Source organism: Amycolatopsis acidiphila (genome assembly GCF_021391495.1).
Lineage (GTDB): Bacteria > Actinomycetota > Actinomycetes > Mycobacteriales > Pseudonocardiaceae > Amycolatopsis_E > Amycolatopsis_E acidiphila.
Map to the genome: position 1 here is coordinate 4680277 of NZ_CP090063.1, position 899878 is coordinate 5580154.

Below are 899878 nucleotides of genomic sequence, written 5' to 3' on the forward strand. Positions count from 1 at the left end.
GCACCCGGCACCAGCACCCCGCCCGCGGCGGCGAGGCCCGTGCCGTGCAGCGGCGCGCCCAGCGTCACCACGCGGCGCGCCTGATGCGCGCCGCCGTCGCGGGCGACCCACAGCCGCGTGACCACACCGCCCGCCGAGTAGCCGATCACGTCCACCGACGGCGCTCCGCGCTCGTAGGCCTGCTCGACCGCGTCGGCGAGCACCCCGGCCTGCGCGAGGAGGTCACCGGTCCCGTCACCGGCGAGGGTCAGCACGTCGGCCTCGCGGCCGGTCTCCTGCCGGATCCGGGCCGCGAGCCGCTCGAGCGCGGCCTGCGAGCCGCCGTACCCGGGGACGAGGAGCACCGGGCCGGGCCGGTCCTGCGGCGGCGCCCCACTCTGCGGGGCGGCACCGCGCCCGCCGGTGACCACGCCCGCGCCGACCGCCGCGGCGACCACGACGAGCACGACGGCGGCGAGCAGCAAGCGCCGGCGCGGGCTGACGCCACGCCACCAGGTGGGAACACGCACCTGTCCATCATGACCCGGCCGTTCGTGGTGCGGGACGCGGCAGTGAAGCCGGCCCTGCGTGATCGCGCCCAGGCGGTCAGGCCACGACCTGCACCTGCGCGCCGACCGCGAGGGCGTCGAAGAAGGTGGCGGGGGCGCGGACGTCGTCGTGGTCACCAGCGCCTCACTCGCCACCACCCGCGCTGCCGTGCCGGCAGCCGGCCCACAGGCGGCGACGAGCGCCAGGGCGCCCACCGCCAGGGTCAGCCGCAGCCAGGTCGGCGCCCGGCAAAATCATCCGATGGCGGACCGGCGGAGCCGCCGTCCGCGGCGTCGCGGCGTTTACCCTGCGGTCATGGTGCGGTTGCTGCTGGTGGAGGACGACGAGACGATCGGCGGCGTGCTCGACTCGAGCCTGCGCCGCCACGGGTTCACCGTGCGGTGGGAGCGCAGCGGGCACGGCGGCCTCGCCGCGGCGGCCGGGCAGGACTTCGACCTCGTCCTGCTCGACCTGGGGCTGCCCGACCTCGACGGGGTCGAGGTGTGCCGCCGGCTGCGGGCGGGACAGCCGCAGGCCGTGCTGGTGATCCTGACCGCCCGGCACGACGAGATGGACGTGATCGTCGGGCTGGAGGCCGGTGCGGACGACTACCTCACCAAGCCCGTCCGGCTGGGCGAGCTGCTCGCCAGGGTGCGGGCGCACCTGCGGCGCGGCCCGGCCGGCGCGGCGCCGCTGTCGAGCGAGATCGAGGTCGGCCCACTCCGGATCGACGTCGGGGCTCGCCGGGTCTATCTCGGCGGCGCCGAGGTCTCCTTACGTGCCAAGGAGTTCGACCTGCTGACCCGGCTCGCCGCGAGCCCGGGCACCGCGGTGAGCCGGGACAGTCTGATGACCGACGTGTGGGACGCCCACTGGTACGGATCGACGAAGACGCTCGACGTGCACATCGCGTCGTTGCGCCGCAAGCTGACCGGCGCCGCAGTCCGCGGCGCGCCCCGGATCTCGACGCTGCGTGGCCACGGCTACCGGCTCGAACGCCCGCAGGAGTGACGGTGCGCAAACGGATCGTCGCACTGACCGTGGCGGCCGCGGTGCTCGCCATCAGCCTGTTCGGGCTGCCGCTGGCCGCGGGCGTGGCGAAGTACTACCTCGACGACGAGCGCAACGAGCTCGAACGGGTCGCCGACGCCACCGCGCTGACCCTCGCCGACCAGCTCGCCGAAAACCGCGGGCGCCTTCCGCTGCCGGACACCGGCGTGAGCGTCTACGCCCCGGACGGGCGGCTGCTGGCGGGTTCCGGACCGGCGACCGCGGATTCCGTAGTGCAGCGGGCGTTCCGCGGCGAGCCGGCGCGCGCCGAGCCGGCGGGCGAACTCGCCTTCGCGGTCCCGGTCACCGACAACGGGGTGCTCGTCGGCGCGGTCCGCGCCGCGACCCCGCGCACCGAGCTGTACCTGCGCACCGGGGCGACCTGGCTGGTGATGGTCGGCCTGGCCGCCGCCGCGCTGGCCCTCACCTGGCTGGTGGCCCGCCGGATGGCCGCCCGCCTCGCGCATCCCCTCGAACAGCTCGCCGTCGCCGCCCGCAGGCTCGGCGAAGGCGACTTCACCGTGCGGGCGCCACCCGCCGGCGTGCCCGAGATCGACTCGGTGGGCTCGACGCTGGACACCACCGCGGGCCGGATCGGGGACATGCTCGATCGCGAGCGCGCCTTCTCCGCCAACGCCTCGCACCAGCTGCGCACCCCGCTCGCCGGGCTGCGCCTGCAGCTCGAAGCCGCCCTCGACTCCCCCGGCGCCGACCTGCACGCTGCCGTCGCCGACGGCATCGCCACCGCCGACCGGCTCGAGCGCACGATCGACGACCTGCTCACGCTCGCCCGCGGCACCGGCGCGAGCCCCGGCGCCGGCGCCGACCTCGACGGCCTGCTCGGCGAGGTCGTCGACGGCTGGCGCGGCCTGCTCGCGGGACAGGGCCGGGAGCTGCGGGTGACCGCGGACGGCGCGCCGTCGCCGCGCGCGGCGGAGGCCGCCGTCCGGCAGATCCTCGCCGTCCTGCTGGACAACGCGCTCATCCACGGCCGCGGCACGGTCACCGTCACCGCCCGTGACGCGGGTGACGTCCTGGCGATCGACGTCTCCGACGAGGGACCGGGCATCGCCGAGGGCACGGACGTGTTCCGCCGCCGTGCGACCGGGTCGGGCAAGGGAATCGGGCTCGCGCTCGCGCGCAGTCTCGCCGAGGCGGAAGGGGGCAGGCTGTGGCTGTCCCGGCCCGCGCCGCCGACCTTCACCCTGCTGCTCCCGACCGTTTAGCCATCCGTTAACCCGGCCTCGGTGACACTGCGGACGTGCACACTCTCGCTCTCAACGTGCTCGACCCGCACAGCCTGCTGGCCACCTTCGGCCCGCTCGGCGTCGCGGTCGTGCTCTTCGCCGAAACCGGCCTGCTGATCGGGTTCTTCCTGCCCGGCGACTCGCTGTTGTTCACCGCCGGACTGCTGTGCGCCACCAGCGCCGGCACCACCCTGCACCTGTCCCTGCCCTGGGTGCTCGTCGCCGCCGCGGTGGGCGCGCTGCTCGGCGCCCAGGCCGGATACCTCATCGGACGCAAAGCCGGCCCCGCGCTGCTGGACCGCCCCGACCGTCCCCGCCTGCACGCCGCCACGCAGCGGGCCCGCGAGGCGCTGGAGAACTACGGCGTCGGCAAGGCCGTCGTCCTCGCCCGGTTCATCCCGCTGGTGCGCACCGTGCTCAACCCGCTCGCCGGCGCGCTCGGCGTGCCGACGAAGGCGTTCACCCTCTGGCAGGTGTTCGGCGGTCTGGTGTGGTCGCTCGGCGTCACCCTCGCCGGATACCTGCTCGGCAGCCAGATCCCCAGCATCGACACCTACCTGCTGCCGATCATCGCGGTGATCGTGCTGCTGTCGCTCATCCCGGTGGCCCGCGAACTGCTGCGCGCCCGCCGCCAGGGCAAAGGAACCCCCCGACCGTGAGCCTGACCTACCTCGAAGCCATCGTCGTGGGCGCCTTCCAGGGCGTCACCGAACTGTTCCCCGTCTCCAGCCTCGGGCACAGCGTGCTCATCCCCGCCCTCGTCGGCGGCCGCTGGGCCCACGACCTCGACGTGTCCTCAGCCGAATCGCCCTACCTCGCGTTCATCGTCGGGCTGCACGTGGCCACCGCCGCCGCACTGCTGGTGTTCTTCTGGCGCGACTGGGTCCGGATCATCGGCGGGTTCTTCACCTCGATCCGCCACCGCCGCATCCAGACCCCGGCCGAGCGGCTGGCGTGGCTGATCATCCTGGCCACCATCCCCGTCGGGATCTCCGGCCTGCTGCTGGAACACCTCTTCCGCACCGTGCTCGGCAAGCCGATCCCCGCCGCGAGCTTCCTGATCGCCAACGGCCTCGTGCTCTACGTCGGCGAACGACTGCGCCGTAAAGCCTCGGACCCCGCACCGGCGAGCGGCGGTGGGGCCACGACCGTCGCGTCCGACGTCCGGCTCTCCCGCCTCACGTTCGGCCGCGGCGTGCTCATCGGCTCGGCGCAGATCCTCGCCCTGCTGCCGGGCATCAGCCGGTCCGGGGTGACGATGGTCGCCGGCCTGCTGCGCGGACTGTCCCATGAGGACGCCGCCCGGTTCTCGTTCCTGCTCGCCACCCCGGTCATCCTCGCCGCCGGCGCGCTGAAGATCCCCGACCTCACCGGCCCGCTCGGCATCGGCATCCACGGCCCGATCCTCGCCGGCAGCGTCGCGTCGTTCGTCAGCGCCTACCTCGCCGTCCGGTTCCTCACCCGCTACTTCCACACCCGCACGCTCACCCCGTTCGCGATCTACTGCGTCGCCGCGGGAGGGGCGAGTCTGCTCTGGCTCACCCTCGCCTGAGCGGACCTCAGGACCAGACCGTCGAGGGGAACTCCCGCCGCACCACCGGCATCACCTCGGCCGCGAACAGCTCCAGCACCTCGCGACCCTCGTCCGCGCCGAGCCCGTCCACCGAGACCGCCTGGATCTCGTGGCCGAACGAGGTGTGGTAGTCGCCGATCTTGTCGATCACCTGCTGCGGGCTGCCCACGAGCGCCGAGCCACCGGCGATCTTCTCCTCCAGCGTGCCGAACTCGGACTTGTTGTGCTGGTACGCGGGTGTCTTCGTGAGCGCCTCGAAGTGCGGGCGGAACCCGTCGATCGCGGCCTGCGAGGTCTTCGCGACGTACAGCCCGCCCGCGCCGGAACCGACGAGCGCGTCGGCGGGATCCCGTCCGTGGTCCACCCACCGCTGCCGGTAGTGCTCGATCAGGTCGGCGTACTTCTTCTTGGGGTGGAAGCCGTTCGCGGTGAACAGCGGGTCGCCCCACTTCGCCGCCGGCTCCGTCGAGGCGGTGCTCGACGCTCTGCCGTGCCAGATCCGGGGTCTGGCGCCGAACGGCCGCGGTTGCGTGGTCACGTCCTGCAGCGGCGGGCGGAACCGGCCGACGCGGCGGCGAGGGGCAGGATCAGGGCAGTCGCTCTGGAAGGCACGTCGTCACGCTAAACAGCGAACCCGTTTCCCGGCAGCCTTCCCAGATCCTTGAAGCGAGTCCACAGTGGACCGTCCAGGATCCGGGAAGGGCTGGTGCCCGCCGGAGGCCGGTACTACCCTCCGGCGGCGGCGATCAGCCCGGCCACCGCGAACGTCCGCGCGGCGTCGTCGGGCAGGCCGCCGACCGTGACGTGCAGATGCCCGGCGGCGGCCGGTCTGGAGTGGCAGTGGCTGCCCGGTGCCACCGAGACCCCGTGCGCGGCCAGGCTCATCAGCGCGCGGGTCTCGTCGGCGACCGGCACCCACAACCCGAGCCCGTCCCCCGGAACGGCGCCGACGCCTTCGGCCCGCAATGCCCGGGCGAGCGCCTCCCGCCGCGCGGCGTAGCGGGCCCGGGCCTGGCGCAGCAGCGCGTCCGCGTCCGGGTCGTCGATGAGGAAGGCCTGGGCGTCCTGGAGCACCCGGCCGGACCACGCCGTGCCGAGGCTGCGGATGCGCCGGACCCGCTCCACCAGTTCCGCGGGCCCGGCCACGACGCAGCTGCGCAGCTCCGGCCCGTAGGCCCGGCAGTAGGACCGCACGTGCAGCACGCGCTCGGGAAGGCGGGTCCCGAGGCTCACCGGCGCTGCGGCCGCGAGGGGCCCGAGCCCGTCGTACTCCAGCACGGCCGTGCCGTCGTCGGCGAGAACCCGGGCGAGCACGGCGATCCGGCGCGCGGAGACCGTCAGGCCGGTGGGCACCGAAGCACGCGGTTGCAGGACGAACAGGGCCGGGCGGCGGGTCAGCACGTGGGCGAGCGACGCGGGTTCGGGCCCTTCGTCGTCGCACGCCACGGGGACGATCCGGGCGCGGGCGGCGCGCACCGTCCGCAGCAGCAACGGGTCCGCGGGTTCGGCCACCGCGACGACGTCCCCGGCGCGGACCAGTGCCTGGCAGGCCAGGGCGACGCCGTCGTCGCCGCTGCCCGCGACCGTCCAGTCCCGCGCCGGATACGGCCATGTCGGGCGGACCGCGGCCAGCAGGCGCGGGGTGATCCCGTCCCGTCCGGAACCAGCCCGCCACGCGGCACGGGCCGCCGCGGCGACGGCGTCCTCCAGCGGCGGCAGCAGCGCCGCGTCCGGCAGCCCTTGTTCGAGGTCGATCGACGCCGAGGCGACCTTCGCGGCCGTGTCCACTCCGGACTCCCTCCACCCGCTTGGCGCCTGCCACGGTAACGAAGCGCGATCACGGCGGGTGGTCTTCTCACTACCTGAGAGCGACGGGAAGAATTTCCCGGTAGAACGTGTCGAAACGCCGTCTCCTCGTTCGACGCGGGAGTGACGGCTGGTCAACGCGTCCGGACTGACCGGACCCCGGCCCGCGACAGGGAGCGACGATGCGGTTTCTGATGATGCACCGGCTTGACGAGAGCCTGCCCGAGGCGTGGAACCCGAGCCAGGAGTTCATCGCGAAGATGGGCGCGTTCATCCAGGACTGGACCGAGCGCGGGATCCTGATCACCGCCGAGGGCGTCCACCCGTCGGAGAAGGGGGCGCTGGTCCGCAAGAACCGCGGTGCGGCGCCCACCACGACCGACGGGCCGTTCACCGAGGCCAAGGAGATCATCGGTGGCTTCGCGCTGATCAACGCCAAGGACAAGGCACAGGCCGTCGAGTACGCGCGGCAGTACGTCGAGCTGTTCGACGAGGTCGAGGTCGAGGTGCGCCAGGTCGTCGAGTTCGACGAGCTGCCGGGCTGAGGGCAGGCGGGCCGGTGCGTCAGTCAGGTGCGCGGACCGGCCCCGCCCGGTGCAGCCGGACCAGGGCGGCCACGACCAGGGTGGCGAGCGCGATCGCGGCCAGTATCGCGGCCGATCCCGCCGCCGCGGGCGTGGCGACCAGGTCGCCGTAGCGGCCGAGGACGAACCCGTCGTGCAGGCACCAGCACACCGACGCCGTGCCCAGCGCGGCCGCCGGGGTGGTGAGCGCGGCGACCCCGGCCACCGTCACGGACAGGGCCGCCACCGACCAGTCCGGGCAGCCGGTCACCCCGGCCCCGACGGCAAAGAGTGTGACGACACTTCCGGTCGCCAGTCCGAGCGGGAACCCGAACCCGCCGGGCACCGGCGGCGACGGGCGGCGTGAGCTGCGCATACCTCGATTGCATCGCGCAGTCGGCGTGGTGCGCCGGTCCCTGCCGCGAACGCTGCGCGCGGGGCGCCGTTCTTGACGTCGCCTTGACGGGCCGCCGCGCCGTCACCGACCGCCTAAGGTGGCCGCATGTATTCGACGCGGGTGAGCAGGCGGGTGCGGGCGCCGCGGGCGGTCGTCTACCGGGCGCTGGTGGACGCGGACGCGATCGCGCGGTGGCGGGTGCCGGACGGCATGACCAGCCAGGTGCACGAGTTCGAGGCGCGCGAAGGAGGGCGGTTCCGGGTGTCGCTGAGCTACGACGCGCCGGACCGCGCAGGCAAGACGGCCTCGCACACCGACACCTACCACGGCCATTTCGCGAAGCTGGTGCCCGACGAGCAGGTGGTCGAGGTGTTCGAGTTCGAGGCGGACGATCCCGCACTCGGCGGCGAGATGACCATGACGACCACGCTCGCCGACGCGCCCGGCGGCGGCACCGAGGTCCTGATCGTGCACGACGGGATCCCCGAGAGCGTGCCCCCGGCCGACAACGAGACGGGCACCCGGATGGCACTGGACAACCTCGCCGCGCTCGTCGAAGGCGGGCACGGGGGCTGAGCTGCCGCCCGGGGTCGCTACGGAGAGGTCTGGGCCAGCCGCGCCCGCAACGCGTCCGCCTGCGGATCGCCCAGGCCGGTGAGGATTTCCAGTGCCTCGCCCAGGCACCGCCGCACCTGCGCGCCGTCGAGCAGGTCGGCGACGCGGACGAGCAGCCGCGCGACACCCCAGTCGTCCGCCCGCTCCCGGCTCAGCGAAAGCGCTTCCCGGTAGTACCCGAGCGCGCGGTCCCGCTCGCCGAGGTCGCGGTGCAGATCCCCCAGACTGCACAGGGTGAACCGCTGCGCGTCGGGGTCGCCCGCCCGCCGCTGCAGGGCCAGTGCCTGGCGCAGGCAGTCGTGCGCGGCGGCGAGCTCGTGGCGCTGACGGTGGGCGTCCCCGAGGTTGTTCAGGCTGATGCCCTCACCTCGCTCGTCCCCGAGCGTGCGGAAGATCTCCAGCGCGGCGCGATGGCATTCGGCCGCCTCGGCGAACCGGTGGACGTCGCTGTGCACCACCCCGAGGTTGTTCAGGTTCCACGCCTGGGCCTGCGGCGCCACCACCCCTTCGAACAGGGCCGCGGCCGCGCGGTGGTGTTCGAGCGCTTCGGGGAACCGCCGCAGGTCGCTGCAGGCCACCCCGAGCCCGCTGCGGATCGTCGCCTCGCCAAGGCGTTCCGTCCCGGCGACGGCGCCGAGCGCGGCGTGGTGGGTGGCGAGCCAGTCGTCCCAGTGCTTGCTGAGGTAGAAGTAGCCGAGCAGGCTCGCGGCCAGCCGCCACCCGAGCGCGGGCTCACGTTCCGCCGCGACGCGCACGGCGGCGACCAGGTTGGCCCGCTCGGCGTGGCACCACGCCAGCGCCTCGTCGCGGCCGGCGAAGGCGGGCACGTGCGGCGGCCGCTCGATGGGGTCGAGCGGCGCGCGCCGGGCCCGGGGGTCGAGCGCGTGCGTCGCCGCCGCCGCGGTGTGCAGGTACCAGCTCAGCAGCCGCCGGACCGCCGCGTCGTCGTCCGCCTTCTCCCGGGCGAAGGCCCGCAGCAGGTCGTGCTGCCGGTACCGGCCCGGCACGACCTGCTGCACGAGATGTTCGTCCAGCAGGTGTTCCAGCCACACTTCCGCCTCGTCCGGGGACGACCCGGCCAGCGCGGCGGCCGCCCACGCGGTGCTGTCGTCACCGGGATGCAGGCCCAGCAACCGGAACATCCGCCGCGGGCCCGGTTCGAGCCCCCGGTAGGACAGCTCGAAGCTCGCCCGCACGGCCCTGTTCCGCCCGGCGAGCTCGTCCAGCCGCCGGGTGTCCGCGGCGAGCCGGTCCGCGAGCGTGCCCACCATCCACAGTGGACGCGCACGGAGCCGGCGGGCGGCGAGGGTGAGGGCGATCGGCAGCCGTCCGCACAGATCCACCACCCGCGCCGACTGCCGGGGTTCGGCCTCGACCCGGTCGGCGCCCGCGATCCGGCCCAGCAGGGCGAGCGCCTCGGCCGGGCGGAGCACGTCCAGGGGCAGCGACTGCGCGCCGTCGAGGTCGGCCAGTGCCCGCCGGCTGGTCACCAGCACGAGGCAGGCCGCGGTGCCCCCCGGCACCAGTGGCCGCACCTGCTCCTCGTCCGCGGCGTTGTCCAGCAGCACCAGCACCCGCCTGCCCGCGAGCCGGTCGCGGTAGAGCGCCGCGCGCTGCTCGAGCGCCGGCGGGACCCGGTCGCGCGAAACGCCGAGCAGCTCCAGGAAGTCCGCCAGCACCTCGCCGGGATCGGCAGGCGCGGCGACCGGGTCGAACCCGCGGAGATCGGCCCACAGCTGGATCTCGGCGAACCGGCCGGCCCGCACCAGCCGGTGTGCGGCGTGCACCGCGAACCGGGTCTTGCCGACCCCGGCCATGCCCTCGACGACGGTGATGACGACCGCCGCTTCGCCCGCGGCGTCGAGCTGTGCCCGCAACGTCGCGAACTCGTCCTCCCGGCCGGTGAACTCCGCGATGTCCGGCGGAAGCTGGTGATGCGCACCCGCGCGCGCCCGCGTCCCTTCGTGCAGCAGCGGGTCCGCGGCGAGAACCCGTTCCTGCATCCGGCGCAGCCGCGGCCCCGGCTCGACACCGATCTCGTGCACCAGCCTGCGCCTCGCCTCCGCGAACACCGCGAGGGCGTCGGCCTGCCGGCCGCCCCGGTAGAGCGCGAGCATCAGCAACGCCCACAGCTCCTCCGCCAGCGGGTACGCCACCGTCAGCGGCCGCAGCTGCGACACCGCCTCGTCGTGGCGGCCCAGTTCGAGCTTCGCCCGCACGCTCTGCTCGGTGACCGCGACCCGCAACTGGCCGAGGCGGTCGGCCTCGGCGCGCAGCGTCAGGGTCTCCGCCGCCCCCGACAGCGGCGCGCCCCGCCACAGCCGCGCGGCACGGTCGAAGCAGTCCACGGCCGTCGCGGCGTCCCCCGCTGCCAGCGACTGCTTCGCCTGCTCGACGTGCCCGGAGAACACCTCCAGGTCCAGCTCCCCCGGCTCGAGGACCAGCTGGTACCCGGCGTGGGTGGTCAGCAGGCGCGACCCGCTGCTCGTCCGCAGCAGCCGCCGCAGCCGCGCGACATAGGTGCGCAGGTTCGACCCGGCCGCGTCCGGCGGCTCGTCCCAGACGGCGGCGGACAGCTCCCCGAGGCTCAGCGGACTGTTGGCGCGCAACAACAACGCGGCCAACACGGCCCGCTGCCGGGGACCGCCGAGCTCGACGGGGCCGTCGTCGCCGCGGGCTTCCAGGGGACCCAGCACCCGGAACTCCATGCGCCCACCTAACCGTGCCTGTGCGCGCCGTGTGCACCGGGTGTGCGCACCTTCGCCCACCCTGTCCCGATGAGTGACAAGTCGACCGGGTTCAAGGTCGCCCCCAAGGACGTCGAGGGGATGGGCGGCCTGCTGGACGAGCAGGCCGATCATTTCACCGACCTGGCCACCTACGCCAGGACGACCTGCGGCGACACCAACGGCATGACCAACCTGATGAGCCTGCTGGCGGGCAAGGCCGAGGAGCTGGCCGGGTGGTGCGCGTGGAAGCTGCGCACCTGCCAGGCCAGGATGGAGGTGACGGTCGCGAGCCTGCAGAAGGCCGGGAAGCTGTACGAGAAGAACGACGCGCAGTCGAAGGAAGAGCTGCTGTACCTGTTCGGGCAGCCGCTGGGCGGGGTGAACTACCCGGAGCTGACCCACAACGACGCCGCCTTCGTGCGCGGCAGGAGCTACCACGCCGACGACGAGTGGGAGAAGCCCGCGCAGCCCTCCGGCGCGGACCCGGGGCTGCAGAAGCTGATCGACGACCGCCGGTACGGCCTGGTCTCGCAGTGCGAGGACATCTGGGCGCTCAACCATCCCGACCAGACCCTCGTGCAGAAGCTGATCGTGCCCATCACCGGCGACTACTCGCGGCTCTACTGGTTCTTCGAGGCCTACCGCGACATCGGCAACAGCACCTACAGCGTCGCGGAGAACCTGCGCCGCGGCACCCTGCGGATCGGCTCGCAGTGGGACGGCCCCGCCGCGGCGAACTTCGAGTACCACATGTTCGAGTGGCATCAGGGCACCGGCGGGCTCGCCGACCTGTTCGAGATGTGCTCGCTGACGTTCAACTGGATCTACGAACAGGTCATGAAGCTGGTCAACAAGATCCTCGACGGCGCGCAGGACCTGATCGACAGGTACTTCCCGCGCGTGCGCGAGATCCTGGACCGCAATCCCGGCTCCTACGACACGATCAACTGCGCGCCACGCACCTCCTCCGGCGTCGCGATCGTGCCCGACGGCGTGATGAGCGACGACGACATGAAGCTGTTCATGAAACGGATGCACGAGGCGGCGCAGTTCGTCGAAAAGGTGCGCAAGGGCATCGACGAGGTGCGGTCCGCCTACGAGGAGGCCGTGCGGCGGATCGGGCAGATCTGGACGGCACTGGGCGCCGCGAGCAAGGACCCGGTGGGCTACATCGGCGACACGATCTACCAGAAGGGGCAGAACCGCGCCATCGGTTTCGAACGCGCCGGTGGCAAGTTCGACCCGAACAAGTGGAACCCCGCCGCCGGCGTGTGGCGCGCGACGCTGCTGCCGTCCTGAAAGGACTTCCGATGCCGCGACGGATCCTGCTCGACTTCGGCCAGTTGCTCTACTATGCCGAACAGGGCTACGACTGGGACCAGGTCGAGGACCGGGTGCTGCGCGCCGAAGCGGTTCCGCCGCCCCCGGAGCCGGAGCCGGACGACGAGCCTCTGTTCGAGGACGTCGACTGGCTCCGCCGCCGATGACCGTACTTCGAGGAGTGTGGCGATGAGTCCGACGCGCCGGAGTTTCCTGTGCGGGGCCGGGGGTTCGCTCGCCCTGTCGCTGACCGGATGCTCGGCACTCAACGGCAACCGGCAGGCGGCCCCCGGGCCGGCCGGGCCGGGCGGGCCGGAGAAGAACGAGGTCGGCATGGGGTTGCTGGCCAGCCAGTCCAGTGCCGCGGCGAAGATCGCGGAGAAGGACGGCTACTTCGCGGCGCAGGGACTCACCGTCCGGATGAAGGTGTTCGCCTCGGGGCCGACCGCGTTCCCGGCGCTGCTCAACGGGGAGCTCGACTTCGTGGTGACCAACTACGTGTCGTTCTTCCAGGCGGTCGCGCAGCGGACGCTGGCGGCGAAGATCATCGCGAACGGCAACGCGGCCACGGAGAACTCGACCGTGGTGATGGCCGCGCCGGACGCCGGGATAGCGGCGCCGCGGGACCTGGTGGGCAAGAAGGTGGGCATCCAGCAGAGCGGTTCGGTGGCGGAGCTGTTGCTGCGCGCCACGCTGCAGGACCACGGGGTGGACCAGAACTCAGTGCGGTACCTGCCGATCAAGTTCACCGACGCGGCCGCGGCCATCGCGAGCAAGCAGATCGACGCCGCGGTGGAGATCGAGCCGTTCCTCACCCAGGCGGCCCGCACGCAGCACCTGGTGCCCGTGCTGTCGCTGGGCGCCGGGCCGACGGCGGACATGCCGCTCGCCGGGTGCATCGCGCTCGACAGCTTCATCCACGACCACCCGAAGACGGTGACCGCGATGCAGAAGGCGCTCGACCAGGGCCAGGCGGCGGCCGCGGACCGGGCGAAGCTGGTCGAGGTGCTGCCGGAGCTGACGGGCGTCGACGCGCAGACCGTGCGGCTGCTGGCGATGGACCACTACCCGACGACGCTCAGCGCGCCCGACCTCCAGCGGGCGATCACGCTGATGCAGACCTACGCCGGGCAGGCGGCGGGCCTGCGGGCCGAGACGCTGATCGTGCCGAGCCCCGCCTGAGGGTTCCCGCTCGGTGCCGGGTCACGCCTTCGCGGAACCACGCCCCGCGTTTTCGGCTCTCCTCGTAACGAGACGAGATGTCTCGTCTCGCAATCGAGGAGGAGCTCGGATGGCCGGGCGGGACACAGCGGGGGCGACGGGACCAACGCGGCCTTCGGCGGAACAGGCGGTTGAGGGAGCAACCACCGCGCCGGTCGTGCCCGTGCTCCTCCTCGGCGTCCTCAGCTACTCCGCCGCCCTCGCGCTGCTCGTGCCGGCGCTGCCGCACGCCACGCGGGTGCCGCACACCAGCACCGCCGGGGCGGAGGCCGCAGGGGTGACCAGCAGGCCCTCGCGGTGGTTGCGGTGGAAGCGTTCGCGCAGGTGCGGGATGGTCGCCTCGTCCTGCGAGCGGATCCACTCCTGCATCGCGGTGTCCACCGCGCCCGGGCGGTAGGCGTTCGCGCCGACCATGCCGCCCGGGTTCGCGACGATCCCGCTGGAGACGTTGACGACCGGTGACCAGTGCGGTCCTCTTCCCGAATCCCTCATGTCCAGTGCGCACGGACGGTTGGCGGCAGCGCGGCCGGAGGTCTCACCCCGGCGCGGGAGAAATCCCGCCTCACCCGTGGCGTCAGGAAGCGGTGGAGTACCGCCAGAAGTCCCGCATCCAGCCGGGCGCGACCGGGCTGTCCACGCCGACCTGGGTGAGCAGGATTGCGACGGTGCCGGTCGACGGGACGACGTGCGCGGACGTGCCGGTACCGCCGACCCAGCCGTAGCGCCCCGGCACGTTCCACGGGTCCAGCGGTGCGATGTCGACGGAGCCGCCCATGCCCCAGCCCTGCCCTTCGAGGAACAGCCTGCCGATCTCGCGGTGGGCGGGCCTGGTGTGGTCGGTCGTCATGAGGCGCACGGACCCGGCCGAGAGCACCCGGCGCCCATCGGGCGCGGTGCCTCCCGCGAGCAGCATCCGGCCGAACGCGAGCAGGTCGTCGGCGGTCCCGGCGAGCCCGCCGTTGCCCAGCGGGAGCGCCGGTTCGGTGCTCCACTGCCCGTCCGGGGCGTCGGCGAGGACGAGCCCGCCATCGGGCTTCGCCTTGTAGAAGCTGGTGAACCGCGGCCGCCGGGACTCCGGGACGACGAACCCGGAGTCGGCCATGCCCAGCGGCGCGAACACCCGCTCGGCGAGGAAGTCCGGGAACGACTGTCCGCACGCCCGCCCGACCAGGACCCCCTGCAGCGTGGAGCAGGTGTCGTAGAGCCAGCCCTCGCCGGGCTGGTACGCCAGCGGCACCTTCGCCAGCTCGGCCAGCCATTCGTCGGGGCCGGGGAAGGTCTGCGGCTCGCGGCCGTCCTTCTGCACCGGGAAGAGCCGCTGGACGGCGGGGAGCGAGAAGTCCGATGCGAAGCCGTATCCGGCGGTGGAGGTGAGCAGGTCGGCGACGGTGATCGGGCGGGCCGCCGGGACCACGTCGTCGACCGGCGCGTCGGGAGTGCGCACGACGGCCGGCGCGGCCAGCTCCGGCAGCCAGCGGGCGACCGGGTCGTCGAGGGCGACCTGGCCGTCCTCCACCAGCATCAGCACCGCCGCGGCCGTGACGCACTTGGTGATCGAGGCGATGCGGAAGATCGAGTCCCGGGCCATCGGGGCGGTTTCGCCGAGGCCGACCGAACCCACGGCCGCGACCTCGACCTCGTCGCCGCGGGCCACGAGCCCCACCGCGCCGGGCAGGGTGCCGTCGTCCACGTAACGGCCGAGCAGGGTGTGCAGGTCGGTCATCGGGTCCCCTCGTCCTGGGAAGTGCGGTCAGAAGGTGGACCACGGCCGTCACCGGAACTCACCGCCGGTATCGCGATGAGCCATCGCGGGCCGGGGAAGAGGGCTAGGCTCCCTCCCGGATGGGGTCCCCCGCGCGAGGAGACGGTATGCGGTACGAGACTTCGGTGCGCATCCACGCCCCCGCCGAACTGGTCTGGACCGTGTTGCGGGACGTCGCGGACTGGCCCGCGTGGACCAGCACGGTGGACGAGCTGCACCGGCTCGACGACGGGCCGCTGGCGGTGGGGAACAAGGCCAGGCTCAAGCAGCCGAAGATGAACACGCTGGTCTGGGAGGTCACCGAGCTCGAGCCGGACCGCTCCTTCGTCTGGCGCACCGGCGGGCCCGGCTACGGCGTCGTCGCCGGCCACTACGTCACCCCGGACGACGACAGCGGCAGCCGGGCCGTGCTCACCCTCGAGATGACCGGGCTGCTCGCTCCCCTGTTGGGACTGCTCACGGGGGCGCGCAGCCGCCGCTACGTCGACACGGAAGCGGCTTCCCTGAAACGACGCTGCGAGCAGCGGGCCTGACCGCGGAGTCCAAACCGGACACTCGCACGGGTTGCCGCCCGCCTGAGGCTCCCGCGCCCGCGGGAATACTTTGCGTCCCTTGTTGGTACCCAGCCGGTTAGACCGCAGGAGGTGGACCCCATGGACCGAGGGCAGCTCGGGCCGCTGGCCCGCGAACTCGCCGGGCTGACGCGCGCCCTGCTCGGCGCGGCCACGGTGGCCGAGGCACTCGCGCACGTCTCCGCGGCCACGGAGCGGTTGATCCCGGAAGCGGACCTGGTCAGCGTCAGCCTGCAGGACGAGGACGGGCGGCTGCACACCCCGGTGGGCGACCCCCCTTCGCTCGCCGAGGAGCTGGACCGGCTGCAGACCGAGTTCGGCGAGGGCCCCTGCTTCGACGCCGCGCTGCCGGCCGGTCCGGCCCGGGTGAGCAGCGCCGACCTCGCGCACGAGCCGGCGTGGCCGAAGTTCGGCCCCGCCGCGGCCGCGCACGGGTTCAGCTCGGTGCTGTCCACGGCGCTGCTGCCCGACCCGGAGGATCTCGGCACCAACCGCGGAGCCCTGAACGTCTACTCGAAGGGCCGGATCGGGCCCGAGGCGCCCGACACCGCGATGCTGCTGGCCGCACACGCAGCGCTGGCACTGGCGCACACGCGCGCTGTCACCTACGCCGAACTGGAGCGGACCCACCTGCGCAGGGCGATCGACAGCCGGGACGTGATCGGGCAGGCCAAGGGCATCCTGATGGCGCGGCGCGGGGTGAGCGCGGAGGAGGCCTTCGACATCCTCCGGCGCACCTCGCAGGACCTGAACGTCAAGCTGGCCGATCTCGCCCGGACCCTCGCCACCCGGCACGCCGAGCTCGACCTGCCGGGCGAGTGACCCGCCTACTCGCTGGTGAACTCGTCGCGGGCCCGGCGCGGCGCGGGCCGCGGCGGCTTCGGGCGCCGCAGTGACACGGTCACCACCTGCCCGACTCCCACGATCAGCCCGGCCAGCGCCAGGACGGCGCTGAGCAGGGCGACGACGACCAGTCCCGAGACGGCGGCCGCGACCGCGCCGCCGATGCCCAGCAGCACGACCGCTACCGTCACCGCGCGCAGCACTGTCGCCCGCCGCGAGCCTCTGCGGCGCTTTTCCACCGGCGCGGCAACACATTCGGCGGCCGGCGGGGACGGCGGCTCGGCGAACAGCCCGTGCAAGGCCGTGCAGACGGGTTCGGCGGACAGAACCCGTTCGAGGAGCGCGGTTTCACGTCGGCGGTGCGGGAAACTGACCATGGCTGCTCCACGGGAAGCACGAAGATCGGGCCTTGTGACTACCCCTTCGCCGCGACGGCAAAACGCTCGCCGGACCCGCCTCGCCCGAGGAAGCTGAAGAGATCCTCCGTCGCGACGGCCTGTCACGGACCCGCCGCCGGCGCGGCCCGCGAACGCGAAATGACGCCGATCTCGAGGTGCATCGACGACTCGGCCCGCGGGCAGGTATCGGCCGGACAGGGCATGCCGTCGGTGCCGACCTGTGCGACCGTGTGCCGGCCGCCCCCAGGGGCCGGTGGTCGGCGCACGTACAGGGTCAGCAGCCCGAGCAGCACCGGCGTCAGGGCCGCCGGCAGCCGGGCCGGCGTCGTCTCCACCTGGACGGTGACGCTGATGCGGCACCTGTGCTTGCGCCCGCGTTCGGTCATGACCTGCCTCCTTCCCGGGCCTCGCCCACGACAACGCCAGGCCGCAGGGCACTGCGACTCCCTGGACGGCGCGGGCGTGTCAGGCTAGCCTGACAGCATGGGTGAAGGTGTGGGCCCTTGGCGGGAGGGCCGGGAGGCGTGGGCACGGCTCGCGGGGTGGTCCGGCGCACCGCCGAGCCCGGCCGACGACAGCGCCCTGATCGCGCTCACCGACGTCGGGGTGGTGCGGCGGCTGCTCGACCAGGCCGAGTTCGAGGCGGTGCGCGCTGCCCGCGGACAGGGCAAGTCGTGGTCGGAGATCGCGATCAGGCTCGGGGTGACGCGCCAGTCGGCGTGGGAGCGGTGGCGGGACGTGGACGAGAGCCCGGCCCGCGACCCGGCGGGGGACGTCGCGACCGACCTCGTCCGCGGGGCCATCGAGGGCGCCCCGTCCGCGGTCGCACTGCGGCGGCGCCGGCGCTCGTCGGTGCAGGTCCCGAACGTGATCGGCCTGTCGTGGGACGACGCCCGCGCCTTGCTGCACCGCGAGGATCTGGTGCCGGTCGGGCCGGACCCGGACGGCCCGCCCCTGCCCACCCTGAGCGGGCCCGACGGCGTGGTCGTCGACCAGAGCCCGGAGTCCGGCGCGAAGGTGCCGCCGGGCTCGACGGTGAGGCTGTGGCTGGAACGCGGCGGCGGCTCCGGCGTGCGCGAGCCACGCCGCCCGAGGCCGGACCCGAAGTCGGGCCGCAAGATGCGGGACGAGGTCACCGACGAGACGGTGAACTGACCGCCTCGGCCTGCCATGCGGGCCGGATCGGTATTTTGCCGGATGCGTGCGTCCGCGGGAGCTGGTGATACTCGGCCCAGCCCGCGCTAGGAGCGTGATCGAGCCTTCGCGGACGCTCCCTGAGACTGCGCCGCGTAGCCGCGTTCCTGGATCGTCCAGGTGTTGCCGTCCGGGTCGGCGAACTCGGTGAAGCTGGCGTAGTCGCGCCGCCCGGGGTCGGTGCCGGATGCGTAGTCGCCTTGCCAGTCGGCGGAGGCCTTGTGCCGGATGGGCCCGAGTTCGGCCACCACGAGGTAGCTGTTCCGCGCCGACCCGGTGCGGCGTCGGTCAGCCCGGTCCCGAACTGCACCGAGCACGCCGACCCGGGCGGGGTGAGCTGGACGACCCGGAACCGCTCGCTGCGCCGGTGGTCGACGTCCAGGGCGAAGCCCGGTCCATGATGCTCCGATCAGACGAGGGGGCTCGCTCGCCGTCGACGGCGAGCGAGACACCGGTCAGGAACGTGCCGGTGAGCGCGAACAGCACGGCGCCCGCGATGTCGGCGGAACTTCCGACGCGCCGCACGGGGTTGCCGGCCTGGCGGGCCGCGAACAGGTCCGCCTTCCGCTGCGCGCCGAGGCCGTCGTAGGCCCCGGTGTCGATGGTGCCGGGCGAGATCGCGTTGACCCGGATCGGCGCCAGCTCGACCGCGAGGCTGCTGGCCACCACGTCGACCGCCCCGTTGGTCGCCCCGACGGCGAGCATCCCGGCGGCGGGCTTGCGCGCCGAGGACCCGGAGAACAGCACGAAGGAGCCGTCCGCGGGCATCCGGGGCGCGAGGTGCTTGGCCAGGAACATCGGGCCGACCACCTTGACGTTGAACGACGCCAGCACGGTGTCGTGGTCGAGGTCGGTGACGGCGCCGCGGGCACGGGCCGACGCCGCCGAGACGACGTGGTCGAGCCGGCCGACCCGTCCGGCCAGCCCGGCGATGGAGGTCTCGTCGGTGAGGTCCACCTGCTCGGCGGTGATGCCGGGATCGTCGTAGGCCGCCGCGAGCGCTCGCCGGCCGCGGCCGGCGACGACGACGGTGCCGCCCGCCTCGCGGGCGCCCAGCGCCACCGGGGGGGCGATACCGCTGCCCCGGCCGATCACGAGAACCTTCTTTCCCCGTAGTGACCCGGTCATCTTCCTACGCTCCGTTCCGTTGTGGACGCTGCCGCATCTCGTCGGGGTCCAGACCCCGGTCGATGCCGTGCGGGGTGACTGCCTGCCCCGGCTCGAGGGCCAGCTTCCGGTCGTCGAGGTACACGTCCACGACGTCCGGTTCGAACGACACGAAGCCCGACACCCCGGCCACCTCCGGCCACGCCTCGAGGTAGGACCAGGCGGCGCGCTTGCGCCCCCCGATGTCGTAGTAGCTCGCCAAACCCTTGTAGGGGCAGAAAGTCTGTCCCTCGACCGGGGTCAGGGCCGACTCGTCGACGTCGTCGCGGGGGACGTACCAGCGCGGTGCGAAGCCGGATTCGAACAGCACCACCGGGCGCCGCGTCTCGGCGACGACCCGGTCGCCGTCGCGCACCAGGAGATGCCGCGAGGTGCGCCGGATGTCGTTGCGGTGGTAGAGGTCCGCGGCGTGCCCGACGATGCGCTCGTCCTCCTCGTAGAACGCGTCCATCGCCCGCCAGGCGAAGGCCACCCGGTCGCGCAGGATGCCCGCGTACTCCGGCAGCCCGGTGTGCTGCCAGGCGGCGCGCTGGGCCGCATCGCCGCCGGCGTGAACGTCGAACCACGTCGTCGTGCCGAGCTCGCGGTGCTGCGTCGTACGCCGCTGCCCCACGAGCACCCCCGCCCGGACGTCGGCCAGCGGGAAGTACGCGACCGGATAGCGGCCGGGCTCGTGCAGCAGCACGACGTCCTCGCTGTCGGCCACCCACTCGCCGCCGAACCGCACGCGCATCCGCCGCCGCAGCGGCTCGGCGAACAACAGCCGCTCGGGCAGCGGCTGCGCCACCAGGAACCGTCCCACCGACTTGGCCGCCAGTGGTCCCTGCTGCCATGCCAGACCCATCACTCACTCCTTTGTTCGAGCCGGTCCAGGAAACTGTGAATCAGTTCGGCCACCTCGTCGCCCGCGCTTTCGAGGAGGAAGTGGCCACCCTCGAGAAGGTGGATCTCCGCGTCCGGGACGTCCTCGGCGAAGGCACGGGCGCCGTCGGGACCGAAGATCTCGTCGCCCTTGCCCCAGACCGCCAGCACCGGCGGCCGGATGGTGCGCAGGTACTCGTGCAGCGGCGGGTTGGTCGCGTAGTCGCTGAACAGCGCGAGCTGTATGGCGTCGTTGCCGGGGCGCGAGAGCAGCGCGAAGTCGTGGTGCCAGGCGTCGGGGCTGACCACGCTTTCGTCCGGCACGCCGGTGAGGTACTGCCACCGGGTCGCGTCGAGGGTCAGCGCGGTGCGGATCGCGGCCTCGGTCTCGGGCGTCTGCACACGCTGGTACGCCCACGGCTGGGGTGGCGCGGGTGTGGTCGGCGTGCTGGAGGGCGTCCTCGGCGTCACGGTCACCGGCGCCGGTGGCTCCACGGTGCGGATCGCCCCGGCCGACGCCGGTCTCGACCACGCGGTCGGTACACAGTGGACGGAGCGCGGCCAGGTCGGGGTGGACTGGACGCGGACCCCGCACTGGGTGAACACGATGGTGGACGTCCCGGTCAACGTCACCGCGACGATCGCCCTGTCCGTCGTGCCCGGCTCGGACTACCACCTCGCGGGCGCGGACGTGTGGTACCTGGGCGTCCAGGACGGCCGCGCGCTCTCCCGGGTGGGCTCGGGCAGGAGCACGTCCATGGCACACCAGCAGCACTGACGTGCACTGGCCACCGCACCTGCTTCCGGGCGGGTGCGGTGGCACCCGCGCAGCACCGGCGTCACGGCTTCGACGTCCGGGCGAGGAAGTCCATCACCGCGGCGGTGAGCAGCCGCTTGTCCGCGCCGGGGATCGCGGCGAGGATGTCCGGTTCCGCGGCCGCCGAGCCGTAGCGGTCGTCGGCCGCCTGGTCCGGCTCGGGCGCCGGGCCGCGGTCGTAGTCCCACAGCACGACCCGGTAGCCGGCCGCGGCGATCGTCGTCGCGAAGGGGAACCACTCGCACATCCGCGCGGAGCTCTCGTTCGCCGGCACCGCGCCGCACCCGGCGAGGCGAGAAGCGCCGCTACGAGTCGCTCAGCTTCCAGCCGCGGGTCTCCGGGCCGATCCAGATCGTGAACAGGCCCACCCCGAACGCGAGCGAGACCAGCAGCCCCGCCGTCGGGTACGAGCCCAGCGTGCCGACCAGTACCCCGGTGCCGAGGGTGCCCGCGCCGGTGATGATGCGCGCGAAGTTGAAGCACAGCCCCTGTCCCGTCGCGCGCACCTCCGTCGGGAACAGCTCCGGCAGGTACACCGCGAACACGCCGAACCCGCCGAGCATGAAGAACCCCGCGATGGGCGCCGCGATCAGCACCGCGGTCGTCGACCCGACCAGGGTGAACATGGCCACCGCGGTGATCAGCGAGCCCAGCGCGAACACGAAGTACGACAGCCTGCGCCCGATCGCCTGGACCAGCCAGATCAGCAGCAGGTAGCCCACCGCGGCCCCGCCGTTGAGCAGCATCGCGAAGTAGCTCACGTACTGGCTCGCGTGGCTCGCACCCGACTTGCCGAGCAGCTCGGCGATCCACGACGGGGTGAAGGTCGTCGCGGCGAACGAGCCGATCATCAGGAACATCGCGCTGAACAGGCCACCGAGGGTGCGCCGCCGCAGGTCGGGTTCGAACAGCCTGCCGAGGCTGCCCAGCCGCCGGGCCTGGCGCCGGGTGGTGCGGACCCAGCGCTCGGGTTCCTTGACGAACAGCCGGAGCACGACCACCACCACCGATGGCACCGCGCACCACACCAGCACCAGCCGCCAGTTCGCGCCGACCGCGAGGTTGACGACGGCGGCGAAGAAGTAGCCGACGGAGAACGCCAGCTGCATGACGATCATCAGCCGCGGCCGCAGCCGTTCGGGCAGGCTCTCGGCCAGCAGCGCGGCCCCGGCGGACCACTCGCCGCCGATGCCGAGCCCGGCGAGGCCCTGGTAGATCGCGAGCTGCTCCCAGTTCTGCGCGGTCGCGCTCAGCCCGGTGAACACCGCGTAGATCACGATCGTGACGAGCATGATCCGCGCCCGGCCGTAGCGGTCGGTGAGCACCCCGAACAGGGTGCCACCCACGCCCCACGCGACGAGCTTGATCGCCACGACGAGCCCGCCGGTTCCGGCGATCTCCCCGCGCGCCTGGGTGTGCAGCAGCTCGCTCATGCTCGGGGTGAGGATGAGGTTGAAGACGTTCAGCGCGATCGAGTCGAACATCCAGGCCAGGAACGCCGAGGCGAGCACGAGCCACAGGTAGCGGCTCATCCGCGACGGCGCCGGGGTCTCGACGGAGATCGGGGCTTCGTGCTGTTCGCTGGTGCTCATGCTCGCTCCTCCACTGCCGGATGAGAACCGCCGAAGACCGCGGCGTCGCCGGCGCGCAACGGCACGCGCCAGACGCGTAGCGCCAGCGCCGTGTGCCGGTAGTGCCCGACCAGGCTGACGATGTCGAACAGCGTCGCCAGGCCGAGCGCCGCCGCGGCGCGTGCGTACGAGATGTCGCAAAGGTCGTTGTCCCGCAACAGTTCCGCCGCGACCTCGCACGCGATCCGGTCGTCGTCGCTCAGGCCGGGCACCGGCGCGCCGGCGCGCAGCGCCGTCAGCTGTTGCTCGCTCAGGCCCGCGCGCCGTGCCCCGGGCACGTGGCCGTGCCACTCGTAGTCGCAGCGCTCCGCCACCGCGACCGTGAGGATCACCAGCTCGCGCTGCCGGTCGCCGATCCGGCTGCCGTACCGCAGCGCGGCACCGAGCTGCTGGATCGCGGTGCCGACCGGCGGGTCGAGCAGGCGGGCGTTGAACGCGCCCTCCAGCCTGCCCTCGGCGTCGGTGAGCACGCTCCGGTCCCGGGGGCCGCCGAGAAGCTCGTCGTAGCACCGGCGCTGCTCCTCGTCGAGCTCCTCCGGCCGGAACCACGGCAACCGCCCGTGCCGTGTCACGGCTTGCTCCCGTCGACGGCGAGCAGCAGCTTTCCCTTGACCTGCCGGGATTCCAGCTTCCGGTGGGCCTCCGCCGCGTGCTCGAGCGGCAGCACCTCGGCGACGGGAATCCGCAGCCGCCCGCTCGCGAGCCAGCCCAGCAGCGCCTGCGCGCTGTGCGCGAGCAGGTCCGGGCGCTCCCGCCGCAGCCGTTGCAGGTGCAGCCCGCACACCGCGAGCTCACGTTCGCGAAGCTCCCGCAGCGGCGGCAGCTCCTCGGGTTCCCCGCAGGAGTTTCCGAAGTGGACCAGCCGGCCGAACAGGCCGAGACAGTCGAGTGCGTGGCGGCGCACCGCTCCCCCGACACCGTCGAGTGCGATCGCGATCCTGCCGGCGTTCCCCGGGTCCAGCCTGCTGTAGCCGACGCTCACGTCCGCGCCCGCCTCGGCGGCCCGTGCCGCCGATCCCGCGGCCGCGACCACCCGTCCGGCGCCGAGCAGCCGCGCCACCTGCACGGCGGTCGTGCCCACCCCACCCGCGGCCGCCGTCACGAGCACGCTTTCCCCGGGCTGGAGCCGCGCCGCCGTCGCGAGGAGGTGGTACGCCGTGTGCCCGACGACCGGGAAAGCCGCGGCCGTCTCGTCGCGCACCCCGTCGGGCACCGGCCAGACCAGGGTGGCCGGGGTGACCACGACCTGTGCGTAGCCGGCAGTGGTGGCGAAGCCCGCGACCCGCTGGCCGGGCCGCAGCTCGCGGACGTTGCGCCCGACCGCGGTCACCTCGCCGTAGCAGTCCAGGCCGAGGCCGCGCGGGGGCGCGTCCGGCGGGAGGTAGGTGCCGCGGCGGGCGTTGACGTCGGCGAAGTTGACCCCGGCGAACCGGACGGCGATCTGCACGTCGTCCGGGCCCGGTTCCGGTACGGCCACGTCGACGAGCTTCAGCACCTCCGGGCCGCCGGCGCCGACCGCCTGGACCGCCTTCACGCCGGCACCCGGCTCAGATGCCGCCGGACGACGTCGGCGAACCCGGCACGGTTCTCCAGCGGCACGATGTGCGGCCCGTCGATCACCTCGAACCGCGCGCCCTCGATCAGCTCCGCGACCCCGCGCAGCACGTCCACGGACACGGCGCGATCCCCGTTCGCGGCGAGCACGGTCACCGGGATCCGCAGCTTCCCGACCTCGTCGCGCAGGTCGTGCTCCGCCATCGCCTCCCAGTACGCCGCGAAGACCGCGGGATCGTCGGTGAGCAACCGGTTCCTGGCATAGCCGACACCCGGATGTCCTTCCGTGGCAAGGGCTTCCGGGCTGAACCAGCGCTCGAGCGTGGTGTCGAGCACGCCGGCCATCCCGCCCTCGCGGGTGTCGCGGGCTCGTTGCCGGGACGTCTCGGCGCCGGACGCGACGCCACCGCAGGCGAGCACGACCGAGCGCACCTTGTCCGGGAACAGCAACGCGGTGTGCTGGGCGACCATGCTGCCCAGCGACACGCCCACCAGGTCGGCCGGTTCGCGCACCCGGCTCGCGACGAACTCCGCCAGCGCGGGCAGGCTCGGCGGCCCCTCCAGCGGGGTGTCGCCGAAGCCGGGGAAGCTGAGTGCGAGGTCGCCCGGCTCGACGAGATCGCGCCACAGCCGCGCGTCGAGGCCGATCGGGTGGAGGTAGACGACGGGCACGGGGCTCTCCTTCGTTCAGTGCGCCTGGGCGGCCGCGCGGTCCCGCCGCGGCCGGATGACCTTCTCCACCAGCAGGTGCAGCACCAGCAGGAGCACCGGCCCGGTCAACAGCGGCTGCGCGATGATCGTGCGCACCAGCAGCGGGTAGTGCGCGGTGGTCTCCTGGGTGACGAACAGCCCGCCGAGCGAGAGCATGAACGGCGGGCCGATCACCAGCAGGTTCAGCTGGTCCCAGCTGACCCGGCCCAGTGTCTCCAGCGCGGACGCGACGATGACCCCGAACAGCACCACGGCCGCGGCCGCGATGACGTTGCTGGGGATGCTCACGAAGATCGCGTCGAACTTGACCACGAACCCGCCCGCGAGCAGCAGCAGTCCCGAGGAGAACGTGATCCACCGGCTGCCGATCCGGCTGGTGCGCACGATCGCCAGGTTGTCGGGGTAGACGCACACCGAGAACGTGCCCAGCGCCGCGGCCACGACGCTGGTGACCGACTGCCCGAAGGTCCCCCACGACATCCGGCGCCCGGGCAGCTCGATCCCGCCCCATTCCGCGGCCACGTTGTACATCGCCAGCGAACCGGTCACCCCGGTCATCAGCAGCAGCACGAACAGCACCACGAGCGCGGGGTCCACCGAGAAGCCGAAGGAGAACAGGTGCGGGATCAGCAGCCACGGCGAGCTGCCCACGCGCGCGAAGCTGATCGGGCTGAACAACGACCACACCAGCGAGCCCGCCACGATCCCGCACAGCATCGCCGTCGAGCGGGCGGGCCCGCGCACCAGCAGCAGGATCAGGAAGCTCACCACGATCGCGACCCCGCCGCCGGCCCACGCCGGCAGCCCGAACCCCTTGCTGCCCGGCGCGCCGACCCAGTTGACCACCGTCACCGAGGTCAGCGTGGTCATCGACATCAGCACGACCCCGCCGAACAGCAACGGGTTCCGGAACAGCCTGCCCACGTAGCCGACCGCGGACAGGCCGGGGATCGGCAGCGACAGCACGGCCCAGACGAGCGCGGCCACGAAGAACGAGCCGAACGCCGCGCCCGGCCCGTCCACCTTGACCGCGGCGATCAGCCCGGCCAGCGTCGCGGCCCACGGACCGAGCACGATCGGCAGCCGCAGCCCCAGCACCGCCTGCAGCACCGTGCCGAGGCCGGTGACCACGAACGTGACGCCGTAGAGCTGCGCCGTGGTCGTGGGGTCGAGCTTCAGGCTCGCCCCGAGCACCGCCGGGAACAGGAACATGCCGACGATCGCGAAGACGTTCTGGATCGTCATCACCGAGTGCTGCAGCCAGCCGACGGTGCCGTCGAAGGGCACCCGGAGCAGCGGCCCGGCGGCCTCGGGCGCGGGCGCCTGCTGCTGCGCCGTGGCCATCACCGCCTCCCGCTCATGCCGCGCCCCGCTCCGCCGCGCCCCGCTCCGCCGCGCCCGCGATCAGGTCGCCGAGCAGGCCCGGCGAGAGCGGCAGGTGGTTGATCCGCACCCCGAGCGGGCGCAGCGCGTCCTCGACCGCGGTCGCGATCAACGCGGGCACGCCGAGCGTCCCGGCCTCGCCCGCCCCCTTGGCGCCCAGCGGGTTCAGCGGCGAGAGCGTCTCCTGGTGGAACAGCCGCAGCTTCGGCAGCTCGCGCGCCGACGGGATCGGGTAGTCGAGGTAGCTGGTGGTCAGCGGGGTGCCGTCCTCGCCGTACATCTGCTCCTCGTACATCGCGTTGCTCAGCCCGTGCGCGAGCCCGCCGATGACCTGGCCCTCCACCAGCAGCGGGTTGATGATCCGCCCGCAGTCGTGGCCGACGACCCAGTCGAAGATCTCGATCTCGCCGGTGTCGATGTCGACCTCCACCGCGCAGGCGTGCACGCTCGCGGAGTAGCCCGCGCTGGAGGGGTTGAAGTAGGACGTCGAGGTGAGCCCGGGCACCACGCCCGGTGGCAGATTGACCCCGGGAGAGCCCACATTGGACAGTCGCGCCGCGTCCGCGATCGGGACGCCGGCCTCGGTGCCCTTGACGCGGATCTCGGTGCCGGCGATCTCCAGGTCCTCCGCGGAGGCCTCCAGCATCGCGGACGCGGTCTGCACGAGCTTGTCCTTCACCTCGATCGAGGCCTGCAGCATGGCGGGCCCGGCGTTGGCCATCACGCGGCTGGCGAAGGTGCCCACGCCGTAGGCGATCGCGGCGGTGTCGCCGGTGACCACGTCGACCAGGTCCGGGTCGACGCCGATGGTGTCCGCGACGATCGTCGCGTAGGTGGTCTCGAAGCCCTGCCCCTGCGGTGGTGCGCCCATCACGGCGGTGATCCGGCCGGTCTTCTCGATCCGGACGGTGGCACCCTCGAACGGCCCGATCCCGACGCCTTCGAGCGCGATCGACACCCCGATCCCGCGGTAGACGCCCGCCGCGCGCCTCTCCCGCTGGATCTCGCGCTGCCGGTCGTAGTCGAACAGGTCCAGCCCGAGCTGCAGCAGGCCGGGATAGTTGCCGCTGTCGTAGGTCAGCGGGCTGCCATCACGGAAGGTCAGCCCGACCGCGTAGGGGAACTCGTCGGCCTGGATGAGGTTGCGCTTGCGGACCTCGACCGGGTCGAGGTCCAGCTCCTCGGCGATCCGGTCCATGATCCGCTCCATCACGTACACGCCCTGCGGGCGGCCGGCCCCGCGCACGGCGCTGCACGGCACCTTGTTCGTGAACACGGCGCGGAACTCGATGTGGATGTTGGGGATCTTGTAGCAGCCGGGCACGGTGGTGCCGGCGATCAGCGGCACGATGAGCGAGGGGGCGTAGGCGCCGGTGTCGTGCAGGAACACGTCCTTGAGCCCGAGGAGCTTCCCGTCGCCGTCGTAGCCGACCTCGACGTGGTGCTCCTGCTGGTGCTCCTGGTACGAGGTCAGGAAGTGCTCGTAGCGGTCCTCGATGAACTTGACCGGCCGGCGCAGCTGCTTCGACAGCCAGGTCACCAGTATCTCCTCCGGGTACTTCCCGCCCTTGGGCCCGAAGCCGCCGCCGACGTCGGGCGGTGCGATCACCCGGACCTTCTCGTCGGGCACGCCCAGCGCGAACGCGATGTGGGCGCGGGCCTGGTGCGGCCCCTGGGTGGCGTCGAAGACCGTGTACTGGTCGAGCGAGGTGTCCCATCTCGCCGCGACGGCCCTGCCCTCCATCGAGTGCCCGCCGCCGCGGTTGATCGTGAACGTCTCGCGCAGCACGTGCGGCGCCGACGACAGCGCCCAGCCGACGTCCCCGGTGGACTGGGAGAAGTGCGACGCCACGTTGTCGTCGATGCCTTCGTGGATCGGGACGTCCAGCTCCAGCGCGCGGTGGTAGTTGCCGGCGCCCGGCAGCGGCTCGTAGTCGATGTCGACGAGCTCCGCGGCGTCCTCGGCGAGGTACCGGGTCTCCGCGACGACCACCGCGACCAGCTCGCCGACGAACCGCACCTTGTCCACCGGCAGCGTCCGCTGCACCGCCATCTTCAGCGAGGAGTGGGTCAGCTGCTGGCGCCACAACCGGTTGATCGGCTCGATGTCGGCCGCGGTGTAGACGCCGAGCACGCCCGGGACGGCCTTCGCCGCGGTGGTGTCGATGCCGAGGATCGTCGCGTGCGGCTCGGTGCTGCGGACCCCGGCCAGGTACACCGCGCCGGGCAGGTCGATGTCGTCGACGTAGGTGCCCTCGCCGCGCAACAGGCGGACGTCCTCCCGCCGGACCCTGCGCTCGCCGATCATCGGCCCTCCTTCGCGTTCGTCTCGGACTCCTCGACCGCCGCCTCGACCATCTGCTGGTAGCCCGTGCAGCGGCAGATGTGCCCCTGGATCTGGTCGCGGATGCGCTCCTCGTCCGGCGACGGGTCCTCGCGGAACAGCTGGGTGAGCGACATCAGGATCCCGGGTGTGCAGAACCCGCACTGCAGGCCGTGGTGGCGCTGGAAGCCGCGCTGCAACGAGTTCAGCCCGCCGTCGGGCTCGCCGAGAGACTCCACGGTCTCGATCTCGCTGCCCTCGGCCTGTACGGCGAAGGTCAGGCACGAGCGCACCGGATGCCCGTCGACGAGGACCGTGCAGGCGCCGCACACGCCGTGCTCGCAGCCGATGTGGGTGCCCTTCGAGCCGAGCTGGCCACGCAGCGCGTCGGCCAGCAACGTCCGTGGTTCCACGGTTATCGAGTGCTGTTGCCCGTTCACCGACAGGGTCACGGCTTCCGTGCTGGTCATGCGGTCCTCCTCTGCGCGGTGCGCCACGCCTGTTCGGCGACGCGGGCGGCCAGTGCCGCGGTGGTGCGCTTCTTGTACGCGGCCGAGGCCTTCGCCGCGGCGGTCGGTTCCAGTACGTCCTGCACGGCCGAGCGCAGCTCGGTCAGGATGTCGGGCGTCGGCGTCTGTCCACGAAGGACCTTCTCCGCCTCGGTGAGCCGGACCGGGACGTCGGACACCGAGATGGCGGCGAGCCTGGCGTCGGTGATCACGTCGTCCTCCGCCACCGTCACGACCGCCGCCGCACCGGCGAGCGCGAAGTCGCCCTGGCGCGCGGCGACCTCGCGAAAGGCCGCGCCCTCCCCCGGCCCGCAGGCGGGGAACTCGACCGCAGTGAGGATCTCGTCCGGTTCGAGCACCGTGGTGAAGTAGGAGAGGAAGAACTCGCGGGCGGGCACCCGGCGCTCGCCCCTGCTGCTGGAGATCACCATCGTCGCGTCCAGCGCCAGCACGGCGCCGGGCAGCTCGGCCGAGGGGTCGGCGTGCGACAGGCTGCCGCCGAAGGTGCCGCTGCAACGGATCTGCGGATGCCCGATGGACGGCGCGATCATCGGCAGCAGCGGCGCCGCGGTCCGCAGGTCCTCGAGCGACAGCAGCTCGCGATGGCGGGTGAGCGCGCCGAGGCGCACCGTGCCGTCGCCGATCCGGCAGCCACACAGCTCGGGCACCCTGTTGATATCGATCAACCGCTCCGGCGTGGCGAGCCGGAAGTTCATGACCGGCACCAGGCTCTGCCCGCCCGCGAGGATCTTCGCCTCCTCCCCGTGGCGCTCGAGCAGCTCCAGCGCCTCGGCGAGGGTAGTGGGCCGGTGGTACGTGAACGGCGCTGGCTTCACCGCTGACCTCCAGTGGGTGTTCGCTGGTCGACGAGCAGGACTATCCGGCCGCCGGGATGCCCGCTCTCGCTGAGCCGGTGGGCGGCCGCGGCCTCGTGCAGGGGGAACTCGGCGCCGATGACCACGCGCAGGCGCCCGCTGCTGAGCAATGGCAGCACCTCGCCGAACACCTCGCGCATGCCCAGCCGGTGCACCATGCCGCGGGAGTAGGCCACCCCGAGCCCGGCGGCCCGGTGGTCGGCGATGGTCACGACCTTCGCGGGATCGCCGGTGAGCGCCACCGACTCCGGCAGCACGCCCTTTCCCGGCGCGTCCAGGACGGCGTCGATCCCGCCGGGGGCAAGCGCTTTCACCCGCTCCGCCCAGCCTTCGCCGTGCTCGACGGCTTCGGCGCCGAACGAGCGGACCAGCTCCTGGCCGGACGGGCCCGCGGTGCCGATCACCTGGGCGCCCCACAGCACGGCGAGCTGCGCGGCGATCGCGCCGACTCCGCCCGAGGCGCCGTGCACCAGCACGGTCTTCCCCCGCGCGGCTCCTTCGGCGATGCCGAGCTCGCGCAGGGTACGCACCGCGGTCTCGGCGCTGATCGCGACGACGGCCGCGGTCTGCCAGGGCAGTTCCGGTGGCTTCGGGACGAGGTCTTCGGCGTTGCACACCGCGTACTCGGCGTACGCGCCGTCAGCCGCGCGGCCGAACACCTCGTCTCCCGCCGTGAACGCGGTGACGTCCGGTCCCACGGCGTCGACCACGCCTGCCACGTCGGCGCCGAGCCGCTGCGGGCCGGCCAGTGGCGCGCCGGCCTCGGCAAAACCCTTGCCGCGCCTGCGTTTCCAGTCGACCGGGTTGACCCCGGCCGCCCGCACCGCGACGCGCACCTGGTGCGGGCCCGGCGCGGGCAGCCCGACCTCGTCGAGCCGCAGGACCTCGGGCCCGCCGTATTCGGTGAAGACGATCGCCTTCGGCACCGCCGCCCCCTCAGGCCCGCGACAGGGCGCGGTCGAGGGCGTGCTTCATCCGCGCGTCCGGATGGACGTCCCGGATGTCGTGCAGGTAGCTCTTGTTGGCCAGCAGCAGCTCGGGGCTCGACGTGAGCAGGGTGGCCACGAGCGCCTCGGTGGCCGCCTCGAGGTCGTCCGCCCCGGCCACCCGCGACACCATCCCCAGCCGCTCTGCCTCGTGCGCCGGCAGCACCCGTCCGGTCAGGATGAGGTCGAGCGCCCGCTTCGGCCCGACGTAGGCCTCCACGTACCCCATCACGAACGACGGGGTCAGCCCGTGCCGGATCTCGTCGAACCCGAGCACCGCGGTGTCGGCCACGACGGTGAAGTCGCTCTGCAGCGCCACCCCGCAGCCGAACCCGACCGCCCGGCCGCGCACGGAGGTGACGGTGATGCCGGGAAAGCCGTTCAGCCCGTCGTTGGCCTCGACGATCAGCCGCGTGTTGTCCGCCTTCGTCATCCCCTCGGGCAGTACCTCGTGCTGGTCGCGGCCCAGCGAGAAGTCCGGGCCGGCGGCGCTGATCACGAGGATGTCGGCACCGGAGGCACCCGCCCCGCCCAGCGCGTCGGCGAACTGGCGCATCATGGTGCTGGTGATGAGGTTGCCGTGGGCGGGGCGGTCGAGCCGGAGCCGGGCGACCCGGCCGGTGGTCTCGAGTGTGACGAACTGGTCGCTCATCGGGTCCTGTCGCTCCTTCGGTCGGTCACTTCGCCGCGGCCTGGGCCGCCTGCACGTAGGAGTTGTCGAAGAGGCCGTTCGGGTCGGCCTGGACGACCTTCTGGTTCTGGCTGTTGGAGATGGTCGCCTTGATGGTGTCGGCCTGGACGACCGGATAGTCCGGCATCACCGCGATGCTGACGTCGTAGACCGAGTCGATGATCTTCTGGTCGGTGAGCCCGAGGTCCTTCTTCTCGACCACGTAGGTGAGATCCTTGTTGCTCCGGCCGAGGTTCACCGACTCCGCGTACGCCTGGAAGAACTTGACCAGCGTGTCCTTGTGCTGGGCCGCCCAGGCCTTGTTCACGCCGAAACTGCCGTAGCCGTAGGGGATCTTCTCCGCGATCATGTCGTTGAGGTCCGGGAAGCCCTGCTGGGCGGCCAGCTGCGCGGTCGGCGGGGACACGATGATCGCGTTCACCACGCCCTGCTGCAACGCGGCCATCCGCGGGCCGTTGTCGCCGATGTAGACGACGTTGTAGTCCTTGCCGCGCACCAGCCCGCTGTCCTTCATCGCGACGTTGATGGCGGTGTCCGACGCGGAGCCCGCGCTGCTGGCGGCGATCGTCTTGCCCTTGAGGTCCTTGACCGAGGTCATCCCCTTCTGGCCGTACACCTGGAAGAACATCCACGGGTACACCGCGGCCGCGATGGTGAACGGCGAGCCGGCGACGATGGCGCCCGCCATGTCCGAGACCCCGGACTGCGAGAGCTGCACCGAGTTCGTGGCGAGCGCCGGCGGCGCCTTCGTGCCCGGCAACAGCACCATCGACACGTTCAGCCCGTACTTGGTGAAGATGCCGTTCTCGATCCCGAGGTACAGCGGGATGTTGGTGGCCGAGGTCGCGCCGTAGGCGATCTTGAAGTCCACCGGGCCCGCGCTCTGCCCGCTGCCGGCGCCCGAGCCGCTGCTGCCCGACCCGCAGGACGCGAGCAGGACCGAGGCGAGGGCGAGAGCCGCTGCGACTGTGAAGCGTCTCATGGTGCTGCCTTTCGGAAGGGACGGCGGCTAACCCGCCGCGGCGAAGTCGTTTCCCCCGGTTTCGATCAGCTTCCACACCCGCTGCTCCAGCTGCTGGAACTCCAGGGTGTGCTTGACGCTCAGGTCCCGCGGGCGGGGAAGGTCCACCGGGATGATCTCGCGCACCTTCGCAGGCCGCGGGCCGAACACGACGACCCGGTCGGCGAGGAACACGGCCTCGCTGATCGAGTGCGTCACGAACACCGACGTCTTCGTCTGGTGCGCCCAGATCCGCAGCAGCTCGACCTGCATGAGCTCCCGGGTCTGGGCGTCCAGCGCCGCGAACGGCTCGTCCATCAGCAGGATCTCCGAGTCGACGGCGAGCGCGCGGGCGAGGTTCGCCCGCTGTTTCATGCCGCCGGAGAGCTGATGCGGGTAGTACGCGGCGAACTCGGCGAGGCCGACGAGCTCGAGCAGCTCGTCCGCCCGCGCCACCCGCCGCTGCTTGCTCCAGCCGAGCACCTCCAGGCCGTACATCACGTTCCCGGCGATCGTGCGCCACGGCAGCAGCTGCGCCGACTGGAAGACCGTCGCCCGGTCCATGCCCGGCCCGGTGATCCGCGCGCCGTCGAGCTCGAACCAGCCGCCGGCGAGCGGGAGCATCCCGCTGATCGCCGTCATGAAGGTCGTCTTCCCGCAGCCCGACGGGCCGACGATGCACAGGAACTCCCCCTCGCGCACGTCGAGGTCGATGCCGTCCACGACACGCGTGGTGCGTGCCGTGCGGCGGTCGCGGGTGGTGTAGGCGATCTGAACGTCCACAGCGGACAGTTTCGCGGTGCTCATGAGTCCGAATCGACCTTCCACGCGGAGAACCGGTTCTCGATCGTGTTCAGCAGCACGACCATCACCACACCGGCCAGCGCGAGGAACACGACGGCGAAGTAGTAGCGGTCGGTCTGGAAGATCTGACCGGTGAGGTTGAGGTAGAAGCCGACACCGGCCGAGGCGCCGTACAGCTCGCCGACGACCACCGCGATGATGCCGCGCGCCACGCCGTTCTTCAGCCCGACGACGATGTGCGGCACGCTCGCGGGCAGCGCGACCGTGCGGAACACCCGGCCGTTGCGCGCGCCGAACGTGCGTGACATCCGGATCAGCTCCGGGTCGATCGTCCGGATGCCGACGGTGGTGTTGATGACCACCGGCCACACGGCCAGCAGGTACACCACCGCGATCTTCGACGGGATGCCGATGCCCAGCACCAGCACCAGGATCGGCACCAGCGCGACGACGGGCGTCGAGTACAGCGCCGAGATGAGCGGGTCGGTCAGCTCGCGCAGCGGCCGGTACCAGCCGCAGAGCAGGCCCGCCGGGATCCCGGTGACGACCACGAGCAGCATCCCGATGCCGAACTCCTGGGCGCTGATCCCGATGTGGTGGACGAAGTCGTCCGTGCCGAACACCGTCGGCGCGGCCTGCGCGATCCGGATGGGCGAGCTGATGTAGAGCGGGTCGATGACGCCGAACGCCGAGATCAGCTGCCACAACAGCAACGCGGCGAGCACGCCGGCCGTGCCGAGCACGGTCTTGTGGTAACGCGCCCAGAACCCGAGCCGGGTCACGGTGACGAGGCCTGCCGGCGCCGGCCGCGGACTCGCCGCCTCGCGCATCAGCGCCGGTTCTTCCCCGGTCCGAAGTGAACTCATGACGGCGCAACCTCTCGAAGAGCCCGTACGACGGTGTACATTTCCCGGCTCCGCGCAATCGTCGAGCGGGCTGAAGGAAGCGGCTCGACAAGTCCACGTGCGAAGGCCGTTCGCACGCGACCACGTGGGGAGTGCGGTCCTGCGCACTCCTCGCCACGGCCCGAACGGGGCGCCCGACTGGTGTTCCGTTGGGCGAAACGTTTGTCCTGTTCAGCCGATAGCTAGATGTATACGGGATCACGTCCGGGGCAGTCAAGAAGTGATCGGACGAGTTCGCGACGGGCACGCAGCTTTCCGAGATCGCGCAGAACCTGTTTGATACCAACGAGATTCGCGGAGCCGGCTCGAGGATGCCCCTTGACATCCCGCACGGGAGCGGTGACCCTACGGGCATGGAGGCGAACAGCCGTTCCGTTGTACGAAACAGATCCCCGTGACTCCGAGCCGGTGCCGGAGCGCGGACGGTTGAGTGTGGGACCCGGGTGCGGGAGTGTGGAGCTCGCGCGGGCATCGGAGCTCGGAGGAACTGTGGTCGCAGGTGAACGTGAACCGGTCGCCAGGGCGATCGACGTGCTGTCCTGGCTCGCGGCGAACCCCAAGCCCCCGTGGAGCGTGCGGCACGTCGCCCGCGGCCTGCGGATGTCCCCGACGACCGTGCACCGGATCTTCGGCATCTTCGAAACCCGTGGCCTGCTGGAGAAGGACGGCGAGGGCGGCTACGTCGCGGGCCTGGAGCTGTACCGCATCTCGCACTCCGTGGCCGCGCAGATGTCGCCGGTGCACCTCGTCCGGCGGCACCTCGAAGCGCTGTGCGCCGAGTGCGGGGAGACCGTGCTCCTCGGCGGCTACGACGCCAAACGGGCTCAGATGATGTTCGTCGACGTCGTGCAGGCGCCGCATCCCGTGCAGTACCTCTCGAAGCTCAACGAATGGCTCCCCCTGCACTCCGGCGCGACCGGGCTGGCGATCCTCGCCTTCCTCCCCGAGCTCGAGCGCAAGTCGATCTACGCGGCGGGGCTGGCGTCGCTGACCGACCGCACCCTGGTCACCGAGGACGACATCGAAGCCGCGCTCACCCAGGTACGGCAGCAGGGTTACGCCTGCAGCCACGGGCAGCGCACGCTCGGCGCCGTCGGCATCGCCGCCCCGGTCTTCGACGCCGCCGACCACGTCTTCGGCGACGTCTGCGTCACCATCCCCGAGCAGCGCTTCACCGAGCCGATGGCGGCCACCGTCGGCGCCGCGGTGCTCGCCACCAGCAAGATCGTCACCGAGGAGCTGCGCCGCGCGGGCTACCGGCGCGGTATCGCCTGACCGGACCCGCGCCCCGTCACCACGAGCGTCCGGCTTTCGCGCGCACCAGCGAGCTGGAAGGACCCGTCATGCCATTCGAGGACTACCGTGCCTATCTCGACGCCGTCGAGGGAATCGGCGAGCTGAAGCTCGTGCGCGGGGCGGACACCAAGTCCGACATCGGTCCCATCACCGAGATCACCGCCTGGTCCCCCGAGCACCCGCTCATCCTGTTCGACGACATCGCGGGCTACCCCGCGGGCTGGCGGATCGCGGCCCACTCCTTCGACTCCTACCAGCGGATGCGGCTGATCCACGGGTTCCCCGACGGTCTGCGCGGGCGGGCGCTGACGTTGTGGTGGAAGGAAAAGCTCGACAACTACGTCCCGGTGCCGCCGCGGATGGTCGACTCCGGACCGGTGCTCGACGTCGTGCAGACCGGCGACGAGGTCGACCTCACCCAGTTCCCGGCGCCGCTGTGGCACGCCGACGACGGCGGTCCCTACCTCGCCACCGGTGGCGCGTCGATCCTGCGCGACCCGGACACCGGCCGGCTCAACGTCGGCTGCTACCGGGGGATGCTCTACGACCGCAACACCCTCGGGCACCATCTGGCCGGTGGCCACAACGGCCAGGTCATCCGGGACAAGTACTTCGAGCGCGGGCAGAACTGCCCGGTGGTGATCAGCCTGGGCAACGATCCGGCGTTCACCCTGGCCGGGGCGGAGAACGTCGGCTTCGGCACCAGCGAGCTCGAGTACGGCGGCTTCCTGCGCGGCGCCCCGTTCGAGCTCGTCGAGGGCCCGCACACCGGGCTGCCGATGCCCGCGACGGCGGAAGTCGTGCTCGAAGGCGAGATCCTGCACCCCGACCACGAGGACAAGCGGCTGGAAGGCCCGTGGGGCGAAGGCGCCGGGTACTACGCCTCCGCCTTCGCGCAGCCGCCGGTCCGGGTGCACGCCTGCTACCGCCGCCACGACCCGATCGTGCTCGGCGAGCCGACCCTGCGCTTCCGCAACCGCGGTGCGGCGGGCGGGTTCGCCCAGACCGCGCGGCGCTGGCACCTGCTGGAGCGCTCCGGGCTCGAAGGCATCAGGGGCGTCGCCCAGTCCGGGCCGTACCTGGTGATCTCGGTCAAGCAGCACTACTCGGGGCACGCACTGCGGATCGCGGACTACGCCATGGCCGGGCTCGCCGACCGGCCGCCGCGCTACCTCGTCCTGGTCGACGACGACATCGACCCGTACAACCCGGCGCTGGTCAACTGGGCCATCAGCACCAGGGTCGACCCCGCCGCTCAGGTCCACATCGGACGCGACCGCTGGTGCAACGTGGTCAACCCCGCCGGGCTCACCCCGGCGAAGCGGGTCATCGAGGACTACACCATCGGCACCATGATCATCGACGCGTGCAAGCCGTTCCGGTGGCGGTTCGACTGGGAGAAGATGTTCTCCCACAGCGACATCCCCGAGCAGCTGCGCGCGCAGACGGCGGAGAAGTGGGCGGACAAGCTCGGCCCCCTCATCACCGCACCCAAACCGGCCTAGAGAGTGTTCTGAAAGCGGTATGCGTAGCGGTGCGGGTAGCGGCGCCAGTTGAGTGCCCACAGCAAGCGGCTCCGCCGCTTGGGAAACAGAATTCAGGAGGAGTCCACAGTGACCACAGCAGCAGCGACGGCCATCGTCGGGGTGGGCGCGACGGAACAGGGCGAGATCCCTGGCGAGACCGGGAACCAGATCGCCGTGCGGGCCGCGGTCGAGGCCCTGCGGGACGCGGGGATCGACAAGTCCGCGATCGACGGCCTGGTGACGTGCAAGCCGCCGCGCTCGGGGGAGAACGGCGGCATCGACGAGGACATCGGCTTCCTGCTGGGCATCAACCCCGCCTTCAGCACCACCCTCGAGTACGGCGCGTGCGGCTTCTCCCTGCACATAGCCGCGATGGCCATCCAGGCCGGACTCGCCAGTACGGTGCTGCTGACCTACGGCTCGAACCAGCGCAGTGCCAAGGCGAACTTCTCCACCCCGGTCGGCGGCACCGCGGACTGGGCGGCGCTCGCGGGGTTCGTGCACGTGGCCGGTCCCGCCGCGATGGCCGCGCGCCGGCACATGGCGCTGTACGGCACGACCGAGGAACAGCTGGGCTGGGTCTCGGTCGCGCAGCGGGAATGGGCGCTGGACAACCCGCGCGCGATCTTCCGCAAGCCGCTGACGATCGAGGACTATGTGGACAGTCCCTACCTGGTGGCGCCGCTGCGCCGGCCGGACCTGACGATGATCTCCGACGGCGGCACCGCGATCGTGCTGACCAGTGCCGGGCGGGCGCGGGACTTCGCACCGCGGCCGGTGTACCTCGCGGCGATGGCGCAGCAGTCGGCGATGCGCAACGATCAGAACCCCGACAAGGTGATGCGGCCCTGGATCGCCGACATCGCGAAGCGGCTCTACGCCTCGGCGGGGATGCGCCCGTCGGACATGGACCTGGTGTACCTGCAGGACGCGACCTCGGTCTGGGTGCTGCAGCAGCTGGAGTGGTACGGCTTCTGCGGGGTCGGCGAGGCAGGCCCCTTCCTGGCCGAGGGGCACACCCGGCCCGGCGGGTCGCTGCCGGTCAACACCAACGGCGGCCAGCTCTCCGAGTCCTACATGTGGAACTGGATGCACCTGTTCGAATGCGTCCGGCAGCTGCGCGGCGACTGCGGGGACCGGCAGATCGCCGGGGCCGAGGTCGCCCTGCACGCACAGACCCACGACTTCTTCAAAGGCGCGGCCACCATCCTGACGACACGGAGTGAGTCATGAGCACCTACGCCAAGCCCCTGCCCGACACGAGTGACCCGGCGACCGCGCCGTTCTGGGCCGCGAGCCGCGAGGGCAGGCTGGTCGCACAGCAGTGCGCCCGCTGCGGCTACCTGCGCTGGCCCCCCGGCCCGGTCTGCACCGAGTGCCAGACCCCCGGCGGGGAGTGGACGGAGCTCGCCCCGAGCGGCACGCTCTACAGCTACGCCGAGTACCACCGCGCGCTCGACCCGGCGTTCAAGGAGGACATCCCCTACCGGGTCGGGCTCGTGGAGCTGGACGAGGGCCCGCGGATGTACGGCATGATGCGCGGCGAGCTGGTCACCGCCGACATCGGGAAGAAGGTGCGGGCCGTCTTCGAGCCCGCCACCCCCGAGGTCACCTTCGTGCGCTGGGAACTCGTGTGATGACCGCCGATGGGGTCACCGGCGTGCCCGAGGGCCGTCGGCTGTCCGTCCTGGACGGTGTGCGAGTACTGGACCTGACCCGGTTCCTGGCAGGCCCGTTCGGCGCCATGGTGCTCGCGGACCTCGGCGCGGACGTGCTGAAGGTGGAGCAGCTCACCGGCGACTCGACGCGGGCGAACCCACCGTACTTCCACCAGGGCGACAGCGCCTACTTCCTGGCCATCAACCGGAACAAGCGCTCGATCGCGCTCGACATCCGCTCCCCGGAGGGCAAGCGGATCCTGCGCGAGCTGATCGCGGACTCCGATGTGGTGCTGGACAACCTGCGCGCACCGCAGCGCAAGGCGCTCGGACTGTCCTTCGAGGACATCTCGGCGGTCAACCCGAAGATCGTCAGCGTCTCGGTCACCGGGTTCGGCTCGGACGGGCCCTACGCGGACCGGCCCGCCTACGACATCATCGTCGAGGCACTGGCCGGGGTGATGAGCGTGACCGGGCCGGTCGGCGGGCCGAGCGTGCGCGCCGGGGTGCCGATCGGGGACATCACCGCCGGGTTGTACGCGGCGATCGCCGCGCTGGCGGGCCTGCAGACGGTGCGCAGCACCGGCCGCGGCACGCACCTGGACGTGGGGATGCTGGACTGCCAGGTGAGCCTGCTGTCGTACCTCGCGCAGTACTACTTCACCGGCGGGCTGGTGGCGACCCACCAGGGCCGCGAGCACGTGTCGATCCCGACCTACAACACGTTCTCGACCAAGGACGGCACGGAGATCGTGATCGCCGCGAACACCCAGGAGCAGTGGCTGGCGCTGTGCGGCGTGCTGGGCCGCGAAGACCTCGCGGCCCAGCCGCGCTTCCGGAGCAACCCCGAGCGGCTGCGCCACCGCGACGAGCTGGTCCCGATCCTGCGGGAGGAGGTGGCGAAGTGGCACCGCGAGGACCTCGACCGGGCGTTGGTCGAGGCCGAGGTGCCGGTGGCGCCGATCAACACGATCGACGTCGCGCTGCGCAACCCGCAGGTCCGCCACCGGGAGATGGTGGTGCGCAGCCCGCACCGCCGCGGCGGTGACTTCCTCACGATCGGGGTGCCGGTCAAGAGCCGGCAGTCCCCGGGCGCGAAGTTCCAGTCGCCACCCGCGCTGGGCGGCGACACCGTGGCGGTCCTGCACCGCCTCGGCTACAGCGACGGGGACATCGCGCGTCTGCAGGAGGCCGATGTGCTCCGCGCGGCGGCCGGCGACGCCCCCGCCGAGACCGCGCCGTCCCGCGACGGCGAGCTCGGGGACGACGGCGCGCACACCGACTCCCGCGACCTGGCGCGACCTGGTCCGCCCGAGTGACCGGCCGAAGCTGTCGATGCCCGCGGGGATCTCGCCGAGCCTAAGGCGAGACCGCTCGCGGGCGGCGAGCGTCCCCGTCGCGGGACGGGATCGCGCTCGCCCCGGGCCGCGCCAGCCCGTAGTGCCCGCGCAGCGTGCTCGTCTCGTAGCCGGTCCGGAACAGCCCCCGGGACCGCAGGATCGGCAACACCGTGTCCACAAAGGACCGTAGTCCGGCCGGCAGCACCGCGGGCATCACGTTGAACCCGTCCGCGGCCCCCGAGGTGAACCAGTGCTCGATGGTGTCGGCCACCTGGAGCGGGGTCCCGGTGAACGTCCGGTGCCCGCGCCCGCCGCCGAGCCTGCCGATCAGCTGCCGGACGGTCAGGTTCTCCCGCCGCGCGAGGGTGACGATCAGGGTGTAGCGGCTCTTCGCGCCCTCGATCTCGTCCTCGCCCGGCAGCTCCGCGGGCAGCGGTTCGTCCAGCACCAGCCGTTCCGGCGGCACGCGCAGCTGCCTGGCGAGCTGGTCCACCGCGTAGTCCGGCACGATCAGCCGGTCCAGCTCGGCGTCGAGGGCCCGGGCCTCGTCCTCGGTCTCGCCGAGCACGGGCACGATCCCGGGCAGGATCTTCACCGACTCCGGGTCGCGGCCGAGGTCCGCGGCGCGTTTCTTGACGTCCGCGTAGAAGGCCTGGCCCTCCTCGAGAGTGGGCTGCGCGGTGAACACCGCGTCGGCGTACCGGGCGGCGAACTCCTTGCCGTCCTCGGAGGACCCGGCCTGGACGAGCAGCGGATGCCCCTGGGGCGAGCGCGGCACGTTGAGCGGGCCGGCCACACTGGAGTGCTCGCCCAGGTGATCGACCGGGAAGACCCGGCCCGGATCGGTGTGCACCCCGCGCGCCTTGTCCGCCACGATCGCGTCGTCGGCCCAGCTGTCCCACAGCTTCCGCGAGACGTCGACGAACTCGGCCGCGCGCCGGTACCGCTCGGCGTGCGCCGGCTGCGCGTCCAGGCCGAAGTTGCGCGCCGCCTCGTCGCCGGCGGTGGTGACGATGTTCCACCCCGCGCGGCCGCCGCTGAGGTGGTCGAGCGAGGCGAGCCGGCGGGCGAGGTTGTACGGCTCGTTGTAGCTGGTGGAGGCTGTCGCGCTGAGGCCGATCCGGCTGGTCGCCCTGGCGAGCGCGGCGAGCAGCAGCGTCGGTTCGAGCCTGCCGCTGGGCCTGCGGCCCGGGTCTCCCCACAGCACGGGGCTGTCGGCGAGGAACACCGAGTCGAACCCCGCGCCCTCGGCGATCCTGGCCAGCTCCTCGAAGTACCCCACGTCCACATGCGACAGCGGGTCCGCGCCGGGCAGCCGCCAGGACGCCTCGTGGTGGCCGGTGTCGTGGATGAACAGGTTGAGATGCAGCTGGGGGCCGGTCATGGCTTCGCTCCTGTCGTCGCGGCGCCCAGTGCGTGCCGGAGCAGGTCGCGGTATTCGTGGAACCCGGGGTCCCGCAGGGAGCGGGACCCGGGCAGGTCGATGCGGACGTCGACGGCGATGCGGCCGGCCTCGAGCACGAGCACCCGGTCGGCCAGCTCGACGGCCTCGTCCACGTCGTGCGTGACGAGCAGGACCGTCGGGCGGTGGCGCTGGTAGAGCTCGCGCAGCAGACCGTGCATCCTGATCCGGGTGAGCGCGTCCAGCGCGCCGAACGGCTCGTCGGCCAGCAGCAGCTCGGGCTCGGCCACCAGTGACCGGGCGAGCGCCACCCGCTGCTGCTCGCCGCCCGACAGCTCGCCGGGCCAGGCCCGCTCCCGCCCGGCCAGCCCGACCTCGGCGAGCGCTTCGGCACCGGCTCGCCGGGCGCCCGCCAGGCCGAGGACGACGTTGTCGAGCACGCGCAGCCACGGCAGCAGGCGCGAGTCCTGGAACGCCACCGAGACCCGCTCCGGGGTCGTGATCTCCCCGGACCCGGTGACGTCGTGGTCGAGCCCGGCCAGTGCGCGCAGCAGCGTGCTCTTGCCCGAACCGCTCTGCCCCAGCAGTGCGACGAACTCACCGGCGCCCAGCTCGAGGTCGAGCCCGTCCAGCACCGGCTGCGCGGCGAACCGTCGCTCCAAAGAGGACACCCGGACGGCGGTCAGCCCGCCAGCGTGCGCCGCCATGACAGCACCTTTCGCTCGAGGATCCGCAGCAGGGCGTCGGAGCCGAACCCGAAGATCCCGAAGACCGCCAGGCCCACCAGGATCACGTCGGACTGGCCGTAGTCCTGTGCGCGGAACATCATCTTGCCGAGCCCGTCGACCGCGTTGACCGACTCGACCACGACCAGGGTCAGCCAGGCGATCGACGCCGAGAGCCGCAGGCCGAGGAAGAACCCCGGCAGCGCACCGGGGATGACGACCTTGCGCACGAACCGGAGCCGGGAGAGCCCCAGTGACTCGGCGAGCTCGACGTAGCGGTGGTCGATCGCGATCAGCGCGGCGTGTGTCTGGACGTAGCTGTAGACCACCACGCCGACCGCGATGAGCACGATCTTGAACTGCTGGCCGATGCCCAGCCACAGGATCATCAGCGGGGCAAGGCCGAGCAGCGGGATCGCCCGCTTCACCTGTACCGGCCCGTCGATCAGCGCCTCCCCCACCCGGCTGAGCCCGGCCAGCAGGGCCAGCGCGGTCCCGGCCAGCACGCCGATGCCGAACCCGAGGCCGACGCGGTACAACGACGCGCCGAGGTTCGCCTGAAGCGTGCCGTCCGCGATCAGGTCGGCACCGGTGCGCACGACCGTCCACGGCGCGGACAGCTTCCGCGGGTCGAGCGCGCCGAGGGCGGAGGCGAGCGACCAGAGGCCCAGCAGCACCAGGACACCCAGCAGCCGGGCGAAGGGAACGGTGCGGGGGCGGCTGAGCCTGCGGGTGGCTTTGCTGGTGCCCCGCGGAGTGGCCACCACGCCGGTCGTCTTCGGTTCGATCACGCTCGTCATGACCGGGGCCCCTGGTAGGCGGGCGCCACCGCGTCCGCCGCGACCCGCTCGAACCGCCGGTCGAACAGGTCGGCCGCGGCGAAGGAATGGCCGAAGTAGCCCCACTTCGACACCAGGTCGACGGTCTCCTGCTCCCATCTGATAGCCGCGTCCCAGCTCGCCGGGAACTCCGGCTTCTCGCTGGTGTCCACGATCCGCCTGCCGTCGGCCGCACTCACCTGCTGGTCCTTGACGTAGTACGCGTCGATCCAGGCGTCCGGGTTCTCCCAGGCCCACACCTGGGAACGCGACCAGAACGGGATGAAGGCCTTGATGGCCGCGGCCTTGCCCGGATCGGCGAGCACGTCGGTGGGTGCCCACAGGATGGTCAGGGCGTCGACCGCGGGGGTGACGATGCCGCGGGCCCCCTCGGGGCCGAACTGGGTGAGGTACTTGGTCAGCGTCGGCTCCGCCAGCGGTGCCACATCGACCTGCCCGGCCTGCAACGAGGTCAGGAACTGCGGGCTGTTGAGCTCGACCAGCTGGACGTCGTCCTTGGTCAGGCCCTGCTGTTCCAGGGTGCGCAGCACGACGACGCCCTGTGCCTGGCCGGGCGAGAACGCGATCTTCTTGCCGCGCAGGTCGCCGAGTGCGTGCACGTCCGATCCGGGCGCGGTGGCGAGCACGTACTGCGGCTGCTGCTTCCATTGCACCGCAACGATCTTCGCGTCCAGCCCGGTGCCGTGCGCCTGGATGGGCGGGATCCCGGCGTTGGTCGCGATGTCGACGGCGTGTGCGCGGAAGGCCTGGATGACGTCGGGGCCGGCCGGCACGACCGGCCAGTCGCGCACGGTGAACGGGAGCTTGCCGACCTCTCCGGCGGACTTGAGCTGCACCTCGGTCGTGTGCACGGCGACCGAGAGCGAGGTCCCGGCGGGCACGGTGTCGGAGACCTGGGCGGTCAGCTGCGTGCTCGCGCTCGACGCGCAGCCGGTGCCGGCCAGCGCGAACGCGGCGAGCAGCGCCGCCAGGCGTCTCGATGGGGAGGGGACGGAACGGGGCATGGGGAGTTCCTCGCATTAATCCACTTCGGACTGTTTCCGGATCCGATTCTCGTTCCGTGCCCCCGAGCGGGTCAATTTTGCGTGGACGTGAACTAATCCCGTTCCACGATATGGGTCAGCTGGTGCGGCGGAGCCTTCTGGTGAGCAGCCGCAACGGATCCTGGTAGAACTCGGTGAGCAGGACCGCGCCCGCGGCGCTGGCGAGCACGGTGCGGGGAAAGCTCGTCGGCAGCACGCTGTGCTCGGGGTCGTCGCACACCCAGGAGCGGGCCGCGAGCTCGGCGCGCAGCGCGGCCAGGCAGCCGGGCACCCTGCTGATCCCGGGTTCCACGACGATCAGCGCGTCGGGGTTGAGCAGGTCCACCAGTGGCACGGCCGCGCGCCCGATCACCCGGGCACGTTCCCGGAAGAGCGCGACCGCGGCGGGCGAGCCTTGCTCGGCCAGCGCCAGCAGGGCCGGGAACGAGGGCTGGTCGAGGATTCCGCCGGCGAGCGCGCGCCGGGCGAGCGTGTGTTCGGACACGGTCGCCTGCAGGCAGCCGGCCCGGCCGCACGAGCAGGGCTCGGCGCTGCCTTCGACGGGAAGGTGCGCGACCGCCCCGGCCGCCGAGCGCGGGCCGTGCTGCACGGTCCCGGCCGTCGCGAAGGCGGCGTCCACCACGTTGCCGACGAACAGCTGGAGCACGCTTTCCCGGGTCACGCCGAACAGTCGCTCGGCGTGGATCAGCGCGCGCGAGTGCCCGTCCACCTCGACCGCGAGCCCGGTTCGCCCGGCCAGCAGGTCGCGTGCGGCCACGTCCCGCCAGCCGAGCACCGGATGCTCGACGATGACGCCGGATGCCTGGTCGACCCAGCCGCCGGTCGCGACGCCCAGGCCGACGGGACTGCGCTCGGGTGCGTGCGCCTCGAGCATCGCGAGCAGCCGGTCGGCGGCCCTTTCCAGTACTGCCAACGGTTCCCGCGCGTGGTGTGGCAGCCGCTCCGCCAGCAGGACGCGGCCGCGCAGGTCCAGCAGCGCGACCGTGGTGTGCGGCACCGCGACGTGGATACCCGCGACGACGTGCTGGGCGGTGTCGATGTCCACGGGCACGTGCGGGCGCCCGACGCGATGCGTGCGGGTCGCCTCGTCCAGCTCCCGCACCAGGCCGAAGGCGGCCAGCTCGGTGATGTGCCCGGTGACCGCCGAGGGGGACAGCCCGGTCCGTCGCGCGATGGTGCTGCGGGCGACCGGCCCGCCGGCCAGCACGTCCCGCAGCACCACGCTCGCGCTCACGCTGCGTCGCGACGACGCGGATGCGTTGCGCGACATGGGTTTCTCCCGCCGTCCGGACCGGTGTCCGCGATCGTCGCAGAAAACCCCGCGCCGTCCCAGCGATCGCCGTGCCGGCCCAGGATGTGGGAGGCTCAGCCGGCCACGACCACCCGGTGCTCCGCGGTGAACGGGCGGCCCTCGATCAGCTCCGACTCGCGCCCGTCCGGTCCCACCGGCCGGTCCCCGATGAGTGTGACCCGGTGCAGCCGCCGCTCGACGTCGAGGTGCTCGAGGTCACGCGGAGCGAGATGCGCGGTAGCACGGTTGTCCCAGAACGCGACGCTGCCCGGCGCCCAGCGGAACCGCACCGTGTACTCGGGACGGGTGATCTCCGCGTACAGCAGCTCCAGCACGGCGTGGCTCTCCCGGGGCGAGAGCCCGACGATGTGGCTGGTGAAGCCCGGGTTGACGAACAGGCCCTTCTCCCCCGTCGCCGGATGCACGCGCACCACCGGGTGCACGGCCACGAGCAGGTTGTCGTTCACCCGCCGCGCGTAGGCGCCGTCCCCGGCCGGACGGTCGCTGCCGCCGTAACGGTGCTCGGCCCGCAGCGTGTCGACGAACGCCCGCACCGGCTCGGACAGGCCCTCGTACGCCGCGACCAGGTTCGTCCACTGCGTGTCGCCACCGAACTCCGGCACGACGTCGGCACGCAGGATCGAGCCCGCCGGCGGGTTCACCGCCGCCGTCACGTCGGTGTGCCAGCCGGTGAAGTAGCTGTACTGCCGGCGGCGGTTCTGCGCGCGGTAGTCCGGCCCGTAGCGCTCCTCGTACCGGCGGGGGTCGATGGTGAAGATCTCCGGATGCCCTTCCGGCGGCGTGTCGTCGTGGGGGTGGGCGTAGGTCAGGTCGCCGAACTGGCGGCCGAACGCGATCTGCGCGGCGTGGTCGAGGTGCTGGCCGCGGAAGAACAGAACCCGATGGGCGTGCAGCGCGTCCTTCAGTTCCGCGACCACGTCCCCGCCGAGCGGGCGCGCGAGATCCACCCCGTCGACGTCTGCCCCGATATGGCCTGCGACCGGGCGCACCGTCAGGGTGCGCGCCGGATTCTCCCGGATCACGGTCATGGTTCTTTCCTCTCCTCGCCGGACGATTTCGGCGATTCGATCGTCGGACCAGACGCGTGGGAGGGTCAATTTTGCGTATTCGCGAAAAAACGCGGTTCCGCGATCTGGGAACCGGGCACCCGCACGGAGGTGAACACCGGCCGGGCCCGCAGCCGGAAGCCGAGTGACTCGTACAGCCCGATCGCGCCGGTGTTGGTCGCCGCGGCGTGCAGGAACGGGGTCTCGCCGCGCTCGCGGATCCCGGCCGCGACCGCCAGCACCAGGCGGGTGCCGAGGCCCTGACCGCGGAACGCCGCGTCGGTGCACACCGCGCTGATCTCGGTCCAGCCCGGCGGGTGCAGCCGCTCCCCCGCCATCGCGATGAGCCTGCCGCCGCGGCGGATGCCGAGGTACGTGCCCAGTTCGACGGTGCGCCGCCGGAACGGGCCCGGGCGGGTCCGTTCGACGAGGGCGAGCATCTCCGGCGCGTCGGCGGCGGTCAGCCGGACCGCTTCGTCGTCGGGCGCCGCGGTCACCCCGGCGTCGACCAGCTGCACGCCGGGCGTGCGGTCGGCGATCTCCCAGCCGGGCGGCGGGACGATCCCGCCTGCCATGGCGACCACGGCCCCCGGCCCCGCCAGCGCCGAGATGTCCGCCCACACGCCCTCGTCCGGTTCCGGGGCCAGTGCGAGGAACGGCGCGACGTCGGCCTCGTAGCGCGCCGCCTGGCCATGCCGTTCGGCGAACCGCGCGTGCGGCCCGGTCAGCGCGGCCCAGGCGGGGTTGTCCAGTACTGCCTCGGTCACCGGGCTTCGCCCTCCTGCCTGTCCGTGCGCTCGCTGCTGTGATCAGCCTAGCCGCCGCGCGCGGACCGGCCGGCCGGCTCGGCGACCCCGCCGCGCACGGGAACTTCGCCGTGCGCGGCGCCGGCGGGTAGTCAGCGCGCGGCGTGCGGCTCCGGCTCCCGAAGCGGGGCCACGGCGTGATAGGCCGCCGTGCCGATGGCCGCGTCCGCGCGGGGGACGGTCGCCTCCGCGCGGGCGGCGTGGGTGAAGACCGCCACCGCGACCGGGTGCTCGTCGGGGTAGCTCACCACGCCCACCTCGTTGCGGACCGCGCCGAGCGTGCCGGTCTTGCCCGCCACCCGCACCGCGCCGGGGAAGCCCGCCCGCAACCGGTGCGTCCACACCTGCGCGAGCAGCACCTGCCGGGCGAACGCGGTCTGCTCCGGTGAAGCGACGTCCCCGCGCCACAACGCCGACATCAGCCGGGTCATCTCGCGGGGTGTCGTCGCCGAGCCGTAGACGGGGTCGAGCGCGCGGATCGCGGCCGTGGCGTTGTTGTCGGTGAGGACGGCGAACGCCGTGGCCACGTCGTGCGCCGCGGTGTCCTGCACCAGCATCCGATGGACGTCGTCCGTGCCGCCGCGCACCGTCGTCGCCGTGAGCGCCAGGTCGTCGAGCACCGCCTGCACCCGCCCGGCGCCGAGCCTGCGGTGCACGGCGTCGGCCGCCGCGTTGTCCGACACGGTGATCATCGAGGTGGCCAGGTCGCGCCAGGTCATCGTCACCGCGTCCCGCAGCGCCGAGAGGCCCGCTGGCCCCTCCGTCCGCGTGTCCGGGTGTACGGTGACCGGCTCCCGCGGGTCGATCTCCCCGTCGTCGACCGCCCGGCAGAAGGCCGCGAGGACGACGACCTTGTACGTCGACGCCATCACGACCGGATCGTCGGCGCCGAACCCGACCTCTCCGTCGCCGGTCACCGGCCGCGCGTGCACCCAGCCACGCACACCCGCGTCGCGGAACACCTCGCGCAACCGGCCTTCGACGCTCACGCCCGCTCCGCCAGGCTTTCGATGGCCGCCGCCCGCGCCTGCGCGTTCGCCGGGTCCGCGTAGACCACGCGCACCCGCAACGGCACCGGGTCTCCGGCCACGGGCCGGCGCACGACGCCCGGCGCGCCGAGATCGGGGTCCGCGGTGAGGGTGAATCCGGCGCCGGAGGCGACCAGGGCGAGTGCCGCCGCCGCGTCGTGCACGGTGGTCGTGTGGCCGTGGTATCCCCGCACGTCGAGCGTCTCGCACAACAGGTCGTACGCCGCCGGGCCGGCGGCGCGGGGGCCGGTGGCGAACTCCAGGTCCCGCAGCAGCCGCAGCGGCACCGGTCCGGGACGGCGGGCGGCGCGGTGGGTCCCGGGCAGCAGGACGTCCATCGGCAGCGCGACGACGGGCCCGCCGACCAGGCCCTCCAGCGGGGACGGGTGTTCGATCACCGCGAACTCCAGTGCTTCGGACCGCAGCCGGTCCAGCAGTGTCACCGTCGGACCGGTCGTCACCTCGACGCGCGCGTCCGCGCACCCGGTGACCGCCGCGGCGACCCCCGCCACGGCGCGCGGCCCGACCGCGGGGACGACCCCGACCCGCAGCCGGTGCGCGACCCTGGCGTGCCGTTCGGCGGCGGCACGCAGCTCCGCGGCGTCGTCGAGCAGCGACCGCGCCCTCGGCAGCAGGTCCCGCGCCGCGGGCGTCAGAGCCGCGCCCCCGCGTCCGCGGTCGAACAGGGAGACGCCCAGCGTGGCCTCGAGACGGCGCACTCCCTGCGACAGCGGCGGCTGCGCCATGCCCAGCCGGGCCGCCGCCCGGCCGAAGTGCCGTTCCTCGGCGACGGCCACGAAGAATTCGAGGTGCCGCAGCAGGTTCACGGGCCCGTGATCACCAGCATCGATATCAACCCCCAGCGGCAACGACCGGATGATGATATTAGCGATATCGGAGCAGGCTTGATTCACTCGGCCTCATGAGCACGCTCCACCGCCGCGCCGTCCTGGCCGCGGGCCTCGCCGCCGTCCTCGCCGGATGCACCCCGCGACCGAACCCGGCCACGGGCCCGACCCCGGACCCGGCCCCCGCCGGCGAACCGCCGTTCGCCGCGCTCGAAAAGCAGTTCGGCGGCAGGCTCGGGGTGGCCGCCCTCGACACCGGCAGCGGCGCGACGACCGGTTACCGGGCCGGGGAACGGTTCCTGATGTGCTCCACCGTCAAGGCCCTGCTGGTCGCCGCCGTCCTGCAGCGCAGCTCGGCCGATCCCGCCCTGCTCGACCGCCGCATCCGCTACACCCGGGCAGACTTGATCGCGCACTCGCCCGTCACGGCGAGCCGGCTCGCCGACGGCATGACGGTCGCCGAACTGTGCGAGGCCGCGTTGACCGTCAGCGACAACGCCGCGGAGAACCTGCTGTCCGCGCAGTTCGGCGGGCCGGCGGCGGTCACGGCCTTCCTCCGCGCGCTCGGCGACCCGCTGACCAGCTCCGACCGCACCGAACCCGCGCTCAACGACTCGGCCCTCGGCGACCTGCGCGACACCACCACGCCGTCCTGGTTCGTCCGCGATCTGCAGCGGGTCGCACTGGGCACCGCGCCGCTCACCGAGGGGCAGCGGGGGCGCCTCACCGGGTGGATGACCGCTTGCACCACCGGTGCCGCCCAGATCCGCGCGGGCGTCCCCGCCGGGTGGCAGGTCGCCGACAAGACCGGCAGCGGGTCGGCCGGGGAGTCCAACGACGTCGGCATCGTCCGGCCGCCCGGCCGCGCGCCCATCGTGCTGGCGATCTTCACCGCCCCCGCCTCGAAGGACGACACGACCGGCAACCCGACCATCGCCGCCGCGACGAGGATCGCCCTCGGCGCGCTGAAGACGCCGTGAGGGGCACCGGGTTGAACCGGTTGCGGTGACGGGGTTGTCCGCAGCGCCGTGGAGCGCGGTGCCGCTCGCGGTGTGTCGCTCAGCCCGCGTCGAGGGCGGCGCGGAGGGCGGCTTCGCCGGGCATTCCGCCGCGGGCGCCGAGCGCCGTCACCGACAGGGCGGCCGCCACGTTGGCGACCCGCGCCGCGGAGGACAGCGTGTCCCCCGCCGCGAGGCGGGCCGCCAGCACGCCGTTGAAGGTGTCGCCGGCGCCGGTGTGTCGCGGACCTCGACCGGCCTGGGCGGAAGGTGTTCCGGAGCGCTGCCGGGAGCCACCACCAGGACGCCCTCTCCCCCGAGGGTCACCACGACCGGCGCCCCGGTGCGCTCGCTCACGGCTTCGGCCAGTGCGCCGTGGTCGCGCGCACCGACCCCGGGGCTTCGGCCAATGTGGACAGTTCGCCGCGGTTCGGGGTGAGCAGCGGCCCGTACGAGAGCAGGCCCGCCACGACCCCGGTCACCGGCGCCGGGTTCAGCACGCACGTGACACCGGCACGGGCGGCCGCCTCGACCGCAGCCCGGACCGCGGCCTCGGAGATCTCCGTGCTCACCAGGACACAGCCCAGGCCGGGCGCAGCCGCTTCGATCGCCCGGCGGACGTCGTCGGCGGCGACCTCGTCGTTCGCCCCGGCACCGACGGCGATCTGGTTCTCGCCCGCCTCGTCCACCACGATCAGCGCCACCCGGTGGCCACCTCCGGACGCACGGCGACATCGCCGACCGTCACGCCCTCGGCCCGCAGCCCGGCCAGCGCGCCGCGGCCGAAGTCGTCGTCGCCGACCGCCCCCACGGGGCGGACGCGGGCGCCGGCCCGTGCGGCCGCGACGGCGGCGTTGGCGCCCTTCCCGCCGCCGTGACGCTCCACTGTGGACCCGACGACGGTCTCACCCGGTCCGGGCAGTCGCGCGGCGGTCACCACGAGGTCGACGTTGACCGCGCCGACCACCAGGACGCCGGGCACGCTCCTCGAACCGGTCACGTAGGTCTCCTCGTCTTCCACCCGGCCGAGGACAGGAGGACCGGTGACCTTGCGGGCTCTTCACTCTCACTCAGCCACCTTGGGCTGGCCGCAAGCGGAAGGCCGGAGTCCGTCCATCAGGAGGTTCAGCAGGCGAGCCGCCATCGCTTCGTGCTCGCGCGAGCTAGCCACGGTGAAGATACCGATGAGAGCGGCAGCGATGTCTTCGGCGGGGACGTCGGCGCGGAGTTCCGCGCTCGTGCGGCCGGCTTCGAGGATGTCGTCGATGGCCCCGAGCAGCTCGGTCCGGGTGTGGGCATGGGCGATCTCGCCCGATTCGACCATCGCGAGCAGCGTGTCGAGCATCCCGTTCTTGGTCGCGATCCACTCCCCGAACAGGTCCATCCAGCGTCGCAGCGCCGCGGGCGGGTCGAGCTGGGCGAGTAGCTCACGGGCACCGGCGGTGAGCCGCGAGACCTGGTCCCGGTAGACCGCGTCGACCAGCGCCTCGCGGGTGGGAAAGTGCCGGTAGAGAGTGGCGATGCCGACCCCGGCTTCGTTGGCGATCGCGCGCATCGACGGCTCGGCCTCGGCCGAAGCGAACAAGCGGGTCGCCACGGCCAGCAGCTGTTCGCGGTTGCGGGTCGCGTCCGCCCGCGGTCTACGGATCTCTGCGGCGGCCAAAACGGATCACGCTCCATTTGTGCTGGATTGGGTCACTAAAACGGAGCATAGTTCGTTTACGTTGCTTCACGAGCCGCTGCAGGAGACAGGTGAGCATGAAAGAACCGAGCCTCAACACGTCGGCGACCACGAGCCGGGCGGTCCAGTTCGAGTCGTTCGGCGGACCGGATGCCTTGAGCGTCCGCGAGGTACCCGTGCCGCACGCCGGCTCGGGGCAGATCCGCGTGCGGGTCACCGCGGCCGGCCTGAACCCGATGGACTGGTTCATGACCTCTGATGCAGAGACCGCCGCACGATTCGGCTTGAGCCTGCCGTGCGGGTTCGGCACCGACTATGCCGGGGTGGTGGATGAGGTCGGTGACGGCGTGAGCGAGTTCGTGGTCGGTGACCGGGTGTTCGGCGGCGCCCTGTCCCGCGCGGTCGCCGACCACGTCGTCGTGGACGAGGCGGGGACCATCGCGGTGGGCGGCGAGGCGCACCGTACCCCTGACGGCGTCGACGACCGCACCGCCGCCACCCTTGCTATTGCGGGCCGCACGGCGGCCGCAGCTCTGGCCGTGGTCAACCCGGGCCCGGGCGACACGGTGCTCATCGGCGGCGCGGGAGGCGGGGTAGGCGTGTTCGCTGTCCAGCTCGCGCGCCTCGCGGGCGCGCGAGTGATCGGGACGGGGTCGGCAACCTCGGCCGATGCCCTGCGAGCACTGGGGGCCGAGCCGGTCGCCTATGGCGATGGTCTGGTCAACCGGGTCCGTGCGCTGGCTCCCGCTGGCGTCACTGCGGTCATGGACCTGCACGGGACGGACGCGGCGCAGGCGGCACGCGAACTTGGCGTGCCTGACGAGCGCATCACCACCATTGCCGCCCAGGTCGACGGGATCACGCCGGCGAACGGCGCCAACGCAGCCCCGGGCGCCATCGAGGAGATCGCCGGCCTGGTTGCGGCGGGTCGGCTCCGGGTGCCGATCGCGGCAAGCTTTCCGGTCGAGCAGATCCGTGCCGCGGTCGAGCTTCAGGCGGGGCGGCACGTGCACGGGAAGGTCGTCGTCGACCTCTAGGAAAGGTCGGGAACACGGCGCTCTTCTTCTCGCAGGTTCGTCCTGCGACCACATGACCTCGGACCCGCGTCCAGCAGGAGGTCCACGGTCACCGCGGCCGCAAGGGCGACCCGCTCTCACCGACAAACAGCGCGACCGGCTCGCACGCCTGTTCGCCGACGACGCGCACGTCCACCTCGGCGCGGCCCACCAGAGCGGCGATGCGGCCGGCCGGCTCAGGCCACAGCTCCCGCGGGAGGTGGTGCCCCATGCGGTCCAGGACCACCAGCTCGGCGAAGACCGACAGGTCCGCCTCACCGACGCGGGCTCGCCGGTGGTGTACATCATCGACGTCAGCGACCGGACCCGCGCCGGATGCTCGATCGCCACCAGCTGCGCGATCATCCCGCCCAGCGAGGCGCCGACGAGGTGCGCGCTGCCGAGCTCCAGCGCGTCGAGCAGGCCGACGGTGTCCGCCGCCAGGTCTCGCTCATGCACACAACGGCAACGACGGAACAGACCGGAAAAATCGCCCTCCGGTCCGATTTTCTGCCGTTGCCGGCCGGGTTACGGTGCAAGGGGAAGAACTCGCTCGTGGACGTCCGCCCCCGCGTGCCGACCGGCAGTTCGGTGTTCCCGACGAAAATCCTCGTTGATCTTGTGTGCGCACGACAACCCCCCGCCCCGCCCCGGGCACCAGACTCCGTCGGATACGTCTGTCTTTCTGCCGAGGAGGAGCCGAATGACCACACAGGACGTCCTGGTCCGGGGAGGGCTCGTCGCCGACGGTGGCGGCGGAGAACCGGTCGAAGCAGATGTCCTGATACAGGACGGGCGCATCGCGGCGGTCGAGCCGCACGGGGTGATCCCCGCCGATGGCCGCGCGACCCTCGACGCCACCGGCCGCGTCGTCGCCCCGGGCTTCATCGACGTGCACTCCCACGCCGACAACGCCCCGCTGCTCGCCGAGGACGACACCAGCAAGATCCTCCAAGGCATCACCACCGAGGTGGTGGGCAACTGCGGGTTCTCCCTCGCCCCCACCGGCGCGGAGTCCGTCGAGGCGATGGCCCGGTTCTCGCAGCGCATCTTCCCGCCGCTGCAGTTCACCTGGTCGAACTGGGCGGAGTTCACCGAGCTGACCGACTCCCGCGGCTACGTCACCAACTACGCGCCGCTGATCGGCCACGGCACCCTGCGGATCGCCGTGCTCGGCATGGCCGACGTGACCCCGGACGCCGGCGAGCTCGAACAGATGGGCCGGCTGCTCGAGGACGCGCTCGCCGGCGGCGCGTTCGGCATGTCCAGCGGACTGGTCTACCCGCCCGCGGTGTTCAGCGAGACCGGCGAGCTGATCGCACTGGCCCGCCACCTCGGCCGCGACGGGCTGTACACCACGCACATGCGCGGCGAGGGCGACTCGCTCCTGTCGTCGATCGCCGAGACCGTCCGGATCGGCCGCGAGGGCGACTGCCGGGTGCACATCTCACACCTGAAGTGGACCGGCAAGGACAACTGGGGCAAAATGCCGCGCGCACTGGCCAGGATCGCCGAGGCCGCCGACAGCGGAGTGTCCGTCACGAAGGACATCTACCCCTATCCGGCCGGTTCCACGATGCTCACCGCGCTGCTGCCACCGCCGTTCCTGGCCGACGGCGACGAAGGGGTGCTGGCGCGGCTGAACTCGCCGGAGCAGCTGCGCCGGCTGGCGTCGATGATGGAGAACGGCCTGCCGGGCTGGGACAGCCACCAGAAGGCGGCGGGCTGGGACGGCGTGCTGGTGTCCACCACCGCGAGCCACCGCTACGAGGGCAAGACGATCGCCGAGCTGTCGCAGGTGCTCGACCTGGCCCCGCTCGACGTGCTCGTGCGCATCCTGCGCGAGGAGGAGCTGCACGCGAGCATGGTGATCTTCTCCATGGACGAGCAGGACGTGCGCACGGCGTTCGCCGACCCCGACACGATGGTCGGCACGGACGGGCTGCCTCCCGGCTCCGGCGGCAAGCCGCACCCGCGGTTGTTCGGCACCTTCCCGCGGATCCTCGGCGAGTACGTGCGGGCCGGGTCGGTGCTGCCGCTCGGCGAGGCGATCCGGCGGATGACCTCCCTGCCCGCCAAGGTGTTCCGCATCCCGGGGCGCGGCGCGATCCGGCCCGGCCTGGTCGCGGACCTGGTCGCCTTCGACCCCGCCACGGTCGGGCACGAGACCGACTACCGGGACCCGGTCCGCCACCCCGACGGCGTCTCGTGGGTGATGCAGCGGGGATCCGTCGTCGTCGACGGGCAGAACTACCTCGGGCCGCGCAGCGGCCGGCGGCTCACCCCCGCCGCCTGACCGTCCCCCCGCGCCCCCTGGAGCAGCCCATGTCCTCCCCCGCCCGTCCCGCGCTGAGCGCCCGGCGCGTCACCGCGGTCACCGTCACGATCCTGTTCGTCGCGTGGATCGTGGACTACGTCGACCGGCTGGTCATCTCCACCGCCCTGCCCAGCATCGGCAAGGAGTTCGGCCTCGACCACAGCCAGCAGGGCCTGCTGCTGACCGTGTTCTTCATCAGCTACGCGCTGCTGCAGTTCCCCGGCGGCGCGCTCGCCGACCGGATCGGCTCGAAACGCACGATGGTGATCGCCATGGTCGCGTGGTCGGTGTTCACCGGCCTGAGCGGGCTGGCCACGTCGTTCGGGATGCTGCTGATCGTGCGGGTGCTCTTCGGCGTCACCGAGGGCGTGTTCCCGGGCGCCGCGATGAAGGCCGTCACCGAGCGCACCGAGCCGCGCACCCGGATGACCGCCAACGGGATCATCCTGGGCTCCAACCCGTTCGGTGCCGCGCTCGCCCCGCTCATCGCCGCGCCGGTGATCACCGCGGTCGGCTGGCAGACCTCGTTCTTCTCGGTCGCCGCCGCCGGGGTCGTCGTCGCCGCCATGCTGTGGTTCCTGCTGCCGGCGCCGCTGCCGGCGAGCATCGCGGTGGACGAGGACGCTCCCGCCGCGGCCCCGCCGCGGTTCGGCACCATGGCGTTGCTGCGCCGCGGCGTGCTGTGGCGGTTCGCGCTGCTGTTCGGCGGGTTCGACCTGGTCGCGTGGGGGCTGACCAGCTGGGTGCCCAGCTACCTGCAGACCGTGCGGCACGTCTCGACGAACGCTTCCGGGATCCTCGCCTCGATCCCGTTCTTCTGCGCCACGATCGGCACGGTGCTCGGCGGGCTGTGCTACGACCGGTTCTTCCACGGCCGGCACCGGCTGCCGATCGTGGCCTCGTGCGTGGTGTCCGGGATCTTCCTGCTGCTGATGATCTTCTCGTCGTCGGCCGGGATGTTCACGCTGTACCAGTCGGTGTCGATGCTGGTGCTGTACCTGAGCTTCATGCCGATCTTCGGGCTGCCGCTGCGGCTGCTGCCACGCGAGGTCGTCGGCTCGGGTGCGGGGCTGGTGAACATGGGCGGCCAGGTCGCCGGCGCGCTGGCGCCGTTCGTGATGGGCTTCCTGGCCGACCACATCTCCTTCGACGCGGCGTTCCTGTTCCTGGAGCTCGGGCTGATCGTCGCGATCGCCGCGGTGTTCTGGACACCGCAGCGGCCCGACGACCTGATCAAGCACTTCCCGGAGCTGCAAGCGGCGGGCGCCCGGGTGTGAGGTGCCCGGTCACAACCCCTTGGCCCAGGCGTCGATCGTGGTGACCTCGGCCTGCCTGGGGAACACCTTCTCGGTCAGCACGCGGTGGACCTCGGCGTCGGCGTCGAGACAGCCGTCGGACAGCACGGTGAGCCGGAAGTCGAGGTCGGCGGCCTGGCGCAGGGTGGACAGCACCACCCCGCTGGTCGCGATGCCGGTCAGCACCAGCTCCCGCACCTCGCCTGCGCGCAGCACCACGTCCAGGTCGCTGCCGGCGAAGGCGCTGACCCGCCGCTTCGTGACGACCACCTCGCCGGGCAGCGGCGTGACGTCGGGGTGGATCCGCATGGCGGCCTCGTCGAAGCCTCCCCGGTCCCGGATCGCGCCGAACCCCTTGTTGTGCGAGCTGATCTCCGGGTACCCCGCCCGGAAACCGACCTGCACGTAGATCACCGGGACGCCGGCGGCGCGGGCGGCGCCGATCGCGCGGCGCAGCCCGGGCAGGTAGTCGCTGTCCTGGTCGAACCGGCTCACGATCCCGGCCTGCACGTCCATCACCAGCAGGGCGCTGTTCGTCATTCTGGTCACTGCTTCCTTCCCCGGCCCGAGGCCGGCTGTGCGTCGCCGCGAACGGCGACCGGTTGGTGGCGGCCTCGCAGCAGGGAGGCCACCGCGGCGACCACGGCCATCACCGCGGCCGCGGTGAACACCGTGACGAGTCCGTTGTGGACAGGCCCGGCGACGAGCTGGGGGAAGAACGTCTTCCCGGTCAGCACGTCCACGTTCGGCTGGGGCAGGGTGGCGAGCACGCCGCTGCTGCCCAGCAGGTGCCCGACCGGGTTGCTGCCCAGGAACGCGGCGAACAGGGTGCTCACCGGGGGCAACGCGGCCACGCTGGTCGCGGTCGCCGCCGGCACGCCCTGCGCCTGCAGGCCGGCCGCGAGGGTGTGCGGCAGCGAGCCGGCGAGACCGGCGATCATCAGCGAGAAGAAGATGCCGATGGACAACGAGGTTCCCGAGTTCTGGAACGTCGAGCGCATCCCGGACGCCACCCCGCGTTCGCCGGGCGGCACGCTGCCCATGATCGCGGAGGTGTTCGGCGCGGAGAACATCCCCTGCCCTATCCCGGACAGCAGGAGCAGGAGCGCGAAGACGGGGTAGGAGAAGTTCACCGGCAGGGCGAGCAGCCCGACGAACGCGCCGGCGACGATCACCAGCCCGCCGGTGGCGAACAGCCGCGCGCCGAACCGGTCGGACAGGTACCCCGAGACCGGCCCGGCGACCAGGAACCCGGCCGTCAGCGGCAGCATGTAGATCCCGGCCCACAGCGGGGTGTCCTCGTAGTCGAAGCCGTGCAGCGGCAGCCAGATCCCCTGCAGCCAGATGATCAGCATGAACTGCAGCCCGCCCCGGGCGATCGCGGTGAGCAGCGCCGCGAGGTTCCCGGCGGCGAACGCGCGGATCCGGAACAGCCCGAGCCGGAACATCGGCGCGACCACCCTGGTCTCGGCGATGCAGAACACGATCAGCAGCAGCACGCCCAGCGCGAGGCCGCCGAGCACGGCCGGGTTGCCCCAGCCGGTCGGATGCCCGCCGTAGGGCTGGATGCCGTAGGTGATCGCGGCGAGGATGACGCCGGTGCCAGCGGTGAACGTGGCCGTGCCGATCCAGTCGATGCGCGCCGGGCGCCGCTCGCCGGTCTCCCGCAGGCTGCGGTAGGACCAGATGGTGCCGAGCACGCCGATCGGCACGCTCACCCAGAACACCGCGTGCCAGTCGATCGCGGCGAGCAGCCCGCCCGCGAGCAGGCCGAGGAACTGACCAGCCAGCGCGGTGATCTGGTTGACGCCGAGCGCCATGCCGCGCTGCCGGGCGGGAAACGCGTCGGTGAGGATCGCGGCGGAGTTCCCGGTCAGCGTCGCGCCGCCGAACGCCTGCACGACGCGCCAGCCGATCAGCCACAGCGCACCGCCGCCCCCGGTCAGCGGGTCGAGCGAGAGCGCCAGCGAGGCGGCGGCGAAGATCGCGAAGCCCATGTTGTACATCCGGACGCGGCCGAACATGTCCCCCAGCCGGCCCAGCGCGACCACGAGCACCGCCGAGACCAGCAGGTACCCGAGGATCATCCACAGCAGGTAGCTGATGTTGCCCGGCGCGAGCGGGTCCAGCCCGATCCCGCGGAAGATCGCCGGCAGCGAGATGATCACGATCGACCCGTCGACGCTCGCGATCAGCACCCCGAGGGTGGTGTTGGACAGCGCGATCCACTTGTAGCGTTCGCCGCCGCCGCTCTGCGCCGTCACAGCTGCTCCGCCAGCCGCTCCAGCAGCGGCACGACGGCCAGCAGCTCACGGCGCTCGGCCGCGGTGAAGCCCTCCTCCAGCGCGAGCGCCAGCCGCTGGACGCTCGCCGACCGGCGGTCGTGGATGACGGCCCGGCCCGCCTCGGTGGGTGTCATCACGACCCGGCGCCCGTCCGCGGCGTCCGGCGCGCGGTCCACCATGCCGCGTTGTTCGAGCGCGGCCAGCGTGCTCGCCATCGCCTGCGGCCGCACCGCCTCGGCGTCCGCGAGCGCGCCCGGCGCGGCCGGCCCCTCGCGGTCCAGCCGGGACAGCACCGACATCTCCGACAGGGTCAGCTCGCCCGGCGCGTGCGCCTGCCGCAACCGGCGCACCAGCCGCCCGACCGCCACCTTCAGCTCGGCCGCCACCCGCGCGGACTCCCGGGACGGCGTCTTGATCTCAGCCACGATAGTAACAATAGGCTGTTTAAATCTGCCTTATCAACTGGGTTGAAGTTTGTCGCTCGCGGCCTCGCGGGCGGGGGCCGGGCAGCGGACCCGGCCATCAGGTCGAAGCTCACCGTGAACGACCCGGAAACGTTGCCGGACCACCGGACGCACCTCATCGGGCGACGAAGGCGGCGGGGCCGTGACGTGGCACCCGCCGGCGACGACACTGGCCCGTGGGCCCCGAGCCCCCTCGGGCGCCCTCCCCACCGAGGAGAGGAACTCCGGATGTCGAAGATCACCGTCGGCCACGAGAACTCCGAGGCCATCGAGATCCACTACGAGGACCACGGCAGCGGGCAGCCCGTCGTGCTCATCCACGGCTACCCGCTCAACGGGCACTCCTGGGAAAAGCAGGAAAGAGTGCTCCTGCAGGCGGGCTACCGGGTCATCACCTACGACCGGCGCGGGTTCGGCCAGTCCAGCCAGCCCACCGTCGGCTACGACTACGACACCTTCGCCGCCGACCTCGCGGCCCTGCTGGAGCACCTCGGACTGACCGGCGTCGTGCTCGTGGGCTTCTCCATGGGCACCGGCGAGGTCACCCGCTACCTGGGCACCTACGGCTCCGCCCGCGTCCGCAAGGCCGTGCTCATGGGCGCGATCCCGCCGTTCCTGCTCAAGACCGACGACAACCCCGACGGCGTCGACCGGTCGGTGTTCGAGGGCATCAAGGAGGCCGTGGTCAAGGACCGTCCCGCCTACTTCAAGGACTTCCTGGACAACTTCTACAACGTCGACACCTACGGTGGCACCCGCATCAGCGACCAGGCCTGGCAGAACAGCTTCAACGTCGCCGTCGCCGCGTCCGCCCATGCCGCGCACGCCTGCGTCGACACCTGGCTCACCGACTTCCGCCAGGACCTGCCCAAGATCGGCGTGCCGGTGCTGCTCATCCACGGCGACGCCGACCGCATCCTGCCGTACCAGGCCACCGCGGCCCGGCTGCCCGGGCTCGTCAAGGACCTGGAGTTCGTCACCGTCGAGGGCGGCCCGCACAACATCGCCTGGACCCACCCCGAGGAGGTGAACGGCCCGCTGCTCGACTTCCTCGGCCGCTGAGCCGCCGTCAGGACCGCACTGCCGGGTTGTCCGCGACGTAGGCCCGCACGATGTCGTCGAACGACTCCTCGGCGGTGAGGCCGAGTGCGTGGGCGCGCGGGGTGCGCAGCCGCGCGGGCCAGCTGCGCACCAGGGGCCCGATGGCGGGGTCGTCGATCCAGTCGATGAGCTCGCTCGCCCGCGTGCCCGCCACCCGGTCGAGTGCGGCCGCCATCTCGCGCGGCGTCGTGGTCAGCGCGGGGAGGTTGAGCGCGGTCCGGCTGCCCCACGCCTCGTCGCCGGCCCGGGCGGCGAGCAGGATGCCGTCCAGGGTCCGGCGCGGCGAGGACAGCGCGACGGGTGTGTCCGGCGGGACCGGGCACACCGCCCGCTGCCCGGCGAGCGGCTCGCGGACGATCCCGGACAGGAAGCTCGACGCGGCGGCGTTCGGCCTGCCGGGCCGCACGGACACCGTCATCAGCCGCACGGACCGGCCGCGGACGAATCCCTTGCGCGTGTAGTCGGCCACCAGCTGCTCGCCGATGAACTTCTGGACGCCGTAGCTCGACTGCGGGCGCGGCAGGGTGTCGTCGTCCACCACGCCGACCGGCCCGATCGCCGGGTCGCTGCCGAACACGGCCAGCGAGCTGGAGAACACCAGCACCGGCGGCGTCCGGTGCCGCCGGGCGTACTCCAGCAGCGCGCGGGTCCCGTCCACATTGGTGCGCATGCCGAGGTCGAAGTCGGCTTCGGCGGCGCCGCTGACCACCCCGGCGAGATGGAACACCACGTCCGCCTCGCCCAGTTCGGGCAGCACGCTCACCAGCTCCCCGACGACGGGCCGCACGCGCTCGTCCTCCGCGAGGTCGGCGGCAGGCTCGGCGAGATCCGCCAGGACCAGCTCGCCGACCGCGGCCGGTCCCGCACCGCCGACGGCCACCGGCCCGGCGAGCAGCCGGCGTGCGAGCAGGGTGCCGAGGAACCCGGCACCTCCGGTGATGACGACCTTCACAGGACCTCCAGTCGGCCGACGACGTCCGCCAGCGAGCTCTCGTCGCCGACGTTCCCGGCGAACACCACGTACGGCAGCCCCGCCGCGGGCCCGGACACCGGCTCCCACAGGGACACAATGCCCGGCAGCAGGGAGCCCCGGACCCAGGCCCGGCGGATGCCCAGTGCCTCGGTGGCCACGTCGGAGGAGGTGATGCCGCCCTTCGCCACCACGAACCCGGGGCGGCGCGCCGCGACCACCCGCCCGGCGGCGGTGGTCAGCGCGGCGCTCACCCGGCGGGCGATGTGCAGGCTCGCCGCCTCGTCCGCGCCCTTGACCAGGGCCCGCGAGGTGCTCAGCACCACCAGTGAGTTCTCGAGCGCGGCAGCGGCGGCCGCCACCGCGTCGCGGATGTGCTCGTCCGCACGGGTCTCGTCGAGCAGCGTCGGCACGTCGAGCTCGACCGCGGCGAACCGGCGCCGCCGCCCCAGCTCGGCGAGCTGCCCCGTCGTCAGCGCGACGTGGGAGCCGACGACGACGAGCCCGTGCGCCCCGGGCCGGACGAGCCCGGCCAGCACCTCGTCCGCGATCGGCGGCTGCGCATCCTGCCCCACCCGGGCCCGCACGAAGGACGGGCCGATCCGGTACACAAAGGACATTCCGGCGTCCTCCGCGGCGAGGACCGCCAGCACGGCGGCGCGCAGGTCGTCGTCCTCGGCGGCGTCGAGCGCGACGACCCTCCCGCCGCGGACGCCGGTCAGCCGGTTCCGGAGGCTTTCCGTGGTGCCACCGCGGATGTCCTCGACCGTCAGCTCGGCGACCTCCTCGGCGGCCAGTCGTCCGCCGCTCTTTTCGGCGACCCAGTCGGCGAGCCTGGACGAGCGGTAGCCGAACGTCGCGTCGCGAGCGAACTCGCTCTCCGCCACGGGAAGCAGCCCGTCGCCGGCCCGCAACCAGTGCACACCGTGGATCGTGACCCGGCCGGCGTCGGTGTAGGCGGGCGCGAGCACGACCGCGTCGACCGTGCCGCCGTGCTTCGCGACGACCTCGCCGATCGCGTCGGTTTCGAGCGGGAAATGGCCGCGCAGCGTGGAATCGCTCCGGCTCGCGAAGACCGGGCGAACGCCTTCCCGCCCGGCAGCTTCGAGGCACGCTTCGACGACCTCGCGGTCCCGCGTGGCCGCCTCGCCGGGCGCGAGGCTGCGGGTGTTGGTCAGCACGAAGAACCCGGGCGTGTCCTGGCGCAGCGCCCACCGGACGTCCTCGACGCCCCAGCGCGTGAGCACCGGCAGGTCGCGGACGGTCTGGGTGCCGGTCGGGTCGTCGTCGAGGAACACGACCCGGCGCGCGCCCGCCAGCGCGCCGCGCACCGCCCGCGCGGGCACCCGCCGCACCGCGTGCAGGGGTTCGGGGTTCACTCGGCGCCTCCCATCGCGCCCCCACCCTATAGCGGCCCGTGCCCGGTGAGGGTGTCGCTCCGGGGCCGGAGACGGCAGGCTGGGACGAACTGCCCGGCCACTCGAGGAGCGTGCGTCGAGATGCCATGGTTTCCGGACTTCGCCAGCGCCGTCGAGCTGGTCCGCAGGCAGACCCGGGCCGCGGGGCGGGCCGACCCGGTCGGGCAGTACTTCGCCGCGCTCGACAACGGGAACGCCCGGGCGCTGGAGGCCGCGTGGCCCGGCGAGGTGGTGGTGCACGACCCCCGCGCCGGCGAGGTCCGCGGCCACAAGCAGCTGCTGAAGTTCGTCCGCCGGAACCGGGCGTGGCTCGCCGGGCGGCACGCGCGGATCGAGACGGCGGCGGCCACCACGGACGGCGACCGGGCGGTGGTCGAGCTGCTCGCCCACCTGGTCGCGAACGACGGGCGCGAGGTGGCCTGGCCGGTGGCGGTCGTCGCCCAGTCCCCCGACGACCGGTCGGTCGTGTTCCGCACCTACTGCAGCCAATGGCCGGTCGACGGGCAGCGCCATCTGCGACCGCCGATCCTCGGCCCCGCCGCGGTCCACCCCGGCGACGTCGTCGGCGATACGCGTCCGCGCTGGAGGCCGGTGACACGGAGGCGGTCGTGGCCACTTTCGCGCCGGACGGCTACTTCCGCGAACCGATCGGCCGGCACTACACCCACACCGGCACCCCGGCCCTGCGTTCGTTCTTCACCAGTTGCTTCAGTGCCGGTGGCGGCATCGGGTTGCAGCACTGCGCCGTCACCGACGACGGGACGCGCTGCGCTGTCGAATACAACTGCGTCCGCTGGGGCGAGCACGACCTGCCGCCGCAGGCGGGACTGAGCGTCTGCGAACGCGGCCCCGACGGGCTCCTCGCCGCGGTGCGCGTCTACGACGACGTCGAAGGACCGCTCGCGCGCCCCTGAGGGAGACCGATCTCGCAGTGCTGGTGCTGCCGCTCAGCAGCCCAGGACCGAACGCGCCGCGGCGGAGAGGAGCTTGCGCAGCCGGTTGTCCTCCAGGCCGCTGTTGTGGAACAACGTCGACTGGATGGCGCCGATCGCGGCGTGCACGACCACCCTCGCCTCCGGGTCGCCGATGTCGGTGCGCAGCTCGGCCAGCAGGTGCACCCACTCCTCCAGGTACAGCCGCTGCTTGCGGCGCAGCCGCCGCCGGTCGTCCTCGGGCAGGTTGTGGATCTCGTTGTGGTAGACCTGCGCCAGCTCGCGGTCGGCGACCACGAACTCCACCTGCCCGGCGATCAGCTCGTGCAGCGCCTCGCGCAGGTCGCCGACCTCGTGCACGATCCGCTGCTCGTCGCGCAGCAGCCCGTCGATGACCCGGTCGAACAGGGCCACCAGCACCGCGGACTTGCTCTCGAAGTGCCGGTAGATCGCCGAGCCGGTGACCCCGGCCGCGGCGCCGATGTCCGCCATGGACACCGCGTGATACCCCTTGCGCGCCACCAGGTCGGCGGCCGCGGCGAGGATCCGCTCCTTGCGGGCGGGGTCGCGGGTGCGTGCCGGCGAGCTCATCCCGCACCACCGGTGTAGTGCTCGGCGAAGCTCTCCCGGACCACGTTCTTCCGGATCTTGCCGGTCGAGGTGCGTGGCAGCTCGCCGGCCACGATCACGGCCTTCGGCACCTTGTACCGGTCGATGCGCGAACGCAGGCCCGCCAGCAGCGCCTCGGGATCGATCCGCCGGCCGGGCTTGGGCACCACGACCGCGGTGATCGCCTCCGTCCACCGCTCGTGCGGCAGCCCCACCACGACGGCCTCCGCGATGTCCTCGCCGACCTCGAACAACGCCTTCTCGACCTCCATCGAAGCCACGTTCTCCCCGCCGGTCTTGATCACGTCCTTGCGCCGGTCGCTGAACCACAGGATGCCATCGGCGTCGAAGTACCCGACGTCCCCGCTGTGAAACCAGCCGTGTTCGAACGCCTCCGCCGTCGCCTCCGCGTCGTCGAGGTACCCGGTCATGGTGTGCGGGCCCCGGTAGACGATCTCGCCGACCTCGCCCTGGGGCAGCAGGCTCCCGTCGGCGTCCATGATCGCGGTCTGCACGTTGACCACCGCGCTGCCGACCGCGCCGGCGTGCGAGAGCTGGTGCTCCGGGCGGAAGAGGTTCGTCGTCGGGCTCATCTCGGTCTGTCCGAAAAGGAGGTAGAACTCACAGCCGAACACCTCGATCGCCTGCCGCAGCTGGGCTTCGGGCATCGCGGCCATGGCGTAGAGCGCCCGGCGGAGGCTGGACAGGTCGCGGGTGGCGACGTCCGGGTGCTCCAGCAGCTGCTGGTACATCATCGGCAGCCCGAAGATCTGCGTGATGCGCTCGCGTTCGATCTGCTCGAGCAGGCCCGCGGCGTCGAACCCGCGCCGGACGTGGATGGCCGCGCCGACCATGACCGCGGCGGTGCAGTGGCAGTTGAGCTGCGCGGTGTGGAACATCGGCATCATCGCGACGAACCGGTCCTCCTCGGTGAACCGCGCCTCCAGCGCCATCATCGTCGACTCGAGGTAGATCGCGGTGTGATTACCCATCACGCCCTTGGGGAACGAGGTCGTGCCGCTGGTGTAGAGGTAGGTGATCGGGTCGCGGTCGCCGACGACGTGCTCGGGCTCGGTGTCCGGGAAGCCCTCGGCCAGCTCCTCGAAGGTGCCCCCCTCGGCCGCGGCGCCGGTGCCAGGGGCGACGATCACGTCCGTCACCGCGGGCACCTTGCCCAGCGCGTCCGACATGGCCTCCAGCAGCTGGCTCTCGACGACGATCCCGCGGGACTTCGAGTGCCCCAGCACGTACGCCACCTCGTCGGCCCGCCAGCCGAGGTTGACCGGCACGCACACCACGCCGAGCTTCGCGCAGGCGTAGTAGGTCACCAGGAACTCGGCGCTGTTGCCCGAGGCGAGCGCGAGCGCGTCGCCGCGGGCGTAACCGCGGGCCGTGAGGGCGTTGGCGACCCGGTTCACCCACGCGTTGAACTCGGTGTAGGTGAACCGGCGCGCGCCGTCGACCACCGCGGTGCGCCGGGGATGGCGGGCGGCGGTCCTGGTCAGGCTGTCGCCGACGTTGACCCGGTGGATGAGGTTGTCGTGGAGCTCGGACGCGGACATCGGTTCTCCTTACAGGAAGTCAGTACGACCGGGGCAGCCCCAGCGAATGCTGTGCGACGTAGTTCAGGATCATCTCCCGGTTCACCGGCGCGATCCGGAGCAGCCGGGCGAGCCCCCAGAACGGGACGAGCCCGTACTCGACGGCGAGGCCGTTGCCGCCGTGGGTCTGGATCGCGGCGTCCACGGCGGCGAGCGCCGCCTCCGCCGCGGCGTACTTCGCCATGTTCGCCGCCTCCCCCGCCGGCTCGCCGTGGTCGTGCAGCCAGGCCGCGCGGGCGGTCATCAGCGCGGCCAGCTCCACCTCGATCTTCGCCTTGGCGAGCACGTGCGAAACCCCTTGGTGCGCCCCGATCGGCTGCGACCACACCACCCGGTTCCGCGCGTACTCGGCCGCCTTCGCCAAGGCATAGCGCCCGATGCCCACGCACACCGCGGCGCCCGTGACGCGCTCGGGGTTGAGCCCGTGGAAGACCTGCGCGAACCCCTCGCCCTCGACGCCGACCAGCCGGTCCGCGCCCACCCGCACGTCGTCGAAGTGCAGGGTGAACTGCCGCTCCGGCAGCTGCACCGACACCGGCAGCGGTTGGCTGACCAGCCCCGGCGCGTCGGTGTCCACGATGAACAACGACAGCCGGCCCTGCGCCCCGGTCCTGGCCACGACCAGGATCGCGTCCGCGTCGTCGACACCGGAGATGTAGTACTTCTGTCCATTGAGGACGTAGTCGGCACCGTCCCTGACCGCCGTGGTGGCCAGCTTGTGCGTGTTGGACCCGGCCTCCGGCTCGGTGATCGCGAAGACCACCTTGCCCTGCCCGCTCGCCAGCCGCGGCAGCCACTCCTTGCGCTGCTCCTCGGTGCCGTAGGTGGCGATGACCTCGCCGGAGATCGCACTGGACACCAGCAGCAGCAACAGCGGGCAGCCCTGGGCGGCGGACTCCTCGCACACGATCGCCAGCTCCACCAGCCCGGCACCCCCGCCGCCGTAGGCCTCCGGCACGTTGATCCCGACGAACCCGTGGTCGCCCAGTGCCCGCCACAGCTCGGTGGTCGCCTCCCTGGCCTCGGCCTTGCGGGCGAAGTACCCGCCGCCGAAGTCCGCGGCGATCGCGCCGACCGCGGCACGCAACGCCCGGTGCTCGTCGGTTTCGTGGAAGTCCATCGGCTCTCCTCACCCCTCGCCCAGCAGGTCCGCCGGGATCGCCACCGAACGCGACCGCAGGTACTCCCCCAGGCCCTTCGCCTGCGGATCAGGCCGGGTGGAGGCGGCGACCCCGGAGCCGAGGATGCCGACGACCACGAAGTTCAGCGCGTTGAGGTTGGGCAGCTCGAACCGGCGGACGGGCAGCTGCGCGGCCTCGGGAAGCAGCTCGCGGAACCGCCCGACCGTCAGATAGCCGCGCAGCCAGGCGAACGACCGCTCGTCCCTGGTCCACAGGCCGACGTTGGCGTTGCCCCCCTTGTCCCCCGAGCGCGCCGCGCACACCCGCCCGAGCGGTGCCCGGCGCACCGGGCCCGCCACGGGCGCGGCGACCGGATGCGCCACGGGCACCGGCACCTCGCCGGAAGGCCCGTGGGCGATCACCTTCCGGGTCCCGTCGGGCAGGACCACGCTGTGCTCGACGAGCCCGGCCGGCACCGACGCGGGCCAGTAGACGCCGTAAGCGCTTTCCGCGCCCGGCGGTGTCGTGGTGTGGAAGCCGGCGTAGCCGCCGAGGGCGAGCTCCATGGTGGCGTTGGAGAACCGGCGGCCGACCTTGCGCGGATCGGGGTCCTTGACCGTGACCCGCAGCTGCGCGGTCGCCTGCTCGTTGCCGGGCGCGTCCTCGTGGTCGAACCGGATCAGCCGGACGTCGGTCTCGGCGAAGGAGTCCTTGCCGCCCAGGATCTCGAACAGCTCCTGCTCGGCCCAGGCCGCCTTCTCCTCGATGTCCAGGCCGGTCAGCACCAGCGTCATCGTGTTGCGGTAGCCGCCGAGGTAGTTGACGGCGACCTTGAGCCGGTCCGGCGGCGCGCTGCCGCGGGTTCCGGAGATGCGCACCCGGTCGGCCCCGTCCTGCGTCAGTGCCACGGTGTCGAACCGGGCCACCACATCGGGGTTGACGTAGGCGGGCTCGGCGATCTCGTAGAGCAGTTGCGCGGTCACGGTTCCCGGCGACACCAGCCCGCCGGTGCCCGGGTGCTTGGTGATCACGCTGCTGCCGTCCGCCTCGACCTCGGCGATGGGGAACCCGGGATAGCGGCGGTCGGTGATCTCGTGCAGCCACGAGTAGTTGCCCCCGGTCGCCTGCGGGCCGCATTCGATGACGTGGCCCGCGGCGACGGCCCCGGCGAGCGCGTCGAAGTCCGTGCGCCGCCAGCCGTGCCACCAGGCCGCCGGGCCGACGACCAGGGACGCGTCGGTCACCCGCGGGCACACGACGAGGTCCGCACCGGCGGCCAGCGCCTCCGCGATCCCCCAGCCGCCGAGGTAGGCGTTGGCGGACACGGGTTTGACCCCCGCCTCGGCGAGGGGCTGTCCGGTGTCCATGTTGGACAGTGGATGGCCGGCCGCGATCAGCTCGTCGATCCGGCCGGCGAGGTCGTCGCCCTCGACGTAGGCGATCTTCGGGACCAGGCCGAGCTTCGCGGCGAGCTCGCCGAGCTTTCCGGCCAGGCCGGCCGGGTTGAGCCCGCCCGCGTTGCTGACCACCCGGATCCCGCGGTCCAGACAGGTGCCGAGGACCTGTTCCATCTGGGTCAGGAACGTGCGGGCGTACCCGGCGTCCGGGTCCTTCTGCCGGGCCTTCCACAGGATGAGCATGGTCAGCTCGGCGAGGTAGTCGCCGGTGAGCACGTCGAGGGGGCCGCCCTCGACCATCTCCCGGGCGGCGGCGATGCGGTCGCCGTAGAAGCCCGAGCAGTTCCCGATACGCACGGCGCGCCTGGTCATCGCGCCTCCCCGGCGGGCTTGCGACCGGGACCGGGCGCCCCGGCGAACGCCTGCGCGATCGACATCCATTCGGTCGCGACGGGGCCCTCGACGCGCAGTGCGATGTCGTCGGCATGCCGCCGCTGGGTCACCGCGAGGCAGAAGTCGAGCGCCGGTCCCGAAACCCGGTCGGCCGCCTCGGGCGGCCCCCACGCCCAGGTGCTCCCGTCCGGGGCGCGCAGTTCGACCCGCACCGGCGCGGCCGGTACCGCCCGGCCATGCAGGCTGAAGGCGAACCCGAAGGTGCCGACGCCGAGGTGGGCGATGTGGCGCAGGCGCCCGGTCGGCTCGCGCCGGACGCCGAGGGCGTCGGCGACGTCCTGCCCGTGCGCCCAGGTCTCCATGATCCGCGCGGTGACCGAGCTGGCGGCGCTCATGTCGGGGCCGTACCAGGGCAACCGCGCCTTGGGCTCGAGCGTCTCGAACACCTCCGCGAACCCCCGCCGCGCCCGGCGGAACCAGCCGAGCAGCCCGTCACCGGGCAGCTCCCGGTGCCGCGCCGCCACCTCGTCGGGGAAGCCCGGGCCGAGCGCCGTCAGCTCCGCCGCCTCGCGCCGGAACCGGTCGGGCGCCGTCGCGGCCAGCAGCGCGGCCTCGTCGAAGTAGGCGAGATGGCTGACCTGGTCGCGGATCGCCCAGCCCTCGGCCGGGGTGGGCCGGCTCCAGCCGGCATCGTCCAACGTGGACAGAAGATCGTCGAGCACGCGGGTCTCCGCCAGCAGGTCGGCGACGAGGCCCGGCATCGAAACGGGCATCTAGCGTCCCTTCCAGACCGGTGCGCGCTTGTCCCGGAACGCGGCCGGGCCCTCCTGCGCGTCTTCGCTCAGGTAGACCGGCTCCCAGATCCGCTCGGCCTCGGCGTAGGCGTCGGCGAGCGGGTGCTCGGCGATCAGCCGGACGGTCTTCTTGGCGGCCAGCACCGACAACGGCGCGTTCGCGGCGATCCGCTCGGCCAGCCGCTGGGCCGCACCGGCCAGCTCACCGGCCGGGACGACCTCGTTCACCAGCCCGATCTCCCGCGCCCGCGCGGCGTCGACCGGATCGCCGGTGAGCAGGATCTGCATCGCGATGCGCGGCGGGACCAGCCACGGCAGCGGCGCCGCCCAGGGTGCGCCCCGGCCCACCTTGGCCTCGCTGATCGCGAACCGGGCGCCCTCGGCGGCGACACACAGGTCGCAGCTCTGCGCGAGCAGGAAGCCGCCCGCGTAGGCGACGCCGTTGACGGCGGCGATCGTCGGCTTGGCGACCTCGATGGTGCGCCCGAACTGCGGGACGAAGTCCGGTGGCGGCACCCTCAGCCCGCTGTCCGCCATCTCCTTGAGGTCACCGCCCGCGCAGAACGCCTTGCCGCCCGCGCCGGTGAGGACGAGGACCTTGGCGTCGTCGTCCTCGTTGAACCGCTCGGTCCCGGCCAGCAGGCCGTCGCGCACGGACTTGTTCAGCGCGTTGCGGGCTTCGGGCCGGTTGATCGTCAGCCAGGCCACCGGACCGCGCAGCTCGTAGGTCACGTCCACGCTCAGGCCTCCTGTTCCTCGACGACGGCGAGCACGGTGCCGACGTCCACCGCCTGTCCGACGGAGACCCCGAGGTCGCCGACGATCCCGTCGTGCGGGGCGAGCACGCTGTGCTCCATCTTCATCGCCTCCAGCACCACCACCGGCGTGCCGGCGGACACCTTCGCCCCGGCCTCGACCGTGATCCGCACGACGGTTCCCGGCATCGGCGCGAGCAGCGACCCCGGCGCGGAACGGGCGCCGGGATCGGGGAACCGGGGCAGCTCGGTCAGCTCGGTCGAGCCGAGCGCACTATCCACATAGGACGTGCTGCCGACCGGGTGCACGCGGACCTGCCGCCGGATGCCGTCGACGTCGAGCTCGACGAGGTCCGCCGATGCGTGGTGCACCAGGACCTCCGGTAACGCCACGCCGCCCACGGTGGCATCGACAGCGCTTTCCCGCACCCGGTAGGTCACCGGGACCTCCGCACCGTCGACGGCGAACACCACCTGCTGCGGCCCGTTGGCCACGTTGCGCCAGCCCGAAGGCAGTGTCCTCAGCACCGGCGCTTCCGCCCGCCGGGTGGCCTGCCCCGCCAGTGCGGCGGCGAGGGCATGGACCGGCACGGCCCGCGGATCGCGCGAGCCCGTCGCGAGCTCCACCGGATCGTGTCGGCTCAGGTAGCCGGTGTCGATCAACCCGGCCCGGAACTCCGGCTCCCGCAGGATGCCGGCGAGCAGCTCCCGGTTGGTCGCCAGGCCGTGCACGCGGGTTCCGGCGAGCGCCTTCGCCAGCAGGCGGCAGGCCTCGTCGCGGTTCGGCCCGTACGCGATCACCTTCGCCAGCATCGGGTCGTAGTGCACGCCGACCACCGAACCGTCGGCCACCCCGGCGTCCACCCGCACGCCGTCGAGCGGCGGCACGGCGAACCGGTGCACCGTCCCGCTCGCCGGCAGGAACCCGGCGGCGGTGTCCTCGGCGTAGAGCCGGACCTCCACCGCGTGCCCGTGGACGGCGGCGGCGAGCACCTCGTCCGGCAGCGGGTTCCCCTCCGCGACCAGGAGCTGCAGGCGCACCAGGTCCAGGCCGGTGATCAGCTCGGTGACCGGGTGCTCGACCTGCAACCGGGTGTTGACCTCCAGGAAGTGGAAGCGGCCGTCGGCGCCGAGGACGAACTCCACGGTGCCCGCGCCGACGTAGCCGATCGCCTTGCCCGCCGCGACGGCGGCGTCGCCCAGCTCGCGGCGCAGCGCCTCGTCGACGACCGGCGACGGCGCCTCCTCGATGATCTTCTGGTAGCGCCGCTGGATCGAGCACTCCCGCTCGAACAGGTGCACGACGGTGCCGTGTGTGTCGCCGAAGATCTGCACCTCGACGTGCCGCGGTGAGTCGACGAAGCGCTCCAGGAACACCGTGCCGTCGCCGAACGCCGACGCGGCCTCGCGGCGCGCGCCCTCGACCGCGTCCAGCAGCTCGTCCGGCCCACGCACCACGCGCATCCCCCGGCCACCGCCACCGAAGGCCGCCTTGACCAGCACCGGGTACCCGATCTCCTCGGCCGTCCTGGCGCCCAGTGCGGCCGGGTCGAACTCCGCGTCCGCATCGATCGTGATCCCGGGAAGGACCGGGACACCGGCCGCGGCCATCAGCTCCTTCGCCGCGATCTTCGAGCCCATCGCTTCGATCGCCTCGGGCGGCGGGCCGACGAAAATCAGCCCGGCTGCCGCGCAGGCCCGGGCGAAACCCCCGTTCTCAGAGAGGAAACCGTAACCGGGATGCACGGCGTCGGCGCCCGTGCGGCGGGCCGCGTCGATGATCAGGTCGGCGCGCAGGTAGGTGTCCGCGGGCGAGCTCCCGGGCAGGCGCACGGCTTCGTCGGCGTCGGCCACGAACGGTGCGCCGGTGTCCGCGTCGGAGTACACCGCGACCGTGGCGATGTCCAGCGCCCGGGCGGACCGCATCACGCGCGCGGCGATCTCGCCGCGGTTGGCGACGAGCAGCTTGCGGATCTCGGTCATCGGTCCCTCACATCCGGAAGACGCCGAAGCCGCGACGGCCTTCGACCAGCTGGGAATGGGCCGCGGACAACGAGATCCCGAGCACGGCGCGGGTGTCGCGCGGGTCGATCACGCCGTCGTCGTAGAGCCGCGCGCTGACGAAGAAGGCATGTGACTCGCGTTCGATCTGCGCCTCGATCTGCGCGCGGCGCCGCTCGTCGGCCTCGGTGTCGAACTCACGCCCGGCGGACTCGGCCGACTGCCTGCCCACGATGGACAGCACCCCGGCGAGCTGCTGGGCGCCCATCACGGCGAGCTTCGCGTTGGCCCAGGCGAACATGAACCGCGGGTCGTAGGCGCGGCCCGACATCCCGTAGTTGCCGGCACCGAACGACGCACCGATGTTCAGCGTGACGTGCGGGACCTTGCTGTTGGTCACCGCGTTGATCATCTTCGCGCCGTCCTTGATGATCCCGCCCTGTTCGTAGGCCTTGCCGACCATGTAGCCGGTGGTGTTCTGCAGGAAGACCAGCGGGGTGCCGGTCTGGTTGGCCAGCAGGATGAACTCGCTGGCCTTCTTGGCCTCCTCGCTGAACAGCACACCGCGCGCGTTCGCCAGCACGCCGACCGGGAACCCGTGGATCGACGCCCAGCCGGTGACCAGGCTCGTGCCGTAGCGCGGCTTGTACTCCCCGAAGCGCGAGCCGTCGACGACACGGGCGAGCACCTCGTGCGGGTCGACCGGCACCCGGAAGTCCGCCGAGGCGATGCCGAGCAGCTCGTCCGGGTCGTACAGCGGCGGGTCGGCGGGCAGGCTCGGCCCGGGGCCGAGCTTGCGCCAGTCGAGCTCGGCGACGATCTGGCGGCCGATCCGCAGGCAGTCCAGCTCGTCGGTGGCGAAGTGGTCCGAGAGCCCGGACACCCGCGAGTGCATGTCGGCGCCGCCCAGCTCCTCGTCGTCGGACTCCTCGCCGGTGGCCATCTTCACCAGCGGCGGCCCGCCGAGGAACACCTTCGCCTGGCCGTCCACCAGCACCGCGTAGTCGCACATGCCGGGCACGTAGGCGCCGCCCGCGGTGGAGTTGCCGAACACCAGCGCGATCGTCGGAACGCCCGCCGCGGACAGCTCGGTGAGGTCGTGGAAGATCTTGCCGGCGTGCACGAACAGTTCCGACTGGGTCGGCAGGTCCGCTCCGCCGGACTCGACCATGTTGATCACAGGCAGCCGGTTCGCGCGGGCGATCTCCAGCGCCCGCAACGTCTTCTTGAGCGTGTACGGGTTCATCGCGCCGCCGCGGACGGTGGGGTCGTGGGCGATGATCACGCACTCCACCCCGGACACGACGCCGACCCCGGTGAGGATGCTGGCGCCGACGGTGAACTCGGTGCCCCAGGCGGCGAGCGCGGACAGCTCGAGGAACGGGCTGTCCCGGTCGAGCAGCAGCTCCAGGCGCTCGCGCACCAGCAGCCGGCCCCGCTTGTGGTGTCGCTCGGCGTACCTCGCGCCGCCCCCTGCGCGCGCGAGGTCGAGCTGCTCCTCGAGCGCGGCGACGGCGGCCAGCTGCGCCTCGCGGTTGCGCCGGTAGGTCTCCGCCGTGACGTCCACAGTGGATCTCAAGGTGGGCAAGGCGATGCCCCTTCCGTTCGAAGCCTGCGCGACCCGACGTTACTCGCCATTCACTAACTTGAGAAGTACCTCCCCCGGCTTCGGAGCGTCGACGCAGCTCACCGGGCATTAACGGCGACTTTCTGTGACCCCCTTCACAATCCGTCCGGGCAAGGCTACGATCCCGAGTGAATCGTGGTTCACATGCGTCTCGGATCGGAGCGAGGTCGGCCATGAGCTTTGACGTCACCAGCCTGGACCATCGGCGGGCGGCGAACCGCTGGGAGCGGGTGAGCGTCGGCGACATCCTGGAGCGGCTCACCTGGAGCTACCCGGACAAGGAGGCCATCGTCGGCTGGCGCGGCGCGTTCGCCCATCCCGAGCACGAGCGGCTGACCTACCGCCAGGCCGACGAGCTGACCGCGAGGTTCGCCAACGGACTGCTCGCGCGTGGCCTCCGGCGCGGCGACCGGGTGCTGCTGTTCTGCGAGAACTCCGTGGAGGCCTACCTGGCCAAGCTGGGCATCGCGAAGGCGGGCCTGGTCTGCGTGCCGGTCAACCCGACCCTCGCCCCGGACGTCGTCGCCCACCTCATCGAGACCACCGAGCCCGCCTTCGCCGTGGTCGACGCCGAGCTGTGGGCCCGCGCGAAGGAGCCGTTCGGGCAGACCGGGCTGGCACCGGGGGTCACCATCCCGATCGGCGGCGGCGCGGTCGAGGACAGCGTGACCTTCGCCGGGTTCGTCCACGAGCAGCCCACGACCGAGCCGGCGACCGAGATCTCCGGCGACGACATCTGGCAGATCCTGTTCACCTCGGGCACGACCGCGCTGCCCAAGGGCGCGATGATCTCCCACCATTCGAGTCACTACGCCGCGTACAGCTTCGCGCTCACGCTCACCCGCGGCGTGCGGCTGGAGTGCGACCTCAAGCTGGCCACCTTCCTGCCGATCATCTACCACGTCGCCGACCAGATCTTCACGTTCCCGGCGTTCCTGGCCGGGGGCACGCTGCTGATCGGGCGCCGCCCGGACCCGGCCGCGGTCGCCGAGGCGATCAGCCGCGAGGCCATCACCGCACTGTGGGCAGGCTCCCCCGCGATGGCCGGCGCGCTCGCCGGGATCCTGCGCGAGGACCGGCTCTCCTACGACCCGCGCAGCCTCAAGGTGCTCGTCTACGGCTGGGCGGCGCTCGCGCCCGGCACACTGGCCACGTTCAAACGGCTCTGCGGCGAGGAGCTCGTCGCGACGGAGATCTTCGGGCAGACGGAATCCATTTCGTGCCACCGGTTCTGGCCCGACAAGTGGCCGGAGGTGTACCGGCGGACGGCGCCGGAGCAGAACTACGTCGGCGTCCCCAACCCGCTGCTGGCCTCGACGGTGATGGACGAGACCGGCGCGATGCTCACCGGCAGGCCCGGTGTGCCCGGCGAGGCGGTCTACCGCTCCCCGGCCGTCACCGCCGGCTACTACCGCGACCTCCCGGCGACGGAAGAAGCCTTCCGCGACGGCTGGTTCCACTCCGGCGACAGCTGTGTGTACGACGAGCACGGCCTGCGGGTCATGGTGGACCGGTACAAGGACATCGTGAAGTCCGGCGGGGAGAACGTGTCCAGCATCCGGGTGGAGTCGGTGCTGCACCAGCATCCGGGCGTGGCTGAGGCGGCGGTCGTGGGGCTGCCGCACGACCGCTGGGGTGAGGCGGTCACCGCGGTCGTGGTGCCGGGCGCCACCGGCACCACGACGCGCGAAGACCTGCTCGCCTTCTGCCGCGAGCGTCTCGCGGGCTTCGAGACCCCGAAGGACGTCGTGTTCGTGACCGCACTGCCGGAAACCGTCGGCGGGAAGGTGCTGAAGTACAAGCTGCGCCAGCAGTACCGGACGTTCTACTCGGGTTAGCGCGTCACGTCAGCTGGGCCGGCACGTTGTAGGCCTCCACCAGCAGGCGCGGGTGAGCGACGTCGCGGCGCGGGGAGACGGTGACCGTCCGGCTCTCCCCCGGCAGCAGCCAGAGGTAGTTGTCGCCGTAGAGGGTGGGCAGCACGCGGTCGGTGCCGTTGCTCTCCCGAAGCGACAGCCGGGTCATCGCGGCCACCGCTTGGCCGGTGTTTTCGATCGTCGCCGTGTAACCGTTCTTGCCCGTGCCACGCAGGCCGACCCGCAGCCGCGTGCGGGGCAACTGGTTGAGGCCCTGCATCACCGCGTCCGCGCGGTAGCGCCAGTAGGTGTTCTCCGACAGGACCGCCCCGCTCGCGTCGGTCATCGTCAGGCGCAGCAGGTGCAACGCCGGCAGCGCGTCGTCGAAGGGCACGGTGAACGCGTTCGCCGTCGACACGGCGGCGATGCCGAGCTGCCGGCGCACCGGGCCGCCGACCGGCTTCCCGTCGAGGCCGTGCAGCTGCGCGGTGACCGTCACCGCCGAGAGCGGCGCCGGCGTGTGGTTGACCGCCGTGACCTGCCAGGTCGACAGGTCCGCCTGGACGTGGCGCGCCTCGCAGCCCTTGCGCGCGCCGTAGTAGCTGCCGTTGACGTCGAGGTCGTAGTCGTAGGTCTGCCACACCGTGCTGTGCCAGGCCGGATGCGACATCCACAGCAGTACGCCGGTGGCGTCGTTCCACAGCTTCGCGTTCCACGCCTCGAAGATCGCGCGCATGTTCTCGTAGTTGACGAACTGCGCCTTGCGGCAGAACTCGGCCAGGCTGGTGGACGGCGCGAGCCGCGCGTCGATCGCCGCCAGGTAGGTCTGCGGGGACTGGTTGCCGTTGGCGGACCAGTCGTGCAGGTACCACGGGCCGTCGATCGGCCAGCCCGGGTCGCCCTCGCCCACGAGGTTGCGCATGCTCTCCACGACCGACACCGTCGGCAGCCCGATCTCGCTCCAGAACCCGGCCTTGCCGGTGAAGTACTGGCGCGGGTCGAGCCAGCGGTACGGCCCGTCGCCGGTGATCACGCCGCCCGCGGAGTTGCTCTGGTACAACAGGTCCGTGTTCGCGGTGACGATCTCGCGCAGGGCGTTGTCGACGACCGACGGCGGGCTGCCCTCGTTGCAGCCGAACCAGATCGTCGCGCACGGGTGGTGGCGGTAGCGCAGCACGGTGTCCTTCGCCTGGGCCAGGAACACGTCATGGTTCGCCGGGTCGGTCGAGAAGCCGTCCCAGAACTCGTTCCACAGCAGGATCCCGTACTTGTCGCACGCCGTGAACAGCTCTTCCCGGTAGGAGGAGCCGATCCAGTTGCGGAGCAGCGTGAAGTTCATGTCCCGGTGCATCGCGACCACCGCGTCCATCCGGTCGGCCGGCATCCGGCGCAGCAGCTCGTCCCACCCCCAGCTGCCGCCGCGGCAGAACACCTTGACCCCGTTGACGAGAATCGTCAGCGGTTGCGGCGTGTTGTCCACCGAGGCCGCGTCGGTCCAGGTCTGCCCGTCCTGGGAGACCTGGATCCGGAACGTCTGCGCGTAGGCGGTCTCCCAGGTCAGCACCACCCGGTCGAAGGCGGCCGCCGTGCCGAGGTCGACCTGGAGCCATTGGTCGTCCGCGTACTCCGACGTCCAGCGCGTGCCCGGGTCGCCGTCGACCGCGTTGCCCGGCGGGTTCCCGTCCGCCACCGAGGACGAGGTCGCCGTCGTGTCCAGCGCGAGGTCCGTGCCGGGGGCCGAACTGTCCACAACGGACATTGTCCACAGGGAGAAACCCCAGCCGATGGCCCGTTTGTCGCCCTGCCTCCGGACGAACCGAGCCTGCTGCGGGGCGAGGTCGACCGTTTGCACCGCCTTGCCGTCCTGCACCACGACCGGCAGGTCGTAGCGGTAACCGATCTGCCGGAAGCCCACCCGCACCGTCCGGCGGTCGGCGACCACCTGCCCGACCGACGCGGTCAGCACGAGGTCGTGCAGGTTCGCGTCGCCGTACCCGTTGGGCCACCACAGCTTCGGGTTCGCCAGCCGCAGCCGCGGGAAGTCCTTCGGGGCGAACACGACCGCGGACTCCTGGCCGGGCTGGACGGTGACCGTGCTGGACACGCTCACCCGGTCGAAGGTGGCGGACACCTTCACCCGCTGCGCGGTCGTGCCGGTGCCCCGCACCGGCACCGTGATCGTGACCTCCGCGCTGCTGGTGTCGGGCAGGTTCGGCAGCACCGTGTCCACGCGGGCGTCCCCGAGCACGGCGGCGCCCGTGGCGCGCAGGCGCACGTGGTTCCAGATCCCGGCGGCCCGGTCGCGCACCGCGGGCATCCAGTCCCAGCCGGACACCGCGAGGTAGGTCGGCGAGTCGCGGAACATGGTGGTGCCGGCGTCGACGAACGAGTTTCCGGCCGGCCCCTTGTCGCCGGGACTGCCCGGGTACGGCATCGGCGAGATCTTCACCGCGAGCACCTGGTCGCCAGAGCGCCGCAGCGCTGCGGTGACGTCGAAGGCGGCGCGGCCGAACGGGTGCGCGAGGCTGCCCACGTTCGCGCCGTTGAGCCAGATCTCGGCCTCGTGGTTGACCGCGTCGAACTCCAGCCACACGTGCCGTCCCGCGCCGGTGTCCAGGCCGCGCGGCAGCGCGAACGTGCGCCGGTACCACCAGGTGTGCCGGGAAAGCGCTTCCGGGACCTGCAGGTTGTTCATCCCGTACACCGGGTCGGGCAGCTGCCCCTGCTCGACCAGCGAGGCCAGCACGGTGCCGGGCACCGTCGCGGGCAGCCAGTCGCGGGTGTCGACCGGCGTGCCCGAGAGCACGGCACCGTCGCCGCTCGGCGCCCAGTCCTGCATGGTGAGCACCCAGCCGGACTCCAGCGGCACCGTGCCCTGGTCGTCGACCGTCAGCGCCGGCGGGTCGTCCCGCTCCCGCACGGGGAAGCTGGTCCAGCCGCGCACGGTGGGACGGGCGCCGTGGCTGCTGCCGTAGACCTGGAACCCGTTGAGCCCCAGCGGGTTCGTGGTCGACCGGGCGGTGGCGCTCAGCCGCACCCAGCGTGCGCTGACCGCCGGTGCCAGCGGGATCTCCAGCACGCCGCCGGTGCCCGAGCCGGTGTGGTACACGGTCCGCCAGGACTTGCCGTCGGCCGAGACGTCGAGGTCGAAGACGACGGCCTAGCTGGACTGGACCTCGGTGCCGCTCGTGGTGCTGCGGGAACCGCCCGCGTCGAACGCCGGGTCGCCGGGGCGGGCCTCGAAGGTCAGCACCACCGACTCGACCTGGCAGCTGCCCTGCAGGTCCACGACGATCCACTGCGGGTCGCCGCCTTCAGCGGCGCGCCATCCCGAGCCCGCGGTCCCGACCTGGGCGAGGCCGTCCACCGCGAACTCCGCAGGGGTGGCGGCGTAGTCGGTGGACGACACCCGCACCGGCCGGAACAACGCGAGGTCCTGCCGCCGGTCGGCGCCGGCGGGAGCGGGCGTCGCCGCGGCGACGCCCGCTCCCGCCGGCGCCAGGCCGAACCCGGCCAGCAGCCCGGTGCCGGCGGACAGCAGCCGTCGGCGCGATAACGGCGGCACGGCCAGGGCGTCGTGGTCCAGCGACATCGGCGGCTCCGATCTTCCGGGAACGGCCGCCGGGGGACGGCGCCCTTGTCCCGGGCAGCCCTCCGCGCCGACGGCTGACAACGTTGCCATGAAGCTTCGTTCGGACCTGTCCCCGAAATCAAGGAGAGGAAGAGAGAGGATTGCGGACAAGAATGACAGCGTTGTCAGCGAAATCGCCGGACACCGCTCGAGGCCCGGCGCGGACACCGCCGCCGGGCCTCGGAAAACGCCGCTCAGCTCTCGCCGAGGAAGATCGGGTTCGTCATCGCGACCATGGCGTTCTGCACCGTCGTGCCGGGCCCGCCCGCAGGCCGGCGCACCTCCACCCGCACCCAGCGGCTGTAGCGGGGGTAGGTCGTCCAGCGCACCGTCGCGGTGCCCGACGCGCCAACGGTTTCCGTGTGCTCGACGCCCAGCTGGTCCAGGATCGAGACCGTGCTGCCCGGTACGCCACCGACCGTTGCCTCGACGGTCACCGGGGTTCCGGTGTCCGCGTGCAGCCGGTCGCCGATCCCCGCGGAACGCCCGCCGCCGCTCGCGGTGCACGACAGCGAGACCTGCGCGGACTCGGCCAGCCACGACCGGCCCGCCTTCAGCCCGGCGAGCAGGTCCTGCCTGCGCAGGCTGTCGGCGAGCACGACGGTATGCGGCAGCGCGACGACCTGGTCGGGGTTGTGCGCGTCGGAGTCGCCGATCGCGGGGATCCACTGACCCGAGCGCAGCAGCCCGTCCCAGTGGTTGACGGTCTGCTGGTCGTCGTCGGTCCACGGGCCGTTCCACACCTCGACGAGGTCGGCGATCTCGTAGCCGAACTCGTACGTGCAGCCGAAGCAGTTCGCGAACGGGTGCGCCGCCGTGACCAGCCCGCCCGCCTTGTGCACCTGGTCGACGAACCGGCGGAAGTCCTTGGGGTCGCCCGCGCGGTAGCGCCAGTCGATCCAGGTGCCGGCGGGCAGCCCGATCGCGGGCCAGTGCCCGGAGCGGGTGGTGACCTCTTCGCCGTTGAGGATCAGCAGGTCGCTCGTCGCGTGGTCGCCCCACTGCAGCTGGGCGCTGGAGGTGTTGTGGTCGGTGGAGACGATGAAGTCCAGCCCGGCCGCCCGCGAGTCGGCGACGAGCTGCTCCGGGGTGCGCCTGCCGTCGGAGTGCACGGTGTGCAGGTGGCAGTCGCCGCGGTACCAGGCCCGGCCGCGTTGCCTGGCGGGCGCGGTGAGCGGCGCCGGGTTCGGCCTGAACGGCTTGCCCTGCGGCCCGAACGTCAGCGTGATGTCGACCCGGTAGGCCAGGCCCTGCGGCGCGACGGTGTACGGGCCGAGGATGACGTGCCAGGTGCCCGGCGTGACGGGCCCGGCGAGGTAGCCCGGCGTGGCCTGCGATGCGCTGATGGAGAACCGGTCGCGGAACCCGCCCGACCAGCCGCGGAAGCCGCGCTCGTTGCCCAGCTGGATGCCCTCGGGGCCGAACATGCCGATGTCACAGGCGTTTCCGCGGATGCCGGCGGGAACGGCGGGCTTGTCGTAGGAGTACACGACGTCGATCTGGCTGACGCCCCTGGGCACCTCGACCGGCAGGTAGTACCAGTCCGGGATGTCCGGCGCGAACGTTCCCGTCACCGTCTTCGTCTGCTGTGACGTCCCCGGCCCGGGGTCGGCGAACGCGACCCCGGGCAGCAGGTTGACCGCCGCCCCCGCCGCAAGGACACCGCCGGCCCGCAGCAGGTTGCGCCGGGTCAGATCAGGTGAGGACATCGCTACCTCCGCATCGGTCGAGAGCCCGGCCGACACTAGTGACGGGGAGGGACCTGACGCGGGCCCGCCGGTGAACAGTGGCGGGCGAACCGGTGACCGGTTCGCGGTCCCCGCTTCAGCTGTCGCGCACGGCGTATCCGGCCAGTGTGCGCTGCGCCCCGGCGATCAGCGTCCGACTGGTCGCGAGCACCGCGGCAAGGCCGGCGTTCGGTTCGCCGCCGGTGGCCTGCCCGAGCACCACGCCGAGGATCAGCCCGGGCACCCTCGGGTTCACCGCGCGGGCGGCCCACATGAGCGCGCCACCCGCGGCGGTGCTGGAGCCGGTCTTGACCCCGACCACGCCGTCGGTGCCCAGCAGCGTGTTGGTGTTGGCGAAGCGTCCCGGCACACCGCGCACAACGATGCTGGGCTCGGCGACGATCGCGCAGAACACGCTGTCCTGCATGGCTTTCTCGAGCAGCAGCAACTGGTCACCGGCCGTGCTGGTGGTCGAGTCCTCGACCCCGCTCGCCCCGGTGTAGGTCGTGCGGTGCATACCCAGGCCGGCAGCGGCTCTGTTCATCTTCCCGGTGAAGGCCGCTTCGCTGCCCGCGTCCCAGCGCGCGAGCAGGCGTGCGACGTTGTTCCCCGAGGGCACCAGCATCAGCTCGAGGAGCTGGCGTTCGCCCAGTTCCTTCCCGGCGAGGAGCGGGACGGTGGACTCGCCGACGGCGTTCGCCTCGTCCTCGGCCTCCTGGTCCACAAGGATGCCGGGACCGCTGTCCTGGGCGCGCAGCGGGTGGTCGTGCAGCACCACGTAGGCGGTCATGACCTTGGTGACGCTGGCGATCGGCACGGGCTCCTGCACCCCGGAAACCCCCAGCCCGCCCACGCCCGCGACGGCGACCGCGGCCTGGCCCTCGCCGGGCCAGGGCAGGCCACCCGCCCAGACCGGGCCGGGTCGCTTGTGGACACGCACGGCGACGATCGTCGCGGTGAGCACCACCAGGAGCACGGCGAGCACGATGCCGATGCTGCGCACCGGCCGGGAAACAGCAGACAGGCCCACGGAAAACCCCTCCCAGTGACGAGGGCGGAGGCGCCCTCGTCACCCACCGTGGACCGCGAGGATGTCGATCCCGCCGGTGCCGCCCATCCGCCGTGGCTCGGCCTTGTATCGACGGCGTATCAGCGGTTTTCGGCCGGGGGAAAGCGAACCGTGGCGAGCGCGCCGCCGCCGGCCGCGTGGCCGAGGAACAGCTGGGCGCCGATCACCTGCGCCTGCCCGAGTGCGATGGTGAGCCCGAGCCCGTGCCCCCGGCCCCGCTCGGCAGTGCCGGTGCGGAACCGTTGCGGGCCTTCGGCCAGCAGCGCCGGCGGGAAGCCGGGGCCGTGGTCGCGGACGTGCACGAGCGGTCCGGACACGGTCACCTCGACGGGGGGACCGCCGTGCCGGAACGCGTTCTGCACGAGGTTCGTCACGATGCGCTCGGCCCGGCGCGGATCGGTCCGGACCACCGCGGCGCCGGTGGTCTCGACCACCGCGTCCAGTCCGGTCCGGGACACCGCCTGCGTCACCAGCTCCCCCAGCGGGACTCCGGTGAGCTCGGCCCGCTCGCCCCCGGCGTCGAGCCGGGAGATCTCCAGCAGGTCCTCGACCAGCAGCCGCAGCACCCGCACCCGGTCGCGGACCAGGTCGGTCGCCTCGCTCTCCGGCAGCAGCTCGGCAGCGGTGACCAGGCCCGCCAGCGGGGTCCGCAGCTCGTGCGCGACGTCCGCGGTGAACCGCTGCTCGCCGAGCAACCTGTGCTGCAGGGAGGCCGCCATCGAGTCCACGGCCGTGCCGATGTCGGCGATCTCGTCCCCGCCGCGCGCCCTGATCCGCGCGTCGAGGTCCCCGCCCGCGATCCGCAGCGCGGTGCCCGCGACGCGGCGCAACCGGCGGTTGATCAGCTCGGTGAGCAGCGCGACCACCACGATCACCAGCACGAGCGTGCCCAGGGTGGCCTTCACCACGAACCGGTCCTCGGTCTGCAGGCTCCGCAGGTCCGTGCCCATGTCGACGCGGACGGCGAGCACGACGCCGTCGACCTCCTCCGCCGCCCACATCCACGGGGCGCCCGGCTTGGTGGTGTCGTACCAGGTCGCGGAGGTACCGGGGCCGCCGCTCAGCGCCTGGCGCAGCGGGTCCGGCACGCTGTTCGCCACCCCCGCGCCGGGGCTGCCGGTCCGGAGGTAGGTCTCGGCGACGGTGTCGAGCGCCTCCAGCGCGCGGGCCCGGCCGACCTCGTCCGCCCTCGCGGCCGCGCTCTGGTGCACGAGCACGCCGATGACCAGCGCGACGACGCTCGCGGCGGCCGCGGCGAGCCCGGCGATCTGCCACCGCAGCGACCGCCAGGTGAGCAGGGCGCGCAGCACGGCGGCGAGTCGGCGGCGCACGTCAGGGCCGCAGCTTGTAGCCGAACCCGCGGACCGTCTCGATCCGCTGGGCGCCGATCTTGCGGCGCAGCCGTTGCACGCACAGGTCGACCACCCGGCTGTCGCCGTCCCACCCGTAGTCCCACACCGTGCGCAGCAGGGTGCTGCGGTCGAGCACCAGCCCGGCGTTCGCGGCGAACTCCAGCAGCAGCCGCAGCTCGGTGGGCGTGAGCGCGACCGGCTCGCCGCCGACCGTCACCTCGAGCGCGCCGGTGTCGATCACCAGGTCGCCGAACGCGAGCGCGCCGCCGGCCGGCCCGCTGTCGTCGCGGTAGCCCGCGCGCCGCAGCACCGAGCGGATCCGGGCCACCAGCACGGAGGTGTCCACCGGCTTGGTCACGTAGTCGTCGGCACCGGCCTCCAGGCCAGCGACCACGTCCAGCGACTCGCCGCGGGCGGACATCATCAGGATCGGGCAGGTGCTGCTCTCGCGGATGCGCCGGCACAGGCCGATGCCGTCGAGGCCGGGCAGCATGACGTCGAGCAGGAGCAAATCGGGGGTCGCCCGCCGGAACATCTCCAGCCCGGCGAGCCCGTCCCCGGCCGTGGCCACGCCGTAGCCGTAGCGGGACAGCGCCATCGCCAGCGTCCTGCGGATGACGTCGTCGTCCTCGACGAGCAGTACCGAAACCGAAGCAGACATCGCCGCCAAGCTACCGGACGCGTGATCAGCTCGCGGCTTGTTACGTTCGTGCCACTCCCGGCGACTCATCCGGTACACCGAGTTCCCGGGGGCAGGTGACGACGGGTGATGGTCAGCGAGTGAGCGTGGCCGTGGTGCTGTGCGCGGTGGCGATTCCGGCGGGCGCCGGCTGCGGCTCGGGCGGTGGCGGCCCGGCCCGAGAGGGGCCGCCGGAAGTGACGACCGGTCAGGCCACGGACGTACCCGAGGCGACCACCGGACCGGGCGCCGGCGGCGGCCCGGTGGGTAGCTGCCCAGGCGAGCCGGCCCCGGGAGCGCCGATCACGATCCCGGCGTTCACCATCCTCGAGGGGTTCCCGTTGCCGGAGATGAAGGCGGCCATCGAGAACCATCTGCGAGACGACTCCGAGGCCTGCGGGGACGGCAGTCTGTGCGTGACCGTGAACTACGTGCTCAGGTCGCGCAACCAGGGCGGCTGCATCATCGAGAACACCCGTCCGCCCGCCGGAGCCACCATCCGGCGGGGATCCACCGTCACCGTCACCATCAACTGCCGCCGGGCGTCGGTGTCCCCGGACCACGAGACAACGCAGGAACCGACCCCCGTGACCACGACCGAGCCCGCCACTTCCGGCTCCTGACCGGCCGCGATGACCACCCACCAGCTCGACAGCGGCCTGCCCCGGGTGCTCAGGGCGGCCGGCGCACTGGTGGCGCCGGGCACCGCGCTGGTCGCTCTGCTGTACTACTTCGGCTGGCTGCGCGTGTTCTGGTTCTGCAACTACTTCGGGGTCAACTCCACGGTGCTCGGCTTCACCACCGAGGACTACCTGATGCGCAACGTCGACGGCCTGTTCGTGCCGCTGGCCGTGGTCGCGACGATCACCCTGCTCGTCGCCTGGTCCCGGTACCTGGTGGGCCCGGTGCTCGCCCGCCGCCCGGCTGCCCGCCTCCTCGCCGCCGGCATCGCACTGGTCGTCGGCACCGCGGCGGCCACGGCCGGGTTCCTGGCCGTGTTCGGGCTCCGCCTCGGGCTCTCGGTCGGTCCGCTCTGCCTCGCCGCCGGTGTCCTGTTGCTGGCGCTGGCGTCCAGGCTGCAGCGCACGGGCGGGACAACGCGGGTCCAGTGGGCGCTTCTGGCGGAATGGGCCGGCATCTTCGCGGTCGTCTGCATCTGCGCGTTCTGGGCGGTCGCCGACTACGCGAGCGCGGTCGGGACGGGGCGGGCCCAGCAGGTGGAGGCGGAGCTGGCCGGCTACCCGGGGGTCACGGTGCACAGCGCGAAAAGCCTCGGCCTCGCCGGCCCGGCATCGACCGCACGCCGTGCCCCGTCCCCGACGGCACCTACCACTACCGCTACGACGGCCTGAAACTCGTCCTGCAGTCGGGCGACCAGTACTTCCTCCTGCCCCGGAACTGGTCGAGGGGTACCGGTCAGGCGATCATCCTGCCCCGCGGCGATGGCGTCCGGCTCGAGTTCAGCGCGACCCCGGCGGGGCTGCGCGGGCTGCCCTGCGCCGGTTGACCCCGGTCGGGCGGTGCCACCCGACCGGGCACAATCGACACCGCCAAGACCGTTTACGCCCTGTTTCGCCCATGGCACAGCTGGTGGTCTTATGATTGGTCCATGACGTCACGTGAAAGCGCGACCACCAAGGCGGCCGGCAACCCCGACGAGATGTTCAGCCGGGTCAACGTGGGCCGGGTGTCCGGGCTCATCGTCGACCAGATCCGGCTGCTGATCAGGGACGGGATGCTCAGCGCGGGCGACCGGCTGCCTTCGGAGCGCGAGCTGGGCGAGCGCTTCGGCGTCAGCCGGGTGACCGTGCGGGAGGCGTTGCGCGGCCTGGAGGCGAACGGCCTGGTCACCATCCGCGTCGGCGCCCGCGGTGGGGCGTTCGTGACCGCGCCCACGAGCAAGCACGTCGGCGAGGGGATCACCGACCTGCTGACGCTCTCGGGGCTCACCGCCTCGGAGGTGACCGAGGCGCGCCGGGTGTTCGAGATGGGCTTCGTGCCGCTGGTGTGCGAACGCGCCGACGAGCAGGACATCGCCGAGCTGAACGAGATCTGCGACCGCGCGGACGCCGCGATCGCCGAGGGCGGCTACCCGGTGTCGCTGTCCGCGGAGTTCCACGTGCGGGTCGCGAAGGCCAGCCACAACGCCGCGATCGAGATGCTCGCCCAGTCCTTCCACGGCCCGATGCTGATGTCGCTGCAGCAGGCCCAGGACGAGGACCCGAAGGTGGGGATCGTCGGCACGCACGAGCACCGCCAGTTCGTCCAGGCCGTGCGCAAGCGCGACGTGGCGGCCGCCGAGGCCGTGATGAGCAAGCACCTGGCCCGCACGGCCGACCGCGTGCGGGCCCCGAAGACGACTAGGAAGAAGCGGAAGTAGCCAGCCGCGGGTAGACCCGGCGGGCGTTGAGCTCGAAGATCTTCCGCTTGTGCTCGCCGGGCAGCGCGACCGCGTCGAGGTATCTCTTCGTGTCGTCCCACGCGATGCCGGTCTCCGGATCGGCGCCGCGCACCGCGCCGATCATCTCGGACGCGAACAGGATGTGCTCCGCGTCGATCACCTCGCAGAGCAGGTCGATGCCGGGCTGGTGGTAGACGCAGGTGTCGAAGAAGACGTTGCCCATGACGTGCTCGGCCGGGTCGGGCCTGCCGAGCCGGACCGCGAGCCCGCGGTAACGGCCCCAGTGGTAGGGCACCGCCCCGCCGCCGTGCGGGATCACCAGCCGCAGCGTGGGGAACCTGGCGAACAGGTCGCCCTCGACCAGCTGCATGAACACGCTCGTGTCGGCGTTGAGGTAGTGCGCGCCGAGGGCGTGGAAGTTCGGGTTGCACGACGCCGAGACGTGGATCATCGCGGGCACGTCGAGCTCGACCAGCTTCTCGTACAGCGGGAACCAGTACTCGTCGGTGAGCGGCTTCGCCGTCCAGTGCCCGCCCGAAGGATCGGGGTTGAGGTTGCAGCCGACGAACCCCAGCTCCTCCACGCACCGGGTCAGCTCCGCGATCGAGTCCCCGAGGCTCCCACCGGGCGTCTGCGGCAGCTGGCAGACCGCCGCGAAGTGCCGCGGGTACAGCACGGCGACGCGGTGCACCAGGTCGTTGCAGGCGCGCGCCCAGTCGCGGGCGATCGCCGGGTCGGCGACGTGGTGCTCCATCCCGGACGCCTTGGGCGAGAACAGCATCAGGTCCTCCCCGCGTTCGGTCAGCACCCGCAGCTGGTTGGGCTCGATGCTCTCGCGGATCTCGTCGTCGCCGATCCGCGCCGGCGCCGGGCGCTCACCGGCCAGCTGCGCGTCGCGGTAGCGCTGGTGCGCGGCCGGGGTGGTGGTGTAGTGCCCGTGGCAGTCGATGATCACGACTGCTCCGCGTCGACGTACTCCAGGCCTTTCGCGGCGAGCCGCTCGCGCATGCCGTGCACGTCGAGGCTGAGCTCGCCCGCCAGATAGCGCTCGCGGACGGTGGCTTCCTTGGCCTCGCGCGCTTCCGCGGCCGCGAGCACGTCGGCGGCCTTCGCCCTCGGCACGACGACGACCCCGTCGTCGTCGGCGACGATCACGTCGCCCGGCGCGACCGATTGCCCCGCGCACACGACGGGCACGTTGACGCTGCCCAGCGTCTCCTTCACCGTGCCGGTCGCCGAGATGTACTTGGACCACACCGGAAACCGCATCCGGGTCAGCTCGGCGACGTCCCGGCAGCCCGCTTCGATCACCAGGCCGCGCACGCCGCGGGCCTTCGCCGACGTGGCGAGCAGATCGCCGAAGTAGCCCGCGTCCGACGGCGACGTCGGCGCGACGACCAGGACGTCGCCCTCCCGGCACTGTTCGAGCGCGACGTGGATCATCCAGTTGTCGGCGGGCGGCAGGCTCACCGTCACCGCCGTCCCGGCGATGTGGTCACCGGGGTAGACCGGCCGCATCGAGGCGCCGAGCAGACCGGTGCGTGCCTGCGCCTCGTGCACCGTCGCCACGCCGTGCTTGGCCAGCGCGTCCACAACGGACTGTTCCGCCCTGGCGATGTCGCGCACCACGATTCCCATGTCCGTTCCTCACTTCCAGGGCAGCAGGGACACGTGGATGACACCCTCGTCACCGGTCCCGCCGACCGAGGCGATCGCGCGGTCCACGTCCTGCAGCCCGAAGGTGTGCGTGGTCAGCAGGTCCAGCGGGAACCTGTTCGACGCCAGCTGCGCCAGGGCCAGCTCGCAGGCGCGGTAGCTGTGCCCGCGCGCGCTCTTGATCGTGATGGCCTTCTCGGTGACCTTCTTGACCGGGAAGTCGGGGAACGCGGCCAGCTCGCCCTGGATGACCAGGGTGCCCGCCCGGCGCTTGAGCGCGTCGATGCCCAGCAGGACCGGCGCGGTGCCGGCGCCCGCGGTGCAGTCCAGCACGGCGTCGACACCCTTGCCCCGGGTGAGGTCCATGATCCGCTCCAGCGGGTCCTCCTTCAGGATGTCGATCACGTGGTCGACGCCGAGGGTTTTCGCCAGCTCCATCCGGGCCGCGTCCCGCGTCGTGCCGGTCATGATGATCAGCGACGCCCCGGCCTGGCGCGCGGCGACCGCCTGCGAGAGCCCCTGCTGGCCCGGGCCCTGGATCAGCACCGTCGAGTCGTAGCCGACGTGGGCGTCGAACAGGGTCCACTCGATGCCGTTGGACAGCGGGGTGACGATGCCGGCCGCGTCGGCGCTCACCGAGTCGGGCACCTTGTGCAGCACCGCGTTCCACGGCAGGTACAGGTACTGCGCGAAGCCACCCCACAGGTGGTACGGGTTCTCCGCCGAGGTGTAGCCATAGCGGCGCGCGTCCGGGTTCGTGCGCCAGTCCGTGGCCTCGCAGTGCCGGTACTCCCCCTGATGGCACCACGCGCATTTCAGGCAGGGCACGTAGTGCTCGACGAAGACCCGGTCGCCGATCTCGACCCCTTGGCGCGCGAGGAACTGCGCGCCCGCCTTGGCGATCACGCCGACGTTCTCGTGGCCCATGATCACCGGCCCCGCGATCGAGGGCTTGGCGTACATCTTCACGTCGGTGCCGCAGATGCCGGCGACCTCGACCTTCAGCAGCGCGCCGTCTCCGGGGATCTCGGGCATCGGGAACTCGCGGAACTCGGTCCGGCCCGGGCCGGTTCGCACGGCCGCCAGCACCTGCTCTGCCATGGTCACTACTCGCTCTCGCCGAGGACTAATGGTCTGATGGTATGTTAACATGCCTTCTACGGGGAACTCCCCGGTTTCCGGGGCCGCGAGCGGCGGGAGCCTGATGACGAAACAGCTGAAGACGGTCACCCGTACCCAGGGCAACAACGCGGCGCTCAAGGACGGCACGGTCCGCCCCGCGGGTGTCTCGTTCGAGTTCGAGGAAGTCCCGGTGCTCGTACACGCCTTCCGCAGGATGGTGCGCGGCCTGGAGTTCGACGTCTGCGAGATGGCGTTCACGACCTACCTCGCCGCGAAGGCGCACGGAAAGCGCTTCACCGCGCTGCCCGTCTTCCTCGTCCGCGACTTCCACCATCGCGCGATCAAGGTGAACACCACGCTCGGCATCCGCGACCCCAAGGACCTCGCCGGCCGCAAGGTCGGCGTGAACCGGGGGTACACGGTCACCACCGGTGTGTGGGCGCGCGGCATTCTCCAGCAGCAGTACGGCCTCGACCTCGACGCGGTGACCTGGGTGCTGTCCGGCGACGAGCACGTCGCGGAGTACCGGCCACCGGCGAACGTGGTGCCCGCACCGGACGGCCGGGACCTGGCGGACATGCTGATCGGCGGGGAGCTGGCGGCGGTGATCGGGGTCGACGTGGACCATCCGGACGTGGAGTACCTGATCCCCGACGCCGGCGAAGCCGGGTACGAGGCCCTTCGCACGAGCGGCCACTACCCGATCAACCACCTGGTCGTCGTGAAGGACGAGCTCCTCGACGCCGATCCCGGGCTGGCCGAGGTCGTCTTCGACGCCTTCGCCGAGGCCAAGAACCGTTACGTCGCCGGACTTTCCGCGATCGCGGAGCCGAGCGCGACCGATCGTCGGTACCAGCGGGTGCGGGCCGTCACCGGCGCGGACCCGCTGCCCTACGGCATCGAGCCGAACAGGCGGGCCATCGAGCAGCTCGTCGACCACGCCGTGAGCCAGCACATCCTCACCGAGCGGCCCGAGGCCGAGTCCTTGTTCGCCGAGCGGACCCGGCACCTGAGCGCCTGAAAGGACCTTCCGATGCGCTTCGCGATCGCGGCCGACCACAACGGTCTCGCCCTCAAGCAGCACCTGATCACCTGGCTGGGCGAGCGCGGGCACGAGGCCGAGGACCGCGGCGCGCACGGACCGGACACAGTGGACTATCCCCCGCTGTGCGCCGACGTGTGCTCCCGGGTGCTCGCCGGCGCCGCCGGGTTCGGCATCGTCGTCGGCGGCAGCGGCAGCGGCGAGCAGATGGCGTGCAACAAGATCCGGGGCATCCGCGCCGCGCTGTGCGACTCGGTGTTCCTGGCCCGGATCGCCCGTGGCCACAACGACGCGAACGTGCTCGTGCTGGGCGCCAAGGTGATCGATGAGCTCGTGGCCGAGCAGATCCTCGCCGGCTGGCTCGAAACGGCCTTCAAGGGCGGCCGGCACCAGCACCGGCTGGACCAGATCGCCGCGCTCGAACGCGGCGAGTCGCTTTCCTGACCTCACCCCAGAAACGCGAGCACCCTGGCGGGCGCGGTCGTCTCGGTCTGCTCGGCGACCGGCACGTCCCAGTACTCCGCCGTGGGCAGGCACTCCTGGAGGTAGCGCGCCGCGGACGGGGCGTGCGAGGCGTCCTGCCCCGGCACGATCAGCGTGGGAACGTCCAGCAGCAGCAGATCTTCCGGCTCCGCGCCCGGCACCGTGTCCCGGTCGAACAGCAGCCGCGCCATCCCGTTGACGACCAGCTCGTAGCGGTCCGGATCGGTCTTCGCGTACTCGGCCGCGAACACCGGATCGGTCCGCAGCACGGTCACCCACGGCCCGACCCGCGCGTCGGCGGAGAAGCCCGCGTCGGTGACACCGGCCAGGTCCCGCACACCCTGCAGGCCGTGTTCCCGCACGTAGCCGAGGTGGCGGGCCAGCCGCGCGTGCTGCAGCATCCGGTAGCGGACCCCGCCCGCCGGGGAGAACAACACCGTCCTGCCCGCCCGGTCCGGATAGGACACCGCGAACCGGAGCGCCACCGAACAGCCGACGCAGCCGCCCATCAGGTGCGCCCGCTCGATGCCGAGGTGATCGAGCAGGCTCCGGCCCTGTCGCGCGTAGTCGAGCCAGCCGATCCGTTCCACCCGGCCACCGGACCGGCCGGACTCGCGCCGGTCGAAGGTGATGCAGGTGAACCGCTCGCGCAGGTGCGCGAGGACGTTCGCCTTCCGGTAGACCCCGTGCGTGCGCCAGTTCTCGAGGGTGGCGTTGAACCCGCCGGGCGAGAACATCAGCAGCGGCGGGCCCGAGCCCTCGACCTCGTAGCGGGTCAGGATGCCGTCGAGCACGGTGCTGGGCAAGGAGAGCTCCGATCAGTTCGCAGGGATCCCGCCCTTGATCTGCCGCGCCGCCCGCACGTCGGCCGAGTAGGCGGTGAGCGCGTCGAACGCGATCCGCGCGACGTTCGCGTAGGTATCGGGGGGATCGTCGAGACCGGACGCGCTGTAGCCGATGGCCGAGGTGGCCATCCGCATCCGGCCGTCGAGCCACGGGCCGCCGCCGAAACCGCCCAGCACCGGGATCCCCACCGCGCGGGCGACCGCCGCTCCGGCCACCGGGCCGGAGTTGGTGAAGTTGAGCAGGGACGCCCCGGCCGCCTCCAGGCGTTTGGCCTCCGCGACCAGCTCCTCGGTCATCTCCGGCGGCACCTGGTCGTCCGGGCCCGGCGTCGCGCTGTAGGTGACGCCGTAGCGCAACGCGGTCTGCGGGGTGATGCCGAACTGCGCGAACACCGGGATGCCCGCGCGGTGGACCGCGGTCACGGCCTCGGGGAAGTCGGCCGCGCCGTCGAGCTTCACCAGGTCCACCCCGGCCTCCTTGACCAGCCGGATCGCCGCGCGCACCGCGCTGTCCGTGCCCTCCTGCAGCGGGCCGAACGGGAAGTCGCAGCTGACCAGCGCGCGTTTCACGCCGCGGCGGACCGCCTGGCACACGGTGACCATCTGGTCCATCGTGATCTCCATCGGGTTCGGCTGGCCCCAGAGGTTGACGCCGACCGTGTCCCCGACGGACACGATGTCGACCCCGGCCCGGTCGGCGATCCTGGCCAGCTGGTAGTCCCAGGCGACCACCCCGACGATCTTGCGGCCCGCGCGCTTCAGCTCCCGCAGCGCGGACAGCGTGACCTTCTCCGCCATGACCTCTCCCCTCAGGCCCGCAGTGCCAGGAGCACTTCGGACACGTCGTTCTCGTCCGAGGTCACCATGAGCACCCGGGCGTGCGGGCGCAGCGCGGTACCGGCTCCGCCGACACCGCCGCCCGCGTCGAGGATCAGGCCCGCGGTCATGATCCCGCGGGCGGTGCACGCGGCCCCGATGGCCGAGGCGGCGTGCTCGTCCCCGTCCGCGGTCGCGATCATGACCACGACGTCGGCCGTCTCCAGCTGCTCACCGAGGCTGGACAGCACGCCGTCCAGATCGCGCAGCACGACCGCCGCCGCACCACGCGAGGCCAGCTCCAGGAACCGCGCCGCGTTCCAGCCCTGCCGGGCCACCCGGCGCAGGATCCCGTTCGCCACCTCGTCCAGTGCGACGACGCGCGCGCCCTGGCGGCCCTTGATGGGCACGTCGATCCGGTACCGGGCCTCCTCCTCGGTCGCCGCCATCGCGCAGCTGTTGAGCAGCACCGGGCGCATGAACGCGGTCATACCGTGCTCTGCGGGACGCCGGGGCTGGCGGTGAGCGCGTCCTGGCAGGCTTCGATGAACGAGCTCTCCCGCGGCAGCACGACCGCCGCCGAGCGGACCCGGTGGTGGGCCGGGTCGACGCCGGGCGGGACGACGCCTTCGTCGCGCAACGCCAGCACCGCCTTGCGCAGCCGCTGCCGCGCCTTGATGATCCCGGTGTCGGCGGAGACCAGCCGCTCCTTGGAGCGGTCCACGATCGGCCCCATGCTCTCCTGCAGCGACGCGTCCTGCATCGCGATGCCCTTGATCCCCGAGTACGTCTCGCCGGCGCGCTGGGCCTCGCGGTCCATCAGGTAGTCGTTGTCCTTGTTGGCCTGCGGGCGGTAGGTGCCCGGGATGTTGGCGCTGTGCACGCCGTGGCCGTCCTTCATGGCCTGCCGTTCGGCCTCGGTCAGCGCGCGGACCGGGTGGTAGTCGAAGGAGTAGGCCCAGCAGTTGTGGTCGTCGATCGGGATCCAGAAGTGCCCGTGCATCGGGTGGTCGCCCCGGGGCGGGACCATGGTGAAGCACGGCATGACCCACGGCGTGATGCGCCAGTAGTACTGGCCGTCCTCGGCGTTGCGCCGCGCGCCGACGAACAGGCCGCCGTCCGCCTCGGCCACCTCGAAGAACGGCTTGAGGTCGTTCATGTTGTACTCGTTGCCCTTGGCGCCCTTGAACAACGGGTCGCTCTTGAGGCCACCCGAGTGCAGGAAGGTCACGTGGCTGGAGTCGATCCCGCCCTCGAACGCCTGCAGCCAGTTGCTCTCCTGCCAGCGTTTGGAGGTGTAGGTCTGCTCCGGCGGCACGAGCGCGAACTCGAACTCCGGCAGCGGGGGCTGCTTCGCCGGGTCTCCCAGATACGTCCAGAGCACGTCCCCGATCCGCACCAGCGGGTAGGCCGTCAGCTTGACGTTCGCGCAGAAGTTGTTGTTGTCCGGTTCGGACGGCACCTCGACGCACTGGCCGGTGACGTCGTACTTCCAGCCGTGGTAGGCGCAGCGCAGCCCCGACTGCTCGTTGCGGCCGAACCACAGTGAGGCGCCCCGGTGCGCGCAGAACTCGTCGATCAGCCCGTAACGGCCCTCGCTGTCGCGGAACGCGATCAGCCGCTCGGACAGCAGCTTCAGCCGTACCGGCGGGGAGTCGTTCTCCGGCAGCTCCTCGGCGAGCATCGCGGGAATCCAGTACTGGCGGAACATGGCGCCCATCGGGGTCCCCGGCCCGGTCCGTGTGAGCAGCTCGTTGATCTCTGGTTTCAGCACCCGTCCACCTCTCTCGTACTGCGACCCAGCAGCGTCCTAATGATAAGACCATTGGACCGCCATTGCCAAGGTCAAGCCGGCGGCGAAACCAGCCTCTTCAACGGAACCTCGTTGTCTCGGGCCTGTTCCGGCGAGATCTCCCCGCCCCGGTCCAGCACCTTGCGCACCGTCAGGTAGTCGGCGGTGCTGTTGACCGCGTCGACGGCGATCAGCGAGCCGCCCCGGTAGTACAGCACCGAGAACTTCTCCGCCTCGGGGTCGCCGCGGAGCACGTGTTCGTCGTGGCCGCCGGACAGGCCCGCGATCTGGAGCTTCAGGTCGTACTGATCCGACCAGAACCACGGGACCGCCGAGTAGGGCTCCCGCCTCCCCAGCAGCGTCGCGGCCGCCACCTTCGCCTGACCGATGGCGTTCTGCACGGATTCCAGGCGTACCAACCCATCGCGGGTCCTCGGATGCGGCGCCACCGTGCAGTCCCCCGCCGCCACCACGTCCGGCTCGCTCGTGCGCGCGAACTCGTCGACGACGATGCCGCCCGCGCAGTGCAGGCCCAGCTGCTCGGCCAGCTCCGTGCGCGGCACGATGCCCACGCCCGCGAGCACCAGGTCCGCCGGCACACGGGTGCCGTCGGACAGCTCGACGGCGCGCACCTGGCCGTGCTCGCCCGTCAGCGCGGTGACACCGACCCCGAGCCGGACGTCGCTGCCGCGGCGCTGGTGGGCCCGGCGGTAGAACTCCGAGACGACGGGCGCCACGGAGCGCGGGATCAGCCGGTCCGCGGCCTCGACCACGGTGACGGACTTGCCGGCCGAGCGGGCGACCGCGGCCGCCTCCAGCCCGATGAAACCGCCGCCGACGACCACCACGTGACGTGCCGCGCCGAGCCGGCCGCGCAACCGGAGCGCGTCGTCGAGGTCGCGCAGGTAGTGCACCCCGTCGAGATCCGCGCCAGGGACGCCGAGCCGCCGCGGCCGGGCGCCGACGGTCAGCGCCAGCCGGTCGAACGGCAGCGACCGTCCACTGTGGGTGGTCGCGAGGCCCGGTGCCAGCCGGACCACCTGCTCCCCCAGCACGAGGTCGATCTTCTGCTCCGCGTAGAAGGCCTCGGTGCGGAACGCGAGCGAGGCCAGGTCCGCCTTGCCGGCGAGGAAGGCCTTGGACAACGGCGGCCGCTGGTACGGCGGGTGCGGCTCGGCGCCGACCAGCGTGATCGGCTCCTCGTCGCCCGCTTCGCGCAGGGACGCCGCCATCTGGATCCCGGACTGGCTCGCGCCGACGATCAGCGTCCCGCTCACGGCTGGACCGGCGGGATGTCCACGGTGAGCCCGTCGAGCTCCTCGGTCATCTCGATCTGACAGCCGAGCCTGCTGCCTTCGCGCCGCTCGGTGACCGCGAGGTCGAGCAGGTCCTCCTCGGTGTCGTTCGGCTCGCCCACGAGCGGCAGCGACTCGGGCCGGACGTAGACGTGGCAGGTGGCGCAGCTGGCGTTTCCCCCGCATTCGGCGACGATGCCCGGCACCCCGTGCCGGGTCGCCGCCATCATCACGCTCTCCCCGGCCACGGCGTCGACCACACGCTGGGAGCCGTCGGTCGCGACGTAGACAATCTTGGGCAAGACGTACTCCCGCATCTCTCGATCGAACGGGCTATGGTCTATCCATTATACCTTCGAAACGGCTAGGCTGGCCAGGTCGAAAGGAATCGGATGCCCCGGACCCTGGTGCTGCTTCGGCACGGGCAGAGCACGGCCAACGCGGACGACACCTTCGCCGGCTGGCTCGACGTCCCGCTGACCGAACGCGGCAGGTGGGAGGCGCGCAACGCCGGGAAGCTGCTGGCCGGACACGGTCTGCTGCCCGACGTGGTGCACACCTCGCTGCTGCACCGGGCGATCGACACCGCCGAACTCGTGCTTTCGGCACTGGGCCGGGAAAACTGCCCGGTCCGGCGCAGCCGGCGGCTGAACGAACGCCACTACGGGCTGCTGCAGGGCCGGTCCCGCAAGGCCGTCCGCGCGGAGTTCGGCGACGAGGCGTACCGGCTGTGGCGCCGGTCCTACGACGTCGCGCCACCGCCCGGCGAGCCGGCCACCCCGGGCGGCCCGCGCACGGAAGCGCTTTCCGACGTGCGCGCCAGGGTCGCGCCGTACTGGGCCGGTCGCCTCGCGCCCGACGTGCGGGCAGGCCGGGTCACCCTGGTCGTGGCACACGGGAACTCGTTGCGCGCCTTGTGCATGCTGCTCGACGGGCTCGGCCCGGACGAGGTGTCCCGGCTGAACGTGCCCACCGGCGTCCCCCTGCGCTACGACTTCGACGACGAGCTCGAGCCCGTGCCGCGAGGCGGCACGTACCTCGACCCGGACCTCGCCGCGGCGGGTGTCGCCGAGGTGCTCGCCCAGGGCGGCGGTCGCTGAGCCCTCAGGACCAGCGGCGGAAGGTCTTGTTCTCGATGCCGAACTGGTCGAGGATCTTGCCGCAGGTCTGGCGCAACAGGTCGTCGATCGTCTCGGGCCGGTGGTAGAACGCCAGCACCGGCGGCAGGATCGTGCCGCCGGCGAGGGTGACCGTCCGCATGTTCTCGATGTGGATGTAGCTCAACGGCGTCTCGCGCGCCACCAGTACCAGGCGGCGCCGCTCCTTCAGCGTCACGTCGGCGGCGCGCGCGACGAGGTTGTCGGAGTTGCCCGTGGCCACCGCGGCCAGCGTCCGCATCGAACACGGCACGATCACCATGCCCAGCGTCTCGAACGAGCCCGAGGAGATGGCCGCGCCGAGGTCGCGCGCGTCGTAGACCACGTCGCCCAGCGCCTCGACCTCCGCCGGGTCCCGCCGCAGCTCCAGCTCGATGCTGCGGCGCGCCCCGGCGGAGAGGACGACGTGCGTTTCGAAGGTCCCCAGCTCCCGCGCGATCTCCAGGAACTTCACGGCGAGCTGCGGCGCACTGGAGCCGGAGACCCCCACCACCAGACGTCTTTCGCGGGCGGCCGTACTCGCCATCACGTCACTCCTACCGGTAGAGGTTCGGATACTTGGCCCGGACCTCCGCCGCCAGCTCCGGGGAGGTCTGGGCGATCTTCGGGAAGTCCTTGATGCGCTCGTACGGGATGCAGGCGTCGATGACCATCCGCGAGTTGTACAGCCGGTCGTAGTCGGTGACGAGGGTGTCCAAACGGGACGACCAGCACCGGTCGAGCACCGTCGTCATCGTCTTGGGATCGCACCGGGTGCCCATCGCCCAGATCACGTCGTGGATGTCGCTGGGATCGATGTCGTCGTCGACGACCACGATCCAGCGGCCGATGTAGCCGACGGGGTTGACCTGCGAGGCGACCAGCCCCACCTGTGTCGAATGGCCGAAGTAGCGCTGTTTGACCGATACCACCACGAAAGTGCGGCCCGACCCCGCCTGGTGCGTCCACGCGCTCACCACGTCCGGGATGCCCGCGCCCTCCAGGGAGTCCAGCAGTGCGGCCGAGCGCAGGAAGCAGCGCTCGAAAAGGTGCGCGTGCGGCGGCTTCTGGCTGGCGGCGCAGGTCAGGATCGGGTTGCTGCGGTGGTAGACCCGCTTGATCCGGATCACCGGCTCGTCCCGCGCCTCACCGGCGTAGTAGCCGTGCCACTCGCCGAACGGGCCCTCCTCGACCCGGTCGTGGGGCAGGATCTCGCCCTCCAGCACGATCTCCGACCGGGCGGGGAACGGCAGCCCGGTCAGTTGCCCCTCGATGACCTCGTGCGGGCGGCCCAGCACCCCGCCGCACCATTCGTACTCGGGCACCTGGTCGGCCAGGGTGTAGCCGGCCGCCAGGTAGGTCACCGGGTCCATCCCGACGATGATCGCCACCGGGCACGGCTTGCCCTCGGCGAAGTACTTGTCGCGGTGGATGCGGCCCTGCTTGCCGTTGGAGATGTAGGAGGCGCAGGTGTCCTTGCCGGTCACCTGGACGCGGTAGGTGCCGACGTTGACGCGCCCGGAGTCCGGGTCGCGGGTCACCACCCCGCACGCGGTGCCGATGTAGCGGCCGCCGTCCAGCTCGTGGTGCACCGGCACCGGGAACAGCTCGAGCAGGTCGATCTCGTCGCCGCTGAGCACGTTCTCCAGGACCGGCCCGTCGTCGACGGCCTTCGGCGGGATCTGGTCGAAGCCACGCTTGATGATCTTGCGGAAGTCGTTGAGCATCGTCGTGCGGCTCTGCGCCACCGCGGGTTCCATGCCCAGCGCGAGCGCGAGGCGCATCGGGGAGCCGAACATCCCGTAGAGACAGCGGTTCTGCTCGGGATAACCGGGCACCTTGTCGAACACCAGCATCGGTGACTTCTCCACCTTCTGCCGGTAGAGCACCTCGGTGACCGCGCCCATCTCCTTGTCCCAGTGGGCCCCGGACACGACCTCCAGCTCGCCGCCGTCCTCGACCGCCTCGATGAACGCGCGCAAGTCGCTCTGGATGATGTCGCTGGGTTGCCTCGGCATGGACGTCGACCTCCTTGTGGACGGGATGGGCCGGCGACGAGAGCGCACGGGAAGCAGGCCGGCTCGACTCATGGTGGACTAACAGTTGGACCTTTCGCAAGGGCTGCCCCCTGCCCGAACTGGCTTTTTCCCGGACCACGCAGCACGGAGGAGGGCTCGTGAACACCGCCGATGCGGATTCGAGGCCCACCCGACCATTGCATGGTATGACAGCAGACCTCTAGACTCCGGCCATGTCTCACAGCGTGCGCAAGGCCTCGCTCGGCGGGGACACCGATCGAGACGAAATACCGGCGGGTGCGGAAAAATCGCACCTACAGGCGATCGGCGTAAGCATCGGGTATCCCGGCTCCGGCGGTTCCGGGACCGAGGTCAGCCCGGCGGTCGACCGGGTCGACCTGGTCCTCTCCCGCGGTGACTTCGTCTGCATCGTGGGGCCCTCGGGCTGCGGGAAGACGACCTTCCTCAACGCCGTCGCGGGTTTCCTGCCGATCACCGGCGGCAGCCTGAAGCTCGACGGCCGCGACATCCCGGGCCCCGGCCCGGACCGGGCGATGGTGTTCCAGCAGGCGAGCCTGCTGCCGTGGCGCAACGTGCTCGACAACGTCACCTACGGGCTCGAGCTGTCGAAGTCGATGAAACGGGCGCAGGCGCGGGAACGCGCGCGTGACCTGCTCGACCTCGTCGGCCTGTCGGCGGCCGCCGACCAGCATCCGGGTCAGCTCTCCGGCGGGATGCAGCAGCGGGTCAACCTCGCGCGGGCGCTGGCGGTCGACCCGGAGCTGCTGCTGCTGGACGAGCCGTTCGCCTCCATCGACGCGCAGACCCGCGAAGTGATGCAGGGCGAGCTGCTGCGCATCTGTGCCGCCCGCGACGTCACCGCGTTGTTCGTCACCCACGACATCACCGAGGCGGCGTTCCTGGCCGACCGCGTCTGCGTGTTCAGCCCGCGCCCCGGCCACATCGTCAAGGAGGTCGGGATACCGCTACCCCGGCCCCGGGAGCAGCGCTTCCGCCGGATGCCGGAGTTCACCGAGCTCGTCGACGAGATCTCCGACGCCCTCTACGGCGCCGCCGGCCCGTCGCTGCTCACGAACGGAGGTAGCGTCTGATGGCTATCAGCACCGAGACGGGCTCCCCGCGCACGAGCGCGCCGCCCGCGGCGCCGAAGCGCCGGAAGGTCAACAGCAAGTACGTCTACGGCACCTGCGCGGTGCTGGCCGCGGTCGTGCTCTGGGAGGTCGTCGCGGCGCTGCGGGTGCGCCCGGCGATCGTGCTGCCCGGGCCCGCCGACGTCGTCAAGGCGTTCCAGCAACTGTTCAGCACCAGCGAGATCTGGGGTGACCTGGCCACCAGCGGCCGGGAGCTGCTGTTCGGGCTGGCGCTCGCGACCGTCGTCGGGCTGCCGGTCGGGCTCGTCATCGGGTGGTACCGCAGGCTTTCCTACATCCTCAACCCGTTCGTCAGCTTCCTGTACGCGACCCCGCGGATCGCGCTGACCCCGCTGCTGATCATCTGGCTCGGCATCGGGGACACCTCCAAGATCGCCATCGTCTTCCTGATGGCCGTGTTCCCCATCCTGATCAACGCCGCGACCGGCATGCAGAGCCTCGATCCCGCCGTGGTGCGGGTGGCCCGCTGCTTCGGCGGCAAGGACCTGCAGATCTTCCGCACGATCGCCCTGCCGGGCACCGTGCCCTTCGTCATCAGCGGCCTGCGCCTCGCCGTCGGGCAGGCGCTGATCGGCGTGTTCGTCGCGGAGCTGTCCGGCGCGCAGTCCGGCGTGGGCATGCTGATGAACAACGCCGGCCAGCAGTTCCAGACCTCCGTCGTCTTCGCCGGGCTGTTCATCTTCGCGCTGACCGGGGTCGTCCTCAACGGGCTGCTCCGCCGCGTCGAACGCCACTTCGACTCCTGGCGCAGCTCCAACCACTAAGGACTGTTTCAGAAGTGGCTTGCGGGCCGGTGCGGGTAGCGGAGCAAGGTGACGGCCCACAGCAAGCGGCTCCGCCGCTTAGGAAACACAATCTAGCCGAAAGCGGAAGGAACAACGATGTTCTCAGCTGGCAAGCCCAGAAAACTCCTGGCGACCGCCGTCGCCGCCGGTGCGGCCGCAGCGGCGCTGACCGCCTGCGGGCCCGCCGGCAGCTCCGGCGGGGGCAACTCCCTGACCGTCAGCTACAGCCAGGTCGTCGCCGACGAGCTGCCGCTGTGGATCGCGGCCGACTCCGGCCTGTTCACCAAGCAGGGGCTCGACGTGAAGCTGACCAGCGTCAGCGGCTCCGACGGGTTCCCCGCCCTGGTCTCCGGGCAGACGCAGCTCGCGTCGATCGGCGCGTCCGAGATGGTCGCGGGCGCGGGCTCAGGCGCCCAGGTCAGCTATCTCGCCACCCTCACCCCGGTCTTCCCCTACCAGATGTACGCGAAGGTCAACAACGGCGCGGAGCTCAGGGGCAAGAAGATCGGCATCACCTCGCTCAGCGGTTCGATCTACGTCGCGACCCTGCTGGCGCTCAAGCAGTTCGGCCTCACCACGAACGATGTGCAGCTGATCAACCTCGGTTCGGTGACGAACCTGAACAACGCGCTCGTCGCCGGCAGCGTGGACGCGGCGCTGTCGCATCCGCCGGCCTCGACGACGATCGAGGGCTCGGGCTACCACAGCGTCCTCGACCTGGCGAAGCAGAACATCCCCACCTCCAACGTCGGCATCGCCGCGCTGAAGTCCTACGTGTCCGGCAACAAGGACCAGATCACGAAGTTCATGGCGGCGCTGCAGGAAGCGATCACCCGGGAGAAGTCCGACCAGCAGTACGCGATCAGCGAGCTGCAGAAGCACCTGCAGGTCAACGACCCCAAGGCGCTGCAGGAGACCTGGCAGTACTACGCGCAGGAGGTGCTGCCCGACGTGCCGACCCCGACGGTCGCCCAGCTGCAGACGTCGAAGGACGCGCTGACGAAGACCCCCGGAGTGTCCTCATTGGACCTTTCCGGCATCATCGACCAGCAGTTCTTCCCGCCGACCAGGAGCTGAACCCGGCGGCTGCCCGACCGTGCCGTGCGGTCAGGCAGCCGCTTGTTCTTCCGGCTCCTGCTGGGGCACCACGCGGTAGGAGCGCACCGCGGGACCGGCCACGAAGGACGCGATCGAGGCGGCCAGCGGGACCAGGCCGCCGAGCGTGAGCGCGCCGACGGGGCCCAGTGCCGACGCCGCGGCCCCGATCACCGAGTCCCCCAGCGCGGGCCCGCCGCGCGAAGCCATCTGGTAGATCGCCGACACCCGGCCGCGCAACCCGTCGGGAGTCTCCACCTGCACCGTGGCATGGCGGACCGTCGTGGCGAGCGCGTCCGCCACCCCGAGCAGGCCGGCCAGGACCAGCGACAGGCCGAACACCGCTGCCTGCGCGAAGCCGACGACCACGACGCCGTACGCGGCGGTCGAGATGAGCACGATGAGCCCGGAGCGGCGGGACCGCACGATCCGGAACACGAACACCGAGCCGAGCAGGGCACCGGCCGACGGCGCGGCGGAGAGCAACCCGTAACCGGTCGCGCCGACGTGGAGCCGGTCGAGCGCGAGCGCGGGCAGCAGCACCCGGTAGGCGCCGAAGACGGTCGCCGCGAGGTCCAGTCCCATCAGCTGCCAGATCAGCGTGCGCCGCCGGACATAGGCCGCGCCCTCCCGCAGGCTCTCCCAGACCCGCGGCGGCTTTCCCTCCCGTACCAGTGGCGGCACCTTGATGATCGCCAGCGTGGCGACCAGCACCGCGTAGGTGACCGCGTCGAACACGTAGACCGAGCCGACGCCCCACACGGCGATGAACACCCCGGACAGCGCAGGGCCGATCAGCACCGCCAGTTCCCGTGAGGGGTTGAGCAACGCGAACGCGTCGACGAGCCGTTCCCGCAGCACCAGCGCGGGGATCAGCGCCTGGCGCGCGGGCTGGTCGAACGTCGCGGCCGCCGTCGACAGCAGTGCCGCGAGCACCACCATCCACACCGTCGCCGCACCGGCGATCGTGACGACGGCGAGCGCCGCGGACACCACCAGGGCCGCCACCTGTGTCCACTGCAGCAGCCGCCGCCGGTCGAGCCGGTCCGCGAGCACCCCGCCCAGCGGCGAGAGGACGACCAGCGCGACCAGCTGGGCCAGCCCGACCAGTCCCACCTCGGCGGTGGACCCGGTCAGTACGAACACCTGGAACAGGTTGGCGGCCACCGCGCCACGGGTGCCGATCTGGCTGACGACGACCCCGCCCCAGTACAGGTCGAAGTCGCGGGAGCGCAGGACCGCGGGCAGCCCCATCAGCCGACCGGCACCAGCGTCACCTTCGCCGGATCCACCGAGAGGTGCACCCGGGTGCCGGGTTCGATCGACTGCGTCGGGTTGCAGCGGACGCGGATCTCCATCTTCCCCACCTCGACGACGTGGTCGACGGCGTCGCCGAGGAACGCGCGGGTGCGCACCTGGCCCGACCAGTCGTTCACCGCGCCGGGCGAGGGCGAACCGGACAGCACCAGGCATTCCGGCCGGATCGAGAGCAGGACGTCCTCCCCCGCCGCCGGCGCGGCCGTCGCGCCGCGGCAGACCACCCTGCCTTCGATGGTGTCGACCGTGATCTCCCCGCCTTCGGCCGAGGCGACCACGCCCTTGACGAAGTTCGAGGTGCCGATGAACTCCGCGACGAACTTCGACGCCGGGTTGGTGTAGATCTCCCTCGGCTTGCCGACCTGCTCGATGTTCCCCTTGTGCATCACGGCGATCCGGCTCGACATGACCAGCGCCTCGGACTGGTCGTGCGTCACGTAGATGGCTGTCAGGCCCAGCTCGCGCTGCAGCCGCTTGAGCTCGAACCGCATGTTCTCCCGCAGTTTCGCGTCCAGATTGGACAGTGGCTCGTCCAGCAGCATCAGGTCCGGCTGGATGACCAGGGCGCGGGCCAGCGCGAGCCGCTGCTGCTGGCCGCCGGAGAGCTTGGTGGCCGGGCGGGCGGCGTAGTCGGACAGCTCGGTCACCTCCAGTACCCGCTCGACCCGCTCCGCGATCTCCCGCCGCGCGGGCCGCCGCTTGCGCGGCAGCACGTCGAGCGGGAACGAGACGTTCTTGAACACGCTCATGTGCGGCCAGATCGCGTAGGACTGGAACACCATGCCCAGCTCCCGGCGGTTCGCGGGCAGGTTCACCCCGGCGGCGGCATCGAACAGCGGCCGTCCACTCAGGACGATCCGGCCGCGGTCGGGCCGTTCGAGCCCAGCGATCGAGCGCAGGGTGGTGGTCTTCCCGCAGCCGGACGGCCCGAGCAGGGTGAACAGCTCCCCGGTGTGCACCTCGAAGCTCGCGCCGCCCACGGCGTGCACCCGGGCACCCGCACCGCGCTTGCGCCCGCTCGCCCCGTCGTAGCTCTTCACGAGGTCGTCGACGATCAACATTGCTGGTCCTCCCGGCGGTTAGTGGGCACTGTCCGACTGCTGCAGGCCGACCCGGGCGCCGAGCCGGTAGGCGACGAAGACCAGGGCGACCAGGATGGACACCATCAGCACGCCGAGCGCCGCGAGCGTGGTGAACTGGCCGTTCTCGAACTGCTCCCAGATGAGCACCGACAGCACCTCGGTGCCCGGGCTGTAGAGCAGGATCGTGCTGGAGAGCTCGCGGAAGGAGACCACGAGGATGTACACCCAGCCCGCCACGATGCCGCTGCTGGCCAGCGGCACGAGGACGCGCCGGAACATCTGCGTCCACGACGCGCCGAACACCATCGCCGACTCCTCCAGCTCCCGCGACATCTGCGTCATCGCCGAGGAGGAGTAGCGCATCCCGTACGGCAGATAGCGGGTGCAGTAGGAGATCAGCAGGATCAGCAGCGTCCCGTAGATCGGCAGCGGGATCCGCAGGTACACGAACGACAGCGCGAGGCCGAGCACCAGCCCGGGGATGACGAGCGGGGTGAACGCCAGCACGTCGAGGGCGCGGCGGCCGGGCAGTTTCGTCCGCACGACCACCCACGACACCACCGCCGAGAGCAGCATGACCACCGTCGCCGCGCCGATGCCCAGCACGAACGAGTTCTTCAGTGCCGTCAGGGCCAGGGGCAGCTGGACCACGGCCTTGTAGTTCGCCAGCGACATGCTGCGCAGCGTGCTCATCGACGGCGCGGCGTAGAACTTCAGCAGCGAGGCGTAGACCAGCACACCGACCGGCAGCACCACGGTGACGAGGAAGAACAGCACCACCCCGGCGCCGACCCACGGCCGGGCCCGGCCCAGGCGGATGGGCTGCGGGCGGAACGCCTTGCCGGTCACCGTCTGGAACCCGCGTGCGTTGCGCTGCAGCCGCCCGGCCAGCAGCACGCCGACGACGGCGATCGCGAGCAGCCCGATCGCGTAGGCCCCGGCGGCGCCGTAGTCGATCGGATAGGCCCGCAGCACGAAGTAGATCCGGCTGGTGAACACGTAGATCCCGTTCTGCAGCCCGAGCAGCCCCGGCACCTCGAAGCTCTCCAGCGACTGCACGAACATCAGCAGCGCCGCCGAGATCAGCGCCGGGCGCAACAGCGGGACGGTGATCCGCCGCAGCACCGTCAGCCTGCTCGCCCCCGACATCGCGGCGGACTCCTCCAGCGAGGGGTCCATCGCCCGGAACGCCGCCACCATCAGCAGGAAGCAGACCGGCGCGAGATGCAGTCCCTGCACCCAGACCATGCCCTGCACGGTGAACACGTTGACCGGGGCCGCGCCGAACACCGGTTTGAAGAACAGGGTGTTGACCAGGCCGATCGACGGGTCGCCGAGGAAGATCCACGATGCGGCGTAGAGGATCCCCGGCACGATCAGCGGCACCATGGACGCGGCGAACAGCAGTCCCTTGAACGGCACGTCGGTGCGCACCTGCACGTACGCCAGCGCGGTGCCGACGATCAGGGCGAACAGCGCGGAGCCGAAGGCGAACTCGAGCGAGTTCACCATCATCCGTCCTGCCTGCGAGTCACCCCCGTAGGCACGCGCGAAGGCGCCGAAGCTCAGGCCGGAGCTGCCGGTGAAGGTGTCGTGCAGCAGATAGCCCAGCGGCACGACGGCGAGATAGCCGACGATCACCATCGCGCTCACGACGATGAGGATCTGGGGCGTCAGCAGCCGCCGGAGCCGCCCGGCCGCACGGACCGGGGCGGGTCGTCCGGCCAGCGGCGGCGCCGGGCTGGTGGTGGTGCTCATGGTCACCTCGTGTCAGTTGGCGGCGACGCCGCGCAGCAGGTCGTCGTACTTCGTGTCCCAGGTGGCGCCGTCCTTGGTCAGGGTGTCGACGTCGTAGGGCACCAGGTTGACGCCCTGGAAGCTGTCGTCGCCGGGCACGGTCGTCGACGGCGTCAGGTGCAGGCTCACCAGCACCTGCTGACCCTCGGTGAGCATCCAGTCGTAGAACAGCCACGCGGCGGCCGGATGCTGCGCGGCCTTGAGCATGCCGATCCCGTTGGGCCGCGGGAAGGCGGGAATCGGGTTGGTGCCACTGGCCGGGCGGTACGCCACGGGCGCGCCGTCGAGCTTGCTGCGCTCGGTGATGTAGGTGTAGTTCATCGCGTCCATCCCCGTCTGCCCCGCGCCGAGCAGCTGCGCCATCGTGGTGTGGCCCTTGACGGTCTTGGCGTTGGCGACGATGCCCTGCCACAGCTGGTCCACCTGCTGCTGGGTCTTGCCGTGCGTCAGCCAGTAGTGCGTGACGTTCTCGTACCAGTCACTGTCGGACGCCTCGATCGAGAGCTTGCCGCGGTACTTGGGATCGGCGAGGTCCTCCCAGCTCTTCGGCTCGTCACCGGGCGAGATGAGGTTGGTGTTCCAGGCCGGCAGCAGGACGTTGAACCGGGTGGCCGTCCAGTCCGGGAACTTGCCGGCCTGCTGCACCTTGTCCAGTGCGGCGCCGTTGTAGTCCGCGAGCAGCTTCTGGCTGGACAGGATCGTCATCTGCGGGAAGTCCGACTCGATGACGTCGGCGCCGAGCCGGTTGGCCGAGGACTCCTGCGAGGTCCGCTGGAGCACGGTCTCGGAGTTCCCGCGGAACACCGAGACCTTGATGCCGAACTGGTCCTGGAACTTCTTGCTGACCGCGTCCGCGACGTCTGCCGTCATGGAGGTGTAGAGCGACAGCGTGCCCTCGGACTTGGCCAGCTCCACGGCCTTGGCCCGTTGCTGGTCCTTGGGCAGGGCGGCGATCTGCGCGTACACCTGGTCCGCCTTGGCGCTGCCGCCACCGCCGGGTGCCTGCTGCCCGGAGTCCGCGACCCCGCCACCGCACGCCGTCGCCACGAACGTGACGACGACGGCGGCACTGATCAGGCCGAACGTTCTGGTCCTCATTGACTCTTCCCTTCGGTCCCGTCGGGACACTCACGCGTTCAGTTGGCCTGCGGCACTCCGCGCAGCAGGTCGTCGTAGGACTTGTTCCAGGACTGGGAGTTCTCCAGCACCTGGTCCGGCACGTTGTAGACGGGTGTGCCGGCCGGAACGGGGTTGGTGTACCCGGGCACGTTCTGCGCGGCGGGGATCCGGTGCGACTTCGCGATCAGCTGCTGCCCGGCGCCGAGCACCCAGTCGGCCCACAGCAGCGCCGCGGCCGGATGCCGGGCCTGCGCCATCAGCGCCAGCCCGTTGGGGCGCAGGATGACCGGATCCGCGATCGGGTGCCAGGCGACCGGGGCGCCCTTGTCGGCCGCGTTGTCGACGGTGTGGCTGTAGACCGAGCAGGCGACCGCGAACTGGCCCGCGCTGAGCAGCTGCCCTTGCACCGTATGGCCTTTGGTGACCTTGGCGTTGGCGACGATCTGCTGGAAGAGCCGGTCCACGTCGGCGGCGGGCAGCTTGCGGACGTCGGTGAGGTAGGTGTGCATCGCGGCGTACCAGTCCCAGTCACCCACCTCGAGCGCGATCTTCCCCTTCCACTGCGGCGCGGTGAGGTCGGTGAAGCTCTTCGGCGCCTGCCCGGCCGGCACGAGCGAGGTGTTCCAGCCCACCACGAACCCGTTGAACCGCTCCGCCTGCCAGTCCCCGAAGACCGCGTCCGGGCGCAGGTTCGCCTTCGCCGGGCCGTCGTAGGGCGCGAGCACGCCGTCCTTGCTCAGTGCGCGCAGCTCGGTGTCGTCGGTGTCCACCACGTCGTTGGCGGTCCTGCCCGCGCTGCCCTCCTGCTGGATCCGCTCCAGCACGGTCTCGGAGTTCGCCCGGAACGCGTTGACCTTGATGCCGGGGTAGGCCTGCTGGAAGCCGTCGACGAGGTCCTGGATGTCGGTGTTCGAGGTGTACAGGTCGAGCTGCCCGCCCGCGGCCCTGGCGTCGGCGAGCAGCCGGGCCGTCCGGTCGGGCCCGCTCAGCCCGGCGTAGCCGGTGAACACGTTGCCGTGCTGGGGATTTCCGGCGGCGGCGACCGGGCCGTCGGCCGCTCCCGGGGAGCATCCGGCCAGTGCGACGCCGACGAGCAGGGACAGGACGAACGGGCGGGAGCGCTTCATCGGGCATCCTCTGCGGGGACCGGGGGACGGGTCAGGAGCGGTGGTCGGCGGCGGGCGGTGGGGTCACGGCGCGATTCCTTCCCTGTGCCGTCGCTGTGCGCTGGGACACAGCGTAGGTCTTAAGGTCTAACCTTTGTGCCATCCGTTACGGGACCGTGATGTGTCTTGCAATGGTCAGACGATTAGTCCACACTCGGCTCTGCATGTCGCGAAGACGCGGAGGAGATGATCAGATGGTCACCACGGCCGACGGGGCACCGGCTGCCGGGCCCGGCGGAGCCGGTCCGGACGACGACGGCAAGAGGTTCCTCCTCGACCCCTACAAGGACTGGGCCGCGGGTGAGGGCATCCCGGTCCACTACGACTTCGGCCACGACCTGCTGACCCTCGAAACCGCGCCATGGGACCGCTACGACGCCCGCGGCTGCTTCGCGCACACCCACGGCATGGGTGACTTCATGACCAACTACGTCATCGAAGTGTTGCCCGCCAAGAAGACCCGCCCGGTGAAACACCTGTACGAAGCGTTCTTCTACGTCCTGGCCGGATACGGCTCGACCACGGTCTGGCTGCCCGGCGGCGGCAGCCGGACGTTCGAATGGGGTCCCAAGGCCCTGTTCGCCATTCCGCTCAACTGCACGTACCAGATCATGAACACCTCGGGCAGCGAGCCCGTGCGGCTGTCCTGCACCAGCGACGCACCGCTGACGCTGAACCTCTACCACAACGTCGATTTCGTGTTCGGCAACGACTTCGAGTTCCCCGAGCGCGTCGGCGACGTGGCGTACTTCGGCGGCGAAGGCGCGCTTTCGGTGTACAACAAGGACTCCGTCAAGGTGCAGAACGTGTGGGAGACCAACTTCGTGCACGACCTGACGAGCTTCCGCCTCTACGAGTTCGAGGGCCGGGGCAAGGGCTCGCTCAACGTCAACTTCCTGCTGGCGGAGGGCACGATGCACGCGCACGTGTCGCAGATGCCGGTCGGGCGGTACAAGAAGGCCCACCGGCACGCCGCGGGCACGCACGTGCACGCCGTCGACGGTGAGGGGCACTCCCTGCTCTGGTACGAGGGCGACGCGGAGTTCAAGGAGTTCCCGTGGCGGCACGGGTTCATGTACACCCCGCCGTTCTGGATGTTCCACCAGCACTTCAACACCGGGCCACGACCCGCGCGCTACGTCGCCTGCAGCCTCGGCAGCCGCCGCTACCCGTTCCTCGCGATGCGCCGCAAGAGCGCCGAAGGGTCCGGCGCCGTCTCGGTCTCCCAAGGGGGACGGCAGATCGAGTACGAGGACCAGGATCCCCGCGTGCACCGCAAGTTCCTCGAAGCCCTCGACCGGAGCGGGGTGCGGTCCCAGATGGGCGACGTGTTCGACGAGGACGCCATCAGGTCGCTGCCGCCGGAGGCGCTGACCGGCGTGATCAGGACGCCGGTCTCGACCGGCCCGGCCGTGTAGCGGGCGACGTGCACGACGAGGACTTCGACCACGAGCACGAAGTCGGCCTCACCGACGCAGACCGGCGGGCGATCGCGCAGGCGATCCTGGAGCAGGACACCCTCGAGCTGCGCACGGTCGGCATCGACATCGGCAGCTCGACCTCCCACCTGTTGTTCGCCAGGGTGTTCCTGCGCCGCGAGACCCACCACCTCTCCAGCCGGTTCGTGGTGGTCGGGCGCACCGTGGAATGGCGCTCCCCGATCCTGCTCACCCCGTTCCTGCCCGACGGCACGATCGACGCGCACGAGCTGGCCCACTTCGTCAAGCACTGCTACGCCGACGCCGGCTTCAGCCGGGCCGACGTGGACAGCGGCGCGGTGATCCTCACCGGCGAGGCGGTCAAACGGAAGAACGCGCGCGCCATCGACGAGATCTTCGCGGCGGAGTCCGGAAAGTTCGTCTGCGCCACGGCGGGTCACAAGCTGGAGGCCATCCTCGCCGCGCACGGCTCGGGCGCCACGGCGTTGTCGGCCGAGCGCGGGGCCTGTGCGCTGCACGTGGACATCGGCGGCGGCACCACCAAACTGGCGCTGATCGACCGGGGCGTCATCCGCGGGGTGGCCGCGTTCGCGGTCGGCGGGCGGCTGCTCGCGCAGGACGGCGAGGGCCGCTGGACGAGGGCCGACGAGCCGGCCCGGCTGGTGGCCGCGGAGCTGGGGCTGGACACGACACCGGAGGCGCTGGCCGACCCCGCGGTGCGCCAGGCGATCAGCCGGCGGCTCGCGCGGCTGCTGGCCGACCGGATCGTGGGCGCCCCGCCGGACGAGCTGGGCCGGGCACTGCAGCTCACCGAACCCTTGGCGCGCCCGGCCGAGCCCGCCTATCTCACGTTCTCCGGCGGTGTTGCCGAATACCTGTTCGGCCACGAAACGCAGGACTACGGGGACATCGCGCGTGAGCTGGCCGCGGCCGTGATCGACCAGCTCGGCTCACGCGTGCGGATTCCCGCCGTCGACGGCGGCCAGCGCATCCGCGCGACCGTGATCGGCGCGTCGCAGTTCACCGTGCAGGTCAGCGGCAAGACGATCCACCTGGGCGGCCACGACGCCCTGCCCGTGCAGAACGTGCCGGTCGTCCACCTCGGGCAGTCGCTGCCGGCGCAGATCCACCCGGCGGAGATCGCGGAGGCGTTCCGGCGCAGCGCGCGGCGCCAGGACCGGGACCCGGCCGAGCCGCTGGCGCTGGCCTTCTCCTGGTCGGGTCCGCCGACCTACGACCGGCTGACCGCCCTGTGCCAGGGGATCATCGGCTTCGCCGGTTCGTCGGCTGAGCTGCTCCTGCTCGTGGTCGACGGCGACGTCGGGCAGACCCTGGGCCGGATCCTGGACCAGGACCTCGGGCTGAACCGGAAGCTGATCTCACTCGACGGCATCGAGCTGAAGGACCTCGACTTCGTCGACGTGGGCGCCCTGCTCGACCCGCCCGGCGTGGTGCCGGTGGTGATCAAGTCCCTGCTGTTCTCCTGAAAGTAGGTCACGCACATGGACGCTCCGACCGACGTGCTCCGCCACGAGGTGGCGATCTGCTCACGGCTGCTGGTGGACGCCGGGATCCTCAACTACAGCGGGCACATCAGCGTCCGGATCCCGGGCACCGAGACGCTGCTCATCCAGCGCGGGCACGACGTCCGCGCGGAGCTCGCGCCGGAGCGGCTGCTGGTCGTCGGCCTGGACGGCAAGCCGGTGGACGGCCGGGGCGAACCGCCCTCGGAGGTGTTCATCCACACCGAGATCTACCGCGCCCGGCCCGACGCCGGTGCCGTCGCCCACTTCCACCACGACCCGACCACGGTGTTCAGCGTGGTCGAGGACAACCCGCTGGTGCCGGTGAAGAACCACGCGAGCCGGTGGGCCGCGGGCATTCCGGTGCACTTCGACTCGTCGCACATCGCGGTGCCCGAACAGGGCGCCGCGGTGGCGCGGACGCTGGGCTCGGGGTACGCGCTCCTGCTGCGCGGCCACGGCGAGGTGCTGGTGGCGGAGGACGTGCGCTCGCTGTACGCCGACGTGGTCCACTTCGTGGAGAACGCCCGCGCGCTGACGCTCGCCGCCCAGCTCGGGAAGGTCACGCCCCTGACCGACGAGGAGCTCGCGGCCTTCCTCGCCACGTTCAAGCGCGGCAAGCACGCTCGCAAGCTGTGGAAGTACTACACCGCGGTGGCCGCGAGCCGCGGGCTGATCCCCCGCGAATGGGTCCTCGACCAGGACGCGCCCGCGGAGGCAGGGGCACGGTGAGGCGGGGCCTCAGCCGATCCGAGGCCTCGCGGCGCAGCGCGCGGACAACCGTGCGCTCCTACGATGTCGCCCTCGACCTGACGCCGGGCGACGACACGTTCCGGTCCACCACCACGATCCGCTTCGCGGCGGACGGTGAGCCGGCGTTCGCCGAACTGGTGCCGCGGCGGCTGTGTTCGGCCTCGCTGAACGGGGTTCCCTGCGACACCTTCTCCCCCGGTGCGGGCCGCCTGTCCCTCACCGGGCTCGAGGACGAGAACGAGCTCGTCGTGGTGGCGGACATGGCGTACGCGGGCGACGGCCAGGGCGTGCACCGGCACGTCGATCCGGCCGACGGCCGCACCTACCTGTACGCGAGCTCGGCCCTGACCGCCGCGCCCCGCTGGTTCGCCTGCTTCGACCAGCCGGACCTGAAGGCGCCGCTGCGGTTGTCCCTGCGCTGCCCGGAAGACTGGACCGTGGTGGGCAACGGCGGGGCCGCCACCTTCGCGGAAGGCTGGTGGCGGACGCCTGCCACCCCACCGCTGTCCCCTCACCTGGCCGGGTTCATCGCCGGGCCGTACCACTCGCACACGGCCACGCACGACGGCGTCCCGCTGGGAGTGCACGTCCGCAGGTCGCGAGTGGACAGTGCGCTGACCTCTGAACTGTTGGCGGAGACCGCCCGCCTCCTCGACGAGTTCCACCGCCTGCTGGATGCCCGGTACCCGTGGGGCGAGTACCACCAGGCGTTCGTGCCGGACCTGCCGTGGCGCGGCATGGAGAACCCGGGCTGCGTGCTGTACCGGGAGCCCTTGCTGACCCGCAGATCCGAGCGCACCCGGCTGATGGCACACGAGCTGGCGCACATGTGGTTCGGCGACCTCGTCACGATGCGCTGGTGGGACGACCTCTGGCTGCACGAGTCGTTCGCCGAGTACCTGGCGGACCGCGTCCTCGCCACCGGCTCGCTCGCCCCGGCGGACCAGCTCGGGGCCGACGCTCGCCCGAGCACCCATCCGGTGGCGGACGCCGACGTGCGGTATGCGGACGAGGCGTACCTCGCCATGGACGCGATCATCTACACCAAGGGCGCCGTGGTGCTGGACCAGCTCGCCCGGAGGATCGGCCACGAGGCCTTCGTCCGCGGACTACGCGCACACCTGGCCGGGCCCACGAACACGTCCTACGACGACTTCGTGGAGTCCTGGTCCGCGGTCGCCGGTCCGGGTTTCGACGACTGGGCACGGCGCTGGCTGCGGACATCGGGGCTGGACACCGTGCGAGTCGCGGGAAATCGGCTCCTCCGCAGCGGCAGCCGCCCGCACCACTTGTCTGTCGCGGCCTTCGGCTTCGACGGCGGAGAACTCCGTCGCGACCTCCTCGCGGTAGACGATGAGAGCAACGACCTGCCAGTCCCTCCGGTAGCAACCGCGCTCGTGCTGCCCAATGCCGACGGCAGGTCCTGGGTCAAGATCCAGCTGGCCGCCGAGGAATGGCGCCGCATGCCGGCCCTGCTGCCGAAGCTCGACGAGCAGGCGCGCCGGATGGTCTGGACCGCTCTGCGCAGCGGGGTCGAGGACGGGGAGCTGGACCCCGAATTCGCCGTCGAGCTCGGGGTGGCGACGTTTCCGTTCGAGTCCTCGGCCGGCGTCCTCGGCCCGGCCGCGCGGTGGCTGACCGAGGTGGTGCTCGGCACCTACCTGCCCGACCACGGGCGGGAGCAGGCGGAACGCGGGCTCGCAGGTGCGCTGGGCGCGGCTTTCCACTCCGCACCAACGGATTCCGCACTGCAACGCACTGCCGCACGCCGCTGGATCGACGTCGCGCCCGCGGCGGCTCTGGCCTCGTTGCGGCACCCGCGCGCGCTGGAACGCCGGTGCGCGCTCGGCCACTACCTGCCGGGACGGCCCGGCGACCCGGTGCACGCCGCCCGGTGCCGCGCACTGGTCCCCGGCAGCGAGGCCAAGGAAAACGCGTGGGCGTTCATCCTGGGCGACGCGCCTGCTGAGGAGCGGTATGCGGCGGCCAGGGCGTTCTGGCATCCGGCCCACCGGCGGCTGACCGAACCGTTCGTCGCCCGCTATTTCGACGACATCCCCCGCGTGGATGGAGGCATCGAGGCCGCGCGCCTCGCCCGCTTCGCCTTTCCGCGCACCGCCGATGCTTCCGCCCTGCGCGCGGCCGCAAGCCTGCTCGACTCGCCGGGCCTCGATGCCGGTGTCCGCCACGCGGTCGCCGACGGCGCCGACGAGCTGCGCCGAGCACTCTGGCGTCCATCGAGAATCGGTAATATGGTTAGTCCACTAGCCCTTTGATCGAGGAGGTCCGCCGGTGTCCGAGGCCGAAGCCGCGGGTGACGAAGCCGAAGCTCGCGCGAAGCTGTACCACAGCCAGAAGAACCGCGTCTTCGTCCGCCCGATCCAGGGCGAGTACGGGTTGAACGCCGAGCTCGAGCGGCTGCGCGCGGTGCCGCGGGTGCGCAAGGCGAGCGAGATCAAGTTCGTCGACGGGCCGCAGGCCTACAGCAGGCACTACGTCGAGCCCAAGGACGGCATCACCCAGACGTTCCACCTGCACCTGGAGGAGTACGGCCCGGGCGGCAAGTCGCAGAAGCACGGGCACGTCAACGAAGCCGCGTTCTACATCCTGGACGGGCGGGGCTACGAGATCCACGACGGGATCCGGTACGACTGGGAGGCGGGCGACGTGGCGATCGTGCACAACAACTGCGTGCACCAGCACTTCAACGCCGACGAGCACCGGCCGGCCCGCGCACTCGTCATCAAGACGAAGCCGATGTACCTGTTCATGAACATGTTGTTCCAGAAGCAGGTCGAGGCGCGTGCGGTGACGCCGTCCCCCACCGGCGAGGGCTTCGAGCCCCGGGAACGGGAAGAGGACTTCAACCACCCCGAAGGGGGCTACTGATGGCTTGGGACGAGCACGAGAAGTGGCTGGCCGGCACCGCGAACGGCGACTTCTACCAGAAGCTGCTCGACGAGGCGGCCGATGCGCCGGTGCGCAACGCGGGCCGGAAGAAGATCGTGCGGCCGGCCGAGATGCCGTGGGAGATGTCGCGGCACGGGCTGCTCAAGCACCTGATCAACGAGGACATGAACACGCGGATGGAGACCGTCGACGCGTACATGCAGATCATCCCGCCGGGCAGCCGGTCTGGGCGGCACCGGCACCTCGCGGAGGAATGCCTGTACGTGCTGGAGGGGCGCGGGTACGACGTGCACCAGGACTGCGACGTGGACATCACCGACGAGTACACCTGGCGCCCCAAGGAGGAGACGCAGCGGTTCGAGTGGGAGGCCGGCGACGTGATCTACGTGCCGCCGTGCACGATCCACCAGCACTTCAACGCCGACCCGCGGCGCCCGGTCCGGCTGATCTCCGCGACCAACCGGATCTACCGGTACTGCGGGCTCAACGACCTGGTGCAGCTGGAGGACGCCCCGGAGTACGACCCGCGGGTGGTGCTGACCCCGGAGACGATCCAGTCGTACCTGCGGCCCCCGGTGCCGGCCGGACTGGCCTGACCCGGACGGCGACCCGCCCCGGTCTGCCCCGGGGCGGGCCCGGGTCACCGGGGTCGGCGTCGGCGCGTACCAGCCCGGCCCGGTCACCCTGCTCGGCGACCCGATCCACACCATCCCCCCGACCGGCGGCGTCGGCGCGAACACGGCCCTGCGGGGCGGGCGGTGCAGGTGGTCGACGGCGTGCGCGGTCGGCTCGTCCGCGGGGAGGAGGACGACGAGCTGTTGCGCATCCGTCGAGAGCTCCAGGGTCTCGCGCACGAGCCGCAGCGCGCACCCTGAAGGATGGTTGAGCCGCAGGACCCCGCGCTTCGGGACCAGGTGCGAGTTCAGCCAAGCACCACATCGCGGGGCGCCGCCCAATACAGTGCGCATCGTGAACAGGACGACGAGCTGGATCGTCGCCACCGTGGTCGTGCTGCTGGCCGCGGTTCTGATGTCCGTCGCCGGATACCGGCTGCTCACCCCGGCCGCGCCCGGTGAGCACGGCGTCGCCGATTTCGTCGCCGAAGAGGACCTTTCGCCGGCGGCGGCGATGCCGCCTGCCGGCTCGTGGCGCATCGACTGCGGCCGCAACACCGGGGGCATGCACAACGCGGACAACCTCGTCGCGAGCCCCGGTCGGTCCGGCGGCGCGCACCACGTGCACGACTACGTCGGCAACCTCTCCACCAACGCCTTCTCCACCGACGCCTCGCTGGCGGCCGCGGCCACCACCTGCCCGGACGGCGATCGCTCCAGCTACTACTGGCCCGTCCTGCGGCTGCCCGCGACGGACCGGATCCTGGTCCCCGGCGCCGTGTCCATCGAGTACCAGGGCAGCCCCGCCGGTGACGTCGTCCCGATGCCCGAGTTCCTCCCGGCGAGCACCGGCAACGCACACGACTTCTCCAGTGGCGGCAAGCGGACCGAGCACGTGCAGTGGGGTTGTTCAGGCGCCCCGGGACGCGTCGCGCGCCAGTACCCGCGCTGCGCCGCCGGCGAGCGGGTGCTGCGGTTGTTCGACTTCCCCAGCTGCTGGAACGGGCGCACGACCGACAGCGCAGACCACCGCTCGCAACTGGTCTTCCCCGGTGCCGCGGGGGCCTGCCCGATCGGGACGTTTCCGGTGCCCCGACTGCACTCGAACTGGCTTACGGGGTCCCGCCCGGGGCGGATCACGCCATCGGCACCTTTCCCGAAGAGCTGGGCTCGCCGGTCGCCGACCACGCCGACTACGTGAACGTCATGCCGGGCTCGGTGATGGCCGCGCTCGTGGCCTGCGTGAACTCGGGACGACACTGTGTGGCCTGAACACTCGTCGTCGAAGGCCTGCGGCGGGAACGCAAACGGGTCCGGATCTGGTTGCCCCAGCTGGGTTTCCCGCGTCTGGGCCCGGTCCGGCTCTTCGGCGCCACTCAGCTCGGGCCAGGAGCGCCGCAGCCGCGGTGGATCGCCTACGGCAGCTCGATCACGCAGTGCACGGGCGCGCACGGGCCCAGCCGCACCTGGCCCGCGCTCGTCGCCGCGGCGAACGGCTGGGACCTGCGCTGCCTCGGGTTCGCCGGGCAATGCCAGCTCGATCCGGTGGCGGCGCGGTTCATCCGCGACAGCTCGGCCGAGCTGATCAGCCTGCGCCTCGGGGCGAACAGCTACCGCAGGGCGACTTTCTCGGCGCGGTCCTTCGGGCCCGCGGTGACCGGCTTCATCCAGACCGTGCTCGACGGGCATCCGGGCGTGCCACTGGTGGCGCAGACGCCGATCACTTACCCGGGTGGGGAGAGCGAGCTCAACGCGGTCGGCCTGACGGTCGCGGACCTGCGGGCGCTGCTCGTCGAGGCGGTGGAAGCGTTGCGGGACAGCGGATACGACAACCTGCACCTGATCGACGGCCGGACAGTGCTCGGCCCCGGCGAGGAAGCCGCGCTGGCCGACGGCCTCCACCCGACCGCCGACGGCTACGAACTCATGGCGACGCGGCTGACCCCGCTGCTGGGCGCCTGCCTGCCGGCACCCGCCGCCGCGGAGACCTGAGCGGAACGTCCGTCGGGTCGGCGCTCGGGGTGGTGGAGAGAAGGCCGAGTCGAGCCGGATCTGGCCGCCGAAGCGCACCACCGTCTCGAAGAGACCGGCGGCACGGAAGCCGTGATCTCCCGGGAGGTGCCGATCGCGCTCGTCCCCGCCGGCTTCGACCGGCCGAACCTACTTGTCGAACTCCGAGGTGCCGGCGTCGAGGTTCGGGCCGTACAGGAAAGCCTTCAGGTACTCCAGCAGCTCCTCGGCGTCGAACCGCTGCGAGTCCTCGCCCTCGCCGCCGATCAGCCAGGCCTCGTCCCATTGGGCGCGGCGGATTTCGTGCCGGTAGTTCTCGAATTCGACGAAGCGTTCCGGGGCCCCGCCTTCGAGGTCCCGCACCTGCTGCACGAGCGTGGGCACGGTGACGAAACCCCGCTCCGGCTCCACCCGGCCCGTCGGCGCCCGGTACCGCATTTTCGCGTAAGGCCACGGCTCGCGATTCAGCCTCGTCACCGGCACACCCGCCGCGCGCGAATACCGGTATTCCGTTTCTTCCTGGTTCTCGTCACCGGCGAATTCACACCGGAACGCCGGGAAAACGGCCCTGGTGCGCTGGTGCGCCTCCGGATTCTCCTTGGCGTGGTATTTGTGCACCGTCGGCCCGACCGCCACGAACACGTCGAACCGGTACGGCTCGTGACCGAACCCCTCGACGAGCACCAGCGGCCGCTCCGGCGGGGCGATGAGCTCACCGGCGTGCGCACGCGCGAACGACATGATCGCGACGGCGAGCTCTTCGTCGTAGGAATCTAGTGCATAGCACTGAAACGCGTGCTCCCGGTCCTCGCTCAGCGCGGCCGCGAAGTCGAACCCCGGGGCCATCGCCCAGTGCCAGGCATCGGACAGCCCGTCCAGCGGGCCCGCGTTGGACATGCCGGCGAAGATCGAGCCCAGGTCCACTTTCCCACTCCCAGATGTCAACTGCACGAGTAATTCGGACCCGGTGCCTTGTCGCTGTACCGGGCCTTGAGTTTCGCACCTTTGCTCGAATTCTCGCTGCGCGTCATCGCTTCCATGTCGTCGGTGTTATTGTACCAAGACTCGCGTTGCGCCCTGGTCTGGTCGTATCCCTCGTTGACCCAATGTTCGACGACGGGCGGATTGTGGTCGTAGCTCAGCTCGTCGAAGGGGACGACGTTACCTTGTGCGTCCACCCAGGTGAGCTGGTCGCGCGGGATCTTCACACCACTGGAGTCCACCGGCACCCCGCCCTGCGTCCGGCCTTCCACCGTCCATTTCGTCGCCATCTCGTCATGCGCGGTGTCGCTGTACCCGTGCGGGTATTCGGTACTGCGGTTGTGCCCGGTCGGCGGGTTCAGCGGGTCGGTCGCGTACTGGCCGTTGGGCGCCCGGTGCCCGGCGAGTCCCAGCGGGTCGCACACGATCAGCGGGTTGGCCACGTAGGCGTAGTGGTTGGGCGCCGGGGTCAGCCCGAGCGGGTCCGGGCTGAGGTAGCGCGCGGTCCGCGGGTCGTAGAAGCGGTGGTGGTTGTAGTACAGCCCGGTTTCCCGGTCGTGGTACTGCCCGGGGAACCGCAACGGGCAGTCGGCGCCGTCCTGCGACGAGACCGCGAGCTGGTTGCCCCACAGACCGGTCGTCTGGTACCAGGCGACCCGGCCGTCCGGGCCGACCAGCTCCATCGGCGTGCCCACCAGGTCGGAGACGATCGCGTAGAACCTGCTGTCGATGATCTCGCCCGGGGCATCGGCGAGCCAGGACCGCGACGTCTGCGCCACGGGCTCCCCCGTGCCGCTCAGGTGGTCCCAGGTCGTCGCGGTCACGCGCGCTTCGCTGTGCCGCAGTTCCTCGGCGAGGTTGGCGCCGTCCCAGCTGAACGTCGTCTCGTCGAGCACCGCGCCGTCCTCGCCGACGCGCCGCTTCGCGATCCGCCGCCCCAGCGGGTCGTAGGCGTAGTGCCACACCTGACCGTCCGGCGTGGTCGCCGCGACGAGCTGGTCCAGCCCGTTCCACCGATAGGTCCAGACCAGTTGTCGGCCGGACAGGGTGCGGCGGATCTCCCGGACCAGCCGCCCCGCTTCGTCGTACTGGTAGGAGCTGCGCCCCGCGGAGCGCAGCAGGAACCCCTCCAGCACGCGAGGCCCGCCGGTGTCGGCCGGCTCGCCCGGTTGCGCCGAGGACAGGTTGCCCAGCAGGTCGTAGGTGTAGCGCTCGCTCCAGGTCGCCGCGGTCACGGCGGTGACCCGTCCGGCCGCGGTCAGCTGGTAGGCCCGGCTCCCGCGCAGCCGGTCGTCCACGGCGGTCACCACGCCGTCGGCGCGGTAGCGGTACGCGCGGTTCTGGACCGCCTCGTACCCGGTGCCCGTGCGCGCCCAGAGGTGTTGCGCGGTGAGCAGGCCGGAATCGTCGTACTCCTGGGTCAGGGCCGCGCCGGAGCCGAGGTTCCTGGTGACCTCCCGGCCCCTCGCGTCGTACTCGAACGACAGCCCGCCGGCGGTGCCGGCGAGGGCGGCTTCGCGGCGCTGCGGCGTGTACTGCCAGACGGTCTCGATCCCCGCCGCGGTCGTCCTGCGGACACGCCGGCCCGCCAGGTCGTACTCGCTGCTGATCGCGCGCCCGTTGACCGACTCGGTGAGCGGCCTGCCGAGCAGGTCCCGCTCGTAGCCCAGCTCGGCGACCGGGTTGACCGCCCGCCGCAGCCTGCCGGCCGGGTCGTACTCGAACTGGATCGTCTGCTCGTCGCCGACCCGCTGGGCGACGACCCGCCCGCGCACGTCCCGGACGAGGTCGACCACGCTCCCCGGCCGCTCGACCCGCGCGACCTGGCCGGCCGCATCGCAGTGGTAGTCGATCCGCCGCCCGGTGAAGTCGCTCTCGCCGACCAGGTTCCCGGCGGCGTCGTACTCGTAGTCCCAGGTCAGTCCGGCGGGATTGGTGACCTTGACCAGCCGGAGCTCGGTGTCGTAGGCGAAGGTGTAGCGCGTGCCGTCCGGGCCGGTCCGCGCCACCGGCAGGTTGAACGGGCCCACCTCGAACGTGGTCGAGCCACCGGCGGCGTTGCGCCGGCGCACCAGGTTGCCCTCCGGGTCGTAGAACAGCTCCTCGCGCTCGCCGCGGGGGCCGGTCTGCCAGGCGAGCTTGCCCTCGACGGTCCACCCGTAGCGGGTGACCTGATCCTGCGGGGCCACAGCCGCGCGCACCCGCCCGAAGCCGTCCATCTCGTAGCGGGTGGTGGTGCCGGTCGGGCTCGTGATCGACAACGGCCTGCCCGCACCGTCGCTGCCGAACCGCCACGCCAGCCCGTCCGGCTCGGTGGAGGCCGCCAGGTGCCCCCGCTCGTCGTGGGTGCACGTGACGACGGCTCCCATGGGATCGGTGGTCGTCAGCAGGTTGCCGGTGTCGGAGTAGGTGTGCCGCCAGACGGCACCGCCGGGGCGGGAAACGGTGGTCGGCAACTGCCAGCGCTCGTCGTAGTCGACCTCGACCCGCGAACCGTCCGGATATTCGATCCGCACCGGCTCGCCCTGCTCGTTGCGCACGTAGCGGGTGGTGTTGCCGAGCGGGTCGGTGTGCGAGAGCAGCCGATGGTAGCGGTCGAACTCGAGGTGCTCGGTGTTGCCGAGCGGGTCGGCCACCGCGCTCAGGTGGTTGTGCTCGTCGAAGTGGTACCGGGTGGCGTGGCCGAGGCTGTTGGTCACGGTCGAGACGCGGTTGTCCAGGTCGTAGTCGAACGTGGCGTTCAGGAAGCCGCCCAGGCCTTCGCCGCGCTCGACCCGGCCGTCCGCGCGGTAGAAGTACCGGTACCGGAAGCCGTTCCGGTCGGTCCAGCCGGTGATCCGGTCCTGCTCGTCGTGCTCGTAGCTGAACGGGATCCCGCTGGAGTTGACGATCCCGGTCAGCCGGCCCCGGTTGTCGTAGCGGTAGGACACGATCGCGACCGGCCGGCCCTGGTTCGTGTGGTCGAGCAGGCTCAGGCCGCCGACCCGGACGCCGGCCGGGCCGGGCACGGTCTCGATGGCGACGTGGTACCCGCCGGAGTGCCGGACCGCGAGCGGCAGGCCCGCCTCGTCGCGCAGGTAGCTGATCCGGTGGCCGTCCCGGTCGGTCTGCGCGGTGACCGGATGCGTGCCGTCGGCCGCGGCGAGGCCGAAGAACCTCGTCCAGCCGGTGTCGGGGTCCTCGATGCGGTAGCCCGCCGTGCTCTCGTCCCAGCTCAACGGCCAGCGCGCGCCGAACCGCGGCAGCACGGGCGCACCGTCGAGCGCGGGATGCGGGTAGTGCAGGACCTGCGCGTCGTCGCCCACGAAGCGCAGCCCGTCGTCCGTGGTCTCCAGCCGCTGGTCCAATGTGGACGACCAGCCCGGCCCGAACAGCCTGCCGTCGCCGAAACCCGAGGCGTAGGCGCGCCGGATGACCAGCGGCAGCAGCCCGGGCAGGTCGACGTCGGTCTTCGAGGTGATCATCTGGCCGGACACCACGTCGACCGGGTCGCCGCCCTTGCCGTCGCAGCCGCCGTTCCCCTCCGAACGCTGGCCGCCGTTCGGGGTGTCGCTCGAGGACGGGCGCGTGCCGTCGCCGCCGGGCGAACCCGGGCCGTCCCCCGGCAGCCCGCCGGCGCCGTCGCCGGGCGGGGCACTGGCCTCGTGGGTGCCCGTGCCCGGCGGCTCGTGCCCGGTGGGCGGGGCGTCGCCGGCCGAGGAGGCGTGGGTGGCGCCGTCGCCGCCGACGTGCGGTTCCGCCTCGCCGGGGCGGCCGTGCAGCTCCGACATGACCTTCTTGATCGCGGCGAAGATCTCCTCCAGCTTGCTCATCATCGGCCGCAGCTTCTCGACCGAGTTGATGAGCTTCTTGATCACCGCGCCGATCTTCTCCATCCACGCGGACACCTGCTCGACGACCTGGGCCACGACCACCGGCGTGCCGAGCCCCAGCGAGCAGACCTCTTCCAGGGCGTCCTGGACGAAGTCGCCGATGGCCTGCGTGACCATGTCGCGGACGAGGCCGCGCACCGCGCCGGTGATGACGCCGACGATCTGCACGACCGTGCCGATCGTGTTGGCGCAGGTGGACGCCGCGTTGATGTGGTCGATCTTGTTCTTGATGTTCGCGCGGTAGGCGTCGGCGGCGTCGCCCCGCCAGTTCGCGGTGTCCTTCTCCACCGTGGTGGCGAGATCCTTCGCCGCCTTCTGCACGGCCGCGCCGACGTTCTGCCACGTCCGGGCGTAGGCGGCGATCTGGTCGGCGTCGCCCGCCAGCTGGTTCAGCGCGTCCTGCAACGGCTTGACGTGCTCGATCAGCCAGTTCAGCCCGTAGGAGATCAGCGTGCCGACCGGGTTCATCGCCATGGTCAGCAGGTCCAGACCAGTGCCGAGCGCGGCGATCCCGCCCTCGACCCAGCTCCCGGAGGAGACCCCGTCGTAGACCCCGGCCGCGTCGTCGAGCACGTTGATGCCGCTGTGCCAGGTGGTCGAGTCCTGTTTCTGGGCCACCAGCGGGTTGCTCATCGCAGTTCCTTGCCCAGGTCGGTCAAGGCCTTCGCGTGCGCCTGGTCGACGGTGTCGTACGCCTTGGCGGCGTTGGTCACCGCTTTGGAGACCGAACCCATCGCCTGCTTCGCCAGCCCGAGCGTCACCAGTCCCGGCGCGCTGACGGCGAGCACCATCGGTACGAACAACGGCCCGCAGATGAGACCGTAGGCCTGGACTCCCACCGTCACCTGTTCCGCCGCGGACAGCGCGTCGGCGAGGGTGGCCGAAACCTGGTCCACGGCCTTCGCATGCGTGGTGAGGTCCTCGGTGCGGACCTCGTACCCGCCGGAACCGTCAGCTGTCATCGTGCTCCCCCACCGTGTTCCCGCGCGTCACTCGCGGACCATGAACGACTGCCCGAAGTCGTCGTCGGGTTCGCCGTCGCCCGGCCGTGGCCTCGGTTTCGGTTTCGGCCGGGCCGGTGGCGGCGCGGGCGGTTCCTCTTCGGCGCCGATCCGCCGGACGTGATCCGGCGCGGGCTGCGGCGGCTCTTCAGGTTCCGGTTCCGGGAACTTCGCCCGGTAGTTGCCGACGATCGTGTCCATCGTCTGCTTGTCGTCGCCGATGGTGGCGGCCATGACCTCGCCGAGCCGTTCGGGAAGCCGCGACTGCGCGCGCCGCACGATGTCCAGCACCGCGGTGGCGACCTGCGCGCCGGACAGCTCGCGGACCTGGTCGGTGATGCGCAAAGCGGTGATGTTGCCCGCCGAGTCGACGGTCACCGTGACCAGGCCGTCGCGGGAGGACTCGGTGACCGACACCTGCCCGACGGCGGCCTGCATCGCCTGGTAGCGCTGCGCCTTCGCCTTGGCCTGGGCCACCCAGCCGTCCACCCGCGCGGTCGCGTCTCCGCCGGCCGCCGACAACGGATCGCTCATCGCCCCACCGTCCCCTTTCCACGCATGCCCCCTCGGATGGAAGGAGCCAACCACGCGGTTCCCGGCATCGGCCCAGGACGACTCGAATTACCCCGAACAGCCGAGGCGTTTTGTCCGAATAAACCAATATCGTCAGAAAGACCCTGCCGATCCGGATCAGGGCCTGCCGGTCAGGGCTTCCATTCGACGACGTACCCGTGCGCCCGCACCCGGTCCACGAGCGGCTCGGCCGCCTCCTCTCGCCCCTGGGCGACCAACGACAACGCCAGCACACGCCCCAGATTCAGGGTGTCGTGGCGGTCCTCGGCTCTGCCGCCACACCCGGACGACCGGCTCCGCGAGTTCGGCGGCGTCGGCGTACCGGCCCTCGTAGAAGTACGCTTCGGCCACCCTCGCGGCCGCGGTCAAGGTGTCGGGATGGCGTTCCGGCAAGGACTTCCGCCGCAGCCGGAGCATCGTCTCGTACTCGGTAAGCGCTTTCTCGCCGCGTCCCTGAACGCCCAACTGGTTCGCGTAGGCGAAGCGGACCGCCGGCGCGGCCGGCGCGTCGATCGCGGCGTACGTTCCATACCACGCCAGGACGTCCCGCCACGCCACAACGCGTCAGCACCATGCTCGACGGACCAGGGCAGGAACGAGACGGCCCCGCCGTCGCCGGCGGCCAACGGCGGCCGGGGGTCCCGGACGTAGTCCTTCATCCGCCGGAAGGCGGCCAGTGCGGCCTTCTCGATCCCGGACACCGCGGCGGAGGCCGCGGCCCGCTGAGCGCGCCCTCGTCCTGCAGGACCACCAGCGCCCGCAACAGGTCGGCGGTGTCGCGATGGGCGACGGCCAGGTGATGCGCGGTCCAGATCCGTTGTTCGCGGTGCTCGTCGTCGCGCGGCCGGTGCCGGGTCGCCTCGATCAGGCCCGCCGGCGGTCCGACCGCCGAGGTGTAGATGCCGGCGAGCGGATAGCAGTGCCGTAACGCGGCAGCCGCGTCGACGAGCTGCGCGTCGCCGTCGCCGCATACGCAGGCGCGACACCACATCGGCCAGCACAGCCACCGCCTCGCCGGGCCGCCCGGCCGCGGCGAGCATCGCGCCCAGTTCGGTCGCGACGCGCAGGGTGTCCCCGTGCTCGGCCCCCTGGGACCGCTGTCGCATGAGGCGGAGCCGTTCGAGGTTGTGCACGGCCTTGTCGTGCCTGCCGGAAAGCGCTTTTTCCCGCGCGTCCCGCACCGCGCTCCTCGCCGCCCACTCGAACATCCGGCCCGGCATGGCCCATGATGCCCGAAGGCCGCCTCAGCGTTCGAAACGCCAGCGGGTCGCCCCCGACGGCTCGCTGGTCGCGACGCCCACCACGGTGTGGAACACGAAGCGGTAGAGGTGCCAGGGCGGCGGGCCGGCGCTCGGCGCGCTGAAGGGCGCGGTCAGCGCGTCCCCCTGGACCTCGGCGGGCCAGCCGCCCGCGCGGTACCCGGCCGCGGCTCGTTCGAGCACGTCGGGATCGGTCACCCGCTGGGCCGACCCGTCGAGCACCAGGTCGATGCCCGGCATCCGCACCGAGATCGTGCACACCGGGTTCGACGCGAGGTCTCGTGCCTTCCGGGCCCGCGGGTTGCTGGTGAAGTACAGGTCGCCGTCCAGCCACTGCGCGCCGACCCCGGCGGCGTGGGGCGTGCCGTCCGGCCGGCAGGTGCCGAGGAAGTACGTGACCTCGGCCGTCGGGTCCGCCGCCAGTGCGGAACGGGCGCGGTGCCAGTCCAGTTCGGGTGAGCCGTAGCGGTCGAGGTTCGTCGTCTCGGCGGGAGTCGTTTCAGTCATGACCGGACAGACCGCGGCGGTGCCGGAAACTCATCGGGGCCCGCGTTCGGGCTCTACCACGAGTTCTCCGCGGAGGTGTCGGCGTGGAGGTCGGTTCCGCCCGGCCCGATCCCCCTCGTTCGTCCACTTCAGACTCAGCGACACCCGGCGTATCGTCGGCCTGGAGCGACGCCGATGGTTCGGGAGGCAGAGCTGATGACTCCCGGGCCGGCCTCGCAAGGCGACCGCGTTGACCCTCGACCTCGGGCGGCGGCTGCGCCCGTTCGTGACCCCGGACGACCCGGCCGCCGTCGAATCGATCATCCGGGAGCGCACCGGCCTCGGCCCGGCCGAGAACGGTGAACGCGGACCGTTCAGCTGAGCGCTGCCGACGAGCGCGCTCGGCGCCGACGCGGTCGCCCTCGACGTTCCGCTGCCCGGCCGGTGCATCGAGCACGAGAGCATCCGCTGGTGAGGGGAAGACGGGCATGGACAACGGGTTCACGGTCGACCCGGACGCGCCGCCGTCTTCGCCGGCGGCCTCGCACCATTCATCATGACCGCACTACTCGCCGCCACCGGCTCCTCCTGGTCGGTGTCGCTCTACATCATCGCCTGCGCCGCCCTGACCTTCGTCGCCCTAGCGACCATCAAGGAACGCTTCCAGCGGGACCTCTACGAGACGTCCGACGCCCCGGCCCGCCGGGAGCTCACGGCAGGCTGACCCGCTTCCTCGTGCGGGCTGGTGAGGTTCTCCAGGTTGCGCATCCCGGTACGGGGGCCGAAGAACCCGACGGTCACGGCGACCACCAGCCAGCACGCTCCGATGTAGACGAACACGGGCAGGTAGCCGAACGCGCCGAAGATCGCCGCCACGATCAGCGGCCCGACGATGTTGCTCAGCCTGCCGAGGCCGTAGACCAGGCCGTTGCCGGAGTTGCGCAGCTCGGTCGGGTACAGCTCCGGGGTGTAGGCGTAGAGCAGGGCGGCGAAGGTCTGGATGAGCGCGTTGACGCAGAAGCCGAACGCGACGATCGCGATCACGTTGAAGGTGAGCCCGTAGGCGATCCCGCAGACCGCGACGGCGACCGACACGAGCACGATCGGCAGCTTGCGGCCGAAGCGGTCGGAGATCGTCCAGGCCAACAGCGCGCCCGGCACCGCGCCCAGTGTCGTCAGCGCCGAGAAGGTCAGGCTGTGCACGAGGTTGAAGCCGTGCTCGGCGAGCAGGGTCGGCACCCAGGAGACGAACCCGTAGAACCCCAGTGTCTGGAACACCCACGCAACAGCAAGCATCAGCGTCCGGCGCCCGAGGCGGCCGGAGAGCAGGGCCCGGTAGGGCACCTTGGCCGGCTCGGGATCGTCGCGCAGCACGGGGTCCGGGAGCGTGCCGTGCTCCCGCTCGATCGTCTGGACCACTTCGTCCGCGCGTGCCGTCTTCCCGTGGCGCAGCAGCCATCGCGGGCTTTCCGGCAGGCGCGCGATGAGGGGCAGCGCGAGCAGGCCGAGGCCGCCGAACACGAACACCAGCCGCCACGCGCCCTCGCCGACCGGGATCACGCCCCGCGCGGTGAACGACATGACCGGGATGCCCAGCAGGCCGATGGCCATCACCCCGGCCTGCATCCGCCCGCGGTGCGCCGCCGGCATGGTCTCGGAGATGTAGGTCGTGGCCGCGACCGTCATCGCGGCCAGCCCCACGCCGGTCAGCAGGCGAGCGGCCGCCAGTGCGGGCACCGTGGACACGACGGCGTTCAGCAGCGAGAAGGCGGAGAAGGCGGTCACCGAGATCAGCAGGGCGCGCCGCCGTCCGAGCCGGTCGGCGAGTCTGCCGCCGAGCACCGCGCCGAGGAACATGCCGAGGAACGACGCGGACGTCACGTACGCGATGTCGTCGACGGACACGTGCAACTGCTCCTTCAGCGCCGGTGCGGCGTAGGCGAAGGTGTTGAGGTCGCCGAACTCGAAGACGAACGCCACCGCGAGCGCGTAGAGCACTCGCCGGTGGAAGCGGCCGATCGGCAGCCGGTCCAGGCGCGCGGCCAGCTGGGCTGAGGTCATGAGCTCCGTCCTCCTTGACGGGTGGGAACTTCGGTCAGGCCGCGGCGCTGCGGCCGGCACGCCGGCCGAAGACCGAGCCCGCGGTGAGCCCGGAGCCGCCCGGGTAGTTGAAGAAGAACAGCCCGCCGACGAGCTCGCCGGCCGCGAACAGGCCCGGGACGGTCCGCCCCGCGGTGTCCAGGACCGCGCCGCCCTCGTCGATGCGCAGGCCGCCGAAGGTGAAGGTGATGCCGCAGGTGACCGGGAACGCGACATACGGTGGCGTGTCCAGCGGCTGTGCCCAGTTCGACTTCGCCGGGCTGATGCCCTCGGTGTGCTTGCCGTCCTTGACGGTGGGGTTGAACCGCTCGCCGGTCACGGCCCGGTTGAACTCCTCGACGGTGCGGACGAGGCCGCCCTGGTCGATGCCGAGCTCCTTGGCCAGCCCGTCGAGGGTGTCCGACTCGACCTTGGTCACGCCGGGCGCCTGGTACTCCTCCGGCCGCAGCAGGTCCATGGCCTTCGCGTCGAAGACCTGGACGGCGCGCCCGCCGGGTTCGCGGAGGATCCGCGCGCCGTACTTGGCGTAGGTGTAGTTGCGGAAGTCCGCGCCCTCGTCGACGAACCGCTTTCCCTCGGCGTTGACGATGATGCCGAACGGGTAGCCGCCCCGGGTGAGCTGGTTGGTCAGGTCGCGGTCGCCGATGGTGCCCGCGCCGGCGTCCCACGCGACGGAGTGGCAGCCGCTGAAGTTGCCGAACGGCTGGGCGCCCGCGGCCAGTGCCATGGTGATCCCGTCGCCGGTGTTGTAGGGCGTGCCGCGCACGAGCGCCAGATCCCAGCCGGGACCGAGGTAGGCCGAGCGCATCGCCGGGTTGGCCTCGAAACCGCCGCTGGCGAGCACGACGCTGCGTGCCTCGATCCGCTCGCCACCGGCGAGGCGGACGCCGCGCACGTCACCGGCATCTCCGGTGAGCAGCCCCGTCACGTGGGCGTCGAAGCGCACGACGACATCGCGCTCCGCCGCCGCGCGCAGGTGGTCGGCGATCATGCCCTTGCCGCCGCCGACGGCGCCGACGGCGAGGCCGCCCCAGAACCGGAACCGGCCGTCCACCTCGTAGGCCTGCCGGTGGAACATCAGCTCGAAGCGCAGGCCCAGCTCGTGCAGCCAGCCCATGGTCGCACGGGACTCGCCCACCAGGATCTCCGCCAGGCGCGGGTCGCAGCGCCCCTCGGTGACCCGGCGCAGATCGCCGAGGAACTCGCTCTCCGGATAGGGGTCGAGGTCGATCCGGTCGGTGGCGGGCGGTTCGATGATCCCGGCCACGTCGTCCAGTCCGTTGTGGACGGTGCGCATCGCGCCCGCGGTGAAGTAGCTGTTGCCGCCCGCCCACTCGCGGGGCGCCTTCTCCAGCAGCAGCACCCGCGCACCGTGCTCGCGCGCCGACTGGGCGGCGCAGAACCCGGCGTTCCCGCCGCCCACCACGACGACGTCCCAACTCTCGCTCATCTCGTTCCTCACACTCGGTTTTCAGGCGGGCAACGGCACCAGCGCCGGTTCGGGCACGGAGATCTCCGCGACCGCGATCCGCCGCGCGGCTCGTTGCATGCGCACGGCGCGCAGCGCGCCGCCGGCGTCGCGCTCGACGCCGACGGTGACGACCCCCGCCGGCGTGCCCAGGCGCAGCACGGCGGGCGACCGGTGGCCCATCGCCCGGGCGACCACGCCATCCGCGACGCAGGTCGCCGCGGCGATGGCCACCGCGGAGGTCAGCCCGACCGCCGGGTGCGGCGCGAGCATCGACAACATCCGGACCGCGAGGTCGTAGTCCCCGGCGGCGACCGGCGTGCCGTCCGCCGCGAGGTAGTCGACGGGCGGCGCGACGATGCCGGTCTTGGGGATGGCGTGGTCCACGGGGCTCCCCGCCGTGGCGAGCCCCATCCGCAGCGCGGCCTCCCGGCGCAGCCGGATGAGCTCGGGCACCACCGGGGCAAGCCCGTCGACGGGCTCCCCGCCGGTCAGGCCGAACGCGGCCGCGTCGATCAGCGCCGCGGGCGCGCCCGCGTCGACCAGGGTGGCCGCCACCGGCAGGGCGTCGACCGGGTTTCCGGTCGGCAGCAACGATCCCGTCGCGGCGCCCGCCGGGTCGAGGAACGTCAGCTCGATGCCCACCCCGCCGACCGCAGCGCCGGGAACGAAGACCTCGCCGGACTCCGGCACCGCGCCGTCGCCGGTGTCGACGGTGGCCGAGAGCAGGGTGCCGGTGTTGATGTTGCGAAGGCGGACCGTGGTGTGCCCGGCGCGCACCGGGACCAGGCCCGTCAACAGGGCGTAGAGACCGATCGCGGTGGCGCAGTTGCCGCAGTTGCTGCCCCATTCGACGCGGCGCGCCCCGATGCCGACCTGGGCGAACTCGTAGTCGACGTCGATCCCGGGCAGGTCGGACCGGCGCACGATCGCCGCCTTCGACGTCGTCGAGGTCGCCCCGCCGACGCCGTCGAGCTGGCGCGGGTCGCCGGAGCCGAACGCCGCCGCCAGCAACGTGTCCGCGTCGCCACCCGCCGCCGCCACGGCCGCCGCGTCGAACAACCAGCATTTGCTGGTGCCGCCTCGCATCCAGGTGCCACGCAGGTATCGCATGCACCGACGATGCGGCACAGCAGCGTTGAGTACAATCTCGAATACGTTCATGCCCCTTTAGCTGAAGTTAAGGCTTGTGCGATGACCTTCGACGTCCGGCGGATGCTGCTGCTCGCGCAGGTCGCGCGGCAGGGATCCATCACGGGTGCGGCGGCGGCGCTGAACTACACGCCGTCGGCCGTGTCGCAGCAGATCAGCAGGCTCGAGGCGGAGGCGGGCCAGCCGTTGCTGGACCGGCGCGCGCGCGGCATCACGCTGACCGACGCGGGGCGTGCGGTACTCGTGCACGCCGAGCGCATCGACCGCGAGCTGCGGGCGGCGCGCACGGAGCTGGACGACCTGGCGGGCCTGCGCGAGGGCACGTTGCGGATCGGCACGTTCCCCACCGTCGCCGCGTCCTTCCTGCCGCTGGTGGTGCGCGAGTTCCGCGCCCGGCACCCCGGGGTGGAGCTGATCGTGCGCAGCTCGCGCAACGCGGGACTGGTCGAACTGCTCGACAGCCACGAGGTCGAGCTGTCGCTGCTGTGGGACTACGAATGGCGCCGCCTGGCCGACCCGGGCCTCGACATCACTTATCTGCTCGACGATCCGACGACGCTGATCGTGTCCACGGCCCACCGGCTGGCCGGCCGGAAGTCCACCACCTTCGCCGAGCTGGCCGGGGAGCAGTGGATCGTGCGCGACGACCATCCCGTCGCCGAGGTGCTGACGCGCAGTTGTCACGCGGCCGGCTTCGAACCGTCGATCGCCTACCGCGCGCACGACTACCAGGAGGCGCAGGCGATGGCCGCGGTCGGGATCGGCATCGCGCTGGCCCCGCGGCTGGCGCTGACCGGGCTGCGCGACGACGTCACGACGGTGGCACTGGGCCCGTCCGCCCCGGCCCGCCGCATCCTGCTCGCCACCGTCCAGCACCACCGGCCCACCCCGGCCGCCGCGGCACTGCGGGCGGTGTTCCTCGCCACGGCGGCCAACCTGCGCGACGCGGGCGGAAACCTCGACCACGCCGTCCGGCGGGCGGCGCCACGGCCCTGAGCCCGGCACGGGACGTCCGCGGGTCTAGCGAGCAAGCTTTCTAGGATGCTAGCCTCCTAGAGTGGGCGATGAGGACGTCAAGCAGTTCAACGTGTACCTGCCGATCGGGTTGATCAAGCAGGTCAAGCACCACGCCATCGAGTCGGGCTCGTCCCTCTCGGCGCTGGTCGCGGACGCGCTGCGCACCTACCTCGACACCACCGCCGGCCAACGACAGCAACCACTCGGGAAGGACACCTGAGATGACCACTGACGGGATCGAGGCCGTGTTCCTCGAAACGCACAACTGGGGCAAGGCCGCGAAGTTCTTCCAGGCCCTGGGTTTCAAGCTGGAGTTCGAGACCGACCACAGCTCCGGGCAGCTGCGCAACGGGGACGGCCCGTACGTGTTCATCGCCGAGGTGCCCGAGGACCGCGAGCCCCGGACCCGGATCGCCCTGAAGGTGCCCGATGCCGACGCGTTCCGCCCCGACCCGGCCGTCGAGGTGGTCACCCCGTTCACGGAAACCCATTGGGGCGCCAGGGAAATGACCGTTCGCGACTCCGACGGCCGGCTCTGGAGCCTGCAGGCCCCGGCCGGGAGCTGAGCGGCCGCCGTGGTTGACGGACAAGGAGAGCCGCCCGACGGCACGGCCGTGCGCGTCGCCCTCTGGCGGGCGATGCACCTCGACGTGGACGCGCCGCCGCACGTGCTCGAAGACGAGATCGGCAGGCGGCTCGTCGCCCCCGCCGAGGGCTGGCGGCGGCGACCGGACATGGATCCGGCTGCCACCAAGGGTTTCCGGGCGGCCGTCGTCGCCCGTGCGCGGTTCATCGAGGACCTGGTCACCGAGCAGGCCGCACTCGGCGTCGGCCAGTACGTCATCCTCGGGGCCGGCCTGGACACCTTCGCCCAGCGCAATCCGGAGGTCGCCACCCGGCTCCGGGTGTTCGAGATCGACCAGCCCGCCACCGTCGACTGGAAGCGCCGGCGGCTGCTCGAACTCGGTTACGCCATCCCCGACCGGCTGCGGCTGGTGCCGGTCGACTTCGAGGCGGGCGAGTCCTGGCCGGACGAGCTGATCGCCGCCGGCTTCGACCCCGGCCTGCCCGCGGTCGTCGTCTCGACCGGTGTCAGCCTGTACCTCACGAAGGACGCCACAGCGGCCACGCTGCGCCGGATCGCCGGGCTCGCCGCAGGCTCCACGCTGGCCATGACCTTCATGCTGCCCACCGATCTTCTCGACGATGCCGACCGCGCCGGGCTCCGGCAGAGCGCACAGGGTGCGAAGGCTTCGGGCACGCCGTTCATCAGCTTCTACACCCCGCAGGAGATGCTGACCCTGGCCCGCGAAAGCGGTTTCTCCAACGCCCGGCACGTGCCGGGAGCCACGTTGGCCGAGCGCTACTTCGCCGGCCGTCCCGACGGGCTCCGCCCGTCGAGCGGCGAGGACTTCCTGCTGGCCACCACGTAGCGGTGCAGGGCTTTTCACAGTCCGGGCGTCTGGTCGCCGCCCGGGCGAGCAGCCGCGTCGAGGATGCTTGTTCACCCGATCTCCAGGTTCGACTCGTGACGGCGGCGCACCACGGTACGTCGCGATGACAGTTGCCGAAACTATAAGCACGTGCATACTATCTGCTTATGCACATCACCGAACTGAACCGCGCCGTCGTGCTGACGAGTGTGTCGGTGGCCTCCCGGGTCCGCCCCGCGGATCTGGCCCGGCCGACGCCGTGCGCGGGTTGGTCGGTCACCGACCTGCTGGCGCACATGAGCGTCCAGCATCACGGGTTCGCGGCGGCGGCACGCGGCGAGCAGGCTCGCTGGGAGCCGCGGGCCGCGGCGGATCCGGTCGCCGACTACCTGTCGGCCTCGGCCGAGGTGCTCCAGGCTTTCGCCGGTGCGGACCGCCCGTTCTCCCTACCGGAAATCGGTCCGGCACCCTTTCCCGCCGAGCAGGCGATCGGGTTCCACTTCATCGACTATGTGGTGCACAGCTGGGACCTGGCCCGTGCGGTGGGCACCTCGGTGTCGTTCGACAACGAGGTGCTCGAACCGGCGCTCGGCATCGCCCGCTTCGTCCCCGGCGGCGCCGCTCGCACCCGCCCGGGCGCGGCGTTCGCGCCGGCACTGTCCGAACGGGACGGTGGCCTGCTCGACCAGATCCTCGTGCTGCTGGGCCGTTCCCCGGACTGGCCGGAGCCGGTCCGGTAGCCGGGCGGTGAGCAGGAGGCCCCACTACGGCGGGATCGGTACCCACAACTCGACCTGGTCGCGCCCGGCGGTAGAACTCGACGAGCGGCCGTCCCGGATCCGGCGTCACGGCCCGCCGGAGCTCGCTCATCCCGGCGCCGATCCGGGGGTAGATCTCGCCCGGCTCACCCACCAGGCTGCCTCGCAGGTACCACCCGCCGGGCAGCGTCCCCACCGCCAGGCCGATCCCGGCCGGGTTGTCCCCGTCCTTGATCGGCGTGCAGACGGTGTACGTTCCCGCACCCTCGTCGATCCGGGCGAACATCCTGTGGCCGCGCAGCCCGACCAGCCGCTCGAATGACGGCCAGAGGGCTTGGATCCGGGGCAGCTCGTCGGCTGTCGTCTGTTCCATGACCGCGATGTCGCGGCGCCGGATGCGAGCGGGAGGCGGATGCAGCACGGAAGACGGCACGAAGGCCAATCAAGCACGCGACGCCAGATCGCAAGCGAGCCGAGAACTTCCCCGCGGGCGGCCAGACGGCTACATCCCGTCACGGCAGCTGCCGGACGCCCTGGGGAGCGGTGCCCGCGCGCAGCCGTGCGGCGTCCTGGCCCGGTGGCGCGCCGAAGAGCCTGCGGTACTCGCGGCTGAACTGCGTCGGGCTGTCGTAGCCGACGAGATGCCCGACCCCGGCGACGCCGCCCGGCCGGGCCACCAGCAGCGAGCGCGCCTCCTGCAGCCGGATGCGCTTCTGGAACTGCAGCGGGCTCATCACCGTCACCGCGCGGAAGTGCCGGTGGAACGCCGACGGGCTCATCGCTGCCAGCCGGGCCAGCTCGGCGATCCGCACCGGCTCGGCGTAGTTGTCCCTTATCCACCGGATCGCCCGGCTCACCTGGGAAAGCCCGCTGTCGGCGAGGCCGATCTGGCGGATCATCCCGCCGTGCGGGCCGGTGAGCAGCCACCACAGGATCTCCCGCTCGACGAGCGGGGCGAGCACGGGCGCGTCCGCGGGATGGTCGAGCAGCCGCAGCAGCCGGGCCACGGCGTCGAGCAGCTCCGGCCCGGCCTCGCCGGTCGCGATCGCCGTCGTGCTGCGGGAGCGTGGTTCGGCCGGGGCCGCCAGCAGCAGCGGGGCGATGACGGCCGGGCGCAGCACCAGCCCCACGCCCAGCGCCGGGGTCCGCGGGGTGGCGCCTAGGAAGTGGCCGGTGACGGGCAGGTCGGCGGTGACCACGAGACACTGCCCCGCCCGGTAGGTGAACACCTCCTCGCCGAGCAGCAACCGTTTACCGCCCTGTGCCAGCACGACCAGCAGCGGCTCGGTCAGCGAATGGTCCGGCTCCGCGGTCGCGATGGCCGACAGCAGCAACCCGTCGATCGGGGTCCGCAGATCGGGCCGGGCGTGCGTGGCGACGAGGTCGCGGATCTCGGCCAGGAGGTCGGGGCTGGTGCGCACACCCCACGCAAGCACGCGTGGCGCCATCGCACGAGCCCGATCGGGGCGAAGCCGAGAGGATCAGGCAAGAGGCCGAGCGGATCGGCCTACCGCGCGCACGTTATCCGCGTGACGATGTGAGGACCAATTCCGAAGCCCCAGAAGGAAGTCTCATGCCGCTCGATCACTACGTCACGCTCGGCCGCGGCGGACTGCGGGTCAGCCCGTTCGCCCTCGGCGCGATGACCTTCGGCGAGGATCCCGGCGGCGCCGGGTGCAGCGTCGAGGAGTCGGAGAAGATCCTCGCGACCTACTCGACCGGGGCGGGAACTTCGTCGACACCGCGAACTTCTACACCAACGGCCATTCGGAGAAGATCCTCGGCGACTTCTTCGCCGCCCGGCCCGGCCGGCGCGCGCACGTGGTGCTGGCGTCGAAGTTCTTCGGCAACCTCTTCCCCGGCGACCCCAACAGCGGCGGCGCGGGCCGCGGCGCGATCATCGCCCAGCTGGAGGAGACCCTGCGCCGGCTGCGGACCGACTACCTGGACCTGTACTGGCTGCACAACTGGGACCGCCACACCCCGGTCGAGGAGACCGTGCGCGCCCTCGACGACCTGGTGCGGGCGGGCAAGATCCGCTACCTCGGGTTCTCCAACACGCCGGGCTGGGTGACCGCGCAGGCGCAGACGACGGCCCTGCTGAGGGGCTGGACACCGCTGATCGCGCTGCAGGTCGAGTACTCGCTGCTGGCCCGCACCGTGGAGGGCGAGCTCGCCCCGCTCGCGCTCGACCAGGGCATGGCGCTGGTCCCGGGGAGCCCGCTGAAGAACGGCTTCCTGTCCGGCAAGTACCGGCGCGACGCCGAGGTCACCGACTCCGCCCGCGCCGCGTACGTCGGCGGCCCGAGTGAGGAGGAGTTCCGGGTGATCGACGCCGTCGCCGCGATCGCCGACGAGCTGGGCACCACCTCGGCGGCGGTGTCGCTGGCGTGGTTGCGTGCCCGCGAAGGAACCGTCGTGCCGATCGTCGGCGCCCGCCGGGTGGAGCACCTGGAGAGCAACCTCGCCGCACTGGAGGTGACCCTCGCGCCCGCACAGCTGCGCACGCTGGACGAGGTTTCCGCGCCGGTGCTCCGCTATCCCGCGCCGATGCACGGCGCCCTGCGCGCGATGCTGCAGTTCGCGGGCACCACCGTCGACGGCGAACACTCCGACGTCTACCCGCCCCTGCTGCAGAGCCACGTCCGCTACTGAGTTGTCCACTTCGGACTACAGGTCCCGGGCCGCCACGGCCCCGGCCATGACCGCCCGCGGACCGCGCGGTCCTCGAACTCGCGGATCGCGGCGATGGTCATCCCACCCGGGCTGCTCACCGCCGCGCGCAGCCCGACGGGGTCCTGCCCGGTTCCCGCAACATCGCCGCGGCGCCCTCGGCCGTCGCGACGACCAGCTCCTCCGCCAGCGGTCGCCGCAGGCCGAGCAGCACCCCGGCGTCGATCAGGGCTTCGACCAGGTGGTAGCAGTACGCCGGGCCGCTGCCGGACAGCGCGGTGACGGCGTCCAGCTGGCCTTCGGGGACCGGGATCACCCGGCCGACCGGCTCGAGCAGCGCCTGGACCCGGTCGAGGTCGCCGGCGCCGGCATGAGTGCCGGCGCTGATCCCGATGACGCCCTTGCCCACCGCGACCGGCGTGTCGGGCATGCACCGCACCACGGCGGGCTTCGTCGCCAGGGCGTTCTCGATCCGCTCGGTGGTGACGGCGCCGACACGATCAGGTGCCGGTCGGTCACGTCGTCCGCGAGCCGGGCGAGGGCTTGACGGCGATCAGCACCGTCGCGGCCTCCCGCACCGCGGGGCGAGGCCGGTCACCGCGACCCCGTACTTCTCGGTGAGGTGGGCGGCCCGCGCCGGGGTCTGCTCGACCACGACGACCTCCCCGGGGGTGAGCCCCGGCCGCTCCCCCGCGAGCAGGCCGGCCAGCAGCGCCTCGCCCATGTTGCCGCCACCGATGATCGCCAGCGTCCTCTTCACAGCATGAACCCCGTTCCCACTTGGTCGTGCCGGTCAAGGCTCGACTCGTGGGTGAACGCCTGCCCAGGCTCCAGCCTGCCGTCGGCGGCCAGCAGCGCCATCCGCGCGGAGGTGCCCGAGCCGCACGGCGAGCGGCCCACCTGCCCGTCGGCGAACACGGTCACGTTGCGCTGGTGCGGGCCGTCGCGGGTCTGCCCCAGGTCGTCGTAGAGCATCGTCGCGTAGACGCCGCCGAGCCGGCTGTCCTCGGGATGGCGCGCCCAGTTCGTGTCGTTGACCGCCCACTTGATCTCGCGGCTGATCGCGAGCAGCTCCGCGTAGTGCTCGGGACGCACGCTCAGGCCCACCGCGGGCGCGGGCACCGAGGCGTAGATCGCGCCGCCGTAGCTGACGTCGGCGTGCACCACGCCGCGTTCGGTCGCCACCTCGACGTCCCGGCCCAGCACGTAGGAGTCGACGTTGCGGAAGGTCACCCGGGTCACCACACCGCGCTCCCGGGTCACCACGGCGGTGACCCGGCCGGACGGGACGTCCAGCACCCACGTCGGTGGTCCCGTCCGGCGCCGCGGGCACCCGGCCGGTGTCGACCGCCCAGGCGCCGAGCGCGATCGTGCCGTGCCCGCACGCGGTGGAGTAGCCGTCCTTGTGCCAGAAGAGGACGCCGGAATGAGCGCCGTCGTCGTCGGGCGGGACGAGGAAGCAGCCGTACATGGCGGCATGGCCGCGCGGCTCCCGCACCAGCAGCTGCCGCACGGCGTCGATCTCGGCCGAGGACTGTGCCGCGGCACGCCGTTCGAGGACGCTGGCGCCGGGAACGACGAGCACCCCGGCGGTGACGATGCGGAACGGCTCGCCCGCGGTGTGGTAGTCGGTGGTGCACACATTGTCCACAATGGACATCAATGGCCTCCGGACCGTGGTGGAGCTGCCGGGCAGCAGTTCGCCTTCGTAGTTTCTATGGCAAGAGACAGCACATGGTAATTTCCACTACCGAAGGCCGGGAGGGTCACCGGGCACACAACGAAAAGTGGGCCCCCGGCCGGCAGTCACGCCGGCCAGGGGCCCACTCGGTGTCAGAACTCAGCCGTCGGAGTCCGAGGACGGGAGGTAGGCACCGGGCACCTGGTCCGGCGCGTAGACCTTGTCCTCACCCGGGTAGGGCTGCTGCCACCCGTGCGTCTGGTACCAGGTGAAGTGGTTCATCTGCGCGGGGTTGGCGTAGTCGGCAACGGCATCCGGCCCGGTCAGGCGCTGGTGTGCCTGCCAGTCCGTCCATTGAGCCGCCACCTGCTGCTTGTCCGCCGGCACCGTGGTCGACGGCACGGCAGCGGCCGCGGGGTCCGGCGGCGCGGGGGTGTCCGCGCCACAGGCCGGCTGCGGCGACACACCCGAGGTCAGCGAGGTCCGGTTCGGCACCGCGTCGAACGGCGTGAAGTCCGGCTTCTGGGTGAACGCCGCGCTCATCGGCGTGGCCGCGCTGTCCTTCTGGTTCATCGGCTGCACCCCGAGGATCTGCTCGATGGTGCGGATCATCGTGATCTGCGAGTAGTAGGTGTTGTCGACAACGCCGTGCTGGGCGTAGGGACTGATGATCTGCACCGGGGCACGGTGGCCGTCGACGTGGTCGAGGCCGGCCTGGGAGTCGTCCTCGACGACGAAGATCGCCGAGTCCTTCCAGTACTGGCTGTGCGTGATGGTGTCGACCATCTCGCCGAGCGCGAGGTCGTTGTCGGCCACCTGCGCGGCCGGGTCGGCCGGGCCACCGGTGTGGTCGCTGGAGAGCCAGAACATGTTCAGGTTGGCCGGGCCGTTCTTCTCGAAGTCGTTCTTCCACGTCTGGTACCGGTAGATGTCCGGGATCGAGGTGTCGAACTTCGGGAAGCCGGGCACCGACACGTTGTTGAGCGACGGGATCGGCGAGGACGAGACCAGCGGGTAAGCCGTCGGCTGCCCGGTCGCCTGCATGTTCTTGGTGTCGCAGTACAGGTTCTGCCAGCTCGCCCCGGCCGGCTTGGTCAGGAACTGCTGGAACTCGCCGAAGTCCCGCACGGTGTTCCCGGCCGCCTGTGCACCGGTCCAGAGGAAACCGGAGCTCTGGTGGCCCAGCGCGTCGTCCTCGGTGTCGTAGCTGCGCAGGTACTCGCCTGCCGAGGACTCGGTGTACTCCGAGTCGTCGGCCTGCATCAGCCAGTTGTGGCCTTCGGCGGAGTTCGTGCCGATGTCGTAGGTGTTGTCGTAGAGCCCGAACTGCTGCTCCAGCGCGTGCTGGTTCGGCGTCACGTTCTCGCCGAACTGGGCCAGCGCCGGATCGCCGTTGCCGCGCGGGTCGTCACCGAACAACTGGTCGTAGGTCCGGTTCTCCTTGACGATCAGGAAGACGTGCTTGATCGTCGACGGGTCGCCGAGCTTCTGCGGGACCGGCACGGGCTTCTTGTCGCCCTTGCCCTTGGCGGCCTGGACCGAGTTGTCGGTCCAGCCGTTCTGCTGGAAGACCTTCGCCGTGTAGCCGCGGATGGCACGGTCGTCCGGCAGCGTGAACCTCTGCACGCTGGAGGTCGTGTCATGGGTGCCGTGCCCGGCCGCCGTGGTCGGGCGCAGCGCGTCGATACCGCGGGTGTTGGACACCACGACGTCCTTGCCGACCGTGGTGATCGCCGTCGGGAAGTAGTCCGTCGGCAGCAGGCCGACGTAGCCGACCGGCTCCTGCGCCTTGGTGTAGCGGTACACGGCGACCGCGTTGGCACGGCCGAGGGTCACCAGCAGATGACCGTCGTCGGTGAGGGTGATCCCGTCCGGCTCGTAACCGACCGAGGCCGCCGGCCACGGCTGGGTGGCGATGGTCTGGACGACCTTGTTCTTGGCGGTGTCGATGACGGAGATGTCGTTGCTGTTCGTGTTGGCGACGAACAGCGTCCCGTTCTTGGCGTACAGGGCCGTCGGGTGCAGGCCGACGTCGATGCTCTTGGCGGCGGCGGACGGGTTCGCCAGGTCGATGACGCTGACCGTGCCGGTGGTGGTGGCGCCGGTGACCGGGCTGGCAGGCACCTGCGTGTTGTAGGAGTTCAGCGTGGGCTCGCCGGGCAGCGCCGGGCGGCCGCCTTCGTTGCTGACGTAGAGCTTCCTGCCGATCTGGACCAGGTCACGCGGGGCGTTGCCCACGGCCCAGCTCTGCTGGATCACCCCGGTCCCCGCGTTGATGGCGACGACGCGGTTCTGGCCGTTGACCGCGGCGTACACGGTCCCGCCGTCGGGCGAGAACACCGCTTGGGCCACCAGCGCGTGCTTGGCCCCGTCGGCCGGGATCTTGACCGACGTCGGGTTGGCCACCGTGCCGTCCGGGTTCACCGTGAACCGGGTGTAGCCGTCGGTCTGCGCGATCCACAGCGTCTTGCCGTCGGGCGAGTACGTGGGTCCTTCCTGGCCCACGTCGTTCCCGCTGATCTTGAGGTTCGCCGTCGCGGAGTTGCCGACGAGCTGCTGCACCTTCCAGTTCTTGAGATCGACGATGGTGAGCGCGATCCCGCCGTCGGTGGTCAGTGCCGCCAGGTGACCGCCGTCCGGGCTGACCGATGAGGCCATGATCTTGCCGTTGTCGACGACGAGGCGGTCGCCGATCGGGTCGAGGTACTGGTCGCTGGAGATGACCTCGCCCTTGTCGGTGTGCTGGCCGACCTGGTCGTCGCCGAACCCCTGCGTCGAGGCGAAACCGATGCCACTGCCCGCGGCGACGAGGGCGAGTGTCGCGGAGCCGGCTGTCGCGAGGCGCAGCCGACGACCACTGCGGTGACCGAGAAGGCCGGAACGGCCCTTCCCGACACGCCGTCTGCGGCGTGTTACCTGCATTGAGTTATCCCTTCGGGGTGGAGGAGAGCAGCTCGACATTCCCGTCGAACTGCCAAAGGGGGTTTGGTTCGTCCCCGGTAGGGGTGCGCACCTGGAAGTAGCCGTTCACTTCCTTCGGCCCGTCGCCGTCGGCGACGTACCGCCCGTCTGAGGTGAGGTCGAGCTGGTAGATGGCGTTGCCGGTGGCCGCGGTGCCGGGCAGGTGCCACGAGACGACGCAACGCCAGTCGTTGCCCGGGCCCTCGGGAGCGACCAGGCCGTCGCCCTTGGTGCAGGCCGCAGTGGCCGCCAGCTGCTCCTCGGCGACGTCGGGGCGGTTGAGTTGCCCGGCCTGCAGGCGGTACAGGTGCGCGAAGGCCGTGGCGACCGATCGCTGCACCTTGTCCTGCCCGATCCCCGAACCCAGGGACGGGGTCGACACGGCGATGACCCCGACCGTGACGGCGAGGAGTCCGGCCAGCGGCAGGGCGCCGGCGGTGAGCGCGCGGCGTCCCGAACCGTCGGAGGTGAGGTTGGTGAAGTCGCGCCGCAGGAAGAGCAGGTAGGCCAGCGCGGTCGCGACCACGGCCCACACCAGGCTGACCCCGACGCCGACGAGGAGCGGGCCGAGCTGCGCGGGGCTGGTGAACAGGCCGCTCCAGGCGATGAAGGCATAGCCGGGCAGGGCGAGGCGTACCGCGACGGGCAGTGGCAGCATCTGGGCGAGCTGCATGGCGAGGGCGACGAGCGCGGGCAGCAGCAGCCCCATCGGGGACCGTCCTAACGCGACCGACCCGAGCAGCCCGACCGCGGCGAGGGCCAGCGTCGGGGCCAGTGCGCAGACCCACGCGAGCAGGACCCTCCCGGCGGCGTCGCCCGGGCTCAGCAGGTGGCCGTCGAGGCCGGCCAGTGGGTGGTCGCCGACCGCCAGGATCCCGCCGACGATGCCGGAACAGGCCAGCCCGGCCACGAGCAGCAGGATGACGGTGAGGCTGGCCAGTGCCTTCGCCACGAAGATCCGCCGGTACGAGCGGACCGCCACCAGCAGATGGCGCCAGGTGCCGAGCCGGTCCTCGGCGGCGAACACGTCACCGGCGATCAGCGAGGTCAGCAGCGGAAGTCCCCACGAGCCGGAGAAACCGAGCAGCACCAGCGGCCCGGCCCAGCCCGTGGCGTGCATCCAGCGGCCGAAGACGGTGTCCGAGGGCAGTGAGCTCTGCCGGCTCACGGCGGCGACGAACAGCGCCGGCGCGAGCCAGCAGACGAGGACCAGCAGGCGTACCCGCCATTGGGAGAGCAGCTTGACCAGCTCGAAGCGGTAGCCGCGCGCCACCGAGATCGGGGCGGCCGGTGCGGGGGCCTCGGTGGCGGTCGCGGTCATCGGCTGATCTCTTCCTGTTCGGTGAGGGCGAGGAACGCGGCCTCCAGCGGGGACACCACCGGCGCGAGCTCCCGCACCGCGATGTCCGCCCGCACGAGCCGCGCCACCAGCTCGTCGAGGGCGGGCACCAGCGTGCGCACCACGAGCACCTCGGCGTCCTGCCGCACTCCGGCGTCGGCGCCCTCGACGACGCGGACCCCGGCGGTGCCGAGCGCCAGGCGGCGGGCGGCCTGCGGGTCGGAGGTGCGCAGCCGGTAGTCGAGCTCCCGGTTCTCGGCGGAGAGCTTGCTCAGCGGGCCGGAGAAGAGGACCCGCCCGGTGGCGAGGATGGTGACCTCGGAGCACAGCGCCTCGAGGTCGTCCATCCGGTGGCTGGAGAGCACGACGGCGGTGCCGTCCACGGCCAGCCGGTCGAGCACGCCGTGGACGTGCTTCTTGCCGGCCGGGTCGAGCCCGTTGGCGGGCTCGTCGAGCACCAGCAGCCGGGGCCGGGTGAGCAGGGCCGCGGCGAGGCCGAGCCGCTGACGCATGCCGAGGGAGAAGCCGCGGACCCGGTCGTCGGCGACATCGGTGAGCCCGACCTCGTCGAGCACGTCGTCGATCCCGGCCGTCCGCGCGTCGCGGGTGCGCAGAGCGGCCAGCGCGGCGAGGTTCTGCCGGGCGGTGAGCGAGGGGTAGAGGCCGGGGCCGTCGACGAAACCGGCGACCCCGTCGGGCGCCGCGAGCGCCCGGCCGACCGGCGTCCCCAGGATCTCGAGGCGGCCTTCGTCGGCGACCGCGAGGCCCAGCAGCAGGCCGAGCAACGTCGTCTTCCCGGCTCCGTTCGGGCCGACCAGCCCGTGGATCTGCCCCTGTGCCACATCGAGATCGAGGCAGTCGAGCGCGACGACGTCGCCGAAGCATCTCGTGATCCCGCGGGCCCGGACTGCGAGGGGTGTGTCCATCGTTCCCTCAACTCTCGTTTCACAACCTGCGTCAGGAACCTAGGGAGAGCAAATGACGCGGGCAGGCCACGAAGGTGAACGGGGGTGGAACGAGAGCCGACCGGCGGCCGCCGCGTCCGCGCCCGGCGGGAAACCGCGGGCGTTGAGGTAGGCCTTGTACCTTTCGGGCGTATCGGGGCTCAGGCGTGAAGCCCGCCGTCGACGGGCAGGACCGCGCCGGTGACCTGGGAGGCGCGATCACTGAGCAGCCAGGCGGCGGACGGGGTCCGCCGTTCTCCGCCCGCCACCGATCGCCGGTTTCGCGACCGATGCCCAGCTGCCTGCATGCCTCGACCGTGCCGACACCGGAGGCCAGCAGCCGCCAGTACTCCGAATCGATCTCCAGCCTGCCGAGAAGCTCGTCCGGGTCGTTTTCCGGTGTACGGGTGGTTGTGCACCGCTATGGTCGTGGAAAACCCACGCCTCCGAGATCAAGGAACACCATGCCTGTCAGCACTTCCGTCAAGCGGCTCACCGTCGTCAGCGTGGTCTCCGTGGCGGCGGTCGCCGCGAGCGTCGTGCCGGCTGTGGCGGCGCCGGCCGGCCCGCCGTCCACTTCGGACTCCGTGCCGGGTTCCACCGCGCGGCCCGGCGCGCTCGGTCCGCTCGGCCCCCTCGTCGACCTGGCGATCCAGCGGCTGTTCGTCAGCGATCAGGTGGCGGCGGCGAAGTTCGGCACGACGCAGCCGATCGACGACCCCGCCCGCGAGCAGCAGGAGCTGAACGAGGTCCGCCACGCCGCGACGGAGCTGGGCATCGACCCGGAGGCCACGGCCGCGTTCTTCGCCGACCAGATCGCGGCGAGCAAGGTCGTGCAGAAGGGACTCTTCGAGCTGTGGACCGCCCGTCCCGAACTCGCCCCGGTCAGCAAGCCGGATCTCACGCAGATCCGCGAAGAGCTCGACCAGCTCACCACTGAGATCCTGGGGCAGCTGGTCGCCACCGACAGGTTGCGGCAGCAGCCGGTCGCCTGCCGCGTCGGCCTGGCCACGGCGGCCGTCTCCGGGGCGGCTGTCAACCACCTCGACCGCCTGCACCGCCAAGCCCTGGCGGTGGCCGTCCGTTCCTCCTGCTGACCGGAAGGCCGGTCACCTTCACCTCGATCCGCGGCGCGGTGAACGTCCACATGCGACGGAGTCGGTGCCGGGTACCAGCCACTTCAGACCGGTAAGCGCTTGCAGCCGAGGTCGTCCGTCGGCGAAGTTGCCCTGCCGTGCCGATTTACCGGACCGTGCGTGCACCGGTGCGCTCCCGCGCCACCGCGCCCGCATGGAACTACGAGTTCAGCGCGGCCACATCACGGCTTCGCCGGCGGGAGCGGGGTCCTGCCCGTGCAGCCTGGCGCGCAGCTCCGGGGTCAGCGCCTGGCCGACGCGCTCGACCAGCAACGTCATCTCGAACGCCACCTGGCCGACGTCACAGGTCGGCGCCGCGAGCACGACGAGGCAGGACCCGTCGCTGATCGCCATCAGGACCATGATCCCGAGGTCCATCTCGACCACGGTCTCCCGGACCTCACCGGCCTGGAAGCACCGCGAGGCCCCCTGCGTCAGGCTCATCAGCCCGGACGCGGCCGCCGCGACCTGGTCCGCACGGTCGATCGGCAGGCGCCTCGACGCCGCGAGCAGCAGACCGTCCGCCGATACCACGACCGCATGGGCCACACCCGGGACCCGGACGGCGAAATCGTTCGCGAGCCAATGAAAATCAACTTGTTGACGCTGAGCCGCAGTCATCGTTCCTCCAGTGGTCGATCGCCCGAGCATGGTAGCGGGGTGGGCAACCCCCCTGCGGGAGCTGGGCGGAACCCGGCTTCCCGTCAGCTTCCGGGCAGGTGCCGTTCGACCGGTTGACGTAGCTCGTCCCGGGTGACCGAAAACAGCGCCACCACGTGCTCGAGCCCCCCGGTCCGGACCTCTTCCCGGCGGCCGCGTCCGTCCACTGTGGACACGGTTGAGCTCGCCCATCCCGACTGCGGACCATGCCTGGGGGGCAGCGCCGCGCGAGCACGGTCGGCGCCACACCTCAGCGGGTCAGCGCGAGTGCAGCCAGTCACGGTAGCGCGTCGTGGCGAGGTGAGCGCCTTCCGGCGCGATGAGAACGTCGCCCTTGGCGGCGGCGAACATGCCCGCGCTCTCGTCGGTCACCACGCGGCGGCCGTCGCCGGCCGACTCGAGCGTGATGCGACCCAGCTCGTCGAGCGGGAAGACCTCGGGACCCGCGATGTCACGCGTGCCTCGCAGCGGGGCGCCCGCGGCGACACCGGCGACCGCGGCGGCGACCTCCGCGGCGCTGATGGGCTGGAGCGGCGTGGACGGCAGGCGCACGACGTCGCCGTCGGTGGTGTAGTCCAGCACCGACGGGATGAACTCCATGAACTGGCCGGCGCGGACGATCGAGTAGGGGACGGGCCCGGCCTTGATCAGGTCCTCCTGCAACGTCTTGGCCCGGTAGTAGGCGAGGCCGGGCACCTGGTCGACGCCGATGATCGACAGCGCGACCACGTGCCGCACGCCCGCCGCCCCCGCGGCGGCCAGCAGGTTGGGCACGGTGGTGCCGAAGAAGTCCAGCGACGCCTCGTCGAAGGTCGGCGAGTTGGTCACGTCCACCACGACCTCGGCGCCGCGCACCGCGTCGGCGAGCCCGTCGCCGGTGAGCAGGTCGAGACCGGTCGAGCGCGAGTGCCCGGCCGCCTCGTGGCCGGCCGCGATGAGCTCGCGCACGACCTGGGAGCCGATGAGGCCGGTGCCGATGACCGCGATCTTCATGGGAATGTCCTCTCCACCGGAGCAGGTCCGGGAACTCGGATAAGTTGTGTCCGGGATATTACTCGGATACATGTTGTCCGCGTCAAGGCCTGTCGTTACCCTGGCCGTGTGAAGTTGTCCGGTGGAGTCGAAGCGGCGTTGCACTGCTGCGTGGTGCTGACGGCGGCGGCCGAGCCGGTACCGGCCACGCGGCTGGCGGAGCTGCACGGGGTCTCCGCGACCTACCTGGCCAAGCAGCTGCAAGCGCTCTCCCGCGCGGGGCTGGTGCAGTCGGCACAGGGCAAGTCCGGCGGGTACGTGCTGACGCGCTCGCCGGAGGAGATCACGGTCCTCGACGTGGTCGAGGCCGTCGAAGGGCCCCAGCCGACGTTCGTGTGCACGGAGATCCGGCAGCGGGGGCCGATGGCCACGCCCCCGGAGAAGTGCACGGCGCCGTGCGCGATCACCCGCACGATGATGGCGGCCGACCGGGCGTGGCGCGCGGCGCTGCGGGAGGTGACGATCGCCGATCTCGGCCGGATGGTCGGCGAGGACTACGAAGGCGACGTACTGGGCCGGCTCGGCAAGTGGCTGAGCGCGGCGAGTTCCTGACGCGGTGGACCCGTTCGCCGATGACACCAGGGAAACGCGCCGGCGCCGGCGGGAAACCCTCGCCGTGACGGCCTGTTCGCCAGACAGGACCGGCCCGGCGCGCCGGGAGACGGCCCGGTGACCGGGCTCGCGCTCCCGGTGGTCCTCGCACTGGCGGTGCTCGGGCTGCTCGCCGGTATCGGGATCACCGCCATCGGCCCCGGCGGGATCCTGGCGACCATCGCCCTGTTCGCGCTCACCACGTTGTCGCCGGCACAGGTGGCGGGCACCGCGATCGCCACCCACGTGGCGACCGGCGCACTGGCCACCGTCGCCTACACCCGTTCCGGGCAGCTGCGCGAGCCCCGCACCCGCCGCGCCGCGCTGCTGCTGGCGGGCGTCGCCGTCGTCGGCACCCCGGTCGGCGTGCTGGTCAACAGCGTCGTCTCCAAGCGGGCGTTCGGCATCCTGCTCGGGGTCTTCGTCATCGGTGTCGCCGCGCTGGTGTGGTACCGCGACCGGCGCAACCCGGCCGGGACCGGCCACCGGCAGCCCACGACCAGGCAGCTCGTGGCCGTCGGTTTCGGGGTCTCGGTGGTCAGCGGGCTGGTCGGGGTCGGCGGTCCGCTGCTGAGCGTCCCCCTGCTGGTGTTCCTCGGCATGCCGGTGCTCTCCGCACTCGGCGCCGCCCAGGCGCAGTCCGTGGTCATCGCCGGGGCCGGCACGGTCGGCTACCTCGCCGCCGGCACCATCGTCTGGCCACTCGCCGCACTCGTCGGCGTTCCCGAGCTCGCCGGGGTCCTCCTCGGCTGGGTCCTCGCGCGCAGACTGCCCACCCGCTCCCTCAAGTACGCGCTCATCACCAGCCTGGTCTGCCTCGCCCCGTACCTCGCGCTGCACGGCTGAGCCGGTGTCCACAAAGGAACGACCACCGCGGCCGCGGAGCGGTCAGGTGCCGGCCGGGGCGATCTTGCCCGCGAACAGGTCGTCCGGCAGTTTCTCCAGGTACGCCAAGGTGTCCGCGAGCGTGGTCACGTCGGCGTACTTGGCGTTCATGTCGAACAGGTTGATCGCGTGTGACGCCTCGCCGCGGTCGAAGGTCCCTTCCTCCACGATCGCGACCCGCAGGTTGTGGGAGAAGGCGTCGATCACCGACGCCCGGACGCAGCCGCTGGTCGTCGTGCCGACCACGATGAGCGAGTCCACGCCGAGCTCGGTGAGGTAGCTCATCAGCGGGGTGCCGAAAAAGGCGCTGGGCTTCGTCTTCCGGATCAGCACATCGCGTTCCTGCGGCGCGATCTGCGCCACGATGTCGTTGCCCGCGACGTCGGGCACCGAGGACCGCTCCCGGCCCCGGCTGTTGCGCCACAGCCCGCGGCCGAGACCGTCCGGCCGCGGATCGCTTCCGGTGGTGTAGAAGACGGGCAGGTTCCTCGCCCGCGCACCGGCGAGCAGTTCGGCGATCGGGCCCAGCGCGTCCCAGCCTTCTTCGCCGCAGCTGGTGTGCCAGTGCTTGATCGACTCGAGGATCGGCTGGCGTTCGTGCCCCACGAAGGCGTAGTTCACGTCGATCACGAGCACGGCGGGCCGCTCCCCGAGGCCGAGGAACGTGCCGTAGCCGGAGGCGCTGAAGACCGCCCGGTCGCGATCGGTGAGGAAACGCTCCCAAACCCGCATGACTTCTCCTTCGGGCGCACTGTCCGGCCTCGTCTCACTGTTGCTACGCCAGGACAGCGCGCCGGCACAAGACTGTGAAATGCGGAACTATTGTGCTACCAAGGTGTTCCGCCCCCGCCGAACCGGTCATCGGGCTCCGGCTCAGGTGAGATGGTCGAAGTCCCCGCGAACCCAGCCGATGTGCCGGCCCGCGGAACGCCGGACGATCCCGGCCGCGTCACTGTCGATCCGGGTCCCGAAGTTGCCGTACAGGCGGTCGAAGGCGTACTGCTCCGCGTGCCGGGCCACGCGTTCGACCACCGCGGCCGACAGCGGGATGCGGTTGGGGAAGCTGCGCATGAAGCTGACCGACCGGCGGTCGGGGTTCGCGAAGACGGTGTCGCTGCTGAGCAGCACGCCCTTGCCGCCGGCGCCGGCCGCCCAGTGCACCATGGTGCTGCCGGGGAAGTGGCCACCCGGCTGGCTCAGCGTCACCCCCGGCAGGATCTCCTCGGTGCCTGACCAGGCCCGGATCGCCGGGTCCGGCCTGGCGACCCAGGACAGGTCCGCCTCGGCCACCAGCACGGGCACCCCGCCCAGGGCGCGGCTCCATTCCACCTGGATGCCGAACATGTGCGGATGGCTCGCGGCCACGGCGACGACCTCGCCGAGCTCGCGCACGCGGCGCACGGCGTCGTCGTCGAGGTAGCCGATCGGGTCCCACAGCAGGGCGCCCGCCGGGGTGCGCAGCAGCTTGGCCTGCTGCCCGATCCCCGCCTTCGGGGTGCTGGTGATGCCGAACAGGTCCGGCTCGAGCTCCACGAGGTCGGTGCGGTAGCCGGCGTCGGCCATTTCCTTCAGGGTGGTCCAGTGCTGCCCGTCGGCAGGCACCCACTGGCGCTCGTCCGCGCAGATCGCGCACAGCTCGATCTTCTCGGCGTGCTCCACCGCGCAGGTCTGACAGATCCAGAAGCTCATCCGTGTCCTCCCCAGGCTTCCCGAAAGGTCCCGTCACGCTATACCGGGCCCCGGCCGGGGCGGGCGAGTTTTCACCGATCGGTGAATGCTTCCGCGAGACTGGGATAGACCGGCGCTTCGGACGGATACCTTGCCCTCCTTCTACCCCGGACCGGTCCGGGCGCTACCCACCGCCGGGCTCTTCAAACCCTCAATTGTTTGCGTCCTGCATAATTGGAGCCACGGTCGCCGCGGCGGCGGCGAACTGCTTGAGCGCGGCTACGACCGACTCGCGGGCGGCTGGTTCGAGCTGGTCGAGCACCGCGCTGAGCACAGCCCGCCGGTCGTGGTCGACCCGGTCCACGATCTGGCGTCCGCGTGGCGTGGGCGCCAGCAGGGTCTCCCGCTTGTTCAGCGGGTTCTGAGCACGTTGCAGCAGGTCGAGACGGGCGAGCCGGTCACACGCGCGACTCACCGACGAGGGGTTCATCCGCAGTTCCTGCGCGACCTTGCCCATCGTGACCGGCGTCTGCCCGACCACGATCCGCAGCGCGCGGAACTGGGTCAGGGTCAGCTGGCCGGTAACCCTTTCCAGGGTCGAGTCACCGATGGAGATCATCGCCCGGAGTACCGTCAGCGCGGTCTCCGCGTCTTCGCTCGCCGTGCACTCTTGCGTCACGCAACTATGATAGACGGTGGGACGGAAGGAGGAGCGGGGTGAGCAGAACCGATTTGCCGGATCCGGTGGCCCGGTACCGCACCGGCGAGGTCGACGCCGCCGCCTTGGCCGCGGAACTGACCCGGCGGGTGGACGGCGAGGTCCGGTTCGACGCCGGCAGCCGCGCGGCCTACTCGACCGACGCCTCGAACTTCCGCCAGGTGCCGATCGGGGTCGTAGTGCCCCGCACGCCCGAGGCGGCGGCCGAGGCGGTCGCCGTGGCCCGGCGGCACGGCGCGCCGGTGCTGTCCCGGGGCGGGGGCACGAGCCTGGCGGGGCAGTGCACCAACACCGCGGTGGTGCTCGACTGGTCGAAGTACTGCCACCGGCTCGAATCGGTCGACGCGGACGCGGGCACCTGCGTGGTGCAGCCCGGGATCGTGCTCGACGAGCTCAACCGGCAGCTCGCGCCGACAGGGCTGCGGTTCGGCCCGGAGCCGGCCACCCATCCGAACTGCACGCTCGGCGGGATGATCGGCAACAACTCCTGCGGTGCCACCGCCCAGCGCACCGGCAAGGTCGTCGACAACATCGCCGCGCTGGAGGTGCTCTGCCACGACGGCACCCGGTTCTGGTGCGGGCCCACCACGGACGAGGAGTACGCGGCGATCGAACGCCGCGGCGACCCGCGCGCCGCGGTCTACCGGCAGCTGCGCCGGCTGCGCGACCACTACGCCGGGGAGATCCGCGCCCGGTATCCCGACATCCCGCGCCGGGTCTCGGGCTACAACCTGGACTCGCTGCTGCCCGAGCACGGCTTCGACGTGGCCGGGCTGCTCGTGGGCAGCGAGTCCACTTTGGTCACCGTGCTGCGGGCGAAGCTGAAGCTGGTACCCGTGATCCGGGCGCGGACCCTGGTGGTGCTCGGCTATCCGGGCATCGCCGAGGCGGCCGACGCGGTGCCCTCGATCCTGCCGCACGAGCCGATCGCGCTGGAGGGCCTGGACGCGAAGCTGATCCGCGACGAGCAGATCAAGCACCTCAACCCCCAGGCCCTGCGCGAACTGCCGGAGGGCGGCGCGTTCCTGATGGTCCAGTTCGGCGGCGACACCTCGCAGGAGGCCGACGAGCACGCACACCGGATGCTCGACGCGCTGCGTGACGGTGACTCCGGCCCGCAAGTGGTGTTGCTCGACAGCCCCGCCCGGGAGGCCGAGCTGTGGCAGGTCCGCGAAGCCGGACTCGGCGCGACCGCCCACGTTCCCGGCAAGGCGGACACGTTCGAGGGCTGGGAGGACTCCGCGGTCCCGCCGCAGCGGCTGGGCGACTACCTGCGCCGCCTCCAGCGGCTGTACGTGGAGTTCGGCTACGCCAGTGACACCGGCCCGGCCCTGTACGGCCACTTCGGGCAGGGCTGCGTGCACACCCGGATCCCGTTCGACCTCTACACCGCGGCCGGGGTCGCCACCTACCGCCGGTTCCTGGAGGCCGCGGCGGACCTCGTCGTCGAGTTCGGCGGCTCCCTCTCCGGTGAGCACGGCGACGGGCAGACCCGGGGCGAGCTGCTGCCCAGGATGTTCGGCCCGGCGATCACCCGTGCGTTCGGACAGCTCAAGGCGATCTTCGACCCGGACAACCGGATGAACCCCGGCAAGGTCGTCGCCCCCGCGCCGTTGGACGCGCACCTGCGCCTGGGCGGGGACTGGGCGCCCGCCGCGCCGCAGGAGCTGTTCTTCCGCTTCCCGCACGACGGCGGGTCGTTCGCCGAGGCGGCGAACCGGTGCGTCGGGGTCGGGCGCTGCCGTCAGCACACCAACGACAAGCATCAGGTGATGTGCCCGTCCTACCAGGTGACCGGCGAGGAGGAACACTCCACCCGCGGCCGCGCCCGGCTGTTGTTCGAGATGCTGGACGGGCACGGCGACAGCCCCGTCGACGCCGGCTGGCGCTCCACCGAGGTCCGCGACGCGCTGGATCTGTGCCTGGCGTGCAAGGGATGCAAGACGGACTGTCCGGCCAATGTGGACATGGCGACCTACAAGGCCGAGTTCGTCGCGCACCACTACCAGGGGCGCTGGTGGCGACGCCCGCGAGCGCACCTGTCCATGGGCTGGCTGCCCGCGTTCGCCCAGCTCGTCGGCCGGACAAGGCTGGGGCCGGTGGTGAACGCACTCACCCACGCGCCCGTGCTGTCACGGATCGCCGTCGCCGCGGCCGGGGTCGAGAACCGGGAGATCCCGCTGTTCGCGGGAGAGACGCTCCAGCAGTGGTTCGCCCGCCGGGGGCCGCGCGGCGCGGGCACCCGGGGAACCGTGCTGCTGTGGCCGGACACCTTCACCAACCACTTCCATCCCCACATCGGCATCGCAGCGGTGGAGGTCGTCGAGGCCGCCGGGTGGCGGGTCACGATACCGGCGGAACCGTTGTGCTGCGGGCTGACCTGGATCTCGACCGGGCAGCTGGGCACGGGCAAGGCCGTGCTCGCCCGGACCGCGCGGGCGCTGGCCTCGCACCTGCGCGAGGGCGGCCTCGTGCTGGGCCTGGAACCGTCGTGCACGGCGGTGTTCCGCTCCGACGCCGCCGAGCTGTTCCCCGAGGACCAGGACGTGCGCAGGCTGCGGGAGCAGACGGTGACCCTGGCCGAGTTGCTGACCGAGCGCTCACCCGGCTACCGGCCCCCGGCGTTCGCCCGGGACACCGTCTCCGCGGTCGCGCAGGTGCACTGCCACCAGCACGCGGTGTTCGGCTGGGACGCGGACCAGGAGCTGCTGCGGCGGGCCGGGGTGGACGCCGAGCACCTGGACTCCGGATGTTGTGGCCTGGCAGGCAACTTCGGCTTCGAACCCGGGCACCTCGAGGTCAGCGAGGCGTGCGCCGAGCGTGTCCTGCTGCCCCGTCTCCGGAAGGAGGACGGGCAGACCGTCGTGCTGGCCGACGGGTTCAGCTGCCGCACCCAGATCCACCAGCTCGACAGTGGCGGCCGCGAAGCCATGCACCTGGCGGAGTTGCTCGCCGCGGCGGACAAGACGGTCCGCACGGGCGCGACGCCCGAGCGGCGGCACGCCCCGCGTCCCGAGGAGCCGGGCGCGGCCGCGAAGGCCGGCGTGCTCGCCGTCGCCGGGCTGGCGCTCGCCGCGACGCTGGCGCGGGCGGTACGCCACCGCTGAACATTCCGAATCGATCGAAGGAGAAATGTCATGGCCGAGACGGTTGGGGATCACCTGCTGCGGCGGTTGCGTGAGTGGGGCGTGGAGCAGGTGTTCGCCTATCCGGGCGATGGGATCAACGGGATCGTCGCCTCGTTCGAGAAGGCCGGGAACCAGCCGCGGTTCGTGCAGGCGCGACATGAGGAGATGGCGGCGTTCGAGGCTGTCGGCTACGCGAAGTTCTCCGGGCAGGTCGGTATCTGCATGGCCACCTCCGGGCCGGGGGCGATCCACCTGCTCAACGGCTTGTACGACGCGAAACCGGACCACGTGCCGGTGGTGGCGATCGACACCTCCGACCAACTCGCCCCCGCCTGGGACCGCGCCTTCTCCGTCAACCGGCCCACCGTCCTCGACGTCCGCTGCGACCCCGAGGTGCCGCCGATCCCGCCGCACGCCACGTTCGAACAGATGAAGCCGGCCGCACAAGCCGTCCTCAAAGGCGACCCCAACGCCTGGCACCTCATGGCCCAAGGCCTCAAGACCAAGGCCCAGGAGATCCTGCCGGGCACGTCGTCGTGACCAGCCCGCTCGACCCGGTCGTCGAGAGCGTCCACGCGCGGGCGTACCGCATCCCGACGCCGGCGCCCGAAGCCGACGGCACGCTCGAATGGGACAGCACCACCATCGTGGTCGTCCACATCCGGGCCGGCGGGGTGACCGGCCTGGGCTGGACCTACTGCGACGCGGCCTGTGTACCGCTGATCACCGGCACCCTCGCCCCGGTCGTCTGCGGGCGGCCGGTGCTCGACGTGCCCGCGGCGTGGTCGGCGATGCGGCGCTGCATCCGCAACCTCGGCCGCCCCGGGCTCGCCTCCTGCGCACTGTCCGCAGTGGACATCGCGCTGTGGGACGCGGCCGCGCGGGTGGCCGGCCTGCCCGTGGCCCGCCTGCTGGGCCGCGTGCACGCCGAGGTCGCGCTCTACGGCAGCGGCGGCTTCACCAGCCAGAGCGTCCCGCAACTACAGGCACAGCTCGACACCTGGGTGCACCGTCAGCAGATCCCCCGCGTGAAGATCAAGATCGGCGAGTGCTGGGGCGGCGAGCCCGAGCGCGACCTCACCCGGATCCGCATCTCCCGCGCGGTTGTCGGCACCGGGGTGGAGCTCTACGTCGACGCCAACGGCGGCTACACCATCGGGCAGGCCCGCCGGGTCGCCCGCCACCTCGAAGCCGCCGACGTCCGCTGGTTCGAGGAACCCGTCTCCAGCGACGACCTGGCCGGCCTGGCCGAACTGCGCGGGGCGACCACAGTGGACATCGCCGCCGGCGAATACGGCTACGACCTGTCCTACTTCGCCCGCATGCTCGGCTCGGTCGACTGCCTGCAGATCGACGTGACCCGTTGCGGCGGTTACACCGAATGGCGCCGCGTCGCCGCACTCGCCGCGGCGGCCAACCGGGACGTCTCCGCGCACTGCGCGCCCAACCTCTCCGCCCACGTCGCGCTGGCCACGCCGAACTTCCGGCACCTGGAATGGTTCGCCGACCACGACCGCATCGAGTCCGCGTTCTTCGACGGTGCCCTCGACCCGGCCGGCGGACAGGTCGTCCCGGACCCGGCCGTGGCCGGGCACGGGCTGACGCTCAAACCCGACATCGACCGCTTCGCCACGGCGTAGAAGGAGAAAACATGCGTGCGCTGACCGTCACACCAGGCCAGGGTGGGTCCCTGGCCGTCACCGAGGTGCCCGATCCCCAGCCGGGTGCGGGCGAGCTGCTCGTCGAAGGCCTCGCGCTCGGGGTGTGCGGCACGGACAAGGAAATCGCCCGCGGCGACTACGGCTGGGTACCACCGGGGCGAGACCGGCTCGTGCTCGGGCACGAGTCCCTCAGCCGGGTCGTCTCCGCACCCGAAGGCAGTGACTTCGCACCCGGCGACCTCGTCGCCGGGGTCGTCCGGCGCCCGGACCCCGTGCCCTGCGGCGCCTGCGGGCACGGCGAGTTCGACATGTGCCGCAACGGCCGCTACACCGAGCGCGGCATCAAGGAGCTCGACGGGTACGGCAGCGAACTGTGGACCGTCGAGACCGCCTACAGCCTCCGCCTCGATCAGCGGTTGCGGCGGGTGGGCATGCTGCTGGAGCCCACCACCGTGGTCGCCAAGGCGTGGGAGCAGATCCAGCGCGTCGGCGAGCGGGCGTGGTTCGAACCGCGGCGGGTGCTCGTCACCGGCGCCGGGCCGATCGGGCTCCTCGCCGCGCTGCTCGGCGTCCAGCGCGACCTGGACGTGCACGTGCTCGACCAGGTCGCCGGCGGCCCGAAACCGCGCCTGGTGCGTGAGCTGGGCGCGACCTACCACCACGAGGACATCGGCGCCGTCACCAAGCACCTCGAACCCGACGTGGTCGTCGAGGCGACCGGCGCCGGGAACCTGGTGTTCGACGCGATGGCCGGTACGGCCGCCTTCGGCATCGTCTGCCTGACGGGGGTGTCCCCGGCGGGCCGGACGATCAGCGTGGACGCCGGCTCGATCAACCGCGAGCTCGTCCTGGAGAACGACGCGGTGCTCGGCTCGGTCAACGCCAACCTGCGCCACTACCGCTCCGCCGCCGAGGCGCTGGCCCGGGCGGACACCGGCTGGCTGGACAGCCTCATCACCCGGCGCGTTCCGCTGGAGCGCGCGACCGACGCCTTCACACCCACCGAGGACGACGTCAAGGTCGTCATCACCCTGAGCAACGCACAGGAGTGACCGATGGCTCCGCTGATCGAGGACTACGCCCTGCTCGGTGACCTGCACACGGCCGCGCTGCTGGCGCGCGACGGCGGCATCGACTGGCTCTGCCTGCCCAGGTTCGACTCCCCCGCCTGCTTCGCCGCGCTCCTGCACGACGAGCACGCCGGCACCTGGCGGCTCGGCCCCGCCGCGGGCGGGCCCGCCACCCGCCGCCGCTACCTTGGCGACACGCTCATCATGGCGAGCGAATGGGACACCCCCGACGGCACGGTGCGGGTGCTGGACTTCATGCCCCCGCGGGGCGAGGCTCCCGACGTCGTCCGCATCGTCGAAGGCGTGTCCGGGCGGGTCCCGATGCGCATGCTGCTGCGCCTGCGGTTCGACTACGGCTCGGTCATCCCCTGGGTGCGGCACCAGGACGGCGGGCTCGCCGCCGTCGCCGGGCCCGACGCGGTCTGGCTGCGCACACCGGTCGACCTCCACGGCGACGACAAGGCCACCCACGCCGAGTTCACCGTCGAGGCCGGGCAACGGATCCCCTTCGTGCTCACCCACCACGCCTCGCACCTGCCCCACCCGAAGGCCGCGGAGCCCGACCAGGCGCTGGCGGACACCCGACGGTTCTGGGCGGGGTGGAGCTCGCAGTGCCGTTACCGCGGCCCCTGGCGGGACGCGGTCCGGCGCGCCCTGATCACGCTCAAGGCGCTCACCTACGTCCCGACCGGGGGCATCCTCGCCGCGGCCACGACCTCGCTGCCCGAACAGCTCGGTGGGTCGCGCAACTGGGACTACCGCTACTGCTGGCTGCGTGACGCCACCTTCACCCTGCAGGCCCTGCTCGGGACCGGGTACACCCGCGAAGCCCGGGCCTGGCGGGAATGGCTGGTGCGGGCCGTCGCGGGCGATCCGGGCGACCTGCAGATCATGTACGGCCTCGACGGCAGCAGGCGGCTGCCCGAGTCCACATTGGACTGGCTGGGCGGCTACGAGAAGTCCGCGCCGGTCCGGGTCGGCAACGCCGCGGCCGGACAGTTCCAGCTCGACGTGTGGGGCGAGGTCCTCGACGGGCTGCACCTCGCCCGCGAAGCCGGCCTGCCGACCGCCGAGCCCGCGTGGGACCTGCAACGGGGCCTGCTCGACTTCCTCGAAAGCCACTGGGACCAGCCCGACAACAGCCTCTGGGAGGTCCGCGGCCCGCGCCGCCACTTCGTCCACTCCAAGGTGATGGCCTGGGCCGGTCTCGACCGCGCCGTCCGCACCGTCGAGAACCACCACCTCGACGGCCCCGTCGGCCAGTGGCGTGCCCTGCGCGACCGCATCCACCGGGACGTGTGCGAGCACGGCTACGACGAGGACCGCAACACCTTCACCCAGTTCTACGGCTCCCGCGGACTCGACGCCGCCCTGCTGCTCATCCCGCGGGTCGGCTTCCTGCCCTGGCACGACCGCCGGGTGCACGGCACCGTCGAGGCCGTGCGCACCGAGCTCGCCCACGACGGCTTCGTGCGGCGCTACGACCCGGACGCCGACGGCGGCGTGGACGGCCTGCCCGGGCACGAAGGCAGCTTCCTCGCCTGCGCGTTCTGGCTCGCCGACGCCCTGCACGGCACCGGCCGTGAGGACGACGCCCAGCGGTTGTTCGAGAAGCTCCTCGGCCTGCGCAACGACGTCGGCCTGCTCAGCGAGGAGTACGACACCGAGCGGGGCCGGCAGGTCGGCAACACACCACAGGCCTTCAGCGTGGTCGGTCTGGTCAACACGGCCCGCCACCTCGGCGGAACCCCCACCGTCACCAGCGCTTCCCGGGAGCAGCAGGGCCTCCGCGAGACGCCCGCCGGGTGACCCGCGTCAGAGCGTGCCGGTGAGCGCTTGCAGGCCCAGGCTGGAGGCGGCGACGGCCAGCCACAGCAGGGCGCCGAGCACCAGTGGCCGGTGCCCGGCCGCGCGCACGTCGGCCAGGCGCAGGGACAGGCCGATGCCGGCCAGCGCGGTGGTGATCAGGAACGTGCCCAGGGCCGAGAGTGCCGGGTGCCAGGACGCGGGGATCACCCCGAGCGTGTCCAGGGCCGCGGCGGCGAGGAACCCGATCAGGAACAGCGGCACGATCTTGCGCCAGGGCATGTCCCGTAGCCGGAACCGCGCACCGCCGCCGGCCGCGGCGAGGTTGGCCTCCCGCCGGGCCGCGAGCAGCGCGAGCGTGAGCACGACGGGGATGATCATCAGGGTCCGGGTGAGCTTGACGACGATGCCGTAGCTCCCCGCGTCGCCGCCGTAGGCGAACGCGGCGGCCACGACCGAGGACGTGTCGTTGATCGCGGTACCCGCCCACAGGCCGAACGAGTGCGGGCTCATGCCGAGCAGATGCCCCAGCGGCGGGAACAGCAGCACCGCGGCGATGTTGAAGGTGAAGATCGTGCCCACCGCGTAGGCGACCTCCGCCTGCTTCGGCTTGATGACCGCACTCGTCGCGGCGATCGCGGACGCACCGCAGATCCCGGTGCCCACCCCGATCAGCGTCCGGGTGTCGCCCCGCACCCCCAGCAGCCGGCCCAGCAGCCACGCGCCGCCGAGCGCTACGGCCAGCGTGCCCAGCATGACCGGCAGCGAACTGCGGCCGACCACGACGACCTGCCGCAGCGACAACCCTGTCCCGAGCACGACGATCGACGACTGCAGCACGGGCCTGGCCGCGACCGCGTAGCCCGCCCTCCACCTCGGCCCCCGCAGCGCCGGGACGGCCGCGCCGGCGATCGCGCCGAGCACGATGCCGAAGACCGGGCCGCCGACCAGCGGCACGAACCGGCCCGCCACCGTGGCGACCGCCGCGACGACGACCGCGACCGCCAGCCCCGGTACGGGCCGCGCGAGCGAGCCTGCCCAGGAGGTGTCCGGCCGGATCCCGGCGACCTTGCTGTCGACCGCCACCGGAGCACCCCTTCCAAATGTACGTATCTTGACCCTACAATATGTCCGTACATTTGCCAAGAGGGCTGCGCCGATCGTCCGGCGCGCGCGATCCTCGGTACTGTCGGTGCCCGGAGGCGATGGCTGTGAAGGACCAGGGGCTGGACCGCGACGGCGCGGCGCCGCTGTGGCGGCAGCTGCAGCAGTTGCTGCTCCACCGGATCGCGGACGGCGAGTTCGCGGCCCGGTTCCCCGGCGAGCTCGTGCTCGCCGAGGAGTACGGAGTGAGCAGGCAGACGGTTCGCCAGGCCCTGCGGCAGCTGCGCGCCGACGGCACCCTCGTGGCCGAGCGCGGCCGGCAGCCCCGGGTCGCTCCCCCGGCGGAGATCACCCAGCCGGTCGGGGCGCTCTACAGCCTCTTCGCCGCCGTCGAGGCCGCCGGGCTGGCGCAGTACAGCGTCGTGCGCACCCTCGACGTGCGGGCCGACGCGATCGTCGCCGACCGGCTGGCGCTGGAAGGGTCCACGCCGCTGGTGTACCTCGAGCGGCTACGCCTCGCCGGGGACGAGCCGCTGGCCCTGGACCGGGTCTGGTTGCCCGCCTCGGTCGCCCGGCCGCTGCTCGAGGCCGACTTCCGGCACACCAGCCTGTACGGCGAGCTGCACAAGCGCGCCGGCATCCGCCTCGACCGCGGCCACGAGCAGATCCGGGCCGTCATCCCGACCGTCGGCGAGCGGGCCCAGCTGCGCTGCGGCGAGCACGCCGCCGCCCTGTCCATCACCCGGCTCGGCACGGCGTCCGGCACCCCGGTCGAATGGCGCCACACCCTCGTGCGCGGCGACCGGTTCGCCCTCACCGCCGAGTTCTCCGGCCGGGCCGGCTACCGCCTCCTCGGCTCCCGGTCGGAGTTCGCCCCGGCCTGAGCCCGCGACCTCCCCATAGACAACCGCGATACCACCATCGACGGCAGACCGTTGTCGGGGTTTCCGGCCGACCCTAGCGTTGGGCCGGGGCCGAGAGGTCGCAGGACGAGGTGAGGAGACCGGTCATGGGAAAGTTCGTCATCCAGCCGCACAGCAGGCTGCAGGAGTGGGTGGCCGAGGAGCACGGCTACTTCGCCGAGGCCGGCCTCGACTACGAGTTCCAGGCGGACGGCCTGTCCGCCAAGTCCCACACCACCTCGGCGGTGCGGTCCGCGGACAGCGTCCCGGCCGAGATCCGCAAGGGCGCCTTCGAGGACATGATGGCCTCGCGCGCCTGCGACGTGTCGGCGGCCTGCCACTGGGCGGTCAACGCGGTGGCCGCCGCGGGGGCCGGCAAGATGTGGGGCAACGCCTACTCGGTCACCCCCGCGGGCATCTTCGTCACCCCGGAGTCCGACCTGCGCCGCCCCGAGGACCTCGCCGCGGTCGACGTGGCGGTGGGCTACCACTCCGGCAGCCACTACGCGACCATCCAGACGCTCGAACCGTTCATCCCGTTCGAGCAGATCAGGCTCTCGTTCCAGGGCCTGCCCAACGACCGGGTCCGCCGCCTGATGCGTGGCGAGGTGCAGGCCGCGACGGTGTTCGGCGGCCAGTACTACGTCATGGAGCAGCTGGGCTACCGCAAGCTGGCCGACGCCACCTTCGCGGTCGGCTTCCTGGTCGCCCCCACGGCCGACCAGGAGGACACGGCGAAGTACTTCGCGGCGCTGGCGAAGGCGCAGCGGGACATCGACCTCCAGCCGGACAGGTACCTGAAGTACTGGTCCCGCGAGCTGCCCGAGGACATCGTGGAGCTCGTCGACGTGCGCCGCTTCGGCCCCGGCGAGCGGATCGTGTTCGAGCCTTACACCAGGGAGATGTACGACGTCACCCAGCGGTGGATGAACTCCCACGGCCTGCTCGACCTCGATGCCGCGAAGGAGTCGTCGTTCGACGACGTCGTCCTCGTGTGAGCCCACCCGGATGGCCGGCCGCGGAACGGAGAACAGCACGTGAACCTGGACCTGTACCGGCTGCTCGTCTTCGTGACCGTGGTCGACCGCAACGGGTACTCGGCGGCGGCCCGCCCGCTCAACCTGGCCCAGCCCACCGTCTCGCACCACGTCAGTGAGCTGGAACGGGCCTGTGGCACGGAACTGCTGCACTACCAGGACCGGGCGGTGCACCTGACCGCGGCCGGCCACGAGGTCTACCGGACGGCGCTGGTCATGCTCGCCGAGCAGGACCGGCTGAAGGACTCACTGGGAGACCTGGCACAGGGCCGCCGCGGCCGCGTCCGGCTCGGCGCCAGCATGGCCTTCGAGCAGCAGTACTTCTTCGACGAGGTCGTCGCCCCGTTCCGCCGGTCGTACGAGGGCACGCTGCTGTCCGTCCGGTTCGGACACAGCAGGCGGGAGGCGCAGGCCGTGCTGGACCGCGAGCTGGACCTCGCCTACGTCATCCGGTGGCACCTGCCAGGTGAGGCGCGGTTCGAGGCCCTGCAGCAGATGAGGCTGGTGTTCCTGGCGTCGCGTGCTCATCCGCTCGCGGGCAGGACGAAGGTGACGGTGGACGACATCGGCGAGTACGGGTTGATCACGGCTCCGCTGACCGGCGTCGAGACCGGCTTCTACCGTGAGGTGCTGCGCAGGTCCGGGCTCACCGGCGACCATTCGGTGCTCGAGGTCGGCGGCCTGCAGGCCAGGTTCCTCGCCGCGGCAGCGAGCCTCGGCGTGATCGCGACCTTCGTCCCGGACCACCCCCGCGACATCGTGTTCGCCGACCTCGTGCCGCTGCGGGTGGACGGGCCGCGGACCACCGTCGAAGTCGGCCTCGTCCGCCGGGACGGGGACCCGAAGTCCCGCAGCACCGACGCGCTGGCCTGCCGGCTGCGCGAACTGGCACGGAAGCGGTGAGGCGGAATCCGGCGGTCGGCGACGTCAACGCCGGCCACCGCGGCCACGATGCCGACCGATCGGTCAAGAACGGGTACAATCACGACCATGGCCAGACCACGGGATTTCGTCGAAGCCGACGTGGTGCGCGCGGCCCGGGACCAGTTCTGGGAGACCGGGTACGCGGGCACCTCGGTGCTCGACCTCACCGCGGCGACCGGCCTGGGGAAGGGCAGCCTGTACGGGGCCTTCGGCGACAAGCACCAGCTGTACCTGCGCGCGTTCGACGACTACTGCGCCGACGCGGTGGAAGGCGTCCGGAAGGAGCTGCTCGACGGACCGGGCAAGGCCATCGACCGGCTTCGTGCGCACGTGGTCGGCGTGACCAAGAGCGTCATCGCGGACAGGACCCACCGCGGCTGCATGCTCGCCAAGACCACGGCAGAGCTCGGCGGTCGCGATCCCGAGGCGGCCCAGCGGGCGCGCAGCACCTTCGCCGCGCTGGAAGACCTGCTGACGGCGTGCGTCGAGGAGGCCCAGCGCGACCGCGACATCGACCCGCGGCGCGACGCCCGCGAACTCGGCGGCCTGCTGCTGGCCACCCTGCGCGGCATCGAATCGCTCGGCCAGGCCGGTGTCGACCGGAAGACGCTGCTTCGCACGGCCGAGGCGGCACTGGCGTCGCTGCCTCGACCACGCCGCGGCCGCTCGTCCGCCGGCTGAGCATCCATTTTTCGCTGACGCGTTGAAGCACGGCCTCGTTCTTGACCTTCTAGTCCATAACCAAGTACTGTACCGGTTGGTCAAGAACCGTAATTCCGGACAGAGGGACAAGACATGACGAACACGCTCGGCGGCAAGGTGGCACTGGTGACCGGGGGGTCGCGCGGGATCGGAGCCGCATCGGCGCTGGCACTGGCGGACGAGGGTGCCGATGTCGCGATCAGCTACTCCTCCTCGGCCGATCAGGCCAAGGCCGTACTCGCCGAGCTGGAGGGCAAAGGCGTACGCGCCGCCGCGTTCCAAGCGGACCAGGCCGACGCCACGCAGGCCGCGGGTCTCGTCCGCACCGTGGTGGAGCAGCTCGGCAGGCTGGACATCCTCGTCAACAACGCCGGGGTCACGGTGGCCGCCCCGATCGACAGCGAGCTGGCCGACGAAGCCGCCTTCGACCGCCAGCTCGCGGTCAACTACACCAGCGTCGTAGCGGCGATCCGCGCGGCCTATCCGCTGCTTCCCGAGGGCGGCCGCGTGATCAGCATCAGCTCCGGCGTCGGCACGCGCGTCGGCTTCACCGGGATGACCGACTACGCCGGCACCAAGTCCGCTTTGGAGGGTTACAGCCGCGGCGCGGCACGAGACCTGGCGCACCGGGGCATCACGGTCAACGTCATCCAGTCGGGATTCGTGGACACCGAGCTGAACCCCGCCGACGGGCCGGCCGCGTCGGTCTTCCTGCCCACCACCGCACTCGGACGTTACGGCAGGCCCGAGGAGATCGCCGCCGGCGTCGTCTTCCTCGCCGGCCCGCAGTCCTCCTACGTCACCGGCGCCGTGCTGCGCATCGACGGCGGATACGGCGCCTGACAGCGCGGAGGCGAGCTGCACGAGCACACGGGCGTGGACCGGGCTCAGCCGGCGCGAAGGTCGTAGAACTGTCTGATGTGGACGGTGACGGTGTCGGCGGCACGGGCGGCGTCACCGGCCTCGACCGAGTCCAGGATTCGGCGGTGTTCGGTGGCGAGCCTGCCGGCGGTCCGGCGCCAGTGCGCCGACCGGTCGTACCCGGCCCGCATCTCGCTCTGCAGCACGTCGCCGAGCGTGCTGAGCAGCAAGGCGGCGAGCTCGTTGTGCCCGGCGCGGGCGAGCAGGGTGTGGAACCGGCAGTCGAGCTCGCCGAACCGCGCGTAGCCGATCGCGGGGTCCGCCATCTCCCGGACCACGACGTGCAGCGGTGCCAGCTCGTTCGGCGTCGCGCACGCGGCCGCGCGAGCCGCGGCGGCGCTTTCGAGGCCGATCCTGATGGACATCAGCTCCGCGCGCTCGAAGCCGGACACCGCCATGTGCAGCCGGAGCAGCCTGCCGACGAGCGGGGAAGGCGGCGGCGCCACGACGTGGCGGCCACCGGGACCCCGCTCGAGGACGCGCATCGTCTCGAGGACGCCGAGGGCGTGGCGGACGCTGTTCGTACCGGCCCGGAGGGTGGCGGCGAGCTCGCGTTCGGACGGCAGCCGGTTGCCGGCGTGGAGCCGTTCCCGGAGCATCCATTCCTGGATGTCGGCCACGACCTGCCCGGGCGCCCTCAGGTACCGCACGTTGTCCGGCTCATCCATCGAAAAGTCGCCTCCCCGACAGCATCGTCGGGAGCCGAGCCTAATCGCTACGTGGTTGGACCACAATGAGGCCTGGTCACGGAAGCACCAGGTCGTCCTCCAGCGGGGCGAAGAAGCTGTCGACGCAGGCGGGCGTCACGGCGGCGAGCTCGGCCGGGCGCCACGCCGGCCTGCGGTCCTTGTCGATGATCGCCGCGCGGATTCCCTCGGCCAGGTCCGGATGCGCGAGGAAGCGGCTGCAGAGCCGGTAGTCCTGGCGCAGGCACTCCTCGATGCCCGTCATCGAACGGGCCGCCCGGATGGCCCGCAACGTCACCTTGACCGCCGTCGGCGCCGCGGCGACGATCTTGCGCGCCGCGTCGGCCGCCGCCGCTTCGGGCCGGGCAGCGAGGCGGCGCAGGATCTCCTCGACCGTGCCGGCTCCGCCGTAGCACGCGTCGATCCACGCCCGATGTCCCGGCAGCACAGGAGGTTCGGGCGCCCGCGCGTGCTTCTCGACCGTGCCGCCGTCCGCGAGGTGGGCGATCAGCCCGGGTACTTCCGACGACCGGGCGAAGTGGTCGGCGAGCCCGCAGTACAGCGCGTCGGCCGCGGTCAGCCGGTCACCGGTCAGCGCGAGGTGCGTGCCGGTCTCCCCCGGTGCGCGCGCGAGCAGCAGCGTGCCGCCGACGTCCGGGGCGAGCCCGATCCCCACCTCCGGCATCGCGAGCACGGCGCGCTCGGTGACGATCCGCAGGGCGGCGTGGCAGCCGATCCCCATCCCGCCGCCCATCGTGATCCCGTCCATGATCGCGACCACGGGTTTGGGATAGCGCGCGAGCCGTGCGTCGAGCCGGTACTCCGCACGCCAGAGCCGGCGCGCGAGCCCAGGATCGGTGCGGGCGGAGCGGTGCACGACCGCGATGTCGCCGCCCGCGCAGAACGCGCGGTCCCCCGCCCCGTCCAGGACGACGGCCCGCACCCGCGAATCGTCCTCCCACGCGTCGAGCGCCCCGCGCATGCCTTGGATCATCTCGAGATCGAGCGCGTTGAGCGCCTCCGGACGGTCGAGCGTGATCCTGCCGAGCACCCCCTCGCGGCGGCAGCGGACGGTCCCACCTCGCACCATGACGCCCTTCCGTTCGACCACGAACTCGAGCTTAGGCCTTGCTCTCCCGTGCGACCAGACCTATGGTCTGACCACATGGCTGTCGTACCAGATCGCGGAGCTGAGATGGACACGAACGAGGAGCCGGCCCGGGTGATGCTGGCCAAGATCGGCCTCGACGGGCACGACCGCGGCGTGAAGGTGGTCGCCAGGACGCTGCGGGACGCGGGGATGGAGGTGATCTACACCGGCCTGCACCGCAGCCCGGAGCAGGTGCTGGAGGCGGCCGTCCAGGAGGACGTGGACGTGCTCGGCGTCAGCCTGCTCTCGGGCGCCCACCTGCCGATCTTCACGCGGATCTTCCAGCTGCTCGACGCGATGGGAGAACGGCCGCGGTTCGCGGTCGTGGCCGGCGGGGTGATGCCCGACGAGGACGTGGACGAGCTCAAGAAGATGGGCGTCGCCGAGGTGCTCGGCCAGGACACGACACCGGACACGATCGTCGGGCGGATCCGCGAGCTGACCGCGCTGGCGCGGGAGGCGTGATGGAGCAGTGGAGCTGGCCGCCGCGCTACGACGAGTCCTACCGGCCCGAGCCCGGGCAGCGGTTCTGGTTCCCGCGGCGGGAGACCATGCCCGCGCAGGAACGCGATGAGGCGATCCTCGCCCGGATCCGCGAGGTGATGGCCTACGCGTGGGAGAACGCGCCGTTCTACCGCCGCAAGTGGGATGAGGCCGGAATCCACCCGTCCTCGGTCAAGAGCCTGTCGGACTTCGAGAAGGTCCCGGTGGTGCGCAAGGAGGAGCTGCGCGCCGACCAGGCCGCGCACGAGCCGTTCGGCAGCTACCTGTCGGTGCCCGTGTCGGAGGTCAAGCACGTCAACGGCACGTCCGGCACGACCGGCAGGCCCACCGCGTTCGGCATCAGCGAGCGCGACTGGCGCAGCGTGGCGAACGCACACGCCCGGGTCATGTGGGCGATGGGCATCCGGCAGGACGACACCGTGCTGGTCGCGTCCCCGCTGAGCCTGTACTGGGGTTCCTGGGGTGCCTACATCGGCGCGGAACGCCTCGGCGCCCGGGTCTTCCCCTTCGGCGCCGGAACACCCGGCCAGACCGCGCGCACGGTGCACTGGATGCGGCAGATGGGGGTGACCGTGTTCTACGGGACGCCTTCCTACGCACTGCACCTGGCCGAGGTCGCCGCGGACGAGGGCGTCGACCCGGCCTCGCTCGGGCTGCGCAAGCTGTTCTTCTCCGGCGAACCGGGCGCGAGCGTGCCCGCCATCCGCTCGAGGATCGCCGGGGCGTTCGGCGCGCAGGTCTACGACTCGGGGAGCATGGCCGAGGTCAGCCCGTGGATGCACCTGGGCGCGGCGAGCGACGAACCCGGCGTGCTGTGCTGGCAGGACCTGGTCTACACCGAGGTCTGCGACCCGGTCCACCACCACCGGGTCGAGTACGGCGCCGAGGGGACCCCCGTCTACACGACGCTCGAGCGCACGAGCCAGCCGATGATCCGGTTGCTGTCCAACGACCTCACGCGCTGGGAGGCACCCTCGGCGGCGCGCGGCCGCAGCTACCCGTTCCTGCCGAACGGGATCTACGGCCGGATCGACGACATGTTCACCGTCCGCGGCGAGAACGTCTACCCGAGCGCGATCGACGACGTCGTGATGGCGGCCGACGGCTACGGCGGCGAGCACCGGATCGTGATCAGCCGTGAGTCCACGATGGACAGTCTCGCGGTGCAGGTCGAGTACAAGGACGTCCCGGAGCCCTCGCTGCAGGCCTGGGCAGGCGGCATCGCCGAGAAGCTGCGGAAGGTGCTCGGCGTCGGCGCGAAGGTGGTGCCGGTGGCGCACCAGACCTTCGACCGCACCGAGTTCAAGGCACGGCGGGTCGTCGACGACCGCGACCTGTTGCGACGGCTCGGAAGCGCGTCATGAGGTCCCCCGCCGAGCTCGTCGACGCCGTCCTCGCCGGTGAGCACGCGGCGGTCGCCCGCATGCTCACGTTCGTCGAGCGGCGCGCGGACGGCGTCGACGAAGCGCTCGCGAAACTGCATCAGCACGCCGGCGGCGCCCACGTGCTGGGCCTGACCGGACCGCCGGGCAGCGGCAAGAGCACGCTCGTCACCGCGCTGTCGCGGCACTACCGAGCGCAGGGCCGCACGGTGGGGATCCTGGCGGTCGATCCGTCCAGTGTGTTCAGTGGCGGTGCGATCCTCGGCGACCGGATCAGGATGAGCGAGCTGGGCGGCGATCCCGGCGTGTTCATCCGGTCGATCGCCACCCGGGGCGCGCTCGGCGGCCTGTCCCGCGCCAGTCTGGACGCGCTCACCGTGCTCGACGCCGCGGGCAAGGACCTGGTGATCCTCGAAACCGTCGGTGTCGGACAGGCCGAGGTGGACGTCATCAGCGCCGCGCAGACCGTCGCCGTCGTCAGCGTGCCCGGGATGGGCGACGACGTGCAGGCGATCAAGGCGGGCCTGCTGGAGATCGCCGACGTGCACGTGGTCAACAAGGCCGACCGGGAGGGCGCCGGGCGGACCGTCGCGGAACTGCGCGACATGCTGCGGCTCTCCCGCCGCCGCGCCGACCAGTGGAACGTGCCGATCGAGCAGACCGTCGCCGCCACCGGGCAGGGCGTGGCGGAGCTGGCCGAGCGGTTCGCCGAGCACCTGGCCTGGATGACCGAGCACGGCGAACGCGAGCGGCGCGCCCGCCGCAACGCCGCCACCCGCATCCGCTGGGTGGCCGAGCAGCTGGTGCTCGACCGGCTGCGTCCGGGCGTGCCGGACTTCGACCGGGCCGTCGACGAGGTGACCGCACGCCGCGGCGACCCGCTGTCGGCCGCCCGGCACCTGGTGGCCCACCTGTGAGCGAGGAGGACTTGTGACGAACGAAGAAGACCGGTTCCGCCTGACCACCGACGCGCTCGTGGAGGCGGTGACCGACGACCTCACCGGCTGGGAAGGCGACGAGCTCGCCGCTTTCCTGCGCCGCCGGCCGGAATCCCGGGCACACTACCGCTCCGGCAGCGGGCTGCCGGTCAACCGCGTCTCCACCCCGGCCGACCTGCCCGCGGACTGGCGCGACATCGGCCTGCCCGGCCGCTATCCCTTCACCCGCGGCCCCTACCCGACCATGTACCGCGGCCGGACGTGGACGATGCGCCAGATCGCCGGTTTCGGCCAGGCGGAGGAGACCAACAAGCGGTTCCAGTACCTCATCGCGCAGGGCCAGACCGGGCTGTCGATCGACTTCGACATGCCCACGCTGATGGGACTGGACAGCGACGACCCGATGAGCCTCGGCGAGGTCGGGCGCGAGGGCGTCGCGATCGACACGCTGCCGGACATGGAGGCGCTGTTCGAGGGGATCGACCTCGAACGGATCAGCGTCTCGATGACCATCAACCCGTCCGCGTGGATCCTGCTCGCGATGTACGTCGCGGTGGCACGGCGGCGCGGCTACGACCTGAACAAGCTGTCCGGCACCATCCAGAACGACATCCTCAAGGAGTACGTCGCACAGAAGGAGTGGATCTTCCCGGTCGAGCCCAGCATGCGGATCGTGCGCGACACCGTCGTCTACTGCGCCGAGCACATGGCGCGGTACAACCCCGTCAACATCAGCGGCTACCACATCAGCGAGGCCGGGGCCAACGCCCAGCAGGAGATCGCGTTCACCATGGCGATCACCAAGGCCTACGTCGAGGACGTGGTCGCGACCGGCGTCGACGTCGACGCCTTCGCGCCGCGGCTGTCGTTCTTCTTCGTCAGCCAGGCGGACCTGTTCGAAGAGGTCGCGAAGTTCCGCGCGGTGCGGCGCTTCTACGCACGCATGATGAAGGAGACCTTCGGCGCGAAGAACCCCGACTCGATGCGCCTGCGCTTCCACGCCCAGACCGCGGCGGCCACGCTGACCAAGCCGCAGCCGATGAACAACATCGTCCGCACCGCGCTGCAGGCGCTCTCGGCGGTGCTCGGCGGCGCGCAGTCCTTGCACACCAACGGTCTGGACGAGGCCTACACGATCCCGAGCGAGCAGGCCATGAAGATCGCCCTGCGCACCCAGCAGATCATCGCCGACGAAACCGGGGTCGCCGACGTCATCGACCCGTTGGGCGGCTCGTACCACGTCGAGTACCTGACTGACCGGCTCGAACGCGGGATCTGGGACTACTTCGAGAAGATCGAGGAGCTCGGGGGCGTGGTCGCCGCCATCGAGCAGGGCTTCTTCCAGCGCGAGATCTCCGACACCGCCTACGAATACGCGCGCCGCAAGGCCGACGGCGACCGGCCCGTCATCGGTGTCAACAAGCACGTCGACGACGGCGAGGCCGAGAAGATCGAGACCCACAAGCTCGATCCGGAGTCCGAGGCCCGCCAGATCACCCGCCTCGAGCAAATCCGGGAGAACCGGGATCCCGCTCGGGCGAAAGCCGCGATGGAACAGCTCCTCGCGGTCGCGGCGGAACCCGGGGCCAACCTGATGCCCGCGACCATCGAGGCCGTCGAGGCCCACCTGTCGATGGGCGAGATCACCGGCGCGCTGCGCGACGTCTTCGGCACCTACACCGAAACCCCCGTGTTCTGAGCGACCCCCTCTCAATGTCGAGAGCCCTTCGGAGGTCATCATGTACCACCAGGTTTCCGCGCCGCTGTGGGGCAGTCTGGGCTGGTCCGCCCTGATCGCCGCACTCCCCCTGCTCGTGCTGTTCGTGCTGCTGGGGGTGTTCCGGATCCGCGCCTGGCTCGCGTCGCTCGTCGGCCTCGCGCTCTCGCTCGTGGTCGCCGTCGCGGCGTACCGGATGCCGGCGGGAGCGGCGTTCGACTCCGCACTCGAAGGCGCGGCCTTCGGGCTGTTCCCGGCACTGTGGATCGTGGTCAACGCGATCTGGATCTACCAGCTCACCCGCCGCTCGGGCCATTTCGACGTACTGCGCCGGAGTTTCGCCCGGATCAGCGACGACCAGCGCGTGCAGGGCATCATCATCGCCTTCTCCTTCGGCGCGCTCCTCGAGGCGCTGGCCGGGTTCGGCGCGCCCGTGGCCATCTGCTCGGTGATGCTCGTCGCGGTCGGGCTCAAGCCCATCAAGGCCGCCACCATCGCGCTGATCGCGAACACCGCGCCGGTGGCCTACGGCGCGGTCGCGCTGCCGGTCATCACCCTGGCGAAGGTCACCGGCCTGCCGCTGCCCGACCTGGCGGCGATGACCGGACGGCAGGTGCCGGTGCTCGCGCTGATCGTGCCGCTCGTCCTCGTCGTCGTGCTGGACGGCAGGCGGGGGCTGCGCCAGGCGTGGCCCGCCGCCCTGGTGTGCGGGGCGAGCTTCGCCGTCGCGCAGTACCTGATGGCCAACTTCGGTGTGGTCCAGCTGACCGACATCGTGGCGTCGCTGGTGTCCGCGACCGCGGTCCTGCTCCTGCTCCGGGTGTGGAAACCTCGCCCCGCCGAGCCGGTTCCCGCGGCGGACGTCGCCCCGCCACCTTCGGGCGGCGGGGGCGCGACCACCGCCGTGCGCACGGCCGCCGCGGCGACCGACACCCGGATCGAGGTGGTCCGGGCCTTCGCGCCCTACGTCGCGGTCATCGTGCTGTTCTCCCTTGCCGCGGTGCCCCCGGTCGCCGCGGCTCTCGCCCACACGACCAGCACGTTCGGCTGGCCGGGGCTGCACGTGGCGAACGCGAGCGGCAAGGCGGTGACCCTCGTGCAGTTCAAGTTCGACTGGCTGGCCGACAGCGGCACCGTGTTGTTCGTCGCCGGGCTGCTGACCATCCCGCTGCTCAAGCTCCGGGCCCGTGACGCGCTTCGCGCCTACGGCCACACGATCGTGCAGCTGCGCACGGCCGCGCTGACCGTGACGGCCGTGCTCGCGCTCGCCTACGTGATGAACATGTCCGGCCAGACCGCGACCCTGGGCCTGTTCCTGGCCGGCGCGGGCGGGCTGTTCGCGCTGCTGTCCCCGCTGCTCGGCTGGTTCGGCACCGCGGTCACCGGGTCCGACACCTCGTCGAACTCGCTGTTCGGCGCCCTGCAGGTCGGCGCGGCGGGCGGGGCGGGCATCTCCCCGCTGCTGATGGCCGCGGCCAACACCAGCGGCGGCGTGCTGGGCAAGATGATCAGCCCGCAGAACCTCGCGATCGGGGCCAGTGCGGTCGGCCTCGCCGGGCGGGAAGGCCTGCTGTTCCGCCGCGTACTGGCCGCCTCCGCGGTGTTCGTGCCCCTGATGTGCGTGCTGGTGTACCTGCAGTCCACCCCGATCCTGTCCTGGATGGTGCCGTCATGATCCACGACCTTCCCGCCGTGGAGGAGGCCAACGCCGCCATCGGCGCCGCCGTCTCCACCACGTCACTGCCCGCCGGCCTCGAAGACCTGCTGACCGAGGTCCAGCACGACCTGCTCGACCTCGCCGACGGACTGCGCGTCCCGCCGCCCGATCGCCTCCGGCGTGCGCTGCGCGACCTCGGCCCCGCGGACTTCCCGCGCGGGTTCGCGGTTCTCGGCGGGTTCAGCGACGGCGCGGGACTGCTCAAGCTGGCCAGGGCGATCACCCGCCGTGCCTGCCGGGCGGCCGAGGGCGAGCCGGCTCGCTACCTCGAACTGCTGGCCGAAGTGCTTCTCGTGGCCGCCTGGCGGGCCGAGGAACACGAACGCGAGCAGATCCCGCTGGGCAGCTGCTTCGATGTGGTCAGACCAACAGAGAGGTCGCATTGACAGCCCCCTGCCACTCTGATTACCTGGAGTGACAGTTCGTGGAGAAGAGGAATTCCGGTGAGATTCCGGGCCGGTCGCGCCACTGTGATCGGACGGCGCCCTCGCGGCGTGTTCCGTAGGCAGACCCTCCCTCCGCGCTTCATCCTTTACCGGGCCGCACGAGCCCGAGAGGGGCCGGAATGATGCCGAGTACCGAGGACCGACGGTGACCAGCGAAGCCTCGTGGGAGCCGGTGCGCCGCGTACGCACCCACGAGCAGGTGTTCGCGCAGATCCAGCAGAAGATCCTCGACGGGAGCCTGCGTGCCGGGCAGCGGCTGCCCAGTGAACGCGAGCTGGTCAGCGCGCTCGGGGTCAGCCGCACGAGCGTTCGCGAGGCGCTGCGCGCCCTGGAGGCGATGGGCATCATCGAGGCCCGCACCGGCTCCGGGCAGGACGCCGGTTCCGTGGTCACCGACAAGTCGACCCCGGCGATGACGAACCTGCTGCGGCTGCACATCGCGCTGGCGAAGATCAGCCTCGCCGACCTCGTCGAGACCCGCGTCCAGCTCGAACGCAACGCCGCCAGTGGCGCGGCGTCGGCCCGCACCCCCGAGGACGTGCGCCGCCTCGCCGACCTCGTCGACGCGATGCGCTCGACCGGCTCCGACTACCCCGAGTTCAACGCGCTGGACACCGAGTTCCACGTCGCCATCGCCCGGATCTCGGGCAACGCGCTCGCCGCCGACCTGATGCAGGCGCTGCGCGGAGCGGTGGAGCACGAGATGGCGGCCGCGTTCGCCCGCTTCGACGACTGGCGCGCGGTGGCGAACTCCCTCGTCGACGAGCACGAAGCCATCCTGCGCGCGATCGAAAAGGGCGACTCGGACGCGGCGGCGGATCAGGTGTCCGAGCACATCACGCGCTTCTACCAGGACCGCATCCTCAACGCGGACTGACGTCGGCCGCGGTGCGGAAACCCAGGTTGCCGCTGGAGCTGTCGGGGGTGTTCGCGGTACGCGCGGCCACGCGGTAGCGGTTGCAGTAGGAGTCGTGGCACAGGTAGGAACCGCCGCGCATCGACCGGCCCGAGCGCGCCGGGTCGAACCAGTCCGCGCACCACTCCCACACGTTGCCGGACACGTTGTACAGCCCGAAACCGTTCGGCTCGAACGCGTCCACCGGTGCGGTTCCGGCGTAGCCGTCCTCCTCGGTGTTACGCACCGGGAACTTCCCCTGCCAGATGTTGCAGCGATGCTCCCCGCCCGGGATGAGCTCGTCGCCCCACGGGTAGCGCGCCTGGTCCAGTCCGCCCCGGGCCGCGTACTCCCACTCGACCTCGGTCGGCAGCCGGCGGCCCGCCCACCGGCAGTAGGCCACGGCGTCGTGCCAGGACACGTGCACGGCGGGATGGTCCCAGCGCTGCTCGACGCTGCTGCCCGGACCTTCCGGTGCCCGCCAGTACGCCCCGGAAACGCCGCACCACCACGGGGTCTGTTGCGGCCGCGGCGAGGTCTTGCGCAGCTCGCCGGGCACGAACCGGGCGAACACGTAGGTCCAGCCGAACTTCTCCGCCTCCGTGCGGTAGCCCGTCGCGTCGACGAACTCGGCGAACCGCGCGTTGGTCACCGCGTGGGCATCGATCGCGAACGCGTCCACGCACACCTCGCGCACCGGGCCCTCGCGGTCCTCGGAAAAGCCGTCCTCGTCCTCGGTCCCCATCCGGAAAGTCCCGCCGGGCAACCTGATCAGCCCCTCGGAGGCGGTGGCCGCGCCGTGCGGTACGTCCTCGGCGACGCCGGTGCGCGGGGTGGAACGAGACGGGGGACAACAGTGGGACACGCCGGAATACCTCCTACCTCACGTCCACAGTAGCCGCAGCGCGGCGCGCACCCGGCCGAAGCGGGGGCGTCGCGTCGTCGTCCGGGATCAAGAACCGTCGACGGGGCGGTCGCCACGGTGGCTGCCGAACTGCTCGGCGTAGCGGGCGGTGACGCGGTCCATCGTGGCCTCTTCGCGTGCGAGCCCGAACACGGTGCCGGGAAAATCGGATTCGCGTTGCATGCTCCACAGTTCCTCGTGCTGCTCGGGCGGGAACAGGCGCGCCGGGTTGCCGACCGCGATCCAGCCGATCGGCACCGTGGTTCCCGGTTCGAGGTGAGCGTTGACGTGCACGACGGCGTGGATGCGAACCTCGGACCCTGTTCCGATCCGCGCGCCGGGAAAGATCGCCGCACCGGTGGCGACGAACACCTCGTCCTCGATCGAAGCGCCGTTGACATGGCAGTGCGGACCGATCAGCACGCTGCGGCCGATCGTGCCGGCGTTGCCCTCGCGGCCACGGACAAGGGCGTTCTCCATGACGATCGAGCGTGCGCCGACCTCGATCGCCCCGCCCTCCGCGGTGAGCACCGCGCCGAACAGGACCCGAACGTCCTCGCCGATCGTGACATCACCACATACGACCGCGTTCGGCGCCACGTAGGCCGACGGGTGGATACGTGGGCGGAGGCCGTCATGCTCGAGAATCATCCGCACATCGTCCCCACGCCGAGCGGGAACGGCAACGAGGACGCCGGATGGACTTCGCTATCGGTATCACGGAGTTTCGATGCCGCCACCATCCCCGCGCTGGTCCTGCTCACCGCCGCCGCCGACGTCGCCGGCCAGCTGAGTCCGGGTGCGCGGAACCCGGGCGGACAGGACGCCCCGGCGAACCGCGTTTCACGCGGCGCCGGTTTTCCCCGCGCCTCAGCCGGTTCTCAGTGTCGGCAGGCGGGACCTTCGGTATGATCGCCAACCGGCCTCCACCGGCCAGTTCCGCGCGATCAACGCCGTCGGCGCCGTGATCATCCTGCTCGCCGGGGTGCTGCCGCTCGTCGCGGTCCGGCTGCCGGTCCTGCGCCGTGCCCTGCCGGTGCCCGGCTGGGTCGGTGCGGTCGGATGCTGCATGCACGCGCTGGTCGACGGCATGCTGCGGGTGCTCAGCGTGCTCGGCGCGCACCCGACTCAGCTCCCGGCGAGCGCCTGGACCTCGTTCGACCGGCATGCGTCCGTCACCAGGCCGAAGCGGCGCGCGTGGCTCGTCTCGGCGGTCGCCGGCTGTCTCGCGCTGACGGTGCCACAGCAGCGAAGGGAACCGATCATGATCACCGAGGCCGCACCCAGGACCACCGCCGGACACCCGCTGCGCCAGGGGTTGACGCCGCTGGTGGTCGACGTGGCCGTGCCCATCGGCCTGTACTACCTGCTCGCCAAGGGGTTCGGGATGAGCGAGCCGGCGGCGCTCGCGTGGAGCAGTGCCGTCCCGGCCGTGCGCACCGTGTGGGGAGTCGTGGCGCAGCGGCGGGTCAACGCGCCGGCGGCGCTGATGCTGGCGGTGAACGTGGCCGGGGTGCTGCTGAGCCTGCTCAGCGGCGACCCGCGGCTGATGCTCGCCAAGTAGGGGGTGGTGAGCAGCGTGGTCGGCCTGGTGATCCTCGGGTCGGTGTGCCTGGCCCGCCCCATCATGAGCACGGCGCTGCGCCCGCTGTTCGCCAAGGGCGACGCGGGCCGGCTGGCGGCGTGGGACCGGCTCTCGGCGACCTCGCCCGCGTTCCGCCGGGCGGAGCGCACCTTCTCGCTCGTCTGGGGAACCGCGTTGCTGACCGAATGCGTGGTGCGCATCGTCGGCGTCTGCACCCTGCCGGTCGACACGATGGTCTGGCTCGGCACGGTGATCCTGCTGGCGGCGCTGGCGGTCGCCTTCCGGGTGAGCCATGCCCTGGCCCTGCGCCCGATGAAGGACCTGTTCGTCGCGGAGCAGGCCGTTCAGTAACTTGGGTCCCTCTCATCAGAACGGTCCGAGCCGGGAAGGAGTGGAGATGAGCCAGTCGCCCGAGATCGCCATCCTCGGCGGCGGGATCGGCGGCCTCGCGGCCGCCGCCTTCCTGCGGCGGGCCGGCCTTGCGAGCACGATCTACGAACAGGCAGCCGAGCTGACGGACGTGGGCGCGGGCCTCGTGGTGGCTCCCAACGCCGCCTGGCTGCTGCGCAGACTCGGCGTGCTCGACGCCTTCACCCGCCGGGCGGTGCGGTTGGAGGTCGGCTGGGAGTTCCGGCGCTGGCAGGACGGCCGGATCCTCTCGGCCGAAAACCTCGCCACGTCGTGCGAACGGCTCTACGGCGAGCAGACCTACACCGCACACCGTGCCGATCTGCTCGACGTCCTCCGGAAAGCGGTCCCGGAAGACACCGTGCACCTCGGCAGGCGATGCACCGGACTGCTCCCGCGGGAGGGACGCCCGGCCCTGCGTTTCGACGACGGCGAGGTGGTCGAGACCGACGTCGTGATCGGCGCCGACGGGATCCACTCGGTGGTGCGCCACGCGCTCACCGAATCGCCCGCCCCCGCCTATTCGGGCCTCTGCGCCTTCCGCGCGCTGGTACCTGCCCAGGACGCACCCCCGCCGGCCCGGCGGAACGCGCAGACACTGTGGATCGGACCGGATCACCACCTGGTGCACTACCCCGTCTCCGCGGGCGAGCTGGTGAACCTCGTCGCCTTCGCCCCGGCCGGGGACTACGCCGTCGAATCGTGGACGGCGACCGCGACGGTCGAAGAGCTCCTCGCCGAGTTCCGCGGATGGGACCCGCGGCTGCTCGACCTGATCCGGGCGGCCGGCACGCCGGGGCGGTGGGCATTGCTGGACCGCAGCCCGTTGCGACGGTGGAGCCACGGACCCGTCACCCTGCTCGGAGACGCCGCACACCCGATGTTCCCGTTCTTCACACAGGGAGCGGCACAAGCGATCGAGGACGCCGCCGTGCTGGCCCGGTGCCTCGCCGCGGACGCCGCCGATCCCGCCACGGCGCTCCGACGCTACGAGGCACTGCGAATCCCACGCACCACCCGGCTCCAGGAAGTCAGCCACGGACGCTCGCACCTCAACCACCTTCCTGACGGGCCGGCGCAGCAAGCCCGCGACGCGGCGTTCGCCGACGCCGATCCCTTGCTGGCCAACGGCTGGATCTACGGCTACGACCCGGACACCGCGGCGGCGCTGCCCCGGTGAACCCGGCTACTGCCCGTCCCGGTGGACGGCCTCGAGCCGGGCCAGGTCGTCAGGCGCGAGCCGCAGCGCCGCGGCGGCGGCGTTCTCCGCGAGGTGGCCGGTACCCGGGATGGCCAGCCGGCCTCGCCTGGGCCAGCTGCTCCGGGCGCGCGTTGGACGCCCCGAGGTGACGGATCAAGCCGGCGTCGCGCTGGGGCAGCCGCATCGCGCCGAACCCGACCCGGTTGCCGGTCAGGTCCCCGGGCGTCCAGGTGCCCGCGGCCGCCGCGTCGACCGTTGCAGAAGCCATGGCCCGGGCGTCAGTTCAGGAGGTTTCGCGCCCACGCGGTCACATGCACCTGTGCTGTCGTGCCGAGATCGGCGTCGAGCGGGAGGGTCTGCGTTGCGGCGCCGGGGATCGGGACGACCTCGACCGACGACCCGGTCGAGCGGTCGCCGTAGGTGACGGTGCCCGACCACGACAGGACCGAGAGCGCCCGCCCGCCGGGCTCGACCGTCACCGGCGAAGGGCCGGGATCGCGTGCCATGTAAGAGGAATCGTGCAGCAGGGTGACCGGCATCGGGACACCGCCGCCGTCGAGCAGCCGGATCTCCGGATAGCCCTCGAGCCGGATCGGGTGCGTGCCGCAGTTGGTCACCGTCAGGACGCTCGCCCGGTGCCCCAGGGCCGCCTCGACCTCACCGGCCTCGACGCTGAGCCCCGGTGCGGGACAGGCAGCCGGGGTGGGACTGGCCGGCACCGGCGACGGCGACGCGACCGGCCCGGCCGTCAGCAGTCGCGGGTCGATCCCGTTGTCGTACTGGCCCACCCGCCCGCAGGCGGTGAGGGCGAGCAGCAGAAGCAGGACAACAGCGCAGCGCATGAGCCCCCTGTTCCGGACGCGTGAGCGTAACAGCGTGTCGATGACCGACAGCGGCTGCGCGCAACACGCAGCATGTTTGCGCGAAGTACGCAGATTCACCTACGCTTACGCACATAACGCACCCATGGCCCACGTTCAAGGAGGAGCGTCGTGGCGGTTCCCCTCAAGCGCCGGATCGAGGCGGTCCCCGGCGGAATGATGATCGTCCCGCTGCTGGTCGGTGCGGTGCTCTACACCGTCGCCCCCGGCACCGGAAAGTTCTTCGGGTCCTTCACCGGGGCCCTGTTCTCCGGGTCGCTGACGATCCTCGCCGTCTTCTACGTCTGTATGGGCGCGGGCATCGAGGTCCGGTCGACGCCCTACATCCTGAAGAAGGGCGGCGCGCTCTTCGCGGCCAAGGTGGCGATCTCGGTGATCGTCGGCGTCATCCTCGGCCGCCTGCTCGGCGAGCTGCCGATCAGCTCCGGCGCCTTCGCCGGCCTGTCCACGCTCGCGGTCGTGGCGGCGATGAACGACACCAACGGCGGCCTGTACATGGCGTTGATGGGCCAGTTCGGCAAGGGCAAGGACGTCGCGGCGTACTCGATCATGACCATCGAGTCCGGCCCGTTCCTCACCATGCTCACGCTCGGCGCGGCCGGGCTGTCCGCGTTCCCGTGGCAGACCCTCGTCGGCGCCGTGCTCCCCCTGCTGGTCGGCATGCTGCTGGGCAACCTGGACCCGGACATGCGGGAGTGGCTCGGCCGGGCCGTGCCGGTGCTCATCCCGTTCTTCGCGTTCGCGCTCGGCTCGAGCATCGACCTCAAGTCGGTGTGGCGCGCGGGCCTGCTGGGCCTCGGGCTAGGGCTGTTCGTGTTCCTGGTGACCGGGGCGGTGCTGCTGCTCGCCGACAAGTTCACCGGCGGGACGGGCATCGCGGGCATCGCGGCCGCGTCCACGGCGGGCAACGCCGCGGCGGTCCCCGCGATCGTCGCGGCGGCGAACCCGGCTTACCGCGCCGCCGCGGCACAGGCGACGATCCTGGTGGCGGCTTCGGTGGTGGTGACCTCCCTGCTGGTCCCGTTCGCCACCGCCTGGTTCGCCGCGCGAGCCAGGGCGAAGGAGGAGAAACAGGTGACCGAAAGGACATCGCCGTGAGCGAGCGGCTGGTGATCGTCGCCGACGACCTCACCGGCGCCGCCGACGCGGCGGCCGCCTACGGGCCCTTCGACCGGGTCGCGGTGGCGCTCGACGGCTCGGCCGCGCTGCCGGACGCCGACGTGATCGCGATCGACACCGACAGCAGGCACCGCAGCCCGGAGTTCGCCGCGCGGGCCGTGGCGGCGGCCGTGCGCGGGGCGGCCGACGCCGGGTTCCCGCTGTACAAGAAGATCGACTCGACACTGCGCGGCAACATCGCGGCCGAGGTCGGCGCCGCCCTGCACGAACTTTCGGCGACGGCGCTGCTCGCGCCCGCGTTCCCGGGCACCGGACGGACGGTGACGGGCGGCGTGCTGCGGGTCGGCGACACCGTTCGCGGCGACCTGCGGGAGCTGTTCGCCGGAACCGGCTTGCGCACGGCGCTGATCCCGCTGGATGTTGTCCGAAGTGGACCGTCCGAGGTGGTCGCCGCGTACCGCGCGGCGGCGGCCGACGTGGTGTGCGCGGACGCGGTGACCGAGGCCGACCTGGAGGTCCTGCACGCGGCGGGCACGGCGCTCGGGCCGGACGTGCTCCTCGTCGGTTCCGCCGGTCTCACGCGGGTCGCCGCGCGGGCCCGCGGCCACCGCGAGCGGCCGTTCCCGCCCGCGGGCGGCGCGGCGGTGCTCACCGTGCTCGGCAGTTACTCCGGGCTCGCCCGTGAGCAGCGGGCGGCGATGGCAGCGTCCGGCGAGGTCACCGTGGTGGCGGTCGCCGCCCCGTTCGGCCTTGCGGAGCAACGCCGGGCCGGAGCAGCGCTGTCCACATCGGACGGTGATGTGCTGCTCGTGCCGGATCCGGCGGCCCCGGTCGCCCGTGCCGACGCGGCCGAGGTCGCGGGTGCGCTCGCGAGCGTCGCGGCCCGCCATGTCGCGCGGCGGCGGGACACGCTCGCCGGCCTGATCCTGGCCGGCGGCGAGACCGCGCGAGCCGTGCTGCTGGCCGCCGGGGTGCGCGGCTTCACCGTGCTCGGCGAGCTGGCGCCCGGTGTCGTCCGCTCGGCCGTGCCCGAGCTCGGCGGGCTGCCCCTGATCACCAAGGCCGGCGCCTTCGGCGCGCCGGACACCCTGGAGCACGCCCGGCGCGCACTGCACGCGCCGGCCGGCGCTTCACACTGAACGAGGAGGAGAGGATTTCCATGGCACGACCCATTGTCGCCATCACCATGGGGGACGCCGCGGGCGTCGGACCGGAGGTCGTAGTCAAGGCGCTGGCGGACGCCGGGCTGTACCGCTCGTGCCGCCCGCTCGTGGTCGGCGACGCCGCGCGCCTGCGCAAGGCGATCGCCGTCACCGGCGTCGCGCTGGAGGTCCGGGCCGTCGAGGCACCGGAGGACGGGGGCTACACCGCGGGCGTGGCCGACTGCCTCGACCTGGGCCTGATCCCCGAGGACCTGCCGTTCGGCGAGCTGTCGCCGATCGCGGGCGAGGCCGCGTACCAGTACGTCCGGACCGCGACCGAGCTCGCGGTGGCGGGCCGCGTGCAGGCCATCTGCACCGCGCCGCTGAACAAGGAGGCGCTGCACGCGGCCGGGCACCGCTACCCCGGGCACACCGAGCTGCTCGCCGCGCTCACCGGCACGCCGGAGGTGTCGATGATGCTGTCCGCGCCGAAGCTGCGCGTCGTGCACGTGACCACGCACATCGGGCTGGTGGACGCGGTGGCGAAGATCGAGCCGGGCCTGGTCGCCAGGACGATCCGCCGGGGGGAGGAGACCCTTCGCAGGTCCGGCATCGACCGTCCGCACATCGCGGTGTGCGGGATCAACCCGCACGCGGGCGAGAACGGCTTGTTCGGGCGTGGCGAGGAAGCGGAGAAGATAGCGCCCGCGATCGCCGAGTGCCGCGCCCAGGGCATCGACGTCGACGGGCCGCTGCCCGCGGACACCGTCTTCTTCCGCGCGGTCCGCGGCGACTTCGACCTGGTCGTCGCGATGTACCACGACCAGGGCCACGGCCCGGTCAAGGTGCTCGGCTTCGACGCGGGGGTGAACATCACGATCGGCCTGCCGGTGATCCGGACCAGCGTCGACCACGGCACGGCGTTCGACATCGCGGGCACCGGCAGGGCGGACGAGGCGAGCATGCTGGAAGCCCTGCGCCAGGCGGTCGAGCTGGCGCCGCAGGCGAAGGAGGAGCACGCGTCGTGAACGCACGCACCCGGCGGGAAGCGATCCGGGACCTGCTGCGCAACCGCCCGGTCGGGGTGGACGAGCTCGCCGTGCGCTTCAACGTCACCGCGTCCACGATCCGCCGCGATCTCGCCGTGCTGACCGAGGCCGGCGAGATCGTGCGCACCTATGGCGGGGCGCTCGCGCCGGGCTGCGAGGAGCAGCCGCTGCACGAGCGGGAGACCTTGGCGGGTGTGGAGAAGGCCGCCATCGCGCGCGAGGCCGAGAAGCACGTCCGGCAGGGACAGCTGCTGTTCCTCGACGCGGGCACGACAGTCGGCGCGCTGGCCGCACGGCTGGCAGGCTGGACCGGGATCAGCGTCGCGACCACCGGCCTGACCACGCTCAACGCGCTCGCGGACGCCGAGGGCGTCGAGCTCATCGCGCTCGGCGGCGTGGTCCGGCACATCAGCCAGGGCACGGTCGGCCCGCTCACGGAGCTGGCCCTGACCCGGCTGACCGCGGACGCGGTGTTCTTCAGCGGCGACGGGATCACCGCCGAGCGCGGTGTGTGCGAAGCCAGCGCGGAACAAGCCGCCGCGAAGCGCCGTCTCATCGAGCAGGCCAGCGAGGTGTTCGTGCTGGCGGACGCGAGCAAGCTCGGCCGGGCGAGCTCGCACTGGTGGACGACGCTGCCGCCCGCCTGGACGTTGATCACCGACTCGTCGGCGACCGAGGAGCAGCTCGCGCCGTTCCGCGCACTACCCGGGGTCACCGTGCACGTGGCGCAGGTCTGAGCGAGGGTCGCCGCCGCCGCGGACGTCGGCGCGCTCGTGGTCAGGCGTCCTCGAGGATCATTCGCGCCGCCTTCACGGACATCGCCATCAGGGGGCCGTTGAGGTTGCCGGCGACCATGACCGGCAGCACCGACGCGTCCATCACGCGCAGCCCGTCGACCCCGCGCACCCGCAGCTGCGGATCGGTGACCGCGTCCTCGCCGGGACCCATCTTGCACGCGCCGTAGGCGTGGAAGCTGGTTCCGCCGTTGAGCAGCACGTGGTTGAGGATCGACTCGTCGTCCTGGACGGCCCAGCCGGGCTCGGTCTCGGCCTTGACCACGTCGACGAACGGGTGCTGGGCCGCGATGTCCCGCATCCGCCGGAACAGGTCCACGAACTTCCTGCGGTCCGCGTCGTCGAACTCGTAGTTCGTGGTGATCCGCGGGTGTACCGCCGGATCGCCGGACACCACGTGCAGCCTGCCGAGGCTCGTCGGCCGCAGCGGGTAGCCGATGATCGACGCCCCGGGCCTGCTCTCCAGCGTCAGGTCCAGCGGCTTGCTGCCCTGCGTGAACGGCGTCATCAGGATCTGCGCGTCGACGCGGGGCTCGGCCGGGTTGGTCTTGAGGAAACCGACCAGGTCGTAGGCCGCCGACGCGATGGGACCACTGCGGGTGAACAGGTACTTCAGGCCCGAGGCCGCCTGCCCCAGGCCACTGCTCAACCGGGCGTTGTACCCCAGTTTCGGGTCGTTGAGCCGCAGCTGCAGCGTGACGTACCGGTGCTCGATCATGTCCTCGCCGACCATCGGGCGATCGAGGACGAGATCGATCCCGGCCGCCTTCAGCACCTCCGCGCCACCGATGCCGGACAACTCGAGCAGCTTCGGCGTCTCCATGTTGCCGAGCGACAGGATGATCTCCTTGCCGGCCCGGATCTCCTCGGCCCCGGCGCCCGTGCCGACCACGACGCCGACCGCCCGGTCCTTCTCGACGACCACCCTGGTGACCTGCGCACCGGTGCGCACGGACAGGTTCGGGCGCTTTTCCGCGGGCTTGAGGAAGACCTTGCCCGCGCTCTGCCGCAGGCCGTTCTTGATGTTCGCCGGTGCGTAGCCGACTCGCTCCTCGTCGGAGGAGTTCAGATCGTCCACCCGCTTCAGCCCGATGTTGCCCGCGGCGTCGAGCATGGCCTCGTCGACCGGGTCACCGCTCTGCTGAACGCTGATGTGCAACGGGCCACCGGCTCCGCGCATGTCCGACGCACCCAGCTGGTGGTCCTCGATCTCCTTGTAGACGGGCAGGATCTCCTCCCACCCCCAGCCGGGGTTCCCACGCTCCACAATGGAGTCCCAGTCGTGCTGGGCGCCCCGGTTGTAGACCATCCCGTTGATGGCGCTCGACCCGCCGAGAACGCGGCCCCGCGACCACTTCTCCGTCTGGCCCAGCGGTCCGAACGGCTCGGTCTCGTAGACGAACGAGTGCTGGGGGTTCTCGATGCTGAAGGCGAACCCCTTGGGAATGTGGAAGATCGGGCTCCGGTCGCGCTTACCGGCCTCCAGCAACAGGACGCGGGCGCCCGGGTCCTTGCTCAGCTCGGCGGCGAGGACGCAACCGGACGTGCCGCCCCCCACGATGATGTAGTCGTATGACGCCATCGCCATCCCTTTTCTCGTGCGGTGACCGCGGCGTCGGCGCCGGATCGTTGACACCTTCGTCACTTCACGGGCGACGTCGGGAACGGGCACGGTTCCGAAGGTTGGCCGTACTCGGCGGCAGAACACTACTAAGAGTGCCGGTCAAATGGAAGCCTGATTGACGAAGTAGTCAAATGTAGCCTCGAACGATCTGCGGTGGGCCGGCGAATCAGCAGGTCACCTGCTCGCCGGCCCGCTCCGGCAGGCAGCCCCGGCCGGCCCGGCGGCCGGCGGCGACCACCTCGGCGTCGGTGAACCAGCGGTCGGTGAAACCGGCCGTCGCGGAGAACAGGCCGGGGACCGGCCAGCCACCGGCACTGATCACCGCGCCGGTCGCGGTGTCCACCCGCAGTGCCGGCACGGACGTCGGATGCAGCGGGGCGGCACCCGACGACACCGGCCTCGGCACGCATTCCGCGTGTCCCTCCGCCGCCAGTACCGGCGTGAGCGAGGAACCGACGAACTCCCAGCCGGACGGTGGCGTCGCGACCACGACCACGGCGCACTCGACCGTGCCGAGCACGAAGGACTCTTCCCACAGCCGCTCCGCGGCCTCGGTGAAGACCTCCCGCACGATGGCGGACGTACGCCGGGCGTGCAGGCTCATCCGGTACAGCCGGCGATGCCAGGCGGCTTCCGCGGTGTTCGGCCCGATCGCGCCGTATCCGGCGCCGATCACCTGGCGGCCCTCCACCAGAAGCTCGTGCACCGTCGCTTGTGGACGGACGCGGACCCCGTTCTCGAGCGCCGTCCGCCGCAGCTCGGCGCGCAGCCCGTCGCCGCCGGATCGGCCCACGCCGGGGGGACGCCGCCCGGCGAGCGACGACTCGAGGGGCAGCTTGTCCAGGACGAGCACGTCGGCTCCGGCCTGCGCGGCCTCGATCGCCGCCGCCGCCCCGGCCAGCCCGAACCCGACCACCAGCACGTCCGCACGGTCCGTCAGCGCCATGGGTCCAGCCTCCTTGCTGAGCACGCCGAAATGCCCTGACCTGCGCGGAGCTATTTATAGCAGCCTGTGTCAAAATACGAAAGTCAGCGAGGTGAAGCCGCGTCCTCCAGGTGGCGCAGCGCCTCGTCGACCGCGTCGTGCGGCTCGGCCGAGCCCTGCATGCTCCACCACAGCAGGGCACGCAGGATCGCGGCCTGCGTGCCGGACGCGATCACCTGCGGCGCGAGATCGTCGGGTTTGGCGTCGAGTTGCTCGACGAGCCAGTCGCGGACGATCGTGTGCCACACCCGGAACGGCTCGGGCATGCTGTGCTGGAGCTCGGGGGTGCGGCTGATGACCCGCAGCCGGAGGCGGTCCATCGGCTTGTTCTCCGCCGAGGCGAGCAGCTGCGTGACAGCGATCCGGATCCGGGCCAGCAGGCTCTCCTGCGGCGGCGAGGCGTCGAGGTAGTCCCGCATGCCGCCGATGTCGGCGACGAGTCCACCCCAGACGATCTCGCTCTTCGAGGGGAAGTAGCGAAAGACCGTCCGGGACGTGACGCCCGCGGCCGCCGCCACCTCGGCGAGCGGCACCGCGTCGTATCCCCGTTCGTCCCACAGCGTCAGGGCGACCTGCTCCAGCTCCTCGCGGGTGACCTTCGGCGGCCGTCCCCGTCCGGGGGAATCCCCCGAGCCGCGCACTGGCCCCCCCGGATCTATTTGTGTCATAGTGTGAACTTATCAAGCCGGAGCGCTTCCCCCAACACGATGCACAGGAGCATTGCCGTGGATTCTCAGCCTGACTACGACGTGGTAGTGGTTGGATACGGTGCGGCCGGAGCGGCCGCGGCGATTCAGGCCGCCGAACAGGGCGCCCGGGTACTCATACTCGACCGCGGTTACGGCGGCGGCGCCAGCGATCTGTCGGGCGGCGTGGTCTACGCCGGCGGCGGGACGCGGCACCAGCGCGCGGCCGGGCTCGACGACACCCCGGACAACATGTTCGAGTACCTGCGCCTGGAGACCAAGGGCGTGGTCTCGGAGAAGACCCTGCGCCGTTTCTGCGAAACCAGCCCCGAGATGATCGACTGGCTGGAACGGCAGGGAGTCGAGTACCGCGGCACCCTCTGCCCGTACAAGACGTCCTATCCCACGGACGCGCACTATCTCTACTTCTCGGGCAACGAGAAGGCCTGGCCGTACGCGCTCAGCGCGAAACCGGCGGCGCGAGGCCACCGCCAGGTCGCCAAGGGCATGGGCTCCGGGCACGCGTTCTTCGAGGTGCTGCGCCGTTCGGCGATGGCCAAGGGGGTGGCTTTCCGCCCGCTGAGCCGGGTGCACGAACTGATCATCGAGGACGGCACCGTCGCCGGGGTGCGGTTCCGGTCGATGGACCACGAAGGCGACGCGGGCCCCCGTCACCGCAAGCTGGCCCAGCTGGGCGTCAAGCTGTCGAACTGGGTGCCTGCGGTCGGCGCGCACTTCAACGGGCGAGCGGACAAGTTGTGGCAGGCCAACACCGCCGAAGGCGAGGTTCGCGCGAAGGCCGTCATCCTGGCCGCGGGCGGGTTCGTCTACAACCCGGAGATGAAGGCGCAGTACGCGGGCGGCTACGCGCACATTTCGCCGCTGGGCACGGCGGGTGACGACGGCACCGGTATCCGGCTGGGCGTTTCCGCCGGTGGCAGCACGGATCTGATGGAGCGGATGACGGCGTGGCGGTTCCTCTCGCCGCCGAGCGCGTTCCTGGAAGGCGTGACGGTCGGGCCGAGCGGAGCCCGCATCGCCAACGAGGACCTTTACGGCGCAACCCATTCCGACGTGATGATCCACGAGCACGAAGGCCGCGGCTTCCTGGTCGTCGACGCCCGCCAGTGGAAGAAGGCACGCCGGCAGGTGCGCACCCAGACCCAGCCGTTCCAGCTGGCGATGGCCGCCTATCTCTTCACCGCCGGTCACATCAAGGCAGCCAGCGTCGAGGCGCTGGCGAGGAAGATCGGCGTGCCCCCCGCCGCGCTGGCCGACACCGTGTCGGCCTACAACACCGGGATCACCTCCGGTGCGGGCGACCCTGCCCACAAGGCCCCGGACCTGTGCTCGCCGGTGACCGAGGGCCCGTTCTACGCCGTCGACATCTCGATCAAGAACTCGCCGGCCTTCCCCGCGCCCGGCCTCACCCTCGGTGGCCTGCGGGTCGACGAGGAGACCGGTGAGGTGCTCACCGCGAAGGACGAACCCGTGTCCGGCCTCTACGCGGCCGGCCGCAACGCGGTCGGGATCTGCTCGAACAGCTACATCAGCGGGCTTTCGCTGGCGGACTGCATCTTCTCCGGCCGCCGGGCCGGCCAGCACGCGGCGAGCCTCCGTTCCGCGGAGGCGGCTGTCTGACCCTCGCGGGGGCGGGCACCCGGCCCGCCCCGCCCGGTCCGCATCACATCGGCGCAGCCGCTCCGGCTGTTATGCTTCGATACATCGATGAGGACCGAACGGGAGCGGCACGCATGAACGACGAGGAGGCGCGGCCCTTCCGCGCCCTCGGCGATCCGGTCCGGTGGGTCGTCCTACGGCACCTCGCGGCCGCGCCGGGCGAGGTGGGCGCGAGCGAGCTCGCCGACGTGGTCACCGTGGGACAGCCGACGCTGTCCTACCACCTCGCCGTCCTGCGCGAAGCCGGCCTGATCGAGCGCCGCAAGGAAGGCCGCCAGCACTTCCACCGCATTCGCCCGGAAGCGGTGGCGGAGCTCGCGGAGTTCCTCGAAGCGGGCCTGCTGAAGGGCCCCACGGTGGACGAGCAGACCACGGCCTGATCGCAGCGGCTCGGGAGAGGGTGGCGCGCCCGTCCGCCCGGCTCCGAGCGGAACGCGTGCGGTAGCGAGACGTGCGGCCACCCACCCCCAGCAGCACGCCCGGCGCACCTGCGACGTGGGCGCGGCTCACCAGAGCAAGCACGGCCCGGCGAGCACTACCAGGTCAGCAGGCCCGGATCCTCGGGCTCGTCCGGAGCGGCCGACCGCACCGCCGTCACCGGTGACCCCGGCCGTCCGCCACGACCGGCCGGCGCCAGGCCGCGCACCTGCTCGACCAGCTCCCGCACCAGCTCCCGGCGCAGCGCGTAGAAGTAGTGGCGGCCCTGCTTGCGCACGGTCAGCAAGCCGGCCTGGGTGAGGATGCGCGTGTGGTAGGACACCGCGGGCTTGGAGAGCGGCAGGATCTCCTCCAGGGTGCTGAAGGCCAGCTCGTCCACCTGGGCCAGCTCCCGCACGATGCTCCAGCGCACCGGGTCGCCGAGCGCCTTGAAGGCTTCGGTGGCCTGGGGATCCGCATCGGTCATCGGCACACTCCTCCTCGACCGGCCACAGTGGATGGACCGGGGCTCACCGGCCGCCGAACGACGGTGGCCGCCGCTCGCGCCGCGCCTCGATGGCTTCTCGCAGGTCGGCGGTGGTCATCGTGACCGGCTGGGCCAGCGACTCCCAGCGCAGCGCGGCCTCCAGGCCGCCGGCGGCGTGCTCGAGCCCGGTCTTGGTCAGCCGCACGGCGACCGGGCCCGCCGCGGCGATCTGCGCGGCGATGGCGAGCACGTCGTCCAGGACGTTCGCCGTCACCCCGTTCACCAGGGCCCAGGAAAGTGCTTCCTCGGCCCCGACTTCCCGTCCGGTGTAGAGCATCTCACGCGCCCGGGCGATGCCGATCGCCTCGGGCAGCAGCCAGGTGGCCCCCATCCCGCCGTGCAGGCCGAGCTCGAGGAAGGACGTGCCGAACGAGGCGCCGGGCGTCGCGTACCGGAGGTCGCAGGCGAGCGCGAGGCAGACGCCCGCGCCCAGGACCGGCCCGTCGATCGCGGCGAGCACCGGGACCGGCAGCTCCCGCGGCCGCAGCCAGCTGCGGTAGAACGGCAGCATCCGCCGACGCAGGCGATCGGCGGTCAGCTCCGCCGGCGATCCCTCGTCGAACCAGGACAGGTCGGCACCGGCGCAGAAGGTCGTGCCCTCCCCCGTCACGACGACCACCCGGACGTCCTCGTCGGCCGCGACCGCGTCGAGGGCGCGGTCCCAGGCCTCGGTCATCTCCCCGGTCATGGCGTTGCGCAGCCGGGGGCGGTTCAGGGTCAGCAACCGGATGCCGGGACCGGGTTCGGTCACCAGCACCGCGTCCCCGGATCCGGTCGCCATCCCCGCGGTCCTCCGCTCGTCGTCGATGCCGCAGTTGTATCACCAGGCACCGCCGACGAGCATCTCAGCCGAGCTCGCCGACGACGGTACCGACCGGGTAGGTCTCACCGGGCTCAGCCTTGATCCGCAGCACCCCGTCGACCGGGGCCTCGATCTCGGTCTCGGTCTTGTCCGTCGCGAGCAGGTAGACCGGGTCGCCGGCGCGGACGCCGGCGCCGTCCTCGACCAGCCACTCGACCAGTTCGCCCTCGGTCATCGACACACCGAGCTGCGGAATGTTCAGTTCGAACGCCATTGCGCTCCTTGTCCCCCGTTTCGAGGTAATGCGGATCGGGCCGGCCACCGGGCTCATTCGCCCAGTGGCCGTTCGGGACCGGGCCGAGCAGCGGTTCGCCGAACTCGGGTACTCGGCGAACATCAGCTCCGGGGACAGCTCAACCGAAGAGGTCACGGACAGTTTTTTCGATACCCGGCCGCGAGGGCAGGTATGCGGCTTCCAGCGAGGACGCGTACGGCACCGGCGTGTTCGCGGCCGCCACCCGGCGCACCGGAGCGTGCAGCTGACCGAACAGGTCCTCGCTGATGGTCGCGGCCAGTTCGGCACCGAACCCGTTCCGGCGCACGGCTTCGTGCACGATGACCGCTCGCCCGGTGCGGCCGACGGAGCCCAGGATGGCGTCGAGGTCCAGCGGAACGAGCGAGCGGACGTCGAGGACCTCGGCATCGATCCCGTCCGCTGCCAGGTTTTCCGCCACCGCGAGGCAGTCGTGGACCTGCTTGCCCCAGCTGATGAGCGTGACGTCGGAACCGGGGCGGGCGATGCGGGCCTGGCCGAGTGGCACCCGGTGGTCGCCCTCGGGCACCGGCCCCTTGGCGGCGAAGTACAGGTGGTGCATCTCGACGAACACGACCGGGTCGTCGTCGAAGATCGACGACAGCAGCAGGCCCTTCGCGTCGGCGGGCGTCGACGGGACGACGACCTTCAACCCGGGCGTGTGCACCAGCGACGCTTCGAGCATGTCCGAGTGCTGTGCGCCGAACCCGCCACCCGCGCCGGTGGTCGTCCGTACCGTCAGCGGCACGTTGGTCTGGCCACCGGACATGTAGCGCAGCTTCGCGGCGTGGTTGATCAGCTGGTCCCCGCACACGGACAGGAAGTTCATCAGCATGATCTCCGCGACCGGGCGCATGCCGGTGATCGCCGCGCCGACCGCGGCGCCCATGATGGCCTGCTCCGAGATCGGCGTCGGCCGGACCCGCTCCAGACCGTACTTGGTGGACAGTCCCTTGTGGAGGCCGAACCCACCACCCTTGGGGTCCTGGATGTCCTCCCCCAGCTGGAACACGGTGTCGTCGAGCCCGAGCGCGACGTCCAGTGCCTCGTTGATCGCCTGGATCAGCATCATCTCCCGCGCGGCAGGAGCCTGCGCGTCGCGCACGTCGCTTTGCACTGTCATCGGATCGCACCTTCGGCATAGACATCGGTCGTGAGTTCTTCGGGCTCGGCCATCGGCTGGGACATCGCGTACTCGAACGCGTCCTCGATCTCGGCTCGCAGCCCGTCCTCGACGCGGGTGAGCTCGGCCTCCGACCGGTGGCCCGCGGCGAGCAGCTTTTCCCGCATCCGCACCACCGGGTCGGCTTCCATCGCCGCGCGCAGCTCCTCCTCCGGCATGTATTCCATGCCGTCGCCCATGACGTGCCCGAAGAACCGGTAGGTCATGGCCTCGACGAGGGTCGGCCCGTCGCCGGCGCGCGCCGCGTCGATCGCGGTCCGGGCGGCGCCGTACATCGCCTCCGGGTCGTTGCCGTCGACGTGGATCGAGCGCATCGAGTAGGCGGCACCGCGATCCGCGATCCGCTCGACCGACGTCCCATCGGCGAGAGTCGTGTATTCGGCGTAGCGGTTGTTCTGGCAGACGAACACGACCGGCAGGTTCCACACCGAGGCCAGGTTCAGCGCCTCGTGGAACGCACCGATGTTGGAGGCGCCGTCGCCGAAGTTCACCACGGTCACCTGCCCGCTCTTGCGCAGGTGCGCCGAGAGCGCCACGCCCACCCCGATCGGCATCCCGGAGCCGACGACACCGGTGGTGACGATGAGCCCCGAAGAGGGGTCGGTGATGTGCATCGGGCCACCCTTGCCCTTGCAACTTCCACTGGCACGCCCGAAGAACTCGGCGGTCAGCGTACGCAACGGCACGCCCTTGGCGATCTGGTCGTGCACGCCCCGGTAGATGGTCAGGACGTAGTCCTCGGGTGCGAGCACCGCGCTGATGGCCGACGGGATGATCTCCTGTCCGCGCGGGGAGTAGTACATCCCGCCGATCTTCCCGGCCCGCATGGTCGCCCGGTACTTCTCGTCGTACAGCTTGATCTTGACCGCCGTGGTGTAGATGCCGGCGAGCACGTCGCCGTCCACCCCTTCCACCGCGGTGGCCTCGGGGGAGGTCGTCATTGTCCGCTCCGTTCTGCTGTCTGGTTTTCCGCGGTCCGCACCCCGGGTTTGCGGACCTCGACGTCGCCGCTGATCCGGACCTGGCAGGCCAGCCGGACGCGGCGGGGGTCGATCCGCCGTCGCCGCCGGGTGAGGTCGCCGAGCATCGCGTTCTCGGCCTCGGTCTTGTCCGACACGTTGTCCAGGCCCTCGAGGACCTCGCACTGGCAGGCCGTGCAGGTGCCCATGCCGTAGCAGAGCGTCGGCCACTCGTAGCCCTCGCGCCAGGCCGCCTGGATCAGCGACTCCCCCGGTCGCACCTCGATGAGGTACCCGCCCGGTTCCACCCGGACCCCGCCGCCCTGGTCACCACCGACCGGACGGCGGAAACCGTTACCGCGCAATGTACTTGTCGATCTCGTTGTGCATGGTGTAGATCATCGTCTCGTAGCGGGGGGACATCGTGGCCTCGGAGAACGCGCGGCTGCGGTAGCCATCCTGCTGGCGCAGGATGTTCTCGAAGTCCTGACGCAGCACGAACGGCCAGTCCTCCGGCGCGATCGGCCCTTCCGGCCGTGCGGGAGCCTGCTCCTCGCCGGTGATGGGAATCTGCATCGCGAACACCTCGAACACGCACGAGTTCGCGTCCGTGCCGTTCGGGCGGACACGGTAGTACAGAAGGTTCCCCGGCATGCCGAGCATCACGAGGTTCGGGAACAGGAACGCGTAGGACGTCGCCTTCGGATCCGGTGGCGGCAACGGGATCCCCGCGTCCTGGGCGTAGGCGTAGTACTCCTGGAAGAACGCCGGCAGCAGCTCCTCGTCGGGCAGGTTCTTGCCACGCACGCGATCGGCGATCAGCTCGTCGCGCACCGTGTTGGTCGCGTCGGTGCCCTCGAACAACACCTGGTTCTGCGACAGGAACCACTCACCGAAGCCCATGCCCTCGACCGGCGACTCGGTGAGCACGAACGCCGAATCCGGGAGTGCCGGCGCCGTGCTGTCCACATGGCCCATCCCGCGCGGGAAATAGGGCACCGCGTCGGCGTTGTAGGCCTCCCCTGTCGCACCGAGCGCGAGCTCGGGATGCGCCTGCATGACGTGGTAGGCCTCCATGAACGCCTCGAGCGCGACCTTCCAGTTCGCCGGCAGAACCGTGTACTTCCACCAGCGGAACCGCATCCGCTCCATGGCCACGGGCGCGAGGTATTCGTCCATCTCACCGAAGAACTCGTCCAGCGAGGGCGCGTCGTCGTCGAAGGTGATCCAGACGAAGCCGTAACGGACCTCGTGGCGAACCTCCTTCAGCGCCATCTTGGCCGGGTCGACCGACTCCGGGACGAACCCGCGACGCCCGTAGAGCATCGACTGCGAGCCGTCGAGGTTCCAGCGCCAGCCGTGGAACGGGCAGACGATCTGGCCACCGCCGAACGTGCCGCAGTCCTGCGCCAGCCGGGTGGCCCGGTGGGGGCAGACGTTCTGGTAGACCTTGAGGGTGTCCTCGTCGACCCGCACCACCATCACGGACTCGCCGACGATGGTGTACTCGATGTAGTCGCCGACTCGCGGAAGGTCCTCCAGCCGCGCCGCCCACTGCCAGGTGCGCAGCCACATCTTCTCGTTCTCCAGGTCGGCGAAACCCTGGTCGTAGTAACGCTCGGCGGGAATGTGCACGCCGTCGGCCATCCGGAAGGGCACGCTCGAGGTGTCCACGCCGGGATCGGGCAGGCACCGCTGCGCCTCCGGCTCCGTCAGAGTGTTCGCCTCGGCCGGGCGCTCGATCTGGGCGGTCATGGCCACTCCTTTGTCGCGGATCCGCACTCATCAATGAATTGATCGACACAAACTTATCGATACGTTAGGCCGGACGGGGGCACTCGTCAATCGACCGGGAGCGCGGACACCGCGGCCCCGCACTCCATCACCCGATCAGGCTAATGATCTAGCTATTTGTATGACATGAAGGAGCGCCGGCCCGAACCGGACCGGCGCTCCAGGGGGAACCGTCACGCGCCGGCCTGGCGGCGCGGCCCGCGCGCCCGCCAGGCCGACATGGAGATCGTCGCCAGGTCCAGCGAGTCGCTCAGCGGCATCTCCCCACTGCCGACCCGGCGCAGGAACTCGGCCAGCACCTCGTCCGCGTCCCGGTCCAGCTCGTAGACCGCCAGGTAGGAGTGTGCCGGGGCCGACGGCTCGGGCATCCCCTCGGCCTCCGGCGGCTTCGTCGGCGCGAGCTCGTAGCGCCGGGCCCCCGTCACCCCCGGCACGGCGAGCACGTCGCCGAGATGGTGGTGGTCGTACCACTCGTTGAACTCGTCCTCGCGCCCTGCGGCCGGATTCGAGAACACCAGGAAGAGATCCTCGGCCATCAGCCGGTCCTTTCACGAAACTGGTTGCGCCCACAGGAAAACTGCTCGTCCACAGTAGACGATCGGGGCGACGGTGAAGTCACCGTAGCGCCGGGACGGCAGATCCTCAAGTGCGCGGCCGCCTTGCCGGCGGTCGCTGTCCGCGTTCACGCAAGAGCCCTGTGCGATGGATCACCGCCCCCCGAGCTACACCTGCAGGCCGGGAAGGTCTAGCCTCGACCGTAGGTGAACTTAGTTAGGTTAAGACACCGCCACGACTCGGACAGGTTGGAGAATTTCGTGCATATCACCATCGACGAGGACAAATGCTGCGCGGCCGGTCAGTGCGTGCTGGCCGCTCCGGAGGTCTTCGACCAGCGGGACGACGACGGCATCGTGGTGCTCCTGGACGCCGACCCGCCGCAGGCCCAGTACGCGGCGGTCCGGGACGCCGCCGCCGTCTGCCCCGCCGCCGCCATCGCGGTACAGGAATGAGCGTGCCGGCGTCCGTCGTGATCGCCGGGGCGTCGGCGGCGGGACTGTCCACCGCCGAGACACTGCGAAGGCAGGGATTCGACGGGCGGATCACGCTGATCGGCGAGGAGGTGCACCCGCCCTACGACCGGCCGCCACTGTCCAAGCAGATCCTCTCCGGCACATGGCCGGACGAGCGGGTGTGGCTGCGCGACGAGGCGGCGCTCGCCGGTCTCGCGCTCGACCTCCGGCTCGGTGCCCGCGCGGAGGCGCTCGACACCGGCGCCAAGGTCGTCCGGCTGTCGGACGGATCCCTGGTGTCCTACGACGAGCTGGTCATCGCGACCGGCGTCCGGCCCCGCCGGCTGCCGGGAACGGCGGACGTGGCAGGCGTGCACGTGCTGCGGACCCTCACCGACGCCACCACCTTGCGCGCCGCGCTGGCAGGCTCACCCCGGCTCGTCATCGTGGGCGCCGGGTTCCTCGGCGCCGAGGTGGCCTCGGTCGCCCGCCAGGCCGGTGCCCAGGTGACGCTGGTGTCCGACATCGAAGCGCCACTGTCCGATGTGCTCGGTCCGCAGCTGGGCGAGCTGCTCGTCGGCGTGCACCGGGACCACGGCGTGGAGGTGGTCACCGGGGCGCGGGTGGAGGAGGTCCTCGTCTCGGGCGGACGTGCCCACGGCGTGCGGCTCGCCGGTGGCCACACCATCGAGGCGGACGCCGTGCTGGTGTCCATCGGCTCGGTCCCGAACGTCGAATGGCTGGCCGGCAGCGGCGTCGAGGTCGGCAACGGTGTCCTCTGCGACCAGTACAGCCAGGCCGGGCCCGGTGTGTGGGCGGCGGGCGACGTCGCCAGCTGGCACCACCCGGGTCTGGGCGAGCGCATCCGGATCGAGCACCGGACCAACGCCGCCGAGCAGGGCATGGCGGTGGCGCGCAACATCCTGGCCGGCGAGGACAGGTCGCCGTTCGCCCCGGTGCCCTACATCTGGTCGGACCAGTACGACCTCAGGATCCAGATCCACGGCCTGCCTCGCGGCGCCGACGCCTTCGCCGTCACCGAGGGCAGTCTCGCCGACCGCAAGCTGGTCGCCCTCTACGGCAAGGACGCTCAGGTCCGCGCCGCGGTCGGGATCAACATGGTCCGTCCGGCACGGGCGGCACGGGCGCTCGTCGCCACACCGACGGCATGGGAGACGGCAACCGCCGTCCAGGAAGGAGTCACACCATGAGTGTGCAAACGGTTTCCCCCGGGCAGTCGCTCGAATCCGCCGCGCCGCGCGCCGGGGTCATCGGGCTCGGCATGATCGGCGGCGGGGTGGCGGTCAGCCTCGCCCGCTCCGGCCGCGTCCCCACCGTCTACGACATCCGGCCGGACGCCGCCGACAAGCTGGCCGGCGTGCCGGCCCCGGTCGCCTCACCGGCCGAGGTCGCGCGGGCCAGCGACGTGGTGCTGGTCGCCGTCGTGGACGCCGACCAGGCCAGGTCGGTGCTCTTCGGCGAGAACGGCGTGCTCGCCGGCGCCGAGCCGGGGCTCATCGTCGTCCTGCTGTCCACGGTCGCCGTGCCGGTGGTGCACGAGCTGGCGGAAGCGTGCGCGAAGGCGGGCGTGTCGCTCCTGGACTGCGGCGTCACTCCCGGGGACAAGGCGGCCGAGAACGGCCTCGTGGCCATCCTCGGCGGCGAGGAGTCCACAGTGGAGCGTGCGATGCCGGTGCTGACCGACTTCGCCAAGCGGGTGGTCCACTGTGGACCGGTCGGTGCGGGCATGGCGACCAAGATCGCCCGCAACGTCATCACCTACGGCAGCTGGCGCGCGGTCCACGAGGCCACCACCCTGGCCGGCGCCGCGGGCGTGGACCCGGAGAAGCTGATCACGGTGATCGAGGAGGCCGATCCCGAGGGCGCCACGCTGTTGTCCTGGCAGCGTCAGCGCCTCGCCGGGATCGCGCAGCCGCTGGCGGCCCAGGTCGTGCGGCTGCTCGACAAGGACCTCGCCGCCGCCCAGGAACTGGCGGCCCAGCTCGGGCTCACCCTGCCACTGGCCGACGTCACCCGTGCGCACGGCGCGGAGACGATCGGCGCGGAGTCCGGGAAGGACGCGTGATGGACGAGACCACGAAAACGGGCCTGAAGACCATGGACGAGGTCTACGGGCCCGGCTTCACCGATTCCCTGCCCGCCGAGCGGTCTCCGATGCTGGAGAAGACCGTCGATCACCTCTTCGGCGAGATCTGGAGCAGGCCCGGGCTTTCGGTGCGCGACCGGCGGCTGCTCGTGCTCGGCGCCACCGCGGCGCTGGGCCGCGCGGACCTGATCGAGATCCAGGTGCGCGGCGCGCTGCACAACGGCGAGCTGAGCGCCGAGCAGCTGCGGGAAGCCGTGCTGCACCTGCAGTACTACGTCGGCTGGGGGAACGGAACCCAGGTGAACAACGGAGTCGAAGCCGCGCTGCGGGCGCACGTGGCCGAGGAGAAGGAGAACTCATGACCGTGGAACTGCCCGCGATGCCGATGGAGCGGACACGCCTGCTCGACCCGCCGCTGGAGTACGACCAGCTGCGCGAGGAACAGCCGGTCGTCCGCGTGCGCTTTCCCAGCGGCCGCGTCGGCTGGCTGGTGACCCGGTTCGACGAGGGCAGCCAGGTGTTCTCGGACCCGCGGATGAGCGCGCGGCGGCCGCGCCACGACGTCCCGCCCGAGGAAGGGGACGACCACGACTCCGACGAGTCCGGGGAAGGGATCGACCCGACCTTCGTGTTCATGGACGAGCCCGATCACGGCGCCTACCGGCGGCTGCTGGCGGGCCGGTTCACCCCGAAGTCCATCCAGGCCAAGCTGCAGCCCTACATCGACCGGATCGTCACCGAGCACCTCGACGCCATCGAGAAGGCCGGCGCGGCCGGTGAGCCGGTGGACCTGATCGAGCACCTCGCGCTGCCGATCCCCTGCCTGGTGATCTGCGAGCTGCTCGGCGTGCCCTACGCCGACCGGGACAAGTTCCACCACGCCACCGAGGTGATGATGGACGTCAGCAAGCCGCGTGCCGAGCGGGACAGCGGCGCGCGCTGGCTGCAGAGCTACATCACAGGGCTGGTGGCCGACAAGCGCGCCGACCCGGAGTCGACGGGCCTGCTGGCCGACCTGATCCGGACCAGCGAGCAGGACGGGTCGATCCTCACCGACAAGGACCTGATCAGCATCGGCGTGCTGCTGCTGTTCGCGGGCCACGACACCACCATGGCGATGATCGGCCTGTCGTCGCTGACCCTGCTCACCCACCCCGAGCAGCGGCAGAACCTCGTCGAGCACCCGGAGAAGATCGGCCCCGCGGTCGAAGAGCTGCTGCGCTACCTCACCATCGTCCAGTTCGGACTCGGCCGGACCGCGAAGGAGGACCTGGAGATCGGCGGGCAGCCCATCGCGAAGGGCGACCTGGTCGTGGTCGCCATGCCGGCCGCCAACCGCGACCCCCGGGCGTTCGACGACCCCGACGTGCCCGACTTCGACCGCAAGATCACCCGTCACCTCGCCTTCGGGTACGGCGTGCACCAGTGCCTCGGGCAGAACGTCGCCCGGGCCGAGCTGAAGACCATCCTGCCCCGGCTGTTCCAGCGGTTCCCCGGGCTGAAACTGGCCACCCCGCTGGAGGAGGTCGAGATGGACACCTACGGCACCAACTACGGCGTCCGCAAGATGCTCGTCACCTGGTGACCCGGCGGGCTGCCCGCCCCGCCAGGGGCGGGCAGCCCGCACGCCCGCCCGGTTCGCCGGTGTGTTCTGCTGGAAACTGACGCGTCATAGGCGGATGGAGAGGTGGTGGCTGTGCCTGCTGGCGGTTCCGGCCGGCCACGGAGCCGGCGCGGTGAGGGCGAGCGGCTGCGGGCCGAGGTCCTGGCGGCGGTGAACCGTCTCCTCGACGAATGGGGCAGCGACGACAAGCTCACCATGCGCGCGGTCGCCAAAGAGGTCGGCGTCGCGGCGCCCAGCATCTACCTGCATTTCGCGGACAAGGCCGAGCTCGTCTGGGCAGCGCTGACGGACAAGTACGAACAGCTCGCGGCGCAGATGCGGACCGCCGATCTCGCCGCGGCCGAGGAGGGGGTGCGGGAGCGGCTGCGGGCGCAGGTCCACGCGTACTGCCGGTTCGCGCTGCACAACGCCGGGCACTACCGGCTGATGTACGAGGTCCGCCAGCCCTCGGTCGAGCTGTCCAGGATGGGCTCGCACCCCGCGCGGCTGGTGTCCCGGCGGCTGCGCGGCGCCCTGGCCGCGTGCGCCGACGACGGCTACCCGCTCACCCTCCCGCTGCACCAGGCCGCGAACACGTTGTGGACCGGGCTGCACGGGCTGGTGTCGGTCCAGCACAGCCTTTCGGTGAACAGTTCCGAGGACATGGTGCTGGGGCTCGCGGATGGTCTGGTGGACATCCTGGTGGGCGCCGAGCGCACCGCCGGGCCCGCCTATCCGCCCGACACCCCGGTCGAGCGCCTCATCGCCCGGACCGTCTCGAACGAAGGCCTGCCGGGTCCTGGAGTCCCCTAAACTGATCGCCATGCCTGCGCCGGTGCCGCCGCGGCGTTCCCCCGGGAACCTGCCAGCCGAGATCACCACGTTCGTCGGGCGCCGGGGAGAACGCACCGACATCAAGCGGTTGCTCTCCGGCAGCAGGCTGCTCACGCTGACCGGGTTCGGCGGGGTCGGGAAGACCCGGCTGGCGCTGCGCGCCGCCGAGGACCTGCAGCGCGCGTTCGCCGACGGAGCCTGGCTCGTGGAACTGGCGACGCTGACGGACCCGGCCCTGCTGGCGGACACCACGGCCAAGACCCTCGGCCTGCGCACCCGGGGCAGGGACTCCGCGGTCGACGCACTGGTCGGCCATCTGGGCACCCGGGACCTCCTGCTGGTCCTGGACAACTGCGAGCACCTGCTCGACGCGTGCGCCCTGCTGGTCGGCACCCTGCTGCGAGAGTGCCCCGGACTTCGCGTACTGGCCACCAGCCGCGAGCCGCTGCGCTGCCGCGGGGAAACGGTCCTGCCCGTCGCTCCGCTGACCGTGCCCGCCGAAGGAGCCGGCGGACCGGCCTCCTACGACGCGATCAGCCTCTTCGCCGAGCGCGCCCGCGCGGCCGATCCCCGGTTCGAGGTCACCGAGGCCAACCGGGGCGAGGTCGCGGCGATCTGCCGTCGGCTCGACGGCATCCCGCTGGCGCTGGAACTGGCCGCGGTACGACTGCGCGCCCTCTCCCCCGCCGAGCTGCTCGAACGGTTGTCGGACCACTTCGAGCTGGCCGGTCCGCACAGCCGCGGTGCGCCCGAGCGCCAGCGCACCCTGCGCGGGTGCATCGAGTGGAGCCACGAGCTGTGCACCCCGGCCGAGCGCCGGCTCTGGGCTCAGGCCTCGGTGTTCGCGGGTGACTTCGAGATCGACGCGGTAGAGGCGGTGTGCCGGACCGGGCAGGGCGCGGAGCCGGTGGTGCAGACGTTGCCGGCGCTGGTGGAGAAGTCCATCCTCACCCGCGAGGAGCACGACGGGCGCACCCGGTACCGGATGCTCGAGGTGATCCGCCGCTACGGCTGGGACCAGCTGGCCCCGGCCGAGCGGACCGCGGTGCGGCGGCGTCACCGCGATTTCTACAGCGCGCTCGTCGCGCGGTCGGAACCGGAGTGGTTCGGCACCCAGCAGCGGAGGTGGATGGACCGGCTGGCCCTGGAGCATCCGAACCTCCGCGCCGCGATGGAGTTCTGCCTCGGCGACCCCGCGGAGGCGGAAGCCGGCCTCGAGATCGCGGGCCGCCTGCGCGACGCGTGGATCGCACTCGGCGCGCTGAACGAGGGCACGCACTGGCTGGAACGCCTGCTCACCGCGGGCCCGGTCGCCCCGCGGGCGCACGCGCGGGCGCTGTGGACCGCGGCGTGGCTGGCCGTCATGAAGGGCGATCTGGCGACGGCGAAACCGCTGATCATCGCGGGAATCCGGCTCGCGAGGACCCTGGACGAGCAGACCCGCGCGCTGATGACCCAGGTGTCGGGGATCTACGCCATGTTCGCCGGGGACCTGCCGAGAGCCATCGCCCGGAGCGAGCAGGCACTGGCGGTGTTCCGCACGACCGGCGACCGGAACCAGGAGATCAGCACCCTCATCATGGCGCAGATGGCCTACGGCTACGCCGGCGAAGCCGGTCAGGCGCTGGAGCGATACGCCGCCTGCCTCGAGCTGGCCGAGGAAGTGGGCGACACCTGGTTCCGGTCGTACTCGATCTGGAACGCGGGCACCGTCCAGTGGCGGCGCGGCCGGGCGGACGAGGCGCTCACCCTGTTGCGGGACGCACTCCGGCTCAAGCGCGAGATCACCGACGAGCTCGGCCTCGCGGTCTGCCTGGAGACCATCGCGGCCGCGACGGCGGACTCCGATCCGGACCGGGCGGCGAAGATCTTCGGGGTGGCGGTCGCCCGCTGGGCCAGGATGGGCGCGACGGTCACGACGATCCCCTGGACGGGCCCGGCGCACGCCGACACCGAAGCAAGGCTGCGCGCCGAGCTGGGCGACCGCCGGTTCGAGCTCGCGCAGCGGCAGGGGTGCGAGCTCGATCCCGAGGAGGGCCTCGACCTCGCCGAGGCCAAGGACCCGGCCACGGCGTCCCGCGCGTCGCGGGCGAAGGACGCGCCGTTGACGCCACGGGAGGAGGAGGTCGCGGCCCTGGTCAGACGTGGGCTGACGAACAAGGAGATCGCCGGCACGCTGGTCATCGCCCAGCGCACGGCCGAGACCCACGTCGAGCACATCCTGACCAAGCTGGGGTTCACCTCGCGCGCGCAGATCGCGAGCTGGATGCTCGAGCAGCACTCCTGACCAGGCGGAGCACGCACGTACGTAGGTACGTAAGTGTCGATCCCGACGGCACCGCGGGTGCCGCGAGGCACGATCGACCGGCGAACCCGGAATCCAACGTCGGAGGCCGCCCGTGAACACCGATCTGCTCCCGCTGCCCGGCCGGCTCCCGGCCGGGATCGAGCGGTTCCCCGTCACCGCGTGCGGCTCCCCGGCGCCGTGCCCGGTCTGCCACGAATGCGCCGCCGACTGCGCGGACTGCGTCGTGTGCGAGCGGGACGCCTGCCCGCACTGCCGGGTCCCGGACCTCACGCCGCGCACCGCCACCATGCTCGTCGTGGCCGGGCTGACGCTCGCCCACGATCTCCGGACCGCCATGCTGGCCAGTGCGCGACCGGTGTTCCGCAACCACCTGGCGCGCGCGTTCGAGACCCTGACCGAAGCGCTGGAGCGGGGTGAGCGCCCGCGGCCGCGGTCGCTGATCGAGCAGTTGTGCCTGCACCTGATGATCCGCTACGCGACCGACCTCGCCTGCGACGTCGGCGAGACGCTGTGCGCCAACCTGCCCTACAGCGACTACGACTACTACTTCTACCGGCTCTACGACACCCTTCTGCCCGACGACCGGCACGAGCCGTACGTCGAGGAGACCGTGCGCACCCGCGGCTGTGAGCGGGTCTTCGACTTCGACCACCTCGCCGAGGTCGTCCACCGCAGCGAGTCCTCCTGGGTCCTGTTCGAGTCCACTGTGGACGCCAACTGAGTTGACGGTTACGTCAACCCTCCCCTAGATTGCACCGTCATGACCACAGGAAGCGCCGCGGCCGACACCGGCCTGCTGCTGATCCGCGTCGTCGGCGGGCTGACCATGGCCGCGCACGGGTACCAGAAGTTCTTCTCCGGCGGCCGCATCGCCGGGACCGGGCGCTGGTTCGACAGCATGGGGATGCGACCCGGCAGGCTGCACGCGCTCGCCGCCGCCTCGACCGAGCTCGGCGCCGGGATCCTGCTCGCGCTGGGCCTGCTCACCTCGATCGCCGGGGCCGCGTTCGTCGCGCTGATGCTCGTGGCCGGATACACCGTGCACCGCGCCAACGGGTTCTTCAGCGTGAAGTCCGGCTGGGAGTACAACCTCATCCTCGCCGTGATCGGGGCGGGCCTCGGCACGGCCGGGGCGGGCCGGTTCTCCCTGGACCACCTGGCCGGCCTGGACGGCGTGTTCTCCGGCCTGCCCGGCGGGCTCATCGCGATCGCGGGCGGCCTGCTCGCCGGGATCGGGCAGCTGGCGGTGTTCTACCGGCCGCCGGCGCCCGAACCAGCCTGAGCGCTCAGGCCTTCGGCTCGCGGGGCAGCCCGAGCACCTGTTCCGCCAGGATGGTGCGCTGCACCTCGGAGGTGCCGGCGTAGATCGTGCCGGCGCGGGCGTTCAGCGAGACCTGCCACCAACTGTTCGACGAGGCCGGGTCCGCACCCGGGTCGTCGGCGCGCATCTGCCTCGACGGCGCCTTGCCGGTGAGCGCGAGGCCGTCGATCCCCTGCAGGTCCAGCGCCAGCTGGGTGGCCACCCGGTGGTACTCGCTCCAGTACAGTTTGGACACGGACGCCGCGTGGCCGATCTCCTCGCCGGACAGCACGCCGGTGAGGATCCGGTAGCCGAGGTGGCGCATGACCTCGACCCGCGCGTGGCACCACGCGATCCGCTGCCGCAGCACCGGGTCCCCGGCCCGGCCGGTCAGCCGCGCCAGCTCGATGAGCCGGTCCAGCTCGGCCCGGAACAGGATCGGGTTGGTCGCCGCCTCCTCGCCGCGCTCGAAGGTCAGCAGGGTCCGCGCCACCTGCCAGCCCTGACCGGGTTCCCCCACGACCAGGTCGCGACGGGTGTGCGCCCCGGTGAAGAAGACCTCGCAGAACTCGCGGCCGCCGGCCATGTGCCGGATGGGCCGCACCTCGACGCCGGGCTGGTCGATCGGCACCAGCAGGAACGACAGACCCCGGTGCTTGGGCGCCGCCGGATCGGTGCGAGCGAGCACGAAGATGCCCGTGCAGGTGTCGGCGCCGGAGGTCCAGATCTTCTGCCCGTCGACGACCCACTGCTCGCCGTCGAGCCGCGCGCGGGTCGACACGGCGGCGAGATCGGAACCGGCACCGGGTTCGGAGAAGCCCTGGCACCACCGCTGCTCACCGGAGAGCAGGCCGGGCAGGAACTCGGCCTTCTGCGCTTCGGTCCCCCAGCGCAGCAGGGTGTTGCCGAGCATCTTCAGCCCGGTGGAGTCCTGCGGCAGCTCGCCGAAGGGCAGCCCGGCCAGGGTCAGCTCCTCCACCAGCACGACCTGGTGCAGGGTGGACAGCCCGCGGCCGCCGTAGCGGAGCGGCCAGGCCACGCCGAGCAGTCCTCGCCGGTACAGGGTGCGCCGCCAGTGCCGGACGAACTCCTTGGTGGCCGGCGTGTCCGGGATGGCCCCGATCCCCCGCCACCCCCGCGGCAGCTCCTCGGCGAGCACCGCCCGGACCTCGGCCCGGAACTCCTCCGCCTCAGCGGGGTAGGTCGTGTCCACTGGCACCTCCGCACCTTGATTCCTTAATAGCACAATAAGGTATACGATCTAGCTACAACATATGGTGCTGACGCCGTTCTGGAGGCCGCGTGGAGTTCCGTTTCGACCCCGAACACCTCGAACTCCAGCGCACCGTCCGGCGGTTTCTCACCGAGGTCTCCCCCGAAGCCCGGATGCGCGCCGACGCGGAGACCGCCGAGGGCTGGGACTCCGGCACCTGGCGGCGCCTGTGCGCCGAGCTCGAACTGACCGCGCTGGCGGTCCCGGAACGGTACGGCGGGCACGGCTTCGGGCTCACCGAGCTGGGCATCGCGTTCGCCGAGGCCGGGGCGAGCCTGCTGTGCGCACCCCTGCTGTCGACCTCCCTGGCCGCACGGGCGATCCTCGAATCCGGTGACGAGGAGGCGGCGGGCGAGCGACTGCCGGGGCTGGCCGCGGGCACGGTCACCGGCACCCTCGCCGCGCACGAGCCCGGCCGAGGCTGGGACGACCCGCTCACCCGTGCTGTCCGGACGGAGGCGGGCTGGACCGTCACAGGCCACAAGAACTGGGTCCTCGACGGGCACACCGCGGGGTTGTTCGTGGTCTCGGCCGCCACCGACCTGGGCCCGGCGCTCTTCCTGGTCGACGGCGCGGCTCCCGGGTTACGGGCGGCCCCCGTGGACACCGTCGACCCGACCCGGAAGGCCGCCGCCCTGGAACTGTCCGCGGTGCCCGCGACGCCACTGGGCGCGGCGGGCGCGGCACTGCGGCGCACCCTCGACGCCGGCCTGGTGCTGCTCGCCGCCGAGCAGACCGGCCTCGCCCGGCGCTGCCTGGACATGGCGGGCGAGTACGCCCGGCAGCGGGAGCAGTTCGGCCGCCCGATCGGCATGTTCCAGGCTGTCAAGCACAAGCTGGCGAACGTGCTGCTGGAGGTCGAGGCCGCGACCTCGGCGATGATGTACGCACTGTGGGCGGCCGACCACCAGCCGGCCGAACTGCCCGCGGCGGCGGCCATCGCGGCGTCCACGTGTGCCGAAGCCGCACTGCTCGCCGCCGGGGAGAACATCCAGGTCCACGGCGGCATGGGAGTCACCTGGGAGCATCCGGCGCACCTCTACCTCAAGCGGGCCACCACCAGCCGTCTGCTACTCGGCGACCCGCAGCAGCACCTGGAGCGCCTCGCCGTCCACATCGGACTCGGCGGCCTGGCGGCCCCGGACGGAACCTCTCCGCACCCCGAGCGTCAGGAGGACGCATGGCAGGACGGCTGGAAGGCAAAGTCGCCTTCGTGACGGGCATCGCGCGCGGCCAGGGCCGCTCGCACGCGCTGGCACTGGCGAGGGAAGGCGCCGACGTGATCGGCATCGACCGGGCGGAGCCGGTGGCGAGCATGGGCTACCCGCTGGGCACCGAAGAGGAGCTCGCCGAGACCGTGCGCCTGGTCGAGAAGACCGGCCGCCGGATCGTGGCCCGCAAGGGCGACGTCCGCGACCGGCAGGCGGTCCTCGACCTGCTCGCCGACGGCGTCGCGGAGCTGGGCAGGCTGGACGTCGTCGTGGCCAGTGCCGGGATCTCGCCGCCGCCGCACCGGCTGTGGGAGATCCCGCCGGAGCAGTGGGACGACGTGATCGGCACCAACCTCACCGGCGTGTTCCACACGCTGGCCGCGGCCATGCCGCACATCCTCGCCGGGCGGGCGGGCGGCTCGGTGATCGTGATCAGCTCGGGCGCGGCGATGAACAACGTGCCGAACCTCTCGGACTACGTCGCGACGAAGAACGCCGTCATCGGGCTCGCGAAGTCGCTGGCCAACGAGGTCGCGCACCGGCAGGTCCGGGTGAACGTCATCGCCCCTGGCACCGTCGACACGCCGATGATCACCGCCAACGAGCCGCAGTTCAAGCTGTTCCGCCCGGACCTGCCCGACCCCTCGCTCGACGACTGCGTGGAGGCCTTCCGCCGGATGATGCCGATGGGCAGGCCCTGGCTCGACCCGGCCGACATCTCCGACGCGGTGGTGTACCTGGCCTCCGACGAGGCCCGCTGGATCTCGGGCGTCGTGCTGCCCGTCGACCAGGGCAACGTCAACCGCCCGTTCTGACCGAGGAGAAGCCCTGTGAAGGACACCGAATACGTCCGGGTCGAGATCAGCGGCGGCGTCGCCACCGTGACGCTGGACCGGCCGCCGGTCAACGCACTGAGCGCGCCGATGATGCGGGAGATCGGGCAGGTGTTCACCGAGCTGGGCACCGCGACCGACGCGGTGGTCGCGGTGCTCACCGCCGACGGGGACCGGATCTTCTGTGCCGGCGCGGACATCTCCGAGTCCGAGCGCCGCTACGCACGGCGTGAGCTGATCGCCGGCGAGACCGTCGCCGATCTCGCCGACCCGGGTGCCGTGGTGCGGGGCTGCTTCGGTGGCATCCGCGAGGGCGGGCTGCCGGTCATCGCCGCGGTCAACGGCGGCGCGGTCGGCGCGGGTGCCGCGCTGATCGCCAGCTGCGACCTGGTGGTGCTGTCGGAGAACGCCTGGCTTTCGCTGCCGGAGATCAACGTCGGGGTGCTGGGCGGCGCGAGGCACGTGCAGCGGCTGGTCGGGGCGTTCAAGGCCCGCGAGATGGCCTACACCGGACGGCGGGTCCCCGCGGCGGAGATCCACCGGCTCGGTGCCTCGGTCGGCGTCGTGCCACCGGCCGAACTTGCTGCCACGGCACGGGAGCTCGCGCTGGAACTGGCCGCGAAGAGCCCGCTCGCGTTGCGGATGGCCAAGGAGTCGATGAACCGCGTCGAGGACCTTCCGCTGGAGGAGGGCTACCGGCTGGAGCAGGACTACACGGCGCGGGTCAGCAGGCTCGACGACGCCCGGGAGGCACGCGACTCCTACCGGGAGAAGCGCACGCCCGAATGGAGCTGGCGGTGATGTCGCCGAGCCCGGTGCTTTACGAGGTCGGGGACGACGGCGTCGCGGTGATCACGCTGAACCGGCCGGAGCGGCGCAACGGCTGGAACCCCGAGCTGGAGCGCCGCTACTTCGAGGTCCTCGATGAAGCCGACCGCGATCCGGGGGTACGCGCCGCGGTGCTCACCGGGGCCGGCAAGGCGTTCTGCCCCGGCGTCGACAGCGCCCGGCTGGACGAGCTCGCCGGTCAGGGACTGGACGTGTCCGGACGGCGCTCGCCGGTGCGGCCGTGGGCCTTCCGCAAGCCGCTGATCGCCGCCGTCAACGGGGCCTGCGCCGGCATGGGGCTGCTGCAGGCCCTGCTGTGCGACGTCCGGTTCGCCGCCCGCGGCGCCCGGTTCACCACCGCGTTCGCCCGCCGGGGGCTGGCGGGCGAGTTCGGCATCACGTGGCTGCTCCCCCGGCTCGTCGGCCTGGAGCGCGCCTCCGACCTGCTGCTGTCCGCGCGGGTCTTCGACGCCGACGAGGCGCTGTCGCTGGGTGTGCTCAGCCGGGTCAGCGAGCCCGACGAGCTGCTGCCTGCCGCCAGGGCCTACGCCGCGGACATCGCCGCGAACTGTTCCCCGGTCTCGCTCGCGCTCATCCGCCACCAGCTGCACGCGGACCTCCGCCACGACTTCGCCGGCGCGCTCGGCGCGGCCTACCGGGCGATGCACGTGGCCGCGTCCGGACCGGACTTCCGGGAGGGCATGGACAGCTTCCTGGCGAAGCGGCCGCCGCACTTTCCCGCACTGGCCCCGGACTTCGACCCGGCGAAGATCACCGGCGACCCGCTGCCGGAGGTCGACCTGCGGCCCGAGGACCAGCTGGGCTGAGCACGGGTCAGGCGACGTGCCAGCCGGTGTCGGCCGCGATGCGAGTCGCGTTGATCAGGGAAGCGGCGTCCGAGCACAGCCATACGACCAGCTCGGCGACCTCCGCCGGCTGCCCGAGCCGTCCGATCGGCTGGGCGGTCTCCATGGCGTGCACGGCTTCCGGCGTCAGGTACTGCCGCGCCCGTTCGACGATGCCGGTCTCGATGTTGCCGGGCGCGATCGCGTTGACGCGGATCCCGCGCTTGACGTACCGCAGGCCCGCCGAGGTCGTCAGCCCGTAGACGCCGTGCTTGCTGGCGGTATAGGCCGCGTCCCCGATGTTGCCCTTGTACGTCGTCTCCGAGGCGACGTTGACGATGGCGCCGCCGCCGCGTTCCAGCATCCGCGGGATCTCGTACTTGAGGCAGAGGAACACACTCGTCAGGTTCGTCCGCAGCACTCGTTCCCACTGCTCCTCGGAGTACCCGACGATCGACTCCGGCGCCTCGATGATCCCGGCGTTGTTGTGCGCGTAGTCGAGACCGCCGAAGGCACCGACGGTGAACTCGACCATCTCGCGCACGCCGGCCGAGTCCGCCACGTCGACCTCGACGAACTCCGCCTTGCCGCCTGCCGCCCGGATCAGCTCGACCGTCTCCGGGCCGGTGGTGGCGTCGACGTCGGCCACCACGACACTCGCGCCGCATTCGGCGAAGCGGCGGGCCGAGGCCCGGCCCATCCCGTAGCCGCCGCCGGTCACGAGCGCGACCTTGTGCCGCATGTCGATCTGCACCCCGGACGCCACGGGAATCACCCGCGCAGGCCGGGAATCCCGGCGGGGAAGGTGCCGAGCGCGATGCGCAACCCGTTGTCCAGCTCGGTCGCGTCGAGGCGCTCGCCGCCGGCGGCCGTGTGTCCCGGCAGCACGGACCACGGCGCGACGGGGTGCACGGTGTTGCCGTCGACGCGCAGGATCCGCCCGGTGAGCCAGCCGGAGCGCGCCGAGCACAGCCACGCCACGACCGGGGAGGAGTTGGCCGGGTCGAGCGGGTCCCAGCCACCGCCGGAAGCGGAAACGCCCACGGTCTGGGTCATCCGGGTGGCGGCGACCGGCGACACGCAGTTCGCGGTGACGCCGTACCGGCTGCCCTCCATCGCGGAGGTCAGCGTCAGGTTGGCGATACCGGCCTTCGCGGCCCCGTAGTTGGCCTGGCCGACGTTGCCGGCGAGGCCGGTGCCCGACGTGGTGTTGACGATCCGGCCCGCGACCGGGCGCCCCTGCTTGTGCTCGCGGCGCCAGTAGTCGCACGCGTGCTTGGTCAGCGCGAAGGTCCCCTTGAGGTGGACGTCGAGCACCAGGTCCCAGTCCTGCTCGGTCAGCGAGGTGATCGTCCTGTCCCGCAGGATGCCGGCGTTGTTGACCACGGCGTCCAGCCGGCCGAACTGTTCGACCGTGCGCTCGACGAGCGCGCCCACCCCGCTCCAGTCGGTCACCGAACCGGCGTCGGCCACGGCCTTCCCGCCCAGCTCCTCGATCCGGGCCACGACCTCCTGGGCCGGGTCCTCCCGCGGAGACTCCGCGGACTCACCATCCAGTCCCACGCCGAGGTCGTTCACGACCACGGTGGCCCCGTGGTCGGCGAGTTCCAGGCAGTGGCTCCGGCCGATGCCCCGGCCACCGCCGGTCACGATGACGACCCGGCCGTCGAGCATCCGCTCGCCCTGCGCACGCACCGATCCCGCTCCTTCCACGTCGGCGATCCGGCCAAACAGTAAGCTTATTTGACTTTTTAGTCAATCAGCGTTGTGATTGACCCGATATCGCGTTGTCTACTCCGGCTCGACGTGGGGAACGTCGTTCTTGACGTTGCAGTCAACGGGACGCGCACCAGGACGAACAGGAGGGTCGATGTCGAACCCGTTTGCGCCGGAGCTGCTCATCGAGGCCAGGGGCGCGATCCGGATCGTCACGCTGAACCGGCCGGAAGCACTCAACGCGACGAACGAGGCGCTGCACGACGCGCTGATCGCGGTGTGGCGCCACCTCGCCGACGATCGAGAGGTCCGCGCCGTCGTGCTCACCGGTGCCGGGCGGGCCTTCAGCGCCGGTGGCGACTTCGAGCATTTCGTCGAGCTGTGGGACGACCGCGACATGCGCCGCAAGGAGATCGAGGGCGCCCGGCGGCTGCTGACCGAGATGGTCGACTTCCCGCTGCCGGTGGTCGCGGCCGTCAACGGCGCCGCGGTGGGCCTTGGCTGCAACCTGGCCGTGTGCAGCGACATCGTGCTCATGGCCGAGAGCGCGTTCATCGCCGACCCGCACGTCGGCGTCGGGCTGACCGCGGCCGACGGTGGCGCGCCGACCTGGCCGTTGCTGATGGGCATGCTGCGGGCCAAGGAGTATCTGCTCACCAGCGAGCGGATCCCGGCCGACCAGGCGGTCGCGCTCGGCCTTGCCAACCGCGTCGTGCCCGACGGCGAGCTGCTGGACCAGGCGGTCGCACTCGCCGAAAAGCTCGCCAAGCAGCCCCCGCAGGCGGTGCAGAGCACCAAGCGGGCGCTGAACATGCACCTGAAACGGGCTGTCGCGGGCGTGCTCGAGTACGCGCTGGGCGAGGAGTTCGCCTCCTTCGACACCCCCGAGCACCAGGAGATCGTGAAGAAGTTCCTCGCCAGGTCCAAGGCCAGGGAAGCGGAACGGTCGGCGTCGTGACGAGTACGGCCACCGCATCGCTCGCGACCGACCTGGGGGCCTACCGCACCTCGCTGCGGGCCTACCTGAACAACGGGGACGCCCTCGACCGCTGGCGTGGCAAGCACCACGGCAGCACCGAGGACCGCATCGCCGAGCACGCCGCCCTCATGGCACACCTCTACCAGGACGGCTGGAACCGCTACGGCTGGCCCGCCGAGGCCGGCGGCCACGGCGGCGACGAACGGCACCGGGGTGTGCTCTACGACGAGCTGTCCGCGGCCGGGCTGCCGGTGCCCGATCCGCAGCTGATGCTGGAAACCCTTGGCCCGGCGGTGGTCCGCTTCGCACCGGACCTGGCCGCGCGGTACCTGCCGGAGTACCTGCGGGGCGCGAACTGGTGGGGGCAGGGGTTTTCCGAGCCCGAGGCCGGAAGCGACCTGGCCGGGCTGCGCTGCCGCGCGCGCCGCGAAGGCGAGCACTACGTGCTCTCCGGCCAGAAGCTGTGGACCAGCCATGGCGCCACCGCGAGCCGGTTCGTCTGCCTGGTGCGCACCGGAACACCGGAGAGCAGGCACCGTGGCCTGTCGATGATCATGGTGGACGCCGCCGCGCCCGGTGTCTCCGTCCGGCCGATCGCGCTGGCGAGCGGGTACCGGGAACTGGCCGAGGTGTTCTTCGACGACGTGGTCGTCCCCGCGGACCGGCTCGTCGGCGAGGAGGGCCAGGGCTGGGCCGTGGCGATGTACCTCCTGCAGTGGGAACGGGCGATGTACGCGTGGCAGAGCGCCGCGGTCGCGCTGCGCCGCTTCCGTGAACTGCTCGGCCAGGTGGCCGGCAAACCCCTGCCCGACGGCGCCGCGACGCGCATCGGCGAGTGCTACGGCGACATCGTGGCGCTCCGCGCGCGGAGCGTCCGTACGGTGCGACGGCTCGCGGCCGGGGAGACCGTGGGCCCGGAAGCCAGCGTGGACAAGGTTCTGCTCGCGACGGCGGAGACCAGCCTGCACGATCTCGCCCGCGACCTGCTCGGCACCGACTTCGTGCTCGGGGCGGGCGCGGACACCGGCGACTGGCGGGCGGACTGGTGGTTCAGCCGGTCGGCCACCATTCTCGGCGGTTCCGCCGAGGTCCAGCGGACGATTCTGGCCGACCACGTGCTCGGCCTGCCGAAGGAGCCCCGGGCATGACGAGTACGACCATGGACACCGCGACCGCCGAGCTGCTCACCGGTTCGCTGCGTGAGCTGTTCGCCGGTTCGGCCGGCCGCGCGGTCGGCCCCGCCCTGGCGGCCCTGGGCTGGGCGGAGGTGGTGGCCGAGGACCCCGCGGGAGCGACCACGCTGCTGTTCACCGAGCACGGCCGGGCGCTGGCGTCCTCGCCCGCGCTCGACGCCGTGCTGCTCGCCGAGCTCGACCGCGTGCTGCCCGCCGGGAACGGCACCCGCGCGGTGCTCTACCCGTATCCCGACGACGGCGACCAGCCCTCCACAGTGGATGGACCGGTGCGCGGGCTTCTGCTGGCGGGACTGGAATCGGTCGACGAGGTAGTGGTGCCGGTGCGCGCGAACGGCGCTGTCGCCCTGCTCGTCGCGGACCCCGCGGGCTGCCCTGCCGAACCCGTGGCGGGCTTCGACGCCGGCTCGGGCTGGCTGATGGTGTCCGGCTGGCAGCCGGCCGGGGAGCCGGTGCCCGCCGCCCAGCCCTGGGAGCGGGCGGTGGCCGCCGGGCGCCGGGCGCTGGCCGCGGAGATCGCCGGGGTGTGCCAGGCCGCGCTGGATCTCGCTGTCGCCCACACCTCCGCACGGGTGCAGTACGGCCGCCCCATCGCGTCGTTCCAGGCCGTCCGGCACCGCCTCGCCGAGGGCCACGTCGCGATCAGCGACATCGCGTCGATGCTCGACGCCGCGTGGGCCACCGCGGGAAGTGCGAACGGCGGCGCCTGGGCGGCCGCGATGACGAAGCTGCGAGCCGGCCGCGCGCAGGCCGAGGTCATGCGGCACGGTGTCCAGGTGCTCGGCGCGATGGGTCTGACGAGCGAGAGCGAGATGCACCGCCACGTCACCCGCGCGGGCGCGCTCGACGCCCTGCTCGGCGGTCATCGCCTGCTGAGCGAGACGACCGGCCGCGCGTTGCTGGCCGGGGCACCCGCGGACCCCGTCGTCGAGGTCTGACACGGAAGCGGGCCGGGCAGTCGCGCCCGGCCCGCTTCTGTTTCCGTCTTCTCAGCGGGGTTCCCGCGGCCGCCGGACCTCCGAGCGCGGCCGCTCGACCAGCTCGACGACGGCGCCGTCGGGATCGGCGAGGAACAGCACCGTGAACCCGCCGGTGGGGGTGTCCGGCATCGGGATGAACAGCGGTTCCGGCACCTGCTCGCCCGACTCCCGCACGAGTGCCGCGTGCGCCTCGCGAACGTCTTCGACCGCGAGCGCGATCCGGTACAGCCCTTGGGTGTTGGCCCGCCGCGGCGATCCGGCCCCCGGCCGCTCCTGGAGCTCCAGCGAGAACGTCGGGTCCTCGGGGAGCACGAGCGACGCCCACGACGTGCCGTCGCCGGTGCCGCGGGCTCGCACGGTCCAGCCGATCGAGCCGTACCACGCGAGCGAGCGGGCCAGGTCGGTGCAGCGCATCCGCTCGTGGGAGATCAGCGCACCGACCGGATCGGTTTCCGCGGGCGGGATCTCGGCGACCTCGACCGTGACGCCGTCGGGGTCGGTGGTCCGTAGCCCCGGCCAGGTTTCGCCACGAACCCGTAGCCCGCCCTCGGCAGGCTCCGGCTCGCAGCCGAGCGCCACGAGCCGGTCCCGCAGCCGGGACAGCGACCCGACGCGGTAGCCCAGCGCCGTGAACGCCGAGGGGCGCATGCCCTCGTCCGCGGGCTCGGTCACGGGACGCTGCCACTCGACGAACTCGACGGCGGGCACCGCGCGGGGACCGCGCCGGTCGTAGAGGAACGTCGTCACGCTGGCGGTCGAGCGGTCCAGGCCCATGCTCGTCGAATCGTCGTCGGTGCTCACCGACCGCATCCTCGGGTCGAGGCCGAAGACGGCCATGACGAACCCGGCCGCCCTGGCGCCGTCCACCGTGTTCAGGTTGCAGTGCATCACGGAGTGGGCGTGCTGCGCGGGCCGTGCGGCCGTCCCGGCGGGCGCGCTCACTTCGTGGTCTCCGGGAGGAAGAAGCTCAGCTCGAGATCGGACTCCTCGCCGTCCAGGCGGTAGCGGGAGAAGTCCGTGACCCCCTCGGACCGCAGCACTTCCTCGTCGGTGACCAGCTGACCGGTGAACGACCGCGGGTCCCGGCTGACGATCGCGAGCGCGGCGTCGGCCATCACGGCGGGCGTGCGGGAGCGCTTGCCGGCGACCTCCTCGCCCAGGATGACCCGGATCCCCTCGGTGCCGACGGCCGTGCGGGGCCACAGCGAGTTCGCCGCGACGCCGCGGTCGGCGAGCTCGGCGGCGAGGCCGAGCGTGTTCAGGCTCGCCGCGTACTTCGACGCGGTGTAGGCCAGGTGCGGGCCCAGCCACTGTCCGGAAAGGACCAGCGGCGGCGAGATGGTCAGGATGTGCCCGGCCACGGACCTCTCCAGGTGCGGCAGCGCCGTCCGGCTGACCAGGAAGCTGCCGCGCGCGTTGATCGCGTGCACCAGGTCGTACTTCTTCATCGCGATCGCCGAGGTGGGCGTCGTGTCGAAGGCGGCGGCGTTGTTGACCACGATGTCCAGCCCGCCGAACTCCTCGACGGTGCGCGCCACGGCGGCCTCGACGTCCTCGTCCTTGCGGATGTCGCCGACGACTCCCAGCGCCTTCCCGCCGGCCTCGGTGACCTGCCCGGCCACCGAGTACACCGTGCCGGGCAACCGGTTCGGCCGCGGCTGCCCCGACGTGGCGAGCAGGCTGACGTTCGCCCCCGCCGCGGCGAAGCGCAGCGCGATGGCGGCGCCGATCCCCCGGCTGCCGCCGGTGATCAGCGCGGTGCGCCCCGCCAGTGGTTCGTGTTCCGCAGTGCTCACGCGGTTCGACCTCCGTCGGTCCGGGAGTGGGCATTCGTCTCGGCGGGAAAGGCCCGCCAGGCCGCGCCCAGCTCGTCGACGGTCAGGACCCGGCCGAGCATCTTGAAGGTGTGCCGCAGCATCTGTTCGCCGTACTCGGCCGGCGTCGCGGTGACCGCGTCCCGGGCCACCACGACCTCGAACCCCTCGTGCGTCGCTTCCCCGGCACTCAGCACGAGCGCCACGTTGAGCGAGACCCCGGCGAACACCAGGGTGCGCGCACCGCGGGCCCGCAGCACGGGCAGCAACTCGGTGCCCCAGGTGGGCGACAGGCCCTGGTGCCGGGGCAGCACCAGGTCCTCCTCGGCGTAGAGCTCGGGCAGGACCCGGGTCGCGGGATGACCGGGCGCCCACTCCTCGGTGGGGGCCGCGATGGCCCGCCACAAGGGGGCGGTCCCCGGGTTCACCGCACCGAGCCGGCCTTCGAACGTCGCGTGCACCACGGTCGCGCCGGCCGCCCTGGCCGAGTGCACGAGCTTCTCGATACCGGGCAGGACGGCGCGGGCGTCGGCCGCGAGCGCGGGCAGGACGGAGTTCTCACCGAGGACCCCGGCCTGGCACTCCACACAGACGACCGCGGTGGCCCGGGGATCGATGGCGAGCTGACTTGACGACATTGTCAAACCGTAGCATTCGCTGCCCCGGTGGTCATCCGGCAATCCGTGCGCGCAGCCGCCCGCCGCAGGCCGCGGGGCCGGAACGCTCTCGCGGCAGCTGCGCCCGATAGCAGCCGCGGCACAGCTCCCCACCGGCCACGAGGACGTAACGGGCGTCTCGCGGCACCAAACCCGGTTCGGCGTCGACCCGGCAGATCCCGTAGTGCCCAGCCGCCGCACACAGGCAGGCGCATTCCTGTGACATGGTCATCACCCCGGTCCGTTAATATCGATGAATGATCTAACTCGATGCTCTCATAGCCTTGCCTCTCGCGACCCTTATTGACATTATTGTCAAGCCAACGTGCCCGGAGCCCCGATGGAGTAGCCCGTGCCGACGTCCCGTACCGAGCACTGCCTCGGCGACATCCCGCGCCGCAACGCGGTTCGCTACGCCGAGGTCCCGTCCTATGTGGCCGACGGCCGCGGCGTGACCCATGGCGAGCTGTACGGGCGCGCGTCCGCGCTGGCTGCCGCGCTGGCCAAGGCGGGACTGCGCCGCCAGGACCGGATCGCGCTGTTCGGCCGGAACAGCATCGCCTTCGGCGAGGTGCTCGCGGCGGGACAGCTCAGCGGCATCATCGTCGCCACCGTCAACTTCCGGCTCGCGGCGCCCGAGATCGGCCGGATCCTCGCGGACGCGAACCCGCGGGTGCTCTTCGTCGACGCGGAGTACCTGCCGGTCATCGACCTCGCGCGCGCCGAGCTGGATCTCGGGCTGATCGTCTGCCTCGACCACACCGAGCGCACCGACGTCGTGCGCTACGAGGACTTCCTGTCCTCCACGGCCGGAGCGGACCTGCCGTTCTCCGCACGGCCGGAGGACATCGCCTGCCTCATCTACACCAGCGGCACCACCGGCAGGCCCAAGGGCTGCATCCTCGGACAGCGGGAGCTCTTCCACGGCGCGCACCTGATGAACGTCGAGATGCGCACCGGCAGCGACGACCGGGTACTGCTGACGATGCCGCTGTTCCACATCGGCGCGATGGCGATCGGCCTCGGGCTGCACGCCCGCGGCGGAACCTCGGTGCTGCACCGGCAGTTCGACCCCGTGGCTGTGCTCGACACGGTGGCCGGGCAGGACATCACGGTGCTGCACCTGGCCCCCACCATGCTGCAGGCGCTGCTGCGCGAGGCGGCCGGGCGGCCGGGCTCGCTCGCCGGGGTGCGGACGGTCGTCTACTCCGCCGCGCCGATCACCGCGCCGGTGCTGCAGGCGGCGATGACCGCCATGCCCGGCGCGGGTTGCCTCAACCTCTACGGCCAGACCGAGGTGATGACCTCCGGGCTGCCGCGCGAGCTGCACCGCGGGGAGGGTGCCGCACGCGAGCGCCGGCTGAGCTCGGTCGGGCACCCGTTCCCAGACAACGCCGTGCGCATCGTCGGCGAGGACGGCACCGAGTGCCCGCCCGGCACACCGGGCGAGGTCACCGTCGCCTCGCCCGCGATGTTCCGCGGTTACTGGAACGACTCGGCGGCGACCGCGGCCACGCTCCGGGACGGCTGGTGCCACACCGGCGACGTCGGCGTGCTCGACGAAGAGGGCCTGCTGCACCTGGTCGACCGGAAGAAGGACGTCATCATCTCGGGCGGCGAGAACATCTACTCCCTGGAAGTGGAGGAAGCACTCGTCACGCATCCGGGAGTGGTCCAGTGCGCGGTCGTCGGCATCCCGGACGAGCGCTGGGGCGAAGCGGTGTGCGCGGTGGTCGTGCCGGCCGAGGGCGCCGCGATAGACGTGACAGACCTGCGCGAGCACGTCTCGGCGCGGATCGCGCGGTACAAGGCGCCGCGCTCCGTGGTCGTCGTCGAGGAGCTGCCGGTCCTGCCGACCGGAAAGGTCGACAAGAAGGCACTCCGGCAGCAGTTCGCGGCCCGGCAGGAAACCGGCGCCTGATCCCCCGTACCCGAGGAGGTGCGCATGTACCCGGCAGACTTCGCGCTGTCCACTCCGGACAAGTCCGCGGTGGTGGTGGCGGACACCGGGCAGCGCCAGACCTACCGGGAGCTCACGGAGGGCGCGAACCGGCTGGCCCGGCTGTTGCGCGAGGCGGGCTTGCGCCCGGGCGACCACTACGCGGTCTTCGCCGAGAACCACCTGCGGTACTTCGAGCTCGTGTGGGCCGGCCTGAACAGCGGCCTCTACGTCACGCCGGTCAACTCGCACCTGACCGCGGCCGAGGCCGCCCACCTCGTCAACGACAGCGGCGCCAAGGTGGTGCTCACCACCTCGGCCATGGCCGAGGTCGCGGAGCAGCTGGTGCCACTGACCCCGGGCGTCACGCGCCGGCTGATGCTCGACGGGACGGGCGAACACCACGAGTCCTACGAGCAGGCCGTCTCGGCCTTTCCGCCCGAACCGCTCGAGGACGAGGTGCGGGGCACCTTCATGCTCTACAGCTCCGGCACCACGGGCAGGCCGAAGGGCATCCGCTTCCCGTTGCCCGGCCATCCCGCCCGTGCCGGCGATCGCGAGCTGCTGCCCTCGGGTACCGCACTGCTCGGCCTCGACGAGGACACGGTGTACCTCTCCCCCGCGCCGCTCTACCACGCCGCGCCGCTGCGGGTCTCGGCTCTGGTGCACTGCACGGGCGGGACGGTGGTCGTACTGCGCCGGTTCGACGCGGAGCAGGCCCTCGCGGCGATCGAGGAACACCGGGTCACCTCGAGCCAGTGGGTGCCGACGATGTTCGTGCGCATGCTCAAACTGCCCGGCGAGGTCCGCGACCGCCACGACCTGTCGAGCATGCGGATCGCGGTGCACGCGGCGGCGCCCTGTCCGGTGGAGGTCAAGCGCCGGATGATCGAGTGGTGGGGCCCGATCCTGCGGGAGTACTACTCGGGCACCGAGAACATCGGCACGACCGTGCTCTCCAGCGAGGAATGGCTGGCACACCCGGGCTCGGTGGGGCGGCCGCAGGGGACCGTCATCCACATCTGCGCCGAGGACGGCACCGAGCTGCCCGCGGGATCCGTGGGCACGGTGTACTTCGCGACACCGGACATCACGGTCGCCTACCACAACGACCCGGAGCGGACCGCGGCGTTGTCGCATCCGCAGCATCCGGACTGGCGCACCATCGGCGACATCGGGCACCTCGACGAGGACGGCTACCTCTACCTGAGCGACCGCCGCGACTTCACCATCATCGCGGGCGGGGTCAACATCTATCCCCGCGAGATCGAGGACGTCCTCGTGGTGCACGACGAGGTCGCCGACGTCGCCGTGTTCGGGGTGCCCCATCCGGAACTGGGCGAGCAGGTTCAGGCCGTCGTCCAGCCGGTGCGCTGGTCCGACGCCGGGAACGGCCTCGCCGAGCGCCTGCTGGCCCACTGCCGGACGCGGCTTGCCCCGTTCAAGTGGCCGCGCTCGATCGACTTCGTGCGCGAGCTGCCACGGCAGGACAACGGAAAGCTCTACAAGACGGCGCTGCGCGAGTCCTACCGGGCGCGAAGCCGACAACCAAGGAGAGAATCATTTCGATGACAGTCCTTTCCAGGGCACGCGCGCTGGTCCCGGCCGCTGCCGTGCTGCTGTCGCTCCCGTTCACCGCGGTGTCCGCCGTGTCGGACCCGGGAGGCTGCTCCGACGTCAAGGTCCCGGCCTCGCTGGCGCCGGGACTGCCCAAGGACCAGACCATCTACGGGCGGCTGTGCCTGCCACCCGGGCACGCGCCCGACGTCCTCCAGATCCTCGTGCACGGCGCCAGCTACGACCACACGTACTGGGATTTCCCGGGGTTCGGCGGCCAATACTCCTATACCCGCACTCAGAACTCCGCCGGCTACGCCACACTGGCCATCGACCAGCTCGGCGTCGGCCGCAGCTCGCATCCGCTGAGCGCGCTGGCCACCCAGCTCGCGGGCGCCAGCACCGTGCACGACGTGGTCACGGCGGCCCGCGGGGGCGCGCTCGGCCCGAGTTTCGACCGGGTCGCGCTGGTGGGCCATTCCTTCGGATCGCTCACCGTGTGGCTCGAAGCCGCGACCTACGCCGATGTCGACGGGGTCCTGGTGTCCGGGGCGTCGCACTCGCTCGGCGCGCTCGCCCTCGCCGAGCTGGGCCCCCACATCCGCCCGGCCCAGCTCGACCCCGTCACGGCCGCACACGTCCCCGCGGCGGATCTGGGCTACGTCAGCATTCCCGGGGCCCGCGCTCCGATCTTCTACTATCTGCCCAATGCCGATCCCGCTGTCGTCGCGCAGGACGAGGCCACCCGCAGCGAGATTCCGGTGGGAGTGGGGGCCACGATCCCGGTCTACATTCCGGCCACCGTCGGTATCAAGGTGCCGGTCCTCGAGGTCAACGGCGTCGAGGACAAGCCGTTCTGCGTCCAGGGCGGCGGTGGCTCGCTCACCGACTGCCGCAGCGACGCCACCCTGCACGACTCCGAGGCGGTGTTCTTCTCCCCCGAGGCACACCTGGAGACCACGGTCATCCCCGACGCGGGGCACGACCTGAACCTGCAACGCAACGCCCGGGTCTTCTTCGACCGCGCGACGCGCTGGTTCCAGAACCACTTCCCGCTACGCTGACCCGGGTCCGGCGGTGACCAGGGGCGTACCCGGTCACCGCCGGCCGTCCGGAACCGTGTCCCCGTCGGCGATCGCGGCGCGGACCTGCTGGCGCTGGATCTTTCCCATGGAGTTGCGCGGGATGGACGCCAGCGTCCGCACCCGCTCCGGGGTCTTGTACCGGGCCATTCCCGCGTCCCGGCAGTGCGCGCGCACGTCGTCCAGGGTCGGCGGCGGCAGCCCGTCCGCCGGAACCACCACGGCACAACAGGTCTCGCCCAGCCGTGGATCCGGCAACCCGATCACCGCGATGTCCGCGATCGCCGGATGGGTGGACAGCACCGCCTCGATCTCGGCGACCGAGATGTTCTCACCGCCCCGCACCACGATCTCCTTGAGCCGGCCGGTGATGGTGACCAGGCCGTGCTCGTCCACGACGGCGAGGTCACCGGTCCGGACGTAGCCCTGCTCGTCGATCGCGGTGGCGTCCAGCTCGTGGTCCAGGTAGCCGGCGAAACGCTGTGGCCCGCGCAGCCGCAGCTCCCCCGAGCTTCCCGCGGGCAGGTCCCTTCCGTCGGCGCCGGCGATCCTGACCTCCACGCCCGGCCCCGGGAGCCAGGACGACCTCGCCTTGCCCGCCGCGTCCGTCCGCCGCGGGAACCCCGCGATGGGGAACTCGGTCAGGCCGTACCCGTTCACCACGCCGTCCCCGCCCAGTGTCCGGCGGACGATCTCGTCGAGGTCCGGGGAGACCGCCGCGCCGCCGCCCATGCACAGCCGCAGCCCTGGAAACAGCCGCTCGGCGCCGTGTTTTCGTTGCGCGGCAAGATAAGCCTGGAAGAAGGGGGTGGCGCTGCCGAGGATCGTCGCCCCGTGCTCCGCCATGGTGACCGGGGTGCGGGCGGGGTCGAAGTTGTCCAGCAGCACGAGCCTGCTGCCCACCCGCAACGTGGTGACCAGCCAGGCCATCCCGCCGATGTGGGCGAACGGGTAGGCCATCGGGAACACGTCGTCCTCGCCGGCACCGAACTGGTCCACCATCGCGTTCGAGGACGCGAACACCGAGGCGTCGGTGTGCAGCACGCCCTTGGGCCGGGCCGTGCTGCCCGAGGTCACGTACACCCAGCGCGGCGCGTCCGACGCCGGTGGCGAGGGCAAGTCCGCGGGATCGCCTTGTGGCAGCGCGAGTTCCGTACTCTCGTTGTGGTCACAGGGAATCACCCTGGCACGAGAACCGGCGACCGAGCGCACCGCCGCGGCGTGCTCGAAACCCCGCCAGCGCGTCGGGACCACCGCGAACTCCGGCGCGAACTGCTCGTCGAGCGCCCGCAGCTCCGCCTCCCGCAGCACCGTGATCACCGGGTTCTGCACGGCGCCGAGCCGGGCCAGCGCGACGCTGAGCACCACGCATTCCAGTGTCGTGGGCAGCTGCCACATGACCCGCGAGCCCTCCCGCACACCGAGGGCGGCGAGCCCGGCGCCCACCCGCTCCGCGGCGTCGCGGAGCCCGGCCGCGGTCATCGCGGCGCCCCGGTCGTCGCTCAGCAGGATCCGGCCGGGTGTCCGCTCGGCCCGCCAGAGCACCAGGTCCCACAGCCGGTGTGGCGGTGCGGTGGTGGTCACCGCGGGCTCCCGGTGCGCGCCGTCCAGCGGCCGTAGGGGATGTGCTCGGGAATTTCCCAGAAGCTGCGCACCGCGCTCGAACCACCCGGCTCGACCCGCCAGACGTCGACGCTCGGGATCACCAGCGCCGCACCGCGGTAGCTGCCCTCGTTGCTGCACACCACCACGGCCTCGTCGGCACCGGTGATGAGCTGCGTGATGCGTACCGCCGGGTGGTCCGGCCCGGTCCGGTCCCACAGCTGCGAGGCCAGTTCCCAGCCGTGCTTGACGGGAGTGCCGACCGGGTCCTCCAGGGTCGGCTCGCCGGGCGACATGGTGCGCCAGTGCCGCAGCCAGCCCTCCTTGTCCTGTGCGTTCCACAGCTCGTACCAGCGCCGGATGAACAGTTCGAGATCCCGGCCGTCGATCGCCATCGGACATCCTTCCCGGCGTTTCGGTCATGATCTGCGCGCGAACTGATTCCAACGGCCCTTGACGAAAATGTCAACTACGTATTCCCTGAACTTCTCACCAGCCACCCGAAAGGCGGGAACGATGGATTTCGGTATCAGGGGCAGGACCGCGCTGGTCACCGGCGGCAGCAAGGGCATGGGGCGCGACGTCGCGCGGATGCTGGCCGCCGAGGGGTGCCGGGTGGCCGTCGTCGCCCGGACGAAGGCGGACATCGACGACGCGGTCGCCTCGATCCGGGAACAGGGCGGCACGGCCGTCGGCATCACCGCGGACATGACCGACGGGGAGCAGGTGCGCCGGGCCGTGGCCGAGGTGCGCGAGGCGTTCGGCCCGCCGTCGATCGTGATCGGCCAGACGAAGTTCACCGTGCCCGGCGACTTCGCCGACATCGAGGACGTGGCCACCTACACTGACTCGTTCCAGACCTACACCGTCAGCCAGGTCAACCTGTTGCACGCGGTACTGCCCGCGATGCGCGACGCCGGCTGGGGGCGGTTCGTGCACATCGGGTCGGCGACGGCGAAGGAGCCGGTGGGCAACATCCACCACGCGGTCGCCAACGCGACCCGCCCGTCGACCATCGGCCTGCTCAAGACCGTCTCGGACGAGTACGCCCGGTACGGCATCACCGTCAACACGGTCGCCCCCGGCTGGATCGAGACCCAGAACGCCGTGGACTACCTGCGGGCCAACGCCGGGGTGGCGACCGAAGACGAGCGCCGGAGCTGGATGCTCGACAACGCCCGGGTGCCCGCCGCCAGGATGGGCCGCTCCGACGAGATCGCCTCGCTCATCGTCTACCTCTGCTCGGCGCAGGCCGGATATGTGACCGGCAACTGGATCGAGGTCGACGGCGGGCACCACCGCTCAGCGTTCTGAGCCGGCCCCGGGCACGAACAGCCGGACGATCTCGTCGCGAACGACCGGATACGGGCGGTCCAGCCGAGCCCGGGCCCGCATCTCCAGGCAGCGCAGCACGACCGCGTGCACGGCGAAGGCGTCCCGTCCGGGAACCGCCGCGGGCAGCGTGCCGTCCTCGCGGGCCCTGCCGAAGGCCTCCACCAGGATCTCCCGGTGACAGGCGTGCACGTCCTCGAGCGCGTCGGCGATCCCGGCGACCATGCCGACCTCCGGGGCGAGGAAGGTCCGTCCTTCCCTGGCCTGCCGCTCGTGCCAGCCGATGCCGAGGAACTCCTCGATCCAGGCGATCACCGCGGCCCGGCCGTCCGCGGCGCCGCCGACCGCCGCCCGCAAGCGATTGCGCACGAGCTCGCCCGCCTCGCGCTGCATGGCGAGCACCAGGGCGTCCTTGGACGGGAAATGCCGGTAGAAGGTGCGCCGGTTCACCCCGGCGGCCCGCAGGATGTCCTCGATCGCCGTCGTCCCGCCGCCGCGGCCGATCAGCCGGTGCGCGGCACGGACGATGCCCGCCCGCTCCCGTTCGGCGCGGCCCGACTCGACCGCCCGGCCTGTCGGCATGTTCATTCTTCACCTTTCCGCCTGCCCCATGATCGCACAATCCGCGAGAACGGGCCCGGTCGTTCGGGGAATGTCATTCCCCGAACCGTCGCACGCTGTTAAGCTCGGTGGGAATGATATTCTCAAGAAGACCCTCAGGGAGGTCGGCGTCGTGCGCTTGCATGGGCTGGATCTGGAGCTGACCGGATGGTTCCAGGTGGCGTGGTCGGGGGACATCGGGCCGGAGCAGGTGGTGCCGCTGCGCTACTTCGGCCGGGACCTGGTGGCCTATCGCGGCAAGGACGGCGTGGTCCGGGTGCACGACCGGCACTGCCGGCACCTGGGTGCGAGCCTGGCGCACGGCGGCTGCGTCGTCGACGAGGGCATCCAGTGCCCCTTCCACGGCTGGGTCTGGGCGCCGGACGGGCACAACGTGTCCATCCCCTACCAGGAACGCCCCAACAAGGCCCGCAAGCTCGGCAGCTGGCCGGTCGTGGAGCGCAACGAGTCGATCTACGTCTGGTTCGACCACGCCGGCCGGGAGCCCTACTGGGACGTGCCGGACGCGCTCCACGACACTCCGCACGCCGCCGACCGCGAGTTCCACCCCGCCGGGCCCGACGCCCGCGAAAGCTTTCCGGACCTGCGGGTGCATCCGCAGATGGTCGTCGAGAACACGGTCGACCCGCACCACTTCCGGTTCGTCCACCGCACCCCGCTCAGCCCGGTCGTCCTCGAAGAGAAGGTCGAGGGCCCGCAGTGGTGGGCGCGGGTCGGCTTCGGGAAGGGCTGGCGCGACCACGCGCACGACGAGGACGGCGCGCTGCGCACGGACACGGCGAACACCATCGAGATCCTGTGGTCCGGGATGGGGGTCAGCGTCAACGTCGAGCACATGCGCGAAGGCGTGCGGGTGATCACCATCAACACCACTCCCGTCGAGGACGGCCGCAGCGAGATCTTCGCGACGTACTGGATCGACCGGGCCGGCGACGAGGAGAGCTACCGGCGGCGCCTTGCCGAGGCCAAGCTCGCCCTGCCCGACGACATCAAGATCTGGAACCACCAGATCTTCCTGGACCCGCCGGCGCTGGCCACCGAAGAGGCCCGCGGCTTCCGCCGGATGCGGCGCTGGGCGCGCCAGTTCTACCCGGGTGACGTGGGCGAGAACGGCCCGGCCGGCACCGGCGACACCCGCGCACCGGGAACCGAGAAGCTCGAAGCCGGTGCCTCCTGACGCGACTGCTCAGTCGCTTGTGGACGGTGCGAGTGCCTTGCCGAGGAGCTCGATCTCGCGCAGGCAGTCGTCGATGCCGCGGGCCTGCGCGTCGATCGAGACGTAGGTGACGCCCGCCCGCTCGTACTCGGGCAGCACCGCCGCGAGCTGCTCGGCGGCGCGCTGGGGGTCGCGGGTGGGCGCCGGGGTGAAACAGACGTCGAACTCCGGCGGGCGCCCCGCCGCGGACCGCATTTCCCGCAGCTGCGCGATCCGCTCCCCGAGGCCGCCTGCGGTCAGCTCGGGCGTACCGGTGACAACGGCCATCGCGGCGGGTTGTTCGAAGGGCAGCCAGCCGTCGGCGGTCTCGGCCACCCGGCGCATCGCGGCCTTGCTGTTGCCCCCGATCCAGATCGGCGGGCCGGGACGCTGCGCCGGCCGGGGCAGCATGACCTGGCCGTGCGCCGGGAAGAACTCGTCGTCACGCTCGACGACCTCGCCCGACCAGGCCGCCCGCAACGCGCCGATCGCGGCGTCGAACCGGGGACCGCGGTCGGCGAAGGGCGCGTCCAGCACCTCGAACTCCGCCCGCTGGTATCCCGCGCCCATGCCGACCACGAGCCTGCCGCCGGAGAGCCGGTCGAGGCTGGCCGCCGACTTCGCCGCCAGGTACGGGTTGCGGTAACCGGCGACCAGTACGAAGGTCAGCAGCCGCACCCGGCTGGTCGCCGCCGCCATGAACGACAGCGCGACGAACGGATCGAAGGCGTGATGACCGCCGTTGGCGAGCCAGTCCTGCGCGGGGAACGGGTGGTCGGTCGTGGACACCATGTCGAACCCGCATTCCTCGGCCGCCACGGCGATGTCGGCCAGGTCGCGGTCGCCGATCCAGGTGTCCCAGTGCTTCACCGCGCGGGCGGGGAACTGGTAGTTGAGCTTCATGCGCTGTCCTTCGTCCAGAGTGCGGCCACTTCGGCCACGGTCGGTGTGGCACCGAGCAGCGCGATCGCGTAGCGCAACAAGTCCTGCGCGAACGACAACGGAAGCCCGAGCACGGCGTCGCGGACGACGGCCACCCGGTAGCCCAGGTTGACCGCCTCGACGGCCATCCCGAGCACCGCCTCGTTGAGCGACACCCCGCCGATCACCAGCGTGCGCACGTCCAGGCTGCGCAGCACCATGTCGAAGTCGGTGCCGGCGAAGGCCGACATCCCGTGGTGGCGGGCGTGCACGACGTCGTCCGGCCCGGGCGCCAGCTCGGGCACGATCTCGGCGGCCGGCGAGCCCGCTCGCAGGTACCCGGGGTCCCGCCCGAGGGTGACCGCCATCAGCGGGGTGTTGATCCGCGTCCCGACGTGACGGGGCCGGAACTGGAGCGTCGCGTGCACGACCGGCACCCCGGCACGGCGTGCGGCCGCGGTCAGCGTCGCCAGCTGTCCGATCAACCCCGCGGCGCGGACAGCGTCGCCGAGTTCGCGGGTGGCCGGCGACGCCAGGTCGCCGACGACACCGCGCTGCATCTCGGAGACGACGACGGCCGCCTGCGACGGATCGACCAGCTCGGCCAGTTCCATCGGTCCCCCTGGGTCAGTGAGCCGGGGCGATGAGCTCCTCGCCCAGCTTTCCTACGGTGTCCTCGGCCGCGCCGGGGTCGTCCCCGCAGACGACGACCACCACGCGGTCCACCCCGCGCTCGGCCAACGCGCCCACGTCGTCCTCCAGCCGCGCCGTGTCCCACCCGCGCCGGATGTCGAGCAACGGCCAGTGGCCGCTCACCACGACCTCGACGGCACCGGCCGGGCGCCCCTGCTCGACCGTCAGCGTCCGCAGCTGCGCGATGTGCCGGGACAGCTCGTCCAGCCCGTCGATGGGCGCGGTCCGCATGGTCCTGGCGAGCCGGCCGGTCGCGAGGATCGCCACCCAGCCTTCGGCGTGGCGGGCCGCCCGCAGCCGCCCCCACCGGCTGTTGCCGTGCACCCACAGCGGCGGGCCGGGCCGCTGGACCGGACCCGGCCGCGGGAGCGTCGCGCGGGCGGAGAAACCGTCGCCCTCGCGGGTGATCTCGGCACCCGACCACGCCGCACGCAGCACTTCCAGGGCTTCGTCGAACCGCTCCCGCCGCGTCTCGAAATCCATCCCGAGCGCCCGGAACTCGCCACGCAGGTAGCCGGTGCCGACGCCGAGGACCAGCCGCCCGCCGCTGAGGGCGTCCAGGCTGGCCGTCTGGTGCGCGGTGAGGAACGGGTTGCGGTACGGCAGCACCAGTACCCACGTCAACAGGCGGATCCGGGAGGTCACGGCGGCGCAGAAACCCAGCGCGGAGAACGGGTCCGCGCTGCCCTCTCCCCCGTTGCGCACCCACTTGGCCGACGGCGCCGGATGGTCGGTGAACCCGATCGAGGAGTACCCGCTGTCCTCCGCGGCGCGGGCGAAGCGGGTCACCGCCGAGGGCGAGAGGATCGCCGGCGTCCAGGCGGGGTCGGCCGTGGCGTGCTGCAGGTCGAACTTCACGCTCGCACCGGCACCCAGCCGCCGCCCTCGGCGCTGCGGTGGGCGGCGTCGATGATCTCCAGGCTGAGCAGCCCGTCGGCGAACGTCGGTATCGGCGTCGGTTTGCCCTCGAAGGCCGGCAGCCAGTCCTCGAGCATGAGGGCCATCGCGCGGCTCGCGTGGCCGGCGAGGCCGTGCGGCAACTGATCCGGTGCGGCCGGCGACCGCTCGGCGGGCGTCAGCGTCGCGAGACCGTCGTCGGTGGCCGCGCCCGCCCGGTAGCCGGTCTCCCGCAGGGTGCCGTCGCCGATCACCGTGCCGTCGGCGCCGAAGAGCTCCAGCCGGAAATGGTCGGCGTGGGCGCCGATCGTCGACACGCTCAGCACGGCGAGCGCGCCCGAGTCCATCCGCATCAGCAGCGCCGAGGTGTCGTCGGCGGTGACCTCCAGCGTCCCGCCGCCGGGCAGCGAGCGGACCGGGATGCTGCTGCGCACCTCGGCGCACACGGCGGTGGGACGGCCGAGCAACGTGCAGAGGTAGTCGAGGTCGTGCACCAGCATCCCGGCGAGGTAGCCGCCGCCCTGGGCGCGGTCGTACATCCAGGTGGCCTGCAAGGGCCGTTCGGGACGCCAGTAGGACGCGCTGCGGCTGACCCGGGCGAAGTACGCCGTGCCGAGCAGGCCGGCGCCGACGCGTTCGGTGATGGCGAGCCACTCCGGGTTCCACCGGTTCTCGAAGCAGCATCCCGTCGGCCGCCCCGCGGACTCGGCCGCCTTGACCATCTCGCGGGCCTGAGCCGGATCGGTCGCCAGCGGTTTCTCGCACAGCACCGCCTTGCCCGCGGCGAGTGCGGCCACGGTGATCTCGTGGTGCAGTGCGGTGGGCGTGGCCACCGAGACCACGTCGAGGTCGTCGCGGGTGACGAAGGAGCGCCAGTCGGTGGACGTGTCCTCGATCCCCAGGCGGCCGGCGACCTTGCCGAGCCGTTCGGGCGTGCGGGCGCAGAGCGCGACCGGCTCGAATCCCCCGGCCGCCCGGTAGGCGGGAACCTGGACGTGCGCTCCCCAGCCGACCCCCACGATGCCGACCCGCAGTGCCATGCCGCCTCCCGCTCATCGTTGCCCGGTCGACCACTAATCAGGTAGATATTATAGCTGAGAATACTGATTTACAACGCCAGGAGGACGCGTGACGGGAACGGGACCGCTGAGCGGGCTGCGGGTGCTGGAGCTCGCCGGCCTGGGTTCGGTCGCCGTCGCGGCGATGACCCTGGCCGACCTCGGTGCCGACGTGGTGCGGCTCGACCGGCCCTCGGGGCCCTACCCGGTGTCCGACGGCGATCCGATCCTGCGCGGGCGGCGCCACGTGCGTGCCGATCTCAAGACCGCCGAAGGCCGCGCGGCGGCGCTGGAGCTCGCCGCCTCCGCCGACGTCCTGCTCGAGTCCCTGCGGCCCGGCGTGGCCGAACGGCTCGGGGTCGGCCCGCGGATCTGCCTGGCCCGCAACCCGCGGCTGGTCTACGCCCGGGTCACCGGCTGGGGCCAGGACGGGCCGATGTCGCACCTGGGCGGGCACGACCTCAACTACGTCGCACTGACCGGGGTGCTGCGTGCGCTGGGCCGCGCGGACGAGCGCCCCGCACCGCCGCTGAACCTGCTCGGCTTCGCGGGCGGGGCGATCTTCGGCGTCGTCGGCGTGCTCGCGGCACTGCGCGAGGTCGAGCGCTCGGGGCGCGGTCAGGTCGTCGACGCGGCGATCGTCGACGGGGTCGGGCTGCTCGCACAGATGGTCTGGTCCTTCCGTCAGCGCGGGCAGTGGACCGAGGAGCGCGAAAGCAACCTCTTCGACGGCCACGCGCCGTTCTACGACACCTACCGCTGCGCCGACGGCGAGTTCGTCGCGGTCGCCGCGATGGAGCCGGTCTTCTACGCCAACCTCCTCGACGGGCTGGGCCTGGCCGGCGAGGACCTGCCCGCGCAGCTGGACGAGAAGGGCTGGCCGGTGTTGCGCGCCCGGTTCACCGAGGTCTTCGCCGGGCGCACGCGCGACGAGTGGGCCGCGGTGTTCGAGGGCCGCGACGCCTGCCTGACGCCGGTGCTGAGGTTCAGCGAGGCCGCCGTCCACCCGCATCTGGCCGCCCGGTCGGCGGTCGTCAGCCGCGACGGCGTCCAGCAGGCGGCTCCCGCGCCGCGGTTCTCCCGGACCACGACGAGCGCCGCCCCGCCCCCGGTGCCGGACTCGCTCACCGCCGTGCTCGCCGACTGGCGGGACCGCTGAGGGGCCGCCGGTCCGGCGCTCACCGCTTCATCTCGTAGATCCCGGTCGGTGCGTCGCATCGGACCTGCCGCGACGGCGCTCTCTAGACTGGGCGGCACCATGGACGAGTCAGCAGAACGGACGGTCGACACGAGCGACGCCGCGGAGGGCAAGCTCGGCCCGCGGGCGGCGCGCACGCGCAACGCCATCCTGCAGGCCTCGAAGCAGCTGTTCCTCGACCGCGGCTACGCGGGCACCCGGATCAACAACATCACCGACGCGTGCGGTATCTCCCGAGCCGGGTTCTACACCTACTTCCGCGACAAGCGGGAAATCTTCAACACCCTCGGCGAGGCGACCTACCACGAGCTGCTCGAGGTGATCGGCGCCCTGGACGACCTGCCCCGGCCGGCGTCCCGCGCCGACCTCGAGGGCTGGATCCGGCGGTACTTCGCGTTCATGGACGAGCACGGCGCGTTCATCCTGTCCGCGCAGTCGGGTCCGTCCGACGAGGACGTCCGGGTCGCGAGCAACCGGATGCAGATGCGGGTGGCGTTCCTGCTCGGGGTCGACCTGCGCGGCCGCCAGAAACATCCCACCGCCGCACCGGAGGCGCTCGGACTGGCCGCCCAGGCCATGATGGACCGCTCCTGGTATCACTGCCGCGCGCAGCAGCTGCCCATCGACGAGGACGACGTCATCGGCGTCATCACCGACTTCTTCGTGGCCGCGCTGGCGGGCTGACCCGGCTCAGCGGGTGCTCAGCAGCATCGCGCCGCCGACCGGCCCGCCGCCGACGCCGACGACCGCGACCTCGGGATCGCCCGCGACCTGCCGCTCGCCGCCCTCGCCCCAGAGCTGGACGCACGCCTCGTGCAGGAAGCCCATGCCGTGCAGGCGCCCGCCCGAGAGCTGGCCGCCACTGGTGTTGAGCGGCAGCGTCCCCTCGAGCGCGATCCGCCCGCCGTCGTCGAGGAACTCGCCGACCTTGCCGTGCTCGCAGAACCCGAGCGCCTCCAGCCACATCACGGTCAGGAAGCTGAAGCCGTCGTAGAGCTGCGCGACGTCCACGTCGGCAGGGCGCAGGCGGGTCCGGTCCCACAAGGTCGCCGCGGCGTCGTGCGCCGCCATGGTCGTCAGGTCCGCGCGCTGGTCCCAGGTGGCGCGCTCGAACATGCCGGTACCGACCGACTCGACGGTCAGCGGATGGCGCGGCAGGCCCTTCGCGGCGTCCCGGCGGGAGATGACGACGGCGGTGGCCCCGTCGCAGGGGACGTCGCAGTCGTACAGGCACAGCGGTTCCGAGATCATCCGCGCGCCGAGGTAGTCGTCCATCGTCATCGGATCGCGGTAGATCGCGTCGGGGTTGAGCCCGGCGTTGCGGCGCGCGTTGAGCGCGATGGTGCCCAGGTGCTCGCGGGCGAGGCCGAACTCGTGCATGTACCGCTGGGCCGGCATGGCCAGCCAGTTGGCCGCCGAGAGGGCGCCGAAGGGGCCGGTGTACTCCAGGTGCGGTGGCAGCTGACCGCCGGCGAACAGCACCGAGGCCCGGCCGCGGCTGGCCTGCGCGGTGGACTCCCACACCGACCGGAACACGACCACGTGGTCGGCGAGCCCGAGCGTCACCGCCATGCAGGCCTCGATGGCCGGACCGATCTGCGCCGCGGTCTCGGTCGCGGAGAGGTACCAGCGGCTGCGCAGGCCGAGCGCGTTGCGCACGTCGTGCACGTTCGCGCCGGAGAACCCGGGATCGGGCACGCCGGGGCCGGGATAGCTGGCGATGCCGTCGACGTCCTCGGGCCGCAGACCCGCGTCGGCGATCGCACGCAGGACCGCCTCGACCGTCAGCTCCAGCCCGGTGCGCCCGAGCCTGCGGCCGACCTGGGACTTGCCCGCACCCGTGAGCACCGCCTTGCCCGCGAACGGCCCGCCGCTCATCGCTTCCCCCCAGCCGGCCGGAACAGCGGCAGCGCGAGCATGCAGTCCGGGCCTTCCCATTCCTCGAAGAACACTTCCACCTCGAGTCCGATCCGGACGTCCTCCGGCGCGATGTCGACGATGTTGGTGATGAGCCGGACGTCGGGCTCATCGGCCAGCTCGACCATGGCCACGACGTAGGGCGGCGCGAACCCGGGCACCCAGGGCTGCCGGTTGATCGTGAACGCGGCGACGGTGGCGCGCCCCGACACCGGCTCCGGGCCGACCTCCAGGCTGTGGCACCGCCAGCAGACCGGCCCCGGGGGGTGGAAGAAACGGTGGCAGGACCGGCAGCGGTGGATCAGCAGCTGCCCGTCGAGGCCGCCTGTCCACAACTTCGCCGACTCCGGACTGGGACTGGGCAGCAACCGCTGCTCGGGCCGGACATAGCTGGTCACGTGCTGACCCTAGAAGAACTTGACATATTCGTCAATTACGAGTCTGATGCGAGCAAAGCCACGGAGTTCGGGAGGCGCCCGCGATGGGTCATCGCTACCTCGGTTACGAAACCCTCGAGGGGGGCCGGATCGCCCGCATCACGCTGAACCGGCCGCAGGCCCGGAACGCGCAGAACCGTGGCCTGCTGGTCGAACTGGGCGAGGCGTTCGAGCGGGCCGAAGCCGATGACGCGGTGCGGGTGGTGATCCTGCGTGGCGCGGGCGCCTCGTTCTCCGCCGGGCACGACCTCGGCACCGCGGAAAGCCTGGCCGAGCGGGAGCCGGGGCCGGACCAGCATCCGACGTACCGGCGCAACGGCAGCACACTCGGCGGTGCCGAGGGCCGGGTGCGGCAGGAATGGCACTACTACTACGAGAACACCAAGCGCTGGCGCAACCTCCGCAAGATCACCATCGCGCAGGTGCACGGAAACGTGCTCTCCGCCGGACTGATGCTGATGTGGTGCTGCGACCTGATCGTCGCCACCGAGGGCACGGTCTTCGCCGACGTCGTCGGCACCCGGCTGGGCATGTGCGGCGTCGAGTACTTCGCGCACCCGTGGGAGTTCGGCCCGCGCAAGGCGAAGGAGCTGCTGCTCACCGGCGACTCGCTGGGCGCGGACGAGGCGCACGCGCTGGGCATGGTGAGCAAGGTCTTCAGGGCCGACGAGGTCTCCGAGCGCACGCTGGAGTTCGCGGCCCGGGTCGCGAAGGTGCCCTCGATGGCGGCACTGCTCATCAAGGAGTCGGTCAACCAGTCCCAGGACGCCATGGGGTTCAGCACCGCGCTTGACTCGTGCTTCACGCTGCACCAGCTCAACCACGCGCACTGGAGCGAGGTGTCCGGTGGCCAGGTCTACGTCGGCACCGCCGACTACGGCCTCGACGACTGGCGTGCCGCGCCCGCGATCCTGCCGGCCCGCCGCGACACCCCGTGAAAGATCAATTCGCGGGTAGGATCCCGGTGCCATCGTCTTGACCCCCGAGGAGCATTGCCCGTGCCGAGCCTCCTGCGCCTGGACTCTTCCGCCGACACCCGGTCTTCCACATCGCGGGCGCTGACCGGGCTGTTCACCGAAACCTGGCGGGAGCTGAGCCCGGAGCACGAGATCGTCGAGCGAGACCTGCACCGGACGCCGCCGCCCCACCTGCCGGACGCCGCGCTGCACTACGCCCCGCGCCTGCGTGTCGACGGCGAACGGCCGGACCCGGCCGCGGAGGAGCGGCAGAACGCGTTGCTGGCCGAGCTCTCGGCGGCGGACGTCGTCGTGATCGGGGCGCCGATGTACAACTGGTCGGTCCCCTCGACCCTCAAGGCATGGCTGGACCACGTGCACGTACTCGGCACGACCGTGCCCTTCGACACGAAGGACCAGCCGCTGGCGGGCAAACCCGTGGTCGTCGTCTCCAGCCGGGGCGCCGCCTACGCGGGCACCCCGGACGCCGGCAAGGACCATACGGTCCCGCCGATCGTGCAGATCCTCGGCGACTCGATGGGCATGGACGTGACGGTGGTGACGGCGGACCTGACGCTGGCTGCCCGCGTTCCCGCGATGGCCCCGCTGGCGGATACCGCGCGGCAGAACCTCGAAGCGGCCCGGACGCAGGTCCGCGATCTCGCCACCGAACTGGGCGGGTGAACCTCGGTGGGCGCGGTGCCCACCGAGGTTCCGGGCCTCAGGCCGGGACCGCCTGCGGGGCGGTGTCGCCGGCGGGGTTGCGGACGGGGATACCGATGAAGCGGCGGGCGTTGTCGCCCATGAAGTCGCGGGTGCGCTTCTCGTCCATGCCCTCGGCGTACTTGTAGTAGCCGCGGGGCTCGGTCAGGCCCTCGGGGTGCGGGTAGTCCGAGCCGAACAGCACCCGGTCCCAGCCCACGGTCTCGACGACGTCGGCGACCGAGCCCTCCCAGAACGGGCTGACCCAGATGTTGCGGCGGAACACCTCGAGCGGGTGCTCGGGGAAGGCCTGCGGCATCTTCGCGTAGGTGGCCTCGAAGTCGTCGAACAGCGGCTTGATCCAGGCGCTGCCGTTCTCCACGCTGCCGATCCGCAGGTTCGGGAAGCGCGTCAGCGTGCCGTGGCAGATCATGCTGGCCAGCATGTCGGAGATCTCGCGGTGGCCCAGCACGAGCCAGCGGAACGCGCTCATCTCCATGAAGTTGTTGGTCTCCGGCGGCTCCCACTGGTTGATGTAGCCGTCCAGCGGCGGCTGGCTCGCGTGGAACACCACCGGGATGCCCGCCTGCTGCACGTCGCTCCAGAACGGGTCGAACTCGGGCAGCGCGGGCGAGCGCCATCCCTTGAAGCCCTTCACCGGAGCCGGCTTCATCAGCACCGCCTTGGCGCCGTTCTCGATGACGTACTCGAGCTCACGCCGGGCGTCGTCGACGAGCGCGGCGCTGATCACCGGCGTCATGTACAGCCGGTTCTGGTGGGTGTAGCCCCAGGTCTCGAGCATCCACCGGTTGAGCGCGTGGATCATCGCGACCACCAGCTCGGGGTCCTCGGCGGCCGAGTGCTCGACCAGGTTCGCCAGCGTCGGGTACACCAGCGCTTCGTCGACACCCTGCTCGTCCATCACGGCGATCCGTGGTTCCGGCCCGCGGAACGCGGGCAGCGCGTCGATCGGCTCGCCGGTCAGCTCGCGGAGGGTCTTGCCCTCCTTGTTCTGCCCGGAATAGAACTTTTCGTGCGCACCGGGCGCGGCCACCCGCTCGAACGTCGGGTTCGGGATGAACTCGGTGATCTTGCCCAGGATCGCGATCCGGGTCCGCTTGCCGACCTGGACGAACTGGACCGACCGGCGGTAGCGCTCCGGCAGGTACCGGGTCAGCGCCTCCGGCGTCTCGTACATGTGCTGGTCGGCATCGAAAATCGGTGCGTCGGTGAATTGAGCCACGGTCTCTTCCCCTTCGGCGGCCTTCCGTACTCCAGCACGAACGTTAAGTCTTATTGACGAAAGTGTCAAGTTGACTCTGCCTGCTACTCTTGCCACCCATGACGACCGAGGCGGCGGATCATGACAATATCGTCAAATATGGTCCGCGCGCGGTGCGCACCCGGCACGCCATCCTCGAGGCGTCGGCCCGGCTCTTCCTGGAACGCGGCTACGCCGGCACCCGGATCAGCAACATCACCAGTGCGTGCGGCATCTCGCGGGCGGGCTTCTACACGTACTTCCGGGACAAGCGCGAAGTGTTCACGCTCCTGGGCGAGAACGCCTATCGCGCCATTCTCGACGTCGTCGGCAGCTGGGACACGCTCCCGCGGCCGTGCGGGACCGGCGAGGTGGCGGCCTGGGTGCGCGCGTACTTCACCTTCATGGACACGCACGGCCCGTTCATCTTCGCGTCGAGCCAGTCCTGGCCGGATGATCCGCGCCTGCGCGCCGGCAGCACCCGCAGGCAACTACGGGTGGCCTTCCTGCTCGGCACGCACCTGCGCGGGCGCCAGGCCCGGCCCTCCGGCGCCCCGGAGGCACTGGGCCTCGCCGTACTGGCGATGCTCGACCGGTCCTGGTACCGCTGCCACACCGACCGGCTCCCGGTCGACGACGATGACGTCATCGACACGATCGCCCGGCTGATCTGCCGGATGCTGCTGGGAAGTCCGTCCGGTCAGGCGAAGTAGTACCGGCTGACCAGGTCGGCCACGCAGGCCGGCTTCTCCGCGCCGTCGACCTCGATGGTGGTCCGCGTGACGAGCTGGACGGCGGCGTCGCCGATCCGGTCCAGGGAGGTCATCGTCGTGCGCGCCCGGATCCGGCTGCCGGCGCGCACCGGGGACGGGAACCGCACCTTGTCGAGGCCATAGTTGACGCCCATCCGCACGCCTTCGATGCGGCGAAGCCGGTTCACGAAGTACGGCACGAGCGAGAGGGTGAGGAAACCGTGGGCGACCGTGGCGCCGAACGGCCCGCCCGCCGCCCGGTCCGGATCGACGTGGATCCACTGGTGGTCCTCGGTGTCGTCGGCGAACCCGTCGATCCGGCTCTGCTCCACCGGAAACCAGTCGGTGGGCCCGAGCTCACGGCCGACAGCGGCTTCGAGCTCCGCCACGCTCCGGTAGACCACGGGCGCCACGTCGGTCATGTCCATCGCACTCCGTTCGATATAGCAGAATGAAATAACTATATCATGGCGCCAGCACGGTACGGCGAGAGAAAGGCATGACAGTGCACGACGATGAGCACCCCCGCCCCCCTGCCGGCGACTGGCTCGGCACGCCCTACCTCACCTTCGCCAGGGGCGAGGTCTTCGCGACCTGCACGGTCGACCGCCCGCGGGCACGCAACGCCCTCAGCCCGGCGATGTACTTCGGCCTCCGCTGCGCCATCGCCCGCGTCGAGCAGGATCCGGATCTCGCCGGGCTGCTGCTGACCGGGACCGGTGACGTGTTCATCCCCGGCGGCGACCTCGGCCAGCACGGCGAGGACGACTGGATGGACTTCGGATCGCTGCTGGGCATGGACGTGACGCCGTTCGACGCCCTGCGGAAGGCCGCGAAACCGGTGGTGTGCGCGGTGAACGGGCTCTGCCAGGGCGGTGGGCTGATGATCGCGCTGTGCAGCGACCTCGCGGTGGCGAGCGAGCGCGCGACCTTCCGCGTGCCCGAGCTGCTCCGCGGCATCGCCGACACCTACTACAGCCAGGTGCTCGCCCGGGTCATCGGCGCGGTCCGCACGCGCGATCTGATGCTCACCGGCCGCACGCTCAGCGCGCAGGAGGCACTGGACTGGGGCATGATCTCCCGGGTCGTGCCGCACGAGGACCTGCCCGCCGCCGCCGAGGAGGCGCTGGGCCAGATCTGCCAGACGGCACCCGGTGCGCGCGCGGTGGTCAAGTCGAGTTTGGACAGTCACCTCGGGCTCTTCGACCGGATCGGGATGCAGACGAGCCTGCAGAGCCCCGAAACCCGCGAGGGCTTCCGGGCCTTCAAGGAACGGCGCGCCCCGGAGTGGGTGCACCCCGGGCTACGGCGAGACGGCAGGCTCTGAGCCGTCGGGCCTGTGCAGCCCGGAGCTCAGCCCGTAGTGGCTTTGCTCCGCGGGGGTGAGGGACTCGATGATCCCCTCCCGCGCGGCGGGCGGCAGGGTGTGCAGGATCCGCATGACGCGGTCCTGGCGGCGGCGGACCCCGGCGCGCTCGGGCAGCCCCGGGGTCGGCCGCAGCTGCGGCGCCATGCCACGGACGTCCTCGGTGGACCCGTCGTGGTGCCCGGACTCGGCCTGGGCCTGCTCCCGGGCCATCTGCGCGGAGTCCTTCTCCTCCGACATGCCGATCGGGCCCAGCCGGGAGCCGTTGAGGAACTGTCGCACCACCGGCTCGTCACTGGTGAGCAGCACCTCGCGGGGGCCGAACATGACCAGCTCCTTGCGGAAGAGCATGCCGATGTTGTCCGGCACCGTGCGGGCCAGGTTGATGTTGTGCGTGACGATCAGGATCGTCGCGTCGATCTGCGCGTTCAGGTCGATCAGCAGCTGGGACAGGTAGGCGGTGCGAACGGGGTCGAGGCCGGAGTCCGGCTCGTCGCACAGGATGATCTCCGGGTCCAGCACCAGGGCGCGGGCCAGCCCGGCCCGCTTGCGCATCCCGCCGGAGATCTCGCCGGGCAGCTTCTTCTCCGCGCCGGCCAGCCCCGTCATCTCGAGCTTCTCCAGCACGATCCGGCGGATCTCGGTCTCGGACTTCCGGGTGTGCTCGCGCAGCGGGAAGGCCACGTTGTCGTAGAGGTTCATCGAACCGAACAACGCACCGTCCTGGAACAGCACGCCGAACAGCTTCCTCGTCTCGTACAGCTGGTGCTCGCCGCACCGCACGATGTCCACCCCGTTGACGACGCAGCTGCCGCGTTCCGGCTTCAGCAGACCGATCATGGACTTGAGGAACACGGACTTGCCCGTCCCGGAGGGGCCCAGCAGCACCGACACCTCGCCCGGCGGCAGGGTCAGCGTCACGTCCTGCCAGATCGTCTGACGGCCGAAGGACTTGGTCAGCCCCTCGACGACCACCTCGGCACCCAGCGGCATGCGAACCCCTTCGTCCGACTCCACAGTTAGTAGCTAAATCATTATACTGTGCCGAAGGACAATCGCGGCGAAGGACGACGATGACCGACAGCTACAAGGAAAGCGTGTACTTCCTGGGCGAGGGCGGGCGGCTGGCAGGGGACTGCTGGATGCCCGAGTCACCCGCGCGGGGGACGATCCTGCTGCTGCACGGCGGCGGGCAGACCCGGCACTCGTGGGGAGCGGCCGGGTCCACACTGGCCGGTGCGGGCTGGACGACCTTCGCGGTCGACTCCCGTGGCCACGGTGACAGCGACTGGGCGGTCGACGGCCGCTACGGCCTGGACGCCATCGTCGAGGACGCGACGAACGTCGTGCAGGCGATGCCCGAGCCCCCGGTCGTCATCGGCGCCTCGCTCGGCGGGCTCACCGGGCTCGTGCTCGCCGGCGAACAACCCGCCACGATCCGCGGGCTGGTGCTGGTCGACGCCGTGCCCCGGATCGAACCGGCGGGCGCCCACCGCATCGCCGCCTTCATGCGCAGTGCCCCGGACGGGTTCGGCTCGCTGGAGGAGGTCGCCGACGCGATCCGCGAGTACCAGCCGCAGCGCAGCCGTCCGGTGAACCTGCAGGGCCTGCGCAAGAACGTGCGCCGGGGATCCGACGGCCGGTGGCGCTGGCACTGGGACCCGGCGTTCCTGCGGCCGCCGGAGGAACCCGAGGCGGCGCGGACGTCCGCGCGCATCCGGGCGGCGGCGGCGCGGGTGCAGGCGCCGACCCTGCTCGTCCGGGGTGCACTGTCCGATGTGGTCACCGAGGAAGGCGCCGGCGACCTGCAGCGCCTGATCCCCCATGCCCAGTACGTCGATGTCGCCGGCACGGGCCACATGGTGGCCGGGGACGACAACTCCGTGTTCCTCACCGAGGTGTCGCAGTTCCTGGACGAGCTGGGGAAGCCGTGACCGCTGTCGAGGATCCGGCGGTACGGGAGGAGTCCCTCCCGGTCCGCGAGGGTCCGGCTCGGCTGTGGACGGTCTGCGTCGCCGCACTCACCTTGCTCGTGCTCGGCTTCGCCGGTCTGGGAGTCTTCTCCTGGCAACGGCTGCATCAGGCCGACGAAGCGGCGCAGCGTGAGCAGACCGTGCTGACCGCGGCCCGCTCCGAGCTGGAGCTGATGGCGAACCTGCGGCACGCCACCGCGCGGGACTCCCTCGACCGCGCGGGCGGTCAGTGGCTGGTCTCCCACCTGGCCCAGGTCTGACCCTCAGGGGGCGGGCGGGTTCAGCGGGTTGAGCAGGGACGTCAGCGAGGCGGGCAGGCCTGACTTGGTGAGATCGCCCAGGATGTAGGGCTTGCCGTCCGGGCCGAGGAACAGCCCGGTCGCCGGGTCGTAGGTCGTCGTCCCGGCCGCGGTCGGCGCGGACAGTGCCACCGTGCCCGGTTCCCCGGCGGAGAGGAAGTTCAGCCCGCACCCGGCGGCGGTCGCCGAGCGCCGGGCCGGATCGTTGGGACACGGCGAGTTACGCGCGCCCCGCACGAGCTGCTGGGCGTTCTGGGGCAGCTTGCAGTAGGAGTCACCGGGAGCCGGGATCGAGGTCGTGTCGGACGGGTCCCGGGCCTGCGCACGGAAACCGTCCGTGCACGCCGTCGGCGAGTTGACCGACGTCTTCAGGTTGAGCACCGCGGTGCCCGGTACCGGGCTGTTCCCGAGCGCACTGATGATGTCGTTCACCGTGGCCGGCAGGATCGACACCACCTGCGCGACGTTGGGCAGGTACACATCCACCATCTGCGCCGTCGACGTCAGGCTCGTCAGCAGCCGCGGCACCGTCGGCCGCAACGCGTCGACCAGCGAGCTCAGCTCGTTCGCGAATCCCGGGCCCTGGGTGAGCGCCACGCGGATCTGCGGGTCGCTCATCCTCAGCTGGTCGGTGAACGACGCCAGGTCGGCGGTGTAGGAGGAGATGTCGGGTGCCTCGGCCTTCTGCGTGGCCAGCACCGGGACGAGGTCCGCGATCAGCTTGCGGGTCGGGTCCACATTGTCCGCCGCCCCGGTGGTCAGCGTCTTCGCCGAGTCGAGGAACTGCTGGAGTGTCTGCCCGGTCCCGTTGAACGCGTCGTAGAGCTCGTCGATCGTGGTGTTCAGCGCGCCCTGCGGCACCGAGGCCGCCAGCGCCTGGGTGTTGTGCAGCACGCTGCCGATCTCCGTGGGCAGCGTGACCTGCCGGCCGGTCACCGTCGTGCCGGCGGCGAGGTAGGGCGGGCCCTTCGCCGCCGGGACGAACGAGAGGTACTGCTCCCCGATGGCCGAGGTGTTGCGGACGGCGATCTGGCTGTCCGCCGGGATCCGCACGTCGTCGTCCACCGTGAGATCGGCCAGCACCCCGTTCTGGCTCAACCGCATCCCGGTGACCTTGCCGACCTCCACGCCGCGCAGGGTGACCACGGCGTTCGGGTACAGGCCACCACTCGCCGGCAGCTCGACCGAGAGCCGGTACTGGCCGATGCCCAGCAGCCGGGGCAGTCCGACGTAGGCGATCGAGGCGTACACGACCGCCGCCACGGTCAGGATCGTGAACACGACCAGCTGCCACCGGACCAGCTTGGAGATCATCGGCCGCCTCCGAGCAACGAGCCCAGCAACGAGGTCAGCCCGCCGTCCTGCGGCGACCCCGGGGCCGGCTGCGGGCTCGGGGTACCGCTCGGCAGCGGCAGCAGCGAACCCGGCTGCCGCGGGGCGGCCGGGGCCGGGACGTCGTCCGGCGCCGTGCCAGGAGGCAGTCCTGGCGGCGGTGGCGCGGGCGTGCTGCCCTGGCCCAGCGGCGGCAGCGCGCCGAGGATGGGCATGCCGGTGAGGAAGTTCTGCTGCAACGCAGGCAGCGTCAGGTCCAGGGTGATGTCGATGTTGGCGTAGTCGCCGCGGACCGCGTTGGCCACGGTGCGGCCCGGCCACGGGAAGTTGCCCAGCAGGGACAGCGAGTCGACGAGGTTGCCACCGGAGTCGGAAAGCCGGCCCAGTACGGGTTGCAGCGACCTGAGGTTGGCCAGCAGGTCGTCCCTGGTTCCGTTGATGACGCGGGTGCCGACGTCGCTGAGGTCCGACAGTGCGCTCAGCGTCCCGGTCAGGCTGGCGCGCTCGGAGTTGAGCACCTGCACCCCGGCGGGAAGCTGGTCGAGCGCCTTGGCCAGTGCGTCGTTCTGCTGCGCGAGTGCGTGACCGAAGTCGCCGAGGCTGTTCAGCGCCCTGGTGATGTTGTCCGTCTGCCGGTTGAGCTGGGAGACCAGGGTGTCCAAGTTGGACAGCAGGCTGCGGGCGTCCTGCGTCCGGCCGCGAAGGACGTCGTCGACCTCGGTGGTGATCGTCTTGACCTGCGCGAGACCACCCCCGTTGAGCACCACCGACAACGCGCCGAGGAACTCCTCGGTGCTCGGGTAGTCCCCGGTCCGCACCAGCGGGATCACCGCACGGGCGCCGAGGCGGCCCGCGGCCGGCTCCGCGCCGGGCGCGCTCAGCTCCAGGTATTCCGCGCCCAGCAGGCTCTTCTGGCCGACCCGGGCGGTGGCGTTCGCCGGCAGGTCGGCGTCGGGGTCCAGCTTCAGCGAGACTTTCGCGTGCCAGTCGTCGAACTCGATCGCCGAGACGTTGCCCACGGTCACGTCGCCGACCTTCACCTCGGAGTTGGGCACGAGGTTGTCCACCTGCGCGAGCTCGACCGTCACCGGGAACGAGCCGTCTCCCCCGCCCTTGGTGAACGGCAGCGACCACGACCCCGGGCCGGTGAACTCACAGCCGCTGAGCGTGAGTACCACGACCACAGTGGACACCAGCACGACCTGGAACCGGCGGACGAAAGTCCACTGGAGACGGTCTCGTCCGTCCACTCCACACCGGAATCCCGTTTTCGGTTGCGACGGGGACGCTGGTTCTGGTCGCTGGTCGTGCTGGGCGTGCTGACCGTCGTGCTGCTCGGCCTGACCGGATGGCTCTACCGGCAGGTCCAGGCCGACGACGCGGCGCGGACCGACCGGGACGACGTCACGCTCGCCGCCCGGCAGGGCGTACTCGACCTGATCGGCCTCAGCCACACCGACGCCGACGCGGCATACACCCGGCTGCTGCAGGCGACCACCGGCGGCTTCCACGACCAGCTGACCCAGCAGACCGCATCGTTCAAGCAGGCGCTCGAGCAGGGCCAGGTCGTCTCTTCCGGCCAGATCACCGAGGCCGGCGTGGAACACCTGGCAGGCGACGACGCGACCGCGCTCGTCGCGGCCGCCGCGAACATCAAGAACACCCAGGCGCCACAAGGAGAGAACCGGCAGTACCGGCTACAGCTGACCCTGCACCGCGAGGACGGCCGGTGGCTGGTTTCGGAACTGGAGTTCGTCGGATGACCCGCGCACACCTCACCCGCGGCCGGGTACTCGTGCTGACCGCGTTCGTCATCGTGATCGCCGCGCTCGCCACCGCCGGCGTCCTGCTGCTGCAGCAGACACGGCAGGCCGAGGCCGAGGGCTCCTCGCGCGACAGCGCGCAGGAGGCGAGCAAGACGCTCGTCCCGAAAGTGCTGTCCTACAGCTACCAGACCCTGCAGGCCGACATCGCCAACGCCACCGGTGCGGCCACCGGGAACTTCAAGCAGAACCTGCAGGCGCTCATGACCCAGGTCGTGCAGCCGACCGCGACGAGCGACAACGTGGTCACCAAGGCCTCCGTCACGCACACCGCCGTCGTCGACGCCTCCGGCGACGACGTCGTGCTCCTGGTCCTGCTCTCCCAGGAGAGCACCAGCAGGAACCAGCCGACCCCGGTGGTCAGCCCGAGCTCGGCCCGGGTGCAGCTGCACCGCGACGGGGACCGGTGGCTGGTCGCCGATCTCCAGCCGCTCTGACCCGCACGCCGCCGGTCAAGAGTTTATTGCGCTTATTTATCTGCCTATATATAGTCGTGCCTGCGCGGTCTCCGGATGACCGGCGCGTGCACCCAGGACGAAGGAGTCTCTGCGACCATGACCGCGTCCACGTCGTCCCAGACCCGGCAGGGCGAAGACCGCATGCTCATCGACGGCGAGCTGACCGGGTCCGCTTCGGGAGCGCGCTACGACAACATCAACCCGGCCACCGAAGAGGTGCTGGGACAGACGGCGGCCGGCACCGCCGCGGACCTGGACCGCGCGATCGCCGCCGCCCGCCGTGCCTTCGACACGACCACGTGGGCGACCGACCACGCCTTCCGGGCCCGCTGCCTCGAACAGCTGCACCAGGCACTGCAGGACGAGAAGGAAGCGCTGCGCGCGGAGATCGTCGCCGAGGTCGGCGCCCCCGTGCAGACCACCTACATCGCCCAGCTCGACTGGCCGCTCGCCGACGCCCTGAGCTATCCCGCTTCGCTGATCAAGGACTTCGAGTGGGAACGCGAGCTGCCCGACACCGAGCTGTTCGGCGCGCTCAACCACCGCCGGGTGGTCAAGGAGGCCGTCGGGGTGGTCGCCGCCATCACTCCGTGGAACTTCCCGTTCGAGGTGGTCGTCAACAAGATCGCGCCGGCGTTGGCCGCGGGCAACACCGTCGTCCTCAAACCCGCGCCGGACACGCCCTGGACCGCGACCCGCATCGGCAGGCTCGTCGCGGAGCGCACCGACATCCCGGCCGGCGTGTTCAACGTCGTCACCACGCCCGACAACGAGGTGGCCGAGCAGCTGCTCACCGACCCGCGGGTGGACCTGGTCTCCTTCACCGGTTCGACGATGACCGGCCGCCGCATCCTCGAGCTCTCCGCCGGCACCATGAAGCGCACGATGCTGGAGCTGGGCGGCAAGTCGGCGATGATCGTGCTCGACGACGCCGACTTCGCCAGCACCGTCCCGCAGTCGATGGCCGTGTGCATGCACGCCGGGCAGGGGTGCGCGCTGAACAGCCGGCTGCTCGTGCCCCGCAGCCGCTACGGCGAGGCGGTCGAGATCGCGACCGCGACGTTCGGCCACGTCCCCTACGGTGACCCCACCGACCCGGCCAACTTCGCCGGTCCGCTGATCAACGCCCGCCAGCGCGAGCGGGTTCTCGGCTACCTCGAGAAGGGCAGGCAGGAGGGCGCCCGCGTGACCATCGGCGGCGGCCGCCCCGAACACCTGCCGAAGGGCTACTACGTGCAGCCGACCGTGTTCGCGGACGTGGACAACGGCATGACGATCGCCCGGGAGGAGATCTTCGGCCCGGTCCTCGTGGTGATCCCGTTCGACGACGACGCGGACGCGGTTCGCATCGCCAACGACAGTCCCTACGGCCTGGCCGGCAGCGTGTTCTCCGCCGACGCCGAGCGCGCCGACCGGGTGGCCCGCCGGGTGCGCGCGGGGAGCCTGATGGTCAACGGCGGCATGTTCTACGGGGCCGACGCGCCGTTCGGCGGTTACAAGCAGAGCGGGATCGGCCGGCAGAACGGCCGCGAAGGGCTCGAGCAGTACCTGGAGACCAAGACCATCGGCTCGCGGTGAGCCGGGGAGGAGACGTGGCGGTGGAACCCATTCTCGAGGGTGTGAAGGTCGTCGAGCTCGCCGCGTGGACCTTCGTCCCGTCGGCGGGCGCGGTGCTCGCCGACTGGGGTGCCGACGTGATCAAGATCGAGCATCCCGAGACCGGTGACCCGCAACGCGGCCTGGTCAACTCCGGCGTGGTCGCCGGCCGCGACGGCGTGAACCACTTCATCGAGCAGCCCAACCGCGGCAAGCGCAGCATCGGCGTTGACGTGTCCAAGCCCGAAGGGCTGGAGGTGGTCTACAAGCTGGTCGAGCAGGCCGACGTGTTCATCACCAACCTGCTTCCCGGGTCCCGTCAGCGTCTCGGCGTCGACGTCGAGAGCATCCGGGCACGCAACCCCAAGATCGTCTACGCCCGCGGGCACGGCTACGGCGCCAAGGGCGAGGAGGCCGACCGCGGTGGTTTCGACCTGGCCGCGTACTGGGCCCGGGGTGGCATCGGCGACGCCCTCGCCGTCACCGAGGACGCCTATCCCCCGGCGCAGCGCCCGGCTTTCGGTGACGTGTTCGGCGGTTTCGCGATCGCGGGCGGGATCGCGGCCGCGTTGTTCCGCCGGGAACGCACCGGCAAGCCCTCGGTGGTCGACGTGTCCCTGCTGGCGGCGGCGGTCTGGCAGCTGGGGCCGGACATCGTCGGGTCGAAGCTGATCGGCTCGACGATTCCCAAGTACGACCTGGAGGAGATGCCGAACCCGGTGGCGAGCCTCTACCGCACGGCGGACAACAGGTTCATCGCGCTCGTACTGCTGCAGGCCGACCGGTTCTGGGGCGAGCTGTGCACCCGGATCGGCCGGGAGGACATGGCCGCGGACGAGCGCTTCGCCGACGCCAAGACCCGGTTCGCGCACCGGCGCGAGTGCATCGCCGAGCTGCGCAAGACCTTCGAGAGCCGGCCGCTGAAGCACTGGCAGCAGCGGCTGGAGGGTTTCGACGCGGTCTGGGACACCTTCCAGAACGCCTTGGAGCTGCACGACGACCCACAGGTCAAGGCCAACGGCTACCTTCCCGAGGTCACCGACGCGAACGGCAACACCTTCGCACTCGCGGCGAACCCGGTGCAGTTCGACGAGACCCCGGCCCAGCTGCGCCCGGCCCCCGGCCACGGCCAGCACACCGAAGAGCTGCTGCTCGAGCTCGGGTTCGACTGGGACCAGATCATCGCACTGAAGACCTCGTCGGCGGTCCTCTAGGCGGGCCGCGTCGAACTACCGGGGATTTCAGCCAGGATGAGTACGACCGCGTGCTGACCTGGGCGGCATACACGTGCTGGGTAGCCAGGCGAACTCGCTGAACGCGCTGTCCGCTTACGCCGGCCAAGATGCGCCGGCCGCGCGGAACCAGCTATCTGCGCCGCTCAGCGCGTGTCCACGCTGTTGGTGGTGTTCACCGGGACAGCGCGTAGGACGGACGAGCCGGTCACAGCGAAGGGGCGCGCCTCCCGGCGGAAGCGCGCCCCTTCGTCATGCCCGTGAGCAGGTCACTCCAGCAGGTCGAGGACCGTGGAGCCCGCGTCGTCGCCCAGCAGGTAGCCCTCGGCCTCGTCGAGATGGCGGCGCCACAGCTCCTCGGCTCCCTTGGCGTCGCGCGCCCGGATCAGCTCCACGAGCTTGCGGTGGGTCTTGGACGTGCTGCGTCGCGCGCGGTCGGCCAGTGGGCCGGCGTCGGGCTGCAGCGACGTGTTCGCCACCTCGATGATGTGGTGCAGCATCTCGCTCAGCAGCGCGAGCGTCTCGTTGCCCGCCAGGCGCACCACCAGCAGGTGGAAGTCACCGTGCAGCCGCACGGCCTCCAGCGACTCCCCGGCCGGGACGGCCTCGTGCCGTTCGAGCGCCGCCGTCAGGACTTCGAGGTCGTCCTTCGTGCGGCGCCGGGCCAGCAGGGCCACGCTGGGCAGCTCGAGCGCGATCCGCGCTTCGTACACATCGCGCAGGGTGGCGCCCTGGTACTCGAGGATGAATCCCGCGTACCGGGCGGCGACCTCACGGCGGGGCGGCTGGACCCGCGCTCCGCCGTGCGCGCCGCGCCGGATCGCGATGAGGCTCTCCGACTCCAGCACCCGGAACGCCTCGCGCAGCGTCGGGCGGGAGATGCCGAACTGTTCCATCAGCTCGGACTCCGAAGGCAGCGCGTCGCCCTCGGCGAGCTCGCCCCGGATGATCTGGCGGCGCAGCTCGGCCGCGACCAGTTCCGCCATCTTCGGCACCCGGACCGGCCGGGCCACGGTGTCGGACGGCGAACGGAGCGCCCCCTGCGCCCTTCCCACGGTTCTGGGTGCCACCGGTCCTCCCCGTTCACTCAATGAATTAGATCTTCGATTGTATTTCACTGATATATGAGCACCGGGTCCCGCCCGGCGGGTCGGCGTGGGTCGTGTCACCCGGCCAGGGGCGGGCGCCACGTGACGCCCGCCCAGGACCGTCCGCTCAGCTCCGGAAGGTCTCCCTGGCTGTCTTCATCGCGTCGAGGCGCCGGGTCAGCAACTCGACCTCGTCCTGTTCGAGCGGGCCGATGCCGGCCGCCCGCAGGCGGTCCAGCTCGCCGGTGACGGCGATGATCTCGTCGTCGAGGCGTTCACCCGCCTCGTCCTTGGTCAGCAGATCCTGGTCGGTCCAGTCGTCCGCCGGGATCCTGTCGATGGCCGCCACGGCGTGCTCAGCCCGCCACGCCGGCTTCGGCCGGCTTGTTCGCCGCGGCCGGCAGGTTGTAGAACCGCCGGGCGTTGAGCTCGACGATCTGGTGCACCTCGTCGTCGGGCACGTTCGCGAACGTTTCCGACGCGCGCTTGCGGCTGGCAGGCCAGAACGAGTCCGAGTGCGGGTAGTCGCACTCCCAGGTGATCCGCTCGACGCCGATGGTGTGCCGGTTCTCGATCCCGAAGTCGTCCTCGATGAAGCAGCCGTGGAAGTGCTTCTTGAACAGCTCCAGCGGCTCGACGTCCTGGTTGATGTTCTGGTAGAAGCGGTGCTTGCGCCACACGTACCCGGCGCGCTCGATCAGGTAGGGCATCCAGCCGACCCCGCCCTCGGACAGGCCGATCTTCAGCTTCGGGTGCTTGTGCAGCGCCGGGGAGAACAGCCAGTCCGCGGTGGCGTGCATGCTGTTGAGCCCCATCAGGTTGATCATCACCGCGAACGGGGCGTCCGGCGCGATCTGCGGGATCGAGGTCGCCCCACCGCTGCCGAAGTGCTGGCACAGCGGCATGCCCGTTTCCTCGACCGCCGAGAACACCGGGTCCCAGTAGTCGGTGTGCACCGAGGGCAGGCCGAGCGCATGCGGCAGGTCCGGGAACGAGATGCCCTTGGCGCCCTTGCCGGCGGTGCGGTGGATCTCCGCCACCGACGCCTGGACATCCCACAGCGGCAGGATGACGATCGGGATCAGCCTGCCGGGCGCGGCGGCACACCACTCGTCGAGCACGAAGTCGTTGTAGGCCTGGACGCAGGCCAGCGCGAGCTCCTTGTCCTCGGCCTCCAGGAACACCGTCCCGCAGAACCGCGGGAACGACGGGAAGCACATCATGGCCTCGACGCCGTCGATGTCCATATCGGCCAGGCGCGCCTTCGGGTCGTAGCACCCGGGGATCATGTCGTCGTAGCGAACCGGCTCGAGCCCGTACTCCTCGGGCTTCTTGCCTGCCACGGCGTTCAGGCCGATGTAGGGGTAGATCCGGTCCTCGTAGACCCACATCTGGGCGTTCGGGCCACCCTCGCTGAGGGGCTTCTCGACGATCCGGGGGCCGACATCCTGATACTTGGCAGGCAAACGGTCCTGCCACACCCGCGGGTGCTCGATCAGGTGGTCGTCGACCGAAATGAGTTTCATCCAGGGCTGCAGCGGCATCGCTGACTCCTCACCACCAGGGTTTTCCGATTGTCATCCGTTGATGCGATGTTCATGACCGGCCCGCCCCGGAGAGCAGGTCCTGTACCAGCTCGCGCCGGAGCAGCTTGCCGGTCGCGGTGTGCGGCAGCTCCGGCCGGAACACCACGTCGTCCGGGGTGCGCGACCCACGCAGCCGGGCGCGCACGTACTCCTTGATCTCGTCGCCGCCGGGCCGGGCGCCCGGGTGCGGCACCACGACCGCGACGAGCCGGGCGCCCCACTCGTCGTCCGGCAGCCCGATCACGGCGACCTCCCTGACCCCCGGGTGGTGCACGAGCACGTCCTCGATCTCGGCGGGGGCGATGTTCTCGCCGCCCCGGATGATCGTGTCGTCCGTGCGCCCGGAGATGAACAGGTAGCCCTCGTGGTCGAACCGGGCCTGGTCGCGGGTGTGGAACCAGCCCTCGTCGTCCAGCAGCGAGCCGGAGCCGAGGTACTCCCCCGAAACCTGCCCGCCACGCACCCACAGCTGACCGGTCTCGCCCGCGGGCAGCACGGTGCCGAGCTCGTCCCGGATCTGGCCCTCCACCCCGGGGACCAGCCGGCCGGCCGAAGACAGCCGGTCCCGCACCGCGGGGTCGGCCGAGCCGAGTGCGGCACGGTGGTCGTCCGGGCCCAGCACCGCGATCGTCGAGCTGGTCTCGGTCAGGCCGTAGGCGTTGGTGAACGCGGCACCGGGCAGCACGGTCAAAGCCCGTTCCAGCACCGGCCGCGGCATGCGCGCGCCACCGTAGGCGACCGAGCGCAGGGTGGGCAGGTCCGCCGGGGTGTCGCCGAGCTGCTCGACGATGCGCGCGAGCATGGTGGGCACCAGCATCGCCTGCGTGATGCCCTCGTCGCGCACCAGGTCGAGCCAGCCGGCCGGGGAGAAGTTGGGCAGGTAGACCATGCGGCGGCCGGAGAACGTGTTCGTGAGCACCGTCCCCACGCCCGCGACGTGGTAGGGCGGCACGCTGATCAACGCGGCGTCGTCCTCCGCCGACGAGCCGAACTCGACGGTCTGCAGCACGTAGGACACCAGGTTCGCGTGCCGCAGGACCGCGCCCTTCGGCTTCGAGGTCGTGCCGCTGGTGTAGAGCACCACCGCGGGCACGTCCTCGTCGATGTCCTGCGGGGGCAGCGGATCGGCCTCGGCGGCCGCGGCGAGCCACTCGGTGACAGTGATCGTCTTGCCCGGCAGTCCCAGCGTGGCGTACTGCTCGTCGACGACGAGCAGCGGCCGCTCGCCGAGGCCGCCGGCCAGTTCGGCCAGCTGCTCGGCCGGCAGCCGGTAGTTGAGCGGGGTGAACGGAGCCCCCGCCTGAGCCGCGGCGAACAGGGCGACCGGGAACGCCGGGCTGCTCACTCCCACGAACCCCACCGCGTCGGCGCCGGCGTCCCGCACCACCCGGGCACCGCCCGCGGCACGCGAAGCGAGATCCGCAGCCGTGAGACCACCGCTGCGCCGCCCGACGAGCACCCGCTCCGGCAACGTGGACGCGACCGTGTCGAGCAGCATCGCGACGCTCATCAAACCTCCTTCACCCGGCTGTTCCCGAGCTCACGTGGACAGGATCGCGACCGCGGCGGTGCCGGGCGCGCCGTAGAGATGCGTGTAGCCGACCTTCGGGCTGCCCGGCACCTGCCGGTCCGCGGCGCGGCCGCGCAGCTGCGTGACGATCTCGTAGACCTGGCGAAGGCCCGAGGCGCCGACCGGCTCGCCGTTGGCGATCAGCCCCCCGTCGGTGTTGACCGGCAGCCTGCCCCCGATCTCCGTCTGCCCCTGCGCCAGCAGCGACTCCTGCTCGCCGTCCTTGCAGAAACCGTTCTCCGCCATGTGGATCACCTCGGAGCCGGCGTCGGTGTCCTGCAGCTGGGCGAGGTCGACGTCCTCCGGCCCGATGCCCGCCTCCTCGTAGGCGGCCCGGGACGCGTCGACCGTGGGGCTGGGCGCGGTCTCGAGCGGAAGTGACGGGCTCAGCAGCTCGAAGGCGCCGAGGCGGCGGCTGCGCAGCTGGCTCGCCCGCAGGTAGACCGGCTTGTCGGTGTACTTGTGCGCCTGGTCGGCGCGGCACAGCAGGACAGCCGCGGCGCCTTCGTTGGGCGCGCAGTACATGTACTGCGTGAGCGGGTGGTTCAGCACCGGCGAGGCCAGGATCTCCTCCTCGGAGATCGGCTTGCGCCGCCAGGCCTTCGGGTTCGCCGCCCCGTTGCGGAAGTTCTTCGCCGCCACCTTCGCGAGCGTGGCCGTGGTCAGCCCGTGCTCGTGCAGGTACCGGGTGGCCTTCATACCGAAGAAGTGGGTCGTCAGGAACAGCCCGGCCTCGCCGTACCAGCCGGGCAGGCCCGACACCGACGGGTCCGCGGCGAACGCGCCACGCGGGTGCTTGTCCAGCCCGATCGCGATGGCGAGGTCGTGCTCGCCGCTTTCGACGGCCTTGGCCGCCATCGTCAGGGAGGTGTTGCCCGTGGCGCAGCCGTTCAGCACGGCGCGGGCCGGGATACCGGTGAGGCCGAGCAGGCCGACGACCGCCTCGGGGTTGGTGACCTCCATACTGCCGGCGTACGCGCACTGCACGTCCCGCCACTGCGCGCCGGCGTCGGCCAGCGCGTCGCGAACCGCGTCCGCCCCCATCTCCAGCGCGGACTTTCCCTCGTAACGGCCGAACGGGTGCAACCCGACGCCGACAATCGCAACATCCACCAGGACCTCCTTACCGAACCGGCTGGAAAGCGAACACGACCGTCTCGTCGCCCTCGGGCGTCGAGCCGAACGGCAGAACGGTCAGCTCCATCTCCTGCCCGATCGCGAGCTTGTCCGGATCGGGCTCGGTCAGCCTGGCCTCCACCCGGCAGGCCCCCGGCAGCTCCACATATCCCACGCTGAACGGGACGAACGTCTCCGGCGTGTCGGCACCGGCATAGGGCGGCGACGGGGGACGGAACCGTTGCGTGGTGAACGTCCACAGCCGGCCACGACGGGGCAGCTCCACCTGGGCCACCTCGGCCTTTCCGCAGGCGAGACAGTGTTCGCGGTAGGGGAACGCGACGTGGCCACAGCTTCCGCAGCGGCCCCCGAGCAGTGCCGGTTCCGCTGCCGGCCAGGTGAAAAGTCCTGGCGCCAAGGGAATCCGCTTCGCCATCGAGGCTCCTACTCTTCCGGCCGTCAACTAACGACACTCTAGTGCTAAGTAGCTCAAATATCTACCTGAATAATCGGCTTGATCCGCTGGTCGGCGGCCGCCGGGTCGGCGTGCCAGACGGCCAGCTGCCGGCGCAGCAGCTTCCCGGCACCCGTGTGCGGCAGCGCGGGCACCTCGTACCAGAACGCGGGCACCTTGAAGCCGGCCAGCCGTGCGCGCACGAAGGCGTGCAGCTCCCCCGCAGCGGGCAGCTCGCCCACCGGCACGAGGAACGCGGCGATCGTCTGCCCGAGCCGCCGGTCCGGTACCCCGACGACGCCGGCGGACGCGATCGCCGGATGTGCCCGCAGCACCTGCTCGACCTCGAGGGGATAGACGTTCTCGCCCCCGCGCACGATCCGGTCGTGGGTCCGCCCGGCCAGGTACACGTAGCCCTCGTCGTCCACGGTGCCCAGGTCGCCGGTGCGCAGCCAGCCGTCCGGGCCGGGCAGGCTCAGATGCCCGGCCCGGACCAGCAGCTCACCGGCCCCGGTCTCGTCCGGGTCCTCGACGCGCAGGGTCAGCCCGCGCACCGGGCGGCCGACCGAACGCAGCAGGTCCGGGCGCCCGTCGAGGGCACGCAGGTGGTCCGCCGGCGTGAGGCTGGTGATCGGGCTGCCCTCGGTCTGCCCGAACAGGTTCACCATGCGCACGCCCGGCAGCACCTCCAGCACCCGGCGCAGGGTGTCCGGATGGATGGGCGAAGCGCCGTAGACGAGCGTGCGCAGCGGCACGGTGTCGAGCGCGTCGGCGGTCAGCAGCATCTCGATCATGCTGGGCACCAGCAGCGCGTGCGTCACGCCGAGCGCCTTCAGCCCGCGCCACCAGTCGACGCCGAACGACGGCGTGGCGACGACGGTCGCGCCTGCCGACAGCGCGACCAGTACGTTGCCCAGCCCGCCGATGTGGTGCACCGGCGACCCCGTCGCGAACACCGCGTCAGGCTGGTCGAACCGCACCAGCTCGGACAGGACCGCACTCCGCCGCGCGAGCACCTGCTGGGTCAGCGGCACCCGCTTGGGCGCGCCGGTCGTGCCACCGGTGTGCAGGTAGACCCCCACCGACTCCGGACCGGGAACGGCCAGCCGGTCCGGCTCGCCGCCGTCGTCGGCGAACACCGGGACGGGAACGGGCCGGGCTCCGCTCACGCGACCGGTTTCCCCGGCGGTCTCGGCGAAGGCGGGTTCGTGCAGGAGCACGTGCCCCCCGAGGTCGCACAGGGGCACGACCAGCTCCGGCACCGGCAGCCTCGGCCCGAGCGGTGCCAGCGGGTGCCCGGTCGCGGCCCCGGCCAGCAGCAGCGCGAAGGTATCCGCGTTGGTGGTGACCAGCGCGGGCAACGGGGCACCGGGCGGCAGGCCGAGCGCGTCGACCCAGCGCACCGCCGCCGCGGCGGCACCCAGCAGCTGCGCGCCGGTGACCGTCCGCTCGCCGTCGATCACCGCCGGCCGTCCGGATCCGCGGTGGGCGGCGACGACCGCGGCGGACCAGCTCGCCATCAGCGCGGGGTGAACCGCTGGGCGCCGTCCAGGCGGATGGTCTCGCCGTTGAGGTAGGGGTTCTCCAGGATGTGCGCCACCAGCCCGGCGTACTCCTCGGGCTTGCCGAGGCGCTTGGGGTTGGGGATGTTCGCCGCGAACTTCGCCAGTGCCTCCTCCCCCACCCGCTCCATGATCGGCGTCCGCATGGTGCCCGGGGCGACGGTGACCACCCGGATGCCCAGCGAGCCGAGGTCGCGGGCCGCGACGATCGTCATGCCCACCACCCCGGCCTTCGCCGCGGAATAGGCGATCTGCCCGATCTGGCCCTCGAACGCGGCGATGCTCGCGGTCGTCACCACCGCGCCCCGCTGACCGTCGCCGTCCGGCTCCGTCTTCGCGATGGCCGCCGACGCGATCCGCAGCACGTTGTAGGTGCCGGTCAGGTACAGGTCGATCGTCTTGGTGAAGCCGTCGAGCGAGGACGGGCTGCCGTCGCGCTGCACGACCTTCTCCGCGACGCCGAACCCGCCGTGCGCCACGACCGCGTACCGGAACGTGCCGAGCTTTCCGGCCTCGGCCACGGCGTTGGCCACGCTCGCCTCGTCCGTCACGTCGGTCCGGACGTACCGGACCCGGTCGCCGAGATCCGCGGCCAGCTTCTCCGCCTTGTCGTCGGCAAGGTCGGCGATCACCACCGCGGCGCCCGCCACGGCCACCCGCCGCACCGCGGCCTCGCCGAGGCCACCCGCGCCACCTGTCACCAGAACGACACCGTCCGCCAGAGCCACACTTCCTCCAAAGATTCGGAAAGCTTTATTATTATGCTATATAATGGCTTCAGGGAAGAGGGCTGCCGGGCAGGAAGAAGTCGGGGTCGAGGTCCTCTTCCCGGCCGGTGAGGCGATAACCGGACAGGTCGGTCACCCCCGCCGCCGTCAGCACCTCGTCGTCGACGAAGAAGTTCCCGGTGCACTCGCGGCTGTCCCTGGTGAGGATCAGGTGCGCGGCGTCGGCCATGATCCGCGGCGACCGGGCGCGGGACGCCGCCGCCTCGCCGCCCAGCAGGTTCCGGATCGCCGCCGTCGCGATCGTCGTGCGCGGCCACAGCGAGTTCGCCGCGATGCCCCGGTCCGTCAGCTCGTCGGCGAGCCCGAGGGTGCACAGGCTCATGCCGTACTTCGACAACGTGTAGGCCAGATGCGCACCCGCCCACCGCGGGTGCAGGTTCAGCGGCGGGGACAGCGTGAGGATGTGCGGGTTGCCCGCCTTCTCCAGGAACGGCAGTGCCGCCCGCGACAACGCGAAGGTGCCGCGGGTGTTGACGTCCTGCAGGAGGTCGTAGCGCTTCATCGTCATCTCCGACGTCGGCGACAGGTTGATCGCGCTGGCGTTGTTGACCACTACGTCGATCCCGCCGAACGCCTCCACCGTCTTCGCCACCGCCACCTCGACGTCGCCGTCGACCCGGATGTCGCCCACGACCGGCAGCGCCCGCCCACCCGCGGCCTCGATCTCGGCCGCGGCGGTGAACACCGTCCCCTCCAGCTTCGGATGCGGCTCGGCGGTCTTGGCCAGCAGGGCGACGTTCGCCCCGTCCTGGGCGGCCCGCACCGCGATGGCCAGGCCTATCCCCCTGCTTCCGCCCGACACCAGGATCGTCTTCCCGGCCAGCGTCGACTCCGTCACAGCAGCTGCCTCCCTGTCGTTCCCGTCTCGCACAGCATCCTAGAAACAGTTAGCTAAATATGCTATTTTTTCGGGGAGGACGGAGGTCACATGACACAGGTTTCTTCAGTAGGCACGTACCTTCCGTGCTGGGGAAGCGCCCTGCGCCGACAGGCAGGGGACGACGAGGACGCGCTCACGCTCGCCGTGGCGGCGGGACGGGCGGCGCTGAGCGGCGCCGGCGTCGCCGAGCGCGTGATCGTGGTCAGCCGTGAGCTGCCACTGCTCGAGGGGGGCAACGGCGCGGTCCTGCTCGCAGGGCTCGGCCTCGATCCCGAGCTCGAGGTCGACGAACGGCTCGGCGGCGCACCCGCCGCACTGGACGCGCTCAGCTCGGCACGGCCCCGCACGCTGGTGATCGGCACGGACCTCGACCCGGCCGGGGCCGCCGCGGTCCTCACCGGCGACGAGGGCCTGTCCGTCCGCGCGACGGCCCGGCTCGCCCGCAGCCTCCCCGTGCGCACCCGCGACGCGTCGGGCACCGTGCACGACTACGGCGATCCCCGGCTGCTGCGTGAGCGCGGCCTGCTCGCCTCCGTGGCCGCGGCGGGAGTCGAGAAGCCGGTCGCGGTCGCGGGAGCGGACCGCAAGCAGGCGGGCTCCCTGTGCGCGGGCACGGCGCCGGAGCTGCCCACGACCGGGGCCAGCGCGCCCTTCTTCGCGCTGGCGGCCCTGGCCGAGGGCGGCACGACCGGCACCCTCCTCGCGGTCGAGCAGGCCAGCCTGACCGGCGTGCTGGTCGAAACCGGCCCGCTGCGCGTCTCCCGCCGGGAGGCGGCGGCACGTCCGCTGCCGAAGGGCAGGTACACCCCGGGCGCGGAGATCCCGATCTCGCTGGCCGCCTACGACCGCGCCTTCGAACCCAAGCTGCGCTGGGAGGCCGCCCGCCACCCGGGCAGCGACGAGCTCGACTTCCCACCCCGCTACCGGGTCGGCCGGGACGGCTCGCTCAGCTCGGACTACACGCTGGTACCGCTGCCGCGCACCGGCACCGTCTACACCGGAGTCACCGTGCACGTCCCGGTGCCCGGTCTGAAGACCCCGTACTCGCTGGTCATCGTGGAGCTCGACGAGGTGGGCGTGCGGGCGCTGGTGAAAGTGACCGGTACCGAGCCCGGCACCGTCGACATCGGCGACCGCGGCCGGATGGTGCTGCGCCGGGTCGCCGTCCGCTCCGGCGTGCCGGACTACGGATACGCCTTCGAACCGGAGGAAGCATGAGGAAGGTCGCCGTCGTCGGCGCGGGGATGACTCCCTTCGCCGAGCACTTCGCGCTGGGCATCAAGGACCTGCTGCCCATGGCGTTCGCCGAGTGCGCCGCCAGTGTCGACAAGGGACTGGACAAGAACGACATCCAGGCCGCCTGGTTCGGCGAGCTGAGCACGACCGACGGGTTCCCGTCCGGCATCCTCGCCGACACCCTCGGCCTGCCCGACATCCCGGTCACCCGGGTCGAGAACGCCTGTGCGACCGGGAACGACGCCGTGCGCAACGCACTGTTCGGCATCGCGTCCGGCGCCTTCGACATCGCACTCGTCGTCGGCGCGGACAAGGTGCGCGAGTCGGCGTCGAAGGACACGTTCTGGGAGTGGGCCGGGATGACCCGCGACATGGCCTGGGACTACCCGCTCGGCCTGGTCGCCCCCGCCAACTTCGCCCTGCACGTGACGCGCTACCTGCACGAGTCGCCGGCGACGAAGGAGCACATGGCGATGGTGGCCGTGAAGAACCACCACCACGCGGTGTCCAACCCCAAGGCGCAGCTGCGCTTCGACATCACCGTCGAGCAGGCTCTCGACGCGCCGACCGTGGTGGCCCCGTTCGGCCTCTACGACTGCACACCGCAGAGCGACGGCGCCGCCGCGCTCCTGCTGGTGTCCGAGGACGTCGTCGACCGCTACACCGACCGTCCGGTGTGGGTCCGCGGCGTCGGGCTCGGCCTGGACCGGGTGATGCACCAGCACAAGCGGGACATGACCACCTTCCCGGCGACCGTCAAGGCGGCGAAGCAGGCACTGGGCATGGCAGGCCTGACACCGTCCGATGTGGACGTCGCCGAGGTGCACGACTGCTTCACCGGCGTCGAGCTGATCAGCTACGAGGACCTCGGCTTCGCCGAGCGGTTCGGTGCGTACAAGCTCGTCGAGGCCGGGGTGACGAGCGTGGGCGGGGCGCTGCCGGTGAACCCGAGCGGAGGGCTCAAGGCGAAGGGGCACCCGCCGGGCGCCACCGGTGTCGCGCAGTGCGTCGAGCTCTTCGAGCAGCTGCGCGGCGAAGCGGCCAACCAGGTCGACGGCGCGCACGTCGGCCTGGCCCACAACATCGGCGGGCCGACCGCGGTCTCGGCCGTCACCGTGCTGGAGGGCCCCGGTGCCTGACATCCCCTTCCTGAGCGACTGCACGCCGCTCACCGACCAGCAGCGGGACCTGCAGCGGATGGTCCGCGAGTTCGCGGCCGACCGGGTCGCGCCGCTGGTCGCCGAGGCCAACGCGAACGAGAAGTTCCCCCGTGAGGTCCTGCTCGAGATGGGCAAGCTCGGCCTGCTCGGCGGACTGGTGCCCGAGCAGCACGGCGGGCTGGGCCTGGACCACCTCACCTACTCGATCGTGATCGAGGAGATGGCGCGGGTGGACCACATCGCGGCCGTCTACATGAGCATGCCCTCCAGCCTGGTCGGCGCCGGACTGCGCAGGTACGGCACCGACGAGCAGAAGGAGCGCTGGCTGCGCCCGCTCGCCCAGGGCGAGCTTTTCGGCGCGGGAGGCGTGACCGAACCCCGCTCCGGCAGCGACGTCGCGGGGATCACCACGACCTATCGCGCCGACGGCGACGCGTTCGTGGTCAACGGGTCCAAGGCGTGGATCTCCAACCTCGACAACGCCGACTTCCTCGTCACCTTCGCGACGAAGGACAAGGCACTGGGCCGCAAGGGCATCAGCGCGTTCGTCATCCCGGTCGACACGCCCGGGGTCACGCTGAAGCCCTATCACGACAAGCTCGGGTTCCGTTCGATCTCGACCGGGGACGTGTTCCTGGAGGACGTCCGGCTGCCCGCAGGCCACCTGCTCGGCGAGGAGGGCCAGGGCTTCTACATCGCCATGGCCGCGGTGGAGAGCGGGCGGCTCGCCGTGGCGTCCCGCGCCGTGGGCCAGGCCCACTCGGCACTCGAGGACACCCTGTCCTACGCCCAGGACCGGGTGGTGTTCGGGCAGGCCATCGCCGAGTTCCAGCTCACCAAGGCCAAGATCGCCGACATGGCGACCGGCGTGGTCACCGCGCGGCTGCTCACCCACGCCGCCGCCCGGCTGCTGGACGGCGGCGACCGGGCCCGCGTGCAGCTGTCGATGGCCAAGCAGTACGCCAGCGACGTGATGCAGCGGGTCGCCACCGAGGCGGTCCAGGTGCACGGCGCCTACGGCACCTCGCCGGAGTACCGGGTGTCCCGGATCTACCGCGACGCCAAGGTGTTCCAGCTGGTCGAAGGCGCCAACGAGATCCACAGGCTGCTCATCGCCGACTACCTGCTGGGAAACCGGAAGTAGCACCGGGCGCGGACGGTACTTTCGGGAGGAAACAGTCCGTGCACGAACTCCCGGGAGACCGTCCGCGCATGTCCCAGCCACTCGGACCGGCCGCGCCCTCGGGGCGCCTGACCGCGGTGCTCGCCTTCGCCGGCGTGGTCGTCGCGGTGATGCAGACCCTGATGGTGCCACTGCTCGCGAAGCTGCCCGAGCTGCTGCGCACGTCCAGCTCGAACACGGCCTGGGTGATCACCGTGACCCTGCTGACCGGCGCCGTCGCGACGCCGGTGCTGGGCAGGCTGGGCGACATGCACGGCAAGCGCCGGATGCTGCTGCTCGCGCTCGGCCTGCAGGTCCTCGGCTGCCTGGTGTGCGGGCTCACCTCCACGCTGGTGCCGATGATGGTCGGCCGTGGCCTGCAGGGGTTCGCGATCGGCGCGATCCCGCTGGGGATCAGCATCATGCGGGACGAGCTGCCGGGCGAGCGGCTCGGCTCGGCGGTCGGGCTGATGAGCTCGTCGCTGGGCATCGGCGGCGCACTCGCACTGCCCGCGGCCGCGCTGGTGGCCGAGCACCTGGACTGGCACGTCCTGTTCTTCGGCGCGGGCGCACTCGGGATCCTCAGCCTCGCGCTGGTCCTGCTCGTGGTACCCGAGTCGGCGGTGCGCACCCCCGGCCGCTTCGACGTCCGCGGCGCGATCGGGCTGTCGGCCGGGCTCGTCTGCCTGCTGGTCGGCATCTCCAAGGGCAGCGACTGGGGCTGGGGCACCGCGCGCACACTCGGGTTCTTCGGCGCCGCCGCGGTCGTCTTCGTGGGCTGGGGGTTCCTCCAGCTCCGCACGGCCGAGCCGCTGGTCGACCTGCGCACCACGGCACGCCGGCCGGTCCTGCTCACCAACCTGGCGTCGATCATGGTCGGGTTCGCCCTCTACGCGACCCAGCTGGTGCCGCCGCAGCTGCTGCAGCTGCCCGCGGCGACCGGGTACGGGCTGGGCCAGTCGATGATCATCGCGGGCCTGTGCGTCGCCCCGTCGGGGCTGCTGATGATGGCGGTGTCGCCCCTGGGCGCCCGCCTGACCGCGGCGCGCGGGCCGAAGGTCTCGTTGCTGTGCGGCATCGTGGTGCTCGCCGTCTCCTACGCGGCCGGGCTCGCGCTGCTGCACGAGGCCTGGCAGCTCGCCCTGTTCTCCGCCATGGCCGGTATCGGGGTGGGGCTGGCCTACGCCGCGATGCCCGCCTTGATCATCGACGCCGTGCCCGCCTCGGAGACCGCGGCCGCCAACGGCCTGAACACCTTGATGCGCTCGATCGGCACCTCGTCGTCGAGCGCGGTGGTCGGCATGGTGCTGGCGCACCTGACCACGGACTTCCGCGGGACGCCGGTGCCGGCACTGGCCGGCTTCCGGACCGCGTTCCTGATCGGCTGCGGCGCCTGCGTCCTCGCCCTGCTGGTCGCGTCCTTCATCCCCGGCCGCCGCACCGCGTCGCCGTCGAGGGCCTTGCGGGGGACGGTCCGGAACACCCGGGGCGGCGTGCTCGCGGGTGCACTCGTGATCGTCACCGACGCCCGGGGCGACGTCACGGGCAGCGTCACCACCGGCACGGACGGCGCGTTCGACCTCGCCGGCCTGCCGCCCGGGCGCCACGTGCTCACGGTCGCCGCCGACGGGTACCGGGCGGCCGCCGCGGCGGCCGAGGTCGGCGACGGGGCCACCACGGGGGTCGACTTCGCACTGTCCCCGCACTTCGCGGTGCGGGGCACGGTCCGCGCGGAGGACGGCTCACCCCTGGTCGACGCGCGGGTCAGGCTGCTCGGGCCCGAAGGCACCGTGGTCGCGGTCGGCACGACGGGCGCCTACGGCGACTACCTCATCGACGGCCTCACCGGCGGCAGCTACACCGTGATCGCGAGTGGTTACCCGAGCATGTGCACCACGGTGTCGCTGTCCGGCCGCGGCCGCGACGACTTCGACCTCATCCTGAGTCACCCCGGGCACTGACCGGGGATCACCAGAGCGGCGCGCCCCAGTCGGTCTCGTCCCGCAGCCGGGGTTTGACCACCTTCCCGCCCGCGTTCCGGGGCAACGGCTCCGTGCGCAGCCGGACGTACTGGGGCACCTTGAAATCGGCGATCCGCTCCCGGGCGAACGCCACGAGCTCGGCCGCCGTCGCGTCGCCGCGCAGCACCACCGCCGCCGCGACCTTCTTGCCCAGCACGGGATCCGGCACGCCGACGACGGCGACCTCCCCGACGGCCGGGTGGGCGGCGAGCGCGTTCTCCACCTCGGTGCAGTAGACGTTCTCCCCGCCGCGGTTGACGACGTCGTCCCGGCGGTCGAGCAGCTGGATCGCGCCGTCGGCGGTGATCCGGGCGATGTCGCCGGTGTGCAGCCAGCTGCCCTTCAGCGCCCGCGCGGTGGCCTCTGGACGGCGCCAGTAACCGCTCATCAGCTGCGGGCCGCGCACCAGCAGCTCGCCGGTGTCACTCACGCTGAACTCGGTGGCGGGCATGGCGAAGCCGACCGTGTCGGCGTGGCTCAGGGTGTACTCGTGGGGCAGCCCGCTGACGATCCCGCAGGTCTCGGTGAGCCCGTAGCCCGGGCAGAGCTGCGCGTCCGGGAACGCCTCGCGCAGCCGGCGCACCTGGTCCGGCGGTGTCGGGGCGCCGCCGTAGCCGACCCGGCGCACCCCGCTGACGTCGGTCGAGGCGAACTCGGGCCGTTGCAGTGCCAGCCAGTACATCGCGGGCACCGCGGTCAGCACGGTGATGCGCTCCGACGTGATGGCCCGCAACCACTCCCCGGCGTCGAAGGCCCGCTGCAACACCGTCGTCCCGGCGGCCAGACACGTGGGCAGCCACTGCACGAGGCTGCCCATGACGTGGAACAGCGGCGCCGGAACGAGGTTGCGCACGTCGCCGTAGGGCAGTTCGAGCGCGCGGCGGGCGGCCTCGGCGGCGGAGAGGATCGCGCGGTGGGCCAGCATCGCGCCCTTCGGCGCTCCCGTGGTGCCGCTCGTGTAGAACAGCGCGGCCAGGTCGTCCGGCTCCGCGTCCCGCACGAGCGGCGGACCGTCGGGCAGGGCATCGCCGGGTCCGATCGTGCAGGCCGCACCGCAGTCGGTCACCACGTACTCGGCTTCGGCCTCGGTGAACCGGGTGTTGACCGGCACGGCGACCGCGCCGGCCAGCGACGCGCCGAGGAAGGCCAGGCACCAGCCGACCTCGTTGCCGAGCCGGATCGCGACCCGGTCTCCCGGCCGCACGCCGTGCCCGGCGAGGCCGCCCGCGACCCGGGCGGCCCGCTCGAACAGCTCCCGGTAGCCCAGCCGGGAGCCGTCCGGGCCGACCACCGCCTCGGCATCCGGTTCCTTCTCGGCGAGCCCGGCGAACAACGCGGGCAGGGACGCGGGCAGGCCCGTGAACCGTGGTCCCGGCAGCACGCCGGACTCGTCGTAGGGCCGGATCCAGGCGGTGCTCACCGGATCAGACCAGTTCGACGATCGTGGCGTTGGCCTGGCCGCCGCCCTCGCACATGGTCTGCAGGCCGTAGCGGATCCCGTTGTCACGCATGTGGTGCACGAGCGTGGTCATGATCCGCGCGCCGCTGCCGCCCAGCGGATGCCCCAGCGCGATCGCGCCGCCGTTGGGGTTGAGCGCCTTGACGTCGGCGCCGGTGTCGGCGAGCCACGCCATCGGCACCGGGGCGAACGCCTCGTTGACCTCGAAGGCGCCGATCTCGGCCACGTCGAGCCCGCTGCGCTGCAGCGCCTTCTTCGTGGCGGGGATCGGCGCGGTCAGCATGATCACCGGGTCGTCCGCGGCGACGACGGCGGTGTGCACCCTGGCGATCGGGCGAAGGCCCAGCTCGGCCGCCTTCTCGCTGGTGGTCATCAGCAGGCCGGCGGAGCCGTCGCTGATCTGGGAGCTGTTCCCGGCGTGGATCACCCCGTCGGGCTTGAACGCGGGCTTCAGCTTGGCCAGCGACTCGACGCTGCCGCCGCGCCGCACGCCTTCGTCCGCGGTGACGACCGTGCCGTCGTCCAGGGTCACCGGCACGAGCTGCGCCTCGAACCGGCCTTCGTCCTGCGCCGCGGCGGCCTTCTCGTGCGAGGCGACCGAGAACTCGTCCAGCTGGGTGCGCGACAGGCCCCAGCGCTCCGCGATCATCTCCGCGCCGATCCCCTGGTTCGGCGGAGTGCCCCCGAACCGGCTCTGCAGCGCGGATCCGAACGGGTTCGCGTCGCCGACCGTGATGCCCATCGGCACCCGGCTCATCGACTCCACGCCACCGGCGACCACGACGTCGTACTGGCCGCTGATCAGCCCGGCGGCCGCGAAGTGCACCGCCTGCTGCGAAGACCCGCACTGCCGGTCCACCGCGGTGCCGGGCACCGACAGCGGCCAGCCCGCGGCCAGCACGGCGTTGCGGGCGATGTCGAACGTCTGCTCGCCGGCCTGGCCCACACAGCCCCACACCACGTCGTCGACCACCACCGGGTCGATGCCGGACCGCTCCGCGAGGGCCTGCAGCACCTTCGCCGACAGATCCACCGGGTGCACCCCGGACAACGCGCCGTTGCGCTTGCCCACCGGGGTCCGCACGGCCTCCACGATCACCGCGTCACGCATACTCGTCTCCTTCGTCGAACGACAGTTCCGGATTCCGTTCCCACAACTCACGCAGCGCGTCCCGGCGCTCGGGCCGGGACAGCCCGCGAAGATCCGCCGTGCCGGTCTCGGTGACCACGACGTCCACGTCGTGGCCAGGGGTGCTCACCGGGCGGGACAGCGCGGGCACCAAAGTGGACAGTCCATTGTGTGCGGTGGCGGTCGCGACGACGCTGAGCCCGCCGACGGACCTCGTCGCGGCGGCCGCGTAGTCCGCGTGCCCGCCGATGCCGCCCAGTACGGTGCGCGCGGTGCCCTCGACGTTGACCTGGCCGTCGAAGTCGATCTCCACCGCGGTGTTGACCGCGAAGAACGGCTCCGCGGACAGCCGGCCGAGGTCGTGCGTGAACTCGATCGGGTGCAGCAGCGGGCGGCCGTCGGCCCACTCGTACAGCCGCGGCCCGCCGGCGAGGTAGGTGCACACCGGGTCGCCGATCAGCAGGCCCCGCTCGGCCAGGTCCACCACCGGTCCGGGCAGCATGCCCGTGTCGATGCGCACGGGGACCTTCAGCTCGCCGAGCATCGCGGCCGCCACCGGCCCGGGCCCGACCTGGACCGTGGCGCCTTCGGGGATCAGCGCCACCAGGGCCTGCGCGATGGCCAGCTGCTCCTCGCGCGGGACCGATTCGGGCAGGGTCAGCGGCGGGTCCGCGCTCGCGCCGACCACGACCACCTGGTCCCGGGACAGCCGGGGCCCGGCGTCGGCGCGCGGTGCGCCGGGCGAGACCACCCCGGCCACCGTGGCACCCGCCGCGATCGCCGCCCGTTGCCAGGACACCTCACTGCCGAAGGCGAACCCGTCGCCGTCCGGGACGACACTCGCGACCAGCAGGTCGGGCCGCCACGGTCCGTGCAGCAACGCCGGGACCGCGGACAGCCGGACCGGCGGGAAGCGGACCGTCCCCGCGGCGACACCGGCCCGCAGCCCCCAGCCGGGCATGGCGGTGCGCACGTCGGCGAAGGCCGCGAAGTCCAGTCCGGGGTCGGCCCGCGGCAGCCAGCCCAGGATCAGGCGCACGTTCCCGGCCCGCGCGGCCGCCGCGGACAGTTCCGCCGAAACGGCACGAGGCGCGCCGAACCCGTCTCCGACGGCGATCGTCATGCCCGGCCGGACCAGGCCGGCGAGCCCGCTCACCGCGGCAGCCCGAGCACGCGCTCGGCCAGGATGTTGCGCTGGATCTCGCTGGTGCCACCGAGAATGGTCTGCGCACGGCCGACCAGCATCCGCCGCAGCAGCGGATGCCCTGCCGCGAGCGTGTCCGTGCCGAGCGCCGACGTGGCGAGGTCGCCGAGGTCGCGGTAGACCTCGGAGCTCACCAGTTTCAGCACCGAGAAGGCCGACGAGCCCAGCTCGGTGTCCGTACCGACGGCCCGCAGCCAGGTGGCGCGCAGCAGCCAGATCCGGGTCCACAGGGCGGTGATGGTGTCCTCGAGCACCGGGTCCAGCAGACCGCGCTCGCGCGCCGCGTCGGCGACCTCGCGCAGCGCCTCGAACATGCCGACCGCCTGCGCGCCCAGGGAAAGCCGTTCCTGGCCCAGCGTCGCGGTGGCCACCCGCCAGCCCTGCCCCACCTCGCCGAGCACGCTGTCCCCGCTGAGCCGGACGTCGTCGAAGAACACCTCGTTGAACTTGCTTTCCCCGTCGAGCTGCCGCAGCGGGCGCACGGTGATGCCGGGCAGCGTCATGTCGACGACGAACGCGGTGATTCCGCGGTGCCGGTCCTCCCCGGTCCGGGCGAGGAGCAGACCGTAGTCCGCCGCGCCGGCCGCACTGGTCCAGACCTTTTGGCCGTCGACGAGCCAGTGGTCGCCGTCCGGCCGTGCCCTGGTGCGCAGCGAGGCCAGGTCCGAGCCTGCCTCCGGTTCGGAGAACAGCTGGCACCACAGGTGCTCACCGCGCAGGATCGGCGGGAGGTGGCGCCGCTGCTGGGCCTCGGTGCCGTACCGCATGAGCACCGGCCCGGCCAGGTCCGGCCCGACGATGTTGAGCTGCCGTGGCACCCCGGCCCGCGCCGCCTCCTCGGCGAAGATCGCCTGTTCGAGCACGGACGCGTCGCGGCCACCGTGCTCCGCGGGCCAGTGCAGGCAGGCATAACCCGCCTCGAACAGCGTCCGGTGCCACTGGCGTCCCGCGGGCACGTCGGCCAGCTGCGGGGTGCCGCCGTAGTCGTGCAGGCCCTCGGGCCTGGGCGCGCTCGCGAGCCAGTCCCGCACCCGGGTGCGGAACTCCTCGCCCGTCACGCTCCCGTCCACCGCGGTTCCCGCTTCTCGGCGAAGGCGGTCGCGCCCTCCTTGGCGTCCGCGCTGGCGAAGACCGCCGCTGTCGCCGACGCGATCTCCTCCCGGCCGGCACCCTGGGCCTGCGCGAGCATCAGCTCCTTGGTCACCCGCAGCGCGAGCGGGCCGTTGCGGGCGATCGTGTTCGCCAGCGCGAGGGCCTCGGCGAGCACCTGGTCGCCCGGAACGACCCGGTTCACCAGGCCTAGCGCGGCCGCCCTGGCGGCGTCGAACGTCTCGCCGGTCAAGGCCAGTTCCAGTGCCAGTGCCAGCGGGATCCGCCGCGGCAGGTTCGTCCCGCCGCCCGCGGCGACCAGGCCGCGCTTGACCTCCGGCAGGCCGAACTTCGCGTGCTCGGCCACCACCGCGAGATCGCACGCGAGCACCAGCTCGAACCCGCCGGCGACCGCGGTGCCGTTGACCGCGGCGATGACCGGCTTCGGATACACCCGCTCGGTGAACACCTCGAGGCCGGGCCGGGACTCGTCGATCACCGCGCCGCCGGCGGCGAAGGCCCGCAGGTCCATCCCGGCGCAGAAGGCCCGGTCACCGGCGCCGGTGAGCACCACCGCACGGACTTCGGCGTCCTGCTCGGCCGCGACCAGCGCCTCCCCGATGCCGGCCATGGTCTCCGCGTCCAGTGCGTTGCGGGCCTCCGGCCGGTTGATCGTCACGACGGTGACCGCGTCGTGGCGCTGGACCAGAACACTCATCTTTTTGCTCCCTCGATGACTAGTTGTCGACCCGCTCGCGCGGCAGGCCCAGGACACGCTCGGCGATCTGGTTGCGCACGACCTCGGACGTGCCGCCGGCGATGGTCAGCGCCCGGACGAACAGCACGCCGTGGTGCAGCGCCGGGTCGCCGTCGAGCGCGGCCCCGGACCCGCCGATGCGCATCAGCAGGTCGGCGACGCGCTGCTGGTGCTCGCCGGAGAGCAGCTTGGTGATGTTGCCCTCCGGGCCGGGGTCGCCACCGGCGACGGCCCGGGCGGCGTTGCGGAAGCTGAGCAACCGCATCGCCTGCCGTTCCGCCACGAGCCGCCCGATGTCGCGGCGCAGGCCGCTGTCCGCGGGCAGGGCGTCGAAGGCCCGGGTTATCGGCATGAACTCGTGTTCCCCGGTGCCGATGCTGACCCGCTCGTTGCCCAGGGTCGCGCGGGCGACGGTCCAGCCGGCGTTGACCTCCCCGACGACGTCGGCGTCCGGCACGAACACCTCGTCGAAGAACACCTCGTTGAACAGCGCCGCACCGGTGATCTCACGCAACGGCCGGACAGTCACGCCCGGCGCCGTCAGGTCGACCACCAGCGCGGTGATCCCCGCGTGCTTGGCTGCGTCCGGATCGGTGCGCACCGTGGCGAGCCCGCGGTTGCAGCGTTCGGCGGCACTGGTCCAGACCTTCTGGCCGGTGACGACCCAGCCCCCGTCGGCCCGCTTGGCACGGGTGCTGATCGCGGCGGCGTCGGAGCCCGCGCCCGGCTCACTGAACAGCTGGCACCACGTCAGCTCGCCCTCCAGGCTGGGCCACAGCCAGCGCTCGACCTGCTCGGCGGTGCCGTGCCGTAGCAGGGTCGGCAGGATCCAGCTGCCGATGCCCAGCTCTGGCTTGCGCGCGCCGGTCAGCTCCTGCTCGATGACCAGCTGCTCCACCGCTCCGGCAGACCGGCCGTAGGGCGCGGGCCAGTGCGGGAAGGCGTAGCCCGATCGCACGAACAGCGACCGGCGCTCGTTTTCGGGCGCCTGCCGGTACTTCCCGGCGAAGTCCCGGACCTCCTGCCGGTAGTTCTCGGCTTCGGGCGGCAGTTCCAGCGCGGGCCTGCGGCGCACGCCCGCCGCCGTGAGCCCGGTGACCTCGTCCGCGGTCTCACCGAACGCACCGCGCAGCGTCAGTGCCCGGCGCAGGTAGAGGTGTGCGTCGTGCTCCCATGTGAAGCCGATCCCGCCGTGCACCTGCAGGGAGCGCCCGGCGACCCGCACGAACGCGCCCAGTGCGACTTCGGCGGCCACCGCGGCGGCCAGCTCGGCCTCCGGGCCGTCGACCCCGGCGCGCGCGGCGTCCCAGGCCGCGGCCGTGGCCAGCTCGACGTCGACCAGCATGTCGGCGCACAGATGCTTGACCGCTTGGAAACTGCCGACGGGACGGCCGAACTGCACGCGTTCCCGTGCGTAGGCCACGGCGTTCTCCGTGCACGCACGGGCACCTCCGGCCGCTTCGGCCGCGGCGAGGATCCGCGCCAGCACGAGCGCGGTGCGCCGCGCGCCGGACAGGACCGCGTCCGCCCGAGCCCCGTCGCAGGTGACCCGGGTGCCGCGCCGGGTGAGGTCGAGGTCGGACACGGGCGCCACCGTGACCCGCGGGCCGGGGCGGACCAGGACGACGTCGTCGTCCACGGCCAGCAGCAGCACCTCCGCGCCCGCGCCCCCGAACACCGGGCCGGCATCGCCGGTCACGCTGTCCCCGTCGCGGCGCAGGTCCCCGTGCAGCCCGACGGCCGCGCTGACCGCGCCGCCGCACAGTTCCGGCAGCAGCACCGCGCGGTCTTCGGCCGTGGCGGCGAACTGGATCGCCGTGATCGCCAGTGCGGTGGGCAGGAACGCCCCCGGCGCGACGACCCGGCCCAGCTCCTCGACGACGACGGCCAGCTCGGGCAGCCCGAACCCCTGGCCGCCGTAGTCCTCGTCGACCGGCAGGCCGAGCCAGCCCAGCTGGACGACGTCCTTCCAGAACCCGGGCGTGCCCGGCACAGTCTCGCTGTCGAGAGCCGCCCGGGCGGCGCCCAGCGCGTCCCGGTCGCTCAGGACGTCGCGCACGGACGCGGCGAGAGCCACGTGTTCCTCGGTGACCGGCAGTCCCATCAGAACCCCATCGAGCGGCCGATGAGATCCTTCATGATCTCCGTGGTGCCGCCGTAGAGGCGCTGCACGCGGGAGTCCCGCCACAGCCGCGCGACCTCGTACTCGTTCATGTAGCCGTAGCCGCCGTGCAGCTGCAGGCAGCGGTCCAGGATCTCCCACTGCACCTCGGTGCTCCACCACTTCAGGCCGGCCGCCTCCTGCGGGGTCAGCTCACCGGCGTTGGCGGCCATGATGCACTGGTCGAGGTAGACCTGCGCGACGTCGAGCTTGGTCTTCATCTCCGCCAGGAAGTGGCGGTTGACCTGGAACTTCCCGATCGGCTGGCCGAACGCCTTGCGCTCGGACACGTACTCGGCCGTCAGGTCGAAGGCCCGCCGCGCCGTGGCGACCGCGTAGGTCGCGATCCCCAGGCGCTCGGCGGGCAGGTTGTGCATCAGGTGGTAGAAGCCCCGGTTCTCCTCCCCCACCAGGTTCTCCACCGGCACCTCGACGTTGTCGAAGAACAGCTCCGCGGTGTCGGCCGACCACTGACCGATCTTGTCGAGCTTGCGCCCGCGGGAGAACCCCGGCCGCGTCGTCTCGACCGCGATCAGGCTGATCCCCTTGCGCCCGGCCGCCGGGTCCGTCTTCGCCGCGACCAGCACGAGGTCGGAGAGCAGACCGTTGCTGATGAACGTCTTCTGGCCGTTGACGACATAGCGGTCGCCCTCCCGGCGGGCGGTCGTCTTGATACCCGCGACGTCGGAACCCGCGGCCGGTTCGGACATCGCGATCGAGGTGACGATGTCCCCGCTGGTGAACCCGGGCAGCCAGCGCTTCTTCTGCTCCTCGGTGGTCAGCCCGACCAGGTAGGAGGCCAGGATGTCGTTCTGCACGCCGAGGCCGATGCCCACCGCGCCGGTGCCGAACATCTCGTCGCTGACGATCGCGTTGAACCGGTAGTCCCGGATGCCCAGCCCGCCGTACTCCTCCGGCGCCTCCCAGCCCAGCAGGCCCGCCTCGCCCGCCTTGCGCCACGCCTCCCGGCTGACCTTGCCCTCGCGTTCCCACTGCTCGGTGTAGGGCACGCACTCCCGTTCGAAGAAGGCGCGCGCCGTCGCGCGGAACTGCTCGTGCTCATCGGTGAAGATGCTTCGGCGCATCGGCCACCCTCCGCTGGTTCGATGGTTCGCTGGTCACGGTCGTCCCACTGGCAGGCCGTCGGCGCCACGGGCCGCCAGCAGCCGCCGGTGGTAGCCGGGCGTGCCGAGCAGCACCTCGTCGGCACGGGCCCGTTTGAAGTACAGCTGCGCGGGATGCTCCCAGGTGAAGCCGATCCCGCCGTGGATCTGGATGTTCTCCGTGGCGCAGCGGACGAAGCCCTCCGAGCACACCGCCTTCGCCAGGCTCGCGAGCACCGGCGCCTCGGAACTGCCCTCGGCCGCGGCCTCGGCCGCGAACAACGCCGCCGAGCGGGCCAGCTCGACCGCGACCAGCAGGTCCGCGCATTTGTGCTTGATCGCCTGGAAGGACCCGATCGGGCGGCCGAACTGCACCCTCGTGCGGGCGTGGTCGACGGCCATGTCCAGGCTGCGCTGCGCCGCGCCGACCTGCTCGCTCGCCAGGTAGACCGCGCCGAGGTCGAGCGTGCGGGACAACGCGGGCCAGCCCGCGCCCTCCTCACCGAGCAGCCGCGCCGGGGTCGCGTCGAACGTGACCGTCGCGAACGAGCGGGTGGGGTCCAGCGCCTCGACGGGTTCCCGCGTCAGGCCGCTCGCGGTCGCCTCGACGGCGAACAGGCTCACCCCCGCGCTGGTTCTGCCTGCCACCACGAGGAAATCGGCCGCACCCCCGTCGAGGACGTAGGTCTTGCGCCCGGACAGCCGCCATCCGTCGCCACCGGTGGCGGCCAGCCGGACGCCCGGCTCGTCCCAGCGTCCACCGTCCTCGGTGAGCGCGAGCGTGCCGATCCGGTCGCCGCTGACGATTCCGGGCAGGTACTCGGCGCAGGCCCGCTCGTCACCGCAGGCGAGCAGCGCGGTCGCGGCGAGCCCGGCGCTGGCGAGGAACGGCGCGGTCAGCAGCACCGCTCCCATCTCCTCGAACACCACCGCCAGCTCCACCGGCCCGCAGCCGGCGCCGCCGTAGCGTTCGGGAACGGCCAGCCCGTGCAGACCCACCTGCCTGGCCATCACCGACCACAGCTCACGGTCGTGTCCGGAAGCCTGCTCCGGCACCGTGGTCCGTGCCGCACGATCGGCAAGCAGTTCCCGCACCGTCTTGCGCAGGTACACCTGCTCCTCGGTCAGCACGCCCCGCACCCGGCCTCCTCGTATTGCTAAATCAGATAGATAATTAAGCAGTATAGGCGAGGTGGTGTGCCGGTTCCACTGTCAGCCGCGTCATACCCCGTCCGCGGCGAAGCGGCGCCGCAAGGCCGGCTTGGACGTCTTGCCCAGCCCGGTGCGGGGCAGCTCGTCGACGATCTCCAGCTGCTCGGGCAGCTTCTGCGGCATCAGGCCGGCCTCGCGCAGGTAGCCCGTGATCTCCGCCAGCGTGGGCCGGACGTCTCCCCGCAGCGTCACGACCGCGCACACCCGCTCGCCCCGGTCGGCGTCGGGCAGCCCGATCACCGCGGCCTCGGCCACCGCCGGATGCCCGACCAGCAGCGTCTCCAGCTCGACCGGGCCGATCTTCTCGCCCTTGCGGATGATCACGTCCTTGAGCCGGCCCGTCACCTCCACGTGCCCGTCGGGCCGCAGATGCCCCAGGTCCCCCGTCCGGAACCAGCCGTCGGCGGTGAAGGCCTCGGCGGTCTGCGCCGGATCGGTGTAGCCGCGGAACACCGCGGCGCCCTTCACCTGCACCTCGCCGTCGGCACCGGGCGGCAGCACGTCCTCGCCGTCGGCGATCCGGACCTGGTTGCCCGGGATCGGCCTGCCCTCGGTCTCGGCGAGCTGCTCGGCACTGTCCTGCGGGGAGGCCACGCAGATCATCGGCACCTCGGTCATCCCGTAGTCATGGGCCAGCGTCGCGCGCAGTTCCGCCCGCACCGCGTGGAACACGCTGGGCGGGCACGGCGCGCCACCGCCCTTGAGCAACCGCAGGCTCGGCACCAGCAGGTCTCCCGGCGGCCGTTTCCGCTGCTCGGCGAGCAACGCGGTGTAGAACACGGTGGAGCCGCCGGTCGTCGTCACCCGGTGCCGCCGGAACACCTCGGCCGTGCCCGCCGGGTCGAACGCCTCGACCAGCACCACCGGGAAACCGCCCAGCAACGCGGTCATCAGGTAGACGATGCCGCCGATGTGCGCGATGGGGTACGGCATCGAGCCGACGTCGTCGGGCTGACTGCCGAGACCGCTGCGCACTGTGAAGCCGCGGGCGGCGGCGAGCAGCGAGCCGTCGGCGTGCCGCGCACCCTTGGGCAGTCCCGAGGAACCCGAGGTGAAGTAGATCCACCGGGTGTCGCCGGAAGGGCCGGGCGCGGCGGGCAGCCCAGCGGTGTCGGCCGACTCCGGCGCGTCCACGCCGATCGTCAGCACCCGGGGCCGCTGCGGGAACCCCCGGGCCATGGCGGCGTAGTCGAACCCGTGCCAGGTACCCGGCACGAGCATCACCTCGGCGGCCGAGGCCGCCACCGCCGACCCCGTCTCCCGTTCGCGGTACATCGGGATCACCGGCGCCTGCACCGCGCCAAGCCGGGCCAGCGCCGCCATCACCAGGACGGTGCTCAGCCGGGTCGGCAGCTGCCACCCCACCCGGGTGCCCGGCCCGATGCCCTGCGCGAACAGCGCCGCCGCCACCCGCTCCGCCCGCTCGTGGAACCCCGCGAAGGTGAGCGAGCCGTCCCGCTCGTCAAACAACATCGGCCGCGTGCCGCTGAGCTCTGCCCGCCGGCGCACCAGGTCCCAGAAACCCTCCGCGGCCATCAGTTCATCGTGGGCAACCGGAACAACGGAACCGCTGGTCGACACATCGAGCCCTTTCTACTCAGCCCCCGGACGGGGAACGCCCGGCGCGGGCCGCGTCCGACGGGCGGACCGAACCTCGACGTTCAGCTCAAATAGTAGAATAATTTGCCGCATGAGCAACAGCCATCGGCGGAGCGGAGGGGAACCGGCATGACCGACTTCGACACCGGCGATGGCCGGACCGCGACGCGGCCGTCGCCGCGCCGGAGCCATCCCGCGCCCGGGCTCCCACGGGTCGGCTCGGCCGGGCCGGCCCGGGAGTACGCCCCCGCCGGAACGTTGACGAGCTCCGGCGGCATCACGGCGCAGGCACTGGCGACCGCGCTTCTCGCGTCCTACGCGGCCGAGTGGCTGGGGAGCATGGAGATGCGCGAGCTCCAGGCACGCTTCCGCGCCCCCGTCCGGCCCGACGACGTCCTCACCTGCGCCGGCGACGTCACGGCAGTAGAGCGCGACGGTGCCGGGTGGGCGGTCACCGTCGCGCTCACCGCGGTCCGGCCGAACGGGCAGGTGGTGATCAACGGCTCGGCGGTGTTGCTGCGATCGTGACGGCGGCCTACGCACCCTCCGCCTTGACCTCAGCCGCCCGGCGCGGATGTCTTCGGCACGGCCGCTGACCGGCGCGTCGAGCACCGTCACCCGCCGCCGGGCCCCCTCCTCGGCCAGCCGCCGGATGCCACCGGCCGACATCGTCGCGTGCTGGATGATCACCGAGCCGGGCCGGGCGGTGCGCAGCAGCCCGCCCTCCCCCGTCATGATCTCGAAGACCTGCTCCTCGGAGAACGGGCACAGCGCGAGCACCTCGGCCGACGCGGCGAGCTCGGCCACGGAGGCGGCCGGCGCGGCACCGAGTGCGGTGAACCGTTCGCGCACGTCCGCCTTCCGGGCGAAGAGGCGGACCGCGACCCCGGCGGCCAGCAGCCGCTCCACCATCGGCCCGCCCATCGAGCCGGCACCGACGAAGCCGATGTCCGGCGCAGCCTGAACCATTCGCGACTCCTTTGTCGGGCGTGAGCGGGAAGCGAAAAGCGATGATCCCCGCACGACTGGTGCGCTCCGGGACGCTACTAAGGATAGTGTCAACTTTCAAGGGCGCGCCCTGCGGACGGTTGCCCCGTCCTATGCTGAGCAGGATGAACGGCGATCTTGCGGCGGGCGCGGACCGCGGGACGGCCGCGGCACAGGACAACGCGCGGCCGGTCGTGGACACCCGTCGCCTGCCCGTCCGGCGGCGGGCGCCGTACGCCGTGAGCCCGTCCATCGGCCCGGAAGGCGCGCGCGCCTGCCTGGAGCTGATCGAAGCCGGTCACCGGCTCTTCACCGAACGCGGTTACCACGCCACCACCACGACGGCCATCGCCGAGGCGACCGGCCGCTCCGACGCGGCGTTCTACCAGTACTTCGACGGCAAGCAGGCACTGTTCCTGCTGCTGTTCGAGAACCTGGGGCGCGACCTCGTGGCCCAGTTCGCCGCGCTGCCCCCGATCGCCGCCACCCCGGCGGGACTGGCCGCCCTGCGCGAGTGGCTGGCCGGGCTCGGCGCGGTCCTGAACCGCCATTCCGCGTCGTTGCTGGAGTGGCCCACCCCGGACGAAGCCGACGAAGAGCCGTCGGAAAACCCCCAGGAGGCCTACATCGCCCGGCTCGCCGGCGCGTTCCGCGACCGGCTCCCGCACGCGGACTTCGCGGGGCTGTCCCCCCGCGCCGTGGCACTCGTGGTCACCAGCCTCACGGCGTACGGCCATTTCGTCCTGGACGTACGCAACCGCGGCTTGCGCACGGAGGCGACCGCGCCGGCCGTCCTCGACGACGCCCTCTCCCGGGTCGTCCACCGCAGCCTGTTCCCGGACGCCTACCCGGCGCGGAAACCCGGCCGGCCGGGCGGGCCGGGCGGCGTCCACCCGCCGGCGCGGTCCGCCCCGGAACAACTGCCGGGCCTGCGCAGGCCGGTGACCCGCCGCGGCCACGCGACGATCAAGAAGATCACCGAAGCGGCCATCGCCACGTTCGAGGCGCGGGGCCTGGCCGGTACCAGTGTCAACGACATCATCGCGGCCGCCGGGGTCGCGCACGGCACCTTCTACACCTACTGGGCCGACCGGGCGGCGATCGTCGCGACGTTGACGCACCAGGCCGCCGAGGCGGTGCTCGCCCACCTCGCCACCCTGCTCGACGCCGGCTCCACCGCCGAACTGGGCGCCTGGCTCGCCGGCTGGCTCGACGTCGTCGCCGACCACGGGCCCGTCCTGCACGTCTGGGCCGCCGACATCGTCGACGAGCCCCTCCTGCAACCACTGGGCATCGAGGTCGACGACCGGCTGCGCGACGTGGCGAACCGGCTCCTCGCGGACTCACCGGTACTGGACGGTCTCGACGAGAACGCCCGCACCACCGCGTTGTGGACGGTACTGGCCGAACTGCCCCGGTCCGCGTGGCGGCGCAACCCGGTGCTCACCCGGGACGAGGTGCTGCGGGCACAGACGCTGCTGCTGGCCCGTGGTTTCCTGGGCTGGCCGCTCTAGGGATTGTTTCAGTCGCTGGCGGGCAGGGGCTTGGCCTCCTTCAGCACGACCGGTGCCCCGTCGGCCGTGATGGCGTGTTCGCCCGGCTTGGTCACCAGCAGCTCGAGCCCGCCGTCGCCGACGGTGTAGCGCTTGCCCAGCTGGGTGCCGCCACCCGCACCGGTCGCGGTCAGCGCCTGTTCCGGCCGGGCAGCCGGGTCGATCATCGGATGACCGCCACAGGCCAGCTCCACCCCGGTCGCGGGCGGACGCACGAGGATGATCTCCGTCGCGTCCACCTGGCTACGCAGCCGCGTTCCCGGCCTGAGCTCCACTCCGGCTCCTTCCGCCTTCGCCACCGCGCCTGTCGCGGTGCGCCACCCCAGCAGATTAACAGTTAAATAATTGATCTTCTACTTCTGTTGAGCTGATTGGCCGCCTACGATCGGGACCATGCCTGAAGCAGTCATCGTCGCGGCCTGCCGCACCGCCATCGGCACCTCCTTCAAGGGAAGCCTCACCGAGACACCCGCCACCGACCTCGCCGCGCCCGTCGTCGAAGCGGTCCGGCCGTGACCGGGACCGTCCACCTGGTCCGGACCGGCCGGGTGCGGCGCATCGTGCTCGACCGCCCGGACGCGGCGAACGCGCTGGACATGTCGATGGCACGGCAACTGCGGAAGGCGGTCGCCGAGCTCGACCGCGACACCGGCTGCGTCCTGATCCAGGCGGAAGGGCGTGCCTTCTGCGCGGGAGGCGACGTCGCCGCCTTCGCCGCGGCCGAACCGCCCGGGCAGTTCCTGGCCGAGCTGGCCGAGGTGGTGCACGAGTCGGTCGCGGCGCTGGCCGCCGCCGAGTTCCCCGTGGTCGCCGCGGTGCAGGGCTGGGCGGCGGGCGCCGGGATGAGCCTGGCCGCGATCTGCGACATCGTCCTCGCCGGGACCTCGGCGCGGTTCCGGGCCGCCTACCCGGGGGTCGGGCTCTCTCCCGACGGCGGGCTGTCCTGGTCGCTGCCCCGGCTGGTCGGGCGCTCCCGGGCAGCCGAGCTCCTGCTGGGCAACCGCGCCGTGGACGCCGAGGAGGCGGCCGCGATCGGGCTCGTCGCGAGGGTCGTGCCCGACGCGGAGCTGCGTGACGAGGCGCTCGCGCTCGCCACGCGGCTGGCCGACGGCCCGACCGAGGCACTGGGGCGCACCAAGAAGCTGCTGTTCGAGGGGCACCCGTCGCTCGTCGGCCAGCTGGCGGCGGAAGCCGCGTCGATCGCGCTGTGCGCGGATGGCCCCGAGGGACGTGCCGGTGTCGCGGCCTTCGTCGAAGGCCGGGCACCGGTGTTCCACCCGGAGCCGTGACGCTCCCTAGTTCTGCACCAGCTCGGTGTGCGCCCGCTGGATCAGGTGCTCCATGAGCACGAGGAGCACGTCCTTGCCGGAGTCGCGGTGCCGGGCGTCGCAGAGCTTGACCGGGACGTAGTCGTCGAGGTCGAGCGCGTCGCGAACCTCGTCCGTGGTGTAGGTGGGCGCGCCGTCGAAACAGTTGACCGCCACCACGAACGGGATCTCCCGCCGCTCGAAGAAGTCGACCGCGGCGAAGGAACCGTCCAGGCGGCGGGTGTCGGCGAGCACGACGGCGCCCAGCGTGCCGCGGGCGAGCTCGTCCCAGAGGAACCAGAACCGGTCCTGTCCCGGCGTGCCGAAGATGTAGAGGATCAGCTCGGGGTTGATCGTGATCCGGCCGAAGTCCATGGCGACGGTGGTGGTCGTCTTCGCCTCGACACCGGTGAGGTCGTCCACCCCGGCGCTCAGCTCGCTGAGCATCTCCTCGGTCCGCAGCGGCGCGATCTCGCTCACCGCGCCGACCATCGTGGTCTTGCCGACTCCGAAGCCGCCGGCGATGAGGATCTTGACCGCCGCGGCGGCCAGCTCCGGTTCGCCCGGATGGTCAGAGCTTACGAATGCCATTCAGAACCGCCTGCAGTAGTTTGATGTCCGGGGAGCCCGTCCGGCTCGGCGAGGGCGGGGACCGGAAGATCAGGTACCCGTCGTTGATGAGGTCGCCGATCAGGATCTTCGTGACCACCAGGGGGAGATGGAGCTTCGCCGAGACCTCTGCCACCGACAGCGCGGACTGGCACATCCGGACGATCTCCGCGTGCTCGGGCTCGAGCAGCCGCGCCCGGGACTCCGAGCGCACCGCGACGACGAGCGTGATGATGTCCAGATCGTGCCGTGCGTCGCTGGTCCGCCCACGCGTCACCGCGTAGGGGCGCACCAGCGGACCTGCCGCTTCGTCGAACCAGGGTTCGCGGCGGTGCGTCATGAGGGTTGGGGATTGATCCGCTGCTGGTCGAAGAGGCTGTGCCGGGGCGTGGTGGACAGGTAGGTGCCGACCCGCTGGACCACCTGGTTCATCTCGTAGGCCACCATGCCCATGTTCGCGGTCTCGGACGTCAGCAGGGCCAGGCAGGCGTTCTCCCCGGCCGAGGTGACGAACAGGACCGCCCGGTCCAGCTCGATGACGGTCTGCCGCACGCCCCCGCCGTCGAAGTGGTTACCCGCGCCGCGGGCGAGGCTCTGCAACGCCGAGGCCATGGCCGAGAAGTGCTCCGCGTCCTCAGTGGACATGGCGGTCGACTGGCCGAGGAGCAGGCCGTCGGTCGACAGCACCACGGCGTGGCGGACGCCCGCCAGCCGTTGCACGAGATCGTCGAGGAGCCAATCCAGCTTGCGGGTGTTGGTAGTCGCCATAACCTTCTCGTTCGTCATGCTCGTGGATCCTGGTTGAACAGTTCTGCTTCGGGGCGTGCCTGGCGGCCCTGGCGGGTGCCGCTTTCGATGGCGGACAGCAGATCCCTCGCCTGCTCGGCGGACCGGGGCCGCTCGGCGTCGGCCCGCTGCTCGCGGGGTGCGGGCGGCCGCGCCGCGTGCAGCGGCCCGGTAGCGGCCAGCTGAGGCGCGAGGCTCGCCTGGCGCCGACGGCGGGGCAGCACGGGCCGGTCGTCGGTGGGCCGCGGGTCCGGCCGGCCGCGCACGGCCGGTTCCGGATGGGCACGGGCCGCGGGACGCGGTGGCGGGGGTTCATGGCGTGCGGGGGGTTCCGGCACGGGCGGGGTCATGGGCGGCTCCTCACTCGGCCAGGTCGCGACCATGGTGCCGGCTCCCGCGGCGTCGGTCCGGCCCGCGCGGGTGGACTGTGCGGCGTCGTCGGAGATGCTCGGGCGCCGGCGGCGCGCGCGCCCCACGCTCTCCGTGCGCTCGGTGGTACTCATCGGCGCTTCCACGGCGATCAGGCTGGACGGGATGAGCACGATGGCGCGGATGCCGCCGTAGTCCGAGTCGACCAGGCGCACGGCGGCGTCGTTGCGGTTGGCCAGCTGCGCGACCACGAACATGCCGAGCCGGGAGTCGCTGGACAGCGTCGTGACACTGAAGTCCGGCGGGTTGCGCAGGGTCTCGTTGACCCGTGCCAGCTCCTCGGGGGGCATGCCGAGGCCCTGGTCGGTGATCTCCACGACGACGCCCTTGCCGACGATGTTCCCGGTGACCTCGACGCGGGACTCCGGCGGGGAGAACGACGTCGCGTTGTCCACCAGTTCGGCCAGCAGGTGGATGAGGTCGGCGACCACGCTGCCGACGATGGAGACCTCGGGCAGCCGGGCCGTGCGGACCCGGGCGTAGTCCTCGGTCTCGGCGACCGCGCCGCGGACCAGTTCCACGAGTGGCACCGGGTTTCGCCAGCGGCGGCCCGGCTGTTCGCCGCCGAGGATGATCAGGTTCTCCGCGTTGCGGCGTTCGCGGGTGGCGAGGTGGTCGAGCTGGAAGAGCATGTCCAGCTGCTCGGGGTCCTCCTGCTTGTACTCGGCCTTGTCGAGGATCTCCAGCTGGCGGTGCACCACGATCTGGCTGCGGTGCGCGATGTTCAGGAACACCGCGTTGACGCCCTCGCGGGTCTTGGCCTCCGTCACCGCCGCCGCGACGGCGGCGTGCTGCGCCCGGTTGAACGCCTCGGCGACCTGGCCGATCTCGTCCGAGCCGTAGTCCAGCGGCGTCGCCTCGGCCGCCAGGTCGACCGACTCGCCGTCGCGCAGCCGGTCCATGATGTCGGGCAGCCGCTCGTCGGCGAGTGCGAGGGTCTCCCCGCGCAGCCGCTTGAGGCGGCCGATGAACCTGCTGGAGAGCCGCAGCGTGATCAGGAACGCCACGATCGCGATCACCAGCACGGCGACGCCGCCCCAGATCGAGTTGGTCGCGGTCTTGCTCCCGTTGTCGTAGGCGAACTGCTCGGCGTACTTGTGGTGCGAACGCCACAGGTCGAGCAGCTGACCGCTCACCGTGGTCGCCGCGTTCTGCCAGTCGGGCACGCCGAGCGGCAGCGCCGGGACGTTGCGCGCGCCGACCGGTGCCGTGCCACGCTGTCCGATCGCGCTTTCCATCGCGCTCAGCTGCTGCCACGCGGGGCTGGCCGCGAGTGCCTGGAACCGGGCCTGCTCGTCCGGGGTGAGCGTGGGCAGGAGGTTCTGGATCTGGGTGCGGTACGCGCCGACCTGGTAGGTGTATTCCTGCAGCTGCGCGGCGGTCAGCCCGCCGCTGCTGATCGCGGACGCGGCGAGTGCGTTGCTCCGTGACATCGACTCCGCGACCTGGAACAACGCCGTCGCCGTGGCTTCCTCGGACGCCGTCCCGGAATCCGGCGCGCTGCGGGAGACGCCCTGCATACCGATCGAGACGACGCTGAGCAGCTGGTTGAAGAACGAGTAGGTGTCCGCCACCGGCACGACACCCGCGTCGATCCGCTGGCGCATCGCCGCGACCTGCTGCTTGAGCTGATCGAACATCGAGCTCGCGTTCGCCATGGCCCCGGGGTTGAGCTTGGCGAGGACGTCGCCCGCCGCGCGAACGTCGGTGAGGGCGGTGTCGACCTTGGCTCGCTGCGCCGGCAGTGCTTGCGCGCTCTGCTGGTCGCCGCCGAGCTTCAGCAACGTCAGCCGGCGTTCCTCCTGGACCGTCTGGGCGAACGCGATGCCGGGGGTGGTGCCGCGGTCGACCTCGCCGGACCAGTCGCGCGCGTGCAGTCCCTGCGTCACCAGGTAGATCGCCGCACCGGCCCCGACTGCGAAAAGCGCCACACTCGGGATGAGCGCGATGGCCAGAATACGGGCACGAACACTGAGCGTGGCCTTGAACACCGGCGTACCGTACCGGAACTACCCCGGTCGGGTGAAGCGAATCAGGCAGATCTTTGCGGAGAAAAAGCTCAATGATTAAGCAGGGTGGCTCACGACAGCACGTCGAGCACCGTCTCCGCCGGATCGCTGATCATGTATTCGCTGACCTGGTCGAGGTGCCGTCGCCAGAAGGCGATCGCCTTGTCGGCGTCCTTGGCCCGGATGAGGTCGACGATCTTGGCGTGCGCCTTCTGCGTCGCCTTCACCGAGGGCTCCGCGCTGCCGTCGTCGCGGTGCGCGTTGATGAACGACTGGTTGTGCCGCTCGATGATGGAGAAGACCATGTCGACCAGGACGATCATCGTCTGGTTGCCGGCGAGCTCGACCAGCAGGCGGTGGAACTGCAGGTCGTGCTTCTCGGCGAAGGCGATGGGGTCGCCGACGAGGTCTTCGCCCTCGACGAGGGCCCTCTCGAGCCGGCGCAGGTCCGCCGCCGAACGCTTCCGCGCCAGCGCCCCCACCGCCGTCGACTCCAGCGCCCCGCGGGCCTGGTGCAGGTCGGCCAGGGTGGCGCCGCGGTACTGCAGCAGCGTCCCGGCGTACCGGCCGGCCGCCGCCGCGTCCGGGACCAGGACGTGTGCGCCACCGCGGGCGCCACGGCGGATCTGGATGATCTGCTCGGACTCGAGGATCCGGAACGCCTCGCGCAGGGTGGGGCGGGACACGCCGAACTGGGCCATCAGGGCGCTTTCCGGCGGGAGGGCGTCACCCTCCTTCAGCTCACCGGTCACGATCTGCCGCCGCAGCTGCGCGGCGACCATCTCCCCGGCCTTGGGCACCCGGACGACGGTCGATTTGGGCGTCGCGACCACGAGCCCCTCCCTTCATCTGCTCAGTTCGTTCATTCTACTGATGGGACTTGCCCGCGCGCGGACGTCCTGGTATTCGCGCGCGTCCCGCGCCGCGGCGGGCGGCGGCGCGGGACGGGGACGGACGTTGCGACGGGAGGCCATTCAGTGCATTATTTAAGCTCTTTCCGAGCTCGACGACCTGACGGAAGTGACGAAAGGGACTGCTGACCATGGGAAAACTCGACGGCCGGGTCGTGTTCATCACCGGCGCCGCACGCGGGCAGGGCCGCTCGCACGCGGTGCGGTTCGCCGAGGAGGGCGCGGACGTCGTCGGCATCGACATCTGCGCGGACATCGACGTCGTCCCCTACAAGCTCGGCACGGCGCAGGACCTCGCGGAGACCGCCCAGCTGGTGGAGAAGACCGGCCGGTCGATGCTGACCCGCACGGTGGACGTGCGCGACAAGGCGGGTCTGCAGGCGGCCTTCGACGCCGGCGTGGAGCGCTTCGGCCACATCGACACCGTCATCGCCAATGCCGGGGTGATCATGAGCAACACCAAGGAGCGCGACGCGGCGGAGGCGTTCCGGGTGGGCATCGACGTGATGCTCGTCGGCGTGTGGAACACGATCCAGGTGGCGCTGCCGCACCTGATCGAGCGCGGCAAGGCCGGCCACCACGGCAACATCATCGCGACCAGCTCGATGGCGGCGCTGCTCGGCATGGGCAACGGCACCGGCGGCGACGACGCGTACGGGACGGCCAAGCTGGCGGTGATCGGCCTGGTCAAGCAGTACGCCAACTACCTCGCCCAGTACCACGTGCGGGTCAACGGCGTGGCGCCGACCAACTGCGCGACGCCGATGGTGACCGAGAACCCCGAGCTGTTCAACGTGATGGGCGCCTACCCGAACCTCGCGAACGCGATGCAGACGCTGCTGCCGGACGTGCCGATGATCGAGCCGCGCGACGTCAGCGAGGCGATGCTGTTCCTGCTGTCGGACTCCGGCCGCTACTTCACCGGCAGTGTTCTCAACGTGGACGCCGGGATGGCCGTACGCCGCTGAACCCGGCCGGGCGCACCGGCGCGCGATCACCGTTCGATGGCGTCGACCAGACCCCATCGAACGGCGGTGGCGGCGTCGAGTGCCCGTCCGGACAGCGCCAGGTAGAGGGTGCGCCAGCGGCCGATGCGGCGGGGAAGGCTGACGGTGCCGCCCGCCCCCGGGACGAGACCCATGCCGACTTCCGGCAGCCGGAAGGTCGCGTCCGGGTGGGCGGTCACCGTCCCGGCGAAGGCGGGAAGCTCCACTCCCGCCCCGACGCAGCTGCCCTGCAGCCGGACCTCGACCCGGTCGGCCAGCTGGTGCAGCAGGCGGCCGGCGCCACCGCGGGTGCGGACGAAGTGGGCGGTCGCCAGGTCCGGCGTCGTCCCGAACTCGTCGAGGTCACCGCCTGCCGAGAACACCGGGCCCGCGCCCCGCAGGAGCACTCGGTCGACCGTCTCGTCGAGCACGGCCAGCCGGAGCGCGTCGACGAGCGCGTCCCGGACCTCGCGGCCGTAGGCGTTGCGCCGTTCAGGCCGGTTGAGGGTGATCTCCAGCAGCCCACCCGCCCGCTCGACGAGCACCGGATCGCGGGCCGGCGGCGGCAGCGGCCGCGGACCACGCTTGATGAGCCAGCGCTTGAACTCGGGCCCGCCCAGCAGCGTCGAGTACGCGAAGGACTCGACATCGAGCGCCGCGGGCACCGGGAGCCCGTCCGCGCGCAGTACCTGGGCCAGCACCAGCGCGGCCCGCGGGTTCGCCTCGGCGGCGGCCTGGAGCAGCTCGGCGTCGGCGACCGGATCGGCGGAACGGACGGAATGGACGTCGTCGGCGGCGTCGAGCGGTACCAGGGTCAGGTCCAGTGCCGCGGCCCGCTCCCGGCTCGTCGCCGCCGGCTCCCCGGTCCCGACGCCGACGCGGATGCGGTCGCTCGGGGGCATCGCCTCGGCGGGCGCGTCGAGATCGACGAGCAGCAACGGATCGGCGGGCCGGCCGTCGCCGTCGAGCACCACTTCGTCGAATTCCATAGCGGCGTCAGTCTATCCCGTCACCGCCGGCACCATGATCGGTGTCCCGAGTGGACAGTCCGGACCGGTACGCGACGACGCCCGCGCAGATGGTGGCCGCGACCTGGCGGGCGTCGGGCGCGGACAGTGCCCGCGCGAGCGGAACGTGCAGCAGGCACAGGTCGGCGGGCGCACCGGCGACGACGCGGCGGGGTGGTCCGCCCGGATCGGTCAGTGGTGCCAGCAGCCCGTCCAGCACCGTTCGGGCGGGCACCCGCTCCCCCGGCGTCAGGTCCCGCCGGATGGCGGCGGCGATGACCGACCACGGGTCTGGACTCGCGAAAGGCGCGTCGCTGCTGGGCGCCACCGGCACTCCGGCCTCGATCAGGCTCGCGTAGCGGTACAGGTCCGCGTGGTCGGCGGCCGGGACGTCGCGCCGGTACTGGTCCCGCCGTTCGATGACGAACCCGGGCTGGGTCACCACCACCAGCCCGAGCCCGGCCAGCAGCGGGATGGTGTCCCGCCCGATCAGCGCGCCGTGCTCGATCCGGTCACCGGGCAGCGTCCCGGTCTCGGCCAGCACCGACAGGGTGATGACGAGGGATTCGCGCGTCACGGCGTGGACCGCGACCGGCCGGCCGGACTTGTGGGCCCCGGCGATCTCCCGCCGCAGCGCGTCCCAGTCCGGCGGCTCGTGGTCGGCGGGAAGGATCTTGTGCGGCCCGATCGTGACCCCGGCGCGCACCGGTGCGTCCCGCGGCGCGCCGAGCAGGTGCAGCCGCTGCGGCAGATCCGCACGAGTCAGCAGGCCGACGGTGTCCGGGGACAGGTTCGGCGTGGCGTCGGTGACGCCGGTGACCCCGAACGACGCCAGCAACCGCCCCACCGCGGCAAGGTCAGGCGGGTCACCCGGCCGGTCACGCAGCCGCGCGTCCGCCCGCCACAGCCGGCCGTCCGGGAACTCCGCGAGCAGTCCCAGTTCGGTCAGCGCGGGGGTGTTGAGCACCCACAGCGCACCGCCCCGATGCTGCAGCCGCACCGGGCGGTCCGCCACCAGGCTGTCGAGCATCCGCCGGTCGGGTACTCCGGCCACGCTCTCGTGGTAGCCGATCCCGCGCACCCGGCAGCCCGGCGCTGCCCGCAGCGCCCGCGCCAGCCCGTCGAGGTCGGTGACCTCGGGCGGCCCGCAGCGCACGGACGCGGCGGCCGCCGCGAGCGACAACAGGTGCAGGTGATGATCGTGCAAACCGGGCAGCAGCGCCCCGCCCCGCGCGTCGAGCTCCCGCTCGCCGGGCTCCGGGCGCAGGTCGCCGAGTCCGGCGACAACCTCGCCCCGCACCCGGACATCGACGACGCGCCCCTCGACCTCCGCCCCGCGGATGAGCACACCTGTCATGACAACCCCAGTTCGTCCAGCACGCGGACCGTATCGGCGCCCAGCTCCGGCGCGACCCCGGCGGGGCGCCGCGCTGCCGGGGCGGCCGGGGCGGGGAGCTCGCCGGCCTCGTCCGGACCGACCAGCGTCGCCGCCACCTGCTCCCGCAACGCGAGGTCGGCCAGCCAGGTGCCGCCCGCCCGCACGCAGGCAAGCGCCACCAGCGCGGCATTGACCCCGGTCACCGGGTCGGCGATGGCGTCCGCGCACGGTGCCGGCGTCCCGGTCGCCGGGTCGAACGTGAGAAGGCCTGCGGCCAGCGCGGTGTCGTCGCCGAAGCCGACCGCGTTCGACCACGGACCGGTGCGCCCGTAGGCGGTGATGCTGACCCAGACCTTGTCCCGGGCACGGGCGAGCACCTCCTCGGCGTCGATGCCGAGTTGCCGCAACGCCCTCGGCCGGGAGCCTTCGATCACCACGTCGGCGGCCTCGATCAGGCCGGCGAGCACGGCGCGGCCGTGGGGGGTGGTGAAATCCAGTGCCACCGCTTCCTGACCGGCGTGCAGGAGGTCGTAGAACGCGCGCGGCCCGCGCCGCGCCCCGTCGGGCCGGCGCACGCTCTCCACCTTCACCACCCGCGCGCCCGACAGGGTCAGCAGATGCCCGCACAACGGCCCCGCCCACAACGACGACAGGTCGACCACCAACGGTCGCGGCACTGGTCGCGTCCCGGGGCGGCCACGGCCGGTCAGCACGAACGGGCGCACCTCGCCCGCCTGCCCCCGGGCGGCCAGCTGCTCGTCGTCCCCTTTGGACAGACCGGCGGCCGGCAGCCCCAGCAACCGGGCGCGCTGCGCCAACTCGGCCACCGTCCGGCCCGCGACGGCCCGCTCGAGCACCGGGTCCGACTCCTCGAGCCAGGCCGGCAGCAGCTCCGTGTCCGACTCGCGTGCCAGGTTCACGCCGAACCACCCGTCGGCGGCGGGCAGCACCTGGAACGCACAGCCGGCCGAGAACGGCGCGTTCCGCCGCAACCCCGCGACGGCGGCCCGCTCCGACAACACCCCCGCGCCGGGCAGGCGCACCGCACGTCCGGCCAACAGCCCGATCGCCAGCAGCGCGCCACGCACCGCGCTGGCCGCCTGCCCCGGCGGCAGCAGCGGCGGCCCGTCCCGCCGCCCGGTCAACGCCATCGCGCCCGAGGCCGCCCAGTCCGCCTCCGACTCCACGTTGGACGCCACCGACTCCACGTCGGCACCCAGCCACCGCAACATCCGTGCGGCATGCCATGCCGCCGCCGCCGAGCCGGGCACCACCAACCGCGACCCGCACAACGGCAGCCGCCACTCACCATCCACGCCGCCATGATCCGGCACGCGAGGTCAGGACACCAGGGACGCGGCTTCTTCGAGCAGGACGGGAAGAGCGGGGACCATGCGCGCCATGGAGCCGGTCAGGTCGCCGTTCTTGCGGCCCCGTTTGACCAGCAGCGCCGTCGCCCCGGCCTCCTTGTACCGGGTGAGGGCGTCGAACCAGCGCATGTCCGGCAGTTCTCTGCCGTAGCTGGCGAGCAGTTCGGCCGCGGTCGGCATCCCGCTCGGCTCGGCCGACGGCGCGCCCGGATGGTGGGCCTCGTCGGTGAAGAAGGTGAACCACGTCAGGTCGATGCGGGGGTCCCCGACCGACCAGATCTCCCAGTCGATCACGGCCTCCACCCGCCCGTTCGTGCACAGCGTGTTGCCGAGGCGGTAGTCGCCGTGGTTGACCACCGGCGGAAGCGGTTCCGGCATCGTCTCGTGCAGCAGGCGGCCGTAGCGCTCGTAGTCGTGCTGCAGATCCGCCGGGACGGTGCTGAACGCGCGAGTCCACCGGTCGATCTCCGCGCCCAGTGTCATCACCGGCTCATCACCGAGACCGACGGCGGCGGGGTCGAGGGCGTGGATCGCCGCGAGCACCCCGGCCGCGTCCAGACCGCGGGAACGCACCTGGGGAAACCGCGCCGGGTCGCGTTCCTCGCTCAGCGCCGGTTCGACGCACTCCCCCAGCACCAGGCCCATCGCGGCGAACGGCGGGACCTCGGGCGGCTCACCGTGATCGGAGAACAGCACCGGGGGCACCCGCACCCCCGGCCGGCCGTGCAGTGCCGCCATCAACCGCCCCTGGCGCAGCACATCCCGGTTGCGCACCGGCGCGAGCCCGGGCGGCGCGACCTTGAGCACCACCCGTTCCGCCGGCGCGCCGGCGAACTCGGCCACGAACGTCAGGCTCGACGTGCCCCCGGTCAGCGGGGACACCGAGGTCACCGTCGACCCTGGCGCCCAGTCCTGGGCGGCGGCGGTGGCCCGCTCCCGCAGCGACTCGGTCAGCCCGGCCATCAGAACAAGCCTCCGTCCACACGCAACAGCGCGCCGGTGGTGTAGCTCGATGCCGGGCTGGCCAGGTACAGCGCGCTCGTCACGACCTCTTCCGGATTGCCCGGCCGCCCGAGCGCGCTGCGCGTCCTCCTCCGGTGCTCCTCCGGCCAGGACCGGGAGATGTCGGTCAGGAACGGCCCGGCCGACAACGTGTTGACCCGTACCTTCGGCCCGTACTCCAGCGCCAGCACCTGGGTGAGCGCGTTGAGCGCGGCCTTCGCCCCGGCATAGGGACCGAACCGCGGCTGCGGCATCAGCGCGCCGGTGGAGGACACGTTGATGATCGACCCGCCGTCCCCGGCCGCCATCCGCTCCCCGATGACCGCGCCGAGGCGGAACGGTCCCTTGAAGTTGACGCCGACGACCTTGTCGAACAGCTCCTCCGACGTCTGCGCCGAAGACGGTGCGAGCGGCGACATCCCGGCGTTGTTCACCAGGATGTCCACCTTCCCGAAGGCGGCATACGCGGCGTCGACCAGCGCGTCGAGCTCGTCCCAGTGCCCGACGTGACAGGCGACCGGAAGCGCTTTCCGGCCCAGCGCCTCGACTTCGCGGGCCACCTCCCGGCACCCCTCGAGCTTGCGGCTGGTGATCACGACATCGGCGCCGGCACGGGCGAAGGCGAGCACCATCTCCCGGCCCAGTCCGCGGCTCCCGCCGGTGACGAGGGCGATCTTGCCGGACAGGTCGAACAAGGCGGCGCTCATGCGAACTCCTTCAGGACGTGGGCGTAGCGCTCCTGGGCGGCGGCCAGCTTCGGCGGAATGTGCTCGCTCGGGAACAGGCCCTCGGCCGGGCTGTACTGCTTGAGCAGCTGCTTGGCGATCGTCGTCCGGTGCACCTCGGTCGGCCCGTCGGCCAGCGCGAGGGCGGGCACGCTCATCCACATCCCGGCCAGCGGCGTCTCGTGCGTGGTGCCCAGCGACCCGTGCAGGTGCAGGGCGCGCTGCACGATGTCGTGGTAGACCTTCGCCATCGCGACCTTGCACATCGCGATCTGGGTCCGCGCCGCGCCGTGCGGCTGCGTGTCGATCACCCACGCCGTGTTGAGCACCAGCAGCCGGTACTGCTGCAGCTCGATCCACGAGTCGGCGATGAACGTCTGCACGGCCTGCTTGTCGGCCAGCCGCTGCCCCTGGGTGCGCCGGGACAGCGCCCGCTCGCACATCATGTCGAACGCACGGCGGCATTGACCGACGGTGCGCATCGCGTGGTGCACCCGGCCACCGCCGAGGCGCGCCTGCGCCACCGCGAAGCCCTGACCGGGGCCGCCGAGGATCGCGTCGGCGGGCACCCGCACCTCGCGGTAGCGGATGTAGCCGTGAATACCCTCATCGAGGTCGTCCCGCTCGGCCATGGTGGCGACGTTGCGCTGGATCTCGATGCCGGGCGTGTCCGCGGGCACGATGAACATCGACATCCGCTGATGCGGTGCGGCGTCGGGGTCGGTGACGGCCATGACGATCAGGAACTCGGCGAAGCGGGCGTTGGACGTGAACCACTTCTCACCGTCGATGACCCAGCTGTCCCCGTCGTGCCAGGCCCGGCAGACGAACTCCTTCGGATCCGCCCCGGCCTGCGGCTCGGTCATCGAGAACGCGGAGACGATGTCGCCGTCCAACAACGGCTCGAGGTAGCGCGCCCGCTGCTCCGCGGTGCCGAACATGGCGAGGATCTCGGCGTTGCCGGTGTCCGGCGCGGCGGTGCCGAACACCGTCGGCGCCCAGTACGACCGGCCGAGGATCTCGTTCATCAGCGCCAGCTTGAGCTGCCCGTAGCCAGGGCCGCCGAGCTCCGGGCCGAGGTGGCAGGCCCACAGGCCCTGCGCCTTGACCTTGTCCTGCAACGGTTTCAGGATCGCCCGGGACGCCGCGTTGCCCTTGTCGTAGGGATCACCGCCCGCCGGGAACAACAGGTCGAGCGGCTCCACCTCCTCGACGACGAAGCGCGTCATCCAATCCAGCTTCGCCTGGAACTCCGGTTCGGTGCTGAACTCCCACATCACGGCCTCCTCAACTCGAACGTCGTTGTTCCGCCGCGTCGGCCTCCAACCGGGTCCGCAGCAGCCGCAGCGTCTCGGCCGCGCGCGCGAGCTCAGCCGGGTCGATCCCCGCGGAGACCCGCGCGGCCCACGGCCGGCTGCGCTCGTGCGCGCGCCGGTGCGCGGCGCGCCCGGCCTCGGTGGGCACCAGCAGCGGCGCCCGCTTGTGGTCCGGATTGTCCTTCGCGGCAAGGAAACCACGGGCCAGCAACGCATCGGCCAGGCGCTGCACGCTCTGCCTGGTGTGGCCGAGGCTGCGTCCGATCTGGGGCACGGTGGGCGCCCGCTCGGCGTTCACCACGGCGGTGAGCACGAGCAGCTGCGCACCCGTGAGACCTTCCTCCGCACCGAAGTCGCCGGTCGCGGCGAGCAGGCGCCCCTGGGTACGCAGCACCTCGTCCACCAGCCGCGGCAGTGGATGCCCGGAAGCAATCATGACAGGAGCTTGTCAAATTGACAACATGCTGTCAATCCTGCCCGTCGAACACCTCGCTGCCGACGATCCGATCCGCGGGCACCACTTCTCCGCCCGCTTGGCCGTGAAGTCGGGGTCGAGCAGGCGGCGGACGGGCAGGTGCTCGTCCGCCGTCCTTGCGGAAGAAGATGTCGCCCTCCAGCTGCGGCTGCGTGGCGCTGGTGTTCGGAAAGCCCCGCTCGGCGTCGAGCAGGATCACGCCGTCGTCCTCGCGCTGGTCGAACACCTCGGGCGCGGCCTCCGGAAGGCGACGGCACCCACCGCGACACCCTGGACCCGGGCGGCCCGTCCGGCCCCTTCAGCGACGGCGGTAGAGCGTCTCCTGCGCGAGACTCGCGCCCAGCACGCCGCCGCGGGCGTGGATGCTGCCGGTGTACCAGCCCCGCCCGCCCGCGACGTTGTGCGGCACCAGGTCCAGCAGCACCCAGTCGTCCACGCGGACCGGGCGGTGGAACCACACGGCGTGGTCCAGCGTCGCGCCCGACTGGTGGGTCTCGTCGTGCAGCGGCGCCAGGCCCGTCGAGATGTCGGACAGGTAGGTCAGCGTGGCCGCGTGCAGCAGCGGGTCGTCCGGCAGCGAGAGCGTGCACCGGGCCCAGAAGCGGGTCGGCCACTCGATGCCTTCGGCAGGCTGGGCGGGCAGCCTGCCCTCCATCGAGGTCAGGCGCGGCAGCAGGAACGAAGGCAGTGCGCCCGGGTCGCCGGCCGCGGGCATCGGCTCGACCTGGTGGTCCGGCCCCTCCTCCACGACCTGGAACGACGTGGACATCGAGAAGATGACCTCGCCACGCTGGATCGCGACCACCCGGCGGGCCGAGTACGACCGGCCGTCGCGGTCGCGGTCCACGCGGAACACCGTGGGGTGGGACGCGTCCCCGCCACGCAGGTAGTAGCCGTGCAGCGAATGCGGCAGCCGGCCTTCGGGCGCGGTCGCGCCCGCGGCCAGCAGCGCCTGGGCGGCGACCTGGCCACCGTAGAGCGGGTACGGGTCGTCGAACACCGCGTTGGCGCGGAACAGGTCTCGCTCGATCACCTCCAGCTCCAGCAGCTCCTGCAGGTCGATCGAGGGCCGGGTGGCGAAGTCCTGCGCTGTCATCGCGGCGGCATCGCCGGGTCGCGGGGCAGGCCGAGCACCTGTTCGGCGATGGTGTTCCGCTGGATCTCGGCGGTGCCCGCGCCGATCGTCGAAGCCCGGGTGGACAGGAACCCGCCCACCCAGCGGCCGCGTTGCACGGCCCGCGGGTCGTCACGCAGCAACAGCCCGTCCGGGCCCAGGATGTCGACGGCGAACTCGTGCAGATCCTGCTCGAACGTCGTGATGAACAGCCGCGAGGTGGACGACGCCGGGCCGGGCTCGCCGCGGGAGAGGATGTCGGAGATGGTGCGCATCCCGCTGTAGCGCATGATCCGCACCCGGATCTCGAAGTCCGCCAGCCGATCGCGGACGCCCGGGTCACTCGCGACCCCGCGCTCGCGGGCGAGCTCGATCAGCTCGTCCACCACCCGGCGGTAGGTCGCGGCCTGGTTCATCGCCCCCGCGGCGCGCTCGTGGCCGAGACTGGTCCGGACCAATGGCCAGCCCTCGTTCTCATCGCCGATCCGGTTCGCCACCGGCACCCGCACGTCGTTGAAGAAGATCTCGGTGAAGTGCTCGCCCCCGGTGAGGTCCCGCAGCGGGCGAACCGTGACCCCCGGCGCGTGCGCGTCGATGAGCAGGTAGGTGATGCCCTTCTGCCGCGACTCCTGGGTTCCGGTGCGCACCAGGCAGAACAGGATGTCGGCGTGGTCGGCGTGGGTGTTCCACACCTTCTGCCCGTTGACGACGTACTCTTCCCCGCCGGCCTCGCGGCGCGCCGTGGTGCGCAACGACGGGAGGTCCGAACCCGCGCCCGGCTCCGAGTAGCCCTGGGCCCACACCTCGTCGCCGCGCAGCATCGGCCGCAGGAAACGCTCCTTCTGCTCGGGCGTGCCGTACTTGATGATCGTGGGCGCGGCGATGCCCAGCCCCGTCCCCTGTGGACCGGGCACCCGCGCTCGCGCGTACTCCTCCTGGTAGATCACCTGCTGTGCGAAGGACAACTCCATCCCGCCGTACTCGCGCGGCCAGCTCGGCCCGGCGAAGCCGGCGTCGTAGAGCGTGGCCAGCCACGCCTTCTGCCAGGCGCGCCGGTCCAGGACGCCCCGCGGGCGCTTCCCCGGGTGGTTCTCCGTCAGGAAGGCCCGCAGCCGCAGGCGGAACTGCTCGTCGGTCTCGACCCCGGACTCCCGGGTCGGTGCATCGGTCATCGCGTTGGTCTCCTCAGATCCCGACCAGGTCGGCCAGCCGTGCGCGGTGCCAGGCGGGAGCACCGAACAGCAGCTCACTCGCCTTGGCCCGCTTGAGGTACAGCTGCGCGTCGTGCTCCCAGGTGTAGCCGATACCGCCGTGGATCTGGATGTTCTCCTTGGCGATGTGCGTGTAGGCCTCCGCGCAGTAGGACCCGGCGACCGCGGCCGCCACCGCCAGCTCGTCCGTCCCGGCGACCGCGGCGGCGTGGTAGACCGCCGAGCGGGCGGCCTCCAGCTCCAGCAGCATGTTCGCGCACTTGTGCTTGATGGCCTGGAACGAGCCGATGGGCCGGTTGAACTGCACCCGGATCTTGGCGTACTCGACGGCGGCGTCCAGGCACGCCTGCGCCCCGCCGACCTGCTCGGCCGCGAGCGCCACCACGGCCAGGTCGAGGGCCCGCCGCAGACCATCCATTGTGGACACGATGCGGACCGCCGGGACGTCGTCGAGCTCCACCCGCGCCAGCCGGCGGGTCGGGTCCAGCGCGGTCAGCCGGATGCGCGTGCCGCCCTCGACCGCGAACAGGCCGAGGCCGTCGTCGGCGCGGGCGATCACGAGCACCAGCCCGGCCGAGTCGCCGTCGACGACGAACATCTTGGCGCCACTGACACGCCAGGCGTCCGAGTCCGCCACCGCGGTCGTCCGGACGTCGTCGAGGTTCCAGGAACCGCCGTCTTCGCCGACCGCCAGTGTCGCGGTCAGCGAGCCGTCCGCGATCCGGGGCAGCCAGCGGGCCTTGGCATCCTCGTCCTCGCTCGCCAGCAGCGCCTGGGTGGCGAGCGCGACGGTCGCGAAGTACGGTCCCGGCAACAGGGTCCGGCCCATCTCCTCCAGGACGATGCCGAGCTCGACGGCGCTGCCGCCCGCGCCGCCGTAGGACTCGGGGATCGCCAGCCCCGGCAGGCCCAGCTGATCCGCCAGCTGCCGCCACACGGCACGGTCGTAGCCCTCGTCGGAGTCCATCCAGCGGCGCACGGCCGCACTCGGCGCCTTGTCCGCCAGGAATGCGCGCACGGACGCCCGCAGGTCGTCCTGCTCGGCGGTGAACGCGGTCGTCATCAGCGGCCCTTCCAGACGGGCGCCCGCTTCTCGGCGAACGCCGTGGCGCCTTCCCTGGCGTCCTCGGAGGTGAACACCGGGCGCATGATCTCGGCCTGGCGGTCCCAGCCCTCGGCCAGCGTCCAGTCCCCGCTGCCGCGGGCGATCTGTTTCGTGGCCGCGACCGCGAGCGGCCCGTTGGCCGCGATCGTGGCGGCCAGCTCGAGTGCGCCCTCCAGCGCGCCGCCTTCGTCGGTGAGGCGGTTCACCAGGCCCACCTGCGCGGCCCGCTCGGCCCCGAACGGCTCGCCGGTGAGCAGCAGCTCGAGCGCGATCGCCAGCGGCAGCCTGCGGGACAGCAGCAACGCGGCACCGGCACCGGCGACCAGTGCGCGTTTCACCTCCGGCACGCCGAACCGCGCGGTCCGGGCCGCGACCACCAGATCGCAGGCCAGCAACAGCTCGAACCCACCCGCGAGGGCCCAGCCCTCGACCGCGCCGACCAGCGGCTTGCGCGGCGGTGTCTGGGTGATGCCGCACAGCCCGCGTCCCTCGATCGCCGGGCTCTCGCCACGCAGGAAGCCCTTCAGGTCCATCCCCGCGGAGAACGAGCCACCCGCCCCGATCAGCACCCCGGCCCACAGCTCGTCCGAGGAGTCGAGCTCGTCGACCGCCTCGGCCACTCCGTTGGCGACCGCCGCGTTGAGCGCGTTCTTCACCTCCGGGCGGTTGATCGTGATCACCTGCACGGCGCCGCGGCGCTCCACCAGGACCTCGTCCGACACTTCTTCCTCCTCGTCACAGGCCGAGATCGCGGCCGACGACTCCCGTCGTGAATCTCTTTATCATGCCTACCACCGGACTTCCCACTCCCAAGATCCTATTCCGTGTACTCTTTATCACGGAGGTGCACCGGACCATGGAGATGTGGGAACTGAGCGCGCGCGAGCAGATCCGGGACAGCATCGCCGCGTACACCCATGCGGGCGATCGCGGCCGGCTGGCCGACCTCGCCGCCGTGTTCACCGAAGACGGCGTCCTCCACGTGAAGGGGCGCGAACCGGCCGAAGGCCGCGAGGCGATCGTGCGGATGCTTTCCGGCGCCGTCGCGCGCGGCGCGCGACCGGACGCCGACGGACGCACGAAACTCGTCCGGCACTTCATCGCCAACGTGGCCTTCGAGGAGGTCTCCCCGGCGGAGATCCGCACGGCCGCGTACTTCCTCGTGGTCACCGCCGAGGGCCCCGATCACTGGGGCCGCTACCGCGACCGGCACGTGCCGGTCGACGGACGGTGGCGGATAGTCCACCGCTACGTCCGGGTCGATGCCAGCTCACCCACCTCCACGTTCCCCGGCTGAGGCCGGCACCTCTTCCATCCTGACCGGACAGGAAGAACAGTATCCTCAACCTCCACCGGGTGCCAGCGGTGTTTGACAACGCACCCCCCGTGCCATCTACTGAGAATGTCATTTTCACCACCGGTGGGAGGCCTGCCGGGGAGGAGGAGGTGGGCGTTGGGGAACCAGGTCTTCCTCGGCCCGCTGCCTCCACGGCACGGCGTCCACGAACCCACCGGCGGCAGCCCGCCACGAGCGCCCGGAAGCGTTCGCCGCACGGTCACCACGGACATGCTCCGCCCCGACGGCATCCGAGGGCGCCTCGAGCTGGTCGGCCGCGGGCGCGACCTGCGGACCGGCCCCGACGGCAGTCCCGTCGAACTCGGGCGCGCGTCCTTCGAAGCGGTCGTGGACTTCACGGGCGGCTGGCAGCTACTGGAGCTCTCCACCGACCCAGGACACCCCTCGCTCCAGCGGCTCGCCGGCACGAGCGTGGGCGCCGGCTTCCGGGCCCGGGTGCTCGACGCCGAACCCGGGCTGGGCAGCCTGCTGCACCAGCTGCTCGACGACGTACCCGTGACGACGCTGGTGTCCGGTCACGCCTACGCCGCGGCGGTGGCCGCCGAGCCTAGGCAGCGGCTCGGCCTGGCCGGGCGCCCCACGTTCGGGCGCGACATGTGCGCCGGGTTCGCCGACGGGGGCACGATCATGGCCGATGTCGACGCCCTCGGCCGGGCACCCGTCGTCACCGGCCCCGCCGCACCATCGCTGCTCAACGCCGACCCGCACGCCTGGCACGGCGTCCCGCCGCTGCCGCCGCACGCGATGCGCCGGTCCCGGCGGATCGACGTCCGGCCCGGTCCCGTGTCCACTGTGGACGTCCTGTACCGCGACTCCTACGTGCGGCCCGACGGCCTGGAGACGGTGATCCACGAGTACACCGTGGCGATGGAGATCGAAAACGGCGCCAGGGAGACCTTCACCGGCACCTCGACCTGCACCCACCTCAACGACACCCTGCGCGCGCTGGAGGACGTGCCGATACTCCTGGAGTCGGCACGCGGCTGAGCGAGCGGCACCCACCGCCACGGGTACCGAACCTCCAACAAGAATATAGATTCTTGACCTTCACCCCTCCACTTCCGGCAAAGAGGCGACTATTTTATGTGACGGCGGCCCCGCCGTTTGCCGGGAAGTTCCTCACCGTGGAGGTACCGATGAGCTCGACCTCACCCGCTCCGCCGCTCGCAGGCCTGCTCGTCGTCGACGTCTCCACGACGCTTCCCGGAGCTCAGGCCACCCAGTTCCTCGCCGACGCCGGGGCGGACGTGGTGCAGGTCGAGCCCCCGGGCGGCAGTCCGCTGCGCCGCAACGCCGGCTGGCCCGTGTTCGCCAGGGGCAAGCGGAGCATCGAGCTCGACCTCCACGAGGCCGCGGACCAGGAGGTCCTCGACGGCCTGCTCGCCCGCGCCGACGTCCTCGTCGCGGCCGGGCGGCCGCAGGCGCTGCGGCGGCGGGGCCTGACCGCGGAGCGCCTGTCCGCGCTCAACCCGCGCCTGGTCAGCGCGACGATCACCGGCTGGGGCAGCTCCGGGCCGTGGGCGGACCTCAAGGGCTACGAAGGCATGGTGCTGGCCAAGCTCGGCATGTTCCACAACAAGCGGCTGATGGTCTCCCGGCCGGGCCCGGCGTTCATCTCGGTGCCCTTCGCGTCCTGGGGTGCGGCGCACACCGCCCTGCAGGGCGTGCTCTCGGCGCTGCTGGAGCGGGAGACCAGCGGCCGTGGCCAGCACATCGAGGCCGACCTGGTGCGGGGGGTGGCCATGATGGACACCTGGCAGTGGAACGCCGAGCTGATCGCGCTGCGCTGGCCGGGGGCCTACGAGACCGTCGACGCCTACACGCCCGAAGGCGAACCGCGGGGCCACATGCTGTTCCCGCTGCTGGTGGCGCCGACGAAGGACGGCACCTGGCTGCAGTTCGCCCAGGTCGAGCCGAGGCTGTTCGTGGGCATGCTCGAGGAGTTCGGCCTGGGCTGGATGCTCACCGACCCGCAGTGGAAGGGCATCCCCCGCTTCGACGACCAGGCCCGCAAGAGCAAGCTGTGGGAGATCATGCTCGCGAAGGTCGGCGAGCGGACGCTCGCCGAGTGGCAGGAGGCCTTCGCGCGCAACCCGAACCTCAGCGCCGAGGCGTTCCGCGCGGGGCCGGAGATCCTGGACCATCCGCAGCTGGCCCACGACGGCCGGGTCGTGGTGGTCGACGATCCGGACCTGGGGCCCGTCCGCCAGCCCTCGACCCTTGTGCACGCCGGGGAACGACCGCTCTCCCAGCCGCGGCCCGCACCGCGGCTCGGCGCCGACGCGGAGGCGGTCCGCGCACTGGCGGCGCGGCCGTCCGAGCCGGCCGCACCAGTACCCGCGCCCGCGGGTGCGCTGCCCCTGGCCGGGGTCACCATCCTCGAGCTCGGCCTGATGTTCGCGGCGCCGTTCGGGTCCACGATGCTCGCCGATCTCGGCGCCCGGGTCATCAAGATCGAGTCCCTGCAGGGCGACACCATCCGCAACGTGCTGCCCTTCCCCGAGTCGGGTGGCGCCCGCGTCATGCAGGGCAAGGAGAGCATCTGCGTCGATCTGTCCACCGAGGACGGACGCCGGATCGTGCACGAACTCGCCCGGCGTGCCGACGTGGTGCTGCAGAGCTTCCGGGCCGGGGCGGCGGCCCGTGCCGGCGTCGACGCGGCGACCCTGTGCGAGCTCAACCCGGACCTGGTCTACGTGAACGCGCCCGGTTACGGCTCCGGCGGGCCCTACGGCGCGAAACCGGCCTACGCGCCGTCGATCGGCGCCGCCACCGGCATCGCGCTGACCGAGGTGCCCGGCGCGGCTTCGGCCACCGGGACGATGGACCAGATCAAGGAGGGCTCGCGCCTGCTCAACCAGGCCTGTGCCGTGCCGAGCCTGCAGGCCGACGGGATCGCCGCACTGGGGGTCGCCTCGACGATGCTGCTGGGGTTGCTGGCGAGGGCGCGCGGGCGGGCGCTCGACGAGCTGACCGCCACCATGATCGGGACCGTCGGGCACGCGCTGGCCGAGCGCGCGACCGACTACTTCGGCCGCCCCGACGGCCCGGTTCCCGATGCCGGCGCCACCGGCTTTTCCGCGCTGTACCGGATGTACCCGGCAAGCGAGGGCTGGGTCTTCCTCGCCGCGCCGGCGCCCGGCGAGTGGGCGCCGCTGGCGGAGGCGCTCCGCCTCGACGACCCACGGTTCGGCGCCGCCGAAGGCCGGCGCGAGCACGACGGCGCGCTCGCCGAGACGCTCGCCCGGATCTTCGCCACCCGTCCCGCCGGCGAGTGGGAGCAGGAGCTGACCGCGGCCGACATCGGGTGTGTGCAGGTGCACGAGGGGTCCGCCGAACTGCAGTTGCAGGCGGACGAAGCGCTCGCGGCCGAGTACGCGGCTTCCGCGGTGAGCCCGATCTTCGAGGAATCCCTGCGCATGGGCACCCCGGTCCGGTTCTCCCGCTCGCGCACCCGGGCACCGGGCGGCTGCCTCGCCGGCGACCACACCGACGCGCTGCTCGCCGAGCTGGGTTACGACGAGACGGCGATCGCGGACCTGCGGGACCGCAAGGTGATCGGCTGACCCTTCCGGTGGTCGCACGAGAAGTGCCGCCCCCGGCGCGGGGGGCACTTCTCGCACACCGGTGGTTACCTGAACACGTCGGCGACGTCGATCGGGCTGTTCCGCCACCCGCCCCGCCGCGTAAACCGCTTCTGGGAACTGCCCTTACTCGCCGATGCTGAACCGGGCGAGCTCGTGCTCGACCATGCCGTCCAGGGTCGGCGCGGGGGGCTCGGGCAGGCTGACCGGCGACTGCCTGGTCGGCAGCAGCACCACGGCGGTACCCGGCGTGCTGGTCTCGCCCCGCTGGTTCTCGCACCACACCCGCAGGTGCACCTCGTTGCGCCCGTCGGTCTGCTTCTTCTCCACGACCTCGCCGCGCACCCACGTGACGTCGCCGATGTAGTTGAACTTGCGGTGCTCGCAGCGCAGGCGCCACAGCCAGGCGTCGTCGCCCATCCAGTCGGTCACCAGGTGGGTCAGCCAGGTCTCGCGCATCGCGCCGTAGTCGTAGGAGTTGGGCAGGCCCAGCTCCTGTGCCCGGGCCGGCTCCCAGTGCAGCCGCTGCACGGTGTCGGGCACGTTGAGCCCGTTGCGCGGATACAGCCCGGGCGCCTTGCGCCGCACCTTCGCCGCGATGCCGAACGCGCCGGGCGGGGTGAGCTGCATGCCCCAGCCCAGGTGCCAGACCACGACATCGGTCGTCGTCAGCGGCCCCTTGACCCGCGGCTGCAACTCGTCGCCGACCCGGACGTCCTCGAAGTAGCGTGGCTCGGGGCCGCGCCGGGTCTCGGCCGCGTAGGCGGCGTCGATCTCGGCGATCTGCTCGTCGGTGTACGGAGCCGGCTCGAGCTTCTCCTTGGCCCGCTTCTTGGACGTGTGGCGTTCGGCGTTGATCCACGTGCCACGGCGCACGGCGTGCATCTCGCCCTCGCCGTTGGTGTAGAGGTAGTCGTGGGTGATGTGCGCGGTGCGGCCGCCGAACCGGCTTTCCTTGGGCTGCACGCCCACCTGCGCCTGCAGCACCCGGCAGCGGTCGCCGAGCCGCAGCGGCCGCCACCACTCGAACTCCATCACGGCCTGGTACGACCCCAGCCCCGCGAACGGATCGCCCTTGAGCAGCGCCTTGGTCTCGGGATCCGGCTTGGGGGCCGCGTCCTCGCCCATGGTGTACAGGAAGTTCGGCGGCGCGAGCAGCGATCCCCAGCGGGTCCGGGCGGCGTACTCCGGGTCGCAGTAGAGCGGGTTGTCGTCGCCGTAGCCGTAGGCGAAGTGGCGCGTCCCGTCGGCGGTGACCTCGTAGTTGTGCGGCGGGTTGTACTGCGGGTTCGGCACCCCGAGGCGACGGCGGGAGCGCTCGATCGCCTCGTCGGTCAGCACTCCGAAGCGCTCTTCTGTTCTGGTCACTGCGATACCTCCTCGTCGAGGGCCTGTGCGGCGCGCACGAGCTCGAGCAGCTCCACACGGCTCACTTTCGTCGACGGCGTGCGCGGCAGTGCCGCCACGACGACCACGTGCTTGGGGACCTCATAGGGCAGAAGCTGCTTGCGGCACAACGCCATCAGCTCGTCGGCCGACGGTCGCGCGGATCCGGGCTCGACCTCGACGGCGGCCACCGGGATGGCGCCGAGGCGGGTGTCCGGGAGTCCGGCCACAGCGGCCTCGCGCACCGCGGGATGGGCTTCCAGCGCGCGTTTCACGGTTTCCGGCTGGATCTTGAAGCCGCCCCGGACGATCGTGTCGTCGGCCCTGCCGACGATCCAGACGAACTCGTCGCCGTCGATGCGCGCGAGGTCGCTGGTCCGCACCCACTCCCGGCCGCCCTGCGCGGTCTGCGCGGCACGCACCTCGAGCAGCCCGGTCTCCCCGGCCGGCAGCTCCGCCCCGTCCGCGCCGGTGACGCGCAGCTGCACACCGGGGAACGCGCGGCCGGCGCTGCCTGCCTTGTGCTCCCACCACTGCTCGTGCAGCGGCAGTGTCCAGCCGGCGACCGCGCCGGCGAACTCCGTCGCCCCGTAGGTCATCAGCACCCGGATGCCGTAGCGGCGGAAGAACTCCTGCGCCAGCTCCGCCGGGCACGCGGTGGTGCCCGAGGTCACGACCTGCAGGCTGGCGAGCCTGGCCGGCGCGACGTCCGCGTCGAGCACGCTGCGCAGCGCGGCGGGCACCAGCCCGGCCGCGCGCAGCTGGTGCCGCTCCACGGCGCTCACCCACGGGTCCAGCTCGAACCTGGGCATCAGCACCAGGCGACGGCCGGCGTAGAGGCAGGCGAGCACGCCCCACAGGCCACCGATGTGCACCAGCGGCGTCGCCACGAGCGAGGCCGAGGCGGACAGCAGCCTGCCCTCCTTCGGGGACTGGCCGCTGGAACCGAGGGACTCGTCGAGCTGGCGGACGGACAGTCGCACGCGCTTGGGCGGGCCGGTGGTGCCGGAGGTCAGCATCTCGACCGCGATGCCAGGGCTGACCTGGTGCTCCGCACGCGGCACGCCGCCCAGGGCCCGCACGGAGCCGTCTGGGCCGAGCCGCACTGCGAGGCCCGCCACGTCCCGCATCCGTTCCCGGGCGAGGATCTCCGGCCCGGCGATCAGCACCGGAAGCGCGCTGCGCTCGATGTCCGCGATCATCCGCGCCGCCGGTTGCAGCGGGCTCACGGTGACCACGGTCCGGCCCGTCGCGAGTACCGCCAGTAGCGCGGCGACGTGCTCGGGCCGGTTCTCGACGACGATGCCGATCCGGGTGTCCGCGCCCAGCCCGGCGGCCTCCAGTTCGCGGACGAGTGCCGCCGCGGTCTCGCGCAGCCGTCCCCAGGACCACCACGCCGCGTCGTGCTCGACTGCCTTGGCTTCCGCAGGGGCCTCGCGCAGCAGGAGCGCGAGCCGTTCCCGGATCCCCACGCCGATCTCCGTTCGTTCCGCCGCGCCGACACGGCAAATAAGAGTATACTCAACAACCCGGTCTCCGGACGAGCCTCGACCGCTGGTTTCTATAGATTAATTAGTTGCACAATTCACGGTCGCTACCGGCCCTCGTACCGGGGCGTGGCACCTTCCCGGTAGGCCCGCATGGCCTCGGTCTGGTCGTCGGTGAGCAGGGTCAGCACCTGCTGCCGGTTCTCGAGCTCGACAGCCGCGTCGAACGAGGGCATCTCCAGCGCCAGCCACATGCCCTGCTTGGTCAACGCCAGCGACAACGGCGGCGCGGCCAGGAGGTCGTCGATCGCCGTCGTGACACGCCGTTCCAGCTCCTGCGGCGCGACGGCGTCGGCGAGCAGGCCGATCCGCAGCGCCTCGTCGGCGTCGAAGCGGCGGGCGGTCAGCATCAGCTCGTGCGCACGGCCGGCGCCGACCAGCCGCGGCAGCAGCCAGGACGTCCCGATGTCGCAGCCGGAGAACCCGACCTTCAGGAACGACACCGCGAACACCGCCGACGTCGACGCGAGCCGCAGGTCCGCGGCCAGCACGAGCGCGAGGCCACCGCCGGCGGCGGGGCCGTTGACCGCGGCGATCACCGGCTGCGGGAGCCGGCGGATCCGCTGCACCAGCGCGGCGATGTGCCGCTGGGTCGTCAGCCCCTGGTGCACCGGCCCGGTGCCGGGCGAGCCCGCCGACGCGGGGGCGTCGCCGTAGCCGGCGAGATCGAGGCCCGCGCAGAAACCGCGGCCGGCGCCGGTGAGCACCACGACGCGGCACGACGGGTCGTCGCCTGCCTCGGCGAGCGCCTGGTGCAGCTGCCCGACCATGTCCGCGGTCATCGCGTTGAGCCGCTCGGGGCGGCGCAGCTCGATGCGCACGACCTCCGGCCTCGGCCTGCTCACGCCTACCTCGTCCGCCATCCCGGTCAACCCTTCAGCTGGTTCCTGTTCCGCGCCGTGACCGCGGCCCGGCGTTCGTCGAGGCCCGTGAAATCCGGGCGATGCGCGCCGGCGAGCTCCTGCTCCACGGTCAGCGCGGCGCCGAAGATCGCTTCCGCACCCCGGGTGCAGACCTCCTTGAGCGCCACCATGTCGCGCGGGGACACCTCGGCCGCGGCGCTCGCCAGTGCGAGCGCGTGCGCCCGGAGTCGTTCGTGTGGCACCACTTCGGTCACGAGGCCGATCCGGGCCGCGAGTGCGGCGTCCACGACCTCGCCGGTCATCGACATCCGCCGCGCCCACGCCGGGCCGACCAGCCGCGCGGTCAGCCCGCCGCCCGGCAGCACGCCCACCCGCACGTGCGTGTCGGCGAACACCGCCTTCTCCGATGCCACCAGGAAATCGCAGCCCAGCGCGAGCTAGAGCCCGCCGGTGAAGGCGGCACCGCCGACGGCGCCGACGACCGGCTTGCGGACCCGGGCGACCTGGTTGATGCAGTCCTCGTCGTCGTAGCGCCGGAAGTACCGTTCGCCTTCGCGGGCCGCCTGTTTCAGGTCCACGCCCGCGCAGAAGGCCGGGTCCGCGCCCACGTCCTCGACGAGCAGCACGTCGCTCATCCCGCCGCCCGCACGGCGACAGCCAGCTCGGTGCTCAGCGACGGGTCGATGTCGTAGGGCGTGTAGAGCGAGATCCGCGTGAGCACGTCGCCGTAGGCCTCGTGCAGGCGGGTGGCGACCTCGTCCGGGCGGCCGACGATCGCGACGGCGTGCAGCAGCTCGTCGTCGATCAGCCTGCCCATCTCGGCCCACTCCCCGGCCCGCGAGAGCGTGTGCAGCCGGTCGCCGAGCTCGCCCCTGCCGTGCAGCTCGAGCACCGGGCGGTAGGCCGGCGTGGAACCGTAGAAGGCGATCTGCCGCCGAGCACCGTCGCTCGCCCTGGCCAGCTCCTCGTCGGTCCGGCCGACGACCAGCATGGTGGAACCGGTGATCTCGAAGCCCTCGGCCGTGCGGCCCGCCTTCTCCCGACCGCGCAGCAACGCCGGCAGGGTGACTTCGCGCAGGTACCGCTCCGTGGTGAACCCGTGGCAGAGGAAGCCGTCGGCGACCTCGCCCGCGATCTCGGTCATCGCGACGCCGACCCCGGCGAGCAGCACCCGCGGCGGCCCGAAGGAATGCCGGCCGGGCACGAACATCGGGGTCATCAGCGTGTGCGTGTAGAACTCGCCGCGGAACTCCAGCGGGGTGCCCTGCGCCCAGCAGTCCCAGATCGCCCGCAACGCGAGCACGTACTCCCGCATCCGCCGGGCCGGCTGCGACCACGGCATGCCGAACCGCCGGGTGATGTGCGCCTTGACCTGGGTGCCCAGCCCGAGCATCACCCTGCCGCCGGAGAGCTCCTGCAGGTCGTTGCCCAGTACGGCGACCGACATCGGGTTCCGCGCGAAAGCCAGCGCGATCGCGGTACCGAGCTCGATCCGGTCGGTCGCGGTGGCCGCCAGGGCCAGCGACACGAACGGGTCGTGCTTGATCTCGCTGGTCCACGCCCCGTCGTAACCGTCGCGTTCGGCCTGGCGCACCGCTTCGCGGCAGTCCACCTGGCCGTGGATCGGGATGGTCAGGTCGACCTTCACCGCAGCACCACCTTCCGCCTCTCCACTGCCGGAAAGATTTGCCTATGAATCTATACTCTTGCTCCGGTGAAGACAACGCCGGGCACGTCCGCTGTACAGCGCGGATCAGGATGAAATACATTGGCCGGCACGAGAAGGGATCATCGTGGACCTGGAAACCCTGGAGTTCTCCCTCGGCGAGCACGTCGCGACCGTGACGCTCAACCGGCCGGACAAGCTCAACGCGTTCAACCAGACCATGTGCGACGAGTTCAGCCGGGTCTGGGAGCGCGTCCGGGACGACGACGGGATCCACGTCGTCGTGCTGCGCGCCGCCGGCGACCGGGCGTTCTGCACCGGCGTCGACGTGACGGAGGGCCTTGCCCGTGCCGGTCACTCGAACGTGTGGACCCGGGAGGATCCCGGGGCCCAGCTCTCCCCCAAGCAGAACCAGGTCTGGAAGCCGGTGGTCTGCGCGGTGCACGGGATGGCCGCGGGCGGCGCGTTCTACTGGATCAACGAGTCCGATCTCGTCATCTGCGCCGAGGACGCCCAGTTCTTCGACCCCCATGTCACCTACGGCATGACCTCGGCGCTGGAACCGATCGGGCTCGCCCGGCGGGTGCCGCTCGGCGAGGCGCTGCGGATCGCGCTGCTCGGTCTCGACGAGCGGATGTCCGCGCAGCGGGCCCTGCAGATCGGGCTGGTGAGCGAGGTCGTGGCGCGGGACACGCTGTGGCAGCGGGCCGACGAGCTGGCGCGGATCATCGCGGCGAAGCCGCCGGCCGCGATCCAGGGCACGGTGCGGGCGATCTGGGAGTCGCTGGACTCGACGCGCACCCAGGCCCTGCGGACCGGCCTGATGTACACCCAGCTCGGCAACCCGATCGGCACCGCGCAGGTCGACCGCGCCGCCGTCCAGCGCCCCGAGCCCACGATCCGCTGACCCGGCAGGGCGGCGGGTGCTTCACCGGCTTGCCGGTGGGTGTCCGCGGCTCGGTCGCGCCCACCGCGATCGCGCCACCCGGACCACCCGCACCGCTCGTCACCACACCCGCCGCGAGAGCACCGGCATCGGCCCTCCGTGTTCCCATTCGGCGCTGAAGAATATAGATTCTATCTATGGATGGCGACGAGTCCCGGGAAGGCGGCGTGGGCACCGGAACGCCGGCCGTCCGGCGGCCGAAGGCCGCCGAGCTCATCGCCACCCGGATCCGGCACATGATCGCCTCGGGCGAGCTCGCCGCGGGCGACTGGCTGCCCACCGAGCCCCAGCTGATGACGAGGTTCGAGGTCTCCAGGCCCACCCTGCGCGAGGCCTTCCGGCTCCTGGAGGGGGATTCGCTCATCCGCGTGCGGCGCGGCCCGCCGGGTGGCGCTCAGGTGCAGGTGCCGGGACCGGAGGCGGCGGCACCCGTGTTCGGCCTCCTGCTCACCCTGTCGGGCACCACGCTGCGCGACGTGTACGAAGCCCGGCTCGTCCTGGAGCCCCCCGCCGCGCGACGGCTGGCCGAACACGGGACCGAACGCGATCACCTCGCGTTGCACGAGGAGCTGGGGCTGGCCGCGGCCGCGTCGACCGGGCGCGAGGCGTTCGGGCTCGGCACCGTGCGGTTCCACCGCCGGGTGGTCGAGCTGTCCGGGAACCGCACGCTGGCGGCGGTCGTGGCCATGCTCGGCGAGGTCATGGCCCGGCACGTCGCCCACGCCTACCGCGAGTCGCGATCTCCCCAGGACAAGATGACCGAGCGGCACCACCGCGTGCTGCAGACCTATGCGCGCCTCGTCGCGCTGGTCACCGAGCGGCGGGGCGACGAGGCGGAACTGCTGTGGCTGCGGCACATGCGCGCCGCCGAGCCGTACATGCTCGGCGGCGCGGCCGGGCAGACCCAGGTCGTCGACCTGCTGCACTGATTCGATGGTTGAATAATCCATATTCGTAAGATCCGTGGAAGATGGCCGACCTCGTGGCCGGGTGCGTTCGCCGGACGATCGCGGCCGGGCGCACCCAAGGAAGACAACGGCAGGACCAGCACCCAGGTCGTCGGTCTCCGGTACTGATCGGCGACGATCCCCTCGAGGAGGACATGTGGACGTAGCAGCAGGAGTGGCACTGGTGACCGGCGGCGCTTCCGGGCTGGGACTGGCGACGGCCCGCGCGCTGCACGGCGCCGGCGCGAAGGTGGTCGTGCTCGACCTCCCGTCGTCCGACGGTGAGGCCGTGGCGAAGGAACTGGGCGAGGGTGCCGTGTTCGCGGCCGCGGACGTCACCAGCGAGTCCGGGGTGGCCGGTGCACTGGACGCTGCGGGGGAACTGGGATCGTTGCGCACCGTGGTCAACTGTGCCGGCATCGGCAACGCGATCAAGACGATCGGCAAGAAGGGCGCCTTCCCGCTGGCGGACTTCACCAAGGTCCTCAACGTCAACCTCGTCGGCACCTTCAACGTGATCCGGCTCGCCGCGGAGCGCATCGCGCGGACCGAGCCGGTCGGCGAGGAACGCGGTGTCGTGGTCAACACCGCCTCGGTCGCCGCCTTCGACGGGCAGATCGGCCAGGCCGCGTACTCGGCGTCCAAGGGCGGCATCGTCGGCATGACGCTGCCGATCGCCCGCGACCTGGCGAACCTGAAGATCCGCGTCGTCACCATCGCGCCCGGGCTGTTCCACACCCCGTTGTTCGCGACGCTTCCCGAGGAGGCCGTCAGCTCCCTCGGCGCGCAGGTCCCGCACCCCTCGCGGCTGGGAGACCCGGCGGAGTACGCCGCACTCGCCAAGCACATCGTCGAGAACCCGATGCTCAACGGCGAGACCATCCGGCTCGACGGCGCGATCCGGATGGCCCCCCGGTGACCGCCTTCGACACGCTGCTCGAAGAGCACGGCGAGCACGTCGAGCTGCGGGGCCGGGTGCTGCGCTGCCCGGTCGCGACCAGCGCCGCCGGGAACTCGATGGACGGCCCGCGCACGGCGAGCGCGACGGCCCTGCTGCAGGCGATCGCCGACGGCGGGACCAGCGCGGTGGGCGCGGTGGTGCTGTTCGGTGCGGGCACCAGCTTCTGCACCGGCGGCAACGTGAAGGGCTTCGGCGCCGCGGACGACCCCGGCCCCTACGTCAGCGGGGTGGCCCGGACCTTCCACGACTTCATCCTCGCCGTCACCCGCGTGCCGGTGCCGGTGGTGGCCGCCGTGCACGGGTGGGCCGCGGGCGCCGGGATGAGCATCGCGCTCGCCTGCGACCTGGTGGTCGGCGGCCCGGCCACGAAGTTCCGGCCCGCCTACCCCGCCATCGGGTTCACCCCCGACGGCGGCATGTCGTGGCTGCTGCCCAAGATCGTCGGCCCCATCCGGGCGCGGGACATGCTGCTCACCGACGCCGTCGTGGGCGGCGAGGAGGCCGAGCGACTCGGGCTGCTCAGCCGGCTGGTACCCGACGACCGCGTGCAGGCCGAGGCGCAGCTCGTCGCGGAGCAGCTCGCACAGGGCCCGACCGGGGCGTTGGGCCGGATCAAACGGCTCGCGTGGGAGTCCGCCGACCGGGGGCTCGCCGAGCACCTCCCGCACGAGGCGCGATCGATCGGCGAGTCGGCGGCGAGCCCGGGCGGCCGCGAAGGAGTACGCGCGTTCGCCGAGCGAAGGCCCGCGGACTTCTCCACCACCTGGTGAACACGCTGCGCTACCCTCGGACGGATCATCCCCACCGGAATGGAGAGGACCTGGCGTGACCCGAGCTGCCTCGGACCGCAACTTCGTGCGGCCCAAGAAGATGGCCGACATGGTCGCCGACCGGATCCGGCGGATGATCGCGCGCGGCGAGATCGGCGACGGCCAGTGGCTGCCCACCGAGCCGGAGCTGATGGAGGAGTTCGGCGTCTCCCGGCCCACCCTGCGGGAGGCCTTCCGCCTGCTCGAAGCGGACTCGCTCGTCACGATCCGGCGCGGGCCGCCGGGCGGCGCGCGGGTGACCATTCCCGGGGCGGAGGCGGCGGCGGCCCAGTTCGGCCTGCTGCTCACGCTGTCCGGTACGACGATCCGCGACGTGTACGAAGCGCGCATGGTGGTCGAGCCGGCCGCCGCACGGGAGCTGGCGCAACGCGGTACCGCGGCGAGCAGGAAGGCGCTGGCCGAGGAGCTGGCCGAAGCCCGCGCCGCGGTCGAGACCGCGGCGTTCGGCCAGCGCTCGGTCCGGTTCCACCGGCGCGTCGTCGAGCTGGCGGGCAACCAGACCCTGGCGACGGTCATCGGGATGCTGTCGGAGATCGTCAGCAGGCACCTCGCCCGTGCCTACGACGAGACCCCCGACACCTCCGCGGAGACCATCGCCCGCAACCGCAAGGCGCTGCGTGCCTACGAGAAGCTGGTCGAGCTCGTGGAGTCCCGCAACGGCGAGGAAGCCGAGAAGTTCTGGCTCAAGCACATGCGCGCCGCCCGCCCGCACCTGTTCCGCGGCGGTGACGAGACCCAGGTCGTGGACCTTCTTTACTGATCCGCGCCGGCGCGGCACACGGCCGCGCCGGACGTGGTCAGCGGTTCGCTCCGGTCAGTTCCAGCAGCCGGGCGCGATGCCAGCGAGGCGTGCCGCCGAGCAGCTCGTCGGTCTTGATCCGCCGCAGGAACACGTGCACCGGCTGCTCCCAGGTGAAGCCCATGCCGCCGTGCAGCTGCAGGGCCAGGCCGGCGAGCCGGCTGCACGCCTCCCCGGCGAAGGAGCCCGCGGAGGACACCGCGAACGCGCGCGCGACCGGGTCCTCGTCGTCGAGCGCCCGCATGGCGGCCAGCACCGCCCCCCTGGACAGTTCCAGATCCACGGCCATGTTCGCGCAGTGGTGCTTGACCGCCTGGAAGGAGCCGACCGCGCGGCCGAACTGCTCGCGCGTGCGGACGTGCTCGAGGGTCAGCTCCAGCAGCCGGGAGGCGGCGCCGACCGCGTCGGCCATCAGGTGCACAGCGGCCGCTTCCCGGGTGGTCGTCGTGTCCGCCTCGGCCCATCCGACCGCCACGGCCGATTCCAACGCCACCGCGGCGAAACGGCGCGAGATGTCGAGGATGCTGCGAGGAGTGACGGTCACGCCGTCGGCCTTCGTGTCGACCACGGCCACCACCGATGACTCCGCCGTGTGCGCGAGCACCAGCACCTGGTCCGCCTCCGCTCCGGCGAGGACGAACTCCGCCCGCCCGCTCAGCCGCAGCGAGTCCCCGGCGGGTTCCGCCGTGATGTCGGGGGCGCCGCGTTCGGCGACAGCGGGCACGCACAGCCCGGCAGGCCGGAGCCCCGCGGACTCGGCCAGTCCCGCGGCGAGCGCCACCGGCGCGATCGGCAGCGCGCAGCCGGTGCGGCCGAGCTGTTCGACCACGACGGCGAGATCGGTGTGCGTCCCACCGCCGTCCTCGGTCAGCAGGCCGGTCAGCCCGAGATCTCCCGCGGCGGCGAGCTGTTTGTCCGTCCACAACGGATCGGCGCCGGCGAGCACCGCGGCCGGGTCGGTGTGCTCGTCGGCGAACGCCAGTGCCATCGCCGCGAGGTCCCGCTGGTCCTCGCCGAGTGCCAGGTCGCCGCTCATCGGCCCACCTGCTCCCGGGGCAGGCCGAGCCCGCGCTCGGCGATGAGGTTGCGCATGATCTCCGAACTCCCGCCCGCGATCGTGTAAGCGCGCGCGTACAGGTAGGCGTCCTGCCAGCTTCCGTCGTCGACCACGCCCGGATCGCCTTCGGTCAGCACGCCTTCGGCTCCTTGCAGGGAAAGCGCGTACTCGGCCAGCCGCAGGTTCAGCTCGCTGAAGGCCAGCTTGGCGACCGGGGCGTCGAGCGCCCGCTCGGCGCCCTCGCGCCAGCGGGCGAGGCTGAGCCGGGTGTGCACCGACAGCGCCTGGATCTCCGCGAGGAAGGCGGCGAGCCGGTCCCGGGTCTCAGTGTCGTCGAGCCGGCCGGTGGCGGCGGCGAGCTCCCGCAGGCGGCTCCAGTTCCGTTCCAGCGTCACCACCGAGGCGCCGACGCCGCTGCGTTCGTGCGCGAGCGAGGTGTTCGCGATCTGCCAGCCCTGGCCCGGCTTGCCGATCACCGCTTCCACGGGCACCCGGACGTCGTCGAAGAACACCTCGTTGAAGTCGGAGGTGCCGGTGATCTCCCGCAGCGGCCGCACGGTGACCCCGGGCAGCCGCATGTCCAGTGCGAACGCCGTGATGCCCTTGTGCTTGGGCGCCGCCGGGTCCGTGCGCGCGAGCAGGTAGCCCAGATCGGCCCACTGGCCGTTCGTTGTCCAGACCTTCTGCCCGTTGACCACGTAGTGGTCGCCCTCGAGCACCGCCTTCGTGCGCAGGGAGGCGAGGTCGCTGCCCGCGCCGGGCTCGCTGAACAGCTGGCACCACAGGTCCTCGCCGGAACGGATGCGCGGCAGGTACCGCCGCCGTTGCTCCTCGGTGCCGAACCCGAGCAGCGCCTGCGCGGCCAGCATCGACCCGCCAGGCGCCTGCAACGCGCCGGCGCGCGCGACCTCCTCGGCCACCACGACGTCCCGGAGCACGTCGTGCCCGGGGGTACCGCCGTATTCCACGGGCCAGTCGGCGCCGGCGTAGCCCGCGTCGAACAGCTTCGCCGTCCATGCCCGCAGCACGGCCAGCTCCGCCTCGGTCTCGGGGCTCCGCACACCCGCCCGCGGTTTCACGTCTGGCGCGTGCTCCGTCAGGAACTCGCGCACTTCGTCGCGGAAGCCGTTCACAGTCCGAGGCTCTTTCCGATGATGTCCTTCATGATCTCGGTGGTGCCGCCGTAGATCGTCTGGATCCGGGTGTCGGTATACGCGCGGGACACCGAGTACTCGCTCATGTAACCGTAGCCGCCGTGCAGCTGCACGCAGGTGTCCACCACCCGCTTCTGCAACTCGGTGGTCCACCACTTCGCCTTCGACGCCTCGACGGCGGTGAGCTCGCCGTCCACCACCGCGCGCAGGCAGCGGTCCACGTAGACCTCGGCGATCTCGAGCTCGGTCTCCATCTCGGCCAGCTGGAACTTGTTGTACTGGAACGAGCCGACCGGTTGCCCGAACGCCTTGCGGTCCTTGACGTAGCCGAGGGTCTCGTCGAACACCTCCCTGGCGCCCGCGACGGCGGAGATCGCGATGGACAGCCGCTCCGAGGGCAGGTTGTGCATCAGGTGGTAGAAGCCGCGCCCCACCTGGCCCAGCACGTTGGCCGCGGGCACCCGCACCTGGTCGAAGAACAGCTCGGCGGTGTCCTGCGCCTTCTGCCCCATCTTGTCCAGGTTGCGCCCGCGCGTGAAGCCGGGCATGTCCCGCTCCACCACGAGCAGGGTGAACCCCTTGTGCCCGGCTTCGGGATCGGTCCGGGTCACCACCACCACGAGGTCGGCGTTGATGCCCGAGGAGATGAACGTCTTGGCGCCCGAGAGCACCCAGTCTTCGCCGTCGCGCACGGCGGAGGACCGGATGCCGGCGAGGTCGCTGCCCGCGCCGGGCTCGGTCATCGCGACCGCGGCGATCAGCTCGCCCCGGGCGAAGCCGGGGAGCCACCGCTGCTTCTGTTCGGGGGTGGCCAGCGAAAGCAGGTACGGCGCGAGGATGTCGTTGTGCAGGGTGAACGCGGGCACGCCGGAGCCGAACCGCGCGAACTCCTCGCTCACGACCGCGTTGAACCGGAAGTCGTCGACTCCCCCGCCGCCGAACTCCTCGGGCACGTTGAAGCCCAGCAGCCCGTACTTGCCGCCCGCGAGGTAGACCTCGCGGTCGACGATGCCGGCCGCCTCCCAGCGCGCGACATGCGGTTCGACCTCGCGCACGAGGAACTGCCGCACGGTTTCCCGGAACTGCTCGTGTTCCGGCTCGAAGATCGTCCGCCGCATCGTCACACCAGCTCCAGAATGGTGGCGTTGGCCTGCCCGCCGCCCTCGCACATGGTCTGCAGGCCGTAGCGGATGCCGTTGTCCTTCATGTGGTGCACCAGGGTGGTCATCAGCCGGGCGCCGCTGCCGCCGAGCGGGTGCCCGAGCGCGATCGCCCCGCCGTTCGGGTTGAGCGCCGCCGGGTCCGCGCCGAGCTCGGCCAGCCACGCGAGCGGCACCGGGGCGAAGGCCTCGTTCACCTCGAACGCACCGATGTCGCCGATCTTCAGGCCGCTCTTGGCGAGCGCCTTCCGGGTCGCGGGAATGGGCGCGGTCAGCATGATGACCGGGTCGTCGGCGGCCAGCACGGCGGTGTGCACCCGGGCGATCGGGGTGAGACCCAGCTCGGCCGCCTTCGCACTGGTCGTGATGAGCAGCGCGGACGCGCCGTCGCTGATCTGCGAGCTGTTGCCCGCGGTGATGACGCCGTCCTCCTTGAAGACCGCCTTCAGCCCGCCCAGGGTCTCCACGGTGCTGCCCCGGCGGATGCCCTCGTCGGCGGAGATCTTCGTGCCGTCCACGTCGACCGGCGCGATCTGGGCGTCGAACCGGCCTTCGTCCTGTGCGCGGGCGGCCTTCTCGTGCGAGCTGACGCTGAACTCGTCGACCTGCCGGCGCGAGAGGCCCCAGCGCTCGGCGATCATCTCCGCGCCCTGCCCCTGGTTCGGCGCGATGCCGTGGTAGCGCTCCCGGAAGCCTTCGCCGAACGGCCACGCGCCGTTGGCCGAGGAGCCCATCGGCACCCGGCTCATGGACTCGACGCCGCCCGCGACCGCCAGGTCGTACTGCCCGCTCACGACGCCCGCGGCCACGAAGTGCACCGCCTGCTGGGACGAGCCGCACTGGCGGTCGACGGTCGTGCCCGGCACGCTCTCCGGCCAGCCCGCGCCCAGCACCGCGTTACGCGCGATGTCGAAGGCCTGCTCGCCGGACTGCGTCACGCAGCCCAGCACGACGTCGTCCACGAGCGCGGGGTCGATGCCCGACCGGTCGGCCAGTGCCTTGAGCACGTGTGCCGCGAGGTCGGCAGGCGCCACGGGCGAAAGGCCGCCGTTGCGCTTGCCGACCGGAGTGCGTACCGCTTCGACGATCACCGCATCGCGCACCGGAACCTCCTTGTTCGAACTGGGTGAAGTTCAGTGAGTTTATCTGGACTCTTGTCAATGTGTCAGCATCGGACGTTACTGTGTTTGTCTAGATTCATCAACTCAATCCGGCGGCAGCGGAGACGAGCTGGAGCGGGTTGTTCCCCGGCGGCCGGGAGGCTGGGACGACGGGGCGAGAGCACTGGCGGCGGGCTACCTCGCGGGCCATCCGGCGAGCGTTTGTTTATATTCCAAGGCTGAACCACACCACCGAACAAAGGGGAAGCACGTGCCGGGTCCGTTGCAAGGCCTGCGGGTGGTGGAGTTGGCGGGGATCGGGCCGGTCCCGCACGCGGCGATGATCCTCGCCGATCTGGGTGCCGACGTGGTCCGGGTCGAACGCCCCACCACAGGATTCGACCCCACCGGCGAACACCCCGACCACCTCCTGCGCAACCGCCGCTCCCTCACCGCCGACCTCAAAACCGACCAAGGCCGCACCCTCGTACTACGCCTCGCCACGAAAGCCGACATCCTGCTCGAAGGATTCCGCCCCGGCGTCGCCGAACGCCTCGGCATCGGCCCCCAACCCTGCCAACACCACAACCCCCGCCTCATCTACGCCCGCATGACCGGCTGGGGCCAAACCGGCCCCCTGGCCCCCCGCGCCGGACACGACATCAACTACATCTCCCTCACCGGCACCCTGCACGCCATCGGCCGACCCGGCCACCGCCCCGTCCCACCCCTCAACCTCATCGGCGACTTCGGCGGCGGCTCCATGTTCCTCCTCACCGGCATCCTCGCCGCCCTCCACGAACGCCACACCTCCGGCCACGGCCAGACCATCGACGCCGCCATGATCGACGGCACCAGCGTCCTCACCCAAATGATGTGGGCCCTCCGCGGCGCCGGCACCTGGAACGACGACCGCGGCACCAACCTCCTCGACGGCGGCGCCCCCTACTACGACACCTACACCTGCGCCGACGGCAAACACATCGCCGTCGGCTGCCTCGAACCCCAGTTCTACACCGCCTTCCTCCACGGCCTCGGCCTCCACAACGAGAACCTCCCCGCCCAACACGACCGCAACAGCTGGCCCACCCTGCGCACCCGCTTCACCACCGTCATCGCCACCAAAACCCGCGACCAATGGACCCACATCTTCGACAACACCGACGCCTGCGTCACCCCCATCCTCACCTTCACCGAAGCACAACAACACCCCCACCTCACCGCCCGCCACACCCTCATCGACATCGACGGCATCACCCAAGCCGCCCCCGCACCCCGCTTCTCCCGCACCCCCACCACCACCCCCACACCACCCCCAACCCCCGGCACCGACACCCAAGCCGTCCTCGCCGACTGGCAACCCTGACCGGGAACCGGCACCTCTAGGCTGAATCCGGAAACCCAGGTCGAACGAGGAGGCGGGCCCGTGCCGGCGGAGGTCTCGGAACGGTCGCGGATCATGGACGCCGCGTACCGGTGCCTGGCCACGAGCAACGGTGACGGCGTCTCGGTGACGGACATCCTGCGCGAGGCGGGCCTGTCGACGCGCGCCTTCTACCGGCACTTCGACTCCAAGGACAACCTCCTGCTGGCGATGTTCCGGCGGGACAGCGACCGGGTGCACGCCGAGCTCGAGTCCGCCGCCCTCGCGGCGGGCTCGCCCACCGAGGCGCTGCGGGCCTGGATCGAGGGGTACCTGCGGCTGACCTCGCAGCCGCGGCGAAGGCAACGGGTCCTCGTGCTCTCCTCCGCCGAACTGATGCGCGCCGCCGGGTACGCGGACGAAAGGACGCGGTCGATGATCCGGCTCCAGGACGGCATCGCGGAGATTCTCCGCCGCGGGCTCGACGACGGCTCGTTCCCCTGGGCCGCCCCGGAGCCCGACGCCCGCGCCATTCGGGCCGCGCTGACAGAGGCCTTCGCCGAACAGATGAGCAGGTCGACGACGGTGCCCGCGGCCGTCGCGGCCGATCAGGTGATCAACTTCGCGTTCCGGGCCCTGGGCGCGCGCAGACCCGGCGAGACTGGTCAATGAAGATAGTTTATCTATACCCTTGACCCTTCCTGAGGCGTGCGTCAGACTCGACTTCCACGTGGAGAATCACGTTTTCACCCACTGTGGAGGTGAATGGTGGGCAACGAAGCCACCGACCCGACCCCGCTGGGCGGTCTGCTGGTGCTGGACCTGTCGACGACGCTCGCGGGTGCGCAGGCGACCCAGTTCCTGGCCGACGCCGGAGCCGAGGTGGTCCACATCGAGCCGCCCGGCGGCAGTCCGCTGCGCGCCCAGCCGTCGTGGCCGAGCCTCGCCCGTGGCACCCGCAGCCTGGTGCTCGACCTGCGCGCCGACGGTGACCGCGCGCGGCTGAACGCGCTGGTCGCGCAGGCCGACGTGCTCGTGACGACGTTCCGGCCGAAGACGAACGGCCGGCTCGGCCTCACCCCGGAAGCGCTGGCGAGGGTCAACCCGCGGCTGGTCAGCGCGGCCATCACCGGCTGGGGCTCGACCGGCCCGTGGGCGGACCTCAAGGGCTACGAAGGCATGGTGATGGCCAAGCTCGGCACGTTCCAGGCCAAGAAGCGGATCAACCCCCGGCCGGGCCCGGCCTTCGTGTCCGTGCCGTACGGGAGCTGGGGTGCCGCGCAGACCGCTCTGCAGGGCATCCTCTCCGCGCTGCTGGAGCGGGAGTCCAGCGGGCGCGGCCAGCACATCGAGGCCGACCTCGTGCGCGGCCTGTGCATGCTCGACACCTGGACGTGGTTCACCGAGATGGTCGGGCTGCGCTGGCCCGACGCCTACCAGACGGTCGACGGGTTCACCGAGGACGGCGAGCCGCAGGCACACCTGGTCTACCCGCTGCTGACCGCGCCGACCAAGGACGGTTACTGGCTGCAGTTCGCGCAGGTCGAGCCACGCCTGTTCGGCGCGATGCTGGCCGAGCTGGGGCTGACCCCGCTGCTGTCGGACCCGAAGTGGAAGGGCCTGCCGATGCTCGAGTCGCAGGCGCTGCGCACCGAGCTGTGGGAGATCATGATCGCCAAGGTCGGCGAGCGGACGCTGGCCGAATGGCAGCGGGTGTTCGAGACCAACCCCAACATCAACGCCGAGGTCTTCCGCGCCGGGCCCGGCGTGCTCGACCATCAGCAGCTGGCGCACGACGGCCGCGTCGTCGTCGCCGAGGACCCCGAGTTCGGTCCCGTCCGGCAGCCTTCGACGCTGGTGCACGCCGACGACCGCCCGCTGTCGGCGCCCCGGCCCGCGCCGCGGCTCGGCGAGTACGAGCCGCCGGAAGACAGCCGGGCCACGGCCCCCGACGGAGACGCACCCGCCGGGCTGCCGCTGGCGGGGATCACCATCCTCGACATCGGCCTGATGTTCGCCGCCCCGTTCGGCGCCACGATGCTCGCCGATCTGGGCGCCCGCGTCGTCAAGGTCGAAAGCCTCGACGGCGACACGATCCGGCGCGCCTTCCCGTTCCCGGAAGCCGCCGCCGCGAAAGTGATGCAGGGCAAGGAAAGCATCGCACTCGACCTGACCACCGACGAGGGGCGGGACATCGTGCGCGAGCTCGCGTGGCGCAGCGACATCGTGCTGTGCGCGTTCCGCGCGGGAGCGGCGAAGCGTGCGGGCATCGACGCGGAGGCACTCAAGAGCGTCAACCCCGGCCTCATCTACGTCTACGCGCCCGGGTACGGCACCGGCGGCCCGTTCGGCGTCCGGCCCGCCTACGCGCCCTCGATCGGCGCCGCCGCCGGACTGGCGCTGACCGACGCCCCGGACGCCGGGGCGGCCACGGGCTCGCTGGCCGAGATCAAGCCCGCCGCGATCCGGCTCTTCCAGGCGTCCGCCGTGCCGTCGCTGCAGGCCGACGGCGTCGCCGCGCTCGGCGTCGCGTCGGCGATGCTGCTGGGGCTGCTGGCCCGCGCCCGCGAGCGGCCGCTGGGCACGCTGACCGCGACGATGATCGGCACCGCGAGCCACGCCCTGCTCGACCGCACCGTCGACTATCCCGGGCGGCCGGCTTCACCGGAGGTGGACCCGGGCGGTCACGGCTACGGCGCGCTGTACCGGATGTACGAGACGGCCGAGGGCTGGGCGTTCCTGGCCGCGCCTGCCAACAAGGAGTGGGCGGCACTGGTGGCGGCGCTGGCGCCGGAGGTGGACTTGGCCGGAGATGCCCGGTTCGCCAGCGCCGCCGAGCGCCGGGTGCACGACGCGGAGCTGTCCCGGGCGCTGGCCGCCGTGTTCCCCAAGCTGCCCGCGGCCGAGTGGGAGAAGCGGCTCACCGAGGCGGGCGTGGGCTGCGTGGCGGTGTCGGAGACGCCACCGGAACTGCTGCTGCAGACCACCGAGGCACTGGCGGCAGAGTACGCCACCGAGGCCGTCAGCCCGATCTTCGAGGAGCATCTCCGGCCGGGGCCGCCCGTGCGGTTCTCGCGGTCGGCGACGCAGGCCGGGGGCGGGTGCCTGGCGGGCGACCACACCGACACCTTGCTGGCCGAACTGGGCTACGACGACCAGGCGATCGCGGACCTTCGCGAGCGCAAGATCGTCGGCTGAACCCCCTGTTGCCGCGGTTGACAGACCGCTGCAGCGGGGTGACCATGTGAAAATGACGTTTTCAGTCGTGGGTCAACGGTAACCGCGAAGAAGGAGGCAGCGTGATGGTGGAGAAGATCTGGGCGAATTCGGGTGACTCGCATTTCCTGGAGCCGGATGATCTGTGGCGGGAGAGTTTGCCGCCGCGGTTGGCGGAGTTGGTGCCGCGGTCGGAGAAGGATCCCGATGGGGAGTGGGAGACGGTGCACATCGATGGCATGTCCTTCCGCCGTAAGCTGCCCACCTCGGCGCAGCAGGAGTTCTTCGACGCCTCCAGCCGGGCTCCCGGTGCGGCGAACGTGGACCTGCGGATGAAGGACCTGGACCAGGAGGGCATCTGGTCGGAGCTGGTGTTCCCGTCACTGGGCATGTGGAGCTCCTCCTTCCGCACCCCGGAGGTGCTGCGCGAGGCGCTGCGGGTCAGCAACGACTGGGCGTGGGCGACCATCGACCAGGCACAACCCCGGCTGATCTCCACCGCCCAGGTCTCCACCCTGGACATCGACGACGCCGTGCACGAGCTCGAACGGGTCGCGGAACTGGGCTTCAAAGCGGTGTTCCTGCCGGTCACACCACACCCGCTGCAGGTGGACTACAACCGCAAGGAATGGGAACCGTTCTGGACCGTCGCCGAACAGGCCGGCATCGTGCTGGCCTTCCACATCGGCACCGACCCCATCGACCTGAGTGCCGGCGCCTCCGCCGGTGTCGTCTTCCGCGGCCCCGGCGGCGCGGTCCTCAACTACACCGAAACCACCTTCGGCGGCCAGCGCGCGGTCACCAAAATGGTCGCCTCCGGCGCCCTGGACCGCCACCCCGACCTCAAGGTCCTGGTCTCCGAGGGCGGCGCCACCTGGGTCCCGTTCATCGCCGACCGCATCGAGGAAGGCTACCGCCAGCACCACATGGCCGTCCGCCCCAAACTCGACCGCACCCCCCGCGAGATCATCTACTCCCAGGTCTACGCCTCGTTCCAGCACGACCAGTCCGCCATCGCCGCCGCCACCTCCATGGGCTATCACAACGTCCTGTGGGGCAGCGACTACCCCCACATGGAAGGCACCTACGGACACACCCAGAAAACACTCCACGACCTGTTCGACCACGTCGACCCCACGATCAAACACCGCATCACCATCGGCGCCTACCGCGAACTGTTCCCCCACGTGCCCGCCACCCCCACCACCGCCTGAGATCAGGACACGACCATGAGTGACAACCTGATGCACGACTCGCCCACCGAGTTCCTGCACAACGTCGCGAACACCAACGGCGAATGCATCGCCCAGTCCGTCATCCCCAACAACAAAGACACCTACCTCGTCGCCTGCTCCTGCGAAAAATGGGAAACCACCGCACCCACCCGCGAAGAAGGCCTCAACATGGCCCGCAGACACACGGGCCATCTGGTCTGAGGACACGCCAAGGCCGCCTGCGCGGAGCAGGCGGCCATGCGGTTCCGCTCAGTTCGCCGCCTGCCGGCCAATCAGCCCGGCGACCACGTCGCGCCGGACGATCTTGCCGGTGAGCGTGCGGGGCAGCTCGGTCCACACCGCGATCTGGTCCGGGGTCTTCGAACCGCGCAGCAGGCCGCGGACGTACTCGCGAAGCGCCTGCGGGTCCACCTCCGCGCCCGGCCGCGGCACGACGACCGCCTCGATCCGCTGTCCCCACTCGTCGTCGGGCACACCGACCACGACCGCGTCGTCGACGTCGGGATGGCGCAGCAGCACGTCCTCGATCTCGGCCGGCGCGATGTTCTCCGCACCGCGGATGATCGTGTCGTCGATACGGCCCTCGATGAACACGTAGCCTTCCTCGTCCACGCGACCACGGTCCCGGGTGTCGAAGAAGCCGTGCTCGTCCACCGACGAGCCGAGTCCGGCGTACTCGCTGGAGACCTGCGGGCCGCGCACCCAGATGCGGCCGGTCTCCCCCGGGCCCAGCACCCGCCCGTCCTCGTCGCGGATCTCCAGCTCGATCGACGGCAACGGTTTGCCCGCCGAGCCGAGCCTGGCCCGCACCAGCGGATCCTCGCTGCCGATCGCCGCACGATGCTCGTCCGGGCCGAGGATCGCGATGGTGGAGCTGGTCTCGGTCAGCCCGTAGGCGTTGACGAAGCCGACCTGCGGCCACTCCCGCAACGCCCGCTCGATGACCTTCACCGGCATCTTCGCGCCCCCGTAGGACAGCGTCCGCAACGAGTGCGCGGAGCGGTCCCCCGGGACGGCCATGATGCGCGCGAGCATCGTCGGGACCACCATGGCGTTCGTGACCGCCTCTTCGCGGACGGTCTCCAGCCACTGCCGCGGGTCGAACGCCTCCAGCGTCAGGAAGCGCCGCCCGGCGTAGAAGTTGGTGAGCACATTGGACACCGCGGCGATGTGGTACGGCGGCACGCTCATCAGGGCCGCCTCGTCCTCGCCCGCGCTCGCGAACTCCACGGTGTCGAGCACGTAGGACACCAGGTTCTCGTGCCGCAGCACGACACCCTTGGGTTTCGACGTGGTACCGCTCGTGTAGATGATCGCCGCCGGCGCCTCGCCCGGCACCGGCTCGACCACCTCCGGCACCGCCGCGGCCGCTTCGGCCAGCCAGCGCTCGGGCGGCACGGAGGTGAGCCCGGCACGCCGCAAGGCCGGCGCCTGCGCCGGATCGGCGATCACCAGGGCCAGCGGGTGGTTGGCCAGCAGCTGGTCGAGCTGCTCGGCGCCGAGCCGGTAGTTGACCGGCACCAGCGGGGTCCCGGCCAGCGCCGCCGCGAACAGCGCGACGGGGAAGGCCTGGCCGTTCACGGCCAGGTAGACGACGGAGTCGGCGCCGGCCGCCCGGATGATCTCGGCCCCGCCGGCCGCGAGCCCGCGCAGCCGGGCGGCGGTGAAGGCCTCGCTCCGGCGGCCGACCACGGGCCGTTCGCCGAAGCCTTCGGCAGCCATGTCGAGCAACAGGGACAGGTGCATCGGGTCGCCCTCTCAGTCCGAAGCCGGCAGCGGCTTGGCGTTCTTGAGCGGCAGCGGGCTGCCGTTCACCGCGATCGCGCTCGCACCCGGTTTGGTCACGAGCAGCTCGATACCGAGGGCGTCATCGGCGTAGCGCTTGCCCAGCTGCGACCCGCCCAGCTGGTCCGGGTCGGCGGTGCCCGCGGGCGCGGACGCCTTCGCCTTCGGGTCCACCATCGCCGCTCCCGCGCAGGTCACGGTGATGTCCTCGTCCGGAGCCCGCACGACGATGGCGGTCGTGCCGTCCACCGTGCCGGCCAGGAACTGTCCGGCTCGCGGCTTCATCGCTGCGCCCTTCGTGTCCATCCGGATCTAGTTCATCTTAACTTACTCGGCCACCCGCGCCAGCCCCTCCGGCCGGCGCGGACGGCTCGAACTCGCTGTGGGTGAGCCACAATGGACGAGTACCGACCCCGAGGAGGACACGTGAGCGGACCCGACGGCCTGGACGAGACCACGAGCCGGCCGCAGCACCCCGACGGCGGCCCGGACTTCGAGCGGATGATCGAGGCACTGCGCTCGCTCCAGGCACGCGTCACCGGCGCCGCTCCCCCGCCCGAGACGGTCACGGACGTCGCCGAGGCCCTCGAGAAGCTGGCCGCGACCCTCGAACCGTTCACCGTCGGCGAGCGCGACCAGATCGCCGGGCACCGCGGCGACCTGCCGGGGCGGGGACAGGCGATGTCCCCCGTCCTGCACGTCGACGAGTGGGACGGTGCGCACGTGCTGGGCCGCATCACCTTCAGCCGGTTCTACCTCGGCGGCAACTGGGCGGTGCACGGCGGGGCGATCCCGCTCGCGTTCGACGAGGTGCTCGGGCGGCTGGCGAGCACGGGCCGGACGGCGGCACGAACCGCTTACCTGCACGTGAACTACCGCAAGATCACCCCGATCGAGGTGGAACTGCGCGTCGAGGCGAAGGTGGACCGGGTCGAGGGCCGCAAGCGGTTCCTCACCGGTGCCCTCTACGACGGGGAGCACCTCACCGCCGATGCCGAAGGCCTGTTCGTGGAGCTGCGCCCGGGACAGCCCTGAGCACGGCAGCGCGCCGACGGCGTGCTCACCCGGGTCAAGCGGCGCCGGCAGCCCGCCGGGCCCCCTTGGGGGTTTTCCCTGATGTGCCCGGCGTCCGGTCCGGTGCACACTCAGGACGTGAGCGTGACGACGAGGTCGACCGACCGGCTGCGGCGGGTGTTCGCACTGGCCGAGCGGGAGGCCGTGACGATGGGCCACGAGAAGCTGGGCACCGAGCACCTGCTGCTCGGGCTGGTGCGTGAAGAGCACGACAGCGAAGGGACCGCGGGCCTGCTCGCCGGCGAAGGCGTGGACGCGGACCTGGTGCGCCGCGAGATCGCCGGGGACGCGGAGCAGCCGGTCGCCGACGCCCGCCGGGACTCTCCGGCCTTCACCGCTGCCGCCAAGGCCGCGGTCGATCAGGCGGCCGCTGTCTCCGACGAGCTCGTCGACCACACCGTCGGGGTTCGCCACCTCCTGCTCGGGGTGCTCGACACCGGGGAGTGCCAGGCCGTGCGGATACTGCACGGGCTGGGGGCCGACGTCGACGGGCTTCGGGCCCGCGCCTACGCGGGCATCGCCGAGGACACCAGCGCGCGGGCTTCCGCGGGCCTGGAGCCGGTGCTGTCCCAGCAGATGATCATCATGCGGATGCTGGGCCGGGTATCGGCCCGTCTCGATGCGATCGAGGCGCGCCTGCCCGGCGACGGCGGCACGTCCTGACCGGCCGCCCGTTCAGCCGTGCTCGCTCCAGATCGGGCTTCGCTTTGCCACGAACGCCTTGACCGCGTTCTGGAAGTCGGCGGAGCCGTACACGCGGGCGACGATGTCGGTGACGTCGGCCGCCCGCCCGTCGCGGTTGTGCCGGCGCAGGGCTTCCTTGGACGCCCACATGCTCAAGGGCGCGTGGCCGAGCAGCCGTTCGACGAGCGTTCCGACCTCCTTGTCCAGGTCGTCCGTCAGCGTCGCGAGAAAGCCTGCCGCGAGGGCTTCGTCGGCACTCATCAGCCGGGCCGTCAGCAACAGCGCGGTGGTCCGGGACTCGCCGAAGTGCCGCACGAGGAGGTCGAGGGTGGCCGCGGACAGGCAGTTTCCCAGCGTGCGTGCGATCGGGACGCCGAACCTGGACCGCGGCGTCGCGACCCGGAGGTCGACGGCGCAGGCGATGCCCAGGCCGCCACCGACGCAGTAGCCGTCGATCACCGCGACGGTGGGGACGCGCACGGCCTGCAGCCGGTCGAGCACCTGCGTCACCCGGCGTTCGTAGTCCACGCCGTGCTGCCCGGTGGAGAACTCGGCGAACTGGCTGATGTCGGTCCCGGCGACGAACGCCTTGCCACCGGCCCCGCGCAGCAGCATGACTCGCACGGCGGCATCGGAATCGGCGCGGTCGCAGACCTGCTCGAGCGCCTCGTACATCGCCCAGGTCATCGCGTTGCGCTGGTCCGGCCGGTTGAACGTCACCGTCAGCACCGGGCCGTCGGCCGTGATCTCGACTTCACTCATCGCTGGTCCTCATCGGCTCGCCGGGCGTGGTCGATCTCCTCGAGGACCTTCGCGGTCGAGTCCCCCAACAGCGGGCCGGCATGCGCGCGGCGCACGGGCGTCCGGGAGAACCGCATCGGGGAGCCCAGTTGCTCCACCGAGCCCAGGGTGGGGTGTGGTGCCTCCCAGTAGAAGTCCCGTTGCCGCAACGTCTCGTCGGTGAAGACCTGTGCGTAGTCGGCGATCGGCGCGCAGGGGACGCCTGCCAGCTCCAGGTCATCCACAATGGACTGGGTAGTCCGGGTCACGGTGGCCTTTTCGATGCTTTCGATGAGCTCTTCGCGATGCTGTCGCCTCGAGTAGGCACTGTCGTAGCGAGGATCGGCGAGCAGCTCCTCGATGCCGAGTGTGGTGCAGAACGCCGTCCAGTTCTTCGGCGTGGTCGCACCGACGGTGACGTGCCCGTCCGCGGTCCGCACCGCCTGGTACGGCGCGTTGTTCTGATGGGCCGAGCCGTGTGGGCGCGGCACGGTCCCGTTCCCGAAGTACATGCCGGCTTCCCACACCGCGAAGGAGACCCCGGACTCCAGCAGGGACACGTCGATGTACTGCCCCTCCCCCGACCGGTCGCGCTCGCGCAGCGCCGCGGTCACCGCCAAGGCGATGTACAGCCCGCACACCAGGTCACAGATCGGGACCCCGACCTTGGCCGGCTCGTGGCCGGGAAAACCCGTCACGCTCATCAGCCCGCTGCGGGCCTGCGCCATGATGTCCAGCCCGGGCAGGTGTGCGAGCGGGCCGTCCTGGCCCCAGCCGGACGCGGACGCGTAGATCAGCCGCGGGTTCTCCTGGCGCAGGCTCGCGTAGTCGAGCCCCAGCCTGGTCATCGCGCCCGGCCGCAGGTTCTCCACCAGCACGTCCGCCCCGCGCACCAGCTCCCGCAGGGCCGCCTTGTCCGGTGCCGACTTCAGGTCCAGCGCGACCGATTCCTTGTTGCGGTTCAGCCGTACGAACGGGGAGCTCTCCCCCTGGATGAAGGGCCCGGTGGCGCGGACGGGATCCCCGCCGTCGGGGTTCTCCACCTTGAGCACGCGGGCGCCGAGGTCGGCCAGTTGCATCGTGGCGTACGGGGCGGCCATGAACGCGCCGACCTCCAGTACGGTCACGCCGGTCAGAGGTGGGTTCGCTGTGGTCACTGTGCCCTCCGTGTGACTGTGTTGCGGAGCGTGCCGATACCGGAGATCTCGACCTCGACGACGTCCCCCGGCACCAGCTCGCCCACCCCGGCGGGGCTGCCGGTGAGCAGCACGTCGCCGGGGGCGAGAGTGATCCAGCGGGTCACGAAGGCGAGCAGCTCGCCGATACCGAACACCATCTCCGAGGTCGATCCTTTCTGCACGACCCGGCTGCCGAGCCGGGTGGTGACGCGCAGCGCCGACGGATCTCCCACGTCGGTCTCGATCCACGGGCCCAGCGGGCAGAAGGTGTCCGCGCTCTTCGCGCGGATCCACTGGCCGTCGGCGCGCCAGTCGTGCGCGGTGACGTCGTTCGCGCAGGTGTAGCCCAGCACGAAGTCCGCGGCCCGCTCGGCGGGCACCTGCCGCGCGGTGCGGCCGATGACGACGGCGAGCTCGCCCTCGTACTCCAGACGCCGCACCTCGGCCGGGCGCACCACCTCCGCCTCCGGGCCGACGACCGCGTTGGGCGCCTTGAGGAACAAGGCGGGTTGCTCCGGCCAGGGCCTGCCCTTCTCGGCGATCTGGCCGGCGTAGTTGCTGCCGGCGCAGACGATCACCCGGGGATCGCAGGGGGAAAGCAGCGTGACGTCCGCCAGCCTCCCGGCCACCGGGCCGGGTCCGGTGGCGTCCTCCGGCAGTTCGTGCACGACGTCCCCGACGAGGACACCCCGGCCCGTCCGCCCGTCGAGGGAGTAGCGAATGATCCGCATCGCGTCACCTGTCCCCGGTGGGCGCGGCGAGCGCGGCGCGCACCAGCTCGACGGGATGCCAGGCGCTGCGCCCCGCGCCGTGGAAGATCTGCTGCCGGCACGACACGCCCGTCGCGGCCACGATGGTGTCCTCCGGTTCCACCGCCAGCGCGGGGAAGAGCCGGTCGCCGCCGACCGCCATGGACGTCTCGTAGTGCTCGGACTCGAAACCGAACGAGCCCGCCATCCCGCAGCAGCCGGCCTCGATCTCCACCACCTCCGCGCCCGGGATCCGGCGCAACAGTGCCATCGTGGCCGCCGTGCCGACTTCCGCCTTCTGGTGGCAGTGCCCGTGGAACACCACCCGCCGCCCGGCGAGCCACGAGTCGCCGCGCAGCGTCAGCCTGCCCGCGTCGATCGCCTCGGCCAGGAGCTCCTCGACCTGCCTGACCCGGTCGGCGACCTGCGGCGCCGAACCGGGCAGCAGCGCGGCGTACTCGTCGCGGAGCATGAACAGGCACGACGGCTCGCAGCCGACGATCGGCGCGTCCGCCTCGCCGTGCTCCGCCAGCGATGAGACCAGCGCCGATGCCTTTTTCTTCGCGTCGTCCACCAGCCCCTTGGACAGGCTCGACCGCCCGCAGCAGCCGCCACCGGCGAGTTCGACACGCCAGCCCGCGCGCTCGAGCAACTCGATCGCCGCCTGGCCGATGTGCGGCTCCGTGAAGGTGGTGAACGAGTCGGCGAGCCAGGTGAGCGTGCCCAGCGGGGCCGGCCCGGCCGCCCGCGGGCGCCCGCGGAACCACCGCAGCAGGCTGGCCCGCCGGAACTGCGGCAGCGGGCGGGCCGTCGTGATGCCCACGGCGCGTTCGGCCAGCCGGCGCAGGAAACCGATCCGGCCCGGCAGGTTCGACAGCGGGGCGACCGCCGAACCGAGCCGGTTGAGCGTCCGGATCGAGCCGAAAAGACGCGACCGCAGCGGGGTCCCGTGGATCTCGTGATGATGCGCCAGCGTCTCGGCCTTCAGCGTGGCCATGTCCACGCTCATCGGGCATTCGCTCTTGCAGGCCTTGCACATCAGGCACAGGTCGAGGATCTCGTGCAGCCGCTCACCGCCGAGCGCGGCGTGCGGGTCCGCTTCGGACAGTGCCTTCACCAGCGCGTTGGCGCGGCCGCGGGTGGAATGCTCCTCGTTCCTGGTCGCGATGTAGGACGGGCACATGACGCCGGGGCCGGACTTCCGGCACGCGCCGATGTTCATGCAACGATCCGCGGCGCCGCGCATGCCGCCGAGGACCTCGAACTCGAGCGTCGTCGTGACCGGCCGGGCCGGTGGCAGCGCGTCGCGGTCACGCAGGTTCTCGGTCATCGAGGGCGCGTCGACGATCTTGCCGGGGTTCATCACGTTGCCCGGGTCGAACAGACGCTTGACCTCGCGCATCACCTCGTACAGCGGATCGCCGAAGACCTGCCGGTTGAACTCGCTGCGGGCCAGGCCGTCGCCGTGCTCGCTGGAGTTCACCCCGCCGTATTCGGCGACCAGGTCCCTGACCGCCTCGGCGACCGCCCGCATCGTGGCGACCTCGCCGGGGTCGGTCAGATCGACGAACGGGCGGATGTGCAGGCAGCCCACCGAACAGTGCCCGTAGAACCCCGCCTCCAGCTGGTGCTCGTCGAGAATCTCCTTGAACCGCTTGGTGTAGTCCGCCAGCTGGGTCGGGTCCACCGCGGTGTCCTCGACGAACGCGAGCGGGCGGCGGGTGCCCTCACCGGCGGCCATCAGCAGGCCGAGGCTGGACTTGCGGACCTTGAGCAGCGCCGCCTGGTCGGCGGGCGTGACCGCGCGAAGGGTGTGGTAGCCGTGCCCGCCGCGCCGCCACAGCGCGTCGAGCCGGTCCAGCCCGGCGATCAGCTCCGCCTCGTCGTCGCCGGTGAACGAGACGAACAACAGCGCACCCGGGTCCCCGACGAGGATGTTCCCCAGCTCGGCGTACTCGATCTTCTGCCGGGACAGCTCCAGGATCGTGCGGTCCATCAGCTCCACCTGATGGGGCCCGCAGCTCAGCGCGTCGGTGGTGGCCGAGATCGCGCTCGCGGTGTCGGTGAAGTGGCCGACCGCGTAGACCGTGCGCGCGGGCTTGGGCACCAGGTCCACCAGGGCGCGGGTGACCACCACCAGGGTGCCCTCCGCCCCCACCACGAACTTGGCGAGGTCGAACGGCGAACCCAGCAGCCGGTCGAGCCGGTAGCCGCACGCGCGGCGCCAGAACAGCGGCATCCCGGCCCTGATGACGTCCTCGTTGGCGGTGACCAGTTCCGGCAGCGACCGGTGGATCCGGCCCTCCAGGGTGTCCGTCGCCGCCCGGCGCTCGCGCTCCGCCTCGTCGACGGGTTCGAACCTGGCGCGCGAGCCGTCGGCGAGCACCACGTCGAGCGCGCGCACGTGGTCGATCGTCATGCCGTAGGTCAGCGAGCCGCTGCCGGCGGAGTTGTTGCCGATCATCCCGCCGATCGTCGCGCGGTTGCTGGTCGAGGTGTCCGGGCCGAACATCAGCCCGTGCGGGGCGGCCGCCTGGTTCAGCTGGTCCTGCACCACGCCCGCCTCCACCCAGGCCGTCCGTGCCACCGGGTCGATCTCGAGGATCCGGTTCAGGTGCCGGGACAGGTCGAGCACCAGGCCGGGACCCACGGTCTGGCCCGCCAGGCTCGTCCCCGCACCGCGGGGCACGATCGGCACCCCGAGCTCGCCGGCGGCTTTCACCGCGGCGGCGACGTCCTCGGCGTGCCGCGGGAAGACGACGCCGAGCGGGGCGATCGAGTACATGCTGGCGTCGCGGGAGAAGAGGTGCCGGCTGTAGTCGTCGAAGGCGACCTCGCCTTCCAGCGTCGCACGGAGCGCGCCTTCCAGACCGGCGCCCTGGTCAGTCATCCCGACAGTCATGTAAGGCCTTCCGACGCGGCTGCTGCTTCCTTCTCGGCCTGCGCCACCTTCGCGGCCTCGCGCAGCTTCTTGCGCAGTGGCAGCACCAGCAACGCCGCGATCGCGAAGACCACCCCGAAGAACACCTGGGTGAGCGCATACCCCCCGCCGCTGAGGTCGGTGAGCCAGCCGCCGACGTAGGGCCCGACGAAGCTGCCCAGGTTGCCGACCCCGTTGATGAGGCCCATCCCGGCCCCCGCCGCCGCCACCGGCGTGAGCTTGGTGACCGAGGCCCAGAACGGCCCGTACCAGGCGATGGACGCGGCGGTGCCCAGGATCATCGCCACGAGCACGAGCCACTTCTGTTCCGCCGAGATCAGGCTCGCCCCGGCGAGGATCACCGCGCCTGCCCCGAGGACGATCGACATGTGCGCGACGTGCCCGCCCCGCCGGTCGGCGGACCGGCCGACCATGATGATCGCGATACCCGCGGCGACCTGCGGCAGCATCGCGACCAGCCCGACCTGCATATCGGTGTGGAACGCCTTCTTCAGCACGCTCGGCAGCCACAGGGTGAGGCCGAGCAGCCCCATCTGCGTCAACGTGTAGATGAGGGCGAACTGCCACACGACGCGGCTGGTGAACGCGGCCTTGAACGTGCCGCGGTGCTTGAGCGGCTCGCCCTCTTCGATCCGGGAGCGCTCGATGTAGTCCCGTTCGCCCGCCGTGAGCCAGCCCGCCTTCGCCGGGGTGTCCCGCACGACGGCCAGCCATGCGGCGAGCCCGACGATCAGCGGCGCACCACCCTGGATGACGAACATCCACCGCCAGTCCGCGTAGGTCAGGATGATGCCGGAGAACGGCGCGGCGACGATCGCCGCGATCGGCGTGTACAGCTTGAAGATCGCGTACGCCCTGCTGCGCTCGGAGAACGGGAACCACGACCGGATGGTGGCCATCAGCGCGGGCTGCACCCCGCCCTCGGCCACGCCGAGCAGGAAACGGGCGAGCACGAGCTCGCCGAACGTGTGGGTGAGCCCGGAGGCCATCGCGGCGATGCTCCACAGCACCAGCAGGATCGCGATCCACTTCTTCGCGCTCCACCGTTCGGCCATGTATCCGCCGGGAACCTGCAGCAGCAGGTACCCCCAGAAGAAGATCCCGCTCGCGAGGCCCTGCTCGGCCCCGCTCAGGTGCATGTCCTCCTTGAGGTGCGGGAGCGCGAAGCTGATGTTCGTCCGGTCGATGTAGCAGATGACGTAGATGAACACGATGACCGGCAGGATGTAGATCCACCGCTTCTTTTCGGATCCACGCCGGAAAAGGGATGTCCGCTCGTTCAACGACCTACCTCCTTGTAGGTGGCCGGCGCGGTCGCGCCGGTTTTGCGCGTCGTGCGTTGAGCGTCGAGAACAGCGGCCCGGTGCCCGGGTGCGGCGCCGGACCGGGGGGTCACGCGGTGCGCAACACCTCCAGTGCGGCCTGGAGACCGGCGGGATCCACCGGCACGCCCGCCAGTTCGAGTCCCATCTGGACGCCGGACAGCGTGCCGGCCAGCGTCAGGTCGTTGAGGTCACCGAGGTGGCCGATCCGGAACACCCGCCCGGCGAGCCTGCCGAGGCCGGTGCCCAGCGACATGTCGAAGCGGTCCAGGATGATCCGCCGGACCTTGTCCGCGTCGTGCTCCTCGCCCAGCAGTACCGCAGTCAGTGCGCTGGAGTACTCGCGTTCGTCCGCGCACAGGACGTCCAGCCCCCAGCCACGGACGGCGGCCCTGGTCGCCTCGGCGTGCCGGTCGTGCCGTGCGAACACGGCGGCCAGGCCTTCCTTCTCCAGCAGGAGCAGGGCTTCCCGCAGGCCGTAGAGCAGGTTGGTCGGTGGGGTGTAGGGGTAGTAGCCGCGCTCGTTGGCCTCGAGGACCGGCGCCCAGTCCCAGTACGCCTTCGGCAACCGGGCGCTCGAATGTGCTGAAAGCGCTTTCTCGCTGACCGCGTTGAAACCGAGGCCGGGCGGCAGCATCAAGCCCTTCTGCGAGCAAGCGATGGTGACGTCGACGCCCCACTCGTCGTGGCGGTAGTCGATCGAGCCCAGCGAGGAGATCGTGTCGACCAGCAGCAGCGCCGGATGCCCCGCGTCGTCGATGGCCGCCCGGATCTCCGGTATCCGGCTGGTCACCCCCGTCGAGGTCTCGTTGTGCACCACCATCACCGCGGCGATGGCGTGTGCCGTGTCCGCCGCCAGCCGTTCTGCGACGACGAGCGGGTCCACGCCACGGCGCCAGTCGCCTGGCACGAACTCGACCACCAGTCCGAGCCGTTCCGCCATGTCGCGCCAGAGCGTGGCGAAGTGACCGGTTTCGAAGGCCAGCACCCGGTCACCGGGTGAGAGCGTGTTGACCAGCGCCGCTTCCCAGGCTCCGGTGCCCGAAGACGGGTAGATGACGACCGGGCCGGTGGTGCCGAACACCGGCCGGATCCGTTGCAGCAGGTCGAGCGCGAGGTCGGCGAAGTCCGGCCCGCGATGGTCGATGGTCGGTTGTGCGATGGCCAGGAGCACCGGGTCCGGGACGTTGGTCGGGCCGGGGATCTGCAGGAAATGACGTCCGCTGGGAGCGACCACTGCACCCATTCCATTCTGTGCCGTGACGTGGCACGCTGTGCCGTGAAAAGGTTCAGCGATGGTAGGTACACGTGATCGAGGAGTCAAGACTGTGCGAAACGTCCTGAACACACTCCGCGTGCTCGAGGAGGTCGCGGCGCGACAACCGGTCGGCGTGGGCGAGCTGGCCCGGGTGCTGGACATGCCCAAGAGCTCGGTGCAGCGCGCGCTGGTCACCCTGGACACGGCGGGGTGGATACGGGCCGGTTCCGGCGAGGTCACCCGCTGGGTGCTGACCACCAGGGCGCTCGTGGTCGGCGGGCGCGCCAGCGACGACCTCGGGCTGCGCGACGCGGCCGTGCCGATCATGGAGAACCTGCGCCGGCGCACCGAGGAGACCATCCACCTCACGGTTCCCGAGGAGGGCAAGGTCGTCCTGATCGAGCGGCTGGAGACGGCCAAGCCCGTCCGGATCAGCATGGCCCTGGGACACGCGCTGCCCCTGCACGCGTCCGCCAACGGCAAGGCGGTGCTCGCCAACAGCCGCACCGACGTCGTCCGGCGCCTGCTCACCGACGAGCTCCCGCGCTACACCGACACCACCATCACCGACCCGGACCGGTTGCGCGCCGAGCTGACCACGATCCGCGAACAGGGCTTCGCCCTCAACCACGGCGAGTGGCGATCCGACGTCGGCTCCGTCGCCGCGGCCGTGATGGGCGGCCACGAGACCCCGATCGCGAGCCTGAGCGTGAACATCCCGATGAGCCGCCTGACCCCCGAATCCGAGGCGGGCTACGGCAAAGCGGTCAGCGAGGCGGCACGCGACCTCAGCGCCCGGATCGGCTACCTGACGCCGCCCGGGCAGGCCTGATCAGGTCAGCCCCGCCGGTGGCGGAGCCACTCGTCGAACTCGGTGGCGACGATGCGTTCGTCGTGCACCTGGTCGGCCGCGGCCGAGCACAGCCAGCGGACCGGGGCGGCCAGCACGTCCGCCGGGAGGAGCTTCGAGGTGTCGACCGCGCCGTCGGGGATCATCCCGGTGACCGTGGCGCCGCCGGGGAGCAGGAGGTTCACCCGGACGGAGGTGTCCGCGAGGTCGGCGGCCATGATCCGGGAGAGGGACTCGGCACCGGCACGGGACGGGCCGTAGGGGACGAAACCGGTGCGGCGCATGGTCTCGTGGTTCATCGTGATGTTGATGATGCGGCCGCTCGGCGAAGCGAGCAGATCGGGCACGAAGGCCTTCGCGACGAGGAAGTAGCCGGTCAGGTTGGTCTCGACCACGTCGCGAAACCCGGCCTCGGGCACCTCCCAGAACGGCTGCGGCTCGGTCAGGAAGCGCGGGTTGACCGTCCGCATCCCGATTCCGGCGTTGTTGATCAGCACATCCAGCCCGCCGAACAGGTCGAGCACCCGGTCGCGCCCGGCCCGCACCGAGTCCGGGTCGCGCACATCCATCGCGATACCGTTCGCACCGATCTCCGCCGCGGCCGCCGCCGCGCGGTCCGCATCGCGACCGGTGAGCACGACGTGATGCCCGTCGGCGCGCAGCGCCTCCGCCATCGCCGACCCGAGACCGCTGGTTCCCCCGGTGATCAAGACCCGCATCTCGTCAGTATGACTTCTCGCGGCCAAGGCCACCGGCCGACCCGTTGTCAACCATTGTCTTGTTGACAATCCTCGTCTAGGTTTCCCGCATGGGTGATCTTGGGGGACCGGTTCTCGTCGAGCGGCACAGCACCGACTTCATCCCGCACGAGGACCGGCACGGAAAGCCTTCGGACCTGCTGTTCGTGTGGTTCGGCGCCAATATGGAGCTGCCGGTGGTCGCTGCCGGCGCGACCACCGTCATCTCCGGGCTGGGACTGGCCTGGGCCGTTCTCGCCATCGTCGTCGGCGTCGCGGTCGGCACCCTGTTCATGGCACTGCACTCCGCACAGGGGCCTCATCTGGGGCTGCCACAGATGATCCAGAGCCGGGCCCAGTTCGGGTACTACGGCGCGGCGCTGCCGCTGGTGTTCGTCGTGGTGATGTACCTGGGTTTCTACGCGGCCGGAGCGGTGCTCGGGGCACAGGCGCTGGTGGCGATGCTCCACATCCCGCTGCCCGCGGGCATCGTCATACTGTCCGTGCTGAGCATGGCGGTCGCGATCTTCGGCTACGACCTGATCCACCGGTTCGAGCGGTATCTGTCCTATCTGGTCGCCGTGGTCTTCGCCGTCCTGACCGTCACGCTGCTGGCCGGCGGGCACGCCACGGGCCCGGAACCGGTCACAGGCCACGGTTTCCTGCTCGGCCCCTTCCTGCTCGCCGTATCGGTGTCGGCGACCTCGCAACTCGGCTTCGCGCCGTACGTCGCCGACTACTCCCGTTATCTGCCCGCGCGCACGTCGATCGCCAGTGTGTTCTGGTACACCTACGCCGGCGTAGGGATCAGCGGCGTGTGGCTGATGAGCTTCGGCGCGGTGCTGGCACGGGATGGCTTCAGCGATCTGGTCGGCGGCATCTCGAGCGTCGCGGGCGGCATCGGCGGCTGGTTCGTCACACTGGTGCTGGCCGCGCTCGTCCTGGGCGTGCTCAGTATCAACGCGCTCAACATCTACGGTGGCTACATGTCGTCGCTGACCTTCGTCAGCACGTTCCGGCGGCGCTGGCGGCGCCACGGCGTCGCGCCACGGCTGTGGTTCATCGTGCCGGTGGCAGTCCTGGCCACGGTCATGTCCTTCTTGTACAAGGACAATCTGCTGTCATCGTTCGAACAGTTCCTGGTCATGGTGCTGGCGCTGATGATCCCGTGGACGTCGATCAACCTCGTCGACTACTACTTCGTACGGCGCGGGCGATACCAGGTGCAGGACATGGATCAGCCGCGCGGCTACTACGGGCGCATCAACGTGCCCGGCGTCGTGGCCTACGTCGTGGGCTTCCTGGTGCAGATTCCCTTCATGCACAACAGTGTCTACACCGGACCGGTCGCGACCGCACTGCACGACGGCGACATCTCGTGGGTCGTCGGCGCCGTGCTGTCGGGGCTGACCTACCTGATCGCCATGCGGATCCGGCCGGCAGACCCGGTGCCGACCACGGAACCGTTGCCGGCGACCGGACAACGAGGACGATGAGCGCCCGTCAGTTCATCACGAGGCCACCGTCGACCACGAGGTTCTGGCCGGTCACCGAGCGCGCCCACGGCGAGGCGAAGAACAGCACGGCATCCGCGAACTCTTCGGGCGTGGTCACCCGGCGCAGGGGCGTGGCGGCGGCGATCTGGTCGAACACCGCCTCCGGCGTCGCCGCGCTCGCATCGGTGGTCCGCAGCAACCCGCCGGAGACCATGTTCACGGTGATCCCCTCCCGCCCGAGGTCCGCGGCGTAGGTCCGGGTCAGCGACAGCAACGCCGCCTTCGCCGCGGTGTAGTCGTGGTAGGGCACAACGGGGTTCTGGAAGAGGTTCGTCCCGATGTTGACGATCCGCCCGCCGCCGAGCGCGTGCATTCCGGCGAGGGCCGCCTGCATGGTGTTGACCGCCCCGCGGACGCTGCCGTCGAACTGGTCGCGGAAGCGCTCCCAGCGGATCGCCGCCGCCGCCGGTCGCGCGTCCCCGTCGAAGGAGAAGTCGGCGAGGGCGTTGTTCACCACCGTGCCGATCTCGCCACCGAAACGCTCGCGCCCGGCGGCGAACATCGCGGCGACCTGCTCGGGGTCGACGACGTCCGCTGCCAGTGCGACGGCCTTGTCCGGCCCCAGTTCGCGCACGAGCTCCTCGGCGGCTTCCTTGCTGTGCAAGTAGTTCACGACGACCCGGGCCCCTTGCCGGGCGAACGCCCGTGCGATGGCGCGGCCGACGCCGCGTCCGGCACCGGTCACCAACACGATCTGCTCCGAAAGTTCCACGACCGGACCATCTCACGAGCCGAAGCCGCCCTGCGACGGGGGCGCGGTCACCGTCCGTGACAATTTCACGGACAGGTTACAATTTCCACAAGATGATCACCACCAGGGTTACCTGGCTGTCACACCAGCGGGAGGAGCACCTTTGGCCGGGCCGGGTTTGGCCGAGAGCTGCCGGAACCTGTGGGGGCGTTTCTGCTCGTCGGACCCGGGCCTGACACAGCTGCGGCTGGCCGGCCGTTCGGCGGTCGGCGTCGCCGTCGGCGTCGCCGTCGGATATCTCGGCGCACAGCTGACGGGACAGCCGGTGCTGATCCCGATCCTGCTGTGCGCGGTGCTGTCGATGAACATCACGTTCTCGGTGGCGGAACCGGCTCGGAGCAGCCGCCTCGTCACGGTCGCGCTGATGCCGCTCCCGGTCGCGCTGGCCATGCTGCTGGCGACCTCCCTGACGGCCCACCGGCCCGCGGCGCTGGCGGGCTTCGTCGGGGTGATGTTCGTGGCGGTGTACATCCGCCGCTTCGGCCCCCGGTTCTTCGCCTACGGCCTGGTCGGCTGGATGTCGTACTTCATGACCATGTTCACCGGGCTGAGGATCGGCCAGCTGCCGGCGATGCTGCTCGTGGTGGGCCTGGAGACCGTCGCCATGGCGGTGCTCCAGGTGCTGGTCTTCCGGCACCGGCCCAACCGCGTGCTCCTGCGCATGACGCGGGCGTTCCAGGCGCGGGTGAGCGCGCTCGCGGAGACGAGCCTCGCGCAGGTGGCGGGCACCCGCCCGGGCGGACGCGTGGACCGCGCGCAGCGGATCGGCCTGATCCGGCTGAACGAGTCGGCGCTGCTGATCGACGGCCAGCTGGGCATGGCGGGCTCGCTGCCCGAGGGCCACAGCGAGGAGGCGGTCCGGCACGAGCTGCTCGCCGCCGAGTTCGCGATCGGCACGATCTCGGCCGCCGCCACGCAACTGCGGGCCCAGCGCGGCACCACGGGGGCACGAGAGCCGGCCGACGTACGGGCGGCGCTGACCGCCCTCAGCCGGGGCGACCTGGACGCGGCCGCGGCCGCGGGCGAACGCCTGAGCGCCCTTGGCGTGAACTCCGGCAGTGCCTACGCGGCCACCGCGGCCGCCTACCGGCTCGGCACCAGCATCCTGGACCTGGTCCGGGCGCTGCGGAACCTGACCGCCGCCCCGGCCGGGCCGGGCAGCACCCGGCAGGTTCCGTTCACGCCGTCGGTGGTGCTCTTCAACGGGCGGCTGCCCGGCGCGGGCCCGCTCGCGGGCGAGCTCGGCGGCGAACCCGGCACCGGCCTGCGCGCGCTGCCGGCCCGGATGCGCCTGACCACGCGGCAGGCGTTCCAGGTCGCGCTCGCCGGCGGCCTCGCGATCGGCGTCGGGTCGCTCATCAACGAGCAGCGCTACTACTGGGCGGTGCTCGCCTGTTTCATGGCCTTCACCGGGACGGCGACCGCCGCGGAGACCATCAGCAAGGCGGCGGACCGCGCACTCGGCACCCTGGTCGGCGTCGGCGTCGCGACCCTGTTCGCGAGCCTGACCCACGGCAACCTCGTCGGCGTCATGATCGTCGTACTGGGCTCGATCCTGGTCGGCTTCTTCCTGATGCGCTTCACCTACGCGCTCGCCGTGGTGTTCATGACGACGATGGTCGCCCAGCTCTACGAGGTGCTGCACGAGTTCTCCGCGGGCCTGCTGCTCCTGCGGCTGGAGGAGACCGCCGCGGGCGCGGTCGTCGGCTGCGTGGTCGCGGTCTGCTTCCTGCCGACCAGTACCCGGCGCGTGGCCCGGATGGCCCGGCGCAGGTTCCTCGTCGCCACGGCGGAGCTGCTGGCCGGCACCGGCGCCCGGCTGCGCGGCGGCCGCGGTCTCGGCGCGGACCTGCGGGCATCCGCCCGGGCCGCCGACGCGGCCCTGCAGCAGCTGCTCACCGTTACCAGGCCGTGGACGCTGCCGGCGCTGTTCGGCTCGGAGAGCCCCTTCCCCGGCGCCCGCGACCTGCGGCAGCGGATGGCGATGTACTCGTTGCTCGCCGACCAGGCACGCAGCCTCGCCGTGCTGGTGCACCTCGCGCCACGCCCGGACGTGCACCTGGCGGGGACGCTGGCCCGGATCTGCGACCTGCTGGGCGAGCGTGTCCGCGCACTGAGTGCGGGCACCGCCCTCCCGCCCGGCACCGCCGAGGTGTCCCGCCGGCTCGACACCGTGGGGCTGACCCTGGTCAGCTGGTACGGCGTGACCGACGAAGGGCCGCGGCGGATCCTCGCGCAGCTGCGTCATCTCGACGAGACCACCGGCCGGATCGCGGCCGGCGGGCCCGGCTCGGGCACGCCGCCGCCACCCCCGGAACCGCCCGCCGTGAGGTCGCCGACGGAGCCGGTGCCCGACACGCCGCGCGCCCGGCCCGCCACGAACCGGTGCACCGCCAACTCGATCCGCGGCCTGGTGTCGCGGCCTGATCACCGGCCCACCCGTGCCGTCGTCACCCTGATCGACCGCTACGGCAGGCAGGCCGCCAGGGCCGAGACCGACCACCACGGCCGGTACGCCCTGACCCCGCGGCGCGCCGGGGTCTACCTGCTGGTCTGCACGCCGAGCGAACCAGTGGCGACGCCCGGCGCCAGGACCGCGCCGCACGCCACCGCCGTCGTCGCGATGGACGAGCCGGTCACCTGCGACATCGTGCTGCCCGGTGAGCACCCGGCCACGCTGGGATGCGAAGACGGCACAGAAGCCGCTTTCCGGCACACGTCCGAGACCTAGCGGCAATATCAATTCCACTCACCGGAAAGCCGGTCCAACTCCCGGCCCGGTGCCACTACCGTCGCGCTACCCGTCGGCCCGCCGGCCCCGTCCTCATCAGATGCGCCGCCGCCCGGCCCGGCGGGCACAGCACACATGGGGATTCGGACGTCCACCCTGGAGGTGGGTATTGCGGCAGCACGACTTCGAGTTCGAAACATGGCTGGACCAGGCCGTGGCCGAGGCCCACCAAGCGATCGCGCGCATCCACGAAGAAGGCAACGCCCTGCTGGATGCCTCATGGGAGGCCTTGCGCCAGGACTACCGGGGGTATGTCGAAGGCAGCCAAGGGGATCCCACCGGGGGCGGACCCGGTAGTGCGGGCCTCCATCGGCGGAGCTGGTTCGACCGCTGAATCCGCGCCGGTTCACACCCGTTCCAGCAGCCCCGCCCCGGCGTCCGCGGCCGCCTGTTCGCGTACCTGGTAGTGGATCTTCTTGCCGGTCGCGGTGAGCGGCAGCGCATCGACGAAGCGGTACGCGCGCGGCCGCTTGTACCCGGCCAGCATCGGATGGTCGCGGCAGTGCTTGTCACACTCTTCGGCCGTCAAACCGCTGTCGCGGGCGATCACGTAGGCGACCACCAGCTGGCCCCACTGCGCGTCGGGAACACCGACGACCGCCGCGTCGGTGACCGCGGGATGCTGGTTGAGGATCTCCTCGACCTGGGCCGGGTGCACGTTCTCCCCGCCGGAGATGATCATGTCGTCCTTGCGGCCGACGATGGTCACGTACTCGCGCTCGTCCCAGGTGGCCAGATCGCCGATGTAGAGCCAGCCGTCGTGGAACCGTGCCTCCTGCTCCCCGGGCTGGTTGAAGTAGGTGTTCCCGGACTTCGGCGAACGGACGATCACCTCCCCCACCTCGCTGCCGTCCTTCGCGGCCTGCTCGTCGGGCCGCGCGAGCCGGTCCTGGAAGACCTTGACCACGGCCACGTCGTCGTCCGTGCACGCCCGGCCGGCGGAACCCGCGTGCCCGGGAAGGTCCGCGGGACGCAGGAACGTGTTCCAGAACGCTTCGGTGGTGCCGTACCCGTTGAAGATCCGCGGGGTGAGCACCTCCTGGTACCGCAGGCACGCCTCCCGCTCCAGAGGCGCACCCATGGTCACGATGCCGCGGAGGGTGGACAGGTCGCGGGACCGGCGGAGCTGGGCGTCCGCGAGGCGGCCGAGGGTGACCGGCGCGCCGATGAGGAACGTGAGGCCGAACCGCTCGACGTGGTCCAGGCACAGGTCCGCGTCGAACTGGCGCATCGGCACGGCTTCCGCGCCGACGTAGAAGACCGGGTTCGGACCCCCGGAGTAGAGGCCGCCGCGGTGGAACCACGGCGTCATGTTCAGGGTCCGGTCCTCCGGCGTCAGCGGGAAGTGCATGATCACGTCGTGCGCGCTGAGCACCTCGGCCATGCTGTTGAGGGGTACCCCCTTCGGCATCCCCGTGGTACCCGAGGTGTACATCCGCGTGGTCTCGGCGTAGATCCACTCCTCCGGCCGCGGCGGCACGCCGCCCCGGCCGGCCTCCAGCAGGTCCTCGAAGGACAGTGCGCCCGGTACGCCGTGCCCGCCCACGGTGGCGACCACGTCCGGGCGGTGCCGCGCGAGCTCGAGGGCCTGACGCGCGACGGGAGTCAGGGCGGTGTCGTGGATGTACACCTTGGGACGGCTGTCGTCGAGCACGTACGCGGTCTCGCCGCCGGCCAGCCGGAAGTTGATCGGCGAGCCGACCGCCCCGCACGCCTGGGTCGCGAGGTACAGGAACGCGAACTCAGGCCCGTTGTACAACTGGTACACGACCAGGTCGCCGGGCCGGACGCCGACCGCGGCGAGCCCCGCCGCGAGAGTGTCCACAGTGGAACCGAGTTCGGCGTAGGTCCAGCTGCGACCCGTTTCGGGACAGCGCAGCGCCACGCGGTCGGCGTAGCGGTGGGTGTTGCGGCGGAAGCCCGCCAGGTAGGTGAAGGTGTGCTCGAAGACCCGGCGGTAGGCGTCGGGGTCGTAGCCGGCAGGGTGCGACATATCCGCTTCTCTCTCCGATCGGATCCGGCGCCTCATGCGGCCCGGAGCACGACCACGCAGTTCTGGCCGCCGAACCCGAACGCGTTCGCCATCGCGGCCCGCACCCGCGCGGGGCGGGCCACGTTCGGCACGTAGTCCAGGTCGCACTCGGGATCGGGGTTGTGCAGGTTGATCGTCGGGGGCAGGACCCCGTCCCGGATCGCCAGCGCACAGGTCAGCACCGAAAGGGCGCCGGCGGCGCCTATCAGGTGGCCGACCATGGACTTGGGCGAGCTCACCGGGACGTGGTCGGCGTGCGAGCCCAGCGCGCCGCGGATCGCCCGGGTTTCGGTGCGGTCGTTGGCGCGGGTGGAGGTGCCGTGCGCGCACACGTAGTCGAGCTCACCCGGGTCGAGGTCGGCCGAGCGCAGCGCCTGCCGGATCGCGGCCTGTGCGTACGTCCCGGAGGGCTCCGGAGCGCTGACGTGGAAGGCGTCGGAGGTAAGCGCACCGCCGGCGACCGTCGCGTAAGGACGTGCACCGCGCGCCTTCGCGTGCTCCGCCGACTCGAGCACGTGGACGACCGCGCCCTCGCCGAACACGAACCCGTCCCGGTCCGCGTCGAAGGGGCGGCTGGCGCCGGCCGGATCGTCGTTCCGGCCGCTCAGCGCACGCATGTTCGTCAGGCCGGCGAACATCAGGGGAGTGATCGCCGAGTCCGTGCCCCCGGCGATCACGACGTCCGCCTCGCCGGCGAGGATCAGCCGCCGCGCCTCCAGCAGCGCGTAGTTCCCGGACGCGCACGCCAGGGCGCCCGCGGTGACCGGGCCGTGCGCCCCGAGGTCCATCGCGACCTCGCACGCGGCCATGTTGGGAATGACCGAAGACACGAAGTAGGGACTCACCTTGCGTGCGCCGGACTCGGCCAGGAGACCGGCGCTCTCGGCGATCTCGCCCATGCCGGCCACCGCGGTGTTCACCACGACCCCGACGCGGGTCGCGTTGTCCCCGTCGATCGTCAGCCCGGCATCGGCGAGCGCTTCCCGCGCGGCCGCGACGGCGAACTGCGACAGCCGCGCGGACCTGCGCGCCCGCTTGCGGTCCAAAAAGGACTCAGGGTCGAAGTCGCGCACCTCGGCGGCGATTCGCACCGGTTGCCCGCTCGCGTCGAACCGGGAGATCGTGCGCACCCCGCTCTGCCCCGCGCACAGCGCCTTCCAGGTTCCCTCACGATCGTTGGCGACGGGCGTGATCGCGCCCATGCCGGTGATGACCGTCTCGCGCGTCATCCGTCCACCCTTTCCCTCACTTCCGCCCACCTCGCGAACTGGGTGAGCGGATCCTCCGCGGCCGGAAGCAGGGCGAACTCCGTCACCCCGGCCGCCCGGTACTCCGCCAGCTGCGCGGCGACCTTCTCCGCCGGCCCGTACACGCTCCACCGGTCGACCACGCGCAGCGGCAGCCGGTACTGGGCCCGCAGCAGCCGCTCGGTCTGTTCCCTCGCCCGATTCTCGTCGTCGTCGATGTGCCCGATCACCAGCAGCTTCACCTCGGGCGCCGGCCGGGCGTGCTCCGCGGCCAGCGCGCGCAGCCGCTCACCGGCCGCGGCGACGCGGTCGGCGCCGAGCCACATCGCGAGCCACGCGTCCCCGTGCCGCGCCGCCCGGCGCAGCGCCACGTCGGAACGACCGCCCACCACGATCGGCGGCAACGCGGGCAGGCTCGGCGCCAGGCCGGGCGAGGTGATGCGCAGGTGCTCGCCGTGGTGGTCCACGGGCTTGCCGAGCAGGAGGTCCGGCAGCACCCGCAGGGCCTCGTCCAGCCGACGGCCCCGCTCGGCGTGCGGCACTCCGGCGGCGGCGAACTCCGCGGGGTTCTCGCCGCCCACCCCCAGTCCCAGCACGAGCCGTCCCGGGGCGAGGGCGCCGATCGTGGTCAGCTGCTTCGCCGCCCAGACCAGCTGCCGCAGCGGTAGCAACAGCACCCCGAACCCCAGCCGGATCTCCGACGTCACGGCGGCCGCGGCCGACAGCGCGCAGGCGGCTTCGAGCAGCGGCGGGTGGAACGTGAGATGGTCGCCCACCCACGCGGTGTCGAACCGCAGCTCCTCGGCGAGCCGAGCGCCTTCCAGCACGGGAAACGCGCCGACGCCGAACGGGTCGAAGGTCGGCAACACCACCCCCCAGCGGGTGCCGGCAGCCCGGGTGCCCACAACTCCCCCTCACACGACAGGCATGATACTTAGCTGACCTAAACTAAATATCTTTACCGGTCATGTCCAGCCTCTGCGCTGTCGCCTCCCTCACTCCCGCCCCACCGGGCCTGGCCCGCCAGCCGGCAGCTACGCCGACACCTGGCCGCGCTTCCCCACCCCGCCGGTCTCAGCTCACCACACCGCGGATCCCGTCCCGCAGCAGGTACTTCTGGATCTTCCCGGTCGAGGTCTTCGGCAACCGTCCGAACACGACCGACTTGGGGGCCTTGAAGTGCGCGAGCCGCTCGCGGACGAACTCGATCAGCTCCTGCTCGCCCACCGCGGCCCCGTCGTGGAGCGTCACGTAGGCGACGGGCACCTCCCCCCACTTCTCGTGCGGCGCGGCCACGACCGCGGCCTCCAGCACCGCGGGGTGTTCCGCCAGCACCTGCTCGACCTCGACCGAGGCGATGTTCTCGCCGCCGGAGATGATCACGTCCTTGCTGCGGTCGCGCAGCTCGACGTACCCGTCGGGATGCACGACCCCCAGGTCGCCGGTGCGGAACCAGCCGTCCGGCGCGGCCTGCGCGGTCGCCTCGGGGTCCTTGAGGTAGCCGAGCATGACGTTGTTGCCCCGCAACGAGATCTCCCCGATCGAGGAGCCGTCGGCAGGCACGTCCCGTCCGTCATCGCCGATCACCCGCGCCTGGCAGGCGATCATGTTCCCCACCCCCTGCCGGGCCTTCAGCCGCGCCTGGGCGGCCGCGTCGAGGTCGTTCCACTCCGGGCGCCAGTCGCAGATCATCGCCGGCCCGAACGTCTCGGTCAGCCCGTACAGGTGGGTGACCTCGAACCCCAGCTCCCCCATCCGCCGCAGGATCGCCGGGGACGGCGGCGCCCCACCGGTGGCGACCCGCACGGTCGGCGACACCGGGCCCGCCTCCGGCGCGTAGGCGAGCATCGACAGCACGGTCGGCGCCCCGTTGAGGTGGGTGACGCCCTCCTCGCGGATGAGCTGCCACACCCGTGCGGGCTCGACCTTCGCCAGGCACACGTGTGTCGCCGCCGCCGCGGTCACCGCCCACGGAAAGCACCAGCCGTTGCAATGGAACATCGGCAACGTCCACAGATGCACCGACGACGGCGACAGCCCGGTGTGCCCCACCATCGCCAGCGCCTGCAGGTAGGCCCCGCGATGGTGGTACATCACGCCCTTCGGCTTCCCCGTGGTGCCCGACGTGTAGTTGATCGACAGCAGCGCACGCTCGTCCTGCGGCGCCGACCCGCGCGGCTCGGCTGCGGCGAGCAGCTCCTCGTACTGCTCCCCCGCGCGGATCAGCTTCGGCGGTGCGGGCAGCCGCGACACCAACTCCTCGAACACCGGGTCGTACACCAGCACCGACGCCTCGGAATGCTCGAGGATGTAGGCGATTTCGCCCGCGGACAGCCGGGTGTTGACCGCCACCAGCGGCACCCCGGCCCACGGCACGCCGAAGTTCGCCTCCAGCAGCACGTGCGTGTTCGGGGCGAGCACCGCCACCGGCCGCCCCTGCGCCAGCGGGGCCAGCGCGCCCGCCAGCCGGCGGCACCGGTCCCGCAGCTCGGCGTAGGTCCAGCGCCGGTCCCCGTCCACCACGCCGATCCGGTCACCGTGCGCCGACGCCGCCCGGTCCAGGTACGACACCGGCGTCAGGGGCTCGAACGACAGCGAACCGGGTGCGCCGGTCACCGGCCGCCCTCGCGCGCCCGGACCGCGCCCCAGCGGTTCCAGTGCACGACCTCCTCGACCGGCCGGCGCTTCGGCTGCGCCCAGCGACCCCGCTCGGGATAGCCCATCGGGATCAGCGCCATGGTGAGCGCGTCCTCCGGCAGGCCCAGCAGAGCGCGGAGCTCGTCCTCATGTCCCTGGTACAGCGTGGTCAGCGACGTGCCGATCCCGTGCACCCGGGCGGCCAGGCAGAGCTGCTGAACGGCGCCGTAGATCGAGGCGCCCACGCGAGGGTCGGTCGCGTTCGCCGCGTGCCGCAACACCGGGAGCACCCACACCGGGGCCTTCTCGAGGTTGTGGGCGAGGTGCTCGGCCCCCAGGAACCCCCGTGGGCTCAGTCCCTTGGAGCCCGGCGGGGCCGCGAGGATGTCCGCGCGGCGCCGCCCGTAGGCGGCCTCCCAGTTCTCGCGGTACCACCCGGCGACCTGGTCCTTGATCTGCTGGTCGGTCACCACCACCCAGCCCCAGCGCTGGGCGTTACCGCCGGACGGGCCCCGGATCGCCGTGTCGAGGATCGCCCACAACACCTCGTCGGGTATCGGGTCCGGGGCGAGATAACGCCGTGCGGGGGTGGAATGCAGTGCCTCCGAAGCGCTCAGGTCCGACACACGTCCTCCAGCCAAGTCGTCACCCGGTACCCGATCATCATGGGCCGGGCCACGCCGGCCGGGCAACGGGGGCCGGGCCCATCCCGTTCCGCCGCCCGTCGCCCGCCGCCGGCTCACTGTGCGGCGGCGGCCCGTTCGGGCTGCACGGCCGCGCGCACCTGGCGGGACCTGGTGAGCAGCCCGCGGCGCGCCAGTTCCGGCCGGACGCCCTCACCGAACCAGTACGCCTCCTCCAGGTGCGGATAGCCGGAGAGGACGAACTCCTCGATGCCGAGCGCGTGGTATTCCTCGATCAGGTCGGCGACCTCGGCGTGGCTGCCGACGAGCGCGGTGCCCGCGCCCCCGCGCACCAGGCCGACGCCCGCCCACAGGTTCGGGTGGATCTCCAGCGAGCGCACGTCCCCAGCCAGCGCGCCGCCGTGCAGCGACACCATGCGCCGCTGCCCGACCGACTCGCTCGCGGCGAGCTGCCGCTGCGCGTGCTCGACCTGCTCCGGGCTGAGCGCGTCGAGCAGCTTGCCCGCTTCCGCCCACGCCTCGGCCGAGGTGTCCCGGGAGATGGTGTGCAGCCGGATGCCGAAGCGCACCCGGCGCCCGGCCACCTCGGCCAGCTCGCGGACCCGGCCGGTCTTCTCGGCCACCTGGGCCGGTGGTTCGCCCCAGGTCAGATAGACGTCGGCGTGCCGCGCGGCCACGGGCAGCGCCGCCGGGGACGACCCGCCGAAGTACACCGGCGGCACCGGATCCGGGGCCGCCGGCAGGGTCGCCCCCTCGACGCGCAGGTGGTCGCCGTCGAAGTCGAACGGCCGTCCGCTCCAGACGCCCCGCATGACGGTGAGGAACTCCCCGGTCCGGGCGTAGCGCTGGTCGTGGTCGTGCCAGTCCCCGAAACGCCGCTGCTCGACCGAGTCGCCGCCCGTGACGATGTTCAGCAGCAGCCGGCCGTCGGAGATCCGCTGGTAGGTCGCGGCCATCTGCGCCGCCAGCGTCGGGGACAGCACGCCCGGCCGGAAGGCCACCAGGTACTTCAGCCGCCGCGTCTCCCGGATGAGGGCCGCCGTGACGAGCCACGCGTCCTCGCACCACGTGCCGGTCGGGGTCAGCACCCCTTCGAAACCCAGCGCCTCGGCGGCACGGGCGACCTGCGCGAGGTAGCCGATGTCCGGCTCGCGCCGGGCGGCGGGACCCCGCGAAGCGTTGGCGTGGAAGCGTTCCACGATGGTGCGGCTGTCGCCCGAGGTGGGCAGGAACCAGTGCAGCGTGATACTCATGCGGTCATCCCCTTGCGGCGGCGAGGTCGGTGGCGTACCGGCGGTCGACGAAGCGAGCGAAGTCGACCTTCCCCGGCAACACCTTGGCTGAGCTGAACGCGTCCGCGAGCTCCTGCTCGGATGCCACGACCGCGTCGTCGAGCGCGACCGGCAGGTCCGGGCCCTTCTGCGCCGCGGCGAGCGTGACCTGCGGGGCGAGGCCGGTGTCGGCCGTCCAGGCCTGGGCCCACTGCTCCCGGTGCGTGTCCGACCAGCGCTCCGCCTTCGCGATCCGCACCACGTAGTCGCGGATCGCGGCGTTCTTCCCGGCGTCGGACAGGGCAGCGCGCCCGGCGACCTGGAAGCTGTAGCCGTTCGCGGTGCCCGTGCCGTCGGCCAGCACGCGCGCACCGGTTTCGAGCTGGGCCTGGGAGGTGTAGGGGTCCCACACCGCCCACGCGTCGATCCGGTGCTGGGTGAACGCGCTGTAGGCGTCGGCCGGCTGCAGGAACGACAGCTTAACGTCCGATGTGGACAGTCCGGCTTTGCGCAGGGTCAGCAGGATCTGCCCGTGCGCCGAGCTGCCTTTCGCCACGCCGATGGTCTTGCCGCGCAGGTCGCCTGCGGTGTGCAGGGGCGAGTCCGCCGGCACCAGCACGGCGTCGCTCGCGACGTTGCCCTTCGCGGCGCTCACGACGGAGATCTTGCCGTTGGCGGCGGCGGAGAAGATCGGCGGCGTGTTGCCGACGCCGCCGATGTCGACCGCCCCGGCCGAGGCGGCCTCCAGCAGCGGCGGACCGGAGGTGAACGTGGACCACTCGATCTTGTACGGCAGGTTGTCGAGCAGCCCCGCGGCTTTCAGCAGCGCCTGCGAGTTGCCCTTCTGGTCGCCCACCTTGAGGGTGACCTTCGCCAGCTCGGCCGCGCTCACCGAGGGCGGCACGGCGGCCGGCCCCTGCGCTTCGGGAGAGCTGCCGCAGGCGGTCAGGCCGAGCGCGAGCAGGGCCACGACGGCGAAAAGGTTACGCGAGCGCATGATCGGTCACTCCCAGATCGGTCAGTACCGCGGCGCGGACATCGAGCAGGTCGCCGAGTCTCCTGGGGCGGGACGGGGCGAGCACGTGCTCGGCGAGGATGTGCCCGTCGCCGAGCACGAGCACCCGGTCGGCCAGCACCAGCGCCTCGTCCACGTCGTGGGTCACCAGCAGGACACCGGGCCGGTGCTCCTGCCACAGGTCCTCGACCAAGCCCTGCATCGCGAGTCTCGTCAGCGCGTCCAGCGCGCCGAACGGCTCGTCGAGCAGCAGCAGGTCCGGCTCGCGCACCAGTGCCCTGGCCAGCGACACCCGTTGCGCCTCACCACCGGACAGCGTCCGCGGCCAGGCGTCGGCGTGGGTGGCGAGCCGCACCTCCGACAGTGCGCGCCCGGCCAGGTCCCGGTCGCGGTTGTGTTCGCCGAGGCCGAGCACGACGTTGCGCCACACCCGGCGCCACGGCAGCAGCCGCGGCTGCTGGAAGGCGACCGACACGGTGCCGGTGACCCGCACCTGCCCCTCGACCGCGCGGTCCAGCCCCGCGAGAATCTTCAGCAGGGTGGACTTCCCGGACCCGCTGCGGCCGAGCAGGGCGACGAACTCGCCCCGGCCGATGTCCAGGTCCACCTCGGACAGCACGACACGGTCGCCGAACCGCTTGGTCAGCCCGCCCACCCGCGCGATCAGTTCCCTCGCCACCGCAGCGCCCTCCGTTCGATGAGCCGGACCAGCGCGTCGGTGGCCAGTCCCAGCAGCGCGTAGACGACCAGTCCCACGACGACCACGTCCGTCCGCAGGAAATCGCGCGCGTTGTTGATGAGGTAGCCCAGCCCCGCGTCGGCGTTGACCGTCTCCCCCACGATCAGCGCGAGCCAGGCCACGCCCAGCGACTGGCGCAATCCCACCAGCGTCTGGGGCACCGCGGACGGCAGCACGACGTGCACCAGCCGCTCCCAGCGCGTGTAGCCCAGCGCCGTCGCCGCCTCCAGCAGGTCCGGGTCGACGCCGCGGATACCCGAATACACGTTGAGGTACAACGGGAAGAGCACGCCGAGCGCGACCAGCAGGATCTTGGGTTCCTCGCCGATGCCGAACCACAGGATGAACAACGGGATCAGGCCGAGGAACGGCAGGGTGCGCAGCATCTGCACCGGTGGGTCGATCAGCACACCGGCCCAGGTGGACAGTCCGGCCGCGATCCCGAGCACCAGCGCCAGGCCCGCGCCGAGCACGAACCCCGCACCGACCCGCCCCACGGAGATGACGAAGGCGTCGCCGAGCTCTCCGGAGCGGGCGGTCTCGACGCCCGCCTGCAGGACGGTCCACGGTGAGCTCAGCTTGTCCGGCGGCAGCAGCCCGGCCGAGCTGGCCACCTGCCACAGCGCGAGCAGCACCAGCGGGCTGAGCCAGCGGCGCAGATCGGGGACGCGGCGGCGTCTGCGCGGCGGCGGCGGTCGTTCGCCGGCGTGCTCGGCGCGGGTGAGCACGCTCGTGGCGGTGGTCGACATCGGTCTCTCCCCAGGGGCCTGGAAGGGCGTGCAAGGGCGAGAGCCATGCAACAGCGACCGGCGAAGGGGAGTCAACGCCTCCCGGAGTCTGGACGCACCGCTCCGGAACACCGAACTCCTTGACAGTCAAGGCCTCCACGACCACACCGTGGCACCGCGCGGTTCCGCCCGCGGGCACGGCCAGGTGATCAAGGAGTGGGACGGGATGCGGCACTCCTGCGCCTGCTCTTAACGTGGGGCATGGTTTGTCCCCTCGAAACCGGTATGGAGCAGTGATGTCCGCCACGACCGATCGCCCGCCAGCGGGCCGGTTCCTGCTGTCCTCCCCCACCTCGTGCGCCGCGCCCACCCCGGCGCCGGAAGGGCCGGTCCGCGTGGTGCCGCTCGTCGTCGCCGCCGTGCTCGCGGTGGCCGCGAGCTGGTACGTGTGGGCCTCCTACGGCGGGAAGTTCGGCATCCTGCTGGTGCTCGGGCTGTTCCTGGGCCTCGCGTTGTTCCACTCGCGGTTCGGGTTCACCTCCGCCTGGCGGCAGCTGATCGCGGTGGGCAACGGCGAGGGGCTGCGTGCGCACGCGTTGCTGCTCGGCACCGCGGCGACCCTGATCGCGCTCATCGCCGGCACCGGCGCCGGCCTGTTCGGGGCCACGCCGAAGATCACCGCGAGCCCGATCGGCCTCGGCCTGTTCGCCGGTGCGACGCTGTTCGCGATCGGCATGCAGCTGGGCGGGGCGTGCGCCTCGGGCACCCTGTTCGCCGTCGGCGCCGGGCAGTCGACGATCGTGCTGACGCTCGCCGGGTTCGTCGCCGGGTCGGTGTTCTACACCTGGGCCTACCCGATCTTCACCGGCTGGCCCCAGGTCTCGGGCTTCCTGCTCGCCGACCACGTGGGCTGGTGGGGTTCCTGGGCCGTCACCATCGCCGTGCTGGCACTGATCGTGGTGGTGACCCGTGTCGTGCAGGCCCGCCGCACGCCACCGCCGCTCGACGCCGTGCCGACCGCGCGCGGGTTCGCCCGGACCTACCGGGGAGCCTGGCCGCTGCTGGTGGGCGCGGTCGTGCTGGGCGTGCTGGCGGCCGCGGTCGTGCTGGTCTCCGGCGGCACCTGGGGTGTCACGTTCGCCTTCGCGCTGTGGGGTGCGAAACTGCTGCAGCTGCTCGGGCTGCACCCCGAGACCTGGGAGTTCTGGCAGGCCTCCAGCAACGCCAAGTCCCTCTCGGGTCCGATTTGGACGGACAAGACGAGCCTCACCGACATCGGCATCATCCTCGGTGCCGCGGTCGCCGCCGCGCTCGCGGGCACGTGGAAGATCCGTGCGGAGATCCCGTGGCGCACGGCCGTCGCCGCGGTGCTGGGCGGTGTGCTGATGGGCATCGGTGCACGGCTGGCCGGCGGCTGCAACATCGGCGCCTACCTCGCCGGCATCTCCACCGGCAGCCTGCAGGGCTGGCTGTGGGGTCTGTTCGCCCTCGGTGGCACCTGGATCGGGCTCAAGCTGCGCCCGCTGTTCGGGCTGACCAACCCCGTGCCCTCCGACGGGGTGTGCTGACCCTTCCGCACGAAGAAGCCCCGCGCCGTCGCCTCGGCGCGGGGCTTCCTCGTGCCCGGCTCAGGAACCGAGGCTGGGCAGGATCTTGCCGGGGACCGCGTTCACCGAGCGGACCAGGCCCAGCACCGGCACGCCGAGCGGGGCGAACGTGTAGATGTTGTTCAGCCCGCCGGTGTCCGGCTCGTCGACGACGGCCACCCCGCCGTCGCCTTCGGCGGCCAGCGCGGGCACGGCCGCGCCGGCCAGCGCCAGGCTCGCCAGCGCGGTCACCGCGAGCCCGCGGGCCAGGGTCTTCCTCATGGGTTCTTCCTTTCCTCGAAGGGAACTTCTCAGCCGGCCAGGTAGGTCAGCAGGCTGTCGACCGGGCCCAACGCCCCCGCGGGCAGGCCGATCGTGGGGTCGAGCAGCGAACCGGCATCGACGCCCGGCACCACCCAGACCGGGATCTCGTCGGCACTCGCGACCCCGCCGCCGAGCGCCAGCACGGCGGCACCTGCCACGCCCGCGACGAGCACCCGTGAAAACGCTCTCCGCACCCTTTCTCCTTTCTGCCACCCCGCCCGTCATTCGAGCGGGAAACTCACCGGAACGACCGTGGCGTCCGGAATCCAGTGGCCCGCGCCCTCGCCGAACATCGGCATCCCGGGCGCGTGCGGCTGTCCTGGGTTCATCGGCATCGCGTTGACCTGTGCCGAGGCGTAGAGCTGCACCTTCGCGTTCTGCTCGCTCGTGCCCAGCCACGACCGGAACCCGTCCACGGTCGGGCTTTCGCCACCGAAGGCGTCCTCGAGCGCGACGGCATAGCTCACCGCGCTCTGGTCGCGCGGGTCGAACCGCAGCGGGACCGTCGACGCCGAAACGGTGTTCACGACCGGCCCGGTCAGCAGCCAGGGCGCCAGATAGAGCCCGTAGGTGTACGTCGGCGCGGACCGTTGTGCCTGCGCCGCCTGGGTCAGCGTGGTGTAGGCGGCGGACCAGCCCGACACCACGACCAGCGCCGCCTTCTCCGCCGGCGCGTCGACGACCCGTAAACCCTGCTGCCGAGCCGAAGTCCGGACCACGTCCGCCGCCGCGGCACCCCGTCGCGAGGAGTCGGCGACGAGCTGGATCGTGTCGGTGTGCCGGGTGCCGAGGAACGTCACGAGCTTGCGCAACGCATCGGCGTCCTGTTCGGACAGTCGGTCCGCGGGGCAGGCCGCCACCGCGTCCCTGCGACCGGCGACCAGCGCGCCCAGTGTCGCCGACGCGCATTCCGGCGAGTCCGGATCGGTCGCCACCGCCGCGCCTTCGCCGGTGTCCACCGCGACCGAAGCCGCCGCCGTTCCCTTGCTGATCCGCAGCGTGCTGCGGCCGCCCGGCAGATCGACGTCCGCCCAGAAGCCGTCGGCGCCGGGCCGGGCCGTCGCGGGTACCCCGGCCACCGCCACCCCGGCGCCCGCCGAGGCGGGCACGTGCACCAGGTTCCGTCCCGGCCGCTGCGGGCTGACCAGCACCGGAACGTCCTGCCCTCCGAGCGAGGCCGTCGTCAGCAACCCGGTGCCGGGCACCGGGAGGTCCGCCGGGTGCGGGAGCGCCACGAACGTCGTCCAGGCGAGGAACGCGACCGCGACCCCGGCCACCGCCACCCGTCTCCCGCGCAGCGCGAGGGCGGCGAGCGGGAACACCACGACCGCGACCAGCGACAGGCCGAACAAGCTCTCGTAGAGCCGCCGGTCGAACGCCACGCCCGACAGCAGGAGCTGCGCCGCCCCCGCCACGGCGAGCAACAGGCCCAGCGACAACGTGAGCGCCGCGTAGCGTGGCGGCTTTTCCTTCAGCTGAGCCAATCCGAACCACGCGGTCGCCCCGCCGACGTACACCGTGTCGGCGGCGAACTCCAGCTCCGAACTGCCCAGCGAGGTCTCCACGACGACCAGCACCAGCAACGCCAGCGCCAACCACCGGGCCGCCGCGGGCCACCGCACCAGCAGCAGCGGCACAGCCAGCACGAGCAACGCGTGCGCGACCGCGCTGACGACGTTGACGTCGAAGAAGACCGCCGACGCCGCGGCCAGCACGGCCGACGCCCCGGCGACGGCGAACCGCGGCTTCGCGCCGAACAGACCGCCGCCCGCCACCACCGCCGTCGCCAGCAGCAAGATCAGCCGCACCAGCAGCGCGGTCAGGTCCAGCCCGGCCGACCCCGTCGCGGCAGTCGTATCGTGATGCATCACAGGCCTTTCGAGCAGGGTGGGAAGCCGGCTTCTTGCCGCCTTGGCCGCGGCAGGAAGCCGGCTTCCCGGCTAGCGGGTCACTGCAGGTCCGCGTCGGAGACCACGAACAGCTCCGAGTGCGGTTTCGCGTTGCCGAAGTCGCCGTGCGGCCAGGACTTGCGGTTGAAGTTGATGCCGACCTGGCCGGTGAACTCGTCCCGGAAGTCCTGGTCGACCGACAGCTTGCCGTCCGGACCCAGGTTCACGATGTTGACCTTGTGGTCACCGTCCAGACCGGACCGTGCGACGAAGTAGTTCGACACCGCGAACCTGGTCACGTCGTCGGTGTCGTGGTAGTAGCCGTCCGACCCGAGGGTGAAGTGGTCGTAGGTACCCCAGTGCGGCCCGGCGCCCGGGGTCCCCGGGTTGATGGCCGCGGCGCCGGCCAGCGTCGGCAGCACCCCGCCGCCGCCGTTCTGCGCCTGCTCCTTCGTCTCGATGCCGGGGCCGGCCCAGTTCGGGCCCGCGGCCAGCAGCTTCTGGATGTTCAGCGTGTAGACGCCGCCGACGGTGCCGGGATCGTCCGGCCCGAGCGTGCCCTTCTGCCGCCCGACTATCGCGTGGTACAGGAACTTGTCGTCCGGGCTGCTCTGGATCCAGCCCGCATTGGAACTCGCCCCGATGCTGTCGTTGTTCGGCGAGAAGCCCTTGTTCGCGGCCCCGTCGTCGAACACCTCGTACCAGTGCGGCTGCGCCGCGGTGATGTCCGGGGTGTAGAACACCGCACCGCCCTGCATGGACTGGGCGAAGGCGCCCTTGTGGCCCGGCAGGTTGGTCACCGTGGTCTCCATGACCGCGCTGTCCTCGCGGTACAACGGGTCGTAGTCGTTCGCACGGGGACCGGTCGGCAGGTAGGAAACCGCTTTCAGCTTCGGGTTGTTCCGGTCGCTGATGTCCCAGGTCCGCACGGTCGGCCGCCGCAGGTACGGCGACGGCTGTTTGACCGGGTCGAGGATGATGTTCCTCGGCTCGGCGTAGTCGCTGGTGACCAGCGTGTTCAGGTCCTCGCGGGCCTGGATCCCGTGCGGGTTGGCACACGTCGCCTGCCCCAGCTGCGGCAGGTTGTCGCACAGCTTGGCGTTGTCGCCCTGCGGCGTCGCGGCCGAGGTCTGCGAGAGCACCTCGCCGTTCTGTCCGAAGTGGACCACCTCGCCAGGGCTGCCCGCGAACCCGTTGCCCACGACCGTCTGGCCGTTGGCGTAGGTGTACGGGCCGGGGACCACCGGACCGCCCATGTAGGTGCCGTAGGACGTGCCGTCCTTCAGCGTCCAGTAGGCGTCGGGCACCGAACCGCCGAGCGTCTGCGTGGGCAGGCTGATGCCCTTGAGCTTCAGCTCCGGCAGCGCGCTCACGTCGAAGGCGTAGGTCGCCGCGGCGAACAACGCGCCCGCGTAGACCGTGTCCCCCTTGTGCCACACGTACTGCATGTGGTGCGGTTCGTTCTCCACCAGCGGGCCGACGGTGGCCGTGTTGACCACCTTGCCGTAGGTGGAGGACCCCTTCGTCGCGTCGATCACCGCGAGGAAGTCGGGGCCCGGCAAGGCGTTCTTCACCTTGTTGAGGCCGCCGCCGACGGTGCCGGGCAGGTTCTTGACGTCCTTGACCGCGGTGTCGGCCACGTTCTCGTCGCCCGCCCAGACCAGCAGCCATTCCTTGCGCTGTCCGCCGGACTCGGCCCGGATCTTGGTCAGATCCTGTGACACCAGGTGGTTCTGCACCCAGTACTGCTTTCCGTCGGCCGCGGTCTTCGCGTCGGTGAGGACCTGGACGTCGGCGTAGGCGCTGGTCGCGGACCCGGTGCAGGTAACGGCTCCGACCGCCAGCACCACGGCGGCGCCGCCGGTCAGGAGCTTTCGCCATCTCGGCGATTTCAGGCGCATCGATCCTCCGGTTTCGGTTACTGGTTCTGTGCCCGCACAGGGCACAGCTGTCCCCCCGGGGTGGAGGGAAGATCGATTTCGACGGTCAGTGCGCGCCCACTGATCAACACGAGGCGAGATGTTCCTGGCGTCCACCAAGGACTGTCAAACAGGTGTCAAAGAATGGGATTCACCCACAAGAGTGGCGATTTCACGTCGTGGGAGCGGTTGACACGCCCGTCTCGCACCGTCCACAAAGTACACGGCCGAGCGGTGGTCGCCGCGTGGACGAAGGCACGCTCGACGAACGCGCCGGACTCAGCGGCGCAGGGCCGTCTCCCGCTCCATGTGCGACAGCTTCTCGGGATTGCGCACGGCGTAGAGCCCGGTGATGAGGCCGTCGTCGATGCGCACCGCCACGACGGTGTCGATCTCGCCGTCCAGCCGGATGATCAGCGCCGGGCAGCCGTTGACCTGCGCCGGCCGCAGCGACGCCGTGCCGGCGATCCTGCGCAGCAGGTTGGCCACCCTGCCGGCCCCCACGATGGGGCGCAGCGCGGCCTGCACGACTCCGCCGCCATCGCCCAGGAGTACGACATCCGGCGCGAGGATGTCGAGCAGGCGCTGCAGATCACCGGTCTCGACGGCCCGCCGGAACGCCTCGAGCGCGTCCCGGGTCTCGGCCTGGGAAACGACCCCGCGCGGCCGGCGCGCGGCCACGTGCGCCCGCGCCCGGTGCGCGACCTGGCGGACCGCGGCCGGGCTCTTGCCGATGGCGTCCGCGATCTCGTCGTAGGGCAGATCGAACACCTCGCGCAGCACGAACACCGCCCGCTCCGTCGGCGCGAGTGTCTCCAGCACCAGCAGCATCGCCATCGAGACGCTGTCGGCCAGCTCGACATCCTCGGCCACGTCGGGCGCGGTGAGCAGCGGCTCCGGCAACCAGGGGCCGACGTAGGACTCCTTGCGGCGGCCGAGCGTCCGCAGCCGGACGAGCGCCTGGCGGGTGGTGATCCGCACCAGGTACGCACGCTGCTCCCGCACCGTCCCGAGATCCACGCCCGCCCACCGCAGCCACGTCTCCTGCAGGACGTCCTCGGCGTCGGCGGCCGAGCCGAGCATCTCGTAGGCGACGGTGAACAGCAGGTTGCGATGGGCGACGAACGCCTCGGTGGCCGGGTCCGCGCGGCCGTCCCGGCTCATGCCCTCCCCGCCATCCCCGGGCGCGGTCTGCGGCGTGCCGGTCATGGCTGCTCCTCTTCGCTCTGCACTGTGCCACCCACCAGACACCGCGTCCCGCCGTTTTGTGACACCGACGCGGGGCGACGGTTTGTGGCGTGCGTCACGTACGCACGCTGTCACAAGAACCGGGTCGCCGGCATCTGGTGTTCGTTCACGCGACACCACGAGTGAGGACGAAGCCATGAACGCCCGGTTCAACCTGTTCGAGAACGAGCTCGCCGCCAAGTTCGGCAAGCGGTTCGCCAACGCCAGCCTGGTGATCGCCCAGTCGCCGCTGCCGAAGTCCACCCAGGAGCTGGTCTCGCTACGTGCCAGCCAGATCAATGGCTGCGGGTTCTGCGTCGACATGCACACCAAGGACGCCACGGCCGCCGGCGAAACCCCGGTCCGGCTCAACCTGGTCGCCGCCTGGCGCGAGGCCACCGTGTTCACCGAGGCCGAGCGGGCCGCGCTGGCGCTCGCCGAGGAGGGCACCCGGCTCGCCGACGCCCACGAGGGCGTGTCCGACGAGACCTGGGCCCAGGTGCGCAAGCACTACGACGACGACCAGGTCGCCGCGCTGGTCTCGCTGGTCGCCCTGATCAACGCGGCCAACCGGATCAACGTGATCGTGCGCAACCCGGGGGGTTCCTACGAACCCGGCATGTTCGCCGAGCTGACCAGCTGATCGGCAGGCGAGTCCCGGCCCAGGATCGTCCGGGCCGGGATTCCGCACGCGCCCGCGCGGACGCCGCCGCGGCGGGAGGCGAGAATGGCGGCGTGGCCGACGAGGTGAACAGCGGACGCACTCGCACCCGCAACCGGTGGGGAGAGGGCGAGCGGCTGCGCGGGGAGATCCTGGACGCGGCGAGCCGCTTGCTGTCGGGGCTCGGCGGGGAGGACGGGCTCTCGATCCGGGGGGTCGCCCGCGCCGTCGGCATCGCGCCGGCCAGCATCTACCAGCATTTCGCCGACCGCGCCGCGCTGGTGCGCGGCCTGCGCGACCACGAGTTCGCCCGGCTGCGGACGCTCATGCTGCAGGCCGACGAGCAGCCGGACCCGGCCGACGTCGTGGGCCGGGTGCGGGCGCAGCTGCACGCGTACTGCACGTTCGCCCTCGGCAACCCCGGGCACTACCGGTTGATGGTCGGCAACGGCGGCGCCGCGGGCTCCCCCCGGGGCCCGCTGATGGACATCCTCGCGGTGATCACCGCCGCGTTCGAGCGCTGCGCCGAGGCCGGGCACCCGCTACGGCTTCCCAGCGACCGCGCCGCGGTCATCGTGTTCGTCGGCGCGCACGGACGGGTGGCACTGCTGCACAGCAACCCGAGCGAGCACGGAGCGCAGGCCGTGGCCGCGTTCGTGGACGAGCTCCTCACCCTGCTCTTCGCCTGAACGGTTTTTCCGTTACCTCCCGGAGTGACTGCGCCGAAAAGGTGGTCTTGGCCGCACCTCTTCGACAACTTCCCACGAGAATCCCTAACATCTGTTCGGTAAGTACCCGAACACTCGTTTGGTAACTCTCCGCGAGGAGGCCGCATGACGGAGGCGCCCAGCTTCCCCATGACCCGTGGTCGCTGCCCCTTCGACCCGCCGCCCGAGCTCGGCCGGATCCGCGCGGACGAGCCGGTCGCCCGGGTACGGCTGTGGGACGGCAGCGAACCCTGGCTGGTGACCCGCTACGAGGACGTGCGTGCCGTGCTGACCGATCCGCGGATCAGCGCCGACTCCGACCGGCCCGGCTATCCGCCCCCCAGCCCGGGTATCGCCGCGCGCCGCCGGCAGGCGAAGGCGTTCATCAACCAGGACGATCCCGAGCACGCCGCCGGACGCCGCCTGCTCACCGCGGACTTCGTGATCAAGAAGATCGAGCGGCTGCGCCCCCGCATCCAGCAGATCGTCGACCAGCTGATCGACGACCTGCTCGCCGGCCCGAAACCGGCCGACCTCGTCGGGGCGTTCGCGCTGCCGGTGCCGTCCCTGGTCATCTGCGAGCTGCTCGGAGTCCCCTACGCGGACCGGGCGTTCTTCCACCGCACGAGCAAGACGTTGATCTCCCGCGACGTCACGCCGGAGCAGGCCGTCGCCGCCACCGAGGAACTGCTGGGCTACCTCGGCGACCTCGTCGAGAAGAAGGCCGCCGACCCCGGCGACGACGTGCTCAGCAGGCTCGCCGTAGAGCAGCTGCGCACCGGGAAGCTGACCCGTCGCGAGCTCGCGGCGATGGGCCAGCTGCTGCTCGTCGCCGGGCACGAGACCACCGCCAACATGATCGCACTCGGCACCGTCGCCCTGCTCGAGAATCCGGCCCAGCTGGCCGGGATCCGCGGCACCGACGACCCGGCGCTGCTCGCCAACGCCGTCGAGGAACTGCTGCGCTACCTCACGATCGTGCACCTCGGACGCCGTCGCGTCGCCACCGAGGACCTGGAGATCGGCGGGCAGCTGATCCGCAAGGGCGAAGGTGTCATCGCCGCGACCGACGCCGCCAACCGCGACGACACCGCGTTCCCGGCGCCCGACGAGCTCGACCTGCGCCGCAAGGCCCGGCATCACCTCGCCTTCGGTTATGGCGTCCACCAATGCCTCGGCCAGCCGCTGGCGCGGGTCGAGCTGCAGGTCGTCTACGGCACCCTCTACCGCCGCGTTCCCACCCTCGCCCTCGCCGTTCCCGTCGAGCAACTGAACTTCAAGCACGACATGGTCGTCTACGGGGTGCACGAACTGCCGGTCACCTGGTGACCCGGCCATCAGCCAGGAGGACTTTGTGAAGGTAGTCGTCGATCAGGACACCTGTGTCGCCTCCGGCCAGTGCGTGCTGGCCGCCGCGGACGTGTTCGATCAACGCGACGAGGACGGGATCGTCGTGCTGCTCGACGAGAACCCGCCCGCGCGGCTGGCCGAAGACGTCCGCCAGGCGGCCGCGATCTGCCCGGCGCTGGCCATCCGCATCGAGGAATGAGGACCGGGCCGTGGTCGCGGTCGGTGCGCGGCCCGCACCCTCACCGCGGACCCGGTCATCCAGACGATCGTCGACCAGGAGCTCGCCACGCTCTGCGCCCACCTGGTCAACGCGTCCGGCCTCTCCAGGCACGCAGCCCGGCTGTGCGACGGCACCGCCGATCTTGCCGTCGCGGTCCGGGTCGTGGGCTTCGCCGGCGGCGTGCTGACAGGCGCCGCTCACAGAACCCGTGACCACACCGCGACGCTTCTGCGCGGCGATCCCCCGCTGAATGCAGCTGGCATGTAGGCGCGCGGTAACCGGCCTGCGCGACGGTGTGCGGGCGGGTGGCGGCGGGCCGCCGACGTGCTTCGCACGCGAAGGTCAGGGCCGGCTAAGGGGGTAGTGTGGCCGACGGAAAAACCGGGACTCGACCTCGGCAATACTTCCGGTACCTGGCCGTCTGCGGAGCGATCGGCGTCGTGGCGATCGCGGTCGCGACGGTCGTGGACTTCGTGGTCGACACGAATCCCAACGGCGACGTGCCCCAGATACCCGGCATGCCGAGTATGCCGACAATCCCCCCGAGACTGCCGGGCCTGCCGACCGGGCTGCCCAGCCTCCCCACCGGCCGGGTGCACAGACTGCCCTCGGGCGGTGCGGAAACCTGGCTCTACCGCTGGAACTCCGACGACGAGCTCGTCGAGGTCAGCACGCCCGGGGGCGAGCGGTGGCGCTACCGCTACGACCCGCTCGGCCGCCGTATCGCCAAGCAGCGGCTCGCACCGGACGGCACGGTGGCCGAGCAGATCGGCTTCGTCTGGGACGCGTCGGTGGTCACCGAGCTGATCCACTCCTCCGGCTACGCGACCACCTGGGAGTACGCCGCCGACGGACCGGCCCCGCTCGCGCAGATGGAGCGCCCGCCGGGTGGACCCGCGCTCTGGTACTGGGTCCGCACGGACCTCCTCGGCACGCCGACGGAGCTGCCGACCCCCGAGGGCGAAGTCGCCCGGCACGCGGCCGCGTCGCTGTGGGGCGAGACGCCCGCGGCGCCGGGACCGTCCACCCCGCTGCGGTTCCCCGGCCAGTACCACGATCCCGAGACCGGCTTGCACTACAACCTGTTCCGGTACTACGACCCGGCGATCGGCCGCTTCCTCACCGCGGACCCGCTACGCCGAAGTCGGAGCCGCCGTACAACAGGGCCGCGGCAAGGCCCAGCAGGATCGCCATGACCGGAACTCGCTATCGGGCGCGGGGACGGTAGGTGAGGATGACGGTGCCGGTGTTGAGCGGGCGGGTGTCCACCAGGTCCCACTGGGCGGCGTGGCCGGGCCGGAACAACAGGTCCGAGGTCGTCGCGTTCCCGGCGAACAGCGGGTAAACCCACAGCCGCAGCTCGTCGAGCAGGCCGTGCTCGAGCATCGTGTAGGACAGCTGCCCGAACCCGTACTGCACGATGTCCTTGCCGGGCAGGCTTTTCAGCCGGCGGATCTCGTCGACGACGGCACCGTCGACGACCGTGGTGTTCGGCCACTCGGGATCGCGCAGGGTCGCCGACACCACGTACTTGCGCATGCTGTTGATCTGGTCGCTGAAGGGATCGCCGGAGCGCGCCATCCACGCCGGCGCCATGCCCTCGTAGGTGGCGCGGCCCATCAGCATCGCGTCGCAGGCCAGCAGCAGGTCGGTCTGGATGGCCCCGGCGTTCTCGTCGGGGGCGATGTCGTTGGATGGCCAGTCCTGCGGCTGCTGGATGACCCCGTCGAGGGTGATGTAGGTGGAGTTGATGATCCGGCGCATTTCGGTCTCCTCGAGCGGGTCGGTGTCGGTATGCAAGTACTCTCGCCGGAATCGGTCCCGCTGCTAAGGTCCAATCCGATGGCCGGATCCGGTACCAATTTGGCCCTCCTGATCGCTCTGCGGCGGGAGGCGCGGATCCCGCTCCACCGCCAGATCGAGGCGTCCGTCCGGGACGCGATTCGCGCGGGCACCCTCGTCCGGGGTTCGGCGCTTCCACCGACGCGGGTTCTCGCGGCGGATCTCGGGGTGTCGCGCGGGGTGGTGGTCGAGGCCTACCAGCAGCTGACCGCCGAGGGCTACCTGAGCGGTCGCGTCGGCGGGCACACCGAGGTCGCCGCCGGCGCCGCCCCGCGACCGGTGGTGGCGCGCATCGCCCGGCCACAGCCGGCGCGCATCGACCTCAGCTACGGTCGCGCGGACGTGTCCAGTTTCCCGCGGGCCGCTTGGCTGCGCGCGATCCGCGGCGCGCTCAACGACGCGCCGAACGAGCTGTTCGGCTACCTCAGCGGCAGTGGCGTGCCACAACTGCGTGTCGCCATCGCCGACTACCTCAACCGGGTGCGCGGCACGGTCGCCGACCCGGCGCGCATCGTGATCTGCACGGGATACGCCCAGGGCATCGCGCTGCTGATCCAGGTACTGGCGGCCGCGGGCGTGCGGCGGCTCGCGCTGGAGGACCCGTCCTCGGGAGACGACGCCCTGCCGATCGTGGCCGCGGCCGGGCTCGACGTGGTCGGCATCCCGGTCGACGGCGACGGCATCCGCGTCGACCTGCTGCGCGAGAGCGACGCGGACGCCGTCATCCTCACCCCGTCGCACCAGTGGCCCACCGGCGCCGTGCTCACCCCGGAGAACCGGGCCGCGGTGCTGGAGGGAGCGTCGGCGCGGGGCGGGGTCGTCATCGAAGACGACTACGACGCGGAATACCGCTACGACCGCACACCGATCGGCGCGATGCAGGGCCTCGCCCCGGAACACGTCGTCTACGCCGGGTCGGCCAGCAAGGCTCTCGCCCCGGGACTGCGGCTGGGCTGGTTCCTGGTGCCGAGCCGGCTCGCCGGCCCGATGGCGGAAGCCAAGATCGCCGCCGACCGGGGCTCGCCCGCGCTGGAGCAACTGGCGCTGGCGGACCTGATCACGCGCGGCGAGTTCGACCGGCACCTGCGCCGGATGCGCCCGGTCTACCGGCGGCGCCGCGACGCCCTGCTGACCGCGCTCTCCCGCCGCCTGCCCGCCCTGGTGCCCACCGGCGTCTCCGCCGGGCTGCACCTGATGATGTGGTTGCCCGCAGGAGCTGGACGAGACCGCGATCGTCGAGGCGGCGTACCGGGCCGGGGTCGGCGTCGACGGCGTCGCCCCGTACCGCATCGGCACCCCGGGACCGGGTGGCCTCATCTTCGGCTTCGCCGCGGTCGGCGAACACGCCGTCGCCGAGGGCGTCGACATCATCGCGAAGGTCATCGACGACCTGTGAAGGACGCGGACGGGTGCGCCGGATGGATGGGCGAAGCGCTGATCGGTGTGCACCAACGTTTCCGGGTGGCGGGAGCGGCGGAGCTGCTGGCCCGGCGGCTCGTGAAGAGACGGGCCCGGACCTGACCGGCCGGTGACGGCGCGCGGTCACGTGTCACCCGTCCGTTTGACGCAGCGCCATGCGGATCTTACGGTTTGGGTGGGACGACGGAGTCCCCGAACGAGTCGAGAGGCCGTCCAGACCCGTAGCGAGCAGGCTCGGAGGGCGCGCATGAAGTTCGACCAGGCGTCGGCAGGCGGGTCCGGGCTCGCCGGGCTGACCGAGCGGCTCCGCGGGTTGCTGGGGCCGGACTCGGTGATCGACGATCATCAGCGGTTGCGTACCTACGAATGCGACGGGCTCGCGCACTACAAGGTCAGACCGGCCGTCGTGGTACTGCCCGCCGATGCCGCCGGGGTGGTGGACACGGTGCGGGCTTGTGCGGCGGCCGGGGTGCCCTTCGTCGCCCGCGGCTCCGGCACCGGGCTTTCCGGCGGCGCCCTGCCGCACGCCGACGGCGTCCTCATCGTCACCTCCCGCCTGCACCGCATCATCGAGATCGACCCGGCGAACCAGCGGGCCGTCGTCGAACCCGGGGTCGTCAACCTCGACATCACGCGGTCGGCCGCCGCCGACGGCTACTACTACGCACCCGACCCGTCCAGTCAGCAGATCTGTTCCATCGGCGGCAACGTCGCGGAGAACTCGGGCGGCGCGCACTGCCTGAAATACGGGTTCACCACGAACCACGTGACCGGTGCGCAGTTCGTCGCACCGGACGGCGAGGTCGTGCGGCTCGGCGGCAAGGCACCCGACCCGACCGGGTACGACCTCCTCGGCGCGATCGTCGGCTCGGAGGGGACGCTGGGCGTCGTCACGGAGGTGACGGTCCGGCTGGTCCGGGCGCCGGAAGCCGTCCGCACGCTGCTCGCCGCCTTCCCGACGATGGACGAGGCCGGGGCGGCGACCTCGGCGATCATCGGCGCGGGCGTGGTCCCGGCGGCAATGGAGATGATGGACGCGCTCGCGATCGAGGCGGCGGAAGCGGCCGTGCACTGCGGCTACCCCGACGGAGCGGGCGCGGTGCTGATCGTGGAGCTGGACGGGCCCGCCGCCGAGGTGGAACAGCAGTTCGCGGAGGTCGAGCGGCACTGCCGCGGCCACGGCGCCTTCGAGATCCGGATCGCGAACGACGACGCCGAGCGGGCGACGTTCTGGCGGGGCCGCAAGTCCGCGTTCGCGGCGGTCGGGCGGATCAGCCCCGACTACATCGTGCAGGACGGCGTCATCCCGCGGACGGTGCTGGCCGAGGTGCTCAGGCGGATCGACGAGCTGTCGCGCAGCACGGGCATCCGCGTCGCGAACGTCTTCCACGCCGGGGACGGCAACCTGCATCCGCTGGTGCTGTTCGACGACGCGGTGCCGGGCGAGGCCGAGCGCGCCGAGGAGGTGTCCGGCGCGATCCTGGACCTGTGCATCGAGCACGGCGGGTCGATCACCGGCGAGCACGGCGTCGGCTCCGACAAGGCGAAGTTCATGCCCCGGATGTTCAGCGAGTCCGACCTCGACACGATGCAACTGCTGCGCTGCGCGTTCGACCCGGACGGGCTGGCCAATCCCGGCAAGGTGTTCCCGACGCCCCGGCTGTGCGGCGAGGTGCCCGGCCGGCACAAGGGCGCGCATCCCTTGCAGGAGACCGGAATCGCGGAGGTCTTCTGATGCGCGCCGTCGAGGACCTGGTGCTCGACACGCTGGCCGCGACGACCGCCGCCCGTCGTGCCGCGGAGGGCGACCGGGTGGACGGCGTCGAGCCGCGGTTCGTTGCTTCCCCGACGACGACCGCGGAGGCCGCGCAGGTCATGCGGATCGCCGCCGAGCACGGGCTCGCGGTCGTCGCCCGCGGCGCGGGCACGAAGCTGAGCTGGGGGCAGCCGCCCGAGCGCGTCGACCTCGTCGTCGACACCAGCCGGCTGGACCAGGTCGTCGAGCACGGTGCGGGCGACCTCGTGGTGCACGTGCAGGCCGGGGTGCGCCTCGACGTCCTGCAGGAGCACCTCGCCGGGGCGAGGCAGCGGCTCGGCGCCGATCCGGTGCTGCCACCCGCCGCGGGCTCCGGCACCGCCGGCGGGCTCATCGCGACCGCGACGTCCGGGCCGCTGCGGCTGTCCCATGGCGCGGTGCGCGACCTGCTGATCGGCGTGACCATCGCGCGGGCGGACGGGACGATCGCGAAGGCAGGCGGGAAGGTCGTCAAGAACGTCGCAGGCTATGACCTCGGCAAGCTGCTCACCGGCTCGTGGGGCACCCTCGGCCTGGTCACCGAGGCGGTCTTCCGGCTGCATCCGCTGCCGGCACGGGCCCGCTGGGTGAGCGTGCCGGTCACGTCCACGGCCGCCGCGCACGAGCAGGCCCAGCGCGTGCTGCACTCGCAGGTGGTGCCGACCGCGCTCGAGCTCGACCGTCCCGCCGACGCGCCCGCAACGCTGGCGGTGCTCGTCGAGGGCATCGAAGCGGGCGTCGAGGGCCGGGTGACGACCTTGCTCGAACTGCTCGGCGGCGACGCCGGGGTGGCGGGCGAAGCACCGCCGTGGTGGGGCCGCGCACCGTGGGCCGCGGGCGGGGTGGCGTTGCGGCTCACGCACGAGATCGCCGGACTGCCAAGGCTGCTCGACGCGGTCGACGACGCCGGGCGCCGGTACGGCCTGCGCCCGGCGGTACGCGGCTCCGCCGGTGTCGGTGTCCTGTACGCCGCACTGCCCACGGAGGCCGAGCCCGAGGCCGTCGCCGGATTCACCCGGCACCTGCGGGACTCCTCGCCGGCGTGGAGCGGGGACGTCGTCGTGCTCGACGCGCCACCGCCGGTCAAAGCGTCCGTGGACACCTGGGGTCCGGCCCGGGGCCTGAACCTGATGCGCCGCGTCAAGGACCAGTTCGACCCGCAGCGCCGGCTGGCGCCCGGACGTTTCGTCGGAGGGATCTGAATGGCCGAGCCCGCGTTCGACGACCACCACCCGCCCTCGTCGGACCTGCTCGACGACTGCGTGCACTGCGGCTTCTGCCTGCCGACGTGCCCGACCTACCAGCTGTGGGGCGAGGAGATGGACTCGCCGCGCGGCCGGATCTACCTGATGGGCCTGGGGCTCGAGGGCGAGCCGATGACACCGGAGATGGTGCAGCACTTCGACGCGTGCCTCGGCTGCATGTCCTGCGTGACCGCGTGTCCCTCGGGCGTCCAGTACGACGCGCTGATCGAGGCGACCCGCGCGCAGGTGGAGCGCCGTCACCCGCGTCCGCTGCGGGAACGCCTGCTGCGCCGGGCGATCTTCAGCGTGTTCCCGTACCCGAAGCGGCTCCACGCCCTGCGCGGGCCGCTGCGCGCCTACCAGGCCAGCGGCCTGGGCGGACTGGTGCGCCGGGGGCTGGGCCGCGTCTTCCCGAGGCTCGCCGCGCTCGAGTCGCTCGCGCCACCACTCGGGGCCTACGAACGGGTCCCGGAACGGCTGCCCGCGCGCGGCACGAAACGTGGCACCGTCGGCATGTTGCTCGGTTGCGTGCAGCGCGAGTTCTTCCCCGGGGTCAACGCGGCCACCGCACGCGTGCTGGCCGCCGAAGGCTTCGACGTGGTCGCGCCGCCCGGGCAGGGCTGCTGCGGCGCCTTGAGTGTCCACAATGGTCGCGAGGATGAGGCGCAGTCCTTCGCCCGCGGGCTGATCGACGCCTTCGACGGTGCCGGAGTCGACTGGATCGTGGTCAACGCGGCAGGGTGCGGCTCCGCGATGAAGGAGTACGCCGACCTCCTCGCCGACGACCCCGCCTACGCCGGGCGGGCCCGGGACTTCACCGCACGGGTGCGGGACGTGGCCGAGCTGCTTGCCGAACAGGGCACGGTGGCGACCCGGCATCCCCTGCCGGTCGCCATCGCCTACCACGACGCGTGCCACCTCGCGCACGCGCAGGGAATCCGGTCGCAGCCACGGCAGCTGCTCCGCGAGATCCCCGAGCTGACCCTGCGGGAGATCCCCGATCCCGAGATCTGTTGTGGTTCCGCGGGAATCTACAACATCCTGAACCCGGAGGCGGCGGCCGAACTGGGCGAGCGCAAGGCACGCAACGTGCTGGCCACCGGCGCGCCGCTGCTGGTCACCGCGAACCCCGGCTGCCTGATGCAGGTCGCCGCCGCACTCGACGGCCTCGGCGAGCCCGTGCGGCTCGCCCACACGATCGAGGTGCTCGACGCCTCGATCCGGGGACTCCCGGCCGCCGGGGTCGGGTGGGTGCGTGCTCACGAGGCGCGCCGGGATCCTTCTCAGGCGGTGAGGTGAATCATGTACCGGCAGATTCTCGACCCGGTCGCAGGCTCGCTCGCGTGGTCCTCGCTCGTCGCGGCGATACCCCTGCTCGCGTTGTTCGTCCTGCTCGGCATCCTGCGGATGACCGCGTGGCTCGCCGCGCTGATCTCGCTGGCGGTCGCCCTCGTCGTGGCGATCGTCGTCTACCCGATGCCGGCCGCGCCCGCGTTCCTCGCCGCGGCCGAGGGAGCGGCGTTCGGCTTCTTCCCCATCCTGTGGATCGTGCTCAACGCGATCTGGATCTACAACATGACCGTCCACACCGGACACTTCGACGTGCTGCGCCGGTCGTTCGCCAAGGTCAGCGACGACCAGCGGATCCAGGGCGTCATCATCGCCTTCTCCTTCGGCGCGCTGCTGGAGGCGCTGGCCGGGTTCGGCACGCCGGTCGCGATCACCAGCGTCATGCTCATCGCGCTGGGGTTCAAACCGCTCAAGGCGGCCACGGTCGCGCTGGTCGCCAACACCGCGCCGGTGGCGTTCGGCGCCCTCGCCGTGCCGATCACCACCCTGGCGACCGTGACCAACCTGCCGCTGCACGACCTGTCCGCGATGGTCGGGCGGCAGACGCCGGTGCTCGGCGTGTTCGTGCCGCTCGCACTGGTGTTCATCATCGACGGCAAGCGGGGCATCCGGCAGACCTGGCCGGGCGCGCTGGTGTGCGGCGTGGTGTTCGCAGTCGCCCAGTTCGCCGTGTCCAACTACGTCAGCGCACCGCTCACCGACATCATCGCTTCGCTGCTCAGCGCCGGCGCGATGGTGTTGTTCCTGCGCGTGTGGACGCCGGCGGAGTCCTATGTGGAGGGCGGCGGGGTGCCGGTGACCGGCGCGGCCGCGGTGGCCGGCGGAAGCGACCGGCAGGCCGGGGCGTCGACGGCCACGATGGAGCAGCCGCCGCGGAACCCGGGTGGCGGCGGGAGCGACCGCGGCGAGTACGACCGGCCGGCCGAGGTGTTCCGGGCGTACGCGCCCTACCTGATCATCATCGCGGTGTTCGCGCTCGCGCAGATCCCGGCTCTCAAGGACGCGCTGACGAGCGTGACGAAGACGTTCAACTGGCCGGGCCTGCACATCCAGTCCGCCGCGGGGAAGGCATCGACCCTGCCGCAGTTCAAGCTCGACTGGCTGGACGCCGCGGGCACGCTGCTCGTGATCGCCGGGCTGCTCACGATCCCGGTGATCCGCATCCGGCCGGCCCGCGCCCTGCGCGCGTACGGGGCCACCTACCGGCAACTGGCCACGGCGATCGTCACCGTGATGGCTGTCCTCGCCCTGGCGTACGTGATGAACGCCAGCGGCCAGACGGCGACGCTGGGCACCTGGATGGCAGGGGCGGGCGGCGCCTTCGCGTTGATCTCGCCGATCCTCGGCTGGCTGGGTGTCGCGGTGACCGGCTCGGACACCTCGTCGAACTCGTTGTTCGGTGCCCTGCAGGTGGTCGCGGCCCAGAAGGCCGGCCTCAGCGCCACGCTGCTGTCCGCGGCGAACTCCTCCGGTGGCGTCCTGGGCAAGATGATCAGCCCGCAGAACCTCGCGATCGCGGCGGCGGCCGTGGGCATGTCCGGCAAGGAGGGCGACCTGTTCCGCCGGGTCCTGGTGTGGAGCCTGGTGTTCGTCGCGGTGATGTGCCTGCTGGTGTACCTGCAGTCGACGTCCGCGCTGGCGTGGATGGTGCCCTGAGGCCGATGCCCCGCACGTGACCGAGACCAGCCGAACCCGGCAAGCGACGGGCCTGCCCTTGGGGCGCCACCCCCGGGACCTCGTCGTCCTGGTGACCGCCGCCGGGGTGGTCGTGCTGTGCGCGCTGGCCGCGACGCGCTCGGCCAACCCGGTCGAGGTCGCGATCTACGGGCAGTTCCAGCGCATTCCCGCGCAGTCCTTCGTCGTGTGGCGGGTGCTCGACTGGGCCGGCGGCTGGGCCGGGGTCGCGGCGGTCGCCGCCGTCGCGCTGTACGTCAAGCGAGTCCGGCTCGGACTGCAGTGCGCCGGGGCCGGACTGCTGGCGTGGGGGCTCAGCCTCGCCGTGCACGCCTGGACCGGGTCGAGCGCGGTGCCCGCGGCGTTGCTCGCGGCACCGGGGGTGCGGTTGCCCGGGCCCGGCGGATTCCCGTTCCCGCCTTCGCACGCCGCCGTGGCGGCGGCCGTGGTGGCCGTCGCCGCCCCCTATCTCAAGGGCCGCTACCGTGCGCCGTCGTGGGTCGCGGTGGTACTGGTCGCCGCCGCGGGCGTGTATCTCGGCCACAGCCTGCCGCTCGCCGCCTTGGCCGGGGTGTTCCTCGGCTGGGGCGTCGGCGCCCTGATCCACCTGGTGTTCGGGGCGCCGGGCAGGCAGACCTCGTCGGCCGCGGTGTACGACGCACTCGCCGGAGCGGGACTCGCCCCGGTCAGCGTCGTCGCGGTGCGGGGACACGCGCTGGGGCCGCTGGAGTTCCTCGCCGTGACGTCGGCCGGTGACCGGCTGCGGGTAGAGGCGGTCCGCCGCCTGCATCGCCGGGCCGGTCCCTGGTACCGGTTGCGGCGCCTGCTCGCGTCGCTCGAGGTGGCGGACGAACCGCAGCTGTCCAGCACCTATCACGAGGCCGAGCACGAAGCACTGGTCACGCTGCTGGCCCAGCAGGGCGGGGTGCCGACACCGCCGATCGTGCTGGCATGCCAGGCCCCCGACGGGTCCGCGCTGCTGGTGCGCCGCGAGATCACCGGCAGCCGGCTCACCGGGCTGGCTCCCGGTGGGATCGACGACGCCCTGCTCAAGGACATCTGGGGCCTGGTGGGCAAGCTCGGCGACGCCCGGATCGCCCACCACGACCTGCGCGCGAAGAACGTGCTGGTCGACACCGCCGGGCGGCCGTGGCTGCTCAACCTCACCTTCGGCAAGGCGGGTGCCGCCGACGACCGGATCGCGCAGGACCTCGCCGAAGCCCTGGTGTCGATCGCGTCGGTCGTCGGCGTCGAACGCTCAGTCCGCACCGCGACGCAGGCGCTGCCCGCCGACCTGCTCGAGTCCGCACTGCCCTATCTGCAGCCGCTCGCGATACCGCGCCGGATCCGTCTGCAGCTCGGCAACGTCCGCTACGTCCTGACCGATCTGCGGGAGACTCTCGCGGAGCGGATCGACCGGCCGATCCCGACGTTCCGCTCCCCGCTGCGCCCGGGCGGCGTGATCGGCCTGGTGCTGTTCGGTGCCGCCGTCTACACGTTGCTGCCGCAGCTGACGCAGGTGCGCGCGGTGGGCGAAGCGCTGGGCCGGGCGGACTGGGGATGGCTGGCCGCGACCGTGCTGACCGGCCTGGCCGCGATCGTGCTGGCCGCGGTGTCGATCATGGGCGCGAGCCTGGACCCGCTGCCGTTCTGGCGCACCACCCTGGTGCAGCTGGCGGCGGCGTTCACGGGCCGCACGACGCCGGGCGGAGTGGGCTTCTTCGGCATCAACATCGCGTTCATGGAGCGGCTCGGCATCCGCCGGGCGCACGCGGTGGGGGTCGCGGCGCTCAACATCGCCGCGACCGGGGTGCTCGGCGGGATCTGGTCGGTCGCCGGTGCGTTCGGCCTCGGTTCATCGGGCCTGCTGCGCGGGATCTCGGTGCCGCACGGGTGGCCGGTGGTCGGGGCGGTGGCCGCGCTGGTCGTGGTGGCGGGCGCCGTGCTGGGATCGCCGTTCGGCAGGCGCAAGTTCGTCCGGCCCGCGGTGCGGGTCGGACGGGAACTGGGCACCACACTGCGCCAGCCACGCCGGGCAGCTCAGCTGTTCGGCGGTGCCGCCGGCTACCTCGCGGTGTCCGGGGCCGGCCTGGCCACGAGCCTCGCCGCCTTCGGCCACCCGGTGCCGGTGGCCGCCGTGCTCACCGTGTTCGTGATCGGGCACACCTTCGGCCACATCATCCCGACCCCCGGCGGCATCGGGGCCGTCGAGTCGCTGACGGTCGCGGGTCTGACCGCGCTGGGCACACCTCCGACGACCGCCGTGCTGGCCGTGCTCGTCTCCCGGGTGCTCACCTACTGGCTGCCGATCCTGCCCGGGATCGCCGCGTTCCGGTACCTGCAGCACCGCAACGTCATCTGAGCGCGCTCGGCTCACCGCGTCAGCCGGAACGAGTGCAGGTCCAGCGGTCCGTCGAACACCAGGTACACGTCGTGGTTCCCGGCAGGCAGGAGTGGCGCGGAAACGTCCGTGTAGCGGTACTTGTCGGCAGTGCCGGGAACGATCAGGGTGCCCAGGACCGCCACCATCGACGACCCCGCCGACACCGCCGCGCCCGCGCTGCGAGAAGCACTCCCCTACTGGCTCGGCACACCCCGGGGAAGTTCCGGCCAGGTTGTGTTTCCTAAGCGGCGGAGCCACTTGCGCCTGCGCCGTCTGCTTGCACCGCCGCGGGTTTGACTGGGGCAGCCGCGCGGAGCGCGTCGGTTGAGGGTGGTGGTGGGCCGGCGGGTGGGCGGTTCCTCGCGAGGACAGCGCCGACGTGGTGACCTGGCGGTCATCAGGAGGCGATCCCACAGCGAGGGGCCGCCTCAGGTTCCGCCACCCGCACCGGCCCGCAAGCCACCTCTGAAACAGTCCCTAGTCGAGCGTCGGCTTGCGCCCCACGAGATGGAAGGGGCGACTGAGCTGGCGGTAGGGATCCCGTCTGCTGGCCTCGAGCTCGACCGCGGCCATCGCCGCCAGCTGCCGCGTGTCGCCGGGATCCAGCTCGGCTCCGCTGAACTCGAGCCAGTCGGTGAACAGCCAGACCCCGTACCAGCGCACCGGCTCCACGCCCTGGCCCCGCATGAGTTCGCTGAGGTGCTCCACCGTGTCGGCCCGGGTCGGCACTCCGAGCACCCCGACCTCGCTGGTGGCGTCGAACGCCGCCAGGGCGTCTTCCCACCGCCGTTCCAAGGCCGGGCGTACCGCACCCGTCCTGGCGTTCCCGGACATGATCGAGACCACGCCACCGGCGGCCGCGCACCGGCACAGCTGCTCGACCACGGGCTCCGGTTGCTCCAGGTAGCCGAGCACGCCATGGCACAACACAGCGCCGAAGCGTCGCCCGTCCACCGCCTCGACGGCGTTCTCGCCGTCGGCCTGCAAGAGCGTGACCCGTCGCCGGGCCTCACCGGGCAGCCGCCGGAGTTGCTGCTCGGCCTTGGCCAGCATCGCCGGTGACGGATCGAGCAGCGTCACCTCGTAGCCGGCCTGCGCCAGCGGAAACGACTGATGGCCCGCACCACCGCCGACGTCCAGCACCGTGGCCGGCGCTTCCGGCAGATGTTCGAGCAGGTGCTGGTGCAGCACATAGGTGCGCACGCGCCCTTTCACCGAGGCGTAAGCGCCATCGGCGAACTGGTCGGCCAAACCGGCCCAGGTGTCATCGACCACGCCACCAAGGTACATGTGAGTAGTTAGTAACTGATAACTTAGCGCCCGTGACTGCGCGGATGAGCGGACTTGAACGGCGATCCCAAGTGCTGGGCATCGCCGCCGGCGAGTTCGCGAAACACGGGCTTCGCGGTGCGTCGATCGAGGCGATCGCACACGAGGCCGGCATCACGCAGGCCTACGTGTTCCGGATGTTCGGCACCAAGAAGGCGCTGTTCCTGGAGCTCGTCGGCGCGGCCTTCGATCGTTTCAGCGACGGCATGTCCCACGCGGCCCGAGACGCCGGGGGCCTGGCCGCGCTGACGCTGATGGGAACCCACTACAACGAGTTGCTGGCCGACCGCACCACGCTCCTGCTGCAGCTGCAGGGCTTTGCCTCCTGCGGTGACAGCGAGGTCCGCGATCTCGTGCGAGGACGGCTCGCCCGCATGTGGGACACGGTTGCCGACACGTCGGGCCTGGATCCGGTGACGGTGAAGTCGTTCCTCGCCTTCGGGATGCTGCTCAACAACCTGGCCGCCCTCGATGTCGACGAGCTGGACGAGCCGTGGGCCAAGGGGGTGCGCACTCGGATCCACCCGGGTCTGTTCGAGCACATCACCACGGACACCAACCGTTGAGATCCGCCACGTCGCGATCAGCTGGGCTGCCGCGGCGGGTGGGCGGCGAGCCAGGCCGCCGCCCGGCGGGCGGACGCGCGGGACAACCACGCCTCCTGCACCACTTCGGCGAGCTCGCCGCGGCTGAGCTCGCCCAGCCGGCTGGCCCGCACCAGGACGGACAGGTGTCCCCGGAAATGCGCCGTGGTGAAGAACGACGAACTCTCGTCCTGGACCAGCGCCTGCTTGTCCGCTTCGGACGGGACCCAGAAGACGATCACGTCGGGGTAGCGTTCGCCGGTCTCGGGATCGACGGCGTCCGGGCGCGAGTTCCGGAAGAAGACGAACGACTTGCCGCCCACCTGGTACACGGGCTTGCCCGCGGACCCCGGCCAGGTGGTCACGTGCGGCATGGCGAGCGCGAGCTCGTGCACGTCCTCGACCCGCGCGGGCCGGTCATCGTCCGGCATCGCGCCAGTCTAGGCGGGGCGGCCCGGTTCTCCACCGATGTCGCCCTGGCGCTGGGTGGAGACTGGCGCGCGCGGCGGGTGCGGACCACCGTGGAGGTGCCGCCACCTGTCGCCGGGCCGCGGGAGGAGACTCCATGATCGAGCCGTTCACCGGCGCCATCGCGCTGCCCGACGGCACGGTCGTCCGCGGCCGCGGCCGGCGCCAACCCGTCCCGCCCGGCCCGCTGCCGGACTTCGGCCTCTACCTCGGCGACCCGCCCGGCGCCCGCCGCCGCGCGTTGTGGGAGCCCGGCTGGCCGGCGGAGTGGGTCTCCTGGCCGGACTTCCGCACACCGCGCGACCCTCGGGACGCGGCCGCGAAGATCACTGCCGCGTACCGGCTCGCACGCTCCGGCCGACGCGTCGAGATCGCGTGCACGGGCGGCACCGGACGGACGGGCACGGTGCTCGCCTGCATGGCGATCCTGGCCGGCCACCCCGCCGAGGACGCGGTCGCCTGGACCCGCGGCCACTACCGCCCCCAGGCGGTCGAGACACCGGGTCAGCACCGTTGGATCGGCTGGTTCGTCCGGCACCACGACGACACCCGCCTCGACGCGCCCGAGGAGACGTGAAGCGCTCCCCGTCGCGGTCCGGCCGGGCTCGGGCCAGGACGCACCGCCCCGCGAGGCGACCGCGAAGGGCGGCGACCCGGCCCCTGTCTCCGCTGCCGGCGCAGGCATTACTGTGTGTGTCGTTGTTGACACTCCTCTCTGGAGGCTGGCGATGGTCTCGAACACCCATCCGGTTGATCCCAACGCGCCTGTCGGCGTGGACCCCGCACGTGCCAGCGTGGCGCGGGTCTACGACTACATGCTGGGCGGCAAGGACAACTACGAAATCGATCGCCAGACCTACGAGCAGATGAAGGCCGCGCTGCCGGAGGTCGTGGACGTCGCGCTGGCGAACCGGGCCTTCCTCATCCGCGTGGTCCGGTTCCTGGCCACCCAGACCGACATCGCCCAGTTCCTCGACTGCGGGTCCGGCCTTCCCACCGCGGAGAACATCCACCAGGTCGCACAGCGGCTCAACCCCGAGACCAAGGTCGTCTACGTCGACAACGACCCGGTCGTGATCGCCCACGGCCGCGCATTGCTCGCGGAGAACGAGTTGACCGAGTTCGTCACCGGCGACATCTTCCAGCCGCGCAGCATCCTCGACAACCAGGTCGTGCGCACCCATCTGGACTGGAATCAGCCGATCGCGCTGTTCCAGCTGGCCACCCTGCACCACCACAAGGGCGACCGGCACGCCCCGGCCGAGGTGATGCGCGAATACATCGACGCGCTGCCCTCCGGTTCCTACGTGGCGATCTCACACCTGCTGGATCCCGAGACCGAGGACACCGAGGTGGCGCGGGAGCTCGAGGACGCCGTGACCCGGGGGTCGCTCGGCGGCGCCACCTGGCGCACCCGCGACGAGATCACCGAGCTGTTCCACGGCCTGGAGATCGTCAAGCCGAGCCCGATCGCCGACCCGGGCGTGGTGGAGCTGGTGGACTGGTGGGCCGACGGCCCCATGCTCAAGCCCCGTAACGTCGCGCACCGGATCATCGCCGGCGGTGTCGCCCGCAAACCGTGACAGCCCAGGCGGTTCCGGTCGCGCAGCGCGGGCCGGTGATCCGGCACCCTGTTCGCCGCTGACCGCGAAGGGCAGCTTCTTCCACCACTTCGGCGACCGGGCAGGCTTTCTGCTCGCCATTCATCACGACTTCCACGAGCGGCCGTTCGCCGAGATCCGGGACGCGATCGACGGGATGCGCCCCGGTCGAGAGCATCTCATCCGTGGAACCAGCGCCTACCTCGACGGTTGCCTCCGCCATCGCGGAGTTCGGGCCCTGCTCCTGGAGGCGCGCGGAACCGCTCATCGTCGAAGCGGTCACCGCTTTGTCGCGTCCGTTCCGGAGGGCCAGTTCGACGACGAGCGCCGCCAGGCGATCGTGAAGGACGTCACCGCCGCCGTGCTCGACGCGGAAAATGGCGCGTATCCCTACGATCCGCAGCGTGTCCGGGTCTTGCCGGCCGCCGTTCCGGAACGACCGTCTAGTACTCCACCCGCAGTCCTCAGCCCTGCCGCCGGCGGTGTCGCCCGGCGACGATCCGAAGTGGACGGTCGCGGCGCGGATCAGTGGGTCAGCCTGCGGGCCGGGTCGAGGGTCTCGTGCAGGATCACCGTGGCGTCGGCCTTGGTCGCGGTGAACAGCGTGCCCGGGTGCTGAACCGAGGCGGCGGCCCAGAGCAATCCGGCGGCCAGCGCCTCCGGACCCGTTCCGCCCGCGGCGAGAAACCCTGCCAGCAGGGCGTCTCCCGCGCCGACGGTGGACACGGGGCGCTCGACGGGGGCCTCGCCGTGCACGACCAGGTCGTCCTCGACGAGCACCGCGCCGTCCGGGCCGAGACTGGCGAGGACCGTGCGGGCGCCCCGTTCCCGGAGCAGCCGTGCGGCCGCGACGACCTCGCCGACGGTGGCCGGCATCGACCCGGTCGCTTCGGCCAGCTCTTCCCGGTTCGGCTTGATCACGTCCGGTCCCGCCTTGACCGCCCACTGCAGGGCGACGCCGGAGGTGTCCACCGCGACGCGGAGCCCGAGTTCGCGGGCGGCGCCGAGCAGCTCGGGGTAGAACGCGTCGTCCAGGCCTTCCGGGAGGCTTCCGCAAACGGCCAGGCAGTGCGCTTCGCGGCTCGCCGCCAGCGCGGCGTCCCGCAGTGCGCGTGCTTCGTCCGGGGTCAGCGCGGGCCCGTGTTCGTTGATCTTGGTGACCGTGCCGTCGGGCTCGGTGAGGCTGACGTTGCTGCGGGTGCTGCCCTGGATCGGGACCGGGCGGAACGTCATGCCGGTCGCGGTGAGCATCTCCGAGAGCTGGGCTCCCATCGTGCCGCCCAGGGGAAGCACGGCGGTGGTGGGATGCCGGTGGGCCTGCAGCGCCAGGCTGACGTTGACACCCTTGCCGCTGGGTTCGGACAGGCTGCGCTTGGCCCGGATGACGCTGCCGCGCACGAGGCCGTCGACGAAGATCGTGCGATCGACGCTGGGATTGGGGGTGACGGTGACGATCAAGCTTGCTCCACGGTCAAGCCGGCTCGACGGAGCGCCGTTGCATCCGCGGTGGTGATACCGGTGTCGGTGATGAGGGTGTCGATTTCGGTGAGCTCGGCGTGCCGGCACAGGCTGACCCGGCCGATCTTGCTGCTGTCGGCGAGCAGGATCCGGCGCTGTGCGCAGCCGGCCATGAGCTGTTTGACGGCCGCTTCCGCCGGGTCGGGGGTGGTGAGGCCGCGCTCGAGGGAGATCCCGTTGGTGCCGAGGAAGGCGACGTCCGCGTTGATCTCGGTCAGCGCCCGCGCGGCCCAGCCCTCGACGGTCGCCAGCGTCCGGCCGCGCAGCCGGCCGCCGATCGTGTAGACGGTCAGGTTGGGGCGGGTGACCAGGGCCAGCGCGATCGGCAGGGTGTTGGTGAACACGGTCAGCTCGCGGTCGGCGGGAAAGATCTCGGCGAGTTTGGTCGTGGTGGAACCGGCGTCGATCAGGACCGAGCCGCCCATGGGCACGTGCGCCAGCGCCGCCCGCGCGATGCGCTGCTTCTCCTGCCCGTAGTCCAGCCGCGCACCGACCTCGGGTTCGAAGGAGAGCCCTTCGACGGGCAGCGCTCCGCCGTGGACCCGCCGCAGCAGGCCCTGGCGTTCCAGCACGATGAGATCCTTCCGGATCGTCTCGTTGGTGACGTCGAGCTCTTCGGCGAGCCCGGCCGCGTTGACCTGACCGGTGCTGCGAAGCGCGGCGAGGATGGCCTGCTGACGCTGGGCGGCGTAGCGGTAGCGTCCGGAGCCTTCAGCCGTCTCCGCCGGACCCTGCGTGCTCATCGCCACGTCCCTCTCTGCGCTCTTGCCGTGTCTTCCCGAGTGTCCCGGATCGCGGTCGTCCGCGGACCGGGCCGGCCGCCCGGTCCGCGAACCCGGCTTCAGCAGGTCGTTTTGTACAGTGCCTGCTGGCTGGCCGGCTGCGCGAGGTTGTCGCGGGTGATGGTGACCGTGCCACTCGGGATGTTCTTGGTGACCGGCTTGCCGGTCAGCGCGGCCGCCATCTGGTCGACGGCGTCCACGCCGATCTGGTACGGCTGCTGTGCGATGAGAGCCTGGATCGAGCCCTGCTGCAGTTGCTCGACCTGCACCGGTCCCGCGTCGAAGCCGACGATCTGCACCTGCCCGACCTTGCCCGCGTTGCGCAGGCCGGTCGCGGCTCCCTGGGCGGCGAACTGGTTGGTGGCGAAGATCCCGGTGAGATCGGGGTGCGCGGCAAGGGTGGCGCTGACGATCGAGGCCGCCTTCGCCGGATCGTTGTCGTTGATCTGGGCGCCGACGTTCGTGATGCCGGGGTACTTCTTGATCTCCTGCTCGAACCCGTGCTGGCGCTCGTCGGAGGTGGAGGCGCCGGCCTGGAACGCGATCACCATGACCTTGCCCTTCTCCCCGACGAGCTTGGCCAGCGCGTCCGCGGCCGCCGCCCCCGCGGCGCTGTTGTCGGTGGACACCGCGGTCGAGGCGATCGAGGTGTCCTGCAGCGTGGTGTCGACCAGCCCGATCGCCGAGCCGGCCTGCTTGGCGCGCAGCAACGGCGGGAGCATCGCCGTGGCGTCGGTCGGCGCGACGAGGATCGCGGCCGGTCGCTTGGCCGCGGCCGCGTTGACGATGGGCGTCTGCAGCGAGGGGTCGAAGGCCTGCGGGGCCTGCGTGTCGACGTTCATGCCGAGTTTCTTCGCCTCGGCTTGGATCCCGCACTGCATGGTGAGGTAGAAGCTGTCGCCGGACACGCCGGGGATGAACGTCAGCTGCTTGCCGTTCACCGAGTCCGAGACCGGGGTGCTCCCGGTGCCGGTTCCCGTGGTGCAGGCGGTGGCGAGGGCGGCGGTGGCGACGATCGCCGCGGCCAGGATGTGGTGGCGCATCAGGGTTTCTGCCTTTCGGGTGGGAAGTGTTCAGCCGCGGGCACGGGCCCGGCGGCGGAGTTGGTCGAGGAAGACGGCGACGATCAGCACGGCGCCGACGGCGACCTGCTGCCAGAACGGCTGCACGCCGAGGACGACGAAGCCGTTCTGCAGGACGCTCGGGATGAACACGCCGATGACCGAGCCGACGATCGTGCCGACCCCGCCGAAGAGGCTGGTGCCGCCGATCACGACCGCGGCGATCGTCTGCAGGTTGTCGGTGGAGTGGCCGTTGAGCGTGGTGGTGGCGAACTGGGCCACCGAGAGGTAGCCGGCCAGCCCGGACAGCAGCCCGGCCAGTGCGTAGACCTTGATCAGGTGTCGCGCGGTGTTGATGCCGGCCCGCCGCAGCGCTTCGGAGTTGGACCCCGCGGCGTAGGTGTGCCTGCCGAAACGGGTCATCGCCAGCACGATCCCGCCCACCACCGCGACGCACGCGGAGATGACCACCAGCACCGGCACCCCCGCGATGCGCCCGGAGCCGACGTAGAGCGCCAGGTCCAGCGGGACGTCCCGGACGTCGACGCCACCGGTGATCAGCAGCGCCGCGCCCAGCGCCATGCCCATCGTGCCGAGCGTGACGATGAGCGCCGGAATCCGCGCCTTCGCCACGAGCACCCCGTTGAGCAGGCCCCACAGCAGGCCGGTGACGACCGCGACGACGAGGCCGAGCACGAGTGCCGCGGCGCCGGCACCGGCCAGGTGTGCCATGACCTGGGCGGAGACGACGCTCGAGAACACCAGTACGCCGCCCACCGACAGGTCGATGCCCGCGGTGATGATCACGAACGTGCTGCCGACGGCGAGCACGAGCAGGATCGACGCGTCGTTGGCGATGTTGCTCAGGTTCGCGCCGGTCAGGAAGCTGTCGGGGGCGAGCGCGGTGAACGCCGCGAGCAGCAGCACGAGCACGCCGAAGATGCGGGTCGCGGGGGCGGCGAGGAACCTGCGCCGCAGGCGGCGGCGAGGCGCCGGAGCCGCCGGACCCCGGTCGCCTTCGTCCTTCGCCGGCGCGGTGGCGGGAGAGGGTGAGGTCATGGCTGCTGCTCCTTCACGGTGCCGCCGGTCATGGCGGAGACGAGGTCCTCGACGGAGGTGCCGTCCGTGCCCAGCCGGCCGACCCGGCTGCCCAGCCGGAGCACCTCGACCCGGTCGCAGATCTCCAGGACCTGCTGCATGTTGTGGCTGATCAGGACCACGGTGATGCCCTGGTCCCGGACGCGGCGGATGAGGTCGAGCACGCCGCGTTGCTGCACGACGCCCAGCGCGGCGGTGGGTTCGTCCATGAAGATGACCTTCTTCGCCCACATCGCGGCGCGGGCGACGGCGACGCTCTGCCGCTGCCCGCCGGACAGTTCGGCGACGGCGGCCGCGTCGTCCTTGAGCGTCACGCCCAGCCGCACGATCGCCTCGTCGGCGGTGCGCGCCATCGCCTTCTTGTCGAGGAAGCCGAGCTTGCCCCAGAACCCGGGGCGCAGGATCTCCCTGCCCAGGAACAGGTTCGCCGGCGGATCGAGGTCCGCGGCCAGCGCCAGGTCCTGGTAGACGGTCTCGATGCCGTGCTCGCGCGCGGTGTGCGGGCTGTCCAGCCGCACCGGTACCCCGTCGAGCAGGATCTCCCCCTCGTCCGGTTGGTCGGCGCCGGAGAGGATCTTGACCAGCGTGCTCTTGCCGGCGCCGTTGTCGCCGATGAGCCCGACGATCTCGCCGGCACAGGCGGTGAAGTCGGCACCGCGCAGGGCCTCGACGTGGCCGAACCGGCGCACGATGCCGCGTGCTTCGAGCAAGGGGTCAGACATGGAATGCCTCCGGGGGATGCGGTGCGAGTGCCGGCGTGACGGGTTCGGGCGCGGGCAGGTCGCCGGTGTCCGGGTAGAGGCCGGCGGCCACCCCGCCCAGGAGCGCCGCGCCGCGGGCTCCCGCCTCCTCGACCTGCCGTTGCCGCAGCGGGCCGAACAGGCGGGTCTTGACGGCCATCAGTCCCGCGCTGCGGGCCCAGCCGCCGGTCACGATCAGCCGCTGATGCGCACCGGCGACGCGCGTCATGACCTCGTGCAGTCCGGCTGCCTGTTCGGTGACGGCGTCGAGGGCCGCCCGCCACACGACGGCGGGTCCGACGTTCGCGCCGATGTCCTGCAAGGAGAAACTGTCCTCACCGATGGCCATCCGCAGCGCGCTGGGGTCCAAAGAGGACAAACGCGCGTCGAGCTCGGGAACGTCGGCGCCGGTCCGCCCGAGCAGGCGCAGGGTCCGTTCGAGCACGAGCCCACCCTGGGTGGCGCCGAGCAGGCACCAACGGCCGGACAGCACGTGCCAGCCGACGGTGATCCCCGTTTCGGCGAGCTCCCGGACCGCGGCGGCGGGCAGCCCGGCCCGGACGGTCCGCACGAGCGCTTCGGCCGTGCCGCAGGAGTCGAGCTGGTCGCCGTCGCCCGCCGCACCTGCCCCGACCGTCGCGGCCTGGTGGTCCTGACCGGCGACGGTCAGCACGGCCCCGGCCAGCCGGGGATGGGCGCCGGGCGAGCAGACGTGGCCGAGCGGGTCGCCGCCGACGACCAGGTCCGGCAACAGCGAGGGCCGCAGGCCGGACCAGTCCAGGGTGGTCTGCCACCACTGTCGGCCTGCCAGCTCGAGCCAGCCGGTCCGCGAGGCCAGGGACTGTTCGCTGGCCTCGTCGCCGCCGAGCGCCCGCACGATCCATTCCGCGACGTTGAGCCTGCGTGTCGCGGCGCGCGTCTCCGGCATCCGGTCGCGCAGCCAGCGGTGCTTGGTCAGCGACCACTGCCCGCGCAGCGGCAGTCCGGTGTGCACGGCGAACTCCGCGGCGCCGACGTCCGCGGCGAGTTCGCGCACCTGCTGCTCGTCGCGCGTGTCGTGCCAGGCGATGATCGGGGCCAGCGGCACGCCGTGGGGGTCGAGCAGGACGCCGGACTCGCCGATGCTGGTGACGCCGAGAGCGCGGACCGGCCCCTCCGGGGCCCGCTCGAGCGCGTCGCCCAGGGCGTGCAAGGCCGCGTCGAGGAGCTGCCGCGGGTCGAGCTCGGTCCCGTGCCGGGTCGTCCGCCAGGGTGTGGCGGCCCTGCCGACCGCGACCGGATGCCCCGCCGCGGTGAAGACCACCGCCTTGCTCGCCGTCGTGCCCACATCGAGGCCGACCAGAAGTGGTTGCGCCATTGCCTGCCTTCGCCCGGTGACGTCACCGTCGCCGAGGTCCTGTTCCCTACTTGGACTTGGTTGGTTATCGTGGGATATCGTTGGAGATATGTCAAGACTGTCTCCACCGGCCGAGGAGGTCCAATGCCGCTAGCCACCACCGGGGACCTGGTGAGCGAGGCGCGCCGCGCCCGCCGGGGCATCGGCGCGTTCAACGTCATCACGCTCGAACACGCCGAAGCGGTGGTCGCCGGCGCCGAAGCCGTGGCGGCCCCGGTGATCCTGCAGATCAGTCAGAACGCCGTGAAGTTCCACCACGGACGGCTGGCCCCCCTCGCGGCGGCGGCCGCCGCCATCGCCCGCTCCGCCGCGGTGCCCGTCGCGCTGCACCTGGACCACGTGGAGGACGTCGAGCTGCTGCACCAGACCGCCGAGGCCGGACTCAGCTCGGTGATGTTCGATGCGTCCAAACTGGACTACGAAGGCAACCTCGCCGCGACCCGCGCCGCCGCCGACTGGGCGCACGGTCAGGGGTTGTGGCTGGAGGCCGAACTCGGCGAGGTCGGTGGCAAGGAGGGCGCGCACGCTCCAGGTGTCCGCACCGATCCCCGTGAGGCGGCCGCCTTCGTGGCCGCCACCGGCGTCGACGCGCTCGCGGTGGCGGTCGGCAGCACCCATGCCATGACGAGCCGGACGGCCCGGTTGGACCACGACCTCATCGCCCGCCTCGCCGGCGCCGTGCCCGTGCCGCTGGTGCTGCACGGCTCCTCCGGAGTGGACGCCGGTGAACTGGCCCGCGCTGTCCGCCACGGCATGGTGAAGGTCAACGTGGGAACCGCCCTCAACGTCGAGCTCACCGCGGCGATCCGCGAATGGCTTTCGTCGCACCCGGAAACCGTGGACCCCCGCAAGTACCTCGCCGCGGCACGGCGCCGGATGGAGACCGTCACGACGGACGTCCTCACGACCCTGTCACCTGGGCAGTGACGTTGATGGTTTTTCGGGGGCGATCAGCAGTTGACTCAGGGCGAACAGCACGGTCCGTAGAGCACGCCGGCCACGGTGTTCGGACACTGCGGCAGGCCGACCGCGGCGGCGACGGCGTGGGTGACCGTGGTGCCGTACCGGGCGATCAGGAACACGCCCAACCCGCCGGTGATCACGATCGCGCCGAAGACCCGTCGCCCCGCGGAAAATGGCTGGGCAGTACGACGTCCGGGTTGATAGCGTGCCCGGGACCGTGACACCACGCGAGGAGGTGAGACCCATGAATGCTGTACGCACGTGGGTGCTCCCCCTCGTCGTCACGGCCGGGCGATTGCCGTAGGGGTCGCCGGGAGCGCCTCGACATCAAGGCACTTCCGAAAGGCGACAACCCATGCACTCTTTGCGTTTCACCACGGAGACATCGTCGAACGGCGTCGTCGAACGCGACTTCGTCGTCGGCGAGGCCCCCGGCGTGCTCTGGTCACCCGTATCCGGTCCCGATCACGCTCCCCTGGTGCTGATGGGGCACGGCGGCGGCCTGCACAAGAAGACGCCGGCACTCACGGCCCGCGCCCGCGACACCGTGACCACGTGGGGCTTCACCGTCGTCGCCATCGACGCACCCGGACACGGCGACCGCCCGCGCACGGCGCAGGACGAGCAGGCCCGCGCCGACCTCCGGCAGGCCGTGGTGGCGGGCGAGAACGATCGCTTCGAGTCGGTCAGCGTCCGCTACAGCACCGCACTGGCGGAGCGCGCCGTCCCGGAATGGCAGGCGACCCTGGACGCCCTTCAGGCACTGCCCGAGATCGGCACCGAAGCACCGATCGGCTACGGCGGCGGCATCACCTTGGGCACCGCGATCGGGATACCGCTGACGGCGGCCGAACCCCGGATCACCGCCGCCATCTTCGGTGGCGGGTTCTTCCCGCACGAGGAGCTGATCGAGACGGCGAGACGGATCACCGTCCCGGTCCAGTTCCTGCTCCCGTGGGACGACGAGCACGTCGACCGGCAGTCCGCACTCGCGTTGTTCGACGCGTTCGCCTCGCCGGAAAAGACGTTGCACGCCAACCCCGGCGATCACCGCACCATCCGCTGGACCGGCGTCGACAAGGAGTTCCTGGCCCGCCATCTCGGCCGGGCCGCCATGTCACCAGCCTGACCCCACCGGTGCCGGTGCACACCAGAGCATCGACAGGCCGTTCGGCGCCGGCCCCGGCGACATGTTCGCCGGGGCCCGCGCCACCGCACCAAGTTCGGCCCGCAGCGCGGCCCCCGGCAGGACCACGACCGCCGCGGCTGGTGGGGCGACGAGCCTCGTGCTGACGTGCTCAGGCCGTGAACCCGCCGTCGACCGGCAGCACGACACCGCTGAGGTGGCTTGCGCGGTCGCTGAGCAGGAACGCCGCGGTGGACCCGACCTCCGGCCCCGTCCCGGCCTTGCGCAACGGGGTCGCCGCGATCCGCGCCGCCACCCCGCCGGGGATCGTCCGGCGCAGCTCGTCGAGCATCGGGGTCTCGGTCGGCCCGGGGGCCAGCACGTTGACCCGGATGCCGAGTGGTCCGAAGTCGTGGGCGGCGGTGCGGGTCAGCCCGATGACCGCGTGCTTGGTGGCCTGGTAGGCGCCCATGCCGGAGCTGCCGCGGAGGCCGCCGATGCTGCTCACGTTGACGATCGAACCGCCGCCCTGCCGCTCCATGACGCGCACCTGTTCACGGATGCAGAGCCAGGTGCCCTTCACGTTCACGGCCATGATCCGGTCGAAGTCCGCTTCCGCGACCGCGTCGAGGCGACCGCCCTGGCCCATCGCCGCGTTGTTGAAGGCCCCGTCGAGCCGGCCGAACCGCGCGACGGTGGCGTCGACGAAGGCGGCGACGCTCGCCGCGTCGGCGACGTCGCCCGTCGTGCAAGCCACGTCGTGTCCCGCCGACGCCAGGTCTTTCGTAAGCGCGGCAAGGGGTTCCTCGGTCCGGGCGACGAGCATCAACGAGGCGCCGTCCGCCGCGAAGACGCGCGCGGCGTCGGCACCGATCCCGGTGCTCGCGCCGACTACGACGATGACCTTGCCGGCGAGCGGCGGGGTGCTCACGAGCTCTCCTTCCCGCGCAGCGCGAGCATCGCGCGCGCCTCGGCCTGCTGGGCGTTGCTCTGCGCGAGGCCTACCCGCACGTGACCGCCGAGCCAGGCGCTGTGGGTGCGAACCGCAGCTGGTCGCGGCCGGCGGCGAACGCGGAGAACGAGTAGTCGTCGCCGAAGAGCTTGTCGGCGATCCGCACCATGTGCTCCGTGGTGATGACGACCTTTTCGGCCGCCCGCATCAGTTCTCCTCCTCTGCCGCGGCCCGGAACGCCGTGACCAGCCCGCGCGCCGCCTCGGCGAGCATCGACGTGTCGTTGCTGAGCAGGAGGAAGTCGCAGCCGTCGCGCACCGCCTGCGCGGCCCGCTCGGGCACGCCGCCGAACGCGAGCCCGCAGCGCTTGCCCACGGCGTGTGCGGCCGCGGTCGCCGAGCCGATCAGGTCGAGCACTTCGGGCGAGGCCGGCGTGGACCCCATCGCCATCGACAGGTCCGCGGCGCCGACGAACACCGCGTCGACGGAATCCAGCGCGAGCATTTCCGGTGCGGCCTTGATCGCCTCCACGCTCTCGAGCTGCGCGATGCACAGCACGTCGTCGTTGCCCGTGGTGAGGTACTCGGCGTTCGGGCGCAGCCCCCAGGCCCCCGCGCGGCTGGTGCCGCCCGCGCCGCGGACGCCGTGGGGCGGGAACCGGCATGCCTGCCCGACCGCGGCGGCCTGCTCGACCGTGTCGACATGCGGCACGAGGATGCCCATCGCGCCCGCGTCGAGGATCTTCTGGATGGTCGACGGCGTCTTGTCCGGCACCCGCACCAGGGGCACCATGCCGAGCGCGGCGGCCGAGTTGATCAGCCGGTAGGCGGTCTGCAGATCGAGCGGCGCGTGCTCCAGGTCGACCACGACGAAGTCGAACCCGGCGTACGCCATGATCTCGACCGGCTCGCCCGAGGCGATCTTCAGCCAGGTGCCCACCGGGGTGGTCGCACGGTCCGGCGCGAACAGCCCGGCGCCCGTGCGTCGCGGCGCGCTCACGGCATCGGGTATTCGTCGGCGTTGAGCACCCAGCCGGGTTTCTCCGAGAAGTCCAGGCGCGGCGGGCTGAAGATGTCGATCAGCTGGTTCACGCCCGGATCGCTCGCCGCGGAGGTGTGCACGGTGGGCGGCGGGATGATCGCGACGGACGGGCTGCCGAGCCGAACGTGCTCGTCCTCGTGCCACCGGGTGCTGTCGGCCAGCCAGGGAGTGCGGATGTGGTGGACGTACTCCCCTTGCACGGCAAGCGAAAGCTGTTCGAAGTCGTCGTGCGAGTGCGGGGAGAGCTTGCGCGGGTCGCGCGGCCCGTCCTGCTCGGGCAGGAAGTTCACCATGAACGCCCGCGTGCGGAAGATGCGGCCGAACCGGGCCGGGTCGTCGGGCACTTCGGACAGTGGGTAGAAGCGCACGCCCGGCTTGCCGACGGGTTCCGGCCACCGCTGCAACAGCGCGACCCGCGGGTGGTCCTCGGCATAGGCGTCGGCGTTCGCCGCCTGGTCGCGCCAGGCGGGTTCGGTGGCTTCGACGAGCCGGATGAGCGGGCCGTCGCCCCGCACGCCGATCCGGGAGGCGCCGGGCGGGACCACGACGAGCCCCGGTGCGTCGATCAGCGTCGCGCCGTCACCGGTGAGCACGGTGAAAGCAGGGGAGGCGGCGGTCACGATGATCGCGAGCTCGCCTTCCAGGGTCCCGTTGTCGAGATCGTCGCCGTCCCGCGCTTCGGTGTGCACCAGCACGACGTTCTGCGCCCGCACCACGGAGCTGGTGCGCAGGTCGAAGTACTGTGCGGCCGCGATGGCGGCGGCGGTGTCCGGGCGGGGTGCGGTCGCCGTCGTGAGCGAGGAGCGGGGATCGTCCTTTTCGTACACCGTGCTGTCCTTTCGCTCAGGCGTCGAGGTTGAGCAGGTAGGCCGGGTTGTCGCGGACCATCCGCCGCAGGTCCTTTTCCGGCAGGCCGAGGTCGAGCAGCGCCCCGGCGACCCGCAGCCACGCGTCCACCGGCTTCGGGTTGGCGGCCTGGCCGAAGTCCGACGCCAGCACGACGTGCTCGGGGCCGAGCTTCTCGATCCAGGTCAGCAGCTGCTTCGGGTCCCATTTCTGCGTTCCCTCGGGGTCGTACATGCCGACCTCGTGCTCGACGAAGGCGCCGAGCTCGATCAGCTCGCGGCACAGCTCCGGCTCGGCGCCGATCACGAAGTCGGGGTGGCTGACGACCATCCGCGTGATTCCGCGCTCCTTCGCGGCCTGGAACAGCGTGCGGATGTACTCCGGGTACATGTGGCCACCGTTGACGACGGCCTCCTGCTCCTTGATCTCGTCGAGGATCTCCCCCGCTTCCGGCTTCAGCGCACCGCTCTCGTCGACGATGTCGATGCGCTCCAGGGTCAGCGGCACGGTGGTGGTCGGGAACGCCCCGTCCTCGGGATGGCACTCGATGTGCCGGCCCGAGGAGATGGTCGGGAACCAGACGACCTTGCCGCCCATCCGCAGGCACATGCGCACGGCGTGCGGGTTGAGCCCGCCGACGGTGCTGTTGAGCGCGATGCCGCCGTAGGCCGTGGCGGCGACCTCGGCGAAGCGTCCCTTCATCGCCAGGATGTCCATCTGCGTGTTGTGGTGGTGGGACTTCGCGACCATGGCGCGCATCCCGATCCGGGCGCCGTCCCGCGCGGCCTCGACATGGTCGAAACGCCGGGGAAACGGGCTGGGGCCGGAATGGACGTGCATGTCGACCAGGCCGTCCAGGACGGAGGCGATGGCGGGTCGCTGTGTCATCGGGTCACCCTTCGTTCATACTGTGAAGTCAAAGTTCACTATAAGAGCGCCTGTCAACCTTTCCAAGCCTCTTGTGCCTCAGGGCCGCCACGTTTACGGTGAAGTCGTTCACTTCGTGAACACGCGGTTCGGATCGCATCGAGCGTGGTGTCGCACGAGCCGCGGTAGCCGGCCAGTCGACCTCGGAGGACGACGATGTCCACACCGCCCCCCGCCGCAGAACCACATCCGGCGGCCTTGGACGCCCCTCGGCCGAGCGCCCCGCACGGCCCGGACCCCGCCAAGGTGCGCGCCGCGGTCCGCGGCGGGACGCTCGCCTACTTCGTCGACCAGTTCGACATCTACCTGCCGATCGTGGTGCTGGCGCCGGCGACGGCCTACTTCCAGGCGGCGAACCTCAGCGCGAGCACGACGGCCCTGCTCTCGTCGCTGGTGTTCGCATCGACGCTCATCGGCCGCCCGCTCGGCGCGGTGATCTTCGGCCACTTCGCCGACACGGTCGGGCGCAAGCGCACGACGCTGGTCGCGGTCGGCGGCTTCGGCGTCATCACGCTGGCGACCGCGTGCCTGCCGGGGCACGAGACGATCGGCATCTGGTCGGTCGGGTTGCTGATCGTGTTGCGGTTCGTCGACGGGATCTTCCTCGGCGGCGAGTACACGACCGCGGTGCCGCTGGCCATGGAGTGGAGCCCGCGGCACAAGCGCGGGCTCTACGCCTCGATCATCACCTCGACCTCCCCTGGCGCGTACGTCGTGATCGCCGCGATCACGCTGCTGCTGCTGCAACTGCTGCCGTCGGCCGGACTGCACAGCAGCTACGTGCAGTGGGGCTGGCGGGTCCCGTTCGCGGTGGGCGCGCTGCTGGCGGCGGTGTTGTTCCGCTACTACCTCAAGCAGGTGGAGGAGCCGCCTGCCGCGATGACCGGCGAGCGGCACAAGATGCCGTTCGTGCGGCTGCTGGTGCGCTACCCGAAGGCGCTGGCGCAGGTGTTCGTGCTGATGACCGGCACCTGGCTGGCGACCAACATGGAGGCCGCCGTGACACCCGTGCAGCTGAAGGCGCACCTGGAGCTGTCGAGCAAGGGCGTCACGCTGACCATGCTCGTGATCAACGGTGCCGCGGCGCTCTCCTACCCGCTTTTCGGCCTGCTGTCCCAACGGATCGGGCGACGGCGGTTCTACCTCGGCTACGGCCTGTCGGTCCTGGTGATCGGTGCGGGCTCCTACTCGCTGCTGATGGTTTCGCACGGCGGCCTGGGTGCGGCACTCGGCTGGGGCGTCCTGATCGGCGTCTTCACCGTGGGCACCTTCGGCCCGATCGCCGCGTACCTGACCGAGCGGTTCCCGGGGAGCATCCGTTCCACGGCCTACGGCGTCGGGTACAGCCTCGCGCTGATCGCGCCGGCGTTCTACCAGTTCTACCTGCAGCAGTTCGACGGCGTCCTGCCCGCGCACCTCGCACCGGCCGTCCTGATCGCGCTCGCCGGCGTGCTGATCAGCCTCGGCGGCTTCCTCGGCCCGGAGACCAAGGACGTCGACATGGCCGACGACCGCACCATCCCGGGGCTGTCCTGAACAGCCTTCAGACGACATTGGGCGGTCTGGTCACCGCCAACCCGGTGTGGGTCGGCTCGTCGGAGCTCACCATGACGCGCGAGGGCCTGACCGCTTGCATCGATGCGGGCGCCGGTGCCGTGGTGGCGAAGTCGGTCAACGAGAGCGCCGCCGCCCGGCGGCAGCTGGACATCGCGGACTACGCCTTCGTCTCCGGCGACCGGCAGGTGCGGCCGGCGGGCTCGGCCCGGCGCGACGACGGCCTGCTGAACCGGTCCGGGCTCGCGCAGGTGGACCTCGACGACTGGCTCGGGGTCCTGGCCGCGGCCGTCGAACACGGCGCGGCACGCCGTTGTCCGGTGATCGGCAGCATCACCCTCGGCGACGCGACCGCGGCCGCGCGGATCGGGCACGCCATGGCCGGCGTGGTCCCCGCCGTCGAGCTGAACATCGGGGCCCCGCACGGGCGCGAGGCACGCGCGGTGCGTCAGCTGACCGAAGCGGACGCTGTGCACGACGCCGTGCGACTCGTGCGGGCCACGGTCGACGTGCCGCTGTTCGTCAAGTTGCCCGGGCAGGCGTCCGATGTCGTCGCGCTAGCCCACGCGGCCCGGTCGGCCGGTGCGGACGCCGTCGGGCTGGTCGGCCGTTACCCGGGCTTCCTGCCGGACCTCGACGGCGGCGCGGTGCTCGGGTCCTGGGGCGCGTGGGGCTCGCCCGCGTGCCTGCCGATGAGCCTCTACTGGGTCAGCAAGGCCCGGCTGGCACTCGGCGCCGACGTGCCCCTGATCGGGACCAACGGCGCGCGCACCGCGACGGACGTACTGCGGTTCCTCGCTTCGGGCGCTCGCGCGGTCGAAGTGGTCACCGCGCTGTGGGTCGAGGGGCCCGCGGTGCTCGCGGAACTGGTCGCCGGGGCCGGGGCGTACCTCGCCGCCCGCGACGGCGGCGTGGACGGGTTCGTCGGCAGCGCGCTCGCCGGCGCACGCGAGTACGCGGACATCCCGCCGGCGCGGTCGCCCGCGTGGCTGCCCTACCTTGCCTGCGGGCCGGAGTCGTCCGGCCGGTAATGGCCGCCGAGCTCCTGGGTGAGCTCGCGCGCGGTGTCCACGACGACCCGCAGCTCGGGCGTGTCGTCGGACATCGACAGGGTGTTGTCCGTGCCCACGATGGCGATGGTGGCGCAGATGCCGTACTCGTCGAAGACGGGCGCGGCCACCGCGACGACACCGGGGGTGCTCATCGCGGAGCAGTGGCCGACCGCGCGCACGCGTTCGACCTCGGCGCGCAGCTCGTCCCGGGCCGGCCCGGGCAGGTTCGCCATCAGCCGCTCCATGGTCAGCTGGTCGGCGTGGTAGGCGAGGAAGACCTTGCTCTGCGCCGTGTCCAGCGGCAGATGGCTGCCGACCCGCACGGACACGACGACGATCGTGGAGGCGTTCTCCTCGACCCGGGAGACCACCGGACCGGTGAGGCCCCAGAGACTGAGCACCACACTCGTCTGCGTGGCGCGCGAGAGCGCCCGCATGTGCCGCGGGGCGAGGTTGATGACGCGACGGTGACCGATGGCGAACGCACCCAGCTGCAGCAACAGGCCACCGGGCACGTAGCCGCCCTCGGCCTTGCGTTCGAGCAGGCCGGCCGCGACGAGCGAGGTGCAGTACCGGTACGCGGTGGTGCGGTTGAGGCCGAGCCGCTCGGCGACCTCGGCCGGCGTCACCTCGGGCGTGGCCGGATCGAACAGCGACAGGATCTGGCTGACCCTGCTCACCGCCTGGATGTCGGCCTGGTCGCCACGGTCCCCGCGGGCAGCGTCCGCCGACCGCGCCGATTTGCTCACTGGGCCTCCGCCGGACGGTGTTCATGAGCCTGAGCGCCGTGTTCACTTCGTGAACACGCCCGTCAGACTACCTGGTCGAAGCCCTCGGCGACCGGTCGACAGTCACATCTGTCAGACCGAGTGCCGTGAGTCCCCGTGGCCGCGTCCGGTACTTCGACACGTTCCGCCACGCGTAGCCCGAGCCAGCGGCCCCGGTAGATCGAACGTGCACACCGATGACGGCGCGCGCATACTGGGCCCCACTTTCGGCCTCCCGAAGAGAAGGGACCGAGCGGACATGACTCCCAGGAGTGACAAGACCGCCGGGTTGAGCGACGGCACGCGGGCACGGCTGGAGCAGGAACTGCGGACCCTGCGGGATCGCCGCGACGAGCTGACCGCCGATGCCCGTGCGCTCGACACAACAGGAGACCGCGGTGACAACGCGGACCCCCTCCGGGAGGACGACGAGATCGCCCGCGTCGAGGATCGCATCGCGGAACTGTCCAGGCTGCTGGCCGCAGGCCCCGGAGCCGGGTCAGCCGGCGGCGCCGAGGCCGGCGTGCCCGACGGCACCACCGCGACGCTGCGGTTCGGCGACGGTACGGAACAGGCTCTGCAGGTCGTGGCCATCACCGAGGAGATCCCGCCCGGACGCGAAGACACCACCATCACCACCGACAGTCCGCTGGGGCTCGCCCTCGCCGGCCACCAGGCGGGTGACACGATCAGCTATTCCACCCCCGCCGGCGAGGCGCAGGCCTACCTCGTGTCGATCGAATTCCCAGGCGGCGAAAGGGCGGGGAGGCGGTGAGCGTCATGATCGGCGCCCGGCCTGCCGGATCCGGTCAAAGCCGTGGCGTCTTCTCGGCCAGCTGCCACAGGTGGACGCACGCCTGCGACCGCTGGTTCAGCGCCGATGAAGGATCCCGGATTTCAACGCCGACGTGGTCAGGTGTTTGTATCCGACGCTGGTGAAGTAGACCAGCAGCTCGTGGTCTTCCCGGCTCAGCAGCCGCCCCTCCCCCAGAGCCGATGACGCACGGGAACTCCGCCGCCGACCGACGGGCGGGAACCCGCCGTGGCCGCCGAAAACCGGTCGTTGTCGCAGTTTCCGCAGGGCGGCACGTAATTCTCGCCGAAATACGCCAGCAGTTCCGCCCGGCGGCATCGCGTACTCTCCGCGTACTCGCGCGCAGCGGCGAGCCGGCCGGCCAGCACGGCCTGCCGCCGCTTGTTCAGATCCACCAGCTGCCCGGTCAGCTCGGCGGGCGGCGGCAGCTCTCGCCCGGGCTCGGCGGCGCGGTGCTGACCGGAACCGGTGAGACTGAGGAATCCCAGTTCGGCCAGTTCGTTGACGACCCGGTCGGCGGCGTGCGCCGGGACGTCCGCGGAAGCCACCAGCTGCGCGATGGCGATGTGCCCGCCCGCGTTCTCGATCGCGTCGACGACCCGGTGCAGGGTGGCCTCGCCCAGCCGGGTGCGGGCCGCGAGGAGCCTGGGTATGCGGATGGTGCGCGGGTCGTGGACGAGGACCGCGGCAGCCGGCTTTCCGTCGCGGCCCGCCCGTCCGATCTCCTGGTAGTAGTCATCGATGCTCGCGGGAACGCCGGCGTGCACCACGGTCCGGATGTCGGGCTTGTCTATCCCCATGCCGAAGGCGCTGGTGGCGACCACCACGTCGAGCTGCCCCGCGGAGAACTCGTCCTGGACGCGCGCGCGGGCGCCGGCGGTCATGCCGCCGTGGTAGGGAGCGGCCCGGAACGCATCCAGGCGCAGGCGATCGGCGAGCGACTCGCACCGGGCATGGGTGAGTGCGTAGATCAGGGCAGGCGTCTCCTGCTCGATCAGGACCTCGACACACCGGTCGTCGACAGCCTGCGCTTCTCGTTCGCCCGGCTGGGTCTGCCGCATGGCGAGTGCGATGTTCGGGCGGTCGAAGTCCGCGACCACGACGTCCGGAGACCGCATCTTCAAGCGACGCGTGATGTCCGCTTGGACGGGCGGGGACGCCGTCGCGGTCAGGGCGAGGACCGCCGGGCGGCCCAGCTCGGCGATCGCGTCGCCCAGCCGCAGGTATTCCGGCCGGAACTCCTCGCCCCACTCGCTGACCAGATGCGCCTCGTCGACGACGAACAACCGACGTCGCGCCCGCCGCCCCGCACCGCCCCTCGCGCTTCGGCGTTCGTGAGTTGTTCCGGTCCCATGAAGAGGAAGTCGAGGTCGCCCCTGGCAAGGCGCGCGAAGGTGTCCTGGCGTTCGTGTGCCTTCTGGGCGGAGTTCAGCAACGCGGCTTCGACGGCTCGCCCGCCGCAACGGCGCCCGGCGATCGACCGGATCTGATCCCGCTGCAAGGCGAACGGCGGCGAGATGACCAGCGTCAGGCCGCCGATCGACAGGCCCGCCACCTGGTAGATGGCGCTCTTTCCGCTCCCCGTCGGCAGGACCGCCAGCGTGTCACGCCCGGCGACGACCGCGTGCACGGCCTGGCTCTGGGACGGTCGCAAGGCGAAGTCGAACAACGCACCGGCGACGGCGGTGGGGTCGATCCCTCCCATGCCTGCCTCCTCCACTCCGATCGCGGTGCGGCGCGGCCCACCACCGGATCGGTCACGGCTGTTGGCCGACCGGTCGCCCTGGACGAGACTGTAATCTCTCGGCGAGCAAAGGAGTCCCATGGCTGACTGGCCGGACGACAGCGACGACAGCGTCTTCGAGCAGCTCGACGCCGAGGACACGCTCGAGTCCCGCGGGCCGGAAGACCCGCTGGATGAGGGCTACACACCAGCGGAACGCCCCTGGGCGGTCAACGACTGGGGCACCACCGCGGACGAGGAAGAACAGGGCGAAGGGCTCGGCAGGAGGCTGGGCCGGGAGCTGCCCGATACGGCGTACGGCCGTGGCGACGGTTTGGGTGACGACGAGGACACCGACGGCGAACTGCTCGACGACGAGGTCGGCGACGTGCGGGCCGGGCGACTGATCGCCGGCGACGGTGGCGACACGGAGCTGTACGCGACCGACGTCGGCGTCGACGGTGCGGGCGCCTCGGCCGAAGAAGCGGCTGTCAACCTGATCGAGGACGACCAAGCGCGCGGCGCCGACGTCTGACGAAGCACCGCGAGGACTCGTTCACCGCCGGATCAGCCGGTTCTACGGCCTGCGCGCGAGCTGACTATCGTCACTCCGACCGGGCCGACTTCAGCTCCTCTTCGAGCGCTTCCAGCGCGGGCAGCGCCGCCAGCAGTTCCTTGCCGATGTGCTCGGGCAGGTGGTCCAGGCAGTCCGAGACGGCCTGGGTCCGCAGCGTCCGGATGCGGTCGTGCACCAGAGCTCCCTCGGGGGTGACCGCCACCCGCACGGCCCGCAGGTCCGACGGGTCGGGCAGCCGCCGGATCAGCCCGTCCTCGTCCAGTTTGCGCACCACCCGCGACAGCATCGTGGGGTTGAGCCCCTCCAGCTCGGTCAGCTCGGCGAGCCCGAGCGGGCCCCGGAAGGTGACCAGACCGAGCACCGAAGCCTGGGTCGGCGTGAGGCCTTCCCCGGTCGACGTCGCGTTGAGCTGACGGGCCAGCCTGGAGATCACCGCCCGCAACCGCGACACGTCCTCGGCGTCCATCACACCTCCAGTTGATTGATTGCCTGCCAGCAAGCAATTAGTCTTCCCGTACATGACGTCTTCCGAGGTCCCGTCGTACACCACCGGCACGACCACGGAAGCCGCCCCCCATCCTCGCCGACGGCTGATCTTCGCCATCGTCTCGATGGGGTTGTTCATGGCCGCTGTCGACCAGACCATCGTGGCCAGCGCGCTGCCGGCGATCCAGCACGAGCTGGCCGCCCCGGTCAACTGGAGCGGCTGGACGATCACCATCTACGCGCTCGGCCAGGTGCTGATGATGCCGGTGGCCGGGCGGATCAGCGACCAGTTCGGCCGCAAGAAGGTCTTCCTGGTCGCGGCCGTGGTGTTCACCGCCGCGTCGCTGGCGTGCGGGTTCGCCACCGACGTCTACCTGCTCGTGGTCCTGCGCGCGATCCAGGCGATCGGCGGCGGCGCGTTCATGCCGTCGGCCACCGGTATCGTCGCGGACAACTTCGGTCCCGAGCGCGACCGGGCACTCGGCATGTTCACCAGCATCTTCCCCATCGGCGGCATCGTCGGCCCGATCGCGGGCGGGGTGTTCACCGCGTTCTGGTCCTGGCGCGGCATCTTCCTGATCAACGTGCCGATCGGGCTGGTCCTGATCGTCCTCGCCCTGAAGTACCTGCCGTCGAGCGAACCACGCGACAACAGCCGGGTCGACTTCCACGGTGTCGCGCTGCTGGGCGTGCTCGTGCTCACCAGCATGCTCGGCATCACGTACCTCGGCAGCGGCGGCACGTCGCTGCTCAGTCCGGTCTTCCTGGCCTGCGAAGCGGCCGCGGTGGTCGCGGTGGTGTTCTTCGTCCGGCACACCAAGCGTCACCCGGCGCCGTTCATCCCGTTCGAGCTGATGCGCGGACGCGGCTTCGGGGTGATGAACCTGATCAACCTCTGCTACGGCGCGGCGGCACTCGGGTTCGGCGCGCTCGTGCCGCTCTACGCCGAGGATCGCTACCACATCCAGTCGCTGGAGGCAGGCACGCTGCTCACCGCGAGAGCGGTCGGGACCATCTGCGTCGCCGCGCTCGCCGTGCTCGCGCTCCGGCGGACCGGGCACCGGCTGCCGATGCTGGTCGGCTTCCTCATCCTCGCCGCCGGTCTCGTCGCGATGTACGCCGCGCCGCCCGGAATTTCGCCCTACCTGTGGCTCACCATCTCCTCCGGCGTGAGCGGGATCGGCATGGGCCTGACGGTGCCGGCGACCAACAACGCGAGCCTCCAGCTGGCGCCGGACAAGGTCGCCGCGATCGCCGGGTTGCGCGGGATGTTCCGGCAGAGCGGTGCCATCATCTCGATCTCCGTGACCACCGCGGTGATCGCGCGCAGCAGCGACGCGGGCCTCGCGCAGGCGTACATCCTGCTCGCGTTCGCGGTGCTCATGGTCGCGGTGCTTCCGTTGCTGCTGCTGGTTCCCGACCACCGCGGCAGCTGGTGACGCGTCGCCGGGCCCGGGCACCGTGCTCGTGCGGGTGGTTGAATCGGGTCATGCCGGCTACCCACCGGCGGGTCGTCGACCTCCGGCAGGACGGCCAGATCGAGTCCGCCACCTGGAATCCGACCACGGGATGTGATCGGGTCAGCCCGGGCTGCGACAACTGCTACGCATTGACGTTCGCCAAGCGGCTGAAGGCGATGGGCAACCCCGGCTACCAGTACGACGGCGACCCGCGGACGAGCGGTCCCGGCTTCCGCCTCACGCTGCACCCCCAACGGCTGGAGACACCCCTGCGCTGGCGCGAGCCGCGGCTGGTGTTCGTGGACTCGATGAGCGACCTGTTCCACCCCAAGGTGCCCGGCACCTTCCTCACCGCGGTCCTCGACGTCATGCGCCAGGCCGACCGGCACACCTTCTTCGTCCTGACCAAACGCCCGCAACGGATGGCGCCGGCACTCGCCGAGCTCCAGCCGCGGCCACTGCCCAACGTGTGGTGGGGCACGACGATCGAAGGCAACGAGCACGTCCACCGCGCGGACCGGCTGCGTGCCACGCCCGCCGCGGTCCGGTTCCTCTCGCTCCAGCCGCTGCTCGGTCCGCTCCCCGACCTCGACCTCACCGGGCTCGACTGGGTCTACGTCGGCGGCGAATCCGGCCCTGGCCACCGGCCGATGCGGCCCGTATGGGTACGCCCCATCCGCGATCGGTGCGTCGCCGCCGGCATCCCGTTCCTGTTCAAGCAGTGGGGAGGCCGCACCCGCAACGCCCACGGCCGCGTCCTCGACGGGCGCACCTGGGACGAAATGCCGCGGACGCCGAAACCTTGACGTGCTCAGCCGGCCCCCGCCGCCGAAAGCGCGCGTTGCTTCGCCTTGCGGAGGATGTCGACGCTGCGGTGCAACGCTTTTCGTTCGTCCTCCGTCATGGCCGGGTCGTACATCTGCCGCACGCCGCCGGCACCGAGGACTGACGCCAGCGACAGCGTGACGTCGAATCCGGCGTGGTAGGCGGCCACCGGCAGCACGGCTCCTTCGTCGCGCAGCACGGCCTCGGCCAGGCGCGCCGACACCGCGCCGATGCCGTACTGGCTCGCCCCGGTGCCCTCGATGATGGTGATGTTGGCGTAGCGGATGTTGGTCTCGATCTCCTCGCGCAGCTCTTCGGTTCCGGTGCCGTCCGGGGCGAGCAGCGAGAGCACCGGTATCCCGCTGACCGACGCGGACGACCACAGCAGCACCTCGGAGGTACCGTGCTCGCCGACCACCATGGCGTGCACGTCCCGTGGCCGGACGCCGATCCGGTCGGCCAGGTGGACCCGGAACCGCAGGCTGTCGATCAGGGTGCCGGTGGAGAACACCCGGTCGTGGCCGGCGAGCCGGCGGGTCAGGTCGGCCAGCGGATCGGGCGGGTCGGTGACCACCATGAGCACCGCGTCCGGTGCGGCAGCGACGATCCGCGGCACGACGTCGGCGTAGACGCGGGCGTTGGTGTCCACCAGCCGCAGCCTGCCCTGCTCGTCGCTCCGGTCGGTCGCGCCGCCGGTCTTCTCGTTCACCCCGGCGGTGATGATCACGAGCGCCGCGCCGGCCAGATCGGCGTAGTCGCCGGCGCGCAGGTCCACCATGGGGGACAGCGGGCCGGCGTAGCGCATGTCGGCCGCGACGCCCCGGGCGCGCGCGAAGTCCTTGTCGATCAAGACGAGCTCGCGGCACATCCCGCCGCGCTCGAGCAGCGACAGCGCCGTGGCCGCACCCACCGCGCCGACACCCACCACGCCGACCTTCATCTCGTTTCACCCCATCCCGCTCGGCAACGCTGCTGCCGCGCCATTGTGCTCCCCTCCGGGGGAGTTCGGGGGCGAGCCGCTGCTTCGAGTGCTCCCGCCGGTGGGCATCGACGATGAACAACCTCGTCATCCGGCTCACCCTGGTGATCCCGTTCCTGGATGAGCTGATCGTGGGCGGCTGGAACCAGCTCGCACCTCGCAGCTGCTACGACGACTTCCCGACGGTGGACCTGAACCCGCCGTTCAGCGACCACTTCGCCCACGACTTCGGCGGTGCGACGCTGCCCTCAGCCCGATCCTGTCAGCCGTCCTGCGGGACCGCAGGCAGAAAGCGCGCGCCGCGGCGGCCTGATCGTCCCGGTCGCTCCTTTCGATGACGGGCCACGCAGTCGATTCGCTGCGCTCGGCACGACAGCGACGGTCAGCGACGTGTTTCCCGCCCTGCGGGCGGTCGCGGCAGCCCGAGATGATCGCGCAGCGTGGAACCGGCGTAGCCGGTGCGGAAGCGGCCCTTGCGCTGCAGGATCGGCACGACGTGGTCCACGAACGTGGTCAGCTCGTAGGGCAGGGTCGAGCCCATGATGGTGAACCCGTCGACGGCGCCGGCGTCCTGCCAGGCGATGACGTGGTCGGCGAGCTGTTCGGGCGTACCGACGAAGTGGAACTGGCCCGCGCCACTCTTGAGATCGGCGGTGATGTCGCGCAACGATGCGTCAGGCCGAGCGCGTGCGGCCGCGTAAAGCTGCTCGGCGCGGCTCGACGGCGCGGCCTTCCCGGTCCACAGCTCGGCGGGCAGCGGGACGTCCGGGTCGAACGCGTCCGGGTCGAGTCCCGCGGTGTAGAGCACGTTCTGCCAGCGGAACTCCGGGCTCGCCAGGTCTTCCAGCCGCTGCGCCTTCTCCTTCGCTTCGGCCTCGGTGCCGCCCAGCGTGACCATCAGCGCCGGGAGGACGAGCAGCTGGGCAGGGTCACGACCGGCGGCGCTCGCCTGGGCGTGCAGATCGGTCCGGAACGCCACCGCGGCTTCCAGCGACGGAGGGCCGGAGAACACCAGCTCGGCGTACCGGGCGGCCAGCGCGACGCCTGCCGGTGACTGTCCCGCCTGTACCAGCACCGGCCACCCCTGCGGAGAGCGCGGAAACGGCAGGATCCCCTCGACGTCGTAGAACTGGCCGTGGAACCGAGGTGCGTGCAGCTTGCCGCGGTCGGCCCAGACACCGCGCGCACGGTCGCCGACGACTGCCTCGTCTTCCCAGCTGTCCCAGGCGCGGGTCACGACATCGACGAACTCGTGCGCGCGGGTGTATCGGTCGCCGTGCTCGGGGTGCGCGCTTTCGCCGTAGTTCGCCGCGGCCAGCGGGGTGACGGTGGTGACGATGTTCCAGCCTGCGCGACCGCCGCTGAGGTGGTCCAGCGTCGCGAACCTGCGCGCGAGCTCCCACGGCTTGTTGTAGGTCGTGGAGCCAGTGCCGATCAGTCCGATGTGGCTGGTCACCCCGGCCAGTGCCGAGAGCACCGAGATCGGGTCGAACTGGGTCTGCGGCAGGTGTGTCGTGCGGTACTCGGCGATGGCGATGTTGTCGGCCAGGAAGACGGTGTCCATCAGCCCGCGTTCGGCGATGCGCGCGATATTCGCGTAGTAGGGCAGCCCGAGGACGCCCCGGACATCGTCATCGACGACCTGCCACGCCGACTCGTGATACCCGTTGGGCCAGACGAAAGCGTTGAAGTGCAGCTCTCGCGCACTCATGGACTCGGCTCCTTCAGCAGTGTTCTCAACGGGAATTCAGGCGAGACCCTGCTGCGACAGCCAGTCCTTCGCCACGTCGGCGGCCGCGTCACCGTCGGAGTCCACACGCTTGTTCAGCTCACGCAGCCCATCCGTGGTCAGCTTCGCACTCACCGCGTTGACCACGGCCGCGAACTCCGGCCCGCGCTCGTCGAGCACCTTCTGGCTCACCGCCGGCACCACGTTCTCCGTGGGCTCGATGCCGAGGTCGTCCTTGAGCGCCACGTACTGCGGGTCGCCGACGACCGGGCTCACCGAGTCGACCGGGATGACCGTCGCGGCCCCGGAGTCGAGCTGCTGCACGCGCGGCCCGATCTCCTGCACCGTCTGGAACGTCGCGTTCGTCAGCTTGTACACCTCCTTGAAACCCCGGAAACACGGCAGCCGCGTCTCGCACTCCGGCCCGCCCGCCAGAACCACCTTGTCCAGTTTCTTGAGGTCGCCGATCGTCGCCAGCCCCTTCGACTTCGCGAGGTCGGCCTTCACGATGTAGACGTCCTTGTCCTCGGCAGGCGCGTAGTTGAGCAGCCCCACGCCCTCGGGCTCGAACAGCTTGGCCAGCTGCTCGTGCTCGCCCTCGGCGTCCTTCACCGCGTCCTGGCCGAAGCCCGTGGTGATCGCCGCACCCTGGTACTCGGGCACGAACTGCAGCTCGCCCGACTTCAGCGACGGGTAGATCAGCTCGCGCGAGCCCAGATTCAGCTTGCGGGTGACCGGGTAGCCCTTCGCCTCCAGCGCACCCGCGTAGAGCTCCGCCAGGATCTGGCTGTCGGTGAAGTTGAACGACGCGACGACGATCGGCGCCCCTCCCTTGCTCGGCGCCGCCGACTCGTCACTGCCCCCGCACGCCGTCAGGCCGAGAGCGGCCACCGCCACCAGCACGGCTGCTCGGATGTTCCGGCTCCAGCCCACGTCCCCACACTCCTCGTACGAAGATCAGATGACCACGACCCTAAACGGACCCCCCGACAAAACCCATATCGTGAGAATCACCAACGGCCGGGACACACGCAGGAGCCCGCCGTGCGGCTCGGCACGTCGCGGCCGAGGACGCCGGTTCACGCTCCGGGCCGGTTGGCGGTGGGGATCGTGATGGGCGTGCTCGTCGGCGAGGTGCCGTTGTTGAGGAACAGCATCGCGATCGCACGCACGAACTGGTCGAACACGTAGAACCCGGCGGGCGCGACGGGCAGCAGCCCCTCCCGGAACGCGATGTAGGCGGGCCACCCGGCGCGGATCGTGGCTGCCGCCGCGTAGTCGCGTCGCAGCCCGAGCCAGTCGCCCACCTCGTCGCTGAGCACGTACCGCACGAACTCGTCGAGGAACCCGCGAGTGACGCCCAGATCGATCTGCGCGGTCAGCCCGAGCAGGTCCCCGGCCAGCTCCTTGCCCTCGGTCGTCGGGGCGAGGATCGGGGTGAGCACCTGAGCCGACTGCGCGTCCGCGTCGGCCCACGTCCTGGGGATGAACTCTTCGCGCACACCGAGCACGTGAATCGCGACCTGCCACATGTGCAGGAACGCGTCCTCGCGTCCTCGTCCGCGGCCGACATCGGGACCTGCCATTCGCGCAGCTTTCTGTGCACGAAGGTGCCGAGACTGTGGAAGGTGACCAAGATGTCACCGTTGCTGATCGGGATCTGCTCGTCCGCGACCGCCTGCCGCCAGTGCGGCGACTGCGGCAGCAGATGACGCACCGCGGCGTGCACCAGGCGCGTCTTGTTGGCTGTGACCGTGAACTGACCCGCGGGTTCGAACGCGTTGAGGTCGCTCAGGTCGTAGCCGAAGGTGAACGTCTTGGCCGCGCGGTTCTTCATGTCGGCGCCACCTGCGGACCAGTAGACCGCCGCGGCTTCAGGCGGGATCACCGTGCTCATGATGCCGCTGCCGAGGCCGTACAGCATGAACAGGTAGGTGTCCTTGCGCCGGTTGAAGTCGGCGGCGAGGCGCAGCTTCGCACGGTCGGTCCAGGAGGGCAGCTGGTTGACCTGCCGCAGGTAGCCGGCGAGGTCGGCAGGCAGGCCGCCGGGCAACGGGTCGCTGTTGTTCACCCACGACCGCATCGCGGTGTTGACCGCCGGCACCTGGCCGGTGTCGAGAAGCCCCGCCACCAGAGCGTCCACTTCGTCGTCCCAGACCGACCACGGCTCGGTGCCCGTGCCGATTCCGGCCACCGAGCCGGCGGGCGACCATGCCCACGCCGGGGCAGCGCCCGTCACGCTCCCCAAGCCCAGCGCGACACCGAGCGACAGGGCCCTTCGCCTGGTGAGATTGCTCATTTACTTACCTAGCTTCCTTGGTAGGTGTAAGACGTCGCTCTGTCCAGGATATCGGGTCAGCAGGCAGGCGCGGGCACGAGATTTCTCATTAACATATCGAGGCGCACCGCCCGTCGGCAAGGGTGGACCAGTTCTCGGGAGTCATGCGACGGCGGCTGGTCTCGGGAGCTTGGCCCGTGTCGTGGTTGACTGGCGCGTATGGCCCTGTTCCCGCATATGCCTGCATGGGTGCCGTTGTGACCACCGAGTCGACCGCGGCCATTCGACCGCGTAACCGCAAGCAACTCATCGTCGAAGCGGCCGGCCGGGCGTTCAGCCGGCGCGGCTACCACGGGACGTCCATGGAGGAAATCGCCGCCGGCGTGGGCATCACCGGGGCGGCCCTGTACCGGCACTTCCCGAACAAGTACGCGCTGTTCGTCGACTGTGCGCACGTGATGGCGGACCGGCTCGTCGCCGCGCTCGACGAGGTGCCCCCCGAAGCGGCCTTGGCAGACGTGCTCGCCCCCGTCACCCGGGTCACCGTCGCCCACCGTGCGTCCGGCGGCGTGCACCGATGGGAGTCCCGCTACCTGAATCGCGAGGATCGCCAGGCGCTGAGGGCGAAATTCGCGCACGTCGTCGGGCGGGTGACTGACGTGGCGCGGCGCGAGCATCCGCTACCCGATGACCACCTGCGAGCCGTAGCGGCCCTCGGCGCGATCGGGTCCATCACGATGCACCGCACCTCGATCGCCCAACGCCGGGTGGAGGACCTGCTGCTGGCGTCCGCCATGCGCGTGGTCGCGACCGACCCTGCGGCGGCCACCGGGAGCGCCCGCTTCGTCGAACTGCCTGCCCAGCCCGTGCCACGCACTCGGCGGGCGGAGATCCTCGCGGCCGCGATCCCGCTGTTCGAACAGGACGGGTTCGCCACCGTCACGAACGGCAGGATAGCGGAGGCCGTGGGGCTGGCCCCGTCCGCGCTCTACCGCTACTTTCCCGGCAAAGCCGACATCCTGGCGGCGGCCTGCCTGCAGGCTGCGGGACTGTTGGCCCAAGCGGTGGAGCAGAACCTTCGCGGAGTGGTCGACCCGCATGACGCCGTCGTCGCACTGACCGCGGCCTACGTGGCCTACAGCTTTGAGCACACCGCGCTCACGAGCGTGGCGAACGCCGAACTCGTCGGCCTGCCGGCCACCCTGCAGCGGCCCTTGGTCGTCGCGCAGCGTGAGCACGTCGCCGTTTGGGAGCAGCAACTGCGGTTGGCACGCCCGGAACTCGACTCGCGCCAGGCCCGAGTGCTGGTGCACGCCGGGTTCGGCGTGGTCGTCGAGGCCGGACGCAGACTGCGGTGGCAGGACAGCCCCGGTCACCGCGCCGCCGTCGCCGCTCTGGTCGTGGGCGCCCTGGGTCTCTGACCTCGGGTTCACGGCCGCGGCGAACGGGCAACTGGGGGCGGCCGATCCAAGCGTCCGATGTCGAAGCAAGGGTTAAAAGGCGGCCGGGATCTCCGACGTGGTGGCCGTGCTCGGGCACGAGCTGCTGCAGGGGTACGACCATATGCCCGGTCACCCGGCCGATCAGCGCACCGGCCGGACTGTCTTCCTCGAGGATCGTCGCCGCCGAGCGCACGATGCGCTACAGATCACTGGCCAGTCGACCTGCCCGATCCGTTTCCCCAGTCAGTCATTACCGCAGAATGGCACGGAACAGCGAGTATGGCCACCGATCCTGAGCAGCGGAGCGCAACGAGAGTGTCACTGTCCATTGTGGTGTGACAGGTGGAATGCTGGACGAACCTCACTGGGAATGGGAGGCTGCACGGTATGACGCAGGACGAACAGCCGTCCGAACCCGTTCCGGATGGCCCGACCACCACGACGAACTCCTCCGCCACTCCCGATGATCCCTGGGAGCCATTGCCCGTGACGTCCAAGTTCCGGAGTACGCGGAAACGCCGCGGTGACGCTGCGGAAGCCGGGCAGGACGGGTGACGGAGCCGGAGCAACTGGCGGGTCCGGAGTTCGCGGCGTTCGTCCGCGAACAGCTCGAAGTCGAGGAGAAACGACGGGCCTCGCTCGAAACGCGCAGCCTCGCGGTGATCACCACGTCTGGCACGCTGGTCACCCTGGTGCTCGGCCTCGCCGCACTGGTCACCCAGCGGAAGGACTTCACGTTCCCGCACGCGGCCAGCCCCTGGCTACTGGCCTCGCTCGTGATCTTCGTGCTCGCCACGGTATTCGCCATCGTCGCCAACAGCCCGCGCAGGCACCACCTGCTCGACACCACGACGTTCGAGGAAATCATTCGGCGTCGTTGGTCCACTTCGGCAGACGACGCCGTGAAAACGCTTGCCGTCACGAGGTTGCGGGATCTCGAGCGTGTCCAACGGGTGAACAACGTAAAGGGATGGCTGCTGCTGGCGGCGGTCGCCGCCCAGGGTTGCGCCACCGCCAGTCTCGCCGTGACAGTCGGTCTGCTCCTGACGTACTGAGTCAGAGCGGTCCCGCTGAGCCGATGAGCACGTCCACCACGGGGCGTAGATCCGTCCACGAACTCGTCGCGGAAGACGCGTACACCACGCGGTCATAGCCCCCGCTCCGCCAGAACCAGCCGAGCGCGTGCCGCTGCACACCGTCCTTGGTGAACAGGAACTCCCACGCCACCGTCTCGTCCCCGCTCGCGGTAGTCGCGTTCTCGAGCCGCAACCGCTGGTACCCGTTGCGGATGCCGCTGTTGGTCACCTCGTTCTGCCGCACCGCGTCGAGCAGCGACATGGAGGGCGACGGACTGCCGCCGTAGCGAAGGAACGACCCCGACCCGCTGGGGTCGTCGGCCTGGTCGTTGGACTCGATGGCCCCGCTCTTCACGGGCCAGCTGTCCGGAATGCTCACCTCGACGTCCGCGGGGCCCGTGGCTCGCCGGTACCCGTCGGGCACATCGCCAAAGCCCAGCGAAGTGCTCGTCGACACGGCGGTGCTCGTGGACCCCGTGGTGGTCGTCGTCGTGCTCGTGGTCGGGGCGGTGGAGAACGTCGATGTCGGAGAGGAAACGGGTTGCTGGGCAACGGGTTTCGAATCCCGGCCGTTGACCGCGACCACGACGACCACCGCGGCCACCGCGAGGAAGACGGCGATGCCGGAGGCCATCGCGACGACCGCACCCCGCGACCGCCGCGGCGGTCCCGGCTCCTCCGGCCACGGTTGTGGCGCCGGGGGCTGCGGCGGCGGTGCGGAGAATCCCATCGGAGGGGTCGCATCCGGTGGACCGCTCGCACCGGGCGGGTGGGGTGCTCCCCACAACGGACGGGGTGCGGTCGATCCTTTTCCCGCACCATCGGAAATGGGAAACTCTTCCACGTCGGACACCTCTCGTCTCGGGCCGGAAAAGGACCGTTAGCGGATCGGGACTTCCTCGGCGCGCTCCCACCCGACACAATCGCAGTCACCTCTTCCAACGTTTCGCCCGTACCCGAATCGTCGCCCCGGAGAAAGGTGGAAATCATGTCACTGTCCAAACCGGCCGACGCCGCGGCCCACGATCCGGTACCCGGACGAGTGGTGACCGGCACTGTCGTGCGGATCGATCCCCTGTGCCGGGAGGCGGCGGTGGCGTGGCGGACGGTGGTACTCAACCGGATCGGCGCCGCGCTCGCCGGAGTCGCCCTGGTCATCGCCGCGCTCGCCGGTGCGCCGCCCGGACCGCTCGCCCTGGTCGCCGGCGGCGCCCTGCTGGTCCTGCTCCTCCTCGGCGCGCTGCTGCGCTCGACGCTGCCCCCGGGCGCCCTGCCGGTCGGACCCACGCCGCTCTGGCCGTGGGCACTGCCGTTGCGCGAGGCCGGCCGGGCACGTGAGGTCGACGTGCTCGCCTTCCGGGTCAAGGACATCGCCGGCGCAGAGCACCTGTGCCGCGTGCGAGGCGGTCTCGCGGCCCCCGCCCGCGGGGCGAACGTCGAGGTCTACGGGCGACGCGACGCGTCCGGGCAGCTCCGGGTGAGACAGCTGGTGACACCGGACAGCGGTCACCCCGTCCGGCCCCGGTTCTCCCTCCCCAGCACAATCGCGAGGACGGCCGCCAACGGCGCCACACTCGTGTGGTTTGTGACCGCCGTGATCTTGTTTTCGCTTCCCGTTGTCACGCACTGGTCTTAGCCCGTTCGGGTGGTCGCCTCAGCGGAAATCCGAGGTGGTCGAACCGGAACGGAAAAAGGCGTAATGGTTTCGGCCGGGCGGGCGACAAAGTCGGCAATGACAAATCCGAGGAGCTGACGAAGTGCCCAGACCGCTGATCCACGATTCGAGGACCGCCCGTGTTATCGGCGGTCCGGCAGCGCGCACGTCGAACCGCACCGGCGCGAGGATCCACACCGGCCCCCGTTCCGAGTCCTACCTGCGGGCACTGCGCGCCCTCGACGGTTCGGGCAACCTGGCCGCGGCGAAGGTCGACGAGTTCCTCGACGATCTCCGGCGGGAATTCACCGAACGCCACCACGCGCTGCCGTCGGGCATCGTCGGCACCTGCTACCTTGGCGCACCGTTCGAAGTGCACACGCTGGCGTTGGACGGTTCGATCATCGAGCACTACCGCCACGGGGAAGCGCTTCCCGGCCGCCTCGAAGAGGCCCGCGCCCTCGCTTCCTCCCCCATCTACCTGGCCGTCGAGGTCTATCCCGACCGTTTCGTGTGCACCCGCCCGGACGGAAGCACCGTCGTACTGGGAGGCGGCGCATGACCGACGCGAACACCCGTTTGCTGCACAACCTGAACCGCTCGATGGGGCGCGTGGAGACCACGCAGGTGGCTCTCCAGCAGCAACAAGGCGTCCTGCAGCAACAGGTCGGCCAGCTGGGGGTCACCCAGGACCAGACGCGCACCGAACTGCTGGGCCTGCGCCACCAGTTCGACGAGTACCTGCGCCGCGACGAGCTGCGGCACAACCTCCAGGTGGCACACACCGAAATCGTGCGGGTGCGCCAGGAACTGGACACGAAGTTCGGCCATTTCGGGTCCGTGCGCCGGCTCGCCACGGGCACGCTGCAGGCGCTCGACGTCGGCATCGTCGCCCAGTCGACCATGACGCAGCTGTCCGAGGAGCTGATGCTGCTCACGCCGCAGTACTGGCTGGCCCCCGCGCTCGTCGCACTCGCCGCGTGGATCCGGGACGAACCGCTGCTCGCGAAACAAGCCCTCGACGAGGCGACCCACCGGGACAACGACAAGACTTCGCTGTTCTTCGCGCTGGTGTTGCGGCGGCACCAGCGCAACGAGGCGTCGGCGCGGTGGCTGCGGCAGTACGCGGCACGGCAGGACCCGGCCAAGCTCTCACGGGAGTTCACGGTCATCCTCGACGCGGTCAGCACGGGCGCCTTCGGGCACGAGTCGAAGCCACTGCTCATGGGGCAGATGGGCGAGTGGTACGACCGGCTGACCGAGGACCAGGCCACGGTGGACAGCCAGGTCGACCGCTGGGCACGGATCCTCGACCAGGAACGGCTGCCGATCGGCAGCCGCTACACCGCGCTGCCCGTGATCAGCCCGACGTGGCCCCGGCTCAAGGAACTGTACGAAGGGGCGACGGTGCACGGCCTCGCCGAGCAGCGACTGCGGTCGATCTTCACCGGGCCGGTCCCGGTGAGCGACGACCTCCGCGAACGCGTCGACGAGATCCTCACCAGCCTGGTGACCGGCTACGACCTGGAAGAGGCCCCACTGCGCCGCGAGGAGGGCGAGCTGCAGGCGATCGTGAAGGCCGAAGGGGACAAGGACGCCGCGGCCAAGGCGATGCGGCTGGCCGACCCCGCCTACGAATCCGCAGTGGACTTCTTGACGCTGATCAGCAACGCCGCCGTCGGCGGGAACGGCGCGGGCACGTCGCCGGGCACCCGAAGGTTCGCGGTGGCGCTGGCCAAGGACTGGATCGGACAGGGCGCCGGACGGCTCGAAGCGGCCAACGTGGCAGCAGCACCGCAGGGCGTCGAGTTCGCCCTCGAAGGCTGGAGCGCAGTGGTCGACGGATCGACCGACGAGACGGCGTTGGTGGCCGGCCTGGCCCAGCACATCGACACGCAGACAGCGCAGGCCGTCGCCGCGGTCAAGTTCGGCGGCGGACCGCTCGCGGCCGCCGTCGGCGCGGCAATCGCGACGTTGTTCGCGTTGTCCGCCGCGCTGGCGGGCATCGTCGGGCTCGCGGTGTTCCTGCTGATCGCCGCCGTCGTGGCGGGCGGCGGATCGGCACTCGGCGCACGCGGGCTGAAGCCGCGCAGGCTCGAACTGCGGCGGCAGGGCGAGCAGCGCAAGGCGATCGCGCTGGACCAGCTCCGGGGCGGCATAGCCGAACTGGTCGACCTGCGTGCGGAGTGGGAAGGGCAGCTCGCCCTCGCGCCACGCCTGCGGCAGTACCTCGACACGCTCACCGGTGCGGCGTTCGCGGCGCCGGCGCCCGACCAGAAACGAGGAGCCTAGCCATGCCCCGCCCCCTCGCCAACCGCGACGACACCCCCCGTCCGCCCGCCCCACCGCCCCCGCCGGTCCAGGAGCGCGAGACGGCGCTCGCGTTGCCGGACTGGGACCTGCTGCCACCGGCGGAGTTCCTCGTCCGGCGCAGGCGGCGCTGACCGTGCGGCCCATCAGCGGTCCGTACGCCGACTGGGTCGACTGGCTACGGGCGTTCGGGCGAGGAGTGGACCTGCCTGGCGGCCACCTGCCGTCGTGGGACGCGGAACTCGGCCCGCAGCTGGTCACCCGGCTCACGCAGCACGTCGCCGAGGCGTTCCACAACCGGCAGCGCCGCTGGAGCGAGGCGCTGCACCGGGACCAGGAGATGCTGGTCGCCGATCCGCGGCACGCGGCCGCCGCGCTCGCCGTCGTGCTGGCGGGCTGCCGGAGCAGGCTGGCGCCGCTGGTCGCGCTGGCCGTGCATCCCGCACTGCCCGAGCAGCTGCGCGAGAGCCTCCGGGCAGCGCTTACCGAGACCGTCCATTCGGCACAGCGGAGCCTCCGGGACTCCGCCCGCGAGCTGCCACTCGACCTGCAGGCAGTGATCAGGGCCAACGAACTGCTGCCCGCCCTCACCCGCCCGTCGCCCGCGCCCGCCGGCACGGCGCCGCGGCGGCGGCGAGTGATCCTCGACTGACCGGAAGGACGAAACCAGCATGCCCAACGGGGCGGAGACGAAGGCCCGGGTCGAGTCGTACCTGCTCGCGCGGATTCCCTTCGTGTCGATCCGCACGGTGGAACGCGGCCGTGCCCTGGAGATGCTCACCGAGCTGGCCCGGGAGAAACAGCTCGACGTCATCGTGCACACCCTCAGCCAGGGGCTGCGGGACCTGCGCACCAAACAGGTGGTGTCGGACGACAAGTCGCTGCTGGGCGCCCTCGACCTGGCCGGCGAGTGGTTCCAGTCGCGCGCGAACCTGACGGTCGTGTTCACCGACGTGCAGCACCTCGGCGACGACAACGACATCTCGCGCCGGTTCGTCGACCTCGCACAGCTGGCCGAGGAGCAGGGCGGCTGCATCATGGTCGTCAGCGCCGATCCCACCTGGAACGCGTTGCAGCGCATGGGCATGGCGGTGGCGCTCGACCTGCCCGACGTGGACGAGATGCGCCGCGAGATCGTCGAGTTCCTGCGCCAGTACGACTCGGAGATCCGGATCGAGTGGGGGCCGGCGGAGTTCGACGAGGCCGCGTCGATCCTCACCGGTGTCACCCGGATCGAAGCGCTCAACATCCTCGCCACGCTCGTCGTGCGCAAGTCCGTGACGAAGGCCGAACTGGTGGACCTCGGCCGCGCCAAGGACTCGATCTTCGGCGACCTCGCCGGGATCGAGCGGGTCGCGGTGCGGCCGGGCGACCACCTCGTCGGCGGCCTGGCCGGGCTGCGCCAGTGGCTGGATCGCAAGCGTCCGCTGCTCACGATGGACCTGCGCGACCGGGACCTGCGGCCGCCCCGCGGGGTGCTCCTGGTCGGCGTGCCCGGGTGCGGGAAATCCCTGTCCGCCAAGGCAATCGCCTCCGACTGGCAGCTTCCGCTCTACCGGCTGGACATCGGCTCGGTGCTGGGCACCTACGTCGGCCAGTCGGAGAGCCGGTTCAAGGAGGCGCTGGCCACCGCGGACGCCGTCGCGCCCTGCGTGCTGTGGATCGACGAGATCGAGAAGGGCCTGGCCGGATCGGGCACCGACAGTACGGGCGTCACCACCCGGCTGGTCGGTCAGTTCCTGTACTGGCTGCAGGAATCGCGCGCCCGGGTCTTCGTCGTCGCGACCGCCAACGACGTGCGGGCGTTGCCGCAGGAGCTGCTGCGCAGCGGCCGGTTCGACGACATGTTCTTCGTGGACCTGCCGGAGGCCGACGAACGACGCGAGATCATCGAGATCTACCTGCGCAAGTACCTGCGGGTCCCGGTCACCGCGGAGATGCTGGGCGAGCTGGTGGGGCTGAGCGAGGGTTTCGCGGGTTCGGACCTGCAGGCCGCCGTCGCCGAGATCGGGTACGAGGCGAAACGGGTGGGCGACGAGAACGTACCGTTCGAGTACTACCGGGGCTCGTTCGCCAACATCGTACCGCTGGCCCGGTCCGCCCCGGAGCGGATCGAGGAGGTCCGGCTGCTGCGCGACCGGGCGATCCCGGCCTCCGGCCGGGTGCGCGACCTGCCCGAGAAGCCCGGTGCCCGCCGCGTGGTCCTCGGTTAGGCCCGGACCACCATGACGACCACGGACCGGGACGAACAGCTGCGCCGGGAGGCGGCCAGGCTCGAGGCGCTGCTTGACGACGAGCAGATGACCGAGGAGCGGTGGCTTGCGGAGGCCGAGGACTCACTCGCCGTGCTCGCCCGGCTCGCCGAAGACCCACTCGTCCCCGTCCGGCTGCCCGGCTGCACCGCACGGATCCTCGCGCTGCGCTACGCCGTCACGTCCGAAGTGGACGATCTCGACAACACCGCGGACCTGCTCTCGGCCACCGTGCCCACCCTGCCCGGCAGCTACCCTGATCTGGTCGAGGAGCTGACGCTGCTCGCCGACGCGCGCCGGGAGCAGTACCGCATCCGCGAAGACCGGACCCTGCTGCCCGAAGCGATCGAGGCCGCCACGCGCGCGACCGCAGTGCTGGGGCCGGACCACCCGCTGGCGCCCGCGTGTCATCTCCAGCTCGCCGAGCTGCGCTTCCTGCTGTCTGACTGCGAGCCCCGCGGAGACACGCTCGACCGGATCGCGGAAAGTCTCGCGATCGCCGTGCGAGGAGACGTGACGCCCGAGGAATGGGGCTGGTACGGGGAGATCCTCTACGAGCGTGGCACCGCGAAGGAGGATCCGGCGGACCTGCGCGCCGCCGCCCATTGGCTGTCCCGGGCCGCCGAGCAGCAGGACGACGCCTGGCTGAGCTGGGCCACGGCGGCCGACGCCTGTCTGGCGCTGTTCGACCTGACGCAGGACATCGCGGCGGCCGACCAAGTCGTCGAGTACGCAACGAGGGTACTCGGACTGCCGCTGCCGAAACCCGAGCTGGCACAGGAGTACCACTACCACCGCCTGAACGCCGCGTTCCTCGTCGGCGAACGTCCTGGCCTGCGCGCCTACCTCGGCGCGCACCCGGCACTCGACTGGGTCGCCCAGGCGCAGTCGGCACTCGACCTCGCGGACGACCCGGACGTCACCCCGCTGCTCGCCTTCCAGGTCACGTCCGGCTGGATCTACCTGATGTCCCACGTCCCGGAACAGGTCGCCCCCAGGATCGCCGACCTTGCCCCACTTTTCGAGAACCTGGACCGGCTGCTCGAGCTCGCGGGCCAGTTGTCGGACGTCCCGCCCGAGTACCACCTGGTGCTGGCCGCGGTGGCCGAGCTGATGCGGAACCAGCAGCGGATCGTCTACGGCGACCGCGACGCCGGCTTCCAGGCCACCCGGGCCGCGCTCGCGTGCCCCGAGCTGGCGGACCTGCATCCCACGTTGCGGTCGATGATCGCGATGGCGAGTACTCAGGTCGGCACGGCTACCGGCGCACTCGCACCGCTCGACGCGGGGTTGGGCATGCTGATGAGCCACGATGTGTCGGACGACCGCGAAGCATCCGCCATCGGACTGTTCTTCGAAGCGATGGCGCAGTTCCGGCTCGGAGCCCAGCCGTCCGAGTCCTACCCCAAGCTGCGCCGCGTCTGGGAAATGCTGATGGCCTTGCCGCCCGGCCCCTCGACGGAACTGGTGACGGCGATGGTCGAGTCGCTGGTCCGGGTCCTGATGGCGGGTCTCGGGGACAGCCCGCCGCCCACGTCGGCGCACGCGGCGGCGAACCGGCTCTGGACCGCCGAGTTGGTCCAGCCGATGGTCCTGGCAGAACGCGTCACCGTGGCTGCGATGGCGAAGGACAGCGCGACGCTTCGCACCGTCTGCCAGGAGCTCGACCTTGGCGGGTCGACGGGGTTGTCGGGACCGATCCGCGGGATGGCGTACAACGAATTGTCCAAAATGGATCCGCACGACAGCGAAGCGCTCCGCGTCGCGATCGAGGAGTACGAGGCCTACGTCGCGAAACTGGTCAGCGAGCGGCACCCGAGCCTGGAACACTTCGCCCTTGCTCTCGCCGAGGCGCTTCGCCGCCGGAACGGGCCCGGCGACCGGGCGCGGAGCAGGCGGCTCGGGCTCGAGGTCCTGCGGAACGCAGCCTGGTCGGTGCTGCTGCAGTCCGGCAGTGAGGCTGCGTTGCGGGTCGCGAGGTCGGCAACCGCGGCGGCGGACCGGGTCACGGCGTGGTGCAGGGCGGACGGCTCGTTCGAGGAGCTCGTCCAGGTGCTGGACGAGCGGCGCGGGCTCGTCCTGCGCGCCGCGAACAGCAGCCGCACCATCACCGAACAGCTCGCCGACCTCGGCGAGACCGGGCTCGCCGCAAGGTGGGAGGCCGCATCCGGCCACGACGACGAGCTCGTGCCCGGGCTCGACCCGCACTGGGGCGCCCTGCGGCGGTCGGTGCTGCGCACGTTGGGTGCCGAAGAACTGGTAGCTCCGACCAGTGTGGACAGTCTGCGGGCAGCTCTGGGCGTACACGGCTCGGACCTGCTCGCCTACCTCGTGCCCGGTACCGATTACCACGGTGCACTGCTGGTGGTGGTTCCGGTACGTGGGAACGTCATCGTGGAAGCGCTTCCCGGACTGGAGAGCGGGTCCGCACTCGCGGAGTACCAGGCAGCCTACGACCAGTGGTACCAGGCGGACGATCCCGCCGGCGAGGAGTACGAGCGATGGCGGGAGGCGCTGCGCTCGGTATGTGCGTGGGCCTGGGCTGCAGGGGCGTCACAGGTGCTGCGGGCCGGACGCGCCGTGGCGGGTGGCCGGGATCCCCGCGTCGTGCTGGTGCCCGTCGGCAACCTCGGCGCAGTGCCGTGGCACGCCGCCTTCCGGCGGATCGAGGACAAGGAGCGCTACCTCGTCCAGGACGCGACCGTGTCCTACGTGCCGTCCGGGCAGCTGCTGTGCGAGGCGGTGCACCGCCCGGAGGTCACCAGCGGACGACCGGTGCTGGTGGGCAACCCGGCGGGCAACCTCGGCCCGGGCGCGTACGAGGCGTTTTCGGTCCGCGAAGCGTTCTACCCGGCGGGCTCCCTCCTCGGGACGCTGCCCAGGCCGTGGGTCGCCGACGGGGCCGGCACCGCCGGGGAACTGCTGGAGCGGCTGGGCGGCCCATTGCCGCTGGTGCACTTGGCCTGCCACGCTGAAGCCGACCTGCGGCAGCCATTGCGGTCCACAATAGAGCTCGCCGACGGGGACGTGTCCTCGACGGAACTGCTCAGGCTGAGCCCGACTCGCGCACTGGAGCTGGGCCTGGCCGTGCTGGCCGGATGCACGACCAACGCGTCGGGCGTCGACCATGACGAGGCGCTCAGCCTGTCGACGACGTTCCTCGCGATCGGCGCCCGCACGGTGATCGGCTCCCTGTGGCTGGTGCCGGCGGGCCGCGCCACGGTCCAGTTGATGTTCCTGTTCCACCACAACCTGCGCCAGCACGGGCTACCGCCGGCGGAGGCGTTGCGCCGCGCGCAGCTGTGGCTGCTGGACCCACAGCGGAGCTGTCCGGACACGATGCCGCTCGCCCTCCGCGCACTGCCCCTCGACCCGGACGACAGCATCGAGTGCTGGGCGGGTTTCACCCACCAGGGGTGCTGAGGGCGCGGCGGCCTCCACGCCGTCCGCTGTCAGCCCTGGAAGCTGCCGCCGAACTGGGCGGGGACCAGGCCGGCTCGTTCGGTGCCGGTTTTGATCAGGCCCAGGATGGCGTCCGCGACTTGCCCGGGTGTTCGGGGCCGGGGCCATGGCTGTGTGCCAGCTGGGTCGCCGCGGCTCGCGAAGCACCCGAACAAGCCAGCGCCCGCACCACCGCTGCGGAACACTGTTGCGCGCCGATCAGCGAGCCGGTAGCCTTTGCTTTGTCTCGTTCTTGTGGATGCAGGCAGTTGTCGTCCCCCACAAGAACCTTTGATTCCCCAGATCCGGCCGTAGACCCGGCTTTTTGCTGAAGCCACTCCCGGCAAGGGCGGGGACCGCTCCGCGGCGTGCGCCGGGTTGTCCCGACCTGGTCGCCGCAACCTCCATCGATCATTGAACTCAGGAAGAATCCCTATGTACGACAACCATTTTCCCAGCCGGCCTACCGAACCAGGCACCGCCCACGAGCTGCGAGAGGAGGACCGCACGCAACACGTCGCCGGGATTGTCGACGTGGTGGGCAACCGCGCCTTCGTGCGCACCGATGGCTACCTGCCCGGGCCGTGCGACGTCCTTGTCCCGCCAGGGCTGCTCCGCGAACACGGGCTGCGCCGCGGCGATTCCGTCACCGGCACGTCCCGGACCACCGGCAAGAGTGACTCTCTCTCCGGAGTGGACACCGTCAACGGGAAACACCCGCGCCACATCAGGTCCCGCGCCGTGTTCTCCGAACTGGTCCCGCTGTATCCGAACGAACGCCTGCGGCTGGAGACCGAACCGCGCGTCCTCACCACGCGGGTCACCGATCTCCTGATGCCGGTCGGCAAGGGACAGCGCGCCCTGATCGTCGCGCCGCCGAAGGCCGGCAAGACCTCCGTGCTCCAGGCGATCGCCCAGGGGATCGCCAGGAACCACCCGGAATGCCACCTCATGCTCGTCCTGGTCGGCGAACGCCCGGAGGAAGTCACCGACCTGGCACGCGCCGTGCCCGCCGAGGTGATCGCCGCGACCTTCGACCGCCCGCCCCGCGAACACATCGCACTCGCCGAACTGGCCATCGAACGCGCCAAGCGCCTGGTCGAGCAGGGCCAGGACGTGGTGGTACTGCTCGACTCGCTGACCCGCCTCGGCCGCGCCTACAACTTGGCCGCACCGGCATCGGGACGGATCCTGACCGGCGGCGTCGACTCGGGCGCCCTCGTGGCACCGAAAAGGTTCCTCGGCGCGGCTCGCAATATCGACAACGGCGGCTCACTCACCATTTTCGCCACGGCGCTGGTGGAAACGGGCTCGGCCGGCGACACGCTGATCTTCGAGGAATACAAGGCAACCGGCAATGCCGAGCTCAGGCTGGACCGCGCGATCGCGGGCAGGCGCGTCTATCCTGCGGTCGACATTGGACAGTCGGGCACCCGCAAGGAAGAACTCCTGCTGCCCCCCGGGGAACTGGCGGCCACCCGCGCGCTGCGCCGGGCGCTGGAGGGCAACCGGGACAGCCGGCAGGGCATCGACCTGCTCCTCGACGGCCTCCGCAAAACGCGTACCAACACCGAGTTCCTCACCCAGCTCATGCGGACCACCCCGCCCGACCGCCAGGGTGCTCGTGCCGCCTGAGGACGACCCGTGCCTCACCGGGCGCGGACGAGCGCGAGGGCTCGGGCGACTGGCGTCTGCCGGCCGATCGGAAGTGCCGGGGACACCGGCTCTCGGGAGCGAGCTAACCCGCGCCGGCGCGGCGTGCGTTGCGGAACCGTCGCTGGTAGGCAGCGGGGCTGAGAGAAAGCTTCCTGGCGAAGACGCGGCGCATGCTTTCGTAACTGGGGAACCCGGCGAGCGTGGCGGCTTGCGTCGCGGTGTGCCCTTGGTCGAGCAGGGCCCTGGCCAGGTCGAACCGGATGTTCTCCACGTACCGCGCCGGTGTCGTGGACAGTTCGTCGCGGAAGAGCCGGGTGAGCTGCCGGGTGCTCACGTTGAGGTGTTTCGCGAGCGCACCGAGCGAGTGGTCCCCGCCGGGGTTCGCCGTCACCCGGTCGGTGATGGTGCGGAGGGCGGGCGAACGCGGCGGCGGCCCTTGCAGCGGAGCCGAGAACTGCGACTGTCCGCCCGCACGCTGCATGTAGACCACGAGAGCGCGCGCGACGTCCCGAGCCACGTCCGGTCCGTGGTCCTCTTCGACGAGGGCGAGAGCCAGATCGATGCCCGCCGTCACCCCGGCGGAGGTGTAGGTGGTGCCGTTGCGGACGTAGATCGCATCGGGTTCGACGCGGCACGTCGGGCACCGGACGGCGAGTTCGTGGGTGACCTGCCAGTGCGTGGTCGCGCGCTTGCCCTCGAGGAGGCCGGCGGCGGCGAGGACGAACGCTCCCGTGCAGATCGACGCGACCCGGCCGGCCACCGCCGCCGGTATCCGCGCGGCGTCCGCCAGCTCCTGGGGGACGCGGGCGCGCGGGTAGCGGTCCGCACCGGCCACCAGGAACGTGGCGGGGGCCGACTCGCCCGACACGGCGGCGTCGACCGCGATCCGGATGCCGAGGTTCGACGTGACGTCCGCACCGGTCGGTGACACCAGCACGATCCGGTAGTCGGCGCCGAACCGGTTCGCCTCCTTCAACACCTCGGCGGGACCGGCGACGTCCAGCAGGGTCACTCCGTCGTAGACCAGGATCTCGACGCGGTGCGGGACCGGGTGCCCGGCTGCCCCGGGCGACGCCGGACGACGGGTCGTCGGCAGCGCGGAAGACGGGGGCACAGGCCATTGGTAGCACACCGCTCCCCTGCCCCATGGCCGTCACCGAGCCGAAACGTGGCTCACGGCCGCGGTCCTGCCGTGTCCGGATCTGAGTGGTTCCTGGCCCGAAGGGGGCGGCGCCGTACGCCGACTGGTCGGCAGCATGGAAGCCGGACCATCCACACACTGCTCCAGGAAAGCGCAAAGGTCATGTCAGAGGTCATCGCGGGGTTGGACGTTCCCGAGACAGCGGCGGTCGCCGAAGCGACGCGGCTCATCCAGGAGACGACCAGTCCCCTCATCTACCACCACTCCCGGCGGGTTTTCTTCTTCAGCCGAATGCACGCGCACCAGCTCGGCGTGAAACCGGACCCGGAACTGCTGTACCTGGCCGCCATGTTCCACGACGCCGGTCTGCTGACGCCCTTTTCCGACGTCGAACAGCGGTTCGAGGTCGATGGCGCCGACCACGCCCGCAAGTTCCTGCTCGAGCGCGGTTTCTCGGCCGCCGCCGCGGAAACCGTGTGGACGGCGATCGCGCTGCACACCACGCCGGGCATTCCCGGCCGGATGGGCCCGGAGATCGCCAGCACGCACCTCGGCGTGCTGACCGAAGTCATCGGCCTCGGCCTGGACCGGTTCGAGCACGACCAGGTCGAGGAGATCCTCGCCGCGCACCCGCGCGGGGACTTCAAGAACGAGTTCCTGCGAGCCTACGTGGCGGGGAACAAGAACCGCCCCGAAACCACGAACGGCACCGTGAACTCCGACGTGCTCGAGCATTTCATCCCCGGCTTCCACCGCACGACCACGGTGGAGCGCATCGTCGGCTCCCCCTGGCCCAGCTGATCAAGACACCCAGAAGGCAACGCTATGAACGGTGCGAGCCGTCGCGGGAACGGCGGCCGTCTCGGACGAGGTGCCTCCTTCGCCGTGCTGGTCGCCGCCAACGTGCTGATGATGGCCACCGCGAGCGCCCCGTCGCCGATCTACCCGTTGTACCAGCAGCGGTGGGGCTTCTCGGTCACGATGCTCACGGTGATCTTCGCCGGCTACGTCGCCGGCCTGCTCGGCGCTCTGCTGACGGTCGGGTCCCTGAGTGACCACCTGGGCCGCCGACGGGACCTGGTCGCTCGTGATCGCCCGCGTGGTGCAGGGCGTCGCCACGGGAACGGCCACGGGCGCACTCGCTGCCGGGCTGGTCGAGTTCTCGCCTGCGCGACGCCCGCATCTCGGGCCCACGATGACCGCGGTGGGCACGAGCGTCGGCATGGCGACCGGGGCGGGGGTCGTGGGGCTGCTCGTCCAGGTGACCGCCCATCCCGACGCGGTCGTCTTCCCCGCCCTGACGCCGGCGTTCGCGGGCCTGGCCGTGGTGGTGCTCACGATCCCCGAGACGCACACCCGGCGAGCCGGTGCGCTGGTCTCGCTGCGACCGCGAGCCCGCGTGCCCCGGGAGACCCGGCCGGAGTTCCTCGCCTCGGTCCCCGCCGTCGTCGCCGGGTGGTCCATGACCGGACTGTTCCTCGCGCTGACCCCGTCGCTGGTGACCGACGTCCTGCACGTGCGGTTCGGCGCCGCGGGCGGCCTCGCCATCGCGGTGCTGTTCCTCGCCAACAGCGCGGGCCGGGACCTGGGCCGTCCGGCACACGGCACGAGGAGCCACCTCGCTGGGAGCGGTCCTGCTGACCGCCGGGTCCGCCGGACTGGCCGCGGCCCTGGCGCTGACGTCCGCGATGTTCTTCGTCGCCGGCTCGGTCATCGCCGGGCTGGGCGTCGGCCTGACGTTCAACGGAACCCTCCGTGGCATCAGCGCCGCCACCACCGCGACGGCGCGGTCGGAGGTGTTCTCCGCCGCCTACGTGATCAGCTATGCGGCACTGAGCCTCCCGTCCCTCGCCGCCGGCCTGCTGGCGCGTTCGTGGGGCCTGGGATCCACGGCTTACCTGTACATCGCGTTCGTCGGCGTGCTGTCCTTGGGTGCCGCCGTCCACGCGGGTCGACCACGCGCCCGTCTGCGCCCCGGCGACGTGGTACCCGCGAACCTCGAGACCGTTCGCCCCGAGCGGACCCCGCACTGAGCCCGAACCACCTGCATCCGCCCGAACGTCTTGGAAGGACCCGAGCATGCGAGCCATCACCGTGCGAGACCGCGACGCGGGCGTCGGCGGACTCACCCTCACCGACCTGCCTTACCCCCACGCCGCCGAGAACGACGTCATCGTGCGGGTGCACGCCGCGGGCTTCACCCCCGGAGAGCTCGACTGGCCGGGAACGTGGACCGACCGCGCGGGCCGCGACCGGACGCCCAGCGTCCCCGGGCACGAACTGTCCGGAGTCGTCGTCGAGCTGGGCTACGGAACCACCGGCCTCACCGTCGGCCAGCGGGTGTTCGGCCTGACCGACTGGACCCGCAACGGCTCCCTGGCCGAGTACACCGCGGTGGAGGCTCGCAACCTGGCCCCGCTCGCGGCCGACATCGAGCACACCGTGGCCGCCGCGCTGCCCATCTCCGGACTGACCGCATGGCAGGGACTGTTCGACCACGCGCGCCTCACCACGGGCCAGACCGTGCTCGTCCACGGCGCCGCGGGCGGCGTCGGCTCCATCGCCGTCCAACTCGCCCGCGAGGCAGGCGCCCACGTGATCGGCACCGGCCGGGCCGACGACCGCGACGTCGTACTCGGCCTCGGCGCGCGGGCCTTCCTCGACCTGGGCACCGACGACCTGGCGAGCGTCGGCGAGGTCGACGTGGTGTTGGACGTCATCGGCGGCGACGTCCTCCAGCAGTCCACTGCGCTCGTACGCCCCGGCGGCACCCTCGTCACCATCGCCGCGCCACCCACCCTCCAGCCCCACGACGGCCGGGCCATCTTCTTCGTCGTCGAACCCGACCGCGCCCGGCTCGCCGACCTCGCCCAGCGCCTGCGGGACGGACGACTCAAGCCGATCGCCGGCCCCGTGCGACCGCTCTCCGAGACCGCCGACGCGTTCGCCCGCCGCCGGCGCGCCCCCGGCAAGACGATCATCCAGGTCACGGGATGACAAGGAGCGCGGCATTCGTGATCGGCAGCCGGATCGCCGGTGACCCCGTGCCGGGAATCCGAGCCTCGTGACCGAAGCGGCCGGCCGTTCCTGTAATCCTTTACGCTGGGTTGGTGGCAGAACGATCGCGGAGACGTCAGGGCCAGCGGACGGTCAGTATCAGGGATGTCGCAGAGGCCGCCGGGGTCTCCGTGGCCACGGTCTCCCGCGCGCTGAGCGCCGACTCGGCCAGTTTCCAGATTCGTCCCGAGACCCGGCAGCACGTGCTGGAGACCAGCGCGGCCCTGGGCTACCGTCCGAACGACCTCGCACGGGCGCTGCTGCAGCAACGTACCTCGGTCATCGGCGTCATCGTGCCCGACATCGCCAACCCGTTCTACACCGGCGTCGTGCGCGGCATCGAGGACGTCGCCTCCGAGGCCGGCTACCGCATGGTGCTGTGCAACACCGACCGTGAACCCGACCGCCTGGACAAGTACCTCGAGACGTTGGTGTCGAGCCGGGTCGACGGTGTGCTCATCGCCGGCGGTGCGGCGGACACCCCGCTCGACGTGGACGTCTTCACGCGGTACCACACGAAAGTGGTCGTCGTGGGCAGGCACGACGTGGCGTGCCCGTCGGTGCAGCTCGACAACGTCGCCGCCGGGGCGGCGATCACCGCGCACCTCGCCGGGCTCGGCCACCGGCGGATCGCGCTCATCGCCGGTCCCGGCGACTCCCGCACCATGCGCGATCGCCTGGAGGGTTACCGCAGCGCGTTGCGCGCACACGGGCTTCCGCAGCTCGACGAGCTGATCAGGCGAGGCGAGCTGGACGAGGACTCCGGCTATCGCGCGGCGGGCGAACTGTCCACGATGGACGTTCCCCCGACGGGCATCGTGACGCTCAACGACCGGATGGCGGTCGGCGCTCTCGCGGCACTGCATGATCGGGGCATTTCCGTGCCCCAGAAGGTATCGGTCACGGGATTCGACGACGTGTCGTTCGCGTCCTACGTCCGGCCGAAGTTGACGACGGTCTCGGTGCCGACCTACCGCATCGGCACCACCGCGGCCGAGCTGCTGCTCAGCGCGCTCCGCGGCGAGCCGGACAGCGACGGGGGCAAGCGGGTTGTGCTGCCCACCGAGGTGGTCATCCGGGACAGCTCCGCGCCGCCGCCGGCGTAGCGCTTCCGGCGGCGTCGACCAGGAGATCCGGGGCACCCATCTGACCGCCCTTGAAGGCGATCTCGATCGTGGAGCCGTCGTCGAGCCGGGCCGTGCACAGCGGTACGGCGTCGGCGAGCCGCGCGAGCATCGACACCGATCGCACGCCGAGGGCACGTGCGACACTGGTCGAGGTGTCGCCGCCACAGACGACGAAGCGCCGCGCGAAGCCGTCCCGGTGGATCCGCCGTGCCGCGGCGGCGAGCGCTCGCCGGATCCGCGCACCCGAACCGTGCCCCTGATCGTTCGGTGCGCGCACGATCACGGGCACCCCGTCGCGCAAGGCCCGCACCGCCTGGCCCGTCGCCGAGGTCCGGAACACCGCGAAACCCGCCGATTCGGCGTGGGAGAGCTGCTCTGCCGTCACCGGCGAGCGGCTGCCCGACAGCACGACCGTCGCCGGTTCCGGGTCCACTGTGGACGCCGGGAGCGGGGTGCGGCCGAGCAGCCCGGCGACGCCGACCGCGACGCTCGACGGGCCGGCCACCAGGTAGGGCGTCTGCGCTCTGCCGAGCACCGACCGGCCGAACGCCCCGACGTGCTCGTCGGTGAGCGCGTCCACCACCAGCAGACCCGGCTCTGCGGTGGCCAGCGTGGCATCGAGGTCTTCCAGCTGCGGCAGCGGCAGGCTCCGCACCGGCAGGCTCGTCTGGGACGCGAGCATCCGCACCAGGTCGGCTTCCCGTGCGGGCGTCGTCGGATGCCGGGACATGCTGGGGTGACGGTCCAGCCGGTAGGTCCGCCCGTCGAGACCGTAGGTCGCGAAGAGGTTGCCGAAACAGCAGTAGCGGCCGAGGTGCGGGCACCCGCCCAGGACGGGAACGACGTCCTGGGCCAGCGCCCGCGACCCGACGGCCAGCGCGTGCCCGATGTTGCCGACCCGGGCCGAGGAGTCGAAGGTCGAGCACACCTTGTACTGCACGAGCGCCGCACCGAGCCCGGTCAGTGCCGAGAGCGCGGCGAGCCACTCCCGCTCGAGCTCCTGGATGCCGACGATCCGGCCGCTGCCCGCGATGCCGACGCACTCCAGGCCCGGATACGCGGCGAGCTCCGCCGGTTCCGGTGGGGACAGGAACACCGCGGCGGAGACGCCGGCGAGCGTGTACCGCTCGAGCACGTCCGTCGCGCCGGTGAAGTCGTCGGCGTAGTAGGCCAGCCGCATTTCAGATCACGATTCCCGACAGCGGTCCCTTCGCCATCAGGTAAATGATCACGATGAACAGCGCCAGGTACAGCAGACTCCACCAGAACGTCCGGCGGAACAGCACGCCCTCGTGCCCGGACAGACCGACCGCGGCCGCCGCCATCGCGAGGTTCTGCGGACTGATCAGCTTGCCGAGCGAGCCCGCCGCGCTGTTGGCGCCCGCGAGCAGGTAGGCGCTGACGCCGATGTGCTGTGCCGACGCCACCTGCACCGCGCCGAACAGGGCGTTGGCCGAGGTGTCGGACCCGGTCGCCGCGACACCCAGCCAGCCGAGCACCGGCGACAGCAGCACGAAGGCACTCCCCGCGCCCGCGAAGAACGCGCCGATCGTCGCCGCCTGGCCCGAGTAGTTGAGCAGGTAGGCGAACGCGAGCACGCACATCACGGTCGCGGCGGCGAAGCGGATCTGCACCGCGGAAGCCTTGTACTCTCTCAGTCCGGTGCGCCAGCGGATCCGCAGGACGAGCATCGCGATGAGGCCGGTGACGAGCAAAACCGTGCCGGTCGCGCTGACGAAGTCGATGGTGAAGGTCCGCAGCGACACCGGCGACCCGTTGGGGCGGACCACTTTCGTGCCCGGCCAGACGAAGCTCACCGACAACCCGCCCACCGCCCGGCTGACCGGCCCGTCGATCGACACCAGCGCGAGCAACGCCGTGAGCACGGCGTACGGGACGAACGCCCGCACCGTCGGCCAGAGCGTGAGCGGCCGCGACCGCATCGCCGTGGGGCTGCGCGCGGCCCCGGGGGCCTCCGCGGCGACCGGCCGCGTGCGGCGCAGCCGCAGCACCGCGACACCCGCCAGCGCGGCGAGCACCGCGCCGCCGAGGTCGGCCAGCTGGAACGCGACGTAGTTCGAGACGACGAACTGCCCGACACTGAACCCGGCCGCGAGCGCCAGCGCGAGCGGCCACAGCTCACGCAGGCAGCGCCAGCCGCCGAGCACGAGCAGGAGTACGAACGGCACGAAGAACGCGACCATCGCCGACTGCCTGCCGACCATGTCGCCCAGCGGTTCCGCGGCGAGCCCCGTGGTCTTGCTCAGCGTCAGGATCGGGTTGCCCACCGAGCCGAACGCGGTGCCCGCCGCGTCGGCGAACAACGCCACGGTCGCCGCACGGACCGGCGAGTAGCCCATCGCCAGCAACAAGGCCGCGACGACTGCGATCGGCGCGCCGAAGCCCGCCATGGCCTCCAGCAACGACCCGAAGCAGAACGCGACGACCAGCGCCTGCACCCGAACGTCGTCGGAGAGCACCAGGAACGTCTCGCGCACCCGGTCCAGGTACCCGGAGACCTGGACGAGCCGGTTCACCCAGACCGCGTTCAGCACGATCCAGACGATGGGGAACAACCCGGCGGCCGCTCCTTCGACGGTCGTGCTCAGCGCGGTCACCGGCGGCAGCCGGTACACCAGCACGGCCACGGCGAGCGCGGCGAGCACGCTGATCAGCGCGGCCCAGTGCGCCCGCATCCGGACGACGCCGAGCAGGACGAGCAGGAGTACCAGCGGCAGCGAGGCGGTCAGTGCCGACCACGCCAGCGACCTGCCTACGGGAGTGATGAGCTGATGGTGCATGACATGCTCCTCGGATAGACCTGTGGCCCCCGGCCGGCCCGAGGAGTCATGGCACGATGACCACCTTCAGCGGGTCCCCTTCCCTCTCCCTGATCACCCGGAACGCCTCGCCGATCTGCTCGAGCGGAAAGTGGTGGGTGACGAGTTCCTTGCCGCGCAACGCCCCGCTGGCCGCGAGCGCCACCGCGCGCTCCACGTTGTTGCCGCCCTCACCGCGTGAGGTGTACATCGTGATGTCCTTGCGGATCGCGGCGCTCAGGTCGAACTCGACCTTGCCCGGGTAGAACGCGACGAAGAGGATCTTCCCGCCGCGCTTGGTGACCTCGACGGCCTGCTGCGGTGTGGACGGTCCCCCCGAGGCCTCGATCGTCAGGTCCGGGCCCACGCCACCGGTGAGCTCGAGGACGCGCTCCACCGGGTCGGTCTCCTGGGCGTTGACCACCTGGTCGACGCCCAGCCGCAGGCCCAGATCGAGCCGGGACTGGCGGGTGCCCACCAGGATGACCTTCGCCGCGCCCATCACCTTGCACACCTGCGCGGTCATCAAGCCGACCGCCCCTGGCCCGAACACGACGACGGTCTGGCCGACGATGTAGCCCTGCGCGGTGTCCAGCCCGTAGAGCCCGGTGCCGGCGGTCGTGATCAGCACGGCGTCTTCGGGCGAGAGGTGCTCGGGCAGCCGGTAGAGCGCGCTGACGTGGTGCACGGCGTACTCGGCGAAGCCACCGTCGGTCGTCATGCCGGTGGCCCGGTGCCCCTTGCCGGTGTCGCCGTAGTTGAGGCACGCGGTGTACTTGCCGGTCACGCAGTTGGCGCACCGGCCGCAGCCGCGGTGCGCTTCGATGCAGACCTTGTCGCCGGGCGCGAACTCGTCCACATTGGACCCGACGGCGACGATCGTGCCCGTCCACTCGTGGCCGGGCGTGTACTCGCCGAACGGCGGGGTCTGCGGGAAGTGCCCGTCGAGGATCTTCAGGTCCGTACCGCACGCGCCACACATGGCCACGCGCACCAGGACCTCGTCGGGCCCGTACGACGGGACGTCGCGCTCGACCACGCGGAGGTCGCCGGGTCCGAACAGGACCGCGGCCCGCATCCGGTCCGGGATGCCGCCGGAAGGCGCGGGAGCGGACGTGACTGCCGATTGGCTCATCGTTGAACCTCTCTCGGTTGAGGGTGTCGGACTACTGCCGGGCGAGCAGGCGGATCAACTCCTCGGCCGCCAGTGTGCCCAGCTCGGGATCGTTGATCGTGAGCGCGCGGCGTTCGATGCGGACGTTCTCCGGCGCGAGCGCGACGAACTCGTCGACGAACGCCGCGTTCGCCGCCGGGTCGTGCAGGGGCCCGCCCGGGGAGCCGACCTGCGACCAGCCCAGCTCGGGGAGCACGACGGTCACCGGTCCCGTCGCGGCACCGAGCCGTTTCGCCATGGTGCGTGCGACGTGGACGAGTTCCTCCGCGCTCGCGCGCACGTTGGTGTTGTTCGGGTTGTGGTAGTGGATGGCCCGCTCGCGCAACGGCTCCGGGATGGTCTCCGCCGCGGCGAAACAGTGGTACTCGAGCCCGCCGGGCAGCACGACCTGCGGGATGCCACGCTCTCCCGCAGCCGTGAGCCTGCCCTCGCGCACGGGCGTGTAGATGTCGTCGGGGTACAGCTCCGCGAGCACCTCGTGGGTCGTGATGTCGAGGACACCGTCGAACAGCCCCTCGCGGATCAGCCGTTCCATCGCCGAGCCGGACGCGCCCGAGGCGTGGAAGGGCACCACCTCGAGCCCGCTCGCCCGCAGGCGCTCGATGGCGGTCGTCACCGCTGCGTGCGTGTTGCCGAACGCCGTCACCGCGACGACCCGCTTGCCCCGCGGCGCCTCGTAGCTGCCGGCGCGTGCCATCCCCACCACCGCGGCCGCCGCCTGCCGCAGCACGGTTCCGGTGATCTGGTTGGGCCCGCCCAGCAGGTCGCCGACCGAGAACGAGACCGTGATGTCGGCATCGCCGATGAAGCCACGCAGGTTGCCGGACGCCACAGTGGACACGACGTGCTTCGGCAGGCCGAACGGCAGCGACCGCATCGCCGCCCCTGTCACGGCGGTGCCCTGGTTGCCGCCGACCCCGAGCACGCCGTGCAGCCTGTCCTGGTGGTGCCACAGGCTCAGGATCGTGCCCGCCCCGGTGGCCATCGCCGCCATCGCGTGGTCACGGCGCGCGTGCTCGCGAAGGTCGGCGAGCCGCTCCCCCGCGGCGGAGGCGACGACCGACGCCGGCACGTCGGACAACGCCTCCTCCCGCGGGCCGCTGCGCAGGCCGACGTCGACGACCTTGGGTTCGCAGCCCCAGCGCCGCACCTCGGAGACCAGGAACTCGGTCTCCTCCCGCTTCGTATCCACTGTGGACACGATCGCGATGACGGGGTCCATCACCTGACCTCCGCGAGCGGGTCGCCGTCGTGCGCCAGCGCCAGGCCCGCGGGAACCCCGCCGGTGATCTGCGCGGCCAGCAACGCCACCTTGGCGTTGTCCTCGAGGTACTCCGTGCGGTAGTACGCCGTGCGCAGGTCGGGCCCGACGGTGACGGTTCCGTGCTCCCGCATGATCAGCCCGCGGATCCCGGTGCCGGAGAACTTCTCCAGCACCGCGTCCGCGAGTTCCTGGGAGCCCGCCGGCAGCAGGTCGACGCTGTCGAGCGCGCGAAGGTGCCCGCGGGCGGCGGCGTGCACGAGCGCCGGCACCTCGTTGGCCACCGCGAAGGCGACCGCGTACGGCGGGTGCAGATGGACGACGGCGCCTACCTCCGCGCGGCACTGGTAGATCCCGGCGTGCCACAGCCATTCCTTGGACGGCTTGCGGCCCACGTCCAGCACCTCGCCCGACAGTCTCATCAGCACGGTGTCGGCCGCGGTCATGTCACCCTGGCAACAGCTGGTCACCTTGATCAGCATCAGGTCGGTGCCGGGCACCCGTACGCTGTTGTTGCCACTGACCCCGGGCACCAGTCCCTTCTCGTAGCCACGCCGGGACACCGCAGCCAGCTCGTCACGCAATGCCTGCAGTACTCCGGGATCCACCCCGTTGTCCACGACCACGTCCTCCGTCCTCAGGCGCGCCCGGGGTAGTCGCTGTAGGTGACCTCGACGTCGAACTTGCGAACCTCCTGCACGAACGACGCGAGGTGCTCCGACATCCGGTCCAGCATCTGCAGCCCCTTCTCCCGGTTGGACCGGAAGGGGTTGCCGATCACCGCCGTGTCGCAGTACTCGTGGTGCTCCATCGGCACCCAGATGTTCTCCGACCCCTTGAACTTCACCGTCGACGTGCCGTCGATCTTGGAGAACTCGTCGGTCATGTAGGCCGGCGCGTGCGCCCGGTCCTCGACCGCCCGCTTCATGTTCACCAGCCCTTCCGACGTCGCCATGAGCGCGGACGTCTCCAGCTCGCTGGAGTGCCAGCCCGGCGTCTCCTCCGGCGGGTTCTCGAACAGGTCCTGGATCACCGACGCGTCCCGCTCGGTCGGCGTCTTGTAGTAGGAGATGAACGCACCGGTGTCATAGCGCAACTGTCGCATGACCTCGTCGATCGGCTTCGTGTTCGAGCCGTGATGGCTGACGAAGATGACCCGTTTGAAGCCGTGGAAGATGAGGCTGCGCGCGATGTCGCTCATGATCCGACGATAGGTCTCGGCGCGCAGCGTGATCGTGCCCGCGCCCTCGAGGTGCCTGCCCATGTGGTGTGGCGAGTACCCGAACGGGACCAGCGGGGAGTAGAGCACGTCGGCGGCCTTGGCGGCGCGCTTGACGACCTCCATCGTCACGTAGCTGTCCGTGCCCAGCGGGATGTGCGCGCCGTGCTTCTCGGTGCTGCCGAGCGCGACGAGGACCGTGTCCTGGTCCCCTTCCGCGAGCCGTTCGGCGACCTCGGCGAAGGACAGCGCCAGGATGTTGTGCTTGCGCTCCTCGTCGGCGTCCTCGTTGACGTAGTCCACCTCGGCCACTCCGACCTCCAATGTAAAGGATTTCTGTAAAGCGTTACATTGGTGACCGTACAACCCATCGCGCGCCTGTGCAAGGGTGCGGACGGGGCATCGGAAGCTGGCTGTCCGACGCCACGGGGGGCACGACGAGCTCAGGGGCGGCGGGCCGGACGGAAACGATCACAAGGATCGGCGAGAAGGCGGAACCGGAGAACTCCGTGACCGCATGGGTGGGGCGCTCGCCGTGGTCTTTGCCGAAGGACTCTTCGGTGGGCAGGTGGATCTGGTTCACAGTGCTGGCTTGCTCCTGGAGTCCTCCGATGACCCGGCGTCATATGGGTGAGAACACCGCCCATGACCGTCGGCGTTTCGGCCACCCGCCTCCTGCTTGGCCTGGCGGGCCAGCAGCTCAAGCTGGGCCCTCGACCCGGGACTCGAGGAAGCCACCAGGACCAGTGGCGCCGGTCCATTCAGGACACTCCGCACCGTGACGCCGCCCGCGGTCAAACCGGCCGTGCTCTCCGGCGCGCTGCTCGCGCTCGTGTACGGGACCGCCCTGTTCTCGGTGCCGTTGATCATCGGCACCCAGGCCCGCATCGACATCCTGACGGTGCAGGTGGTCCGGATGCTCGCGTTCACCTACCCGCCAAGGATCGGCGAGGCGCTGATCCTCTCGCTGCTGGTGGCCGTGGTGCTGGCACTGCTGTGGGGGGTCAACGCGCGGGTCGTGCGGCGCGGCCACTTCGCCACCGTCGGCGGCCGGCACTCGGCGCGGCCCACCACCGTGCTGCGGCCGGTGCCGCTGGTGGTCGCCAGGATCGTGCTGCTCGGTTTCGTGCTGCTGGCGGCGGTCCTGCCGCTGCTGGCGCTGGTGCTGGTGTCGTTCCAGGGTTTCTGGTCCGGCAAGCTCCCGGCGCGCTCTCACACATGGTGATCGGCGTCGCGCTGCTGGCCGTGCTCGGCGGACCGCCGCTGGGGCTGGGCGGAACGCTCACCCTGCTCGTCATCGCCTACGTCGTGCTCTACCTGCCGCAGGCTTCGGTGAGCGCCCAGTCGGGCCAACCAGCTCGTGGGCGGCGAGCTGTCCGAGGCGTCGTGGGTCGCCGGCCGGGGCCGGGGCGCGACCGTGCGGAAGATCGTGCTGCCACTGACGCGACCCGGGCTGATCTCGGGCTGGACATTCGTGTTCGTGCTCGTCGCCGGGGACATCACGGCGTCCTCGCTGCTGGCCGGCCCGAGCACCCCGTGGTCGGGTTCGTGATCACCACGCTGTTCCAGAACGGCACCTATCCCCTGCTGGCTGCACTGGGCACGGTGATCAGCGTCGTGTCGTGCGCGGTGGTGCTCACGGCACTGTCCCTGGCGAACCACAGGAGGCGCTACGAGCGCCGCGCCCGCGGATAGCCGGCTTTCACGCCGCTCAGCCGGGTGTGCGGCCACCCTTCAGGTCACCGGGAAGGCCGTGCTGCCGGTCACCCGATGTCTCTCCTGCCGCGGAACAGCGCCTCCTGGGCGATGCTCGCCACCAGCTCGCCGTCCGGAGCGTGGACGGTGCCGGTGTACCACCCCCGTCCGCGGCCGGCGGCCTTCGGCACCAGATCGGTCAGCAGCCAGCCGTCGAACCGGACCGGACGATGGAACCACACGGCGTGGTCGAGACTCGCCCCCGTCGCGTTGTTCTCGTCGTGCAGGGGGAAGAGTCCACTGGAGATGTCGGACAGATACGTCAGAACACAGGCATGAGTGAGCGGGTCGTCCGGCAGGTCCACAGTGCAGCGAGCCCAGAACCTCGTCGGCCACTCGACGTCCGGATCGGGTTGCTGGGGCAGTTTCGCCTCGATCGAGAGCAGCCGTGGCAACACGGCCTCGGGCAGCTCCTCGGGTGGCGGCACCACAGGTGCGGGCTGCACTTCGCGGGTGGCTCCCGGTTCGTCCGTCACGAACGAGGCGGACAGGGTGAAGATGACCTCGCCGTCCTGGGTCGCCGTCACCCGGCGCGCGGAGTACGACCGGCCGTCCCGGTCGCGGCTCACCCGGAAGGCGATCGGCGTGCCCGCGACACCGCCACGCAGGAAGTACCCGTGCAGGGAATGCGGTTCGCGGCCTGGCGGCACAGTCCGGCCCGCCGCGTACAGGGCCTGCGCGGCGACCTGACCGCCGTAGAGCGGGAAAGGCTCCTCGACGGCGGGGGGCGCACAATAGAGATCCTGTTCGACCTCGTCGAGGGCGAGCAGGCCGAGGACCGTCTCGGCGACGGCCGGTGGCGGGGTCCGCGAAGTCATCCCAAAAATGTACAAGCTGTCAGATGGCTCAGTCACCGTGTCGGTCGACACGGAACACCTACCGGCCACGCGGCGGCGGGCGAGGTAGTCCTCGACATCCATGCTCGCGCTCCTCCGGGGGTCCCGGGTTCATAGCTACGTTACAACTATTGACTGTAATGTCAGAGGTGTCTTACCGTCGTGGGGCGGGGCTTCTTGCTCCGGCAACGACGCCAGGAGGAGACAGGACATGAGCGTCACACCCGAAGACCTGATCGAGCGCAGCATCCCGTTCGTCGACGAGATCAAGAACCGCACCGCCGGGGCCGAGCTGGAGACCTGGCTCAACGAGAACCGGGGCCCGGGCTCGCAGCTGTGGGACGACCTCGCCCGCATGGTCAAGGAAGGCGTCGCCGACGGTTGGGCCGCCAACATCGAGGTCGACGGCCCCGGCTACCGCCGGAGCCGGATCATCGAGCCGTGCGAGCGACTGAGCTGGTTCAGCATCACCGCGGTCTACCTGAACAGCGTCCCGGTCTTCCGCGGCGAGTACCACCAGCATCCCTACGGCGAGATCAACATGGTCGTCCCGCTGGATCCCGGCGCTCTGCTGCGCGGCCCGCGGGGGTGGCAGGGGCCGGGCTGGACCTCGCCCGAGCCCGGAAGCCACCACTACCCCGAGGTCGTGGGCGGGAGCCTGGTCGCCCTGTTCTACCTGCCCGCGGGCCGCATCTCCTATGACATCACGGCGCCCGCGGACTACGCGGCCTCCGACGGGCGCTGACGCGGGCCGGCCGGCTGATGAACGACACCACCACGGAATTCGCACCGGCGGCGGCGACCGTCGAAGAGGCACTGCTCACCCGCCGCAGCGTCCGCGCGTTTCTGCCGACACCGGTGCCCAGAGCCGAGGTGGAGCGACTGCTCGCGCTGGCCTCCCGCTCGGCCAGCAACTCCAACTGTCAGCCGTGGCACGTCCACGTCCTGACCGGTGAGTCGAAGCGACGCCTGACGGAGGCGCTCTGGAAGGCGCTGGACGCGGACGGTCGCGTCGCCGAACGGGAGTACCCGTTCCAACCGGCACCGGAGGACTGGGAAGAACCGTTCCGGACCCGGCGCCGGATCTTCGGCGAGGGCCTCTACCGCGACACGCTCGGGATAGCGGCACACGACGCCGAGGGTCGGCTGGGGCACCACCGGCGCAACTACGACTTCTTCGGCGCCCCGGTCGGTTTGATCCTCACCGTCAGCCGGCGGCCGCTCGCCGGCGCGCTGATCGACGCCGGGCTCTTCCTGCAGGCACTCATGCTCGCGGCCCGGCACGCGGGGCTCGACACCTGCCCGCAGGCCTCGTTCATCGACTTCTACCCGGTACTGCGCCGGCAGCTGAACATCCCGGACGATCAGCTCATCGTCTGCGGCGTCGCCCTCGGATACGCCGACCGCGAGCACTGCCTCAGCGGTTATCGGACCGCGCGTGAACCGGTCGGCGAGTTCACCACGTTCCACAGCGGCGAACTCGGCTGACCTCCGCCACCCGGCGACCGCCGCCCCTCGGTCGCCCAGGCCGGCCATCGACGTTTCGCCTGCCGCAGGGAAGGCTGTGTCGATGCCTATCCACATCGAGCACGAGACCGAGACCGAGACCTTCGAGCGTTCGGCCAACGAGCAGATCCGGAAGGTCGTCGAGGACTGGGCCCTCTACCGCGACTCCGCGCAGTGGGAGAAGTTCGCGACGGTCTGGCACGCCGACGGCTGGATGACCGCGACCTGGTTCCAAGGGCCTTTCGCCGAGTTCATCGACGTCAGCCGCGCGGCTTTCGACCGGGGCGGCCAGATCCTGCACTTCCTCGGCGGCTTCACCTGCGAGGTCACCGGTGACCGGGCGATCGCCCAGACGAAGATGAAGATCGAGCAGCGGGCACAGGTCGACGAGATCCTCGTCGACGTGACCTGCACCGGGCGGTTCTTCGACTTCCTCGAGCGCCGTGACGGGCGCTGGGGGATCGTCCGCCGCCAGCCGATCTACGAGTCCGACCGGATGGACGTCGTCGACCCGGCGACGACCCTCGAGCTCGACGCGACCGTGCTGGCCAGTTTCCCGGCCGGCTACCGCCATCTCGGCTACCTGCAGGAGAACAACGGGTACCGGGTCATGCGCGACCTGCCGGGGTTGCGGGGTCCCGCGGTCGAGGTGCTCTACGACGAGGGCCGGGGCTGGCTCGGTGGCTCGGCGACGCCGGGAGTCGTGCGCCGCAACGAGCGCGACAGTGCCTCGTGACGCCGCGCGAACCAGCGGTCCCGGCGCGCACCGTGCACAGTGGACATACCGCCGCCCGCCTTTCCCCGGGGAAAGTCGCATGGCTCAGCGCGGCCGTCGTCGGCGGCCGTCGGCTCGGCTGCTGCCTGGGCTGTCACCGGCTCGCTCCTTCCAACGCCAGGAGGGTTCGTTTCGCCTGGTCGCCGCCGCGGTACCGGCCGGACGACCCGTCGGCGCGCACCACCCGGTGGCACGGGACCACGAGCGGCAGCGGGTTCGTCGCGCACGCCGTCCCGGCGGCGCGGACCGCCCTCGGGCTTCCGGCGCCGGCCGCGACCTGTGCATAGCTTTCCGTGCGCCCATAGGGAATGTGCGCGAGATGGTCGAGCACCGAACGGCGGAAGCCCTTCGCGAGCCGGAGGTCCAGCGGGACGTCGAACACCTGCCGCCGCCCGCGGAAGTACTCGTCCAGCTCGCGGACGGCCGGGTCGAGGCGTGCCGGCGCGCGCAGCACCCTCGGGCTGACCACCGCTGACAGCTCGGCGAGAACGGCGTCGTGGTTCTCACCGTCGAACGCCACCCGGACGAGCCCGCGCTCGGTCGCCGCGAGCAGCAGCGGGCCGACCGGCGAGTCCATGGTCCGGTAACCGACATCGAGCAGGCCCGCCTCCTGCGCGGCCCCGGCCAGGCGCTCGCGCAACCGGCTGGTCACCGCGGGATCGACTTCCCGCAGCGCGCCGGCCAGCTCGCCGGGAAAAGTCGTCATGTCGGTACTCCTTCGGTTTCGGACCGCCGGTAAGCCTTTCGCAGCGCCTTGATCCCGTCGGCGGCTGCGCGGCGTGCGGCGTCGGCTGTTCCGCCGGTGACGGCCGCCACGTCCTGGTAGGGAAACCCGCCGAGATAGTGGTAGGCGACGGCGGCCCGCTGTTTGCCGGGCAGCCGGGCCAGTGCCTGCCACAGGTCGCCGTCCCAGTCCTCGGGCCGCCCCGAGCGGGCCGGCTCGTCCGGGAGCCCGTCCACCGGGACCGGCCGCCGCGCCCGGTCCCGGTGGACGTCGATGGCCTTCCGGTGGGCGATGGTGACCAGCCACGCCTCGACGTTCGCGTCGGGCGGAAGCGCCGGGTAGGCCTTCAGCGCGGAAAGGAACGTCTCCGACCACGCGTCCTCGGCGTCGGCGGGACCGGCCACCGCGCGGATGACCCGCAGCACCATGGCCCCGTACTCGTCGACGACCTGCTCGAACGGTTTCACACCCACTCCCGGTAAACGCTCGGCAAGCCCGAAACGTGAGGTGCCGTTACCGGGCACGCTAGACGCCGACGGGAGACTGCGGTCAGGACCGGACCGAAGCCGACGCGATCAGAGAAAATGGGCGACCATGCCGGGGGACTGCCGATGACACGCCGTTACAGCAGGGCCGAACTCGATGCCGGGCGCGAGACGCGCCTGCCCGACCTGGTCGCCCCGAACCTGCGGGTGCTGCTCGTGGGCATCAATCCGGGCCTGTCCTCCGCGGTCGCCGGACGCCACTTCGCGACGCCGGGCAACCGGCTCTGGCCCGCCCTGCACCGGTCCGGCTTCACACCACGCCTGCTCACCCCGGAAGAGGACGAGGAGCTGCTCGGCCTCGGCATCGGGATCACCAGCCTCGTCGCCAGGCCGACCGTGCGGGCCTCGGAACTGACCCGGGACGAGTACGTCGAAGGGGGACGCCGGCTGCGCGAGACGGTTCTCGCCCTTCGGCCACAGTGGCTCGCGCCGCTCGGCGTGACCGGGTACCGCGCGGCGTTCGGTGTGCGGGACGCGGCTGTCGGGCTGCGGGAGGAGTCCGTCGGGGCCACCCGCATCTGGATCCTGCCCAACCCCAGCGGCCTCAACGCCCACTACCCTCCCCTCGCACTCGCCCGCGAGTTCGCCCGGCTCCGGGTCGCCGCCGGGATGCCGGACCGATCGGGCGTCCTCTCACCGGGCGGGGCGGCCGCCGGAAGAGAGCGGAGCTGACCGTGCGCCGGCCGCTTCCCGGTCACGCCTTCCCCTCCATCCCGAGCAGCGCGAGCTTCGCGGCTTCGCCGCCGCGGTAACGCCCGGGCGAGCCATCCGAGCGCACCACCCGGTGACACGGGACGACGAGGGGCACAGGGTTCAGCGCACACGCGGTCCCGACGACACGTACCGTCCGCGGGCTGCCCGCGGCGGCCGCGACCTCCGCGTAGCTCCTCGTGTCGCCGAACGGGATCTCCGCCAGCCGCGCGAGGACGGCGCGGCGGAAGCCTGTCGCAAGTCTCAGGTCGACCGGCAGGTCGAACACCCGCCGCGAACCGGTGAAGTACTCGTCGAGCTCGCGTGCGGCTTCGTCGAGGCGCCGGGGCGCTTCGAGGATCCTCGGGCTCACTGCGCCGGCCAGTGATTCGAGGACGGCGTCATGGTTCTCGTTCTCGAACGCCACGCGCAGCAGGCCCTGGTCGGTGGCGGCGAGCAGCAGTGGCCCGACCGGCGAGTCGACCATGCGGTAGGCGATGTCGAGTAGGCCCGCCCGCTCAGCGTCATCGGCGAGCCTCTGCCGCAGGCGGTCCATGTTCGCCGCGCTCACCTCGGACAAGACCCCGAGGACCCCGTCTGCGTTCTGTCCGGCAGCCGTCATGCCGTCGCTCCCTCCACCTCGTGCCCTCGCCCGGCCGCCCGCCTGGCGGACTCGTCGATCTGCACCGGGTCACCGGCCCGCAGTACCCCGACCGACGAGGGCCGCGTGATCTCCTCGACGAGCACCGCGACCCTGGCACTGGTGAACACGAGGTCCGGCGGCTCAGAACAGCCTCCCCGACTCGTCCAAACCCTCCTCCAGGTCCAGCAGAAAGCGCTTGCGGGCCAGCCCTCCCGCGTATCCCGTCAGCCGCCCGCTCGCGCCGACGACGCGGTGACACGGCACGATGATGCTGATCGGGTTCCAGCCGTTCGCGTTCCCGACGGCCTGCGCGGCCCCGGGCTCCCCGAGCGCGGCCGCGAGTTCGCCGTAGGTGCGGGTCTGGCCGTGCGGTATCCGTGTCAGCAGCGACCACACGCGCTGTTCGAAGGGCGTCCCGCGCGGGGCGAGCTCGAGGTCGAACGTCCTGCGGTGGCCGGCGAAGTACTCCTTGAGCTGCGCCATGGGCGCTTCGAACCCCTCGCCGGTCCGCGGCCCCAGCCCCGCCGTCAGCCGGGGACGGCGCCGGTGCCCTTCGAAGTAGAGCCCGATCAGGGCCTGGTCGTCGGCGACGAGTGTGAGCTCGCCGATGGGCGAGTCGGTCACGGTGTGCCGGATGCTCATCGGATTCGTTCCCTTCCCGTGGTGATCCTCCGCCCGGTAGACGCCGGCGGCCGCCGAAACGTGAGACCCGCGGCGCACGAGGCGTGCGCGGCCGCGATCGGCTCAGTCGGTCACGTCGTACATCTCGATGACGCGGTTCTCGAGCCGCGGCACGATCTCGCCGAGGACGAGCTCCTTGAAGTGCGTCGTCTCACGGTGGTCGGCGAACGCCTCCCTCGAGGCGTAACGCTCGAGGAGGACGATCTCCCGCTCGCTGCCGAGCCGGCGATAGGCCTCGAAGCCCAGGCAGCCAGGCTCGGTGAGGGCAGCCTCCACCAGCTTCGGGTAGAAGCCGAGGATCTCCTCCTCCTTGCCCGGAGCGATGGTGTGTCGTGCGATGACCTGCAATGCGGACATGCGAACCTCTCGTCTTCTCGGTCGATCTCTTGGTCCTGCGGCCACGATGCTGCCGGCCGGTCAGCCCACGCGCCGCGCGTAGTCGACCAGCCTGGCCTGCAGCTCGGGGTACGGCACTGCGGCGGGTACCCCTCCCCCGTCGCGTACTGCGACCGCCACGCTCGCGGCAGCGTGGACGGCGGCCCGGTACGGCAACGAGCCGGTACTTACCCGCCGGATGCCGAGCCTGCCCAGTTCTCCCAGGCTCAGCCCCGGGACGACGAGCACGTTGACCGGAACCGGGATGTTGGCCGCGAGTTCCCCGAGCACTGCCGGCTCCACGGCCCCGGGCACGAAGACGCCGTCGGCGCCGTGCCGGCAGTACAGCTGTGCCCGTTCGAGTGTGCTCTCCACGTCCGCGTCCTGGCCGAGCCAGTAGGTGTCCACCCGGGCGTTGACGAACAGGGCCGGGCAGCGCTCCTTCACGGCTTGCACCTTCGCAGCATGTGCCTGCGACGGGATCAGCGTTTCGTCCGTGCTGTCCTCGATGTTGACGCCGGCGGCGTCGAGCTGCGCGACGTAGTCCGCGACCGCCTCGGGCGAGTCGGCGTAACCGTCCTCGATGTCTACGCTGACGTGCCCCGGCACGGCGGACAACGCCTCGGCCAGCCGCAGGTTCGCCTCCTTGGTGGCCCGACCGCCGTCGGGCCTGCCGAGAGCCGACGCCACACCGAAGCTGGTCGTGCCGATCGCGTCGAACCCGGCTTCGGCGAAGGTCAGCGCGGACGGCACGTCCCACGCGTTGGGGAGCAACAACGGCCGGTCGCCGAAGTGCAGGTCCCGGAACGTCTTCACCATGTCTTCCACACCCTCGGTCGGACGGCTGGGCCGGTCCGAAGGAACCGTCCCGTCGCAGGCGGCCGGAGTACGTCTCCCCGTGCCTTCGGCAGCCGCGACTGCCACCGACGTTAGCGACCTGATGTTTCGGCTGCGGCCGGAACATCACGCCGCCTGTCAGGGCTGGATGTTCTCCAGGTCCTCCAGAAGGCTCGGGTGCGTCGGCTCCCAGCCGAGCGCTTCGCGGGTATGGGTGCTGGACGAGGGCTGGTCGCTCGCGAAGATCGGGCCGAGCGGGCCGTAGGTCTCCGACGGCACCGGCTCGACCGGCAGGCCCAGCCGCCGGCCGATGACCGCGGCGATGTCACGCACCTTGTCTCCCTCGTCGGCCACGGCGTGCCAGGAGGTACCGGCTTCCGCCTTCTCCAGGGCGAGCCGGAAGAGGACTGCCGCGTCGAGCGCGTGCACGGCCGGCCAGCGCTGTGCGCCGTCGCCCGGGTAGCCGGACACTCCGGTCTGGCGTGCGATGTTGGTCAGCACACCGGCGAACCCGCCTGTGCCCTGGTTGTGCACAGTGCGCGGCAGGCGGATGGCCGTGCTCCGGACCCCGCGCGAGGCCAGGCCCAGGACCGCCGTGATCGCGCGGCCGCGACCACCGACCGGCCCGTCGGTCGACGCCGGGTCGGACTCGGTGGAAGCGCGGCCCGGCACGTAGGGCGTACCCGAGACCGTGACGAAGGCGCGGTCGCTGCCGACGAGTTCCTCGCCCAGGACCGCGATGGCGGCACTCTCCTCGGCGACCGCCCGCGCGACGGCGTCGGCGCTGCTGAAGTCGTTGGCGAATGCCAGGTGGATCACGCCGTCGGCCTGAGCAGCGCCGGCGCGCAGGAGGTCCAGATCGGCGAGATCTCCCTGGAGTGGCTTGGCGCCGGCCGCCTCGGCGGCCCGTGCGGACGCGTCGGAGCGGGTGAGGGCGAGGACGGTGTGGCCGTTGCCGAGGAGCTCGGCGACGACGGCGGAGCCGATCAGGCCGGTGCCACCGGTGACGAAGATGTGCATGGAACTCCCCTGAAGGTGATGGGACTCTTGTCCCATCACCATAGCAGAGTGATGGGACAAGAGTCCCATGCCATATGATGACCCCATGGCTCGATGGGAACCAGGGGCGCGCGAACGACTCGTCGTGGCTGCCGTCGACCTGTTCACCGAGCAGGGGTACGACGCCACCACGGTCGCGCAGATCGCCGAGCGCGCCGGGGTCACGAAAAGCACCTTCTTCCGGCACTTCCCCGACAAGCGCGGGCTTCTGGTGGCCGGGCAGGAGACGCTGAGCCAGCTGCTGACCGAGGGGATCGCCGAGGCACCTGCGAGTGCCGGCCCACTCGACGCGGTCGCCGCCGGTCTCGAGCGCGCGTCGAGCGCGATGGGCGCCATGAACCGCGAGCTCGGTCCCCGTCTGAAGGCGGCCGTCGCCGCCAGCGCCGAACTTCAGGAGCGTGACGCCCTCAAGATCGTCAGCCTCGCGGCCGCGATCACAACCGCCCTCGTCGCCCGCGGGGTGCCCGACGCGACCGCGGCTCTCGCCGGCGAGCTGGGTGTTCTCGCGTTCAAGCGGGGCTACGCCGAGTGGTCCGAGGGCGACCGTGACGGCAAGGACGAGTTCGCGCAGTACGCCTTGGCGGCCCTGGACGAACTGCGGGCAGCGAGCGCGTCGCTGGGCTGACGGTACTCCGCGCGGGAAATCCGGCCGTCCGCGTTCTCGTCGATGGCCACGCTCACCAGCCCAGAACTCGCGGGCGAGCCGCCCGGCGTCGGCATCGTCCTCAATGGACAGACCGTGCGCGGGCACCGTGCTGTTCCGGTCGCGTCGGTGATCGCGACGGTCGGGCCGAGAGCCGCTACCTCGGCGAACTGGAAGTCGCACCGACCTGAGTGCGGACCGGCGTTGAGATCAGCCGACCAGCGCCGTGGCCTCGGCGAGGAGGGCGGCCGGGTCGGCCCCCAACCCGGAAATCACTTGCGTCGCCGCTTCGTCCGATTCCCTGAGCAACGCCAGGAACAGGTGCTCGGGGGTGACCACGCTGTGCCGGCGTTGGCTCGCCGTGAACGTCGCCTTCTCCAGGATCGCCTTGGCGGCCGCCGTGAACGGAAGGTGACCCGGAAGGGGCCCCTGGCCCCTGCCCTCCCACCGTTCGACCTCCGCGCCCACGCGAGCGTGCGTGATCCCGGCGGTGAGCAGGGCCCCCGCGACGCGGGTGCCGTCCTGCCGGGTGAGGGCGAGCAGGAGGTGTTCGGCACCGATGTGGCGGTGCGCGAGCCGGCAGGACTCCGCCTGCGCGAGCACGACGGTCCGGCGCGCGTCGTCGCTGAACCGCTCGAACATCCGTCCAGGATGACAGGAACTCGACGGAAAGCCCAGGACGAGCCGGTCGGCCGTTTCGGGTGGCCGGCAGGCCCCCGTCGAGGTAGAGGTCGTGGGCGTCCCGCGATTTGGGCTGTCGCCGACCAGGCCCGGATGCAGGGCCTTGACCAGGCCGGTGATGCCGGCGTTGAACGTCGTGACCATCGTCGAGCCCGGATACGGACGTTCCTCGGCGCCGGTGCGCCGGTGGAAGTCACCGCCGGATGCGGGTCATCTCGGGGTCCACCAGGGGCTCCGCCTGAACCGTGGCCGGGACGCGGCGGCCGAAGTACTCGATCCCGACCTGGCTGCCGACCTCCACCGAGGGCGGGAGCCACGCGTAGGCGATCGGGCGCGAGATCGTGTAGCCGTACGCGGCGCTGGTGACGTAGCCGGCGCTCCTGCCGTCGACGAACACCGGTTCCTTGCCCAGCACCACGGTGCGCCCGTCGTCGACCGTCAGGCAGCGCAGGCGTCGTACGGGGGTCCGCTTCCCGATGGCGGCGCGACCGGTGAACTCCCCCTTGCCCGGACGCACCGCGAAGTCCAGCCCGGCCTCGTGCGGGTCGTGCTCGGTCGTCATGTCGGTGCCCCACAACCGGTAGCCCTTTTCCAGCCGCAGACTGTTGAACGCGGCGCGTCCGGCGGCGATGACGCCGAGTTCGCGGCCGGCCTCCCACAACGCGTCCCACAACCGCGCCCCGTTGTCGGCATCGGTGTAGATCTCCCAGCCCAGCTCGCCGACATAGGACAGCCGCATGGCGGTGACCGGCACGCCGGCGATCCTGGCCCGCCGCGCCCGGAAGTACTTCAGGCCCTGGTGCGAGAAGTCCTCCCGGGACAACGGTTGCACGAGGTCGCGGGCCTGCGGGCCCCACACCCCGACGCAGCACGTGCCCCCGGTGATGTCGCGGACGAACACCCCGGGCGGGCTGTTCTTTCGGAAGTGGTCCAGATCGATGCCGCCGTTGATGCCGACCTGGAACACCTCCGGCTCCAGCCGCGCCACCGTGACGTCGCTGCGGATGCCGCCCGCCTCGTCCAGCATCAGCGTGTAGGTGACGGAACCGACCGACTTGTCCAGCTGGTTGGTCATCAGCCCCTGCAGGAACCCCAGCGCGCCCGGGCCGGCGATCTCGACCCGCTTGAGCGGGGTCATGTCGTACAGCGCGACCCGGTTGCGGGTGTGCCATGCCTCGGCCGCGACGACCGGCGAGTGGAACTGCGCCGCCCAGGCATCGCGCGCGGGCGGCAGCGCCTCGTGCGGCAGGCGCTTCAGCAGCGGTGCGTTCGCCTCGAACCAGTGCGGCCGTTCCCAGCCACCCGCTTCCAGGAACACCGCGCCCAGCTCACGCTGCCGGGTGTGGAACGGGCTGACCCGCAGGTCGCGTGGCGAGAGCCGGGGCTGCAGCGGGTGCAGGACGTCGTAGATCTCGACGAAGTTCTGCTGGGAGGTCTCGCTCACGTACTCCGGTGCGAGCTGCACGTCCTCGAACCGGTGCACGTCGATCTCGTGCAGGTCCGTTTCCGCGTGCCCGTGCACCAGCTGCTCCGCGACCGCCTTGGCGATGCCGGCGGAGTGCGTCACCCAGATCGCCTCGGCGATCCAGAACCCGCGCACGTCCGCCGACTCCCCCACCAGCGACTGGCCGTCCGGGGTGAACGAGAAGATCCCGTTGAACCCCTCCTCGACCTTGGTCCGGCGCAGGGCGGGCAGTAGCAGCTTGCTCTCCTCCCACGACGGCACGAAGTCCGCCTCGGTGAACGGGAGCATCGAGGGCATCGAGTCCGCGGTGACCTCGTCGTCCAGCTCGCGCAGGTCGGCCGGCATCGGGCGATGCGCGTAGGAGCCGATCCCGAGCCGGTCGACGTGCTCACGGAAGTACAGATCCTGGTCCTGATGGCGCAAGATCGGCAGGCCCGCCTCGGACTCCTCGCTGTTGCGCCCCACGAGTTCGGCCACCTGGCCCGTCTTCGCGTACTGGTGCGCCAGCGGCAGCAACGGCACGTCCACGCCCGCCATCGCGCCGATCTCCCGGCCCCAGAACCCGGCGCAGGACACCACGATGTCGGCGGCGAACTCACCCTGGTCGGTCCGCACGGCGGTGACCCGGCCGCCGGACTGCCGTATCCCGGTGACCCGGGTGGCGCCGAGGAAGGTCGCGCCCCGCGAACCGGCGCGGCGGACAAGAGCGACCACCGCGCGCGAAGCGTTCGCCAGCCCGTCGGTCGGCACGTAGAGCGCGCCGAGCACCCGCGAACCGTCCAGCAGTGGCCACCGCTCGACGCACTCGTCGGTGTCGACCAGCCGGCTCTCGACACCCCATGACGTCGCCCAGCCGTGCTTGCGCTTGAGGTCCTCCCAGCGCGCGGGCGTGGTCGCCACCTCCATGCCGCCGACCTGGTTGAAGCACGGCGCGCCGTCGGCTTCGAGCGAGCAGAGCTTCTCCACGGTGTAGCGCGCGAACTCCGTCATCGCCTTGGACGCGTTGGTCTGGAACACCAGGCCCGGCGCGTGTGAGGTCGAGCCGCCGGTGAGCGGCAACGGCCCCTGGTCGAGCACGGTGACGTCGGTCCAGCCGCGGGCACACAGCTCGTCGGCGAGGTTCGCCCCGACGATGCCGGCGCCGATGATCACGACACGAGGTGCGGCAGCCATGGGAACTCCCTGGTGTGGTGGGGAAAGGTGGTCAGCGGAGGACGACGGTGCGGTTGCCGTTGAGCAGCGCCCGCCGTTCGCAGTGCCGGCGCACCGCGCGGGACAGGGCCAGCGCCTCGGCGTCACGGCCCACGGCGGTCAGCGCGTCCACAAAGGACCGCGCGGCGAGCATCGGGCCGACCGGGTGCGAGCTGGACGGTCCGCTGCCGATCTTGAACAGGTCGAAGACGGACAGACTCATGTCCGCTCCGTCCGGTACTCGGCCGCGGCGTCCACCAGCCAGGCCGCGAGGTACGGGGCGAACGACTGGCGGACCAGCAGCGTGAACTCGTCGTCCGCGCGCACGAGCAGCGTGATGCCCGTGCGCGCCAGCAAGGTCTGCACGCAGGTCCCGGCGGGCGCGGCTCGCGGGTGCAGGTCGATCGCGCAGCCGTGGGCGAGCACGTCCCGCACCGCGGGACCGGCCAGGGACAACGTGGTGCGCTGGGCGGACACATCGACCACGGCGCTCGCTGTCCCGTCGAGAGCCTGACGCAGCAGGCTCTCCAGTTCCGGCTGAATCCCGGGCGCTGCCATGACCAGGTACTCGTCGGGGCCCAGCCACGCCACGTCGACCGCACCGGCCCGGCCCGTGCCCGACGCGAAGGTGCAGGGCTGCCGGGGCAGCCCGGTGCCGAGAACTTCGCCAAGCGCAGCCATCGGCGCGCGCGAGCGGACGCGGAGCGAGAGGTGCGTCAGGAACGGCTGCTCGGCAATGCTCAGCGCGGGAGCCAGCTCGCCCAGCCGCGTGGCCCACTCCCCGAGCGGCGCGCGGCGCGGGGTCTCAACCGTCACGGCGGGCTCCTTCCTTGTCGAACAGCACGGAGCCGGTGACGGTCACCGGCACCACCTCGTCGCCGACCGGCACGTAGAGCGTTTCGCCGATCCGGCCGAAGCCGGACCGCACGAGCGCCAGTGCGAAGGTGCGCCCGAGCGCCGCGCTGGAGTAGCTCGACGTCACGTGGCCGAGCATCCGCACCGGCGGCTCCGGCAGGTGGTCGGACTCGATGATCTGCGCGCCCTCCGGCAGCAGCACGGCCGGATCCTCGGGCAGCAGGCCGACGAGCTGTTTGCGGTCGGGCCGCAGGTTCTCCGGACGGGAGAACGAGCGCTTGCCGACGAAGTCGGCCTTCTTCTTCGACACCACCCACGACATCCCGAGGTCCTGCGGGGTGACCGTGCCGTCGGTGTCCTGCCCGATGACCGGGTAGCCCTTCTCGGCTCGCAGCACGTGCATGGTCTCGGTGCCGTACGGGGTGATGCCGTAGGGCTCGCCCGCGGCCAGCAACGCGTCCCACAGTGCGCCCGCGTACCAGCACGGGACGTTGATCTCGTACGCCAGCTCACCGGAGAAGCTGATCCGGCACACCCGGGCGGCGATCCCGGCCACCTCCGCGTCCTGCCAGCTCATGAACCCCAAGGCCGCGTTGGCGACGTCGAGACCGGGCGCCACCGCGCCCAGGACCTCCCGTGACAGCGGCCCCACCAGCGCGATCGTGGCCCAGTGCTCGGTGACCGAGGTGGCGAACACGTCGAGGTCCGGCCATTCGGTCTGCAGCCACTCCTCCATCCAGTCCAGGACCGTCGCCGCGTTGCCGGTGGTCGTGGTGACCAGGAACCGTTCCTCGGCGAGCCGGATGACGGTACCGTCGTCGATCACCATGCCGTCGAGTCCGCAAAGGACGCCGTAGCGGATGCGGCCGACCCCCAGCGTGCTCATCATGTTCGGGTAGAGCCGGTCGAGGAACACCGTGACGTCGGGCCCCTGGAGATCGATCTTGCCGAGCGTGGAGGCGTCCATCATGGCCACGCCGGTCCGGGCGGCGCGGCACTCGCGAAGCACCGCGGCGTGCAGGTCCTCCCCCGGCCGCGGGTAGTACCAGGGCCGGTGCCACTGGCCGACGTTCTCGAACACCGCGCCGTGCGCCTGGTGCCGGGGGTGGATCGCGGTGACCCGCACCGGGTCGTGCAGCTCACCCCGGTTCCGGCCGGCGAGCGCGGCGAAGGCGACCGGCGTGTACGGCGGGCGGAACGTGGTGGGCCGCCCCCGCGCCAGGTCGGTGCCCAGGGCGTCCGCGACGATGCCCCCCGCCAGCATGCCGGACGTCTTGCCCTGGTCGTGCGCGGTGCCGATGGTGGTGTACCGCTTGATGTGCTCCAGCGAGCGCAACCCGGCCCCGGTGGCGCGCAGGACATCCGAGACCGTGGCGTCCCGTTGCAGGTCCACGAACCGGGTGTCGGGTTCCGGCGCCGCGCCGGGGACCAGCCACCGGACCGCGGGCGGGGTCTCCTCGGGCCGGGCGTCGGAGGCAGGCAGCGCGAACCGGGGTGCCGGGGTGAATCCCGTGGCGGACAATGCTTCCTCCGCCGCGTCCCGGCCTTCCCGCACGCAGCTCGCGAAGTCGAGCGCGCCGGACGCGGCGCCGGCGACCCGCATGGCCGGGAGCACGCCGGCGGGCACATACGCGCCGAGCCCGGGGGCGTACTCCAGCTGTCCCCGGGCCTGGCTGAACAGGTGGACGGCCGGGTTCCAGCCGCCGGCGACCAGCAGCAGGTCACAGTCCACACGCGACTTCCCAGCACCGTCGAGAGACGCGGTCCGCGCGGCCGCGATCCGCTCCTCGCCGTCGGTTCCGACCACCGCGTGCCCGGCTCGCACCTCGATACCGCGCTCCGCGCACACATCGGTCCAGGCGGTGGCGGCGTCCGGGCGAGCGTCGAGGATCAGCGGCACGTCGACGTCCGCGTCGGCGAGATCGAGCGCGGCCGCGTAGCCGCTGTCGTTCGTGGTGAACAGCACCGCGCGGCGGCCGGGCAGCACCGCGTACCGGTGCAGGTAGGTCCGGGCGGCGCCGGCCAGCATGATGCCGGGCCGGTCGTTGTCGGCGAACACCACCGGTCGCTCGTGCGCACCTGTCGCCAGCACGGTCTGCTTCGCCCGGATCCGCCAGACGCGCTGGCGCGACACGTGCCGCGGGGCAGCGGCGCCGAGGTGGTCCGTGCGGCGTTGCAGTGCCAGCACGAACCCGTCGTCGTAGGCGCCGAAGGCGGTGGTCCGCTCCAGTACGAGGGTGCCGGGCAGCTCGCGCAGCTCATCGGCCACCGTCCGCGCCCATTCGACGGCCGGTTTGCCGTCCAGGTGCTCGTTCGACCCGAGGAGGGCGCCGCCCGGTTCCGGCTGGTCGTCGACGAGCACCACCCGCGCACCGCCGCGGGCGGCGGTCAGCGCGGCGACCAGACCGGCCGGGCCGGCGCCGACCACGAGGACATCGCAGTGCACGTGCTTGCCGTCGTAGCGGGCCGGATCGGGCTGGGCGGCCAGCCGTCCCTGCCCGGGCAGACCCCGGGCGACCAGCCCGTCGAACAGCTCGACGGTGGTCGCGCCGAGCATCGGCTCGGGAACCGGTTCCTCCAGCTGCACCAGCGCGTTCGGCTCCTCGGCGCCCGCGGACAGGATGCCGCGCGGGCGGCCGAACCGGATGCTGGTGGCGACCTGGTGCACGCCGTTCGCCAGCAGCGCCGACGCCAGCGTGTCACCGCGGTAGCCGGTCAGCCTGCGGCCGTCGAAGGTGAACCGCAACGGGGTGTCCCGGTCGATCAAGCCCCCGGAGGGGGTGCGATGGGTTTCGTTCACGAGATCACCGGCCGGGGTTCGTCGATGCGGTACACGGCGAGCAGGTCGTGGGTCCGGGTGTCGCGGACGGCGTTGAACCAGCGCCGGCACCCGGCGCTGTGGCTCCACCGTTCAGCGAAAGGACCTTCGGGGTTGGCACGGAAGAACAGGAAGCGGGCCCACTCCTCGTCCGAGAGGGCGGACGGGTCCTGCGGGTAGCCGATATGCGCCTGCCCGCCGTAGTGGAACTCGGTTTCCTCCCGGGGCCCGCACCACGGGCATGGGATGAGCTGCATGGGAAGCCTCCTCTCCTGCTCAGTGCGCGACGGCTGCGGCGCCGTGCTCGTCGACGAGGGCGCCGGTGACGAACCGCTCGAGGGTGAACGGTTCGACATGGGGATGGGGCTTGTCCTTGGCGATGGTGTGGGCGAAGCAGTCGCCAAGGCCGGGGGTCGCCTTGAACCCGCCGGTGCCCCACCCGCAGTTGAGGTAGAGCCCCTGCACCGGCGTCAGCCCGACGATGGGCGAGGCGTCCGGAGTCACGTCGACGATGCCGGCCCAGGTGCGCAGCAGGTGTGCGCGCGCGAAGATCGGGAACAGCTCCAGTGCGGCGGCCATCTGGTCCTCGATGATGTGGAACGAGCCGCGCCGGCCGTAGCCCTGGTAGCTGTCGACCCCCGCGCCCATCACCAGCTCGCCCTTGTGCGCCTGCGAAACGTAGACGTGCACCGCGTTGGACATGACCACGGTGGGGTGCACGGGTTCGAGCAGTTCGGACACCAGCGCCTGCAACGGGTGCGAGGCCAGTGGCAGCTCAAGGCCCGCCAGCGCGCCGACCACCGACGAGTGCCCCGCGGCGCACAACGCGACCCTGCCCGCCGCGATCCGGCCACGGCTGGTCTCGACACCGGCGATCCGGCCGCGGACGATCTCGAAGCCGGTCACCTCGCAGTTCTGGATGAGGTCCACACCCAGCACGGTGGCCGCGCGGGCGAACCCCCAGGCGACGTAGTCGTGCTTCGCGATGCCCGCACGCGGCTGGTAGGTGCCGCCCAGCACGGGATATCGCACGTCCGGCGAGGTGTTGACGATCGGGCAGAGCTCCTTGACCTGCCCGGGATCGACCCATTCGGCGTCGATCCCGTTGAGCCGGTTGGCGTTCACCCGGCGGACGCTGTCGCGCACGTCCTGCAGACCGTGGGCGAGGTTGAGCACGCCCCGCTGGCTGAACAGGATCGGGTAGTCCAGCTCGTCCTCGAGCCCCTCCCACAGTTTCAGCGAGTGCTCGTAGATCCCGGAGCTTTCGTCCCAGAGGTAGTTGGAGCGGATGATGGTGGTGTTGCGGGCCATGTTCCCGCCGCCAAGCCAGCCCTTCTCCAGCACCGCGACGTTGGTGATGCCCTGCACCTTGGCCAGGTAGTAGGCGGTGGCCAGGCCGTGCCCGCCACCGCCGACGATCACGACGTCGTAGGCGGGCTTCGGGTCGGGGTTGTCCCAGAGGAAGTCGGGGTCCTCCGGCAGGTCCGCGCCGGGTGCCCGGCTCATCGGGCGGCCCCCAGGCCGGGGCAGAGCGGGAAGCGGGCCGTGAGCCCGGCGACACGGGCGCGCAGCGAGCCCCTGATGCCGGAGGTGACCATCGGCGGGCGCGGATCGAACGGCACCGCGTTGCGGTTCACCGCGATACCGACGTCGTGCAGCCGGTCCTCCGCCTGCCTGCCGTCCACATCGGACTCGCGCAGGTCCGCCAGTACGAGGTGCACGTCGGTGCCCCCGGTGAGCACCGAGATGCCGGCCGCGCTCGTGTCCGTGGCGAGCAGCCGTTCGGCCGGCATCCCGGCGCCGCGCAGAATACGTCGTTGGCGCTCGGCGAACGCGGGTTCCGCGGCCATCTTGAAGGCGGCCGCCTTCGCCGCGACGACGTGCTCCAGCGGGCCGCCCTGCTGCCCCGGGAACACCGCGGAGTTGACCTTCTTGGCGACTGCCTCGTCGTTGCTGAGGATCACGCCGCCGCGGGGGCCGCCGAGCGTCTTGTACGTCGTCGTGGTGAAGTGGGCATACGGCACCGGCGAGGGATGCAGGCCGGCTGCCACCAACCCGGCGAAGTGCGCCATGTCCACCAGCAGGTAGGCGCCGACCTCGTCGGCGATCTCCCGGAACCGGGCGAAGTCCAGCTGCCGGGGATAGGCCGGCCAGCCGGCGAGGATGAGCCGGGGCCGGTGCTCGCGAGCCACCCGGGCGACCTCGTCGAGGTCGATCCGGGAGTCCTGTTCGGACACTCCGTAGGCGGCCACGTCGTAGCGGCGGCCGGAGAAGTTGATCCGCATGCCGTGGGTCAGGTGCCCGCCGTGGTCGAGTGCGAGGCCCAGGATCCGGTCCCCCGGCTGCAGCAGCGCCGCCATCGCCGCCGCGTTGGCCTGCGCGCCCGAGTGCGGCCGCACCTTGGCGTACGCGGCCCCGAACAACGCCTTGACCCGGTCCAGCGCGAGTGATTCCAGGACGTCGATGTGCTCGCAGCCGCCGTAGTAACGCCGGCCCGGGTAGTACTTGTTGGTCAGCACCGAACCCTGCGCCTCCAGCACGGCGTTGGGCGCGAAGTTCTCGCTGGCGATCATCTCCAGGGTCGACTGCTGACGAGTCGGCTCGGCCTCGATCGCCACCGCCACGCCGGGGTCGTAGTCCCCCAAGGCGCGGTCGAGCACCGACTCGTGCCCGCCGATGGTCGTGGTCATCCCGACTGCCTCCGATGCGGCTGGCCAACTTCTGATATATCAGATGTGGATGTACGGTAAGCGCCGTGCACGTACAGGTCAACACGGAGATTCCGGGCGGCAGGCGCTCGCTCGCGGAGCAGGCCTACCTGTTCATCCGGGATCGGCTGGTCATGCTCGACATCGCTCCCGGCGAGCCGATCAACGAGGAATGGCTCGGCGGCACCCTCGGCATGGGCCGGACCCCCATCCGCGAGGCGCTCAAACGACTGGAAGCCGACCGGCTCGTCGTCGCCTTCCCGCGGCGCGGCACCTTCGCCACCGAGGTCAACATCTCCGATCTCGCGCACATCTCCGAGGTCCGCCGGACACTCGAACCGGTGGCGGCCGCCGCCGCCGCCGAACGGGCGACGGCGGCCGACCACGCAACGCTCACCGCGTTGCGCGAACTGCTGGAGACCAGCGAGGACTCCGGCGACAACGCCGACCTGCTGCGGACCGACCTGGAACTGCACCGGTCGCTCTACCGGTGCGCGCACAACCCGTTCCTGGAGGACACCCTGGTGCACTACGACAACCTCGCGACGCGGATCTGGTGCCTTTTCGCGCCCCGGCTGCGCGGGATGGCGGGCCACGTGCACGAGCACGCCCCGCTGCTCACGGCCGTCATCGAGGGTGACCCGAAGAAGGCCGCGGACCTGGCACTGGACCACGTGACCGGCTTCGAGCGGGCCGTGCGGACACTCATCTGACCCGGCGCCTCACGCCGTCTCGCCGAGCCTCGCCCGGACCCGGTCGTGGAACTCCCCGATGTGGTGCTCGCTGGGCGACGTGTCAAGACGGAAGTTCGACCACCGCCGAGTAGGCCGGACTTCTTGTCCCGTCAGGGTTTCCGTTCGAGGATCAGGCTCCCGGGCCCGCGATGGCCCGGCGGACGAGCGCTTCGACCTGCGCGGCCGACGGGCGCGGGTCGGCCAGTACCGCCTGGAGCACCAGGCCGCAGAAGAGCCCGGCGAGCAGCCGGCCGGTGAGCGCGTCGGTGCGCGAGCCGAACAGCTGGGTCAGCGCGGCGTCCCAGGCGGCGGTCGCGGCACGCAGGCGGGGGCGGCGCAGGGCGGCGACGTAGAGGTCGTACTCGACCACGGTCTGCGGGTACTGCTCGTGGAGGTAACTCATCACCAGCTCGCTCAGCGCGGCCGCGAAATCCGTGTCCGGCGGCAGGTTCTCCTCCCATTCGCGCAGCACCCGGACGTTGTTCGCGGCCGCCTCGTGCAGCGCCACCTCGAGCAGGTCGTCGAGGGTGGCGAAGTGGTAGGTGGTGGACCCGAGCGGGACCCCGGCGGCCGCCGCGACGGCGCGGTGGGTCAGCCCGTCGATCCCCCGCTCGGCGACCACCTGGATGGCCGCACGAGCGATCCGGATGCGCCGTTCCGGGTCGTTGGGCCCGCGCCGCCGACCAGTGGTCCCGTTCGTGGTCATGACCCCCGCTCCTTCACCGGACCTGCCGGCGTCGCGATCGTCTCACGCCCCGTCCGGAGGCTGACTATGGACACATGTACACGTTTAGCGTACAAATGTACGCACTTGCCGGGGCACGGACCACGGCACCTCGTCGTCCGCCGTCATGAACTGCAGGAAGGGCCCATGAAGGACCTTCACATCAACGGAACCTGGCTGGAACCGGCGAACGGCGCCACCGCACCGGTCCTCAACCCCTTCGACGGCGAAGTCCTGGAGACGGTGTCGGTCGCCGGCCCGGAGGAGATCGCCGCGGCGGTCACGAGCGCCAGGAACGCCTTCGACGGCCCATGGCGGGGAACCTCGTCGGCGGAGCGGGCCGCACTCCTCACCGCGGTCGCCGAACTGTTGACGCGTGACCGCGAGGAGCTGGCGCGCATCGAGAGTCTCGACACCGGCAAGACGCTGGCCGAAGGCCGCATCGACGTCGACGACGTCGCGGCCGTCTTCCGGTACTACGCCGCGCTGGCCGGCACCAAGGCCGGCCGCGTGGTGGACACCGGCAGGCCGGACGCGATCAGCCGGATCGTGTACGAGCCGGTGGGTGTCTGCGCCCTGATCGCACCCTGGAACTTCCCGCTGCTGCAGATGTCGTGGAAGGTCGCGCCGGCGCTGGCCGCGGGCGACACCATGGTCCTCAAGCCCAGCGAGGTCACCCCGCTGTCCACGATCCGGTTCGTCGCGCTGCTGGAGGAGGCCGGGACACCGCCCGGCGTGGTCAACCTCCTGCTCGGGCCGGGCGCCGTGGGCGCCGCACTGGTCGAACATCCCGGGGTCGACCTGATCTCCTTCACGGGCGGCCTCGCCACCGGCGAGAAGATCATGGCCGCCGCGGCGCGCGGGGTGCGGCGGGTGGCGCTCGAGCTCGGTGGCAAGAACCCGAATGTCGTGTTCGCCGACGCCGACTTCGACACGGCCGTCGACTACGCGCTGGCCGCCGCGTTCGTCCACTCCGGACAGGTGTGCTCGGCGGGCGCCCGGCTGATCGTGCAGGACGGCGTGCACGACGAGTTCGTGGCCGAGCTGGCCGAGCGCGCGGAGAAGATCCGGCTCGGCAGCGGGCTGGACCCCGCCACCGAGACCGGGCCGCTGGTGTCGGCCGGGCACCGGGCCAAGGTCGAGGGTTACATCGCGAGCGCCCTCGAGGAGGGCGCCGTGCTGCGTGCGGGCGGCGACAGGCCGGTCGATCCCGCCCTGCGCAAGGGATTCTTCCTGCGTCCCACGGTGCTGGGCGACTGCACCCGGGAGATGCGGGTGGTGCGCGAGGAGGTGTTCGGGCCGGTGGTCACCGTCGAGCGGTTCGGCACCGAGGCCGAGGCGATCGCGCTGGCGAACGACACCGACTACGGGCTGGCCGGGGCGGTGTGGACGACGGACGGCGCTCGGGCGCAACGGGTGGCAGGCGCGCTGCGGCACGGCACGGTGTGGATCAACGACTACCACCCGTACCTCCCGCAAGCCGAATGGGGCGGCTTCGGCAAGTCGGGCATCGGCCGGGAGCTGGGGCCGTCCGGGCTCGACGAGTACCGCGAGGCCAAGCACATCTACCACAACATCGATCCCACTCCTCAGCGCTGGTTCAAGGGCTGACCCGGCCCCGAACTCCCGTCCCAGAAGGAGCGACCACATGACCGAGACCTACGACTTCATCATCGTCGGCGGCGGGTCCGCGGGCTGCGCAGTCGCGAACCGGCTCTCCGCCGAGCGCGCGAACAAGGTGCTGGTGCTCGAAGCGGGGCGCAGCGACAGCAAATGGGACGTGTTCATCCACATGCCCGCGGCGCTGACCTTCCCGATCGGCAACCGGTTCTACGACTGGGGTTACCGCAGCGAGCCCGAGCCGCACATGAACCGCCGCCGGGTCTACCACGCCCGCGGCAAGGTGCTGGGCGGGTCGAGCAGCATCAACGGGATGATCTTCCAGCGCGGCAACGCGATGGACTACGAGCGCTGGGCCGCCGACCCCGGAATGTCCTCTTGGGACTACGCGCACTGCCTGCCCTACTTCGAGCGGATGGAGAACTGCCTGGCCGACAACGGCAGCGGCTACCGCGGCCGCTCCGGGCCGCTGGAGCTGGAACGCGGGCCGGCGACCAACCCGTTGTTCACCGCCTTCTTCGAGGCGGCCGAGCAGGCCGGCTACCCGCGCACCGACGACGTCAACGGCTACCGGCAGGAGGGCTTCGCGCCGTTCGACCGCAACGTGCGGCGCGGGCGGCGGCTCTCGGCGGCGCGGGCCTATCTGCATCCGGTCCTGGACCGGCCGAACCTCACGGTGTGGACGCGCACCTTCGTGTCGCAGATCCTCTTCGACGGCACCCGCGCGGTGGGGGTCGAGTACAGCCAGGGCCGCGGGCCGACGCGCGAGGTCTACGGCAAGGAGATCATCCTGTGCGGCGGGGCGATCAACACTCCGCAGCTGCTGCAGCTCTCCGGTGTCGGCAACGCCGCCGAACTGGGTGCGCTCGGGATCGACGTCGTGCAGGACCTGCCAGGGGTCGGCGAGAACCTGCAGGACCACCTGGAGGTCTACATCCAGTACGCCTGTAAGAAGCCCGTGTCGATGATGCCGTCGCTGGCGAAGTGGAAGCGGCCCTTCATCGGCGCCCAATGGCTGTTCCTGCGCTCCGGCCCGGGAGCCACCAACCACTTCGAGGGCGGCGGCTTCGTCCGCAGCAACGACGAAGTCGGCTACCCGAACCTGATGTTCCACTTCCTGCCGGTCGCCATCCGTTACGACGGCACGTCCCCGGCCGGCGCGCACGGCTATCAGGTGCACGTCGGCCCGATGTACGCCGACACCCGCGGCTCGGTCAAGATCACCTCGACGGATCCGCGGAAACACCCGGCCCTGCGGTTCGACTACCTGTCCACGGAGAACGACCGGCGGGAGTGGGTCGAGGCGGTCCGGGTGGCGCGGAACATCCTCAACCAGCCCGCGTTGGCCGAGTACAACGGCGGTGAGATCTCGCCGGGGCCCGACGTGGAGACCGACCAGCAGATCCTCGGCTGGGTCGCCCGCGACGCCGAGACCGCCCTGCACCCCTCGTGCACGGCCCGAATGGGCGTGGACGACCGGTCGGTGGTCGACCCGGAGACCATGCGGGTGCACGGGACCCAGGGCCTGCGGGTCGTCGACGCCTCGGTGATGCCCTACATCACCAACGGCAACATCTACGCCCCGGTGATGATGACGGCGGAGAAGGCGGCGGACCTGGTCCTGGGCAACACGCCCCTGCCACCGTCGAAGCAGCCCTTCTACCAGCACAAGCCGGCTCGCCCCGGGTCGGCGCCGCGGCGTGGTCGACGGCCCGCGTGAGCGCGGGCGTCAAGGCTTGACGACGGGGATCTCGTGGCGCGCCCGTCCCGAACCGATCGCGGTGCGGCACGGTCGTGCTCGGCTGAAACCTGGCAGCGACGTCAGGTCGAGGAACCGCCCCGGGCATCGTGTGCGCCGGGGTCACCCGGTGATGCCGTCGTGGGCGACGCGAAGCTGCTCGGGTCCGCGCAACAGCATGTTCGGTCGGTACGGCGGCGGGTCGTCGACCAGGCGCGGGTTGTCCAGGCGGGTGACGATGACGGTGAGCGCGACCTGTGCCTCCATCCGGGCCAGTGCGGCGCCGAAGCAGTAGTGCACGCCGCCGCCGAAGGCGAGGTGCGCGTTGTTCGGACGTTCCGGCCAGAAGGCGTCCGGGTCGGCGAACCGGCGAGGGTCGCGGTTGCCGGCGGCCAGCAGCAGTGAGACGTGTTCGCCGGCGCGGATGGTGTGGCCGTCCAGCTCGATGTCCGCGGTCGCCCGGCGGCCGGTCAGCTGCACCGGCGGGTCGTAGCGCAGGACCTCCTCCACCACGGCCGCCGCCAGCTCCGGGTCGGTGCGCAACCTGGCCAGCGCCTCGGGATGGCGCAGCAGCGCCAGCGTCCCGTTGGCGACGAGGTTGACCGTGGTCTCGTGCCCGGCGATGAGCAGCATGCCCAGCGTGATGCCCAGTTCCACCAGGGTCATCCGGGTCGACGGGTCGCCATCGGTGAGCAGCGCGGAGATCAGGTCGGGACCGGGGTGCTCGATGCGCTGCGCGATCATCGGCATCAGGTATTCGCGCCACTCGCGCCGGGTCACCGCCAGCTCGGTGATCTCCTGCTCGGTCAGGGTTTCCTCGGGGTCCAGTGCTTTGGTCAGCCTGCCGGCGAAGGAGTGGAACACCGGCTCCTCCTCCGGCGGCACGCCCAGCAGTTCGCAGATCACGCCGACCGGCAGCGGGTACGCCAGCTCGGCCACCACGTCCAGCTGGCCTGGCTGGTCGCTGAGCCGCTTGTCCAGCAGTCCGGTCACCAGCATCTCGATGTTCGGGCGCAGGCCCATGATGCGCGGCGCGAACCGGTACATGGTCTGTTCGCGCAGCGAGTCGTGGTGCGGCGGGTCGCGGAACAGGAACGGCCCGGTGACCGGCTCGCCGTCCGAGCCGAGCGGCGCGTCGGTGGTGTCGATGTCGCGGTCCTGCACGCTCATCCTCGGGTCGCGCAGCAGCCGGGTGATCGCCTCGTGGCTGCTGACCAGCCAGGTGTCCGCGTCCAGCCGCTGAACCGGCACCCGGCACAGCTCGGCGAAGTACGGATAGGGATTGTGCCGGTTGGCCGGGTCGAGGATCCGGCGGTACGCGGTGGCGGCGGGGTAGTTCGTGGCGACGGTCATGACTGTCCTTCCAGGACGGTGACGAGTTCCTGTACCGGGTGCGGGATTCGCGAGTCGACGGGGACCATGCGGCCGGGGCTGCGCAAGGCGTCGATCACGGGTGGGAACGGCGCCCGCTCGGTGACCAGCGCGGCGTAGCCGTCCAGTACGCGCGGTGAGTTGACCGCGACCGCGCCCACGGTCACCCCGGTGCGGCCGTAGACGGCGACGAACGGGCCGTGCTCGAACGAGCCCTGGGCGAGCACCACCTGGTCGGCGACGGCGGGCATGCCGACCGCCTTGATGTTCAGCCCGAACTGGTCGGACCAGAACGCCGGCAGCGCGTCGTTCTCGCGGACGTCCTCGGACATCATGTTGTGCGCGACGGTTTCGGCCTGGTCGACGGCGTTGCCCCAGTGTTCGAACGAGACCGGGCCGGTGTCGAACCGGGGATGCCGCCAGCGGGCAACGTCGCCGGCCACGTACACGCCGTCCACCACCCTGTCCTCCGCGTCCAGCGCGCGGCACGCCGCGTCACACGACACGCCCCGCTCGTCCGCGGTCAGACCGCTGCCGCGCAGCCACCCGGTGTCGCGCACCGAGCCGACAGCCACCACCGCGACCCGGACGTCCAGCGCCGACCCGTCGGACAGCCTGGCCCGGCGCAACCGGCCGGACGCGTCCCCTTCCAGGCGGCGCACGGTGGTGCGGACCCGCAGGTCGATGCCGTGCGCCTGCTGCCGCTCGCCGATCGCGGAACCGACCACCTCGCCCAGCGCACCGGCCAGCGGCGCGGCCCCGCGCTGCGTCACAGTGACCGGCAGGCCGAGGTCCCGGCAGCTGGACGCGACCTCGGAACCGGTGAAACCGCCGCCGATCACGAGCACCCGGCCGTTCGCTTCGACCGCTTCGGCAAGGTCGGCGCGCAGCAGGTCCGCGTCGTCGCGACCGCGGAGCAGGTGCACGCCGCGCAGCGCCGCCTCGGCCGGATCGGACCACCGGCGGGCCCGGGCGCCGGTGGCGAGCACCAGCCGGTCGAACGCGACCGCGCGGCCATCGGCCAGCCGCACCTCCCGCGCGGCCGGATCCAGTCCGGTCGCGGGCACGCCCAGCAGCCATTCGGCGTGCAAATCGCAGGTCCTGGGGAGCAGCACCTGGTCGGTGCCCAGCCAGCCGGACAGCACTGTCTTGGACAGCGGCGGCCGGTCGTAGGGCTCGTGCGGCTCGGCACCGATCAGCGTCAACCGGCCGGCGAACCCGTTCTGGCGCAACGCCTCTGCCGTGCGCAGGCCGGCCAGCGACGCCCCCACGATGACCACCCGGTCAGCGGCGGAGGTGTTCATCGGTGCGCCGCCTCGGTCGGCGAGATCTCCTCGGTGGCCGTAGCAAGGGTGATCGCCTGCACCGGGCAGGCCAGTGCGGCGCGCCGCACCGCCGCGTCCGACGCCGCATCGGGCACGTGGTCGTACTCCAGCGATTCCTTGCCCCGGAAACGAAACACCTCCGACGCGGCGGAAACGCACTGACCATAACTTTGGCAGCGATTCAGGTCGACAACAATACGCACGACAGCCTCGCATTCTCGCACTGGCTCGATAGGGGCCGAAACCGCGTCCATACGGGCTCGGCACCGTTCGACCTCGTCGCCGTCGACACTATGACCTGCCCCGGGCGGCTGTCGTCGGACGGGCAGCGTAGCCCGGGTGGAGAAATATCTCCACCCGGAATACCGCCGGCGCCGCACGACGACCCGCCGACGGCGCCGTAACTTCATCGGCAGTAAAAGAAATTCCCCGCCAAATCCCGAAATTCGCGATGATCGAAAGGAATGGCAGTCGTGAGCTACCTGCGAGGCTTTCTCCCCTGGATCGTGTTCTCCGTCGTGTCGAGTTTCGCCTGGCAGTGGGCGGCACTGATCGCATTGGCGACAAGCGCCTACTTCCTGGTGCGGGACCGCCGGGCGGGCGTGACCGCCGACGCGCAGATCCTGGACTTCGGCACCATCGCCTTCTTCGCCACGCTGACCGCGGTCGCCTTCGCCGATCCGCACTCCCCGGTGCAGGCCTACGAGAGCGGCCTGTCCTCGGCCTGGCTGGCGCTGATCGCCGGGGTGAGCCTGCTGGTGCGTCAACCGTTCACGCTGGGTATCGCCAAGCGCCGCACCACGCCGGAGGTCTGGAAAACCGCCGCGTTCCGCCACCTCAGCTTCGTGCTGACCAGCGTCTGGGCCTGCGGTTTCGCGGCGAGCGCGGTCGTCACGCTGATCTGCGAGGCCAACGGCACCGGCGTGCCGGTCCGCGTCATCGTCCAGATCCTCGGGTTCGCCGTCCCGGCGACCTTCACGCACTACCACGTCAAGACCGTCCGTGCCCGCGCGGCCGCGACCACTCAGGTCTTGCCGGCGGTCGGTCGGTGACGGCGCGGCGCGCCGGCTCCACTCGGGTGGAGACGGTTCTCCACCCGGGGATACAGCGCTCGCCGCACGACATCAGCCCTGCTCAGCCGTAGTTTTCTGGCATCGGAACAACATCGGGTGGAGGTGGTCGAGATGAGCGGTCCCGTCGAGATCGTGCTGATCGTGGCAGCGGTCGGATACGTACTGGTCCGGCGCGTGCTGGGGGAACCGGTGCAGGCCAAGCGGATGCTGGTGCTGCCGGTCGTACTGAGCGCGATCGGCCTTTCCGACCTGTCCGGCGAGGTGAAGACGCCGCTGTCCCTGCTGTTCCTGGTCGCCACCGCCGCGGCCGGCGTCACCATCGGCGTGCTGCGCGGTGCGAGCGTCCGCCTCTCCCAGCGCGACGGCCTCGCCTTCGCCCGCTACACCGGACTCACGGTCGTGCTGTGGGTGGTCAACCTGGCGATCAAGTTCGGCGCGAACCTCACGCTCGGCGCGATCGACCCGAAGGACGCCGGCGCGGTCGGCAACAGCCTGCTGCTCACCCTCGGGCTCGGTATCCTCGCCGAAGGCCTCGTCGTGCTCTACCGCGCCCTGCGCCATGATCACCCCGTGATGTGGAGCCAGGGCAGGGACGGTGCCCCGCACCAGATGTCCCCGTTCCTGGACGACCTGCGGCGCGGTGTGCGCAACCGTGACGGCAACCAGTACCGTTGACGACGATCGGAATCCTGGCACCATGACCACGAAGGAACAGCACGCGGTGGGGCGACCCGAACGTTTCCGGGACGCGCTGCTCGGGCCGTTCCTCGTGTTCGTCGCGATCGCCGCCACGATCGTCCAGTGGCCCTACACCCGCATCGTGTTCCCGCAGGTCGCGCTGCCGCTGTTCATCCTCACCTCGGTCGCCGCGGTGTTCCCGTGGACGCGGCTGAGCAGCCGCCGGCAGCTCGCCGGGATGACCGCGTACATGGTGCTCGGCTCGCTGCTGTTGCCGCTCGCGCACGCGACGACGACCGCGTCCCTGTTCCCGTTCGTCGCCGCCGCGGCGGCGGGCGGGAAACTCGGCTCCCGCAAGGCCGCCATCGGCGTCGCCGTGGCCGGTGCCGTCGTCGCGGCCGGCACGACCTGGCTCGTCGAGCTGTTGTCGCCGACGACGTCGCAGTGGCCGTGGTGGGTGGCACTGACCGTCGGCCTGCCCGTCTACATCGGAATGTCCAATCGCGACCGGCTCGAAGCCCTGCACAGCGCCCAGCACGCGGCCGAGGAGGCCCACCGCGCCAAGGCATCCGAGGCGCGCGAGGCAGCGTTGGTGGAACGCGGCCGCATCGCCCGCGAGATCCACGACGTGCTCGGCCACTCGCTGTCCGCCATCGCCCTGCAACTGGACATGGCCGACGCGCTGCACGACAGCGGCCGCGAGGACGAGGCGACCGCCGCCGTACGCAGGGCCAGGGCGCTCGCCGTCGACAGCATCAGCGAGACCCGCCGCGCGGTGCAGGCGCTGCGCGAGGACACCCGGCCGCTGCCGGACATCCTGCGCCAACTCGCCGAACACGACGTGGTCGACTTCGCGATCACTGGCGGGGCACGCGAGGTGGGCGCCGAGGCGACGCACACGATGGTCCGTGCGGCGCAGGAGGCGCTGACCAACGCGGCCAAGTACGCGCCGGGCGCGCGGCGGAGTATGCGCTTGGCGTTCACCGGCGATCACGTCACGCTGACCGTGCGCAACGGGCCCGCGACCGAGCACCAGCACACCGATCTGGCCGGCGGCACCGGGATCGGCCTCGCCGGCATGCGCGAACGCACCGCCCTGCTCGGTGGGACCCTCCGTGCCGAACCCGCACCCGACGGCGGCTGGACCGTGGAACTGGAGTTACCGCGATGACCGAGGACAACACGATCACCCTGGTCGTGGTCGACGACCAGGCAACCGTCCGGGAAGCGCTCGCGGTCATGCTCGACCTCGCCGACGACGTGACCGTCGTGGCCACCGCGACCAATGGCGCGGAAGCCGTGGCGGCCGTACAGCGGCACCACCCGGACGTCCTGCTGATGGACCTGAACATGCCGGTCATGGGCGGGGTCGAGGCGACCGGCCGGATCCACGACGCCGAACCGGACACCACCATCCTGGTGCTGACCACCTTCGACGACGACGAGTCGATCCTGGCCGCACTGCGTGCGGGAGCGAGCGGCTACCTGACCAAGGAGGCCAACCGCACCACGATCCTGCACGCCGTGCGCACCGCGGCCCAGGGCCAGACCGTGCTCGCTCCCGAGGTGCAGCACCGCCTGCTCGCCCTCGCCACCCGGCCGGCGCCCGCCGCGCCGCCCAAGGACGACGGCATCGACCTGACCGCGCGGGAACGCGAGATCCTCGGGTTGATCGGCGAGGGCCTGCGCAACCCGGAGATCGCGGCCAAGCTCGTGATCAGCGAGGCCACCGTGAAAACGCACATCAACAACCTGTTCGCCAAGGCGGGTTTCCACTCCCGCGCCGACGCGGTCCGATACGCCCTGCGCAACCCGCTCTCCGGCGCGAAGTTTCAGCGATAGCGGCGGTCCCCGGCCGACGGCAGTACGCCCGACTTCGGTGCCTCGAAGCCGCCGATCTCCTGCTCGAGCAGTTCGGCCAGCCGCAGCGGGGTGCGGTCCTCGAACATCGGACCGATGAGCTGCACCCCCACCGGCAGGCCCTCGGGGGACCGGGCCGCCGGTATGGCGGTGGCGGGCAGGCCGGGCATGGTGGCCACACCGGCCCAGACGAGCTGGTCGAAGTACGGGTACTCGACGCCGTCGATGTCGATGCGCCGTTCCAACGGATTGGGGTTGTGGTCGTGCGGGAACGCGGGCGTCGGCGTGATCGGGCACACCACGGCGTCGAACTCGGCGAACAGCTGCCGCCAGCCGTGGCGGTGGACCTCGCGGCGGTTGTTCGCCTCAATCCAGTCGCGGTGGCCGAACACCATGGCGCGCAGCCGCACGGCGTCAAGACTCTGGTCGTCCGCGCTCAGTCCGGCGGCGCGGGTCCGCAGCTGCTCGTACGATTCGATGGGAAAACGCGCAACGGAGCCCGAAACCAGCAACTGCATGTAGAGCGTCGCGGCTTCGGTCAGATCAGGCAGCAGCGGACTGTGCCGTCCGACGCGGGCGCCGCCGTCGACGAGCGCGGCGGCCACCCGGTTCACGCCCGCCCGCACGGCGGACCCGGTCGAAATGAGCGGATGCTCGTCGAGGACCAGGACCCGGAAGTCGCGGAGCCGCTCGTGGCGGGCGGGCGGCAGTGCCAAACGGTGCGCCACGCCGAGCGTCAGCGGGTCCGGTCCGGCCATCACGTCGAGCAGGAGCGTGAGGTCGCGGGCGGTGCGCGCCATCGGACCGACGACGGCGAGGTCGAGATCGACCGGCAAGGCCGGCTCGGACGGCGCCACCATACCGCGGTTCGCCGCCAGCCCGAGTGTCGGCTTGTGTGCGTAGACGCCGCAGAAATGCGCGGGGGTGCGCAGCGAACCGGCGATGTCGGAACCGATGGACAGCGCGCCGAACCCGGACGCCAGTGCCGCCGCCGAGCCGCCGGAGGAGCCGCCCGGCGTGCGACCGTGATCCCACGGGTTGGTGGTGGTGCCGTAGATCTCGTTGAAGCTCTGTACATCTTGCAGTCCCAACGGCACATTGGTCTTGCCGAGCAGCACCGCGCCGGCGGCCTTGAGCCGCGACACCTGTACCGCGTCCTCGGCCGGCAGATAGTTCCGGTGCGGCGGCATGCCCCAGGTCGTGGGCAGGCCGGCGATGTTGTAGGACTCCTTGACCGTCACCGGAATGCCGAGCAGCGGCCGATCCTCGCCGCGGGCGCGCGCCTGGTCGGCCCCGCGTGCGGCGGTCCGCGCACGGTCGAAGTCCGGCACGCAGATCGCGTTGACCGCCCCGTCCTCGCGCTCGATACGAGCGATCGCCTCGTCGGTCAGTTCCACCGAGGTCACTTCACCGGCACGCAAGGCAGCGGCGAGCACTTCGGCCGCCTGAAAATTCCACTCCATCAGTCCGACCCTACCGACCTGCCGCGGCGCTCGACCCCACATCCACCGGAAAAGTCGAACGTTCAGGGGCGAAGCCGGAAGGGATCGCCGCCCAGGGCCGACACTGCGACAAGTTAGGACTGTCCACATGGGACACCTGGTCAGGCTTCCGTTACACACGTTGATGGTCTCCCTGTCGTAGTTCTTGACGTAGCCGTTCTCGACGCCGGCCAGCCCGGAAATGCCGTTGGCGACGACGGTCTGTGTTCACGACGTCAGAGAGCACGGAGAACTCCACGCAACTTTTACGATGAACCGTTGCGTAGGGTGCAACTATTTCGAGCTCGGCCCAGGTGTGGTCCGGTTGACCACGTCGCCGTTCAGGTCTACTTTGAATACGCGACCGTAGCGTATTTGAAGTAGAGAGGGTGTCCGCTGATGAGCACATCGGGCCGCTCGCGGGCTGCCGGCCCGGACGAGACTCCCGCCATCGGCAGGCCGCGCGACGCGAACCGTGACGTGGCCATCCTCGACGCGACACTTCTTCTGCTGACGGAGGTCGGTTACGACCAGCTGTCCATGGAGTCGATCGCCGCCCGCGCCGGTGTTGCGAAGACGACGATCTACCGCCGCTACCGCGACAAGGTCGCCCTCGTAGCTGCCGCCGTGGAGTACCGCTCGCAGAGCTCCCCGCCGGCGGTCGGCCCAGGCGGCCTGCGAGGCAACCTGCTGACACTCGTGCAGTGGCTGGCGGAGCAGATCGCCGAGCAGGAGATCGGGCTGCTTGGTGCGTTGTTCGCCGGCATGCGAAGCGACCCCGGGCTCGCGGCGGAGATGCGCCGAATTCTGCGGCGGGACGAGGCGGCGATGACCGACCAGCCGCTGCGCGAGGCGGTGAAGCGCGGCGAACGCCTGGCGCCCCACGCCGCCGAGCTGTTCGCCGAGGTCGCCCCGGCCGTCATCGTGCACCGGATCGTCGTCGCCGGCGAAACCTGCGACGAACGCTTCGTCGAGCACCTCGTCGACGACATCCTCCTGCCGCTGCTGCGCGGCCACCCCAACAAGCCCGCACGCACCGAGCGTGGAACAGGCTCGAAAGGAACGCGATCATGATCGTTGTCGCTGGCGCGACCGGCGCCCTCAACGGCACCACCGTCGAGCACCTCCTCAAGCGCGTCCCGGCCGGGCAGATCGGCGTCAGCGTCCGCGACATCGCCAGGGCCCGACATTTCGCAGACCGCGGCGTGCGCGTACGACAAGGCTCCTATGAGGACCCAGCCGCACTGCGCCACTCTTTCGAAGGTGCCGACCAAGTCCTGCTCGTCTCCTCCAATGACCCCCACGCCGACGCGGTCAGCCTGCACCGCGTCGGCATCGAGGCCGCCGTCGCGGCGGGGGTCCAGCGCGTCCTGTACACCAGCCACCAGGGGGCCGGAGCCGACAGTCCCTTCCACCCGGCACGCGACCATGCCGCGACCGAGCGGCTCCTCGCCGGCTCCGGCATCGCCTGGACCTCGCTGCGCAACGGCTTCTACGCCCACAGCCTCGGCTGGCTGCTCGGCTCCTGGCAGGAGACCGGTGTGATCACGGCCCCGGCGGACGGGCCGGTGTCGTGGACCGACCGCGCCGACGCGGCCGAGGCCGCGGCGGTCATCCTCGCCGGTGACCGTGCGTTCGACGGACCGGTCACGCTCACCGCGCGTCAGGCCGTGACGTTCGACGAGGTGGCCGCCATGGCCTCGCAGCTCAGTGGCCACGAGATCACGCGCATCGTCGTGGATGACGAGCAGTGGATCGCGGACAAGGTCGCGGCCGGCACCCCGGAGGCGATGGCCCGCATGACGCTCACGACATTCCATGCCGCCCGCGAAGGCCGCTTCGCCGGGGTCGGCCCGCTACTGGCCGAACTCCTCGGCCGCGAACCTCGCAGCGTCGCCGACCAGCTCGCAGACAACATCGCCGCGTAGCTGGGATGTCCCGGAGACGGATGAGGCACAGGGCGGCTACTTGCAGAGATGCCCGGCCGTGAGCTGCAGTGGGGTGGGAGAACGGCATCCTGCCATTCGACGTGCTCTCCGGGGGTTGCGGCACGGGTGATCGCCAAGCTGCGTCCACCGGAGTCGCAGGCCTGTCCAATGCCCAGATCTCCCACCGGCCCAACCTCGTGGCGATCGTCGCTCATGAAGCCGGCGTCACCACGGGTTGAGGCGTTCTGTCGATCGGTCGTCACGAGGTCGCAGCAGAACACGCGGATCTGCGGAGGCGGAGGTCAGCGGGCAGTGGAGTGATCAGCCACCCAGGCGTCCACCTCCGCCCACCGATGCTCCAGCCAGCTGCCTGCGGCTTCGGGCTCCCGAGGGACCTGAGCGGCGGGGATGAGTTCCGTGCGCACCACTACCGTGCGGTGCACGGGAAGACGCCACCACGGCCGGTCCCGCCCGTCGTCACTGAAACCGGTATGGGTCAGCAACAACACGTCGGCCCCCGGGGCGTTGGTCAACGCCGCGACGGTGCCACCGCGATGGGGCGGCAGGGTGTGGGTGCGCCGCCGGGCTCGCCGCGCCGCACCCAGGGCGCCCCCGGCGAACAACGCGGCGACAGCCCGCCGCCAACGCGGACGGCTGAAGTTCCCACCCTCGGGAAACAACAGCAGGGCGTCTCCGTGGGAGAGTGACGCCGCCAGCGCGCCGATGTCGTCCCGCGCCCGACGCCCGCGGCGCGCGACGAAGCACAGCGGCACGTGATCGCCGGCGAGATCGAGCGTGGGTTCCAGCCGCAGCAAGGCTTTGAGCACGATGTGCAGGCGCAGCCGGTAGTGCACCGCGATCAGCCAGGCGATGAACAGCGAATCACCGGGGCCGCAGTGGCGCGCCAGCACGATCACCGGATTCCCGGCGGCCGGCCGCCCCGCCGCCGGCGAACCCGCTTCCAGCACCAGCCGTACGTCCAGCACCAGCCGCAGGGTGCGGTAGATCGTGTCGATCACCTCGGACATCAGCGCGTCCCAGTCCGGTTCGCCACCCAGGATCCGCCGCAGCACCCGCAACTCGACGCCCGCGTAGGCCAGCACCAGCAGCGCGGTGCGCAACGGCCGCGACGACCGGGCGCACACCGAGGTCAGGCCGGCCACCGCCAGTGACAGCGGCGCGGTGAGCAGCAGGAACACCTCCACCAGCACGACGACCGGGATCATCACGGCGCGACGCAGTGCGGTGATCACAATGCCGCCAGGTAGGCGCGGGTGGCCTCGTAACCGGACTCCGCCCGCCCGGCGACCCGGCGAGGGTCCCGGTAGCGCAGGTTGGACCAGGTTCCGGCCTTGCGGTCGGGAAAACCGGTCGGCAGCACGTGTACCCGCACTCCCTCCGGCACCCGGCCGAGATCGGTGTGGAACCGGTGGCGGCGGGCGATCTCGAACGCCACGAACCCGACTTGCCAAGGCGACCGGGGCGCCGTCAAGGTCTCCTCCAGACGTCCGACGTGCAGAACCCAGACGACCTCGGCGCCGTGGCGGACAGCTCGTTCCAGCGGAATGCTGTTGACCAGCCCACCGTCGAGGAAATGCTCGTCTCCGATCGCCACCGGCGGGAACACGCCGGGCAGGGCGCAGGACGCCAGGACGGCCTCGACCAGCTCCCCCGAGCTGAACCAGTGCTCGCGCGCCCGCTCGACGCTGGCCGCGACGCACTGGAAGGGGACCACCAGCTCCTCGAACGTGCGTACCGGCAGCCGCTTCACCAGCAGTCGGCGCAGCTCGGCGCTGTCGTGCAACGAAGTACCACTGCGCACGAGTTCCACCAGGCGGCCGACCAGCGAGCCGCCGAGCACGGCGTCGGCCGCGAGCTCCGCCCAGGTCTCGATCAGCCGGGACGCCCCGGCCGGCGTCGGGTCGGCCGCGATCGCCGCCCCGTTGATCGCGCCGATCGACGTGCCGTACACCGCGTCGGGCACGACCCCTGCCTCCAGCAACGCCCGGGCCATCCCCGCCTCCACCGCACCCAGCACGCCACCACCGCCGAGGACGAACGCATTGCGAGCCATCCCCGATCTATACCCGATCAACGGCCGGGTCGCAGGCCTGCCCAGCGCCTCACGAAATCGCCTAGCCGAGGGGCCACTCTTGCCGATCAGTGCGAGGGCGGTTCACGACGCCGGAACCGACGCGGCGATCGTCCGCTCGGCCAACTCTTCGGACGGCTGATCCGGCCCGTTGAACATCACCCCGGAGTACGTGTCGTGCTGCTGCACGAGGTGGTCCTGAGCGTGATGACCAAGACAGCCGACGAAGCGGAGCGTGCCGCCGACGAGGAGTCCGATCCGTTCACGGCGCTCAGCCGGTTCGTCCACGCGGTGGCCGAGCACCGGGTTACGGTCCTCTGTCCGCTGCTCGCCGGCTACCCCATGGCCAACAGCCCGGAGCTGGAAACGCAGAAGAAGCGCGTGACCACCGGTGTGGACGCCCTCGTGCGCGCCGCACAACAGGCGGGCCAGGTGCGCGACGACGTGAGCTACAGCGACTTACTCATGTCACTTGCCGAACTCACCAGGCCGCTCGCAGGGTGGACCAGCATCGACCACCTCTCCCACCGCAACCTGCAGATATTTCTGGACGGTCTGCGCGGCCCGGCGCAGACGGAGCTCCCAGGCAGGCCGGCAACCGTCGAGGATCTCCGCGCGAACGCGAAAAAGAAACGCGATCGCGGTTGACAGCGCTGAACAGCACCGGTCGACAGCCAGCGTGCTCGTGCCGACCGTAGCCAGGACGGCCCGGGGCGCGCGCCGGCGGGCAGCACTGTTGCAGCTCACCGAGTGGCACGAGTTCTTCGTCCTGTGCAGGCGAATTCCGCGCCGGGATTCGCACGCCCGGACCGACGCACCGGCGTGGAACGGGCGGCGAGAATGGTTTACGCGAAAGCCGGTCGACAGGCCGAGGCCGCCGCGAAAGGGCCGGCGGGCCCCGCTCTCCTTTCCAACCACACACCCCAGCAGGGTCCGCCGGCGTCACGGCTTTCCGGTCTCCGTGTCCTTCCCGAGAACGGCGGGTTCGCCGCCGGTGTGGGCGAGGTCAGCCGGCGACGTGGTACCGGCTGGTGATGGCAACGCGGTTGAAGGCGTTCATCACCGTGGCCAGCCACGCGACAGCCGAAATCTGATCCGCGGTGAGTGCGGCCGCTGCGGCGTCGTACTCCTCGTCGCTGACGTGACCGTCCGGCACACGGGTGATCGCCTCGGTCAGGCGCAGGGCGGCGCGGTCGGTCTCGGAGAAGTAGCCGGTCTCTCCCCATGCGGGCAGCACGGCGATCCGGTCGGGGTTTTCGCCCTTCTTGAGCGCATCACCGGTGTGCATGCGCAGGCAGAACGCGCAGCCGTTGAGCTGAGAGGTGCGGATCCTCAGCAGCTCGACCAGAAGCGGGTCAAGGCCCGCCGCGGCGGCGTTGTTCTCCACCTCCGCGGACAGGGCGATGAGGGCCTTGTAGGCGGCCGGGTGCTGCTTGTCGATGCTGACGCGCTGCGTGTTCGTCACGGTTCCTTCGCTTCTTTTCATGTGGCCTTACCGGCCGGTGGGATTTTTCGCCGTAGCGGTTTCGGGTTACCCGTGGGGGTCGTCGACCTTGAGCTCGGCTCCGGTGTCGGCGACGAAGACGACCAAGAGCCTGGCCCGGTCCGTCGAGCTGGTGTTCTCCGTCAGGACGTGGTGAGCACCCGGCTGCTCGACCCAGTTCTCGCCTGGGCGGAATGTGCTGTCGGGTTTGTCGTCGAGCTGGCTGCGCACGGTGCCTTCGAGAACGTAGGCGTAGACGAAAGCGCCGCCGTGCCGGTGCGGCGCCGCGCGTGCGCCGGGCGGCAGGTTGACGATCACCGACGTGAAGGTCTTGCCTTGCACATTCGGAAGGGCCTGCTGGAGCAGCGGGGTGAGGGTTTCGGTGGGTGGCCGGCCCCGGCCAGCGTGGCGACGGCCAGGATGCCACCGGCGATCCGCCGGACAGCGATGGCTTGCATGACAGTCCTTACTCGGAGGGGGATCGATCGGCACACCTGCTCGCGAGCGTGTTCCTTCGTCGTCCCGTTTTCGTGTCATCAGGGAGACGAGGTAGCCCCTCCGGGTGTGACAGCTCAGACGTGAGACAGTTTGTCCGGGTTGATGACCCTGCGGTACGCGGTGATCAGACCGTCTGTGATCTGCACCGTGTCGACGGAGTGGACGCGGCCCTGACGGTGGAACACGAGGGCGAGCTCGCCGCCGACCTCGACGAAATCGATGTGGTCCGGACGCCACTGGCGACCCACTCGCACCATCACCTCGGCAATGCGCTCACCACCATGGATGGGCTTGCGTGCCGCCGAGACCTCGCCACCGCCGTCGGTGACGTAGACGGCGTCCGGGTGCAGGAGCCTGACCAGGCCGGCCAGGTCACCGGATTCGTAGGCGGCGCGGAAGGTCGCCAGCACTCGTTCGCGCTCCGCCTTCGGTGCCTGCGAACTGGGCTGCTTCGCCGTGGCCACCCGCCGTCGCGCCCGCGAGGCGAGCTGCCGGGCGGCCGGCCCGGAGACGTCCAGCACTTCCGCGATCCGGCCGAACTCAAAACCGAAGACATCGTGCAGGACGAAGGCCACCCGCTCCGGCGGGCTCAGCTCCTCCATGATCAGCAGCATCGCCGCAGTGACGGACTCGTCGACGAGCACCGGCTCCGAGGCGTCCGGCCCCGTCAACAGCGGTTCCGGCAGCCACGGCCCGACATAGGCTTCTCGGCGTGAGCGAGCACTCTTGAGGATGTCGTACGACCGTCGCGCGGCCACCGTGACCAACCAGGCCCGCAGGTCATCGACCCCGTGCAGATCCGCTCCGGCCGCCCGCAGCCACACGTCCTGGGCCACGTCCTCGGCATCGGCCACGCTCCCCAGCAGCCGGTAGGCCACGCCGAAGACCGCAGGTCGATGCGTCTCCCACTCGGAACCGAGCCTGTCCTCCTGCTCAGACCGTCGGGGCGCGTGCCCGTTACCCATGCAGCTCGCAACCTCCTCCGGCATGCGGATCCAGCGTATCCATCCGAATCCGGACGCTCGCACCGACGATCCCTGGGCAGGCCCTGACAGGGCTGCCTGCTGACCTGACAGGTCTTGGATCTCCGGCCCCCAGCCGGCGAGGGGTGGTGTCGCCGTCGCCGGGCACGGTTTCGGTTGCCCTCAACCGGGTTCGAGGAATGCGAGCATCTTCCGGCCGGCGTCCGGCGACGCCAGCAATTCCTGCATGCCCGCGGACATCCGGGCGGCAGCACTGGTGCGTTCGAACATCTCGCGTTCGTATTCCTTGACGGCGGCGGGAAAGTCGTCCGGGTCCGCGGCCAGCGCGAGGCCGAGCAGGGCGCCGTCGAGCAGCGCCATGTTGGCGCCCTGCCCCACCGGCGGCATCAGGTGCGCGGCATCGCCGAGCAGCGTGACGTCCGGCGTCGACGGCCAGGTCAGGCCGACCGGGAGGGTGGTGATCGACCGTGGCAGGACCGTATCGTCGCAGGCCGCGATCAGCGCGGTGAACCGTGGATCCCAGCCGGCGAACTCCTCGATCAGGCCCGCCCGCGCGGCGGCTGGATCATCGAACGGGATCCCGCTGGTGACGAGCCAGTCCTCGGCGGTCCGGTAGAAGCCGAGGTAGACGCGCACGCGACCGTCGCCGTTGCGCTGCGCCGACAGGGATTGTCCGTTGCCGAGCACCCAGTAGTTACCGCGTCCCACCATCGCCGCGAGGTCGGGGTGGGTGCGGTCGATATCGGGAATGCCGAGTTCGACGACGTTCTGACCGGTGTGCGCCGGTCGGGCATTGGTGAGCAACGCGCGGACCCGGGATTCCGCGCCGTCGGCACCGACCAGCAGGTCATACGTCGCACTGCTGCCGTCGGCGAAGTGCAGCACGCCATTGTCGGCCGATTCGAACGCGTGCCCCCAGCGCACCACGTGTTCGGGAAGAGCATCCAGCAGCAGGGTGCGCAGATCGGCACGATCGACCTCGGGCCGATCGAGCGGGGCGTCGTCGGGCGTGTCCTCCTGCAGCAGCAGGGTGCCGTCCGGCTCGAGAAGTCGCAGGTCCTGGCCTTCACCACGGGCAATCGCGTGGAACTGGTCGAGCAGACCGGCCTCGCGCAGCGCCCGCTGCCCGGAGTGGATGTCGAGCATGCCGCCCTGACCGCGCGCGCCACGCGACGATTCACGTTCGTACACGACGGCGTCGATGCCGTTCACGTGCAGCGCACGGGCGAGAACCAGGCCGCCGAGACCGGCTCCGACGATGGCGATGGGCATGGTTGCCTCTCCTTCGATACGCCGTACCGCCGGAGACGGCTGGCGGGAGGTGCTGCGGTCTCTTGCCGAAGCCACTCGGCACGCCGTTCACGAGCACGAATGGCTCGCCGATCTCCTGGGCGGCCGGCCCCAGCTCGGGCCGCAGGCGCTGGCCAGCGGGGAGACCGTGGTGGCCGCACTGGGTGGCGTCGACCTCGACGCCGTCATGCCGGTGGTCGCCGCGGTCAACGCGTACGTGATCGGCGCGGTGCGTCGGGAGATCGCCGAGCGACGTGCCGAACGGGCCACCGGGATGGACGAGAAGCGTTGGCAGGCCTCGCTCGGGCCCTATCTGGAACGGGCCTTCGCCACCGGCCGATTCCCGGCGCTGGCAACGGTGGTGCGCGATGCCGCGCACCTGGACGCCGACCAGACCTTCCGGATCGGCCTCGACTTCCTGCTCGACGGCATCGAAGCCCGCATCTCAAGGTGACGTGCGGACCTGCGAACGGTTCACCGGCGGCGGCCTCGAGCGCCCGGCCGCGGGTTCGATCCCTCCGGCATCGCCTGGCCATCGGACAAGTACCGGAGTCGGCACCGGGGTGCTCGAAGCCGATCGCGTCGGACTAACTAACTGGCAGGACACTGCTCGCCGAGTTCGGGGCGAGCGTGCCGGTCCTGCAGGTACTCGCGCAACAGACGCCGGCCGCGGTGAATACGGGACATCACCGTGCCGACGGGAGTGTCCATGATGCGCGCGATCTCCTTGTAGGCGAAGCCCCCGACGTCGGCGAGGTACACGGCGATGCGGAATTCCTCCGGCAGCAATCGCATGGCCCCTGTGAGATCGGAGCCCGGAAGGTGGTCGAGCGCGTCGGCCTCCGCTGAGCGTAGCCCCGTCGCGGTATGCGATTCGGCGCGCACCAACTGCCAGTCTTCGAGCACGTGCACGTCGCTGGGAGCCGGAGCCCGCTTGTTCTTGCGACAGGAGCTGATGAACGCGTTGGTGAGGATGCGATAGAGCCAGGCTTTCAGGTTGGTGCCCTCGTGGAACTGGTGAAAGGACACGTACGCCTTCAGGTACGTCTCCTGCGCGAGATCTTGCGCATCGTCCCGGTTGGACGTCAGGCGCAACGCCGCGGAGTAGACCTTGTCGTAGAACGGCAGTGCGTCCCGCTCGAACTGCCGTCTGTCGACGGTTCTGTCCGGAGAACGTCTCGTGATCGTGTGCGTCATCAATGTCCCAGTCCTTCCAGAAAATGCGCGTCGCTAGCTGAGCTCACCGGTCAGGAACTGGGCACGGCCTTGTCCGAACGACCAGTCCTCGTCCCCGTTTTCAGTGATGGTCACGATCAGATCCTTGGCGTCGAGACCGGTGTCGTGAGCGAGAGCACCCGCGAGTAGTGCGTAGAACCGCTCCTTCTGCGCGCGCTGACGTCGCCGGCTGACGAGGTGCACGATCACCAAACGTGCCGAGCGGGCGATACCCAGACCTGTGTCCAGGGCCGTGACCTCGTGCGCCGGATGGCTTCGGACCACCTGGTAGCGGTCGCGTTCCGGTACGTCGAACGCCCTTACGACTGCCGAGTGCACCGTGTCGAGCAGGGTTTGGATCTCGCCCGGCGCACGGCCGTCGAGAATGTCGATGTATACCAAGGGCATCGGTGTTCTCCTTCAAGGTGTTCGCGAATCAGCGACCGCCACCGGGAACGCCAAAGACACCACGGCGACGTCTCACCCGCTGGCCCAAAACACCATCCCTGCCACCGGCCCGTTCGCGCTTCCCGGCCAGCGGTCCACTTCCCTACTGGCTACCCGGAACGGGCGATGGCTGACGGTCGAAACCGCCCGCAGACCGGTGATCCCGTGCGCCCTGCTCGTAGCCGATCTCAGTCGGCCGACGGCTGCGGAGCGGACAGGTCCGCTACGTGCCGGTGGTGCCGGCCCGGGCTGGTGTGGATCCATACGCCATAGATCGCCCAACCGAGCAGCGACAGACCGAGCCAGCTGATGGCCCGGTACACCAGCACACTTGCGGCCGCGGGGCCGGGAGCGACGCCCGCGGTGACGAGCACCCCGAGCAGACCGGTCTCCGCCAGGCCGGCCCCACCCGGCAGGACCTGGAGCGCGATGCTGGCCTGCACGACCAGAAAGCCGACCGCGGCCACTGCCCACGGCACCGCAGGCCCTACTGCCACGATCACGGCGGTCAGCGTCACGTAGTCCAACAGCCAGCTGACCACGGCCAGACCGAACAGACCGAGCCATCGGATGCCCGGCCGCAACAGGGCCAACCGGGTGGCCAACCGTGCCGCACTCTGCTCGAGCCGCTGCGAGCGGCGGCTACGGCAGGTGGGGCAGCCGAGGGGTATCCGCCCGGCCGCCTCGAGCAGGCCGTGCAGGCCTCGTCGCAGCACCGCCGGATGCGTCAGCACGCCCCAGCCACCGCACGCGACCAGCACCACCAGCAGGGCGGCGAGCAACCCGGCCGGCAGGGGAACCCGGTGCGCCAGGCCGAGCGCGAGCGCGCCCAGCGCCACCAGCGTGATCATGTCGACCAACCCGGCGACCAGCACCGACCAGGACGCCAGTGCGGCGTCCACATTCCGGCGGCGCAACTGGTCGATCGCGTAGGCCAGCGCGCCGGCGCCACCCACGACCGGCACCGTGCTCGACACCGCGTTCTCCACGATGTTGATGCCTTGCACGGTGGGTACGGACAGGCGCGCACCGCCCACCAGGAGCAACTGCCGGTGCAGCTCCCCGTACACGCCCAGAGCCGCCACGCTGCACCCCACCGCGAGACCCAGCCATCCCCACCGCAGCTGGGCCAGCTGCGTGCCCGAGCCGGCCACCTCACCGACGAACCCCGGTATCCGCCACGCCAGGTAGCCGAGTGCGGCACCGACGATCGCCCAGTGCATCGCCTTGCGCGAGTGCCTGCGGACTGCCGTGCGCCAGGCGGTCACCGGGATACTCCTCCCGCCATCGCTGAACGAAGCCGCATGCGGTCTTCCCGGCCAGTCACCGCGTCGCTGTCAGGGCTGTCATTTCCAGCCAGATACGACGATCGAGCAGCAGGTCGATGTCAGCCCAGAACTTCTCCAGGACCTCGTGGCGCCACGCTGCGGTGTGTTCGATTCTTCGGTACAGCCGGGCGATGTGATGGTCCACCGTGGACGTGTCCGGGCACAGGTAAAGCGTGCCGCTGCGCCCGGTGACCGTAGTGAGCTCCCCGGGGAAGAACCGGTCGGACGCCGGCTCGTTCATCGGTGTCATGGAAAGAGCCTCGCAGCAACGCTCCCTGCGCACATTGCCGCCAGCGGTCGTCACGGTCCGGTGCTGCCCGGAATACGAGGACACCAGCTAGCCGGTATGGACGGCTACCCGAGGCAGGGCGCGCAGGTTCGCCGCTCCGGACCGAGCTCGCCGAGGCGGTCCGGGAGTAGACTGCGCCAGCAGTCGTCTATCTCCAGACGAAGGTGACCCCATGGCAGGCGACAACACCTCACTGCGCATCGCGCCGGACGTGCTCGGTCGAAACCGCCACATCTGCGCGTTGTTCAACAGCATGGACGAGCACTACAGCGTGCTTCGCTCCTTCATCACCGATGGCTTCGCCCAGGGCAACCGGGCTTTCCACCTCGTTGATCCCGAGCGACGGGAGGACCATCTCGCACGGCTCGCCGACGCTGGGGTCGACGTGGCCGGCGCCGTCGGCACCGGGCAACTCGAGGTGCATCCCTGGCAGGACGGCCCGCTGCACGCGGACCGGTTCGACCAGGACGTCTGGTTCGAGGAGTTCGAGCAGGTGCTCCGGTCCGGTCCTGCTTCGGGGTACGTCCCGACGAGGTTTCTCGCGCAGATGGAATGGGCGCTGGCCGACCTGCCGGGCATCGAGGACATGATCGAGTTCGAGACACGGGTCAACTACGTCGTGCCGAAGTACGACGACGTGGTGATCTGCGCCTACGACCTGTCGAAGTTCGGAGCACGCACGGTGGTTTACGCCTTGCGGACGCATCCCCTGGTGATCGTCGGCGGGCTGCTCCAGGAGAACCCGTTCTACGTGGAGCCCGGCGAGCTCCTGCGCGAGCTACGGGAGCGGCGGGCCCACGCCGGCACCGGAATGGCGCGCTGAATGCCCGTCGACACCCTGCACGCCGCGCTCAGGGATCTGGTCGCGCTCTCGGCGATCCCAGCCATGTGGGTCGGACAGGAACCGCCTGCCGTCGTGACGGGGCTCGCCGACGCACTGGCCGAGCTGTTGAGGCTCGACTTCGTGTTCGTGCGGCTGGGTGGTCCGGCAGGTGCCGTCGACGTCGCGCGAGGCCGCGCGTGGCAGAGCTTTCCGGAGTGGCTGAGCCGCCACGCTGCCCCGAGCACCCAGTTCCCGGCCAAGGCGCTCGTGGTCGACATCGCCGACGATCTGACGCCATGCCGCGGCGTCGTCATCCGCATCGGCGTCAACGGCGAAGGCGGCCTCGTCGCCGCCGCCAGCGAACGGGACGATTTTCCGACCGCGATCGAACAGCTGCTGCTGTCACTGGCCACGAACCAGGCCGCGACGGCCTTCGAGAACGCGCGCCTCGTCCAGGAACGTCGACGGGCCGAAGAGGGGCTCCGGCAAGCCAGGGACGAGCTCGAGGTGAAGGTCGCCGAGCGGACGGTTGAGCTCGACAGGAGCCGGATGGAGCTCGCCGCCTCCCGCGCACGCATCGTCACCGCGGCGGACGAGGCGCGCCGCCGGATCGAACGAGACCTGCACGACGGCGTGCAACAACGACTCGTCACCGCCATCCTGGCGCTGCGCGCGATCCAGGCCGCGGTCCCGGCAGGCGGCCAGCTCGAGGACGAGCTCACGGACGCGGCGAAAGGTCTGGCGAGCGCGCTCGACGAGCTGGCGGAGATCTCCCGCGGCATCCACCCCGCGGTACTGGCGAAAGGCGGCCTCGCGGCAGCCTTGGAGACGCTCGCGCGACGATCCCCGGTTCCGGTGGACCTCGAGCTGGGCACGCATTGGCGGCTGCCCGCGCCGATCGAGGTGGCCGCCTATTACGTCGTCTGTGAAGCGCTCACCAACGTCGCGAAACACGCCGAGGCGTCCACGGCGCGGGTCACCGTCGCCGTACGTGACGAGTTCCTCGAACTCTCGATCCGTGACAACGGCCGAGGAGGGGCCGACGCCAACCACGGCTCCGGGCTCATCGGGCTGGCCGACCGAGTCGACGCCCTCGGCGGGACGATCGAGATAACCAGTCCGGTCGGCGCGGGAACGACGCTCAGGGTCATGCTTCCCGTCACAGCCGGCTGATCATCCGCCTCGACCACCGCGGCGGTGAGCGCTATGTGGGCCAGTGGTACCCGAGGGCGAAATCGACGGTAACGGCGTAGGCCAGGTACATCAGCCAGAAGCCCGTCAGGATGCGGAACAGACCCAGTGCTCGCTCGGCGAGCGCAACCCCGGTGGAGACGAAGAACTCGGTGACGTACACGGCGAGCAGACCGGCGAACACCAGTCCGACCGGCCAGTCCCCCACCGCGAAGAACACGGTCGCGCCCATCGCCGAGATGACCAGGTAGGCCACCGACAGCCCGGCGTTGGGACGCGGGTCGTTGCCGCGGTAGCGGTTCCAGCCGATCGCGAACCAGTGAATCCCGTACGCCGAGAATGCCAGCGCCGCCATGTACAGCGGCGGTTCCCTGAACACCTGGAACCAGCTCAACCCGATGAACAGGATGATGCCGGCGACGAACTGGCAGAACCCCGGCATCCAGATTCCCCACACGCCGAGCGACCGGTCCACCGGCTCGTCGCGCCTGGGCCAGCCGAACAACTCCTGTGGCCCCCAGACCAGATAGCCGGTGCCCAGGCCGAAGAAGCCCAGCGCCAGCGGCGGAAAGGCCGACGTGGCGAAGGTCAGCTCCATGTCATTTCTCCTCCTGTGAAGCGGTTCCCGTAGCGGGACCGACCTCGTGGCGCGGTTTCGGTGGCTGAACAACGCCACTCGCAGAACATCCCCTGGCCGTCAAGCGAAACCCATGGCCCCGATGATCGCGGGCCGGGGTGAACCGAGGCGAGCCCGCTGGCTGGACAACGGCATACCGGCTAGCGGGAAGCACCCGGCACTGGCTAGCGGTAAGCCGGGCCGCCCGCTGGCGTCGATGCCGGACGGCGTCCGGTCCGGAAGTCTGTGGTAGACGGCTCGACGAACGAAGGACGAGGCTCGATGAGCGCTCCGGCGCAGCACCACCGGTCAGCCACGGAACGCGCTGTTGTCATCGCCGTTCTGGCGATCGTCATGGGCTCGCTGTTCGTCGCGTCGTATTCGCTCGCGCTCGGCGACCCGGTACCGCACCACATCGACGCCGCGCTCGTCGGAGACCCGGCCGCGGATCCTTCGACGGTGGCCACCGTGCAACGCGTGGCAGGTGACGGGCTCGTGTTCCACGACTATGCCTCGGTGCCGGCCGCCCTGCACGCGGTCGACGAGCAGGATGTCTACGCGGCCCTCGACCTCACGTCGTCGACCCCGACGCTGTACGTGGCCGGTGCGGCGGGCGCATCCGTCGCACGGGTGCTGGAGCAGGTCGCCGCCGCGAATCCGGCAGTACGTGTGGTGGACACCCATCCGCTCGGGACGCATGACCCGAACGGGGTGGAGATCTTCTATCTCATGCTCGTCGCCACGATCGTCGGGTTCATCACGGTGTTCCAGGTGAGCGCGAACGCGGGCCCGTTCTCGCTGCGCAGGTGGGCGGCGTTCGTGGCAGGCCTCGCGGTGGGCGCATCGCTGGTCTTCACCCTCGTCGACGGGCTGCTACTGCACCGGCTCAGCTTGCCGGTGCCGGAGAGCTGGGGCATCCTCGCCCTGCACATCCTGGCAGTCGCTTCGTTCTGTTCGCTGATGGTCGTGCTGATCGGCCGCTGGGCGATCGTGCCCACCTGGCTGTTGTTCGTCGTGCTGGGCAACAGCTCGTCCGGCGGAGCGGTCGCGCCGCCGCTGCTTCCCGCCCCGTTCGCGTTCGTCTCGCAGTGGCTGCCCTCGGGCGCCACGGTGACCTCCCTGCGCGAGGCGGTCTACTTCCCGGCCTACCAGCACGCCGGGCCGATCGCCGTGCTCGCCGTCTGGGCGGCGGCCCTCTTCACGGCGATGGTCCTGGTCTCACACCGACTCGGCAGGAGCCCGGGAACCACATGAAGGATCTATCCGGTAACGCGCCAGTGACCTCGACGTCCTCCCGGCGGGGAGAGGCCGGGGCATCCCCGCGGCCGGACGACCACGTCATCGTCCTGTTCGGGGCGACCGGTGACCTTGCCGCGCGCAAGCTGTTGCCGGGACTGTTCCACCTGGCCGCGGTCGGCCTGCTGCCGGACCGATACCGGGTCATCGGCTCATCCCGGCGGGACATCAGCGACGCCGAGTTCCGCGAGCGTGCCCGCGAGGCGATCGACAGGTTCGGCACCAGCAAGCCGACGGGCGAGACCTGGCAAGCGTTCCGGCAGACGCTCTCGTTCGCGAGCGCGAGCCCCGGCGACACCACAGCGCTGGGGGCCGCGATCAGGCGAGCGGAGCGGGATGTCGGTGGTTCCCCGCGGCGGCTGTTCCACCTCGCGGTCCCACCGGCGGCCTTCGCGCCGACCGTGACCATGCTCGGCGCCGCCGGCCTCGCACACGGGTCCCGCGTCGTCATCGAGAAGCCGTTCGGCACCGACCTGCGGTCCGCTCGCGAGCTGAACAGGACAGTCGGCGCCGTCTTCGACGAGTCGCAGGTCTTCCGGATCGACCACTTCCTCGGCAAGGAGTCCGTCGAGAACATCCTGGCCTTCCGGTTCGCCAACGGCCTGTTCGAGCCGGTGTGGAACCACCGGCACATCAGCTACGTGCAGATCGACGTGCCGGAGACGCTGTCGATCGAAGGACGCGCCGGCTTCTACGACCAGACCGGCGCCTACCGGGACATGATCGTCACCCACCTGTTGCAGGTCCTGGGGTTTCTGGCCATGGAGCCGCCCACCGCACTGGACGCCAGGCACCTGCGTGCGGAGACGGCCAAGGTCTTCGACGCGCTGCGGCCGATCGACGTGCGGCACGTCGTGCGCGGCCAGTACTCGGGCTACCGCGACGAGCCCGGTGTCGCACCGGCATCACAGACCGAGACCATGGCCGCGGTGCGGGTCGAGATCGACAACTGGCGCTGGGCCGGGGTTCCGTTCTTCCTGCGTTCGGGCAAGAAGCTCGGCGCGAGCCGGCAGGTGGTGACCCTCGGCTTCCACGAGCCGCCCCTGCGGATGTTCCCGATCGGCGAGACCGACACCCCGGACGGGCGGAACGAGATCGTCATCGACTTCGCGGACCCGGGCTCCATCACCGTGGATCTGCTGGCCAAGGTGCCCGGTGCGCAGATGCGGCTCGGGGGCGCCGGGATGGTCTTCCGCTACGCCGACTCGTTCTGCGCCGCCAACAGCCTCGAGGGCTACGAACGGCTCCTCCTGGAGGCAATGCTCGGCGATCAGTCCCTGTTCACCCAGGCCGCGGCGGTGGAACGCCTGTGGGAGATCTCCAGCCCGCTCCTGGAGAACCCGCCACCGATCCAGCCGTACGCGCCAGGCTCATGGGGCCCGCAGCCGTCGGTCGACCAGCTCATCATGCCGTTCCGCTGGCGCCTCCCACACGCCGGCTCGCCCCGAGATTGAAGGTCCACCATGTGTCGTTTGTTCGGACTGTCGGCCGCCCCGCGGCGTGTGCGTGCCACGTTCTGGCTACTGGACGCCACCGACAGCCTGGCTCAGCAGAGCCGCCGGGAACCGGACGGAACGGGGTTGGGCGTGTTCGCCGCGGGCGGCAAGCCGGTGGTGGACAAGCAACCGTTGCCCGCCTGTCAGGACCCGGCGTTCGTCCTCGATGCGAAGGAACGCGCGTCGACGACGTTCCTGGCGCACATTCGCTATGCCTCCACCGGCGGGCTCGACCCGCGCAACACCCACCCGTTCGAGCAACACGGCCGGTTGTTCGCGCACAACGGCGTCCTCGGGGATCTGCCGAGGCTGGAGGCACAACTCGGCGACCACCGCGACCTGGTGGCCGGCGACACCGACTCGGAGCGGTTCTTCGCGCTCATCACGAAGCAGATCGACGCGCACGGCGGCGACGTCGGCGCCGGGATAACCGCTGCGGCCAGGTGGCTGGCCGAGAACCTGCCGGTGTACGCGATCAACCTGATCCTGACCACGCCGACCGAGCTGTGGGCGCTGCGCTATCCGGACACGCACGATCTGTTCCTCCTGCGCCGCGCCCCGGGCGGCCCCCACGGCGACAGGCGACTCGAGCACGCGAGCACCGCCGGCCATGGCCATGCCCGTTCCGACGCATTGTCCGAGCATCCGGCGGTGGTGGTCGCCAGCGAGCGGATGGACGACGACCCCGGCTGGCAGCCGCTGCGTCCCGGTGAGCTGCTGCACGTCGACGACCAGCTCGTCTGCGTGCGCCGCATCGTCATCGACCACCCGCCGCGTCACCTGCTCTCCCCGCGCGAACTCGGTGCCGGGACCGCGACGTCGCAAGCGGCAACCTGAGCAGATGGTCCACGAGGTTCGAGGTGTGCCGGAACGCCAGGCATCCGGCCGGACGTTCTCCGATCGGACCGCCTGGGCGCGCGGGGTGCGAACGCCGTTGCGTGAGTTCCTGCGCACCGAGACCGGCGGGGCGGTGGTCCTGCTGGCCGCGACGGTCGTCGCGCTGGTCTGGGCCAACGTGCATCCCTCGTCGTACGAGGCGGTATGGGGCACGCGGCTGTCGGTCCGCGTCGCTGAACACGGTATTTCGCAGAACCTGCGCTGGTGGGTGAACAGCGGCTTGATGACCTTCTTCTTCTTCGTCGTCGGTCTGGAGGCGCGTCGCGAGTTCGACCTGGGTGAGCTGCGTGACCGGCGCCGCCTCGCGCTGCCGCTGGTCGCCGGCATCGGTGGGATGCTGGTACCGGTCGCGATCTTCCTCGCCGTGAACGCCGGACGTCCCTCCGCCCACGGCTGGGGCGTGGTCATGTCGACGGACACGGCGTTCGCGCTCGGGATACTCGCGCTGGCCGGACAGCGTCTTCCGGCGCGGCTGCGGACGTACCTGCTCACGGTGTCCGTCGTCGACGACCTCGTCGCGCTCGTGGTCATCGCGACCGTGTACAGCGGAAAGGTGGCCGTGCCGCCGTTGCTCGTCGCATTCGGCGTCTTCGGGGTCGTCCTGCTCGTTCGCGCGCTCGGTGTCCGTCTCGGCCTGGTGTACGCGTTGTTGGGCACGGCGGCGTGGTTGGCACTGAACTCATCCGGGGTGGAGCCGATCGTGATCGGCCTGGCGATCGGGATGCTCACCTCCGCCTACCCCGCCGCGCGCAGCGACCTCGAACGCGCGAGTGAGGTCTTCCGGCTCTTCCGGGAACAACCCACTCCGGAACTCGCACGCTCGGCACAGACCGGCGTCGCCGCGGCGCTGTCCCCGAACGAGCTGCTCCAGCAGCGCTACCACCCGTGGACCAGCTACGTGATCGTGCCGCTGTTCGCACTCGCGAACGCGGGGATCACGATCAACCCCGACTTCCTTGCCCGCGCCTACACGTCGCCGGTCACGCTGGGGATCCTGTTCGGGTACGTCAGCGGGAAGCCGATCGGGATCTTCGGCCTCTCGTGGCTCGTCACGCGGGTCAGCCGTGGCAGGCTTCGCCCGCCGGTCGGTTGGGCGGCCGTCGCCGCCGGGGCCACCGTTGCCGGCGTCGGTTTCACTGTCGCCCTGCTGGTGGCGGCACTCACCTTCACCGGCGAACAGCTGGCGGAGGCGAAGCTCGGCATCCTGTCCGCGGCGTTGGTCGCGTCGGTCGGCACCTGGGTCCTCTCCCGGGTCACCGGCCTGCTCCCAGCACATCGGCGTACCCGCGCACTGCTGGGCACGGCCCAGACCATCGTCGACCTCGCCGTACCGGTCGACCCGGACCGCGACCACATCCGCGGCCCGGAGGACGCCCCGGTCACCGTGGTCGAGTACGGCGATTTCCAGTGCCCGTACTGCGGTCAGGCGGAAGCCGTGATCCGTGAGCTGCTCGACGGCCGGGGCGACGTGCGGTACGTGTGGCGGCATCTACCACTGTCCGATGTGCACCCATACGCCCGCTACGCCGTGGACGCAGCCGAGGCTGCCGCGAAGCAGGGGGCGTTCTGGCAGATGTACGACCTGCTCTTCGCCCACCAGGACGCGCTCCGTCCCAGCGACCTGATCCACTACGCAGGAGTACTCGGCCTCGACGTCGGCCGTTTCCGCGACGACTTCCGAGGCCATGCCGGCACCGCCAGGGTGGCGGAGGACATCGAGTCGGCCGACCTGAGCGGGGTTTCCGGCACGCCGACGTTCTTCATCAACGGGCGGCGGCACTACGGCGCCTACGACAGGGCCACGCTCTCGGCGGCCGCGCATACCGCCCACAAGCGCGCCGTCAGCGCGAACGATGTCAGCACGGTGCCGTACAACGGGTGATGTGCTGCGAAGCGTGTTCCCGCTACCGGGAAATCGAGTTGGCCACTGCCCGGAATGACAGGGCCCTCACCACCGCCGATCGTGGGGTCAGGGGCCACGCGAATGCGGCTGGTCCATTCACGAAGGGACTCTGGAGCCATGACAGCGTCGAACCCCGGACACGCCGGAACGGCAGGCACGATCGAAGTGGGCGGTGACCTGACGGTCAACCGCCTCGGCTTCGGCGCGATGCGGATCACCGGTGAGGGCATCTGGGGCCCGCCGGTCGACCGTGAAGAGGCGAAGGCGGTGTTGCGGCGCGCGGTCGAGCTGGGTGTCACCTTCATCGACACCGCCGACTCGTACGGGCCGCACGTCAGCGAGGAGCTGATCGCCGAGGCACTGCACCCGTACCCGGACGACCTGGTGATCGCCACCAAGGGCGGGCTGGAGCGCACCGGTCCGGGACAATGGCCGGTCAACGGTCGGCCCGAGCACCTGATCGAGGCCTGCGAGGGCAGCCTGCGGCGGCTCGAGCTCGACCACATCCCGCTCTACCAGTTCCACCGGCCCGACCCCGCCGTGCCGCTGGAGGACTCGATCGGCGCCCTGGTCACCCTGAAGGAACAGGGCAAGATCCGGCACATCGGGCTGTCCAACGTCACCGAGGACCAGCTGCGGCGCGCCCAGCGGCTCACGCCCGTCGTGTCCATCCAGAACCGCTACAACCTCGGCGACCGGCGATCAGAACCGCTCATCGACCTCTGCGAGCAGGAACGGATCGTCTTCCTGCCCTGGGCACCGATCCAGGACCTCGACGGCAACCCGGCCGTGCGGCAGCTGGCACGGCAGCACGACGCCACACCACGGCAGATCGTGCTCGCCTGGCTCCTGGCCCGCTCCCCCGCGATCCTGCCGATCCCCGGCACCGGCACCGTGTCCCACCTGGAGGCCAACATCGCCGCCGCCGCGATCAAGCTGGCCCCGGCCGAGACCGACTCCCTGAACACCGCCGGCTGACGCACGCGGCTGCCGGTGTCCGACCTTTTCCTTTGGGCGCCACACTGTTCGCGGCGGCCAAGGGCACGCCGCCCTGGCGCGGTGGCGGGGGGCTGAGCGCCGCGGCCGGTACTTGCCGGTCAAGAAGTTTTAGCCAGCGCGAAAAAGCGCAGCCCGGAGAGGTTTCGCCACGGCAGCTGCGGTACGCCGCCGCCATCCGTCCTGAACTGATCCATTGTGGACACTTGGAGCGCCTGGGATGGGCGTGGCCCGGCATCGAGCGCGCGCCGTGTCCCGCACGGGCGGTTAACGGGAATCCCCGAACTGCGGTCAACGGCACCTACTGGGCCGGGGCGATCATCGGCACCCTCGGCACGCTCATCCTGCTCAACCGGATCGGCCTGTCGCTGGGCTGGCGGCTCGGCTTCCGGATCGGCCCGGTGCTGGCACTGGTGATCCTGTTCGTCCGCCGGAACCTGCCGGAGAGCCCCCGCTGGCAGGTCGCGAACGGCCATGTTGCCCAGGCCGACGCGACCGTCACCGACATCGAGCGCGCGATAGTGGCATCAGGCCGCACCCTGCCCCCGGTCGACGACCGCGCGGCCATCGAGCTGCGCCCCGCCGATGGGCTCGGCCACCTCGCATTGACCAGGGTGCTGTTCCGGCTCTACCCGCGCCGTGCGGTGCTCGGCGCCTCCCGCGATCTTCTTCACCTACACGCTGGTGGCCAACTTCTACGGTGTCTCCGCGCAGTCCGCGCCGGTGTACCTGATCGTGTTCGCGGTCGGGAACCTGCTCGGCCCGCTGACGATCGGCCATCTGTTCGACACCGTCGGCCGTCGCCGGATGATCTCCAGCACCCATCTCATGTCCGGCGCACTGCTGGGCCTGACCGCGTTCCTGTTCTACGCGGGGGCGCTGAACGCCCTGACCCAGACCATCGCCTGGTGCGTCATCTTCTACTTCGCCTCCGCCGGTGCCAGCTCCGCCTACCTCACCGTGAGCGAGATCTTGCCCATCGAAGTGCGTGCGAAAGCGATCGCGGTGTTCTTCGCCATCGCGCAGTGCTTCGGCGCACTCGGGCCCGGTCGTCTACGGCGCGCTGATCGGCGACGGCGCGCACCCGGTGGGTCTGTTCATCGGCTACCTGTTCGGCGCATTCGTGATGGCGGTCGGCGGTCTCATCGCCCTGGTTCTCGGCGTTGCTGCCGAGGGCAGGTCACTGGAGGACATCGCCACCCCGCTGTCCGCCACCGGCCGGCCGCCACGGCGAGTCGCCTGACCGTTTGGTCGCACTCGCCGGCTCTGGCAACGGGCATGGCAGGTAACCGGTAGGCCCGAAGTGCCGGTGGCCGGGGGCGCCGATGCACGCTGGCGGTGACGACACGCGCGCCGTTCCCGGCGATGCTCGAGGTACGAACCGCCTCGATCGCTCAAGGGAGAAGTAGCACATGCGACAGGTTTGTCTCGGCTCGACCGGCCTCGAGGTCTCCGCCATCGCGTTCGGCACGTGGGCGTTCGGCGGCGACTGGGGCACGGTCGACATCGAGGAGAGCACCGCCGTCATCCACAAGGCGCTGGACCTCGGCATCACCTTGTTCGACACCGCCCAGGGCTACGGGTTCGGCGCCGCCGAGCGGCTGCTCGGGGACGCGCTCCGGCAGCGGGTGAAGCGCGAGGACGTCGTCATCGCCACCAAGGGCGGTCTGCGAATGGACGGCGACGCCCTGGTCCGGGACGCCGGCGCGACCTGGCTTCGCGAGGGCGTCGAGTCCAGCCTGCGCAGCCTCGGCACCGATCATATCGACCTCTTCCAGATCCACTGGCCCGACCCGAACACCCCCGCCGAGGAGACCGCGCAGGCGCTGGAGCGGCTCGTCGGCGAAGGCAAGATCCGTTACGTCGGCGTCTCGAACTACGGCGTCGAGGAGATGGAGGAGCTGCGCACGCTCGGCCGGCTGGAAACCCTGCAGCCGCCGTACCACATGTTCCACCGGGACATCGAAACCGAGATCCTGCCCTACACCGCGAAGCACGACCTCGGCGTGCTGGTGTACGGACCGCTGGCCCACGGCCTGCTCGGCGGCCGGATGTCACCGGCCACGACGTTCGCTGCGGACGACTGGCGCGGCAAGAGCCTCGACTTCACCGGCGAGACGTTCCTGCGGAACCTGCGAGTGGTGGACCGGCTCAAGGAGTTCGCCGCGGACCGGGGCATCACCCTGCCCACTCTCGCGGCCGGCTGGACGCTGGCCCACCCGGCGATCGACGTGACGATCGTCGGCGCCCGCCGCCCGTCCCAGCTCAACTACACGGCCGCCGCCGATCTGCCCCTCTCGGAGCAGGACCTGGCGGAGATCGACCTGATCCTCGCGGACTCGGTGCCCATGTGGGGTCCGCACCCGGAAGGCATGTGAGAAAGGAGAAACCGGTGGCAAAGCTCGCATTTCTGGGCCTGGGCCTGATGGGAACGCCGATGGCGACCCGGCTGCTCGAGGCCGGCCACGACGTCACCGTCTGGAACCGGACCGCCGCCAGGACCGGGCCCCTCGTCGACAGCGGAGCACGGGCAGCGGATTCCCCCGCCGAGGCGGTGGCCGGCGCCGACACCGTGTTCACGATGCTGGCCAACCCAGCGGCGCTGGACCAGGTGCTCAGCGGCGAGCTGGTCGCCACGCTGCGTCCCGGGCAGGTGCTCGTCGACATGTCCACGGTGGGCCCGGCGGAGATCCGCTCGCTCGCCCGGCGACTGCCCGGCGAGGTCACCCTCGTCGACTCCCCCGTACGCGGAAGCGTGCCCGAGGCGACCGAGGGCCGGCTCATCATCTACACCGGCGCGACCGCGGCGGCCTACGAGAAGGTCCGGCCGCTGCTCACCGTGCTCGGCACTCCGCACCACGTGGGCGGCCCAGGAGCGGGCGCCGCGACCAAAGTGGTCGTCAACCTGACTCTCGGCGTCGCCATGACGGCGCTCGGCGAAGCCCTCGCGCTCGGCGACACACTCGAGCTCGACCGCTCGACCCTGCTGGACATCCTGGCGGAGTCACCACTCGGGGCCACCGTCCGCGCCAAGCGGGCCAACCTCGAATCCGGGACATACCCGCCCAGCTTCAAGCTCAGTCTCGCTCTCAAGGACCTCCACCTGGTCACCGCGACAGCTGCCCAGCAACTCCCGATCGCGGCGGCGACCCTCGGCTGGCTGGAGCGGGCGACCCACGAGTCGGCGACCGACCCCGACTTCTCGGCGGTCGTGGAGACCATCCGCGCAGCCCGTCTCCGCTGACCGACGGAGGTTGTGCCGACCATGGACCTGCCGATCGAGCGGCCACAGGCTGGTGGGCGCCATGCTGGTCCTGACCGCGGTCACCGGCCTGATCGACGCGGTGAGCTATCTGCGGATGGGTCACGTGTTCGTCGCCAACATGACCGGAAACGTCGTCTTCCTCGGCTTCAGCCTGAAACCGGGCTCCGGGCTCTCACTGCCCGCCTCCGCGGTCGCCATCGGCGCGTTCCTCGCCGGTGCGCTGGCAGGCGGCCGGCTCGCCGTCCGCCTCACCGACCGGCCCCGAACCTGGCTGCGCGCCGCCTTCACCAGCCAGGCCGTCATCCTCGCGGTGGTCGCCCTGCTCGGCGGACTCGGCGTGCTGAGCTACACCGGGCATCGGGCCGCTGATCACCACCGCCGTGCTCGCGGTCAGCTTCGGCCTGCAGAACGCCACCGTCCGCCGCATCGCCGCGGCGGACCTGACGACCACGGTGCTCACGATGACCCTCACCGGCCTGGCCGCCGACAGCCGCCTCGCGGGCGGCTCGGGCGCGCGCCCGCACCGGCGACTCGGTTCCGTGCTGGCCATGTTCGCCGGCGCCGCCGCCGGCGCGCTCCTGCTGTGGGGCACCAACCCCACGGTGGTCATCACCCTCGCCACGGCCCTGGTCGTCATCGTCACCACGCTGCTGACCACACCTCGCGGCGTCGCGCACCGGTAGCCACTCGCCCGGAAGCCCGCAGGACACCGGCCCTGCCGCCACCCGGCGGGCTGTGCAAGGAAAAAGGTGCCCCGCAGGGCGATGCGACAAGCGTCTACTCGGGCCAGGCCGAGTTCTCGATGAGGTCCACGAAGTTGACGCGGCGATAGCCGGGGACGAACCGTTCCAGGACATCCGCCTTGACATTGCCGAACGTGGTGGCCGGTTTGGGCGCGATGCCTTCGGTGAACGCCTGGAGAATGCCGCGCTTGAACTCCGGCCGCGGGTGCAGGCCGGTGATCTCGGCGCGGTCGGCGTCGCTGATGTCGCGGTACCCGATGCCGAGCACGTCGTATTCCACCCCGGCGGTGACCAGGGCGACCTCGGGTTCCATGAACTCCGGAATGCCGGGTGTCGTGTGCAGGGCAATGGCGGTCCACACCCGGCGGATGCTGTCCTCGGGCACCCCGTGGCCCTGGAGGAAGCGGCGGGCTTCGTCGGCACTGTCCACTTCGAACCGCCGGCCGCTGCCGTGGAACCGTCCGCTCAGGCCCAGGTCGTGGAACATCGCCCCGAGGTAGAGCAGTTCCGGGTCGAAGCTGAGCCCTCGGTTGCGCCCCTGCAGGCTGCCGAACCAGAAGACCCGGCAGGAATGGTGGTAGATGAGCTCGGTGGTGGACTCGCGGACCAGTTCGGTGGCTTCGCGGGTCAGCTTGGTGTCGGGGATCGTCGCCCCGGCCGTGATCTGTTGACCAGTGAACATCTCTGCGTCTCCTGTCGAATGAGGGCCCGGCGCCTCGGCGCCGGGCCCTCCGTCATTTGGTCCGGTCGATCAGGACTCTCCGGCCCGGACCCCCTTCTCCACCCGCCGGCCCAGGTCCTCGTCGACGTTGCGCCAGTACTCGAACGCCCGTTCCAGGACCGGCTCGGACACCCCGTCGAGCAGGTGGCCGACGATGTTGCCCACCAGCCGGTCCCGTGCCGCGTCGTCCATCACCTCGCGGACCAGCGTGCCGGCCTGGCCCCAGTCGTCATCCTCGGCGTGCAGGGTCTGCGCCGCGTGGACCATCTCCCCGTCGGCGTACCAGCCGGCAGGTTCGCCGTAGCGCTCGGTGTCCGCGCGCGGACCGCCCTTGGAGTTGGGCGCGTACACGGGATCGGACACCTTCGCGTAGCGCATGGGTCCGTCCTTGCTGTAGCTGTTCACCGGTGCGACAGGTGCGTTCACGGGCAACTGGTTGTAGTTCGCGCCGATCCGGGCCCGGTGGGCATCGGGATAGGAGAACATCCGGCCCAGCAGCATCTTGTCCGGGCTCGGCCCGATCCCGGGCACGAGGTTGCTCGGCTCGACGGCCAGCTGCTCGATCTCGGAGTGGTAGTCGGTCGGGTTGCGGTCCAGCGTCATCCGGCCGACCTCGACCAGGGGATAGTCCGCGTGCGGCCACACCTTCGTCATGTCGAACGGGTTGAACCGGTAGGTCGCCGCGTCCCCGAACGGCATGATCTGCATCTTGAGTGTCCACGATGGATACTCGCCTCGCCCGATCGCCGCGAACAGGTCCCGCGTGTGGTAGTCGCCGTCCGCCGAAGCCAGCGCGTCCGCTTCGGCCTGGGTGAGGCATTCGATGCCCTGGTCACTGATGAAGTGGTACTTCACCCAGAAACGTTCACCGCCCGCGTTGACCCACATGTACGTGTGCGAGCTGTACCCGTTCATCTGCCGCCAGGTCCGCGGGATGCCGCGGTCCCCCATCAGCCAGGTGACCTGGTGCGCCGACTCCGGCGACAGCGTCCAGAAGTCCCACTGCATGTCGTGGTCGCGCAGGTTGTTGTCGGCGCGCCGCTTCTGCGACCGGATGAAGTGCTGGAACTTCATCGGATCGCGCAGGAAGAACACCGGCGTGTTGTTGCCGACCATGTCGTAGTTGCCCTCGGTCGTGTAGAACTTCAGCGCGAACCCGCGTGGGTCGCGCCAGGTGTCGGGGCTGCCCCGCTCCCCCGCGACCGTGGAGAACCGGGCCACCATGCGGGTTTTCGCGCCCGGCTGGAACACCGCGGCCTTGGTGTAGGCGCTGACGTCGGCGGTCACGTCGAACTGCCCGAACGCGCCACTGCCCTTCGCGTGCGGTTGCCGCTCGGGCACCCGCTCTCGGTTGAACTGGGCCATCTGCTCGATGGCGTAGTGATCCTGCAGCAGGATCGGTCCGTCCGGGCCGACCGTGAGCGAGTGCTCATCGCTTTCGACCGGGATGCCCGCGTCGGTGGTCGTCGGCTTCGGTTGAGTGCTGGTCATATCCGTGCCTCCTATTTGTCGTCGGGGTTGAGTGCCAAGAAGGTGAGGCCTGCGGCGACGCCCGCGACGGCCTGCACCACGAGGTAGACCCACAAGGTGGACCAGGCGAACAGGCCACCGGTGGCGGCACCCAGCGCGACCGCGGGGTTGAAGGCGCCGCCCGAGATCCCACCGACCGCGAAAGCGCCCGCCGCCACGGTGAACCCGATCGCCAGGCCGAAGAAGGAGTTGCCCTGCTGGCTCTTGCTGGTGGCGACGTTGAGTACCACGTAGCACAGGCCGAAGGTGAACAACAGCTCCGCGACGGCCGTGGCCGCGAGGGCGTGCCCGGACAGGTGCAGGGTCGTCACCGTCGCCGGGTTGGCGACCGCCCGTGCCACCACCGCCGCGACGGCCCCGGCGGCGAACTGGGCGACCCAGTAGCCGGCGGCGTCGGCAGCCCCGATCCGGCCCCGGCACAGCGCCGCCATGGTCACGGCGGGGTTGTAGTGACCACCGGAGATGTGCCCGCCGGCGTAGATCATCACCATCAGGATCGCGCCTGCGGCCAGCGGGGTGAACGTGCTGTGGCTGAATCCGCTGACCGTCACCGTGAACACGAGGAAGAATGTCCCAATTACCTCGACAGCGTATTTCCTGGTCGTCGTCCCCCATTGAGGGACGGCGGCCACGACCGATTCCGGTTCGCTCGTGACGACGTGCGTCATGTTTCCTCCTTGCCGTGGAAGCCCCGGCCCGGGTTTCCTTTGCCGCTTATCACGATTCCGCGCAGGAGCCCCGGTGTCATGGTTGCCAGCGACCACCCGGGCCCCCAGCCAGTGGAACCGGCCGGATTCCTGCTAGCGGTACCGCGACGGAATTCGCGCGGATCATTACGGGCAGAGCAGGTGGGTTTCGTCGTCCGCTCGAATAGCGGGAAATGGGAGCTTTCGCGCTTTTCGTGCCGGGCCGGAAACTACGAGCGGCCGAGAATCCGGCCGATGCCGTTCGCCGAGAGCTCCGACTTCGTCAGGAACCCGGCGGCCGGCCCTGCGGCGATCAGCTCCGCGTAATCCGTTCCGGCGCTCGCCGATATCATGATCACTTCGGCGTTTTCGCCCGCGCCGTCCCGAGCCAGCAGCGTCGCGAGGTCGAAGCCACTCTCGTCCCCGAGCCCGATGTCGACGAGGACGACGTCCGGCCGTAGCGCGCGAGCCTGCCGGAGTGCGTCGTCGGTGTTGGAGGCCGTACCCACGACTGCCACGCCTTCCCGCCGCAGGAGAAGGCTCGCCTCCCGGAGGAAGGCGGCGTTGTCGTCGACGAGCAGGCACCGCAGCGGCATTCGATCATGGTCGCACGGATCGGCCGGGAACGCCTTGCAGCTAGCGGGAATGTGCTCGCCGATGCAGGAGCCGTGTTCACCGGAACGGCTGCCGGCGCCGGCGTGGCCTTGTCGGTCCCTCGAGCTTCGCGCTACCGTCACCGTCATGGACGCGCCAGATACCGGCGCCGCCGTGGTCGATGCCCCCGATCTGGGCGCGGACCACGATTCACCAGAGAAGGCGAGGCTGGGCGACCTTGCCGACGAGCAGGCTGCGCTGCGGCGCGTGGCCACGCTGGTGGCCGGGGGCGCGACGCCGGACGAGGTGTTCACAGCCGTCGCCGACGAACTGAGCCACCTCGTCGGCGCCGAGGCGACGTTCGTCTCCCGCGTCGATCCCCCGCCGGGCGAGGGCGAGGAACCCGAGGGGCACCTCACGGTCGTGGGGTCCTATGGCCGGGTGAGCGACCGCATCCCGGTCGGCTTCCGGCTCCAGCTGCTCCCCGGGATGATCCAGGCCACCGCGCTGCGCACCGGGCGCCCGGCCAGGACCCAGGGTGAACGGCTGGCCAACGGCCCGCACGCTGCCTGGGTCGCCACGCTGGGCATGCGAGCCGGCGTTGCCACGCCGATCGTGGTCGGTGGGCTTCGCTGGGGCGTCACGGTTGCCGCCACCTCACGCGAGGACTTCCCGGCCGGCACCGAGGACCGCATGGCGGGGTTCGTGGAGCTCGCCGCCATGGCGCTCGCCAACGCGAAGGCGCAGCAGGAGCTGCGTGAGCTCGCGGACACCCAGGCCGCGCTGCGCCGCCTGGCCATGCTGGTCGCGCGGGGCGCATCACCCGAGGCGGTGTTCGCGGCCGTGGCCAGGGAGGCACTCCGGCATTTCGGTAGCGGCACCGCCAGGATGATCCGGTATGAGCCCGACGGGAGGGCGACGCTCGTCGCCAACGAAGGCACCACGGGCCCCCACGTGCGGGTCGGGGAAAGCTGGGAGGGTTATCCGCCGGGCGGGCTGACCGCGACGGTCCTGCGGACCGGCCGGACGGCGCGGGTCGGCGACTACCGCGATCTGCCGGGCGGGGAGGCGTATCTCGGCGAGGGGCTGCGGTCCGCGGTCGGGATGCCGCTCCACGTCAACGGCCAGCTGTGGGGAATGATCGCCGTCGGCTCCGGGCAGCCGTCACTGCCCCCTGACACCGAACAGCGGATGGCGGGGTTCACCGATCTGATCGCGACCGCGGTCGCCAACGCGCAGAACTGGGCCTCGCTGGAGGCCGGCCGCGACGAGCTCGCCCGCCTCCTGGAGGAACAGGCCGCGCTCCGCCGGGTGGCCACGCTCGTCGCCCGCGGCATCCGCCCGGACGAGATCTTCCTGGCGGTCGCCGACGAAATTCGGCGGCTGCTCGGCACGGACAGCGCGGGCATCGCCCGCTTCGAGCACGACGGGGCCTCGGTCGTGGTCCTCGGCGGCGTCGGGCAGATCCCGGTCGACCTGCCGATCGGGACGCACGTGCGGCTGCGCGACTACACCGCCCCGGCGGTGGTCTGGCGAACCGGCCGTTCCGCCCAGGTCGACGAGGACGCGTGGCGCGGCGTGTCGGACCCGCTCGCCGACGGCCTGCGCGAGCTGGGAATCCGGGCGATGGTGGCCAGCCCGATCGTCGTCGAAGGCCGCTTGTGGGGCGTGGTGAACGCGTTGTCGAAGCAGGGGCCGTTTCCCTCCGACGCCGCCGACCGCATGGCGGACTTCACCGAACTCGTCGCGACGGCCATCGGAAACGCCGAGAGCCGCGCCGAGCTCGCCGCCTCGCGGAAGCGGATCGTCTCAGCCGCGGACGAGGCCCGCCGGCTGATCGAGCGGGACCTGCACGACGGTGGGCAGCAGCGCCTCCTCGCGCTGGCACTCAAGCTGCGTTCGGCGGCGGCGTCACCCCACGGGCGGGACGATCTCCGTACCGAGATCACGGACGTTGCCACCGGGCTCATGGGTGTGGTCGACGAACTGCGGGAGATCTCCCGCGGCATCCATCCGGCGATCCTGTCCAAGGCAGGGCTACGACTGGCGCTGCGCGCGCTGGGGCGGCGCTCCACCGTCCCGGTGGAAATGGACGTGCGGATCGACGGCCGACTTCCCGAGCCGGTCGAGGTGGGCGCCTACTACGTCGTCTCGGAGATGCTCACCAACGCGGCGAAGCACGCGGGTGCCTCGGTCGTCGAGGTGGACGCGGATGCCTCCGACGCCACGCTGCGCCTGTGCGTGCGTGACGACGGTGTCGGTGGCGCCGACCCGTTGCGGGGGTCGGGGCTGGTCGGGCTGAAGGACCGGATGGAGGCGCTGGGCGGCACTTTCTCCCTGCACAGCCCGGCAGGCGGCGGCACGACCGTGTCCTGCGAGCTTCCGTTGCCGACCGATAATGACCAGCCGCATGCGGGCCGCACCGGGTAGCGACGGTCGGTGCTGGTCACAGGCGCTGTACCGCGGCCATAATCGTGGGATGCCCACACAGCCCGGGACGGCCGGTGTTGCTCCGCTCAGCCGGCGTGGCGCGCACGTCGTGCTCGCCGACGACGACGTCCTGATGCGCGAAGGCCTCGCCAGCCTGCTCGACCGGTCGGGGTTCGAGGTCGTCGGCCAGGCGGGAAACAGCGTCGAACTGCTCGCGCTGGCCCGTTCGGCCAGGCCGGAGCTGGCGATCATCGACATCCGGATGCCACCTGGGCACTCCGTCGAGGGTCTCGAGGCGGCGCGGGTGATCCGTGAGGAACTCCCCGGCACGGCCATCCTCGTGCTGTCGGCGCACGCCGAGGTGAACGAGGCCATGGATCTGCTGGCGGGCGGTGAGCGCCTCGGCTACCTGCTCAAGAGCCGGGTGACCGACATGGCGGAGTTCATCCGGACGGTCGAGCGGATCATCGCGGGAGGTTCGGTGGTGGACACCTCCCTGGTGCAGGAGCTCGTGAAGGCCCGCCGCCGGCGTGATCCGCTCGACGTGCTCTCGCCGCGTGAACGCGAGGTACTGGCCCTGATGGCCGAGGGTGCCTCCAACGCGGGTATCGCCGAACGGATCTTCGTGACCGAGGGCACGGTCGAGAAGCACGTCCGCAGCATTCTCACCAAGCTCGACCTACCGGAGAGCGGCACCGATCACCGGCGGGTGCTGGCCGTGCTGAGGTTCCTCGAAGCGCGCTGAGGCTTCACTCACTGATCCGTGGCCGGGCTGACCGATGCGAGCGGGGCGGTCAGGCCGCCGTAGTGCGCGGCGCCGATCCCGACGACCACGACCACGCCGATCGCACCGGCGAACGCCGGCAGCCGCTGCCGAAGGCGCTTGTGCGCGGTCACAGCCGGCCTGTTCGCCGCCTTCCAGCGCAGGTAGCCAAGGGCCAGCAGGAACAGCGGCGTCGCGCCGATGATGAAGAAGTCCGCGATGTTGTAGTAGCTCTGACCGACCTGAATGAAATCGACCGCTCCACGCACGCTGCCTGGCGCGGTCCAGTAGTGCATTCCCAGACGGTCGAGCAGATTGCTGCTCCATCCGCCGAGCATCAGGGCTGCCGGTACGACGACCTTCATCGGAGGGCGACGGCGTACCAGGACGGATACGGCGATGCTCAGCAACCCGAAGTCGGCCAGGTCGAGCAGGGCGCCTGTGACCGGATCGGCGTACCACCCGCCAACCATCGTCCCGACAAGGGCATCGCCGCCGTCGTTGATGATCGCTGTGGAGACGTGCCGCCAGGCCCACCACTTCATCGCCTGATCCAGAACGATGACGAGTGCCAGCAGGGCCGGCACGATCCATCGCTGACCGGATCTGCCCGTCTGTTCCACCCGGACCGACGAGGCAGCCAGAATCGTTGTGCCGCGGTTCATGGTCGTCTCCCTGCGCTCGGTACCCAGCCGCACTTGCCGCGGCGTCTCTACCAGGTTGGCGCCCGAGCGTCGTGAGGTCTTCACGGTCAGCGGTCATCCCGGCTGGCGGCTGGCTGGAATCCTGGGCTGGGTGCTACCGGCCCATTGCGCGCACCCCAGCGCGAATACTCGCCGTCGCGCTGGATCCCACGGAGGGCAGTGCGGGCCTCGTCGGCATTGAACCGCTGTTCGGGCTCCTTGGCGAGCAGGCCTTCGATGACCGGGCGCAGCGGACCGGCGCGCCGGAACGGCGCGGGCGGGTCTTCGACCACGGCGGTGAGGGTGGCGAACACGTCGCCCTTGACGAAGGGCGCTCTGCTCTCGACCGCTGCGAACAGCGTCGCGCCGAGCGAGAACAGGTCGGAGGCCGGCCCGGCTGCGCCGCCGCGGAGCTGCTCCGGTGCCATGTAGGCGGGGCTGCCGACGAGCTCGCCACCCGGTACGGGTGCGGGGTCGTCCAGGGCTCGCGCGACACCGAAGTCGGTGAGGACCACGCGCCCGTCCTCGCAGAGGTGCACGTTGGCCGGCTTGACATCCCGGTGGACGATGCCCGCTCGGTGTGCCGTCTGTAGCACGTCGAGCAGGGCCAGGCCCACCGCCGCCGCCTGATCGACCGGCAGCGGTCCGTCGGCGTCGACCGCCTCCGCCAGGGTCCGTCCCGACAGCAGTTCCATGACGATCCACGGGCAGCCGTAGTCCTTGACGACGTCGTGGATCCTGACGGCACCGAGGTGATCGACCCGGGCCGCCGCGCGGGCTTCCTCGAGCGCCCGCCACCGAGCGGCCTTGCGCGTCGTGCCGGACGCCTGAGCGCTCAGGACGAGTTGTTTGAGGGCGACCAGCCGGTCCAGCACCTCGTCCTCGGCGAGCCAGACCCGGCCCATGGCGCCGCGCCCGAGCAGGGAACGGAGCCGATAACGGCCGGCCACCAGCCGACCGCCCGGCCCCGGCGACTGCCCTTCGGCCAGATCCAGATCCGGCGCGACGGTCGCGATTCCCGCTTCCGGGCCGGCACGCCGACACCTCGCGTCGTGGAGACGTCCACCTGGCAGGTCCGAGGCAACCTTCATAGTGGCCAAGGATGTGCTCGGCCCGGTCACCTGTCTCCGTGGCAGGCACCTATCTTCGGTACCGGCCAGCGGGAAACGCGCCCTGGCAGCCAGCTGCAAGGCCACGCTCGCGACAGCCGGGCGCAGTCACTCCCGTGCGTTCCGGGTCATGAAGGTCCGCGCGTTCCCCGCCGCCGGGGCGACGAAGACGATGTCGTCCGGACGGCGTCGGGGGACGTCGATCGCCAGGACGACCAGGGGGTGCTCGCTGATGGCCGGGAAGCCGTGCACCTTCCGCTTCTCGAAGCACAGGAACATGCCCCGGGCGCGCCTCGTACTCCCGGCCGTCCAGGTGGAACGTGCCGCGATCGCTGAGCACGTAGAGGTTCTCGTCGCACTCGGTGTGGTAGTGCAGCGGAACCTCCCGGTATATCCGGAAAATCCGGGTGCTCTCGGTGGGTTTGTCGATGAAGTACTGCCGCCGAGATGAGAAGCCGCTGAAGTCTTGCTGAGCGGGGACGATGAATCAGCACGCACTCCGGCGGAGCAGACACAGCCCCGGCACAGGACGCGCACAAGGACCGCACATGGTCGGCCGACACTCTTAGGTTGATCACCTACTTGGTAGGCATAGAGATAATCTACTAGAAAGAAGAGCTCCCTCATGAACGAGTACGGACCGACAAGTCACTCGCCGGCCGGGTCATCCCTGGCGCCCGTGGCCGACCGAGAACGCGGGCCGCGTGCGCGGCGGTCGCTGAAGCGGAAGGGCGCGTTGGCCATGACGGCAGGCCTGGCCGTCGCGGTGGCCGGGCTCCTGGGTGCCGGAACGGCTTCCGCTGCGGATCTCTCGTCGTCCGCGCCATCTCTGTCGGCCGCGGTCACCCCTCCCGGTGGCGGCGGGGCCCGGTCCGGGCCGGAAGACGGGGGCGCGACCGGCATCGTCGACTCCACGTCGACGTCGAGCTTCACCTTCACGACGGCAACCGGCGTGGCAGTGACCGTCGACGAGGATTCCTCGACCAAGTACGACGTGGGCGTCCTCCCCGTCCCGGCGAGCGTCGTGCACAAGGGCGAAAGCGTCCTCGTCCTGGGACTGGTCGACACCTCGACCATCACCGCGACCCAGGTCACCGTCCAGCCCTTCGGCGACGGGGGAGCTGCGGCCGCCCGGGCGGCCGGGGTGATCGCCTTCCAGCAGGGAGTCCCCTCGCCGGCGCAGTCGGTCGGTCAGGTCCCGTCGGACTACACCGAAGGAGACGGCACGATCATGAGCGGGACCGTCGCGGACAAGGCCACCGCCGCCGCGCAAGCCGTCGTTCCCGGCGGCGTCGTCGACCGTGTCGTGCGGCTGAGCGACGGCGAGTACGAGGTCCACAACATCAGCATCAACTGGCCGCATCATGTCTTCGTCAGCGCGGGCTTCAAGGTCCTCGGCTACGAATAGCCGCCGCGATGGAGCGTCGGCGCCCGTAGCCGGCCGGGTTGCCCTGGTGGTGTGCCGCCGGGGCAACCCGCATTCGCGCTCGACGAGGAATCAGGGCTGGTTTCGCCGGTCGGGACCGTTACTCAGCCCGACGTTGGCGCCCAGCCAGGAAGACAGCAGGCCGGCGAGTCCTGGGTCGGTCTCCCGGATGCGCTTGGCGCCGGGTGAGGACTGGACCCGTTTGACCGCCTTGGCGTGGTACTCGCGGATGAGCTGGACGGCGGCGGGACCGTCCCTGCGGGCGACGGCCTCCACGATGTCCATCCGCGCCTTGGTCAGCGACCGGGGGACCCGGCCCCATTCCTCGCCGGTTTCGCCGGCCAGTTCGAGGGCGAGACCGAGCTGGATCTGGGTGATGAATCGGCACAGTGCGGCCAGCAACGGGTTGTGCGAGATGGCGGAAAGCGTCACGAAGAAGTGCAGCAGTGCCGCGGCGGAGGATTCCGCGTCGCCTACCTCCGCTGCTCGCTCGGCGGCGGCGCGCAGATCGGCGATGTCCTCGTCCGACGCCCGTTCGACTGCTTGCTCGACGGCGTAGGCGTTGAGTGCGCCCAGCAGACCGAACACGTCGGCCGCGGTGACCTTCTCGAACTGGACGACGGATGCGATGGAGATCGCGAGCAGCGTGTCGCCGCTCGCGGTGACGGTGGTCCGGCTGCCGTTGCGGGTGCTGAGCAGGCCCATCGCGGTCAGTACCCGTACTGCTTCCCGGATGGTCGGCGCGCTGACGTCGTACTGGGCGGCCAGTTCCCGCTCCGAGGGCAGCCGCGCACCGTCGGGTACCGCACCACTGAGAATCTGGCCGCGCAGGTCGTCCACGATCTGGTCGGCGACCCGGCCTCGGTATAGCCGCGCTGACGGCTGTGACATGTGCTCTCCTCGGCAGCTCCTAGCGCGACATTACCTACTTGGTACGTAATGCGCGGACGGGTGGTGCCTGCCGGTCCACCGGTTGTTTCTCAGCGCCTTCTCAACTGTCGCACCTTGTCTGGCGGCCGGAGTTGCCGCCGGCGTGTACGAGACCGGGGTGCGCATCGGCACGGCGCTGGGCACGGCGATCGCCAGTGCGCTGTTCTTCGGCACGCTGGCCGGCACACACGGTGACTGCCACGCCGCGGTCGCGGTCGGTCTGATCAGCCCTGCCGTACTGGTCGGCCTCGCCTTCCTGATCGGGCTGACGGACGTCATCCGGCCGGTACACGCCACGGCGACGTCCCGGGAAGTAGGGGAAGTCGAGATTGCCGGATAGGCGCCTCCCATTACCGGGGTGGGTCAGTGGGGCAGCAAGAAGAACGACTCGTCATGGGTCAGGCCGTAGGCGCCGCCGCAGAGGTTGAGGTGGGACCCGCGTGACGGTTTGGTCACGACGTGAAACAGCCGACCCGCCGTCGGAGATCAACTACCCGTGTCCCGTTTACCTCTGGTAGCGCTTCTCGCACTGTTGCTCACCGCGTGCACGGCCACGCCCAGCCCCATGCCTTCCCACCAGATGGTTCCCGCGCCGTCATCGGCCACACCGCCATTGACCGCAGAACAGGCGCTGGGTGAGCTGACGAACCTCGACTACTGCAGCCTGCTCGATCTGGACAAGGCCGCCAAGGCCGGCGCCGACGGCATCGGCCCACGCATCGAGGCTCTGGGCTACTGCGGCGCGCACGCGACCCTGGACGGGCACGGGGTCGACCTCATCGTCGGCTCCCTCGCCGGCGCCAGCGCCGATCCCGGCCGCGTCACCGATCCCGCGAAGACCCTGGACCAGGGCCTGCGCGTGGAAAACACCGGCGCCGCCTCCGACTACTCATGCATCCGCTACCTGACCTTCGCCGACGGCACCCATCTGATGGCCGATACCGACTTCGCACCACAGATCACCGCCACCGCGAACCAGCTCGCCCGGTTGTGCGCGGTGGACACGGCGGTACTGGACGGGTAGCTGACGTGGGTGGCCTTGTTGTTCTCGACGGCGTTGATCAGGCCGTCCCTCACCGCCCAGCCGAACACCGCGTCCTGCGTGATCAGGACGGACCTCGGTCCGGCACCGATCGCGGGCGAGGACGAACTGGTGAGCCTGACGACATACCTGCCCACCAGTTCGGACGCCTGCACCACCGCGACCACCCTGGCCACCGACGCCTGGCCCAAACTGCCCGCACACTGACAGCCCCCGCCGCCAAGCCCCGACACTCCCCCGCGGGACGATACGACCCGTTCGCAGATGCCTGAGCCCTGGACACATCATGCGCTGTCCGACAAACGCTGAGCGCGGCCGACCAGGCAGCCGCCGAGTCGAAGTGCGCCCCGCGGCGGGCCCAGTTCAGGTCCGGAAAACCCGGAAAGACGCTGGTTCAGCCCTTGAGTAGTGCTCTTGCCATGACCATCCGCTGGATCTGGTTGGTGCCTTCGTAGATCTGGGTGATCTTCGCGTCGCGCATCATGCGTTCCACCGGGAAGTCGCGGGTGTAGCCGGCACCACCGAACAACTGCACCGCGTCGGTGGTCACCGACATCGCCACATCGCTCGCGTAGGCCTTCGCCGCCGACGCCATGAAACCCGCCCGCGAGTCACCGCGCTCGGTCGCCGCCGCGGAGGCGTACACCAGGTGCCGTGCCGCCTCGATCTTCATACCCATATCGGCCAGCATGAACTGCACGCCCTGAAACTCCGCGACGGCCGTGCCGAACTGCCTGCGGTCCTTCACATACGCCACCGCCGCCTCCAGCGCACCCTGGGCGATGCCCAGTGCCTGCGCCCCGATCGTCGGGCGCGTGTGGTCCAGCGTGCGCAACGCCGTCTTCAGACCGGTGCCGGGCTCACCGATGATCCGGTCCACCGGGATCGTGCAGTCCTCGAAGTAGATCTCCCGCGTCGGCGAACCCTTGATACCGAGCTTGCGCTCCTTCGGCCCCACCGAAAAGCCCGGATCATCCTTGTGCACCGCGAACGCCGAGATACCCTTCGACTTCTTCGCCGCGTCCGGATCGGTCACCGCCATCACGGTGTACCAGGTGGACTCCCCCGCGTTGGTGATCCACGCCTTGGTGCCGTTGAGAACCCACACATCACCCTCGAGCCGGGCCCGGGTACGCATCGACGCGGTGTCCGAACCCGCCTCGCGCTCCGAGAGCCCGTACGAGGCCGACGCCCCGGCCGCGATATCCGGCAACACCAGCTTCTTCACCGCATCCGACGCCGAGAGGATGATCGGCTGCGTACCCAGCTTGTTCACCGCCGGAATCAACGACGCCGACGCGTCCACCCGCGCGACCTCCTCGATCACGATGCACGCCGCGACCGCGTCCGCACCCTGACCCTCGTACTCCTCCGGAACGTGCACCGCGTGGAAACCGGCCTTGACCAGCGCGTCCCGCGCCTCGGACGGGTAACGCTCCCGCTCGTCCACATCAGCCGCGTGCGGAGCGATCTCCTTCTCCGCCAGCGCACGCACCGCGGCACGCAACTCCTGGTGCTCCTCGGGAAGGGAGTACATCAGGCGTCCTTTCCGTAGTCGTAAAACCCGCGGCCCGACTTCTTGCCGTACAGCCCGGCGTCGACCATCCGCAGCAGCAGCGGCGGGGGCGCGTAGAGCGGCTCCTTGAACTCGGCGTACATCGAGTCGGCGATCGCCCTGGTCGTGTCCAGGCCGATGAGGTCGGCCAGGCGCAGTGGCCCCATCGGGTGGGCACACCCGTGCACCATCCCGGCGTCGATGTCCTCGGCCGCGGCGAACCCGGACTCCAGCATCCGGATCGCCGACAGCAGGTACGGGACCAGCAGCGCATTTACGACGAAACCGGCTCGATCCCGCGCGTGCACCACCGTCTTGCCCAGCGTCCCGGTCGCGAAGTCCGCCGCCCGCTCCGTGGTCTCGTTCGACGTGAGCAGCGAGGGGACCAACTCGACCAGCGGCAGCACCGGCACCGGGTTGAAGAAGTGGATGCCCACCACCTGCCCGGCGCGCCCGGTCGCCATCGCCAGCTTCATGATCGGGATCGAGGAGGTGTTCGAGGCCAGGATCGCGTCCGGGCGTGCGACGACCTTGTCCAGCCGGGCGAACACGTCGGTCTTGACCGCCTCGTCCTCCGCCACGGCCTCGATCACCAGATCGCGATCCGCGCAGTCGCCGATATCGGCCGTGTAGCTCAACCGCGTTTCCGCGTCCGCCCCTTCTTCGGCGGTGAGCTTCGCCTTCGCCACCGCGCGCTCGAGCGAACCGCTGATGCGTGCCCTGGCCCGGTCCAGGGCATCCGTGCCCACCTCCGCAACGAGGACGTCCAACCCGGCCCGCGCGCACACCTCCGCGATCCCGGCCCCCATCAGCCCGCCACCGACCACGGCGACCTTTTCGATGTCTGTCAAGGATCCAACCTCCGTCGGATGGGACAACAACGGGAATGTTAGGTGGTCCGACTATTGGATGTCCTCGCTACTGCGACCCATGTCTCACTTCGGCCGGGCAACTGCCTCGCCTGTCTCGTGCTTCAGCCGCGCTTCACCAACGGCAACTCGGGGCGCCGGGTGGACACGCCCGCCTTGTCCGCCAGCTCGCCGGACACGGTTCCGTAGGCGAAGAACTCGGCGAACACGGGGTTGAACAGGTCCGGCCGGTCGGTCTGGCCCTGGTGCCCGCAGTCGTCGGGGTAGAAGAACTGGACGCCGGGCAGGTGGTCCTCCTGCACGTGACCCCAGTCGACGGGGGTCAGGACGTCCTGGCGGCCGTAGAGGTAGATCCCGGGGATGTCGAGCCGGTCCAGACGGCCCTTCGTCGACAGCCTCGCGGCGCGGTTCTGGTCGGTCCACGGGGTGATGTGCCGGTACTGCAGCAACGTCGGCCAGAACCTGCGGTGGGCCTCCATTCGCGCGCAGGCCGAGAGGTACCGCATCTCCACCAGGTCGTCGCTCACGGCCTCGGTGCGATGGACGATCGCCTCCATCATGGAGCGCATGCCCTCGCGGGTGCCGTCATAGGCGGTCAGGTGGAACTGGCCCTTCGGCGGCTGGACGTCTTCGGGCACGAGGTCGCCGATGTCGCCGGCGACGAGCGCGAAGCTGAGCACCCGGTCGGGGTGCGCGACGGTGTAGTTGACCGTGTTCATGCACCCCATCGAGTTGCCCGCGAGGTGGAAACGATCCAGGCAGAGCGCGTCGGCGAAGGCGTGGATGAAGTCGACGAAGTCCTCCATCCCGCGGGGCCAGTATTCGGGGCGGGTGTCGGACAGGCCGAACGCCGGCATATCGGGGCAGTAGACGCGAAAGCCCCGCGCGCCGAGGTAGGGCGCCATGAACCGCCAGCCGGCCAGGCCCGAGGAGCCGGGCAAGCCCCCGTGCAGGAGGATCACCGCGGGCCCGGTGTCGCCGGACGTCATGTAGTGCGCGCGGGCGCCGTTGGCCAGCCGCACCCAGCGGCTCGCCATGCCCGGCACCTCGACGAGGTGCTCACTGGTCAGGGTCATGGATGTGCTCTCCTTCGTTCACGATCACGTCCGCCAGGCCCAGGAAGTCCAGGGCGTTGCGGGCCAGGAGGCCGGGTTCGGGCAGAGCCTCGGCCGACCTCATCGATCTGGTCATCTGGCCGGGGAAGAACGGGGCGTCGCTGCCCAGCAGCAGCCGCTGCGCTCCGAACCGGTGGACGAGCAGCCGCAGGTGCTCGTCGTCGAACACCAGGGTGTCGGCGTAGAGGCGGCGCACGTGCCGGTCCGAGTCGGCGGGGTCGCGGTCACTCGTGAGACCGGCGGCGAGCCGCAGCCGCGGATAGGCCCACGGGAACGAGCCGCAACCGTGTGCCAACCCCACCCGGAGGCGCTCATACCGGTCCAGCACCCCCCCGAACACCAGCGCCGCCGCGGCGATCGCGGTGTCGGTCAGCATGCCGAGCCCGAGGTCGTACGGCGCGCCGGCCCGGCGCAGCACACCACGGCCGCCCTCGACGGGGTGCACGAACACCGCCGACCCGGTGGCGTCGCACGCCGCCCAGAAGTCGTTCAGCGCGGGCGCGTCGAGGTCCAGGTCGCTGACCCGCGTGCCGATCTCGACGCCGCGCAGCCCGATCCGCCGGCACCTCGCGAGCTCGGCGACCGCCGCGTCGACGTCATGCAGCGGCAGGCAACCGAGTCCGAGCAGCCGGCCGCCGGAGGACGCGCACGCCGCGGCGATCGAATCGTTCATCACCCGGGCGTAGGCCGAATCGGTCCCCGGCGCGCAAGCGTGCTCCATCGTGACCGGCACCGGTGACACGACCTGGTGTGAGATCCCGGCGCGGTCCATCTCCGCGAGGCGGAGCGGCACGTCCCACAGCATCGGCTGGACGCGCCGGAACACCTCGTCGCCGCGCAGGATCCGTCCGTGCTCGGCGTCGAGGCGGGGTGCGCCGGGGAAGTTCGCGTCGGTGCCGAGGTAGTGCGCGTGCACGTCGACCGCCGTGACTGGGGGCATGGGCCGGACGTTAAACACCCGCGACGGACGGCGTGGCGGGAGTTTCAGTGGCCGGAACCGTGCACCTCCCGCGGTGGTGCCGAATTAGACTCGGAGCGGTTCCAGCCAGGAGAACGGCTCGTGCTCGCTGCCGAGCACGCACGAGGAGGTGCGCCGTGACCACGATGGAGCAGCAGGAGCCGTCCTCGCCCGGGTCGATTCTGTCCAAGGCGTTCGACGTACTCGGGGCGTTCGGCCCCGAGCTCCGGGTGCTGACGCTGACCGAGATCGCGCACAGCAGCGGGCTTCCGAAGTCCACCGTCCACCGGCTGCTCGGCAGGCTGACCGCGCTGGGTGTGCTCGAGCCGCACGGCGCGGGGTTCAAGGTCGGGCTGCCGATGCGCCGCCTCGCCTCGGCGATGCCGATCGAAAGCCTGCGGCAGTCGGCGCTGCCCCACCTCGGGGCACTGCACCACTGGTCACACCGCCACGTGCACCTCGGGGCACTGCGCGGCGCCCGGGTGGTGTTCGTGGAGCGGTTGATGGTGCCTGGTCACGATCTTCCTTCGGCCGCTCCCGGCACCGATCTGCCGGCGCACGCGACCGCGCTGGGCAAGGTGTTGCTGGCACACGTGCCTGAGGAAGAGGTCGAGGCCGCACTGGCCGAACCGATGGCCGCGCTGGCGCCGAACACGATCATCGACCCAGCCGACTTCGCCGCCGAGCTGAGCCGGGTGCGCCGCAGCCAGGTCGCCACCGCGCGCGGCGAGTCACATCGGGACGTCACGTGCGTGGCCGCGCCGATCCTGATCCGCGGTCGCGCGGTGGGCGCGGTGTCGGTGTCCACCGCCGCCCGGGACGCGACGGTGGACCGGGCGCTGCGGGACGCCGTGCGGGTCACGGCAGACCGGATCGCGCGCGACAACCGGAAAGTGCTCGCGCAGGGGCATGAGCACTGGTTCCCCGGAACGGTCTGATCAGCGGTAGACCGCGAAAGGTTTGTTGGAGTTGAAGACGTCGGTGGCCACCAGCGTGGACCACCGGAGTTCCAGGCCGACTTCGCGCACCGCACCGAAGAGGCAGAACCAGTTCAGGATTTCGTGCTGCCCGGCCTCGACGACCTGCCGGCCGGTGACCGCGGCCAGCTCGTCGTAGCGTTCCCCCGTCATCAGCCGGTAGAGCCGCTCGTCGGCATCGGTGTCCGGGCGGATGTGCCACAGTGCGTCGGTGAGGAAGGCGTGTGACCAGCTGGACGAGGCCACGAACGCGACTCGCTGGTCGCGGTGGGCGAAGTGCCGGGCGATGGCCGCGCCCACCTCCATGCAGCGGGCCGGGCTGGGCCCGGAGGGGTCGGGCTTCTCGTCGGCGATGTCGGCGAACCGGGCGAGACCGCCCTTGCGGGCGATCGCGTGCTGCCCGTAGCAGTTCACGGTGACCGGCAGCAGCGGGTACGGGAACCGCGCCCCGGCGTGGTCGTAGTCCAGGAAGAGCTGCGTGTTGAGGATGGCGTGCGGGAAGTGCGCGCCCTCTCGTTTGCGGTAGGAGTAGGCCATGTCGACGCCGTCGTGGACCAGACCGTCGGTCAGTTCCCGCGCCGTCGCCGCGTCGCCGCGGAGGGTGATGCGGAAGTCCTCCGGTAGCCCCCAGGCGTTGGGGCTGCCGCGCTCGTTCATCACCTCGAAGGCCGGTACCTCGAGGTCGTCGTAGGCGAGCACGCAGAACGGCGGAACGACCTCCTCGCGGAAGTTCTCGTACTGGTCGTCGCCCCACACGACGACGACGTCGGGAGCGAACTCGTCGAGTGCCTCGCGGCAGCGGGCGAGCCCGGCCAGCAGCTTCGCCCGGTGCCCGGCAGCAGCGGAACGGCCCTGGTCGTCCCCCCATTCCTCGCGCATGGTCGCGGGCCAGTGTGCGGGGTCCTTCTCGCGGTCGGGGATTCCGGGGTCGGCCAGGGTCCACCGCAGCAGGCCCGCCATGTGCTCGTCGGTGCCGGCGAGCAGCGGGTAGTGCGTCATCCCGATGCCGAGGAACTGGCTCATCGTCGTGCCTCTCCGTCGAGGGTGGTGGCGTGCGGGACGGGCATGACCACGACGCTGGCGGTACCGAGGTGGAGCCAGTTCACGCCGTCGTCGTCGGGTTCGTGCGGCAGGACCTCGACGGTCGTGAACGGAACCCCGTGGGGGTCGTGGGTGCCCACGATGATGTTCACGTCGCACCCGACGGCGCGGACGTGCAGGATCTTGTCCGGGCCGTCGGTGCCCTGGTGGTCGACGATTCGCATCGCCGGACGGTAACCGCGCCGGAAAGCCCGCCGCGGCAGCGGTTCCAGCGGCCGGAACGGCTGCCCACGGCGCCGGAACCGCTTCCTAGCCTCGTCACTCATGCCTGAGCCCTTCGTCATCGACAACCGGGAAGACTCGCTCTTCCAGGTCCACCGCGAGGTGTTCACCTCGCCCGAGATCTTCGAGCGGGAGCGCGAGCTGATCTTCGGTCCGGCCTGGCTGTATGCCGGGCACGAGTCGGAACTGCCCCGCCGCAACGACTTCCGCACGCGAGACGTCGGCGGCCGTCCGGTCATCTTCACGCGTGACCGGCACGGAGAGGTGCGCGTGCTGCTCAACACCTGCCTGCACCGCGGCGCGTCGCTGTGCCGCCACCCGGCGGGCAACGCCAAGATCTTCACCTGCTTCTACCACGGGTGGGCTTACCGCAACTCGGGTGAACTCGTGAACGTGCCCTCGGTCGAGGACTACGCCGGCGCCCCGACCGACGTCTACCGCACCCTGCCCGCGCCGCGGGTGGAGTCGTACCGCGGCTTCTACTTCGTCAACTTCTCCGGCGACGCACCGGATCTGCGGACGTGGCTGGGGACTTCGGCCTACCTGCTGGACCTGGCCGTGGACCAGTCCGAGGACGGCATCGAGATCCTGCCCGGTACGCACAGCTACACGCTGCAGGCCAACTGGAAGCTGCTGGTCGAGAACAGCGTGGACGGCTACCACGCGAAGTCTGTGCACCACACCTACTTCGAGATGATGATGGAGCTGGGCCAGACGCCGCCGATGCTGGGCGACTCGGACACCAACGGGGTGCCGCCGGCGGGCCTGGGCACGGAGTTCGGCAACGGTCACGCGACGCTGATGTACCCGGGCAACGGGCTGCCACTGGCGAACGAAGCAGTCACCCACAACCTGGCGGCCCTACGCTCGCGCGCGGTGGAGCGGTTCGGCGAGTCCTACGCGACCGCCGTGTTCGATTTGGCCCGCAACACCATCTTCTTCCCGAACTTCGTGCTCATCGACCTGAACTTCGGGATGATCCTGCGCACGATCACGCCGCTGGGCCCGGACCGCACCCAGGTGTCGAGCTGGCAGCTCACGCCACGCGGTCTGGACGAGGAGTCGTTGCGGTACCGGATCGACAACGCGCTGACCTTCTGGGGCCCGGCCGGCCTGGCGACCCCGGACGACGTCGAAGCGCTGGAGCAGGCACAGCGTGGGTTCGGCGCGCGGCGGGAGATGCCGTGGTCGGACATCTCCAAGGGCATGGGCAAGGCCCGGCCCGCGGCCAACGACGAGTTGCAGATGCGCGCGTGGTGGCGGCAGTGGAATGCCGTGATGACCGGTGAACCGCTGCCGCGCGAGGTCGAGGAGTTCATCCCCTTCGACGTGCCCGTCCAGCAACCCCAGGGAGCCTGACATGACCACGTCCACCCGCACCGAGATCGAGGACTTCCTCTACCTGGAGGCATCTCTGCTCGACGAGTGGCGCCTGGAGGAATGGGTGGAGCTGTTCACCCTCGACTGCACCTACGAGGTGCCGGCCACCGACGCACCGGAGGCCGATCCGGCCCTGAGCTGGTCACTGATCCACGACCGGCGCACGATGCTGGAACAGCGCGTCATCCGGCTGAAGAAACCCGAGGCGCACGCCGAGTTCCCGCACTCGCGGACCAGCCGCATCATCGGCAACGTCCGGATCCTGGAGCAGCGCGAGGACTCGCTGGAGGTGTCGGCGAGTTTCCTGGTGTCCCGCATGAAGGCAGGCAAGTTCGACCAGTACGCGGGCCACTACTTCTACGAACTGGTGCCCGGGCTGAAGATCCGGCGGAAGAAGGCCGTGCTCGCGCACGACTGCCTGGACCCGCAGGGGAAGATCTCGTTCGTCCTGTGAAAGGGAACGCCATGAACCATGTACCGCAACGGATTCCGGCCTGCGCGGTCGAGGACCTCGACGACGGGGACACGATGACGGTCGACGGGAACGGCGAGGCGATCGCGGTCCACCGCGTGGACGGCGAGTTCTACGCGACCTCCGACACGTGCACGCACGAGAGGTGGTCGCTGGGCGAAGAAGGTGACCTCGACGGGTTCGAGATCACCTGCACGCTCCACAACGCCCGCTTCGACGTACGCGACGGGAAGGCGCTGTGCTTCCCCGCGGTGGTCAACCTGCGCAGCTACGCCACGGTCGTCGAGGACGGCAAGGTCTACGTGCTGACCGGGGAGGCGTGATGACCGCCCGGTTCGCGGGCCGCGTCGCGGTGGTCACCGGTGGCGCCGGCCCGATCGGTTTCGGCATCGCGCAACGCCTGGCCGAGGAGGGCGCGACGCTGGTGCTGGGTGACGTCGACGAAGGCCGGCTGTCCGCGGCCGCGGGCAAGCTCGGCGCGAAGTACGTGGCGGGTGATCTGAGCCGCCGCGCGGACGCCGAGGCACTGATCGGGGCGGCGGACCGTCTCGACGTGCTGGTGAACTGCGCGGGTGGCGGGGTCATTCTGCCCACGCCCGAGCACACCGAGGAGACGCTGCACGCCACCATCGACCGCAATCTCTGGACCACGCTGCACTGCACGCTGGCCGCGTTGCCGGTGATGACCGCGGCCGGGTACGGGCGGATCGTGAACATCGGCGCCGAGTCGGTGCGCAACGGGCTGTACCGGCACGCGGTCTACAACGCCGCGAAAGGCGGGGTGCACGGGCTCACCACCGGGCTCGCGCGGGAGTACGCCGCACACGGCATCACGGTCAACACCGTGGCCCCGGCGTGGATCGCCACACCCGAGGCGGACGCCCGGGTCGCGGCCGCCCCGGAAGCCGAGCGCCGCGACCTGACGGGGTTCTTCGACCAGATCCGGGCCACCATCCCGATGGGCCGCCCGGGAACCGTGGCCGAGGTCGCCGCCGCGGTCGCGTTCGTCGCGTCCGCGGAGGCTGCCTACATCACCGGCCAGACCATCAGCGTCAACGGGGGGAGCTCAATGCTGTGACCCGGGAACGGAGAACACCATGACCGCCGGACATCCGGTGCGTTCGGTCACCGTGGCCGGGGGCGGCCTCGCCGGCTTCACCGTCGCGCGGGAACTGCGGGCGAACGGCTTCGAGGGAACCGTCCGGATCGTCGATCCGGAGGGCGTTCCCTACGACCGGCCGCCGCTGAGCAAGGGCTACCTCGCCGGTGCCGTCACCGCCGAGGCCATCCGGCTCGCGCCGGAGCAGTGGTATGCCGACAACGCCGTGGAAGTGATCGAGGACAGCGTCGCGAAGTTGTCCCCCGGCTCCGGAACTGTGCTGCTGGCCCACGGCGGCGAGATCGCTTCCGACGCGGTGGTCCTCGCGACGGGCGGCACAGCCCGGCGGTTGCCGGGCGCCTGCTCCGTCCCGGTGCTGCGCGACCGGGCCGACGCCGACAGTCTGCGGGCCCACCTCCGGCCCGGAGCACGGCTCGTGATCGTGGGGGCCGGGCTGATCGGCGCCGAGGTCGCTTCGACCGCGTCGGCGGCCGGGGTGGCGGTCACGCTGGTGGACCCCGTGCCGGTTCCCCTGGTCCCCGCACTGGGACCCGAGATCGCCGAGGTGCTGCACCGCATGCACGAGGAGCGAGGTGTCCGCGTCGTGCGCGGGAAACCGGTGCGCAGCACCATCCGCTCGGTGGAGGTCGAACGGGCACACGGGACGTTCCTGACGCTGGAGGCCGACGTCGTGCTGGCCGCGATCGGCCTCGATGTGGACACCACACTCGCCGCCTCCGCCGGATTGCCGGTCGCCGGCGGTGTGGTGGTCGGACCGGACGGCAGGACGAGCAATCCGGCCGTCTACGCGGCCGGCGACCTCGCGCGCACCCGCCTGCCCGACGGCACCCTGGTGCGACGAGGCGAGCATTGGGAGTCCGCGCTGCACGACGGCACCGCGGTCGCGCGATCCCTGCTCGGGCTCCCGCTGCCGGAGCGGCCGCCGGCGTGGTTCTGGTCGGACCGCTACGGGGTGCACGTCGAGGCCACGGGCTCCATGGCCGCTCCCGGTTCGACCGTCCTGCGCGGGGAACACCTGGCCTTCCGCCTCGACGAGGACAGCCGCCTGGTGGGATGCGCCGCGATCGACGAGGGCAAGGCGCTGCGTGCCGCCCGGAGACTCATCGCCGGTGGCGCGATCGTGAGCGCTCGTGACCTGGCGGACCCCGCTGTCGACCTGAGAAGGCTCGCGATCCGCTCGCTGCCACCCCCATGAGTGGTATTCCTCTCTCCCTTTGGAGAGGAATATCCCGGCCTTGGTGTCGTCGGCGCGCACACAGGGGTGACAATCGGCCGAACAGAGCAGTGCGCCGCCCTGGAGAGACGAGCGAGGAGACCGCTGTGAACACTGGTGTTCCGTCCGGTCCCGTCCGCGTGACCCTCGAACCGGCCGACGAGCTGGTGCGCCGGATACGGGAGATCCTGCGCGCGGTGGCGGCGCTGACCGGCGAACCGGACCTCGCCACGCACGCGGCGACCCGCGACCTGGTGTCCGCCGAGGCGGCCCTGCGCGCCGCCGAACACGTGGTCGTCCGGGAGCTGGCGGCCGGCAGCAGCAAGGACGCGGCCCGGCTCGCCGCGCTGCTGGCGCAGGTCGGTGGTGCGCTGGCGGCGGTCCGGGACAGCAGGCTCGCCGTGCGCACCGCCGCCATGGCCGACCTGCACCACTGCCTGGCCCGGCTGCGGGCCGCGAACACCCTGCAGGAGCTCGCCCAGCAGGTGCCGGCCGAGCTGCACCGCCTCGGGTACCGGCGCGCGTTGTTCTCCCGCCTGTCGGGCCCGACGTGGAGCCCACGCTCGGCTTACGCCTACGCCGACCCACAGCTCGCCGAGGACCTGGTGCGCATCGGGACGGCCGTGCCCGGCCAGATCGGCCGCGAGCTGCCGGAGACCGAGGTGGTACGCACCCGGGCCCCGGTGCTGGTCGAGGACGCCCAGCACAATCCGCGCGTGCACCACCGGCTGATCAACCTGGCCCGCACGCTGGACTACGTGGTCGCCCCGCTCGTCGGCCGCGGCGAGGTGGTCGGCCTCGTGCACGCCGACCAGCACGTCGAGCACGACCACGTCGACGAGTTCGACCTGCGGCTGCTCGGGCTGTTCGCCGAGGGGCTGGGCTGCGTGTTCGAGCGGGTCGTGTTCTCCGAGCAGCTGGGACTGATGCGGGAACGCATGCGGGAGCAGGCACGCGTGGTCGACGACCTGCTCGACGGATATCCCCCCGCGCCCACGCGTCAGCCGGAGCCACCCCGGCAGGCCGACCCCCTCGGCCGCTACGAAGGCCCCTTCGCCGAACTCACCCGCCGCGAGCTGGACGTCTTGCGGCACCTGGTGCTCGGCGAGAGCAACAGCCAGATCGCCGCCGCGCTGTTCGTCGCGCCCGGCACCGTGAAGACGCACGTCAAGAACGTGCTGCGCAAGCTCGGCGTCGCCAACCGCGCTGAGGCGACGGCGCGCTACCACGAGCTGATGCAGCGGCACCGGTAGACCACACCCGGCGGCGGCCGGGAGAGATCCGGGGAGAGAAATCTCTTCCTCCGGGGTGATGCACGACACGTCGTGTTGGCCCAAAGATTGGACCAGAACGCGCAATGACGCCGTCATCCCGGAGGGAACTTCATGACCACCACGCCCGAGCTGTCCACCCGCCCGATCCCGGACGAGATCGCCCGCCAGGTCGTGCTGCCGGAGGGCCACCGCCACGACGGGCCGCTGTTCGACGCCTACCGGTGGCTGCGGGAGAACAACCCCCTCGGCAAGGCCGAGGTCGAGGGCTACGACCCGGTCTGGCTGGTGACCAAGCACGCCGACATCATGGAGATCGAGCGCCAGCCGCACGTGTTCACCAGCGGCGGTGGCGACAGGCCCGGCTCGCACAACCCGATCCTGCAGAACCAGGCCGGCGACGCCTTCACCAAGCAGCTCACCGGCGGCAGTCTGCGGATCCTGGACACGCTGACCTACCTGGACCCGCCCGAGCACACCGAGATCAAGGACATCGCCAACGACTGGTTCCGTCCCGCGAACCTCAAGAAGTGGGAGGACACGATCCGGGCGCTGGCGAAGGAGGCGATCGCCAAGTACCTGCGTAGCGGGACCAACGACATCGACTTCGTCCAGCAGTTCGCGCTCTACTACCCGCTGCACGTGATCATGAGCCTGTTCGGCGTCCCGGAGTCCGACGAGCCCCGCATGATGACGTTGACGCAGGAGTTCTTCGGCACCGCAGACCCGGACGCCCAGCGCGCGGACGTCGAGCCACTGACCCCGGAGGCCGCGGCACAGCAGTGGTCGGCCGCGATCCAGGACTTCTACGCCTACTTCGACAAGCTGGTCGAGGACCGGCGCGCGAACCCGCGCGACGACCTGGCGACGATCATCGCGCAGGCCAAGGACTCGAATGGCGAGTACTACCGCAAGGAGTTCGCCTACGGCTGGTTCATCGCGATCGCGACCGCGGGCCACGACACCACCTCCAGCACGATGGCAGGCACCATCGAGGCACTGGCCCAGTTCCCCGACCAGCTCGCGAAGGTGCGGGAGAACCCCGCGCTGATCCCGGACCTGGTCAACGAGGGCCTGCGGTGGGTCTCGCCGGTCAAGCAGTTCACCCGCCAGGCCACGCAGGACTACGTGCTGCGCGGGCAGCAGATCCGCACGGGCGACCGGTTCATGCTGCTGTACCAGTCGGCCAACCGGGACACCGACGTGTTCGACGAGCCGGACACCTTCCGGCTGGACCGCAAGCCCAACAAGCACATCGCGTTCGGCTACGGGCCGCACATGTGCATCGGCCAGCACCTGGCCAAGCTCGAACTGCGGATCATGTTCGAGGAGCTGCTGCCGCTGATCGAGAGCGTCCAGGTGACCGGCGAGCGCAAGTCGGTGATGACCAACTTCGTCGGCGGGCTCAGGAAGCTGCCCGTGCGCCTGGAGCTGAAGTGACCCGCGTGCTGGTCGTCGGCGCCGGTCACGCCGGCGCCACCCTGGCCGGCCTGCTGCGGCAGGCCGGCCACCGGGGCCCGGTCGAGCTCTTCGGCGACGAGGTGGACCTGCCCTACCACCGGCCGCCGCTGTCGAAGAAGTTCGCCGAAGGCGATCTGGAGCAGTGGCTGCGGCCGGCGGAGTTCTACCGCGAGCAGGACATCACGGTCCGGCTGGGCGAGCACGTCGTGGGGATCGACCGGGACGGCCGCCGCGTGCGCACCGGCTCTGGCGACTTCCACAGCTACGACCACCTCGTCCTGGCGACCGGAGCCGAACCCCGGGCGCTGCCGGTGCCCGGGGCGGAGCTCTCGGGTGTCGTGTCGCTGCGGACCCTGTCTGACGCCCGGATCCTGCGCAAGTGCGTCGAAGAACGGCGCGCTCTGGTCATCGTCGGCGGCGGCTACATCGGACTCGAGGTCGCCGCCGTCGCGCGGTCCTGCGGTGTCGCCGTCACCGTCGTCGAACGCGAGGAGCGCGTGCTCGGCCGCGTCGCGAGCGCCCGGCTGTCGGAGATACTGGCCGCCCACCACCGGGAGCAAGGCACGCACATCCTCAACGGGGCCGAGGTCACCCGGATCGACGGCGCCGACGGGCGGGTGCGGGCAGTGGTGCTCGAGGACGGGACGCAGATCCCGTGCGAGGCGGTACTGATCGGCGTCGGAGCCGTGCCCCGCGACCGGCTCGCCGTGGACGCGGGACTGGTGTGCGCGCAGGGTATCGTCGTCGACGAGCACGCCCGCACCAGTGACCCGCGCATCCTCGCGATCGGCGACGTCACCCGGCGGCCGCTGGGCACCGGCGCGCTGGTGCGCCTGGAAAGCATCCCGAGCGCGACCGAGCAGGCCAAGCAGGCCGTCGCCACCATCACCGGAGCGGCACCGGTCGCGGCCGAGGTGCCCTGGTTCTGGTCCGACCAGTTCGACCTCAAGCTCAAGATCGCCGGCCTGGTCCCGCCCACGCCGCACACGGTCGTGCGCGGAGACCCCGCGGCCGGCCGGTTCGCCCTGTTCCACCACCACGGCGGCACGATCACCGCCGTCGAATCGGCAAACTCCCCCGCCGAGTTCATGGCGGGCAAGAAGTTCATCGCGTCACGCACACGGATCGACCCGGCCCGCCTCGCCGACAGCTCGGTCCCGCTGCGCGACGCCGTCGTCCACTAGGAGCACCACCATGCCCAAGGTCACCTACGAGCTGCCCGACGGGGCCTCCCACGCCCTCGACGTCCCCAGTGGACAGAGCGTCATGGACGGTTCGGTCCGCAACAACCTGCCCGGCATCGTCGCCGAATGCGGGGGCAGCTGCTCGTGCGCCACCTGCCATGTGTTCGTCGAGGAGGGTGCGTCGTGCTTCGACGAGCCAACCGATGAGGAGCGCGATCTCCTTGAATACGCCGAGGGCGTGCGGCCGAACTCGCGCCTGTCCTGCCAGTTGATCCTCACCGAGGACTGCCAGGGCGTGCGCGTCACGGTCCCCGACACCAACGGTTGACCCCTCTCCCACTGGACAAAGGAGTCCGCATGGACATCACCGCCGCGGTCGCCACCGAAATCGGTGGCACCTTCGAGCTGCACCAGCTCACCCTGGCCGATCCCGCACCCGACGAAGTCGTGGTCGAGATCGCCGGGGTCGGCCTGTGCCACACCGACCTCGCCGCCAAGGACGGCCACCTGCCCTTCCCGCTGCCCGGTGTCTTCGGGCACGAGGGCAGCGGCGTCGTCACCGCGGTGGGCAGCGCCGTCACCAAGGTCGCAGTGGGCGACAAGGTCGTGCTCAGCTTCGACAGCTGTGGCCGCTGCCGCGAATGCCGCAACAACGAGCCCGCCTACTGCCACGACTTCATGGCCTACAACTTCGGCGGCGCCCGCCAGGACGGCACCAGCCCACTGACCCGCGACGGCGAACCAGTCGGCTCGGCGTTCTTCGGCCAGTCCTCCTTCGCCACCCACGCGCTGGCGCGGGAACGCAACGTGGTGAAGGTGCCCGACGACGCGCCGCTGGCCGTGCTGGGCCCGCTCGGCTGCGGGGTGCAGACGGGCGCCGGCGCGGTGCTGAACTCGCTGGACTGCCAACCGGGGTCGTCGTTGCTCGTGCTGGGCGGCGGTTCGGTCGGGCTGTCGGCGGTCCTGGCCGGTGTGGTGCGGGAACTGAGCCGGATCATCGTCGTCGAGCCGCACCCCGCGCGGCGGGACCTCGCCCTGTCACTGGGTGCCACCGACGTGGTCGATCCGGCGGCCGGGCCGCTGCCCGAGCAGGTGCGCTCCATCGTTCCCGACGGCGCGGACCACGCGATCGACACGACCGGGATCGCCGCCGTCCTGCAGGACGCCATGTCCGCACTCGCCCACCGCGCCAAGGTGGGCATCATCGGTGTCCCGTCCGATCCCGAGGCCGCGCTGGTCCTGAACCTCATTCAGGCGCAGGTGCTGGGTGTGCGGGTGATGGGCATCGTCGAGGGCGACAGCGACCCCGACGTGTTCGTGCCCGAACTGCTGGAACTGCACCGCACCGGACGGTTCCCGTTCGACAAGCTCGTCACCACCATGCCGTTCTCCCAGATCAACGAAGCCGTCGCCGCCCAGCACCGGGGCGACGCGGTCAAGATCGTGCTCGTGCCCGAGGAGTCCCGATGACCATCGACTACGACCGGCTCTACCTGGCCGGGCAGTGGACCGAACCCGCCACCGAACACCGCATCGACGTGCATTCGGCGAGCACCGAGGAGTTGCTCGGCGCCGTCCCCGAGGCCGCCGAGGCGGACGTCGACGACGCGGTCGCCGCCGCACGCCGAGCCTTCGACGACCCGGCCGGCTGGTCCCGCTGGGAGCCGCACCAGCGCGCCGACGTCCTCGAACGGTTCGCCGTGGCACTGGAAAAGCGCGCCCAGGAAACCGCGCGGCGGGTCACCGTCCAGAACGGGATGCCGATCTCGCTGGCACAGCAGTTCGAGGGCGGCTTCCCGCCGGTGCTGTTGCGGTACTTCAGCGAGCTGGTCACCTGCTCGCCGCAGGAGGAGACCAGGCCGGGCATGCTCGGGGGCAGCTCGCGGGTGATCCGCGAACCGGTCGGCGTGGTCGCCGCGGTCGTGCCGTGGAACGTTCCCCAGGCGATCACCTTCCTCAAACTGGCCCCGGCGCTGGCCGCGGGGTGCACGGTGGTGCTCAAACCCGCCCCGGAGACGGTCCTCGACGCGATGCTGATGGCGGAGGCCGCCGCCGAAGCCGAACTGCCCGCGGGCGTGCTCAGCGTCGTCCCGGGTGGCCGCGAACTGGGCGCCTACCTCATCGCGCATCCCGGAGTGGACAAGGTGTCGTTCACCGGCTCCACGGCGGCGGGACGGGCCATCGCGGAGACCTGCGGCCGACTGCTGCGGCCGGTGACGCTGGAGCTGGGCGGGAAGTCGGCCGCGATCGTCCTCGATGACGCGAACCTGTCGGAGACCATCGAGAGCTTCTTCGCCGCCACGCTGCTGAACAACGGCCAGATCTGCTGGCTGGGCACCCGGGTGCTGGCTCCGCGGTCCCGTTACGGCGAGGTCGTGGACGCCGTCACCGACCTGGCCCGCTCGCTCGCCATCGGTGACCCGCTCGCCGAGACCACCCAGGTCGGCCCGCTGGTGTCGGCGCGCCAACGCGACCGGGTGGAGTCCTACATCGCCAAGGGACGCGGTGAGGGCGCGCGAGTCACGACCGGCGGCGGCCGGCCGGCCGGACTCGACCGCGGCTGGTTCGTCGAACCCACGGTGTTCGCCGACGTCGACAACCAGCACACGATCGCGCAGGAGGAGATCTTCGGTCCGGTGCTGTCGGTGATCCCCTACGGCGACGAGGACGAGGCGGTCGCGATCGCCAACGCCAGCGAGTACGGGCTCGGTGGCAGCGTGTGGACGGCTGACCCCGACCGCGGCGAGTCCGTGGCGCGCCGGGTGGAATCGGGAACGATCGGTGTCAACGCCTACGCCAACGACCCCACCGCGCCGTTCGGCGGCATCAAGTCCAGCGGCATCGGCCGCGAGCTGGGACCCGAGGGCCTGCACTCCTACCAGGTGTTCAAGACCATCTACCTGGACCCCAGCAAGGGGTAGCCGGCCTCCCTCCCAAGGGCGCCCGCGCCCGGCGAAGTTACGGGGAAGACAAGGGTTCGTCGTGGGACAGCGGCCGTAGCCCGGGTGGAGAGTTTCTCCACCCGGGCTACACCACCAGTCCCACGATGGCGACCCGGCGCAGGTCCTAGCATCGAGAAGTGGCTTCTTCGTCCTTTGCGGAGTGTGTGAACCGGAGGAACACCATGCCAGTCCTGCCCATCGACGATCACGGTGTCGAGCAGGCTGTGGAGGCGCTGCGGTCCGGGCTGCCGATCATCGTGTCGACGCCCTCACCGCTGGCCTACACCGTGGTCGGCAGACACGGCGCCGCGGTCAACATCGCGAAGAAACGCCCGGGCAACCAGCCGGTCGGCGTCAGTGAGTCCGATTTGGACATACCTCCGCACCGTGGGTACCGGAGCTCGGCGGAATCATCGCCACGTTCGAGCATCTCTACATGAGCAGCGCGAACGTCACCGGCACCCAGAGCGCCACCACCGCCGCCGAAGCGGCGAGCTGACGGTCGTGCGTCCCGGTATCAACAACCTCGCCTACGGCAGCGATCTGGCGACCTACGGGGACGACCTCCGCCGCCGCTGGCAGACGACGAACAGCTCCAACCGCCGCGCGTGAACGCCTTCGGCAGGGAAGGAAACCCGCAGCCGAGGGTGCCGATCACGCGCGCAGCACGACCACCTCGAACCCGTCACCGACACCGTCCACAATGGTCTCGATGGTGACCTCGCCGGTCATTGTGCCGGGTCATGATTACTCCTGCTCGGCGTCGGTGAGTTCGAAGCGCAACAGGGCGGCGTGGCGGACGGCACCGTCGGGTGGGGCGGTGGTCCCGCCGTCGGTGGTCACGTAGATGACCCGGCCGGTGTCCTCGGGGCCGCGGCCCCAGGCGGCGCTGGAGGGCCCGACCATGACGGGGGCGAGCGGGTCGCCGATGAGGTGGCGCACCTCGCTGCCGTACCGGGGAACCAGCGGGACCCGGTCGAGGGTGTTGGCGCGATGCCTTGTCACGTAGGCGACACCGGCTTCGTCGTCGACGCAGAAGTCGTCACCGTCAGACAGGGCGGTGACGAACTCCGGCGGGCCGGCCGGGTCGAGGGTGGCCGGGTCGACCGGGACGCGCATGAAGACCTGTTGGGCGGTGGAGGTGTAGTAGAGGTAGCCGGTGCGGGGGCTGTAGCGCACGCCGTTGACGCCGGGCTGGGGCGGTGGGTCGACCTCGCTGTCCGGGTCGTCGCCCATCGTGTCGTGCGCCAGCCAGATTCGGCCGGTGCGCTGGGTGAGGTCGACGCGCCAGATCAGGCCGGCGAAGCAGTCGGCGACGGTGAGCACGCCGGGGCCGAGCAGGCAGGAGCCGTTGAGCGCGCGGACCCGGTCGTCGAAGGTGAGGAGGACCTCCGGTGTGAGTGGGTTGCCGGGCTGCCAGCCGGTGAGGTCGAGGCGTACCAGGTGGGACTCGTGGGTGGTGTAGCCCTCGGTCAGGCACAGGACGAACACCTCGGGTTCGACCTCGGCGATCCCGGTGACCAGGTGGTCGAAGGTGTGCAGCAGCAGCGGTTCGACCGGCTCCGCGGCCGGGTTCGCGGGTACGTACCACAGTTCCTTCTGCAGTACCGCGGTGATCAGCACCGAACCGTCGGCGCGGACGGCGAGGTTCTCCAGGAAGTGGCCCTTCGGGAAGTAGGCGACCGGGGTCACGGTGACGCCGGGAAGCGGGGTCATGGCCATGGTCTCTCTCCTGTCACTGGTCCAGGCCGACGGCGTCCGACGGGACCTCGAAGGCCACGAGGGTGAGCGAAACGGCGGTGAACCAGCCCATCAGGACGGTGACGTCGACGATGCCGGCCTCGCCGAGCAGGTCCCGCGCGCGGCGGAACATGTCCTGCGTGGTCTGCGACAGCGCGGGGTTCGCCAGCCAGATCTGGTGCGGCCCGGGCACCAGCCCCCGCAACGCCATGGTGAAGTCGTAGGCTGGTATGCCCCGGGTTTCGGTGAACCGGCCGAAAGTGCCGAAGTCGGGGTGCTCAGTCATGGTTCCTCACTCGGCGGGCACGGGGACCTCGTAGGCGTTGAGCAGCCTGGTACTGCGTGGTGAGCAGCACCAGGGCGTCGAGCGCGGCCTGGCCGAGGGTCTCGGCCACGGCGCGGCAGGTGGTCTGCGGCAGCGGGCCGCCACGCAGCAGGGCGCCGGTCACGTCGGCGGCGAGGTTCTCCTCCACGGTGACGTCGGCCGGGCGGCCTCCGGCACTTGCCCCGGCGGACCTGACAACCGAGCAGGAGTCGCTCTATCGGCTCTTCGAGAAGATGGTGGCCACCGACGAGTTCACCGGCATGACCGTGCGGCAGGCGGACGGGGCGTTCCTCGGCCCGTTCGCGGTGATGCTGCACTTTCCGGTAGTGACAGTCGCATGGGCCCCTCCTTCGTTAAAGAGAACGGACGTCCGCTCCTGGAGGCGGCGCGCCGCTGCTTCGTCCGCAACGGCTTCCACCGCACGTCCATGCAGGACGTGTTCGCCGAGTCCGGCCGCTCGGCGGGCGCGGTCTACCGGTACTTCCCCAAGAAGGAGGACATGATCCTCGCCGTCGCGGCGCAGAACCTGGACGACGTCGCCGAGACACTGCGCGCCGCGCTGGCCGAGGGCGGTGGCGAGCGCAGGCTCGGCGAGGTGCTGGCCGAACTGCTGCAGGCGGTCGCCGAGCGGCACGCGGACCGCGATCTGGCGGCCGTCGCGCTGATGGTGTGGTCGGAGGCGCTGCGCAACCCCGCGCTGGCCGAACGGTTGCGGGCGGCCATCACCACCATGAGCGAGGACATGGCCGAGCTGGTCCGGCACCGCGGGCTCGGCGGCGAGCCGGCCGGCACCTCCGCCGAGGCGCTCGCCCAGGCGATCCTGGCCGTCCTGCCCGGTTTCCTGCTCGAACTGGCCGTGCTCGGCCCTGACGGCGTCGCCGGCTTTACGGACGCCGTCCGGGTCTTATGGCCGGATTGACCGGTCCCGAACACCGGCAGCAGGAGTGACGTCAGGAAACCCTCGGCGATCCTCGCGATCGGCGCGCTGTCGCTTCTGGTACTTGGCGGCTTGCCTTCGTCACGAGGGACGTGTGAAGCCGCGCCGGGTTGCGTCAGTGAGGTCCATACCACGTGGAGGCATCGCCGGCGGTGGTTCGGGCATCTCTTGGTATGAGTGCGATCCACTGATCACTCGACTGCGCCGCACCTGTCCCACACCGAAGGGAAAATGATGATGATGAAGACTATCCAGCGCGCCGCCACCGCGACCATCGCCGGCGGGATCGCCGCCGGAAGCCTGCTGCTGGCTGGGGGCACGGCCAGCGCGATGCCCTCGGACGAGCCCTGTGGGGTTTCCGACGTGCACATCACCGTCACACCCGAAGCCGCGCACGCCGCGGGCCAGGAGGCGTACCTGATCACCTACACCGCCGCCGCTCCCACCACGAACTGCCGGCTCGACGGCGTGCCCACCGGCCTGAGCTTCGTGTCCGGCGGGCAGAACAACGCCAGTGACACCACCGTCACGCCCGACGCTCCGGGCGCCGTCCCGGTGCCGGTGAACCTGACCGCCGGTCATCCGGCCGAATCGCGCATCCTGCAGGACGCCGCCGCGCCGGTGACCTTCCTGCCCGACGCGCTGAACCTGAACCTGCCCACCGGGCCCGACGGCTCCTCCACCACCGTCGCCTGGCCCGCCGGGGCGCCCCTGAAAGGCACGACCGCTCGGGTCACCGCGGTCGCCCCCGCCGACGCGAGCTGATCCCGCCGGCGCCGCCCGTGTCGCCCCGGCAAGATCGTGGTGGACACGGGCGGTGCGCCGCGCCGGGAAGCCGAGGGCAGCGATGTCCGGGCATGCCACGACCGGACGCGATTCCCGGTCAGGAAACGGCTTTCGCTTCGGGCCACGCTTCAAGGCCGCCCGAGCCAGTGAGCGACGTCGCCGGGAGAGTGGAAGTAGCGCGACGTCCGAGAATGAGAGGTCAGCCCAGGAAGCGGCCGACCGCGGCGAAGGCGGCGAGCAGCAGCAGGAGCACGTTGGCGGGCAACGGTTGGCGCTCGTCGCGGACCAGGTGCACCCGAAGCGCGCCGATCTGCACCACGACCAGGCCGACCGCGGCGATCGGAGTGAGGATCGGGGCGATCCCGGTCAGCCAGGGCAGGATCACGCCCAGCGCGCCGAGGATCTCCACCAGACCGACCGCCTTCACGCCAGTGTCCGACGAGTCCTTCATCCAGTCGAAGTTGCCCGACGCGGCCAGCTGCTCACGCGGCCGCACGACCTTGAGCCCGCCCGCGGCGAGGTAGACCAATGCGAGCAGACCCTGGGCGATCCACAGTGCGATGTTCACCGTATTCCCCAATCCTTACGACTTGTGCGTAGCCTGATGGTCTGTGCGCAAGGGGTCGGCCACAAAAGGCACATCGATGTATGTGTCCAGGAAGGAGGCTCGGGTATGGCGAAGGTCATACGCAAGACGGACCGCCCGCCGCGCATCCGGGACGGTGGCGCGGTCCGCGAGGTGCTGGACCGGATCGGTGACAAGTGGAGTCTGCTGGTGATCGGCACCCTGCGTTCCGGCCCGCTGCGGTTCGGTGAGCTGGAGCAGGCCGCTGCCGGTATCTCGCAGCGAATGTTGACGCTGACGCTCAAACACCTGGTCGAGGACGGTCTGGTCGTGCGCACCGCCTATGCCGAGGTGCCGCCTCGGGTCGAGTACGAGGTGACCGAGTTGGGCCGGAGCCTGGTGCCGCTGGTGATGGCGCTCGCCGAGTGGGCGATGGCCAACCACGAGCAGATCAACGCCAACCGTAGGTCCTACCGTAGGTCTTGATCCGATCTCGAAATGACATGCGCCGCAATGCTTTCGTGGTGGCAATGACGACTTCGGACAGTGGGTGCGGCAGCTCACGACCAGTTTCATCGCGCCGGAGACCGACGCGCGTCGCCCCTGCCTTCTCGCCTACCGGCGTTTGATCTCGCGGAGCTGAAGCTACCGTCGTCGGATCGTTCGCCGCCGGAACGGAAGGTCAGCCGCCGAGGCCGTGGCTGATCCGCTCGGCCGCGGCCAGGGTCTCGGGGAGGATGCGGTCCATTTCGGCGTCGCTCATGCGCGCGCTGGGACCGGAGACGGACAGCGCGGCGACAGCCCGCGCAGAGGCGTCGTGCACCGGGACCGCGATCGCGCTGACGCCGCTTATCGTCTCGTCGAAGGCGCGGTCGTGGCCGGTGCTGCGGATTTCGGCCAGCCTCGCAGCGAACTCGTCGCGGCCACGCAGCCGGATTGCTTGCCAGGGCGCGTCCCCTGCCTTGTTCAGCGCGGCGTCGATCTCTGCGGGCAGCAGGTGCGCCAGCAGCACCCTGCCCGGAGCTCCGGCCCACAGCGGATAGGGGTGGCCCAGTTCGGAGTGGGTGCGCAGCTCCGATTGGCTCTGCACCTCTTCGATGAACATCCGCTGCGCGCCCATCGCGACCGAGAGCCCGATGGTCTCGTCGGTCGCGTCCCGCAGCGCGCGCATGTGCGGCAGCGCCGCGTTGCGCAGGTCGAGCCGCTCCCGGTAAGCCATGCCCAGTGCCAGCGTGTGCGGGCCCAGCCGGTACTTGCGGCTCACCGGGTCCTGCATCGCCATCCGCGACTCTTCCAGAGTCTGCAGCAGTCGCTGGGCCGTGCTCTTGGGAATGTCGAGCCGGACGGCCAGATCCCGGGCACTCAGATCATCTGGTGCGTCCCGCAGGGCGTCGAGGATCGAGATCGCCTTGCGCAACGCCTCACTCACCGGTTCCTCCCAAGCTGAACGACGCGAACTGCGGGGGCTTGACGATCACCCCGCCCATGAGAGACAGTACCACCGTCCCGCCTGTTGGTCCACTGTCCCATTTCTAGACAACCGACCGGCTGCCGAGCCGCAGAAGGGCGTCCAATGAGGCACTCCCGTTCCCCGGACAAACCCGCGTCGATCAACCAGGTCACCCTGGCGAGCGTGATCGGCACGGTCATCGAGTGGTACGACTTCTTCCTCTACGCCACGATGGCCGCGCTGGTGTTCAACACCGAGTTCTTCCCCAAGTTCGACGCGCTCACCGGCACGCTGGTCGCTTTCGGCACCTTCGCGGCGGGATTCGTCACCCGGCCGATCGGCGGGCTGATCTTCGGCCACTTCGGCGACCGGCTCGGCCGCAAGAAGATGCTCGTCACCACGATGATGATCATGGGTGGCTCGACGTTCGCGATGGGCCTGCTGCCCGGCTACGCCACGATCGGCGTCTGGGCCCCGATTCTGCTGCTGGTCCTGCGGATGCTGCAGGGTATCGGCCTCGGTGGCGAGTGGGGCGGGGCGGCGATCCTCACGTTCGAGCACGCGCCGAAGGACCGCCGCGGCCTGTTCAGCAGCTGGCCGCAAACCGGGGTTCCGATCGGCCTGCTGCTGTCCACGCTCGCCGTCAACGGTGCCGGTGCCTTCGGCGAGGACGCGCTCGTGTCGTGGGCCTGGCGCCTGCCGTTCCTGTGCAGCATCGTGCTGGTGCTGGTCGGCATGTTCGTGCGGCTGAAGGTTTCCGAACCGCCGGTCTTCGAGCGGATCGTGGAATCCCGCGCCCAGGCGAAAGTGCCCGTCGTCGAGGTGTTCCGCCGGTACCCGAAGCTCACCGTGCTCGCGATGGGCACCCGATTCTGCGAAAGCCTGACGTTCAACGTCTACAACGCTTTCATCCTCACCTACACCACCATCGTGCTCGGCCTCCCGAAAGGTGTGGCGCTCAACGGACTGCTCATCGCCGCGGTGATCGGCTTCGCGGTCATCCCGGTCACGGGCAGGCTGTCCGACCGGATCGGCCGCCGGCCCGTGCTCATGATCGGCGCGGCCATCTCCGGCGCGTCGGCGTTCCCGGTGTTCGCGATGATCGACACCAAGGCCACCCCGCTGATCTGGATCGGGATCATCATCGGCTGGGCCTTCGGGGCCTGCACGCTGTTCGGACCCGAAGCAGCCTTCTTCGCCGAGCTGTACCCGGCCCGGGTGCGCTACACCGGCATGTCGATCGTCTACCAGCTCGGCGTGCTGCCCTCCGGGGCGATCGCGCCTGCCGTGTCGACCGCGCTGGTCGGCAACTCCGGCGGGAAGTCCTGGCCGGTCGCGCTGTACATACTGATCTTCGCCGTCATCGCGCTCGTCGCGCTCGCCTTCACCCCGGAGACCTCGCGGCTCAACCGGGACAACAGCTGCGCGCCCAGCACCGCCGCCACCGCCGGCCGGTGACCGTCCACTTCGACCGGGAGACAATCGTGCCCAGCAAACCTGACATCGTGCTCGTCCTCGCCGACGACATGGGATTCTCCGACATCGGCTGCTACGGCGGTGAGGTGTCGACGCCCAACCTCGACCGGCTGGCCGCCTACGGCGCGCGGCTGACGCAGTTCTACAACACCGCCCGCTGCAGCCCGTCGCGCGCTTCGCTGCTCACCGGGCTGCATCCGCACCAGACCGGGATCGGAATCCTCAACTACGACGACTCCCCCGACGGCTACCCCGGCACGCTCAACGACTCGTGCGTCACCATCGCCGAGGCGCTGCGGCCCGCCGGCTACGGAACCTACCTGTCCGGCAAGTGGCACCTGTCCAGCGAGTTGCGTGAACCCTGCGACGCCTGGCCGACCCGGCGCGGCTTCGACCGATTCTACGGCACGCTCGCGGGCGCCGGAAGCTACTTCCAGCCGGCAACCCTCACCCGCGACGAACAGAACATCGAGCACGAAGCCACCGCGGAGGACTACTACTTCACCGACGCGATCTCCGACAACGCCGTGTCGTTCGTCCGCGACCACGATGCCACTCGCCCGGACGACCCGATGTTCCTCTACGTCGCCTACACCGCGCCGCACTGGCCACTGCACGCGCTCGAAGAGGACATCGCCAAGTACGCCGGACGGTTCTCGGCCGGCTGGGACTCGCTGCGGCAAGAGCGCCTGCGGCGGCTGGTCGCCGACGACATCATCGACGAGGACTGGGCGCTGACCGACCGCGACCCGTCCGTGCCGGCGTGGGAGGACGCCGAGCACAAGGAATGGGAAGCACTGCGCATGGCGGTCTACGCCGCGCAGATCGACCGCATGGACCAGGGCATCGGCCGCATCATCGACGAGCTGGACGCAGCGGGCAGGCTCGACAACACCCTGTTCGTCTTCCTGTCCGACAACGGCGGCTGCGCCGAGGAAATGCCACCGGACACCGCACTGGACTTCGTCACCGCGTTCGTCGACTTCGCGCCCACCACGCGCGAAGGAGACCCGGTGATCCCCGGGAACGGCCCCGATGTGGTCCCTGGCCCCGAATCCACCTACGCGACCTATGGCACCGCATGGGCGAACCTGTCCAACACGCCCTTCCGCGAGTACAAGCACTGGATCCACGAGGGCGGCATCGCCACCCCGTTCGTCGTGCACTGGCCCGAAGGCCTGGGCAGCACCGCGACCGTGCGCACGAACGCCCACCAGCTGCCCGACGTCATGGCCACCGTCCTGGAAGCGGCCGGCGCCGACTACCCCGAGCGCTTCGACGGGCGTGCGGTTCTGCCGCTGGAGGGACACAGCATGCTGCCGACGCTGCGCGGCGAACCCGGCGATCCCGGCCGGACCCTGTTCTGGGAGCACGAAGGCAACGCGGGCGCACGCCGCGGAAAGTGGAAGCTGGTGCGCAAATACGGCCTGGCCTGGGAGCTCTACGACATGGAGCGCGACCGGACCGAACTGCACGACGTCGCCGCCGAGCACCCCGGCCTGGTGCGTGAGCTCGCGGACGCGTACGAAACCTGGGCGGGCCGGTGCGGTGTGCTGCCCCGCGAACAGGTCCTCAAGATCTACGCCGAGCGCGGGAACGGGCTGCCGACGTGAGCGCACTGAATCCCCGGCAGCGCAACGATTCCTGGGCGCAGCTGGGCACCGGGACCTTCGACGTGCTCATCGTCGGTGGCGGCGTGACCGGGACCGGCGCCGCCCTCGACGCGACCACCCGCGGCCTGCGCACCGCGGTCGTCGAGCAGCGCGACTGGGCGGCGGGCACGTCGTCCCGGTCGAGCAAGCTGTTCCACGGTGGCCTGCGCTACCTCGAACAGCTCAACTTCTCGCTGGTGCGTGAGGCGCTGCGGGAGCGGGAGCTGATGCTCAGCACGCTCGCGCCGCACCTCGTGCGCCCGGTGTCGTTCCTCTACCCGCTGCGGCATCGCGGCTGGGAGCGGCCCTATATCGGCGCGGGAATGCTGCTCTACGACCACCTCGGCGGCGCCCGCTCGGTGCCCGGGCACCGTCACTACACCCGCCGGGGCGCGCTGACGCTCGCGCCCGGGCTCGACCCGGCGGCGCTGACCGGCGCCCTGCGTTATCACGACGCTCAGGTCGACGACGCCCGGCACACCCTCACGCTGGTCCGCACTGCCGCCGCGCACGGCGCGGTGGCGCGATCCTCGACAGAAGTCGTTGCGCTGCACCGGGATGGCAAGCGGGTGACCGGCGCCCGCGTCCGGGACGTCGAGACCGGTGCGGTCACCGACGTGCGCGCCCGCGTGGTGGTCAACTGCGCCGGGGTGTGGTCCGACCGCGTGCACGAACTCGCCGGCGGGGACAGCCCGTTCACGGTGCGGGCGTCCAAAGGCGTGCACATCACCGTGCCGCGGGAGGTGTTCCGCAGCGAGTCCGGGCTCATCCTGCGCGCGGGCAAGTCGGTGCTGTTCTTCATCCCGTGGGGTGCCCGGTGGGTGATCGGCACGACGGACACACCGTGGGACCTCGACGCCGCGCACCCCGCCGCCACGAGTGCCGACATCGCGCACATCCTGCACCACGCCAACTCCGTGCTGACCCGGCCGCTGACCACCGACGACATCCTCGGGGTGTACGCGGGGCTGCGCCCGCTGCTGGCCCAACGGTCCGGCGGCGACACGACAGCGCTTTCCCGTGAGCACGCCGTCGCGCGGTCGCAGCCTGGGCTGGTTTCCGTCGCGGGCGGCAAATACACGACCTACCGCGTCATGGCGGCCGACGCCATCGACACGGCGGCGCCGGACCTGCCGGGCCTGCGCCCGTCGGTGACAGCCATGATCCCGATCCTCGGCGCCGACGGCTACCACGCGCTCGTCAACCGGGCAGGCAGGCTGGCCACCGACTACGGCCTCGAGGAACGGCTGGTGCGCGCACTGCTGGACCGCTACGGGAGCCTCACCGGCGAGGTGCTCGCTCCGGCCGCCGGCAAACCCGGCCTGCTGGCACCCGTACCCGGCGCCGAAAAGCATCTCAAGGCCGAAATCCGTTACGCCGCAACACATGAAGGCGCCTTGCACATCGACGACGTGCTCGCCCGGCGGACCCGGGTGTCGATCGAGTGCGGCGACCGCGGCACGGAGGCAGCCGAGGCCGTCGCCGGTCTCATGGGTGACGTCCTGGGCTGGGACGCCCGCACCCGCGACGCGGAGGTCGAGGCGTACTCCGAGCGCGTCTCCGCCGAGCGTGCGGCACACCAGTTGCCCGACGACGTCGCCGCCGCCACGGCACGGCTGCGCGCCCGGGACTCCCGTTCCGTTTCCTAGGAAAGGCAAGTGCGCCATGACCTATGTCGCCGCGATCGACCAGGGCACCACGAGTACCCGGTGCATCTTGTTCGACCACGACGGTTCTCCCGTGGCGAGCGCGCAGCGCGAGCACACCCAGGTGCTGCCGGGGCCGGGCTGGGTCGAGCACGACCCGCGCGAGATCTGGGCCAATACCCGCGATGTCGTGAGCCAGGCGCTCACGCGGGCCGGTGTGTCCGCGTCCGCGATCGCGGCGGTCGGCATCGCCAACCAGCGCGAAACCACGGTGGTGTGGGACCGCCGCACCGGGGAGCCCGTCTACAACGCCATCGTCTGGCAGGACACCCGCACGGCGCGGATCGTGCGCGAGCTCGGCGAGCCGGACCGCTACCGCGAGGTCACCGGACTGCCGCTGGCGACCTATTTCGCCGCCCCCAAAGCGAAATGGATCCTGGACAATGTGGACGGTGCGCGGGCGCGTGCCGAACGCGGGGAGCTGTTGCTGGGCACCATCGACTCGTGGCTGCTGTGGAACATGACCGGCGGGCCGGACGGCGGCGTGCACCGCACCGACGTCACCAACGCCTCGCGCACACTGCTGATGGACCTGGGCACGTTGTCGTGGGACGCGGCGATCGCCGGGGAGCTGGGCATCCCGCTGTCCATGCTGCCGGAGATCAGGCCGAGCGCGGAGGTCTACGGGAGGGCGCGGGGCAGCCGGGTCCTCGACGGCGTCCCGATCGCCGCGGCGCTCGGCGACCAGCACGCGGCGACGTTCGGCCAGGTGTGCTTCGAACCGGGGATGGCCAAGAACACCTACGGCACCGGCAACTTCGTCCTGCTCAACACCGGGGAGAGGGCCGCGCCCTCCACCAACGGCCTGCTCACCACCGTCGCCTACCAGATCGCCGGCCGCCCGCCGGCCTACGCACTGGAGGGTTCGATCGCCGTCACCGGGTCACTCGTGCAGTGGCTGCGCGACAACCTCGGACTCATCGACAGCGCCGCCGACGTCGAAACGCTGGCGCGCACCGTGGACGACAACGGCGGCGCTTACTTCGTCCCCGCCTTCTCCGGCCTGTTCGCCCCGCACTGGCGCGCCGACGCCCGCGGCGCGCTCGTCGGCCTGACCCGCTACGTCAACCGCGGCCACCTCGCGCGGGCCGTCCTGGAGGCGACCGCGTTCCAGGTCCGCGAAGTCGTCGACGCGATGAACGCCGACGCCGGGCTCGAACTCACCGAACTGCGCGCCGACGGCGGCATGGTCGGCAACGAGCTGCTGATGCAGTTCCAGGCCGACCTCCTCGGCGTGCCGGTGGTGCGGCCACGGATCACCGAAACCACGGCACTCGGCGCCGCCTACGCCGCCGGACTGGCGGTCGGGTACTGGTCCGGACAGGACGAGCTGAGCGCGCTGTGGTCCGAGGACAAGCGGTGGAACCCAGCGATGACGCCGGAAGCTCGTGGCCGGACCCTGCGCCAGTGGCACAAAGCTGTCCAGCGCAGCCTGGACTGGGCAGACGGCGACTGAGGCGTCGATCGTGCGATCGTGGATTTCACCACCCGTGCCGCGATCGACCACGGTCCTGGACTGCGAACATGCCGGCGTCACTAAGATGGTGGCCGCCCTGGGCAGGATGAACCCGGACGCGCTGGCGTCGGCCTCGACCGGCAAAGGCGTCGACGGGGTCGTGGCGTGGCGTCGGTCGTGGTTCACTTTTCGCGCCACCATGTCCGGCGCGGTAGCGCCCCCCTCGTGGGCGTCGAAAGCTGTTCACGGAGAGCGCCGGTGGTACCACCATCTCCGGTGAACCCGGGCGGTATCACCGGAGGACGGCTCCCTGGTTCGTAGTCAGCAGATCCAGTTCGGCTCTGCTCGGGAATCCTTCCCAGTCACCGGGAACCGAGACGGCGAACGCCCCGCAAGCCGCGGCGGTGCGCAAGCGCTCCTCGGGCGGCTTACCCAGCATGCGCTCGGCGAGGTACCCGGCGACGAACGCGTCGCCCGCCCCGACGGCGTCGACGGCCTCGACCGGAACCGGCGCCACGGTGTGCGACACACCCCCGACGCAGGCCACCGCACCGCGTGCGCCGAGCTTCACGACGGCCTCCGCCGGACCTAGGCCGGCCAGGCCTCGAGCCTGCTCATGCGGCTCACCGCTCACTCCCAGCAACTCGGCCTCGTCACCGCCGGCGAAAACGACGTCGCAGCGCCGGACCAGGTCCCGCAGGACCGGTGCTGCTTCCTCCGCGGACCACAGCGCGGCCCGGTAGTTCACGTCCATCGACACCGCCACACCGGAATCCTGGGCCAGGCCGATGCTCGCCCGGACAGTCTCCAACGCGCTCCGACTCAACGCCGGCGTGATCCCGCTGACGTGCAGGACCTGCGCCTGCCTTACCAGGGATTCGTCCACATCGGACGGGCGAAGCAGGCTGCCGGGGCCGCCCCTGCGGTAGTACGAGACCCGGACGACGCCGGGCAACGGCCGCTCCTTGATCATCAGGCTGGTGGCCACGCCAGGATCCCGGAGCGCCGCGCTGACATCCACGCACTCGGCACGGATCCGGGCCAGCACCAGCTCCCCGAGCTCGTCGGCGCCGACGCGGCCGATCCACGCCGCGGGCAGGCCGAGCCGGGCGACACCGATCGCCACGTTGGACTCGGCCCCGCCGATGCCCATCGTCAGATTGCTCATGTGCCGCAACTTCCCGACGCCGGGCTGGTTGAACAGCGCCATGGTCTCGCCGATCGTCACGAGCCCGCCGGTCATACCGGAACCGCGTCCCGTGCTGCGAGCGCCACCCGCACCCGGTCGGCAAGGGCGCCCAGACCCCCGTCCTGCAACGCGTCGCCCAGCAGCGGGCTGCCGAGCCCCACCGCGGCCGCGCCCGCCGCGAAGTACTCGCCCACGTCGCTGATTTCGACCCCACCCGTCGGCACGAGGGGTGGGGCGGGCAGCGGGGCCCGGATCGCACGCAGGAAACCGGGGCCGCCCAGTTGCGCAGCCGGAAACACTTTGACCGCGGAGGCACCCGCCGCGTACGCGTCGTAGATCTCCGTGGGCGTGGCGGCGCCGGCCACGATCGGCACGCCGCGGTCACCGGCGACCTCGATGACGTTGGGCCGGCAGGTCGGGGTGAACAGGCATCCCGCACCGGCGGCGACGGACACCTCGACGTCGGCTTCGGTGAGCACGGTGCCCATCCCCAGCACGACGTCGCCCGGCAGGCGCGCACGCAGATCCGCGAGCGCGTCCACCGCGCCCGGTGTCGTCAGCGTGAGCTCGATGACGCGGACACCGGTCTCGTAGAGCAACTCCGCGACCTCACGGAACCGGTCCGCCGAGGCGGCCCGCAGGATCGCGATGACCTCGGGCCGCGGGAACAACGCGTTACTCATGCCGGGGACACCGCGAAGCGCTCGTAGGCGTCCGGACTGAGTTCGACACCGATGCCGGGCGCGTCCAGCGCGGTCACGTACCCGTCCCGCACCTCGAGCGGGTTCTTCAGCAGGCCGTCCCAGCCTGGGCCGCCGTAGGCATCGACCTCGATGAGCGGCGCGTTCTCGCACGCGAGGATCAGGTGCAGCCCGGCGGCCAGCGCGACGCCGGTGCCCGACGAACACGCGATGTGCGGCACGCACGTCAGGTTCCACGTGCTGGCCAGATCCGCCACGCGCTTGGCCTCGGAGATCCCGCCGACGCTGGTGCAGTCGGGCTGCACCACATCGAACGTGCGGCGGGTGAGCAGGTCGATGTACTCGAAGCGGGTGAGCAGCGACTCGCCGCCCGCCAGCCGCAGCGAGACGCGATCGGCCAGCCAGGAATGGTCGTCCACGTACTGAGTGAGGCTGCGCGACAGGATCGGCTCTTCGAGCCAGGCCACGCCCAGGGCCTCGAGCTCGCGGGCGAGCTGCAGCGCACCGCGGCGGTCGTAGGACATGTTGGCGTCCACCATGAGATCGACATCGGGGCCCACGGCGTCCCGCACGGACCCGACGAGCTCGACCGCCTGGGCGAGGTCCTTGGTGGCCCGCAGCTTGATCGCGCTGAACCCGTCCGCCACGGCGGTCCGGCACTCCTCGACGATCTCGGCGGTGGGCTTGAGCGACGGTGCGAAGTACGCACGCACACTGGACTTCGACGCGCCCAGCAGCCGGTAGACGGGCTGGTCGGCGATCTTGCCGAGCAGGTCCCACAGCGCGATGTCCACGCCGCTGATCGCGTAGGTCTCGATGCCCCGGCGGCCCCACATGTGCGTCGCGTCGAGCATCTGCTGCCACAGCGCTCCGATGTCACGAGGATCCTTGCCGATGAGCATCGGCGCGAGCTGGGAGTTGATGATCGGCCCCACGGTGGGGAAGTACTCCGCGGAGAAACCGGCCTCGCCGATCCCTTCGAGCCCCTCGTCCGTGGTGACCCGGACGACGACCCCGCCCTTGACGCGGACGGCCATGGCCCCCCAGCGCAGCTCTCCGTCGAGCGGAGAACCGAGCGGCGTCGCGGAGACACCGGTGATTCGCATGTGTCGAGCTCCTTGTTTCGCGTGACTGAGAACGCCGGATGGCGCGCTTTCTCCGGAAGGCGCGCTATCCGGCGAGTGCGGCGGGGTCTAGTCGCCGACCTGCTCGCGCAGGTACGGGACGAGCTCGTGCCAGTCGTATTCCTGCACGAAGTACTCGGTCGTGCTGTACGTGCCGTCCATGGTGTCCTTGAGCGACTTCGGACCGGGGAAACCGATCACCTTCCAGCCGATCTGGTCCTTGTTGCCGCCGTAGACCGGATCGCAGTAGAAACCCTGCCGGACATGCAGGCACAGGGCGTCGAAGAACGGCAGACCCTCGTCGAAGACACCCTGCAGAAACGTCCCGACCGCCTCGCTCGTGCCGAGCGTGACCGGAGCCGGTTTCGGCGCCCCGGACAGGATTTCCAGGACATGGTCCTGTTCGGACTCACCGAGTTCCTTGAACTGCTTGCCGAACTCGCTGCCGGCGATCTCGTCGAGCCGCTTGATGCCGTCGCGGTAGGTCTGCTGCATGTCGGCCATGCGTGCCCGCCAGGCGTCGGCGAACTTTCCGGTCAGTTTCAGGAACCCGCTGCCGTCCGCGGCGGCGAAGATGTAGTCGCTACCGGACAGGTACCGGTCGAGGAACACGATGACGCGGGCTTCGCGCGCACCGGGGTCGCGGTCGGTGGGGATGATGCGGGCCGCGGCCGCCTCGATGGTCTCCCAGCCGTGTTCGGTGAAGAAGAGCCGCTCGTCGGAATCGGGATCCACCGGCGCACCGACGATCTCCCAGTCGGCCTTGAGGGTCACGACGTCACTCCTTTCGTCTCGGGCACCTGTTTCTGGTGCGCGGAATCAGCCGACCTTGAGGTGCTCTTCGCGGCCCTTGGCGTAGACCTCGGCGATGTACTCGCTGCACCGCCAGGCATTGGCCATCATGGCGAGTGTCGGGTTGACGCCGGTAGAGGTGGGGAAGCACGCGCCGTCCACGACGAAGAGGTTGTCCACGTCGTGGCTCTGGCACCACTCGTTGAGCACCGTCTTCGCCGGGTCGGTGCCCATGCGCGCCGTGCCGTGCTGGTGGCACGTGTTGCCGGTCATCCGCTGCAGGTACACCGGGATGGTCTTGCGCGCACCTGCCGCCTGCAGGATCTCGGCGTTCTTGTCGACCTGCCACTTGCCCATCGCGACGTCGTTCGGGTGCGGTTTGTGCGTGATGCGGGCGACCGGCAGCCCCCACGCGTCCTTGACGGTCGGGTCCAGGTCCACCCGGTTCGACTCCACCGGCATGTCGTGCAGGATCAGGCCGATCTTCATGGCGAAGCTGAAGTAGTTGCGGTCGGCGTCCTTCATCCCCTCGCCCCACGTCGGGCGGCCGGGGAAGACCATGTTGATCGGGTGGCAGGTCTGCGAGGCCGAGATCAGCGAGCCACCGATGTGCCCCCTGCTCTCGTCGGTCTCGTAGAACTCGAACGAGCCGCCGCTGATGTAGTTACCGGTCCAGCCGTACAACGGATCGTCGATCTCCTGGTCGAACAGGCCCACCGCGAACAGGTACTCGTGGAAGGTCGCGTTCTTGCCGACCTGGCCGCTGGAGTTGCCCAGCCCGTCCGGGAACTGCGGCGATTTCGACATGAGCATGAGCCGCGCGGACTCGATCGCGCCGAGGCTGAGGATGACGACCTCGGCGTCCTGCTGCACCTCGTTGCCGTCCGGGTCGATGTACACGACGCCGGTCGCGCGCCCGTCCTTGCCGACCTTGATCTCCCGGACGAAGGACTCCGGGCGCAGTTCGAAGTTGCCGGTCGCGACCGCCTCCGGGATGAAGGTGGTCAGGGTGTTCGACCGCGCTGTGCTCGGGTCACCGTACTGATTCCAGAAACTGGTGGTGTTGAAGGGATCCCGGCCCTTGTGCCGGTTGGTGACCATGGCGTGCGGGATCGGGAAGCCGTTGATGCCCAGCTTGTTGCAGGCGTCGTAGAACCGCTTGCCGAAACGGGTCGGGCGCAGCGGTTGACTCGGGTAACCCTTGCTGCGGAAGGGCTCGTACTTGTCGGCACCGGCAATGCCGGACACGCCGAACTCCCACTCCACCTTCGTCAGGTAGGGCTCGAGGTGCTCGTAGCGGATCGGCCAGTCCGCGAGGTTCGCGCCGTCGAGGTCGCCGTGCAGGGAGCGCTGGATGAAGTCCGACTCCCGCGGCCGCGGAACCCAGCCCGCCCAGTGGTTGGTCCCCCCGCCCACCAGCTGGGGGGTCGGGGAGAACGGGAACACCTCGGCCACCGAGTCCTCGTCGTGGCGCAGGGTGCGCGGAAACAGCTTCGGGTCGGGCCACAGGTAGTTGCGGTTGATGAACTTGAGCTCGTCCCCGGAGTAGTGGTCCTGCGCGCGCAGCCACGGGCCGCGGTCGAAACCGACCACCTTCATCCCGGCCTCGGACAACACCTTGGCGGCGGTGCCGCCGGTCGCCCCGAGGCCGACGACGATCGCGTCGACCGGGTCCGGCTTTCTCGTGTACGGCACAGTTGTTCTCCTCTGTGCGGTGCGGTGGGGTGGGCACAGCGCTCGACAGGTCAGAAGCCCGGAGCATCCGCGTTACCAGGTGTCCTGGTCTGCGTGCGGATGTCGCCGTGGCGGCGCTTGATGTACTCGGCACATCGCACGGCGACGGCCTGCAGCGTGCTCGTGGGGTTCACGGCGGCCCCGGTGGTCAGCGAGCTCGCGTCGGTGATGAACAGGTTGGGCACGTCCCAGGTCTGGTTCCATTTGTTCGTCACGGAATCCTCGGGCGTGTTACCCATCCGGCAGGTGCCCATGATGTGCCAACCAGGCGGCGGCCCGTCGATCCCGCCGATGCCCGTGCTCGCTGTGTCGATCACACCGCCGGCCGCGTCGGCGGCCTCGCGCGCGCGCCGCCGGCCCCATTCGATCAGCTGGCGGTCGTTCTCGTGCAGGTCGTAGTGCACGTGCGGGGCGGGAAGTCCGCTGGAGTCGGTGACCTCCGGGTCGAGCGTGACGCGGTTGGTCCGGACCGGGAGGTCCTCACCCTGCACGTAGATCAGGGCGTGCCGGCCGAAGTGGGAGTTGAAGAACTCCCGGTGCCTGGCACCCCACGGGGTGATGTTGCCGGTGTTGGTGCCCAGCGCGCTGTTCGCCGCGCCCAGCGCCGTACCGACCTGCAGCGAGAACCCGTTCACGAAGCCGCGCGAGGTGTCGGTGTCGTAGAACTGCTGGCTGTAGAGCACCGCGGGTTCCGGGCCCTTGAACCCTTCGAGGGGCTCGTCGAACCAGAAGTCCTCGAACGACCAGCTGTGGAACATCAGGTGCGTGCCGACGAGCCCGTTCGAGTTGGCGAGGCCGTCGGGGTGCCCTTCCTGCGCCGACATCAGCAGCAGTCGCGGCGTGCCGATCGAGTTCGCGGCCACCACCACGATGTCCGCGCGCACCTCGTGCCGCGCGCCGGTGATCCGGTCGATGTAGGTGGCGCCGGTCGCGCGGCCGTGCTTCGCGTTGATCCGCTCGACGCGGGCGTTGGTGCGCAGGTCGACCCCGTTGCGCAGCGCCCTGGGCCAGTAGGTGACGTCGGTCGAGGCGATGGCGTGCCGGGGACAGCCACCCAGGCAGAACCCGCAGTCGTTGCAGGGCAGGCGCGCGTCCTTGGGCTTGGTGAGGATCGCGTTGTCGGCCGGCCACCAGTGCCAGCCGAGCTTGTCGAACCCGCGACCCATCTTGTGGCCGACCTTGCCACCGCGGTTGGCCGGACCCCAGCCTTCGGGGCGCGGCGGGTTGCCGGGATCACCGGTCCGCCGCGCGACCCCGATCTCCGCGTCGTTGATGGCGTAGAACGGTTCGAGCTCTTCGTAGCTGATCGGCCAGTCGATCGTGCCCTCGACACCGTGCTCGGTGCCCTTGCGGAAATCGACCGGCTTGAACCGCGGCCACGCACCGGCGTAGTGCAGGGTCGAGCCGCCGACGCCGTTCATCATCATCGGCTCGGTGTTGCCGGTGGTCGGGTAGTCCTCCGGGAACATCCGGACGTTGGCGTGCCAGGACCACGCGCGGTGGCGCTCCAGTTCCCAGCCGTCGTAGAAGTGCGGGTGGTCCATCGGGTGCAGCCAGTCGCCCTGCTCCAGGCAGACGACCTTGATGCCGTCGTCGGACAGGCGCTTGCTCATCGCGGCGCCGCCGGCGCCCGCGCCGATCACCAGCACATCGGTTTCGGTGTACGCGGCCATCAGACGCCCGCCTTTCCCAGGTGTGCGGGGACGTCGACCCGGCGGACGTCGGCGGTCCGCTGGTACGAGCCCCGGACCCGGCCGAGCAACTCGTCGTCCCAGTCGGCCATCACGTCGGAGTAGCCGTAGGGCAGGGGGCTGGTGCGATAGTCCCTGGCCGCTCGCAGCACGCGGTTCATCGCGTGGACGACCTCGGGCCGCGAGTAGTACGCGTAGTAGACGACGTCTCGCAAGTGGCCGAAGAACTCGGGCTCGTCGCGTTCGAGTCCACCGAGGACGGCGACCCGCTGCGTCGAGGACGCCCGTACGAACCCCTCCCCCAGCTTGTCCAGCCTGGCCTTGAAGTCATCCTCGCCGAGGAACGGGAACCACTTCGGCTCCTGACCGGAGGGGGTGACGTACCGGGTGACGAACGAGAGTACGTCCACTTCGCTCGGCGCCGGGAAGCCGTCACCGCCGGGAATGAGCTCGTCGGCAGCGGCGTTCAAGATCGCGGCCTGCCGGTCCGTCAGGGATACCGCCGGAAGCCAGCCACCCAGCGGTGGCTTGCTACCGGCGAAGGACACCTTCAGGTCAACCACTGACTGCTCCTTTGCAAGACGTCGTGTACTAGCGGTTGGGGTTCGGAGACCTTCGTCAGCTCTTCTCGAGGTACTCGACGATCGCCCGGCCGAAGTCGGGCAGGTCGACCGGCGTGCGGGAGGTGATCACGTTGCCGTCGATGACGACCGGTTCGTCGACCCAGGTGCCGCCCGCGTTCTCCACGTCGACCTTGATCGGCAGGTAGCCGGTGATCTTGCGACCCTTGGCGGCGCCCGCGGAGCAGAGCATCCAGCCCGCGTGGCAGATCGCGGCGACGAGCTTGCCCGACTCGTAGGCATCCCGGACCAGCGCGACCATTTCCGGGTGCAGACGCATGTTGTCCGGCGCGAAGCCACCGGGGATCACGATCGCGTCGAAGTCGTTCGCCGAGACGTCGGACGCGGCGGCGTCCGCCTCCATCGGGTAGTGCTCTTTGCTCTCGTAGGTGTTCTTGGTGCCGCTGCCGATCACCTTGACCTCGGCGCCGGCCTCCTGCAGGCGCAGGTGCGGGTACCAGCCCTCGAGGATCTGGTACTCGTCTTCGATCAGCAGGGCAACGCGCTTGCCGGAAAGCGACATGTCATTTCCTTCTCTCGTGGTGATTGGTGCGGGGCGCCGTGTTTCAGGCGCCGATCAGCTGCAGGAACTCGATGCTGGTACGGACGTCGCCGTGGTTCGCCTGGATCTGGCGCAGGGCCTCCCAGTGCTGGCCGAAGCCCAGCGGGTCCTCCTTGCCGGACGGGATCGCGGCGGTGGTGTCGGCGAGCACGACGATCTTGTAGTCCTGGTTCGCGCCGTCGATCGCCGTGGCGAGCTGGCAGTTGCCGGTCGAAAGGCCGGCCACGACCAGCGTGTCTGCGCCCGCGCGGCGCATGTACTCGTTGAGCGCCGTGCCGTAGAACGAGCTGAAGCGGTGCTTGCGGATGACCGGCTCGTCGGCGGCAGGCTTGAGGTCCTCCACGATCTCGTCGCCGCCGTTGCCCCAGGCGCCGGGGAAGTCGGCGAGCTGACCCTTCAGACCCCACTTCGTGTCGGCGAAACCGGCGTCCTTGCCGTCCGGGCGCAGGCCCCATAGCGACCAGACCACGGGAATTCCCTTGGCACGGCAGGCTTCCAGGACGTTCTTCACTGGCTCGACGACGTCCTTGCCCTCGGGCGCACCACCAGTGCTCGGGATGTACATCGCGCCGCCGGGCTCGGCACACGCCTTCTGCATGTCCAGCACGAGCAGCATCGTCTTCCTCGGGTCGATCTCCGGGGCGACCCAGTTGGAACGGTCGATCCACTCGTCGATGTGCTCGTAGGTGTAGTCGAGTGACGACATTTGTTGCTCCTTTGTTCGCGCGTGCAAATACACCCGTCGCCCAACAGGCGAGCAGGACGAAATGAAAGCCACCGGGCCCGACCAGCCGGCGGAATCTCCTAACGAACGGTCTTGTCGACCTGCTCCGCAGGATCGAGGTGCTTCACGATTTCCCGCTCCACCTCGCGAATATGCGTGACCGCCGCGCTCCTGGCCTCCCGGACGCTCCGGGAGAGGATGGCCGCCACGATCCGGCGGTGGCTGTTGTGCGCGGTTTCGCGTCGTCCGGGAAGCTGGATGACACGGTGCGAATAGGTGATGAACAGGGGCTCGATGCTCTCATAGACCCGTTGCCAGATCCGGTTCTTCGTCGCTTTCACGATCGCCCGGTGCAGGTCGGCGTCGAGCTTCACGAAAGCATCATTGGACAGAGCCGGGTTACCCGCCTCGTCCAGTATGCGGCGCAGTTCTTCCGCTTCATCGGCCGTGATTCGCTTGGCAGCCGCGCCCGCGGCATCCCGTTCCAGTGACAGCCGCGCCTCGAACAGTTCCGGCACGGTGAAATCGTCGAACAGCAGCAATTCGGACAGTATGGGCGCGCGTTTCGTGTTGCTGACCACGAAGACGCCGATCCCGTGTTCGGTGCGCAGCAGCCCGTTGGCCTCGACGAGGCGCAGTGCCTCCCGCATCGAGCTGCGACCGACACCGAACTGTTCGGCCAGAGCGCGTTCCGGCGGCAGCTTGTCGCCGGGCTGGTAATCGCCCTGCTCGATCAGCTGCTCCAGCTGTGCCGCCACCGAGTCGGAAACCTTCAGGCGCCGAACCGGCTGGATGCGGCTGGTGTTGCCGTCTGCCATGCCCACAACCTCACTCGCGACCCGCCCGTTGCCCGCTCCGGTGCGGACTGGTCAGGTGGTCTGAACACTAGCGCACCCCCAGTCGTGCCTGTCAAGGGGCCGGAACGGGACTTCGTTGGCTCGAATCGCCTATGTGACACCAAATTCGCTGGTCCAACGGGGAAAAAGGCGAAGCCGGCGGCAGCCGGAAGACATCCTTGACAGACCCGCTTGGGCAGTAGCAGAGTTCAGACCACCAAACCACTGCCGTTTCGATCACCGGCCCGCGAGCGGGAGGGATGCCGCCATGACCACCGGTGGATCGAGCGTCCAGGACGAGCGACTGCGCGACCTGGAGCCGGAGGGCAGGTTGGAGTGCGTCACCGGCGAGCCGGTGACCTGTCGAAGTCCGGGCAACATGGCCAACGGAAACACCTACGACCGCCAGGGCAGGCTCCTGACCTGCGAACTCGCCGACCGGTACGACGGCCGCGAGCTGAACAGCCCCAACGACGTGATCGTGGCGAGCGACGGGACGATCTACTTCACCGATCCCGGCTACGGCCGCGACCCGCGCTACGGCGTCCGGCGCCTGCACGTTCGCCGGTTCACGCTGGGCGAGTGGGCGGTCACCGGCGGCGAGGTCTGGCCACAGACGAAAGGATCGGCCCCCGGCGTACCGGACGGGATGAAGATCGACAGCCTCGGCAACTTGGGGAGACCCCGACCTGCGTTCCCTCTACATCTGCGCCACCCAAAACTGTTACCGGGCACAAGAATCGGGTGAGACCCACCTCCGCAGTGCTACGGCAGTCCGTCGCCGTCGGGAGCGACGCGGAGGTACACGACCACTTCCGGGCTTTCCCTGCCGATCGCGGCCAACGCGTTGTTCAGACTCCTTCGGCAGCCGCATCGCGAGGACTCCGCGGCATCTCCGACCAGGCACTCTCGATGAAGGCGAACGAGTACGTCGGCACCAAGATCACCGGCGACCGGCGCGAGACACCCGGAGGCGTCCAGCGCGCTGGAGAAGCCGAGCGAGCGGGATTGACCCTCGGCGGTCGGGACTCGTGCCGCGGCATCACGAACCAGGTCTGTCTCGACGCGACGCCGGTGGCGGACGAGCTCTGCGATCGACACCAGCGCGAGGTCGTGCGCTGCGGCGAACTCCTCGAGCTCGCCCCGCCGCGCCATCCGGGTCGGATCGTACGGGCTGACGATCTCGCACAGTACGCCGGCCGGCCGCAGCCGGCCCAGGCGCACGAGGTCGACGGCCGCTTCGGGGAACCGTGGCCGGTAAAGCACCCCGCCGCGGTGCACACGCATGCCCATGAGGTGTCCCGGCCGGGTCATGTCGGCGGCCACGGTGTCCGGGGAGGCGAGCAACCTGGCGGTATGCGCTCGGTCCATCGCCGAGATGCCCGTTTGCACACCGTCCTTCGCATCGACGGTGACGGTGTAGGGGGTGTTCCCATCGCCCCCGTTCATCGGGCGCAACTCGAGCCGGTCGCAGTCTGCGCCGGGCATGGCCACGGCAACCAGGCCGCAGGTGTGGCGCACCATGAACGACATCAGTGCCGAACTCGCTTTCTCCGCCGCGAAGACGAGGGCGCCTTCGTCCCGGTCGTCGTCCACGACGACGACCGCGCGTCCGGCTGCGATGTCCGCCAGCGCTCGCGGCTCCTCCGTGGCCGTCATGCTTGCCCGGCCGGCGGGGTCGGCTCGACCGCGGCCAGCCTCCGGAACCGGCTGGCATGGAACACCAGCGGAGCCGCGGCGGGATCGGCCAGGAACCGGTGGATCCGCAGGAGCACCATGGTGTGATCGCCCGCGGGGACTTCGCGCTCCACCGAGCAGTCCAGCCACGCGGTCGCGTGCCGCATGAACACCGCCCCCTCGGTGGAGGCGCTCCACTCGATGCCGGCGAATCGGTCCTCTGCTTTGCCCGAGAGCTGCCGGCACGCGTCGGCGTGATCTTCGTTGAGCACGCTGATCCCGAGCCGGGGCAGCTCGCGCAGTTTCGGCCAGGTGGTGGACGAGTTCTGCACGCACAGCGAGACCAGCGGCGGATCGAGCGAGACCGAGGTGAACGCACTCGCCGCCATCCCGACAGCGAGCCCGGCGCGCAGGCCGCAGATCGCGGTCACCCCGCTGGGAAAGCATCCGAAGGCCCGGCGCAGCGCCGTCCCGTCGGAGCAGGCCGACATCAGCTCGATCATCGGCGGCACCCCGGGTTGTGAGTTGCTGGCGGACACAGGTCACCGCCCGGGAAATCGGCCGGCGCGGTAGAGCTGCCCTGGCAGGCGGCGGCCGAGGACCGTCTCCAGCCACTCGGCCACCCGCATCACGCGATCGATGTCGACCCCGACGTCGATCCCTTCTTCCACGAGGAGGTTGAGCAGATCCTCGGTGGCGATGTTGCCGGTCGCGTTCGGCGCGAAGGGACATCCGCCGATCCCGCCGACCGACGCGTCGAGCAGCGATACGTCGTTCTCCAGCGCGACGAAGGCGTTGACGTAACCGGTATTGCGGGTGTTGTGCAGATGCAGCCCGAGCGGGACGCCGAGGTCCGCACCGCCCCGCAGGAGCCTGCGCACCTGGTGCGGAACGCCGACGCCGATGGTGTCGGCGAAAACGACCTCGTCGGCACCGGCCGCCACCACCTGCTCCGCGAGTGACAGCACGCGTCCCGGGTCGGCCCGGCCCTCGAAGGGGCATCCGAACGAGGCGGCGAGCGTCACGCTCACCCGGCGGCCGTCACGATGCGCGGCGGCGACGATCCCACCGGCCTCCTCGAGCGACTGCTCGACGGTCCGCCCCTGGTTGCGCTGGTTGAACGTCTCGCTCACGCAGAACGCGAAATGGACCTCCTGGCACGGGGTCCCGGCCAGCCGCTCATAGCCTCGCCGGTTGAGCACCAGCCCCGCGTAGGTGACGCCCGCCGCCGGACTGATCGCGGTCAGCACCTCTTCGGCACCCGCCATCTGCGGCACCCGCTTCGGACTGACGAAACTCACCGCTTCGATCCGCTGGAAGCCGGCGCCGGCCAGGCGGTCGACGAGCTCGGCACGCACCGCGGGGGCCAGTGAGCCGGGTTCGTTCTGCAGTCCGTCCCGTGGGCCGACCTCACACACCGTGATGTGCATCCTGACCGGACACTCCTTTCCTTTGCCGACAACGATCCGGTCGCGGGGCGGTGGGTTTCCCACCACCCCGCACCGGCCTTACTTGCGCAGGCCCGCCTGCCGCAGCAGGGGCATCACGTTGTCGTCGAAGTACTTCATCTCTTCGTGGTAGTCCAGGAAGCCGAGGATGGCCCCGTCCATGCCGACGTCGGAGAGGTTCTGCAGCTCGTCGACCACCTGCTCGGGAGTGCCGATGATCGGGTAACCGCCCCAGCCGAGGATGAAGCGCTCCTGGTACACGCGAATCTGCTCGGAGAACGAAGCGCTCTGCATACCGAGCACAGCCATCAGGTTCTTCGCGCCTTCGTAGTCGCCGGCCTCGAGGATCGCCCGCTTGACCTGCTGTGCCTCCTCTTCGGTGTCGCGGCAGATGACGAACGCGTAGGTCATGACGCCGAGGTCACGGCGGTACTCGCTGCGGGCGCGGTCCCGCACGGCCTTGGCGTAGCCCTGTGCGTTCTCCAGCGTGTCGATGGTGGCGAAGTTGAAGTCGACATGCTTGGCCGAAAAGTCGATACCCGCCGGAGAGTTACCGGCGTTCAGGAGCACCGGCCGGGGCTTCTGCACCGGCTTCGGCAGAGAGACCCCGCCCTTGACGTGGACGTACCGGCCGTCGAAGTCGAACGGCGCGTCCTCGGTCCACAGCCGCTTCACGACCTCGATCCACTCGGTGCCGAACTCGTAGCGGTCGTCGTGCTCGCGCTGCGCGGCGCCGAACATCTCCATCTCCGGGGTGAACCAGCCCATCACCAGGTTCAGGGCGAACCGGCCGGCGGAGATGTGATCGATCGTCGCCGACGCCTTCGCCGCCACCAGCGGGTGCACGGTGGGCAGGTGCGAGGTCGAGGCGACCATGATGTTCTCGGTCTTCGCGGTCAGACCCGCGGCCCAGGTGTAGGTGTCGAAGTTCGTGCCGTTGAAGTTCGTCGAGCCGCCGAAGCCCTTCCACCTGGCGACCGGGACGAGGATCTCCATGCCGATCGCGTCCGCCCGCTGCGCCACCTTGAGGGTGTGCTCCCAGGTCGCTTCGTAGGTCGTCTCGGCCGTGGTCATGGTCAAGCCCTCGCTGCAGTTCGTGCCGAACAGCCCGAGCTTGAGCTTTTGCTCGTTGTAGAGCGGAACGTGCTGGCGGCGGTATTCCTCGAGTTCCGCGGCTGCGTCCTGCGTCATTGAAGTTTCCTTTCGGGAATGGGTCAGTCCGCGAGGCCGGCGGCCACGAGCGCACCGTGTGCCACGGCCATGTCGTCGGTGTAATGGCCACCGCTGGTGCCGATTCCGCCGATGATCTCGCCGTCGACGACGATGGGGTAGCCACCGCCGAACGTCACCAGGCGCGCGGTGTGCGGGATGCCGATCTTCAACGGCTCGTCGTTCTTGATGAACTCGTGCCACTGGTCGGTGGGGATGCCGAACGCGACTGCCGTGTACGCCTTGTCCTGGGAGATCTGCACCGACAGCAGCGGTGCGCCGTCCATGCGCAGGAACGCTTTCATGGTCCCGTCACGGTCGCAGACCGTGATCACCATCGGCTTGCCGTTCTCGGTCGCGACCCGGGCGGCGTGACTGACGAGCTCCTGTGCGAACTCCGCCGTGATGGTCGAGAAAGTTGCTGCCTTCTGTGTTGCGCCCATATCACTGTCCTTGGTTGGGTGAATGGTTACTGGACCGACCAGCCGCCGTCGATCGGAATCGCGGCACCGGTCATGAAGGTCGAATCGTCACTGGCCAGGTACAGCGCCAGTGAAACGATTTCCTCCGCGCGGCCGAGCCGGCCGACGAGATGACCGTCTTCGAACCCCTTCCAGATCGCGTCCTTCGCCGCGAGTCCGCTGACGAAGTTGCGGGGCATCTGGGTGTCGACGACACCGGGACAGATCGCGTTGACCCGGATTCCGTAGGGGGCGAGATCGACCGCGGCGGCTTTGGAGAACATCGCGAGCCCGCCCTTCGCGGCTCCGTATGCGGCCATGTTCGCGAACGCCACCAGCCCGCCGACCGAGGACACGTTGATGATCGATCCGCCGTGATCCTTCATCAGCGGCGCGATCTGCTTGATGAGCAGGAAAACGCTCTTGAGGTCGATGTCGTGGACGCGGTCCCACTCTTCCTCGGTCGTCTCCAGCAGCGGCTTCCCGAGGATGATGCCGTGGTTGTTGTAGAGCACGTCGACCCGGTCGAACCGGTCGCGAACCTCCGCGGCGAACTTCTCACACCCGACGGCGGTCGCCAGATCAGCCGTCCCGAAGGAGAAGTCGTATCCCTTGTCCCGCAGTTCTTTCGAGAGTTCGTTGCCGGTCTTCTCGTCGAGGTCGGTGCCGAACACCCGGGCGCCTTCCTCGCTGAACAGACGGCACGCCGCCTGCCCTTGTCCGCCCGCGGCACCGGTGATGACGACATTCTTGTTGTCGAGCTTGCCCATTGACCTTCTCTTTCGTCAGATGATTCCCTGCGAGACCCACTGCTCGCGCTGCGCCTCGTCCGCGCCGAGCAGCTCGCCGTAGATCTCGTCGTTGTGCTGGCCGAGTTCCGGCCCCAGTGAACGAACCGCGCCCGGAGTGCCCGACAGTCGCGGAGCGACGTTCTGCATCGGGAACTCGCCGAGTTTGTCGTGCACCAGCCGCACGATCGCCTGCCGCGCCTGGAAATGCGGGTCGGCGAGCATGTCGGCGGCCGTGTAGATCAACCCGGCGGGCACGCCGGCCTCGTGCAGCCTGGCCAGCAGGTCCTCGGCCTCGAGCGTGCGGGTCCACGCCGACACCAGTTGGTCGAGGTCCTGCTGATGCCGCCCGCGCGCGGCGTGGGTGCGGTAATCCTCGTTGTCCTGCAGATCCTCGCGGCCCATCACGCCGCACAGCCGGTAGAACACCGTGTCCCTGTTCGCCGCGATCAGCACTTCGCCACCGTCCCGCGTCGGGTACACGTTGCTGGGTGCGACGCCGGGAAGCACCGAGCCGGTGCGCTCACGCCGCGAACCGGCGAGATCCCACTCCGGTATCAAGGACTCCATGAGCGCCAGTACGGCTTCGTAGATCGCCGAGTCGACGACCTGGCCGCGTCCGTTGCGTTCCCGCGCCAGCAAGGCCATCACGGTGCCGAGGGCGGCGAAGGTGCCCGCGAGAGAATCCCCCAGCGAGATCCCTGCGCGGCTCGGCGCCCGGTCGGGCTCGCCGGTGACGTGGCGGATCCCGCCCATCGCCTCACCGATCGACCCGAACCCCGCGCGCCGCGCATACGGGCCGGTCTGTCCATAGCCGGTCACCCGTACCAGCACCAGCCCAGGATTCATTGTGGACAGTTCGTCGTAGCCGAGTCCCCAGCGCTCCAGCGTTCCCGGCCGGAAGTTCTCCACCAGCACATCCGCCTGCGCCACCAGCCGCCGCATGATCTCCTGACCGGCCGGTTCCCGCAGGTTGCAGGTGACGGACTTCTTGTTCCTGGCGATGATGGGCCAGGACAGGGAAACACCCTGCGGAAGCAGGCTCCCCCACTGCCGCATCGGGTCACCACCGCGCGGATCCTCAACCTTGATGACCTCGGCCCCGAAGTCTCCCAGCAATTGGGCGCAGAAGGGCCCTGCGATCAGAGAACCGCTTTCGACCACCCGGATCCCGGACAACGGACCCGACGTCTCCGCACCGCTGTACCGCGCCACTGCCTCAGACATCGTGTGACTCACCACTCCCTGTCATGGAAGGAGTCTCTGGCGCAGAGGACCGGCGTGGCTATCCGCGGAACGAACGACCCAGCGCCCGCAAGCGCAAATCCGGCCCGAGCCGGGCTCGACCGTCCACAACGCGCAAACCCGCTATCCGCAATACGCAGCGTCGAGCCACAGCACGGCCGGCGGGAGGCGAAAGGAGGCCGGCACGCCGGGGCCGGTGGTAGCCTCGGCGATCGGTTGCAAGAACGGGGACGACGGAGTCCGCTTCATGATGACAGAAGAGACAAAAGCGGCGGTACCGCCACTTCGCGAGGCCCACGACCTCGCCGAAGCGCGCCACCACATCACCTCCGTGTACATACCGCATGAGCTCACGTCGCACGACGGTCGGCCGCTCAGGTTCAAGCTGACCTACCTCGAGTCCCGGCGGCTCACGCTCGGGCACCTGCGCTACGGCGCCGACGTCGAGCTCGTCTGCCCGCCGATGATGTCCTGCTATCACGTCAACCTCACGTTGACGGGGAAGACGCAGGTCAGCCAGCGCGGAGTCTCGGCGGCCACCGAGGGCGCCGCCGGCGGTGTGGCCTTCAATTTCAAGGACCCGTACGTCGTGCGGTGGAGCCCCGACGCGGTGCAGTACGCGATCAAGGTCCCCCGGGCCAGCATGGAGAGCCAGCTGGCCTCGCTGATCGGTCGCCCGGTCGACACGCCCATCCGGTTCAGCCTCGGCTTCGACCTCGGCTCCCAGCGCGGGCAGAGCCTCCTCGCGGCCGTGCGGCACCTGCAGGTCGAGCTGACGCGCCCGGACGGGACGGCGGGGATTCCGCTGGTTCGCGCCCAGCTCGAGTCGTATGTCCTCAGCCAGATGCTGCTGGTCATCCCACACGACCACCAGCATCTGCTGCTGGCCGAGGGCAAGGCGGCCGGCCGCAAGCACGTCCGTGTCGCGATGGAGTTCGTCCAGGACCACGCCGCCGACCCGATCAGCGCGGCCGACCTCGCCCGCGAAGCCTGTGTGAGCGTCCGAGCGCTCCAGATGGGCTTCCGCGAAGAGTTCGGCATCTCTCCGACGGGCTACATCCGGGGCGTCCGGCTCGATCGGGTACGCGAGGAACTACTGGCCCGGCCCGACGGCGTCTCCATCACCGAGATCGCCCACCGTTGGGGCTTTCACCACCTCGGCCGGTTCGCCGAACACTACAGACGCAGGTTCGGCGTGCTTCCCTCGGACACCGCCCGCACGCAGCCCTGACGGATCGCCGGCCGGCGATCCGGCTTGCTCCCCCGTCCCGGCGCCGGCACGGTGCTCGCCGCCTGCCCGGCGCTCGGCGCGTGGCCGGTGTCTCGCCGCACCGGCCACCACCGTTGTTGTCTCAGCTGTCACCGATACGCGGGCTGCCTGCCGTCCTCACAGGACCGTCAGGTCGCTGATCCGCCAGGTGTCGCCAGTCTTCTTCGCCACCACGGACAGTTGCGCGGCCGCGTTGCTGGTCTGGTTGGTGTCACCCCGGGTGGATCGTTGGTCGGCCAGCACGAGCAGGTGCGCCTCGTCGCCGGCGAGGCTGGTCACGGCCGTCGCCCTGATGGTTGTAGTCAGCACCAACTGCTGCGCCGGGGCGAGCCGGGTCACTTCGCCGAAGAGCTGGTTGTACTGCTGAACAGCGTTGTCCCGGAGCAGGTTCTGCGCGGCGTTCCGGGTTTTCGCCGTATCGCTGAAGTCGTAGGAGAAAACGGTCTCGACGGCCTTGTTCACCTGGCCCAGAACGTCACTGGTGGCTGCCGCGTCGACCAGTGCGGCGTTGCGGGTGTCGTCGTCGGAGGCCGGGACGCCGAGGACGCCCGCCGTGACGGCCGTCGCGGAGAACACGACCAGGAGCACCAGCAGGGTCATCATCAGCCGGCTTCGGCGTGGGTCCGGCCCGGCCGGCGCGTCCTGGGGTTCGGGCCGGGGAACGGGGCTCGGCTTGACACTGCCGCGCTGCCGTCCCGCCACGGTGGGACGCCGCCGGGCGGCCGCGGTGGTGCTGTTCTTCGTTCGTGTCAAGGACATCGCGGTACTCCTCCGTGAACGCTTGGGGTCAGCCGCCGATGGCGAGGGCCTGGATGGAACTGAGCTGCCAGCCCTGATCGGTCCGCCGCAGGTCGGCCTGGAACCGGTTCTGCTTCGTCACCGGCTGCCCCTGCTCCGGGGTCACCACGATCTCGGCGACGGCGATCATCTGCGCGGTCCCGCCCGCCACGTCCAGCTCGGTGAGACCGGCGTCGAGGATGCGCGCGGTGGTCGAGGTCCCGCCGTTCCGGATCACCTCGCTCTGCTGTTGCCGGGACTTCTTGATCTCGTCGTTCAGCGGACCGGTCGAAACCCGCTCCCACTGGTCGAGTCCGGCATCCACGTTCCGGTGGTCGAGCGTGCCGAACACGGCGATGGCCTGCTCCCCCGCCCGCTCGGCATCCCCTCTGGTGTGCGCCGCGGTCGCCGCCGCGTCGTCGTGCGAGAGCCAGGCGCCGACGAACCAGACGGCCGCGGCGAGAGCGAGCACGGTCAGCGTGGCCAACGCGACGACAAAGCGCTTTCCGCTCCATCGCGACGGCTGATCAGTCATGGCTTCTCCATTCATCGGGACAGTCCCAGCAGCCCGGCCAGGTCCTTCGGACCGCTGGTTCCGGTCAGGCCGGCTAATCCGGGCAGCGGCGCGGCCGCCCGGGCCACCGGCTGGCCGGGGACGCCACGGGGAGTGCCCCCGAAAGGCGCGTTCTGCGCACCACGGACCGAGGTGGGACTGCCGGCGGGCTCCGCGCAGTAGAGGTTCGGGTCTGCCGGTTTCGGGTCGGTCCGGTCGGCCGGGCGCGGTGTCGCTCGCTCGTAACCCTTCGTGCAGGACAACGGATCGAAGAAGTTCAACACCAGGCCGAGGTGGGCCGTGCGGTCGCCGGGCAGCACGGTGTTCGCGGCCGCGGTGAGCATCGGGTAGGTGGCCAGGATGTTCTCCAGCCCGGCCGTACGCGGCTGGAGGATATCGGCCGTGGTCAGCAGGTTTGCGAGCACCGCGCCCAGGCCTTGACCCGATTCGGCCAGCAGGCCCGAAAGTTCGGCCGACGCCGGTGGCACGGCCTGGATGAAGTGCTCGAGGTCGGGGTTCTCCTTCTTCAGCTCCCCCGCCAGCAGCCGCAGGTCCGAGCTGAACGACCGCAGGTTCCCGGCCTCGGCGTTCTGGGTGGTGAGCACGGTGCGCGCCGAGGACAGCAGGTCCTTGGTGGCGGGCAGGTACTCCTTGGCGGTGGTGGCCAGGGCGCTGGTGGAGTCGAGCACGGTCTGCAGATCCGGGCCGGCGCCGTCGAACGCGTCGTACAGCTCGTCGACCACGGTTTTCAGCGAGCCCGTCGGCACACTGGCCGCGAGGGCGTCCACATTGCCCAGCAGCTGGTCCAGCGGGACCGGGGTCACCGCGTCCTTCGCCTCGATCGTGGCGCCGGCGGTGAGGAACGGCCCGCTGCTCGTGCGGGGCCGCAGGTCCACGTACTGCTCGCCGACCGCCGACCGGTCGGCGACCACCGCCTGCACGTCCGCGGGCACCGGTGGCGCGCCGCGGTCGAGAACGAGGTCCACCTCGGTGCCGTCCGGGATGACCCGAAGCTCGCCGACCCTGCCGACGGTCACGCCGCGGTAGGTCACGTCGGCGTTGGTGAAGATGCCGCCGGAGTCGGCCAGCCGCAGCTTCACGACCGTGCCGCTGCTGCCGAACAGGTTCCCGAGCCCGGCGTAGCGGAACCCGGTGTAGCCGACCGCGGCCAGCGCGATCACCACGAAGATCATGACCTGAAGACGCACTCGCCGGGTGAGCATCAGGCACCGCCCAGCACGGAGTCGAGCAGACCGGTCAGCCCGGAGGGGCCGGTGGCCGGGGCGGCGGACGACGACGGCGGCAACGGCAGCGGAACGGTCTCGGCGGGCGCCGGGTTGCCCACGCCCGGCAGCGCCACCGGGGGCTGCGCGGGGTTCAGGAACAGGTTCGTCAGCAGGCTGTCCAGGTTCAGGTCGAGCTTGACGTCGAGGTTGGTGTAGTCGCCCCGGATCGCCTGCCGCGACTGGCTGGTGAAGGGGAACGTGAGCAGGGTGTCCAGCGCGCGCGGCAACCGGTCGCCGGCCTCGGTCAGCTTCCGCAGGGTCGGTTGCAAGGACCGCAGATCGGCGACGAGATCGTCCTGCGAGCGGTGCAGTGTGTCCACCGCGACCCCGGACAACCCGTCGAGCGACTGGAGCATGCCGACCAGATCCCCGCGCTGGTCGGCGAGCACCCGCAGGCCCGGCTCGAGGTTGTCCAGCACGTTGGCCAGGTTGTCGTTCTGGCTGACCAACGTGGCTGAAAGCCGGTTCAGCCCGTCGATGGCCTTCGTGATGTCGCCACGCTGGGCCGCGAGGTCGCCGGTGAGCTTGTCGACGTTGGCCAGCAGTGCCCGGACATCGGTCTCCTTACCCGCCAGGGCGTCGTTCACCTCACGGCTGATCGTGCGTACCTGTTCGACGCCGCCACCGTTGAGCAGCATGGACAGCGCGCCGAGCACCTCCTCCACCTCGGGGTTGCGGTTGGTGCGCTCGAGCGGGATCACGGCGCCGTCGGCGAGGGTGGCCGGCTCCGGCGTCTGCGGGCTGCTCAGCGACACGTACTTCTCGCCGAGCAGGCTCGACTGCACGAGCATGGCACCGGCGTCCGCCGGCAACCGCACGTCTCCGTTGATCGCCACCGTGACCTCGGCCGTCCATCCGTCGGGCGCGAACCCGATGTTCTCGACCCGGCCGACCGGCACGTCGTTGACCTTGACCGCGGCCTGCGGAACGAGGTCGAGCACGTCGGCGAACCGGATCTTCAGCCGGTAGGGGTGGTCGCCGAGATCCGCGCCACCGGGCAGCGGCGCGTCGTAGAGTCCGCTGAAACCCCCGCTGCCGCACCCGGTCAGCGCCAGGCCGAGCGCCACCGCCAGGCATCCCGCCACCACTCGGCGTTTCATCGGCCGGCACCTCCTTGCTTGACGGGTGAGAGCAGCGGGAGCGGTGGGAGTTCGCCGCTTTGCAGGCCGCGCATCACCTCCGCCGCCGAAGGCAGCGGGACCGCGCCGTCGAGCACCGGCGCGAGCCGGTCGCAGGCAGCGGCGACAGCCTGTGGCAGGTGCGTCGGAGTCCCCCGGCGGACCAGGCCGCACAGGGTGACGATCGGCGGGGCGGACAGCTCGTTCAGGTTGGCCCGGATGTCCAGCGTGCCTGAGCTCGCGTTGTAGGCGTTGGCCAGGTTCCCGAGCGCGAGCGGGGCCACGTCGAGGGATTCGGCCAGCGCGCCGCGTTGGTCCACCAGCACCTGCGTCACCGACGCCAGCTTGTCCACATTGGACTTGATTCGGCCGCGGTTGTCCGCGATGAAGCCGCGGACCGAGTCCAGTGCGGTGGCCAGCCGGCCGAGCGCCTGCGTGAGATCCTGCCGTTCGCCGGCGAGGAAGGCGCTCACGTCGGTCAGCTGCCCGTTGAGGTCGCGCAGCTGTCCGTCGCTCGTCGCCAGGGTCTCGGTGAACTGGCGCAGGTTGTCGACGGTGCTGAAGAGATCGCCGCGGTTGCCGGACAGTGTCGCGGTGAGACCGGCCAGCTTGGTGATCGTGTCGTTGATCGCCGCGCCGTTGCCCGCGAGGTTTCGTGCCCCCACGTCGAGCAGCTGGTTGAGCGAGCCGTTCGCGTTGGCGCCCTGCGGCCCGAGCGCGGTGCTCACCTGGTCCAGGCTCCGGTACAGCTGGTCGACCTCGACGGGGGTGACGGTCCGCGCTTTCGGGATGACCGCGCCGTCGGCGATCTTCGGCCCCCCTTGGTACACCGGGGTCAGCTGCACGTACCGGTCGGCGACCAGGCTCGGTGGGACGACGACCGCACCGGCGTCCGCGGGCACGTCGACGTCCGCGTCGACGGTCATCTCCACCCGCACCTGTTCGCCCTCAGGGGTGACCGTGTCGATCGTCCCCACCGGGACGCCGAGGACGCGGACGTCACCGCCCGGGAAGACGCCGACGCCCTGGGAGAACAGCGCTGTCAGCCTCGTGCCGGCCGCCCGCGAGACGTACCACCAGCCACCGCCGGCGGCGACGAGCGCCACGACGAGTGCGACCGAGAGTCTGCGGGTGAGCTTGGTGGGAGTCCTCATCGACCGCCTCCGGCCTGGGGCCGGCAGCCACCAGGGTTGATGTTGAGCAGGTTGAGATCGAACGTCGGCGGCAGCAGGCCGCAGACGTACACGTCGAACCAGCGGCCGTTGCCGAGGGTGTTGGCGAACAGCCGGTAGAACGGGGCGAGCTGGTTCAGGCTCGCGCTCAGGTTGTCCTGGTTGCGCTGCAACAGCCCGGTCACCTGGTCCAGTTCGGACAGTGCGGGACCGAGCTGCTGCTGGTTGTCCGCCACCAGTCCGGCGAGCTGCACCGACAGTGCCTGCGCGCCTTGCAACAGCGAGCTGATCGCCGCCTTGCGGGCCTGGACCTCGTCGAGCAACAGGCTGCCGTCGGTGATGAGCCGCTGGATCTGCCCGCGCGAGTCGGCGAGGGTTCTGCTGAGTCTGCTGGTGTTCCCGAGCAGCTGGTGCAGCTGCTCGTCCCGGCTGGAGATCGTCGTCGACAGCGCGGAGAGGCTGTCCAGGGCCGGCCGGACCTGCTCGGGGGTACCGGAGAACTCCTGCGCGATGGTCTCGAAGCTCTGCGCCAGCTGCCGCGTGTCGATCTGGTCGACGGTGTCGGACAACCCGCTCAGCGCGTCGTTGACGTCGAAGGGCGACCTCGTCCTGGCGACCGGGATCGCCTGGCCGGGTTCGAGTGGCCGCTTCCCGGCGGACTCGAGCGCGATGTACTTCTGCCCCAGCAATGTCTTGATCTCGATGGACGCGCGGGTCTGGTCGCCGAGGAAGGCGTTCTTCGCCCGGAAGCTCACCAGGACGTGCCCGCCGTCGAGTTCGATCGCCTTGACCTGGCCGATCTTGACCCCGGCCATGCGGACCTCGTCGTCGGTCTTGAGACCGGCCGCCTCGGTGAACTCGGCGCGGTACAGGGTGCCGCCACCGATCAGGGGCAGGTCGTCGGAGAAGTAGGCTGCGACCGTCAGCAGGGCGATGACCACCACCCCGGCGATGCCGATCCGGACGGGATCGCGTTCTTCGAAGGCTTTCACGATGTGCACCTCGGCGGGGTCTGTGCCAGCGGCACCGGGATCACCGGGACGTTCACCCCGAGGGAGCTGATCCCGACGTTCCCGCTCGCGTCGCACAGGTAGAAGTTGAACCACGAGCCGTAGGAGGCGGTCGGGGTGATGGTCCGCACGGTGTCCGGCAGGTTGTTCAGGAACTGCTCGACGAGGCCCGAGTCGCGGTTGAGGTTGCCCGCGAGCACACCGAGCCCCGCGATGTCCTGTTTCAGCGGTTCCCGCGCGTCGTCGAGGAAGCCGGTCGTCGTCGCACTCAGGTCGGCCAGCGCGCCGATCGAGTCACCGATCGGCTTGCGGTCCTCGGCGAGCCCGGAGACCAGCTCCTGCAACGTCCCCACCAGTCCGGAGAGCTCGTCGCCGCGCCCGTTGACCGTGTCCAGCACGCGGTTGAGGTTGTCGATCACCTGGCCGATCGCCTCGTCCTTGCCGGCGATCGCCGTGGCCAGCTCGGTGGTGTGCCGCAGCAGCGAGCTGACCGTGCCGCCTTCACCCTGCAGCACCTGGATCAGCTCGTAGGACAGCTTGTTGACGTCGTCCGGCGACAAGGCCTGGAACAGCGGCTTGAACCCGTTGAACAACTGGGTCAGGTTCAGCGCGGGTTTCGTCTGCCGCAGGGGAATGGTGTCTCCCGGACGCAGGTCTCCGCCTGGCTCGCCCGGCTGCGGGACGAGCGAGATGTACCGCTGACCGACCAGGTTGCGGTACTTGACCACGGCCGTGATCGAGCGGGGCAGGGTGCGCCCGGCGTCGACGGAGAAGTCCACCCGGGCCGCGTTCTCGTTGTCACCGGCGATTTCGATGGCGTCGACCTGGCCGACCCGGACTCCGGAGACCCGGATGTCGTCGCCCACGTTCAACGACGTGACATCCGAGAACACCGCGTGGTAACCGGTGGACGGCTGGAAGGTGATGTTGGCGATCGTCATCGCCAGCAGCAGCGTGGACAGCACGGTGAACACCACGAAGAGGGACAGCTTCGTCACCGGCCCGGCGAGTGACTTCATCGGACGGTCACCTCCTGCCCGCGGTAGAGCGGTCCGAGCAGCACGCTGCTCCACTGGGGAACGTCCTTGGGCGCGACGCCCAGGGACGGGCCGGCCAGCGCCGCGACGAGCGCGCGTTCCGGCGCGGAGTTCGCCAGCGACGGTGCACCCGGGGCCTGGGTACCACCGGCAGCCGGCGGAGTCGAACCATCCCGCAGCGGGCCACCGGGCGGGTACTGCGGGAAGTTCCCGTTGGTGGCGGCCGGGTAGCACGCCGGGCCCCGCTTCTCGGTGTAGGCGGGCGTGTCCTTGCCCGGCACGTACTTGCCACGGCTCGCGGTGATCTCGATGGTGAGGTTCAGCGAATGGTTGTGGTTGGCACCGCCGCCCCAGATCTCGTCGAGCTTCGGCACCAGGTCGGACAGCTGGCCGAGCAGGCAGGGATACTCCGGCGCGTACTTCGCGAGCAGGTCCAATGTGGACCTGCTGGTGCCGGCCAGCCCGATCAGGTTGTCCCGGTTCGCCTCGAGGAAGCCACGCAGGTCGGCCGAGGTCGCGGACAGGCCGGTGAACAGGGCATGCAGGTTCTGTTGCTGGTCCACCAGGGTTTTGCTCGTCACGGTGAGGTCGGACAGGGTCTGCAGGAGGTCCGGGGCCGCGTCGCGGTACGCATCGGCCACGCCGGCGAGCTGCCGGATGTCCTCGGTGAGATCGGGCAACGCGGGGTTCAGCTCGCGCACGTAGTCGTCGAGGGTCGTCAGGGTCTGCCCGAGCTCCTTGCCGCGACCGCCGGACAGCGCCTGCGACACCGCTCCGAGCGTGCTCGACAGCTTCTCCGGCTGGACCGCCTGCAGCACCGGCATCAGGTTGTCCAGCACCCGGTTGAGCTCGATCGCGGCCGACGAGTGGTCCAGCCCGATGACGTCTCCCGCCTGGATGCGCCCGACGCCGGTCCGGGGCAGCACGAGACTGACGTACCGCTCGCCGAACAACGTCTTGGGCAGCAGGCGGGCCGTGACGTTCCGCGGGATCAGGCCGATCTTGCCGGGGTCGAGCGCCAGATGCAGCGTGGCGCCCTCGAACGAGGTGTCGATGCCGCGGACCTCGCCGACGATCACGCCACGCACCTTGACGTCCGCCTGCGGCGACAGCTGGTCGCCGAGCTTCTCCACCCGCAGGTCCACCGGCACCACGGGGGTGAACCGCTTCTGGTACAGGGCGATCGTCAGCCCGAAGAACAGCACGATCACGAGCAGGTACACCAGCCCCAGCACCCGGCGCGGCACCGCCGGCAGCCCGCCGCCTTCGGCGCTCATCCGGCGACCCGCACGGTCGTCGTGGTGCCCCAGATGGCGAGGCTGAGGAAGAAGTCCAGGACGACGACGGTCACGATCGCGGTTTTCACCCCCCGCCCGACCGCGACACCGACACCCGCCGGGCCGCCGCCCGCCGTGTAGCCGTAGTAGCAGTGGATCAGGATGATCACCACGGCGAAGACCAGCGTCTTCGCGAACGACCACAACACGTCTTCCGGCGGCAGGAAGAGGTTGAAGTAGTGGTCGTAGGTGCCCGCCGACTGGCCGTTGAAGGTGACGGTGATGAGCCGGGAGGCCACGTAGGACGCCAGCAGGCCGAGCGAGTACAGCGGCAGGATCGCCACGAACCCCGCGATGGTCCGGGTGGTGACCAGATAGGGCAGGCTGGGGATGCCCATCACCTCGAGGGCGTCGATCTCCTCGGCGATCCGCATCGCGCCGAGCTGTGCGGTGAACCCGGAGCCGACGGTCGCGGACAGCGCGATTCCGGCGACCAGCGGCGAGATCTCGCGTGTGTTGAAGTACGCGGAGACGAACCCGGTGAACGCCTCGGTGCCGATCTGGTTGAGCGCGGCGTATCCCTGCAGGCCGACAACGGTGCCGACGAACAGGTTGAGCGCGACCATCACGCCGATCGTGCCGCCGATCACCGCCAGCGCACCGCTGCCGAAGGAGACTTCGGACAGCAGCCTGACGATCTCCTTGCCATAGCGGCGGATCGTCCGCGGCACCCACATGAGCACGCGCAGGTGGAACCAGAGCTGGTTGCCGTAGTCGTCCAAACTGGACACCGGCTTGCGGGCGATCCGGACCGCGCTCTGCCTCGACCGTTCGAGCAGTGTCTCGGCCACGGTCATCCTCCCTTCGGCGGCACGATGTGCAGGTAGACGGTGGTCAGCACGAAGTTGACGAAGTACAGCAACAGGAAGGTGATCACCACGGCCTGGTTGACCGAGTCACCGACGCCTTTCGGGCCGCCCCGCGGGTTCAGCCCCCGGTAGGCGGCCACCACCCCGGCCACGAGACCGAAGATCAGGGCCTTGAGCTCGCTGATGTAGATGTCGGGCAGCTGGGCCAGCGCGTTGAAGCTCGACAGGTAGGCACCCGGGGTACCGCCCTGCAGGAACACGTTGAAGAAGTAGCCGCCCGCCACGCCGACGATGCTCACCAAACCGTTGAGCAGCACCGCGACGAACGCCATCGCGAGCACGCGCGGCACGATCAGCCGTTGCACCGGCGACACACCCAGCACCTTCATCGCGTCGATCTCTTCACGGATGGTGCGCGACCCGATGTCGGCGCACACCGCGGAACCGCCGGCCCCGGCGATGATCATGGCCGTCACGATCGGCGCGGCCTGCTGCACGGTCGCCAGCACACCGGCCGCGCCGGTGAACGACTGCGCGCCGAGCTGGCGGGTCAGCGAACCCAACTGCATGGCGATCACGGCGCCGAACGGGATCGACACCAGCGCGCTCGGCAGGAGCGAGACGCTGGCGACGAACCAGGCCTGCCCCAGGAACTCGCGCCATTGGAACGGGCGCCTCGGCGCCATCCGGGCCACGTCGAGACCGAGCGCGAACATCCGGCCGGTCTGGGCGAAGGCGCGGGAACCGGGAAACGAAAGCTGGCTCACGGATGCACCTGCGCCATCCGGGCGTGCCGTCCGTGCCAGCGCCGTTGTTCCTCGAGTGTGAGGGAGTTGATGATCCCTTCCCGCGCGGCGGGCGGCAGGGTGTCGAGGATCCGCATGACCCGCGCCTTGCGCCGGTGCACGCCCTCCCGCTCCGGCAAGCCGGGGGACGGCTGCATCTGCGGCGGGATGCCGACGACCTCCTCGACGCCACCGGCGTGGTGCCCCGCCTCGAACATCGCCCGCTCGGCGGCGATCGTCGCGGAGTCCTTCTCCTCGCTCATCCCGATCGGCCCGTCCATCCGGCCGTTGAGGAACTGCTTGACCACCGGCTCCTCGCTGGTCAGCAGCACCTCGCGCGGCCCGAACATGACCAGCTCCTTGCGGAAGAGCATGCCCAGGTTGTCCGGCACCGTGCGGGCCAGGTTGATGTTGTGCGTGACGATCAGGAACGTCGCGTCGATCTGCGCGTTCACGTCCAGGAACAACTGGGAGATGTAGGTCGTGCGCACCGGGTCCAGACCCGAGTCCGGCTCGTCGACCAGGATGATCTCCGGGTCCAGCACCAGCGCCCGCGCCAGGCCGGCCCGCTTGCGCATACCACCGGAGATCTCACCGGGCAGCTTCTTCTCCGCCCCCGCCAGACCGGTCATCTCCAACTTCTCGAAGACGATCCGGCGGATCTCCGACTCGGACTTCTTCGTGTGCTCGCGCAGCGGGAACGCGACGTTGTCGTACAGGTTCATCGAACCGAACAACGCGCCGTCCTGGAACAGCACCCCGAACAACTTCCGCGTCTCGTACAGCTTGTGCTCGCTGCAGCGGACGATGTCCACCCCGTTGATCACGCAGGTGCCACGGTCGGGCTTGAGCAGCCCGATCATCGACTTGAGGAACACGGACTTACCGGTTCCCGACGGACCGAGCATCACCGAAACCTCACCAGGAGGCAGGGTCAGCGTCACGTCCCGCCAGATGGTCTGCCTTCCGAACGACTTCGTCAGCCCTTCGATGACCACCTCAGCACCCATCAACACTCCTCGTCGAGTTCCGGTATGCGGGCACTCTGCCGGGTGCCCGCGCCCCGTTACGACGTCCGCGCGGGCCAACCGTGGCCCGCGCAGGCCAGCTTCCGGAGGAGTGACTGTCCAAAGTGGTGAAAGCGGCTTGGCGCGGACAACCGCCACGGCGCACGCCGAGGAGGTTTCGTACCGGTCCGCGGGGCCCTGGGCCCCTGGTTCGTCGCCGGGTCGCCGAGGTGGCTAGCCGGGTTCCGTGGAGTCCTCGAGCAGGCCGTAGGAACCGGCGAGACCGGCTGCCTCGACCCGGTTGGCCGCGCCGATCTTGTTCAGCAGCGAGGCCACCATCCGCTTGGCGGTGCGCTCGGAGACCAGCATCCGGTTCGCGATGTCATTGGTTTCCAGGCCGCGGGCGAGCAGCGTCCACAACCGCAGGTCCTGGGAACCCAGCCCGCTCAGCAACGACTCCGGCGGCTTCTTGGTCGTGGTCAGCAGCAGGTCGAGCAGTTCCCCTTCGAGTACCCGGAAACCGGCCGCGACCGTCAGCAGCGGCGCGACGAGGACCTCGGGATCGGCCGACTTCGTCAGATAGCCGTCCGCACCGGCGCGCAAGGCCTGCTCCGCCAGGTCGAGATCATCCGAACCGGACAGTGCGAGCACGCGGGTGCCGGGAAACCGGCGCTTGATCTGGCGGATCGCCGCCGCACCACCGAGCGGCGGCATCGCGAGGTCCACGATGGCCAGCTCGGCGCCGCAGGATTCCACCAGCCCCGGCGCCTCCTCCACGTGGGTCGTCAGCCCGGCCACCTCGAACCGGTCCCCCGCCTGGGTGGACAGCAGCAGCGCGAGGCCCCTGGCGAACAGTTCGTGGTCGTCCACGATCACGGTCACGAGTCGCCGGTCGTTCACCGTCCTAGTATTACAGCCCATGACGGCAACGGAGGCCGACCTCGGCGCGACCCCGGTCGCACGGGTGATGGTCGGGGTACGAGTCGTCGTGGTGCTGTCGATCGCGGTGCTGCTGATCGGCGGCGACGCCGCGATCCGCCGGCACCTCGTCCCGGTGGCCGTCGTGCTGGTGCTGGCCTGCGGCTACGCGTTCGCGGTCGCCGCCCACCCCCGGTGGGAGCTGCGGGGCCGGCGCACCGCCTGGCTGGTGACCGCGGCGGACGCCACCCTCGCCCTCCTCGCGGTCGCGTTGTCCGGCGCCGCCGCGAGCCCCGCCGTGGCCATCCTGCTGCTGGTCGTCACCGCGGCGGCCATCCGGCTGCCGCTGCGCCCGACCGTGTTGCTCGCGGTGACGCTCGGCGTCGCCTACCTGGCCATCGCCCTGCTCGTCGATCCCGGGTCGGTCCCACTCGGTGAGCGGGTGCGGCAGGGCACGTGGTGGGCCGGCTACCTGGTGCTGACCGGGGTGCTCGGGGCGAGCCTGTCCCGGCTGGTCGAGCGAGAGCGCGAGGCGGGGATCGCCGCCCGGGTCGAGGCGATGGCCGAGCACGCCGCGGCCGAGGAGGAGCGGGACCTGCGGCAGCGGCTGCTGGAGTCCTACCAGTCGCAGCAGGACGGGCTCGCGGTGCTGCTGCACGAGTTCCGCACGCCGGTGGCGTCGCTGCGGGCGCTCGCGCGCGGCCTGGCGAACCCGCAGAGCCCGATCAGGTTCGCCGACCGGGCGGCCAGCACCCGGCTGGTCGCCGAGCACGCGAACCACCTCTCCGACATGCTCGACGCGCTCGCCGACGTCGCTGCGAGCCGCCGTCCCAGCTTCAGCACGGGCCGCGTCCGCGCCGTCGAGCTGCGCGCCCTGCTGCTGGCATCGGCCGACGCCGCGGGCCTGCGCCCGCCCCGGCTGCGCCTGCGGCTCGACGACGAGGAGCAGACGGTCACCCTCGACTCCCAACGGCTGCGGCGCGTGCTCACGAACCTGCTGGAGAACGCCGCGCGACACGGCGAAGGCCATCCCGTCGACATCGAGGCGGGGGTGCACGACAACCGCCTGCACGTGCGGATACTCGACCGGGGCCCCGGCATCGACCCCGCGGACCTCGACAGGCTCACCGGCAAGTACACCGGCACCGGGCCGAACCGCGGTACCGCGGGCCTCGGCCTGTGGATCGTCGAGCAGATCGTGCAGGCGCTCGGCGGGCGGCTGGACTTCTCCCAGCGCGCCGGCGGCGGGCTGATCGCCCGGTTCGACGTGCCGGTCGGCTGAACGGGCCCGCGAACTGGCACGCCGGGGCCAGAACTGGCGCGCACGGACCCCGCGCGGACCGGCCCTCGTCGGTGATCCTGGGTGCTCCCGCGTTCCGCGCGGACACCGAAGTTCCCGTCATGCAGGGAGTGCACCATGTCCATCACCCGCAGCATCGAGCACGGAAACCGCACCGGATTCGGCAGCCTGTCCCAGGGCGGCCTGCGGCTCGACTCGTTCCCCATGAAGCTGTTCCGCAAGGGCAACAAGAAGTTCTGGAACCCCGACGACATCGACCTCAGCCAGGACGCGGCCGACTTCGCCGCGCTGAGCGCCGACGAGCAACGGATGACCTGTGTGCTCGCCGCGAACTTCATGGCCGGCGAGGAGTCGGTGACCCAGGACCTGCAGCCGTTCATGAACGCGATGGCGGCCGAGGGCCGGCTCGGCGACGAGACCTACCTGACCCAGTTCACCTTCGAAGAGGGCAAGCACATGCAGGCCTTCCGGATGTGGTTCGACGCCGTCGGCGTGACCGAGGACCTGCACGCGTTCACCGAGAACGGCGACTCCTACCGCCGGATCTTCATGGAGGAGCTGCCGCAGTCGCTCTACGCGCTGGCCGCCGACCCGTCCCCGGCGGCGCAGATCCGCGCGTCGGTGACCTACAACCATGTCGTGGAAGGCTGTCTCGCGCTCACCGGCTACTTCGCCTGGGCGAAGATCTGCCACAGCCGCGGCATCCTGCCCGGCATGCAGCAGATCATCCGATACATCGGTGACGACGAGCGCCGCCACATGGCCTGGGGCACCTTCACCTGCCGCCGCCACGTGGCCGCCGACGACACCAACTGGCAGGTCGTCTCCGACCGCATGCAGGAGCTGCTCGAACCGGCGGTCGGGCTCATCACCGAGATGCTCGCACCCTTCGGCGAGAACGCGCCGTTCGGGGTGAGCGTGCGGGACATGACCGAGTACGCCCTGGACAAGGTCGGCCGCCGGCTGCAGTCCATCGAAAGCGCCCGCGGCCGCGCGGTCGAGGAGATCGACGAGGACTACTCGCCGATGAACCTCGAGGACAAGTTCGCCGAAGAGGACCGGGCGCAGACGGAGGCCGTGGCGGGAGCGGCCGGGTGACCGCGCCGCTGCGGGTCGACCTGCTGCTGATCGGCGCCGGACCGGTCGGTCTGTTCGGCGCCTACTACGCGGGCTTCCGCGGGCTGCGGGTCGCGGTGATGGACTCGCTGCCGCAGGTCGGCGGCCAGGTCAGCGCGCTGTACCCGCAGAAGAACATCTACGACGTCGCCGGGTTCCCGCAGGTCAAGGGCCAGGACCTGGTCGAAAGCCTGGTGCGCCAGGCAGCCCCGTTCGGCCCGCGGTACCTGCTCGGTCAGCAGGCGGAACGGCTGGAACACCGCGCCGGCTCGGTCGTCGTGACCAGCAGCGCGGGCCTGGTCGTCGAGGCGGGCGCCGTGGTGATCACCGCCGGCGTCGGGTCGGCCAGCCCGCGGCCGCTGCCCTGCGGCGAGCGCCACCTCGGCCGCGGCCTGCACTACTTCGTGCCGGATCTGGACACCTTCGACGGCCGCGACGTGGTCGTGGTCGGCGGTGGCGACTCCGCGGTGGACTGGGCGCTGGCCGCGGTGGAGCGGGCGAACAGCGTCCGGCTGGTCCACCGGCGGCGGGCCTTCCGCGCACACGAGCACTCGGTGGCCCGGCTGCACGCCTCGACCTGTGAGCTCGTGCTCGACGCGCAGGTCACCGGGCTGCACGGCGAAGACCGGGTGACCGCGGTGGAGCTCGACACGGGCGCCGTGGTGCCCGCCGACGTCGTGGTCGCCGCGCTCGGTTTCAAGCTCCAGCTCGGCCCCATCGCGTCGTGGGGTCTTGCCCTGCGGGACCGCTCGATCCTGGTCGACGCGGCGATGGCCACCAGCCTCCCCCAGGTATACGCGGCCGGCGACATCGCGACCCACGACGGCAAGGTCAAGCTGATCGCCGTGGGCTTCGGCGAGGTCGCGACCGCCGTCAACAACGCGGCCGCCGTGCTGCAGCCGGAAGTCGGCCTGGCGCCCGGGCACTCGTCCGACGCACCGCCGGCCTTGCTCGAACGGGTCTGAAGAAGGAGAAGAGATGGCATTCGTGATCGGTGAACCCTGCGTCGACGAGATGGACAAGTCCTGCGTCGAGGAATGCCCGGTCGACTGCATCTACGAGGGCGAACGGATGATGTACATCCACCCGGCCGAGTGCATCGACTGCGGGGCCTGCGAAGTGGTCTGCCCGGTCGAGGCGATCCGTCCCGCACAGCGGCTCGACGAGCGGTGGCTGCCGTTCCAGGAGAGCAGCCGGAGCGTGTTCGCCGAGCTCGGCTCGCCCGGCGGTTCTCCCAAGGTGGACGGGAAGCTCACCGACCCGCCGTTCGTCGCCGACCTCGTCAAGGAGGCGTGATGACGGGCCCGGTGCTCACCGAGGCCGAGGCGCGCGCGGTCCGGCGCGGGGTGCCCGATCCGGGCATCCCGCTCGCCCGCGCCGCCGCCCCGACCGTCGTGCTGTTCTTCGGCTCGCTGGCGCTGTGGGTGTTCGCCACGTGGCTGGTGCTGGGCACCGGGACCACGCCGTGGCTGACGATCCCGTTGCACGCCACCGTCACCTTCACCATGTTCACCGTGCTGCACGAGGCCACCCACCACGCGGCGGGCCGGTGGACCTGGGTCAACGAGCTGTTCGGCCGGCTGTCGCTGCCGTTCGTGGCGAGTTACGTGAGCTTCGGCGCGATCCGCTACATCCACATCGAGCACCACCGCAACACCAACGAGGACATCGGCACCGACCCTGACGCCTGGACCAGCCACGGCCCCTGGTGGCAGCTCCCCTACCGCTGGCTGACCATCGACGCCTGGTACGTGCGGTTCTACGTGCCGCGGATGCGCCGGCGGCCCCGGCTCGAGGTCGGCGAGACCACCGTCATGGTCGCGCTGAGCCTGGCCGTCGCGGCCGGCGCGATCGCCACCGGCCACCTGTGGCAGCTCGCGGTGATCTACCTGATCCCGCAACGCATCGGGCTCGCCGTGCTCGCCTGGTGGTTCGACTGGCTGCCGCACCACGGGCTGCCGGAAACCGCCGCGCGGAACCGGTTCCGCGCCACCCGGATACGGGTCGGTGCGGAATGGCTGCTGACCCCGGTGATGCTGTACCAGAACTACCACCTGGTGCACCACCTGCACCCGGCGATCCCGTTCTACCGCTACGTGCGGGCGTGGCGGCGGAACCAGGAGGCCTACCTCGACCGCGAGGTGCCGATCCGGACCGCGTGGGGCCGCGAGCTGACCGCGTCGGAGTACCGGGCGTGGCGGTGGCTCACCGACTCCTTCGCCGGGAAACCCGTCGCCGCACCGAGGTTTCACCAGCTGGTGGTTTCCGAGGTACGCCCGTTGACCGCCGACAGCGTGTCCATCACCTTCGATGTCCCGGCCGAGCTGCGCGAGGAGTTCCGGTTCCTGCCCGGCCAGCATCTCACCCTGCGCCGGTTCGCCGACGGCGCCGAGGTGCGCCGCACGTACTCGATCTGCGCGTCCGCGCGGTCGGATCTGCTTCGCATCGCGGTGAAGCGGATCGGCGATTTCTCCCGTCATCTCACCGACGAGCTCGAAGCCGGTGACGTGCTGGAGGTGCTGCCCCCGGCCGGCCGGTTCACGCTGGCGCCGGTTGCGGGCAACGCGAAACACTACGTCGGCGTTGTCGCCGGCAGCGGGATCACCCCGGTGATCTCGATGCTCAGCACCGCGCTCGCGGTGGAGGAGGACAGCCGGTTCACGCTGCTCTACGGCAACCGGAGCGTCGCGTCCACGATGTTCGCCGACGAGCTGGCGATGCTGGCCCGCCAGTTCGAGGGGCGCTTGCGGATCATCCATTTCCACACCGGCGAGCGCGGGGAGTTCCGGCCCGGGTCGGGCTTCGAGGAACAGGTCCACGGCCGGATCGGCACCGGGCGGCTGGCCACGTTCCTGGGCGGTGTCGACGCCTGGTACCTGTGCGGGCCCCAAGCGCTGGTCGACGACACCCGCGCGTTCCTGCACCGGCACCGGGCCGGAGCTGTCCACTTCGAACTGTTCCGCACCGAGCCCGGCGAGACCACAGTGGACGGTGTCGCGGCGACGATCACCGCCACCGTGAACGGGCGGCTGGTCACGGCCGAGAGCACCGGCCGGGAGTCGGCGCTCGAGTCGCTGCTGTCCGCCGGCGTCGACGCGCCCTACGCCTGCATGGGCGGCGCCTGCGGCACCTGCCGGGCGAAGGTGGTGCGGGGTACCGGCGAGATGGAGCTCAACTACGCGCTCGACCCCGGCGAAGTCGCCGCGGGCTACGTGCTCACCTGCCAGACCAGGCCGACCAGTACCAGGTTCGACCTCGACTACGACGCTTGAGATGGGACATGACCATGAGCTATGACTACGACGTCGTGGTGATCGGCTCCGGTTTCGGTGGCTCGGTCACGGCGCTGCGCCTGACCGAGAAGGGCTACCGCGTCGGCGTGCTGGAAGCCGGCCGCCGCTTCGACGAATCCAGTTATCCCAGGACATCGTGGGACCTGCGGAACTTCCTGTGGGCTCCCCGGCTCGGCTGTTTCGGCCTGCAGCGCATCGCCTTGCTGCGCGATGTCGTCGTGCTCGCCGCGGCCGGTGTCGGCGGCGGCTCGCTCCTCTACGCCAACACCCTCTACGAGCCCGCCTCCGATGCCTTCTATCTCGATCCCCAGTGGCGCGACATCACCGACTGGCGTGCGGAGCTCGCCCCGCACTACGACCAGGCGAAGCGCATGCTGGGGGTGGTGACCAACCCGCTGCACACCCCCGCCGACACGGTCATCCGGCAGGTCGCCCACGACATGGGCGTCGGGCACACCTTCCGGCCGACCCCGGTCGGGGTGTTCTTCGGTCCCCCCGGCACCGAACCGGGCACGGACGTGGCCGACCCGTTCTTCGGCGGAGCCGGGCCCACCCGGCGCACCTGCGTGGGCTGCGGCTCGTGCATGACCGGCTGCCGGCACAACGCGAAGAACACACTCCCCAAGAACTACCTGCACCTGGCCGAATCCCACGGCGCCGAGGTGCACCCGATGACGACGGTGACCGAGGTGCGGCCACGGCCCTGCGGCGGGTACACCGTGCGCACGGTACGCACCGGCAAGCCACGCCGCCCTGCCCACGAGCGGGTCTTCACGGCGGAGCAGGTGGTCTTCGCCGCAGGTACCTACCACACGCAGAAGCTCCTGCACCGGTTGCGCGACGAAGGGGTCCTGCCGGAGATCTCCGGCAGGCTGGGCGAGCTGACCCGGACCAACTCCGAAGCCATCCTCAGCGCCAAGTCCCGCTTGCCCAAGGCGGATTTCAGCACCGGGATCGCCATCACGTCGTCCTTCCATCCGGACGAGAACACCCACGTCGAGCCCGTGCGCTACGGCAAGGGCAGCAACGCGATGGCGCTGATGCAGACCGCGCTCACCGACGGCGGCGGGCGCGTGCCCCGCTGGCTGCGCTGGCTCAAGGAGATGACCGCCAACCCACGGCACCTGAGCTGGCACGTCTGGCCGCGCCGCTGGTCGGAGAAGTCGATCATCCTGCTGGTGATGCAGTCGCTGGACAACTCCATCACCGTGTCCGGCCGCAAGGGACTCTTCGGCCGGCACAAGCTCACCTCGAAGCAGGGCCACGGCCGCCCCAACCCGAGCTGGATCCCCGCCGCGAACGAAGCGACGAGGCGCACCGCGGAGAAGATCGACGGGATCGCGGGCGGCACGATCGGCGAAATCGCGAACATCCCGCTCACCGCGCACTTCATCGGCGGCTGCCCTATCGGGAACTCCCCCGAGGACGGTGTGCTCGACGCGTGGCAGCGCCTCTACGGTCACCCCGGCCTGCACGTGATCGACGGTTCCGCCGTCTCGGCGAACCTCGGCGTGAACCCGTCGCTCACCATCACCGCGCAGGCCGAGCGGGCGATGTCGTTCTGGCCCAACAAAGGACAGCCCGACCTCCGGCCGCCGCTCGGGGAGCGCTACCGGCCACTGCCCGCCGTCGCGCCGGCGAACCCCGCGGTCCCCGCCGGCGCGCCTGGCGCCCTGCGCCTGACCGGACGCTCATGACGTCTCCACCGGGGTCCGGGTGGCGCGTTCCTTGATCGGCAGCATGAGCAGGAGGCCGATCAGGGGCCCGGCGCTGAGGGTCAGGAACGCGGCCAGGAACGAGTTCGTCGCCTGGAAGACGGCACCGACAGCGAGCGGGACGAGCACGCTGCCGAGCTGCCAGAAGGCGTTGCAGGCTCCGGCCGCGGTCCCGACGAGGCGGCTTTCCACCAGCTGTGGGGTCATCGCGACGATCAGCGGCAGGTAACAGTAGGCGGCGAGGCCGAGCACGGGCGCGACGACGAAGAACCCGGTGACGTTGCCGAGACTGCCGAAAACGATCAGCGTGACGACGAACAGGGCCAGGATGACGATCGAAGGCACCTTGCGGGCCCCGCCGAACCTGTCCGCGATCAATCCGACCAGGGGTTTGCCGATCACCGCGGTCGCGGCGAAGACCGCGACGATGGCGCCCGCTGTTTTCGGTGACACACCGTGCCCCTTGATCATCAAGGTGTTGGACCAGGTGATGAAGCCGTAGGTGCCCCAGAACCCGCCGAAACCGGCCAGCGCGAGCAGGACCAGATCGCGGTTGCGGACCAGTGCGGCCAGCGTCGACCCGCGGCGTGCGGGGCTCGCGTGCTCGCCGGTCACCGGGCCCGGTCGCACGACCAGGAAGAGGACCACGCCGACCACGATCGAGATCAGGCCGAAGAGGTGGTAGGAGGTGTGCCAGCCGGACTTCTCGATCAGGCTCGGCACGACGGCGTTCGCGATCACGGTGCCCAGCGAGGTGGCGGCGGTGAAAACGCCCATGACCAGGCCGAGCTGGTCGGGGCGGAACCAGCTCGCCAGCAGCTTCACGCCCGCGGAGTAGTCGGCCCCGGCGAACAGCCCGACGACCGCCTGCACGGCGATCCCGATCGCGGCGGAGGTGGTCGCGCCGAACACCATCATGAAAGCGCCCGCCCCGACCAGCGAGATGGTCAGGGTGTAGCGGCTGCCGAACCGGTCCGACGCGAACCCGCCGAGCGCGTTCGAGAGCACGTAGCCGATGTAGTACGCGGTCGCGAACGCTCCCAGGCTCGCCAGCGGCACGGCGAGTGCCTTCCCGACGAAGACCGAGGCCGGCCCCCAGGTCGAGCGGTCCACCGAGGTCATGGTGAACGAGAGCCAACACAGCGTCAGCACCACCCAGCGATAACGGGAGGCGGTACCGGAGACCGTGCCAGTGCCCTGCGCGATGCTCATCTTTGAGCCTTTCGATCCGTGGTGGGATGGTCGTCAGAGATCCAGGACCAGCCGGGGGGAACGGCTGCGGCCGACGCAGATCATCATCGTGGCGCCGCGCTCCCGGTCGGCCTCGGTGAGAATCGTGTCGCGATGCTCGGGGTCTCCGGCGAGCACCTTGGTCTCGCAGGTGCCGCAGAAACCTTCCTCGCAGGAGGAAAGGATGTCCGGGCGGGCGTCGCGGACCACGTCGAGAATGCTGCGGTCGCCGGGTACTTCGAGCACCTCGCCGGTGCGGGCGAGCTCCACTTCGAACGCATCGCCGTCCGCGCGTGGTTGCGCGTCCGGGGCCGCGGTGAACCGCTCGAGGTGCAGATCCTGTTCCGGGAACAGCTTTCCGGCGCAATCCTGGACCGCGGCGATGAGCCCCGGCGGGCCGCAGACATACACGGCCGTCCGCGGCACGAGATCCGCCAGGATCCGCTCCAGCGGCAGCCGGCCCGCCTCGTCCTCGGGATAGAACTCCACCCGGCCCCGGCTCAGCGCGGCGAGCTCCCCGGTGAAGGCCATCGAAGCGGCGCTACGTCCGCCGTAGCACAACAGCCACGGTGCCGGGCCGGCCGCGAGACGCCGGGCCATGCTCAGGATCGGGGTGATCCCGATGCCGCCCGCCAGCAGCACGTACCCGGGGGCGTCGACCAGCCGGAAATGGTTGCGCGGTCCGCGTATCGTCAGCTCGCGTCCCACCAGGCCGGTGTCGTGGACCTCGGCCGAACCACCCCGGCCGCCGGTCTCCCGCAGCACGGCGACCGTGTAGCTGTAGCGGTCGTCCGCGTGGCCGCACAGTGAGTACTGACGGACCGCGCCGGACGGCAGCACGAGATCCACGTGGGCGCCCGGCTCCCAGGCGGGCAGCTCCCGGCCGTCCGGATCGGACAGGGTCAGCGAGACCACGCCGTCGGCCTCCCGCCGGGCCTGGGTGACCAGGACGCGGCGGGCTTCGTCGGCGCTCACCGGGCGCCCGCCAGTGCTTCCCGGTCGCCGCCGCGGAGCACGTCGATGAAGGCGCGCGCGGTGCTCATCTCCCGGAGCACGAGCACGGTGTCGACCGACTCCCGCACCACGACCGCGGCCCGGCGGGCCGCGTCGGTGTGCCAGCCGAGGGCGGGATCGACGATGACGGCGCCGATCAGCCTGCCCTCCATCCGCGCCGCGTCACACACCGCCACGACCAGCTCGGTGTCCACAACGGACAGATCGCACGTCAGCAGCACCACCATGTCGGCGGTGTGCACGGCCGGCCCCGGCTCGCCGTCCTCCGGCCCGAAGACCCGCACGCCCTCAAGGCCGACGGCGTCCCTGGTGGACTCGTCGTCCAACGGGACGAGCAGAACCGTTGCCTCGTACGAACTTCTCGGCCACGCCCAGGAAGCCATGAATCGTGGTCCTTTCTCAGATGGAGACGAACTCTTCGCCCGGCTTGGCGACGAGTGCTTCCTGCGCGCCTTCCTGGAAGGGCGTCCCCTTGGGCAGCAGGACGGAGGTGGAGCGGACGCGGTGATGCTCGGGAGCCAGGCCGGGGACCGGGCCGCCGCCGCGCGCGGTCTCCGCCGCGGCGAGCAGGCGCCGGCGGGCGAGGATGATCGCGGCGTCGCTGGTGCCGAGCCTTTCCTTGGTGCGGTCCACGATCGGGCCCATGCTCTCCTGGAGCGAGAAGTCCTGCGCGGCGATGCCCTCGACCCCGCTGAACGACCTCTTGTCGCGCTGCGCCTGCCGGTCGATCAGGTAGTCGTTGCCCGCGTTGGCCAGCGTCCGGTAGGTGCCCGGGATGTACTTCGCGTGGATCCCCTCGCCCCGCACCATCGAGGCGACCTCGTCCTCGCGCAGGTCACGGGTCGGGTGGTAGTTGATGCTCCAGGCCCAGCAGGTCTCGTCGTCGATCGGCACCCAGGCGTGCGCGCCCAGCGGGTTGTGCGTGCCGAACGGCGGGATGATCGTGTACCAGGGCATGATCCACTGCGTGACCCGCCAGTAGTAGCGCTCCTCGTCCACCGTGCGGCGCGCGCCGATCAGCAGGCCGCCGTCGGACTCGCTCACCTCGAACTTGGGACGGGTGTCGTTCTTGAGGTACACGAGCCCTTCGGTACCGGCGTGCATCGGGTCGTCGTCCATGTTGAACCGGTGCGCGAAGGAAACGTGACTGGAGTCGATGCCACCTTCCATGGCCTGCAGGAAGTTGGTCTCCTGCAATCGTTTCGAGACGAACCGCTGGGAACCGGGCAGCATCGCCCATTCCAGTTCGGGCGGCGCGGGCTTGAGCTCGGCGGGCCCCATGTACGTCCAGACGACCCCGCCCCGCTCGACGCACGGGTACGCCGGATGCTTGATCCGCTCCCGGAACCGGCTGCCCACGGGCTCGGAGGGCATGTCGACGCAGTTGCCCTCGATGTCGTACTTCCAGCCGTGATAGGCGCAGCGCAGCCCGCATTCCTCGTTCCGCGCGAAGAACAGGGACGCGGTGCGGTGGCTGCACATCTCGTCCAGCAGCCCCACCCGGCCCTTGGTGTCGCGGAACGCGATCAGCCGTTCGCCGAGCAGCTGCACGCGGACCGGCGGGCAGTCGGGTTCGGGAATCTCCTCGGCCAGCAGAGCCGGAATCCAGTAGCGGCGCAGCAGGTCGCCCATCTCGGTGCCGGGTCCGGTGCGAACGAGACGTTCGTTCTGCTCTTGCGTCAACACTTGGTTCTGTCCTTTCTGGAGGGTTTCAGGCCCGGACGGTGCCGGGACACACGACGACGTGCGGGGTGCTCGGGCCGGTGCCGGCCGCGAGCCGGGCGAGCATGTCGCCCACCTCGGCCAGGCCGATCTCGGCGGTGGGCACGTGGTCAAGACCGGATTTCCCGGAGGCCAGCAGTTCGATGGCCCGGGTGATCCACCGTGGGGAACGGCCGCGGACCGCGCGGAAGGTGAGCATGCGCCGGGTGAGCAAGCCGGTGTCGACGGCCGCTGTCGCGGGTTCTTTCGGCGAGGTGAGCACGAGCCGGCCCCGGAACCCGAGCAGGGTCAGCGACCAGCGGATCGTGTCCGGATCGGACGCGCCCGCGTCGAGCACGACATCGGCGGAGTGCCCGCCGAGCGCGGCCCGGATCGCCGACACGGGTCCGGCACCGCCGGAGAGGACGACGGTCTCGCAGCCGAGGTTCGCCGCGAGCTCGAGCCGCTTCCCGTCGCTGGGACGGCCGCACACCACGACCGCCGCCGCCCCGGCCTGCTTCGCCGCCGCCGCGGCGGCCAGGCCGTGATATCCCGGCCCCAGCACGACCACCCGCTCACCCGCGACCAATGCCGCGGCTTCGAGCAGCCAGTCCAGCGCGTTCGCCAGCGGCAGGGTCCAGGCCGCCAGGGACCACGGCAGTTCGGGCGGGAGCTTGTGCACCACCGCGTTCGCCGGCAGGTACAGGTACTCGGCGTTGCCGCCGGACAAGCCGGGCTCCACACTCGCGGGAACGGTGCCGATCCGGCGTCCCCCGCTCCACAGGTCGGTCGCCGGGCACAGCCGGTACCAGCCGCTCGCGCAGGTTTCGCAGTGCCCGCAAGGCAAGTACTCCTCGACCACGACGTGGTCGCCGGGCACCAGACCCCACCGGCGTTGCGCGAGCGGGCCGGCGGTCGCGAGTTCGCCGACCACGTGATGCCCCAGCACCGTCGGCTCGGGCAGACCGTCGGCGCACAGCCGCACGTCCGTGCCGCAGATGCCGGAAGCCGTCACCCGGAGCCATCCCGCGTCCGCCGGGGCTTCGCGCATCGGAAACCGGCGCAGCTCGGCGGTTCCGTCGGGCAGGGCAAGGCTGGCCCACGCGGAGTCCGGCACCAGGGCAGTCATCGCACCTTCTCTCCTGCTTGATTTGATTATCACTCTATGATAATTTACTATCACTCACTGATACTAAGACCGTACGAGGTCGGTCCAGCAAAGGTCAAGAGGTGACTTGTGTCCGAGGCCAAGCAGGCGCGGGTAGGGGCGGACAGCGCGCGACGGGTCCTCGAGCTGTTGTTCGCGTTCAGCGAGGACCGGCCGGTCGCGTCGGTCAGAGAACTGGCCGACCGCACCGAGGTGCCCTTGCCGTCCGCCCATCGCTATGTCGCACTGCTCCGGGAACTCGGTCTGGTCGCCGAAGGTGAACGGGGCCGCTACCACCTGACCCCCAGGGTGGCCGCGCTCGGCCGCGCCGCGCAGGCCGCCGCGAGCTTGATCGACCTCGCCGAGCCGTTCATGCGGGAACTCGCCCACGAGATCGGCGAAACCGTGCTGCTGGCACAGCTGGTGGACGGCAGACCGGTGTGCGTGCACCGGGTCGAAGCCAATCGCCGTTTGCGCCTCTCCTTCGAACCGGGGCAGGACCTGCCCCCGGTGCGCGGCGCCAGCGTGAAGGTGCTGGTGGGCTCCATGGCCGAGGCCGACCGCTTCGCCTACATCGACCGCTGGCTCTCCGGCGGCGCGGACGCCGAGCGCCAGCGGGCCGAATTCGTCGACGAAGTCACCCAGGCGGCGACCCGCGGCTGGTCGACCAGCAGCCATGAGATCGACGACGGCGTCTGGGCGGCCGCTTCGCTCATCACCGAAGGCGAAAAACCGGTGGCCGCGTTATCCGCCGCCTGCGCGGACTTCCGCCTCGACGACGACCACCGGAAGTACATTGTGGACCAGGTGCGGGCCACCGCCGAGCGCATCAGCCGAGCGGTCCGCGGCTGACGGGCCGCCACCGCGAGGCAGTTCAGCCGCTGGTCCGCCCGGCCGGGTTCATACCTGTGCAAGGCAGCAACCTCCGTCAACGGGCGAGGCAGAACATGAACGCTGGAAACGGCTCCGAGCAGTCCGGGACCGTGGCCCGCCTCCACGGCGGCCCACCCTGGACAACCGGCAACGTGCGGAGCGGGACGGGACTGTGCCGAGCGGCGGCCGGCGCCCACCGGATTCCGGGAAGGACCGCAGGCCCGATCATCGGATTCCCGCGCAGAACCCTTTCCAGTTTTTTGCAAACCGGACAGAAGGGCATGGAAACCTAGAAACGAATAGAAACGTGTTGCACTGGTGTAAAGCTTTGCCTGTGGCCCCCTTCTACCATCTTGACGGTCCTCAGCGAAGGGCCAACCATAAACCTTTCTAGTCGCCCTTCGCGGAGTCGACGGGGCCAGCAGGAAGGACGAAGACAGTGCATTCACTTCTAGTCTTGCCAACCCAGTTCACCGATCAAGTATCCGAGTCGTCCTATGTGGAGGACGTGTTCTACGCGCTCGCGACGGTGTGCCTGCTGCTCGTCGTCGGAGCGGTGGGCTTGATCGATGCCGGCCTGGTACGGCGCAAGAACATGCTCGACACCTGGGTGCAGAAGATCGTGTGCGCGCTGCTCGCGGGCGGCGCGCTCGCCATCGTCGGCTACGCGATCTGGGAAATCCAGTACTACCAGGCCCTGGGCGTACCGGACGCGATCGGCCAGGCGCTCTCCGACTGGTGGCTCTTCGGGCCGGACGTCACCACGTTCTCCCAGAACCTGGATCCGGCCGTGTCACCGCAGGCCGACGTCTTCCAGGTGTTCCTCGCGTTCTTCATGGCCTACGGTGCCGTGGCCGGAGCGCTGTTGCATTCGGCCGGGCTGGAGCGGGTGAAAGCGGCGCCCATGTACGTCATCTCCGCGATCGCCGGCGGGATCGTCGTCCCCGTCATGCTCTACCTGACCTGGGGCTCGGCGAGCCCGCTGACGAACCGGGGTGTGCACGACTACATCGGGACGTACTCGCTCTACATCGTCGTCGGTGTGTGGGCGCTCATCCTCGCCTGGCGGGCGGGGCCCCGGCTCGGCGCGTTCGAGCCTCATCCGGGGACCGGCGGCCCGGTGCCGCACAATCTCGGGTGGAGCGCCTTCGGGGTCATCCTGCTGATGTTCGCGGCGCCGTTCGCGTTCCTCGGCTGCGGGTTCATCGTGCCCGGCTCCGGCTACTTCGGTATTTCGATGACCACCAGCGGTTTCGGCATCGCCGCGATCAACATCTTCATGTCCTACGTCGGCGGTGGGCTCGGCGGAGCGATCATCGCCTACCGGACCCGGAACCCCATCATGGCGCTGATCGGGGTGGCCGCCGGCTACATCGGTTCCGGCACGTCGCTCGACGTCGGGAAGCCGTGGGAGATCCTGCTCGTCTCGTTCGTCGCGTCCTTTGTGGTCTGGGGAACCTACCGGCTGCTGCACCGGTTCCGGATCGACGACAAGAAGATCGTTCCCCTCGCGCTCGGCGGCGGGATCTACTCGGCGCTGGCCGGCGGCATCGTGGGCTGGGGCGACAAGACGGGCGGTTACTTCGGGCTGACCGGCGAGTACGCCCCACAGCACGCGACGATCAACCCGGGCTGGCAGGCGCTCGGCGTCCTCGTCACCGTGGTGATCGCCGGAGTGACCGGACTGATCGTGATCTTCGCGCTGGAGAAGACGATCGGCCTTCGGGTGTCCGCCAAGGACGAGCTCCGCGGGCTCGACGAGGCGTACTGGAGCGCGCCGCCGCCGCCCTACGCCGACGGGCCGGGCTCGTCCGAGCCCGGATCCGGTAACGGCACGATCGCCGAGAGGCTGACCACCGTCGAAAGCTGACAGAAGGGAGTGGCCGGTGTCTTACGGCACCGGCCACTCCCTTCTGTCACCGGTAGGCGGACTGTCCGGTGAGTGCCTGCCCCACGACCAGGGTGTGCACCTCGTTCGTACCCTCGTAGGTGAGCACGGACTCGAGGTTGTTCGCATGCCTCAGCGGCGAGTACTCGAGCGAGATCCCGCTACCGCCCAGAATGGTCCGGCACTCGCGCGCGATCGCGATCGCTTCCCGGACGTTGTTCAGCTTGCCGACACTGACCTGTTCCGGCCGGAGCAGGTGATCGTCCTTCAACCGGCCGAGGTGCAGCGCCAGCAGCATCGACGTGTTGAGCGAAACGGCCATGTCCGCCAGCTTCTTCTGGGTCAGCTGGAACGCGCTGATCGGCTTGTCGAACTGGATCCGGGAGTCGGCGTAGGCCAGCGCCGCTTGCAGGCTGTCCCGTGCCGCGCCCACCGCGCCGAACAGGATGCCGAACCGGGCTTCGTTGAGACAGGCCAGCGGCCCGCCCAGACCCCGGGCTCCCGGAAGCTGCGCGGAGGCGGGCAGCCGCACGTTGTCGAAACTGAGCTCGGACGTGACCGACGCCCGCAGGGACAGCTTGCGCTTGATGTTGCCGGTGGTGAATCCCGGCGTGCCCCGGGGCACCAGGAATCCCCGGATCCCCTCGTCGGTCTGCGCCCACACCGTGGCGACGTCGGCGATACCGCCGTTGGTGATCCACATCTTCGAGCCGTTGAGGATCCAGTCACCGCCGTCGCGGACCGCGCGGGTCCGCATCCCGGCCGGGTTCGAACCGAAGTCGGGCTCGGTCAGCCCGAAGCACCCGATGGCCTCACCGGCGGCCAGCCGGGGCAGCCACTCCAGCTTCTGTTCCTCCGAGCCCCACTTCCAGATGGAGAACATCGACAGCGAGCCCTGCACGGAGACGAAGCTGCGGAGTCCGGAGTCGACGGCTTCCAGTTCCAGGCACGCCAGCCCGTAGCTGACCGCACTCGCGCCGACGCAGCCGTAGCCCGTGAGATGCATGCCGAGCAGACCCATCTTGCCCAGCTCCGGCACCAGCTCGCGGGCGAAGTGCGCGTCCTCGAACCACTCCCCGATGTACGGGCGTACCCGGTCGTCCAGGAACGACCGGACGACGGTCTGGATGTCCCGCTCCTCCTCGCTCAGCAGCGAGGACACGTTCAGCAGGTCCAGCGGATCCTTCATCAGGCTCATGACTTTCTCCAACAGTGTGCTTGGTCCGGAGTGGACGGTCATGGGGTCAGCGGACCGGAGGACTTCAGGTAGACCGTCTTCGTCGTGGTGAAGAACTCCCGCGCGGCTCTTCCCTGTTCTTTCGGGCCGAACCCGCTTTCCTTGCTGCCGCCGAAGGGCACGTGCGGGTCGGCACCCGCGGTCTCGGAGTTGATGTGCAGCACACCGACGTCCAGGATCTCCATCGCCGTCGTGACGGCCCGCAGGTTGTCGGTGAAGACGGCCGCCGCCAGGCCGAAGACGCTGTCGTTGACCAGGTCCAGCGCTTCCCGGTCGCTGCCGGCCCGCCGGACGGTGAGTACCGGACCGAAAAGCTCGTCACGCCACAGCTCGTCGTCGCCGGCCAGCTCGATCACGGTCGGCGCCAGGAACGCGCCTTCGGCCCTGGCGCCGGTATAGGTGGTGCCGCCGGTCAGCACCCGGACTCCCGGCCGATGGGTGGCTTCCGTGACCGCGGCCAGGACGCCATCGCGAGCCTCGCGGGAGACCAGCGGTCCCATTTCGACGGCGGCGTCGACCGGGTCTCCGACGGTCAGTGCCGCGACCCGCTCGGTGAGCAGCTCGAGGAACTCGTCCGCGATCGCGTCGGTCACGATCACTCTCGACGTCGCCGTGCACTTCTGGCCGGTGGCGCGGAAAGCGCCGGCCAGCACCTGGTCCACGGCGAGTTCGAGGTTCGCGTCGCCGAGCACCGCGGCCGCGTTCTTGCCGCCCATCTCGGTCTGGACGGGCCGGGAGAGCGTCCCGCACCGCTCGATCAGCCTTCTGCCGATCGCCGTCGAGCCGGTGAAGGTGACCCGGGAGATGCCGGGATGCTCGGCCAGCCGGGCACCGAGGGCGCCCTCGCCGATGAGCAGGGACAGCACCCCGGCCGGCAGTCCGGCGCCGACCAGGGCTTCGGCGAGACGCATCGCGAGCAGCGGCACGGTGCTCGCCGGCTTCCACACGACGGTGTTGCCGTAGGCGAGGGCGGGTGCGATCTTCCAGGCCGGGATGGCGATCGGGAAGTTGAACGGTGTGATGACCGCGACCGGCCCCACCGGACGATGCATCAGCTGGATCTGCTCCCCCGGCCGGGGCGAGGCGTAGACCTCCCCGACCGGCCGCGACCCCTCCGAGGCGTAGAACCGGAAGATCTCCGCGGCCCGGCGCACCTCACCGACTCCTTCGGCGCGGGTCTTTCCCTCCTCCCGCGCCAGTTCCTCGCCCCACGCACCGGCGTGCAGATCGAGCACGGCGGCCGTACGGGCCAGCACCTCACCACGAACCGGGAACGGGGTCGCCGCCCACGACGGGAATGCCTCGACGGCGCCGCGGACGGCGGCGTCGAGCTCCTCCTCGCCGGCCAGGGTGCCCCGGGCGACGATCTCGGCAGGGCGAGCCGGATTCGTGTCGAGGAGCTCGGCTCCCGCGGGCTCGCACCACCGGCCCGCGACGAGATGCCGGAGCGAGACTGCCGGCGGCGCGGTGACCGACAGCGTCATGCCGGGCTTCCGACGGCGGCCGCCGCCCTGGCCAACGCGGCCCGCGCGCGCAGGCCGGGCAGCACGTCGGCGGTGAACTGCTCGAGGAACCGGTGCTGGTCGCCGCCCGGGCCGTGCAGCACGAGGTCGGTGAAGCCCAGGTCGAGATAGCTACCGATCCGCTCGATCACGTCGCCGGGATCGTCGGAGACGATGAACCGGGTGTGCGCGCGGTCCACATTGGCGTCGGCGAGACGTTCCATCTCGAGGGGATCCTCGACGCCGGTCTTCTGCTCGGAGGTGAGCGCGAGGGCGGCCCACCAGTGGCAGTTCGTTCGCGCCTGCTCGATGTCGCGGTCGTAGGAGACCTTGATCTCGATCATCCGGCGGAGCGCGCCCGGATCGCGGCCGGCTGCCGTGGCCCCCTCCGCCACGTTGGCGAGCAGGGTCCGGTACAGCTCGGGGTCCTTGCCGCTCGTGCAGATGAACCCGTCGCCGACGCGGCCGGCGAGCTTCGCCGCCAGCGGCCCGGATGCCGCGACGTAGATGGGCACCGGCTGGTCCGGGCGGTCGTAGACCGTGGCCTTCTCGGTGCGGTAGTAGGTGCCTTCGAAGTCGACGCGTTCCTCGGTCCAGAGCCGCCGCATCAGCGTGATCGACTCCGCGAGCCGCAGCCGCCGCTCCTTCGGGCCGGGGAACTCGGCTCCCGTGGCCGGGGTCTCGTTCATCGCCTCGCCCGAGCCGATCCCGAGCACGACCCGGCCGGGATTGAGCGCACCCAGCGTGCCGAAGGCCTGCGCGACGATGGACGGGTGGTACCGCAGGGTCGGCGTGAGCACGCTCGTCGCCAGTACCGCGTGCCGGGTGGCGCCGCCGAGCGCGCCGAGCCAGGTCAGCGCGTTCGGCGCGTGGCCGCCGTGGTGCCGCCAAGGCTGGAAGTGGTCGGACACCGCGATCATGTCGAGCCCACGGTGCTCGGCCTCGACGGAGAACTCGAGCAGCTCCCGTGCGCCGAACTGTTCCGCCGATGCCTTGTAGCCGATCCTGATGCCGTCACCGGCCGTGCTGGTCACGTGCTGTCCTTTCCCGGAAGGTGCTGCTAGAAGAGGTGGTTGTGGCCACCGAAGACCTCGCTGACGGAGTCGTCGGTGAAGATCCGCCGGATCGAGTCGGCGAGCAGTGGGGCGCACGACACGACGTGCACGTTGTCCGGCGCACCGGGCCGCAGCGGGATCGAGTCGGTGACCACGATCCGTTCGAACGGCGACGCCGCGAGGTTCTCGTAGGCGCGGCCGCTGAAAACCGGGTGCGTCGCGGCGGCGAACACGCGCGCCGCGCCGGCCCGCATGACGGCTTCACCGGCGGCCCGGAGCGTGCCCGCGGTGTCGATGATGTCGTCGACGATGATCGCGGTCTTGCCTCGGACGTCGCCGATGACGTGCCCGATCTCGGCGACCTGCTGCTGCGGCCGCTCCTTGTCGAGAATCGCGAGTCCCGCGCCCATCCGGGTGGCGAACTGCTTGTTGAGCTTCACCCGCCCGGCGTCCGGCGCGACCACGACGAGGTCGTCGGCTCCCCCGAGCTCGGAGAAGTGGTCGGCCAGCATCATCAGCGCGGTCATGTGGTCGACCGGCCGGTGTGAAAAACCCTGCAGCTGCCCGGCGTGCAGGTCCATCGTCAGCACCCGGTCGACGCCCGCCGCCTCCAGCATCCGGGCCACCAGTCGCGCCGAGATGGGCTCCCGCGGCGCGGATTTCTTGTCCTGCCGCGAATATCCGTACCACGGGGTGACCGCGATGACCCGGTGTGCGCTGGCGCCGACGGCGGCGTCGACCATCACGAGCAGTTCGAGCAGGGCGTCGTTGGCGTTGACGCCGGCCTCCGGGTTGGAGCACATCGGCTGCACCAGGAAGACGTCCGCCCCGCGGATCGACTCCTGGAACCGGCAGTACACCTCGTCGTTGGAAAAGGTCTTGAGCGTCACCGGCCCGAGGCCGACGCCCAGTTCGGCCCCGATCGCCCGGCCCAGCCCCGGATTCGCCCGGCCGCAGAACAACATCAGCCGTTTGCGGTAACCCAGGGGCAGGCTCGTGTCGATGGCCGCGGTCGTGCCGACGCTCATCCCGCCGCCTCCGATGACGCACGAGTGTCCATCAAGGACCTTCCCAGCGCGTACGCCTCGCGCAGATCGTCGCCGTCGTAGCAGACAGCCGCGCGCTCGCGCAGGTTCGCGTTGCAGTTGACCCCGACCGTGTGGGTCAGGCGGTCGAACAGCAACGTGTCGGAGGTCGAGTCCCCGTAGGCCACGCATTCGGTTTCGGTGAGCCGCAGCTCGTCCAGCAACCGGAGCGCGATGTCCACCTTGTCCTGCAGGGTCAGCAGGAGGTCCTGGGTGGTCGGCCGTCCGGGCAGCACCTGGGACCCGAAGGTGTGGTGGGCGCCCCAGCCTTGCAGGCGCCGGACGAAGAAGTGCGGCGACTGCGAGATGACGGCGATGTGCTCGCCCCGGCGCACGATGTCCTCGAAGACCTCGGGCACACCCTCGATCCAGGCCGCGGCGACGAATGCCGCGTCGATTTCGGACTCGGGGACGTCGGCCCACAGGGGCAGCATCGCGTCCCAGAAGCCGATGTCACTGATCTCGCCCGCCAGCCACGCCCGCTCTATCCGGTCGGCGGGCTCGAAGACACCCAGGTGACGAGAGAGCTCCACCGAAGCGGCCCCGCGCAGCAGGGTGCCGTCCATGTCGAAGATGTGCAGTCGGGTCATCAGTGACGATCTCCAGGTTCGTGTGGAAGCGGGCGGGCGCCCGCCGCGGCCCGTCCGGCCGGGCCGCGGCGGGGCACCGCGGATCAGGTGGCTGTCGTGCTCAGGCTGTCACGGCCAGCTCACTCGACACCGTACGCATCTGCCCTACGTGGTCGATGTAGTACGACTCGGGGACCTCCTTCTCCGCGTTCGCGATGACCTCGGTGAAGTCCCACTTCTTGAGCAGCTTCCCGTTGCGGAACACCGGCTGCAGCACGTTTTCGGACTCGGGGATCGAGCCCTTCGGCACCGTGGTGTAGACGCCGTCCTCGTACTTGAGCGCCAACCGGCCCTTCTTCGACGCCTTGAACGACGCCCCGGTCGGTGCCTTCGCGATGTCGCGCCACTCCCCGTTGACACAGACCGCACTGGCCTTCTGGCCGAAGTTCATGGTGTCGCGGTTCCAGTGCTGCAGGAGCCCGCCGCCCATGCCGAAAACGGCGTTGTCGGCGGCCAGGCCGCGGCGCTCCATCTCCATGTACACCTCGGGCAGGCTGTGGAAGTTGACCCCGTCCCCCTGCACCACCCGGACGAACGGCGGCAGGACCTTGAAGCCCTTGCTGTTGACCTCGTAGCCGAAGGCGTCCATCAGCCACTCGGTGGTGTCCGCGGTGACCTCCACGATGTCCCCGGAGTCGGGCCGGACGCCGACCAGGCCCGGGAAGCTGCGGATCTGTTCCCTGAGCTCACCGCCGATGATGTTCTTGACGCAGTTCTCGTGGTCGTAGGTGTCGGTGAGCAGAAGCGCACAGCCTTCCTTGGCGTACACGGTCAGCATGTTGCGCAGCGCGTCGGTCTCGTGCTCGCGGCCCCAGGCGCAGAATCCCGCGTGCTCGGAGTTCGGACCGGAGTTGGAGACCTTGCCCGCGTTGTAGAAGTGTTTGGCGGCAAGGATTCCGGGGACGGTGTCGCTCTGGTCGAAGTTGACCAGGTGGGCGAGGCCACCGAGCGCGGCCGACTGCTGCGAGCTGACGCCGCGCGCGCCGTAGTCGTGGAGCGTGTTGCGGATCACCTGCGGGTTGTCCGAGGTCCGCGCCAGCGCCTCCTTGATGACCATTTTGGACAGCCAGCTGACGGTGCCGATGGTGGTCGGGTACCAGACGGCCCGCAGCAGCGCGGTCTCGAAGAAGCTGGTCGCCCAGTAGTACTTCGGGTCCGTGTTGATGACCTGGACGAGCACGTTGCGCGCCGGCAGGACGGTGCCCTCCGGGATCGCCTCGATCTCGACCGGCAGGAAGCCGTCGTGGTCGTTGAGGATGCCGAGCCAGTTCTCCCGGTTGAAGTGCATGCCCTGCTCGCGCACCACGAACTCGGCCTCGTCGATGTCCTCGAGGGTGATGGGCCGCATCAGGTACTCCCGCAGGAACGCCTGCAGGCCGACGAACTGGGTCACGGGGAACTCGCCGCCACGGGACTCGACGTAGCTCGAGACGTACTCCGTGCCCGGCGGGTACAGCGGGTAGTGACAGTGCTTGTAGTTGTCGGTGTTGATGATCAGGTTGTCGAGGTAGCCCATCGAGTTCGCTCACCTTCTACGAGATTCGTTTCTACCGACCGGTCCGACTGCCCACTTGAAGCACGACCGAAGTGGCGCCGAGGTACGTGATTCCGGCGGGATGACCGTGGTTACGAGCCTGTCCCATCCGGTAGGTCTACCGCCAGGGTGAGGCGCGACCCGCAACACGATTTTAACGATTCTACTGTGACAGCCACCATAGGTCGAGTAAAAAATTACCCCATTTGCCGCGCCAACAGCTGGTCCACCGAGCCCTGACCGTCCACACGGAACACCTCCTTGAGACGTTGATCAGGGAAAACGGGAAAAACGGAACCAATCACCGGATCCGTGAACCTCCGGAGACACCACCGCGACAGCTCGGCGATATAGAAACGTTTCTATTTCCGTTATGAAAACGACCGAAAGCCACCAGAGGGCGTCATCAGACGGAGTCGAGCGCCGCACGAATCGCCGGTTCGTCCGGCATGCCGTCGCGTGCTCCGACTGCGGCCACCGACAGCGCGGCGGCCGCGTTCGCCACTCGCACAGCCGGGACGAGAGCCTCGCCCGCGGCCAGTCGCGCGGCGAGCACGCCGTTGAATGTGTCGCCGGCGCCCGTGGTGTCCCGGACCGTGGCCGGCCTGGGCGGAAGATGTTCGGTGGCCGAATCCGGAGCGACGACCAGCACGCCGTCACCGCCCAGCGTCACGACCACCGCGGCTCCCGTGTGCTCGCTCAGGCCCCGGGCCTGAACCTGCACATCGGCGCCGAGAGGTCTCTCGTTCCTCACGGCTTCGGAGAGTGTGGCGAGCTCCCCCGCGTTCGGGGTGAGCAGCGGACCGTACTTCAGCAGATCCGCGACCACGGGAGTCACCGGAGCCGGGTTCAGCACACACGGAATTCCCTCGCCGGCCGCGATCTCGACCGCCGCGCGCACCGCGGCGGCGGGAATCTCCGTGCTGACGAGAACGCAGCCGAGATCGGGCAGTGCCGCCTCGATCGCCGCGCGGACGTCGCCGGCGGTGACGCGGTCGTTCGCGCCGGCACCGACGGCGATCTGGTTCTCACCGGACTCGTCCACCACGATCAGCGCCACGCCGGTGGCCACGCCGGGACGAACGGCCACGTCCGCCACCCCGATACCCTCGGCGCGCAATTCGGCCAGCGCATCACGGCCGAAATCGTCGTCGCCGACAGCCCCGACATAGCGGACGTGGGCACCGGCCCGTGCCGCCGCGACGGCCGCGTTGGCCCCCTTCCCGCCGCCGTGCCTGCCCACCGCGGGCCCGACGACGGTCTCGCCAGGACGCGGCAGTCGCGGAGCCGTGACCACGAGATCGACGTTGACCGCACCGACGACCACGACACTCGGCGTGCTCATCGGGCGTCATCCGGCGGGCAGACGGTCTCTCGCAGTTGGACTGTCGTCGCCAGCTGACCGGTCACGGTGCTCTCCTTGCTCTCGAGCAGATCGAACAGGGCGGTGGCCGCCCGGTAACCCATGTCGCGCGCGGGCTGCCGGACACTGGTCAGCCGCGGGGTGAGCAGCGCGGAGATCGGCATGTCGTCGAAGCCCACGATGCTCACGTCCTCCGGCACCCGCAGCCCGGCCGACTTGCAGTACTCGATCGCCCCGATCGCCATCAGGTCGTTCGCGCACAGCAACGCCGTCTTCCGGGACCCGGCCGGACCCGCCAGCGCCTGCTCGGCCAGCGCCGCGCCCGAGGCCTGGCGATAGGTGCCCGCGAACACGGGCACCGAGTCCGGGTCGATCCCGGCGCCGGCCAGCGCCTCGCGGTACCCCGCGAGACGCTGCTGCGCCGTCCACAACGCCGGCGGCCCGCCGATGATGGCGAGCCGCCGGTGCCCGTGGTCGAGCACATGGGCCGCGACCTCCCGCGCTCCCTTCCGGGAGTCGCAGACGACCGCGGGCAGGTCCATCCCGGGGATCTGCTCGTCGACCAGGACGACCGGCCCGGAGCGGGCCAGCTGGTAGATCGACGCGGGCATGGAACCGGTGCCCGACAGGTAGATCACGCCGTCGACCCGCTGACTCCGCAGCAGCTTGCCCTGGCTCTCCTCGGCCTGTTCGACGGCGTCGGGGACCACCAGGACCACCAGGACGTCGCGTGCCGACGCGGCTTTCTGCACGCCCTCGGCCACCATCGCGAAGAACTGGTTGGTCAGTTCGGGGATCACCAGTCCGATGGTCGAGGCCGACCGCCGCTTGAGGCTGCGGGCGGACTCGTTGGGCGAATACTCCAGCAACCGGATCGCGTCCAGCACCCGGTTGCGGCGGTCCGGCGCGACCGGACCACTGTCGTTCAGCACGTAGCTGACCGTGCTCACCGACACGCCGGCATGTTCAGCGACGTCCTTCATTGTGGGACGACGGCGGGCAGTCACCGAGCCACCTCCTAGGCCTGGGCGCCTGCGGCCCAGGTGAGAATAGAGGTCCACAGCTGCTGGTAGTGCGGCCAGCCCACGAACTCGGGCGGAGCCCAGTGCGGGGCGAGATCCGAGGCGAACGCCACCGACCGCCCCGAGCCGACCTCGCCGACGACGAGCAGGGGGTCGTCCGCGGTGTGTGCCACGACAGTGGCGTGCGGTTTCGCCGTGAGCCGGTTGTAGCCGAGCAGCAGCGGCCATTCCGACGGCGTCCCGCCCAGCACGGCGTGGCCGGGCTGATCGAACTCGGCCTTGACGCCCTCGGGCACCTCGACGCGGTCGTCGTGGTCGAGCATCGTCACCGGCAGCACCGGCGCCAGCGGGCTCATCCCGTAGCGCGCGCGGCCGTCGAACCCGGTGAACGACATGTACCCGCCGATCATCACCAGGCCACCACCGCCGCGAGTCCAGTCCGCGAGGACGGCGAGCTTGTTCGCGCTGCGCTCCGAGCGCAGGAACGTCTCGTCGGAGAGCAGGAACGAGTTCGAGCCGATGTCGCTGAGCACCACGACGTCGAACGCGTCGAGCTCCTCGGCTGTTTTCGGGAACCTGGCCGAGATCTCGTGGGCCCGCACGTAGGTCACGGCGAAACCCGCGCGATCCAGCGCGGCGAGGAACTCCCCCGCGCCTTCCTCGTACTCGGTGGTGTGGAACTGGTCGAAGCCCTTGAGGTGGATCGTGTTCTTGATCCAGGACTCGCCGGCGACCAGTACGCGCAGCGGCCCGGATCCGGTGCCGGAGTTCGTCATAGGAGGCGGTCCCCCACGTGTCCGGGCAGCGACCGGGTCTCGGGCATCGCGATGGTGTTGATCTCCCGCATGTCCCAGCCGATCATCTTGTCCGGTACCAGCTCGTAGTAGCTGCGGCCGGCGACCTCGCCGAACTCGGCGTACTGCTCGGCGTACGGGTGTCCCACGTAGAAGTACTTGTCGAAGACCAGCCGCCCGAGTGTCGCGAGCAGAGCGGAATCGGTCACCTTCCGCATGGTCCCGCTGATGCGCACGCCGCTCACGGTGGCGTACTCCTCGCCGCTGTCGACGAGCGCGGACAGGGCGCGGCCGGCCTGGAAGTTGGCGCCGTGCCGGCTCGCGGCGTCGATCGGCAGGTAGATCTTCTGCTCGTGCACCACGAACCACAGTGGCGACAGGTAGATCGTCGAGTCCTCGTTGAGCGTGGCGACGCGGATGGTCCTCGCCCGCGTCAGGTACGCCCAGCGCTTGTCGCCGCGCAGGGGCTGCAGCTTGCTCGCGGTAATCGGCTTGACGGACATGTTCAGCTCCTCAGTGCCTTCAGCTCGGCGCTGTACTCAGCGGCTTCGACCAGGCCGGCGCGCGGCGACGGACCGGAGCTCCAGAAGAAGACGAACTCCACGCCGGTCGCCTCGAGCGTGTACTTGTACCCGGCGGGCAGGTAGATGTGCTCGCCCTCGCCGGCCTCCAGCACGATCTTGCGCCCGTCGGCGTCCTCCACCACCAGGTGGATCCTGCCCTTGAGCACGTAGTGCGTTTCGTCGAAGTCCTTCTGGTCCCAGTGGTAGGGCAGATGATCGGGCTCGCCGTAGCAGTAGCCCTGACGGAAGTACCGGGCGTCGTCGCGTTCGCGGGACAGGAAGATCGCGGTCGTGATCCCGGAGTTGAACTCGAGCCGGGGCATCTTGTCTATCTCGTCGGGCACGATCACCCTGGGATAGCGGCGCGCGTTGGGCGCTGCGGGGTCGTAGTCCGCCACCGTGTTCTCCCCTTTCCTGAGCCGACCGGGCGCGGCGCCCGGCCGGGGTGAGTCAGTAGTTCGGAACGGTTCCACTCTGCGGCGTTTCCAACAGGTTTCCGCAGTTGAACCCTTGGTTGATTCGTTTCTATCCTAACCAGAATGCCCCACTTCCGGTCAAGACCCGAAATCCCACGGCCCCACGCACCCGAAGAGGTGCAGGTCCTGACATTCCTGGTCAGCTCGAGACCGAGCGCGAGCCGATCGCACCTTGACCAACCCCAGGCGGAAACCTAGTCTTCATATAAACGATTCTCGCCCCTCAGGAGTACCACTATGCCTTCGGACGACACCGCGCTCGGATCGCTCCGCGTGCTGGACTTCTCCCGGGTGCTGGCCGGGCCGTTCGCCACGATGATGCTCGCCGATCTCGGCGCCACCGTGCTGAAGGTCGAGCGCCCCGGCGCGGGTGACGACACCCGCTCCTGGGGCCCGCCCTACGACCCGGCCGGTGAAGCGACCTACTTCCAGTCCGTCAACAGGAACAAGACGAGTGTGGCCCTCGACCTGGGCACCGCCGACGGCGTGGCCGCCGCCCGCGCCGCGGCCTTGGAGGCCGACGTCGTGGTCGAGAACTTCAGGCCGGGCGTGATGGACCGGCTGGGGCTGGGAGCGGCGCAGCTGCGCGCGGCCAACCCGCGCCTCGTCTACTGCTCGATCACCGGGTTCGGCTCCCGGGGCGGGGCGGCGCTGCCGGGCTACGACCTGCTCGTGCAGGCGGTCGGCGGGCTGATGAGCATCACCGGCGACCCCGACGGCGAACCGCAGAAGGCCGGCGTCGCCCTGATCGATGTCCTTTCCGGACTGTTCGCCACCGTGGGCATCCTCGCCGCACTGCGGCACCGGGAGCAGAGCGGCAGCGGCCAGGTGGTCGAGGTCGACCTCCTCTCGAGCCTGCTGGCCGCCCTGGTCAACCAGGGTTCGGCGTTCACCGCGGGCGGCGTGGTTCCCTCGCGGCTCGGCAACAAGCACCCGAGCATCGCGCCGTACGAACTGCTGCCGTGCGCCGACCGGGACCTGGTGCTGGCGGTCGGCAACGACCGTCAGTTCGCGGCGCTGTGCGAGGTGCTCGGCGACGCCTCGCTCGCGTCGCGGGAAGAGTTCGCGACCAATCCCGAGCGGGTTCGCAACCGCGACCTGCTTCGCGCCGCCCTGGAAAAGCACCTGGCTCAGCGCCCCGCAGCCGACTGGGTCGCCGATCTCACCGTGGCGGGAGTGCCGGCGGGCGTGGTCAACGACATCGCGGGCGCCTTCGAACTGGCCGCCCAGCTGGGACTGTCCCCCGTCGTCGACCTCCCGCGGCCGGACGGGTCCACGGTCCGGCTCACCCGGAACCCGATCGGCCTGTCCGCGACCCCGCCGCGGTACGAGACCGCACCACCACCGCTGCCCGGCCGGGCAGCCCCGCAGTGGCCCGGCCGGCCAGATCGTTCGTAGTTCCCGGCATGCCGCGGCGTGGCCCCGGAGAGATCCGGGACCACGCCGCGCGTGCGGATGGGTCAGCTGCCGTAACCGAAGATCGACTTGACCTCCAGGAACTCCTTCAGCCCGAAGTCCGAGTACTCGCGGCCGTTGCCCGACTGCTTGTAGCCACCGAAGGCGCCGGCGAAGTCCAGGCCGTTCCCGTTCACGTGCACCATTCCGGTGCGCATCCGGCGAGCGACCGCGCGAGCCCGTTCGACGTCCGCCGACGAGACGAAGCCCGACAACCCGTACACGGTGTCGTTGGCGATCCGCACGGCATCGTCCTCGTCCTGGTAGGTGATCAGGGTGATCACCGGACCGAAGATCTCCTCCTGCGCGATGGTCATGTCGTTCGTGACCCCGCTCAGCACCGTCGGCCGGACGAAGTACCCCTTGTCCAGGCCCGCCGGCCGGCCCGGACCGCCGGCCACGAGGCGCGCCCCCTGGTCGAGGGCGCTCTGGACGAGCCGCTGCACCTTGTCGTAGGCGGCCTGCGAGATCAACGGCCCGATGGTGACACCGTCGTCCTCGGGATGCCCGACGGTGATCGCCTCCGCCGCCTTCGCGGCGATCGCCTCCGCCTCGGCCAGGCGGGACTCCGGGATCAGGAACCGCGTGCCTGCGTTGCAGGACTGGCCGGAGTTGGCGCAGACATCGCCCATGTCGCGCGGGATCACGGTGGCCAGGTCCGCGTCGTCGAGCAGGATGTTCGCCGACTTGCCGCCGAGTTCCTGGGCGACACGCTTGACCGTCGGTGCGGCACTCTTGGCCACCTCGACGCCGGCGCGGGTCGAGCCGGTGAACGACACCATGTCGATGTCGGGATGCGCGGTGATGGCCGAGCCGACGGTGGGCCCGTCCCCGTTGACCAGGTTGAACACACCCGCCGGCACGCCCGCGTCGTGCAGGATCTCGGCGATGAGCACGGCGTTGAGCGGCGCGAGCTCGGACGGCTTGAGCACCATGGTGCACCCGGCCGCCAGTGCCGGCGCGATCTTGGCGCAGATCAGCAGGGGCGGCCAGTTCCAGGGCGTGATCAGGCCGCAGACCCCGATCGGCTCGTGCCTGATCATCGTCGACCCGCGCTGCTCCTCGAACTGGAAGTTCTTCAGCGCGTCCAGCGCGGACGCGAACTGCCCCAGCCCGGCCCCCACCTGAGCGGTCCGCGCGAGCCCGGCCGGCGCGCCCATCTCCGCCATCAGGACCCGGGCCAGCTCATCCCCGCGGCTCTGGTAGACCTCGATGATCCGTTCGAGCAGCGCGATCCGGTCGGCCACCGACGTCGTGGAGAACGTCTCGAAAGCGGCCCGCGCGGCCTTCACGGCGCGGTCCACGTCCTCGGCGCTCCCGAGCGCCACCTTCGCGATCGCCCGCTCGGTCGACGGGTCGAGCACGTCCAGCGTCGACGAGCCCAGCGGCTCGACCCACTCACCACCGATGTAGAAACGATCAGCTTTCTGCATCCTCAACTCCTCGGTCGACTCCTCCACCGGCGCCATCCGGCTTGACCTCCTACCGAACCACCGTGGAAAGCTTTATGAACTCAGACGATCCGCTATATGCCCAGGTCCCTGCAGTTTCATCTCAAGTCTGCGAGCCGGGGTATATAATCGTTTCTATACGATAGCGGCTGTAGCTGGACAGGTCAAGGTGGTCACGCTGCCGGTCACCGGGAGCCGCGCCGGCCGGTCCTTGCCGGCGACATGCACGGAGCGGCCGTCCTGGTACCCGGCGAGAACTCGCTTCCAAGGTCACGTACGTCGAGCTGGTCGCCGTCCGTGACGACCAGACGGGCATCGGATTCGATCGCCTGGCGCAACCGCACCCCGGCGCTGAGTGTCGGCACGAGCCAGGCGCCGCGGGCGGCCATCATCGCGACTGTCTCGTCGCCGAGCAAGAGGCCGTGTCGATGACGGGCCATTCCGCGAACGGCCCGCCGTACCCCTACGGGCTGGGACCGGACGTCACGATCGGCTCGGCCGCCGCGACTCCTGCCGTCCCCTCGGTGACGCCGGCTGCTCCGGGTGCGGGTGCCGTACTGCCGATTCCGTCCCTGTCGTGGTTGTGCGCGCTCTTCCGGCGCCGAACGTCCGGGGCCTGAGCGGGCGCTGCCCGCACGCTGTCCGGTAGACCTCCTCGTAACGGGCCGCCATCAGCGTCACGTCGAACCGCCGGCGTGCCTCCAGGCGGCAGCGCCCTGGCTCCAGCGCCGCGGCCTTGTCCAGCGCGGCAGGCAGTTGCGCGACCTCGTCGCAGATGAAGCCGGTCGCGCCGTCGGTGACGATCTCGGGCACCGACCCGCGCCGGAGGGCGACCACGGGCGTACCGCACGCCATGGCCTCGATCATGACCATGCCGAACGGTTCCTCCCACTGGATCGGGAACAGCAGGCAGCGTGCCGCGCCCAGCAGTTCGGTCTTCTGGCGCCACGAAGCCTCACCGAACCACTCGACGCCCTGCCCCAGCCGCGGTTCGACCTCCTGGCGAAAGTACTCCTGCTCCGCAGGCTCGCTCCACTTTCCCGCGATGACCAGCCGGACACCCGCAGCCCGCGTCGCGTCGATGGCCTGGCACAGCCCCTTGTCGGGGCACATCCGGCCGAGGAACACCGCGTGGTCCCCCTTGTCGGCCCGAAAGGGGAAATCAGCGACCCGGACAGCATTGTGGACGGTCGCCGCCCAGTCGATCTCCGGCGCGGCCGTCCGCTGGGCGTTCGAGATCGCGACCAGGTGGACGTGCCGCGACATCGTGCGGTAGTAGCGCGCGAGGTCGCCGCGCACCGGCCCGTGCGCGGTCACCACCGTCGGGGTTTCCCGCCCTCGGGCGAGCAGCGGCCCGGCCAGCGTGTGGTCGTGGATCACGTCGACGTCCAGGTCGTCGAGGATGCCCGGCAGCGCCGCGGCGTGCACGATCTCCGGCAGCGGGTCGCCGAGCCGGTGGCCCTGCGGCTGCCGGTAGGTGGCGACGAACCGCGCGCTCGTGCCGTTGCGGCCGGCACCGACCAGTACGACCTCGTGCCCGCGCAGGATCAGCGCCTCGATGAGGTCCCCGCACACCGACTCGATGCCCCCGTAAGCCGGGGGCGGGATCTCGAACCACGGTGGGGCGATCATCGCGATCCGCAAGGGTTTGCCGCTCATACCGCGTCCCGGACGGCAACCGCCAGGTCCTCGCGCACGTCGAACGTGTCCCGCAGGCTCAGCAGGTCCAGCGGCCTGCGCACCGCCCACGACGGGCGGGCGACCCGCAGCGTCACCCCGATGCGGGGCGCCAGGTCGCGCACGTTGAGCAGCACGGCGAGCCCCGCCGCACCGAGGAAGCGGACCTCGTGCAGGTCCAGCACCAGGATCCGGGGGCGCACCTCGAGCTGCCTGCGCACCGTGGCGGACAGCGTCGGCACGGTGAGCAGGTCCACCTCACCGACGGCCTCGACCACCACCACGCCGGTCGCGGGCCACAGGACCCGGACGCGGAGCAGTTCCTTGTCACCCGGCTCGTCGATTCTCTTTCGCACGGCGAAGGAACAAACCTGCTCGAGCAGCCCCACGGCCATCTGCCACCTCCTGTCGGATACCGCCACCCCGGCGGCACGAACGATTTTGCTTGCCCCACAAGTGGTCGGCTTGGGCACGGCAGCGCCAAGCGGGCGAGGAGAATCAACCCTGCGGGACCATGCACGCGCCCCTGTCGGGCCGGATCATCGAGCTGGACGACAGCGGCGAACCACCGGAAGGAGAATCGCTTGACTGCCGGAGTCGAGGAAACCGCGGAGGTGCCGGCACCCGGAACGGTGACTCTCATCGAAGGAGCGACGTTCTGCCTGTCCTCGCTCTCCGGCGACATCGTGCCCGGACGTGCCGAAGGGCTCTTCGTTGCCGACACCCGGATCGTCTCGGGCTGGCGCCTGGAGATCGACGGCGTGCCGGTGGAACCACTCACCACGGTGGAGGACGAACGCTTCCGGGTGACCTTCGTCGGCCGGACACCACCGAGGAGCGGCTTCGGCGACAGCACGATGATGGTGTTGCGGCGCCGCTACGCCGGCGCGGGCATGCGAGACGACGTCGTGCTGCGCAACCTCGGCCGCGAGCCCGCCGGGGTGGTCGTGACCGTCGCCGTGGAGGTCGACTTCGCGGACCTGTTCGAGGTCAAGGAGGGCCGGGTGCGCTCGCACATCGGTGCGAGCGTCGACGTGCTGCCCGGGTTCCTCTGTTATTCGCAGTCCCAAGGCGCGGACACCAGAAGGGTCCGGATCAGCGCCACAGCCGACCCGCTGATCACGCCCGGCCTGCTCACGTTCCACGCAGTGGTGCCCGCCCACGGCGAGTGGTCGACGTGCCTCGCGGTGCAGGCCGCGATCGGCGACCGTCCCGTCCCGCCCCGGTACCGCTGCGGCGAACCGGTCGAGCACACCGAGCCCGCGCGGCGGCTGCGTGCCTGGCGGCTCGCGAGCCCCGCCGCGTCGACCTCCGACCCCGCGCTCGCCCGCGCGCTCACCACGAGCAGCGAGGACCTCGGGGCGTTGCAGATCGAGGACCCCGAGCATCCCGACTGGCGCGTCGTCGCCGCCGGGGCGCCGTGGTTCATGGCATTGTTCGGGCGAGACTCGCTGCTCACCAGCTGGGCAACGCTGCCGATCGACCAGCAGCTGGCGCTGGGCACGCTGAAGACCCTCGCGCGGTACCAGGGCACGAAGGTGGATCCGCTGACCGAGGAGCAACCGGGCCGGATCCTGCACGAGGTCCGGCTCGGGCGCGAGTCCGACCTGCCCGTGGGGCACGGGCGTGCCTACTACGGCACCGCGGACGCCACCCCGCTGTTCGTGGCGCTGCTGGGCGAGCTGCACCGGTGGGGCCTGCCCGGGAACGAGCTCCGCGAACTGCTGCCCGCGGCCGACCGCGCGCTGGAGTGGATCGAACGCTACGGCGACGCCGACGGCGACGGGTTCGTCGAGTACCAGCGCGCCACCGATCGGGGACTGGTCAACCAGGGCTGGAAGGACTCCTTCGACGGGGTGAACGACTCGACGGGCCGGCTGGCCGAGGCGCCGATCGCCCTCGCCGAGGTGCAGGCCTACGTCTATGCCGCGTACCAGGCGCGGGCGTCGATCGCCGCCGCCCTGGGTGACGCCACGACCGCGACGGCCTGCGAGGGGAAGGCCGCTGCGGTCAAGGCGGCGTTCAACGAGCGGTTCTGGCTGCCCGGGCAGGGCTGGTTCGCGATGGCGCTCGGCCGCGACAAGCGGCCCGTGGACGCGCTCGCCTCGAACATGGGCCACTGCCTCTGGTGCGGCATCGTCGACGAGGACAAGGCCGCCTCGGTGGCCAAGCACCTGCTCTCGCCGCCGATGTGGAGCGGGTACGGGGTGCGGACACTGGCCACGACGATGCCGCTCTACAACCCGATCAGCTACCACAACGGCTCCGTCTGGCCCCACGACAGCTCGATCGTCGCGGCCGGGCTCATGCGGTACGGCTACGTCGAGGAGGCGCAGCGGATAGCACTCGGCCTGCTCGACGCAGCCGAGCACTTCGGCGGCAGGCTGCCCGAGCTGTTCTGCGGCTTCGACCGGACGGAGTTCCGGCGCCCGGTGCCCTATCCGACATCGTGCTCGCCGCAGGCCTGGGCGGCCGCCGCTCCCGTTTCGCTCGTGCGCACCCTGCTGCGGTTCCAGCCCGACCTGCCGAACGGGCGGATCACGCTCGACCCCGCGGTGCCGGAGCGGATGCTGCCGCTGCGCGTGGCGAACGTGCCGCTGGGCGAGGCCCGGCTGGCCGTCGAGGTCCGGGCCGACGGCTGGCAGGTCGACGGCCTGCCGGACGGGATCACGGTGGCGCGCTGAGCGCCCAGGGCTGGCTGGGTGCGCTGGGCGCTCAGCGCACTCAGCCCTGGGCGCCCAGCGTCACCTGCAGCTGTGGCCGGTCCTGCCCGCGCGCCACGACCACCGGGACCCGGTCGCCCGGCTTCATCCCCCGCAACGCACCGAGGACGTCCTCGACCGCGTGCACCTCGGTGGACCCGATGCGCGTGAGCACGTCGCCCGCGCGGATGCCCGCGGCGTCCGCCGGCGAGCCCGGGTCGACCGCCAGCACGAGCGCGCCGTGGTCGGCCTGGACGCCGAGGCGCTGCTGGATGTCGGGCGTCAGTGGGGCCAGCGAGACACCGAGGTACGGGTGGACCGCGTGCCCGCTCGCGAGCAGCTGGTCGGCGATACCGGCGACGGTCGCCGACGGGATCGCGAAACCGAGGGACTCCGCGCCTGCCGAGGGTGGGATGTAGGCCTCGTTGATCCCGATGACCTTGCCCGCCACGTCGAGCAGCGCGCCACCGGAGTTGCCCGGCGAGATCGCCGCGTCGGTCTGGATGAGATCGACCAGCGAGCGGGAATCGGTGCCGGAGCCGGGAACCGCGCGATGCAGTGCGGAGACGACGCCCTGGGTCACCGAGTTCTGGAACCCGAGCGGGCTGCCGATCGCGAGTGCGGTGTCGCCCGCCCGCGGCAGGTCGGTGCGGAAGACGGCGGGGGGCAGGCCGGTGCGCACGGTCCGCACCAGTGCGAGGTCGGTCACCGGGTCGGTGGCGGTGACGGTGCCCGGCGAGGAACTGCCGTCCGCGTAGGTGATCGTCACGGTCACCGTGGTCCCCACGACGTGCTGGTTGGTGACCACGACGTCGGGCTGGTAGACGACGCCGCTGCCCAGCCCGTCCGGGGTGCGGACGGTGACCACGCTCGGGGTGACGGCGTCGACGACGCTCGCGAAGCCGGTGCTGATGCTGCCGTTCTCGGCCACGGTGGCGGGCACGTCCACCTTCGCGGGCTCATCGTGTGCGGTGCAGGCGCCGAGCGCCAGCAGGGCCGCTGTGCCCGCGACGGCGGGCGCTCGGCGCCAGGAAGCCATGTTCGTCCTTTCTGGGGACTGTTTCAGGAGTGGTTTGCGGGCCGGTGCGGTAGCGGTGCAAGCTGACGGCACAGGAGCAAGCGGCTCCGCCGCTTATGAGACACGCTCTAGCTGCGAGAGCCCGACGTCAGCCCGTGGAACTCGCTGGGCAGCTGGCTGATCACGTCGTCGAACTCGCCGGGACTGACGGCTTCGCGCAGCGTGGTCATCACGGCGACGACACCGGTGTTCGCGACCGCGCGGCTGACGCCCGCCCTGGAGGCGACCCGGCGGACGAACTCAACGAGGCTGAAGGCCTCGGCGGGCTCGTCCTCGCCCAGCAGCGGCGTCTGCAGCTCGACGGGCAGCTGGGCCGCGAGGTCACGCGCCTCCCCGCCGGTGATGCGCTGGGCCAGTGTGGCCAGGGTGGCGCGGGTGACGGCTTCGGCGTCGGGCCAGGAGATGCCGGCGCGTTCGGCCACCCGGGTGAGGAACTGATCCTGATCCATGTCCTTCACTGTGCCTGCCGGGGGTTGCCCGCCGCGTCGCGCCAGTAGGCCGATTTCCGGCGGCCGATCCCGCCCCGCCGAGACGAACAGCTCGTTGAGCGCCTCCTCAGCGCGCTCGGGTGAACTGTTCCAGATACCGGTGCAGCAGGTGCACCGCCATGGCGCCTTCGCCGACCGCGGAGGCGACGCGTTTGGTCGAGCCACTGCGGACGTCGCCCACCGCGAAGACACCCGGCCACGTCGTCTCCAGTGCGAAGGGCGCCCGGCCCAGATGCGTCCCGCCGCCCAGCGCCTCGGAACCGGTCAGCAGGTAGCCCCGCTCGTCGACCGCGAGGGCGCCGTGCAGCCACGCCGTGCCCGGCAGGGCGCCGATGAACACGAACAGGTTCGGGGTGGCGAGCCGCCGGGTGCGCCCGGTTTCCTTCTCCCGCACGGTGATCTCGTCCAGCACCGGTCCACCGTGGACGGCGCAGACCTCCGTCCGCAGCAGCGGTTCGATCCGGGGATGCTGCTCGATCCGGTCGACGAGGTAACGCGACATGCTTTGGCCGAGGGCCTCGCCGCGCACGATCAGGTACACCCTCGGCACGCGCCCGGCGAGGAACACCGCGGCCTGTCCCGCGGAGTTGCCGCCCCCGGCGATCGCGACCGGACGGCCCCCGCAGGCGAGCGCCTCGAGTTCGGTGGCGGCGTAGTACACGCCCGCCCCCTCGAAACGCTCGATACCCGGCACGTCGAGCTTGCGGTACCGGGCGCCGGTCGCGACCACGACCGCGCGGGCGTTGACCGATACGCCGTCATCGAAACCGACGGCGTAATGCCCATCACACCGCTCGATGCCGGTGGCCCCGGCCGGCACGGTGAGCTGCGCGCCGAACTTCCCAGCCTGCAACACCGCCCGTTCGGCCAGCTCCGCCCCGGAAATGCCCGACGGGAAGCCGAGGTAGTTCTCGATCCGGGACGAGGTGCCCGCCTGCCCGCCGGCCGCGACCGCGTCGGCGATCACCGTGCGCAGCCCGTCCGACGCGCCGTAGACGGCGGCGGCGAGCCCTCCGGGCCCGGCGCCCACGACCAGCAGGTCGATCAGGCCCGGCTCACGCGGCAGCCGCCGCAGTCCCAGCAGCCGGGCCAGCTCGTCGTCGCCCGGATTGCGCAGCAGGCGCCCGCCCAGCACGACCACGGGCGTGTCCCCGGTCGACAGGCCGAACCGGCGCAGGGTCGCCTCGGCGCCCGGGTCCTGCTCCACGTCGATCCACCGGTGCGGCAGCCGGTTGCGGGCGGCGAACTCGCGCAGCCGCCGTGCGTCGGGCGAGTAGCAGGAGCCGATGATCCGGAACCCGGCGCCCTCGTGGATGAGCAAGGAGCGGCGCACCAGGCAGGCCCGCAGGATGAGGTCCCCCAGCACGGGGTTCGAGGCGACGATCCGGCGCAACCGTGCCACCGGCACGACCAGCACCTCCGCGGGCACACAGGCCACTGTGGACTGGAACGCCGGCTGGCCCGCCAGCAGGCCCAGCTCGCCGAGGAACCGGCCCGGCCCGTGCACCCGCACGACTTCGGGGCGGCCGCCGGTGTCCTCGACCACGCCGATCCGCCCGCGCAGGATCACGTAGCAGTCCCGGCACGGCTCACCTTCGGCGAACAGGACCTCGCCGGGGGCGAGCGCGCGGCGCTCGCCGTGCTCGGCGAGCAGGGCCAGTTGCCCGTCGCTCAGCCGCGGGAAGGCACCTTGGTCGTCGGGGGTCTCCTGCTCCGGACAGCCGGCGGGCAGCGCCGCCATCAGACCATCGTCTCGTGCACGTAGCACCACCGCCAGTTCTCCCCCGGTTCCAGCGAACGCACGATCGGATGGCCCGCGCCGTAGGCGTGCCCGCGCGCGTGCCGCATCGGCGAGGAGTCGCAGCAGCCGACGTGTCCGCAGGTCAGGCACAGCCGCAGGTGCACCCACGGCGTGCCCAGCCGCAGGCAGTCCTCGCAGCCGGAGGATCTCGGCTCGACGTCGCGGACGGCGGCCAGGTGCGGGTCGGTGAGCACCGGGTTCATCGCGTCACCGCCTCGACCGGTCCCCAGTTCCGCAGCACGAACGCGGCCGCCTCGGCGCCTTCGCGGGCGACCACGGGGCCGCCGTCCTGGGCGGCGAAGGTGGCCCCGAGGTCGCGGGACACCATCCGCATCGTCTCGTCGGCGAGCACCTCGTTCTCCCGCAGACATTCGCCGAGCTCACCGGCGAGCTGTGCGAGCACGACGTCCGACAGCCGTCCGGACGACTCGGGCCAGAGCCCGAACACCCGGAAGTACCGGCAGAAGAGCGCGACCTGGTCCCGCCCGCGGGAGATCAGCAAGGCCGCCTCGACAGCCCGCTCCCCCGTGGGATGCAGGTGCGCGTACCGGGTTTCGCCGAGCCTGCCTCGCAGCGGGCAGGCGGCGGCGGTCACTACGGACGGGTTCATCATTCATTCACTCCTGAGCTCCAGTCGGTTGTCTTCCGGCGAGCGCGTGTTCCACCCACTGGCGCAGGACCGGCACCGGGGCCGCGCCCGTCTGGCGTGCGAGCAGCTCCCCCTGGTCGAGCAGCAGCAGGGTCGGCACCGCCTGCACCGTGAAGCGCTGCGAAAGGCCGGGGGCCTCGTCGACGTTGATCTTGACGAGCTTGAGCCGTCCCGCGAACTCCCTGGCGAGCTGTTCCAGTGCCGGGCTCACCATCCGGCACGGGCCGCACCAGGGCGCCCACAGGTCGGCGACGACCGGGATCGTCGCCTGCTCGGCGACCGCGGGAAAGTCCTGTTCGCTCGCCTCGACGATCCATGGCAGCGGCTCGTGGCACTGCCCGCAGCGCGGTTTACCCGGTGCCGCCGCGGGGACGCGGTTCCAGTGACCGCAGTGCTCGCACCGCACCGTCGTCCTACCGGTGGCCATCGTCGTCCCTCTACTGTGGACCGAATCGCAGCGTGAGCTCGCCGTCGGCGACGTCGAGGCAGATGCGCTGCCCCGGGCGGACCTCGCCCCGCAGCAGTGCCCGCCCGATCCGGGTCTCGACGTCGTGAGACAGGTACCGGCGCAACGGGCGGGCCCCGTAGACGGGGTCGAACCCACGCTCGGCGATGAGGCGGCGGGCCGGCTCCGTCAGCTCGGCTTCGATCCGCTGCTCGGCAAGGCGGCTGCGCAGCTCCTCGAACTGCAGGTCGACGATCCGGGCCAGCTGCTCGATGCCCAGCGGCTTGAACAGCACGATGTCGTCGATGCGGTTGAGGAACTCGGGCCGGAAATGCCGCCGCAAGGCCGCCATGACGCGGTCGCGCGCCTCGGGCTTGATCTCGCCGTCGCCGGTCGCGCCTTCCAGCAGGTACTCCGACCCGATGTTCGAGGTCATGATCACGATCGTGTTCCGGAAGTCGACCGTCCGCCCCTGCGAGTCGGTGATGCGCCCATCGTCGAGGACCTGCAACAGCGTGTTGAACACGTCCGGGTGGGCCTTCTCGATCTCGTCGAACAGCACCACGGAGTAGGGCTTGCGCCGGACCGCTTCGGTGAGCTGGCCGCCTTCCTCGTACCCGACGTAGCCGGGCGGGGCTCCGACCAGTCTGCTGACGGTGTGCCGCTCCTGGTACTCGCTCATGTCGAGCCGGACCATGCTCTCCTCGGTGTCGAACAGCGCGGCCGCGAGCGACTTCGCCAGTTCGGTCTTGCCCACGCCGGTGGGGCCGAGGAACACGAACGACCCGATGGGCCTGCGGGGGTCGCGGATGCCGGACCGGGCGCGGATGATCGCGTCGGCGACGAGCGTCACCGCCTCGTCCTGCCCGATGACCCGCGACCGCAGGATCTCGTCGAGCCGCAGCAGCTTCTCGCGTTCGCCCTCACGCAGACGGGAGACCGGGATGCCGGTCCACGCCGCGACGACCTCGGCGATCTCGTCCTCGGTGACCACCTCCGGCAGCAGCCGGTTCTCCCCCTGCCGCGCGGACAGCCGCTGCTCCTCCGCGGCGAGTTTCCGTTCCAGCTCGGCGAGTTCGCCGTAGCGCAGCTCCGCCGCGCGGTTGAGGTCGTAGGCACGCTCGGCCTCCTCCGCTTCGTGCCGCACTCGTTCGAGGTCGCGCCGGAGTTCCTGAACGCGTTTGATGGACCGCCGTTCGGCCTCCCACTGGGCTTTCTTGGCATCGGCCTCCGCGCGCAGGTCCGCCAGCTCCTTGCGCAGCTGGTCGAGCCGCGCCTTGCTGGCTTCGTCGGTTTCCTTGGACAGCGCGGCTTCTTCGATCTCCAGCCGGGTCACCCGCCGGGTCAGCTCGTCCAGCTCCGCCGGCATCGAGTCGATCTCGGTCCGCAGCCGCGCGCACGCCTCGTCGACGAGGTCGATCGCCTTGTCCGGCAGGAACCGGTCGGTGATGTAGCGGTGCGACAGGGTCGCCGCCGCGACGAGCGCGCCGTCGTGGATCTTCACGCCGTGGAAGACCTCGAACCGTTCGCGCAGCCCGCGCAGGATCGAGATCGTGTCCGCCACGTCGGGCTCGTCCACCAGCACCAGCTGGAACCGGCGCTCCAGCGCGGCATCGGTCTCGATGTGCTTGCGGTACTCGTCCAGCGTGGTGGCACCGATCATGTGCAGCTCGCCGCGGGCGAGCATCGGCTTGAGCATGTTGCCCGCGTCCATCGCGCCTTCCGCCGCACCGGCCCCCACTACCGTGTGCAGCTCGTCGATGAACAGCAGGATGCCGCCTTCGGCCGCGGTCACCTCGCCGAGCACTGCCTTGAGGCGTTCCTCGAACTCGCCGCGGTACTTCGCCCCGGCCACCAGCGCGCCCATGTCGAGCGCGAAGATCGTCTTGTCCCGCAGGCCCTCCGGTACGTCGCCGGAGTGGATGCGCTGCGCGAGGCCTTCCACGATCGCGGTCTTGCCGACCCCGGGGTCGCCGATGAGGACCGGGTTGTTCTTGGTCTTGCGGCTGAGGATCTGCACCACACGCCGGATCTCGCCGTCCCGGCCGATCACCGGGTCGAGCTTGCCGGAGCGGGCTTCGGCCACCAGGTCGCGCCCGTACTTCTCCAGCGCCTCGTAGGCCCCTTCCGGGGTCGCGGAGGTGACCCGCTGGTTGCCGCGCACGCCGGTGAGCGCCGACAGGAACGCATCCCTGGTCACCCCGTGCTCGGCCAGCCGCCGCCCGGCCTGGGCGGCCGCGCCCTCCTCGAGGAGCGCGAGCACGAGGTGCTCGACGGAGACGTACTCGTCCTTGAGCCGGTCGGCCTCGCGCTTCGCGGACTCCAGCAGCCGCGCCACGCGGCGGCTGACGTAGACCTGTCCGGGTTGCGCGCCCGCCCCGGTGACCGCGGGGCGGCGCGCCAGGTCCTGCTCGACCGCCGCCCGCAGGGCGACCGGGTCCGCGCCCGCCTGCTCGAACAGCCGCGGCACGAGGCCGCCGGGCTGGTCCAGCAGGGCGAACAGCAGGTGCTCGCCGTCGACCTCGGCGTGGCCGAGACGGGAGGCCAGTGCCTGGGCCTCCTGCAGCGCCTCCTGGGACTTCTGCGTCAGCCGGTTCACGTCCATCGCGTGGCGCCCCTTTCCGCGAGCGCCGTTTCCAGCTCCTGGATCCGGGCGAGCAGGTCCAGCACGAGGCCCACGCCCGCGTAGTTGAGCCCGAGTCCCGCGCGCAGCCGCTGGATGCGGGCGATCGTCGCGGGCGCGGTCAGCGGGAACCACAGCTCGCCGCCGGCGTCACGCGAGGCCTCCAAGAGGCTCAGCGCGACGAACCTGCGCACCAGCTCGGGATGCAGTGCCGCGCGTCGCGCCACCGATTCGAGCCGCAGCCTCGGGCGGGTGGACAGCGGGTAGCTCATCAGTGTCCCCTTCTCGGGTCGAAGTCGGATGCGGCGGCCAGCTCCTCGAACAGCTCGCGTTCGCGGGCGGTGGGCCGGGGCGGCACCATGATGCGGATCTCGGTGAACAGGTCGCCCGGCCTGCCGCCGGGGTTCGGCATGCCCTCGCCGCGCAGGCGCAGCCGCCTGCCGCTGGACGTGCCGGGCCGCACGCGCACCTTCACCTCGCCGCCGGGGGTGCTCACCGGCACGTGCGCGCCGAGCGCCGCCTCCCAGGGTGCGAGCGGCAGGACGACGTGGATGTCCCGGCCCTCGAGCCGGTACCGGGAGTGCGGCGCGATCCGGACCCGCAGGAGGAGGTCCCCCGCCGCGCCGCGCCCCCGGCCTTGGCCGCCCTCACCGGGCAGCCGGATGCGCTGCCCGTCGGTGACCCCGGGCGGGATGGTCACCTCGTACTCCCGCCCACCGCGGCCGTCGACGCTGACGCGCCGCTTCCCGCCGCGGTAAGCCTCCTCGACGGACAGCACGAGCTCGGCTTCCTGGTCCGCGCCCGGGATCGGGCCGAAACCGCCACCCGACCCGAAGATGCTGCCGAAGAGGTCCTCGAAATCGATACCGCCGCCGTCGTCGGGTCCGAAGTGCACGGACCGGCCGCCGGCGCGGCGCCGTCGTGGCCCGGCGTCCGCCATGTCCTCGGGAATCTGGCGGAAGTCCGGGCCGAACCGGTCGTAGCGCCTGCGCGTCGCCGGGTCGGACAGCACCTGGTAGGCCTCGTTGATCTCCTTGAACCGGTCCTCCGCGCCCGGATCGTGGTTGATATCGGGGTGGTAGCGGCGCGCGAGCTTGCGGTAGGCCTGCTGGATCTCCTCGGTGCCCGCATCGCGCGACACACCGAGCGCCTCGTAGAAGTCCCGGGCCACCGCTCAGTCCTGCCTGCGGTTCACGACCACCGCGGCCGGCCGCAGCTGCCGCTCGCCCTGGCCATAGCCGGGCCGCACCACCTCGACGACGACGCCGGGCGGCCGCGCCGGGTCCTCGACGACGCTCACCACCTCGTGCCGCGCGGGGTCGAACGGTACGCCCGCCTCGTCGTGGCGGGGGAAGCCGAGCAGGCCCATCACCTCGACGGCCTGGTCGCGGATCGCGCGCACCCCTTCGATGACGGGATCCTCGCCGGACTTCCTGTGCGCCAGCGCCAGCTCGAGGTTGTCCAGCACCGGCAGCCACCACGACGCCGCCCGGGCCCGCTCCGCCTCCCGCTCGCGCTCCAGCTCCCGGGCGTAACGCTTCCGGAGGTTGTCCAGGTCGGCGACGGCGCGCCGCCACCGGTCCTCGACCTCCGCCACACCCGGCGCGAGAGCGACATCCTGGCCACGCTCGCCGGCACTGTCCTCGGCTGGCTCGGTCATCGCGCTCCCTTCACGTGCGGTCGAACTCCGCGTCGATCACGTCCTCGTCGTCACCGGGACCGGCCGCGTCCGCCTGCTGCCCGCCCTGGCCCGCGCTGCCCGGCCGGTTCGCGAGTCCCTGGTAGACCTGCTGCAGCTCGCCGGTGAGCGAGCGCACCCGATCGAGCGGCGCCTCCTTCTCCACCGCGTCCCGCGCATCGGCGATCAGCAGCTCCGCGCGCGACCGCTCGTGCTCGGGCACCGCGTCCCCGAGCTCGGCAAGGCGGCGCTCCACCCGGTAGGCGGCGCTGTCGAGTTCGTTGCGCGCGTCGACGGCTTCCCGCAGCTCGCGGTCCTGGTCGCGGTTGCGCTCGGCCTCGGCCACCATCCGCTCGACCTCGCCGCTGTCGAGGTTGGAGGTCTCGCTGATCGTGATGCCCTGTTCGGCGCCGGTGTCGCGGTCGCGGGCGGTGACGTTGAGGATGCCGTTGGCGTCGATGTCGAAGGTGACCTCGATCTGCGGCTCCCCGCGCGGCGCCGGCCTGATGTCCGTCAGCTGGAACCGGCCCAGCACCCGGTTGTCCGCCGCGCGTTCCCGCTCGCCCTGCAATACCACGATGTCCACCGCGGGCTGGTTGTCCTCCGCCGTGGAGAACACCTCACTGCGCCGCGCCGGGATCGTCGTGTTGCGCTCGACGATCTTCGTCATCACCCCGCCACGGGTCTCCACGCCCAGCGACAGCGGCGTGACGTCGAGCAGCAGGACGTCGGACACCTCGCCCTTGAGCACCCCGGCCTGGACGGCGGCGCCGATGGCCACCACCTCGTCCGGGTTGACGGTCATGTTCGGGTCCTTGCCGCCGGTCAGCCGCCGCACCAGGTTCTGCACGGCCGGGATCCGCGTCGACCCGCCCACGAGGATGACCTCGTCGATGTCGTCGCCGGTCACCTTCGCGTCGCCCATCGCCTGCTTCACCGGCCCGAGGCAGCGCTCCACGAGGTCGGCGGTGATCCGCTCGAACGTCGAGCGCATCACCGTCATCGTCAGATGCTTCGGGCCGTTCGCGTCGGCGGTGATGAACGGCAGGTTCACCTGCGTCTGGCTCACCGAACTCAGCTCGACCTTCGCCTTCTCCGCGGCCTCGAAGAGCCGTTGCAGCGCCTGGGGGTCCTGGCGCAGGTCGACCCCCTGCTCCTGCCGGAACTCGTCCGCCAGGTGGTCGACGAGCCTGCGGTCGAAGTCGTCGCCGCCGAGATGCCCGTCGCCGGAGGTCGCCCGCACCTCGACGACACCGTCGCCGACGTCGAGGATGCTGACGTCGAACGTGCCGCCGCCGAGGTCGAACACGAGCACCGTCTCGTGCTCGTGTTTGTCGAGTCCGTAGGCGAGCGCGGCCGCGGTGGGCTCGTTGATGATCCGCAGGACCTCCAGGCCCGCGATCCGCCCGGCGTCCTTCGTCGCGGTGCGCTGGGCGTCGTTGAAGTACGCGGGCACGGTGATCACGGCCTCGGTCACCCGTTCCCCGAGGGATTTCGAGGCGTCCTCGGCGAGCTTCCGCAGGATCTGCGCGCTGATCTCCTCCGGCGCGTACAGCTTTCCGCGCACGTCGAAGCGCGCGGCGCCGTTGGGCCCTTCCACGACGTCGAAGGTGACCGCCTTGGCCTCGTCGGAGATCTCGTCGAAGCGGCGGCCGATGAAGCGTTTCGCCGAGTAGATGGTCCCCTTCGGGTTGAGGATCGACTGGCGCCGGGCCAGCTGCCCGACCAGGCGCTCACCGTCCTCGGTGAACGCGACGACCGACGGGGTGGTGCGCGCACCCTCGACGTTGGGGATCACCCTGGCCTCGCCGCCCTCCCAGACGGCGATGACCGAGTTCGTGGTCCCGAGATCGATTCCGACTGCCTTGGCCATGAATCCTCCTCAGCGCCGGGCCGGGTCTTCGGGGACCCGCCGCTCGCGCAGCAGGCCGACCGCGTCCTGCGCCACCTCCGCGTCGGCGACCACCTCGAACCGGCTGGGCTGCAAGCCGCTGATCGCGGTGAAGTCCCGGTGGCCGCGCTGCAGCGCGTAGGCCACCAGCCCCACCAGGGCACCGACGACCGCACCGAAGATCAGGCCGTACGCGGCGAGCGCGAGGCTCGCCACCAGCGGCCGGAGCCAGTCGAACAGGCCGAACAACCAGCCGATCAGCGCGCCGGGCACCGCCCCGGCCACGGCGCCGGAGAGCGCGGCCCTGCCGTAGTTGAGCCGTCCGACGACCTGTTCGACCATCTTCACGTCGTGCCCGATGATCGCCACCCGCTCCACCGGGAAGTGCCGGTCGGACAGGTAGTCCACGGCATTCTCGGCGTCCTCGTAACTGGTGAAGGTGGCCACCGGCACCCGCTCGGCCGACGGTCGCCGCAGGCGCGGGCTGTCGGTCATCGCCTGCCTCCTCATGCGTTGGCCCCCTCGCGCTCGGTCGCCTCGGTCCCGATGCCCTGCCGGCCTCCGCCGGACCCGATCTCCACCCGGCGGGGCTTGCTGGCCTCCGACACCGGGACCCGCAGGGTCAGCACCCCACGTTCGAATCCGGCCTCCAGCCGGGACGGGTCGAGGTTGTCGCCGAGGAACAGCTGCCGGGAGAACTCCCCCGTCGGCCGCTCGTCCACGATCAGCTCGTCACCCTCGCCACGCGCGGGGCGGCGGGTCGCGCGGATGCTCACCACGTTGCGTTCCACCGTCAGGTCGACGTCCGCGGGATCCACCCCCGGCAGGTCCAGCGCGACGAAGAACTCGTCACCGCGCCGGAACGCCTCCATCGGCATCGTGCGCAGCGCGCGGCTGCCGCCCATCACCTGCTCACTCAACCGGTCCAGCTCCCGGAACGGGTCGAAGCGCATCAACGTCATCTCGGCCTTCCTCCTTGTCCCCACGGCTTTCGGCGTTTCCGGTGCCAGCGTGGCAACAGCCGGTGGCTGCCCGCATTCGCCTGCCAAGCCCGAAACCCCGCCCGAATTGGCCCCGACGGGGCGAACGGGTCCCCCTCACCCGGCTCCTTTGGCGGAAATGCCGCCGGGGCGCGAGACTGAGAGCGGCGGCGGGAAAGGACGGAGCCCATGCCCAACTCCGTGTCGATGACCCACGGCGACGAGACCCCAGCACCACTGTCCACTTGGTACAAGCTGCTGGTCGTCGCGATGGGGATGTCCGAGCGGCGGCATGAGGACGCGATACTGCACCTCGTCCGGACGTCGCTGCCCTTCCTCGCGCCGTGCTCGATCGAGGCCGCCTTCCGCTACGCCGGAGGCGATCTGAGGCCCTGGCCCGGCACTGCCCGGGCGGACGACGTCCTCGTCGAGCAGATCCACGCGCTCGGCCCCGGTGGCGGGTTGCTCCCGGCCACCCGCGACGACTGGCGCTGGGTCTTCCCCCTCGCGTGCCCCGAGATGGTGCGAGGCTTCCTGGTCGTGCACGGGGACGGCAAGCCGCCTGTCGACGCGAGGTTCCTGTTCCAGGTCCTCGGCAGGCAGGTGGGCACGGCGCTGGCCGGGGCGGCGCTGCACGGCGAGGACCACGCCCAGCTCACCCGGTTGCGGGAGAGCAACGACAAGCTGACCCGGCTGGTGACGCGGCTGCGGCGCCAGACAGCGGTGTACGAGACGCTGACCGCGGCATCCGCCTCCGGGGAGGGCGCGTCCGCGATCGCACGGGCGGTGCACGAGCTCACCGGGCTGCCGATCACGATCGAGGACCCGTTCGGCAACCCCCTCGCCTGGGCCGGGCACGACGAGCCCCCGCCGGGCACGAAAACCGACGCCCGCGGCCGTCAGGCCTTGCTGGACAAGGTGGCCGCGTACACCGGCGCCCCGTTCCGCGACCACGAGCGGGTCGTCTCGGTCGTGCGTCCTGGCACCGACCTGCTCGGGCTGCTGCTGCTGTCCGACCCGGGCCGCCGGGCAGGCCAGCACGAGCTGTTCGTCGTGGGGTACGCGACGACGATCCTCGCCCTCGAACTGGCCCACCAGCGCAACCTGGCCGAGGTGGAGCTGCGGGTGCACCGCGACCTGGTCGACGACCTCGTCGAGGGCACCGACGACGAGAGCGCGTACGCCAGGGCCGCTGCCGTCGGGCACGATCTGCGGGTGCCGCACCACGTCCTCGTCGTGCGCTGGAACCACCACCGCCACAACGGCGAGACCCGCCGTGCCGTGCAGCAGGTGCTCCGCTCCTGGCGGCGGCACGCCCTGGCCTCCCGGCACTCGGGCGCGACCGTCGTCGTCGTCGCCGACGGGTCGGTCGACGGCGCCGCCCTGCACGAGGCACTCGCCCGCGAACTCGGCACCGGGACCGGCGCGATCGGCATCGGCGGACGGTGCGAGACCCCGTCCGCCCTCCCCCGCTCCTACGCCCAGGCCCTGCAGGCGCTCGACATCCGGCTCGGCTCGGCCGCCCCGCACGGCGCCACGGCCTTCGACCAGCTGGGCGTCTACCGGATCCTTAGCAGCACGACCGGCCGCGAGCACGTGCGGGCGTTCGTCCGCGAATGGCTCGGGCCGCTGCTCGACTACGACGCCAAGCGCGGCTCGTCGCTGGTGCGCACGCTGTTCCAGTACCTCGAAAGCGGCGGCAACTACGACGCGGCCGCCGCGGCGCTGCTCATCCACCGCAGCACGCTGCGCTACCGGCTCGCTCGCATCCGCGAGATCGGCGGACTCGACCTCACCGAGGTCGACACCCGCCTCAATCTGCACGTCGCGACCCGGGGATGGCAGATCCTGTCCAGCCCGGAGCCGTGACCGACGGTCAGCGCCCCTGCCCGTCCCCGGGCACGCGCCGGCACCGCCGGTCCGCCGGCGACCCGTCGTCCTCGTGCACCGGTTCGTACCGGCCGGCGGTCACCCGGGGCCGCGACTCGGTGATGACCTTGACGGCCACGGGTGCGGCACAGCGCAGGCAGGGGTCTTCGCGCTCCTCGAACACGACGGCCACAATTCACCTCCCCGTGCTTCGCCGACTCTCAGTGAAAGCGCCCGCCGCCCCCCGGGGCTATCCGGGGGCGGCAGCGGTGTTGTCCACTTTCGGCCCCGACCCCACGAGATGCCCCGGCCCGCGGCGCGGGTGAGACTGGCACGGACAGCGGGAAGCGGGGAGGTTGCCGTGCACAGGGGACGCACCACTCTGGCGACCACGGACGTGGGCCACGCCGAGGAGACCCTCACCGAGCTCTACCTGCCGCTGCGCCTGTTGCCGTTGCGGCCGCGCACGACGCTGGACGTGGGGCTCGACGTCGTCGCGCTCGGCAGCGTCACGATCGGTCACCTCGGCTTCGGCAGCGACATCCGGATCCTCACCGCGGAGGTCCTGAACTACCACGTCGACATCCCGGTCGCCGGCCGGTCACGCTCGCGTTCGGGCTCACGGGACGAGGTGTTCAGCGACCCGGGCACAGCCGCGGTGTTCATGCCCGCGGCGCCGGCCGACCTGTCCTGGACGGACGGGGCCCGGCAGATCTGCGTCATGCTCGACGCCACCGAGGTCGAGCATGAGCTGAGCACGCTCCTGGGCCAGCACCTGCGCGAACCGCTGTCCTTCGCGAACAAGATGGACCTGAGTGGTCCCGGCGGGCGCGCGTGGGTCCACGCCCTGGAGCTGGTAGCCCACCACGCGTGGCACGAGACCGGGCTGCTGAGCCACCGGCTCGCCGTGCGGCGACTCGAACAGGTCATCCTCGACGGACTGCTCACGGCCCAGCCGCACAACTACAGCGAACAGCTGCGCGAGGACCGGCGCTCCCCGGGGCTCGCGGCGGTGCGGCAGGCGATCGAGTTGACCGAGGAGCGCCCGGACCACCCGTGGACGCCCGGGGAGCTCGCCGCGGCGGTGTCGGTCAGCGCGCGCACACTGAGCAGCGGGTTCCGCAAGGAGACCGGGATGACACCGCTGAGCTACCTGAAGGCGGTCCGGCTGCACCGGGTGCACCGCGAGCTGATCGCCGCCGACCGCGCGGACACCACCGTCACCGAGGTCGCCCGGCGGTGGGGCTTCGTACACCTGGGCCGGTTCGCCGCGGACTACCGCAGGCGGTATCTCGAGTCGCCGTCGGAGACGCTGCGCTCGGCCGCCCGCCGTCCGTCGTGAGACCCGGGATCCGGGGCCGGGCTTTCAGGAGGGCGCGGCTCCGGCCCCGGATCCGGCTGCGACACCGGCGCCCGCTGGTTCAGTCGGGAAGGGAGCGGGCGCCGGCCCCCGAGAGGTCGCAGTCTCCACTGTTGCCTGGGGTTGCTTGCCGGACTTCACAGTCTGCCAGCCCCGCCCGCCCCGCGCCCATGCCACCGCCGATCGAATTGCGGGCGCCCGATCCACCCCACCAGAGCGAGACGCTGCGCCACTTGTCCATTAGGGACGGTCGGGTCGTACGCGCATAGCGGCCGCGCCGGCGGGTAGCCACCAGGACGCGGTGGCGAAAGGAGGCCCGCGATGGCATCCTCGAGGCGCGGCGGCGCGGAGCGGCTGATGGGCCGCCCGCTGCGGGTGCGGGCGTTCCGGCGGCTGTGGACGGCGCAGTTCGTCGCGAACATCGGCACCTGGACCCAGACCGTCGGCGCGCAGTGGCTCATGGGCGACCTGGGCGGCTCCGCGCTCGAGATCGCGCTGATCCAGACCGCGACGACCCTGCCGGTGTTCCTGCTCGTCGTGCCCGCGGGCGCGCTGGGCGATGTCGTCGACCGCCGTCGCCAGCTGCTGGCCGGCCAGTCGCTCATGCTCGCCGGAGCGGGCCTGCTCAGCCTGATGGCCGCGCTGCACCACGTCTCCCCCGGCTCGCTGCTCGCGCTCACCGCGCTGATGGCGGTCGGCCAGGGCATCAGCGTGCCGGTCTTCCAGGCCATCCAACCCGAGTTGGTGGGGCCGGAGCTGATCCCGCAGGCCGCGCTGCTCAACAGCGCCAACGCCAACGTCGCGCGCGCGGTCGGCCCGGCACTGGGCGGGTTGCTCATCGCGGCGCTCGGGCCCGAAGCCACCTTCGCGCTCAACGCGGTCTCGTTCGTCGGCGTGCTGTTCGTGCTGGCGACCTGGCGCCGCGAGCGCGCCGACCGGCCCCTTGGCGCCGAGCGGGTGCCGGCGGCGATCCGCGCCGGCGCCCGCTACATCCGCAGCGCACCGGCGTTCACCTCGGTGCTGGTGCGCACCGCGTTGTTCATGGCCTTCGCCAGCGCGCTGTGGTCGTTGCTGCCGGCCGTCGCACGGGGACCGCTCGGCCTCGGCGCCGGCGGTTACGGGCTGCTGCTCGGGTGCATCGGCGCCGGGGCGATCGCCGGTGCCGCCCTGATGTCGGTGCTGCGCACGCTGATCCGCACCGAGCTGCTGGTCACCGGCGGGATGGTCATGTTCGCCCTGACGACGGCGACGACCGGGTTCGTACGCTCGGTGCCGGCTGTGGTCGTGGCGCTGCTGCTGACCGGGCTGGCCTGGGTCGCCGTGCTGTCCACCCTCAACTCCTCGGCACAGCTGCTGCTGCCCGGGTGGACGCGGGCGCGCGCGCTGGCCTACTACCAGCTCGCGTTCATGGGCGGACAGGCGCTGGGCGCGGTCGGCTGGGGCGTGCTGGCCGATCTCACCGGCCTGACGGCCGCGGTCGTCACGTCCGGGCTCGGCCTGCTCGCCGTGACCGCGCTCGCCACGTGGCGGATGCCGCTTCCCGACTCACGCCACGACATGGCCTGGTCCGGGCACTGGCCCGAACCGCCCGCGGTCGACGCCGGGCCCGGGCCGGTCCTGGTCACCGTGGAATGGCGGGTCCAGCCCACCCGCACGGGGGAGTTCCTGCGGGCGATGCGGCTGGTCGGCCGGTCCCGGCGGCGCACCGGCGCGACCCTGTGGGGCCTGTTCCAGGACCTGGAGGAGCCCACGGTGTTCCTGGAGAACTTCACGGTCGCAACCTGGACCGAGCACCTTCGCCAGCACTTCGAGCGCGGGACGGAGTTCGACCGCGAGCACGACGAGCGCGCCCGCGCCTGCACGATCGACGGCGAGCCGCCGCGCGTGCGGCACTACGGCTGGGCTGCTCCGGCACGCCCGGGACGGCACGTGCTCGGCCACCGGTGACGGTTTCGGCGCCCTGTCGACGAGGGAGAACGCCGTGACCAGGTGCGGGACCGGATCGGCGTCCGGTGACACGGGTTCTTCGCCCTGCGCAGACGAATTCCGCGCTGGGATTCGCCCGCCCGCACCGACGCACCGGCGTGGAACGGGCGGCGAGAATGGTGCACGCGAAAGCCGGTCGACAAAGCCGAGGCCGCCGCGAAAGGGCCGGCGGGACCCGCAGTCCTTTCCAACCACACGCCCCAGCGGGGTCCGCCGGCTTCACCGGCGTCAAGGTTCTCCGATCTCCGTGTCCTTCCCGCGCAGCACCTGCCAGGCGCGCGCGGCCACGTGCAGGTTGAGCCGCGTGTCGACGTCGGCGAGGTCCAGCGCGGCGATGCTGCGGATACGGGCCAGCCGGTAGCGCAGCGTGCTCCGGTGGATCATCAGCGCCGCGGCGGCCTGGTCGTAGTTGCCGCCGCACTCCAGGTACTGGAACAGGGTCAGCACCAGTTCGGACCCGCGTTTGCGGTCGTAGTCGAGCAGCTTCCCGAGCCATTCGCGGACGAAGGACTCGACCTCTTCACGGTTCTCCGCCGTGCTCAGGATCCGGTAGACGCCGAGCTGGTCGAAGGTGGTCGCGCCGTCGGGCGAGGCCGACTCGAGCCGGATGTTGAGCGCCTGCAGCGCTTCGGCGTGGGAACGCGGGATGTCGGCGGGCGCCGCGCACCGCCCGCCGACGCCGATCGCGCCGGTCCGGCTGCCCAGCAGGGTCGCCATCCCCTCGTACAGGGCAGGGCCGTCCACTTCGCCGTCGACCAGCAGGACGAGTGCGCCGGCGTGCCTGGACTTCAGGATCTGGCGCTGCCAGCCGCCGAGCACCCGCTCCGCCGCGTGGGCGATGGCCTCCACCCCGCGGCGATGCCGCCAGCGCACGATCACCACGTGGTGCCGTCCGTGCAGGTCGTGCCCGACCACCGCCGCGCGGGCGTAGGCGCTCTCGTCGTCGGTGCCTGCGATGAGATCGTCCATCAGGTCGCGCCGGACGCGCAGCTCGACCTCGGCGAGGCTGCGCCGGTGGGCCAGTTCGAGCGCGAGCACGGTCGTGGCGTACTCGACGACGAACAGCTCGTGCTCGCCCGCGACCTGGCCGGGATCGACGAGCATCAGCATCCCCAGCACCTCGGTGCGCGGGCGGACCACCGACAGCACCCAGCCGTCCTCGTGCAGCGGCCGCCCGTGCACGACGGCACGCTCCTTCAGCCTGCTGTACCGACGCTCACCCGGTTTCGGCAGCTCGCCTTCCCCTGTCCACACCATCAGGTGACCGAATGGGTCCTCGATGGCGACGGGCAGGTTCGTCAGCTCGTGCACCGCGTGCGCTATCCCGGTGACCCCCGCACCCGAAACCGAGATCCGGTTGAGGACCTCGTGCACGGCGCGTTGCCGCTCCAGGCGCCGGACGGACTCGGTCAGCTCCTCGTTGAAGCGGCTCAGCGCGAGCACGTTCTCGCGCTCCCGCTCGTGGAGCGAGACACTCGCGAGCGCGGCGGCGGTCTGCTGGCTGAGCACCTGCAGCAGGAACCGGTCCTCCGGGGACGGTTCCCGGTCCCCGCGCACCACCAGATAGCCCTCGATCACCTTCTTGCTGTTCATCGGGAACGCCCACAGCCAGCCGTCGTCGCCCGCTTTCAGCGCACCGCCGGTGGGACCGAGCGCGCCCACCCCCGCGTCGAGGTCCGGCTCGGTTCCGCCTTCGGGGAGCCGCGGCGTCAGCTCGTCGCCCGATCTCAAGTAGACGGCCTCGAGCCGGCAGGGCGCGAACGAAGGGAGCGAGCTCCGCATCAGCCCCAGGATCTCCTCCTCGTCGCGCCCGTCGAACATCATGGTGGACACGACGAACAGACCGTAGAAATTCGACACTGGTGCTCGCCGGCCTTCCCGCGGATCTCCTGCGGGGCCGGGGGAATAGCGCATTCGGCCTCCTTCGCAGGGTTTGCGATACCCGGTTTGCCACCGGGCGAACATGAATGTGCCACCGGATCACCCTCGCCCCCGGGTGACCAACGCGCAAGACGAATTCGGGCCCGGCAGGCGAATACGCGAGCCGGATCGCATTGACACCCTGAAGCCGAGCGGAAATCAGGAAAAAGGAATCGTCACTTTCGGGGCGGCCGCAGGAGGAGTTCGTGAAGTACCAGGACCTCGTCGAGTCCGTGCGGGACACTGCCGCGCTCACCGATGCGGAGCAGGCGCGGGCCAGCGTTGCAGCCGTCCTCGCCACCGTGGCGCGGTGCCTGCCCTCCGCCGACCGGCACCTGCTGGCCGAGCACCTGCCGGGCTCGCTGGTGCCCGCCGCCGCGATCCCCGGCCCGCCCGAGGTCCGCGACGGCACACGACTGGTGGCGGAGATCGGCAGGCGGCTGCACACCAGCCCCGAGCGGGCCCGCTACCGGGCCCAGGCCGTCCTCGCCGCGCTGCGCGACGGCGAGCCCCGGCTCGTCGACCTGCTGTGCGCACGGCTGAACTCGGACGTCCTCGACACGCTCATGCCTCCGGCGGACCCGCCGTGGATGGTGACGAGCGTGCTTCCCGGGATGCCCGTGCCGCTCTCCGACGAGGAGGTCCGCCGCGCGCTGTGCCGCCTCACCGGCTGGACCGGCGACCGCAGTGCGATCTCGCGCACGGTCGCACTTCCCGCGGACCGGCACACCCCGCTGGTCAACCGCGTGCAGCGCGAGGCGCGGGAGTTGAACGACCACGCCCACGTCGAGCGCGAGGACGCGACGGTGACCTTCACCCTGACCACCGGCCGCCCCGGCAAGGTGACCGACCGCGACGTGCGCCTCGCGGTCCGTATCGATGAGGCCGTCGCCGAGGTCGGATCCGGTGGGCGGCCGGGGCCGGGCTAGCCGGTCAGGCAGCCTCCTGCTCCGCCGAGCCCGTCTCCTCGTCCCGGCGGCGGCGGGCACGCCGTTCCTGCTCCCGTTTGCTGTAGGTGGCCTCGCGGACGGCGTCCTCGCTCTCCAGGCTCGAACCGAGGGCGCCCCCGATGGTGCCCATCGAGCTGGCCAGCCACGCCAGCATCAGGTAGTCGCCGAAGCCGGCGGGATGACCGAGCGTCTTCGCCAGGTAGGGACCGGAGATGACGGCGAGCGCGGCGAGGACGACGACCGCGAACAGCAGGGCGTACATGCACGCCACGCCGACGGACAGGGTCGCCACGGTGGAGGCGTTGTACAGCACGTTTTCGCCGCGCGGCTGACGGCGGCGGCGTTCCCACAGGTCGTTGTGGGCGATGAGCCACACGACCATCGCCGCGATCGCGAACAGGTTGATCACCGCGAGCCTGGTCGGGCTCAGCGCGTCCGACATCGCCCAGATGCTGCCGTAGAACACGCCGAACGCGGCGGTCGCCGCCGCGGCGGCGAGTGCGCGGGACAGGCTCGGCACCAGCCGCCACGGCCGGTTGTCGCGCACCATGCCGAACAGCAGGCGCAGTTGCCCGCGCAGCCCGACCAGCGCAAGCGAGGAGTCGATGCCGTCCTCGGGGCTGTCGACGAGCCGGACGGGCGCGATCGGCCCGGCGGCGGGGGTGTGGATGACGTGCTCAGGCAGGACGGTCCCGCGGCCGAGCTCGCCCGCGAGGTGGAGCAGGGTCTTGCGCAGCTGGGCACGCAGCCGGATCCCGCCGATCGCGGGCAGCGAGGCCAGCGCTACGCCGTGTGTCCGGCTCAGGTCGGCGATCACGGGTCTGACTCCGGCGTGGCGGGGCAGGTCCGTCACGCACACCATCAGGTCGCACTCGCGACGCTGCCGTTCCCGCCGGGCGAGCTCGACGATCGGGATGTTGCCGTCCTCGTCGAGGACCAGCGGCTCACAGCGCAGGCGGACCTGCCATGCGACACCGTCGCTGACGTGCTCGCGCAGCGCGTCCGGTAGCTCCTCCACCAGGTCCCGGGCCACCTCGGCAGGCAGGCCTGGGTCCGCGAGCAGGCCGACGGTGACCGTTGCCTTCCTCATTCCGTGCCGGGTACCCGCTGCGGACCGGATCGAAAGCGACGTCCACGGTGGGCGATCCAGGACAGCCATCCGGGAAGCGACCCACGCGTGCCGCAAGGACGGTTCCGTGTCCTCCCTCGGGGTATTCGGGGGACATGGTCGACCAGGGCGAGCTGTCCACGCATTCCATGAGCCTCGACGACGGCCCGAAGGGCTACCGGATGTTCGAGGAGAAGGAGGACGGCTGCGTCTGCGCGGTCTTCCGGTCCTGACGAAGCGGCGGTGCGGCCCACCGGGCGTGCCGCACCGCCGAGTTCCGGCCACGGCCGGAGGAGGAAGGCGTTTGATGGTGTCCCTGCGGTTCCGCCATCGGCTGCGGGCCAGCCTGTGGATCACGCCGTTGCTGTGCGTACTGGCCTCGGTCGCGCTGTCGTTCGTGACCGTGGCGCTCGATCGGCAGTTCGGCGACCGGCTGATCCCCGTGCCGATCACGGGCTCACCGGACGCGGTGGCCAACATTCTCAGCACCATCGCCTCCGCGATGGTCACCCTGACCACGCTCGTGCTCACGGTGACGACGGTGGCCGTCCAGCTCGCGATGGGCCAGTTCTCGCCGCGCATCGTGCGGGCGTTGCTCCAGGACCGCAGCAGCCAGCTGGCCTACGGGCTGTTCGCCTCGACGTTCACCTTCGCGATCCTCGCGCTCCGCGAGGTCAACGCCGTGAACGAGGGCACGGTGCCCGGCCTGACCGTGTTGGTGGCCTACCTGCTGATGCTGGCCAGCATCGCCACGTTGTTCCTCTACATCCACCACTCGGGGAACGCGCTGCGCGCCGCGGGCCTGATCGACCTGGTCGGGGACCATCTGAACGAGGAGCTGAACCGCAAGTACCCCGCCGCGGGGCCACCGCTCGCCCGGCCCGATGTCGTGGTCTCGCCGGAAGCGGGGCTCGTGATCGACCTGGATCATCCCGCGCTGATCGCAGCGGCGTCCGAGGCCGGCTGCGCGGTGGAGATGGTCCCCCTGATGGGCGACTTCGTACCGGCAGGCGCGCCGCTGTTCCGCGTGCACGGCGACCCTGTCCGTCTCGACCACGCCCACGTCGCACGGCTCGTCGTCCTCGCCGCGGAGCGGACCCACGGCGATGACCCGGCGTACGGCTTCCGCAAGCTGGTCGACATCGCCGAGCGTGGTCTCGCCCAACCGTTCACCGACCCCACCACCGCCGTGATGGTGATCGACCGCCTGCACGACTGCCTGCGGCAGCTCGCCATCCGCGACTTCCCCTCCGGCCGGCACTACGACGCCGGCGGCGAGGTCCGGCTCATCGAGCGCACCTTCAGCTGGGAGGGCTACGTCCGGCTCGCGTTCGACGAGCTCTGCCTCGCCGGAGCCGCCTCCCCCCAGGCATCGCGCCGGTTACGCGCCGCACTGGAGGACCTCCTGACGGTCGCACCACCGGAGCGGCACCCACCGCTGAAGCGGCAACTGGACGTGCTCGTCGCCGCCGTTCACCGCCGTTACGAGGACCCGCGCGACCGACGCGCAGCGCTGGTCGCAGATCAGCAGGGCATCGGCTCGGGCAGCGACCTCGCGGCGGACTCCGACTTCCACGCAAGGTGACATGGGTGCCGGCGTTCGCTGCTCGCCCGGCCACTACCCGACAGCGATGGACGACCTGTACCGCCTGCTGCTCGCAGCCGCACCATCAACAACCTTCCCGGCCCGGAACAGTGAAACCACTGTGGATTTGTCAAAGACCCGGCCGGGAGGCGCCGTGGGTGCGAATGTGCCAGCAGCTCGCGAGCCGTCTTCTTCATGGACGTGATCTTGTACTCGTTCGTGCTTATCTGTGCTACCGGTCGCATGACGCATCGGGGGCCAGACCCTGCACTCACCGAGGTTGCCACCGAGTCGGTCGACATGGCCGAGATCATCGGCAAGCCTGAGTTTGCCGTCCGTGGTTGTCCGTTCCGTGACTTGAGTTCCGCAGTATTGGGCTTCGGGATCGAGCGTCAAAGTGCGCCACTCCTACTCGTTTCACCTTTGGTTTCACTTCTTCTTGGAATTCTCACCCTCTTTCACAACACTCAGATAGGGGCAGCTTCAGAGCACCTGCGGACGCACGTTGAGGAGCCGGCATCCAAGCTGATCAAGGGTTTCATGGGATGACACCAGGCTATGAGCAACCCCAGGGTTCGACTGATGCAGCGACTACTTCCATATCACTTGCCATGATCTTGATAGCGATCGCTCCAGCCACTGTTGCAATTCCACTCACCCTGTCAAGAATTGGTTCGATCGTCACAGCCCTTCCGATTCTTGTTGTCGTCAGCCTGCTTCCGATGCTTTACGTCATTCAACTGGCGAGGCATCGGAACTCCATATAGGGCAGGCGCGGGCACGAGTGAAGCGGTCCACGGTCGACATTCTTTCGCTGCTTCTTGTGGATTTGCAGGACGCTTGGGATGCCGAGGTCGACGCCTGGTTGCCGTAGCCGGCGCTGGGCATCCTCTCGCTCGGCTCGCAGGAAGGCCGGGGTCATGTCGATGCCCTCGATCTCGCCGGCCCAGCCCTCGGCTTCGGCGCGAGCGCTGCGGTCGACCACGCCGGCTTCGAGTTCGTCGGGCCGGGCGAGCATCCTGGGCTTGACGTGCACCATCGGGCAGCGGATGCGGACTTCTCCGAACTTGTCGTGATCATCGCCTACTGTGTCGGACGTGAACGCGGACGGTTGGTTGACAGACACCCGGACCTCCTACGACACAGCCGCGGTCAGTTATGCCGACCAATGCGCAGCGCTATAGCCGAGCAGCCGTACTTGCGAGCAGCTCTGGCGTTGTTCGCCGACATGGTGCGCATCGTCGGCGGCGGTCCCGTGGCGGACGTCGGCGGCGGACCGGGGCACGTCACCGCTCACCTGCGCGAACTGGGTATCGACGCGTTCGGAATCGACCTTTCACCAGTGATGATCGATGTGGCGCGGCGCGACCATCCCGGGCTGCGGTTCGAGGTGGGCTCGATGACGGACTTGGCCCTCGCCGACGCCTCGATTACCGGCTTGCTCGCATGGTGGTCGTTGATTCATGTCCCCGACGATGCGGTTTCCACGGCCCTTGCGCACTTCCACGAGCATTACTGGGCCGCGTCTTCCGCGTTGACCGCGGCTGCCTTCGCCGCGGTCGAATGGCCCGGTCCTCGCAAGGCTTACGAGGGCCGGTTCGGACTCTACGCGACGCATCTCGCGGACAAGCCGTGGGACACCGAGCTGGTGACCGACGGGCTCGGCGAGCGCTGGGAACTGCTCGCGACCGACATGAAACCGTATCCGAGCTGCCACTTCACGCACGCCTTCGCCGACGCGGTGCTCGGCCTGCGCGAGGACGAGGGGATCCGGCCGGAAGACGTCGACCGCATCCGCTGCCTCATCCACCCCACCGCCGGCGCAGTGGTGTGCGAGCCGATGGAAACCAAGCGACGACCGCAAAATCTCCACGACGCTAAGTTCAGTCTCCCGTATGTGGTCGGTGCCTGCCTGGACCGCGGGCAGCTCACCCTCGCCGAGTTCACCGAGGAATCTCTTACCGACACGGCAATTCACGCCATCGCGGACCGGGTTGAGATCGCCGAGGACCCGGAAAGTCGTTTCCCGGAAGCATATTCGGCGGCGGTCGAGATCGCCCTGCGCGACGGCCGTAAGCTCGCCCGCCGTGAAGCGATCAACCGCGGGCACAGCGAACGCCCGCTGACCCACGCCGAGATCGAGGAGAAGTTCCTCGGCAACATGCGCGCGGTCACCGACGAGAGCACCCTCAAGCGCGTCCGAACCGCCGTGCTTTCGCTGGGCACCGAACGCGAGATCCGCGAGTTTGCCCTGGACTGCGCGACGTCGGGCCAGCTAGGCGGACAGGTCGGCCCGGACCAGTTCCGCCTTGGCCATCGTGTCGGCGAGGAAGGCGGGCAGCCGACAGCCGTAGCGATCGGCGAGCTCGTCGGCGAGCTCGGTGGTGACCCCCCAGCCCTGTTCCCGCAGCCACGCCACCGGGTCCCGGCGGGGCTCGGTGGCGAGCAGTCCGTCCATGTCCACGCCGATGCGCTCGGCGGCGTTCATCGTCCGCATGCTGCGATCCATGCCCGCGACATCGCCACCCGGCACCTGCTCCACCCCGATCCGGCTGCCTGGGGCCGAGCGGGCGTGGACGAGGTCGAACAGTTCCTCCTCGGCCATCGCGGGCAGATACGGCAACAGGCCCTCGGCGAGCCAGACGGCCGGCCGGGCCGGGTCGAATCCCGCCTGCTCGAGCGCGGCCGGCCAGTCGTCGCGAAGATCCGCGGCGACGGCGTGCCGACGGCAGCGCGGGCGGGCGCCCAGGTCGTCGAGCACGCGCTGCTTGAACTCGAGCACCTGTGGCTGGTCCACCTCGTAGACGTCGCGGCCGGCCAGGTCCAGCCGGTACGCCCGGGCATCGAGCCCGGCAGCGAGGATGACCACCTGCGGGGCGTCCGAGCCGGTGACGACCTCGTCGAAGAACCGCGACCGCAGCCCCACGTAGGCAGCCATCGCCGTCCACAGCTCGTCGCCGTCCGGCTCGGTCGGCAACGGCCGCGGCGGGTTCACCGCCCGGACGAACTCCGCCGCGAACGGGTCGTCGACCAGGTCGTCCGCCGAGCCCGTCGCGATCGCTCGCGCCGCCGCGACCGCCAGCGCGGTCAAGCCGACACCGGTGACGATGTCCCACTGGCGATGCGTTGCGGTCATCCCTGCCCCTTTCAACGGATCACGTTCCCGGCTCCAGGATGGCATTGCGCGATCGACCAGGTGCGGACCGTGAGCGTTTTGCCAGAATCCCGGGCTGTGGGCTGCGTCACCGCGGGTGGACGAGCTGTGGGCCGTAGCTTTTTTTCAAGAACTCGTTCTCCATCCGCAGCCGGCAGATCTCGTCTTCCATCTCCTTCACCCGGGCACGCTCCGTCGGGGTCGCTGACTCATCCGGTTCAGGGTTCTGACACCGCCAGGCGTTCACCCAGTTGCCCAACGTCCCGTCATCGACGCCCAGATCACGCGCGACCTCCGCGATCGGCTTCCCTGTCCCGATCACCATCTGCGCAGCCTCAACCTTGAACTGCGGGCTGAACCTACGACGCTGCTCGGGCATGAACAAACCCTCTCACTCGAGAAACTCTGTCCAAGATCCTTAGTACACCCCGGGCGCCCCCTGGCGTTCCAGGTCCTTGTCCGTGATCCGAATGGTTACCCGACCTATTCATCAAGCAAAATAAGAGTTTCATTCTACCGAAACGGGCCACATTACAACGGAGTGCGTTCAACAGACTTTTTTACCACGTAACGCCAATCACACCGACCCGGGACCAGAATCGGATAGCGGATCCCAGTCCCGGCGCAAGTCCGGTCAAGGTGATAAGAAAGCCGCAAGCACGACGACAAAGGACTTCCCTGACACATCGGGTATTCCTCGAACGAATCGGCCACAAGCCGAAGAAAGACGAGGGCACGCGCCGAAACCGCCGATCCGCGCAGCATGACCTCATCACTACCATTGCGAGCACGACATCATGGTTGCCCCAAACAGTCCTGAAAGGTATATCTCCCCGCATGTCGACGGCGCCGTCCCCGGGCCACGTTCGCTCGAGTTGCTTCGAAGGCAGGAACAACGCGAGTCGAATGCTCGTGTGTACCCACGGCAGCTGCCGATCGCGATAGCGGCCGGGCAAGGCCCGTTCGTCCGGGATCTCGATGGCAACGTGTTCATCGACTTTCTCAACGGTGCAGGTGTGCTTTCACTGGGACACAATCATCCGGAACTGGTCGACGCGATGATCGAGCAGCTCCGCGACCTCACTCATGGCCTCGACTTCCCCACGCCGGCCAAAGATGCGTTCACCGAAGCGCAACTGTCGATGCTCTCGCCCGGACTGCGGAGCCGCGTGAAGCTTCATTTCTGCGGCCCCACCGGTGCGAACGCCGTCGAGGCCGCGATCAAGTTATGCAAGACCGCGACCGGCCGCGGCGAGGTCGTCTCCTTCGAGGGCGGTTTCCACGGATGCAGCACCGCTGCCATGGCCCTGACCGGTGCGGTGTCGCAACGGAACCGTGTCGCCAACGGCCTGCCCGGCGTGCACTTCTTCCCGTTCTCCTACTGCGGCCGATGCCCCGTCGGGTTGACCCCCCACACTTGCACAACGAACTGTGCCGGTTATCTCGAGAGGTCGCTTCATGACCCGAATGCCGGAATCTGCCGTCCTGCGGCCGTCGTGATGGAGATGGTGCAGGGCGAGGGCGGCGTGGTGCCGGCGACCAGGGAATTCGCGCGACGCGTGCGGGAGCTGACGCGCGCGCTCGGCATCCCGCTCGTGGTGGACGAGGTACAGACCGGCTGCGGGCGGACCGGTACCTGGTTCGCGTTCGAGCCGTACGGCATCGAGCCCGACGTGATCGTCGCGTCCAAAGCGCTCAGCGGAGTGGGTTCCCCGATCGCGATCATCATGTACGACAGACACCTGGACACCTGGGCGCCCGGAGCGCACACCGGCACCTTCCGCGGCAACCAGCTGGCATTCGCCGCCGGTGCCGCGACCGTCCGAATCGTCCGGCGGGATGGCATCCTGGACAACGTCGGACGGCGGGGCGAGCAGGTGGCCGACCGCCTCTCCCCCCTGCTGACCTGCCCGCACGTCCGCGAAATCCGTGGCCGTGGCCTGATGTGGGGTATCGAGCTCGCCGATCCGGATACCGGGACGCCCGCGCCGGAATGGGCGAGTGCTGTGCAAACGCGATGCTTGCACCACGGGCTGATCGTCGAGCTGGGCGGCCGGGCGGACAGCGTGGTGCGCATCCTGCCGCCACTCAACGTGTCGGCCGAAGTCATCGACACCGCCTGCGACATCCTCGTTGCCGCGGTCAGGACGTGCTTTTCATCGGCGGAGTGATTCCGGGTTCAGCGACGTTCGGGAATGGCGCATGAGTAGTTCCTTCCACCACCCCAGCTCGCTCGGCGATCGTGTCCTGCTCGGCGCTCGCCCGGCCGTTCGCGGGTGCGCGGACGAGCGACTGCACCAGATTTTCGAACAGCGGTGCGACACCTTGCGGGCAGCAGGCCACCCGAACCAGCTCGCCGTCGATGCCGACGACGTGACTCTCACCTACGACGAGCTGGACGCACGCGCGAACCAGCTCGCCCGGTACCTGCTGGCCCGGGGAGCCCGGCCGGGTGATCGCTTGGGGCTCCTGTTCGACACCGCGGTACCCGGGTACGTCGGCATGCTCGCCGTGCTGAAGATCCACGCGACGTACGTGCCGCTCGATCCGGGTTTCCCGCCCGACCGGCTCGCCTTCATCACTGAGGACGCTGGGGTTCGGCTGGTGCTCACCCTGTCCCACCTCCGCTCTCCGCTCCACCTTGCCGGGGTGGAGGCGTTGCCGCTGGACCAGGTGGCCGCCGAAGTAGCAGCAGAGCGCAGCGACCGGCTGTCCGACGTGGGACAGGCCGGCACCGCGGGGGAACTGTGCTACGTGATCTATACCTCGGGCACGACCGGGCGTCCTAAGGGCGTCGCGATCGAGCAGGCGAGCATCTGCAACTTCGTCCGGGTGGCCGCTGAGGTCTACGGTTACCGGCCGGAGGATCGCGTTTATCAGGGCATGACCATCGCGTTCGATTTCTCGGTCGAAGAGCTGTGGGTGCCACTGGCGGTGGGCGCCACGCTGGTGCCGAAGCCGGCGGGTAGCACATTGCTCGGACACGAGTTGTGGGAGTTCCTCACCACGCGGGAGGTGACTGCCCTGTGCGGCGTGCCGACCCTGCTGGCGACCATCGAGGACGACCTTCCCGGATTGCGCTTCCTGCTGGTCTCCGGCGAGGCCTGCCCGCGCGATCTCGTGGCCCGCTGGTACCGGCCGGACCGGCGATTCCTCAACGTCTATGGCCCTACCGAAGCCACTGTCACCGCCAGCTGGACCGAGCTGCATCCCGATCGGCCGGTGACGATCGGCGTGCCGTTGCCGACCTATGCGATCGTCATTCTCGACCCTGGCAAGGATGCGGCGCTGCCTCGTGGGAGTCACGGCGAGATCGGCATCGCCGGCGTCGGGTTGGCGGCCGGCTACCTCAACCAGGACGAGCTGACCGAAAAGGTGTTCATCCCCGACTTCCTCGCCATCCCGGACAACCCGTCGGGCAAGATCTACCGCACCGGCGACCTCGGCCGCATCACCGACGACGGGGAGATCGAGTACGCAGGGCGGATCGACAACCAGGTCAAGATCCGCGGCTACCGGGTCGAGCTCACCGAGATCGAGTCGCTCCTGTTGCAGATTCCCGAGATCGCGGCCGCCGTGGTGGCCACCCACGAGCCCGAACCTGGCTCGGCCGACCTCGTGGCCTACTACCGGCTCAGGGCTGGCGCGTCCGCGGAGCCGGGAAAGATCCGTGCCCGGCTGAGTGCTCACTTGCCTGCCTATATGGTTCCCGCCTATCTGGAGGAACTGCCTCGCTTTCCCGTGTTGCCGAGCGGAAAAGTGGATCGCAAGAGGCTGCCGGCCCCACGCTCCCGCGGCCGGGCGGCGGTCGCCAACCATGTGCCACCGAAGACGCAGACCGAACGCGTGATCACAGAGCTGATGGGCGCAGCGCTCGGCGCCGGCCAGGTCTCCGTGACCAGCGATTTCTTCCGCGACCTGGGCATGAACTCCCTGCTGCTGGGACGTTTCTGTTCGCTGGCGCGCAGACGCGACGACCTTCCGCCGATAGGGATCAAGGAGCTGTACCAGCACACGACGGTCGAAAACCTGGCGGCGGCGCTGCGGGAGGCTGAGCCCGGCGACTCAGGAACGGAGGAGCTTCCACCGCGGAGGGTGCACCGCTGGGAATACCTCACCTGCGGCGCGCTCCAGATGCTGTCATTTCTCGGCTATCTCTTCCTGGACGGGGCCGCGGGGTTCAGCGCCTACCGCTGGATCGGCACCGCGGACGGGATCGGGCAGATCTACGCGCGGGCCGCCCTGATGGGCGTTGCGGCGTTCCTCGGGCTGAGCCTCGTGCCGGTGCTGGCCAAGTGGCTGCTCGTCGGACGCTGGCAGCCGCAACAGATTCCGGTGTGGAGTATGACCTACTTCCGTTTCTGGCTGATTCGGACACTGCTGCGATTCAGCCCGCTCCAGCTCTTCGCTGGCTCACCGCTGTACGCCCTGTACCTCAGGACGCTCGGCGCGAAGGTGGGGCGGAACGTCGCGTTTCTCACCCATACCGCTCCGGTGTGCACCGATCTTCTCGTGTTCGGCGACGACGCGGTGATCCGGAAAGACACCAGCATAACCGCTTACCGGGCGCGGAACGGAGCGATCGAGACGGGGCGCGTCAGCGTGGGCCGCGGTGCCTATGTCGGCGAAGCCAGCGTGCTCGACATCAACACCTCGATAGGCGACGATGCCCAGCTCGGTCACAACTCCTGCCTGCTCAGCGGGCAATCGATACCCGCGGGCGAGCACTGGCACGGCTCCCCTCCGACGACGACCACCGTGGACTACCGCCGGGTCGCTCCCACCACCTGCGGGCTCGTCCGGCGCCTTGGCTACTCGGCGACCCAACTGGCCTTGCTGCTGCTGGTCTACCTCCCGGTGCTGATAGTGCTCACCGGAGGCTTCGGCCTGGACGTGGTCACCGGCCCGGCAACGGTCACTGATTCCGCCTTCTACCTCAAGACCTTCGACTACACGACCCTGTTCATGTATGGAGCCATCCTCACGGGGCTGTTGGCGGTGGTCCTCGTGCCGCGTCTGCTGAACATCGCCGTGCGGCCAGGCCATGTCTACCCCTTGTACGGCCTGCGCTATTCCCTCACGCGTTCGATCGAACGCATCACCAACGTCAGGTGGTTCAACCTGCTGTTCGGCGACAGCGCCTACATCGTGCATTACCTGCGCATGCTCGGTTACCGCATGCCCGGTGTCGTCCAGACGGGATCGAACTTCGGCGTCGAGCACAAGCACACCATCCCGTACCTCACCACGGTCGGCCAGGGGACGATGGTCTCCGATGGACTATCCGTGATCAACGCCGACTTCTCTAGCACTTCGTTCCTGGTGTCCGAAGCCGTCATCGGTCGGGACAACTTCCTCGGCAATGACGTCCACTATCCCGCGGGTGGCCGGACCGGAGAAAACTGCCTGCTCGCCACGAAGGTGATGGTGCCGTTGGACGGACCGGTGCGCCACGACGTCGGCCTGCTGGGCTCACCCCCATTCGACATTCCCCGCACTGTGGAACGCGACCGCCGGTTCGATGCGCTCAAGACCGGCGCGATGCATCGAGAGAGGCTGATGGCCAAATTCCGGCACAACACAGTGACCATCGTGTTCTTCCTGCTCACACGCTGGCTCGACCTGTTTCTGCTCGCTTTGTTGTTCGACGCGGCCGACCATGTGCAAGGGGGGTTCAGCCCTTTGGTCCTCGCCGGCGCGACCCTGCTGGCGCTGGTCTTCAACGTCGCCTACTTCGCCCTCGTGGAGCGCGCCGCCACCGGTTTCCGGGCGCTCAGCCCGCAGTTCTGCTCGATCTACGACCCGTATTTCTGGAAACACGAGCGGTTCTGGAAGCTCAGCCTCGGCAACTGGATCAACTTGTTCAGTGGCACCCCGGCCAAACCACTCATCTGGCGCCTGCTCGGCGTCCGGATCGGACGCCGAGTCTTCGACGACGGGTGTGACATTCCCGAAAGGACACTCGTCACCGTGGGCGACGACTGCATGCTCTCCGCCGAGGCGAGCCTGCAGTGTCACTCGCTGGAGGATGGCACCTTCAAATCCGGCCCGATCCTGCTCGGCCCCGGCTGCACCGTCGGCCAGCGCACCCTCGTCCACTACGGCAGCGTCCTGGCCGAGCGCACCCTCGTCGAGTCCAGCTCCTTCGTCATGAAAGGCACCGAAACCGTTCCCCGCTCCCATTGGCAAGGCAACCCGGCCCACGAGGTTCGCTCCCCGACCCGGCCGGCCGATGCCCGCCACCACGAGTAGCAGGTGAGCCGCTGACCACGTGGCTCCTCCGGAAGCCTTCCGAACCCACTGGCTCGACCAACACCAGCCAGCACTCATGTAGCTGGTGGACCACCAAGCGGTACCCAGCCAGACGGATCAGGCTGGGTCTCATCTGCCGGCGTACGGGCAGTACCAACAGGTCAAGATCCCTCGGGGCCATCTGCCGACGGCGGCGAGCCCGCACCGACGACGGCTGAGTGCCAGGGGGTCGCACAGTAGCTATCTCGGAAACCGAGTTCGTGCACCGCGTGACCACCCAGGGACACCTGCGCCTGCCCGCCCGGACTCGGCACTCCTGCCGCCTGGTCCCGGGGATCCTGTCCTGCTGGCCGCCTACCCCGCAGCGGGGTCCTCATCGTCCACCCGCCCGGTACGCTCGACGACCTGCTCCTCCCACTCCACCGCGCACTGCTGGCGGTGACCCCCATGACCCACCGCGGACTGTTCTTGTCGGGTTCTGACTCTCGTGAGTTGATCGGGAGGCACTTGGCCTGGTGGAGGTCCTTTTGCAGGTCGGCTTAGTTCACCCCATCGCGGGGTCAATCGCGCGAGACGTCGTTCAGGTGCGCCAGTTGACCGTCTTGGGGGCGGTCAGCAGGAGCGGCGGGAACCGGCGCGGGCGCCGGCCGAGAAGGCGGCGACACCGCCGCGGCGGGCGGGAGCACCACCGGAGGAGTTGTGGCCCGACCGGGACTTCGCGGCACCGGAGCGGCGCGGCTGGGACTCGGCGGCACCGCGACGGGCCTGGCCATCCCGAGACGTACCGGACCTCCCGGCACCACCCTCGCGAGGCCCGGTGGCGTCGGCCGAGCGGCGGCCCTGACCGGCGGACGCGCCACGGTTCTCGTCGGTCCGGGACTGACGGGACCGGCTTTCCGCGGCACCATGCCGCGTGTCACGGGCACCACCGGGCACGCCCCGGCCGGACACGATGGCGCGGTGTCACGAGCGGTCCACGTGCTGCCAGGTGAGGTCGCTGCTCAACTGGGTGAAGTCGCAGTACGCCCGTGGCGACATGCCGAAGCGCTTACGGAACTCGGTGATGAAGTGGGACGGGTTCGGGTAGCCGACTGCGCGGGAGACGCCGGCGACCGTGGCGCCGCCCGTCACGAGCAGCTCGCGGGCCTTGTTCAACCGCATCTCCTTGACGAACTGATACGGAGACCTCCCGGCCGTCTCCCGGAACTGGGCGGTGAACACCGATGGGCTCAACGACACGTGCTCGGCCAGGTCGGCGACCGTCAGCGGCTCGGCCAGGTGGGCACGCACGTACGCGACCACCCGGGTGACCGGGTCGTTGTTCTCTTGGTAGGAGGCGATCTGCAGGAGCCGGGCATACTGGTCGGCCTGCAGCACCCGGTAGACGATCTCGCGCAGATAGGCCGGGGCGAGCACCCGCCGGTCGGCGCCGCTCGACAGCGAACGCAGGAACCGCAGGACCGCGCCGAGCAGGTGGCGGTCGAGGGCGGACACGAAGGCCTGCCCGGTGCCTACCCCCATCGGCCGCGCCGCCCCCTCCGCTGCCCGCCGCCGCTCCAGCATCTCGACCGACACCGCCCGGACCGCTGCCGGATCGATCTGCAGGACGAAGGATACGAACGGCTTGGCCGCACTGGCCTCGACGATCTCGGCGGTGAAGTGCAGGTGACTGTTGAGCACCAGGTAGTGGAACGGGTCGTAGTGGTAGTGCACCCCGTCGACCGTCACGCACTTGCGGCCCTGCGCGACCACGCAGAGCGAGAGCGACTGCACTTCCTCCCAGGCGGGGGCGACCGGTCCGGCGAACCGGTAGACAGTCAGCCCGGGCCAGTCCGCGCTGTTGGCACCCAGGTCCGGCGCTCTCGCCAGCAGCTCCGCGACGAGATCGCCGGAAGTGATCCGCTCTTCAAGCGAGTTCGCAGCCTGCGTCATTGCACGCTCCCGGTCCGCTGCGATCGGCGCCGCCGTGGCCGCCGGCCCGTTCCGCAGCCTGTACTGTCCGCGAGCTATATTATATTGGACCTGCTCGATCACTCAGAGTCGTGAGAATGGCGCTGGTCAGCCGATCACCTCGAACCTGGCGACGCTCCGTTCCGCCAGCTCCGGCAGGGCCTCGCCGAGCACGTAGGACTTGAAGGTCTCGGTCTCACGGTGGTCGTCGTAACCGGACGCGTCGGTGTACTTCTCGTACAGCACGAAGGTGTCCGGATCCTCGGTGCTCACGTGCGCCTCGAACTGGAGCATCTTCTCCTCGGCGCGGTTGAGCGGTGCCACCGTCTCCAGGATCTTCCTGATGCGCCCGGCCCGGCCGGGCTTGGCCTTCCAGGTCGCGATGACCACGTGCGGCATGCTTCGTCCTTTCGTTCAGAAGTGGGTGAAGCCGATCGCACGCAACTGCTCGCGCCCGTCCTCGCTGATGTCGGCCGGGCGCCACGCCGGCAGCCAGGACCACTCGATCCGGAAGTCGCGCACGAGGCCGCCGGTGCCCTCGAGCAGTACCGTGCGGATCTGGTCCTCCATCACCCTCGTCAGCGGGCAGGCGGCCGAGGTGAGGGTCATGGTGATGGCCGCGGCACCGTCGTCGTCCACCTGGACGTGTCGCACGAACCCCAGGTCCACGATGTTGACGCCGAGATCCGGGTCGATCACCTCGTACAGGGCCTCGCGAACCGCTCGGGCCCTGGCGTCCGGCGGGCCGGGCTTCGGCGCGGTGGGCGGAAGGTCCTCCAGCCGAGCCGGCTCCGGAGCGAGCTTGCCGGGAAGACCGTGCAGCCCGGCCGGCTCCAGTGAGAGCCGCACGTCGGAGGTGGGGCTGCTGATCCAGTCGGCCTTTCCGTGCGCCTTGCGGCGAACGCGGACGATGTCCTCGCCCTCCCGCGCCTCGCCGCCGACCACGACCAGCTGCTCGGGGCCGAGCCCGGCCCTGGCCAGTGCCTTGTCGATCAGGCGCGCCAGCGGTTCACAGGTCCTGCCGGGGCCGAGCCTCAGCTTCGCCACGGCCTGGATGGCCGCAAGGCCACGGACCGACTCGAGCGCGGCACGAGCCTCCGCCGCGGGGACCCGGAGCTGCTGCTCGTGGACTGTCAGCACTGCGGCAGTGGTCATGGTGTTTCCTCTCCGGTCGTGGATCAGACTCGGGCGGCCGCCCCGCGGGTCCGTGGCACCAGCCGCTTGAGCGGGACCGACTCGTCCCGCAGCTGCTCGGCGCTCACCTGGTGCGGCTCGAACAGCAGGCGGCGCACCGCCAGCACGTCGGCGGGCCGGTTCAGCGAGATCACGCCCCGGATCCGGTCGCCGACCAGCGAGAAGGCGGAGAAGCTCCGCTCCTCCAGCGAACCGCGGATCACCAGTGCGCTCAGGTCGTGCGGCCGGCCTGCCGCCTGCAGACTGTGCTCGTACTGATCCGACCAGAACCAGTACGTGTCGGCGTGTCCCTCGTCCGCGTCGGTCAGGGTGGCGGCGACGTTCGCACCTTGCCGCACCGCGTTGTCGTGGTGCTCGACGCGGATTCGCCCGCGGTAAACCGGGTGGTACTGGGCCGCGACGTCCCCGATCGCATACACCCCGGGCGCCGTCGTCCGCCCGTACTCGTCGACCAGAATCCCGTTTCCGGTGGCCAGCCCGGCCTGGGCGGCGAGCTCGACATTGGGCTCGGACCCCACGCTCACCAACACCAGATCGCATTCCACCCGGTGGCCCAGGTTGGTGGTCAGCAGCAGGCCGTCCCCGGTGTGTACCAGCGAGGAGACGTACTCCCCCGCGCGGACTTCGACGCCGTGCTCCCGGTGGATCTCCGTCAGAACGGCCCCGATCGCCGAGCCGAGCGCCCGCTCCAGCGGGGTACCGGCCGGTTCGAAGACCGTCACCTGTTTGCCGAGCCCGGCCGCGGTGGCGGCGACCTCACAGCCCACGAACCCCGCACCGAGAACGACAAGACGCTGTGACCGCGCCAGCTCGGCGTGCAGTCGCCTCGCGTCGGCCGCGGTGCGGAGGTAGTGCACGCGCTCGCCGTCGAACCCCGGCAGCGACCGTGGCCGCAGGCCGGTCGCGAGCACCAGCGCGTCATAGGCCAGCAGCTCACCGCTGGACAGCGTCACCGAGCGGGCGACCGGATCGATCGATTCGGCCCGGACGCCCAGCCGCAGTTCGATCTCCTGCTCGGCGTACCACCCGGGCTGCCGGGCGTGCAGCTCGCCGAAGTCCGTGCTTCCGGCGAGGAAACCCTTCGACAGCGGGGGCCGCTCGTACGGTGGGTCCGGTTCCTCACCGACCAGCAGGATCTCGCCGTCGAACCCGCGGCCGCGCAGGTGGGAGGCGGCCGACGCGGCTGCGACGCCGCCTCCCACGAGCACGCAGCGCTGGCCACTCATCCGACGTCCACCAGGATCATGCCGTCCTCGCTCACCCGGCACGGGAACCCGCTCAGGCGGCAGTTGTCCGGGTTGACGCCGTGCCCCTCGAGGGCGTCGAACACCCACATGTGGCGCACGCAGGTGATCTCCCGCCCGTCGAAATCACCCTCGTCGAGCGCCCACGCCTGATGCGGGCACCTGTTCTCGTACGCCCGGATCTCACCGTCCACATTGACCAGAAGGACCTTCTTCCCACCGATCTCGACGCCCTCCATCTCGCCTTCCCAGAGGTCGTCGAGCGCCATGGCCTCCTGCCACTGACCGGTCATCGCGCTGCTCATCGCAACCCCTCGAACACCCGCGCGTGGAAGGCCTCGCGTGCGGCGCGGGCACCGGCCACCACCTCGCCGGCGTCGCGACCGCGCTCCGGGCGGTTCTCGAGCAGCCTGCCCAGCCCGGAAGCGGCGTCATCGGCGATCGGGGTCCAGCGCCGGATCCAGCGCCGCAGTGCGTCCGCGCTGCTGGCCTGCTGCCCCACGCAGAACGACACCAGCGCTGCGCTCCAGCGGTTGCGCCGTGCGTTGTCCGCCTGCAGGAACGAGGCCAGCAGCCACGAAAGCTGGTCGCCGTTGTCCCGGCAGACCTCCCGGAACTGGCGGATCAGCACGTCGTCCAAGGTGGGCGCGAGAACCAGGTTGAGCGCGGTGAACGCCTCGCCCCAGTCGTAGGCGATCAGCGCCTTCTCGATCGCCCGCCGGGCCGGTTGCCAGCTCTCGTCGGTCTCCCAGACCCGCCGCTCGGCCTCGCCGATCCCCGAACCGGGGTGGGCGAGCTGCAGCTCCTTGGTGCGGTAGGCGGTGAGCGTGACCCGTCGCAGGAAGTCCGCAGCGGCGAACCCCGCGGCGTTCGTGATGTAGGACGTCGGCGCCATGTACCCGATGTAGGCCTCGATCTGCTGACAACCGTGCACCAGGTACCGGGACGGCGTGAACATCGCGCCCAGCAACGCCAACTGCCCCGGAGACAGCGTCCGGTCCGCCTCGGCCTGGGCGTATTCGTCGAGCACGCCACCGGTCTTCGCTTCGGCCTCGGCCTGCATCGAAACGTAGGCGCGGTAGGTCAGCGCGTCCGGGTCGCGGAACTGCTCCCAGTCCTCGGCCTTGAGCGGCGAGTTCTCCCGGTAGGTGAGGAACCACAGGTTCGCCGGCGACGACGGGTTCTGCTCGAACGCGGCGAGCCGGTTGGACCGGGTCGTCCAGTTCTGCGCGTGGGTCACCACCTCGTACTCGCTCGGCATCCTGCGGACGTCGCCGAACGCGCTGAACGTGCGGCGGGGGCGCGGTTTCTTCGCCGGAACGGTCATCGGGTCACTCCTTTCCCGCCAGGGCGTCGCGACGAGCGGACACCTTCTCCCAGGTGATCGAGTCGCTGGTGGTGATGATCCGGCCGTTGAACGAGGACATGATCGCCTCGAGCGAGCGGATCGCGTAGTCCGCACCGAGGTAGGCGCGCAGGGTTTCCTGGGTGAGCGTGATGCGGTCCTCTCCTTGCACCCGGACGTAGGAGCCGCGGTCGATGACCTCGATCTCCTTCCCGGGGTTGTCGTCCTCGATCGCCGCGACGACCTTGTCGATCTCGTCGCCCATCCGCAGGATGGGCCCGACCGGGTTCCTCATTTCGCTCCCTTCGGCAGGTCGTACTCGACGCGGACGTGATCGTGCGGCACGATTCCCGCCTCGGCGACGGTCAGTTCCGGGGGAAGGCGCCGGCCGCGATGGAAGACCACCTTCTCGTAGGCCAGGGCCCGCACCCGCTTGCCTTCGACGTGGTGCGCGACCGCGGCGGCGACCTCGCGGATGGTGTTCGCGGTGGTGACCGGCACCAGGATCTGGACGAAGTCGGTGGCGAAGATCGCGTTGAGCGGCACCAGCTGCGGTGGCTGGTCCTGCAGGTCGCGTTCGGTGGTGGCGCTCTCGGTCATGACTCCTCGCTCTTTGCCGACGTCAGGGCGAGACCGGTCGCGGGCCGGCCGACGTAGTCCCTGGTCCAGGCCGCGTAGTCCGGGTCATCACCCATCACGTCCGGGGTCAGGCCCATGTAGCCGAGGATGCCGCCGACATCCATCGGCTGGATCTGGCCGGCCAGGAACCGGTCGATCACCGTTTCGTGGTTGACGTTGTCCCGGTCCTTCCACCAGATCTGCCGACAGGCATTGGTGCAGAAGTGATACGTCTTGCCGTCGTAGTTCAGCGGCCAGTCACGCACCCGCCAGGTGCCGTCGCGGGACTGCGTGGCGTTGCACGCCGGCAGGTGGCACATGCTGCACAGCCAGGGCAAGGTTTCCGGCAGGGTCGCCTCGACGTTGTTGGCGTTGATGTTGTCGATGATGACGTCCCACTTGTCGCCGTAGACCTTCTCCCAGTTGGGGTACTTCTCCTGCAGCCACTCGCGTTCGTCCTTGCTGACCCCGGCCTTCGGGCGCCACCAGATGGTCGGCCGCCAATACCACAGGCCCATGTGCAGCGCGTGGTGCCAGGTGTCCAGGCCGCGCATGAACTCGTCCCAGAACCAGGGCTTCTTGAGCCCGTAGTCCTCAATGGTCCGGATGTACTGGTCGACGATCCACTCCTCCATGAACTCCCGGTAGGACTGCTTCCGGTGTTCCAAGGGGGTGTAGTAGTCCATCGCCGGCCCGGTCAGGGCGGCGAAGGCGCGCGCCGAGCCCCAGAAGCTCTTCTCGATGACCCACTGCGCGCGCACCGGGTCGTGCTCGACGAGGATCTCCATCGTCGGCCCACCCTGCTGGGAGTGGCGCGCCTCGTCGGTCTGGATCGAGGAGATCATGTTCGCGAAGTTGACGTCCCCGGACTGCAGCGCGTCGGCCGACAACGCGACGAACTGGAGGTTGGTGAAGCCGGTCTCGAAGGTGAACGGCAGCTCGATCGCCAGGTCGACCACGTTCGGTGCGATCATCATGCCGTCGAACAGGTTCCGCAGCGAGATCGGCACCCAGTCGTTGGTGTGAAAGGTCTTCTGCGTCCAGTCGTACTGCGGGTCCTTACTGATGAACTCGTGCCCGAAGAACGTGGTGATCTGCGCGTGCCGCAGCTCGTCCAGCACGCCGAACGCGGCCATGTTCCGCCAGGCGCCGTTGAGCCCGAACCGCGCCATCTTCAGCTCGCCCAGTACCGCGGCGTACTCAACGAGGGCGACACCACCGAAGTGCATCTTGGTGGAGGACTTCCAGCCTTCGTCGAGAGTCTCGAACGCGCTGGACCGCTGCAGCGCCGCCTTCACCGCATACGCCGCGGACTCCTTGTCGCGCTGGGTAGCGACGTACTCGGGGTAGGTGACCTTGTAGTCCTCTTCCCACTTCAGCCAGGCCTCCCGCGGCACCTTGCCCGTGCCGCTGTGCCACTCGGGGAAGACCGCCTCATCGTCGACGTAGCTGTAGGTCCAGTCCACTTCGCGGACGAAGTGTTGCCACTCTTCTCGCTTCAGCAGGCTCATCTGGTCGTCGTTCCTTTCTCAGTCGACTTCGAGGTGCCCGAGCTGGGTGTTGATACCGGCGTTGTTCCAGTAGGCCTTCACCTTGTCGATGAGCCCCGTCTCGTCGACGTGGAAGATGAACAGGTGGGGTTCGCAGAACTTCTTGCCCTGCGGGGCGGCCAGCGCCCAGGCGATCTGTTGCGTGCCACCGATGTCACAGGTCACCACGACGTCGCCGTGCTCGTTCGCGTCGATGGTGTGCACCTCGTTGAACAAGTCGGGAAAGGAGTTGATCAGACCGGTCCAAATGACCTTGCCGATCGTCTGGACCTTCCCGTCACCCCGCAGCACTCGTTGCTTTCCCCACATCTCGAAGGGGACGTAGGAGAAGTCCGCGTTGTCGGTGCACTTGTCGACCATCGCTTCCACGTCGTGGTTGCGGTAGGCGTCGAAGAAGTCGGAGACGACCTGAGCGGCGGTCCGGCTCCGGCTGGTTGGTTCCGTGGTGGTCATCTTTGTCCTCACACGATCGCGATCTGGTCGACTCGTTTGACGGCGAGACGCCGGTAGAGCTGGCCCTGGCACCAGTACACGTCCACCGCGGTGATCCGGCCACCCACGACGGTGAACCGCCACGCCTCGTCCAGGTCGAGGTGCTTCTTCTGGTTGACAACGCCGAGGTAGTCACGAGCCTGGGTTCCCTCGACCTTGAGCTCAACGGTGACCACGGCGTCTGCCGGGATGACGTTGAGCACGGTCAGCCGTAGGTCGGGGAACGCGGCCACGATTTCGCTCAGCAACCCGCGCAGATCGTCGAACCCTCCCGCTCGCAGATCGATCGGGAACACGTCGACATCGACGGCACTGTCCACCACGGACATGGCGGACTCCACATCACCGAGCCGGAACGCGGTGAGGAAGGCCTGTACGGTCTTTTCCGGTGTCATGTCCACTTCGTTCCGCTCCTGGGACTCGGTCTGGTGGTGGTTCCGTCTGAACAACTTCATCGGATGCCCAGCGCCTTCAGTACGGCGTCGGCCGTCGCCTCGGTCGAACCCGGGTTCTGACCGGTGATCAGGTTGCGGTCGACCACGACGTGCGAGACCCATGCCGAAGGGGCGTCGTCGAACACCGCTCCGGCGTTCTTCAGCGCGGCATCCAGGTACCACGACATTCCGAGCCGCCCCGGCGCCGTCTGGTCCTCTTCCTCGTCCGTGAAGCAGGTCATGCGGTGACCGTCGAACAGCCACTGGCCGTCCTCACGCTCCGGCGCGGACAACAGCAGCGCCGGACCGTGACACAGGGCCGCGATCGGAGCGCCCTTGTCGTGCAGGATCTTCAGCAGCCGGCCTGCGTCCGGGTTGTCCGCCAGGTCGACCATCGGGCCGTGCCCGCCGGGGGCGAACACCGCGTCGAACTCGTCGAGCCGGTCGTCGCTCAGGTCCGCGAGAGAAACGGGGTCGCGGAAGCCGGGGATGGCGTCGAGCTTGCGCTTGCGCTCGGCGGACAGCGCGCGGGCGGCCTCGTCGAGCTCGTCCGCGGCGGCCTGGATCTCCGCCGGCGACAACCCGCCGCCGAGCTTCCCGGTGACCATGACCTCGGTCAGTTGACGGTCCTCGCGCCATGCGATCTTCGCCGCCTTGCTCACCAGTGCGTGCGCCTCGGCGGGAGTGGCCCCGCGTTCCTTGAGCCGTTCGGCGATCCGGCGTCCGGCCACCAGACCCAGCTCGGTGGTCTGGTGCAGGGTGATCCGGATGTCGTCCGGGTCGTGGTGGAAGGTGCGGGTCACCGAGGCGAAGAAATCCATGTCCTCTTCGGGATAGTGGAAGAAGTGCTCGAGCCCGTAGGAATCCGCCGTCGGTGGCCGGCCGTCGGGGGTGATGACGACGACATCGGCTCCCGCCGCGACGAACCTTTCGTAGGGTTTGATGGCCTCCTCGGCGAAATAGCCGGTGGGATGGGCGGCACCGTCGGCGAGAACGATCTCACTGGCACTCGAGACCAGGTAAGCGATACGGGGCATGTCAACTCCTGTCCAGCGGCTTCGGCGACCGTTGAGGCACGGTATCCAGGGTGTGACCCACGCCGCATCGAAGATTCCTGCGGGAGTTGTGCGGATTTCGGCATGCGCCGGCGCGTGTGCGGGATCCTGCTGAGCTGTGCCGGGTTCCGGGCCGAGATCGCCGAGGGACGGTGCCGCACGGTTACGGTCGGTTCGGGTTTCCCCGGCGCGACGGGGCCCGTAGACCATTCCGATCAGAAAGGCTCTTCATGACGTGCGTACTGTTCGCCGTGTCCGGCGTCGACTACTGGACCCTCGCCGACGGCACCAAGCATCCATGCGGGTTCTGGCCCGAGGAACTGGCCGTCCCGCACAAGGTCTTCCGCAAGGCCGGTTTCGACCTCACGATCGCCACTCCCGGCGCCGCCGTGCCCACCGCCGACGAGGCCGGCTTCACGGCGGCCATGAACGGCGGTTCGGAGGAACCCGGCGCACGCTTCCGCGCCTACCTCGACAGCATCGCCGGCGAGCTTCGTGCGCCCGCCGACCTGGACCAGGCGGACGTCAGGGACTTCGACCTCGTCTTCGTGCCCGGTGGGCACGGCCCGATGGAGGACCTCGCCGTGTCCGAGGCGTTCGGCGCGCTGGTGCGCGAGTTCACCGACGCGAGCAAACCCGTCGCGGCCGTCTGCCACGGGCCTGCCGCCTTGCTGCCCGCACACGACGGGACCGGCGAGTGGGTGTTCGCCGGCCGCCGGATAACCGCTTTCAGCAACGAGGAGGAGGCACAGGTTGGCTTCGCCGACAAGGCCGCCTGGTGCCTGGAAGACCGGCTCGTGAGCGCGGGCGGGAGGTTCGAGCAGAGCGGCGCCCCCTGGCAGCCGCACGTCGTGGCGGACGGCAACCTCTACACCGGACAGAACCCGGCCTCCTCCGCTCCCCTCGCCGAACGGCTTGTGGCCGAGCACGCAACGCTCGGCGCCGCCCGCTGACCCGGTGCCGGGATGCCCGGGCACCGGGCAATCCCGGCACCGGCCTCACATCTTCTGCACACGCAGATCGTGCTTGAGCGAGTCCAGATCGCAGTAGGCACGCGGGGTGGCGCCGAAGCGGTCGCGGAACTCGTTGATGAAGTGCGAGGTGCTCGAGTAGCCGACGGCGCGCGACACCTGGGTCACGCTCAGCCTGCCCTCGATCAGCAACTCCCGGGCACGGTTGAGCCGCATCTCCTTCACGAACTGATACGGCGACTTTCCCGTCACGTCCCGGAACAGGTGCGAGAACGCCGACGGGCTGAGCGCAACCCGCTCCGCCATGTCACTCACCGTCAGCGGTTCCGAGATGTTCTCCTGGACGTAGGAGATGACCTTGCTGACCGGGTTGCTCGCCACCTCCGTGGCCGCCACCTCCAGCAGCCGGGCGTACTGCTCGGCCTGCAGCACCCGGTACACCATCTCCTGAAGGTAGACCGGCGCCAGCACCCGGCGGTCCGGGCCGGTGTCCGTGGCGCGGAGGAACCGCATCGTCGCGCCCATGAGGCTGCAGTCGAGCGGCGTCACGAAAGCGCTCTCGGGTTTTCCCTGTGACGAGCGGCCGAACGTCGTCGTGCGGCGGTCAAGGATGTCTGCCGAGATCCGCCGCACCAGGGCCGGTTCGATCTGCAGCACCAGCGACAGGAACGGCTTGGCCGGGGTCGCTTCGAGGATCTCGGCGGTGAAGTGGCGGCTGCTGCTCAGCACGAGGTAGTTGAACGGGTCGTAGACGTACCGCGTGCCGTCGACCACGACGCACTTGCGGCCCTGCGCGATGATGCACAACGACAGTGACTTCACCTCGTCCCAGTGGGGCGAGGTCGGCTGGGTGAACCGGTACAAAGTGAGTCCGGGCCAGCCGCCCGCGTTGCCACCGAGCTCCGGCGTCCGGGCCCGGATCTCCGCAAGGAGGTCTCCCGAGGTGTTGGTCTCGTCAAGCGGGTGAAGCACGTCAGTCACAGTCGTGTCCCTCCGGCGTCATCGACGGATACGAGGCCGGCCTCGGCGGTGCCGCTCAGACCACACGTGCGTGGCCGGTGACCCCACGTTACGACAGCGCGGCTGGGGTGACGATGCGGATAACTGCTGAATTGCTGCGGATTCCGCCGACGCCGCGACCCCCGGAGCACGAACCTCAGGACCGCCGGGCGCCTGCCTGCCTGCCTGCCTGCCTGCCTGCCTGCCTGCGGAGACTGTGCGCGGAGTTGATCGTCGGCAACCGCCGAGACGAGAATGCGGGCAAAGCTGAATGGGCACATTCGCAGCAGGATTCCGCATACGCACCGAGCCCGATGGCGGCTAATGTTCTTCCCGAAAGACGCTGTCACCGTCTTGAGGTTGTCGAGTTGATCCACCTGGGGTGCCGGTCTCTTGACGCACATAGCGGCCTCCAGAAGACGAAGAGGTATTGATGAGCATTGAGAACCGCCCGAAGATCGAGGGCGTCCACCACTTTTCGCCGACCGTCACCGACATCGACCGCAGCATTGAGTGGTACCAGCGCGTCTTCGGCCTCGAACGCGTTCCGGTCAAATTCCCGCATTACGAGGACGAGGACGCGGGATACGCCGTTCTGCTGACCGACCCGCACTCCGAAATCGCCTTCGGGCTACACCACCATGACGGGAACAGCGGCGAAAGCTTCGACGAGCGACGCACCGGACTCGACCACATCGCGTTCTCCGTGGCCGGCCTGGACGAGCTGACCTCGTGGGCGGCCTGGCTGGACGAGTTGGGTGTCGACCGATCGCCCATCACCGAGCTGAACGAGCCGTTCCATTACTACGTTCTGGTGTTTCGGGACCCCGACAACATCCAGTTGGAGCTCTTCGCCCTGGTTTAAGCCACGGCACCGCCTGGTCCAGTTGTTTCCGCCACGCTACTCCGCGTTCTGCGTGGTGACCCTGGCACCACGCAGAACGCTTCGGACGGCCGAAGGAGGCCTTCATGCCCGCCGATCACGATGCCGGATTGGCTGCCCTGTCGTTCGAACCGCTGACCCCGACCGCATACCTCGACCGGGCGGCCACGGCGCACGGTGACCGGGTCGCGGTCATCGACGGCGACCAGCGCTGGACGTACGCGGAGCTGCACCGTCGCTGCCGGCAACTGGCAGGGGCACTCCACCCGCTCGCGGACGGTCGTCCGGTCGCCGTGCTCGCCCCCAACACGCACGTACTGCTGGAGGCGCATTTCGGAGTGCCCTGGGCCGGTGTACCACTGGTCGCGATGAACACCCGCCTGTCGGCGAACGAAATCGGTTACATCCTTACCCATTCCGAGGCCGCGGTACTCGTCTACGACCCGGCATCCGAGCCCCTGGTCCGCGACGCGCTCGCACGGACGAACACCCCGCCGATCACGATCAAGGCAGGGGCACAATACGAAAAGTTGCTCGCCGGTGCCACTCTTCGCCACGGGAAGATCGACGACGAGCTGTCCCTGTTGTCCATCAACTACACCTCCGGAACCACCGGCACACCGAAGGGTGTGATGTACCACCACCGTGGTGCCTACCTTCAGGCACTGGCAATGGTGGGCCACACCGGCCTGTCGCCGTCGGCGGTGCACTTGTGGACGTTGCCGATGTTCCACTGCAATGGCTGGTGTTTCCCGTGGGCGGTGACCGCCGCTGCCGCCACCCATGTGTGCCTGCCGAAGCCGGCTCCTGCCGAGGTGTGGCGGCTGATCCGCGAAGAGGGAGTCACGCATCTCAACGGCGCACCGACCGTGCTTTCGATGCTGGCGTACGCACCGCAGGCCGGTCCGGTCGGGACGACCGTGCGGGTGGCGACGGGAGGATCGCCGCCGAGCCCGGCGATCCTGCGCCGGATGGGCAAACTCGGCTTCGAGGTCACCCATCTCTACGGGCTGACCGAGACTTTCGGCCCCGCCATGATCTGCGACTGGCGACCGGAGTGGAGTGTGCTCGACGCCGGTACACAGGCCCGGTTCAAGGCACGGCAGGGTGTCGGGAACATGATCTCGTGCCGGGTACGCGTGATCGCCGAAGACGGCTCTGAGGTAGCCGCGGACGGGCGAACGCTGGGCGAGATCACCTTGCGGGGAAACAATGTCATGCTGGGCTACTTCAAGGACGAGCTCGCCACCAAACACGCTGCCCCCGACGGCTGGTTCCGCACGGGCGACCTCGGGGTGGTGCATCCCGACGGCTATGTCGAGCTGCGTGACCGGAGCAAGGACGTGATCATTTCCGGCGGGGAGAACATCGCCTCCGTCGAAGTGGAGCAGGCGATAGCCGAACATCCGGCGGTGCTCGAGGTGGCGGTCGTCGCCAAGCCCGACGAACGCTGGGGCGAAGTGCCAGCCGCCTATGTGACGCCGCACGAAGGAGCCGTCATCACCGAAAGCGAGCTGATCGCGTTCGCCCGGGAACGGCTCGCCCATTTCAAGGCGCCGAAAACGGTGGTTTTTGGCCCCTTGCCCAAGACTTCCACCGGCAAGATCCAGAAGTACGTGCTGCGGCAGGCGGCCTCGGCCGGTTCGGCACAGCGGAGCCGATGAGCGCGGTCACCCCTTCCGGAGTGGACAGCGGAGACGAGCGCAGCGGTGTCTTCGTGGACCGCTCCCGCCCTGGCAACCGCTTTCGATCGCGTTCGCCTTGTACACCGGTGTCTTCAGGAGCTTCGCTGCGGTGAGGTGAGCGCGCTCAGGGACGCGCGATCCCCGGTTCGCGGGCCGGGAGTCCTCGCAGCAGGGTGTCGAGGAAGAGGTCGAACCTCGGGGCGCTCGGGCCGAGGCGCAGCGGATTCTCCTGGGACGCGAGCCAGCTGACCAGCGAGGTCATGAAGATGTAGTAGCTCTGTTCGGCGAGGTCCTCGCTGACCCCGGCGTTGAGGAATGCCGTGACGATGGCGGTGCGAAGCCGGGCGGCGGAGTGGGCGTTGTGCGGGTGTGGCCGAGACAGGTGTGTGGCGTAGCCGGGGAGCGCGAGGAACTGGTCGTGCATGTCCCACGCGACGCGCGCCAGCCAGGGCCGCCAGGCCGACCCCACGGCCTCTCCAGGGCGAAGTATTCGATCGACGAGGGTCTCCCCGATGAGATCGAAGAGTTCGTCCCGGTTCGTCACCCAGCGGTAGAGCGCACTGTGGCTGACGTTGAGTCGTCCGGCCAACTCCCGCATGGTCAGGGTGTCGAGGTTACCGGCGGAGGACGCGGCCTCGACGATCTGTTCCCGGCTGATCCGAGCCGGCCGACCAGGCGACCGACGCGCCCCAGCCGCAGAAGCCATGACCGAATCATACGGTGCGGCCGGTCAGTGCGAGGCCTGCGTCGATCGACCACCAGCACCCGACAGGGCGGCGAACGCCGCGCCTATTAGTTGCCAACGGTCACTAATTGCGGCTAACGTGGACGCACCGAGGCTGTCCGACAGCACGAGGTGGAGGAGTACCGATGACAGAACCCGACGTACGGGGCACCGTGGCAGCAGGGTTCGAGCCTGTACGGGATGAGTTCGCGGCGATCCTGGCCGGCGAGGGCGCAGACCTGGACGCACAGGTGGCTGCCTGCTATCGCGGCGAGCTGGTGGTGGACTTGTGGGCCGGGACGGAAGCCACGGGCGAGTCCCTGCTGGGCATCTACTCCGCCGGCAAAGGGGTGGCCCACCTGGTCGTTGCCCTGCTCGTACAGGACGGTGCGCTGGACCTGGACCAGCGGGTCAGCCACTACTGGCCGCAGTTCGGGGCAGCGGGCAAGCGCGAGATCCTGCTGCGCGAGCTTCTGTCCCACCAAGCCGGATTGGTAGGGGTGAACAGCGGATTCAGCATGGAGGAACTCGCCGAGGACCAGTTCGTCGCCGAGCGCCTCGGTGCTCAGCGCCCGCTCTGGCGGCCCGGGAGCGCGTCCGGCTACCACGCCCTGGTGATGGCGGCACTGAGCGGGGAGGTCGTGCGCCGTGTAACCGGAGCGACCGTGCAGAGCTTGTTCGCCACGCGCCTGCGGGACCCCTACAAGCTCGACCTGCACCTGGGGTTGCCCGCCGACCAAGAGCACCGCTTCTTGTCGGCCCAGCCCATGGTGGCCACCCCGGAACGGCTTCGTGATCTCGCGGCGACCGCGACCGCCCCGGACAGCCTCAACGGCATCGCGTTCAACCGCCACCACCCGGAGAACCGCGAGGTGTGGGAGCTGCCGAACCTCCCGGTGGTGAGGTCTGCGGGGCCGGCCTCGTTCGGCGGCATCGGCACGGCCCGCGCCCTGGCCAAGCTCTACTCGGCCGTCATCGGCACCATTGACGGGCTCCCTCCGCTGCTCACACCGGACACTGCGGCCGCGTTCGCGCAGATTCAGTACGCCGGCTGGGATCTCGTGCTGCGACAGCACAAGGCATGGGCAGTCGGCTTCCACCCCGTTTCCGAGCTGTATCCCAGTCTCGGGGCAGGCGCCTTCGGGCACAGCGGGGCAGGAGGCCAACAGGCACTGGTCGACCCGCGCCATGAACTGTCCTACGCCTTCCTGCGCCGCCGCTTCCTCTATCCGCCGCAGGCCGACGCCGACCACAACCGCATCCTGCGAGCCCTGCGCGCCGCGACCGAAACGACCCGCTAGTCCCGGGTCCCCCGCGCCGTCTCGAGCACGCGTGTCGTGTTCGTCCAGCGCCATCAGCACAGAAACTCCGTGCGGACGACCTGCCGTCGCACGTCGCACGCCCGGCCGTCCGGGTGGTCCGCGAAGCTCTCCGCGAGGAAGTCCGGGCACGCCGATCAGAACTGATCTGAACCCGGTCGCCCGCGGCGAGGTTTCCGCGGTCGAGGGTGTTGCCGTAGCGGTGGTGCTTCTGCAGCCCCTCCCCCGGCGCCGCCAGTGGGACCGGACTGCCGAGCGGAAGGCTGCCTGGTGAACGCCTGAGCAGGTATCAGGAGACGCCGCGGAAACCGCAGGTCAGCGCCTTTCTCCGGCTATCTCGGCGTGCTGCCCGCCGTCCTGAACCACCCCCGGCGCCGCTTTCGCGTCTTGACTGCCGACGCGCGATCAAGCTAGTGTACCGATCGGTCAGTTAGTGGCGGGCGTCACGTGACGGCCGGTGTCGGAAACCTGACGTTCACAAGCCAGACATGACCAGACAACGTCCAGCTGTCCGAACGACGACCTCGAGACCCCAGCGGTCCGGCATCAAGTCCGGAGGTCGGAAGGGAGAAGCGTGGCCCAATATCAAATAGGCGTCGACATGGGAGGCACCTTCACCGACGCCGTGGTCATCGACGAAAGCGGCAATCTCTGGGCGGACAAGGCGTCAACGACTCCGGATCATCTGCTCGACGGTTTGGTGGGCGCGCTCGAGGCAGTCGCCACCCAAGTTGGCGTGTCGCTGGACGTCCTGCTCGCGGGGTGTGGCCGGTTCGTGCATGGCACCACGATCGTGACGAACAGCATCGCCGAGCTGCGTGGTGCCCGCGTCGGCGTCCTGGCCACCGAGGGTTTCGGCGACTCGCTGCGGATCGCCCGGTCACCGCGTTCCGACGCCCGTGATCATCACGATCAGCTCAACGTGCCGGACATCGCGCCGCGCGAGGCGATCTTGGAGGTCCCGGAGCGGGTCAACAAGCGTGGCGAAATCGTGGCAGCACTGGACTTGGACGCCTGTGAAAAGGCGATCCGCCACCTTGTCGAAGTACAGCAGGTCGAGTCCATCGCGGTCACGTTCCTGTGGTCGTTTCTCAACGACACACACGAACAACTGGCCGGCGAACTGATCGGCAAGCTCTTCCCGGATGTGCACGTGAGCCTGTCTTCGCGCATCTATCCGATGATCCGCGAGTACGAAAGGTCCGTCACCACCGTGCTCAACGCGTTCACCGCGCCGAAGGTGGCGCGCTATGTGGACGAGATGACCGAGGCGTTGACGAGGCGCGGTCTGCGGGTGCCGGTGGCGTTCATGCAGGCATCCGGCGGCAGCCTCAGCGCGGAAGAAGCGCGTGAGGTGCCGATCGTGCTGCTGGACTCGGGCCCGGTCGGCGGTGTGGTCGGGGCCAACGAGCTGGCCAAGGAGCTCGGGATCCCGAACGTGATCACCGGCGACATGGGTGGCACCAGCTTCGACACCTCGGTGATCGCGGACAACCGACTGACGATGAGTGCCCGGTCCTATGTGCAGAAGCTGCTCACCGGACTGACCAAAGTGGACGTGGTGGCGATCGGCTCCGGTGGAGGCAGCATCGGCTGGGCCGATCCGCGTGGCCTGCTGCAGGCAGGCCCGCAGAGTGCCGGCGCGGACCCCGGCCCGGTCTGCTACGGCCGCGGCGGCGACCAGCCGACCGTCACCGATGCGATGGTATCGCTGGGATTCATCGATCCGGACTACTTCCTCGGTGGCCGGGCGAAGCTGCTGAAGGATGCCTCCGATGAGGCGTTCAGGCGGCTGGGCAAGCAGGTCGGCATGTCGCTGGAGGAGACCGCGGCCGCGATGTACCGGGTGGTCGTGGCGTCGATGTCCAACGCCGTCCGCGGCATCACCGTCGAGCGTGGGCACGACCCGCGGGTGTTCACCTTCTTCGCCTACGGGGGCGCGACGCCGTTGTTCCTGGTCGACATCTGCCGGGAGCTCGGCATCAAGCAGGCGTTGGTGCCCAACGCTTCCGCGGTGTTCTCGGCCAGCGGGCTGCTGGCCTCCGACGACCTCCGCGTGCCCTCCAAGAGCCGGTTCTGGACGCCGGGGCAGCCCGTCGACGACGTCAACGCGGTGCTGGGCGATCTGGAGGATTCGGCGAGGCAGAACCTGCGCACCAGCGGTTACGCCGACGACGAGATCGTGGTTCAGCGCTTCGGCGACCTGAAGTTCCAGGGCCAGATCTTCGAGCTCACGGTGCCGCTGCCCGACCACGAGGTGGATCAGGCCTCGCTGGAAGAGCTGGCGGAGCGCTTCCCGGAGATGTACGAGGCGGAGTACGGCCCGGGCACCGCGTGGGTCGACGCCGGCGTGGTGATGATGGCCGTGCGCGTGGAGGCCAAGGCGAGCACCCGCAAGTACCGCTACGAGGGCGGTTCCGTCGCGAACACCGCCGGTGGCGAGGCGGAGAAGGCGAACCGCACGGTCACCCTGCCCGCGACCGGGGAGCAGATCACCATCCCGGTCTTCGACGGGGACCTGCTCGCGGTCGGCCGGGAGGTCAGCGGGCCCGCCGTGATCGAGAAGAAGCAGACCACGATCTTCCTTCCGGAGGGGTCGCGCGGGGTGCTCGACGCCAGCCGGAACCTCCTGATCGACACCCTCCTGTGACCTGGAAACCCGCTCTGTCCGAAAAGAGGCGTCAAGGATGACCGCTGCGGAACAAGAAGTCGATCTCGTCACGGCCGAGATCATGCGTCAGCAGTTGTACAACATCGCCCAGGAGATGGGCACCGTCATGATCCGGACCTCCGGTGACCCGATCGTCACCGAGGCGGTGGACTTCTCCACGTTCATCGCCGACCCCGAAGGCGGCATCATCGCCTTCTCCGGGTACATGACCTGGCATGCCGGCCCGGCCCGCAAGTCGGTCCAGCACATTCTGGCCAGCGTGCCACGGGACGAGATCTATCCCGGGGACGCGTTCATCTGCAACGATCCCTACACCACCGGGGCCTGCCATCCGCCGGACGTCGGGATCGTCCGGCCGATCTTCTTCGAAGACGAGCTGGTGGCGTGGTGCTGGTCGGAAGGGCACATCCTGGACGTCGGCGGGATGTCCCCCGGCGGTTTCGCGCCCGCGGCGATCGACTGCTACGGCGAGGCGTTGCGCTTCCCCGGCATCAAGTTCATGGAGAAGGGCAAGGTCTCCGAGGACGTCCGGCGGCTGATCGACGCGAACTTCCGGCTGGCCTCCCGCAACTACAACGACCTGCGGTGCTTTCTCGCGGCCACCTCGGTCGGCGAACGCCGGGTGATCGACCTGATCGCCCGGCACGGGCTGGCGGACTTCCGCCGTTACGTGGACGTCAACACCAGTCTTTCCGAGCAGACGCTGCGTGACCGGATTGCCAAGCTGCCGAACAAGACAGTGGTCGGCAAGGAGAACATCGAGCACAACGGCCACGCCAACGACGTGTTCACCGTGCAGTGCGCGATGACCGTCGAGGACGGCGTCATCGAGCTGGACTTCACCGGCACGGACCCGCAGACCGACGGGTTCGTCAACATCGCCGAGGGTGCGATGTGGGGCGTCGCGGTGACCCCGCTGATGCTCATGCTGGCCCCGGACGTGGCGTTCAACGAGGGATTCTTCAAGTGCCTGCGGATGAACCTCCCCGAGGCGTCGCTGGTGAACGTGCAGATGCCGGCGCCGTCGTCGTCCGGGCACATGGAAACCGGCATGCACGTGATGAAGCTGCTCACCCGGATGCTGTCGGAGCTGATGGCCGAAAGTGACGACCCGTTCGTACGCTCACATGCGATGGCACCGTTCCACGACGGCTGGATCGGCGGGGTGTTCGCCGGTGCCGACGACGACGGCAACCAGTTCGTCATGCTGGACATGAACGGCGGCGGTGCCGGTGGCGGTGCGCAGACCATTGTGGACGGTATGGACGCGGCGGGAACCCTGACACAGGTCAGCAACGGGCTGCCGGACATCGAGCTGAACGAGCTGAGCTTCCCGGTCCATTACCTGTGGCGGCGGCTGAACACCAATTCCGGCGGGCCCGGCCGGTTCCGCGGCGGGCAGGGCATCGACTTCGCCTGGACCTCGGACGGCGTGTCGCTGGGCTACGAAACGGTGTTCTCCTCCTGCTGGCAGATCCCGCCGGCCGGGGTCGACGGCGGGTTCCCCGGTTCCACCAGCGGATACCAGCTGATCACGAACACCAACGTGGTCGCGCTCACCGCGGACCGGAAACCGCTGAACCGCGAGTCCATCACCGGGGACGTCGTGGATCTGGACGGCAAGCAGGCCAACGTCCCGGTCCGCAGGGGTGACGTGTTCATCCAGTTCGAGGGCGGCGGCGGTGGCCTCGGCGACCCGCTCACCCGCGACCCGCGCCTCGTCGCCGCCGATGTGCGAGACCGCTACATCGACCGGGCCGTAGCGGAGACCGTGTACGGCGTGGTGTTCAAGGGCGACAGCCTCGACGCGGACAGTGCGGCCACCGAGCGGCACCGCGCGGACATCCGCAAGAAACGGCTCAGCGAAAGCACGCCGGGCGTCGCGAAGCGGCCGAGCCGGCCGTCCGGCGGGGCGGGGCGCCCCGTCGGGTTCTCGCTGACGCTGGTCTCCGGTCAGGGCGGCACGGTGTATTGCTGCCAGCAATGCGGCGAGCCGCTTGCGGAGGCCGGCCAAGACTGGCGCAAGGCCTGTGCGCGAAGGGACCGGCCGGCGCACGAGGCGGTGTCCGAGCAGGGCGGCTGGGCGAGGGAGCGAACCGAAGCTCCCAAGGTGTTCGTCACCGAATTCCTCTGCCCCGGTTGTGGCGCTGCCCTCAACGTCAGTACCGACGTCCGCTGAGCCGGCCCGCCGCCGCCTTCGCCTGTCACCGCGTGACAGGCGAAGGCGGCGGCACCCGGCCTGACCGCAGGAAGAATCCGCAATGGAGACCTTCACCGAGAACCGATGCTGCGCGCTCCTGACCGACCCCGGCGCCTAATATGTACTGATCAGTACAGGGGTAGCGATTGGAGCAGCGGGTGAGTGGCAGCGACGACAAATGGGAACAGATTCTTCGGGTGGCCGCGCGGCTGTTCGCGCAGCGCGGCTACCACGGAACGGGGATGACCGAGCTGGGTGACGCGGCCGGACTGCAGCGCGGCGCGCTCTACTACTACATCCGAAGCAAGGAGAACCTGCTGTACGAGATCTCCTCGCGGCACGTGGCGGAAATGGTGGACTTCGGCGAGCGACTGGCCAAGGAAGAACGGCCCGCCACCGACAAACTGCTCCGCTTGAGCGAGCGGCTCATTCGCACCATTCACGACGACCTGGACGAGGTCACGGTCTTCTTCCGTGAGATCGGCGCGCTCACCGGGGAACGCCGACAGCGGGTTTTCGAACTTCGGGACCGGTTCGAGGAAGTCTGGATGAGTATTCTGCAGCAGGGCGTCTCCGAGGGGACGTTCCGCCGCGCCGACCCGCTTCTGATAAAGGCCGTCCTCGGCATGCACAACTATTCGTACCTGTGGTTGCGGCCGGACGGCAAGATGCAACCCGAGGAAGTGGCGCGGTATTTCTGTGAGCTGTTGTTCCGGGGAATACTGACTGAAACCGGCGATGCGGAATATCGTTCGTTCACCGCGAACAGCTGAGAATCCCGCGCCCCGGGAGCGGCGGCCCGCCGCAACGATGTGAAGGAGATGTTTTCTGTTGGCCAGCGCAGGCAACGCAACCGACTACCGAACGATTCGCGATCGGGTCTTCGCCGCGATCTGGGACGAGCTGGACCCCTTGGCGGAGCAGATCGAGAACGAGGAGCACATTCCGCGCGAAAAGGTCTGGCCGATTCTGCGCGACTGCGGGGCGCTCGGTCTGCTGGTTCCGCCCGAATACGGCGGACACGGCCTCACGATCGGGCAGTACCTGCCGATCATCGCCGAATTCGCCAAGGTCCAGGGTGGCATTCGCGCGCTCGTGCACGTGCACAATTCGTTCGCACACGCGCTTTCCGAGATCGGTGGCCCGGCGCAGAAGGACGCGGTGCTCTCGGGCGCCGCGACCGGTGAGCGCTCGCTGGCGTTCGCGCTGACCGAGCCCGAGCACGGCACCGGCGCCGATCTGGGCACCACCGCGCGGCGGGAGGGGGCGCACTACGTCGTCAACGGCACGAAATGGCTCATCACCAACTCGGACTTCGCGTCGCACTTCATGGTGATGGCCAAGACCTCCGCGACCGAGGTGTCCGCGTTGCTGGTGGAGCGCGACACCCCGGGATTCCGGATCGAGCCGCTGCCGGAAACCATGGGCTGCAAGGGCGGTGAGCACGGGCGGCTGACCTTCACCGACGTGCGGGTACCCGTCTCCGCGCTGATCGGCGGCGAAGGCCAAGGACAGGAGCACCTCGAGCGGGCGCTGGAGATCTCCCGGGTGCTGGTGGCGGCGAGCTCGCTCGGCACGGCGGAACGGGCACTGGAACTGTCGGTACAGCGCGCCAACGAGCGAGTCACCTTCGGCAAGCCGATCGCGCAGCGCCAGGCGGTGCAGCGCTACGTGGCCGAGATGGCGATGGACATCTACGCACTGCGCGGCATGCTGGCCGACGCGGCCGCGAAATGGGATGCCGGCCGACGCATTCCCGCCGAGGCGTCGATGTGCAAGCAGTTCGGCCTCGAAGCCGTCGGCCGGGTGACCGACCGGGCGCTGCTCGTGCACGGCGGCATCGGCTACACCAGGCAGTTCCCGATCGAGCGGCTCTACCGGGACGCCCGGCTGAACTGGCTGGAGGAAGGCAGCCCCACGATCCAGTACATGGTGGCGGCCAGGGAGATCCTCGCCGGCTACCGGTTCGACGACGCGTTCGGAGGCCCCGTCGATGCGTGACGCGGTCATCGTCGACGTGGTTCGCACGCCGAGCGGCAAGGGCAAGCCGGGCGGGGCGCTGTCCCAGCTGCATCCTGTGGACCTGCTCGCCGCGACCTTGCGAGAGTTGCTGGCGCGCAACGAAATCGATCCGGCGCTGGTGGAGGACGTGATCGGTGGTTGCGTCACCCAGGCAGGTGCGCAGGCCGCGAACATCACGCGCAGCGCCGTACTGGCGGCCGGTTTCCCGGTGTCCGTGCCGGCCACGACCGTGGACCGCCAGTGCGGTTCCAGCCAGCAGGCGCTGCACTTCGCGGCGCACGCGGTGCTCGCCGGCGCCGCCGATGTGCTCATCGCCTGCGGCGTGGAGTCGATGAGCCTGGCTCCACTCTGGTCGAACGTCGGCGACGCCGACCCCTACGGCACCGGTGTCGCCGACCGGTTCCCCGGCGGGTTGATCCAGCAGGGGACGGCCGCCGAACTGGTCGCCGCGCGATGGAAACTGAGCCGCGAGGAGCTGGACGAATACGCTTGCGCGTCACATCAGCGGGCCGCGGCGGCGACCGCCGACGGTGTGTTCGCCGCGGACCTGGTGGCGGTGCCGGACTGCCCGCTGACCCAGGACGAGACGATCCGGCCGGGTACCACGGTCGAGCAGCTGTCCCGGCTGAAGCCCTCGTTCGCCGACGAGCGGATGGCACAGCGTTTCCCGGAAATCGACTGGCGGGTGACCGCGGGCAATTCCTCGCCGCTGACCGACGGCGCCTCCGCCGCGCTGGTGATGAGCGCGGACGCGGCGGCGCGGCTGGGATTGCGCCCGCGGGCCCGGGTCCACACGACGGCTGTCGCCGGAGACGACCCGGTGCTGATGCTGATGGGCGTGCTCCCCGCGACCCAGAAGGTCCTCGGCCGAGCCGGCCTCAGCGTACGGGACATCGACGCGTTCGAGGTCAACGAAGCGTTCGCCTGCGTACCGCTGGCCTGGCGACGTGAGTTCGAGGTGCCCGAAGACAAGCTGAACAGGCACGGCGGGGCGATCGCCCTCGGCCATCCGCTCGGTGCGTCCGGTGTCCGCATCGCCTCCACCCTGATCGAGACGCTGGAACGTCTCGACGCCCGGTTCGGCCTGCAGACCATGTGCGAAGCCGGCGGGATGGCCAACGCCACGATCATCGAGCGACTGTGAGGAGCGTTATGGCGGGGCCGCTTGCCGACGTGACCGTGCTGGAGATCGCCGGAATCGGGCCGGGGCCCTTCTGCGGCATGATGCTGGCCGACATGGGCGCCCGGGTGATCCGGGTGGACCGCGCGGACGCGGTCACCGACCCGCCCGACCCGCGGGCCCGTCACGAGATCCTCAACCGGGGCAGGCAGTCCATCGCGGTGGACCTCAAGCACCCGGAAGGCGTGGCCACCGTGCTGCGCCTGGCTGAGACCGCCGACGCGATGTTCGAGGGGTTCCGGCCCGGGGTCGCGGAACGGCTCGGGATCGGGCCGAAGGACTGCCACGCCCGCAATCCCGCGCTGGTCTACGGCCGGATGACCGGCTGGGGCCAGGACGGTCCCTATGCCCAGCAGGCCGGGCACGACATCACCTACCTGGCCGTGGCCGGCGCGCTGCACCCGATCGGCCGCGACAGCGGCGGGCCGGTACCGCCACTGAACGTGGTGGGCGACTTCGGCGGCGGCGGGATGCTGCTGGCGTTCGGCATCGCCTGCGCGCTGCTGGAGGCCAGGACCAGCGGGAAGGGCCAGGTGATCGACGCCGCGATCGTGGACGGCGCCGCCGTGCTCACCGCGATGATGCACGGCATGCTCGCCGACGGACGCTGGTCCACCCGGCGCGGCGAGAACCTGCTGGACTCCGGTTGCCCCTACTACGACGTCTACCGCTGTGCGGACGGCGAGTACGTGGCGGTCGGTGCGCTGGAGGACAAGTTCTTCGCCGAACTGGTCGACGGGCTCGGCGTGGCCGATGACCCCGTTTTCGGCCCCGGGCGGACGGACCCTTCGCGGTGGGCGGCGATCCGGCGGCGGCTCACCGAGATCTTCGCCGGTGCCACCAGGCAGGAGTGGGCGGCTCGGTTCGGCTCGGGGGACGCGTGCGTGGCGCCGGTGCTGTCGCTGACCGAGGCGAGCGGCGACGTGCACAACCAGCGGCGGGTGGTGTTCGACGAGACCGCCGGGTTCGTGCAGCCGAACCCGGCACCGCGGTTCGATCGCACCCCGGCCGGGCAGGTGGGGGTGGCCCCGTATCCGGGCGAGCACACCACGGCGGTACTCGCCGCCGCCGGGTATGCCGACGCCGACATCGAGCGGCTGGAACGCCTCGGTGCGGTCCGCGGCGGGGGTGCCCGGCGATGACCGAGCGGCGGGTGGCGATCGTGACCGGCGCCGGTTCCGGCATCGGTGCGGCGACCGCGCGACGCCTGCGCGCGCGTGGGGTGCGGCTGGTACTGGTGGACCGGGAAGCCGGCCCGGTCCGGCGGCTGGCCGGCCGGCTCGACGCCGTCGCCGTGCTCGGCGACGTCACGGACCCGGAGGTCAACGAGCGCGCGGTGCGGGCCGCGACCCAGCACTACGGCCGGCTGGACCTCCTGCACGCCAATGCCGGGCGGATGACCGGCCCGGGACCGGACACGATCGACATCACGGCCATGACCCTCGACGCCTACTCCGCGACGGTCGGCGTGAACCTGGACGCGGTGGTGCACGGCATCCGGGCGGCGTTGCCCGCACTGCGCGCGGGGCAGGGGGCGGCGATCGTGGTCACCGCCTCGCTCGCCGGGCTGACGCCGTACCCGCCGGACCCGGTCTACACCATGACCAAACACGCGGTCGTCGGCCTGGTGCGCTCGCTGGCCGGACCACTGGCGGACAGCGGGGTGGTGGTTTCCGCGGTGTGTCCCGGTTTCGTCGACACCCCGCTGATCGCCGGAATGCGTGCCGCCTTCTTCGCGGACGGCTTCCCGCTGATCAGCGCGGACGATGCCGCGGCCGCCGTCGAGCATGCCTGGTCCGCCGCCGAACCCGGGGCGCTGTGGGTGGTGCAGCCGGGCAGAGAACCGATCGCTTATCGCCCGGCCGGCGTACCCGGTCCGCGCGCGGTGACCGCAACGAGAGAAAGCAGGTGAAGTGATGCCGCAGACCGAGGAGACCTTCAGGTCCTTCTGGGAACGCCGGGTCGACGCGACCCCGTCCGCGGACTTTCTCGTGTACGAGGGAACGCGGCAGACCTACGCGGAATTCGACCACTCGCTGAACTCGCTGGCTCACGGGTTGCTGGCGGCCGGGGTGCGTCAGGGCAGCCGGCTCGCCTATCACCTGCCCAACGGCCTGGACCTGCTGCGGGTGGAGCTGGCGGCACAGAAGCTGGGCGCGGTCACCGTGCCGATGATCGCCGGGCTGACCTACCCGGAGATGACCTACATCCTGGAGCACGCCGAGCCCTCGCACCTGATTCTGGACGCGGCCGGGCAACGCACCCTCACCGAGGGCGGCGGTATCGGTGCGCGGGCCATCCGGGTCTTCGTCTTCGACGGGGATACGGCCGGCCTGGACACCGGCGAGAACCAGCGCCCGCCGGCACCCGATCTCGATCCCCTGGCGCCGATGTCGATCCGCTACACCTCCGGCAGTACCGGCCGGCCCAAGGGCGTGATTCAGCCGTCCGCCGGTTTCGCCAGCGCCGGTCACGCGATCGCGAACCGGTTGTCGATCAGCGGCGAGGACAACGTCTTCTCCGCGCTGCCGCTGTTCCACACCGCGGCCTCCCACATGATGCTCGCCCCGGCCATCGCCGCGGGCTGTGCGTTCACGCTCGTCCCACAGTTCAGCCGGACCGCGTTCTGGCAGCAGGTCCGGGACTCGGGCGGCACGATCACCCTGCTGATGCCGGCCCAGATCTCGATCCTGATGACCGCCGCCCCCGGACCCGGCGACCGGGACAACCCGCTCCGGCTGATCTTCTCGCATGTGCGGTCCGAGGAGTTCTGCACCAGGTTCGGGGTGGACATCTGCACGACCTGGGCGATGACGGAGACCTCGGGTATGGGCACGCTCACCCCGGCCGGATACGACTCCTACCGGCCCAAGCTCATCGGCCGACCGATGCCGGACGACGCGGAGATCAAGATCGTCGGCCCCGCCGGGGAAGAGCTCCCTCCGGGAGAGCCGGGAGAGCTGTGTTTCCGGCATCCGCACGCGATGATCGAGTACTACCGGGACGAGCGCAACACCGCTTCGACACTGCGCGATGGCTGGGTGCACAGCGGGGACCTGTGTGCCATGGACGAAGCGGGCCAGGCGTATTTCCACGGACGGCTGAAGAACGTCATCAAGCGTGGTGGCGAGAACATCGCCGGGGAGGAGGTCGAGTTCACCATCATGGAACATCCGGCCGTGGAGGAATGCGTGGTCTGTGGTGTCGCGGACGAGATCTACACCGAGGAGGTGTGCGCCACCGTGGTGGTACGCGAAGGCTGCTCGCTGAGCGAGGCGGAGATCGTGCGGTGGTGTGCCCGGCACCTGTCGGACTGGAAGGTGCCCCGCTACCTCCGGCTGGTGCACACCCCATTGCCCAGGCTGGCCAACGGAAAGACCAACCGGGGCGTGGTCACCAGGAAGGCCGTGGCCGATCTGGCCGATGCCTGGGATCGGCGGAACGAGGTGGCCATCGATGCCTGAGCCGGAGTTGTCCGCGTCGTTGATCTTCAGCCGGACGCCGCTCGCCGAGCTGGTCGACCTGGCGCGGCGGTTGGAAGACGCCGGCTACCACCGGGTCTGCTTCGGGGAGGCCTGGCGCGAACCCGTGGTGCCGATGACCGCGACGCTCGCGGCGACGAGCCGGATCGGTGTGGGCTCGGCCATCTCGCAGATCTACCCGGTCAACCCGGTGGTCGTCGCCCAGCAGGCGGCCCAGTTGCAGGAGCTGGGTGCCGGCCGGTTCACCCTCGGCCTGGGGCTGGGCGCGGGATTCGTCGTGGAGCGGTGGTTCGGCGTGCCGTACGAGCGGCCACTGCGGCGGACGAGAGAGTTCATCGAGGTCGTGCGAGGCGTGCTCGGTTCGCCGGAGCACGGGCCGTTCAGCTACGAAGGTGAGATCTTCCGGGTGCGCAAGTACCGGTTGCCCTTCGCCGAGCAGACGGTCGGCGTACCGATCTACCTTGCTGCGATCGGCCCGCGGATGCAGGAACTGGCCGGCGAACTCGCCGACGGGATCATCGTCGGCTCACTGCATTCGCCACGGTTCATGGAGGAGACGAAGAAACGGATCGCCATCGGTGCGGATCGTGCCGACCGCGACCCGAACGAGGTCGCCCTCTGGTACTACCTGACCTGCTGCGTGTCGAACGACTCCGAACGGGCCCGAGCGCTGGCCCGGCGGAGCCTGGTCTATCTCACCCAGTATCCGCATTACCGCCGCGTCTACGCCGAAGAGGGTTTCGGGGCGCTCGCCGAGCGGATCGCCGGGCTCGCCCGGGAGCGGGCGATGGAGCGGGCCGAAGCCGCGATCACCGACGAGATGATCGACCGTTTCTGCATTGCCGGAACGGTGGCGGAATGCCGGGATCAGCTACGCCGCTACGCCGGCTATCCCGGCTCTCCAGTGCTGCACCTGGTGCCCTTCCGGATCGAGGAAGACGAGGTCGTGGAATCCTTCCGGCTGGCAGCACAACTGGCGCAAGCCCCGGCAGGAGCACGGGCCGCTACCTGAATCCGCTGGCGCTCGCGGGCGGCCGTCCCCCAGTGACCATTGCCACCGGAGCGGAAGACGCCGGTGCGGATGGCACACCGGTTGGCGGAGTTCAAGCCGGTCATCGACACGATGCTCCGCGAGGACCTCGACGCACCACACGCAGCGCCAGCCGGCCCGCCGGGTGCTGGCCCGCATGGTCGATGAGCAGGGCGAGCTGTCGTACTCGACGGTGCGGGACCACGTCGCCCGGAGATCGCGATCGATGCCGGCCGGCAGTTCGGCGAGGGATTCGTGCCGCAGACCCACGCGCCGGGCGCCTCGGGCCTGTGCGGTCAGCATCACACTGCCCATGCTCATCAGGGTGGGGTGCTGCAAGGCACCGGCGCAGCGAGGATGGTGCCGATCGGGAGGCTGGTCGTACTGCGCACCGCCGACCGGCGTGACCTGATCAAGGCGATCACCTGCCTGACCTGGCCGGGACTGATCGCGCCCGCGCCGGCTCCGGTGCTCGGCGGGCTCTTGGCAGCCCGCATGGTTCCCGCCCGCCGTACCGCGAACACGTCCACGTTGGACTGGGGCGGCTTCCTGCCCACCGGGGTGAGCCTGGCAGGCGTGGTGATCGGGATGCAGCGCATGGCAGACGCCTCGTTCCGCTGGGCGGAGGCTTTCGGGCGCGCCATCGGCGTGGTCACCGAGCTCGGCCCGGTGCTCGCCCGCCTGCGCGCGCTGCCCGACGACGAGCTCCAGGCCGTGCTCGAGCGCCTCTGCGTGCGGGTGCTGACCACCGACGTGTAGGACGTGTCCACCCGCGGCGTGACGTCAGAGGGCGCTTCGGTCACGGGCGTGATCGGCGCCGTCCGATCGGGCCTTCTCGGCGATGGCCTGGAGGGCGGAGATGTGCTCGGCCAGGGTGTCGCGGCCGGTTTCGGTGAGGTTGAGCCAGGTGCGCGGCCGCTTGCCGACGTAGCCCTTGCGGACTTCGACGTAGTCGTTCTTGGACAGTGTGGTGACCTGTTTGGACAGCGCGGAATCCGACAGCTTCACCGAGTCCCGGACGAACCCGAACTCGGCCCATTCCGCGGCGGCGAGCAGCGAGACGATGGCCAGCCTCGTGGGGTCCAGCAGGAGCTGGTCGAGCTCGGCCACCATCAGTCCTTGTCTTGCCGGCGCAGTAGCCACAGCTGGAACCTGGGGCCCAGGAACATGATATAGAGCCCGGCCAGCGCGCCGTAGTAGATCTCACCGTGCGGCACGTGGAACAGCGTGATGACCGAGGCCACGGCGATCCCGATGGCGAGAATGGGCGCGATGCGCAGCAGGCGCCATTTCAGGGTGACGGACAGGCTCCGGCTCGACACCACGACCGACCGGCCGAGCAGGGTGCCGCCCACCCGGGTGCGCAGGCCGAGCGCCAGCACGAGACAGCAGACCACCGCGGGCCAGCCCAGCCAGGCCTGTCGCGGGAACAGGTCGGTGGCCGCGCAGTAGAGGAAGACGATCAGGCCGCTGATGATCCACATCCACCGGGACCCCATGGCGGAGTTGATCACCTGTTCCTTGCCCTTGTGGACCGCCCGCAGCGCCGCCGCCGCCTCTTCCGGCGTTGGTTCGTTCACCGTTGCCGCTCCCTCGTCTGTTCCGCGCGCTTGTTGACGGTGCGCAGGATCAGCCACTGATCGAACCACGCGCCCGTCGTGGTCAGCACCAGCAGCGCCAAGCCCATGATCAGGTGCGCGTAGGTGTGCAGCGGCGCCGCGGTATCCGTCACCCGGGTCAGGACCAGTTGGAGGAGCAGGCGAACGCCGAACAGCAGCACGACCAGCAGCCGGGCCCGAGGTGAGCGCCACACCGAGCGGAGGTACTGGCGGCGGCGCGAAAGCAACGCGAACCAGAGCGTGAGGTGCACCGCGATGAGGACCAGTGGCAGGGCCGCGACCAGTGGATGGTTCGCCCGGAACTGCTCACTGACGTCGAAACTCGCCACGAGCAAACCGGCCAGGACGAAATACCACGCCGGCAGGCCCTTGACCTGCTGACGGGCCGGGTGCTGCGCCGGTCCTCGTTCCGTGGCCACCATCATTCGTCCTCCACCGGGAAAATACTTGCCTGAGGAGAAACATAGCAATCTCTTTCCCATCAGGCAAGTACTTGCCTGATGGTGACAAGCGGTCACGGTTTCGCCGGCGTCACCACCACCCACACCTTCGTCCAATCCGCAACCTCAAAGGCACCCCCATCACCGAAGAAGCCAACTCCGTCACCGGGGTGCGCTACAACCTCATCACCGACTACCAAGGCAGGGTCATGGCCATCCTCGACACCAGCGGCGACCTCGCCGCCAGCTGCACCTACGCCCCCTACGCGCCGTCATCACCACCGGCACCCACGCCGGCGACAACTACCTACGCTGGCTCGGCACCTACCAACCCCGCGGCGGCGTCAGCCTCACCGGCTACCGCGACTACAACCCCATCAACCACAGTGATCCGAGAGGAGACAGGCATATCTTGAAAGGAATCGGCGATCTGATCGTCGCCACCGGATCCGCCATCGTCTGCGGCGCTGGGGCTGTCACCTGCCCAGAGACGCTAGTAACGTGTGGCGCCCCGGTCGTAGCGTGCGGCGCAGGAATCACCGCCACAGACGACGCAGGTGAACAATTCAAGTGACTAATAGGAATAGACAAGCACTCGCCATAACGGCCGTGATCATCATAGTATATGCGGCACTTTTCTGGCTCAGCCTCTCCAATCATGACTCAGCTCAAACAATCGAACTTGTTGGGCTTATCATCATCGGGGCGGGTCTGATCGCCATGGGAATTTGGCGTCTGAGAGCGCGACGTTGACTCGGCTATGCTGAACAACGAGCCCGGATGAGAGCTTGGAGACCGGCGGGCCCGGGCTTACCCCAGCCCCGAAGCCGTCCAGCTCCTCGTCCTGTCGTGCCGGAGTCCGAACCGGAACAGCCGGGCCGCCGTGAGCAGACACCCGAAATACCTGCGCCATCCCGCACCCCGAGCAGAGGGCTCGCACGAACCACCATCGCTGCCGGCTCCGGACCGGGTCCGGAGCCGGCAGCTCGTCGTCGTCAGGCTTGGCGATCGGCCGCCAGCGCTGAGGGGTGCGGGGCCAAGGGTGTGACGGTGATGTGCATGTACTTGAACAGAGGTAGGTTCCACAGCAGGTCGTGCAGTTCGGCGTTGTCCGAGACGTCGAACACGCTGAGGTTCGAGTACTCGCCGACGACCCGCCACAGGTGGGGCCACTTCCCGGCCCGCTGAAGCTTCTGGCTGTATTCCTTCTCGGTGGTCACGAGCTCCTCCCGGACCTGGGGATCGAGGTCCGGTGGCAGCTCGACGGTCATCTGCACAGCGAACAGCACGGCGGGCCTCAGGCCGGGTCGAGCACGAAGTCGTAGCGGACCTGCTCGCCGCTGCCGTCGTCCGTCGGCGTGGGTGCCAGGATCAGGTCGTCCTTCACCGCCGTGGCGATGTCGTCCGCGACGTGCTCGCCGCCGTCGAAGTACAGCTGGGTCGTGATCAGCTGGTAGCCCGGTGACGAGACCTTGATGTGCAGGTGCGCGGGCCGCCAGGCGTGCCAGCCTGCGGCGGCGATGAGTGCGCCGGTCGCGCCGTCGGTCGGGATCTGGTAGGGCGCCGGGTGAATCGTGGTGATCGAGAAATTCCCCTCGGCGTCCGTGGTGGCGCGGCCGCGGAGGTTCCACTCGGGGATGCCGGGCGCGAACTGCGAGTAGAGGCCGTCGTCATCGGCCTGCCAGAAGTCCACCACCGAGCCCGCGAGCGGTTCTCCGGTCACCGCGCGGACCTGGCCGAAGAAGCGCAGCGGCCGGCCCGCCTCACCGTCGCGCATCGGCAGGGTGCCTTCCGAACCGAGCTCGGGGGCACCCTCGACGTAGTACGGGCCCTCGATGCTCCCGACGGTGCCCTGCCGGGTCGCGTTCGCGACCTTCTCCACCTCGTGCTCAAGGAACACGTCCAGGAACAGCGGCCATTCGCCGTCTTCGCCGACCCGGATCAACCAGGCTTTGAAGGCGTTGTACTCGTCGTAGGTGACCTGGTGCTTGCGGACCACCTCGTGCAAAGCGGCCAGCGCGTCGGAGGCGATGGCATTCACCCGGGCGGCGCCCGTGGTCGCCGCGGCCTTCGCGCGTTCTTGGAACCGCTCCGTGGCCGACGCGCCCGAAGTGGCGGCGGTGGGCGAAACGACGTCTGTCATGACAACACCTCTCTGTGCGGTGGAAATCAGTCCTGGCGGTAGTGTGCGAGCTTGTCCTCGTCGAGGCGGAGGCCGAGGCCGGGACCTTGCGGCACGCGCAGCTCGCCGCGCTCGATCCGCAACGGCTCGGCGAGCAGGTCGTCGGTCATGTCGAGGAAGTTGGACAGTTCGCCGGCCCGGCGCGAGGTGAGCTCGAATGCCGACCCGAACACGGCGGCGCACAGCGAGCCGATCTGGCCGTCGATCTGGTTGCCGATCACGACTTCGACGCCGAGCCCGGAACACTGGCTGAGCACCCGCTGCGAGTAGGTGAACCCGGTGCGGGCGGTCTTGATGCTGACGCCGTGGGCCGCGCCCGCGAGCAGTTCGCGCGTGACCTCTCCCTGCTTGGTGGCGCTCTCGTCGGCATACAGCGGGATCCGGCTCTGGGCGGCGAGCCACCGGCGGCCCAGTACGTCGTCGGCGGGGCAGAGCTCCTCGGCGAAGAGCAGCCCGACGTCCTCGAGCGCCCGCAATGCGGCCGCGGATTCCGAGGCAGTCCAGCCGCGGTTGCCGTCGATGTAGAGCTCCACGTCGTCCCCGAGCGCCGCGCGCAGGGCCCGGCAGACGTCGACGTCGAGCTGGATCGGCCGACGTCCCACCTTGACCTTGAAGGTGGTGATGCCGTAGCGATCCCGTACGCGTTCCGCTTCCTCGACCATTTCGCCCGGCTGCGCGAAGCCGACCATGTGGCTCACGCGCATCCGGTCGGTGTACCCACCCAGCAGCTCGGTGACCGACACCCCGAGGCTCTGTCCGATGAGATCCCACAACGCCATGTCGATCGCGCTCTTCGCGGCGGGGTTGCCCACGGTGCGGTCGAGCTTCGCGTGCACCGCCTCCCGTGCCAGTGGGGACATCCCGAGCAGCTGGGGCGCGAAGATCGAGTCGATGACGCCCTTGACCGACGCCTGGGTCTCGCCGTAGGTGAACGGGCGAGGCGGAGCTTCCGCGGTACCGATCAGGCCCGTATCGGTGTGCACCCGCACGAGGACGTGCGCGGCTACCTCAACCTCACCACTCGCGAACCTCAGCGGCTTGCGATACGGGATGGCGAACGGGGTCGTCTCGATTTTGGTGATCTTCACGGGTGTCTCGCGATCCTTTCACGTGACCGATCAGCGCCGGATCAACGGGCTGCGCACCACGTGGGCGCCCGCGGCCCGGTCGGCCGAGTCGAAGAAGTCCTCGCGGTAAATGTCCCGGGGGAACAACCGGGCCTTCATCAGTGCCTTCATCGTGTCGGCGACCATGTCGGGGCTACCGCAGATGTAGGCGACATGACCGCCGGCACGGGGGTAGTCCTCCGCCAGCAGCGCCGGAACCCGCCCAGACCTCCCGTTCCAATCGTCGCGCGAGAGCGCCGGGCGGTAGGTGAACCAGTCGCTGCGGGCCTCCAGGTCCTCGAAGAACTCCCGGTCGTAGAGGCCGGCCTCGGTGGGGACCCCGTGGTAGAGAGTGACGTGGTGGCCGCCGCCGTTCTCGTCGATGTGCCGGACCATCGACTTCAACGGCGCCAGCCCCGTGCCCGAGCCCAGCAACAGAATCGGCTGTGTCCGAAGTGGACGGAACGAGAACCGGCCATAAGGACCGGACAATGTGATTTCGTGGCCCACGTCCAGGGTTGAGAACACCCAGCCGTCAGTGGCCACGCCGTTGTCCGACCGCTTCAGGTGCAACTCGATCACCTTGCCGTTCGAGGGGGTGCTGGCGATCGAATACGGCCGCTGGTGCCCGCCGGGCACATCCAGCAGGACGTACTGCCCGGGGTTGAACATCATGGGACGGTCGAGCGCGAGCACCAGGCGCCGCACGTCGGGCGCGACCTCGTCGAGGCTGTCGACCCGGCCGCGGAAGTCGCGGACCGGGTGGACACCGACGCCTTCGTCCACGTCGACTTCGCCCTCGACCACGAGGTCGCTGCGCGGCTGGGCCACGCAGATCAGTGCAGCACCGTCGTCACGCTCGCTTTCCAGCAACGCGTAGGGCGATGCATCGCCGAGATCGACTTCGCCGTCGAGGATCTGGGCCTTGCAGGTGCCACACGTCCCGTGGGTGCAGGCGTGTGGCAACCAGACGCCCTCGCGCAGGCAGGCGTCGAGCACTGTCTGGTCCTCCCGGCACGGGATTTCGGCGCCGATCGGTTCCACCCGAATGGTGTGGGTCACCATGTTCTGCCTCCAGTCAAGCGGTGAACTGCAGCAGCGCCTTGTGGCCGATGCCGAGCTCGGTGAGCGGCGCGTCGCCGGGGGCGCCGAGGGGCTGCCCGTTCACCCGCCAGTCGCCCACGGACGCCGGGTCGAAGTCGGGGTCGGAGCCGGCCCACGGACCGACGACGGTCTCCACGAATTCGGCGAAAGCCATCGCCTTCGGCACTCGGAAGCACGCGGCCGAGCAGAAGACCGGGTTGCCTTCCCAGTGCACGTAGACGAGTTGGTCGTCGCCGAAGAGCTCGGCCCGGTCCGCGGAAGGGAAGTCGTAGCTGTAGAGCGCTTTCACTGCCATGTCAGACTCCCTGTTCCCCGTCGCCGCTGTGCCAGTCGACCCACGACTGCTGGTCGGGCGAGCCCTTGTACTCGCCGTTGTCGCCGTCCTGGATCCCGTACCACTCCAGGACTTCGGGCACCGACGGGCCACCGCAGTTGCCCTGGTAGATCTGGTGCACCGGCAACCAAGCCTGCACGAACTTCTCCGGTTCGCGCTCGAAGATCCACTGGCAGCCGTCACTGCAGGTGTGGAACGTCTCCCCCCGGAACTCGCTGGTGCGGAAAGAGGTCTTGGCCGGGTCGTCCTTTTCGGTGAACACCATCGGGATCTGGCAGATCTGGCACAGCTGCGGCAGGCCCTGGAAGAACACCCGGCCACCGCCGGCCTCAATCCGGTGGTGCTTCTCCCAGACCGGCCGGTAGTACTGGTCGAAGGTCGCCGGGTACTGCTCGGACAGCCAGCGCATGTGGGACTCGCTCGGCGCCTGGGTGGTGAAGGCCGCGGCGAAGGAGAAGTTGTGGAGGATCTTGTAGACCTCGTGCGACAGCTTGTCCTTCTCGGCGATGGCGTCCTGGACGTGCTTGGGCGGGCGGATGCCGTAGAACTCCAGGTCCGGGAAGAGCCCGCCCAGCATCTGGTCCTCGAAGTACAGCTCGAACGCCTCTTTCCAGCTCATCACCGGCTTCGGCAGCATGTAATCCATCATGCCGGCGACGAGCGCGGACATCCGGTACGCACGCCAGAACCACTTGTCGATCCATTCCTGGATGATCGGCACGTTGCCCTCGTCCTGCTCCAGCAGGAACTTGATCGCCTCCAGGCCGAGCGTCATATGGCGGCTCTCGTCCGACTGGGCGGAGAAGCCGAACGACATCGTCGGCATGTCCCCGTTGAAGCTGGCACCGCTCATGAACGGCACGAAGAGCAGGTTCGTCAGCAGGTACTCGAAGCTGAACGAGATCGAGATGAGGAACTCGAACGGGCCGGCGGTCATCGCGTCGTCGAACAGCGACTTCGGCACCGACAGGTACCAGACCCGGTCGTGCATCTTGGACCAGCTGTGGAAACCGCCGTAGTACTTGTTGTAGTTGCTGATCGTGTGGATCTGCGTCTGGCAATGCCGCAGCTCGTCCACGCTCTGGCACAGTGCGGCGAACCGCGGCGCAGGTCCTTCGAGGAACCGCGCGAGGTAGGCGAAGTGCCGGTGCGCGGCGTACTCCAGCGGTGTCACGCCCTGGATGAACAGCTTGATGGCGTTGAGGTAGCTGGCGTCGGCGAGGCCGAGGTGGCCCTGGCTCTGGGCGAAACCGTCCAGCACGGCGTAGAGCCGCTTGTCCTTTTCGGCCTGGTACTTGTAATACGCGTCCACGGTGAGCCGGAAGGGGTCCTCCCAGCCGTCCCAGTCGTGGATCTTGACGCCCTCGTAACTGGTGTAAGGAAAGAGCTGCTCCTTCGTAACGTAGCTCGGCTCCCAGTCCAGATCACGGGTGAGCAGCGAGTAGCGCTCCTTGAGCGGCAGCTTGCGGCGCGGTGCGGTCTGCGTCATTGTCTAGTGCTCCCACTTCACGATGATCCGGTCGTCGTCCCATTCCGAGAGGCTGCCCGCGAAGGACACGATGGCCAGCTGGAACTCGCCGGTCTCCCATTCGCGGCCGATTTCCCGCTCCACTGTTTCTCGGTTGATCACGATCTGGCCGGCAGCCTGGATCTTGACCAGGCCGGGCAGGTGCCGGACGGTCAGTTCGGGGTTGTCGGATCGGATGGCGGCGATGAGGCCCCGGTTCTCTTCGGACTCTTGGATGTCGATGCCCACCTGGCGCAGGGTCTCGCTCACGCTGCATCTCCGGTGATCTTGGCCCAGCGCTGCTCGGCCGCGGTCGTGGTTCGTGCGAGCGCGGCGACCGCGCCCGCGTCGGGCAACTGACGGTCGACCACTCGCGCCAGCTCCGTCGCGGCCTCGTGGGCGAGCGGGTTCCAGGTTGCGACGATGCGGGCGAGATGCTCGCGGTTCGCCTCGCCGTGCCGCTCGTCACGCGCCCACGCGGTGATCAGCGCGTCGAGCCACTTGCGCTGGTCCTTGAACCAGGTGTGCAGGTACTGGGTGAACAGGCTGTACGCACCCGCTCCGCCGGTGAGCGCGACTTCGTCGAGCTCGCGGTACAGCACCGGGTAAACCAGCGAATCAACCAGATCGACCGCAACCAGGCCCTCGGCCCAGTCGGCCATCACCATCGCCTCTTCGACAAAGCGGCGCAACGGCTGCAGGTGTTCACTGTCCAGCCACTCGCGCTTCGCCACCTGCAGCAGTTCGCCCGTTCCTTCGCCGATCGCGATGCCGACCCGCGACAGCATCTGCGCGTTGCCGATGCGATCGAACGCAGCGAAGGTGCAGCACTGCTCCAACGAGGTCCCGTAGGCGAACCGCGCCCCGCCGACGCTCACCATTTGCGCACCCGATTCGTAGTGCCGCAACGGAAGCACAACCGACGACAGCACCGTGCGCCACGCCGCCGGCAGCTTCGCCAGCAGCTCACGCTCTTCCAGGTAGTTCAGCTGCTTGTTGAACTCGTCGTGCAGCGCGGCGCGGTTGGTGACGTACGGCGTGTAGTAGAACTGCCGCGGATCGGTGTAACTGTAGGGATCCGCCAGCTTCAGCACGCTGTAGTCCGCGTCGTAGAGCTCACGGCTGTCGTCCCAGGTGGGACGGTAGTGGAAGTTCTCCCGAGGCTCGACATCGAGTGTCGCTTCCAGATACCGGCTCGCCGGCTGGTCACCGAACCGGTCGATCACGTTCTGGTAGGTCTGCCGCTTCGGCTCGAGGACCTGGTACCGCAGTTCGTATTGCATGAAATCCTCTTCCGGGTCAGTGATACGCAGGAGCAGTCAGCAGGCTCAACAGCAGCGCCCGCAGTTCTTCCTCGCCGGCCAAGCGCTTGGGGTCCTGATCGCGTTCACCGGCGATGATCAACTCGGCGACGGCGTCACGGCCGGACATCGCGGTACGAATTCGTGCCCTGCGATCGGCGAACCCGACGGTGAAAGCGAGTTCGCCACTCTCACTGTCATCGACCAAGCTGAAAACCTCGCCGTGCTCCCGGAGGATCGCGTTGGCTTCACTGACCAACTGCTCGGCGAGAGATCGGATGATCACCTGTTCGTCGGTGGCCACCGCCACCGACCGTGGGGCCGCCGGCTCGGTGGCCGGCGCGGGAGCTTCCTCCCCGTCCAACAACGACTGGACAGCCAGCATGAACGGGGTCACGGCTCCTCCTTGAGTCCGGAACAGTCAGCCAGGAACACCTGGTGTCCGTCGATTGTTTCGGACCCATTGGGAGATGTGAAATACCTAGATCTTCAAGATTGATATCTCACCGTTCTCAATCGCCGTGCCGCTAGCGCGGACCACCGACGAGCGAGTGCGTGCGCGACAACACCTTTGCCACGTGCGGCGAGCTGTCGTCCACCCGGGTCACAACCGCGAGCTGGACTTCCCGGGTGCTGCCGGCGAGAGGGCGGTACTGGGCTCCGGTGATCTGCAAGTGCTGCACCGACGCCGGCACCAGTGCGACGCCGAGTCCGCCCGCGACGAACGAGACCAACGTGGCCGTTTCGGCGACTTCCTGCACGACGGACGGCACGAACCCCGCTTGCTGACAGGCGTCGAACACAGCGTCGTACACCACCGAACGGTGGCGCGAGGGGTAGCAGATGAAGGGCTCGTCACGCAGGTCCGCCAGCCGCACCGTGTCGCGTTCGGTCAACGGGTGGCTGGCGGGCAGCGCCGCGATGAGCGGTTCTCGACGCAGGATGCGCACCTGCAGCCTGGGCTCCCGGACCGGGGGGCGGAGGAAGCCGATGTCGAGGGTTTCCTCCACCAGCGCCGAAACCTGGTCGGGAGTCAGCAACTCGCCTTTGAGCTCCAGCTCGATGCCCGGCAGATCTCGCCGCAACACGCGCGCCAGCGAAGGCAACAGCTCGTACGTGGCCGATCCGGTGAACCCGATCGCCACCCGGCCGACATCACCGTTGGCGACGCGGCCGGCTTCGAGCCCCGCCGCCTCCACCGAAGTGAGCACAGCGCGGGCCCGGTCCAGGTATCGCCGACCGGCGGGCGTCAGTTGCACTTTCCGCGTGGTACGGGCGAGCAGTTCGACGGCGAGCTCCGCCTCGAGCTGCTTGATCTGGTGCGACAGCGCCGGCTGCGCGATGTGCAGCCGGTCCGCTGCCTTCCCGAAGTGGCACTCCTCGGCGACGGCGACGAAGTACCGCAGGTGCCGCAACTCCATCTGGACCTCACTTTCGATGCCGGCGCCCACCGCGGCCTCAGCTTCGCGGCGAACGACTGCGCGGTGTGGTACTCCGGCCACTCCCCTCCGGTCGACGACCCGGTGCACTTGCTGAACCAGGCGGGACCGCAGGGCGAGGAGTGCCACTTCGGGTAGATCCACTGCTCGTTGATCGCCTACTTGCCGCGAAGCCGGCATCCCGGCCCCGCGGCACGTTGATACGTACCATGCCGAGATCGGTGAGGACAGTTCTGGCTCAGCTGCCGCACTTTCCACGATCGGAGGTCATACCCTTCGCTTTACAGCGCCGGTGACGACCGCCCATCGTCGAGCAACCGGACGGTCAACGAGAGGCAGGCGGTATCACCGCCGCCGAACCGGTGCCGATGTGACACGGCGCGGAATCGGCCGGCCGCCGGTCCAGCAGACCATGAAAGGGTCGGCGGCGCACTCCGCCGGACGCGGCCAGGGCGAGCGCTCCACCGACCAGCAGGGACACGCGCAGCAAGGCGCGACCGTCCAACTCTCCCCACACCATCGCCACCTCCGTTGGTGTGCCGGCTTCCTCGCCCGGTTCGCAAGGCCAGGTCCGCCGGCCCGACCGGGGACAACGACCGTTCGTCGGATCCTCTGCTCCCATCAGCCCGTCCGGTCTTGACGAACGGCCCGGCACAGGACTTCAGTGAGGCGATGCGCGTCGCCCGGTTCTTGTGCGCCCTGTGTCTGCTCCTCGCTCCCCTGGCGGTGCCGACACCGGCACTCGCGGCCGGGCAGGTGACGGCGTTCGACCTCGACGCCGCAACGATTCCCGGCCTGCAGCGGATGATGGATTCCGGCACGCTCACCTCGGTGCGCCTGACCGGCCTCTACCTCGCGCGAATCCGGTCGGCCGACCCGAAGGTGCACGCCGTGCTCTCGGTCGATCCGACGGCACTCGGACAGGCCGCGACGAGCGACCTCCGCCGGCGACTCGGCCGCACCCGCGGCCCCCTCGACGGGATTCCCGTACTGCTCAAGGACAACATCGACACCCGCGGCCTCGAAACGACCGCCGGCTCGCGGGCGCTGCTGGCGCGGCCCCCGGCCCAGGACGCCCCTCTGGTGACGCGGTTGCGCGCGGCCGGCGCGGTGGTCCTCGGCAAGACGAACCTGTCGGAGTGGGCGAACTACCGCTCCACCAACTCCACGTCGGGCTGGTCGGGAGTCGGGCTGCAGACCAACAATCCCTACGCGCTGGACCGGAACCCCTGCGGCTCGTCGTCCGGCTCGGGCGCCGCGGTCGCGGCGTCGCTGGCGCAGGTCGCCGTGGGCACCGAGACCGACGGCTCGATCGTGTGTCCGGCCGGTGCCAACGGTGTCGTGGGCCTGAAACCGTCGCTGGGTCTGGTCAGCCGGACGGGCGTGGTCCCCATCTCGGCCGAGCAGGACACGGCCGGGCCCATGGCACGACACGCGGTCGACGCCGCCATCCTGCTCTCGGCGCTGCAGGGGCGGGATCCGGCCGACCCCGCGACCCGGATCTACCCGCCGGGCCAGCCCACGGACTACGCGCGGCTGCTCGCTCCGGATGCGCTCCGAGGCGCGCGGATCGGCGTGTGGCGGCAGTCCGGGACCGATCCCACCGTCGACGCGACGGTGCAGCACGCGGTGGACGTGCTGCGGGCACAGGGCGCGACTGTGGTCGACGTGAACCTGCCGTACCAGGACCAGATCGGCGCCGCGGAGAACGCCGCGCTGCTCAGCGAGTTCGCCCGCGACCTCCCGGCCTACCTCGCCCACCGCCCGGCCGCGCCGCAGACGATCGCCGGGCTCGTCGCCTTCAACCGGCAGGACCCGGTCGAGCTCAGCAGGTTCGGGCAGGAACTGTTCGAGCAGGCTCTCACCGCACCGGCCACCACCGATCCCACCTACCTGCGCAACCGCGCGACCGCCACCACGCTGGCGCGGAAGTCCATCGACGACACCCTCGCCGCACAGCACCTCGACGCGATCATCTCCCCTACCAACGGCCCGGCCTGGCTCACCACCTACGGCCACGGCGATGTCGGCTACGAGATCGGCTCGTCCACGCCGGCCGCGGTCGCCGGCTACCCGGACGCCAGCGTCCCGGCCGGTTACGCGGGTGAGCTTCCCCTCGGGATCTCCATCTTCGCGGGCCGCTGGTCCGACGCTCACGTACTCTCACTGGCCGCCGCCTTCGAACACGCCGACCCGGTCCGCCACGCCCCGCGCTTCATCCCTACGGTCGGTTGACCGGCCGTCAGGTCCGTGTTGCGCCTCCTGCGCCTCCTGCGCCGCCGACGGGCCGGCTGAGGCGGGCGTGGCGGCGGGAGATCGAGGGCTTGCTCGCGCTCGATCTTTCGCCGCCCGTGCATCGGCGTCCACCACTCCACGACGAGCATCGTCGCCTCGTCATTGAGGCGGGTGTGTACGACCCCCCGACGTCGGCGCGGTCGCCGTCCGGTCCTTCGGCGATGGGTCCGGCGGCGATCACTCGGCGCCGTGCAGGGCGAATCGCGGGTCCCCACGGAACATGGACAGTTCGTAGCTGACATATGCGGCCGGAAGAAAATCAATGTGAACTGCATCGCACCCGGCGTAGCATTCACGAGCTTGCCGGCAGGCGGCAGGCACACGCAAAGGGGGCGGACATGTACGACTACTTGGTCGTCGGTGCGGGTTCGGCAGGCTGTGTCCTGGCCGCCCGGCTCAGCGAAGACCCCGACGTGACGGTGGCACTGGTCGAGGCCGGGCCGCCGGACACCGCCGACGAGATCCACATCCCGGTGGCTTACCCGTCTCTGTTCAAGAGCCGCTGGGACTGGGACTACGACAGCGAGGCCGAGCCCGAGTTCGGTGGCCGGCGGGCTTACCTGCCGCGGGGTCGCACGCTGGGCGGCTCGAGCTCGATGAACTCGATGTTTTAAATGCGTGGCAGCCGCTCCGACTACGACAGCTGGGCGGCGGGCGGAGCGGAGGGCTGGAGCTACGACGAGGTGCTCCCGTACTTCCGCCGTGCGGAGGACAACGAGCGTGGGACGGACGAGTACCACGGCGTCGGAGGGCCGTTGGCGGTGTCCGACGGGCGGTTCGCTGGCACCCATTGGGCGAAGCGTTCCTCGAGGCTGCGGCGCAAGCGGGCTACCGGCACAACGCCGACTTCAACGGCGCGAGCCAGTTGGGCGTCGGCCGCTACCAGGTGACCCAGCGCAACGGCCTGCGCTGCAGTGCGGCCGACGCTTACCTGCGTCCGGCGATGCGGCGTCCGAACCTCACGGTGATCACCGAGGCACTCGCGCACCGGGTCCTCTTCGAGCGCGGCCGTGCGGTCGGCATCGAGATCAGCCGCGGCAGTCAGCTCGAAGAGCTGCGGGCCGAGCGTGAGGTCGTCCTTTCTGCGGGCGCGTACGGGACACCGCACCTGCTGCTGCGCTCGGGTGTCGGTCCTGCCGCAGGGTGAGCTCGCTCCTCGATGCGCCCGCGGCTCTGCTGCGGCCATCGATCATCGCCCGCGTGATCGCCGGGAACCGGCACAGGACACCGGGGCACGCACCGTCCAGGGAGGTGCTGATGCCGAACTGAATTGCCGCGGGTACCCGGCACCGTTTCCGTGCGCGTAAAGCCGAGCCATCGACCGCGGTCGCCAGGTAGGTAGCGGGAGGAGCAAGCGAGGGCGTAGATATAGAGGTTCCTCTGCTTTGGGGTGGTTGCCGTGTCCGAGTATCTGCTGGACAACCGGGCCAGACAGGCTCGTGACCGCTTCGGTGCGCTGTCCGCGTTGTTCGACCGGGTGACCGATCAGCACTTCGAAGCGATCGGTGTTGCCGCCGGCTGGCGGTGCTGGGAGGTCGGCGCGGGCGGTCCCGCGGTGCCGCGGCTTTTGGCGGAGCGGGTTCATCGCGGGGGAACGCCGGGCACGGTGCTGGCTACCGACATCGAGATCGGGTGGCTCGGTGAGATGCCGGCCGGTGTCGAGGTGCGACAGCACGACGTCGTCCACGACGAGGTGCCCGGTGCTGGTTTCGACCTGGTGCACGCCAGGTTGGTGCTGGTGCACCTGCCCGAGCGGGAGACGGTGCTCCGGCGGCTGGCGGGGACGCTGCGGCCAGGCGGTTGGTTGTTCGTCGAGGACGTCGAAACCGCCTTGCAGCCCGTGGCGTTTCTGGATCCGCACGCGGATGTCGAGTTCCTGGGCAACCGGATTCGCGCGGATTTCGTCGCTCTGCTCGAGCAGCGGGGCGCCGACATGACGTTCGGTCGTAAGCTGCCGCGGCTCCTTCGCTGGTGCGGTCTGGTAGACGTGACCGCAGACGGCCGGATCACCCTCGCGCATCCGGGCGGCGCGGACCTGGAGCGCGCCAACATCGACCAGGTGCGCGCCGGCCTGGTCGGACAGGGCCATGTCACCGCCGAGGAGGTCGACACGTACCTGAGCGCCCTGGACCGGCTTACCCCGGCGGGACCACCGTTGATCTCGGTGTATGGCCGCCGGCCCGAGTAGCCATGACGAACTCCGACCCGAACCGCTGCTATCCGCCGGCGGCGTGCGGCAGTCACCGGCTGCGGTATATCTGCGGACGGACACCACGGGGATCACGCTCTCGCAGCTTCGCCATGATGAGCGCCGCGGCGATCGACTCGCCGAATCGGACCGGATGTGCTCGCCGCGCCGGTTCGTCGCCCGCGTGTGCTCCACCATCGTGTCCACCCTGTCCAGCACCGCGCGCGCATGGCCGGCCAGCACGCGCCCCGCCTCCGTCGGCGTTGCCGAACGAGAACCCCTGATCAGCAGCGCCACGCCCAGGCTGTCCTCCAGCACCCGCATGGCCCGCGACACGGCTGGAGGCGGACGACGACCGCGCCGATCCTCAACGCCACCCCGGTTCCCTGCACGACGTCACCGGCGGCGACGCCGAGGATCGCGAGCAGCCCCGCCCGCGTCCCCCGGCGAGCGCGCTCTTGAGGACGCTATTCGCACACTCCCCCATACACATACCAGCCAGACAGTGTCCAATCTGGACTTTCTGACAGGCGTTCCTGCGGCGTTTCGTATCGAGCGCACCACGGCTGTCGCCACAACTTGGCAAAAACCCCGGTGTTCACATCGGCGGTGTGGTCACCCGCCCCACCGGACCCAGGCCGTTCATGGCGGGCGCGACGGTACCGAACGTCGCGGTGACCAGCGGCCGGTCGCTGTCCCCCGCCAGCAGCCACTCGGGCAGCACACCACCGCCGTTGTACGGGACGTAGCGCATGGACCAGCCCTCGGGCCGGCCGGTGAGCATACTGGGCGGTGCGACATCGACGTAGCCGGCGAGATCGGGCCGGCCGGCGCCGTGGTTGTCGAGTTCGTCGGCCAGGTGCTCGTGCGCGGCCTCGACCAAGCCGCCTGGACGGCCGAAGCCGAGGCCGTGTCCGATCACCGGCACGCCGAGCCGGCCGCCGACCAGCAGGCCGGCCACGGTCAGCATGGACTGCACTACAACGTCGGGCCGGAACCGGTCGGCGGTCTGGACCGTGCGGTCGATCAGCGGCGTGGACAGCGTCGGCACCAGGTCGGCGATCTGCCGGATGTCGGTGGTCTTGTTGATGAACAGCCGCGCGAACTGCTCGGGTTCGGTTTCCCGCAACGTCCTCATCATCTGCCGCATCTCAGCTTCGACCATGACATCGGCAACCGGCAGGCCGGCGTCGCGGGCGGCCAAGGCGTCGCCGCCGGTTGCTATCAGCACCTCGTGTCCCGCAGCGCGGAGCGCCCATGCGAGAGGATCATCGGAAAGGCGTGGCCGATGCCCGGAAGCGACACGAACAGTACGCGCACGAGAAAAACTCCTCATGTGTGGTGACGCAGTAGGCGCACCCGTCGGGGCCGCATCCCAGGACAAGCCACCAGCAGCCCGGGGCAACAAAAAGGGCGAACCCCACAGGGCACCACAGCGCCGGATACTGTGTCGTTCGTACCGATCGTCGGCATCGTACCGGCCCGCCATCGCCACGCGAAGTGGTCCGTTCGATCGGCTCGCTCGGACAGGACTCGCGAAACTCCGTCACTCCGGGACGGTGAACGCCGCGGTGATGCCTCCGTCGAGCGGGATCGCGGCTGCCGTGCCGGCGCGGGGCCCCGGTTCTGGGCGCTTGTCCTGGCCGAGGCGCACAACCGCGGCATTCCAGATGTCCTGATCTGCTGCTTGGGCCGGCTCGCAGGCTCGGTCGCTGGGCGCCGTTCCAGGCGAGGGTCACCAGGGGATGGTGCCGTCACGGCCGAGGAACGTCCCGGTCGGGCCGCCGGGCTCCACCAGGGCAGCGGTCAGGATCGGTGCTACACCCTCCTCGACGGTCTGGGTGCCGCGGAAGCCGTTGAGGTCGGTGGCCGTGTAGCCGGGGTCCACGACGTTCACCCGCAACTCGGGGAATGCCTTGGCGTACTGGACGGTCAGCATCGCGACCGCGGACTTCGACGCGGTGTACGGGAGGTTGGCGACGGTGTACTCGACGCGGCCGGGATCCAGGACGAAGGGCACCGAGCCGAGCCCGCTGCCGACGTTGACGATCACCCCGTGCGCGCTGCGCCGCAGCAGGGGGAGGAAAGCGTGCGTGACCCGCACGAGGCCCAGCACGTTCGTGGCGAACACGGCGGCGACGTCGTCGGCCGTGACATCCGCGGGTTCCTTGCGTCCGCCGGAAATGCCCGCGTTGTTCACCAGCACGTCGAGCGAGTCGCGCTCCCGTGTGACCCGCTCGGCCGCGGCCTGGACCGACGCGTCGTCGGTGACGTCCAGCACCAGCGGCACGCCACCGCCCAGCCGTTCCGCGGCCTGGCGGGCGTTGTCCTCCTTGCGGGCCGCGAGATAGACGGTGTGGCCCGCTTCGAGCAGCCGGCGGGCGGTCTCGAAGCCGAGGCCCTTGTTGGCTCCGGTGATCAGTGTCGTGGTCATGCCTCCACGATGCCGGGCGACGCAGGACGGGGCCAGAGACGGCGTTTCCTGGTAGTCCGAATACCAGGCAGTGCGCAGCAGTGGCTGGCAGCATGGACGCATGAGTACGGAGCTGGCGGAGATCCTGCGGTTCTGACGGGAACGGCTGCCACCGGCGGGGGCGGGCCTCGGCTGGATGCCCTTGCCGCGCGAGCCGGGCTGCGGACCAGGGGCGGCCTCGATCAGGCGGCAGGAGACGCCGCGGCGGGCGAGCTCGCAGGCCAGCGTCAGCCCGGTCGGGCCGGCGCCGACGATCAACACCGTCAGCGCGTTCCGCACCTGCGGCGACAGCTCCGGTTTCGTCGTCTCGGTCATCGTCCCCCGGCCAAGAAAGGAATCTCTTTCTAGTGAAAGTAGAGCCTCTTGCTAAGAAAGGCAAGCCTTTCTATCGTGGAGCGGTGGTTACCGAGGCGTCAGGACCCGTCCGCCGTCGCCGGCACGGCAAGGAACTCGAGTCCGCGGTGCTCGCCGCTGGATGGGACGAGCTGGTCGAAGTCGGATACGCTCGCTTGACGATGGGCTCGGTCGCCGTACGCGCTCGGACCAGCGAGCCCGTGCTCTACCGCCGTTGGGCCAACAAGGACCAGCTCGTGCTCGCCGCGATCCAGCACCACCGGAACGCCAACCCGGCCGCAGTCCCCGACACCGGCGCCCTGCGCAGCGATCTGCTCGCCCAACTGACGGCCGTGAGCGAAGCCCTTGCCGGCTACTTCGCCATCGCCGCAGCCGCCGCCTTCTCGGGGCTACTGACCGACACCGGCCTCACCCCCGCACAGGCCCGTGACAAGGTCATGGACGCCCAGCAACTCCCGCGTGTCCGAACCATCTACCAACGCGCCCACGACCGCGGCGAGATCGACCTCCGGCGCATCCCCTCAGTCGTGCTCGACATGCCGTTCGACCTGGTGCGTCACGACCTGCTCATGGACCTCGAGCCACTGAAGCCCGCGCGCATCCGGTCGATCGTCGACGAACTCTTCCTGCCCCTCGTGCGGAACTGACGCGCATCGATCGCCAACGTGAAGAAGCGCTTGCCGGTGGCGGCAGCCGGCCTGGTGTCACGCGTGAGGAGTCCGCGGAGCTGCGGGAACTGCGCAAGCGCAACCGGCTGCTGGAGCAGGAGAACGAGGTCCTGCGCAAGGCCGCCGCCTATCTGACGCAGGGAACCTGCCGGGAAAATAGTCTTCCCGCTCGTCCGTGACCTGGCCGCGGCCGACGTCCCGATCAGGGTACCGGCCGCGGTGACGTGCAGGGTGCTGGGCATCTCCCGGCAGGCCTACTACCAGTGGCGATCCGCCCCGGTCTCGCAGCGCGATTGGGATGACGCCCATCTGATCAACGTCGCGCTCGACATTCACGCCGACGATCCGGGCGACGGGTACCGGTTCATCGCCGACGAACTCGCTGCGCGTGGGTTCACCGCCTCGGAGAACCGGGTATGGCGGATCTGCTCAATGCAACAGATCTTTTCGTTGCACGCCAGGAAGAAAGGACGTCACCGAAAAGCGGGACCACCGGCGCATGACGACTTGGTACGCCGGAACTTCACCGCCGGCGCACCGAATGTGCAGTGGTTGACAGACATCACTGAGCACCACCAGAGAAGGCAAGCTCTACCCCTTCGCCTACTACAGCCATCGGGTGAGAAGTTCCCGCGAGCCCCTGCGCCCACTGAAACTTGATTCTGCGCAAGTAAAGCGCCGCGGTCTTCGGCATGGCAGTACGAACCGCAACGAGTGAACCGCCCCGCCGAGCCCAGGCACCGGCGCCTTCCCTGACAGGACCATCGTATCCAGACAAGCCAGGTGGTGAGGACATGAAGGCGGTCCGCTTGCATCATTACGGCGAGCAACCGAGGCTCGAGGACGTCCCCGAGCCCTCGATTTCCCAACCACTCGACGTCATCGTCGAAGTGGGCGGAGCCGGGTTATGCGAAACCGATCTGCAGGTGATTCAGGGGCAATGGGGCGCCAGAACCGACCCTGTCCTGCCACTCACGCTCGGCCACGAGAACGCCGGCTGGGTACGCGAGGTCGGCACGGCCGTGGAAAACGTGCAGGCCGGCGACCCGGTCATCGTGCACCCGCTGACCACGTGCGGATTCTGCCGGCCGTGCCGCGCGGGCGACGAGGCACACTGCGAACGCGCCGCCTTCACGGGCGTCGACTTCGACGGCGGCATGGCCGAGTTGCTGCTGACCAGCGCCCGTTCCCTGGTCAAGCTGCGCCCGCTGCTGCAGCCCGCGGAGGTCGCCACGCTCGCCGACGACGGGCTGGCCGCCTACCACACCGTCCGGGCCGCGCTGCCGCTGCTGTATCCCGGCACCTGCGCCGTCGTGCTGGGGGCGGGACGGCTCGGGCGCGTCGGCCTGCAATGCCTCTTGGCACTGAGCCCCGCGGAAGTGGTAGTAGTCGACCTGTCCGACCGGGACCTCGGCGTCGCGGCCGGGCTGGGCGCACATCACACCGTGCGAGCGGGCCGAGGGCAGGTCCAAGCCGTCCGGGACCTGACGTCCGGTGCGGGCGCCGACGTCGTCCTGGATTTCGCCGAACGGCCGGGAGCCGAAGCCGACCGGATCGCGATGGTGCGGCGCGCCGGTTCGTACTTCGTCGTCGGCTCCGGCGCGAACATGGATATCCCGGCAGTGGACGTCATCGCGTCAGAGATCAACGTCGTGGGCAAGTTCTCCGGCAGTCACGGCGACCTCGCCGACCTGGTGACGCTGGCCGCGCAGCACCAGATCAAGCTGGAGACCTCGACCTATGACCTCGACTCGGTCGCCGAGGTGATCAGCGACCTCGCGAACGGGCGGCTGCGGAGCTGGGGCGTGCTCACTCCCACGCCTGGCTGACCCCGCAGTTACAGCAGGAGGTCGAAGATCTCGAACACCGTTTCCCAATGTGTGGTCTGCGGGTTCTTGAGCCCAGGCTCGATGAGCTTGAACGTCCGGGCGAGTGCGCAGCTCAGGCCGCCGGCGATGGCCGGCAGACGGGCTTCCGCCTCCTCCGACACCGCCAGCTCCAGCGACGGCCGTGCTGCGATGGCGTCCAGCAGCGGCTGCAGCTCGATGTCCTCGTCGAGCCTCCTGAATTCGTGCATGCTCTCCTGCAGGCCCTTCGTGATGGGCAGGTCCTGCGGTTCGATGACGTCGCGCCCGTTGGTCTTCGCCGTGTTCCGCGCCATCAGGAACAGGTCGTACAACTGCGTATTGATGAACTGGTTGTAGCGCTTGAGATCGTTCTTATCGACGTCAAGCCCGGCAGCGGCCCGGAAGAACCGCTCGAACTTGGCGACACCCATCACCGACATGACCCTCACCTCCCGATTTCCGCGAGACAACGGTGCACCATGTGGACCGCCATCGCGCCCTCATCGACCGCCGAAGCGACTCGTTTGGTCGAGCCGCTCCGCACATCGCCGACCGCGAATCACGCCGGGCCGGCCTGTTTCGAGTGTGAAGGGTCGGCGGCCGAAGCGCTGCCAGGTGCCCTCCGCCGGGGCCTCGGCTCCGGTATGGAGGTAGCCGCGGTCGTCGAGCGCGAGCGTCCCGCGGAGCCATCCGGTTCTCGGCCGCCCCCCGATGAAGACGAACAGATTCGACGCCTCGAGGGTGCGGCGTTCGCCCGTACCGTTGTCCCGCATAATCACGGCTTCCAGGGCGAACGTGCCCTCGACCCCGACCACCGCGGCCTGCCCGGCCGAATTCCCCCAGCCCAGCACGGCGACGGCGCGGCCCCCGCACGCCGGCGCCTCCAGCTCAGTCGCAGCGTAGTAGACGCCGTTGCCCTCAAACTCCGACAAACCAGGCACCTCCGGCCGACGATATCGCGCCGGTCCCAATCACGATCGTCCTCGCGTGCATCGAGTCACCGTCGTCGAACCCGACCACGTAGTACGCGTCGTGCGCCGCCAGGCCGGCCGCCTTGGCGGGCGGCTGTGCTGCCCAGCCGGGCGCTCGCCGTCTCGCTCATCGCCCGCTCCTAAGCGTTGGCGGTTTCGTGGCGTCGGGATCCCGTGTCGATGCTCTGCTGCTGTTCCCGCGGCGCGCCGATCTCCACCTTGCGGGGCTTGCTGGCTTCGGAAACAGGAATCGTAATGGTCAGGACACCGCGGTCGAACCGGGCCTCGAGCTTTCCCGAGTCCAGGTTGTCGCCCAGGAAGAGCTGCCGGGAGAACTCCCCGGCCGGCCGCTCGTCGACGATCACCTCATCGCCCTCTTGCCGCGCGGGACGGCGTGTCACCCGGATGTTGACCACGTTCCGTTCCACTGTCAGTTCGACGTCGTTCGGATCTACTCCGGGCAGGTCGAGTTCGATGACGAACTCGTCCCCGCGCCGAAACGCCTCCATCGGCATGGTGCGCATCGCGCGGTTGCCGGCCAACACCTGCTCGCCCAGTCGGTCCAATTGCCGGAACGGATCAAAACGCATCAAAGCCATTGTGGCGTTCCCTCCTTGACTGCCGCGGCATTTGCCATTTTCGTGATCCACCCTCGCAAGCGTGGGCGGCGACCGCACTCACCCGCCGGGCCAGAATCCCTGCGTGAATTCAACCTGGGAGTGTGAGTCACCCCCCGATGTTGCCGAATTGTTCTGCTCACCGACGACTGCCGATTGTGCAGTCGCCGCCGGCCGGTGAGGTCAGGCGTCCGCGCCGTGGTCGGCGGCCATGCGCCGGCAGGATTCATCGGCCCGGGCGCCGTCGTCTTCGTGGATCGCCTCACGCCGCCGGGGCGAGGTCCGCGGCTTGGCCTCAGTAATGATCTTGATGGACACCAGCGCCCGCATCGTGTACAGGGCCCATCCCGTGGCTCGAATCCGACCGGCATCGGATAGCTATCCGCCTGCGGCAGGAGCGCCTTCGCCTCTCGCCGGACGGGCCCGGGGTGCGAGTGCCGCACCGGGGACGGCTTTGGGCATCGCGGGGCTAGGCGGGGCCCTGATTTTCACCTCGGCAGGGCGTCGACCGGGCGGGGCCGGCGGGCCAGGCTCAGTCGCGGAAATCGGCCGGAACTGGAGGAGAACATGACACTGCCAGTGCGACGGTCCAGCGGGCCGGTGAACAGGTGGGCACCACTCAGGGAATTCGAGGATCTCTACGAGCAGATGGGACAGCTCGTCCAGTCCGTGTCCGGTGCCCCGGCGGGCGCGGCGTGGATGCCTGCCGCCGACGTGACCGAAAACGACGACGAGTACGTGATCGAGATCGAACTGCCTGGCGTGCACGGGGACGACATCGCGGTCGAGGCGAACGGTCGCGAGCTCGTCGTGTCTGGTGAGATAAAGGAAAAGGAACGCAAAGGCATCCTGCGCCGCCGGACCCGCCGGATAGGGAGCTTCGAATTCCGGACGACGCTGCCGGGCGAGATCGACGTTGAGCACATCGACGCAAAACTGTCCAACGGCATCTTGACCGTGCACGTGCCGAAGAACGAGCGGAGCAAGCGGCACAAGGTCAAGATCGTCGAAGGTTGATCCGGGCCGTCTTGGATCCAACCGGTCAGGGCAACACACTCGGCCGGGGTGCGGTCTCCGGTGGATCGTCTCATGGCCGACCATCATTTTCGCGTCGCCCTCGTGCTCCAACCGCAGCCGCTGCGCGATCTGCCGGGGCGACCATTGCCTTCACTGATTCCCTTGCACTGCAAGGTTTATCGGCGTCCATAGGTTCGGTCGGCGACGCCTGTGACAATGCCCTGGCGGAGTGGATCACCGGGTTGTTCAAGACCGAACTGGTCAACCGGCACGGCCCATTCACGAACCTGTCCGAGGTCGAGTACGCGGTAATGGAGTGGGTCGACTGGTACAACAACGCCCGCTTGCATTCCCGGCTGGAGCACCTCACACCGGCCGAGTACGAGAGCGCCTACTACGCTCAACAGCTGCCACGCCGACCGGCGCTGGTCTGATACCGAGGCCGGTCCCTTACCCGTGACGGTTCACCGGCTCGAGCCCGGTTGATCGCGGCAAACCCGGCTCGAAGATTCACGTGCTGTCCGACCGGGCAGGCCTGCCCCTGACCGTCGGCATCTCCGCGGCCAACACCCACGACACCCGTGCACTCAGTCCCCTGGTCAACGCGCTCCCGCCGCGGACCCCGGCGCCGGAAACCGGCCAAGCTGCACGCGGACAAGGCCTACGACATCCCCGCCCTGCGCGACTGGCTCCGCCGGCACCGAATCCTCCCGCGCATCGCCCGCAAAGGCACCGAATCATCACCTGCTACAAGGAACTCGCCAAATGAGACACACCCTGAGCCGGATACTCGTGCGGCGGAAAGGCAGCCCGCTGCGGTGATACTGCCCGGCCGTCTCGTTGCCGGTGAGGACATCACGGCGACAAACACTGCATTGGACGCCGGGCCCGAATGGCAGTCGTCCGCAGCCGGTGGACTCCGTCCTGGGGCGGCCGGCGCCTCGCGGAAGCGGTGTCACACCAGGCGAACCCGGTGGCGGCGCAGCCAGTTGTCGATGTCGAGGAGATAGGACAGTCCTATCTTCTGATACGGGCCGACGGTGCCGAACGGCGCGGAGGTCGCCGCGCTTGTGTGTCCATTCTGGATAGCACGGCGCAGCGCCGCACGGTCGACGAGATCGAACAGGGGCGCCGACGGGTCGGCGAGCAGTTCCGCGGTGGCGGCGTCGACCGCTTTGGCGTAGCCGGGGTCCTTCGTGGTCGGATAGGCGCTCTTCGGGCGCCAGGTGATGTCGGGGGGTAGCAGCCCGTCGACCGCCGTGCGGAGCAGGCCCTTTTCGATACCGCCGGTGGTCTTGAGCCCCCACGGCACATTCCAGAGGTACTCGACCAGACGGTGATCGCAGAAGGGCACGCGGACCTCCAGCCCGACAGCCATGCTCAGCCGGTCCTTGCGGTCGAGCATGAGTGCGAGCTGGCGGGTCAGGTCGAGGTAGGAGATCTCCCGGAGCCGCCGCGCCACGCCGGTTTCGCCGTCGAGTCGCGGGATCTCGGCTATCGCCTCGGCGTACCGGCCGGCCTCGTACTCCTCGGGACGGATGCGGGCGCGGATGTCCTCGTGCAGCAGCTCGGCGGGCCGCCGGGAACTCGGGAACCACGGGAAGGTCCGTCCATTGAGGACCTCCGGGTCGCGGTACCACGGGTAGCCGCCGAAGACCTCGTCGGCCGACTCCCCGGACAGCGCGACGGTGGCGTGCTTGCGGACCTCCCGGAACAGCAGGTACAGCGAGACGTCGAAGTCGCCTGCGCCCGGCATGTCCTTGGCGTGCAAGGGCGCATCCGCCGCCGCCACCAGATCGGCCGGGTCCAGCTCGACGACCGTGTGCTCGGTGCCGAGATGCTCGGCCGCCAGGCGCACGTAGGGGCCGTCGAGGCTGGGGCGGATCGGGGTGGGCTCGAAGTCGAGGTCCGCGCCGCGGAACTCGACGGAGAACGTGCGGACCCGGTCTGTGGTGGTGCCCGCGGCGAAGGCGGTCAACGCGCTCGAGTCCACTCCGCCCGACAGCAGTGAGCACAGCGGCACGTCACTGACCATCTGCCGCCGGGTGGTGTCCTCGAGCAGATCGCGCACGGTGGCCACGGTGGCGGCCAGGTCGTCGGTGTGCGGCCGGGTGGTCAGCGACCAGTAGCGGCTTTCGCGCACCCCGGACGCGTCGACGCGGAGCAGGTGTCCCGGACGCAGCTCGCGCAGCCCGCGGAACACGCCGTGGCCCGGGGTGCGCACCGGCACCGCGAACAGTTCGGCGATCCCCTCGTCGTCCAGCTCTCTCGGAAAGCGGGGATTGGCCAGCACCGCCTTCGGCTCCGAGCCGAACAGCAGTCCGTGGGCCAGCTCGGCGTAATAGAGGGGCTTGATCCCCATCCGGTCGCGCGCCAGTAGCAGCTCCTGCGAGCGGGTGTCCCAGACGGCGAAGGCGAACATGCCGTTCAGCCGTGGCACACAGTCGGCGCCCCACTCCAGGTAGCAGGCGAGCAGCACCTCGGTGTCGGAGTGGGTGCGGAAACGGTGTCCCCGGCCGGCCAGCTCGGCACGCAGCTCACGGAAGTTGTAGATCTCCCCGCTGAAGCTGATCACTGCCGCGGGATTTCGCCCGCCGGCGGCGGGCATCGGCTGACGGCCGCGCTCGACGTCGATCACGGCCAGCCGCCGATGACCGAGTGCGACCCGTGGAGCGAGCCACATGCCGGCGTCATCCGGTCCGCGGCAGGCCATCGTGGCGATCATCGACCGCACGGTCGCGGTCTCGGCGGTGATATCGCGGTCCCAGTCGACCCAGCCGGTTATGCCACACATTCGGTTTCTGTTCCCCTCGTCGTTGCTGCCCGGGTTCGGGCTTCGGTCACGTCGTCGGCGTCTCGGCGATCAGCGACGTCGCCTGGAGCGCGCTGTGGATCGCGCCGGAGTCGTACATCAGGTCGAGCAGCCGCTGCAGCCGGCGGGGCTGCAGCGTTGTCGGATAGCCCGGCAACGTGATCAGCGAGGCGATCGACGGGTCGATGCCCGCGTAGCGGGACAGCGTGTCGACCACCAGTTGATGGTCGGCGGCCAGCCCGGACGCCTGCTGGATGGCGCGGCGGAACGCGGCGACCGTATGCGGATTGCGGCGGGCGAAATCGGCGGTCGAGTAATAGCCGTCGAGCGGGAAGTCCGCCGTCGGGCCGCTGCACGGGCTGAGGATCGGCTTGGCGCCCTGCTGCTCCGCCTGCGTCACGAACGGCTCGGGGAACCAGGCGGCATCGATCGTGTGGTCGCGCAGCGCGGACAACGCCGCGGAAAAGGGCATGCCGACGTAGTGGACATTGCCCGGATCGATGTTCATGCTCCGCAGCACCCTGTCCAGGGTGACGCTCTGGATGTTGGGCGCCGGGTTGTTGATCGCGATCGTGGCGTTCGCGAGCTTGCCCGGCGTGTCGATCGGCGAGCCCGGCGGCACCACCACGGCGGTCTGACCCGGTGCGGAGAGCCCGCCCTCCGCGACGATCCGCAGGTCGACCTGGTGGCTGTCGGCGGCCTGGAAGTAGGTGCCGTAGTTGCCACCGGCCTGTATGTCCACCTTCTGCTGGTTGAGCTCGGGAATCGCCAGGTTGGACTGGGCGACCGTGTCGATGGTGACCTGAAGGCCCTGTGCGGCGAAAAGGCCGCGCTGCTGGGCGATGTAGAGCGGCACGTCGTCCGCGGTGGAGAGGGCGGCGACCCGGACGTGCGTGGTCTCGTTCGGCGGGATGGTCGCGGCAGCCGACTGGCCGCTACAGGCCGCTGACACGCCGACGAGCGCGCAGCAGGCCAGGGACGCGGACGCCCCGCGCAACAGTCTGCGGGCACGGCGCCCGAGACCGCGGGACGGGGAAGACGGCGACAATGCGCGCTGCACGGGGTATGGCCTCGATCCGGTCATCGATCGGCGAAGTAGACGGGCGGGGTGAACCACCATCCCGCGGGCGGGGGGTGCTGGTCGAGCGTGGCGATCTTCGCGTTCAGTACCTGGGTCAACAGCAGGATCGTCTGCCGGTCGTCGCCGGCGGACTGGCCGTTGGGGGGCGATGCGGCCGGCTGCCCCGCTCGCGCGGTCACGGCCGCGGTGTTGTCGTGCATCTGCATCGAGGTGTCCTTCGGTGTAGAGAGCGACCGGCTCATCCGGTCCGGTCCGGTAGGCCCTCGGGCGGCACGACGGCCCGGGGCGACGGGCCGACGATGTCGAGGCGGCTGTGGGCGAGGGCATGTTCGACGACCGTGACGAGTGTGCGGGTGGCCGACGTGGTGTCCCGGGCGTCGCAGTTGACCACGGGCCGGTCGGGGCCGAGGGCCAGCGCCTCACGGATATGCGCCTCGGTGAACGGGAACTGCCCGTCGAAACCGTTGACCCCGATGACGAACGGGATCCGGGTGCGCTCGAAGTAGTCGATCACCGGGAACGACTCGATCAGCCTTCTGGTGTCGACGAGTATCACCGCGCCGATCGCCCCGCGCACGAGGTCGTCCCACATGAACCAGAACCGCTGCTGCCCTGGGGTGCCGAACAGGTACAGGATCAGGTGCTGGCGCAGTGAGATCCGGCCGAAGTCCATCGCCACCGTGGTAGTGGACTTGTCCGGGGTGGCGGACAGGTCGTCGATCCCGGCGCTGCTCGCGGTCAGCACCTCTTCTGTGCGCACCGGTGCGATCTCGGAGGCGGCGCCGACGAAGGTGGTCTTGCCGACCCCGAAACCGCCCGAAACGACGATCTTCACCGGCGTCGGCGCGGCCGCCGGACGACCCGACGGCGCCGAGCCGTTCCTCGGTTCAGAGTCGCCTGCGGAGTTCATGAAGCACCTCTTTCAGTAACTGGGTGTCGCCGGCTCGCTCCGGATCCAGCTGGTAGGCGGTGACCAGCCCGGCCTCGATCAAGTCGGTGAGCAGGACACGAACCACGCCGAGCGGTAACCCGAGCCCGGCGGCCAGCTCGGCGATCGACGTCGGGTCGTGGCAACGGCTGAGCAGCGCCTTGGCCTCGGGAGAGACCTTCGGTGGCTCGGCGAGCAGCGGGTAGCCGAAACGGAACAGGTTCGCGGGGTCCCAGACGTGCTTCAGTTCCAGCAGCCGCCGGTGCGAATCCGGGTCCCAGGCGCTCGCGACGTCGCGGGGGTCGTTCGCCGAGCCGAGGAAGTTCATCGCGACGCCGCCGGTCGACCACGGCCGCAACGCGCCGAGAACCCGCTGGCCGCCGCTCGCGGCGCCGTCCGCGGCCGGGGCGCTGACGGTGAAGGCCAGGTACGCGGCGTCCCGGTGCCCGGCGCAGCTGCCGACCGCTGGGCGACGGCTGAATGCGCCTCCGAGCTGGCGCAGCTCGACGCAGAACACCGAATCCCCAGTGGCGTCGTATGCCGACAGCAGTGCGGTCGCCGTGTCGTCGGTCGCGTCGGACAACAACGCGCCACGTTTGTCGACATGCACCGGTGTCGTGGGATCTTCGTGCACGTCGCCGATCGCCGTGAACGGCATGGGTGCGACCGTGTCGCCGATCAGCGGTGCCGCAGCACGCATCGGCGCCAGCAGCGCGGAGCCCTGTTCGGCCGGCCCGAGGTACGCCACCCTCAGATGCACCACGCCCTGCCCGCCGGCGACACCTCGCAGCTGCATGCCGCTCGAGTCCCGCAACAGGGCGATGGAGGTGGTGCAGCTTTCCGGCAGCTGCGGCGCCCACTGCAGGTAGCGGCGCAGGACCGGTTCGGCGTCCTGCGCTCGGAAGAACAGGCCGCCGCCGTACAAACTCGGCTCGGCGAACAGCTCAATCTCCATTGCCGTCACCACGCCGAAGTTGCCCTTGCCGCCGCGCAAGGCCCAGAACAGGTCGGGGTCGTGCCCGGGATCCACATGCCGGATCCGGCCGTCCGCGGTCACGACCTCGAGGGAACACACGTAGTCGGCGCTGTAGCCGTAAGTCCGGCCGATAGGGCTCAGGCCGCCGCCGAGGGTGTACCCGATCGCGCCGACGCCCGGCGCCGAGCCGCACAGTGGAGCGAGGCCGTGGGGAGTGCACACGTCGAGCACGTCACGCCAGATCACTCCGGCGCCCAGCCAGGCGCGGCGCGTGCGGGGGTCGACGGCCACCTGTCGCATCCGCCGGGTGCTGATCACCAGGGCACCGTCGGTGCGACTCAAGCTGCTGTGCCCGGTCGCCTGCACGGCGATCGGGAGCCCGCGCTCGGCCGCGAGCTGGACGGCGGCCTGCACGTCACCGCGATCGCGGGCGCCGATCACCGCCGCCGGGCGGTGCACCGGGGCGCCGTAGGAACCCACCTGCTCGATGCGGAATCCCTCGTCGGCCGGTCCGTACACCGGCCCGCTGATCCGCTCGCGCAGCGCCGCGAGGTCCCGCGGCGACAGGACAGCCGGCTGGTGTCCTGCCTGCAGGTCTGCCCCGGCCCCCGGAGACGCCTGGATCAGCGCCTCCAGGGGCAGTGTGAGATGAGCCGTGGTGCGCCCGCCGGTGATGACGTAGGGCCTCACCATGGCCCGGGCCGGCGCGGACGGCTCCTGGCCGAGCATCGTCACTGCCCTGGTGCCGAGCCGACGCGCCGGGCCGGGTTCACCGCCCTGCCGACCCGTTCCACCAGCACTGCCATCTCGTAGGTCACCAGACCGAGATCGCAGGACGGCGCCGCGAGGACCGCCAGCGACGACCCGTCTCCCACGGCCATCAGCAGCAGTGTGCCCCGCCGCATCTCGACCACGGTCTGAGTCACCCCGTCGCCGTCGAATACCTGCGACGCCCCGGCGGTCAGGCTCGCCAGCCCCGAAGTGATCGCCGCCAGCTGGTCGGCGCGGTCGCCGGGGACCTCGACCGAGACGGCTATCGGGAGCCCGTCGGCGGAAACGACCACCGCGTGGGCCACGCCGGGTACTCGCTCGACGAAGTCGGTGACCAGCCAGTTCAGATCCCGGCCGGTGTTCTGGACGTCCTGCACAGATTCTCCTCTCCCTGTGAAGCGCACTGTGGGATCCGTGGGATCCGCCTGCCTGGGCCGGTTCACGGCCATGTCGGATCGCGGTCGGGGCGTGCGTTCGCGTCGACCCTCCGCGCGGCGGAGTGGCCACGGCGAGCACCCGACTGGTATGCGGCGAAACGAGCACGCAGCGCGTCCGGGCCCTGCTCCCAGCTCGCCTGTCCCGCCGGCTCTGCCTGCTCGTCACGGGTCTGCGCCACCGCTGCCTCCTGCCGCGTGTCGGCGTGCAGCGATCCGGGCACGTAGTTCGCTCCCGGGACACGCAATGGCAGCCCGACCGACGACTGCCCACCCGAGGTCAACGGCCGCGGCGACGGCCTGATCAGCACGGGCCGGCGATCGGCTTCCTGTTCCGGCGCCGGCCCGCGCCCGGCGGCGGCGTGCCCGCGACGCGCACCCGACTGGTACGCGGCGAAACGAGCACGCAGCGCGTCGGGGCCCTGCTCCCAGCTCGCCTGCTGCCGCGTCGGTTCGGCCGGCTCCTCGCGCGCCTGTGGCACAGCCATGTCCTGCTGCGCGTCAGTGCGCAGCGATCCGGGCACGTAGTTCGCTCCCGGGACCCGTAACGGCAGCCCGACCGACGACTGCCCACCCGAGGTCAACGCCCGTGGAGCCGCCGCGCTGAAGCCGTTTCCGGCGTGAGCAGGTTCGCCTGGTGAGCGCGAGATGGCGGGCAGCGGGTCCTCGCCGAACCAGCTCGTGGCACTCGGGCCCGCCGCGTTCATCGCGGCGATCCAGCGGTGACCCGGCCAGCCGGGGACCGGCGCTTCCGGGGCGGACGGCGAGGGCAGCTTCTCCGGCGCGGTCGGCTTCCGCCGGTCGACGACAGCGAGCGGAGGCAGCCCGACGAGGACGACGAGCCCGTGCGGCCTTCCGGGCGCCAGGTGAACGTCTATCCCGTGGCGGCGGGCGAGGCGACCGACGACGAACAAGCCCATCCGGCGCGACACCCCTGCCTGGAGCACCGGAGGGTCGGCCAGATCGGCGTTCGCCGCCGCCAGGTCTTCCGCGGTCATGCCCAGACCGCGGTCGACGATCTCCACCTGCACGCCGCCGCGGCCGGCCGGCCGGGCCCGCACCCGCACCCGTTCATCCGGCGGCGAGAACACGGTCGCGTTGTCCAGGAGCTCGGCCACCAGGTGGACCAGGTCGGTGACCATGGACTCGGCGACGTGGATGTGCGGCAGGTCCTGCGCGACGTCGATGAGCTCGTATCGTTCCACCTCGGACGCGGCCGCCCGGAGCACGTCGAACAGCGGCATCGCCTCGGTGAACCGACGGCTGGGTTCCTGTCCGCCCAGCACCAGCAGGTTCTCCCCATTGCGGCGCATCCTGGTGGCGAGGTGGTCGAGCACGAACAGCTTCTGCAGCCGCTGCGAGTCCTGCTCTCCCTGCTCGAGGCTGTCGATCACGTCCAGCTGTCGTTCCACCAGCGTCTGACTACGCCGGGACAGGTTGACGAACAGGGCGTTCACCTGGCCGCGCAAGGCCGCCTGTTCACCGGCCAGCCGCGACGCGACCCGGTGCACCTCGTCGAAGGCACGGGCGACCTGTCCGATCTCGTCGGCCGAATCGACCTCGATGGGTGTCACGCGGATCTCGACGTCTTCCGGCGCCTCGGTCCGCAGCCTCGTGACGAGTTGCGGCAGGCGCCTGCCCGCCACCGTCAAGGCGCCTTTGCGCAGCGCCCGCAGCGGCAGCACCAGTGAACGAGCCACCATCATCGTGGCGGCCAGCGCCACGATGAGCACCACCAGCGTGATCGCGCCCGCCAGCACCGCCCGGCGCACGGCGGAGCCGGCCAGGTCGGCGGCACGCGTGGTGATCTCCCCGATCAGCCCGCGCTCCACCGTGCGGATCTTCCCGAGGGTTCCCGACATGGCAGCCGACCAGACCCCGGGGGCGCCGGCCGGGGCGCTGCTCACCCAGCTTCCCCCGGAGCTGGTGACCTGATTGAGCACCTCCTGCGTCTGGTCGACGTCCTGGCCGGTCACAACGAACGCGTACTGCTGCGCCTGCGCGCCGGTGGCCGCACCCTGAAACTCGTTGTACGCGCTGTTCCCCGCGGAGATCGCGTCGGTCAGCGCGGCGAAACCGCCGAGGTCGAACCGGTGCGCGGTCAGTGCGGCAGCGACCAGGCTGCGCTGCACGCCCAGCTGCGCCTTGTCCCGCGAGACCGCGCCGAGGGCGCGGACCGAGGCCACCACGGTGGGGTCCGCGGCCTCCCCCGCGATTTCGTCGTCGAGGGCCAGCAGATCGGTGATGACATCGGAGTACTTGCTGACGACCACGTTCACCGGCAGCTGGCTGTTCTCCACAGCGCTTCGCAGGTTCGCCAGCTCACCCAAGCGGAAGGCGGCCGCGTGTGCCCGGGCCTTCGTGGCCGCCGGGTAGGACTCACCGATCTGGCCCAGGAGGATCCGCACCGGCTGTGCCACGGCGGCGTCGACCGGAAAGTACGACGACCGCAGAGCCCGGCCCTCGGCAGGCGACCGACCCGACGCGACGAACACCGCCGCCTCGGTCTGCTCGTTCTCGATCCGGTCGACCAGCTCCGTCAGCGAAGAGCTCAGTTGCGCGAGGGTATGCGCATGCCGGTCACCGATCGCGCTCTGCGCGGCCTGGACCACGCCGACTGTGCCGAGCGCCACCACGACCACCGTGGGCACCACGATCAACGCGACCAGACGCCGGCGCACCGGCCAGTCCCGCAACCGCCGCCACCGTCGCCCGCCGGCCCTGGGTGCCGGCCCGGCGGCGGCGCGCCCTGCCGGATACTCCGACACACCCTCGTGCTGGATAACCACACTCACCCCCCGCTCGCGTCGCGCCGAGTCCCAACTACGCCGCCGTCAGATTTCGTGGACCGGCGTACGTTCTCCCGCTACGCATCCACGCGCCGACGCACAGTTACTTAGCTTACATCAAGTATTTTCTGGGCACAGCAGTGATCGGGGTCGAACTCGAGTTTCTCGACCGCCTGGGGAAGGCTGGTCTTCGGACAGCGGAGGCGACGAGTTTCGTGCGCCCCAGTGGGTTCGCAATTGCTGCCGGCCGTCAGCTCGATGCCGAGCTCTTCGCGTGCTTCGCGGTGGCAGGCTGCCAGCGGCGGCGACGCCGAGAGCCGCTTCACCAAGGACGAGGTCCTCACCGACGTCACGCTCTACTGGCCGGCACCATCGGCTCGTCGATGCGCCCGACGTTTTCACTGTTCTGACCAGGGGAAATGCAGCTGATCGTGGTTTTCCCAGCTGCGCTACCGGGAGGCCGGAACGGGTGCCCGCCGTGGTTTTTCCGACCAACCGCGACCGCCGCTACGGCGCGGCGACCGCATCTCGACCAACCGCGACCGGAAACGGGCGGCCGACGGTGAGCGACCACTGGTGGGCGAAGCGCTGCCAGCGGCGCGCCACCGTCGCGGCCCACTCCGGGCGCGGCGTGATCCGGGTGACCGGTGGCGCCGGCAGCCGGGCGCCCTGGGTGGCCGCGACCGCGATGGCCGCGGCGCCGACCGCGGGCAGGTGGGATTCGACCACCAGCTCGACCGGTCGGCCGAGCAGATCGGCGACGAGCTGCGACAAGGCCCCGTCGACGCCGAAGTTCCCGGTCAACAGCACGGGGCCGGCGGCCGGATCGGGCGCCGGAAGGTCGGCCGCGCCCATCTCCAGTACCAGGCGGGAGGCGAACACGACGCCCTCGGCCATTCCCCAGGCGGCCGCGGCGGTACCGGTGCTGGGCAGCAGACCGACCACGGCCGACCGCGGCCGGTCCAACCACAACGGTCCGCGCTCGGCCGTGACGTGCGGGATGAACACGGGCGCGTCCTCGACCTCGTCCGGCCGGGCCGCACCGGCGGCGGCAATCATCTGCCGCACGGCGTCTCCGCCACTGCCGTACCCGAGCAGCCGCGCGCCCAGGGCGAGGGCATCGCCTCCGTTGGTGGCACCGTGCGACAACCACCGCCCGGGCACGACGTGCGCCCGGGAGATCGCGGCCGGCATCGGGTCGGGCGCGCGCCGGCCGGTGGTGATCACATGGGTGGTGCCGACCGTGTAGAGCGCTCGCCCGTCCTCGTCCAGGTCGAGCAGGTAGGCCGCGGCAGCGGTGTCGGCCGCGCCGACCGCGACCGGGATGCCCGGCGGCAGGCCCAGCAGGCGACCGGCCGGCTCGGTCAGCTCGCCCAACACGGACAACGAGGACCGGATCTCCGGCAACAGCGTGCGCGGCACGCCGAACCGGGCGGCCAGATCCGCCAGCCACCGCTGCGATCCGTCGGTACTGGCCATCAACCCGACGTAGGATGCCTGGGTGGGATCCAGCGCCGGTCGGCCGGTGAGGAACTGACCCAGCCAGGTGCCGACGAACCCGAAGGTCACGCAGTGGTCCGCCAGGTCCGGCCGCTCGCGCAGCCCGACCGGCCAGGCCATGGCCATCGTGGTGGCGGGAAACGCGCGGTTGCCCACCAGTTCGGCCTCAGCCCGGGTGCGCAGCCCGTCCGCGCCCGCGCAGTGCGCGGGCAACTCCGGATGGTCCCAGCCGACACCAGGCCCGAGCGGCACCCCGTCGCCGTCGAGAAACAACGCCACCGGTGCGTGCATGGCCAGACCGACCGCGACCGCCCGGGCCCGCGCCGGCCCCAGGGCGGCACACGCCTCGACCACGCTGCGCCGCCACGGCCCGGGGTCCACCCGACCGACGCCGAGGGTGCGCGTGTCCGGGTGGGACGCCGACCCACGCGCCACGACCCGGCCGTCCGGCTCGACCAGAACCGCCTTGGTCGCCGAAGTGCCGAGGTCAATGCCCAGATACAGCCGATCGTGCATGTCCGCTGCTTCGCCTTCTCGTCGAGCCTTCGCTGACCGTCCCGATGTCGCCGGCCGGGAGGTCAGTCCAACAGCTTGGCCGCCGTCTCGGGGCGCTCGCCGTCGTGGACCACGGCGCGAAGGGCGGTGACCATCTTGCCCGGGTCGACCGCACCCCAGACGTTACGTCCCGCGGTGACGCCGTAGCCGCCCGCCTCGACCACGGATGCGGCCTGGCGCAGCACGTCCAGCGGGTTGTCGGCCTTCGCGCCGCCCGCGGCGACCACGATCGCCGGGACACCCTCGACGACCTTGGCGAACTCCGCGGTCGAGCCGGTGTACCAGGTCTTGACGACGTCGACGCCGATCTCGGCCGCGGCCCGCGCCGCGTACAGCACAGCCTCGGTGCTGCCCTTCTTGTCCTCCGTCCACAGCTCGCCGCTGGGGTAGGCGTGACAGACCACGGGCATCCCGACCTCGGCGGCGCGCGTGGTCACCGCGGCGAGTTCGGAGAAGCCCTCGACCTGGTGGGACGAACCGGCGCTGATGCCGACTGCGACCGCGTCGGCGCCCAGCCGCAGCGCCTCGTCCACGGTGCCGACTACGGCCTCCCGGGTGAGATGGAAGTCCGCCGAGAACGCGGAGACCTTCATGATGAACGGCACCGGCGCCGTGTTGTGCGCGAACACCGCCGCGGCCAGGCCCTTGAACATGGTGATCGCATCCGGCCCGGCGGCCGCGATACTGGCGTAGGTCGGCGCGATGTCGGCCAACCGCGGCGCTACCCCGCGCGGCATCGCCTGGTCGAGCGCGACGGTGACGGTGCGCCCGCTCGCGCCGAACAGGCGACGCATGCGGATGGTCCGGCCGAGCGCCGCGGTCGCGCCGTAGGGCGTGATGCGCAGCGCCTCGCGCGGGAAGCTGACGGCGGGCAGTGTGGTGTCCGAAACGGAGGTCACGGAATCTCCTTGTTGATGATGTCGATGAAGTCGCGGCGGGAACGGCGCAGGTCGGCGAATGTCGGCGGAGGCCGGCGGATGTCTAGGACCACGGCCGGACACCGACGCGCATGTCGCGTCCCGAGGCGGCCAGTTCGATCGCCTTGACCGCGTCGGCCAGCGGCAGTTGGGAGCCGACGAGGTCGTCGACCCGCAGTTCGCCGGTCCGCACCCAGGCCGCCACCTGGTGGAAGTCCTCGACCCGCGAGGACGAGGCGCCGACCACCGTCCACTCGTTGTAGTGAATGTCGTTGGCCGGGATTTCCAGCAGCGTGCCCTCGCCGCTGAAACCGGCGAACACACTGACCCGGGCGCCCGGAGCGAGCGCGCCGAGGTAGGGGTGGACCGCGTCGGTACGCCCGACCGCGACCACCAGCACGTCGATGCCGGCGCCGCCGGTCCAGTCCAGGATCTGCCGGGCGGTCCCGGCGCCGGGCGCGAGGGTGAGATCGGCACCCGACAGCTCCGCGACGGCGCGTCGCTCGGGGATCGGGTCCACGGCAGCGATGCGCTCCACCCCGAGCTGTCGGGCCAGCCGGATGTGCATCAGGCCGAGTGGCCCGCAGCCGCTGACCAGCATGGTCTTCGCGCCGCGCGCGCCGGCCAGCCGCTGCCCGTTGTACGCGCAGGCCAGCGGCTCGACGATCGCCGCGGCGTCGGGTGCGACGCCGTCGATCGGCACCACGTTCCCGCGGCGCACCGCCTCCGCCGGAACGCGGACGTACTGCGCGAAACCGCCGGGTAGCTGATAGCCGAACGCGACCCGGTTGCGGCAGATGTTGGGGTGGTCGCGCGTGCACGCCACGCACTCGCCGCACGGCAGCAGCGGATACACGCACACCAGCCCGCCCTCGGACAGGCCGTCCGGCAGGGGCCCGGCGGAGTCGACGACGGTGGCGGAGAACTCGTGCCCGAGGACGGTGGGATAAGTGACGTTGCGCTTCTTGCGACCTTCATAGATGCGCACGTCCGTTCCGCACACCAGGGCGGTTTCGACGCGCAGCAGAAGGTCGCCCTCCGCCAGCCGCGGACTGTCGGCGTCTTCGACCTTCAGGTCGAGTGGTGCGTGCAGGATGGCCTGCTTCATGGCGACACAACTCCTTACAACACAAGGGAAAAGGTCAGACTCACGCCGGGTGGGGACAAACCGGTCGGGGGACCGGCGATCCGGCGTACTCAGCTCGGCGTGGCGCGCTCGGTGGTGACCGGGCACACCACGATCTGGACCTGGGGATTGGCTTCGCGGAAGGACCTGATCAGCTCGGGATCGGCCCCGTCGTCGGTCACCAGCGTCCACGGCCGCTCCAGCGGCGACCAGTAGGACGTCCATCCACCGGTCAGCTTGGTCGAGTCCGCGACGACGACCACGGTCCGGGCATGCGTGGCCATCATCGTCTTGAGCGTGCTCTGCTCGAAGGTGCGCGACGCCACGCCACGCTCCGGATCGACCGCGTCGGCCCCGATGAAGGCGACGTCCGCGTGCAGCGAGCGCACCATCTGCTCCGCGGTCGCCCCGCTGATGGCCTGGTTGATACGGCGCAGCCGGCCGCCCAGCACGACGATCTCGGTGTCGCCGTACTCCAGCAGGGCACTCAGGGCTGCGACGCCGTTGGTGAAGACGGTGAGTCCGGAAATGGTGCGCAGCACCCGGGCCAGTTGCTCGGTGGTACTTCCGGCGTCCAGCAGCACCACCTGGTCGGGCTCGACGAACTCGGCCGCGGCCAGCGCGATGGCGCCCTTCTCGGCCGCGTTGGCCTGTTCCCGTTGCCGGACTGACAGCTCCGCCGACGGCATGCCGAGTACGGCGCCGCCGTAGGTGCGGGTGATGCGCCCCTCGGCCCGCAGCTGGCCGAGATCCCGCCGCACGGTCGCGGTGGACACGCCCAGCGTGGTGGCCAGTTCCTCCACCGGCAGGGAGCCCTCGCCGCGCTGGACGAGCAGCTCGACGATCCGTTCCCGGCGTTGGTGGCCCGGCATGCGGTTGCCCGTGCCCTCCACGGCACCCTCCCAAGTCTCGGTGCTCACAACGAACAGATCATGTTCAGATCAAGCAGGCCGGTGCGCAAGGGCTGTGCGCCCCGGGTGGCAATCACCCGCCCGACCGTCGCCTCGTGATCATATCGCGCAGGCTTTGCACGATTCAAGCATACTAGAGTGGTCTTGACAGCAGCCAATGCGCAGTTAGAGCATGCGTCGATACAAGACCCGCCCGTACCGTGAGCAGATCGTGCAGCGGTGCGGTGTGGGTGACCATGCCGGGAGCAGTCCCGAGTGGAGGAACACATCGTGGTGGAACAAGACTCCTTGGGCACAACCAGCGCCTCCCCCCGACCACGACCGGAGCGATCCAGGGTCGGGGCGACGTGACATCGGTCACCGCCGAGGACCAGTGACTGACCCAATCACGACTGAGAGGACGCGCTGATGACGCAGCATGTGCCGGCCGGACCGGTACCCGTGGGCCAGGTGGTGGAGCTCAACCACGAGCTCTATCCCGGGGTGCCCACCTATCCCGGGCAGCCCGCGCTGGAGACCGAGGTCATCCGGACCAACGACCACGACGGGTTCCAGCTGACCCGGCTGCACCTGAACACCCACCACGGCACGCACGTGGACGCCCCCTCGCACTTCGTGTCCGGTGGTCGCGAGACGCTGTCGGACTTCACCGGGGCCCGGCTGGTCGGCCGGGGTGTAGTGCTCGACGTCCCGGCGGGCCCGGACGAGGGCGTGACCGCCGAGCAGTGCGCGGCGGCGCTGGACGCGCAGGGCGGCCAACTCCCGGACAACCCGATCGTCCTGTTGCACACGGGCTTCCAGGATCGCTACGGGCTGGACCCGGAGGTGCACGGCACCCGGCACCCGTTCCTGACCTCGGACGCCGCGGAATGGCTGGTCGCGCAGGGCACGAAGATCGTGGGTATCGACGCGACGAGTTTCGAGCGGCACGGCAGCGAGATTCCCACCACCACCCCGGCCCACAACCTGCTGCTCGGCGCCGGCGTGCTGCTGATCGAGGAGCTCGCGGGGCTTGCCAAGGTGACCTGGCCCAACCCGCTCGTCGTGGTGGCGCCGCTACCGCTGCGCGGTGCGGACGGGGCACCCTGCCGCGTTTTCGCCATCGAGATCTGAGGTGTCGTTCCCGCGGGATGTGCGCATCACGCGGCGGGCCGATCCAGTCAACGACCACAGCCGACCTCGGCGACATTCCCTGTGCCGCCGTGCGGACGGGTGTGAGCGAGCCGAGTGCTGCACGAAAAAAGAGGATGAGATATGGCGGGCGTCAACGACACCGACGTGCGCGGGACGGAAAGAAAGACCCGTCTCGGCATGCCGGTCGAACTATTCTGGGGATACATCGCGATCGCCATCTTCATGGTGGGCGATGGCATGGAACAGGCGTTTCTGTCGAAGTACATCATCGACCTGGGCTTCTCGTCGGTCGACGCCGCCCGGCTCATCACGGTGTACGGCGTCGGGGTCGCGATATCCGCCTGGCTGGCCGGTGTGCTCAGCGACATCTGGGGACCACGTCGCACCATGACGACCGGGCTCGTGGTGTGGATCGTGTTCCAGATCCTGTTCCTGACCGTCGGCGTGCGGTCCGGAAACTACCCGGCGATGGTCGTGCTCTACGGATTGCGCGGGCTGGGATACCCGCTGTTCGTCTACTCCTTCCTCGCCCGGATCGCCTATGTGGCCCCACGACATCGGTTGTCGGCGGCCATGGGATGGTTCTGGTTCTCCTATTCGGTCGGCTATCTGGCTATCGGCAACTACCTGCCGAGCTTCGCGATCCCGGCGCTGGGCTACATCGGCACGCTGTGGATGGAGGTCGCCTGGATCGCGGTCGGCGGGCTCATCGGCATTTTCCTGGTCCGGACGAAGGTCGACGCCGCGCCTGAGCCGACGACCTCCGACTCGAAGGTCCGGAAGGCGGTCCGGGGTGTCACCATCGCCTGGCGGGTACCGCGGGTCGGGGTGGCCGGCATCGTCAAGGTGATCAACCAGTCGGGGCTCTATGGGTTCCCCGTCATGCTGCCGATTTTCCTGACCACCAAAGAGATCGGCTTCACCGTCCCGCAATGGCTCCAGATCTGGGGCACCATGGGAGTGGTCAATCTGATCTTCAACGCCATCTGGGGCGCGCTCGGCGACAAGATCGGCTGGGCCCGCCAGGTGCGCTGGTTCGGCTGCGTCGGCACCGCCATCGCCTCGCTGCTGCTGTACTACGTGCCCGAATGGACCGGCCCCAACTTCTTGGCGATGGTCCTGACGGCGTGTTTCTTCGGCATCACCATGGCCGCGTTCGTTCCGCTGTCGGCGATCATCCCGTCCCTGGCGCCCCGCGACGAGAAGGGCATCGGCATCTCGATCCACAACCTGGCCTCCGGACTGGCCAACCTGATCGGACCCGCGATCGTCGGGGTGACCCTGTCGCTGGCCGGTTACCAGGCGGTGGTGTGGGTGTTCGCCGTCATCTATCTCATCGGCGCCGGGCTGTCCTTTCTGATCGGTGGGGAACACGAGAAGCACCCGGCAGTCGAGCCGCAGGAGGCCACCCCCGCGGCGAGTTGAGTCACGGCGCCGCGGCAACGGCAACGGGCACGACAGGCAGGTTCCATGACCGCGAGGCGTTCCACCCCGCGGATCGCGGATCACGCCTGTCGTGCCCGCACAGTTCTGTCACCCGTGGGGGCCCGGGCGGGGCGTTCGCCACGCTGCGTCAGTCCCGCTCGCTGATGCCGGACGCTGCGGGTCTGTCGGTGGTGCCGGATGCGCCGTTGACGTGCTTCGCCTCTGCTACCGGTACCGCGAGGTAGCTGCCGAACGGTTCGTGTTCGGCCTGCTCCCTCTTCCTCGCGCGCCCGCTTCTCCAGTGCCTGGTCGGTCAGGGTCGGGTCGGGTCCTCCCAGTGCGTTCGCGAGCGCGGAGTTGTCGGCGATGAAGAGTCGTTTGACCGCGCGGGCTTCGGCGTTGGCGTCGAGTACGGAGTCCTTTTCGGACTTGCCCATCCGCATCGACGACTGGGCGTGCAGGACCAGCGGCGCCCGGTCAATGCGGTAGACCTTCTTCGCCCGCCGCCGTGCGCGCACCGGCGGGCTCGGGACCGAACCGGCAGCGAAACCACTGCGTCGGAACTGCCCCTCGCCGTGCGGTTCCGGGTCACCGGCCGCACTGGTCGTTGCCCGCGATGGTGGCGGTCGCGTCATGGTCGTACACGTCGACGATCAGCCTCAGTTGCTGTCCGGACATGGCGTTCAGCTTTCGGCGGATGCGGGCTCGACCGTGGCTTTCGCTGGGCCGGAACGGAGCCTGTGCCCATTGAGCTTGCGGATGAGGAACGGCACCAGCAGGCATACGGCGAACAGGCGCAGGCTCTGCACCGTGGACACCACGGGGACGTTCACGCCGGTTGAGTCTGCGGTGGCCAGCACGGCGTTGATACCGCCGGGCGTGGTGGCCAGGTACGCCTCGAGGAACGGCATGCCGATCGCCTCGGCCAGTAGCCAGGCCAGGCCTGCGCAGGCCGCACAGACCAGCAACGTGGAACCGATGAGGTAGGGCAACAGCCGGCCGACATGACGGATGACGGGCCAGGTGAAGCGCAGCCCGACCTCCAAACCGACCACGACGAAGATGACGTCGCGCAGCGGTCCGGCTGGGGTGAACCCGCTGACCGCCTGGGTGGCGACGGCCGTCGCGGCGACCAGCATCGAACCCAGCAGAACCGGTGCGGGCAGCGAGAACCGCCTGCCCAACTGGCTTCCCAGCAGGCAGATCGCGGTCAGCACCACCAGGCCGGAAACCTGGTTCGTCGCCGCGATCAGGTGCCCTGGGGTGGGCAATCCGAGTACGACCGCGCCATCGTCCGTCTCCGCCGGAGGGGAGGGCTGCACGGCCAGGGCGATGAAGGGCGCCGTGAAGGCCACCAGTCCTACCCGAATGTACTGGGCGAAAGCGACCAGGCGATCGTCGGCGCCCACATCGCCGGCGCAGGCGACGATCGCCGCGGAACCTCCCGGCGTCATCCCGAGTACGGAATCGGGCAGGTTGATCTTCGTCATGCGCGACAGTCCGAACGCCACTGCGAAGCAGATACCCACCGTGGCCAACGTGACCGCGGCCAAGGGCAATGTGGTCGTGGCGACCGCGCGCAGGGTCTGCACGTTCAAGTAGGTCCCCATCAGCGCGCCGACCAGAGCGTGGCTCGACCCGGTGATCTGCCGGGGCAGGTCGCGCTTGATGATTCCGGTCAGCGCGAGCGCCGCACCGACCAACATCGCCACCAGCAACTGGGGAGCCGGAACCGCCACCGCTTCGGCAAGTTCGGCCAGGGCATAGGACACTGTCAGGACGGCTGCCCACTGCAGCAGGGCAAGTCCGGAAGCGGCGTAGCGTCGCGGCGCATCGAGGGCCGTCTTGTTCGTGAATGCCGTCACTGTGTCGTCCTGATCTGAGTAGGTCGGGTAGACGCCCACCCAGGCGACGGCGGTTGGGTAAGTACCAACGCTGATGACCGTACTGTTACTCAGCGACCGGAAAGTAACTCGAAGTGAACGATGCGTGACTTGTCCCTCGTCGCTCGCGACGGCGCGTCCGGCTCCGGTCACCAGCACTATCTGCATCCGGTTTCCCAGAGCCGGCAGCGGGCGCCGTGACAGCGCCTTGGAACGCGGCCGCTCTCGATCGACGGGTCTCAGGGGCGCACGGAGCGTCGCTCGTGACGCGGTCCACCCGATTGGCCTAGTGGACGCGACGACCTGCGGAGTTGTGCGAGTTGGGTGGAAAAAAACCGACGAAAGTACCGAAACCGTCGCGTGATCTTTCGGCAACACAGTGGTTACATAGGTGGCGAATACACATCAACGCACAGTGATGATGGCGTGACAGTGCTCTGTCGTCGCTCTGCTTCACCAACTGCCGGAGGATCAAATGTGCGGAATCACCGGGTGGGTCTCGTTTGGTCGTGACTTGCGCGCGGAAGAGGTGACCGTCAACGCGATGACCGAGACGATGGCCTGCCGTGGTCCGGACGATCGCGGTACCTGGGTCGTCGAGCATGCCGCACTCGGGCATCGCCGGCTCGCCATCATCGATTTGCCGGGGGGCCGGCAGCCGATGTCCGTGGAGACGTCCGGCGGTCCCGTGTCGATGGTCTACTCCGGTGAGACCTACAACTTCGGCGAGCTGCGGGAGGAGCTCTACCGGAGAGGCCACCGGTTGGAGACCGACTCCGACACCGAGGTGGTGCTGCACGGCTACCTCGAGTGGGGTGAGGCCCTGGCCGAGCGTCTCAACGGGATGTACGCGTTCGCCATCTGGGACTCGCGCGAGAACAAGCTCGTGATGATCCGCGATCGGATGGGCATCAAGCCCTTCTACTACTACGAGACGCCCGACGGAGTCCTGTTCGGGTCGGAACCCAAGGCGATCCTGGCCAACCCGATGGCCGAGCGCACCGTCACCCTGGACGGCGTCCGTGAGCTGTTCGCCTTCGTCAAGACTCCCGGTCACGCCGTATGGGAGGGAATGCGCGAGGTCGAGCCCGGCACCGTCGTGACGGTGAGTGCCGGCGGCCTGCGCATCCACCGGTACTGGACCTTGGAGACCAGGCCCCACACCGATGGCCAGGAGGCGTCGGTCGCGCATGTGCGGGAACTACTCGAGGACATCGTGCGCCGTCAGCTGGTCGCCGATGTACCGCGGTGCACCCTGCTCTCCGGCGGTCTCGACTCGTCGGCGATGACGGCGATCGCCGCCCGGCAGTTGGCCGAGAAGGGCGAGACGGTCCGCAGCTTCGCTGTGGACTTCGTGGGCCAGACGGAAAACTTCATCGCCGATGACCTGCGCGGCACTCCCGACACTCCATATGTTCACGACGTGGCGGAAAAGTCCGGAACCGAACACCAGGACATCGTGCTCGACTCCCGCGAGCTGGCCGATCCCGAGGTGCGGGCGAAGGTCATCCGCGCGCGTGACATCCCGATGGGGCTGGGCGACATGGACGCCTCGCTGTATCTGCTGTTCAAGTCGATCCGTCAGCACTCGACGGTGGCCCTGTCCGGCGAGTCTGCGGATGAGGTGTTCGGCGGTTACAAACAGTTCTTCGATCCGAAGGCTCAGCAGGCCAACACGTTTCCCTGGCTCGTGCAGTTCGCCGAACATTTCGGCGACGACAACAGTATCCTCACCCCGGCGGTGACCAAGGCATTGGACATGGGCACCTACGTGCAGGATGCCTACGACACGTCGGTCGCCAAGATAGTCCGGCTGGACGGGGAATCCGATTTCGAGTGGCGGATGCGGAAGATCTGTTACCTGCACCTGACCCACTTCGTCCGGATCCTCCTCGACCGTAAGGACCGCGCGAGCATGGCGGTCGGCCTCGAAGTCCGGGTGCCGTTCTGCGATCACCGGCTGGTCGAATACGTCTACAACACGCCATGGTCGTTGAAGACCTTCGACCACAGGGAGAAGTCCTTGTTGCGTGCGGCGGCCAAGGACGTGCTGCCGCAATCGGTGGTGGATCGAGTGAAGTCCCCTTATCCGTCCACCCAGGACCCGACCTACGCGGTGGCCCTGCAGGATCACGGCAAGCGCCTGCTCGGCGACAAGAGCCACCCGGTGTTCGAACTGGTCAGCACGGACTGGCTGGCCAGGGCGGTCTCAGTGGACACGCCGCAGGTCACGCAAGCCTCCCGCCGTGGACTGGAACGGACACTGGACCTGGCACTGTGGCTGGACATGTACAAGCCCACCCTTAAACTGTCGTGAGTTCCCTGGCCCCGATCTGATAGGTGATGAGCGCGCAGTGCCGGTGAGTGAGGAGGACGCACTACAGCTGGTCGTCTCGCTACACCGGCTCTTGCGCAGTCTCCGGCGGGCCAGTGCGAACACGCATATTTCGCCCACCCAGCTCATCGTCATCGCGCAGCTCATGGAGCACGGCCCGTTACGGGTCGGCGAGCTGGCCGACCGCGTGCCGTGCTCCCAGCCGACCGCGACCACCTGCGTGGCCGGCCTGGAGGCCGGCGGCTACGTCCGCCGCGAACCCGACCCGACCGACGGCCGGGCCACCAAGGTGACGGTCACCGACGCCGGGCGGCAGGTCCTGCTGTCGATGGCGCACAGCGAAGCCGCCACCTTGACCGAACGACTCGATGTCCTGCCTGCCGAGGAGGTCGCCCTCGTGCTGGCCGCCACGCCCGTCCTCCGTGCCCTGACCGACCTCCCCCAGTCCCGGACACCGATAACTCCCTGATGACGCGGAGTGGCCCTGTTCTCGATCCATGACCGCCACCTCCACGCCGGGGAGTGGCCTGCACGGTAGCCGCGCTGCTCGATGCCGTGCTCCCTGATCTCACCTCGGCAGGGCGTAATCCCGCAACACCCTGTCGGGAGTACGGTCGCGAGCCGCAACCTGCTCGAGGGCGGTAGCGGCGTAACCCTCGGCAGCGAACAGCTCGGCCGCGGCGTCGATGATTCGTTTCCGGGTCGCTCGGGTGCGCGCCGCGACCAGCACCGTGCACGCGACACAGAACCCGATCCCGCAGCCATACTTGGTTCCCGTCAACCCCAGCACGTCACGCAGCACCCACAACAGCGGGCGGGCCGCGAAACGGTCATCGACATCGACATCGGCACCGTTCACAGCTTCACGAGAAACTCCTGGGAGCCAGGGCGGGTATGGTCCTTCGCCAGGGGGCGTGCCAGCGTCGATCCACTGCTGCAGCTTGTCCACCTGCTCGGCGGGCCACGCGCCGTCGCACGGAATCTGACCGCCGCGCAGTGACCCCACGATGGCATCGGCCTTCTCGACGACGTCGTCGTAGTCGAACAAGTCGAAGGCGGCCAGCGTCGCGTCGCGGTCCTTCTACCGGAACCGCGGCTTGATGTCCTGCTCGAAGCTGAGCTTGCCGCCGGATGCCGTCATGTCACGCCCTCACTTCTCCGGTGGAATCACTTCGGATATGCCGACAGGCGCTGACCCCGCCGTGATGTCCAGGCCATTCGGTGCACGGCGTCAGCCTCACGATGAGGGAGATGAGACGTCATCACCGGAATCCGGCGATGACCACTCGCCGTCCAAGTTCGAGCACAGGAATGGTGCGGATTCCAGCAGTTTGGCGCGCGTACTCGGCAAAGCCTGGGTAGCGCCGCGCTTGCTCCGCGTAGATCCGGTCGCGTTCATCGCCGGTCAGATCGCGGACAGTCACGTCGTACGTCTCGGTTCCGCGTTCGACACCGCCGACACCGGCGGCGGTCAAGTTGTGATACCAGGCGGGGTTGGTGGGCGCTCCACCCTTGGTCGCGAAGACGTAGATGATGTCCGGCTCGGTGTCGTGCGGGAGGTACATCATCGGAGTGACGTACTCCTGCCCGCTTTTGCGGCCGCGGTGATGCACCAGGACCAGCGGAGCGCCCTCGAAGACCCCGCCGACCTTGCCCTCGTTCGCCCGGAACTCCGCGATGGTCTTCGCGTTCCCATCGAACGGGTCGCTCATGTCGAACTCCTGTCGTTCACGATCCGGGTCCGCAGCGGCGGGAAGCCGCCGAGCGGGTAGTACGGCACGTGCGTGGTGTGCTGCTCGGCCGCGGCCCGCAGCACCTCGATCGCAGCTGTGCCGTCGTGCGGCGGCATCGCCGGGTTCCGGTGACTTCGTGGTCAGCCGCGTTGCGCGTAAGTGACCTCACGCTGAACTCGCGGAACCCTTTATGCAGGGATTGCTCGGGAGTAATGTCGGACACGCTTCGAGGAAGGCGCTTCTCGCGGGACCGGGCCGCAGTTCCGGCCCGCGTTCGGCATGGGCTGGAAGGCCAACATGACCAACCTGGGGTCGAGGCGGCGGGAACAAGTGTCGCAGCCGATCGCACGAGACGTTTCGGGCACCCGGGGTCTGCTCGACCGGAAAGATCTCCTCCAGCTGCTCGACCGTGCCGTGAGCAAACGTCTGACGATCATCTCGGCGCCGCCGGGAAGTGGAAAGACTTCCCTGTTGCGAGCGTGGGCTGAGCGCTCGGGGAAGCTTCGCCGGGTCGCGTTCGTGTCCGTCGAGCGCGACCAGCAGAACGAACAGCGATTCTGGTGCGCCGTCCTCGACGCGATCCGTGGCCCGGCGCGCACCACAGCGGCTTGTGAGGCGCCCACCGCTGTACCCGACGTGGACCACGTCGTCGACAGTGTGCTGTCGGAGATCGCCGGACACGCCGGACTCGTCGTGCTGATCATCGACGACCTCCATGAGCTGAGGTCGACAGACGCCCTCACCCAGCTCGAATACTTTCTCGCGAATCTGTCGGGCAATGCACGCGTGGTGCTGTCCTCCCGCCGGGATCCGCCGATCAAACTGCACCAGCTCAGGTTGGCCGGCGCGCTCGCCGAGATCCGCGCCGGAGATCTGCGATTCACCGAGGACGAGACGCGCGAACTGCTCGCCGATTCCACCATCAGTCTGTCCGGCGAAGCGGTGGCCGCGCTGCACCAGCGCACCGAAGGGTGGGCCGCCGGCCTGCGCCTGGCGGTGATCTCGCTGAGCGGTCACCCGGAGCCGGAGCGCTTCGTGGCCGAGTTCTCGGGGACCGACCGCGCTATCGGCGAGTACCTGATGGCCGAAATGCTCGAGCGCCAGCCGGGCGAGGTTCAGCGCATGCTGCTGCGCACCTCACTGGTCGACCGGATGAACGGTGAGCTCGCCGACCTGCTGGCCGGCCGCTCGGGCTCCGAACAGATGCTGCTGGCACTGGAGGACGCGAACGCGTTCGTCGTCTCACTCGACGCCGAGCGCACCTGGTTTCGCTACCACCACCTCCTGGCGGACTTCCTGCGCCTGGAACTCCGCCGAAGATCCGCCGACGAGGTTCCCGGCCTGCACCGCCGGGCCGCGCGGTGGCTCGCCGACCGGGGGAACGTCGTTGAGGCGGTACGGCACACGATCGCCGCGGGCGACTGGCCCGATGCCGCCCGGCTCGTCGCGGACAACTCGTTCAAGTGGGTGCTCGACGGGCAGGCGGGCACGATTCGCGCGGCCCTGCAAGCGTTTCCGGACGGGGCGTCGGTCGATCATCCCGACCTCGCGCTCGCGCACGCGGCCGCTGAGCTGAACCAGGGGCGGACGCAGGAGGCGGCAGCCCAGCTGGCGCTGGCCGAGTCTCACCTCCCCAGCGCTGCTCCGGCTCGCCGCAGCCGTCTGGCGGTGGCGATCGCGTCCCTTCGACTGGCGCTGGCAAGGCAGAGCGGCCAGTTCAGTGAGGTTGTCGAGCAAGTGAAGAGGCTCGATGCTTCGATGACGGACGCTTCGAGCGGACCGCTCGCGATGGGTAGTGAACTGCGTGGAGTCTCGCTGCTGAATCTCGGGATCGTCGAGACGTGGACCGGGCGCCTCCTCGAGGCCGAGCGGCATCTCGCCGACGGAGCCGCACTCGCCCGCAGGACGGGCCGCCCCTATCTGGAAGTCGCGTGCCGCGCGCATCAAGGTTTTCCGTCGAAGCTTGTCTCGGTCGCGACAGCGCGTGAGCGGGGCCGCCAGGCGGTAGCCCTGGCCGAACGCTATGGCTTGGACGATCGACCGATACTCGCACCTGCGCTGGCCGCGGTCGGTGGCATGGCCATCTGGATGGGCGAGTTCGACGAGGGGGAACGCTGGCTGCACCGCGCCTGGGAAGTCGGCTCCGCACATGTCGAGCCCGCCACCGCGGTGCTCTTGCACCTGACGGGCGGCATGCTGCACGCCGGTCGCGGGCAGCAACGATCGGCGCTGGACGCGTTCACGGCGGCAGCGCGAACGCAGTCGCTGCTCACCGGTGTGCACGCTCTCGCGCCGCGGATCGCCGGATGGCTCGCAACCACGCAAGCTCGCCTGGAAATGCCGGCCGAGGCCCGTGCCACGCTGGCCGGACTTTCCCCTGCACCCGGGCGGACGGGCGCCATTTCCAACGCGCGAGCATGGATCTGCCTCGTGGACGGCAACCCCGGCATGGCGGTGGAAGCACTCAGTCCCGTTCGGGATGCCACACCCCTGGTCGAACCGTTCACACTCGTCGAAGCGCATCTGCTCGCCGGCACCGCGTACCTGCGCTTGGGCGATCGAGACGCCGCGGCAGCGGCCGCCGCGGCAGCTCTCGCCACCGCCGAGCCCGACCGGCTGGTCTTTCCGTTCGCCATGACCGAAGCCGCGGAGGTACTCGGCGTGCTCCGTCACCACGAGACAGCCCATGGTGCCCTTCTCGCCGACATCATCGACCAACTGAGAGGCGCGCCGCCGCCGGGCACGGACCAAGAGTTGCTCCCCCGCCCGAGTGAGCTCACCCCCAGTGAACTGCGCGTCCTTGGACTTCTTCCGACAAACCTGACGCGGGCAGAGATCGCGCATGACCTGCACGTCTCGATCCATACAGTCAACACTCATATACGCAACCTCTATGCCAAACTCGGTGCGGGCGACCGGTCTGCCGCCGTTCAACGCGCCCGCCGGCTGCGGCTCCTGGCCCACCGACTCTCGCCGGCATCTCCGAAGTAGCCATGGGTCTGCGTGCCCAATCACTGGATTCCGGCGTTGCCGATTCACCGGGCCGGGCAGCACGATCGCGGGTGTGGCCGCACCGACGAGTTTGTACGCGATCCGGGTCCGGGGTCGGCTCGGAGCGACTGCTCTGTCCGCCTTCCCCACGATGGTGGCGGAGCTGAACGCCAGTGAGACCGTGCTCACCGGCGTGCTCGAAGACCAATCCGCGATGTTCGGTGTCCTTGCCCAGGTCGAGGCTCTCGGCCTTGAGCTTCTCGAACTGCGCCGGATCGGGCCCGGACCACCGCGGACCTGACAGGGCAAGGCGGTCTCACGATTCCGGCCCGGCGCTCGTCGCGGGCCACGCCGGGCGCGGAATCACCTGCTTCCGGCGAGGACAACTCACCTCGGTCACGGCGATGGTGGGGGCCTCGACGCCTGAGGAGAAGACTGCCGATGAGCAAGGAACAACAGACCCAGCTGGACGCCATCCTGCGTCAGGGTGGGCTCGACACCGCTGCCGATGTCGCCTCGGTGCGAGCCGCCTTCAACGCGTTGATGGCACAGATCCCGGTGCCCGCGGACGTTCTGCAGAAGCCGACGGAGATCGGCGGCGTCGATGGCATCGAGGTCACGATCCCGGGCAACGAGTCCGAGCGCGTGATCCTCTACTTCCACGGTGGCGTCTATGTCGTCGGCTCGGCGGCGACTTCGGTCCCGCTGGTGAGTGACCTCGTTCGGCGAACGGGCGTCAATGCCCTCACCCTCGACTACCGGCTCGCCCCTGAACACCCCTATCCGGCCGCGGTCGACGACGCTCGCGCCGCCTATGAGGCGCTACTCGCGCAAGGCATGGACCCCGGTCGGATCGTTCTTGCCGGCGAGTCGGCGGGAGGTGGGCTGGCGGTGGCCGTCCTCCTCGCCGCGAGGGAGGCCGGACTGCCCATGCCGTCCTGTGCATTCCTGATGTCGCCCTATGCCGATCTAACCCTGTCCGGCGAGACATTGACCGAAAGGCAATCGCTCGACCCGATCCTGACCCCGCAGGGCCTTCGCGTCCGGGCTCCGGAGTATGTAGCCGGGGCCGACGCCGCTGATCCACTGATCAGCCCGATCTTCGGCGATCTCAGCGGCCTGCCGCCACTTCTGATCCAGGTGGGGGCCCACGAGATCCTGCTCAGCGACTCGCTCCGGCTCGCGGCGCGAGCAGCCACGGCCGATGTCGTCGTCACGCTCGATGTCACGCCGGGCGTCCCGCACGTGTTCCAAGGCTATGCCGGACTCCTCGACGAGGCCGCAGCGGCGCTCGACCGGGCGTCGGACTTCGTGCAGGCGCAACTCGGGTACTTGCCGGCCAGCGTGCATTCAGTCTGACCCGTTTCGTTCGTATCTGATCGGGGCGCGGTCCGGAGCGAGCGCGTCAGGTCGCAGAGGAGAGGCAGATGAGTGCTGCCAGTCCGGGCGCCCCCGGGGCGGGCGTCGCGAAGGATGATGCCACTCCGGACCGGCGCTGGCTGGTCCTGGCCGTCGTTGCCCTCGCCCAGCTGATGGTGGTGCTGGATGGCACGATCGTGAACATCGCGCTGCCGTCCGCCCAGCAGGCGCTGGGGTTCTCTGACAGCGGCCGGCAGTGGGTCGTGACGGCGTACGCGCTGTCGTTCGGCAGCCTGCTGCTGGTGGGCGGACGGCTGGGTGACATGTTCAGCCGCAAGTGGGTGTTCGTCGCCGGCCTGGTCGGATTCGCCATCGCCTCGGCGATCGGCGGCGGCGCGGGCTCGTTCGTCGTCCTGGTCACGGCCCGGGCATTGCAGGGGGTGTTCGGTGCTGTGCTCGCGCCGTCTGCCCTGGGCACCCTGGTGAGTGTATTCACCGACCCGCGCGAACGGGCCAGGGCCTTCGGCGTTTTCGGCTCGGTCGCGGCCGGCGGCAGCGCCGTCGGGCTGATCCTGGGCGGAGTTCTTACCGAGTACTTCTCGTGGCGCTGGTGCCTGTTCATCAACCTGGTGTTCGCCGCGATCGCCGTGGCCGGCGCCCTGGTCTGCATCCGCGGCGGCCGGGCGCCCCGCCGGCCGCGGATGGACTGGCCGGGTGCCCTGCTGGCCTGTACCGGGCTGTTCGCGATCGTGTTCGGCTTCTCCCATGCCGGGACCGCGGGGTGGACGGCCGCGCTGACCCTCGGCTCCCTGGTCGGTGGCGTGGTGCTGCTCGCCGGGTTCATCCTCGCCGAGCGGCATGCCCGTCACCCGCTGTTGCCGATGCGGGTGATCGTCGACCGTGCCCGCGGCGGAGCCTACGTCGCGCTCGGTATCTCCGGAATCGCGATCTTCGGCACGTTCTTGTTCCTGACGTTCTACCTGCAGGTGGTCAAGGGAGACAGCCCGCTGGCGACAGGGCTGCTGTTCCTGCCGATGACCGGCTCCATCCTGATCAGCTCTAACCTGTCGGGCACCATCGGTGTGGGACCGCGCGCCCTGATCGCGGCCGGCATGCTCCTGTGCGCCGGCGGCCTGGTCCTCCTGACCCAGGTCACCGTTACCTCCAGCTACGTCAGCGTCGTGCTGCCTGCCCTGCTCATCCTGGGCGTGGGCCTCGGCCTGATCTTCGCCCAGACCATCAACACCGCCACAGCCGGCCTCGCCCGCGAGGACTCCGGCGTGGCCTCCGCTCTGGTCAACACGATGCAGCAGGTCGGCGGGTCGATCGGGACGTCGGCACTCAGCACGATCGCGCTCAGCGTCGCGGCCACCTACCTGATCGGGCACCCCTCAGGTCCCCAGGCCGCAGAGATCGCGGCCACCCACGGCTACACGACCGCGTTCGCGGTATCGGCGGGGCTGCTCGGGCTCGGTTTCATCCTCGCGCTTGTCCTGCTGCCGTCTCGGCGCCGGCTCGCCGACCACAAGGACGCCGGCGCGGCAACCCCGGCTGCCCCCGTCCCGCTGCCCACCCCGCCCGCCGCTCGCGCCCGGCAGCAGACTTCCGAAGCAATTCCCGTCGCCCTGTGCAGCTGCTCACCGGTGATCACCACAGTTGCGGGATCGTCAAGCGGCGCGGACATCACCGGCCAGGCGTTTCATTCAGGATCCGGGTAGGCACATGATCTCCGCCTGGATTGAGTCAAACGCCAGGCGAAACTCTGAGCAGCAGCCGACGCAGCTCGTCTGTATTGTTCGGGTTCGCCTGCGTCCGCGTACCGGGCAACCCGGCCTTCGATGCGATCCTCCTGCTCGCGACCGCGCCCGGAACGCCCAGGACCGCGGTAAGACGAAAGACGCGATCGTGGTGCCGGCCGGCCGGCCTCGGCAGTGGAGAGAGCGTGAACGCTCACCGCTTCCACGGGGGACGCCCGCCGCGATCATCGATTCCGGCCTGCACGTCACCGGCTGGGGCGACGAGGCACTGGACCTGTTCAAACGAGCGCCGACCTTCCACGTCCGACCACACCTCGAACACCGGGTCCGCGCCGTTCTCCAAGCAGAGAAATCCGCTGATCCTGCCTCGCAGGACTCTGATATGCAGAATAGTCTTCTGCAATGGTGCGGGCCGGGAGGTCGGATGAGGTTCCTACTCGTGCACGGTGGCTGGCAGGGCGGCTGGTGCTGGGATGGGGTGGCCGACGGCCTCCTCGCGCACAGTCACGAGGCATACGCGCCCACGCTGCGGGGGCTCGAGCCCAGCGACGTCGACCGCAGCGGTGTCGGGCTCGCCGAGACCACCCGCCTCCTTGCCGGTCAGGTCGAGCGCGACGACCTGCGCGAGCTGATCGTCGTCGGGCACAGCGGGGGGCGGGCCGGTCATCCAGGGCCTCTACGAGCTGATCCCGGCCGCTCGCCCGCGTGGTGTTCGTCGACGCGTGGGTGCTCGAGGACGGCCAATGCGTGCTGCCGAAGGAGTTCGGCGACTCCCTGCGCGCCGCGGCGGAGACGGCGCGGGACCGCGCCATCCCGATGCCGCCGGACCTCTGGCGCACCGGCCTGATGAACGACGTCGACCCGGGCGAGGCCGACGCCTGGCTCGTCCAGGTGGTGCCGTACCCGGAAGGCGGCTGTCCGAACCGATCTCGCTGCCGACCTTCGCCGGCTCGTCCGTCCCGAGCTCCTATGTCTTCCTCGGCCCGGACCTCACCGTGCCCCCGCGCGGTCTACGAGCCCCCACGCCGCCCGGTTGACCGCGCACCACCGAAAGCCCAGGCGCGCACGAGGCCATGCTCAGCCGCCCCAAGGAACCGGCCGAGGCGTTGCCGCGGGTGACGCGGTGACCGAGCCCCCGCTAGCCCTGGCGTCGATCTCGAGCCGGTACCTCGGCGGACGCCTGCTCGAAACGAACGGAGGCGCCGCCGGCCCCATCGCGCTGTCCGGAGCGCTGCCGCGGCACCACCACGATCCGAAAGACTTCCACCACGTCGAGCAGGTTTCCGTGCAGCGCTTCATGCCGGCCGAGCCGCGGCAGCGCACCCCGGTCCTGCTGGTCCACGGCGGCGGCATGACCGGCGCCTGCTGGGAGACCACGCCGGACGGGCGGCCCGGCCCGCTCACCGCCTTCCTGCGCGCCCGGCTCCCGGTCGGCGTGCTCGACAACGTCGAACGCGGCCGCGCCGGCTGGTGCTGCCTGCCCGGCGTCTGGGCGGGCGGCCCGATCGTCCGCGGCGAACGGGAGATGTGGAACACCTTCCGCATCGGCGGGTCCGAGGACTTCCCGGCCCGTGTCCCGTTCCCCGGCAGTCGCTTCCCGCTCCAGGCGTTCGAGGAGATGGCGCGCCAGTCCGTGCCGCGCTGGCCCGCTCACGGCGAACTGGCCTACCAGGGTCTGCTCGACACCCTCGACGAGCTCGGCCCGCACATCCTCGTGGCGCACAGCCAGGGCGGCGGCCTGGCTGCGAGAGCCGCGGCCCGGCCTGGTGCGTGCCGCCGTCCTCGTCGAACCGCACGGCCTGCCCACCGCCGCACCGCCGGCCGGGCATCCGCCGGTGCTCACCGTGCTCGGCGACAACATCGCCGCCTCGGCGCTGTGGCGCGAGCTCGAGCAGGCGCTCACCGACGCCGGCGGCACCGCGGCGATCCTCGACCTCCCCGCGCTCGGCATCGCGGGCAATTCACATAACCCGATGATGGACGAGAACAGCGACGAGATCGCCGCGCGGATCCTCGACTGGCTCGACGAGGTCCGTGGGCAGGATTGGTGACCCGGTACTCTTCTGCTATGAAGAAAAGTGCGCCCGCAGCGTCGTTCGGTACCGCGGCGCCGCCACCGCAGTACCCCATCGAATCGGTGGACAACGCGCTGCGGATCCTGCTGCTGCTCGGTGAGCGCAGCGAACTGCGACTGACCGACGTCGCGGAGTTCCTCGGGGTCGCGTCCTCGACCGCGCACCGGCTGCTGGCGATGCTCCAGTACCGCGGGTTCATCCGGCAGGAGGGGCGCTCCAAGGCGTACCGCCCCGGCACGGCGCTCACGGGCGTCGCGTTCTCGATCCTGCAGCGATTCGACGTGCGCGAGACGGTCCGCCCGTTCCTGGAGCGGCTGCGTGCCGAGCTGGAGGAGACCGTCCACCTGGGCATCCTGGACGGGACGACGGTCCGGTTCATCGACGCGATCGAAAGCCCCAAGGCGGTCCGGGTCGGGTCCCGCCTGGGCCAGTCCATGCCGGCGAACTGCACGTCCACCGGCAAGGCCATGCTGTCGCTGCTGTCGCTGGACGACGTGCGCCGGATGTACCCCGACGAGGAGCTCGAAGGGCTGACGAGCAATTCCATCCGGTCGCGCACCGAGCTCGAACTGGAGCTGGAGGCGATCCGCCGCCGGGGCTACGCGACGAGCAGCGAAGAGAGCGAAGAGTCCGTCGCCTCCGTCGCGGTCGCGTTTCCCCCCGGCACGTCGCCGGTGAGCCTCGCGCTCAACGTCTCGGTACCCGTCATCCGGATGACGCGCACCGACGTCCGCCGGATCGGGGAGCTGTTGCGCCGCACCGTGGACGAGGCCGCCCTCCTCGTCCACTGAGGATTCCGCGGCCAGGGAGTTGTGGGATCGTCTCCTCATGAAGTGAAATTCCCACTCCGGCGCCACCCGCGTCGGCGCCGGATGCGGCGCAGCGCAAGCGGCTTCGCCGCTGGGGAAACAGAACCCAGGGGTTCGCGCGCCGCAGGCGCCTGACGGCTTGTGTGCGCACGGCGTCACCGGACTGCGAAGGGTCGCCGTGCAGGGCTTCCCAGCGGGCATTGTGCGCCGTCGGCGACAGGCTGGCCGCCCAGGCGATCTCCTGTTCCTCGGCGGGCAGTGCACCACCCGACCGGAACTCGTCGTCGTGTACGGCCAGTGCACCGACGCTGACCGCGGGCGTGAGCAGCCGGGCACAGGGGAACCCGAACTCGCCCAGCCGGGCCTTCACCACCACGTCGCGCCCACCGGCCAACCGCAGCCCGAACACCACTGAGATGCTGCGCACCTCGAACCAGCACGCCGACCGGCTCCGTTCGCCACCTGCTCCGCCCACCAGATCGGCAGCCAATCCGACAGTTCCGGCGCCGCCACGGTGACGACTGTGCCACGCGAGCGCTCAGTGGGCCAGCGAGCTCAGGCCGGCGGGCAGGCGGCGCACGGGCGCGTCCGGCGCCGATTCGGCCGCCGCCTTGCCGAGGTAGTGGCGGGAGATGTCCTCGTCGGCGAGCAGTGCGGTGGCGGTGTCCGCGCGGGTCACGCGGCCGTTCTCGAGCACCGCGCCGTGGTCGGCCACCTGCAGCGCCGCGGCGGCGTTCTGCTCGGCGAGCAGGATCGCGACGCCGTCGGCGGCCAGCCCGGCGACCGTCCGCAGGATCTGGGTGACCAGCATGGGCGCCAGGCCGAGCGAGGGCTCGTCGAGCAGGAGCACGGCCGGTTCGCGCACAAGCGCCCGGCCGATGGCGAGCATCTGCTGCTGACCGCCGGACAGCAGCCCGGCCTTGCGGCCGGTGAACTCGCGCAGGATCGGGAACAGCTTGTGCACCCGGTCGACGCGCGCCCTTTCCGCGGTGCCGGACAGCTTCAGGCCGTGTAGTCCGACGCGCAGGTTGTCCGCGACGGACAGGTCCGAGAACAGCTGGCGCCCCGCCGGCACGAGGCACAGCTTCCGCTGCGCCACCTGGTGCACTGGCAGGCCCGTGACGTCCTTGCCGTGCAAGGAAACCTGCCCCTGGTCGGGCCGGTGCAGCCCCGCGACGCAGTGCAGCAGCGTGGACTTGCCGGCGCCGTTGGCCCCGACGAGGGCGAGGATGCGACCGGACTCGACGTGCAACGAGACGTCGCGCAGCGCGCGGGTCGCACCGTGGCTCGCGTGCAGGCCGGAGATGGACAGGGTCATGCGCCGGCTCCCAGATAGGCTTCGATGACGGCCGGGTCGTCGCGGACCGCGGCGGGCGGCCCGTCCGCGATGACCCTGCCCGCGTCGAGGACGAGGACGGCGTGGCTGAGCCGCATGATCAGCTCGATGTTGTGCTCGATCACGACCAGCGAGACCCCGCCTGCGCAGACCGCGCGCAGCACGTCGGACAGTTCGCCGGTCTCGGTGTCGTCCAGGCCCGCGGCCGGTTCGTCCAGCAGCAGCAGCCGGGGCCCGCCCGCCAGCCCGCGCGCGACCTCGACCAGCCGCTGCACCCCGGCGGGCAGGTCGGCGGCATCGGCGCCGGCGAACCGTTCGAGCTCCAGGAACCGGAGCAGCTCGTCGGCGCGGGCGGAGAGCGCGCGTTCCTCGCGCCGGCCGCGCGGCAGGCGCAGCCCGTCGGAAAGCAGGCGGGCGCGGGTGAACCGGTAGCCGCCGAGCATGACGTTCTCGCGCACGCTGAGCCCGGGCACCAGGCGTGCGGACTGGAAGGTGCGCATCAGTCCGAGCGGCGGCAGCTTGTGCGGCGGCAGCCCGCTGATCGGGCGCCCGGCGAACTCGACGCGGCCGCTGTCCGGTGCGGTGAACCCGGTGATCAGGTCGAGCAGCGTGGTCTTGCCCGCGCCGTTGGGCCCGATGATCGAACGCACCGAATCCGGCTCTACGGTGAAGGACACGTCGTCGACGGCGCGCACGCCGCCGAAGCTGCGGCCCAGGCCGTGCACGGACAGCAGCGGTGGTCCGCTCATCGGGCGGCGTCCTTTCGGGAGGCGAGGCGACCGAGGTACCCGGTGAAGGCGCCCCAGATGCCGCGCGGCAGGTAGGTCATGACGACGATCAGCAGCACGCCGGCGACCAGCGGCTCCCACAGGGCGAAACTCTGCCCGGCGATCGGCAGGCCCTGGATCACCAGCGCGCCCAGCAGCGGGCCGACGAGGGTGCGGGCGCCGCCGAGCGCGAGCATGATCACGATGCTCAGCGCCACCGTCACGCCGAGCACGTCCGGCGACATGAACCGCAGGTAGAAGGCGTACATGCTGCCGGCGAGGGAGGCCAGCACGGCGGAGACGACAAAGGCCATCGTCTTGTACCGGGCGGTGTTGATGCCGAGCATCGCCGCGGCGCCGGGGTCGTTGCCGATCGCGGTCAGCACCCGGCCGGTCTGCGCGCGCTTGACGTTCGCGATGAACGCGGCGGCGAGGACACCCGCGACGAGGAGGACGAAGTAGTTGGCGCGGTCGCTGAACACCGTGTACCCGCCCAGCCGCAGGCTCGGGATGGCGACCATGCCGGAGGGGCCGCCGGTGAGGCCGGTCCACGCGGAGGCCAGCGACTGCGTGGCCACCGCCAGGCCGAGCGTGGCCAGCGCGAAGTAGTACCCGCGCAGCCGCAGGAACAACCGGCCGAGCGCCAGCGCCACGAGCGCGGACAACGCCGCCGCGGCGAGCGCGGCCAGGACGGTGGGCCAGTGCCAGGACAGCGTCAGCGCGCCGGCGCCGTAGCCGCCGATCGCCATGAACAGGGTCTGCCCCAGGGAAACCTGGCCGGCGTGTCCCATCAGGAGGGTCAGCCCGAGCACGACGAGGAAGAAGATGGCGGCGACCACGAGCAGCCCGGTCAGGCCCGGTGCCGCGAACGGGAGCGCCACCGCGACCACGAGCGCGCCGACGCCGGCGAGGGCGCGGGAGCCCCTGCTGGTCAGTCCGGTGCGCGGGGCAGCGGGTTTTCCGGCCGTGGTGGGCGATTCGGTGTGGGAGACGGTCATCGGCGCACCTCGCTGGTCCGGCCGAGCAGGCCCGTGGGACGGAAGAGCAGCAGCACGATCAGCGCGGCCATGGCGGCGACCTGGGCGAGGTCGCCGCTGGTGTAGCGGCTGAACACGCCTTGCAGCAGGCCGAGCAACAGCCCGGCGAGCACCGCGCCCGCGGTGCTGCCCAGCCCCCCGGCGACGGCCGCGATGAAGCCGGTGACCGCGTACGTGGTCACCGTGGTGAACTGCAGGAAGGTCACCGGGATGACCGCGGTGCCGGCGAGCGCCGCGATCGCGCCGGAGATGGTGAAGGCGACGAGCCGGGTGCGGCCGACGTGGATCCCCTGCAGCGCCGCGGCGCGCGGGTTGCCCGCGGTAGCGCGCATGGTCAGCCCGAACCGCGTGCGGTTGAGCAGGTACCACAGGCCCGCCACGGCGACCAGCAGCGCGCCGGCGATCCAGAAGTACTGGGGCACGATGCGCAGGCCGCCGACCACCACCATGTCGCCGCCGGTGAACGCCCGCATCGTGTAGGGCAGGTTGCCCCACACCAGCAGCACGAACCCGCCGATCACCTGCAGCAGCCCGACGGTGATCAGCAGCATCCGATCGTTGGTCGCGCGCCGCGCGCCGGGCATCATCACCACCCGGTCGACCGCCGCGAGCAGCACGGCGAACAGCACGACGACGATCGGCACGATCGCCAGCGGCGGCAGGCCGAGCGACTGCTGCAGCGAGACCGCGGTCAGCGCGGCCAGGACCACGAACCCGCCCTGGGCGAGGTTGATGATGCCGCTGATCGAGTACACAATGGACATTCCGAGCGCGATGAGGGCGTACACGCAGCCGTCCACGAGCCCGCCGAGCAGGACCTGGAGCAGTCCGGTCACTAGTGCACCCTCTTCCGTGCGGGCCCCTGGATGGGGCCTGTGGTAGGAACTAGGCGGAAGCCGGGGTGACGGCTTGGGCTGGTCGCCCTTTGTGGGCCTTCATGACACTGCCGCCCCCGGCTTCCCCGGAACCGTGGAGCGATGACAAAGGGACGCGCGATCGAGCGCCGGTTAGTGACCACTCTGCTGTCGGTTCCCTCGCCTCCGCCTGGCTCCTGCCCTGGACTACGCGCAGGAAGGCGGCACGGTTGTCGCAGCAGGATGGGCCACTGTTCTTCGTCGGGATCGACTGGGCGGCGGCTGAGCATGCCGTGTGCGTGCTCGACCACACCGGCAAGAAGACCGCCGCGTTCACCATCGACCACACCGCCGCCGGTTTCACCCGGCTGGCCGCCAGGCTGAGCGGCCTCGGCCCGGCCGAGCGGATCCCGGTCGCGATCGAGCGCCCAGACGGGCGCCTGGTGGACGCGCTGCTGGAGGCTGCTCACCCGGTGCTGCCAGTCAAACCGACCGCGATCAAGACCTGGCGCGAGGCCGAAGTCCTCTCCGGCGCCAAATCCGATCCCGGTGACGCGCACGTGATCGCCGACTACCTGCGAGTGCGGATCCACCGGCTCCGCCCCGCCGCACCGTTGTCCAGCCACACCAAGGCATTGCGCGCCGTCGTGCGTACCCGTAGCGAACTTGTCGAGGCCCGTATAGCGGCGTCCAACCAGCTCGCCGCATTGCTGGATGCACACTGGCCAGGCGCCAAGGTCATCTTCGCCAACATCGAGTCCGCGATCGCGCTGGCGTTCCTGACCCGCTATCCCACCGCTGCCTCGGCGGCCTCGTTGACCGAGAAGCGGCTGGCCGCGTTCTGCACCAAACAAGGCTACTCGGGCAAGAAACCCGCCGCCGTCCTGCTGACCCGGCTGCGCTCGGCCCCAGCTGGCACACTCGATCCCGTTGTGTCCCAAGGAATCCAGGACGCCGTACTCGCCCAGGTCGGTATGCTCACCGCGCTCAACACCGGGATCAAGGCCCTGGACCGCTCTATTGCCGAGAAGATGGACACCCACCCCGACGGGGAGGTCTTCCAGTCCTTCCCCCGCGCCGGCACCATCAACGCCGCCCAGATCCTGACCGAATGGGGCGATTCCCGCGCCGCGTTCGACCACCCCGACGCCATCGCCGCACTGGCCGGAATCACCCCCGTCACCAAAGCCTCCGGCAAGCAACGCGGCGTGTCCTTCCGCTGGGCCTGCAACAAACGCCTGCGCCTGGCCATCACCACCTTCGCCGCCAACAGCCGCCACTCCAGCCCCTGGGCCGCCGACATCTACAACCGCGCCCGCGCATCCGGCAAAGACCACCCCCACACCACCCGCATCCTCGCCCGAGCCTGGATCCGTGTCATCTGGCGCTGCTGGCAGAACCACACGCCCTACGACCCAGCCCTGCACGGCGGCGCCCAACACCAGGTCACACAACCGACCGCAGCCTGACTTTGATCTTGAGGTTGACACAAGGGGTGTCATGACGGTTACCTCCCGACGTAGGTGAAGGAGCCGCCCCCGGCCCGCACGATCCCGATGTCGTCCTTGGTGAGCCCGCGGTGGTTCGCCGGGGTGAAGGCGTAGGTGCCGACCACACCGGTGAACCCGCGCGAGCTCTGCAGGACCTGCTTGGCGCGGTGCGGATCGCCCTGCGCCTGGCCGAGCGCCTGGGCGGCCATGGTGACGGCGTCGAAGGCGACGCCAGGGCCGAAGTCGGGCTGCGTGCCGTAGCGGGCCTGAAAATCGTCGTGGTACTGCTGTTCGAGCTGCCGCGCGTCCGCACCGCGCGGCGAGTTCTGCCACCAGAAGTCCTGCGTGGCCGGGATGAGCAGGGTGTCGGGCAGGTAGTCCTGCACCCGCCGCAGGAAGTTGTAGGTGAGGTTGCCGTCCGTGGTGGCGACCGGCACCCGCAGGCCCATCTCCCGCACGCCCTTGAACGCCACGGCGGCCGCGGCGCCGGTGCTCCACACGACGAGCGCCTGGGGCCGGGCGGCCGATATGGCTTGCAGCTGCGAGGTGACCGAAACCGCGTCACCGCTGTAGGAGGCCGCGGCGACCACCTGGCTGCCGACCACCTTGGCCGCGTGCTGGGTGGCGGTGGCGCCGTCGACCCCACTGGCGTCGGTCGTGGTGATCAGGCCGATCCGGGTGATGCCCTGGGTCTTCCAGTACTCGAGCAGCCGTTCGGCGAGGTCCTCGGTGGCCGCGCTCGCCGACCACTGCCAGCCGTCCGCGGCCGGTTTCACGCCGGGCGAAAGGCAGTAGTTGACGACCTGTGCGCCGGCGGCGAGCGGGATGACGGCGCGGCACGGGCCGGACAGCGACGGCCCGACGATGGCGTCGACCTCGCCGATCATCCGGCGGGCCGCGAGCACGGCCTGCGCCGGGTTGCTCTGGTCGTCCGCGGCGACCAGGCGCACCGGGTGCCCGCCGATCCCGCCCATCGCGTTCAGCCGGTCCGCCGCGAGCTGGGCGCCCTGCAACTCGCCGACGCCGAGCTGGCTGCCGGAACCGGTCTGGCTGACGATGACGCCGATCGTGTACGAGCCGTCGCCCGTCGCGTCGGCGGCGGAACAGGCCGTGGCCAGCAACGCGGTCGCGGCGAGGCCGATCAGCCCGGTGAACCAGCGTTTTCGGACCGGAACGATCCTCACTGATCGTCTCCTTTGCCGGGGCTCTCTGTGCTTCTGTTATGCAGAGAGCACATCTGCTGGACGGATACTAAGTGGCCTCTCCGGTGTTGTCCAGGGTCGGCCGGCGTCACCCCGGAAGCCCGTCTTGACAGCACCGTGGACGGTGATCCAGGCTTTATCTGCAAAACGGATAGAGATTCTGCAACACAGAGAAAGCGTGGTCCCGATGACCGATCAAGACCTCGTGCTGGCGGACGTGCGGCGGGGCATGATCCCCGCGCACATCTACAACGACGAGGAGATCTTCCGGCTCGAGCGCGAGCGGCTGTTCAGCCGCGCCTGGGTATTCGTCGGGCACGAGTCGGAGGTGCCACAGGCCGGGGACTACGTGGTGCGCCGGGTACTGGAGGACTCGTTCATCATCTCCCGCGGCGAGGACGGCCAGGTCCGGGCCATGTTCAACATGTGCCTGCACCGCGGGATGCAGGTCTGCCGCGCCGAGATGGGCAACGCGTCGCACTTTCGCTGCCCCTACCACGGCTGGTCCTACCGCAACGACGGGCGCATCGTCGGCCTGCCGTTCCACAAGGACGCCTACGGCGGCGAGGCGGGCTTCCGGCGCAAGGGCCAGACGCTGCTGCCCGCGCCCGCGCTGGACACCTACCGCGGCCTGATCTTCCTGAGCCTGGCCCCGGACGCGCCGCCGCTGCGGGAGTACCTCGGTGACTTCGCGTTCTTCCTGGACTACTACGCGAACCAGTCCCCCAGCGGGATCGAGCTGAGCGGGCCCCAGCGCTGGCGAGTCAAGGCCAACTGGAAGATCGGCGCGGAGAACTTCGCCGGCGACATGTACCACACGCCGCAGACCCACACCTCGGTCGTCGAGATCGGGCTGTTCCGCGAACCGAAGGCCGAGAAGCGCAAGGACGGCTGCACCTACTGGGCGGGCAACGGCGGCGGCACCACGTACAAGCTGCCGCCCGGCACGCTCGAGGAGAAGCTGCGCTACGTCGGCTATCCGGACGTGATGATCGAGAAGATGAAGACGCGCTGGTCGCCCGAACAGCTCGACGTGATCGGCCGCGACGGGTTCATGATCTCCGCGGCTTCGGTGTTCCCGAACCTGAGCCTGGTGCACAACTGGCCGCGGGTCGAGGACTCCGACGACGTGCTCCCGTTCATCTCGATCCGCACCTGGCAGCCCGTCGGGCCCGACGAGACCGAGGTGCTGTCGTGGTTCGCGGTGGACGCCGAGGCGCCCGAGAGCTTCAAGGCGTTGTCCTACAAGGCTTATCTGATGTGCTTCGGCTCCACCGGGATGTTCGAGCAGGACGACGTGGAGAACTGGGTGTCGCTGACCAGCACCGCGGGCGGCGCGATGGCGCGCAGGCTGCTGCTCAACAGCCGGATGGGCCTGCTGGCGGACGGTACCGAGGTGGTGGCCCCGCTGCCGCCCGAGCAGTTCGCGGGTCCGGGCGAGGCGCACGTCGGGTACGGCGAATACAACCAGCGGCACCTGCTCACCCGCTGGGCGGACTACCTGGAGCGGCCGATCGAAAAGGCCGCGCAGGTCGAGGTCAGCGGCGTCCCGGGCGCCGCAGGCGCGACGAACGGGAAGGCGGTGCACTCGTGAGCCCGGAAACGGACACCCCCACCCTGCCGAAGGCCGAGCAGGAGAAGGTCGGCGTCCGGCCGACCGGCAACGGCGGCCCGTACTCGGCCGAATCGCGGCTGGGCGCGCACGCGCCGACCACGCAGCGCGTCGGCCGGAGCCTGCCGTTCTCCGACGAGCGGCACCTGCAGGCGCATCACTGGCTGGTCGAGGAGGCCTATCTCCTCGACGCGCAGCACTACGAGGACTGGCTGGCGTTGCTGACCGACGACATCCACTACCTCATGCCGGTGCGGGTCACCACGGCGATGAACGCCGGTTACGACTCCGCGCCGAAGATGGCGCACTTCGACGAGAACAAGTACTCGCTGAGCCGGCGGGTCGCGCGTTTCCTCACCGAGCACGCCTGGACCGAAGACCCGCCGTCGCGGCTTCGGCACTACGTCGCCAACGTGCGGACGTTCGCCGGCGAGAAGCCGGACGAGATCGTCGTCGACTCGGCGGTGCTGCTCTACCGCAGCCGTGGCGACGTGCGTGAAGCGGCGATCCTCTCGGCGGGGCGGGAAGACCTGCTCCGCCGGACCCCGGACGGCACCGGCTGGCGACTGGCGCGCCGGACGATCCTGGTCGACGATTCCGTGCTCCGCACCCAGAACCTGGCGATCTTCCTATGAGCGCGCAGCTGTCCTGGGAAGGCGAAGAAGAGGACGCGCGGAAGGCGCGGCGGGCCGCCGGGGAACTGCGCGAGTTGCGGGCGCACCAGCAGGGTGACGCGATCACGATCGGCAACGAGTTCGCCGAGATCCGGGTGGCGAAGGTGGAGACCCGCAACGGGACGAGGCTGCTGATCGAAGCGCCGAAGTCCGGCCAGTGGGTCGCGCTCTGCCCGCTCGAGCTCGAAGCCCTGACGTGGCAGAACACCGCCACGTTCTCGGCGATGATCGGCCACCCGTTCGGCCCGCTCATCGCGGCGGAGGAGCCGTGACCGGCTGGCTGGACGGGCGGCGCGCGCTCGTGGTCGGCGCCGGCTCCGGGATCGGGCGGGCGGTCGTCGACGCGTTCCTCTCCGAGGGCGCCCGGGTCGCGGTGCTCGAGCGGGACGAAGCCAAGTGCGCCAAGCTTTCCGCCGCGATCCCCGGCCTGCCCGTCGTCGCCGGAGACGCGACGACCCGCGGAGCCAACGAGGCGGCGGTGGACGCGACGGTGGCGGCTTACGGCGGCCTGGACGTGCTGGTCAGCTGCGTGGGGATCTTCGATTTCTACCAGGGGATCGCCGAGCTCCCGGTCGAGCGGATCGACGAGGCGTTCGACGAGATGTTCCGGGTGAACGTCAAGAGCCACCTGCACTCGGTCAAGGCCGCGCTGCCCCAGCTGCGCCGACACGGGGGCTCGGTCATCCTCACCGAGTCCACTTCGGCCTACTACCCCGGACGGGGCGGCGTGCTCTACGTGGGCAGCAAGTTCGCCGTGCGCGGGCTGGTGACGGCGATGGCGCACGAGCTGGCGCCGGACGTGCGGGTGAACGGCGTGGCGCCGGGCGGCACCCTCAACACGGACCTGCGTGGGCTCGACAGCTTGGGGCTGCGGGAAAAGCGGCTCGACGACACGCCCGGCCGGGAAGCCGAACTGGCCGGCCGCGTGCCGCTGCGGGTCGCGCTGTCCGGCGCCGACCACGCGTGGAGCTACGTGTTCCTCGCCTCGAACCGCGCCCGCGGCATCACCGGCGACGTGGTCCATCCCGACGGCGGCATCGGCGTCAAGGCATGAAAGGACGAATGGCATGGCGGTCGTGAAGGCCGATCTGCAGGCGTGCCAGGGGTACGCGAACTGCGTGATCGGCGCGGACGACGTGTTCGACATCGACGACGACGGCGTCGTGGTGGTGCTCAAGGCGGAGATCCCCGAGCCGGACCGGCGACGGGTGGAAGACGCGGCGCGCACCTGCCCGGTCTCCGCCCTGGTGATCGCGGACGACGGTGCCGGGGAATGAGCCGGCCCACCACCGTGATCGTCGGCGCGTCGATCGGCGGAGTCCGGGCGGCACAGGCGTTGCGCGCCGAGGGCTACGACGGCGAAGTCGTGCTCGTCGGCGACGAAACCGCCCTGCCGTACGACAAACCACCGTTGTCGAAGGCATTCCTCGCCGGTAAGGCGACGGCCGCGGACATCACGCTCCTCGACGAGGAGCAGGCGGCCGCGGCCGGTGTCCGGCTGGAGCTCGGGAACGGGGCGACCGGACTCGACCTCGCGGCGCGCAAGGTCGAGCTCGCCGACGGAAGCCGGTTGTCCTTCGACGATCTCGTGCTCGCCACCGGCGCTCGCGCGCGGCCCTCCCCGTGGGGTGGCCGGTCCGGCGTCCACGTGGTGCGCACGGCGGCCGACGCGCTCGCGCTGCGCGAAGACCTGCGCCGGGGCGGTCCCCTGGTGATCGTCGGCGCCGGGTTCGTCGGCGCGGAGATCGCCGCGACCGCCACCGCGCTGGGCATCGCCGAGGTGACACTGGTGGATCCGGTGGCGGTGCCGCTCAGCCGCGTGCTCAACCCGGCCGTCGCCGAGCGGTTCGGCGCCCTGCACGCCGAACGCGGGGTGACCACACGGTTCGGCGTCGGGGTGACCGGGATCGACTCCGGCGGGGTTCGGCTCACCGACGGCACGAGACTCGACGCGGCCACCGTCGTCGTCGGCATCGGTGCCGTGCCCAACGACGAGTGGCTGCGCGGGTCCGGTCTGACGATCGACGACGGCGTGGTTTGCGACCGGTTCAGCCGAGCGAGCGAGGATGTGCACGCCCTCGGGGACGTCGCGCGCTGGTTCCATCCGCGGCACGGCCGGCTCGTCCGGGCCGAGCACTGGACCAACGCCGTCGAGCAGGCCGCCTGCGTGGCACACAACATCGTCCACCCCGGCACGCCGCGCGCGCACGCGCCGGTCGAATACGTGTGGAGCGACCAGTACGACTGGAAGATCCAGCTCGCCGGCCGCACGGGCGGGGAGCTCGCGCACGTGCTCGTGCCCGGCCCCGATCCCGCCCGCGCCTTCGCGGTCCTCTACGCCGATCGCGGCGGTGGGTTCGCAGGTGCGGTCGTGGTCAACTGGCCCCGTGCGTCGCTCATCGCCCGGCGCGCCCTGGCGGCGACGGCGGCACTGGACACCGTGCAAGCGGACATCGAGGCGCTCACCGCGAAGGAGGAACGGGTATGACGGAACTGGGGCCACTGCGGACATCGGTGGCGGACGCATGCCGGGTGCTGGCCGCCCGGGGACTCGCCGACGGCATCCTCGGGCACATCAGCCTCCGGATCGACGAGCGGCGGCTGCTCGTCCGCTGCCGCGGCCCGCGGGAACGCGGTCTCGCCTGGACCACCGCGGCGGACATCCGCCTGGTCGACCTGGACGGCGAAGCCGGTGCGCCCGGCGAGCTCGACGGCGGTTACCGGCCGCCGAACGAGCTGCCGCTGCACACCGAAGTGCTGCGCACCCGCCGCGATGCCGACGTCGTGGTGCACGCGCATCCGCCCGCGGTGGTGGCCGCGGACCTCGCGGGAATCGCCATCCGCCCCATCGTCGGCGCCTTCGACATCCCGGGCACCCGGCTCGCCGCCGGGGGCGTGCCCGTCCACCCGCGGGGTGTGCTGGTGCGCAACCGCGAGCTGGCCGCCGAGATGGTGGTGTCGATGGGCGACCGGCCGGTGGTCGTGCTGCGCGGGCACGGGCTCACCAGCGCGGCCACGACCGTCGAACAGGCGGTGCTGCAGGCGATCAGCGTCGACCAGCTCGCCGCGCTGTCGCTCCGGGTCGTCTCGGCCGGCGGCACGCTGCGGGACCTGCCGGCCGAGGACATGGCGGAACTGCCCGACCTCGGCGCAGGGTTCAACACGGACACCGCCTGGCGGCACGAACTGGCGCGGCTGGAGCGCAGCGCGCCAGGTCCGCTCGTCCAGCCGGCCACGCGCGCGCCGTAGCTCCTCGGCGGTGCCGACGCACTCGTCGCGCAGCACCTGCGCGGACGCGAACAACGGCTTGAAGCGACGTGAACCTACCCGTTGTAACGAATCCACCACCACCCAGCGTCATCCCAGCGGCAGCCCTCAGCGCCAAACAGGACACGCTCTTAGTCGTCATCTTTTCCTCGAGTGCTCACGGGTCTTGTCGTCCTGAAAGTCCCTCGTCCAGCGTTCGAGGAGGGACGTGACGAACTGCACACTTCCGCAGAACGCGAAAACTCCAGGATTGAACCAGGGAATGAGTGTCCCGACCCAGTAGTTGAACGTCACGAGGAGGACCACGACGAGGATTCGCGTCGGTCGCTTGAAGAAGCTGCCGACGAGCGCTTCCCATCGGGTCGGGGCCGGACTGATTCTTTTCCTCATCACCGACGTGGCCCCCACATGTTCCGCCAGCTCCGCTTGGCGACTGGCCAGAGCTTACGAGCAGTATGCCGTAGTCGCTGCGACCGGAACTGTTTCACGCACGGGGTTTCCGACCAGATGTGCCAACGTCAGTTCGGCGTCGCGCTTCTGTTGAGGCCGTGTCGGCCGGTGGTTCTTCCGCTGCTGGCCGGTTGGGTGCGACTCCGCAGAGCTTGGCGAAGGCCGCTTCGCTATGAATGCGGTCGGCGTTGTCTCCGGTGGTGACCAGGAACTGGCCGGCGAGTTCAATGCCGACTCCGTGAAGCTCGACCAGGCCCGGGGCTGCCGCGCGGACCACTGCCGCGATCTGGTGACTACAGACCGCCGAGATCCGTTCGCCGAATGTCCCGGCGGTAACGCCGCATTCACTGCTAGAAGTAGCTGCCCGCGCCGAGAGGGCAAATTAGCCGATGCCGGAACAAGCTGGTGCGGCCTGAGCCTCATCGTGGGACCAATGGTCAAGCTTTTATTTGGTGAAGCGAGCGTCGCACCAGCATGGATATTCGGCGTTCGTACCGTTGCTGACTTCCAGGCGGACGCGACTAACCCTTGTTACGTCGACGTCAAATGCCACGTGTTCGGGGTACTCAACCTTTTTCGGCGATTGCAGAAGGGTGCCCGTTGACGAGTAGACCGCGAAGTAGCCAATACCATCAATCACGTTGTCATGGCGCGTCTTATCTGTCAGCCCAAACGTGCCGCTAAACCTCTCGTAGTGTATTTCCGAAACGATCACTAAACGTTGACCTCTAACACATTCTGATCGGTAGAGCCCCGCTATCGTTACAAAAGTGGCGACCCCACGCGGTCGGCTTTGCTCAAGTCCGCAGACCGTCACTCGAGTGAGTGGCGCTTACGAAAAGCTGGGTGCGTCTTTCGACGGCCCCGACCTTGATCGTTCCACCGACGAATCCTGAGGCCGGACGGACACCGATAAGTAGGGGCTTCAAAAATCCGGGCTGAACGCCTGGCGGACCGTACCGTACCCAAACCCAGCTGAGGTTGCGACTGGATGCCGGCCTGCCAATCCGCGACCTCGCCGCTCACCTGCGCGCACGCGTCCACCCCGCGGACCGCCTCGTCGCGCGCCGGGCACTCGACGAACTGCAGCCCGACGCCTTCTCCGCCGCTACGCTGCTTCGACGCCGGCCTGAGCGCTACCGGCGGGCGCCCCGGTCCGGTCACGCTGAGATCCGCAACTCGGCGGCCAAGCCGCCAGCTTGCGAAACAGCTAGATGCATCAATACCCATTGATGTAGTGTCGTGCGATGGTGCCGACCGATGCGCCGCCGCTGATCGTGCGGTTGCTGGCTGATCCCCTGCGCTGGCGGCTGGCGCGGAAACTGGCCGCCAGTGATCTGCGGGTGCGGGAGCTGGTGACGGCGGTCGGGCAGCCGCAGAACCTGGTGTCGTACCACCTCGGTCAGTTGCGGTCCGCCGGTTTGGTGACAGCACGGCGGAGCAGCTTCGACGGCCGGGACAGCTACTACCACCTGGACCTGGCACGTTGTGCCAAGGCGTGGGCGGATGCCGGGGCCGCACTGCATCCTGGTCTGCGGCCCGGGTTCGGGTCGCCAGTCGGGGCCCAGGAACGGCGCAGTGGGCGGTCCGCACCAGCCGCTCGTTCGCGGGTGTTGTTCCTGTGCACCGGAAACAGCGGTCGCTCGCCGTTGGCCGAGGCGTTGCTTCGGTACCGGGTGGGGAATCGGGTCGAGGTCGCCAGTGCGGGGAGCCACCCGAAGCCGTTGCACGCCAACGCGGTGCGAGCGGCTGCGGAGTACGGCATCACGCTGGAGCATCAGCCCACGCATCTCGACTCCGTCCGACGGCGGCGATTCGACCTGGTGGTCAGCCTGTGCGATCGCGTCCGCGAGGTCTGTCCGGCCTTCCCCGGACGGCCCGTGATGATCCACTGGAGCATCCCGGACCCCGCTCGGGAACCCGGGACCGACGGCGACACCTATCCCGCGTTCCGCCGCACCGCCGCCGAGCTCGACAGCCGGATTCATTTTCTGCCAACCACCCTCACCGACGATGTTGAGGAGAGCCGAACATGACCACAGATATCGCGAACCTCGTGAGCGTGCGGTACCTGGTCGACGACGTCGAAGCCGCGATCGCCTTCTACACCGGCCGTCTCGGGTTCACCGTGCGGACTGATTTCTCTCCGGCGTTCGCCGACGTCACCCGCGGCAGCTTGCGGTTGCTGCTGAGCGGACCGACCAGTTCCGCCGGACGCCGGATGCCCGACGGCACCAAGCCCGGCCCCGGCGGCTGGAACCGCATCCACCTCATCGTCGACGACATCGAGGCGGAAGTGACCCGGCTTCACTCTGGCGGTGCCGAGTTCCGCAGCGACATCATCTCCGGTCCCGGAGGCCGGCAGGTCGTGCTCGACGACCCCGCCGGGAATCCCGTCGAGCTGTTCCAACCGAAAGCCTGACGGCACACCTCCGGTACCCGGCACGTGCGACGTCTGGAGGCGAGCCAGAGCATGGCAACCGACCACTCTCCCGCGTCGGGGTCCGGCACACCGGCTCGAGGAGCGGGCCCCGCGCTGGCGCGGCGGCTCGGTACCGGCGACGCCGTGGTCGTCGGGGTCGGTTCGATGATCGGCGCCGGCGTGTACGCGGCGTTCGGCCCGGCGGCGAAGGCGGCGGGCAGCGGCCTGCTGATCGGCCTCCTCGTGGCTGCGGTAGTCGCGTACTGCAACGCCGTGTCCTCGGCACAGCTGGCTGCGCAGTACCCGACGTCCGGCGGCACCTACGCCTACGGGCGCGAACGCCTGGGCCCGTGGTGGGGTTTCACGGCCGGGTGGGGGTTCGTGATCGGCAAGACCGCCTCGTGCGCGGCCATGGCGTTGACGTTCGCCACGTACGCGGTGCCGGGACCGTGGTGGCTGCAACGCGTGGTCGCGGTGGCCGGGGTGGTGGCGCTGGCCGTGCTCAACAACCGCGGAATGACCCGGACGGTGCAACTCACCCGAGTGCTGGTGACGGTCACCCTGGCTGCGCTCGCGACGCTGGTGCTGGGCATCGCGTTCGGTGGCTGGGCCGGCCCAGCCCATCTCGGCAGCCCCGCGGCGTGGACCTCCGGCGGCCCCTACGGCATCCTCCAGGCAGCAGGGCTGCTGTTTTTCGCCTTCGCCGGCTACGCGCGCATCGCGACCATGGGTGAGGAAGTCCGCGACCCCGCGCGCACGATCCCCCGTGCTATCCCGCTCGCACTCGGGATCGCCGTGCTCGTGTACCTCGTCATCGGCACCGCCGCCCTGCTGGCGTCCGGGCCGGCCCGCCTCGCCGACTCGACCGCGCCCTTGACCACCGCGATCACCGACGCCGGTGCGGCTGCCCTCACCCCGGTGGTGCGTATCGGCGGCGCGGTCGCCAGCCTCGGCGCGTTGCTCGCCCTGATCGCCGGCATCGGACGCACCAGCCTCGCCATGGCCCGCCACCGCGACCTCCCCAGCTGGCTGGCTGCCATCCACCCCCGGTTCCAGGTGCCACACCACGCGGAGTGGGCACTCGCGGTCGTCGTCTCCGTGCTCGTGTTGAGTGTCGACCTGCGCGGGGTGATCGGGTTCTCCTCGTTCGGCGTGCTGGTCTACTACGCTATTGCGAACCTCTCAGCACTCACCCAGGACGCGCAGCACCGGAGGTGGCCCCGTTGGCTGCACGTCCTCGGCCTCCTCGGCTGCCTCGCCCTCGTGATCACCCTGCCCTGGCCCTCGATCGTCGCCGGGCTCTCCGTCTTCTCGGTCGGCATCGCCGGCCGTCTGATCGTGCTTACCCGCCGCAAGCCGGATACCACCACCAGCGCGAGCTCCACGTAGCCCGCAGGCCGCGGGAACGTAGCGAGCCGCTTACCCAGTCGTTCAATGGCCGAACGGGTAAGCGGAAGCTGCATCGAGCCTTTGGAGCAGCAGACGGCGGCCGGCGCACACGCATTGCGCGCTGACTGCTGAAGACGCGCGGCGTTGTCATGCAACCACGCGCAATAGTCACTCGGACCTTCGAACAGCCGCAGCGTCTCGGCCGCGCACGGCGCGCTCTGCCTGGTGTGGCCGAGGCTGCGTCCGATCTGGGGCACGGTGGGCGCCCGCTCGGCGTTCACCACGGCGGTGAGCACGAGCAGCTGCGCACCCGTGAGACCTTCCTCCGCACCGAAGTCGCCGGTCGCGGCGAGCAGGCGTCCCTGGGTACCCAGCACCTCGTCCACCGGAGCTTGTCAATTGACAACATGCTGTCAATCTTGCTCGTCGAACACCTCGCTGCCGACGACGCGGGCGGTGTTCGCGGCGGGAAAGCCGACGTATCCCGTCGCGTGGTAGATGACCTCTTCGAGCTCCTCGCGGGTGAGGCCGTTCTGGAGCGCGATCGAGAAGTGGATCTTCAGTTCCTCGGTGGAGCCGAGCGCGATCAGGATGCCCAGCGTCACCAGGCTCCGCGAGCGCCGGTCGAGCCCTTCCCGCGTCCAGAGCCTGCCGAACACGTTGACCAGGCTGAGCTCGGAGAGCTCACCGGCGAACGCGCCCGCCGGCATGCCGCCCTCCACGTCGGCCGCCGCGACCGGGATCATCTCCCGGACCAGCTGGATGCCCTTCTCACGGTCGTCCGTCATCGGATCGCACCGCCTTTCGTCGCTGCGTCCCAGGAGGTGCCCACGAGTGCGCGGGCCGCCCTGGGGGAACGGATGGAGTTGACCGGACCGCGGCACTGACCACGCCCTGTTTTCCGCACAGGGCAACGAGTTTGCGTTCGGAGACGGCGCCTTCGGCCACCGTGAAGCTGTCGGCGCCGCGGGGCAGGCCGTAGATCTGGATCTTGCGGTCGTACTGGTCGGACCAGATGTAGGGCACCGGGGCGAACGGCTTCGGCTCGCCGAGCAGGTTGCGGGCCACCGCCATGCAACTCCACGTTCGGCACCGAGCCGATCGAGACCAGCACGGCGCCGGCTTCCAGCACGCGCCCGTCGGCGAGCCGGACACCGGCGGCCCGTCCACCGGCGGTGAGCACCTCCCGCACCAGCACACCGGTGAGGATCTCGACGCCGTGGTCGCGGTGCATGCCGATGAGTATCGAGCCCAGCTCGGGACCGAGCACATCGGACAGTGGTGCTTCGATGTCCGAGACCAGGGTGACCTCCGCGCCGGCCTGGCGGGCCACCGCCGCGGCCTCGGCGCCGAGGAACCCGGCGCCGACGATCACGAGCCGTGGCTTGTGATCCAGCTCCGCCCGCGGGGCCAGTGCGTCGGGAAGTGTCCGCAGGACGTGCACCCCGGGCACGTCGTCGGTGCCGGGCAGCCGCCGCGGCCGGACACCGGTCGCGACGACGAGCTCGTCGTGGGGCAGCCGCGAGCCGTCGGCCAGTGCGATGGACCGGTCCCGCACGTCCGCGCCGATCGCCGCGGTGCCCAGGCGCAGGTCCGGCTCCAGGCCCGCGATCGCCGCGTCGTCGCGTAGCTGGACGCGCTCCGGCAGCCACACACCGGACAGGACCTCCTTGGACAGCGGAGGCCGGTCGTACGGCAGCGCGGGCTCGTCGCCGACGAGGCTGATCCGGCCGTCGAAACCCTGGCGCCGCAACATCTCCGCCGCGGAGAGTCCCGCGGCGGAGACACCGGCGATGACCACGTTCACCGAGGACCGCCGTACAGGGTGCTGCCGCCGTCGACCGGGAGCACGACGCCGGTGACGAACGCCGCGTCGTCGGACGCCAAGAACAACGCGGCGTTCGCGACGTCCCAGCTGGTGCCCTGGTGCCCCATCGGGATCGTCGCGGCCCGCTCCGTCACCACGTCGTCACGCGCGGCGCCGGTGGCGCGCACGACCCGATCGACGCCCATCGGGGTGTCGACCATGCCCGGGGCGACGCAGTTGACGCGAACACCGTGCGGGGCGTACTCGAGGGCGAGGGATCGGGTCATAGAGTTCACCGCAGCCTTGGAGGTCACGTAGGCGATCGCCTCACCCCCAGCCATCAGCCCCGCCATCGAGGAGATGTTGACCACCGCGCCGCTGCCCTGCTCCCGCAGGTGCGGCAGCACGTACTTGCACGTGAGCCACATCCCGGTCAGGTTGACCTCGAACCCGGCGCGCCACTGCTCGGCGGTGAGCTGCTCGGTCGGGCCCGCGGGCACGATCCCGACGTTGTTGTGCAGGATGTCGATCCGCCCGAACGCGGCGAGCGCCGCCTCCGGGATCCCGCGACAGTCCTCTTCGGACGTGATGTCCGCCTGGTGCGCCGTGGCTTCGGCACCTTCCTCGCGGACGAGCTTCGCGGTCTCCTCCGCCGAGTCCGCGTCGCGGTCGACCACCAGGACCTTCGCGCCGTGGCGGGCGTAGGTCAGGCATGCCGCGCGGCCGTTGCCCGTGGTCTCGCCCTCGGTCTGGCCGCCGCCGACGACGATCGCGACCCGCCCGGCCAGCTTGCCGCTCACCAGGTCACCGGCAGTTCGTGCAGGCCGTACACGATGTGGGTGTCCCGGAAGCGCAGCTCCTCCTCCGGCACCGCCAGCCGGAGCTCGGGCAGCCGCTGGAACAGGCGCGGGAACGCCGCCTGCATCTCCACGCGGGCGAGGTTCTGGCCGAGGCACTGGTGCACGCCGTACCCGAAGGCCATGTGCCGCCGCTCGGCGCGGGTGATGTCCAGCTCCTCCGGCGCCTGGAACACCGCCGGGTCCCGGTTGGCCGCGGCGAGCGAGCAGATGATGCCCTCCCCCGCCCTGATCAGCTGACCGCCCACCTCGATGTCCTCGCGGGCGAACCGGCGCGGCTCGGTCTGCACGATCGTCCAGTACCGCAGCATCTCCTCCGCGCAGGTGGCGGCGTAGGCGTCCGGATCGGACAGCAGCTTCTCGCGCTGCTGCTCGTCGCGGATGAGCGCCAGCACCCCGAGGCTGAGCATGTTCGCGGTCGTCTCGTGGCCGGCGCCGATGACCAGCTGCGCGAGCCGCACGACCTCGTCGAACGTCAGGTCGCCGTTGGGGACGTGCTCGTTGACCAGCCTGCCGAGCAGCCGGTCGTCCGGCTCGTCCTGCTTCTGCCGCGCGTACCGGGCGAGCACCTCGCTCAGCTCGTGCATGGCGGCGACCTTCTCCTCGGTCGCGGCCTCCATGTCGGTCGCGAGGTGCGCCGCGTGCGTCACGACCGGGCTGTCGACGAGGTCCACGCCGAGCAGCTCGCAGATCGCCGTCGTCGGGATCGGCAGCGCGAAGTGCTTCACCAGGTCCAGCGGACGCGGCTGCTCCAGCATCTTGTCGATCGCGTCGTCGACGAGCTCTTCGATCCGCGTCCGCCACTTCTCCACCCGCTTCGCGGTGAAGTCGGGGTTGAGGATGCGGCGGACCGGCAGGTGCTCGTCGCCGTCCTTGCGGAAGAAGATGTTGCCCTCCAGCTCCGGCTGGGCGGCGCTGGTGTTCGGGAAACCGGGGTCGGTCACGTCCGCGCCCACTCGCGGGTCCCGCAGCACCTGCTGCACCTGGTCGTAGCCCCCCACGAGCCAGGGGTGGCTGCCGTCCCACAGCGTGCCACGCCGGGGCTGCCCGGACTCCCGCGTCTCGGTGTAGAACGCCGGCGGCGCGTACGGGCACTGGCGCGGGGCGGGTAGCGGAGTGGCGGGAGTTGCGTCAGTCCGGGTCATCGGCTGCTCCTCAGTCCTGGATGGCGATGACGGCGGCCGGGCACAGCGCGGCGGCTTCGCGCACGTTGCCGGCCTCGCTCGCGGGCGGCTCGGCGTCGAGCAGGATCACGACCCCGTCGTCCTCGCGCTGGTCGAACACCTCGGGCGCCGCGAGCACGCACTGTCCGGCGCCGCAACACTTGGCCTCATCGATGGTCACCTTCACAGGCGCACCTCCTCTTAAGTGAACAATTATCACTTTACAAGTGTTTACTTACGAAGAGCAAGACGACCTGCACGGTTCGTCCCGTGAGGTGAGCCACCTACCGGAAGACCGGCGGACGTGTTATTTGTTCCCGCCGACCCGCACGATCTCCCGCACCAGGAGCTCGACGAACCGGCGGACGTCACCCGCCTGCCACACCGAACTGATCAGCGGGGACAACACGAGCCGCCCGTGCACCGAGGTCCACAGGTACATCGCCGCCGAATCGATGTCGCCGACGGACACCCCGTCATCGCGCAACCGCGCGGTCGCCCGGCGCCAGCGCTCGACGAGCTCGAGCGCCGGCGACTCGACCTCCGGAGACACCTGGAACATCGCGGGCTCCACCCCGAACATCAGCCGGAAGTGACCCCTGTACTCGACCGCGAACCGGCAGTAGGCCTGCGCCTGGGCGATGAGCCGGTCCGCGGCCGATCCCGCACTCGCCCGCTCGTCCGCCTCGTCCATCGCCACCAGCAAGCGGCTGAACCCGTCGAGCGCGACCGCCCAGGCGACGTCGGTGACACTGGCGAAATGGCGGTAGATCGCGGGCGCGGTCACCCCCGCCTCCCGCGCCAGCTCACGCAACGACACCGACACCGGCCGCATCCGCTCGTCGTTCGAGACGATCCCGGCCAGCGCGGCGATCACGTCGGCCCGTAGCCGGTCGCCCTGCCCTCGCGGGTTGCGTTCACGACGGCCGGCCGGCGCGGGCTCCCCTGCCGTAGTACCCACGGCCACACCCTAACCCGGCTCCGCTCCCCCGCTCACGATTCAGCGACGTTCGGCAGCGCGCCCCGCGGGACACCGAGCACGAAGCCGACCACGTCGGCGGCGTGCGCCGTGATCCGGCACTCGTTGCCGCGACCGCTGCTCGAGCAGCGGGGCGCCGACATGACGTTCGGTCGTAAGCTGCCCGCGGCTCCTTCGCGGTGCGGTCTGGTAGACGTGACCGGTCCACCCTGGGCGATACCCGTGCCGCCGCGGAGTCGATCCGGCGGGCGCAGCAGGTCCACGCGTAGGTGGGCTGGACGCTCGACCGCGCGGCCTCGCCGTCGCGGCGACACACCACGCCGTCAACCTCGACGACTGGTGCGCCGTCCTGTCCAGCATCGAGTCCATTGAGGACGATCTGCACGGTGCCGGATCGTTCATGCACCGCGACACGATGCGGGCGATCAAGGTGAATCTCCTGGCCCGTCGCGGCGACTGGACCTCGGCCCGACAGGCGGTCTCGGACAACACGCACGGTCCCGCGTTGCAGGTGTGAGCCCGCGCCGGGGTCGTCCTGCTCACCGGCGACACCGACGGCGCGATCACGCGGCTGCGGCGGCGTCTGGAGTACCCGGACCTTCCCGGCCGGCTGCGTCCCGCCTCGACTGCCGGCTGAAGCCAAACTCGAGGGCGGGCGGCCCGAGCGAGCACTGGCCGTGCTCGCCCACTACGCCAGCGGCCGGATGCCGCTGGTCGGACACCCACCTGGGCTGCCATGCGGCTGGCCTACGGGCACGCGGCAGGTTCCCCGACGCTCTGCACGCCGGGGCGGCGGTGGCCGACGAGCATCGGCTCGCGCTGTACGCCGCGCCGAACTCGGGTTCGCCGAGCTGCCAAGGACGACCTCGGGCAAGATCCGCCGGGGCGACCTAACCGTCCGTGAGGCCAACACCGCCAGGGACGAGGCCGCACGGGCGGAAATCACCGAGCGGCGGGACGAGCAGTTCTCGGAGCTACGTTCCTGACCGGCGAAGGCAGTCCGACCCGCTGCCGGTGACAATCCAGTGTGGACCGCCAGCGACGCAGCCGCGACAGCGGGTCGGCCGCGCCGTCAGCTCCCGGGCTGACCGGCCGGCTCGGGTTGGCCGGTCGCCGCAGTCGGCGGCGGCGAATCCGGATCCGCCGGGCGGTAGTCGTCGGCGTACTGCACGGCGGCCTCGCGAATCCGCTGGCCGAGCCAATCGCGCCAGCGGCCCGAGGCCTGTTCGTCGATCAGTTGCTGCTTCACCTGTGCCTGCACGGAATCGAACTCGGCCGGCACGGCCGGCGTAATCGAGGCGACCTTGCCGATGTTCCATCCGTACTGCGTCTGCACCGGTCCGAACACTCCGTTCGGCGGCGCCGCGAAGGCCGCCTTCGCGTACGTGTCATCGAGTTGGGAGGCGGCGACCTGCCCGAGATCGCCTCCGGCGCCGCGCGTCTGATCGTCCAGGCTCGAGGTCCTGGCTACGTCCTCGAAGACAGCGCCGCCCGCCAGCTGGGTCAGCACCTGGTTCGCCTGGTCCTGGGTACTGACCACGATATTCTTGATATCCCGCTTCTCCGGGGTGGCGAGCGACGCGCGGCGCTGGTCGAACGCCTGCCGCACCTCTTGGTCACTGACCGAGATGCCCCGGGTCTGCCGGCTGAACAGTGCGTTGACCGCGAGCATGTCCTTGATCTGGTCGAGCACCGCCTGCTCGGAGGTGCCCGCGGCGGCGAGTTGCTTCAGGAACGTGTCACGAGCGTCGGCGCCGTCACCGACCTGCTGCGATATGTAGCCGGTCAGCGCGTCCTGCGCGGTCTTGTCCGCGATCACGATCCCTTGCTGACGCACCTGCTGCTCGAGAATGAGCTGCACCGCGTAGGCCTTCGCCATCGTGCGCCGGAAGTCACCGGCCTTCGCCGGATCCGACGGCGGCTGGACCCCGAAGAACAGCCGCAGCTTGTCGGCCTCGGCGTTGAGCTGATCCACGCTCACATTCTGGTCGCCGACGCGGAAGGCGACTCCGTCCGGAAGCCTGCCCGCGTTCCACCAGAAATACCCACCGGTTCCGCCACCGGCCACCATCAGGACGACGACGGTGAGCAGCACGCGTCCCTTGCGCCCGCGAGGAAGCCGGATCGATCTGAGCCACCCGAGTGCCCGGGCGCCGAACCTCGGTTGCCACAGCCGTCGACCGGGTTCATCTGTGCCAGACCTAGATTCGGTGTCTTCGTCGAGCTCCTCGGCCACATCGGACTCGCCGTCCTCGGCCATCTGCTCCCGCTCGCCCGCACCTTCCTCGTCAGCGACGGGATCATCGTCGGGCTCCGCGAGTGTACGGACGGTACCTGCGTCCTCGGCATCGTCTTCCATCAGATCTTCCTTCCGGGGTGGAGCGTTCAGCACGTCAGAATTTCCTGTGAGGCAAGGAGAGTCGCCATCTTCCGGACGGCTCTGAGCTGCAGCTGCCTGACGGCCAGCGGGCTCTTGCCCAGCACGGCCGCGGTCTCCGCGACGGACATTTCCTCGAGAAAACGCAGGCGAAGGCACTGCCGCTGCTCCGGCACCAGTTGTTCGAGGCAGTCCAGCAGCACACCGCGCACGTAACGCCTGGTAACCCGATGTTCGGCGCTGACCTCGACCGGGCCGCAGTCCGGCACGATCTGCACCGGCACCTCGCGCCGGTTGTAGTGGGACTTGAAGTAGTCGATCACGATGTTGCGGCTGATCGTCATCAACCATCCGCGGAACTTGCCCTCCAGGGGCTGGACCGAATCAATCGACCTGATCAGCCGCACGAAGACCTCGCTGGTGAAGTCCTCGGCCAGGTGCTCGTTGGCCACGCGGGCATGGACATACCGGCGAACATCGCGTACATAGCGGCTGTAAAGGACACCGAGCGCAGCCCGGTCGCCACCCTTCGCGGCGCTCAGCAGCGCCCACGAGCCGTCGTCCGGGTCCGGCGAACCGGCAGCCGGCCCGTCTGCCCTCATGAATCCGGAGCCTGGACTGACCAAAGTTACGGTCGGACCTTTTTCAAGGGCATGACTCGGCATGTCGTCCACTCCTTTGTCACGACTTCGCACCCGATCGGCCTGCGGGGACATCACGTTCGTCCCCGAGTCAGGCCGCACAACGGCACCAAACGTGAGCATGGCATGACGTGTTGGCGGTCACATCCACCCTGCGAGCCACGTTCATGCCACCGCAGGGGCACCCTTGCCGCCATCCAACCGCGAGGCCGGAGGCTTCCACCCAATGGAGGCAAAATCGTTCAGGGTCCATTAGAGACTGTCCACAACCCTGTCGCCCGGCACGTGGCGCCGGGCCGAAAATTTCTGCCATCGCCCTTGACGGGGCTTCACTCCCACAGGTTACTATCGATCGCCCAATGCTTACCGGGTGAAACTGCTCGTGAGAGCAACCGGAGGGATGGACACATGGGACTCAGCGTTGAGTCTTCGGATGATTTGAAGCATCGGCAGCCGCGCTTACGGCTGTGGGACGCGTTCGAGCCACGGGAGCGGACCGACGTCCTGGAAACACTCGAGAGCGCGAGACGCCTGCTTGCCCCCGAAGCGATGCCGGCCATCGAGGACATCAACGACTTCGCTGCCGCGACACTCGCCCTGAACACGGCCTGGGACGCCATCAGCCGCGCGGTGAACGGGGAAGGGGATGCGATCGAGGCGGTCACCTCCGCCGGCGACCTGACCCACCTGCTTTTCCAGATACACGGCGCCGAAAGCATCGTCCACAGGATCGAATCGAAGAAACGCGTCGAAGGGGTGGTGGCCGTCCGCGAGGTACTGAGCCTGCTCCGCGATTCCGACAGCGTCGAGGAACTGACCGGCAAATGCCCGATGGTGGTTTCCAAACTGGGGTTCGACCGGGCCATGTTCTCGATGATCGACCAGTCGGTATGGACGCCTCAGCGCGCCTATGTCGACGGCGACTCCGAATGGGCGGAGGAGATCGTCAGGTCCGGCCAGGAACACCCCCAGCAGCTCGTCTCCTCGTTACCGGAATTCGAGTTGCTGGGTCGCAGGAACGGCATTCTGGTCGCCGACGCGCAGCACAACACCAAGGTGTACAAGCAGATCGTCGCGCCGTCGCTGTCCCGTTCTTATGTTGCCGCGGCGCTGAAGTCCGAAGGCAAGGTCACCGGCTTCCTGCACTGCGACCAGTTTTTTCACCACCGTGACGCGAGCGAGTTCGACCGCGACCTGCTGAACCTGTTCGCCGAGGGATTCTCCTACGTGCTGGAAAGGGCCGTTCTGCTCGATCGAGCCGCCGCGGTCCGGTCCGAGGTGGAAGAATCCGCGAAACGGATATGGGCGGCGGCCGAAGGGCTCGGCGGACGGAACTTCACCAGAGTCAGCGACTCCGCGGTGCCAGGACGCGCTCCGGGAAAGCCTCCGGTACAACAACATCCGTCTTTCGACGCCTACGGGTTGACCCGCCGCGAAACCGAGGTGCTGCGCCTCATGGTCGAGGGCAAGGGCAACGGGCACATCGCGGATCAGCTGGCGATTTCGGCCGGCACGGTGAAATCACACGTCAAGCACATTCTCCGCAAGATCGGCGCGACGAATCGCGCCGAGGCGATCGCCTGCTGGTTCAACACCCGGGGCCACGACGGCGGCACCCTTTCGTAAAAGCCGCGCCCGGTACCGGTTCCTGCCGATTGGTCGGCAGCAACCGGTACCGGGTGCCCCCTACTTGTCCAGATAGACGGACCTGATCTGCTGGTACGCGGCCAATCCCTCCGGACCGAGCTCACGGCCGAGACCGCTGGCCTTGATCCCGCCGAACGGCGCCGTCGGATCCGGAAGATATCCGTTGATGCCAATGGTTCCGGTGTTCACCCGCCGCGCAACGTCAAGGCCGCGATCAGGGTCGGTGGTCCACACCGAACCGCCGAGCCCGTAGTCGACGTCATTGGCGATCCGGACGGCATCGTCGACATCGCCGTACGGGATCACACACAGGACCGGGCCGAAGATCTCCTCCTGCGCGATGGTCGTGGCGTTGTCCACGTCCGCGAACACGGTCGGCTCGACGAACCAGCCCCGATCCAGGTCCTTCGGGCGCCCGCCACCCGTGGTGACCCGAGCGCCGTCGTTCCTTCCTTTCGCGATATAGCCTTCCACCCGCTCGCGCTGCCGGGCGCTGACCATCGGGCCGACCTGGGTCGCCGGGTCGAGCGCGTCGCCCACGGTGAGCGCGCCCGCGAAACTGGTGAAGGTGTCGACGATCTCGTCGTACCGGCTTCGGGGCGCCAGTATCCGGGTGCCCAGGTAGCACGCCTGCCCGTTGTTGAGCAGGCACGCGCCGAACAGGTTCTGCAAGCTCGCCGGCAGGTCCGCGTCGTCCAGGATGATCGCAGCGGACTTGCCGCCCAGCTCCAGGGTGACCGGACGCAGTAGTTCGCCACACACCTTGGCGATCGAACGGCCGGCCGCCGTGGAGCCCGTGAACGCGATCTTGTCGACCTGCGGATGAGCCACCAGGTACGCACCGATCTCCCGCCCCCCGGGGACGATACTGACGACGCCGTGCGGGATGCCCGCCTCTTCGATGGCCTCCGCGAGGAGGTAACTGTCCAGCACCGTCTCGGGAGACGGCTTGATCACCACCGTGCATCCGGCGGCCAGCGCGGGCGCCAGCTTGAAACCGGCCAGTGCCTGGGGAAAGTTCCACGGAATGATCGCGCCGACGACGCCGGCCGGCGTCCGGGTCACCAGCGTGTTGCCGCCGAACAGTCCCGGCCGGGTCTCCTCCGTGGCGGCGTTTTCGACCATGTCGGCGTAGTAGCGCAGCAACGTGGCCGGGAACATCGCCTCCAGCTGTTCACCGATCACCCGCGGCATGCCGTTCTGGCCGCTCACCCGCTCGACGATTTCCGCGCCACGGCTCTCCAGCGCCGCCGCGAGACGGCGCATGGCCTCGGCCCGGCGTGCCGCGGGCCAGCTCGACCAGCCGCCGGGATCGTCGAAGGCCACCCTCGCGGCGGCAACCGCGCGGTCCACGTCCCGCTCCGACGCCTCCGGAACGCGGCCGATGACCTCCTCGGTGTTGGCCGATACGACGGTGATCACCTCGGACGAGTCCGGCGTAACCCAGTCGCCACCAATAAAAAGCGAGTCGTACTCAATCAAATCAGACATCATCTCTCCATCTGGGTTATTCACAATGCGCCGGAGAAATCACTCGGCCGATTCGGGAACACGCACCGTGAGACCGTCCAGCTCATCGGTGAGCAGGATTTGGCAGGACAGCCGAGAATTCGGCCGGACGCTCTCCAGGAACTCGAGCAGGTCCGTTTCCTCTGGCGTCGGCTCGTCGAGCGCGTCGCACCATTCTTCCGCCACGTACACATGGCAAGTGGCACAGGAACAACTTCCGCCGCACTCCGCGACGATCCCGGCGACGTTGGCCGCCACGGCGGCCGACATGAGGCTGCATCCGGCGTCGACTGCCAACTCGTGCCGAGAGCCATCGGAATCGTCGACACAGATAACCTTCGGCATCATCTCTCCATCATCGTGCTGTACCGACTTCTCGCAGCGGAATCGAATGATCGGCGAGTTTGCCGGGATCGACCCGCGTGCCATTTTCGATGAACCGCCGTCCCGCCATGAACTCCGTCGAGGCGTTGATCGCCTCGACGGCGACAACGGCTTCGTCACGGAGGTGAAAGAACGCCGCGCGGTTCCCGTCCGCAGACGACCTGCACACGACGCGCTCGCCTTCTCCGACAAGGCCTGCGGTCTTCAGTTTCAGATCGAACTGATCCGACCAGAACCACGGCACTTCCGATTTCGGGCCCGGACGCGCCAGTATCGCGGCCACCGCCTGCCCGGCCTGCTCGACCGCGCTCGGGATGCTCTCCATCCGGTACAGGCCCGGCCGGCCGGGCAGCGGCCGACGCGTCATGTCGCCGACCGCGTAGATGGAACGGTCGCTGGTCCTCGATCGCTCGTCCACGACGACACCTCCGTCACATGACAGACCTGCCGCGCGAGCCAGCTCGTCCCGGGGAATCGCACCGACACCGACGAGCGCGGCATCGCAGGGCAGCTCGGTCCCGTCGTCCAGCAGCACCGTTCCGACCGAACCGCGGCGGTTGGGCCCGAATCCCTTGACCCGTCCGGAAACCAGGATTTCCGTTCCGTGCTCCTGGTGATACCTGGTGAGGAACTCCGACAGCCCGGTGCCGGCGACCCTCGGCAGGAGTCTCGATTCCCGTTCCACGATCACGACTGAAATGCCCTTGGTCCGGCAGGCCGCGGCGACCTCGAGTCCGATGTAGCCGCCACCCACGATCGCCAGTTTCTGGCCGGGCTTCACCAGTTCCTTCAGGCGTCCGGCGTCCGCCACCGTGCGGAGCCGCTCGACCCCTTCGAGTTCCGAGCCCGGAACATCGAGGACGCGGGGCGCGGCGCCGGTCGCGAGAATCAGGCTGTCGTAGCCGAGTGTGCTGCCGTCGTCGAAGGAGATCACTTTGTCGCCGGCGGCCACGCCCACGACCCGGCATCCGAGCCGCAGTTCGATCTCCTGGTCGCCGTAGAAACGGGCGGGTTTGAGGTGAATGTCCTCGGCGCTCACGTCGCCGGTGACGTATTTCTTGGACAGCGGTGGACGGTGGTACGGGACCACCGGTTCCTCGCCGAGCAGGATCACCTCACCGGCGAATCCCTGCTGGCGCAGGAAGGCCGCGGCGTTCGCACCACCGTGTCCCGCGCCGACCACCACCACTCGCCCGACACGTTCGTCCCGCATCGCGCCGGCTACGCCTTGGTGAACTGGACCGGAAGCCGGGTCAGTCCGCCGACGAAATTCGCTTGGGACAGCTTCGGATCGCCGGTGAGATCCACCGACTTCAGCCGCGGGATCAGCTCTTCGAACAGGATCCGCATCTCCAGTTTCGCGACGTGCTGGCCGAGGCACATATGCGGGCCGTAGCCGAACGAAATATGCCTGTTCGGCTTGCGCGTCACATCGAAGACATCGGGACTGTCGAACACGTCCTCGTCACGGTTGCCGGACGGGTAGCAGAGCATGAGCCGATCACCACTCTTGATCTCCTGCCCGTGCAACGTCGTGTCCCGGGACGCCGCGCGCATGAAATGCTTCACCGGGGCCACCCAGCGGATGGCCTCGTCGACGAGGCTCGGGATCAGCGACAGGTCCTCGCGAACCCTCTTCAGTTCCTCGGGGAACTCCGCGAAGGCACGCATGGCACCGGAGATCGTGGACGAGGTGGTGTCGTGACCGGCCGTCGCGATCGCCAGGTAGTACCCGTTACACAGGGATTCCGACAGATATTCGCCGTCGACCTTGGCATTCGCGATCACCGAGAGCAAATCGTCCGCCGGGTTGGCCCGGCGATGGTCCGACAGGCCGCTGAAGTAGGCGTAGAAGTCTCCGACGGCGGCCATCCACATCCGCGCCGCGACGTCCGGCTCGAGCTTGACATCGTCACGCTGCTGCTCGGGATCGTTGGCCCCGAACAACTCCTGGGTCAGTTTGAGCATACGGGGCTCGTCCGATTCCGGAACACCGAGCAGGGTCATGATGACGTGCAACGGAAAGCGCAGGGCGAAGTCCTGCACGATGTCGACCCGCCCGTCCGACTCCAACAGCTTGTCGACGGCCGCGCGGGCAAGACCGCGAATGCGTTCCTCGAAGGTCCGCAGATTCCTCGGCATGAACCACTGCGCCGTGACGCCGCGCATCTTCGTGTGCTCCGGCGGATCCATGTAGGTCACCATGTCGATCGCGCGGACCGTGCCGTTGTTGATGCTCCGGATGAACGCGTCACTGGCCTGGTCGTTGAGGATGGGGTTCTCGACGCCGCTGGTGAACAGCTCCGGCTGCTTCTCGACCTCCATGATGTCGGCGTGCTTGCTGATGAGCCACACGGGATCGAACCCGTCGAGCTTGGCGAGACCGACCGGCCTGTTCTCCCGAAGCCACTTGTAGGCTCCGTAGAAGACCTTTTCATCGGTGTGCGACTCCGCCAGCATGACGCCCCGCGCGATCTCGTCCGGTACGGCGGCGCGACTGCCCAAGTCTGCGGTCACGAGTCAGATCCTTCCTGGTGATGTGCGTTCGATGACACGAAGATGGCTACGCGTTTTCGTTGAGCAGGACGGCCTTGACGGTCTCGCCGGTCTCCTGTTCGTGGATCGCGTCGTTGACCGCGGCGAAGGGGAACGTCTTGACCAGCTTGTCGAACGGAAACCGGCCGGCCTGGTACAGCTCGATCAGCCGGGGAATGAACTCGTCGGGATTGCTGTCCCCTTCGACGATCCCCATGACTCGTAGCCCCAGGACCATCGCGTGGATGACGTTCACCCACAGCGTGGCTTCCGGGTCCGCCGGCACACCGACGAGGCCGAGCAGCCCGCGCGGAGCCAGGCACAGCGCGACACTCGCGAGCACGTCGGCGTTGCCCGAGGTGTCCAGCACGAAGTCCACTCCGGCAGGCAAGGCAGCCCGGACTTGATCCGGCAACGGGCCGTCCACGGGGTCGATCACCTGTGTCGCCCCGAGTTTCAGCGCCCGTTCGCGACGAGAGGCATGCGGCTCGGACACCAGGATGTTCGCGCAGTTCTGGACGACCGCGCCCAGGACCGCGGAGAGCCCCACGGCGCCGGCGCCGACGATCAGCACCGAGGAACCCGGCGGAGCCTGGAACGAGTTCATGATCGCACCGGCGCCGGTCTGGATTCCGCACCCGAGCGGGCCGAGCAATTCCAGCGGCACCTCGCCGGAGACCTTGACGACATTGCGCTCGTTCGCCAGTGCGTAGTCGGCGAACGAGGACTGACCGAAGAAATTGCCGCGGACTGTCTCCGTACCGGAGGACAGCACCGCCGAACCGTCGGGCCGGACTCCCCCGTAGTTGAGGGGCGCGAACTGGTGACAGTAGGCCTGGCGGTCGTCCGTGCAGTTGGGGCACTCGCCACAGCTGTTGAACGTGAGGACCACACGATCTCCGGGCTGGACCTTCGTCACCGACTCCCCGACCCGTTCCACGTAGCCGGATCCCTCGTGGCCGAGGACGGCGGGCAGCTCGATGGGGATCGCGCCGTCACGGGCCGCCAGATCGCTGTGACAGATACCGACGGCGCTGATCTTCACAATGACCTCGTCGGCACGGGGCTCGTCCAGGGTCAGTGATTCCAGCTCGAATTTCGCGTGCGCTTTTTTCGCGACGGCGGCAGTAACTTCCATGGGATCCTCACGATTTCGTCGATTCCGCGCTGAATCAGTTCATGCGGTGACCATCCGTGTCTGGTCGATGAAGTCATCCTCCGCCGCTGTGGCTTCTGACACATCATCCCCGGTAGGGATTCTCATATCACTCCGGTAGCACATCCTCGCCCTGATCACCGGTGGATAGCCCACATCACCAGCTCAGCGATGCCAAGCAGGACAAAGAATCCCGCGAAGACCTGACACGCGAGGGCGCCCCGGCGGATGGCTCGCTCCTTGCTTTCCCTGACCACTGCGGAAAGCGTGCGGGGCGCCAGTCCGGCGGCGTTTCTCGTGCCCCACCGGCCGAGTGCGAAGACTGGTATCGCGAACAGCAGCGCCATCACTGACCAGGTCATCGCGGCTCGTCCGTCGGGGACGGCGGGTGAGCGTCCTCGGACACTCCGGACAGGTCCGGGGCGGGCGGCGGCGTATCGGGATCGGCGGGCCGGTACGCGTCCGCGTATTCCACGTTCGCGTTCCTGATTTCGTTCGCGAGCCACGTTCGCCATTCATCGAGTGCCTGCTGTGACCGCAGCTGATCTCGTAACCGGTCCCTGACCTGATCGAGCGTGAGCGGAACGGCGGGCTCGATCCGCACGATCCGGCCGACGTTCCAGCCGTGCGCGGTTTTCACCGGGCCGAACACGCCGCCGACCCCCGGCTGGAACGCGGCGTCGGCGTACTGCTGCTCCAGCTGGCTTCGCTCCACCAGACCGAGTTCACCGCCGGCGGAACTGGTGGCCTGGTCGAGGGAGTACCGCCGCACCAGACCCGGAAAGTCCTGACCGGCCTTCGCGGCGGCGGCCACCTGATCCGCCTGGTCTTCGCTCGCCACCACGATGTTCTGGATGTCCCGCTTCTCCGGCTCCACCATGGAATCCTGGTGGTCCCGGTAGTACTGACCGACCGTCTCGTCGGTGACGCGGGCGGCCGCGTCGGACGTCACGGCCTGGAAGAGCAGGTCCGCGCTCTGCTGCCGTTTGATCTCGTCGATGACGTCGCTCTGTGAAGCACCGTAAGCGCGCAGGAGGTCCGTGAAGGAGCCCTGGCCCGACGACGTCAGCTGGGTGCTGATCATCTTGGCCAAGGTGTCGTTCGCCGACTGGTCCGAGATCAGAATGTTCCGCGACCGTGCGGCATTCCCCAGAATGACGTCCACGGCCACGGTTTTCGCCGCGTCGCGCCGGAACCGATCCTGCTGGTCGGCTCCTTCCGGCGGTTTTATCCCGTAGAGCGCGCGGAGCGCGGAGATTCTTTGCTGCACCTGGTCTTCCGTCACCTCAGTGCTTCCGACACGCAGAGCCACACCGTCCGGCAGACCGGTCACCTTCGCCACGACCATCGGCGTGATGGCCCCGAGTACAGCCACCACCACCACGGCGGCGGCGGCCACGGCTCGTCCCCGCTTGCCCCGGGGAACCAGACGGTGCAACGCTTTCCGTGCCTTCACCGCGAATTCTCCCGGCACGAGTCTCACGCGTTGACCTCCTCCCGCGCGGGCACCGCCGAAGGCGATCCACCTTCCGGCCTGCCATCCGGCTTCCGCGACAAAGCGACCACGAGGTGCGCCGCGGCGAACGACAACCCCACCGTCGCGGCGAGGATCAGGCCGAATTCGCGGACGATCTGCAGCCCGGACACGGACAGGGCCGCGAAGCCGAGCGCCGCCGCCAATGCCGCGGCCGCCACGACCCGCCCCGTCCGCACCCCGCTCCCCCGAGCCGAGCGGACGCACAGCATGACGGTGAACTCGCACGCGGTGGCCGCGGTCAGCGATCCGAGCGCCAGGGTCAGCGGTGTCAAGGACAAACCGAGCGCCGCGATCCCAGCCAGTCCCCATCCCGTGGCCAGACCCGCGGCCAGCACAGCACGCAGGGCGTCGGACCGCCTGCGCAGTCCGATCAGCAGGACGATTCCTGCCCCAGCGATTCCGATCGCACTCGTCAGGTAGCGGTCGGCGGAGACCAGCTGGTACCCACGGGCAGCCACCACCGGCAGCCCGACCAGATCCGTCGCATAGCCGGGCGGTGGTGGTGGGATGGCCGCGCGTGCATCGCCGATCAGCCGGGCCTGATCCCGGAGATCCTGCAGTCCCAGGAGAAAGCTCATCGTCGCTCGCTGGTGGTCGGCCCGCAGCACCGCCCCGGTCAGGTAGTCGGGCAGCAGGTCCGTCCCGGCGGTCACCTGCTCCTGTGTTGGCGACGGGCCCAGGAATTCGAGGAGGCTGGGCAGGCTCACCACCGGCCTCATCCGGTCGCCGAGCCGCAACGCGAGCTGGTCCTGCACCTGGCGCATCCAGGCCAGTGCCCCGGGTGTGAGCACGTCCGGGCCGCGCAGAACCACCTGAACCTCCCCGGACGCACCCAGCACGTCCTCGGCAATCTGGATGTCGGCGAGCGCGGGCAGCCCGGACGCCAGCTTTTCAGGCTGTGCCTCCACATTCAGCCTCGGTAGCGCCACCCAGCCCGCCGCGGCGATACCGGCCGCCAGCACCAGCAGGCCGGCACGGCCGCCCACGGAGAGCGGGCGCCGGCTGCCCTCCGGTCGAGCTTCTTCCACGGTGGCCAGAGGGCTCGGCCGCGCATGATGCGACAGGTGCCGTCCGACGAGCAATGCCAGGCCGACGCTGAACAACAGGCCCGCCGCGAGAGCCAGGCCGAGATCTCGCACGAACGGTAGTGGGGAAAGGGCCAGTGAGGCGAACGCTGTCGCCGCGGCCAGCCCCACGACGACGACACGACGTCGTCCGGTGGGATGGGCGAGATATGCCTGGTAATCGCTCGCGATGCCCACCAGAACCGGCAGGAACGCGACGACTCCGAGTGAGACCGCGTGATCGAGCCATCCGAACAGGGCGAGTACGGCGGCGGTCGCCGCAAGTGACGTCGCGAGCGGCAGCAACCGGTACCTCTTCGGCCGGATCCAGGGCACCGCGAAGTAGCACACACCGATCAGCACGATCGCCAGCGCGCCCAGCAGCGGCGCCTGCCACCGCACCTCGCTGCCCAACGCCGCGGTGACGGCGGGGATCCCGGTCACCGTCACACGCTCGGTCGTGAGCCCGGCGCCGTCCACAGTGGATCTGACGTTGGCAGTCAGCCGCTCCGTGCCTGCCTGGTCGAGATCCTCTCGCGGGCGGATCAGGATCGCCACCGATCGCGGATCAGGGACGACGAAATGCCACTCGGGCTTGGGCAGACCGTTCTGGTCGAAGATGACGCGCGCGACGAAACCGGGATTGCGCAACGTGGGCAGGCCCGCGGGGAGCCCGCGGACGAGGAGCGGGCCGTACCGGGCGTCGAATTCCGCCACTGCCGCATCGCGTGCCGCCGTGACGGCCTTGTCCGGCTTCCTCTCCTCTCGGGCACGCTGCTCCGCCTGTGCTGCGACAGCGTCCCTGCGCCCGGCCAGCGTCGCCAGCAGGTTCTGCGACGCCTGCGCGATCTGGTTCAGCACTGTCGCCGGACCGTAGACCACGGCCGTGTCGGGCAGCTTCGCCAGCTGACCCTCCAGCGCCAGCAGCTTCGGCAACTGCTCCGCACCGAACATCTGCTGTGGCTGGCTGGTCCTGGCGAGCACGACGATCGGGTCACCACCGAACGACCTTGCAGCGTCCTGTAACGAGCCCAATGCAGGGTCCCCCGCCGGCAGGAACGACTCGGGACTCGTGTCGGTGTGCAGGTTCAGAAGCCCCTGCGCCATTCCCGCGGCCGCGCCGGCGATCAGCACGCCGGCGAGCAGCCGTCGGCCGCTCGGCATCCGGCGGAGCCCGCGAATCCAGCGCGGAGCCCGGAGTTCGGGGAGCCGCGCTCTCATTTCGGCTCCGGTTCCAGCCGCGGGTACGTGCCGGAGTACGGACCCGGGTGCGCACCCGTACCGGGCGCCGGCAGCGGGTTGTAGTACGTGCCAAGGAGGCTGGACTTCAGCGGCGATTGCACCGATTGCTCGTTGACGTGCGGCAGCAGCCGCGCGTAGTGGACGCCAGCCTCGTCGGTGTACTGCAGCACAGCGTTGAAGTTCGCGAAGAATGCGGCCAGTTCCGGACCATAGGGCTTGAGATAGCTCAGCATCGGATTGGCGTCACTCAGCAGCGACCTCGCGCCGGGGACAAGGTTGCGGACGTCGGTTCCGAGCGCCGGTACCCTGTCCAACGTGGCCGGTGCGGCATCGAGTACCTGCGACAGCGGCGTCAGCAGTCCCCGCAGGTCCTTTGTGGTCTGGGGTAGCTGATCCAGCGCGACGTTCAGATCGGGTGCCGCCTGCTTGAGGTTGGCGGAAACGGGAGCGAGCGCCGAGGCCATCGTCGTCAAGGTGCCCGAAGCGGTGTTCGCGCTGTCGAGCACCCCCGGCAACCGGCGCATCGTGTCCTCGATCGACTGGCGCTGACCCGAAGTGGCCGCCGTGATCTTCTGCGCTTCGGTGACCAGCGTGGCGATCTGGCCTTCGCCGGTGTCGAGCGCATTGAGCAGGGTCCGCGTCTGCTGTCCCAGATGCTGGAGATCCTCCGATTGGGCCGCAATGGCGTCGAGCGCCGTATGGCCGTTCCTGCCGAGCTCGCCCAGACCGGTGACGGTCGCATCCAGCCCTTGCTGGGTCCCCTGTGTGCCCTGGCCGAGCGAGCGGAGCAGGCTTCCGAGGTTGTCGCGGGTCTGGGGATCGAGGCTCCGCAGGAGGTCGTCCACCTGCGTGCTGGTCTGCACGGCGTCAGGCGGCAGGGTCGAGGAGTCCGGCAACGGCGGGCCATGCCCGTCGGTGATGTCCAGATAGCTGTCCTCGACGAGGGACCGCGCGCCGATCCGCACGATGACGCCCTGGTGCAGCGGTGCCACGTCCTTGTTCGTGATGGCGAACTGGATCACCACGCCGTCGGGCGTGGTCGTGGTCTTGCGGACCTCACCGATCTGGACGCCTGCCATGCGCACCTGACTCGCGGGCACGAGGTTGTCGACGTCCTTGGACTTGGCGAGGACCTGGTACCCGACCGGCTCGATGCCAGGCACCCGGACCTCGGTCCCGGCGAAGAAGTAAACCAGGACCGCCGCCGCTCCACTGAGGAAGGCGAACACGATGCCGAGGCGGCCGAGGCGGCTGAACGGAATCCTCATCGCGTGCCTCCCTGGATGCCGTTCTCCGGGCCCGGTGCGTAACCGCCCTGCCCGCCCGGCAGTACACCGGCGCCTGCGAGCGGGATGACCAGATGGCCGCGGATGATCCCGGTCTCCGGACCGTCACCGGCGCCGAAAACCGACGAAGTGTTGTAGACGAACGCGCGGATGTCATCCAGGTAGGTCGTCACCGTCGCCGTGTCCTGGTTGAGGCTGCGCGTCACCGGTATGAGATCGGCGAGCGCTGGAGCGACGTCCGAAACCAGCGGGCGGAGGTCTGCGACCACGGGCTTCGCGGCTTCCAGCGCGGGTTTGGCCTTGTCGACGGTCTGCCCGAGCTGGTCGACGGTCTTCTCGGTTCGTTGCAACGCATCCGGCAGATCCTTCGACGCCGCACCGAGCTTGTCGACCGTCGGATTCAGCTCTTCCGTCAGCTGCTGTGTGCTGTTCATCGCGGCGTCCAGGTCGCCGGTCAGGCCCGGCAGCTGGTCGAGACTCGCCCGCAGGTTGCCGTCGTTGTTCGCCAGCACCGACAGAGTCTGCTGGGCGGCGTCGGCGAGATTCGCCAGCCGGTCGTCGTTCTTGCCCACCGCAGTCGATATCTGCGACAGCGCGGTGACCAGGTCAGCGATCTTCTGGCGCCTGGTGTCGAGCGCGTCGACGACCGGCTTGATCCTCGTCAGCAGCCCGTTCGTGGCGTCGAGCCCCTCCGGAAGCTCCTGCGGGGCGCGCGCGAGCGCCACGTCGGACTCGGTCAGCAGGTCGGTCAGCGCGTGCTGCGTGCGTTCATCCAAATGCGACAGCACGTCGTCGGCCTGCACGCCGCGCTGTGTCCGATCCAGTGGAATGGTCCCGTTCTGGGCGTAGGGCTTACCGGGCGGGCCGCCCGGGTTGATCTCGACGGTCATGTCGTTGAGCGGGTTCTTCGGCCTCAGCACGGCGCGCGCGTTGTCGTAGACGGTCTGCCCGCCGTCGATCTCCAGATCAAGAATGGCCGTCCCATGCTCCGTGACCCGCCAGCCGGTGATCTTGCCGACGTTCACACCGGCGATGGTCACCTTGTGCGAGCTGTCGGGATTGACACCCGGCACCGACTGAAACTCCGCGTGCAGAACCAGTTTGTCCTGCCAGGGAAGGGAAGTGGACATCTTGGACCCCATGATCCCGGCCGCGACCACCGCGGCGACGACCAGCGCTGTCACGGCACCGACGTCCCGGCTCAGGCCTGGCACCGTCCGCAGACGGTCCCAGGTGCGGCGGATGGACATCATCATCGTGGCTCCTCCGGCGGGATCGGGAACTCCGGCAACAACGCCTTGCCCGAGTTGGCGTCTTCCTGCGGGCCGGCGGGCTGATCCAGCCCCAGGGTCTCGAGGTACTGCTCCAGACTCAGCGGAACGGCGGCTCCGCCCAGGGTCCTGGCACCCACACCGGCCATCAGCCGGCCCTGCGCCCCATTCCCGTCGTGGGTCTGGAACACCTTCGCCCCGTGCACCCCGAGGTAGCCGACCTCCTCGTAGAAACGGTGATCGTTGCCGCCACCCGCGTAAACCCCGGTGCCCTTCCACGGCGAGAGCACGAGATCCTTGATCGGCCCGTTGAGCCGGTCGAGCACCGGGCCACGGACGTTCGCCAGGTCCTGCGTCCCGCTGTCCGCGGCCGGAACCAGCTGCTGGACCAGCGGCCCAGCGTCCGCGACCACCTCGCGCGTGTCACTGAGGACGGGGCGCGTCCTCGCCAGCACCGGGTCGAGCTTGCCCAGCAGCGAGTCGAGAGAACGCGCGGTCGGCCGGAGTGACGTCGCGGTGGCGGTGAGCCGATCAAGCGTCCCCTGGAGATCGCCGAGCCCTGCCCTGGTCGTGCGCAACGTGGCCGGCAGGTCCGCGAGCGCACCGGACAGCGGTTGCCGCTCCGCGGCCAGAGTGCCGGTCGACCGGTCGAGGTCGGTGAAGATCGCGTCCAGCTGTCCACCGGTGCGGTCGAGTACCGCCGCGGTGTTCCGCAGTCCGGTGACGACTCCGGTCAGGTCGGTCTCGGGCCGCGTACCACGAGCCGCGTCGAGAAGATCGCCCGTGGGCTTCAGCGTCCCCGGGGCGTTTTGCAGCAGCTCCCGCGTCGCGTCCTTTCCGCCTTGGCGAACGGTTTCGTCGAGCTGGCCGACCGAAGCCCGTACACCCTCACGGGCAGGCGGCGTGACCGCGGACAGGACCTCGCCCAGCTCCACCGGCACGCTCGTGCGCGCGACCGGAATCGGCCCGGCCAGAGTGCCCTGGGCCCCGCCGGGCGTCAGTGCGACGTAGTAGACACCGCCGAGCAGGGTCGTGGGCCGGATGGCCGCGCTCGGGGACTGGCCGAGAACGCCGCGGATGCCGTCCTGCACCTTCATCGTCACCAGCACCGTGCCGTGGTCGGTGGATTCCACGCCGGTGACCTTGCCGACCTTGACGTCGGCTACCCGGACGTCGCTCCCGTAGTCCTCGAGCTTGTAATCGCGCGGGAACTCGGCCTGGACCGTGTCCGGATAGTCGAGCGCGGTGGAGATTTCGTCCTTTTCGAAAGCGGCGAAACCCGCCACCAGAACCACCACGAGTACCACGATTCCGATCGTTCTGCCGGACATCCGGCCCAGCTGCCGGCGGGCGCCGCCCAGCGATTTCCGCAGCGCGTTCATCGCGCTCCCCCCTTGTTCGGCAGGGCCGGGGGAAGACCCGGCGGCAGACCTTGCGTCGCCCGGTCATTGGTCGCCTGCCCCGGCGCCGGGTACTGGTCGATCGGGTAGTTGCCCGACGACAGCAGGCCGCCGGTGACGGTCGTGACGTCGACATTGGGGCTCAGCCGTGCGTACCGGATTCCGGGCGCGGGCCCCTCGGACACGAAACTGTGGCCGCGCACGAAGAACTGCGCGATTTCCGGGCCGTAGGGCGCGAGCACGCCCAGCGGGGTGGCGAGATCGGTCAGCGCCTCGGTCAGTCGGGGCGCCAGCGGGCGTGCGTCCGCGAAGGTGTCGCGCAGATCGTCGATCGCCGGATTGGCCTGATCCGCGACGCCCGGAACCTTGCCCAGCACAGGTACTCCTTCCCGCAGCACGCCCCGAAGGTCCGGGGTGGCCTGTCCCAGCGCGTCCGCGCCGGGCTGAACGGTCTTCATCGCGGACTGGAGATCGGCCAGTGGCGCGTCGAGCGAATCCAGCGCGCCGCGGACGTTCTGCAAAGTGGCCGGAGCCTTCGCGAGCGCTTCCTGCAACGGTTGCCCGTTGTCGGCCACGAACGCGCGCAGCGTGCTGTCGGCCTGGTTCATCAACGCGGTGAGCTGTTGTTCCCGCCCGGTGAACCGGCTCGTCAGGTCCCGGGCACTGCGGAGCACCGCCGGAAGGTTCGTCTGATCCGAAGCCAGCGCGCCGGACACGGTGTTCAGGTCGTTCAGCAGGTTCGGCGCGGCTCCCGCGAAGTCGTGGATGTCGTCGCTGTGGCCGGCGACCCCGCCGCCGAGCTCACGAACGGCACCCGCGGCGTGCGAGCGCGTATCGGGGTCCAGCACGCCGAGCAACTGCTGCAGGTCGGCGGATCCCGACGTGTGCTGAGCCGAGATGACCTTGTCGCCGAGCTCACCGGTTTGCGGTGTGCCCACGTCGAGTTCGACGAACTTCATGGCGAGCGTCGAGGCATCCCAGATCGCGGCCGTCGCGTCGTTGTAGACGTCCTGGTGCCCGTCGAGCTCCATGGTGACCAGCGCCTTGCCGTTGACGTAGTCGATCGCGCTGACCCGGCCGATCCGCTTGCTGTTCTCCCGCACTTCGTCGTTCACGGCCAGCGTGTGCACCTCGCTGATCTCCGCCTTGACCGTGGTCGTCGGAGCGAACGGCAGCCCCGTCTGGGCCGTGGAGGCGATGTACAGCGCCACCGCGATCACGACGACGACCACACCTCCCGCGACGACCGAACGGAAGTCCCGGCGTGTTTGGGGTTTCGCCCTCACGGCAGCCCTCCCAGTAGTTGACCGAGCAACGAGTTCTCCTGTCCCGATGTCAGCCCCGTGGCGCTGCCATCGGGGTTCTGCGGTGGCGCGTTGGTCCGGCCCGGCAGTGGCAGCTGAGGCCCGGTCGGCAGCGGCAGGCCACCCAGCGGGTTGTCGGGCAGACCGGGCACGGGTCCCGCCACCGTCCGGCCCAGCGGGCTGGGCGAGATCGGGAGGATCGCCTTGAAGTAGTGGCTGATGGCGTCGTAGTCCGAAGTGGCCAGAGCCCAGCCCTTCATGAACTCCATCAGCTGCGTCAGGTGATCACCGAGAATGGTTCCGGCGAGCGAGTTGGCCGATCCGGCCACAGCACGCAACTGGGGGCCCGCCGGGCGAAGGTCCGCGACCAGTGGCGCGGCTTGGTCCAGCATGGACTTGCCACGGTCGAGCACCGGCTGCAGCGCGGCCAGCGCGGGGTCGGCCGCGTCCGCGAACGAGCGCAGTTCCGCGGTGATGTCGGTGAGGTTGTCGACGACCGGCCGCAATGACCGGAGCGTCGCGGTGGTCGGATCGGCGACACCGGTCACTCGCGTCAGCGCGGTCCTGGCACTCGTTATCGTCGCTGGAAGCTGCTGAACGGTCTGCTCCACCGCCTGCCGCTGTGCGGCCACCGCGGACAGGGCCTGCGTCGTCGAGGAAACCAGGCTGTCCAGATCCTGGCCCTGTCCCTTCGCCAAGGCGCTCGCCACCGGCTGCGCGCTGTCCACCAGGTCGGTCAGCAGGGCGTTGTGCTCGTCGAGAATGCCGGCCAGTTCAGTCGACTGCCGCATGGCAGGCGCCAGCGCGGAAATCGCGTCCGCGAGGTTCTTGCCCTGGCCGTCGACCCCCTCACCCAAGGACGTCAGCAACGCCCCGAGCGCAGTCGCCGTCGGCGTGTCAAGTGCGTTGAGAACCTCCTGCAGATCGACTTCCCGTTTGGTCCGCGAGGCCGCGATGACCGGCGGGTCCCCGAGCAGCGGCGCATTCGCCGATCCCGGCGCGAGCTCGATATAGCGCTCGCCGAGCAGGTTCTTCGATTGGATCGTGGCGCTCGCATCCTTGTGCAGCGGCCGGAGTACCTGATCGATCTCCATCTCCACCACGGCATGACCGTCGCGCAGGCTCACCGACTTGACCGTGCCCACGTCCACCCCGGCCGCCTTGACCTGGTTTCCGGCGACGATCGGGTTCGCGTCGGCGAAGTACGCCGTGACGACCTCCTTGGTGGAACTGTCCTCCGTGGACCTCAACGCCGCGGTCGTCGCGCCGGCGACCAGGACGGTCGCCACCGCGACCACCACCACCCGCCTTTTCCCGAACCTGCTCATTTCATCCCGCTTCCATGTGCATCTGTCCACGGCTGGCCGACGACCGCGCCCGGAGCGGGCCTGGAGTCGGTGTAGGAACCGGGCAGATTCGGCACGACGCTCTCGTCCAGGGTGTTCGTCCCCGGCGCCAGGGTGGCGGCCCAGAAATGGCCCTGCGAGTCGTATCCGGCGAAACTCTGCCCGAAGTTCTGCAGCCAGCCGATCAGTTCCGGCGTGTAGGGACGCAGATAGGCGAGCGCGGGCTCGTAGCTCTGCACCACGTTCTGTACGGGTGGCAGGACATCGTGTGCCGTGTCGAGCAGCTGCGGCGTCTTCCCGAGCAGTTGCCTGGCGTCCACCAGCAACGGGCCGAGCTCGTTCACGGTCGGCCGCAGATCCTGCAGCACCGGGCTCAGATTCCGCGCCACCGAAGGCAGTTTCCGCGTCGCCGGGTCGAGATCCCGGAGCAGTGGCGTGGTCACGCCACCGGCCTGTGGCACCTTGTCGAGGGTTCCCCGCGCGGCCTGAAGCGTGCCCGGCAACTCCCCCAGCGACTGCGAAACGGCCGCCTGTTCCGCGGCCACCGAGTCCGCCAGCGCGGAAAGGTTCCGCACGGTTCCGGACACGTCGTTGCCGTGCTGCGCCGCGACCGCGGTCAGCTGGTCGAGCTGGCCGACCAGATCGTGGATCGCGGGCCCGTCCTTACCGATGCCGTCCAGCACCGACCCCAGCGCGTGCACGGCCGGGCCCGCGGTCTGCAGGGTGGCCTGAAGTTCCTGCTCCACACCGGAGGAGGTGTCGTTGAGCTGACCGATGAGAGAGCTCAGCCGCGCCCGGGTCGGCGGGTCCAGTGCCGCGAGCACCTCGTCGATCTCCGCCTCGCTCGACTGGCTTTCGAACATGCCCCCGTCGGGGATGGGCGCGTTGCCGGCGGGCCCAGGGTAGAGGGTCAGCACCCGCTCCCCGATGACCGAGTTCCACTCGATGCGCGAGGTCGTCCCGTCGTGCAGCGGAGCGTGATCCTTCGACAGGCCAACGTGAATGACCGCCTTGCCGTCGCGGACCTCCAATGTGTCCACCGAACCCACCTGCCTGCCGTCGATCCACACCGGTGAACCCGACAACAGCTGGGCCGCCGAAGGGACGACGACGTCCACGGAATAGCGGTCGGTCCCGGACGCGGTCAGGTAGCCACCGATGCCGAGGGCGGCGACCACGAGCAGCCCGATGACCGACCGCCGCACCACCTTGCGTCGCGCCATGGGTCAGTCCATCCCCAGGGGCCCGACGGAGTTCCCCGACAGGAACTGGCGTACGAACGGCTTCGGGGAGTCCAACGCCTCCTTGGCCGGGCCGTAGTGCACGAGTTTTCCCTTCCACAGCACGCCGATGTAGTCGCTGACCTTTCTCGCCGTCTGGATGTCGTGGGTCACCAGGACGTAGGTGCCGCCGTGTTCCTTGTGCACCTTGAGGATCAGGTCGTTGAGCAGGCTCGTGCGGACCGGGTCGAGCCCGGAGTCCGGCTCGTCGAACAGGACGACCTTCGGGTTCATGACCAGTGCCCTGGCAAATCCGGCCCGCTTCTTCATCCCGCCGGACACCTCGCCAGGCGCCTTCTTCGCCGCGGCCAGCAGCCCGACCTCTTCCAGCCGCCCCATCACGATCTCGCGGATCTCCGACTCCGGCTTCCTGGTGTGCTTCCGCAACGGGAACGCGACATTGTCGTAGATGTTCATGGAACCGAAGAGCGCGCCGTCCTGGAACAGCACACCGAAGCTCTTGCGCAGTTCCTGCCGTTCCCGCTCACTCGCCGACCAGATGTCCTGGTCGAACACCATGACCTGGCCGGCGTCGGGTTCCAGAAGGCCGACGACGTGTTTCAGCAGAACGCTTTTGCCGGTGCCCGAAGGCCCGAGAATCGTCGTGATCGCGTCGTCCGCGAAATCGAACGTCAACCCGTCGAGTACCTGGAACGACCCGAAGGCCTTGCGCACATCGCGGATCTTCACGGTGTGCCGGGTACCGTTTCCGGCATTGCGGTCCGCGACCGCGACGAGCTGCGCCGTGGGAAGCTCGCCACTGGTCTCGCCATTGCCATGCATCAGATTCCTCCAAGAAGTCGGCGGTGCCGGACCGGTTCAGTGGCCGATGGGCGCGCGATCGAGATTGCCGAAGAAAAGCTGCTGGGTGATGACGCCGATGGCCGCGACGATGATCATGTTGATGATCATCGACTTCGCGGTGTTCTTGCCGACCCCGACAGGTCCACCGCTCGCGGTATAGCCGTAGTAGCAGCCGACGATGATGATGCCGACCCCCATGAGCATCGACGAACCCATCGCCGCCAGCAGATCTGACGGGGTCATGAACGTCCAGAACACGCTCTCGTAACCGCCGGCCGAGACGCTGTGGAAGAAATAGATGCTCAGCACGTGGCTGGTGAGGAACATCAGTCCGAACCCGACCGTGAGCAGGAACGGCATCACCAGCAGGATCGCGAGCAGTCTCGTGGTGACGAGATAGGCCGTCGAACTGAAGCCCATGACCTCCAGCGCGTCGATCTCTTCGCTGATCCGCATCGACCCGAGCTCCGCGACCAGCCCGCAGCCCACCTTCGCGGCCATGATCCAGCCGAACACCGACGGGCCGGCCGAGTACTCGCCGGTCGAGGTGAAGATCGCGGTGTAGTCCGCCGCGCCCAGCTGCCTGAGCAGGTAATGCCCCTGCAGCGAGCCTTCCGCGCCCAGCACCATCATCAGGCACCAGATGATCAACGCGCTGGAGATGATCAGAATGCCGGCCTGGCGAAACACCTCGGACACGTAACCGCGCACCTCGCCGACCAGGCGGAACGACTTCGCCGCGAACCGCGTGGCGTTGCCGACATCCCGGATCAGATGCCGCTCGTCCCGTTCGAAACTCAGTGATACGGGCACCGGAGCCCCGTGCGACTCTTCCGCGTCTCTGTCTTCGGTTGTCGTCATGTCCGCGCCTCCCTCACCGGTTGACCAGCATCTCGGGGTTGAGACCGAGCATGATCGTGTTGACAACGAAATTGATGATCCAGACGGCGATGAAGCAGATCACCACGGCTTGGTTGACCGCCCGCCCGACGCCCTCGGAGCCACCGCTGGCGTCGAGGCCCTTCTTCGCGCACACGACGCCGATGAACAGGCCGGTGAGGGCGACCTTGACGAGTGCCCCGATCAACTCCGGCTCCGTCATGATCGCCAGGAAGTTGCCGAGGAACGAAGCGACCGAGCTGTTGCCGAGGACGGTCGCGGCGACCAGACCCATGCCCATGCCGATCGCGAGGCCGACCATCGCGAACGCGATCGTCATGATCGTGATCGCGAGAAAACGGGGCAGCACAAGGGCACGGACGACATCGACGCCGAGTACCTTCATCGCGTCGAGCTCTTCCCGGACCCGGCGAGCGCCTAGATCGGCCGTCATGGCCGTACCCATGACCCCGGCCACCGCCATCCCTGTGCAGAACGGGGAGATCTCCCGGGTCACGGCCATGACCAGGTAGGTACTGACCCGGCTCTGTGCTCCGATCAGGCTCACCAGATCGAAGGCGTAATTGGACATCAGGAACACGAAACCGGCGATCGACACGAACACCGGCAGCCAGCAGTACCGCAACATGGAAAAGAGTTCGTCGGCGGTGTCGGCCCAGTATCCGCGCGGATTCCGGACAGCCGTCGTGATCAGCTGCGCCAGCAGCTGGCCGATGCCACCGATTTCGATCATCAGTTTCCTGATCGGGGAAGGGAATCTGGCGACTACGGCCGCTCCGCGGTCGCCGAAGACCGGCTCACTCGGCCGCCGTTGGTCGTGCGGACCTGAAACCGGCCTGACAACCCGGCTCATAAGTGGCTCCTCGACGTGTTCGACGTTGGACATGTCTGGCGCGAAGCGACCGCGGCTGGACGGCCTTCGGCCGGCGGGCGCGGAAGAATCGCGTCCGGTGCGACGCCTGCGCGGTGCGTCGGGAAATATCGTGCCCGAGCTGTGGGCCCTGCCACACCCCCCGGCGGGAGCATGTTCGTCTTCCCCCAGTGGCACGATCACGGCTCGATGGTCGAATAGTCCGAAAGGGACACCCGCCGGGCCGTCGGACGTCACCGAATCCGCGGCGGAGGCAGCGACGACGAGCGCGCGACGGCCCACCGCGAGCGCCCTCGGTCAGGACGCGTGACGCGGTGGGCCGGAGCCTGTCAGCGCATTTCGCGGGAGGTGCCCTACTGGACGAACCCGTTGAACCAGCAGGAAACCGCCTCCGCGCGGTTCGCCGCACCGAGCTTCCGCAGAATGTGCTTGACGTGTGACTTGACGGTGGCCGGTGAGATCACCAGCGTTTCGGCGATGCTGCCGTTGCTGCGGCCCGCGGCCATGTGTTGCAGGACCTCGATTTCCCGCCGGGTGAGTTCGGTCCCTTCGGGACCGGTTCGCGCGGCGGACCGATCATCCGGGCACAGCATTTCGCCGACGTCCGCGTCCTGGGCGATGAAGGCGTCGATGGCGGCGGCGGCGCCCGCGGTGAGTTTGCCGACCTCGGCACGGATCGAGTCCGCGCGCTCGAGCAGGACCGCACGTTCGAGTATGTAGCCGAAACCGTCGGCGAACAGGCCCAGCACATCGAGATCGAACTCGTCGACGACCCGGTCGCGGAAATAGCAGTCGGCGTGCAGAAAGGCGGCGACCTGGCCGTCCCTGCGCACCGCCGCGGCAACATAGGCACGCGACACCGAGGGTTGCACGAGCGCCTTGTACATCGTTTCGTTGTTGCGCGGATCCGAGACGAGAATGCATTTCTCCCGTCGCAGCAGCCGGTGCTCCGGCACCGCGGTGGTCAGCGATTGCGGGTTCTCCCTGCCGGAACGTACGATTTCCCGCGCCCACGCGGGATCACCGGCGAAATACGCGGCACGCGGCGTCCACACCTCGTCATGAATCGTCGAGATCATGGTCCGGTCGAACCCTAGCGCCGCCATGACTTTCGGGCAGAGGTCGACGAGCGCCTCGACCGTGCTGATTCCCCGGAACCGCCCCAGGGCCTCCCACGCGACCCGCATGGACTTGCTGCGCTGCCGGACCTCGAGGTCGTGCAGGACCTTCCTGTCGCGGCGTATCTGCGTCAGCAGCCGGATCAGCTCCGGCGATCCCGCTCGCACGTCGCCACGGTCGAGCGCCCGGCGGGCGGCCTGCCAGGCAGAATCGAGTGCGACACTTGCCGCGGAGGAATCCCGGATATCCCCGGATTCCGGCAACGCCTCGGGGGAGAGAAGTTGCTTCGCCCTCTCGATCGTGTCGAGCACGTCTTGTCGCGGCAGTGACTCCCCAAACCACGATCCGTTGTCGCGCCTGGTCGTCCGCTGCGCCATGGTGTCCACCGTGGTCTCCTACCCGCCGTCGAAAGAGCTGGTACTCAGGTGACGGCGTCCCTGCCGACCTTGCTCCGGGCAATGACGAGCTTCATGATTTGTGCTGTGCCGTCGCCGATCTGCAGGCCGAGTACATCGCGCAGGCGCTGTTCATAGGGCATCTCTGCGGTATAGGCGCCATGCCCGTTGATCAGCAGACAGTTCTGGACGACCTCGAACGCCAACTTCGGTCCCCACCATTTGCACATCGCGGCCTCGGCGGTGTGCGGGAGCCCCTGATCTTTGAGCCACAACGTGTTCAGGCACAGCAGCCGGCACGCGTGCACGTGTGTTTCAGCCTCGGCCAACGGAAACGAGACGCCTTGATGCGCTGTGAGCGGCTTACCGAAACTCCGGCGTTCCGCCGCGGAGGCCCAGGTCTCCTCGAGCGACTGGCGCGCCACGGCCAGGCACTGCAGGCCGATCAGAGCGCGGCTGTAGTCGAAACCCTGCATCACCTGCACGAAGCCCTGGTTCTCCGCGCCCAGCAGGTGATCCGCGGGGACGGTCACGCCATCGAGATGCAGTGTCCCGCGTCCGGCGGACCGTCCGCCGAGATCTTCGAATTCGCTGGTCGTCACACCAGGCAAATCCAGCGGAACCAGGAACGCGCTGATCCCGCGGGCTCCGCTGCCGGGCGGCCCGGTGCGTGCCCACACAACCGCGACGCCCGCCTGAGTGGCGAAACTCGTCGAAGTCTTCTCGCCGTCGAGAACGTACGTGTCACCTGCACGCTGCGCCCGCACCACCAGGTTCGCCGCGTCGGAACCGCCGCCGGGTTCGGTGAGCGCAATCGCCGGAATCGTCTCGCCGGCCAGTATCCCCTTGAGCCAGGGCTCGACGACGTGTGGCTGACCGTGCGTGGCAAGGATCGTCCCGGCCAGCGATACCGTGACCATGAGCTGGCCGATGTTGTAGTCCGCCGCGCACAGTGTCTCGAGCACCAGGCCGGCGGTGACGCTGTCGAGGCCGAGACCGCCGTACGCCTCGGGCAGTTCGACGCCGAAGAACCCCAGCTCGCCCATGCGGCGCAGGGTGGCGCGGTCGAACGCGCCCTCGCGTTCACGTTGCTTGTAGAACGGCGCCAGATGTTCCTGGCCGAAACGGCGCGCGGTCCCGACCAGCTCGTCCTGCTCCGGACTGGTCGAGAAGTTCATCGATCCGGGCATGACGCTCCTTCTCCTCGTACGGCATCGAGCCGCCTCAGCTGGAAACAGCGGGATGGAACCTGTCCCGCAACACGAACTTCTGGATCTTGCCGGTCGCGGTCACCGGCAGCTCGTCCACGAACTCCACCCGCTCCGGCACCTTCCAGACGGCCATTTTGCGTTCCTCGGTCAGGTACCGCTTCATCTCTTCGAGCGTGATGATGTGCGATCCCTTCTGCTGGATCACCGCACAGGCTCGTTCCCCGGTAACGGGATCGGGAAGGCCGACCACCGCCACATTCGCCACGGTGGGATGGGCCAGCAGGGCTTCCTCCACCTCGCGGGCGCTGATGTTGAACCCACCCCGGATGATGATGTCCTTGATCCGGCCCGTGACACGGAGGTATCCGGACTCGTCCAGGCGGCCGAGATCCCCGGTACACCACCAGCCTTCTTCGTCGATGGCACGCGCGGTGAGGTCCGGACGTCCCCAGTACTCCAGCAGCCGCCCGGGACCGCGGTAACGGATTTCGCCCTCGACCCCCGGTGCCGCGGGTTCACCGTCGGCGCCGACGATACGGACTTCGACGCCGGGAACCGGCAGGCCGTCCGAGGATGCGACTCGCGCAGGAGGATCGTCCGGCAGGCAGACCGTCGCCATCATCACCTCGCTGGAGCCGTAGGCACTGACCACACGGCAGCCGCTGAACTTGCTCGCCGCCTCCTCGACCAGCGTCGCGGGGATCGGCGCGCCCGCCGAGAGCCAGAAACGCAAGCCTGACACGTCCGCCGAACCCGGCTCGTAGGCGTCGAGCATCATCCGGAGGAACGGAGCCGGGCTCGCGGTGCCCGTGCACCGGTACCGCGCGATCCGTTCCAGCGCGGTCTTCGGGTCGAAGACGTCCAGCAGGTGCACCGAGGCCCCGGCGAGAGTGGGGGCCATGACGCCGAGGGTCAGGCCGAGGGCATGAGTGACCGGCGCGGGCATGAACATCACGTCGGAGCGGCCGAGACCGAGCGCGCGGACAGCCTGTTTGGGCAAGAACGAACTGGAGTTCCAGGTGTGCAGGCAGCCCTTGGGCCGGGACTCGGTGCCCGAACTGTAGAGCACCAGGTGCGGGTCATCGGCCGAGGGAAGCGGGGGCAGCGCACCCAAGTCGTGATCGGTTTCGAGGAGTTCGGTCAGCGAAAGCGCTCCGTCAGCCGGTGTGCCCCGCACGACGGCACGGAACAGCAGATCGCTCGCCGACTCGGCCACCTCCGCTGCCATCGCGGCGTGGTCGAAACCGCGGAACTCACCGCAGGTGATCAGCGCTACCGCACCCGAGCTTTCGACGATGAACCCGACTTCGCCCGCGCGGTAGACCGCCACGATGGGGATCATGACCGCGCCCAGCCGCGCACACGCGGCGTAGATCAGGAAATATTCGGTCCAGTTCGGCAGCTGCACAGCCACCCGGTCCCCCGGTTTGACGCCGTGCTCGGCGAGCGCGGCGGCCAGATTCCACGCCCGGTCGCGGAATTCCCCGTAGCTGAATTCCGACGTGCCGTCGGAGACATAGGGGTGATCGGGATCAGCGGCCGCCCACCGGTCGATAACCGCGGCCACCGTGTCGTCGCCCCAGTATCCCGCCGCCCGGTATTCCGCGGATCGGCTGAACTGATCAGAAATAGCGTTCATGATGGCTCCTTTGCCACGTCCCGCCAGGGGACTTCATGGACGGTTGGCGTCGGTCAATACCCGCTACGCAGGAGCTTGCGCACTTCGGCCACGGCGTGGACACCGGCCTCGTCGCTGCCGGCGAACGGGATGAAATTCAGCGTGCTGCACCCGGCCTCGACGAACGGCGCGACGAACTCGGCCACATCTTCCGGTCTGCCGTACGGGATGTAGCGTTCGAACTTGTCGAACGGGGTGCGGTAGAGCCCTTCCATAGCCGGTGCTATCCGCTCGCGCGCCTGGGCCCGGTCCGCGCCGAACCCGCACCAGAAAGTCATCCCGTGCTGCCAGCCCACCGCGCCGCGTCCCGCCTCCGCGCCGTACTGTTCGACTGCGGCGATCGCTTCCGCGCAGCGGGTCGCCGACGTCCAGATGCCGAGCCAGCCGTCGCCCAACCGGCCAGCCCGCCGCAGCGCGGCATCCGAGCGACCACCGACCACCAGCGGAATCGGCTGCGCCGGCTCGGGCCGGAGCCGGGCTTCCTCCAGGGAGAAGAACTCGCCCTCGTGGCTGACGGTCTCGCCGGCGAGCAGGCGCCGCACGATACCGAGCGACTCGTCCATCCTGCGCCCCCGGGTCCGGGGATCCACCCCGCAGGCCAGGACTTCGTGACGGTCGTCACCGCCGATGCCGAGCCCGAGCGCGAGACGCCCCGGGGCGAGCTGCGCCACCGTCAGGATCTGACGGGCGACCAGCACGGGGTGCCGCAACACCATCAGGTACACGGCCAGGTACACGCCAAGCTCTTCGGTGGCGGTCACGACGGACGCCGCGTCGGTCAGCCCGTCGTTGCCCACCCCACGGTGGAACATCACGTGGTCGCCGACCATCACGTGCTCGATCCCGGCGTCGGCCATTCGCCGGAACAGCACGGACCGGTGCGACAGCAGCTCCCGCCCGGACCGGACGCGTTCGTCGACCCAGAGCTGTGGCATCAGGTTCACGCCGAAACGCAGGCCGCCATCGCTCACTTCTCGGCCCCGCCGAGGAACGCGTCCTTGCGCTCGACTATCTCGGGATCGCCCATTGTGGAATAGCTGTACAGGCATTCCAGCCGCAGCTGGTCCTCCAGCGGCCTGCCGACCACCTCGAGGATCGTCTCCTTGGCCGAGGCGACCGCGACCCTGGGGTTACGCAGGATCTTCGCCGCCATATCCTCGGCAGTGGACATCAGCTGCTCCCGCGGGACCACGCGGTTGACCAGATGGATCTCCCTGGCCCGCTCGGCGGTGATCGGCTCCCCCATCAGTTCCAGCTCCATCGCGATGCCCACACCACAGGTGTTGACCAGCCGCACGATTCCCCCGTCACCGAAGTGCATCCCCCGTCGCATGTGGTAAAAGCCGAATTGGATGTCCTCGGCCGCAACCCGGATATCGCAGGCCAGCGCGAGTTCGATCCCCCCACCGATCACCCATCCGTTGAGCGCGGCGATGATCGGCTTTCCGGTGCGGTGCAGACCTCGTGTGATCCCACCCGCGAAACCGCGGCCCAGCACGCTCCTGCCCAGGCCCGGCCCGCTCTCCAGCCAGCCGTCCACGTGCGACGCCAGGTCCGCGCCCGCACAGAACGCCTTGTCCCCGGTACCGGTCAGGATGGCCAGACGCACCCCGGGATCGTCGCGAAACTCCTGCCACGCCTGAAAAAGCAGATCGTCGGTCTCGGTGTCGATGGCGTTGCGCTTGTCCGGCCGATTGAGCGTAATGTACGCGATCTCGCCACGCTTCTCGTAAAGAACCTTCGGCATCAGCTTCCTCGCTGTTCTGTGCTGGGCACCGACCGAGCCGGATCGGCATACATCTGCATCAGCTGATGCAGGAATGTATCATCACGGACGCCTGGATGGCAACGACCCGGCCGGTGACCGATCCGGACCAGGTATCGTTGTCACAGTGGAAGATCGTCATCTGCCGGCCATCAAGCCACTGACCGCCCGATCGGTCGCCATCAGCACCCTTCTCGGCTACCACCCGCCGGAGCTCCCGATCAGCGCGCTGGTCAGGGTCGGCAGCCTGTTCGGTATCGCCCCCCGTACGACCAGGGTGGCGTTGACGCGGATGGCCGCGGACGGCGACGTCACCGCCGAAAACGGGATGTACCGCCTCACCGAACGGCTCGTGAGACGCCAGGCCCAGCAGGACGAAGCCTGCTCTCCCCAGACCAGGGAATGGGACGGCCGCTGGGAAATGGCGGTCGTCACCGCGTCCGCCAGGCCGTTGGCCGAGCGGGTGGCCCTGCGCAAGAACATGGTCGAGCTACGCCTGGGCGAACTTCGGGAAGGGGTCTGGATCCGTCCGGACAACCTGCTGCGCAAGCCCGGTGGCGCCGTCGCCGAGCAATGCACGTTCTTCAGCTGCCACTACCCCGACCCGCTTGAGCTGGCCAGATCGGTCTGGGATCTGGCGGGCTGGGCCACCGAAGCGCGGCGCCTGTGCACCGAACTGGACCGTGTGGACGGGTTGACCGCCGGATTCATGGTAAGCGCCGAAGTCCTGCGGCACCTGCTGATCGATCCCTGCCTGCCTGCCGAGCTGCTGCCCAGCGGATGGCCCGGCGACGAACTTCGCCGCCGGTACACAGAATTCAACGCCGGCTACGCCCAACGTCTCCGCGAATACAGCGTCGACGAGCCCGCGCCGGCCACGAAGAATGCCGCCCCTGCCGCCCGGCGCCGGGCGGTTCGCGGAGGCTAGCGGTCAGGGTGTACCCGGGCCGCTGATGCGGGTCGGCCCTGCCACGGGCTCCCGCAGGCCCATCAGGTCCAGCGTCCGTGCGCCCCCACGCAACCGCCGGATCACTTCCACCTCGGCCCGTTCTCGCTCCCGGCCCACCGCCAGGACCGCCTCAACCTCGTCGGCCGGGACTCGCACCAGTCCGTCCTCGCACCGCCGAAGACTTCAAGGATTGACCAGTTCTACAGCTCCCGATCAAATCGAGCAACTGATCGCCGACTACCGGTCCGGAGCAACGGTGTACGAACTCGGCGACCAGTTCGGCTTCGAACGGCGAACGGTCGGCAACATCCTCCACCGGCACGCCGTACCGATGCTCCGCTACGGCCTTTCCCCCGACCAAGTCGACGATGCCATCCATCTGTCTCGATCCTCGGGCTCCTTCTCGGGGACTGTCAAGGGTCTATCCCGTGATTGGCTCTGGCCCGAATGCGGTGGTAGCGCGGGGTGGCGTTAGCCGAGCAAGATGCGGTGACGCAGGAGAGGGAAGCCCGCGCGACCGTACATTTGCCGTTTGATCATCTTGGTTTTGGTGTTCACTCCTTCCGTTCGTCCGTTGTGGAATGGTTGGGTGAGGGCGGCGTTGACGGCCTCGCGGTCGAATTCGAGTCCGCGGGTGTAAGCGTGCAGGTGAGGTAGATCCTCGGCTCGGGCCCGGTCGATCCAGTCACTAAGACGGTCATCGTTGCCGGTGGTCGGGGTGAGCAGAGCCGCAAAGTCACCGACGAGGGTGGCCAGCGCCGTCATCTCGCGGCAGGCGCTCACGGCGGCTTCGAGTCGTTCCCGCTGGCGATCTTGGAGCTTGTCCGGGCGTGTGAGCAGGTAGCGCGTGAGTCGCTTCGGAGAGATCGCTGGCCGGTCGGATTCGACTCGTCCTTGGGTGATGTAGCGATACAGCAGATTGTGGCTTCCGGTGTAGCCGCGCTGTTTAATCTCTGCCATCAGCTGATGCACGGGCACGGCCGGGTCCTCGCGGCGGCGGCCACGCAGGTAGTCACGGAATGGGTCGACGAGGGTGGGCCGGTACTGCGGTGCGCGAACAAGCCGGTCGGGTTGATCGATGCGGGCGTATCGCTTCACTGTGTTCATTGCCAGGTTCAGCCGGCGTGCGATTTCGAGCAGCCCCACGCCGTGCTTGAGCAGGTCGTGGATCTGTTGCCAGCGTTGGCGGGTGGTCACCGCCCGCGCGCCCTCACGCAGTGGCGGACCGGTCTTGCCCCAGCAGGTGCTGTGCGCGGCGACCTCCTTCAACACGACCTCGGCGAGGTTGTGCCACAGATGCCAACGGTCGCCACCCTGCACCGCGTCGGGCAGGGCTCGACGGATCGCCTGGGCATAGGTGGCCGAACCATCCCGGCACACCACCTCCACACCGGGATGCTCCCGCAGCCAGGCCTCCAGCACCTCTGCTGTGCGGCCTGGCAACACCTCAACCCGCTCGCCGGTTTCCGCGTTGATGATCACGGTGGCGTAGCGTTGCCGCTTACGCAGGGCAAAGTCGTCCACCCCGATCACCCGGGGCACCGACCTGGTCGGCAACGGCAACTGCAGCAGCGCCCGCAGCGCGGTCTGCCTCGACAGCACCACACCGACGGCGGCCAGGACCCGGGCGCTTGCACGACCGGCCAATTCCCGCGCAACGCTCGCCACGTGCGCGGCCAGCCGAACAGTTCGACGCTGATATCGCTGCACGATGCCAACGGGCTGCTCACGGAACGTCTGCCGCAAGCACCCGAGATGCCCGCAGCGCATCCGTCGAATCCGCAGCCGTATCAGCACCCGCCGCCCGTCAACCGGCACATCGACCACTTGCCGGACGACATAGCCGTGCACTCGCCCCGTCGCCACCCCGCAGTCCGGGCAGTCCACAGGACCGGGCCGCGTCGATGCCCGCACCACGAGCACCCCAGCCTCATCGTCGACGCCATCGAGGACCAGGGACGACAGCCCCGAGAACACCAACGCAAGAAGTTGATCACCAGCGCACGGCGCTCACCCTGGCACAGCACCGAATCGGACACGCATCGTCACCACCGGATCCGTGCCAGAGCCCCGTGATTGGTGTTTCTGGCGGTTCGGTTAGCAGGTTCCGGCCAGGTCACCGGATGTGATGGCGAAGGCGTTGATCAGATCTACTTCGAGGACTGCACGATCCCGGTGGACCGGATCATCGGTGAGCCCGGCACCGGTCTGAAGACGGCGTTGCGCACGCTGGACCACACGCGCCCGACGATCGGGGCGCAGGCACTGGGCATCGCCCAGGGTGCGCTGGAGGCGGCGGTGGCGTATGTGAAGGACCGCACGCAGTTCGGCACGGCCGTCGCGGAGTTTCAGGGCGTGCAGTTCATGCTGGCCGACATGGGTATGAAGATCGAGGCGGCACGGCACCTGGTGTACGCCTCCGACATCGCGATGTCGGTGACCACCGACGCGGTGCAACTCTTCGGTGGTGCCGGCTACACCCGCGACTTCCCGGTGGAACGCATGATGCGCGACGCGAAGATCACCCAGATCTACGAAGGCACCAACCAGATCCAGCGCATGGTGTTGGCAAGGGCACTGCTCAAGGGCTGACCAGGGCAAGCTCCCGCTGCTCTTGCCCCAAGTAGGTCACGAGCAGCGAGACGCGCACGAGTAAGGCTTGACCCTGGCCGCCTCCGCCGCACCGCGCGCACCACTCACTCCGCCGCCCGCCCGGCTCCAGGGCAAGTGTGCGGATGCGGCGCACCACTCATACCCACTGCGTGCCCCGCCGGGATCGCAACCCCGTTGACATTGTCCCGGTCCGGCGACAGGCCGACCGGTCGTCCGGGGTCCGCGCACCAGCCACATAAGCCTTGACGGAGAGGGGGATCCGCGGATCCCCCTCTCCGTCAAGGCTTGCTCACCCTTCGAGGGTGATGGCACCCCTCGGACACATCCGGGAGGCGAGCTCGACATCGTCCCACTGTTCCTCGGCGGGTGTGTCGGTGACCAGGCGGACCTGCTCGTCGCTTTCGCCGATCTGGAACACCTCGGGCGCCTGCATCACGCACTGCTCGTGCCCTTCGCACAAGCGGTAGTCCACTTCGACCTTCATAAGCCCTCTTTCGTGCCTCAGGAGACCGGAGTGAACCTCGCCGGCAGCGCGGTGATCGCCGCGGTCTCGGTTCCCTGGAACTCGTACTTGGCCGACTCCGGATCGACCAGGTTGACGTCCGGCAGCCGCCGCAGGAGCTCCTCCAGCGCGACCCGCATCTCCATCCGCGCCACCGGAGCGCCGGGGCACGTGTGGAGGCCGAAGCCGAACGTCAGATGCCTGTTCCGCCGGCTGAACTTGCGGTCCAGCTGGAACTCGGCCGGCTCGTCGTAGACCTTCGGGTCCCGATTGGCTGCCGCCCAGCACGCGAGCAGGTAGTTGTCCTTCGGGATCTCGACCCCCTGGATCTCGACCGCACGCGTGGCGCGCCGGTAGAGACCGAAGAACGGCGTGTGCAGGCGCAGGGTCTCCTCGACCGCGCCGGGGATCAGGTCGGGGTTCTCCGTGATCTTCTGCCGCACGTCGGGGCGCGACAGCACCTCGTGCAGCAGGCTCGTCAACCCGGCGACGCTGGTGCCGTGCCCGGCGATGAGGAACGAGTTCATGAGCTGGCCGATCTCCATCGGCGTGAGGGGGCGGCCGTCCAGCTCCGCGCGAGCGATCTTGGTCAGGAAGTCGTCGCGAGGATCCTGTGCCCTGGCCATCACCTCGCCGACTCCGAACTCGGCGAACTCCTGGAAGGCCGCCGCGCCCTTTTCCGGGTCTTCGAAGGACGCGAGGATCTGGATCGTCAGCCGCCGTACCTCGGCGCGCTTGTTCTCGTCGAACCCGATCGCCCGACACAGCGCGAAGAGGGGAACCTCCTCGGCGAAATCGGCGACCAGGTCGCACGAGCCCCGGCCGGCGAACCCGTCGATCAGCTTGTTGATGTCCTTGCGGACCTCGCCTTCGATGCGCAGCGGCGTCTCCGCGTTGAAGGCCTCGGAAACGAGCTCGCGCCAGGGGGTGTGTGCCGGCGGGTCGTACTCCAGCGGGGGGAACTCGGGCCGCGGGGCGACCGGCAGCACGACCGTCGGCGACGAGGAGAAGGTCTCCCAGTCCGCATGGGCCTTTTTCACGTCCTCGTAGTCGAGGAGCAGGTGGTAGCCGCCCAGCTCGTCGCTGTGCGCGACGGGGCAGACGCCGCGCGCCTCTTCGAACAGCTGCAGGGCCTCGTCTGGCGTCGAGTTGTAGCTGCTGTAGCGAGAAAGCGCATCAAGCAGCTTCTCGTCCGGCGTTGCCGACATAGAATCGCCTTTCTTGAAAACAGAAACCCCGAGCCGGCACCGCTGTCGCTCGTATCGCGAAGCGGACCGGTCGCAACGACCCCACCGGGGTTAAATCTTATGGTCGATTATTTTACGGTCACGTCAGCACAGTGTCAAGGAACGAAAAGCACCGTGCCCCTGTGGATTTCGGCCGGCTGCTATGTCATCCTGCGAGGTGCCGCCGCGGGATCAGCTGTCCTGCAGCCGAAGTGCACACGATCAGGGAGGTACCCGTGCTAGTCGTCTTGCTCGCGATCGCCGCGGCCGCGTTGCTCGCGGCCGGCGTCCTGCTGTCCGAAATGACCTTGACCTACATCGCGCTCGGAGTTGCGATACTCGGGCTCGTGATCGTCATCGCACGTCTCATCCGCCACCGCCGCCTGCGGCGCCCCGTCGCCGAAGCGTTCGTGGAAGAGGCCTCCGAGGAGTCGGAGGAGAGTCGTCAGGAATCATCAGTTTCGGATGCCGCAGACGAAGAACCCGCCGACGAGACCGAAACTGTGGTGGTGCTCGCCGGCCGTCGCAGGTTCCACCGCAAGGATTGCGAGCTCACCTCCGGTCGTTCCGGCGAGGAGGTCACCCTCGTCGAGGCCCGCGAAGAAGGTTTCACCCCGTGCAGCACCTGCAAGCCCGGCTCCGGCGTGCTGCAGGGGCAGCACGCCGGCTAGCGACGGCCTACCTGACCCAGTCCGAGACAAGCTGGGCGAGCTTCCGGACGGCCCGATACTGCAGGGCCCGCACCGTTCCCTCGCGACGGCACATCCGCGCCGCGACCTCCGAAACCGACAGTTCCTCGTAGAAGCGCAGAACGATGCACTCCCGCTGTTCGTCGTTCAGCTGGTCCACACACCGGGCCAGTTCGTCCCCGACCACTCGGCACAGGAGCGCGTGATCGAGGCCGCGGGACTCGTCCGCGCACTCGAAATAGTCGGCCCACACGATCTCCCTGCGGTGCCGGCCCGAGCGCAGGAAGTCGAACAACAGGTTCCGCGCGATCGTGAAAAGCCACGCCTGAACGTCCTTGCCCAGGTCGCTGACCGAACCGATCTTGTCGAAGGCCCGCAGGAAGGTCTCGCTGGTCAGGTCCTCGGCGAGGACGCGATCGGCGGTACGGCGGAACAAGTACGCCTCGACGACCGGAAAGTACCGGCGATAGATCTCGCCGAACGCGACCGTGTCGCCTGCTTGCGCAGCACGTACCAACGCCCAGGCCGACTGTTCGTTCCGCTCCCGCGGGGCGACCACCAGGGGCTTGCTCATCGGATCACCACCACATCGTCGATACCGGACAGTTTTCAAGGGGTCACGAGACCAGCGAAATTCCCGAGATGGTCCATCGGCCGGAGATCTCGTGCAGCGCGATGTCGAACTGGACGTTTTTGGCGACCATCTGCCCGGGGTTCGCGCTGCTGACGGTCTGCCGGGCGAATACGAGAGCTTCGGCTTCGCCGCCCTGCACCCGTTCGAGGCCGACGGCCGAGACCGTCGTGTCCACGGTGTACCTATTGGCCTCGGCGTTCTGGCGAACGGGTGCGAACATCGCCCGGTACTGATCGGCCGCGCCGCCCGAGAGCCAGCGGGGCCCGGCTTCGTCAGTCCTGGCGGTGGCACCTGGGTCGAACGAATACAGCGTGGCGATGGCTTGTCTGGTCTGGTTCGTCAGCGTTGCGACCGTCTCCCTATCGGTCAGGGCGAGATCTCCGTCCTTTTCGGACCATGCTCGTATCGCCGAATACGTGAACCAGCAGGTGCACGCCAGCCCGCACACGATCGCTGCGACGCACACCTTGACCAGTCCCGATGAGCGAGGAACGCCGGGCCGGGTTTTCGTGTCATCCGGCGCTACCGCGTGTGGGCGGGGATAAGGCGTAGGGCGCCGGGGGTTCCCGCCCTCCCGACGGGGCGTGCCACCGTTCTCACTGAGAGATGTTCGCGATTTCATCGACCTTCCAACCGCCGTCCACATGGCGAAGCCCCACCCGCGTCTGTATCCGCTTCACCGTGACGTTCGCTTTCGCGTCGCGCACGGAAAGCTTCAGCAGGGCGATCGCATCGGCCTTGCCTGCCCCGGGGTCCACAGACGTCACCACCGCCCGGAGCGTCTCGCCGGTGATGTCGGTCTTTCCGGCCTCGACGCCCCGTACGAGGCTGTCCCTGTCATGAGCGAGCCGTTCGGCGAGGCCACCGGTGCTCACCTGGATCCAGCGCTGAACCGTGCCGGCCGGGTCGGCCGAGCTGATGGAGTTCAGCTCGGCCGCCTGCCATTCGACCGCCGCGCCGACATCGTTTCGCTGACCGGCTGGTGACGCCGCGAGTCCGTCCTCCGCGGCTCTCCACATCCAGCAGGCGGCTCCGGCGGCCAGCACGGCCACGACCGCGGCCGCCGGAAGCGCACGTGACAGGCTGGTCATGGCCGCACCGGTCCCGTCCCGAGCAGGCCGAGCACGACCGAAACCAGGAACACCACGCCCACCATCCGGCAGGTCAGCATGCCCCGGCGCAACACCCGTTCCTGGCGCAGCCGATGTTCTTGCTCGAGCGACCGCGAGACCAGGCCGGCCACGTTGCGGCGACCGAGTATCGACAAGACGATGAGCACCACCCCCGACGCGCACAGCAGGATCGTCGTCACGGCAGGTCCGCGGGAGGTGCGTCGGGATCGGCCGGCCGGTACGTGTCGGCGTACTGCACGCCGGCCGCCTTGATCCGGCCGGCCAGCCACGAGTTCCACAGTGCAGACTTGCGCTCGTTCGCCAACTGTGTCTTCAACTGGTCCTTGACCTGGTCGAAGGTCAGCGGCGCGGCCGGCGTGACGCTCACGACCTGGCCGATGTTCCAGCCGTTCTGCGTCTGTACAGGACCGAACACCGTCCCGGCGGGAGCCTTGAACGCGGCGTCGGCGTATGCCTTGTCCAGCTGGTCCGCGGTCATGGGTCCCAGGTCGCCACCTTTGTCCTTGGTGCTCTGATCGAGCGAGGTCTGCCCCGCCACCGCCGCGAAGTCCGTTCCGGACCGGAGCCGCTGGAGAACCTGTTGGGCCTCCGCTTCGGTACCCACCACGATGTTGCGCAGGTCGCGTGCTTCCGGCCGGACCATCTGCTGCTTCCTGTCCTGGAAGGCCTTGGCCACGTCGTCGTCGGTGACGGGGGCGGCCCCCTTGGTCACCGAGTCGTAGAGCTGCGCGTTCGCCAGCTGCCGTTTGATCTCGTCCAGCACGTCCTGTTCGGACACTCCCAGCTGGCCCAGCTTCGTCACGAACTCCTGGCGACCGCCCGGGTAGCTCTGGCTGATCACCTTGTCCAGCTGGTCGCTCGCCGTCTTGTCCGCGATCACGATGCCCTGGTCGGCGGCCGCCCTGTCGAGGATCGTGCTCACCGCGACAGCCTTCGCGCTGTCCCTGGTGAACTGGTCGACCTTCGCGGGATCGGACGGCCGTTGCACGCCGTAGAGAGCCCCCAGCAACTGCACGCGGTGGTCCAGCTGCTCGACCGTGGTCACGGAGTCATCCAGCCGGAACGCGGCGTCGGCGGGCAGCGCGTGCAGCCGGTCCACGACGATCTGGGAACCGGAGCCGGCCAGCGCGACCACGAGCAGGCCCGTGCTCAGATAACGTGGCAGTCTGCGCTGCGGCACCAGCAGCCGACGTTTCCGGTTGAGCCGGCGGACGCCGTTCTCGATGACGCCTCGCGCGATCCTCAGTTTCATCCGCACACCTACCTTCGGCCGCTCGTCTTTTCCGGCACACGGGCCGGCACGAGTTCGTCCTCTTCCGCTGTTTCACGAAGCTGTCCCGACGGGACAGCCACTTCGGCCCGGGGCGGCAGCAACCAGACGACCAGCCGGGCCGCCACATAGGACAACACCACCGTCGCGCCGAGGATCAGCCCGAACTCACGTAGCGCCGCCAGGCCGGAGACCGTCAGCGCCAGGTACCCGGCGGCGGACGTGAGGCAGGCGAAAGCCACGCTCCGCCGGAGCCAGGATCCCCCGAGTACCTGGCGATCGGTGAGCAGCACCACGAACTCGCAGCCGGTCACCGTGGCCAGCGAGCCCAGCGCCATCGTCAACGGGTTCAGCGACGCGCCGGCGAGCCAGACGCCGGCGAAGCCCCAGCCGATCGCCAGGAGCGCGGCCAGCACCGCTCGCAGGCCGTCGGTACGCCTGCGAAGTCCAACGCAGAGCACGATCCCCGCAGCGACCACCCCGGCCAGGTTCGCGAGATAACGGTCTTGCGAGATGAGGTCGTAGCCGCGGTCGGCCGCGACGGGGAGTCCGACCAGGTCGACGTGGTAGCCGGGTGGCGCGGGCGGCAGCACATGCAGGAGACCGGACAGCAGCTCCCGCTGCCTGCCCAGATCCTGCAGCTTCAGCCCGAAGATCAGCACCGAGTCGTCGTCGCGCGAGCTGATGACCGCCGAGGTCAGGTACCGCGGCAGCAGGGCCATCGCCGATTCGAGCTGGCCCGCCGTGGGAGCGTCGCCCAGAAAACCCAGCAGGTCGGGCACGGTCAGGATCGGCCGCAGCTGGTCCCCGTGTGCCGCGACCACCTGTTCCTCGGCCTTCCGCGCCCAGCTCAGGGTCTCCGGGCTGACCACATTCTGTCCTTTGAGGACTATGCTGACCTCGCCGGAGAAACCGAGCACGTCCTGGGTGACGCGAGCGTTCTCGATCTCGGGAAGCCCCTTCGCGAGCTGTTCGGGGTCCGCTTGCACCTGCAGGCGCGGCAGCACCACCCAGCCGAGCCCGGCCACCACGACGGCGGCCGCCAGAGCGGTCACCCTCGCCGTGCGAGAGGACGTCGTGCCGGCACTGCGCGCTCTGGGCGCGGGCGCGACGCGGAGCGCTGCCCGTCCTCGGCCTGGCAGCAACCGGTGGAACAGCGATGCGGCCGCGACGGTGCACAGCACACCCAGGGCGAGCGCGATGCCGAGGTCCTGGACGAACGGCAGCGGCGACACGACGAGCGAAGCGAACCCCGCGGCTGCGGCCAGCGACAGCACCAGCACTCTGCGAGTACTGGTGAGCATCGCCAGGTACAACGGGATCGAGCTGCCAACACCGAGCAGGATCGGCAGGAAAGCCACCGCTCCCAGCGAAAGCGATTTGCCGATCAAGCCGAAGAGACCGACGGTCACCGCCGTGCCGGCGAGCGCGGCCGCGAAAGGCCACAGCCGATAACGCATCCGCAGGCCGACCGGCACCAGCAAGAACCTCAGCGCGACGACTATGGCCACGAGGCCGCCCAGCAGCGGGAGCTCCCTCGTCACCTCGTGCGCGAGCCCCGCCGTCACCGTGGGCACCCCGCTCACCGTGACGTCACGAACGGCGAGATGCGCGTCGCTCACCGCGGACCGGACGTCCGCGACCAGTTGCTGCGTGCCCGCCTGATCCAGGTCTTCCCGCGGCCGGACCAGCAGTGCGACGTAGTCCGGGCTCGGCACCACGAAGTCCCACTGCGGCCGCGGCATCCCGTTCTGGCCGTCGAACACGACTGTGCGCACGAAATTGGTGTTGTAGAGCGTCGGCAGCCCGGTGGGCAGCCCTTTGACGAGCAAGGTGCCGTACCGCGCGTCGAATCCGGCGACCGCGTCGTTCCCGGCCGCGGCCGCCGCCGCCTCGGACTTCCCTTCGCTGCGGGCCTTGTCCGCCACCTCCTGGCGGAGCCCGTCCCGGCGCCCCGCTATCTGCGCGAGCAGGTTCTGGCCCGAAGCAGCGATCTGGTTGAGCATCGTCGCGGGCCCGTAGACGGCCGCGACGTTCGGCGTCTTCGCGAGCCGTCCCTCCAGGCCCAGCAGCGGCAGCAACTGGTTCTGGTCGAGGATCAGCTGCCGGGGCTGTGCCGAGTGCAACAGCACGACGACGGGGTCACCGCCGAAGGTGCGCGCCTTGTCCTGCACGGCCGCAAGCGCCGGGTCCTTCGCGGGCAGAAAGGACTCGACACTCGTGTCGACCTTCACCCGCGCGATGCCGAACGCGACGGCCGCGCCGGATACCAGGATCAGTGCCAGCGCCACCAGCTGCCGCCCGGACGGGCGCCGCACGGGCAGGCGCAGGCGTCTGGCCACCGCCACCAGACCGACCCTCATTTCGGATCACGCTCCACATGCGGGTACTGCCCCTGGAACAGGCTCGGGTCCTGCAGACCCCCCGGCGCCGGATACGGGTTGCTCTGTCGCAGCAGCCCGGAACTGCCGTTGTCGAGCGGAAGTGGGTTGGGTCGCAGCGAGTACGGCCCGACCACCGGTCGGAAGATCACGTACGCGCCGCCGTCGTCGGCGTAGTGGTGGAACGACGAGCCGAAGTTCTGGAACAGCTGTGCGATGTCCTTCCCGTACGGCTGCAGGTATCGCAGCATGGGGTTGAGGTCGCGCAGCACGTCGTCGGCAGGACCTGCCAGCCCGCTGACGTCGCGTCCCACCGCCGGCACCCCCTGCAGGGTCGCGGGAGCCTTGTTCAGCGTGGCGTCCAGCGACGGCAGAAGACCGCGCAGGTCGGCCGTCGTCGCCGGCAGCTCTTCGAGAGCGCTCGACAGGTCCGGCGCGGCCGTCTTGAGGTCGGCCGCGACAGGGGCGAGCGCACCGGCGAGCTGGTTGAGCTTGCCGGTGGCCGTGGTGGCCGAGTCCAGCACACCCGGCAACTTGGTCATGGTGTCCCCGAGGGACTGAGCCTGTCCCGCCGTCGCGCTGGTAAGGCGGTTCGCGTCGCTCACCACGTCCGCGATCTGTCCCTGCCCTGTGTCGAGGGCGTTGAACACGGTGTTCAGCTCGGCGGCCAGCGCCTTGAGGTCGCCCGTCTGAGCCGCGATCGCATCGAGAGCCGTGTTGCCACCCCGCCCCAGGTTGCCCAACCCCGTCATCAAGGCGGAGACATCGCCGGCGCTGCCCGCGGTGCCCTGACCGAGAGACCGCACGGTGGCGCTGAGCGCGTCGCGGGTCGGCTTGTCCAGGCTGGCGAGGACGTCACGTAGCTGGACACTCGGCTTCACCGCGGTCGGTGGCAGCACCGCGCCGTCCTTATACGGCGCACCGGTACCGTCGACGAGGTTCAGCACCGGCTGGCCCGCCAGGGATTTCTCGCTCACCTGGACGGTGGCTCCCTCGTGCAGGGGGCTGACGGAGCCGTCGAGCTGAAGGTCGAGCCGTGCCTTTCCGCCCTGGTGGTCCAGTCTGGCGACCTTGCCGACGGGCACACCTGCTACCTGCACGTCGCTGTAGGCGACCATGTTGTCCACGTCGTCGATGTAGACCGTCACACCGTACTGGCGCTGCTGGGACAACCCGGGGACGTTCCCCCCGGACTGCGACCACATGTAGAGGAAGAAACCCGCGCATCCCGCGACGAAGGCGAGTACCACCACCAGCCGCCACACAGGAGCCTTCCCGCGCAAGAACTTCACTGTCAGCCTCCCTGTCCCGGCGCCGGATAGGGTCCGAGCGGGCTGCCGCCGTCGCGATAGGTGTCGGTGTCCCGGTCGCCGGGCTTTGTCATCCCGAGCGGGCTCTGCAGATCCACCGACACGTGACCGCGGACCAGGCCGCCGTTGGCGTCGGACACACTGAAGATCGAGTTGGTGTTGTAGACGAACGCGCCCAGGTCGTACATCCACGGCGCGAGCTGCGCCGTGGCATAGCCGAGCTGCGCCGTGACCGGCTTGAGGTCCCCGAACGTCGAGTTCAGCTGTGCCGTGATCGGCCCGAGGTCGGCGACGACCGGACCGGCCTTCGCCACCACCGGCTTCGCCGACTGCACCGTCCGGCCCAGCTCATCCACGGTCTGCCGGGTCTCGGCCAGCGCGCCTGGCAGGCCGGACGCCGCCTGGTTCAGGTTGGTCAGGGCCGGATCGAGCTCCGCGGTGAGGCCTGCGGTCCCCTGCATCGCCCGGTTCAGCTCATCGGTGAAGCCCGGCAGCTTGCCCAGCGCCGAGCCGAGCTGGTCATTGCGCTGCGCGAGCACACCGAGAGTCTGTTGTGTCGCGTCCACCAGGCTGGTCAGGCGCTGGTCGTTGTTCCCCGCCGCGGCGGAGATCTGTGAGATGGCAGTGACCAGTTGCTGGATGTTCTCGCGCCGCTTGGCGAGCGCGTCGACAACGGGCTGGAGCTTCACGAGCGTGTCATCGGTCGCGGTGAGCCCACCCGGCAGCGTCTGCGGAGCACTGGCCAGTGCCACGTCCGACTCGTCGAGCAGGCTGGTGACCGCGGCGCGTGCCCGGTCATCGAGATGGTCGAAGACCTCTTCGGGCTGCACCGGGCGCTCGGTCTGGGTCACCGGGATCACCCCGCCGGGAGGCAGCGGTTTGCCCGGTGGGCCTCCGGGAGAGATTTCGACGTACATCTCGTTCAGCGGGTTCTTGGGCCGCAGCACCGCTCGCGCGTTGTCGTAGATCGTGTTTCCCGCGTCGACGGCAACGGTGACCAGCGATGTGTTGTGGTCAGTCGGCTGGGCGGCCCTGATGTCGCCCACCTTGACGCCGGCGATCCGGACCTCCTGGCTGTTGCCGGGACTCACCGCGACGGCGTCGTTGAACTCGACCTGGAAGGTGAACTTGTCGCTTTCCCAGGGCCAGTGGAAGTTCATCTGGGACAGGATCACGCCGCCCGCGGTCAGACCCAATGCCACGACCACGACGAAAGCGCCGATGTCCCTGCCGAGCCCGGGGACCGTGCGCAGTCGCTGCCAGGTCCTGACCGGACTCCATTTTCTCCGTGTGCTCACCGCGGCGCTCCTCCTGCCGGGTCCGGCTGCTGCGCCGAGGCGAACTGCTGCGGAGCGAGCAAAGCCAGTGGATCGATCAGCTTGTTCAGGTCCAGGGGCGGATTCCCCGGCCTGCCGGGCGCGCCGTACATGGTCGACAGATTCGCCATGAGCTGGTCGAGACCGAGCGGGAGGTCGTACACGCTCGAGGTACCGACCCCGGGCTGGAAGTTCAGCATGTGCCCACTCGAATCGAACACCTTCGTCGCGTTGTCGATGTGCGTCACCATGTAGGCGAGCTCTTCGTAGAACGTGTTCCCCGTGCCGCCGCCGTCCGGGTATTTCGGCGCGGTGCCGTGCCACTCGTTCATGATCGTGCTGACGATGGGGCCGTTCACCCGGTCCAGCACCGGGCCCCGCAGGTCGTTGAGCACGCTCGTGCCCTGCACGCTCGTCGGTACCAGCTGGTCCACCACCGGGCGCAGCTGCGCGAGGAGCGGGCGCAGATCGTTCACCAGGGGACGAGCCTCCGCCAGCACCGGGTTCAGCTCACTGAGCAGCGGCTGCAGCTCCGCGACGGTGGGCCGGAGCGCACCGGCCGTCGTCTGGAGTCGATCGAGGGTCGCGCCGAGGTCATCGACGCCGGTCCGCGTCGTGCGCAAGGTCGTGGGCAGCGCGTCGATCGTGTCGGCGAGTGGCCTGCTCTCACGTGCCAGCACGCTTGTCGTGGTGTGCAGCGAGCCGAGCACGTCCGCCAGCTGGCCGTCCTTGCGCGTCAGGACATTCGCAGTCGCGTCGAGATCCCGCACCAGCGTCGTCAGGTCCTGGCCACCCGGAGAGCCCTGGAGAGCCTGAGCCACCGCCTGCGCGGGCACCAGGGTGCCGGGCGCGTCGGCGAGCAGGTTCCGCAGCGGGCCGGTGGCCCCGGCCTGCAGGGTGTTGTCGAGCTGTGCGGCCGTGTTCTGCAGTCCCTGCCGGGCAGGCGTGGGAAGAGCCTGCAGGAGCGTGTCGGCCTCCACCGGCGTCCGGGTGCGGTCCCGCGGGATGGTGTCCGCGGTGAAGGTCCCGCGGGTGCCGCCGGCGATCAGCGACACGTAGTACTTGCCGCCCAGGATCGTGGTCGGCCTGATCTCGGCGCTGGGCGCGCTGCCCAGCTTCTCCCGGACGCCATCGTCGATCTTCAGCGAGACGGAGGCCGTTCCGTCGGGGTTCGGATGGACGCCGCTGACTACACCCACCGGTGTCCCGGCGATCTTCACCTGACTCACGTCAGGTTCGAGCTTGTAGTCACGCGAGAACTCGGCCGTGATCGTGCTGCCGGAACGCAGTGCCGTCAGTATCGGTTGCTTTTCGAACAACACGATCATGAAGGCGGCGAACGCGACGAGGGCGATGACCCCGACCATCGGTCGGTTCACGCGGCGGATCGACAGGGCCATCAGGAGCCTCCCGGGGAGAACGGCAGCAGCGCGCCGAGCGGGGCCCGGTCGTTGTTCACCTGGCACGCGGCGGGGTAGGGATCGTTCGGTTCGGGCAGCAGGCCGTCCACCGAGCTCCCGTTCGGCAGCGCGGGCATGATCCGCAGGTTGTGCTGGTAGCCCACGTGGTTGGTGAGGAGGTTGCTCAGGTCGAAGGACATGGTTGCCATGTCACAGGCATAGGGCGCCAGCACCCGCAACGGCTCTTCCGCGCTGTGCAAGCCCTGGGCCAGTTTCGGGGTCACCGGCCGGAGATCGGCGAACGCCGTGGTCAGCGAATCGACGGCCGGATCGGCGGCCTGGACCACGCCCGGGACCTTACGTACCGGCTGGATTCCTTCGGTGAGGACACCGCGCAGGTCGGGGGTCGCGGCGCCGAGTGCCTTCGCGCCGGGCTCCAGCGCGGACATGGCGTCCCGCGTGTCGGACAACGGCCGGTCGAGCGTGTCCAGAGTCGCGTTGACCGCGCGCAGTGTTCCGGGAGCCTTGTCGAGGGTCTCCGAGAGCGGTTTCCCATCCTGGGTGCTGATCGCGCGCAGCGTGGTGTCCGTCTGCCGCAACAAGGTCGCGATCTCCTGCTGCCGGCCGTCGAACCGCCCCATCAGGCGTTGCGACGACTGCAGCAGCGCAGGCAGGTCGGCTTCCGGCGAGGCCAGCGCTCCAGTCACCTGCTCCAGGTCGGTCAGCGTCGTGGGTGCCGCCCCGAGGAAATCTGCCAGGTCCTGGCCGTGGCCGCCGGCGCCACCGCCGAGCTCGCGAAGGCTGCTCGACAGTGCCTGGCGGGTAGGGGCGTCGAACGTGTCGAGAAGATCCGACAGATCGTGCGCCGAGTCGGTGTGCGCCACCGGGATGCCGGCGTCGCCGAGCGGTCCCGCGGCCTCGGTGCCGGGGTTCAGCTCGATGAACTTCCGCCCCAGAGCCGACTGATCCCACAGCTGGGCGGTGGCGTCGGCGTACACGTTCCGCTGACCGTCCAGCTCCATGGTCACGATCGCACTGTTCCCTGCCGCCTCCAGTTTGGACACCTGACCGATCCGGATGCTGTTCTGCCGGACGTCGGAGCCCACATCGAGCTGGCCGATGTTCACGAAGGCCGCACGGACGACAGTCTTCTGTGAGAACGGCAGCTCGCCCTGGTTGGCCGTGAACATCAGATAGCAGACGAGCGCGCCCACGGCCAGTACGGCTGTGCCGATCAGGAAAGCGCGGGCCTGCGCCCTCGTCCTCTTCACGGCGGTCACAACACACCGCCCAGCAACGTGTCGAGCAGGGAGGACTCCTGCTGCCGGCTCAGCCCGGTGGCGTTGGACGGGTCGGCCGGATCGCGTCCGGCGAGTCCCGGCAGCGGGGCCGACGTGCTCCCGCTTCCCGCCGCTGGCTGCTGACCGAGCAACTGGGGCAGCAGGCTGGGTTCCGGCGCGGGAGCGGGCGACTGCCCGGGCTTGGCGTTCGGGTCCCCCGGCTGCGCTGCCGGGTTCGGCGGTGGGGTGACCGGCACGAGACCACCCACCAGCGTCTTGACTACCTCCGGGCTGAGCACCACGACGCCCCGGTAGTAGTGGGCGATGCCGTCGTACCCCGAGGTCGCCATGGACCAGTTCGCCAGTCCTGTCATCAGATTCTCCAACTCGCTCGGGGTGCCGGGCGCGTGGGTGAGCATCGTGTTCCCGATCGGCCGCACCGATCCGGCGACCGACCGCAGGTCACCGGAGGCCGGCACGAGCTGGTCCACGACGGGGCGAGCCTGATCGAGCATTCCGTTCAGCTTGTCCAGCACCTGGGGCAGGCTCGCCAGGGCCGGCGTCGCCGCGTCGGTGAAATCGTGCAGCTCCTGGGTTATCCGGGAGAGGTCGCCGGTCACCGGGCGTAGGTCGCGTAACGTCGGAATCGTCGAATCCGTGACACCCGCAAGCGTGGAAAGCGTCCGGCTGCCCTTGTCGAGGGTCTGCGGCAACTCCTGCAGCATGCCCTCCACAGCCGTGCGTGAACCAGCCACTGTGGACAGCGTCTGCTCCGCGGAACCGACGAGCTGGTCCAGTGTATTGCCGTTGTCGTCGGCGAGTTCCTTGGTCACCCCGCTCGCCGAGGCGACGAGCTGCGTGAGCAGGTCGTTCTGCTGGTTGAGGATGTCTCCCAGCTCGCCCGTCCGGGTCATCGCCGGCCCGAGCGCCTTCAGTGCCGCGGAAACATCCGCACCGTGCCCTGAGACGCCTTCACCGGCGGCCGTCACCAGTGCGGCCAGGGCCGCGGAGGTCGGATCGTCGAGGGCGTTGAGCACCTGGTCGAGGTCCACCGAGGACGACGTGCTGGCGGCCGGGATGACCTTGGTGCCTGTCATCAGTGGCGCACCGGCCGAGCCCGCGTCCAGGTCGACATAGCGTTCGCCGAGCAGGCTGACCGGTTTGATCGTGGCGCGGACGTCCTGGTGCAGCGGCGGCGCGTCCGGGTCGAGCAGGATTTCGACGTGCGCCTGCCCCCCTTCCAGGTGGATGGCGTCGATCGTGCCCACCGTCACGCCATAGGACTGGACCCGGTTTCCCGCCACCAGTGGGCTCGCGTTCGCGAAGACGGCGGTGACCCTGGTCTTGCCGTTGTCCTTGTTCTCGTTCCACATCAGGACACCGGCCGTCAGGGCGGCGACGACCACCACGACGCCGATCATCCGCGTCCACCATCGCTTGCTGTGTTTCATCGTGGCTGACTCCCGGTGGCGTCGGTCCATGGTTGCCCGACGTTGGTGCCTGGGGCGCTCTGGGTGTCCGCGCTCATTCCCGGAGTGACGACGGGTGGGTTGTTGTCCAGCGAGGTCTGCCCCGCCGTGACGAGCACGTTGGCGAGATGGCCGCGCGCGTCGAGCTGTGAGAACACGTTGCCCCAGTTGGAGATGAAGCCCATCGCCTCCGGGGTGTAGGGACGCAGGAAGGCCACGGCCGGAGCCAGCGAGCGCACGGCTTGCGTCACGCCGGGCACGGTCGCGTGCAGCCCGTCCAGGAGACCGGGGGCGACGTCGAGCAGCCGGCTCGCCGCGTCCAGCGTCGGGCGCAGGTCGGCCACTGTCGGCTGCAGGTCGTGCAGCAGGGGGCTGAGGTTCGCCGCGACCCCGGGTAGCTGAGACGTCGCCGGCGCCAGGTCGGTCAGCAGCGGGACGACGGCGTCGGACGCAGCCGGTACCTTGTCCAATGTGGATCGCGCAGAGTCCAGGGTGGGCGGCAGCTCGCGCAGGGCATCCGCGAGCTGCTGCTGCCGGCTCACCGTGTCGGCGGTGACGGTGCCGAGATCGCGGACGACGCCGCTCAGGTCGTTCTGTCGTCCCGCCAGGGTCGACGTCAACTCGTGCAGCCGGGTGACCAGCTCACGGATCGCCGGACCGTCCTGCCCGACGGCCTGCATGACGCTGCTCAGCGCCTCGACGGTCGGTCCCGCGCTCTTGAGCGTGGCGTTCAGATCCTGCTCCCGCCCGCTCAGTACGGTCTGCAGGTTCGGCAGGAGCGAGCGCAGGTGGTCGCGAGTCGGGGTGTCGAGCGACTCCAGCAGGTTCTCGACGGTGACCTGCTCGGTTCCGCCGTCGATCAGGCTGCCGTTCGGCAGCGCAGGCCCGTTCGCGGGTCCCGGCGTCAGCGCGACGAAGTGCTCGCCGAGCACCGACCGCCACTCGACGCTGCTGCGCGTCCCGCTCGGCAGTGGTGCCCGGTCGGCGTCGATGTCCAGTGTCACGACGGCCTTGCCGTCCTTGACCCCGACCCCGTCGACCTTCCCGGCCTCGACCCCGCCGATCTGCACCGGGGTGCCTGCCTGGACCCCCACCGCCGACGCCATCACGACCCGGACGCGGTAGCTGTCGGCCCATCCGTCGCCCCAGAGCAGCAAGCTCGCGGTCGTCGCCAGGGCGGCGACGATGACTCCCGTTACGAGCACAGTCTTCTTACCCCGCATGTCAGTCCATTCCCAGCGGTCCCGCGGAGTCGCCCGCGAGGAACTGCCGGACGAACGGATCCTCGGAGGCGAACGCCTCTTCCGTCGGTCCGTAGTGGACCAGCTCGCCCTGCCAGATGATGCCCACGTAGTCGCTCACCCGGCGGGCAGTCGGGATGTCGTGCGTCACCAGGATGTAGGTTCCGCCGTGCTGTGCGTGCATGTCCAGGATCAGATCGTTGAGCAGGCTCGTGCGGACCGGGTCGAGGCCGGAGTCGGGCTCGTCGAACATGACCACGTCCGGGTTCATCACGAGCGCCCGCGCGAATCCCGCGCGCTTGCGCATGCCGCCCGAGATCGACCCGGGATCCTTGGTGGCCGACCGTTCGAGCCCGACCTCCCGCATCCGGGGCCAGACGATCTCGGCGATCTCGTCTTCGCTCAGATCCGTGTGCCGGCGCAGCGGGAACGCGATGTTGTCGTACAGGTTCATGGAGCCGAACAGCGCGCCGTCCTGGAACAGCACGCCGAACCGCTTGCGCAGTTCGTAGCGCTCCGCCTCCTTCACGCTCCAGATGTCCCGGCCGAAGACGTTGATCTCCCCGGCGTCGGGCTGCAGCAGGCCGACGATGTGCTTGAGCAGCACGCTTTTGCCGGTGCCCGATGGGCCGAGCACCGTGGTGATGGCATTGTCGACGAAGTTGAGCGTGAGCCCGCGCAGCACTTCGAACGAGCCGAACGCCTTGTAGGCGTCGCGAATCTCGATGGAATGCGTGATCCCCTCGGCGATGTCGCCCGTCACGGCCGTGCCGCTCACGACTGGGGCCGAACTCGCGGTGTACATCAGAACCTCCACCCGGAAACTGGAAAAACCCAGACGAACGACAAGTCAGTTCGCGATAGGGGCATTGGGGAACCCGCCCCAGAACGCCTGCTGGCAGATCAGACCCACCACGCTGACGAGGACCATGTTGACCACCATCGACTTGGCGGTGTTGACGCCGACGCCGACGGGGCCGCCCTTGGCGTTGTAGCCGTAGTAGCAGCCCACGATCACGATCAGAGTGCCGAGCGCCATCGTCCAGACGAGGGAGTAGAGCAGGTCCAGCGGGTTCTGGAACGCCCAGAACACGCCGAGGTAGCCCCCTTCGGACACGGTGTGCAGCACGTGCACGACCATGAACCAGGAGCTGATGTAGAGCATGCCCAAGCCCACGATGTAGAGGAACGGCATCGCGATCCAGGCGGCGATGAGCCTGGTACCGACAAGGTAGGGCAGGCTGCGGATGCCCATGACCTCGAGGGCGTCGACCTCCTCGGTGATCCGCATGGACCCGATCTCCGCCACGAGCCCGCAGCCGACCTTGGCCGCGAGGATCCAGCCCCACATCTCCGGCCCCGCGGTACGGAGCCCGCCCAGCGCCGGAAAGATCCCCACGTAGCCACCGGCGCCGAACTGGGTGGTGATGTAGTGCCCCTCGACCGCGAAGGCGGCGCCGATGACGAACTCCATCATCCAGATGACCAGGCCGCTGGAGAAGATCAGGATACCGGTCTGCCGGAACGCCTCCGACACGTAGAGCCGGACCTGGGGAAGTGCCGCCACGGCCCGGCCCCCGAAGGAGACCATGTCCGCGGCGTTCTCCAGCATCGTCCGGAGCTTCGCCCGGCCGCGCCGGAAAAGCTCCTCCGATCCCGCATTTCGTGGCTCGGCGCGGTGCGCCGGGCCGGTGCTGGCAACAGTCACTCCGGGTCCCCCTATCGAACCGTCTGCATTTGGGGAAAGAGACCGAGTGAGATCATGTTCAGGGCGAGGTCCACCAGGAAGACCAGCGCGAACGCGATCACGACGGCCTGGTTGACCGCCCGGCCGACGCCCATGGCCCCGCCGCTCGAGTTGATGCCCTTGTAGGAGCACACGATTCCGATGACGAAGCCGATGATCGTGCTCTTCAGCAGCGCCACCGCGAGCTCCACAGTGGTCACGTTCGCGAACAGCGCCGTGAAGTAGTCTCCGGCGGGCACGCTGCCGAAGGACATGACTCCCAGCACGCCGGTGACGATTCCGATGATCACCGAAACCAGCATCAGCAGCGGTGTCATGATCGTCGCCGCGAGTACGCGAGGCAGGACCAGCTCGCGCACCGGGTCCATGCCGAGCACCTCCAGCGCGTCCAGCTCCTCGCGCACCTTCCTGGCCCCGAGGTCGGAACAGATCGCCGCGCCGACGATCCCCGCGACCACCATGGAGTTGATCCAGGGGGTGAACTCGCGAAGGTTGAAGATGAAGAAGTACTGGCCGTAACGACTGGCCGCGCCGAGCAGGCCGATGAAGTTGATGCCCAGGATCGCGATCATCATGCCGAAGGCGAACACGGCGAGGATCATCGGGAACCAGCAGAGCTTGAGGATCCGGTACAGCTCGTCCCGCACGATGCCCCAGTAGCCGACCGGCCGCCGGATGGCGGTCCACAGGACCCGGCCTCCCAGCTGTGCCAGTGCCCCGACCTCGGCGAGCGGAGCGAAGAGCGGTCGCGGAACGCGAGCCGCCCACTGCGAGTGCGGCCCCTTGGTGGCCTTACCGCCCGTGCGGCCGCCTGCGTCGACGGTGGTCATCGCCGCACCGGAGAGGACGAGACGAGTGCCCTCCTTTTCGTGCCGCAGCACTGATATCCGGGCAGGTGACGAGCATCCATGGCTTCCTCACACATCGTTGTCGAGTAAGTCATATTTTCTACATGTACGTTGATAACTGGTCAAGGCCCGATCGATGCCAGGGTGAGGATCGCGGGGGCGGCCTTGACAGAGATCTTACCATCTTGTAGAAGAATTTACGATCTAGTCCAGGTCGGTCGGCACCTGCAGTACCCCGACGCAGACATCCAGTCCCAGACAGGGAGGTGCGGTCGGCAATGTCGCCAGAAACGTCCGCCACGCTCAGCCGTCGCCCCGTGGAGATGGCCATGCCCCAGGAACCCTCGCGCCCCGCGAACGGCGGCGCGGACACCGTCGAACTACTGGTCCGCAGGGTCGACCGGGTGGGCGACGACACGATCGCGCTCGTGCTCGCCGACGCCGCCGGGCGGGAGCTTCCCGCCTGGAAACCCGGGGCTCACATCGACCTCGTCCTGAACGAAACTCTGACCCGCCAGTATTCGCTGTGCGGAGACCCGGACGACCGGTCCGCGTGGCGACTCGGGATCCTCCGGGAGCCCAAGAGCCGCGGCGGCTCGGAGTATCTACACGATCGGGTGGAGCCAGGATCGAGACTCCTCGCCCGCGGCCCCCGCAATCATTTCGAGCTCCGCGACAGCGAACGGTACGAGTTCGTCGCCGGGGGGATCGGCATCACGCCGATCCTGCCCATGATCCGTCAGGTCGCCGCGACCGGCGCCGAGTGGCGGCTGCTCTACGGAGGCCGGCGCCGGACGTCGATGGCGTTCCTGGACGAACTGGAGACCTACGGCGATCGCGTGCTCGTGCGCCCCCAGGACGAATTCGGCCTGCTGGACCTCACGGGGTTCCTCGCCGACGCCCCGGCGGGCAGCGCCGTCTACTGCTGCGGCCCGGAACCGCTCATCGCTGCCACCGAAACGGTCTGCGCGGCACGGCCCGCGCTGCGCCTGCACGTCGAAAGGTTCACTCCGGTCGCACTGCCGGACGATGCCTCGGACACCGAATTCGAGGTGGAATGCGCGGAGTCCGGCCTCACCGTCTCGGTTCCTCCCGGCACCTCCATCCTGCAGGCCGTGCGGGAAGCGGGTATCGAGGTCCTGAGCTCCTGCTCCGAAGGCACCTGCGGCACCTGCGAGACCGACGTCCTGGAAGGCACGCCCGAGCACCGGGACTCCGTGCTCACGCCGGAGGAACGCAAGGCCGGCGAATCCATGATGATCTGCGTTTCCCGCTGCCGGGGCCGGCGGCTCGTCCTGGACCTCTGACGAGCGGAGCGACGAAACGGCGGACGGAGAGCTCTCCGTCCGCCGTTTCGCTTGTGCGGAGCCAAAAGCGGGAATCCTCTGTGGTCAGCTCCCGCCTTCCAGAACAGCGCCCAGCCGCGGAGCCAGACCCGGCTCCCCCGTGATCATGTACCCCGCGAACTGATCGAGCAGCATGACCATGTGCCGTTCGGCCCGCCGCGCCGAGAGAACGTCGTGCTCGGTCGTGGCCTTGCGAATCTCCCACAACTTCTCCGAGATCAAGCGTTGCAGGAGAGCGGGATCGACAATGCCTTCGGGGTCGGTGACCATGCTTGCCTACCTCAAGGTGAGAGGACTGCTGTGCGTCATCCTCCCGGCGCCCGGTCACGGCGCTTTCCACGGGCGACGGTGCCGGTGTGGATGTGCCCTGACTCTGACACAATCGTGGCCCCTGTCACATGGTCGAGACTACTGACTTGACTACTGACTTCCTGCGTCAGCAGCCGCCGACCTTGAAGTCGGCTCGCTCGATCCGGCGCTTGACGCTGCCGAGGAACCGAGCGGCGTCCGCCCCGTCGACGAGACGGTGGTCGTAGCTGACGGACAGATAGACCATCGCACGAACCGCGATGGTGTTACCACCGGCTTCGTCAGGCAGGGGAACCACCCGTTCGACGACGGCCCCGGTTCCCAGGATGCCGGTCTGCGGCTGGTTGATGATCGGGGTGTCGAACAGGGCGCCCCGGCTGCCGGTGTTGGTCAGGGTGAACGTCCCGCCCGCGAGCTCGTCAGGGCTGATCTTCCCGTCGCGGGTCCGCTCGGCGACATCGGCGATCGCCAGGGCGAGCCCCTCGATGTCGAGCTCCCCGGCGTTCCGGACGACCGGCACGAGCAGGCCGCGCGGAGTGTCGACGGCGATGCCGAGGTGACAGTCCCGATAGTAGGTCGCCTCGGTGTTGTCCTCTCTGACAGAGGCGTTGAGCATCGGATGCTCGGCCAGCGCTTCGATCGCGGCCTTCGCGAAGAACGGCAGGAACGACAACCGGGTTCCAGTACGCGCCCGAAAGGCGTCCTTGGTCTCCGCCCGCAGGCGGGCGAGCCTGGTGACGTCGGCTTCCAGCACGGTCGTCAGTTGTGCGGAGACCTGGAGCGAGGACACCATGCGCTTCGCGATGGTCTGGCGGAGCCTCGACATCTTCTCCGTGCGCACACCCTCCGCCACGGGTTCGCGTGGCGGAGCCGCCGGAGCGGGTGGGGGTGGCGCGGGAGCGGGAGCCGGAGCGGGCGGAGCATCCGCGTACGGACCTTCGCCCGCCCCGGCGGGGTCGACGACGGCGAGGGGATCGCCCACCGCCACCGTGTCGTTCTCGTGGGCCAGCAGTTCGCGGATCGTGCCCGCGAAGGGTGCCGGTACTTCCGTGTCGACCTTGTCGGTCGCCACCTCGAGGAGGGGTTCGTCCTCGAGGACGGTGTCGCCGGCTTGCTTGAGCCAGCGAGTGATGAGTCCCTCGGTCACGTTCTCGCCGAGGGCGGGCATGGTCACCTGCGTGGTCATCGTTCGTCCTTGTCGGGTGTTCGGTGCGGTCAGCCGGCGAGGTCGAGGGCGGCCCGGACGATGCTGTCGGCGTCCAGTCCGTGGTAGCGGTACACGTCCTCGATCGAGCCGGACTGCCCGAAGCGCGTCACGCCGAGCGCGCTGGCCGCCACCCCGTTGATCGTGGCCAGGAACGACAGGGTGTGGGGGTGTCCGTCCAGGACGGTGACGAGTGGCGTGGCCCGGTCGGCCGGGAACACCTGGTCGAGGATCCACGACTCGGCCTGTTCATGCCCCTGGCGCGCGCGCACCGCGCGGTAGAGCAGGTCAGGGCTGGTCACGCAGATGATGTCCGCCGGGATAGCGGCGGCCTCGAGCCGTTCCGCGGCGGCCACTGCCTCGGGCAGCACGGCGCCCATCGCCGCGATCGTCACCTTGGCCCCGTCCCGCCGCCGCAACGGATAGGCGCCCCCCACCGCCTGACGGCGGCGACGCTCGCGCGCGGCGGGGTCGGCGGGCACCGCGGCCAGTGACTGGTCGACCGGCCTGGTCGAGAGCCGGAGGTACGCCGAACTGCCGTCCGGCCTGCCGAGGCGAGCGAGGCTGGCCAGCAACGTCCATTCGGTGTCGATCGCGAACGCGGGCTCGTAGCTGACACAGCCCGGCTGCTCCAGCCCGATGGAGGGCGTGGTGACGGACTGGTGGGCGCCCCCTTCCGGTGCCAGCGAAACCCCGGACGGGGTGCCGATGAGGATGGACTGTCCCCCGGCGTAGATGCCGTAGGACCACGGTTCCAGCGCCCGCCCGACGAACGGGTCGTAGAGCACCCCGATCGGCAGCAGCGGTTCGCCCCACCTGCTCCAGGTGGCGCCCAGCTCCCCCAGCAGGCTCACCAGGTTGACCTCGGCGATCCCGAGCTCGATGTGCTGCCCGGTCGGTTTCTCCCGCCAGTGCAGGATGGTCTCGGCGTCGTCGGCGAACCAGTCCTGGCGCTCGGCGGAGGACCACACGCCCACCTTGTTCACCCAGCCGCCGAGGTTGGTCGTCGAGCTGACGTCGGGGCTGACCGTCACGACCCGGCGGGCGGCGTCCGGTGCTTCGCGGGTGAGGTCCAGCAACACGCGCCCGAGGGCGGCCTGGGTCGTGGCCGTGCCGGACGGTGTGCGCCCGATGTCCACCGGCACCGCCGGCGGTGCCTGCAGTCTCGTTTCCGGCCGGCGCAGCCGCTCCGCGGTCCGCGTGCAGAGCAACTGGGCGTCGGTACCTTCGTCGAACCCGCGCCACGGATCGTCCAGGTCGGTCCCGGCCCGGGTCGCGAGCTCACGCATCTGTTCCTCGGTCAGCAGCGCCGAGTGGTTCTGGGGGTGTCCCCTGGTCGCCAGTCCGTATCCCTTGACGGTGTAGGCGAAGATGACCGTCGGGCGGGTGTCGTCGATGGCCGTGAAGGCCTCGTCGAGAGCACCGAGGTCGTGGCCGCCGAGGTTGGCGACCGCGCCGACGAGGGTCGCGTCGTCCACCTGATCGATCAGCTCCGCGATCCGGGCCGCGCCGGTACCGATCCCGGGCAGGCGCCGGCGCAGCTCGGGGGCACCACAGCGCAGGAGCCGCTGGTACTCGGGATTGGGCATGTCGTCGATCCGCTGCCGCAGCTCGGCCCCGCCGGGGCGGGTGAACAACTCCTCGATGAGCTGCCCGTACTTCAGTGTGATGACCTGCCAGCCTGCGGCCGCGAACATGCCCTGCAGCTTGTCCGCGGCGATGTTCGGCACGACCCTGTCCAGGGACTGGCGGTTGAGGTCCACGACCCAGACGAGCTCGCCCAGCTCCGCGACGGCCGGATCCAGCACGGCCTCCCACACCGCGCCCTCGTCCAGCTCCGCGTCACCCACCAGCGAGTACTGGCGCCCGGCGCCCGCCCCGCCGGCGAGGGCGTCGACGTAGCGCCGGGACACGGTCCCCCAGATCGGGGCGGTGGCACCGATGCCGACGGAGCCGGTCGAATAGTCCACGGGGTCCGGGTCCTTGATCCGGCTCGGGTAGCTCTGCAGGCCGCCGAACTCGCGCAGCCGCGGAAGGTACGACGCGTCCAGGCTGCCGAGCAGGTAGTTGATCGCGTGCAGCACGGGCGAGGCGTGCGGCTTGACAGATACCCGGTCCTGCGGCCGCAGATGCCGGAACCACAGCGAGGTCATGATCGACACCATCGACGCGGACGACGCCTGGTGACCGCCGACCTTCAGCCCCGACGGGTTGGGCCGGACCCGGTTGGCATGGTGGATGATCGCCGACGAGAGCCACAGCACTCGGCTCTCGACCTCACGCAGAACATCGAGCTCAGCGCCGGCGGACCGAGGGCTGATCACTGGGCTGGCCATGACGAAACTCTCCTAACGCGATCGGGGAAATCAGCGCAGGTCCCGGGCGGCGACCTGGTCGAAGGTGGCCGGCTCGCGCCCGAGCAGCAGGGTCAGCACCCTCGGGTTGCCGGGGAAACCGTGCGTGTCGTAGTGGGCGAACGTCGAGATCATGTCGGCGCCCGCCATCGGGTGGTGCCGGGCCGCGGGCGGCAGCGGGGCGGCCAGGGGCGACCCGCTTTCGGCGCGCAGCCGGACACCGCGCCGCGCGCCGACGGCCGCCACCATCTGCGCCATCGTCGTCAGTGGACCGGCGAGCTCGTACGTGGCGTACTCGTGACCGTCCTCTGTGGCGACCCGGGCGCCGACCTCGGCGAGGTCCGCGAGATCGAGGACCGCGAGCTTGGCGTCCCGGTCGAACGGCACCCGCGCGGCGCCCGGGGCCGCGTCGGCGAACATCGCGAGGACCACCTGGGCGTACAGGGAAGGCTGCAGGATCGTCCACGCCGGCGAGCTCTCCCGCACGGCCGCCTCGGCGCGGGCCTTCCGCAGGTGATTGCGCAGCGTCGGCGTGCAAGGGTGCAGCACCGAGTGGTAGACGAACCGCCGGGCACCGGCCTCGGCCGCGGCGCGCACCGCGTTGACGATGAGCTCGTCCTCCCGCGGGTGCAGAGCGGGTGGTATCGCGTAGACGGCGTGCGCGCCGGAAAATGCCGACCGCAGAGCGGAGATGTCGTCGAGGCCGGCGCGCACCACCGGCACGCCGGCTGTTTGCAAAGCCGCTTCGCCCTCCACGCTGTGACTGATCGCGACGACCTCGACGTCCCTGGTGCACAGCTCCCGGAGCAGGTGCCGCCCGGCGATGCCCGAGGCGCCGACCACCACGATGTGCTTCACCGCGGCTGCAGCGCTCCGGCCCCGTGCCACGCCCGGGCGAACTCCACGACCTGCCGCGCCACTGTCTCCAGCTGCATCCGCGCGGCACCGTCGACGCACTGACCGTCGGTGTCGAACACCGGCCCGGAGGCGTTGACGGCCGCGCCCAGCGGGGTCGGCCAGCCGCGCAGCGCGTGGACGGTCTGGCGCAGGCTCTGCAAGGTGGTCACGGTGGCCTGCCAGCCGTACGCCACCGCGATGCAGCCGACGGGGAGCCCGTCGAGGTAGGGCCGGTCGTCGGCGCGCAGGTCTTCGACGTAGTCGAGCACGTTCTTCATCAAGCCCGAGAGTGTGCCGTGGTACCCGGGCGAGGACAGGATCACGCCGTCGCACCGGCGCAGGGCCGCGACCAGTGCCTCGGCGTTCTCCGTACGCTCGGGGTTCTCCGGCGCGTAGATCGGCAGCACCAACTCCGGGCCGGCCAGGACCTCGACCTCCGCGCCGGCCTCCACGACGGACGCTGCGGCGGCGCGCAAGGCCTTCTCCGAGCTCGAGTCCGCTCGTGTGGAACCGCCGAGGCAGAGGACGCGGATCGGCACCGCCTCGTCGCCGGTGATCTCCTGGGTCATGCCGTGGTCTCCCTTGTCAGGTCCAGCAGGTGCCCCATCCGGTCGCGCTTGGTCACCAGGTACCGGATGTTGTGCCGGGTCGGTTCGGTCTGCAGGGGCACTCGGCCGGTGACCCGGACACCGTGACCGTCCAGGCCGCCGTACTTGTGCGGGTTGTTCGTCATCAGCAGCACTTCCCGGACACCGAGATCGGCCAGGATCTCGGCGCCGATGCCGTACTCGCGGGTGTCGACCGGCAGCCCGAGCGCGGTGTTGGCATCGACGGTGTCGAGGCCCTGTTCCTGCAGCTGATAGGCGCGCAGCTTGTGGCCGATCCCGATGCCCCTCCCCTCGTGCCCCCGCAGGTACACGATGACGCCGCGTCCCTCCTGTGCGATCCGTTGCACGGCGAGTCGTAGCTGCGGGCCGCAGTCGCACCGCAGCGAACCGAACAGGTCGCCGGTCAGGCATTCGCTGTGCACCCGCGCCAGGACCGGCTCCCCGTCGGCGACATCGCCGAGCACCAGGGCGAGATGCTCCACGTCGTCGAGCACCGATCGGTAGGCGACGACCTGGAACTCCGCGTCCGGGGTGGCCACCCTGGCCTCGCCGGAACGCTCTGCGAGGCGGGTGCTCGCCCGGCGGTGCCGGACCAGGTCGGCGATCGTGATGACCGGAAGGTTCTGCCGCCGCGCGAAGGCCACCGCGTCCCGGCCCCGCAGCATGCCGAGCCGGTCGGAGGTGACCATCTCGCACAGGAGCGCTGCCGGCGCCAGTCCGGCCAGCGAACACAGGTCGACGCCCGCTTCGGTGTGCCCGGCCCGTTTGAGCACACCGCCGGGCCGGGCCCGCAGCGGGAGCACATGCCCCGGGCGAGCCAGGTCCTCGGGGCGGGTGCGCACGTCGGCCAGTGCCCGGCAGGTCGCCGCGCGATCGCCGGCACTGATCCCCGTGGTCGTCCCGGTGCGAGCGTCGACGCTGACGAGAAAGGCCGTGCCCTGGGCCTCGGTGTTGTCCTCGGTCATCAGGTCGAGCCCGAGTTCATCCGCGCGCTCCGGCGAGACCGAAACGCACAGGAAGCCCGAGGTGTGCTCCAGGAAGAACGCCACCGTCCGCGGCGTCGCGTGTTCCGCCGCCATGATCAGGTCGGCTTCGTTCTCCCGGTCCTCGTCGTCGAGAACCACCACCGCACCGCCCGCCGCGAACACGGCGACAGCCTCCTCGACAGTCGACATCTCCATCGCGCTCAGCCCGCGGCCGTACCTGGCTCGATGTTCTTGTTGAACCGGAACATGTTCGCCGGGTCCCACCTGGTCTTGGCGTCGACGAGCTTCCGGTACTTCTCCGGTGAGCCCCAAGCGCCCTTGCGCCATTCGGGGCCCATGTCCGTGGTGAGGTTGATGTAGCAGTTGGCGAGGAAGTGGGGCGCCAGGTCGGCGTGCAGCCGGTCCGCCCACGTCATGAACTTCTCGTCGTCGGCGGCGTCGTCGCACTGGGTGGCGACCTCCCAGAACCACTGTGCACCCTCGCGCGAGAAAGCAGCCGAGGACTCGTCGGCGTCCTCACTGATCGCACCGCCCATCGCCCAGAAGTTCTGCACCGAGCTCGGCGCGGGCGGGTTGGTCCGCGGGGGCGCGACCTCCGCGTGCTTCATGGCGATGGCGACGACCTCGTCGGTCAGCTCAGCCAGGTACGCGCCCTTGGTGTAGGCGCGGCGGCCCTGGGGCGCGATCACGTCGAGCATCCGGTTGGCCACCGGCCACGGAGTCGGCATCACCGCCACGACCGCCGCCTCACCGAGCCCGGCGAGATCGGCCAGGATCTTCTCCGCGCCCTCCGGCGCACCGGTGTAGACCACGATCAGCATCAGCGAGTTCGCGCCGTGCATGTCCGCGGGCACCGGTGGCAGCGGCGGGCACTGGGTCATCGCCCCGATCACAGCGAGCTCGCGCGGAGCCGTGCGCATGTACGAGCGCAGTCCGGTCATCACCGCCGGCGCCTGATCCAGCGTGAACGGGATGAACCCGGCGAACACGGTTTCCGGCAGAGGCCTGGCCTGGAACTCGAAATGTGTGACCACACCGAAATTGCCGCCCCCGCCCCGCAACGCCCAGAACAGATCCGGGTTCTCCTCGTGTGATGCCCGGACCTTTCGCCCGTCCGCTGTGACCACCTCACACGCGAGCAGGTTGTCGACGGTGGCCCCGTACCGGCGCATGTTGTAGCCGACGCCACCGCCCAGGGTCAGGCCCGCGACCCCGGTCGTGCTCACCGTGCCCGCGGGCACCACCAGGCCGCGCTCGGCCAGCGCGGGATCCATCTCGCCGAGCAGCACGCCCGAGCCCAGCCGGACGCGGCCGGTGTCCGTGTCGACCCGGATCTCCTTGAGGTTGCTCAGATCCAGCACGAGCGCTCCGTCCGGCATCGCGGAACCGTCGACGCCGTGACCGCCCGATTTGACGGCCAGCGGGATACCGGCGTCGGCCGCGTACCGGACCACGGTCACCACGTCGTCGGCGTCGGCGGCCCGCGCGATCAGCCCGGGCGTCCAGTGCGCCATCCGGGCGTTGAAGATCGCCCGCACATCCGGATAGCCGAGATCACTCTGCCGATACAGTTGACCACGGAAAGTAGCGGGAAAATCGTCGAAAGAAGGCCGGGACAGTGCCGACATGGGGACTCCTAGCGATGAACGATCATCATTGATCCACAAAGGACATGCCGGGTACGCCACCGGGGCGAAACCACCCGGCGGCGAAAGCCCGAACAGTCAACGAAAGAGGGCGCCGGAAAAGCCGGCGCGCCTCGGCTCACTCAGGTTCGACGCGCAGCGCGTCCTTGTCGAACTGCGCGACCTTGCCGTGCCGGAGCGCACCGACGGCGCTGTACCAGACGGCCTGGCGGACTCCCGCCTGACGCCGGTCGATCACCAGCGTGTCGTTCGAACACAGCAGCACGTAGTTGCCGATCGTGCGGCACTGGTCCGCCACCTTGGCACCTTCGTCGATGAACGCTCGGAACTCCGGTACGTCGAGCACGTAGAGTTCGATCACCGACCCTGCTGCCCTTCCAGCGCCGTCGCGGCGTTGGCGACGATCAGCTCCGCCTTCCGCGCCCACAGCTTCGACAGCGTCGGCTGCTCGTCCCCGGAGACCACGTCGAGCAGCGCCCGGACCGTCAGCTCCGCGTCCTCGTCGTCGACCTTGGTGGTCTCCCGGGTCGGGTAGGTGAACTCGACGAGGAAGCCGTTCGGGTCGTGGGTGTAGATCGACTCGATGGTCTCGTGCTTGACCTGCATCTCGACCGTCCAGTCGTTGTCCTCCAGGCGCCGCCGGTACTCGGCCAGGGCGTCCTCGGAGTCGACGTGGATGGCGAGGTGGCGGGAGTCCCGGAAGAAGCCCGGCACCTCGGGACCGTGCGTGGCGTACGCGTCCTGCCCCGGCTCGCTGAACTGCCCGAGCCCGAAGTAGTAGAAGAACGCGAGCCGGTCACCCTTCCCGATGTCGAAGAAGAAGTGGACGAAATCAGGGTGATCGGACGGGCCCCAGCCGACCGCGCACACCGAGTGCACGATGGGGAACCCGAGGATGTCGTGGTAGAAGCGCACGGTACCGGCCGGGTCGAAGGTCGGGAACGCCGCGTGATCCACGCCTCGGGCAAGGTGGCCGAGTTCTTCCGTCATCGCCTGAACCTCCCTCTCCTTGGCTGCTTCCTCCCACTGTCAACGATAACGAGGACACAGCCGCGGGTCAACATCTCCGTCAAATTTCATTCTAGGTCGTCAAAGTCGCGATGTCGACCGCGGCGAGGCCCGCCTGGGCGATCGCGACGTCGTTCTCCGCCGACATCCCGCCCGCGGCGATACCGCCCACGACGACCCCGTCCACGACGATCGGCAGACCGCCGGGAAGGTCGACGAAATCGGCCGCGGCCGAGGCGAGCTTCGCCGCCAGCTCCGCGGGCATGCCGCCGGTGGGCGCACCGGTGAACGCAGCGGTGCGCGCCTTTTTCGGGACGATCTCGTTCGCCAGCGGCACGGCGCCGTCCATGAGGACCGACACGCGCAGCAGGCCGCTGACGTCGACGATGGCGATTCCGGAAGGCGCCTCCCGCCTTCGCGCCTCCGTGACCGCCGCCTTCAGCATCTTGAGCATCGCCGGCTCGGCCAGCCTGGCCTCGGACACCACATCGGACATGGTCATTCCTTTCTGGACCTGGGGCCCGGCTCAGCCGGCCGCCCACACGAGATCGGTACGCCCGGCGACGAGCCCCGAGGCAGCGAGATCGACATGCTGCTCGTCGATCGAAACCCCGACCGCGACCGCGAGTTCGCGGCGCAACCGCTCGGCGATCGCGAGCCGGTCCAGCACCGCCTGCCGGCTGTCACCACCGTCGAGCCGGATGAGGCGGGCACCCGAGCGCACGTATCCGCGCGCCCGCTCGAGGTACTCGTCCGCCTCCTCGCCCCAGGCATCACCGCAGGCGATCTCGATCGTCGCCACCCCGCTGACCTCCGCAGGCCCCTTGAGGAGGCGCCCCGGAAACCGCATCCCGTGCGCCTCGATCGGATGGGCGAGCAGCCACGTGTTGATGTCGTCGAGGGCCACGTCGGCGGGGGCTACCCCGGCGTAGTCCGCGGAAGCCCGACTGGCCAGTTCGGGCATGTCGGTGACCAAGTCGGTCATCGACACCACCCCCGCCCGGCTGAGGTAGGCGACCGCGAGCCGCGACGGCGAGAGGTCGCCGCGCGCGGTGAACGACTCCCACCAGAGCTGGCTGCGCCGGGCGGTGTCCTGCAGCCGCTCGACCTTCGGGCGCCGGTTGCGCTCGAAGACCGGCAAGGCGGCCGGCAACGGCCGGTCGCCGTTCTCGTCGATCGCGTCGGCGAGGGCGATCGCGCTCTCCAGGGCGACCTTGGTGCCCGACCCGAGCGACGGATGCACGGTGGCGACGGCGTCGCCGAGGAGCACCACGTTGCCGCTGTGCCATCGAGCGCATGTCAGCGTCGTGAAGTGTGACCACCGGGACCGGTTTCCGAAGAGCTTGCCGCCATCGAGCAGCCCGGCGAACGCGGCGGAGAGGTACGCGAGGGCCTCGTCGTCCGATTCGCCGTCGGAACCCCAGGTGCGGCCGACGAAACCAGCTCGCTCGACGGTCTGCCGGCTCGCTTCGATGACGAAGGTGGACAGGCCTCGGTCGTACGGGTAGGAGTGCGCGACGAAGGTGCCCGCGTCGGTCTCCACCGGCATGAACACCGTGCCGTCCAGCTCCACCTCGGCGCCGCACCAGATGAAGGCGCCGCGGCCGAGGTTCGTGACAGCGCCGAGTTCCGCGAGCTTCCCCCTGGTAGGACTCGACAACCCATCAGCGGCCACGACCAGGTCCGCGTCCGCGGACACCTCGTCGACCGTGACGGCACGGCCGATCTCGACCTCGGCACCCGCCTCCGCCGCGCTGTCCAGCAGGATCCTCAGGAGCTTGGCCCGCCGGATGGCCCCGCTGTGGAACTGTCCGAACCGGACGGTCCCCTGCGGAACCTCGAAGCGAGCCGAACTGAACGGGTGCACCGCCGCCAGCAGCCGTCGTGTCACCTCCGGATCGGCCTTCTCCACCGCGCGGAGCAGCCCGTGGGTCAGGCCGACACCGAAACCGAACGTGTCGTCCGGTGGCAGCCGCTCGAAGAGCCGGACCTGCCAGTCCGGGTGTCGCAAGGCCAGCAGCCTGGCGGTGAACGCACCGGCCGGACCACCGCCGATGATCGTCACACGTCGAGTCATGGTCTCCCTACTTTCGTCACGCCCGGGCCGCTGTTCGACGGCCCTCGCGGCCGGTCGCCCGCCCTCAGCACACCGCTGTCGAGCGGGCGGCCCACCAGACGCTGGGCCAGCCGCGCGGCCTCGATGAGGCCGCCGAGGTCGGTACCGGTTTCGATACCGGAGTCATGGCAGAGATAGGCGGTTTCCTCGGTCGCCACGTTCCCGCTCGCGCCGGGCGCGAAGGGGCAGCCACCGAGGCCGCCGATCGACGCGTCGATGTCGACCACGCCGAACTGCAGGGCCGCGAGGACGCCCGCGATCCCCATCCCGCGTGTGTTGTGCATGTGCAGTCCCAGCGGCACATCGGGATGCCGGTCACGGACCTGCTCCAGCAGGCTCACCACGCGCGCGGGCGTCGCGGTGCCGATCGTGTCGGCCAGGCACACGGCGTCGGCCCCCATGCCGATCGCCTCGGAAACGACACGCACCACCCGGTCTGCCGACGTCGGCCCGTCGAACGGGCAGTCCCATGCGGTGGCCACGATGACTTCGCAGAAACCGCCCGCGGCGTGGACCGTCGCGGCGATCGGCGCCACGTCGCCAAGGGCCGTCGCCGTGTCACGCCGGACATTCGCCCAGCTGTGCCCGTCCGCGGCCGACACGACGTACTCGAGCTCGGTGACGCCGGCAGCGAGGGCACGTCGCGCCCCGTTCCGGCTCGCCACCAGGGCGGACCACCGGACGTCCGGCCACCGGTGCAGCTCGGCGGCCACCTCGGCCGCGTCGGCCATCGCCGGCACGGCCCGTGGTGAGACGAAGGCCGTCGCCTCGATGCGTCTGAGGCCGGCGGCGACCAGCGCCTCGAGCAACTCCAGCTTGGCCGCCAGTGGAACGGGCCGCTCGTTCTGCAGCCCGTCGCGCGGGCCGACCTCACGCAGGCTGATCTGAGAGGGTAAGGACATCGCCACCGGTCTTTCCGTTCACGCAACCAGTCAGAGGACAGCTCGGCGGCCCAGCTCGGCGATCTCCGCCGCGGGCAGGCCGAGCAGGCCGCCGAAGACGTCGTCGTTGTGGGTGCCGGGCGCCGGAGGCCCCGCCCACCGCACCGAACCGGGGGTTTCGGAGAACTTCGGAACCACGCCCGGGCCCAGGACGTCCTCGCCGACGCGCTCGTCGTAATGCGGCACGAGCATCTCGCGGAACCGGAACTGGGGATCGGCGACGATGTCGGGTGCGGTGTACACAGGTCCGCAGACCACACCGGCCTCCTCGAGGACGGTGCCGACCTCGGCCGCAGTGCGTTCGGCGACCCACTCGGCCACGATCGCCTCGATCTCGTCCTGGTGCGCACCCCGGGCGACGTGCGTCGCGAATCGTTCGTCCCCGGCGAGCTCCGGCCTGCCGATGGCCTGGCACAACCGCCCGAAGACCGTGTCCTGGTTCGCCGCCACGATCACCCACTTCTCGTCCTTGGTGACGAAGAGGTTGGACGGGGCGATCCCGTCGAGCCGCGTGCCCGAGGGGCGGCGGACCGCTCCCGTGCGGTCGTACTCGGGGATCACGGACTCGAGCAGAGCGAGTGCCGCCTCGGTCAGCGCGACGTCCACCACCTGCCCACGACCGGTGACGTTCCGGTGCTGGAGCGCTGCGAGCACCCCGTGCACGGCGAACAATGCGCCGAGTGAGTCGCCCAGCGAGATCGCCATCCGCGGTGGTGCTTGGCCAGGGTAGCCGTTGATGGCGCGCAGGCCGCCCATGGCCTCGGTCACCGAGGCGTACCCGGGGCGGTGCCGGTAGGGGCCGGTCTGCCCGAATCCCGAAACCCTGGCGAGGATGATCCCCTCGTTGACCTGCCGCAGCCGGTCGTAGCCCAGCTGCCACTTCTCCAGGGTGCCGGGGCGGAAGTTCTCGATGATCACGTCCGACCGCTCGACCAGCCGCAGGAACAGCTCCTGCCCCGCGGGGGAACGCAGATCCAGGGTGATACACCGCTTGTTGCGCGCGTGCACGGTCCACCACAACCGGTGCCCGCGGTACTCGCGCTGGCCCCAGTCGCGCAGCGGATCCGGGTGGCCGGGAGCTTCGATCTTGATGACGTCGGCGCCGTAGTCCGCGAGCAGCCGGCCCGCGAACGGGCCCGCGACGATCGAACCGAGTTCGAGCACCCGGATCTCCGCCAGCGGGCCACGCCCGGCGCCGTGGGCGGAACGATCGGTCACAGACACTCTCCCCACCCCGCTCAGGCGCTCATCTTGACGGAGTTGCGCAGCGGGGCGACCCCGTCCACCACGACCTCGACCTCGTCGCCGTCCATCAGGAACGGACCCGTCAGCCCACCTTCCATCGCGGTTCCGCCGGGAGTCCCGGAGAGGATCATGTCCCCGGCGCCGAGCGGGGCGTACCGCGAGACGTGCGCGGCGATGGCGCCGAAGGAGTACCGCATGTCCGCGGTGGTGCCGTCCTGCCTCAGCTCCTCGTTCACCCGGCAGCGGATGCCCAGGTCGTCGACGTCCATCGGCTCGTCGACGACCAGCCAGGGACCGCAGGTGTTGCCGGTCCGGAAGTTCTTCGTCAGCGACCAGGTGAGCGGCCCGTGGTCGATCCGGGCCAGCCCGAGCGCCTCGTCGCGGATGCTGAAGTCGTTCCACGCGGTATAGCCCCACACGGACACGTGATCGCTTCCCGGCGGGTGCTCGCCCGCCCCGAGCACAATGCCGACCTCGGCCTCGTAGTCCAGTTTCGCCGTACCCTCAGGCGGCGTCACCGTGGCCCCGGCGCCGGCCACTGTCCCCGGTATGACGAAGAAGCCCCAGGGCGGTGTGCTGTCGACGGTGCCCGAGACGACCGAGTCGGGCAGGTCCATCGTGCCCGCCATCTTGGCGGTGTGCAACGGGAAGTTGCCCCCCATGGCGAAGATCCGCGAAGCCGGATCCGGCAGCGGCGGCTCCAGCGGGACTTCGCCGAGCTCGCGGATGCCCAGCCGGTCGCGGCCCCGGGCCAGATCCTCGTGGGCCACCTCCAGGAGTTCGAGCAGCGTGCCCTTGACCGACGACCAGCCGTCGATCAACGGCAGCCAGCTCTGGGCCCGGTCGGTGAGCAGCGACCCGAGCGCCTCGGCGAGCGCGCCGTGCCCGGGCGCAAGCGCCTCCGCGGCTCCGGCCAGCTCGACCACACCGGGCGACGCGGCCGACTCCACGACGAGGCCGGTGCCCGAACCCGCGATACGGACGAGCTTCACTGCGCGCGCACCAGCCGTTCACCGAGCAGGGCGTCGAACAGCTTGCCGGGATCGGCCTCGCCGAACCCGTCCTCGGCCAGCTTGCGGTAGTGCTCGTTGGCGATGTGCACCAGATCGAGTGGGGCGTCCAGCTCCTCGCCGTAGGCGATGATCTCTTCGAGATCCTTCAGCGCCATGTTGACGGTCACGAGACGGCCCTCGAACCGGCCCGCGGCGATGAGCGGCGCGCGGACCTTGAACTGACCCGACATGGCGCCCGGACTGGCCGAGATCAGCTCGGCGACCTGACCCAGGTCGAGCCCGGCCAGTTTGGCGTAGGCCATCGCCTCGACCGCGGCGGTCACGTGGACCATGCCGAGGAACTGCGCGACCAGCTTCATCTTGGTTCCGGTGCCGAAATCCCCGACATAGGTGTAGTTCGGCGACATCGCCTTGAACACATCGGCGAACCGGTCGTGCACACCCTGGTCGCCGCTCGCGTAGATGACCGCCATCCTCGCCTCGACCATCGCCGGCGTCCCGCTGACCGGAGCATCGAACAGCTCGGCCCCGCGAGCGGTGAACTCCGCGCGGATCCGGGCCTTGTCCGTCAGGGAGAAGGTGCTCGCCTCGATGAGCGGCGGCACCTGTCCCGCGGACAGCACCCCGCCCGGCCCGGTGGTGACCTCCTCCAGCGACGCCACCGACGGCAGGCAGGACACGACGACGTCCGCCGCCTCCGCGACCGCACGAGCGGTGCCGTCTCCCGGAATCGTGGCGCCACGCGCGACGATCTCCTCCGCCCTGCCGCGGTTGGTGCACACCACCGGGAAGCCGGCGTCGGCCAGCGCCGCCGCCAGGGGGAAGCCGAGGCGGCCCACACCGATGAAACCGACCGTGGTCTTACTCATGACTCGAACTCCTGTCCACAGTGGATGGTGATCAGCTCTGGGCGGCCTTGGTGCCGAACGTCTCGTCCAAGTCGGTGCCGAGCAGCGCGTCGGCGGGCGGCGGACCCATCAGCTCGGCGGGCGGCTGTCCGGAGTTCCACTCGTCGACCACGTGCGGGTCGGCGACTGTCCAGGTACGCGGCACGTAGGTCGGATCGTGCAGGATGATCTCCTCCTCCACCGAGTACTCGAACCAGTACCCCTCCGCGTCCCGGAAGTACAGCGCGATGTTGTGGCCCGGTCCGTGCCGCAGTGGTCCCCACTCGATCTTGACCCCGTTGGCTTGCAACGCCTCCGCCGTCTCGTAGAACTGGTCGACGTTCTTGAGGCTGAACTGGATGTGGTGCAGTGCGGGTCCGGGTGTCCGAACGAGCACGATGTCGTGGTAGAGGTACCGGCCGGGTGATCGCATGAAGGACATGATCTGCGCGCCGTCCGGGCCGAGGATCCGGCTCGAGTGCAGCTGACCCAGCACGTCGGTCATGAACTTCTCTTCGGCGTCGAAGTCGGCGGTGCCGACGCCGACGTGGTCGGGAACCACCGGCTTCGCGCCACCCGACTTCGGGGCCTCGACGAGATGCGCGACCGGGATCGCGGTGTGCACGCCCGTCGTGAACTCGATGAGATGACCACCTGGGGTGGAAAACCGCAGCGCCGGCTTGGCCTCCCATTCGTGGTCGAGGTGGCGGGACACCTCGACCCCGGCGCGCTCCAGCCGTGCCCCGGCCTGGTCGAGTACCTGGTCGTCACCGACGAGGTAACTCACGTGATGCAGACCGTGGGCGTCGCCCGGCTTGTACACCAGGGAATACCGGTCCACACCGTGCGCGCTCAGGTAGTGCGTGCCGTCCGGGGCCGCATGCTGGATGGTGAAGCCGAGCCGTTCGGCCGCGTACTTCGCCGCCGCCTCGGGATCCTTCGCGTTGAGCGCGATGTAGTTCACTCGTTCGATGCCGATTGGGGACACCGTTGACCTCCTCGGGCGACCGCTGGATTGCGTTTCAACGTTTACGTTAAACTATTTACGCTCTAGTCCGCAAGGGAAGGATGGACAGGATTCCCGCAGGGCCGCCATCCTTTCCCAGAAGCTCGCCGGGCCAACCCGGGGATCGTGTCTGCGGCCCCAGAAGTAGGCGTAGAGGGCGTCGTAGACGACCGTCGAGGCAGCGACGTTCCGGTGGTCACCTGGCGCCACCACCATGACCCCCTCCGACAGGGCGAGCAGGGCGACACCGAGCCCGACCGTCTCCGCCGAGGCTCCCGCCTGGTCCTCCCCGAACAGGTGCCGGATACCGGCCCTGACCACGCCCGCGATATCGGCGACGACAGGGTCGTCGATGCGGTAGTGCGCCATCAGTTTGTCGAAGGTGGACCCGTTCTCGTCGTGCATTCCGAGCTCCGCCCCGGGCAGCGCGAACGGGATCGCGTCGTCCGGCCAAGGCCGTTCCGGATCGATGAAGAGGAACTCCGCCTCCGGGTCGATGAACCGCCGGATGAGCCACGGTGACGCGACCCGGTCAAGATGCACGTTCTCGCGCGTGACCCACCGCATCAGATCCTCGACCCCGCCCGCTCGGCGTCGAGGATCTCCCTGATCTCCTGCCGCAGGACGGCTTTGTTGACCTTGTGAATGTTGGTCAGCGGCAGCTGTGTGCGGTGCTCGACCCGTTCGGGCCACTTGAACTTCGCCACCCCCTGCTCGTCGAAGTACCGCTTGGTCTCCGCCAGGCCGGGCAGTGTCATGCCCTCACGGGCGACCAGGAACGCGCAGCTGCGCTCCCCCAGCCGCTCGTCCGGCATCGCCACGACCGCCGCGCGCTCCACCGCGGGATGGCGGAGCAGCACCAGTTCCACCTCTTCGGCGTTGATCTTCTCACCGCCCCGGTTGATCAGATCCTTGATCCTGTCTTCGAGCCGGTAGTACGACCTGCCCTCGTGCCGCACCTCGCAGACGATGTCGCCGGTCCGGTACAGCCCGTCCGACGTGAACGCCTCGGCGTTGCGTTCCGGCGCCCGGAAGTAGCCCCGGATCGTGTAAGGGCCGCGTACGCACAACTCACCCCGCTCGCCGGGCGGGACCGGCTCCTCCGAGCCGGACTCGAGCACCCGTACCTCGTCGTACTCGGTGATCGGTGTGCCCTGTGTGGTGTGGGCCAGCTCCGGCGGAGCGCCGGCCGGCGCGATCATGCACAGACCCTCGCCCATCCCGAACATGCCGACGACCCGGCATGAATCCGACTCGTACTCCTCGATCACCGAGTCGGGGATCGCGCGGTCCGCCCACGCTATGACACGCAATGAGCGCAGTAGCTCCCGTAGCTCGGGATCCGACTCGACCAACCGCACGATCGGACGCGTCAGGAGCATATGCGTGATCGGCTGAGACCGGGCGATGGACTTGAACTGGGCGGCGTCAGGCAAGCACGTCGCGAAGCAGCCGCCGACGGAGTGGGCCGCGTGCAGGGCGCACACGATTCCGGCATTGTGCACGACCGGCAGGAGATGGGCGGTACAGCTGTCCGCACCGATCTCCATCGCGTCGGCCCAGGCGCGCGAGTTGTACCAGTACTCGGTGTGCAGCCGTGGAATCAGCTTGGGAACGCTGGTGGTCCCGCCGGACAGTTGCAGGACCCCGATGTCCTCGGCCGAGAGCCCGGCCTGGATCTCGTCCACGATCACGCGCGCGCTGGCGTCGTCAACTTCACTGTCCACGAGGGATTCCATGGTGGTCTCCCCCGCGTCCGGCGCTGGGCATCCGAGCGTGACCAGCAGTCGCATCGAGGGCACCTCGAGCTGCACCTCCGCGGCCAGCTTCCGCAGGTCATGGCCGGGGAACGCGGGCTCGATCACGTGCGCCACCGGCTCGCACTGCCGCGCGATGGACACGATCTCGTGTCTGCGGTGCAGTGCCAGCGTCGCCACCGGCACCGCGCCGGCTTTCATCAGCCCGTACCACACCAGCACGGTGGCCGTCTGGTTCGTGAGCTGCAGCAGCACGCGGTCGCCCGGTCGTACGCCCAGGTTGCGCAGCCCCACCGCGATCCGGTCGGCCTGCCGGTCCAGTTCGGCGTACGTCAGCACGCCCTCGGGACCGGTTACAGCGGGCCGGCCGGGAAACCGGTCGGCCACCGCACGGAACTCCTGTGCGATCGTCCGGCCGCGCCACAGCCCGGCCGCCCGGTAGCGGTCGGCGAGCTCCTGGGGGTACCTGACGATGTCACCGTCCGTCTGCTGCATCATTTCGCACGCTCCTGCGACCACGTGACGATCTCGCCGACCGCGGGTGCGATCCCCGATTCCCCGCCCTTGTCCAGCGGCCTGCCGAAGTGGTCCGCCCGGATCGCCACCCGGCGCACGTCGGCCGCCGCGAGCGTTTTCAGCGCGGCCTCGATGTCACCGGGAAACACCGAGCAGTCGCCGGTGAACTCGATGAGCAGGGTGGGGACGGTGACCCCGGCGAGCGCTCGTTCCAGGGAAGCGTTCGAGGACAGGCCCGACCAGGTGGACAACCAGGCTTCGGGGGTGGTCAGGCGCCCGAACCCGTTGACGCCGAAGTTGGAGACGGCCGGCCGGGCGCTGATCACCGAGCCGTACGGTCGCTCCGACGGGTCGAGGCCCAGGTCCATGCACCGCAGGTCCGCGTCGGTCCGGTAGGTCGTGATCACCGGGGTCAGGATGCTGCGCCGCCGCTCGGTCTCGGTCGCGGTGCCGCTCTTGACCTTCTTCCGGACCGCCAGCTGGTCCGCGATCAGCTCGTGGGCGCGGGAGTCGATCCGGGCGACCCGGTCACGCTGGGCCTGCCGGTATCGCGCGACGAACTCGGGCGAGTAGTGCGATCCCTCCGGCGGGTCCCCGAAGCCGTTGTCCCGGGCGAACGGATCCAGTTCCGGGATGAGCGAGAACGGGTCGTTCTCGTCGGCGACCGACGGGTCGATCGCGGCGAGCAACAGCCTGCCCTGCCCAGGATGCGGAGCCACGAGGACCAGTCCGTCGGGCTCCGGCATGGGCGCTTCCGGCAGCTTCGTCGGCGCACCCCCGGGGGTACGCGCGATCCGCCGCGCTGGTTCTGTCAACGCCTGCTCGGTGTAGAACGAATAGAGGCCACTCCCACCAGAGTGTCCGATGAGGATGATCTGGCCGAATCCGGCGTCCCGCAACGACTCGACGCCTGCCGCCACATCGAGTAATGCACTCTCGTGCACCAACTGCATGTCGTTGCCGACACTGCGGCCGACCTGCGCCCAGACCGCGTGGCCGGCCGCCAGCAAACCGGGAACGAAGGGATGCTGCCGCAGGTCCTGGCGCGGATGCATGAGACAGAACACGGTCTCGGTAGCCCGGCGCGGCCGGTACAGCGTGCCTCGGGTGACCTCCCCGTCGGCCGTGATCAACGTGCGTTGACTGATCGTGACGTCCTCGGGCAGCTGGCTGGGCCACCAGTCCACCGCCAGTGCCGCTCGCCCCCTCCCGGACGGTGTCCGGACCACATCCGGCGCGGGTACCGGAACGCGGGTATCAACCATGAGGAGCCTTTCTGACTCGGAGCTTGATCAACAGTGCTGCGGGCTCACCCGGCTGCTGCGACGAGCGCATCGAGCAGCGGACCTGCCAGCGGCACCGCCTCGGCTCCGTCCGGTCCGAACCGGACGTGCACCTTGGTGAGGCGGACCTCGACCGCCGTAGCAGGACCGGAGCCCAGCCCGAACCCGCAGTGGAAGGTCAGCGACCGCTCGGTGCGCCGGATGAGCGACAACGTCGCGTTCACCTCGTCGTCCAGCCGCAGCGGGGAGTGGTAGGTCATCTCGGCATGCACCACGGGGTCGCCGAACCCGCTGTCGAGCGACTTCGACAGGGGACACCCCACGTCCGCCAGCCAGGTGGTCAGCAAGCGCTCCGCCCAACGGGCAGGAGCACCGAAATAGATCAGCCGGGCCGCGTCGGTGTCGCACATGGTGACCCTGAACCGATCGCGCACCACCACGATCGGGGTGGACGCATCGCCGGACGTCATACCGCCTCCTCACCGAGCCGAGCCAGGCCATCGTCACACGTCTCTACGTAAACGTCAATAATTCTTCGCTCTGGTCCGTTTCGGTTAGAGTTCCGCCATGCACACCTTCATTCACGTACTTTCCCTTGTACTGGCAGCGGTTTTCCTTGTCTCCGGACTCGTCAAGCTCATCGGGGTCGAAGCGATCGAAGTGGCCGCTGAGGCGATCGGCGTGCCACGTCGCCTGCACAAGACGGCGGGAGTGCTCGAGATCGCGGCCGCGGCCGCGCTTGTCGCCGACCTGTGGTGGCCACCGCTGGGTATCGCGGCAGCGATCGGTCTGACGATCATGATGGTGCTCGCGACCAGCTATCACCTGCGCGGCAAGGACAAGCCGGCGAATACCGCCGTGCCCGCACTACTGGGCCTGTTCACGCTGACCATGACCATACTATCGCTAACGACAAACATTTGACACAAGAGTTGAAGTGCGGATACCGTCTCCCGCAAGCTTGCGGGAACCGTCCCGCCTTCGCGTAGCCGACAAAGGGGTCAACAACATGGCAGAGACAGTGGCCGTGACCGCGCCCGCCAGCGAGAGCTCACTGGTCGAGGCAGCCGCGGCAGTGGCGCCGGAAGTGCGTGCGCTGGCCGCCGAAGCGCAGCGTCTCGGACGCCTTCCGGATGAGACGATCCGCCTCCTGGACGAAGCCGGGCTCCACAAGGTGCTGGCGCCGCGGTCCCGCGGGGGCCATCAGGCATCGATCGAGACCTTCAACGGGGTCATGGAAGAGCTCGGGAAGGCCTGCGGATCGACGGCCTGGGTCGCGAGCATCTACAACGGCAACATGTACATGCTGACCGCGTTTTCCGAGGCAGCCAACGACGAGGTTTACGCCAACGAGTACCCGAAGCTCGCGCAGTCGTTCACGCCGAACGGCCAGGCGATTCCGGCCGACGGCGGCTACCGCCTGTCCGGAACGTGGCGGTTCTGCTCCGGCCAGCACCACGCCCAATGGGCGATCTTCTTGTCCTTGATCCTCGACGGGGACAAGGCGCCGGAGCCGGCGATGTTCCTCGTGCCCAAGCAGGACTGCACCGTCGCCGACGACTGGCAGGTCTCCGGCCTCACCGGCACCGGCTCGAACACGATCAGCGTCAACGACAAGTTCGTGCCCGCGCACCGGGTGGTCCGGCCGGCGGCTCCCGAGCTCGGCCAGCCCCCGTCAGCCGACTTCGCCGACCCGTTCTTCCAGATCCCGACGATTCCCCTGTTCATCGCGGGCAGTGTCGGCGCACCCCTCGGGCTCGCCGGCGAGGCGCTGAGCCTGTTCCGGGAGCGGATCCACAAGCGAGGTATCACCTACACCAGCTACACGCGCGCGGCCGACGCTCCCATCACGCATTTCCAGCTCAGCGAAGCCTGCATGAAGTTCGACGAGGCGCGCTTCCACGCCCAGCGCGCGGCGCAGACGGCTATGAAGCTGACCGACGGACCGCTCGACCTGGAGGAGCGGGTCCGGATCCGGGGTGATCTCGCGTGGACGGTGAACCTCTGCCGCGAGGTCGTCGACATCGCGCAGCGGGCGTCCGGTGCCAGCGCGATCCACCTGAAGGATCCGTTGCAGCGCATCGTCCGGGACATCCAGGCCCTGTCGGTGCACGCCTTCCTGGTGCACTCGACGAGCGCCGAGCTGTACGGCCGCGTACTGGCCGGGCTCGAGCCTGGCACCGACCTGCTCTGAGTAGCAAAAGGACAGTCAGCCGCAACAGACAGGAGCGAGTGGTGAGTGCCGAGCAGAACAAGGCCACGGTGGCCGAGATGTTGAAGGCGTTCGAAGCCGGCGACGCGGACGCAGTCCTGGCCCGCCTGACCGACGACGCGACGTGGTGGGTGGCGGGCGATCTGCCGATCTCGGGCGACCACGACAAGGCGGGTATCAGCCAGATGGTCACCGGGATAGCCGCGATGGCGGCCGGGCCGATCAAGTTCACGCCGGTCGGTTTCACCGCCGAAGGCGACCGCGTGTCCGTGGAGACCGAGTCCGAGGCCGACCTGAAGAACGGGAAGCACTACAGCAACAAGTACCACCTGGTGTTCGAGTTCGAGGGCGACCGCATTTCCCGGATCCGCGAGTACACCGACACCAAGCGGGTGCACGAGATCATGTTCGCCTGAGCGTAGGCGGGAACCGGGCGACCGTGGCCGGTTCCCGCCGTACCTCCGGCCAGCCGGCCGCCTCGACCCTGCTGACCAGGGAGGCGATCTGGGTCCGGGAATGGAAGTCCAGCTTCGTCAGAATGTGCTGGACGTGCGATTCCACCGTCCGGTGGGAAAGCACGAGCTCGGCCGCGATCTCCCGGTTGCTCATCCCTTTCGCCAGCAGCTCGGCGACCCGGCGCTCCCGCTTCGTCAGCGCGCCGAGCCGATCCTGCGTCGTCACGGGGGACCCCGCTGTGGGACCTGGTGACGGCAGACCCGTGATCTCGCCGACGAGTTCCTCCGGAGATCGCGATGTCCCCCGGGAAAAGGCCTCCGCGAAGGCCGCATCGCCAACACCTGCGCGGACCAGGGTCTCCACCTCGCCCTTGACCGCGAGCTGACTGAAAAGATACGGCATCATGTGGTGGGGACCAGTCTCCCAAATGGGGTGAGCCGCCCCGAGCAACGCTGCCGCTCGCGCCAGTTCACCGGCGCTCGCCGCGACCCAGGCCAGCCCGTCGAGGCACAGGGCCACGCCCAGCCCGTAGTTGAGCCGCCGGAAGATCTCGAACGCGTCGAGGAAACATGTCGTCGCCTCGTCACGACTGTCGGCCCGGCAGCGTACGAGGCCGTTGATCCACAGCGCGGAAGCGCGCCACAACTGGGCGCCCTTGCGTTCGAGGAACTCCAACGCCTCGTCGGCCAGCCGTTCGGCCCCCGGGTCCCGGGACGCGAACGCCATGGACGCCGCGTAGAACAGCGCTTCCCCGGTCACCGTGGGCTCGTCGACCTTGCGTCCACAAGCGACAGCCTCCCTGGCGTGCGCCAAGGCGGCTGTCACGTCACCAAGCAGGAAATCGGCCAGGATCGGGCACAGAGTCAGGGCAGCGTCCACCCTGTGTAGCGAGAACCTGCCCGCGAGCTCTCGGCACTCGGCCATCGTTCGCGCCGCGCTGTCCACCTCTGCGAGCAGCACTTCGATATAGGCGCAGGCCCACAACGCCTCGGCTCGATCTTCCGTCGGCTCCGGGTTGGCGGCGAGGGCCTTTCGTAACCACTGGTAGCCCTCCAGCACCACGCCGGGGGTCGCCCAGTACATCCGCAGACGAGCGGCGACACGAAGGGCGATCCGAGGCTCGTGCAGGTCGAAAAGGGACGCCTGCAGCGCGAGCCGGATGTTCGCGTGATTGAAGCTGATCTCCTGGAACCAACCGATCTCGCGCTCGCTGAAATAGTCCGTGCGCTCGCGCTCGGCCAGCGCGGCGAAATGCCGGATGTGGCGAAGCCGCACCTCCTTGTCCTCGCCCAGCCCGGCGAGACGTGACCTGCCGTACTCGCGGACGGTTTCGAGCATCGAGAACCGGGCGCCACCCCCGCTCTGCCTGTGCAGGATGGACTTGTCCACGAGGCTGCCGAGGAGATCGAACACATCCGCGCGCGGCAGCCGGTCGTCCGAGCAGATGCCCTCGGCCGCGGCGAGGTCGAAACCGCCGGCGAACACGGACAGTCGCGCCCACATGAGCTGTTCACTGGGCGAGCACAGGTCGAAGCTCCACCCGATGGCGGCCTTCAGGCCACGGTGGCGAGGCGGCGCCGAGGCGGGCCCGGTGGTCAGCATGTCCAGTGCGCTTTCCACCCTGGCTAGGATCTCCTCGACGGGGTAGGCGCGCATGCGTGCCGCGGCCAGTTCGATGGCCAGCGGGATCCCGTCCAGGCGCCGACAGAGCTCGATCACCGCACGCCGGAATTCGGGTCCCTCGGGCAGCTCGGGGACCACGGCCGCGGCACGGTCCAGGAAGAGGTCCACGGCCTCCGAGATCACCCCGGCCGGGCCGGGGCCGAAGGTATCGGTCTCGGGCAGGGACAGGGCAGGAACCTCGAACAGACGTTCGCCTTCACTGCCCAGCACATGCCGGCTGGTAGCGAGTACCCGCAGTGCCGGAGCGCGCGCCAGCAGCTTGCTGAGCAGCTTCACGACCGGCCGGCTCAGATGCTCGCAGTTGTCCAGGACCAGCAGGAGGTTCTTGTCGCTGAGATACTCGGCCAGGCTCTCGGTCGGTTCCCTGGAGCTGTCCGTGAGCCCGAGGGTCTTCGCCACCTCGACCGCGAGCAGGTCGCCCTCACCCAACTCGGCGAGTTCGACCAGCCACACGCCGTCGGGGAAGGCACGGTGCACTTCGCAGGCGACGCGGCGCGCGAGCCGTGTCTTGCCGACGCCCCCCGGTCCGGTAAGGGTGACCAGGCGGCCGGCGGAGAGCAACCGCCGCACCTGGCCCAGCTCACGCTCCCGCCCGACGAAGTTCGTCACTTCAGCCGGCAGGTTTCCCACCAACCGTGCAACCATGGCCCGACGTTACACCGAGGACCTCAGCTTGATCGCCGCCGTGCCTGCGGTTTCTCGGCGCCCTTGGCCTGACTCTGCTGGTCAAGCGCACGCTCGAGATAGTCGAGGTCCGCGCGCAGCTGCGCGATCACCCCGCGGGGGCCCGCCCCACCCGGGACGTGGCCGTCGGGCTGGCGGACCATCACCAGGGCGAGATCGGCGATCTGCTCCGCGACCTCGTTGGGGGTCTGCTCGCCGAGCGAGTGCTGCCACCAAGAGATCCAGTTGCACATGCCGATCACGGCCAGTGCCGTGGTCCGGGGGTCGACCGGTCGGAACTGACCGCTTTCGATGCCCTCTTCGATGAGGAGGATGAGCTCCCGCAGCGTCGCACGCTGGGCGGCCCGGTGCGAGCGAGCCAGCTCCGGCGGCAGCTCCGCTTCGGAACGGATCAGCATCTGGAAGCGGTTGGGATCCGTCGCCCGGCGCAGGGCCATCGCGCGCGCGACACCGCGCAGCCGGACGGCTGGGTCGGCGTCGGGATGCTTCGCCAGCCGCCTGATCTCGGCAGCGGGGGCCTCGGTGGTCTCGGTGATCAGCCGAGCGAGCAGCTCGTCCTTGTTCCGCACGTAGTAGTAGAGGGCGGGGCGCGTCATGCCCATCGCATCGGCTATGTCCTGGAGGCTGGTCCCGGCGAAGCCACGCTCCGCGAACAGCCGGGCCGCCTCTGCGAAGATCTGGTCCTCGACCAGCCCGCGACGCGCCGTGCCGCGCGAGGCCTGCTCGCCGGCGTTGCCCGCCTTCGCCGCCCGCCCGGTCTTCGCCCCGGTCGCCTTCTTGCTATCGTCAGCCACCCGCCAATGCTAACGCCTACGTAAAATCACCGTCTCGACCGTCGTCCGGGCGGACACTCGAGGATCTCCTGGAATTGTCGCCACGAACTCCGGAGTCGAATGGGGTCGACGTCGGACGCGCGGCGGTCTCCGCGCGTCACTGCTTCCCGGCGGGATCGTCAGGGCGCCGACAGGGAATGGGCGCAATCCCAGCGTCGCCCGGGCGATGCACTGACACGTGCGATCAGAGAAAACGCGTGGCCAGCAGATCGACGGTGTCGAGACCGAGGGCGTCGACGAACGCCTCGGTGTCGCGGGCGGTCTGCTCGATCGTGTCGGGGTGGCGGCAGGCGTGGTCGCCCTTGGGCGGGTAGCAATCCACACCGGCGACGAGCGGCAAAGACGCAAGACGACCGCACTGGCACGCAGGATGCTGGCAGACGGCACGCCTGCCAACCGGGCGCACGGCGGCCGGCTGCTCGCGCTCGGGGCGATGGCGGACGGCAAGCCGGCGGATGCGCGCGCGGTGCTCGATGCCGCCGGGCCGGGTTCAGGCGGGCGCATCACCCCGCTCTACCCGATGGACGTCACCGACGACCCGCAGCTCGTCCGGATCGCGCTCGCCGCCGGCGATTCGCGACTCGCCGCCGACACGGTCGCCGCCGCCGAAGACAGGGCGCGGCCCAACCCGGGGATCAGCTCGGTGCGCGCGGCGGCAGCTCAAGCCCGCGGCCTGCTCGACGCCGACGTCGCGCTGCTCGCCGAGGCCTGCCACCGCGCTGATGGTGATCACCCTGCTCGCGTTCGCCGCCTACCTGATCGATTGACCCGCTGCGCGGAGCAGGGCGGGAACGAGGAACGAACCTGAACTCATCCAGCCGACGAGGAACGCCGCGAGCCCGGCGAGCAGCGCGAAAGCAGACGCGAAGGCGGGGAACACCCCGCAGGTACGTCAGCTTGCGGCCCGCGCTTCCGGCAGCAGGAAAGTCAGCCTGAACTCGCGAACGTCTGCAGCAGAACAGTAAGCGAACAGATCAGCAGCACCCGATGCCAATCTTGGCGTGATATAGTTCTGTGTCAGAATTAATAGGATAGAGCTGCGCAGGGGGGGCAGATGGCGATGCTGGTGGAGCAGCCGCGGCCCAGGGTGATCCGGGACCATCCGCACGCCGGCTGGTTCGCGGTGGCCACGGTGTGCTTCGGCGCGTTCATGGGGCAACTGGACGCCAGCATCGTCACGCTGACCTTCCCCGCGCTGCAGCACGAGTTCGGCCAGCCGCTGGCGGCGGTGGAATGGGTGTCGCTGGCCTATCTGCTCGGGTTGGTCGGCCTGCTGGCCGCAGCCGGGCGGCTCGCCGACGCGGCCGGGCGCAAACTCATGTACATCTGGGGGTTCGGCGTCTTCACCGCGGCCTCGGTGGCCTGTGGGCTCGCACCCGGGCTCGGCTGGCTGATCGGCTTCCGCGTGGTGCAGGCCGTGGGCGCGGCGATGCTGCAGGCGAACAGCGTCGCGCTGGTCGTCAACAGCGTGCCCGCCGCCAGGAGGCGCTCGGCTCTCGGGGTGCAGGCCGCGGCGCAGGCGCTCGGGCTGGCGCTCGGCCCGGCCCTGGGCGGGCTGCTGGTCAGCTCGGTCGGCTGGCGGTGGGTGTTCCTGGTCAACCTCCCGGTCGGGGTGCTGGGCCTGGTCGCCGGGCGATTTCTGCTGCCGAGGACACGGCAACGTACCGCGCTCGGGCGGTTCGACACCGCCGGCCTCGTTCTGCTGGCGGTCGGGTCCACCGCGCTGTTGCTGGCCCTGTCCGGCGTGTCCGGCCTGCGCCTGCCTGGCTGGGTCGCCGCGCTGCTCGTCCTGATCGCCGTCGCCTCGGTCGTGGCGTTTCGCCGGCGGGAACGCCGCGCGGCGAGTCCGCTGGTGGATCTGGATGTGCTGCGGCCTGCCGCGGTCTCGCTGGGTCTGCTCGGCGCGTTGTGCGGTTACCTCGTGCTGTTCGGCCCGCTGGCACTGTTTCCCCAGACACTCGGCACCCACGGCGCGGCGGGGCTCGTGCTGACCTGCCTGCCCGCCGGGTTCGGGGTGGCCGCCGTCGGCGCAAGCTGGCTGCTGCCCCGCCGTCTCGGCTCCCGCGGGCGCGCGGTACTCGGCTCGGCCCTGTGCGTCGTGGGCTGCGGGGTCCTTCCGGTGGCTCCCGGCGTGCCGGGGCTGGTTGGTCCGCTACTGTTGCTGGTCGGCTTCGGGCTGGGCGTGTTCATCCCGGCGAACAACTCGTCGATCATGGGCGCCATCCCCGAGCGGATGTCGGCGACGGGAGGCGGACTGGTGAACATGGCACGCGGACTCGGCACCGCGCTCGGTGTCGCGCTGGTAACCCTGTCCCTGCACGTCTGCGGCGGAGTCACCGGCCGCAGCGTCGACCTCGCTCTGTTCGGGATGGCTCTGGTGGCACTGATCGCGGGTGTCACCGGCTTGGCGGTCACGACCCCCCGGAGCGGCCAGGAATGACCGGCACCGAGGCGGAGCTGGCCGACGTCGTCGCGCGCCTGCGCCGGGCGATGCGCCGCGCGGCCCGCAGCGCCGACCCCGGCAACCCCCTCTCGGTGGCGCAACTCGAGTTGCTCTCCAGCCTCGCCGAAAACCCCGGCGCCCAGCCCGGCCAGCTCGCGCGCGCCCTGCGCCTGGCCCCCAACTCGGTGACCACGCTCGTGAAGGGGCTGCGCGCCCGCGACCTGGTCACCAGGGTCAGCGGCGTCGGCGACCGCCGCACGGCACAGCTCGCCCTCACCGAAGCCGGCGAAGAGGCCGTGCGGCGCTGGCAGCGCACCAACGCCGGCATCCTGCGCAGCGCACTCGCGGACCTGCACCCCGGGTGGCAGCATGTCCTCACCGCCGCGCTCCCCGCGCTGGGTGAACTGGTCGGCGCGATTGACGCGCTCGCCAACCCGCGACCAGACGAGGAGGCGGACCACGGATGACCGGCACCCGCCGCGATCAGGCCGTTGTCCTGCGCAACGCATGGTGGAGTACCGGCCTGGGGGCGGCGATCGTCGGTGTTCTGATGATCGTCACGGCGCGCGTCGGCGCTGCCGACCTGTTCATCGTCGTGGGTGCCCTGTCCCTCGCCGCCGCCGTCACCGCGACCGTCAGCGGGTACCGGCGCGCAGGGCGGGTGGCCGACGGCGACGCCGCACCCGCGGCCGGTCGTCTCGACGGCCTCGCGCTCACCGTGCTGATCGCCGCAGCGGGCGTCCTTGCCGTGACCGGTATTGCCGTGCGCTGATCCGCTGCACCCGGCCCATCGCCGTCCGGCGGGGCGTTCACTGCGCGTCGTCTGCGGAGACGGCAGCCTTGCCCGCGGCCGCGGCCGGCGTTGTTCGACCCCAGCACGCGGTCCTCGTCGACGGGAGTGGTGTAGCCGCCGGTGGCCTTCTTGGTCCAGGTGTGCTTGGCGCCGGTGGCGTCGCTGAGGACGATGTTCTCGTCGGTGACCTTTGGCACGATCTGCGGGGGCACGGTGGTTCGACCTTGATGGGCACGCACTGGCTGATGGCGGAAAACGCGCCCCCAAGATTCGGTGCCGGAATTGCGGCTTCTTCCCGTGAGGGAAAAGGGTGGCGGTACCCCGTCCCGGGGTCCACGCTGTTCGGTTTGTAGGCAGCGAACCGGAACTTGGGGGTCAGAATGCCGATGCGCAGAGCCCGCATGCGGGCAGCGTTGTCGATAGTCGCCGCAGTACTAGTCATGGCAGGGGTGTCGCTTGTCGCGCCGGGCGCGGCCCTGGCGGTCCCGCAGCAGTGTGACCGCCAGGGCCAGATCGATCGTTTCTACTGCGCCCAGGTAACCGCCGTGCCAGCCGGGCAGACGTTGCCATTGCTGCAAAGCGCCGCGGCCGACGCGCCGGCCGTGGCCGGCACCGCGTACAACAACGGGGACCAGCTCGTGCTCGACTGCTGGGCGACGAGCCCGCTGCAGGAGGCACTGGACGGTGACGCCTACTGGTTCTCGGTGTTCGACATTCACGACAACTCCGTCGAGGGGTACGTCAGCGACCACAACCTCACCACCGGGCGGCCGTCGGACTGGTTGGACACGGTGGGCGAATGCTCGGGTGACAACAACCCGCCGGTGACGACGGGCGTGTACCAGTGCGACCGCCAGGGCGGCGAATACCGCGCGCAATGCGCGAACGTGACCACGGTGAGCGACGATTCGTACCTGCACTTGCTGACACAGCCGGACCTCACCGCCGCGCACATCATCACCAAGACCTACAACGACGGTGCCGCGCTAGCGGTGTACTGCTGGACGGAAGTGGCCGGGGCGCGCGTGGACGGAGATCCTTACTGGTTCGAAGTTTTCGACCCCCAGGACAATGCGATCGAGGGGTACGTCAACGACTACTACCTGTCGACTGGCAGCGTCACCGACTGGCAGCCGAAGGTCCAGGGGTGCACGTCGACCCCGGCGCCACCCCCGACCGTCACGAAGACCGGCGACGGCAAGGACCCACACGACGCCGAGGAGTCCTGCCCGGATACCACACCCAAAAGGCAGCCGCTGAACCTGCGCGTGCGGTCGGTGAGTGTCAGCACCGGCAACGAGATCACCACCACGGACCAGGGGGTGAAGCAGGTCGGCACCGTGCAGAACTGCCTGGCCCGCCAGACCACCGGGCCGGAGCAGGGGATCATGTTCTCGAGCACCCACGTGCGCCTGTACTCCGGCTGGGGGCTCACTTCCCGCGTGCTGGGGCTGAGCACAGTGCTTCGCGGCCCGCGGTACGGCGACGTCCGGGTGGGCCAGTTCACCACGGTCTACCCACCGGGACAGGCCGGGTGCTCGCCGCAGCCGTGCCGGTCGGAGACCTACTTCCTCACCCGCGCGCAAGGGCAGCCGGTGAGCGCGAGCATCAACCAGCCGCCCGTGGCCAACGACTACGACTTCGAATCGCGTCCCGTCACCACTCCGGTCTGCAACGGCCAGTACGGGATGGCGACGGCCAGGTTGAGTTCCGATCCGGGCGGGGACAACCTGGAGACGCAGCGGGTCATCAGCCTGCCGGACGGGCCCGCGGTGTACAAGCAGGCGGGCTGGCTGCCGAAACCGGGCACGTTCGACTTCGAGGGCGTGACGTTCGCCTGGTCCAGCCAGAAGACGTTCGACCAGTCGATGTGGGCCGCGGAGGCCAGGGACCGAGTGGCGCTCCGCCCGGAGAACAGCGGTTCCCGCGTCGAAGTCCCCTTCGAGATCGACAACGGCGGCACCGAGTCCGAGCGGATCGTCGACGTGCTCACCCCGGACGGAACCGCGATCGAGGTCAAGACCGGGGGCGACAACAGGGCACTCGACAAGGTCGAACAGCAGATCAACAACGATGTGGCGCTGCTGAGCAGTCCGGCTTCGGGTGTGCACAAGGTAGTTTGGCTGTTCCTGCCGGGCGCTACGGACCCCACCAATCAGGGCCCGACCGCCGAGGTCGAGCAACTGCTCAAGGCCGCGGGGAAGAAAGTTCCGCTCACCTGGCAGAAGGATTCCGTCGGCCAGCTCTGTCAAGTGAGGTAAAGGGTCATTCCGGCTCGGCACCGGCCAGCAGGGCCGCGCCGAGCCGGGTGAGCTGGTGCAGTACCGCGCCGCCCCGGCGGGTGGAGGCGATCAAGCCGTTCTGACGGAGTACGGCCGCGTGTTTGCTCGCCGCGCCGACAGTGATGTCGAGGCGCTGGGCGAGTTCGCTGGTGGTCATGCGGGTGCGCAGCGCGTCCAGGCAGCAGGCCCGGGTTTCGCCGAGCAGCCGGGCCAAACCGGCGGACACCGGCGGCGAGTCCACCAGCCCGGCGGCGTCCGCGAGCGGGCACACCAGCACCGGGGGCAGGTCCGGGTCGATAAACGTGACCGGGTCGCCGGAGCAGAAGTAGGTCGGCACCACGGTGATGCCCCGCCCGCCCAGGACCACGGTCCGGTCGACCGGATAGCCGGTGGTGAGGACTTCGCCGTCCCACAACAGCGAACCCGGCAGCCCCGCCAGGAATTCTCCCGCACCGCTCGCGGTCAGGGCGCGCGCCCGGCGTGCCCGTTCCGCTGCCACTGCATCACAGATACTGCTCCAGTACGGCGCCAGCAGCGCGCCATGGGCATAACGCACGACCTCGATCAGCTCGCCGAGGCTTGTTCCCGCGTCGGTGGTCAGGGACCGGACCGACGGTGGGGCGGTCCTGTTCGTGAACACAGCCGCGATCTCGATCCGCAGCCGCGTACGGGGCGTACCAGCGATGACCTCGCACCCCACGTCAAAGTCCTTTGTGGACGGCGGCGTCAGGAAGTCGGGAAAATCTCCGTGCGGCGGCACCAGCTCCCGCAAAGCCCCGATCGCTGCCGGCACGCCTGCCCGCCTGGCCGTCACCAGCCGGCGGTGCACGTCCCGGCGCCAGGCCACGTAGCGGTGGTCGCGGGTCTGGGCCTGGATCAGCGCGAGCACGAGCTCCCACAGCGGATCGGGCCCGTCGGCGAGGCGGACCCCGGCCAGGTCCGAGCTGCCGAACACCAGTCGCAACGACACGAACACCACCCCCAGCATCCATGGGAACTCCATTGTCCCCGTCGTGGTGGGACTGCGCCGGAAGATGCACGAGTTCGGCCGTCGGCGGGTTGCCTTGCTCGCCGGTGTTCGTCTCCTGGGCGGCAGCCGGTCCGTGCACCTTCGCTCGGACGGCCGCCTGAAGGATCCCGGCTCACCGCACGCCATCAGTCCCGGCGGCAGCACGGAAGCAGCCGCCGGTCACCCACATCGCAAATGACTCGCTGCTCAGCCGGAGGACGGCCCGGCGCAATGCGACGGCCCGTTGACACCCGCACCGGTGACTCAACGCGAACCTCCCTGCGTCCAGCCTTCTCGGTTCAACGGAAGACGAACACGAAAGACCAGGTCGCCCACCCCTTCGTCGAGTCTGGAACCCGGTGTGAATGCAGTGTCTGCCGCCCCGGGGGCACGAACTCACGCTGCGTATCCGAGGCGGGGGAAACAAAGCGATGCGCCTGCCCGTCCTCGGGGCGATCATCTGGGTCGGCGGCCGCACGCCGGTCCGCGATGGGCATCTCGGCGCCGGAGTCGATCTCGACGAGGAGGCATCACGCCTACAACGCCATGCCCTCCCGGCTCCACGCCCGCGACCGGCCCTGACGTCCGTCGCCTTGCGCGGAAGCCGGGCCGCGCGACGCTGTGCCGGCCGGGCTCTTCCCCTACCCTGCCGCAGTGTCCACCCGAAGCAGGGCCTGTCGGGACGCCAGAACACTCACGACACCCAGCAGCGCGCGTCCCGAGGCGGTGGGTACCGGCACGTCGAACGCCTGGAAGAACTCGGCGAAGTGATAGGCGTTGCGAGCCAGCCGTCGCGCGTCGTCGTCGTGCGGCAGCATCTTGACCAGCTCGTCCTTGAACACCGCCAGACAGCTCGGTTCCATGCCCACCACCGGGATGTCCTCGCGCACGTAGTCACGCAACTGCTCCAGCACCCGGTACAGGTAGCGCTCGGCCACAGCGAGAAAACCGTAGTCGTACAGCGGGCGGCCGCAACAGACGTGCACGTCCGGCATGATGACACGCCAGCCCGCCGCCTCGATCGCCTCGACGTAGGCGACACCCACGTCGGTGTGCAGGTGGTTGTTGAAGGTGTCCGGAAACAGCACGACCCGGCCGCCCGTGTGGGTCGGCGGTGCCGCCATGGCGGGCGAACCATGCTGACCGGTCACTGGCGGGGGTCGAGGACGCCCAGCAGGTGCGTGATCGTTTCCGCCATGGCATCGCGTGCGGGCCCGAGGTACTTGCGCGGATCGATCGGGGCGTCCGGCTGCGACAGGATTTCGCGTACCGTGCCGGTATAGGCCACGTTCAGCGCCGTCCCGATGTTGATCTTCACCATGCCGTGGTGGACGGCCGACCGGAGCTGGTCGTGCGGCACACCGGACGATCCGTGTAGTACCAGCGGAACCGGAACACGGTCCCGAAGTCGCACCAGCAGATCGAGATCGAGATCGGCGGTCTGCACTGCCATCGCGTGTGAGCTGCCGATGGCGACGGCGAGGCTGTCCACCCCGGTCTCCGCCACGTAGGCCGCCGCCTCGTCGGGATCGGTTCGGGCGCCCGGTGCGTGCGCTCCGTTCTTTCCGCCGATCTCACCGAGCTCTGCCTCCAGCCACAGCCCGTGATCACGGGCCCACCGCGCCGCGTCTCGGGTATCGGCGACATTGTCGGCATATGCCTTCTTCGATGCGTCATACATGACGGAGCTGAAGCCGGCATCCGCAGCCTGGTGTAGTAGCTCCTGGTCCTCGACGTGATCCAGGTGGAGCGACACCGGTACGCGCGCCCTCGTGGCGATCTCGGTGACACCCATGGTGATCGGTCGCAGGAGTCCGAAGTGGAACTTGACCGCGTTCTCGCTGATCTGGAGGATCACCGGGCGGCCGGCGGATTCCGCTGCCATCACGATCGCCTCGGCATGTTCGAGGGTAATGACGTTGAACGCGCCGACTCCGGCGCCGTCGCGGCGCGCTGAGTCGATGATCTCCCGAGTGGTCACCAGTGGCATTCAGATCTCCTCGAGTTCAACGGAGTCGACGAAGCGGTGATAGCTGGCCAGATCGACGTCGCCGGCGAGCGGGCGAAGCACCGCCGAGGCGGACAGGGCCACCATCTCGCGCAGACGCTCTGGCCAGCTGTTTCCGGTTACCAGACCACGTGCCAGCGCCGCGACTCCCGCGTCACCTGCCCCGGTGGGGTTGCCCGACAGTGCCGTGGGCAGCCGGGCCGCCCAACGCCCCGCCGCAGTGGAGGCCACGATGCCGCCCACGCCGAGTGAGACGACCACCGCGCCCGCGCCCCGCTCGCGGAGCAGTGCGGCGCCCACCAGCGGGTCGTCCAGGCCGGTGGCGGCGTACAACTCGTCGGTGTTGGGCTTGACGATGTCGGGTGCGGCCGCCACCCCGTTGACCAGTGCGACACCGTCCGCGTCCAGCACCACCGGTACCCCGGCCTCGCGGGCGATGGCGACCAGTTGTGCGTACGCGTCGTCCGGCACCGCGACGGGCATGCTTCCGGACAGGACGACCGCTCGCGCGCCTGTGAGCAAACCGGAGAAACGATCGCGGAATTGGCTCCAGGCCTGGGTTTCGATTCGCGGACCGCCTTCCCAGAAACCGGTCGTCTCGCCGGTGGCACCGTCCACGATGGCCAGCGTTCGGCGTGACTCGCCGCCCTCCACCGGCAGGAAGTCATGCACGAGGCCGGCGGCGGTGAGTTCGTCGCTGATCCGCGCGCCCCTGTCGCCGGCGAGCAGCCCGGTCAGCACCACCTCGTGGCCCAGCATGGCCAGTACGCGGCCGACGTTGACGCCCTTACCGCCGGCACGCTCGGCGACCGAAGCGACCCGGTTCGTCGAGTTCCACCGCACCGTGTCGACCAGGTAGGTGACATCGAGCGCGGCATTCAGCGTGACGCAGAGGATCATGCCTTTCCTTCTCGCGCGGCCTACTCTCCGCCGGTGGTGGACCGGCGGCCGGCTGCGCGAATGCTCTAGACGACGGTGATCTTGAGTCCGGCCGCGCCCAGACTTTCCAACTGGGCGGGATCGGCGGTGGAGTCCGTGATCAGTTCGTCGACCGACGACAGTGGGCAGATGGACGCGAAGACGACACGGCCGACCTTGCTGGCATCGGCGACCACGATGACGCGACGGCTCCGTTTGATCAGTGCACGGTTGGTCGCGGCCTCGGTCTCGTTCTGGGTGGTCAACCCGGCGTCCCGATCAATCCCGTCGACGCCGACGAACGCGGTGTCGATGTTGATCTGCCGGAGGGCCGCGTCTGCGAGTGGGCCGACCAGCTCGTACGACGCGCTGCGAGCCACACCGCCGGTGACGATGAGCTTGAGGTTCGGTCGAACGGCCAGCTCGGAGGCGATGTTGAGCGCGTTGGTGACCACGGAAAGTTCGGCGTGGTTCACCAACTGCCGACCGATCTCGGTGGTGGTGGTGCCGCCCGTCAGGGCCACCACCTCACCGTTGGCGACCCGCTCGGCCGCTACCCGCGCGATCCGCTGCTTCTCCGTCTTGGCGTGTCCCGTGCGGTAGCGGACCGGCAGTTCGAGGGCGGCGCCCTGCGAGATCGCGCCGCCGTGCGATCGCTCGAGCAGGCGTTGCTCGGCAAGAATCTGCAGATCGCGGCGCACCGTTGCTTCGCTGACCCCGAGCTGATGGGCGAGGTCGGCGACGGCGACGCTCCCGTCCTGGGAAAGGATCTCCAGGATGCGTCCGAACCGGTCAGCCTTGCGCACGCCGTGAATCCTAGTTGCCGGGACGGGCGGACCAGTGGCGGAGGGTGATGGCGTCATGGTGCCTCCGAACCGTTCGCGCGAAGGTCAGTCCTGGTCGCCCCGGCGGCGAATGACCCACTCATGCGGTCACCGCCCCGGCCATCTTCTCCGCTTCGCCGCGGGTGGGTTGGCCCGCGGTGCCACCCGCGCTCCGGGTTGACAGGGCGCCGCAGGCACATCCGAGCGCCAGGGAGTGTGCGAGGTCGGCGCCACCGAGCCACCCGAGGAGGAAGCCGGCGTCGAAGGAGTCACCCGCGCCCGTGGCGTCGACCGTGTGCACCTTCGGCGCGTCGACGTGCACGACGACGCCGTCTCGGACGGCGACAGCACCGTGGGCGCCGAGCTTCACCGCGACGAGCGGACCGCCAGCAGCCAGTCGCAGGGCCGCTTCGCGTGATTCATCGGGCGTTACCGGGCCCGCCGAGCCGCTGCTCGGCGAGGCCGAGCCCGGTCCGTCGACCACCCGGGCGAGGCGGACGGATTCCTGGGCATTCGGCAGCAGGAGATCGACGAGGCTGAGCGCCTCGGCTACGGAGGCCCACCGGTCCTCCGGGTCCCAACCGGTGTCCAGGGACACGGTGGCACCGGCGGCGTGAGCCCGGTTCACGAGTGCGGCCAAGCCGTCGCCCAACTGTGGCTGGAGGAACGGCGAAGCGATGTGGACGTGCCGGGTGCGATGCAGCAACGTGTCCGGGACGGCGCACTCGCTCATCGCTCCAAGCGTGCCCAGCGCGGTCAGTACCGCGCGGTCATGCGGCCGGGCGAGCGCCACACTGACCGCGGTGGGCAACTCGTCGAGCACGCGGACCGCGCCGGTGCCGACTCCGCGGGCGGCGAGCTGGTCCAGCGTGAACCGCCCGAAGGTGTCATCGCCGACGCAGGACACGATCGCGGTGCGAAGCCCGAGCCTGGCCGCCCCCGCTGCCGTGATGGAGCCGGAACCGCCCAGCACGAGCGCTGCTTCCCCGACGATGCGTTCGCGCTGTCCGAACGCGGGCTCGATCTCGCCGCCGTACAGGATCAGGTCGGGGTTGGCGTCACCGACGACGAGCAGATCCAGTTCCCGCTCGGTTGTGTCCGAGCTGTTCACTTTCGTCATCCGCGCACGCTCTCGGATGCTCGGTTGTGGAGCCTCTCGTCGACCGGTGTGATCCCGCAACGAGGCCTTACCTTGCCGTAGAGCACGGTCATCAGGGCGAAATCAGGCACGGTCGGGAGTATGTCAGCGCGACGGAGACTGCGCAACTATGCGCACTATGCCGTTCATATAGTCATCTTCGTGCAGTCGAGCAGGACCGCTGTCGATCTTCCTTCGCGTGAGAGGAAATTCTGGCTGGTGAGGGATCTGTACTTGCGCGAAAGTTGCGCAATAGATGCTTGACTACGTTCAGTTGGCGCTCATATGGTGCACGAGTGAGCATCACGGCAGATGAGATAGCAACACAGCCCGAGTTGTGGCGCCGAGCGATCGAACAGGCTGGCGAGGTCGCCGACCTGCTGCCGGCGCGCGGCAAGGAGGTGTGCGTCGTCGGTTGTGGCACTTCCCTCTACATGGCGCAGGCGTGGGCGCGGCTTCGTGAGCAAGCGGGACATGGCCGAACGGACGCCTATCCGGCGTCCGAGTTGCCGGCCGGGCGCCGGTACGACGTCCTGGTCGCGATCTCCCGATCCGGCACGACCTCCGAGGTCACCCGCGTCCTGGAGCGGCGACCCGCCGACCGCTCCGTCGCGATCACGGCGGTTGCCGACGGGCCGGTCGGTGCGGCGGCGAACGAGGTCATCGCGTTGCCGTACGCGGACGAGCGATCCGTCGTCCAGACCAGGTTCGCGACGACCGCGTTGACCCTGTTGCGCGCTCATGCCGGAGACGGTGGCAACGCGGTGGCCGATGCGGAACGAGCACTCACCATGGATTTGCCGATCGACCCGGCCCAGGTCACCCAGTGGACCTTCGTCGGTCGCGGTTGGACGGTGGGTCTGGCGCACGAGGCCGCGCTGAAGTTGCGGGAAGCGGCCCAGGCGTGGACCGAGGCCTACCCGGCGCTGGAGTACCGGCACGGACCGATCAGTGTGTCGGGACCGGGCGGTGTGGTGTGGTCGTTCGGCCCGACCGACCCGGCATTGGCCGAGGAAATGAGGGCCACCGGCGCGACTGTGGTGGATCTTCGGCAGGATCCGCTGAGCTCTCTCGTCGTCGCGCAGCGCACCGCGGTCGCGTTGGCGCGGGCCAAGGGGCTGGACCCGGACCTTCCGCGCCACCTCTCGCGGTCGGTGGTACTCGCCGGCCAGGCATTGAACACGCTGTCCTGACCGGGCGCACCGCGTCGAAACGGAGCGTCGCGACAGGGCGAGGCCCAATCCTCGGAAGTCGAGTCAACTGACAGGAGGCGCTCGGTGTTTCTCGATCTGACCGCACGCCGCAACTCGCCGCTGATCCGCGCCGCAGCCCAGCTGCACCAGTCGGGCGTCATTCCGGCGAACACGTATGTGATCGATCTGGACACGGTTAGGGACAACGCGGCCGCGATGGCGGCCGAAGCGCGTCGGGTCGGCATCAGGACGTACCTGATGACCAAGCACTACAACCGCAACCCGCTGGTCACGCACGCCGCGCTGGCGGCCGGTCTCGACTCGACGGTCGCTGTCGACGTCCAATGTGCACAGGCGTTGCGGCGGTTCGGCCTCCCGCTCGGTCACGTCGGGCATCTCGTCCAGATACCCAGGCACGACCTGCCGGCGGTGTTGGCGCAACGGCCCGAGGTGATGACCGTTTTCTCGGTCGACAACGCTCGGCTCGTCTCGGCCGCCGCGCAGCCCCTGGGGGTTGTCCAGGACATCTTGATCCGGGTGCGCGGGCGCGACGACATCATCTATCCCAACGAGGAAGGCGGTGTCTGGGAGGCAGACCTGGCGGCCGCCGCCACGGACATCGCGGCGCTGCCGGGTGTCAGGATCGCCGGCGTGGTCACGTTCCCGGGTACCTTGTTCAACCCGACGAGCCGGAAGATCGAGCCGACCACCAATTTCGCCACCGTACTACGCGCCAAGGACCTGCTGACCTCGCTCGGATTCGAGATCGAGCAGGTCAACACACCCGGCGCCGGGTCCACCCAGGGATTCGAGGTGGTGGCCCGCAACGGTGGCACCGTGGCCGAGCCGGGACATGGCCTGACCGGCACCACGCCGACGCATCTGTACGACGATACCGCGCCGGAAAGGCCAGCGATCACCTACGTCAGCGAGGTGTCCCACGTCTTCGACGGCCGTGCCTACGTGGTCGGCGGTGGCTTCTACGCCTGCGACACGCCGGCGCTGATCGGCGACGACCGGGCGTTCCACACCGAGGCCTGGCGGTGCATGGCCTTCGTCGGCAGGGAACCCGATCGCATTCTGGACACCAAGGTGCCCGTCGACATCGGGTCCTTCTTCGGCCGTACGAACAACGCGACCGACTACTACGGTGGGACTCTGGTGCCGGACACGCCCGCGGACATCCGGCCGGGCGACTCCGCCGTCTACGGATTCCGTCCCCAGGTGTTCACCACACGCGCGCACGTCGCCGTGGTCGACGGGTTGTCGACCGAGGCGAGACTCCTGGGCCTGTTCGATCGGGCCAACAATCTGATCGACCGCGACGGTCTGCCGATGGACAACTCGACGAGCCGCGTGCGCGAAATGATCGGCACCACTTAGCCACGGCACCGGGCGCCGCACGTTGTGCATCTGATGACCGGTCCGCGTTTCGCGGCCGACGACAGCCGTAACGGCATCCGCCGCCATGAACATGACCACGAGAGGGTGTGCGGCACGAATGGTAGCTGACGATCAGAACCGCCGGCGGATCACCCGCCGTGGTTTTGTCAGGGCGACGACGGTCGCCGGAGCGGGTGGCCTCGTACTCGGCGGCATCGGGGGTGCGCTCGGCGGCCACGCGTCGGCCGGCGGGCAGACCATTTCCGGCGGTCCCGCACGCGGCCAGGAACTCCGGGTCGTGCTCGCGGCGCCGATGACGGGCGATGCGGCCTCATGGGGCCGGGAGTCGAAGAACGGCGCGTTGATGGCGATCGACGAGATCAACGCCAACGGCGGCGTACTCGGTGGCACGCTGAAGTACGTCGAGGTCGATCTCGGCGACTGGAACGACCCGGCCAATGTGCGGCAGGTCTTCAGCCGGATCGTCGACACCGAGAGCCCGGACGTGATCGTGTGCCCCGCGGTCAACGCCATGGGCCCCGACCTCGACGTCGTGGCGGACGCAGGAGTCCTCTATTTCCACGCGTCGACACGCGAGGACTGGCGCACGATCTACCACAAGAACCCACAGCGGTACTGGGGCGTCTTCCAGTGCGATCCGGCCGAAACCGCCTACGGCACCGGCGTGGGCCAGTTCTTCGATCAACTGGTCAACAGCGGCGAATTCCGGCCACCCAACGGGAAGACCGTCGCCATCGCGGCCGGATACGACCCGACCGGGTCCCAGATCGCCAAGACGTTCCAGGCCAAGATCAAGGAGCTGGGCTGGGAGGTCGTGTCCTTCGACACCGTCCAGAGCGGTCAGATCACCGATTGGGGGCCCGTCCTGTCGAAGGTTCGGCAGAACTCGCCAAGTGTCTTCTTCACCTCTGACTACTTCCCGCCCGACAACGCGGCATTGGCCAAGCAATGGGCTGCGGCGCCAATCCCGGCACTGGTCTACCAGCACTACGCGCCCTCGGATCCGGACTACGCGAAGCTCGCCGGATCGGCCGGCAACGGAATCATCTGGTCCTCGGTGCTGGCGTTGCTCGTCGACCCGATCGGCAACGACTTCCGGGACCGCTACCGCAAGCGGTATCACACCGCGGCCGGTTGGTCCTACGCCGGTGGCGTCTACGACCAGGTCAAGCTGTGGGCGCACTGCGCGGCCCTGTCGGGCGACCCCAAGGACTACCGTCGGGTCGCCAGGACCGTCGAGCAGACCCCCGTTCGGGGCGTGACCGGCTGCCTGTACCTGGACAAGCACATCAACGCCGCCTACCCCGTCGAGCAGCCCGATCCGACGCTCGCCCAACCGCAGATCATCGCGCAGGTCCGGGACGGTGGCCACACCGTCTTCTACCCCGAGCCCTATACGAACGGGAAGTTCCAGCTTCCTCCGTGGATGCCGAAGGGCTGAGCGATGCTGCACTGTGCTGCGGTAACCAAGGTCTACGGCGGGCTCTCCGCGCTCGACGGGGTGGACTTCTCCGTCGAGCGGGGTGAGGTGTTCGCCATCGTCGGCCCGAACGGTGCCGGCAAGACAACGCTTTTCGACACCATCTCCGGCATCGCTCCCGCTACCGGCGGGACGATCACCCTCGACCAGGTCGAGATCCAGCGGATGCGTCCCCATCGCATCTGCCAACTCGGGCTGGCACGGCTGTTCCAGACCTCCGTCGCTTTCGGCTCGCAGACCGTGTTCACCAACGTCCTGATCGGCAGCATGTTCGGCCGCGCCAAGGGACCCCGTTTCACCTTCCGGTTCTCTCGGGACGCGGTGCGCGCGGCCTTGGCGGCGCTGGAGGATTGCGACCTGCTCGACAAGCAGCACCTGCCCGCCGCGCAACTGCCAGTGATCGATCTCAAACGGCTCATGTTTGCCAGCGCCCTCGCCACCCAGGCGAGGATCCTCCTGCTCGACGAGCCTTTCGCGGGACTCAACCGGGAGGAACGCGACGAGTTGATCGAACTGGTGCGGCGGATCAACCGCGCCGGCGTCACCATCGTGATGATCGAACACATCATGCCCGCCGTGCAGGCGCTGGCCGACCGCGTGCTGGTACTGCACCACGGCAAACCCATCATCGTCGGCCGGCCCGGTGACGTGCTGAGGGACCCCCGTGTCGCAGAGGTCTACCTCGGCAGGGCCGTAGCCGGGAAGGACGCGCAGACCGAAGCGAGTGCGGCGAACCCCGCGCAAGGGAGGCCAGATGCTCACCGTCTCTGACGTCGACGCCAGCTACGGCGCCGCCCGGATCCTTCACTCGGTGTCGATATCCGTCGCAGCTGGGGAGAGCGTCGTCATCCTCGGTCCGAACGGGCACGGCAAGACCACGCTGCTGCGGGTCATCTCCGGGCTGGTGCGGCCGTCTGCCGGACGGGTCGAGTTCGACGGGCGTGAGCTCACCGGGCTACGGCCGGAGGAGGTGGTAGCCGCCGGAATCGTGCAGATCCCGCAGGGCGACCTGGTTTTCCCGCTTATGACCGTGAAAGAGAACCTGTTGATGGGTGCGTACCGGACCAGCGCCTGGCGACAACGCAAGGACAATCTCGAACGGGTCTACGCGATCTTCCCGCGCCTGCGGGAACGGGAGCGGCAACTGGCACGCAGCCTGTCCGGCGGTGAGCGCCGGATGCTCGCCATCGGGCGCGGACTGATGAGCGACGTTCGCCTGCTGATCGTCGACGAACCCTCGCTGGGACTGGCGCCGCAGGTGATCGAAGACGTGTACAACGCGATCAGACGCATTACCGAGGACGGCCTCTCGCTGTTGCTCGTCGACGAGAGTGCCAACCACATCGACGGACTCGCCGACCGGGTCTATCTGATGCAGACCGGGGAAATCGGTTACGAAGGGAATGCCGCCGAGCTGCTACGCGACGACGCCCTGTTGTCGACCTATCTCGGGTGAACGGGGAAAGAAGTGGAACAACTCGTACAGGCCATCTGGGGTGGGCTCGTCTTCGGATCGGTCTACGGTCTGATGGCCGTGGGCCTCACGCTGGTCTGGGGCTCGCTGAACCTGCTCAACCTGGCGCACGGCGCGATCTACGTCGTCGGCGGCTATGTCGGCTACACCTTCATGGTCGGACTGGGCGTCAACTGGATTCTCGCCTTCGGAGCCGCGATCGTGGTGTCCGGCCTGCTCGGCGTCCTGCTGCACCTGGTCGTTGTGGTTCCCATGCTGGGCAAACCGGGATGGGACAACGCTTCGTGGATCGCCACCGTCGCGGTGGGAACCTTGCTCGGTGCCGTCGTACTGCTCGTCTACGGGCCGGGCATACAGGCGATGCCGGCGGCCATCCGCGGCAACTTCGTGCTCGGCCACATCGTCTTTCAGTATCAGGAGATTCTGGTCTGCGGGGTCGCGGTGGTGTTGCTCATCCTGCTGAACGGCTTCCTGAGGAAATCCCGGCACGGCCTGGCCATCCGGGCCGTCTCCCAGCAGCGGGATGCCGCCCAGCTGATGGGCATCCCGGTCGCGATGGTGTTCCTCACCGTCATGGGCGTCAGCGCGGCGCTCGCCGGACTGGCCGGGGCGATGCTCTCCTCGGTGCTGGTGCTGAACCCGACCGCAGGTTTCGTCCCGATGCTCAAGGCGTTGATCGTGACCATCTTCGGTGGGCTCGGCAGTGTCAAGGGAACGATTGTCGCGGCCTACATCATCGGCCTCGTGGAGGCGTTCGTGCAGACATTCCTCGGCGCGACCTGGTCGCTGCCGGTGCTGTTCCTCGTCATTATCGTCGTGTTGCTCGTCCGGCCACAGGGCCTGTACGGGACCCCGGAGTTGCAACGGCTATGAGTGTCTCCAAACAGATCGCGCGGCCTGTTCGGGTCGCGCCGGGTGCCGGCCCCTGGCGCCGGTTCAACGGCGGTCCGGCCATCCTCGGCCTGGTGCTCGCCGCCGGCGTGCCGTGGCTGCTGATGGCGACCGGCCAGCGCTATGTCGTGACACTGCTGGTGACCGTTCTGGTCTACGGAATGGTCGCGCAGAGCTGGAACCTGGTGCTCGGGGTGTCCGGCATCTTCTCGCTCGGCCAGCTGGTGTTCTATGCGACCGGCGGATACGTCAGCAGCCTGGTCACCATCCACACCGGACTGAGCCCGTTCCTGGCCATCTGGCTGGGTGGGCTGGCGGCCGCGCTCGTCGGCCTGGTGGTCGGCGTACCGATCCTGCGGCTGCGCGGCATCTACATCGCGCTGCTCACGCTCGGCTTCGTCATGCTGCTGCAGAACTACCTCGGTACCGGCCCGAGCTTCTTCGGCGGCTTCTACGGCCTCCAGCCGCCGGGGTTCTCATCCGGCGGCGCCGGCAGCGTGCTGGTTATCTGCTACATCGGTCTGGCGCTGTTCGCCATCACGATGTTCGCGGTGTGGCGAATCATGCATTCCCCCGTCGGGGTCGCCTTCCTCGCGCTGCGCGACTCCGAGGTGTACGCGATCAGCCGTGGCATCGACCCGTTCCGGTTCAAGCTGCTGCTGTTCGCCTACAGTGCATTCTTCGCGGGGCTGGCCGGCGCGTTCATGGCTCACTACCAGCAGTCCGTGACGCCCTCGACGCTGGATTTCACACTGTTGACCAACCTGATCATGATGATCGTGATCGGCGGCTGGGGCACGTTCTGGGGCCCCATCGTCGGTGCGGCCATCCTGGTCTTCCTGGACAGCTACGTGCTACGCAACCTCGCCGCCGGCTGGCACGAACTGGTCCTCGGCGCGTTGCTGGTGGTGGTCGTCGTCGTCGCACCGGCCGGAGTCGTGCCGACGGTCGCTCGCTGGGTCAACCGTCTCGGAGCCCGCGTGCTGCCCGAATTCGACGAGGAGGAGGAGTTGGTATGACGAACGACGCTCTGTCCAAGGTCGCGGACGCTGAGCGAGATGTCGACCGGTACATCTTCGAACATCGGGTACGGCCCACGATCACCGTGGACACGATCGCCGAGCACAGGTCGAATCCGTTCGGTGCGGGACACAGCCCCGAACTGGAGGTCCTGCTGCGGTACCTGCGGCGTAACCCGGTCCGCTCGCGGCCGCGCTACATGCTGGTCGAAACGAAGCCGTATCAGGAGTGGTGCATCGCGCTGCACTCACGGCAGCGAGGTGAGCCGCTCGTCCTGACCGGTGAGCGGTTCGGATCGCAGGCTGAGGCTCAGCACGAGATCTTCCTCAAGCGCCTGCTCGACCTCGGCGACCCCGTCATCACCCGCATCGTGGAAACCGCACGGGACTGAAGGAGCAAGCGAGCATGCCAGACACCATGGTGAGTGGCCCGATGCGGATACTCGGCTACTGCGACCGGCCGAACGTCCGACCGGGTGAGACGCTGAACTTCTACGTCAGCTGCGCCGAGGAACTGTCGACGTACGAGGCGGACATCGTCCGGCTGGTACACGGAGACCTCGACCTGCGTGGCCCCGGTTTCAAGGAAGAGGTGATCGAGACGGGGGTGACCGGCCAGTACCCGGCCCGAACCCAGGCCAGCTACCCCGGTTCCCACGCGATCATCCCGGACCGGCCGGAACTCGTGCCCGGTGCCGCCGGCTTCACCATCCAGGCGTTCGTGTGGCCCACCACCCCGGGCAACGGCCGGCAGGGCATCGTGACCAAGTGGTCGGCAGCGGACCAGGCCGGCTATGGACTGTTCATCGACGACCGCGGTCATCTCGAGCTCGTGCTCGGAGACGGTAACGGCGGGACCGTCGCGGTGAGCACGGACCAGCCGCTGGTGGAACGGTGCTGGTATCTGGTATCGGGTTCGTACGACGCGCGGGCCGGAATTGTGCGGCTGAGGCAGGAAGCCGTGGTGGGGATGGCGAACGCGCCGGTGTCCCGCGCAGCCACGTTCGCCGGGCAGAGCCTGAGCGTCGAACAGTCGGTGGGCATCACCCCCGCAACCACCGGCGTACCCCTGGTGATGGCGGGATGGACCGACCACCTGGAGGGCGAGCAGGCGATCGTCGCGGGCCACTACAACGGCAAGCTCGACCGCCCCCGGCTGGCCGCTCGTCCGCTCAGCCGCGAGGAGGTGTGGGCGTGGGTCGCCGAGCCCGCCGGGCCGGACCTGGTGGGTGCCTGGGATTTCTCCGACCAGATCACACCGAACGGCATCGTGGCCTTCACCACGATCACCGACAGCTCCCCCCACGGTTTGCACGGGCAGACTGTGAACGCGCCCGTCCGGGCGGTCACCGGATACAACTGGACCGGCGAGCAGCATGTCTACACGCACGCACCCGACCAGTACGGCGCCATCCAGTTTCACGACGACTCCGTGGACGACCTGCGGTGGGACGTCGACTTCCAGCTGACAGTACCGGACGGGCTGCGCAGCGGCGTCTATGGCGCCCGGCTTCGCTCCGGCGAGCACGAGGACTACGTGCCGTTCTACGTGCTCCCGCCCCGGGGAGTGGCCACCGCGCGGATCGCGTTCCTCGCGCCCACCAACAGCTACCTCGCCTACGCCAATGATCACATGGGCGTGGACGCCGAGCTCATCCAGCTGGCGATCGGCCGGACCGCGGTGCTCGCGGCGCAGGACATCCATCGCCATATCCACCGAGAGCTCGGCAACTCGCTCTACGACCTGCACACGGACGGAAGCGGCGTGTGCTACTCGTCCTGGCGGCGTCCGCTGTTGACGGTCCGGCCGAAATACCGCCATTCCTTCGGTAACGTCTGGCAGTTCAATGCTGACCTGCATCTGGTGGACTGGTTCACCGAGAAGGGCTTCGAGGTCGACATCATCACCGACCGCGATCTGCACGACGAGGGTGTCGAGCTGTTGAAGCGCTACCGGGCGGTGGTGACCGGCTCGCACCCGGAGTACACCACCGGTCCCATGCTCGACGCCATCGAGGCGTACCTACAGGACGGTGGCCGTTTCATGTACATGGGCGGCAACGGGTTCTACTGGGTGACCAACTATCACCCGGAAAACCCGCACCTGATCGAGATCCGTCGTCACGGCGGTACGCAGATGTGGACCGCGGCCCCTGGCGAGCACTACCTCAGCTTCACCGGCGAGATGGGTGGCCTGTGGCGCAACCGGGGCCGAGCGCCGCAGAAGATCGTCGGCGTCGGTTTCATCGCGCAGGGCCTGGACATCTCCAGCTACTACCGTCGCAAGCCTGACAGCTTCGCCGAAGGTGCGTCCTGGATCTTCGAGGGCATCGGCGACGACGAGCTGATCGGCAACTTCGGACTGTGCGGCGACGGCGCTGCCGGGCTCGAACTCGACTGGTACGAGCCCAGCCTCGGATCACCGGCGCACGCGTACCTGCTCGCCTCTTCTGAGGGCCACACGAACGTCATGCTCGAAGTACGGGAGAACTTCGGCACCACGATGCCGGCGCACGGTGGCGACGAGCAGCCCAATGTCCGAGCGGACCTGGTCTACTTCATGACCCCGAACGACGGCGCGGTCTTCTCCACCGGTTCGATCGCCTGGTGCGGGAGCCTGTCGCACAACGGCTACGACAACAACGTCTCTCGCATCACGGAGAACGTGCTGCGGCAGTTCGCCTCGGATGATCCGCTCCCCCGATAGGTGCGCTCCACACCGTGTCGAGGTGTCCGGTCGGTCGGCGCCCACAACCACAGAAAGGTCAGACATGTTTCTCCGCCATCTCGCCGACCGGAATCCGGATCTGGCGTCCGTCGCGTTCGACCTGCATCGGTCCGGAGCCATCCCGCCCAACACCTGGGTCATCGACCTCGACACGGTCGCGGACAACGCGCGGGTGCTGGGCGAGCGAGCTCGGGAACTCGGACTGTCCACCTACCTGATGACCAAGCAGTTCGGCCGCAACCCCTACGTGACGGCGGTGGGCCTGGCCCGCGGGCTGGACAGCACGGTCTGCGTGGACATCACCTGTGCTTTGCAGTTGACCCGGTACGGCCTGCCGATCGGTCATCTCGGCCATCTCAACCAGGTGCCGCGTGTGTTCGTGGACCGGGCCGTCAGCTGGCGTCCACAGGTCATCACCGTCTTCAACGCCGAGCACGCGGAGTGGATCAGTGCTGCGGCCGCCCGGCAGGGTGTCACCCAGGACCTGCTGCTGAAGGTCTACAGCGATGGGGACGTCTTCTTCCAGGGCCAGGAGGGTGGCACGGCCGAGTCCGAGGTACCGGCGGTGGCGAAGCGGATCGCGGCGTTGTCGAATGTCCGGGTCGTCGGCGTCACCGCGTTTCCCTGCGTCCGTTACGACCCCGAAGGCACCGGCGCGCCCGAACTGACGCCGAACTTCGACACGGTGGTCCGCTGCGCGAAGGAACTCACCGCGCTCGGCTTCGAGATCAACCAGGTCAACACACCGGGGAACACCTCGTCGGCCACCATGAAGCTGCTGGCCGACCACGGCGCCACGCACGTCGAGCCCGGCCACGGGCTCACCGGTACGACTCCCAGTCATGCCGCCGACGCCACACTTCCGGAGCGCCCGGCGTTCGTCTACGTCAGCGAGATCTCCCACCACTTCCGGAACTACGCGTACGCGTTCGGCGGCGGGTTGTTCCAGGACATCTACCCAGCAGGCTATACGGCGAAAGCGTTGGTCGGGCCGACCTGGGAAGCCGCACGGAACAACACGCTGTCGTACCGGCACGACATTCCGCAGATCATCGACTACCACGCCGTGCTCGAGCCCGGCGACCGGTGCGCGGTCGGCGACACCGCGCTGTTCGGCTTCCGCACGCAGATGCAGATGACCCGGTCGTACGTGGCACCGGTGAGTGGTATCCGCACCGGCGAGCCGCGGCTGCGCTTCCTGTTCGACAACGCGGCCACCGCGTTGGATCCGGACACTGTCCAGCCGGTCGCCGCGGAGCGGGTAGTCGCCGATCTGCGCGTCGTACGCGACCTGTACGGGAACAGCTGATGGAGTCGGGTAGAAGGATACGACGCGCGAAGGGTACGGCCGTGAGTCGCGAAACCCGTTCGGCCACGCCGGTCGAGGGCGAGCTCCCGCAGGGCCGGCTACGTGGCGGCGCGATCGGAGCACTGGGCGCCGCGGTGGTCTCGATGGCGTTCATGGGCCCGGCCACCAGCGTGGCGTTCAACACCGCGCCCGGCGCGGCGAAGACCGGGTTCGCGCTGCCCGTGGGGATTGTGCTCGCCTTGTTGGTCTGCCTCATCACGGCCTCGACGGTCAGCGCGTTCTCCGGCAAACTTCCCTCAGCCGGGTTCGCGTTCACGTTCAACAGCCATGCCTACGGCAAGGGAACCGGTTTCGTCTCCGGCTGGCTGCTGGCGCTCGCGTACGGCGCGGTCGGCCCGATGCTGTTCTCAGCCATGGGCAGCTTCGGCAGCCAGTTCCTGTCCGACCAGTTCCACTGGCGTGTGCCGTGGTGGGTCATCAGCGCCCTCGTGCTGCTGATCATCTGGTTCGTCGGCTCACGCGGCATCACCAGTTCGGTCAAGACCGCGCTGATCTTTCTCGTGCTCGAGCTGGGCGTCTTGCTCGCGTTGTTCGGAACCGTCATCGGCCGAGGGGGTGACAGTGGCAACAGCCTGGGGCCGTTCGACCCTGCCAACTCGCTGACCGGTACCAGCGGCATCGGCTTCGGCATGCTGTGGGGCGTCCTGATGTTCGTCGGCTTCGAATCGGCCGGCACACTCGGCGAGGAAACACGCAACCCGCGGCGCAATGTGCCGAGGGCGCTGTTCACTGCGGTGATCACGGTCGGCGTGCTGTACGTCCTGTCCGGTTACGTGGCGGCGATCGGGTTCGGTGCCGGCCACGCCGACGCCCTCGCCGCCGACACCAGCCCGTGGAGCACGCTGTCCGATCGCTACTGGGGGCGAGGAGTGGCCTGGCTGTTCACCCTGACGGTACTGAACAGCCAGTTCGCGAACGCGCTGTCCGGCTCGACGGGCGCGGTGCGCATCATCTTCTCGCTGGGCCGGGAAGGGCTGCTCAGCCGGCGGCTGGGCAGGACGAACGATCGAGACAGCCCGGTGCGCGCCTGGATGACCTACATCGGGCTGTCCGCCGTCGTCACCTTCGTGGTCGGCTGGCTGATCGGCCCGTTGGGCACCTACAACCTGCTGGGCAGCCTGCTCGGACTCGGCATCGTGGTGCTCTACATCCTGATGAACATTGGCGTCATCCGGTACTTCTGGCGGCACCACCGCGCCGAGTTCTCCGTCCTGCGGCACGGAGTGCTACCGGCCGCCGGGAGCGTACTCATGCTGCTGCCGATCTACGGTCTACTGTGGCCGGTTCCGTCGTGGCCCTACAACCTGGTGCCCTACATCCTGCTGGTGTGGGTGCTGATCGGCATCGGCTATTTCGTCCACGTTCGTCGCCACAAGCCGGCCGTCGTGGAGGCGATGGGCCGGGTCTGGGAAGCCGACTCCACGCCCCCACCCTCAGAGGCGACCGGTGCTGACCAGGGCCTGTCCTGCGATTGATCCAGCTCCTGGTTCGGTTGGAGCTTGGTCATGGGGCTGGAGAGATCTTGGTCCGCGTGGTCAGGCGGCGAAACCTGCCCTCCCGTCTCATTGTCGGGGTCGATGCCTCGGTTGTTGCCCAGCACCAACGTGGACCGGACCGTCGTTTCGTCGGCGCGGTACAGGCAGACGATCACGGGCCGCCTGGGCGGAGCACCACCGAGCGAGTCAGCGAGCGCGGCCAGTCCGGGTCCGGCCCGGCGGCCTCGGCGCGGCCGACGGCCGGGAACTGGACCCGGACAAGGTCGGCGATCGGGTCGAGATCGTCGGCGACCACCACCGCGCCGGTGGCAGCCGCGTCAGCGACGATGCCGGGGGCGGGCTCACCGAACACCCATACGATGCGGCCGGAGTGCGCGATGGGGATCGGGCCGTGCCGATACTCCAGGTGCGGGTAAGACTCGGTCCACAACTGCGCCGCCTCGCGCATCTTCAGACCCGACTCCAGGGCCACCCCGTACACCCAGTCGCTACCCAGGACAGGCGAACTGCCCGGCGTTCTCGACCTCGGCGCCCAAGGCCGGCGGGCCGTCCAGCACCGCAGCAACCTGCTCGATGACCCCCGTGAGCGGTTCGCTCAGCAGCATCAGCGCTGTGGCCGCGAACAGGGTCTGGACCACCGACCTGGAGCGTCCAGAGGTTTGTCCTGCCGTTAACCGCGCAGGTGCGAGCTACGGGTGGGCCGCCCGGACGCAGGTGCCGTTGCGTCGTGGTCGGCGAGCCGTGTCTTGTGCCTCGATCTATTGCGACCTTTCTCGATGAACAATGACTCACAGTCTCAATGTGCGGTCTGCGCGGCTACGCCGCGGATACCCCGCTGGTTCCCTTCGGTAGATGTCGGCCGCGTCGGGCACCGTGGACACGCCCAGTTCCTCTGCCACGCTCGACACCGCCCGGGCCGCGACGGACGGCTCATGGCGGCCGTCGGCAGTGAAGCACGGTGCGACATAACGCTCGTAGTGCCGACGAGCCTGGTTCTCGCTGAGGCTCGGGATCAGCGCATTGATGTACCGGACGGCAGGATCCGGCTCGTCGTGAATGGTGCGCAGGGCACGCGACTGCTGGGCGACTCGCGTCTCGTTCCGGGCCTTCCTCAGCCTCAGCCAGCCTGCACCGTCGGTATCAAGATGGTTACGGCTGCTAACACTCCCACTGGCCGATTCGATCTTTATCGCGAGACATCGTCCACACTTCGGTGCTAGCTGGAGCGGAAAACTTCCGAACACCGAGAGCGCAATTTTTGCGCTCGAAGGTGGTGTTTCCCGTTGTTGAGCACACAGCGCTCCGGTTGCCTTTCCCGAGGCTTCTGCAGCCGCAGGGTTGTCAACGAGACATCGGTATCGACGTGCGAATGCCCGTGATCGGGCTCGCCTACGCAATTGAGCTTCCGCCGGAGTGTGCAATCGTCATGGCCGCAGGTTTATACCTCGTTTTCACCGTGCTGGCTGCGATCATCGCGGTACTCGTCCCTGCCGTGCGCCGCTGGTTCCGCAGTCGGCGCCGGCCACTGCGCGTGGGCGGCATGATCGCCCTTACCTGGTTCGTCGTCTTCGTTGTGCTCGCCGTCGCGGGCGGAACCCCGCCAGAGCAAGGCACCAACGCGGCGGCACGTACAGTGCCCAGCACCACCACAGCCGCGGCAGCAGCACCGACTTCGACGACGAGCGCGCCGGCGCCCGCTCCGAGCTGCCATGCCGGAAGCAACAACGGGCAGCCGGTGCCCGACCCGACGTGTACGCCGGGCGCGACCGATGCCAACGTCACGGCGGACAACATCGATAGCACTATTTGCCTGCCTGGCTGGGCCGACAAGGTTCGGCCACCCGCGTCGTACACCGACCAGCTGAGGGCCCAGCAGATCGCCGTCTACGACTACGCAGACGCTCAACTGGCTGACTACACCGAAGACCACCTCATTCCGCTCGAGTTGGGCGGCAATCCCACGGACCCCAAGAACCTGTGGCCCGAACCCGGCAACGCGGCCAACGGCAAAGACGCGGTGGAGACTGCGCTCAGCCGCGCTGTCTGCAGCCGTCAGGTCACGTTGACGGCCGCCCAGCGCGCCATCGCAGCAGACTGGACTACCGCCGAAACCGTGTTGGGCCTCAACACGCCGACCAGCACCCGGACGACACCGCCTCCCGCCGCCCCCGCGCCACGACCTGCGCCCACCAAAGCACATGCGCCCTCGCCGGCCCCGGTGCAGCACGACACCCCGGCGCCCGCCGACCCTCTCGCAGGTCGGTACCACGCCGGCGAGTTCTGCAGTAAAGCGAACCTCGGCGTCACGACCATCGCCACCAACGGGGCGACGATCACCTGCCGGCGCGACGGCAACTACAACCGCTGGGAAGACTAGCCGTGGCACGACGACGCTCCGACGCTTCCGGCTGCGTCATGGTGTTCGTGTAGATCCTGGCGTTCGAAGTCATCTGCGCCGTTGTCGCCGTGCTGGCCTGTTACGCGCTCTGCGTCGGGATCGTCGGCGGTGTGGGCAGGCGTCGAGGCGCGCAGGCGCGCCAAGGGCCGCCCCTATGTCGACCCGAAGCGGCGGTTCCTGGCCGTGTGATCACGCGCCGTGTCCCCTGTCGACCCCAAAAGCTGGGTCACCCCAGAACGCCAACCGGCGACCGACCCGCAGCTGCTGCCGGGACAGCTCACCGGCTGGCTGCGAGTCGAGGACCTAGGAGTCCGGCGCGTCGACGAACCCGGCCCGTTCGGACAGTTCGTCATCCAGCTGCGACTGTCGAACCACGGACCCCGGCCCGTTGACTTCGCGGGCGGAGACGAGGTCGACGTGCAGCTGTGGGACATCAACGGCAACGTCGTTGGCTCCGAGACCACCTGGGACCACCCGTGTCTCCTACCGCCGAACTCACACATCGTTACTGCAATCCGGATATGCCTGATCGACAACCACTGTCCTGATCAATGTCGCTCAGAGGCGACCGCACCGGAACCGTCCTCCCATGAACCACTTGGAGAGTCCCGTCAGGGCGCCGGCGCGGTGACGAGTAGTCCGGTCGGTGGCATGACGGCGCTGTTGGCCTGTTCCAGGGCGCTCAGGGGCGCACGCGAATGACGGTCTTGCCCTTGCGCCGCTCGGTCGGGTTAAGCGCAGGGACGGCGTCGTCGAGGGGCGCGACGGTTCCGATGTGCGTGCGAAGGCGCCCGTCCCGCACCCGGTCGACGATCTCCATCAGCTGACTCGGAACGGACTCGACGACGAAGTCAATCGCGAGGCCGTCGACAGGGCGAGTTTCGACAGGACCGACCACCGATACCAGTGTCCCGCCAGGCCGGATGATGCTCGCCGAGCGCCTTTGGATGTCACCGCCGATGACATCGAAGACCAGGTCGACCCCGCCGATGTCGTCGAGATCGTCGTGGTCGAGGTCGAGGAACTCGTTCGCGCCGAAGTCGAGCGCCGCCTGGCGGTCCGCTGTCCGCCCGGTCCCGATGACGTAGGCGCCGAACTCCCGGGCGAGTTGCGTCACCACGGACCCGACCGCGCCGGCGGCGCCGTGGGCGAGGACGCTCCGTCCCGCCTGAAGCCGACCGTGCTGGAACAGGCCCTGCCATGCGGTCAGCCCGGAGATCGGCAGGCTCGCACCCACCGTGAAGCCGACGTTCCCCGGCAGCGGCGCGAGGTTGCGTGCCTCCACGGCCGCGTACTCGGCCAGGGTTCCATCGCGGTGCCAGTCGGTGATCCCGAACACCCGCTGTCCCGGCGAGAGTCCCGTCGTGCCGTAGCCGAGGGAGGAGACCACTCCGGCGAACTCGTGGCCGATGATCGCCTGGACTCGATCGTGACCGGAGCGATCGACCCACGTCGAGGGCCACTCCCACTCTGCAGGGACGAAGCCCGACGCATGGACTTCAACGACGACGTCGTTGATCGCCGGCGTCGGCTCAGGCCGCTCCGCGAGTGTGATCCCGGCTGCTTCCGCCGCCTGTTCCGTCGCGACGATTGCCTTCATCGGTGCCTCCGTATATCTCGTGCCCGCCGGCTCTGTGGGCCGTGATTTTTTGGGCCTACTAGCCCACTACCGGAAGTCAACACCAAACGAATGTGGGCTGTCAAGCCCAATCTGGGATATCGTGTGAAGTATGGAAGCCACAACGGAAGCTCGGGTGCCGCAGAAGCTCACGGACAAGGGACAGGCGACCCGAGCCCGCATCCTCGAGCACGCCGCGGAGCTCATCTACACCAAGGGCGTCCACGCGACGAACAACGAGCAGCTCCGTCGCGCAGCAGGCATCAGCGGGTCACAGCTCAACCACTACTTCCCGACCAAGGAGAGCCTTGTCCTCGCGGTCATCGAGTGGCAGGCCGAGCGCGTCCTCACGTTCCATCGCAGTGAGCGGTTCGGCCACTTTGAAAGCCTCGACTCGCTTCGGGAATGGGCGGGCTTCTACGTCGCCTACGAACACTCCTACCAGGAAGGCTGCAGCCTCGGCTCGCTCGCCGGCGAGATCATCAAGACCGACCTTGACGTTCGCGCGGAACTCACGAGCGCGTTCGAGCAGTGGAGAGACATCTTCCGAGATGGACTCGAACGGATGCAGAGGCTGGGCCGCATCAGCGCTGAGGCGGATCCCACCCGACTGGCCTACCTCCTGCTCTCCGCTTTTCAGGGCGGCATGCTCCTCGCCCAGGTCGCCCGCGACATCGCCCCGCTGAAAGACGCCCTGCAGGCAGCCATCGACTACGTACAGACATTCGCGGTGCTCCCCGCTGTCGGCGTACTCGAAGATCGGTAGCCGCCAGCGCGGCCCCCAACCTCTTAATGAGTGCTACGAACCGTCGAGATGTGATGAGCTCGAAGCGGATGCACAGGACGTCGGACATCCGTCTCGCTTCGCTGCGCGCGCTCTACCTGGACCTGCAACGTCGCTCCGGCCGAAGCCGTCATGGTCGAGGAAGGCCGGTCTGTGCCCCGTGGACCCAGGTGCGGTCATCGTTCGCGAACACGAGCGTCCCAGCCGAGCGGAGTGCGGTCGGTTCCCACAGAGAAACGCGGTCGAAACTCGCGGACAGAACCATTCGTGTGGCGTTACCGTCGGCTTGGGCTAGCTTCGGGGTTGTCGGACGGCACGGGGTCGAGAGGAACGAGGCGGCTGCCAGTCCAGTAATAGCGCGGCTTGGTAGTAGGCGGCGCGTTTGGCGTAGCGGGTGGCCAGGCCGCGGAACTGTTTGAGCCTGTTGAAGCAGCGTTCGACCACGTTTCGCCGTTTGTAGGCCTCGGCATCGAAAGCGGGAGGACGCCCGCCGCGGGAACCTTTCGCCGCGCGGCGGGCGATCTGGTCCTCCCGTTCCGGGCTGGTGAACCGGACTCGCCGATCCCGCATCGCCTGCCGGGTCGAGGGATGCGAATAGGCCTTGTCCGCGATGACCATCTCGGGCCGACACCGCGGGTGGCCCGGCCCGATCCGGGCCACCTGAACGCCATCCAGCAGCGGCAGCAGTTGCGGGTTGTCCCCAGCCTGACCGGCGGTGAGCAGCACCCGCATCGGCAGCCCGCGCCCATCGACCGCAAGATGGATTTTCGTGCTCAGTCCGCCCCGGGACCGGCCGAGTCCTTCCCCGTCGACCGCGAGCGCCTCGATGGCGGGCGTGCAGCCCCCTTTTTCCGAGCCCCAGCAGCATGCTGATGTGCTCGCACCACACTGGAGTCGACCGAGATCACCCACTCGACCTCGCCGATCGAGTCGTCCTTGACGATCACCTCGTCCAGGATCTTCTGCCAGGTCCCATCCGCAGTCCACAACCGCAACCGTTCATGCGCGGTCTTCCAAGGACCGTAACGTTCGGGCAGGTCACGCCACGGCGCCCCGGTGCGCAGCTTCCACAGAATCGCGTTGATCACCTGCCGGTGATCCCGCCACCGCCGCCCCCGACCCGACACCGGCAGCAACGGCTCAATTCGCGCCCACGCCCGATCCGTCAACTCACCCCGACCCACCATGGCCCAAGATCAAACCAGACCCACAGCTAGATCAATTACAGGACACTCCCTAGTACTCCAGCCGCACTTCGTGATCTTGCTCTGATAGGTTCTCGATCTTGTGTGGGTGGATGAGGACGTCTCGACGTGGGCGGCGGGCCTTGAGGAGTTGTTCGGGCGGGTCGCGGGCCGGTTCTTCCGGGCCGAGCCTCGCCGACGTGCCCGCGCCTACGTGCGAGGCTTGTTAGCGCCGTTGGCGGACAAGAACGGCTGGACCCTGGCCGAGATCGCCGGAGACACTACCCCGGATGGCATGCAGCGGCTGCTGAACGCCGCCGCCTGGGATGCCGACGGTGTCCGCGACGAGGTGCGGGCCTTTGCCGTGGAACACCTCGGCGACCCGGGCGGTGTCCTGGTCGTGGACGAGACCGGGTTCCTCAAGAAAGGCACCAAATCCGCCGGGGTGCAGCGCCAGTACTCCGGGACCGCGGGCCGGATCGAGAACTGCCAACTCGGCGTGTTCCTCGCCTACACCACAACGAGAGGGCGCACTCTCGTCGATCGCGAGCTATATCTGCCGAAATCCTGGATCGCCGACCGCGAGCGTTGTCGAGACGCGGCGGTGCCAGACGAGGTCGAGTTCGCGACGAAGACCACCCTGGCCAAGGCGATGCTCGCCCGCGCGTTCGCGGCCGGTGTCCCCGCACGATGGGTGAGCGCTGACGAAGCCTACGGCCAAGACAACAAGTTCCGATCCTGGCTGGAACAGCACAACATCGGCTACGTCGTGGCCGTCCCCCGCAGCCAGCCCTTACCCGCCGGCGGGTTCGCCACCGCACGAGCGGATCACCTCCTTGCGCAGGCGCCACCCGAGATCTGGAAGCGCCGCGCAGCGGGTGACGGAGCCAAAGGACCACGCCTCTATGACTGGGCCACCGCCACGATCCCCACGATCGGCGAGCACACCCCCGACGGGTGGACTCGACGCCTGCTCGTCCGCCGCCAGATCACTCCCACCAGAGCGGAACCCGAACTCGCCTACTACCTGTGCTGCGCCCCCGCGACCACACCGGACGAGGAGTTGGTCCGGGTCGCGGGTGCCCGATGGGCCATCGAGGAATGCTTCCAGACCGCCAAGAACGAAGTCGGCCTTGACCACTACCAAGTCCGACGTTACGACGCCTGGTACCGCCACATCACCCTGGCGATGCTCGCGCACACCTATCTCGCGGTCACGGCAGCGGTGTCCCCAAAAGTCCTGGCCGCGGCCTCATCCCGCTCACCCTCGGCGAAGTCCGCCGTCTGCTGGCACATCTGATCCACGCCGCACCGCGATGGTGCCGCATCCAGGCCTGGTCATACTGGCGGCGACGCCACCAGCATCGCGCGAAAACCAGCCACTACCAGCGAAGACAGCACCAACATAACGAAGTGCGGCTGGAGTACTAGGCAGTCGGCACCGCTGCCCTCCGACACCACGGTGCCGTGGCGGGACAACGTCATCCGCACCGTCCGCAGGTCCACGCGGTCGGGCGGCACCCGGGTGCCGCCCAGCACGAACAGGCCGGACGGCGCATTGTCCGCGACCGTGTCGACGATGGAGATGTCCCAGTCAGTGATCCGGCTGTCCACGATCTCCAACGCGGCCGCCGTGAAGCCGGTGGCGCGCACCAAATCCGTCGCGGTGCAGTCCGGATCTGGCAGGTCGTCGGTCAGCACGAGCGCGACCTCGGCCTCAACTTTCGGCTACAGCAGCCGGCCGGCGGGCACGGTCCCGCCCTCGGCCACGGCCATGTCGGCGAACAGCGCACCAAAATCGGGCTGTGCGACACCCAGCTGGCGCTGGACGGCCGGCGAGGTCAGGCCGATCTTGCGGCCCGCCAACCGCCGTCCTGCGGCCAGCGCGCGCTCGGTGTTCAGCCGTTGCACCGCGTAGGCGGCCCTGATGTCGCCGAAAGTGAACAGATCGCGGATCGGTAGGCACGGCTTGCCCGTGTCGACGGCGTTCTGCAGCAGATCCGCGGCGTCGCGGACGGCGGTGCTCACGGTAGTGACCGGATCAGGCGGGCGGGCATCCGTTACCTCCGAATTCAGGCGGCGGAAGGGGGACCGAACGGATCCAGGCAGAAGCCGGACCAGGCGTCGGAGTACTCCGAGTCCGCCGCGGGGCTGAGCAGGTGGCGGTAGCGACCGGCGTGGAACACCAGCGGCTCGCCCACGCCGTCGGCGAGGTGGCGCACCTGACCGAGGAACAACGTGTGGTCGCCGGCGGGGTGGGCGTCGACGATCTCCGCACCCACCTGCGCCAGCGCCCCGGCCACGAGGGGGACCCCGGACTGGTCGTCAAACCGTGGTCGCAGGTTCGGGTCCGGCCGGCCGCTGAAGTGCTTGCTGACGGGTTCTTGGTCCGCGGCGAGCACGCTGACCCCGTAGACGCCGCTGGCCAGGAGGAAGTCGTGCATCTTGGCGCGTTTGGCGATGGACACCACGACGAGGGCGGGAGCGAGTGACACCGACATGAAGCCGTTCGCGGTCATGCAGTGCGGTCCCGCCGGGGTCGGCGTGCTGACGATCGTGATGCCGGTGGCGAACCGACCCATGGCGTCACGGAACCGCCGAGGGTCGACGCTCGCCACCGACGCGGCGGTGTCCATTGATCCTCCTAGGATTCTAGAGCTAATTGTGGTATCAGAAGCCAGTGATCATGGCGCTCAACTCGCGACCGGGCGAGAGGCCGCCAGTAACAAGTCCAGCAGTACCCCCTCCACGTTCGCGGTCACGACGGCGTCCACGAGACCGGTGAACGCGTCGAGCCAGGCGCCCGGGTCGACGACGACGACCCGGCGGGCGGCCTTGACCGCCTGGAGCGTGCCGAGGTCGTGCCTCCCGAGCCCGAGGTAAACCGCGGGAGCGATGCTGCGTGCCAGCGGCCCGATCTCGAGCTGTGGCGGCGCCTCCCCGGCGGCCACCGCGGCCGATGTCGCGACGAGCGCGATCCCCGGGGTCGTTGCGACGCGCTCGGCGACCCGGCGAGCACCAGTGCCGAGGCCCGGACCGAGCCCGATGACCAGCCGGGCCGCGGCGAGCCTCGGGGCATCCGGAATCTCGACCCGGCGCTCGACCGCGTTGCACAGGTCGTCGCCCGCCCCGCTACGGCCGGCGAACTCGACGTCGGGTTCTCGCTGGTCGCGAACGGCTCGCACCGCGAACGAACCAGGCCGTAGCGTGCCCATCGACGGCGTGGAGTGCGCGATCACCGGCGCGACCACATCCGCCGACAGTGCTGGTTTGAGCCACAGCAAATCCGGCTCATCGGTGTCCGCGTCACGCACTTCCAGCGCGGTGAAGTCGCCCGTAAGGCCGAGGCCGAGGCGGGCCGCGACACGCGGGGCGTAGTCGCGGCCGCGGGCGGTAAACGGGGCGATCACCGCGAACGGCGAATGCGCGGCGATCGCCGTGCTCAGCGCATCGGTGACCAGATCCGTACGGTACTCCGCCGGCTCGGTGCCACGCAGCACCAGCACCCGGTCCGCCCCGTGCGCGTAGAGCACGCGCGGGAACTCCTGCGGCCGGTCGCACGGCAGCACCGCGACGACACTGGCCCGCAGCTCACCTGCGACCGAGCGGGCACAGGCGAGTGCTTCCAGACTCGCCGGGTGCAGGCCGCCGGCGGGCAATGGCTCGGCGACCGCCCAGATCTGGCGCGACGGCGCGGGGACGACGACCTCGGCCTCGGGCGCGGCCGGCGCGAAAGCGACCTCCAACAGTTCCGCGGCATCGAACCCGACACTGACGTACTCCGTCGATCGCTTCCGCGCTTCGTGCCGGATCTCGGCGACGAAGGTCGGCGAACCCCGGGTGCCGAAGTCGCGCGGTCCTCCCCCGAGGTCCTCGGCGGTGAGGGTCTCGACTGCCGAGGGATCGGCCTCGGTCACCCACGGCGGTTCGGTGCCCCGCCCGATCGAGATCACCGCGGGCATCGCGACGGTCCAGACTTCGCGGCCGACGTCGGTTTCGACGTCGGCCGCGAGGACACCGTCGCCGATCCGCAGGTTCGTGGCCTGGGTCAGCTGCGGCAGCGCGGCCAGCTCCGCGATCTGCGGGCCGACCTGTGCGGTACCACCGTCGAGCGTCGCTCGCCCAGTGAGCACCAGGTCCGGGCGCTCCCGTTCGACGAGCCGGGCGAGCGCGCGGGCCGTCGCCAGGGTGTCGGCACCGGCGAAGCGGCGGTCGACGAGGTGCACGGCACGGTCGGCGCCCCGGCGCAGCGCGTCGAGCAGTGTCTCCGCGGCCGCAGGCGGCCCCATCGTCACAGCCACCACCTCCCACCCGGTCTGCGCCCGCAGGGCCATCCCCTGCGCCAGCGCGTGCAGGTCCAGCGGGTTGGTGACGGCCTGGTCGTCGTCCCGGCGGATCCGTTTCGTACGTTCGTCGAAGACCCCCCGGCCCGGCACCGGGACCTGCTTGAGGCAGACGAGGATGCGGCCCGGCGTGCTCACCCCTGCGCTCCCGCATACGCGTCGTCCTCGACGTCGTACTCGTCGCCCGGCGCGAGCATCCGGAACTCCTTCTTGCGTGCCCCGCACACCGGGCAGACCCAGTCGTCGGGGATGTCGCCGAACGGCGTGCCGGGCTCGATCCCGCCTTCGGGGTCGCCGAGGCGGGGGTCGTACACGTCCTGGCAGACATCGCAGATCCATAGCGCGGTGGCCGGGTCGGCCTGGGTTTCTTCGGTAGCCACCAGCGTCTTCATCGACGCCTCCTTTCGAGGGTGGAAGGGAGACGGCCCCGCAACGAGGGGTTTCCGAGGCCGTCTCCCCGCTTTGTGCAGTGTCGGATCAGGGCTCGAGCCCCGCCATGCGCGTCATCCCGCGCACACCCAACCCGCCGTCGCTGTGGATGATCGTGCCGGTGACCGCGGGTGCGCGTTCTTTGGCGGCGAGGAACGCGTAGGCCCAGGAGTGGTCATCCGGCTGGGCGACGACGCCCAGGGGGTTGATTCCCTTGATCAGGCCTTCGATGTCCGGGACGTCCTTCAGCGACTGACCTTCGTTGGCGAGCGCGGGAATCCCCCGCAGGTCGGTGATCGTGCCACCGGGCGCCACTCCGTTGACCCGCACGTGTGGAGAAAGTTCGTACGCCAACTCGGTAACCAGACCGCGGACGGCGAACTTCGACGACACGTAGAGCGGACCGCCGCCCCCGGCGTAGAACCCGGCGTTGGAAATGGTGAGGATGACCTGGCCCCGGTTCTCGATCAGCTGGTCCAGCGCCGCCTTCACACTCAGCAGGTTGCTCTTCACGTTGACGGCGAAGAGCTGGTCGAACGCCTCGCTGATCTTGTCCTTCGGCAGCTGCGGGATCTCGGTGAAGTAGTCGAACACCCCGACCGCGCACACGAGCGTGGTCAACGACCCGAACGCGTCCGTCACGTCCGCGACGGCACGTTCGTTGTCCCGCATGGAAGTCGCGTCGCCCTGCGTCACGACCACGACGTCGCGGGGCAGTTTCTCCTGCAGGTCCCGTGCCTTCTCGGGCGAGATCTCGAGGATCCCGACCTTGGCGCCCTCGCGCACGTAGAGATCGACCACCGCCCGGCCGATACCCGATCCACCACCGGTGACCAGGGCGACCTTCCCGTCCAGGAAACCCAAGGGAATCAGTCCTTTCCGAACAGAGCCGACAGCGGGCGCGCGTTGAGCTCCGTGCCGGGGCCGTACGGGGTGTCGAGCAGCTTCGAATAAATCTCCGGCGTCTGCCAGGTGAGGCTTTCCAGCTGCAGCGGGTCGAGCAGGGTCTGGAACCCGAGCCGGGGCGAGCTGACGAGCAGGCGTTCGCGCTGGCCGGTGCTGGTGTAGCTGACCTGGATCACCGTGAACTCGTTGGCGATCTGGATGATCGGGTCCTGGCCCTCGTTGTGAATGATGGTCATCGAACTGCCTCCGTCACATGATCAGGGCGAGGTTGTGGGTCATGACGGTGGTCTGGTCGAGCACGACCACCCGCTTGGCGAGCCGGTAGCCACTTGCCACCCGGCGGAGCACGTCGTGGCGCTCGCCGGAGAGGATGTCGAACGTCGCGACGTCACCGCGGGTGCGGTAGAGCAGCAGGTTCGACTTGACCGTCAGTTCATCCGCCGAACCGCCGGCGGCGACCCGGATGTTGGTGACGAAGTGCCGCGACCGCGACGGCGGGTCCTCCGCCCACGCGTACTCGGTCTCCAAGCGCAGGACCCGCATTTCCATCGAGTCCCAGTCGTCGTCCATGAGGGTCATTCCCTCGACGATGTCCGTCTCGGCCTCGCGTTCGCGCGTGACGCGCAGCGGCACGACGTAGGACAGGTCCTCGGCCACCAGGTCCAGCCACTCCCGGTACTTGCCGCCGTCGAGCAATTCGGCTTCGGTGAAGAGCCATTCGGTGACTTCACGCACCGTCGTGTCGGTGATCTCCGTTGCAGTGGTCATCGGTCCTAGGCCTCCGCCCGTGCCAGCGCTTCGGCCGCGGTACCGTCGGACACCTTGCCGTTTCCGGTGTGCGGCACCGGATCCGTGACCATCAGCTGCATCCAGTACTCCATGAAGTTGCGCTGGTTGGCCTCGGCGTAGTCCATCGGGAACGCCTTGCCGGGACCGGGCCAGTCGGGGTCGGGCTCGTAGAGGCCGCGGCCCATCTGGTAGTTGAGCTCCATGGTCTTGGCGTACTGGGCGCCCAGCACGCGGGTGATGCTGCGCCAGTTTTCGGCGTCGTCCTGCTCGAAGGCCCCGGAAATACCGAACGTGCGCACGTACGCCTGGTAGCTCTCCTCCTTGTACCAGTCCGGCGCCTCCTTCTCGACCAGGAAGAAGGACATGATCTCCATCTTGTCCGGGCCGAGCGGGTGCCACAGCCGCAGCGTGAGGAACGACGTCGGCGGCGAGACGTGGTCCTTCGACATCAGGAAGTTGCCGATCGACAGGTTCGGGAACACGGTGCCGTGGATGAACGCGACCGGCCGGAACACCTCGACCTGCTCCGGCGAAAGCCGGCGCTGCAACTGCTCGACGATGTTCTCCGGCATGCCCAGGAATTCGGGCAGCGGGATACCCGGCGGTGGACCGATGATGCCGAGGCCGTGGCCGTTCTCGGTGTGCACGTGCTCGCCATAGAGCGCGAACTTCGGGTCCGGCGGGGCGAGCCCGAGTTCCACCATGGACCGGTGCGTCATCATCGTGTGGTAGGCGTCGCCGATGAAGTTGTCGGCACCGAGCTTCCAGTTCGCGTCCACGACCCATCGCTGCGGGGCGCCGATGACCTCCAGCCCGGCGTCACTGCGGTCCAGCACGATGTCGAGGTAGAACTTCATGTCCCCGAGGTAGTCCTCGAGCGACTGGGCCTCCGGATCGAGGCAGCCGAAGATCAAACCCTTGTAGGTGTCGAGTTTAGGGACCGGCTTGAGTTGCCACAGGGACTTATCCAGCTTGTTGCCATACGCCTCGCGCCCGGCCGGTACGCCGACGAGACTGCCTTTGTTGTTGTAGGTCCAGCCGTGGTACGGGCAGCGAAAGTGGGAGGCGTTTCCCATTTCCGCGCGACATACCTGCATGCCGCGATGGCGGCAACTGTTCAGGTGTCCGCGGATTTCGCCGTCTTCGTCCCGGCAGACGATGAACTGATCTTCGGAGATGTAGCGGACGACGTAGTCGCCGCGCTCCGGGATTTCGCTGTCGTGCGCGAGGAACACCCACGAACGGCCGAACACGCGCTCACGCTCGGCGTCGTGCATCTCCGGGTCGTTGATAATCCCGGCCGGAACGGTCCAGTCGGCCTCTACGTCACGCAAACCCTTCTCGAGGATCTGCCGGAGTTCGTCCCTCAACATGTGACCACCTTGGCGTCAGACATCTTTGTCTCCTCTGAAAAGCGCGGGCCCGCAATGGGTCAGGACCGCGGCAACAGCTTGACTGACTTTCTAAGATACTAGTATCTTCAGTCCCGTTGTCAAACCCTACTTGTCCGCCGCGGAGGCGAACCGAAGGAGAGCGCACCATGGGAACACCCGTCCTGTCGCCGGAGTGGATGAAGTCCTACGCCGAGCTCTGGAACACTACGGATGCGACGCGTGAGGGCCTCAAGAAGCTGAGCATGGTCGTCGAATACCGGCTCGCGGAGAACGAGAGCCGCGCAGGCCAGATCCAGGTCAACGCCGGCGAAGTCGTGCGTGCCGGAGCGCCGGCCGAAGGCGTGAAGCCGGACTTCGTGCTGACGGCGAAGGTGGAGACCTGGCAGCGCCTCGGCCAAGGCGATCTGCCCGCCGCCACGGCGATGGTCACCCGGAAGGTCAAGTTCCGCGGTTCCATGTCGGTGGCACTGGCCAACCTGCCCGGCCTCGAAGCCGCCATGAAGATGTTCGGCCAGATCGACGACACCGACTGGTCGGTGGACTGAACGAAGTCGCGGGCCACGGCCCGCGCCTGTCTGAAGCCGGAGCGGGCCCCGCTCCGGCTTCAGCGCGCTGCCACGATACGGCACGAGACCGCTGCGCCACCCGGTCGAACGACGGACCGCTTCACGGTTCCATGTCGGCAGCAGCCCCGGCTTCGCACTGACACGCTAGAATCTCTGCGTGAGCACCAGTACACCAGCACTGACCTTCCCCACACCGAAGGGCTGGATAGCCCCATGCCCGTGATCGCATCAGTCACCAAAACAGACCAGATCTACAAAGCGCTCCTCACCCAACTGCTCGAGGGACGCCATCAGTTCGGCGAGATCCTCAGCACGTACGAACTGGCCACGGAGTTCGGCGTGAGCCGAAGGCCGGTGATGGACGCGGTGATGCGGCTGGCCGCCGCCGGATTCATCTCGATCATTCCACAGGTCGGATGCCAGGTGACCATCCCGGACGAACGCAAGGTGCGCGACCACTTCGCGGTGGCGGGCATTCTCGAAGGGGCAGGCGCCCGACTCGCGGCACTCACCGCCACCGATAGCCAACTGGCCGAGATCCGCGAGATGCTCGTGCGCGGCAACGGCCCAGCCAAGCAGAACGACGCACTTGCCTTCGCCGGGGCCAACCGGGACTTCCACTCCGCCATCCTGGCGGCCGGCGGCAACCGACGCCTGGCCGAACTGGCCATGGACACCTGGGACCTCAACGACTTTTATCTCCAGAAGAACCGGTTGAGCACCGACCTGGCGAAGGCGCAGGCCGAGCACACGGAAATCGCAAAGGCGATCGAGCACCGGGACGCGGATCGGGCGGGCAAGCTCATGGAGCAGCACGTTTCGCGGTTCTGGAAGTTCGTGGAAGTGTAGTCTGCCCCACTCGATCGGGTGTCATGCCGAACGGCCATGACACCCGATTTCCGTTTTCGTCACGCTGTGAAGATCCTCGCAACAACAGCGCCTTGCGTGTGAGATTCTAGCATGTCAATATGGGAGGACGTCGCGACAGAAAGGAATGCTGTGGAGCAGCACGTAAGCATCTGGGGCGATTTGGCGGGCGTCGAGCTGTGCCAGCGGACCGTGGACGCGGCCGGCATCGCCACCCGGGTGGTAGAAGCGGGCACTGGTCCGGCACTGGTCATGGTGCACGGCACGGGCGGGCACCTGGAGGCGTATTCCCGCAACGTTCGTGACCTGGCGAAGGAATTCCGGATCGTCCTCTACGACATGGCGGGGCACGGCCATTCGGCCAAGCCCGATCGGCCTTACACGATTGATTACCTCAGCGACCATCTGATCGCGCTGCTGGACGCACTGGGCATCCAGAAGGCCCATCTCTCCGGTGAGTCGCTAGGCGGCTGGGTGGCGGCGTGGGCTTCGGCGCACCACCCCGGCCGGGTGGACCGGCTGGTGCTCAACACGCCGGGCAACATCACGAACAAGCCGGAGGTGATGGCCGGGCTGAAGGAATCGAGCATGAAGGCGGTCCGCCAGGCCAGCCGGCAGAGCGTGCGCACCAGGGTCGAGTGGCTCTTCCACGACAAGAGCCTGGTCACCGACGAACTCGTGGAGCTGCGGCTGCGGATCTACACGCAGCCGGGGTTCGAGGACGCGATGCGCAACATCCTCGCGGTACAGGACTGGGAACACCGCCGCCCGTACGTCTGGTCCTCGCAGTGGTGCAGCCGGATTGTCGCGCCGACCCTGCTGCTGTGGACCGACCACGATCCGACAGCGTCGGTCGAAGAAGCCGCGCTACTGGAAGAGCTCATCCCCGACAGCCGACTCGAAGTCATCGAGGGCGCGGGCCACTGGCCGCAATGGGAGAAGCCGGACCAGTTCAACGAGACCCACGTTAGGTTCCTGAAAGGAAAGTGATGACCGCACGAAACGGCGCCGCGTACCTCGATCGGCTGCGCGCACACAGTCCCGAGCTGTGGGTCGGGGCCGAGAAGATCACCGACGTGGCCGGGCACAAGGCGACGTCCGGCGCCGCGGCCGAGATCGCCCGCCTCTACGACCTGCAGTTCAAGAACGACAGCATGCTCTTCGCGCCGGCTGACGGTGCCGGCAACGCAGGTGTGCAGTTCCTGATGCCTCGCACCGCGGAGGACCTCGAACTGCGTCGCGTCATGCACAAGCAGTGGGCGGATTCCAGCCTCGGCATGATGGGCCGCAGCACGGACTTCGTCAGCGCGATGCTGGTGGCTTGGAACGCCAACGCCGAATTCTTCGGCGAGGGCGCCGACCGGGTGCGCGCCTATTACAAGTACGTGCGGGACAACGACCTGTTCCTGTCCCACGCGCTGGCCGACCCGCCCGTCGACCGCTCGAAGCCGCCGTCGCAACAGCCCGACCCCTACACCTACCTCGGGGTGAAACGCGAGACCCCGGACGGCATCATCGTGAGCGGTGCGAAGATGCTCGCCACGGCCGCGCCGTACTCGGACGAGATCCTGGTCTGGCCGTTCTCGCTTCGGAAGTACGCCTCCGAGGAGAAGCCCTACGCCATCGCGTTCGCCATCCCGGCCGACGCCCCGGGTGTCCGGCTGATCTGCCGCGAACCGTTCGGCGGCGGGAACGGCTTCGACCACCCGCTCTCCAGCCGGTTCGACGAGATGGACGCCGTGGTCGTGTTCGACGACGTGCTCGTGCCCTGGGAGCGGGTCTTCATCAACCAGGACTACGAGCGGGTCAACAGGATCTGGGCGATTAACTCCAACGCCTTCACCGGCGTCCAGACCTCGGTCCGGCTGCTGGCGAAGCTCCAGTTCGTCGCCGGCATCGCCAAGCGGGCGACCGAGATCGTCAAGACCGACCAGTTTCCCCAGGTTCGGGACGCGCTCGGCGAGATCACCACGTACATCGAGCTGACCAGGGCGGCCGTCCTCGCGGCCGAAGCCGGCGCCCAGCGCAACGACGAGGGCGTCCTGTTCCCCGACGTTCGGCCCCTGTACGCGATCCGTAATTCCGGGAACCGCTGGTATCCCCGGGTTCGGGAGGTCCTGCAGCAGATCCTCGCCGGCGGCCTGCTCTACCAGCCGGCCGACGTGAGTGCGTTCGGCTCGCCGATCGCCGAGGACATCGCCCGGTTCTACCGCGGCCCCGAGACGAACAGCCTGGACCGCATCGCGATCTACAAGGTGGCCGCCGATCTCGCGGTCTCCGCCTTCGGTGGCCGGCACGAGCTCTACGAGCGGTTCTACGCCGGCGACCCGCTGTTCCTCCGCATCAACACCCAGTTCAACCAGTACGACTGGTCCGAACCGCTCGGCCTGATCGACGGGCTGCTGGCCACCTCGATCGGGCAAGCCGGCGTCCTGCCCGGCGGCACCGGCGAGGATGCGGCGGCATGACGGTGCACGGCCGCCGGGCGCTGGTCACCGCCGGGTCGAGCGGGCTCGGCACGGCGATCGCGACGTCGCTGCGAGCGGACGGCGCCGAAGTCTTCATCACGGGAACCGGGCCGCACACCGGCGAGGTCGCCCGCGAGATCGGGGCGGCGGGCTGGGCGATCGCGGACTTCACCCGGGCCGGCGCCGCGGCCGCGGCGGCCGACGTCGCGCGCGAGACGCTCGGCGGCATCGACATCCTGGTGTCCAACACCGGCGGCACGCGCGCGGCGAAGGCCACCGAACTCTGCGCTGAGGACTGGGATTCGGCCTACCGGCTCCTGCTGGACAGCGCGATCTCCCTGACCAACGCGGTGCTGCCGGCGATGTCGGCGGCCGGGTGGGGACGGCTGATCTACGTCACGTCGGTCGGCGTGGTCAAGCCGTTGCCGTTGCTGCACCTGTCCAACGTGATGCGGGCGGGAGTGGCCGCGCTGGCGCGGTCACTCGCCGCCGAGGTGGCTCCGCACGGCGTCACGACGCACGTCATCGCACCCGCCCACATCGACACGCCGCGGCGGCGCGCGCTCGCCACGGCGCGCGCCGCCGCGGCCGGCGTGCCCGTGGCCGAGCTGGAACAACGGCAGCTTGCTACCGAACTACCCGTCGGCCGGTGGGGGCGTCCCGAGGAGATCGGCGAGCTGGTGGCCTACCTCTGCTCGGAGTTCGCCGGATTCCAGACTGGGCAGACACACGTCGTCGACGGCGGGATGACCTCGACCTAGATGGAGAACCATGACGAATTTCGAGCAGTGGATGCACAAGCTCCACCAGATGAAGGACTACGACCCAGAGCGGTCGATGCCGGAGCACCTGGTCACCCCTTCGGCGAGTGCGCGGTGGCTTGAGGAGGACGTGACCGGAAACCCCAGCCGGGTCGGCGTGCTGCCCGACGTGCCGGCGAAGTCGATGGAGTTCTACCTCCAGGAGATCCCGGCCGGTACGGCGACCGACCTCCAGCGGCATCTGCACGAGTCCGTGCATTGCGTGCTCGAGGGCAGCGGCTACTCCGAGATCGGGCCGGAAACACTCACGTGGTCGGCCGGGGACTTCGTCTACACCCCGCCGTGGGTCTGGCACCGGCACTACAACGACGGCGCCGAACGCGTCCGCATGATCCTCGTCGAGAACTCGCGACAGCTCGACGCCCTCGGCGTCAACCGGCGGGAAAGCGCCGGGAACATCCCCTACGACAAGATGGACAGGAGTTGACCCACCGATGGGTATTTCACAGGTAGCCCACGCCGAACTCGCCGTGGCCGATCTCGGCGAGGCGATCGGCTTCCACACCGACGTCCTCGGCATGCAGGAACTCGGCCGGTCCGACGGCGCGGTGCGGCTGTCCGTCGGCATCGACGGCGGCTGCGACCTGGTGCTGACCGCCGGCGGGACCGGCGTCCGGAAGTTCGCACTACGCGTCGACGATGTCGCTGATCTCGACCGATACGCGAAGCGCCTCGCCGAAGCCGGCGTCGCGACCGAGACCCGCACCGACGAGCACCCCGGCGTGGTCCGGTCCCTGCAGTTCCAGGCTCCCTCCGGGCACGTCATGGAGCTGGCGGTGCTCTCGAGCGGGCCGCAGTACGTGCACCCGTCGAAGGCGACCCACCGCGGCGGGATCCGCGCACTGGACTTCGACCACATCACCGTGCAGGCTCAGGACCCCAAGCCGCTGGTCGACTTCCTGGTCGAGCTGCTGGACTTCCAGGTCTCCGACATTTTCGCCCCGGCTCCCGGCGTGATCGGCGCGGCGTGGTGCCGGGCCAGCACACTGCACCACGACATCGCGATCATCTCCACGCCCGAGGCCGGGAAGTCGCTGCACCACTACGCGCTCGGGATGGAGTCGTTCGACCACCTCAAGCTGGCCGCCGACGAACTCGCCCGGCACGGGGTGCCGATCGAGGTCGGGCCAGGGCGGCACGGCGTCGGCGGCAACGTCTACACCTACTTCTGGGCCGCGGGCAACCGCTACGAGCTGTCGGCCGAGATGCCGCGGGTGCGCCGCAACGACCCGGTGATCTGGGACGACTTCCCGAAGGCGTTCAGCCCGTGGGGCCTGCAACCGCCGGAGTCGTTCGGCCACGCGTCCTGAAGTTCCGCCGAAATCCGGTTCGCCCGGCGTGCCAGGAAGCCCCCACCTGACCCGCCGGGCGAATCGCCTTTTCCCTGTTGACATGAGGAGAGCCTCGTGGTGCAGAAGTTCGGCGTCGACGACCTGCGTGGTGTCGTCGCCGTGACCCCGACCCCGGCACTGCCCGGGGCAGCCGAGCTGACCGCTCGCGACACCGTCGACCTCGGCGAGTCCGACCGCATGATCCGCGCCCTGGTCGCCGACGGCGTGGACGGGATCATCACCAACGGCACGCTCGGCGAGATGGCCACCCTGACCCTGGACGAATGGCAGGCGTTCGCCGCCTGCGTGTCGGATGCGGTTTCCGACACCGCGCCTGACCTGCCGTTGTTCGTCGGGGCGACGGCACCGAACACGAGAGACACCGTCGACCGAATCCGCTTCCTGCGGGACCTGGGTGTGCGCGGGGTCATCCTCGGGCGTCCGATGTGGAGCGCGCTCGGCGCCGACACCCTGCTCGCCTTCTACCGCGACGTCGCCGGCCTGTTCCCGGACATGGCGATCGTCCTCTACGACAACCCCGAGGCGTTCAAGGGCCCCATCCCGTCCGGGGTCTACGCCGAGCTGGCCAACGTGCCGCAGATCATCGGCGCCAAGTACATCGCGATCACGCCCAAGTTCACCGCTGATATCGCCGCGACCGGCGACCGGCTCAGGCTGCTGCCGCTGGAAAGCGACTGGCTCGCGGCGCACACGCTCCACCCGGAGGCGGCACTCGGCTGCTGGAGCAGCAGCGCCCTGTGCGGGCCGGAGCCCGTACTCGCCCTGCGCAACGCGATCGGCTCCGGGAACGTCGATACGGCCCGGCACCTCACGCGCCGCATCGAGTGGACCTACGAGCCGTTCCTCGCCAGGACGAACTTCCCCGAGTTCTCCAAGTACAACATCGCTCTGGAGAAGCTCCGCTTCGACGAGGCCGGCTATGTCACCGCCGGGCCCGCGCGCCCGCCGTACCACCTGGTCCCCGAGGCTTACGCCGAAGGCGCGCGGGAGAACGGCCGCCGCTGGCGCCGGCTCGTCGGCGAAGTCCGCGAGCGGGGCTCCTGACCCGCCGGGCACGGTGCTTGTGGGTGGCGCCGCCCCGGCTGACCGGGGCGGCGCCATCAGTTCGTTCCCCCGGGGCTCAGGACGTGCCGAGCGGGCCGAGAAGCCCGCCGACCGTGTGCCCGACGGTCGCGACCACAGCGTCCAGCGGTGCGGGCACGCTGACCGGCAATCCGGCAACAGGAGCGGGCGAAGGCTCCGGTGACGTGACCGGCGGAGCGGGCGGCTTGGCCGGCGGAGGGGGCGCGTGCCTCGGCGGTGCGAGCGCGACCGGGGCGGCAACCGATGCCGGAGGCGGCACCGACGCCGGGCGAGCCGAGGCGTGCGCCACGCTTTCATCGTAGGTCGGATCTTCGCCGGCATACCCCGGCGCGTCCGGCACGGCGAACGAGCCGGCGGAATAGGTTCGCATCCACCCCACGACCTTGCTCAGGTAATCCTCGGAGTTGTTGTAACTGAGGACGGCGCTACGGAGTCCTGTCCCCGTATTCAGATCGCGACCAGAGGCGCAGAGATACCGGCCGGCTGATTCCGTGGAATCGTAGACGTTCTGCACATCCACCTTGCCGTCACCCGATCCGTCCACACCCCATTTCTGCCAGGTCGATGGGATGAACTGCATCGGCCCGGCCGCACGGGCCCATTGTCCGCTTGTCGCGTCGACCATCCTGGCGAACCCCGGCGAACCATCCAGGGCGGGGCCGTAGATCGGCCGGACCAGCGTTCCCTGCGCGTCGACGTCACCGTGCCGGGCGTGGTTCGACTCGACCTTGCCGATGCCCGCGAGCAACGCCCAGGTGAGGTGACAGCCCGGCTGCGCACGACCGAGGGACGCCTCGGCCCGGCGGTAAGCGTCGAGAACCGTGGCTGGAATGCCCGAAAGTGCACCGGATCCGGTGGCGGCACCCCACCGCTGGTCCGCCAGCACCACGAGCTGCGGCAGCACCGGCACGCCGGGAAGCGTCGCGGGGAGCTCCGTCCCGCGAACAGGGGGCCATGCCGGTTTCACTTGCGCGCCAGCCCTGATGGTGGTCGGGGGAAACGCCCACCCGCCCGTCGGCGGTTCGGCGGAAAGCAATCCGCCTCCGACGACGACCGCGCTCGTCAGCGCGACCGCGGTGCAAGCGGCGGTACCGATCCGGCGACGTTTTCTCACCCTCCTTCGGCCTGCCCTGGCTGCCCGCTGACTGCCTTCGCTGCAATTCCCGATCCGCACTGCCATGCCAGGTCCCTTTCCGTTGCCTCACCGAAACCCAGACTGATATGCTAAGATTCTAGCATGTTTCACAGCCGGAACAATCAGGATGAAGGAAGGATGGCGGGTCGATGCCCGTTGCCGTGTGCGCCCTGTCCCATTCGCCACTGATCGGGTTCAACCATCCACCGAAAGCTGTCGGGGAGCGAGTCGAGACTGCTTTCGAACAGGCGCGGAGCTTCGTTGCCGAATTCGATCCGGAAGTCGTGGTGCTCTTCGCACCCGACCATTACAACGGCTTCTTCTACGACATGATGCCGCCGTTCTGCATCGGGACGCGGGCCACCGCGCTCGGGGACTACGACACCCCGGCCGGCGAGCTCTCGGTTGCCGGGTCCGCACGGACACTGGCGACGGACGTACTGGCGGCCGGGATCGATGTCGCGGTGTCCGAACGGATGTACGTCGACCACGGGTTTTCCCAGCCGCTGCAGATCCTGTTCGGCGGCCTCGACAAGGTACCCGTCGTACCCGTCTTCATCAACTCGGTCGCCGCACCCCTCTGTCCGGTCGGCCGCATCCGGCAACTCGGCACCGCGATCGGTCACGCCAGCGCGCACCTGGACGAGCAGCGCGTGCTGTTCCTCGGCTCCGGAGGTCTCTCGCACGATCCGCCGGTGCCGCAACTGGAAAGCGCCACCGAAGAAGTCGCCGCCCGGCTGATCGACGGCCGTAACCCATCACCCGAAGAGCGGGCCCGGCGACAGGCCCGCGTGATCGCCTCAGGACTCGATCTGGCCGCGGGGACGTCGTCGATGCGGCCGATCAACCCGAAGTGGGACCAGCAGTTCCTCGATCTGGTTTCGGCGGGCGAACTCCGGCGTATCGACAACTGGAGTACCGCTTGGTTCACGGAGCAGGCCGGGAACTCCTCGCACGAGGTGCGGACCTGGATCGCCGCGTATGCCGCGATGGCGGCGCGCGGGAAGTACGTGATGAACTACCGGTTCTATCAGCCGGTGCCGGAGTGGGTGGCGGGTTTCGCCGTCACCACCGCCGTTTCCGCCGACGCCTGACCCTCCGGACGCCGCGCGCCGGACCCGTTCGCCCGCGGGTCGCGCGCGGGTCCGGCGCGCGCCCCGCGTAGCTCGTCCCGGCTTGAGAGGAAACCATGAAGTCAACGTTGACTCCGCCCCGGCTCGGCCACGGGCACCGTATCCCCAAAGTCGTCCTGCGCGAGATCCGTTCGGTCGCCACCCGGGCCCAGGCACTGTTCGGCGGCGATCCGGGCGCGGAGGTGGCCGACGATTTTGCTGCCGCGCACGAGTTTCTCGCCGAGGTCGCCAAGCGGGTCGGCGACCTGGCCGCGTCCGGCCACGCCGGTGCTGCCCTCGACCTGTTCATCGAGGTCTCCGAGGTGCGCGAACGAGTGCGCCAGGCCCAGCTCGATGTCCGGGTGAGCGTCCATGCACAGGTCCAGGAGGCACTGACCCGGCTCCAGGACGCGCGCTCGGTGGCCCGGCTCGCCGAACGCGTGCCGGAGGCCGTGTGCCAGCTCGGGTTCGACCGCGCGCTGTTCTCCGAGATCCGGGAGTCGGTGTGGGTGCCGCAGTCGTGCGCCGTGGTGGGTGATCCCGGCTGGGCCGCCGAGATTCTGCGGATCGGCCGCGCCGCGTCCCCGGTGCTGGACCGCACCGTCGTCGAGACCGAGGCCGTGCGCAGGCGGCGTGCGCTGCTCGTGACGGACGCGCAGCGCGAAACGCGCGGGCTCGCTTGCCTGGTCGAGGCCGCCCGGCTCGAGTCCTATGTGGTCGCTCCCGTCACCGGCGACGACGGCGTCCTCGGCCTGGTGCACGCGGACCGGCATGTCCAAGGGCGTCAGGTCGACGAGTTCGACCGCGAGGTGCTCGGCACCTTCGCCCAAGGACTCGGTATCGCGTTCCGGCGGACCGTGCTTGTCGAACGCCTCCAGTCGCTGCGGACCGAGGTGGGCCAGTTCACGATGAACATCGCCAACGCCATGGACCGGATTCTGAGCACGGGGCACCGGGAGGCACCGATCATCGGTGATCCCGTGGTCCCGCCACCCGGTCCGGTGCCCACCCGGTCATTCGTGGAGTCGGCGCTCACCCCGCGCCAGCTGGAGGTGCTCCACCTCATGGGCGACGGCAAGACCAACGCGGGGATCGCCACCCGGCTGACGATTTCCGAGGACACCGCCAAATCCCACGTCAAGCAGATCCTGCGCAAGCTCGGCGCCGCGAACCGCGCCGAAGCGGTCTCGCTCTTCCTGCGGACCCAGCAGCAGGGCAGGGGAACGCCCGAGCCCGCCTGAGCCTCACCAGATGCTCCACACCGCGGCGAGCGCGAACACCACGCCCACGACCTGGAGCGCGTATCCGCTCCCCCGCAGCTTCCCGATCCGCCTCAGGCGCTCGGCTTCCGGCAGCGCCGGGCTGACCCACCCGGCCGCCGCGCGGCGACCCCACCATCCGATCTCCAGCAGCACCGTGCCCACCACCGCGAGCACCGCGAAGTCCGCCGTCATCGCGACGGCTGGGGCTGCTGGCCGGGCACCGGCGACCAGCTCGGCGCCTGCTGCGGCGGCGCGGACGGGTCGGCCGGGCGGTAGGCGTCGGCGTACCGGATGTTCGCGCCGGCGAGCTGCGTCCCGAGCCACCCTCGCCACGTGGCGAGCGCCTTCTCCAGCAACAGTTGCTGCTTCAACTGGTCCTTGACCTGGTCGAAGACCGCGGGCTGCGGTGGCAGAACCTGACGGACCCAGCCGACGTTCCAGCCATGTGTGGTCTGCACGGGACCGAACAGCCCGCCGGGCGGTGTCGCGAACGCCGCCTTGGCGTAGCCGTCCTCGAGCTGTACCGCCGTCACCTGGCCGAGGTCGCCGCCATTGTCGCGCGTCGCGCTGTCCAGACTCCGTTGCGCGACCAGGGTTTCGAACGGCGTCCCCGCCTTCAGATCGGCGAGTGCCCGGTCGGCTTCCTCCTTCGTTCGGACGACGATGTTGCTGATCTGCCGCCGTTCCGGGGTGTCCAGCTGCGCCTTCCGCTTGGCGAAGGCGTCCGCGACCTCGGCGTCGCCGACCGAGCTTCCCTTCGTGACCGAATCGAAGAGCTGCGAGACCGCGAGTTGGCGCTTGATCTCGTCGAGCACCGCGTCCTCGGACGTCCCCGTGCTGCCGAGTGCCTGCACGAACTTGCTCCTCGCGTCCGGCCCTTCGCCGATCTGCTGGGAGATGAACCGGGTCAGCACGTCCTGCGCCGCCTTGTCCGCGATGACGATCCCGCGGTCGCGCGCCGCGCGGTCGAGCACCATGCCGACGGCGACCGCCTTCGCGGTGTCCCGGCGGAACGCATCTGACTTGGCGGTGTCCTGCGCATCCGGTGGCTGTACTCCGTAGAGCGCCTTCAGGGTCTGGATCCGGTCCTGCAACTGCTCGACCGTCTCAGTCTGGCCGTCGTAGGCGAAGGCCACGCCGTCCGGCAAGTCGTCGACGCGCGACGACCACCAGGCCGTGCCGGCCCCACCGAGCAGCATGACGAGCACGAGCATGGTCAGGATCCGGCCACGGCGGCTCCGGGGCAGCCGGACTTTGCCGGGCAATGCGGTGATCTTCATGAGGTGACTCCCACGAGTGCATCGGGTGCCGAGGTTGTTTCCAGTGCGGATCCGGGGCGGCCCGGCGCGAGCCAGACGACGAGCCGCGCGGCGGCCATCGACAGCACGACAGCGGCCGCGAGCAGCAGGCCGAACTGTCGGATGGCATCGAGCCGGGACAGGGCCAGCGCGAGGTAACCGACGGTCGAAACGGCTGCGACCAGCAGCACGGATCTGCGCAGAGCCGGGTCGCGACGGTGTTCGGCCTCCGCCAGCAGCACCGCGAACTCGCACCCGACGGCAGCGATGAGCGACCCGAGCGCCATGGTGATCGGGGTCAGGGAGATCCCGGCCAGCCAGCTGGCGAGCAGGCCCGTCCCCGTCGCGACCAGGGCGGTGGCGACCGCGCGTAGGGCGTCCTTCCGACGGGCCAGCACGACGGCGAGCACCAGCCCGGCGACGGCGATGCCGACGCCGTTGGTCCAGAACCGGTTGCCGGAGACGAGCTCGTAGCCGCGCGCGGCGACGATCGGCAGCCCGGTCAGCTCGGCGTGGTATCCCGGCGGTGCCTGGGGAAGCTGGTTCAGCAAGTCGTCGCGCAGGCCGACCAGTCGCTCGACGTCGTCGAGCCGGGCCCCGAACGAGAGCACGGACTCCTGCCCGTCGGCCCGCAGGACCGAGCCGGTCAGGTAGGGCGGCAGCAGGCGCACGGCCGCGGTGATCTCGTCGTTGGTGGGCGTGGGCCCGAGGAAGTTCAGCAGCGTCGGCAGCGAGACGACGGGACGGAGCCGGTCACCATGCCGGGCGACGGTCACGTCCTGGGCCTGGCGCAACCACGCCAACGCCGCCGGGGAGGTGACGTCCGGGCCGTGCAGGACGACGTCGACCTCGCCGGAGGAGCCGATAACCTGCTCCACGTGCTGCGCGTCGTCGAACGCGGGGAGCCCGTGCACGAAGCTCTCGATGTCGCCCTGCAGGACGAGCTTCGGCAGTGTCGTCCAGCCACCGGCCGCCAGCGCCGCCACTGCCAGGCCGACCCCCAGCCGTACCGGCAGTCGCGCAGGTCGTCTGTTGCGGACTGTCGCTGGTACGGATTCCACAATGGTCGGCCGGAACAGCAAGCCGATGGCGAAGGCAACCAGCACACCGATCCCGAGCGCGATCCCGAGGTCGCGGACGAACGGCAGCGGTGCGAAGGCCAAAGCGCCGAACGCGGCCGCGGTGGCGGCGGCGACCGCGAACACCACCCGCCGGTCCGCCCGCCGCGCCAGGTAGGTCGGGAAGTCGCTGCCGACGCCGAGCAGCACCGGCAGGAACGCCACCACCCCGAGCGATAGCGGCCGGCCGAGCCAGCCGAACAGGGCGACGGTCACCGCGGTGGCCGCCAGTGAGCCGGCCAGCGGCAGCAGGCGGTTCCGGCGGCGGTGCCACGGCACCAGCAGGAAGCAGAGGGCCACCGCGAGCAGCGCGGCGCCGCCGAGCAGGGGAAGCTCCGCACGGACCTCGTCGGCGAGTGCGCTGGCTATCGCGGGGACGCCGGACACCGTCACCTTCGCCCCGTCGATGTGGGCCGCGCCGACCGCGTCCCGCACGCCCCGGACGAGCCGTTCGGTGGCGGACTGGTCGAGGTTCTGCCGCGGGCGGACCAGGATCGCGGCCGCCTTCGCCGACGGCACGACGAAGTGCCATTGCGGCCGGGGATTCCCGTCCGCGCCGAAGACGACCGAGTTGACGAACGCCTGGTTCTTCAGCGTCGGCAGCCCGGCGGGCAGGGCCTGGATGAGCAGCTTGCCGTAGCGCTGGTCGAACCCGGCCACGGCGGCGTCGGCGGCCTGGCCGGCCGCCCGGTCGGACGCACCACGCTGCTTGGCCTCGGCCTGTGCCTGCGCGCGCAGGCGGTCGCGCCGTCCGGAGAGCTCGGCCATCAGGTCCTGGGCCCGGCCGGCCGCTTGATTCAGGACGGTTCCCGGACCGTAGACGGCGGCGACGTCGGGCAGCTTCGCGAATTCGCCCTCCAGCTTGACCAGCGATGGCAGGTGCGGCTGGTCGAGGAGCAGCCCGGGCTGTGCCGATTCGAGCAGCACGACCACGGGGTCGCCGCCGAACGACCGGCTCAGCTCGTCGAACCCGGCCACGGCGGGGTCATCACCGGGGACGAACGAGCTGACGCCGGTCTCGATGCGGGCCTTGGCCATGCCCACCCCGACGAACCCGGCGAGGACGAGGAGGACCGCTGCCATCGCGAGCACCTTGCGGGACGGCCTCTGCAGCTTCACCCGCATCATTTCGGCGGGTCCTGCTCGACGTGCGGGTAGGAACCGGTGAACGGGCCGGGATTCGCCGACTGTCCCGGCGCCGGGAACGGGTTGTTCTTCTTGAGCGGACCGACGTCGATGTTGGCCGGCAAGCCCTTCACGCTCTGCTCGTTGAAGACCATGAACAGCCGGATCGCGTTGCCGTTGGCGTCGCCCCGCGCCGTCACCTGCCCGATGTTGGTGAAGAACGCGGCGACATCGCGGCCGTAGGGGACGAGGTAGGACAGCATCGGGTTCAGGTCACCCAGCGCCACGTTCAGGGTCGGCAGGAATTTCGATGCGTCCGCGGCCACCGCGGGCACCCGCTGCAGCGTGCCGGGCACCGCGTCGAGCACGCCGTTCAACGCCGGCAGCAGGCCGCGCAGATCGGCCGACGTGGCCGGCAGCTCTTGCAGCGCCGCACCGAGATCGGGTGCGGCCGCGTTCAGGTCGCCCGCGACCGGGGCCAGCGCGGGCGAAAGCCGGCTCAGCCCGCCACTCGCGTCCTTGGCGGTGTCCATCAGGCCCGGCAGCCGCCGCAGGACCTCACGGAGTTCGGTGTCGCTGCCCGCGGTCGCCTGGGTGAGCTTGTCGGCGTCGGACACCAGGTCGGCGATCTGGCCCTGCCGGGTGTCGAGCGCCGCGAGCAGCTTGGCGGTGTTGCCGGTGAGCTCCTGCAGGTCGCCGGACTGGGCGGCGAGTGCGTCGAGCGCGCCGTGCCCCTCCCGGCCGAGATCGCCGAGCCCTTGCAGGGCCTGGGAAACGCCGTCCTTGGTGTCCTTCGTGCCGGCGCCCAGCGAGCGGACCAGCGAGCCCAGTGATTCCTTCGTCGGCTGGTCGAGGCTTGTGAGCACGTCGTCGAGTTCGACGGCCTCCTTGCCGGCCGACGGCGGCAGCACGGTGCCGCTGGGCAGCGCCGGGCCGTGGCCGTCGGTGATCTCGAGGTAGGTCTCCTCGATCAGGGTCTTGTTCCGGACCTGGACGGTCGCGCCCTCATGCAGCGGCGCGTTCTGGTTCAGCCGCATCGTGACGTGCGCGAGGTCGCCTTCCGTGCGCAACGCCTGGACCTTGCCGACCTTGACCCCGGCGATGGTGATGTCCGAGTCGTAGACCAGGTTCGACGCCGTGCGGAACTGCACCTCGGCGGTGTAACCCGCCCGGGAGATGCCGGGCAACCTGCCACCGGAGTTGAGCCACAGGTATCCGAACAGTCCGGCGCAGGCAGCGATGAACACGGCCAGCACGAGGGTGCGGATGTGCGGGACCAACCAACTGGGAATCCTCATTGGACACTCCCTCTATTGCGCGGCGGCGGCTTGCAGGGCGGGCAGCAGCGGCAGCAGGCCCGTGACGCTCTCCGGCGAGAGCTGGGCTATGGCGCGGTACGCCCCACCGGTCCCGTCGTGCAGGCTCGTGATCGACCGCGAGTTCGTGACGAACGCGGCCAGGTCGTTGAGATACGGCAGCACCGCCGCCGTGATCGGGCCCAGGCGGCCGGTCACGTCGTGCAGGTCGCCGAGCGAAACGTCGAGGTCGCCGACGAACGGCCGCAGGTCGCGGACCACGGGTATCGCCTTGTCGACCACCGGCCGGGCGGTGTCGACGGTCTCGCCGAGCTGGTCGATCGTGCCGGTGAACTTCTTCAGTGAGCCGGGCAGGCTCCCGCTCGCCTCCTGCAGCTTGTCCAGGACCGGGTCAAGCTGGGCGCTGAGCGCGCCGATGCTGCCGGTGGCCTGCTCAAGCTGGTGGGTGAAGTCCGGCAGCTGCGCGAGCGCGGCGTCGAAGTCGCCGTTGCGCTGCCCCACCGTCGCCAGGGTCTTCTGGAGAGAGTCGGCCAGCTCGCTGAGCCGCTTGTCGTCGTCGCCAGTCGCCGACGCGATCTGCCCCAACGCGGTGACCAGCTTTTGCAGCGTCTCCTTGCGGGTCTGCAGGGCGCTGACGACGGGATGCAGGTCCCGCACCACCTGATCGGTCGACCCGAGGCCCTTAGGGAGGGCGCCCGGCGCCCCGGCCAGCGCGACGTCCGATTCGGACAGCAGGGTGGTCAATGCTTCCCGGGTGTTGGTGTCCAGGTGCCCGAGCGCTTCGTCGACCTGCACCGGCCGCACTGAGTTGGCGAGGGGCAGCACCCCGTCCTCGGGTAGCGGCTTCCCTGGCGGGCCGCCGGGGTTCAGTTCGACGTACATCTCGTTCAGCGGGCTCTTCGGGCGTAGCAGGACCCGGGCGTTGTCGTAGACCTGGTGTCCCTTGTCGATCGCCAGCTCGAGCCGCGCGTGCCCGCGGTCGTCGACGCTCGCCGCTCGGATGTCGCCGACGGCCACGCCCGCGATCCGCACCTCCTGGCGGCTCGACGGGTTGATCGCCGGTGCGGACTCGAAGGTGACCGAGAAGTGGGTCTTGCCGTCCCAGGGCACGCGGACCTGCTGCATCGTGAGGATGTAACCGCCGGCCACCAGCCCGGCGGTCACGAGCGCGGCCACCGCGAGGACGTTGCGTTTGAGCCGCGGTTCGCTGGAGATCCGCTGCCAGGTCCGCCGGATCCGGCCCGGGTGCGCGTTCATCGGCCGCTCCTGTTCTCCGGGGTGGCGCCCTGCAGGTGGGCGAGTGTGTTCATCAGCTGCTCGAAGTTGATCGGGGTGCCCTGGATGCTGCCGCCGCCGAAACCCGGCTGGAGGCCGACGGCGACGCCGTTCGGGTCGGTGAGCGAGGACGCGCGGTCCATGGTCGCGAACATGTAGCCGACCTCTTTGTAGAGCGGCTGGTCCGAGCCGCCGCCGGCGTAGATGCCGGTGCCCTTGAAGGGGGACAGCACCATGTTCATGATCGGGCCGTTGACCCGGTCGAGCACCGGCCCGCGGACGTCATCGAAGACCTTCGTGGTGCCCTGTGCCGCGGGGACGAGCTGCTCGATCAGGGGCTCCGCGTCGGTGAGCAGGCCGCGCACGTCCGTCACCAGTGGCCGGGTCCTGGCGAGCACCGGATCGGCGTGCGCCAGGAACGCGTCGAGCTCGCGCGCGACCGGGCGCGCGGGGTCCGCGGTGTCCCGCAGCTTGCCGAGCGTGACGCCCAGGTGGGCCAGTCCGTCGTCCGCATTGTCCAGTGTCTTCGGCAGGTCGGCGACCGCGGTGGCGATGTCGGTTCGCCGGTTGTCGAGCGTCGAGGTGACCTGCTGCAGGTTGCGCACGATCGAGTCGAGCTGCCCGGGGTTCTCGGTCAGCACGCGCGCGGTCGATTCGAACCCGTGCACGACATTCGTCAGGTCGGTGCTCGGGTCCGCGCCCTGCAAACCCTGCAGGACCGGCGTCGTCGCGTCGAGCGTGTCCGGCGCGTCGGCGAGCAGGTCCTCGATCGCCGATTTCCCGCCGCCGCGCAGGGTATCGTCCAGGTTCTGGGTCGCGGACCGGATGCCCTTCACCGCGTCCGGCTGGAGTGCGTCCGCGAGCTGCTGGAGTTCCACCGGGATCTTGGTCCGCTCGACCGGGATGGTCCCGGCGAAGGTGGCCCTGCCACCGCCCGGGACGAGCTCCACGTAGTACTTGCCGCCGAGGAGCGTGGTCGGGCGCAGTGCGGCACTCGGTGCGGCGCCCAGCTTGCCTGTGACGCCGTCGTCCACCTTGAGTTCGACCAGTGCCGAGCCGTCACCGGTCCGGCTGACCGAGGACACCACGCCCACGGGGACGCCGGCGATCTTGACCTGGGAGACGAACGGCTGCAGGTGGTAGTCCTGGGCGAACTGGACCCGGACGATGTCCCCTGGGCGCAATGCGGTCGCGACGCGGTCCTTCTCGAGCAGCGCGTACCCGGCCAGCAACGTCACCACGAGTACGACGACCCCGAGCTTGAACGCCGACATCGGCCGCCGGTGCCCTGAGCGGAAACGAAATGCGAAGGCCTTCACCGGTTGCCTCCTGGAATCTTGCGGGCGTCCTGGGCCGCCTCACCCGGCGCGGGATAGGGGTTCCTGGCGACCAGCGGATCCCGCAGACCGCCCTGCCCGAGCACGGACTCCTCGCTGAACAGCAGGTACAGCCGCAGGAAGTGCCCGTTGGCATCACCGTGCGAGAGCGCGGCGGCCCAGTTCGTGAACCACCCGCTGACTTCCGGGGCGTACGGCGCCAGCACCCGCAGGAACTGGTCGGCGCTGGTGAACGTCTGCGTCAGCCGAGGCGCCAGCGGCCGCGCGTCACCGATCGTCTTCGTCAGGTCCGTCAGCGCAGGCTCGGCCTGCTTGGCGACGTCGGGCACCTTTCCCAGTGGTGGCACGGCTTCGCGCAGCACGCCCCGGAGATCAGGGGTCGCCTGGCCTAGGGCGCGTGCCCCGGGCACGAGTTGGGACATGCCGGCGTGCAGGTCCTTGAGCGGTGTCTGCAGCGACTGCAGGCCGGACCGGGCGGCCTGCAGTGTGCCGGGCGCGCGCTCCACGACGTCGTCAAGCGGTTTCCCCTCGTCCACCGCGACGGTTCGCATGGTCGTGTCCAGCTGGTTGACCAGTTCCGACAGCTGTTCCTGGCGGCCGGCGAACCGGGCCGAGAGCCGGTCGGCCGTGGTGAGCAGCGCGGTCAGGTCCGTGCCGTCGTTGGCGGACAGGGCTTTCGACACAGTCGCCAGATCAGGCAGCATCTCCGGCGCGGCCTTGAGCGCGTCCTGCAGATCCTGCGCGTGCCCGCCTGCTCCGCCGCCCGCTTCCCGGACGGTCGAACCGAGGGCGTCCCGGGTGGGCGCGTCGAGGACGTTCAGCAGGTCGCTCAGTTCCTGGGAGCCCGCGGTCCGCTTGGCCGGGATCACGTCCGAGGGGCCGAGCTTGCCCGCGCCGGGCGTGCCCGGGGTCAGCGCGATGTACTTCTGCCCCAGCGCGGAACGCGAGGCCACCGTGACGGTCTTGGCCTCCGCGGCCGCGTCCCGGTAGATCTCCCGCGTGCCGTCGAGCTGGAGCGTCACCCGCGGGACACCGTCGACCAGCCGGACGTCCTTGACGCGGCCGACCCGGACGCTGGCGACGCGGACGTCGTCGCCGGGGCGGAGCGCACCGACGTCCGAAACGTCGGCGTTGACGAGGGTGTACGTCGCGCCCGGCAACCCCTTGTCGGCGGTGAGCGCGAGCTGCAGCGCGAGGGCGAACACCACCAGCACGACGACGCCCGTGGACACCGAGCAGAACTTGCGCGACCGGCGCTTGGCCATCAGGAACCTCCGAGCAGGAACTGGAGAACGCCGCTCTCCTGGCGCTCGTTGAGCCCGGTCACGCCGCCGTCCGGCGCGACGAGGGACTTCGTGTCGAGCAGGCCCGACGAGCCGAGTGGTCCGGGCAGCCCGGACAGCGGCGACGGAGCGGCCGGCTTACCCGCGGCCGGAATCGTGGACGGCGGTGGCGTCCCGGTCAGTGAGGGCAGCAACCCCGTGATCTCCTCGGGGTTGATGATCGCCTGGCCGCGGAAGTAGTGCGAAAGCCCGTCCCAGCCGTTGGTCGACATCGCCCAGAACCGGAAGAAGTTCAGGACATTCTCGATGTTGCCGGTCAACTGCGCGGTGAGCGGGTCCGCCCCGGCGACGGTGCCACGCAGGCCGGGGCCTGCCTTCCGGAGCTCCTCGACGACCGGACGCGCCGCGTCCATCAGCTGCTCGGCGCGCTGTAGCACGGGTTTCGCGCTTGTGAGCGCCGGGTCCGCCGACTCGCTGAACTTTCGCAGCTCGTCGCTGACGGCGGTGAGGTTGTCGGTCGTCGGCCGCATCCCTTCGAGCACCGGGGTTGTGGCCTCGGCGGTTCCGGTGAGCTCGGCGAGGGTGTCGCGCGCGGCGGCCAGCGTTCCCGGCAGCTCGGCGAGCGAGGCGTCGAGGCCCTCCTGGTTCTTCGCCGTGACATCGAGCACCTGCTGCGAGGAATCGACGAGGTCGCCCAGGGTCTTGCCGTTGTCGGCGGCCAATGCGCTCGCGACCGGCTGCACGTGGTCGACGAGGTCGGTGAGCAGCTGGTTCTGTTGCCCGAGCAGCTTCACCAGCCCGTCGGTGTCCTGCATGGACGACGCGAGCGCCTTGATCGAGGCCTGCGCGTTGGCGCCGTTGCCCTGCATGCCCTGGCCCAGCATCGTGACCAGCGCGGCGAGCGACTGACCGGTCGGGTCGTCGACCGTGTTGAGCACCTGGTCGAGGTCGGTCGCCTGCCCGGTCTGCCCGGCCGGCAGCACGTCCCCGTTCTTCAGCAGTGGCGCGGAGGCGCTGCCGCGGTCGAGGTCGACGTAGCGCTCCCCGAGCAGGCTGACCGGCCGCACCGTGGCCGTGGCGTCCTTGTGCAGCGGCAAGGCGGTCCCGTCGACCTTGAGGGTGACGATCGCCTTGGCGTCGCGCACGCTCATGCCGGCCACCTCGCCGACGGTGACGCCCTTGACCTTCACGTCGTTGCCGACGACCAGCGGGCTCGCGTCGGCGAACTCCGCGGCGATGGTCAGCTTGTCCGGCTGCTCGCCGGAATCCGTGTTGGTGACCGCGGTACCCGCCACGGCCGCCGCCACCGCGGCCGTGGCCAGCACGGCCTGGATCTTCCGCCGTGACTTCATCGGACACCACTCCCGAACGCGTCGGTCCACGGCTGCCCGGCGATCGCGCCGGGTGCCGGGAACGGGTCGCTGACCATCCCGGGCGGCATGACTCCCGGGTTGTTGTCGAAACTGGACATTCCAGCGGGGATGTTGACACGCATGTAGTGGCCGTTGCTGTCGTAGTTGGCGGCGGAGGAGCCCCAGTTCGACAACCAGCCGACGACCTCGGGCGTGTACGGCCGCAGGAAGCTGAGTGCAGGCGTCAGAGAAGTCACCGCGGAGTCCGTGCCGGGCAGCGCGCCGTGGGCGCTGTCGAGCAGGCCCGGCGTGAACTGCAGCAGCGTGCCGAGCGAACCCAGCGTCGGCCGCAGCTGCGCCACGGTCGGACGGAGGTCAGCCAGCACCGGGCGCAGGGTGCGGGCCACGGCGGGCAGGCGGTCGGTCGCCGGGCGCAGGTCGTCCAGCAACGGCACCGCTTTGTCGACGGTGCCGGGCACGTCGGCCAAGGTCCGGTCCGCCGTGCCGAGGGTGCCGGGCAGCTTCCGCAACGCCGCGCGCAGCTGGTCACGCTGCTGCGCGACCGCGTCGGTCGCACCGGCCAGCCCGGAGACGATCGCGCGCACCTGCTGGTCCCGGTTCACCAGCGTGGTCACCATGCCGTTCAGCTGCCCGGCCAGCTCCTTGATCGCCGGCCCGTCCGAGCCGACGGCGCGCAGCACCTCGCCGAGCGCTTCCACCGCCGGGCCCGCCTTTTGGACGGTCTGCCGAAGGTCGGTCTCGTTGCCCGCGACGGTGCCGTTGAGCCCCTGCACCAGTGAGCTCAGGTGGGCGCGGGTGGCCGGGTCGAGCGCGGCCAGCACCTTGTCCATCTCGACCGGGTCCGACACCTTGCCGTCCAGGGTGCCGCCCGCGGGGATCTCCGGGTTCGTCTTCGGGCCGTCCCGGACGTCGAGCTGCCGTTCGCCGAGCACCGCCTTCCACACGATCCCGGCCGACGCACCGGAGTGCAGCGGCGCGAAGTCCTTGGTCAGCTTCATGGTGACGAGGGCCTGTCCGTCCTTGATGGACACTTCGTCCACTTGTCCGGCGTCGAACCCGTTCACCAGGACCTTGCTGCCCGCGATCAGCCCGGTCGCCGACGGCAGCACCACATTCGCCGGGTACTCGTCGTCACCAGGGGCGATCAGCAGCGCGGCGGCGGCCACCGCGGCCACCCCCAGCACGAGGAGAGGAATTCTGCGCATTGATTCAGTCCATTCCCAGTGGTCCGGCGGAGTCGCCGGAGAGGAACTGGCGGACGAACGGGTCCGGGGAGTTGAAGGCCTCCTCGGTCGGTCCGTAGTGGACCACCTTGCCCTTCCAGATGACCCCGACGTAGTCGCTGACCTTCCGTGCGGTCCGGATGTCGTGAGTCACCAGCAGGTAGGTCCCCCGGTACTCCTGGTGCATGTCGAGGATCAGGTCGTTCAGTAGGCTGGTGCGAACCGGGTCGAGGCCCGAATCCGGTTCGTCGAACAGGACGATGTCGGGATTCATCACCAGCGCCCGCGCGAAGCCGGCCCGTTTGCGCATGCCACCGGAAACCTCGTTGGGGTACTTGTAGGACGAACGCTCCAGGCCGACCTCCTTGAGCCGCTGGTTGACGATCGCCTCGATCTCGTCCTCACCCATGTCAGTGTGCTTGCGCAGCGGGAACGCGGTGTTGTCGAAGATGTTCATCGACCCGAACAGCGCGCCGTCCTGGAACAGGACGCCGAATCGCTTGCGCAGTTCGTAACGCTCGTGTTCGTCGATCTTCCAGATGTCGCGACCGAAGATCATCACCTCCCCCTGGTCCGGCTCGAGCAAGCCGACGAGATGTTTGATGAGCACGCTCTTCCCGGTGCCCGACGGGCCGAGAATGGTGGTGATCGCGTTGTCGGCGAATTCCAGGTTGAGCCCCTTCAGCACGTCGAAGCTGCCGAAGGATTTGTGAACGTTCCGCACCTCCATCGTATGCACCCGCCCCGGTGAGCCGATCGTGTCGACGGCTGTCCCGTTCACCCCGGTGACCATGAGTTCTCCTTGTCAGTTACCGATCGGCATGTTCGGGTAGGAGCCCCAGAAAAACCACGTACCGAGCAACCCGACGACGTGGATGAGCACCATGTTGAGCATCATCGATTTCGCCGTGTTTCTCCCGACCCCGACCGGCCCGCCGGAGGCGTTGTATCCGTAGTAACAACCGACGAAGATGATGATCGTGCCCATCGCGATCATCTTCGAAATCGCCGCGATCAGGTCATAAGGGTTCTGGAACAACCAGAAGACGAAGGAATATCCACCGCTGGAAACGGTGCCCAACTGGTAGACCGTGACGAGGTGCATCGAGATGAACATCAGGCCCAGACCGACGATGTAGAGGAAAGGCATGCAGAGCCAGGCGGCGGCGATGCGGGTGCCCACGAGGTAGCTGCGTGATTTGATGCCCAACACTTCCAGCGCGTCGATCTCCTCGGCAATACGCATCGAACCGATTTCCGCGACCAGCCCGCAGCCCACCTTCGCCGCGAAGATGTAGGCCCACATGTAGACCGACATCTCACGCAGACCGCAGACGTCGTTGAACACCGCGGAATAGATCGGGGCGCCGACCTGCTTGAGCGTGTAACTGGCCTCCGTCGCGCACATCGTGCCGACGACGAACTGCATCAGCCAGACGATGATGCCGCTCGAGAGAATCAGGATCCCCGCCTGGGCGAACACCTCGGTGACGTGGTGCCGCAGATCCGGCAGGCTGCGCACCGTGCGGCCGGCGAACTTCATGATGTCACCGCCGACTTCGACGGCGTCCCGCAGCTTCCCCGCCATGCCACCGAACGTGATGACGACATCGGGTGCCTTCGTCCGGCCCACCGGTGTCGCACCGGGCTCGTGTCGAACCGTTCCGGTCATTCCGCTTCCCTCACTTGAAGACCTGCATGTCGGGGTTCAGTCCGAGCAGCGCGGACGTGTAGACGTAGTTGAAGATCCAGATCGAGGCGAACGAGATGACCACCGCCTGGTTGACCGCCCGGCCGACGCCGATGGGGCCGCCTTGGGCGTTCAATCCCTTGTAGCAGCAGACAACCGAGAGGATCAGTCCGAACGCGAGGGTCTTCACGATGCTGCCCCACATGTCCGTGGTGGTCGCGTTGGACCAGAAGTTCCCGATGAAGGCCGCGCCGGTCGCGCCGAAGATCGGCACGGCCGCGATGTAGCCGCCGATCACGCCACACACCAGCGCGAACACCTCGAGCAGGCCGGTCATCAGGGTGACCGCGACGATCCGCGGCAGCACGAGCGTCCGGACCGGGTCGACGCCGAGGACCTCCATGGCGTCGATCTCCTCGCGGATCCGCCGGGCACCCAGGTCGGCGGCGATGGCCGTACCCATCACCCCGGCGACGATCATCGCGTCGATCCACGGCGCGAATTCGCGGACGCTGGCCATCAACAGGAACGACCCCAGGCGGTCGGGGATGCCGAGCACGCTGTAGAGGCTGCCGCCCTGCATACCCGGGCCGGCGAAGCCGAGCGCGGTGGTCGAGATGATGACCGGCAGCCAGCACCGGCGCAACGTTTCGAACATCAGGTCACGGACTTCGCCCCAGTAGCCGAAGGGATGGCGGACCGCCAGCCACAGCACCCGGCCGAGCAGGTGGACGATTTCCCCGGCTTCGACCAGCGGCCGCTGCGCACCGGCGCTCCACCGTCGTGCGGGTGCTGGCTTCGTCGCTGTCATGACTTTTCGCCTCGCTTCCCGCGAGCGCGAACGACGTGGCCGGTGAAGCCGGCCAGCCCACCCACCACGACGGCGACCGCCGCGGTGGCCAGCACCTGCTGCGGCTCGACCGGCGCCGAGGCAACGAAAACCAGTGGCAGCACGAGAAAGTAGCTGCCGGCCGCAGTCAGGGCACCTTGGCAGATCGGGCGATGCGCGGCGCCGGTGCGAAAACCGGCGAAGGAAAAGGCGACGACCGCGGTGACGAGCAGGAAGCTCGCGCCGGCCAAAGGGGCGACGGCCGCGGCGATCGGCTGCAGCAGAGCGCCGATCACCAATACCGCAAAACCACGCCAGATACCGCGGCCGCACGCCTTGGCGTCGATTCCCCGGGACATCGTCACCCGGGTGCCGGACCGGGCGACCTGCCCGACTCGTGATCGGCTCACCATTCCACCCAACTCCTTCTCCGGGCGTGACCGTGATTCCGGTCTGGCCGCGTCGCGGGACTGCGATGGTCGGTAATGTTGCCGGGCACGGAACCGGGTGCGCATCACCATCTGGCGGCAAAGGGATGACTCGTTGGGGTAGCGGAGGCCGGTGGTCCGCCGCGGCCTGTCAACGTTTCGGCACGAGGTCGCCCCAGGCGTGGTCTTCTACTGTGGACGGTTGCTGGAGTCGTGGTCGAGCAGGCCGTAGGCACCGGCCAGGCCCGCTGCTTCGACCCGGTTGGCCGTGCCGATCCGGTTCAGCAACGAGGCGACCGTGCGCTTGGCCGTGCGCTCGGCGACCAGCATCCGGTTGGCGATGTCCTGGGTCTCCGGACCGCGGGCGAGCAGCTCGCCGTCGAGGACCCGGAACCCGGCGGCCACGGTCAGCAACGTCGCGACGAGGACCTCCGGATCGGCCGACTTGGTGAGATAGCCGTCCGCACCGGCGCGCAGGGCCTGCCCGGCGAGCTCCGGATCGTCCGATCCGGACAGTGCGAACATGCGGGTGGCCGGGCGGCGCTTGATCTGGCGGATCGCGGCCGCCCCGCCCAGGGGCGGCATGGCCAGATCGACGAGCGCGAGATCGGCCGCACAGGACTCGACCGGTGCGGGCGCCTCCTCGACGTGCGTGGTGGTCCCGCCGACCTCGAAGCGGTCACCGGCGTTGGTCGTCAGCATCAGCGCCAGCCCTCGGGCGAACAGCTCGTGATCGTCCACGTACGCAACCATCAGAGGCCGACGAACCACCGGCTTAGTATGGCGAGTAGGTTCCGCCGCCAAGCTGGCCGCGACGATCACGGCGAGTCACAAGGAGAAGCAGCATGCCGGCCGACGGGCAAACCGTGCCGGGTGCGCTGCCGGTCGCCCGGGTGATGGTCACCGTGCGGCTCGCGGTCGCGCTGTCGGTGGTCCTGCTGCTGGTCGCCGACGGGGACGACGTTCGGCGGCACCTTCCGTTGGTCGTCGTGACCCTTTCCGTCGCTTCCGGCTACGCCGTCGTCGTCGCGGCGAACCCGCGCTGGGAGCTGTACACCTGGCCGGCGGCCTGGCTGCTCACCGCGCTCGATTCGACCTTCACCCTGCTCACGGTAGCCATGACCGGCGCGGCGACCAGTCCGGCGGTGGCGATTCTGGTGCTCGTCGTCACCGCCGCAGCCATCCGCCTGCCCCTCGGCCCGACCGTGGCACTCGCCCTCGGACTCGGCGTCGCCTATCTGGCCGTGGCGCTGCTGGTCGACCCTGGATTCACATCGTGGCGGGAGCGCTGGTTCCAGGGTCTCTGGTGGGCGGGTTACCTGCTACTCACCGGCCTGCTCGGCGCGAGCCTGTCCCGGCTGGTCGAGCGTGAGCGGGATGCCGGGATCGCCGCCCGGGTCGAGGCGATGGCCGAGCACGCCGCGGCCGAGGAGGAACGCGACCTACAGCGACGGCTCGTTGAGTCGTATCAGTCCCAGCAGGACGGCCTCGCTGTCCTGCTGCACGAATTCCGCACCCCCGTGATCTCGCTCCGCGCGCTGGCCCGGGGGCTCGCCGCGGACGGCGCGCTCGCCCCGGCCGACCGCGAAACGGGCAGCCGGCTGATCGCCGAGCACGCGAACCACCTCTCCGACATGCTCGACGCCCTCAGCGACGTCGCGGCGAGCCGCCGCCCGGCGTTCGGCACCGACCGGTCCCGACCGGTGAAGCTGCGGGGCCTGGTACTGGCCTCTGCGGACGCGGCCGGACTCCAGCCACCGCGGCTGCGGTTGCACCTCGACGACGCACTGACGGCCACCACCGACCCCCAGCGATTCCGCCGCGTGCTGACGAGCCTGCTCGAGAACGCCGCCCGCGACGGTGAAGGCAAGCCCGTCGATGTCGAGGCCGAAGTCACCGCCGGCAGGCTCCTGCTGCGGGTGCTCGACCGCGGCTCCGGTGTGGACGCGAGCAACCTCGCGAAGCTGACCGGCAAGTTCAGGGCGGCCGGGTCAAATCGCGGTACGGCCGGACTCGGCCTCTGGATCGTCGAACAGATCGTGCAGGCGCTCGGCGGCCGTGTCGGCTTCCAGAACCGCCCGGGCGGTGGGCTGGTCGCCGAGGTCGAGATCCCGGCGGACTGAGCGGGCCACAGTTGGCCCTCGCGGGCCAGCTGTGGCCCGCGCGGACCATTCCCGCACCACGCCGGCCGGGTGATCCTGGCGGCCAGATCAACCGCACACCTGGAGCGGCCATGTCCCTCACCCGCGATATCGAGCCCAGCCGCCACCTCGGGTTCGGCGGCGGCGCCTGCACCGGGCGCCGGCCAGACCCGGTCCCCCGGCAGCTCTTCCGCGACGGCAATGCGGCGTTCTGGAATCCCGACGACATCGACCTCACCCGCGACGAAGCCGACTTCGCCGCGCTGACCCCCGACGAGCGCCGCCTGACCTGCCTGTTCGTGGCGAACCTCATCTCGCTCGGAGAGCCCGCACCCCAGGATCTGCAGCCGTTCGTGACTGCAATGGCCACCGAAAACAGGCGGGACGACGAGGCCTACCTGACGCAGCTCGTGTTCGAGGAAACCCAGCACACCCAGGCGTTCCGCACGTGGTTCGACCGTGTCGGGACTGGTGACTCCCTGCCGCGGTTCACCGAGAGCGGGGATATCCGCCGCCGAATCTTCCTGGAAGAGCTCTCCTGGTCGCTGTATGCGCTCACCGACGACCACTCGCCCGCCGCCCAGATCAGGGCCGCGGTGACTCATAACCACATCGCCGAAGGTTGCCTCGCCTTGACCTGCTACACCGCCGGAGCGCGGATCTGCCGAAGTCGCAGAATCTTCCCCGGCCTGCTCCGCATCATCGAGCACATCGCGGCCGACGAACGCCGTCACATCGCCTGGGGCACGTTCACGTGCCGCCGACACGTCGCGGCCGACGACGCAAACTGGGCGATTGTCACGCGACGCACGCAGGAACTGCTGCCGCTCGCCACCGAGGTGATCGGCGAAATACTGGCGCCGTTCGGACTGGGAGCGCCGTTCGGGAGCAGCAAGCAGGGGCTGATGGGTTCCGCGCTGAACAAGGCCAGCCGCCGCCTCGACTCGGTCGCGGGGGCGCGGGGCCGCCGGGTCGAGGAGGTCGACCACGACCACGCGCCGATGCATCTCGAGCACGAGATCGCGACGGAAGCAGCCGGCCCACGCGGCAAGGACGTCCACCAGACCGTTGTCCCGATCAGGCATTAGCCGTGAGCAGCGCCAAGATCCGGTTCGCGATCCCAGCGAGAACGCAGGACGGAACGTCGACGTCCCGCGGGTCGTCCGGAAGCATGGGCCTTCCCAACCAGCGTCGGTCAAGAGGTCCCGGCAACACTGACGGTGAGCCTGTCCACAGCCCTCGGCACGCTCGCCTCAGCGCTCGGTCTCGCCGGCGCATGGCGGCGGTTCCCCGTCTGCTCCGCCCCACGGCCGGTCGCGGCCGCGAGGCCAGCCGGATTCCGGATTGTCGAGGACGCGCAGGAAAGCATCTTCCGCGACTACCGGCGCCGGGTGACTCAGGCGCAGGGCGAGCGGGCGTGTCAGATCAACTGTGGAAGGCCGTGGCCTACTTGTTGATGTTGATGCGGTCGCCGAACTGGATGGCGAACGCGTTGAGGGTAGCCTTCCAGCCGGTTGGAGCGGGTGATGCCGATGGCTCCATCGGGCCGTGTCATCGTTCGGATTGTGAGGTAGAGCGTCTTGAGAGCTGCTCGCTCGGACGGGAACGCGCCGCGGTTGCGGGTGGCCTTGGGTAGCCGCACGTTGAGCGACTCGATCATGTTCGTCGTGTAGAGAACCCGCCCGGATTTCCAGGGGATACGCGAGAAACGGGGTGACCTCGTCCCACGCGGCACGCCAGGTCCGCGGGATCGCAGGGTAGCGGTGGCCAACCTCGCCCGACTCCAGCTCGTCGAGCGCCGCGGCTGCGGAGTCGCAGGGTCGGGGCCTGGTAGATCGGCCGCAACGCGGCGGTGACCTGCGTGATGTGTTTCTTCGACGAGTATCGCATCGACGCCCGGATCAGGTGCACGATGCAGGTTTGGACGATCGCGGCCGGCCAGACGGTGGTGATCGCTTCGGGCAGCCCGGACAGCCCGTCACAGCAGACGAAACACACGTCGGTCACGCCGCGGTTTTTCAGCTCCGCCAACACCTTCATCCACTACTTGGCGCCCTCGCCGTCCTTGCCGATCCACCTGCCCAGGACGTGTTTGGCGCCGTCGAAGTCGACGCCGACAACGACGTAGACCGGGCGCTTCGCCACCTGACCCCCGCGGATCTTGACCCAGAGCGCGTCGACGAACAGCACCGCCCAGCTTGAGCCGAGCGGCCGGTTGGCCCAGTCGGTGACCTCATCGGCAACGGCGTCGGTGACCTTGGAGATCAGGTCGGGCGAGACCTCGACGCCGTAGATGCCGGCGAGGTGGGCTTGGATATCGCGCACGGTCATCCCGCGGGCATAGAGCGAGATGACGGCGTCGTCGAGTCCGTCGAGACCACGCTGTCGCTTGCGCACGATCGCAGGCCGCTATGGACCTTTCCGGAGCCGCCAGACAGGTCGTCGATCTCGCGCGGAGCTATCACGGTCAAGCCGGCCGCTACGCGATCGACGAGAACACGCCCGTTGAACCTCCCTTCGTCTCCATCCGAAGCGTGCTGGCCACCGACACGTCAACCATCGACGAGGCGATGAAGCGGTTCGACCTCCCCGACGACGAAGACATGTCCGATGAGGTCGAAGACGAAGACGGAACTGATTGACGTGCTGCCGAGGGGCGAGGTCGCTCGTGGGACCCGCCCCTCGGCTGCAGGAATCGCCGTGATGGCCATCGTGATCGGGGCCGAAGCGATCGAGGAGATCGGCCTGCACGGACCCGACGTCGTGCTGTGCGACATCCGGATGCTCGACGTCGACGACCTTATCTGCGCAGCACCCGGCCCTCGAACTCCGCCCGGCGCACCCCGACCACCAGAAGAATCCGTCAGAAAAACCGTCAGAAGAACCAGTGCACTGGCTCGCTGCCCCGCTCGGCGAGGTCACCAAAGCGACCACCGAGGAACGCCAGCGGCGCACCCGGCCGGTCACAGGTGTGCCGCACGTGACCGAACACGACCACGTGATCCCCGGCCTCGAAGTGCCGTTCCACGGTGCATTCGAGGTGGGCGAGCGCGTCCGGCACCACCGGCACGCTGTGCTCGCCGTACTCCAGGGACAGCCCCTCGAAATGGTCCGACCCGCGCCTGGCGAACCGCATCGCGATCTCCTCCTGCCTGGCGGACAGGACGTTCACCGCAAACCGTCCCTCGCCGACCACCGCGTCGGTGGTCCGCGCGCCCGTGGTGAGGCAGACGAGCAGCAGCGGCGGCTCCAGCGAGACCGAGGTCAGCGAGTTGACCGTCATCCCGTGCGGCACACCGTCGTGCTCGGTGGTCACCACCGCGACACCGGTGGCGAACCGGCCGATGGTGCGCCGCATGGTCATCGGGTCGACTTCCGGCTGAACGATCATCAACGGCTCCTCACCCCTGCCGCGCGGCGACGGCTTCGCGGTGCGGAGCGTCCCCGGTGCGCAGGATCTCCATGATCTGCTGGTGGTCCATGACCCTGGCGAACCCCCGGCGCAGCGTGCGCAGGGTGGCGTCGTGCGCGAGCGCGCTGTCGGTGGCGTTGACGTCGGAGCCGAACACTATGTGGTAGCCGAGGAAGTACCCGGTCCGCGCGGTCGACTCGCAGCAGAAGTTCGTCAGCGTGCCGCTGATGATGAGCGTGCGGACGCCCCGGTTGCGCAGGGCGTAGTCCAGGTCCGTCCCGGCGAACGAGTCGTAGTTGTGCTTCGCCGAGATGACCCGCTCACCATCGACCGGCTGGAACTCCCGGTACAGCTTCGAACCCGGCTTTCCCTCGGCGATCGCGCCTGCCTTGATCGGCGGCCAGAACTCGTAGAAGTCGTGCGCAACGTCCGGGGCGATGGTGTGCTCGGTGTAGAACACCGGGGCACCGACCGAGCGGCAGCATTCGACGAGTGACCTGATCCGCGGCACCTGCCGGTAGGCCTCCGGCACGCACATCGGGTTGTCCGGGTTGACGAAGTCCTCCTGCATGTCCACCACGATCAACGCGCACTCGGCCGGCCGGATCTCGAAGGCCCAGTGCTTGTCGGTGGTGTAGTCGCGCTCGGCGAACTCGATGAACTCGCGCTCGCCTTCGAAGACGCCGGGCGCGCGCAGCCGGTCGGCGCCGAGCAGTTCATTCTCGTCCCGCTGGTACTCGCGGAGGAACCGGGAGACGGGGTCCATGGTCGGTCCCTTCCAGCTCAGTCGACGCGGTAACGGACTTCGAAGGTGGTCACGCCCTCCTCCGAGCGCCACGGACCGTGCCGCATGCCGGGCGGGCGGCACGCGTACTGCCCCGCGGTGAAGGTCTGGTTCAGTTCCAGGTCGGTGAAGGACCCTTCGAGGATGTAGACCTCCTCCCAGAAATCGTGCACCTGCACCCCGTTCGGAGTGGAGTCCGCGCCGGGCTCGTAGCGCAGAATGCGGGTCGCGACACCAGTCTCGGGGTCGCTCGACAGGATGCGTTCCTTGATCATCGGGTCGCCGCCGGCGCACACGGTGTAGTCCACCTTGTCCACCGGGAAGAACTCGTACTCGGGTTTGGCCATCGGCTTCTCCTCAGGAGTCGGCGTCAGTCGACGTGGTAGCCGGCGAGGAAGGACTCGACGTCGGCGAGCGGTTCTTCGAAACCGTAGTTGCGGAACGCATAGCCCTTCACCACGAACGGCGCGCCCGCGTAGAACATCTCGTACTGGTGGTGGCGGCCACCGAACTCGCTGCCGGTGGCGTCCCAGGCCAGTTTGAACAGCTTGATCCGCTCCTCGGCCGGCGCGTTCGGCGAGTAGATGTAGCGGTCGATGTCCGCGCGGGTCGCTGGGTTGCGCATGTCGGCCACGCTGGAGGGCACCTGCAACACGCCACCGCCGACCAGGTCGCGCAGGATCGACAGCGCCCGCGGGTACAGCTCGGCCTGCAGGCCCATGGCGCCGTAGACGGCCCGCTTGCCAGGCCGCCAGAGGCCGGCCTCGTCCGGGGCGGCGGTGTACTCGGCGGCCAGCACGGCCGACTCCACCAGCGACGCGAGGCTGGCCAGCTCGCCCAGTTTCTCGATCACGCCGGGGAACTTGTCGACCCCGTTGATCGCGGCGACCTTGCGGGCGAGCCCGGTGATGAACTGCAGCTTCACCGAGAACCGGATCTGCGCCTGCCAGTTGCCCAGGACGTGTGCACCGGTGTCGAAGAACTGCCGGCGCAGCCCGGCGACATCGCGGTAGACGAATACCTTCTCCCACGGGATGAACACGTCGTCGAAGACGAGCAGCGCGTCGGTCTCGTCGTAGCGGGTGCTCAGCGGGTAGTCGTAGGAACTGGTGGCCGCCGGGGCGAACGGCCGCCGGCAGTACAGCTTGAGCCCTTCGGCCGCGACCGGCACCACGAAGCCGAGCGCGAAATCACGGTCGTCCTCGGTGAGCGGCTTGATGCAGGACACGAAGATCTCGTCGGCGATCGGGCCGCCGGTGGCCAGCATCTGGGCGCCGCGCACGACGATCCCGTCCGGCTTCTCCTCGACGACGCCGGCCTGCACGAAGTCACCCTCCCAGGCGTGCGCGGTGGTCGCGCGCGACACCTGTGGCGGGATGATCGCGTAGGAGACGTACTTGCTCTGCGTGAGCAGTTCCCGGTGGTAGGCCTGCACGTTCGCGGAAAAGTCCCGCTCCCCCGCGGCGAACGCCTCCGGGTGCGCGGCGAAACCGGCGACGAACGCGCCGACGTGGTCCGGGCTGCGTCCGACCCAGCCGTGCGTGTGCCGCGCCCAGGCCTGCGCCGCGTCCCGGAACGCGGTCAGATCCGCCTGACTGCGCGGAATGCCGTAGATCCGGTTGGCCTCCGCGCCGGTCTCCGGCGCGGTGAAGGTCATCTTCGAGGAAGGGTCGGCGGCCAGGTCGAACAGCTCCGACATCGTGGTCGCGATGGGGCGGAAGGCCGGGTGGTCGGCGACGTCGCGGACCCGCTCGCCATCGACGTAGATCTCGCGGTCGTCGCTGATCGCGGCAAGGTAGTCGGCTCCGGTACGCATCAGCGGTTCCCGTGTTTCGTCTCGTAGGTGTGGGTCAGGACGGTGCCATCGGCGAGCTGGAGCCGGAGCGTCCAAGCCCGCCCGAAGACGAACCGGCCGGTCAGCAGCGGCAGCGTGCCGCCGAAGAGGACGAGGTCGCCGTCGGTGTCCGGCAGGGCCGCGGCCAGCCGCGCCAGCACGTCGTCCGGCGTGCGCAGTGCGGCGAGGGTGCCGTGCTGGTAGGGCTCGCCGTCGACCTCACTGGCGGCGCGCACCGCGTCCCAGTCGAACGCGGACAGATCGTCCGGCAGCGGCACGACGGTGGCGCCGAGCGGCTTGGGGCATGCCGCCTTGGAGCCGGCGATGTCGGTCTTCTCCAGCTCGCGGTCGGTGTGGTCGGAGCCGACCGTGAGGTAGTGGCGGCCGCGGTGCCGGATGATCACCGGCTCGACCTCACCGGAGGAGTCCGGCCCGTCCACGTCGACAACGGACTCGGCGGTCAGCAGTGCCGGATCGAGGTCGTAGAAGGCGGGCACGGTGGCCGGTGGCGGCACGCCGATCGCCTTGAGCTCGGCGATGTGCTCGGCCACCGCGTCGGCGTCACGGCCGGTGTAACCGGCGACGACGAGCCGGGCCGGGGTGATGTCGAACGTCTCCGCGGTCGCACTCACGGTGAACCGCAGCGGCGACGATGCCGGGGGCATGAAATCAGACCTCATTCCTGGTGGGGGTATGGACAGCGGGCAAGCGACGGTCGGCGAGCACGGGGAACTCGGTCCTGGCCGATTGGATCACCGAGGTGTCCACGTCGCAGAAGGTGATGCCCTCGTCGTCGCCGGCTTCGACGAGGACATCACCCCACGGGTCGACGATCCGGCTGTGCCCGCCGAGCCGGACGCCGCCGGCCTGTTCACCGACCGCGTTGCAGGCGATGAGCACGACCTGCTCCTCGACCGCGCGGGTGGCGGTGAACAGCCGCCAGTGATGCCGCCTGACCGCCGGCCACGCCGAGCACACCACGATCGTCTCGGCGCCCTCGTCAACCAGTGTCCGGTACAGCTCGGGGAAACGTAGGTCGTAGCAGGTCGTGGTGCCGATCCGGCCGAGTGCGGTGGCGGCGGTTCCGGTGGTCTCGCCGGGGCTGAGTAGCTCGGCCTCGCGTGACTGGTAACCGAACACGTGCATCTTGCGGTAGGTGTGCAGGATCCCGCCGTCCGGACCGATGAGCACGGCCGTGTTGTGGAGCCGGCCGTCGTCGGTGCGTTCGAGGACGCTGCCCATGTGCAGGTGGCAGCCCAGCCGGCGGGCCCACTCGCGCGCCGCCATGACGGTGTCGCCATGTAGGGGCTCCGCGAGTTCCGGGTAGGCGTCGAAGGCGAAGTAGCCGGGCATCCACAGTTCCGGCAACACCACCAGGTCGGCTCCGGCCGTCTCGGCGACCATCGCGGCGACGCGTTCTCGCCGCTGTACCACCGGTTCCGCGGCCGGGCTGGCCACCTGCACCAGAGCCGTTCTCACTTCGCGTGCTCACCCGCCGAGGACAGGAAGTCCAGCAGCTCGGTGTTGAACTTCTCGCCGATCTTCTGCACGGCGTGCGGGCTGCCGTCGAAGCGCACCCGCTTGGCCGGCAGCCGCTCGGCGAGCACGTCGGCGACGTCCTCGAAGCCGGGCGTGCCGCCACCGGTGACCACGAGCTTGGGGAAGCCAGCCGCGGCCAGCTTCTCCAGTGGCACGCCGGTCTCCCACGGGCGCTCGGTCTTGAGGTTGCCCACCGCCTCCGCGAACGGGGGCGGCAGCGGGGACGGCAGATCCATCGACACGTTGAGCGTCTTCAGGAATCCGGCGGCGAAGGACTCCAGGTCGTCGGAACCGTGCTCCGCCCAGTGCTTGCGCATACCCTCGATGAGCTTGTCCGCCTCGGGCCTGCCGGCCGCGTTCGGCATGGCCGGCGGCTCGATGACGGTCAGCGACCACACCTTCTCCGGGGCCAGCGCGGCCGCGCGCATAGACACGACTCCGCCCATCGAGGTGCCGACCAGGTGGGCGCCGTCGCCGAGCAGCTCCACGATCTCCTCGGCATCACGGTCGGGGTCGATCCGGTCGGTCGAGGGGCTCGGGCTGTATCCCCGCCGGTACGGCGCGATCAGCCGGTACTTCTCGGCCAGCACCCGCTGCTCGCTGAAGGCCGCCGCTGCCGAGCTGAGGCTGCCGTGCACCAGAACGATCGGGGGCCCGGAGTCTCCCCAGCGTTCCGCGGCGAGCTCAGTCACTGCCGGCTCCTCACTTCTGCTCGGCGGCGGCGAAGACGCCGGGGTCGACGTCGAGCTGACGGGACTCGAACTTCCAGCCGTCCGCGGTCCGCACCACGACGTCGTTGTAGACACCGGTGGCGATGATGAACGGCGGCTTCTCCACCTGGATCTTGACCACCAGGGAGTACACCGTGGCGCGGTCGTCGCCGTCGGCCTCAATGACGTAGTTGGTCAGGACGTGGCGCGCGCCGTCTTCCTTGCCGGCCTGGATGTGGCCGCGAATGAACTCCTTGATCGCTTCGTGGCCCTCGAACGTGCCGTAAGTGGCGATGAACTTCCCGCCGGGAAGCCAACAGTCCGCCCAGGCGTCGATGTCGTGCGCGTCGAGGTACTTCACGTGGGCGTTGGAGAGCTCCTGGATCGTGATCTTGTCTTCCACGGAGAGGGACATCCGCGGCTCCTTTCTGGTTGGCGACGCGACTCAAGCTAGCACACTAGTACGTAGCATACAAGTCCGTTTTCCCAGGTAACTGGTGTGTAAGATGGCGCGGTGCCCAGATTGACCGGAGTTGGCGCCGTCGAGCGCCCGAAGACACTGTCCCGCAGCGCCTACCTAGGTATCCAGCAAGCGATCCGGGACGGGGCCATCATCCAGGGCACGCTGTACTCGGAAAACGAGCTCGCCGAGACGCTGGGCATGTCCCGCACCCCGGTGCGCGAGGCCCTCATCGCGCTGGCGAGGGAAGGCCTGGTGGAGATCGAGTCGCAGCGCGGTTTCCGGCTGCGGCAGCTCTCCGACGCGCAGCGCTGGGAGGTCTTCGATCTGCGCCTGCTACTCGAGCCGTACGTCGCGCGCAAGCTCGCCGAATGCGCGACCGAGGACGGCGTCCGCCGACTCACCGAGCTGGTCGACGGGCAGGAAGAACTCTCCGGCGCCGATCTGCAGTCCGCCTTCCTCGCCCTCGACGAGGAGTTCCACCTGCTGATGCCGCAGCTGGTCGGGCTGGAGCGCTCGCACGACATCCTGGTGAGCCTGCGTGGCGCGATGTGGTTGATGGGCTTCGAGGCGCTGTCCCTGCCACAACGTCATTCCGCCGTCATCGCCGAACACCGCGCCATCGTCGCGGCCATCGCGGCCCACGATCCCGACGCGGCGGCGGGGGCCGCGCACGAGCACATCGTCAAGACCGCCGCCGCGGTGTCCTGAGCACCCGGCGCACCTGGTCAGCGCCGGCAAGGACCGGAAGTGACCCCCGCTCACCGACGTCCCACACGGCACGTGCGAAGGTCGACTCGACCGAGCGCAGAAACTGACGATCGTGCCGTGCCCTGCCGTGGTTTGCTCCTCGCCGTGCTGGTGACCGCGTTGCTGGCCGGCTGCACCGCGGACCGTCCCAGCGTCCCGCCGTGGTGGCCAACGACGGGTCGATCCCCGACGGCGGACCATCCGGCACTCCGACCATGCCGCTGCCGCCGTCAACCGAGGCGACATCGCCATCGATCCAGTGGTCCGACTGCGACCAGCAGACGCGGGAACGGCTCGGGAACCGGGACCACCAGGCGGCATGCGGTTCTCCTGCGGCAGAGTGGCCGCCCCGCTGGACGCCGCCGGCGTGCCGGACCGCACGATGATCCAGATCGCCATGCTCAAGGTGGGCGACGGACCGATCCCGCTGGTGGTGGTCAACGGCGTCGACGGCGAGCCGGGAACGCTCTACGACGCCAGGCTCGCCACCACCCTCCCACCGGAGATCCTGCAGCGGTTCTCGCTGGTCGGGGTGGATCACCGGGGCACGGGCAGTCGGATCCCGTCGGCTGCCAGGCCCTGCGCAACGAAGCCCGCCACCTCGGCGACCCACCGATCACCGTTGTTACCGCCGGACCAGCCAAGCGCGAGCTGTGGTATCCGGCCTGCCGCGAACTTCGACCGAATTTCTCACCATGTCCACCAACGGCAGCCACGTCTGGGCCCGCCACAGCGGCCACCACATCAACCAGCACGGCCCCGCCCTGCTCGCCAGGGTCACCGAAGACACGATCACCAAGGCGAGCCGAACCGGCCCGACAGCGCATCACCCCGCATAACCCCCGGCCTCGGCGAGCCGTCGATCACGGCCGGACCGCCAACAAGCGACAGGACGCCCACCCGCACGGGCAAACGGAACCGGTGGCGGAACCAGCCAAAGCGCGCAGTCGATTCTCCTGATCAGTTCGGCAGGGACAGGTCATCGAGAGCACGTAGGAAGAAGTCCTCACCTACGATGGGCACTCCTAGCTGCCTGGCCTTCTTCGCCTTGCCGGACAGCGAGTCCGGGTCCGCGGCCGCCACGACTCGGGTCTTGCTGCTGGGGGTGCCGGTGACGCGGAGCCCGGCCGCGGTGGCGCGACCGACGATCTCCGCGCGGGCGAGCTTCATGTCACCGGTCAGCACGATCCTGTCGCCGGGCCTCAGCACAAGGCCTGCGCTTGAGGTCGTCGGGGCGTCGCTTGTCCTTTCCTCCGCGAGCACGCTCTCGACCTCGCCCGGGTCGAGGCCAAGAGCAATGGCGACGGTTTCGAGGTCGCGTCGTTCCTCTCGGGTCGCCACACCATCCGCCCAGGCCGCGCGTGCCAGATCCCGAAGGTAGGTGTGATGTGTCGCGAGTGCCTGGGCCTTGTCCATGCCCAGCTCGTGGGCGACCTCCAGAAGCGCGTCCGCTTCGGAGGCCGAGATCTGCCGGTCGAGGAGAGCGTCGTCGAGCATCGCGAAGTACGCATCAACCTCGGGCTCGTCATCATGCGGCAGGCGTCCGACCAAGCGCGCCAGGAAATGTGGCTCGACGTGCCCGACCGGTGTGCGGTGGACGGTCGAGACGAGTTCGCGGGGCAGGTTCGGCCATTCCCAGCTCGCCGTGTCGAGGTGTTCCTTGGTGACGCGCACCGAGGTGGGATAGCGAGCGAGCATGTCTCGTAGCAGCAGTGCTGCCGCCATCGCGTCATCGCGCGCCGTGTGCCACTGCAGGTCGGTCAGACCGATCGCCGAGCAGCATTCGATCAACGATCGCCCCGAGCCGGGCACGGCGAACCCGGCCGCGCGCATCGTGCAGAGCCCCGCTCGGCTGTGGAACGGGTTGGCCAAACCCATGCGGTCGAACTCCGCGTCGAGGTGCATGGCGTCGAACTGCCAGTTGTGCGCGACCACCACACGGCCCCGGACCGACTCGACGAAGTCGCCTGCGATCTGTTCGAACCGAGGCGCGCGACGCACGTCCACAGCGCGGATGCCGTGGATCGCCTGCGGCCCCAGATCACGACCCGGGTTGACGAGAGTGGACCATTCGCCGGTCACGTCCCCGCGAGAATCCAGCTGGACCACCGCGATTTCGGCGATGCGGTGCCGGTATCCGGGCAAGATCCCGGTGGTCTCGGTGTCGATGACCGCAAACCCCTGGGCCGCGTTCACAGCGGAAGCACATTCGTGCTGGCGGTTTGCACCGCAGCCAGCCACGACGGAGGTAACGCCTGCGGCTCTCCCAGTGCGTCCCGCACGTAGTCGCGGCGGTTCTTCACCTGCTCGGTCTCGGTCCACCGACGCACCAGCCACCGCAGCACCCGCGACAGCACAAGCGCCGCCTCGCCTGGGTGATCACCCGACACGGCGCCCACACCGGCGATCCGGCGCAGGTCCTCAACGTCGCGAACCGTGTCACCAGCGAGATCAGTCACCCAGTCGACCTCAGTGACGTTCTTGACAGCAGTAGTGCCCGCGACGATCTTCTCGACTTCCCCGCGCCGGACGACGATCTCGTCAAAAGCGACCACCGGAGAGAACAGCTGAGCGCCCCACCAGCGGTTCGCCTCGACTCCCGCCGCGACTGTGAGCTGTTCCAGTAGGGCTTCGAGATCGCCAGCCACCAGCCCGGTTATTCCGCGCCGCTCCACGAACGTAAGCAGCTGCCCCGCGCTACTTTCCTCGCCGAACGCCTCAGGCGCCGACACCACCCACGCGCCTGTCGGTGCGCCCTGCGGACTCACCTGCCAGATCGCCACCGAATCCCGGCCGTCCTCCGAGACGCCTCGCGTCACCACAGCGCTACCCGGAACCCACAACTCGACAGGAGCCGGTGGCTCCTCCGCTTCGATCTCCGCTGTCACTCGCAACCTCCTGCCGATGAGTTCACTTGCTTTTCGCGAGAACTGAGCCGCGGGTTACTCGCGGATGGTCACGATCCGGACACCCCGGCAAAGGCGACGGCTGAAGCCGTAACGGCCAGCGGCAGGACGCCGATCCTGCGTGCAGCACGCCAGTCGTTCACCGGGAGCCGCGCACAGTGGTACGTCGACGAACATCTCGAAGTCCAGGTCCGCGTTTCATCCTCCTCGCCGGTGCGGCGGTGATCGTCCCGTTGGCTGTGTTGTCCGTGGTGGCGACAGTGCTTGACGGCATCTCAAGCCACCCCGTCATTTCCGCATTCGTCGCCATCGTGGTCCTCGTGGTCGTTGCCGGCATCGTGGTGGTGTCCCGGCGCAGGGAAGCGAGCCTTGCGGCCGAGCACGAACAAGCCCGCCGTGCCCAATGGGCTATCGCCGTCGCTCAATCCCGGGAAATCGCTCAGTACCACGCCATGGATTCCCGCGCGTTCGAGCAGGCGCTCGCGTTCTTGTGCACCCGCGATGGGTGCACAGGCGTCGAGGCCACGGGCAAGGCGGGTGACTTCGGTGCCGACGTCATCGCATACAGCCCGAACGGCCGGAAAGTCGTGCTACAAGCCAAACGTTACGGGCCGACGCACAAAGTCGGCAGCCAGGACATGCAACGTTTCGGCGGCACGTGCTTCACCTACCACCAGGCCGCGATCGCCGCGGTGGTGACCACATCGACCTTCACCCGCCACGCCATGGACTACGCCACAAAGGCCGGGATCCGCCTGGTAGATGTCAACGCACTCGCCGCCTGGGCCAGCCGCACCGGCCCAGCCCCGTGGCATTGATGCGCTGGCATCTCGCACCTGGCTACTCGCGGAACTCTTGGCCGACAAGGGACTCAGCAGCGTGGAGCGCTCCATCGCAATCGAGCGAAGCTGACGCGTACTGCTCGCACAGCAGCTCCTCGCCGAGCCAATGGTCGAACTTCTGGGTCGCTTTGTTGCCCACCTTCCGGGCAACCTCCACAGGAAGAGGTACCGGCCCTTGGACGACAGCTGAAAGCGCTTTCACTGCGACGGCCCAACCACAGCCGACGAGGCGGAGTGCTGCTCCTTCGGCCGCGGCGTCCACGCCGGTGGCGGACAGGATCGCGGCGAGCGTATGCAGCTGACGATTACCGATCCAGGGGAAGAACAGCGTGTCGCTCCCCTCGACGATGATCGGTGACTCGTCCAGGCCGAGCGCCGCGTAGTCCCGCCGTGCTTGCTCGAGGAGCGCGCGGGTTTGTGCATCCGCGTACACCGGCGTGCGATCGCCTTCCAGGAGCGCTCGCATGCGGGTCCGTACTCCGGTGTGCACCGAGCCGGCGGCGTCCCCGAGATAAGGAGGTGTCCCACCGTGTGCCGGAACCAGCTGCACGCTCTTGTCGTCGTCGTTGATCGCCAGCACGCGCCAGCGCCGTCCGGCGAAAAGCAGCAGGAGGCCTTCGTACAGCGGGAAGTCGACCGGCATCGTGCCGAGCTGCCGGCCGCTGTGGACGAGGCGGTACTCCTCTGGCGTCTGGAATGCGGCGTAGAAGCTGTAATGGTTGACGGTCACTTCGCCGCGGCCACCCAGCAGCAGTGTTCCGTCGCCGGTCTGGGTGAGCACATCGTGGGCGCCCAGCGCGCGCAACAGTTGTGTGAACTGTTCTGACGTGACAGCCGAGAACGGACTGCCGCGACCGCACAACACGCGGTAAGCCTGTACCGGCTGCGCGCCGCCGTGCTGGGCGATCAGCGAGAGGAGCTGCTGAACCAGAGTGGACAGATGCAGCTGGGCCGGGTCCGGTGGTTCGCACCAGCGTTCGAGGAGTAGTTCGATCGACGCGATCATCTGCACCAGTGGCAGGTGCAGGCGGTCAAGCGGCGTGGTGCGGGCGTCTGTTCCGACAGTGGCACAGTAGGCCCGGAGCACTGCGGGCTCGTCGCGCCTGCCGGAGCGGCCGAGCCGCTGCCGCAGGGCCGCGACCGAGGGTGGTGGGCCGATCTGGGCGACCTCGGCGATGGCACCGATGTCGATGCCCATCTCCAGGGTCGTGGTGCAGACCGCGGTGGCCGGCCGTGTCGGGTCTTTGAGCATGGCTTCGACGTCTTCGCGGAGTTCCTTGGCCAGATTGCCGTGGTGGGCGTGGAACTCGTTGGGCACGCGGGCCTGAGCGCTGCGGTCGGCCAGTTCGGAGGAATACAGCTCCACCCGCGATCGCGCGTTGGCGAACACGAGGTTCGTCCTTCCGCGCAGGGTGGTGAACATGTGGTCCGCGATGCGGCGGACAGAGGTCACTGACGGCGTGTCCTCGTCGAGGGTCATGACGGGTGGTTGGTCGACGTAGCTGCGAAGCTGCAGCCGCAGTTCCTGACCGGTCGCCTGCGATTCGAGGACGGTCATGCGGTCGCTGTGGTCGGGGCGCAGCTGCGCGGCGGCCAGCGACATGTCCCCGAGCGTCGCGGACAGCCCGATCCTGGGCACCCGTCGTTTGAGCGCGGTCTCGAGCCGGTGCAGCTGGGACAGCAGCTGGGCGCCACGCTCGGTCCCCAGGAAGGAGTGCAGCTCGTCGATGACGACGTACTGAAGGCCTGCGAAGATCGCGGGGATCCGCGTTCCGCGCAGCACGAACATCGCTTCCAGTGATTCCGGGGTGATCAGCAGGATCCCGGAAGGTGCGCGCAGCAACGCCTTTTTGCGGGCACCGGCGACGTCGCCGTGCCAGCGGTGGACCGGAATCTCGAGCGTCTCGCACAGCTCCTCGACCCGCCGGAACTGGTCGTTGATCAGCGCTTTGAGCGGACCGACGTACAGCGCGCGAACGCCCGGCCCGGCCGGTTCGGCGAGGTTGGAGCAGATGGGAAGGAACGCCGCCTCCGTCTTGCCCGCCGCAGTCGCGGCACCGATGAGCACATCGGTTTCACCGCCGAGCATGGCGGGGATGGCCGCGTCCTGGATGTCGTGGAGCTCGCTCCAGCCCTGCTGCCACACCCACCGCTGGACTCGGGGGTGCAGCAGCCCGAAGTGCAGGGTTTCAGAGGCGGAGGCTGGTGAGTGCACCGGTGTCGTCCAGGTTCTGGTCGTCGGGTTCGTCGGACAACGGTTCCAAGTCGCGGTTGTACTCGGTGTCGATCGACACCTTCCCGAGCAGCTGGCGCCAGTCCGCGCCGGGGTTCTGCTCGAGCACCGCCAGAAGATTGACGAACTCCTTGATGGTGTTGCGCGGCGTCCGGAAGTAGGCGTCGCCGATCCGCGAGGCGCAGTGCTCCATGAACGCCGTCAGCGCCTCGTCCGGCACGAGGTAGGCGGACTCGTCACCCGCGGCGTAGACGTGCCGTAACCGCTCGAGGAGCACGTGCATGTCCTCCGGGGTCAGATTCGCCAGCCGCAGGACCGGTCCCGAGTGGTCGACCAGCCCGCCGACCGCGAAGGAGTTCTCGGCGAGACGACTACGGAGCGCTTCGTAACTGTAAAGCCCGCGGCGGGTATCCATCAGCATCTCAGGAGTCCCGCCAAAGCAGAACCCGAGCCCTTCCACGGTGCCCTGCAGGCAGTCGTTGACGATCCGCAACACCTGCTCGTAGTTCGACTTGCGCGCACCGGTGTGAGCCAGCTTGTAAAGGTTGACCATCTCGTCGAGACAGACCAGAAGTCCGGAGAAACCGGCGAGCCGTACGAATCGGGCAATGAGCTTGAGGTGGTCGTAGACGGTGGCGTCGTCGACGATGCTGCGGACGCCGAGCGCGGCGCGAGCGTCGGTGCGGGTGGTGAATTCCCCGCGCAGCCAACGAACCGCGTCCGACTTGAGTTGCTCGTTCCCAGTGTCGTGGCCCCTCCAGTACGCCGCGATCACCTGGGCGAAATCATAGCCACCGACGCTCTCCGACAGCTGCTCCAGCCGCGCCGCGATCACAGTGGCCGGTGAGCCGCCAGTGGCGCCGGCCTCCTGGATCGCCGAGGTGACGAACCGTTCGACGATGCTGGGTAGCGCATTGCCGTCGGGGGTGGACCGGGTGGCAATGTTGCGCATGAGTTCGGCGTAGAGCGAGCGCGCTTGGCCTCCGCTCGCATGCAGCCGCCGGTCGGGACTCAGGTCCGCGGAGGTCGTCACGAGCTTGCGTTCCGCCGCGATGGAACAGACCAGGCTGAGGAAGAAAGTCTTGCCGGCGCCGTAGTCGCCGATCACGAACCGGACTGCGGAGCCGCCGTCGGCGATGCGGGCGATTTCCTGGCTCATCGCCGAGACTTCGGCGGCTCGGCCGACCTGGATGTGCTGGAACCCGACGTGCGGGACGACACCGGACCGCAACGACGAAAGGATCGCGTCGCGGTCGCGGCGGCGCAGGCGCACTGGCTTCTGGGCGGGGGTTGTCATCCGAGCATGTCCTTCACGATGTCCTGGTTGATCTCAATGGGGTCAGAGCCTTCGCAAAGCGGTTCGCCAGTGCGGTCGTAGGCCGTATCGTTGAGCACCTCGAGTGCCCCGTCGGGGAGGAGATCCGCTTCGCCGGCCAATTCGTCGAAGTCGGCACGGATCCAGGTCTCGCGCTCGGCGAGCATGTGCAGCAGCCGGGTGTGCACGGCATCGAGGCCAACGGCCGATGCCGTGCCGACGGGCGGGGGCGGCGGGGGAACCGGTTCGTCGTCGGTGAAGATGTCCGCCAGCTCGGCGGCGACTCGCACCGACTCGGCCCTGGTCTGCGCGAGCCGTTCCGGATCCAACGCCAGCGTGGCGGCCCTGTTCCGCTCGGCCGGCGCGGGCGGGAGCTTGCGCCCTGCTCGTCGCGGACCCGCGATCTCGGCGTGGGCCAGGTCGTCGGGGGCAGTCGCTGCCGCATGCAGCGTGCCATACACCTCGCCGGGATCCAGGCCCAGCGTGGTGAACAGCCGCTCGAGCATTCGGATTTCGTCGAGGGTCACCTGCCCGTCCGCCGCAGCGATCGTGGTCAGCAGGCGTCCGACCGCGGCCTTTCTCGGGGCGGCCAGGGATTCCAGTCTTCGCCTCAGCATCGCCGGTGTCGGCGGCTTGGCCAGCACGAGGGCGGCGTGAGCATCGAGCCTGAGCCGTTCGTCCTCACTGAGGTCGAGCTCGTCGATCGCCAGCTCCCGCAACGCCTTCCGCTCCGGTTCGCTCACCGTGCCGTCGACGGCTGCGACGAGCGTGCCTAGGCTGATGATCGCGAGTGCGGCCGGATATTCGGTGCTCGGAGCGCTGACGTGCGGCTGGGCACGGCGGAACACGACAATTGACGACGTCGGCGTAGGAGTGGTGCCGCCGAAGCGCACATCGGGTTCGATGCCGAGGCCTCGCCGCTCCAGCAGCTGCGCGACGGCGACCGCGTCCGCCTTGGTCAACTTGCCTGCCTTGGTCGGCCACCGCGCGATCAGCTCTTGCGCCGACACGACGCCACGTCCCGCGCCGTCGATGCTCTGCGCCGCCCAGAACCAAAGCGCCTCTGTCTCCGGGCTCGGCTTGTGAGTGACGCCTTCCGGCAGCAGAGCGAGAGCCGCCGGTGAATCCGCACCTTCCGGGTTGCGGCCGAGGTACCGGCTGTACGGTTCCAGATCGCCGGTCACGCCTTCAACCAGATCCCGTAGCTTCGTGATCGGACCGCTCAGCCGTCCCACGTCGGGTAGCGCCGGATTCTTCAGGTCGACGTTCCCGCGGAAGCCACTGCTGGCCGGGTAGTAACTCGTGGAGAGACGCGCCTTGTTCGGTTTGAGAACCATGCCGTCGCCGAACCGGGCGCGATAGCACGTCGTGAACAGCTCGAGAAACTCGTCCGCGCAACGCAACGCCGGCGTGCGCAGATGGGTGTCGGGGTGGTGGCGGTACCAGGACAGCGCCCACTCGGCCGGGATCGGCCGTCCGGCGACCGCGAGCTGCCCGAGCCCAACCTTCAGGTCCATCGGGAGTTCGTAGCTCCACTCCGGAGCCTCCGGTGGGGGTTGGTCGTAGCGGACCGCCGGGTCGCCGATGGCGACAGCGTCGAGCAGCCCCTGAGCGTAGCAGCGGAACGAGCTATTGGTCCGGTAAAGCCCGAGCAGGCGACGGATTTCGGCTACGAGCACCCCACGCTCGGTGGGGGACGGATTCTCTGTGAGCAACCTGCGCTCGAGGCCGTAGAAATAGAGAAACACATAGCCGATGCAGGCATTCGGGTTCACTCGGCCGCCCACCAACCACGCGAGGTAGGCCGCGCGAGCGCGTGGCGAGATGTCGGCGTAGCAGGGCCAATAGCCCATCGTCTCGCCTTGCCAGTCCGGATTGCCCAGGTCCACCGATAGCGTCGGGTCGATCAGCGCGGGCTCGATGCCGTTTCCAGCCACATCGCGCATGCCGCTGCCGACGTAGAACAGACCGCCTTTCAGCATGGTGCCCGCCACGACGACGTCGCGGCCTGGTGGAATCCACCCGTGGGCGAGCGACAGGGATACAACGGCGGCGGACCCCGCCCCGCCCTGCCGCGCCGAGGGCTGGATACCTCCCGGACGCAAGAGCCGAGGCGATGGCGCGGGCTGCTGCGATGGGGTCCACAGCCGAGTCGGCTGAGGTGGTTCAGCGCGCGGCTTGGCTTGGTAGTTGGCCGGCGGCCGGATAGGTATCGGAACCGGCCGCTGATGCGGCTGTAAAAAAGACTCGGCGAAGGGCGCTGCGGGCCGGTTAATTCGGGAGCGTATGGCCTGCGGCCGAACAGGTACCTGTGGTTTCATCCGTGGCGCCATCGGCGCGTGCGGCTCGGCCTGCTGCTGCGCAAACGTCGGAATCGTATGCTGCTTCGTCGGCTCTTGAGCCCGCGCCCGCGGCTGGGACGGCCTTCGCCGGACCCGACGGATGACCCAGATGACGATCGCCAGCACGATCACGAGCGCGACCAACCCTGCCAAGAGTCCCCTCCGTCATCAGACGACCACCCGCCATGACGGGCCGGTCCCTGTGGTGATCGGCGAGCGCACGGCGGGGGTTACCAGCTTGACCGAATCGTCACCTACCACGCCGACCTCCGGAGCATGAGGGAACAGATGCTAGCGAGGCCCCTCCCCCGCGACCTGCATTCAGTATATCGCGATACGTCCGAACACGACCTCGTGTACTGAAAACAGAGCCGTGAGCTGAGTTATCCTGCGATTCAATCATTAGTGATCAGCGAGTTCGAGCACCTGTACTCCTGTTTGAGGCGACTGTAGTACGCCATCAACCCTGAAAGGATTGACAGCATTCCCAATTCTAGCAAGACAGTTCCCCGAGGCTACCCTTCCAATCAGTGCTAACGAATTTCCGCAATACGCCTATCATCGTCTCGAACCATTCAACGTAGCCACTCCGTGCGCAGCCGGATCATAGTATGCCCCGCCTTGATCTAGCCATATACGCTTTGCTTCGTCTTCCGTCAGGCTGTCGTTGACCAAGGCGAGCAAGCAATTGAAGAGGCCCCTTGTCGTGGCCTCGCCTTCCAGCCGCGCGAATTTTTCGACAACAGCCGACGGAGTAGGCGATTCAAGATCGCAATCTTCATGAAAGTACGAATTTGTCAAATATGCGGGTACATCGATTGAGTGGTTCATTTACGGCATCACAAAGTTTGTGAATATCCCGTATCCCCGGGCAAGTCGGGGTTCCTTTGAAGCACGGTTCGCACTCCCGTCGCAGGCACAAACTCTTTACTGGATCGTCAGTATACTCGATTTGTCACTCCCGGCGGCAGAGCACTGTCAATCGCCATCCTTGTGACACTCGAGCCGTGCAGCCATTCTTGTATAGCTCGAGAGTTCTGCCCATACCGTTGCGTCAACCGCAGATCGCACCCCCACCGAGGGTCACCGGTCGGCGTCCTCGACCAGGCGCCGATGCAACTCGGTAGTGAGGACATGGATCTCCCGGGTCAGTTTCGTGTTGGTCTTCAGTTCTTGCTCCTGTTCGGTGAAATCGTGGTCGGCCTTGGCCTGCTGGAACGCAGCCTGGCGGTTCTGCCCGACCATGACGAACGTCGAGAGGAAGATCGCTTCGAGGGAGACGATCAGGGTGAGTTTGGGCCACGGATCCGACTCGATGAAGACCATCCAGACTGTGAACAGCACGGCGTGGATGTAGACGAACCGCATGGAGCCGGCGAACGCGGTGATCGCGTCGGCGATCCGGAGCTGAGCATCGGCCTGTCGCTGTGCTCGGTGTGCCACCACAACGGGGTGGTGGGGTGAGCTGTTCGTGAATTCGGGCTGCACGTCATCTCCCAGAACCGGAGGTCGGAGCCGGAACGACTGAACCGGGCTCGAGTATCCGTTACTACACGCGCGTCGCCGCCGATAACAAGCAGCCGGCGAGGCTGAAAATCTTCGGTCATGAATCTGGCTGCTGTCGCAGGACCTACCGGAACGTCCGCGGTGACGGTACCGGCATCGGCCAAGCGGCTGGTGCGTAGCCTGACGCGCGCAGTCCGGCAATCGGCCGAGCGCCGGGCGCGTCGCTCTGCGGAGCCGACCGGTGCTACCGCACCTGTCGCTGGTGTTCGGGTGAACTGAGAGCGCTAAGGCGCGGCCTCGGCGCGCCGAGCGGGGCGGCGACTGCAGTTGCGGTTGCATGGCGTAGTGGATGTGGCGAAACGGGCCGCCCTGTGGTCCCACGGTTGCGGATGGTAAGCCTGGCGCAGACGGAAACCGTGCCGGTGCACGCGCGGGCGCGGTTGCAGCCGAATGCGGACTGGACGCGGCGCTGGAGCGTGACGGTCTCGGTCCGTGGCGAGAAAGTTGTGGTACCAGTTCGTGATATCGCGTCATTGCCTGTAGCCGGCCGGGAGCCATTTCGTCGATTTTCGTGACACCGCAACGTAAACCATCGTTCGGGTCTGGAGTTCCTTGTCAGTACCGGACGTCTGCACGGCTTCGAGTCTCTCGCGGAGGCGAAGCTGCTGCTGATGCTGGACTTCGCCGGCGGCGTCACCGATGTGTTGTCGCAGCCGCTGCAATTGCGGTTCTCGTCTGCCGACGGTATGCGTGAGCACATCCCGGACTTCTTCGCCGACACGCGGTCCGGCCCCTGGCTGATCGACCTCCGCCCTGCCGGACGGATCACGCCGCGGGACGTGAACACCTTTGCCGCGACCTCGCCGCTCTCCAGGGCTGGGACTACCGGGTGGTGACGGGCTGGGATCCGGTGAGCGCGGCGGCGGTAGAGGCGTTCTCGGCGCAGCGCCGGCCCCTGAACGACCTGCTCTGCATATCCGACACCTTGCTCGCCGCCACCGCGGTCAGCCCACTCCCGTTTGGTGAGCTCGCGGCCACGACGGTCGCACCGGCGGTTGCCCGCGCCCACCTGCTGCACCTGCTCTGGCACCACTAGTGCCGTGCCCAGAAGGTTGCGGAGGGAATCAGGGCTGGGAGGCTGCCGGGTGGAGGTGGCTCGTCAGCCCGAGGTGTTCGTGCACGGGTTGGGTCCTGAGCAGGCGCAGCGTCTGGCGAAATCACCAGGTCAACGCGGGACCGGGTGTGGTTGCGCCGGGCCGGGGTTGTGCTGGCCTCGGTGCAGGGCCGGTCTGCCGGCGAGATCGCGGTGGCGCACCCTGCGAACTCGGACTGCAGTTCACGAACTGAAGCCTGACAAAACTCGGCTCTTACCTGGCTGAACATCGTCGGCTCACCGTCTCCACGGAGACCGCGCGACGCATCCTGCGCCAGGCAGGCATCACCTGGCAGCGCACGAAAACGTGGAAGGCCGGCCGCGATCCGGACTTCGCCTGAGTGTGACGTGGCGGTCTGACACGCCTGTCCCTTCCTTCGGCTTTCAGGCGACCTACTTGCGCGCTTCGAGGTAGGGGGACTGCAAGACGAGCGGTGTAATTCCCGATCATGGAAATGCACCTGATGAGCGACATGATGTCTGGCGTGGAGAACGCTGAGGACTCGAAGCCCGAGACCGGTCTGGACGGTCTGGATGGTCTGGATGGTCTGGATGGTCTGGATGACAAGCTTGTCGAGCAGTTGGTGAGCCGCGCCAAGGTCGGCGGGCTGCAGTTGACGGGCCAGGGCGGGGTGTTGCAGCAGCCGAGCAAGCGGCCGCTGGAGTCCGCGTTGGATGGCGAGATCACCGACCACTTGGGCTATGACAAGCACGTAGGACCATGACGGTTCACCGATGATTTTTCCGTGCCGTGCTGGTCTGTACGCCGAGTACCGACTCACGGGAGGCTGAGCCATGCGGAAACTGACCTTTGGCATGAACCTGACCCTGGACGGCTACATCGCCGCGCCCGGCGACGACCTCGGCTGGAGTGTGCCGAGCGACGAGCTGTTCCAGTGGTGGTCTGACCGGGTGGCGGCGACGGGCATGGCGCTGTATGGGCGCAAACTGTGGGAGACGATGAGTTCCCACTGGCCGACCGCCGACCAGCAGCCCGGCGCCACACCGGCGGAGATCGAGTTCGCCCGCCGTTGGCAGGATATGCCGAAGGTGGTGTTCTCCTCCACGACCAGCACGGTCGACTGGAACACCCGCCTGGTCACCGGCGACGCGGTCACCGAGATCACCCGGCTCAAGGCCGAGGACGGCGGCCCCATGGACATCGGCGGCGCCACACTCGCCGCAGTGGCCATGCGGGACGGGCTGATCGACGAGTACGCGATCGTCACCCATCCAGTCCTGGTGGGTGGCGGCACGCCGTTCTTTGCGGCCCTGGACAACTGGGTGAACCTGACCCTGGTGGAGACCCGGACGTTTCCCGACGGCGTGGTCCTGACCAGGTACGAGACCAGGCGCTGAGTACCCGACCTCGGATCGGCCCGGGCTTCGGGCCCTCAAGGATCTCGTGGCGCTGTGTTTCGAGGCGATCGTGATACCCGTCCCGGATCCCAGGCCGTGTAGGTAAGGGATCCCCTAACGGACGACCGGACCGGGTGGCTACTGGCTCTCCCGGCTGGTGAGGTACGCCTGCTGCGGCGTCCAGTCGTTGAGGGTTTGATGCGGTCGGACGGTGTTGTACAAGTGCCGGAAGCGCAGGACTTCCATGGCCAGAGCGTCGCCGTCGGCGATGACGCCTCGGTAGAGGTGCTCGTATTTCAGGGTGCCGAAGAACCGCTCGATCACACCGTTGGTCTGCGCCGCCGGGCGGTGGGGCGCCGGGATCGAGCAATGCGTCAGCACCGGCACCGGCGATGATGGTCGCGATCGAGATGACCACGCCCTCCGACACCGGCGCGGCCGGCCCGGTCGCCGCCGAGACTAGCGTGCCCGCGATCGCGATACCAATGCCGACACCTTTGTTGAGTGCCGCAGCCCGGTCACGCTTGTCCTGTTCGGTCTCGTAGTGGAGATGTTCCTGATGAGCCGGGTAGTTCTCCGAAGCCTTCTCGATCGATCCGTCCAGTGTCCCCGCCTGTTACAGCGCGTCCTTCACCTGCGTCGGGTTGCCGTGTTCGAAGGCAGCAGTCAATGTGGACTGGCTGTAGGCGGTGGCGGTGGCCTCGAACGCGGTCAGGTTCTTCGTACCCGAACCCATGATGAACTGCAGGTAGCCGCTTCGATCGGCGGTCGTCAGGTCGAAGCCCGGTCCCGTCGGGCTGCCCAGGGGATCGGTCTGGTCGCCTTGGTAGCCGGGATCGGTTGGGCCGCCCTCGCCGCGGTCGGGCACATCATCACCCAGCAGCGCACGGACTTCGATGCACGCAACCACGACTACGCCAAGCTCAGTGAGCTGATCGCCGCGACGACCCTGTTCGAGCTGGACCGCCGCAGCCCCGGAGACGGGAAACCCGCGGTCATCCACGCACTCGATAAGAGACATCGTCCGGAGAAGAAAGCGAAAGCCACGCTACCGGGGCCAGCGTGCGGAGACCGAGTCCGGCGTTCATGTCGGCCGAAGCGTTGATACCCGGGTGCAGGCGGGCATCAGCCGTTGGGAAGGGTGAAGGGACCGGAGCGGGACCAGAAGTCCGTCACCTCGGCCTTCCTGCGGTCTGGTGGTCGCCCCCGCGTGGTCGAGCGCGACCAGGTGTTTCGGCTTACTGCCAGACGACGGTGGTGGGGGCGGTCTAGGAAGAACCGGCCGCGTGTGGGGCCGGAGGTGTCGGTGCCGTCGGCGGGGATCTCGAACCGGACGTCGCGGCGGAGCGGCCGGCCAAGGGTAACTTCAGCACCTTCGCGCCTACGCCAATGTGCTCGGCCGGACCGGCGAACGGCACGACCCGAACTGGGTGTGTCGCCGGTGTGGACGACGGCGAGTTCGTCCTTCAGGGTGCTGTTGTCGTTGACAACAGCACCCTTGTGGCCGGGGAAGGTACTGACGCGCCCGCCGTTCCGATAGCCGGACCCGTACGGCACCATCCGCACGGCGCCGCGGTCGGGCCCGTCAGTTTCCCGGTTCGGCTCCTTGACCACGTCGGGCAGTTCCTTGTCCTGCCCATTTCCGGCAGACCGTCAGGTACGCGTGCCGGCCGGTGCGGGCCACCCCTGCGGGCTCGCACCGGCCGGTGTGTCACACGAGCGAAGCGGTCAGCCCGCCGTCGAGGACGTAGTGGCTGCCGGTCACCCACGCGGCCCGGTCGGATGCGAGGAACGCGGCGACCTCGGCGATGTCCTGCGAGGTGCCGAGCCGGCCCTGCTTCGCGGCCACGAGGTCGCCGAAGGGAACCTGGGTCGCGGCCTCGAAGTCGGGGGCGAGGCGTTCGACCATGGCGGTGTCGGCGAAGCCCGGGCACACCGCGTTGACGCGTACCCCCGTCGGCCGCATTTCCACGGCGGCGACGCGGGTGAGCTGGATGACCGCTGCCTTCGTCGCGCAGTAGGAGCCGAGCAGCGGGCTGCCGCCGATGCCCGCGATGGAGGCGATGTTGACGATGTTTCCTTGGGAGGCGACCAGGTGCGGGGTCGCCGCTTTCATGGTCACGAACGTGCCGCGCACGTTGACGGCGAAGATCTTGTCGAAGCTTTCCGTCGACTGCTGCAGCAGTGGCGACGCGACTTCGATTCCGGCGTTGTTCACCAGCACGTCGAGGCCGCCGAGGAGGTCGACCGCCTGCTGCACGGCGGCCCGGACCTGAGCCTCGTCCGTGACGTCGCAGTTGGCGACACCTGCGGCGCCGATCTCGTCGGCCGATTGCTTGGCCGAGTCGGCGTTGAGGTCGCTGACGACGACCTGCGCGCCGCGTTCGACGAATAGTGCGGCGATCGCCTTGCCGATCCCGGCACCGGATCCGGTGACGAAGACCCGCTTTCCCTGGAGCTCGGACATTCTTGTTCCTCTCACTTTGTTGTGGGGCTGTTCACATCGCGTCGATCTCGGGCATGATCTCTTCCTTGAGGCGCTTGAGGTCGTCGAGCGTCTTCGCCACCGGGACGTCCTGGAACGGCGGCCACAGGAAGGGCATCGTCAGCCCGGCTTCCCGGTAGCGCTTGAGCTGGTCGGTGATCTGCGCCGCCGACCCGACGAGCAGGTTGGTGCCCTTGCCCTGGGGGCTCTGGTCCATGTCCTGGTCGGTGATGACGAACCAGATCATGCTGGAGATCTCGAGGTCGTCGACCGACCGCTTGGTGTCGAGCTGGTCGAGCTCGCGCTGGATCTCGGTGCGCCACCGCTGGATGTCCTCGGGCGAGTCCTGGATCCCGATCCAGCCGGACAGGCCGTACTTGGCGATGCGGCTGGCCGAGCGCTTCGGGTCCTTGAGGCCGCTGAAGAAGATCGGCGGGTGCGGCTTCTGCACCGGCTTGGCGCCGAATCCGGCCGGCTCGAAGTCGGCGAACTCGCCGTGGTACTCGAAGAGGTCGTTGGTCCAGATGCCCTGCATGATCTCCAGGGTTTCGCGCACGTGCTTGTGCCGCTTGGGGAAGATGTGCGCGGCGCTGGCGGCGGCGAACTCTTCCGGCATCCAGCCGGAACCGACGGCGACGTTGAGCCTGCCGCCCGAGAGGTGGTCGATGGTGGCCAGCTCCGCGGCGAGCACGCCGGGGGAACGGTACGGCGTGTCGATGATGCTCATGCCGATCCGGACCTTCGAGGTTTTCGCGGCGAGCCAGGGGAGCAACGGCATGCCCTGGAGGAACTCGCCCCGCGAGCTCACTGGGAGTTGCTTGCCCATTTCGTCCAGCATCCCGAAGGGGTACTGCATCTCCCCTCGGTCCGAGGCCTCCGGCACGATGATCCGGTCGAGCGTCCAGACGGAGTCGAAGTCGAGGTCCTCGGCGAGGGCGGTGAGGTCTTCGAGTTCCCGGACGGTCACCTTGTCCCGGAAGTTCGGCAGGTAGAGCGCGAGTTTCATGGTCAGACAGCCTCCTTGCTGCGTTCGGTGAAGGTGGAGCGGATGTCGGCTTTGAGTACTTTGCCGACGGTGGAGCGCGGCAGCTCCGGCCAGATCTCGATCTGCTTCGGCGCCTTGACGCTGCCGATGCGGTCCTTGACGAACGTGATCAGCTCGCCGGTGTCCAGTTCCCGGCCGGGCTGGAGCTGGACGACGGCGGTGACGCGTTCACCCCACTTGTCGTCGGGCAGGCCGATCACGGCGCAGTCGCGGACGGCGTCGTGGGCCATCAGCGCCTGTTCGACCTCGGCGGAATAGACGTTGAACCCGCCGGAGATGACCATGTCCTTGGCTCGGTCGACGATGTGGAGGAAACCCTCGTCGTCGAGGAAACCGATGTCGCCGGTGTGGTGCCAGCCGTGGGCGGACGCCTCGGCCGTCGCCTCGGGGTTGCGGTAGTAGCCGGCCATCACCAGCGAGCCGCGCACGCAGATCTCCCCGCGTTCCCCCTTCGGGACAGGCCGCCCGTCTTCGTCGAGGATCACCACCGTGACCAGCGGCGAGGGGCGGCCGGCGGACGACAGCCGTCCCGTGTGGACGGTGCCGTCCGGTCGGCGGTGGTCCGCGGGCGACATCGTCGAGATCATCATCGGGGCCTCGGACTGGCCGAACAGCTGCGCCATCGGCCCGATGCGGTCGAGGGCCTCGGTCAGCCTCGCCGTCGACATCGGCGCCGCGCCGTACCAGAAGCACTGCAGTGACGAGAGGTCCGTGCGATCGAGCGCGTCGTGGCCGAGCACCATGTAGATCAGCGTTGGCGGCAGGAAGGTGTGGGTGACCCGGTGTCGCTCGATCAGCTCCAGGAACCGGCCGATGTCGGGCTTGGCCATGATCACGACTTCGCCGCCGCGGGCGAGGATCGGGAAGCAGAGCACGCCGGCCGCGTGGGTGAGCGGGGCCAGGGCCAGGTACACGGGGCGTTCTTCGAAGGGGTAGCTCATCAGCGTGATGGCCGACATCGCCTCGAGGTTGCGGTCGGTGAGCATGACTCCCTTGGGACGTCCTGTGGTGCCTCCGGTGCCGACCAGGGCGACCACGTCGTCGGGAGGTGCTGCGTCGACGGATGGATCGTCTCGCGCGGCGTCGAGCCAGGTGTCGAAGGCCAGTGCGAGGTCGTCGCCTGGACCGAGCCGGACGAGCGTTTTCAGCTTGGGGAGCTTCGGGATGATCTGCTTGACCAGTCCGTCGAACGCAGGCTGGAAGATCAGCGCGGAGCAGTCGAACAGGTCGAGCAGCTCCGCGTTCTCGCCGGCCGCGTTGCGCGGGTTGATCGGGCACCACACCGCTCCCGCCCGGGAAATGCCGAACACGCAGGCGAACGCGGTCGGATCGTTGGCCGAGAGGATGCCGACCTTGTCCCCGGGCGCGACGCCGGAGCGCCGCAGCGCCCGGGCGACCGCGTGGGTGAGCTCGACGACCTCGCCGTAGGACAGTGAAACCGCGTCGAGGGTCAGACAGGGCGCCCCGGAGCCCAGGGAGGCGCCCTTGTCCAGGTAGAAGGCCAGCGACATCATTGTCTCCATTTTCAGTCGTGCAGCGTGACGACCGGCTCGTGCAAGCGGCTGAAGTGCACGCTTGGTGAGGATCGAACCCCCGCTTGCCGGCTCCGGTGCGTCACGGAAACAGAACCCGGAGACGCCGACGTCCCTCCTGATGTTCGTCGGCGCCACCGAGGACTGATCACGACCCTGGCTGTTCTTTGGACGAATGTCAAGATTTTTTTGGACGATCGGTCAGAAGTGGGTCTCTGTGCTAGGGTCAAGCCCGTGACCAGCGCAGCTGCCGTGAGGCGCCGGACCCGAGTGGACAAGTTCGAGGAGCGGCGCCGCGAACTCGCCGACGCGGCTTTGCTGGCCCTGGCCGACCTCGGCTACGCCCGCACCAGCCTGCGCACGATCGCGGAACACACCAAGTTCTCCCACGGCTTGCTGCACTACTACTTCGCCGACAAGGTCGAGCTGATCACCTACTGCGTCCGGCGCTACAAGGCCGCCTGTGTCGAGCGCTACGAAGGGAACATCGGCGAGGTCTCCACTCCCGATGAGTTCGCCACCGCCTGCGGAGTCGGCCTGGCCACCGCGCTCGAAGACGCTCCGCTCATGCACCGGCTGTGGTACGACCTGCGCTCCCAGGCGATGTTCGAGGAGGCATTCCGCGACGACGTCGCCCAGATCGACGAAAGCCTCCAGAACATGATGTGGCGCAACCTCCGTGCCTATGCCGAGCTCGCCGGCACGGAGCCGACCTGCACTCCGTCCGACGCGTACGCGCTGTTCGACGGTCTGTTCCAGCGGGCGCTCCTGCGTTACCTTGCCGGCGCGGAGGAAGCGCTCGACGACCTTCGACGTGGCATCCGCGAACTGTTCCCGCGCCTCGTCAACTGAACGCGGACCAGACAGCCGCACATCGGCTGACACAACCGTGATCATTACCGGGACGTCTCCGGTCCATGGGCACAGGTCCGGACGAGCACTGTCCGGAGTGCGCGCGGCGGGTCCATGCCCTGCCGAAAGCGGGGGAACGGCTCAGTGATTGGGCCAGGGGAAGGCAACCGGCGGTCCCGACGGCGCCGGGGTGGCTCACCGGAGAAGAAGCTGATCGACCAGGACGAAGCCGGCCCCAGTGCGACCAGCAGTATGGCGAATCCGCGCCGCAGGTCTGTTTGCAACTGCTCGACGCGTGCCATCAGCTCGGCATCGGTCCAGCGGGTCTTGCGCGTAGCTGGTTCTGAAACTGATTGCAGTGGACATAGTGCGACCACGTTAGTTCCTCCTGTACCGGTGATGCCCCTGGGCGCGCGCCAAGCACGGCCCGGCCATTGTTGGAGACGAAAACACACAAGTCAGCGATTAATGGTGGGGCGCCAACCACCGCTACGGCCACGACGTCACCACCTGGGACGGCTTCGCGTTGCTGCGCGACATCCGCGAACTACGCATGACCTGCTACCTCGCCCAACACGCCGCCGAAAACCCCCGCGCTCACCACGAAGCCGAACTCCGTGTTACCTGCCTACGCGACCGGAACGGGCCCCGCCCCTGGTCCTGGTCGCCCGCGTCCTAACCCTCCGCCGGACACCGTCGTCCGACGTCAACTTCGGGGACTGTAAAGAGCAAGGCGGCGGCTGCAGTGAAGAAGGGGGCGAAATTCTGGGGAAGGGCGCAGAGCAGGCGATCACGATCGCGGTGAAGGCAGGCATGGAGCACTGGGGCGGGGCGGGGCCGGGCCTGAGGTTTAGCCGCTAACTGTTGCTGACCACGAGGTTGTTGACGCTCGCGCCGCTTGATCGCCCGCGCTTCGGCTTTGGACCTATTACCAAGGCAAAACTTGTAAGATTAATCTTGCAAGAGTAACCTTCTGAATATGGCTGATGAGATCGACGTGGAGGCGACGGCGGCTGAGTTGCGTCGGGCTGTGGGTCAGGTGAAACGCCGCATGCGCAATAGCCGCTCCTCTGATCTCAGTGCGCCGGAGTCGTCGGTGCTGTCCCGGCTGGATCGTAACGGTCCGGACAACATCACCGGTCTTGCTCGTTGGGATCAGGTGACTCCGCAGACGATGGGGGCGACGGTCGCCGCGCTCGAGGCACGGGGATTCATCGAACGGCACCCGGACCCGGACGACGGTCGCCGGTTCCTCCTCTCGCTGACTCCGACCGGCGCCAGCCAACTGCACGACATCCGCGACGCCGCGACCAACAACA

The 899878-nt window shown here is 70.2% G+C and carries 875 protein-coding genes and 31 pseudogenes (2 of these 906 running past the window's edge); 356 read left to right on the plus strand and 550 right to left on the minus strand.

Annotated elements, in window-relative coordinates; genetic code table 11:
• A protein-coding gene (locus LWP59_RS22835; protein ID WP_229857193.1) for a lipase family alpha/beta hydrolase crosses the window boundary here: on the minus strand, nt 1–509 show its 5' portion. The gene continues 304 nt to the left of window position 1, outside the view; only the first 509 of its 813 coding nucleotides appear in the window; it begins with the start codon at nt 507–509; its stop codon lies beyond the left edge, outside the window.
• 334 nt (nt 510–843) lie between these two features.
• Between LWP59_RS22835 and LWP59_RS22840 the strand changes: the two genes are divergently transcribed.
• Genes LWP59_RS22840 through LWP59_RS22855 form a run of 4 tightly spaced genes read left to right on the plus strand, consistent with a single transcriptional unit; the run spans nt 844 to nt 4377 of the window.
• Nucleotides 844–1539 (plus strand): response regulator transcription factor, encoded by a 696-nt coding sequence (locus LWP59_RS22840; RefSeq protein WP_144641298.1) that lies wholly within the window; start codon nt 844–846, stop codon nt 1537–1539.
• Between the two features lie 2 nt (nt 1540–1541).
• Complete coding sequence (locus LWP59_RS22845) at nt 1542–2804, plus strand: sensor histidine kinase (protein WP_144641142.1); 1263 nt, start codon at nt 1542–1544, stop codon at nt 2802–2804.
• Nucleotides 2805–2839: 35 nt separating this feature from the next.
• Nucleotides 2840–3484, plus strand: a complete 645-nt coding sequence (locus LWP59_RS22850) for a DedA family protein (RefSeq protein WP_144641145.1) — start codon at nt 2840–2842, stop codon at nt 3482–3484.
• Between the two features lie 2 nt (nt 3485–3486).
• The gene (locus tag LWP59_RS22855; protein ID WP_144641301.1) at nt 3487–4377 is read left to right on the plus strand and encodes an undecaprenyl-diphosphate phosphatase; all 891 of its coding nucleotides are present in this window, start codon (nt 3487–3489) and stop codon (nt 4375–4377) included.
• 7 nt (nt 4378–4384) lie between these two features.
• Here the strand turns inward: LWP59_RS22855 and LWP59_RS22860 are convergent.
• Together LWP59_RS22860 and LWP59_RS22865 are read right to left on the minus strand one after the other, a co-directional pair.
• Nucleotides 4385–4951, minus strand: a pseudogene (locus tag LWP59_RS22860) (LLM class flavin-dependent oxidoreductase); the annotation flags it as partial.
• 173 nt (nt 4952–5124) lie between these two features.
• Nucleotides 5125–6186, minus strand: coding sequence for an aminotransferase class I/II-fold pyridoxal phosphate-dependent enzyme (locus LWP59_RS22865; RefSeq protein ID WP_186383334.1), 1062 nt, complete (start codon nt 6184–6186; stop codon nt 5125–5127).
• A gap of 200 nt (nt 6187–6386) precedes the next feature.
• On the opposite strand from LWP59_RS22865, the gene LWP59_RS22870 reads away from it, so the two are divergent.
• Nucleotides 6387–6749 carry a YciI family protein gene (locus LWP59_RS22870; RefSeq protein WP_144641151.1) on the plus strand — a complete coding sequence of 121 codons (363 nt, stop codon included), beginning with the start codon at nt 6387–6389 and terminating at the stop codon, nt 6747–6749.
• Between the two features lie 19 nt (nt 6750–6768).
• Here LWP59_RS22870 and LWP59_RS22875 read toward each other — a convergent pair whose 3' ends face one another.
• The gene (locus LWP59_RS22875) at nt 6769–7143 is read right to left on the minus strand and encodes a hypothetical protein (RefSeq protein ID WP_144641154.1); all 375 of its coding nucleotides are present in this window, start codon (nt 7141–7143) and stop codon (nt 6769–6771) included.
• 126 nt (nt 7144–7269) lie between these two features.
• On the opposite strand from LWP59_RS22875, the gene LWP59_RS22880 reads away from it, so the two are divergent.
• Nucleotides 7270–7740 (plus strand): SRPBCC family protein, encoded by a 471-nt coding sequence (locus LWP59_RS22880; RefSeq protein WP_144641156.1) that lies wholly within the window; start codon nt 7270–7272, stop codon nt 7738–7740.
• A gap of 17 nt (nt 7741–7757) precedes the next feature.
• Here LWP59_RS22880 and LWP59_RS22885 read toward each other — a convergent pair whose 3' ends face one another.
• The gene (locus LWP59_RS22885) at nt 7758–10487 is read right to left on the minus strand and encodes an AfsR/SARP family transcriptional regulator (protein ID WP_186383335.1); all 2730 of its coding nucleotides are present in this window, start codon (nt 10485–10487) and stop codon (nt 7758–7760) included.
• A gap of 69 nt (nt 10488–10556) precedes the next feature.
• On the opposite strand from LWP59_RS22885, the gene LWP59_RS22890 reads away from it, so the two are divergent.
• From LWP59_RS22890 to LWP59_RS22900, 3 genes are read left to right on the plus strand one after another with little or no spacing between them, the layout of a single operon-like run.
• Entirely contained in the window at nt 10557–11807 is a 1251-nt protein-coding gene (locus LWP59_RS22890) for a hypothetical protein (protein WP_186383336.1), read from the plus strand.
• A gap of 11 nt (nt 11808–11818) precedes the next feature.
• The gene (locus LWP59_RS22895) at nt 11819–11995 is read left to right on the plus strand and encodes a hypothetical protein (protein ID WP_186383337.1); all 177 of its coding nucleotides are present in this window, start codon (nt 11819–11821) and stop codon (nt 11993–11995) included.
• 22 nt (nt 11996–12017) lie between these two features.
• On the plus strand, nt 12018–13010 hold the full coding sequence (locus LWP59_RS22900; RefSeq protein ID WP_186383338.1) for an ABC transporter substrate-binding protein: 993 nt from the start codon (nt 12018–12020) through the stop codon (nt 13008–13010).
• A 225-nt stretch (nt 13011–13235) separates the two neighbouring features.
• Here LWP59_RS22900 and LWP59_RS22905 read toward each other — a convergent pair whose 3' ends face one another.
• A complete protein-coding gene (locus LWP59_RS22905; protein WP_144641167.1) occupies nt 13236–13541 on the minus strand; it encodes a Rossmann-fold NAD(P)-binding domain-containing protein in 306 nt (101 codons plus the stop codon).
• 82 nt (nt 13542–13623) lie between these two features.
• On the minus strand, nt 13624–14772 hold the full coding sequence (locus LWP59_RS22910) for a serine hydrolase domain-containing protein (protein WP_144641170.1): 1149 nt from the start codon (nt 14770–14772) through the stop codon (nt 13624–13626).
• A gap of 146 nt (nt 14773–14918) precedes the next feature.
• On the opposite strand from LWP59_RS22910, the gene LWP59_RS22915 reads away from it, so the two are divergent.
• Both LWP59_RS22915 and LWP59_RS22920 read left to right on the plus strand, forming a co-directional pair.
• On the plus strand, nt 14919–15344 hold the full coding sequence (locus LWP59_RS22915) for an SRPBCC family protein (protein ID WP_144641173.1): 426 nt from the start codon (nt 14919–14921) through the stop codon (nt 15342–15344).
• Between the two features lie 120 nt (nt 15345–15464).
• Nucleotides 15465–16205 carry an ANTAR domain-containing protein gene (locus LWP59_RS22920; RefSeq protein ID WP_144641176.1) on the plus strand — a complete coding sequence of 247 codons (741 nt, stop codon included), beginning with the start codon at nt 15465–15467 and terminating at the stop codon, nt 16203–16205.
• A 5-nt stretch (nt 16206–16210) separates the two neighbouring features.
• Here the strand turns inward: LWP59_RS22920 and LWP59_RS22925 are convergent, their stop codons facing one another.
• Both LWP59_RS22925 and LWP59_RS22930 read right to left on the minus strand, forming a co-directional pair.
• On the minus strand, nt 16211–16603 hold the full coding sequence (locus LWP59_RS22925; protein ID WP_144641179.1) for a hypothetical protein: 393 nt from the start codon (nt 16601–16603) through the stop codon (nt 16211–16213).
• Between the two features lie 122 nt (nt 16604–16725).
• Entirely contained in the window at nt 16726–17010 is a 285-nt protein-coding gene (locus LWP59_RS22930; protein ID WP_144641182.1) for a hypothetical protein, read from the minus strand.
• A 97-nt stretch (nt 17011–17107) separates the two neighbouring features.
• Here LWP59_RS22930 and LWP59_RS22935 point away from each other — a divergent pair, with 97 nt between their 5' ends.
• Complete coding sequence (locus LWP59_RS22935; RefSeq protein WP_144641185.1) at nt 17108–17779, plus strand: PASTA domain-containing protein; 672 nt, start codon at nt 17108–17110, stop codon at nt 17777–17779.
• Between the two features lie 86 nt (nt 17780–17865).
• Here the strand turns inward: LWP59_RS22935 and LWP59_RS22940 are convergent, their stop codons facing one another.
• The 4 genes from LWP59_RS22940 to LWP59_RS22955 are packed head-to-tail and all read right to left on the minus strand — an operon-like array spanning nt 17866 to nt 20248.
• On the minus strand, nt 17866–18069 hold the full coding sequence (locus tag LWP59_RS22940; RefSeq protein WP_144641188.1) for a VOC family protein: 204 nt from the start codon (nt 18067–18069) through the stop codon (nt 17866–17868).
• A 37-nt stretch (nt 18070–18106) separates the two neighbouring features.
• Nucleotides 18107–18946, minus strand: coding sequence for an SDR family oxidoreductase (locus tag LWP59_RS22945; protein ID WP_144641191.1), 840 nt, complete (start codon nt 18944–18946; stop codon nt 18107–18109).
• 4 nt (nt 18947–18950) lie between these two features.
• Complete coding sequence (locus tag LWP59_RS22950) at nt 18951–19829, minus strand: DUF427 domain-containing protein (protein WP_144641194.1); 879 nt, start codon at nt 19827–19829, stop codon at nt 18951–18953.
• Entirely contained in the window at nt 19829–20248 is a 420-nt protein-coding gene (locus tag LWP59_RS22955; RefSeq protein ID WP_222425597.1) for an alpha/beta fold hydrolase, read from the minus strand. Before LWP59_RS22955 ends, LWP59_RS22950 begins: the two co-directional genes overlap by 1 nt.
• On the opposite strand from LWP59_RS22955, the gene LWP59_RS22960 reads away from it, so the two are divergent.
• Nucleotides 20214–20624 (plus strand): alpha-L-rhamnosidase C-terminal domain-containing protein, encoded by a 411-nt coding sequence (locus LWP59_RS22960; protein ID WP_222425598.1) that lies wholly within the window; start codon nt 20214–20216, stop codon nt 20622–20624. The genes LWP59_RS22955 and LWP59_RS22960 overlap by 35 nt on opposite strands.
• A 61-nt stretch (nt 20625–20685) precedes the next feature.
• Here the strand turns inward: LWP59_RS22960 and LWP59_RS22965 are convergent, their stop codons facing one another.
• The 14 genes from LWP59_RS22965 to LWP59_RS23030 are packed head-to-tail and all read right to left on the minus strand — an operon-like array spanning nt 20686 to nt 33996.
• Nucleotides 20686–20937, minus strand: a complete 252-nt coding sequence (locus LWP59_RS22965; RefSeq protein WP_144641200.1) for a hypothetical protein — start codon at nt 20935–20937, stop codon at nt 20686–20688.
• A gap of 31 nt (nt 20938–20968) precedes the next feature.
• Entirely contained in the window at nt 20969–22255 is a 1287-nt protein-coding gene (locus LWP59_RS22970) for an MFS transporter (RefSeq protein WP_144641203.1), read from the minus strand.
• Nucleotides 22252–22866 carry a carboxymuconolactone decarboxylase family protein gene (locus LWP59_RS22975; protein ID WP_222425599.1) on the minus strand — a complete coding sequence of 205 codons (615 nt, stop codon included), beginning with the start codon at nt 22864–22866 and terminating at the stop codon, nt 22252–22254. The genes LWP59_RS22970 and LWP59_RS22975 overlap by 4 nt, the downstream gene beginning before the upstream one ends.
• On the minus strand, nt 22863–23828 hold the full coding sequence (locus tag LWP59_RS22980) for a quinone oxidoreductase family protein (RefSeq protein WP_144641206.1): 966 nt from the start codon (nt 23826–23828) through the stop codon (nt 22863–22865). The genes LWP59_RS22975 and LWP59_RS22980 overlap by 4 nt, the downstream gene beginning before the upstream one ends.
• Nucleotides 23825–24520 carry an alpha/beta fold hydrolase gene (locus LWP59_RS22985; RefSeq protein ID WP_144641209.1) on the minus strand — a complete coding sequence of 232 codons (696 nt, stop codon included), beginning with the start codon at nt 24518–24520 and terminating at the stop codon, nt 23825–23827. The genes LWP59_RS22980 and LWP59_RS22985 overlap by 4 nt, the downstream gene beginning before the upstream one ends.
• Nucleotides 24521–24535: 15 nt before the next feature.
• Complete coding sequence (locus tag LWP59_RS22990; RefSeq protein WP_144641212.1) at nt 24536–25903, minus strand: solute carrier family 23 protein; 1368 nt, start codon at nt 25901–25903, stop codon at nt 24536–24538.
• Nucleotides 25904–25916: 13 nt separating this feature from the next.
• Complete coding sequence (locus tag LWP59_RS22995) at nt 25917–28250, minus strand: xanthine dehydrogenase family protein molybdopterin-binding subunit (RefSeq protein ID WP_144641215.1); 2334 nt, start codon at nt 28248–28250, stop codon at nt 25917–25919.
• Nucleotides 28247–28735: a (2Fe-2S)-binding protein gene (locus LWP59_RS23000; protein WP_144641219.1), complete on the minus strand. Its 489-nt coding sequence runs from the start codon at nt 28733–28735 to the stop codon at nt 28247–28249. The genes LWP59_RS22995 and LWP59_RS23000 overlap by 4 nt, the downstream gene beginning before the upstream one ends.
• A complete protein-coding gene (locus LWP59_RS23005; RefSeq protein ID WP_144641222.1) occupies nt 28732–29610 on the minus strand; it encodes an FAD binding domain-containing protein in 879 nt (292 codons plus the stop codon). The genes LWP59_RS23000 and LWP59_RS23005 overlap by 4 nt, the downstream gene beginning before the upstream one ends.
• Nucleotides 29607–30575, minus strand: coding sequence for an NADP-dependent oxidoreductase (locus tag LWP59_RS23010; protein WP_144641225.1), 969 nt, complete (start codon nt 30573–30575; stop codon nt 29607–29609). Before LWP59_RS23010 ends, LWP59_RS23005 begins: the two co-directional genes overlap by 4 nt.
• A gap of 10 nt (nt 30576–30585) precedes the next feature.
• Entirely contained in the window at nt 30586–31287 is a 702-nt protein-coding gene (locus tag LWP59_RS23015; protein ID WP_144641228.1) for an enoyl-CoA hydratase/isomerase family protein, read from the minus strand.
• 25 nt (nt 31288–31312) lie between these two features.
• Nucleotides 31313–32308 carry an ABC transporter substrate-binding protein gene (locus LWP59_RS23020; RefSeq protein WP_144641231.1) on the minus strand — a complete coding sequence of 332 codons (996 nt, stop codon included), beginning with the start codon at nt 32306–32308 and terminating at the stop codon, nt 31313–31315.
• Between the two features lie 27 nt (nt 32309–32335).
• Complete coding sequence (locus LWP59_RS23025) at nt 32336–33133, minus strand: ABC transporter ATP-binding protein (RefSeq protein WP_144641234.1); 798 nt, start codon at nt 33131–33133, stop codon at nt 32336–32338.
• Nucleotides 33130–33996, minus strand: coding sequence for an ABC transporter permease (locus LWP59_RS23030; RefSeq protein WP_144641237.1), 867 nt, complete (start codon nt 33994–33996; stop codon nt 33130–33132). The genes LWP59_RS23025 and LWP59_RS23030 overlap by 4 nt, the downstream gene beginning before the upstream one ends.
• Before the next feature lie 528 nt (nt 33997–34524).
• On the opposite strand from LWP59_RS23030, the gene LWP59_RS23035 reads away from it, so the two are divergent.
• The 5 genes from LWP59_RS23035 to LWP59_RS23055 all read left to right on the plus strand — a co-directional run bounded on the left by LWP59_RS23035 (nt 34525) and on the right by LWP59_RS23055 (nt 39834).
• Nucleotides 34525–35310, plus strand: coding sequence for an IclR family transcriptional regulator (locus LWP59_RS23035; RefSeq protein WP_186383339.1), 786 nt, complete (start codon nt 34525–34527; stop codon nt 35308–35310).
• Nucleotides 35311–35378: 68 nt separating this feature from the next.
• Nucleotides 35379–36836, plus strand: a complete 1458-nt coding sequence (locus LWP59_RS23040; protein ID WP_144641243.1) for a UbiD family decarboxylase — start codon at nt 35379–35381, stop codon at nt 36834–36836.
• Between the two features lie 108 nt (nt 36837–36944).
• The gene (locus tag LWP59_RS23045; protein WP_144641246.1) at nt 36945–38090 is read left to right on the plus strand and encodes a thiolase C-terminal domain-containing protein; all 1146 of its coding nucleotides are present in this window, start codon (nt 36945–36947) and stop codon (nt 38088–38090) included.
• Nucleotides 38087–38494 carry a Zn-ribbon domain-containing OB-fold protein gene (locus tag LWP59_RS23050; RefSeq protein ID WP_144641249.1) on the plus strand — a complete coding sequence of 136 codons (408 nt, stop codon included), beginning with the start codon at nt 38087–38089 and terminating at the stop codon, nt 38492–38494. Before LWP59_RS23045 ends, LWP59_RS23050 begins: the two co-directional genes overlap by 4 nt.
• Nucleotides 38494–39834 (plus strand): CaiB/BaiF CoA transferase family protein, encoded by a 1341-nt coding sequence (locus LWP59_RS23055; RefSeq protein ID WP_144641252.1) that lies wholly within the window; start codon nt 38494–38496, stop codon nt 39832–39834. The genes LWP59_RS23050 and LWP59_RS23055 overlap by 1 nt, the downstream gene beginning before the upstream one ends.
• A 40-nt stretch (nt 39835–39874) precedes the next feature.
• On the opposite strand, the gene LWP59_RS23060 is transcribed toward LWP59_RS23055, so the two are convergent.
• From LWP59_RS23060 to LWP59_RS23100, 9 genes are all read right to left on the minus strand, one after another.
• On the minus strand, nt 39875–41239 hold the full coding sequence (locus tag LWP59_RS23060) for an LLM class flavin-dependent oxidoreductase (protein WP_144641255.1): 1365 nt from the start codon (nt 41237–41239) through the stop codon (nt 39875–39877).
• A complete protein-coding gene (locus LWP59_RS23065; RefSeq protein WP_144641258.1) occupies nt 41236–41964 on the minus strand; it encodes an ABC transporter ATP-binding protein in 729 nt (242 codons plus the stop codon). Before LWP59_RS23065 ends, LWP59_RS23060 begins: the two co-directional genes overlap by 4 nt.
• Nucleotides 41940–42782 carry an ABC transporter permease gene (locus LWP59_RS23070; RefSeq protein ID WP_144641260.1) on the minus strand — a complete coding sequence of 281 codons (843 nt, stop codon included), beginning with the start codon at nt 42780–42782 and terminating at the stop codon, nt 41940–41942. Before LWP59_RS23070 ends, LWP59_RS23065 begins: the two co-directional genes overlap by 25 nt.
• Nucleotides 42779–43825, minus strand: a complete 1047-nt coding sequence (locus LWP59_RS23075; RefSeq protein ID WP_144641263.1) for a PhnD/SsuA/transferrin family substrate-binding protein — start codon at nt 43823–43825, stop codon at nt 42779–42781. Before LWP59_RS23075 ends, LWP59_RS23070 begins: the two co-directional genes overlap by 4 nt.
• A 115-nt stretch (nt 43826–43940) precedes the next feature.
• A complete protein-coding gene (locus LWP59_RS23080) occupies nt 43941–45134 on the minus strand; it encodes an ROK family protein (RefSeq protein ID WP_144641266.1) in 1194 nt (397 codons plus the stop codon).
• Nucleotides 45135–45229: 95 nt separating this feature from the next.
• On the minus strand, nt 45230–46204 hold the full coding sequence (locus LWP59_RS23085; RefSeq protein WP_144641269.1) for a TauD/TfdA dioxygenase family protein: 975 nt from the start codon (nt 46202–46204) through the stop codon (nt 45230–45232).
• A 65-nt stretch (nt 46205–46269) separates the two neighbouring features.
• Entirely contained in the window at nt 46270–46989 is a 720-nt protein-coding gene (locus tag LWP59_RS23090) for a GNAT family N-acetyltransferase (RefSeq protein ID WP_144641272.1), read from the minus strand.
• A 131-nt stretch (nt 46990–47120) separates the two neighbouring features.
• A complete protein-coding gene (locus LWP59_RS23095; protein ID WP_144641275.1) occupies nt 47121–48017 on the minus strand; it encodes a serine hydrolase in 897 nt (298 codons plus the stop codon).
• On the minus strand, nt 48014–48883 hold the full coding sequence (locus tag LWP59_RS23100; protein WP_186383340.1) for a LysR family transcriptional regulator: 870 nt from the start codon (nt 48881–48883) through the stop codon (nt 48014–48016). Before LWP59_RS23100 ends, LWP59_RS23095 begins: the two co-directional genes overlap by 4 nt.
• 95 nt (nt 48884–48978) lie before the next feature.
• Between LWP59_RS23100 and bla the strand changes: the two genes are divergently transcribed.
• Nucleotides 48979–49884, plus strand: coding sequence for a class A beta-lactamase (gene bla / locus LWP59_RS23105; protein ID WP_144641281.1), 906 nt, complete (start codon nt 48979–48981; stop codon nt 49882–49884).
• A gap of 79 nt (nt 49885–49963) precedes the next feature.
• Here the strand turns inward: bla and LWP59_RS23110 are convergent.
• From LWP59_RS23110 to LWP59_RS23125, 3 genes and pseudogenes are all read right to left on the minus strand, one after another.
• Nucleotides 49964–50128: pseudogene (locus LWP59_RS23110) on the minus strand (PfkB family carbohydrate kinase); the annotation flags it as partial.
• A 127-nt stretch (nt 50129–50255) separates the two neighbouring features.
• A pseudogene (locus LWP59_RS41130) lies at nt 50256–50923 on the minus strand (PfkB family carbohydrate kinase).
• A 45-nt stretch (nt 50924–50968) separates the two neighbouring features.
• Entirely contained in the window at nt 50969–51565 is a 597-nt protein-coding gene (locus LWP59_RS23125) for a TetR/AcrR family transcriptional regulator (protein ID WP_144641284.1), read from the minus strand.
• A 95-nt stretch (nt 51566–51660) separates the two neighbouring features.
• Between LWP59_RS23125 and LWP59_RS23130 the strand changes: the two genes are divergently transcribed.
• Nucleotides 51661–52620, plus strand: coding sequence for an NADP-dependent oxidoreductase (locus LWP59_RS23130; protein WP_144641310.1), 960 nt, complete (start codon nt 51661–51663; stop codon nt 52618–52620).
• An 88-nt stretch (nt 52621–52708) separates the two neighbouring features.
• On the opposite strand, the gene LWP59_RS23135 is transcribed toward LWP59_RS23130, so the two are convergent.
• Complete coding sequence (locus LWP59_RS23135; RefSeq protein WP_222425602.1) at nt 52709–52870, minus strand: hypothetical protein; 162 nt, start codon at nt 52868–52870, stop codon at nt 52709–52711.
• Between the two features lie 53 nt (nt 52871–52923).
• Nucleotides 52924–53085: pseudogene (locus LWP59_RS23140) on the minus strand (alpha/beta fold hydrolase); the annotation flags it as partial.
• Nucleotides 53086–53341: 256 nt separating this feature from the next.
• On the opposite strand from LWP59_RS23140, the gene LWP59_RS23145 reads away from it, so the two are divergent.
• Complete coding sequence (locus LWP59_RS23145) at nt 53342–54934, plus strand: N-acyl-D-amino-acid deacylase family protein (RefSeq protein ID WP_144641287.1); 1593 nt, start codon at nt 53342–53344, stop codon at nt 54932–54934.
• Nucleotides 54935–54963: 29 nt separating this feature from the next.
• Nucleotides 54964–56232: an MFS transporter gene (locus tag LWP59_RS23150; protein ID WP_144644179.1), complete on the plus strand. Its 1269-nt coding sequence runs from the start codon at nt 54964–54966 to the stop codon at nt 56230–56232.
• Between the two features lie 9 nt (nt 56233–56241).
• On the opposite strand, the gene LWP59_RS23155 is transcribed toward LWP59_RS23150, so the two are convergent.
• From LWP59_RS23155 to LWP59_RS23165, 3 genes are read right to left on the minus strand one after another with little or no spacing between them, the layout of a single operon-like run.
• Nucleotides 56242–56790, minus strand: a complete 549-nt coding sequence (locus LWP59_RS23155) for a cysteine hydrolase family protein (RefSeq protein WP_144644181.1) — start codon at nt 56788–56790, stop codon at nt 56242–56244.
• A 5-nt stretch (nt 56791–56795) separates the two neighbouring features.
• Nucleotides 56796–58514: an MFS transporter gene (locus LWP59_RS23160; RefSeq protein WP_144644183.1), complete on the minus strand. Its 1719-nt coding sequence runs from the start codon at nt 58512–58514 to the stop codon at nt 56796–56798.
• Nucleotides 58511–58960: a MarR family winged helix-turn-helix transcriptional regulator gene (locus tag LWP59_RS23165; RefSeq protein WP_186383561.1), complete on the minus strand. Its 450-nt coding sequence runs from the start codon at nt 58958–58960 to the stop codon at nt 58511–58513. The genes LWP59_RS23160 and LWP59_RS23165 overlap by 4 nt, the downstream gene beginning before the upstream one ends.
• Nucleotides 58961–59227: 267 nt before the next feature.
• On the opposite strand from LWP59_RS23165, the gene LWP59_RS23170 reads away from it, so the two are divergent.
• Nucleotides 59228–60061 (plus strand): alpha/beta fold hydrolase, encoded by an 834-nt coding sequence (locus tag LWP59_RS23170; RefSeq protein ID WP_144644185.1) that lies wholly within the window; start codon nt 59228–59230, stop codon nt 60059–60061.
• A 7-nt stretch (nt 60062–60068) separates the two neighbouring features.
• Here LWP59_RS23170 and denD read toward each other — a convergent pair whose 3' ends face one another.
• Nucleotides 60069–61052, minus strand: coding sequence for a D-erythronate dehydrogenase (gene denD, locus LWP59_RS23175; RefSeq protein ID WP_144644187.1), 984 nt, complete (start codon nt 61050–61052; stop codon nt 60069–60071).
• Nucleotides 61049–62449: a four-carbon acid sugar kinase family protein gene (locus tag LWP59_RS23180; RefSeq protein ID WP_222425720.1), complete on the minus strand. Its 1401-nt coding sequence runs from the start codon at nt 62447–62449 to the stop codon at nt 61049–61051. Before LWP59_RS23180 ends, denD begins: the two co-directional genes overlap by 4 nt.
• Nucleotides 62450–62569: 120 nt before the next feature.
• Between LWP59_RS23180 and LWP59_RS41135 the strand changes: the two are divergent.
• Together LWP59_RS41135 and LWP59_RS23190 are read left to right on the plus strand one after the other, a co-directional pair.
• Nucleotides 62570–62884 (plus strand): annotated as a pseudogene (locus LWP59_RS41135) (nuclear transport factor 2 family protein); the annotation flags it as partial.
• A gap of 92 nt (nt 62885–62976) precedes the next feature.
• A complete protein-coding gene (locus LWP59_RS23190; protein WP_144644189.1) occupies nt 62977–63402 on the plus strand; it encodes a nuclear transport factor 2 family protein in 426 nt (141 codons plus the stop codon).
• A 33-nt stretch (nt 63403–63435) separates the two neighbouring features.
• On the opposite strand, the gene LWP59_RS23195 is transcribed toward LWP59_RS23190, so the two are convergent.
• Genes LWP59_RS23195 through LWP59_RS23230 form a run of 8 tightly spaced genes read right to left on the minus strand, consistent with a single transcriptional unit; the run spans nt 63436 to nt 73679 of the window.
• Nucleotides 63436–64011 (minus strand): TetR/AcrR family transcriptional regulator, encoded by a 576-nt coding sequence (locus tag LWP59_RS23195; protein ID WP_144644191.1) that lies wholly within the window; start codon nt 64009–64011, stop codon nt 63436–63438.
• Nucleotides 64008–65591 (minus strand): long-chain-fatty-acid--CoA ligase, encoded by a 1584-nt coding sequence (locus LWP59_RS23200; RefSeq protein ID WP_144644193.1) that lies wholly within the window; start codon nt 65589–65591, stop codon nt 64008–64010. Before LWP59_RS23200 ends, LWP59_RS23195 begins: the two co-directional genes overlap by 4 nt.
• A 19-nt stretch (nt 65592–65610) precedes the next feature.
• Nucleotides 65611–66750 carry an acyl-CoA dehydrogenase family protein gene (locus LWP59_RS23205; RefSeq protein WP_144644195.1) on the minus strand — a complete coding sequence of 380 codons (1140 nt, stop codon included), beginning with the start codon at nt 66748–66750 and terminating at the stop codon, nt 65611–65613.
• Nucleotides 66751–66759: 9 nt separating this feature from the next.
• A complete protein-coding gene (locus LWP59_RS23210) occupies nt 66760–68520 on the minus strand; it encodes an acyclic terpene utilization AtuA family protein (RefSeq protein ID WP_144644197.1) in 1761 nt (586 codons plus the stop codon).
• Nucleotides 68517–69314, minus strand: a complete 798-nt coding sequence (locus LWP59_RS23215; RefSeq protein ID WP_144644199.1) for a TIGR03084 family metal-binding protein — start codon at nt 69312–69314, stop codon at nt 68517–68519. Before LWP59_RS23215 ends, LWP59_RS23210 begins: the two co-directional genes overlap by 4 nt.
• Entirely contained in the window at nt 69315–70073 is a 759-nt protein-coding gene (locus LWP59_RS23220; protein ID WP_222425721.1) for an enoyl-CoA hydratase/isomerase family protein, read from the minus strand.
• Nucleotides 70074–70075: 2 nt separating this feature from the next.
• Entirely contained in the window at nt 70076–72073 is a 1998-nt protein-coding gene (locus LWP59_RS23225; protein WP_144644203.1) for an acetyl/propionyl/methylcrotonyl-CoA carboxylase subunit alpha, read from the minus strand.
• A gap of 7 nt (nt 72074–72080) precedes the next feature.
• Complete coding sequence (locus LWP59_RS23230) at nt 72081–73679, minus strand: acyl-CoA carboxylase subunit beta (RefSeq protein WP_144644205.1); 1599 nt, start codon at nt 73677–73679, stop codon at nt 72081–72083.
• Between the two features lie 212 nt (nt 73680–73891).
• Here LWP59_RS23230 and LWP59_RS23235 point away from each other — a divergent pair, with 212 nt between their 5' ends.
• Entirely contained in the window at nt 73892–75556 is a 1665-nt protein-coding gene (locus tag LWP59_RS23235) for an AMP-binding protein (RefSeq protein ID WP_144644207.1), read from the plus strand.
• Between the two features lie 4 nt (nt 75557–75560).
• Here LWP59_RS23235 and LWP59_RS23240 read toward each other — a convergent pair whose 3' ends face one another.
• The 6 genes from LWP59_RS23240 to cseB all read right to left on the minus strand — a co-directional run bounded on the left by LWP59_RS23240 (nt 75561) and on the right by cseB (nt 84014).
• Entirely contained in the window at nt 75561–78683 is a 3123-nt protein-coding gene (locus LWP59_RS23240) for a glycosyl hydrolase 2 galactose-binding domain-containing protein (RefSeq protein ID WP_229857189.1), read from the minus strand.
• Nucleotides 78684–78734: 51 nt separating this feature from the next.
• On the minus strand, nt 78735–79166 hold the full coding sequence (locus LWP59_RS23245) for a discoidin domain-containing protein (protein ID WP_233921923.1): 432 nt from the start codon (nt 79164–79166) through the stop codon (nt 78735–78737).
• Between the two features lie 233 nt (nt 79167–79399).
• A complete protein-coding gene (locus LWP59_RS23250) occupies nt 79400–80914 on the minus strand; it encodes a CehA/McbA family metallohydrolase (protein ID WP_144644209.1) in 1515 nt (504 codons plus the stop codon).
• A gap of 115 nt (nt 80915–81029) precedes the next feature.
• Entirely contained in the window at nt 81030–81962 is a 933-nt protein-coding gene (locus tag LWP59_RS23255) for a D-alanyl-D-alanine carboxypeptidase family protein (protein ID WP_191334768.1), read from the minus strand.
• Between the two features lie 119 nt (nt 81963–82081).
• A complete protein-coding gene (locus LWP59_RS23260; protein ID WP_229857187.1) occupies nt 82082–83332 on the minus strand; it encodes a sensor histidine kinase in 1251 nt (416 codons plus the stop codon).
• A gap of 1 nt (nt 83333) precedes the next feature.
• Nucleotides 83334–84014 (minus strand): two-component system response regulator CseB, encoded by a 681-nt coding sequence (gene cseB / locus LWP59_RS23265; protein WP_144637384.1) that lies wholly within the window; start codon nt 84012–84014, stop codon nt 83334–83336.
• A gap of 119 nt (nt 84015–84133) precedes the next feature.
• Between cseB and LWP59_RS23270 the strand changes: the two genes are divergently transcribed.
• The 3 genes from LWP59_RS23270 to LWP59_RS23280 all read left to right on the plus strand — a co-directional run bounded on the left by LWP59_RS23270 (nt 84134) and on the right by LWP59_RS23280 (nt 86412).
• Nucleotides 84134–84655, plus strand: a complete 522-nt coding sequence (locus LWP59_RS23270; protein WP_144637386.1) for a hypothetical protein — start codon at nt 84134–84136, stop codon at nt 84653–84655.
• Between the two features lie 9 nt (nt 84656–84664).
• Nucleotides 84665–85384, plus strand: a complete 720-nt coding sequence (locus LWP59_RS23275; protein WP_144637388.1) for a hypothetical protein — start codon at nt 84665–84667, stop codon at nt 85382–85384.
• Nucleotides 85385–85641: 257 nt separating this feature from the next.
• Nucleotides 85642–86412, plus strand: a complete 771-nt coding sequence (locus LWP59_RS23280; RefSeq protein WP_222425501.1) for a FadR/GntR family transcriptional regulator — start codon at nt 85642–85644, stop codon at nt 86410–86412.
• Here the strand turns inward: LWP59_RS23280 and LWP59_RS23285 are convergent.
• From LWP59_RS23285 to LWP59_RS23295, 3 genes are read right to left on the minus strand one after another with little or no spacing between them, the layout of a single operon-like run.
• Nucleotides 86393–87388, minus strand: coding sequence for an amidohydrolase family protein (locus LWP59_RS23285; RefSeq protein WP_144637390.1), 996 nt, complete (start codon nt 87386–87388; stop codon nt 86393–86395). The two genes, LWP59_RS23280 and LWP59_RS23285, sit on opposite strands and share 20 nt — an antisense overlap.
• A complete protein-coding gene (locus LWP59_RS23290) occupies nt 87385–88071 on the minus strand; it encodes a 4-carboxy-4-hydroxy-2-oxoadipate aldolase/oxaloacetate decarboxylase (RefSeq protein WP_144637392.1) in 687 nt (228 codons plus the stop codon). The genes LWP59_RS23285 and LWP59_RS23290 overlap by 4 nt, the downstream gene beginning before the upstream one ends.
• A 9-nt stretch (nt 88072–88080) precedes the next feature.
• Nucleotides 88081–89190: a zinc-dependent alcohol dehydrogenase gene (locus LWP59_RS23295; protein WP_144637394.1), complete on the minus strand. Its 1110-nt coding sequence runs from the start codon at nt 89188–89190 to the stop codon at nt 88081–88083.
• Nucleotides 89191–89293: 103 nt separating this feature from the next.
• On the opposite strand from LWP59_RS23295, the gene LWP59_RS23300 reads away from it, so the two are divergent.
• Entirely contained in the window at nt 89294–90232 is a 939-nt protein-coding gene (locus tag LWP59_RS23300; protein ID WP_144637396.1) for a substrate-binding domain-containing protein, read from the plus strand.
• Nucleotides 90233–90244: 12 nt separating this feature from the next.
• Entirely contained in the window at nt 90245–90697 is a 453-nt protein-coding gene (gene rpiB, locus LWP59_RS23305) for a ribose 5-phosphate isomerase B (protein ID WP_186383193.1), read from the plus strand.
• 2 nt (nt 90698–90699) lie between these two features.
• Here rpiB and LWP59_RS23310 read toward each other — a convergent pair whose 3' ends face one another.
• The 6 genes from LWP59_RS23310 to LWP59_RS23335 form a co-directional block, all read right to left on the minus strand.
• Nucleotides 90700–91542 (minus strand): alpha/beta fold hydrolase, encoded by an 843-nt coding sequence (locus LWP59_RS23310; RefSeq protein ID WP_222425502.1) that lies wholly within the window; start codon nt 91540–91542, stop codon nt 90700–90702.
• A 12-nt stretch (nt 91543–91554) separates the two neighbouring features.
• On the minus strand, nt 91555–92379 hold the full coding sequence (locus LWP59_RS23315) for a 3-methyl-2-oxobutanoate hydroxymethyltransferase (RefSeq protein WP_144637398.1): 825 nt from the start codon (nt 92377–92379) through the stop codon (nt 91555–91557).
• A gap of 11 nt (nt 92380–92390) precedes the next feature.
• Nucleotides 92391–92888, minus strand: coding sequence for a 3-methyl-2-oxobutanoate hydroxymethyltransferase (locus LWP59_RS23320; protein WP_144637400.1), 498 nt, complete (start codon nt 92886–92888; stop codon nt 92391–92393).
• The gene (locus LWP59_RS23325) at nt 92885–94171 is read right to left on the minus strand and encodes an aromatic ring-hydroxylating dioxygenase subunit alpha (protein WP_144637402.1); all 1287 of its coding nucleotides are present in this window, start codon (nt 94169–94171) and stop codon (nt 92885–92887) included. The genes LWP59_RS23320 and LWP59_RS23325 overlap by 4 nt, the downstream gene beginning before the upstream one ends.
• A gap of 71 nt (nt 94172–94242) precedes the next feature.
• Nucleotides 94243–95466 carry an NAD(P)/FAD-dependent oxidoreductase gene (locus tag LWP59_RS23330; protein WP_229857186.1) on the minus strand — a complete coding sequence of 408 codons (1224 nt, stop codon included), beginning with the start codon at nt 95464–95466 and terminating at the stop codon, nt 94243–94245.
• Nucleotides 95463–95786 carry a 2Fe-2S iron-sulfur cluster-binding protein gene (locus LWP59_RS23335; RefSeq protein ID WP_144637403.1) on the minus strand — a complete coding sequence of 108 codons (324 nt, stop codon included), beginning with the start codon at nt 95784–95786 and terminating at the stop codon, nt 95463–95465. The genes LWP59_RS23330 and LWP59_RS23335 overlap by 4 nt, the downstream gene beginning before the upstream one ends.
• A 90-nt stretch (nt 95787–95876) precedes the next feature.
• Between LWP59_RS23335 and LWP59_RS23340 the strand changes: the two genes are divergently transcribed.
• Nucleotides 95877–96584 (plus strand): 2,3-bisphosphoglycerate-dependent phosphoglycerate mutase, encoded by a 708-nt coding sequence (locus tag LWP59_RS23340; RefSeq protein WP_144637405.1) that lies wholly within the window; start codon nt 95877–95879, stop codon nt 96582–96584.
• 4 nt (nt 96585–96588) lie between these two features.
• Here LWP59_RS23340 and LWP59_RS23345 read toward each other — a convergent pair whose 3' ends face one another.
• Together LWP59_RS23345 and LWP59_RS23350 are read right to left on the minus strand one after the other, a co-directional pair.
• The gene (locus LWP59_RS23345) at nt 96589–97167 is read right to left on the minus strand and encodes a UbiX family flavin prenyltransferase (RefSeq protein WP_144637407.1); all 579 of its coding nucleotides are present in this window, start codon (nt 97165–97167) and stop codon (nt 96589–96591) included.
• 10 nt (nt 97168–97177) lie between these two features.
• Nucleotides 97178–98638 (minus strand): UbiD family decarboxylase, encoded by a 1461-nt coding sequence (locus LWP59_RS23350; protein ID WP_186383194.1) that lies wholly within the window; start codon nt 98636–98638, stop codon nt 97178–97180.
• Between the two features lie 233 nt (nt 98639–98871).
• Between LWP59_RS23350 and LWP59_RS23355 the strand changes: the two genes are divergently transcribed.
• The 3 genes from LWP59_RS23355 to LWP59_RS23365 all read left to right on the plus strand — a co-directional run bounded on the left by LWP59_RS23355 (nt 98872) and on the right by LWP59_RS23365 (nt 101672).
• Entirely contained in the window at nt 98872–99750 is an 879-nt protein-coding gene (locus tag LWP59_RS23355; protein ID WP_144637410.1) for an ABC transporter ATP-binding protein, read from the plus strand.
• Nucleotides 99750–100574: an ABC transporter permease gene (locus tag LWP59_RS23360; protein WP_144637412.1), complete on the plus strand. Its 825-nt coding sequence runs from the start codon at nt 99750–99752 to the stop codon at nt 100572–100574. Before LWP59_RS23355 ends, LWP59_RS23360 begins: the two co-directional genes overlap by 1 nt.
• Nucleotides 100575–100691: 117 nt before the next feature.
• The gene (locus LWP59_RS23365) at nt 100692–101672 is read left to right on the plus strand and encodes an ABC transporter substrate-binding protein (RefSeq protein ID WP_144637413.1); all 981 of its coding nucleotides are present in this window, start codon (nt 100692–100694) and stop codon (nt 101670–101672) included.
• A 30-nt stretch (nt 101673–101702) separates the two neighbouring features.
• Here the strand turns inward: LWP59_RS23365 and LWP59_RS23370 are convergent, their stop codons facing one another.
• From LWP59_RS23370 to LWP59_RS23390, 5 genes are read right to left on the minus strand one after another with little or no spacing between them, the layout of a single operon-like run.
• Nucleotides 101703–102944: an MFS transporter gene (locus LWP59_RS23370; RefSeq protein ID WP_144637415.1), complete on the minus strand. Its 1242-nt coding sequence runs from the start codon at nt 102942–102944 to the stop codon at nt 101703–101705.
• A complete protein-coding gene (locus LWP59_RS23375) occupies nt 102944–104068 on the minus strand; it encodes an ABC transporter ATP-binding protein (RefSeq protein ID WP_144637417.1) in 1125 nt (374 codons plus the stop codon). The genes LWP59_RS23370 and LWP59_RS23375 overlap by 1 nt, the downstream gene beginning before the upstream one ends.
• Before the next feature lie 18 nt (nt 104069–104086).
• Entirely contained in the window at nt 104087–105847 is a 1761-nt protein-coding gene (locus LWP59_RS23380; RefSeq protein ID WP_144637419.1) for an ABC transporter permease, read from the minus strand.
• Between the two features lie 12 nt (nt 105848–105859).
• Nucleotides 105860–106984, minus strand: a complete 1125-nt coding sequence (locus LWP59_RS23385) for an ABC transporter substrate-binding protein (protein ID WP_144637421.1) — start codon at nt 106982–106984, stop codon at nt 105860–105862.
• A 38-nt stretch (nt 106985–107022) separates the two neighbouring features.
• On the minus strand, nt 107023–108132 hold the full coding sequence (locus LWP59_RS23390) for an extracellular solute-binding protein (protein ID WP_144637423.1): 1110 nt from the start codon (nt 108130–108132) through the stop codon (nt 107023–107025).
• A 233-nt stretch (nt 108133–108365) separates the two neighbouring features.
• On the opposite strand from LWP59_RS23390, the gene LWP59_RS23395 reads away from it, so the two are divergent.
• From LWP59_RS23395 to LWP59_RS23435, 8 genes are all read left to right on the plus strand, one after another.
• Nucleotides 108366–109589 (plus strand): cupin domain-containing protein, encoded by a 1224-nt coding sequence (locus LWP59_RS23395; protein ID WP_222425503.1) that lies wholly within the window; start codon nt 108366–108368, stop codon nt 109587–109589.
• 8 nt (nt 109590–109597) lie between these two features.
• Nucleotides 109598–111097, plus strand: coding sequence for an ethanolamine ammonia-lyase reactivating factor EutA (locus LWP59_RS23400; protein ID WP_144637425.1), 1500 nt, complete (start codon nt 109598–109600; stop codon nt 111095–111097).
• A 15-nt stretch (nt 111098–111112) separates the two neighbouring features.
• On the plus strand, nt 111113–111865 hold the full coding sequence (locus tag LWP59_RS23405) for a class II aldolase/adducin family protein (RefSeq protein ID WP_144637427.1): 753 nt from the start codon (nt 111113–111115) through the stop codon (nt 111863–111865).
• A gap of 50 nt (nt 111866–111915) precedes the next feature.
• The gene (locus tag LWP59_RS23410; protein WP_186383195.1) at nt 111916–114162 is read left to right on the plus strand and encodes a M1 family metallopeptidase; all 2247 of its coding nucleotides are present in this window, start codon (nt 111916–111918) and stop codon (nt 114160–114162) included.
• Between the two features lie 16 nt (nt 114163–114178).
• The gene (locus tag LWP59_RS23415) at nt 114179–114775 is read left to right on the plus strand and encodes a cupin domain-containing protein (RefSeq protein WP_144637431.1); all 597 of its coding nucleotides are present in this window, start codon (nt 114179–114181) and stop codon (nt 114773–114775) included.
• A complete protein-coding gene (locus LWP59_RS23420; RefSeq protein ID WP_144637433.1) occupies nt 114775–115392 on the plus strand; it encodes a cupin domain-containing protein in 618 nt (205 codons plus the stop codon). Before LWP59_RS23415 ends, LWP59_RS23420 begins: the two co-directional genes overlap by 1 nt.
• 373 nt (nt 115393–115765) lie before the next feature.
• Nucleotides 115766–116611 (plus strand): DUF1996 domain-containing protein, encoded by an 846-nt coding sequence (locus LWP59_RS23430; protein ID WP_144637435.1) that lies wholly within the window; start codon nt 115766–115768, stop codon nt 116609–116611.
• Nucleotides 116612–116733: 122 nt separating this feature from the next.
• Nucleotides 116734–117402, plus strand: coding sequence for a GDSL-type esterase/lipase family protein (locus LWP59_RS23435; protein ID WP_222425504.1), 669 nt, complete (start codon nt 116734–116736; stop codon nt 117400–117402).
• Between the two features lie 168 nt (nt 117403–117570).
• On the opposite strand, the gene LWP59_RS23440 is transcribed toward LWP59_RS23435, so the two are convergent.
• From LWP59_RS23440 to LWP59_RS23465, 8 genes and pseudogenes are all read right to left on the minus strand, one after another.
• Nucleotides 117571–118344: a hypothetical protein gene (locus LWP59_RS23440; RefSeq protein WP_144637439.1), complete on the minus strand. Its 774-nt coding sequence runs from the start codon at nt 118342–118344 to the stop codon at nt 117571–117573.
• 17 nt (nt 118345–118361) lie between these two features.
• Entirely contained in the window at nt 118362–122906 is a 4545-nt protein-coding gene (locus LWP59_RS23445) for an RHS repeat-associated core domain-containing protein (RefSeq protein ID WP_144637441.1), read from the minus strand.
• A complete protein-coding gene (locus tag LWP59_RS23450; RefSeq protein ID WP_144637443.1) occupies nt 122903–123235 on the minus strand; it encodes a type VII secretion target in 333 nt (110 codons plus the stop codon). The genes LWP59_RS23445 and LWP59_RS23450 overlap by 4 nt, the downstream gene beginning before the upstream one ends.
• 27 nt (nt 123236–123262) lie before the next feature.
• The gene (locus LWP59_RS23455) at nt 123263–123808 is read right to left on the minus strand and encodes a YbaB/EbfC family nucleoid-associated protein (protein WP_144637445.1); all 546 of its coding nucleotides are present in this window, start codon (nt 123806–123808) and stop codon (nt 123263–123265) included.
• A gap of 294 nt (nt 123809–124102) precedes the next feature.
• Nucleotides 124103–124405, minus strand: a pseudogene (locus tag LWP59_RS41140) (tetratricopeptide repeat protein); the annotation flags it as partial.
• A gap of 97 nt (nt 124406–124502) precedes the next feature.
• Nucleotides 124503–124838, minus strand: coding sequence for a hypothetical protein (locus tag LWP59_RS23460; protein WP_229857184.1), 336 nt, complete (start codon nt 124836–124838; stop codon nt 124503–124505).
• A gap of 46 nt (nt 124839–124884) precedes the next feature.
• A pseudogene (locus LWP59_RS41145) lies at nt 124885–125067 on the minus strand (hypothetical protein); the annotation flags it as partial.
• 24 nt (nt 125068–125091) lie between these two features.
• Nucleotides 125092–125613: a pyridoxamine 5'-phosphate oxidase family protein gene (locus LWP59_RS23465; RefSeq protein WP_144637450.1), complete on the minus strand. Its 522-nt coding sequence runs from the start codon at nt 125611–125613 to the stop codon at nt 125092–125094.
• 229 nt (nt 125614–125842) lie between these two features.
• On the opposite strand from LWP59_RS23465, the gene LWP59_RS40420 reads away from it, so the two are divergent.
• Complete coding sequence (locus LWP59_RS40420) at nt 125843–125974, plus strand: hypothetical protein (RefSeq protein WP_267903756.1); 132 nt, start codon at nt 125843–125845, stop codon at nt 125972–125974.
• Between the two features lie 174 nt (nt 125975–126148).
• Nucleotides 126149–126316: a hypothetical protein gene (locus LWP59_RS23470; RefSeq protein ID WP_186383198.1), complete on the plus strand. Its 168-nt coding sequence runs from the start codon at nt 126149–126151 to the stop codon at nt 126314–126316.
• Here the strand turns inward: LWP59_RS23470 and LWP59_RS23475 are convergent.
• Genes LWP59_RS23475 through LWP59_RS23485 form a run of 3 tightly spaced genes read right to left on the minus strand, consistent with a single transcriptional unit; the run spans nt 126268 to nt 130273 of the window.
• On the minus strand, nt 126268–127653 hold the full coding sequence (locus LWP59_RS23475; protein ID WP_144637452.1) for an MFS transporter: 1386 nt from the start codon (nt 127651–127653) through the stop codon (nt 126268–126270). The two genes, LWP59_RS23470 and LWP59_RS23475, sit on opposite strands and share 49 nt — an antisense overlap.
• A gap of 34 nt (nt 127654–127687) precedes the next feature.
• Nucleotides 127688–129142, minus strand: coding sequence for an FAD-dependent tricarballylate dehydrogenase TcuA (gene tcuA / locus LWP59_RS23480; protein ID WP_144637454.1), 1455 nt, complete (start codon nt 129140–129142; stop codon nt 127688–127690).
• A 21-nt stretch (nt 129143–129163) separates the two neighbouring features.
• The gene (locus LWP59_RS23485; RefSeq protein ID WP_144637456.1) at nt 129164–130273 is read right to left on the minus strand and encodes a PrpF domain-containing protein; all 1110 of its coding nucleotides are present in this window, start codon (nt 130271–130273) and stop codon (nt 129164–129166) included.
• An 81-nt stretch (nt 130274–130354) separates the two neighbouring features.
• On the opposite strand from LWP59_RS23485, the gene LWP59_RS23490 reads away from it, so the two are divergent.
• The 5 genes from LWP59_RS23490 (at nt 130355) to LWP59_RS23510 (ending at nt 133502) form a co-directional block, all read left to right on the plus strand.
• Nucleotides 130355–131308 carry a LysR family transcriptional regulator gene (locus LWP59_RS23490; protein ID WP_144637458.1) on the plus strand — a complete coding sequence of 318 codons (954 nt, stop codon included), beginning with the start codon at nt 130355–130357 and terminating at the stop codon, nt 131306–131308.
• Between the two features lie 61 nt (nt 131309–131369).
• Nucleotides 131370–131549 (plus strand): ribbon-helix-helix domain-containing protein, encoded by a 180-nt coding sequence (locus tag LWP59_RS23495; protein WP_144637460.1) that lies wholly within the window; start codon nt 131370–131372, stop codon nt 131547–131549.
• A gap of 1 nt (nt 131550) precedes the next feature.
• Nucleotides 131551–131895, plus strand: coding sequence for a VOC family protein (locus LWP59_RS23500; protein ID WP_144637462.1), 345 nt, complete (start codon nt 131551–131553; stop codon nt 131893–131895).
• Between the two features lie 9 nt (nt 131896–131904).
• Entirely contained in the window at nt 131905–132762 is an 858-nt protein-coding gene (locus LWP59_RS23505) for a class I SAM-dependent methyltransferase (protein ID WP_144637464.1), read from the plus strand.
• 167 nt (nt 132763–132929) lie between these two features.
• Nucleotides 132930–133502, plus strand: a complete 573-nt coding sequence (locus tag LWP59_RS23510; RefSeq protein WP_144637466.1) for a TIGR03086 family metal-binding protein — start codon at nt 132930–132932, stop codon at nt 133500–133502.
• 530 nt (nt 133503–134032) lie between these two features.
• On the opposite strand, the gene LWP59_RS23515 is transcribed toward LWP59_RS23510, so the two are convergent.
• Nucleotides 134033–134956 carry an AraC family transcriptional regulator gene (locus LWP59_RS23515; RefSeq protein ID WP_229857182.1) on the minus strand — a complete coding sequence of 308 codons (924 nt, stop codon included), beginning with the start codon at nt 134954–134956 and terminating at the stop codon, nt 134033–134035.
• 238 nt (nt 134957–135194) lie between these two features.
• Between LWP59_RS23515 and LWP59_RS23520 the strand changes: the two genes are divergently transcribed.
• Nucleotides 135195–136175: an aldo/keto reductase gene (locus LWP59_RS23520; RefSeq protein ID WP_229857180.1), complete on the plus strand. Its 981-nt coding sequence runs from the start codon at nt 135195–135197 to the stop codon at nt 136173–136175.
• 115 nt (nt 136176–136290) lie between these two features.
• Here LWP59_RS23520 and LWP59_RS23525 read toward each other — a convergent pair whose 3' ends face one another.
• From LWP59_RS23525 to LWP59_RS23550, 7 genes and pseudogenes are all read right to left on the minus strand, one after another.
• Nucleotides 136291–136623, minus strand: a complete 333-nt coding sequence (locus LWP59_RS23525) for a pyrroline-5-carboxylate reductase family protein (protein WP_144637470.1) — start codon at nt 136621–136623, stop codon at nt 136291–136293.
• Between the two features lie 123 nt (nt 136624–136746).
• Entirely contained in the window at nt 136747–136953 is a 207-nt protein-coding gene (locus LWP59_RS23530) for a pyrroline-5-carboxylate reductase family protein (protein WP_144637472.1), read from the minus strand.
• Nucleotides 136950–137492, minus strand: a complete 543-nt coding sequence (locus LWP59_RS40425; protein WP_222425505.1) for a proline racemase family protein — start codon at nt 137490–137492, stop codon at nt 136950–136952. Before LWP59_RS40425 ends, LWP59_RS23530 begins: the two co-directional genes overlap by 4 nt.
• Before the next feature lie 73 nt (nt 137493–137565).
• Nucleotides 137566–137853 (minus strand): annotated as a pseudogene (locus LWP59_RS41150) (proline racemase family protein); the annotation flags it as partial.
• 180 nt (nt 137854–138033) lie between these two features.
• Entirely contained in the window at nt 138034–140796 is a 2763-nt protein-coding gene (locus tag LWP59_RS23540) for a bifunctional YncE family protein/alkaline phosphatase family protein (RefSeq protein WP_144637474.1), read from the minus strand.
• Between the two features lie 4 nt (nt 140797–140800).
• On the minus strand, nt 140801–142156 hold the full coding sequence (locus LWP59_RS23545) for an ABC transporter permease (protein ID WP_144637476.1): 1356 nt from the start codon (nt 142154–142156) through the stop codon (nt 140801–140803).
• Complete coding sequence (locus tag LWP59_RS23550; RefSeq protein ID WP_144637477.1) at nt 142153–143100, minus strand: ABC transporter ATP-binding protein; 948 nt, start codon at nt 143098–143100, stop codon at nt 142153–142155. The genes LWP59_RS23545 and LWP59_RS23550 overlap by 4 nt, the downstream gene beginning before the upstream one ends.
• 482 nt (nt 143101–143582) lie before the next feature.
• On the opposite strand from LWP59_RS23550, the gene aroQ reads away from it, so the two are divergent.
• A complete protein-coding gene (aroQ, locus tag LWP59_RS23555; RefSeq protein WP_144637479.1) occupies nt 143583–144215 on the plus strand; it encodes a gamma subclass chorismate mutase AroQ in 633 nt (210 codons plus the stop codon).
• A gap of 207 nt (nt 144216–144422) precedes the next feature.
• Here the strand turns inward: aroQ and LWP59_RS23560 are convergent, their stop codons facing one another.
• Both LWP59_RS23560 and LWP59_RS23565 read right to left on the minus strand, forming a co-directional pair.
• Complete coding sequence (locus LWP59_RS23560; protein ID WP_144637481.1) at nt 144423–144875, minus strand: roadblock/LC7 domain-containing protein; 453 nt, start codon at nt 144873–144875, stop codon at nt 144423–144425.
• 297 nt (nt 144876–145172) lie between these two features.
• On the minus strand, nt 145173–145907 hold the full coding sequence (locus LWP59_RS23565; RefSeq protein ID WP_144637483.1) for an SDR family oxidoreductase: 735 nt from the start codon (nt 145905–145907) through the stop codon (nt 145173–145175).
• A gap of 108 nt (nt 145908–146015) precedes the next feature.
• On the opposite strand from LWP59_RS23565, the gene LWP59_RS23570 reads away from it, so the two are divergent.
• Together LWP59_RS23570 and LWP59_RS23575 are read left to right on the plus strand one after the other, a co-directional pair.
• The gene (locus LWP59_RS23570; protein ID WP_186383199.1) at nt 146016–146498 is read left to right on the plus strand and encodes an RrF2 family transcriptional regulator; all 483 of its coding nucleotides are present in this window, start codon (nt 146016–146018) and stop codon (nt 146496–146498) included.
• Between the two features lie 117 nt (nt 146499–146615).
• Complete coding sequence (locus LWP59_RS23575; protein ID WP_144637485.1) at nt 146616–147383, plus strand: sulfite exporter TauE/SafE family protein; 768 nt, start codon at nt 146616–146618, stop codon at nt 147381–147383.
• A gap of 42 nt (nt 147384–147425) precedes the next feature.
• Here LWP59_RS23575 and LWP59_RS23580 read toward each other — a convergent pair whose 3' ends face one another.
• The 3 genes from LWP59_RS23580 to LWP59_RS23590 form a co-directional block, all read right to left on the minus strand.
• Complete coding sequence (locus tag LWP59_RS23580) at nt 147426–148154, minus strand: isochorismatase family protein (RefSeq protein ID WP_144637487.1); 729 nt, start codon at nt 148152–148154, stop codon at nt 147426–147428.
• Between the two features lie 141 nt (nt 148155–148295).
• Nucleotides 148296–149111 carry an MBL fold metallo-hydrolase gene (locus tag LWP59_RS23585; RefSeq protein WP_144637489.1) on the minus strand — a complete coding sequence of 272 codons (816 nt, stop codon included), beginning with the start codon at nt 149109–149111 and terminating at the stop codon, nt 148296–148298.
• 190 nt (nt 149112–149301) lie between these two features.
• The gene (locus tag LWP59_RS23590; RefSeq protein WP_229857179.1) at nt 149302–149769 is read right to left on the minus strand and encodes a MarR family winged helix-turn-helix transcriptional regulator; all 468 of its coding nucleotides are present in this window, start codon (nt 149767–149769) and stop codon (nt 149302–149304) included.
• A gap of 38 nt (nt 149770–149807) precedes the next feature.
• Between LWP59_RS23590 and LWP59_RS23595 the strand changes: the two genes are divergently transcribed.
• The 5 genes and pseudogenes from LWP59_RS23595 (at nt 149808) to LWP59_RS23615 (ending at nt 157476) form a co-directional block, all read left to right on the plus strand.
• Nucleotides 149808–152915 (plus strand): FAD-binding and (Fe-S)-binding domain-containing protein, encoded by a 3108-nt coding sequence (locus LWP59_RS23595; RefSeq protein ID WP_144637491.1) that lies wholly within the window; start codon nt 149808–149810, stop codon nt 152913–152915.
• A gap of 30 nt (nt 152916–152945) precedes the next feature.
• Nucleotides 152946–153242, plus strand: a pseudogene (locus LWP59_RS23600) (thiamine pyrophosphate-binding protein); the annotation flags it as partial.
• A 230-nt stretch (nt 153243–153472) separates the two neighbouring features.
• The gene (locus LWP59_RS23605) at nt 153473–154576 is read left to right on the plus strand and encodes an enolase C-terminal domain-like protein (protein ID WP_144637493.1); all 1104 of its coding nucleotides are present in this window, start codon (nt 153473–153475) and stop codon (nt 154574–154576) included.
• Between the two features lie 11 nt (nt 154577–154587).
• Nucleotides 154588–155649 carry a glucose 1-dehydrogenase gene (locus LWP59_RS23610; protein WP_144637495.1) on the plus strand — a complete coding sequence of 354 codons (1062 nt, stop codon included), beginning with the start codon at nt 154588–154590 and terminating at the stop codon, nt 155647–155649.
• A gap of 3 nt (nt 155650–155652) precedes the next feature.
• Entirely contained in the window at nt 155653–157476 is a 1824-nt protein-coding gene (locus LWP59_RS23615; protein WP_144637497.1) for a glycoside hydrolase family 15 protein, read from the plus strand.
• Nucleotides 157477–157482: 6 nt separating this feature from the next.
• On the opposite strand, the gene LWP59_RS23620 is transcribed toward LWP59_RS23615, so the two are convergent.
• A complete protein-coding gene (locus tag LWP59_RS23620; RefSeq protein WP_222425507.1) occupies nt 157483–158559 on the minus strand; it encodes a YeiH family protein in 1077 nt (358 codons plus the stop codon).
• Between the two features lie 119 nt (nt 158560–158678).
• On the opposite strand from LWP59_RS23620, the gene LWP59_RS23625 reads away from it, so the two are divergent.
• From LWP59_RS23625 to LWP59_RS23645, 5 genes are all read left to right on the plus strand, one after another.
• Nucleotides 158679–159461 carry a GntR family transcriptional regulator gene (locus tag LWP59_RS23625; protein WP_144637498.1) on the plus strand — a complete coding sequence of 261 codons (783 nt, stop codon included), beginning with the start codon at nt 158679–158681 and terminating at the stop codon, nt 159459–159461.
• A 125-nt stretch (nt 159462–159586) separates the two neighbouring features.
• The gene (locus LWP59_RS23630; RefSeq protein WP_144637500.1) at nt 159587–160477 is read left to right on the plus strand and encodes an ABC transporter substrate-binding protein; all 891 of its coding nucleotides are present in this window, start codon (nt 159587–159589) and stop codon (nt 160475–160477) included.
• Nucleotides 160478–160516: 39 nt separating this feature from the next.
• Nucleotides 160517–161419 carry a LysR family transcriptional regulator gene (locus LWP59_RS23635; RefSeq protein WP_144637502.1) on the plus strand — a complete coding sequence of 301 codons (903 nt, stop codon included), beginning with the start codon at nt 160517–160519 and terminating at the stop codon, nt 161417–161419.
• Nucleotides 161420–161506: 87 nt separating this feature from the next.
• Nucleotides 161507–162121, plus strand: a complete 615-nt coding sequence (locus LWP59_RS23640; protein ID WP_144637504.1) for a TetR/AcrR family transcriptional regulator — start codon at nt 161507–161509, stop codon at nt 162119–162121.
• Between the two features lie 114 nt (nt 162122–162235).
• Nucleotides 162236–162985, plus strand: a complete 750-nt coding sequence (locus tag LWP59_RS23645) for an SDR family NAD(P)-dependent oxidoreductase (protein ID WP_144637506.1) — start codon at nt 162236–162238, stop codon at nt 162983–162985.
• A 44-nt stretch (nt 162986–163029) separates the two neighbouring features.
• Here LWP59_RS23645 and LWP59_RS23650 read toward each other — a convergent pair whose 3' ends face one another.
• A complete protein-coding gene (locus tag LWP59_RS23650; protein WP_144637509.1) occupies nt 163030–163731 on the minus strand; it encodes a FadR/GntR family transcriptional regulator in 702 nt (233 codons plus the stop codon).
• A gap of 76 nt (nt 163732–163807) precedes the next feature.
• Nucleotides 163808–164860, minus strand: a complete 1053-nt coding sequence (locus tag LWP59_RS23655) for an enoyl-CoA hydratase/isomerase family protein (protein WP_308431674.1) — start codon at nt 164858–164860, stop codon at nt 163808–163810.
• Nucleotides 164861–164944: 84 nt separating this feature from the next.
• Between LWP59_RS23655 and LWP59_RS23660 the strand changes: the two genes are divergently transcribed.
• The 7 genes from LWP59_RS23660 to LWP59_RS23690 all read left to right on the plus strand — a co-directional run bounded on the left by LWP59_RS23660 (nt 164945) and on the right by LWP59_RS23690 (nt 172480).
• Nucleotides 164945–165364, plus strand: coding sequence for a cobalamin B12-binding domain-containing protein (locus LWP59_RS23660; RefSeq protein WP_144637511.1), 420 nt, complete (start codon nt 164945–164947; stop codon nt 165362–165364).
• Complete coding sequence (locus tag LWP59_RS23665) at nt 165364–166767, plus strand: phenylacetate--CoA ligase family protein (RefSeq protein WP_144637513.1); 1404 nt, start codon at nt 165364–165366, stop codon at nt 166765–166767. Before LWP59_RS23660 ends, LWP59_RS23665 begins: the two co-directional genes overlap by 1 nt.
• A complete protein-coding gene (meaB, locus tag LWP59_RS23670) occupies nt 166764–167702 on the plus strand; it encodes a methylmalonyl Co-A mutase-associated GTPase MeaB (RefSeq protein WP_144637515.1) in 939 nt (312 codons plus the stop codon). Before LWP59_RS23665 ends, meaB begins: the two co-directional genes overlap by 4 nt.
• A 13-nt stretch (nt 167703–167715) precedes the next feature.
• Complete coding sequence (locus LWP59_RS23675) at nt 167716–169422, plus strand: methylmalonyl-CoA mutase family protein (protein WP_144637516.1); 1707 nt, start codon at nt 167716–167718, stop codon at nt 169420–169422.
• A 40-nt stretch (nt 169423–169462) separates the two neighbouring features.
• Nucleotides 169463–171115 carry an L-lactate permease gene (locus LWP59_RS23680; protein WP_144637518.1) on the plus strand — a complete coding sequence of 551 codons (1653 nt, stop codon included), beginning with the start codon at nt 169463–169465 and terminating at the stop codon, nt 171113–171115.
• Complete coding sequence (locus LWP59_RS23685) at nt 171112–171543, plus strand: ATP:cob(I)alamin adenosyltransferase (protein WP_144637533.1); 432 nt, start codon at nt 171112–171114, stop codon at nt 171541–171543. The genes LWP59_RS23680 and LWP59_RS23685 overlap by 4 nt, the downstream gene beginning before the upstream one ends.
• A 205-nt stretch (nt 171544–171748) precedes the next feature.
• Nucleotides 171749–172480, plus strand: a complete 732-nt coding sequence (locus LWP59_RS23690) for a FadR/GntR family transcriptional regulator (RefSeq protein WP_222425508.1) — start codon at nt 171749–171751, stop codon at nt 172478–172480.
• Here the strand turns inward: LWP59_RS23690 and LWP59_RS23695 are convergent.
• Both LWP59_RS23695 and LWP59_RS23700 read right to left on the minus strand, forming a co-directional pair.
• On the minus strand, nt 172467–173363 hold the full coding sequence (locus LWP59_RS23695) for a formylglycine-generating enzyme family protein (protein ID WP_444541900.1): 897 nt from the start codon (nt 173361–173363) through the stop codon (nt 172467–172469). The genes LWP59_RS23690 and LWP59_RS23695 overlap by 14 nt on opposite strands.
• 87 nt (nt 173364–173450) lie before the next feature.
• Nucleotides 173451–174053, minus strand: a complete 603-nt coding sequence (locus LWP59_RS23700; RefSeq protein ID WP_144637536.1) for a gamma carbonic anhydrase family protein — start codon at nt 174051–174053, stop codon at nt 173451–173453.
• Between the two features lie 439 nt (nt 174054–174492).
• Here LWP59_RS23700 and LWP59_RS40770 point away from each other — a divergent pair.
• Both LWP59_RS40770 and LWP59_RS23715 read left to right on the plus strand, forming a co-directional pair.
• A pseudogene (locus LWP59_RS40770) lies at nt 174493–175338 on the plus strand (VC0807 family protein).
• A 46-nt stretch (nt 175339–175384) separates the two neighbouring features.
• On the plus strand, nt 175385–176575 hold the full coding sequence (locus LWP59_RS23715; RefSeq protein WP_144637538.1) for an FAD-dependent monooxygenase: 1191 nt from the start codon (nt 175385–175387) through the stop codon (nt 176573–176575).
• A gap of 49 nt (nt 176576–176624) precedes the next feature.
• Here LWP59_RS23715 and LWP59_RS23720 read toward each other — a convergent pair whose 3' ends face one another.
• Nucleotides 176625–176864 (minus strand): hypothetical protein, encoded by a 240-nt coding sequence (locus LWP59_RS23720; protein WP_222425512.1) that lies wholly within the window; start codon nt 176862–176864, stop codon nt 176625–176627.
• A 10-nt stretch (nt 176865–176874) separates the two neighbouring features.
• The gene (locus LWP59_RS23725; protein ID WP_144637540.1) at nt 176875–177438 is read right to left on the minus strand and encodes a DUF4232 domain-containing protein; all 564 of its coding nucleotides are present in this window, start codon (nt 177436–177438) and stop codon (nt 176875–176877) included.
• 150 nt (nt 177439–177588) lie between these two features.
• On the opposite strand from LWP59_RS23725, the gene LWP59_RS23730 reads away from it, so the two are divergent.
• The 4 genes from LWP59_RS23730 to LWP59_RS23745 are packed head-to-tail and all read left to right on the plus strand — an operon-like array spanning nt 177589 to nt 181524.
• Nucleotides 177589–178575 carry a 2-keto-3-deoxygluconate permease gene (locus tag LWP59_RS23730; RefSeq protein ID WP_144637541.1) on the plus strand — a complete coding sequence of 329 codons (987 nt, stop codon included), beginning with the start codon at nt 177589–177591 and terminating at the stop codon, nt 178573–178575.
• Nucleotides 178572–179735 (plus strand): four-carbon acid sugar kinase family protein, encoded by a 1164-nt coding sequence (locus tag LWP59_RS23735; protein WP_186383200.1) that lies wholly within the window; start codon nt 178572–178574, stop codon nt 179733–179735. Before LWP59_RS23730 ends, LWP59_RS23735 begins: the two co-directional genes overlap by 4 nt.
• Nucleotides 179736–179755: 20 nt before the next feature.
• Nucleotides 179756–180766, plus strand: coding sequence for a 4-hydroxythreonine-4-phosphate dehydrogenase PdxA (gene pdxA / locus LWP59_RS23740; RefSeq protein ID WP_144637544.1), 1011 nt, complete (start codon nt 179756–179758; stop codon nt 180764–180766).
• A complete protein-coding gene (locus LWP59_RS23745; RefSeq protein WP_144637546.1) occupies nt 180763–181524 on the plus strand; it encodes a DeoR/GlpR family DNA-binding transcription regulator in 762 nt (253 codons plus the stop codon). Before pdxA ends, LWP59_RS23745 begins: the two co-directional genes overlap by 4 nt.
• Before the next feature lie 40 nt (nt 181525–181564).
• On the opposite strand, the gene LWP59_RS23750 is transcribed toward LWP59_RS23745, so the two are convergent.
• From LWP59_RS23750 to LWP59_RS23760, 3 genes are all read right to left on the minus strand, one after another.
• Nucleotides 181565–183169: a GMC family oxidoreductase gene (locus tag LWP59_RS23750; protein WP_222425513.1), complete on the minus strand. Its 1605-nt coding sequence runs from the start codon at nt 183167–183169 to the stop codon at nt 181565–181567.
• Nucleotides 183170–183371: 202 nt separating this feature from the next.
• Complete coding sequence (locus tag LWP59_RS40435; RefSeq protein ID WP_222425514.1) at nt 183372–184151, minus strand: FAD-binding protein; 780 nt, start codon at nt 184149–184151, stop codon at nt 183372–183374.
• 83 nt (nt 184152–184234) lie between these two features.
• Entirely contained in the window at nt 184235–184831 is a 597-nt protein-coding gene (locus tag LWP59_RS23760) for a TetR family transcriptional regulator (RefSeq protein WP_191334767.1), read from the minus strand.
• A gap of 66 nt (nt 184832–184897) precedes the next feature.
• On the opposite strand from LWP59_RS23760, the gene LWP59_RS23765 reads away from it, so the two are divergent.
• Together LWP59_RS23765 and LWP59_RS23770 are read left to right on the plus strand one after the other, a co-directional pair.
• Complete coding sequence (locus tag LWP59_RS23765; protein WP_144637549.1) at nt 184898–186517, plus strand: FAD-binding protein; 1620 nt, start codon at nt 184898–184900, stop codon at nt 186515–186517.
• Nucleotides 186518–186630: 113 nt separating this feature from the next.
• Complete coding sequence (locus LWP59_RS23770) at nt 186631–186936, plus strand: ArsR/SmtB family transcription factor (RefSeq protein ID WP_186383201.1); 306 nt, start codon at nt 186631–186633, stop codon at nt 186934–186936.
• A gap of 155 nt (nt 186937–187091) precedes the next feature.
• Here LWP59_RS23770 and LWP59_RS23775 read toward each other — a convergent pair whose 3' ends face one another.
• From LWP59_RS23775 to LWP59_RS23810, 8 genes are all read right to left on the minus strand, one after another.
• On the minus strand, nt 187092–187460 hold the full coding sequence (locus tag LWP59_RS23775; protein ID WP_144637552.1) for an ArsR/SmtB family transcription factor: 369 nt from the start codon (nt 187458–187460) through the stop codon (nt 187092–187094).
• 43 nt (nt 187461–187503) lie between these two features.
• Nucleotides 187504–188301 carry an enoyl-CoA hydratase/isomerase family protein gene (locus tag LWP59_RS23780; protein ID WP_144637554.1) on the minus strand — a complete coding sequence of 266 codons (798 nt, stop codon included), beginning with the start codon at nt 188299–188301 and terminating at the stop codon, nt 187504–187506.
• A gap of 64 nt (nt 188302–188365) precedes the next feature.
• On the minus strand, nt 188366–188596 hold the full coding sequence (locus LWP59_RS23785) for a lipoyl domain-containing protein (RefSeq protein WP_144637556.1): 231 nt from the start codon (nt 188594–188596) through the stop codon (nt 188366–188368).
• Nucleotides 188597–188735: 139 nt separating this feature from the next.
• Entirely contained in the window at nt 188736–189758 is a 1023-nt protein-coding gene (locus tag LWP59_RS23790; protein ID WP_222425515.1) for an alpha-ketoacid dehydrogenase subunit beta, read from the minus strand.
• Entirely contained in the window at nt 189755–190759 is a 1005-nt protein-coding gene (locus tag LWP59_RS23795) for a thiamine pyrophosphate-dependent dehydrogenase E1 component subunit alpha (RefSeq protein ID WP_144637557.1), read from the minus strand. The genes LWP59_RS23790 and LWP59_RS23795 overlap by 4 nt, the downstream gene beginning before the upstream one ends.
• Nucleotides 190756–191142, minus strand: coding sequence for a 2Fe-2S iron-sulfur cluster-binding protein (locus LWP59_RS23800; protein ID WP_144637559.1), 387 nt, complete (start codon nt 191140–191142; stop codon nt 190756–190758). The genes LWP59_RS23795 and LWP59_RS23800 overlap by 4 nt, the downstream gene beginning before the upstream one ends.
• Nucleotides 191132–192532 carry an aromatic ring-hydroxylating oxygenase subunit alpha gene (locus tag LWP59_RS23805; RefSeq protein WP_144637561.1) on the minus strand — a complete coding sequence of 467 codons (1401 nt, stop codon included), beginning with the start codon at nt 192530–192532 and terminating at the stop codon, nt 191132–191134. The genes LWP59_RS23800 and LWP59_RS23805 overlap by 11 nt, the downstream gene beginning before the upstream one ends.
• A 212-nt stretch (nt 192533–192744) precedes the next feature.
• Entirely contained in the window at nt 192745–193107 is a 363-nt protein-coding gene (locus LWP59_RS23810; RefSeq protein ID WP_144637562.1) for a DUF4286 family protein, read from the minus strand.
• A 279-nt stretch (nt 193108–193386) separates the two neighbouring features.
• On the opposite strand from LWP59_RS23810, the gene LWP59_RS23815 reads away from it, so the two are divergent.
• The 9 genes from LWP59_RS23815 to LWP59_RS23855 all read left to right on the plus strand — a co-directional run bounded on the left by LWP59_RS23815 (nt 193387) and on the right by LWP59_RS23855 (nt 201715).
• A complete protein-coding gene (locus tag LWP59_RS23815) occupies nt 193387–193581 on the plus strand; it encodes a ferredoxin (RefSeq protein ID WP_144637563.1) in 195 nt (64 codons plus the stop codon).
• Nucleotides 193578–194792 carry an NAD(P)/FAD-dependent oxidoreductase gene (locus LWP59_RS23820; protein WP_144637564.1) on the plus strand — a complete coding sequence of 405 codons (1215 nt, stop codon included), beginning with the start codon at nt 193578–193580 and terminating at the stop codon, nt 194790–194792. The genes LWP59_RS23815 and LWP59_RS23820 overlap by 4 nt, the downstream gene beginning before the upstream one ends.
• Complete coding sequence (locus LWP59_RS23825) at nt 194789–195667, plus strand: NAD(P)-dependent oxidoreductase (protein ID WP_186383202.1); 879 nt, start codon at nt 194789–194791, stop codon at nt 195665–195667. Before LWP59_RS23820 ends, LWP59_RS23825 begins: the two co-directional genes overlap by 4 nt.
• Nucleotides 195667–196050, plus strand: coding sequence for a carboxymuconolactone decarboxylase family protein (locus tag LWP59_RS23830; RefSeq protein WP_186383203.1), 384 nt, complete (start codon nt 195667–195669; stop codon nt 196048–196050). Before LWP59_RS23825 ends, LWP59_RS23830 begins: the two co-directional genes overlap by 1 nt.
• Nucleotides 196047–197273: a cytochrome P450 gene (locus LWP59_RS23835; RefSeq protein ID WP_144637566.1), complete on the plus strand. Its 1227-nt coding sequence runs from the start codon at nt 196047–196049 to the stop codon at nt 197271–197273. The genes LWP59_RS23830 and LWP59_RS23835 overlap by 4 nt, the downstream gene beginning before the upstream one ends.
• Before the next feature lie 105 nt (nt 197274–197378).
• The gene (locus tag LWP59_RS23840; RefSeq protein WP_229857177.1) at nt 197379–198104 is read left to right on the plus strand and encodes a TetR/AcrR family transcriptional regulator; all 726 of its coding nucleotides are present in this window, start codon (nt 197379–197381) and stop codon (nt 198102–198104) included.
• Between the two features lie 10 nt (nt 198105–198114).
• Complete coding sequence (locus LWP59_RS23845; RefSeq protein WP_144639839.1) at nt 198115–200412, plus strand: ATP-binding protein; 2298 nt, start codon at nt 198115–198117, stop codon at nt 200410–200412.
• Nucleotides 200413–200524: 112 nt separating this feature from the next.
• On the plus strand, nt 200525–201154 hold the full coding sequence (locus tag LWP59_RS23850; RefSeq protein ID WP_144639841.1) for a hypothetical protein: 630 nt from the start codon (nt 200525–200527) through the stop codon (nt 201152–201154).
• A 39-nt stretch (nt 201155–201193) separates the two neighbouring features.
• Nucleotides 201194–201715: a DoxX family protein gene (locus LWP59_RS23855; RefSeq protein ID WP_144639843.1), complete on the plus strand. Its 522-nt coding sequence runs from the start codon at nt 201194–201196 to the stop codon at nt 201713–201715.
• A gap of 4 nt (nt 201716–201719) precedes the next feature.
• Here LWP59_RS23855 and LWP59_RS23860 read toward each other — a convergent pair whose 3' ends face one another.
• On the minus strand, nt 201720–202952 hold the full coding sequence (locus tag LWP59_RS23860; RefSeq protein ID WP_229857176.1) for an acyl-CoA dehydrogenase family protein: 1233 nt from the start codon (nt 202950–202952) through the stop codon (nt 201720–201722).
• An 83-nt stretch (nt 202953–203035) separates the two neighbouring features.
• Here LWP59_RS23860 and LWP59_RS23865 point away from each other — a divergent pair, with 83 nt between their 5' ends.
• Genes LWP59_RS23865 through LWP59_RS23880 form a run of 4 tightly spaced genes read left to right on the plus strand, consistent with a single transcriptional unit; the run spans nt 203036 to nt 206705 of the window.
• A complete protein-coding gene (locus LWP59_RS23865; protein ID WP_144639846.1) occupies nt 203036–204223 on the plus strand; it encodes an acyl-CoA dehydrogenase family protein in 1188 nt (395 codons plus the stop codon).
• Nucleotides 204187–205032, plus strand: coding sequence for a mycofactocin-coupled SDR family oxidoreductase (locus tag LWP59_RS23870; RefSeq protein WP_144639849.1), 846 nt, complete (start codon nt 204187–204189; stop codon nt 205030–205032). The genes LWP59_RS23865 and LWP59_RS23870 overlap by 37 nt, the downstream gene beginning before the upstream one ends.
• A gap of 15 nt (nt 205033–205047) precedes the next feature.
• Nucleotides 205048–205851, plus strand: a complete 804-nt coding sequence (locus LWP59_RS23875) for an enoyl-CoA hydratase-related protein (protein WP_144639851.1) — start codon at nt 205048–205050, stop codon at nt 205849–205851.
• Nucleotides 205836–206705, plus strand: a complete 870-nt coding sequence (locus LWP59_RS23880) for an enoyl-CoA hydratase-related protein (RefSeq protein ID WP_144639854.1) — start codon at nt 205836–205838, stop codon at nt 206703–206705. Before LWP59_RS23875 ends, LWP59_RS23880 begins: the two co-directional genes overlap by 16 nt.
• A 7-nt stretch (nt 206706–206712) precedes the next feature.
• Here LWP59_RS23880 and LWP59_RS23885 read toward each other — a convergent pair whose 3' ends face one another.
• Nucleotides 206713–207489, minus strand: a complete 777-nt coding sequence (locus LWP59_RS23885; RefSeq protein ID WP_144639857.1) for an SDR family NAD(P)-dependent oxidoreductase — start codon at nt 207487–207489, stop codon at nt 206713–206715.
• Between the two features lie 5 nt (nt 207490–207494).
• Nucleotides 207495–208418 (minus strand): SDR family NAD(P)-dependent oxidoreductase, encoded by a 924-nt coding sequence (locus LWP59_RS23890; RefSeq protein ID WP_229857175.1) that lies wholly within the window; start codon nt 208416–208418, stop codon nt 207495–207497.
• A gap of 175 nt (nt 208419–208593) precedes the next feature.
• On the opposite strand from LWP59_RS23890, the gene LWP59_RS23895 reads away from it, so the two are divergent.
• Genes LWP59_RS23895 through LWP59_RS23905 form a run of 3 tightly spaced genes read left to right on the plus strand, consistent with a single transcriptional unit; the run spans nt 208594 to nt 211549 of the window.
• Nucleotides 208594–209397 (plus strand): enoyl-CoA hydratase/isomerase family protein, encoded by an 804-nt coding sequence (locus LWP59_RS23895; RefSeq protein WP_144639860.1) that lies wholly within the window; start codon nt 208594–208596, stop codon nt 209395–209397.
• A complete protein-coding gene (locus LWP59_RS23900) occupies nt 209394–210566 on the plus strand; it encodes an acyl-CoA dehydrogenase family protein (protein WP_144639863.1) in 1173 nt (390 codons plus the stop codon). Before LWP59_RS23895 ends, LWP59_RS23900 begins: the two co-directional genes overlap by 4 nt.
• The gene (locus LWP59_RS23905; RefSeq protein ID WP_144639866.1) at nt 210563–211549 is read left to right on the plus strand and encodes an acyl-CoA dehydrogenase family protein; all 987 of its coding nucleotides are present in this window, start codon (nt 210563–210565) and stop codon (nt 211547–211549) included. The genes LWP59_RS23900 and LWP59_RS23905 overlap by 4 nt, the downstream gene beginning before the upstream one ends.
• 51 nt (nt 211550–211600) lie before the next feature.
• Here LWP59_RS23905 and LWP59_RS23910 read toward each other — a convergent pair whose 3' ends face one another.
• From LWP59_RS23910 to LWP59_RS23925, 4 genes are read right to left on the minus strand one after another with little or no spacing between them, the layout of a single operon-like run.
• Nucleotides 211601–212533, minus strand: coding sequence for a VOC family protein (locus LWP59_RS23910; protein WP_144639869.1), 933 nt, complete (start codon nt 212531–212533; stop codon nt 211601–211603).
• On the minus strand, nt 212530–213387 hold the full coding sequence (locus LWP59_RS23915) for an SDR family oxidoreductase (RefSeq protein ID WP_229857173.1): 858 nt from the start codon (nt 213385–213387) through the stop codon (nt 212530–212532). The genes LWP59_RS23910 and LWP59_RS23915 overlap by 4 nt, the downstream gene beginning before the upstream one ends.
• The gene (locus LWP59_RS23920; protein WP_144639872.1) at nt 213384–214043 is read right to left on the minus strand and encodes a cysteine hydrolase; all 660 of its coding nucleotides are present in this window, start codon (nt 214041–214043) and stop codon (nt 213384–213386) included. The genes LWP59_RS23915 and LWP59_RS23920 overlap by 4 nt, the downstream gene beginning before the upstream one ends.
• A 31-nt stretch (nt 214044–214074) precedes the next feature.
• Complete coding sequence (locus LWP59_RS23925; protein ID WP_144639875.1) at nt 214075–214293, minus strand: hypothetical protein; 219 nt, start codon at nt 214291–214293, stop codon at nt 214075–214077.
• Between the two features lie 120 nt (nt 214294–214413).
• Between LWP59_RS23925 and LWP59_RS23930 the strand changes: the two genes are divergently transcribed.
• The 3 genes from LWP59_RS23930 to LWP59_RS23940 are packed head-to-tail and all read left to right on the plus strand — an operon-like array spanning nt 214414 to nt 218621.
• Complete coding sequence (locus LWP59_RS23930) at nt 214414–215982, plus strand: class I adenylate-forming enzyme family protein (protein ID WP_144639878.1); 1569 nt, start codon at nt 214414–214416, stop codon at nt 215980–215982.
• 24 nt (nt 215983–216006) lie between these two features.
• A complete protein-coding gene (locus tag LWP59_RS23935) occupies nt 216007–217572 on the plus strand; it encodes an acyl-CoA synthetase (protein ID WP_144639881.1) in 1566 nt (521 codons plus the stop codon).
• On the plus strand, nt 217569–218621 hold the full coding sequence (locus tag LWP59_RS23940) for an alpha/beta hydrolase (protein ID WP_144639884.1): 1053 nt from the start codon (nt 217569–217571) through the stop codon (nt 218619–218621). The genes LWP59_RS23935 and LWP59_RS23940 overlap by 4 nt, the downstream gene beginning before the upstream one ends.
• Nucleotides 218622–218654: 33 nt before the next feature.
• On the opposite strand, the gene LWP59_RS23945 is transcribed toward LWP59_RS23940, so the two are convergent.
• Both LWP59_RS23945 and LWP59_RS23950 read right to left on the minus strand, forming a co-directional pair.
• On the minus strand, nt 218655–220223 hold the full coding sequence (locus LWP59_RS23945) for a class I adenylate-forming enzyme family protein (RefSeq protein ID WP_222425574.1): 1569 nt from the start codon (nt 220221–220223) through the stop codon (nt 218655–218657).
• Entirely contained in the window at nt 220220–220636 is a 417-nt protein-coding gene (locus tag LWP59_RS23950; protein WP_222425575.1) for a nuclear transport factor 2 family protein, read from the minus strand. Before LWP59_RS23950 ends, LWP59_RS23945 begins: the two co-directional genes overlap by 4 nt.
• A gap of 121 nt (nt 220637–220757) precedes the next feature.
• Here LWP59_RS23950 and LWP59_RS23955 point away from each other — a divergent pair, with 121 nt between their 5' ends.
• A complete protein-coding gene (locus LWP59_RS23955) occupies nt 220758–221555 on the plus strand; it encodes an SDR family oxidoreductase (RefSeq protein ID WP_144639890.1) in 798 nt (265 codons plus the stop codon).
• Here the strand turns inward: LWP59_RS23955 and LWP59_RS23960 are convergent.
• Nucleotides 221544–222161 carry a TetR/AcrR family transcriptional regulator gene (locus LWP59_RS23960; RefSeq protein ID WP_222425576.1) on the minus strand — a complete coding sequence of 206 codons (618 nt, stop codon included), beginning with the start codon at nt 222159–222161 and terminating at the stop codon, nt 221544–221546. The genes LWP59_RS23955 and LWP59_RS23960 overlap by 12 nt on opposite strands.
• Nucleotides 222162–222306: 145 nt before the next feature.
• Here LWP59_RS23960 and LWP59_RS23965 point away from each other — a divergent pair, with 145 nt between their 5' ends.
• A complete protein-coding gene (locus LWP59_RS23965; RefSeq protein ID WP_222425577.1) occupies nt 222307–223371 on the plus strand; it encodes a Rieske 2Fe-2S domain-containing protein in 1065 nt (354 codons plus the stop codon).
• Between the two features lie 9 nt (nt 223372–223380).
• On the opposite strand, the gene LWP59_RS23970 is transcribed toward LWP59_RS23965, so the two are convergent.
• Genes LWP59_RS23970 through LWP59_RS23985 form a run of 4 tightly spaced genes read right to left on the minus strand, consistent with a single transcriptional unit; the run spans nt 223381 to nt 226940 of the window.
• Nucleotides 223381–224292 carry an LLM class F420-dependent oxidoreductase gene (locus LWP59_RS23970; RefSeq protein ID WP_144639896.1) on the minus strand — a complete coding sequence of 304 codons (912 nt, stop codon included), beginning with the start codon at nt 224290–224292 and terminating at the stop codon, nt 223381–223383.
• Nucleotides 224289–224924 carry a cysteine hydrolase family protein gene (locus LWP59_RS23975; RefSeq protein WP_144639899.1) on the minus strand — a complete coding sequence of 212 codons (636 nt, stop codon included), beginning with the start codon at nt 224922–224924 and terminating at the stop codon, nt 224289–224291. Before LWP59_RS23975 ends, LWP59_RS23970 begins: the two co-directional genes overlap by 4 nt.
• A 13-nt stretch (nt 224925–224937) precedes the next feature.
• Complete coding sequence (locus LWP59_RS23980) at nt 224938–225861, minus strand: LLM class F420-dependent oxidoreductase (RefSeq protein WP_144639903.1); 924 nt, start codon at nt 225859–225861, stop codon at nt 224938–224940.
• Nucleotides 225858–226940 (minus strand): Gfo/Idh/MocA family protein, encoded by a 1083-nt coding sequence (locus LWP59_RS23985; protein ID WP_144639906.1) that lies wholly within the window; start codon nt 226938–226940, stop codon nt 225858–225860. The genes LWP59_RS23980 and LWP59_RS23985 overlap by 4 nt, the downstream gene beginning before the upstream one ends.
• An 88-nt stretch (nt 226941–227028) precedes the next feature.
• Here LWP59_RS23985 and LWP59_RS23990 point away from each other — a divergent pair, with 88 nt between their 5' ends.
• Nucleotides 227029–228117: a CaiB/BaiF CoA transferase family protein gene (locus LWP59_RS23990; RefSeq protein ID WP_144639911.1), complete on the plus strand. Its 1089-nt coding sequence runs from the start codon at nt 227029–227031 to the stop codon at nt 228115–228117.
• Nucleotides 228118–228216: 99 nt separating this feature from the next.
• A complete protein-coding gene (locus LWP59_RS23995; RefSeq protein ID WP_144639914.1) occupies nt 228217–228840 on the plus strand; it encodes a TetR/AcrR family transcriptional regulator in 624 nt (207 codons plus the stop codon).
• Between the two features lie 6 nt (nt 228841–228846).
• On the opposite strand, the gene LWP59_RS24000 is transcribed toward LWP59_RS23995, so the two are convergent.
• Nucleotides 228847–230034 (minus strand): thiolase family protein, encoded by a 1188-nt coding sequence (locus LWP59_RS24000; RefSeq protein WP_222425578.1) that lies wholly within the window; start codon nt 230032–230034, stop codon nt 228847–228849.
• A complete protein-coding gene (locus tag LWP59_RS24005) occupies nt 230031–230471 on the minus strand; it encodes a Zn-ribbon domain-containing OB-fold protein (RefSeq protein WP_222425579.1) in 441 nt (146 codons plus the stop codon). The genes LWP59_RS24000 and LWP59_RS24005 overlap by 4 nt, the downstream gene beginning before the upstream one ends.
• Nucleotides 230472–230554: 83 nt before the next feature.
• Here LWP59_RS24005 and LWP59_RS24010 point away from each other — a divergent pair, with 83 nt between their 5' ends.
• Nucleotides 230555–231448: an enoyl-CoA hydratase gene (locus LWP59_RS24010; protein WP_144639917.1), complete on the plus strand. Its 894-nt coding sequence runs from the start codon at nt 230555–230557 to the stop codon at nt 231446–231448.
• Nucleotides 231449–231508: 60 nt separating this feature from the next.
• Complete coding sequence (locus LWP59_RS24015) at nt 231509–232150, plus strand: FMN-dependent NADH-azoreductase (RefSeq protein ID WP_144639920.1); 642 nt, start codon at nt 231509–231511, stop codon at nt 232148–232150.
• Between the two features lie 37 nt (nt 232151–232187).
• Here the strand turns inward: LWP59_RS24015 and LWP59_RS24020 are convergent, their stop codons facing one another.
• Nucleotides 232188–233411, minus strand: a complete 1224-nt coding sequence (locus LWP59_RS24020) for an amidohydrolase family protein (RefSeq protein ID WP_144639923.1) — start codon at nt 233409–233411, stop codon at nt 232188–232190.
• Nucleotides 233412–233509: 98 nt separating this feature from the next.
• Here LWP59_RS24020 and LWP59_RS24025 point away from each other — a divergent pair, with 98 nt between their 5' ends.
• A complete protein-coding gene (locus LWP59_RS24025) occupies nt 233510–234142 on the plus strand; it encodes a TetR/AcrR family transcriptional regulator (RefSeq protein ID WP_144639926.1) in 633 nt (210 codons plus the stop codon).
• On the opposite strand, the gene LWP59_RS24030 is transcribed toward LWP59_RS24025, so the two are convergent.
• A complete protein-coding gene (locus LWP59_RS24030; protein WP_229857171.1) occupies nt 234130–234609 on the minus strand; it encodes a MaoC family dehydratase in 480 nt (159 codons plus the stop codon). The two genes, LWP59_RS24025 and LWP59_RS24030, sit on opposite strands and share 13 nt — an antisense overlap.
• A 71-nt stretch (nt 234610–234680) precedes the next feature.
• Between LWP59_RS24030 and LWP59_RS24035 the strand changes: the two genes are divergently transcribed.
• Nucleotides 234681–235508 (plus strand): enoyl-CoA hydratase/isomerase family protein, encoded by an 828-nt coding sequence (locus LWP59_RS24035; protein ID WP_144639928.1) that lies wholly within the window; start codon nt 234681–234683, stop codon nt 235506–235508.
• On the opposite strand, the gene LWP59_RS24040 is transcribed toward LWP59_RS24035, so the two are convergent.
• Nucleotides 235485–236534 (minus strand): ABC transporter ATP-binding protein, encoded by a 1050-nt coding sequence (locus tag LWP59_RS24040; RefSeq protein WP_144640048.1) that lies wholly within the window; start codon nt 236532–236534, stop codon nt 235485–235487. The genes LWP59_RS24035 and LWP59_RS24040 overlap by 24 nt on opposite strands.
• An 86-nt stretch (nt 236535–236620) precedes the next feature.
• Between LWP59_RS24040 and LWP59_RS24045 the strand changes: the two genes are divergently transcribed.
• Both LWP59_RS24045 and LWP59_RS24050 read left to right on the plus strand, forming a co-directional pair.
• On the plus strand, nt 236621–237481 hold the full coding sequence (locus LWP59_RS24045) for an alpha/beta fold hydrolase (RefSeq protein ID WP_144639931.1): 861 nt from the start codon (nt 236621–236623) through the stop codon (nt 237479–237481).
• Nucleotides 237478–237780 carry a hypothetical protein gene (locus tag LWP59_RS24050; protein WP_144639934.1) on the plus strand — a complete coding sequence of 101 codons (303 nt, stop codon included), beginning with the start codon at nt 237478–237480 and terminating at the stop codon, nt 237778–237780. Before LWP59_RS24045 ends, LWP59_RS24050 begins: the two co-directional genes overlap by 4 nt.
• A 3-nt stretch (nt 237781–237783) precedes the next feature.
• Here LWP59_RS24050 and LWP59_RS24055 read toward each other — a convergent pair whose 3' ends face one another.
• Both LWP59_RS24055 and LWP59_RS24060 read right to left on the minus strand, forming a co-directional pair.
• Nucleotides 237784–239133, minus strand: a complete 1350-nt coding sequence (locus LWP59_RS24055; RefSeq protein ID WP_144639936.1) for an MCE family protein — start codon at nt 239131–239133, stop codon at nt 237784–237786.
• The gene (locus LWP59_RS24060; protein ID WP_144639939.1) at nt 239130–240401 is read right to left on the minus strand and encodes an MCE family protein; all 1272 of its coding nucleotides are present in this window, start codon (nt 240399–240401) and stop codon (nt 239130–239132) included. Before LWP59_RS24060 ends, LWP59_RS24055 begins: the two co-directional genes overlap by 4 nt.
• 24 nt (nt 240402–240425) lie before the next feature.
• Between LWP59_RS24060 and LWP59_RS24065 the strand changes: the two genes are divergently transcribed.
• The 4 genes from LWP59_RS24065 to LWP59_RS24080 all read left to right on the plus strand — a co-directional run bounded on the left by LWP59_RS24065 (nt 240426) and on the right by LWP59_RS24080 (nt 244242).
• On the plus strand, nt 240426–240914 hold the full coding sequence (locus LWP59_RS24065; protein ID WP_144639942.1) for a hypothetical protein: 489 nt from the start codon (nt 240426–240428) through the stop codon (nt 240912–240914).
• Complete coding sequence (locus LWP59_RS24070; protein ID WP_144639945.1) at nt 240911–241411, plus strand: hypothetical protein; 501 nt, start codon at nt 240911–240913, stop codon at nt 241409–241411. The genes LWP59_RS24065 and LWP59_RS24070 overlap by 4 nt, the downstream gene beginning before the upstream one ends.
• A gap of 117 nt (nt 241412–241528) precedes the next feature.
• Nucleotides 241529–243010, plus strand: coding sequence for an aldehyde dehydrogenase family protein (locus LWP59_RS24075; RefSeq protein ID WP_144639948.1), 1482 nt, complete (start codon nt 241529–241531; stop codon nt 243008–243010).
• 20 nt (nt 243011–243030) lie between these two features.
• Nucleotides 243031–244242 (plus strand): CaiB/BaiF CoA transferase family protein, encoded by a 1212-nt coding sequence (locus LWP59_RS24080; protein WP_144639951.1) that lies wholly within the window; start codon nt 243031–243033, stop codon nt 244240–244242.
• 287 nt (nt 244243–244529) lie between these two features.
• Here LWP59_RS24080 and LWP59_RS24085 read toward each other — a convergent pair whose 3' ends face one another.
• The 10 genes and pseudogenes from LWP59_RS24085 to LWP59_RS24130 form a co-directional block, all read right to left on the minus strand.
• Nucleotides 244530–245330 carry a FadR/GntR family transcriptional regulator gene (locus LWP59_RS24085; RefSeq protein ID WP_229857169.1) on the minus strand — a complete coding sequence of 267 codons (801 nt, stop codon included), beginning with the start codon at nt 245328–245330 and terminating at the stop codon, nt 244530–244532.
• Nucleotides 245331–245475: 145 nt separating this feature from the next.
• A complete protein-coding gene (locus tag LWP59_RS24090; RefSeq protein ID WP_144639955.1) occupies nt 245476–245697 on the minus strand; it encodes a hypothetical protein in 222 nt (73 codons plus the stop codon).
• A gap of 7 nt (nt 245698–245704) precedes the next feature.
• Nucleotides 245705–246892: an amidohydrolase family protein gene (locus tag LWP59_RS24095; RefSeq protein WP_144639958.1), complete on the minus strand. Its 1188-nt coding sequence runs from the start codon at nt 246890–246892 to the stop codon at nt 245705–245707.
• Between the two features lie 52 nt (nt 246893–246944).
• Entirely contained in the window at nt 246945–248444 is a 1500-nt protein-coding gene (locus tag LWP59_RS24100) for a class I adenylate-forming enzyme family protein (RefSeq protein ID WP_144639961.1), read from the minus strand.
• A 30-nt stretch (nt 248445–248474) separates the two neighbouring features.
• A complete protein-coding gene (locus tag LWP59_RS24105) occupies nt 248475–249620 on the minus strand; it encodes a thiolase family protein (RefSeq protein WP_144639964.1) in 1146 nt (381 codons plus the stop codon).
• Nucleotides 249621–249627: 7 nt separating this feature from the next.
• Nucleotides 249628–249906, minus strand: a complete 279-nt coding sequence (locus LWP59_RS24110; RefSeq protein WP_233459055.1) for a Zn-ribbon domain-containing OB-fold protein — start codon at nt 249904–249906, stop codon at nt 249628–249630.
• An 18-nt stretch (nt 249907–249924) separates the two neighbouring features.
• Nucleotides 249925–250056 (minus strand): annotated as a pseudogene (locus tag LWP59_RS24115) (zinc ribbon domain-containing protein); the annotation flags it as partial.
• 53 nt (nt 250057–250109) lie between these two features.
• Nucleotides 250110–251594 (minus strand): class I adenylate-forming enzyme family protein, encoded by a 1485-nt coding sequence (locus LWP59_RS24120; RefSeq protein ID WP_144639970.1) that lies wholly within the window; start codon nt 251592–251594, stop codon nt 250110–250112.
• Entirely contained in the window at nt 251594–252364 is a 771-nt protein-coding gene (locus tag LWP59_RS24125) for an SDR family oxidoreductase (protein WP_144639973.1), read from the minus strand. Before LWP59_RS24125 ends, LWP59_RS24120 begins: the two co-directional genes overlap by 1 nt.
• Nucleotides 252365–252413: 49 nt before the next feature.
• Complete coding sequence (locus tag LWP59_RS24130; RefSeq protein ID WP_144639976.1) at nt 252414–253262, minus strand: SDR family oxidoreductase; 849 nt, start codon at nt 253260–253262, stop codon at nt 252414–252416.
• 90 nt (nt 253263–253352) lie between these two features.
• Here LWP59_RS24130 and LWP59_RS24135 point away from each other — a divergent pair, with 90 nt between their 5' ends.
• The 4 genes from LWP59_RS24135 to LWP59_RS24150 all read left to right on the plus strand — a co-directional run bounded on the left by LWP59_RS24135 (nt 253353) and on the right by LWP59_RS24150 (nt 258823).
• The gene (locus LWP59_RS24135) at nt 253353–254522 is read left to right on the plus strand and encodes an OB-fold domain-containing protein (protein WP_144639979.1); all 1170 of its coding nucleotides are present in this window, start codon (nt 253353–253355) and stop codon (nt 254520–254522) included.
• Nucleotides 254519–255679: a thiolase C-terminal domain-containing protein gene (locus tag LWP59_RS24140; RefSeq protein WP_144639982.1), complete on the plus strand. Its 1161-nt coding sequence runs from the start codon at nt 254519–254521 to the stop codon at nt 255677–255679. Before LWP59_RS24135 ends, LWP59_RS24140 begins: the two co-directional genes overlap by 4 nt.
• Nucleotides 255672–256844 (plus strand): acyl-CoA dehydrogenase family protein, encoded by a 1173-nt coding sequence (locus tag LWP59_RS24145; protein WP_144639985.1) that lies wholly within the window; start codon nt 255672–255674, stop codon nt 256842–256844. Before LWP59_RS24140 ends, LWP59_RS24145 begins: the two co-directional genes overlap by 8 nt.
• 68 nt (nt 256845–256912) lie before the next feature.
• Nucleotides 256913–258823, plus strand: a complete 1911-nt coding sequence (locus LWP59_RS24150; RefSeq protein WP_144639988.1) for an MFS transporter — start codon at nt 256913–256915, stop codon at nt 258821–258823.
• Between the two features lie 7 nt (nt 258824–258830).
• On the opposite strand, the gene LWP59_RS24155 is transcribed toward LWP59_RS24150, so the two are convergent.
• The 9 genes from LWP59_RS24155 to LWP59_RS24195 form a co-directional block, all read right to left on the minus strand.
• The gene (locus LWP59_RS24155; protein ID WP_144639991.1) at nt 258831–260303 is read right to left on the minus strand and encodes a class I adenylate-forming enzyme family protein; all 1473 of its coding nucleotides are present in this window, start codon (nt 260301–260303) and stop codon (nt 258831–258833) included.
• Between the two features lie 4 nt (nt 260304–260307).
• Nucleotides 260308–261453: a thiolase family protein gene (locus tag LWP59_RS24160; RefSeq protein WP_144639994.1), complete on the minus strand. Its 1146-nt coding sequence runs from the start codon at nt 261451–261453 to the stop codon at nt 260308–260310.
• On the minus strand, nt 261446–262627 hold the full coding sequence (locus LWP59_RS24165) for an acetyl-CoA hydrolase/transferase C-terminal domain-containing protein (RefSeq protein ID WP_229857167.1): 1182 nt from the start codon (nt 262625–262627) through the stop codon (nt 261446–261448). Before LWP59_RS24165 ends, LWP59_RS24160 begins: the two co-directional genes overlap by 8 nt.
• Entirely contained in the window at nt 262624–263745 is a 1122-nt protein-coding gene (locus LWP59_RS24170) for an acyl-CoA dehydrogenase family protein (protein WP_144639997.1), read from the minus strand. The genes LWP59_RS24165 and LWP59_RS24170 overlap by 4 nt, the downstream gene beginning before the upstream one ends.
• The gene (locus LWP59_RS24175; RefSeq protein WP_144640000.1) at nt 263730–264482 is read right to left on the minus strand and encodes an enoyl-CoA hydratase-related protein; all 753 of its coding nucleotides are present in this window, start codon (nt 264480–264482) and stop codon (nt 263730–263732) included. Before LWP59_RS24175 ends, LWP59_RS24170 begins: the two co-directional genes overlap by 16 nt.
• 19 nt (nt 264483–264501) lie before the next feature.
• On the minus strand, nt 264502–266625 hold the full coding sequence (locus LWP59_RS24180; RefSeq protein ID WP_144640003.1) for an acyl-CoA dehydrogenase: 2124 nt from the start codon (nt 266623–266625) through the stop codon (nt 264502–264504).
• The gene (locus tag LWP59_RS24185; protein ID WP_144640006.1) at nt 266625–267767 is read right to left on the minus strand and encodes an acyl-CoA dehydrogenase family protein; all 1143 of its coding nucleotides are present in this window, start codon (nt 267765–267767) and stop codon (nt 266625–266627) included. The genes LWP59_RS24180 and LWP59_RS24185 overlap by 1 nt, the downstream gene beginning before the upstream one ends.
• Before the next feature lie 33 nt (nt 267768–267800).
• Nucleotides 267801–268925, minus strand: a complete 1125-nt coding sequence (locus tag LWP59_RS24190; protein WP_144640009.1) for an acyl-CoA dehydrogenase family protein — start codon at nt 268923–268925, stop codon at nt 267801–267803.
• 81 nt (nt 268926–269006) lie between these two features.
• Entirely contained in the window at nt 269007–270533 is a 1527-nt protein-coding gene (locus LWP59_RS24195) for a class I adenylate-forming enzyme family protein (protein WP_144640012.1), read from the minus strand.
• A gap of 192 nt (nt 270534–270725) precedes the next feature.
• Between LWP59_RS24195 and LWP59_RS24200 the strand changes: the two genes are divergently transcribed.
• Nucleotides 270726–271124 carry a hotdog family protein gene (locus LWP59_RS24200; RefSeq protein WP_229857165.1) on the plus strand — a complete coding sequence of 133 codons (399 nt, stop codon included), beginning with the start codon at nt 270726–270728 and terminating at the stop codon, nt 271122–271124.
• A gap of 90 nt (nt 271125–271214) precedes the next feature.
• Here the strand turns inward: LWP59_RS24200 and LWP59_RS41155 are convergent.
• Nucleotides 271215–271565, minus strand: a pseudogene (locus LWP59_RS41155) (NAD(P)-binding domain-containing protein); the annotation flags it as partial.
• Between the two features lie 143 nt (nt 271566–271708).
• Between LWP59_RS41155 and LWP59_RS24210 the strand changes: the two are divergent.
• Nucleotides 271709–273097 (plus strand): TetR/AcrR family transcriptional regulator, encoded by a 1389-nt coding sequence (locus tag LWP59_RS24210; protein ID WP_186383296.1) that lies wholly within the window; start codon nt 271709–271711, stop codon nt 273095–273097.
• Between the two features lie 8 nt (nt 273098–273105).
• Here the strand turns inward: LWP59_RS24210 and LWP59_RS24215 are convergent, their stop codons facing one another.
• Nucleotides 273106–273411, minus strand: a complete 306-nt coding sequence (locus LWP59_RS24215) for a hypothetical protein (RefSeq protein ID WP_144640018.1) — start codon at nt 273409–273411, stop codon at nt 273106–273108.
• A 118-nt stretch (nt 273412–273529) separates the two neighbouring features.
• Here LWP59_RS24215 and LWP59_RS40440 point away from each other — a divergent pair, with 118 nt between their 5' ends.
• The gene (locus LWP59_RS40440; protein ID WP_267903774.1) at nt 273530–273652 is read left to right on the plus strand and encodes a hypothetical protein; all 123 of its coding nucleotides are present in this window, start codon (nt 273530–273532) and stop codon (nt 273650–273652) included.
• A complete protein-coding gene (locus LWP59_RS24220) occupies nt 273649–274425 on the plus strand; it encodes an enoyl-CoA hydratase/isomerase family protein (RefSeq protein ID WP_144640021.1) in 777 nt (258 codons plus the stop codon). The genes LWP59_RS40440 and LWP59_RS24220 overlap by 4 nt, the downstream gene beginning before the upstream one ends.
• Before the next feature lie 6 nt (nt 274426–274431).
• On the opposite strand, the gene LWP59_RS24225 is transcribed toward LWP59_RS24220, so the two are convergent.
• The 5 genes from LWP59_RS24225 to LWP59_RS24245 all read right to left on the minus strand — a co-directional run bounded on the left by LWP59_RS24225 (nt 274432) and on the right by LWP59_RS24245 (nt 279109).
• Nucleotides 274432–275034 (minus strand): GTP-binding protein, encoded by a 603-nt coding sequence (locus LWP59_RS24225; protein WP_144640023.1) that lies wholly within the window; start codon nt 275032–275034, stop codon nt 274432–274434.
• A complete protein-coding gene (locus LWP59_RS24230; protein WP_144640026.1) occupies nt 275015–275392 on the minus strand; it encodes a DUF742 domain-containing protein in 378 nt (125 codons plus the stop codon). The genes LWP59_RS24225 and LWP59_RS24230 overlap by 20 nt, the downstream gene beginning before the upstream one ends.
• Nucleotides 275389–275820, minus strand: coding sequence for a roadblock/LC7 domain-containing protein (locus tag LWP59_RS24235; protein ID WP_144640029.1), 432 nt, complete (start codon nt 275818–275820; stop codon nt 275389–275391). The genes LWP59_RS24230 and LWP59_RS24235 overlap by 4 nt, the downstream gene beginning before the upstream one ends.
• Before the next feature lie 14 nt (nt 275821–275834).
• A complete protein-coding gene (locus LWP59_RS24240; protein WP_191334766.1) occupies nt 275835–278258 on the minus strand; it encodes a nitrate- and nitrite sensing domain-containing protein in 2424 nt (807 codons plus the stop codon).
• 89 nt (nt 278259–278347) lie between these two features.
• Entirely contained in the window at nt 278348–279109 is a 762-nt protein-coding gene (locus LWP59_RS24245) for a FadR/GntR family transcriptional regulator (protein WP_222425691.1), read from the minus strand.
• A 209-nt stretch (nt 279110–279318) separates the two neighbouring features.
• Between LWP59_RS24245 and LWP59_RS24250 the strand changes: the two genes are divergently transcribed.
• A complete protein-coding gene (locus LWP59_RS24250; protein WP_144643559.1) occupies nt 279319–280155 on the plus strand; it encodes a mycofactocin-coupled SDR family oxidoreductase in 837 nt (278 codons plus the stop codon).
• Nucleotides 280156–280181: 26 nt separating this feature from the next.
• Here the strand turns inward: LWP59_RS24250 and LWP59_RS24255 are convergent, their stop codons facing one another.
• From LWP59_RS24255 to LWP59_RS24310, 12 genes are all read right to left on the minus strand, one after another.
• The gene (locus LWP59_RS24255; RefSeq protein WP_144643560.1) at nt 280182–281162 is read right to left on the minus strand and encodes an enoyl-CoA hydratase/isomerase family protein; all 981 of its coding nucleotides are present in this window, start codon (nt 281160–281162) and stop codon (nt 280182–280184) included.
• 7 nt (nt 281163–281169) lie between these two features.
• Entirely contained in the window at nt 281170–282537 is a 1368-nt protein-coding gene (locus LWP59_RS24260) for an amidohydrolase family protein (protein ID WP_144643561.1), read from the minus strand.
• A complete protein-coding gene (locus LWP59_RS24265) occupies nt 282534–283874 on the minus strand; it encodes a CoA transferase (RefSeq protein ID WP_229857160.1) in 1341 nt (446 codons plus the stop codon). Before LWP59_RS24265 ends, LWP59_RS24260 begins: the two co-directional genes overlap by 4 nt.
• A gap of 24 nt (nt 283875–283898) precedes the next feature.
• Entirely contained in the window at nt 283899–284891 is a 993-nt protein-coding gene (locus tag LWP59_RS24270) for a phosphotransferase family protein (RefSeq protein WP_144643562.1), read from the minus strand.
• Nucleotides 284891–285637: an SDR family NAD(P)-dependent oxidoreductase gene (locus tag LWP59_RS24275; protein ID WP_144643563.1), complete on the minus strand. Its 747-nt coding sequence runs from the start codon at nt 285635–285637 to the stop codon at nt 284891–284893. The genes LWP59_RS24270 and LWP59_RS24275 overlap by 1 nt, the downstream gene beginning before the upstream one ends.
• The gene (locus LWP59_RS24280; RefSeq protein ID WP_144643564.1) at nt 285634–286932 is read right to left on the minus strand and encodes an acyl-CoA dehydrogenase family protein; all 1299 of its coding nucleotides are present in this window, start codon (nt 286930–286932) and stop codon (nt 285634–285636) included. The genes LWP59_RS24275 and LWP59_RS24280 overlap by 4 nt, the downstream gene beginning before the upstream one ends.
• 10 nt (nt 286933–286942) lie before the next feature.
• Nucleotides 286943–287407 (minus strand): MarR family winged helix-turn-helix transcriptional regulator, encoded by a 465-nt coding sequence (locus LWP59_RS24285; RefSeq protein WP_144643565.1) that lies wholly within the window; start codon nt 287405–287407, stop codon nt 286943–286945.
• Between the two features lie 31 nt (nt 287408–287438).
• On the minus strand, nt 287439–287672 hold the full coding sequence (locus tag LWP59_RS24290; protein ID WP_222425694.1) for a hypothetical protein: 234 nt from the start codon (nt 287670–287672) through the stop codon (nt 287439–287441).
• Nucleotides 287673–287744: 72 nt separating this feature from the next.
• Entirely contained in the window at nt 287745–288542 is a 798-nt protein-coding gene (locus LWP59_RS24295; RefSeq protein ID WP_144643566.1) for an acyl-CoA thioesterase, read from the minus strand.
• On the minus strand, nt 288539–289732 hold the full coding sequence (locus tag LWP59_RS24300; protein ID WP_144643567.1) for an acyl-CoA dehydrogenase family protein: 1194 nt from the start codon (nt 289730–289732) through the stop codon (nt 288539–288541). Before LWP59_RS24300 ends, LWP59_RS24295 begins: the two co-directional genes overlap by 4 nt.
• Before the next feature lie 13 nt (nt 289733–289745).
• The gene (locus tag LWP59_RS24305; RefSeq protein WP_144643568.1) at nt 289746–290834 is read right to left on the minus strand and encodes an acyl-CoA dehydrogenase family protein; all 1089 of its coding nucleotides are present in this window, start codon (nt 290832–290834) and stop codon (nt 289746–289748) included.
• A complete protein-coding gene (locus tag LWP59_RS24310; protein ID WP_144643569.1) occupies nt 290834–291598 on the minus strand; it encodes a crotonase/enoyl-CoA hydratase family protein in 765 nt (254 codons plus the stop codon). The genes LWP59_RS24305 and LWP59_RS24310 overlap by 1 nt, the downstream gene beginning before the upstream one ends.
• Nucleotides 291599–291732: 134 nt before the next feature.
• Between LWP59_RS24310 and LWP59_RS24315 the strand changes: the two genes are divergently transcribed.
• From LWP59_RS24315 to LWP59_RS24325, 3 genes are all read left to right on the plus strand, one after another.
• Nucleotides 291733–292173, plus strand: coding sequence for a nuclear transport factor 2 family protein (locus LWP59_RS24315; protein ID WP_144643570.1), 441 nt, complete (start codon nt 291733–291735; stop codon nt 292171–292173).
• A gap of 156 nt (nt 292174–292329) precedes the next feature.
• Complete coding sequence (locus LWP59_RS24320) at nt 292330–293220, plus strand: DUF2889 domain-containing protein (protein WP_222425695.1); 891 nt, start codon at nt 292330–292332, stop codon at nt 293218–293220.
• 149 nt (nt 293221–293369) lie between these two features.
• Complete coding sequence (locus LWP59_RS24325; protein ID WP_144643571.1) at nt 293370–295799, plus strand: CaiB/BaiF CoA-transferase family protein; 2430 nt, start codon at nt 293370–293372, stop codon at nt 295797–295799.
• A 144-nt stretch (nt 295800–295943) separates the two neighbouring features.
• Here the strand turns inward: LWP59_RS24325 and LWP59_RS24330 are convergent, their stop codons facing one another.
• The 6 genes from LWP59_RS24330 to LWP59_RS24355 all read right to left on the minus strand — a co-directional run bounded on the left by LWP59_RS24330 (nt 295944) and on the right by LWP59_RS24355 (nt 301261).
• A complete protein-coding gene (locus tag LWP59_RS24330; RefSeq protein WP_144643572.1) occupies nt 295944–297185 on the minus strand; it encodes an FAS1-like dehydratase domain-containing protein in 1242 nt (413 codons plus the stop codon).
• The gene (locus LWP59_RS24335) at nt 297182–298675 is read right to left on the minus strand and encodes a class I adenylate-forming enzyme family protein (RefSeq protein ID WP_144643573.1); all 1494 of its coding nucleotides are present in this window, start codon (nt 298673–298675) and stop codon (nt 297182–297184) included. Before LWP59_RS24335 ends, LWP59_RS24330 begins: the two co-directional genes overlap by 4 nt.
• A 122-nt stretch (nt 298676–298797) precedes the next feature.
• Nucleotides 298798–299613 carry an enoyl-CoA hydratase/isomerase family protein gene (locus LWP59_RS24340; protein ID WP_144643574.1) on the minus strand — a complete coding sequence of 272 codons (816 nt, stop codon included), beginning with the start codon at nt 299611–299613 and terminating at the stop codon, nt 298798–298800.
• Between the two features lie 5 nt (nt 299614–299618).
• A complete protein-coding gene (locus tag LWP59_RS24345; RefSeq protein WP_267903838.1) occupies nt 299619–300044 on the minus strand; it encodes an enoyl-CoA hydratase-related protein in 426 nt (141 codons plus the stop codon).
• Nucleotides 300045–300050: 6 nt separating this feature from the next.
• Nucleotides 300051–300248 (minus strand): enoyl-CoA hydratase-related protein, encoded by a 198-nt coding sequence (locus LWP59_RS24350; protein WP_222425698.1) that lies wholly within the window; start codon nt 300246–300248, stop codon nt 300051–300053.
• On the minus strand, nt 300245–301261 hold the full coding sequence (locus LWP59_RS24355) for an LLM class F420-dependent oxidoreductase (RefSeq protein WP_144643575.1): 1017 nt from the start codon (nt 301259–301261) through the stop codon (nt 300245–300247). Before LWP59_RS24355 ends, LWP59_RS24350 begins: the two co-directional genes overlap by 4 nt.
• A 145-nt stretch (nt 301262–301406) precedes the next feature.
• Between LWP59_RS24355 and LWP59_RS24360 the strand changes: the two genes are divergently transcribed.
• The 5 genes from LWP59_RS24360 to LWP59_RS40450 all read left to right on the plus strand — a co-directional run bounded on the left by LWP59_RS24360 (nt 301407) and on the right by LWP59_RS40450 (nt 305723).
• Nucleotides 301407–302186, plus strand: a complete 780-nt coding sequence (locus LWP59_RS24360; RefSeq protein ID WP_186383513.1) for an enoyl-CoA hydratase/isomerase family protein — start codon at nt 301407–301409, stop codon at nt 302184–302186.
• Between the two features lie 176 nt (nt 302187–302362).
• Nucleotides 302363–303154 (plus strand): FadR/GntR family transcriptional regulator, encoded by a 792-nt coding sequence (locus LWP59_RS40445; protein ID WP_144643576.1) that lies wholly within the window; start codon nt 302363–302365, stop codon nt 303152–303154.
• 175 nt (nt 303155–303329) lie between these two features.
• Nucleotides 303330–304091 (plus strand): 3-hydroxyacyl-CoA dehydrogenase, encoded by a 762-nt coding sequence (locus LWP59_RS24375; protein ID WP_144643577.1) that lies wholly within the window; start codon nt 303330–303332, stop codon nt 304089–304091.
• Nucleotides 304088–304903, plus strand: a complete 816-nt coding sequence (locus LWP59_RS24380; RefSeq protein WP_222425699.1) for an enoyl-CoA hydratase/isomerase family protein — start codon at nt 304088–304090, stop codon at nt 304901–304903. The genes LWP59_RS24375 and LWP59_RS24380 overlap by 4 nt, the downstream gene beginning before the upstream one ends.
• A 55-nt stretch (nt 304904–304958) precedes the next feature.
• Nucleotides 304959–305723, plus strand: a complete 765-nt coding sequence (locus LWP59_RS40450; RefSeq protein WP_222425700.1) for a FadR/GntR family transcriptional regulator — start codon at nt 304959–304961, stop codon at nt 305721–305723.
• Nucleotides 305724–305760: 37 nt separating this feature from the next.
• Here LWP59_RS40450 and LWP59_RS24395 read toward each other — a convergent pair whose 3' ends face one another.
• Genes LWP59_RS24395 through LWP59_RS24410 form a run of 4 tightly spaced genes read right to left on the minus strand, consistent with a single transcriptional unit; the run spans nt 305761 to nt 310236 of the window.
• Nucleotides 305761–306798: an acyl-CoA dehydrogenase family protein gene (locus LWP59_RS24395; RefSeq protein ID WP_144643578.1), complete on the minus strand. Its 1038-nt coding sequence runs from the start codon at nt 306796–306798 to the stop codon at nt 305761–305763.
• The gene (locus LWP59_RS24400) at nt 306795–307952 is read right to left on the minus strand and encodes an acyl-CoA dehydrogenase family protein (protein WP_144643579.1); all 1158 of its coding nucleotides are present in this window, start codon (nt 307950–307952) and stop codon (nt 306795–306797) included. Before LWP59_RS24400 ends, LWP59_RS24395 begins: the two co-directional genes overlap by 4 nt.
• Nucleotides 307949–309091: an acyl-CoA dehydrogenase family protein gene (locus LWP59_RS24405; protein ID WP_144643587.1), complete on the minus strand. Its 1143-nt coding sequence runs from the start codon at nt 309089–309091 to the stop codon at nt 307949–307951. Before LWP59_RS24405 ends, LWP59_RS24400 begins: the two co-directional genes overlap by 4 nt.
• Nucleotides 309092–309093: 2 nt before the next feature.
• The gene (locus tag LWP59_RS24410) at nt 309094–310236 is read right to left on the minus strand and encodes a thiolase family protein (protein ID WP_144643580.1); all 1143 of its coding nucleotides are present in this window, start codon (nt 310234–310236) and stop codon (nt 309094–309096) included.
• 268 nt (nt 310237–310504) lie between these two features.
• On the opposite strand from LWP59_RS24410, the gene LWP59_RS24415 reads away from it, so the two are divergent.
• The 5 genes from LWP59_RS24415 to LWP59_RS24435 all read left to right on the plus strand — a co-directional run bounded on the left by LWP59_RS24415 (nt 310505) and on the right by LWP59_RS24435 (nt 316248).
• On the plus strand, nt 310505–311599 hold the full coding sequence (locus LWP59_RS24415) for a CaiB/BaiF CoA transferase family protein (protein WP_233921924.1): 1095 nt from the start codon (nt 310505–310507) through the stop codon (nt 311597–311599).
• 60 nt (nt 311600–311659) lie between these two features.
• A complete protein-coding gene (locus LWP59_RS24420) occupies nt 311660–312268 on the plus strand; it encodes a TetR/AcrR family transcriptional regulator (protein WP_229858674.1) in 609 nt (202 codons plus the stop codon).
• 93 nt (nt 312269–312361) lie between these two features.
• Nucleotides 312362–314794: a CaiB/BaiF CoA transferase family protein gene (locus LWP59_RS24425; protein ID WP_144646333.1), complete on the plus strand. Its 2433-nt coding sequence runs from the start codon at nt 312362–312364 to the stop codon at nt 314792–314794.
• A gap of 104 nt (nt 314795–314898) precedes the next feature.
• Nucleotides 314899–316026 carry an amidohydrolase family protein gene (locus LWP59_RS24430; RefSeq protein WP_233921925.1) on the plus strand — a complete coding sequence of 376 codons (1128 nt, stop codon included), beginning with the start codon at nt 314899–314901 and terminating at the stop codon, nt 316024–316026.
• Nucleotides 316027–316041: 15 nt separating this feature from the next.
• Entirely contained in the window at nt 316042–316248 is a 207-nt protein-coding gene (locus LWP59_RS24435; protein ID WP_144638775.1) for a hypothetical protein, read from the plus strand.
• A gap of 48 nt (nt 316249–316296) precedes the next feature.
• Here the strand turns inward: LWP59_RS24435 and LWP59_RS24440 are convergent, their stop codons facing one another.
• Together LWP59_RS24440 and LWP59_RS24445 are read right to left on the minus strand one after the other, a co-directional pair.
• The gene (locus tag LWP59_RS24440; RefSeq protein ID WP_144638777.1) at nt 316297–317793 is read right to left on the minus strand and encodes a class I adenylate-forming enzyme family protein; all 1497 of its coding nucleotides are present in this window, start codon (nt 317791–317793) and stop codon (nt 316297–316299) included.
• A 12-nt stretch (nt 317794–317805) separates the two neighbouring features.
• Nucleotides 317806–318138: a hypothetical protein gene (locus tag LWP59_RS24445; RefSeq protein ID WP_229858024.1), complete on the minus strand. Its 333-nt coding sequence runs from the start codon at nt 318136–318138 to the stop codon at nt 317806–317808.
• Between the two features lie 120 nt (nt 318139–318258).
• Between LWP59_RS24445 and LWP59_RS24450 the strand changes: the two genes are divergently transcribed.
• A complete protein-coding gene (locus LWP59_RS24450) occupies nt 318259–318867 on the plus strand; it encodes a PaaI family thioesterase (RefSeq protein ID WP_222425540.1) in 609 nt (202 codons plus the stop codon).
• 117 nt (nt 318868–318984) lie between these two features.
• The gene (locus LWP59_RS24455) at nt 318985–319569 is read left to right on the plus strand and encodes a Clp protease N-terminal domain-containing protein (protein WP_186383248.1); all 585 of its coding nucleotides are present in this window, start codon (nt 318985–318987) and stop codon (nt 319567–319569) included.
• A gap of 12 nt (nt 319570–319581) precedes the next feature.
• Here LWP59_RS24455 and LWP59_RS24460 read toward each other — a convergent pair whose 3' ends face one another.
• The 6 genes from LWP59_RS24460 to LWP59_RS24485 all read right to left on the minus strand — a co-directional run bounded on the left by LWP59_RS24460 (nt 319582) and on the right by LWP59_RS24485 (nt 327797).
• Nucleotides 319582–320352, minus strand: a complete 771-nt coding sequence (locus tag LWP59_RS24460) for an enoyl-CoA hydratase/isomerase family protein (protein WP_144638781.1) — start codon at nt 320350–320352, stop codon at nt 319582–319584.
• Nucleotides 320349–321527: a CaiB/BaiF CoA transferase family protein gene (locus tag LWP59_RS24465; RefSeq protein WP_144638784.1), complete on the minus strand. Its 1179-nt coding sequence runs from the start codon at nt 321525–321527 to the stop codon at nt 320349–320351. The genes LWP59_RS24460 and LWP59_RS24465 overlap by 4 nt, the downstream gene beginning before the upstream one ends.
• Nucleotides 321524–322279 carry a fumarylacetoacetate hydrolase family protein gene (locus tag LWP59_RS24470; RefSeq protein ID WP_144638786.1) on the minus strand — a complete coding sequence of 252 codons (756 nt, stop codon included), beginning with the start codon at nt 322277–322279 and terminating at the stop codon, nt 321524–321526. The genes LWP59_RS24465 and LWP59_RS24470 overlap by 4 nt, the downstream gene beginning before the upstream one ends.
• A 4-nt stretch (nt 322280–322283) precedes the next feature.
• Nucleotides 322284–325187: an FAD-binding and (Fe-S)-binding domain-containing protein gene (locus tag LWP59_RS24475; protein ID WP_229858022.1), complete on the minus strand. Its 2904-nt coding sequence runs from the start codon at nt 325185–325187 to the stop codon at nt 322284–322286.
• Nucleotides 325188–325195: 8 nt separating this feature from the next.
• The gene (locus LWP59_RS24480; protein WP_186383249.1) at nt 325196–326521 is read right to left on the minus strand and encodes an MFS transporter; all 1326 of its coding nucleotides are present in this window, start codon (nt 326519–326521) and stop codon (nt 325196–325198) included.
• Nucleotides 326522–326630: 109 nt separating this feature from the next.
• Nucleotides 326631–327797: a pyridoxal-phosphate-dependent aminotransferase family protein gene (locus tag LWP59_RS24485; RefSeq protein ID WP_144638792.1), complete on the minus strand. Its 1167-nt coding sequence runs from the start codon at nt 327795–327797 to the stop codon at nt 326631–326633.
• A 91-nt stretch (nt 327798–327888) separates the two neighbouring features.
• On the opposite strand from LWP59_RS24485, the gene LWP59_RS24490 reads away from it, so the two are divergent.
• Complete coding sequence (locus tag LWP59_RS24490; protein ID WP_144638798.1) at nt 327889–328650, plus strand: IclR family transcriptional regulator; 762 nt, start codon at nt 327889–327891, stop codon at nt 328648–328650.
• A 5-nt stretch (nt 328651–328655) separates the two neighbouring features.
• Here LWP59_RS24490 and LWP59_RS24495 read toward each other — a convergent pair whose 3' ends face one another.
• Nucleotides 328656–329387: an SDR family NAD(P)-dependent oxidoreductase gene (locus LWP59_RS24495; RefSeq protein WP_144638800.1), complete on the minus strand. Its 732-nt coding sequence runs from the start codon at nt 329385–329387 to the stop codon at nt 328656–328658.
• A gap of 89 nt (nt 329388–329476) precedes the next feature.
• On the opposite strand from LWP59_RS24495, the gene LWP59_RS24500 reads away from it, so the two are divergent.
• Nucleotides 329477–330901 (plus strand): purine-cytosine permease family protein, encoded by a 1425-nt coding sequence (locus LWP59_RS24500; RefSeq protein WP_144638802.1) that lies wholly within the window; start codon nt 329477–329479, stop codon nt 330899–330901.
• Between the two features lie 7 nt (nt 330902–330908).
• Here LWP59_RS24500 and LWP59_RS24505 read toward each other — a convergent pair whose 3' ends face one another.
• On the minus strand, nt 330909–331673 hold the full coding sequence (locus LWP59_RS24505; RefSeq protein ID WP_144638805.1) for a 3-oxoacyl-ACP reductase: 765 nt from the start codon (nt 331671–331673) through the stop codon (nt 330909–330911).
• 142 nt (nt 331674–331815) lie between these two features.
• Between LWP59_RS24505 and LWP59_RS24510 the strand changes: the two genes are divergently transcribed.
• Together LWP59_RS24510 and LWP59_RS24515 are read left to right on the plus strand one after the other, a co-directional pair.
• Nucleotides 331816–334443 (plus strand): FUSC family protein, encoded by a 2628-nt coding sequence (locus LWP59_RS24510; protein ID WP_186383250.1) that lies wholly within the window; start codon nt 331816–331818, stop codon nt 334441–334443.
• A 169-nt stretch (nt 334444–334612) separates the two neighbouring features.
• Nucleotides 334613–334837 carry a hypothetical protein gene (locus tag LWP59_RS24515; RefSeq protein ID WP_144638809.1) on the plus strand — a complete coding sequence of 75 codons (225 nt, stop codon included), beginning with the start codon at nt 334613–334615 and terminating at the stop codon, nt 334835–334837.
• A gap of 12 nt (nt 334838–334849) precedes the next feature.
• Here LWP59_RS24515 and LWP59_RS24520 read toward each other — a convergent pair whose 3' ends face one another.
• The 9 genes from LWP59_RS24520 to LWP59_RS24560 all read right to left on the minus strand — a co-directional run bounded on the left by LWP59_RS24520 (nt 334850) and on the right by LWP59_RS24560 (nt 344837).
• A complete protein-coding gene (locus tag LWP59_RS24520; protein WP_144638811.1) occupies nt 334850–336496 on the minus strand; it encodes a class I adenylate-forming enzyme family protein in 1647 nt (548 codons plus the stop codon).
• Between the two features lie 32 nt (nt 336497–336528).
• Nucleotides 336529–337764, minus strand: a complete 1236-nt coding sequence (gene fabF, locus LWP59_RS24525) for a beta-ketoacyl-ACP synthase II (RefSeq protein ID WP_144638813.1) — start codon at nt 337762–337764, stop codon at nt 336529–336531.
• Entirely contained in the window at nt 337761–338687 is a 927-nt protein-coding gene (locus tag LWP59_RS24530; RefSeq protein WP_144638815.1) for an LLM class flavin-dependent oxidoreductase, read from the minus strand. The genes fabF and LWP59_RS24530 overlap by 4 nt, the downstream gene beginning before the upstream one ends.
• A gap of 169 nt (nt 338688–338856) precedes the next feature.
• Nucleotides 338857–340398 carry an AMP-binding protein gene (locus LWP59_RS24535; protein WP_186383251.1) on the minus strand — a complete coding sequence of 514 codons (1542 nt, stop codon included), beginning with the start codon at nt 340396–340398 and terminating at the stop codon, nt 338857–338859.
• Nucleotides 340395–341045, minus strand: a complete 651-nt coding sequence (locus LWP59_RS24540) for a nitroreductase family protein (protein WP_186383252.1) — start codon at nt 341043–341045, stop codon at nt 340395–340397. The genes LWP59_RS24535 and LWP59_RS24540 overlap by 4 nt, the downstream gene beginning before the upstream one ends.
• Nucleotides 341046–341158: 113 nt before the next feature.
• On the minus strand, nt 341159–342316 hold the full coding sequence (locus tag LWP59_RS24545) for an LLM class flavin-dependent oxidoreductase (protein ID WP_144638819.1): 1158 nt from the start codon (nt 342314–342316) through the stop codon (nt 341159–341161).
• 4 nt (nt 342317–342320) lie between these two features.
• The gene (locus tag LWP59_RS24550) at nt 342321–343331 is read right to left on the minus strand and encodes an ABC transporter substrate-binding protein (protein WP_144638821.1); all 1011 of its coding nucleotides are present in this window, start codon (nt 343329–343331) and stop codon (nt 342321–342323) included.
• Nucleotides 343318–344028 carry an ABC transporter ATP-binding protein gene (locus LWP59_RS24555; RefSeq protein ID WP_144638823.1) on the minus strand — a complete coding sequence of 237 codons (711 nt, stop codon included), beginning with the start codon at nt 344026–344028 and terminating at the stop codon, nt 343318–343320. The genes LWP59_RS24550 and LWP59_RS24555 overlap by 14 nt, the downstream gene beginning before the upstream one ends.
• On the minus strand, nt 344013–344837 hold the full coding sequence (locus LWP59_RS24560; RefSeq protein ID WP_144638825.1) for an ABC transporter permease: 825 nt from the start codon (nt 344835–344837) through the stop codon (nt 344013–344015). The genes LWP59_RS24555 and LWP59_RS24560 overlap by 16 nt, the downstream gene beginning before the upstream one ends.
• Before the next feature lie 275 nt (nt 344838–345112).
• Here LWP59_RS24560 and LWP59_RS24565 point away from each other — a divergent pair, with 275 nt between their 5' ends.
• The gene (locus LWP59_RS24565; protein WP_144638827.1) at nt 345113–346384 is read left to right on the plus strand and encodes a YeeE/YedE family protein; all 1272 of its coding nucleotides are present in this window, start codon (nt 345113–345115) and stop codon (nt 346382–346384) included.
• A 60-nt stretch (nt 346385–346444) separates the two neighbouring features.
• On the opposite strand, the gene LWP59_RS24570 is transcribed toward LWP59_RS24565, so the two are convergent.
• From LWP59_RS24570 to LWP59_RS24590, 5 genes are all read right to left on the minus strand, one after another.
• The gene (locus LWP59_RS24570; protein ID WP_144638829.1) at nt 346445–346684 is read right to left on the minus strand and encodes a hypothetical protein; all 240 of its coding nucleotides are present in this window, start codon (nt 346682–346684) and stop codon (nt 346445–346447) included.
• Nucleotides 346685–346713: 29 nt separating this feature from the next.
• Nucleotides 346714–346920 carry a hypothetical protein gene (locus tag LWP59_RS24575; protein WP_229858020.1) on the minus strand — a complete coding sequence of 69 codons (207 nt, stop codon included), beginning with the start codon at nt 346918–346920 and terminating at the stop codon, nt 346714–346716.
• A 27-nt stretch (nt 346921–346947) separates the two neighbouring features.
• Nucleotides 346948–348594, minus strand: coding sequence for a hypothetical protein (locus LWP59_RS24580; protein ID WP_144638831.1), 1647 nt, complete (start codon nt 348592–348594; stop codon nt 346948–346950).
• 80 nt (nt 348595–348674) lie between these two features.
• Nucleotides 348675–350516, minus strand: a complete 1842-nt coding sequence (locus LWP59_RS24585) for a hypothetical protein (RefSeq protein WP_144638833.1) — start codon at nt 350514–350516, stop codon at nt 348675–348677.
• 297 nt (nt 350517–350813) lie between these two features.
• The gene (locus tag LWP59_RS24590; protein WP_144638836.1) at nt 350814–351743 is read right to left on the minus strand and encodes an RNA polymerase sigma-70 factor; all 930 of its coding nucleotides are present in this window, start codon (nt 351741–351743) and stop codon (nt 350814–350816) included.
• Between the two features lie 175 nt (nt 351744–351918).
• On the opposite strand from LWP59_RS24590, the gene LWP59_RS24595 reads away from it, so the two are divergent.
• The 5 genes from LWP59_RS24595 (at nt 351919) to LWP59_RS24615 (ending at nt 355895) form a co-directional block, all read left to right on the plus strand.
• Nucleotides 351919–352404: a carboxymuconolactone decarboxylase family protein gene (locus LWP59_RS24595; protein ID WP_144638838.1), complete on the plus strand. Its 486-nt coding sequence runs from the start codon at nt 351919–351921 to the stop codon at nt 352402–352404.
• A 92-nt stretch (nt 352405–352496) separates the two neighbouring features.
• A complete protein-coding gene (locus tag LWP59_RS24600; RefSeq protein WP_229858017.1) occupies nt 352497–353111 on the plus strand; it encodes a TetR/AcrR family transcriptional regulator in 615 nt (204 codons plus the stop codon).
• A 144-nt stretch (nt 353112–353255) separates the two neighbouring features.
• On the plus strand, nt 353256–354458 hold the full coding sequence (locus LWP59_RS24605) for a cytochrome P450 (RefSeq protein WP_144638840.1): 1203 nt from the start codon (nt 353256–353258) through the stop codon (nt 354456–354458).
• Between the two features lie 25 nt (nt 354459–354483).
• Nucleotides 354484–354678 (plus strand): ferredoxin, encoded by a 195-nt coding sequence (locus LWP59_RS24610; RefSeq protein WP_144638842.1) that lies wholly within the window; start codon nt 354484–354486, stop codon nt 354676–354678.
• Nucleotides 354679–355064: 386 nt separating this feature from the next.
• A complete protein-coding gene (locus LWP59_RS24615; RefSeq protein WP_144638844.1) occupies nt 355065–355895 on the plus strand; it encodes an RHS repeat domain-containing protein in 831 nt (276 codons plus the stop codon).
• A gap of 10 nt (nt 355896–355905) precedes the next feature.
• Here the strand turns inward: LWP59_RS24615 and LWP59_RS24620 are convergent, their stop codons facing one another.
• Nucleotides 355906–356463, minus strand: a complete 558-nt coding sequence (locus tag LWP59_RS24620) for a dihydrofolate reductase family protein (protein ID WP_144638846.1) — start codon at nt 356461–356463, stop codon at nt 355906–355908.
• 78 nt (nt 356464–356541) lie between these two features.
• Here LWP59_RS24620 and pdxR point away from each other — a divergent pair, with 78 nt between their 5' ends.
• The 6 genes from pdxR to LWP59_RS24650 all read left to right on the plus strand — a co-directional run bounded on the left by pdxR (nt 356542) and on the right by LWP59_RS24650 (nt 366385).
• Nucleotides 356542–358062: a MocR-like pyridoxine biosynthesis transcription factor PdxR gene (pdxR, locus tag LWP59_RS24625; protein ID WP_229858016.1), complete on the plus strand. Its 1521-nt coding sequence runs from the start codon at nt 356542–356544 to the stop codon at nt 358060–358062.
• Between the two features lie 145 nt (nt 358063–358207).
• A complete protein-coding gene (locus tag LWP59_RS24630; protein WP_186383253.1) occupies nt 358208–359695 on the plus strand; it encodes an FAD-linked oxidase C-terminal domain-containing protein in 1488 nt (495 codons plus the stop codon).
• Nucleotides 359695–360957: an FAD-binding oxidoreductase gene (locus LWP59_RS24635; RefSeq protein ID WP_144638848.1), complete on the plus strand. Its 1263-nt coding sequence runs from the start codon at nt 359695–359697 to the stop codon at nt 360955–360957. Before LWP59_RS24630 ends, LWP59_RS24635 begins: the two co-directional genes overlap by 1 nt.
• Nucleotides 360958–362298: a (Fe-S)-binding protein gene (locus tag LWP59_RS24640; protein WP_144638850.1), complete on the plus strand. Its 1341-nt coding sequence runs from the start codon at nt 360958–360960 to the stop codon at nt 362296–362298.
• A gap of 3 nt (nt 362299–362301) precedes the next feature.
• Nucleotides 362302–364005, plus strand: coding sequence for an L-lactate permease (locus tag LWP59_RS24645; protein ID WP_144638852.1), 1704 nt, complete (start codon nt 362302–362304; stop codon nt 364003–364005).
• Nucleotides 364006–364021: 16 nt separating this feature from the next.
• A complete protein-coding gene (locus tag LWP59_RS24650; RefSeq protein ID WP_144638854.1) occupies nt 364022–366385 on the plus strand; it encodes a lysylphosphatidylglycerol synthase domain-containing protein in 2364 nt (787 codons plus the stop codon).
• A gap of 11 nt (nt 366386–366396) precedes the next feature.
• On the opposite strand, the gene LWP59_RS24655 is transcribed toward LWP59_RS24650, so the two are convergent.
• Entirely contained in the window at nt 366397–366570 is a 174-nt protein-coding gene (locus LWP59_RS24655; RefSeq protein WP_267903765.1) for a carbohydrate-binding protein, read from the minus strand.
• Between the two features lie 313 nt (nt 366571–366883).
• Entirely contained in the window at nt 366884–367681 is a 798-nt protein-coding gene (locus tag LWP59_RS24660) for a class I SAM-dependent methyltransferase (protein WP_144638858.1), read from the minus strand.
• A gap of 47 nt (nt 367682–367728) precedes the next feature.
• Here LWP59_RS24660 and LWP59_RS24665 point away from each other — a divergent pair, with 47 nt between their 5' ends.
• Nucleotides 367729–368301, plus strand: coding sequence for a TetR/AcrR family transcriptional regulator (locus LWP59_RS24665; RefSeq protein ID WP_233459049.1), 573 nt, complete (start codon nt 367729–367731; stop codon nt 368299–368301).
• Between the two features lie 17 nt (nt 368302–368318).
• On the opposite strand, the gene LWP59_RS24670 is transcribed toward LWP59_RS24665, so the two are convergent.
• Nucleotides 368319–368750: an MmcQ/YjbR family DNA-binding protein gene (locus LWP59_RS24670; RefSeq protein ID WP_144638860.1), complete on the minus strand. Its 432-nt coding sequence runs from the start codon at nt 368748–368750 to the stop codon at nt 368319–368321.
• A 134-nt stretch (nt 368751–368884) separates the two neighbouring features.
• Here LWP59_RS24670 and LWP59_RS24675 point away from each other — a divergent pair, with 134 nt between their 5' ends.
• From LWP59_RS24675 to LWP59_RS24685, 3 genes are all read left to right on the plus strand, one after another.
• A complete protein-coding gene (locus tag LWP59_RS24675) occupies nt 368885–369364 on the plus strand; it encodes a protein-tyrosine phosphatase family protein (RefSeq protein ID WP_144638862.1) in 480 nt (159 codons plus the stop codon).
• Between the two features lie 151 nt (nt 369365–369515).
• Nucleotides 369516–370370, plus strand: coding sequence for an SAM-dependent methyltransferase (locus LWP59_RS24680; protein WP_144638864.1), 855 nt, complete (start codon nt 369516–369518; stop codon nt 370368–370370).
• On the plus strand, nt 370351–371007 hold the full coding sequence (locus LWP59_RS24685; RefSeq protein ID WP_144638866.1) for a TetR/AcrR family transcriptional regulator: 657 nt from the start codon (nt 370351–370353) through the stop codon (nt 371005–371007). Before LWP59_RS24680 ends, LWP59_RS24685 begins: the two co-directional genes overlap by 20 nt.
• Here the strand turns inward: LWP59_RS24685 and LWP59_RS24690 are convergent.
• The 6 genes from LWP59_RS24690 to LWP59_RS24715 all read right to left on the minus strand — a co-directional run bounded on the left by LWP59_RS24690 (nt 370914) and on the right by LWP59_RS24715 (nt 376944).
• The gene (locus LWP59_RS24690) at nt 370914–371846 is read right to left on the minus strand and encodes a 1-phosphofructokinase family hexose kinase (protein ID WP_144638868.1); all 933 of its coding nucleotides are present in this window, start codon (nt 371844–371846) and stop codon (nt 370914–370916) included. The genes LWP59_RS24685 and LWP59_RS24690 overlap by 94 nt on opposite strands.
• Nucleotides 371843–372649 carry a DeoR/GlpR family DNA-binding transcription regulator gene (locus LWP59_RS24695; protein ID WP_144638870.1) on the minus strand — a complete coding sequence of 269 codons (807 nt, stop codon included), beginning with the start codon at nt 372647–372649 and terminating at the stop codon, nt 371843–371845. The genes LWP59_RS24690 and LWP59_RS24695 overlap by 4 nt, the downstream gene beginning before the upstream one ends.
• Nucleotides 372650–372747: 98 nt before the next feature.
• Nucleotides 372748–373731 (minus strand): ABC transporter substrate-binding protein, encoded by a 984-nt coding sequence (locus tag LWP59_RS24700; RefSeq protein ID WP_144638872.1) that lies wholly within the window; start codon nt 373729–373731, stop codon nt 372748–372750.
• Nucleotides 373732–373761: 30 nt separating this feature from the next.
• Nucleotides 373762–374808 (minus strand): ABC transporter permease, encoded by a 1047-nt coding sequence (locus tag LWP59_RS24705; protein WP_144638874.1) that lies wholly within the window; start codon nt 374806–374808, stop codon nt 373762–373764.
• Complete coding sequence (locus LWP59_RS24710; protein ID WP_144638876.1) at nt 374805–375569, minus strand: ATP-binding cassette domain-containing protein; 765 nt, start codon at nt 375567–375569, stop codon at nt 374805–374807. The genes LWP59_RS24705 and LWP59_RS24710 overlap by 4 nt, the downstream gene beginning before the upstream one ends.
• A complete protein-coding gene (locus LWP59_RS24715; RefSeq protein ID WP_144638879.1) occupies nt 375562–376944 on the minus strand; it encodes an FGGY-family carbohydrate kinase in 1383 nt (460 codons plus the stop codon). Before LWP59_RS24715 ends, LWP59_RS24710 begins: the two co-directional genes overlap by 8 nt.
• A gap of 123 nt (nt 376945–377067) precedes the next feature.
• On the opposite strand from LWP59_RS24715, the gene LWP59_RS24720 reads away from it, so the two are divergent.
• Nucleotides 377068–377910 carry a class II fructose-bisphosphate aldolase gene (locus tag LWP59_RS24720; RefSeq protein WP_144638881.1) on the plus strand — a complete coding sequence of 281 codons (843 nt, stop codon included), beginning with the start codon at nt 377068–377070 and terminating at the stop codon, nt 377908–377910.
• 35 nt (nt 377911–377945) lie between these two features.
• Here LWP59_RS24720 and LWP59_RS24725 read toward each other — a convergent pair whose 3' ends face one another.
• Nucleotides 377946–378173, minus strand: coding sequence for a hypothetical protein (locus LWP59_RS24725; protein WP_233921926.1), 228 nt, complete (start codon nt 378171–378173; stop codon nt 377946–377948).
• A 128-nt stretch (nt 378174–378301) separates the two neighbouring features.
• Here LWP59_RS24725 and LWP59_RS24730 point away from each other — a divergent pair, with 128 nt between their 5' ends.
• A complete protein-coding gene (locus LWP59_RS24730) occupies nt 378302–379075 on the plus strand; it encodes a dienelactone hydrolase family protein (protein ID WP_144638883.1) in 774 nt (257 codons plus the stop codon).
• 169 nt (nt 379076–379244) lie between these two features.
• Here the strand turns inward: LWP59_RS24730 and LWP59_RS24735 are convergent, their stop codons facing one another.
• From LWP59_RS24735 to LWP59_RS24755, 5 genes are all read right to left on the minus strand, one after another.
• Entirely contained in the window at nt 379245–380003 is a 759-nt protein-coding gene (locus LWP59_RS24735; RefSeq protein WP_144638885.1) for an SDR family NAD(P)-dependent oxidoreductase, read from the minus strand.
• A 70-nt stretch (nt 380004–380073) separates the two neighbouring features.
• Nucleotides 380074–380232, minus strand: coding sequence for a hypothetical protein (locus tag LWP59_RS24740; protein WP_229858015.1), 159 nt, complete (start codon nt 380230–380232; stop codon nt 380074–380076).
• A complete protein-coding gene (locus LWP59_RS24745) occupies nt 380232–381023 on the minus strand; it encodes an HpcH/HpaI aldolase family protein (protein WP_144638887.1) in 792 nt (263 codons plus the stop codon). Before LWP59_RS24745 ends, LWP59_RS24740 begins: the two co-directional genes overlap by 1 nt.
• The gene (locus LWP59_RS24750; protein ID WP_144638889.1) at nt 381020–381892 is read right to left on the minus strand and encodes a cupin domain-containing protein; all 873 of its coding nucleotides are present in this window, start codon (nt 381890–381892) and stop codon (nt 381020–381022) included. Before LWP59_RS24750 ends, LWP59_RS24745 begins: the two co-directional genes overlap by 4 nt.
• Nucleotides 381893–381908: 16 nt before the next feature.
• Nucleotides 381909–382799 (minus strand): DUF6282 family protein, encoded by an 891-nt coding sequence (locus LWP59_RS24755; RefSeq protein ID WP_144638891.1) that lies wholly within the window; start codon nt 382797–382799, stop codon nt 381909–381911.
• A gap of 195 nt (nt 382800–382994) precedes the next feature.
• Here LWP59_RS24755 and LWP59_RS24760 point away from each other — a divergent pair, with 195 nt between their 5' ends.
• Together LWP59_RS24760 and LWP59_RS24765 are read left to right on the plus strand one after the other, a co-directional pair.
• Complete coding sequence (locus LWP59_RS24760; protein WP_144638893.1) at nt 382995–384374, plus strand: MFS transporter; 1380 nt, start codon at nt 382995–382997, stop codon at nt 384372–384374.
• A 71-nt stretch (nt 384375–384445) separates the two neighbouring features.
• Nucleotides 384446–385423: a dihydroorotate dehydrogenase gene (locus LWP59_RS24765; protein ID WP_144638895.1), complete on the plus strand. Its 978-nt coding sequence runs from the start codon at nt 384446–384448 to the stop codon at nt 385421–385423.
• Here the strand turns inward: LWP59_RS24765 and LWP59_RS24770 are convergent.
• Nucleotides 385387–386193 carry an IclR family transcriptional regulator gene (locus LWP59_RS24770; protein ID WP_144638897.1) on the minus strand — a complete coding sequence of 269 codons (807 nt, stop codon included), beginning with the start codon at nt 386191–386193 and terminating at the stop codon, nt 385387–385389. The two genes, LWP59_RS24765 and LWP59_RS24770, sit on opposite strands and share 37 nt — an antisense overlap.
• Before the next feature lie 307 nt (nt 386194–386500).
• Here LWP59_RS24770 and LWP59_RS24775 point away from each other — a divergent pair, with 307 nt between their 5' ends.
• Nucleotides 386501–386986 (plus strand): GreA/GreB family elongation factor, encoded by a 486-nt coding sequence (locus LWP59_RS24775; RefSeq protein ID WP_229858013.1) that lies wholly within the window; start codon nt 386501–386503, stop codon nt 386984–386986.
• 194 nt (nt 386987–387180) lie between these two features.
• On the opposite strand, the gene LWP59_RS24780 is transcribed toward LWP59_RS24775, so the two are convergent.
• Entirely contained in the window at nt 387181–388311 is a 1131-nt protein-coding gene (locus LWP59_RS24780) for a helicase-related protein (RefSeq protein ID WP_144638901.1), read from the minus strand.
• Complete coding sequence (locus tag LWP59_RS24785) at nt 388194–388730, minus strand: DEAD/DEAH box helicase (RefSeq protein WP_186383255.1); 537 nt, start codon at nt 388728–388730, stop codon at nt 388194–388196. The genes LWP59_RS24780 and LWP59_RS24785 overlap by 118 nt, the downstream gene beginning before the upstream one ends.
• Before the next feature lie 118 nt (nt 388731–388848).
• Here LWP59_RS24785 and LWP59_RS24790 point away from each other — a divergent pair, with 118 nt between their 5' ends.
• On the plus strand, nt 388849–389283 hold the full coding sequence (locus LWP59_RS24790; RefSeq protein ID WP_144638905.1) for a DUF5709 domain-containing protein: 435 nt from the start codon (nt 388849–388851) through the stop codon (nt 389281–389283).
• A 70-nt stretch (nt 389284–389353) separates the two neighbouring features.
• Here the strand turns inward: LWP59_RS24790 and LWP59_RS24795 are convergent, their stop codons facing one another.
• A complete protein-coding gene (locus LWP59_RS24795) occupies nt 389354–389791 on the minus strand; it encodes a MarR family winged helix-turn-helix transcriptional regulator (protein ID WP_144638907.1) in 438 nt (145 codons plus the stop codon).
• A gap of 52 nt (nt 389792–389843) precedes the next feature.
• On the opposite strand from LWP59_RS24795, the gene LWP59_RS24800 reads away from it, so the two are divergent.
• Both LWP59_RS24800 and LWP59_RS24805 read left to right on the plus strand, forming a co-directional pair.
• Nucleotides 389844–391250 (plus strand): MFS transporter, encoded by a 1407-nt coding sequence (locus LWP59_RS24800; protein ID WP_144638909.1) that lies wholly within the window; start codon nt 389844–389846, stop codon nt 391248–391250.
• A gap of 50 nt (nt 391251–391300) precedes the next feature.
• Nucleotides 391301–392077 carry a DUF5131 family protein gene (locus LWP59_RS24805; RefSeq protein ID WP_144638911.1) on the plus strand — a complete coding sequence of 259 codons (777 nt, stop codon included), beginning with the start codon at nt 391301–391303 and terminating at the stop codon, nt 392075–392077.
• Between the two features lie 5 nt (nt 392078–392082).
• On the opposite strand, the gene LWP59_RS24810 is transcribed toward LWP59_RS24805, so the two are convergent.
• Nucleotides 392083–393036 (minus strand): lactate/malate family dehydrogenase, encoded by a 954-nt coding sequence (locus LWP59_RS24810; protein ID WP_144638913.1) that lies wholly within the window; start codon nt 393034–393036, stop codon nt 392083–392085.
• A gap of 113 nt (nt 393037–393149) precedes the next feature.
• Here LWP59_RS24810 and LWP59_RS24815 point away from each other — a divergent pair, with 113 nt between their 5' ends.
• Nucleotides 393150–393413, plus strand: a complete 264-nt coding sequence (locus tag LWP59_RS24815) for a hypothetical protein (protein WP_144638915.1) — start codon at nt 393150–393152, stop codon at nt 393411–393413.
• A 44-nt stretch (nt 393414–393457) separates the two neighbouring features.
• Here the strand turns inward: LWP59_RS24815 and LWP59_RS24820 are convergent, their stop codons facing one another.
• The 3 genes and pseudogenes from LWP59_RS24820 to LWP59_RS24830 all read right to left on the minus strand — a co-directional run bounded on the left by LWP59_RS24820 (nt 393458) and on the right by LWP59_RS24830 (nt 397103).
• On the minus strand, nt 393458–394786 hold the full coding sequence (locus tag LWP59_RS24820; RefSeq protein WP_144638917.1) for an NtaA/DmoA family FMN-dependent monooxygenase: 1329 nt from the start codon (nt 394784–394786) through the stop codon (nt 393458–393460).
• 36 nt (nt 394787–394822) lie between these two features.
• A complete protein-coding gene (locus LWP59_RS24825; RefSeq protein ID WP_144638919.1) occupies nt 394823–395737 on the minus strand; it encodes an ABC transporter substrate-binding protein in 915 nt (304 codons plus the stop codon).
• Between the two features lie 146 nt (nt 395738–395883).
• A pseudogene (locus LWP59_RS24830) lies at nt 395884–397103 on the minus strand (oxygenase MpaB family protein).
• Between the two features lie 236 nt (nt 397104–397339).
• On the opposite strand from LWP59_RS24830, the gene LWP59_RS24835 reads away from it, so the two are divergent.
• Nucleotides 397340–398503 carry a TetR/AcrR family transcriptional regulator gene (locus LWP59_RS24835; RefSeq protein ID WP_222425543.1) on the plus strand — a complete coding sequence of 388 codons (1164 nt, stop codon included), beginning with the start codon at nt 397340–397342 and terminating at the stop codon, nt 398501–398503.
• A 572-nt stretch (nt 398504–399075) separates the two neighbouring features.
• Nucleotides 399076–399579: a hypothetical protein gene (locus LWP59_RS24840; protein WP_144638921.1), complete on the plus strand. Its 504-nt coding sequence runs from the start codon at nt 399076–399078 to the stop codon at nt 399577–399579.
• Between the two features lies 1 nt (nt 399580).
• Here the strand turns inward: LWP59_RS24840 and LWP59_RS24845 are convergent, their stop codons facing one another.
• Nucleotides 399581–400330 (minus strand): hypothetical protein, encoded by a 750-nt coding sequence (locus LWP59_RS24845; protein WP_144638923.1) that lies wholly within the window; start codon nt 400328–400330, stop codon nt 399581–399583.
• Between the two features lie 258 nt (nt 400331–400588).
• Between LWP59_RS24845 and LWP59_RS24850 the strand changes: the two genes are divergently transcribed.
• The 8 genes and pseudogenes from LWP59_RS24850 to LWP59_RS24885 form a co-directional block, all read left to right on the plus strand.
• The gene (locus LWP59_RS24850) at nt 400589–401236 is read left to right on the plus strand and encodes a hypothetical protein (RefSeq protein ID WP_144638925.1); all 648 of its coding nucleotides are present in this window, start codon (nt 400589–400591) and stop codon (nt 401234–401236) included.
• A gap of 121 nt (nt 401237–401357) precedes the next feature.
• Nucleotides 401358–401816 carry a hypothetical protein gene (locus LWP59_RS24855; protein ID WP_144638927.1) on the plus strand — a complete coding sequence of 153 codons (459 nt, stop codon included), beginning with the start codon at nt 401358–401360 and terminating at the stop codon, nt 401814–401816.
• Nucleotides 401813–403546 (plus strand): hypothetical protein, encoded by a 1734-nt coding sequence (locus LWP59_RS24860; protein WP_144638929.1) that lies wholly within the window; start codon nt 401813–401815, stop codon nt 403544–403546. Before LWP59_RS24855 ends, LWP59_RS24860 begins: the two co-directional genes overlap by 4 nt.
• 2 nt (nt 403547–403548) lie before the next feature.
• Nucleotides 403549–403698 carry a hypothetical protein gene (locus tag LWP59_RS24865; RefSeq protein WP_191334849.1) on the plus strand — a complete coding sequence of 50 codons (150 nt, stop codon included), beginning with the start codon at nt 403549–403551 and terminating at the stop codon, nt 403696–403698.
• 2 nt (nt 403699–403700) lie between these two features.
• Nucleotides 403701–404216, plus strand: a complete 516-nt coding sequence (locus LWP59_RS24870) for a hypothetical protein (protein WP_144634082.1) — start codon at nt 403701–403703, stop codon at nt 404214–404216.
• A 19-nt stretch (nt 404217–404235) separates the two neighbouring features.
• Nucleotides 404236–405777, plus strand: coding sequence for an AAA family ATPase (locus tag LWP59_RS24875; protein ID WP_144634079.1), 1542 nt, complete (start codon nt 404236–404238; stop codon nt 405775–405777).
• A gap of 12 nt (nt 405778–405789) precedes the next feature.
• Nucleotides 405790–409239, plus strand: coding sequence for a CHAT domain-containing protein (locus tag LWP59_RS24880; protein ID WP_144634075.1), 3450 nt, complete (start codon nt 405790–405792; stop codon nt 409237–409239).
• Between the two features lie 492 nt (nt 409240–409731).
• Nucleotides 409732–410892, plus strand: a pseudogene (locus tag LWP59_RS24885) (transcription termination factor Rho, short form); the annotation flags it as partial.
• A 103-nt stretch (nt 410893–410995) separates the two neighbouring features.
• Here the strand turns inward: LWP59_RS24885 and LWP59_RS24890 are convergent.
• Entirely contained in the window at nt 410996–412027 is a 1032-nt protein-coding gene (locus LWP59_RS24890; protein ID WP_308431760.1) for a GlxA family transcriptional regulator, read from the minus strand.
• 189 nt (nt 412028–412216) lie between these two features.
• Here LWP59_RS24890 and LWP59_RS24895 point away from each other — a divergent pair, with 189 nt between their 5' ends.
• The 4 genes from LWP59_RS24895 to LWP59_RS24910 all read left to right on the plus strand — a co-directional run bounded on the left by LWP59_RS24895 (nt 412217) and on the right by LWP59_RS24910 (nt 416217).
• Nucleotides 412217–412855 carry an HD domain-containing protein gene (locus tag LWP59_RS24895; protein ID WP_144634070.1) on the plus strand — a complete coding sequence of 213 codons (639 nt, stop codon included), beginning with the start codon at nt 412217–412219 and terminating at the stop codon, nt 412853–412855.
• A gap of 887 nt (nt 412856–413742) precedes the next feature.
• Nucleotides 413743–414087, plus strand: coding sequence for a hypothetical protein (locus LWP59_RS24900; RefSeq protein WP_144634067.1), 345 nt, complete (start codon nt 413743–413745; stop codon nt 414085–414087).
• A 46-nt stretch (nt 414088–414133) separates the two neighbouring features.
• Nucleotides 414134–415051: an NADP-dependent oxidoreductase gene (locus LWP59_RS24905; protein WP_144634064.1), complete on the plus strand. Its 918-nt coding sequence runs from the start codon at nt 414134–414136 to the stop codon at nt 415049–415051.
• A 113-nt stretch (nt 415052–415164) separates the two neighbouring features.
• Nucleotides 415165–416217 carry a LacI family DNA-binding transcriptional regulator gene (locus LWP59_RS24910; RefSeq protein ID WP_144634061.1) on the plus strand — a complete coding sequence of 351 codons (1053 nt, stop codon included), beginning with the start codon at nt 415165–415167 and terminating at the stop codon, nt 416215–416217.
• Here LWP59_RS24910 and LWP59_RS24915 read toward each other — a convergent pair.
• Genes LWP59_RS24915 through LWP59_RS24940 form a run of 6 tightly spaced genes read right to left on the minus strand, consistent with a single transcriptional unit; the run spans nt 416183 to nt 423023 of the window.
• Nucleotides 416183–417418, minus strand: coding sequence for a four-carbon acid sugar kinase family protein (locus LWP59_RS24915; protein WP_144634058.1), 1236 nt, complete (start codon nt 417416–417418; stop codon nt 416183–416185). The two genes, LWP59_RS24910 and LWP59_RS24915, sit on opposite strands and share 35 nt — an antisense overlap.
• A 1-nt stretch (nt 417419) precedes the next feature.
• Complete coding sequence (locus LWP59_RS24920; RefSeq protein WP_144634055.1) at nt 417420–419039, minus strand: L-lactate permease; 1620 nt, start codon at nt 419037–419039, stop codon at nt 417420–417422.
• A 46-nt stretch (nt 419040–419085) separates the two neighbouring features.
• On the minus strand, nt 419086–420192 hold the full coding sequence (locus LWP59_RS24925) for a zinc-dependent alcohol dehydrogenase (RefSeq protein ID WP_144634052.1): 1107 nt from the start codon (nt 420190–420192) through the stop codon (nt 419086–419088).
• Nucleotides 420193–420223: 31 nt separating this feature from the next.
• Entirely contained in the window at nt 420224–421453 is a 1230-nt protein-coding gene (locus LWP59_RS24930) for a Tm-1-like ATP-binding domain-containing protein (protein ID WP_144634049.1), read from the minus strand.
• A complete protein-coding gene (locus LWP59_RS24935; RefSeq protein ID WP_186383063.1) occupies nt 421453–422112 on the minus strand; it encodes a class II aldolase/adducin family protein in 660 nt (219 codons plus the stop codon). Before LWP59_RS24935 ends, LWP59_RS24930 begins: the two co-directional genes overlap by 1 nt.
• Before the next feature lie 17 nt (nt 422113–422129).
• Nucleotides 422130–423023, minus strand: coding sequence for a creatininase family protein (locus LWP59_RS24940; protein ID WP_186383062.1), 894 nt, complete (start codon nt 423021–423023; stop codon nt 422130–422132).
• A 367-nt stretch (nt 423024–423390) separates the two neighbouring features.
• On the opposite strand from LWP59_RS24940, the gene LWP59_RS24945 reads away from it, so the two are divergent.
• Entirely contained in the window at nt 423391–423936 is a 546-nt protein-coding gene (locus tag LWP59_RS24945; protein ID WP_144634043.1) for an ABC transporter permease subunit, read from the plus strand.
• Entirely contained in the window at nt 423930–424406 is a 477-nt protein-coding gene (locus tag LWP59_RS24950; RefSeq protein WP_233921927.1) for a hypothetical protein, read from the plus strand. Before LWP59_RS24945 ends, LWP59_RS24950 begins: the two co-directional genes overlap by 7 nt.
• A 68-nt stretch (nt 424407–424474) precedes the next feature.
• Here LWP59_RS24950 and LWP59_RS24955 read toward each other — a convergent pair whose 3' ends face one another.
• A complete protein-coding gene (locus LWP59_RS24955; protein WP_144634037.1) occupies nt 424475–425284 on the minus strand; it encodes an acyl-CoA thioesterase in 810 nt (269 codons plus the stop codon).
• 229 nt (nt 425285–425513) lie between these two features.
• On the opposite strand from LWP59_RS24955, the gene LWP59_RS24960 reads away from it, so the two are divergent.
• From LWP59_RS24960 to LWP59_RS24970, 3 genes are all read left to right on the plus strand, one after another.
• Nucleotides 425514–426047 carry a 4-hydroxylaminobenzoate lyase gene (locus LWP59_RS24960; RefSeq protein WP_144634034.1) on the plus strand — a complete coding sequence of 178 codons (534 nt, stop codon included), beginning with the start codon at nt 425514–425516 and terminating at the stop codon, nt 426045–426047.
• Nucleotides 426048–426064: 17 nt separating this feature from the next.
• Nucleotides 426065–426790 (plus strand): nitroreductase, encoded by a 726-nt coding sequence (locus LWP59_RS24965; RefSeq protein ID WP_144634030.1) that lies wholly within the window; start codon nt 426065–426067, stop codon nt 426788–426790.
• A gap of 82 nt (nt 426791–426872) precedes the next feature.
• Nucleotides 426873–427544, plus strand: a complete 672-nt coding sequence (locus LWP59_RS24970; protein WP_144634027.1) for a nuclear transport factor 2 family protein — start codon at nt 426873–426875, stop codon at nt 427542–427544.
• Between the two features lie 133 nt (nt 427545–427677).
• Here LWP59_RS24970 and LWP59_RS24975 read toward each other — a convergent pair whose 3' ends face one another.
• Complete coding sequence (locus tag LWP59_RS24975) at nt 427678–428289, minus strand: methylated-DNA--[protein]-cysteine S-methyltransferase (protein ID WP_144634024.1); 612 nt, start codon at nt 428287–428289, stop codon at nt 427678–427680.
• The gene (locus LWP59_RS24980) at nt 428286–428780 is read right to left on the minus strand and encodes an RNA polymerase sigma factor (protein ID WP_144634021.1); all 495 of its coding nucleotides are present in this window, start codon (nt 428778–428780) and stop codon (nt 428286–428288) included. The genes LWP59_RS24975 and LWP59_RS24980 overlap by 4 nt, the downstream gene beginning before the upstream one ends.
• A gap of 138 nt (nt 428781–428918) precedes the next feature.
• On the opposite strand from LWP59_RS24980, the gene mug reads away from it, so the two are divergent.
• On the plus strand, nt 428919–429524 hold the full coding sequence (mug, locus tag LWP59_RS24985) for a G/U mismatch-specific DNA glycosylase (RefSeq protein WP_144634018.1): 606 nt from the start codon (nt 428919–428921) through the stop codon (nt 429522–429524).
• 22 nt (nt 429525–429546) lie between these two features.
• Here mug and LWP59_RS24990 read toward each other — a convergent pair whose 3' ends face one another.
• The 6 genes from LWP59_RS24990 to LWP59_RS25015 all read right to left on the minus strand — a co-directional run bounded on the left by LWP59_RS24990 (nt 429547) and on the right by LWP59_RS25015 (nt 433098).
• Nucleotides 429547–430098, minus strand: coding sequence for a methylated-DNA--[protein]-cysteine S-methyltransferase (locus LWP59_RS24990; RefSeq protein ID WP_222425435.1), 552 nt, complete (start codon nt 430096–430098; stop codon nt 429547–429549).
• 62 nt (nt 430099–430160) lie between these two features.
• Nucleotides 430161–430313, minus strand: coding sequence for a hypothetical protein (locus LWP59_RS24995; RefSeq protein WP_186383060.1), 153 nt, complete (start codon nt 430311–430313; stop codon nt 430161–430163).
• Nucleotides 430314–430326: 13 nt separating this feature from the next.
• On the minus strand, nt 430327–430827 hold the full coding sequence (locus LWP59_RS25000) for a methylated-DNA--[protein]-cysteine S-methyltransferase (protein ID WP_144634012.1): 501 nt from the start codon (nt 430825–430827) through the stop codon (nt 430327–430329).
• A 102-nt stretch (nt 430828–430929) separates the two neighbouring features.
• A complete protein-coding gene (locus LWP59_RS25005; protein WP_144634009.1) occupies nt 430930–431223 on the minus strand; it encodes a putative quinol monooxygenase in 294 nt (97 codons plus the stop codon).
• A gap of 60 nt (nt 431224–431283) precedes the next feature.
• Nucleotides 431284–432060 (minus strand): isocitrate lyase/PEP mutase family protein, encoded by a 777-nt coding sequence (locus tag LWP59_RS25010; RefSeq protein WP_144634004.1) that lies wholly within the window; start codon nt 432058–432060, stop codon nt 431284–431286.
• A 156-nt stretch (nt 432061–432216) separates the two neighbouring features.
• Nucleotides 432217–433098 (minus strand): SDR family oxidoreductase, encoded by an 882-nt coding sequence (locus LWP59_RS25015; RefSeq protein WP_144634001.1) that lies wholly within the window; start codon nt 433096–433098, stop codon nt 432217–432219.
• A gap of 85 nt (nt 433099–433183) precedes the next feature.
• On the opposite strand from LWP59_RS25015, the gene LWP59_RS25020 reads away from it, so the two are divergent.
• Nucleotides 433184–433762, plus strand: a complete 579-nt coding sequence (locus LWP59_RS25020) for a TetR/AcrR family transcriptional regulator (RefSeq protein WP_144633998.1) — start codon at nt 433184–433186, stop codon at nt 433760–433762.
• Between the two features lie 228 nt (nt 433763–433990).
• Here the strand turns inward: LWP59_RS25020 and LWP59_RS25025 are convergent, their stop codons facing one another.
• From LWP59_RS25025 to glyA, 8 genes are read right to left on the minus strand one after another with little or no spacing between them, the layout of a single operon-like run.
• Complete coding sequence (locus LWP59_RS25025) at nt 433991–434605, minus strand: Clp protease N-terminal domain-containing protein (RefSeq protein ID WP_144633995.1); 615 nt, start codon at nt 434603–434605, stop codon at nt 433991–433993.
• 49 nt (nt 434606–434654) lie between these two features.
• The gene (locus LWP59_RS25030) at nt 434655–437099 is read right to left on the minus strand and encodes a GcvT family protein (protein ID WP_144633992.1); all 2445 of its coding nucleotides are present in this window, start codon (nt 437097–437099) and stop codon (nt 434655–434657) included.
• Between the two features lie 31 nt (nt 437100–437130).
• A complete protein-coding gene (locus LWP59_RS40455; RefSeq protein WP_144633989.1) occupies nt 437131–437340 on the minus strand; it encodes a serine dehydratase beta chain in 210 nt (69 codons plus the stop codon).
• Nucleotides 437337–437933, minus strand: coding sequence for a sarcosine oxidase subunit gamma (locus LWP59_RS25045; RefSeq protein ID WP_144633986.1), 597 nt, complete (start codon nt 437931–437933; stop codon nt 437337–437339). Before LWP59_RS25045 ends, LWP59_RS40455 begins: the two co-directional genes overlap by 4 nt.
• Nucleotides 437923–440772, minus strand: a complete 2850-nt coding sequence (locus LWP59_RS25050) for a 2Fe-2S iron-sulfur cluster-binding protein (RefSeq protein ID WP_186383059.1) — start codon at nt 440770–440772, stop codon at nt 437923–437925. The genes LWP59_RS25045 and LWP59_RS25050 overlap by 11 nt, the downstream gene beginning before the upstream one ends.
• Nucleotides 440769–441047, minus strand: coding sequence for a sarcosine oxidase subunit delta (locus LWP59_RS25055; protein ID WP_144633980.1), 279 nt, complete (start codon nt 441045–441047; stop codon nt 440769–440771). The genes LWP59_RS25050 and LWP59_RS25055 overlap by 4 nt, the downstream gene beginning before the upstream one ends.
• A gap of 19 nt (nt 441048–441066) precedes the next feature.
• Entirely contained in the window at nt 441067–442296 is a 1230-nt protein-coding gene (locus LWP59_RS25060) for a sarcosine oxidase subunit beta family protein (protein WP_144633977.1), read from the minus strand.
• Nucleotides 442293–443480 (minus strand): serine hydroxymethyltransferase, encoded by a 1188-nt coding sequence (gene glyA, locus LWP59_RS25065; protein ID WP_144633974.1) that lies wholly within the window; start codon nt 443478–443480, stop codon nt 442293–442295. The genes LWP59_RS25060 and glyA overlap by 4 nt, the downstream gene beginning before the upstream one ends.
• A 65-nt stretch (nt 443481–443545) precedes the next feature.
• Between glyA and LWP59_RS25070 the strand changes: the two genes are divergently transcribed.
• Entirely contained in the window at nt 443546–444211 is a 666-nt protein-coding gene (locus LWP59_RS25070) for a GntR family transcriptional regulator (protein WP_229858011.1), read from the plus strand.
• Between the two features lie 151 nt (nt 444212–444362).
• Here LWP59_RS25070 and LWP59_RS25075 read toward each other — a convergent pair whose 3' ends face one another.
• The gene (locus tag LWP59_RS25075; protein WP_144633971.1) at nt 444363–444938 is read right to left on the minus strand and encodes a TetR/AcrR family transcriptional regulator; all 576 of its coding nucleotides are present in this window, start codon (nt 444936–444938) and stop codon (nt 444363–444365) included.
• Between the two features lie 165 nt (nt 444939–445103).
• Here LWP59_RS25075 and LWP59_RS25080 point away from each other — a divergent pair, with 165 nt between their 5' ends.
• On the plus strand, nt 445104–446567 hold the full coding sequence (locus tag LWP59_RS25080; protein WP_144633968.1) for an aldehyde dehydrogenase family protein: 1464 nt from the start codon (nt 445104–445106) through the stop codon (nt 446565–446567).
• 37 nt (nt 446568–446604) lie between these two features.
• Nucleotides 446605–448296, plus strand: a complete 1692-nt coding sequence (gene betA, locus LWP59_RS25085) for a choline dehydrogenase (protein WP_144633965.1) — start codon at nt 446605–446607, stop codon at nt 448294–448296.
• Nucleotides 448297–448437: 141 nt separating this feature from the next.
• Here betA and LWP59_RS25090 read toward each other — a convergent pair whose 3' ends face one another.
• Genes LWP59_RS25090 through LWP59_RS25100 form a run of 3 tightly spaced genes read right to left on the minus strand, consistent with a single transcriptional unit; the run spans nt 448438 to nt 451213 of the window.
• Nucleotides 448438–449667, minus strand: coding sequence for a cytochrome P450 (locus LWP59_RS25090; protein ID WP_144633961.1), 1230 nt, complete (start codon nt 449665–449667; stop codon nt 448438–448440).
• Nucleotides 449664–450989: an NAD(P)/FAD-dependent oxidoreductase gene (locus LWP59_RS25095; protein ID WP_144633958.1), complete on the minus strand. Its 1326-nt coding sequence runs from the start codon at nt 450987–450989 to the stop codon at nt 449664–449666. Before LWP59_RS25095 ends, LWP59_RS25090 begins: the two co-directional genes overlap by 4 nt.
• Nucleotides 450986–451213, minus strand: a complete 228-nt coding sequence (locus LWP59_RS25100) for a ferredoxin (RefSeq protein ID WP_144633955.1) — start codon at nt 451211–451213, stop codon at nt 450986–450988. The genes LWP59_RS25095 and LWP59_RS25100 overlap by 4 nt, the downstream gene beginning before the upstream one ends.
• Before the next feature lie 270 nt (nt 451214–451483).
• Here LWP59_RS25100 and LWP59_RS25105 point away from each other — a divergent pair, with 270 nt between their 5' ends.
• The 4 genes from LWP59_RS25105 to LWP59_RS25120 all read left to right on the plus strand — a co-directional run bounded on the left by LWP59_RS25105 (nt 451484) and on the right by LWP59_RS25120 (nt 454603).
• Nucleotides 451484–452062 (plus strand): hypothetical protein, encoded by a 579-nt coding sequence (locus LWP59_RS25105; RefSeq protein WP_144633952.1) that lies wholly within the window; start codon nt 451484–451486, stop codon nt 452060–452062.
• Nucleotides 452063–452194: 132 nt separating this feature from the next.
• Complete coding sequence (locus LWP59_RS25110) at nt 452195–452758, plus strand: DUF1453 family protein (protein WP_144633948.1); 564 nt, start codon at nt 452195–452197, stop codon at nt 452756–452758.
• Nucleotides 452759–452780: 22 nt separating this feature from the next.
• On the plus strand, nt 452781–453932 hold the full coding sequence (locus LWP59_RS25115; protein WP_144633945.1) for a sensor histidine kinase: 1152 nt from the start codon (nt 452781–452783) through the stop codon (nt 453930–453932).
• The gene (locus LWP59_RS25120) at nt 453929–454603 is read left to right on the plus strand and encodes a response regulator (protein ID WP_144633942.1); all 675 of its coding nucleotides are present in this window, start codon (nt 453929–453931) and stop codon (nt 454601–454603) included. Before LWP59_RS25115 ends, LWP59_RS25120 begins: the two co-directional genes overlap by 4 nt.
• Here LWP59_RS25120 and LWP59_RS25125 read toward each other — a convergent pair.
• Nucleotides 454594–456084: an amidase gene (locus LWP59_RS25125; protein ID WP_144633940.1), complete on the minus strand. Its 1491-nt coding sequence runs from the start codon at nt 456082–456084 to the stop codon at nt 454594–454596. The genes LWP59_RS25120 and LWP59_RS25125 overlap by 10 nt on opposite strands.
• Nucleotides 456085–456501: 417 nt before the next feature.
• On the opposite strand from LWP59_RS25125, the gene LWP59_RS25130 reads away from it, so the two are divergent.
• Both LWP59_RS25130 and LWP59_RS25135 read left to right on the plus strand, forming a co-directional pair.
• Nucleotides 456502–457176, plus strand: coding sequence for a TetR/AcrR family transcriptional regulator (locus LWP59_RS25130; protein ID WP_144633937.1), 675 nt, complete (start codon nt 456502–456504; stop codon nt 457174–457176).
• Nucleotides 457173–458030: an SDR family oxidoreductase gene (locus LWP59_RS25135; protein ID WP_144633934.1), complete on the plus strand. Its 858-nt coding sequence runs from the start codon at nt 457173–457175 to the stop codon at nt 458028–458030. Before LWP59_RS25130 ends, LWP59_RS25135 begins: the two co-directional genes overlap by 4 nt.
• A gap of 302 nt (nt 458031–458332) precedes the next feature.
• Here LWP59_RS25135 and LWP59_RS25140 read toward each other — a convergent pair whose 3' ends face one another.
• Entirely contained in the window at nt 458333–459283 is a 951-nt protein-coding gene (locus LWP59_RS25140) for a 1-acyl-sn-glycerol-3-phosphate acyltransferase (protein WP_222425432.1), read from the minus strand.
• On the minus strand, nt 459280–460104 hold the full coding sequence (locus LWP59_RS25145; protein ID WP_144633931.1) for a patatin-like phospholipase family protein: 825 nt from the start codon (nt 460102–460104) through the stop codon (nt 459280–459282). The genes LWP59_RS25140 and LWP59_RS25145 overlap by 4 nt, the downstream gene beginning before the upstream one ends.
• 195 nt (nt 460105–460299) lie before the next feature.
• Between LWP59_RS25145 and LWP59_RS25150 the strand changes: the two genes are divergently transcribed.
• On the plus strand, nt 460300–460770 hold the full coding sequence (locus tag LWP59_RS25150) for an SbtR family transcriptional regulator (protein WP_144633928.1): 471 nt from the start codon (nt 460300–460302) through the stop codon (nt 460768–460770).
• Between the two features lie 358 nt (nt 460771–461128).
• Here LWP59_RS25150 and LWP59_RS25155 read toward each other — a convergent pair whose 3' ends face one another.
• The 4 genes from LWP59_RS25155 to LWP59_RS25170 form a co-directional block, all read right to left on the minus strand.
• The gene (locus LWP59_RS25155; protein WP_144633925.1) at nt 461129–461587 is read right to left on the minus strand and encodes a carboxymuconolactone decarboxylase family protein; all 459 of its coding nucleotides are present in this window, start codon (nt 461585–461587) and stop codon (nt 461129–461131) included.
• 66 nt (nt 461588–461653) lie between these two features.
• A complete protein-coding gene (locus LWP59_RS40460; RefSeq protein WP_144633922.1) occupies nt 461654–462142 on the minus strand; it encodes a cupin domain-containing protein in 489 nt (162 codons plus the stop codon).
• Between the two features lie 35 nt (nt 462143–462177).
• Nucleotides 462178–463092, minus strand: coding sequence for an RNA polymerase sigma factor SigJ (sigJ, locus tag LWP59_RS25165; RefSeq protein WP_229858009.1), 915 nt, complete (start codon nt 463090–463092; stop codon nt 462178–462180).
• A gap of 156 nt (nt 463093–463248) precedes the next feature.
• A complete protein-coding gene (locus LWP59_RS25170) occupies nt 463249–464358 on the minus strand; it encodes an FAD-dependent oxidoreductase (RefSeq protein ID WP_144633919.1) in 1110 nt (369 codons plus the stop codon).
• Nucleotides 464359–464380: 22 nt separating this feature from the next.
• Here LWP59_RS25170 and LWP59_RS25175 point away from each other — a divergent pair.
• Nucleotides 464381–464830: pseudogene (locus LWP59_RS25175) on the plus strand (TetR/AcrR family transcriptional regulator C-terminal domain-containing protein); the annotation flags it as partial.
• 137 nt (nt 464831–464967) lie between these two features.
• Here LWP59_RS25175 and LWP59_RS25180 read toward each other — a convergent pair.
• The 4 genes from LWP59_RS25180 to LWP59_RS25195 form a co-directional block, all read right to left on the minus strand.
• The gene (locus LWP59_RS25180; RefSeq protein WP_144633916.1) at nt 464968–465573 is read right to left on the minus strand and encodes a sigma-70 family RNA polymerase sigma factor; all 606 of its coding nucleotides are present in this window, start codon (nt 465571–465573) and stop codon (nt 464968–464970) included.
• A gap of 33 nt (nt 465574–465606) precedes the next feature.
• Nucleotides 465607–465999 (minus strand): tautomerase family protein, encoded by a 393-nt coding sequence (locus LWP59_RS25185; RefSeq protein WP_144633913.1) that lies wholly within the window; start codon nt 465997–465999, stop codon nt 465607–465609.
• Nucleotides 466000–466226: 227 nt separating this feature from the next.
• Nucleotides 466227–467306, minus strand: a complete 1080-nt coding sequence (locus LWP59_RS25190; protein ID WP_144633910.1) for a lysylphosphatidylglycerol synthase transmembrane domain-containing protein — start codon at nt 467304–467306, stop codon at nt 466227–466229.
• A 55-nt stretch (nt 467307–467361) separates the two neighbouring features.
• Nucleotides 467362–467607, minus strand: coding sequence for a hypothetical protein (locus tag LWP59_RS25195; protein WP_144633907.1), 246 nt, complete (start codon nt 467605–467607; stop codon nt 467362–467364).
• Nucleotides 467608–467827: 220 nt separating this feature from the next.
• On the opposite strand from LWP59_RS25195, the gene LWP59_RS25200 reads away from it, so the two are divergent.
• Together LWP59_RS25200 and LWP59_RS25205 are read left to right on the plus strand one after the other, a co-directional pair.
• Nucleotides 467828–468478, plus strand: coding sequence for an MEDS domain-containing protein (locus LWP59_RS25200; RefSeq protein ID WP_144633904.1), 651 nt, complete (start codon nt 467828–467830; stop codon nt 468476–468478).
• Nucleotides 468479–469651, plus strand: coding sequence for a sensor histidine kinase (locus LWP59_RS25205; protein WP_144633901.1), 1173 nt, complete (start codon nt 468479–468481; stop codon nt 469649–469651).
• A gap of 31 nt (nt 469652–469682) precedes the next feature.
• Here the strand turns inward: LWP59_RS25205 and LWP59_RS25210 are convergent, their stop codons facing one another.
• Entirely contained in the window at nt 469683–470267 is a 585-nt protein-coding gene (locus LWP59_RS25210; RefSeq protein ID WP_144633898.1) for a hypothetical protein, read from the minus strand.
• 300 nt (nt 470268–470567) lie between these two features.
• On the opposite strand from LWP59_RS25210, the gene LWP59_RS25215 reads away from it, so the two are divergent.
• The 6 genes and pseudogenes from LWP59_RS25215 to LWP59_RS25240 form a co-directional block, all read left to right on the plus strand.
• Entirely contained in the window at nt 470568–471539 is a 972-nt protein-coding gene (locus tag LWP59_RS25215) for an ABC-2 transporter permease (RefSeq protein WP_144633897.1), read from the plus strand.
• The gene (gene zwf, locus LWP59_RS25220) at nt 471536–473035 is read left to right on the plus strand and encodes a glucose-6-phosphate dehydrogenase (protein ID WP_144633894.1); all 1500 of its coding nucleotides are present in this window, start codon (nt 471536–471538) and stop codon (nt 473033–473035) included. Before LWP59_RS25215 ends, zwf begins: the two co-directional genes overlap by 4 nt.
• Before the next feature lie 9 nt (nt 473036–473044).
• Nucleotides 473045–473914: a class II glutamine amidotransferase gene (locus LWP59_RS25225; protein WP_144633892.1), complete on the plus strand. Its 870-nt coding sequence runs from the start codon at nt 473045–473047 to the stop codon at nt 473912–473914.
• Nucleotides 473915–473918: 4 nt separating this feature from the next.
• Nucleotides 473919–475856, plus strand: coding sequence for a Na+/H+ antiporter NhaA (gene nhaA / locus LWP59_RS25230; protein ID WP_144633889.1), 1938 nt, complete (start codon nt 473919–473921; stop codon nt 475854–475856).
• 138 nt (nt 475857–475994) lie between these two features.
• Complete coding sequence (locus LWP59_RS25235) at nt 475995–476855, plus strand: aldo/keto reductase (RefSeq protein ID WP_144633886.1); 861 nt, start codon at nt 475995–475997, stop codon at nt 476853–476855.
• 224 nt (nt 476856–477079) lie between these two features.
• Nucleotides 477080–477325, plus strand: a pseudogene (locus LWP59_RS25240) (hypothetical protein); the annotation flags it as partial.
• A 75-nt stretch (nt 477326–477400) separates the two neighbouring features.
• Here the strand turns inward: LWP59_RS25240 and LWP59_RS25245 are convergent.
• Nucleotides 477401–477547, minus strand: a complete 147-nt coding sequence (locus LWP59_RS25245; RefSeq protein WP_229858027.1) for a hypothetical protein — start codon at nt 477545–477547, stop codon at nt 477401–477403.
• Nucleotides 477548–477557: 10 nt separating this feature from the next.
• Between LWP59_RS25245 and LWP59_RS25250 the strand changes: the two genes are divergently transcribed.
• From LWP59_RS25250 to LWP59_RS40470, 5 genes and pseudogenes are all read left to right on the plus strand, one after another.
• Complete coding sequence (locus tag LWP59_RS25250; RefSeq protein WP_233922010.1) at nt 477558–478169, plus strand: MFS transporter; 612 nt, start codon at nt 477558–477560, stop codon at nt 478167–478169.
• A 116-nt stretch (nt 478170–478285) separates the two neighbouring features.
• Complete coding sequence (locus LWP59_RS25255) at nt 478286–479251, plus strand: aldo/keto reductase (protein ID WP_144633883.1); 966 nt, start codon at nt 478286–478288, stop codon at nt 479249–479251.
• Between the two features lie 14 nt (nt 479252–479265).
• Nucleotides 479266–480117: an NAD(P)-dependent oxidoreductase gene (locus LWP59_RS25260; protein ID WP_222425429.1), complete on the plus strand. Its 852-nt coding sequence runs from the start codon at nt 479266–479268 to the stop codon at nt 480115–480117.
• A 115-nt stretch (nt 480118–480232) separates the two neighbouring features.
• A pseudogene (locus LWP59_RS41160) lies at nt 480233–480409 on the plus strand (DUF1275 family protein); the annotation flags it as partial.
• Between the two features lie 109 nt (nt 480410–480518).
• Complete coding sequence (locus LWP59_RS40470) at nt 480519–480821, plus strand: DUF1275 family protein (protein WP_267903744.1); 303 nt, start codon at nt 480519–480521, stop codon at nt 480819–480821.
• 94 nt (nt 480822–480915) lie between these two features.
• Here the strand turns inward: LWP59_RS40470 and LWP59_RS25270 are convergent, their stop codons facing one another.
• The 4 genes from LWP59_RS25270 to LWP59_RS25285 form a co-directional block, all read right to left on the minus strand.
• On the minus strand, nt 480916–481563 hold the full coding sequence (locus tag LWP59_RS25270) for an HD domain-containing protein (protein WP_144633878.1): 648 nt from the start codon (nt 481561–481563) through the stop codon (nt 480916–480918).
• A 69-nt stretch (nt 481564–481632) separates the two neighbouring features.
• On the minus strand, nt 481633–483093 hold the full coding sequence (locus tag LWP59_RS25275; RefSeq protein ID WP_144633875.1) for a catalase: 1461 nt from the start codon (nt 483091–483093) through the stop codon (nt 481633–481635).
• 11 nt (nt 483094–483104) lie between these two features.
• Nucleotides 483105–483800, minus strand: a complete 696-nt coding sequence (locus LWP59_RS25280) for an aquaporin (protein ID WP_144633872.1) — start codon at nt 483798–483800, stop codon at nt 483105–483107.
• 248 nt (nt 483801–484048) lie between these two features.
• Complete coding sequence (locus LWP59_RS25285; RefSeq protein WP_222425428.1) at nt 484049–484561, minus strand: response regulator; 513 nt, start codon at nt 484559–484561, stop codon at nt 484049–484051.
• Between LWP59_RS25285 and LWP59_RS25290 the strand changes: the two genes are divergently transcribed.
• Nucleotides 484560–486842: a sensor histidine kinase gene (locus tag LWP59_RS25290; RefSeq protein ID WP_144633869.1), complete on the plus strand. Its 2283-nt coding sequence runs from the start codon at nt 484560–484562 to the stop codon at nt 486840–486842. The genes LWP59_RS25285 and LWP59_RS25290 overlap by 2 nt on opposite strands.
• Nucleotides 486843–486891: 49 nt before the next feature.
• On the plus strand, nt 486892–487587 hold the full coding sequence (locus LWP59_RS25295; RefSeq protein ID WP_144633866.1) for a response regulator transcription factor: 696 nt from the start codon (nt 486892–486894) through the stop codon (nt 487585–487587).
• Nucleotides 487588–487595: 8 nt separating this feature from the next.
• On the opposite strand, the gene LWP59_RS25300 is transcribed toward LWP59_RS25295, so the two are convergent.
• The 3 genes from LWP59_RS25300 to LWP59_RS25310 all read right to left on the minus strand — a co-directional run bounded on the left by LWP59_RS25300 (nt 487596) and on the right by LWP59_RS25310 (nt 489676).
• A complete protein-coding gene (locus LWP59_RS25300) occupies nt 487596–488270 on the minus strand; it encodes a signal peptidase II (RefSeq protein ID WP_144633864.1) in 675 nt (224 codons plus the stop codon).
• An 86-nt stretch (nt 488271–488356) separates the two neighbouring features.
• Nucleotides 488357–489409, minus strand: coding sequence for a serine/threonine-protein kinase (locus LWP59_RS25305; protein WP_144633860.1), 1053 nt, complete (start codon nt 489407–489409; stop codon nt 488357–488359).
• A 96-nt stretch (nt 489410–489505) separates the two neighbouring features.
• A complete protein-coding gene (locus LWP59_RS25310) occupies nt 489506–489676 on the minus strand; it encodes a hypothetical protein (protein ID WP_186383058.1) in 171 nt (56 codons plus the stop codon).
• A 463-nt stretch (nt 489677–490139) separates the two neighbouring features.
• Between LWP59_RS25310 and LWP59_RS25315 the strand changes: the two genes are divergently transcribed.
• The gene (locus LWP59_RS25315) at nt 490140–490805 is read left to right on the plus strand and encodes a hypothetical protein (protein ID WP_144633857.1); all 666 of its coding nucleotides are present in this window, start codon (nt 490140–490142) and stop codon (nt 490803–490805) included.
• Between the two features lie 90 nt (nt 490806–490895).
• On the opposite strand, the gene LWP59_RS25320 is transcribed toward LWP59_RS25315, so the two are convergent.
• Nucleotides 490896–491714, minus strand: a complete 819-nt coding sequence (locus tag LWP59_RS25320; protein WP_144633854.1) for a FadR/GntR family transcriptional regulator — start codon at nt 491712–491714, stop codon at nt 490896–490898.
• Nucleotides 491715–491856: 142 nt separating this feature from the next.
• Between LWP59_RS25320 and LWP59_RS25325 the strand changes: the two genes are divergently transcribed.
• From LWP59_RS25325 to LWP59_RS25335, 3 genes are all read left to right on the plus strand, one after another.
• On the plus strand, nt 491857–492093 hold the full coding sequence (locus LWP59_RS25325; RefSeq protein WP_144633851.1) for a hypothetical protein: 237 nt from the start codon (nt 491857–491859) through the stop codon (nt 492091–492093).
• Between the two features lie 273 nt (nt 492094–492366).
• Entirely contained in the window at nt 492367–492777 is a 411-nt protein-coding gene (locus LWP59_RS25330; RefSeq protein ID WP_144633848.1) for a hypothetical protein, read from the plus strand.
• 9 nt (nt 492778–492786) lie between these two features.
• The gene (locus tag LWP59_RS25335; protein ID WP_144633845.1) at nt 492787–493002 is read left to right on the plus strand and encodes a hypothetical protein; all 216 of its coding nucleotides are present in this window, start codon (nt 492787–492789) and stop codon (nt 493000–493002) included.
• Between the two features lie 187 nt (nt 493003–493189).
• On the opposite strand, the gene LWP59_RS25340 is transcribed toward LWP59_RS25335, so the two are convergent.
• The 4 genes from LWP59_RS25340 to LWP59_RS25355 all read right to left on the minus strand — a co-directional run bounded on the left by LWP59_RS25340 (nt 493190) and on the right by LWP59_RS25355 (nt 497274).
• On the minus strand, nt 493190–494332 hold the full coding sequence (locus LWP59_RS25340; protein ID WP_144633842.1) for an acyl-CoA dehydrogenase family protein: 1143 nt from the start codon (nt 494330–494332) through the stop codon (nt 493190–493192).
• Entirely contained in the window at nt 494332–495201 is an 870-nt protein-coding gene (locus LWP59_RS25345) for a 3-hydroxybutyryl-CoA dehydrogenase (RefSeq protein ID WP_144633838.1), read from the minus strand. Before LWP59_RS25345 ends, LWP59_RS25340 begins: the two co-directional genes overlap by 1 nt.
• A gap of 122 nt (nt 495202–495323) precedes the next feature.
• Nucleotides 495324–496295, minus strand: a complete 972-nt coding sequence (locus tag LWP59_RS25350; protein WP_144633835.1) for an alpha/beta fold hydrolase — start codon at nt 496293–496295, stop codon at nt 495324–495326.
• Entirely contained in the window at nt 496279–497274 is a 996-nt protein-coding gene (locus tag LWP59_RS25355) for an amidohydrolase family protein (protein ID WP_144633832.1), read from the minus strand. The genes LWP59_RS25350 and LWP59_RS25355 overlap by 17 nt, the downstream gene beginning before the upstream one ends.
• Nucleotides 497275–497438: 164 nt before the next feature.
• Here LWP59_RS25355 and LWP59_RS25360 point away from each other — a divergent pair, with 164 nt between their 5' ends.
• A complete protein-coding gene (locus LWP59_RS25360) occupies nt 497439–498230 on the plus strand; it encodes an IclR family transcriptional regulator (protein ID WP_229858516.1) in 792 nt (263 codons plus the stop codon).
• On the opposite strand, the gene LWP59_RS25365 is transcribed toward LWP59_RS25360, so the two are convergent.
• Nucleotides 498231–499292 (minus strand): DODA-type extradiol aromatic ring-opening family dioxygenase, encoded by a 1062-nt coding sequence (locus tag LWP59_RS25365; RefSeq protein WP_144633826.1) that lies wholly within the window; start codon nt 499290–499292, stop codon nt 498231–498233.
• A complete protein-coding gene (locus LWP59_RS25370) occupies nt 499289–499534 on the minus strand; it encodes a hypothetical protein (RefSeq protein WP_144633823.1) in 246 nt (81 codons plus the stop codon). Before LWP59_RS25370 ends, LWP59_RS25365 begins: the two co-directional genes overlap by 4 nt.
• 100 nt (nt 499535–499634) lie before the next feature.
• Here LWP59_RS25370 and LWP59_RS25375 point away from each other — a divergent pair, with 100 nt between their 5' ends.
• From LWP59_RS25375 to LWP59_RS25430, 12 genes are all read left to right on the plus strand, one after another.
• Nucleotides 499635–500951 carry an aromatic ring-hydroxylating oxygenase subunit alpha gene (locus LWP59_RS25375; RefSeq protein ID WP_144633820.1) on the plus strand — a complete coding sequence of 439 codons (1317 nt, stop codon included), beginning with the start codon at nt 499635–499637 and terminating at the stop codon, nt 500949–500951.
• Nucleotide 500952: 1 nt separating this feature from the next.
• Nucleotides 500953–501426: an aromatic-ring-hydroxylating dioxygenase subunit beta gene (locus LWP59_RS25380; RefSeq protein WP_144633817.1), complete on the plus strand. Its 474-nt coding sequence runs from the start codon at nt 500953–500955 to the stop codon at nt 501424–501426.
• Nucleotides 501427–501437: 11 nt separating this feature from the next.
• On the plus strand, nt 501438–501767 hold the full coding sequence (locus LWP59_RS25385) for a non-heme iron oxygenase ferredoxin subunit (protein ID WP_144633814.1): 330 nt from the start codon (nt 501438–501440) through the stop codon (nt 501765–501767).
• Complete coding sequence (locus LWP59_RS25390) at nt 501767–502522, plus strand: SDR family oxidoreductase (protein WP_144633811.1); 756 nt, start codon at nt 501767–501769, stop codon at nt 502520–502522. Before LWP59_RS25385 ends, LWP59_RS25390 begins: the two co-directional genes overlap by 1 nt.
• Before the next feature lie 19 nt (nt 502523–502541).
• Nucleotides 502542–503759 carry an NAD(P)/FAD-dependent oxidoreductase gene (locus tag LWP59_RS25395; protein WP_144633807.1) on the plus strand — a complete coding sequence of 406 codons (1218 nt, stop codon included), beginning with the start codon at nt 502542–502544 and terminating at the stop codon, nt 503757–503759.
• A 125-nt stretch (nt 503760–503884) separates the two neighbouring features.
• Nucleotides 503885–505030 (plus strand): LuxR C-terminal-related transcriptional regulator, encoded by a 1146-nt coding sequence (locus LWP59_RS25400; RefSeq protein WP_186383057.1) that lies wholly within the window; start codon nt 503885–503887, stop codon nt 505028–505030.
• Between the two features lie 132 nt (nt 505031–505162).
• Complete coding sequence (locus tag LWP59_RS25405) at nt 505163–506488, plus strand: cytochrome P450 (protein WP_144633801.1); 1326 nt, start codon at nt 505163–505165, stop codon at nt 506486–506488.
• Complete coding sequence (locus LWP59_RS25410; RefSeq protein WP_229858497.1) at nt 506485–507693, plus strand: NAD(P)/FAD-dependent oxidoreductase; 1209 nt, start codon at nt 506485–506487, stop codon at nt 507691–507693. The genes LWP59_RS25405 and LWP59_RS25410 overlap by 4 nt, the downstream gene beginning before the upstream one ends.
• 10 nt (nt 507694–507703) lie before the next feature.
• Nucleotides 507704–508021 carry a 2Fe-2S iron-sulfur cluster-binding protein gene (locus LWP59_RS25415; RefSeq protein ID WP_144633798.1) on the plus strand — a complete coding sequence of 106 codons (318 nt, stop codon included), beginning with the start codon at nt 507704–507706 and terminating at the stop codon, nt 508019–508021.
• 29 nt (nt 508022–508050) lie between these two features.
• The gene (locus LWP59_RS25420) at nt 508051–509163 is read left to right on the plus strand and encodes an NAD(P)-dependent alcohol dehydrogenase (protein WP_144633795.1); all 1113 of its coding nucleotides are present in this window, start codon (nt 508051–508053) and stop codon (nt 509161–509163) included.
• Nucleotides 509160–510614 (plus strand): aldehyde dehydrogenase, encoded by a 1455-nt coding sequence (locus tag LWP59_RS25425; RefSeq protein WP_144633792.1) that lies wholly within the window; start codon nt 509160–509162, stop codon nt 510612–510614. The genes LWP59_RS25420 and LWP59_RS25425 overlap by 4 nt, the downstream gene beginning before the upstream one ends.
• A gap of 203 nt (nt 510615–510817) precedes the next feature.
• Complete coding sequence (locus LWP59_RS25430) at nt 510818–511075, plus strand: hypothetical protein (protein WP_144633789.1); 258 nt, start codon at nt 510818–510820, stop codon at nt 511073–511075.
• Nucleotides 511076–511382: 307 nt separating this feature from the next.
• Here LWP59_RS25430 and LWP59_RS25435 read toward each other — a convergent pair whose 3' ends face one another.
• Genes LWP59_RS25435 through LWP59_RS25445 form a run of 3 tightly spaced genes read right to left on the minus strand, consistent with a single transcriptional unit; the run spans nt 511383 to nt 512848 of the window.
• Entirely contained in the window at nt 511383–512357 is a 975-nt protein-coding gene (locus tag LWP59_RS25435) for an SMP-30/gluconolactonase/LRE family protein (RefSeq protein ID WP_144633786.1), read from the minus strand.
• 13 nt (nt 512358–512370) lie between these two features.
• The gene (locus tag LWP59_RS25440) at nt 512371–512661 is read right to left on the minus strand and encodes a hypothetical protein (RefSeq protein WP_144633783.1); all 291 of its coding nucleotides are present in this window, start codon (nt 512659–512661) and stop codon (nt 512371–512373) included.
• The gene (locus LWP59_RS25445; protein WP_144633781.1) at nt 512654–512848 is read right to left on the minus strand and encodes a hypothetical protein; all 195 of its coding nucleotides are present in this window, start codon (nt 512846–512848) and stop codon (nt 512654–512656) included. Before LWP59_RS25445 ends, LWP59_RS25440 begins: the two co-directional genes overlap by 8 nt.
• Nucleotides 512849–513037: 189 nt before the next feature.
• Between LWP59_RS25445 and LWP59_RS25450 the strand changes: the two genes are divergently transcribed.
• Nucleotides 513038–513619: a TetR/AcrR family transcriptional regulator gene (locus LWP59_RS25450; RefSeq protein WP_144633778.1), complete on the plus strand. Its 582-nt coding sequence runs from the start codon at nt 513038–513040 to the stop codon at nt 513617–513619.
• A gap of 258 nt (nt 513620–513877) precedes the next feature.
• Complete coding sequence (locus LWP59_RS25455) at nt 513878–514402, plus strand: DUF4232 domain-containing protein (protein WP_229858502.1); 525 nt, start codon at nt 513878–513880, stop codon at nt 514400–514402.
• A gap of 220 nt (nt 514403–514622) precedes the next feature.
• Here LWP59_RS25455 and LWP59_RS25460 read toward each other — a convergent pair whose 3' ends face one another.
• On the minus strand, nt 514623–514991 hold the full coding sequence (locus LWP59_RS25460; RefSeq protein ID WP_144633771.1) for a DoxX family protein: 369 nt from the start codon (nt 514989–514991) through the stop codon (nt 514623–514625).
• Nucleotides 514992–515096: 105 nt separating this feature from the next.
• On the opposite strand from LWP59_RS25460, the gene LWP59_RS25465 reads away from it, so the two are divergent.
• Nucleotides 515097–515474 carry a winged helix-turn-helix transcriptional regulator gene (locus LWP59_RS25465; protein WP_144633768.1) on the plus strand — a complete coding sequence of 126 codons (378 nt, stop codon included), beginning with the start codon at nt 515097–515099 and terminating at the stop codon, nt 515472–515474.
• A gap of 196 nt (nt 515475–515670) precedes the next feature.
• On the opposite strand, the gene LWP59_RS25470 is transcribed toward LWP59_RS25465, so the two are convergent.
• A complete protein-coding gene (locus LWP59_RS25470; RefSeq protein WP_144633765.1) occupies nt 515671–516417 on the minus strand; it encodes an IclR family transcriptional regulator in 747 nt (248 codons plus the stop codon).
• A gap of 144 nt (nt 516418–516561) precedes the next feature.
• On the opposite strand from LWP59_RS25470, the gene LWP59_RS25475 reads away from it, so the two are divergent.
• From LWP59_RS25475 to glpK, 4 genes are read left to right on the plus strand one after another with little or no spacing between them, the layout of a single operon-like run.
• Complete coding sequence (locus tag LWP59_RS25475; protein WP_144633762.1) at nt 516562–517896, plus strand: MFS transporter; 1335 nt, start codon at nt 516562–516564, stop codon at nt 517894–517896.
• Between the two features lie 26 nt (nt 517897–517922).
• Nucleotides 517923–519527 (plus strand): arylsulfatase, encoded by a 1605-nt coding sequence (locus LWP59_RS25480; RefSeq protein WP_144633759.1) that lies wholly within the window; start codon nt 517923–517925, stop codon nt 519525–519527.
• Complete coding sequence (locus tag LWP59_RS25485) at nt 519524–521215, plus strand: glycerol-3-phosphate dehydrogenase/oxidase (RefSeq protein WP_229858505.1); 1692 nt, start codon at nt 519524–519526, stop codon at nt 521213–521215. Before LWP59_RS25480 ends, LWP59_RS25485 begins: the two co-directional genes overlap by 4 nt.
• 16 nt (nt 521216–521231) lie before the next feature.
• On the plus strand, nt 521232–522728 hold the full coding sequence (gene glpK / locus LWP59_RS25490) for a glycerol kinase GlpK (protein ID WP_144633756.1): 1497 nt from the start codon (nt 521232–521234) through the stop codon (nt 522726–522728).
• 292 nt (nt 522729–523020) lie between these two features.
• Here glpK and LWP59_RS25495 read toward each other — a convergent pair whose 3' ends face one another.
• The 10 genes from LWP59_RS25495 to LWP59_RS25540 form a co-directional block, all read right to left on the minus strand.
• On the minus strand, nt 523021–523971 hold the full coding sequence (locus tag LWP59_RS25495) for a sugar kinase (protein WP_144633753.1): 951 nt from the start codon (nt 523969–523971) through the stop codon (nt 523021–523023).
• Nucleotides 523968–524600 carry a bifunctional 4-hydroxy-2-oxoglutarate aldolase/2-dehydro-3-deoxy-phosphogluconate aldolase gene (locus tag LWP59_RS25500; protein ID WP_144633750.1) on the minus strand — a complete coding sequence of 211 codons (633 nt, stop codon included), beginning with the start codon at nt 524598–524600 and terminating at the stop codon, nt 523968–523970. Before LWP59_RS25500 ends, LWP59_RS25495 begins: the two co-directional genes overlap by 4 nt.
• Complete coding sequence (locus LWP59_RS25505; protein ID WP_144633747.1) at nt 524597–525724, minus strand: mandelate racemase/muconate lactonizing enzyme family protein; 1128 nt, start codon at nt 525722–525724, stop codon at nt 524597–524599. The genes LWP59_RS25500 and LWP59_RS25505 overlap by 4 nt, the downstream gene beginning before the upstream one ends.
• Before the next feature lie 87 nt (nt 525725–525811).
• Complete coding sequence (locus tag LWP59_RS25510; protein WP_144633744.1) at nt 525812–526516, minus strand: gluconate 2-dehydrogenase subunit 3 family protein; 705 nt, start codon at nt 526514–526516, stop codon at nt 525812–525814.
• A 45-nt stretch (nt 526517–526561) separates the two neighbouring features.
• On the minus strand, nt 526562–528229 hold the full coding sequence (locus LWP59_RS25515) for a GMC family oxidoreductase (RefSeq protein ID WP_144633742.1): 1668 nt from the start codon (nt 528227–528229) through the stop codon (nt 526562–526564).
• Nucleotides 528230–528279: 50 nt separating this feature from the next.
• Nucleotides 528280–529941: a GMC family oxidoreductase gene (locus LWP59_RS25520; RefSeq protein WP_144633739.1), complete on the minus strand. Its 1662-nt coding sequence runs from the start codon at nt 529939–529941 to the stop codon at nt 528280–528282.
• Nucleotides 529941–530522, minus strand: coding sequence for a gluconate 2-dehydrogenase subunit 3 family protein (locus LWP59_RS25525; RefSeq protein WP_144633736.1), 582 nt, complete (start codon nt 530520–530522; stop codon nt 529941–529943). The genes LWP59_RS25520 and LWP59_RS25525 overlap by 1 nt, the downstream gene beginning before the upstream one ends.
• Nucleotides 530523–530577: 55 nt before the next feature.
• A complete protein-coding gene (locus LWP59_RS25530) occupies nt 530578–531102 on the minus strand; it encodes a type 1 glutamine amidotransferase domain-containing protein (RefSeq protein ID WP_144633733.1) in 525 nt (174 codons plus the stop codon).
• A 43-nt stretch (nt 531103–531145) separates the two neighbouring features.
• Nucleotides 531146–531847: a cysteine hydrolase family protein gene (locus tag LWP59_RS25535; protein ID WP_144633730.1), complete on the minus strand. Its 702-nt coding sequence runs from the start codon at nt 531845–531847 to the stop codon at nt 531146–531148.
• Nucleotides 531848–531945: 98 nt separating this feature from the next.
• Nucleotides 531946–532683, minus strand: a complete 738-nt coding sequence (locus tag LWP59_RS25540) for a FadR/GntR family transcriptional regulator (protein WP_144633727.1) — start codon at nt 532681–532683, stop codon at nt 531946–531948.
• Nucleotides 532684–532969: 286 nt separating this feature from the next.
• On the opposite strand from LWP59_RS25540, the gene LWP59_RS41165 reads away from it, so the two are divergent.
• A complete protein-coding gene (locus tag LWP59_RS41165; RefSeq protein WP_222425427.1) occupies nt 532970–533449 on the plus strand; it encodes an SMP-30/gluconolactonase/LRE family protein in 480 nt (159 codons plus the stop codon).
• Between the two features lie 17 nt (nt 533450–533466).
• On the opposite strand, the gene LWP59_RS25550 is transcribed toward LWP59_RS41165, so the two are convergent.
• The 7 genes from LWP59_RS25550 to LWP59_RS25580 form a co-directional block, all read right to left on the minus strand.
• Nucleotides 533467–534360 (minus strand): 3,4-dihydroxy-2-butanone-4-phosphate synthase, encoded by an 894-nt coding sequence (locus tag LWP59_RS25550; RefSeq protein WP_144633724.1) that lies wholly within the window; start codon nt 534358–534360, stop codon nt 533467–533469.
• Nucleotides 534357–534881, minus strand: coding sequence for a flavin reductase family protein (locus tag LWP59_RS25555; RefSeq protein ID WP_144633721.1), 525 nt, complete (start codon nt 534879–534881; stop codon nt 534357–534359). Before LWP59_RS25555 ends, LWP59_RS25550 begins: the two co-directional genes overlap by 4 nt.
• Before the next feature lie 39 nt (nt 534882–534920).
• The gene (locus tag LWP59_RS25560; RefSeq protein ID WP_144633718.1) at nt 534921–535808 is read right to left on the minus strand and encodes a hydroxymethylglutaryl-CoA lyase; all 888 of its coding nucleotides are present in this window, start codon (nt 535806–535808) and stop codon (nt 534921–534923) included.
• Nucleotides 535809–535886: 78 nt separating this feature from the next.
• Nucleotides 535887–537017 carry an LLM class flavin-dependent oxidoreductase gene (locus LWP59_RS25565; protein WP_144633713.1) on the minus strand — a complete coding sequence of 377 codons (1131 nt, stop codon included), beginning with the start codon at nt 537015–537017 and terminating at the stop codon, nt 535887–535889.
• A 23-nt stretch (nt 537018–537040) separates the two neighbouring features.
• Nucleotides 537041–537478, minus strand: coding sequence for a GlcG/HbpS family heme-binding protein (locus LWP59_RS25570; protein ID WP_144633708.1), 438 nt, complete (start codon nt 537476–537478; stop codon nt 537041–537043).
• Between the two features lie 26 nt (nt 537479–537504).
• The gene (locus LWP59_RS25575; protein WP_144633707.1) at nt 537505–538266 is read right to left on the minus strand and encodes an SDR family NAD(P)-dependent oxidoreductase; all 762 of its coding nucleotides are present in this window, start codon (nt 538264–538266) and stop codon (nt 537505–537507) included.
• Between the two features lie 15 nt (nt 538267–538281).
• Complete coding sequence (locus LWP59_RS25580; protein WP_144633705.1) at nt 538282–539511, minus strand: CaiB/BaiF CoA transferase family protein; 1230 nt, start codon at nt 539509–539511, stop codon at nt 538282–538284.
• A 265-nt stretch (nt 539512–539776) separates the two neighbouring features.
• Here LWP59_RS25580 and LWP59_RS25585 point away from each other — a divergent pair, with 265 nt between their 5' ends.
• Nucleotides 539777–540760, plus strand: a complete 984-nt coding sequence (locus LWP59_RS25585; protein WP_229858509.1) for an AraC family transcriptional regulator — start codon at nt 539777–539779, stop codon at nt 540758–540760.
• Nucleotides 540761–540916: 156 nt separating this feature from the next.
• Here LWP59_RS25585 and LWP59_RS25590 read toward each other — a convergent pair whose 3' ends face one another.
• The 12 genes from LWP59_RS25590 to LWP59_RS25645 form a co-directional block, all read right to left on the minus strand.
• Nucleotides 540917–541558, minus strand: coding sequence for a hypothetical protein (locus LWP59_RS25590; RefSeq protein ID WP_144633701.1), 642 nt, complete (start codon nt 541556–541558; stop codon nt 540917–540919).
• Between the two features lie 28 nt (nt 541559–541586).
• The gene (locus LWP59_RS25595) at nt 541587–542111 is read right to left on the minus strand and encodes a hypothetical protein (protein WP_144633699.1); all 525 of its coding nucleotides are present in this window, start codon (nt 542109–542111) and stop codon (nt 541587–541589) included.
• An 11-nt stretch (nt 542112–542122) separates the two neighbouring features.
• On the minus strand, nt 542123–543322 hold the full coding sequence (locus LWP59_RS25600; RefSeq protein WP_229858513.1) for an MlaD family protein: 1200 nt from the start codon (nt 543320–543322) through the stop codon (nt 542123–542125).
• A 29-nt stretch (nt 543323–543351) separates the two neighbouring features.
• The gene (locus LWP59_RS25605) at nt 543352–544515 is read right to left on the minus strand and encodes an MCE family protein (RefSeq protein WP_144633696.1); all 1164 of its coding nucleotides are present in this window, start codon (nt 544513–544515) and stop codon (nt 543352–543354) included.
• Entirely contained in the window at nt 544512–545687 is a 1176-nt protein-coding gene (locus LWP59_RS25610; RefSeq protein ID WP_144633694.1) for an MCE family protein, read from the minus strand. Before LWP59_RS25610 ends, LWP59_RS25605 begins: the two co-directional genes overlap by 4 nt.
• Nucleotides 545684–546697: an MCE family protein gene (locus tag LWP59_RS25615; protein WP_144633692.1), complete on the minus strand. Its 1014-nt coding sequence runs from the start codon at nt 546695–546697 to the stop codon at nt 545684–545686. The genes LWP59_RS25610 and LWP59_RS25615 overlap by 4 nt, the downstream gene beginning before the upstream one ends.
• Entirely contained in the window at nt 546694–547734 is a 1041-nt protein-coding gene (locus LWP59_RS25620) for an MCE family protein (protein ID WP_144633690.1), read from the minus strand. Before LWP59_RS25620 ends, LWP59_RS25615 begins: the two co-directional genes overlap by 4 nt.
• A complete protein-coding gene (locus LWP59_RS25625) occupies nt 547731–549029 on the minus strand; it encodes an MCE family protein (RefSeq protein WP_144633689.1) in 1299 nt (432 codons plus the stop codon). The genes LWP59_RS25620 and LWP59_RS25625 overlap by 4 nt, the downstream gene beginning before the upstream one ends.
• Nucleotides 549026–549886, minus strand: a complete 861-nt coding sequence (locus tag LWP59_RS25630; RefSeq protein WP_186383055.1) for an MlaE family ABC transporter permease — start codon at nt 549884–549886, stop codon at nt 549026–549028. The genes LWP59_RS25625 and LWP59_RS25630 overlap by 4 nt, the downstream gene beginning before the upstream one ends.
• Complete coding sequence (locus LWP59_RS25635; protein WP_229858519.1) at nt 549883–550614, minus strand: MlaE family ABC transporter permease; 732 nt, start codon at nt 550612–550614, stop codon at nt 549883–549885. The genes LWP59_RS25630 and LWP59_RS25635 overlap by 4 nt, the downstream gene beginning before the upstream one ends.
• A gap of 47 nt (nt 550615–550661) precedes the next feature.
• Nucleotides 550662–551693, minus strand: a complete 1032-nt coding sequence (locus LWP59_RS25640; RefSeq protein WP_144633683.1) for an ABC transporter ATP-binding protein — start codon at nt 551691–551693, stop codon at nt 550662–550664.
• 231 nt (nt 551694–551924) lie between these two features.
• The gene (locus tag LWP59_RS25645) at nt 551925–552590 is read right to left on the minus strand and encodes a response regulator transcription factor (RefSeq protein WP_144633680.1); all 666 of its coding nucleotides are present in this window, start codon (nt 552588–552590) and stop codon (nt 551925–551927) included.
• 19 nt (nt 552591–552609) lie between these two features.
• On the opposite strand from LWP59_RS25645, the gene LWP59_RS25650 reads away from it, so the two are divergent.
• From LWP59_RS25650 to LWP59_RS25675, 6 genes are all read left to right on the plus strand, one after another.
• Nucleotides 552610–553890, plus strand: a complete 1281-nt coding sequence (locus tag LWP59_RS25650; protein ID WP_229858194.1) for a sensor histidine kinase — start codon at nt 552610–552612, stop codon at nt 553888–553890.
• A gap of 135 nt (nt 553891–554025) precedes the next feature.
• Nucleotides 554026–555006 carry a R2-like ligand-binding oxidase gene (locus LWP59_RS25655; protein ID WP_144633677.1) on the plus strand — a complete coding sequence of 327 codons (981 nt, stop codon included), beginning with the start codon at nt 554026–554028 and terminating at the stop codon, nt 555004–555006.
• The gene (locus LWP59_RS25660; protein WP_144633674.1) at nt 555003–555989 is read left to right on the plus strand and encodes an NAD(P)/FAD-dependent oxidoreductase; all 987 of its coding nucleotides are present in this window, start codon (nt 555003–555005) and stop codon (nt 555987–555989) included. The genes LWP59_RS25655 and LWP59_RS25660 overlap by 4 nt, the downstream gene beginning before the upstream one ends.
• A 13-nt stretch (nt 555990–556002) precedes the next feature.
• Complete coding sequence (gene fdxA, locus LWP59_RS25665; protein WP_144633671.1) at nt 556003–556320, plus strand: ferredoxin; 318 nt, start codon at nt 556003–556005, stop codon at nt 556318–556320.
• Nucleotides 556320–558296, plus strand: a complete 1977-nt coding sequence (locus LWP59_RS25670) for a fatty acid desaturase (protein ID WP_229858197.1) — start codon at nt 556320–556322, stop codon at nt 558294–558296. The genes fdxA and LWP59_RS25670 overlap by 1 nt, the downstream gene beginning before the upstream one ends.
• A gap of 8 nt (nt 558297–558304) precedes the next feature.
• Nucleotides 558305–560014 carry a GMC oxidoreductase gene (locus LWP59_RS25675; RefSeq protein ID WP_144633668.1) on the plus strand — a complete coding sequence of 570 codons (1710 nt, stop codon included), beginning with the start codon at nt 558305–558307 and terminating at the stop codon, nt 560012–560014.
• Here the strand turns inward: LWP59_RS25675 and LWP59_RS25680 are convergent.
• From LWP59_RS25680 to LWP59_RS25700, 5 genes are read right to left on the minus strand one after another with little or no spacing between them, the layout of a single operon-like run.
• A complete protein-coding gene (locus tag LWP59_RS25680; RefSeq protein WP_229858200.1) occupies nt 560009–561244 on the minus strand; it encodes an MFS transporter in 1236 nt (411 codons plus the stop codon). The genes LWP59_RS25675 and LWP59_RS25680 overlap by 6 nt on opposite strands.
• 33 nt (nt 561245–561277) lie before the next feature.
• A complete protein-coding gene (locus LWP59_RS25685) occupies nt 561278–562237 on the minus strand; it encodes a PDR/VanB family oxidoreductase (RefSeq protein WP_144633665.1) in 960 nt (319 codons plus the stop codon).
• Nucleotides 562234–562659, minus strand: a complete 426-nt coding sequence (locus tag LWP59_RS25690; protein WP_144633662.1) for a hypothetical protein — start codon at nt 562657–562659, stop codon at nt 562234–562236. Before LWP59_RS25690 ends, LWP59_RS25685 begins: the two co-directional genes overlap by 4 nt.
• 16 nt (nt 562660–562675) lie before the next feature.
• Nucleotides 562676–563962, minus strand: a complete 1287-nt coding sequence (locus LWP59_RS25695) for a Rieske 2Fe-2S domain-containing protein (RefSeq protein ID WP_144633659.1) — start codon at nt 563960–563962, stop codon at nt 562676–562678.
• Nucleotides 563963–563987: 25 nt separating this feature from the next.
• A complete protein-coding gene (locus LWP59_RS25700; RefSeq protein ID WP_144633656.1) occupies nt 563988–565106 on the minus strand; it encodes a zinc-dependent alcohol dehydrogenase in 1119 nt (372 codons plus the stop codon).
• A 108-nt stretch (nt 565107–565214) separates the two neighbouring features.
• Here LWP59_RS25700 and LWP59_RS25705 point away from each other — a divergent pair, with 108 nt between their 5' ends.
• Both LWP59_RS25705 and LWP59_RS25710 read left to right on the plus strand, forming a co-directional pair.
• Nucleotides 565215–565976 carry an IclR family transcriptional regulator gene (locus LWP59_RS25705; RefSeq protein ID WP_144633653.1) on the plus strand — a complete coding sequence of 254 codons (762 nt, stop codon included), beginning with the start codon at nt 565215–565217 and terminating at the stop codon, nt 565974–565976.
• 478 nt (nt 565977–566454) lie between these two features.
• Nucleotides 566455–567867: an ammonium transporter gene (locus LWP59_RS25710; RefSeq protein WP_186383054.1), complete on the plus strand. Its 1413-nt coding sequence runs from the start codon at nt 566455–566457 to the stop codon at nt 567865–567867.
• Nucleotides 567868–567913: 46 nt separating this feature from the next.
• Here the strand turns inward: LWP59_RS25710 and LWP59_RS25715 are convergent, their stop codons facing one another.
• From LWP59_RS25715 to LWP59_RS25765, 11 genes are all read right to left on the minus strand, one after another.
• Nucleotides 567914–569083: an acyl-CoA dehydrogenase family protein gene (locus tag LWP59_RS25715; RefSeq protein WP_222425426.1), complete on the minus strand. Its 1170-nt coding sequence runs from the start codon at nt 569081–569083 to the stop codon at nt 567914–567916.
• 38 nt (nt 569084–569121) lie between these two features.
• Nucleotides 569122–570606, minus strand: coding sequence for an aldehyde dehydrogenase family protein (locus LWP59_RS25720; RefSeq protein ID WP_144633647.1), 1485 nt, complete (start codon nt 570604–570606; stop codon nt 569122–569124).
• On the minus strand, nt 570603–571658 hold the full coding sequence (gene fgd / locus LWP59_RS25725) for a glucose-6-phosphate dehydrogenase (coenzyme-F420) (RefSeq protein WP_229858204.1): 1056 nt from the start codon (nt 571656–571658) through the stop codon (nt 570603–570605). The genes LWP59_RS25720 and fgd overlap by 4 nt, the downstream gene beginning before the upstream one ends.
• Nucleotides 571659–571684: 26 nt before the next feature.
• Nucleotides 571685–572707, minus strand: coding sequence for a ribose-phosphate diphosphokinase (locus tag LWP59_RS25730; RefSeq protein WP_229858206.1), 1023 nt, complete (start codon nt 572705–572707; stop codon nt 571685–571687).
• Nucleotides 572704–573354, minus strand: coding sequence for an HAD family hydrolase (locus LWP59_RS25735; RefSeq protein WP_144633644.1), 651 nt, complete (start codon nt 573352–573354; stop codon nt 572704–572706). The genes LWP59_RS25730 and LWP59_RS25735 overlap by 4 nt, the downstream gene beginning before the upstream one ends.
• A gap of 100 nt (nt 573355–573454) precedes the next feature.
• A complete protein-coding gene (locus LWP59_RS25740) occupies nt 573455–574909 on the minus strand; it encodes a nicotinate phosphoribosyltransferase (protein WP_144633641.1) in 1455 nt (484 codons plus the stop codon).
• Between the two features lie 424 nt (nt 574910–575333).
• Entirely contained in the window at nt 575334–576272 is a 939-nt protein-coding gene (locus tag LWP59_RS25745; RefSeq protein WP_144633638.1) for a PfkB family carbohydrate kinase, read from the minus strand.
• The gene (locus LWP59_RS25750) at nt 576269–577273 is read right to left on the minus strand and encodes a LacI family DNA-binding transcriptional regulator (RefSeq protein WP_144633635.1); all 1005 of its coding nucleotides are present in this window, start codon (nt 577271–577273) and stop codon (nt 576269–576271) included. Before LWP59_RS25750 ends, LWP59_RS25745 begins: the two co-directional genes overlap by 4 nt.
• A 35-nt stretch (nt 577274–577308) precedes the next feature.
• Nucleotides 577309–578088, minus strand: a complete 780-nt coding sequence (locus LWP59_RS25755; protein ID WP_144633632.1) for a glutamine amidotransferase — start codon at nt 578086–578088, stop codon at nt 577309–577311.
• Nucleotides 578085–578609: a pyridoxamine 5'-phosphate oxidase family protein gene (locus LWP59_RS25760; RefSeq protein ID WP_144633629.1), complete on the minus strand. Its 525-nt coding sequence runs from the start codon at nt 578607–578609 to the stop codon at nt 578085–578087. Before LWP59_RS25760 ends, LWP59_RS25755 begins: the two co-directional genes overlap by 4 nt.
• Nucleotides 578610–578611: 2 nt before the next feature.
• Nucleotides 578612–579067 (minus strand): hypothetical protein, encoded by a 456-nt coding sequence (locus LWP59_RS25765; RefSeq protein WP_144633626.1) that lies wholly within the window; start codon nt 579065–579067, stop codon nt 578612–578614.
• Between the two features lie 315 nt (nt 579068–579382).
• On the opposite strand from LWP59_RS25765, the gene LWP59_RS25770 reads away from it, so the two are divergent.
• A complete protein-coding gene (locus LWP59_RS25770; protein ID WP_144633623.1) occupies nt 579383–580543 on the plus strand; it encodes a CaiB/BaiF CoA transferase family protein in 1161 nt (386 codons plus the stop codon).
• A gap of 62 nt (nt 580544–580605) precedes the next feature.
• On the opposite strand, the gene LWP59_RS25775 is transcribed toward LWP59_RS25770, so the two are convergent.
• The 3 genes from LWP59_RS25775 to LWP59_RS25785 form a co-directional block, all read right to left on the minus strand.
• Nucleotides 580606–582033 (minus strand): aldehyde dehydrogenase family protein, encoded by a 1428-nt coding sequence (locus tag LWP59_RS25775; protein WP_144633620.1) that lies wholly within the window; start codon nt 582031–582033, stop codon nt 580606–580608.
• 501 nt (nt 582034–582534) lie between these two features.
• A complete protein-coding gene (locus LWP59_RS25780) occupies nt 582535–583710 on the minus strand; it encodes a glycosyltransferase family 4 protein (protein WP_229858208.1) in 1176 nt (391 codons plus the stop codon).
• A complete protein-coding gene (locus LWP59_RS25785) occupies nt 583707–584123 on the minus strand; it encodes an STAS domain-containing protein (RefSeq protein ID WP_144633617.1) in 417 nt (138 codons plus the stop codon). Before LWP59_RS25785 ends, LWP59_RS25780 begins: the two co-directional genes overlap by 4 nt.
• 189 nt (nt 584124–584312) lie before the next feature.
• Between LWP59_RS25785 and LWP59_RS25790 the strand changes: the two genes are divergently transcribed.
• Nucleotides 584313–586412 carry an amylo-alpha-1,6-glucosidase gene (locus tag LWP59_RS25790; protein ID WP_186383053.1) on the plus strand — a complete coding sequence of 700 codons (2100 nt, stop codon included), beginning with the start codon at nt 584313–584315 and terminating at the stop codon, nt 586410–586412.
• Nucleotides 586413–586452: 40 nt separating this feature from the next.
• On the opposite strand, the gene LWP59_RS25795 is transcribed toward LWP59_RS25790, so the two are convergent.
• From LWP59_RS25795 to LWP59_RS25855, 13 genes are all read right to left on the minus strand, one after another.
• Nucleotides 586453–587469: a S1C family serine protease gene (locus LWP59_RS25795; RefSeq protein WP_144633614.1), complete on the minus strand. Its 1017-nt coding sequence runs from the start codon at nt 587467–587469 to the stop codon at nt 586453–586455.
• Nucleotides 587470–587576: 107 nt separating this feature from the next.
• Entirely contained in the window at nt 587577–587957 is a 381-nt protein-coding gene (locus LWP59_RS25800; protein WP_144633611.1) for a DUF2267 domain-containing protein, read from the minus strand.
• A gap of 106 nt (nt 587958–588063) precedes the next feature.
• Entirely contained in the window at nt 588064–589737 is a 1674-nt protein-coding gene (locus LWP59_RS25805; RefSeq protein ID WP_144633608.1) for an FAD-dependent oxidoreductase, read from the minus strand.
• Nucleotides 589737–590000 carry a UBP-type zinc finger domain-containing protein gene (locus LWP59_RS25810; RefSeq protein ID WP_144633605.1) on the minus strand — a complete coding sequence of 88 codons (264 nt, stop codon included), beginning with the start codon at nt 589998–590000 and terminating at the stop codon, nt 589737–589739. Before LWP59_RS25810 ends, LWP59_RS25805 begins: the two co-directional genes overlap by 1 nt.
• Entirely contained in the window at nt 589997–590410 is a 414-nt protein-coding gene (locus tag LWP59_RS25815) for a hypothetical protein (protein ID WP_233921929.1), read from the minus strand. The genes LWP59_RS25810 and LWP59_RS25815 overlap by 4 nt, the downstream gene beginning before the upstream one ends.
• A 4-nt stretch (nt 590411–590414) precedes the next feature.
• Nucleotides 590415–590873, minus strand: coding sequence for a thioredoxin (trxA, locus tag LWP59_RS25820; protein WP_144633599.1), 459 nt, complete (start codon nt 590871–590873; stop codon nt 590415–590417).
• Nucleotides 590874–590883: 10 nt separating this feature from the next.
• Entirely contained in the window at nt 590884–593496 is a 2613-nt protein-coding gene (gene clpB / locus LWP59_RS25825; protein WP_144633596.1) for an ATP-dependent chaperone ClpB, read from the minus strand.
• Nucleotides 593487–593786: a chaperone modulator CbpM gene (locus LWP59_RS25830; protein WP_144633593.1), complete on the minus strand. Its 300-nt coding sequence runs from the start codon at nt 593784–593786 to the stop codon at nt 593487–593489. The genes clpB and LWP59_RS25830 overlap by 10 nt, the downstream gene beginning before the upstream one ends.
• Nucleotides 593786–594685 (minus strand): DnaJ C-terminal domain-containing protein, encoded by a 900-nt coding sequence (locus tag LWP59_RS25835; RefSeq protein ID WP_144633590.1) that lies wholly within the window; start codon nt 594683–594685, stop codon nt 593786–593788. The genes LWP59_RS25830 and LWP59_RS25835 overlap by 1 nt, the downstream gene beginning before the upstream one ends.
• A 3-nt stretch (nt 594686–594688) precedes the next feature.
• Nucleotides 594689–595174 (minus strand): nucleotide exchange factor GrpE, encoded by a 486-nt coding sequence (locus LWP59_RS25840; protein ID WP_144633587.1) that lies wholly within the window; start codon nt 595172–595174, stop codon nt 594689–594691.
• A gap of 10 nt (nt 595175–595184) precedes the next feature.
• Complete coding sequence (gene dnaK, locus LWP59_RS25845) at nt 595185–597065, minus strand: molecular chaperone DnaK (protein WP_144633584.1); 1881 nt, start codon at nt 597063–597065, stop codon at nt 595185–595187.
• 9 nt (nt 597066–597074) lie between these two features.
• Nucleotides 597075–597578 carry a general stress protein gene (locus LWP59_RS25850; RefSeq protein WP_144633581.1) on the minus strand — a complete coding sequence of 168 codons (504 nt, stop codon included), beginning with the start codon at nt 597576–597578 and terminating at the stop codon, nt 597075–597077.
• A gap of 11 nt (nt 597579–597589) precedes the next feature.
• Complete coding sequence (locus tag LWP59_RS25855; protein ID WP_144633578.1) at nt 597590–598045, minus strand: Hsp20/alpha crystallin family protein; 456 nt, start codon at nt 598043–598045, stop codon at nt 597590–597592.
• 207 nt (nt 598046–598252) lie between these two features.
• On the opposite strand from LWP59_RS25855, the gene LWP59_RS25860 reads away from it, so the two are divergent.
• Nucleotides 598253–599932 carry a PucR family transcriptional regulator gene (locus tag LWP59_RS25860; RefSeq protein WP_144633576.1) on the plus strand — a complete coding sequence of 560 codons (1680 nt, stop codon included), beginning with the start codon at nt 598253–598255 and terminating at the stop codon, nt 599930–599932.
• Nucleotides 599933–599939: 7 nt separating this feature from the next.
• Here LWP59_RS25860 and LWP59_RS25865 read toward each other — a convergent pair whose 3' ends face one another.
• A complete protein-coding gene (locus tag LWP59_RS25865; RefSeq protein ID WP_144633573.1) occupies nt 599940–600125 on the minus strand; it encodes a hypothetical protein in 186 nt (61 codons plus the stop codon).
• Nucleotides 600126–600293: 168 nt separating this feature from the next.
• On the opposite strand from LWP59_RS25865, the gene LWP59_RS25870 reads away from it, so the two are divergent.
• Both LWP59_RS25870 and LWP59_RS25875 read left to right on the plus strand, forming a co-directional pair.
• Nucleotides 600294–601274, plus strand: coding sequence for a helix-turn-helix transcriptional regulator (locus LWP59_RS25870; RefSeq protein ID WP_186383052.1), 981 nt, complete (start codon nt 600294–600296; stop codon nt 601272–601274).
• Nucleotides 601275–601613: 339 nt separating this feature from the next.
• Nucleotides 601614–603239: an MFS transporter gene (locus LWP59_RS25875; RefSeq protein ID WP_222425525.1), complete on the plus strand. Its 1626-nt coding sequence runs from the start codon at nt 601614–601616 to the stop codon at nt 603237–603239.
• A 267-nt stretch (nt 603240–603506) separates the two neighbouring features.
• Here the strand turns inward: LWP59_RS25875 and LWP59_RS25880 are convergent, their stop codons facing one another.
• Complete coding sequence (locus LWP59_RS25880; protein ID WP_229858210.1) at nt 603507–605138, minus strand: PucR family transcriptional regulator; 1632 nt, start codon at nt 605136–605138, stop codon at nt 603507–603509.
• Nucleotides 605139–605404: 266 nt separating this feature from the next.
• On the opposite strand from LWP59_RS25880, the gene LWP59_RS25885 reads away from it, so the two are divergent.
• Complete coding sequence (locus LWP59_RS25885) at nt 605405–606127, plus strand: 4a-hydroxytetrahydrobiopterin dehydratase (RefSeq protein ID WP_144638089.1); 723 nt, start codon at nt 605405–605407, stop codon at nt 606125–606127.
• Between the two features lie 4 nt (nt 606128–606131).
• On the opposite strand, the gene LWP59_RS25890 is transcribed toward LWP59_RS25885, so the two are convergent.
• Nucleotides 606132–607238 carry a hypothetical protein gene (locus LWP59_RS25890; RefSeq protein ID WP_144638091.1) on the minus strand — a complete coding sequence of 369 codons (1107 nt, stop codon included), beginning with the start codon at nt 607236–607238 and terminating at the stop codon, nt 606132–606134.
• A 325-nt stretch (nt 607239–607563) separates the two neighbouring features.
• On the opposite strand from LWP59_RS25890, the gene LWP59_RS25895 reads away from it, so the two are divergent.
• Nucleotides 607564–608841 carry a DUF2254 domain-containing protein gene (locus LWP59_RS25895; protein WP_144638093.1) on the plus strand — a complete coding sequence of 426 codons (1278 nt, stop codon included), beginning with the start codon at nt 607564–607566 and terminating at the stop codon, nt 608839–608841.
• Between the two features lie 195 nt (nt 608842–609036).
• The gene (locus LWP59_RS25900; RefSeq protein WP_144638095.1) at nt 609037–609390 is read left to right on the plus strand and encodes a hypothetical protein; all 354 of its coding nucleotides are present in this window, start codon (nt 609037–609039) and stop codon (nt 609388–609390) included.
• A 187-nt stretch (nt 609391–609577) separates the two neighbouring features.
• Here the strand turns inward: LWP59_RS25900 and LWP59_RS25905 are convergent, their stop codons facing one another.
• Nucleotides 609578–609967 (minus strand): hypothetical protein, encoded by a 390-nt coding sequence (locus LWP59_RS25905; protein ID WP_186383221.1) that lies wholly within the window; start codon nt 609965–609967, stop codon nt 609578–609580.
• Between LWP59_RS25905 and LWP59_RS25910 the strand changes: the two are divergent.
• Together LWP59_RS25910 and LWP59_RS41170 are read left to right on the plus strand one after the other, a co-directional pair.
• Nucleotides 609939–610348: pseudogene (locus LWP59_RS25910) on the plus strand (class I SAM-dependent methyltransferase); the annotation flags it as partial. The gene LWP59_RS25905 and the pseudogene LWP59_RS25910 overlap by 29 nt on opposite strands.
• Nucleotides 610349–610375: 27 nt before the next feature.
• Nucleotides 610376–610999 (plus strand): annotated as a pseudogene (locus tag LWP59_RS41170) (MmgE/PrpD family protein); the annotation flags it as partial.
• A 117-nt stretch (nt 611000–611116) separates the two neighbouring features.
• Here LWP59_RS41170 and LWP59_RS25915 read toward each other — a convergent pair.
• Entirely contained in the window at nt 611117–611977 is an 861-nt protein-coding gene (locus LWP59_RS25915; protein ID WP_144638097.1) for an SAM-dependent methyltransferase, read from the minus strand.
• 106 nt (nt 611978–612083) lie between these two features.
• Entirely contained in the window at nt 612084–612374 is a 291-nt protein-coding gene (locus LWP59_RS25920; RefSeq protein WP_144638099.1) for a transposase, read from the minus strand.
• A 418-nt stretch (nt 612375–612792) separates the two neighbouring features.
• On the opposite strand from LWP59_RS25920, the gene LWP59_RS25925 reads away from it, so the two are divergent.
• Complete coding sequence (locus LWP59_RS25925) at nt 612793–614166, plus strand: aspartate aminotransferase family protein (RefSeq protein ID WP_144638101.1); 1374 nt, start codon at nt 612793–612795, stop codon at nt 614164–614166.
• 31 nt (nt 614167–614197) lie between these two features.
• Complete coding sequence (locus tag LWP59_RS25930; RefSeq protein ID WP_144638103.1) at nt 614198–618247, plus strand: Pls/PosA family non-ribosomal peptide synthetase; 4050 nt, start codon at nt 614198–614200, stop codon at nt 618245–618247.
• Nucleotides 618248–619210: 963 nt separating this feature from the next.
• On the opposite strand, the gene LWP59_RS25935 is transcribed toward LWP59_RS25930, so the two are convergent.
• From LWP59_RS25935 to LWP59_RS25990, 12 genes are all read right to left on the minus strand, one after another.
• Nucleotides 619211–620179, minus strand: coding sequence for an AraC family transcriptional regulator (locus LWP59_RS25935; RefSeq protein WP_144638105.1), 969 nt, complete (start codon nt 620177–620179; stop codon nt 619211–619213).
• Nucleotides 620180–620305: 126 nt separating this feature from the next.
• Entirely contained in the window at nt 620306–620596 is a 291-nt protein-coding gene (locus LWP59_RS25940; RefSeq protein WP_144638107.1) for a putative quinol monooxygenase, read from the minus strand.
• 15 nt (nt 620597–620611) lie between these two features.
• Nucleotides 620612–621352, minus strand: a complete 741-nt coding sequence (locus LWP59_RS25945; RefSeq protein ID WP_144638109.1) for an iron-sulfur cluster assembly protein — start codon at nt 621350–621352, stop codon at nt 620612–620614.
• A 23-nt stretch (nt 621353–621375) separates the two neighbouring features.
• A complete protein-coding gene (locus LWP59_RS25950) occupies nt 621376–622617 on the minus strand; it encodes an NAD(P)/FAD-dependent oxidoreductase (RefSeq protein ID WP_144638111.1) in 1242 nt (413 codons plus the stop codon).
• Nucleotides 622614–622940, minus strand: a complete 327-nt coding sequence (locus tag LWP59_RS25955; RefSeq protein WP_186383222.1) for a Rieske 2Fe-2S domain-containing protein — start codon at nt 622938–622940, stop codon at nt 622614–622616. Before LWP59_RS25955 ends, LWP59_RS25950 begins: the two co-directional genes overlap by 4 nt.
• Entirely contained in the window at nt 622937–623962 is a 1026-nt protein-coding gene (locus tag LWP59_RS25960; protein ID WP_144638113.1) for a ferritin family protein, read from the minus strand. The genes LWP59_RS25955 and LWP59_RS25960 overlap by 4 nt, the downstream gene beginning before the upstream one ends.
• A 4-nt stretch (nt 623963–623966) precedes the next feature.
• Nucleotides 623967–624275 carry an MmoB/DmpM family protein gene (locus LWP59_RS25965; protein WP_144638114.1) on the minus strand — a complete coding sequence of 103 codons (309 nt, stop codon included), beginning with the start codon at nt 624273–624275 and terminating at the stop codon, nt 623967–623969.
• Nucleotides 624272–624580 carry a toluene-4-monooxygenase system B family protein gene (locus tag LWP59_RS25970; RefSeq protein ID WP_144638116.1) on the minus strand — a complete coding sequence of 103 codons (309 nt, stop codon included), beginning with the start codon at nt 624578–624580 and terminating at the stop codon, nt 624272–624274. The genes LWP59_RS25965 and LWP59_RS25970 overlap by 4 nt, the downstream gene beginning before the upstream one ends.
• Nucleotides 624577–626109, minus strand: coding sequence for a ferritin family protein (locus LWP59_RS25975; protein WP_144638118.1), 1533 nt, complete (start codon nt 626107–626109; stop codon nt 624577–624579). The genes LWP59_RS25970 and LWP59_RS25975 overlap by 4 nt, the downstream gene beginning before the upstream one ends.
• 18 nt (nt 626110–626127) lie before the next feature.
• Nucleotides 626128–626601 carry a nuclear transport factor 2 family protein gene (locus LWP59_RS25980; RefSeq protein WP_144638119.1) on the minus strand — a complete coding sequence of 158 codons (474 nt, stop codon included), beginning with the start codon at nt 626599–626601 and terminating at the stop codon, nt 626128–626130.
• Between the two features lie 8 nt (nt 626602–626609).
• Entirely contained in the window at nt 626610–627095 is a 486-nt protein-coding gene (locus LWP59_RS25985) for a nuclear transport factor 2 family protein (RefSeq protein ID WP_144638120.1), read from the minus strand.
• Entirely contained in the window at nt 627092–628111 is a 1020-nt protein-coding gene (locus LWP59_RS25990; protein ID WP_144638121.1) for a type 1 glutamine amidotransferase domain-containing protein, read from the minus strand. The genes LWP59_RS25985 and LWP59_RS25990 overlap by 4 nt, the downstream gene beginning before the upstream one ends.
• Before the next feature lie 248 nt (nt 628112–628359).
• Here LWP59_RS25990 and LWP59_RS25995 point away from each other — a divergent pair, with 248 nt between their 5' ends.
• On the plus strand, nt 628360–629082 hold the full coding sequence (locus LWP59_RS25995; protein WP_144638122.1) for a type 1 glutamine amidotransferase domain-containing protein: 723 nt from the start codon (nt 628360–628362) through the stop codon (nt 629080–629082).
• A 45-nt stretch (nt 629083–629127) separates the two neighbouring features.
• On the opposite strand, the gene LWP59_RS26000 is transcribed toward LWP59_RS25995, so the two are convergent.
• Nucleotides 629128–630081, minus strand: a complete 954-nt coding sequence (locus LWP59_RS26000; protein WP_144638123.1) for an AraC family transcriptional regulator — start codon at nt 630079–630081, stop codon at nt 629128–629130.
• Nucleotides 630082–630532: 451 nt separating this feature from the next.
• On the opposite strand from LWP59_RS26000, the gene LWP59_RS26005 reads away from it, so the two are divergent.
• Nucleotides 630533–630964 carry a VOC family protein gene (locus LWP59_RS26005; protein WP_144638124.1) on the plus strand — a complete coding sequence of 144 codons (432 nt, stop codon included), beginning with the start codon at nt 630533–630535 and terminating at the stop codon, nt 630962–630964.
• 104 nt (nt 630965–631068) lie between these two features.
• Nucleotides 631069–632646 carry an AMP-binding protein gene (locus LWP59_RS26010; RefSeq protein ID WP_186383223.1) on the plus strand — a complete coding sequence of 526 codons (1578 nt, stop codon included), beginning with the start codon at nt 631069–631071 and terminating at the stop codon, nt 632644–632646.
• A gap of 145 nt (nt 632647–632791) precedes the next feature.
• Here LWP59_RS26010 and LWP59_RS26015 read toward each other — a convergent pair whose 3' ends face one another.
• Nucleotides 632792–633373 (minus strand): TetR/AcrR family transcriptional regulator, encoded by a 582-nt coding sequence (locus LWP59_RS26015; RefSeq protein WP_144638125.1) that lies wholly within the window; start codon nt 633371–633373, stop codon nt 632792–632794.
• A 164-nt stretch (nt 633374–633537) separates the two neighbouring features.
• Between LWP59_RS26015 and LWP59_RS26020 the strand changes: the two genes are divergently transcribed.
• From LWP59_RS26020 to LWP59_RS26070, 12 genes and pseudogenes are all read left to right on the plus strand, one after another.
• Entirely contained in the window at nt 633538–634692 is a 1155-nt protein-coding gene (locus tag LWP59_RS26020; protein WP_144638127.1) for a serine hydrolase domain-containing protein, read from the plus strand.
• A gap of 619 nt (nt 634693–635311) precedes the next feature.
• On the plus strand, nt 635312–637360 hold the full coding sequence (locus tag LWP59_RS26025; protein ID WP_144638129.1) for a hydantoinase/oxoprolinase family protein: 2049 nt from the start codon (nt 635312–635314) through the stop codon (nt 637358–637360).
• 37 nt (nt 637361–637397) lie between these two features.
• A complete protein-coding gene (locus LWP59_RS26030) occupies nt 637398–639560 on the plus strand; it encodes a hydantoinase B/oxoprolinase family protein (protein ID WP_144638131.1) in 2163 nt (720 codons plus the stop codon).
• Nucleotides 639561–639739: 179 nt separating this feature from the next.
• Nucleotides 639740–640354: a TetR/AcrR family transcriptional regulator gene (locus LWP59_RS26035; protein ID WP_144638133.1), complete on the plus strand. Its 615-nt coding sequence runs from the start codon at nt 639740–639742 to the stop codon at nt 640352–640354.
• 58 nt (nt 640355–640412) lie between these two features.
• Nucleotides 640413–641582 carry an acyl-CoA dehydrogenase family protein gene (locus LWP59_RS26040; protein ID WP_144638135.1) on the plus strand — a complete coding sequence of 390 codons (1170 nt, stop codon included), beginning with the start codon at nt 640413–640415 and terminating at the stop codon, nt 641580–641582.
• Complete coding sequence (locus LWP59_RS26045) at nt 641575–642747, plus strand: thiolase family protein (protein WP_144638137.1); 1173 nt, start codon at nt 641575–641577, stop codon at nt 642745–642747. The genes LWP59_RS26040 and LWP59_RS26045 overlap by 8 nt, the downstream gene beginning before the upstream one ends.
• An 8-nt stretch (nt 642748–642755) precedes the next feature.
• Complete coding sequence (locus LWP59_RS26050) at nt 642756–643925, plus strand: CaiB/BaiF CoA transferase family protein (RefSeq protein WP_144638139.1); 1170 nt, start codon at nt 642756–642758, stop codon at nt 643923–643925.
• Nucleotides 643922–644695, plus strand: coding sequence for an SDR family oxidoreductase (locus LWP59_RS26055; RefSeq protein ID WP_144638141.1), 774 nt, complete (start codon nt 643922–643924; stop codon nt 644693–644695). Before LWP59_RS26050 ends, LWP59_RS26055 begins: the two co-directional genes overlap by 4 nt.
• A gap of 4 nt (nt 644696–644699) precedes the next feature.
• Nucleotides 644700–646247, plus strand: coding sequence for a class I adenylate-forming enzyme family protein (locus tag LWP59_RS26060; RefSeq protein ID WP_144638143.1), 1548 nt, complete (start codon nt 644700–644702; stop codon nt 646245–646247).
• Nucleotides 646240–647277 carry an LLM class flavin-dependent oxidoreductase gene (locus LWP59_RS26065; protein ID WP_144638145.1) on the plus strand — a complete coding sequence of 346 codons (1038 nt, stop codon included), beginning with the start codon at nt 646240–646242 and terminating at the stop codon, nt 647275–647277. Before LWP59_RS26060 ends, LWP59_RS26065 begins: the two co-directional genes overlap by 8 nt.
• A 42-nt stretch (nt 647278–647319) precedes the next feature.
• Nucleotides 647320–647577 (plus strand): annotated as a pseudogene (locus LWP59_RS41175) (IS21 family transposase); the annotation flags it as partial.
• Between the two features lie 75 nt (nt 647578–647652).
• Entirely contained in the window at nt 647653–648054 is a 402-nt protein-coding gene (locus tag LWP59_RS26070) for a hypothetical protein (RefSeq protein ID WP_144638147.1), read from the plus strand.
• Nucleotides 648055–648078: 24 nt separating this feature from the next.
• Here LWP59_RS26070 and LWP59_RS26075 read toward each other — a convergent pair whose 3' ends face one another.
• The 13 genes from LWP59_RS26075 to LWP59_RS26135 form a co-directional block, all read right to left on the minus strand.
• Nucleotides 648079–648408 (minus strand): winged helix-turn-helix domain-containing protein, encoded by a 330-nt coding sequence (locus LWP59_RS26075; RefSeq protein ID WP_144638149.1) that lies wholly within the window; start codon nt 648406–648408, stop codon nt 648079–648081.
• The gene (locus tag LWP59_RS26080; RefSeq protein WP_144638151.1) at nt 648408–648875 is read right to left on the minus strand and encodes a hypothetical protein; all 468 of its coding nucleotides are present in this window, start codon (nt 648873–648875) and stop codon (nt 648408–648410) included. The genes LWP59_RS26075 and LWP59_RS26080 overlap by 1 nt, the downstream gene beginning before the upstream one ends.
• Nucleotides 648872–649339, minus strand: coding sequence for a hypothetical protein (locus LWP59_RS26085; protein ID WP_229858216.1), 468 nt, complete (start codon nt 649337–649339; stop codon nt 648872–648874). The genes LWP59_RS26080 and LWP59_RS26085 overlap by 4 nt, the downstream gene beginning before the upstream one ends.
• A 1010-nt stretch (nt 649340–650349) precedes the next feature.
• Entirely contained in the window at nt 650350–650643 is a 294-nt protein-coding gene (catC, locus tag LWP59_RS26090) for a muconolactone Delta-isomerase (protein WP_144638153.1), read from the minus strand.
• An 8-nt stretch (nt 650644–650651) separates the two neighbouring features.
• Entirely contained in the window at nt 650652–651497 is an 846-nt protein-coding gene (gene catA, locus LWP59_RS26095; RefSeq protein ID WP_144638155.1) for a catechol 1,2-dioxygenase, read from the minus strand.
• A 26-nt stretch (nt 651498–651523) separates the two neighbouring features.
• Nucleotides 651524–652624 carry a mandelate racemase/muconate lactonizing enzyme family protein gene (locus tag LWP59_RS26100; RefSeq protein WP_144638157.1) on the minus strand — a complete coding sequence of 367 codons (1101 nt, stop codon included), beginning with the start codon at nt 652622–652624 and terminating at the stop codon, nt 651524–651526.
• A gap of 30 nt (nt 652625–652654) precedes the next feature.
• Nucleotides 652655–653707, minus strand: a complete 1053-nt coding sequence (locus tag LWP59_RS26105) for a 2Fe-2S iron-sulfur cluster-binding protein (RefSeq protein WP_144638159.1) — start codon at nt 653705–653707, stop codon at nt 652655–652657.
• A gap of 13 nt (nt 653708–653720) precedes the next feature.
• Nucleotides 653721–654041 carry a phenol hydroxylase subunit P4 gene (locus LWP59_RS26110; protein ID WP_144638161.1) on the minus strand — a complete coding sequence of 107 codons (321 nt, stop codon included), beginning with the start codon at nt 654039–654041 and terminating at the stop codon, nt 653721–653723.
• 1 nt (nt 654042) lies between these two features.
• Complete coding sequence (locus LWP59_RS26115) at nt 654043–655569, minus strand: YHS domain-containing protein (RefSeq protein WP_144638163.1); 1527 nt, start codon at nt 655567–655569, stop codon at nt 654043–654045.
• Nucleotides 655570–655572: 3 nt separating this feature from the next.
• Nucleotides 655573–655857: an MmoB/DmpM family protein gene (locus LWP59_RS26120; protein ID WP_144638165.1), complete on the minus strand. Its 285-nt coding sequence runs from the start codon at nt 655855–655857 to the stop codon at nt 655573–655575.
• Nucleotides 655854–656870 carry a ferritin family protein gene (locus LWP59_RS26125; RefSeq protein WP_144638167.1) on the minus strand — a complete coding sequence of 339 codons (1017 nt, stop codon included), beginning with the start codon at nt 656868–656870 and terminating at the stop codon, nt 655854–655856. Before LWP59_RS26125 ends, LWP59_RS26120 begins: the two co-directional genes overlap by 4 nt.
• A 16-nt stretch (nt 656871–656886) precedes the next feature.
• Nucleotides 656887–657285 carry a hypothetical protein gene (locus LWP59_RS26130; RefSeq protein WP_144638170.1) on the minus strand — a complete coding sequence of 133 codons (399 nt, stop codon included), beginning with the start codon at nt 657283–657285 and terminating at the stop codon, nt 656887–656889.
• Nucleotides 657286–657415: 130 nt separating this feature from the next.
• On the minus strand, nt 657416–658309 hold the full coding sequence (locus LWP59_RS26135) for a LysR family transcriptional regulator (RefSeq protein ID WP_144638172.1): 894 nt from the start codon (nt 658307–658309) through the stop codon (nt 657416–657418).
• Between LWP59_RS26135 and LWP59_RS26140 the strand changes: the two genes are divergently transcribed.
• The 5 genes and pseudogenes from LWP59_RS26140 to LWP59_RS26155 all read left to right on the plus strand — a co-directional run bounded on the left by LWP59_RS26140 (nt 658295) and on the right by LWP59_RS26155 (nt 662810).
• Nucleotides 658295–658465, plus strand: coding sequence for a hypothetical protein (locus LWP59_RS26140; RefSeq protein ID WP_186383224.1), 171 nt, complete (start codon nt 658295–658297; stop codon nt 658463–658465). The two genes, LWP59_RS26135 and LWP59_RS26140, sit on opposite strands and share 15 nt — an antisense overlap.
• A 534-nt stretch (nt 658466–658999) precedes the next feature.
• A complete protein-coding gene (locus tag LWP59_RS26145) occupies nt 659000–660562 on the plus strand; it encodes an amidase (RefSeq protein WP_144638235.1) in 1563 nt (520 codons plus the stop codon).
• Between the two features lie 398 nt (nt 660563–660960).
• A pseudogene (locus LWP59_RS26150) lies at nt 660961–661512 on the plus strand (GMC family oxidoreductase N-terminal domain-containing protein).
• Nucleotides 661413–661769, plus strand: coding sequence for a GMC family oxidoreductase N-terminal domain-containing protein (locus LWP59_RS40775; protein ID WP_325062721.1), 357 nt, complete (start codon nt 661413–661415; stop codon nt 661767–661769). The pseudogene LWP59_RS26150 and the gene LWP59_RS40775 overlap by 100 nt, the downstream one beginning before the upstream one ends.
• Nucleotides 661770–662087: 318 nt before the next feature.
• Entirely contained in the window at nt 662088–662810 is a 723-nt protein-coding gene (locus tag LWP59_RS26155; RefSeq protein WP_222425526.1) for a methyltransferase domain-containing protein, read from the plus strand.
• Between the two features lie 255 nt (nt 662811–663065).
• Here LWP59_RS26155 and LWP59_RS41180 read toward each other — a convergent pair.
• The 3 genes and pseudogenes from LWP59_RS41180 to LWP59_RS26165 form a co-directional block, all read right to left on the minus strand.
• Nucleotides 663066–663146, minus strand: a pseudogene (locus tag LWP59_RS41180) (helix-turn-helix domain-containing protein); the annotation flags it as partial.
• A gap of 262 nt (nt 663147–663408) precedes the next feature.
• The gene (locus LWP59_RS26160) at nt 663409–664299 is read right to left on the minus strand and encodes a glycosyltransferase family protein (protein WP_325062722.1); all 891 of its coding nucleotides are present in this window, start codon (nt 664297–664299) and stop codon (nt 663409–663411) included.
• A gap of 246 nt (nt 664300–664545) precedes the next feature.
• Nucleotides 664546–665598 carry an SDR family NAD(P)-dependent oxidoreductase gene (locus LWP59_RS26165; protein WP_144638178.1) on the minus strand — a complete coding sequence of 351 codons (1053 nt, stop codon included), beginning with the start codon at nt 665596–665598 and terminating at the stop codon, nt 664546–664548.
• Nucleotides 665599–665681: 83 nt separating this feature from the next.
• Between LWP59_RS26165 and LWP59_RS26175 the strand changes: the two genes are divergently transcribed.
• The 3 genes and pseudogenes from LWP59_RS26175 to LWP59_RS26185 all read left to right on the plus strand — a co-directional run bounded on the left by LWP59_RS26175 (nt 665682) and on the right by LWP59_RS26185 (nt 668134).
• Nucleotides 665682–666284 (plus strand): TetR/AcrR family transcriptional regulator, encoded by a 603-nt coding sequence (locus LWP59_RS26175; RefSeq protein ID WP_144638237.1) that lies wholly within the window; start codon nt 665682–665684, stop codon nt 666282–666284.
• A gap of 35 nt (nt 666285–666319) precedes the next feature.
• Nucleotides 666320–666927: pseudogene (locus tag LWP59_RS26180) on the plus strand (IS3 family transposase); the annotation flags it as partial.
• 172 nt (nt 666928–667099) lie between these two features.
• Nucleotides 667100–668134 (plus strand): NAD(P)-dependent alcohol dehydrogenase, encoded by a 1035-nt coding sequence (locus LWP59_RS26185; RefSeq protein WP_144638182.1) that lies wholly within the window; start codon nt 667100–667102, stop codon nt 668132–668134.
• An 8-nt stretch (nt 668135–668142) separates the two neighbouring features.
• Here the strand turns inward: LWP59_RS26185 and LWP59_RS26190 are convergent, their stop codons facing one another.
• The 4 genes from LWP59_RS26190 to LWP59_RS40475 all read right to left on the minus strand — a co-directional run bounded on the left by LWP59_RS26190 (nt 668143) and on the right by LWP59_RS40475 (nt 670058).
• Entirely contained in the window at nt 668143–668592 is a 450-nt protein-coding gene (locus tag LWP59_RS26190) for a DUF1931 family protein (RefSeq protein ID WP_144638184.1), read from the minus strand.
• A 60-nt stretch (nt 668593–668652) separates the two neighbouring features.
• Entirely contained in the window at nt 668653–669084 is a 432-nt protein-coding gene (locus LWP59_RS26195; RefSeq protein WP_144638186.1) for an alkyl hydroperoxide reductase subunit F family protein, read from the minus strand.
• Between the two features lie 179 nt (nt 669085–669263).
• Complete coding sequence (locus LWP59_RS26200; RefSeq protein WP_144638188.1) at nt 669264–669722, minus strand: Hsp20/alpha crystallin family protein; 459 nt, start codon at nt 669720–669722, stop codon at nt 669264–669266.
• A gap of 201 nt (nt 669723–669923) precedes the next feature.
• Nucleotides 669924–670058, minus strand: a complete 135-nt coding sequence (locus LWP59_RS40475; protein WP_267903763.1) for a hypothetical protein — start codon at nt 670056–670058, stop codon at nt 669924–669926.
• Between the two features lie 351 nt (nt 670059–670409).
• Here LWP59_RS40475 and LWP59_RS26205 point away from each other — a divergent pair, with 351 nt between their 5' ends.
• The 3 genes and pseudogenes from LWP59_RS26205 to LWP59_RS26215 form a co-directional block, all read left to right on the plus strand.
• Nucleotides 670410–670757: an Hsp20/alpha crystallin family protein gene (locus LWP59_RS26205; RefSeq protein WP_229858219.1), complete on the plus strand. Its 348-nt coding sequence runs from the start codon at nt 670410–670412 to the stop codon at nt 670755–670757.
• A gap of 11 nt (nt 670758–670768) precedes the next feature.
• Complete coding sequence (locus LWP59_RS26210) at nt 670769–671191, plus strand: integrase core domain-containing protein (protein ID WP_229858228.1); 423 nt, start codon at nt 670769–670771, stop codon at nt 671189–671191.
• Nucleotides 671192–671223: 32 nt separating this feature from the next.
• Nucleotides 671224–671500, plus strand: a pseudogene (locus tag LWP59_RS26215) (transposase); the annotation flags it as partial.
• Nucleotides 671501–671712: 212 nt separating this feature from the next.
• Here LWP59_RS26215 and asnB (LWP59_RS26220) read toward each other — a convergent pair.
• The 11 genes from asnB (LWP59_RS26220) to LWP59_RS26270 form a co-directional block, all read right to left on the minus strand.
• Entirely contained in the window at nt 671713–673551 is a 1839-nt protein-coding gene (gene asnB, locus LWP59_RS26220; protein ID WP_144638195.1) for an asparagine synthase (glutamine-hydrolyzing), read from the minus strand.
• Nucleotides 673552–673597: 46 nt separating this feature from the next.
• Nucleotides 673598–674521 carry an ABC transporter substrate-binding protein gene (locus tag LWP59_RS26225; RefSeq protein ID WP_186383225.1) on the minus strand — a complete coding sequence of 308 codons (924 nt, stop codon included), beginning with the start codon at nt 674519–674521 and terminating at the stop codon, nt 673598–673600.
• A 128-nt stretch (nt 674522–674649) separates the two neighbouring features.
• Nucleotides 674650–674856: a hypothetical protein gene (locus LWP59_RS26230; protein WP_186383226.1), complete on the minus strand. Its 207-nt coding sequence runs from the start codon at nt 674854–674856 to the stop codon at nt 674650–674652.
• A 32-nt stretch (nt 674857–674888) separates the two neighbouring features.
• Nucleotides 674889–675560, minus strand: coding sequence for a GTP-binding protein (locus tag LWP59_RS26235; RefSeq protein WP_144638199.1), 672 nt, complete (start codon nt 675558–675560; stop codon nt 674889–674891).
• Nucleotides 675538–677283: an FAD-binding protein gene (locus tag LWP59_RS26240; RefSeq protein WP_144638202.1), complete on the minus strand. Its 1746-nt coding sequence runs from the start codon at nt 677281–677283 to the stop codon at nt 675538–675540. Before LWP59_RS26240 ends, LWP59_RS26235 begins: the two co-directional genes overlap by 23 nt.
• Nucleotides 677284–677285: 2 nt before the next feature.
• Complete coding sequence (locus LWP59_RS26245; RefSeq protein ID WP_222425527.1) at nt 677286–677702, minus strand: roadblock/LC7 domain-containing protein; 417 nt, start codon at nt 677700–677702, stop codon at nt 677286–677288.
• Nucleotides 677703–677764: 62 nt separating this feature from the next.
• The gene (locus tag LWP59_RS26250) at nt 677765–680554 is read right to left on the minus strand and encodes a sensor histidine kinase (protein WP_144638204.1); all 2790 of its coding nucleotides are present in this window, start codon (nt 680552–680554) and stop codon (nt 677765–677767) included.
• Nucleotides 680555–681055: 501 nt separating this feature from the next.
• Nucleotides 681056–682564: a xylulokinase gene (locus tag LWP59_RS26255; RefSeq protein ID WP_144638206.1), complete on the minus strand. Its 1509-nt coding sequence runs from the start codon at nt 682562–682564 to the stop codon at nt 681056–681058.
• Nucleotides 682565–682626: 62 nt separating this feature from the next.
• Complete coding sequence (locus LWP59_RS26260; protein ID WP_186383227.1) at nt 682627–683502, minus strand: class I fructose-bisphosphate aldolase; 876 nt, start codon at nt 683500–683502, stop codon at nt 682627–682629.
• An 82-nt stretch (nt 683503–683584) separates the two neighbouring features.
• Nucleotides 683585–684628: an alcohol dehydrogenase catalytic domain-containing protein gene (locus tag LWP59_RS26265; protein WP_144638208.1), complete on the minus strand. Its 1044-nt coding sequence runs from the start codon at nt 684626–684628 to the stop codon at nt 683585–683587.
• A gap of 89 nt (nt 684629–684717) precedes the next feature.
• Nucleotides 684718–685566, minus strand: coding sequence for a DeoR/GlpR family DNA-binding transcription regulator (locus LWP59_RS26270; RefSeq protein WP_144638210.1), 849 nt, complete (start codon nt 685564–685566; stop codon nt 684718–684720).
• A gap of 399 nt (nt 685567–685965) precedes the next feature.
• Between LWP59_RS26270 and LWP59_RS26275 the strand changes: the two genes are divergently transcribed.
• Both LWP59_RS26275 and LWP59_RS26280 read left to right on the plus strand, forming a co-directional pair.
• On the plus strand, nt 685966–686670 hold the full coding sequence (locus tag LWP59_RS26275) for a cyclase family protein (RefSeq protein ID WP_144638212.1): 705 nt from the start codon (nt 685966–685968) through the stop codon (nt 686668–686670).
• A 141-nt stretch (nt 686671–686811) separates the two neighbouring features.
• Entirely contained in the window at nt 686812–688116 is a 1305-nt protein-coding gene (locus tag LWP59_RS26280; RefSeq protein WP_144638214.1) for an MFS transporter, read from the plus strand.
• 80 nt (nt 688117–688196) lie between these two features.
• On the opposite strand, the pseudogene LWP59_RS26285 reads toward LWP59_RS26280, so the two are convergent.
• Both LWP59_RS26285 and LWP59_RS26290 read right to left on the minus strand, forming a co-directional pair.
• Nucleotides 688197–688655: pseudogene (locus tag LWP59_RS26285) on the minus strand (GMC oxidoreductase); the annotation flags it as partial.
• A gap of 144 nt (nt 688656–688799) precedes the next feature.
• Nucleotides 688800–690167: an AbrB family transcriptional regulator gene (locus tag LWP59_RS26290; protein ID WP_144638216.1), complete on the minus strand. Its 1368-nt coding sequence runs from the start codon at nt 690165–690167 to the stop codon at nt 688800–688802.
• A gap of 307 nt (nt 690168–690474) precedes the next feature.
• Between LWP59_RS26290 and asnB (LWP59_RS26295) the strand changes: the two genes are divergently transcribed.
• Nucleotides 690475–692316, plus strand: a complete 1842-nt coding sequence (gene asnB / locus LWP59_RS26295) for an asparagine synthase (glutamine-hydrolyzing) (protein ID WP_144638217.1) — start codon at nt 690475–690477, stop codon at nt 692314–692316.
• Between the two features lie 43 nt (nt 692317–692359).
• On the plus strand, nt 692360–692803 hold the full coding sequence (locus LWP59_RS26300; RefSeq protein WP_229858222.1) for a MarR family winged helix-turn-helix transcriptional regulator: 444 nt from the start codon (nt 692360–692362) through the stop codon (nt 692801–692803).
• A 99-nt stretch (nt 692804–692902) separates the two neighbouring features.
• Here the strand turns inward: LWP59_RS26300 and LWP59_RS41185 are convergent, their stop codons facing one another.
• The 3 genes from LWP59_RS41185 to LWP59_RS26315 form a co-directional block, all read right to left on the minus strand.
• Nucleotides 692903–693382, minus strand: a complete 480-nt coding sequence (locus LWP59_RS41185; protein ID WP_229858233.1) for a TetR family transcriptional regulator — start codon at nt 693380–693382, stop codon at nt 692903–692905.
• A gap of 214 nt (nt 693383–693596) precedes the next feature.
• Nucleotides 693597–694046: a nitroreductase family deazaflavin-dependent oxidoreductase gene (locus tag LWP59_RS26310; protein ID WP_144638221.1), complete on the minus strand. Its 450-nt coding sequence runs from the start codon at nt 694044–694046 to the stop codon at nt 693597–693599.
• Nucleotides 694043–694183: a hypothetical protein gene (locus tag LWP59_RS26315; protein ID WP_186383228.1), complete on the minus strand. Its 141-nt coding sequence runs from the start codon at nt 694181–694183 to the stop codon at nt 694043–694045. The genes LWP59_RS26310 and LWP59_RS26315 overlap by 4 nt, the downstream gene beginning before the upstream one ends.
• Nucleotides 694184–694364: 181 nt before the next feature.
• Between LWP59_RS26315 and LWP59_RS26320 the strand changes: the two genes are divergently transcribed.
• The 5 genes from LWP59_RS26320 to LWP59_RS41190 all read left to right on the plus strand — a co-directional run bounded on the left by LWP59_RS26320 (nt 694365) and on the right by LWP59_RS41190 (nt 701021).
• Entirely contained in the window at nt 694365–697058 is a 2694-nt protein-coding gene (locus tag LWP59_RS26320; RefSeq protein WP_233921931.1) for a LuxR C-terminal-related transcriptional regulator, read from the plus strand.
• Nucleotides 697059–697131: 73 nt separating this feature from the next.
• Nucleotides 697132–697359: a hypothetical protein gene (locus tag LWP59_RS26325; RefSeq protein WP_144646353.1), complete on the plus strand. Its 228-nt coding sequence runs from the start codon at nt 697132–697134 to the stop codon at nt 697357–697359.
• Nucleotides 697360–697499: 140 nt separating this feature from the next.
• Entirely contained in the window at nt 697500–698417 is a 918-nt protein-coding gene (locus LWP59_RS26330) for an alpha/beta hydrolase (RefSeq protein WP_144646355.1), read from the plus strand.
• Nucleotides 698418–698485: 68 nt separating this feature from the next.
• Nucleotides 698486–700135, plus strand: a complete 1650-nt coding sequence (locus tag LWP59_RS26335; RefSeq protein ID WP_191334890.1) for an MFS transporter — start codon at nt 698486–698488, stop codon at nt 700133–700135.
• A gap of 463 nt (nt 700136–700598) precedes the next feature.
• Complete coding sequence (locus tag LWP59_RS41190; RefSeq protein ID WP_186383501.1) at nt 700599–701021, plus strand: alpha/beta fold hydrolase; 423 nt, start codon at nt 700599–700601, stop codon at nt 701019–701021.
• Nucleotides 701022–701312: 291 nt separating this feature from the next.
• Here the strand turns inward: LWP59_RS41190 and LWP59_RS26345 are convergent, their stop codons facing one another.
• Nucleotides 701313–701882, minus strand: coding sequence for a hypothetical protein (locus tag LWP59_RS26345; protein WP_144643490.1), 570 nt, complete (start codon nt 701880–701882; stop codon nt 701313–701315).
• A 58-nt stretch (nt 701883–701940) separates the two neighbouring features.
• Between LWP59_RS26345 and LWP59_RS26350 the strand changes: the two genes are divergently transcribed.
• Nucleotides 701941–702225 (plus strand): alpha/beta hydrolase family protein, encoded by a 285-nt coding sequence (locus LWP59_RS26350; RefSeq protein WP_144643491.1) that lies wholly within the window; start codon nt 701941–701943, stop codon nt 702223–702225.
• A gap of 17 nt (nt 702226–702242) precedes the next feature.
• Nucleotides 702243–703040, plus strand: coding sequence for an IclR family transcriptional regulator (locus LWP59_RS26355; RefSeq protein ID WP_144643492.1), 798 nt, complete (start codon nt 702243–702245; stop codon nt 703038–703040).
• 556 nt (nt 703041–703596) lie between these two features.
• On the opposite strand, the gene LWP59_RS26360 is transcribed toward LWP59_RS26355, so the two are convergent.
• Genes LWP59_RS26360 through LWP59_RS26375 form a run of 4 tightly spaced genes read right to left on the minus strand, consistent with a single transcriptional unit; the run spans nt 703597 to nt 707034 of the window.
• Nucleotides 703597–704376 carry an ABC transporter ATP-binding protein gene (locus tag LWP59_RS26360; RefSeq protein WP_144643493.1) on the minus strand — a complete coding sequence of 260 codons (780 nt, stop codon included), beginning with the start codon at nt 704374–704376 and terminating at the stop codon, nt 703597–703599.
• Nucleotides 704373–705143 (minus strand): ABC transporter ATP-binding protein, encoded by a 771-nt coding sequence (locus LWP59_RS26365; protein ID WP_144643494.1) that lies wholly within the window; start codon nt 705141–705143, stop codon nt 704373–704375. The genes LWP59_RS26360 and LWP59_RS26365 overlap by 4 nt, the downstream gene beginning before the upstream one ends.
• The gene (locus LWP59_RS26370) at nt 705140–706159 is read right to left on the minus strand and encodes a branched-chain amino acid ABC transporter permease (RefSeq protein ID WP_144643495.1); all 1020 of its coding nucleotides are present in this window, start codon (nt 706157–706159) and stop codon (nt 705140–705142) included. The genes LWP59_RS26365 and LWP59_RS26370 overlap by 4 nt, the downstream gene beginning before the upstream one ends.
• Nucleotides 706156–707034 carry a branched-chain amino acid ABC transporter permease gene (locus LWP59_RS26375; protein WP_144643496.1) on the minus strand — a complete coding sequence of 293 codons (879 nt, stop codon included), beginning with the start codon at nt 707032–707034 and terminating at the stop codon, nt 706156–706158. Before LWP59_RS26375 ends, LWP59_RS26370 begins: the two co-directional genes overlap by 4 nt.
• Nucleotides 707035–707282: 248 nt before the next feature.
• Here LWP59_RS26375 and LWP59_RS26380 point away from each other — a divergent pair, with 248 nt between their 5' ends.
• Nucleotides 707283–708521, plus strand: a complete 1239-nt coding sequence (locus LWP59_RS26380) for an IS110 family RNA-guided transposase (RefSeq protein ID WP_144643497.1) — start codon at nt 707283–707285, stop codon at nt 708519–708521.
• Between the two features lie 38 nt (nt 708522–708559).
• On the opposite strand, the gene LWP59_RS26385 is transcribed toward LWP59_RS26380, so the two are convergent.
• The gene (locus LWP59_RS26385) at nt 708560–709726 is read right to left on the minus strand and encodes an ABC transporter substrate-binding protein (protein WP_144643498.1); all 1167 of its coding nucleotides are present in this window, start codon (nt 709724–709726) and stop codon (nt 708560–708562) included.
• A gap of 205 nt (nt 709727–709931) precedes the next feature.
• Here LWP59_RS26385 and LWP59_RS26390 point away from each other — a divergent pair, with 205 nt between their 5' ends.
• The 7 genes from LWP59_RS26390 to LWP59_RS26420 are packed head-to-tail and all read left to right on the plus strand — an operon-like array spanning nt 709932 to nt 715279.
• On the plus strand, nt 709932–711338 hold the full coding sequence (locus LWP59_RS26390) for a Rieske 2Fe-2S domain-containing protein (protein WP_144643499.1): 1407 nt from the start codon (nt 709932–709934) through the stop codon (nt 711336–711338).
• Complete coding sequence (locus tag LWP59_RS26395) at nt 711335–711991, plus strand: 3-phenylpropionate/cinnamic acid dioxygenase subunit beta (protein WP_144643500.1); 657 nt, start codon at nt 711335–711337, stop codon at nt 711989–711991. Before LWP59_RS26390 ends, LWP59_RS26395 begins: the two co-directional genes overlap by 4 nt.
• A complete protein-coding gene (locus tag LWP59_RS26400) occupies nt 711988–712302 on the plus strand; it encodes a hypothetical protein (RefSeq protein WP_144643501.1) in 315 nt (104 codons plus the stop codon). The genes LWP59_RS26395 and LWP59_RS26400 overlap by 4 nt, the downstream gene beginning before the upstream one ends.
• Nucleotides 712299–713084: a 3-(cis-5,6-dihydroxycyclohexa-1,3-dien-1-yl)propanoate dehydrogenase gene (gene hcaB / locus LWP59_RS26405; RefSeq protein ID WP_144643502.1), complete on the plus strand. Its 786-nt coding sequence runs from the start codon at nt 712299–712301 to the stop codon at nt 713082–713084. Before LWP59_RS26400 ends, hcaB (LWP59_RS26405) begins: the two co-directional genes overlap by 4 nt.
• A 13-nt stretch (nt 713085–713097) precedes the next feature.
• Nucleotides 713098–713307 (plus strand): ferredoxin, encoded by a 210-nt coding sequence (locus tag LWP59_RS26410; protein ID WP_144643503.1) that lies wholly within the window; start codon nt 713098–713100, stop codon nt 713305–713307.
• The gene (locus LWP59_RS26415) at nt 713304–714518 is read left to right on the plus strand and encodes an NAD(P)/FAD-dependent oxidoreductase (RefSeq protein ID WP_144643504.1); all 1215 of its coding nucleotides are present in this window, start codon (nt 713304–713306) and stop codon (nt 714516–714518) included. The genes LWP59_RS26410 and LWP59_RS26415 overlap by 4 nt, the downstream gene beginning before the upstream one ends.
• Nucleotides 714515–715279, plus strand: a complete 765-nt coding sequence (locus tag LWP59_RS26420; protein ID WP_144643505.1) for a class II aldolase/adducin family protein — start codon at nt 714515–714517, stop codon at nt 715277–715279. The genes LWP59_RS26415 and LWP59_RS26420 overlap by 4 nt, the downstream gene beginning before the upstream one ends.
• Before the next feature lie 502 nt (nt 715280–715781).
• Here the strand turns inward: LWP59_RS26420 and LWP59_RS41195 are convergent.
• A complete protein-coding gene (locus LWP59_RS41195) occupies nt 715782–716024 on the minus strand; it encodes a transposase (RefSeq protein ID WP_373300026.1) in 243 nt (80 codons plus the stop codon).
• 168 nt (nt 716025–716192) lie between these two features.
• Nucleotides 716193–716564: an NPCBM/NEW2 domain-containing protein gene (locus LWP59_RS41200; RefSeq protein WP_144643506.1), complete on the minus strand. Its 372-nt coding sequence runs from the start codon at nt 716562–716564 to the stop codon at nt 716193–716195.
• A gap of 430 nt (nt 716565–716994) precedes the next feature.
• Here LWP59_RS41200 and LWP59_RS26430 point away from each other — a divergent pair, with 430 nt between their 5' ends.
• The 3 genes from LWP59_RS26430 to LWP59_RS26440 are packed head-to-tail and all read left to right on the plus strand — an operon-like array spanning nt 716995 to nt 719558.
• Nucleotides 716995–717783, plus strand: a complete 789-nt coding sequence (locus LWP59_RS26430; RefSeq protein ID WP_144643507.1) for an arsenate reductase/protein-tyrosine-phosphatase family protein — start codon at nt 716995–716997, stop codon at nt 717781–717783.
• Nucleotides 717780–718169 (plus strand): VOC family protein, encoded by a 390-nt coding sequence (locus LWP59_RS26435; protein WP_144643508.1) that lies wholly within the window; start codon nt 717780–717782, stop codon nt 718167–718169. Before LWP59_RS26430 ends, LWP59_RS26435 begins: the two co-directional genes overlap by 4 nt.
• Nucleotides 718170–718220: 51 nt before the next feature.
• A complete protein-coding gene (locus LWP59_RS26440; RefSeq protein WP_144643509.1) occupies nt 718221–719558 on the plus strand; it encodes an APC family permease in 1338 nt (445 codons plus the stop codon).
• A gap of 413 nt (nt 719559–719971) precedes the next feature.
• Here the strand turns inward: LWP59_RS26440 and LWP59_RS26445 are convergent, their stop codons facing one another.
• The 10 genes and pseudogenes from LWP59_RS26445 to LWP59_RS26480 form a co-directional block, all read right to left on the minus strand.
• On the minus strand, nt 719972–720346 hold the full coding sequence (locus LWP59_RS26445; RefSeq protein WP_144643510.1) for a carboxymuconolactone decarboxylase family protein: 375 nt from the start codon (nt 720344–720346) through the stop codon (nt 719972–719974).
• Nucleotides 720330–720632 (minus strand): oxidoreductase C-terminal domain-containing protein, encoded by a 303-nt coding sequence (locus LWP59_RS41205; RefSeq protein WP_373300029.1) that lies wholly within the window; start codon nt 720630–720632, stop codon nt 720330–720332. Before LWP59_RS41205 ends, LWP59_RS26445 begins: the two co-directional genes overlap by 17 nt.
• Before the next feature lie 13 nt (nt 720633–720645).
• A pseudogene (locus tag LWP59_RS26450) lies at nt 720646–721365 on the minus strand (NAD(P)/FAD-dependent oxidoreductase); the annotation flags it as partial.
• Nucleotides 721362–722165 carry an SDR family NAD(P)-dependent oxidoreductase gene (locus LWP59_RS26455; RefSeq protein WP_144643511.1) on the minus strand — a complete coding sequence of 268 codons (804 nt, stop codon included), beginning with the start codon at nt 722163–722165 and terminating at the stop codon, nt 721362–721364. The gene LWP59_RS26455 and the pseudogene LWP59_RS26450, both read right to left, overlap by 4 nt.
• On the minus strand, nt 722162–723367 hold the full coding sequence (locus LWP59_RS26460) for a cytochrome P450 (protein WP_144643512.1): 1206 nt from the start codon (nt 723365–723367) through the stop codon (nt 722162–722164). The genes LWP59_RS26455 and LWP59_RS26460 overlap by 4 nt, the downstream gene beginning before the upstream one ends.
• A gap of 10 nt (nt 723368–723377) precedes the next feature.
• The gene (locus LWP59_RS26465; protein ID WP_144643513.1) at nt 723378–723572 is read right to left on the minus strand and encodes a ferredoxin; all 195 of its coding nucleotides are present in this window, start codon (nt 723570–723572) and stop codon (nt 723378–723380) included.
• Between the two features lie 120 nt (nt 723573–723692).
• On the minus strand, nt 723693–724346 hold the full coding sequence (locus LWP59_RS26470; RefSeq protein WP_144643514.1) for a TetR/AcrR family transcriptional regulator: 654 nt from the start codon (nt 724344–724346) through the stop codon (nt 723693–723695).
• 32 nt (nt 724347–724378) lie between these two features.
• Nucleotides 724379–724507: a hypothetical protein gene (locus LWP59_RS40480; protein WP_267903837.1), complete on the minus strand. Its 129-nt coding sequence runs from the start codon at nt 724505–724507 to the stop codon at nt 724379–724381.
• A 929-nt stretch (nt 724508–725436) separates the two neighbouring features.
• Nucleotides 725437–726723: a peptidylprolyl isomerase gene (locus tag LWP59_RS26475; RefSeq protein ID WP_144643515.1), complete on the minus strand. Its 1287-nt coding sequence runs from the start codon at nt 726721–726723 to the stop codon at nt 725437–725439.
• A 26-nt stretch (nt 726724–726749) separates the two neighbouring features.
• Entirely contained in the window at nt 726750–727406 is a 657-nt protein-coding gene (locus LWP59_RS26480; RefSeq protein ID WP_186383503.1) for an RNA polymerase sigma factor, read from the minus strand.
• A 384-nt stretch (nt 727407–727790) separates the two neighbouring features.
• On the opposite strand from LWP59_RS26480, the gene LWP59_RS26485 reads away from it, so the two are divergent.
• Nucleotides 727791–729008, plus strand: a complete 1218-nt coding sequence (locus LWP59_RS26485; RefSeq protein ID WP_186383504.1) for a helix-turn-helix domain-containing protein — start codon at nt 727791–727793, stop codon at nt 729006–729008.
• Between the two features lie 60 nt (nt 729009–729068).
• Here LWP59_RS26485 and LWP59_RS26490 read toward each other — a convergent pair whose 3' ends face one another.
• From LWP59_RS26490 to LWP59_RS26595, 22 genes are all read right to left on the minus strand, one after another.
• Complete coding sequence (locus LWP59_RS26490) at nt 729069–730520, minus strand: aldehyde dehydrogenase (RefSeq protein ID WP_186383505.1); 1452 nt, start codon at nt 730518–730520, stop codon at nt 729069–729071.
• Nucleotides 730521–730559: 39 nt separating this feature from the next.
• Complete coding sequence (locus LWP59_RS26495; RefSeq protein WP_233921932.1) at nt 730560–730967, minus strand: 2Fe-2S iron-sulfur cluster-binding protein; 408 nt, start codon at nt 730965–730967, stop codon at nt 730560–730562.
• A complete protein-coding gene (locus tag LWP59_RS26500; RefSeq protein ID WP_222425688.1) occupies nt 730894–732111 on the minus strand; it encodes an NAD(P)/FAD-dependent oxidoreductase in 1218 nt (405 codons plus the stop codon). The genes LWP59_RS26495 and LWP59_RS26500 overlap by 74 nt, the downstream gene beginning before the upstream one ends.
• A 32-nt stretch (nt 732112–732143) precedes the next feature.
• Entirely contained in the window at nt 732144–733439 is a 1296-nt protein-coding gene (locus LWP59_RS26505) for a cytochrome P450 (protein WP_229858459.1), read from the minus strand.
• Between the two features lie 46 nt (nt 733440–733485).
• Nucleotides 733486–734595: an NAD(P)-dependent alcohol dehydrogenase gene (locus tag LWP59_RS26510; RefSeq protein ID WP_144643520.1), complete on the minus strand. Its 1110-nt coding sequence runs from the start codon at nt 734593–734595 to the stop codon at nt 733486–733488.
• Nucleotides 734596–734750: 155 nt separating this feature from the next.
• Nucleotides 734751–734975, minus strand: a complete 225-nt coding sequence (locus tag LWP59_RS26515; RefSeq protein WP_144643521.1) for a hypothetical protein — start codon at nt 734973–734975, stop codon at nt 734751–734753.
• Nucleotides 734972–736096 carry a peptidyl-prolyl cis-trans isomerase gene (locus tag LWP59_RS26520; RefSeq protein ID WP_144643522.1) on the minus strand — a complete coding sequence of 375 codons (1125 nt, stop codon included), beginning with the start codon at nt 736094–736096 and terminating at the stop codon, nt 734972–734974. The genes LWP59_RS26515 and LWP59_RS26520 overlap by 4 nt, the downstream gene beginning before the upstream one ends.
• Nucleotides 736093–738435 (minus strand): RND transporter family protein, encoded by a 2343-nt coding sequence (locus LWP59_RS26525; protein ID WP_233921933.1) that lies wholly within the window; start codon nt 738433–738435, stop codon nt 736093–736095. Before LWP59_RS26525 ends, LWP59_RS26520 begins: the two co-directional genes overlap by 4 nt.
• Nucleotides 738432–739724 carry an MlaD family protein gene (locus LWP59_RS26530; RefSeq protein WP_144644959.1) on the minus strand — a complete coding sequence of 431 codons (1293 nt, stop codon included), beginning with the start codon at nt 739722–739724 and terminating at the stop codon, nt 738432–738434. Before LWP59_RS26530 ends, LWP59_RS26525 begins: the two co-directional genes overlap by 4 nt.
• Nucleotides 739721–740902 (minus strand): MlaD family protein, encoded by a 1182-nt coding sequence (locus LWP59_RS26535; protein ID WP_222425729.1) that lies wholly within the window; start codon nt 740900–740902, stop codon nt 739721–739723. The genes LWP59_RS26530 and LWP59_RS26535 overlap by 4 nt, the downstream gene beginning before the upstream one ends.
• Before the next feature lie 92 nt (nt 740903–740994).
• The gene (locus LWP59_RS26540) at nt 740995–742395 is read right to left on the minus strand and encodes an MlaD family protein (protein ID WP_144644963.1); all 1401 of its coding nucleotides are present in this window, start codon (nt 742393–742395) and stop codon (nt 740995–740997) included.
• Complete coding sequence (locus tag LWP59_RS26545) at nt 742392–743699, minus strand: MlaD family protein (protein WP_144644966.1); 1308 nt, start codon at nt 743697–743699, stop codon at nt 742392–742394. Before LWP59_RS26545 ends, LWP59_RS26540 begins: the two co-directional genes overlap by 4 nt.
• Nucleotides 743696–745045, minus strand: coding sequence for an MlaD family protein (locus LWP59_RS26550; protein ID WP_144644968.1), 1350 nt, complete (start codon nt 745043–745045; stop codon nt 743696–743698). The genes LWP59_RS26545 and LWP59_RS26550 overlap by 4 nt, the downstream gene beginning before the upstream one ends.
• Entirely contained in the window at nt 745042–746286 is a 1245-nt protein-coding gene (locus LWP59_RS26555) for an MlaD family protein (RefSeq protein WP_144644970.1), read from the minus strand. The genes LWP59_RS26550 and LWP59_RS26555 overlap by 4 nt, the downstream gene beginning before the upstream one ends.
• Nucleotides 746287–746289: 3 nt before the next feature.
• Nucleotides 746290–747126, minus strand: coding sequence for an ABC transporter ATP-binding protein (locus LWP59_RS26560; protein WP_144644972.1), 837 nt, complete (start codon nt 747124–747126; stop codon nt 746290–746292).
• A 36-nt stretch (nt 747127–747162) separates the two neighbouring features.
• A complete protein-coding gene (locus tag LWP59_RS26565) occupies nt 747163–747960 on the minus strand; it encodes an ABC transporter permease (protein WP_229858456.1) in 798 nt (265 codons plus the stop codon).
• Between the two features lie 61 nt (nt 747961–748021).
• Nucleotides 748022–749101: an MlaE family ABC transporter permease gene (locus LWP59_RS26570; RefSeq protein WP_229858453.1), complete on the minus strand. Its 1080-nt coding sequence runs from the start codon at nt 749099–749101 to the stop codon at nt 748022–748024.
• A 170-nt stretch (nt 749102–749271) separates the two neighbouring features.
• Nucleotides 749272–750414 (minus strand): helix-turn-helix transcriptional regulator, encoded by a 1143-nt coding sequence (locus LWP59_RS26575; protein ID WP_229858464.1) that lies wholly within the window; start codon nt 750412–750414, stop codon nt 749272–749274.
• Nucleotides 750415–750458: 44 nt separating this feature from the next.
• Nucleotides 750459–751622 carry an acyl-CoA dehydrogenase family protein gene (locus LWP59_RS26580; RefSeq protein WP_229858450.1) on the minus strand — a complete coding sequence of 388 codons (1164 nt, stop codon included), beginning with the start codon at nt 751620–751622 and terminating at the stop codon, nt 750459–750461.
• Between the two features lie 34 nt (nt 751623–751656).
• Nucleotides 751657–753282: an AMP-binding protein gene (locus tag LWP59_RS26585; RefSeq protein ID WP_144644978.1), complete on the minus strand. Its 1626-nt coding sequence runs from the start codon at nt 753280–753282 to the stop codon at nt 751657–751659.
• A 53-nt stretch (nt 753283–753335) separates the two neighbouring features.
• Nucleotides 753336–754256, minus strand: coding sequence for an LLM class flavin-dependent oxidoreductase (locus LWP59_RS26590; protein WP_186383595.1), 921 nt, complete (start codon nt 754254–754256; stop codon nt 753336–753338).
• 32 nt (nt 754257–754288) lie between these two features.
• Complete coding sequence (locus tag LWP59_RS26595) at nt 754289–755068, minus strand: enoyl-CoA hydratase/isomerase family protein (RefSeq protein WP_144644982.1); 780 nt, start codon at nt 755066–755068, stop codon at nt 754289–754291.
• Nucleotides 755069–755213: 145 nt separating this feature from the next.
• On the opposite strand from LWP59_RS26595, the gene LWP59_RS26600 reads away from it, so the two are divergent.
• The gene (locus LWP59_RS26600) at nt 755214–756014 is read left to right on the plus strand and encodes a PaaX family transcriptional regulator C-terminal domain-containing protein (RefSeq protein WP_222425730.1); all 801 of its coding nucleotides are present in this window, start codon (nt 755214–755216) and stop codon (nt 756012–756014) included.
• A gap of 3 nt (nt 756015–756017) precedes the next feature.
• Here LWP59_RS26600 and LWP59_RS26605 read toward each other — a convergent pair whose 3' ends face one another.
• On the minus strand, nt 756018–756191 hold the full coding sequence (locus tag LWP59_RS26605; RefSeq protein ID WP_186383596.1) for a hypothetical protein: 174 nt from the start codon (nt 756189–756191) through the stop codon (nt 756018–756020).
• A 315-nt stretch (nt 756192–756506) separates the two neighbouring features.
• Nucleotides 756507–758015, minus strand: a complete 1509-nt coding sequence (locus LWP59_RS26615) for an ISL3 family transposase (protein WP_456151350.1) — start codon at nt 758013–758015, stop codon at nt 756507–756509.
• Nucleotides 758016–758180: 165 nt separating this feature from the next.
• On the opposite strand from LWP59_RS26615, the pseudogene LWP59_RS26620 reads away from it, so the two are divergent.
• A pseudogene (locus LWP59_RS26620) lies at nt 758181–758627 on the plus strand (acyl-CoA dehydrogenase family protein); the annotation flags it as partial.
• A 310-nt stretch (nt 758628–758937) separates the two neighbouring features.
• Here LWP59_RS26620 and LWP59_RS26625 read toward each other — a convergent pair.
• Nucleotides 758938–759132, minus strand: coding sequence for a ferredoxin (locus LWP59_RS26625; RefSeq protein ID WP_144635985.1), 195 nt, complete (start codon nt 759130–759132; stop codon nt 758938–758940).
• 17 nt (nt 759133–759149) lie between these two features.
• Complete coding sequence (locus LWP59_RS26630) at nt 759150–760358, minus strand: cytochrome P450 (RefSeq protein ID WP_144635982.1); 1209 nt, start codon at nt 760356–760358, stop codon at nt 759150–759152.
• Nucleotides 760359–760624: 266 nt separating this feature from the next.
• On the opposite strand from LWP59_RS26630, the gene LWP59_RS26635 reads away from it, so the two are divergent.
• A complete protein-coding gene (locus LWP59_RS26635; RefSeq protein WP_144635978.1) occupies nt 760625–761047 on the plus strand; it encodes a hypothetical protein in 423 nt (140 codons plus the stop codon).
• A 7-nt stretch (nt 761048–761054) separates the two neighbouring features.
• Here the strand turns inward: LWP59_RS26635 and LWP59_RS26640 are convergent, their stop codons facing one another.
• The 15 genes from LWP59_RS26640 to LWP59_RS26710 form a co-directional block, all read right to left on the minus strand.
• The gene (locus LWP59_RS26640) at nt 761055–761639 is read right to left on the minus strand and encodes an RNA polymerase sigma factor (protein ID WP_144635975.1); all 585 of its coding nucleotides are present in this window, start codon (nt 761637–761639) and stop codon (nt 761055–761057) included.
• A gap of 43 nt (nt 761640–761682) precedes the next feature.
• Entirely contained in the window at nt 761683–762147 is a 465-nt protein-coding gene (locus LWP59_RS26645; RefSeq protein WP_144635973.1) for a hypothetical protein, read from the minus strand.
• 148 nt (nt 762148–762295) lie between these two features.
• A complete protein-coding gene (locus LWP59_RS26650) occupies nt 762296–762790 on the minus strand; it encodes a hypothetical protein (RefSeq protein WP_144635970.1) in 495 nt (164 codons plus the stop codon).
• Complete coding sequence (locus LWP59_RS26655) at nt 762787–763011, minus strand: hypothetical protein (protein ID WP_144635967.1); 225 nt, start codon at nt 763009–763011, stop codon at nt 762787–762789. Before LWP59_RS26655 ends, LWP59_RS26650 begins: the two co-directional genes overlap by 4 nt.
• Nucleotides 763008–764084, minus strand: coding sequence for a peptidyl-prolyl cis-trans isomerase (locus tag LWP59_RS26660; RefSeq protein ID WP_144635964.1), 1077 nt, complete (start codon nt 764082–764084; stop codon nt 763008–763010). The genes LWP59_RS26655 and LWP59_RS26660 overlap by 4 nt, the downstream gene beginning before the upstream one ends.
• A gap of 8 nt (nt 764085–764092) precedes the next feature.
• Nucleotides 764093–766465, minus strand: coding sequence for an RND transporter family protein (locus LWP59_RS26665; RefSeq protein WP_229858095.1), 2373 nt, complete (start codon nt 766463–766465; stop codon nt 764093–764095).
• Entirely contained in the window at nt 766462–767775 is a 1314-nt protein-coding gene (locus LWP59_RS26670; protein WP_229858098.1) for an MlaD family protein, read from the minus strand. The genes LWP59_RS26665 and LWP59_RS26670 overlap by 4 nt, the downstream gene beginning before the upstream one ends.
• Nucleotides 767776–767777: 2 nt before the next feature.
• Nucleotides 767778–769091: an MlaD family protein gene (locus LWP59_RS26675; RefSeq protein WP_144635961.1), complete on the minus strand. Its 1314-nt coding sequence runs from the start codon at nt 769089–769091 to the stop codon at nt 767778–767780.
• The gene (locus LWP59_RS26680; protein WP_144635958.1) at nt 769088–770509 is read right to left on the minus strand and encodes an MlaD family protein; all 1422 of its coding nucleotides are present in this window, start codon (nt 770507–770509) and stop codon (nt 769088–769090) included. Before LWP59_RS26680 ends, LWP59_RS26675 begins: the two co-directional genes overlap by 4 nt.
• Entirely contained in the window at nt 770509–771780 is a 1272-nt protein-coding gene (locus LWP59_RS26685) for an MlaD family protein (protein WP_144635955.1), read from the minus strand. The genes LWP59_RS26680 and LWP59_RS26685 overlap by 1 nt, the downstream gene beginning before the upstream one ends.
• A gap of 5 nt (nt 771781–771785) precedes the next feature.
• On the minus strand, nt 771786–773210 hold the full coding sequence (locus LWP59_RS26690) for an MlaD family protein (RefSeq protein WP_186383140.1): 1425 nt from the start codon (nt 773208–773210) through the stop codon (nt 771786–771788).
• A gap of 26 nt (nt 773211–773236) precedes the next feature.
• Nucleotides 773237–774463 (minus strand): MlaD family protein, encoded by a 1227-nt coding sequence (locus tag LWP59_RS26695; RefSeq protein ID WP_186383139.1) that lies wholly within the window; start codon nt 774461–774463, stop codon nt 773237–773239.
• A 19-nt stretch (nt 774464–774482) separates the two neighbouring features.
• On the minus strand, nt 774483–775304 hold the full coding sequence (locus LWP59_RS26700) for an ABC transporter ATP-binding protein (RefSeq protein WP_144635946.1): 822 nt from the start codon (nt 775302–775304) through the stop codon (nt 774483–774485).
• A 45-nt stretch (nt 775305–775349) separates the two neighbouring features.
• The gene (locus tag LWP59_RS26705) at nt 775350–776207 is read right to left on the minus strand and encodes an ABC transporter permease (protein WP_233921934.1); all 858 of its coding nucleotides are present in this window, start codon (nt 776205–776207) and stop codon (nt 775350–775352) included.
• A gap of 11 nt (nt 776208–776218) precedes the next feature.
• Nucleotides 776219–777076 (minus strand): MlaE family ABC transporter permease, encoded by an 858-nt coding sequence (locus tag LWP59_RS26710; RefSeq protein ID WP_144635943.1) that lies wholly within the window; start codon nt 777074–777076, stop codon nt 776219–776221.
• Nucleotides 777077–777522: 446 nt separating this feature from the next.
• On the opposite strand from LWP59_RS26710, the gene LWP59_RS26715 reads away from it, so the two are divergent.
• A complete protein-coding gene (locus LWP59_RS26715) occupies nt 777523–778401 on the plus strand; it encodes a PDR/VanB family oxidoreductase (RefSeq protein ID WP_444541913.1) in 879 nt (292 codons plus the stop codon).
• Between the two features lie 84 nt (nt 778402–778485).
• On the opposite strand, the gene LWP59_RS26720 is transcribed toward LWP59_RS26715, so the two are convergent.
• The 20 genes from LWP59_RS26720 to LWP59_RS26815 form a co-directional block, all read right to left on the minus strand.
• A complete protein-coding gene (locus LWP59_RS26720; protein ID WP_144635937.1) occupies nt 778486–778710 on the minus strand; it encodes a hypothetical protein in 225 nt (74 codons plus the stop codon).
• Nucleotides 778711–778876: 166 nt separating this feature from the next.
• Complete coding sequence (locus LWP59_RS26725) at nt 778877–779935, minus strand: 2-oxo acid dehydrogenase subunit E2 (RefSeq protein ID WP_144635934.1); 1059 nt, start codon at nt 779933–779935, stop codon at nt 778877–778879.
• A 29-nt stretch (nt 779936–779964) separates the two neighbouring features.
• The gene (locus LWP59_RS26730) at nt 779965–782289 is read right to left on the minus strand and encodes a transketolase-like TK C-terminal-containing protein (RefSeq protein WP_144635931.1); all 2325 of its coding nucleotides are present in this window, start codon (nt 782287–782289) and stop codon (nt 779965–779967) included.
• 30 nt (nt 782290–782319) lie between these two features.
• The gene (locus LWP59_RS26735) at nt 782320–783165 is read right to left on the minus strand and encodes an SDR family oxidoreductase (protein WP_144635928.1); all 846 of its coding nucleotides are present in this window, start codon (nt 783163–783165) and stop codon (nt 782320–782322) included.
• The gene (locus LWP59_RS26740; protein ID WP_222425467.1) at nt 783162–783773 is read right to left on the minus strand and encodes an NADPH-dependent FMN reductase; all 612 of its coding nucleotides are present in this window, start codon (nt 783771–783773) and stop codon (nt 783162–783164) included. Before LWP59_RS26740 ends, LWP59_RS26735 begins: the two co-directional genes overlap by 4 nt.
• Entirely contained in the window at nt 783770–784993 is a 1224-nt protein-coding gene (locus tag LWP59_RS26745) for a bifunctional 3,4-dihydroxy-2-butanone-4-phosphate synthase/GTP cyclohydrolase II (RefSeq protein WP_222425466.1), read from the minus strand. The genes LWP59_RS26740 and LWP59_RS26745 overlap by 4 nt, the downstream gene beginning before the upstream one ends.
• A gap of 5 nt (nt 784994–784998) precedes the next feature.
• Nucleotides 784999–786426 (minus strand): FAD-binding oxidoreductase, encoded by a 1428-nt coding sequence (locus tag LWP59_RS26750; protein ID WP_144635922.1) that lies wholly within the window; start codon nt 786424–786426, stop codon nt 784999–785001.
• A 136-nt stretch (nt 786427–786562) separates the two neighbouring features.
• Entirely contained in the window at nt 786563–786805 is a 243-nt protein-coding gene (locus tag LWP59_RS26755) for a glyoxalase (RefSeq protein ID WP_144635919.1), read from the minus strand.
• Nucleotides 786802–787434 (minus strand): VOC family protein, encoded by a 633-nt coding sequence (locus tag LWP59_RS26760; protein ID WP_144635916.1) that lies wholly within the window; start codon nt 787432–787434, stop codon nt 786802–786804. The genes LWP59_RS26755 and LWP59_RS26760 overlap by 4 nt, the downstream gene beginning before the upstream one ends.
• Nucleotides 787435–787525: 91 nt before the next feature.
• Nucleotides 787526–787948, minus strand: a complete 423-nt coding sequence (locus tag LWP59_RS26765; protein WP_222425465.1) for a heme-binding protein — start codon at nt 787946–787948, stop codon at nt 787526–787528.
• 30 nt (nt 787949–787978) lie between these two features.
• Nucleotides 787979–789529, minus strand: a complete 1551-nt coding sequence (locus LWP59_RS26770) for an FAD-dependent monooxygenase (RefSeq protein ID WP_229858101.1) — start codon at nt 789527–789529, stop codon at nt 787979–787981.
• A complete protein-coding gene (locus LWP59_RS26775; RefSeq protein ID WP_144635913.1) occupies nt 789526–790470 on the minus strand; it encodes a hydroxymethylglutaryl-CoA lyase in 945 nt (314 codons plus the stop codon). Before LWP59_RS26775 ends, LWP59_RS26770 begins: the two co-directional genes overlap by 4 nt.
• Before the next feature lie 30 nt (nt 790471–790500).
• Nucleotides 790501–791727 carry a CaiB/BaiF CoA transferase family protein gene (locus LWP59_RS26780; protein ID WP_144635911.1) on the minus strand — a complete coding sequence of 409 codons (1227 nt, stop codon included), beginning with the start codon at nt 791725–791727 and terminating at the stop codon, nt 790501–790503.
• Between the two features lie 20 nt (nt 791728–791747).
• Complete coding sequence (locus LWP59_RS26785) at nt 791748–792746, minus strand: fumarylacetoacetate hydrolase family protein (RefSeq protein WP_144635908.1); 999 nt, start codon at nt 792744–792746, stop codon at nt 791748–791750.
• Nucleotides 792743–793636 carry an NAD(P)-dependent oxidoreductase gene (locus tag LWP59_RS26790; RefSeq protein WP_144635905.1) on the minus strand — a complete coding sequence of 298 codons (894 nt, stop codon included), beginning with the start codon at nt 793634–793636 and terminating at the stop codon, nt 792743–792745. The genes LWP59_RS26785 and LWP59_RS26790 overlap by 4 nt, the downstream gene beginning before the upstream one ends.
• A gap of 31 nt (nt 793637–793667) precedes the next feature.
• Nucleotides 793668–794642, minus strand: a complete 975-nt coding sequence (locus tag LWP59_RS26795) for a VOC family protein (protein ID WP_144635900.1) — start codon at nt 794640–794642, stop codon at nt 793668–793670.
• A gap of 51 nt (nt 794643–794693) precedes the next feature.
• Nucleotides 794694–795227 (minus strand): chromate resistance protein ChrB domain-containing protein, encoded by a 534-nt coding sequence (locus LWP59_RS26800; RefSeq protein WP_144635898.1) that lies wholly within the window; start codon nt 795225–795227, stop codon nt 794694–794696.
• Nucleotides 795227–796915 (minus strand): (2,3-dihydroxybenzoyl)adenylate synthase, encoded by a 1689-nt coding sequence (locus LWP59_RS26805; RefSeq protein WP_144635895.1) that lies wholly within the window; start codon nt 796913–796915, stop codon nt 795227–795229. Before LWP59_RS26805 ends, LWP59_RS26800 begins: the two co-directional genes overlap by 1 nt.
• Nucleotides 796912–798120, minus strand: coding sequence for an alpha/beta hydrolase (locus tag LWP59_RS26810; protein ID WP_229858105.1), 1209 nt, complete (start codon nt 798118–798120; stop codon nt 796912–796914). Before LWP59_RS26810 ends, LWP59_RS26805 begins: the two co-directional genes overlap by 4 nt.
• 122 nt (nt 798121–798242) lie before the next feature.
• Nucleotides 798243–798686, minus strand: a complete 444-nt coding sequence (locus tag LWP59_RS26815; RefSeq protein ID WP_222425464.1) for an acyl-CoA thioesterase — start codon at nt 798684–798686, stop codon at nt 798243–798245.
• Nucleotides 798687–798783: 97 nt separating this feature from the next.
• On the opposite strand from LWP59_RS26815, the gene LWP59_RS26820 reads away from it, so the two are divergent.
• The 3 genes from LWP59_RS26820 to LWP59_RS26830 all read left to right on the plus strand — a co-directional run bounded on the left by LWP59_RS26820 (nt 798784) and on the right by LWP59_RS26830 (nt 800844).
• On the plus strand, nt 798784–799140 hold the full coding sequence (locus tag LWP59_RS26820) for a DoxX family protein (protein ID WP_144635889.1): 357 nt from the start codon (nt 798784–798786) through the stop codon (nt 799138–799140).
• 85 nt (nt 799141–799225) lie between these two features.
• Complete coding sequence (locus tag LWP59_RS26825) at nt 799226–800410, plus strand: acyl-CoA dehydrogenase family protein (RefSeq protein WP_144635886.1); 1185 nt, start codon at nt 799226–799228, stop codon at nt 800408–800410.
• Nucleotides 800411–800451: 41 nt separating this feature from the next.
• Entirely contained in the window at nt 800452–800844 is a 393-nt protein-coding gene (locus LWP59_RS26830; RefSeq protein WP_229858107.1) for a nuclear transport factor 2 family protein, read from the plus strand.
• Here LWP59_RS26830 and LWP59_RS26835 read toward each other — a convergent pair.
• Both LWP59_RS26835 and LWP59_RS26840 read right to left on the minus strand, forming a co-directional pair.
• Nucleotides 800831–803212: an ATP-binding protein gene (locus tag LWP59_RS26835; RefSeq protein ID WP_144635883.1), complete on the minus strand. Its 2382-nt coding sequence runs from the start codon at nt 803210–803212 to the stop codon at nt 800831–800833. The genes LWP59_RS26830 and LWP59_RS26835 overlap by 14 nt on opposite strands.
• 23 nt (nt 803213–803235) lie before the next feature.
• Nucleotides 803236–804045, minus strand: a complete 810-nt coding sequence (locus LWP59_RS26840; RefSeq protein WP_144635880.1) for a TetR/AcrR family transcriptional regulator — start codon at nt 804043–804045, stop codon at nt 803236–803238.
• A 217-nt stretch (nt 804046–804262) separates the two neighbouring features.
• Between LWP59_RS26840 and LWP59_RS26845 the strand changes: the two genes are divergently transcribed.
• The 5 genes from LWP59_RS26845 to LWP59_RS26865 all read left to right on the plus strand — a co-directional run bounded on the left by LWP59_RS26845 (nt 804263) and on the right by LWP59_RS26865 (nt 809581).
• Nucleotides 804263–804892 (plus strand): hypothetical protein, encoded by a 630-nt coding sequence (locus tag LWP59_RS26845; RefSeq protein WP_144635877.1) that lies wholly within the window; start codon nt 804263–804265, stop codon nt 804890–804892.
• 246 nt (nt 804893–805138) lie between these two features.
• Nucleotides 805139–806524 carry an MFS transporter gene (locus LWP59_RS26850; RefSeq protein ID WP_144635874.1) on the plus strand — a complete coding sequence of 462 codons (1386 nt, stop codon included), beginning with the start codon at nt 805139–805141 and terminating at the stop codon, nt 806522–806524.
• A complete protein-coding gene (locus LWP59_RS26855; RefSeq protein WP_144635871.1) occupies nt 806521–806994 on the plus strand; it encodes a MarR family winged helix-turn-helix transcriptional regulator in 474 nt (157 codons plus the stop codon). The genes LWP59_RS26850 and LWP59_RS26855 overlap by 4 nt, the downstream gene beginning before the upstream one ends.
• Nucleotides 806991–807299, plus strand: coding sequence for a hypothetical protein (locus LWP59_RS26860; protein WP_144635868.1), 309 nt, complete (start codon nt 806991–806993; stop codon nt 807297–807299). Before LWP59_RS26855 ends, LWP59_RS26860 begins: the two co-directional genes overlap by 4 nt.
• A gap of 461 nt (nt 807300–807760) precedes the next feature.
• Nucleotides 807761–809581: a hypothetical protein gene (locus LWP59_RS26865; protein ID WP_144635864.1), complete on the plus strand. Its 1821-nt coding sequence runs from the start codon at nt 807761–807763 to the stop codon at nt 809579–809581.
• A 4-nt stretch (nt 809582–809585) separates the two neighbouring features.
• Here the strand turns inward: LWP59_RS26865 and LWP59_RS26870 are convergent, their stop codons facing one another.
• From LWP59_RS26870 to LWP59_RS26895, 6 genes are all read right to left on the minus strand, one after another.
• Nucleotides 809586–810605 (minus strand): ArsR/SmtB family transcription factor, encoded by a 1020-nt coding sequence (locus LWP59_RS26870; protein ID WP_144635861.1) that lies wholly within the window; start codon nt 810603–810605, stop codon nt 809586–809588.
• A 647-nt stretch (nt 810606–811252) separates the two neighbouring features.
• Complete coding sequence (locus LWP59_RS26875; RefSeq protein WP_229858110.1) at nt 811253–811735, minus strand: heterodisulfide reductase-related iron-sulfur binding cluster; 483 nt, start codon at nt 811733–811735, stop codon at nt 811253–811255.
• A gap of 23 nt (nt 811736–811758) precedes the next feature.
• The gene (locus tag LWP59_RS26880; RefSeq protein WP_144635858.1) at nt 811759–812601 is read right to left on the minus strand and encodes a class II fructose-bisphosphate aldolase; all 843 of its coding nucleotides are present in this window, start codon (nt 812599–812601) and stop codon (nt 811759–811761) included.
• Nucleotides 812602–813519 (minus strand): 1-phosphofructokinase family hexose kinase, encoded by a 918-nt coding sequence (locus tag LWP59_RS26885; protein ID WP_144635855.1) that lies wholly within the window; start codon nt 813517–813519, stop codon nt 812602–812604.
• Between the two features lie 65 nt (nt 813520–813584).
• Nucleotides 813585–814400, minus strand: a complete 816-nt coding sequence (locus tag LWP59_RS26890; RefSeq protein ID WP_222425463.1) for a DeoR/GlpR family DNA-binding transcription regulator — start codon at nt 814398–814400, stop codon at nt 813585–813587.
• A 61-nt stretch (nt 814401–814461) separates the two neighbouring features.
• A complete protein-coding gene (locus tag LWP59_RS26895) occupies nt 814462–815481 on the minus strand; it encodes a carbohydrate kinase family protein (RefSeq protein WP_144635849.1) in 1020 nt (339 codons plus the stop codon).
• Nucleotides 815482–815795: 314 nt separating this feature from the next.
• Here LWP59_RS26895 and LWP59_RS26900 point away from each other — a divergent pair, with 314 nt between their 5' ends.
• The 11 genes from LWP59_RS26900 to LWP59_RS26950 all read left to right on the plus strand — a co-directional run bounded on the left by LWP59_RS26900 (nt 815796) and on the right by LWP59_RS26950 (nt 828532).
• Nucleotides 815796–816692 (plus strand): SIS domain-containing protein, encoded by an 897-nt coding sequence (locus LWP59_RS26900; RefSeq protein ID WP_144635846.1) that lies wholly within the window; start codon nt 815796–815798, stop codon nt 816690–816692.
• Nucleotides 816693–816776: 84 nt separating this feature from the next.
• The gene (locus LWP59_RS26905) at nt 816777–818075 is read left to right on the plus strand and encodes an alanine racemase (protein ID WP_144635844.1); all 1299 of its coding nucleotides are present in this window, start codon (nt 816777–816779) and stop codon (nt 818073–818075) included.
• Nucleotides 818076–818193: 118 nt separating this feature from the next.
• Nucleotides 818194–819537 carry an ABC transporter substrate-binding protein gene (locus tag LWP59_RS26910; RefSeq protein ID WP_186383138.1) on the plus strand — a complete coding sequence of 448 codons (1344 nt, stop codon included), beginning with the start codon at nt 818194–818196 and terminating at the stop codon, nt 819535–819537.
• A gap of 3 nt (nt 819538–819540) precedes the next feature.
• Nucleotides 819541–820347: an ABC transporter ATP-binding protein gene (locus LWP59_RS26915; RefSeq protein ID WP_144635839.1), complete on the plus strand. Its 807-nt coding sequence runs from the start codon at nt 819541–819543 to the stop codon at nt 820345–820347.
• On the plus strand, nt 820301–821032 hold the full coding sequence (locus tag LWP59_RS26920; RefSeq protein WP_222425462.1) for an ABC transporter ATP-binding protein: 732 nt from the start codon (nt 820301–820303) through the stop codon (nt 821030–821032). Before LWP59_RS26915 ends, LWP59_RS26920 begins: the two co-directional genes overlap by 47 nt.
• Before the next feature lie 12 nt (nt 821033–821044).
• Entirely contained in the window at nt 821045–821923 is an 879-nt protein-coding gene (locus LWP59_RS26925) for a branched-chain amino acid ABC transporter permease (protein WP_267903747.1), read from the plus strand.
• On the plus strand, nt 821920–822960 hold the full coding sequence (locus LWP59_RS26930; RefSeq protein WP_144635833.1) for a branched-chain amino acid ABC transporter permease: 1041 nt from the start codon (nt 821920–821922) through the stop codon (nt 822958–822960). Before LWP59_RS26925 ends, LWP59_RS26930 begins: the two co-directional genes overlap by 4 nt.
• Nucleotides 822957–823352 carry a hypothetical protein gene (locus LWP59_RS26935; protein WP_144635830.1) on the plus strand — a complete coding sequence of 132 codons (396 nt, stop codon included), beginning with the start codon at nt 822957–822959 and terminating at the stop codon, nt 823350–823352. The genes LWP59_RS26930 and LWP59_RS26935 overlap by 4 nt, the downstream gene beginning before the upstream one ends.
• Nucleotides 823353–823366: 14 nt before the next feature.
• On the plus strand, nt 823367–825667 hold the full coding sequence (locus tag LWP59_RS26940) for a LamG domain-containing protein (RefSeq protein WP_222425461.1): 2301 nt from the start codon (nt 823367–823369) through the stop codon (nt 825665–825667).
• A 64-nt stretch (nt 825668–825731) separates the two neighbouring features.
• A complete protein-coding gene (locus LWP59_RS26945) occupies nt 825732–826997 on the plus strand; it encodes an alanine racemase (RefSeq protein WP_186383136.1) in 1266 nt (421 codons plus the stop codon).
• Nucleotides 826998–827038: 41 nt separating this feature from the next.
• A complete protein-coding gene (locus LWP59_RS26950; protein ID WP_186383135.1) occupies nt 827039–828532 on the plus strand; it encodes an APC family permease in 1494 nt (497 codons plus the stop codon).
• Between the two features lie 172 nt (nt 828533–828704).
• Here LWP59_RS26950 and LWP59_RS26955 read toward each other — a convergent pair whose 3' ends face one another.
• Nucleotides 828705–829025, minus strand: a complete 321-nt coding sequence (locus LWP59_RS26955; RefSeq protein ID WP_144635821.1) for a phosphoheptose isomerase family protein — start codon at nt 829023–829025, stop codon at nt 828705–828707.
• A 16-nt stretch (nt 829026–829041) separates the two neighbouring features.
• Nucleotides 829042–829191 carry a hypothetical protein gene (locus LWP59_RS26960; protein ID WP_186383134.1) on the minus strand — a complete coding sequence of 50 codons (150 nt, stop codon included), beginning with the start codon at nt 829189–829191 and terminating at the stop codon, nt 829042–829044.
• Between the two features lie 731 nt (nt 829192–829922).
• On the opposite strand from LWP59_RS26960, the gene LWP59_RS26965 reads away from it, so the two are divergent.
• Complete coding sequence (locus tag LWP59_RS26965; RefSeq protein ID WP_186383133.1) at nt 829923–830930, plus strand: hypothetical protein; 1008 nt, start codon at nt 829923–829925, stop codon at nt 830928–830930.
• Between the two features lie 324 nt (nt 830931–831254).
• Here the strand turns inward: LWP59_RS26965 and LWP59_RS26970 are convergent, their stop codons facing one another.
• A complete protein-coding gene (locus tag LWP59_RS26970) occupies nt 831255–831425 on the minus strand; it encodes a hypothetical protein (RefSeq protein ID WP_186383132.1) in 171 nt (56 codons plus the stop codon).
• 208 nt (nt 831426–831633) lie between these two features.
• Nucleotides 831634–832551, minus strand: a complete 918-nt coding sequence (locus tag LWP59_RS26975) for an NADP-dependent oxidoreductase (RefSeq protein ID WP_144635818.1) — start codon at nt 832549–832551, stop codon at nt 831634–831636.
• A gap of 130 nt (nt 832552–832681) precedes the next feature.
• Here LWP59_RS26975 and LWP59_RS26980 point away from each other — a divergent pair, with 130 nt between their 5' ends.
• Entirely contained in the window at nt 832682–833335 is a 654-nt protein-coding gene (locus tag LWP59_RS26980) for a TetR/AcrR family transcriptional regulator (RefSeq protein ID WP_144635815.1), read from the plus strand.
• 309 nt (nt 833336–833644) lie between these two features.
• Here the strand turns inward: LWP59_RS26980 and LWP59_RS26985 are convergent.
• A pseudogene (locus tag LWP59_RS26985) lies at nt 833645–834540 on the minus strand (IS5 family transposase).
• A gap of 106 nt (nt 834541–834646) precedes the next feature.
• Between LWP59_RS26985 and LWP59_RS26990 the strand changes: the two are divergent.
• Nucleotides 834647–835968, plus strand: a pseudogene (locus tag LWP59_RS26990) (IS701 family transposase).
• On the opposite strand, the gene LWP59_RS26995 reads toward LWP59_RS26990, so the two are convergent.
• The 9 genes from LWP59_RS26995 to LWP59_RS27035 all read right to left on the minus strand — a co-directional run bounded on the left by LWP59_RS26995 (nt 835876) and on the right by LWP59_RS27035 (nt 842377).
• A complete protein-coding gene (locus LWP59_RS26995; RefSeq protein ID WP_186383131.1) occupies nt 835876–836238 on the minus strand; it encodes a hypothetical protein in 363 nt (120 codons plus the stop codon). The pseudogene LWP59_RS26990 and the gene LWP59_RS26995 overlap by 93 nt on opposite strands.
• 27 nt (nt 836239–836265) lie before the next feature.
• The gene (locus LWP59_RS27000; RefSeq protein ID WP_186383130.1) at nt 836266–836565 is read right to left on the minus strand and encodes a hypothetical protein; all 300 of its coding nucleotides are present in this window, start codon (nt 836563–836565) and stop codon (nt 836266–836268) included.
• A gap of 44 nt (nt 836566–836609) precedes the next feature.
• On the minus strand, nt 836610–837173 hold the full coding sequence (locus tag LWP59_RS27005) for a flavin reductase family protein (RefSeq protein WP_186383129.1): 564 nt from the start codon (nt 837171–837173) through the stop codon (nt 836610–836612).
• A gap of 57 nt (nt 837174–837230) precedes the next feature.
• Nucleotides 837231–839018 carry an electron transfer flavoprotein gene (locus LWP59_RS27010; protein ID WP_144635809.1) on the minus strand — a complete coding sequence of 596 codons (1788 nt, stop codon included), beginning with the start codon at nt 839016–839018 and terminating at the stop codon, nt 837231–837233.
• Complete coding sequence (locus LWP59_RS27015; protein ID WP_144635806.1) at nt 839015–839272, minus strand: rubredoxin; 258 nt, start codon at nt 839270–839272, stop codon at nt 839015–839017. Before LWP59_RS27015 ends, LWP59_RS27010 begins: the two co-directional genes overlap by 4 nt.
• Before the next feature lie 85 nt (nt 839273–839357).
• Nucleotides 839358–840173, minus strand: a complete 816-nt coding sequence (gene hcaB / locus LWP59_RS27020) for a 3-(cis-5,6-dihydroxycyclohexa-1,3-dien-1-yl)propanoate dehydrogenase (RefSeq protein ID WP_144635803.1) — start codon at nt 840171–840173, stop codon at nt 839358–839360.
• A 5-nt stretch (nt 840174–840178) separates the two neighbouring features.
• The gene (locus tag LWP59_RS27025; protein WP_144635800.1) at nt 840179–840451 is read right to left on the minus strand and encodes a dihydrodiol dehydrogenase; all 273 of its coding nucleotides are present in this window, start codon (nt 840449–840451) and stop codon (nt 840179–840181) included.
• Nucleotides 840452–840464: 13 nt separating this feature from the next.
• Nucleotides 840465–840983, minus strand: a complete 519-nt coding sequence (locus LWP59_RS27030; RefSeq protein ID WP_144635797.1) for an aromatic-ring-hydroxylating dioxygenase subunit beta — start codon at nt 840981–840983, stop codon at nt 840465–840467.
• A 5-nt stretch (nt 840984–840988) separates the two neighbouring features.
• Nucleotides 840989–842377, minus strand: a complete 1389-nt coding sequence (locus tag LWP59_RS27035) for a Rieske 2Fe-2S domain-containing protein (RefSeq protein ID WP_144635795.1) — start codon at nt 842375–842377, stop codon at nt 840989–840991.
• Between the two features lie 167 nt (nt 842378–842544).
• Between LWP59_RS27035 and LWP59_RS27040 the strand changes: the two genes are divergently transcribed.
• The 8 genes from LWP59_RS27040 to LWP59_RS27075 all read left to right on the plus strand — a co-directional run bounded on the left by LWP59_RS27040 (nt 842545) and on the right by LWP59_RS27075 (nt 849516).
• Nucleotides 842545–842943, plus strand: a complete 399-nt coding sequence (locus LWP59_RS27040; RefSeq protein WP_144635792.1) for an SCP2 sterol-binding domain-containing protein — start codon at nt 842545–842547, stop codon at nt 842941–842943.
• A 234-nt stretch (nt 842944–843177) separates the two neighbouring features.
• On the plus strand, nt 843178–843813 hold the full coding sequence (locus tag LWP59_RS27045) for a GntR family transcriptional regulator (protein WP_144635789.1): 636 nt from the start codon (nt 843178–843180) through the stop codon (nt 843811–843813).
• A 150-nt stretch (nt 843814–843963) separates the two neighbouring features.
• Entirely contained in the window at nt 843964–844821 is an 858-nt protein-coding gene (locus LWP59_RS27050) for an alpha/beta fold hydrolase (protein ID WP_144635786.1), read from the plus strand.
• A complete protein-coding gene (locus LWP59_RS27055) occupies nt 844821–846299 on the plus strand; it encodes a 4-hydroxyphenylacetate 3-hydroxylase family protein (RefSeq protein ID WP_144635783.1) in 1479 nt (492 codons plus the stop codon). The genes LWP59_RS27050 and LWP59_RS27055 overlap by 1 nt, the downstream gene beginning before the upstream one ends.
• The gene (locus LWP59_RS27060; RefSeq protein ID WP_144635779.1) at nt 846296–847060 is read left to right on the plus strand and encodes an SDR family oxidoreductase; all 765 of its coding nucleotides are present in this window, start codon (nt 846296–846298) and stop codon (nt 847058–847060) included. Before LWP59_RS27055 ends, LWP59_RS27060 begins: the two co-directional genes overlap by 4 nt.
• A 10-nt stretch (nt 847061–847070) precedes the next feature.
• On the plus strand, nt 847071–847547 hold the full coding sequence (locus tag LWP59_RS27065) for a cupin domain-containing protein (protein ID WP_144635776.1): 477 nt from the start codon (nt 847071–847073) through the stop codon (nt 847545–847547).
• A 7-nt stretch (nt 847548–847554) separates the two neighbouring features.
• Nucleotides 847555–848430, plus strand: a complete 876-nt coding sequence (locus LWP59_RS27070) for a VOC family protein (RefSeq protein ID WP_144635773.1) — start codon at nt 847555–847557, stop codon at nt 848428–848430.
• A 96-nt stretch (nt 848431–848526) separates the two neighbouring features.
• Nucleotides 848527–849516 (plus strand): dihydrodipicolinate synthase family protein, encoded by a 990-nt coding sequence (locus tag LWP59_RS27075; protein ID WP_144635770.1) that lies wholly within the window; start codon nt 848527–848529, stop codon nt 849514–849516.
• Between the two features lie 76 nt (nt 849517–849592).
• Here the strand turns inward: LWP59_RS27075 and LWP59_RS27080 are convergent, their stop codons facing one another.
• On the minus strand, nt 849593–850465 hold the full coding sequence (locus LWP59_RS27080; protein WP_229858113.1) for a lytic transglycosylase domain-containing protein: 873 nt from the start codon (nt 850463–850465) through the stop codon (nt 849593–849595).
• 374 nt (nt 850466–850839) lie between these two features.
• On the opposite strand from LWP59_RS27080, the gene LWP59_RS27085 reads away from it, so the two are divergent.
• Nucleotides 850840–851784: a 3-carboxyethylcatechol 2,3-dioxygenase gene (locus tag LWP59_RS27085; RefSeq protein ID WP_186383128.1), complete on the plus strand. Its 945-nt coding sequence runs from the start codon at nt 850840–850842 to the stop codon at nt 851782–851784.
• A gap of 95 nt (nt 851785–851879) precedes the next feature.
• Nucleotides 851880–853043, plus strand: coding sequence for a LuxR C-terminal-related transcriptional regulator (locus LWP59_RS27090; protein ID WP_229858116.1), 1164 nt, complete (start codon nt 851880–851882; stop codon nt 853041–853043).
• Nucleotides 853044–853046: 3 nt separating this feature from the next.
• On the opposite strand, the gene LWP59_RS27095 is transcribed toward LWP59_RS27090, so the two are convergent.
• From LWP59_RS27095 to LWP59_RS27160, 14 genes are all read right to left on the minus strand, one after another.
• Complete coding sequence (locus LWP59_RS27095) at nt 853047–853256, minus strand: hypothetical protein (protein ID WP_144635764.1); 210 nt, start codon at nt 853254–853256, stop codon at nt 853047–853049.
• Nucleotides 853253–854344 (minus strand): peptidylprolyl isomerase, encoded by a 1092-nt coding sequence (locus LWP59_RS27100; protein ID WP_144635762.1) that lies wholly within the window; start codon nt 854342–854344, stop codon nt 853253–853255. Before LWP59_RS27100 ends, LWP59_RS27095 begins: the two co-directional genes overlap by 4 nt.
• Nucleotides 854341–856563 (minus strand): MMPL family transporter, encoded by a 2223-nt coding sequence (locus tag LWP59_RS27105; protein WP_229858119.1) that lies wholly within the window; start codon nt 856561–856563, stop codon nt 854341–854343. The genes LWP59_RS27100 and LWP59_RS27105 overlap by 4 nt, the downstream gene beginning before the upstream one ends.
• Before the next feature lie 41 nt (nt 856564–856604).
• The gene (locus LWP59_RS27110) at nt 856605–857903 is read right to left on the minus strand and encodes an MCE family protein (RefSeq protein WP_144635759.1); all 1299 of its coding nucleotides are present in this window, start codon (nt 857901–857903) and stop codon (nt 856605–856607) included.
• A gap of 12 nt (nt 857904–857915) precedes the next feature.
• Nucleotides 857916–859178: an MlaD family protein gene (locus LWP59_RS27115; RefSeq protein WP_144635756.1), complete on the minus strand. Its 1263-nt coding sequence runs from the start codon at nt 859176–859178 to the stop codon at nt 857916–857918.
• Nucleotides 859175–860470 carry an MlaD family protein gene (locus LWP59_RS27120; RefSeq protein WP_229858122.1) on the minus strand — a complete coding sequence of 432 codons (1296 nt, stop codon included), beginning with the start codon at nt 860468–860470 and terminating at the stop codon, nt 859175–859177. Before LWP59_RS27120 ends, LWP59_RS27115 begins: the two co-directional genes overlap by 4 nt.
• 41 nt (nt 860471–860511) lie before the next feature.
• On the minus strand, nt 860512–861798 hold the full coding sequence (locus LWP59_RS27125) for an MlaD family protein (RefSeq protein ID WP_144635750.1): 1287 nt from the start codon (nt 861796–861798) through the stop codon (nt 860512–860514).
• On the minus strand, nt 861798–863168 hold the full coding sequence (locus LWP59_RS27130) for an MlaD family protein (protein WP_229858125.1): 1371 nt from the start codon (nt 863166–863168) through the stop codon (nt 861798–861800). Before LWP59_RS27130 ends, LWP59_RS27125 begins: the two co-directional genes overlap by 1 nt.
• A complete protein-coding gene (locus tag LWP59_RS27135; protein WP_229858127.1) occupies nt 863165–864394 on the minus strand; it encodes an MlaD family protein in 1230 nt (409 codons plus the stop codon). The genes LWP59_RS27130 and LWP59_RS27135 overlap by 4 nt, the downstream gene beginning before the upstream one ends.
• A gap of 4 nt (nt 864395–864398) precedes the next feature.
• Nucleotides 864399–865205: an ABC transporter ATP-binding protein gene (locus LWP59_RS27140; RefSeq protein ID WP_144635747.1), complete on the minus strand. Its 807-nt coding sequence runs from the start codon at nt 865203–865205 to the stop codon at nt 864399–864401.
• A 12-nt stretch (nt 865206–865217) separates the two neighbouring features.
• Nucleotides 865218–866045: an ABC transporter permease gene (locus LWP59_RS27145; protein WP_229858130.1), complete on the minus strand. Its 828-nt coding sequence runs from the start codon at nt 866043–866045 to the stop codon at nt 865218–865220.
• Between the two features lie 49 nt (nt 866046–866094).
• Nucleotides 866095–866913 carry an MlaE family ABC transporter permease gene (locus LWP59_RS27150; protein WP_144635741.1) on the minus strand — a complete coding sequence of 273 codons (819 nt, stop codon included), beginning with the start codon at nt 866911–866913 and terminating at the stop codon, nt 866095–866097.
• Nucleotides 866910–867290 (minus strand): hypothetical protein, encoded by a 381-nt coding sequence (locus tag LWP59_RS27155; protein ID WP_233921935.1) that lies wholly within the window; start codon nt 867288–867290, stop codon nt 866910–866912. Before LWP59_RS27155 ends, LWP59_RS27150 begins: the two co-directional genes overlap by 4 nt.
• Before the next feature lie 258 nt (nt 867291–867548).
• On the minus strand, nt 867549–868100 hold the full coding sequence (locus LWP59_RS27160; protein WP_308431770.1) for a response regulator transcription factor: 552 nt from the start codon (nt 868098–868100) through the stop codon (nt 867549–867551).
• 104 nt (nt 868101–868204) lie between these two features.
• On the opposite strand from LWP59_RS27160, the gene LWP59_RS27165 reads away from it, so the two are divergent.
• Both LWP59_RS27165 and LWP59_RS27170 read left to right on the plus strand, forming a co-directional pair.
• Nucleotides 868205–869482 carry a sensor histidine kinase gene (locus LWP59_RS27165; protein ID WP_144635732.1) on the plus strand — a complete coding sequence of 426 codons (1278 nt, stop codon included), beginning with the start codon at nt 868205–868207 and terminating at the stop codon, nt 869480–869482.
• Nucleotides 869483–869592: 110 nt separating this feature from the next.
• Complete coding sequence (locus LWP59_RS27170) at nt 869593–870588, plus strand: R2-like ligand-binding oxidase (RefSeq protein WP_144635730.1); 996 nt, start codon at nt 869593–869595, stop codon at nt 870586–870588.
• A gap of 332 nt (nt 870589–870920) precedes the next feature.
• Here LWP59_RS27170 and LWP59_RS40485 read toward each other — a convergent pair whose 3' ends face one another.
• On the minus strand, nt 870921–871235 hold the full coding sequence (locus LWP59_RS40485) for a transposase (RefSeq protein ID WP_186383127.1): 315 nt from the start codon (nt 871233–871235) through the stop codon (nt 870921–870923).
• Nucleotides 871157–871897, minus strand: a pseudogene (locus LWP59_RS27175) (IS256 family transposase). Before LWP59_RS27175 ends, LWP59_RS40485 begins: the two are co-directional and overlap by 79 nt.
• A 14-nt stretch (nt 871898–871911) precedes the next feature.
• On the opposite strand from LWP59_RS27175, the gene LWP59_RS27180 reads away from it, so the two are divergent.
• Nucleotides 871912–872142, plus strand: a complete 231-nt coding sequence (locus tag LWP59_RS27180; protein ID WP_144635716.1) for a hypothetical protein — start codon at nt 871912–871914, stop codon at nt 872140–872142.
• Nucleotides 872143–872375: 233 nt separating this feature from the next.
• Here the strand turns inward: LWP59_RS27180 and LWP59_RS27185 are convergent, their stop codons facing one another.
• From LWP59_RS27185 to LWP59_RS27220, 8 genes are read right to left on the minus strand one after another with little or no spacing between them, the layout of a single operon-like run.
• Nucleotides 872376–872891: a flavin reductase family protein gene (locus tag LWP59_RS27185; RefSeq protein ID WP_144635713.1), complete on the minus strand. Its 516-nt coding sequence runs from the start codon at nt 872889–872891 to the stop codon at nt 872376–872378.
• A gap of 10 nt (nt 872892–872901) precedes the next feature.
• Nucleotides 872902–873678 (minus strand): cysteine hydrolase family protein, encoded by a 777-nt coding sequence (locus tag LWP59_RS27190; RefSeq protein WP_144635710.1) that lies wholly within the window; start codon nt 873676–873678, stop codon nt 872902–872904.
• 17 nt (nt 873679–873695) lie between these two features.
• Nucleotides 873696–874043 carry a cupin domain-containing protein gene (locus LWP59_RS27195; RefSeq protein ID WP_144635707.1) on the minus strand — a complete coding sequence of 116 codons (348 nt, stop codon included), beginning with the start codon at nt 874041–874043 and terminating at the stop codon, nt 873696–873698.
• 23 nt (nt 874044–874066) lie between these two features.
• Nucleotides 874067–875512 carry a 4-hydroxyphenylacetate 3-hydroxylase family protein gene (locus tag LWP59_RS27200; RefSeq protein ID WP_144635704.1) on the minus strand — a complete coding sequence of 482 codons (1446 nt, stop codon included), beginning with the start codon at nt 875510–875512 and terminating at the stop codon, nt 874067–874069.
• Nucleotides 875512–876195, minus strand: coding sequence for a DUF2848 family protein (locus LWP59_RS27205; RefSeq protein ID WP_144635699.1), 684 nt, complete (start codon nt 876193–876195; stop codon nt 875512–875514). Before LWP59_RS27205 ends, LWP59_RS27200 begins: the two co-directional genes overlap by 1 nt.
• Nucleotides 876196–876199: 4 nt before the next feature.
• On the minus strand, nt 876200–877009 hold the full coding sequence (locus LWP59_RS27210) for a carbon-nitrogen family hydrolase (protein ID WP_144635697.1): 810 nt from the start codon (nt 877007–877009) through the stop codon (nt 876200–876202).
• The gene (locus LWP59_RS27215) at nt 877006–877761 is read right to left on the minus strand and encodes an alpha/beta fold hydrolase (RefSeq protein WP_186383125.1); all 756 of its coding nucleotides are present in this window, start codon (nt 877759–877761) and stop codon (nt 877006–877008) included. The genes LWP59_RS27210 and LWP59_RS27215 overlap by 4 nt, the downstream gene beginning before the upstream one ends.
• Before the next feature lie 10 nt (nt 877762–877771).
• Nucleotides 877772–878194 (minus strand): nuclear transport factor 2 family protein, encoded by a 423-nt coding sequence (locus tag LWP59_RS27220; protein WP_144635691.1) that lies wholly within the window; start codon nt 878192–878194, stop codon nt 877772–877774.
• 99 nt (nt 878195–878293) lie between these two features.
• Between LWP59_RS27220 and LWP59_RS27225 the strand changes: the two genes are divergently transcribed.
• Together LWP59_RS27225 and LWP59_RS27230 are read left to right on the plus strand one after the other, a co-directional pair.
• Nucleotides 878294–878950 (plus strand): GntR family transcriptional regulator, encoded by a 657-nt coding sequence (locus tag LWP59_RS27225; protein ID WP_144635688.1) that lies wholly within the window; start codon nt 878294–878296, stop codon nt 878948–878950.
• Nucleotides 878951–879684: 734 nt separating this feature from the next.
• Nucleotides 879685–879828 carry a hypothetical protein gene (locus LWP59_RS27230; protein WP_186383124.1) on the plus strand — a complete coding sequence of 48 codons (144 nt, stop codon included), beginning with the start codon at nt 879685–879687 and terminating at the stop codon, nt 879826–879828.
• 121 nt (nt 879829–879949) lie between these two features.
• Here LWP59_RS27230 and LWP59_RS27235 read toward each other — a convergent pair whose 3' ends face one another.
• Nucleotides 879950–881185: an exonuclease domain-containing protein gene (locus LWP59_RS27235; RefSeq protein WP_144635685.1), complete on the minus strand. Its 1236-nt coding sequence runs from the start codon at nt 881183–881185 to the stop codon at nt 879950–879952.
• Nucleotides 881182–881877 (minus strand): DUF6218 family protein, encoded by a 696-nt coding sequence (locus LWP59_RS27240; protein ID WP_144635682.1) that lies wholly within the window; start codon nt 881875–881877, stop codon nt 881182–881184. Before LWP59_RS27240 ends, LWP59_RS27235 begins: the two co-directional genes overlap by 4 nt.
• A 239-nt stretch (nt 881878–882116) precedes the next feature.
• Between LWP59_RS27240 and LWP59_RS27245 the strand changes: the two genes are divergently transcribed.
• Nucleotides 882117–882713, plus strand: coding sequence for a restriction endonuclease (locus LWP59_RS27245; RefSeq protein ID WP_222425459.1), 597 nt, complete (start codon nt 882117–882119; stop codon nt 882711–882713).
• 22 nt (nt 882714–882735) lie between these two features.
• Here LWP59_RS27245 and LWP59_RS27250 read toward each other — a convergent pair whose 3' ends face one another.
• From LWP59_RS27250 to LWP59_RS27265, 5 genes are all read right to left on the minus strand, one after another.
• Complete coding sequence (locus LWP59_RS27250; protein ID WP_144635679.1) at nt 882736–884952, minus strand: DEAD/DEAH box helicase; 2217 nt, start codon at nt 884950–884952, stop codon at nt 882736–882738.
• Nucleotides 884927–886267 carry an ATP-binding protein gene (locus LWP59_RS27255; protein WP_144635676.1) on the minus strand — a complete coding sequence of 447 codons (1341 nt, stop codon included), beginning with the start codon at nt 886265–886267 and terminating at the stop codon, nt 884927–884929. Before LWP59_RS27255 ends, LWP59_RS27250 begins: the two co-directional genes overlap by 26 nt.
• Nucleotides 886264–888618, minus strand: a complete 2355-nt coding sequence (locus LWP59_RS27260; RefSeq protein ID WP_308431772.1) for a tellurite resistance TerB family protein — start codon at nt 888616–888618, stop codon at nt 886264–886266. The genes LWP59_RS27255 and LWP59_RS27260 overlap by 4 nt, the downstream gene beginning before the upstream one ends.
• Nucleotides 888619–889185: 567 nt before the next feature.
• On the minus strand, nt 889186–889458 hold the full coding sequence (locus LWP59_RS41210; RefSeq protein ID WP_186383123.1) for a contact-dependent growth inhibition system immunity protein: 273 nt from the start codon (nt 889456–889458) through the stop codon (nt 889186–889188).
• A gap of 252 nt (nt 889459–889710) precedes the next feature.
• A complete protein-coding gene (locus LWP59_RS27265) occupies nt 889711–890115 on the minus strand; it encodes a DUF1003 domain-containing protein (protein WP_144635673.1) in 405 nt (134 codons plus the stop codon).
• 689 nt (nt 890116–890804) lie between these two features.
• Here LWP59_RS27265 and LWP59_RS27270 point away from each other — a divergent pair.
• From LWP59_RS27270 to LWP59_RS27285, 4 genes and pseudogenes are all read left to right on the plus strand, one after another.
• A complete protein-coding gene (locus LWP59_RS27270; protein ID WP_144635668.1) occupies nt 890805–891029 on the plus strand; it encodes a hypothetical protein in 225 nt (74 codons plus the stop codon).
• Nucleotides 891023–891229: a hypothetical protein gene (locus tag LWP59_RS27275; RefSeq protein WP_144635665.1), complete on the plus strand. Its 207-nt coding sequence runs from the start codon at nt 891023–891025 to the stop codon at nt 891227–891229. Before LWP59_RS27270 ends, LWP59_RS27275 begins: the two co-directional genes overlap by 7 nt.
• 521 nt (nt 891230–891750) lie before the next feature.
• Nucleotides 891751–891999 (plus strand): annotated as a pseudogene (locus LWP59_RS27280) (hypothetical protein); the annotation flags it as partial.
• Nucleotides 892000–892081: 82 nt separating this feature from the next.
• A complete protein-coding gene (locus LWP59_RS27285; protein ID WP_144635662.1) occupies nt 892082–892645 on the plus strand; it encodes a dihydrofolate reductase family protein in 564 nt (187 codons plus the stop codon).
• A 138-nt stretch (nt 892646–892783) separates the two neighbouring features.
• On the opposite strand, the gene LWP59_RS27290 is transcribed toward LWP59_RS27285, so the two are convergent.
• The gene (locus tag LWP59_RS27290; protein WP_144635659.1) at nt 892784–893032 is read right to left on the minus strand and encodes an integrase core domain-containing protein; all 249 of its coding nucleotides are present in this window, start codon (nt 893030–893032) and stop codon (nt 892784–892786) included.
• A gap of 172 nt (nt 893033–893204) precedes the next feature.
• Here LWP59_RS27290 and LWP59_RS27295 point away from each other — a divergent pair, with 172 nt between their 5' ends.
• Entirely contained in the window at nt 893205–893750 is a 546-nt protein-coding gene (locus tag LWP59_RS27295; RefSeq protein ID WP_229858139.1) for an OST-HTH/LOTUS domain-containing protein, read from the plus strand.
• Between the two features lie 606 nt (nt 893751–894356).
• On the opposite strand, the gene LWP59_RS27300 is transcribed toward LWP59_RS27295, so the two are convergent.
• Genes LWP59_RS27300 through LWP59_RS27310 form a run of 3 tightly spaced genes read right to left on the minus strand, consistent with a single transcriptional unit; the run spans nt 894357 to nt 897686 of the window.
• Nucleotides 894357–895112: an SDR family NAD(P)-dependent oxidoreductase gene (locus LWP59_RS27300; protein WP_144635652.1), complete on the minus strand. Its 756-nt coding sequence runs from the start codon at nt 895110–895112 to the stop codon at nt 894357–894359.
• Between the two features lie 31 nt (nt 895113–895143).
• Complete coding sequence (locus LWP59_RS27305) at nt 895144–896136, minus strand: LLM class flavin-dependent oxidoreductase (protein WP_144635649.1); 993 nt, start codon at nt 896134–896136, stop codon at nt 895144–895146.
• Nucleotides 896137–896138: 2 nt separating this feature from the next.
• A complete protein-coding gene (locus LWP59_RS27310) occupies nt 896139–897686 on the minus strand; it encodes an acyl-CoA synthetase (RefSeq protein WP_144635991.1) in 1548 nt (515 codons plus the stop codon).
• A gap of 255 nt (nt 897687–897941) precedes the next feature.
• Here LWP59_RS27310 and LWP59_RS27315 point away from each other — a divergent pair, with 255 nt between their 5' ends.
• Together LWP59_RS27315 and LWP59_RS27320 are read left to right on the plus strand one after the other, a co-directional pair.
• On the plus strand, nt 897942–898559 hold the full coding sequence (locus LWP59_RS27315; RefSeq protein ID WP_144635646.1) for a TetR/AcrR family transcriptional regulator: 618 nt from the start codon (nt 897942–897944) through the stop codon (nt 898557–898559).
• A gap of 979 nt (nt 898560–899538) precedes the next feature.
• A protein-coding gene (locus tag LWP59_RS27320) for a MarR family winged helix-turn-helix transcriptional regulator (protein ID WP_144635642.1) crosses the window boundary here: on the plus strand, nt 899539–899878 show its 5' portion. Its footprint extends 95 nt past the window's final position; only the first 340 of its 435 coding nucleotides appear in the window; its start codon is at nt 899539–899541; its stop codon lies off the right edge, out of view.

Bases quoted from the DNA above. Each gene is read 5' to 3' on its own strand.
- LWP59_RS25205 (WP_144633901.1), top strand. From the start codon at position 468,479: ATGCCCGTCGACACCCTGCACGCCGCGCTCAGGGATCTGGTCGCGCTC.
- LWP59_RS25690 (WP_144633662.1), bottom strand. From the start codon at position 562,659: ATGGCTTCCTGGGCGTGGCCGAGAAGTTCGTACGAGGCAACGGTTCTG.
- LWP59_RS27130 (WP_229858125.1), bottom strand. From the start codon at position 863,168: ATGAAGTCACGGCGGAAGATCCAGGCCGTGCTGGCCACGGCCGCGGTG.
- LWP59_RS23775 (WP_144637552.1), bottom strand. From the start codon at position 187,460: ATGACCGATGCGGATCCCCAGGCCACCGAAGCCTTCAAGGCGCTCGGC.
- LWP59_RS23610 (WP_144637495.1), top strand. From the start codon at position 154,588: ATGCGTGCGCTGACCGTCACACCAGGCCAGGGTGGGTCCCTGGCCGTC.
- LWP59_RS24235 (WP_144640029.1), bottom strand. From the start codon at position 275,820: ATGGCGACTACCAACACCCGCAAGCTGGATTGGCTCCTCGACGATCTC.
- LWP59_RS24740 (WP_229858015.1), bottom strand. From the start codon at position 380,232: ATGCGGGCGGCCGAAAAGGTCGTCATCACCACGGAGCACATGGTGCGG.
- LWP59_RS25955 (WP_186383222.1), bottom strand. From the start codon at position 622,940: ATGAGCAGCGCGATGACCGGTCAGTGGCAGGAGGCCATGGCGCTCGAC.
- LWP59_RS25980 (WP_144638119.1), bottom strand. From the start codon at position 626,601: ATGACCACCACGGAACCAACCAGCCGGAGCCGGACCGCCGCTCAGGTC.
- LWP59_RS22910 (WP_144641170.1), bottom strand. From the start codon at position 14,772: ATGACCGACCTGCACACCCTGCTCGGCCGTTACGTGGACGACGGCACC.
- LWP59_RS25120 (WP_144633942.1), top strand. From the start codon at position 453,929: ATGACCGAGGACAACACGATCACCCTGGTCGTGGTCGACGACCAGGCA.
- LWP59_RS26800 (WP_144635898.1), bottom strand. From the start codon at position 795,227: ATGCGGTGGGTCACGCGCGAGAACGTGCATCTTGACCGGGTCGCGTCA.
- LWP59_RS22935 (WP_144641185.1), top strand. From the start codon at position 17,108: ATGGGTGAAGGTGTGGGCCCTTGGCGGGAGGGCCGGGAGGCGTGGGCA.
- LWP59_RS24230 (WP_144640026.1), bottom strand. From the start codon at position 275,392: ATGACGCACCGCCGCGAACCCTGGTTCGACGAAGCGGCAGGTCCGCTG.
- catA (WP_144638155.1), bottom strand. From the start codon at position 651,497: ATGACAGACGTCGTTTCGCCCACCGCCGCCACTTCGGGCGCGTCGGCC.
- LWP59_RS23650 (WP_144637509.1), bottom strand. From the start codon at position 163,731: ATGGATGAGCCGGACAACGTGCGGTACCTGAGGGCGCCCGGGCAGGTC.
- LWP59_RS26585 (WP_144644978.1), bottom strand. From the start codon at position 753,282: ATGAACGCTATTTCTGATCAGTTCAGCCGATCCGCGGAATACCGGGCG.
- LWP59_RS24570 (WP_144638829.1), bottom strand. From the start codon at position 346,684: ATGAGGAAGACCCTGGCCCGCGGGCTCGCGGTGACCGCGCTGGCGAGC.
- LWP59_RS26315 (WP_186383228.1), bottom strand. From the start codon at position 694,183: ATGCCGCCGCACGACGGCACAGCTGCGATCGAGGTGCTGCGGGCCGCG.
- LWP59_RS25370 (WP_144633823.1), bottom strand. From the start codon at position 499,534: ATGCGAATCGTCGACCACCAGGGCACCGACGGCCCGGACAAGATCCTG.
- LWP59_RS23525 (WP_144637470.1), bottom strand. From the start codon at position 136,623: ATGCCCGACACGCCGGTCGCGGTGGGCAAGGGCGTCATCGGGATCAGC.
- LWP59_RS23380 (WP_144637419.1), bottom strand. From the start codon at position 105,847: ATGAGCACCACCACCAGCCCGGCGCCGCCGCTGGCCGGACGACCCGCC.
- LWP59_RS25095 (WP_144633958.1), bottom strand. From the start codon at position 450,989: ATGAACACCTCCGCCGCTGACCGGGTGGTCATCGTGGGGGCGTCGCTG.
- LWP59_RS26025 (WP_144638129.1), top strand. From the start codon at position 635,312: ATGGGAGGCACCTTCACCGACGCCGTGGTCATCGACGAAAGCGGCAAT.
- LWP59_RS26070 (WP_144638147.1), top strand. From the start codon at position 647,653: ATGGTGCCGATCGGGAGGCTGGTCGTACTGCGCACCGCCGACCGGCGT.
- LWP59_RS23585 (WP_144637489.1), bottom strand. From the start codon at position 149,111: ATGAGCTTCTGGATCTGTCAGACCTGCGCGGTGGAGCACGCCGAGAAG.
- LWP59_RS23210 (WP_144644197.1), bottom strand. From the start codon at position 68,520: ATGACCAGGCGCGCCGTGCGTATCGGGAACTGCTCGGGCTTCTACGGC.
- LWP59_RS24250 (WP_144643559.1), top strand. From the start codon at position 279,319: ATGGGAAAACTCGACGGCCGGGTCGTGTTCATCACCGGCGCCGCACGC.
- LWP59_RS25475 (WP_144633762.1), top strand. From the start codon at position 516,562: ATGAGGCACTCCCGTTCCCCGGACAAACCCGCGTCGATCAACCAGGTC.
- LWP59_RS26015 (WP_144638125.1), bottom strand. From the start codon at position 633,373: ATGGCTTCTGCGGCTGGGGCGCGTCGGTCGCCTGGTCGGCCGGCTCGG.
- LWP59_RS24800 (WP_144638909.1), top strand. From the start codon at position 389,844: ATGACGTCTTCCGAGGTCCCGTCGTACACCACCGGCACGACCACGGAA.
- LWP59_RS25225 (WP_144633892.1), top strand. From the start codon at position 473,045: ATGTGTCGTTTGTTCGGACTGTCGGCCGCCCCGCGGCGTGTGCGTGCC.
- LWP59_RS22905 (WP_144641167.1), bottom strand. From the start codon at position 13,541: ATGAGGGATTCGGGAAGAGGACCGCACTGGTCACCGGTCGTCAACGTC.
- LWP59_RS25535 (WP_144633730.1), bottom strand. From the start codon at position 531,847: ATGTCGTCACTCGACTACACCTACGAGCACATCGACGAGTGGATCGAC.
- LWP59_RS25655 (WP_144633677.1), top strand. From the start codon at position 554,026: ATGTCCATCACCCGCAGCATCGAGCACGGAAACCGCACCGGATTCGGC.
- LWP59_RS24520 (WP_144638811.1), bottom strand. From the start codon at position 336,496: ATGTCGCACCCTGCCGGCTACGACCCCGACGCCTACCGCCGGGTCTTC.
- LWP59_RS24795 (WP_144638907.1), bottom strand. From the start codon at position 389,791: ATGGACGCCGAGGACGTGTCGCGGTTGCGGGCGGTGATCTCCAGGCTG.
- LWP59_RS27025 (WP_144635800.1), bottom strand. From the start codon at position 840,451: ATGACCATCATTCACAACGAGGGCCAGGACCCGATCATCCAGATCGCC.
- LWP59_RS25020 (WP_144633998.1), top strand. From the start codon at position 433,184: ATGGCTCGATGGGAACCAGGGGCGCGCGAACGACTCGTCGTGGCTGCC.
- LWP59_RS24395 (WP_144643578.1), bottom strand. From the start codon at position 306,798: ATGAGCGGCGACCTGGCACTCGGCGAGGACCAGCGGGACCTCGCGGCG.
- LWP59_RS27085 (WP_186383128.1), top strand. From the start codon at position 850,840: ATGCCCGTTGCCGTGTGCGCCCTGTCCCATTCGCCACTGATCGGGTTC.
- LWP59_RS26975 (WP_144635818.1), bottom strand. From the start codon at position 832,551: ATGAAGGCAATCGTCGCGACGGAACAGGCGGCGGAAGCAGCCGGGATC.
- LWP59_RS23770 (WP_186383201.1), top strand. From the start codon at position 186,631: ATGAACGACGAGGAGGCGCGGCCCTTCCGCGCCCTCGGCGATCCGGTC.
- LWP59_RS26435 (WP_144643508.1), top strand. From the start codon at position 717,780: ATGACCACAGATATCGCGAACCTCGTGAGCGTGCGGTACCTGGTCGAC.
- LWP59_RS23025 (WP_144641234.1), bottom strand. From the start codon at position 33,133: ATGAGCACCGCGAAACTGTCCGCTGTGGACGTTCAGATCGCCTACACC.
- LWP59_RS26865 (WP_144635864.1), top strand. From the start codon at position 807,761: ATGGCAGGGGTGTCGCTTGTCGCGCCGGGCGCGGCCCTGGCGGTCCCG.
- LWP59_RS24950 (WP_233921927.1), top strand. From the start codon at position 423,930: ATGGTGATCGGCGTCGCGCTGCTGGCCGTGCTCGGCGGACCGCCGCTG.
- LWP59_RS23925 (WP_144639875.1), bottom strand. From the start codon at position 214,293: ATGACCATGTCACAGGAATGCGCCTGCCTGTGTGCGGCGGCTGGGCAC.
- LWP59_RS25000 (WP_144634012.1), bottom strand. From the start codon at position 430,827: ATGAGCATCCGGCACACCGTGACCGACTCGCCCATCGGCGAGCTCACA.
- LWP59_RS23455 (WP_144637445.1), bottom strand. From the start codon at position 123,808: ATGAGCGATCCGTTGTCGGCGGCCGGCGGAGACGCGACCGCGCGGGTG.
- LWP59_RS24915 (WP_144634058.1), bottom strand. From the start codon at position 417,418: ATGCGGCTGGCCTACTACGCCGACGACTTCACCGGCGCGACGGACGTG.
- LWP59_RS22895 (WP_186383337.1), top strand. From the start codon at position 11,819: ATGCCGCGACGGATCCTGCTCGACTTCGGCCAGTTGCTCTACTATGCC.
- LWP59_RS23725 (WP_144637540.1), bottom strand. From the start codon at position 177,438: ATGCGCTGCGCTGTTGTCCTGCTTCTGCTGCTCGCCCTCACCGCCTGC.
- LWP59_RS26165 (WP_144638178.1), bottom strand. From the start codon at position 665,598: ATGACCGAGACGACGAAACCGGAGCTGTCGCCGCAGGTGCGGAACGCG.
- LWP59_RS24445 (WP_229858024.1), bottom strand. From the start codon at position 318,138: ATGGACACGAAGGGCGCAGCGATGAAGCCGCGAGCCGGACAGTTCCTG.
- LWP59_RS26230 (WP_186383226.1), bottom strand. From the start codon at position 674,856: ATGCAGATGCACGACAACACCGCGGCCGTGACCGCGCGAGCGGGGCAG.
- LWP59_RS24760 (WP_144638893.1), top strand. From the start codon at position 382,995: ATGTCCACACCGCCCCCCGCCGCAGAACCACATCCGGCGGCCTTGGAC.
- LWP59_RS25805 (WP_144633608.1), bottom strand. From the start codon at position 589,737: ATGGCGGCGCTGCCCGCCGGCTGTCCGGAGCAGGAGACCCCCGACGAC.
- LWP59_RS24550 (WP_144638821.1), bottom strand. From the start codon at position 343,331: ATGCGCTCGCGTAACCTTTTCGCCGTCGTGGCCCTGCTCGCGCTCGGC.
- LWP59_RS26980 (WP_144635815.1), top strand. From the start codon at position 832,682: ATGGAAGCCACAACGGAAGCTCGGGTGCCGCAGAAGCTCACGGACAAG.
- LWP59_RS27035 (WP_144635795.1), bottom strand. From the start codon at position 842,377: ATGTTGAGGGACGAACTCCGGCAGATCCTCGAGAAGGGTTTGCGTGAC.
- LWP59_RS23580 (WP_144637487.1), bottom strand. From the start codon at position 148,154: ATGCGGGTTTGGGAGCGTTTCCTCACCGATCGCGACCGGGCGGTCTTC.
- LWP59_RS24765 (WP_144638895.1), top strand. From the start codon at position 384,446: ATGACGCGCGAGGGCCTGACCGCTTGCATCGATGCGGGCGCCGGTGCC.
- LWP59_RS26060 (WP_144638143.1), top strand. From the start codon at position 644,700: ATGCCGCAGACCGAGGAGACCTTCAGGTCCTTCTGGGAACGCCGGGTC.
- LWP59_RS27180 (WP_144635716.1), top strand. From the start codon at position 871,912: ATGGACCTTTCCGGAGCCGCCAGACAGGTCGTCGATCTCGCGCGGAGC.
- LWP59_RS22930 (WP_144641182.1), bottom strand. From the start codon at position 17,010: ATGACCGAACGCGGGCGCAAGCACAGGTGCCGCATCAGCGTCACCGTC.
- LWP59_RS27115 (WP_144635756.1), bottom strand. From the start codon at position 859,178: ATGAACGCGCACCCGGGCCGGATCCGGCGGACCTGGCAGCGGATCTCC.
- LWP59_RS41210 (WP_186383123.1), bottom strand. From the start codon at position 889,458: ATGAACCACTCAATCGATGTACCCGCATATTTGACAAATTCGTACTTT.
- LWP59_RS26490 (WP_186383505.1), bottom strand. From the start codon at position 730,520: ATGTCTGATTTGATTGAGTACGACTCGCTTTTTATTGGTGGCGACTGG.
- LWP59_RS25500 (WP_144633750.1), bottom strand. From the start codon at position 524,600: ATGAGTAACGCGTTGTTCCCGCGGCCCGAGGTCATCGCGATCCTGCGG.
- LWP59_RS26005 (WP_144638124.1), top strand. From the start codon at position 630,533: ATGAGCATTGAGAACCGCCCGAAGATCGAGGGCGTCCACCACTTTTCG.
- LWP59_RS25455 (WP_229858502.1), top strand. From the start codon at position 513,878: ATGAAGACTATCCAGCGCGCCGCCACCGCGACCATCGCCGGCGGGATC.
- LWP59_RS23030 (WP_144641237.1), bottom strand. From the start codon at position 33,996: ATGAGTTCACTTCGGACCGGGGAAGAACCGGCGCTGATGCGCGAGGCG.
- LWP59_RS25420 (WP_144633795.1), top strand. From the start codon at position 508,051: ATGGACATCACCGCCGCGGTCGCCACCGAAATCGGTGGCACCTTCGAG.
- rpiB (WP_186383193.1), top strand. From the start codon at position 90,245: ATGCGCTTCGCGATCGCGGCCGACCACAACGGTCTCGCCCTCAAGCAG.
- LWP59_RS26745 (WP_222425466.1), bottom strand. From the start codon at position 784,993: ATGGAGATGTCGACTGTCGAGGAGGCTGTCGCCGTGTTCGCGGCGGGC.
- LWP59_RS23920 (WP_144639872.1), bottom strand. From the start codon at position 214,043: ATGTCGTCAAGTCAGCTCGCCATCGATCCCCGGGCCACCGCGGTCGTC.
- LWP59_RS23365 (WP_144637413.1), top strand. From the start codon at position 100,692: ATGTTCTCAGCTGGCAAGCCCAGAAAACTCCTGGCGACCGCCGTCGCC.
- glyA (WP_144633974.1), bottom strand. From the start codon at position 443,480: ATGACCACGACCATCGGCGGGCACGAGTCGGTGCTCGACCGCGCCTTG.
- LWP59_RS23660 (WP_144637511.1), top strand. From the start codon at position 164,945: ATGGACACGAACGAGGAGCCGGCCCGGGTGATGCTGGCCAAGATCGGC.
- LWP59_RS24805 (WP_144638911.1), top strand. From the start codon at position 391,301: ATGCCGGCTACCCACCGGCGGGTCGTCGACCTCCGGCAGGACGGCCAG.
- LWP59_RS24200 (WP_229857165.1), top strand. From the start codon at position 270,726: ATGACCGACTTCGACACCGGCGATGGCCGGACCGCGACGCGGCCGTCG.
- LWP59_RS25670 (WP_229858197.1), top strand. From the start codon at position 556,320: ATGACGGGCCCGGTGCTCACCGAGGCCGAGGCGCGCGCGGTCCGGCGC.
- LWP59_RS26050 (WP_144638139.1), top strand. From the start codon at position 642,756: ATGGCGGGGCCGCTTGCCGACGTGACCGTGCTGGAGATCGCCGGAATC.
- LWP59_RS40480 (WP_267903837.1), bottom strand. From the start codon at position 724,507: ATGTCGGCGCCCCGCTGCTCGAGCAGCGGTCGCGGCAACGAGTGCCGG.
- LWP59_RS23790 (WP_222425515.1), bottom strand. From the start codon at position 189,758: ATGACAGTGCAAAGCGACGTGCGCGACGCGCAGGCTCCTGCCGCGCGG.
- LWP59_RS23975 (WP_144639899.1), bottom strand. From the start codon at position 224,924: ATGGAACTGGCCGAGCTGGTCGATCCGTCGCAGGCGGCCGTCGTCGTC.
- LWP59_RS27005 (WP_186383129.1), bottom strand. From the start codon at position 837,173: ATGGACACCGCCGCGTCGGTGGCGAGCGTCGACCCTCGGCGGTTCCGT.
- LWP59_RS24095 (WP_144639958.1), bottom strand. From the start codon at position 246,892: ATGCCGCTGCAGCCCTGGATGAAACTCATTTCGGTCGACGACCACCTG.
- tcuA (WP_144637454.1), bottom strand. From the start codon at position 129,142: ATGAGCGAGAGTTGGGACGTCGTCGTGGTGGGCGGCGGGAACGCCGGG.
- LWP59_RS26700 (WP_144635946.1), bottom strand. From the start codon at position 775,304: ATGTACACCGCGAGTTCGGCCCCAGTCGTGAGCGGCACGGCCGTGACG.
- LWP59_RS25575 (WP_144633707.1), bottom strand. From the start codon at position 538,266: ATGGGCAAGCTCGACAACAAGAATGTCGTCATCACCGGTGCCGCGGGC.
- LWP59_RS26930 (WP_144635833.1), top strand. From the start codon at position 821,920: ATGAGTGTCTCCAAACAGATCGCGCGGCCTGTTCGGGTCGCGCCGGGT.
- LWP59_RS26055 (WP_144638141.1), top strand. From the start codon at position 643,922: ATGACCGAGCGGCGGGTGGCGATCGTGACCGGCGCCGGTTCCGGCATC.
- LWP59_RS26125 (WP_144638167.1), bottom strand. From the start codon at position 656,870: ATGCAATACGAACTGCGGTACCAGGTCCTCGAGCCGAAGCGGCAGACC.
- LWP59_RS23835 (WP_144637566.1), top strand. From the start codon at position 196,047: ATGACCGTGGAACTGCCCGCGATGCCGATGGAGCGGACACGCCTGCTC.
- LWP59_RS25940 (WP_144638107.1), bottom strand. From the start codon at position 620,596: ATGCCGCACGTGGTCATCGCGACCTGGAAGGCCAAGCCCGGCCGGGCC.
- LWP59_RS23715 (WP_144637538.1), top strand. From the start codon at position 175,385: ATGAGCCAGTCGCCCGAGATCGCCATCCTCGGCGGCGGGATCGGCGGC.
- LWP59_RS41190 (WP_186383501.1), top strand. From the start codon at position 700,599: ATGAGGTTCCTACTCGTGCACGGTGGCTGGCAGGGCGGCTGGTGCTGG.
- LWP59_RS24880 (WP_144634075.1), top strand. From the start codon at position 405,790: ATGACGACCACGGACCGGGACGAACAGCTGCGCCGGGAGGCGGCCAGG.
- LWP59_RS22885 (WP_186383335.1), bottom strand. From the start codon at position 10,487: ATGGAGTTCCGGGTGCTGGGTCCCCTGGAAGCCCGCGGCGACGACGGC.
- LWP59_RS26875 (WP_229858110.1), bottom strand. From the start codon at position 811,735: ATGGCGGCACCGCCGACCCACACGGGCGGCCGGGTCGTGCTGTTTCCG.
- LWP59_RS25290 (WP_144633869.1), top strand. From the start codon at position 484,560: ATGGACGCGCCAGATACCGGCGCCGCCGTGGTCGATGCCCCCGATCTG.
- LWP59_RS25760 (WP_144633629.1), bottom strand. From the start codon at position 578,609: ATGTCCGTCAAGCCGATTACCGCGAGCAAGCTGCAGCCCCTGCGCGGC.
- LWP59_RS26940 (WP_222425461.1), top strand. From the start codon at position 823,367: ATGCCAGACACCATGGTGAGTGGCCCGATGCGGATACTCGGCTACTGC.
- LWP59_RS25210 (WP_144633898.1), bottom strand. From the start codon at position 470,267: ATGGAGCTGACCTTCGCCACGTCGGCCTTTCCGCCGCTGGCGCTGGGC.
- LWP59_RS24280 (WP_144643564.1), bottom strand. From the start codon at position 286,932: ATGTGGGAGTTCAGCACCGAACCGGAGTTCCAGGCGAAGCTGGATTGG.
- LWP59_RS25650 (WP_229858194.1), top strand. From the start codon at position 552,610: ATGACGGCAACGGAGGCCGACCTCGGCGCGACCCCGGTCGCACGGGTG.
- LWP59_RS27030 (WP_144635797.1), bottom strand. From the start codon at position 840,983: ATGACCACTGCAACGGAGATCACCGACACGACGGTGCGTGAAGTCACC.
- LWP59_RS25840 (WP_144633587.1), bottom strand. From the start codon at position 595,174: ATGACCGAGCCAGCCGAGGACAGTGCCGGCGAGCGTGGCCAGGATGTC.
- LWP59_RS27140 (WP_144635747.1), bottom strand. From the start codon at position 865,205: ATGGTCACCGGGGTGAACGGGACAGCCGTCGACACGATCGGCTCACCG.
- LWP59_RS27045 (WP_144635789.1), top strand. From the start codon at position 843,178: ATGCCCGTGATCGCATCAGTCACCAAAACAGACCAGATCTACAAAGCG.
- LWP59_RS23625 (WP_144637498.1), top strand. From the start codon at position 158,679: ATGGCTGTGAAGGACCAGGGGCTGGACCGCGACGGCGCGGCGCCGCTG.
- LWP59_RS27065 (WP_144635776.1), top strand. From the start codon at position 847,071: ATGACGAATTTCGAGCAGTGGATGCACAAGCTCCACCAGATGAAGGAC.
- LWP59_RS24730 (WP_144638883.1), top strand. From the start codon at position 378,302: ATGCACTCTTTGCGTTTCACCACGGAGACATCGTCGAACGGCGTCGTC.
- LWP59_RS25430 (WP_144633789.1), top strand. From the start codon at position 510,818: ATGCCAGTCCTGCCCATCGACGATCACGGTGTCGAGCAGGCTGTGGAG.
- LWP59_RS24925 (WP_144634052.1), bottom strand. From the start codon at position 420,192: ATGAGCCAATCGGCAGTCACGTCCGCTCCCGCGCCTTCCGGCGGCATC.
- LWP59_RS25570 (WP_144633708.1), bottom strand. From the start codon at position 537,478: ATGGGCGCAACACAGAAGGCAGCAACTTTCTCGACCATCACGGCGGAG.
- LWP59_RS23445 (WP_144637441.1), bottom strand. From the start codon at position 122,906: ATGAGCAACCCGCTGGTGGCCCAGAAACAGGACTCGACCACCTGGCAC.
- LWP59_RS24700 (WP_144638872.1), bottom strand. From the start codon at position 373,731: ATGCGCCACCACATCCTGGCCGCGGCGATCGTCGCCACCGCCGCCCTC.
- LWP59_RS26915 (WP_144635839.1), top strand. From the start codon at position 819,541: ATGCTGCACTGTGCTGCGGTAACCAAGGTCTACGGCGGGCTCTCCGCG.
- LWP59_RS24920 (WP_144634055.1), bottom strand. From the start codon at position 419,039: ATGCACCATCAGCTCATCACTCCCGTAGGCAGGTCGCTGGCGTGGTCG.
- LWP59_RS26965 (WP_186383133.1), top strand. From the start codon at position 829,923: ATGCCCGTGATCGGGCTCGCCTACGCAATTGAGCTTCCGCCGGAGTGT.
- LWP59_RS25855 (WP_144633578.1), bottom strand. From the start codon at position 598,045: ATGACGTTGATGCGCTTCGACCCGTTCCGGGAGCTGGACCGGTTGAGT.
- LWP59_RS22870 (WP_144641151.1), top strand. From the start codon at position 6,387: ATGCGGTTTCTGATGATGCACCGGCTTGACGAGAGCCTGCCCGAGGCG.
- LWP59_RS25780 (WP_229858208.1), bottom strand. From the start codon at position 583,710: ATGAGCGGCAAACCCTTGCGGATCGCGATGATCGCCCCACCGTGGTTC.
- LWP59_RS25730 (WP_229858206.1), bottom strand. From the start codon at position 572,707: ATGAGCGTCGGCACGACCGCGGCCATCGACACGAGCCTGCCCCTGGGT.
- LWP59_RS22925 (WP_144641179.1), bottom strand. From the start codon at position 16,603: ATGGTCAGTTTCCCGCACCGCCGACGTGAAACCGCGCTCCTCGAACGG.
- LWP59_RS23000 (WP_144641219.1), bottom strand. From the start codon at position 28,735: ATGACCAGCACGGAAGCCGTGACCCTGTCGGTGAACGGGCAACAGCAC.
- LWP59_RS25580 (WP_144633705.1), bottom strand. From the start codon at position 539,511: ATGTCTGAGGCAGTGGCGCGGTACAGCGGTGCGGAGACGTCGGGTCCG.
- LWP59_RS25340 (WP_144633842.1), bottom strand. From the start codon at position 494,332: ATGTACTCCCTTCCCGAGGAGCACCAGGAGTTGCGTGCCGCGGTGCGT.
- LWP59_RS24605 (WP_144638840.1), top strand. From the start codon at position 353,256: ATGACGGAGGCGCCCAGCTTCCCCATGACCCGTGGTCGCTGCCCCTTC.
- LWP59_RS23085 (WP_144641269.1), bottom strand. From the start codon at position 46,204: ATGACCGTGATCCGGGAGAATCCGGCGCGCACCCTGACGGTGCGCCCG.
- LWP59_RS25465 (WP_144633768.1), top strand. From the start codon at position 515,097: ATGGCGAAGGTCATACGCAAGACGGACCGCCCGCCGCGCATCCGGGAC.
- LWP59_RS24820 (WP_144638917.1), bottom strand. From the start codon at position 394,786: ATGAGTGCGCGAGAGCTGCACTTCAACGCTTTCGTCTGGCCCAACGGG.
- LWP59_RS25285 (WP_222425428.1), bottom strand. From the start codon at position 484,561: ATGACGGTGACGGTAGCGCGAAGCTCGAGGGACCGACAAGGCCACGCC.
- LWP59_RS25625 (WP_144633689.1), bottom strand. From the start codon at position 549,029: ATGAGCGCCGAAGGCGGCGGGCTGCCGGCGGTGCCGCGCCGGGTGCTG.
- LWP59_RS26200 (WP_144638188.1), bottom strand. From the start codon at position 669,722: ATGGCTTTGATGCGTTTTGATCCGTTCCGGCAATTGGACCGACTGGGC.
- LWP59_RS25915 (WP_144638097.1), bottom strand. From the start codon at position 611,977: ATGACCGCAACGCATCGCCAGTGGGACATCGTCACCGGTGTCGGCTTG.
- LWP59_RS23065 (WP_144641258.1), bottom strand. From the start codon at position 41,964: ATGGCGGCGCACGCTGGCGGGCTGACCGCCGTCCGGGTGTCCTCTTTG.
- fdxA (WP_144633671.1), top strand. From the start codon at position 556,003: ATGGCATTCGTGATCGGTGAACCCTGCGTCGACGAGATGGACAAGTCC.
- LWP59_RS25950 (WP_144638111.1), bottom strand. From the start codon at position 622,617: ATGAGTGGCCAGCGCTGCGTGCTCGTGGGAGGCGGCGTCGCAGCCGCG.
- LWP59_RS25635 (WP_229858519.1), bottom strand. From the start codon at position 550,614: ATGTTCGCGCTCGGTCTCGACGTGGCCCGGATGGCGCCGAGGCGCCCG.
- LWP59_RS23795 (WP_144637557.1), bottom strand. From the start codon at position 190,759: ATGACGACCTCCCCCGAGGCCACCGCGGTGGAAGGGGTGGACGGCGAC.
- LWP59_RS26630 (WP_144635982.1), bottom strand. From the start codon at position 760,358: ATGTCGGCAACGCCGGACGAGAAGCTGCTTGATGCGCTTTCTCGCTAC.
- LWP59_RS24790 (WP_144638905.1), top strand. From the start codon at position 388,849: ATGGCTGACTGGCCGGACGACAGCGACGACAGCGTCTTCGAGCAGCTC.
- pdxR (WP_229858016.1), top strand. From the start codon at position 356,542: ATGGCCGGATCCGGTACCAATTTGGCCCTCCTGATCGCTCTGCGGCGG.
- LWP59_RS23665 (WP_144637513.1), top strand. From the start codon at position 165,364: ATGGAGCAGTGGAGCTGGCCGCCGCGCTACGACGAGTCCTACCGGCCC.
- LWP59_RS25600 (WP_229858513.1), bottom strand. From the start codon at position 543,322: ATGATCTTCGTGGTGATCGCGCTGGCCGCGGTCGGCTACACCGGGTTC.
- LWP59_RS23645 (WP_144637506.1), top strand. From the start codon at position 162,236: ATGACGAACACGCTCGGCGGCAAGGTGGCACTGGTGACCGGGGGGTCG.
- LWP59_RS22990 (WP_144641212.1), bottom strand. From the start codon at position 25,903: ATGGCCACGGCGCAGCAGCAGGCGCCCGCGCCCGAGGCCGCCGGGCCG.
- LWP59_RS27060 (WP_144635779.1), top strand. From the start codon at position 846,296: ATGACGGTGCACGGCCGCCGGGCGCTGGTCACCGCCGGGTCGAGCGGG.
- LWP59_RS24905 (WP_144634064.1), top strand. From the start codon at position 414,134: ATGCGAGCCATCACCGTGCGAGACCGCGACGCGGGCGTCGGCGGACTC.
- asnB (WP_144638217.1), top strand. From the start codon at position 690,475: ATGTGCGGAATCACCGGGTGGGTCTCGTTTGGTCGTGACTTGCGCGCG.
- LWP59_RS24210 (WP_186383296.1), top strand. From the start codon at position 271,709: ATGAACGGCGATCTTGCGGCGGGCGCGGACCGCGGGACGGCCGCGGCA.
- LWP59_RS24350 (WP_222425698.1), bottom strand. From the start codon at position 300,248: ATGAGCGACGTGCTGCTCGTCGAGGACGTGGGCGCGGACCCGGCCTTC.
- LWP59_RS25995 (WP_144638122.1), top strand. From the start codon at position 628,360: ATGACGTGCGTACTGTTCGCCGTGTCCGGCGTCGACTACTGGACCCTC.
- LWP59_RS27230 (WP_186383124.1), top strand. From the start codon at position 879,685: ATGTCCACCAACGGCAGCCACGTCTGGGCCCGCCACAGCGGCCACCAC.
- LWP59_RS25755 (WP_144633632.1), bottom strand. From the start codon at position 578,088: ATGACGAACTCCGGCACCGGATCCGGGCCGCTGCGCGTACTGGTCGCC.
- LWP59_RS40440 (WP_267903774.1), top strand. From the start codon at position 273,530: ATGCCTGAAGCAGTCATCGTCGCGGCCTGCCGCACCGCCATCGGCACC.
- LWP59_RS26485 (WP_186383504.1), top strand. From the start codon at position 727,791: ATGGGACTCAGCGTTGAGTCTTCGGATGATTTGAAGCATCGGCAGCCG.
- LWP59_RS24500 (WP_144638802.1), top strand. From the start codon at position 329,477: ATGGGTGATCTTGGGGGACCGGTTCTCGTCGAGCGGCACAGCACCGAC.
- LWP59_RS23985 (WP_144639906.1), bottom strand. From the start codon at position 226,940: ATGGCACTGCGGGTCGGCATCGTGGGGGTCGGCTGGGGAGCGCACGTC.
- LWP59_RS24965 (WP_144634030.1), top strand. From the start codon at position 426,065: ATGAACGACACCACCACGGAATTCGCACCGGCGGCGGCGACCGTCGAA.
- LWP59_RS25215 (WP_144633897.1), top strand. From the start codon at position 470,568: ATGAGCGCTCCGGCGCAGCACCACCGGTCAGCCACGGAACGCGCTGTT.
- LWP59_RS27125 (WP_144635750.1), bottom strand. From the start codon at position 861,798: ATGGCCAAGCGCCGGTCGCGCAAGTTCTGCTCGGTGTCCACGGGCGTC.
- LWP59_RS27015 (WP_144635806.1), bottom strand. From the start codon at position 839,272: ATGAAGACGCTGGTGGCTACCGAAGAAACCCAGGCCGACCCGGCCACC.
- LWP59_RS24785 (WP_186383255.1), bottom strand. From the start codon at position 388,730: ATGGGAGGGATCGACCCCACCGCCGTCGCCGGTGCGTTGTTCGACTTC.
- LWP59_RS23195 (WP_144644191.1), bottom strand. From the start codon at position 64,011: ATGAGCTCGCCGGCACGCACCCGCGACCCCGCCCGCAAGGAGCGGATC.
- LWP59_RS24705 (WP_144638874.1), bottom strand. From the start codon at position 374,808: ATGACCTCACCCTCTCCCGCCACCGCGCCGGCGAAGGACGAAGGCGAC.
- LWP59_RS25375 (WP_144633820.1), top strand. From the start codon at position 499,635: ATGCCTGAGCCCTTCGTCATCGACAACCGGGAAGACTCGCTCTTCCAG.
- LWP59_RS25560 (WP_144633718.1), bottom strand. From the start codon at position 535,808: ATGCACATCACGGTGTGTGAGGTCGGCCCACGGGACGGACTGCAGAAC.
- LWP59_RS23300 (WP_144637396.1), top strand. From the start codon at position 89,294: ATGACGAAACAGCTGAAGACGGTCACCCGTACCCAGGGCAACAACGCG.
- LWP59_RS25890 (WP_144638091.1), bottom strand. From the start codon at position 607,238: ATGAGGAAGGCAACGGTCACCGTCGGCCTGCTCGCGGACCCAGGCCTG.
- LWP59_RS26720 (WP_144635937.1), bottom strand. From the start codon at position 778,710: ATGGTCACCGACCCCGAAGGCATTGTCGATCCCGCTCTCCTGCAACGC.
- LWP59_RS27190 (WP_144635710.1), bottom strand. From the start codon at position 873,678: ATGGACCCCGTCTCCCGGTTCCTCCGCGAGTACCAGCGGGACGAGAAT.
- LWP59_RS23295 (WP_144637394.1), bottom strand. From the start codon at position 89,190: ATGGCAGAGCAGGTGCTGGCGGCCGTGCGAACCGGCCCGGGCCGGACC.
- LWP59_RS24010 (WP_144639917.1), top strand. From the start codon at position 230,555: ATGGGTCATCGCTACCTCGGTTACGAAACCCTCGAGGGGGGCCGGATC.
- LWP59_RS27150 (WP_144635741.1), bottom strand. From the start codon at position 866,913: ATGACAGCGACGAAGCCAGCACCCGCACGACGGTGGAGCGCCGGTGCG.
- LWP59_RS25170 (WP_144633919.1), bottom strand. From the start codon at position 464,358: ATGCCCATCGCCATCGTCGGAGCCGGTCTCGGCGGCCTGGTTCTCGCC.
- LWP59_RS25360 (WP_229858516.1), top strand. From the start codon at position 497,439: ATGGAGCAGCAGGAGCCGTCCTCGCCCGGGTCGATTCTGTCCAAGGCG.
- LWP59_RS23290 (WP_144637392.1), bottom strand. From the start codon at position 88,071: ATGGGAATCGTGGTGCGCGACATCGCCAGGGCGGAACAGTCCGTTGTG.
- LWP59_RS27195 (WP_144635707.1), bottom strand. From the start codon at position 874,043: ATGGCCAAACCCGAGTACGAGTTCTTCCCGGTGGACAAGGTGGACTAC.
- LWP59_RS26515 (WP_144643521.1), bottom strand. From the start codon at position 734,975: ATGACCTGGTCAGTGATGGCGCTGCTGTTCGCGATACCAGTCTTCGCA.
- LWP59_RS26730 (WP_144635931.1), bottom strand. From the start codon at position 782,289: ATGGCCAGCCCAGTGATCAGCCCTCGGTCCGCCGGCGCTGAGCTCGAT.
- asnB (WP_144638195.1), bottom strand. From the start codon at position 673,551: ATGTGTGGCATAACCGGCTGGGTCGACTGGGACCGCGATATCACCGCC.
- LWP59_RS23245 (WP_233921923.1), bottom strand. From the start codon at position 79,166: ATGTCGCTGGACCACGACGCCCTGGCCGTGCCGCCGTTATCGCGCCGA.
- LWP59_RS25935 (WP_144638105.1), bottom strand. From the start codon at position 620,179: ATGACGCAGGCTGCGAACTCGCTTGAAGAGCGGATCACTTCCGGCGAT.
- LWP59_RS23685 (WP_144637533.1), top strand. From the start codon at position 171,112: ATGATCCACGACCTTCCCGCCGTGGAGGAGGCCAACGCCGCCATCGGC.
- LWP59_RS25770 (WP_144633623.1), top strand. From the start codon at position 579,383: ATGCCTTCGGACGACACCGCGCTCGGATCGCTCCGCGTGCTGGACTTC.
- LWP59_RS26820 (WP_144635889.1), top strand. From the start codon at position 798,784: ATGCACACCTTCATTCACGTACTTTCCCTTGTACTGGCAGCGGTTTTC.
- LWP59_RS24930 (WP_144634049.1), bottom strand. From the start codon at position 421,453: ATGGACCCCGTCATCGCGATCGTGTCCACAGTGGATACGAAGCGGGAG.
- LWP59_RS26310 (WP_144638221.1), bottom strand. From the start codon at position 694,046: ATGAGCGACCCGTTCGATGGGAACGCGAAGACCATCGCGGAGTTCCGG.
- LWP59_RS26145 (WP_144638235.1), top strand. From the start codon at position 659,000: ATGCGCGTCGCCCGGTTCTTGTGCGCCCTGTGTCTGCTCCTCGCTCCC.
- LWP59_RS25300 (WP_144633864.1), bottom strand. From the start codon at position 488,270: ATGAACCGCGGCACAACGATTCTGGCTGCCTCGTCGGTCCGGGTGGAA.
- LWP59_RS26390 (WP_144643499.1), top strand. From the start codon at position 709,932: ATGACCGATCAAGACCTCGTGCTGGCGGACGTGCGGCGGGGCATGATC.
- LWP59_RS25295 (WP_144633866.1), top strand. From the start codon at position 486,892: ATGCCCACACAGCCCGGGACGGCCGGTGTTGCTCCGCTCAGCCGGCGT.
- LWP59_RS22920 (WP_144641176.1), top strand. From the start codon at position 15,465: ATGGACCGAGGGCAGCTCGGGCCGCTGGCCCGCGAACTCGCCGGGCTG.
- dnaK (WP_144633584.1), bottom strand. From the start codon at position 597,065: ATGGCCAAGGCAGTCGGAATCGATCTCGGGACCACGAACTCGGTCATC.
- LWP59_RS23055 (WP_144641252.1), top strand. From the start codon at position 38,494: ATGACCGCCGATGGGGTCACCGGCGTGCCCGAGGGCCGTCGGCTGTCC.
- LWP59_RS25750 (WP_144633635.1), bottom strand. From the start codon at position 577,273: ATGAAGGACGTCGCTGAACATGCCGGCGTGTCGGTGAGCACGGTCAGC.
- meaB (WP_144637515.1), top strand. From the start codon at position 166,764: ATGAGGTCCCCCGCCGAGCTCGTCGACGCCGTCCTCGCCGGTGAGCAC.
- LWP59_RS25745 (WP_144633638.1), bottom strand. From the start codon at position 576,272: ATGAGCACGCCGAGTGTCGTGGTCGTCGGTGCGGTCAACGTCGATCTC.
- LWP59_RS23720 (WP_222425512.1), bottom strand. From the start codon at position 176,864: ATGGCTTCTGCAACGGTCGACGCGGCGGCCGCGGGCACCTGGACGCCC.
- LWP59_RS24305 (WP_144643568.1), bottom strand. From the start codon at position 290,834: ATGACGACCGCGTTCACCGCCGAGCAGGACGACCTGCGGGCGTCCGTG.
- LWP59_RS25550 (WP_144633724.1), bottom strand. From the start codon at position 534,360: ATGACGGCCACGGAGGAGCCGCGAGCGCTGGCGGACATCGCAGCCGGA.
- LWP59_RS24635 (WP_144638848.1), top strand. From the start codon at position 359,695: ATGCGCGCCGTCGAGGACCTGGTGCTCGACACGCTGGCCGCGACGACC.
- LWP59_RS25920 (WP_144638099.1), bottom strand. From the start codon at position 612,374: ATGCCCGAGCAGCGTCGTAGGTTCAGCCCGCAGTTCAAGGTTGAGGCT.
- LWP59_RS26010 (WP_186383223.1), top strand. From the start codon at position 631,069: ATGCCCGCCGATCACGATGCCGGATTGGCTGCCCTGTCGTTCGAACCG.
- LWP59_RS25785 (WP_144633617.1), bottom strand. From the start codon at position 584,123: ATGGCCGTGGGGCTGCTCGAGCAGGTTTGTTCCTTCGCCGTGCGAAAG.
- LWP59_RS25720 (WP_144633647.1), bottom strand. From the start codon at position 570,606: ATGACGCTGTCGGTCACCGCGCCGCCGGCAGTCTCGCTCCGGCATCTC.
- LWP59_RS23395 (WP_222425503.1), top strand. From the start codon at position 108,366: ATGGTCACCACGGCCGACGGGGCACCGGCTGCCGGGCCCGGCGGAGCC.
- LWP59_RS26595 (WP_144644982.1), bottom strand. From the start codon at position 755,068: ATGCCGAAGGTTCTTTACGAGAAGCGTGGCGAGATCGCGTACATTACG.
- LWP59_RS25195 (WP_144633907.1), bottom strand. From the start codon at position 467,607: ATGAACGAGCCGGCGTCCGACCGGTTCTTCCCCGGGGAGCTCACTACG.
- LWP59_RS26765 (WP_222425465.1), bottom strand. From the start codon at position 787,948: ATGTCCGATGTGGTGTCCGAGGCCAGGCTGGCCGAGCCGGCGATGCTC.
- LWP59_RS24620 (WP_144638846.1), bottom strand. From the start codon at position 356,463: ATGCGCCGGATCATCAACTCCACCTACATCACCCTCGACGGGGTCATC.
- LWP59_RS27135 (WP_229858127.1), bottom strand. From the start codon at position 864,394: ATGCGCAGAATTCCTCTCCTCGTGCTGGGGGTGGCCGCGGTGGCCGCC.
- LWP59_RS24255 (WP_144643560.1), bottom strand. From the start codon at position 281,162: ATGGAATTCGACGAAGTGGTGCTCGACGGCGACGGCCGGCCCGCCGAT.
- LWP59_RS27100 (WP_144635762.1), bottom strand. From the start codon at position 854,344: ATGAAGATCACCGCATTGCCCGGCAAAGTCCGGCTGCCCCGGAGCCGC.
- LWP59_RS24975 (WP_144634024.1), bottom strand. From the start codon at position 428,289: ATGACGACTTTTCCCGGCGAGCTGGCCGGCGCGCTGCGGGAAGTCGAT.
- LWP59_RS25355 (WP_144633832.1), bottom strand. From the start codon at position 497,274: ATGCCCCCAGTCACGGCGGTCGACGTGCACGCGCACTACCTCGGCACC.
- LWP59_RS25450 (WP_144633778.1), top strand. From the start codon at position 513,038: ATGGGCCCCTCCTTCGTTAAAGAGAACGGACGTCCGCTCCTGGAGGCG.
- LWP59_RS26530 (WP_144644959.1), bottom strand. From the start codon at position 739,724: ATGAGGATTCCGTTCAGCCGCCTCGGCCGCCTCGGCATCGTGTTCGCC.
- LWP59_RS24030 (WP_229857171.1), bottom strand. From the start codon at position 234,609: ATGGACATGACCGACGTGGCGCCCGTGGTCTACCGGAGCGTGGCGGAG.
- LWP59_RS23450 (WP_144637443.1), bottom strand. From the start codon at position 123,235: ATGACAGCTGACGGTTCCGGCGGGTACGAGGTCCGCACCGAGGACCTC.
- LWP59_RS22875 (WP_144641154.1), bottom strand. From the start codon at position 7,143: ATGCGCAGCTCACGCCGCCCGTCGCCGCCGGTGCCCGGCGGGTTCGGG.
- LWP59_RS26480 (WP_186383503.1), bottom strand. From the start codon at position 727,406: ATGCCGAGTCATGCCCTTGAAAAAGGTCCGACCGTAACTTTGGTCAGT.
- LWP59_RS26525 (WP_233921933.1), bottom strand. From the start codon at position 738,435: ATGAGAGCGCGGCTCCCCGAACTCCGGGCTCCGCGCTGGATTCGCGGG.
- LWP59_RS27255 (WP_144635676.1), bottom strand. From the start codon at position 886,267: ATGACAACCCCCGCCCAGAAGCCAGTGCGCCTGCGCCGCCGCGACCGC.
- LWP59_RS26815 (WP_222425464.1), bottom strand. From the start codon at position 798,686: ATGACGTCCGGCGATGCGTCCACCCCGATCGTGGTGGTGCGCGATCGG.
- LWP59_RS22880 (WP_144641156.1), top strand. From the start codon at position 7,270: ATGTATTCGACGCGGGTGAGCAGGCGGGTGCGGGCGCCGCGGGCGGTC.
- LWP59_RS25130 (WP_144633937.1), top strand. From the start codon at position 456,502: ATGAGCACATCGGGCCGCTCGCGGGCTGCCGGCCCGGACGAGACTCCC.
- LWP59_RS26710 (WP_144635943.1), bottom strand. From the start codon at position 777,076: ATGACCACCGTCGACGCAGGCGGCCGCACGGGCGGTAAGGCCACCAAG.
- LWP59_RS23070 (WP_144641260.1), bottom strand. From the start codon at position 42,782: ATGACGAGCGTGATCGAACCGAAGACGACCGGCGTGGTGGCCACTCCG.
- fabF (WP_144638813.1), bottom strand. From the start codon at position 337,764: ATGACGCGCGAGACGGTCATCACCGGCATGGGCGCGATCACGCCCGTC.
- LWP59_RS23845 (WP_144639839.1), top strand. From the start codon at position 198,115: ATGCCTGCGCCGGTGCCGCCGCGGCGTTCCCCCGGGAACCTGCCAGCC.
- LWP59_RS40460 (WP_144633922.1), bottom strand. From the start codon at position 462,142: ATGACACGAAAACGGGACGACGAAGGAACACGCTCGCGAGCAGGTGTG.
- LWP59_RS25795 (WP_144633614.1), bottom strand. From the start codon at position 587,469: ATGGCTTCCTGGCGCCGAGCGCCCGCCGTCGCGGGCACAGCGGCCCTG.
- LWP59_RS25365 (WP_144633826.1), bottom strand. From the start codon at position 499,292: ATGAGCCAGTTCCTCGGCATCGGGATGACGCACTACCCGCTGCTCGCC.
- LWP59_RS23040 (WP_144641243.1), top strand. From the start codon at position 35,379: ATGCCATTCGAGGACTACCGTGCCTATCTCGACGCCGTCGAGGGAATC.
- LWP59_RS23215 (WP_144644199.1), bottom strand. From the start codon at position 69,314: ATGCCCGTTTCGATGCCGGGCCTCGTCGCCGACCTGCTGGCGGAGACC.
- LWP59_RS23345 (WP_144637407.1), bottom strand. From the start codon at position 97,167: ATGGCGAGTACGGCCGCCCGCGAAAGACGTCTGGTGGTGGGGGTCTCC.
- LWP59_RS25075 (WP_144633971.1), bottom strand. From the start codon at position 444,938: ATGACCACGAACGGGACCACTGGTCGGCGGCGCGGGCCCAACGACCCG.
- LWP59_RS26190 (WP_144638184.1), bottom strand. From the start codon at position 668,592: ATGTCGGTGATGGGTGTCGCCAAGTTCGAGCGGTTCTTCCGGGCCGCT.
- LWP59_RS24990 (WP_222425435.1), bottom strand. From the start codon at position 430,098: ATGGACCGCCTGCGGCAGAGGCTCGCCGATGACGCTGAGCGGGCGGGC.
- LWP59_RS25925 (WP_144638101.1), top strand. From the start codon at position 612,793: ATGGTTGCCCCAAACAGTCCTGAAAGGTATATCTCCCCGCATGTCGAC.
- LWP59_RS24970 (WP_144634027.1), top strand. From the start codon at position 426,873: ATGCCTATCCACATCGAGCACGAGACCGAGACCGAGACCTTCGAGCGT.
- LWP59_RS24055 (WP_144639936.1), bottom strand. From the start codon at position 239,133: ATGATCTCCAAGCTGGTCCGGTGGCAGCTGGTCGTGTTCACGATCCTG.
- clpB (WP_144633596.1), bottom strand. From the start codon at position 593,496: ATGGACGTGAACCGGCTGACGCAGAAGTCCCAGGAGGCGCTGCAGGAG.
- LWP59_RS23855 (WP_144639843.1), top strand. From the start codon at position 201,194: ATGACCACAGGAAGCGCCGCGGCCGACACCGGCCTGCTGCTGATCCGC.
- LWP59_RS25715 (WP_222425426.1), bottom strand. From the start codon at position 569,083: ATGAGCCTGATGAAGGATCCGCTGGACCTGCTGAACGTGTCCTCGCTG.
- LWP59_RS24640 (WP_144638850.1), top strand. From the start codon at position 360,958: ATGGCCGAGCCCGCGTTCGACGACCACCACCCGCCCTCGTCGGACCTG.
- LWP59_RS25945 (WP_144638109.1), bottom strand. From the start codon at position 621,352: ATGACCACTGCCGCAGTGCTGACAGTCCACGAGCAGCAGCTCCGGGTC.
- LWP59_RS24955 (WP_144634037.1), bottom strand. From the start codon at position 425,284: ATGACTTCGCGGACCCCGCCACCGGCCGTCGCCGAGACGGTCCTCGGC.
- LWP59_RS26580 (WP_229858450.1), bottom strand. From the start codon at position 751,622: ATGCCCGGATCGATGAACTTCTCGACCAGTCCGGAGCAGGACGAGCTG.
- LWP59_RS27300 (WP_144635652.1), bottom strand. From the start codon at position 895,112: ATGTCCGAGCTCCAGGGAAAGCGGGTCTTCGTCACCGGATCCGGTGCC.
- LWP59_RS26640 (WP_144635975.1), bottom strand. From the start codon at position 761,639: ATGAGCAAGCCCCTGGTGGTCGCCCCGCGGGAGCGGAACGAACAGTCG.
- LWP59_RS26665 (WP_229858095.1), bottom strand. From the start codon at position 766,465: ATGAGGGTCGGTCTGGTGGCGGTGGCCAGACGCCTGCGCCTGCCCGTG.
- LWP59_RS27295 (WP_229858139.1), top strand. From the start codon at position 893,205: ATGAGCCGGGTAGTTCTCCGAAGCCTTCTCGATCGATCCGTCCAGTGT.
- LWP59_RS24875 (WP_144634079.1), top strand. From the start codon at position 404,236: ATGCCCAACGGGGCGGAGACGAAGGCCCGGGTCGAGTCGTACCTGCTC.
- LWP59_RS25895 (WP_144638093.1), top strand. From the start codon at position 607,564: ATGGTGTCCCTGCGGTTCCGCCATCGGCTGCGGGCCAGCCTGTGGATC.
- LWP59_RS24695 (WP_144638870.1), bottom strand. From the start codon at position 372,649: ATGAGCACGCAGGGTCCGGCGGAGACGGCTGAAGGCTCCGGACGCTAC.
- LWP59_RS25440 (WP_144633783.1), bottom strand. From the start codon at position 512,661: ATGACTGAGCACCCCGACTTCGGCACTTTCGGCCGGTTCACCGAAACC.
- LWP59_RS25135 (WP_144633934.1), top strand. From the start codon at position 457,173: ATGATCGTTGTCGCTGGCGCGACCGGCGCCCTCAACGGCACCACCGTC.
- LWP59_RS25270 (WP_144633878.1), bottom strand. From the start codon at position 481,563: ATGTTCACTGGTCAACAGATCACGGCCGGGGCGACGATCCCCGACACC.
- LWP59_RS22890 (WP_186383336.1), top strand. From the start codon at position 10,557: ATGAGTGACAAGTCGACCGGGTTCAAGGTCGCCCCCAAGGACGTCGAG.
- LWP59_RS25595 (WP_144633699.1), bottom strand. From the start codon at position 542,111: ATGACTGATCAGCCGTCGCGATGGAGCGGAAAGCGCTTTGTCGTCGCG.
- LWP59_RS23630 (WP_144637500.1), top strand. From the start codon at position 159,587: ATGGGAAAGTTCGTCATCCAGCCGCACAGCAGGCTGCAGGAGTGGGTG.
- LWP59_RS24675 (WP_144638862.1), top strand. From the start codon at position 368,885: ATGATCGAGCCGTTCACCGGCGCCATCGCGCTGCCCGACGGCACGGTC.
- LWP59_RS23680 (WP_144637518.1), top strand. From the start codon at position 169,463: ATGTACCACCAGGTTTCCGCGCCGCTGTGGGGCAGTCTGGGCTGGTCC.
- LWP59_RS26850 (WP_144635874.1), top strand. From the start codon at position 805,139: ATGGCGATGCTGGTGGAGCAGCCGCGGCCCAGGGTGATCCGGGACCAT.
- LWP59_RS27155 (WP_233921935.1), bottom strand. From the start codon at position 867,290: ATGTCCCGGGGAATCGACGCCAAGGCGTGCGGCCGCGGTATCTGGCGT.
- LWP59_RS25815 (WP_233921929.1), bottom strand. From the start codon at position 590,410: ATGATGAACCCGTCCGTAGTGACCGCCGCCGCCTGCCCGCTGCGAGGC.
- LWP59_RS24160 (WP_144639994.1), bottom strand. From the start codon at position 261,453: ATGCGTGACGCGGTGATCGTGGAGGCCGTGCGGACCCCGGTGGGCAAG.
- LWP59_RS26790 (WP_144635905.1), bottom strand. From the start codon at position 793,636: ATGAGTAAGACCACGGTCGGTTTCATCGGTGTGGGCCGCCTCGGCTTC.
- LWP59_RS24845 (WP_144638923.1), bottom strand. From the start codon at position 400,330: ATGGGATTCTCCGCACCGCCGCCGCAGCCCCCGGCGCCACAACCGTGG.
- LWP59_RS26430 (WP_144643507.1), top strand. From the start codon at position 716,995: ATGGTGCCGACCGATGCGCCGCCGCTGATCGTGCGGTTGCTGGCTGAT.
- LWP59_RS26255 (WP_144638206.1), bottom strand. From the start codon at position 682,564: ATGCACGATCGGCTGTATCTGGGCATTGACCTCGGCACTTCGGCGACC.
- LWP59_RS26110 (WP_144638161.1), bottom strand. From the start codon at position 654,041: ATGGCAGTGAAAGCGCTCTACAGCTACGACTTCCCTTCCGCGGACCGG.
- LWP59_RS27310 (WP_144635991.1), bottom strand. From the start codon at position 897,686: ATGTCGCTGGCCTTCTACCTGGACAAGGGCGCCTCCCTGGGCTCCGGG.
- LWP59_RS25610 (WP_144633694.1), bottom strand. From the start codon at position 545,687: ATGAGGACTCCCACCAAGCTCACCCGCAGACTCTCGGTCGCACTCGTC.
- LWP59_RS25390 (WP_144633811.1), top strand. From the start codon at position 501,767: ATGACCGCCCGGTTCGCGGGCCGCGTCGCGGTGGTCACCGGTGGCGCC.
- LWP59_RS23130 (WP_144641310.1), top strand. From the start codon at position 51,661: ATGAAAGAACCGAGCCTCAACACGTCGGCGACCACGAGCCGGGCGGTC.
- LWP59_RS23560 (WP_144637481.1), bottom strand. From the start codon at position 144,875: ATGACTGCGGCTCAGCGTCAACAAGTTGATTTTCATTGGCTCGCGAAC.
- LWP59_RS24270 (WP_144643562.1), bottom strand. From the start codon at position 284,891: ATGGCCGGGCTGACCGAGTCGCTGCGGGAGCGGGCCACCGCCGCCGCC.
- LWP59_RS27270 (WP_144635668.1), top strand. From the start codon at position 890,805: ATGCTGGACTTCGCCGGCGGCGTCACCGATGTGTTGTCGCAGCCGCTG.
- LWP59_RS26660 (WP_144635964.1), bottom strand. From the start codon at position 764,084: ATGAAACTGAGGATCGCGCGAGGCGTCATCGAGAACGGCGTCCGCCGG.
- LWP59_RS40445 (WP_144643576.1), top strand. From the start codon at position 302,363: ATGGATGGCGACGAGTCCCGGGAAGGCGGCGTGGGCACCGGAACGCCG.
- LWP59_RS23360 (WP_144637412.1), top strand. From the start codon at position 99,750: ATGGCTATCAGCACCGAGACGGGCTCCCCGCGCACGAGCGCGCCGCCC.
- LWP59_RS26075 (WP_144638149.1), bottom strand. From the start codon at position 648,408: ATGGTGGCCGAGCTCGACCAGCTCCTGCTGGACCCCACGAGGCTGGCC.
- LWP59_RS24100 (WP_144639961.1), bottom strand. From the start codon at position 248,444: ATGAGCGTCGCGATGCTGCTCGACACGGTCGCGTCCACGTTGCCGGAG.
- LWP59_RS40455 (WP_144633989.1), bottom strand. From the start codon at position 437,340: ATGAGTCTGTCCGTCTTCGACCTGTTCAAGATCGGCAGCGGACCGTCC.
- LWP59_RS23150 (WP_144644179.1), top strand. From the start codon at position 54,964: ATGTCCTCCCCCGCCCGTCCCGCGCTGAGCGCCCGGCGCGTCACCGCG.
- LWP59_RS26680 (WP_144635958.1), bottom strand. From the start codon at position 770,509: ATGGCCCTGTCGATCCGCCGCGTGAACCGACCGATGGTCGGGGTCATC.
- LWP59_RS26400 (WP_144643501.1), top strand. From the start codon at position 711,988: ATGAGCGCGCAGCTGTCCTGGGAAGGCGAAGAAGAGGACGCGCGGAAG.
- LWP59_RS26910 (WP_186383138.1), top strand. From the start codon at position 818,194: ATGGTAGCTGACGATCAGAACCGCCGGCGGATCACCCGCCGTGGTTTT.
- LWP59_RS26690 (WP_186383140.1), bottom strand. From the start codon at position 773,210: ATGATCGGCGTCGTGGTGGTCGTCGCCGCCCTGACGGCCGGTGTCCTG.
- LWP59_RS24075 (WP_144639948.1), top strand. From the start codon at position 241,529: ATGACCGCGTCCACGTCGTCCCAGACCCGGCAGGGCGAAGACCGCATG.
- bla (WP_144641281.1), top strand. From the start codon at position 48,979: ATGAGCACGCTCCACCGCCGCGCCGTCCTGGCCGCGGGCCTCGCCGCC.
- LWP59_RS23155 (WP_144644181.1), bottom strand. From the start codon at position 56,790: ATGACGAACAGCGCCCTGCTGGTGATGGACGTGCAGGCCGGGATCGTG.
- LWP59_RS25015 (WP_144634001.1), bottom strand. From the start codon at position 433,098: ATGCACATCTTCGTCACCGGTGGCACCGGCCTGATCGGCTCCGCCGTC.
- LWP59_RS22950 (WP_144641194.1), bottom strand. From the start codon at position 19,829: ATGGGTCTGGCATGGCAGCAGGGACCACTGGCGGCCAAGTCGGTGGGA.
- LWP59_RS24495 (WP_144638800.1), bottom strand. From the start codon at position 329,387: ATGCGGGTCTTGATCACCGGGGGAACCAGCGGTCTCGGGTCGGCGATG.
- LWP59_RS26185 (WP_144638182.1), top strand. From the start codon at position 667,100: ATGAAGGCGGTCCGCTTGCATCATTACGGCGAGCAACCGAGGCTCGAG.
- LWP59_RS25145 (WP_144633931.1), bottom strand. From the start codon at position 460,104: ATGGCTCGCAATGCGTTCGTCCTCGGCGGTGGTGGCGTGCTGGGTGCG.
- LWP59_RS25080 (WP_144633968.1), top strand. From the start codon at position 445,104: ATGAAGGACCTTCACATCAACGGAACCTGGCTGGAACCGGCGAACGGC.
- LWP59_RS23375 (WP_144637417.1), bottom strand. From the start codon at position 104,068: ATGTTGATCGTCGACGACCTCGTGAAGAGCTACGACGGGGCGAGCGGG.
- LWP59_RS26020 (WP_144638127.1), top strand. From the start codon at position 633,538: ATGACAGAACCCGACGTACGGGGCACCGTGGCAGCAGGGTTCGAGCCT.
- LWP59_RS26330 (WP_144646355.1), top strand. From the start codon at position 697,500: ATGAGCAAGGAACAACAGACCCAGCTGGACGCCATCCTGCGTCAGGGT.
- LWP59_RS25125 (WP_144633940.1), bottom strand. From the start codon at position 456,084: ATGGAGTGGAATTTTCAGGCGGCCGAAGTGCTCGCCGCTGCCTTGCGT.
- LWP59_RS25640 (WP_144633683.1), bottom strand. From the start codon at position 551,693: ATGGGTGCTGAGGTGGTCATCGAAGGGCTGACGAAGTCGTTCGGAAGG.
- LWP59_RS24070 (WP_144639945.1), top strand. From the start codon at position 240,911: ATGACCCGCGCACACCTCACCCGCGGCCGGGTACTCGTGCTGACCGCG.
- LWP59_RS24815 (WP_144638915.1), top strand. From the start codon at position 393,150: ATGAACAACCTCGTCATCCGGCTCACCCTGGTGATCCCGTTCCTGGAT.
- LWP59_RS25930 (WP_144638103.1), top strand. From the start codon at position 614,198: ATGAGTAGTTCCTTCCACCACCCCAGCTCGCTCGGCGATCGTGTCCTG.
- LWP59_RS23370 (WP_144637415.1), bottom strand. From the start codon at position 102,944: ATGGGGCTGCCCGCGGTCCTGCGCTCCCGCGACTTCGACCTGTACTGG.
- LWP59_RS23750 (WP_222425513.1), bottom strand. From the start codon at position 183,169: ATGGCGATGGCGTCATACGACTACATCATCGTGGGGGGCGGCACGTCC.
- LWP59_RS24435 (WP_144638775.1), top strand. From the start codon at position 316,042: ATGAGTGACAACCTGATGCACGACTCGCCCACCGAGTTCCTGCACAAC.
- LWP59_RS27090 (WP_229858116.1), top strand. From the start codon at position 851,880: ATGAAGTCAACGTTGACTCCGCCCCGGCTCGGCCACGGGCACCGTATC.
- LWP59_RS25990 (WP_144638121.1), bottom strand. From the start codon at position 628,111: ATGCCCCGTATCGCTTACCTGGTCTCGAGTGCCAGTGAGATCGTTCTC.
- LWP59_RS23200 (WP_144644193.1), bottom strand. From the start codon at position 65,591: ATGTCCGCGTCCGAGCTCCACGACAACCTCATCCACCGGGTCAACGTC.
- LWP59_RS23340 (WP_144637405.1), top strand. From the start codon at position 95,877: ATGCCCCGGACCCTGGTGCTGCTTCGGCACGGGCAGAGCACGGCCAAC.
- LWP59_RS26360 (WP_144643493.1), bottom strand. From the start codon at position 704,376: ATGACCCTGTCCATCTCCGGCCTGCACGCGAGCCACGGTGCGACCCGC.
- betA (WP_144633965.1), top strand. From the start codon at position 446,605: ATGACCGAGACCTACGACTTCATCATCGTCGGCGGCGGGTCCGCGGGC.
- LWP59_RS23170 (WP_144644185.1), top strand. From the start codon at position 59,228: ATGTCGAAGATCACCGTCGGCCACGAGAACTCCGAGGCCATCGAGATC.
- LWP59_RS25255 (WP_144633883.1), top strand. From the start codon at position 478,286: ATGCGACAGGTTTGTCTCGGCTCGACCGGCCTCGAGGTCTCCGCCATC.
- LWP59_RS27040 (WP_144635792.1), top strand. From the start codon at position 842,545: ATGGGAACACCCGTCCTGTCGCCGGAGTGGATGAAGTCCTACGCCGAG.
- LWP59_RS26880 (WP_144635858.1), bottom strand. From the start codon at position 812,601: ATGCCACTGGTGACCACTCGGGAGATCATCGACTCAGCGCGCCGCGAC.
- LWP59_RS26540 (WP_144644963.1), bottom strand. From the start codon at position 742,395: ATGAACGCGCTGCGGAAATCGCTGGGCGGCGCCCGCCGGCAGCTGGGC.
- glpK (WP_144633756.1), top strand. From the start codon at position 521,232: ATGACCTATGTCGCCGCGATCGACCAGGGCACCACGAGTACCCGGTGC.
- LWP59_RS41165 (WP_222425427.1), top strand. From the start codon at position 532,970: ATGACCACCGGTGGATCGAGCGTCCAGGACGAGCGACTGCGCGACCTG.
- LWP59_RS25010 (WP_144634004.1), bottom strand. From the start codon at position 432,060: ATGGTGAAGACGTTCCGGGACCTGCACTTCGGCGACCGGCCGTTGTTG.
- LWP59_RS25385 (WP_144633814.1), top strand. From the start codon at position 501,438: ATGAACCATGTACCGCAACGGATTCCGGCCTGCGCGGTCGAGGACCTC.
- LWP59_RS23545 (WP_144637476.1), bottom strand. From the start codon at position 142,156: ATGACCGCGACCGCCACCGAGGCCCCCGCACCGGCCGCCCCGATCTCG.
- LWP59_RS24045 (WP_144639931.1), top strand. From the start codon at position 236,621: ATGACCGACAGCTACAAGGAAAGCGTGTACTTCCTGGGCGAGGGCGGG.
- LWP59_RS23935 (WP_144639881.1), top strand. From the start codon at position 216,007: ATGTACCCGGCAGACTTCGCGCTGTCCACTCCGGACAAGTCCGCGGTG.
- LWP59_RS25700 (WP_144633656.1), bottom strand. From the start codon at position 565,106: ATGACTGCCCTGGTGCCGGACTCCGCGTGGGCCAGCCTTGCCCTGCCC.
- LWP59_RS27260 (WP_308431772.1), bottom strand. From the start codon at position 888,618: ATGGCGCCACGGATGAAACCACAGGTACCTGTTCGGCCGCAGGCCATA.
- LWP59_RS24195 (WP_144640012.1), bottom strand. From the start codon at position 270,533: ATGGCCGCGGAGGGTTTCTGGGACCTGGTGCGCCGGCGGGCAGAGCTC.
- LWP59_RS41205 (WP_373300029.1), bottom strand. From the start codon at position 720,632: ATGGCGGTGGCCCGCAACCTGCTCGGCGAGCCGAAGCCGTTCGCCCCG.
- LWP59_RS26560 (WP_144644972.1), bottom strand. From the start codon at position 747,126: ATGCATGGCAATGGCGAGACCAGTGGCGAGCTTCCCACGGCGCAGCTC.
- LWP59_RS25975 (WP_144638118.1), bottom strand. From the start codon at position 626,109: ATGAGCCTGCTGAAGCGAGAAGAGTGGCAACACTTCGTCCGCGAAGTG.
- LWP59_RS24405 (WP_144643587.1), bottom strand. From the start codon at position 309,091: ATGCGGCGGACGATCTTCGAGCCGGAACACGAGCAGTTCCGGGAAACC.
- LWP59_RS26825 (WP_144635886.1), top strand. From the start codon at position 799,226: ATGGCAGAGACAGTGGCCGTGACCGCGCCCGCCAGCGAGAGCTCACTG.
- LWP59_RS26770 (WP_229858101.1), bottom strand. From the start codon at position 789,529: ATGACTCGACGTGTGACGATCATCGGCGGTGGTCCGGCCGGTGCGTTC.
- LWP59_RS25320 (WP_144633854.1), bottom strand. From the start codon at position 491,714: ATGTCACAGCCGTCAGCGCGGCTATACCGAGGCCGGGTCGCCGACCAG.
- LWP59_RS27110 (WP_144635759.1), bottom strand. From the start codon at position 857,903: ATGAGGATTCCCAGTTGGTTGGTCCCGCACATCCGCACCCTCGTGCTG.
- LWP59_RS26510 (WP_144643520.1), bottom strand. From the start codon at position 734,595: ATGGAAGTTACTGCCGCCGTCGCGAAAAAAGCGCACGCGAAATTCGAG.
- LWP59_RS24475 (WP_229858022.1), bottom strand. From the start codon at position 325,187: ATGACTGACCAGGGCGCCGGTCTGGAAGGCGCGCTCCGTGCGACGCTG.
- LWP59_RS25960 (WP_144638113.1), bottom strand. From the start codon at position 623,962: ATGACCGTTCCGGCGAAGAAACCGCGCCCCCGCCGCACGTTCAGCGCG.
- LWP59_RS23145 (WP_144641287.1), top strand. From the start codon at position 53,342: ATGACCACACAGGACGTCCTGGTCCGGGGAGGGCTCGTCGCCGACGGT.
- LWP59_RS25275 (WP_144633875.1), bottom strand. From the start codon at position 483,093: ATGACCAGCACTCAACCGAAGCCGACGACCACCGACGCGGGCATCCCG.
- LWP59_RS23995 (WP_144639914.1), top strand. From the start codon at position 228,217: ATGGACGAGTCAGCAGAACGGACGGTCGACACGAGCGACGCCGCGGAG.
- LWP59_RS26280 (WP_144638214.1), top strand. From the start codon at position 686,812: ATGGCGGGCGTCAACGACACCGACGTGCGCGGGACGGAAAGAAAGACC.
- LWP59_RS26135 (WP_144638172.1), bottom strand. From the start codon at position 658,309: ATGGAGTTGCGGCACCTGCGGTACTTCGTCGCCGTCGCCGAGGAGTGC.
- LWP59_RS26855 (WP_144635871.1), top strand. From the start codon at position 806,521: ATGACCGGCACCGAGGCGGAGCTGGCCGACGTCGTCGCGCGCCTGCGC.
- LWP59_RS23205 (WP_144644195.1), bottom strand. From the start codon at position 66,750: ATGGACTTCCACGAAACCGACGAGCACCGGGCGTTGCGTGCCGCGGTC.
- LWP59_RS23075 (WP_144641263.1), bottom strand. From the start codon at position 43,825: ATGCCCCGTTCCGTCCCCTCCCCATCGAGACGCCTGGCGGCGCTGCTC.
- LWP59_RS23020 (WP_144641231.1), bottom strand. From the start codon at position 32,308: ATGAGACGCTTCACAGTCGCAGCGGCTCTCGCCCTCGCCTCGGTCCTG.
- LWP59_RS26945 (WP_186383136.1), top strand. From the start codon at position 825,732: ATGTTTCTCCGCCATCTCGCCGACCGGAATCCGGATCTGGCGTCCGTC.
- LWP59_RS25380 (WP_144633817.1), top strand. From the start codon at position 500,953: ATGACCACGTCCACCCGCACCGAGATCGAGGACTTCCTCTACCTGGAG.
- LWP59_RS24580 (WP_144638831.1), bottom strand. From the start codon at position 348,594: ATGCATCACGATACGACTGCCGCGACGGGGTCGGCCGGGCTGGACCTG.
- LWP59_RS26105 (WP_144638159.1), bottom strand. From the start codon at position 653,707: ATGGTGACCCACACCATTCGGGTGGAACCGATCGGCGCCGAAATCCCG.
- LWP59_RS26160 (WP_325062722.1), bottom strand. From the start codon at position 664,299: ATGGCGGGCCGGTACGATGCCGACGATCGGTACGAACGACACAGTATC.
- LWP59_RS23475 (WP_144637452.1), bottom strand. From the start codon at position 127,653: ATGACCTCAGCCCAGCTGGCCGCGCGCCTGGACCGGCTGCCGATCGGC.
- LWP59_RS26415 (WP_144643504.1), top strand. From the start codon at position 713,304: ATGAGCCGGCCCACCACCGTGATCGTCGGCGCGTCGATCGGCGGAGTC.
- LWP59_RS25585 (WP_229858509.1), top strand. From the start codon at position 539,777: ATGATGACAGAAGAGACAAAAGCGGCGGTACCGCCACTTCGCGAGGCC.
- LWP59_RS25900 (WP_144638095.1), top strand. From the start codon at position 609,037: ATGGACGTGATCTTGTACTCGTTCGTGCTTATCTGTGCTACCGGTCGC.
- LWP59_RS23320 (WP_144637400.1), bottom strand. From the start codon at position 92,888: ATGACCGCGTTCATGCGCCCGGTGCTGCTCAACAGCTGCGCGATGGCG.
- LWP59_RS23810 (WP_144637562.1), bottom strand. From the start codon at position 193,107: ATGGCCGAGGATCTCTTCCTGGTGTTCTCGAATCCGGCCGCAGGGCGC.
- LWP59_RS26550 (WP_144644968.1), bottom strand. From the start codon at position 745,045: ATGAGCAGGTTCGGGAAAAGGCGGGTGGTGGTGGTCGCGGTGGCGACC.
- LWP59_RS26495 (WP_233921932.1), bottom strand. From the start codon at position 730,967: ATGGCACGCGGGTCGATCCCGGCAAACTCGCCGATCATTCGATTCCGC.
- LWP59_RS27095 (WP_144635764.1), bottom strand. From the start codon at position 853,256: ATGACGGCGGACTTCGCGGTGCTCGCGGTGGTGGGCACGGTGCTGCTG.
- LWP59_RS23870 (WP_144639849.1), top strand. From the start codon at position 204,187: ATGGCAGGACGGCTGGAAGGCAAAGTCGCCTTCGTGACGGGCATCGCG.
- LWP59_RS23895 (WP_144639860.1), top strand. From the start codon at position 208,594: ATGTCGAACCCGTTTGCGCCGGAGCTGCTCATCGAGGCCAGGGGCGCG.
- LWP59_RS26045 (WP_144638137.1), top strand. From the start codon at position 641,575: ATGCGTGACGCGGTCATCGTCGACGTGGTTCGCACGCCGAGCGGCAAG.
- LWP59_RS26370 (WP_144643495.1), bottom strand. From the start codon at position 706,159: ATGACCGTCTCCCACACCGAATCGCCCACCACGGCCGGAAAACCCGCT.
- LWP59_RS27185 (WP_144635713.1), bottom strand. From the start codon at position 872,891: ATGATCGTTCAGCCGGAAGTCGACCCGATGACCATGCGGCGCACCATC.
- LWP59_RS26575 (WP_229858464.1), bottom strand. From the start codon at position 750,414: ATGGCGCAGCGGACGACCAGGCGCGACAACGGATCGTGGTTTGGGGAG.
- LWP59_RS24900 (WP_144634067.1), top strand. From the start codon at position 413,743: ATGTTCTTCGTCGCCGGCTCGGTCATCGCCGGGCTGGGCGTCGGCCTG.
- LWP59_RS24425 (WP_144646333.1), top strand. From the start codon at position 312,362: ATGGTGGGCAACGAAGCCACCGACCCGACCCCGCTGGGCGGTCTGCTG.
- LWP59_RS23825 (WP_186383202.1), top strand. From the start codon at position 194,789: ATGAGTGTGCAAACGGTTTCCCCCGGGCAGTCGCTCGAATCCGCCGCG.
- LWP59_RS27105 (WP_229858119.1), bottom strand. From the start codon at position 856,563: ATGGCAGCGGTCCTCCTCGTCCTCGCCGGGTTCGTCGGGGTGGGCATG.
- LWP59_RS25605 (WP_144633696.1), bottom strand. From the start codon at position 544,515: ATGAAACGCCGAGTGGTGGCGGGATGCCTGGCGGTGGCGCTCGGCCTG.
- trxA (WP_144633599.1), bottom strand. From the start codon at position 590,873: ATGGCCACCGGTAGGACGACGGTGCGGTGCGAGCACTGCGGTCACTGG.
- LWP59_RS23385 (WP_144637421.1), bottom strand. From the start codon at position 106,984: ATGAGGACCAGAACGTTCGGCCTGATCAGTGCCGCCGTCGTCGTCACG.
- LWP59_RS23970 (WP_144639896.1), bottom strand. From the start codon at position 224,292: ATGAAGCTCAACTACCAGTTCCCCGCCCGCGCGGTGAAGCACTGGGAC.
- LWP59_RS25090 (WP_144633961.1), bottom strand. From the start codon at position 449,667: ATGACCGTCGCCACGAACTACCCCGCCGCCACCGCGTACCGCCGGATC.
- LWP59_RS25030 (WP_144633992.1), bottom strand. From the start codon at position 437,099: ATGGCTGCCGCACCTCGTGTCGTGATCATCGGCGCCGGCATCGTCGGG.
- LWP59_RS27170 (WP_144635730.1), top strand. From the start codon at position 869,593: ATGTCCCTCACCCGCGATATCGAGCCCAGCCGCCACCTCGGGTTCGGC.
- LWP59_RS24285 (WP_144643565.1), bottom strand. From the start codon at position 287,407: ATGATTGCTTCCGGGCATCCACTGCCGCGGCTGGTGGACGAGGTGCTG.
- LWP59_RS24025 (WP_144639926.1), top strand. From the start codon at position 233,510: ATGACGACCGAGGCGGCGGATCATGACAATATCGTCAAATATGGTCCG.
- LWP59_RS25860 (WP_144633576.1), top strand. From the start codon at position 598,253: ATGCCCAACTCCGTGTCGATGACCCACGGCGACGAGACCCCAGCACCA.
- LWP59_RS24810 (WP_144638913.1), bottom strand. From the start codon at position 393,036: ATGAAGGTCGGCGTGGTGGGTGTCGGCGCGGTGGGTGCGGCCACGGCG.
- LWP59_RS22970 (WP_144641203.1), bottom strand. From the start codon at position 22,255: ATGAGCACCAGCGAACAGCACGAAGCCCCGATCTCCGTCGAGACCCCG.
- LWP59_RS25235 (WP_144633886.1), top strand. From the start codon at position 475,995: ATGACAGCGTCGAACCCCGGACACGCCGGAACGGCAGGCACGATCGAA.
- LWP59_RS26590 (WP_186383595.1), bottom strand. From the start codon at position 754,256: ATGCCACAGCTCTGGGTCGACGAACGCGTCCGGTCCGGGCGGGAGCTG.
- LWP59_RS26235 (WP_144638199.1), bottom strand. From the start codon at position 675,560: ATGAACTCCGCAGGCGACTCTGAACCGAGGAACGGCTCGGCGCCGTCG.
- LWP59_RS23640 (WP_144637504.1), top strand. From the start codon at position 161,507: ATGGCCAGACCACGGGATTTCGTCGAAGCCGACGTGGTGCGCGCGGCC.
- LWP59_RS24185 (WP_144640006.1), bottom strand. From the start codon at position 267,767: ATGCGCCGAAGCATCTTCACCGATGAGCACGAGCAGTTCCGCGCGACG.
- LWP59_RS25520 (WP_144633739.1), bottom strand. From the start codon at position 529,941: ATGGCCGCGTACACCGAAACCGATGTGCTGGTGATCGGCGCGGGCGCC.
- LWP59_RS24470 (WP_144638786.1), bottom strand. From the start codon at position 322,279: ATGCGGATCATTCGCTACTCCCTCGACGGGCGGACGGGCCGGGGTGTC.
- LWP59_RS24630 (WP_186383253.1), top strand. From the start codon at position 358,208: ATGAAGTTCGACCAGGCGTCGGCAGGCGGGTCCGGGCTCGCCGGGCTG.
- LWP59_RS25495 (WP_144633753.1), bottom strand. From the start codon at position 523,971: ATGACCGGCGGGCTCGTGACGATCGGCGAGACCATGGCGCTGTTCAAC.
- LWP59_RS25800 (WP_144633611.1), bottom strand. From the start codon at position 587,957: ATGGATCAGGATCAGTTCCTCACCCGGGTGGCCGAACGCGCCGGCATC.
- LWP59_RS27205 (WP_144635699.1), bottom strand. From the start codon at position 876,195: ATGCCCCCGGCATCGTCGCCGCTGCGGTTCACCGTGAGTGCGACCGCG.
- LWP59_RS26445 (WP_144643510.1), bottom strand. From the start codon at position 720,346: ATGACGGACGACCGTGAGAAGGGCATCCAGCTGGTCCGGGAGATGATC.
- LWP59_RS23950 (WP_222425575.1), bottom strand. From the start codon at position 220,636: ATGGCGATCGACGGCCGGGATCTCGAACTGTTCATCCGGCGCTGGTAC.
- LWP59_RS25620 (WP_144633690.1), bottom strand. From the start codon at position 547,734: ATGAAGTCACTCGCCGGGCCGGTGACGAAGCTGTCCCTCTTCGTGGTG.
- LWP59_RS24430 (WP_233921925.1), top strand. From the start codon at position 314,899: ATGGTGGAGAAGATCTGGGCGAATTCGGGTGACTCGCATTTCCTGGAG.
- LWP59_RS25775 (WP_144633620.1), bottom strand. From the start codon at position 582,033: ATGCAGAAAGCTGATCGTTTCTACATCGGTGGTGAGTGGGTCGAGCCG.
- LWP59_RS24295 (WP_144643566.1), bottom strand. From the start codon at position 288,542: ATGACAGCGCAGGACTTCGCCACCCGGCCCTCGATCGACCTGCAGGAG.
- LWP59_RS26420 (WP_144643505.1), top strand. From the start codon at position 714,515: ATGACGGAACTGGGGCCACTGCGGACATCGGTGGCGGACGCATGCCGG.
- LWP59_RS25200 (WP_144633904.1), top strand. From the start codon at position 467,828: ATGGCAGGCGACAACACCTCACTGCGCATCGCGCCGGACGTGCTCGGT.
- LWP59_RS23135 (WP_222425602.1), bottom strand. From the start codon at position 52,870: ATGGGGCACCACCTCCCGCGGGAGCTGTGGCCTGAGCCGGCCGGCCGC.
- LWP59_RS23880 (WP_144639854.1), top strand. From the start codon at position 205,836: ATGGAGCTGGCGGTGATGTCGCCGAGCCCGGTGCTTTACGAGGTCGGG.
- LWP59_RS22945 (WP_144641191.1), bottom strand. From the start codon at position 18,946: ATGACCGGGTCACTACGGGGAAAGAAGGTTCTCGTGATCGGCCGGGGC.
- aroQ (WP_144637479.1), top strand. From the start codon at position 143,583: ATGCCTGTCAGCACTTCCGTCAAGCGGCTCACCGTCGTCAGCGTGGTC.
- LWP59_RS23565 (WP_144637483.1), bottom strand. From the start codon at position 145,907: ATGAAGATCGCGGTCATCGGCACCGGCCTCATCGGCTCCCAGGTCGTG.
- LWP59_RS25435 (WP_144633786.1), bottom strand. From the start codon at position 512,357: ATGGCCATGACCCCGCTTCCCGGCGTCACCGTGACCCCGGTCGCCTAC.
- LWP59_RS27220 (WP_144635691.1), bottom strand. From the start codon at position 878,194: ATGTCCCTCTCCGTGGAAGACAAGATCACGATCCAGGAGCTCTCCAAC.
- LWP59_RS23700 (WP_144637536.1), bottom strand. From the start codon at position 174,053: ATGATTCTCGAGCATGACGGCCTCCGCCCACGTATCCACCCGTCGGCC.
- LWP59_RS23460 (WP_229857184.1), bottom strand. From the start codon at position 124,838: ATGTGGTGTCGCGCCTGCGTATGCGGCGACGGCGACGCGCAGCTCGTC.
- LWP59_RS25965 (WP_144638114.1), bottom strand. From the start codon at position 624,275: ATGAGGAACCCGGTCGGGCCCATCCTGCGGATGGGCGACGAGATCGAC.
- LWP59_RS25395 (WP_144633807.1), top strand. From the start codon at position 502,542: ATGACCGCCGGACATCCGGTGCGTTCGGTCACCGTGGCCGGGGGCGGC.
- LWP59_RS23830 (WP_186383203.1), top strand. From the start codon at position 195,667: ATGGACGAGACCACGAAAACGGGCCTGAAGACCATGGACGAGGTCTAC.
- LWP59_RS24670 (WP_144638860.1), bottom strand. From the start codon at position 368,750: ATGCCGGACGATGACCGGCCCGCGCGGGTCGAGGACGTGCACGAGCTC.
- LWP59_RS25630 (WP_186383055.1), bottom strand. From the start codon at position 549,886: ATGACCGTGGCCGAGACACTGCTCGAACGGTCGAGGCAGAGCGCGGTC.
- LWP59_RS24120 (WP_144639970.1), bottom strand. From the start codon at position 251,594: ATGGCGAGCTGGTCCGCCGCGGTCGTCGCCGCCCACCGCGGATCCGGA.
- LWP59_RS24850 (WP_144638925.1), top strand. From the start codon at position 400,589: ATGTCACTGTCCAAACCGGCCGACGCCGCGGCCCACGATCCGGTACCC.
- LWP59_RS23780 (WP_144637554.1), bottom strand. From the start codon at position 188,301: ATGGCGACCGGATCCGGGGACGCGGTGCTGGTGACCGAACCCGGTCCC.
- LWP59_RS24180 (WP_144640003.1), bottom strand. From the start codon at position 266,625: ATGGGACTGCCGGTCACCGAGGAACACGTGGCTCTCGCCGCGTCCGTG.
- LWP59_RS23955 (WP_144639890.1), top strand. From the start codon at position 220,758: ATGGATTTCGGTATCAGGGGCAGGACCGCGCTGGTCACCGGCGGCAGC.
- LWP59_RS26355 (WP_144643492.1), top strand. From the start codon at position 702,243: ATGAAGAAAAGTGCGCCCGCAGCGTCGTTCGGTACCGCGGCGCCGCCA.
- LWP59_RS24560 (WP_144638825.1), bottom strand. From the start codon at position 344,837: ATGTCGACCACCGCCACGAGCGTGCTCACCCGCGCCGAGCACGCCGGC.
- LWP59_RS24710 (WP_144638876.1), bottom strand. From the start codon at position 375,569: ATGTCTGACCCCTTGCTCGAAGCACGCGGCATCGTGCGCCGGTTCGGC.
- LWP59_RS25530 (WP_144633733.1), bottom strand. From the start codon at position 531,102: ATGTCGCTTTCCGGCAAGCGCGTTGCCCTGCTGATCGAAGACGAGTAC.
- LWP59_RS23190 (WP_144644189.1), top strand. From the start codon at position 62,977: ATGGCCGGTCGACGGGCAGCGCCATCTGCGACCGCCGATCCTCGGCCC.
- LWP59_RS25565 (WP_144633713.1), bottom strand. From the start codon at position 537,017: ATGACGCAGGACGCAGCCGCGGAACTCGAGGAATACCGCCGCCAGCAC.
- LWP59_RS26115 (WP_144638163.1), bottom strand. From the start codon at position 655,569: ATGACGCAGACCGCACCGCGCCGCAAGCTGCCGCTCAAGGAGCGCTAC.
- LWP59_RS25830 (WP_144633593.1), bottom strand. From the start codon at position 593,786: ATGAGCTACCCGCTGTCCACCCGCCCGAGGCTGCGGCTCGAATCGGTG.
- LWP59_RS24720 (WP_144638881.1), top strand. From the start codon at position 377,068: ATGCCGCTAGCCACCACCGGGGACCTGGTGAGCGAGGCGCGCCGCGCC.
- LWP59_RS27285 (WP_144635662.1), top strand. From the start codon at position 892,082: ATGCGGAAACTGACCTTTGGCATGAACCTGACCCTGGACGGCTACATC.
- LWP59_RS26460 (WP_144643512.1), bottom strand. From the start codon at position 723,367: ATGACCCGGACTGACGCAACTCCCGCCACTCCGCTACCCGCCCCGCGC.
- LWP59_RS25970 (WP_144638116.1), bottom strand. From the start codon at position 624,580: ATGACCGAGAGCGCCACCACCGAACGCGACCTGCAGGACCAGCCACCG.
- LWP59_RS26365 (WP_144643494.1), bottom strand. From the start codon at position 705,143: ATGAGCGGACCACCGCTGCTGTCCGTGCACGGCCTGGGCCGCAGCTTC.
- LWP59_RS27055 (WP_144635783.1), top strand. From the start codon at position 844,821: ATGACCGCACGAAACGGCGCCGCGTACCTCGATCGGCTGCGCGCACAC.
- LWP59_RS23405 (WP_144637427.1), top strand. From the start codon at position 111,113: ATGGACGCTCCGACCGACGTGCTCCGCCACGAGGTGGCGATCTGCTCA.
- LWP59_RS23510 (WP_144637466.1), top strand. From the start codon at position 132,930: ATGCACATCACCGAACTGAACCGCGCCGTCGTGCTGACGAGTGTGTCG.
- LWP59_RS22995 (WP_144641215.1), bottom strand. From the start codon at position 28,250: ATGATCGGCGAGCGCAGGGTCCGGCGGGAGGACGTCCGCCTGTTGCGC.
- LWP59_RS25415 (WP_144633798.1), top strand. From the start codon at position 507,704: ATGCCCAAGGTCACCTACGAGCTGCCCGACGGGGCCTCCCACGCCCTC.
- LWP59_RS23960 (WP_222425576.1), bottom strand. From the start codon at position 222,161: ATGAACATGCCGACAGGCCGGGCGGTCGAGTCGGGCCGCGCCGAACGG.
- LWP59_RS24865 (WP_191334849.1), top strand. From the start codon at position 403,549: ATGCCCCGCCCCCTCGCCAACCGCGACGACACCCCCCGTCCGCCCGCC.
- LWP59_RS24595 (WP_144638838.1), top strand. From the start codon at position 351,919: ATGAACGCCCGGTTCAACCTGTTCGAGAACGAGCTCGCCGCCAAGTTC.
- LWP59_RS25310 (WP_186383058.1), bottom strand. From the start codon at position 489,676: ATGTTCCTGTGCTTCGAGAAGCGGAAGGTGCACGGCTTCCCGGCCATC.
- LWP59_RS24225 (WP_144640023.1), bottom strand. From the start codon at position 275,034: ATGGCATTCGTAAGCTCTGACCATCCGGGCGAACCGGAGCTGGCCGCC.
- LWP59_RS24715 (WP_144638879.1), bottom strand. From the start codon at position 376,944: ATGGCGCAACCACTTCTGGTCGGCCTCGATGTGGGCACGACGGCGAGC.
- LWP59_RS40435 (WP_222425514.1), bottom strand. From the start codon at position 184,151: ATGGCGCTGACGGACCGTGCGGACGTGCTGGTGGTCGGGTTCGGGCTG.
- LWP59_RS26410 (WP_144643503.1), top strand. From the start codon at position 713,098: ATGGCGGTCGTGAAGGCCGATCTGCAGGCGTGCCAGGGGTACGCGAAC.
- LWP59_RS23470 (WP_186383198.1), top strand. From the start codon at position 126,149: ATGACCGCACTACTCGCCGCCACCGGCTCCTCCTGGTCGGTGTCGCTC.
- LWP59_RS24325 (WP_144643571.1), top strand. From the start codon at position 293,370: ATGAGCTCGACCTCACCCGCTCCGCCGCTCGCAGGCCTGCTCGTCGTC.
- LWP59_RS23080 (WP_144641266.1), bottom strand. From the start codon at position 45,134: ATGTCGCGCAACGCATCCGCGTCGTCGCGACGCAGCGTGAGCGCGAGC.
- LWP59_RS27165 (WP_144635732.1), top strand. From the start codon at position 868,205: ATGCCGGCCGACGGGCAAACCGTGCCGGGTGCGCTGCCGGTCGCCCGG.
- LWP59_RS24565 (WP_144638827.1), top strand. From the start codon at position 345,113: ATGTCCGCCACGACCGATCGCCCGCCAGCGGGCCGGTTCCTGCTGTCC.
- LWP59_RS24590 (WP_144638836.1), bottom strand. From the start codon at position 351,743: ATGACCGGCACGCCGCAGACCGCGCCCGGGGATGGCGGGGAGGGCATG.
- LWP59_RS23275 (WP_144637388.1), top strand. From the start codon at position 84,665: ATGACCACCCACCAGCTCGACAGCGGCCTGCCCCGGGTGCTCAGGGCG.
- mug (WP_144634018.1), top strand. From the start codon at position 428,919: ATGACACGCCGTTACAGCAGGGCCGAACTCGATGCCGGGCGCGAGACG.
- LWP59_RS25350 (WP_144633835.1), bottom strand. From the start codon at position 496,295: ATGACCCTGACCAGTGAGCACCTCGTCGAGGTGCCGGGCATGGCGAGC.
- LWP59_RS24275 (WP_144643563.1), bottom strand. From the start codon at position 285,637: ATGAGCGCCGCCTTGTTCGACCTGTCCGGCAAGATCGCCCTCGTCACC.
- LWP59_RS24300 (WP_144643567.1), bottom strand. From the start codon at position 289,732: ATGACCGATGCACCGACCCGGGAGTCCGGGGTCGAGACCGACGAGCAG.
- LWP59_RS24680 (WP_144638864.1), top strand. From the start codon at position 369,516: ATGGTCTCGAACACCCATCCGGTTGATCCCAACGCGCCTGTCGGCGTG.
- LWP59_RS25405 (WP_144633801.1), top strand. From the start codon at position 505,163: ATGACCACCACGCCCGAGCTGTCCACCCGCCCGATCCCGGACGAGATC.
- LWP59_RS23060 (WP_144641255.1), bottom strand. From the start codon at position 41,239: ATGACCGGCCCCCAGCTGCATCTCAACCTGTTCATCCACGACACCGGC.
- LWP59_RS25425 (WP_144633792.1), top strand. From the start codon at position 509,160: ATGACCATCGACTACGACCGGCTCTACCTGGCCGGGCAGTGGACCGAA.
- LWP59_RS25505 (WP_144633747.1), bottom strand. From the start codon at position 525,724: ATGCGAATCACCGGTGTCTCCGCGACGCCGCTCGGTTCTCCGCTCGAC.
- LWP59_RS25735 (WP_144633644.1), bottom strand. From the start codon at position 573,354: ATGACCCGACTGCACATCTTCGACATGGACGGCACCCTGCTGCGCGGG.
- LWP59_RS26065 (WP_144638145.1), top strand. From the start codon at position 646,240: ATGCCTGAGCCGGAGTTGTCCGCGTCGTTGATCTTCAGCCGGACGCCG.
- LWP59_RS23420 (WP_144637433.1), top strand. From the start codon at position 114,775: ATGGCTTGGGACGAGCACGAGAAGTGGCTGGCCGGCACCGCGAACGGC.
- LWP59_RS24315 (WP_144643570.1), top strand. From the start codon at position 291,733: ATGGAGATGTGGGAACTGAGCGCGCGCGAGCAGATCCGGGACAGCATC.
- LWP59_RS25180 (WP_144633916.1), bottom strand. From the start codon at position 465,573: ATGACGCACACGATCACGAGACGTTCTCCGGACAGAACCGTCGACAGA.
- LWP59_RS26275 (WP_144638212.1), top strand. From the start codon at position 685,966: ATGACGCAGCATGTGCCGGCCGGACCGGTACCCGTGGGCCAGGTGGTG.
- LWP59_RS25055 (WP_144633980.1), bottom strand. From the start codon at position 441,047: ATGCAGCTCATCCCATGCCCGTGGTGCGGGCCCCGGGAGGAAACCGAG.
- LWP59_RS23465 (WP_144637450.1), bottom strand. From the start codon at position 125,613: ATGACTGAAACGACTCCCGCCGAGACGACGAACCTCGACCGCTACGGC.
- LWP59_RS24340 (WP_144643574.1), bottom strand. From the start codon at position 299,613: ATGGCGGACGAGGTAGGCGTGAGCAGGCCGAGGCCGGAGGTCGTGCGC.
- LWP59_RS25315 (WP_144633857.1), top strand. From the start codon at position 490,140: ATGACGGCAGGCCTGGCCGTCGCGGTGGCCGGGCTCCTGGGTGCCGGA.
- LWP59_RS26805 (WP_144635895.1), bottom strand. From the start codon at position 796,915: ATGATGCAGCAGACGGACGGTGACATCGTCAGGTACCCCCAGGAGCTC.
- LWP59_RS25555 (WP_144633721.1), bottom strand. From the start codon at position 534,881: ATGATCGAGCTGATGTCGGCCTGCTCCGACGGGACGGCGCTGCGCCGG.
- LWP59_RS23485 (WP_144637456.1), bottom strand. From the start codon at position 130,273: ATGCGATACCTGCGTGGCACCTGGATGCGAGGCGGCACCAGCAAATGC.
- LWP59_RS24895 (WP_144634070.1), top strand. From the start codon at position 412,217: ATGTCAGAGGTCATCGCGGGGTTGGACGTTCCCGAGACAGCGGCGGTC.
- LWP59_RS25590 (WP_144633701.1), bottom strand. From the start codon at position 541,558: ATGTCCTTGACACGAACGAAGAACAGCACCACCGCGGCCGCCCGGCGG.
- LWP59_RS25810 (WP_144633605.1), bottom strand. From the start codon at position 590,000: ATGAACCCGGTGCTCACCGACCCGCACCTGGCCGCCGTCCGCGACGTC.
- LWP59_RS26030 (WP_144638131.1), top strand. From the start codon at position 637,398: ATGACCGCTGCGGAACAAGAAGTCGATCTCGTCACGGCCGAGATCATG.
- LWP59_RS26895 (WP_144635849.1), bottom strand. From the start codon at position 815,481: ATGACGAAAGTGAACAGCTCGGACACAACCGAGCGGGAACTGGATCTG.
- LWP59_RS27305 (WP_144635649.1), bottom strand. From the start codon at position 896,136: ATGAAACTCGCGCTCTACCTGCCGAACTTCCGGGACAAGGTGACCGTC.
- LWP59_RS26740 (WP_222425467.1), bottom strand. From the start codon at position 783,773: ATGACCCAGGAGATCACCGGCGACGAGGCGGTGCCGATCCGCGTCCTC.
- LWP59_RS26725 (WP_144635934.1), bottom strand. From the start codon at position 779,935: ATGACCACGCAGGTGACCATGCCCGCCCTCGGCGAGAACGTGACCGAG.
- LWP59_RS24960 (WP_144634034.1), top strand. From the start codon at position 425,514: ATGAGCGTCACACCCGAAGACCTGATCGAGCGCAGCATCCCGTTCGTC.
- LWP59_RS26475 (WP_144643515.1), bottom strand. From the start codon at position 726,723: ATGGAAGACGATGCCGAGGACGCAGGTACCGTCCGTACACTCGCGGAG.
- LWP59_RS23785 (WP_144637556.1), bottom strand. From the start codon at position 188,596: ATGGCGTTCGAACTGAACATTCCGCAGCTCGGTGTGTCGATGACCGAG.
- LWP59_RS26890 (WP_222425463.1), bottom strand. From the start codon at position 814,400: ATGACGCCATCACCCTCCGCCACTGGTCCGCCCGTCCCGGCAACTAGG.
- LWP59_RS26335 (WP_191334890.1), top strand. From the start codon at position 698,486: ATGAGTGCTGCCAGTCCGGGCGCCCCCGGGGCGGGCGTCGCGAAGGAT.
- LWP59_RS26240 (WP_144638202.1), bottom strand. From the start codon at position 677,283: ATGCTCGGCCAGGAGCCGTCCGCGCCGGCCCGGGCCATGGTGAGGCCC.
- zwf (WP_144633894.1), top strand. From the start codon at position 471,536: ATGAAGGATCTATCCGGTAACGCGCCAGTGACCTCGACGTCCTCCCGG.
- sigJ (WP_229858009.1), bottom strand. From the start codon at position 463,092: ATGCCGGAGGAGGTTGCGAGCTGCATGGGTAACGGGCACGCGCCCCGA.
- LWP59_RS23250 (WP_144644209.1), bottom strand. From the start codon at position 80,914: ATGTCCTCACCTGATCTGACCCGGCGCAACCTGCTGCGGGCCGGCGGT.
- LWP59_RS27070 (WP_144635773.1), top strand. From the start codon at position 847,555: ATGGGTATTTCACAGGTAGCCCACGCCGAACTCGCCGTGGCCGATCTC.
- LWP59_RS26265 (WP_144638208.1), bottom strand. From the start codon at position 684,628: ATGAAGCAGGCCATCCTGCACGCACCACTCGACCTGAAGGTCGAAGAC.
- LWP59_RS26555 (WP_144644970.1), bottom strand. From the start codon at position 746,286: ATGGCGCGACGCAAGGTGGTGCGGCGGTCGGTCATCGGGCTGCTCGTG.
- LWP59_RS27120 (WP_229858122.1), bottom strand. From the start codon at position 860,470: ATGTCGGCGTTCAAGCTCGGGGTCGTCGTACTCGTGGTGACGTTGCTG.
- LWP59_RS26320 (WP_233921931.1), top strand. From the start codon at position 694,365: ATGACCAACCTGGGGTCGAGGCGGCGGGAACAAGTGTCGCAGCCGATC.
- LWP59_RS22900 (WP_186383338.1), top strand. From the start codon at position 12,018: ATGAGTCCGACGCGCCGGAGTTTCCTGTGCGGGGCCGGGGGTTCGCTC.
- LWP59_RS25110 (WP_144633948.1), top strand. From the start codon at position 452,195: ATGAGCGGTCCCGTCGAGATCGTGCTGATCGTGGCAGCGGTCGGATAC.
- LWP59_RS25675 (WP_144633668.1), top strand. From the start codon at position 558,305: ATGACCATGAGCTATGACTACGACGTCGTGGTGATCGGCTCCGGTTTC.
- LWP59_RS23350 (WP_186383194.1), bottom strand. From the start codon at position 98,638: ATGCCGAGGCAACCCAGCGACATCATCCAGAGCGACTTGCGCGCGTTC.
- LWP59_RS23615 (WP_144637497.1), top strand. From the start codon at position 155,653: ATGGCTCCGCTGATCGAGGACTACGCCCTGCTCGGTGACCTGCACACG.
- LWP59_RS25185 (WP_144633913.1), bottom strand. From the start codon at position 465,999: ATGCCCTTGGTATACATCGACATTCTCGACGGCCGTGCGCCGGGCGAG.
- LWP59_RS22915 (WP_144641173.1), top strand. From the start codon at position 14,919: ATGCGGTACGAGACTTCGGTGCGCATCCACGCCCCCGCCGAACTGGTC.
- LWP59_RS24545 (WP_144638819.1), bottom strand. From the start codon at position 342,316: ATGAGTATCACGCTGCACTGGTTCCTGCCCACCTCGGGCGACAGCCGC.
- LWP59_RS23905 (WP_144639866.1), top strand. From the start codon at position 210,563: ATGACGAGTACGACCATGGACACCGCGACCGCCGAGCTGCTCACCGGT.
- LWP59_RS24135 (WP_144639979.1), top strand. From the start codon at position 253,353: ATGACACAGGTTTCTTCAGTAGGCACGTACCTTCCGTGCTGGGGAAGC.
- LWP59_RS25540 (WP_144633727.1), bottom strand. From the start codon at position 532,683: ATGGCAGACGGCAACACCAGCCGCATCCAGCCGGTTCGGCGCCTGAAG.
- LWP59_RS23765 (WP_144637549.1), top strand. From the start codon at position 184,898: ATGCACAGGAGCATTGCCGTGGATTCTCAGCCTGACTACGACGTGGTA.
- LWP59_RS26650 (WP_144635970.1), bottom strand. From the start codon at position 762,790: ATGACCAGCCTGTCACGTGCGCTTCCGGCGGCCGCGGTCGTGGCCGTG.
- LWP59_RS27200 (WP_144635704.1), bottom strand. From the start codon at position 875,512: ATGCGTACCGGAGCCGACTACCTTGCCGCGATCAGCGACGACCGCGAG.
- LWP59_RS26860 (WP_144635868.1), top strand. From the start codon at position 806,991: ATGACCGGCACCCGCCGCGATCAGGCCGTTGTCCTGCGCAACGCATGG.
- LWP59_RS26760 (WP_144635916.1), bottom strand. From the start codon at position 787,434: ATGACGGAAGAACTCGGCCACCTTGCCCGAGGCGTGGATCACGCGGCG.
- LWP59_RS25875 (WP_222425525.1), top strand. From the start codon at position 601,614: ATGGCATCCTCGAGGCGCGGCGGCGCGGAGCGGCTGATGGGCCGCCCG.
- LWP59_RS25005 (WP_144634009.1), bottom strand. From the start codon at position 431,223: ATGTCCGCATTGCAGGTCATCGCACGACACACCATCGCTCCGGGCAAG.
- LWP59_RS23940 (WP_144639884.1), top strand. From the start codon at position 217,569: ATGACAGTCCTTTCCAGGGCACGCGCGCTGGTCCCGGCCGCTGCCGTG.
- LWP59_RS25740 (WP_144633641.1), bottom strand. From the start codon at position 574,909: ATGGGCTACCTCGACAACCTGATCATCAACACCGACAACTACAAGCAC.
- LWP59_RS25850 (WP_144633581.1), bottom strand. From the start codon at position 597,578: ATGACCGACAGCCCGCGCCTGCGGCGACCGTCGGCCGAGCGGGTGCCG.
- LWP59_RS26440 (WP_144643509.1), top strand. From the start codon at position 718,221: ATGGCAACCGACCACTCTCCCGCGTCGGGGTCCGGCACACCGGCTCGA.
- LWP59_RS24260 (WP_144643561.1), bottom strand. From the start codon at position 282,537: ATGACAGGTGTGCTCATCCGCGGGGCGGAGGTCGAGGGGCGCGTCGTC.
- LWP59_RS23315 (WP_144637398.1), bottom strand. From the start codon at position 92,379: ATGGCGGAGAAGGTCACGCTGTCCGCGCTGCGGGAGCTGAAGCGCGCG.
- LWP59_RS24860 (WP_144638929.1), top strand. From the start codon at position 401,813: ATGACCGACGCGAACACCCGTTTGCTGCACAACCTGAACCGCTCGATG.
- pdxA (WP_144637544.1), top strand. From the start codon at position 179,756: ATGGCACGACCCATTGTCGCCATCACCATGGGGGACGCCGCGGGCGTC.
- LWP59_RS26935 (WP_144635830.1), top strand. From the start codon at position 822,957: ATGACGAACGACGCTCTGTCCAAGGTCGCGGACGCTGAGCGAGATGTC.
- LWP59_RS23390 (WP_144637423.1), bottom strand. From the start codon at position 108,132: ATGAAGCGCTCCCGCCCGTTCGTCCTGTCCCTGCTCGTCGGCGTCGCA.
- LWP59_RS23355 (WP_144637410.1), top strand. From the start codon at position 98,872: ATGTCTCACAGCGTGCGCAAGGCCTCGCTCGGCGGGGACACCGATCGA.
- LWP59_RS24460 (WP_144638781.1), bottom strand. From the start codon at position 320,352: ATGAGTGAAGTCGAGATCACGGCCGACGGCCCGGTGCTGACGGTGACG.
- LWP59_RS22840 (WP_144641298.1), top strand. From the start codon at position 844: ATGGTGCGGTTGCTGCTGGTGGAGGACGACGAGACGATCGGCGGCGTG.
- LWP59_RS25060 (WP_144633977.1), bottom strand. From the start codon at position 442,296: ATGAGCCGGGCACCCGGCGCGGACCTGCCGGAGGACCCCGACTTCCTC.
- LWP59_RS24150 (WP_144639988.1), top strand. From the start codon at position 256,913: ATGTCCCAGCCACTCGGACCGGCCGCGCCCTCGGGGCGCCTGACCGCG.
- cseB (WP_144637384.1), bottom strand. From the start codon at position 84,014: ATGTCTGCTTCGGTTTCGGTACTGCTCGTCGAGGACGACGACGTCATC.
- LWP59_RS23015 (WP_144641228.1), bottom strand. From the start codon at position 31,287: ATGAGCGACCAGTTCGTCACACTCGAGACCACCGGCCGGGTCGCCCGG.
- LWP59_RS23805 (WP_144637561.1), bottom strand. From the start codon at position 192,532: ATGACCGCCCAGATCGAGCGCCCGGCCGAGGCGAACACTCTGACGGAG.
- LWP59_RS24175 (WP_144640000.1), bottom strand. From the start codon at position 264,482: ATGAGTGTTCTGGTCCAGCGCCACGACGCGGTCACCGTCGTGACGATC.
- LWP59_RS25985 (WP_144638120.1), bottom strand. From the start codon at position 627,095: ATGAAGTTGTTCAGACGGAACCACCACCAGACCGAGTCCCAGGAGCGG.
- LWP59_RS23820 (WP_144637564.1), top strand. From the start codon at position 193,578: ATGAGCGTGCCGGCGTCCGTCGTGATCGCCGGGGCGTCGGCGGCGGGA.
- LWP59_RS24140 (WP_144639982.1), top strand. From the start codon at position 254,519: ATGAGGAAGGTCGCCGTCGTCGGCGCGGGGATGACTCCCTTCGCCGAG.
- LWP59_RS25115 (WP_144633945.1), top strand. From the start codon at position 452,781: ATGACCACGAAGGAACAGCACGCGGTGGGGCGACCCGAACGTTTCCGG.
- LWP59_RS23490 (WP_144637458.1), top strand. From the start codon at position 130,355: ATGACCTTCGACGTCCGGCGGATGCTGCTGCTCGCGCAGGTCGCGCGG.
- LWP59_RS23550 (WP_144637477.1), bottom strand. From the start codon at position 143,100: ATGGACACACCCCTCGCAGTCCGGGCCCGCGGGATCACGAGATGCTTC.
- LWP59_RS26085 (WP_229858216.1), bottom strand. From the start codon at position 649,339: ATGATGGTGGCCACGGAACGAGGACCGGCGCAGCACCCGGCCCGTCAG.
- LWP59_RS23050 (WP_144641249.1), top strand. From the start codon at position 38,087: ATGAGCACCTACGCCAAGCCCCTGCCCGACACGAGTGACCCGGCGACC.
- LWP59_RS24755 (WP_144638891.1), bottom strand. From the start codon at position 382,799: ATGACACAGCGACCCGCCATCGCCTCCGTCCTGGACGGCCTGGTCGAC.
- LWP59_RS24585 (WP_144638833.1), bottom strand. From the start codon at position 350,516: ATGCGCCTGAAATCGCCGAGATGGCGAAAGCTCCTGACCGGCGGCGCC.
- LWP59_RS23235 (WP_144644207.1), top strand. From the start codon at position 73,892: ATGAGCTTTGACGTCACCAGCCTGGACCATCGGCGGGCGGCGAACCGC.
- LWP59_RS23280 (WP_222425501.1), top strand. From the start codon at position 85,642: ATGACGTCACGTGAAAGCGCGACCACCAAGGCGGCCGGCAACCCCGAC.
- LWP59_RS24440 (WP_144638777.1), bottom strand. From the start codon at position 317,793: ATGCACCTGTCCCTGTTGCTCGACATGGCTGCCGAAGGCTTCGGCGAA.
- LWP59_RS26775 (WP_144635913.1), bottom strand. From the start codon at position 790,470: ATGTCCTTACCCTCTCAGATCAGCCTGCGTGAGGTCGGCCCGCGCGAC.
- LWP59_RS23225 (WP_144644203.1), bottom strand. From the start codon at position 72,073: ATGACCGAGATCCGCAAGCTGCTCGTCGCCAACCGCGGCGAGATCGCC.
- LWP59_RS26290 (WP_144638216.1), bottom strand. From the start codon at position 690,167: ATGCAGATAGTGCTGGTGACCGGAGCCGGACGCGCCGTCGCGAGCGAC.
- LWP59_RS26870 (WP_144635861.1), bottom strand. From the start codon at position 810,605: ATGGAGTTCCCATGGATGCTGGGGGTGGTGTTCGTGTCGTTGCGACTG.
- LWP59_RS23540 (WP_144637474.1), bottom strand. From the start codon at position 140,796: ATGCAGGTAACACGCCGCAGACGGCGTGTCGGGAAGGGCCGTTCCGGC.
- nhaA (WP_144633889.1), top strand. From the start codon at position 473,919: ATGGTCCACGAGGTTCGAGGTGTGCCGGAACGCCAGGCATCCGGCCGG.
- LWP59_RS25025 (WP_144633995.1), bottom strand. From the start codon at position 434,605: ATGGTCACGACGTTCAACGCCGGCATCACCGGCCTGGTCAAGGCCCTG.
- LWP59_RS25280 (WP_144633872.1), bottom strand. From the start codon at position 483,800: ATGACGCACGTCGTCACGAGCGAACCGGAATCGGTCGTGGCCGCCGTC.
- LWP59_RS24035 (WP_144639928.1), top strand. From the start codon at position 234,681: ATGACAGTGCACGACGATGAGCACCCCCGCCCCCCTGCCGGCGACTGG.
- LWP59_RS26625 (WP_144635985.1), bottom strand. From the start codon at position 759,132: ATGAAGGTCGAAGTGGACTACCGCTTGTGCGAAGGGCACGAGCAGTGC.
- LWP59_RS25680 (WP_229858200.1), bottom strand. From the start codon at position 561,244: ATGAGCATCGCGCAGGGCACTGGCACGGTCTCCGGTACCGCCTCCCGT.
- LWP59_RS24000 (WP_222425578.1), bottom strand. From the start codon at position 230,034: ATGAGCGGCGGGCCGTTCGCGGGCAAGGCGGTGCTCACGGGTGCGGGC.
- LWP59_RS26885 (WP_144635855.1), bottom strand. From the start codon at position 813,519: ATGATCCTCTGCGTCACGCTGAATGCCGCGCTCGATGTCACCTACCTG.
- LWP59_RS23500 (WP_144637462.1), top strand. From the start codon at position 131,551: ATGACCACTGACGGGATCGAGGCCGTGTTCCTCGAAACGCACAACTGG.
- LWP59_RS26835 (WP_144635883.1), bottom strand. From the start codon at position 803,212: ATGGTTGCACGGTTGGTGGGAAACCTGCCGGCTGAAGTGACGAACTTC.
- LWP59_RS26750 (WP_144635922.1), bottom strand. From the start codon at position 786,426: ATGTCGGCACTGTCCCGGCCTTCTTTCGACGATTTTCCCGCTACTTTC.
- LWP59_RS24645 (WP_144638852.1), top strand. From the start codon at position 362,302: ATGTACCGGCAGATTCTCGACCCGGTCGCAGGCTCGCTCGCGTGGTCC.